At 56.1% G+C, this 920,213-nt stretch carries 849 protein-coding genes, 14 tRNA genes, 9 rRNA genes, 2 other RNA genes, 7 pseudogenes, 1 CRISPR repeat array and 1 riboswitch (1 of these 883 only partly in view); of the genes and pseudogenes, 407 read left to right on the top strand and 474 right to left on the bottom strand.

The genetic code is table 11. The annotated features are described in order from the left end of the window. Nucleotides 1-121, top strand: the 3' end of a protein-coding gene (locus GA0071314_RS14845; protein WP_442905894.1) for a type II toxin-antitoxin system RelE/ParE family toxin. It extends 308 nt beyond the left edge of the window; only the last 121 of its 429 coding nucleotides appear in the window; its start codon lies beyond the left edge, outside the window; the stop codon is at nt 119-121. After that, complete coding sequence (locus GA0071314_RS14850) at nt 114-419, top strand: helix-turn-helix domain-containing protein (RefSeq protein ID WP_074397367.1); 306 nt, start codon at nt 114-116, stop codon at nt 417-419. The genes GA0071314_RS14845 and GA0071314_RS14850 overlap by 8 nt, the downstream gene beginning before the upstream one ends. Here GA0071314_RS14850 and GA0071314_RS14855 read toward each other — a convergent pair. Then, nucleotides 416-1,453 carry a histone deacetylase family protein gene (locus GA0071314_RS14855; RefSeq protein WP_074397368.1) on the bottom strand — a complete coding sequence of 346 codons (1,038 nt, stop codon included), beginning with the start codon at nt 1,451-1,453 and terminating at the stop codon, nt 416-418. The genes GA0071314_RS14850 and GA0071314_RS14855 overlap by 4 nt on opposite strands. Then, nucleotides 1,450-2,139 carry a GntR family transcriptional regulator gene (locus GA0071314_RS14860; RefSeq protein ID WP_074397369.1) on the bottom strand — a complete coding sequence of 230 codons (690 nt, stop codon included), beginning with the start codon at nt 2,137-2,139 and terminating at the stop codon, nt 1,450-1,452. The genes GA0071314_RS14855 and GA0071314_RS14860 overlap by 4 nt, the downstream gene beginning before the upstream one ends. A 212-nt stretch (nt 2,140-2,351) precedes the next feature. Here GA0071314_RS14860 and GA0071314_RS14865 point away from each other — a divergent pair, with 212 nt between their 5' ends. From GA0071314_RS14865 to GA0071314_RS14890, 6 genes are all read left to right on the top strand, one after another. Continuing rightward, the gene (locus tag GA0071314_RS14865) at nt 2,352-3,908 is read left to right on the top strand and encodes an ABC transporter substrate-binding protein (RefSeq protein ID WP_074397370.1); all 1,557 of its coding nucleotides are present in this window, start codon (nt 2,352-2,354) and stop codon (nt 3,906-3,908) included. A gap of 64 nt (nt 3,909-3,972) precedes the next feature. Next, nucleotides 3,973-4,953, top strand: a complete 981-nt coding sequence (locus GA0071314_RS14870; protein WP_074397371.1) for an ABC transporter permease — start codon at nt 3,973-3,975, stop codon at nt 4,951-4,953. Continuing rightward, nucleotides 4,950-5,783: an ABC transporter permease gene (locus tag GA0071314_RS14875; RefSeq protein WP_074397372.1), complete on the top strand. Its 834-nt coding sequence runs from the start codon at nt 4,950-4,952 to the stop codon at nt 5,781-5,783. The genes GA0071314_RS14870 and GA0071314_RS14875 overlap by 4 nt, the downstream gene beginning before the upstream one ends. A gap of 9 nt (nt 5,784-5,792) precedes the next feature. Next, on the top strand, nt 5,793-7,433 hold the full coding sequence (locus GA0071314_RS14880; RefSeq protein ID WP_074397373.1) for an ABC transporter ATP-binding protein: 1,641 nt from the start codon (nt 5,793-5,795) through the stop codon (nt 7,431-7,433). 48 nt (nt 7,434-7,481) lie between these two features. After that, nucleotides 7,482-8,864, top strand: coding sequence for an FAD-binding oxidoreductase (locus GA0071314_RS14885; RefSeq protein WP_074397374.1), 1,383 nt, complete (start codon nt 7,482-7,484; stop codon nt 8,862-8,864). A gap of 24 nt (nt 8,865-8,888) precedes the next feature. Further along, the gene (locus GA0071314_RS14890) at nt 8,889-9,992 is read left to right on the top strand and encodes a pyridoxal phosphate-dependent aminotransferase (protein WP_074397375.1); all 1,104 of its coding nucleotides are present in this window, start codon (nt 8,889-8,891) and stop codon (nt 9,990-9,992) included. On the opposite strand, the gene GA0071314_RS14895 is transcribed toward GA0071314_RS14890, so the two are convergent. The 4 genes from GA0071314_RS14895 to GA0071314_RS14910 all read right to left on the bottom strand — a co-directional run bounded on the left by GA0071314_RS14895 (nt 9,989) and on the right by GA0071314_RS14910 (nt 13,334). Next, a complete protein-coding gene (locus GA0071314_RS14895; RefSeq protein WP_074397376.1) occupies nt 9,989-10,945 on the bottom strand; it encodes a branched-chain amino acid transaminase in 957 nt (318 codons plus the stop codon). The genes GA0071314_RS14890 and GA0071314_RS14895 overlap by 4 nt on opposite strands. Continuing rightward, on the bottom strand, nt 10,942-12,060 hold the full coding sequence (locus GA0071314_RS14900; RefSeq protein WP_074397377.1) for a class II histone deacetylase: 1,119 nt from the start codon (nt 12,058-12,060) through the stop codon (nt 10,942-10,944). Before GA0071314_RS14900 ends, GA0071314_RS14895 begins: the two co-directional genes overlap by 4 nt. Then, nucleotides 12,057-12,992: an ornithine cyclodeaminase family protein gene (locus tag GA0071314_RS14905; RefSeq protein ID WP_074397378.1), complete on the bottom strand. Its 936-nt coding sequence runs from the start codon at nt 12,990-12,992 to the stop codon at nt 12,057-12,059. Before GA0071314_RS14905 ends, GA0071314_RS14900 begins: the two co-directional genes overlap by 4 nt. Before the next feature lie 255 nt (nt 12,993-13,247). Further along, nucleotides 13,248-13,334, bottom strand: a tRNA-Leu gene (locus tag GA0071314_RS14910). A gap of 113 nt (nt 13,335-13,447) precedes the next feature. On the opposite strand from GA0071314_RS14910, the gene queA reads away from it, so the two are divergent. The 5 genes from queA to secF all read left to right on the top strand — a co-directional run bounded on the left by queA (nt 13,448) and on the right by secF (nt 18,997). After that, a complete protein-coding gene (gene queA, locus GA0071314_RS14915; RefSeq protein ID WP_074397379.1) occupies nt 13,448-14,479 on the top strand; it encodes a tRNA preQ1(34) S-adenosylmethionine ribosyltransferase-isomerase QueA in 1,032 nt (343 codons plus the stop codon). 58 nt (nt 14,480-14,537) lie between these two features. Beyond that, a complete protein-coding gene (gene tgt, locus GA0071314_RS14920) occupies nt 14,538-15,656 on the top strand; it encodes a tRNA guanosine(34) transglycosylase Tgt (protein WP_082934333.1) in 1,119 nt (372 codons plus the stop codon). Between the two features lie 69 nt (nt 15,657-15,725). Further along, nucleotides 15,726-16,052: a preprotein translocase subunit YajC gene (yajC, locus tag GA0071314_RS14925; RefSeq protein ID WP_074397381.1), complete on the top strand. Its 327-nt coding sequence runs from the start codon at nt 15,726-15,728 to the stop codon at nt 16,050-16,052. 133 nt (nt 16,053-16,185) lie between these two features. Next, on the top strand, nt 16,186-18,036 hold the full coding sequence (secD, locus tag GA0071314_RS14930; protein ID WP_074398552.1) for a protein translocase subunit SecD: 1,851 nt from the start codon (nt 16,186-16,188) through the stop codon (nt 18,034-18,036). Between the two features lie 34 nt (nt 18,037-18,070). After that, entirely contained in the window at nt 18,071-18,997 is a 927-nt protein-coding gene (secF, locus tag GA0071314_RS14935) for a protein translocase subunit SecF (protein ID WP_074397382.1), read from the top strand. Between the two features lie 78 nt (nt 18,998-19,075). Here the strand turns inward: secF and GA0071314_RS14940 are convergent, their stop codons facing one another. Continuing rightward, nucleotides 19,076-19,870 carry an inositol monophosphatase family protein gene (locus GA0071314_RS14940; RefSeq protein ID WP_074397383.1) on the bottom strand — a complete coding sequence of 265 codons (795 nt, stop codon included), beginning with the start codon at nt 19,868-19,870 and terminating at the stop codon, nt 19,076-19,078. A gap of 142 nt (nt 19,871-20,012) precedes the next feature. On the opposite strand from GA0071314_RS14940, the gene trmJ reads away from it, so the two are divergent. The 14 genes from trmJ to der all read left to right on the top strand — a co-directional run bounded on the left by trmJ (nt 20,013) and on the right by der (nt 33,487). After that, nucleotides 20,013-20,780: a tRNA (cytosine(32)/uridine(32)-2'-O)-methyltransferase TrmJ gene (trmJ, locus tag GA0071314_RS14945; protein WP_074397384.1), complete on the top strand. Its 768-nt coding sequence runs from the start codon at nt 20,013-20,015 to the stop codon at nt 20,778-20,780. Nucleotides 20,781-20,902: 122 nt separating this feature from the next. Next, the gene (gene cysE, locus GA0071314_RS14950) at nt 20,903-21,763 is read left to right on the top strand and encodes a serine O-acetyltransferase (protein ID WP_074397385.1); all 861 of its coding nucleotides are present in this window, start codon (nt 20,903-20,905) and stop codon (nt 21,761-21,763) included. Between the two features lie 76 nt (nt 21,764-21,839). After that, nucleotides 21,840-22,307, top strand: coding sequence for a Fe-S cluster assembly transcriptional regulator IscR (gene iscR, locus GA0071314_RS14955; protein ID WP_074397386.1), 468 nt, complete (start codon nt 21,840-21,842; stop codon nt 22,305-22,307). A gap of 37 nt (nt 22,308-22,344) precedes the next feature. Further along, complete coding sequence (locus GA0071314_RS14960; RefSeq protein ID WP_074397387.1) at nt 22,345-23,502, top strand: aminotransferase class V-fold PLP-dependent enzyme; 1,158 nt, start codon at nt 22,345-22,347, stop codon at nt 23,500-23,502. A 39-nt stretch (nt 23,503-23,541) separates the two neighbouring features. Next, the gene (locus tag GA0071314_RS14965; RefSeq protein WP_074397388.1) at nt 23,542-23,868 is read left to right on the top strand and encodes a HesB/IscA family protein; all 327 of its coding nucleotides are present in this window, start codon (nt 23,542-23,544) and stop codon (nt 23,866-23,868) included. 157 nt (nt 23,869-24,025) lie between these two features. Beyond that, on the top strand, nt 24,026-24,451 hold the full coding sequence (gene ndk, locus GA0071314_RS14970) for a nucleoside-diphosphate kinase (protein ID WP_074397389.1): 426 nt from the start codon (nt 24,026-24,028) through the stop codon (nt 24,449-24,451). Between the two features lie 95 nt (nt 24,452-24,546). Beyond that, nucleotides 24,547-25,725 carry a 23S rRNA (adenine(2503)-C(2))-methyltransferase RlmN gene (gene rlmN, locus GA0071314_RS14975; RefSeq protein WP_074397390.1) on the top strand — a complete coding sequence of 393 codons (1,179 nt, stop codon included), beginning with the start codon at nt 24,547-24,549 and terminating at the stop codon, nt 25,723-25,725. Between the two features lie 96 nt (nt 25,726-25,821). Then, nucleotides 25,822-26,559 (top strand): type IV pilus biogenesis/stability protein PilW, encoded by a 738-nt coding sequence (pilW, locus tag GA0071314_RS14980; RefSeq protein WP_074397391.1) that lies wholly within the window; start codon nt 25,822-25,824, stop codon nt 26,557-26,559. A gap of 47 nt (nt 26,560-26,606) precedes the next feature. Then, complete coding sequence (locus GA0071314_RS14985) at nt 26,607-27,686, top strand: RodZ domain-containing protein (RefSeq protein WP_074397392.1); 1,080 nt, start codon at nt 26,607-26,609, stop codon at nt 27,684-27,686. Nucleotides 27,687-27,694: 8 nt separating this feature from the next. Next, nucleotides 27,695-28,810: a flavodoxin-dependent (E)-4-hydroxy-3-methylbut-2-enyl-diphosphate synthase gene (gene ispG, locus GA0071314_RS14990; protein ID WP_074397393.1), complete on the top strand. Its 1,116-nt coding sequence runs from the start codon at nt 27,695-27,697 to the stop codon at nt 28,808-28,810. Between the two features lie 35 nt (nt 28,811-28,845). Then, nucleotides 28,846-30,141, top strand: coding sequence for a histidine--tRNA ligase (gene hisS / locus GA0071314_RS14995; RefSeq protein ID WP_074397394.1), 1,296 nt, complete (start codon nt 28,846-28,848; stop codon nt 30,139-30,141). A gap of 81 nt (nt 30,142-30,222) precedes the next feature. Continuing rightward, on the top strand, nt 30,223-30,879 hold the full coding sequence (locus tag GA0071314_RS15000) for a YfgM family protein (protein WP_074397395.1): 657 nt from the start codon (nt 30,223-30,225) through the stop codon (nt 30,877-30,879). 35 nt (nt 30,880-30,914) lie between these two features. Then, a complete protein-coding gene (gene bamB, locus GA0071314_RS15005) occupies nt 30,915-32,087 on the top strand; it encodes an outer membrane protein assembly factor BamB (RefSeq protein ID WP_074398553.1) in 1,173 nt (390 codons plus the stop codon). Next, nucleotides 32,084-33,487 carry a ribosome biogenesis GTPase Der gene (gene der, locus GA0071314_RS15010; RefSeq protein ID WP_074397396.1) on the top strand — a complete coding sequence of 468 codons (1,404 nt, stop codon included), beginning with the start codon at nt 32,084-32,086 and terminating at the stop codon, nt 33,485-33,487. Before bamB ends, der begins: the two co-directional genes overlap by 4 nt. Here the strand turns inward: der and GA0071314_RS19555 are convergent. After that, nucleotides 33,484-33,600: pseudogene (locus tag GA0071314_RS19555) on the bottom strand (AAA family ATPase); the annotation flags it as partial. The gene der and the pseudogene GA0071314_RS19555 overlap by 4 nt on opposite strands. A gap of 166 nt (nt 33,601-33,766) precedes the next feature. Between GA0071314_RS19555 and GA0071314_RS15020 the strand changes: the two are divergent. Then, nucleotides 33,767-34,570, top strand: coding sequence for a M48 family metallopeptidase (locus GA0071314_RS15020; protein WP_074397397.1), 804 nt, complete (start codon nt 33,767-33,769; stop codon nt 34,568-34,570). A 110-nt stretch (nt 34,571-34,680) separates the two neighbouring features. Here GA0071314_RS15020 and aroE read toward each other — a convergent pair whose 3' ends face one another. From aroE to GA0071314_RS15045, 5 genes are read right to left on the bottom strand one after another with little or no spacing between them, the layout of a single operon-like run. After that, nucleotides 34,681-35,502, bottom strand: a complete 822-nt coding sequence (gene aroE / locus GA0071314_RS15025) for a shikimate dehydrogenase (protein WP_074397398.1) — start codon at nt 35,500-35,502, stop codon at nt 34,681-34,683. After that, complete coding sequence (gene hemF / locus GA0071314_RS15030) at nt 35,495-36,439, bottom strand: oxygen-dependent coproporphyrinogen oxidase (RefSeq protein WP_074397399.1); 945 nt, start codon at nt 36,437-36,439, stop codon at nt 35,495-35,497. The genes aroE and hemF overlap by 8 nt, the downstream gene beginning before the upstream one ends. 19 nt (nt 36,440-36,458) lie before the next feature. Continuing rightward, nucleotides 36,459-37,016: an L-threonylcarbamoyladenylate synthase gene (locus GA0071314_RS15035; protein WP_074397400.1), complete on the bottom strand. Its 558-nt coding sequence runs from the start codon at nt 37,014-37,016 to the stop codon at nt 36,459-36,461. 39 nt (nt 37,017-37,055) lie between these two features. Continuing rightward, nucleotides 37,056-38,165 (bottom strand): DNA-processing protein DprA, encoded by a 1,110-nt coding sequence (gene dprA, locus GA0071314_RS15040; protein WP_074397401.1) that lies wholly within the window; start codon nt 38,163-38,165, stop codon nt 37,056-37,058. A gap of 38 nt (nt 38,166-38,203) precedes the next feature. Further along, a complete protein-coding gene (locus GA0071314_RS15045; protein ID WP_074397402.1) occupies nt 38,204-39,256 on the bottom strand; it encodes a LysM peptidoglycan-binding domain-containing protein in 1,053 nt (350 codons plus the stop codon). Nucleotides 39,257-39,501: 245 nt separating this feature from the next. Here GA0071314_RS15045 and def point away from each other — a divergent pair, with 245 nt between their 5' ends. The 7 genes from def to GA0071314_RS15080 all read left to right on the top strand — a co-directional run bounded on the left by def (nt 39,502) and on the right by GA0071314_RS15080 (nt 46,934). Beyond that, nucleotides 39,502-40,014 (top strand): peptide deformylase, encoded by a 513-nt coding sequence (gene def, locus GA0071314_RS15050; RefSeq protein ID WP_074398554.1) that lies wholly within the window; start codon nt 39,502-39,504, stop codon nt 40,012-40,014. Between the two features lie 61 nt (nt 40,015-40,075). Continuing rightward, a complete protein-coding gene (gene fmt, locus GA0071314_RS15055) occupies nt 40,076-41,059 on the top strand; it encodes a methionyl-tRNA formyltransferase (RefSeq protein WP_074397403.1) in 984 nt (327 codons plus the stop codon). Continuing rightward, nucleotides 41,056-42,390, top strand: a complete 1,335-nt coding sequence (rsmB, locus tag GA0071314_RS15060) for a 16S rRNA (cytosine(967)-C(5))-methyltransferase RsmB (RefSeq protein WP_074397404.1) — start codon at nt 41,056-41,058, stop codon at nt 42,388-42,390. Before fmt ends, rsmB begins: the two co-directional genes overlap by 4 nt. 45 nt (nt 42,391-42,435) lie before the next feature. After that, nucleotides 42,436-42,642: a dodecin gene (locus GA0071314_RS15065; protein ID WP_074397405.1), complete on the top strand. Its 207-nt coding sequence runs from the start codon at nt 42,436-42,438 to the stop codon at nt 42,640-42,642. Nucleotides 42,643-42,767: 125 nt separating this feature from the next. Further along, nucleotides 42,768-44,141, top strand: a complete 1,374-nt coding sequence (gene trkA, locus GA0071314_RS15070; protein ID WP_074397406.1) for a Trk system potassium transporter TrkA — start codon at nt 42,768-42,770, stop codon at nt 44,139-44,141. A 49-nt stretch (nt 44,142-44,190) separates the two neighbouring features. Then, nucleotides 44,191-45,639 (top strand): TrkH family potassium uptake protein, encoded by a 1,449-nt coding sequence (locus GA0071314_RS15075; RefSeq protein WP_074397407.1) that lies wholly within the window; start codon nt 44,191-44,193, stop codon nt 45,637-45,639. A gap of 44 nt (nt 45,640-45,683) precedes the next feature. Further along, a complete protein-coding gene (locus GA0071314_RS15080) occupies nt 45,684-46,934 on the top strand; it encodes a TraB/GumN family protein (RefSeq protein WP_074397408.1) in 1,251 nt (416 codons plus the stop codon). Between the two features lie 14 nt (nt 46,935-46,948). Here GA0071314_RS15080 and GA0071314_RS15085 read toward each other — a convergent pair whose 3' ends face one another. Next, the gene (locus tag GA0071314_RS15085; protein WP_074397409.1) at nt 46,949-47,734 is read right to left on the bottom strand and encodes a tRNA-uridine aminocarboxypropyltransferase; all 786 of its coding nucleotides are present in this window, start codon (nt 47,732-47,734) and stop codon (nt 46,949-46,951) included. Nucleotides 47,735-47,893: 159 nt separating this feature from the next. On the opposite strand from GA0071314_RS15085, the gene bioB reads away from it, so the two are divergent. Genes bioB through bioA form a run of 6 tightly spaced genes read left to right on the top strand, consistent with a single transcriptional unit; the run spans nt 47,894 to nt 53,623 of the window. Beyond that, nucleotides 47,894-48,976, top strand: coding sequence for a biotin synthase BioB (gene bioB, locus GA0071314_RS15090; protein WP_074397410.1), 1,083 nt, complete (start codon nt 47,894-47,896; stop codon nt 48,974-48,976). Then, nucleotides 48,969-50,135: an 8-amino-7-oxononanoate synthase gene (gene bioF, locus GA0071314_RS15095; protein ID WP_074397411.1), complete on the top strand. Its 1,167-nt coding sequence runs from the start codon at nt 48,969-48,971 to the stop codon at nt 50,133-50,135. Before bioB ends, bioF begins: the two co-directional genes overlap by 8 nt. Continuing rightward, the gene (locus GA0071314_RS15100; protein ID WP_074397412.1) at nt 50,108-50,839 is read left to right on the top strand and encodes an alpha/beta fold hydrolase; all 732 of its coding nucleotides are present in this window, start codon (nt 50,108-50,110) and stop codon (nt 50,837-50,839) included. Before bioF ends, GA0071314_RS15100 begins: the two co-directional genes overlap by 28 nt. Continuing rightward, nucleotides 50,836-51,639 carry a methyltransferase domain-containing protein gene (locus tag GA0071314_RS15105; protein WP_074397413.1) on the top strand — a complete coding sequence of 268 codons (804 nt, stop codon included), beginning with the start codon at nt 50,836-50,838 and terminating at the stop codon, nt 51,637-51,639. Before GA0071314_RS15100 ends, GA0071314_RS15105 begins: the two co-directional genes overlap by 4 nt. Further along, nucleotides 51,636-52,343 carry a dethiobiotin synthase gene (gene bioD / locus GA0071314_RS15110; protein ID WP_074397414.1) on the top strand — a complete coding sequence of 236 codons (708 nt, stop codon included), beginning with the start codon at nt 51,636-51,638 and terminating at the stop codon, nt 52,341-52,343. The genes GA0071314_RS15105 and bioD overlap by 4 nt, the downstream gene beginning before the upstream one ends. Continuing rightward, on the top strand, nt 52,340-53,623 hold the full coding sequence (bioA, locus tag GA0071314_RS15115) for an adenosylmethionine--8-amino-7-oxononanoate transaminase (protein ID WP_074397415.1): 1,284 nt from the start codon (nt 52,340-52,342) through the stop codon (nt 53,621-53,623). The genes bioD and bioA overlap by 4 nt, the downstream gene beginning before the upstream one ends. On the opposite strand, the gene GA0071314_RS15120 is transcribed toward bioA, so the two are convergent. The 8 genes from GA0071314_RS15120 to GA0071314_RS15155 form a co-directional block, all read right to left on the bottom strand. After that, nucleotides 53,609-54,322, bottom strand: coding sequence for an SIR2 family NAD-dependent protein deacylase (locus tag GA0071314_RS15120; RefSeq protein ID WP_074397416.1), 714 nt, complete (start codon nt 54,320-54,322; stop codon nt 53,609-53,611). The two genes, bioA and GA0071314_RS15120, sit on opposite strands and share 15 nt — an antisense overlap. A 32-nt stretch (nt 54,323-54,354) precedes the next feature. Further along, nucleotides 54,355-56,106: a bifunctional isocitrate dehydrogenase kinase/phosphatase gene (gene aceK / locus GA0071314_RS15125; RefSeq protein WP_074397417.1), complete on the bottom strand. Its 1,752-nt coding sequence runs from the start codon at nt 56,104-56,106 to the stop codon at nt 54,355-54,357. A gap of 96 nt (nt 56,107-56,202) precedes the next feature. After that, nucleotides 56,203-57,333: an AMP-binding protein gene (locus tag GA0071314_RS15130; RefSeq protein ID WP_074397418.1), complete on the bottom strand. Its 1,131-nt coding sequence runs from the start codon at nt 57,331-57,333 to the stop codon at nt 56,203-56,205. A gap of 84 nt (nt 57,334-57,417) precedes the next feature. Beyond that, complete coding sequence (pyp, locus tag GA0071314_RS15135) at nt 57,418-57,801, bottom strand: photoactive yellow protein (RefSeq protein WP_074397419.1); 384 nt, start codon at nt 57,799-57,801, stop codon at nt 57,418-57,420. A 152-nt stretch (nt 57,802-57,953) separates the two neighbouring features. Continuing rightward, on the bottom strand, nt 57,954-58,457 hold the full coding sequence (locus GA0071314_RS15140) for a CIA30 family protein (RefSeq protein WP_074398555.1): 504 nt from the start codon (nt 58,455-58,457) through the stop codon (nt 57,954-57,956). 90 nt (nt 58,458-58,547) lie between these two features. After that, on the bottom strand, nt 58,548-59,984 hold the full coding sequence (gene eat, locus GA0071314_RS15145) for an ethanolamine permease (protein ID WP_074397420.1): 1,437 nt from the start codon (nt 59,982-59,984) through the stop codon (nt 58,548-58,550). A gap of 132 nt (nt 59,985-60,116) precedes the next feature. After that, entirely contained in the window at nt 60,117-60,959 is an 843-nt protein-coding gene (eutC, locus tag GA0071314_RS15150; RefSeq protein WP_074397421.1) for an ethanolamine ammonia-lyase subunit EutC, read from the bottom strand. After that, nucleotides 60,949-62,364, bottom strand: coding sequence for an ethanolamine ammonia-lyase subunit EutB (locus GA0071314_RS15155; protein WP_074397422.1), 1,416 nt, complete (start codon nt 62,362-62,364; stop codon nt 60,949-60,951). The genes eutC and GA0071314_RS15155 overlap by 11 nt, the downstream gene beginning before the upstream one ends. Nucleotides 62,365-62,567: 203 nt before the next feature. Here GA0071314_RS15155 and GA0071314_RS15160 point away from each other — a divergent pair, with 203 nt between their 5' ends. Continuing rightward, the gene (locus GA0071314_RS15160; RefSeq protein WP_074397423.1) at nt 62,568-63,509 is read left to right on the top strand and encodes a helix-turn-helix domain-containing protein; all 942 of its coding nucleotides are present in this window, start codon (nt 62,568-62,570) and stop codon (nt 63,507-63,509) included. Here the strand turns inward: GA0071314_RS15160 and GA0071314_RS15165 are convergent. After that, nucleotides 63,496-66,309 carry a bifunctional diguanylate cyclase/phosphodiesterase gene (locus GA0071314_RS15165; RefSeq protein WP_231896468.1) on the bottom strand — a complete coding sequence of 938 codons (2,814 nt, stop codon included), beginning with the start codon at nt 66,307-66,309 and terminating at the stop codon, nt 63,496-63,498. The two genes, GA0071314_RS15160 and GA0071314_RS15165, sit on opposite strands and share 14 nt — an antisense overlap. A 524-nt stretch (nt 66,310-66,833) precedes the next feature. On the opposite strand from GA0071314_RS15165, the gene GA0071314_RS15170 reads away from it, so the two are divergent. From GA0071314_RS15170 to zigA, 5 genes are all read left to right on the top strand, one after another. Beyond that, nucleotides 66,834-67,187 carry a helix-turn-helix domain-containing protein gene (locus GA0071314_RS15170; RefSeq protein ID WP_074397424.1) on the top strand — a complete coding sequence of 118 codons (354 nt, stop codon included), beginning with the start codon at nt 66,834-66,836 and terminating at the stop codon, nt 67,185-67,187. Between the two features lie 186 nt (nt 67,188-67,373). Continuing rightward, the gene (locus tag GA0071314_RS15175; protein WP_074397425.1) at nt 67,374-67,994 is read left to right on the top strand and encodes a class I SAM-dependent methyltransferase; all 621 of its coding nucleotides are present in this window, start codon (nt 67,374-67,376) and stop codon (nt 67,992-67,994) included. A 98-nt stretch (nt 67,995-68,092) separates the two neighbouring features. Next, nucleotides 68,093-69,469: a PepSY-associated TM helix domain-containing protein gene (locus GA0071314_RS15180; protein WP_074397426.1), complete on the top strand. Its 1,377-nt coding sequence runs from the start codon at nt 68,093-68,095 to the stop codon at nt 69,467-69,469. A gap of 14 nt (nt 69,470-69,483) precedes the next feature. Then, complete coding sequence (locus GA0071314_RS15185) at nt 69,484-69,759, top strand: TIGR03643 family protein (protein ID WP_074397427.1); 276 nt, start codon at nt 69,484-69,486, stop codon at nt 69,757-69,759. Between the two features lie 102 nt (nt 69,760-69,861). After that, a complete protein-coding gene (gene zigA / locus GA0071314_RS15190; RefSeq protein WP_074398557.1) occupies nt 69,862-71,088 on the top strand; it encodes a zinc metallochaperone GTPase ZigA in 1,227 nt (408 codons plus the stop codon). Between the two features lie 7 nt (nt 71,089-71,095). Here zigA and GA0071314_RS15195 read toward each other — a convergent pair whose 3' ends face one another. After that, nucleotides 71,096-73,105, bottom strand: a complete 2,010-nt coding sequence (locus GA0071314_RS15195; protein ID WP_074397428.1) for a RecQ family ATP-dependent DNA helicase — start codon at nt 73,103-73,105, stop codon at nt 71,096-71,098. Between the two features lie 172 nt (nt 73,106-73,277). Here GA0071314_RS15195 and GA0071314_RS15200 point away from each other — a divergent pair, with 172 nt between their 5' ends. The 4 genes from GA0071314_RS15200 (at nt 73,278) to GA0071314_RS15215 (ending at nt 78,014) form a co-directional block, all read left to right on the top strand. After that, entirely contained in the window at nt 73,278-73,913 is a 636-nt protein-coding gene (locus GA0071314_RS15200; RefSeq protein ID WP_074397429.1) for a cyclic nucleotide-binding domain-containing protein, read from the top strand. A 114-nt stretch (nt 73,914-74,027) separates the two neighbouring features. Next, nucleotides 74,028-74,786, top strand: a complete 759-nt coding sequence (locus tag GA0071314_RS15205) for a 3',5'-cyclic-nucleotide phosphodiesterase (protein WP_074397430.1) — start codon at nt 74,028-74,030, stop codon at nt 74,784-74,786. Nucleotides 74,787-74,894: 108 nt separating this feature from the next. Next, nucleotides 74,895-76,319: a hypothetical protein gene (locus GA0071314_RS15210; RefSeq protein WP_156524126.1), complete on the top strand. Its 1,425-nt coding sequence runs from the start codon at nt 74,895-74,897 to the stop codon at nt 76,317-76,319. A 9-nt stretch (nt 76,320-76,328) separates the two neighbouring features. Beyond that, on the top strand, nt 76,329-78,014 hold the full coding sequence (locus tag GA0071314_RS15215) for a FecR family protein (protein WP_074397432.1): 1,686 nt from the start codon (nt 76,329-76,331) through the stop codon (nt 78,012-78,014). 29 nt (nt 78,015-78,043) lie between these two features. Here GA0071314_RS15215 and GA0071314_RS15220 read toward each other — a convergent pair whose 3' ends face one another. After that, nucleotides 78,044-80,239, bottom strand: a complete 2,196-nt coding sequence (locus GA0071314_RS15220) for a CHASE2 domain-containing protein (RefSeq protein ID WP_074397433.1) — start codon at nt 80,237-80,239, stop codon at nt 78,044-78,046. A gap of 219 nt (nt 80,240-80,458) precedes the next feature. Between GA0071314_RS15220 and GA0071314_RS15225 the strand changes: the two genes are divergently transcribed. The 3 genes from GA0071314_RS15225 to GA0071314_RS15235 all read left to right on the top strand — a co-directional run bounded on the left by GA0071314_RS15225 (nt 80,459) and on the right by GA0071314_RS15235 (nt 83,401). Next, entirely contained in the window at nt 80,459-81,427 is a 969-nt protein-coding gene (locus tag GA0071314_RS15225; protein ID WP_074397434.1) for a helix-turn-helix transcriptional regulator, read from the top strand. A gap of 268 nt (nt 81,428-81,695) precedes the next feature. Then, nucleotides 81,696-82,481, top strand: coding sequence for a hypothetical protein (locus tag GA0071314_RS15230; RefSeq protein WP_156524127.1), 786 nt, complete (start codon nt 81,696-81,698; stop codon nt 82,479-82,481). Further along, the gene (locus GA0071314_RS15235) at nt 82,478-83,401 is read left to right on the top strand and encodes a LysR family transcriptional regulator (protein ID WP_074397436.1); all 924 of its coding nucleotides are present in this window, start codon (nt 82,478-82,480) and stop codon (nt 83,399-83,401) included. The genes GA0071314_RS15230 and GA0071314_RS15235 overlap by 4 nt, the downstream gene beginning before the upstream one ends. Nucleotide 83,402: 1 nt before the next feature. Here GA0071314_RS15235 and GA0071314_RS15240 read toward each other — a convergent pair whose 3' ends face one another. Both GA0071314_RS15240 and GA0071314_RS15245 read right to left on the bottom strand, forming a co-directional pair. Further along, on the bottom strand, nt 83,403-84,293 hold the full coding sequence (locus tag GA0071314_RS15240) for a hypothetical protein (protein WP_074397437.1): 891 nt from the start codon (nt 84,291-84,293) through the stop codon (nt 83,403-83,405). Next, nucleotides 84,286-85,431 carry a phosphorylase family protein gene (locus tag GA0071314_RS15245; protein WP_074397438.1) on the bottom strand — a complete coding sequence of 382 codons (1,146 nt, stop codon included), beginning with the start codon at nt 85,429-85,431 and terminating at the stop codon, nt 84,286-84,288. The genes GA0071314_RS15240 and GA0071314_RS15245 overlap by 8 nt, the downstream gene beginning before the upstream one ends. Nucleotides 85,432-85,724: 293 nt before the next feature. Between GA0071314_RS15245 and GA0071314_RS15250 the strand changes: the two genes are divergently transcribed. The 5 genes from GA0071314_RS15250 (at nt 85,725) to GA0071314_RS15270 (ending at nt 100,761) form a co-directional block, all read left to right on the top strand. Then, nucleotides 85,725-86,984 (top strand): hypothetical protein, encoded by a 1,260-nt coding sequence (locus tag GA0071314_RS15250; protein WP_074397439.1) that lies wholly within the window; start codon nt 85,725-85,727, stop codon nt 86,982-86,984. Nucleotides 86,985-86,993: 9 nt separating this feature from the next. Further along, complete coding sequence (locus GA0071314_RS15255) at nt 86,994-87,368, top strand: hypothetical protein (protein WP_074397440.1); 375 nt, start codon at nt 86,994-86,996, stop codon at nt 87,366-87,368. 189 nt (nt 87,369-87,557) lie between these two features. Next, on the top strand, nt 87,558-92,915 hold the full coding sequence (locus GA0071314_RS15260; protein WP_074397441.1) for an MBG domain-containing protein: 5,358 nt from the start codon (nt 87,558-87,560) through the stop codon (nt 92,913-92,915). Between the two features lie 116 nt (nt 92,916-93,031). Next, nucleotides 93,032-99,136: a GLUG motif-containing protein gene (locus GA0071314_RS15265; protein WP_074397442.1), complete on the top strand. Its 6,105-nt coding sequence runs from the start codon at nt 93,032-93,034 to the stop codon at nt 99,134-99,136. Continuing rightward, complete coding sequence (locus GA0071314_RS15270; protein WP_082934272.1) at nt 99,136-100,761, top strand: ShlB/FhaC/HecB family hemolysin secretion/activation protein; 1,626 nt, start codon at nt 99,136-99,138, stop codon at nt 100,759-100,761. The genes GA0071314_RS15265 and GA0071314_RS15270 overlap by 1 nt, the downstream gene beginning before the upstream one ends. 87 nt (nt 100,762-100,848) lie before the next feature. Here the strand turns inward: GA0071314_RS15270 and GA0071314_RS15275 are convergent, their stop codons facing one another. The 4 genes from GA0071314_RS15275 to GA0071314_RS15290 all read right to left on the bottom strand — a co-directional run bounded on the left by GA0071314_RS15275 (nt 100,849) and on the right by GA0071314_RS15290 (nt 103,652). Further along, entirely contained in the window at nt 100,849-101,757 is a 909-nt protein-coding gene (locus GA0071314_RS15275; RefSeq protein WP_074397443.1) for an MBL fold metallo-hydrolase, read from the bottom strand. A 79-nt stretch (nt 101,758-101,836) separates the two neighbouring features. Continuing rightward, nucleotides 101,837-102,055 (bottom strand): DUF1653 domain-containing protein, encoded by a 219-nt coding sequence (locus GA0071314_RS15280; protein ID WP_074397444.1) that lies wholly within the window; start codon nt 102,053-102,055, stop codon nt 101,837-101,839. Then, on the bottom strand, nt 102,052-102,867 hold the full coding sequence (gene tcdA / locus GA0071314_RS15285; RefSeq protein WP_074397445.1) for a tRNA cyclic N6-threonylcarbamoyladenosine(37) synthase TcdA: 816 nt from the start codon (nt 102,865-102,867) through the stop codon (nt 102,052-102,054). Before tcdA ends, GA0071314_RS15280 begins: the two co-directional genes overlap by 4 nt. Nucleotides 102,868-102,881: 14 nt before the next feature. Next, on the bottom strand, nt 102,882-103,652 hold the full coding sequence (locus tag GA0071314_RS15290; RefSeq protein ID WP_074397446.1) for a pseudouridine synthase: 771 nt from the start codon (nt 103,650-103,652) through the stop codon (nt 102,882-102,884). A gap of 244 nt (nt 103,653-103,896) precedes the next feature. Here GA0071314_RS15290 and sodC point away from each other — a divergent pair, with 244 nt between their 5' ends. After that, the gene (gene sodC / locus GA0071314_RS15295; RefSeq protein ID WP_074397447.1) at nt 103,897-104,457 is read left to right on the top strand and encodes a superoxide dismutase family protein; all 561 of its coding nucleotides are present in this window, start codon (nt 103,897-103,899) and stop codon (nt 104,455-104,457) included. Nucleotides 104,458-104,524: 67 nt separating this feature from the next. Here sodC and bfr read toward each other — a convergent pair whose 3' ends face one another. From bfr to lptF, 5 genes are all read right to left on the bottom strand, one after another. Continuing rightward, nucleotides 104,525-105,007, bottom strand: a complete 483-nt coding sequence (gene bfr, locus GA0071314_RS15300; protein ID WP_074397448.1) for a bacterioferritin — start codon at nt 105,005-105,007, stop codon at nt 104,525-104,527. 182 nt (nt 105,008-105,189) lie between these two features. Next, nucleotides 105,190-105,396 (bottom strand): (2Fe-2S)-binding protein, encoded by a 207-nt coding sequence (locus GA0071314_RS15305; RefSeq protein WP_074397449.1) that lies wholly within the window; start codon nt 105,394-105,396, stop codon nt 105,190-105,192. A 158-nt stretch (nt 105,397-105,554) separates the two neighbouring features. Next, nucleotides 105,555-106,028: an RDD family protein gene (locus GA0071314_RS15310; RefSeq protein WP_074397450.1), complete on the bottom strand. Its 474-nt coding sequence runs from the start codon at nt 106,026-106,028 to the stop codon at nt 105,555-105,557. Between the two features lie 21 nt (nt 106,029-106,049). After that, nucleotides 106,050-107,129 carry an LPS export ABC transporter permease LptG gene (gene lptG / locus GA0071314_RS15315; protein ID WP_074397451.1) on the bottom strand — a complete coding sequence of 360 codons (1,080 nt, stop codon included), beginning with the start codon at nt 107,127-107,129 and terminating at the stop codon, nt 106,050-106,052. After that, nucleotides 107,129-108,208, bottom strand: coding sequence for an LPS export ABC transporter permease LptF (gene lptF, locus GA0071314_RS15320; protein ID WP_074397452.1), 1,080 nt, complete (start codon nt 108,206-108,208; stop codon nt 107,129-107,131). Before lptF ends, lptG begins: the two co-directional genes overlap by 1 nt. A gap of 105 nt (nt 108,209-108,313) precedes the next feature. Here lptF and GA0071314_RS15325 point away from each other — a divergent pair, with 105 nt between their 5' ends. The 3 genes from GA0071314_RS15325 to GA0071314_RS15335 all read left to right on the top strand — a co-directional run bounded on the left by GA0071314_RS15325 (nt 108,314) and on the right by GA0071314_RS15335 (nt 111,594). Then, nucleotides 108,314-109,834 (top strand): leucyl aminopeptidase, encoded by a 1,521-nt coding sequence (locus tag GA0071314_RS15325; protein ID WP_074397453.1) that lies wholly within the window; start codon nt 108,314-108,316, stop codon nt 109,832-109,834. Between the two features lie 141 nt (nt 109,835-109,975). Continuing rightward, on the top strand, nt 109,976-111,088 hold the full coding sequence (locus GA0071314_RS15330; protein ID WP_027337836.1) for a branched-chain amino acid aminotransferase: 1,113 nt from the start codon (nt 109,976-109,978) through the stop codon (nt 111,086-111,088). 74 nt (nt 111,089-111,162) lie between these two features. Then, nucleotides 111,163-111,594, top strand: coding sequence for a DNA polymerase III subunit chi (locus GA0071314_RS15335; RefSeq protein ID WP_074397454.1), 432 nt, complete (start codon nt 111,163-111,165; stop codon nt 111,592-111,594). A gap of 115 nt (nt 111,595-111,709) precedes the next feature. On the opposite strand, the gene GA0071314_RS15340 is transcribed toward GA0071314_RS15335, so the two are convergent. Continuing rightward, nucleotides 111,710-112,231 (bottom strand): Spy/CpxP family protein refolding chaperone, encoded by a 522-nt coding sequence (locus GA0071314_RS15340; protein WP_051605286.1) that lies wholly within the window; start codon nt 112,229-112,231, stop codon nt 111,710-111,712. A 341-nt stretch (nt 112,232-112,572) separates the two neighbouring features. On the opposite strand from GA0071314_RS15340, the gene GA0071314_RS15345 reads away from it, so the two are divergent. From GA0071314_RS15345 to GA0071314_RS15395, 11 genes are all read left to right on the top strand, one after another. Then, complete coding sequence (locus GA0071314_RS15345; RefSeq protein ID WP_027337834.1) at nt 112,573-113,748, top strand: MFS transporter; 1,176 nt, start codon at nt 112,573-112,575, stop codon at nt 113,746-113,748. Between the two features lie 98 nt (nt 113,749-113,846). Continuing rightward, nucleotides 113,847-116,693, top strand: coding sequence for a valine--tRNA ligase (locus tag GA0071314_RS15350; protein ID WP_027337833.1), 2,847 nt, complete (start codon nt 113,847-113,849; stop codon nt 116,691-116,693). Nucleotides 116,694-116,893: 200 nt separating this feature from the next. Further along, nucleotides 116,894-117,970: a TauD/TfdA dioxygenase family protein gene (locus GA0071314_RS15355; protein ID WP_074397455.1), complete on the top strand. Its 1,077-nt coding sequence runs from the start codon at nt 116,894-116,896 to the stop codon at nt 117,968-117,970. Between the two features lie 126 nt (nt 117,971-118,096). Beyond that, nucleotides 118,097-119,131, top strand: a complete 1,035-nt coding sequence (locus tag GA0071314_RS15360; protein WP_074397456.1) for an aminoglycoside phosphotransferase family protein — start codon at nt 118,097-118,099, stop codon at nt 119,129-119,131. A 55-nt stretch (nt 119,132-119,186) separates the two neighbouring features. Beyond that, nucleotides 119,187-120,398 (top strand): ABC transporter substrate-binding protein, encoded by a 1,212-nt coding sequence (locus GA0071314_RS15365; protein ID WP_074397457.1) that lies wholly within the window; start codon nt 119,187-119,189, stop codon nt 120,396-120,398. Between the two features lie 2 nt (nt 120,399-120,400). After that, complete coding sequence (locus GA0071314_RS15370; RefSeq protein ID WP_074397458.1) at nt 120,401-122,080, top strand: ABC transporter permease; 1,680 nt, start codon at nt 120,401-120,403, stop codon at nt 122,078-122,080. Beyond that, entirely contained in the window at nt 122,077-122,709 is a 633-nt protein-coding gene (locus GA0071314_RS15375) for an ATP-binding cassette domain-containing protein (protein ID WP_074397459.1), read from the top strand. The genes GA0071314_RS15370 and GA0071314_RS15375 overlap by 4 nt, the downstream gene beginning before the upstream one ends. A 31-nt stretch (nt 122,710-122,740) precedes the next feature. Further along, the gene (locus tag GA0071314_RS15380) at nt 122,741-123,400 is read left to right on the top strand and encodes a TIGR04283 family arsenosugar biosynthesis glycosyltransferase (RefSeq protein WP_074397460.1); all 660 of its coding nucleotides are present in this window, start codon (nt 122,741-122,743) and stop codon (nt 123,398-123,400) included. Then, on the top strand, nt 123,390-124,004 hold the full coding sequence (locus tag GA0071314_RS15385; protein ID WP_074397461.1) for a TIGR04282 family arsenosugar biosynthesis glycosyltransferase: 615 nt from the start codon (nt 123,390-123,392) through the stop codon (nt 124,002-124,004). The genes GA0071314_RS15380 and GA0071314_RS15385 overlap by 11 nt, the downstream gene beginning before the upstream one ends. 59 nt (nt 124,005-124,063) lie before the next feature. Next, entirely contained in the window at nt 124,064-126,208 is a 2,145-nt protein-coding gene (locus GA0071314_RS15390; RefSeq protein ID WP_074398559.1) for an FAD-dependent oxidoreductase, read from the top strand. Continuing rightward, nucleotides 126,205-127,341: an FAD-dependent oxidoreductase gene (locus tag GA0071314_RS15395; RefSeq protein ID WP_074397462.1), complete on the top strand. Its 1,137-nt coding sequence runs from the start codon at nt 126,205-126,207 to the stop codon at nt 127,339-127,341. The genes GA0071314_RS15390 and GA0071314_RS15395 overlap by 4 nt, the downstream gene beginning before the upstream one ends. A gap of 42 nt (nt 127,342-127,383) precedes the next feature. Here the strand turns inward: GA0071314_RS15395 and GA0071314_RS15400 are convergent, their stop codons facing one another. Both GA0071314_RS15400 and gloA (GA0071314_RS15405) read right to left on the bottom strand, forming a co-directional pair. After that, nucleotides 127,384-127,845, bottom strand: a complete 462-nt coding sequence (locus GA0071314_RS15400) for an META domain-containing protein (protein ID WP_074397463.1) — start codon at nt 127,843-127,845, stop codon at nt 127,384-127,386. A 23-nt stretch (nt 127,846-127,868) separates the two neighbouring features. After that, the gene (gene gloA / locus GA0071314_RS15405) at nt 127,869-128,309 is read right to left on the bottom strand and encodes a lactoylglutathione lyase (RefSeq protein ID WP_027337822.1); all 441 of its coding nucleotides are present in this window, start codon (nt 128,307-128,309) and stop codon (nt 127,869-127,871) included. 222 nt (nt 128,310-128,531) lie between these two features. Between gloA (GA0071314_RS15405) and GA0071314_RS15410 the strand changes: the two genes are divergently transcribed. Continuing rightward, the gene (locus GA0071314_RS15410; RefSeq protein ID WP_074397464.1) at nt 128,532-129,614 is read left to right on the top strand and encodes a metal-dependent hydrolase; all 1,083 of its coding nucleotides are present in this window, start codon (nt 128,532-128,534) and stop codon (nt 129,612-129,614) included. Here GA0071314_RS15410 and GA0071314_RS15415 read toward each other — a convergent pair. The 8 genes from GA0071314_RS15415 to rho all read right to left on the bottom strand — a co-directional run bounded on the left by GA0071314_RS15415 (nt 129,611) and on the right by rho (nt 136,300). Beyond that, nucleotides 129,611-130,348, bottom strand: coding sequence for a COG3650 family protein (locus GA0071314_RS15415; RefSeq protein WP_074397465.1), 738 nt, complete (start codon nt 130,346-130,348; stop codon nt 129,611-129,613). The genes GA0071314_RS15410 and GA0071314_RS15415 overlap by 4 nt on opposite strands. Nucleotides 130,349-130,381: 33 nt before the next feature. Next, a complete protein-coding gene (locus tag GA0071314_RS15420) occupies nt 130,382-130,882 on the bottom strand; it encodes a DUF3087 family protein (protein ID WP_074397466.1) in 501 nt (166 codons plus the stop codon). 204 nt (nt 130,883-131,086) lie between these two features. Next, a complete protein-coding gene (locus tag GA0071314_RS15425; protein WP_074397467.1) occupies nt 131,087-132,148 on the bottom strand; it encodes a 3-deoxy-7-phosphoheptulonate synthase in 1,062 nt (353 codons plus the stop codon). Between the two features lie 4 nt (nt 132,149-132,152). After that, nucleotides 132,153-132,308, bottom strand: a complete 156-nt coding sequence (locus tag GA0071314_RS19640; RefSeq protein WP_172822110.1) for a hypothetical protein — start codon at nt 132,306-132,308, stop codon at nt 132,153-132,155. Between the two features lie 159 nt (nt 132,309-132,467). Further along, nucleotides 132,468-132,593 carry a hypothetical protein gene (locus GA0071314_RS19905; protein ID WP_269449411.1) on the bottom strand — a complete coding sequence of 42 codons (126 nt, stop codon included), beginning with the start codon at nt 132,591-132,593 and terminating at the stop codon, nt 132,468-132,470. A gap of 122 nt (nt 132,594-132,715) precedes the next feature. After that, a complete protein-coding gene (locus tag GA0071314_RS15435) occupies nt 132,716-133,453 on the bottom strand; it encodes an NAD(P)H-flavin reductase (RefSeq protein WP_027337817.1) in 738 nt (245 codons plus the stop codon). 35 nt (nt 133,454-133,488) lie between these two features. Beyond that, on the bottom strand, nt 133,489-134,991 hold the full coding sequence (ubiD, locus tag GA0071314_RS15440; RefSeq protein ID WP_074397469.1) for a 4-hydroxy-3-polyprenylbenzoate decarboxylase: 1,503 nt from the start codon (nt 134,989-134,991) through the stop codon (nt 133,489-133,491). Between the two features lie 49 nt (nt 134,992-135,040). Next, entirely contained in the window at nt 135,041-136,300 is a 1,260-nt protein-coding gene (gene rho, locus GA0071314_RS15445) for a transcription termination factor Rho (protein WP_074397470.1), read from the bottom strand. Nucleotides 136,301-136,780: 480 nt separating this feature from the next. Between rho and ppx the strand changes: the two genes are divergently transcribed. After that, nucleotides 136,781-138,337, top strand: coding sequence for an exopolyphosphatase (gene ppx, locus GA0071314_RS15450; protein WP_074397471.1), 1,557 nt, complete (start codon nt 136,781-136,783; stop codon nt 138,335-138,337). Here the strand turns inward: ppx and tilS are convergent. From tilS to rpsB, 18 genes are all read right to left on the bottom strand, one after another. Next, nucleotides 138,324-139,592, bottom strand: a complete 1,269-nt coding sequence (tilS, locus tag GA0071314_RS15455; RefSeq protein WP_074397472.1) for a tRNA lysidine(34) synthetase TilS — start codon at nt 139,590-139,592, stop codon at nt 138,324-138,326. The two genes, ppx and tilS, sit on opposite strands and share 14 nt — an antisense overlap. Continuing rightward, entirely contained in the window at nt 139,573-140,529 is a 957-nt protein-coding gene (accA, locus tag GA0071314_RS15460) for an acetyl-CoA carboxylase carboxyl transferase subunit alpha (RefSeq protein WP_074397473.1), read from the bottom strand. Before accA ends, tilS begins: the two co-directional genes overlap by 20 nt. Nucleotides 140,530-140,629: 100 nt before the next feature. Beyond that, nucleotides 140,630-144,133 (bottom strand): DNA polymerase III subunit alpha, encoded by a 3,504-nt coding sequence (dnaE, locus tag GA0071314_RS15465; RefSeq protein WP_074397474.1) that lies wholly within the window; start codon nt 144,131-144,133, stop codon nt 140,630-140,632. A gap of 36 nt (nt 144,134-144,169) precedes the next feature. Continuing rightward, nucleotides 144,170-144,787 carry a ribonuclease HII gene (gene rnhB, locus GA0071314_RS15470; protein WP_074397475.1) on the bottom strand — a complete coding sequence of 206 codons (618 nt, stop codon included), beginning with the start codon at nt 144,785-144,787 and terminating at the stop codon, nt 144,170-144,172. Further along, nucleotides 144,777-145,961: a lipid-A-disaccharide synthase gene (gene lpxB / locus GA0071314_RS15475; RefSeq protein WP_074397476.1), complete on the bottom strand. Its 1,185-nt coding sequence runs from the start codon at nt 145,959-145,961 to the stop codon at nt 144,777-144,779. Before lpxB ends, rnhB begins: the two co-directional genes overlap by 11 nt. 15 nt (nt 145,962-145,976) lie before the next feature. Further along, nucleotides 145,977-146,744, bottom strand: a complete 768-nt coding sequence (gene lpxA, locus GA0071314_RS15480) for an acyl-ACP--UDP-N-acetylglucosamine O-acyltransferase (protein WP_074397477.1) — start codon at nt 146,742-146,744, stop codon at nt 145,977-145,979. Further along, a complete protein-coding gene (gene fabZ / locus GA0071314_RS15485; protein WP_074397478.1) occupies nt 146,741-147,184 on the bottom strand; it encodes a 3-hydroxyacyl-ACP dehydratase FabZ in 444 nt (147 codons plus the stop codon). The genes lpxA and fabZ overlap by 4 nt, the downstream gene beginning before the upstream one ends. Nucleotides 147,185-147,314: 130 nt before the next feature. Then, nucleotides 147,315-148,355: a UDP-3-O-(3-hydroxymyristoyl)glucosamine N-acyltransferase gene (lpxD, locus tag GA0071314_RS15490; RefSeq protein WP_074397479.1), complete on the bottom strand. Its 1,041-nt coding sequence runs from the start codon at nt 148,353-148,355 to the stop codon at nt 147,315-147,317. Nucleotides 148,356-148,409: 54 nt separating this feature from the next. After that, on the bottom strand, nt 148,410-148,916 hold the full coding sequence (locus GA0071314_RS15495; protein WP_074397480.1) for an OmpH family outer membrane protein: 507 nt from the start codon (nt 148,914-148,916) through the stop codon (nt 148,410-148,412). 56 nt (nt 148,917-148,972) lie between these two features. Continuing rightward, nucleotides 148,973-151,315 (bottom strand): outer membrane protein assembly factor BamA, encoded by a 2,343-nt coding sequence (gene bamA, locus GA0071314_RS15500; protein ID WP_442905896.1) that lies wholly within the window; start codon nt 151,313-151,315, stop codon nt 148,973-148,975. A 100-nt stretch (nt 151,316-151,415) separates the two neighbouring features. Further along, the gene (gene rseP / locus GA0071314_RS15505) at nt 151,416-152,774 is read right to left on the bottom strand and encodes a sigma E protease regulator RseP (protein WP_074397481.1); all 1,359 of its coding nucleotides are present in this window, start codon (nt 152,772-152,774) and stop codon (nt 151,416-151,418) included. 37 nt (nt 152,775-152,811) lie between these two features. Next, a complete protein-coding gene (gene ispC / locus GA0071314_RS15510) occupies nt 152,812-154,008 on the bottom strand; it encodes a 1-deoxy-D-xylulose-5-phosphate reductoisomerase (protein ID WP_074397482.1) in 1,197 nt (398 codons plus the stop codon). Beyond that, nucleotides 154,005-154,811, bottom strand: coding sequence for a phosphatidate cytidylyltransferase (locus GA0071314_RS15515; protein ID WP_074397483.1), 807 nt, complete (start codon nt 154,809-154,811; stop codon nt 154,005-154,007). Before GA0071314_RS15515 ends, ispC begins: the two co-directional genes overlap by 4 nt. Next, on the bottom strand, nt 154,804-155,595 hold the full coding sequence (uppS, locus tag GA0071314_RS15520) for a polyprenyl diphosphate synthase (RefSeq protein ID WP_074397484.1): 792 nt from the start codon (nt 155,593-155,595) through the stop codon (nt 154,804-154,806). Before uppS ends, GA0071314_RS15515 begins: the two co-directional genes overlap by 8 nt. Before the next feature lie 89 nt (nt 155,596-155,684). Further along, on the bottom strand, nt 155,685-156,242 hold the full coding sequence (gene frr, locus GA0071314_RS15525) for a ribosome recycling factor (protein ID WP_074397485.1): 558 nt from the start codon (nt 156,240-156,242) through the stop codon (nt 155,685-155,687). A 4-nt stretch (nt 156,243-156,246) separates the two neighbouring features. Beyond that, nucleotides 156,247-157,023 carry a UMP kinase gene (gene pyrH, locus GA0071314_RS15530; protein WP_074397486.1) on the bottom strand — a complete coding sequence of 259 codons (777 nt, stop codon included), beginning with the start codon at nt 157,021-157,023 and terminating at the stop codon, nt 156,247-156,249. Between the two features lie 123 nt (nt 157,024-157,146). Then, nucleotides 157,147-158,016 carry a translation elongation factor Ts gene (gene tsf / locus GA0071314_RS15535; protein WP_074397487.1) on the bottom strand — a complete coding sequence of 290 codons (870 nt, stop codon included), beginning with the start codon at nt 158,014-158,016 and terminating at the stop codon, nt 157,147-157,149. A gap of 217 nt (nt 158,017-158,233) precedes the next feature. Continuing rightward, nucleotides 158,234-158,989, bottom strand: coding sequence for a 30S ribosomal protein S2 (gene rpsB, locus GA0071314_RS15540; RefSeq protein WP_074397488.1), 756 nt, complete (start codon nt 158,987-158,989; stop codon nt 158,234-158,236). A 54-nt stretch (nt 158,990-159,043) separates the two neighbouring features. Here rpsB and GA0071314_RS19560 point away from each other — a divergent pair, with 54 nt between their 5' ends. The 8 genes from GA0071314_RS19560 to GA0071314_RS15575 all read left to right on the top strand — a co-directional run bounded on the left by GA0071314_RS19560 (nt 159,044) and on the right by GA0071314_RS15575 (nt 167,098). Next, nucleotides 159,044-159,181, top strand: coding sequence for a hypothetical protein (locus GA0071314_RS19560; RefSeq protein WP_156524128.1), 138 nt, complete (start codon nt 159,044-159,046; stop codon nt 159,179-159,181). A 160-nt stretch (nt 159,182-159,341) separates the two neighbouring features. Then, nucleotides 159,342-160,133 (top strand): type I methionyl aminopeptidase, encoded by a 792-nt coding sequence (gene map / locus GA0071314_RS15545; RefSeq protein ID WP_074397489.1) that lies wholly within the window; start codon nt 159,342-159,344, stop codon nt 160,131-160,133. Beyond that, nucleotides 160,133-162,808: a [protein-PII] uridylyltransferase gene (locus GA0071314_RS15550; protein ID WP_074397490.1), complete on the top strand. Its 2,676-nt coding sequence runs from the start codon at nt 160,133-160,135 to the stop codon at nt 162,806-162,808. Before map ends, GA0071314_RS15550 begins: the two co-directional genes overlap by 1 nt. Before the next feature lie 112 nt (nt 162,809-162,920). Further along, nucleotides 162,921-164,117 (top strand): succinyldiaminopimelate transaminase, encoded by a 1,197-nt coding sequence (gene dapC / locus GA0071314_RS15555; RefSeq protein ID WP_074397491.1) that lies wholly within the window; start codon nt 162,921-162,923, stop codon nt 164,115-164,117. 41 nt (nt 164,118-164,158) lie between these two features. After that, a complete protein-coding gene (locus tag GA0071314_RS15560) occupies nt 164,159-164,497 on the top strand; it encodes a Spx/MgsR family RNA polymerase-binding regulatory protein (protein ID WP_074397492.1) in 339 nt (112 codons plus the stop codon). A gap of 30 nt (nt 164,498-164,527) precedes the next feature. Continuing rightward, on the top strand, nt 164,528-165,553 hold the full coding sequence (gene dapD / locus GA0071314_RS15565; RefSeq protein WP_074397493.1) for a 2,3,4,5-tetrahydropyridine-2,6-dicarboxylate N-succinyltransferase: 1,026 nt from the start codon (nt 164,528-164,530) through the stop codon (nt 165,551-165,553). Next, nucleotides 165,540-166,712, top strand: a complete 1,173-nt coding sequence (dapE, locus tag GA0071314_RS15570; protein WP_074397494.1) for a succinyl-diaminopimelate desuccinylase — start codon at nt 165,540-165,542, stop codon at nt 166,710-166,712. Before dapD ends, dapE begins: the two co-directional genes overlap by 14 nt. After that, nucleotides 166,709-167,098: a hypothetical protein gene (locus GA0071314_RS15575; protein ID WP_074397495.1), complete on the top strand. Its 390-nt coding sequence runs from the start codon at nt 166,709-166,711 to the stop codon at nt 167,096-167,098. The genes dapE and GA0071314_RS15575 overlap by 4 nt, the downstream gene beginning before the upstream one ends. 77 nt (nt 167,099-167,175) lie before the next feature. Here GA0071314_RS15575 and GA0071314_RS19910 read toward each other — a convergent pair whose 3' ends face one another. Continuing rightward, nucleotides 167,176-167,712 (bottom strand): cold-shock protein, encoded by a 537-nt coding sequence (locus tag GA0071314_RS19910; protein ID WP_074397496.1) that lies wholly within the window; start codon nt 167,710-167,712, stop codon nt 167,176-167,178. Nucleotides 167,713-167,823: 111 nt separating this feature from the next. Between GA0071314_RS19910 and GA0071314_RS15585 the strand changes: the two genes are divergently transcribed. Next, the gene (locus tag GA0071314_RS15585) at nt 167,824-168,072 is read left to right on the top strand and encodes a SlyX family protein (protein WP_074397497.1); all 249 of its coding nucleotides are present in this window, start codon (nt 167,824-167,826) and stop codon (nt 168,070-168,072) included. 25 nt (nt 168,073-168,097) lie between these two features. Here the strand turns inward: GA0071314_RS15585 and ald are convergent, their stop codons facing one another. From ald to radC, 7 genes are all read right to left on the bottom strand, one after another. Further along, entirely contained in the window at nt 168,098-169,216 is a 1,119-nt protein-coding gene (gene ald, locus GA0071314_RS15590) for an alanine dehydrogenase (RefSeq protein WP_074397498.1), read from the bottom strand. A gap of 166 nt (nt 169,217-169,382) precedes the next feature. Then, the gene (locus GA0071314_RS15595; RefSeq protein ID WP_074397499.1) at nt 169,383-169,817 is read right to left on the bottom strand and encodes an acyl-CoA thioesterase; all 435 of its coding nucleotides are present in this window, start codon (nt 169,815-169,817) and stop codon (nt 169,383-169,385) included. Between the two features lie 36 nt (nt 169,818-169,853). Then, nucleotides 169,854-171,044 carry a class I SAM-dependent rRNA methyltransferase gene (locus GA0071314_RS15600; protein WP_074397500.1) on the bottom strand — a complete coding sequence of 397 codons (1,191 nt, stop codon included), beginning with the start codon at nt 171,042-171,044 and terminating at the stop codon, nt 169,854-169,856. A gap of 67 nt (nt 171,045-171,111) precedes the next feature. Then, on the bottom strand, nt 171,112-171,939 hold the full coding sequence (gene mutM, locus GA0071314_RS15605; protein ID WP_074397501.1) for a bifunctional DNA-formamidopyrimidine glycosylase/DNA-(apurinic or apyrimidinic site) lyase: 828 nt from the start codon (nt 171,937-171,939) through the stop codon (nt 171,112-171,114). A 152-nt stretch (nt 171,940-172,091) separates the two neighbouring features. Next, the gene (rpmG, locus tag GA0071314_RS15610) at nt 172,092-172,247 is read right to left on the bottom strand and encodes a 50S ribosomal protein L33 (protein WP_027337782.1); all 156 of its coding nucleotides are present in this window, start codon (nt 172,245-172,247) and stop codon (nt 172,092-172,094) included. A gap of 37 nt (nt 172,248-172,284) precedes the next feature. Then, complete coding sequence (rpmB, locus tag GA0071314_RS15615; RefSeq protein WP_027337781.1) at nt 172,285-172,521, bottom strand: 50S ribosomal protein L28; 237 nt, start codon at nt 172,519-172,521, stop codon at nt 172,285-172,287. A 252-nt stretch (nt 172,522-172,773) separates the two neighbouring features. Then, complete coding sequence (gene radC / locus GA0071314_RS15620; RefSeq protein WP_074397502.1) at nt 172,774-173,448, bottom strand: RadC family protein; 675 nt, start codon at nt 173,446-173,448, stop codon at nt 172,774-172,776. Between the two features lie 116 nt (nt 173,449-173,564). Here radC and coaBC point away from each other — a divergent pair, with 116 nt between their 5' ends. From coaBC to slmA, 5 genes are all read left to right on the top strand, one after another. Next, nucleotides 173,565-174,836 (top strand): bifunctional phosphopantothenoylcysteine decarboxylase/phosphopantothenate--cysteine ligase CoaBC, encoded by a 1,272-nt coding sequence (gene coaBC / locus GA0071314_RS15625; RefSeq protein WP_074397503.1) that lies wholly within the window; start codon nt 173,565-173,567, stop codon nt 174,834-174,836. After that, nucleotides 174,833-175,291 (top strand): dUTP diphosphatase, encoded by a 459-nt coding sequence (dut, locus tag GA0071314_RS15630; protein ID WP_074397504.1) that lies wholly within the window; start codon nt 174,833-174,835, stop codon nt 175,289-175,291. The genes coaBC and dut overlap by 4 nt, the downstream gene beginning before the upstream one ends. A gap of 32 nt (nt 175,292-175,323) precedes the next feature. Next, nucleotides 175,324-176,712, top strand: a complete 1,389-nt coding sequence (locus tag GA0071314_RS15635; protein WP_074397505.1) for a phosphomannomutase/phosphoglucomutase — start codon at nt 175,324-175,326, stop codon at nt 176,710-176,712. 115 nt (nt 176,713-176,827) lie between these two features. Beyond that, complete coding sequence (gene argB / locus GA0071314_RS15640; RefSeq protein ID WP_074397506.1) at nt 176,828-177,727, top strand: acetylglutamate kinase; 900 nt, start codon at nt 176,828-176,830, stop codon at nt 177,725-177,727. Between the two features lie 20 nt (nt 177,728-177,747). Continuing rightward, nucleotides 177,748-178,356, top strand: coding sequence for a nucleoid occlusion factor SlmA (gene slmA / locus GA0071314_RS15645; protein WP_074397507.1), 609 nt, complete (start codon nt 177,748-177,750; stop codon nt 178,354-178,356). 94 nt (nt 178,357-178,450) lie between these two features. Here the strand turns inward: slmA and rpoH are convergent, their stop codons facing one another. From rpoH to ftsY, 4 genes are all read right to left on the bottom strand, one after another. Continuing rightward, on the bottom strand, nt 178,451-179,317 hold the full coding sequence (rpoH, locus tag GA0071314_RS15650) for an RNA polymerase sigma factor RpoH (RefSeq protein WP_074397508.1): 867 nt from the start codon (nt 179,315-179,317) through the stop codon (nt 178,451-178,453). A gap of 105 nt (nt 179,318-179,422) precedes the next feature. Then, entirely contained in the window at nt 179,423-180,460 is a 1,038-nt protein-coding gene (gene ftsX, locus GA0071314_RS15655; RefSeq protein ID WP_074397509.1) for a permease-like cell division protein FtsX, read from the bottom strand. Beyond that, nucleotides 180,457-181,125, bottom strand: coding sequence for a cell division ATP-binding protein FtsE (gene ftsE / locus GA0071314_RS15660; RefSeq protein WP_074397510.1), 669 nt, complete (start codon nt 181,123-181,125; stop codon nt 180,457-180,459). The genes ftsX and ftsE overlap by 4 nt, the downstream gene beginning before the upstream one ends. Next, a complete protein-coding gene (ftsY, locus tag GA0071314_RS15665) occupies nt 181,122-182,408 on the bottom strand; it encodes a signal recognition particle-docking protein FtsY (RefSeq protein WP_074397511.1) in 1,287 nt (428 codons plus the stop codon). The genes ftsE and ftsY overlap by 4 nt, the downstream gene beginning before the upstream one ends. A gap of 91 nt (nt 182,409-182,499) precedes the next feature. On the opposite strand from ftsY, the gene rsmD reads away from it, so the two are divergent. Both rsmD and zapB read left to right on the top strand, forming a co-directional pair. After that, a complete protein-coding gene (gene rsmD, locus GA0071314_RS15670; protein WP_074397512.1) occupies nt 182,500-183,108 on the top strand; it encodes a 16S rRNA (guanine(966)-N(2))-methyltransferase RsmD in 609 nt (202 codons plus the stop codon). A gap of 104 nt (nt 183,109-183,212) precedes the next feature. After that, nucleotides 183,213-183,395, top strand: coding sequence for a cell division protein ZapB (zapB, locus tag GA0071314_RS15675; protein ID WP_074397513.1), 183 nt, complete (start codon nt 183,213-183,215; stop codon nt 183,393-183,395). On the opposite strand, the gene GA0071314_RS15680 is transcribed toward zapB, so the two are convergent. From GA0071314_RS15680 to prfB, 7 genes are all read right to left on the bottom strand, one after another. Then, entirely contained in the window at nt 183,392-183,838 is a 447-nt protein-coding gene (locus GA0071314_RS15680; protein WP_331710465.1) for a GNAT family N-acetyltransferase, read from the bottom strand. The two genes, zapB and GA0071314_RS15680, sit on opposite strands and share 4 nt — an antisense overlap. Next, on the bottom strand, nt 183,825-184,673 hold the full coding sequence (locus GA0071314_RS15685; RefSeq protein WP_074397514.1) for a hypothetical protein: 849 nt from the start codon (nt 184,671-184,673) through the stop codon (nt 183,825-183,827). Before GA0071314_RS15685 ends, GA0071314_RS15680 begins: the two co-directional genes overlap by 14 nt. After that, nucleotides 184,670-184,978 carry a BolA family protein gene (locus tag GA0071314_RS15690; RefSeq protein ID WP_074397515.1) on the bottom strand — a complete coding sequence of 103 codons (309 nt, stop codon included), beginning with the start codon at nt 184,976-184,978 and terminating at the stop codon, nt 184,670-184,672. The genes GA0071314_RS15685 and GA0071314_RS15690 overlap by 4 nt, the downstream gene beginning before the upstream one ends. A gap of 41 nt (nt 184,979-185,019) precedes the next feature. Next, on the bottom strand, nt 185,020-186,423 hold the full coding sequence (locus GA0071314_RS15695; RefSeq protein WP_074397516.1) for an MFS transporter: 1,404 nt from the start codon (nt 186,421-186,423) through the stop codon (nt 185,020-185,022). Between the two features lie 87 nt (nt 186,424-186,510). Beyond that, nucleotides 186,511-186,897, bottom strand: a complete 387-nt coding sequence (locus GA0071314_RS15700) for a hypothetical protein (protein WP_074397517.1) — start codon at nt 186,895-186,897, stop codon at nt 186,511-186,513. A gap of 62 nt (nt 186,898-186,959) precedes the next feature. After that, on the bottom strand, nt 186,960-188,471 hold the full coding sequence (gene lysS / locus GA0071314_RS15705) for a lysine--tRNA ligase (protein ID WP_074397518.1): 1,512 nt from the start codon (nt 188,469-188,471) through the stop codon (nt 186,960-186,962). 34 nt (nt 188,472-188,505) lie between these two features. Then, nucleotides 188,506-189,604, bottom strand: a protein-coding gene (prfB, locus tag GA0071314_RS15710) for a peptide chain release factor 2 (RefSeq protein ID WP_156524129.1) whose coding sequence is annotated in 2 segments (ribosomal slippage) — nt 188,506-189,528 and nt 189,530-189,604 — 1,098 coding nt in all. Because the reading frame shifts where the segments join, the coding sequence is not laid out codon by codon here. A gap of 221 nt (nt 189,605-189,825) precedes the next feature. Here prfB and GA0071314_RS15715 point away from each other — a divergent pair. The 4 genes from GA0071314_RS15715 (at nt 189,826) to GA0071314_RS15730 (ending at nt 194,914) form a co-directional block, all read left to right on the top strand. After that, nucleotides 189,826-191,400: a peptide ABC transporter substrate-binding protein gene (locus GA0071314_RS15715; protein ID WP_074397520.1), complete on the top strand. Its 1,575-nt coding sequence runs from the start codon at nt 189,826-189,828 to the stop codon at nt 191,398-191,400. An 80-nt stretch (nt 191,401-191,480) separates the two neighbouring features. Beyond that, the gene (gene oppB, locus GA0071314_RS15720) at nt 191,481-192,410 is read left to right on the top strand and encodes an oligopeptide ABC transporter permease OppB (RefSeq protein WP_074397521.1); all 930 of its coding nucleotides are present in this window, start codon (nt 191,481-191,483) and stop codon (nt 192,408-192,410) included. Continuing rightward, a complete protein-coding gene (locus GA0071314_RS15725; RefSeq protein WP_096299302.1) occupies nt 192,403-193,281 on the top strand; it encodes an ABC transporter permease subunit in 879 nt (292 codons plus the stop codon). The genes oppB and GA0071314_RS15725 overlap by 8 nt, the downstream gene beginning before the upstream one ends. 19 nt (nt 193,282-193,300) lie before the next feature. After that, nucleotides 193,301-194,914 (top strand): ABC transporter ATP-binding protein, encoded by a 1,614-nt coding sequence (locus tag GA0071314_RS15730; RefSeq protein WP_074397523.1) that lies wholly within the window; start codon nt 193,301-193,303, stop codon nt 194,912-194,914. Nucleotides 194,915-194,994: 80 nt separating this feature from the next. On the opposite strand, the gene GA0071314_RS15735 is transcribed toward GA0071314_RS15730, so the two are convergent. Further along, nucleotides 194,995-196,347 (bottom strand): OmpP1/FadL family transporter, encoded by a 1,353-nt coding sequence (locus GA0071314_RS15735; protein ID WP_074397524.1) that lies wholly within the window; start codon nt 196,345-196,347, stop codon nt 194,995-194,997. A 266-nt stretch (nt 196,348-196,613) separates the two neighbouring features. On the opposite strand from GA0071314_RS15735, the gene GA0071314_RS15740 reads away from it, so the two are divergent. Both GA0071314_RS15740 and GA0071314_RS15745 read left to right on the top strand, forming a co-directional pair. Then, entirely contained in the window at nt 196,614-197,033 is a 420-nt protein-coding gene (locus tag GA0071314_RS15740; protein WP_074397525.1) for a MerR family transcriptional regulator, read from the top strand. Then, nucleotides 197,030-199,558 (top strand): heavy metal translocating P-type ATPase, encoded by a 2,529-nt coding sequence (locus tag GA0071314_RS15745; protein WP_074397526.1) that lies wholly within the window; start codon nt 197,030-197,032, stop codon nt 199,556-199,558. Before GA0071314_RS15740 ends, GA0071314_RS15745 begins: the two co-directional genes overlap by 4 nt. A gap of 75 nt (nt 199,559-199,633) precedes the next feature. Here GA0071314_RS15745 and GA0071314_RS15750 read toward each other — a convergent pair whose 3' ends face one another. The 11 genes from GA0071314_RS15750 to ffh form a co-directional block, all read right to left on the bottom strand. Next, on the bottom strand, nt 199,634-200,251 hold the full coding sequence (locus tag GA0071314_RS15750; RefSeq protein WP_074397527.1) for a YitT family protein: 618 nt from the start codon (nt 200,249-200,251) through the stop codon (nt 199,634-199,636). A 44-nt stretch (nt 200,252-200,295) separates the two neighbouring features. Continuing rightward, a complete protein-coding gene (locus tag GA0071314_RS15755; RefSeq protein ID WP_074398562.1) occupies nt 200,296-202,074 on the bottom strand; it encodes a single-stranded-DNA-specific exonuclease RecJ in 1,779 nt (592 codons plus the stop codon). A gap of 50 nt (nt 202,075-202,124) precedes the next feature. Then, a complete protein-coding gene (gene thrC / locus GA0071314_RS15760; RefSeq protein ID WP_074397528.1) occupies nt 202,125-203,513 on the bottom strand; it encodes a threonine synthase in 1,389 nt (462 codons plus the stop codon). A gap of 8 nt (nt 203,514-203,521) precedes the next feature. Then, nucleotides 203,522-204,838 carry a homoserine dehydrogenase gene (locus GA0071314_RS15765; RefSeq protein WP_074397529.1) on the bottom strand — a complete coding sequence of 439 codons (1,317 nt, stop codon included), beginning with the start codon at nt 204,836-204,838 and terminating at the stop codon, nt 203,522-203,524. 70 nt (nt 204,839-204,908) lie between these two features. Next, the gene (locus tag GA0071314_RS15770; RefSeq protein WP_096299307.1) at nt 204,909-205,682 is read right to left on the bottom strand and encodes a DsbC family protein; all 774 of its coding nucleotides are present in this window, start codon (nt 205,680-205,682) and stop codon (nt 204,909-204,911) included. 4 nt (nt 205,683-205,686) lie between these two features. Continuing rightward, nucleotides 205,687-206,568, bottom strand: coding sequence for a site-specific tyrosine recombinase XerD (gene xerD, locus GA0071314_RS15775; RefSeq protein ID WP_074397530.1), 882 nt, complete (start codon nt 206,566-206,568; stop codon nt 205,687-205,689). A 111-nt stretch (nt 206,569-206,679) separates the two neighbouring features. Then, a complete protein-coding gene (gene rplS / locus GA0071314_RS15780) occupies nt 206,680-207,036 on the bottom strand; it encodes a 50S ribosomal protein L19 (RefSeq protein WP_074397531.1) in 357 nt (118 codons plus the stop codon). Nucleotides 207,037-207,209: 173 nt separating this feature from the next. Further along, nucleotides 207,210-207,977: a tRNA (guanosine(37)-N1)-methyltransferase TrmD gene (gene trmD / locus GA0071314_RS15785; RefSeq protein ID WP_074398564.1), complete on the bottom strand. Its 768-nt coding sequence runs from the start codon at nt 207,975-207,977 to the stop codon at nt 207,210-207,212. A 47-nt stretch (nt 207,978-208,024) separates the two neighbouring features. Then, nucleotides 208,025-208,570, bottom strand: a complete 546-nt coding sequence (gene rimM, locus GA0071314_RS15790; protein ID WP_074397532.1) for a ribosome maturation factor RimM — start codon at nt 208,568-208,570, stop codon at nt 208,025-208,027. 45 nt (nt 208,571-208,615) lie between these two features. Beyond that, a complete protein-coding gene (gene rpsP, locus GA0071314_RS15795) occupies nt 208,616-208,864 on the bottom strand; it encodes a 30S ribosomal protein S16 (RefSeq protein ID WP_007111767.1) in 249 nt (82 codons plus the stop codon). Between the two features lie 224 nt (nt 208,865-209,088). Continuing rightward, a complete protein-coding gene (gene ffh, locus GA0071314_RS15800) occupies nt 209,089-210,510 on the bottom strand; it encodes a signal recognition particle protein (protein WP_074397533.1) in 1,422 nt (473 codons plus the stop codon). Between the two features lie 202 nt (nt 210,511-210,712). On the opposite strand from ffh, the gene GA0071314_RS15805 reads away from it, so the two are divergent. Both GA0071314_RS15805 and GA0071314_RS15810 read left to right on the top strand, forming a co-directional pair. Continuing rightward, on the top strand, nt 210,713-211,510 hold the full coding sequence (locus tag GA0071314_RS15805; RefSeq protein ID WP_027337750.1) for a cytochrome C assembly family protein: 798 nt from the start codon (nt 210,713-210,715) through the stop codon (nt 211,508-211,510). Nucleotides 211,511-211,591: 81 nt separating this feature from the next. Then, nucleotides 211,592-212,869 (top strand): HlyC/CorC family transporter, encoded by a 1,278-nt coding sequence (locus GA0071314_RS15810; protein WP_074397534.1) that lies wholly within the window; start codon nt 211,592-211,594, stop codon nt 212,867-212,869. On the opposite strand, the gene GA0071314_RS15815 is transcribed toward GA0071314_RS15810, so the two are convergent. Together GA0071314_RS15815 and GA0071314_RS15820 are read right to left on the bottom strand one after the other, a co-directional pair. Next, nucleotides 212,866-213,525, bottom strand: a complete 660-nt coding sequence (locus tag GA0071314_RS15815) for a 1-acyl-sn-glycerol-3-phosphate acyltransferase (protein ID WP_074397535.1) — start codon at nt 213,523-213,525, stop codon at nt 212,866-212,868. The genes GA0071314_RS15810 and GA0071314_RS15815 overlap by 4 nt on opposite strands. After that, entirely contained in the window at nt 213,525-214,139 is a 615-nt protein-coding gene (locus tag GA0071314_RS15820) for a TetR/AcrR family transcriptional regulator (protein ID WP_074397536.1), read from the bottom strand. Before GA0071314_RS15820 ends, GA0071314_RS15815 begins: the two co-directional genes overlap by 1 nt. A gap of 178 nt (nt 214,140-214,317) precedes the next feature. On the opposite strand from GA0071314_RS15820, the gene GA0071314_RS15825 reads away from it, so the two are divergent. Next, entirely contained in the window at nt 214,318-214,995 is a 678-nt protein-coding gene (locus GA0071314_RS15825) for an SOS response-associated peptidase (protein WP_074397537.1), read from the top strand. Nucleotides 214,996-215,081: 86 nt separating this feature from the next. Further along, complete coding sequence (locus tag GA0071314_RS15830; RefSeq protein WP_231896564.1) at nt 215,082-217,868, top strand: insulinase family protein; 2,787 nt, start codon at nt 215,082-215,084, stop codon at nt 217,866-217,868. A gap of 23 nt (nt 217,869-217,891) precedes the next feature. On the opposite strand, the gene sbcB is transcribed toward GA0071314_RS15830, so the two are convergent. From sbcB to minC, 4 genes are all read right to left on the bottom strand, one after another. Next, the gene (gene sbcB / locus GA0071314_RS15835; RefSeq protein WP_074397538.1) at nt 217,892-219,385 is read right to left on the bottom strand and encodes an exodeoxyribonuclease I; all 1,494 of its coding nucleotides are present in this window, start codon (nt 219,383-219,385) and stop codon (nt 217,892-217,894) included. Nucleotides 219,386-219,453: 68 nt separating this feature from the next. After that, nucleotides 219,454-219,705: a cell division topological specificity factor MinE gene (gene minE, locus GA0071314_RS15840; protein WP_027337743.1), complete on the bottom strand. Its 252-nt coding sequence runs from the start codon at nt 219,703-219,705 to the stop codon at nt 219,454-219,456. Then, on the bottom strand, nt 219,702-220,520 hold the full coding sequence (gene minD, locus GA0071314_RS15845) for a septum site-determining protein MinD (RefSeq protein ID WP_074397539.1): 819 nt from the start codon (nt 220,518-220,520) through the stop codon (nt 219,702-219,704). Before minD ends, minE begins: the two co-directional genes overlap by 4 nt. 134 nt (nt 220,521-220,654) lie before the next feature. Next, nucleotides 220,655-221,428 (bottom strand): septum site-determining protein MinC, encoded by a 774-nt coding sequence (minC, locus tag GA0071314_RS15850; protein ID WP_074397540.1) that lies wholly within the window; start codon nt 221,426-221,428, stop codon nt 220,655-220,657. A 189-nt stretch (nt 221,429-221,617) separates the two neighbouring features. Between minC and GA0071314_RS15855 the strand changes: the two genes are divergently transcribed. Beyond that, complete coding sequence (locus GA0071314_RS15855; RefSeq protein ID WP_074397541.1) at nt 221,618-224,422, top strand: DUF349 domain-containing protein; 2,805 nt, start codon at nt 221,618-221,620, stop codon at nt 224,420-224,422. A gap of 65 nt (nt 224,423-224,487) precedes the next feature. On the opposite strand, the gene phbB is transcribed toward GA0071314_RS15855, so the two are convergent. After that, nucleotides 224,488-225,234 (bottom strand): acetoacetyl-CoA reductase, encoded by a 747-nt coding sequence (phbB, locus tag GA0071314_RS15860; protein ID WP_074397542.1) that lies wholly within the window; start codon nt 225,232-225,234, stop codon nt 224,488-224,490. Nucleotides 225,235-225,507: 273 nt separating this feature from the next. Between phbB and GA0071314_RS15865 the strand changes: the two genes are divergently transcribed. Then, a tRNA-Met gene (locus GA0071314_RS15865) sits at nt 225,508-225,584 on the top strand. Between the two features lie 173 nt (nt 225,585-225,757). Here GA0071314_RS15865 and GA0071314_RS20005 read toward each other — a convergent pair. The 3 genes from GA0071314_RS20005 to GA0071314_RS15880 all read right to left on the bottom strand — a co-directional run bounded on the left by GA0071314_RS20005 (nt 225,758) and on the right by GA0071314_RS15880 (nt 227,911). Further along, complete coding sequence (locus tag GA0071314_RS20005; protein ID WP_441316771.1) at nt 225,758-225,841, bottom strand: helix-turn-helix domain-containing protein; 84 nt, start codon at nt 225,839-225,841, stop codon at nt 225,758-225,760. Nucleotides 225,842-226,023: 182 nt separating this feature from the next. Next, entirely contained in the window at nt 226,024-226,485 is a 462-nt protein-coding gene (locus tag GA0071314_RS15875) for a GNAT family N-acetyltransferase (protein ID WP_074397543.1), read from the bottom strand. A 493-nt stretch (nt 226,486-226,978) separates the two neighbouring features. Further along, nucleotides 226,979-227,911: a LysR family transcriptional regulator gene (locus GA0071314_RS15880; protein ID WP_074397544.1), complete on the bottom strand. Its 933-nt coding sequence runs from the start codon at nt 227,909-227,911 to the stop codon at nt 226,979-226,981. A gap of 165 nt (nt 227,912-228,076) precedes the next feature. Between GA0071314_RS15880 and GA0071314_RS15885 the strand changes: the two genes are divergently transcribed. The 7 genes from GA0071314_RS15885 (at nt 228,077) to GA0071314_RS15920 (ending at nt 235,936) form a co-directional block, all read left to right on the top strand. Further along, nucleotides 228,077-229,435, top strand: a complete 1,359-nt coding sequence (locus GA0071314_RS15885; RefSeq protein WP_074397545.1) for an aminotransferase family protein — start codon at nt 228,077-228,079, stop codon at nt 229,433-229,435. A 5-nt stretch (nt 229,436-229,440) separates the two neighbouring features. Continuing rightward, nucleotides 229,441-230,142: a CoA transferase subunit A gene (locus GA0071314_RS15890; RefSeq protein ID WP_074397546.1), complete on the top strand. Its 702-nt coding sequence runs from the start codon at nt 229,441-229,443 to the stop codon at nt 230,140-230,142. After that, on the top strand, nt 230,132-230,785 hold the full coding sequence (locus GA0071314_RS15895; RefSeq protein WP_074397547.1) for a 3-oxoacid CoA-transferase subunit B: 654 nt from the start codon (nt 230,132-230,134) through the stop codon (nt 230,783-230,785). The genes GA0071314_RS15890 and GA0071314_RS15895 overlap by 11 nt, the downstream gene beginning before the upstream one ends. Beyond that, complete coding sequence (locus tag GA0071314_RS15900; RefSeq protein WP_074397548.1) at nt 230,785-232,068, top strand: ArgE/DapE family deacylase; 1,284 nt, start codon at nt 230,785-230,787, stop codon at nt 232,066-232,068. Before GA0071314_RS15895 ends, GA0071314_RS15900 begins: the two co-directional genes overlap by 1 nt. Continuing rightward, nucleotides 232,065-233,255, top strand: coding sequence for an acetyl-CoA C-acyltransferase (locus GA0071314_RS15905; protein WP_074397549.1), 1,191 nt, complete (start codon nt 232,065-232,067; stop codon nt 233,253-233,255). The genes GA0071314_RS15900 and GA0071314_RS15905 overlap by 4 nt, the downstream gene beginning before the upstream one ends. Before the next feature lie 98 nt (nt 233,256-233,353). Continuing rightward, entirely contained in the window at nt 233,354-234,778 is a 1,425-nt protein-coding gene (gene nhaC, locus GA0071314_RS15910) for a Na+/H+ antiporter NhaC (protein WP_074397550.1), read from the top strand. A 414-nt stretch (nt 234,779-235,192) separates the two neighbouring features. After that, entirely contained in the window at nt 235,193-235,936 is a 744-nt protein-coding gene (locus tag GA0071314_RS15920; RefSeq protein WP_074397552.1) for a ZIP family metal transporter, read from the top strand. A gap of 117 nt (nt 235,937-236,053) precedes the next feature. Here GA0071314_RS15920 and GA0071314_RS15925 read toward each other — a convergent pair whose 3' ends face one another. The 3 genes from GA0071314_RS15925 to GA0071314_RS15935 form a co-directional block, all read right to left on the bottom strand. Beyond that, nucleotides 236,054-236,242: a YgaP family membrane protein gene (locus tag GA0071314_RS15925; RefSeq protein ID WP_074397553.1), complete on the bottom strand. Its 189-nt coding sequence runs from the start codon at nt 236,240-236,242 to the stop codon at nt 236,054-236,056. 29 nt (nt 236,243-236,271) lie between these two features. Next, nucleotides 236,272-236,745, bottom strand: coding sequence for a hypothetical protein (locus GA0071314_RS15930; protein WP_231896469.1), 474 nt, complete (start codon nt 236,743-236,745; stop codon nt 236,272-236,274). 69 nt (nt 236,746-236,814) lie between these two features. After that, nucleotides 236,815-237,405 carry a rhodanese-like domain-containing protein gene (locus GA0071314_RS15935; RefSeq protein WP_074397554.1) on the bottom strand — a complete coding sequence of 197 codons (591 nt, stop codon included), beginning with the start codon at nt 237,403-237,405 and terminating at the stop codon, nt 236,815-236,817. Between the two features lie 402 nt (nt 237,406-237,807). Between GA0071314_RS15935 and GA0071314_RS15940 the strand changes: the two genes are divergently transcribed. The 3 genes from GA0071314_RS15940 (at nt 237,808) to GA0071314_RS15950 (ending at nt 239,708) form a co-directional block, all read left to right on the top strand. After that, complete coding sequence (locus tag GA0071314_RS15940) at nt 237,808-238,356, top strand: RNA polymerase sigma factor (protein WP_074397555.1); 549 nt, start codon at nt 237,808-237,810, stop codon at nt 238,354-238,356. A gap of 87 nt (nt 238,357-238,443) precedes the next feature. After that, nucleotides 238,444-239,457, top strand: coding sequence for a permease (locus GA0071314_RS15945; protein ID WP_074397556.1), 1,014 nt, complete (start codon nt 238,444-238,446; stop codon nt 239,455-239,457). A 14-nt stretch (nt 239,458-239,471) separates the two neighbouring features. After that, nucleotides 239,472-239,708: a thioredoxin family protein gene (locus tag GA0071314_RS15950; RefSeq protein ID WP_027337095.1), complete on the top strand. Its 237-nt coding sequence runs from the start codon at nt 239,472-239,474 to the stop codon at nt 239,706-239,708. A gap of 275 nt (nt 239,709-239,983) precedes the next feature. Here the strand turns inward: GA0071314_RS15950 and hemG are convergent, their stop codons facing one another. The 7 genes from hemG to GA0071314_RS15985 all read right to left on the bottom strand — a co-directional run bounded on the left by hemG (nt 239,984) and on the right by GA0071314_RS15985 (nt 247,917). Next, nucleotides 239,984-241,423, bottom strand: a complete 1,440-nt coding sequence (gene hemG, locus GA0071314_RS15955; protein ID WP_074397557.1) for a protoporphyrinogen oxidase — start codon at nt 241,421-241,423, stop codon at nt 239,984-239,986. A 41-nt stretch (nt 241,424-241,464) separates the two neighbouring features. Continuing rightward, entirely contained in the window at nt 241,465-242,427 is a 963-nt protein-coding gene (locus GA0071314_RS15960; RefSeq protein WP_074397558.1) for an SLAC1 anion channel family protein, read from the bottom strand. Nucleotides 242,428-242,577: 150 nt separating this feature from the next. Then, nucleotides 242,578-244,044 carry a dihydrolipoyl dehydrogenase gene (locus GA0071314_RS15965; protein WP_074397559.1) on the bottom strand — a complete coding sequence of 489 codons (1,467 nt, stop codon included), beginning with the start codon at nt 244,042-244,044 and terminating at the stop codon, nt 242,578-242,580. 11 nt (nt 244,045-244,055) lie between these two features. Further along, nucleotides 244,056-245,801, bottom strand: a complete 1,746-nt coding sequence (locus tag GA0071314_RS15970; protein WP_074397560.1) for a SulP family inorganic anion transporter — start codon at nt 245,799-245,801, stop codon at nt 244,056-244,058. 53 nt (nt 245,802-245,854) lie between these two features. Then, nucleotides 245,855-246,283, bottom strand: coding sequence for a TIGR01244 family sulfur transferase (locus tag GA0071314_RS15975; RefSeq protein ID WP_027337100.1), 429 nt, complete (start codon nt 246,281-246,283; stop codon nt 245,855-245,857). A gap of 27 nt (nt 246,284-246,310) precedes the next feature. Beyond that, a complete protein-coding gene (locus GA0071314_RS15980; RefSeq protein ID WP_074397561.1) occupies nt 246,311-247,219 on the bottom strand; it encodes an MBL fold metallo-hydrolase in 909 nt (302 codons plus the stop codon). A gap of 50 nt (nt 247,220-247,269) precedes the next feature. Continuing rightward, complete coding sequence (locus tag GA0071314_RS15985) at nt 247,270-247,917, bottom strand: peroxiredoxin (protein WP_027337102.1); 648 nt, start codon at nt 247,915-247,917, stop codon at nt 247,270-247,272. 582 nt (nt 247,918-248,499) lie between these two features. Between GA0071314_RS15985 and GA0071314_RS15990 the strand changes: the two genes are divergently transcribed. From GA0071314_RS15990 to GA0071314_RS19820, 3 genes and pseudogenes are all read left to right on the top strand, one after another. Then, complete coding sequence (locus GA0071314_RS15990) at nt 248,500-249,882, top strand: NAD(P)/FAD-dependent oxidoreductase (protein ID WP_074397562.1); 1,383 nt, start codon at nt 248,500-248,502, stop codon at nt 249,880-249,882. A 13-nt stretch (nt 249,883-249,895) separates the two neighbouring features. Continuing rightward, nucleotides 249,896-250,237: a DUF5368 family protein gene (locus tag GA0071314_RS15995; protein ID WP_074397563.1), complete on the top strand. Its 342-nt coding sequence runs from the start codon at nt 249,896-249,898 to the stop codon at nt 250,235-250,237. 553 nt (nt 250,238-250,790) lie between these two features. Beyond that, a pseudogene (locus GA0071314_RS19820) lies at nt 250,791-251,829 on the top strand (transposase); the annotation flags it as partial. 7 nt (nt 251,830-251,836) lie between these two features. Here the strand turns inward: GA0071314_RS19820 and trxC are convergent. The 3 genes from trxC to GA0071314_RS16020 form a co-directional block, all read right to left on the bottom strand. Then, nucleotides 251,837-252,271 carry a thioredoxin TrxC gene (trxC, locus tag GA0071314_RS16010; protein WP_074397565.1) on the bottom strand — a complete coding sequence of 145 codons (435 nt, stop codon included), beginning with the start codon at nt 252,269-252,271 and terminating at the stop codon, nt 251,837-251,839. A gap of 258 nt (nt 252,272-252,529) precedes the next feature. Beyond that, nucleotides 252,530-253,180 (bottom strand): BON domain-containing protein, encoded by a 651-nt coding sequence (locus GA0071314_RS16015; RefSeq protein WP_082934279.1) that lies wholly within the window; start codon nt 253,178-253,180, stop codon nt 252,530-252,532. Between the two features lie 117 nt (nt 253,181-253,297). Continuing rightward, nucleotides 253,298-253,801: an Hsp20/alpha crystallin family protein gene (locus GA0071314_RS16020; protein WP_074397566.1), complete on the bottom strand. Its 504-nt coding sequence runs from the start codon at nt 253,799-253,801 to the stop codon at nt 253,298-253,300. Between the two features lie 368 nt (nt 253,802-254,169). Between GA0071314_RS16020 and GA0071314_RS16025 the strand changes: the two genes are divergently transcribed. After that, complete coding sequence (locus tag GA0071314_RS16025; RefSeq protein ID WP_074397567.1) at nt 254,170-255,897, top strand: PHA/PHB synthase family protein; 1,728 nt, start codon at nt 254,170-254,172, stop codon at nt 255,895-255,897. Between the two features lie 351 nt (nt 255,898-256,248). Continuing rightward, nucleotides 256,249-256,941 carry a helix-turn-helix domain-containing protein gene (locus tag GA0071314_RS16030; protein ID WP_074397568.1) on the top strand — a complete coding sequence of 231 codons (693 nt, stop codon included), beginning with the start codon at nt 256,249-256,251 and terminating at the stop codon, nt 256,939-256,941. A gap of 69 nt (nt 256,942-257,010) precedes the next feature. Here the strand turns inward: GA0071314_RS16030 and GA0071314_RS16035 are convergent, their stop codons facing one another. The 3 genes from GA0071314_RS16035 to GA0071314_RS16045 form a co-directional block, all read right to left on the bottom strand. Then, a complete protein-coding gene (locus GA0071314_RS16035; protein ID WP_231896470.1) occupies nt 257,011-257,556 on the bottom strand; it encodes a DUF2238 domain-containing protein in 546 nt (181 codons plus the stop codon). A 155-nt stretch (nt 257,557-257,711) separates the two neighbouring features. After that, nucleotides 257,712-260,453: an HAD-IC family P-type ATPase gene (locus GA0071314_RS16040; protein ID WP_074397569.1), complete on the bottom strand. Its 2,742-nt coding sequence runs from the start codon at nt 260,451-260,453 to the stop codon at nt 257,712-257,714. Nucleotides 260,454-260,499: 46 nt separating this feature from the next. Further along, nucleotides 260,500-263,166: a bifunctional acetate--CoA ligase family protein/GNAT family N-acetyltransferase gene (locus GA0071314_RS16045; RefSeq protein WP_074397570.1), complete on the bottom strand. Its 2,667-nt coding sequence runs from the start codon at nt 263,164-263,166 to the stop codon at nt 260,500-260,502. A gap of 256 nt (nt 263,167-263,422) precedes the next feature. On the opposite strand from GA0071314_RS16045, the gene GA0071314_RS16050 reads away from it, so the two are divergent. The 3 genes from GA0071314_RS16050 to GA0071314_RS16060 are packed head-to-tail and all read left to right on the top strand — an operon-like array spanning nt 263,423 to nt 264,662. After that, nucleotides 263,423-263,785 (top strand): hypothetical protein, encoded by a 363-nt coding sequence (locus GA0071314_RS16050; RefSeq protein WP_074397571.1) that lies wholly within the window; start codon nt 263,423-263,425, stop codon nt 263,783-263,785. A gap of 48 nt (nt 263,786-263,833) precedes the next feature. Beyond that, nucleotides 263,834-264,283 carry a hypothetical protein gene (locus GA0071314_RS16055; RefSeq protein WP_074397572.1) on the top strand — a complete coding sequence of 150 codons (450 nt, stop codon included), beginning with the start codon at nt 263,834-263,836 and terminating at the stop codon, nt 264,281-264,283. 49 nt (nt 264,284-264,332) lie between these two features. After that, nucleotides 264,333-264,662: a TraR/DksA family transcriptional regulator gene (locus tag GA0071314_RS16060; protein ID WP_231896471.1), complete on the top strand. Its 330-nt coding sequence runs from the start codon at nt 264,333-264,335 to the stop codon at nt 264,660-264,662. A gap of 12 nt (nt 264,663-264,674) precedes the next feature. Here the strand turns inward: GA0071314_RS16060 and GA0071314_RS16065 are convergent, their stop codons facing one another. The 11 genes from GA0071314_RS16065 to GA0071314_RS16115 all read right to left on the bottom strand — a co-directional run bounded on the left by GA0071314_RS16065 (nt 264,675) and on the right by GA0071314_RS16115 (nt 277,791). Further along, entirely contained in the window at nt 264,675-265,688 is a 1,014-nt protein-coding gene (locus GA0071314_RS16065; RefSeq protein WP_082934280.1) for a GGDEF domain-containing protein, read from the bottom strand. A gap of 52 nt (nt 265,689-265,740) precedes the next feature. Next, nucleotides 265,741-266,244 (bottom strand): hypothetical protein, encoded by a 504-nt coding sequence (locus GA0071314_RS16070; protein ID WP_074397574.1) that lies wholly within the window; start codon nt 266,242-266,244, stop codon nt 265,741-265,743. A 235-nt stretch (nt 266,245-266,479) separates the two neighbouring features. Next, nucleotides 266,480-266,785, bottom strand: a complete 306-nt coding sequence (locus GA0071314_RS16075; RefSeq protein ID WP_074397575.1) for a chaperone modulator CbpM — start codon at nt 266,783-266,785, stop codon at nt 266,480-266,482. 3 nt (nt 266,786-266,788) lie between these two features. Next, the gene (locus GA0071314_RS16080) at nt 266,789-267,736 is read right to left on the bottom strand and encodes a DnaJ C-terminal domain-containing protein (protein ID WP_074397576.1); all 948 of its coding nucleotides are present in this window, start codon (nt 267,734-267,736) and stop codon (nt 266,789-266,791) included. 284 nt (nt 267,737-268,020) lie between these two features. After that, on the bottom strand, nt 268,021-268,710 hold the full coding sequence (locus GA0071314_RS16085; protein WP_074397577.1) for a VIT1/CCC1 transporter family protein: 690 nt from the start codon (nt 268,708-268,710) through the stop codon (nt 268,021-268,023). 150 nt (nt 268,711-268,860) lie between these two features. Next, entirely contained in the window at nt 268,861-270,150 is a 1,290-nt protein-coding gene (locus GA0071314_RS16090; RefSeq protein ID WP_231896472.1) for a molybdopterin molybdotransferase MoeA, read from the bottom strand. 9 nt (nt 270,151-270,159) lie between these two features. Further along, nucleotides 270,160-270,972 (bottom strand): peptidylprolyl isomerase, encoded by an 813-nt coding sequence (locus GA0071314_RS16095; protein WP_074397578.1) that lies wholly within the window; start codon nt 270,970-270,972, stop codon nt 270,160-270,162. 12 nt (nt 270,973-270,984) lie between these two features. Continuing rightward, nucleotides 270,985-271,668 (bottom strand): respiratory nitrate reductase subunit gamma, encoded by a 684-nt coding sequence (gene narI / locus GA0071314_RS16100; RefSeq protein ID WP_074397579.1) that lies wholly within the window; start codon nt 271,666-271,668, stop codon nt 270,985-270,987. 12 nt (nt 271,669-271,680) lie between these two features. Next, on the bottom strand, nt 271,681-272,469 hold the full coding sequence (gene narJ / locus GA0071314_RS16105) for a nitrate reductase molybdenum cofactor assembly chaperone (protein WP_074397580.1): 789 nt from the start codon (nt 272,467-272,469) through the stop codon (nt 271,681-271,683). Next, nucleotides 272,462-274,024, bottom strand: coding sequence for a nitrate reductase subunit beta (narH, locus tag GA0071314_RS16110; RefSeq protein ID WP_074397581.1), 1,563 nt, complete (start codon nt 274,022-274,024; stop codon nt 272,462-272,464). The genes narJ and narH overlap by 8 nt, the downstream gene beginning before the upstream one ends. After that, the gene (locus tag GA0071314_RS16115) at nt 274,021-277,791 is read right to left on the bottom strand and encodes a nitrate reductase subunit alpha (protein WP_074397582.1); all 3,771 of its coding nucleotides are present in this window, start codon (nt 277,789-277,791) and stop codon (nt 274,021-274,023) included. Before GA0071314_RS16115 ends, narH begins: the two co-directional genes overlap by 4 nt. Before the next feature lie 282 nt (nt 277,792-278,073). On the opposite strand from GA0071314_RS16115, the gene GA0071314_RS16120 reads away from it, so the two are divergent. Next, the gene (locus tag GA0071314_RS16120) at nt 278,074-279,279 is read left to right on the top strand and encodes an NnrS family protein (protein WP_074397583.1); all 1,206 of its coding nucleotides are present in this window, start codon (nt 278,074-278,076) and stop codon (nt 279,277-279,279) included. 42 nt (nt 279,280-279,321) lie between these two features. Continuing rightward, complete coding sequence (locus GA0071314_RS16125) at nt 279,322-279,699, top strand: SirB2 family protein (RefSeq protein ID WP_074398570.1); 378 nt, start codon at nt 279,322-279,324, stop codon at nt 279,697-279,699. A 34-nt stretch (nt 279,700-279,733) separates the two neighbouring features. On the opposite strand, the gene GA0071314_RS16130 is transcribed toward GA0071314_RS16125, so the two are convergent. Together GA0071314_RS16130 and GA0071314_RS16135 are read right to left on the bottom strand one after the other, a co-directional pair. Then, on the bottom strand, nt 279,734-280,162 hold the full coding sequence (locus tag GA0071314_RS16130) for a DUF488 domain-containing protein (RefSeq protein WP_074397584.1): 429 nt from the start codon (nt 280,160-280,162) through the stop codon (nt 279,734-279,736). 70 nt (nt 280,163-280,232) lie between these two features. Next, nucleotides 280,233-280,649, bottom strand: coding sequence for a MarR family transcriptional regulator (locus tag GA0071314_RS16135; RefSeq protein ID WP_074397585.1), 417 nt, complete (start codon nt 280,647-280,649; stop codon nt 280,233-280,235). 132 nt (nt 280,650-280,781) lie between these two features. Between GA0071314_RS16135 and GA0071314_RS16140 the strand changes: the two genes are divergently transcribed. The 11 genes from GA0071314_RS16140 to GA0071314_RS19915 all read left to right on the top strand — a co-directional run bounded on the left by GA0071314_RS16140 (nt 280,782) and on the right by GA0071314_RS19915 (nt 291,976). After that, the gene (locus tag GA0071314_RS16140; RefSeq protein WP_074397586.1) at nt 280,782-281,348 is read left to right on the top strand and encodes a YIP1 family protein; all 567 of its coding nucleotides are present in this window, start codon (nt 280,782-280,784) and stop codon (nt 281,346-281,348) included. A 125-nt stretch (nt 281,349-281,473) separates the two neighbouring features. Then, the gene (locus GA0071314_RS16145) at nt 281,474-283,324 is read left to right on the top strand and encodes a histidine kinase (protein ID WP_074397587.1); all 1,851 of its coding nucleotides are present in this window, start codon (nt 281,474-281,476) and stop codon (nt 283,322-283,324) included. Between the two features lie 2 nt (nt 283,325-283,326). Next, complete coding sequence (narL, locus tag GA0071314_RS16150; RefSeq protein WP_074397588.1) at nt 283,327-283,992, top strand: two-component system response regulator NarL; 666 nt, start codon at nt 283,327-283,329, stop codon at nt 283,990-283,992. A 236-nt stretch (nt 283,993-284,228) separates the two neighbouring features. Then, nucleotides 284,229-285,824: an antiporter gene (locus tag GA0071314_RS16155; RefSeq protein WP_074397589.1), complete on the top strand. Its 1,596-nt coding sequence runs from the start codon at nt 284,229-284,231 to the stop codon at nt 285,822-285,824. 87 nt (nt 285,825-285,911) lie between these two features. Next, nucleotides 285,912-287,168 carry an MFS transporter gene (locus GA0071314_RS16160; protein WP_074397590.1) on the top strand — a complete coding sequence of 419 codons (1,257 nt, stop codon included), beginning with the start codon at nt 285,912-285,914 and terminating at the stop codon, nt 287,166-287,168. A 348-nt stretch (nt 287,169-287,516) separates the two neighbouring features. Then, a complete protein-coding gene (locus tag GA0071314_RS16165; protein WP_074397591.1) occupies nt 287,517-288,182 on the top strand; it encodes an ABC transporter permease in 666 nt (221 codons plus the stop codon). A 42-nt stretch (nt 288,183-288,224) separates the two neighbouring features. After that, nucleotides 288,225-289,385 carry an ABC transporter ATP-binding protein gene (locus GA0071314_RS16170; RefSeq protein ID WP_027337737.1) on the top strand — a complete coding sequence of 387 codons (1,161 nt, stop codon included), beginning with the start codon at nt 288,225-288,227 and terminating at the stop codon, nt 289,383-289,385. Nucleotides 289,386-289,387: 2 nt separating this feature from the next. Next, a complete protein-coding gene (locus GA0071314_RS16175; protein WP_035574355.1) occupies nt 289,388-290,119 on the top strand; it encodes an ABC transporter permease in 732 nt (243 codons plus the stop codon). A gap of 46 nt (nt 290,120-290,165) precedes the next feature. Beyond that, entirely contained in the window at nt 290,166-291,047 is an 882-nt protein-coding gene (locus GA0071314_RS16180; RefSeq protein WP_074397592.1) for a glycine betaine ABC transporter substrate-binding protein, read from the top strand. Nucleotides 291,048-291,146: 99 nt separating this feature from the next. Beyond that, nucleotides 291,147-291,716 (top strand): nitrilase-related carbon-nitrogen hydrolase, encoded by a 570-nt coding sequence (locus GA0071314_RS16185; protein ID WP_269449413.1) that lies wholly within the window; start codon nt 291,147-291,149, stop codon nt 291,714-291,716. A 17-nt stretch (nt 291,717-291,733) separates the two neighbouring features. Next, nucleotides 291,734-291,976 (top strand): nitrilase-related carbon-nitrogen hydrolase, encoded by a 243-nt coding sequence (locus tag GA0071314_RS19915; protein WP_269449414.1) that lies wholly within the window; start codon nt 291,734-291,736, stop codon nt 291,974-291,976. Between the two features lie 22 nt (nt 291,977-291,998). On the opposite strand, the gene GA0071314_RS16190 is transcribed toward GA0071314_RS19915, so the two are convergent. Continuing rightward, nucleotides 291,999-293,276 carry a M24 family metallopeptidase gene (locus GA0071314_RS16190; RefSeq protein WP_027337733.1) on the bottom strand — a complete coding sequence of 426 codons (1,278 nt, stop codon included), beginning with the start codon at nt 293,274-293,276 and terminating at the stop codon, nt 291,999-292,001. A 48-nt stretch (nt 293,277-293,324) separates the two neighbouring features. Beyond that, nucleotides 293,325-294,206 (bottom strand): HalD/BesD family halogenase, encoded by an 882-nt coding sequence (locus GA0071314_RS16195; RefSeq protein WP_074397593.1) that lies wholly within the window; start codon nt 294,204-294,206, stop codon nt 293,325-293,327. 109 nt (nt 294,207-294,315) lie between these two features. Between GA0071314_RS16195 and GA0071314_RS16200 the strand changes: the two genes are divergently transcribed. After that, the gene (locus tag GA0071314_RS16200; RefSeq protein ID WP_074397594.1) at nt 294,316-295,197 is read left to right on the top strand and encodes a LysR family transcriptional regulator; all 882 of its coding nucleotides are present in this window, start codon (nt 294,316-294,318) and stop codon (nt 295,195-295,197) included. A 179-nt stretch (nt 295,198-295,376) separates the two neighbouring features. On the opposite strand, the gene GA0071314_RS16205 is transcribed toward GA0071314_RS16200, so the two are convergent. The 22 genes from GA0071314_RS16205 to tssB all read right to left on the bottom strand — a co-directional run bounded on the left by GA0071314_RS16205 (nt 295,377) and on the right by tssB (nt 324,508). After that, nucleotides 295,377-296,000 (bottom strand): hypothetical protein, encoded by a 624-nt coding sequence (locus GA0071314_RS16205; RefSeq protein ID WP_074397595.1) that lies wholly within the window; start codon nt 295,998-296,000, stop codon nt 295,377-295,379. 60 nt (nt 296,001-296,060) lie between these two features. Further along, entirely contained in the window at nt 296,061-296,510 is a 450-nt protein-coding gene (locus GA0071314_RS16210) for a hypothetical protein (RefSeq protein ID WP_074397596.1), read from the bottom strand. Nucleotides 296,511-297,085: 575 nt separating this feature from the next. Then, complete coding sequence (locus tag GA0071314_RS16215; protein WP_074397597.1) at nt 297,086-297,814, bottom strand: hypothetical protein; 729 nt, start codon at nt 297,812-297,814, stop codon at nt 297,086-297,088. 10 nt (nt 297,815-297,824) lie between these two features. Further along, a complete protein-coding gene (locus tag GA0071314_RS16220; protein ID WP_074397598.1) occupies nt 297,825-301,202 on the bottom strand; it encodes a T6SS effector BTH_I2691 family protein in 3,378 nt (1,125 codons plus the stop codon). Then, nucleotides 301,195-302,148, bottom strand: coding sequence for a DUF4123 domain-containing protein (locus GA0071314_RS16225; protein WP_074397599.1), 954 nt, complete (start codon nt 302,146-302,148; stop codon nt 301,195-301,197). Before GA0071314_RS16225 ends, GA0071314_RS16220 begins: the two co-directional genes overlap by 8 nt. Further along, nucleotides 302,149-304,200, bottom strand: coding sequence for a type VI secretion system Vgr family protein (locus GA0071314_RS16230; RefSeq protein WP_074397600.1), 2,052 nt, complete (start codon nt 304,198-304,200; stop codon nt 302,149-302,151). Nucleotide 304,201: 1 nt separating this feature from the next. Next, on the bottom strand, nt 304,202-304,489 hold the full coding sequence (locus tag GA0071314_RS16235) for a type VI secretion system PAAR protein (RefSeq protein WP_074397601.1): 288 nt from the start codon (nt 304,487-304,489) through the stop codon (nt 304,202-304,204). Between the two features lie 58 nt (nt 304,490-304,547). Next, nucleotides 304,548-305,135: a GNAT family N-acetyltransferase gene (locus GA0071314_RS16240; RefSeq protein WP_074397602.1), complete on the bottom strand. Its 588-nt coding sequence runs from the start codon at nt 305,133-305,135 to the stop codon at nt 304,548-304,550. Then, entirely contained in the window at nt 305,119-308,769 is a 3,651-nt protein-coding gene (gene tssM / locus GA0071314_RS16245; RefSeq protein ID WP_074397603.1) for a type VI secretion system membrane subunit TssM, read from the bottom strand. The genes GA0071314_RS16240 and tssM overlap by 17 nt, the downstream gene beginning before the upstream one ends. Nucleotides 308,770-308,806: 37 nt before the next feature. Then, on the bottom strand, nt 308,807-310,264 hold the full coding sequence (tssA, locus tag GA0071314_RS16250) for a type VI secretion system protein TssA (RefSeq protein WP_074397604.1): 1,458 nt from the start codon (nt 310,262-310,264) through the stop codon (nt 308,807-308,809). 11 nt (nt 310,265-310,275) lie between these two features. Continuing rightward, a complete protein-coding gene (gene vasI, locus GA0071314_RS16255; RefSeq protein WP_082934281.1) occupies nt 310,276-310,929 on the bottom strand; it encodes a type VI secretion system-associated protein VasI in 654 nt (217 codons plus the stop codon). Then, nucleotides 310,926-312,521, bottom strand: coding sequence for a sigma-54 interaction domain-containing protein (locus GA0071314_RS16260; RefSeq protein ID WP_082934282.1), 1,596 nt, complete (start codon nt 312,519-312,521; stop codon nt 310,926-310,928). The genes vasI and GA0071314_RS16260 overlap by 4 nt, the downstream gene beginning before the upstream one ends. Nucleotides 312,522-312,525: 4 nt before the next feature. After that, complete coding sequence (gene tssH, locus GA0071314_RS16265; protein WP_074397605.1) at nt 312,526-315,141, bottom strand: type VI secretion system ATPase TssH; 2,616 nt, start codon at nt 315,139-315,141, stop codon at nt 312,526-312,528. Nucleotides 315,142-315,149: 8 nt separating this feature from the next. Next, entirely contained in the window at nt 315,150-315,992 is an 843-nt protein-coding gene (icmH, locus tag GA0071314_RS16270; RefSeq protein WP_082934283.1) for a type IVB secretion system protein IcmH/DotU, read from the bottom strand. A gap of 3 nt (nt 315,993-315,995) precedes the next feature. Further along, on the bottom strand, nt 315,996-317,330 hold the full coding sequence (tssK, locus tag GA0071314_RS16275) for a type VI secretion system baseplate subunit TssK (protein ID WP_074397606.1): 1,335 nt from the start codon (nt 317,328-317,330) through the stop codon (nt 315,996-315,998). Next, on the bottom strand, nt 317,330-317,869 hold the full coding sequence (gene tssJ, locus GA0071314_RS16280; protein ID WP_074397607.1) for a type VI secretion system lipoprotein TssJ: 540 nt from the start codon (nt 317,867-317,869) through the stop codon (nt 317,330-317,332). Before tssJ ends, tssK begins: the two co-directional genes overlap by 1 nt. Continuing rightward, entirely contained in the window at nt 317,866-319,242 is a 1,377-nt protein-coding gene (gene tagH / locus GA0071314_RS16285) for a type VI secretion system-associated FHA domain protein TagH (protein ID WP_074397608.1), read from the bottom strand. The genes tssJ and tagH overlap by 4 nt, the downstream gene beginning before the upstream one ends. Nucleotides 319,243-319,245: 3 nt before the next feature. After that, nucleotides 319,246-320,268, bottom strand: a complete 1,023-nt coding sequence (gene tssG, locus GA0071314_RS16290; RefSeq protein WP_074397609.1) for a type VI secretion system baseplate subunit TssG — start codon at nt 320,266-320,268, stop codon at nt 319,246-319,248. Further along, entirely contained in the window at nt 320,232-321,995 is a 1,764-nt protein-coding gene (gene tssF, locus GA0071314_RS16295; protein WP_074397610.1) for a type VI secretion system baseplate subunit TssF, read from the bottom strand. The genes tssG and tssF overlap by 37 nt, the downstream gene beginning before the upstream one ends. A gap of 17 nt (nt 321,996-322,012) precedes the next feature. Continuing rightward, nucleotides 322,013-322,444 (bottom strand): type VI secretion system baseplate subunit TssE, encoded by a 432-nt coding sequence (tssE, locus tag GA0071314_RS16300; protein WP_074397611.1) that lies wholly within the window; start codon nt 322,442-322,444, stop codon nt 322,013-322,015. Between the two features lie 16 nt (nt 322,445-322,460). Continuing rightward, the gene (tssC, locus tag GA0071314_RS16305) at nt 322,461-323,942 is read right to left on the bottom strand and encodes a type VI secretion system contractile sheath large subunit (protein WP_074397612.1); all 1,482 of its coding nucleotides are present in this window, start codon (nt 323,940-323,942) and stop codon (nt 322,461-322,463) included. Between the two features lie 59 nt (nt 323,943-324,001). After that, on the bottom strand, nt 324,002-324,508 hold the full coding sequence (gene tssB, locus GA0071314_RS16310) for a type VI secretion system contractile sheath small subunit (RefSeq protein ID WP_074397613.1): 507 nt from the start codon (nt 324,506-324,508) through the stop codon (nt 324,002-324,004). Between the two features lie 540 nt (nt 324,509-325,048). Between tssB and GA0071314_RS16315 the strand changes: the two genes are divergently transcribed. Then, complete coding sequence (locus GA0071314_RS16315; RefSeq protein ID WP_074397614.1) at nt 325,049-325,567, top strand: Hcp family type VI secretion system effector; 519 nt, start codon at nt 325,049-325,051, stop codon at nt 325,565-325,567. A gap of 55 nt (nt 325,568-325,622) precedes the next feature. Here GA0071314_RS16315 and polA read toward each other — a convergent pair whose 3' ends face one another. Beyond that, complete coding sequence (gene polA / locus GA0071314_RS16320; RefSeq protein WP_074397615.1) at nt 325,623-328,388, bottom strand: DNA polymerase I; 2,766 nt, start codon at nt 328,386-328,388, stop codon at nt 325,623-325,625. Between the two features lie 174 nt (nt 328,389-328,562). Here polA and GA0071314_RS16325 point away from each other — a divergent pair, with 174 nt between their 5' ends. Further along, nucleotides 328,563-329,522 carry a homoserine kinase gene (locus GA0071314_RS16325; RefSeq protein ID WP_074397616.1) on the top strand — a complete coding sequence of 320 codons (960 nt, stop codon included), beginning with the start codon at nt 328,563-328,565 and terminating at the stop codon, nt 329,520-329,522. Beyond that, nucleotides 329,519-331,438: a biosynthetic arginine decarboxylase gene (speA, locus tag GA0071314_RS16330; RefSeq protein ID WP_074397617.1), complete on the top strand. Its 1,920-nt coding sequence runs from the start codon at nt 329,519-329,521 to the stop codon at nt 331,436-331,438. Before GA0071314_RS16325 ends, speA begins: the two co-directional genes overlap by 4 nt. A gap of 107 nt (nt 331,439-331,545) precedes the next feature. On the opposite strand, the gene GA0071314_RS16335 is transcribed toward speA, so the two are convergent. The 4 genes from GA0071314_RS16335 to GA0071314_RS16350 form a co-directional block, all read right to left on the bottom strand. Further along, entirely contained in the window at nt 331,546-332,211 is a 666-nt protein-coding gene (locus GA0071314_RS16335) for a fumarylacetoacetate hydrolase family protein (RefSeq protein WP_074397618.1), read from the bottom strand. A gap of 93 nt (nt 332,212-332,304) precedes the next feature. After that, nucleotides 332,305-333,288: an ectoine hydroxylase gene (gene thpD, locus GA0071314_RS16340; RefSeq protein ID WP_074397619.1), complete on the bottom strand. Its 984-nt coding sequence runs from the start codon at nt 333,286-333,288 to the stop codon at nt 332,305-332,307. Nucleotides 333,289-333,791: 503 nt separating this feature from the next. Further along, nucleotides 333,792-334,478, bottom strand: coding sequence for a GntR family transcriptional regulator (locus GA0071314_RS16345; protein ID WP_074397620.1), 687 nt, complete (start codon nt 334,476-334,478; stop codon nt 333,792-333,794). A gap of 59 nt (nt 334,479-334,537) precedes the next feature. Further along, on the bottom strand, nt 334,538-336,325 hold the full coding sequence (locus GA0071314_RS16350; protein ID WP_082934284.1) for an IlvD/Edd family dehydratase: 1,788 nt from the start codon (nt 336,323-336,325) through the stop codon (nt 334,538-334,540). A gap of 207 nt (nt 336,326-336,532) precedes the next feature. Between GA0071314_RS16350 and GA0071314_RS16355 the strand changes: the two genes are divergently transcribed. The 7 genes from GA0071314_RS16355 (at nt 336,533) to GA0071314_RS16385 (ending at nt 343,914) form a co-directional block, all read left to right on the top strand. Beyond that, entirely contained in the window at nt 336,533-337,504 is a 972-nt protein-coding gene (locus tag GA0071314_RS16355; protein ID WP_074397621.1) for a Bug family tripartite tricarboxylate transporter substrate binding protein, read from the top strand. Between the two features lie 47 nt (nt 337,505-337,551). Then, complete coding sequence (locus tag GA0071314_RS16360; RefSeq protein ID WP_074397622.1) at nt 337,552-338,052, top strand: tripartite tricarboxylate transporter TctB family protein; 501 nt, start codon at nt 337,552-337,554, stop codon at nt 338,050-338,052. A 92-nt stretch (nt 338,053-338,144) separates the two neighbouring features. After that, nucleotides 338,145-339,650 carry a tripartite tricarboxylate transporter permease gene (locus GA0071314_RS16365; protein WP_074397623.1) on the top strand — a complete coding sequence of 502 codons (1,506 nt, stop codon included), beginning with the start codon at nt 338,145-338,147 and terminating at the stop codon, nt 339,648-339,650. Nucleotides 339,651-339,675: 25 nt separating this feature from the next. Beyond that, nucleotides 339,676-340,797 (top strand): mandelate racemase/muconate lactonizing enzyme family protein, encoded by a 1,122-nt coding sequence (locus GA0071314_RS16370; protein WP_074397624.1) that lies wholly within the window; start codon nt 339,676-339,678, stop codon nt 340,795-340,797. A 24-nt stretch (nt 340,798-340,821) separates the two neighbouring features. Beyond that, the gene (locus GA0071314_RS16375) at nt 340,822-341,751 is read left to right on the top strand and encodes a dihydrodipicolinate synthase family protein (RefSeq protein WP_074397625.1); all 930 of its coding nucleotides are present in this window, start codon (nt 340,822-340,824) and stop codon (nt 341,749-341,751) included. Beyond that, a complete protein-coding gene (locus tag GA0071314_RS16380) occupies nt 341,744-342,757 on the top strand; it encodes a 2-hydroxyacid dehydrogenase (protein ID WP_074397626.1) in 1,014 nt (337 codons plus the stop codon). Before GA0071314_RS16375 ends, GA0071314_RS16380 begins: the two co-directional genes overlap by 8 nt. Further along, nucleotides 342,757-343,914 (top strand): alpha-hydroxy acid oxidase, encoded by a 1,158-nt coding sequence (locus GA0071314_RS16385; protein WP_231896473.1) that lies wholly within the window; start codon nt 342,757-342,759, stop codon nt 343,912-343,914. The genes GA0071314_RS16380 and GA0071314_RS16385 overlap by 1 nt, the downstream gene beginning before the upstream one ends. Nucleotides 343,915-344,047: 133 nt before the next feature. Here the strand turns inward: GA0071314_RS16385 and GA0071314_RS16390 are convergent. The 7 genes from GA0071314_RS16390 to GA0071314_RS16420 all read right to left on the bottom strand — a co-directional run bounded on the left by GA0071314_RS16390 (nt 344,048) and on the right by GA0071314_RS16420 (nt 348,678). Next, a tRNA-Thr gene (locus tag GA0071314_RS16390) sits at nt 344,048-344,123 on the bottom strand. A gap of 18 nt (nt 344,124-344,141) precedes the next feature. Further along, a tRNA-Gln gene (locus tag GA0071314_RS16395) sits at nt 344,142-344,216 on the bottom strand. A 6-nt stretch (nt 344,217-344,222) separates the two neighbouring features. Continuing rightward, nucleotides 344,223-344,298: transfer RNA gene (locus tag GA0071314_RS16400), tRNA-Phe, on the bottom strand. Between the two features lie 78 nt (nt 344,299-344,376). Beyond that, on the bottom strand, nt 344,377-344,655 hold the full coding sequence (locus GA0071314_RS16405; RefSeq protein WP_074397628.1) for an oxidative damage protection protein: 279 nt from the start codon (nt 344,653-344,655) through the stop codon (nt 344,377-344,379). A gap of 35 nt (nt 344,656-344,690) precedes the next feature. Next, nucleotides 344,691-345,785 carry an A/G-specific adenine glycosylase gene (mutY, locus tag GA0071314_RS16410; RefSeq protein WP_074397629.1) on the bottom strand — a complete coding sequence of 365 codons (1,095 nt, stop codon included), beginning with the start codon at nt 345,783-345,785 and terminating at the stop codon, nt 344,691-344,693. A gap of 77 nt (nt 345,786-345,862) precedes the next feature. Further along, nucleotides 345,863-348,199: an AsmA family protein gene (locus tag GA0071314_RS16415; RefSeq protein WP_074397630.1), complete on the bottom strand. Its 2,337-nt coding sequence runs from the start codon at nt 348,197-348,199 to the stop codon at nt 345,863-345,865. Continuing rightward, entirely contained in the window at nt 348,199-348,678 is a 480-nt protein-coding gene (locus GA0071314_RS16420; RefSeq protein WP_074397631.1) for a GNAT family N-acetyltransferase, read from the bottom strand. The genes GA0071314_RS16415 and GA0071314_RS16420 overlap by 1 nt, the downstream gene beginning before the upstream one ends. 204 nt (nt 348,679-348,882) lie before the next feature. On the opposite strand from GA0071314_RS16420, the gene hisB reads away from it, so the two are divergent. The 4 genes from hisB (at nt 348,883) to hisF (ending at nt 351,711) form a co-directional block, all read left to right on the top strand. Continuing rightward, a complete protein-coding gene (gene hisB, locus GA0071314_RS16425) occupies nt 348,883-349,476 on the top strand; it encodes an imidazoleglycerol-phosphate dehydratase HisB (protein ID WP_074397632.1) in 594 nt (197 codons plus the stop codon). Nucleotides 349,477-349,541: 65 nt separating this feature from the next. Then, entirely contained in the window at nt 349,542-350,183 is a 642-nt protein-coding gene (gene hisH / locus GA0071314_RS16430) for an imidazole glycerol phosphate synthase subunit HisH (RefSeq protein WP_074397633.1), read from the top strand. An 11-nt stretch (nt 350,184-350,194) separates the two neighbouring features. Continuing rightward, complete coding sequence (gene hisA, locus GA0071314_RS16435; protein WP_074397634.1) at nt 350,195-350,941, top strand: 1-(5-phosphoribosyl)-5-[(5-phosphoribosylamino)methylideneamino]imidazole-4-carboxamide isomerase; 747 nt, start codon at nt 350,195-350,197, stop codon at nt 350,939-350,941. Next, nucleotides 350,938-351,711 carry an imidazole glycerol phosphate synthase subunit HisF gene (hisF, locus tag GA0071314_RS16440; RefSeq protein ID WP_074397635.1) on the top strand — a complete coding sequence of 258 codons (774 nt, stop codon included), beginning with the start codon at nt 350,938-350,940 and terminating at the stop codon, nt 351,709-351,711. Before hisA ends, hisF begins: the two co-directional genes overlap by 4 nt. Nucleotides 351,712-351,749: 38 nt before the next feature. On the opposite strand, the gene GA0071314_RS16445 is transcribed toward hisF, so the two are convergent. Then, nucleotides 351,750-352,349, bottom strand: a complete 600-nt coding sequence (locus GA0071314_RS16445) for a YjaG family protein (RefSeq protein WP_074397636.1) — start codon at nt 352,347-352,349, stop codon at nt 351,750-351,752. Between the two features lie 119 nt (nt 352,350-352,468). On the opposite strand from GA0071314_RS16445, the gene GA0071314_RS16450 reads away from it, so the two are divergent. Further along, nucleotides 352,469-353,155, top strand: a complete 687-nt coding sequence (locus tag GA0071314_RS16450) for a type 1 glutamine amidotransferase (protein WP_074397637.1) — start codon at nt 352,469-352,471, stop codon at nt 353,153-353,155. Between the two features lies 1 nt (nt 353,156). Here GA0071314_RS16450 and mnmH read toward each other — a convergent pair whose 3' ends face one another. From mnmH to GA0071314_RS16470, 4 genes are all read right to left on the bottom strand, one after another. Continuing rightward, nucleotides 353,157-354,263, bottom strand: coding sequence for a tRNA 2-selenouridine(34) synthase MnmH (gene mnmH, locus GA0071314_RS16455; RefSeq protein ID WP_074397638.1), 1,107 nt, complete (start codon nt 354,261-354,263; stop codon nt 353,157-353,159). Continuing rightward, a complete protein-coding gene (gene selD / locus GA0071314_RS16460) occupies nt 354,260-355,297 on the bottom strand; it encodes a selenide, water dikinase SelD (RefSeq protein WP_074397639.1) in 1,038 nt (345 codons plus the stop codon). Before selD ends, mnmH begins: the two co-directional genes overlap by 4 nt. Before the next feature lie 54 nt (nt 355,298-355,351). Then, nucleotides 355,352-356,725 carry a DNA repair protein RadA gene (gene radA, locus GA0071314_RS16465; RefSeq protein WP_074397640.1) on the bottom strand — a complete coding sequence of 458 codons (1,374 nt, stop codon included), beginning with the start codon at nt 356,723-356,725 and terminating at the stop codon, nt 355,352-355,354. 77 nt (nt 356,726-356,802) lie between these two features. After that, nucleotides 356,803-357,249 (bottom strand): copper resistance protein NlpE N-terminal domain-containing protein, encoded by a 447-nt coding sequence (locus tag GA0071314_RS16470; protein WP_074397641.1) that lies wholly within the window; start codon nt 357,247-357,249, stop codon nt 356,803-356,805. Between the two features lie 161 nt (nt 357,250-357,410). On the opposite strand from GA0071314_RS16470, the gene hisC reads away from it, so the two are divergent. Next, nucleotides 357,411-358,472: a histidinol-phosphate transaminase gene (gene hisC / locus GA0071314_RS16475; RefSeq protein ID WP_074397642.1), complete on the top strand. Its 1,062-nt coding sequence runs from the start codon at nt 357,411-357,413 to the stop codon at nt 358,470-358,472. Nucleotides 358,473-358,697: 225 nt separating this feature from the next. Here hisC and rrf (GA0071314_RS16480) read toward each other — a convergent pair. The 4 genes from rrf (GA0071314_RS16480) to lldD all read right to left on the bottom strand — a co-directional run bounded on the left by rrf (GA0071314_RS16480) (nt 358,698) and on the right by lldD (nt 365,341). Then, nucleotides 358,698-358,813: ribosomal RNA gene (rrf, locus tag GA0071314_RS16480) — 5S ribosomal RNA — on the bottom strand. Nucleotides 358,814-358,963: 150 nt separating this feature from the next. Then, nucleotides 358,964-361,855, bottom strand: a 23S ribosomal RNA gene (locus GA0071314_RS16485). A 297-nt stretch (nt 361,856-362,152) separates the two neighbouring features. Next, nucleotides 362,153-363,685: ribosomal RNA gene (locus tag GA0071314_RS16490) — 16S ribosomal RNA — on the bottom strand. Together the 16S, 23S and 5S rRNA genes form the textbook arrangement of a ribosomal RNA operon. Before the next feature lie 501 nt (nt 363,686-364,186). Further along, nucleotides 364,187-365,341 carry an FMN-dependent L-lactate dehydrogenase LldD gene (gene lldD / locus GA0071314_RS16495; RefSeq protein WP_074397643.1) on the bottom strand — a complete coding sequence of 385 codons (1,155 nt, stop codon included), beginning with the start codon at nt 365,339-365,341 and terminating at the stop codon, nt 364,187-364,189. Between the two features lie 270 nt (nt 365,342-365,611). Here lldD and GA0071314_RS16500 point away from each other — a divergent pair, with 270 nt between their 5' ends. Genes GA0071314_RS16500 through GA0071314_RS16510 form a run of 3 tightly spaced genes read left to right on the top strand, consistent with a single transcriptional unit; the run spans nt 365,612 to nt 369,649 of the window. Then, the gene (locus tag GA0071314_RS16500) at nt 365,612-366,385 is read left to right on the top strand and encodes a GntR family transcriptional regulator (RefSeq protein ID WP_074397644.1); all 774 of its coding nucleotides are present in this window, start codon (nt 365,612-365,614) and stop codon (nt 366,383-366,385) included. Beyond that, on the top strand, nt 366,382-368,274 hold the full coding sequence (locus GA0071314_RS16505) for a sensor histidine kinase (RefSeq protein ID WP_074397645.1): 1,893 nt from the start codon (nt 366,382-366,384) through the stop codon (nt 368,272-368,274). The genes GA0071314_RS16500 and GA0071314_RS16505 overlap by 4 nt, the downstream gene beginning before the upstream one ends. Further along, complete coding sequence (locus GA0071314_RS16510) at nt 368,267-369,649, top strand: sigma-54-dependent transcriptional regulator (protein WP_074397646.1); 1,383 nt, start codon at nt 368,267-368,269, stop codon at nt 369,647-369,649. Before GA0071314_RS16505 ends, GA0071314_RS16510 begins: the two co-directional genes overlap by 8 nt. Here the strand turns inward: GA0071314_RS16510 and GA0071314_RS16515 are convergent. The 3 genes from GA0071314_RS16515 to GA0071314_RS16525 form a co-directional block, all read right to left on the bottom strand. Continuing rightward, complete coding sequence (locus GA0071314_RS16515) at nt 369,625-370,296, bottom strand: metal-dependent hydrolase (protein ID WP_074397647.1); 672 nt, start codon at nt 370,294-370,296, stop codon at nt 369,625-369,627. The two genes, GA0071314_RS16510 and GA0071314_RS16515, sit on opposite strands and share 25 nt — an antisense overlap. An 88-nt stretch (nt 370,297-370,384) precedes the next feature. Then, on the bottom strand, nt 370,385-370,933 hold the full coding sequence (locus tag GA0071314_RS16520) for a gamma carbonic anhydrase family protein (RefSeq protein ID WP_074397648.1): 549 nt from the start codon (nt 370,931-370,933) through the stop codon (nt 370,385-370,387). Nucleotides 370,934-370,971: 38 nt separating this feature from the next. After that, nucleotides 370,972-372,312, bottom strand: coding sequence for a sodium-dependent transporter (locus GA0071314_RS16525; protein WP_074397649.1), 1,341 nt, complete (start codon nt 372,310-372,312; stop codon nt 370,972-370,974). A 162-nt stretch (nt 372,313-372,474) separates the two neighbouring features. Between GA0071314_RS16525 and prlC the strand changes: the two genes are divergently transcribed. From prlC to GA0071314_RS16545, 4 genes are all read left to right on the top strand, one after another. Further along, complete coding sequence (gene prlC, locus GA0071314_RS16530; protein ID WP_074397650.1) at nt 372,475-374,523, top strand: oligopeptidase A; 2,049 nt, start codon at nt 372,475-372,477, stop codon at nt 374,521-374,523. A 57-nt stretch (nt 374,524-374,580) separates the two neighbouring features. Continuing rightward, nucleotides 374,581-374,838, top strand: a complete 258-nt coding sequence (locus GA0071314_RS16535) for a YheV family putative zinc ribbon protein (protein WP_074397651.1) — start codon at nt 374,581-374,583, stop codon at nt 374,836-374,838. A gap of 275 nt (nt 374,839-375,113) precedes the next feature. Next, complete coding sequence (locus GA0071314_RS16540; RefSeq protein WP_074397652.1) at nt 375,114-376,094, top strand: TAXI family TRAP transporter solute-binding subunit; 981 nt, start codon at nt 375,114-375,116, stop codon at nt 376,092-376,094. A gap of 91 nt (nt 376,095-376,185) precedes the next feature. Further along, entirely contained in the window at nt 376,186-378,387 is a 2,202-nt protein-coding gene (locus GA0071314_RS16545) for a TRAP transporter permease (RefSeq protein ID WP_074397653.1), read from the top strand. Nucleotides 378,388-378,479: 92 nt separating this feature from the next. Here GA0071314_RS16545 and metF read toward each other — a convergent pair whose 3' ends face one another. Beyond that, nucleotides 378,480-379,322 carry a methylenetetrahydrofolate reductase [NAD(P)H] gene (metF, locus tag GA0071314_RS16550; RefSeq protein ID WP_074397654.1) on the bottom strand — a complete coding sequence of 281 codons (843 nt, stop codon included), beginning with the start codon at nt 379,320-379,322 and terminating at the stop codon, nt 378,480-378,482. 142 nt (nt 379,323-379,464) lie between these two features. Between metF and GA0071314_RS16555 the strand changes: the two genes are divergently transcribed. After that, nucleotides 379,465-380,400: an AEC family transporter gene (locus GA0071314_RS16555; RefSeq protein ID WP_074397655.1), complete on the top strand. Its 936-nt coding sequence runs from the start codon at nt 379,465-379,467 to the stop codon at nt 380,398-380,400. On the opposite strand, the gene ligB is transcribed toward GA0071314_RS16555, so the two are convergent. Together ligB and metK are read right to left on the bottom strand one after the other, a co-directional pair. Further along, complete coding sequence (gene ligB / locus GA0071314_RS16560) at nt 380,397-382,070, bottom strand: NAD-dependent DNA ligase LigB (RefSeq protein ID WP_074397656.1); 1,674 nt, start codon at nt 382,068-382,070, stop codon at nt 380,397-380,399. The genes GA0071314_RS16555 and ligB overlap by 4 nt on opposite strands. 115 nt (nt 382,071-382,185) lie before the next feature. Next, entirely contained in the window at nt 382,186-383,406 is a 1,221-nt protein-coding gene (gene metK / locus GA0071314_RS16565; RefSeq protein WP_074397657.1) for a methionine adenosyltransferase, read from the bottom strand. Nucleotides 383,407-383,635: 229 nt separating this feature from the next. Here metK and tkt point away from each other — a divergent pair, with 229 nt between their 5' ends. The 6 genes from tkt (at nt 383,636) to fba (ending at nt 390,214) form a co-directional block, all read left to right on the top strand. After that, entirely contained in the window at nt 383,636-385,627 is a 1,992-nt protein-coding gene (gene tkt, locus GA0071314_RS16570) for a transketolase (RefSeq protein WP_074397658.1), read from the top strand. Between the two features lie 27 nt (nt 385,628-385,654). After that, entirely contained in the window at nt 385,655-386,005 is a 351-nt protein-coding gene (locus GA0071314_RS16575) for a CidA/LrgA family protein (protein WP_074397659.1), read from the top strand. Then, a complete protein-coding gene (locus tag GA0071314_RS16580; RefSeq protein WP_074397660.1) occupies nt 385,995-386,714 on the top strand; it encodes an LrgB family protein in 720 nt (239 codons plus the stop codon). Before GA0071314_RS16575 ends, GA0071314_RS16580 begins: the two co-directional genes overlap by 11 nt. 89 nt (nt 386,715-386,803) lie before the next feature. Continuing rightward, entirely contained in the window at nt 386,804-387,844 is a 1,041-nt protein-coding gene (locus GA0071314_RS16585; protein WP_074397661.1) for a type I glyceraldehyde-3-phosphate dehydrogenase, read from the top strand. A gap of 56 nt (nt 387,845-387,900) precedes the next feature. Then, nucleotides 387,901-389,070, top strand: coding sequence for a phosphoglycerate kinase (locus tag GA0071314_RS16590; RefSeq protein ID WP_074397662.1), 1,170 nt, complete (start codon nt 387,901-387,903; stop codon nt 389,068-389,070). Nucleotides 389,071-389,149: 79 nt separating this feature from the next. After that, nucleotides 389,150-390,214 (top strand): class II fructose-bisphosphate aldolase, encoded by a 1,065-nt coding sequence (fba, locus tag GA0071314_RS16595; RefSeq protein WP_074397663.1) that lies wholly within the window; start codon nt 389,150-389,152, stop codon nt 390,212-390,214. Between the two features lie 72 nt (nt 390,215-390,286). Here the strand turns inward: fba and GA0071314_RS16600 are convergent, their stop codons facing one another. Beyond that, nucleotides 390,287-390,604 (bottom strand): hypothetical protein, encoded by a 318-nt coding sequence (locus tag GA0071314_RS16600; RefSeq protein WP_074397664.1) that lies wholly within the window; start codon nt 390,602-390,604, stop codon nt 390,287-390,289. A 258-nt stretch (nt 390,605-390,862) separates the two neighbouring features. On the opposite strand from GA0071314_RS16600, the gene GA0071314_RS16605 reads away from it, so the two are divergent. From GA0071314_RS16605 to GA0071314_RS16615, 3 genes are read left to right on the top strand one after another with little or no spacing between them, the layout of a single operon-like run. Next, complete coding sequence (locus tag GA0071314_RS16605; RefSeq protein WP_074397665.1) at nt 390,863-391,561, top strand: HAD-IA family hydrolase; 699 nt, start codon at nt 390,863-390,865, stop codon at nt 391,559-391,561. A gap of 4 nt (nt 391,562-391,565) precedes the next feature. Further along, nucleotides 391,566-391,940: a translation initiation factor Sui1 gene (locus GA0071314_RS16610; RefSeq protein ID WP_074397666.1), complete on the top strand. Its 375-nt coding sequence runs from the start codon at nt 391,566-391,568 to the stop codon at nt 391,938-391,940. 53 nt (nt 391,941-391,993) lie between these two features. Further along, nucleotides 391,994-392,902: a nuclease-related domain-containing protein gene (locus GA0071314_RS16615; RefSeq protein ID WP_074397667.1), complete on the top strand. Its 909-nt coding sequence runs from the start codon at nt 391,994-391,996 to the stop codon at nt 392,900-392,902. A 6-nt stretch (nt 392,903-392,908) separates the two neighbouring features. Here GA0071314_RS16615 and GA0071314_RS16620 read toward each other — a convergent pair whose 3' ends face one another. From GA0071314_RS16620 to tyrS, 7 genes are all read right to left on the bottom strand, one after another. Next, entirely contained in the window at nt 392,909-394,240 is a 1,332-nt protein-coding gene (locus tag GA0071314_RS16620) for a deoxyguanosinetriphosphate triphosphohydrolase (RefSeq protein ID WP_074397668.1), read from the bottom strand. Nucleotides 394,241-394,376: 136 nt separating this feature from the next. Next, nucleotides 394,377-394,492, bottom strand: a 5S ribosomal RNA gene (gene rrf, locus GA0071314_RS16625). 131 nt (nt 394,493-394,623) lie between these two features. Continuing rightward, nucleotides 394,624-397,710, bottom strand: a 23S ribosomal RNA gene (locus GA0071314_RS16630). A gap of 270 nt (nt 397,711-397,980) precedes the next feature. After that, nucleotides 397,981-398,056: transfer RNA gene (locus GA0071314_RS16640), tRNA-Ala, on the bottom strand. 105 nt (nt 398,057-398,161) lie between these two features. After that, a tRNA-Ile gene (locus GA0071314_RS16645) sits at nt 398,162-398,238 on the bottom strand. Nucleotides 398,239-398,355: 117 nt separating this feature from the next. Then, nucleotides 398,356-399,888, bottom strand: a 16S ribosomal RNA gene (locus GA0071314_RS16650). A gap of 454 nt (nt 399,889-400,342) precedes the next feature. Then, a complete protein-coding gene (gene tyrS, locus GA0071314_RS16655) occupies nt 400,343-401,542 on the bottom strand; it encodes a tyrosine--tRNA ligase (protein WP_074397669.1) in 1,200 nt (399 codons plus the stop codon). Between the two features lie 114 nt (nt 401,543-401,656). Between tyrS and GA0071314_RS16660 the strand changes: the two genes are divergently transcribed. Beyond that, the gene (locus GA0071314_RS16660) at nt 401,657-402,799 is read left to right on the top strand and encodes an anhydro-N-acetylmuramic acid kinase (protein WP_074397670.1); all 1,143 of its coding nucleotides are present in this window, start codon (nt 401,657-401,659) and stop codon (nt 402,797-402,799) included. Between the two features lie 24 nt (nt 402,800-402,823). On the opposite strand, the gene GA0071314_RS16665 is transcribed toward GA0071314_RS16660, so the two are convergent. Then, a complete protein-coding gene (locus GA0071314_RS16665) occupies nt 402,824-403,867 on the bottom strand; it encodes a type IV pilus twitching motility protein PilT (protein WP_074397671.1) in 1,044 nt (347 codons plus the stop codon). Between the two features lie 33 nt (nt 403,868-403,900). On the opposite strand from GA0071314_RS16665, the gene GA0071314_RS16670 reads away from it, so the two are divergent. The 5 genes from GA0071314_RS16670 to metW all read left to right on the top strand — a co-directional run bounded on the left by GA0071314_RS16670 (nt 403,901) and on the right by metW (nt 408,001). Beyond that, the gene (locus tag GA0071314_RS16670) at nt 403,901-404,605 is read left to right on the top strand and encodes a YggS family pyridoxal phosphate-dependent enzyme (RefSeq protein WP_074397672.1); all 705 of its coding nucleotides are present in this window, start codon (nt 403,901-403,903) and stop codon (nt 404,603-404,605) included. Between the two features lie 89 nt (nt 404,606-404,694). Then, entirely contained in the window at nt 404,695-405,519 is an 825-nt protein-coding gene (gene proC, locus GA0071314_RS16675; RefSeq protein ID WP_074397673.1) for a pyrroline-5-carboxylate reductase, read from the top strand. A 29-nt stretch (nt 405,520-405,548) separates the two neighbouring features. Next, nucleotides 405,549-406,142: a YggT family protein gene (locus GA0071314_RS16680; protein WP_074397674.1), complete on the top strand. Its 594-nt coding sequence runs from the start codon at nt 405,549-405,551 to the stop codon at nt 406,140-406,142. Nucleotides 406,143-406,211: 69 nt separating this feature from the next. Continuing rightward, a complete protein-coding gene (metX, locus tag GA0071314_RS16685; RefSeq protein WP_074397675.1) occupies nt 406,212-407,408 on the top strand; it encodes a homoserine O-succinyltransferase MetX in 1,197 nt (398 codons plus the stop codon). Next, nucleotides 407,408-408,001 (top strand): methionine biosynthesis protein MetW, encoded by a 594-nt coding sequence (gene metW, locus GA0071314_RS16690; protein WP_074398575.1) that lies wholly within the window; start codon nt 407,408-407,410, stop codon nt 407,999-408,001. The genes metX and metW overlap by 1 nt, the downstream gene beginning before the upstream one ends. Here metW and sfsA read toward each other — a convergent pair. Continuing rightward, nucleotides 407,948-408,727 (bottom strand): DNA/RNA nuclease SfsA, encoded by a 780-nt coding sequence (gene sfsA / locus GA0071314_RS16695; RefSeq protein WP_074397676.1) that lies wholly within the window; start codon nt 408,725-408,727, stop codon nt 407,948-407,950. The genes metW and sfsA overlap by 54 nt on opposite strands. Further along, complete coding sequence (locus GA0071314_RS16700) at nt 408,724-409,884, bottom strand: aminotransferase class I/II-fold pyridoxal phosphate-dependent enzyme (RefSeq protein ID WP_074397677.1); 1,161 nt, start codon at nt 409,882-409,884, stop codon at nt 408,724-408,726. The genes sfsA and GA0071314_RS16700 overlap by 4 nt, the downstream gene beginning before the upstream one ends. 186 nt (nt 409,885-410,070) lie before the next feature. On the opposite strand from GA0071314_RS16700, the gene dksA reads away from it, so the two are divergent. From dksA to GA0071314_RS16750, 11 genes are all read left to right on the top strand, one after another. Further along, nucleotides 410,071-410,508, top strand: coding sequence for an RNA polymerase-binding protein DksA (dksA, locus tag GA0071314_RS16705; RefSeq protein WP_074397678.1), 438 nt, complete (start codon nt 410,071-410,073; stop codon nt 410,506-410,508). A gap of 78 nt (nt 410,509-410,586) precedes the next feature. Further along, nucleotides 410,587-411,486, top strand: coding sequence for a tRNA glutamyl-Q(34) synthetase GluQRS (gene gluQRS, locus GA0071314_RS16710; RefSeq protein WP_074397679.1), 900 nt, complete (start codon nt 410,587-410,589; stop codon nt 411,484-411,486). A 1-nt stretch (nt 411,487) separates the two neighbouring features. Then, a complete protein-coding gene (locus tag GA0071314_RS19645; RefSeq protein ID WP_027337667.1) occupies nt 411,488-411,664 on the top strand; it encodes a hypothetical protein in 177 nt (58 codons plus the stop codon). Next, nucleotides 411,654-414,587 carry an ATP-binding protein gene (locus GA0071314_RS16715; RefSeq protein ID WP_074397680.1) on the top strand — a complete coding sequence of 978 codons (2,934 nt, stop codon included), beginning with the start codon at nt 411,654-411,656 and terminating at the stop codon, nt 414,585-414,587. The genes GA0071314_RS19645 and GA0071314_RS16715 overlap by 11 nt, the downstream gene beginning before the upstream one ends. Then, entirely contained in the window at nt 414,580-415,968 is a 1,389-nt protein-coding gene (locus GA0071314_RS16720) for a sigma-54-dependent transcriptional regulator (protein WP_074397681.1), read from the top strand. Before GA0071314_RS16715 ends, GA0071314_RS16720 begins: the two co-directional genes overlap by 8 nt. 833 nt (nt 415,969-416,801) lie before the next feature. After that, nucleotides 416,802-418,187 (top strand): polynucleotide adenylyltransferase PcnB, encoded by a 1,386-nt coding sequence (pcnB, locus tag GA0071314_RS16725; protein WP_074397682.1) that lies wholly within the window; start codon nt 416,802-416,804, stop codon nt 418,185-418,187. Between the two features lie 8 nt (nt 418,188-418,195). Beyond that, on the top strand, nt 418,196-418,702 hold the full coding sequence (folK, locus tag GA0071314_RS16730; protein WP_074397683.1) for a 2-amino-4-hydroxy-6-hydroxymethyldihydropteridine diphosphokinase: 507 nt from the start codon (nt 418,196-418,198) through the stop codon (nt 418,700-418,702). 133 nt (nt 418,703-418,835) lie between these two features. Beyond that, nucleotides 418,836-419,627 (top strand): 3-methyl-2-oxobutanoate hydroxymethyltransferase, encoded by a 792-nt coding sequence (gene panB / locus GA0071314_RS16735; protein ID WP_074397684.1) that lies wholly within the window; start codon nt 418,836-418,838, stop codon nt 419,625-419,627. Nucleotides 419,628-419,682: 55 nt separating this feature from the next. Continuing rightward, a complete protein-coding gene (panC, locus tag GA0071314_RS16740) occupies nt 419,683-420,549 on the top strand; it encodes a pantoate--beta-alanine ligase (protein WP_074398576.1) in 867 nt (288 codons plus the stop codon). Nucleotides 420,550-420,576: 27 nt separating this feature from the next. Then, on the top strand, nt 420,577-420,957 hold the full coding sequence (panD, locus tag GA0071314_RS16745; protein ID WP_074397685.1) for an aspartate 1-decarboxylase: 381 nt from the start codon (nt 420,577-420,579) through the stop codon (nt 420,955-420,957). A gap of 181 nt (nt 420,958-421,138) precedes the next feature. Then, nucleotides 421,139-422,317, top strand: a complete 1,179-nt coding sequence (locus GA0071314_RS16750; RefSeq protein ID WP_074397686.1) for an acetyl-CoA C-acetyltransferase — start codon at nt 421,139-421,141, stop codon at nt 422,315-422,317. Between the two features lie 73 nt (nt 422,318-422,390). Here GA0071314_RS16750 and GA0071314_RS16755 read toward each other — a convergent pair whose 3' ends face one another. The 16 genes from GA0071314_RS16755 to rlmE form a co-directional block, all read right to left on the bottom strand. Further along, entirely contained in the window at nt 422,391-423,560 is a 1,170-nt protein-coding gene (locus tag GA0071314_RS16755; RefSeq protein ID WP_074397687.1) for an MFS transporter, read from the bottom strand. A 79-nt stretch (nt 423,561-423,639) separates the two neighbouring features. Further along, nucleotides 423,640-425,808 carry a polyribonucleotide nucleotidyltransferase gene (gene pnp / locus GA0071314_RS16760; protein WP_074397688.1) on the bottom strand — a complete coding sequence of 723 codons (2,169 nt, stop codon included), beginning with the start codon at nt 425,806-425,808 and terminating at the stop codon, nt 423,640-423,642. Between the two features lie 140 nt (nt 425,809-425,948). After that, the gene (gene rpsO / locus GA0071314_RS16765; protein WP_074397689.1) at nt 425,949-426,218 is read right to left on the bottom strand and encodes a 30S ribosomal protein S15; all 270 of its coding nucleotides are present in this window, start codon (nt 426,216-426,218) and stop codon (nt 425,949-425,951) included. 122 nt (nt 426,219-426,340) lie between these two features. Then, a complete protein-coding gene (gene truB / locus GA0071314_RS16770) occupies nt 426,341-427,264 on the bottom strand; it encodes a tRNA pseudouridine(55) synthase TruB (protein ID WP_074397690.1) in 924 nt (307 codons plus the stop codon). Then, on the bottom strand, nt 427,264-427,680 hold the full coding sequence (rbfA, locus tag GA0071314_RS16775) for a 30S ribosome-binding factor RbfA (protein ID WP_074397691.1): 417 nt from the start codon (nt 427,678-427,680) through the stop codon (nt 427,264-427,266). Before rbfA ends, truB begins: the two co-directional genes overlap by 1 nt. A gap of 17 nt (nt 427,681-427,697) precedes the next feature. Then, complete coding sequence (gene infB, locus GA0071314_RS16780) at nt 427,698-430,253, bottom strand: translation initiation factor IF-2 (RefSeq protein ID WP_074397692.1); 2,556 nt, start codon at nt 430,251-430,253, stop codon at nt 427,698-427,700. 27 nt (nt 430,254-430,280) lie between these two features. Further along, nucleotides 430,281-431,795: a transcription termination factor NusA gene (gene nusA, locus GA0071314_RS16785; RefSeq protein WP_074397693.1), complete on the bottom strand. Its 1,515-nt coding sequence runs from the start codon at nt 431,793-431,795 to the stop codon at nt 430,281-430,283. A 72-nt stretch (nt 431,796-431,867) separates the two neighbouring features. Beyond that, complete coding sequence (gene rimP, locus GA0071314_RS16790) at nt 431,868-432,329, bottom strand: ribosome maturation factor RimP (protein ID WP_074397694.1); 462 nt, start codon at nt 432,327-432,329, stop codon at nt 431,868-431,870. A gap of 282 nt (nt 432,330-432,611) precedes the next feature. Further along, nucleotides 432,612-432,688: transfer RNA gene (locus tag GA0071314_RS16795), tRNA-Met, on the bottom strand. Nucleotides 432,689-432,809: 121 nt separating this feature from the next. Beyond that, nucleotides 432,810-432,896: transfer RNA gene (locus GA0071314_RS16800), tRNA-Leu, on the bottom strand. Between the two features lie 34 nt (nt 432,897-432,930). Beyond that, nucleotides 432,931-433,290 carry a preprotein translocase subunit SecG gene (gene secG, locus GA0071314_RS16805; RefSeq protein WP_074397695.1) on the bottom strand — a complete coding sequence of 120 codons (360 nt, stop codon included), beginning with the start codon at nt 433,288-433,290 and terminating at the stop codon, nt 432,931-432,933. A gap of 4 nt (nt 433,291-433,294) precedes the next feature. After that, nucleotides 433,295-434,044 (bottom strand): triose-phosphate isomerase, encoded by a 750-nt coding sequence (tpiA, locus tag GA0071314_RS16810; protein WP_074397696.1) that lies wholly within the window; start codon nt 434,042-434,044, stop codon nt 433,295-433,297. Between the two features lie 80 nt (nt 434,045-434,124). Further along, nucleotides 434,125-435,474, bottom strand: a complete 1,350-nt coding sequence (glmM, locus tag GA0071314_RS16815) for a phosphoglucosamine mutase (protein ID WP_074397697.1) — start codon at nt 435,472-435,474, stop codon at nt 434,125-434,127. Beyond that, a complete protein-coding gene (gene folP / locus GA0071314_RS16820; protein ID WP_074397698.1) occupies nt 435,471-436,388 on the bottom strand; it encodes a dihydropteroate synthase in 918 nt (305 codons plus the stop codon). The genes glmM and folP overlap by 4 nt, the downstream gene beginning before the upstream one ends. A gap of 104 nt (nt 436,389-436,492) precedes the next feature. Then, nucleotides 436,493-438,493 (bottom strand): ATP-dependent zinc metalloprotease FtsH, encoded by a 2,001-nt coding sequence (gene ftsH / locus GA0071314_RS16825; protein WP_074397699.1) that lies wholly within the window; start codon nt 438,491-438,493, stop codon nt 436,493-436,495. A gap of 205 nt (nt 438,494-438,698) precedes the next feature. Beyond that, entirely contained in the window at nt 438,699-439,346 is a 648-nt protein-coding gene (rlmE, locus tag GA0071314_RS16830; protein ID WP_074397700.1) for a 23S rRNA (uridine(2552)-2'-O)-methyltransferase RlmE, read from the bottom strand. Between the two features lie 114 nt (nt 439,347-439,460). Here rlmE and yhbY point away from each other — a divergent pair, with 114 nt between their 5' ends. After that, on the top strand, nt 439,461-439,787 hold the full coding sequence (gene yhbY, locus GA0071314_RS16835; RefSeq protein ID WP_074397701.1) for a ribosome assembly RNA-binding protein YhbY: 327 nt from the start codon (nt 439,461-439,463) through the stop codon (nt 439,785-439,787). Nucleotides 439,788-439,895: 108 nt separating this feature from the next. Here the strand turns inward: yhbY and greA are convergent, their stop codons facing one another. The 5 genes from greA to GA0071314_RS16860 form a co-directional block, all read right to left on the bottom strand. Further along, nucleotides 439,896-440,372, bottom strand: coding sequence for a transcription elongation factor GreA (gene greA, locus GA0071314_RS16840; RefSeq protein ID WP_074397702.1), 477 nt, complete (start codon nt 440,370-440,372; stop codon nt 439,896-439,898). Further along, the gene (gene carB / locus GA0071314_RS16845; RefSeq protein ID WP_074397703.1) at nt 440,369-443,599 is read right to left on the bottom strand and encodes a carbamoyl-phosphate synthase large subunit; all 3,231 of its coding nucleotides are present in this window, start codon (nt 443,597-443,599) and stop codon (nt 440,369-440,371) included. The genes greA and carB overlap by 4 nt, the downstream gene beginning before the upstream one ends. Before the next feature lie 60 nt (nt 443,600-443,659). Next, entirely contained in the window at nt 443,660-444,805 is a 1,146-nt protein-coding gene (gene carA / locus GA0071314_RS16850) for a glutamine-hydrolyzing carbamoyl-phosphate synthase small subunit (protein ID WP_172822139.1), read from the bottom strand. A gap of 373 nt (nt 444,806-445,178) precedes the next feature. Beyond that, complete coding sequence (gene dapB, locus GA0071314_RS16855; RefSeq protein ID WP_074397705.1) at nt 445,179-445,985, bottom strand: 4-hydroxy-tetrahydrodipicolinate reductase; 807 nt, start codon at nt 445,983-445,985, stop codon at nt 445,179-445,181. Nucleotides 445,986-446,084: 99 nt separating this feature from the next. Further along, nucleotides 446,085-446,366, bottom strand: a complete 282-nt coding sequence (locus GA0071314_RS16860; RefSeq protein ID WP_074397706.1) for a DUF2218 domain-containing protein — start codon at nt 446,364-446,366, stop codon at nt 446,085-446,087. Between the two features lie 288 nt (nt 446,367-446,654). On the opposite strand from GA0071314_RS16860, the gene GA0071314_RS16865 reads away from it, so the two are divergent. From GA0071314_RS16865 to GA0071314_RS16875, 3 genes are read left to right on the top strand one after another with little or no spacing between them, the layout of a single operon-like run. Continuing rightward, nucleotides 446,655-447,782, top strand: a complete 1,128-nt coding sequence (locus tag GA0071314_RS16865) for an ABC transporter substrate-binding protein (protein WP_074397707.1) — start codon at nt 446,655-446,657, stop codon at nt 447,780-447,782. Beyond that, entirely contained in the window at nt 447,772-448,842 is a 1,071-nt protein-coding gene (locus tag GA0071314_RS16870) for a FecCD family ABC transporter permease (protein ID WP_074397708.1), read from the top strand. Before GA0071314_RS16865 ends, GA0071314_RS16870 begins: the two co-directional genes overlap by 11 nt. Continuing rightward, complete coding sequence (locus GA0071314_RS16875; protein WP_074397709.1) at nt 448,836-449,585, top strand: ABC transporter ATP-binding protein; 750 nt, start codon at nt 448,836-448,838, stop codon at nt 449,583-449,585. The genes GA0071314_RS16870 and GA0071314_RS16875 overlap by 7 nt, the downstream gene beginning before the upstream one ends. On the opposite strand, the gene GA0071314_RS16880 is transcribed toward GA0071314_RS16875, so the two are convergent. The 4 genes from GA0071314_RS16880 to grpE all read right to left on the bottom strand — a co-directional run bounded on the left by GA0071314_RS16880 (nt 449,563) and on the right by grpE (nt 454,522). Further along, the gene (locus GA0071314_RS16880) at nt 449,563-450,462 is read right to left on the bottom strand and encodes a DMT family transporter (protein ID WP_074397710.1); all 900 of its coding nucleotides are present in this window, start codon (nt 450,460-450,462) and stop codon (nt 449,563-449,565) included. The two genes, GA0071314_RS16875 and GA0071314_RS16880, sit on opposite strands and share 23 nt — an antisense overlap. 89 nt (nt 450,463-450,551) lie before the next feature. Then, nucleotides 450,552-451,703 (bottom strand): molecular chaperone DnaJ, encoded by a 1,152-nt coding sequence (gene dnaJ / locus GA0071314_RS16885; RefSeq protein WP_074397711.1) that lies wholly within the window; start codon nt 451,701-451,703, stop codon nt 450,552-450,554. Between the two features lie 125 nt (nt 451,704-451,828). Further along, nucleotides 451,829-453,763: a molecular chaperone DnaK gene (dnaK, locus tag GA0071314_RS16890; protein ID WP_074397712.1), complete on the bottom strand. Its 1,935-nt coding sequence runs from the start codon at nt 453,761-453,763 to the stop codon at nt 451,829-451,831. Between the two features lie 120 nt (nt 453,764-453,883). Next, a complete protein-coding gene (grpE, locus tag GA0071314_RS16895; RefSeq protein ID WP_074397713.1) occupies nt 453,884-454,522 on the bottom strand; it encodes a nucleotide exchange factor GrpE in 639 nt (212 codons plus the stop codon). Between the two features lie 195 nt (nt 454,523-454,717). Between grpE and recN the strand changes: the two genes are divergently transcribed. Continuing rightward, nucleotides 454,718-456,391 carry a DNA repair protein RecN gene (gene recN / locus GA0071314_RS16900; RefSeq protein WP_074397714.1) on the top strand — a complete coding sequence of 558 codons (1,674 nt, stop codon included), beginning with the start codon at nt 454,718-454,720 and terminating at the stop codon, nt 456,389-456,391. A gap of 124 nt (nt 456,392-456,515) precedes the next feature. Here recN and fur read toward each other — a convergent pair whose 3' ends face one another. Beyond that, on the bottom strand, nt 456,516-456,968 hold the full coding sequence (gene fur / locus GA0071314_RS16905) for a ferric iron uptake transcriptional regulator (RefSeq protein WP_066316169.1): 453 nt from the start codon (nt 456,966-456,968) through the stop codon (nt 456,516-456,518). A 72-nt stretch (nt 456,969-457,040) separates the two neighbouring features. Here fur and GA0071314_RS16910 point away from each other — a divergent pair, with 72 nt between their 5' ends. After that, nucleotides 457,041-457,493: an outer membrane protein assembly factor BamE gene (locus GA0071314_RS16910; RefSeq protein WP_074397715.1), complete on the top strand. Its 453-nt coding sequence runs from the start codon at nt 457,041-457,043 to the stop codon at nt 457,491-457,493. Here the strand turns inward: GA0071314_RS16910 and GA0071314_RS16915 are convergent. Further along, on the bottom strand, nt 457,490-457,807 hold the full coding sequence (locus GA0071314_RS16915) for an RnfH family protein (RefSeq protein WP_074397716.1): 318 nt from the start codon (nt 457,805-457,807) through the stop codon (nt 457,490-457,492). The two genes, GA0071314_RS16910 and GA0071314_RS16915, sit on opposite strands and share 4 nt — an antisense overlap. Next, complete coding sequence (locus tag GA0071314_RS16920) at nt 457,797-458,231, bottom strand: type II toxin-antitoxin system RatA family toxin (protein ID WP_074397717.1); 435 nt, start codon at nt 458,229-458,231, stop codon at nt 457,797-457,799. The genes GA0071314_RS16915 and GA0071314_RS16920 overlap by 11 nt, the downstream gene beginning before the upstream one ends. 125 nt (nt 458,232-458,356) lie before the next feature. Here GA0071314_RS16920 and smpB point away from each other — a divergent pair, with 125 nt between their 5' ends. Next, complete coding sequence (smpB, locus tag GA0071314_RS16925; RefSeq protein WP_074397718.1) at nt 458,357-458,848, top strand: SsrA-binding protein SmpB; 492 nt, start codon at nt 458,357-458,359, stop codon at nt 458,846-458,848. Between the two features lie 44 nt (nt 458,849-458,892). Next, nucleotides 458,893-459,272, top strand: a transfer-messenger RNA (tmRNA) gene (gene ssrA / locus GA0071314_RS16930). Nucleotides 459,273-459,344: 72 nt separating this feature from the next. Here ssrA and GA0071314_RS16935 read toward each other — a convergent pair. Continuing rightward, nucleotides 459,345-459,788, bottom strand: a complete 444-nt coding sequence (locus tag GA0071314_RS16935; protein WP_074397719.1) for a lysozyme inhibitor LprI family protein — start codon at nt 459,786-459,788, stop codon at nt 459,345-459,347. 118 nt (nt 459,789-459,906) lie between these two features. Beyond that, a complete protein-coding gene (locus tag GA0071314_RS16940; protein WP_074397720.1) occupies nt 459,907-460,605 on the bottom strand; it encodes a metal-binding protein ZinT in 699 nt (232 codons plus the stop codon). A gap of 289 nt (nt 460,606-460,894) precedes the next feature. Here GA0071314_RS16940 and GA0071314_RS16945 point away from each other — a divergent pair, with 289 nt between their 5' ends. Both GA0071314_RS16945 and nhaD (GA0071314_RS16950) read left to right on the top strand, forming a co-directional pair. Then, the gene (locus tag GA0071314_RS16945; protein ID WP_074397721.1) at nt 460,895-461,860 is read left to right on the top strand and encodes a calcium/sodium antiporter; all 966 of its coding nucleotides are present in this window, start codon (nt 460,895-460,897) and stop codon (nt 461,858-461,860) included. Nucleotides 461,861-462,040: 180 nt separating this feature from the next. Next, complete coding sequence (nhaD, locus tag GA0071314_RS16950) at nt 462,041-463,516, top strand: sodium:proton antiporter NhaD (RefSeq protein WP_074397722.1); 1,476 nt, start codon at nt 462,041-462,043, stop codon at nt 463,514-463,516. A gap of 71 nt (nt 463,517-463,587) precedes the next feature. Here the strand turns inward: nhaD (GA0071314_RS16950) and GA0071314_RS16955 are convergent, their stop codons facing one another. The 5 genes from GA0071314_RS16955 to GA0071314_RS16975 form a co-directional block, all read right to left on the bottom strand. Beyond that, a complete protein-coding gene (locus GA0071314_RS16955) occupies nt 463,588-466,158 on the bottom strand; it encodes an EAL domain-containing protein (protein WP_082934285.1) in 2,571 nt (856 codons plus the stop codon). 23 nt (nt 466,159-466,181) lie between these two features. Further along, the gene (locus tag GA0071314_RS16960; RefSeq protein WP_074397723.1) at nt 466,182-466,853 is read right to left on the bottom strand and encodes a glutathione S-transferase; all 672 of its coding nucleotides are present in this window, start codon (nt 466,851-466,853) and stop codon (nt 466,182-466,184) included. 138 nt (nt 466,854-466,991) lie between these two features. Next, nucleotides 466,992-467,567 (bottom strand): antibiotic biosynthesis monooxygenase, encoded by a 576-nt coding sequence (locus tag GA0071314_RS16965; protein WP_074397724.1) that lies wholly within the window; start codon nt 467,565-467,567, stop codon nt 466,992-466,994. Between the two features lie 152 nt (nt 467,568-467,719). Then, nucleotides 467,720-468,103, bottom strand: a complete 384-nt coding sequence (locus tag GA0071314_RS16970; RefSeq protein ID WP_074397725.1) for a hypothetical protein — start codon at nt 468,101-468,103, stop codon at nt 467,720-467,722. A gap of 6 nt (nt 468,104-468,109) precedes the next feature. Then, the gene (locus GA0071314_RS16975; RefSeq protein ID WP_074397726.1) at nt 468,110-468,337 is read right to left on the bottom strand and encodes a DUF2835 family protein; all 228 of its coding nucleotides are present in this window, start codon (nt 468,335-468,337) and stop codon (nt 468,110-468,112) included. Nucleotides 468,338-468,446: 109 nt separating this feature from the next. Here GA0071314_RS16975 and GA0071314_RS16980 point away from each other — a divergent pair, with 109 nt between their 5' ends. Continuing rightward, on the top strand, nt 468,447-469,082 hold the full coding sequence (locus GA0071314_RS16980) for a putative metalloprotease CJM1_0395 family protein (RefSeq protein WP_074397727.1): 636 nt from the start codon (nt 468,447-468,449) through the stop codon (nt 469,080-469,082). A 37-nt stretch (nt 469,083-469,119) separates the two neighbouring features. Here the strand turns inward: GA0071314_RS16980 and GA0071314_RS16985 are convergent, their stop codons facing one another. From GA0071314_RS16985 to GA0071314_RS17015, 7 genes are all read right to left on the bottom strand, one after another. Next, nucleotides 469,120-470,901 carry a putative bifunctional diguanylate cyclase/phosphodiesterase gene (locus GA0071314_RS16985; RefSeq protein WP_074397728.1) on the bottom strand — a complete coding sequence of 594 codons (1,782 nt, stop codon included), beginning with the start codon at nt 470,899-470,901 and terminating at the stop codon, nt 469,120-469,122. Between the two features lie 433 nt (nt 470,902-471,334). Beyond that, entirely contained in the window at nt 471,335-471,814 is a 480-nt protein-coding gene (locus GA0071314_RS16990) for a C40 family peptidase (protein WP_074397729.1), read from the bottom strand. 67 nt (nt 471,815-471,881) lie between these two features. Next, nucleotides 471,882-472,697 (bottom strand): phosphonate ABC transporter, permease protein PhnE, encoded by an 816-nt coding sequence (phnE, locus tag GA0071314_RS16995; protein ID WP_074397730.1) that lies wholly within the window; start codon nt 472,695-472,697, stop codon nt 471,882-471,884. Between the two features lie 16 nt (nt 472,698-472,713). Then, complete coding sequence (gene phnE, locus GA0071314_RS17000; RefSeq protein WP_074397731.1) at nt 472,714-473,550, bottom strand: phosphonate ABC transporter, permease protein PhnE; 837 nt, start codon at nt 473,548-473,550, stop codon at nt 472,714-472,716. After that, nucleotides 473,547-474,392: a phosphonate ABC transporter ATP-binding protein gene (phnC, locus tag GA0071314_RS17005; protein WP_074397732.1), complete on the bottom strand. Its 846-nt coding sequence runs from the start codon at nt 474,390-474,392 to the stop codon at nt 473,547-473,549. Before phnC ends, phnE (GA0071314_RS17000) begins: the two co-directional genes overlap by 4 nt. A 75-nt stretch (nt 474,393-474,467) precedes the next feature. After that, nucleotides 474,468-475,433 carry a phosphate/phosphite/phosphonate ABC transporter substrate-binding protein gene (phnD, locus tag GA0071314_RS17010; RefSeq protein ID WP_074397733.1) on the bottom strand — a complete coding sequence of 322 codons (966 nt, stop codon included), beginning with the start codon at nt 475,431-475,433 and terminating at the stop codon, nt 474,468-474,470. A gap of 111 nt (nt 475,434-475,544) precedes the next feature. After that, complete coding sequence (locus GA0071314_RS17015) at nt 475,545-477,302, bottom strand: bifunctional diguanylate cyclase/phosphodiesterase (protein WP_074397734.1); 1,758 nt, start codon at nt 477,300-477,302, stop codon at nt 475,545-475,547. A gap of 226 nt (nt 477,303-477,528) precedes the next feature. Here GA0071314_RS17015 and GA0071314_RS17020 point away from each other — a divergent pair, with 226 nt between their 5' ends. After that, nucleotides 477,529-478,515, top strand: a complete 987-nt coding sequence (locus GA0071314_RS17020) for a DUF1853 family protein (RefSeq protein ID WP_074397735.1) — start codon at nt 477,529-477,531, stop codon at nt 478,513-478,515. On the opposite strand, the gene proB is transcribed toward GA0071314_RS17020, so the two are convergent. The 4 genes from proB to rplU form a co-directional block, all read right to left on the bottom strand. Further along, nucleotides 478,512-479,651, bottom strand: coding sequence for a glutamate 5-kinase (gene proB / locus GA0071314_RS17025; protein ID WP_074397736.1), 1,140 nt, complete (start codon nt 479,649-479,651; stop codon nt 478,512-478,514). The two genes, GA0071314_RS17020 and proB, sit on opposite strands and share 4 nt — an antisense overlap. A 56-nt stretch (nt 479,652-479,707) precedes the next feature. Then, nucleotides 479,708-480,895 (bottom strand): Obg family GTPase CgtA, encoded by a 1,188-nt coding sequence (gene cgtA / locus GA0071314_RS17030; RefSeq protein WP_074397737.1) that lies wholly within the window; start codon nt 480,893-480,895, stop codon nt 479,708-479,710. Nucleotides 480,896-481,084: 189 nt separating this feature from the next. Next, complete coding sequence (gene rpmA, locus GA0071314_RS17035) at nt 481,085-481,342, bottom strand: 50S ribosomal protein L27 (protein ID WP_074397738.1); 258 nt, start codon at nt 481,340-481,342, stop codon at nt 481,085-481,087. A gap of 31 nt (nt 481,343-481,373) precedes the next feature. Then, the gene (gene rplU / locus GA0071314_RS17040) at nt 481,374-481,685 is read right to left on the bottom strand and encodes a 50S ribosomal protein L21 (RefSeq protein ID WP_074397739.1); all 312 of its coding nucleotides are present in this window, start codon (nt 481,683-481,685) and stop codon (nt 481,374-481,376) included. Between the two features lie 313 nt (nt 481,686-481,998). On the opposite strand from rplU, the gene ispB reads away from it, so the two are divergent. Both ispB and GA0071314_RS17050 read left to right on the top strand, forming a co-directional pair. Further along, complete coding sequence (gene ispB, locus GA0071314_RS17045) at nt 481,999-483,003, top strand: octaprenyl diphosphate synthase (RefSeq protein WP_074397740.1); 1,005 nt, start codon at nt 481,999-482,001, stop codon at nt 483,001-483,003. Between the two features lie 86 nt (nt 483,004-483,089). Next, nucleotides 483,090-483,166, top strand: a tRNA-Pro gene (locus GA0071314_RS17050). Between the two features lie 66 nt (nt 483,167-483,232). On the opposite strand, the gene GA0071314_RS17055 is transcribed toward GA0071314_RS17050, so the two are convergent. The 16 genes and pseudogenes from GA0071314_RS17055 to GA0071314_RS17125 all read right to left on the bottom strand — a co-directional run bounded on the left by GA0071314_RS17055 (nt 483,233) and on the right by GA0071314_RS17125 (nt 493,019). After that, a complete protein-coding gene (locus GA0071314_RS17055) occupies nt 483,233-484,348 on the bottom strand; it encodes a tyrosine-type recombinase/integrase (protein WP_074397741.1) in 1,116 nt (371 codons plus the stop codon). Nucleotides 484,349-484,443: 95 nt separating this feature from the next. Further along, nucleotides 484,444-484,572: pseudogene (locus tag GA0071314_RS20010) on the bottom strand (helix-turn-helix domain-containing protein); the annotation flags it as partial. Continuing rightward, nucleotides 484,565-484,993: a hypothetical protein gene (locus tag GA0071314_RS19575; RefSeq protein WP_074397743.1), complete on the bottom strand. Its 429-nt coding sequence runs from the start codon at nt 484,991-484,993 to the stop codon at nt 484,565-484,567. The gene GA0071314_RS19575 and the pseudogene GA0071314_RS20010, both read right to left, overlap by 8 nt. A gap of 43 nt (nt 484,994-485,036) precedes the next feature. Beyond that, entirely contained in the window at nt 485,037-485,528 is a 492-nt protein-coding gene (locus GA0071314_RS17070) for a siphovirus Gp157 family protein (RefSeq protein WP_074397744.1), read from the bottom strand. 48 nt (nt 485,529-485,576) lie between these two features. Then, nucleotides 485,577-485,903: a hypothetical protein gene (locus GA0071314_RS17075; RefSeq protein WP_074397745.1), complete on the bottom strand. Its 327-nt coding sequence runs from the start codon at nt 485,901-485,903 to the stop codon at nt 485,577-485,579. Nucleotides 485,904-486,018: 115 nt separating this feature from the next. After that, a complete protein-coding gene (locus GA0071314_RS17080; protein WP_074397746.1) occupies nt 486,019-486,882 on the bottom strand; it encodes a hypothetical protein in 864 nt (287 codons plus the stop codon). Continuing rightward, nucleotides 486,872-487,048, bottom strand: a complete 177-nt coding sequence (locus GA0071314_RS19580) for a hypothetical protein (RefSeq protein ID WP_156524131.1) — start codon at nt 487,046-487,048, stop codon at nt 486,872-486,874. The genes GA0071314_RS17080 and GA0071314_RS19580 overlap by 11 nt, the downstream gene beginning before the upstream one ends. A gap of 85 nt (nt 487,049-487,133) precedes the next feature. Continuing rightward, nucleotides 487,134-487,442: a hypothetical protein gene (locus GA0071314_RS17085; RefSeq protein ID WP_074397747.1), complete on the bottom strand. Its 309-nt coding sequence runs from the start codon at nt 487,440-487,442 to the stop codon at nt 487,134-487,136. 14 nt (nt 487,443-487,456) lie between these two features. Then, nucleotides 487,457-487,633, bottom strand: coding sequence for a hypothetical protein (locus GA0071314_RS19585; protein WP_156524132.1), 177 nt, complete (start codon nt 487,631-487,633; stop codon nt 487,457-487,459). A 225-nt stretch (nt 487,634-487,858) separates the two neighbouring features. Further along, nucleotides 487,859-488,410 carry a hypothetical protein gene (locus GA0071314_RS17090; RefSeq protein WP_074397748.1) on the bottom strand — a complete coding sequence of 184 codons (552 nt, stop codon included), beginning with the start codon at nt 488,408-488,410 and terminating at the stop codon, nt 487,859-487,861. Continuing rightward, nucleotides 488,395-488,700 carry a hypothetical protein gene (locus tag GA0071314_RS17095; RefSeq protein WP_074397749.1) on the bottom strand — a complete coding sequence of 102 codons (306 nt, stop codon included), beginning with the start codon at nt 488,698-488,700 and terminating at the stop codon, nt 488,395-488,397. The genes GA0071314_RS17090 and GA0071314_RS17095 overlap by 16 nt, the downstream gene beginning before the upstream one ends. Nucleotides 488,701-489,255: 555 nt before the next feature. Then, entirely contained in the window at nt 489,256-489,750 is a 495-nt protein-coding gene (locus GA0071314_RS17100; protein WP_074397750.1) for a hypothetical protein, read from the bottom strand. Between the two features lie 338 nt (nt 489,751-490,088). Then, nucleotides 490,089-490,295 carry a hypothetical protein gene (locus tag GA0071314_RS17105; protein ID WP_197668818.1) on the bottom strand — a complete coding sequence of 69 codons (207 nt, stop codon included), beginning with the start codon at nt 490,293-490,295 and terminating at the stop codon, nt 490,089-490,091. Between the two features lie 101 nt (nt 490,296-490,396). Further along, nucleotides 490,397-491,134 carry a DUF4417 domain-containing protein gene (locus GA0071314_RS17110; protein ID WP_074397751.1) on the bottom strand — a complete coding sequence of 246 codons (738 nt, stop codon included), beginning with the start codon at nt 491,132-491,134 and terminating at the stop codon, nt 490,397-490,399. 375 nt (nt 491,135-491,509) lie between these two features. After that, complete coding sequence (locus GA0071314_RS17120; RefSeq protein WP_074397753.1) at nt 491,510-491,998, bottom strand: putative molybdenum carrier protein; 489 nt, start codon at nt 491,996-491,998, stop codon at nt 491,510-491,512. 559 nt (nt 491,999-492,557) lie between these two features. Beyond that, on the bottom strand, nt 492,558-493,019 hold the full coding sequence (locus tag GA0071314_RS17125) for a very short patch repair endonuclease (RefSeq protein ID WP_074397754.1): 462 nt from the start codon (nt 493,017-493,019) through the stop codon (nt 492,558-492,560). A 461-nt stretch (nt 493,020-493,480) separates the two neighbouring features. Here GA0071314_RS17125 and dcm point away from each other — a divergent pair, with 461 nt between their 5' ends. Beyond that, nucleotides 493,481-495,892, top strand: a complete 2,412-nt coding sequence (gene dcm / locus GA0071314_RS17130; protein WP_082934287.1) for a DNA (cytosine-5-)-methyltransferase — start codon at nt 493,481-493,483, stop codon at nt 495,890-495,892. Between the two features lie 196 nt (nt 495,893-496,088). On the opposite strand, the gene GA0071314_RS17135 is transcribed toward dcm, so the two are convergent. From GA0071314_RS17135 to GA0071314_RS17185, 11 genes are all read right to left on the bottom strand, one after another. Continuing rightward, complete coding sequence (locus GA0071314_RS17135; protein WP_074397755.1) at nt 496,089-497,351, bottom strand: McrC family protein; 1,263 nt, start codon at nt 497,349-497,351, stop codon at nt 496,089-496,091. Between the two features lie 2 nt (nt 497,352-497,353). Continuing rightward, a complete protein-coding gene (locus GA0071314_RS19690) occupies nt 497,354-498,829 on the bottom strand; it encodes an AAA family ATPase (RefSeq protein WP_197668819.1) in 1,476 nt (491 codons plus the stop codon). 365 nt (nt 498,830-499,194) lie between these two features. After that, nucleotides 499,195-499,776, bottom strand: coding sequence for a thermonuclease family protein (locus GA0071314_RS17145; protein ID WP_082934289.1), 582 nt, complete (start codon nt 499,774-499,776; stop codon nt 499,195-499,197). Nucleotides 499,777-499,781: 5 nt separating this feature from the next. Continuing rightward, the gene (locus tag GA0071314_RS17150) at nt 499,782-500,906 is read right to left on the bottom strand and encodes a metal-dependent hydrolase (protein ID WP_074397757.1); all 1,125 of its coding nucleotides are present in this window, start codon (nt 500,904-500,906) and stop codon (nt 499,782-499,784) included. Continuing rightward, on the bottom strand, nt 500,906-501,847 hold the full coding sequence (locus GA0071314_RS17155) for an AAA family ATPase (protein ID WP_074397758.1): 942 nt from the start codon (nt 501,845-501,847) through the stop codon (nt 500,906-500,908). The genes GA0071314_RS17150 and GA0071314_RS17155 overlap by 1 nt, the downstream gene beginning before the upstream one ends. Then, complete coding sequence (locus GA0071314_RS17160; RefSeq protein ID WP_074397759.1) at nt 501,793-502,425, bottom strand: hypothetical protein; 633 nt, start codon at nt 502,423-502,425, stop codon at nt 501,793-501,795. The genes GA0071314_RS17155 and GA0071314_RS17160 overlap by 55 nt, the downstream gene beginning before the upstream one ends. Next, nucleotides 502,422-502,724 (bottom strand): hypothetical protein, encoded by a 303-nt coding sequence (locus tag GA0071314_RS17165; protein ID WP_156524133.1) that lies wholly within the window; start codon nt 502,722-502,724, stop codon nt 502,422-502,424. The genes GA0071314_RS17160 and GA0071314_RS17165 overlap by 4 nt, the downstream gene beginning before the upstream one ends. Then, nucleotides 502,697-503,197, bottom strand: a complete 501-nt coding sequence (locus tag GA0071314_RS17170) for a VRR-NUC domain-containing protein (RefSeq protein ID WP_074397761.1) — start codon at nt 503,195-503,197, stop codon at nt 502,697-502,699. The genes GA0071314_RS17165 and GA0071314_RS17170 overlap by 28 nt, the downstream gene beginning before the upstream one ends. Continuing rightward, the gene (locus GA0071314_RS17175; protein WP_156524134.1) at nt 503,194-503,511 is read right to left on the bottom strand and encodes a 3CxxC-type zinc finger protein; all 318 of its coding nucleotides are present in this window, start codon (nt 503,509-503,511) and stop codon (nt 503,194-503,196) included. The genes GA0071314_RS17170 and GA0071314_RS17175 overlap by 4 nt, the downstream gene beginning before the upstream one ends. After that, nucleotides 503,453-504,388, bottom strand: coding sequence for a helix-turn-helix domain-containing protein (locus GA0071314_RS17180; protein WP_074397763.1), 936 nt, complete (start codon nt 504,386-504,388; stop codon nt 503,453-503,455). Before GA0071314_RS17180 ends, GA0071314_RS17175 begins: the two co-directional genes overlap by 59 nt. Continuing rightward, nucleotides 504,388-504,579, bottom strand: coding sequence for a helix-turn-helix domain-containing protein (locus GA0071314_RS17185; protein WP_074397764.1), 192 nt, complete (start codon nt 504,577-504,579; stop codon nt 504,388-504,390). Before GA0071314_RS17185 ends, GA0071314_RS17180 begins: the two co-directional genes overlap by 1 nt. A gap of 106 nt (nt 504,580-504,685) precedes the next feature. Between GA0071314_RS17185 and GA0071314_RS17190 the strand changes: the two genes are divergently transcribed. Then, nucleotides 504,686-505,126 carry a helix-turn-helix domain-containing protein gene (locus GA0071314_RS17190; protein ID WP_074397765.1) on the top strand — a complete coding sequence of 147 codons (441 nt, stop codon included), beginning with the start codon at nt 504,686-504,688 and terminating at the stop codon, nt 505,124-505,126. A 302-nt stretch (nt 505,127-505,428) separates the two neighbouring features. Here the strand turns inward: GA0071314_RS17190 and GA0071314_RS17195 are convergent, their stop codons facing one another. The 9 genes from GA0071314_RS17195 to GA0071314_RS17235 form a co-directional block, all read right to left on the bottom strand. Next, on the bottom strand, nt 505,429-506,373 hold the full coding sequence (locus GA0071314_RS17195) for a GGDEF domain-containing protein (RefSeq protein ID WP_074397766.1): 945 nt from the start codon (nt 506,371-506,373) through the stop codon (nt 505,429-505,431). A 119-nt stretch (nt 506,374-506,492) separates the two neighbouring features. Further along, nucleotides 506,493-507,275 (bottom strand): sulfite exporter TauE/SafE family protein, encoded by a 783-nt coding sequence (locus GA0071314_RS17200; protein ID WP_074397767.1) that lies wholly within the window; start codon nt 507,273-507,275, stop codon nt 506,493-506,495. Between the two features lie 21 nt (nt 507,276-507,296). Beyond that, nucleotides 507,297-509,591, bottom strand: coding sequence for an ATP-dependent DNA helicase (locus GA0071314_RS17205; RefSeq protein ID WP_074397768.1), 2,295 nt, complete (start codon nt 509,589-509,591; stop codon nt 507,297-507,299). After that, a complete protein-coding gene (locus GA0071314_RS17210) occupies nt 509,588-511,279 on the bottom strand; it encodes a VRR-NUC domain-containing protein (RefSeq protein WP_074397769.1) in 1,692 nt (563 codons plus the stop codon). Before GA0071314_RS17210 ends, GA0071314_RS17205 begins: the two co-directional genes overlap by 4 nt. Nucleotides 511,280-511,333: 54 nt before the next feature. After that, a complete protein-coding gene (locus GA0071314_RS17215; RefSeq protein ID WP_074397770.1) occupies nt 511,334-511,669 on the bottom strand; it encodes a hypothetical protein in 336 nt (111 codons plus the stop codon). Between the two features lie 72 nt (nt 511,670-511,741). Further along, entirely contained in the window at nt 511,742-512,779 is a 1,038-nt protein-coding gene (locus tag GA0071314_RS17220; protein WP_074397771.1) for a histone deacetylase family protein, read from the bottom strand. Between the two features lie 58 nt (nt 512,780-512,837). Beyond that, a complete protein-coding gene (locus GA0071314_RS17225) occupies nt 512,838-513,128 on the bottom strand; it encodes a GIY-YIG nuclease family protein (RefSeq protein ID WP_074397772.1) in 291 nt (96 codons plus the stop codon). Between the two features lies 1 nt (nt 513,129). Then, complete coding sequence (locus GA0071314_RS19825) at nt 513,130-517,161, bottom strand: sensor domain-containing phosphodiesterase (protein ID WP_231896474.1); 4,032 nt, start codon at nt 517,159-517,161, stop codon at nt 513,130-513,132. 250 nt (nt 517,162-517,411) lie between these two features. Then, nucleotides 517,412-517,906, bottom strand: coding sequence for a PAS domain-containing protein (locus GA0071314_RS17235; protein ID WP_074397773.1), 495 nt, complete (start codon nt 517,904-517,906; stop codon nt 517,412-517,414). 439 nt (nt 517,907-518,345) lie between these two features. Here GA0071314_RS17235 and GA0071314_RS17240 point away from each other — a divergent pair, with 439 nt between their 5' ends. Beyond that, nucleotides 518,346-518,657 (top strand): hypothetical protein, encoded by a 312-nt coding sequence (locus GA0071314_RS17240; RefSeq protein WP_027337574.1) that lies wholly within the window; start codon nt 518,346-518,348, stop codon nt 518,655-518,657. Between the two features lie 47 nt (nt 518,658-518,704). Here the strand turns inward: GA0071314_RS17240 and argE are convergent, their stop codons facing one another. After that, nucleotides 518,705-519,883, bottom strand: coding sequence for an acetylornithine deacetylase (gene argE / locus GA0071314_RS17245; RefSeq protein WP_074397774.1), 1,179 nt, complete (start codon nt 519,881-519,883; stop codon nt 518,705-518,707). Between the two features lie 202 nt (nt 519,884-520,085). Here argE and ugpB point away from each other — a divergent pair. The 9 genes and pseudogenes from ugpB (at nt 520,086) to GA0071314_RS19595 (ending at nt 527,609) form a co-directional block, all read left to right on the top strand. Continuing rightward, nucleotides 520,086-521,412 (top strand): annotated as a pseudogene (ugpB, locus tag GA0071314_RS17250) (sn-glycerol-3-phosphate ABC transporter substrate-binding protein UgpB). 67 nt (nt 521,413-521,479) lie between these two features. Further along, nucleotides 521,480-522,364 (top strand): sn-glycerol-3-phosphate ABC transporter permease UgpA, encoded by an 885-nt coding sequence (gene ugpA, locus GA0071314_RS17255; RefSeq protein ID WP_027337571.1) that lies wholly within the window; start codon nt 521,480-521,482, stop codon nt 522,362-522,364. Between the two features lie 22 nt (nt 522,365-522,386). Continuing rightward, nucleotides 522,387-523,229 carry a sn-glycerol-3-phosphate ABC transporter permease UgpE gene (ugpE, locus tag GA0071314_RS17260; RefSeq protein WP_027337570.1) on the top strand — a complete coding sequence of 281 codons (843 nt, stop codon included), beginning with the start codon at nt 522,387-522,389 and terminating at the stop codon, nt 523,227-523,229. Between the two features lies 1 nt (nt 523,230). Further along, complete coding sequence (locus GA0071314_RS17265) at nt 523,231-524,286, top strand: sn-glycerol-3-phosphate import ATP-binding protein UgpC (protein ID WP_074397776.1); 1,056 nt, start codon at nt 523,231-523,233, stop codon at nt 524,284-524,286. 121 nt (nt 524,287-524,407) lie between these two features. Further along, nucleotides 524,408-525,637, top strand: coding sequence for an RNA polymerase sigma factor (locus GA0071314_RS17270; RefSeq protein ID WP_074397777.1), 1,230 nt, complete (start codon nt 524,408-524,410; stop codon nt 525,635-525,637). A 78-nt stretch (nt 525,638-525,715) separates the two neighbouring features. After that, complete coding sequence (locus GA0071314_RS17275; RefSeq protein ID WP_074397778.1) at nt 525,716-526,561, top strand: YciI family protein; 846 nt, start codon at nt 525,716-525,718, stop codon at nt 526,559-526,561. Further along, nucleotides 526,558-526,947: a YciI family protein gene (locus GA0071314_RS17280; protein WP_074397779.1), complete on the top strand. Its 390-nt coding sequence runs from the start codon at nt 526,558-526,560 to the stop codon at nt 526,945-526,947. Before GA0071314_RS17275 ends, GA0071314_RS17280 begins: the two co-directional genes overlap by 4 nt. Further along, nucleotides 526,944-527,312 carry a DUF1428 domain-containing protein gene (locus GA0071314_RS17285; protein ID WP_074397780.1) on the top strand — a complete coding sequence of 123 codons (369 nt, stop codon included), beginning with the start codon at nt 526,944-526,946 and terminating at the stop codon, nt 527,310-527,312. The genes GA0071314_RS17280 and GA0071314_RS17285 overlap by 4 nt, the downstream gene beginning before the upstream one ends. A 153-nt stretch (nt 527,313-527,465) precedes the next feature. Then, the gene (locus GA0071314_RS19595; protein ID WP_156524135.1) at nt 527,466-527,609 is read left to right on the top strand and encodes a hypothetical protein; all 144 of its coding nucleotides are present in this window, start codon (nt 527,466-527,468) and stop codon (nt 527,607-527,609) included. Here the strand turns inward: GA0071314_RS19595 and GA0071314_RS17290 are convergent. After that, nucleotides 527,595-528,260, bottom strand: coding sequence for an SDR family oxidoreductase (locus GA0071314_RS17290; protein ID WP_074397781.1), 666 nt, complete (start codon nt 528,258-528,260; stop codon nt 527,595-527,597). The two genes, GA0071314_RS19595 and GA0071314_RS17290, sit on opposite strands and share 15 nt — an antisense overlap. A 128-nt stretch (nt 528,261-528,388) precedes the next feature. Between GA0071314_RS17290 and GA0071314_RS17295 the strand changes: the two genes are divergently transcribed. The 3 genes from GA0071314_RS17295 (at nt 528,389) to GA0071314_RS17305 (ending at nt 531,621) form a co-directional block, all read left to right on the top strand. Beyond that, nucleotides 528,389-529,552 carry a glycosyltransferase family 4 protein gene (locus tag GA0071314_RS17295; protein ID WP_074397782.1) on the top strand — a complete coding sequence of 388 codons (1,164 nt, stop codon included), beginning with the start codon at nt 528,389-528,391 and terminating at the stop codon, nt 529,550-529,552. Next, nucleotides 529,515-530,054 (top strand): phosphatase PAP2 family protein, encoded by a 540-nt coding sequence (locus GA0071314_RS17300; RefSeq protein ID WP_074397783.1) that lies wholly within the window; start codon nt 529,515-529,517, stop codon nt 530,052-530,054. Before GA0071314_RS17295 ends, GA0071314_RS17300 begins: the two co-directional genes overlap by 38 nt. Nucleotides 530,055-530,169: 115 nt before the next feature. Further along, nucleotides 530,170-531,621 (top strand): sodium/glutamate symporter, encoded by a 1,452-nt coding sequence (locus GA0071314_RS17305; protein WP_074397784.1) that lies wholly within the window; start codon nt 530,170-530,172, stop codon nt 531,619-531,621. Between the two features lie 36 nt (nt 531,622-531,657). Here the strand turns inward: GA0071314_RS17305 and GA0071314_RS19920 are convergent, their stop codons facing one another. Further along, the gene (locus GA0071314_RS19920) at nt 531,658-531,783 is read right to left on the bottom strand and encodes a hypothetical protein (RefSeq protein ID WP_269449416.1); all 126 of its coding nucleotides are present in this window, start codon (nt 531,781-531,783) and stop codon (nt 531,658-531,660) included. A gap of 779 nt (nt 531,784-532,562) precedes the next feature. On the opposite strand from GA0071314_RS19920, the gene GA0071314_RS17310 reads away from it, so the two are divergent. The 3 genes from GA0071314_RS17310 to GA0071314_RS19600 all read left to right on the top strand — a co-directional run bounded on the left by GA0071314_RS17310 (nt 532,563) and on the right by GA0071314_RS19600 (nt 533,492). Further along, nucleotides 532,563-532,694, top strand: coding sequence for an entericidin A/B family lipoprotein (locus GA0071314_RS17310; RefSeq protein WP_074397785.1), 132 nt, complete (start codon nt 532,563-532,565; stop codon nt 532,692-532,694). A gap of 7 nt (nt 532,695-532,701) precedes the next feature. Further along, a complete protein-coding gene (locus tag GA0071314_RS17315; RefSeq protein ID WP_074397786.1) occupies nt 532,702-533,250 on the top strand; it encodes a YqiA/YcfP family alpha/beta fold hydrolase in 549 nt (182 codons plus the stop codon). A 65-nt stretch (nt 533,251-533,315) separates the two neighbouring features. After that, complete coding sequence (locus GA0071314_RS19600) at nt 533,316-533,492, top strand: DUF6435 family protein (protein WP_156524136.1); 177 nt, start codon at nt 533,316-533,318, stop codon at nt 533,490-533,492. 26 nt (nt 533,493-533,518) lie between these two features. On the opposite strand, the gene ntrC is transcribed toward GA0071314_RS19600, so the two are convergent. The 4 genes from ntrC to glnA form a co-directional block, all read right to left on the bottom strand. Further along, nucleotides 533,519-534,946, bottom strand: coding sequence for a nitrogen regulation protein NR(I) (gene ntrC, locus GA0071314_RS17320; RefSeq protein WP_074397787.1), 1,428 nt, complete (start codon nt 534,944-534,946; stop codon nt 533,519-533,521). After that, nucleotides 534,943-536,001, bottom strand: a complete 1,059-nt coding sequence (glnL, locus tag GA0071314_RS17325) for a nitrogen regulation protein NR(II) (RefSeq protein WP_074398582.1) — start codon at nt 535,999-536,001, stop codon at nt 534,943-534,945. The genes ntrC and glnL overlap by 4 nt, the downstream gene beginning before the upstream one ends. A 205-nt stretch (nt 536,002-536,206) precedes the next feature. Then, entirely contained in the window at nt 536,207-536,743 is a 537-nt protein-coding gene (locus tag GA0071314_RS17330) for a DUF4124 domain-containing protein (protein ID WP_231896475.1), read from the bottom strand. An 80-nt stretch (nt 536,744-536,823) separates the two neighbouring features. Beyond that, entirely contained in the window at nt 536,824-538,230 is a 1,407-nt protein-coding gene (gene glnA, locus GA0071314_RS17335; protein ID WP_074397788.1) for a glutamate--ammonia ligase, read from the bottom strand. 545 nt (nt 538,231-538,775) lie between these two features. On the opposite strand from glnA, the gene GA0071314_RS17340 reads away from it, so the two are divergent. Further along, complete coding sequence (locus tag GA0071314_RS17340; RefSeq protein ID WP_074397789.1) at nt 538,776-539,351, top strand: hypothetical protein; 576 nt, start codon at nt 538,776-538,778, stop codon at nt 539,349-539,351. On the opposite strand, the gene GA0071314_RS17345 is transcribed toward GA0071314_RS17340, so the two are convergent. Then, the gene (locus tag GA0071314_RS17345) at nt 539,348-540,382 is read right to left on the bottom strand and encodes an acyltransferase family protein (RefSeq protein WP_074397790.1); all 1,035 of its coding nucleotides are present in this window, start codon (nt 540,380-540,382) and stop codon (nt 539,348-539,350) included. The genes GA0071314_RS17340 and GA0071314_RS17345 overlap by 4 nt on opposite strands. A gap of 118 nt (nt 540,383-540,500) precedes the next feature. Between GA0071314_RS17345 and GA0071314_RS17350 the strand changes: the two genes are divergently transcribed. Together GA0071314_RS17350 and GA0071314_RS17355 are read left to right on the top strand one after the other, a co-directional pair. Further along, nucleotides 540,501-541,436, top strand: a complete 936-nt coding sequence (locus GA0071314_RS17350; protein WP_082934291.1) for an alpha/beta hydrolase — start codon at nt 540,501-540,503, stop codon at nt 541,434-541,436. Between the two features lie 64 nt (nt 541,437-541,500). Then, entirely contained in the window at nt 541,501-541,803 is a 303-nt protein-coding gene (locus GA0071314_RS17355) for a hypothetical protein (protein ID WP_074397791.1), read from the top strand. A gap of 78 nt (nt 541,804-541,881) precedes the next feature. Continuing rightward, a CRISPR array of direct repeats spans nt 541,882-546,230; the repeat unit is 28 nt; unit sequence TTTCTGAGCTGCCTGGGCGGCAGCTAAC. 129 nt (nt 546,231-546,359) lie between these two features. Here the strand turns inward: GA0071314_RS17355 and cas6f are convergent. The 9 genes from cas6f to GA0071314_RS17405 form a co-directional block, all read right to left on the bottom strand. Then, nucleotides 546,360-546,929: a type I-F CRISPR-associated endoribonuclease Cas6/Csy4 gene (gene cas6f, locus GA0071314_RS17360; RefSeq protein ID WP_074397792.1), complete on the bottom strand. Its 570-nt coding sequence runs from the start codon at nt 546,927-546,929 to the stop codon at nt 546,360-546,362. Nucleotides 546,930-546,932: 3 nt separating this feature from the next. Beyond that, nucleotides 546,933-547,958, bottom strand: coding sequence for a type I-F CRISPR-associated protein Csy3 (gene csy3, locus GA0071314_RS17365; protein ID WP_074397793.1), 1,026 nt, complete (start codon nt 547,956-547,958; stop codon nt 546,933-546,935). Between the two features lie 15 nt (nt 547,959-547,973). Continuing rightward, a complete protein-coding gene (gene csy2 / locus GA0071314_RS17370; RefSeq protein ID WP_074397794.1) occupies nt 547,974-548,942 on the bottom strand; it encodes a type I-F CRISPR-associated protein Csy2 in 969 nt (322 codons plus the stop codon). Continuing rightward, nucleotides 548,935-550,311 carry a type I-F CRISPR-associated protein Csy1 gene (csy1, locus tag GA0071314_RS17375; protein ID WP_074397795.1) on the bottom strand — a complete coding sequence of 459 codons (1,377 nt, stop codon included), beginning with the start codon at nt 550,309-550,311 and terminating at the stop codon, nt 548,935-548,937. Before csy1 ends, csy2 begins: the two co-directional genes overlap by 8 nt. 224 nt (nt 550,312-550,535) lie before the next feature. After that, nucleotides 550,536-553,883, bottom strand: a complete 3,348-nt coding sequence (gene cas3f, locus GA0071314_RS17385) for a type I-F CRISPR-associated helicase Cas3f (RefSeq protein WP_074397797.1) — start codon at nt 553,881-553,883, stop codon at nt 550,536-550,538. Then, nucleotides 553,880-554,854 (bottom strand): type I-F CRISPR-associated endonuclease Cas1f, encoded by a 975-nt coding sequence (gene cas1f, locus GA0071314_RS17390; RefSeq protein WP_074397798.1) that lies wholly within the window; start codon nt 554,852-554,854, stop codon nt 553,880-553,882. Before cas1f ends, cas3f begins: the two co-directional genes overlap by 4 nt. A 256-nt stretch (nt 554,855-555,110) precedes the next feature. Then, nucleotides 555,111-556,064, bottom strand: coding sequence for a phosphoglycerate dehydrogenase (locus tag GA0071314_RS17395; RefSeq protein ID WP_074397799.1), 954 nt, complete (start codon nt 556,062-556,064; stop codon nt 555,111-555,113). Between the two features lie 41 nt (nt 556,065-556,105). Next, nucleotides 556,106-556,744 carry a GntR family transcriptional regulator gene (locus GA0071314_RS17400; protein ID WP_074397800.1) on the bottom strand — a complete coding sequence of 213 codons (639 nt, stop codon included), beginning with the start codon at nt 556,742-556,744 and terminating at the stop codon, nt 556,106-556,108. Between the two features lie 28 nt (nt 556,745-556,772). Next, nucleotides 556,773-557,708 carry a dihydrodipicolinate synthase family protein gene (locus GA0071314_RS17405; RefSeq protein WP_172822111.1) on the bottom strand — a complete coding sequence of 312 codons (936 nt, stop codon included), beginning with the start codon at nt 557,706-557,708 and terminating at the stop codon, nt 556,773-556,775. A gap of 143 nt (nt 557,709-557,851) precedes the next feature. Between GA0071314_RS17405 and GA0071314_RS17410 the strand changes: the two genes are divergently transcribed. From GA0071314_RS17410 to GA0071314_RS17435, 7 genes are all read left to right on the top strand, one after another. Further along, nucleotides 557,852-558,373, top strand: coding sequence for a TRAP transporter small permease (locus tag GA0071314_RS17410; protein WP_074397802.1), 522 nt, complete (start codon nt 557,852-557,854; stop codon nt 558,371-558,373). 12 nt (nt 558,374-558,385) lie between these two features. After that, entirely contained in the window at nt 558,386-559,663 is a 1,278-nt protein-coding gene (locus tag GA0071314_RS17415; protein WP_074397803.1) for a TRAP transporter large permease, read from the top strand. Between the two features lie 36 nt (nt 559,664-559,699). After that, a complete protein-coding gene (locus GA0071314_RS17420) occupies nt 559,700-560,713 on the top strand; it encodes a TRAP transporter substrate-binding protein (protein ID WP_074397804.1) in 1,014 nt (337 codons plus the stop codon). Nucleotides 560,714-561,047: 334 nt separating this feature from the next. Next, nucleotides 561,048-561,197: a hypothetical protein gene (locus tag GA0071314_RS19650; RefSeq protein ID WP_172822112.1), complete on the top strand. Its 150-nt coding sequence runs from the start codon at nt 561,048-561,050 to the stop codon at nt 561,195-561,197. Continuing rightward, complete coding sequence (locus GA0071314_RS17425) at nt 561,194-561,928, top strand: metal ABC transporter ATP-binding protein (RefSeq protein WP_074397805.1); 735 nt, start codon at nt 561,194-561,196, stop codon at nt 561,926-561,928. The genes GA0071314_RS19650 and GA0071314_RS17425 overlap by 4 nt, the downstream gene beginning before the upstream one ends. After that, nucleotides 561,912-562,802 carry a metal ABC transporter permease gene (locus GA0071314_RS17430; protein WP_074397806.1) on the top strand — a complete coding sequence of 297 codons (891 nt, stop codon included), beginning with the start codon at nt 561,912-561,914 and terminating at the stop codon, nt 562,800-562,802. Before GA0071314_RS17425 ends, GA0071314_RS17430 begins: the two co-directional genes overlap by 17 nt. A gap of 41 nt (nt 562,803-562,843) precedes the next feature. After that, nucleotides 562,844-563,935: a metal ABC transporter solute-binding protein, Zn/Mn family gene (locus GA0071314_RS17435; RefSeq protein WP_074397807.1), complete on the top strand. Its 1,092-nt coding sequence runs from the start codon at nt 562,844-562,846 to the stop codon at nt 563,933-563,935. A gap of 24 nt (nt 563,936-563,959) precedes the next feature. On the opposite strand, the gene GA0071314_RS17440 is transcribed toward GA0071314_RS17435, so the two are convergent. Next, the gene (locus tag GA0071314_RS17440; protein WP_074397808.1) at nt 563,960-564,835 is read right to left on the bottom strand and encodes a LysR family transcriptional regulator; all 876 of its coding nucleotides are present in this window, start codon (nt 564,833-564,835) and stop codon (nt 563,960-563,962) included. Between the two features lie 144 nt (nt 564,836-564,979). On the opposite strand from GA0071314_RS17440, the gene ampC reads away from it, so the two are divergent. Both ampC and GA0071314_RS17450 read left to right on the top strand, forming a co-directional pair. Next, nucleotides 564,980-566,152 carry a class C beta-lactamase gene (ampC, locus tag GA0071314_RS17445; protein ID WP_074397809.1) on the top strand — a complete coding sequence of 391 codons (1,173 nt, stop codon included), beginning with the start codon at nt 564,980-564,982 and terminating at the stop codon, nt 566,150-566,152. A gap of 113 nt (nt 566,153-566,265) precedes the next feature. After that, nucleotides 566,266-566,946, top strand: a complete 681-nt coding sequence (locus GA0071314_RS17450) for a cupin domain-containing protein (protein WP_074397810.1) — start codon at nt 566,266-566,268, stop codon at nt 566,944-566,946. Here the strand turns inward: GA0071314_RS17450 and GA0071314_RS17455 are convergent. Together GA0071314_RS17455 and gloA (GA0071314_RS17460) are read right to left on the bottom strand one after the other, a co-directional pair. Continuing rightward, complete coding sequence (locus tag GA0071314_RS17455; RefSeq protein ID WP_074397811.1) at nt 566,938-567,300, bottom strand: DUF6164 family protein; 363 nt, start codon at nt 567,298-567,300, stop codon at nt 566,938-566,940. The genes GA0071314_RS17450 and GA0071314_RS17455 overlap by 9 nt on opposite strands. A 1-nt stretch (nt 567,301) precedes the next feature. Next, the gene (gene gloA / locus GA0071314_RS17460; protein ID WP_074397812.1) at nt 567,302-567,835 is read right to left on the bottom strand and encodes a lactoylglutathione lyase; all 534 of its coding nucleotides are present in this window, start codon (nt 567,833-567,835) and stop codon (nt 567,302-567,304) included. A 330-nt stretch (nt 567,836-568,165) separates the two neighbouring features. On the opposite strand from gloA (GA0071314_RS17460), the gene GA0071314_RS17465 reads away from it, so the two are divergent. From GA0071314_RS17465 to GA0071314_RS17490, 6 genes are all read left to right on the top strand, one after another. Further along, entirely contained in the window at nt 568,166-568,510 is a 345-nt protein-coding gene (locus GA0071314_RS17465; RefSeq protein WP_074397813.1) for a hypothetical protein, read from the top strand. A 46-nt stretch (nt 568,511-568,556) separates the two neighbouring features. Continuing rightward, a riboswitch (TPP riboswitch) is annotated at nt 568,557-568,653 on the top strand. Between the two features lie 23 nt (nt 568,654-568,676). Continuing rightward, nucleotides 568,677-569,486, top strand: a complete 810-nt coding sequence (thiM, locus tag GA0071314_RS17470) for a hydroxyethylthiazole kinase (protein WP_074397814.1) — start codon at nt 568,677-568,679, stop codon at nt 569,484-569,486. Next, the gene (gene thiE / locus GA0071314_RS17475; RefSeq protein WP_074397815.1) at nt 569,476-570,090 is read left to right on the top strand and encodes a thiamine phosphate synthase; all 615 of its coding nucleotides are present in this window, start codon (nt 569,476-569,478) and stop codon (nt 570,088-570,090) included. Before thiM ends, thiE begins: the two co-directional genes overlap by 11 nt. Next, the gene (locus GA0071314_RS17480) at nt 570,087-571,007 is read left to right on the top strand and encodes a LysR family transcriptional regulator (RefSeq protein ID WP_074397816.1); all 921 of its coding nucleotides are present in this window, start codon (nt 570,087-570,089) and stop codon (nt 571,005-571,007) included. The genes thiE and GA0071314_RS17480 overlap by 4 nt, the downstream gene beginning before the upstream one ends. A 93-nt stretch (nt 571,008-571,100) precedes the next feature. After that, entirely contained in the window at nt 571,101-571,502 is a 402-nt protein-coding gene (locus tag GA0071314_RS17485) for a DoxX family protein (RefSeq protein ID WP_156524137.1), read from the top strand. 55 nt (nt 571,503-571,557) lie between these two features. Beyond that, nucleotides 571,558-572,295, top strand: coding sequence for a DODA-type extradiol aromatic ring-opening family dioxygenase (locus tag GA0071314_RS17490; protein ID WP_074397818.1), 738 nt, complete (start codon nt 571,558-571,560; stop codon nt 572,293-572,295). A 7-nt stretch (nt 572,296-572,302) separates the two neighbouring features. Here GA0071314_RS17490 and GA0071314_RS17495 read toward each other — a convergent pair whose 3' ends face one another. The 48 genes from GA0071314_RS17495 to GA0071314_RS17730 form a co-directional block, all read right to left on the bottom strand. Beyond that, nucleotides 572,303-573,178 carry a DMT family transporter gene (locus GA0071314_RS17495; RefSeq protein ID WP_231896477.1) on the bottom strand — a complete coding sequence of 292 codons (876 nt, stop codon included), beginning with the start codon at nt 573,176-573,178 and terminating at the stop codon, nt 572,303-572,305. Between the two features lie 81 nt (nt 573,179-573,259). After that, nucleotides 573,260-574,588: a D-alanyl-D-alanine carboxypeptidase gene (locus tag GA0071314_RS17500; RefSeq protein WP_074397822.1), complete on the bottom strand. Its 1,329-nt coding sequence runs from the start codon at nt 574,586-574,588 to the stop codon at nt 573,260-573,262. Nucleotides 574,589-574,746: 158 nt separating this feature from the next. Next, the gene (rplQ, locus tag GA0071314_RS17505) at nt 574,747-575,133 is read right to left on the bottom strand and encodes a 50S ribosomal protein L17 (RefSeq protein WP_074397824.1); all 387 of its coding nucleotides are present in this window, start codon (nt 575,131-575,133) and stop codon (nt 574,747-574,749) included. 39 nt (nt 575,134-575,172) lie between these two features. Further along, nucleotides 575,173-576,168 carry a DNA-directed RNA polymerase subunit alpha gene (locus GA0071314_RS17510; RefSeq protein ID WP_074397826.1) on the bottom strand — a complete coding sequence of 332 codons (996 nt, stop codon included), beginning with the start codon at nt 576,166-576,168 and terminating at the stop codon, nt 575,173-575,175. A 97-nt stretch (nt 576,169-576,265) separates the two neighbouring features. Next, entirely contained in the window at nt 576,266-576,886 is a 621-nt protein-coding gene (gene rpsD, locus GA0071314_RS17515) for a 30S ribosomal protein S4 (protein WP_074397827.1), read from the bottom strand. A 12-nt stretch (nt 576,887-576,898) separates the two neighbouring features. Beyond that, nucleotides 576,899-577,285, bottom strand: a complete 387-nt coding sequence (rpsK, locus tag GA0071314_RS17520) for a 30S ribosomal protein S11 (RefSeq protein ID WP_027337525.1) — start codon at nt 577,283-577,285, stop codon at nt 576,899-576,901. A 39-nt stretch (nt 577,286-577,324) separates the two neighbouring features. Beyond that, complete coding sequence (gene rpsM, locus GA0071314_RS17525) at nt 577,325-577,681, bottom strand: 30S ribosomal protein S13 (RefSeq protein ID WP_074397829.1); 357 nt, start codon at nt 577,679-577,681, stop codon at nt 577,325-577,327. 122 nt (nt 577,682-577,803) lie between these two features. Further along, nucleotides 577,804-577,917: a 50S ribosomal protein L36 gene (gene rpmJ, locus GA0071314_RS17530; protein WP_008959154.1), complete on the bottom strand. Its 114-nt coding sequence runs from the start codon at nt 577,915-577,917 to the stop codon at nt 577,804-577,806. Between the two features lie 29 nt (nt 577,918-577,946). Next, complete coding sequence (secY, locus tag GA0071314_RS17535; protein ID WP_074397831.1) at nt 577,947-579,278, bottom strand: preprotein translocase subunit SecY; 1,332 nt, start codon at nt 579,276-579,278, stop codon at nt 577,947-577,949. Then, a complete protein-coding gene (gene rplO, locus GA0071314_RS17540) occupies nt 579,279-579,713 on the bottom strand; it encodes a 50S ribosomal protein L15 (RefSeq protein ID WP_074397833.1) in 435 nt (144 codons plus the stop codon). Nucleotides 579,714-579,716: 3 nt separating this feature from the next. After that, entirely contained in the window at nt 579,717-579,899 is a 183-nt protein-coding gene (gene rpmD / locus GA0071314_RS17545; RefSeq protein ID WP_074397834.1) for a 50S ribosomal protein L30, read from the bottom strand. Nucleotides 579,900-579,905: 6 nt separating this feature from the next. Next, on the bottom strand, nt 579,906-580,406 hold the full coding sequence (gene rpsE / locus GA0071314_RS17550; RefSeq protein WP_074397836.1) for a 30S ribosomal protein S5: 501 nt from the start codon (nt 580,404-580,406) through the stop codon (nt 579,906-579,908). A 12-nt stretch (nt 580,407-580,418) separates the two neighbouring features. Continuing rightward, nucleotides 580,419-580,769, bottom strand: a complete 351-nt coding sequence (gene rplR, locus GA0071314_RS17555) for a 50S ribosomal protein L18 (RefSeq protein WP_027337520.1) — start codon at nt 580,767-580,769, stop codon at nt 580,419-580,421. Between the two features lie 9 nt (nt 580,770-580,778). Continuing rightward, nucleotides 580,779-581,309, bottom strand: coding sequence for a 50S ribosomal protein L6 (gene rplF, locus GA0071314_RS17560; protein WP_074397837.1), 531 nt, complete (start codon nt 581,307-581,309; stop codon nt 580,779-580,781). A gap of 9 nt (nt 581,310-581,318) precedes the next feature. After that, on the bottom strand, nt 581,319-581,711 hold the full coding sequence (gene rpsH / locus GA0071314_RS17565) for a 30S ribosomal protein S8 (RefSeq protein WP_074397839.1): 393 nt from the start codon (nt 581,709-581,711) through the stop codon (nt 581,319-581,321). A gap of 32 nt (nt 581,712-581,743) precedes the next feature. After that, nucleotides 581,744-582,049 carry a 30S ribosomal protein S14 gene (gene rpsN / locus GA0071314_RS17570; RefSeq protein ID WP_074397840.1) on the bottom strand — a complete coding sequence of 102 codons (306 nt, stop codon included), beginning with the start codon at nt 582,047-582,049 and terminating at the stop codon, nt 581,744-581,746. A gap of 10 nt (nt 582,050-582,059) precedes the next feature. Next, on the bottom strand, nt 582,060-582,599 hold the full coding sequence (gene rplE / locus GA0071314_RS17575; RefSeq protein ID WP_074397842.1) for a 50S ribosomal protein L5: 540 nt from the start codon (nt 582,597-582,599) through the stop codon (nt 582,060-582,062). An 18-nt stretch (nt 582,600-582,617) separates the two neighbouring features. Beyond that, nucleotides 582,618-582,932 (bottom strand): 50S ribosomal protein L24, encoded by a 315-nt coding sequence (gene rplX, locus GA0071314_RS17580; RefSeq protein WP_007111996.1) that lies wholly within the window; start codon nt 582,930-582,932, stop codon nt 582,618-582,620. 14 nt (nt 582,933-582,946) lie between these two features. After that, nucleotides 582,947-583,318 carry a 50S ribosomal protein L14 gene (gene rplN / locus GA0071314_RS17585; protein WP_009723896.1) on the bottom strand — a complete coding sequence of 124 codons (372 nt, stop codon included), beginning with the start codon at nt 583,316-583,318 and terminating at the stop codon, nt 582,947-582,949. Nucleotides 583,319-583,368: 50 nt separating this feature from the next. Next, on the bottom strand, nt 583,369-583,629 hold the full coding sequence (rpsQ, locus tag GA0071314_RS17590) for a 30S ribosomal protein S17 (RefSeq protein WP_027337515.1): 261 nt from the start codon (nt 583,627-583,629) through the stop codon (nt 583,369-583,371). A gap of 1 nt (nt 583,630) precedes the next feature. Continuing rightward, on the bottom strand, nt 583,631-583,822 hold the full coding sequence (gene rpmC / locus GA0071314_RS17595; protein WP_066318563.1) for a 50S ribosomal protein L29: 192 nt from the start codon (nt 583,820-583,822) through the stop codon (nt 583,631-583,633). Further along, nucleotides 583,822-584,235 carry a 50S ribosomal protein L16 gene (gene rplP, locus GA0071314_RS17600; RefSeq protein WP_027337513.1) on the bottom strand — a complete coding sequence of 138 codons (414 nt, stop codon included), beginning with the start codon at nt 584,233-584,235 and terminating at the stop codon, nt 583,822-583,824. Before rplP ends, rpmC begins: the two co-directional genes overlap by 1 nt. 15 nt (nt 584,236-584,250) lie before the next feature. Then, the gene (gene rpsC, locus GA0071314_RS17605) at nt 584,251-584,955 is read right to left on the bottom strand and encodes a 30S ribosomal protein S3 (RefSeq protein WP_074397843.1); all 705 of its coding nucleotides are present in this window, start codon (nt 584,953-584,955) and stop codon (nt 584,251-584,253) included. A 10-nt stretch (nt 584,956-584,965) separates the two neighbouring features. Then, on the bottom strand, nt 584,966-585,298 hold the full coding sequence (gene rplV / locus GA0071314_RS17610) for a 50S ribosomal protein L22 (protein ID WP_009098995.1): 333 nt from the start codon (nt 585,296-585,298) through the stop codon (nt 584,966-584,968). 18 nt (nt 585,299-585,316) lie between these two features. Continuing rightward, a complete protein-coding gene (gene rpsS, locus GA0071314_RS17615) occupies nt 585,317-585,592 on the bottom strand; it encodes a 30S ribosomal protein S19 (protein ID WP_027337511.1) in 276 nt (91 codons plus the stop codon). Between the two features lie 33 nt (nt 585,593-585,625). After that, nucleotides 585,626-586,456 carry a 50S ribosomal protein L2 gene (rplB, locus tag GA0071314_RS17620; RefSeq protein ID WP_074397845.1) on the bottom strand — a complete coding sequence of 277 codons (831 nt, stop codon included), beginning with the start codon at nt 586,454-586,456 and terminating at the stop codon, nt 585,626-585,628. Between the two features lie 17 nt (nt 586,457-586,473). Further along, nucleotides 586,474-586,770 carry a 50S ribosomal protein L23 gene (rplW, locus tag GA0071314_RS17625; protein ID WP_066318574.1) on the bottom strand — a complete coding sequence of 99 codons (297 nt, stop codon included), beginning with the start codon at nt 586,768-586,770 and terminating at the stop codon, nt 586,474-586,476. After that, on the bottom strand, nt 586,767-587,372 hold the full coding sequence (gene rplD, locus GA0071314_RS17630) for a 50S ribosomal protein L4 (RefSeq protein ID WP_074397847.1): 606 nt from the start codon (nt 587,370-587,372) through the stop codon (nt 586,767-586,769). Before rplD ends, rplW begins: the two co-directional genes overlap by 4 nt. A gap of 15 nt (nt 587,373-587,387) precedes the next feature. Further along, complete coding sequence (gene rplC / locus GA0071314_RS17635) at nt 587,388-588,026, bottom strand: 50S ribosomal protein L3 (RefSeq protein WP_074397848.1); 639 nt, start codon at nt 588,024-588,026, stop codon at nt 587,388-587,390. A gap of 151 nt (nt 588,027-588,177) precedes the next feature. Continuing rightward, complete coding sequence (gene rpsJ, locus GA0071314_RS17640; protein WP_009098983.1) at nt 588,178-588,489, bottom strand: 30S ribosomal protein S10; 312 nt, start codon at nt 588,487-588,489, stop codon at nt 588,178-588,180. Nucleotides 588,490-588,648: 159 nt separating this feature from the next. Beyond that, complete coding sequence (gene tuf, locus GA0071314_RS17645) at nt 588,649-589,842, bottom strand: elongation factor Tu (RefSeq protein ID WP_074397850.1); 1,194 nt, start codon at nt 589,840-589,842, stop codon at nt 588,649-588,651. A 29-nt stretch (nt 589,843-589,871) separates the two neighbouring features. Next, a complete protein-coding gene (gene fusA / locus GA0071314_RS17650; RefSeq protein WP_074397852.1) occupies nt 589,872-591,995 on the bottom strand; it encodes an elongation factor G in 2,124 nt (707 codons plus the stop codon). A gap of 178 nt (nt 591,996-592,173) precedes the next feature. Next, nucleotides 592,174-592,644, bottom strand: coding sequence for a 30S ribosomal protein S7 (gene rpsG / locus GA0071314_RS17655; RefSeq protein WP_074397853.1), 471 nt, complete (start codon nt 592,642-592,644; stop codon nt 592,174-592,176). A gap of 154 nt (nt 592,645-592,798) precedes the next feature. Further along, nucleotides 592,799-593,173 (bottom strand): 30S ribosomal protein S12, encoded by a 375-nt coding sequence (gene rpsL / locus GA0071314_RS17660; RefSeq protein WP_009098973.1) that lies wholly within the window; start codon nt 593,171-593,173, stop codon nt 592,799-592,801. 163 nt (nt 593,174-593,336) lie between these two features. After that, nucleotides 593,337-597,551: a DNA-directed RNA polymerase subunit beta' gene (gene rpoC / locus GA0071314_RS17665; protein WP_074397855.1), complete on the bottom strand. Its 4,215-nt coding sequence runs from the start codon at nt 597,549-597,551 to the stop codon at nt 593,337-593,339. Between the two features lie 10 nt (nt 597,552-597,561). After that, nucleotides 597,562-601,638, bottom strand: coding sequence for a DNA-directed RNA polymerase subunit beta (gene rpoB / locus GA0071314_RS17670; protein ID WP_074397857.1), 4,077 nt, complete (start codon nt 601,636-601,638; stop codon nt 597,562-597,564). A 252-nt stretch (nt 601,639-601,890) separates the two neighbouring features. Continuing rightward, a complete protein-coding gene (gene rplL / locus GA0071314_RS17675) occupies nt 601,891-602,262 on the bottom strand; it encodes a 50S ribosomal protein L7/L12 (RefSeq protein WP_074397859.1) in 372 nt (123 codons plus the stop codon). Nucleotides 602,263-602,356: 94 nt separating this feature from the next. Continuing rightward, a complete protein-coding gene (gene rplJ / locus GA0071314_RS17680) occupies nt 602,357-602,854 on the bottom strand; it encodes a 50S ribosomal protein L10 (RefSeq protein WP_074397861.1) in 498 nt (165 codons plus the stop codon). Between the two features lie 279 nt (nt 602,855-603,133). Next, a complete protein-coding gene (rplA, locus tag GA0071314_RS17685) occupies nt 603,134-603,826 on the bottom strand; it encodes a 50S ribosomal protein L1 (RefSeq protein WP_074397863.1) in 693 nt (230 codons plus the stop codon). Nucleotides 603,827-603,828: 2 nt separating this feature from the next. Continuing rightward, nucleotides 603,829-604,260 (bottom strand): 50S ribosomal protein L11, encoded by a 432-nt coding sequence (gene rplK, locus GA0071314_RS17690; protein ID WP_074397864.1) that lies wholly within the window; start codon nt 604,258-604,260, stop codon nt 603,829-603,831. A 119-nt stretch (nt 604,261-604,379) separates the two neighbouring features. Further along, on the bottom strand, nt 604,380-604,913 hold the full coding sequence (gene nusG / locus GA0071314_RS17695; RefSeq protein WP_074397865.1) for a transcription termination/antitermination protein NusG: 534 nt from the start codon (nt 604,911-604,913) through the stop codon (nt 604,380-604,382). Between the two features lie 8 nt (nt 604,914-604,921). Beyond that, complete coding sequence (gene secE / locus GA0071314_RS17700) at nt 604,922-605,305, bottom strand: preprotein translocase subunit SecE (protein WP_074397866.1); 384 nt, start codon at nt 605,303-605,305, stop codon at nt 604,922-604,924. 71 nt (nt 605,306-605,376) lie between these two features. After that, a tRNA-Trp gene (locus tag GA0071314_RS17705) sits at nt 605,377-605,452 on the bottom strand. Between the two features lie 163 nt (nt 605,453-605,615). Then, nucleotides 605,616-605,690 (bottom strand) — tRNA-Thr (locus GA0071314_RS17710). A gap of 12 nt (nt 605,691-605,702) precedes the next feature. Continuing rightward, nucleotides 605,703-605,776 (bottom strand) — tRNA-Gly (locus GA0071314_RS17715). Nucleotides 605,777-605,880: 104 nt separating this feature from the next. Next, nucleotides 605,881-605,964 (bottom strand) — tRNA-Tyr (locus tag GA0071314_RS17720). Nucleotides 605,965-606,111: 147 nt separating this feature from the next. Then, entirely contained in the window at nt 606,112-606,951 is an 840-nt protein-coding gene (locus GA0071314_RS17725) for a type III pantothenate kinase (protein WP_074397867.1), read from the bottom strand. Continuing rightward, a complete protein-coding gene (locus tag GA0071314_RS17730; RefSeq protein WP_074397869.1) occupies nt 606,948-607,934 on the bottom strand; it encodes a biotin--[acetyl-CoA-carboxylase] ligase in 987 nt (328 codons plus the stop codon). Before GA0071314_RS17730 ends, GA0071314_RS17725 begins: the two co-directional genes overlap by 4 nt. 162 nt (nt 607,935-608,096) lie before the next feature. On the opposite strand from GA0071314_RS17730, the gene typA reads away from it, so the two are divergent. The 5 genes from typA to GA0071314_RS17755 all read left to right on the top strand — a co-directional run bounded on the left by typA (nt 608,097) and on the right by GA0071314_RS17755 (nt 614,103). Further along, nucleotides 608,097-609,923, top strand: a complete 1,827-nt coding sequence (gene typA, locus GA0071314_RS17735) for a translational GTPase TypA (protein ID WP_074397871.1) — start codon at nt 608,097-608,099, stop codon at nt 609,921-609,923. A 305-nt stretch (nt 609,924-610,228) separates the two neighbouring features. Then, on the top strand, nt 610,229-610,999 hold the full coding sequence (locus tag GA0071314_RS17740) for an ABC transporter ATP-binding protein (RefSeq protein WP_074397873.1): 771 nt from the start codon (nt 610,229-610,231) through the stop codon (nt 610,997-610,999). A gap of 71 nt (nt 611,000-611,070) precedes the next feature. Further along, nucleotides 611,071-611,775: an ABC transporter ATP-binding protein gene (locus tag GA0071314_RS17745; RefSeq protein WP_074397875.1), complete on the top strand. Its 705-nt coding sequence runs from the start codon at nt 611,071-611,073 to the stop codon at nt 611,773-611,775. Between the two features lie 16 nt (nt 611,776-611,791). Further along, on the top strand, nt 611,792-612,793 hold the full coding sequence (locus GA0071314_RS17750; protein ID WP_074397877.1) for a branched-chain amino acid ABC transporter permease: 1,002 nt from the start codon (nt 611,792-611,794) through the stop codon (nt 612,791-612,793). Next, on the top strand, nt 612,793-614,103 hold the full coding sequence (locus GA0071314_RS17755) for a branched-chain amino acid ABC transporter permease (RefSeq protein WP_074397878.1): 1,311 nt from the start codon (nt 612,793-612,795) through the stop codon (nt 614,101-614,103). The genes GA0071314_RS17750 and GA0071314_RS17755 overlap by 1 nt, the downstream gene beginning before the upstream one ends. A 56-nt stretch (nt 614,104-614,159) precedes the next feature. Here the strand turns inward: GA0071314_RS17755 and GA0071314_RS17760 are convergent, their stop codons facing one another. Both GA0071314_RS17760 and GA0071314_RS17765 read right to left on the bottom strand, forming a co-directional pair. Next, on the bottom strand, nt 614,160-615,377 hold the full coding sequence (locus GA0071314_RS17760; protein ID WP_074397880.1) for an ABC transporter substrate-binding protein: 1,218 nt from the start codon (nt 615,375-615,377) through the stop codon (nt 614,160-614,162). A 105-nt stretch (nt 615,378-615,482) separates the two neighbouring features. After that, entirely contained in the window at nt 615,483-615,719 is a 237-nt protein-coding gene (locus GA0071314_RS17765) for a hypothetical protein (protein ID WP_074397882.1), read from the bottom strand. Between the two features lie 65 nt (nt 615,720-615,784). On the opposite strand from GA0071314_RS17765, the gene GA0071314_RS17770 reads away from it, so the two are divergent. Then, nucleotides 615,785-616,588: a redoxin family protein gene (locus tag GA0071314_RS17770; RefSeq protein WP_074398585.1), complete on the top strand. Its 804-nt coding sequence runs from the start codon at nt 615,785-615,787 to the stop codon at nt 616,586-616,588. A 113-nt stretch (nt 616,589-616,701) separates the two neighbouring features. Beyond that, nucleotides 616,702-619,647: an RNA polymerase-associated protein RapA gene (rapA, locus tag GA0071314_RS17775; RefSeq protein ID WP_074397884.1), complete on the top strand. Its 2,946-nt coding sequence runs from the start codon at nt 616,702-616,704 to the stop codon at nt 619,645-619,647. Here rapA and GA0071314_RS17780 read toward each other — a convergent pair. Next, the gene (locus GA0071314_RS17780) at nt 619,644-620,564 is read right to left on the bottom strand and encodes a TIGR01777 family oxidoreductase (protein WP_074397886.1); all 921 of its coding nucleotides are present in this window, start codon (nt 620,562-620,564) and stop codon (nt 619,644-619,646) included. The two genes, rapA and GA0071314_RS17780, sit on opposite strands and share 4 nt — an antisense overlap. Nucleotides 620,565-620,706: 142 nt before the next feature. On the opposite strand from GA0071314_RS17780, the gene GA0071314_RS17785 reads away from it, so the two are divergent. The 9 genes from GA0071314_RS17785 (at nt 620,707) to GA0071314_RS17825 (ending at nt 629,621) form a co-directional block, all read left to right on the top strand. Beyond that, entirely contained in the window at nt 620,707-621,768 is a 1,062-nt protein-coding gene (locus GA0071314_RS17785) for an NAD(P)/FAD-dependent oxidoreductase (RefSeq protein WP_074397887.1), read from the top strand. Nucleotides 621,769-621,983: 215 nt separating this feature from the next. Continuing rightward, a complete protein-coding gene (locus GA0071314_RS17790; RefSeq protein ID WP_172822113.1) occupies nt 621,984-622,904 on the top strand; it encodes a MerR family transcriptional regulator in 921 nt (306 codons plus the stop codon). Nucleotides 622,905-622,972: 68 nt separating this feature from the next. Continuing rightward, complete coding sequence (gene phrB / locus GA0071314_RS17795; protein WP_074397890.1) at nt 622,973-624,385, top strand: deoxyribodipyrimidine photo-lyase; 1,413 nt, start codon at nt 622,973-622,975, stop codon at nt 624,383-624,385. A 45-nt stretch (nt 624,386-624,430) separates the two neighbouring features. Then, nucleotides 624,431-624,862: a nuclear transport factor 2 family protein gene (locus tag GA0071314_RS17800; RefSeq protein WP_074397891.1), complete on the top strand. Its 432-nt coding sequence runs from the start codon at nt 624,431-624,433 to the stop codon at nt 624,860-624,862. 59 nt (nt 624,863-624,921) lie between these two features. Further along, the gene (locus tag GA0071314_RS17805) at nt 624,922-625,704 is read left to right on the top strand and encodes an SDR family NAD(P)-dependent oxidoreductase (protein ID WP_074397893.1); all 783 of its coding nucleotides are present in this window, start codon (nt 624,922-624,924) and stop codon (nt 625,702-625,704) included. Further along, nucleotides 625,704-627,053 (top strand): NAD(P)/FAD-dependent oxidoreductase, encoded by a 1,350-nt coding sequence (locus GA0071314_RS17810; protein WP_074397895.1) that lies wholly within the window; start codon nt 625,704-625,706, stop codon nt 627,051-627,053. The genes GA0071314_RS17805 and GA0071314_RS17810 overlap by 1 nt, the downstream gene beginning before the upstream one ends. Continuing rightward, a complete protein-coding gene (locus GA0071314_RS17815; RefSeq protein WP_074397897.1) occupies nt 627,050-627,814 on the top strand; it encodes a DUF1365 domain-containing protein in 765 nt (254 codons plus the stop codon). The genes GA0071314_RS17810 and GA0071314_RS17815 overlap by 4 nt, the downstream gene beginning before the upstream one ends. Then, nucleotides 627,811-629,079 (top strand): SAM-dependent methyltransferase, encoded by a 1,269-nt coding sequence (locus tag GA0071314_RS17820; RefSeq protein ID WP_074397898.1) that lies wholly within the window; start codon nt 627,811-627,813, stop codon nt 629,077-629,079. Before GA0071314_RS17815 ends, GA0071314_RS17820 begins: the two co-directional genes overlap by 4 nt. Continuing rightward, nucleotides 629,079-629,621 carry a DUF2878 family protein gene (locus GA0071314_RS17825; protein WP_074397900.1) on the top strand — a complete coding sequence of 181 codons (543 nt, stop codon included), beginning with the start codon at nt 629,079-629,081 and terminating at the stop codon, nt 629,619-629,621. Before GA0071314_RS17820 ends, GA0071314_RS17825 begins: the two co-directional genes overlap by 1 nt. Here the strand turns inward: GA0071314_RS17825 and GA0071314_RS17830 are convergent. Next, the gene (locus tag GA0071314_RS17830; RefSeq protein ID WP_074397901.1) at nt 629,605-631,461 is read right to left on the bottom strand and encodes a putative bifunctional diguanylate cyclase/phosphodiesterase; all 1,857 of its coding nucleotides are present in this window, start codon (nt 631,459-631,461) and stop codon (nt 629,605-629,607) included. The two genes, GA0071314_RS17825 and GA0071314_RS17830, sit on opposite strands and share 17 nt — an antisense overlap. Before the next feature lie 358 nt (nt 631,462-631,819). On the opposite strand from GA0071314_RS17830, the gene fabA reads away from it, so the two are divergent. Both fabA and fabB read left to right on the top strand, forming a co-directional pair. Further along, nucleotides 631,820-632,335: a 3-hydroxyacyl-[acyl-carrier-protein] dehydratase FabA gene (gene fabA / locus GA0071314_RS17835; protein ID WP_074397902.1), complete on the top strand. Its 516-nt coding sequence runs from the start codon at nt 631,820-631,822 to the stop codon at nt 632,333-632,335. Between the two features lie 12 nt (nt 632,336-632,347). Continuing rightward, on the top strand, nt 632,348-633,565 hold the full coding sequence (fabB, locus tag GA0071314_RS17840; protein WP_074397904.1) for a beta-ketoacyl-ACP synthase I: 1,218 nt from the start codon (nt 632,348-632,350) through the stop codon (nt 633,563-633,565). Nucleotides 633,566-633,666: 101 nt separating this feature from the next. Here the strand turns inward: fabB and GA0071314_RS17845 are convergent, their stop codons facing one another. The 4 genes from GA0071314_RS17845 to GA0071314_RS17860 all read right to left on the bottom strand — a co-directional run bounded on the left by GA0071314_RS17845 (nt 633,667) and on the right by GA0071314_RS17860 (nt 637,356). Then, the gene (locus GA0071314_RS17845; RefSeq protein ID WP_074397906.1) at nt 633,667-634,392 is read right to left on the bottom strand and encodes a lysophospholipid acyltransferase family protein; all 726 of its coding nucleotides are present in this window, start codon (nt 634,390-634,392) and stop codon (nt 633,667-633,669) included. Continuing rightward, nucleotides 634,389-635,279, bottom strand: coding sequence for a sugar nucleotide-binding protein (locus GA0071314_RS17850; protein WP_074397908.1), 891 nt, complete (start codon nt 635,277-635,279; stop codon nt 634,389-634,391). The genes GA0071314_RS17845 and GA0071314_RS17850 overlap by 4 nt, the downstream gene beginning before the upstream one ends. A gap of 44 nt (nt 635,280-635,323) precedes the next feature. Continuing rightward, a complete protein-coding gene (gene ssb, locus GA0071314_RS17855) occupies nt 635,324-635,905 on the bottom strand; it encodes a single-stranded DNA-binding protein (protein ID WP_074397910.1) in 582 nt (193 codons plus the stop codon). 71 nt (nt 635,906-635,976) lie between these two features. Then, entirely contained in the window at nt 635,977-637,356 is a 1,380-nt protein-coding gene (locus tag GA0071314_RS17860) for an MFS transporter (protein ID WP_074398586.1), read from the bottom strand. A 193-nt stretch (nt 637,357-637,549) separates the two neighbouring features. Here GA0071314_RS17860 and uvrA point away from each other — a divergent pair, with 193 nt between their 5' ends. Both uvrA and GA0071314_RS17870 read left to right on the top strand, forming a co-directional pair. Further along, nucleotides 637,550-640,393 carry an excinuclease ABC subunit UvrA gene (gene uvrA, locus GA0071314_RS17865; RefSeq protein ID WP_074397911.1) on the top strand — a complete coding sequence of 948 codons (2,844 nt, stop codon included), beginning with the start codon at nt 637,550-637,552 and terminating at the stop codon, nt 640,391-640,393. A 172-nt stretch (nt 640,394-640,565) separates the two neighbouring features. Then, nucleotides 640,566-641,309: a Crp/Fnr family transcriptional regulator gene (locus GA0071314_RS17870; protein ID WP_074397913.1), complete on the top strand. Its 744-nt coding sequence runs from the start codon at nt 640,566-640,568 to the stop codon at nt 641,307-641,309. 76 nt (nt 641,310-641,385) lie between these two features. Here GA0071314_RS17870 and GA0071314_RS17875 read toward each other — a convergent pair whose 3' ends face one another. Beyond that, complete coding sequence (locus tag GA0071314_RS17875) at nt 641,386-642,168, bottom strand: ribonucleoside-diphosphate reductase (protein ID WP_074397915.1); 783 nt, start codon at nt 642,166-642,168, stop codon at nt 641,386-641,388. A gap of 59 nt (nt 642,169-642,227) precedes the next feature. After that, a complete protein-coding gene (locus tag GA0071314_RS17880) occupies nt 642,228-644,339 on the bottom strand; it encodes an adenosylcobalamin-dependent ribonucleoside-diphosphate reductase (RefSeq protein WP_074397917.1) in 2,112 nt (703 codons plus the stop codon). Nucleotides 644,340-644,531: 192 nt separating this feature from the next. Between GA0071314_RS17880 and GA0071314_RS17885 the strand changes: the two genes are divergently transcribed. Next, entirely contained in the window at nt 644,532-645,110 is a 579-nt protein-coding gene (locus tag GA0071314_RS17885; RefSeq protein WP_331710466.1) for a hypothetical protein, read from the top strand. 17 nt (nt 645,111-645,127) lie between these two features. Here the strand turns inward: GA0071314_RS17885 and GA0071314_RS17890 are convergent, their stop codons facing one another. The 25 genes from GA0071314_RS17890 to GA0071314_RS18010 form a co-directional block, all read right to left on the bottom strand. Beyond that, nucleotides 645,128-645,808: an OmpA/MotB family protein gene (locus tag GA0071314_RS17890; protein ID WP_074397918.1), complete on the bottom strand. Its 681-nt coding sequence runs from the start codon at nt 645,806-645,808 to the stop codon at nt 645,128-645,130. A 5-nt stretch (nt 645,809-645,813) separates the two neighbouring features. After that, nucleotides 645,814-646,632 (bottom strand): motility protein A, encoded by an 819-nt coding sequence (locus GA0071314_RS17895; protein WP_074397920.1) that lies wholly within the window; start codon nt 646,630-646,632, stop codon nt 645,814-645,816. An 88-nt stretch (nt 646,633-646,720) separates the two neighbouring features. Further along, nucleotides 646,721-647,422 (bottom strand): RNA polymerase sigma factor FliA, encoded by a 702-nt coding sequence (locus GA0071314_RS17900; RefSeq protein ID WP_074397921.1) that lies wholly within the window; start codon nt 647,420-647,422, stop codon nt 646,721-646,723. 30 nt (nt 647,423-647,452) lie between these two features. Beyond that, nucleotides 647,453-647,860 (bottom strand): flagellar protein FlhE, encoded by a 408-nt coding sequence (locus tag GA0071314_RS17905; protein ID WP_074397923.1) that lies wholly within the window; start codon nt 647,858-647,860, stop codon nt 647,453-647,455. A gap of 65 nt (nt 647,861-647,925) precedes the next feature. Continuing rightward, complete coding sequence (locus GA0071314_RS17910) at nt 647,926-648,483, bottom strand: hypothetical protein (RefSeq protein WP_074397924.1); 558 nt, start codon at nt 648,481-648,483, stop codon at nt 647,926-647,928. Further along, nucleotides 648,480-650,648 (bottom strand): flagellar biosynthesis protein FlhF, encoded by a 2,169-nt coding sequence (flhF, locus tag GA0071314_RS17915; protein WP_074397926.1) that lies wholly within the window; start codon nt 650,646-650,648, stop codon nt 648,480-648,482. Before flhF ends, GA0071314_RS17910 begins: the two co-directional genes overlap by 4 nt. Nucleotides 650,649-650,689: 41 nt before the next feature. Beyond that, complete coding sequence (gene flhA / locus GA0071314_RS17920; RefSeq protein WP_074397927.1) at nt 650,690-652,771, bottom strand: flagellar biosynthesis protein FlhA; 2,082 nt, start codon at nt 652,769-652,771, stop codon at nt 650,690-650,692. Beyond that, nucleotides 652,768-653,934 carry a flagellar biosynthesis protein FlhB gene (flhB, locus tag GA0071314_RS17925; RefSeq protein WP_074397929.1) on the bottom strand — a complete coding sequence of 389 codons (1,167 nt, stop codon included), beginning with the start codon at nt 653,932-653,934 and terminating at the stop codon, nt 652,768-652,770. The genes flhA and flhB overlap by 4 nt, the downstream gene beginning before the upstream one ends. 105 nt (nt 653,935-654,039) lie before the next feature. Further along, nucleotides 654,040-654,735: a protein phosphatase CheZ gene (gene cheZ / locus GA0071314_RS17930; protein ID WP_074397930.1), complete on the bottom strand. Its 696-nt coding sequence runs from the start codon at nt 654,733-654,735 to the stop codon at nt 654,040-654,042. Nucleotides 654,736-654,777: 42 nt separating this feature from the next. Continuing rightward, nucleotides 654,778-655,167 carry a chemotaxis response regulator CheY gene (gene cheY, locus GA0071314_RS17935; RefSeq protein WP_074397932.1) on the bottom strand — a complete coding sequence of 130 codons (390 nt, stop codon included), beginning with the start codon at nt 655,165-655,167 and terminating at the stop codon, nt 654,778-654,780. 28 nt (nt 655,168-655,195) lie between these two features. After that, nucleotides 655,196-656,893 (bottom strand): methyl-accepting chemotaxis protein, encoded by a 1,698-nt coding sequence (locus tag GA0071314_RS17940; RefSeq protein ID WP_074397934.1) that lies wholly within the window; start codon nt 656,891-656,893, stop codon nt 655,196-655,198. A gap of 39 nt (nt 656,894-656,932) precedes the next feature. Then, the gene (locus GA0071314_RS17945) at nt 656,933-657,994 is read right to left on the bottom strand and encodes a protein-glutamate methylesterase/protein-glutamine glutaminase (RefSeq protein WP_074397936.1); all 1,062 of its coding nucleotides are present in this window, start codon (nt 657,992-657,994) and stop codon (nt 656,933-656,935) included. A 53-nt stretch (nt 657,995-658,047) separates the two neighbouring features. After that, nucleotides 658,048-658,917, bottom strand: coding sequence for a CheR family methyltransferase (locus GA0071314_RS17950; protein WP_074397938.1), 870 nt, complete (start codon nt 658,915-658,917; stop codon nt 658,048-658,050). Nucleotides 658,918-659,138: 221 nt separating this feature from the next. Further along, on the bottom strand, nt 659,139-660,407 hold the full coding sequence (locus GA0071314_RS17955) for a methyl-accepting chemotaxis protein (RefSeq protein WP_074397939.1): 1,269 nt from the start codon (nt 660,405-660,407) through the stop codon (nt 659,139-659,141). A 124-nt stretch (nt 660,408-660,531) separates the two neighbouring features. Then, nucleotides 660,532-661,029 carry a chemotaxis protein CheW gene (cheW, locus tag GA0071314_RS17960; RefSeq protein WP_074397941.1) on the bottom strand — a complete coding sequence of 166 codons (498 nt, stop codon included), beginning with the start codon at nt 661,027-661,029 and terminating at the stop codon, nt 660,532-660,534. Next, entirely contained in the window at nt 661,026-663,119 is a 2,094-nt protein-coding gene (cheA, locus tag GA0071314_RS17965; protein WP_074397943.1) for a chemotaxis protein CheA, read from the bottom strand. Before cheA ends, cheW begins: the two co-directional genes overlap by 4 nt. 46 nt (nt 663,120-663,165) lie before the next feature. Continuing rightward, the gene (gene motB / locus GA0071314_RS17970; RefSeq protein ID WP_082934295.1) at nt 663,166-664,164 is read right to left on the bottom strand and encodes a flagellar motor protein MotB; all 999 of its coding nucleotides are present in this window, start codon (nt 664,162-664,164) and stop codon (nt 663,166-663,168) included. Then, entirely contained in the window at nt 664,161-665,030 is an 870-nt protein-coding gene (gene motA, locus GA0071314_RS17975) for a flagellar motor stator protein MotA (protein WP_074397944.1), read from the bottom strand. Before motA ends, motB begins: the two co-directional genes overlap by 4 nt. 66 nt (nt 665,031-665,096) lie before the next feature. Beyond that, nucleotides 665,097-665,639, bottom strand: coding sequence for a flagellar transcriptional regulator FlhC (gene flhC / locus GA0071314_RS17980; protein WP_074397946.1), 543 nt, complete (start codon nt 665,637-665,639; stop codon nt 665,097-665,099). Next, nucleotides 665,636-665,968, bottom strand: coding sequence for a flagellar transcriptional regulator FlhD (gene flhD / locus GA0071314_RS17985; RefSeq protein ID WP_074397948.1), 333 nt, complete (start codon nt 665,966-665,968; stop codon nt 665,636-665,638). Before flhD ends, flhC begins: the two co-directional genes overlap by 4 nt. Before the next feature lie 104 nt (nt 665,969-666,072). After that, on the bottom strand, nt 666,073-666,363 hold the full coding sequence (locus GA0071314_RS17990) for an EscU/YscU/HrcU family type III secretion system export apparatus switch protein (protein ID WP_074397950.1): 291 nt from the start codon (nt 666,361-666,363) through the stop codon (nt 666,073-666,075). After that, on the bottom strand, nt 666,350-667,657 hold the full coding sequence (fliK, locus tag GA0071314_RS17995; RefSeq protein ID WP_074397952.1) for a flagellar hook-length control protein FliK: 1,308 nt from the start codon (nt 667,655-667,657) through the stop codon (nt 666,350-666,352). The genes GA0071314_RS17990 and fliK overlap by 14 nt, the downstream gene beginning before the upstream one ends. After that, the gene (gene fliT, locus GA0071314_RS18000; RefSeq protein ID WP_074397953.1) at nt 667,654-668,058 is read right to left on the bottom strand and encodes a flagellar protein FliT; all 405 of its coding nucleotides are present in this window, start codon (nt 668,056-668,058) and stop codon (nt 667,654-667,656) included. Before fliT ends, fliK begins: the two co-directional genes overlap by 4 nt. A 7-nt stretch (nt 668,059-668,065) precedes the next feature. After that, nucleotides 668,066-668,482, bottom strand: coding sequence for a flagellar export chaperone FliS (gene fliS, locus GA0071314_RS18005; protein ID WP_074397955.1), 417 nt, complete (start codon nt 668,480-668,482; stop codon nt 668,066-668,068). A 182-nt stretch (nt 668,483-668,664) separates the two neighbouring features. Beyond that, nucleotides 668,665-670,356, bottom strand: a complete 1,692-nt coding sequence (locus tag GA0071314_RS18010) for an HD domain-containing phosphohydrolase (protein WP_074397956.1) — start codon at nt 670,354-670,356, stop codon at nt 668,665-668,667. A 326-nt stretch (nt 670,357-670,682) separates the two neighbouring features. Here GA0071314_RS18010 and GA0071314_RS18015 point away from each other — a divergent pair, with 326 nt between their 5' ends. Then, the gene (locus GA0071314_RS18015) at nt 670,683-671,045 is read left to right on the top strand and encodes a flagellar protein FlaG (RefSeq protein ID WP_074397958.1); all 363 of its coding nucleotides are present in this window, start codon (nt 670,683-670,685) and stop codon (nt 671,043-671,045) included. 57 nt (nt 671,046-671,102) lie between these two features. Here GA0071314_RS18015 and fliE read toward each other — a convergent pair whose 3' ends face one another. Continuing rightward, nucleotides 671,103-671,432: a flagellar hook-basal body complex protein FliE gene (fliE, locus tag GA0071314_RS18020; RefSeq protein WP_074397960.1), complete on the bottom strand. Its 330-nt coding sequence runs from the start codon at nt 671,430-671,432 to the stop codon at nt 671,103-671,105. A gap of 254 nt (nt 671,433-671,686) precedes the next feature. Here fliE and fliF point away from each other — a divergent pair, with 254 nt between their 5' ends. From fliF to fliR, 13 genes are all read left to right on the top strand, one after another. After that, entirely contained in the window at nt 671,687-673,438 is a 1,752-nt protein-coding gene (fliF, locus tag GA0071314_RS18025; RefSeq protein ID WP_074397961.1) for a flagellar basal-body MS-ring/collar protein FliF, read from the top strand. Further along, the gene (gene fliG / locus GA0071314_RS18030) at nt 673,431-674,438 is read left to right on the top strand and encodes a flagellar motor switch protein FliG (RefSeq protein ID WP_074397963.1); all 1,008 of its coding nucleotides are present in this window, start codon (nt 673,431-673,433) and stop codon (nt 674,436-674,438) included. The genes fliF and fliG overlap by 8 nt, the downstream gene beginning before the upstream one ends. Beyond that, nucleotides 674,431-675,198 (top strand): flagellar assembly protein FliH, encoded by a 768-nt coding sequence (locus tag GA0071314_RS18035; protein WP_074397964.1) that lies wholly within the window; start codon nt 674,431-674,433, stop codon nt 675,196-675,198. The genes fliG and GA0071314_RS18035 overlap by 8 nt, the downstream gene beginning before the upstream one ends. An 8-nt stretch (nt 675,199-675,206) precedes the next feature. Continuing rightward, complete coding sequence (gene fliI / locus GA0071314_RS18040; protein WP_074397965.1) at nt 675,207-676,598, top strand: flagellar protein export ATPase FliI; 1,392 nt, start codon at nt 675,207-675,209, stop codon at nt 676,596-676,598. Further along, nucleotides 676,595-677,047 (top strand): flagellar export protein FliJ, encoded by a 453-nt coding sequence (fliJ, locus tag GA0071314_RS18045; RefSeq protein ID WP_074397967.1) that lies wholly within the window; start codon nt 676,595-676,597, stop codon nt 677,045-677,047. The genes fliI and fliJ overlap by 4 nt, the downstream gene beginning before the upstream one ends. Before the next feature lie 19 nt (nt 677,048-677,066). After that, the gene (locus tag GA0071314_RS18050; RefSeq protein WP_074397969.1) at nt 677,067-678,446 is read left to right on the top strand and encodes a flagellar hook-length control protein FliK; all 1,380 of its coding nucleotides are present in this window, start codon (nt 677,067-677,069) and stop codon (nt 678,444-678,446) included. A 172-nt stretch (nt 678,447-678,618) separates the two neighbouring features. Beyond that, nucleotides 678,619-679,092, top strand: coding sequence for a flagellar basal body-associated protein FliL (gene fliL, locus GA0071314_RS18055; protein WP_074397971.1), 474 nt, complete (start codon nt 678,619-678,621; stop codon nt 679,090-679,092). A 21-nt stretch (nt 679,093-679,113) separates the two neighbouring features. Beyond that, the gene (fliM, locus tag GA0071314_RS18060) at nt 679,114-680,169 is read left to right on the top strand and encodes a flagellar motor switch protein FliM (RefSeq protein WP_074397973.1); all 1,056 of its coding nucleotides are present in this window, start codon (nt 679,114-679,116) and stop codon (nt 680,167-680,169) included. Continuing rightward, on the top strand, nt 680,166-680,705 hold the full coding sequence (gene fliN / locus GA0071314_RS18065) for a flagellar motor switch protein FliN (RefSeq protein ID WP_074397975.1): 540 nt from the start codon (nt 680,166-680,168) through the stop codon (nt 680,703-680,705). Before fliM ends, fliN begins: the two co-directional genes overlap by 4 nt. Beyond that, the gene (gene fliO / locus GA0071314_RS18070) at nt 680,702-681,157 is read left to right on the top strand and encodes a flagellar biosynthetic protein FliO (RefSeq protein ID WP_074397976.1); all 456 of its coding nucleotides are present in this window, start codon (nt 680,702-680,704) and stop codon (nt 681,155-681,157) included. Before fliN ends, fliO begins: the two co-directional genes overlap by 4 nt. After that, entirely contained in the window at nt 681,154-681,930 is a 777-nt protein-coding gene (fliP, locus tag GA0071314_RS18075) for a flagellar type III secretion system pore protein FliP (RefSeq protein ID WP_074397978.1), read from the top strand. The genes fliO and fliP overlap by 4 nt, the downstream gene beginning before the upstream one ends. Before the next feature lie 27 nt (nt 681,931-681,957). Continuing rightward, on the top strand, nt 681,958-682,227 hold the full coding sequence (gene fliQ, locus GA0071314_RS18080; protein WP_074397979.1) for a flagellar biosynthesis protein FliQ: 270 nt from the start codon (nt 681,958-681,960) through the stop codon (nt 682,225-682,227). 4 nt (nt 682,228-682,231) lie between these two features. Then, nucleotides 682,232-683,023: a flagellar biosynthetic protein FliR gene (gene fliR / locus GA0071314_RS18085; protein WP_074397981.1), complete on the top strand. Its 792-nt coding sequence runs from the start codon at nt 682,232-682,234 to the stop codon at nt 683,021-683,023. A 70-nt stretch (nt 683,024-683,093) separates the two neighbouring features. Here fliR and flgL read toward each other — a convergent pair whose 3' ends face one another. From flgL to flgB, 11 genes are all read right to left on the bottom strand, one after another. After that, complete coding sequence (flgL, locus tag GA0071314_RS18090; RefSeq protein WP_074397983.1) at nt 683,094-684,350, bottom strand: flagellar hook-associated protein FlgL; 1,257 nt, start codon at nt 684,348-684,350, stop codon at nt 683,094-683,096. Nucleotides 684,351-684,367: 17 nt separating this feature from the next. Then, nucleotides 684,368-686,266: a flagellar hook-associated protein FlgK gene (gene flgK, locus GA0071314_RS18095; protein WP_074397985.1), complete on the bottom strand. Its 1,899-nt coding sequence runs from the start codon at nt 686,264-686,266 to the stop codon at nt 684,368-684,370. 62 nt (nt 686,267-686,328) lie between these two features. Then, complete coding sequence (flgJ, locus tag GA0071314_RS18100) at nt 686,329-687,360, bottom strand: flagellar assembly peptidoglycan hydrolase FlgJ (RefSeq protein WP_074397986.1); 1,032 nt, start codon at nt 687,358-687,360, stop codon at nt 686,329-686,331. Beyond that, nucleotides 687,360-688,481 carry a flagellar basal body P-ring protein FlgI gene (locus GA0071314_RS18105; protein ID WP_269449439.1) on the bottom strand — a complete coding sequence of 374 codons (1,122 nt, stop codon included), beginning with the start codon at nt 688,479-688,481 and terminating at the stop codon, nt 687,360-687,362. The genes flgJ and GA0071314_RS18105 overlap by 1 nt, the downstream gene beginning before the upstream one ends. A 35-nt stretch (nt 688,482-688,516) precedes the next feature. Then, nucleotides 688,517-689,206: a flagellar basal body L-ring protein FlgH gene (locus GA0071314_RS18110; protein WP_074397989.1), complete on the bottom strand. Its 690-nt coding sequence runs from the start codon at nt 689,204-689,206 to the stop codon at nt 688,517-688,519. Nucleotides 689,207-689,230: 24 nt separating this feature from the next. Beyond that, nucleotides 689,231-690,013 (bottom strand): flagellar basal-body rod protein FlgG, encoded by a 783-nt coding sequence (flgG, locus tag GA0071314_RS18115; RefSeq protein ID WP_074397991.1) that lies wholly within the window; start codon nt 690,011-690,013, stop codon nt 689,231-689,233. A gap of 30 nt (nt 690,014-690,043) precedes the next feature. Next, complete coding sequence (gene flgF, locus GA0071314_RS18120; RefSeq protein WP_074397993.1) at nt 690,044-690,802, bottom strand: flagellar basal-body rod protein FlgF; 759 nt, start codon at nt 690,800-690,802, stop codon at nt 690,044-690,046. A 29-nt stretch (nt 690,803-690,831) separates the two neighbouring features. Next, nucleotides 690,832-692,136: a flagellar hook protein FlgE gene (flgE, locus tag GA0071314_RS18125; protein ID WP_074397994.1), complete on the bottom strand. Its 1,305-nt coding sequence runs from the start codon at nt 692,134-692,136 to the stop codon at nt 690,832-690,834. Between the two features lie 32 nt (nt 692,137-692,168). Beyond that, the gene (locus GA0071314_RS18130) at nt 692,169-692,858 is read right to left on the bottom strand and encodes a flagellar hook assembly protein FlgD (protein ID WP_074397996.1); all 690 of its coding nucleotides are present in this window, start codon (nt 692,856-692,858) and stop codon (nt 692,169-692,171) included. Between the two features lie 3 nt (nt 692,859-692,861). Beyond that, on the bottom strand, nt 692,862-693,272 hold the full coding sequence (gene flgC / locus GA0071314_RS18135; protein ID WP_074397997.1) for a flagellar basal body rod protein FlgC: 411 nt from the start codon (nt 693,270-693,272) through the stop codon (nt 692,862-692,864). 30 nt (nt 693,273-693,302) lie between these two features. Then, nucleotides 693,303-693,737, bottom strand: a complete 435-nt coding sequence (flgB, locus tag GA0071314_RS18140; protein ID WP_074397999.1) for a flagellar basal body rod protein FlgB — start codon at nt 693,735-693,737, stop codon at nt 693,303-693,305. A gap of 326 nt (nt 693,738-694,063) precedes the next feature. Here flgB and flgA point away from each other — a divergent pair, with 326 nt between their 5' ends. From flgA to GA0071314_RS18160, 4 genes are all read left to right on the top strand, one after another. After that, entirely contained in the window at nt 694,064-694,654 is a 591-nt protein-coding gene (gene flgA, locus GA0071314_RS18145) for a flagellar basal body P-ring formation chaperone FlgA (RefSeq protein WP_269449418.1), read from the top strand. Nucleotides 694,655-694,741: 87 nt separating this feature from the next. Further along, entirely contained in the window at nt 694,742-695,017 is a 276-nt protein-coding gene (gene flgM, locus GA0071314_RS18150) for a flagellar biosynthesis anti-sigma factor FlgM (protein ID WP_074398003.1), read from the top strand. A 3-nt stretch (nt 695,018-695,020) separates the two neighbouring features. Continuing rightward, complete coding sequence (locus GA0071314_RS18155; RefSeq protein WP_074398004.1) at nt 695,021-695,470, top strand: flagella synthesis protein FlgN; 450 nt, start codon at nt 695,021-695,023, stop codon at nt 695,468-695,470. Nucleotides 695,471-695,561: 91 nt separating this feature from the next. Continuing rightward, a complete protein-coding gene (locus GA0071314_RS18160; RefSeq protein ID WP_074398005.1) occupies nt 695,562-696,302 on the top strand; it encodes an SDR family NAD(P)-dependent oxidoreductase in 741 nt (246 codons plus the stop codon). Nucleotides 696,303-696,476: 174 nt separating this feature from the next. Here GA0071314_RS18160 and rrf (GA0071314_RS18165) read toward each other — a convergent pair. From rrf (GA0071314_RS18165) to GA0071314_RS18175, 3 genes are all read right to left on the bottom strand, one after another. Next, a 5S ribosomal RNA gene (gene rrf / locus GA0071314_RS18165) occupies nt 696,477-696,592 on the bottom strand. A gap of 117 nt (nt 696,593-696,709) precedes the next feature. Next, nucleotides 696,710-699,701: ribosomal RNA gene (locus GA0071314_RS18170) — 23S ribosomal RNA — on the bottom strand. 310 nt (nt 699,702-700,011) lie between these two features. Beyond that, nucleotides 700,012-701,544 (bottom strand): 16S ribosomal RNA (locus tag GA0071314_RS18175). Between the two features lie 549 nt (nt 701,545-702,093). Between GA0071314_RS18175 and GA0071314_RS18180 the strand changes: the two genes are divergently transcribed. Beyond that, nucleotides 702,094-703,125 (top strand): aspartate carbamoyltransferase, encoded by a 1,032-nt coding sequence (locus tag GA0071314_RS18180; protein ID WP_074398007.1) that lies wholly within the window; start codon nt 702,094-702,096, stop codon nt 703,123-703,125. A 19-nt stretch (nt 703,126-703,144) separates the two neighbouring features. Here the strand turns inward: GA0071314_RS18180 and ruvX are convergent, their stop codons facing one another. From ruvX to GA0071314_RS18215, 7 genes are all read right to left on the bottom strand, one after another. After that, nucleotides 703,145-703,600 carry a Holliday junction resolvase RuvX gene (ruvX, locus tag GA0071314_RS18185; protein WP_074398008.1) on the bottom strand — a complete coding sequence of 152 codons (456 nt, stop codon included), beginning with the start codon at nt 703,598-703,600 and terminating at the stop codon, nt 703,145-703,147. 12 nt (nt 703,601-703,612) lie between these two features. Beyond that, nucleotides 703,613-704,170: a YqgE/AlgH family protein gene (locus tag GA0071314_RS18190; protein ID WP_074398010.1), complete on the bottom strand. Its 558-nt coding sequence runs from the start codon at nt 704,168-704,170 to the stop codon at nt 703,613-703,615. A gap of 81 nt (nt 704,171-704,251) precedes the next feature. Beyond that, entirely contained in the window at nt 704,252-705,211 is a 960-nt protein-coding gene (gene gshB, locus GA0071314_RS18195) for a glutathione synthase (RefSeq protein ID WP_074398011.1), read from the bottom strand. A gap of 75 nt (nt 705,212-705,286) precedes the next feature. Beyond that, the gene (locus GA0071314_RS18200) at nt 705,287-705,979 is read right to left on the bottom strand and encodes a CvfB family protein (RefSeq protein WP_074398014.1); all 693 of its coding nucleotides are present in this window, start codon (nt 705,977-705,979) and stop codon (nt 705,287-705,289) included. A gap of 71 nt (nt 705,980-706,050) precedes the next feature. After that, entirely contained in the window at nt 706,051-706,806 is a 756-nt protein-coding gene (locus GA0071314_RS18205) for a 16S rRNA (uracil(1498)-N(3))-methyltransferase (RefSeq protein WP_074398016.1), read from the bottom strand. 3 nt (nt 706,807-706,809) lie between these two features. Next, a complete protein-coding gene (gene secB, locus GA0071314_RS18210; protein ID WP_074398017.1) occupies nt 706,810-707,319 on the bottom strand; it encodes a protein-export chaperone SecB in 510 nt (169 codons plus the stop codon). A 49-nt stretch (nt 707,320-707,368) separates the two neighbouring features. Next, nucleotides 707,369-707,791, bottom strand: a complete 423-nt coding sequence (locus GA0071314_RS18215; RefSeq protein ID WP_074398019.1) for a rhodanese-like domain-containing protein — start codon at nt 707,789-707,791, stop codon at nt 707,369-707,371. 203 nt (nt 707,792-707,994) lie between these two features. Between GA0071314_RS18215 and gpmI the strand changes: the two genes are divergently transcribed. The 3 genes from gpmI to GA0071314_RS18230 all read left to right on the top strand — a co-directional run bounded on the left by gpmI (nt 707,995) and on the right by GA0071314_RS18230 (nt 712,112). Then, a complete protein-coding gene (gpmI, locus tag GA0071314_RS18220) occupies nt 707,995-709,572 on the top strand; it encodes a 2,3-bisphosphoglycerate-independent phosphoglycerate mutase (RefSeq protein WP_074398020.1) in 1,578 nt (525 codons plus the stop codon). A gap of 7 nt (nt 709,573-709,579) precedes the next feature. Next, on the top strand, nt 709,580-710,716 hold the full coding sequence (locus tag GA0071314_RS18225) for a murein hydrolase activator EnvC family protein (RefSeq protein WP_074398022.1): 1,137 nt from the start codon (nt 709,580-709,582) through the stop codon (nt 710,714-710,716). Between the two features lie 76 nt (nt 710,717-710,792). Then, on the top strand, nt 710,793-712,112 hold the full coding sequence (locus GA0071314_RS18230) for a S41 family peptidase (RefSeq protein ID WP_074398024.1): 1,320 nt from the start codon (nt 710,793-710,795) through the stop codon (nt 712,110-712,112). Here the strand turns inward: GA0071314_RS18230 and GA0071314_RS18235 are convergent. From GA0071314_RS18235 to GA0071314_RS18250, 4 genes are all read right to left on the bottom strand, one after another. After that, the gene (locus tag GA0071314_RS18235; RefSeq protein WP_074398025.1) at nt 712,109-713,359 is read right to left on the bottom strand and encodes a UbiH/UbiF/VisC/COQ6 family ubiquinone biosynthesis hydroxylase; all 1,251 of its coding nucleotides are present in this window, start codon (nt 713,357-713,359) and stop codon (nt 712,109-712,111) included. The two genes, GA0071314_RS18230 and GA0071314_RS18235, sit on opposite strands and share 4 nt — an antisense overlap. Nucleotides 713,360-713,414: 55 nt before the next feature. Next, entirely contained in the window at nt 713,415-714,632 is a 1,218-nt protein-coding gene (ubiH, locus tag GA0071314_RS18240; RefSeq protein WP_074398026.1) for a 2-octaprenyl-6-methoxyphenyl hydroxylase, read from the bottom strand. 80 nt (nt 714,633-714,712) lie between these two features. Next, nucleotides 714,713-716,053: a Xaa-Pro aminopeptidase gene (gene pepP / locus GA0071314_RS18245; RefSeq protein ID WP_074398028.1), complete on the bottom strand. Its 1,341-nt coding sequence runs from the start codon at nt 716,051-716,053 to the stop codon at nt 714,713-714,715. 19 nt (nt 716,054-716,072) lie between these two features. Further along, a complete protein-coding gene (locus GA0071314_RS18250) occupies nt 716,073-716,651 on the bottom strand; it encodes a UPF0149 family protein (protein ID WP_074398029.1) in 579 nt (192 codons plus the stop codon). Between the two features lie 154 nt (nt 716,652-716,805). On the opposite strand from GA0071314_RS18250, the gene GA0071314_RS18255 reads away from it, so the two are divergent. The 3 genes from GA0071314_RS18255 to GA0071314_RS18265 all read left to right on the top strand — a co-directional run bounded on the left by GA0071314_RS18255 (nt 716,806) and on the right by GA0071314_RS18265 (nt 717,969). Beyond that, nucleotides 716,806-717,105 carry a cell division protein ZapA gene (locus tag GA0071314_RS18255; RefSeq protein ID WP_074398031.1) on the top strand — a complete coding sequence of 100 codons (300 nt, stop codon included), beginning with the start codon at nt 716,806-716,808 and terminating at the stop codon, nt 717,103-717,105. Nucleotides 717,106-717,157: 52 nt separating this feature from the next. Then, a non-coding RNA gene (gene ssrS, locus GA0071314_RS18260) (6S RNA) lies at nt 717,158-717,340 on the top strand. Between the two features lie 8 nt (nt 717,341-717,348). Continuing rightward, complete coding sequence (locus GA0071314_RS18265; protein ID WP_074398588.1) at nt 717,349-717,969, top strand: 5-formyltetrahydrofolate cyclo-ligase; 621 nt, start codon at nt 717,349-717,351, stop codon at nt 717,967-717,969. Between the two features lie 434 nt (nt 717,970-718,403). Here the strand turns inward: GA0071314_RS18265 and ilvA are convergent, their stop codons facing one another. Beyond that, complete coding sequence (ilvA, locus tag GA0071314_RS18270) at nt 718,404-719,918, bottom strand: threonine ammonia-lyase, biosynthetic (RefSeq protein WP_074398032.1); 1,515 nt, start codon at nt 719,916-719,918, stop codon at nt 718,404-718,406. Between the two features lie 162 nt (nt 719,919-720,080). Between ilvA and rpiA the strand changes: the two genes are divergently transcribed. From rpiA to pelG, 9 genes are all read left to right on the top strand, one after another. Further along, on the top strand, nt 720,081-720,755 hold the full coding sequence (gene rpiA, locus GA0071314_RS18275) for a ribose-5-phosphate isomerase RpiA (RefSeq protein WP_074398034.1): 675 nt from the start codon (nt 720,081-720,083) through the stop codon (nt 720,753-720,755). Nucleotides 720,756-721,042: 287 nt separating this feature from the next. Further along, nucleotides 721,043-722,017: an NAD-dependent epimerase/dehydratase family protein gene (locus GA0071314_RS18280; RefSeq protein WP_074398035.1), complete on the top strand. Its 975-nt coding sequence runs from the start codon at nt 721,043-721,045 to the stop codon at nt 722,015-722,017. Nucleotides 722,018-722,061: 44 nt separating this feature from the next. Then, nucleotides 722,062-724,872: a bifunctional glycoside hydrolase 114/ polysaccharide deacetylase family protein gene (locus tag GA0071314_RS18285; RefSeq protein WP_231896478.1), complete on the top strand. Its 2,811-nt coding sequence runs from the start codon at nt 722,062-722,064 to the stop codon at nt 724,870-724,872. Continuing rightward, on the top strand, nt 724,859-728,527 hold the full coding sequence (locus GA0071314_RS18290; protein ID WP_074398036.1) for a tetratricopeptide repeat protein: 3,669 nt from the start codon (nt 724,859-724,861) through the stop codon (nt 728,525-728,527). The genes GA0071314_RS18285 and GA0071314_RS18290 overlap by 14 nt, the downstream gene beginning before the upstream one ends. An 82-nt stretch (nt 728,528-728,609) precedes the next feature. After that, nucleotides 728,610-729,146: a hypothetical protein gene (locus GA0071314_RS18295; protein ID WP_074398038.1), complete on the top strand. Its 537-nt coding sequence runs from the start codon at nt 728,610-728,612 to the stop codon at nt 729,144-729,146. A 7-nt stretch (nt 729,147-729,153) separates the two neighbouring features. Then, nucleotides 729,154-730,515, top strand: a complete 1,362-nt coding sequence (locus GA0071314_RS18300; RefSeq protein WP_074398040.1) for a PelD GGDEF domain-containing protein — start codon at nt 729,154-729,156, stop codon at nt 730,513-730,515. After that, nucleotides 730,502-731,527, top strand: coding sequence for a HEAT repeat domain-containing protein (locus GA0071314_RS18305; RefSeq protein ID WP_074398042.1), 1,026 nt, complete (start codon nt 730,502-730,504; stop codon nt 731,525-731,527). The genes GA0071314_RS18300 and GA0071314_RS18305 overlap by 14 nt, the downstream gene beginning before the upstream one ends. Then, a complete protein-coding gene (pelF, locus tag GA0071314_RS18310) occupies nt 731,524-733,107 on the top strand; it encodes a GT4 family glycosyltransferase PelF (protein WP_074398043.1) in 1,584 nt (527 codons plus the stop codon). The genes GA0071314_RS18305 and pelF overlap by 4 nt, the downstream gene beginning before the upstream one ends. A 25-nt stretch (nt 733,108-733,132) precedes the next feature. After that, nucleotides 733,133-734,518: an exopolysaccharide Pel transporter PelG gene (gene pelG, locus GA0071314_RS18315; RefSeq protein WP_074398045.1), complete on the top strand. Its 1,386-nt coding sequence runs from the start codon at nt 733,133-733,135 to the stop codon at nt 734,516-734,518. Nucleotides 734,519-734,526: 8 nt separating this feature from the next. On the opposite strand, the gene waaA is transcribed toward pelG, so the two are convergent. The 3 genes from waaA to GA0071314_RS18330 are packed head-to-tail and all read right to left on the bottom strand — an operon-like array spanning nt 734,527 to nt 738,342. Beyond that, nucleotides 734,527-735,825 carry a lipid IV(A) 3-deoxy-D-manno-octulosonic acid transferase gene (gene waaA / locus GA0071314_RS18320; protein ID WP_074398046.1) on the bottom strand — a complete coding sequence of 433 codons (1,299 nt, stop codon included), beginning with the start codon at nt 735,823-735,825 and terminating at the stop codon, nt 734,527-734,529. Then, entirely contained in the window at nt 735,825-737,255 is a 1,431-nt protein-coding gene (gene hldE / locus GA0071314_RS18325; protein WP_074398048.1) for a bifunctional D-glycero-beta-D-manno-heptose-7-phosphate kinase/D-glycero-beta-D-manno-heptose 1-phosphate adenylyltransferase HldE, read from the bottom strand. The genes waaA and hldE overlap by 1 nt, the downstream gene beginning before the upstream one ends. Next, complete coding sequence (locus tag GA0071314_RS18330) at nt 737,245-738,342, bottom strand: glycosyltransferase family 9 protein (RefSeq protein WP_074398050.1); 1,098 nt, start codon at nt 738,340-738,342, stop codon at nt 737,245-737,247. Before GA0071314_RS18330 ends, hldE begins: the two co-directional genes overlap by 11 nt. Here GA0071314_RS18330 and GA0071314_RS18335 point away from each other — a divergent pair. Continuing rightward, a complete protein-coding gene (locus GA0071314_RS18335) occupies nt 738,341-739,054 on the top strand; it encodes a 3-deoxy-D-manno-octulosonic acid kinase (RefSeq protein ID WP_074398052.1) in 714 nt (237 codons plus the stop codon). The genes GA0071314_RS18330 and GA0071314_RS18335 overlap by 2 nt on opposite strands. Nucleotides 739,055-739,066: 12 nt before the next feature. On the opposite strand, the gene GA0071314_RS18340 is transcribed toward GA0071314_RS18335, so the two are convergent. From GA0071314_RS18340 to GA0071314_RS18350, 3 genes are read right to left on the bottom strand one after another with little or no spacing between them, the layout of a single operon-like run. After that, on the bottom strand, nt 739,067-739,939 hold the full coding sequence (locus GA0071314_RS18340) for a hypothetical protein (RefSeq protein WP_074398053.1): 873 nt from the start codon (nt 739,937-739,939) through the stop codon (nt 739,067-739,069). Between the two features lie 56 nt (nt 739,940-739,995). After that, nucleotides 739,996-741,111 (bottom strand): glycosyltransferase family 4 protein, encoded by a 1,116-nt coding sequence (locus GA0071314_RS18345; RefSeq protein WP_074398055.1) that lies wholly within the window; start codon nt 741,109-741,111, stop codon nt 739,996-739,998. Nucleotides 741,112-741,129: 18 nt separating this feature from the next. Next, on the bottom strand, nt 741,130-741,879 hold the full coding sequence (locus GA0071314_RS18350; protein WP_231896479.1) for a glycosyltransferase family 2 protein: 750 nt from the start codon (nt 741,877-741,879) through the stop codon (nt 741,130-741,132). A gap of 71 nt (nt 741,880-741,950) precedes the next feature. On the opposite strand from GA0071314_RS18350, the gene GA0071314_RS18355 reads away from it, so the two are divergent. Continuing rightward, complete coding sequence (locus GA0071314_RS18355; protein ID WP_074398057.1) at nt 741,951-742,985, top strand: glycosyltransferase family 4 protein; 1,035 nt, start codon at nt 741,951-741,953, stop codon at nt 742,983-742,985. On the opposite strand, the gene GA0071314_RS18360 is transcribed toward GA0071314_RS18355, so the two are convergent. Further along, nucleotides 742,950-743,960: a capsular polysaccharide synthesis protein gene (locus GA0071314_RS18360; protein WP_074398059.1), complete on the bottom strand. Its 1,011-nt coding sequence runs from the start codon at nt 743,958-743,960 to the stop codon at nt 742,950-742,952. The genes GA0071314_RS18355 and GA0071314_RS18360 overlap by 36 nt on opposite strands. A 12-nt stretch (nt 743,961-743,972) precedes the next feature. Further along, on the bottom strand, nt 743,973-744,833 hold the full coding sequence (locus GA0071314_RS18365) for a hypothetical protein (protein WP_074398061.1): 861 nt from the start codon (nt 744,831-744,833) through the stop codon (nt 743,973-743,975). A 168-nt stretch (nt 744,834-745,001) separates the two neighbouring features. On the opposite strand from GA0071314_RS18365, the gene GA0071314_RS18370 reads away from it, so the two are divergent. Next, nucleotides 745,002-746,654 (top strand): sulfatase-like hydrolase/transferase, encoded by a 1,653-nt coding sequence (locus GA0071314_RS18370; RefSeq protein ID WP_074398062.1) that lies wholly within the window; start codon nt 745,002-745,004, stop codon nt 746,652-746,654. Here the strand turns inward: GA0071314_RS18370 and waaF are convergent. Then, nucleotides 746,644-747,687 carry a lipopolysaccharide heptosyltransferase II gene (gene waaF / locus GA0071314_RS18375; RefSeq protein ID WP_074398064.1) on the bottom strand — a complete coding sequence of 348 codons (1,044 nt, stop codon included), beginning with the start codon at nt 747,685-747,687 and terminating at the stop codon, nt 746,644-746,646. The genes GA0071314_RS18370 and waaF overlap by 11 nt on opposite strands. Next, nucleotides 747,680-748,636 carry an ADP-glyceromanno-heptose 6-epimerase gene (gene rfaD / locus GA0071314_RS18380; RefSeq protein ID WP_074398065.1) on the bottom strand — a complete coding sequence of 319 codons (957 nt, stop codon included), beginning with the start codon at nt 748,634-748,636 and terminating at the stop codon, nt 747,680-747,682. Before rfaD ends, waaF begins: the two co-directional genes overlap by 8 nt. Nucleotides 748,637-748,747: 111 nt before the next feature. Here rfaD and glyQ point away from each other — a divergent pair, with 111 nt between their 5' ends. The 3 genes from glyQ (at nt 748,748) to gmhB (ending at nt 752,497) form a co-directional block, all read left to right on the top strand. Continuing rightward, complete coding sequence (glyQ, locus tag GA0071314_RS18385; protein ID WP_074398067.1) at nt 748,748-749,707, top strand: glycine--tRNA ligase subunit alpha; 960 nt, start codon at nt 748,748-748,750, stop codon at nt 749,705-749,707. Beyond that, nucleotides 749,707-751,773 carry a glycine--tRNA ligase subunit beta gene (gene glyS, locus GA0071314_RS18390; protein WP_074398068.1) on the top strand — a complete coding sequence of 689 codons (2,067 nt, stop codon included), beginning with the start codon at nt 749,707-749,709 and terminating at the stop codon, nt 751,771-751,773. Before glyQ ends, glyS begins: the two co-directional genes overlap by 1 nt. A 169-nt stretch (nt 751,774-751,942) precedes the next feature. Next, the gene (gene gmhB / locus GA0071314_RS18395; protein WP_074398070.1) at nt 751,943-752,497 is read left to right on the top strand and encodes a D-glycero-beta-D-manno-heptose 1,7-bisphosphate 7-phosphatase; all 555 of its coding nucleotides are present in this window, start codon (nt 751,943-751,945) and stop codon (nt 752,495-752,497) included. 104 nt (nt 752,498-752,601) lie between these two features. On the opposite strand, the gene gyrB is transcribed toward gmhB, so the two are convergent. From gyrB to dnaA, 4 genes are all read right to left on the bottom strand, one after another. Beyond that, on the bottom strand, nt 752,602-755,022 hold the full coding sequence (gyrB, locus tag GA0071314_RS18400) for a DNA topoisomerase (ATP-hydrolyzing) subunit B (RefSeq protein WP_074398071.1): 2,421 nt from the start codon (nt 755,020-755,022) through the stop codon (nt 752,602-752,604). 39 nt (nt 755,023-755,061) lie between these two features. After that, complete coding sequence (recF, locus tag GA0071314_RS18405) at nt 755,062-756,165, bottom strand: DNA replication/repair protein RecF (RefSeq protein WP_074398073.1); 1,104 nt, start codon at nt 756,163-756,165, stop codon at nt 755,062-755,064. A gap of 94 nt (nt 756,166-756,259) precedes the next feature. Beyond that, a complete protein-coding gene (gene dnaN / locus GA0071314_RS18410; RefSeq protein WP_074398075.1) occupies nt 756,260-757,363 on the bottom strand; it encodes a DNA polymerase III subunit beta in 1,104 nt (367 codons plus the stop codon). Nucleotides 757,364-757,418: 55 nt separating this feature from the next. After that, nucleotides 757,419-758,888 carry a chromosomal replication initiator protein DnaA gene (gene dnaA, locus GA0071314_RS18415; RefSeq protein ID WP_074398077.1) on the bottom strand — a complete coding sequence of 490 codons (1,470 nt, stop codon included), beginning with the start codon at nt 758,886-758,888 and terminating at the stop codon, nt 757,419-757,421. Between the two features lie 532 nt (nt 758,889-759,420). On the opposite strand from dnaA, the gene rpmH reads away from it, so the two are divergent. The 4 genes from rpmH (at nt 759,421) to mnmE (ending at nt 763,252) form a co-directional block, all read left to right on the top strand. Beyond that, nucleotides 759,421-759,555: a 50S ribosomal protein L34 gene (rpmH, locus tag GA0071314_RS18420; RefSeq protein ID WP_074398078.1), complete on the top strand. Its 135-nt coding sequence runs from the start codon at nt 759,421-759,423 to the stop codon at nt 759,553-759,555. A 13-nt stretch (nt 759,556-759,568) separates the two neighbouring features. Next, on the top strand, nt 759,569-759,964 hold the full coding sequence (rnpA, locus tag GA0071314_RS18425; protein WP_074398081.1) for a ribonuclease P protein component: 396 nt from the start codon (nt 759,569-759,571) through the stop codon (nt 759,962-759,964). Between the two features lie 114 nt (nt 759,965-760,078). Beyond that, a complete protein-coding gene (yidC, locus tag GA0071314_RS18430) occupies nt 760,079-761,785 on the top strand; it encodes a membrane protein insertase YidC (protein WP_074398083.1) in 1,707 nt (568 codons plus the stop codon). Nucleotides 761,786-761,881: 96 nt separating this feature from the next. Then, nucleotides 761,882-763,252 (top strand): tRNA uridine-5-carboxymethylaminomethyl(34) synthesis GTPase MnmE, encoded by a 1,371-nt coding sequence (gene mnmE / locus GA0071314_RS18435; protein WP_074398085.1) that lies wholly within the window; start codon nt 761,882-761,884, stop codon nt 763,250-763,252. A 21-nt stretch (nt 763,253-763,273) separates the two neighbouring features. On the opposite strand, the gene GA0071314_RS18440 is transcribed toward mnmE, so the two are convergent. The 4 genes from GA0071314_RS18440 to rdgB form a co-directional block, all read right to left on the bottom strand. Continuing rightward, complete coding sequence (locus tag GA0071314_RS18440) at nt 763,274-764,119, bottom strand: 23S rRNA (adenine(2030)-N(6))-methyltransferase RlmJ (RefSeq protein WP_074398087.1); 846 nt, start codon at nt 764,117-764,119, stop codon at nt 763,274-763,276. A gap of 78 nt (nt 764,120-764,197) precedes the next feature. After that, a complete protein-coding gene (locus GA0071314_RS18445) occupies nt 764,198-764,881 on the bottom strand; it encodes an OmpA family protein (protein WP_074398088.1) in 684 nt (227 codons plus the stop codon). Nucleotides 764,882-764,918: 37 nt separating this feature from the next. Next, nucleotides 764,919-766,088, bottom strand: coding sequence for a radical SAM family heme chaperone HemW (hemW, locus tag GA0071314_RS18450; protein ID WP_074398090.1), 1,170 nt, complete (start codon nt 766,086-766,088; stop codon nt 764,919-764,921). Continuing rightward, the gene (gene rdgB / locus GA0071314_RS18455; RefSeq protein ID WP_074398092.1) at nt 766,081-766,689 is read right to left on the bottom strand and encodes an RdgB/HAM1 family non-canonical purine NTP pyrophosphatase; all 609 of its coding nucleotides are present in this window, start codon (nt 766,687-766,689) and stop codon (nt 766,081-766,083) included. Before rdgB ends, hemW begins: the two co-directional genes overlap by 8 nt. 266 nt (nt 766,690-766,955) lie before the next feature. Here rdgB and GA0071314_RS18460 point away from each other — a divergent pair, with 266 nt between their 5' ends. The 9 genes and pseudogenes from GA0071314_RS18460 (at nt 766,956) to GA0071314_RS18490 (ending at nt 772,388) form a co-directional block, all read left to right on the top strand. Continuing rightward, nucleotides 766,956-767,648: a response regulator transcription factor gene (locus GA0071314_RS18460; protein ID WP_074398093.1), complete on the top strand. Its 693-nt coding sequence runs from the start codon at nt 766,956-766,958 to the stop codon at nt 767,646-767,648. Nucleotides 767,649-767,670: 22 nt separating this feature from the next. After that, nucleotides 767,671-768,210, top strand: coding sequence for a CsgE family curli-type amyloid fiber assembly protein (locus tag GA0071314_RS18465; protein ID WP_074398094.1), 540 nt, complete (start codon nt 767,671-767,673; stop codon nt 768,208-768,210). After that, on the top strand, nt 768,210-768,632 hold the full coding sequence (locus GA0071314_RS18470) for a curli assembly protein CsgF (protein WP_082934297.1): 423 nt from the start codon (nt 768,210-768,212) through the stop codon (nt 768,630-768,632). The genes GA0071314_RS18465 and GA0071314_RS18470 overlap by 1 nt, the downstream gene beginning before the upstream one ends. Nucleotides 768,633-768,711: 79 nt before the next feature. Next, complete coding sequence (locus tag GA0071314_RS18475) at nt 768,712-769,392, top strand: CsgG/HfaB family protein (RefSeq protein ID WP_231896480.1); 681 nt, start codon at nt 768,712-768,714, stop codon at nt 769,390-769,392. Nucleotides 769,393-769,443: 51 nt separating this feature from the next. Then, a pseudogene (locus tag GA0071314_RS19830) lies at nt 769,444-769,593 on the top strand (transposase); the annotation flags it as partial. Next, nucleotides 769,560-770,564: an IS3 family transposase gene (locus GA0071314_RS18480; RefSeq protein ID WP_231896481.1), complete on the top strand. Its 1,005-nt coding sequence runs from the start codon at nt 769,560-769,562 to the stop codon at nt 770,562-770,564. The pseudogene GA0071314_RS19830 and the gene GA0071314_RS18480, both read left to right, overlap by 34 nt. A 27-nt stretch (nt 770,565-770,591) precedes the next feature. Continuing rightward, nucleotides 770,592-770,750: pseudogene (locus GA0071314_RS19605) on the top strand (curli production assembly/transport protein CsgG); the annotation flags it as partial. 258 nt (nt 770,751-771,008) lie between these two features. After that, nucleotides 771,009-771,536 carry a hypothetical protein gene (locus tag GA0071314_RS18485; protein ID WP_082934298.1) on the top strand — a complete coding sequence of 176 codons (528 nt, stop codon included), beginning with the start codon at nt 771,009-771,011 and terminating at the stop codon, nt 771,534-771,536. 57 nt (nt 771,537-771,593) lie between these two features. After that, on the top strand, nt 771,594-772,388 hold the full coding sequence (locus GA0071314_RS18490; RefSeq protein WP_074398100.1) for a hypothetical protein: 795 nt from the start codon (nt 771,594-771,596) through the stop codon (nt 772,386-772,388). Nucleotides 772,389-772,442: 54 nt separating this feature from the next. On the opposite strand, the gene GA0071314_RS18495 is transcribed toward GA0071314_RS18490, so the two are convergent. The 5 genes from GA0071314_RS18495 to GA0071314_RS18515 all read right to left on the bottom strand — a co-directional run bounded on the left by GA0071314_RS18495 (nt 772,443) and on the right by GA0071314_RS18515 (nt 777,261). Further along, nucleotides 772,443-772,805 (bottom strand): hypothetical protein, encoded by a 363-nt coding sequence (locus GA0071314_RS18495; protein WP_074398101.1) that lies wholly within the window; start codon nt 772,803-772,805, stop codon nt 772,443-772,445. Nucleotides 772,806-772,880: 75 nt separating this feature from the next. Further along, the gene (gene hemL, locus GA0071314_RS18500) at nt 772,881-774,161 is read right to left on the bottom strand and encodes a glutamate-1-semialdehyde 2,1-aminomutase (protein WP_074398103.1); all 1,281 of its coding nucleotides are present in this window, start codon (nt 774,159-774,161) and stop codon (nt 772,881-772,883) included. A gap of 47 nt (nt 774,162-774,208) precedes the next feature. Beyond that, the gene (gene thiD, locus GA0071314_RS18505) at nt 774,209-775,018 is read right to left on the bottom strand and encodes a bifunctional hydroxymethylpyrimidine kinase/phosphomethylpyrimidine kinase (protein ID WP_074398104.1); all 810 of its coding nucleotides are present in this window, start codon (nt 775,016-775,018) and stop codon (nt 774,209-774,211) included. Then, on the bottom strand, nt 775,018-775,449 hold the full coding sequence (gene hemJ, locus GA0071314_RS18510; protein WP_074398106.1) for a protoporphyrinogen oxidase HemJ: 432 nt from the start codon (nt 775,447-775,449) through the stop codon (nt 775,018-775,020). The genes thiD and hemJ overlap by 1 nt, the downstream gene beginning before the upstream one ends. Nucleotides 775,450-775,458: 9 nt before the next feature. Next, the gene (locus GA0071314_RS18515; RefSeq protein WP_074398108.1) at nt 775,459-777,261 is read right to left on the bottom strand and encodes a chloride channel protein; all 1,803 of its coding nucleotides are present in this window, start codon (nt 777,259-777,261) and stop codon (nt 775,459-775,461) included. 135 nt (nt 777,262-777,396) lie between these two features. Between GA0071314_RS18515 and argC the strand changes: the two genes are divergently transcribed. The 19 genes from argC (at nt 777,397) to mgtE (ending at nt 795,065) form a co-directional block, all read left to right on the top strand. Next, nucleotides 777,397-778,431, top strand: a complete 1,035-nt coding sequence (gene argC / locus GA0071314_RS18520) for an N-acetyl-gamma-glutamyl-phosphate reductase (RefSeq protein ID WP_074398109.1) — start codon at nt 777,397-777,399, stop codon at nt 778,429-778,431. 132 nt (nt 778,432-778,563) lie between these two features. After that, nucleotides 778,564-778,917 carry an iron-sulfur cluster insertion protein ErpA gene (erpA, locus tag GA0071314_RS18525; protein WP_074398111.1) on the top strand — a complete coding sequence of 118 codons (354 nt, stop codon included), beginning with the start codon at nt 778,564-778,566 and terminating at the stop codon, nt 778,915-778,917. Between the two features lie 177 nt (nt 778,918-779,094). Then, entirely contained in the window at nt 779,095-779,868 is a 774-nt protein-coding gene (locus tag GA0071314_RS18530; protein ID WP_074398112.1) for a transporter substrate-binding domain-containing protein, read from the top strand. 94 nt (nt 779,869-779,962) lie between these two features. Further along, on the top strand, nt 779,963-780,634 hold the full coding sequence (locus GA0071314_RS18535; protein WP_074398113.1) for an amino acid ABC transporter permease: 672 nt from the start codon (nt 779,963-779,965) through the stop codon (nt 780,632-780,634). An 11-nt stretch (nt 780,635-780,645) separates the two neighbouring features. Then, nucleotides 780,646-781,404 carry an amino acid ABC transporter ATP-binding protein gene (locus tag GA0071314_RS18540; RefSeq protein WP_074398115.1) on the top strand — a complete coding sequence of 253 codons (759 nt, stop codon included), beginning with the start codon at nt 780,646-780,648 and terminating at the stop codon, nt 781,402-781,404. A 555-nt stretch (nt 781,405-781,959) separates the two neighbouring features. Further along, nucleotides 781,960-783,864, top strand: a complete 1,905-nt coding sequence (gene mnmG, locus GA0071314_RS18545) for a tRNA uridine-5-carboxymethylaminomethyl(34) synthesis enzyme MnmG (protein ID WP_074398116.1) — start codon at nt 781,960-781,962, stop codon at nt 783,862-783,864. Then, a complete protein-coding gene (rsmG, locus tag GA0071314_RS18550) occupies nt 783,861-784,526 on the top strand; it encodes a 16S rRNA (guanine(527)-N(7))-methyltransferase RsmG (protein WP_074398118.1) in 666 nt (221 codons plus the stop codon). Before mnmG ends, rsmG begins: the two co-directional genes overlap by 4 nt. Continuing rightward, a complete protein-coding gene (locus GA0071314_RS18555; protein ID WP_074398120.1) occupies nt 784,527-785,294 on the top strand; it encodes a ParA family protein in 768 nt (255 codons plus the stop codon). Between the two features lie 38 nt (nt 785,295-785,332). Continuing rightward, nucleotides 785,333-786,259 (top strand): ParB/RepB/Spo0J family partition protein, encoded by a 927-nt coding sequence (locus GA0071314_RS18560; RefSeq protein ID WP_074398121.1) that lies wholly within the window; start codon nt 785,333-785,335, stop codon nt 786,257-786,259. Between the two features lie 213 nt (nt 786,260-786,472). Then, nucleotides 786,473-786,877 carry an ATP synthase subunit I gene (locus GA0071314_RS18565; protein ID WP_074398592.1) on the top strand — a complete coding sequence of 135 codons (405 nt, stop codon included), beginning with the start codon at nt 786,473-786,475 and terminating at the stop codon, nt 786,875-786,877. Between the two features lie 7 nt (nt 786,878-786,884). Further along, nucleotides 786,885-787,712 (top strand): F0F1 ATP synthase subunit A, encoded by an 828-nt coding sequence (gene atpB, locus GA0071314_RS18570; RefSeq protein ID WP_074398123.1) that lies wholly within the window; start codon nt 786,885-786,887, stop codon nt 787,710-787,712. A gap of 76 nt (nt 787,713-787,788) precedes the next feature. After that, nucleotides 787,789-788,016, top strand: a complete 228-nt coding sequence (gene atpE / locus GA0071314_RS18575; protein WP_074398125.1) for a F0F1 ATP synthase subunit C — start codon at nt 787,789-787,791, stop codon at nt 788,014-788,016. 76 nt (nt 788,017-788,092) lie between these two features. Beyond that, the gene (locus tag GA0071314_RS18580; protein WP_074398127.1) at nt 788,093-788,563 is read left to right on the top strand and encodes a F0F1 ATP synthase subunit B; all 471 of its coding nucleotides are present in this window, start codon (nt 788,093-788,095) and stop codon (nt 788,561-788,563) included. Nucleotides 788,564-788,574: 11 nt separating this feature from the next. Next, nucleotides 788,575-789,114 (top strand): F0F1 ATP synthase subunit delta, encoded by a 540-nt coding sequence (locus tag GA0071314_RS18585; protein WP_074398128.1) that lies wholly within the window; start codon nt 788,575-788,577, stop codon nt 789,112-789,114. 16 nt (nt 789,115-789,130) lie between these two features. Further along, nucleotides 789,131-790,675: a F0F1 ATP synthase subunit alpha gene (atpA, locus tag GA0071314_RS18590; protein WP_074398130.1), complete on the top strand. Its 1,545-nt coding sequence runs from the start codon at nt 789,131-789,133 to the stop codon at nt 790,673-790,675. 68 nt (nt 790,676-790,743) lie between these two features. After that, nucleotides 790,744-791,631 (top strand): F0F1 ATP synthase subunit gamma, encoded by an 888-nt coding sequence (gene atpG / locus GA0071314_RS18595; RefSeq protein ID WP_074398132.1) that lies wholly within the window; start codon nt 790,744-790,746, stop codon nt 791,629-791,631. 75 nt (nt 791,632-791,706) lie between these two features. Further along, the gene (gene atpD / locus GA0071314_RS18600; RefSeq protein WP_074398134.1) at nt 791,707-793,086 is read left to right on the top strand and encodes a F0F1 ATP synthase subunit beta; all 1,380 of its coding nucleotides are present in this window, start codon (nt 791,707-791,709) and stop codon (nt 793,084-793,086) included. 24 nt (nt 793,087-793,110) lie between these two features. Further along, complete coding sequence (locus GA0071314_RS18605) at nt 793,111-793,539, top strand: F0F1 ATP synthase subunit epsilon (RefSeq protein WP_074398136.1); 429 nt, start codon at nt 793,111-793,113, stop codon at nt 793,537-793,539. 143 nt (nt 793,540-793,682) lie between these two features. Further along, on the top strand, nt 793,683-795,065 hold the full coding sequence (gene mgtE, locus GA0071314_RS18610; protein WP_074398138.1) for a magnesium transporter: 1,383 nt from the start codon (nt 793,683-793,685) through the stop codon (nt 795,063-795,065). 12 nt (nt 795,066-795,077) lie between these two features. On the opposite strand, the gene GA0071314_RS18615 is transcribed toward mgtE, so the two are convergent. After that, nucleotides 795,078-796,271, bottom strand: a complete 1,194-nt coding sequence (locus tag GA0071314_RS18615; protein WP_074398139.1) for a cation diffusion facilitator family transporter — start codon at nt 796,269-796,271, stop codon at nt 795,078-795,080. 190 nt (nt 796,272-796,461) lie between these two features. Here GA0071314_RS18615 and GA0071314_RS18620 point away from each other — a divergent pair, with 190 nt between their 5' ends. From GA0071314_RS18620 to nhaD (GA0071314_RS18640), 5 genes are all read left to right on the top strand, one after another. Then, a complete protein-coding gene (locus GA0071314_RS18620) occupies nt 796,462-797,262 on the top strand; it encodes an undecaprenyl-diphosphate phosphatase (RefSeq protein WP_074398140.1) in 801 nt (266 codons plus the stop codon). Nucleotides 797,263-797,277: 15 nt separating this feature from the next. Continuing rightward, a complete protein-coding gene (locus GA0071314_RS18625; RefSeq protein WP_074398142.1) occupies nt 797,278-798,396 on the top strand; it encodes an FAD:protein FMN transferase in 1,119 nt (372 codons plus the stop codon). Between the two features lies 1 nt (nt 798,397). Beyond that, complete coding sequence (glmU, locus tag GA0071314_RS18630) at nt 798,398-799,783, top strand: bifunctional UDP-N-acetylglucosamine diphosphorylase/glucosamine-1-phosphate N-acetyltransferase GlmU (RefSeq protein ID WP_074398143.1); 1,386 nt, start codon at nt 798,398-798,400, stop codon at nt 799,781-799,783. Between the two features lie 74 nt (nt 799,784-799,857). Next, on the top strand, nt 799,858-801,687 hold the full coding sequence (gene glmS, locus GA0071314_RS18635) for a glutamine--fructose-6-phosphate transaminase (isomerizing) (RefSeq protein ID WP_074398145.1): 1,830 nt from the start codon (nt 799,858-799,860) through the stop codon (nt 801,685-801,687). Nucleotides 801,688-801,829: 142 nt separating this feature from the next. Beyond that, nucleotides 801,830-803,296 carry a sodium:proton antiporter NhaD gene (gene nhaD, locus GA0071314_RS18640; protein ID WP_074398147.1) on the top strand — a complete coding sequence of 489 codons (1,467 nt, stop codon included), beginning with the start codon at nt 801,830-801,832 and terminating at the stop codon, nt 803,294-803,296. 61 nt (nt 803,297-803,357) lie between these two features. Here nhaD (GA0071314_RS18640) and GA0071314_RS18645 read toward each other — a convergent pair whose 3' ends face one another. The 3 genes from GA0071314_RS18645 to GA0071314_RS18655 form a co-directional block, all read right to left on the bottom strand. Beyond that, nucleotides 803,358-803,957, bottom strand: coding sequence for a CBS domain-containing protein (locus GA0071314_RS18645; RefSeq protein WP_074398593.1), 600 nt, complete (start codon nt 803,955-803,957; stop codon nt 803,358-803,360). A gap of 95 nt (nt 803,958-804,052) precedes the next feature. After that, on the bottom strand, nt 804,053-805,444 hold the full coding sequence (locus GA0071314_RS18650; RefSeq protein WP_074398149.1) for an ATP-binding protein: 1,392 nt from the start codon (nt 805,442-805,444) through the stop codon (nt 804,053-804,055). Continuing rightward, a complete protein-coding gene (locus GA0071314_RS18655) occupies nt 805,441-806,106 on the bottom strand; it encodes a response regulator transcription factor (RefSeq protein WP_074398150.1) in 666 nt (221 codons plus the stop codon). The genes GA0071314_RS18650 and GA0071314_RS18655 overlap by 4 nt, the downstream gene beginning before the upstream one ends. A gap of 131 nt (nt 806,107-806,237) precedes the next feature. On the opposite strand from GA0071314_RS18655, the gene GA0071314_RS18660 reads away from it, so the two are divergent. Both GA0071314_RS18660 and GA0071314_RS18665 read left to right on the top strand, forming a co-directional pair. Continuing rightward, on the top strand, nt 806,238-807,143 hold the full coding sequence (locus GA0071314_RS18660; protein ID WP_074398152.1) for a GNAT family N-acetyltransferase: 906 nt from the start codon (nt 806,238-806,240) through the stop codon (nt 807,141-807,143). A 220-nt stretch (nt 807,144-807,363) separates the two neighbouring features. Next, nucleotides 807,364-807,756 carry a c-type cytochrome gene (locus GA0071314_RS18665; RefSeq protein WP_074398154.1) on the top strand — a complete coding sequence of 131 codons (393 nt, stop codon included), beginning with the start codon at nt 807,364-807,366 and terminating at the stop codon, nt 807,754-807,756. Nucleotides 807,757-807,923: 167 nt separating this feature from the next. On the opposite strand, the gene rep is transcribed toward GA0071314_RS18665, so the two are convergent. Beyond that, entirely contained in the window at nt 807,924-809,981 is a 2,058-nt protein-coding gene (gene rep, locus GA0071314_RS18670) for a DNA helicase Rep (protein WP_172822114.1), read from the bottom strand. Between the two features lie 35 nt (nt 809,982-810,016). Between rep and GA0071314_RS18675 the strand changes: the two genes are divergently transcribed. Continuing rightward, on the top strand, nt 810,017-810,487 hold the full coding sequence (locus tag GA0071314_RS18675; RefSeq protein ID WP_074398157.1) for a tRNA (cytidine(34)-2'-O)-methyltransferase: 471 nt from the start codon (nt 810,017-810,019) through the stop codon (nt 810,485-810,487). Between the two features lie 6 nt (nt 810,488-810,493). Here GA0071314_RS18675 and pyrE read toward each other — a convergent pair whose 3' ends face one another. Further along, nucleotides 810,494-811,159 (bottom strand): orotate phosphoribosyltransferase, encoded by a 666-nt coding sequence (gene pyrE, locus GA0071314_RS18680; RefSeq protein ID WP_074398159.1) that lies wholly within the window; start codon nt 811,157-811,159, stop codon nt 810,494-810,496. Between the two features lie 138 nt (nt 811,160-811,297). On the opposite strand from pyrE, the gene GA0071314_RS18685 reads away from it, so the two are divergent. Then, nucleotides 811,298-812,065, top strand: coding sequence for an exodeoxyribonuclease III (locus tag GA0071314_RS18685; RefSeq protein WP_074398161.1), 768 nt, complete (start codon nt 811,298-811,300; stop codon nt 812,063-812,065). A gap of 97 nt (nt 812,066-812,162) precedes the next feature. Here GA0071314_RS18685 and rph read toward each other — a convergent pair whose 3' ends face one another. Further along, entirely contained in the window at nt 812,163-812,900 is a 738-nt protein-coding gene (gene rph / locus GA0071314_RS18690; RefSeq protein WP_074398163.1) for a ribonuclease PH, read from the bottom strand. Nucleotides 812,901-813,044: 144 nt separating this feature from the next. Here rph and GA0071314_RS18695 point away from each other — a divergent pair, with 144 nt between their 5' ends. The 4 genes and pseudogenes from GA0071314_RS18695 to GA0071314_RS18705 all read left to right on the top strand — a co-directional run bounded on the left by GA0071314_RS18695 (nt 813,045) and on the right by GA0071314_RS18705 (nt 815,629). Then, complete coding sequence (locus tag GA0071314_RS18695) at nt 813,045-813,923, top strand: YicC/YloC family endoribonuclease (RefSeq protein WP_074398164.1); 879 nt, start codon at nt 813,045-813,047, stop codon at nt 813,921-813,923. A gap of 206 nt (nt 813,924-814,129) precedes the next feature. Then, nucleotides 814,130-814,465, top strand: coding sequence for an Arm DNA-binding domain-containing protein (locus GA0071314_RS18700; RefSeq protein ID WP_074398165.1), 336 nt, complete (start codon nt 814,130-814,132; stop codon nt 814,463-814,465). 43 nt (nt 814,466-814,508) lie between these two features. Next, nucleotides 814,509-814,658: pseudogene (locus GA0071314_RS19835) on the top strand (transposase); the annotation flags it as partial. Continuing rightward, on the top strand, nt 814,625-815,629 hold the full coding sequence (locus GA0071314_RS18705; protein WP_231896481.1) for an IS3 family transposase: 1,005 nt from the start codon (nt 814,625-814,627) through the stop codon (nt 815,627-815,629). The pseudogene GA0071314_RS19835 and the gene GA0071314_RS18705, both read left to right, overlap by 34 nt. Before the next feature lie 524 nt (nt 815,630-816,153). Here the strand turns inward: GA0071314_RS18705 and GA0071314_RS18715 are convergent. Next, nucleotides 816,154-816,612: a cupin domain-containing protein gene (locus tag GA0071314_RS18715; RefSeq protein WP_074398167.1), complete on the bottom strand. Its 459-nt coding sequence runs from the start codon at nt 816,610-816,612 to the stop codon at nt 816,154-816,156. Nucleotides 816,613-816,723: 111 nt separating this feature from the next. On the opposite strand from GA0071314_RS18715, the gene GA0071314_RS18720 reads away from it, so the two are divergent. The 3 genes from GA0071314_RS18720 to GA0071314_RS18730 all read left to right on the top strand — a co-directional run bounded on the left by GA0071314_RS18720 (nt 816,724) and on the right by GA0071314_RS18730 (nt 819,365). After that, nucleotides 816,724-817,686 (top strand): helix-turn-helix transcriptional regulator, encoded by a 963-nt coding sequence (locus tag GA0071314_RS18720; RefSeq protein ID WP_074398168.1) that lies wholly within the window; start codon nt 816,724-816,726, stop codon nt 817,684-817,686. A gap of 127 nt (nt 817,687-817,813) precedes the next feature. Then, entirely contained in the window at nt 817,814-818,389 is a 576-nt protein-coding gene (locus GA0071314_RS18725; RefSeq protein WP_074398170.1) for a histidine phosphatase family protein, read from the top strand. 100 nt (nt 818,390-818,489) lie between these two features. Beyond that, the gene (locus GA0071314_RS18730; RefSeq protein WP_074398172.1) at nt 818,490-819,365 is read left to right on the top strand and encodes a pirin family protein; all 876 of its coding nucleotides are present in this window, start codon (nt 818,490-818,492) and stop codon (nt 819,363-819,365) included. Nucleotides 819,366-819,373: 8 nt separating this feature from the next. On the opposite strand, the gene GA0071314_RS18735 is transcribed toward GA0071314_RS18730, so the two are convergent. Further along, nucleotides 819,374-820,246, bottom strand: coding sequence for an urea carboxylase-associated family protein (locus tag GA0071314_RS18735; RefSeq protein ID WP_074398174.1), 873 nt, complete (start codon nt 820,244-820,246; stop codon nt 819,374-819,376). Nucleotides 820,247-820,301: 55 nt separating this feature from the next. Continuing rightward, nucleotides 820,302-820,928 (bottom strand): DNA-3-methyladenine glycosylase family protein, encoded by a 627-nt coding sequence (locus tag GA0071314_RS18740; protein ID WP_074398175.1) that lies wholly within the window; start codon nt 820,926-820,928, stop codon nt 820,302-820,304. A gap of 150 nt (nt 820,929-821,078) precedes the next feature. Here GA0071314_RS18740 and GA0071314_RS18745 point away from each other — a divergent pair, with 150 nt between their 5' ends. The 3 genes from GA0071314_RS18745 to GA0071314_RS18755 all read left to right on the top strand — a co-directional run bounded on the left by GA0071314_RS18745 (nt 821,079) and on the right by GA0071314_RS18755 (nt 824,113). Continuing rightward, entirely contained in the window at nt 821,079-822,422 is a 1,344-nt protein-coding gene (locus tag GA0071314_RS18745) for a type II toxin-antitoxin system HipA family toxin (RefSeq protein ID WP_074398177.1), read from the top strand. Further along, complete coding sequence (locus GA0071314_RS18750) at nt 822,419-822,739, top strand: helix-turn-helix transcriptional regulator (RefSeq protein ID WP_074398179.1); 321 nt, start codon at nt 822,419-822,421, stop codon at nt 822,737-822,739. The genes GA0071314_RS18745 and GA0071314_RS18750 overlap by 4 nt, the downstream gene beginning before the upstream one ends. A gap of 159 nt (nt 822,740-822,898) precedes the next feature. After that, nucleotides 822,899-824,113 carry an MFS transporter gene (locus tag GA0071314_RS18755; RefSeq protein WP_074398181.1) on the top strand — a complete coding sequence of 405 codons (1,215 nt, stop codon included), beginning with the start codon at nt 822,899-822,901 and terminating at the stop codon, nt 824,111-824,113. Here the strand turns inward: GA0071314_RS18755 and GA0071314_RS18760 are convergent. After that, entirely contained in the window at nt 824,110-824,805 is a 696-nt protein-coding gene (locus GA0071314_RS18760; protein ID WP_074398182.1) for an extensin-like domain-containing protein, read from the bottom strand. The two genes, GA0071314_RS18755 and GA0071314_RS18760, sit on opposite strands and share 4 nt — an antisense overlap. A gap of 115 nt (nt 824,806-824,920) precedes the next feature. On the opposite strand from GA0071314_RS18760, the gene gmk reads away from it, so the two are divergent. The 4 genes from gmk (at nt 824,921) to GA0071314_RS18780 (ending at nt 828,551) form a co-directional block, all read left to right on the top strand. Then, on the top strand, nt 824,921-825,553 hold the full coding sequence (gene gmk, locus GA0071314_RS18765; protein WP_074398184.1) for a guanylate kinase: 633 nt from the start codon (nt 824,921-824,923) through the stop codon (nt 825,551-825,553). 90 nt (nt 825,554-825,643) lie between these two features. After that, nucleotides 825,644-825,904, top strand: a complete 261-nt coding sequence (gene rpoZ / locus GA0071314_RS18770; RefSeq protein ID WP_074398186.1) for a DNA-directed RNA polymerase subunit omega — start codon at nt 825,644-825,646, stop codon at nt 825,902-825,904. 27 nt (nt 825,905-825,931) lie between these two features. Continuing rightward, nucleotides 825,932-828,061: a RelA/SpoT family protein gene (locus GA0071314_RS18775; RefSeq protein WP_074398187.1), complete on the top strand. Its 2,130-nt coding sequence runs from the start codon at nt 825,932-825,934 to the stop codon at nt 828,059-828,061. 100 nt (nt 828,062-828,161) lie between these two features. Further along, nucleotides 828,162-828,551 carry a RidA family protein gene (locus GA0071314_RS18780; protein ID WP_074398189.1) on the top strand — a complete coding sequence of 130 codons (390 nt, stop codon included), beginning with the start codon at nt 828,162-828,164 and terminating at the stop codon, nt 828,549-828,551. Nucleotides 828,552-828,623: 72 nt separating this feature from the next. Here GA0071314_RS18780 and GA0071314_RS18785 read toward each other — a convergent pair whose 3' ends face one another. Beyond that, nucleotides 828,624-829,505, bottom strand: coding sequence for an SDR family oxidoreductase (locus GA0071314_RS18785; protein WP_074398191.1), 882 nt, complete (start codon nt 829,503-829,505; stop codon nt 828,624-828,626). Between the two features lie 181 nt (nt 829,506-829,686). Here GA0071314_RS18785 and GA0071314_RS18790 point away from each other — a divergent pair, with 181 nt between their 5' ends. Together GA0071314_RS18790 and recG are read left to right on the top strand one after the other, a co-directional pair. Then, nucleotides 829,687-830,616 carry a hydrogen peroxide-inducible genes activator gene (locus GA0071314_RS18790; protein ID WP_074398192.1) on the top strand — a complete coding sequence of 310 codons (930 nt, stop codon included), beginning with the start codon at nt 829,687-829,689 and terminating at the stop codon, nt 830,614-830,616. Further along, nucleotides 830,613-832,691, top strand: coding sequence for an ATP-dependent DNA helicase RecG (gene recG, locus GA0071314_RS18795; RefSeq protein WP_074398194.1), 2,079 nt, complete (start codon nt 830,613-830,615; stop codon nt 832,689-832,691). The genes GA0071314_RS18790 and recG overlap by 4 nt, the downstream gene beginning before the upstream one ends. A 12-nt stretch (nt 832,692-832,703) precedes the next feature. Here the strand turns inward: recG and yccS are convergent, their stop codons facing one another. After that, nucleotides 832,704-834,893: a YccS family putative transporter gene (gene yccS / locus GA0071314_RS18800; protein ID WP_074398195.1), complete on the bottom strand. Its 2,190-nt coding sequence runs from the start codon at nt 834,891-834,893 to the stop codon at nt 832,704-832,706. A 171-nt stretch (nt 834,894-835,064) separates the two neighbouring features. On the opposite strand from yccS, the gene GA0071314_RS18805 reads away from it, so the two are divergent. The 5 genes from GA0071314_RS18805 to GA0071314_RS18825 all read left to right on the top strand — a co-directional run bounded on the left by GA0071314_RS18805 (nt 835,065) and on the right by GA0071314_RS18825 (nt 840,101). Beyond that, nucleotides 835,065-835,883, top strand: coding sequence for a DUF3100 domain-containing protein (locus GA0071314_RS18805; protein WP_074398197.1), 819 nt, complete (start codon nt 835,065-835,067; stop codon nt 835,881-835,883). Continuing rightward, a complete protein-coding gene (locus tag GA0071314_RS18810) occupies nt 835,870-836,364 on the top strand; it encodes a hypothetical protein (RefSeq protein ID WP_082934300.1) in 495 nt (164 codons plus the stop codon). The genes GA0071314_RS18805 and GA0071314_RS18810 overlap by 14 nt, the downstream gene beginning before the upstream one ends. 10 nt (nt 836,365-836,374) lie before the next feature. After that, complete coding sequence (locus GA0071314_RS18815) at nt 836,375-837,532, top strand: M20 aminoacylase family protein (RefSeq protein WP_074398199.1); 1,158 nt, start codon at nt 836,375-836,377, stop codon at nt 837,530-837,532. Between the two features lie 131 nt (nt 837,533-837,663). Then, nucleotides 837,664-838,554, top strand: coding sequence for an NAD(P)-dependent oxidoreductase (locus tag GA0071314_RS18820; protein ID WP_074398204.1), 891 nt, complete (start codon nt 837,664-837,666; stop codon nt 838,552-838,554). Then, nucleotides 838,551-840,101, top strand: coding sequence for an aldehyde dehydrogenase family protein (locus GA0071314_RS18825; protein ID WP_074398206.1), 1,551 nt, complete (start codon nt 838,551-838,553; stop codon nt 840,099-840,101). Before GA0071314_RS18820 ends, GA0071314_RS18825 begins: the two co-directional genes overlap by 4 nt. Here GA0071314_RS18825 and GA0071314_RS18830 read toward each other — a convergent pair. The 4 genes from GA0071314_RS18830 to GA0071314_RS18845 form a co-directional block, all read right to left on the bottom strand. Continuing rightward, the gene (locus GA0071314_RS18830; protein WP_074398208.1) at nt 840,080-841,024 is read right to left on the bottom strand and encodes a LysR family transcriptional regulator; all 945 of its coding nucleotides are present in this window, start codon (nt 841,022-841,024) and stop codon (nt 840,080-840,082) included. The two genes, GA0071314_RS18825 and GA0071314_RS18830, sit on opposite strands and share 22 nt — an antisense overlap. Before the next feature lie 36 nt (nt 841,025-841,060). Then, nucleotides 841,061-841,417 carry a hypothetical protein gene (locus tag GA0071314_RS18835; protein WP_074398210.1) on the bottom strand — a complete coding sequence of 119 codons (357 nt, stop codon included), beginning with the start codon at nt 841,415-841,417 and terminating at the stop codon, nt 841,061-841,063. Further along, the gene (locus GA0071314_RS18840) at nt 841,417-841,728 is read right to left on the bottom strand and encodes an HU family DNA-binding protein (RefSeq protein ID WP_172822115.1); all 312 of its coding nucleotides are present in this window, start codon (nt 841,726-841,728) and stop codon (nt 841,417-841,419) included. Before GA0071314_RS18840 ends, GA0071314_RS18835 begins: the two co-directional genes overlap by 1 nt. A gap of 68 nt (nt 841,729-841,796) precedes the next feature. Then, complete coding sequence (locus GA0071314_RS18845) at nt 841,797-842,966, bottom strand: NAD(P)/FAD-dependent oxidoreductase (protein WP_074398211.1); 1,170 nt, start codon at nt 842,964-842,966, stop codon at nt 841,797-841,799. An 83-nt stretch (nt 842,967-843,049) separates the two neighbouring features. Between GA0071314_RS18845 and GA0071314_RS18850 the strand changes: the two genes are divergently transcribed. The 4 genes from GA0071314_RS18850 to phoR all read left to right on the top strand — a co-directional run bounded on the left by GA0071314_RS18850 (nt 843,050) and on the right by phoR (nt 846,656). After that, nucleotides 843,050-843,616 (top strand): chorismate--pyruvate lyase family protein, encoded by a 567-nt coding sequence (locus tag GA0071314_RS18850; protein ID WP_074398595.1) that lies wholly within the window; start codon nt 843,050-843,052, stop codon nt 843,614-843,616. Between the two features lie 35 nt (nt 843,617-843,651). Continuing rightward, a complete protein-coding gene (gene ubiA, locus GA0071314_RS18855; protein WP_074398213.1) occupies nt 843,652-844,542 on the top strand; it encodes a 4-hydroxybenzoate octaprenyltransferase in 891 nt (296 codons plus the stop codon). Between the two features lie 96 nt (nt 844,543-844,638). After that, complete coding sequence (gene phoB / locus GA0071314_RS18860) at nt 844,639-845,328, top strand: phosphate regulon transcriptional regulator PhoB (RefSeq protein WP_074398215.1); 690 nt, start codon at nt 844,639-844,641, stop codon at nt 845,326-845,328. 2 nt (nt 845,329-845,330) lie between these two features. Further along, nucleotides 845,331-846,656 (top strand): phosphate regulon sensor histidine kinase PhoR, encoded by a 1,326-nt coding sequence (phoR, locus tag GA0071314_RS18865; protein WP_074398216.1) that lies wholly within the window; start codon nt 845,331-845,333, stop codon nt 846,654-846,656. A gap of 557 nt (nt 846,657-847,213) precedes the next feature. On the opposite strand, the gene cysZ is transcribed toward phoR, so the two are convergent. From cysZ to GA0071314_RS18895, 6 genes are all read right to left on the bottom strand, one after another. Then, nucleotides 847,214-847,945, bottom strand: a complete 732-nt coding sequence (gene cysZ / locus GA0071314_RS18870) for a sulfate transporter CysZ (protein ID WP_074398218.1) — start codon at nt 847,943-847,945, stop codon at nt 847,214-847,216. A gap of 81 nt (nt 847,946-848,026) precedes the next feature. Then, complete coding sequence (gene phoU / locus GA0071314_RS18875; protein ID WP_074398219.1) at nt 848,027-848,755, bottom strand: phosphate signaling complex protein PhoU; 729 nt, start codon at nt 848,753-848,755, stop codon at nt 848,027-848,029. 28 nt (nt 848,756-848,783) lie between these two features. Further along, on the bottom strand, nt 848,784-849,599 hold the full coding sequence (gene pstB, locus GA0071314_RS18880) for a phosphate ABC transporter ATP-binding protein PstB (RefSeq protein WP_074398221.1): 816 nt from the start codon (nt 849,597-849,599) through the stop codon (nt 848,784-848,786). Beyond that, nucleotides 849,593-850,990, bottom strand: coding sequence for a phosphate ABC transporter permease PstA (pstA, locus tag GA0071314_RS18885; protein ID WP_074398223.1), 1,398 nt, complete (start codon nt 850,988-850,990; stop codon nt 849,593-849,595). The genes pstB and pstA overlap by 7 nt, the downstream gene beginning before the upstream one ends. Beyond that, nucleotides 850,987-852,099 (bottom strand): ABC transporter permease subunit, encoded by a 1,113-nt coding sequence (locus GA0071314_RS18890; RefSeq protein WP_074398225.1) that lies wholly within the window; start codon nt 852,097-852,099, stop codon nt 850,987-850,989. The genes pstA and GA0071314_RS18890 overlap by 4 nt, the downstream gene beginning before the upstream one ends. 101 nt (nt 852,100-852,200) lie before the next feature. Continuing rightward, on the bottom strand, nt 852,201-853,157 hold the full coding sequence (locus tag GA0071314_RS18895) for a PstS family phosphate ABC transporter substrate-binding protein (protein ID WP_074398227.1): 957 nt from the start codon (nt 853,155-853,157) through the stop codon (nt 852,201-852,203). A 106-nt stretch (nt 853,158-853,263) separates the two neighbouring features. Between GA0071314_RS18895 and GA0071314_RS18900 the strand changes: the two genes are divergently transcribed. Further along, nucleotides 853,264-853,677 (top strand): acyl-CoA thioesterase, encoded by a 414-nt coding sequence (locus GA0071314_RS18900; RefSeq protein ID WP_074398229.1) that lies wholly within the window; start codon nt 853,264-853,266, stop codon nt 853,675-853,677. Nucleotides 853,678-853,744: 67 nt separating this feature from the next. On the opposite strand, the gene GA0071314_RS18905 is transcribed toward GA0071314_RS18900, so the two are convergent. The 4 genes from GA0071314_RS18905 to hexR form a co-directional block, all read right to left on the bottom strand. Further along, nucleotides 853,745-854,839 carry a TRAP transporter substrate-binding protein gene (locus tag GA0071314_RS18905; RefSeq protein ID WP_074398231.1) on the bottom strand — a complete coding sequence of 365 codons (1,095 nt, stop codon included), beginning with the start codon at nt 854,837-854,839 and terminating at the stop codon, nt 853,745-853,747. A gap of 108 nt (nt 854,840-854,947) precedes the next feature. Beyond that, nucleotides 854,948-855,427 carry a phosphate-starvation-inducible PsiE family protein gene (locus GA0071314_RS18910; RefSeq protein WP_074398233.1) on the bottom strand — a complete coding sequence of 160 codons (480 nt, stop codon included), beginning with the start codon at nt 855,425-855,427 and terminating at the stop codon, nt 854,948-854,950. A gap of 78 nt (nt 855,428-855,505) precedes the next feature. Continuing rightward, nucleotides 855,506-857,704, bottom strand: a complete 2,199-nt coding sequence (gene uvrD / locus GA0071314_RS18915) for a DNA helicase II (RefSeq protein ID WP_074398235.1) — start codon at nt 857,702-857,704, stop codon at nt 855,506-855,508. 220 nt (nt 857,705-857,924) lie between these two features. After that, entirely contained in the window at nt 857,925-858,782 is an 858-nt protein-coding gene (hexR, locus tag GA0071314_RS18920; RefSeq protein WP_074398237.1) for a transcriptional regulator HexR, read from the bottom strand. 252 nt (nt 858,783-859,034) lie between these two features. On the opposite strand from hexR, the gene GA0071314_RS18925 reads away from it, so the two are divergent. After that, the gene (locus GA0071314_RS18925) at nt 859,035-859,253 is read left to right on the top strand and encodes a PA3496 family putative envelope integrity protein (RefSeq protein WP_074398238.1); all 219 of its coding nucleotides are present in this window, start codon (nt 859,035-859,037) and stop codon (nt 859,251-859,253) included. Between the two features lie 102 nt (nt 859,254-859,355). Here GA0071314_RS18925 and GA0071314_RS18930 read toward each other — a convergent pair whose 3' ends face one another. Both GA0071314_RS18930 and GA0071314_RS18935 read right to left on the bottom strand, forming a co-directional pair. Beyond that, nucleotides 859,356-860,699, bottom strand: coding sequence for a sodium-dependent transporter (locus GA0071314_RS18930; protein ID WP_074398240.1), 1,344 nt, complete (start codon nt 860,697-860,699; stop codon nt 859,356-859,358). A gap of 159 nt (nt 860,700-860,858) precedes the next feature. Beyond that, nucleotides 860,859-861,713: a DUF72 domain-containing protein gene (locus GA0071314_RS18935; RefSeq protein ID WP_074398242.1), complete on the bottom strand. Its 855-nt coding sequence runs from the start codon at nt 861,711-861,713 to the stop codon at nt 860,859-860,861. 196 nt (nt 861,714-861,909) lie between these two features. Here GA0071314_RS18935 and hglS point away from each other — a divergent pair, with 196 nt between their 5' ends. Continuing rightward, entirely contained in the window at nt 861,910-863,280 is a 1,371-nt protein-coding gene (gene hglS / locus GA0071314_RS18940) for a 2-oxoadipate dioxygenase/decarboxylase HglS (protein ID WP_074398244.1), read from the top strand. Here hglS and GA0071314_RS18945 read toward each other — a convergent pair. Continuing rightward, on the bottom strand, nt 863,254-864,048 hold the full coding sequence (locus GA0071314_RS18945) for an IclR family transcriptional regulator domain-containing protein (RefSeq protein WP_074398246.1): 795 nt from the start codon (nt 864,046-864,048) through the stop codon (nt 863,254-863,256). The genes hglS and GA0071314_RS18945 overlap by 27 nt on opposite strands. Before the next feature lie 174 nt (nt 864,049-864,222). Here GA0071314_RS18945 and aroQ point away from each other — a divergent pair, with 174 nt between their 5' ends. Then, nucleotides 864,223-864,666 (top strand): type II 3-dehydroquinate dehydratase, encoded by a 444-nt coding sequence (gene aroQ / locus GA0071314_RS18950; RefSeq protein WP_074398248.1) that lies wholly within the window; start codon nt 864,223-864,225, stop codon nt 864,664-864,666. An 11-nt stretch (nt 864,667-864,677) separates the two neighbouring features. Here aroQ and GA0071314_RS18955 read toward each other — a convergent pair whose 3' ends face one another. The 6 genes from GA0071314_RS18955 to GA0071314_RS18980 all read right to left on the bottom strand — a co-directional run bounded on the left by GA0071314_RS18955 (nt 864,678) and on the right by GA0071314_RS18980 (nt 871,369). Beyond that, the gene (locus GA0071314_RS18955) at nt 864,678-865,628 is read right to left on the bottom strand and encodes an AEC family transporter (RefSeq protein ID WP_074398250.1); all 951 of its coding nucleotides are present in this window, start codon (nt 865,626-865,628) and stop codon (nt 864,678-864,680) included. Nucleotides 865,629-865,727: 99 nt separating this feature from the next. Beyond that, complete coding sequence (locus GA0071314_RS18960; protein ID WP_082934301.1) at nt 865,728-866,606, bottom strand: shikimate dehydrogenase family protein; 879 nt, start codon at nt 866,604-866,606, stop codon at nt 865,728-865,730. Further along, nucleotides 866,603-868,486 (bottom strand): bifunctional sugar phosphate isomerase/epimerase/4-hydroxyphenylpyruvate dioxygenase family protein, encoded by a 1,884-nt coding sequence (locus GA0071314_RS18965; protein WP_074398251.1) that lies wholly within the window; start codon nt 868,484-868,486, stop codon nt 866,603-866,605. Before GA0071314_RS18965 ends, GA0071314_RS18960 begins: the two co-directional genes overlap by 4 nt. 28 nt (nt 868,487-868,514) lie before the next feature. After that, the gene (locus GA0071314_RS18970; protein WP_172822116.1) at nt 868,515-869,780 is read right to left on the bottom strand and encodes a TRAP transporter large permease; all 1,266 of its coding nucleotides are present in this window, start codon (nt 869,778-869,780) and stop codon (nt 868,515-868,517) included. Further along, nucleotides 869,777-870,274 (bottom strand): TRAP transporter small permease, encoded by a 498-nt coding sequence (locus tag GA0071314_RS18975; protein ID WP_074398254.1) that lies wholly within the window; start codon nt 870,272-870,274, stop codon nt 869,777-869,779. Before GA0071314_RS18975 ends, GA0071314_RS18970 begins: the two co-directional genes overlap by 4 nt. 87 nt (nt 870,275-870,361) lie before the next feature. Then, complete coding sequence (locus tag GA0071314_RS18980; protein ID WP_074398597.1) at nt 870,362-871,369, bottom strand: DctP family TRAP transporter solute-binding subunit; 1,008 nt, start codon at nt 871,367-871,369, stop codon at nt 870,362-870,364. A gap of 205 nt (nt 871,370-871,574) precedes the next feature. On the opposite strand from GA0071314_RS18980, the gene GA0071314_RS18985 reads away from it, so the two are divergent. From GA0071314_RS18985 to pcaG, 8 genes are all read left to right on the top strand, one after another. After that, complete coding sequence (locus tag GA0071314_RS18985) at nt 871,575-872,258, top strand: TetR/AcrR family transcriptional regulator (RefSeq protein ID WP_074398256.1); 684 nt, start codon at nt 871,575-871,577, stop codon at nt 872,256-872,258. 118 nt (nt 872,259-872,376) lie between these two features. Further along, nucleotides 872,377-873,705: a class-II fumarase/aspartase family protein gene (locus GA0071314_RS18990; RefSeq protein ID WP_074398258.1), complete on the top strand. Its 1,329-nt coding sequence runs from the start codon at nt 872,377-872,379 to the stop codon at nt 873,703-873,705. Between the two features lie 185 nt (nt 873,706-873,890). Beyond that, on the top strand, nt 873,891-874,724 hold the full coding sequence (locus GA0071314_RS18995) for a CoA transferase subunit A (protein WP_074398260.1): 834 nt from the start codon (nt 873,891-873,893) through the stop codon (nt 874,722-874,724). Next, nucleotides 874,724-875,497 (top strand): CoA-transferase subunit beta, encoded by a 774-nt coding sequence (locus GA0071314_RS19000; RefSeq protein WP_074398261.1) that lies wholly within the window; start codon nt 874,724-874,726, stop codon nt 875,495-875,497. Before GA0071314_RS18995 ends, GA0071314_RS19000 begins: the two co-directional genes overlap by 1 nt. 10 nt (nt 875,498-875,507) lie before the next feature. After that, nucleotides 875,508-876,710, top strand: coding sequence for a 3-oxoadipyl-CoA thiolase (gene pcaF / locus GA0071314_RS19005; RefSeq protein ID WP_074398263.1), 1,203 nt, complete (start codon nt 875,508-875,510; stop codon nt 876,708-876,710). A 138-nt stretch (nt 876,711-876,848) separates the two neighbouring features. Beyond that, complete coding sequence (locus tag GA0071314_RS19010; RefSeq protein WP_074398265.1) at nt 876,849-878,030, top strand: alpha/beta fold hydrolase; 1,182 nt, start codon at nt 876,849-876,851, stop codon at nt 878,028-878,030. A gap of 31 nt (nt 878,031-878,061) precedes the next feature. After that, a complete protein-coding gene (gene pcaH / locus GA0071314_RS19015; RefSeq protein ID WP_074398266.1) occupies nt 878,062-878,790 on the top strand; it encodes a protocatechuate 3,4-dioxygenase subunit beta in 729 nt (242 codons plus the stop codon). A gap of 15 nt (nt 878,791-878,805) precedes the next feature. After that, complete coding sequence (pcaG, locus tag GA0071314_RS19020; protein ID WP_172822117.1) at nt 878,806-879,438, top strand: protocatechuate 3,4-dioxygenase subunit alpha; 633 nt, start codon at nt 878,806-878,808, stop codon at nt 879,436-879,438. A gap of 83 nt (nt 879,439-879,521) precedes the next feature. Here pcaG and GA0071314_RS19025 read toward each other — a convergent pair whose 3' ends face one another. From GA0071314_RS19025 to GA0071314_RS19035, 3 genes are read right to left on the bottom strand one after another with little or no spacing between them, the layout of a single operon-like run. Then, complete coding sequence (locus tag GA0071314_RS19025; RefSeq protein ID WP_074398268.1) at nt 879,522-880,532, bottom strand: TRAP transporter substrate-binding protein; 1,011 nt, start codon at nt 880,530-880,532, stop codon at nt 879,522-879,524. Between the two features lie 51 nt (nt 880,533-880,583). Further along, entirely contained in the window at nt 880,584-881,549 is a 966-nt protein-coding gene (locus GA0071314_RS19030) for a PDR/VanB family oxidoreductase (RefSeq protein WP_074398270.1), read from the bottom strand. Then, nucleotides 881,546-882,625, bottom strand: a complete 1,080-nt coding sequence (locus GA0071314_RS19035; RefSeq protein WP_074398272.1) for an aromatic ring-hydroxylating dioxygenase subunit alpha — start codon at nt 882,623-882,625, stop codon at nt 881,546-881,548. The genes GA0071314_RS19030 and GA0071314_RS19035 overlap by 4 nt, the downstream gene beginning before the upstream one ends. A gap of 142 nt (nt 882,626-882,767) precedes the next feature. Here GA0071314_RS19035 and GA0071314_RS19040 point away from each other — a divergent pair, with 142 nt between their 5' ends. Together GA0071314_RS19040 and GA0071314_RS19045 are read left to right on the top strand one after the other, a co-directional pair. Beyond that, the gene (locus GA0071314_RS19040; RefSeq protein ID WP_074398273.1) at nt 882,768-883,445 is read left to right on the top strand and encodes a GntR family transcriptional regulator; all 678 of its coding nucleotides are present in this window, start codon (nt 882,768-882,770) and stop codon (nt 883,443-883,445) included. A gap of 218 nt (nt 883,446-883,663) precedes the next feature. Continuing rightward, a complete protein-coding gene (locus tag GA0071314_RS19045; RefSeq protein WP_074398275.1) occupies nt 883,664-884,857 on the top strand; it encodes a DcaP family trimeric outer membrane transporter in 1,194 nt (397 codons plus the stop codon). A 119-nt stretch (nt 884,858-884,976) separates the two neighbouring features. Here GA0071314_RS19045 and GA0071314_RS19050 read toward each other — a convergent pair whose 3' ends face one another. Beyond that, nucleotides 884,977-886,785: a feruloyl-CoA synthase gene (locus tag GA0071314_RS19050; protein WP_074398277.1), complete on the bottom strand. Its 1,809-nt coding sequence runs from the start codon at nt 886,783-886,785 to the stop codon at nt 884,977-884,979. Nucleotides 886,786-886,928: 143 nt separating this feature from the next. Between GA0071314_RS19050 and GA0071314_RS19055 the strand changes: the two genes are divergently transcribed. From GA0071314_RS19055 to GA0071314_RS19110, 12 genes are all read left to right on the top strand, one after another. After that, the gene (locus GA0071314_RS19055) at nt 886,929-887,432 is read left to right on the top strand and encodes a MarR family winged helix-turn-helix transcriptional regulator (RefSeq protein ID WP_074398278.1); all 504 of its coding nucleotides are present in this window, start codon (nt 886,929-886,931) and stop codon (nt 887,430-887,432) included. A gap of 153 nt (nt 887,433-887,585) precedes the next feature. Beyond that, on the top strand, nt 887,586-888,206 hold the full coding sequence (locus tag GA0071314_RS19060) for a TRAP transporter small permease (RefSeq protein WP_082934303.1): 621 nt from the start codon (nt 887,586-887,588) through the stop codon (nt 888,204-888,206). After that, nucleotides 888,206-889,525 (top strand): TRAP transporter large permease, encoded by a 1,320-nt coding sequence (locus GA0071314_RS19065; RefSeq protein ID WP_074398280.1) that lies wholly within the window; start codon nt 888,206-888,208, stop codon nt 889,523-889,525. The genes GA0071314_RS19060 and GA0071314_RS19065 overlap by 1 nt, the downstream gene beginning before the upstream one ends. Before the next feature lie 15 nt (nt 889,526-889,540). Further along, nucleotides 889,541-890,017, top strand: coding sequence for a DUF3237 domain-containing protein (locus GA0071314_RS19070; RefSeq protein WP_074398282.1), 477 nt, complete (start codon nt 889,541-889,543; stop codon nt 890,015-890,017). 66 nt (nt 890,018-890,083) lie between these two features. After that, the gene (locus tag GA0071314_RS19075) at nt 890,084-891,151 is read left to right on the top strand and encodes a TRAP transporter substrate-binding protein (protein ID WP_074398284.1); all 1,068 of its coding nucleotides are present in this window, start codon (nt 890,084-890,086) and stop codon (nt 891,149-891,151) included. A gap of 55 nt (nt 891,152-891,206) precedes the next feature. After that, on the top strand, nt 891,207-892,037 hold the full coding sequence (locus GA0071314_RS19080; RefSeq protein WP_074398286.1) for a p-hydroxycinnamoyl CoA hydratase/lyase: 831 nt from the start codon (nt 891,207-891,209) through the stop codon (nt 892,035-892,037). A gap of 45 nt (nt 892,038-892,082) precedes the next feature. Beyond that, nucleotides 892,083-893,531, top strand: a complete 1,449-nt coding sequence (locus GA0071314_RS19085; RefSeq protein ID WP_074398287.1) for an aldehyde dehydrogenase — start codon at nt 892,083-892,085, stop codon at nt 893,529-893,531. Nucleotides 893,532-893,588: 57 nt separating this feature from the next. Further along, nucleotides 893,589-894,635: a TRAP transporter substrate-binding protein gene (locus GA0071314_RS19090; RefSeq protein ID WP_074398289.1), complete on the top strand. Its 1,047-nt coding sequence runs from the start codon at nt 893,589-893,591 to the stop codon at nt 894,633-894,635. A gap of 351 nt (nt 894,636-894,986) precedes the next feature. Next, nucleotides 894,987-896,015 (top strand): TRAP transporter substrate-binding protein, encoded by a 1,029-nt coding sequence (locus GA0071314_RS19095; protein WP_074398291.1) that lies wholly within the window; start codon nt 894,987-894,989, stop codon nt 896,013-896,015. A gap of 6 nt (nt 896,016-896,021) precedes the next feature. After that, a complete protein-coding gene (locus GA0071314_RS19100) occupies nt 896,022-896,549 on the top strand; it encodes a TRAP transporter small permease (RefSeq protein WP_074398293.1) in 528 nt (175 codons plus the stop codon). Beyond that, on the top strand, nt 896,539-897,828 hold the full coding sequence (locus GA0071314_RS19105; RefSeq protein ID WP_074398294.1) for a TRAP transporter large permease: 1,290 nt from the start codon (nt 896,539-896,541) through the stop codon (nt 897,826-897,828). The genes GA0071314_RS19100 and GA0071314_RS19105 overlap by 11 nt, the downstream gene beginning before the upstream one ends. Before the next feature lie 165 nt (nt 897,829-897,993). Then, entirely contained in the window at nt 897,994-899,022 is a 1,029-nt protein-coding gene (locus tag GA0071314_RS19110; RefSeq protein ID WP_074398296.1) for a helix-turn-helix domain-containing protein, read from the top strand. 61 nt (nt 899,023-899,083) lie between these two features. Here the strand turns inward: GA0071314_RS19110 and GA0071314_RS19115 are convergent, their stop codons facing one another. After that, on the bottom strand, nt 899,084-900,364 hold the full coding sequence (locus GA0071314_RS19115; protein ID WP_074398298.1) for a serine hydrolase domain-containing protein: 1,281 nt from the start codon (nt 900,362-900,364) through the stop codon (nt 899,084-899,086). A 412-nt stretch (nt 900,365-900,776) separates the two neighbouring features. Continuing rightward, entirely contained in the window at nt 900,777-901,679 is a 903-nt protein-coding gene (locus tag GA0071314_RS19120) for a helix-turn-helix domain-containing protein (protein WP_074398300.1), read from the bottom strand. Nucleotides 901,680-901,825: 146 nt separating this feature from the next. Between GA0071314_RS19120 and pobA the strand changes: the two genes are divergently transcribed. The 18 genes from pobA to GA0071314_RS19210 all read left to right on the top strand — a co-directional run bounded on the left by pobA (nt 901,826) and on the right by GA0071314_RS19210 (nt 920,174). Next, the gene (pobA, locus tag GA0071314_RS19125; protein WP_074398599.1) at nt 901,826-903,010 is read left to right on the top strand and encodes a 4-hydroxybenzoate 3-monooxygenase; all 1,185 of its coding nucleotides are present in this window, start codon (nt 901,826-901,828) and stop codon (nt 903,008-903,010) included. Between the two features lie 279 nt (nt 903,011-903,289). Beyond that, nucleotides 903,290-905,389 (top strand): methyl-accepting chemotaxis protein, encoded by a 2,100-nt coding sequence (locus GA0071314_RS19130; protein ID WP_074398301.1) that lies wholly within the window; start codon nt 903,290-903,292, stop codon nt 905,387-905,389. A gap of 126 nt (nt 905,390-905,515) precedes the next feature. Next, nucleotides 905,516-906,553: a TRAP transporter substrate-binding protein gene (locus GA0071314_RS19135; RefSeq protein ID WP_074398303.1), complete on the top strand. Its 1,038-nt coding sequence runs from the start codon at nt 905,516-905,518 to the stop codon at nt 906,551-906,553. 61 nt (nt 906,554-906,614) lie between these two features. Beyond that, nucleotides 906,615-907,091, top strand: coding sequence for a TRAP transporter small permease (locus GA0071314_RS19140; RefSeq protein WP_074398305.1), 477 nt, complete (start codon nt 906,615-906,617; stop codon nt 907,089-907,091). Then, nucleotides 907,088-908,377 carry a TRAP transporter large permease gene (locus GA0071314_RS19145; RefSeq protein ID WP_074398307.1) on the top strand — a complete coding sequence of 430 codons (1,290 nt, stop codon included), beginning with the start codon at nt 907,088-907,090 and terminating at the stop codon, nt 908,375-908,377. Before GA0071314_RS19140 ends, GA0071314_RS19145 begins: the two co-directional genes overlap by 4 nt. Before the next feature lie 73 nt (nt 908,378-908,450). Next, the gene (locus tag GA0071314_RS19150) at nt 908,451-909,608 is read left to right on the top strand and encodes an amidase (RefSeq protein WP_074398308.1); all 1,158 of its coding nucleotides are present in this window, start codon (nt 908,451-908,453) and stop codon (nt 909,606-909,608) included. Then, nucleotides 909,589-910,734, top strand: a complete 1,146-nt coding sequence (locus GA0071314_RS19155; RefSeq protein WP_074398310.1) for an acyl-CoA dehydrogenase family protein — start codon at nt 909,589-909,591, stop codon at nt 910,732-910,734. Before GA0071314_RS19150 ends, GA0071314_RS19155 begins: the two co-directional genes overlap by 20 nt. Nucleotides 910,735-910,770: 36 nt before the next feature. Further along, nucleotides 910,771-911,115, top strand: a complete 345-nt coding sequence (locus tag GA0071314_RS19160) for an IacB protein (RefSeq protein WP_074398312.1) — start codon at nt 910,771-910,773, stop codon at nt 911,113-911,115. A 60-nt stretch (nt 911,116-911,175) separates the two neighbouring features. Beyond that, nucleotides 911,176-912,444, top strand: coding sequence for an aromatic ring-hydroxylating oxygenase subunit alpha (locus GA0071314_RS19165; RefSeq protein ID WP_074398314.1), 1,269 nt, complete (start codon nt 911,176-911,178; stop codon nt 912,442-912,444). Beyond that, on the top strand, nt 912,441-912,935 hold the full coding sequence (locus GA0071314_RS19170; RefSeq protein WP_074398316.1) for an aromatic-ring-hydroxylating dioxygenase subunit beta: 495 nt from the start codon (nt 912,441-912,443) through the stop codon (nt 912,933-912,935). Before GA0071314_RS19165 ends, GA0071314_RS19170 begins: the two co-directional genes overlap by 4 nt. Beyond that, a complete protein-coding gene (locus GA0071314_RS19175) occupies nt 912,935-913,693 on the top strand; it encodes an SDR family NAD(P)-dependent oxidoreductase (RefSeq protein WP_074398318.1) in 759 nt (252 codons plus the stop codon). The genes GA0071314_RS19170 and GA0071314_RS19175 overlap by 1 nt, the downstream gene beginning before the upstream one ends. A 5-nt stretch (nt 913,694-913,698) precedes the next feature. Next, nucleotides 913,699-914,670: a PDR/VanB family oxidoreductase gene (locus tag GA0071314_RS19180; RefSeq protein WP_082934304.1), complete on the top strand. Its 972-nt coding sequence runs from the start codon at nt 913,699-913,701 to the stop codon at nt 914,668-914,670. Nucleotides 914,671-914,691: 21 nt separating this feature from the next. After that, nucleotides 914,692-914,883 (top strand): 2-hydroxymuconate tautomerase, encoded by a 192-nt coding sequence (locus GA0071314_RS19185; protein WP_035582097.1) that lies wholly within the window; start codon nt 914,692-914,694, stop codon nt 914,881-914,883. A 33-nt stretch (nt 914,884-914,916) separates the two neighbouring features. Next, nucleotides 914,917-915,840 (top strand): flavin reductase, encoded by a 924-nt coding sequence (locus GA0071314_RS19190; protein ID WP_074398322.1) that lies wholly within the window; start codon nt 914,917-914,919, stop codon nt 915,838-915,840. Between the two features lie 110 nt (nt 915,841-915,950). Next, nucleotides 915,951-916,517 (top strand): nuclear transport factor 2 family protein, encoded by a 567-nt coding sequence (locus GA0071314_RS19195; protein ID WP_074398324.1) that lies wholly within the window; start codon nt 915,951-915,953, stop codon nt 916,515-916,517. 12 nt (nt 916,518-916,529) lie between these two features. Then, on the top strand, nt 916,530-917,588 hold the full coding sequence (locus GA0071314_RS19200) for a maleylacetate reductase (protein ID WP_074398326.1): 1,059 nt from the start codon (nt 916,530-916,532) through the stop codon (nt 917,586-917,588). 44 nt (nt 917,589-917,632) lie between these two features. Then, nucleotides 917,633-918,478, top strand: a complete 846-nt coding sequence (locus GA0071314_RS19205; protein WP_074398328.1) for an intradiol ring-cleavage dioxygenase — start codon at nt 917,633-917,635, stop codon at nt 918,476-918,478. A 244-nt stretch (nt 918,479-918,722) separates the two neighbouring features. Then, nucleotides 918,723-920,174: an APC family permease gene (locus tag GA0071314_RS19210; protein WP_074398330.1), complete on the top strand. Its 1,452-nt coding sequence runs from the start codon at nt 918,723-918,725 to the stop codon at nt 920,172-920,174. The last annotated feature ends 39 nt before the right edge of the window (nt 920,175-920,213 follow it).

The following is a 920,213-nucleotide window of genomic DNA, read 5'->3' on the forward strand; positions in this document are numbered from 1 at the left end:
CAGCGCTGATGAACTGAAAGCATTGAAATACCTAGCGAAAGAACTGATCGGTTATAGTGACACAGCAATAGACGAGGCCATCATGCATGGCGCGCTAATTGAGGTAGAAAACGATGGATAAATCAATCTTAGACGTAGTGCATGAAACGGCTCAAGACCTGCACACAGCTGGTGTGATGAAAGATGCAACACTGCGTGAGTTCGATGCCCTCTGCCTGCCGCCTGTAAAAGAGTACACAGCAATACAAATCAAGCGGATTCGCACCAAGAATAACGCCAGCCAGGGCGTGTTCGCAGCGTACCTGAATACCAGCGTCTCCACCGTTCAGAAATGGGAACAAGGGCAGAAGAAACCTAATGGCCCGTCGTTGAAGCTGCTGAATCTGGTGGCAGAAAAAGGCTTGGAAATACTGGCTTAATCGTTAGGGCTTTCTACTCCACCCAGCAGCCCTTCAAAGAAACTCACCGCGTTGGCTTCCAGCCCTTCCAGGTAGTAACCACCTTCCTGCACCACCAGTGTGGGTAAATTCAGACTCGCTACTGTGCGGCCAAGTTGACCAAAGCCTGCTGTAGAGACCGCCACCTTGGCCTGGGGGTCGCGCTCATAGATATCAAACCCCAGCGCCAGCACAATCGCATCCGGCTCATACAGACGAATGGCCTGGCAAGCTTGTTCGAGACGGTCAAAAAACACCGGTTCCTTGGATCCGTGGGGCATCGGCAGGTTGAGGTTATAACCCAGCCCGGCGCCCTGCCCGCGCTCGTCTTCGAAGCCCGTCACCGCGGGATAGAAATTGGTGGTGTCACCGTGGATCGAGATATACATGACATCGTCGCGCAGGTAGAAGATTTCCTGAATACCCTGCCCGTGGTGCATGTCCGGGTCCAGCACGACGACCCGTGGGTAGCGCGAAGTAAGGTGCTGCGCCGCAATGGCCGCATTATTAAGGAAACAAAAGCCACCTGCGGAATCGATGCCTGCGTGGTGGCCCGGCGGGCGCGATAACGCATAGGCAAATCGCTCACCGTCAAGCAACGTCTCGGCTCCGGCGACCGCACTTTGCGCTGACCAGTAGGCCGCTTGCCACGTATGCTTGCCCACCGGCGCGCTGCCGTCGGCCAGGTAGCGCGCGGCTTCCGCCAATATGCCGCGCAGGGCGTTAGATGAACGGACGAAGATGTTGGAGATCACTTCTTCACCCCAATCTTCGCCAAGGGCATGCCAACGCTGATGAGCATTTTGCAGAAAGCGCAGATAGGCCAGCGAATGCACCGCCCTCAGCGGCGCCACCCCATAGTCGGCAGGCGTTTTAACATCGAAGCCAAGCTTCTGGGCAGCGGCCAGCAGGTGGGTGGTGCGTTCAGGCACTTCCTGGGGCGTTCGCATCTTCCCCCGCGAGAAATAGACTTGCGGCCGGTGAAGCGACTGGTCATCGTGGAAGTACGTTTTCATGCATTATCCCCCGTTTCACCGACTCCCTTCACCACGAAATCGCGGGCAACGCCGATGTGGTAATCAATCGCCTCACGGCAAGCTTCAGGACGGCCACTGTCCAATGCCTCCAACAGTTTAAAGTGGCTGGTGGCGATGGTGTCTGGGGACTCATGGGTCTTGGTAATCAAGGTAATACATAAGCGCAGTTCATGGCTCAGATCGTCAAACGCGCGCAGCAGTCGCTCATTGCCTGCGTGGTGCAGCATTAAGCGGTGAAACTGTAAATCCTCTTCGATCCGACGGGTGCCATCGTTTCCTTCCGCTGCCTCACAGAGCAGCTCTACTTGCTGTTCCAGCGCGTGTTTGGCCTCAGGCGTATAGCGCTCTGCTAAACGCTGAATTGCATGACGCTCAAGGCACAGCCGCAGATCAAACACATCTTCGAGTTCAACGGCTTTCAACGCTCTTACAAAGAAGCCCCGGCGAGGTTTTGAGATCAACAAACCGCGGCTTTCCAGCAGGCGAGCGGCCTCGCGAACCGGCGCTCGGCTGACGCCCAATTCACGAGAGAGCTGCACTTCAGATAGCCGTTCACCTGGTAAAAAGTGTTGCTGGATAATCGCTTGGGTCAGGTAATCGGCAACTTGCTCGACAAGATTTTGCTGCTGGATAAAAGCCCTGGGAGCCACTGCTGATGTGGTCATATCAATTACTCATAGGGTGTGACGCATTCTCTCCAGTATGAAGAAAAAACTCGCCTTGTCGACGGACGATTGCCGACTGTCGACAGTTTTTCAAAGCGCTGCTATGTTCAATAAGACCCCTAAACAAACATAACAACTGGGCTGTTACCACACGCCTTGCTCGCCTAACGACTGCGCAATCCCTGTGTGCTAATAACTGAGGAGCAGGAAACATGAAGACACCTTTGGCTTTGGCAATCTCCGCTTCAGCACTCGCTTTTACCTCAACTACCCTGGCCGATGACCCAAAACACGGTGGCACCGTCGATACGATTATTCAGCCAGAGCCATCGGGCTTGGTGCTCGGCATGACCCAAAATGCCCCCACTCGAACGGTATCCGGCAATATTTACGAAGGGCTTTTACGCTACACCACTGACCTTGAACCCGAGCCCCAACTGGCAGAATCCTGGGAAGTCAGTGACGATGGCCGCACCTACACTTTTCATTTACGCGATGACGTTACCTGGCATGACGGTGAAGATTTTACTGCCGAGGACGTGGTGTTTTCCGCCGATGTCTTCCACCGCGAGCTTAACCCCAGCGCGCGGGCAGTGTTAAAGCATGTAGAAAACATTGAAGCTACCGATGACCATACCGTTGTCTTCACCTTAAGTGACCCTTTCGGCCCCTTTTTACTCTCTTTCGAGGCGGGCACTTTCACCATGGTGCCTGAGCACCTCTACGCGGATACCGAGTTTCGCGACAACGAACATAATGACCACCCCATTGGCACCGGCCCGTTCAAGTTCTCCAACTGGGAGCGCGGTACGGTCATTGAGCTGGTCAAAAATGAGGAGTACTACGAAGAGGACCTGCCCTACCTGGACGGTGTGAACTGGCACGTTATTCCTGATGGTGCCTCCCGCGCCGTGGCCTTCGAAAACGAAACGGTCGACGTGCTGCCCAGCGGCACTGTGGAAAACTTCGACATACCACGTCTTTCCGAGATGGATAATGTCTGCATGACCGAACAGGGCCACGAATACTTTAGCCCGTTCGCCATGCTGTGGATGAATAACCGCGAAGGCCCTACCGCCGATAAACGTTTCCGCCAGGCGGTGATGTATGCCATGGACAGAGAATTTGCTCGGGACGTGCTGTGGAATGGCTTGGGCAACGTACCGCTTTCTGCTTTTGGCTCAAATGCGCATTTCCAGAACGATGAACTGGAACCCTACGACCACGACCCGGAACGTGCCCGCGAACTGCTCGACGAGATGGGGTACGACGACGAAGAAATCACTATCTTACCGCTGCCCTACGGTGAAACCTGGACTCGCTGGGCGGAAGCCGTGCAGCAAAACCTTCGTGAAGTGGGCATTAACGTAAAAACCGAATCCACCGATGTGGGCGGTTGGAACCAACGTCTTGGGGATTGGGACTACGATTTGGCCTTCACCTACCTGTTCCAGTACGGCGACCCGGCCTTGGGTATTTCACGCACCTACCTTTCCGATAATATTGAAAAGGGCTCACCCTGGAATAACGTTGAAGGTTACGAAAACGAACGCGTGGATGAGCTTTTCAACGAGGCCGCCACGGCCTTTCCTGACGAAGAGCGCGAAAAACTATACCGCGAAGTACAGGAAATCCTGCATGAAGACGTGCCCGTTGGCTGGCTGATGGAGCTCGGCTTTCCCACGCTTTACCGCTGCGATGTGAAAAACCTGGTGACGTCGGGCGTGGGTGTTAACGACGGCTTTAAAGATGCCTGGCTAGACCGCTAAGCCCAAGCCACGCTCAGGTGGCGAAAGCTGCCTGAGCGTTCCACCGTTGTTAGGACACTTGACCATGCTTTACGCACGCTTGATTACCACGCGGCTTTTTAAAGCGGTGACGGTGCTGTTTCTAATCGTCATTTTTAATTTTTGCCTGATCCACCTCGCCCCAGGCGACCCTGCCGCCATTATGGCGGGGGAAGCAGGGGCCACCGATCAAGAGTTTCTCGACCAGCTGCGCGAACGGTTTGGGCTTGATCAACCGATTTATGTACAGCTATGGCGCTATATTTCCGGAATCGCCACGCTGGATTTTGGCTACTCCTACCGCCAGGAAGCGCCGGTTTTCGACCTGATCATGGCGCGTATGCCTGCCACCCTGCTGCTCACCGGTACCGCTTTTGTGCTTTCGCTGGTGTTGGGCATTGTCGCGGGCTCCATGGCGGCGGCGCGGGTAAAAAAACCGTCCGGCTCGCTGATTATGGCCCTGGCACTGGTGTTCTATGCCACACCGCTTTTCTGGATAGCGCTGATGTCGGTGGTGCTGTTTTCCGTCTATCTCGGCTGGCTGCCCGCCTATGGGCTTTACACCGTGGGTGCTGGCCACACGGGGCTTGCACTGGTAATCGATATCGCCAAACACCTGGTGCTTCCCGCCACCACCTTAGCGCTGTTCTTTATGGCGATTTACACCCGCATGACGCGCACCTCAATGCTGGAGGCCTCTCAGCAGGATTACGTTAAAACCGCACGGGCGAAAGGGTTAAAGCCGAGCATTATTCAGCGCCGTCATGTGCTGCGTAACGCGCTACTGCCGATTATTACGCTAGCGGGGCTACAGGCGGGGCAAATGGTCGGGGGCGCGATACTCACCGAAACCGTTTTCGCTTGGCCGGGCATCGGCAGACTGATGTATGAAGCATTGCAGCAGCGCGACTACAGCCTGCTATTGGGTATTTTCTTCTTCTCGGCGGCCTTGGTCATCGTCTTCAATATCATCACCGATTTGGTCTACAGCCTGGCTGATCCGCGCATCAAGAAGGGGGCCGCATGAGCTTTTTTGCACGCTTTGCGCAAAACCGTGGCGCGCTGGTGGGGTTGATTATTCTGTTGATGATTATTGCCATGGCCATTCTTGCGCCGCTGCTGTTTCCCGAGTCTCCCTGGCGTATGGCGCAGCGGCCTTTTCTGCCGCCACTCTCCCAAGAGGGCTTTCCCATGGGCACCGACACCATGGGCCGCAACGTAGCGGCAGGCCTAATGCATGGTGCCTGGGTTTCGCTGCTCATTGGGCTGGTCTCAACCTGTGTCGCGCTGTTGATTGGCGTGCCGCTTGGGGCCGTTGCCGGTTACTACGGCGGCTGGATTGACGATGTATTGATGCGCTTTACCGAGTTTTTTCAGACTATTCCCAACTTTGCCTTGGCGATTGTGCTGGTGGCGATTATGCAACCCAGCGTCACCTCGATTGTATTGGCGATTGCGGTTGTCAGTTGGCCACCGGTGGCTCGTTTGGTGCGCGCTGAGTTCATGTCGCTGCGCAATCGTGAGTATGTCGAAGCCGCGCGTTTGGTGGGGCAATCCAACACCACGATTATCATTCGCCAAATTCTACCCAATACGCTGTCGCCGATTATCGTGCTGGCCTCGTTAATGGTAGCAACCGCGATTTTGCTGGAATCGGCGCTGTCGTTTCTCGGTTTGGGCGATCCTAACGTGATGTCCTGGGGTTATATGATTGGTGCTGCGCGGACAGTGATTCGCCAGGCCTGGTGGCTAAGCTTCTTCCCTGGGGTGGCGATTTTGCTCACCGTGCTGGCGTTAAATCTGGTCGGTGAAGGTTTAGATGATGCCTTGAATCCGAAACTTTCCCGCGAACGCTAAGGACTTTATATGCCTATTACAGAGAATCAATCGGCTGAAATCGTCCTCAGCATTCGCGACCTGAACATTGCGCTCCCCAAAGGGGCTGATCGCGCCCTGGCGGTGGAGGACGTTAGCTACGATGTAATGCGCGGGGAAATAATGTGCGTGGTGGGCGAATCCGGCTCTGGCAAGTCGATGGCCGCTAACGCCGTGATGGGGCTGCTACCCAAAGGCGTACGCGCCACCCAAGGCGAGATACTGTTTGAAGGCCAAAACCTACTCGCCCTCAGCGAAAAGCAGCACCGCGCCCTACGCGGCCTAAAGATTGGCATGATCTTTCAAGAGCCGATGACCGCCCTTAACCCATTAATGCGGGTAGGCGAGCAAATTGCCGAAGTGTTTGAGGCGCACGGCCAGCTCACCCCTAAAGAGCGCCAGGCCCGCGCCCTGGCGTTGTTGATTGAGGTGGGCATTCCACAGCCGGAGAAAGCCATTCGCGCCTATCCGTTCGAGCTTTCCGGTGGCCAGCGTCAGCGGGTAATGATTGCCATGGCGCTCGCGCTTGAACCCGTGCTACTGATTGCCGATGAGCCCACCACCGCACTGGATGTCACCACCCAAGCGCAGATTTTGGAGCTGATTCGCGACCTGCAAAGCCGACGCGGCATGTCGGTGATGTTTATCACCCACGACTTTGGCGTCGTCGCTGAAATCGCCAATCGTGTCTGCGTGATGCGTCACGGTAAGGTTGTTGAGTTAGGCGACGCTAAAGCAGTGCTTGAAAACCCGCAAGATACCTACACCCAAGCCCTGATTGAGGCAATTCCCAGCAATGCGGTACCGCACCACCGAGAGACCAGCCAGGTGGCCCCGCTGCTGGAGATCAAACAGCTTAATAAAGTATTTCGCTCCCGAGGGGGATTGTTTAAACCTGCCCGGGAAGTACGCGCCCTAGAAAACGTCTCGCTCACCTTAGCGCGAGGCGAAACGCTAGGTATCGTAGGCGAATCAGGCTCGGGCAAATCTACCCTAGGCCGCTGCGTGGTGCGGCTTGAGCACCCTGACAGCGGCGAACTGCTGTTGGATGGCGTGAATATTTCCCAGCTTAAAGGTGATGCGCTGCGCCGTGAACGCCACCGCATGCAGATGATTTTTCAAGACCCCTACGCCTCGCTCAACCCACGCACCAAGGTAGGCATGGCGATTGCCCAAGGGCCCATCGCCAACGGCACGCCAAAAGCCGCAGCGCTCAAACAGGCAGGCGAGCTGTTGGACATGGTGGGCTTGGGCGCCAGTGCCGTGGAACGCTTTCCACACGAATTTTCCGGTGGCCAACGCCAGCGTATCGGCATCGCCAGGGCGCTAGCGCTGAACCCCGAGCTTATAGTGGCGGACGAGGCGGTGTCGGCGCTGGATGTATCGATCCAAGCGCAGGTGTTGGCGCTGTTGCAGGAACTAAAGCAGCGCCTGTCTCTTTCGCTTCTGTTTATTACCCATGACTTACGCGTCGCCGCACAGATTTGCGACCGCATTGTGGTGATGCAACATGGTCGCATCGTTGAGCAAGGCAGCGCCGAGCAGATTTTTCTCGCTCCCCGCGAGGCATATACTCAAGCGCTGCTCAAGGCGATCCCCGGTCGTGAAGCACCCGTGGCGGCAGCGGTGTAGCTTTTCATAAGCTGGTTCAATATGGAAAAGACAAATTAAGGAACCTCAATGCAGATAACCCTTGAGGCATTGCGTGCCATTGTAGGTCCAGCCCACGTATTGACCGGCGACGATGTACACAGCCGTAGCGTGGACTGGATGACCGGCGGCGCCTGCCAGGCTGGGGCGATTGTTCGCCCGGCGGATACCGAGCAAGTCGCCGCGGTGATGCGCGCCTGCCATCAGGTACAGCAGGCAGTGGTTACCCATGGCGGGTTAACTGGGTTAGTTCACGGCGCTGAGGCGAGCCCTGACGAATTAGTGATCTCTCTTGAGCGGCTGACCGCCATTGAAGAGATAGACCAAGTGGGTGGCACCCTCACCGTGCAGGCGGGCGCACCGCTGCAACGTGTGCAAGAGGCTGCCAACGAGGTGGACCTGCAATTCCCGTTGGATCTGGGCGCCCGTGGCAGTTGTACGATTGGCGGCAATATCGCCACCAATGCCGGCGGCGTTCGAGTGATTCGTTACGGCATGATGCGCCAGCAAGTCTTGGGGCTTGAAGTGGTCATGGCAGATGGCCGAGTGGTCAGCTCCATGAACCGTATGCTCAAAAACAATGCCGGGTTTGATCTAAAGCAGCTGTTTATCGGCAGCGAAGGCACCCTGGGCATTGTGACCCGCGCGGTACTCCGGTTGCAGCCACCCACCCCCAGCGAACAAACAGCGCTCGTCGCTTGCCCCTCGTTTGAGGCATTAACCGGGCTACTCAGCCAGATGGGCAGAGCATTGGGAGGAAGTCTCGGAGCCTTCGAGGTCATGTGGCAAAACCACTACCGTTTGCTGACAGACACACTGGGGCGCCACACGCCACCGATTGCGACGGAGCATCCGTTTTATGTGATTATTGAGTCGCTGGGCAGCGATTCCGAGCGCAATGCCACCCAGTTCCGCGAAGCGCTAGAAAGTGCTTTAGAGAGCGGTTTGATGGTTGATGCGGTGATTGCGCAATCCAGCACCCAGCGCGATGGGCTATGGGCCATTCGTGAGGATATTGAAGGGTTGATCAAAGGATTGGCGCCGTTACTTACCTTTGATGTCAGCCTGCCGATTGCTGATATGCAGCGCTACACCGATGCCCTGGAAGCACAGTTGACGAAACGCTGGCCCACGGCGCGATTAGCGGTGTTTGGTCATTTAGGCGATGGTAACCTGCATATTTCTGTCAGCGCGGGAAGTGCCGAAGTCGAGGTGCGCCGCGAAGTGGAAGCCATGGTTTATCAACCACTAGCAGCGCTTGGCGGCTCCGTCTCCGCCGAACACGGCATTGGTCTTGAGAAGCGCCCGTGGCTTAGCACATGCCGCTCCAGCGCCGAGATCGACTTGATGCGCACCCTCAAGCAGACCCTCGACCCGCTTAACCTACTTAACCGCTATAAAATTTTGAGCTAATTAGTTTATTCCTAGGATACTGCTATGCCCCGCTACCCCGAGCACTTAACCGGCGAAGGCCCCGCCAATCCGTTTCCGGGCATCAAGGTGCTGGAGCGCCGACTTGGAAAGGCGATCCCCCATCGGCTGGGCTCTAACGAAGGCCTGGATATGCCTCACCGTGCCCTACGCGAGCACTTTGGCGATGCCCTGGCCGAACATGTTTACTGCTACGGCGACGCCGAGGCGCTGGGCGTTCGTAAGCGTGTTAGTGAACAGCAGGGTATCTTGCTGGAAACACTGCTGGTGGATGCCGGTGCCGATAGCCTAATGGCGCTGGCCCTGCGCACCACCTGCGAACCCGGCGATACCGTGGTAAACACCGCCGGGACCTACCCCACCTTTGGCTACTTCGCCAAGGGCCAGGGCTGCCTCTTGATCGAGCCCAGCTACCATGAAGCACCGGGGGTGCTGGCCCCCGACCTCGACGCTCTGGCGAATGCGGCGCATGAAGCAAACGCGAGATTGGTATATCTGGCCAACCCGGATAACCCCAGCGGCCACTTACACAGCGACAGCGCCATCCTCAAGCTGCGCGAGGCACTACCCGACAGCTGCTGGTTACTATTAGACGAAGCCTATGGGGATTTCCGCGACGACGCGGGCAGCGAGTTCGCCGCCAAGGCGCTCCCTGGGGTGATTCGCCTGCGTACGCTCTCTAAAGCCCACGGCCTGGCCGGCTTGCGGATTGGCTACGCCATTGCCGACTCTGACGTGCTGGCGATGATGATGAAGGTGCGTATTCACTATGCGGTATCATCGTTAACGTTAGCCGCCGCTGAAGTGGTGCTCGACCACCCTGACGAGGTACATCAACACGTCGCTGATGTGAAAGCGCGCCGTGAGCAGTTGGCAGAACACTTTCGCGCCCTCGGCGCCGATGTGCTGCCCAGCGCTACCAACTTTATCGGCATTCGCTTGCCCAGCGCTGAACTTGCCACACAGGTGCACCAGCAGTTGCTCGCCAACGGTGTATTAGTCACTAGACTGGTACACCCTGAACTGGCCAACATTATCCGGATTACCGCGGTACAGGCAGCGTTGGAGCCGGGGAGATTGGCGGCTCTCGAACAGGCTATTAAGGCTTAAGCTGGCGTTAGCCAGTGCCCGAAATCATTCAGTTCACCCCGCACAGCCTGACGATATAGGCCCTGCAGTTGAGCGGTCACGCTATCAGGGCTGATGGGTTCGTTAACAGGCGGCGCGCCCGCGCGTCCGCCGATGCGGCGACCATCCAGCTCGCGCAGCGGCAGTATTTCGGCGGCGGTGCCGGTTAAGAAGGCTTCATCGGCGGTGTAGAGCTCGTCGCGGGTGATGCGCCGCTCGCGCACATCAATGCCCAGCACTGTTTGCGCTAACTGAATCACGCTGTCCCGGGTGATGCCTTGCAGGCATGAGGTCACTTCCGGCGTGTGCAGCACGCCATCGCGCAGCAAAAAGATGTTCGCCGCCGAGGCCTCGGCCACATAGCCCTCCGGGTCGAGCATGATGGTTTCATCAAACCCGGCTTTGATCGCGGTATTCAGCGCCAGTATCGAGTTAACATAGTGGCCGTTGGTTTTCGCCCGGCAGAGGCTGATATTGACGTGGTGGCGCGCCCAGGATGAGGTCAACGCACGCAAGCCATGGGTCGCAGCCTGGGGCGAAATGTAAGGGCCTAAATCCCAGGCGGCGACCATTACATGGGTAGTTAGCCCTTGAGCACGCAACCCCAAGCCTTCCGCGCCGAAAAACACCGTCGGTTTTAGATAGGCGTTAGTTAGCTTATTTTTAGCCAGGCACTGACGTTGGACCTCGATCAAATCAGCTTCGCTAAACGGCAGCGGCATATCCAGCGAATGAGCGCTTTCCGCCAAGCGGCGTGTGTGCTCGGCAGCACGAAAAAGATGCGTGCCGCTGGGGCCAGCGTAGGCGCGCACGCCCTCAAAGCAGCCCATGCCGTAGTGCAGCGTATGGGTGAACAGATGCACCTTGGCATCTCGCCAAGCCAACCATTCACCATCCTGCCAAATCCAGCCATCGCGATCATAAAGCGGTGTCATCGGGTCGTTTGCTCCCACTGTTGGCGCCAGCTATCGATTAACGTTTGCTGGTGCGGTTGCAGGGCCTGATAGCCCCAAGCGGCAATTTCGTCGTTTTGCGGGTCGGGCACGGCTATTGTGCTGCCCGCCAGGGTTTGGATCACCGCGTGGCCGCATAGCGGTACATAGCCTTCGGAGTAGCCGCCTTCGTGAATAAACACCAGTTTGCCATTGCAACAACGCTCGGCCAGGGCTTTCAACTGGGCGGTCATGGAGGCAAACGCCTGGCTGTTGAGCAGCATTTTGCCTAATGGGTCTTTGGCACAGGCGTCGTAACCGCAGGCCACCACAATCAGCTCAGGATTAAAGGCCTCCAAGGCGGGCAGCACCAGTTGTTCCATGGCGTACGCGTAGGCGCCCAGCCCACAGCCCGGCGGCAGCGGCAGGTTTAGGTTGGCGCCCGCGCCTGCACCTTCGCCCTGCTCGTCAAAGCCGCCGGTTTCCAGCGGGTAGTTAGCGGCTTGATGAAGGGAAACAGTGAATACTTCTGGCTCATCATAAAACGCCGCCTGCTGGCCGTTACCGTGGTGAACATCCCAATCAAGTATCGCCACGCGATTCACCTGCCCCAAGGCGCGAGCGCGCATCACCGCCACGGGAATATTACCCAATAGGCAAAACCCGCGACCCTGGTCGGCCTCCGCGTGATGGCCGGGCGGGCGACACAGGGCGTAGGCGTTGTTGACCTCGCCCAGCGCCACAGCTTCAACGGCTGCCAGCGCTAGACCCACAGACTGGGTGGCCGCTGCCCAACTCCCGGGCATAAAGGGCGCGCAGTCGCCGCCATTGCCGCCGCGCGCTTTATCCCCCGCCTGCAGTTGCTCTAAATAGCGCGGAGTGTGAAAGCGCAGTAGATCATCGAGCGTCGCGGCAGGCGGTTTCACTACGCGAAGCTCGTCAATCAGTCCGCTGACTTCGAGAATATTTTTCAGCCGTCGCTTGCTCTCAGGGCTTTCCGACGCGGCTTGGGGCTGCAAAAATTCACCGGGTGCCGAAAATACGCCAATGGCGCCCTGCTCGTGCCAAAAGCAGCGTTCGTGCCAGTAGAAGCCTGTTGTGTCTGTGAGTGCACTCACGGCGACGATGCCTCCCACACTTCAATGGCGGCGGCTAAATCTTCAAGCGATGCGCCTACCGACTTAAACAGGGTAATGGCTTGCTTATTAGAGCGCCCTGATTTGCTTCCGGCTAGCACTTCGGCAAGCTCCGCCTGAATATCGTCAAAGCGGAAAGCTCCTTCATCAATAGCTTGCAGAATATCGCCGGCTTCGCCTTTGGCACCCGCGTAGGTATCGACAAACACTTCGGCGCGGCGCAGGCATTGCGCATCGGTTTCTCGCATTTGCGGGCGAAAAGCACCAATCAAATCCAAATGCGTACCTGGCGTGAGCCATTCACCTTTAATAAGCGGCTCGGTGGATAGCGTGACACAGCTAATAATATCTGCCCGAGCAACGGCCGTTTGCAGGTTATCGACCACATGGGTTTCAAAGCGCTCGGCGTAGTCCTTGGCAATCGCCGCCGCTTTACTGGAATTTCGTCCCCACACCAATACGCGCTTAATCGGCCGTACACGGGCATGGGCTTCAATCACCATTGGCGCCAGTTTGCCGGTACCAACGACCAGCAAGGTTTCTGACATATCATTGGCCAACGCCTGGGCGGCCAGCGCTGAAGCCGCCGCTGTGCGACGTCGCGTTAATTCGCTGCCGTCCATGCATGCCAGCGGCTGGCCGTGCTTGCCCTCGCTGAGCAGGTAGAGCCCGGAGATCGCTGGGATACCGTGGTCGGCATTTTGTGGAAACACGTTGACCATTTTGACGCCAATGTAGCCCGCGGCTTCCCAGGCAGGCATCAACAGCATCGTCGCCTCACCATCTGGCCGATGCATGGTGTGGTGGTGGCGCGGCGGAGACTCAACGCCAGTGACGAAGGTGGTTCGAAGACGCTTGATCAAACCATCCCAGGTAAGATCACGTGCAATCTCATTAGCTGAAATAACACGCATCTCATGCCTCCGGTAACGCAGCGAAAACGCTTATAAAGGCGTTGCTGTCTTGGTAGGTAGCGCTCAAGGTATCTCTCCAGGAAAAGAGTTATTCCTAGAGACTAAGCGATTAGCAGGGTAAATGCTTGCCCAAACACGGGCGAACTTGCCCGGCATTTAGTTGCCTATGAGGCCCGTAAGCTACGCAAGCCGGATCAGGACGTTTGCAAACGCACAAACAAAAGGGCCTAGCGATAAACGCTAGGCCCTAAAAGATGGTGCCGGTGGCCAGACTCGAACTGGCACGCCTGTTACAGCGGCGGATTTTGAATCCGCTGCGTCTACCAATTCCGCCACACCGGCAATGGCTGCGCATTATACGTAGATCACCTTCTAGGTCAATCACATTGACTGACTTTATCCACACAAAGCGCTATCCTATGCCGCCTGTTTGGTCACCGATATAGAGCTTTTTCATGCAGCGCGCGGATTTTCACTTTGAGCTACCCGACGAGTTAATTGCTCGTTACCCGTCTGAGCAGCGTAGCGACTGTCGCTTACTGTGCGTGGATGGTCAGACCGGCGCGCTTGAACATCGGCGGTTTCCCGACTTGATGTCAGTTCTGGAACCCGGTGATCTACTGGTATTTAACGACACTCGGGTGATTCCGGCGCGTTTGCACGGCAAAAAAGCCAGCGGCGGTAAGGTTGAAATGCTGCTTGAGCGGCCGCTGGATGCGCACCGCGGCTTGGCCCACATACGCTCCAGCAAGTCACCCAAGCCCGGCACCGAGCTGATCTTTGAAGGCGATATTCACGCCGTGGTGGAAGGCCGCCGTGATGCACTGTTTGAACTGCGTTTTCTGGGCGACACGCCAATGATCGCGCTGCTGGAAAAGCACGGCCATATGCCGCTGCCGCCCTACATTACCCGTGAAGATGAGCTAAGCGACCGCGAGCGCTATCAAACCGTTTATGCCCGGCGCGATGGTGCAGTGGCCGCCCCCACCGCCGGCCTACACTTTGACCAGCCGCTGCTCGATACGCTGGCAGAAAAAGGCATCAATAGCGCCTTTGTTACGCTGCACGTCGGCGCTGGGACCTTCCAGCCGGTGCGCGTCGACAACATCCTTGAACACCATATGCACAGCGAATGGATCGAGGTAACTGAGGCGACCTGTGAGCAGGTTCGCGCCACGCAAGCGGCGGGCAAACGGGTGATCGCCGTGGGCACCACCAGCGTGCGCTGTCTGGAAAGCGCCTGCATGAAAAGCCCGGACGGCCGTATTGCCCCCTTCAGCGGCGATACTGACATCTTCATCTTCCCCGGCTATGAATGGCGCTGCGTGGATGCACTGATCACCAATTTCCACCTACCCGAATCAACACTGTTAATGCTGGTCTCGGCATTCGCAGGTTACGATAACATCATGCACGCCTATCAAGCGGCGGTTGACGAGCGCTATGCGTTTTTCAGCTATGGCGATGCCATGCTGCTGACCCGCTAACCAAGCCTTGCTTTAACCGCTTTCTGAACGAGTAACAACGATGCGAAACGAATGCTTTATGCGCTTTGAGCGCCTCGCCGAGGACGGCCGCGCGCGCCGTGGCCGTCTTCACTTTCCGCGTGGCACGGTGGAAACCCCAGCGTTTATGCCGGTGGGCACCTATGGCACGGTCAAGGGCATGACGCCCGACTCGGTGAAAGAGATTGGCGCCGAAATTATCCTGGGCAATACCTTTCACCTTTGGCTGCGCCCCGGCACGAAGGTCATCGAAGCCCACGGCGATCTGCATGACTTCGCCCAATGGGACAAGCCGATTCTGACTGACTCCGGCGGTTTCCAGGTGTTTTCGCTGGGTGAGATGCGCAAAATCACCGAGCAGGGTGTGCATTTCCGCTCGCCGGTAGACGGTAGCAAAGTATTTATGGGCCCTGAAGAGTCGATGGCAGTTCAGCGTTCGCTGGGTTCCGATGTGGTAATGATCTTTGACGAGTGCACGCCCTATCCAGCGACGTTTGAAGAAGCCGAAAAATCCATGGAGCTATCACTGCGCTGGGCCAAGCGCTCGCGTGACGCCCATGGCGACTCCCCTTCGGCGCTGTTCGGCATCATCCAGGGCGGTATGCACCCCGAGCTTCGCGAACGCTCGCTAAAGGGGCTAATGGACATCGGCTTCGATGGACTGGCGATTGGCGGCTTATCGGTGGGCGAGCCCAAGGAAGAAATGATCAAGGTGCTCGACTATTTGCCGACCTGGATGCCTGACGATACGCCCCGCTACCTAATGGGCGTTGGCAAACCCGAGGATTTGGTCGAAGGCGTGCGCCGCGGCGTGGATATGTTCGACTGCGTGATGCCTACGCGCAACGCACGTAACGGCCACTTGTTTACCGCCCAAGGTACCGTCAAAATTCGTAATGCTGTGCATCGCTTTGATACCCGGCCACTTGAAGAAGGCTGCGATTGCCATACCTGCCAGCACTTCTCGCGCGGCTACTTGCATCATCTTGATCGCTGCAACGAGATGCTGGGCTCAATGCTCAATACCATCCATAATCTGCGTTACTATCAAAGGGTGATGGCTGATTTGCGCGCAGCAATCGAAGCGGGTACATTGACGACCTTTGTGGAAGGCTTCTATGCGCAACGCGGACTGTCGGTGCCTCCCCTTGCAAATTAATCAGCGCTCGTCTTAGCGAGCGTTTTAACTTGCTCAATCATTGAGTTTATAACCCAGGAGTTCTCTGCAATGCTGGATTTCTTCATTTCTCCCGCCCACGCCCAAGCAGGCGGTGCTGGTGGTGGTATTGCGCAAATCGTGATGCTGGTCGGTTTTGTGCTGATTTTCTACTTCCTGCTCTGGCGCCCGCAGGCCAAGCGCGCGAAGCAGCACAAGCAATTGATCAGCAATCTGGACAAAGGCGATGAAATCGTCATTGGCGGCGGTATGGTGGGTCGCATCACCAAGGTGAGCGATGAATTCCTGACCATGGAAGTCGCCGAAGGCACCGAAGTCAACGTGCAGAAAAATGCCGTTGCCGCCGTGCTGCCTAAGGGCACCATCAAGTCCATCTAATGTAATGATGTAGCACCCCTGCCTTAATGCCAGCCATCCCGGCAGGGGTGACATGGTATCAGCGATGGTGAACCTTGCTGCGCATAGTGAGTCTATGCGCAGCATTCCGTTTGTAATTGAAGGCAGGGCTTGCATGCTCAACCGTTACCCCCTGTGGAAGTATCTGTTGATACTGGTCGTTTTAGTGGCCGGCCTTATCTACGCACTTCCCAACTTATTCCCTGAAGATCCCGCCGTCCAAATCAGCAGCGCCGAGACCGGCGAAACGCTGGATGAAAGCGAAATTGAGCGCGTTGAAGACGCCCTCAATGATGAAGACGTAGCGATTAAAGCCATCGAACAAAACGGGCAGCAGTGGCTGATTCGCCTATCTGATTCCGATGATCAGCTGCGCGCCCAGGAAATCGCCAGCGACCTGCTGGGAGACGATGCCACGGTTGCCCTGAACCTTGCCGAGGCCACTCCTGACTGGCTGCAGGCCTTTTCTGCCTCTCCCATGACGCTCGGTCTCGACCTGCGCGGCGGCGTTCACTTCCTGCTGGAAGTTGATATGGAGGCTGCGCTGACCCAGCGGCTTGAAGTTAACGGCAGCGCGATGCGTGAATTGCTGCGCGAAGAGGGCATTCGCTATCGCAACACCGAGGTAGAAGAGCGCAGCCTGTCAATTGATTTCGCTGGCGAAGAGGACCGCAATGAAGCGCGCGGACTGATCAGCCGCGAATTCCCCGAGTTCGAATACAGCAGCGAAGAAGAAGGCCGTGCGGCACGTTTGGTGATGACGCTGACCGATGAATCGGTGAATGAGATTCAGGACTACGCGATTAACCAAAACCTGACCACACTGCGTAACCGGGTTAACGAACTAGGCGTTGCCGAGCCCATGGTCCAGCGCCAGGGCCCCGACCGCATTGTCGTGGAGCTTCCCGGCGTTCAGGATACCGTGGAGGCCAAGCGCGTGGTAGGCGCGACGGCGAACCTGGAATTCCGCCTGGAGGCGCGTTCCGACGCACCCGACAATGAGACGGAAAGCTTCAGCTTCCGTAACGACGAATCGCGCTCCGCCGACCTGATGCGCGACGTCATCGTTACCGGCGATAGCGTTTCGGATGCCAGCCGCAACTTCGATGAAAACGGTCGACCACAGGTCAACATCGACCTGGACGGCACCGGCGGTACGTTGATGAACCGCGCCACGCGCAGCAACATTGGTCGCAATATGGCGGTGCTGTTTATTGAGCACAAAACCAAGGAACGCACGGTCATTGAGGATGGCGAGGAAGTCACCGAGCGCGAACCCTACGTGGAGCGTGGCCTGATCAGTTTGGCGACGATCCAGAGTGCGCTGGGTAACAGCTTCCGCATTACCGGTCTTGAGTCGCCTACCGAAGCCGAAGAACTTGCGCTGTTGCTGCGTTCGGGCTCACTCGCAGCGCCAATCTACTTCGTTCAGGAACGCACCATCGGGCCAAGCCTGGGTGCCGACAATATCGAACGCGGCCTGCTTTCAGTGCAAGTCGGCTTGTTGCTGGTCGCGCTGTTCATGCTGATCCGCTACAAGGTATTCGGCATCTTCGCCAATATTGCCCTGGCGTTAAACCTAGCCCTACTAACCGCTGCCATGTCGCTACTTGGCGCCACGCTGACGCTTCCGGGGATTGCCGGTATCGTGCTGACGCTGGGCATGGCGGTGGACGCCAATGTGCTGATATTCGAGCGAATACGCGAAGAGTTGCGCAATGGATTGTCGATCCAGCAGGCCATCTACGCCGGCTACGAACGCGCCTTTACGTCGATTATCGATGCCAATATTACCACGCTGCTGGTCGCGGTAATTCTGTTCTCGATTGGTACTGGGCCGGTCAAAGGCTTCGCCGTGACCCTGTCTATCGGTATTTTGACATCGATGTTTACCGCCCTAATGGTAACGCGCGCCATGGTCAACCTGACTTACGGTAGCAAGCCGGTCAAAAAGCTGTGGATCTAACGCCAACGCTCAGCCCAGATTTAACGAGGTGGTAATGAAACCTTTAACACACCGGCAAATCGACTTTATGGGGCGCCGCAATTTGGCGTTCATCGTCGCTGCCGTCATGCTGATCGTGTCGATTGGCGCGATTGTTTTCCAACAGCTTAATTTAGGCCTGGATTTCACTGGTGGCACCTTGGTGGAAGTGCACTATAACGAGGCACCGTCCTTGGATACCGTGCGCCAGTTTCTGCAAGACAACGACTTTGAAGATGTCTCGGTGCAAACCTTCGGTAGCTCGAACGAGGTGCTAATTCGCCTGCGTCAGGCGTTTGACTCCGATATTGGCACCAACATTGTCAATATCCTCAGCGAGGATGGAACCGAGGTTGAGCTGATCCGCGCGGAGTTCGTGGGCGCCCAGGTGGGCGACCAACTGCGTGATCAGAGCGGCATGGGGTTACTGGTCGCCCTGGGCGTGGTGATGCTCTATGTAGCGTTTCGCTTTCAGTACAAGTTTGCGATTGGCGCTTTGCTGGCCCTGATACATGACGTGATCATCGTCGTGGGTTTTTTCGCGCTATTTCAGCTCGACTTCAACCTGACCGTACTGGCCGCCATTTTGGCAGTAATCGGTTACTCGCTGAACGACACGATCGTGGTCTACGACCGTATGCGCGAGGAGATTCGCACGACGCAAATAGACGACATGCCGCAAATCTTTAACGAGGCGATCAACGCCACGCTCTCGCGTACACTGGCAACCTCCGGCACCACCCTGCTCGTATTGCTGGCCCTGCTGCTACTCGGCGGCGAGATGATCGAAAACTTCGCCATCGCTCTCATTGTGGGCATTGTGGTGGGCACGTTTTCATCCATTTACGTTTCGGGTGCGCTGCTGCTTCCGCTCAAACTATCGCGTGAAGACCTGATTCCTACCAAGAAAGAGGTCGACGAAGAAGAGGAAGAGTTGCCCTAACCGGGCTGAACTTGCTGCCAGCAAAAAGCCCCTGTCGGTGATGCCGACAGGGGCTTTTTCGTTTGACTGAGCAGAGGGTTAAACGTGCGGTGCCAACTGCTTGATTAACGCTTTATACAAGCGCGGCCCTGCCGCTAACAGCTGGCCTTCCGCCTTCACGTTAGGCTGCCCATCCGGCGACCCCATCAATGCTCCGGACTCTTTCAACAGCAGCGTTCCTACCTGCAGATCCTGCTCTTCAAGGCCCAACACGAAGGCGCTATCGACACGCCCGGTAGCCAACTCACAGATATCCAATAGACCACTGCCCGTCGCCACCAGCGTATCTACCTGGGGGGCCAACTGCTGGGTAATGGTTAAGTAGGCAGGCAAATGACGGGGACGCAGCCAAGGCTCAGGAAGACTCATCGCCAGGCGGGTGGCGCTGATCGCCTTGGCCTGGCTGACACGCATACGCTTGTCGTTGTGCTGGGCGCCTCGGCCACGGCTGGCAATGTACTCGTCGTCAGCGAAGGGCGCGATTATCACCGCATGCTCAGGACGACCTTTGATCAAACACACCACTGATAGCGCAAAGCCCTTCCCCGCCACGGCCAGATTGGAATAACCGTGCATGGGCTCAATCTTCCAAACGGTATCCGCGCTTTCGTCCTGTCCTGGCTTAAAGGTCGTGAAGCGACCGATAACGCCATGTTGAGGATAGCCACGCTCTAACTGCTGAACAATCGTCGCTTCGGCTTTACGCGCCGTGTCTTCAAGCAATTTGTCGAGGTTAAATTCATCGTGCGCATTTTCAATGCGCTCGCGCACCTTCAGGAAATGTTCAACAGCGCCGCGCGCAGCACGCAGCGTAAATTGGACCATCGGATTCATGGTTGGGCCTTGTCACAGTGATGTTAAAGAACGGTAGGCGGACGCTTCGCCTTTGGCGCGCAATTCTAGCAGACCGCTATCGGGCATGCTATCGACTCATGGTAGACTGCCGCTTTTCCGCTTCCTGTGACCGGGTTTTATCATGCTTGAGCGCATTCGTATCGTACTTATCGGCACCAGTCATCCTGGCAATATCGGGGGCGTTGCCCGCGCCATGCATAATATGGGACTCACCGACCTGGCACTCGTGGCGCCACGCTGCGAAGCCATCACCCAGGACAGCATCTCCCGCGCCTCGGGGGCCGATCACCTACTGCATAACGCCCAGGTGTTTGCGACCATTGAAGACGCGGTGGGGGACTGCACTCTGGCGGTGGGGGCCAGTGCGCGCTCACGCACGCTGCCCTGGCCGATGTTAACCCCACGTGAGCTGGCCGACCGCTTACCCGGCGAATGTCAGTCTCCCAATGCCCGCGTCGCGCTGGTGTTTGGCCGCGAGGATAGCGGCTTGACTAACGAGGAGCTACAGCGCTGCCACGCCCACGTCAATATTCCCACCAACGCCGACTTCAGCTCGCTCAATCTAGCCGCTGCGGTTCAGGTACTTGCCTACGAGTGTCGCATGGCATGGATGGGGCAACACGCAAACGAGCCAGCCGCTCAAGCAGCCCCGAGGCCGGATGCCGACGATGCACTTGCCTCCCATGCCGACCTGGAACGCTACTTTGAGCACTTAGAGCGCGCACTGGTAGCCATTGAGTTTCATGACCCCGACAAGCCGCGCCAGCTAATGGCCCGCCTTAGGCGCCTTTATCTGCGCGCCCGTCCAGAGCAGATGGAAATGAATATTCTGCGAGGCATTTTATCCGCCACTGAAAAGGCCGCACAACACAAGCAGCCGCGTGAGTGAGCCGCTAGACTTGAAGAGAGCGTCGCGCGCCCCCACCATTTCTCAACTGCGTACAATAACCCTGCGATGCTGGTCAAAACCGCCCGGTGATGAATCGCACTGCTACCGCCCAAGGGATCCCCATGTTTCAACGCCTGCGTGAAGATATTAACAGCGTCTTTGACCGAGACCCCGCCGCCCGCAACTTTCTCGAGGTGCTGACTAATTACCCTGGCCTGCACGCGCTACTATTACATCGCTGCAGCCACTGGCTATGGCAAAAAAACCTTAAGTGGCTGTCGCGCTCGCTATCGACGTTTGGCCGCTGGCTGACCGGCATTGAAATTCACCCGGGGGCCACCATTGGCCGACGCTTTTTCATCGACCATGGCATGGGCGTGGTGATTGGCGAAACCGCCCGGGTGGGCAACGACGTGACGCTCTACCAGGGCGTCACCCTAGGCGGCACCAGTTGGCACAAGGGCAAGCGTCACCCAACGCTGGGCGATAGCGTCATCGTGGGAGCGGGGGCCAAAATCTTAGGCCCTTTTACCGTCGGCGCGGGCGCTAAAATCGGTTCCAATGCGGTGGTCACCAAAGAAGTTCCTGCCGGGGCGACAGTGGTCGGCATTCCTGGCAAAGTGGTTAAACGCGCCGATCCTGATGTCGAAGAAGCCCTGGATGTGGATCCCGCCCGCCGCGAGGCGATCTGCCAAAAGTTTGGCTTTGACGCCTATGGCGTGAGCGAAGATATGCCCGACCCTGTGGCCCGCTCCATGCAGGCGATGTTGGATCACATGCACGCCGTGGATGAGCGCATCGAGCGCATGTGCTCAACCCTGCGCAAACTGGATGCCAGCTATCGTGATGGCCAGCTACCGGCGCTGCGCGATGAAGATTTTGCCGACATTCTCGACGAAGCGGACGGCGCCTGCTCAGGCGTAGCCAAAAACACCTCGTCGACGACGTCGGCAGAGCAGGACACGCAATCGGGTAATGGTTGACCAAAGCACTCAGGTTTTCCCATAATGGCAGCACATTTGCCGTTAGCGCTGAGCCGTCGGCGTCGAGGTACCTGCCATGCGTTTGACCACCAAAGGGCGTTACGCTGTTACCGCCATGCTGGATTTAGCACTGCACGCCCAACATGGCCCGACCAGCCTTAGCGATATTTCTCAGCGCCAGGAAATATCGCTGTCGTATCTTGAGCAACTATTTGCTCGGCTGCGCCGTTACGGACTGGTTAACAGTGTGCGCGGTCCGGGTGGCGGCTATTTGCTTGCCCATGCACCTAATCGTATTAGCATCTCCCAGGTCATTGACGCGGTAAACGAAACCGTGGATGCCACGCGCTGTCAGGGGCTCTCCGATTGCCAACAGGGAGATACCTGCCTGACGCACCACTTATGGTGCGATTTATCGGCGCAAATTCGGCATTTTTTAGATGACGTGACCCTTGCCCAATTGATGCAGCGCCCCGATGTAATACAAGTTGCCGAGCGCCAACAACAGCGCTTGGCGGCGGGCATCCTAGCCTCGTCTCCCTGAACACTTTGCTTTTTCCACCATAGGTAACATGACCACGATGACTGCCGCCTCGCTACCCATCTATCTGGATTACGCCGCTACCACGCCGGTGGACCAGCGCGTGGCCGAGGTTATGCAGCGCTACTTGACGGTGGATCAACTGTTTGCCAACCCCGCCTCGCGCAGCCATATGCTCGGTTGGCAGGCGGAACAGGCCGTTGAGCAGGCGCGCCGTCAGGTGGCCGACACTATCGATGCTGATCCGCGCGAAATTGTTTGGACCAGCGGCGCCACCGAGGCCGATAACCTGGCGTTGATCGGTTTCATGCGCGCCAACCGCGAACGTGGCATGCACCTGGTTACCTCAACCATTGAACACAAAGCGATTATTGATACCGCTCGCGCGCTTGAACACGAAGGCTTTGAGGTCACATGGCTCTCTCCCGGTGCGGATGGCTGCATCCAGCCTGAGCAGCTTCGCGAGGCAATGCGCGATGACACCGCGCTGGTATCGCTAATGGCGGTCAACAACGAACTGGGCAGCATCAATGATATCGCAGCCCTGGCCGCCGTGGCTCATGAATTCGGTGCGGCCTTTCACTGCGATGCCGCACAGGCCGTTGGCCGAATCGACCTATCTGTGGCCGCTCAGCAAGTTGATTTAATGTCGCTGTCGGGCCACAAGGCCTATGGGCCAAAAGGCGTGGGTGCGCTTTACGTAAAGCGCCACCCTGATATTCGCATTGAAGCGCTGATTCACGGCGGTGGCCACGAACGCGGTATGCGCTCCGGCACCCTGCCCACGCATCAGATTGCTGGCATGGGCGAAGCCTTTTTGCTAATGCAAGGGCAGCACGTCGAAGAGCAGGCGCGCATCGCCCAACTACAGCAACGCTTTCTCAAAGGGCTAGAGGGGTTGGAAGGCGTCTATGCCAATACGCCTCTCGCCCACGCGGTACCCAACATTCTTAACCTCGCCTTTGAAGGCGTGGACGGTGAATCGCTACTCATGGGGCTGCGCGATGTCGCTGTCTCCACCGGGTCGGCCTGCAACTCGGCAAGCGTAGACCCGTCCTATGTATTACTCGGCATTGGCGTCCCAAGGCGCCTTGCCCTTTCGTCGATTCGTTTTAGCTTTGGCCGATTTACGACCGAGGCCGATATCGACCACGCCATAACGCTTATCCGCCACGCGGTGAGCGGGCTGCGCGCCTAGCAGCGCTAAGCGGCTGACCACTTACAGGAGGACGCCTCAATGGCCACACTCAATATTACTCCAGCTGCCGCCCAGCAGATTCGCCACGTGTTGGACGAACGCGGTCAAGGCTTAGGCCTGCGTGTTTCCGTCAAACCCAGCGGCTGCTCAGGCTATAGCTATGTACTGGACTTCGCCGACCAGGTGAATGACGAAGACGTGCGTTTTGAAGCCAACGGTGCCAGCGTTTACGTCGCCCCCGACGCCGTGGAAATGCTCGACGGCAGCGAAGTCGATTACGTTAACGAAGGGCTGAATCGTTTTTTCCGCTTCAACAACCCCAACGTTAAAGACGAATGCGGCTGCGGTGAAAGCTTTACCGTCTAACGCAGGTTGCCAGCACACAGCGCGGCGGTATTCATCCCCCGGCTTAAGCGCTATAATCGCGCCACTCGGTAGCTGATACGGCTACCGACACCTTTATTTTTACCGCCCCGGCCCACCGGGGCGGCAATGTTTTTTTATCCTTTCAGGAGACTGTGACATGGCAACTGAACGCACGCTATCTATCATCAAGCCCGACGCCGTCGCCAAAAACGCCATTGGCGAAATCATTGCGCGTTTTGAGAATGCTGGGCTACGCGTTGTGGCCGCCAAAATGCTGCACTTGTCTGAAGAAAAAGCCGGCGGCTTCTACGCTGAACACAAAGAGCGCCCGTTCTTCAAGGACCTCGTTGGCTTCATGACCTCGGGTCCGGTTGTCGTGCAAGTGCTAGAAGGCGAAGGCGCGATTGCCAAAAATCGTGATTTAATGGGCGCCACTAACCCGAAAGAAGCCGCACCGGGCACGATTCGCGCCGATTTTGCGGAAACAATCGACGCCAATGCTGTCCATGGTTCTGACTCTGCGGAAAGCGCCGAGCGCGAAATCAACTACTTCTTCGGCAACGACGAAATCTGCCCGCGCTAATATTGTCTAGCCAGGTAGCGCCGCCGTTACAACCTCTGTTGCCGGCCATTTACGCGGGGGCCTCGCCCCCGCCACTTCCCTAAACGCTGACCGCCATGACCACCACCGTAGTCCAACATACGCCTAGCTCTGCCCCCCAACACTCGCCCAGCGCACAAGCAACGCCCGAGCGTCAAAACCTGCTGGGTATGTCGCGGGAGCAAATGGCGGCTTTCTTCGTCTCCATTGGCGAAAAGAAATTCCGTGCCGCCCAGGTGATGAAGTGGATTCACATCGAAGGGTGCGACGATTTCTCCGCGATGACGAACCTGTCAAAACCGCTGCGGGAAAAGCTCGCTCAGGTAGCGGAAATTCGAGGCCCAGGCGTTATCTACGAAGGCACGTCAAGCGATGGTACGCGCAAGTGGGTGCTGGAAGTGGAAGACGGCAGCTACGTCGAAACCGTGCTGATCCCGGCCGAAAACGGCAAGCGGCGCACACTGTGCGTGTCATCCCAGGTGGGCTGCTCGCTGGACTGCAGCTTCTGCTCAACCGGCAAGCAAGGCTTTCAGCGCAACCTGACCGCTGCTGAAATCATCGGTCAGGTATGGGTGGCCCAACGCAGCGTCGGGCCGCGTCGGGATACCGCCAACCGGCCGGTGACCAACGTGGTCATGATGGGCATGGGCGAGCCGCTGCTCAACTACGACAACGTCGTACCGGCCATGAAATTGATGCTCGACGACGACGGCTATGGCCTTTCCAAGCGCCGGGTTACGCTGTCCACCTCGGGCGTGGTGCCCATGCTGGATAAACTCGGCGACGAACTCGATGTCAGTCTGGCGGTGTCGCTGCACGCCGCCAACGACGAGTTGCGCAACGAACTCGTGCCGCTCAATCGCAAGTACAATATCCGTGCGCTGATGGACGCCTGTCACCGCTATTTGGCCAAGTGCCCGGAAAACCGTCTGGTAACGATCGAATATACCCTGATTAAAGATGTGAATGATCAGCAAGAGCACGCCGAACAGCTAGCGGCGCTGCTCAAAGAGCTACCTTGTAAAATTAACCTGATCCCATTTAACCCATTTCCAAATTCAGGGTATGAAACACCGTCGCGCAATCAGACAATGCGTTTTCAACAGTGGTTGCACGACTTAGGCTACACTGCTCCCATTCGGTCGACCCGCGGCGATGACATTGACGCTGCTTGTGGACAGCTTGTGGGCCGGGTAAAAGACCGCACCAAACGAAGCGCTCGCTATATCCAGTCGATTCAATTGGATGCAGACTGATTAGTCATCATCTTGACTTCCGGCGAACACGGCGCTTTGATGGACACGGTTTAATTTAGCGATTCATCTTTTTATCGTCACCTTGCGAGGATTTACATGATGTGTCACCGCAGGCTTTACCACCCATATCGGGTGCCCTTGCTCGCCGCGCTGGTCGGCAGCATGTGGCTAGCCGGCTGTGCATCTTCCTCTAATGTTTCTTCCTCTTCGTCAACGCCCGAGGCCGCCTCAGCCTATACCCAGCTTGGAGTTGCCTATTTGGAGCGCGATAATCTCCCGCGGGCACTAAACGCATTAGATCGAGCGCTCGAGATCGAACCCGACAACGCCGAGGCGCTCCAGGCCATTGCACTAGTTTACCAGCAGCAAGGCGAAAGCGATTTGGCCGACCAGCACTTTCAGCGCGCCATTAAGACGGCGCCGGATTTTACCCGCGCGCGCAACAACTACGCCGCGTTTCTTTACCAAGAAGACCGTTTGGAAGCTGCCTGCAATCAGCTCGAAAGCGCTTCCAAAGACGCCCAGTACGAGAACCGTACCCAGCTTTTTGCCAATCTAGGGCAGTGTTATATGGCCCTGGGCGAGACCGAACTAGCACGCGAGCGCTTTAAGCGCGCGCAACGGATCGATCCGCGCAATCCCCGCGGATATTTTATGTTAGCTGAACTCGAATACTCACAGGGTAATTACGCCGAGGCATGGTCACCGCTGCAAAAGCACCTGCAGCTTGCCGGGCCGAGCCGGAACGCACTATCACTGGCCGTTGACATTGCCGAGGCAAGAGGCGATCACGACGCCGCTGCTGACTATCAACGTCAGCTGAGTGCCAATTAAGCGATGGATGCCCTGATCACCGATTATTTAATGAAGGATGCTCAGCCATGAGCGAGACACCGTCACAAGCTAGCGACACCCCAATCGTAAATGACTCCCCCGGCGAGCTGTTGGCCCGCCGCCGTGAACAACTTGGCATTGCCCTTAACGATGCCGCCCGGGCGCTGAACCTACGCCCTGCTGTGGTAGAAGGCCTGGAACGCGATGATTACAGTGAAATTCCAGTGGTTACCTATCGCCGCGGTTACCTGCGCGCCTATGCCAAATATTTAGCTATTGATGAACACTTGATACTGGATGCTTATCGTACACGCTTTGGCGAAGCCGACCTGGAGCGCAAAGTCACCCCCGTCGCGGTGACCAAGCCGCCTTCTCGCCTGGGTGCCTGGTTATTCAAGCTGGTCACGCTGTTCATTATTGTGGGGCTGATTGCCGTCACGGTGATGTGGTGGCAGAGCCGAGGGGGCAACGAACTCCCTGAGATGGACTCGTCGTCTACAATGGAGGACGCACCTGCCGAGCAAGAAGACACAGGTGAGCTCAATGAGTCTTCACAGTCTGACCCAGAGCTTTCATCAAGCGAATCCGACGACGTCACCGACGAAGACACAGCGCTGAATGACTCGGCTACTGAGGACAGCAGCGCAGCGGAAAGTAATTTTGCCGCTGAAAACACCGCCGAAGATACCAGCGAGACAGGCAACGAAACACCCTCAGACTCTGCTGATTCGGCGCCGCTGATTGATGAAGAAGGTGCAGATGAGGCCACCGAGTCGACCAACCTAGCAGAGACGGATAGCCAGTCCGACGGTGACGAAAGTAACGACGATGCCACAGGCGATGATGCCAATGAAGGCGACGAAACCACGGGTAACGATAGCAACACTAATCGTTTAGCGCTGACATTTAATGAACAGTCGTGGACAGAAATTATCGACGCCGATAACCAGCGTGTGCTGGTAGGTCTGCAAGAACCTGGCACCTCCACTGAGGTCGAAGGTCAGCCACCCTTCAGGCTCACCGTGGGCAACGTCACTGGCGTTGAACTGCGCTATCAAGGCGAAGACGTCGACTTATCGTCACGCGCAGGTGCCAACAACGTGGCTCGATTCACCTTGGGAGAGTAACCCGACTTATGCACGCTCATTCGCCTATCCAGCGCCGAGCTTCGCGCCAAATCCATGTAGGTAACGTCGCCGTGGGTGGAGATGCGCCCATTGCCGTTCAGAGCATGACCAATACGGACACGCTGGACGTGGCCGCGACCGTGGCGCAAATTGCACAGCTAGAGAAAGCTGGGGCTGATATCGTACGCGTGTCAGTGCCCGACATGGACGCCGCCGAGGCCTTTGGCAAAATCAAACGCCTGGCCAACGTGCCGCTGGTGGCCGACATCCATTTTGACTATAAGATTGCCCTGCGTGTGGCCGAGCTTGGCGTCGACTGCCTACGTATCAACCCGGGCAATATTGGCCGTGAAGATCGCGTCCACGCAGTGGTTAGTGCAGCCCGCGAACATGGCATCCCCATCCGTATTGGCGTCAATGCAGGGTCGTTAGAAAAAGATCTGCAAAAAAAATACGGCGAACCGACGCCCGCGGCACTGGTCGAATCGGCCATGCGTCATATCGACTACCTGGACCGGCTGGATTTCCCCGACTTCAAGGTCAGTGTTAAAGCGTCGGATGTGTTTATGGCAGTGGCCGCTTACCGCGATTTGGCAACGCGTATTGAACAGCCGCTACACCTGGGTATTACCGAAGCAGGCGGACTTCGCTCCGGCACGGTAAAATCGTCCATTGGCCTTGGTATGCTGCTGATGGATGGTATCGGCGACACTATTCGCGTCTCGCTTGCGGCCGACCCAGTGGAAGAAATCAAAGTCGGCTACGACATGCTAAAAAGCCTCAGGCTGCGTGCCAAAGGCATCAACTTTATCGCCTGCCCGAGCTGCTCACGGCAGAATTTTGATGTCATCAGCACCATGAACCAGCTTGAAGAGCGCCTGGAAGACGTCATGACCCCTCTTGATGTCTCGGTCATTGGCTGTGTCGTTAACGGCCCAGGCGAAGCTAAAGAAACCGATATTGGCCTCACCGGCGGTAGCCCCGCCAACCTGGTGTATATCGACGGCAAACCGGCCAGCAAATTACGCAATGACCACCTCGTCGATGACTTGGAGCGGCTGATCCGCGACAAAGTACGCGAAAAACAGCAGCAGCAGGAAAACACGATCGCCCGTAGCGTTTAATGACGCCACGGGACAGCCGACCCAGGGAGTTTGCCTTGAGCAAGTCTGTAGCCAAAAAAATTCAAGCCATTCGTGGTATGAACGACCTATTGCCCAGCGAAAGCCCTCGCTGGCAATTTTTTGAAGGGAAAGTACGCCAGTTAATGCAGCGCTACGGCTTTGCGGAAATTCGCATGCCAATTGTTGAGCAAACTGCACTGTTCGCACGCTCCATCGGCGAAGTGACCGACATCGTCGAAAAAGAAATGTACACCTTCGACGACCGCAACGGGGATAGCCTCACCTTACGCCCTGAAGGCACCGCCAGCTGCGTGCGCGCTGCCATGGAGCACGGCCTTTTGCACAATCAGACCCAGCGGTTGTGGTACCAGGGGCCGATGTTTCGCCATGAGCGGCCGCAAAAAGGCCGCTATCGGCAATTTCACCAAGTCGGCATTGAGGCCTACGGCTTCGAAGGCCCGGACATTGATGCCGAGGTCATTCTGCTCTCAGCCCGTCTATGGCAAGAGCTTGGGTTGATGGAACACGTCACGTTAGAGCTTAATTCATTAGGTTCAAGCGAGGCCCGCGCCGCTTACCGCGACAAACTGGTAGCCTACTTCGAACAGCACCGCGAGGTGCTCGACGAAGACTCAAAGCGACGCCTAACCAGCAACCCGCTGCGTATTCTGGATTCCAAAAACCCGGCCATGGCCGAGATGCTCGATGGCGCACCGCGTTTGATGGATCACTTAGATGAGCCGTCACGTGAGCATTTTGAACAGCTAAAGGCCATGCTCGACGCGGCGGGCATCGGCTATGTAACCAACCCTCGGCTGGTACGTGGACTCGACTATTATTCGCGCACCGTGTTTGAGTGGACCACATCGGCACTTGGCAGCCAGGGCACCGTATGCGCAGGGGGCCGTTACGATGGCCTCGTCGAGCAGCTAGGTGGCAAACCCACTCCGGCGGTCGGCTTTGCCATGGGCATTGAGCGCTTGATTCTGCTGCTTGAGACCCTTGACTTAGTGCCCGAAGAAGCCGGCAGCGATGTGTACCTGCTACCGATGGATGAGGCGGCGACTATTTCCGCTATCACCCTGGCCGAACAGCTACGCAGTGAGCTGCCCTGGCTACGCCTGCAATTGCATTGCGGCGGCGGCAGCTTTAAAAGCCGCATGAAAAAAGCCGACAAAAGCGGTGCAGCGTTCGCCCTGCTGCTAGGTGAGGACGAATTAGCCGAGCAAGTCGTCACGCTTAAAGCGTTGCGCGACGACCAACCACAGCAACGCGTCCCCCAGGTGTCGCTGGCCCATGCGCTTAGCGAACAGCTAACCCATACCCCTTAAATGGACGGCAGGCATACCCTGCCGCTCGACCCATTATGACCTTGCCCAGAGCGGCGGTCATTGCTGAATAGGAGGCCGCCCGTGGCGGATAGAAGCGAAGACGAACAGCTGGATGTGATCAAGCGCTGGTGGAAAGAAAACGGCACGTCACTGATAGCTGGCGCTGCGCTAGCGGCAGCCGGCGTGTTTGGCTGGAACGCTTGGCAAGATTACCAAACCGGAAAATCCGAGGCGGCGTCGGTGCGCTACCAGGATCTGGTAAGTCTCGCAGCTGGAAACGAACTCGAAGGCGACCAGCTCAGCGAAGCCCGCGAGATGGTCGATGAGATTGTCAGCGAGCACGACGATACCCTATACGCCGAGTTGGCCTTATTGCTTGACGCACGCCTGGCCGTCCAGCAAGACGATTTGGACAGTGCTGCTGAATCGCTCAGCCAGGTGGCGGAATCCTCCGAGCGGCGTTACGTGCAAAGCCTTGCATGGCTGCGTTTAGCGCGTATCGCCATCGCTAATGAACAGCCAGAAGACGCACTCGAATTACTCGACGAACCCATTACTGAGACCCTGGCGGCACAGCAAGCCGACGTGCAGGGCGATGCCTATCTAGCAATGGGCCAGAACGATCAGGCGCGTGACGCCTGGCAACGCGCTCTGGAACTGGCACAGGAACAAGATCAGCCGCTTTATGGCGTGCAATTCAAGCTTGACGATCTCGGCGCTGAGGAGACAGCTCAATGAAACCCTTGTTTTCAACATCTACGCTTTCGAAATCCATGTTTTCGAAATCTGTGTTTTCAACCCCCATGATGCGCGCCACCCTAGGCGCCGCGGCGCTCGCCCTATTGGCTGGCTGTGCAAGCAAAAACGAACCCGCCTACACGCCCAAAGAACTTAAAAGCTTCGAGGAGAGCGCGTCCCTTGAGAGCCTTTGGCAAGAGGACGTAGGCGACGGCCTTGGCCGTGCGCGTTACCCCATCACCCCGGCACGCGAAGGCGATAACCTGTTCGCCGCCGATGCTAATGGCGTGGTCATGTCATTTGCCGCCGATGATGGCGAGGAGCGCTGGGAAGTCGACCTAGATACCCCCATTTCCAGCGCTTTAACCGCCATTGCTGGTCAGGTGTACCTCGGCACCCGCGACGGTGAAGTCATTGCGCTGGATCAGAGCGACGGTAGCGTTAGCTGGCGCTCACGAGTGTCCAGCGAGGTATTGGCCGCTCCCCAAGCCAACCCGGAGTTGCTGGTCGTGCAAAGCATCGACGGTCAGGTGACCGCGCTTGATCGCAATAGTGGTGAAGAACGCTGGGTATATACCAGCTCTCAGCCGTCACTCACTCTGCGCGGCACCGGCACACCGATGGTCATCGAACCGGTAAGCTTTGTCGGTCAAGCTAATGGCCGTCTGGCCACTATTGATAACCGCAACGGCCAGCCGCTTTGGGATATGCAAATTGCTACACCTCAGGGTCAAAGCGAAGTCGAACGCCTGGTTGATATTGCCGGGCAACCCGTACTCAGCCCGGAAGGACGCCTGTTTGTAACGAGTTATAACGGGCAGCTGGTAGCACTGGAAGCGACGCGCGGTAATGTCCTTTGGGAACGCGAACTCTCCAGCCGCCACACCCCCTTGCTGGTAGGTAATTTACTATTTGTGGTCACCGATGAAAGCCATGTGGTCGCCATTGACACTAGTAACGGCCAGGAAGTATGGCGTAACGATGAGTTGGAAGACCGCTGGCTGACAGCCCCATCATTTGCCGATGGCCGCTTGGTGTTTGGCGACTTTGAAGGCTATGTGCACCTGATCGATGCCCGTGAAGGCGAGCTTGTGGGTCGCTCTGAAGTCGACGGCTCGGGGATTAGCGTCCCAGCGATCACCGACGGCAATGTGATTCATGTACTGGCTAATGACGGGCACTTAGAAACGCTGGAAATCTCTCCATGACACCCGTGATTGCATTAGTTGGCCGCCCCAATGTGGGTAAGTCGACGCTGTTTAACCGTCTTACCCGTTCACGGGACGCCCTGGTGGCCGACTTTCCTGGCCTGACCCGTGATCGCAAGTACGGCAACGGCATGCTGGGTAATAAAGCCTATACCGTGATCGACACCGGCGGCATCAGCGGCGACGAAGAAGGCATTGATGCGGCGATGGCGGAGCAGTCGCTGGCCGCCATCGACGAAGCCGATATCGTGCTATTTCTTGTCGATGCGCGGGCAGGGTTAAACGTGGCTGACCAAGCCATTGCCAACCACCTACGGGTCAACCAGAAGAAAACCTGGCTGGTGGTGAATAAGACCGATGGGTTGGAAGAACACTCTGCCATGGGCGATTTCTGGTCAATTGGCCTGGGCGACCCCTGGCCGATTGCAGCGGCTCACGGGCGTAATGTATCGACCTTAATGGATACCGTGCTTGAGCCCTTCCCCGAGCGCGATGCCGATATACCCGCCGACACTGGCACCAAGGGCATTCGTATTGGCGTTATCGGTCGCCCGAACGTAGGTAAATCGACGCTGGTCAACCGCCTACTGGGCGAAGAGCGCGTTGTGGTGTTTGACGAAGCCGGCACCACGCGGGACGCGATCGAAATCCCCTTCGAACGCCGCGGCAAACCTTACGTTCTGATCGATACGGCCGGGGTACGGCGGCGTAAAAACGTGAGCGAAATCGCCGAGAAATTCTCGATTATCAAGACCCTCGATGCCATTAAAGAATGCCATGTGGCGGTGATGGTACTCGATGCCCGTAGCGGGCTGGTCGAGCAAGACCTGCACCTACTGGATTACGTCCTCACCTCAGGCCGCGCGCTGGTGCTGGCCGTCAATAAGTGGGATGGTCTGGAAAGCGAAGCAAAAGATAAGATGCGCAACGAGATCAAGCGACGTCTAGGCTTTGCTGACTACGCTGAGATGCACTTTATCTCAGCGCTACACGGTACGGCGGTAGGCGATCTTTATCCTTCGATTGAGCGCGCTTTTAATGCTGCCAACGCCCACTGGTCGACCAACCGCTTGACCACCCTGCTTCAGGACGCCGTCAGCCAGCATCCGCCACCGATGATTCACGGGCGGCGCATCAAGTTGCGTATGGCCCACCAAGGCGGCAGCAACCCGCCGATTATTGTCGTGCATGGCAATCAGACCGATTCACTGCCCGACGCCTACCGCCGCTATTTGACCAATACTTTCCGCAAGGTGCTGAAAGTGCGCGGCACCCCCATGCGCTTTGAGTTTCGCTCCGGCGACAACCCCTTTGACCATATGGCAGGCGCCAGCGACAAGGAGAAAGCCAAAAAGCGCGAGCTCAACCGTACCAAAGAGGCGCGCAAAAGCCGCCGCTAAGCGTTGGCGTATAAGCCTTTTCGGCCTACTACCCAGTGGGCCGCAAACTGCCCGGCTGTTCGGCCGCTGCGACCACCGCGCAGGGTCGCAAAGCGCAGCGCTTCAGCACGGGCGCGGGCGGCAACCAATGGTCTAGCCGGTCAAGTAAACGGGTTAGGCGCTGGCTCAGTTCGGCACCCATAAAAACTCGCCTGGTAAATTATGCTTGTGAGGATTGATTTACCCCGTACAAGGGTTATCTTTGGGCCAGGAATTCACTTATTAAAAGGAAAGACACTCATGCGCTGGTTTCGCCCTCTTGCTATTACCGCTCTATGTGCTTCTGTCGCGGCCTGCTCGACCTCACCTACCGGCCGCTCGCAACTGCTGCTGTTATCCGACGACGAGCTCAATAATATGGGCAGCAAAGCTTTCAACCAATATCAACAGGACTTGCCTAACGCCGATCAGGCGAGTCAGCGCTACGCTCAATGTATCTCTGACGCCATTGTTGCGGAGCTCCCCGAAGAGCAGCAACAGCTAGACTGGCAAATCCGCGTCTTCGAATCTGAAGAGCCCAACGCCTTTGCACTCCCCGGCGGCTATATGGGTTTACATACCGGCATGTTGGATATCGCTACCAGCCAAGACCAGGTGGCGTCGGTTGTCGCCCATGAAATCGGCCACGTGCTGGCCAAGCATTCCAATGAGCGGGCATCCACTGAAAGCGCCACTCAGTTGGGTCTCTCGGTCCTTTCCAGCGCGTCTGGCCTTGAAGGCGCGGGCGGTGATCAACTGATGGGGGTGCTCGGCATGGGGGCGCAATATGGCATTATGCTGCCCTTCTCGCGCCGCCATGAAAGCGAAGCGGATTCCATTGGCCTGGATCTGATGGCCCAAGCCGGATTTGACCCGCGTGAAAGCATTACCCTGTGGCAGAACATGCAGCAGGCCTCTGGCGGCGGCGAGCCACCCGCATGGATGTCGACTCACCCAAGCAAAGGCCAGCGCATTGAAGGACTGGAAGCCGGCATGAGCGACGCCATAGCCACCTTTGAACAAGCGCGCAATAACGGCCGCACGCCTGACTGTCCACGCCCTTAACTGAACCGTTAATATCGGTATGGCATCGCCACTGTCGTTAGCCAATGGTGGTGCCATCTCTGATAGCTTACGCTATCTGCTCTTACCCGCCCGTTTTAACCCGCGTTCACTCAGCCATAGTTCAACGACTGGCGCAGTCTCGCGCGTACCGGAGCCGTATCAGGGCGCTGATTGCGCCATAGGTAAAACGATTCCGCTGCCTGCTCTACCAGCATGCCCAAGCCATCCAGCAGCTTCGCCCCGCGGGGCCCTGCCCATTGCAGGAACACCGTTGGCTCGGCGCCGTACATCATGTCGTAAGCCCAGGCGTTGGGCGCAAACAGCGTATCAGGCAGCGGGGGTAAATCGCCGGCGAGGCTCGCGCTAGTACCATTGATCACTACGTCAAACGTACCTTCCAGCGTGTCAAAGCCACCGCCTTGAATGGGTCCTAAATCGGCAAAGTCATGGGCAAGTTGCTCAGCTTTGGCCATCGTGCGATTGACCACGACGAGCGCCTCGGGCTGTTCAGCCAACAATGGTTCAATAATCCCACGTACGGCACCCCCTGCACCCACCACCAGCACGCGCTTTTGAGCCAGTGACACGCGATGATAGGCAAAGTCGCGTACCAACCCGACCCCGTCGGTGGTGTCGCCGTAGGTCAAGCCATTACCCCCGACGATCAGCGTATTGACGGCGCCCGCCCGCCGGGCGCGATGGCTTAGCGTATCGCATAGCGCAAACGCATCCGCTTTAAACGGCACCGTCACGTTGGCGCCTCGCCCGCCTTCCGCACAAAACTGTTGCCAAACGGCAGCCAATTCGTCCAATGGAGCTTCGATAGCCGAGTAATCAATATCCTGCCCAGTCTGCCGGGCAAAGTCGGCATGAATCATAGGTGATTTGGAGTGGCCAACGGGGTGGCCAATCACGCAGTAACGGTCAGTCATACTGCTCCTCGCCTCGCTTCTGAGCGGCTTCGTTAAGCCAGTCACGCGGCACTAAATAGTCATTCAGCCGCGCTTCAGGGCTGCCCGCCTCGGGTGTAAAGGCATATTCCCAACGGGCCAGCGGCGGCATCGACATCAAAATAGACTCGGTACGCCCGCCGCTTTGCAGGCCAAACAGCGTGCCCCGGTCCCATACCAAGTTGAACTCCACATAACGGCCGCGACGGTAAAGCTGGAATTGACGCTGCTGATCGTTCCAGGCATCGCCTTTTCGGCGCTCGACAATCGGCAAATAAGCATCCAAGAAGCTGTCACCAACGGCACGTTGAAAAGCAAAGCAGTCGTCAAAGCCGCCGTTATTAAGATCGTCAAAGAATAAGCCGCCCACGCCGCGAGTCTCCTCACGGTGCTTGAGATAGAAATACTCATCGCACCAGGCTTTGTAGCGTGAATAAACGTCATCGCCAAACGGCGCGCAGGCCGCGCGGGCGACCTTGTGCCAGTGGACGACGTCGTCAAATACCGGGTAGTACGGCGTCAAATCATACCCCCCGCCGAACCACCAGACCGGCGGCTCACCGGCTTTTTCAGCAATAAAAAACCGTACGTTGCCGTGGCTGGTGGGTACATGAGGGTTTTCAGGATGTAACACCCAGGACACCCCTACCGCGTGAAAGCTGCGCCCGGCAAGCTCGGGCCGGGCGGCCGTGGCCGAGGGTGGCAACTGATTGCCAAACACGTGAGAGAAATTCACGCCGCCTTTTTCAAACACGCCGCCATTCTCAATCACTCGCGAGCGACCACCGCCACCCTCTTCCCGCACCCACTCGTCTTGCTTGAAGCTTGCCTGTCCGTCGGCGCTTGCCAATCCCTCGCACAGACGCTGCTGCAGATCCAGCAGGTAGTTTTTGACGGTATCCAGATGTTCGTGCGCCACGTCGTCTCCTGATGATCGATTAACTGCGTATTACGCTGCCACTGACTAGATCACGGATCTTGCTGGGCCGCGCGTTACCGCCTAGCTCACCCTCGATGATCGCCGCCAGTTGGTCGCCAAAGACGGCTCTTACTTCATCAGCACTGGCGGCTGGGGGGTCGCCGGCCACGTTGGCTGACGTCGACACCAGCGGGCCACCAAACGCTTCGCAGAGCGCCTGCATCAGCGGGTGGTCGGTGACCCGCAGGGCCACTTTACGATGGGCACCGCGTACCATGCCGTGGCTGCGGCCGTTATCGGGCACCAGCCAGGTATTTGGCCCCGGCCAGCTTGCCACCAGCGGGGCATGCAGCGCTAAGGGTAATTGCGCCAGCCACGGCTGAAATTGACGGATCGATGCTGCTACTAAAATGACCCCTTTGGCAGGATCGCGGGCTTTTAAACGCATTAGCCGCGCCAACGCTTCGTCGTTGTCGGGATCGCAGCTTAATCCCCACACTGCTTCCGTTGGACAGGCAATCACGCCGCCGTTGCGCAAAGCGCGAACCGCAACCTCCAGTTCAGCCGCCGTTGTCATGGATTCTCCACCCGTAATGGTAAAGGAAACATCATCTTATCATGGGCGTGGCAAACGCACCCAGCCTCCTGCCCGTGACGCTACCCAGCCGTCGATTTCCAGCATCAGCAGGCGCTGCTGACACTCGCTCACCGAACTGCCGCTTTGCTGAACCAGTGCGTCGATGGGCGTGGGCGAGGCACCCAACAAGCCGAGCAGGGCATCGGGCAGCGGTTCGTCTGCTGGCATAGACGATGCAGCGGAAAGATCAGCCATAGGTGGCGGTAGAAACTCGCTCGCCCAATGCTGCAGCTCATTGACGATGTCCTCGGGGTCGCAGGCCATCGCAGCACCCTGGCGCAGCAGCTGCAAACAACCGCGTGCCTGCTGATTATGCAACGAGCTAGGCAGGGCAAACACATCGCGGCCCTGCTCCATAGCCAGGCGGGCACTTACCAGTGAGCCGCTTTTCTCGGCCGCCTCGACCACCAGCGTGCCCAGCGACAATCCTGTCACGATGCGGTTGCGACGCGGAAAAAACGCCGGATGGGCAACAGTGCCCGGCGGGTGTTCGGCCAGCACCAGGCCACCCGGCGAATCGCTAAGCTGCTGGTAAAGCGCACGATGGCGGGCAGGGTAAATCACATCAATCCCACACCCCAATACCGCCACGCTGCTGCCACCTGCATCCAACGCGGCCTGCTGGGCCACGCCATCAACGCCTAGTGCCATCCCGCTGACAATACACCAGCCCCGGCGCGCCAATTCCCGGGCAAAGGTTTTGGCATTATGCGCGCCTTCAGCGGTGGGCCGACGCGTACCCACCATGGCCAGCGTTGGACGCTCAAGCGCGCTGAGATCGCCCTGCGCCCACAGCACCGCTGGCGGATCAGCTATTTGATTCAATAGCGGCGACCACGCCGGGTGGTCGCGGTGCAAAATAGTCCGCCCCGGTGCGTTTGATTGCCAAGCCAGGCTTGCCTCAACCGCACGCTGCAAAGGACTCTTTGACGGATGTTCATACCATAATCGAAGCGCGCTGGCCGCTTTGCTAGGCAAGGCTGCCAGCCAGCCTTCCGGCCATTGCGGTTGTCGCGCCACCAGCTCAGCAATGCGCTGAGGCCCCACGCCGGGTAATGCATTGACCACCAACCACTCCCTGGTATCCATCACATCTCCTTGCTCAATGTCTTAGCGCCCTTAACTATTTAACGTGGCGGCGTCCGCACCTGATCACCAACCTCTAGTACCGTTGAGGCTTCCATCACCAACGCATAGCTCACGCGATCATAAGGCTTGAAGACCATCAAGGTACCAGCGACCTCACTAGGCAGTGTCAGCGGCGCCTGGCTGCGCGGATCACTGACCACCTCACCTTGCTGGGCAATCTGGAAAACATGCCCGGCCTGTACGCCATCCAGCGTGCCTAGATCGATGGTCACCACCTGGAGACGGCCGATAAAGCGCACGCCGCCCGGCACGCCAATCAGCGCCCCGGATAGCTCATTACGCGGGGCTCTCGGCACCATTTCGTCACTTAGCCGCGGCGTTTCCAGCGGTAAGACAAGGTCATTATTGCGGACTTCCTGATGGGCGCTTAGCACTTCTAGCTGGGCGATATCCTCTTCGGCGCGCACGTAGCGGGCCTCACCGATCTTGATCAGCTCGGTACCCAGCGCAGTGCCATCATCAGCCACATAGGCCTCGGCGGGCCGATAAATTCCCAGGTTAGTTTGTGTTGGCACCTGCCCTCTCACATATAGCGAATCCCCCGCTCCGCTGATCAAGCGCCCCTGGTTACCGGCCACGACATAGGCCAACGCGCCGTCGGCGGGGTCGCCATTAACGATACGGTGGCCGCGCAAAAACGGCTGGATAACACTTGCGTCGATCGGTGAAATGGCTTCACGGCGAGGCACAGTCCGCATCTGGGGCGACAGTTTCACCACCTGCTGCTCTCGGGAAAGCGACAGACACGGGGCACCCTGGCAATCGCTCAGGGTGATTACATCGCCGGGGTAAATGAGATGAGGATTGTCGATATCAGGATTGGTTTGCCATAGCTCGGGCCAGTGCCAAGGTGCATGCAAGAACCGGCCGGCAAGGTCCCAAAGGGTGTCACCTGTCACCACGGTGTAACGCTCAGGGGCCGAATCGCGGACGCGCTCCCAGGCGCTGGCGTCAAGCGTGATCAATAGACACATTACGCCAATGAGCCAACCGCCCACCACGGCTCGATGCCTGTGTTGTCTAGCCCCCATCCAAACCCTCCCTACCCGACTTGGCGTCACACACTGAGGCGCCGGGCAGGCATGCCCGGAACATTGACAGCATGATATAGTGGTCGATCATAAAGTATATTGATTGCAATGTGCGGCTCACGGAGCCGTTGGATACAAAGTACGTCGATCATAGAGTACTCGATCATAAAGTTCTTGGGCACGCGGCGCTGTTAGCGGTGCTCCCAAGCGATTATTCAGCTCAGCATAACGGTGGTAGCAACGCCATGGCCAAACTCGCCATTCTCGAATTTCCTGACGAGCGCCTGCGCACCAAGGCCCAAGCAGTTCAGACCGTCGACGATGAGGTGCGCAAGCTCGTCGATGACATGCTTGAAACCATGTACGACGCCAAGGGGATCGGCCTGGCCGCGACCCAGGTAGATGTCCACCGCCGCGTGGTCGTTATGGACGTCAGCGACGACCAGTCGCAACCGCTGGTGATGATCAACCCCCAGTACACCCCGCTGGGCGACACCCAAGAGCCACTTTCCGAAGGCTGCCTGTCGATCCCGGAATACTACGCTGAAGTGCCGCGTTATCTTAACGTGGAGCTGAAAGCGCTGGACCGCAACGGCGAGCCTTACACGCTGGAAGCGGACGGCTTGCTGGCACACTGCATTCAGCACGAGTATGACCACCTAGAGGGCGTGCTGTTTGTCGATTATCTTTCGCCGCTCAAGCGTGACCGGATTCGTAAAAAAATGGAAAAGCGCCATAAGCAAATGCAGGATGCCTAACCGCGCCCGCTTTGCCCAAGTTTATCGTCACGTTCACTTTTGCCGCTAGGTCGCTCTGTCCATGTCATCATTGCGTGTTGTGTTCGCAGGTACGCCGGAATTTGCTGCCTCAAGCCTGGCCGCCCTGCTGGAAAGCCAGCACCAGGTGGTTGCCGTTTATACCCAGCCCGATCGCCCCTCGGGGCGCGGGCGCAAGCTCACCCCAAGCCCGGTTAAGCGCCTAGCGCTTGAACATGCGCTACCGGTTTACCAGCCTGAAAGCTTGAAAGCGGCCGATGCCCAGGCAACCTTGGCCTCGTTGAACGCCGACGTAATGGTAGTGGTGGCTTATGGGTTGTTACTGCCCCAGGCCGTTCTCGATATCCCCCGCCTGGGCTGCCTTAACGTCCACGCCTCGTTGCTGCCACGCTGGCGCGGCGCCGCACCTATCCAACGCGCCATTGAAGCCGGTGACAGCGTTTCCGGCGTGACCATTATGCAAATGGACGCCGGCCTGGATACCGGCGATATGCTGCATGAGGTTCGCACGCCGATCACCCCCCAGACCACCGGCGGCGACCTGCACGACCGACTGGCCCTTCAAGGCGCCAACGCGCTGGTGAGTGTGCTGGACGAACTGGAGACGGGGCACATCAAGGCGACACCCCAACCTGAAGAAGGCGTCACCTACGCCGCCAAACTCACCAAGGCCGAAGCCGAGTTGGATTTTAGCCAACCCGCCGAACAGTTGGTACGCAACATCCACGCTTTTAACCCCTGGCCTGTCGCCTGGTGCACTTTGGGCGACGACCGCCTGCGCCTGCTTAAGGCAAGTGTCGAGCCCGGCGAGCAGCAGCCGACGCCGCCCGGCACGCTACTGGCCCATGGCGAGGACCACCTGCGTATCGCCTGCGGCCAGGACGGCCATGAAGTCCTTTGCGTTAGCCGCGCCCAGCTCCCCGGCGGCAAGGCGATGCCGGTACGCGAACTACTCAACGCTCGCCAAACACGCCTCACCCACGGCACCCGCCTGGGCCCCAGCACGCAAGAAGGAGCACCGTCATGAATCAGCCTCGCGCACCGAAAGAAGGCAGCGGACAAGAAGTGCGCGCCGCCGCCGCAAGAGGACTGGTGCCAGTGCTGACCGACCGGGGGTCGCTGGCCGGGCTGGATGAGCACAGCGTGATTGCCCGTGATCGCAGCCTGCTAAAAGAGCTGTGCTACGGTACCTGCCGCCGCCTGCCGCGCCTGGAAGCACTGGCTAACCAACTGCTTAAGCAACCGCTCAAAAAACGCGACAGCGACATCCAGGCCCTGCTACTGGTGGGTATTTATCAATTACTCTATATGCGCATCCCCGCCCATGCAGCGGTAGGGGAAACCGCAGGGGCGGCGCGCTTACTCGGCAAAGATTGGGCCACCCGGGTACTGAACGGCTGCCTGCGCCGTTTGCAGCGTGAATCCGCCGACCTGCAGGCGGTCGTTGACCGCGACGCCAACGTCGCGCTCGAACATCCCGCTTGGCTGTTGAAGGCGCTTCGTCAGGCATGGCCCGAGCAGTGGCAGGCAATTGCCGAAGCCAACAATCAGCCGGGGCCCATGACGCTGCGAGTCAACCAGCGCCACCAAGACCGCGAAACCTACCTGTCGCTGCTTAATGAAAATGGCTTGAGCGGGCACCTGTGTGTTCACGCACCCGACGGCATTACGCTTGAGCAGCCCTGCGATGTCAGCACGCTACCCGGCTTTGAGCGAGGCCACGTTAGCGTTCAGGATGAAGCCGCCCAGTTAAGCGCAGCACTGCTGGGCCCCGCGCTTGCTCCGCGCCCGGGCGCCCGCGTGCTGGATGCCTGCTGCGCCCCCGGCGGGAAAACCGCTCACCTGCTGGAACAGTTTGATATTGCACTCACCGCCATTGATAGCGATAACTTACGCTTGGCGCGGGTCGAGGATGCGTTACATCGGCTAGGCCTGTTAGCCGATTTGCAACACGCCGACGCCACGCAGCGCGACTGGTGGAGCGGCACGCCATTTGATGCGATTTTGCTGGACGCCCCCTGTTCCGGCACGGGCGTCATTCGCCGCCATCCAGATATTAAAAAGCTGCGCCGCCCCGACGATATCCGCAAGTTAGCGACATTGCAGCGCCAATTGCTGGATAACCTTTGGCAATTGCTGCGCCCGGGGGGCACGCTGTTGTACGCCACCTGCTCGGTGCTGCCTGAAGAAAACAGCGATCAGGTCGAGGCCTTTCTGGCCCGCACGCCCGATGCCCGGGTCACTACGCCAGGCGACGTGGCCTGGGGCACGCCCAGCGGACCAGGTCGCCAACTGTTTCCCGAAGCAAGCAGTCACGATGGCTTTTTTTATGCCAGACTAGAGAAGCTGACTGTCTGAGGGGTCAGTCTTAGACAGTGAATTCATGACATGGAAGGAGGCACCATGAGTCATCACACCTATAAGCACATAGAGCTCACCGGCTCTTCTGAAAAAGGGATTGAAGACGCCGTGCAGAGCGCGCTCGCCAAAGCGTCTGAAACCATCCAGCATATGCGCTGGCTGGAAGTAACCGACACCCGTGGCCATATTGAAGACGGTCGGGTCGCGCACTGGCAGGTCACGGTGAAGGTCGGCTTTACTCTGGAATAATCCCCACCTGCTTTTCGGCGGCGGCTGGTTTACACTGGCCGCCGTCTTTATTGCAGCGCACGATAGCCCGCCTCGTTAAGTCAACGGGGAGTCGCTTGCGCACTTAATGGAACCGATGCTCAGCAATGAAAATTATCATTCTCGGCGCCGGCCAGGTCGGCGGCACCCTCGCGGAGCACCTCGCCCGTGAAGAAAACGATATCACCGTTGTCGATACCGACGCCAAAAAGCTGCGTGAGCTGCACACCAAGCTCGACATCCGCACGGTGACTGGCGCGGGCTCTTACCCCATTGTGTTGCGCCAGGCAGGCTGCGAAGACGCCGATATGCTGATTGCAGTGACCAGCAGCGATGAAATCAACATGATCGCTTGCCAGGTCGCGCATACCTTGTTTCGCACTCCGACCAAAATCGCCCGGGTACGCGCTACAGCCTACTTGACCCGCAAAGGGCTGTTCGCCCACGAAGCGATCCCCATCGACGTCCTGATCAGCCCCGAGCAGGTAGTCACTGATCATGTGCGCCGCTTGATTGAGCACCCTGGCGCGCTGCAGGTACTGGAGTTTGCTGGCGGACTTGTACAGCTTGTCGCCGTCAAAGCATTTTACGGCGGCCCGCTGGTTGGCCAGGACCTGGCTTTCCTGCGTCGCCATATGCCCAACGTGGATACCCGCGTGGCGGCCATTTACCGCCGTAACCGGCCGATTATCCCGCGTGGCGATACCGTGATTGAAGCCGACGACGAAGTCTTTTTCCTGGCGGCGCGGCGCGATATCCGCGCGGTGATGAGCGAGCTACGCCGAGTCGAGCGGGATTTTCGCCGGGTGGTGATTGCCGGGGGCGGCAACATCGGCGAGCGCTTGGCTGAGCATCTGGAGCACAGCCACCAGGTCAAGATAATCGAGCACAATCTGGAGCGCTGCACTACGCTCTCTGAGCGGCTTGACCGCACCGTTGTGCTCCACGGCAGTGCCACCAGCAAGCGGCTGCTGGAAGAAGAGAATATCGAGGACTGCGATATTTTCTGCGCGCTGACCAACGACGACGAGGTCAACATCATGTCGTCGCTGCTGGCCAAACGGTTAGGCGCGAAGAAGGTGCTGACGCTGATCAACAACGCCGCCTACGTCGATTTAGTTCAGGGCGGCGAGATTGATATCGCCATTTCGCCCCAGCAGGCGACCATCGGTAGCCTGCTGACCCACGTGCGGCGTGGCGATATCGTCAACGTCCACTCGCTGCGCCGGGGCGCCGCCGAAGCCATTGAAGCCATTGCCCACGGCGACAAGCAGTCGTCCAAGGTGGTCGGCCGCCCCATCCGCGAGATCGACCTCCCCGACGGCACCACCATCGGGGCGATTGTGCGCGGCAAAGACGTCATGATCGCCCACGACCACATCGTGGTGGAAAGCGGTGACCACGTCATCCTGTTCGTCATCGACAAGCGCCGCATTCGCGACGTAGAGCGCTTGTTCCAGGTAGGGCTAACGTTCTTCTAATGCTTATACTCAGCGCGCGACTTACTTACCAGCGGAGCATACGACTGCCATGAGCCTGAGGGTTATTTTGCGCATCCTGGGGCTGCTGCTGATGCTATTCAGCCTTACCATGCTGCCGCCCATGCTGATCTCGGCATGGTTTCGCGACGGCGTATGGGAGGCCTTTATGATCGCCATGGCGATCACCGTAGCGACGGGTCTGGCCTTCTACTTACCCAACCGTCGCGCTCAAAAGGAGCTGCGCGTACGCGACGGGTTTATTATCGCGGCGATGTTCTGGACGGTGCTGGCGCTGTTTGGTTCGCTGCCGCTGATGCTATTTGGCGACGAAGCGCTCAGCATGACCGATGCGGTGTTTGAGTCCTTCTCGGGGCTGACGACCACCGGCGCAACGGTGATGACAGGCATCGATTTTCTGCCCGAGTCTATCCTTTACTATCGCCAGCAGCTCCAATGGTTAGGCGGCATGGGGATCGTGGTATTGGCCGTGGCCATTTTGCCGACGCTCGGCGTGGGCGGAATGGCACTGTACCGCACCGAAATACCGGGGCCGCTTAAAGACTCCAAGCTAACCCCACGCATTACCGAAACCGCCAAGGCCCTGTGGTATATCTATGCCACGCTCACCGTGGCATGCATGATTGCCTACATGCTGGCTGGAATGGATTGGTTCGATGCATTGAGTCACAGCTTTTCAACCATCGCTAATGGCGGTTTTTCCACCTACGATGCCAGCATCGGCTATTTCGATAGCGCCACTATTGAGCTGATTTGTGTTGGCTTTATGCTGATTTCCGCGTTTAGTTTTAGCCTGCACTTTATTGCCTGGCGTGAAAAACGCCTTACCCACTACATCAACGACCCAGAAGCCCGCTTCTTGATGCTGTTTTTACTCGGGCTAATTGTTATTACGGTGCTATCGCTGTGGCTTACCGAGACATACGACACGTTGCGTGGGCTTCGTCATGGTATTTTTCAGGTGGTATCGGTAGCTACCACCGCCGGGTTTAGCGTCGCGGATTTTTCCTCCTGGCCAGGTGCGCTGCCTTTTTTGCTGTTTGTAGCGGCCTTTGTGGGAGGGTGTTCGGGGTCAACCGGTGGCGGCATGAAAGTCATCCGCATTATTTTGATCATGAAACAAGGTATGCGTGAGGTCATGCGCTTGATTCACCCTAACGCGGTCATCGCAGTTAAGGTGGGTAAAGTCAGCGTGCCCGACAGTATCGCCCAGGCGGTTTGGGGCTTCTTCTCGGTGTATGTGCTGCTGTTTTTTTTAATGTTGGTGGGCGTTATGGCCACCGGGGTTGATCAGGTAACCGCCTGGTCGACGGTGGGTTCTGCCTTAAATAACCTGGGCCCCGCACTCGGCGAAGCCAGCAGCCACTACGGCGATATGCCCAGCGTAGCCAAATGGATTTTAGTGTTTGCCATGTTGTTAGGTCGTTTGGAAATTTTCACCGTGCTGGTACTGTTTACGCCTGCCTTCTGGCGGCGCTAACCCCGCCAACGCTGCTTATTTATTTTTTGAATTGAGACGTCGTCATGACCCAGGAAGATGTTACACCGACAGTGCCCAATAGCGACGCACTACCTACCACAAGCGGCCCGATACAGGTGATTACGGTAGGCGATACGTGCTACACGCTGCTCGGCACAGCGCACGTCTCGGTAGAAAGCGCCGACGACGTGCGCCAACTGATCGACAGCGGCCGCTTCGACGCCGTTGCCATTGAACTGTGTGATGCCCGTCACCACAGCATGGCCAACCCGGATGCCATGGGCGAACAGGATCTCTTTCAAGTATTTAAACAAGGCAAGGCTGGCATGGTCGCCGCCAGTCTCGCGCTGGGAGCCTTTCAGCAACGTATCGCCGAGCAGTCGGGCATTCAGCCAGGGGCTGAAATGCGCGCGGCAGTGGAAGCCTGCCAATCAAAGCAGTTACCACTGCTGCTCGTTGACCGCGATGTAGGCATTACCCTTAAGCGCATTTACCGCAATGTGCCTTGGTGGCAGCGCTTTTCCCTATTCACCGGCTTGATCGGCAGCGTGCTGTCGAGGGAAAACGTCTCGAAAGAAGATATCGAGAAACTCAAGGAAGGCGACATCCTGGAGGCCACGTTCAGTGAGTTCGCCGCCCAGTCAGAAGCGCTGTATACCCCTCTGATTCGCGAACGCGACCGCTACATGGCGCTACGCCTTGCTGAAGATGCCCCCCCGGGGCGCTACCGCAATGTGTTGGTGGTATTAGGGGCTGGGCACCTGAAAGGCACTGGTGAACACCTGGAAGCCCCGCTACCCGCCCAGCCGCGAGATGAAATTGCCACGCTGGAAGCCACACCTCCGCCCTCCAAGCTATGGAAGCTGGCTCCCTGGCTGATCACCGCCCTGGTGCTGGTCGGTTTCGTGGTCGGCTTTTCGCGCAATACCGACCTTGGATGGCAATTGGTAATCGAATGGTTCCTGATCAATGGCATTCTCGCCGGTGGTGCCACCATTGCCGCATTGGCTCACCCGGTGACCGTTATCACCACATTTTTTGCCGCACCACTTACCTCGCTTAACCCCACCATTGGTGCCGGATTTGTGGCCGCTGGGGTGGAGCTTTATATGCGCAAACCCAAAGTGCGTGACTTTGCCACACTGCGCCACGATGTGGTGAAGCTGAAAGGCTGGTGGAAAAATCGCGTATCGCGCACGCTACTGGTGTTTATCCTCGCCACCCTTGGTTCGGCGGTGGGCACTTGGGTGGCGGGCTTCAGAATCGCGGGCACCTTGTTTGGCAGCGGTGCGTGACAGGCGCGCAACGCTTACTCTTTCGCACTGGACTCAGCGTCTCTTTTCGCTGATAAGCGCTGCATCGCTGGCGTCGGCGTTTCGATCTTGTGGTAGGAACGACTGGCAGCGTAGCTGTCGTTAAACACGTCGAAATAATCATCTAGCATAGCGGCAGCCGTCACATCGCCCCCCTGCCGCAGCAATTCAACAGCCACTTCTGCGGTGCATAAATGCGCGCTTGAGGCAGGCTTGCGCAGCCGATAGCGAGTCTCCCGCTCGGTGCGCAGTGGCAGCACCGGCAGTGCGTCAAGGTAAGGGCTTTTACGGAAGATGCGACGCGCCTGACGCCAGGTGCCATCCAGCAGTATATAGACCGGAATCTTGCCGCTGTGCTTGGCATCGACAACTGCCCCCAACGTCACCACACGGTCAGCATAGTCGGGCTGGTCATCGGGAAAGACCACAAAGGGGGAATAGCGCGGGTCTTCTAGCAGCGCCATCAAGTGCTTATCGGGCGCGGTGCGATACCAGGTAAACACCTCAGTTTGGGCCAGCACGTCGCCAATCAAGCGACCGGTATTGGTCGGTTTATAGTGCTCAAGCGGGTGGGTTAACAACCACACCTGGGCATGGCTTTCGGCTTTGACCTGATAGGGGCACAGGCAGTTGAGCTCGGGTAGGTTGCAGCCCGCACAGCGCGTAACAAAACTGCCCCGCGCTTTGAACTCACGACTGGGCGGACGCGGATGGCGCGTCATCGGGTCGCTCTCGGCGCTTGCTCTATCGGCAAGTGTATTGTACGTATCAGAAGCAGGCATCCACGCTCCAGCAATTAGCAAAGGACGCAGAGTATAAAGCAGGGCCCCCACCCAAGACGAACCCTCCGCCACCGTCAACCTTAAAACCTTTTCAAGTTGACACTAAAACCCCATCGCCGATAAAGTCTCGTCAACTTTCAAAAGCAAATAGGTTTACCCGTGACCGCCACCGTTGCCACTACCCCGACTGATGCCCCGCGCCACGACTGGACGCTTGACGAAATTAACGCGCTGTTTGCATTACCGTTCAACGATTTGCTCTTTCAGGCTCAGCAGGTTCACCGGGCACATTTTGATGCCAACGCGGTTCAGGTTTCCACCTTGCTATCGATCAAAACCGGCGCCTGCCCGGAAGATTGCAAATATTGCCCGCAGTCAGGCCACTACAATACCCAGTTGGAAAAAGAGAAGCTGCTGGAAATCGAAAAAGTCGTCGAACAAGCCAAAGCGGCTAAACAAGCAGGCGCCAGCCGTTTCTGTATGGGCGCGGCGTGGCGCAGCCCACGGGATAAGGACCTGGTGTTGGTCGAAGAGATGGTTCGCCAGGTAAAAGCGCTAGGCCTTGAAACCTGCATGACGCTGGGCATGGTCGACGACGATCAAGCCAAGCGTCTGGCGACGGCGGGACTCGACTACTACAACCATAATCTAGATACCTCACCCGACTACTACGGCGAAATCATCACCACTCGCACGTTTAGCGACCGGCTGAACACGCTAGCAACGGTGCGCGAGGCGGGTATGAAAGTCTGTTCCGGCGGTATTCTCGGCATGGGCGAAGATGCAAATGACCGCAGCGCGTTGCTACAGCAGCTGGCCAAGCTGTCGCCACACCCGGAATCCGTGCCGATCAATATGCTGGTCAAGGTCCCGGGCACGCCGCTGGAAGACGTCGAGGACCTGGACCCCATCGAGTTTATCCGCGCCATCGCCGTGGCGCGCATCATGATGCCGCAAAGCCACGTACGGCTCTCCGCGGGTCGTGAGCAGATGAGCGAATCGACTCAGGCGCTAGCATTTTTGGCCGGAGCCAACTCGATTTTCTACGGTGACAAGCTGCTGACCACTGGCAATCCCCAAGCCGATATCGACCGCGCGCTCTTTGAAAAACTCGGCCTTCACCCGGAACGTCGCGAGACCTGCGAAGATGACGCGACCCACGCCCAGCGCCTGGCCCAACAGGCCGAACAACGTGTCCGCGCAGAGCGCGTGGCTGAGCTTGCGGTCGACGCCAGTGTCTGAAGCCTGGCATCAGCGGCTGGCCTGCGCCCGCGAGGCGCGCGAACAGCAGCAGCGATGGCGCGTGCGACGCGTAAAATGCCCGGATCAACTGGACTTTGCGGGCAACGATTACCTGGGCCTTGCCTTACACCCGCGTGTGCAAGCGGCCCAGGCCGAAGGCGCGCGCCGTTTCGGCGCGGGAGCCGGCGCATCGCACTTGGTCAGTGGCCACCTGGAAATTCATGAGGCTCTGGAAGACGCCCTGGCACGCTGGACAGGGCGTCAGCGCGCCCTGCTATTTTCCACCGGTTATATGGCCAATCTGGGGGTGCTGCAAGCCTTGGCTGATCAGCATACGGCTATTTTCCACGATCGCCTCAACCATGCCTCGCTGATCGATGGAGCACAGTTAAGCGGTGCCCGCTCACGACGCTTTCACCATCGCGATAGCGGCGACCTTGCCCGCCTGCTAACGCGCAGCCAAAGCGACCATAAGTTGGTGGTCAGCGACGGGGTGTTCAGCATGGATGGCGATGTGGCGAATATTGCCACGCTGGCCCAGGTGAGCCAACAGCACCACGCCTGGCTGATGATCGACGATGCCCATGGCGTGGGCGTGCTGGGCGAGAACGGCAGCGGTTGCGTAGGCAACACATGGGGCAGCGCCGATGTGCCTATTTTGGTTGGCACCCTGGGGAAAGCGCTCGGCACGGCGGGCGCGTTTGTCGCCGGCGATGCCGCGTTGATCGAGCATATCACCCAGTTTGCCCGCAGCTATGTGTATACCACCGCCCAGCCGCCCAGCATTGCCGCCGCGACGCTGGAGGCGCTGACGATTGTGCAAATCGAACCGCAACACCGCCAGCAGCTTCAGCATAATATCGACACTTTCCGCCAGCAGGCTTACCGGCTTGGTCTGCCGCTTGGCGACTCCAGCACGCCTATACAACCGTTACGCCTAGGCAGCGAGGCCCGCACGCTCGCTTGGGCAGCAACGCTTGCCAAGCATGGTTTACAGGTCGGCGCGATTCGACCGCCTACGGTGCCCAACGGCGAGGCACGCCTGCGCATTACGCTGAGTGCCCGCCATACCCGTAGCGACATCGACCGGCTACTGGAAGGATTAGAAGCTTGCCAGCGCGAGGAGGCCGCATGCGACGCGCACCCTCAAAAAGGTTAGTTTTGCTGTCTGGCTGGGGGGTGGACCGGCGGATCTGGCAACCGCTCTCTTGCCACTGGCCCGCGCATATTGAAGCCCACGCTGTTAACTGGCCGGGCTACGGTGGTGCGCCAACACTTCCCGACGACACCACCCTAGGGCAGTTGGCAGGCGCTATGGCCGCGCAACTACCTGAGGATGCCGTATGGGTTGGCTGGTCGCTGGGCGGGCTGTTGGCAGCGGCGCTGCTCGATCATCTGCCCGCACCGCGCGGCCTAATACTGCTCGGCGCGAGCGATACTTTTTGTGCCAATGACGGCGTCACTGAGACCGAGCTAAAGGCATTTCAACGCGCCTTTCAGCGAGAGCCCATCGCAACGTGGCAGCATTTTTTACGCTGGCAAGCTCAGGGTGAACCAAACCCACGTCACGCCAATCGACAAGTGCGCGAGCTACTCGGCAATAGACCCAGCGTGGACCACAACACGCTCGCCCAAGGCCTCAACTGGCTTGCCACTATCGACAACGCCCAGCGACTAAAAGAGGCTCCTTGCCCCGTAATTCGCTTGGTAGGCGAGCATGACCCGTTAATCAGTTCCACCGCCCGCGCCCAAGCGACGCTGCTTGCCCGCACTGGCCATTGCCCAATGCTCTCGCAGCCTGCCCAGCTCACTACTGTGTTGGCAGAACAGGCGTCGCTGCTAGCCGTTAAGGAGCCCGGATGAACACCACCGCGCTACCCTCTCCGCCTACCGCGACCAGCCCGCCTAGCTGGCACACGAAGGTCGCTCGCGCCTTCTCACGTGCGGCTCCCCATTACGATGCCTTGGCCAGCGCTCAGCGCCAGATGGGCGAAACGCTTTGGGCAACCTTGCCTGACACCGCTGGGCTGAACATGTTGGATATCGGCTGCGGTACCGGCTACTGGACTCAGCGGCTCGCCACGCGCTATCCCAACGCCCGCGTTACCGGGTTGGATATCGCCCCCGGCATGCTCGCCCACGCCCAGTCGCGCTACGGCAACCTTATTCGTTGGCAGTTGGGCAACGCCGAAGCCCTTCCCTTTGCTACGGCCACATTCAACATGGTGTTTTCCAATCTGGCGATTCAGTGGTGTCGCGATATTGACGCGGTAATGGACGAACTTCAGCGGGTACTTGTGCCAGGTGGTCAAGCCTATCTCGCTACGCTGCTACCCGGCACGCTGGCCGAAGTTGCCACCGCTTGGCAACGCCCGGAAGCGCTACTGGAAACGCCCAGCCAGGATCAACTGGCATGCGCCGTGAATACCAGCGGCCTAACGCTGGTTCATCAGCGTGCCGAGCGGCGCACGTTTTTCTACCCCGACCTAAGCGCCGTGATGGCCTCCATCAAGGGGGTCGGCGCGCAGGTCGCCAGACCCAACGCCCGACTGACCCGAGGCGAGCTGACAGCTGCCCGCGCGCGTTTTGAAACCCTGCGTGAACCGCAAGGCCTGCCCGTCAGCTACCAGTGTTTAACCCTGCACTTGGAAAAATCGTCATGAGCGCATTTTTCGTTACCGGCACCGATACCGATGCGGGCAAAACGCTCGTTACCAGCACGCTGCTGTATGCCGCCAGCGTGCAAGGGCTTACTACATTAGGCCTCAAGCCGATTGCCTCGGGTAGCAGCGTCACGCCCAACGGGCTGCGCAATACCGATGCTTTGGCGCTACAGGCGCAAAGCGTGCCGCCCGTTAGCTACGCGACCATCAACCCGTGGGCTTTTGAACCCGCTATCGCGCCGCATTTGGCCGCCAGCGAGGCAGGCCAGATACTTAACGTCAGCACCGTTGTCGCCACGCTCAACGACACCCTTGCCCAAACCCCACGGGATTTAACGCTCATTGAAGGCGCGGGGGGCTGGCGCGTGCCGATTAACGACCACGAGGATTTCTGCGACATTCCCCGCGCCATGCACTTGCCGGTGATTCTGGTGGTCGGCCTGAAACTGGGCTGTCTTAACCATGCCAGACTCACCGCCGAGGCCATTGCCGCCGACGGCATGACGTTTGCGGGCTGGGTGGGCAGCGCGGTGGACCCGGCCTTTGCTGCCGACAACGCACGCCTTGAGGCCAATATCACCCACCTAAACGCCAGGCTCGAAGCCCCCTGTCTGGGCATTATTCCGCATCTCGCGACGCCCCATGCCGATACGGCCTACCGTTACCTTTCCTTGGCACCGTTACTCTCGTTGGAGCGCCTATGAACTCTCCCGTTTGGCACCCTTATGCCGATCTGAAACACCAAACACCGGCGCCCAAGGTGGTCGGCGGTGAAGGCGCACACTTTGTGCTTGAAAGCGGCGAACGCCTGCTGGATGCCACCTGCTCCTGGTGGTGCATGATCCACGGCTATGGCCATCCGCGCTTGGTGGCGGCCATTCGTGAACAGGCCGGTGAGCTTTGTCACGTGATGCTCGGCGGCCTCACCCACGAGCCTGCCGACCGCTTGGCCCGTGAGCTGGTGCGCATTACCCCCGACGGGCTTAACCACGTGTTCTATTCCGACAGCGGCTCGGTGGGCATGGAAGTGGCAATGAAAATGGCCCTTCAGTATCAGGTGCTCACCGGCCACCCTGGCAAGCGAAAGATGCTCTCGCTAATGAAGGCCTACCATGGGGATACCACCGGCTGCATGGCGGTCTGCGACCCGGAAGAAGGCATGCACGGCTTATTTACCGGCCTGCTGCCCCAGCACCACTTTGCCCCGGCACCCACGGCCCCCTATGACGCAACGCCAGAACAGATCGAACACGACCTTGGCGCCCTGCGCAGCGCCCTTGAGCATCATCATGGGGAGATCGCCGCGCTGTTGATGGAGCCGCTATTACAGGCCGCCGGCGGGCTGAACATGACCTCGCCGGACTATATTAGGGGGGCCAGAGAGCTGTGCGATGAGTTTGGCGTGCTGCTGATTTTCGACGAAGTAGCCACCGGCTTTGGCCGCACCGGCAAGCTGTTTGCCGCCGACCACGCGGGCGTCACGCCGGATATCATGGTGCTCTCCAAGGGATTGACCGGCGGTTATCTGGGCCATGCGGCGACGCTTGCCACGGATCGTGTTCACGATGCCTTTATCGGCGACAGCGAGCACCACGCCTTTATGCACGGCCCGACGTTCATGGGCAATCCGCTGGCCTGCCGCGTCGCGCTGGAAAGCCTGCGCGTGTTCGAGGAAGAGGGTTATCTGGATAAGATCGCCACGCTCAACCAATTACTGCGCCGCGAGCTGTTGGAGGACCGAGCGCTCAACGCCCACCCCGACGTGGACGACGTTCGAGTACTCGGCGCCACCGCCGTGATTGAAGCCCACTCCGCCGAGGCACTAAAAGGAGTGGCCAACTTCGCCCGCGAGCGTGGTGTTTGGCTGCGCCCCATCGGTCGCTGGCTGTATACCATGCCCGCCTACATAACGTCTGAAACAGAGATGTCACAGATTACCGACGTCATGAAGGCATGGTTTTTCGAACATTCAAGGCAACATTAAGTTGCCCTGCTTGCGCCACTGGTTGACGAGCGCGGGCACGCCTTCGCCTGCGGTGGTGTTAATCGCCAGCACACCCGGCGGTGTTAAGGCATCCGCATCGGGGTCGACCAGCGCGCAGGGCGTGTCGAGTTCGATATAGGAAAGCAACGAGGCGGCGGGCATAACGGCCAACGAGGTGCCTACCACCAGGAAAAAATCCGCTTGGCTGGCTATCTCGCAAGCGTCTTCAAACAGCGGCACCGATTCGCCAAACCAAACGACGTCCGGGCGCAACTGGCTGCCCTTGTCGCAGACATCGCCCAGAGCAATGCCGCCTTTGGTCAGCGGGTAACGCAGCCGTGGGTCCACCGAGGACCGCGCCTTCAAGATTTCGCCGTGCAGGTGCATAACGTTTCGCGACCCTGCACGCTCGTGCAGGTCATCAATGTTTTGGGTCACCACGCTGACCTTGAAGCCATCTTGCTCCAAGGCCGCCAGCGCTTTATGCGCAGCGTTGGGTTTGGCGCGGCGGATCTGCTCCCGGCGTTGATTATAAAAACCCAGTACCCGCTCAGGGTCGTGCCGCCAGCCTTCCGGCGTCGCGACTTCCTCGACCGGGTACTCTTCCCAGAGGCCGTCGCTGGCGCGGAACGTTTTGATTCCGCTTTCGACGCTAATGCCCGAACCGGTAAAGACGACTAGGTGTGGGGCTGCTGTCATGGTGTCCTCGCCGTGATTGCCTTATGTATTCCCTAATATACCAGTTGGCCCACGGTTCCCGCGAAACGCTGCTTGTTGCGATAGGGGTAGACGTCAATCACCCGGCCGTCGCGAATCGCCTTCTGCACCTCCAGCCAGTAATCAGGGTCGAAAAGCTCAGGATGCTGCGCCATAAACATATCGCGTAGCGCTTTGTTGGCGAACATGAAGGGGCCAAACTCTTCGGGAAAAATATCGTTGGGGCCGATCGACATACTGGATGCATCAACGCCCTGACCTTTAGGCATATGCCGGAACCGGCACTCGGTGATGTAGCACACCTCATCGTAATCATAAAAGATCACTCGGCCGTGGCGGGTCACGCCAAAATTCTTCAGCAGCATATCGCCGGGGAAAATATTCGCCGCTGCCATCTGCTTGATGGCGTTACCGTAATCCTTGAGCACCGTCGTTCGTTCATCCTCGCTGCACTGCTCCAGGTAGATATTCAGCGGCGTCATCATGCGCTCGGTGTAGCAATGCTTGATGATCACTTTGTCGTCTTTGAGCGATACGGTCGAGGGTGCCACCTCCAGCAAGTGCGCCAGGCAGTCAGGCGCAAAATGGTCCTTGCGAACGATAAAGTTTGAGAATTCCTGGGTATCCGCCATACGCCCTACCCGGTCGTGGCGCTTCACCAGGCGGTACTTTTCGCGCACCACTGCATGAGTGACCTCTTTGGCCGGGTCGAATTTATCCTTGATGATTTTGAATACGGTGCGAAAGCTAGGCAGCACAAACACGGCCATCACCATGCCGCGCACCCCAGGCGCAATGATGAACTGATCCTCGCGCTTCGCGACCTGTTGGTTCAAGGCACGGAAAAACTCTGTTTTGCCGTGCTTGAAGAAACCGATCGCGGCATACAGCTCACCTTCAGGCTTGTGAGGCATCAGCTCTTTCAGGTAGTCGACAAACTCGCCCGGCACCGGCACATCCACCTGAAAGTAGGCCCGCGTGAAGGAGAAAATGATCGACACTTCGTCGGTCTCGGTGAGCACCGTATCCAGATGCAGACAGGGATCGCCGCCTTGCTGCTCGCCAAAGCCTTCGCCATGCAACACCGGCAATACCAGCGGCATCTGCTCACCGCCGCCCAGAATACGCCCGACCAGATAGGCGCCTTTATTGCGGTAGAAGACGCTTTTCAAAAGCTCTATCTGGGCATCATCGGCGTGCAAGATCGCTGCGGGCAGTTGCGCTTCGAGAAGCGCCGTTCCAAGCTCGATATCGCGCTCAAGATCGGCAAACGGATTGTCAAAAGGAGCTTCCTGAAGCGCCCACGCCAACGCCTTGGGCCAGTTGCCCTTCACCGAGCACCGGCGGCATAGCTCAATGCCCGAGCGGTGTGCCGCATCCTCTCGCGAGCTATACACAAACATCCATTCGTTGCGGATATGGCGGTGTTGAAAAATCGAGCAGAACAGGGAGTTGAAAAAGGTTTCGGCCAGCTCGTAGTCAAGCCGCTGGCTGATCAAATCCGCATAATGGGTGCGCGCTTCCCCCCAGGTTTCACAGTGGGCCAATACCTCGTGAGGAAAGGTTCGCTGTAGACGCCCCAGAGTGTCGTCAACCTTCTCGCCGTAGAGGTTGATGCGTGCCGCCGACGCCTGCTGAGCATCGCGCCATGCCGCCTCACGGAAACGGCGGCTGGCATCAAAGGTGATCTGTTTAAATCGTGCACGGTACTCGTCGAAGCCGTGCAGAATAGTCGCCGCAAGGCGATACGCGGGAGAAAGTTTCACAGGCTGGCCTCCAGTCGAATTCACCTAGCGTTACTCAACGGCAAACTACATGCGAGGCGACTTTGGTGTACTGGATGATATTCCTTGAACGACAGCTTACCAGTCAGCCAGCTTACCCATTGCATTGGTGGGCAGGGCATCACCGTAGTCAATCCGAACGGGACGCTCGGCGGCGGGCCACTGAGATATGGCTTGAGCAATGGCATTGGCGGCGTCCTGCTCGCTGCCAACCGGCACCACAAACGCCTTTAGGCGATATTTATCCGTTGGCCCAGTGGTGCGCACCGCACAGTCAACCACGCTTTCCAGCCCCCTCAACCGTTGCGCCACGTGCTGGGGGTTAACATTAACGCCCCCGATCACAACGACATCGTCCTGACGGCCCAGCAACGTAAAGGTGTCTTGATCGTGCCAGCGTGTGTTGTCCAGTAGCGGTGTGGTAATACCGCCGTTAACGCGCTCTAAATGATGCGCATCGTGGCGTTGCCAATGGCTAAGTAACTGATAAGGGGCATCGCGCTGCCACCGAGTGGCGACGCCTCCGGTTTCGGTACTGCCGTAAATATCCAACAGCCCAGTTAATCCGCACGCGATCAGTGCATCCGAGGTAGCACTAGATAAAGGCGCAGTAGACGACACGCCGATTACACCTGCAGGCCAGTCCTTTTTTGACTTTGATAAATAGTCCCAGCGAGGCGGCACCGTCACCACTAAGTCCCCGGGTAATAACGAGGATAAGGCCGGGGTTTCCATGCTAAGTCGGGGGATGCCCGCGACCCCAGGCAGCGCCACACCCAACATGAAACCATATAGATGATGCAACGGCAGCCAACTGATCACTCGCTGTACCGGCACCAGCGTCGCAAAACGCTGCGCCAGGGCACTCGCCTCGGCTTCTATATCTTCCCAGCAGTGATGATGAGCGGTAGGGGTCCCAATGCTTCCCGATGTTCTAAATGTCACCCCGGATGTCTCCATCACGGCAGCCGCGACGAGCGAGGCCCAATCATCGATGCTTTGCGACATTAACAGGCGATCTTCGACCCCCGTCTCGTACAAGCAAAAGAAGTCGTTAACACAGGCAGCCAAGTGCAATCTTTCGAGGGAATCAATGCTCGGTGGGGCCTGCCAATTCGGCGCAGACGTTCCACGATAGTCCGCTAGTTCGGCGCTCAACAATGACTGCAGGACCGCTTTGCAATCGGCTTCGCTCAGCCATTGAGGCATTTGATGATCCTTTATAACACCAGGGATAGGGTAAGGCTCAAACACCGAGCCGCCTGCTCAGGTTATGACAAGCGGCACAGGGTGTTATAAACGCTTGACGAAAATCCAATACGTATCGCCTGAAATGGCTTTCTTCATGTGCACTTTTACTTTGGTGGGCGTCATCTGGTAATCGAAGACGTATTCAAACATGGTATTCAAATCGCCGTTCTTGACGCCTTCTTTAAAGCGGCCTTGAAACTCTTTGCTTTGGGTGCAGGGCGCAACCTCGGTAAAAAAGTTCTTGCCGATCACGCTTTTGGGGTCTCGCCCCGTAATGCCGCCTTCCGCTGCGTTGTACTGCATGATTTTGCCGTTGGCATCCAGTTGGATCGCGCCAAAGGCCAATTCATCCAGTTTTTTGTCATCCATCTTGGCCAGCGAGTTTTCAATATCATCGCCGCCGAACCGCACTGTTTCCATCGCCATCACCACACCTCCAGAATAAAACACCATAGTAGGGCGTTAACCCCAAAAGCTTTACAGAAAGTGTACAATACTTGTAAAACCAAGCTCAAATTAGCAGCATCGATGGTGTAAGGCAACCAACTCATACGAATGAATGACGTCAATGCCATCCTTTATTGATGCTGAGGTAATGCGTCTATACTAGCCACCTGCAAACAGAAGGGCCCGGCGGTGCGGTCAGCAATCAAAAACCCCACCTGAGTAATATTCGCTGGCTCGATAGGTGGTACGTCAGTCAGCAGCGTGCCACGGCGAACGGCTTCAAATGCCTCCCAGGGAAAGTGCAGGGTTTCCCAGGTATCTATGGATGGGGTAAATTTCACCCGATAAGCGGATGCATCTCCTAGCGAGGTGCTTTTCAGGCGCAGTTGGTAAGTGCGCCCATCACCGCGGACGGTCAACGATATGCCTTTGGCGCTTGCCAGTGCCGGTTCAAAGTCGTCGGGTTCGCGGCGAACGGAGGCAAAGCCCCCGCCGTTCTCCAGCGACACCTCGCCATGAAAACGACCTTCTCCGCCGACAACGCTGAACTGACTATGGGATTGGCCGCCCATGACGCCGTCATCAACGGCGTACCAGCGCTGCTGCTCATTGGGTTCCTTAAAGGTCAGCGTCATTAAACTACCTCGCGACTGCTTATAGATAAGAATAAGCCCCTGGCGATATATCGCCAGGGGCATATCACGGTAGCCTAATCGATGCCTCGCTTACAGCTTGGCGGCGTCAGCCGGTACGGGTTCGCTATCGTCTATCTCGTCAGGTGAAGTCACCACCAGCGCAAACTCTTCTTCAGCGGTTTTGGCAACCAGCTTATTCTTGCTGTAGAGGAAGTAATAAGCCGCCCCGGCAATGAAGAGCACAATGGTGTAATTGAAGGCGCGGGGATCAAAGGCGTATACCCCGGTAAGCGCGACCAGTGACAGCGCTAGTGCGATACCCGAGGTCACCACCCCGCCGGGGGTCTTATACGGACGCGGCAGGTCGGGCTGTTGGACGCGCAGCATGATATGGCTCAGCGCCATCAGCGCGTAGGAAATCGTGGCGCCGACCACGGCCATGCCCAGGATAAGGTCACCCTCGCCGCTCAGCGACACCAGAAACCCGAACACTCCAGGCACGATCAGCGCCAGATGCGGCACCTTGCGCCCGCTGGTCAAGGAGAGCGGCTTGGGGAGATACCCTGCCCGGGACAGCGCAAACACCAAGCGGCTGTAACCATAGATAATCGAGAAAAATGAGGCGATCAAACCGGCCAGGCCCAAGACGTTAACCAGGGTAGCGAGTGTGGGGTTACCCGCTGTATTCAGCGCATCCACCAGTGGCACGCCGCTTTGGCCGATCATTTCTGCCCCCGCGGCACCAGCTAACAGCACCACGACTAACAAGGCAGTGAACAGCAAGAACAGCATGGCCCCAATAATGCCTTTGGGCATGTCGCGCGCCGGGTCTTTGGCTTCTTCCGCCGCCAGCGGCACCCCCTCTACGGCTAAAAACAGCCACATGCCAAACGGCAGCGCTGCCCAGATACCGTACCAGCCATAGGGCATAAAGGTGCTGGCGCCCGCGGCATCGGTGGGCGCGATATCAAACAAGTTCGCCGCGTCGAAATTACCGATCAGCGCCACGGCGGTGGCAAGAATGGCGAATACCGCCAGGCCGCTGATCACCATCATGACTTTCAGTGCTTCACCGACTCCCGCCAGGTGAATACCGATAAATACGGCATAAAACAGCAGGTAAACCAGCGGGCCGTTGATGCCCAGCAATGACTCCACCGCAGCGCCGATAAAGATCACAATCGCCGCTGGCGCCAGCGCGTATTCGATCAGTACCGCAAGTCCGGTTAAGTAACCGCCCGCCGGGCCCATCGCCTGTCGGGCAAAGCTGTAGCCGCCGCCCGCCGCCGGGATCGCTGCCGACATTTCCGCAAGCGACAGCACCAGCGCCAGATACATCAGCGCCATCAGGCAGGCGGCAATCGCAAAGCCGCCCCAGCCCGCTTCGGCAATACCAAAGTTCCAGCCGGCGAAGTCGCCTGAAATCACATAGGAAACCCCAAGCCCCGCCAGCAGCATCCAGCCAGCCGTGCCTTTACGCAATTGGCGTTTTGCCAGATACGCTTGATCTACCGTTGGTTGAGTCATCGTTTTTGCCCTTTTCAGTGAGGAACGCAATCGTTGTCAGCGGCGTGCTGGCTAGCGGTGTTGGTTCCGTATTGTTGTATGGATATTGTTATGTGGTCGTCGTTATTAGAGGGTCACAAAAGCAAGTGCCCACTAATCCGCCACCAGGAAGTTACGTGTCGAATCAATCGCCCCCGACGCTTCCCCTTCCAGTACGTCGTCTTCGCTGCGGTCTTTGAGCTGAACGCCGGACAACTTACGCTTTCGAGCCTCTGTTAACAGCAGCACAAGTCGGCGCGCCGCTTCCTCTGCCTTCAAGCCAGCCGGGCGTACGTTAGAAATGCAGTTACGCCGGTCATCTTTTAACCCTGGCTCGGGCGCCCAGGTCAGATACAGCCCCAGGCTGTCCGGCGAACTTAGCCCTGGCCGTTCGCCGATCATCACCAGCACAGCATCGGCATTGAGCAGCGCGCCAACCTCATCGCCAATTGCCACCCGCCCCTGCTCAACAATGGTTAACGGCGCTAGCTGCCAATCGGCGGCATCGCTGTCCAGCAGCTGATAAAGCGCGCCAAGAAACGGCGCACTGTTCTGCTGCACGCCCAGTGCCGATAGCCCATCAACAATCACTACGGCGAGGTCATAGCGCTGCTGAGACATAGCGGCCTGCTGCAACTGCTCGCGGGTTTCATCGTTGAGGCGACGGCCATAGTCAGGACGCTGCAAATACGTGGCGCGGTCCTGGGCATGGCTATGTAAACGCAGCGGCGCCTCGGACAGCTCAAGCGTTTTCGATAACTCTGTGGCGAGTGTTTGCACATCTAGCGGGCAGTGAACGGCATCCTGGGCCTGAGCATGGGCTAGCTGAAATTCCAGCAGTTTGCTGGTCGGCAGACTAATGCCAGCCCGCCCCAGGCCAATCCGCGCATCGGTAAACGCATTTAAGCGCTCCCAGGGGTTCTCTACCACGATGGGTGTTGATTCATCATGTGCCATGGCGTGGCTCCTTGGGCAGGTGGCGCAGGCTGTTGGCAAAGGCGGCAGGCAGTTGGTCGTTGAGCCGGTGGGTGCTGACATCCTGGAAAATCTGCATCTCTTCGAGCCAGCGCTCAAATTCGGGTGCCGCCTTCAGCCCCAGCACCCGCCGCGCATAGAGCGCATCGTGGAAGGAGGTGGTCTGGTAATTGAGCATAATGTCGTCAGAACCAGGGATGCCCATAATGAAGTTGCAGCCCGCCACGCCAAGTAGCGTGAGCAGGTTATCCATATCATTCTGATCGGCCTCGGCGTGATTGGTGTAGCAAACGTCGCAGCCCATGGGTACGCCCAATAGCTTGCCGCAGAAATGGTCTTCAAGCCCCGCGCGGGTGATCTCTTTACCGTCGAACAAGTACTCGGGGCCGATAAACCCCACTACGGTATTCACCAGCAGCGGATTAAATTTGCGCGCTACCGCATAGGCGCGGGCCTCGCAGGTTTGCTGGTCGAGTCCGTGGTGCGCATCCGCAGAGAGCGAGCTGCCCTGGCCGGTTTCGAAGTACATCACGTTGCGGCCCACCGTGCCGCGATTGAGCGATTGCGCCGCGGCTTCAGCTTCGGCGAGGGTGCTCAAGTCAAAGCCAAAACTGCGGTTAGTGGCTTCAGTGCCGCCAATGGATTGAAAGACCAAATCCACCGGCGCGCCCTGCTCTATGGCTTCCAAGGTATTCGTCACATGCGTCAGCACGCAGGATTGGGTGGGGATTTGATACTTCTGGATCACCTCATCCATCAGGCGCATCAGTTTGACGCTTTGGGCAACGTTATCGGTGGCCGGATTAATGCCGATCACCGCATCACCGCTGCCGTACAACAGCCCATCAAGAATACTAGCGGCAATGCCGGTCACATCGTCGGTGGGGTGGTTGGGCTGTAGCCGGGTTGAAAGCCGGCCCGGCAGGCCGATGGTGTTGCGAAACGCCGTGGTCACCTGGCATTTTTTGGCGACCAGAATCAGGTCCTGATTGCGCATCAGCTTGCTGACGGCAGCGGCCATTTCGGGGGTTATACCCGCTTTTACTTGCGTCAGTACCTCGCTGGTGGCGTGATCAGACAACAGCCAGTTACGAAAATCGCCTACGGTAAGGTGGCTGATAGGGGCGAAAGCGTCGGCATCATGGTCATCAATGATCAGCCGGGTGATCTCATCCTCTTCGTAGGGAATCAAGGCGTCGTTCAAAAAAGTAGTCAGCGGAATATCCGCCAGCACCATCTGGGCGACTACCCGCTCTTCGGCGCTCTCAGCGATCACCCCCGCCAAACGGTCGCCAGCGCGCGAGGGCGTGGCTTTAGCCATCAGTTCAGCTAGGCCCGCAAAGCGGTAACGGCGGCTGCCCAGCGTGGAGTGATAGGTCTGTGCCATAAAGCGTTCCTTCTGGCGAAAGCGCGCGCTATAAAAAAGCGCTAAGGTACGAAACTTGCTTGTTTCTACCTTAGCGCTATCACTTAAAGGGGAGTATCAAGTTTTGGCAAACCCGCCAAACCTTCGATAATTTTAATAAAAACATACGGCTAGATAAGAAATAGGGTATCAACAGCCCTCATAAAGCCCCAAAGGAGTTGATCATGGCCTTGCTTGGCAATGCGCATGCACCAAAAAAATGCATTCAGGAAGCCTTTGATGCTGATGAGCACGCCAATAACCTGACGCGCTGGCAGCAAGAATACGACCAGTTAAGCGCTGGACGATTCTATGGCCGACTGGATGAGATCGAGCTGGCGTCGCTGCAGGTATTTAAAGAGCACACCGGTCAAGCGCTGCGTCAAGATTGCCGCGTGTGGCCCGATTCACTGTGGATTGGCATACCGCCCATCACTGCAGGGTCGCGTATTAACGGGCAAGCGCTGAATGTCGATGAGGTCATGTGTCGGCCTGGCGGCCACGACTTTGAACTCGTCACCCCAGACGCGTTTGATATTTATGGCTTGGTGGTTGAATTGCCCACGCTGAGCGCAGCGGCAGCACAACAGGGCATTGCGCTGGATGAACGATGGCAGCAAGCGCCACGCCGTCACGTCTCGCAGAGCACCTTAAAGGCCGTTATGTTTTTGCTCGAAAGGCTACTATCTAGCCAGCCGGGTGCCATTGCTGAGCATCTGCATCACGATATTTTATTGATGGCTCTGCTCGAGCTCCTAAAAGCCGAACAACCCTGCCAGGACGTCCCGCCGAGCTATGCGCATCGTAAGGAAGTGGTTGACCGCGTGAAGCGCTACGTCGACGAACATTTAGATGGCCCGGTGACCATGGAAGCGCTTTGTCAGTTGACCCACGTTAGCCGACGCACGCTGCAGTACAGCTTTACCACCATTCTCGGCATCAGCCCGCTTCAGTTTTTGCGCCTTACCCGTCTTAATCGGGTTCGCCGCGCTCTGCGGGCGGCCGAACCTAGCCAGTCGGTGACCGAGATTGCCACCTACTGGGGGTTTTGGCATTTGGGACAGTTCGCCCACGACTATAAACAACAGTTTGGTGAGAGCCCATCGCAAACACTTAATGCGAAATGAGCCAGTACTGGGCAAACATCTCCGCCGTCAAAGGACGGTCAAAATAATAGCCCTGAGCCTGAGTACACCCCATCGAGAGTAACGCCTCGGCTTGCGAGGCATGTTCAATACCTTCAGCAATCGTTTCAAGCCCCAGCGTATTAGCCATCGCGATGATCGTTGCGACAATAACGCGATCATTGTCGCTAACCAGCATATCGCGCACGAAGGAAATATCGATTTTGATTTTATCGGCGGCGAAGCGCTTTAAATAGGCAAGCGACGAATAGCCGGTACCAAAGTCGTCGATGGCTAACCCAAGCCCATGTCCTTTGAGCGTTTCGGTCATCGCGATGGCTTTTTCAGGGTTATCCATGATGCCGCTTTCGGTAATTTCCAGGCTGAGTTGCGAGGCATCAACGCCAAAGTGGTCACAGCTCGTCAGTAAGTGTGCCACCAAGTCGTCTTCTTCGAACTGCTGGGCCGCAATATTAATCGCCAACTGGCCCTGCATGGCGTGCCCCTGCCCTTCCCAGGCGGCAAGCTGCCTGCAGGCCTCTTCAATCACCCAATTGCCAAGTGGAACAATCATCCCGCGCTCTTCGGCGATAGGAATAAATTTACTCGGCGAAACGTCGCCAAGCTCCTCATCGTGCCAGCGGCACAGCGCCTCCGCGCCAATCAGCCGACCGCTGTTTAGATCCACCTGGGGCTGAAAGTGCAGACTCAGCTGTTTTTCTGCAATGGCTATCGCAAGGCGTTTGGCGATATGCAGCTGCTCAGCGACAATGCGCCCCATCCAGGGCTCAAAGACACAAGCGGGAAGCTTTTGCCGTTTGGCTTGATACATGGCGATGTCAGCATCTTTCAACAGATCCAATGGCGTTGCGGCATGCAGCGGATAAAGCGAGATACCAATCCCGACAGACAGTTCGAAGGACTGTTGGTCAACATTGAAAGGCTGTTCGATACTTTCACATAGCCGATGCGCCGTTGCCAATGCAGCCACCTCATCGCTAGCAGGACAGACCACCACAAACTCATCGCCACCTAGCCGGGCCAAGTACTCGCCTTTCTTTAGGGATGCCGCAAAGCGTCTAGCCACTGCTTTAAGGACTAAGTCCCCCGTGTCATGCCCGGCCGTATCATTGATCTCTTTGAAATGATTGAGGTCCAGCAGCAAAAGCGCCAGCGCTGAGGTTTGATTATCGGTAAGCACTCGTTCAAGGTGGCGCATAAAGGCAGCACGATTCGGCAATTGAGTGCCTGGGTCACAAAATGCCAACTGCCGCATACGGTCTTCGTCTTGTTGGCGCTCAAGCTCCGAGGATGCCCGTGCGGCAAATATCTGCAACACGCTTCGCACAATGTCCACATCGCCTAGTGGCTTTTTAAACATCACACCGACAAGACCCATTGGTCGGCCATGGCTGTCATCCAGGCGACGCCCAACATAGCCGTTCACCCAATCCAACGCACCGTTGCTTTCCGCAGGCAACATAATGGCCGCGCCCTCTCGAACGATGCACTCCTGCTCAACGATCACCTTGTGGCACGGTACCCCAGGGAGATAATAGGCAAAATTATCCTGGCGCTGTCCATTTACATATAGCGTCAAGGTATGAGCAATATCAGGGTTTTGCCTATCCAGCAGCGCAATAAAACCTACTTCTGCGGATAGTGACTCGGCCATATGCGCCGTCAACTGGTGTAAGAAAGCGTCGCCGTGCTTAGCGGATACAGCCGTGGCAACGTGCGTCACCGCATGCTGAATACGCTGTTCGGTTTTTCGGCGCCGCCGATTATCGATGCCCAGCGATACTTCATTAGCAAGTTCTTGCAGTAACTGCAATTCGTCCTCACTTTGTGTATCGGAGTAGCGGTTAAACAGCGTTAATACGCCGAACTGCTTTCCAGCATACTGCAATGGCAACGCAATGAGCTGCTCGACACCCAATGCCATAAGGGACTGGCGAACGCCTTCAGGTACGCATTCACTAGCCAGGCTCTCAATAACGATGGGGCGCTTAAGATGTAACGCTCGCTCGGTAACCTCAGCGCTATAGCGTGAAATAAACAGTTGGGAGGGGCTCAACCAAGAGGCGACCTCACCATCTGCATCTGCCATTGCAACTATTGGCAGCGAGTCCTCTGGCGCAACGTCAGGCACAAGCTCAGTGATCCAGGCCGCGGCGTATCCGCCCACACCAACCGCCAAACAGCACGCTGCTTGAAGCAATTGCTGCTCATCGCCAGTATGCATTAATAAATCGTGCCCGCTATGCATGATGCGAAGTGCGCGTTTCTTACCCCGCAAACGCGCCTTTACGTTTGCCTGAGTTAGCTGGCGGGCAAGCTCAGCGCCACTCAAGGTGGCCGTAATACGCAGAATATCTTCGCTATAGGCAGGCAGCTCCAGTGGTGATGAGTGCATGAGAGCAAGCACCCCCAAACAACAACCATCGGGTGCTCTTATGGCGACCCCCCAATACCCCTCTACCTCAAAACCAACAAGACGCTGGTCACGCGGAAAACGCTCGCTAACACCCGACAGCGAAGACCAACGTGACAACATGACGACGTGTTCGCAAGGCGTACCTGTAACCTCGTAAGGTGCTAATTCGCCAAGCGCCCCGTGGCTCCAAAAGGCCAAAGGCGTTGCCATACCACTGTGACTATCAAAACTAGCCAGCAGCGCATGATCAACGCGCAGGGTTTCCGATAGTGCTTTAACAAGGTGGCAAAAAAAACCGTTTTCGCTGACATAGGTCAGACTATCGGCCAGCTGTCTAAAAACCACTGGTGCCTCAGTAGAAGACATGATATCAACGCCTTTGGATTTCGTCAGGTAAGCCACGTCTGCTAGCCAAAGGTATCGACCGAAGCCGTATAAAGCTGCTGTGTGATCATCCCTGAACCATACGCTAGTAATAGAGTAAACAACTGCATGTTTCATGTACTAAACACATCGACCCGTCGACACAATCGACTGGGCCACTACTCATCGCGCGTCTGCGCTTCCAGTTTAAAAGCGTTTAAATCCATAAACGCCTTATATACTTTCAAAGCAACGGCGTAAAAAAACTATCTACAATGACTAAAAAAACAACTCGTTAAAATTATTTTTATTTTACTACGCCTACCAAACCCTTCTAAAACCTATCTTATTTTTACTTAAATGATTAAAAAAATTAAATTAGCTACCCCTTTGTCTCTCCATCAAACGTTGGCAAAAAAATTAGCCAACCGAGACAAATATCAACCTATTAAGTTGATATTCAACCCAAACAGTCCTTCATGTCAATAGGTTGATACTCAACCATTCAGGTCTATAGGGAGGACGTTGTGAATAAAACTGAACAGAAACGGCTAGCTAGCAACATCGGCAGAGCCATAGCCAAGCAGCGGGTTCTAAGCCAACTGACCCAAGAAGAAGTGGCCGAACGCTTAGGCGTGGGTAATGAGGCCGTTTCAAGGATTGAACGTGGCAGGGTGATCCCCAACATAGTTCGGCTGCTGGAGCTTGCGGAAATATTCAATTGCGAAGCGGCTGAGCTATTAGGGCAAGCTAGCGTTCATTTGGAAGACCAGTCAAGCCGGGTCAAAACACTTCTGGCACCTTTAGCACCAAGCGACCGTCAATTACTACTTGATATTATCGAGGGCCTCTCCAATCGACTCAACAATAAAACGCATTAAAAAAAGATAAAAAAACAGCATTAATCAAAAAACAAAAACAGTAAATTTACAAACAACCAGCCAACAAAGAACATCTCAACATTATTAAAAAACAATACCTTATTATCACTTAATCAAAACCAATTCGCCGGGTTGTTTAATCCATGCTATAAGTAATCAATTGAAGCTGCGTGTTACTGGGGGCTTATGCTCAACACCACCGCTTGGAACCGTATACGTTACACCGCCTATGCACCACTTTACGATGCCATTGCCAATCGTGCTTTTCGTAGACCTCGGCGAGTAGCCCTGGGCCAAGTGGACTGGGAGCCCGGTATGCGCGTGTTGTTGGTCGGGGCAGGCACCGGGTTAGACCTTCCTTTTATTCCTCGTGAGTTGGAAATTCATTTAACCGACCTGACGCCCGCGATGGTCAAGCGCGCCGCTGACCGCGCCCATCGTTACCAGCGTGATGTAACCTGCCACGTTATGGATGCCGAAGCGCTGACCTACCCAGATGAACACTTTGACGTCGTGGTTATGCATTTACTGTTGGCGGTTATGCCCAATCCCCAGCAAGGGCTAGCGGAGGCGTATCGTGTCTTAACGCCTGGCGGACAGCTATGCGTGATGGATAAATTTCAGCCCGACGACCAGCCTGCTAGTACCTTTCGACGAGCGCTAAACGTCGTAACCACACTCATCGCCACTGACATTACCCGCCAGGCACACCCCCTGCTCGATCAAGCAGGGTTCAGCCTCCGCCACGACGAACCGGTACTAATGAACGGCTTATTTCGGGCCTTATTGGCCACCAAACCGGGATAAGAATTGCTCAATGCGACGCTATGCCGCTCGCTTTTGCTGGTGCCTGCCAACACCCTCGCCTACCATGCAGGGCTGACTTTTCTGATCCAGGTTCTGTTATGGCGCGTCGCCCCTTATTCAACAAACCGCTGGTGTTGCTGATCAGCCGCCTACATTTTTATGTTGGCTTGTTTGTTGGCCCGTTCATTTTGGTTGCAGCTCTGTCCGGCATCGCTTATGTCGCAAGCCCTGCGCTGGAAACCTGGGTTTATCAGGACACGCTAAAAGGCACCGAACAGGGAGACGTTCGGGCCCTAAGCACTCAGATCGCTGCCGCCCAACATCACCTGAACAGCACAGCATCTCCCGATGCAGTGCGACCTGCACCTGAGCTTGGTGACACCACACGCATTATGTTCAGTGACCCATCGCTCGGCGCATCGCAACATAAGGCCGTGTTCGTCGACCCTGTCACGCTCGATGTTACCGGGGAAGCCACCGTTTATGGCACTAGCGGTATTTTACCGTTACGCACCCAAATCGACCTCTTTCATCGTCAGCTCTTGATGGGCGATATAGGACGGTTGTATAGCGAACTGGCAGCCTCCTGGTTATGGGTGATGGCGTTAGGCGGTATTGTCCTTTGGCTCACCCGCAGGCAGACATTACAAGCAACCCAGGGGCCACGCCGTTTGGCTAAGCGCCACGCTACCCTCGGCGTTGTGTTAACCGCTGGGCTATTGCTGTTTTCTGCCACGGGGCTAACCTGGTCACAATGGGCGGGGGGCAATATTGCAGAGCTTCGACACGCCTGGGGTTGGAGTACGCCCAGTGTGTCAACCGAGCTTAACGCTGACGCAATGCCAAACGATGAACATGCCGAGCACCGTGGGCATGGCCAGGCCAAGGAGACGCAGGCGCCTGCTGTTTCACTGATCACCTTCGACCAGGCACTGAACGCCGCCCGGCAAGCAGGGCTTGAGGCCAACCGGCTGCAAATCACCCCGCCCATATCGCATGGCCAAGCGTGGCGCGTTGCCGAAATAGACCGTCGCTGGCCGACCCAGGTGGACCAGGTGGCGCTGCACCCACGCACCATGGCCGTTATCGACCAAACCCATTTTTCGACATTCCCCTTAGCCGCGAAGCTGACCCGCTGGGGAATCGACCTGCACATGGGTGTATTGTTTGGCGTTATTAATCAGGTGGTTCTTGGCTTGATCGCATCGGGCATTATCGTGCTGATTATCTGGGGCTATACCCTTTGGTGGCGGCGAACCCGGCTCGCGAGTGGACAACGCTTTCCTACCGTCAGCGAACCCTGGGCGTTGTTACCGCTACGTGCCAAGCTTGGACTCATCGCCATCGCCCTCGCGTTGGGCGTCGCTCTTCCCGTGCTGGGGGTGAGTTTGGCAGTTTTTGTCGTGATCGACGCGCTGCGCTGGGTTGTGATGAAGCGCTCCTCACAACCCGCTCGACCTGGCACTTCACACTAATTAACAGGTACCGTATGCCCAATGCCGCCGTTAAGCGCTTTCGCCGTCTTGCCGAAGACGAACAATCACGCATGATTGAAATGGCCTGGGAAGACCGCACGCCCTTTGAAGCCATCGAAACGCTCTATGGCTTTGCTGAGCCGGATGTGATTGAGGTGATGCGCCACCAGCTAAAACCTGCCTCGTTTCGCCTATGGCGCAAGCGCGTCACTGGTCGCGCGACCAAACACCAAGCCCTGCGCTCGCCGGATGTATCGCGCGGGTATTGCCCGACGCAATATAAGCGCTGATTGACGACTTGATATCAGGCTTATGCAATCGAGCTGTTTCTAAACGAGCAATTAATGTTATATTATTACATAACATTTAATCCCCGCTTAGAGGTGCTAGCAATGACTGCGTTCAGTCCCCTACCCGTTACTGTCCTCTCAGGTTTTCTGGGGGCCGGTAAAACCACCGTGCTGAATCATATTCTTGCCAACCGTGAAGGTCGCCGCGTCGCGGTGATCGTCAATGATATGAGCGAGGTCAATATCGACGGCGCTATGGTACGCGGCGTCCCTGGCGAACCAACGCCGGATGGCGAAGTGGCGCTTAACCGCAGTGAAGAGCGCTTGGTGGAGATGAGCAACGGCTGCATCTGCTGCACCCTGCGCGAGGATCTACTGGAAGAAGTCAGCCAGTTAGCTCGGGAAGACAAGTTTGATTATTTGGTCATTGAGTCCACCGGCATTTCCGAACCGCTGCCCGTGGCGGAAACGTTTACCTTTGAAGATGAAAGTGGTCAGAGCCTTTCCCAGGTCGCACGGCTGGATACGCTAGTCACCGTGGTGGATGGCGCCAATTTTCTAGAGCAATATCGAGAAGCGCAAAGCCTAGCTGACGCCGGTGAAAGCTTGGGTGAAGACGATGAGCGCAACGTCGCCGACCTGCTGGTCGACCAAATCGAGTTTTGCGATGTGCTGCTGATCAGCAAGACTGACCTGATTAATGAGAAAGAGTTAGAAGCGCTGAAAGCTATTCTGCACTCGCTGAACCCCGACGCTGAGCTGGTACCGATCACCCAAGGCGGCGTGCCACTGGACAAAGTGCTGGATACCGGCAAGTTCAACTTCGAGCGCGCCCAACTAGCACCCGGATGGCTAAAAGAGATGCGCGGCGAGCACGTGCCTGAAACTGAGGAGTACGGCATCGGCAGTTTTGCTTACCACGCCCGTCGTCCTTTCCACCCACAGAAGTTCCACGACCTGCTCAATGAGGAGTGGTTTGGTAAAGGGCTGCTGCGCTCGAAAGGCTTCTTCTGGCTGGCAACACGCCCACGCTACGCAGGCCAGTGGAGCCAGGCAGGCGGTATCGCCCACCACGGCATGGCCGGTGTGTTCTGGAAAGCCATTCCTGAAGACCAATGGCCGGACGACCCAGAAACGCGACAGTTTATTATGGATAAATGGCAGGGCCCGTTTGGCGACATGCGCCAGGAACTGGTGTTTATCGGCCAGAGCCTCGACCAAGCCAAAATGCGCGGAGCGCTGGATGGCTGCCTGCTGAGCGAAGCAGAATTACTGGAAGGCATGGAGGCGTGGAAACAGCTGCCCGACCCTTTCCCTGCCTGGGAATAACGCTCTGCTAGTAACCTGCATTGTCCAAATGCTGCGCGGTCCACTCACGCACTTCGGGGTAGGCGCGCTGCTCAAATACCGCGAAGCCGTTAAGGCTTCGCGCCTTGAGCGGGGTAAAGACCGGCATGGTCAAGCCGCACAGGAAATGCGCCAGGCGCTGGGCGTTGGGAGGCTGGCCAAATTGCTGCGTATGGCGTTCAATCAGTGGCGTGGCATAGCGCTGAAAATCCGCAGCGGTTAATTCGGGCTCAGGCGGCGCTTCCGGCAGCCGCACAGGGCGCCCGTAGCACACCGAGCAGTGCCCGCAGCGGCCCTGCTCGGTCTGAGGCGGCGCATTAAACGTGCTGTCGCCAAAGTACTCTGCCAGCCGACGCGTCAGGCAACTCTCCGACTCAAACAGCGCCAGCATGGCCTGTAGCCGCTCGATCTCGATACGCTCCCGATTCAGGCAATCTTCAAACAGCTGGCTCGCCAGCGTCTTAGTGTCAAAACCGGGCTGGCAGATCTCGTAGACGTCAGTCATCCGCTTGCCTTCCAGGGTCAGCCAGCCTTTGTCCTGAAAGTACTCAAGCGCGGTAATCACACGGGCGCGGGAGGCATCAATCTGCTGCGCTTGCCCGGCACTGTGCAGCCGATCGAAATCCACCGTCCCCCAGGTGCGGGCGATAGGAATGTTGTCGACTAAGAGCCGCACGAAGGCTGCCCGTTCGCCTTCAAAGCGGCCCACCAGGGCCTCTGGTTCGATGTGATAGCGCAGCCGATACTCGGCTAAAAACGCATAGCGCGGCGCAATAATACCGCGCATTTCCAGCCTTACCAATAGCGTTTTCAGCGGCAGCAAACGGATATTGGTATCGCGTGAAAGGGTATTGAGCAGCACCTCCCACTGGCGATCCGATTGGCTAGCGGCTACAGCGATCTCTTCCAGCAAGTGGACGATGCCAGCATATTCGGGAGTATCGCCGTAAACGAAGTTTTCCAGCACCCGCAAACCATCCCGCCCGGCCATGGTCAGACAGGTGGAAGGCAGGCCATCACGCCCCGCCCGGCCAATTTCCTGGCTGTAGTTCTCGATGGACTTGGGCAGGTCATAGTGCACCACGTTGCGGATATCGCCTTTATCGATGCCCATCCCAAAGGCAATGGTGGCCACGATGCAGGGCGACTCGCCGCTCATGAACTGGCGCTGGATCTCATCGCGCCGCTGGGAATCTAGCCCCGCATGATAGGCCTGGACGGCAATGCCCTGAGCCCTCAGGGCTTTCGCCACCCGCTCGGCAGTTTGCTGGAGGGTAACGTAAATAATCGTCGGTGCCTCAAAGCCCGGCTGCATCTGCGGTTTCAGCCAGTTGATCAACTGCTGCTGGCGGTCCTCCATGGCCGGCGACACCAGCAGCTCAAGGTTGGCACGGTAAAAGCCGGTGGTGATGACGTTTTCCGGCGCGATAGCAAACTTCTCGCCCATATCGGCGATGACGGTTGGCGTCGCCGTGGCAGTCAGCAGTAGCACCTGTGGGATAGCAAAGTCTCGCTGGTAGTCCGGCAGTTTCAGGTAGTCGGGGCGGAAGTTATGCCCCCACTCGGACAGGCAGTGGGCTTCATCGACCACCAGCAGCGAGATCTGCATCTGGCGTAGAAAGTGGCGAAAGCGCTCGTTCTTAAGTCGTTCCACCGAAATCATCAGGATTTTCAGCTCGCCGCGCTTGGCGCGCTCCATCACATCACGCGTCGTCTCTCGGTCCTGGGTGGAATCAATACTCGCCGCTGCGACACCGTGGCGGGTCAGAAACGCCAGTTGGTCCTGCATCAGCGCCAGCAGCGGCGACACCACCAGCGTTAAGTGGGGCAGATGTAGTGCCGGAAGCTGGTAGCACAGCGACTTCCCCGCGCCGGTAGCGAAAATCGCCGCCGTGGAGTGGCCATCCAACACCCTTGCCACCACCGCCTGCTGGCCGCCACGAAAGTCGTCAAAGCCGAATACGTCTTTCAGCGTCTGGTGCGGTGAGGCGGGAGACATAAGTAATCCTAAATTTGATCAGCGGTATTCAACGTGGCTATTTTGATACACCCAACCAGGATAATTCCATTATTAGAGGCGAGTAACTAAATTCGTTGCGATCCTCCTCATGTTTTTGTGTAGCATGGTGCCGCTTCTATGAAGTAGTGAGTTATATGGCTGTGGAGACAGGATGTTTACAATTGCGCTTTTTTTTATTGCCAACGCGCTGTTTTGTTTGGCGTATATTGTTCGCGATATGGCATGGCTACGCGCAATAACGATTGTGGCGGCGTTATCCACCTTGCCTTACTTCTATTTTCAAGCCTCCCCGCTTTACGGCGCCATGTCATGGCAAATCGCTTTTATTGTGATTAATACCGTCAACTTGACGGTATTACTGCTCCAGCGCCGTCCTATTAAGCTCACCGAAGAAGAGAAGTGGCTCCACCAGACAACCTTTTCGCTGCTTAAACCTCGCCGCATGCGCCGCTTATTACAGCAAGCAGAGCCCCATGAAATACAATCAGGCGAGGCGTTAATCGAACAAGGCAAAGAGTTGCGGGCGCTTATCATTTTGCTTTCAGGCAGTGCCAGCGTTAAGGTTAATGGCATCAAGCGCGCCACGCTTTTACCAGGCGACTTTGCCGGTGAAATGAGCTTTATTACCGGCAGGTTAACCAGTGCTGATGTCATCGCAGACCAGCCGGTACGTTACCTAATTTGGCCATCCTCGGTGCTTGAGCGCCTCTACCAACGTGACCCAGAAATGAAAAGTGCGATACAAAGCATTATAGGCTTTGATATGGCGTCTAAACTGGCTCGATAAGCACTTAACGCGTCAATAAAAACTACAAACCGTGTCGATATCCCCTGACGGCAACTAAAACACCATCTTCTACTGGCGTATATCGACCTCAACAAAAAATGGAGTGACAGCACCGTGAATGTCAACGCCCTTGGCGCTAGCGGAGGCCTCGAACCCTCCCGGGGGACTAGCGCATTCCTGCTCACCCCTACCACGCTGTTAGATGCGGGCACGGGCGTAAACCAGCTCGATCATGACCAAATTGGCAGGCTGAAAAGCGTCCTGTTGACCCATGCCCATATTGATCATATTGCAAGCCTGCCACTCCTTATCGACAGCCTATTTGAGACGTTTTCAGCTCGCCGCCAAGTCTTGACCGTTTATGCACTACCTGAGGTTATCAGGGCACTCAAAACGCATATTTTCAATCACGTTATTTGGCCTGATTTCACTCAACTCCCCTCACCAGAACACCCCGTGTTGCGTTACATACCGCTTGCCCATTGGCACCGGTATACGTTTGACGACAGCATCACCGTGACACCTTTTCCCGTTACCCATGGCGTTCCCGCCTGTGGTTACTGGGTGCAAAGCCCTACCGGCACACTTGCTTTTAGCGGCGATACCGGGCTTTCAGACACCACCATTCAATCGCTTAACCGGCTGGGCGCAATCGACACGCTGGTGATGGAATGTGCCTTCCCTAATCAGCTTGACCACCTTGCCGAATCGGCTTATCACTTAAGCCCACAGCGGCTCGCCGAAATATGTTGCCGACTGGCGACACCACCTCAAAAGCTATTGATCACCCACCTAAAACCGCAGCACCGCAAAACAATCACCCAACAGCTTCATGCCGAACTTCCCGCGGCACTGACGTGGCAGATTATCTGATAAGACCGCTACGGGAATACGCCACAAGTGTAACGCTGAGTGGAAGTCATTCCCTCTGCCAGCAAGTACCCTGGCATCAGTATTATCCCCAAGCAAACAGGTTAGCCGATGAAACCAATAACAGTGCGGCCTATTCTTCTCTACTGCCTGCTTGGTATGACACTGTGGCTGCTATGCACGCCCCGTGCTCTCGCGTATGAAGAAACACTACAAAGCGCTCGACAATTGCTTGACCAAGGCGATGCCCAAGCTGCCTACGCCAGCATGAAAGCAATCGAAGTTGATCATAGCAGTGAACCCGAATTTAACTACTGGTTAGGGGTATTAGCGCTGCGCGCCGATGACGTGACTCACGCCATGATTGCCCTGGACCGTGTGCTGATCACCCAGCCAGAGCATGCAGGCGCGCGAATGGAACGGGTCGCCGCGCTACTGAAACTGGATCACCGCCGTGCCGCCGAACAGGAAATTGAGCGCTTGGAAGACCTCTCACCTCCACCCGAGGCGCAAGCAGCTATTAGCCGTTTCAAAGAGGTCATTGAACAACGCCGCAGCGAAGAAAACGACCCACAGCATCATCTGAGCGTAGGTATCACGGTTGGCTATGACACCAATCCCCAGCGCTACAGTAGTGATATTGCGCTTGATCCCTTACCACCGTCATTGCGTAATGTGGTTGACCAACTCGTGGATAGTGGAGTGCTGGAACCCGACGACCCCGGCCAACTCGGAGACACCACTTTCGCCAGCCGTTCCAGCGTCTACCAGCGGCTTCAAACCAATTACCGTGGGCGCTTCCCAATTGACGAACGCTCACGTTGGCTGCTCAGCGCTACCGCGCAAACTCAGCGCTACACGAACGACGCTGCGGAGGAAATGGACCTAACCCTTTTACAGCTAGCGCCTGGCTACCAGCAAGAACTCAGCAATGGCCACACCTGGACACTGCAACCCAGCATATTGCAGGGCTGGGGCGGGGCTGAACAAAACCCACTCTTGACCCGCTGGGGGCTTAGCGGCCGCTATACCTACACAGTGGCCACCGACAGTCAGCTCACCTGGCAGCTTGGCGCTCAACGCAACGACTTTGACAACGCGCTCAGCGATTATGACGCTGGCCGCCTGGGGATTGAGCTCACCACTCGGCTCACTCACGTTAACCTGCGCTGGCAGGCGCAGTTAGGCAAGGAATGGGCTCGCGGTTCAGGGGACCAACAACGTGCGGGCGGCGACCTCCATCAATGGCAAGTGGGCATGGGAATGGATATTCCCATTGGCGAGCACCAGCTAATACGCGGCGATGTCGGGTACCGCCAGCGAAACTACCAGGACGACGTCAACAACATTACCAGCCGCTACGAGCCGGCCCAGCGTGAAGAGCAGATATGGGAGGCGCGTTTAAGCTGGCTCTACCAGTTCAACCCCCACTGGCTGCTAGAAACGTCTGCTGATTACGAACAGCGTGACGCCACCCTCGAATTTTACGATTCAACCCGTCTACAAACGCAGATCGGCGTGCGTTATCTCTTCTAGGGAGGGCTTATGGCTCGTTTTACACAAAACTCCATTGCCCGCTGGGTATCACTCCACGCCACGCTTGGTAGCCTCATCCTACCGGTGACGGTAGTGGCCGACACCCCCGCCGGGCAGGTGATGTTCATTCACGGCGACGCTTCGATTGAGCGCGATGGAGAACGCACGGACGCTGAGCGCGGCGACGATATTTTCGCTGGTGATACCTTCCGCACCGAAAGCGCCAGCACACTGCAGATCCGTTACAGCGACGGCGGTACCAAAGCGATCCAGCCCGATAGCACCTACACCCTGGAAAGCTACAACAAGGACGAAGAAAACCCAGACGAATCCGCACAAAGTGGCGAACTGCTGCGTGGCGGGTTACGCGCCGTAACCGGTGCGATTGGACGTAATGCCCCCGAGAACGTCAGCCATAAAACACCGGTCGCCACCATGGGCATCCGCGGCACCAGCTTTCAACTTGTTCACGTACGCGATGGCGAAACGCCACCGTTACCCGGCATGGGCTCCGGCAGCTACTTATATGTTGAAAGCGGTATGCTCTCAATGAGCACCGACGTTGGCGAGCGTATTGTGCGCCCAGGACAAGTGGTATTTTCCGCTGCTGCTGACGCAAGCCCAGAGCGACTGGCAAATGGCATTGAGATTTTTGAACAACTCGAAGAGCAGCGTAGCGACATCGACGAAAATGACGAAAGCGACGGTGCTCAGCAAGAGGACGGCGATTCCACCATTGCCAGTACCACGCTGGATGCCGATACCGACGGCAGCAATTCCACCACGGGGACATTTTTCGACAATATTGCCTTGGCAACGACTGCTGATGAGCAGATCCAACGCGACCAAACCAATACTCTGGCCAGTCAACAAGTTGCCAATGCCAACACCACTATAGATGGCATTCAAGACGAGATAGACGCTGAGCCAGAACCCGAGCCAGAGCCAGAGCCAGAACCAGAACCAGAACCAGAACCAGAACCAGAGCCTGAACCAGAGCCGGAGGTCTGGATCGATTTCCCTCCTACCACCGAAAACAGCTTAACGACGCTAATCGGCAGCGACCTGTTAAGCGGTTTTTACGAACAGAATACGTTCCCCACCGAGCAAGGCAGCCAAAGCGTAGTAGATGGTGAGGTGGTATGGGGCTATTGGGACGCCGAAACACCCGACCCCTTTGTCGAGGAAGATCAGCCCATAGGGATCAGTATTCCCTTTATTAGCGCTTCAGATGAGCTAGCCGATACGTTGAGCAATGAACTCAGCAGCCAGGCACTAGCGTCACTTAACGATCAGTTGGCCGACGGCGTCACCTTTAACTGGACAGGCGGCACAGGGCTTGTCAACGAAGCTGGCGACGACATAATTCCTATCCTCAGCGACAGCAACATCACTTTAGTTAGTAGCGGAGGCGAAAGCAGCCTAGCGGTTGAACTACAGCTAGAAGAATTTGGCGAACTGATCGGCAGTCAGGTCACAGAAGAAGGCAGTGCAACTTTCGAAACCTTCCCACTCGATACCATCGAACTCACCCACGAAGGCTGCGATACCGACTGCTTTGATAGTGGTAGCTTGCAAGGCCAGTACATTGGTGAAGACGCCGCTGCCATCATGAGTCTGATCGAAGCCGCTGGTGGCGAACTCGGCAACTATAGTGGTACCGGGCTGTTGGAGCGCGAGGATATCACCCCTTAATCCAACAACCACTGACGAGCAAGAACCCCTTATTTATCAACGTGCGTCCAAACCCCGCCCCAATCGGGCGGGGGTGGGTTTTCTTTAAAGTATGCAATGCGTTGTAAATATAGCTGGGTGGGCGGGTCTTGCTGATCCACTAACTCGGCAAACGCCGCCTGCGCTTTTTCGAATGCTGCTGACTGATAAAGCGCGACAGCTTCTTCAAACGCCGCCTGCCACTCACGCTGGCTCGGCGTTAATTCTCCCCATTTACCAATAGGCTCCAGTATCCAGACGGGAGCATCTCGACCTTTAACACGTACTTTATCTAACCGGCGGAAGCACCAATTGGGCGACTGCTGCGCCGTTGCTTCGCTGACTAGCACGCTAACCCCATACGCCTTGGTCAACCCCTCCAAGCGCGAGCCCAGGTTTACATTATCGCCCATCACGGTATAAGCCATCCGAAAGCTGGAGCCCATGTTGCCAACACTCATTAACCCCGTGTTCAAGCCCACGCCCATGGACAGGGCTGGCTTACCCTCCTGAGTAAATGTCTGGTTGATATCATCAAGCGCCGCTTGCATGGCAAACGCTCCTTCAAGGGCATGCTCTGCGTGCCTGTGATCCTCAAGCGGTGCGCCCCAAAAGGCCATCATGGCATCGCCCATGTATTTATCGATGGTGCCATTGTATGAGTGAATCGCTTGAGTAAGCGGCGTCAGTAAACGATTCATGACCCGGGTTAACTCTGCCGGAGGGATCATTTCAGAAAACGCTGTAAACCCGCGCACATCCGAGAACAACACCGTCATCTCACGCTCTTCACCCTGCAGGCTCATCCCCTGGCCGCTGTGTACCATGTCATCCACCAATTTAGGCGGTATGTACTGCCCAAAGCGTTCGGCTACCCAACGTTTCTGCTGCGACTCACTTAAAAAATTCAGCGCCAGATGCCATAGCATTTGCAACACAAACAGCACCAGCAATGCCGCCAACGGCAGCGCCAGCCCCTGCTGCCAGGCCCAGAGATTCCCTCCCAACGTAATACCTAGCAGCCCGGCGCTAACCGCCAGCAGTGCGGGTGCATTCAAACGCGGGTACAAAAATGTCATCAGCGCGCCCAACAAGACCAGGCTCACCAGTTCGGCTCCGTCCACCCACGGCGGCTGCGCTTTAAAACTCTGGTGCAACATGCCCGCCAGCAGCGTCATATTCACCTCCGGCCCAGGGAAAACGCCGCCTACCGGCGTGGAACGTAAATCCATTAACCCAGGGGCCGATGCACCAAGTATCAGCGTTTTGCCTTCCAGGTCTTCAGGCTCAACGCGCTCGTTCAACACATCCGCTGCCGAGATATACTCAAAATGCCCGCGCTCGCCGTACCATGGCACCAGCGCCGCCCCCTCATTATCCACCGGAATCTCAAAGCCGCCTGCCTCAAGCGCCTCAAGCTGGGCGACACCCGCGCCCTCGCCCACCTGTGGTTCAATGGTTGGATTACCTATCATTGCCATCAGCATGGCCAGCGGCAGGCTCGGATAGAGCTCGCCCTCCCAGCGCTGCAATAAAGGTACCCGTCGAAATACACCGTCTTCGTCCACCCGCGGATTATCAAAAAAACCACCGCCCATGGCGCTTTGCTGCAGTTCGGGAAGATTGCCGGTAAACCGCTCTGGCTCCGGTACTGAAAGCGAATCGCCCCCGTTCACCTCTACAGGTGTGGGCAGCTCACCCACAGGCGGCGGATCATCTTCCGCCGCGCTAGCCTGAAAATAGTGCCCCAGCACTACTGGGTAATTGGCCAACGTGTCAGCCAACACCGCGTCACCGCTTTCCGGCGGTGAGCGCTCTTCAAGTTCGGGATAATCGCTTACCAACGCTTCCCAAAATTGCTCCAGCACCTGTCCTTCCGGCTCGGCGAACACAATGTCCACCCCCAATAGCCCCGCGTCGTAGGTCTCAAACAGCGTTTCCACCAACTCCGCAATGACCGTACGCGGCCAGGGCCACTGGCCCACCTCGTAAAGGCTGCGTTCATCAATGTCGATAATCGCAAGCGATGGATCGGCCTCTTCGCTCAGTGTGGCTCGCACACGCGCATCATACGTCTGCCACTCCAAGCGTTCTAGAAAAGGCAACGGCAGCCACCCCACCAGATCCAGCAAAAGCGCCACCACAATGGCAGCGCCTCCCCCCCATTGCAGCCACCGCCAGCGTTTTCTGTCATTGACCCTTGCCATGAATCCAATCCTGTTTGCCTGGTGCTATTACGTCGTGGTGCTTCACTATTTTATGTTTCAAGCATCCACTCATATTCACCATGAACGATCGTATTGTTTATCTACTTATGGTTAGTTTCTGCACGGTACGCTTTTTTATAAGGTGTTATGTTTACTTGTTTTCAACGTTCTTAATGCTTATTAATGAGGCTAACGCTTCTAATAACGCACTTTACCACCATGGCTTTTTTTTCATTTTCAACCGAAGACTATGCACCCAGCGAACGCCTGGAGGCAGCCCAAGACATCTACAGCGCCATGGCGCAGGTGCAGCTTGACGCGCCAAGAAAGCAGGTGCCGCATGTTGAAACACGCATCAAGCTGCTGCCGGGGATTTCCATCGCTCGGGTCACGGCATCGTCACTACATGCGGCGCGTGAAACCCCTCAAGTTGCCGATGGCAATGATGACATTACGCTTTTAATCCACCCCGGAGGCCCGGGTGGCTGGCTCTCTCACCTACAAGCCCACGAGTCTCTGGCCTGCACGCCGGGCAGAGCGCGCGTCGTCTACAACCATCAGTCAGGTAGCGTCGACTTTCACGGCGAGCGTGTCAACTTCCTGAGCGTCGCATTTTCACGCGCGCAACTGGCGCCGCTGCTTGGCGACATGGACCGCTTACCCAAAAACCTGCTTTCACCAGGCGAACCGCTAAAGCATCTCACTCAACTCTCACTCGCACTGACAAAACAGCCCGAGACGCCTGATAATCAACCCACTTCCCAATTGACAAGACAGCTGCTTGATCTTGCCTGCCTAGCGTTAGGCGCCACGCCGGAGGCAAGCGAACATGCCCTGCGTGGCGGCTTGCGTGAGGCGCGCTTAAAAGCCATCAAAGCCGATATCAATGTGCACGCACGCAGCGCCATCACTCTAGAAGCCCTCGCCAAGCGACACTCGGTATCGCCAAGCTATATTCGTGCCCTGTTTCACCACGAAGGTACGTCCTTCACCGATTACCTGGTTGAGCAGCGACTTCAGCGTGCCTTCAGTGCGCTGACATCCCCGCAGGCAGCGCCGCGTTCGGTGAGCGATATCGCCTTGCATTCGGGCTTCAATCACCTTTCCTGGTTTTATCGTGCTTTCAAGCAGCGCTTTGGGGTTACGCCAGGCGAAGCACGTGCTTTGATTTTTCCCTCCCCCCCCTGATTTCTTGTGGATGAACCCCGCACAAGTGTAATGCTGAGTGGAAGTGGTTCCGCCTACCAAAGCGTAGGCTTGGAGGCAATTGTTACGTACAAGAGGCTTAACAGTGGCAGATGGCACCCAGTTCGAATCCAAACAGTTCGATGTCAACAACTGCAATTAAAATTCTGATTTAAGAGATAATTACACTTCTTTTTTGTTTTAAACCTGCCTCATGAATAAGCCAAGGTAGTAACCCGTCCATGTGGTTGATAAGCAGGGAGAGAGTAGAGTGATGACAACCGAAATGCAGACGATGCGGGCTGTGCGAGTGTGGTTGGGCTATGCCCTGCCGGAATTGGCTAGTGGTACTGGGCGGGAACGTTTTTACCAGCAACTGGGGGAGGTTTTTATCCCCGCCACCGTACAGTCGATGGCCCCTCAAGGCCTGCAGGCCTATGTACCTTCGGTACTGCCATCCAGCCACCATCCCAAAGTGCCGGATGAAGTCGCGCTGGTGTTTTATCCCAGTCGCAAGTGTTACCAACAAGCCAGCCATGCCACCGTGGCAGGGCGTGGGTATGGGGCTCTACACAGTACTGTGTTCAGTTTTCAGGCCCAGCAAGGCCGCCCTGCCAGCCACAGCGATTTCCCCGCGCCCTTCAATGGTCAACCAGAGCAGACAGGCCCAGTGCAGTTATTCGACTCCGGGGGGAATTGGCAGCAGGGGGAAGTGTTCAGCGAAGTCTGGCTACGTCACGGGCAAAGCGTAGCAGCCTTCCGGCGAGAGATATGCGATGCGATGACCATCCTGCTTGCCCGGCCACTGAAAGAGTTGCTGGGCGTTTTTTACTATCAGGATGACAATTTGTGTGTTGTCTGGTCTCATTGGCAACGGCACGGTCGAGTGTTGCAGACTAATGCTATTGGCGAATTGATTTGGGCCGATAGTGCCGTCTCGGTAGCAGTGCCTCATTCTCCATTTGCCGCTTATCCGGGCTTGTCGGTAGGGCCAGGAAGTTCCTTCAATCTACAATTTTCGCTGTCACCAGTGACCAATGCAGGACACCCTTCATGAGCTTTTCCAATCAGGATTTTATGCTGCTGGATCAGCGACTGTTCAAAGCTTTCATGGCAGCAGCCCAGACCCAAAGTTTTACCCATGCAGCCACCCGCGCCCACATGACTCAGTCCGGAGTCAGTCAACATATAGCCAAACTGGAAGAGCAAATTGGCGTGACCCTGTTCAAGCGTATTGGCAAGAAAGTTCTGCTCACCGATGCCGGTAACGCTTTGATGTATTACGTACGCCAGCAGATCTACAGCACTCAGCAGTTCATGGATAGGGTGCACGCTATGGAGTCGCGAGTAGCAGGATTAGTTTCCTATGCGATGCCGCCTAGTTGCCTGATGTCGCCGCATTTCCCCATGCTGCTGGAGCGACGCCAAGCCCACCCGGATATCGAGCTGAACATCACACTTACCTCCACCCAGGAGGTGGTGCGCATGCTGCTGGCGAATCAGGTGGATTTCGGTTTCGTCACGGAAGATAACAATCATCCGCTGTTGCGTTATAAGTTATTCTGTCAAGAGGAGTATGTGTTGGTATCCTCAGACCCAGCGCTATTAGAGGAGTTGACCGACAGGTCGATCCTAGAACAGCGTTTCATCTGGTACCCCGGCTCCAGTTATTATTATGATCGCTGGCTCAAGCATGTTTTTCCCGAGCGCTCCAACCTCAATACCTATTCCTTGACGTTTGCCGGAGAAATAAATTCCATAAACGGCGCCATCGACATGGTAGCCGGTGGGCTGGGGATGGCGGTGATCCCCAGCCACTGTGTGGCATCCCTGCTTGAGCAGGAGCGGCTATACCGTCATCAGGCTAGCCAACCGCTGCTTAATGATATCCATATCATCACCATCAATGATCATGAGTACCCGCGTCGGGTTGAGCAGGTGATCGAGTGGTTCTTCGATATGGTGGCCGATAAATAAATCAGTCGTACAGTGCCAACAGTGATTTGCCGTCATCGAACGAAAGAGTGATCAAATGCGAGTATCCCCGCCCGGCTTGCACCTGAGCTTGCTGTTGCCAGCCCTGGCAATCGCTGTGGAAACGGTTAACGACCAGTTGGCCATTGTCTGCTCTATATCCTGCAAAGCCGGGGCCTTCCAGTAAGGCGAGCGTCGCTGCCGCGCTGGTTTCCTGAGGCAAAGGCAGGCCGGTGCCTACCGGGTGAGATCCCTCGACAGGGTCATCCATATAGTGGTCGATATTGACCGCCTTGTAGGTAGGGTTATGTTTAAAGAAAAAATTCTCGCCGCCGAATTGGAAAAAACAGAAATTCTGCCAGCCTTTTGCCCATTCACCTTGCCATAACTTCCTGATGCTCAGCGGGGCCTCGGGTGGCACTTGAACACCATAGATCCGACTGGTTCCGGTATCGGCGTTGTAACCCATAAACAGGCACTGATCGCGATAACCAAAAGCATGAACAGTGGTGAAGCCCGCAGTGGTATCGCCATAGGTACGTTGATAGCGATAAAGGTGCTGGAAATCAGTGTCAGTGACTCGGAAAAAATCGAGAATGCCCTCGTCCCGAGTGTAGGCCAGCAGGTGTGGCTGCCCACCCAGCAGGAAGGGGCTTAGGGTCTGGTAGGCCAGATTCACGTTGATCTCCACCCTCGGAGTAAAGCCCAAGGTATCTGGGTTCAGCGTCAACGCGGCCAGCCGCCCCTGGGTGCTGCTGACGAATAGCTCGCAGCCGTCACTCGCCAGGGCACTAGTCTGATTAAGAACATCGACCCCAGTAGGGCTAACTGGGGCCAATCGGTACTCGTTGCGTTGTGTCTGGGGGGTAAGCAGGTACCAGCTAAGCTTAGTCATGGTGCGCCTCCTTGCGATCCGCCTCGGCAGCTAGCAGAGCCCAAGTGGCCAGGGCGCCGTTGTAACTGGTGTATAACCCATGCTCCTGATAGATGTAGCCGGCCCAACTGTCCTGTAGGGAATCCGGTAGCTGGCCATTGATGACCGGGTCGGACACATTGCGTACGAAACCGTAGGCCACTTGGTGCTTTTTGCAGGCCATGCCGACCACTGCATCGTCCATTTCAACAATGCAGCCATACTGTTGCAGGCCGTTAGTGGTGGTGCCGAACAGGAAGGTGTCAGTAGTAATGATGGGCTGATCGGTGACCACCTTGATGCGGCTGTTCGGCGCATCCGGGCTGATATGAGCATCAGCGGGGTACTGAGGACTCACTGGCAAAATTTCCGGGCCGGAGACCTGTATCGCTCCCTCCTGAGCCAGGGGCAGGTAATGCTCACCAGGTTGCCATGAAGACTGCACCGTGGTGCCGTTGAAATCCGCATTGGCAAAATGCTTCAGGCAGTGGAAATAGGCCTGGTTGGTAATCAGGGCAGAGCCAAGAGCATCTTCCTCGCGCACGCCGCCGGCGGTGCCGATAGAGAGCACTAGCCGTGGCTGAGCTTCCCGACAAAGCTGGTCGACCAGTTGGGTCAGGGGCAACTCGGTGCCGTCCTGGGCCAAGTGCATACCCGATTTCACCAGCAACACTTTCAGCTCACCGATGGTTACCATCCGCACGCTGCCCCACGCTTGGTCATACAGGGAGGGGGCACCGCCCTGGTAGGTTTTCGACACGTCCACCATGTACTGATGAATCTGGCAGTAATTACGCTGGTATTCTTCCCAGCCCTGACGCCAGTCGTGCCCCTTGGCCTGGGTCGGAGTGAGCGATTCGCGGTAATTGGTCAGCACCTGATTCATGGCCGCCCACTCTGCACTTGTCCAGGTGATCACCGCCACATCCGCTTCAGGAAAGGGGGAATTGGCTTGCCAATCGCTGAGGGGTAACACGGCGGGGATACGGTTGTTTGCCACGCCCAGTGTCTGCCAGTCCACAGGTGGCAAGGCGTGCTCGCTGGTGATAGGCAGGGCTGCCAGCCGTTGGGCGTTAAGCAGGGTATTCGGTGACGCTGCAGATAACTCCGGGATGATCATGATGGCATCCTTTTTAATGATGATGGTAAGACAGCAGCCTACTCAAGGCGAGGTAAGCGGTTTGGCTTAGCCTATCTTTATACTAAACAGTGTTTTCATCATTAAAAGGGGTTAGTCATTATGGATAATAATAGTAATTATCACGTTGCATAATTCATGTCTCATGATGACAACCATCAGCAGTCATAATTTCACTGAGACTATTTCTTGCTCAACACTGATATCGCCGATTCGCTAATCGGCGACCTACAAGGGCATAACACTGCCCCTTAACCATTATCAGGAGTAAGACAATGAGTGATATGACCAAGACGCTTTGGAGCCAATTTATGACCGCCTTCAGTGATCAGATAAAGATCGAAGGCGTTCCGCAAATGCTGACCGGGCCGCAACCCTGGAACTGGGGGGGCAAAAACCCTCCCATGGGCTCCGTGCCGTACCAGCAGGTTCAATTCCTCAACATCGTCCCCACCAGCCCGCTGGTGGATCCGAATGACTATGGCATGAAGCAAGGTTTTGGTGACCAATACAAGATGTTTCTGAACTTCTTGATGGCCGATGGCGGCGATGAGGGGCAAGCCCTGCAACAGAAGATTTCTGACGCGTCCCATAACCTGTTCCAGATCCAGTCGTCGGTAAATGTGGCCTACCAGAACTTCAAGCAACAGACAGGCAGCACCGAGTCTTATAAAGACTGGCTGGATAACGAGGGACTCGCCTCAGCAGCCCAGGTCAAACAAGCCAAGCAGCAACTGGAGGCGGCCAATGCCAATTACAAAGAGTACATGAAAAAGCTTAAGGGACCGATCAGTGATGCTGTCAAACGTTATGATGACAACCTGTCCTCGGTAGTGGGGCAGGATGGCAACATGATCAAGGATCAGTCCGTCTTCGAGATAAGCGAGACGCCCTGGGAATACGTCAATCGAATTACCGGCAATAACTTTGGCCACAAAGCCAGCAAGGGCTCCAGCAAGACTTTCTCCATCGACTCTTCCACCCGCCACTGGTCTGACAGCACTGTTTATAGTGAAGATGAACTCGGTGGCCTATTTGACTTCTTTGGCTTTGAAGCCGCTGGTGAATACAAGAAAGTCTCCACCAAACACTTCTCCAGCCAATACGATATCACTTTCACATTCGAAGATGTGTCTGTGGTGACGGTGACACCGGGGCAATGGTTCAACGCGGCCATGCCCACCAACTACAAGAACGGTCCTTTCGTGTCAGGCCATTCCGGTTTTAAGAACGGTGATGACATCTACTACTTCGGCAAGGGTGGCATTCTGTCCCGGCTGGTGTCGCAGATGATCGTCGGTTACCGGCCCACCATTACCATCAATGCAGGCAGTGAATTCGCCAAACAAGTGAAGGAAATCATCAAAGGCGAGGGCGGCTTCTTCATCGGGCCTTTCGAGTTCGGTGGCGCCGGTGGTTCCGACAGTAACAAAGGCACTGTGGATGTGGATGGCCAAACTATCACCTGCACGTCCAACAGTGACTGGGGGACGGTGATTGGCCTCGGTACCAACTGGGTGGTAAGCCCACAGTAGGAGATCATCATGTTACAGGTGCAACAAGGGGATTGGATTCCAAACCGCTACCCCAAAATGACTGCCTCTCAGCAACACGATGCCATGCTCGCCATTGATGCCATCGACTTTGCCGATGTGTGGCGAGACTCTGGTAGCATCAGTAAACGGGGCGAAATGCGCGTGGATGTGCAGGGGCGGGCAGGTAGCCAGCAGCAGAACTTGCAGGTGCAGCTCAATGACATTAAGGGCAACAGCACCGTTGCGTGTGCGCTGGTAGCCGACTCTGTGGGAGAGACTAGTATTGAGGCACAACAGGTCTATGCCTTGCGAAAGGTTAAGAATGCGCTGTTCAGCAGCCTCAATGACGGTCATATCTACAGTGTATCGGGCTCGCCCACTTGATAGGGATTGGCATGGCGAAAAGGCTCCGCATGGAGCCTTTTCTTTTTATTGTGGCTCACCAATCGTGTTTAAACCTCACTAATCACTCAAAAAATAAAGTTTTCGTGGAGTGTAGCGCTGAGTGGAAGCAGCGCCCTGTGCCAATGCGTAGGCTGGTAAAAAACTACTACCTATAAAGGCTAGGGGAACATGAATCGCATTTATCGCACCGTTTGGAACGCGGCCAGAGGCCAGTGGCAGGTCGCACCGGAAAACGTCAAGCGTCACAGCAAATCATCCGCCCGCCGCTCGCATACCGTGGGCGCCGTGGCGTCGCTCGCGGTTGGGAGCATTCTCCTCCTGCCCCTCAGTGCCTTGGCCAGTAGCCTCCCCTCGGGTGGCGAAATCCGTGCCGGTAACGGTGACATCAAACAATCCGGCAACGAGATGCGCATCAATCAAGACTCTGATCGCATGGCGATTGACTGGGACGACTTCTCGGTGGACGAAGGCAGCCGGGTTGCCTTTAACCAGCCCGGCGGCGACGCCGCTGCCCTGAACCGGGTGACGGGTGATCAGCTCTCGCAGATTCGCGGGGCTATCGAGGCCAACGGCCAGGTCTTTCTCGTCAACCCCAACGGCATCGTGTTTGGCGATACCGCCCAGGTGGATGTCGGCGGCCTGGTCGCCTCCACCCTGGACATTAGCCCCGACGATTTCATGGCGGGCGACTTCACCTTTGAGGGCGACAGCAGCAGCGCGATTATCAACCAGGGCAATATCCGCGCCGGTGACGAAGGCTACGTGGCGCTGATCGCCGCCGAGATTATCAATGAAGGAAACATTAAAGCACCCCGTGGCGATGTGATGATGGGCGCGGGCAGCCGTGTGACCCTGGACATGGGCGGCCCGATCAAGATCGAGGTCGAGGAAGCCCTGCTAGACACCTACATCGAGCAAGGCGGCGCGATTCAGGCCGACGGCGGCCGGGTCTACCTCACCGCCAAGGCGGCAGGCGACTTGGCCGCCAGCGTGATCAACCACACCGGCACCACCCAGGCCCGCACCCTTGCCGAAAACGAGCAGGGTGAGATCTGGTTGATGGGCGACATGGACAACGGCGAGACCCAGGTAGCCGGTACGCTGGATGCGTCGGCACCCTCTTCTCTCAACTCCAGTGGCGGCGATGGCGGCTTTGTAGAAACCAGCGCGGCCAAGGTCAGCATCATGGACGAAGCCACCGTCACCACTCGTGCGGATGAAGGTCAGACCGGCGAGTGGTTGATTGATCCTTATGATTTCACCATTGCAGATAGTGGCGGTGATCTCACCGGGGCAGCGCTCTCCAGCGCGCTGGGCAATAACGATGTCACCATTGAAACCACCGATTCAGACGTTAGCTGCACCAACGCAACCTGCGGCAGTGGTAATGACAGTGGCAATGGCGACATCTTCGTCGACGACACCGTCACCTGGGACATCAACACCCTCACCCTCTCGGCCTACCGGAACATAGAGATCAACCGGGAGATGACCGCCGCCAGCGGCGGCGGGTTGGCGCTGGCATATGGCCAGGGCGCCACCGACGGCATCATAGACGGCACCGAGGCCACCTATGCCGTCAACGCCCCCGTGAACCTGCCGGCCGACGGCAGCTTCTCCACAAAGCTTGGTAGCAATGGCACCAGGGTCGACTACACCATCATCACCGAGCTGGGGGACGCGGGCAGTGGCACCGGCACCGATCTTCAGGGCATAAAAGGTGATCTCTCTGGAGACTACGTTCTCGGCGCCAATATCGATGCCGGTGGCACGTCGGGCTGGAACGGTGGTGAAGGCTTCGAACCCATAGGCAATGACGATAATAACTTTGAAGGCACATTTGATGGCCTGGGCCATACCATCAGCGACCTGACGATGGCCCGCCCGCTTTCCTACTACCAGGGGCTGTTCGGCTACATAAGTGGTGCGGTTATCCGCAATGCCGGGCTCGAGGGCGGCCGTGTGGAGGGCGACTTATACGTCGGTGGGCTGGTGGGGCTTAGCGACTCCAATTCTACGGTCAGCAACAGCTACGTCACCAGCGATGTGATTGGTTACGGCACGGTTGGCGGTTTGGTGGGGAGAAATCAAGGTTCTTCTTTGATCAGTAATAGTTACTCTGCCGCAAACGTGGAGGGGGAAGGCGGCGACATTGGGGGATTGGTGGGATACAACCGCGATTCCACAGTCGGAGACAGCTACGCCACAGGCAGTGTGAAAGGCGGTCAAAGCGTTGGTGGTCTGGTGGGATACAACAGAGATGCCGATGTCCGTAACACCTATGCCACCGGTCTTGTGAACGAGGGCAACGCTGACGATTATGTGGGCGGGCTTATTGGGTTGAATGACGGTGGAGGTGTCCATGACTCCTTCTGGGACACCGAGACGACCGGGCAGAGCGGTAGCGATGGTGGCACAGGCTTGCCCACCAGCGAGATGCGAGACGCAGCTACCTATACAGATGCGGGGTGGAGCGGCGATTACTGGTCATTCCCCCAGGGTGGCGGCAGCGCTGTTGAAGGCTATGAAGTGGGTGACGGCCTGCCGTACCTGACCGGTGTCACACGCAAAAAAGATATCAATTCCGAGACCCTCTTCGAGGGCGGCTGGGGTGGCTTGACTGCGGGAGAGCAAAGCGGTGCCGATGGCTCGGCCTACATCATCACCGACTGGAACCAACTCCAGAATATCAACCAGGTCGTCGATGACGGCTATGACTTTGTGCTTGCCAATGATCTTGACAGCAGCTCAACGGGCTATGCCGATCAGGTCGATAGTGGCGGTACCCTGGCTAACGCCGGGGAGGGCTGGAAGCCGATTGGGGATAGTGACAACCGCTTTAACGGCGAGTTCGACGGCAATGACAACATCATCAGCGACCTGGTCATTGACCGCCCGAGCTCCATGTATCAAGGACTGTTCGGCCGTACAGATGGCGCAACTATCCGCAACGTCGGGTTGGAAGGCGGCAGCGTGCAGGGCTATTACTTCGTTGGTGGACTAGTGGGTTTCAGCGACGCCAACTCTACGGTTAGCAACAGCTATACCACCGTCAGTGTGAAGGGTGACAACTACGTTGGTGGTTTAGTGGGGAAGAACGAAGACTCCTCCTCGATCAACAACAGCTATACCACTGGTAGTGCGAAGGGTAATAACTACGTTGGCGGGCTGCTGGGAATAAACAACAACTCCACAGTTAGTAACAGCTACGCCACCGGGCCTGTCAATAATGGTGCGTCTGGTACCAATGTAGGGGGGCTCGTTGGCAACGATACCGGATCAGGTGTCATAAACTCTTTCTGGGACACAGAGACTACCGGGCAGGACAGCAGTGCTGGTGGTACAGGCCTGTCCACCGCCGAGATGCAGAACCCTTTTACTTTCATCGATCACGGATGGGACTTCGCTGATGTCTGGGGCAAATCCCGGGTGGGCAACAACGATGGCTATATGGTCTTCAAGGCCATGGACGAGACCGCTTACAACCATTACGTCCGTCTGGACGATACGGATATCAGCAAAACCTACGGAGCCAGCGACAGCAATCTGGATGGCATCGGTCTCGACGGGCCGGGTTCGGATTATGTAGCACTGCAGTTCAATAACGCCCAAGACGCCGGCACCTACACGTATGACGAGTCCGGTGTGCTTATCTTTCAGTTCAACAGTGGATCAGAGGAGGATTACTACGTTGACTACGGCAGTGGAGAAATCACCATTGATCCACGTTCCCTTACGGTAACCGCTGGTGATGACAGCAAGACCTACGATGGCCAGGCCTACAGCGGCGGCGGCAACGGCGTCAGCTATGATGGTTTCGCCGACGGCGAGGACGAAAATGATTTGGGCGGCAGTGTCAGTTACACCGGCAATGCACAAGGGGCGACAGACGCAGGGAGTTACGCGATTACGCCCGAAGGCCTGAGCGCTAACAACTATGACATCGACTATGTCGACGGCCTTCTTACCATAGGCAAGGCCGAAGCTACGGTTACTGCCAACAGCGATACCGTGACTTATGACGGCACCGAACAAAACGTCACTGGCTTTACGGCCAGTGGGTTGGTCAATGACGAGGATGAAGCTGTACTCGAAAATGTCACCACCTCAGGCGGTCGTGGCACCAATGCAGGCAGCTACAGCCACACTGCTGACGGTACAGATCAAAACTACAACCTAACCTTTGTCGACGGCACGCTGACCATCGACCCTCGCGCCATTACCGTGGCGGCCGATGACCGGAATAAAACCTACGGTGAGGATGACCCCACGCTAACCTGGCAAGTTTCCGATGGCAGCTTGGTAGGCGACGACACCCTCACTGTTGATCTAACCCGCGAAACCGGTGAAGAAGTCGGCAACTACGACATCAGCGCCACCGATCTGGCCAACGGCAACTATTCGATTACTGCCCAAGATGGCACCTTCACCATCGACCCCCGTGCGATTACCGTGGCAGCCGATGACCGGAACAAAACCTACGGTGAGGATGACCCCACGCTCACCTGGCAAGTTTCCGATGGCAGCTTGGTAGGCGACGACACCCTCACTGTTGATCTAACCCGCGAAGCCGGTGAAGACGTCGGCAACTACGCCATCAGCGCCGCCGACCTGGCCAACGGCAACTATGCGATTACTGCCCAAGATGGCACCTTCACCATCGACCCCCGTGCGATTACCGTGGCGGCCGATGACCGGAACAAAACCTACGGTGAGGATGACCCCACGCTCACCTGGCAAGTTTCCGATGGCAACCTAGTGGGCGACGACACCCTCACTGGCGATCTAACTCGCGAAGACGGTGAGGACGTCGGCAACTACGCCATCAGCGCCGCCGATCTTTCCAACGGCAACTATGCGATTACCGCCCAGGATGGCACCCTCACCATCGACCCACGCGCGATTACCGTGGCGGCCGATGACCGGAATAAAACCTACGGTGAGGATGACCCCACGCTCACCTGGCAAGTTTCCGATGGCAACCTAGTGGGCGACGACACCCTCACTGGCGATCTAACCCGCGAAGCAGGTGAAGACGTTGGCAACTACGCCATCAGCGCCGCCGATCTTTCCAACGGTAACTACGTGGTTACCGCTCAGGACGGCGTTCTCACCATCGACCCACGCGCGATTACCGTCAACGCCGATGACCAGCGAAAAATCTACGGCATGGGTGATCCTGAACTAACCTGGCAAGTCACAGAAGGAAACCTGATCGGTGATGACACACTTTCTGGTGATGTCACCCGCGCGACAGGGGAAAGTGCTGGTAACTACACCATCAGCCCGACGGACTTAGCCAACAGCAACTACATCGTTACTTCCCAGAACGGCACTCTCACTATCGATCAAGGGACCAATATCGACGCGGCCGTCAATCAGGCGCTTAAATACGCATCTCCTACTGACGAAGAAGACCGACTGAGGCGTGCCAACGGGTTACCGCAGGGGCTCTCACCCTCCATGCCGCCTGCAGGTATAGAGATAGTGGCGGGCGGGATCAATACTTCCATTGATAACGAATAGATGCGGCCAACTAATGCCTTCCAAAAACAATGACAAGTGTAGCGCTGAGTGGAAGCAGCACCCTGTGCCAATGCGTAGGCTGGTAAAAAACTACTACCTATAAAGGCCAGGGGAACATGAATCGCATTTATCGCACCGTGTGGAACGCGGCCAGAGGCCAGTGGCAGGTCGCTCCGGAAAACGTCAAGCGTCACGGCAAATCATCCGCCAGCCGCTCACATACTGTGGGTGCCGTGGCGTCGCTCGCGGTTGGGAGCATTCTCCTCCTGCCCCTTAGCGCCTTGGCCAGCGGCCTCCCCTCGGGTGGGGAAATCCGTGCCGGTAGCGGTGACATCAAACAATCCGGCAACGAGATGCGCATCAATCAAGACTCTGATCGCATGGCGATTGACTGGGACGACTTCTCGGTGGACGAAGGCAGCCGGGTTGCCTTTAACCAGCCAGGCCGCGACGCCGCCGCGCTCAACCGGGTGACGGGTGATCAGCTCTCGCAGATTCGCGGGGCCATCGAGGCCAATGGACAGGTTTTCCTGGTTAACCCCAACGGCATCGTGTTTGGCGATACCGCCCAGGTGGATGTCGGCGGGCTAGTCGCCTCCACCCTGGATATCAGCCCCGACGACTTTATGGCCGGGGATTTTACCTTTGAGGGTGACAGCAGCAGCGCGATCATCAACCAGGGCAACATCCGCGCCGGTGACGAAGGCTACGTGGCGCTGATCGCTGCCGAGATCATCAATGAAGGCAACATCAGCGCACCGCGCGGCGATGTGATGATGGGCGCGGGCAGCCGTGTGACCCTGGACATGGGTGGCCCGATCAAGATCGAGGTCGAGGAAGCCTTGCTGGATACCTACATCGAGCAAGGCGGCGCGATTCAGGCCGACGGCGGCCGGGTGTATCTGACCGCCAAGGCGGCAGGCGACTTGGCTGCCAGCGTGATCAACCACACCGGCACCACCCAGGCCCGCACACTTGCCGAAAACGAGCAGGGCGAAATCTGGTTGATGGGCGACATGGACAACGGCGAAACCCAGGTAGCCGGTACGCTGGATGCCAGCGCACCGGATGGTGGCGACGGCGGCTTTGTGGAAACCAGCGCCGCCAAGGTCAGTATTTTGGATGAGGCCACCGTCACTACTCGTGCGGATGACGGCCAAACCGGCGAGTGGCTGATTGACCCCCAGGATTACACCGTGGCCGAGGAAGACGGCGACATCACCGGCAACACGCTCTCGAACAACCTGGCGGATAACAACGTCACCATCGAGAGCGTCGACGGCGGTGAAGACGGCAACGGCGATATCTTCGTCAACGACGAAGTCACCTGGGAAAGTGGCAACAACCTCACCCTCGACGCCCAGCGGGATATCACCATCAATGAAGAAGTGGATGCCAGCGAAGGTAACGGCGGAAAGCTGTCACTGGAATACGGCCAGGACTCAACCGATGGCGGATCGGCGCGCTTTACCGCCAACGCGCCCGTCAATCTCCAAGCGGGCCAGAATTTCTCCACTCAGTTAGGCAGTGATGGCGAGGTACTGGACTTTACCGTCATCACCGAGCTTGGCGAGGAAACCGGCTACGACGACGACACTCTGCAGGCCATGCGCGATGATTTAGAGGGGCACTACGCTCTTGGAGCCGATATCGATGCCAGCGATACCGCAAACTGGGATGGGGGGAAAGGTTGGGAGCCGGTTGGTACAGCGGGGAATTCTTTTAGAGGATCATTTGATGGTTTGGGGCACGAAATTTCCGACCTTTCATTGAACCGACCCACTGAAGATCGGGTGGGGTTATTTGGGAGAAGCGTACGCAGCAGTGGTGATTACGTATTTAAAAATTTAAGTTTAGTGAACGTAGACATAATAGGGAGCTCTTACGTTGGCAGCTTGGTTGGAGAAAGTCGCAACGGGATAATCCATAATAGTGAGGCCACAGGGAGCGTTAAAAGCGAAGGAGCCATCTCAGGGGGACTTGTGGGCTCCCTTGCCAGTGACAGTGTACTGCAAGACAGCCACGCAAATGTAAACGTTAGTGGAAATGATTTCGTAGGTGGCTTAGTTGCTGGAAATGTCAGTGGAGCTATTGTCCGAAACAGTTATGCCACCGGCAAGATCGAAGGCAATGAGTTCGTAGGCGGTCTAGCTGGGATAGTACAAGCCGATGGCTCCAGAATCGAAAATAGTTTTGCCACGGGAGACGTCAACGGCGAAAGTAAAGTTGGCGGTTTAGCGGGACGCGTTGGGTTCTCTGATCCACCTTCGCAATCTGATGTTGAAATTAGCAACAGCTATGCCACCGGCAAGGTAACTGGAAACTCATCTGTTGGTGGCTTATTGGGTGATATCAACGTACAGGATGACTCCATACCCAAGATTGAAAATAATTTTTGGGACGTTGAGACTTCCGCCATTGGTTCGGCTGGAGATGATAACTTCGGTGCCACTGGCCTTACCTCCGCGGAGATGAAGCAAGTATCCACCTTTACCGATGCCGGTTGGGACGAAACCGTCTGGTCATTTGGTGGCACACACACTGCCGGTTATGGGCTGTTCCGGCCATACTTGACTAACGTCACCCGTCCAGATGATATCCCTAATCAAACCACACTATTTCAAGACGGTTTCGGTACCGAAGACCAGCCCTTCACCCTCACCGACTGGCAGCAGCTGCAGAATATCAATTACAACGACGATGTATTGACCGGCGGTTATTACTACGCGCTGGAAAATGATCTGGATAACAACACCGCAGGCTACAACGAATTGGCTAGCGCTTCGGCTAACGGAGATGAAGGCTGGAAACCGATTGGCGATTCAAGCGCCAGTTTCACCGGTAAATTCGATGGCCAGAGTAATACGCTCACCGAGCTTATCATCGATCGGTCTAATCAAGATGGTGTTGGTTTGTTTGGCAATACCAATAGCGCCACCATCCAAAACGTTGGAAAAGTGGGTGGTAGCGTGGCGGGCAGAAACCACGTCGGCGCGCTGGTGGGGTACAACGACTCCTCCACAGTCAGCGGTAGCTACGCCACCGGCAACGTAGAGGGCAGCATAGAAAACGTTGGCGGGCTGGTCGGGCACAACTACAAATCCACGGTCAGCAATAGCTATGCCACTGGCAACGTAGAGGGCAGCACAGACAGAGTCGGCGGGCTGGTGGGTTACAACGACAACAGTTCCACGGTCAGCAACAGCTACGCCACCGGCAGCGTGATGGGCAGCGGTAGCGGCAGCGATGTCGGCGGACTGGTGGGAAAAAACAGCGTCTCCACAGTCAGCACTAGTTACAACGTCGGCGGGCTGGTCGGGAGTAATGAAGGGGATGTCAACGCCTCCTTCTGGGATACCGAGACTACCGGGCAGGCCGACAGTGCCGGCGGCACAGGTTTGTCCTCTACCGAGATGCAGAACCCGTCTACCTTCACCGACGCCGGTTGGGACGAAACCGTCTGGTCGTTTGGTGCCGGTGCAGAATCTCCCGGCTATGGTCTTTCGCGTCCGTATCTCACCGATGTCACCCGCGATGACGACATTCCTGATCAAACTCCGCTGTTTGACAACGGTTTCGGTACCGAAGACCAGCCCTTCACCCTCACCGACTGGCAGCAGCTGCAGAACATCAACGATAACGACGACGTATTAACCGGCGGTTATTACTACGCGCTGGAAAATGATCTGGATGCCAACACCGCAGGCTATGACGACTTGGCAAGCGCTTCGGCTAACGGAGATGAAGGCTGGAACCCGATTGGCGACGGCAGCCCACCGGATAATGGCCCAATCTTTACCGGCCAGTTTGATGGTGGCAATAACACGATTGGTGACCTCACCATAGCCAATGATCGCGACAACCTGGGGCTCTTTGGAGCCACCACCGATGCCTCAATCAGCAACCTGATCTTGCATAATCCTGACGTGAGCACTACTGGCTTTTCTTACGGCGTCGGTGCGTTGGCCGGGCGTATCCAGGACACCACCGTGGATAACGTGACGGTGAGTGGCGACCAGGCAGAGGTGAAGGGTTATTTCGAAACAGGCGGGTTGATTGGTTCGGCCAACGAATCCTCCATCAACAATAGCGCCTCTGCCGCCAGCGTGACCGGAGACCCGGAGTCCTTTAATGCGGGCGGGCTGGTTGGGTACAACGATCAGACGCAGATCGAAGACAGCTCGGCCAGTGGCGCGGTCAGTGGTGGTGCCCATGTGGGCGGACTGGCAGGCCTCAATACCAGTGACAGCCTGATTCGAAACTCTCAATCCACGGGTGATGTCACGATTCCCGATAGCGCGAACGAGGGTACTCGCGGCTATGCAGGCGGATTTGTCGGCAGAAATGAAGGCAGCATTGAAAATGCCTCCGCCAGCGGCGACGTGGTCGGACTCATTGGTGATGAGTTTGAGGGTACCGATTACCTGGGCATAGGCAGTTTCGCCGGGGATAACGCCGGGTTAATACACAACGCTGACGCCAGCGGCGCGGTCACTGTCGAGAATGCTACGGGTAATGAAACCCAGGTTGCCGAAGGCCTGCTGGGCCGCAATACGGGCCTGCTCGCCAATGGCTATGTCACCGGCAGCAACACCGCCTACTGGCGGCAGCATGATAACGATATGGGGATTGCCGATCAGCCCGACGACCTGACCCTGGTCGATAGCGCGGCGATCAAAGCGCGCCTTGAAAACGGCATTGACGTCGACCTCGCCACCACGGGCGATAGCGCATCGGTTGACGCCGATATCGGCTCCCAAGGCAGCGTGGATTTGGGCGATGCCGAGCAACATGACGCAGCGTTAAGCCTTGATGCCCTCAACGGTATTTCGCTGATGAGTGAGCAGGCATTGCGCTTGGGGAATATCACAGCCGCTGATGCCATTGCTATTGCGACGGCCACCGGCGACCTGACCCTTACCGACGATATCACCACTGAGGCCACCAGCGACCAGGCCGTGGTGCTCACGGCGGGCGACAATGAAGCCCCCGGCACCGCCACCGGCGGCGATATTCGTTATGCAAGCGGCGACCTCACCACCGGCACCGGCGGGGGCACCCTGCTCTACACCGGCAGCCTGGCAGGCAGCGAGGACATCGCGACGCTCATCGCCCAAGGCGACTTCCGCTACAACAGCAGCGCGACCACCGCGAACTACACCGAGGCACTGGATGCCGAACGCCACCTGATCTACCGCGAGCAGCCCGAGGTGCGGGTCAGTGCCGACGGTAAAACCATCACCTACGGCGACGACGTCCCCTCGGATTATGACCTGCAAAACACCCGTGGCTTCGTCAACGGCGATGACGACAGCATTTTATCGGGCACCCCCACGTGGTCAGTTGAGGAAGCGTTATCCAGTGCGGGTTACCAGAACGCTGGCGACCACCGCATCGACTATGACGACGGCTTATCCAATGCCCTGGGGTATGCCATCGTCACGGATACGACCAACACCGGCACCTTGGCCGTTGATCCTCTGACGCTAACGGCGGCGGAGATTGGCGATGGTGAGTCCATCTACGGTGAATCCCTGACACCCGGCGATGCCAGCCTGGGCGGAGCACTGACCGATGATGATGTTGCTTCGACGGCGGAACTGACTGACGCCACACGCAGCCGCTCAGATAACGTCAATGTGGGCACCTATGACCAGCAGGCGGATACCGGGACCCTCACCGGCAGCGATGCAGGCAACTACACCCTGGACCCATTTACCCAGCCGGATAGCTACGTAGTGACCCCCCGCTCGGTCACCGTGACCGCCGACGACCAACGCAAGAGCGAGGGTCGCTCCGACCCCGAGCTGACCTATCAAGCGGAAAATCAGCAGCCTGAACGTGGCTTGGTTGACGGCGATACCCTGGCAGGCGAACTGGAACGCGAGACCGGGGAAGACATCGGCCGCTACGCCATCCAGCAAGGGGGTCTCGATAACACGCAGAACCCCAATTACGCCATCGACTTTATCGAAGGTGAACTAGCGATTACTACCCGCCCAGTTCCCCCGACGCCGGAACCACAATCCGAGTTAGAACCTAATGCCAATTTTGATGCTGTAGTGAATCAAACACTTCAAGCGGCATCGTCAAGCGAGCAAGAGGAACCAATGGCCTTACGCAACGAATCCACCAATGAAAACTTACTGCCCGGCGGTATCGAGATTGTTGAGAGCGGTATCAACTTTGCTTTGAATGACGACGTTGAGGGAGACAACTAATGCACTATGGTTTACTTACCACTCGCTCGCTGACCGTAACGGCTATGTGCTTGATGGGTTCGTTGTCACTCACCAGCTATGCGCAAACGCCGCCGGATGCAGGCCGCCTCCTTCGCGACTCACTACCGGAAAGTGACTATCAGCCACGCGAGTCCTCTGTCGATATTAACCTGGAGGGCGCACCGCTGTCAGAAAGCGATGCCGAGAGTCGCGAGATCCGTATCGACGAGATCACCTTTAGCGGCAATACCGTCTATGATGACGCGACGCTGTTAGCTCAGGTTCAAGACCGGGTCGGACAACGGCACGACATGGCCGGGCTTCAGCGCATCAGCAATGAGATCAGCCGCTTTTATCGTGACAACGGCTACCCGTTTGCCCAGGCAATGCTGCCTAAGCAGGATGTCAGCCAGGGAACGCTCGAAATACGTCTGGTAGAGGGCAACTATGGCGAGGTAACGGTCAGTGGCGATGACGACGCGCTGGTCGACGATATCTCGCCTTACCTTTCCGAACTTCGCACAGGCGACGTCATTCAAGGCGACAAACTTGAACGCACCGCCCTGCTGCTAGGCGATTTACCGGGGGTCGACGCCACCCCAGTCATGCGGCCGGGCGAAGCCTCTGGCACCGGGGACTTGGTCACTGAGGTGTCTGCAGACGATCGCCTGCGCGGCTCTGTGGCCGCGGATAATCACGGCAGCCGCTCTTCCGGCGAAGCGCGGGCAACCGTCAGCGTGCAGGCCAACCGACTGTTAAAGGTGGGTGACGAGTTAAGCGTGACCGCCCTCTATTCGGAAGAGGATTTATGGCTGGGCCGCTTGGCGTACTCCCTGCCTATTGGTTATCAGGGCTGGCGGGCGGAAGTGTCTTATGCGCGCACCGAGTATGATTTGCGCTCGCCGTTCAACGGCTTTACCGGTACGGCGGATACCAGCAACCTGACACTCAGCTACCCACTGATTCGGCAGCAGCAGACCAACCTGACAGCGTCTTTTGGCGGCGAGTACACGGAGTTGAACGATCGCTTTGAAGGGGTCAGTTACCAGCAACGGTATGGTTATAGTGTGCCGCTTGCGCTTCAGTTTGACCACCGTGACTCGCTTGGTCAGGGCGGTGTGACGTTTGGGGAGGCTCGCCTGCAAAGCGGCCAGATCAATAACCAGGCCAATGAACAAGTGGATGGTGGCTATACCAAGGCCAATATTAGCCTTTCGCGCTTGCAAAACCTTGGCCAAGGCTTCTCGCTGCTGGCCAGCGGTGAAGTGCAATGGGCAGACTCGCCGCTGGATTCTTCACAAGGCATGAGCCTGGGCGGTGCCCGAAGCGTTAGAGCGTATCCACAAGGAGAAATCAGCGGCAGCCGCGTGTGGCTCACCCAGTTGGAAGCCCGCTATCAAGTCACGCCTGAATTGAGCCCCTATGTTTTCTATGACCATGGAGCTCGCCAAGGGTTTGACGACGAAGCAAGCGAAACCCTGGCAGGCGGCGGTGTTGGCGTTCGTTACACGCAAGATAACTGGTCACTGGATACGGCAGTGGCAACGCCCACCACTGGTGACGCCGCCTCAGCGGACGAGCACAAAGACCCGCGCTTTTGGTTGTCAGGGCGTTATAACTTTTGAGCGAAGCACATGGCGGCATAGTAGAAGCCGCCATGTGCCTGGTTCTTGATAGCGTTGGCACTATTCTTACTGGCTCCAAGGTATCACTTAATCCCAGGCGGCGCCTGCCAGGGCATCCAGAGGAATCTTGAGATAGCGTTTGCCGTTGGCTTCGGGCTCGGGCAGTCGCCCGCCGCGGGTATTCACCTGCAGTGCGTGAAGAATCAGCTTGGGCATCGGCAGTTCGCTATCGCGCTGGTGGCGAAGCGCCACGTAGTCGCCTTCGCTTTTACCCACCAGGTGTGGGTTGTGCGCCTGCTGCTCGGCGACGCTGCTTTGCCACTGGGGCTCGCGGCCATCCGGCATGTAGTCGTGGCCGGTGAACAGGCGCGTGTCGTCGGGCAGCGTGAGGATTTGCTGGATGGAGTGCCATAAGGCCTTGGCATCGCCGCCGGGGAAGTCCGCCCGTGCGGTACCGAAGTCCGGCTGGAACAGGGTGTCGTGCACGAAGGCACTATCGCCAATCACATAGGTGACTGAGGCCAGCGTGTGGCCCGGCGAGAACATCACCCGGCCACCCAGCTCACCGATCTGAAAGGTATCACCCTCGGCAAACAGCGTGTCCCACTGGCGGCCGTCGGTTGGCATTTCCGGCCAGTTGTATATCTCCTTCCACAGCGTCTGCACTTTGGTGACGTGCTGACCAATGGCCGTTGGAGCGCCGGTTTTTTCTTTCAGGTACTGCGCTGCCGAGAAATGATCGGCATGGGGATGGGTGTCCAGAACCCAGGCCACCGACAGCCCTTGCTGCTTGATATAAGCCAGCAGGGTGTCAGCGCTAAAGGTGGCCGTCGCGCCGGATTTCTCATCAAAATCCAATACCGGGTCGATAATCGCGCACTCCTTGGTGGCGGGGTCGCTGACCACGTATTGAATACTAAAGGTGCGCGGATCAAAAAAACCAGCGACGTCCGGCGTGCCTGCACCTGTGCTTGGGGAAAACGCAAAGGTCCTCATGCTTATATCCTCAATATTGACGCTATAAAATAATGGTTATAACCATAGCTGATTAAAGAATATAAGCAACAGCCACTTATTAAAAGGCCTTCTCCAGCGCAAAACGCGGCTGGTTGTAGCCCTCTCTAATCACATTTTCAGTGAACATCTCAAGCGGGCGCACCCAGAGGCCGTAGTCGCCGTAGAGGGCGCGATAGACCACCAGAGGTTCCTCGGTTTCGCTGTGCTGGGCGGTACCGAGTACTTCGTAAAGGCTACCTTTGTAATGGCGATAAATACCGGGGGTAGGAACGATCATAAGGCTTCCTTTTGCTTGGCGGGCTGGGCGGCTTTTTTGGCGAGCCGCTCTAGCACCTTTGAAGCGGCGACAAAACCAAAGGTGCCGGTTAAAAAGGTGGCAGCGCCAAAACCCGAGGCACAGTCCAACCGGGTGACATCGCCGCTGCCGGGCTTCTGCAGGCAAACTTCACCGTCGCCGCTGGGGTAGACCAACTGCTCGTCAGAATAGACGCACTCGACCGAGAAGCGCCGCTTGGGGTTGCGGGAAAAGCCGTAATCACGGCGCAGCCGCGAGCGCACTTTGGATAACAGCGGGTCGTGCTCGGTGCGGGTGAGATCCGCTACCTGAATGCGCGTAGGGTCGGTTTGCCCACCGGCAGCCCCCGTTACGGTAATGGGAATTTTGCGCCTTTTACACCAGGCGATCAGCGCTGCCTTGGCGACCACGCTGTCGATGGCATCCACCACGTGGTCGACGTCGGCGGGGATGCGCTCGGCGAGGTTGGTGGGCGTCACAAAGGCGGTATCGGCAACGATCTCAATCTCTGGGGCAATCAAACGGCAACGCTCGGCCAGTACATCGACCTTGGGCTGGCCAATGGTGTCATCCAGTGCATGGAGCTGTCGGTTGACGTTGGACACGCAGACATCATCCAAGTCGATCAGCGTCAGTTTGCCGATGCCCGAGCGCGCCAGCGCCTCGACCGTCCAGCTCCCCACGCCCCCAACGCCGACCACCACCACATGGGCATGACGAAAGGCGTCCGCGGCACGCTGCCCATAGAGGCGGCGAATCCCGCCAAAGCGAAAATCGTAATCCGCAGACGACATAGAGGCTCCTGTACTCAGGTTAAAAGGGCGGATGGTGTACCGATGGGCGGGGTGCGCACGCTGTCCAGCGGCAAATGACCGGACCAGCCGAGATGATCGAACAGCGCCACCATGGTGTCGTCCAGCGCGCAACTAAGTTGGATGCGCTTGTCGAACAGCGGATGGTCAAAGGCCAGATAAGTGGCCGCCATCAGTAACCGAGGGGCGCTAAGCTGCTCTGCAAAAAAGTGGTTATGCACGCTCTTGCCGTGCTTGGCATCTCCAATGATGGGGTAGCCCCGCCGTGAAAGGTGGCGACGAATCTGATGGCGTCGCCCGGTCAGCGGGCGCGCTTCCACCAGCGAGTAGCGTGCCACCGGGTAGCGATCGACCTGCACCGGCAGCTCGACGCTATCCAAGCGGCGGATGTCGGTCATCGCTGGCATGGCGGGCATTTCCGCCTTGGGCCGTGTGCCGTCCTCTTCGCGCAGCGGGTAGTCCAGGCGTGCTTGCTCAGGGGCTTTGCCGCGGACTACCGCCAGGTAGCGCTTGTCTACCTGGCGTTCGCTGAACGCGTCGCTCAGCAGAGCAGCGACTTCAGAGGACAAGCCAAACACCATCACACCCGAGGTAGGCCGATCTAATCGATGCACCGGGTACACCCGTTTGCCGATTTGATTGCGCAACCGCTGAAGCAAAAATTCGGTTTCACCACGCGCCAGCGCCGAGCGATGCACCAAAAGCCCTGAGGGCTTATGCACTGCAACGAGATGCTCATCCTGATAGAGGATGTTGAGTGGCGTCATAGCGATCCTCGCTAAAAATCTGGCGACAAAGACTGTCTATAAAACATTGAACAAATCAGGCCGCTATTGTCGCGGCTTGGCGGGTTAATGTCATCTCTCGTGATATCTGGGCCACGGATCGCCCCAACACTCAACGCCATGGTGTGTGACCGGCAGTTGGTGTTGGCGGGTTAGCCAGCGGCGAACTACTTTGAAGGAGTACTTAAACAAAAGTTTTCCACGGATAAGGAAAGGAGACATCAACATGCGCTATATGACATCGCTCGGTTGTATCACTGCTTCACTGCTGCTTGCAGCCTCGGTGCAAGCAGATGACAGTATGGAGGTTGAGATACATAAAGTGAGTGCCGATGGCGTTGAGGAATCTATCGGCAGCATTAAACTGGAGGATAGCGAGCACGGCCTGCTGTTAACGCCTGACCTTAGCGACCTGGACGCCGGTGTGTATGGCTTTCATGTGCATAAGAACCCAAGCTGCGAGCCTCAGGAAAATGATAGCGGCCACATGACCGCCGCGCTTTATGCCGGAGGCCACTACGACCCAGAAGAAACAGACAGCCATGAAGGACCTTACGGCGAAGGCCATTTGGGTGATTTGCCAGTACTCACCGTAGATGAAGACGGCAATGCGACCCTTCCTGTGCTCGCCCCTCGTCTTACCCTGGACGATATAGAAGGACGCAGCATTATGATTCATGAGGGTGGAGACAACTACTCGGATGACCCCAAAGAGCTTGGCGGTGGTGGCAGCCGCATGGCATGCGGCATAGTGGAGTCATCAGAGTCCTCTGATGATGAAGAGTAAAGCTTAAAATAAAACGGGCAGCCCATTGGCTGCCCGTTTACGTTGTAAGATAAGCTGGCTAAAACCTTTACTCGTCGCCTGCCATCTGCATTTGGCGCTGCATGTAGTTCTGAATACCCACCTTATCGATCAGACCAAGCTCAGTTTCGATATGGTCGATATGATCTTCTTCGTCGGCGAGCAGATCACGCAGCAAGTCGCGGGTCACGTAATCTTTAACGCTCTCGCAATAGGTAATGGCTTCGATATAGTCATTACGGCCATCGTGCTCGATTTTCAAATCGCTCTCAAGCATCTCCTTGACGTTTTCACCGATGTGCAGCTTGCCCAGATCCTGCAGGTTAGGAATACCTTCGAGAAATAGGATGCGCTCGATAAGCTTATCAGCATGCTGCATCTCTTCGATGGACTCGTCGTATTCCCATTTGGCGAGCGCCTTCAAGCCCCAATCCTTATACATTTTGGCATGCAAAAAGTATTGATTGATGGCGACCAGCTCGTTGCCAAGGGCGATATTGAGATGCTGGATTACTTTCGGATCACCTTTCATGACGTCACCTTTTTCCTGTAATGCTGATAGTTTAGCAAACTCTATCAAGCAGTTACGTTAATCAAGGAGTATTAGCCATCAAAGGCATACTCCCAGCGTTAACTGGGAGTATAGAGATAAGACCTAAAAATTCAAGAAAATCATATATTTGCTAACGATAATTCTTACAATATCGATTCGCGTCACACGGCGTACGCTAAATCCATATTGGCTTCTAAGCGAGCCTCATGGACCGCTTCACGAGTGAGGGATTTCGCGAAACAAGCGCATTTGCCGCACTGTGTGGCACAGCCAGTAGCTTCGCGCACTTCCTGCCAGCTGCGCGCTCCGTCGCTCACCTGCTGGCGAATCTGATGGTCGGTTACTCCCTTGCACACACACACGTACATGGCTGCACCTCATAAAGTCTATGAGATGAATGTAAATGATTCGCATACATCTTTGCAAGTAGAAATATATAGCCTTTAGTAGGGATTCGTCTTAAGTAGCTTTAAGGGGTCTATAACCCTTTGTCGTGGGCGTATTTTTTGCGTGCCTACCCGGAAAATTAATATTTTGGCAACCTAACGATCTGCGTATTGGAAGCAATATCCGGCCAGCTGCGACGCTGCTTATCGAACAATACCCACCAATAGCCGATTCCTAGCGCCGCCAAGGACATCCAAGCCGTCAGGCAGCGTACCAGGCTTTGTTTGAATGAGATGGCGGTTCCTTGGTTGGTCTGTACCCGCAGACGCCACGCCTGCATACCCAGCGTCATACCGCCTCGCTGCCAGAAAAACGCAAAAAATAGCGTGGTAAACAGCACCAACAATAGCCGAAGGCTCCAGATATCGACGCCTGTGGTACCAATCGCTTCGGCTTCTTGGTCCAGCACGAATCTGAAAAACGCCAGATGAGCGACGGTCACGGCGATCCAGATCGCCGCAAGCAGCAGGCCATCGTAGAGCATCGCCCCCAGGCGCGGCCCCAACCCGGCGGGCTGCGTATTCGCTGGCTGGTGAAAACGCTGCTTAGCCATAGGGCTCCTTAACGCTCAGAGTTAGCCGTTACGTCGCAAGAAATAGACGCCCACCACCGCACACGCAAGGGTGGGCACTAGAACGGCCCACACGGGAGAGAAACCAAACAGGGTCGACGCCGGGGCCAGCAGGTCCTGGACGTACTTGAACACCAGCCCGGTCACCACGCCGTAAAACACCCGGGTGCCCGCCGCCACGGTGCGCAATGGGCCGAACACGAACGACGCGGCAATCAACACCAGCGAGCCCATGGTCAGCGGCATCAGTATTTTTTGCCAGAAATACAGCAGCGGTTGGTCTGTCTGCATGCCCTGATCTTCCAGGAAACGGGCGTATTCCCATAGTTCACTGGGTGCCTGGCTTTCCACCGAGCGCAGCAGGCGTTCCAGCTGAAGCGGGGTAAAGTCGGTTTCCCAATGCTGAGTGTCGGCTCGCTCGGACTCGGTGCGATCATCAAAGATCCGTGTGGTGGCTACATCCTCAAGCTGCCAGGCGCCATCGTTCCAGTTGGCACGGCGCGCGTAGGTGGCCTCGACCAGTCGCTCCTCGTCAAAGCGATAGCGGGTCAGGTCGAGGACCACGTTATCCGCCCGGATGGCCCCAAAGCGGTAGACGCTGTCGTCCTCGACCTGCCAGCCACTGCGGCTTGTCAGCATGGCCCCCTCACCCTGCATTTTTTCGAGCTGCCAAGCTTCGGCGTATTGCTCCGTACGCGGGCTGACATACTCCGCCACCATCAGCACCACCACGACCACCAGCAGCACAGGCTTCATCACGCTCCAGACGATTCGCGCCAGCGAGCGGCCCGCGGCGCGCATCACGGTCAATTCATTGCTGGACGCCATGCTGCCCAGACCAATCAGCGCCCCGATCAGCACCGCGACCGGGGCGTATTGATAAAACCGCCAGGGCGTGCGCATAAGTAGATAAAGAAAGGCATCGAGTGCGGTATAGCCCTCTTGGACATCGCCCAAATCATCGATATAGGCAATCGTAATATCCAACCCCAAGAGGACAAATTGCACCACTACGATTGCTGCTAGCACGTTGCGAGCGATATAGCGGTCGAGACGATCGGTGACTGTTAGCACATTTAGCATCAGCGCATCCCCTTGCGTTGCGACTGCCAGATCAGCAATAAGCCTAGGACTAAAAACACCCCATGAACGGGCCATATACCCAAGGTACTAGACCAAGCACCACTGCCCACCGCATCGACAGCTGCCAGCAATAAACTCAAGTACGCAACGTACAAAAAGATGGCGGGCAGCAGCTTGGCGAAACGTCCCTGTCTAGGATTCACGCGGGACAACGGCTGCGCCATGATCGCCAGTATAAAAACCATTAACGGCAACCCGGCCCGCCACTGCCATTGCGCCTGGGCACGATCGTTATCGTCTTGCCACAGTGCCGCTGTCGTGGCGTACTCCAATGAGTCCAGTTCTTGGCGATCGCGGCTCAAGCCCAAACGCAACGTGTAGCGCTCAAATGTCAGTCGTTCAGCATTACGCTGCCCTGGCGTCACGCCGTATCGCTCGCCATCACGCAGAACGAGGAAGCGGCTACCGGTTTCCATGCGCGTTTCTTGATAGCCCGACTTGGCGCGCGTCACATAATCGTGTTCGGCATCGTCGCCAGGCCCGCGCTGTTCGTGAATCAGGACATCCTGCATTTCGCTGCCGTCATCATTAAAACCACTGATATAAGCGGTACGCCCACCGCCAAATTCCTGAAAGCGACCGGGTGCCAGCACCGAAACGTCCAACCGGCTCTCCTGTTCTTCTATAATGGCGGCGGTTTGCAATGCCCCGGCCGGCGTCAGCCAAAGGCTGCACAGGCCAACCAACACCGCCACCGCCGTTGCAGGCAGCAACGTTACCCGCAACAGTCGTGTAGGGCTGATGCCGCAGGCCACCATCACGGTGATTTCGCTGTTCATATATAACTGCCCGTAAGCCAGCAATATGCCTAGGAAAAACGCTAGCGGAAGAATCAACTCCATGAAGCCAGGCAGGTGGTAGACCATTAAGCTGCCAAGGATGTTGACCGGAAAATCGCCCTCCGCGGCGTCCGAAAAATAGCGGATGAAGCGGCTGCCCATGATCACCAACAGCAAAATGCCCGCCACAGCGGACATGGTGAGCAATACTTCGCGGGTTAAATAGCGGAATAATATCAACGCGCTCTCCGGCTAGTCGTGCAGGATGTTATGCAACACCTGCATTGCTTGGGTACACTGATCCATTATCCTGAATACCTCGATGCTTGTCTTGTTGGAGACGTCATGGAATTTTCCGTTCAAACGGCCAACCCGGCCAAAATAGAAACGGCCTGCCTTGTTGTCCCCGTCTATAAAGACGGCGATTTACTGCCTGCCGTGGCCAAGCTCGACGATGCCAGCGAGCAGTTGATTGGCCAGCTCGTGGCCCGTGGCGACGTCGATGCCAGTCTTGCGAGCGTACAGCTACTGCCCTATGCCCCAGGCCTGGGAGCCGAACGCCTGCTATTAGTTGGCCTTGGCGAGCGCGAAAAATGTCATGAAGCAGCGTATTTAAAAGCGCTGGATGCTGCCATGACCGCGCTCATCAAACTGCCCATCGACGACGCCAGTGTCATGCTGACCGACGTACCGCTGGCCGACCGCGATACGGGCTGGAAAGCACGCAAAGTGCTCGAAAGCATCGAGCGCGCGGGCTACCGATTCGATCAGTTCAAACGCCAACCAGCGCCTGCCGCTAGCCTAACGCACTTGACCCTAATGATCAGCAGCGCCGCCGACGCAGACGCTGCCCAGCAAGGCGCCAGCTATGGCAGCGCCATCGGCCAGGGCATCAACTATACGCGCACCCTGGGAAATTTGCCGGGTAATGTGTGCACGCCAAGCTACTTAGCCGATCAGGCGGAACAGCTAGGGCGCGAATCAAAAGGCGCGCTGGCCGTCGACATTCTTGACGAAGAAGCGCTCGCCGAATTAGGCGCTGGCGCACTGCTGTCAGTCGGCCGTGGTAGCCGCGAGCCGACCCGCCTGATCGTCATGAACTATCAAGGGGCCGACAACGCTGACGAGGCCCCCCACGTATTGATCGGCAAAGGCATCACCTTCGACACCGGCGGCATTTCGCTCAAGCCCGGCGAGGGCATGGACGAAATGAAGTTCGATATGGGCGGTGCGGCCAGCGTGTTCGGCACCGTTAAAGCGCTACTGGCGATCAAGCCCAAGCTCAACTTGGTGTTTATCGTCGCTGCCGCGGAAAACATGCCGGACGGTGCCGCCACCAAACCTGGCGATATCATTACTACCCTGAAAGGCCTCACCGTTGAAGTGCTCAACACCGATGCCGAAGGCCGACTGGTGCTGTGCGATGCGCTGACCTACGCCGAGCGCTTCAAGCCAGCCAGCGTGGTCGATATCGCCACGCTCACCGGGGCGGCCATCGTTGCGCTTGGCCACCACGCCACCGGCTTGCTGTCCAACGATGACGACCTGGCGCTGGATCTGCTCGACGCCGGCGATGCCGCCTGGGATCGCGCCTGGCACCTGCCGCTATGGGACGAGTACCAGGAGCAGCTGGACTCCAACTTCGCCGACCTGGCCAATATCGGCGGCCGCCCGGCGGGCACGATTACCGCGGCGTGTTTCCTGTCGCGCTTTGCCGACCGTTTCCCCTGGGCACACCTGGACATTGCCGGCACCGCCTGGCATTCCGGCAAGCAGAAAGGCGCCACCGGGCGCCCTGTCGGCCTGCTTACCCAATATCTGCTGGACCGGGAAAACGACGCCCAGGTTGAAAATGGCGACGACTAGACAACCAGCGGTTGCCTTTAGGCGCTACAACCGTTAAACCTGAACCTATCAAGGCGTACGGAGGACGACTCGGTGCGCCTGTTTTCATCCTATTCCACGTATTCGCCCCGAGAGGCGTGTTGCCAGCGGAGACCAACAGCCGTGCCCACTGCAAGTTCTGATACGCACTTCGAAGCCCTGCCGTCCAACCAGCCGACGGCCGACGAGATTCGCGACAACATTCTGAAAAATCCCGGCTTCGGGCAATATTTCACCGATCACATGGCGCACGTCCGCTGGACGGTCGACGCCGAGTGGCATGGTCATCAGGTCCGCCCTTATGGCCCCTTGACCCTCGATCCTGCCGCCTCGGTGCTGCACTACGGTCAGGAGATTTTTGAAGGCATCAAGGCCTACCGCCATGCCGACGGCTCGGTCTGGACGTTCCGGCCGGAGAAAAACGCCGAGCGCTTTCGGCGCAGCGCCCGCCGCCTGGCGCTGCCCGAGCTTTCCGATGAGGATTTCATCGGCTCGCTGAAAGCCCTGCTCGCCCAGGACCACGCCTGGGTGCCGACGCCGTCGAGCGACGCCGACGAGTGCAGCCTCTACCTGCGCCCGTTCATGATCGCCTCGGAAGCCTTTCTCGGCGTACGCCCGGCCCACGAAGTGGATTACTACGTGATTGCCTCGCCAGCGGCGGCGTATTTCAAGGGCGGCATAGAGCCGGTGTCGATCTGGCTGTCGTCGCATTACAAGCGCGCCGCCCCTGGCGGTACCGGCTTCGCCAAATGCGGCGGCAATTACGCAGCGTCGCTTGCCGCGCAAAAGGAAGCCGCCGCCCACGACTGCAGCCAGGTGGCGTTTTTGGATGCCGCCGAGAATAAGTGGATCGAAGAGCTGGGCGGCATGAATCTGTTCTTTGTCTTCAAGGATGGCCGCCTGGTCACCCCGCGCCTGACCGACACCATTCTCGAAGGCGTTACCCGCAATTCCGTGCTGACGCTGGCCAAAGACGAGGGCTTAAGCCCGGAAGAGCGCCCCATCAGCATCGACGAGTGGCGTGAAGGCGCGGCGTCCGGTGAGATTACCGAAGTGTTCGCCTGCGGCACCGCGGCGGTGATCACCCCGGTGGGCGAGCTGGTCAGCGAGGACGAGCGTATTCGTCTCACGGCGGGGGGCAATAACGACGTGGCCAAGCGCCTGCGCACCAAGCTGCTCGACCTGCAATACGGACGCAGCGACGATACATACGGCTGGCTGACCCAGCTGGCCTAAGTCATCCGTCACCGTTTGCGTCGCCGCTGGCTTCAGCGGCGACGCGCCTCAAGACGCCCAGCCAGGACCTCGCCATGGCGCGCATTGACTTTTATATCCTGCCGGACAGCACGCTGGAGGCACGCCTGCAGTTTGCCTGCAAGCTGGCCGAAACCATCTACCGCAAGGGCTATCGGCTGCATCTCCACTGCGAAGATAAACCCCTCGCCGAGCAGGCCGACGAGGCGCTGTGGGGCTTTCGCGGTGACGCCTACCTGCCCCACGCGCTGGAAGACAGCGACATGGCTGAGAGCGTACCGATTACGCTCGGCTGGCAGCAGTTACCAATGCCCACTGAGGAGACCGCGCTGCTTAACCTGCACCCGGATATTCCCGAGGGCGTTGAACGCTTTGCGCGCATTGCCGAAATCATTAATCAGCACCAGCAGGTGCTGGTCGCCAAACGCGCCTGCTGGCAGCGCTATAAAGAACTCGGCCATGAGGTCGTGCCGCATAAGCTGGGGTGAGCGGCCGAGCAGAGGGCCTCCAACACAAACGCGTGACCCCGCACTTGGCGGGGTCATCAACAGCGAAAAGCTATCGTTTTAAGAGCGGCCAGGCAATCTGCCTGGCCATTTTCCATCACTGCAGTGCGTCTTCACCTTGGCCTTGACCCTGGCCTTGGCCTTGTTGGCCTCCCTGTTCCTGCATTTGCTCCTGCATCTGTTGCATTTGCTCCTGCTGCTGAGCCATGGCCTCTTCCAGTTCATCGCGCTGTTCTGGAGTGAACACGCCTTCGATCTGGGACTGCATGATGACGCTATTCGCGGTCATCTCAGCCGTTAGCTCACCAAGACGCTCCGCATCCGCGCGAATGGACGCTTCATCATAATCGGGCTGAACCTTCTCGCCGAGTTGCTGCTGCAGCTCTCGGGCTTCCTCTTCCTTGGCACTGTTTTCATCTTGCATCTGGGTCATAAGGCTGCTGAGTTCCTCTTTCTGCCCATCATCCAGATCCAACATTTCGTCAAGTTGGCTCACCTGGTCATCGACACTGGGGGTGCCGCCGCCCATACCGCCTCCACCCATTTGTTGCTGGGCCATGGCGGGAACACTGAACGCCATTGCGGCGACTGCCGGAACGAAAAGCTTGGTTAATTGCATGAAAACTCCAATTGCGTACAAATTGTATTTGCTACCCGACACAATCATGACGGGCCTTGCGATACCCCATATGACCCTAACAGACCACCTACACAGCGAAAACCACAAGGCTCATCAAGGTAGCGACTGATCTTGGCCCTGGGCTCCCAAGGTGGCTAATCAATACGGCCACAATCGGGTTATCTGTCGATACCCACGCCATCTGACAATGCTGTTTTCAAAAAATTCGTCTTAACGACAAATTATTGATTACCAGGGTGGCGATACCCCATGATGCCTAGCAATAGAACGCCCACTCATCCCGAAGTTATTCTTCTTAAACAATTTCTGGAGCCGTAAACGTGCTCACCCGCTACCCTCTCGCCGTTATTGTTATCGCTCAACTGTTCGGCACCTCGCTGTGGTTCAGCGTCAACGGTGTGGGTTTGGCGCTTCAAGACGCGGTGGGCCTGAGTGAGAGCGACCTTGGGCTGCTCACCATTGCCGTGCAGGCCGGGTTCATTACCGGCACCCTGGCGATTGCCACCACGGGGCTTGCCGACCGCGTGCGCGCCAGCCACCTATTTGCAGTTTCTGCCGTGCTCGGGGCGCTGGTGAACGCCACCTTTATTGGCATGGCGGATAACGTCACGCTGGCCGCGATCGCTCGCTTTGCCACGGGGCTTTGCCTGGCAGGGATCTATCCGCTGGGCATGAAACTGGTGGTCAGTTGGACGCCCAGCCACGCCGGGGCGGCGCTGGGCTGGCTGGTGGGCATGCTGACCCTGGGCATCGCCTCGCCGCACCTGCTGCGCGGGCTCACCCTGAACCTTCCCTGGCAATGGCCGCTGCTGCTTGCCTCGCTGCTCGCGCTGGCCGCCGCGCTGATGATTTATAAGCTGGGCGTTGGCCCGCACCTGCCCGCCAAAGCCAGCGGCGGGCGGCCCTGGGCGGGGTTGGCGGCGTTTAAACACAAGGATTTTCGGGCAGCGGCGCTTGGCTACTTCGGCCATTGCTGGGAGCTTTATGCCCTATGGGCCCTGGTGCCGTTTTTGGTGACGCGGGAGCTTACGCGTCTCGGTGCCAGCAGCAGCGTCCAGCCGTGGCTGAGCTTTGCGATCATCGCCATTGGCCTGCCCGGCTGCGTACTCGCCGGGCGCTGGAGCCGCCGGGTGGGCAGTGCCCGCGTGGCGTTTGTGGCGCTGGCCACCTCGGGCGCCCTATGCCTGATCTACCCGCTGATAGGCGCTGCCCCACCCCTGCTGCTGATCGCGCTATTACTGGTCTGGGGGCTGAGCGTGATTGCCGATTCGGCGCAGTTTTCGGCGCTGGCCTCGGCCACCGCCCCCGCCGAGCGACTGGGGGCGGCACTCGCCATGATGAACGCCATTGGCTTTGGCCTGACCATCCCGTCGATCGCCCTGGTCACATCGCTATGGAGCAGCCAGGAACTGGCCGTCATCTGGTGGCTGCTGCCCGGGCCGGTGCTTGGGCTGATCGCCATGCGCGGGCTGAATCGCCGCCCGGTAAGGGCCTGACGCCCTGCCCCTTATCGCGCTATACTTGTCGCCATTTTTTCGACCCCTTATGAATTCCATGCTTCCCTGCGGGGAGCATCGTTGCGGTGAGCCAATCCATGGAAAAGACCTACCAACCTGAGCAGATCGAAACCCGCTGGTACGAGCGCTGGGAAGCCGACAACCGTTTCGCCCCGTCAGGCCGCGGCGAGCCGTTCTCGATCATGATCCCGCCGCCCAACGTGACCGGCAGTCTGCACATGGGCCACGCCTTCCAGGACACCATCATGGATACCCTGACCCGCTGGAAGCGGATGCAGGGCAACAACACCCTGTGGCAGGTAGGCACCGACCACGCCGGTATCGCCACGCAGATGCTGGTGGAGCGCAAGATCGCCGCTGAAGAGGGCAAAACCCGCCACGACCTGGGTCGCGATGCGTTCATCGACAAGGTATGGGAGTGGAAAGAAGAATCCGGCGACCATATTACCCGCCAGCTGCGCCGCATGGGCGCCAGCGTCGACTGGTCCCGCGAGCGCTTCACCATGGACGACGGCTTCTACAAGGCCGTCCAGGAAGTGTTCGTGCGCCTGCACGAAGAAAACCTGATCTATCGCGGCAAGCGCCTGGTCAACTGGGATCCGACGCTGCACACCGCCATTTCCGACCTAGAAGTAGAGAACAAGGAGCAGCAGGGAAGCTTCTGGCACTTCCGCTACCCGCTGGCGGATGGCGTTAAAACCGACGACGGCAAAGATTACCTGGTGGTCGCCACGACGCGTCCGGAAACCCTGCTGGGCGATACCGGCGTGGCGGTCAATCCCGAAGACGAACGCTACGCCTCCCTGGTCGGCACGTTTATCGAGCTGCCCCTGGTCGGCCGTCGGATTCCCATCGTCGCCGACGAGCATGCCGACATGGACAAGGGCTCGGGCTGCGTAAAAATCACCCCGGCCCACGACTTCAACGACTACGAGGTCGGCAAGCGCCAGAACCACCTGCTGATCAACGTCTTTTCCAAGGACGCGGCGATTCTTGAGCAGGCCGAGATTTACGACCTGAAAGGCACTCCCCAGCCAGATGAAGACGCCACGCTACCGGCCAAGTACGTCGGGCTCGACCGCTTCGAGGCGCGCAAGCTGATCGTCGCCGACATGGACGCCCTGGGCCTGCTCGAGCAGGTGGAAGCCGTCAACAACACCATGCCCTACGGCGACCGCTCGGGTGACGTGATCGAGCCGCTGCTCACCGACCAGTGGTTTGTCGCCGTGGAGTCGCTTGCCAAGCCCGCCATCGAAGCGGTGGAAAAAGGCGACATCCAGTTCGTGCCCAAGAACTACGAAAACATGTACTTCGCCTGGATGCGCGACCTCCAGGACTGGTGCATTTCCCGCCAGCTGTGGTGGGGCCACCGCATCCCCGCCTGGTACGACGCCGAAGGCAATGTCTACGTTGCCCGCACGGAAGCCGAAGCTCGCGAGAAGCACGGCCTCGGCGTCGATATCGAGCTGACCCAGGACGAAGACGTGCTGGATACCTGGTTCAGCTCGGGCCTGTGGACCTTCGGGACCCTCGGCTGGCCGGAACAAACCCCGGAGCTTGAGGCCTTCCACCCCACCAGCGTGCTGGTCACCGGCTTTGACATCATCTTCTTCTGGGTGGCCCGGATGATCATGATGACGCTCAAGTTCACCGACGAAGTCCCGTTCAAGACGGTCTATGTACACGGTCTGGTGCGCGACGGCCAGGGCCAGAAGATGTCCAAGTCCAAGGGCAATGTACTCGACCCCATCGACCTGATCGACGGTATCAGCCTGGACGCGCTGCTCGAAAAACGCACCGGCAACATGATGCAGCCGCAAAAGGCCAAGGCGATTGCCAAAGCCACCAAAGAAGAGTTTAAAGACGGCATTGAAGCCCACGGCACCGATGCGCTGCGCTTTACGTTTCTCTCCCAGGCGACGACCGGGCGCGATATCAAGTTCGATATGAACCGTCTGGACGGCTATCGCAACTTCTGCAACAAGCTGTGGAACGCCTCTCGCTACGTGCTGATGAACGCCGAAGGCGAGGATTGCGGCACCGACGGTGGCGAGGTGGCACTGTCGCTGGCCGACCGCTGGATTATCTCCCAACTGCAGAAAACCGAGGCCCAGGTCACCAAGGCAATGGACGAGTATCGCTTCGACCACGCCTCCCAGGCGCTCTACGAATTCGTCTGGAACGAGTACTGCGACTGGTACCTGGAGCTTTCCAAGCCTGTTTTATGGGATGAAAATGCCACGGCGGAAGCCAAGCGCGGCACACGCCGCACGCTGGTACGCGTGCTCGAAGCCATTCTGCGCCTCGCCCACCCGATGATGCCCTATATCACCGAAGAGATCTGGCAACGCGTCGCACCGCTGGCGGGGACCTATGTAGGCGACGGCGCGTCCATCATGCTGCAGGCGTGGCCAGAAGCCGACAACAGCAAGATCGACGAGCAGGCGACCCGCGATATCGAATGGCTGAAGGGCGTGATTATCGCCGTGCGTAATATCCGCGCCGAGATGAATATTGCCCCCGGCAAGCCGCTGGACGTGTTGCTGACCAAGGGCAAGGCCGAGGACGCCGAGCGTCTGGAAAGCTACCGCCACTTCCTGGCCAAGCTCGCCAAGCTGGAAAGCGCCCAATGGCTCGCCAACCCCGACGACGCCCCACTTTCGGCCACGCAGCTGGTCGGCGATATGGAAGTACTGGTGCCCATGGCCGACCTGATCGACAAGGACGCCGAGCTCAAGCGCCTAGCGAAGGAGATCGACAAGCAGGACAAGCTGATTGGCGGCATCGAGAAAAAGCTCGGCAACGAAGGCTTCATCGCCAAAGCCCCCGAAGCCGTGGTGGAAAAAGAGCGCGGCAAGCTGGCCGAGTTCCAGGCCGCCAAAAAGCTGCTGGAAGAGCAAAAGGCGAAGATTGCGGCGCTTTAGCGTCCGTCCATAGCGCGCACCAAGACGGCACCTGGGCGGTGCCGTCTTGCGTATTGTGCCCCGCCCTGCCGACGCCTGAGGAACAAAACCGCTGATGACCTGCCCATAAGATCTGGACCCTTTGATCCTGATGGTCCGAGGCGGGTCACACCCTCTATCGAGTGACGCTGCCCAGCATTCACCCATTGAGGTCGCTTCCTATGGCAACATCCTCCGATAAGTTCCTGAACACGCCACCCACCCTACCGCCGCTCGACCCTGACCACATGTCGCTGTTCGAGCAAGCGGGACTGACGGTCAAGCCTCTGGAACCACTGGGCGTTGAAATATACGGCGCCGATGTTCGCACCCGGCTCCCCCAGCCCGTTATCGACGCTCTGGAAGTGGAAATGGCCCATCGCGGGTTCATCGTCTTCAAGCACCAGACGGAGCTTTCGGCGGATGAACTGGTCGAGGCCAGCACGTGGTGGGGCGCGGGCGAAATCCATTCGACCCACGGCGTTCATCCGGCAACGCCAGGCATGAACCGGGATGTCTTCCGCTGCTCTAACGACAACCGCTACGGCATCCTGGGCGTGGGGCCCCAGTGGCACAACGACGGCAGCTTCGAAGCCGCCATCTTCTCGCATTCCGCTTACTACATGGCCCGGGCACCCGAACAGGGCGGTGGCACGCACTTCGCCCACCAGGGCGCCGCCTTCGACGCGCTCCCCGAAGCAAAGCAGGCTTTCTGGGAGCGCCTTGTCTCGGTCAATTCCGCCTCAGGAGTGAGCCACCCCGTCGTCCACACCCACCCCATCTCGGGGCGCAAGAGCGTATGGCTGCACCTGGGCATGACCGGCGCGGTAATCGAACGGCTGCCGGAAGACGGACGCCCCATCGACGAACTGCAACAGACCCCTGCCGCTACCGACCAGCTTCGCCTGCTCAACGAAGACGAGATGAAACAGCTTTTGAGCGACTACAACGATCTGTTGAATGCGTCGTTCGAGAAAGGCTTCGGGATACGTTACCACTACGACACCGGCGACCTGCTGTACATCGACAACTGGGCACTGGCGCACCGGGCAGCGCCGGAGGCGCACATGTCCGCCGAAGAGCAGGGCCTGCGGATCATGGACCGGGTGACGGTCAAAGCCAGGCAGAACCTGGCGCCCCACTTTGGCTTGCCCCAGCACATCAACCTTGCCGGCCCGCATCCCTTCAACAGCGACGGCGTCTGGAAAGCCGGGGGCGTAGGCTTTCGCTGGAAAGATGACATCCCCATGCAAAACTAGGCGGTACGCCCGATGCGTTGATCATTCCCCATCGTGTCCTGACTACTTTTTCTTATCAACCGTGTAAGGTTGGTACAACAACGACCACTGAGTGGCATTGAAGGTTGCCTTTACACGGATTGTGCTATGCCGACACTCTCAGAGACGCGAATACAGACGCTGGCGGGCGAATTACAGCGGGCGGGGATTGGCTACCGCGCGCTTTCGCCCATGGCGGATACCGGGCTTGCCCACGATCACGTGTGGCTACACCGCGACGGCGACGACTGGGTGGCGCGGCTGCCCAAGCAGAGCCAGATGAACCTGGGGCCAAAAGAGAACCTGGCCTACGAGGCGGCGTGCTACGCCCGCGCCAGCCAGGGCGGGCATGTGCCGCGCCTGCATGGCCTGCTGGACGTCAGCGACGCCCTGCCCCGAGGCGGCCTGCTGGTGGAGGCTATCGACGGCCGCTTGGCGCGACTGCCGGAGGATCTGCCGCGCATCGCCGAGACGCTTGCCAGCCTGCATCGCTTGCCGCTGCCGGATAAGCCCGCCCCACTGCTGTCGCCGGCTGATCCATGGCGGGCCATGCGCGAAGAAGTCGCCCGTCAGTCTGAGTGGCTCGCGCAGGCGGACTTGAGCAGCGACGTCATCGACCAAATCCACGCTGAGCTAGACGCTCTTCCAGCGGTGCTTGCCGATGCCAAACGCTGCCTGATCAGCTTTGACACCCACCCCGGCAACTTCCTGATCGATGCCCAGGGGCGCGCGGTGCTGGTCGACCTGGAAAAGGGCCGCTACGGCCTGCCGGGGATCGACCTGGCCCACACCAGTCTTTATACCTCCACGACCTGGGATCTCAACAGCCAGGCGGTTCTCTCGCTGGACGAGGTGGTCGATTTTTACCGCGGCTGGCAGGCCGCCATGGGCGACTCCCCCAGCGCCGAGACCCTGGTCGCCTGCCGCCGCGCCACCTGGCTGTGGTCGCTGACCTGGTGCGCCAAGTGGCGCGCCCAGCACCTGCGCGCCAGGGATGCCCGGCAGCGCGGCGAGGACTGGTCGGCAGAGCTTACCGATCCCACCGTGATTGCCCACGTGCGCGACCGGGTGGAACACTACCTGTCGCCGTCGATCATCGACCGTGTTCAGGACGAACTGCAGCGCCTGCGCGCCACGCTTTAATGCCGGGCGTTGGAAAGACGCAGGTTACCCCTATTGTTCGATTGAGAGGTATGCGATGTTGAATGCCCGCCGTTTTACCCTGATGGCCCCTCTATTGGCACTGGCGCTGCCCGCCGCGGCAGCCCCCGACCCCGGTAACTGGCAAGCGGTGTTAGCCGAGGCCGAAGGCCAAACCGTTTACTGGAACGCCTGGGGCGGGGACTCGCGTACCAACCGCTATATCGACTGGGTGGCCGAGCAAATGCAGGCGCAGCACAACATTGACGTTGAGCACGTAAAACTGGACGACACCAGCAGTGCGGTGTCCCGGGTACTGGCCGAGAAGCAGGCGGGCAACGACGACGAAGGCAGCATCGACCTGATCTGGATCAACGGCGAAAACTTTGCCGCGATGCGTGACCGCGACCTGCTGTTTGGCCCCTTCGCCGAATCGCTGCCCAATTTTGCGCTGACCAACGCCGCCGAGAACCCCGAAGTGGTGACCGACTTCACGCTGCCCACCGACGGCTACGAGTCACCCTGGGGAAAGGCGCAGATCACCTTCTATTACGACGCTGATCAGGTCGAAACGCCGCCCCAGGACATGCAGGCGCTGCTTGACTGGGCGCGCGCCAACCCCGGCCAATTCAGCTACCCGAAAATCCCCGATTTCACCGGCAGCACCTTTTTAAAGCAGGCGCTGATCGAGCTGACCGACCAGGATGAGGCGCTTTATCAGCCCGTTGAGGAGAGCGATTTCGAGGCGGTCACCGAAGCACTATGGGCCTATCTGGATGCACTCCATCCACACCTCTGGCGCAGCGGGCGCAGCTTCCCCGACTCAGGCCCCAACCTGCGCACGCTGATGAGCGATGGCGAGCTGAGCCTGGCGTTTTCGTTCTACCCCACCGATGCCGCCGTGGCGGTAAGGGAATACGAACTGCCCGAGAGCGTTCGCAGCTATGTCCTGGACGGCGGCACTCTGGGTAACGTTCACTTCGTGGCGATCCCCTACAACTCACCCCACAAGGCCGGCGCCATGGTACTGGCCGACTTTCTGATGTCACCGGAAGCCCAGGCCCAGAAGCAGTCGCTCGAGATGTGGGGCGACCGCAGCGTGCTGGATATCGAACAGCTCGACGCCGATAACCAGGCGCTGTTCGAGCAGGGTGATCGCCACCCGTCCGAACTTCCGGCGGACGCCCTGTCCAAAACGCTCCCCGAGCCGCACCCGAGCTGGATGACGGCGCTACAGGATGCCTGGCTCGAGCGTTACGGCGTTAACTGAGCATGCTGCGACTCGCGCCGGCGCTGCTTATTACCCTGCTGGCCCTGCCGGTGGGGGCCGGCCTGCTGATGGTGCTGCTGCCGGCGTTTGGCTACCTGCCGGCGCTCGGCGGCGACGCGGTCAGCCTTGCGCCCTGGCGAATGCTGCTCGCCCACCCCGGGCTTGGTCGCTCAGTGGCGGTGAGCTATGCCAGCGGCCTGGTGAGCACCTTGCTGGCGCTGGCCATCGTCGTGCTGTTTCTGGCCGCCAGCCGCGGCACCTGGCTGGACCGAGGCATCCGCCGCCTGGTATCACCGCTACTGGCGATCCCCCACGCGGCCGTGGCCTTTGGGCTGGCGTTCTTGATGGCGCCCTCGGGACTTCTGGCACGCTGGGTATCGCCGGGCCTTACCGGCTGGGAGCGCCCGCCCGACTGGCTCATCGTCAACGACCCCCTGGGGCTTGCGCTGATGGCCGGGCTGGTGCTCAAGGAAGCGCCGTTTCTGCTCCTCATGTGCCTGGCCGCCCTGCCTCAGCTGCGTCCCGAGCAGCGCGTAACCCTGGCGCGCTCGCTGGGTTACTCGCCGAGTATCGCCTGGTTGAAAGGCGTGTTTCCGGCGCTATACCCGCTGATTCGCCTGCCGATTTACGCAGTGATTGCCTACGCCACCTCGGTGGTCGACATGGCCATGATCCTGGGCCCGACATTGCCGCCCACGCTGAGTGTGTCGATACTGACCTGGTTCAACGACCCCGACCTGGAGCGGCGCTTCATGGCCTCCGCCGGGTCCGTGCTGCAGCTTGGCGTGACGCTGGCGGCGCTGCTGACCTGGTGGCTGGGCGAGCAGTGTATCAAGCGGCTCGGCTATCGATGGCTGGTCAACGGCGCGCGACGGCAGGGCTCGTTCGCCATCGCGCTGGGCGGACGCGGGCTGCTGGGCATGACCACCCTGCTGGCGCTGAGCGCCATTGGCGGGCTGGCGGTATTTTCGGTGGCCGGTTTCTGGCGCTTTCCTGACGCCTTGCCCGGAACGTTCACCCTGGACCATTGGCAGCGCGTGTTGCCCAGCGTCGCTACACCGCTACTCAATACGCTGAGCGTCGGGCTTGCCGCGACGCTGATCGCTGCGGTGCTGGTCGTGGCCACGCTTGAAAACGCAGCGCGGCACCGGCTCCCGCCTCAAGCAGGCCAGTGGCTACTGTACCTACCGCTGATTATCCCTCAGGTGGCGTTCCTGTTTGGCCTGGTGGTCGCGGCGGAAAGCCTCAGCCTTCGCCCGCAGTGGGCGCTGGTAATGGCGGCGCATTTGCTGTTTGTGGTGCCCTATCTTTATCTGTCGCTTTCTGAGGCGTATCGGCGGCTTGACCCGCGCTGGCTGCAAGTCGCGCATTCGTTGGGGTCCTCTCCCAGGAGAGCCTTCTGGCAGATACGGCTGCCGCTGCTGCTGGCGCCGCTGCTGACCGCCTGCGCGGTCAGTCTTGCCGTAAGTATCGGCCAGTATCTTCCCACGCTGTTGCTCGGCGGCGGCCGCGTGCCCACCATTACCACCGAAGCGGTGGCCATGGCTTCAGGCGGCAGTCGGCGCCTGATTGCGGTGCTCGCGCTGCTCCAGGCGCTACTGCCGTTCATCGGTTTTAGTCTTGCGCTGCTGATACCGCGCCTAATATGGGCCAGACGACGCAATATGCGAGGCGTTGCATGACCGCGAATCCCACTCTGCACCTCAGGCAAGTCCAGATCTCGCTGAACGGCGACCCACTGCTTGCAATCGACAGATCGATTACCCCCGGCGAAGTATTGACCGTCATGGGCCCTTCGGGGTCGGGCAAGTCTACGCTGCTGGCCTATCTCGCCGGGTTTCTGTCGCCTACCTTCAACGCCCAGGGGCAGGTTTTTCTGGGTAAGATGCGGCTGGACACACTGCCCGCCGAGCAACGCGGGCTGGGGCTGCTGTTCCAGGACCCGCTGCTGTTTCCTCATTTAAGCGTGGCGGGCAACCTGCGTTTTGCGCTCCCCCGCCATGCGCGGCATAAAAAATCCCAGATCCGCGAGGCCCTTGCCCAGGTCGGCATGGCGGGCTTTGAAACGCGGGACCCGGCGACGCTCTCCGGTGGCCAGCAGGCCCGCGTCGCTTTGATGCGTCTGCTGCTGTCGACGCCCAGCGCGGTACTGCTGGACGAACCCTTTTCCAAGCTGGACACCGCGCTACGCCAGGAGATGCGCGCGCTGGTATTCAGCCAGCTGCGCGACGCCGGCCTGCCAGCGCTGCTGGTCACCCACGACCACGCGGATGCCGAGGCGGCGGGAGGGCCGATCATTGAGCTTGGCTAGTCCACGACCACCTGCGGCACTAAGCATTGTCATGCCGGTGCTCAACGAAGCCGCTGGCCTTGAAGCCACCCTAGAGGCACTTCAGCCGGTGCGCGCCCAGGGCGCTGAAGTCATCGTTGTGGATGGCGGCAGCGTTGATGAGAGCGTGGCGCTGGCGACGCCGCTGGCGGATAGAGTCATCAGCGGTGTGCCGGGCCGCGCGTGGCAAATGAACCTGGGCGCGCAGCAGGCCAGTGCCCAGGCGCTGGTGTTCCTGCATGCCGACACCCAACTACCCGATAATGCCGTGAGCCAGATCACTAAGGCGCTGGCCCGCCACGCCTGGGGGCGATTCTCGATTGAGCTGACAGGCCGCAGTCGCTGGCTGCCCGTGGTCGGGTGGATGATGAACCAGCGCTCAAGGCTCACCGGCGTCGCCACCGGCGACCAGGCGATCTTCGTGCGTACCGCCACGTTTCGCCACCTCGGCGGGTTTGCCGACCAGCCGCTGATGGAAGACGTGGAACTGACGAAACGCCTCAGACGCGTATCACGCCCCGCCTGCCTGGCGGCGAAAGTGATAAGCTCGGGCAGGCGTTGGGATCAATACGGCGCCTGGGCCACCATCCGCTTGATGTGGCGGCTGCGCTATCGTTACTGGCGCGGCGTTAGCCCCACTCAACTCGCCAAGGAGTACCGCGATGCCCGCTGAGCAGCCCCATCTACACCTGTTGGCCAAGGCCCCGCTGCCCGGGCGGGCGAAAACGCGCCTGATGCCGCTGCTCGGCGCCGAGGGCGCCGCCCAGGCCCACGCCGAGCTGGTACGCCACTGTGTGGCCAATGCCTGCCGGGCGCTGCCCGCCGAGCGCATCACGCTGTGGACCGCCCTCGACCATGCCCACCCGCTGTTTGGTGAGCTGGGCGCCCATTTCGGCATTACCCTGCGCGCCCAGCCTGGGGGCGATCTGGGTGCGCGTATCCGCCACGCGCTGGCGAGCACACCGGGGCCCGGCATGGTCATGGGCAGCGACTGCCCAAGCGTCACCAGCGACTTGATCACAGCCTGCGCGCAACGCCTGACCAGCCACGAGGTCGTCCTGCTGCCCGCCGAAGACGGTGGCTACGGGTTGATCGGCACCCAGCACGATTACCCCGGGCTGTTTGAGCTGATTCCCTGGGGGAGCGACCGGGTCATGGCCGCCACCCGCCAGCGTATTGAGGCGCTCGGCCTGCGTGCCAGCTATCCCGCAACGGTGTGGGACGTCGACCGCCCCGCCGACTGGCAGCGCTGGAAAGGCATTCAGGCGCCGATGTAAGGAAACACGCCGCCCGCCCACTGAACCGAACTGTTAAATGGCTTTCGCTGGAGATGACCTTGAACCGACAACGCTTACTGATTGCCTCGCTACTCATCGTTGCTATCAGTGCTTTTTTCCTGAGTGGCGCCCACCAGTGGTTCACGCTCGACACCCTGAAAGCCTACCAGAATGATTTTCAGGCGGCGTTCAGCCAGTCGCCCTGGCAGGTCGCGGGGATTTTCTTTGCCGTCTACGTGGTGATGACCGCGCTGTCGCTGCCCGGCGCCACCCTGCTCACCCTGCTCGGCGGCACCCTGTTCGGACTTGGCTGGGGGCTTTTGATCATTTCCTTTGCCAGCACAATAGGTGCGACGCTGGCGTTTCTGCTGTCGCGCTTCCTGTTCCGCCGCCCCATCGAAAAGCGCTTTCCGCGCCAGTTTGCCTCGGTCAACCGCGGCGTCGAACGCGACGGCGCTTTGTATCTGTTCACCATGCGGCTGGTGCCGGTGTTCCCGTTTTTCATGATCAACCTGGTCATGGGCCTGACGCGCATCAAGACCGTCACGTTTTACTGGGTCAGCCAGGTGGCCATGCTTCCCGGCACCGCCATCTACGTCAACGCCGGGGGGCAGCTGGGCGAGCTGGAAACGCTCAGCGGTATCCTGTCGCCGACGCTGATCGGCTCCTTCCTGCTGCTGGCCATCTTCCCCTGGATCGCCCGCCGCCTCGTGCGGCTGGTCCAGACGCGCAAGGCCTACCAGGGCTTTACCCGGCCCGCGCATTTCGACTACGACATTCTGGTCATCGGCGGCGGCTCGGCGGGGCTGGTCACCAGCTATATCGCCAGCGCCGTCAATGCCAAGGTGGCGCTGGTCGAAAAGCACAAGATGGGCGGCGACTGCCTGAATACCGGCTGCGTGCCTTCCAAAGCGCTGATCCGCGCCGCCCGCGCCGCCCACGAGATTCGCACGGCCTCCCGCTTCGGGATCACCACGAGCGACCCGCAGATCGACTTCCAGCGCGTCATGGGCCACGTCCATCAGGCCATCCGCGACATCGAGCCCCACGACAGCGTCGAGCGCTACCGCGGGCTGGGCGTCGAGGTCTATCAGGACCACGCCACGCTGACCTCGCCGTGGCACGTCCAGGTCGGCGATCAGACCCTGAGCGCCCGGCATATCGTGCTGGCCACCGGGGCGCGCCCCAAGGTGCCGGCGATTCCTGGCATCGAAAGCGCGCCGGTGCTGACCTCTGAAAACCTGTGGTCGCTTACCGAACTGCCCAAACGTCTGGTGGTGCTGGGCGGGGGCGCCATCGGCTGCGAACTGAGCCAGAGCTTTGCACGTCTGGGCAGCCAGGTCACCCTGGTAGAAGGCATGCCCCATCTGCTGGGCCGCGAGGACCAGGAGGTCGGCGAGGCCGTCGAAGCCACCCTGGCCCGCGAAGGTGTGACGGTGATGACCGAGGCCAAGGCGTTTGAGGTGGTCAGCGATGACGCTGGGCATCAGCTGGTGGTCGAGCAACACGGCGAGCGCACGACGCTGGCCTTTGATTACCTGCTGGTCAGCGTTGGTCGCCAGGCCAACATCGAAGGGCTGGGGCTCGAGGCCCTCGGCGTTACCACCGGCGCCGCCGGCACCTTGGAGCTCAACGAGCGGCTGCAAACCCGGCTGCCCAACCTCTGGGCCTGCGGGGACCTCGCCGGGCCCTACCAGCTCACCCACGCAGCGGCCCACCAGGCCTGGCATGCGGCTGTGAATGCGCTGTTTGGCGAGCTGAAGAGCTTTGCGGTTGACTACCGCTTTATGCCTGCGGTTACCTACGTCCAGCCAGAGGTCGCCCGGGTCGGTCTGAACGAAAAAGAGGCAATCGACAAGGGCATTGACTATGAAGTGACCCGCTACGCCATGAGCGAAAGCGACCGCGCGATTGCCGAAGGTGCCACCGAGGGCTTTATCAAGGTGCTCACCGTGCCGGGCAGGGACAAGATTCTCGGCGCGACCATCGTCGCGGAGAACGCCGGCGAATGGCTGGGCGAGTTTACCCTGGCCATGAAACACGGCCTGGGCCTGAACAAGCTGCTGGGCACCATTCACCCCTACCCGACCCTGGGCGAGGCGGCCAAGGCCACGGCGGGCGTATGGAAAAACGCCCATAAACCCGAGCGGGTGCTGACGCTGTTGAAACGCTACTTCGCCTGGCGGCGCGGTGTCGCTAAATGATCCAGCTGTTACTCATCGGCGCGGGCCATGCCCACGCCTTCGTACTGGAAGCCTTTGCCCGACACCCCGATGCCAGGGTGGCCATCACCGTGGTGAGCGACAGTCCCATGGCCGCGTATTCAGGCAGTGTCCCGGCCTGGCTGGCGGGTGAATGTTCGCTGCGTGACACCCAGATCGACGTTGCGGCACTCTGCCAGCGGGCAGGCGCGCGGTTTGTATCTTCACCGGTGGTGGCCATTGACAGCAAAACGCGCCACGTCAGCTTGGCCAACGGCGAGACGCTGCACTTTGACGTGGCCTCGCTCAATGTAGGCTCGACCCTGGCGTTGCCCACGCTGCATGGCGACCACCTTCCGCATCTCCTGGCCATGCGTCCGCTCAGCTCGTTGCATCATCGCTGGCAGGCATTGCGCAACGATATCGAACGGCTCCCCCAGGTCGGCCACCAGCGCGTGGTGAGCGTCGGGGGCGGGGCAGCAGGCTGTGAAACCTTGCTGAGCGTACTGGCCCAGGTGCGCCACCAACGCCCGGATATCCACTGGTCGGGGCATGTGCTCAGCGCCTCGCAGACGCTGCTGCCCGACGCAGGTCGGCTGCCCCGCTGGCTGACCCGGCGCGCGTTAGCCAGGGCAGGCATTCAGCTGCATCTCCAGCAGCGCGGAGCTTCGCTAGTCGAGGGCGGTGTCGCCACCACCCAGGGCGGCTTCATCGCCGCCGACATCGTGCTGTGGGCCACCGGGGCGGTCGGCCACGACTGGCTTTCCAACACCCAACTGCCGCTGGACGCTCAGGGGTTTATCCGGGTTGAAAAGACGCTGGAAGTCGCGGGACAGCCGGGGATCTTTGCCGCTGGCGACTGCGCCGCCTGCGACCCACCCCTGCCCAACGCCGGGGTATATGCGGTACGCATGGGACCCCATCTGGCCGACAACCTGCGCCGCGCTTGCCACGGCGAGTCACTCACCGACTGGCAGCCCCCAGCACGCGTCCTCGCGCTGATCGGCACCGGCGACGGTCGCGCCATCGCCAGTCGAGGCGCCCTGGGCGTTTCGGGCAGGTGGGTGTGGGAATGGAAAAAGCGGATCGATGCGCGCTTTCTAGCCCGCTTCAATCCGCCTTTTGAAGACCAATGACTGCCGTTGAAGGCTAACTGAAAAGCCGCCACGCCATCGAGGCTAGTTCGATTCTCGCCAGCCACCCAGTACCCGGCTATCCGGGCCGAAAAACACCAGCCGATCATGGTCGACCAAGTAGCGATAGGCGTTCTCGAGCATGTCCGTTATCCGCTGCGCATCTTCCTGGTTGGGGCACGCTTTACGCGTGGTGGATAGCTCACTTATTTCGATACGCTGGCTATCGCCCAGCTTGGCCTTACCGGTAAACCGATTACAGCCGTCGTGGCCGCTGACCCGACCGTCCCGGTCGATTTCAAAAAAGGGGGTCTCCGGCATCGACAGCCGTTCATTGGTACCCACCAGCAGTAGATCCCAGCGCTGCTCGACGACCGGCCCGGAAAGCGAGTCGCTGCTCGGCGCGTCCTCTGGCGATGAGCTTGGGCCTGGCGCACTGCTGCAGGCGCTAAGCAGCAGTGCGACCGGGGCCAGCCAAAGGCATAATCGCCCGCCTTTCATGGTCATGATGAACCTTCCTTGTGTGATGATTACCAGCTACCGGTATTTTCCATCGACGCCCAGGGCTCCTGGGGCGCCAGCGCGTCGCCTTTTTGTAACAGCTCGACGGAGATGCCATCCGGCGACTTGACGAAGGCCATGTGACCGTCCCGCGGCGGGCGGTTGATGGTGACGCCATTGTCCGCAAGCTTCTGGCACAGCGCGTAGATGTCATCGACACGGTAGGCCAGGTGACCGAAATTGCGCCCGCCGGTATATTCTTCCGGGTCCCAGTTGTAGGTCAGCTCAAGCTCTGGGGCCGTCAGCCGCGCTGAGCGTTCCTCGTCGTCGGGGGCGGCGAGAAACACCAGCGTAAAGCGGCCTTTGTCGTTTTCCTTGCGACGCACTTCCTTGAGGCCCAGCAGCTCGCAGTAAAAGTGCAGCGAAGCGTCTAGATCGCTGACGCGAACCATGGTGTGTAGGTATTGCATGCATCTCTCCTGATTGGGTCATGTGACGATGGTGACATAAAACACCCGACGCGCGCTCTTCATGCGCCAAGCTTAGCATTCCTGTTGCCGTCTTGCGGCCAGGGCGCTGGCTCGGTTGTCACGCCGATTGGGCGTATTAATTAGACAACAGTCTTACATGAGAATACTTTATTCACAATCATGTGCAATTAGTGTCACTTTCACCTTACCGGGGGAGACAACGTGGATTCAGTCACACAGGCGGTGCTGGGCGCGGCAGTGGGCGGCGCCGTATTGGGGCGACGACTGGGGCGCAAGGCCGTACTGATGGGGGCGCTGCTGGGCACCCTGCCGGACCTGGACGTGGTGCTCGACTACGGCGATGCGGTGGCCAACGTCACCGAACACCGTGGCTTCAGTCATTCGCTTTTCGTGCTCACCGGCCTGGCCGCGTTGTTAAGCGTGGTGAGCGCGCGGCTGGCCCCCGCCCGGGATATTTCACTCGCCCGCTGGGGCGCCTTCTTTGGACTGATTCTGATCAGCCACCCGCTACTGGATGCCTTGACCGCTTACGGCACACAGCTGCTGTGGCCGCTTGCGACCCCGCCGGTCGCCTGGCCGCTGGTCTTCATCATCGACCCGTTTTACTCGCTGCCACTGCTGGCCTGCCTGATCACCGCGTTAGTGACCCGCCGGGTCAGGCGCTGGTGCGGCTGGGGCCTGGCGATATCCAGCCTGTACCTGGTGATGTCTGTTGGCGCCAAGCTCAGCGTTGAACACAAACTCGCGCCGGTGCTCGCCGAACAGGGGCTCGACACGGCGCCCCGCCTGGTACAGCCGACGCCGTTTAACATCCTGCTCTGGCGGGCCACCGTGGTCGACGGTGATCGCTACTATGAAAGCCTGGTGAGCCTGTTCGATGGCGATGCTTCGCCGACCCTGGAGCCGCTACGCCGCGGCGCGGCGCTGGAAGGGGCCGCCCTCGACAGTCACGCAGGGCAGCGGCTTGCGTGGTTTGCCGGGCCGTTTCTGCGCTACGAGATGCGCCTGATCGAGGATAAGCTCACCTTGATCGCGACCGACCTGCGCCTGGGGTTTCCCGGGTTTCATCCGTTCAGCTTCACCCTCGCCACCCGCGAGAACGCCGAGTGGCAGCCGGTCGACCCTACCGCCGAAATTGGCAGCGAACGGGGCGTTCAGTTCGCCACGCTATCGCGCCTGGCGGCACGCGCGTTGGGCGAACGTGACGCACTTTGCGCCACGGCCTTCGTGTCGGCTGAGTGGCAGCTTCAGCCGCTCGCCCTGCCTTGCTCACCTGCCCGCTAGGCCGAGGGCGCGATTCCCTGACCGCAGCCGCTGTACTGCTCACCGTCCACGGTTAGAGTGACACGCGCCGGGAAGGGATGGCCACTCATGCCGTCGAAGCAGGCACCGGCTTCGATGCGTACCCGAAAAAAGTCGTCGCCATCGGCATTTTCCAGCACCACGCGCCCGGCGTCGTTATCCATGACGCTGACCATGTAAGGCAGCGTCTCATCGTTTTCCCCGTACTGGGTCGACAGGGTGAGCTTGGGCGAATCATGGGCCAGCTCGACCGTCCAACCAGGTTCGTTGCCCTGCCCCCGGAACATTACGCCCGGGTGGTCTTCGCGGGTCAGGGAGTCACGCCCCGCGGCCAACTCGCACTTGAGCTGGCCGCGGGGCGTTTCGACCATGGCCTGCTCGCCGCGATTCCAGAAGCTGATCTCGCCGTCCTGATATCGCGCGCCGCTGGCCACGACGGCCTGGGGCAGACGCCAGGCGCCGTGCAGCGACCATAGCCGCAGTATTTCACCGTCAACGGCGGTCACCAGGTGCTGGCTCGCCGGGCTACAGTGCCAAGCCTCGAAGACATCCGCCTGGCCGGAAAACAGTGCCGAAGGCAGTAAAGGCGCTTTGCTATCCAGCGAAGCATCGTCGTCTGAAAGCCCAGCGCTCGAGGACGGCTCCAGCGCCGCGCAGCCGCCGATCGCTACAATAGCAGCACCTAATACAACAAGCCTTACGGCGGGAATGGTCATGGCAACAGGCTCCTGAGATAACGGGTAGGCAACTTAGTGACGTTTGAAGGCATGTAAATCTTGGGGGTCGAAGCGGTCGACCTCGGCGGGCAAACCGAGGGCAGCCCGGTGCTCGCGAATGCGCTGGGGCTCGCCATCATCGCCTGGCGCGCGGCCATTAAATTCGGCAAGCTGCGCCAGGCCCTGGTGATAAAAGGCCAGAATATTCAGCGCCGTGCGGTTGTCCTCGCCCGTCGCCTGGCGAAGCGCCGGCAGATGGCCGTTGATCCGCGACAGATGCTGCTTGAGCTGCCATACATAGCCGACTTCCTGCATCCAGGGGCGGTCGCGTAGCGCCGCAAACAGCGCGCTGGTGGCGAGCAACCCGAGCACGCCGCCCAACACGTTGAGCCATAGGCTCTGGCCGAAGGCGGTGGTGAGCAGCATGGCAAATAAAAGCCCGAAAATCAGCAGTTGCCCGGCCATGATGAAGGTGATCATACGCGCCTTGCGGCGGTAGCTCGTGGGGTCGTGCGGCTCCAGGGTGAAGACCATGGCCAACCTCGCAGGCATAAAAAGTGAAGGACGTGCCTATGATACGGGGCTGGCCAGGGCAAACAAGTCATAGCGTTCGTCGCTTCCCAGGACAAGTTTCCGCAAGGGCGCTGTAGACCCATCCATGGGTGCTACTTTCGCCATCCATGGCGAAAGACCCTTGCTTTAACTTGTCCTGGGCATCTCGCCCGTGTGTTTCGTTACCTACGACAAGCGTTCCGCGGCGGTCTTCAACAAATGTTCGGTGGTTTCCCAGCCGACGCAGGCGTCGGTGACCGAGACGCCATAACGCAGGGCGCCGGGCTTTAGCGGCTGCTTGCCTTCGAACAGGTGGCTTTCCAGCATCAGCGCCACCAGATTGGCATCGCCTGCCTGGCGCTGGGCCAGTACGTCGAGCATCACCTCGCTTTGGCGGCGGTGGTCCTTGCGCGCGTTGGCGTGGCTGCAGTCGACCATCAGACGAGGGTTCTGCCCCGCTTCGCGCAGCGTATTGACAGCGGCGCGAACGTGGCGGGCCTGGTAGTTGGGCTCGCCGTGGCCGCCGCGCAGTACCACATGGGTATGCGGGTTGCCGGCCGTCTGCTGCATGACCGGGCGACCTTCATCGTCGAGGGCAAACCGCTGGTGCGAATGCGCCGCCGCCTGCATGGCGTCGACCGCCACCTGGATATCGCCGCTGGTGGCGTTCTTGAAGCCGACCGCCGCGGCGAGGTCGCTGGCAAGCTCCCGGTGCAGCTGCGATTCGGTGGTGCGCGCGCCGATCGCTACCCAGCTCAGGACATCTTGAAGATAAGGCGCCAGCATCGGCTGGAGCAGCTCGGTGGCCACCGGCAAGCCGCGACGTGCCACGCCCTGCATCACGTCGCGGGATAGCGCGAGGCCCTTGGACATGTCGCCGCGACCGTTCAACTGCGGGTCATAGGCCAGACCTTTCCAGCCAACCGTGGTGCGGGGTTTTTCGACGTACACCCGCATGACCGGCAGAAGCCGCTCGCTGACCTCCTCGCTCAAGGCGGCCAGACGGTCGGCGTAGTCGAGCGCGGCGTCGGGGTCGTGCACCGAGCAGGGGCCGACCACCACCAGAAGGCGATCGTCCTGACCGGTAAGGATGCGCTGCACCGCGCGCCGCTGCTCGGCAATCTGCGCTGCGAGCGCGGTATCCATGGGCAGCTGGGCGTGTAATTCGGACGGCGTGGGCAGCCGCATCGTCGTCGAATCGTGCGCGGTGGACGGCGTATTGCGCATGGCGCTGACGGTGGCATTCATGGGGTTAACTCTCCGTAATCGTGGGACATCGTTTGACCAACAGGCCACCGCTACTGGCACGGTCGGAGGTGGCAGCTGACACCGACCGCGCGTCGCTAAATCGCCAGGCGTCGTTCAGATAGCGATGTTCACCCGCGAATAGGTAGGCGCGATAGGTCATGGTCAGCTCCTCAATGAAATACCTGTGAATGATAAAGCGCTCGTCAATGCTGCTTTGCTCACTAATGGTTCGCCTGACACGCAAGAAGCCCCGGGGGTTACCCACCGGGGCTTCTTCGTTCGGCAGGCAACCCGTGGGGGTGTGCCTGAAAGCGCGACGTTAGGCGTCGGCCATCGGCACACCGTTGCTAAACCAATAGCCATAACCAAAGACGCCAGGCGCACAACCGCTATCCGCCATCATTGTCAGGCGAAAAGCAGAGAACTGGGCACATGGTGATGACATAAAACGTCCTGTTATGGTGTGGCTGCAACACGGCGGCAGCGAACGGTCTGGAATACGTTTTTTATCCTGCCTGTATGCGCCGCCAATAGCAACACCCGGCGCGACTTATGCGTCCTCACCGCTTAACGACGCGGCGCGTAGGAGAACACATCGGAGAAAACCCGATCCTCGGCGAGGCCTTTGGGCTCCAGCACGTCCATGCAGGCATACACCATGCCGGGAGAGCCAGAGATGAACACGTCCCACTCGCTTGGGTTCATCGACGCCTTTTCAAGCGCCAGGTCGATACGCCCCTGGTGGTGGTGGATGCGCTCGCCGGGGGCCATCGGCTCGGTCAACGGAAATTCGGTCACGGCCTGAAAGTCGACGTTGGGGAAACGCTGCGCCCAGTCGCAGGCCAGGCTTTCCGCATACAGGTCACGGTGCTCACGTACCGCCCACCACAGCGAGATCTGCCGCTCGGGCTGATGTTTCAGCGAGGCTTCAATGATCGCTTTCATCTGGGCAAAGCCGGTACCCGCCGCAATCAGCCATAGCGGGCGTTCGCTCTGGGTATCCAGCACGCAGTCGCCGCCGGGCAACCGCACGGTGAGCTGATTGGCGACCTGGAGCAGCTTGCGCAGTCGCGCAGAATTTTCGCGCTCGGGCCAGTGCTGAATGTGCAGCTCGATAATACCGTCGCCCCGTTCCGCACTGGCAATCGAGAAAGGCACCCAGGTCGCATCGTCGAGCTTGAGCTCCAGATACTGCCCGGGGGCGTGCTGCATGGCTTCGGCACGCCCTTCAAGGGTGACACCGAATACGTCGGGATTGAGATCCTCAACGGCCGTAACGTGGCAAGTCAACATCCTTGCGCTCATGAAAGCCTCTGTGGTTAAAAAAACGGTCTGGAATACTAGGAGTTGCTACCTTTGCGCGCGGGCGGCAAGGGGATATCAATGCCCAGGCTTTCCCAACGCGCATCGACCCGAGCTTTGACCTCGGCATCCATCACAATAGGCGTGCCCCATTCACGGTCGGTTTCACCCGGCCATTTGTTGGTGGCGTCGAGGCCCATTTTCGACCCGAGGCCCGATACGGGAGACGCGAAATCGAGATAGTCGATCGGGGTGTTTTCTACCATGACGGTATCCCGAGCCGGGTCCATCCGCGTGGTGATGGCCCACATGACATCTTCCCAGTTGCGCGCGTCCACGTCGTCGTCCAACACAATGACAAACTTGGTGTACATGAACTGACGCAGGAAACTCCACACGCCCATCATCACGCGCTTGGCATGGCCGGGGTACTGCTTTTTCATGGTGACCACCGCCATGCGGTAGGAACACCCTTCCGGCGGCAGATAGAAATCGATAATTTCGGGAAACTGCTTATGCAGGATGGGCACAAACACTTCGTTGAGCGCCACGCCGAGAATAGCGGGTTCGTCTGGCGGACGGCCGGTGTACGTGGAGTGGTAGATCGCATCGCGACGCATGGTCATCCGCGTCACGGTGAACACGGGGAAGTGATCAACCTCGTTGTAATACCCAGTATGATCGCCATAAGGGCCTTCCGGCGCCATATCGTCGGGGTAGATAAATCCTTCGAGGATTATTTCCGCCGATGCCGGCACATCAAGTTCAGCATGAGCGCACTTGACCAGCTCAGTGCGTGAGCCACGCAATAGCCCGGCGAAGGCATACTCAGACAGCGTATCCGGCACCGGGGTCACAGCACCTAAAATCGTCGCTGGGTCTGCGCCCAATGCGACCGCCACGGGGAACGGCTCGCCCGGGTGGGCTTTTTGAAACTCTTGAAAATCCAGCGCGCCGCCACGATGCGATAGCCAGCGCATGATCAAGCGGTTCTTGGCGATTTTCTGCTGGCGATAGATGCCCAGATTCTGACGCTTTTTATGCGGCCCCTGAGTAATCACCAGCGGCCACGTCACCAGCGGGCCCGCATCGCCTGGCCAGCAATGCTGAATGGGCAGCCGCCCAAGATCGACCTCGTCGCCTTCAAACACGACTTCCTGAACCGGGGCGCGCTTGACCTGCTTGGGCCCCATGCTAAGTACTTGCTTAAAGATCGGCAGTTTGCTCCAGGCATCCTTGAGGCCCTTGGGTGGATCGGGCTCTTTCAAAAACGCCAGCAGCTTGCCAACTTCACGCAGGGCCTCAACAGAATCCTGCCCCATACCCAGTGCCACCCGCTTGGGAGTACCGAACAAATTGCCCAGCAGCGGCATGTCGTGGCCCTTGACGTTTTCAAACAGTAACGCAGGGCCACCGGCACGCAGCGTGCGGTCACAAATTTCGGTAATTTCCAGGTAGGGATCAACCTCAGCGGTAATTCGCTTTAACTCACCCTGGGCTTCGAGGGCCGTGATGAACTCGCGCAGATCATGGTACTTCAATGCACACTCCCCGGCTGGCAGCAGTACCGCTGCGTCTGTTTTATAGACGCTAGCGGCGCTTCATCGCTTCAAAGAACTCAAGATTGGTCTTGGTATCTTTCAATCGATCAATCAGGAATTCAGTCGCAGCGGTGTCCTCCATGGGATTCAACAGCTTGCGCAAGATCCACATGCGTTGCATCTCTTCTTCGGAGGCCAGCAAGTCTTCACGCCGGGTGCCACTACGGCGGATATTGATCGCCGGGAATACGCGTTTTTCCGCCAGCTTGCGGTCCAAGTGCGCTTCCATATTACCGGTACCCTTAAACTCTTCGAAGATGACTTCGTCCATTTTCGAGCCGGTATCAACCAACGCCGTGGCGATAATCGTCAAACTACCGCCCTCTTCGATGTTACGCGCCGCCCCAAAGAAGCGTTTTGGCTTCTCTAGTGCGTGGGCGTCGACACCGCCGGTCAGCACTTTGCCCGAGCTAGGCACCACGGTGTTGTAAGCACGCGCCAAGCGGGTGATGGAGTCGAGCAGAATCACCACGTCTTTCTTGTGCTCAACTAGACGTTTGGCTTTTTCGATGACCATTTCGGCTACCTGCACGTGGCGGGCGGGCGGTTCATCGAAAGTTGAAGCCACCACTTCGCCACGCACGGTGCGCGACATTTCGGTGACTTCCTCGGGGCGCTCGTCGATCAGTAGAACGATCAGATGGCACTCGGGGTTATTCCGCGTGATCGACGTCGCGATGTTCTGCAACATCAGCGTCTTACCCGCTTTCGGCGGTGACACCAAAAGACCACGCTGACCTTTGCCAATCGGCGCGGTCAGGTCAATGATCCGCGAGGTCAGATCCTCAGTGGAGCCGTTACCGATCTCCATACGCATGCGGTCATCCGGGAACAGCGGCGTTAAGTTCTCGAAGAGAATTTTATGCTTGGCGTTCTCTGGACGGTCAAAGTTGATCTGGCTAACTTTGAGCAGCGCAAAATAGCGCTCACCTTCCTTGGGCGGACGGATTTTGCCCGAGATGGAATCGCCCTTGCGTAGGTTAAAGCGACGGATTTGTGAGGGCGAGACATAGATATCGTCCGGCCCGGCGAGGTAAGAGCTGTCGGCGCTGCGCAAAAAGCCAAAGCCATCCTGAAGAATTTCCAGTACACCGTCGCCATAAATATCCTCACCGCTTTTAGCATGCTTTTTGAGGATGGCGAAAATGATGTCCTGCTTGCGCGAACGGGCCAAGTTATCGATACCCATTTCACGGGCGATATCGAGCAGCTCGGGAACGGTTTTTTGCTTGAGTTCAGTGAGATTCATCGGTGTGTTAGAAAGTTGCTCATGAAAGCTGGGCGCCAAGCGCCGGGATAAGACAGGAGGCGTAGCACTTAATGATATGGCTAAGCGCCGTGTGATGCGTTCAGACCCCGAGAAGGCACGCGCTCGATAAAGGGGCTAGACTGAGGCTCATTAACCACATGATTAACTGTGACTCAGTTCGAGGGTGCTAGTGCTGGTAAATCTGGTTAGCACAGGAACGGCTAAACCAGCGGGCTATCTGACGACTTGGATATCTGGCCGACATCATCGGGCGCGATACACTCAACATTCACCGCGTCATGGCGTCAAACTCGACGCTAAATAATGTCTCGGACGACCTAGGTTGTAGCTGGGTAAATCCGGTCGGATCAAGCCAGTAGCTCGATGTTAGTCAACCCCTGCGCCAAACGCAAGCTTTTGGCAATTGACAATAAATAGAGGCCGCCGCAACCTTGGGGCAATTAACACCAAGGATAGCTCATGCCCAAGGACATTATGCTGCCCACCGACGCCTTTGCCCCAGCGGGCGAGCGGGGGGAGCCGCAACGTTTAGCCGCCATCGACCTAGGCTCGAACAGCTTTCACCTGCTGGTGGCCAACTATCAAAATGAACGCCTTCAGGTGGTCGCCCGCCTGGGTGAAAAAGTCCAGCTTGCCGCAGGCTTGGATGAACACGGTCAGCTTAGCGAGGAGGCCATTCAGCGCGCGTTAGATTGTTTGGGCCGGTTTGCGCCCTTCTTAACCGACATCACCCAACAAAATTTGCGTATTGTGGGGACCAACGCGCTGCGCGATGCCCATAATAGTCAGGCATTTATCGAGCGCGCCGAAGCCCAACTGGGTCACCCCATCGAGATCATTGCCGGTCGGGAAGAAGCCCGCCTTATTTATCTGGGAGCGGCTCATGCCCTGGCGGAAAATGGCCGCCGCCTGATTGTCGATATCGGCGGTGGGTCTACCGAATTCATCATTGGCGAGGCCTTTGAGCCCAAAGCACTGGAAAGCTTGCGCATGGGCTGCGTGACCTTTTCACGGCGCTTCTTTCCGGAAGGCGAGCTGAGTGAAAAACGCATGCGCCGCGCCGAACTCGCCGCCTTGTCTGAACTGGCCAATATCCAACGCCCTTATCAACACCTGGGTTGGGATGACCCCGTTGGTTCCAGTGGCACGATCAAAGCGGCCGCCAGCGTACTCTTAGCCTACGGCGATACTTCTCAAGAGGGCCTGATTACCCGCAGCGGGCTCAAGAAACTGCGCGAGCGGCTGATCAAGTGCAAACAGCTTGATAACGTTGAGCTCGACGGCTTAAAGGCTGACCGGGCCAAGGTATTTCCTGCTGGGGTGGCGATCTTAAGCGCCATTTTTGAAGCCTTTGACCTGGCGCAGATGCGCTTTGCCGACGGCGCCCTACGCGAAGGGGTTCTGTATGACATGGCCGGGCGTAACAGTGCCGAAGACTCGCGCTCAAAAAGCCTCGAAGTGCTCAAACGCACCTACGAAGTGGATACTCGACAGGCGGATAACGTGGCGGATACCGCCGCTCGGCTGTTTACCGAGCTTAACCGAGATTGGTCGCTAAGCAGCTCACTGGGCCGTTATCTGGAGTGGGCGAGCCACGTTCACGAGATTGGCCTGGCGATTTCTCACAGCCAGTTCCACCGCCACGGCGCCTACCTGCTTGAACATTCGGACCTCGCTGGGTTTTCGCGCCCAGAGCAGCGCTTGCTGGCATTTTTAGTGCGCGCCCACCGGCGTAAATTCCCTCTCAAAGAATGGCAGACACTACCGAAAAACCAGCAGGCACAAAGCGCCAAGCTGGCTCGCCTTCTACGACTGGCGGTGTTATTGAACCATTCGCGTCCTGAAACTGCCCCGCCGCTTCCCAATATGGCTGCTGACGATGATCACTTGACCATTACGTTACCTGAGAGCGACGAGCCGACGCTGCTGGGTACTGATCTGGAGCAAGAGCAAGCGTACATGCACGCAGCGGGATTTCAATTAAACGTTGTGGAGTCTCCGCCTAAACAAACGTAGCGTCTTGCGCCCGCCACAGTAAGGTGGCGGGTAGTTGAACCACGCCCAGGCACTCCTCCTCGTGCATCACCAGGATCAACCGATCACGCTGCCAGGGCGGCAGTTGAGTTTCTTGCAGCAGTCGCTTAATCTCGCGCCGCCCGCGCTCGGCCAGACGAATCACCTCCCCACCACGTCGCCAGCGCAAGGTGACAGGCTGTGCGGTCTTAAGCGACAGCCGCAGCGGCCCCAGAGGTGTTTCGATGCCCGGCTGTCCATCCCACTGGGTTTGCCAGGGCGCCAGTCTCTCCAACGGCGGCATGATATATAACCGCCCACGCCACACCCGTGCTTCCGCCCCAGGCCAAGTGACTCGCACCTGAGCGTCGGCCGCCGCGGCCAATTGATCCAACAGACTCTCCAGACGTTTGCGAGGAGGCGTGGGCAGATCGCTTTGCTGACAGTGCGAGCGCACCAATAGGCGCTGGCGGGGGCGCTCGCGTAATCTCAACGCGGCCACATCAAGGCTGCCATCGCGACCGTGCAGTGTTTGCAGTTCTTCGGCGGCGTAGGCGGCCAATAACTGGTCAGCTTCCCCCGCCAGCCGGGCACTTTGAGAAAGCGCCCGGCTGGCTGCAGGCCAGCGCGCTTCAAGTAGCGGCATCACCTGGTGGCGCAGCAGGTTGCGGTCCAGGGTGACATCGCGATTGGTTGGATCTTCACACCAGGCGAGCTGCATGGCCCTGGCCGTTTCGGCGATTTGCTGGCGACTGACATCCAGCCAGGGACGTAGCAAGGTAATGCCTTGCCACTCGCGCCGATAAGGCATCGCGGCAAGTCCGCGAACCCCACTACCGCGCATCGCAGCCAGCAACAGCGTTTCGGCCTGATCGTTTTGATGCTGAGCCAGCCACAACGTATCCCCTAAAGGAATATGCTGCTGAAAGGCAGCCAGACGCGCCCGTCGAGCCGCGCCTTCAAGACCTTCGCCTTGGCGTTCAACCTTTAGTCGCGCCAGCGTTAGCGGCACATCAAACGACGCACACAACGCCAGACAGTGCGCCTCAAACGCGTCGGCCGCAGGCTGTAGGGCATGGTTAACGTGCAGCGCTCTTAGCGGACGCTGAGCCTTTCGGCATACATCGACAGCTATCGCCAGCAGCAGCGACGAATCCAGCCCGCCGGATAAAGCCACCCAAATAGAGCGCCCCGGCGGGGTCTCCACCAGGGCGTCATTAAGCAGGCCAACCAGTGATTTAGGCAGCTGGCGCGCCATAGCTCATCAGACGATCATAGCGGAGCGTCAGTAATGCCTCGGTATCCATGCGTTGCAACCGATCAATGCTTGCCACCAGCGCCTCTTTAACGCGCTCGGAGGTCGTCATCGGATGCCGGTGTGCACCGCCTAGCGGCTCCTTGATCAGCGAGTCAACAAAGCCAAGTTCTTTTAGACGTTCGGCGGTAATGCCCATCGCTTGAGCAGCGTCAGAGGCTTTTTCGGCGCTCTTCCACAGAATCGACGCGCAACCTTCCGGTGAAATCACCGAGTAGGTCGAGTACTGCAGCATCTGCAGTTCATCGCAAACGCCAATCGCCAGTGCACCGCCGGAGCCGCCCTCGCCGACGACGGTAGAAATAATCGGCGTTTTCAGCCGTGACATCACCGCCAGGTTGTAGGCAATGGCCTCCGACTGTCCGCGCTCTTCGGCGTCGATCCCTGGATAGGCGCCCGGCGTGTCGATAAAGGTCAGCACCGGCATTTTGAAGCGTTCGGCCATTTCCATTAGCCGGCAGGCTTTGCGGTAGCCTTCCGGGCGCGGCATGCCAAAATTACGCCGAACCTTTTCTTTAACGTCGCGGCCTTTTTGATGACCGATTACCATGACCGGCTGGTCATCCAGGCGCGCTATCCCACCCACGAGCGCGGCGTCATCACCAAAGTTGCGATCGCCATGCAACTCATCAAAGTCGCTGAAAATGTGCTCAAGGTAATCCAACGTGTAGGGCCGCTGGGGATGGCGTGACAACTGAGACACTTGCCAAGGGGTTAAATCCTTGAAAATCGATTCCGTGAGCCTGCGGCTTTTCTCTTCCAGCCGGGCAATTTCATCGGAAAGATTGACTTGGCTATCGGAGCTGACCAAGCGCAGCTCCTCAATTTTTGCCTGGAGTTCGGCAATCGGCTGTTCAAAATCGAGATAATTAGGATTCATCGGCTCTGCCTGTTAAAAATAAGCCATGTCGAAACGCGCATGTAATGCAACCATTATCGCACCCTGACCCTGCCACGCAAGGCACCGCGCGGAACGCGCCTTACTTATAGCGCAACTGGACGCCCACCTGACCTTGCACATCGCGCAGGGTCAGCAGTAAATCGTCGCTGGGCGCGACTTTCCATTCATCCGCCAGCTCCAGCCAGCCCACGGCGTCGGGGTGTCGATACTGCAAGCGAACGGGCAGCCCCGCCTCGTCGCGATAGGGCGAAAGACTGGTACGTAAACTCTCGACTAACCGGCCATTGAGTTGCTGTGCATCCAACGCAAGCTCAACCGCTTGGCCAAACCGCATACGCGCCGCCACCATGGGCGTGACGTCCTTGCCACGCAGCTTAAGCCCGCCGGAAAAATCATCGTTGGAGACCTCGCCTTCGACAATCACGACTTCATCGGCGGCGATTTGTCCGCGCAGCTTTTCAAACATCTCGCCAAACAGCGAGGCCTCAATGCGCCCGGTGCGGTCATCCAGGGTAATGAACGCCATGGTATCGCCGCGCTTGGATTTCATGGTGCGCATGGCCACCACCAAACCGGCGATCCGCTGGGGTTCCCGGGAAGCTTTTAAATCGCTGATCCGCGTCGACACGAAGCGTTTTAATTCGCGCTCATACTCGTCAATCGGGTGGCCCGTCAGGTAGAGGCCCAGGGTATCTTTCTCTCCGGATAGCCGTTCGCGGTCGGTCCATTCGCGGGCGTGGCGATACTCAGCGTATACGTCAACGGCCTCTTCGTCGGCGGTAAATGCCTCGCCGAACATATCCAGCATGCCCAGGTTCTGGTTGGCATGATTCTGCGCGGCGGCCTTGAGGGCATCTTCCATAGCGGCGGCAAGCACAGCGCGGTTCGGGCCCAGATTATCTAGCGCGCCGGAGCGAATCAGTGCTTCCAGCGTGCGCTTGTTCATACGTTTAGCATCAATACGCTTGCAGAAATCGAAAATATCGCTGAACGCGCCACCCTCTTCGCGGGCTCCAACAATCGCGCCAATGGGGCCTTCACCCACGCCACGGATCGCGCCCAGGCCGTATACAACACGGCCCTGGGTATCAACGGTGAACTTGTAGCCACCGACGTTGACGTCCGGCGGGGTCACTGTCAGCTTGAGGTGTCGGCACTCCTCGATCAGCGGCACAACTTTATCCAGGTTATCCATTTCCGTGGACATGACGGCGGCCATGAAAGGCCCTGGATAGTGCGCCTTGAGCCAGGCGGTTTGGTAAGATACCAGGGCGTAGGCGGCGGAGTGCGACTTGTTAAAACCGTAACCGGCAAACTTTTCCACCAGATCAAAGATATTGCCGGCGAGGTCTTTATCGATGCCATTGGCCGCACAACCTTCCATAAAACCAGCGCGCTGCTTGGCCATTTCCTCAGGCTTTTTCTTACCCATCGCACGGCGCAGCATATCCGCTTGGCCTAGCGTATAACCCGCCATCACCTGAGCAATCTGCATGACCTGCTCTTGGTACAAGATAATGCCGTAGGTGGGCGCCAGCACGGGTTTTAACAACTCGTGTTGGTAATCCGGGTGTGGATAAGACACCTCCGCACGGCCGTGCTTACGGTTGATAAAGTCATCCACCATGCCCGACTGTAGCGGGCCGGGGCGAAACAGCGCCACCAGGGCGATCATATCGTCGAGGGAGTCAGGCAGCAGCCGCTTGATCAGCTCCTTCATGCCACGAGACTCCAACTGGAACACCGCGGTGGTCTCGGCGCGCTTGAGCATCTCGAATGTTTTGCCGTCGTCCAAGGGAATCGCGTCGATGTTAAGCGGCCCCTGGTCGTTGACCTTACGCACCTTATCGACCATCTCCAGCGCCCAGTCGATAATCGTCAGCGTGCGCAGCCCCAGGAAGTCGAACTTCACCAGCCCGGCGTCTTCAATATCGTTTTTATCGAACTGCACCATTAAGCCGGAGCCGTCTTCATCGCAGAGCAGTGGCGAGAAGTCTGTGAGCTTGGTCGGCGCGATCACCACGCCACCGGCGTGCTTGCCGGTACCGCGGGTAGTGCCCTCTAGCTTGAGGGCCATTTCCCAGATTTCTTCGGCCTCTTCGTCGCTGTCGATAAACTCTTTCAGCGCCGCTTCCTGCTCAATGGCCTTATCGAGCGTCATGCCCACTTCGAAGGGGATCAACTTAGAGAGCTTGTCGCCCAGCGAATAGGGCTTGCCCTGGGCACGAGCGACGTCGCGCACTACCGCCTTGGCGGCCATAGTGCCGAAGGTGACGATTTGCGACACCGCATCACGCCCGTAGCGGTCGGCCACGTACTCAATCACCTTGTCACGCTTTTCCATACAAAAATCGACGTCAAAGTCGGGCATGGAAACACGCTCGGGATTAAGAAAGCGCTCAAACAGCAGGTCGTAGCCAATCGGATCAAGGTCGGTGATTTTCTGCGCGTAGGCCACCAGCGAGCCGGCACCGGAGCCACGCCCAGGGCCAACCGGCACATTGTTATCCTTGGCCCACTGGATAAAGTCCATCACGATCAGGAAGTAGCCGGGAAAGCCCATCTGAATAATGATGTTCAGCTCGAAATCGAGCCGCTCGCGGTAGCGCTGATCAATCGCCTGGTATTCGTCGCCGTCCCGTGGGTAACGTTCGTCGGGAAATAGAAAATTCAATCGATCCGTCAGGCCATCGTGAGACACCTTGCGGAAAAATTCATCCTGGGTCATGCCTTCGGGGATTTCGAACTCAGGCAGGAATATCTCGCCCAGGCGCACATCAACGCTGCAGCGCTCAGCGATCATCACACTGTTTTCAAGCGCTTCGGGGATATCGGCGAACAGCTCTGCCATCTCGGCGGGGCTTTTCAAGTACTGCTCTTCGGTGTAGCGACGCTCGCGACGCGGGTCGTCAAGCGCTTTGCCTTCGCCGATCGCCACGCGGGTTTCGTGGGCCCAAAAATCATCGCGCTCCAAAAAGCGCACGTCATTGGTGGCGACCACCGGTGTTTGGGTGTCAATTGCCAGTTTAACGCTGGCGTGCACGCAGGCTTCTTCCAGAGGGCGACCGGTGCGAATCAATTCCAGATAGAAGCGGTCTGGGAACGCACGCTGCCAATCCTCCAGCAATATCTTCGCTTCTCGCTCGTGCTCGGAAAGCAAATGGCGTCCTATCTCGCCCTCACGCCCTCCCGATAACGCAATCAGGCCTGCGCTTTGCTCCATGACCCACTGCTTGTCGAGAATCGCCCGGCCCTGGCGCTGGCCGTCGGTCCAGCCGCGGGAAATCAGCTCCGTCAGATTGCGATAACCCACCTCGTTCATCGCCAGCAGCGTGATGCGGTAAGGGTGCGCCTCGTCGTGGGGGTTATGCAGCCAGAGATCGCTGCCAATAATGGGCTTCAGGCCTGCGCCTTGGGCGGCTTTGTAAAACTTGACCAGCCCAAACAGATTAGCTTCATCGGTCAACGCCAGCGCCGGCATCTCGCGCTCAGCGGTGGTGCTGACCAGCGACTTGAGCTTCACCAAGCCATCGACCAGGGAATATTCACTGTGCAAACGTAGATGAACGAACGGAACCGTCATGGGACTCTCGGTAAAACGCTAGGTGAAAAAGAAACGTTACAGTAACGCCAATTGACGCTGCACGGGGGCAAAGCTACGGCGATGTTCGGCTAAGGGCCCGTGAACCGCAAGCGCCGATAGGTGCTCTTTGGTCGGATAGCCTTTATGGCGTGCAAACCCATACTCAGGATAGTGCATATCCAGAGCAACCATCTGGGCGTCGCGGGCAACCTTGGCCAAAATAGACGCCGCCGCAATGGCCTGGTGACGAGCGTCACCTTTAACCACGGCTTGGCCGGGCAGCGCATGACCCGGCAGTCGGTTACCGTCCACCAGCAGGTACTCGGCCGCCGGGGCAAGGCCATCGATGGCGCGGCGCATGGCTAAATGCGTGGCATGATAAATATTGAGCTGGTCGACCTCGGCGGCGCTGGCCTCTGCCACGGTGAATGCCAGCGCCCGCTCGCGAATCAATATATCTAGCGCCTCGCGCTTGCGCGCCGTGAGCTTTTTGGAATCAGTTAGCCCATCAATGGGCCTCGCAGAGTCGAGGATCACGGCGGCGGCCACCACGCTGCCCACCAGCGGGCCTCTGCCCACTTCATCCACTCCCGCCAAGCGCGCACCGGCATAGTCAATCTGTAGCGGTGGGTAAGCGCTCGGATTAACGGCCATTGGCATCGCCTTGCGGTGTTTCCAGCGGTTGATCAGCCACTAGGGCGTCAATGGCGTCCGCCGCACGGCGGCTCGCATGACGCTGAAGTGTTTGATGCATCGACGCAAAACGGGCTTCCAGCGCGTGTCGTCCAGCCTCATCGGTCAATAGCGTGCCCAACTGCTCGGCAATCGTCTCAGGCGTGGCGGCATCTTGAATTAACTCAGGCACTAGGGTTTCTTGAGCAATCAAGTTGGGCAACGACACCCACTGGGTTTTAACCAATCGCTTGGCTAACCAGTGGGTAAGCGGGGCCATTTTATAGGCCACCACCATAGCGCGATGGCACAGCATGGCTTCGAGTGCTGCAGTACCTGACGCCAGCAACACGGCGTCGCTGGCAACCATTGCCTCCCGGGCTTGGCCGTCGAGTAATACCACGCGCTCGCCAAGTGCCGGGTAGGCTTGTAAAAGCTGGTCAATTTCATTGCGCCGCTGTGTGCTGGCCGCAGGAATCACCACTTGCAGCGCGCTATGCTGTTGGCAAAGCTGTTCAGCCGCTTGTAAAAAAGTCGCACCTAAAAAGCGGATTTCATTGCCTCTTGAGCCGGGCAGCATCGCCAGTACCGGCGCCTGCTCATCCAGGCCAAGCGCTTGGCGAGTGCTTAAGCGGTCATTTTCCAGGGGTAACTCATCGGCTAACGGATGGCCGACAAAGGCAACCGGCACATGGTGGCGGCGATAAAAGGCGGCTTCGAACGGCAGCAGCGTCAACATGCCGTCAACGGCTTTAGCAATTTTCTTGACTCGCCCTTGCCGCCACGCCCAGACCGAGGGGCTGACATAATGCGCTGTTTTAATGCCCGCCTCACGCAGCTGTTTTTCAAGGCCAATGTTAAAGTCGGGCGCGTCAATCCCAATCATGATATCGGGCTGCCAAGCGGTAGCTTCCTCGCGCAGCGTGCGGCGTACGCGAATCAGTCCAGGTAGGTGCTTAATGACTTCGACCAGGCCCATGATTGAGAGGGTCTCAAGGGGAAAGCGGCTAGTGAGGCCTTGAGCTTCCATACGCGGGCCGCCGATACCGCGAAATTCAATGGCCGGATGGCGCGCGCTTAGTTCACGCATCAGCCCCGCACCGAGAATATCGCCGGAAAGCTCGCCTGCCACTAGATATACGCGTTGAAGCTTCATGTAAGTACCCGCCGGTTAGCGGATAATGCCGCGTGTTGAGCGCTCGATGGAATCAGCAAAATGGGACACTTCAGGTAGCGGAAACTGACGGCGCATTTCGGCAAGTGCCTGCTCCACCGTCAAGCCCTGGCGATACACCAGTTTGTAGGAAGCGCTCAGGGCGTTAATGGCTTCACTGCTGAAACCGCGTCGCCTCAAGCCAACAAGGTTAAGGCCGCGAGCTTCTGCAGGATTACCGTTGATCATCACGTAAGCAGGCGTGTCTTTGGTAATAATCGAGCCGCCACCCGCCATCGCATGGTCACCAAAATGACAAAACTGATGGACCGCCGCCAACCCGCCCAGAATAGCAAAATTGCCTACCGTCACGTGACCTGCCAGCGTTGCTTGATTCGCCAGAATACAGTCATCTCCAATCACGCAGTCGTGACCGACGTGTACGTAGGACATCAACAAGTTACGCGAACCAATGGTGGTTTCCCCTCGGTCCTGAACCGTACCGCGATGCAGCGTTGCACCTTCACGGATGACATTATCGTCGCCCATTACCAAACGCGTCGGCTCACCGGCGTACTTTTTATCCTGGCAATCCTCGCCCACGGAGGCGAACTGAAAAATACGTGTGCGCTCACCCAATGTCGTCGGGCCTTTGACTACCACGTGAGGGCCAATCACTGAGCCCGCACCGATGGTGACATCCGGGCCGATTACACTAAAGGGGCCCACCTCTACGTCGTCGGCAAGCCACGCGGTGGGGTCAACAAGGGCAGTAGGATGTATCAAGCTACTTTCCTCTCAGCACAAATAATTTCTGCTTCACAGGCGAGTTCACCATCCACCGTGGCCCGGCAGGCGAATTTCCAAATGCCTCGCTTACCGCGAATGACATTAGCCTCAAGCACTAGTTGGTCGCCGGGCATCACAGGGCGCTTAAAACGCACGTTATCACTACCGACCAAGTAATACACGTAACCATCGGCGGGGAGCTTATTGACCGTTTTAAAGCCCAGGATACCGCAGGCCTGGGCCAGCGCTTCTATCACTAGTACGCCCGGCATAATCGGATGATGGGGAAAATGGCCATTAAAAAATGGTTCGTTAATGCTAACGTTTTTGTACGCAACGATGGATTCGCCCTTGGTTAGCTGCGTTACCCGATCAACCAGCAAAAACGGGTAGCGGTGCGGCAAGTACTCGCGAATTTCGTTAATATCCATAACCATCGTAGCGACCTCTAAAAAGACAAAACACCTGTTACATCAGGCAAACATCGGCACTCGCGCCGATCAAAAGGCAGTGGATTATAACGCGCTGCTGGTGAGCCTCAACCGACCCACTGCCATATTCACACAGTCACGACTGATCGCGATGATTTTTTTCTAAGCGTGACAATCGCTTAGCTATGTCATCAAGCTGTTTAAAACGAACGGCATTTTTACGCCATTGGGCGTTGGTCATAGCCCCGGTGCCGGATGAATAAATCCCAGGCTTATGGATAGAGTTGGTCACCAGGCTCATCCCGGTCACCTGGACACCGTCACAAATCGTCAGATGGCCGGCAATCCCCACACCGCCACCCAACATACAATGGCGCCCCACATGGGTAGAGCCCGCGATGCCGGCACACCCCGCTAACGCACTGTGATCACCTACCGTTACGTTATGGGCAATCTGTACTTGGCTGTCGATCTTCACGTCGTTACCGATGACGGTGTTACCCAGCGAGCCCCGGTCGATGCTTGAGCAACTGCCAACTTCCACATCATCGCCGAGCACGACACCGCCCAACTGAGCAATTTTATGCCACTGGCCGCCATCGTGGGCAAAACCAAATCCATCCCCGCCAATCACGCAGCCACTTTGTAAAATGACCCGCTGGCCAATGACGACGCCATGGCAGACAGTCACATTGGCATGTAACCGGCTATGATCGCCCACCACGCTATCGGCACCCACGACGCTACCTGCGCCAACCACTACGCCATCACCTAACACCACACCTTCTTCAATCACCGCATTAGCCTGAACGCTGACGCCTTCCCCCAGCGACGCACTCTCTGCGACCACGGCGCTGGGGTGGATTCCCGTCACATCCCGGGCGGGGAGCGGATCAAAAAGCTGGGACAGCTTGGCATAACCCAAATAGGGATTGTCTATCTCCAAACGGGCCACAGGGCAGCTTTTGCCGTGTTCGGGATGAAGCAGAACGGCTGCAGCTTGGGTTACGGCCAAGTCTTTCAGGTAAGCACGGTTCGCCAAAAAAGCCACCTGGTCGGACTTGGCTTCTTTCAGCGTTGCCAATCCCCTGATGGACTGGCTCCCGTCGCCCTCAAAGGCAACGTTCAAATGGCGGGCGATCTCCGCCAGCGTTAGGTCGTGAGAAGCGTGAGTCATGGGTGGCCAAAGAACCTTTGGCGCGGCAGAGCCGCACCGATCATTATGGGTATTTTAGTTAAGCGAGTTAAAAATCTGCGTCACTTCTTCCGTCACGTTGGGTAGGTCCCTGGAGGAATGCAGCACGCCTTGGGGCTCAACCAAGACTTCAATACCATGGCGATCAATCACCTGATCTACCGCCTGCTCCAGCTTGGGTTCTGCGCCTTCCAAAAACTGTTGCTCTGAGCGCTGTTGGGCCTGACCTATTTCCTGACGCAACTGCTCGAAGCGGTTGCCTTTCTCCTGCAGTTCGGCAATCAACGACTCGCGCTCGGCTTCAGGCATCGCATCGCCTTCATTCTGTAAGCGTTCCTGCAAGCCCTGCAGCTCGTTGCCAAGGCTTTCAGCTTCGCGTTGTTGATCGCCAATCTCGCCTTCCAGCTGGCTGATGGATGATTGGGCAGACTCGCTATTCATCAACGCTGCACGCCAGTCAAGCACAGCCACTTCGTCTGCTTGCGCCTGTGCTGATAACACCATGGCACCCAACAGACAAACGACCCCAGTGAGCTTACGCATGGTAGTAACTCCTTTTTTGTAAAGCTGGCGCGCCCCATGAGGCGCGCGTCAATACGTTAGAATGACTGGCCTAACGAGAACTGGAAGAACTGGGTATCATCCCCGGTCTCATCATTCAATGGCTCGGCCACCGCAAAGGTCAGCGGACCCACTGGCGTCAGCCAGGATAAGCCCACCCCGGCGCTGTAGCGCAGATCGCCCAGGTCGACGCCGGAGTCACACTGCTGCCGACTGGCGTCTTCATCCAGCACATCGTAGCAGGATGACAAGAACGTATTACCCGCATCTAAGAACAACGATGCTTGCAAAGAGTTCTGATCCTCTACAAACGGAAGCGGGAAAATCACTTCGGCGCTACCTTCAACCAGCACGTTACCGCCCATGGTGCGATCTCGACCGCCTTCCTGTCCGGGAGTGGTCCGCTGCCCTAAGGTATTGGACGTAAACCCGCGCACCGAGCCTAGACCGCCGGCGTAGAAGTTCTCGTAGAACGGATAAGGGTCATCTCCCACCGAGTCGGCATAGCCTACATCACCGGTAAATTTCAGTGACCACGCATCATTGAGCGCGAACAATTGCTGCGCTCGGGCGCTGGCTTTGTAGTATTGCGTGTCGCTGCCAGGTGCACCGGCTTCAATGGCTACACGCTGATAATTACCCGCCGTGGGCATGATGCCGCGGTTGAGATTATTACGTGTCCAGTTGGCGTTAAGCTTCAGGGTTTGTGCATTATCGCCCTCATCCTCGACATAACGACGAATTTCAGATGCGGTGTCAAAATAGGTTTTGACAGTAATATCTTCGACGCTAGCACCAAAGTTCAGCCGCGATAGTTCACTGATGGGGTAGCCGAAGTCGATACCCGCGCCAAACGCATCCGTGGAGTAGGTCGAGATATCGGAATCTTCGTAGTCAGTTTCGCGATAGAAGACATCATAACCACGCGAGATGCCGTCCAGCGTCCAATAGGGATCGGTAAAACCGAAGTTGACGCTGGTGAAAGTGTCACTACGCTGAGCGCCAACATTGACGCGGTTACCGGTGCCCAGGAAGTTGTTCTGGGACAATGCCGCCCCGTAGATCACCCCGGCGCTTTGCGAGAACCCGACGCTAGCGGAGACGGAACCCGACGGCTGCTCCTCAACGTTATAAGTGACATCCAACTTGTCCGACTCGCCAGGCACCTGTTCGGTATCGACTTCGACTTGGCTGAAAAAGCCTAGCCGCTCAAGGCGTTGACGCGACTGGGTAATCGAGTCCGTGGAGGCGGGTGCGCCTTCCATCTGGATCATTTCGCGGCGCAGCACTTCGTCTTCTGTGGTCGTGTTGCCGATAAACTCGATACGCCGCACATAGGCACGCTGCCCTGGATCGACGTTAATCACCAGATCGACCGTTTCACCATCATCCGATACCTCGGGCACTCCCTCGACATCGGCGAAGGCAAAGCCTTCCGCGCCCAGACGCTGGCGCAGCGCTTCAGTTGACGCATTGAGCTCCTGACGCGAAAAGATTTCACCGCGCTCAATGGTCAATAGATCCTGAGCTTCTTGTTCACCGATTTCTAAATCGCCGGCGAAGCGAACATCGCCAACGCGGTACTGCTCGCCCTCGTCGACATTGAGGGTAATGAAGATTTCTGATTTATCAGCCCCGATCGATACTTGGGTCGAGGTCACGTCGAAATTAACGTAGCCGCGGTCCAAGTAGTAAGACCGTAAACGCTCAATATCTCCGCCCAGCGCTTCACGGGAATACTCATCGTTGGAAAACCAGCCAAACAAAAAGCCTGGGCGGTCTTCGAGCTCGAAAAGATCCAGCAGCGTTTCATCGTCGAAGTCTTCGTTACCGACAATATTGATTTGACGGATTTTAGCCACTTCGCCTTCGTTGATATCGATATCGACGCGCACCTGCCCCTCATCGACTTCCTCGACGTTGGTCTCGATGCCTGCGCTGTAACGGCCCTGAGCTTGATAAACCCCCTCCAGCTCGCGCTCCATTTCTTCGAGCGTTGAGAGCTGAAGCACCTGGCCTTCTTCAATCCCGGCCTCGGTCAGCCCCTTGCGCAAATCATCTTCCGCAATTTGCTCGTTACCGTCGATATTCAACTGGGCGATAGTGGGACGCTCGACAACCTGAACCACTAGCACGTCGCCTTCCCGCTCCAGCGATACGTCTTCAAACAATCCGGTTTCGAAGAGTTCCCGTGACGCTGCCGCCAGCTCGCTCTCGCTGACCCGGTCATTGGCGTTCACAGGAAACGCATTAAAGACCGAGGCGGCGGAAACCCGCTGCAGTCCTTCAACACGAATGTCCGAAACTTCAAAGGATTGTGCTTGGGCACCGCTGGCACCTGCCAGCAAAAGTACCGCCATTCCAAAGGTCTTGATTTTCATGCAATCATTTCGCTCGCGTTGGTCTGCCTATGCATTCAAACAGGCACCATATACATTTGTGCAGGCAGATGACAAGGCATCCTAGGCACTACACGCGTCGTTACCAGAGGCGCATCAGATCAAAATACAGGGCCATCAGCATCAGAGTGCCGACCATAGCAAGCCCGATACGTAGGCCTATGGCTTGGGTTTGCTCGGAGACCGGCCGTCCGCGCACGACCTCCAAGAAATAATAAACTAGGTGGCCGCCATCCAATACGGGGATCGGCAGCAAATTCAACACCCCAAGGCTAATAGAAAGATACGCTAGAAAACCCACAAATGCTTCCAGACCCGCCCGAGCAGAATCACCGGAAACCTGTGCAATGGTAATCGGGCCTGACAGGTTAGACGGCGATATCAACCCCACCAGCATCTTACGAATGGCGTCGACGGTCAGCAATGTCATATCTGCCGTACGCGACAGCGACTGCCCGACAGCCTCAATCGGGCCATAGCGTATCTCACGCTGAAATTCTTCAGGCCAAGCAACAGGCTCTGCACCGGCCCCAATGTAACCAATTTCAACGCCTGTCTCCAGGGTATTGCGGCCAGGCGTTAAGTTTGTGCTTTGTCGTTCGCCATCACGCTCAAACTCGACCGTCAAGGTTTCGCCGGGGCTGCCTCGAATGACATTGACAAACGCCATCCAGTCAGCAATGGACTGGTCATCCACCGCAATAATTTGATCGCCCACCTGTAAGCCAGCCTCGGCGGCTGCCTGATCGTCGATCACTTGACCCAGCGTGGCGGGCACATCGGGCTGCCAAGGGGTTAAGCCCAGCGTTTCCAACGGCTGAGGCGGATCCTGGCGGGTCAAATAATCGCGCAGCGGTAGCTGATAAGTCGCTACGTTGCTTTCGTCCTCAGGTCGCGCCTCAATGGTTAGGTCGCCGCTGAAGCCAATCATCGAGATTAGCTTTAGATTGATTGCTTCCCAGTCGCTGACGGCTTCGCCCTGAATGGCAGTAATTTCATCGCCGTGAGCAAGTCCCGCTTCGGCGGCAGGGGAATCTGGCTCAGTGTCTCCCACCATCGGCGCGACTGCGGTCGTACCCACCACAAACAGAGCCCAATAGGCGACGATAGCTAACAAAAAGTTGGCGATAGGCCCCGCTGCGACCACCGCAATACGTTGCCATACACTCTTACGGTTAAACGCCTGATCAAGCTGATCGTCCGGTACCGGCGCTTCGCGTTCGTCGAGCATTTTGACATATCCGCCCAGCGGAATAGCGGCAACGACAAACTCGGTTCCATGGCGATCCACCCGAGACCAAAGCGGCTTGCCAAAGCCTACGGAGAAACGCAGCACCTTGACCCCGCAGCGCCGCGCCACCCAAAAATGGCCGAATTCGTGGAAGGTGACCAATAGCCCCAACACCACGATTACCGCCAAAATGTTTTGTATCAGGCCCACAGGGTACTCCTCGATATGCTACTCAGCCTGGCTGAGATTAAGCGGACCAACGTTTCAGCCACCCAGCCGCACATTCCCTCGCGCACTGGTCAGCCCATAAAATAGTCTCAAGACTATCGGCACGCCCGTCGATGGGTGTCGATAGCGCCTCTTCGACCAATCGGCTGATTTCCAGAAAGCCCAGCCTGTGATTTAAAAAGGCATCGACCGCTACCTCATTGGCAGCATTAAGCACCACCGGGGCGAGGCCGCCAACGCGCATCGCCTCACGGGCAAGCGGCAAGCACGGGAAACGCACCTCATCCGCCGCCTCAAAGTCCAGCCGCGCCACTTGAAATAGATCCAGCGCTTCGACGCCCGCGTCGATGCGCTCAGGCCATGCCAGCCCGTAAGCGATGGGCGTACGCATATCCGGATTGCCTAACTGGGCAAGCACCGAGCCGTCCTGGTAGGCCGCCATCGAGTGAATCACGCTTTGCGGATGCACAACGATCTGGATCTGATCGGGGCGGGCATCAAACAGCCAGCAAGCCTCAATTAGCTCAAGCCCTTTATTCATTAACGTGGCGCTATCCACCGATATCTTGCGTCCCATGGACCAGTTGGGATGTGCACACGCTTGCTCCGGAGTCACCTGGGCGATCGCCGCCTCACTCCAGGTGCGAAAAGGCCCACCGGAAGCAGTAAGGAGTAGCTGAGAGATACCGTGTTGTGCCAAGCCACCACGATGTTCGGTGGGTAGACACTGGTAGATAGCATTATGTTCGGAATCAATCGGTAACAGTGTCGCCCCCGAGCGCGCCACAGCCTGCATAAATAGCGCGCCGCTCATCACCAGCGCTTCCTTGTTGGCCAGCAGTACGCGCTTGCCCGCCTCTGCCGCCGCAAGCGAGGGCAGCAAACCCGCCGCTCCTACAATGGCCGCCATGACAATGTCGACGCTGGCATCACGGGCCACATCACAAAGCGCCTCAGCCCCCACCAGAACCTCGGTGGGCTGATTCGCTCGCCCCAACTCCGCGCGAAGCCAACCGGCATCAGCTTCGTTGGAGAGGACCGCGACGGCAGGACGAAAGGTGAGGCATTGGGCGAACAGAGCCTCTTTGGAAGTGTGCGCAGTTAGCGCATGGACTTGGTAGCGATCAGGGTGACGTGCGACCACATCAAGCGTGCTGGTGCCAATCGAGCCGGTAGAGCCCAGCACCGTGACACGCTGAATAGCTAACGACGTCATAGACCCAGCACCTGTAAGTAAAGTAGCGCAAACAGAGGAATCGCCGCCGTTAGACTATCCACACGATCAAGCACGCCGCCATGCCCCGGCAGCAGTTGGCTGGAATCTTTAATGTTGCGGTAACGTTTGAGCATGCTCTCAAGCAAATCGCCCAACACGGAAACCAACGTTACCAACAGGGTAATGACCACCAGTAGGACGCTATTAGCAAGCCCCAGCGAAAGTCCTAGTGAAAACCCTACGGCCAGCAGGGCCGTCGCTGCCATACCACCAAACACGCCTTCCCAGGATTTGCCTGGACTAACGCGAGGAGCCAGCTTGCGCTTGCCCCAGCGACGCCCGGCAAAGTAGGCCCCAATGTCAGCTGTCCAAACTAGCAGCAACACAAACAGCAGCCATAACGCGCCTATTTCGCGCAGAAGATTAAAACCGACCCAGCAGGGCAACAGCACCCATAGCCCCATTAATAAGCGCACTAGAGGGGTGTGCCATTGCGACGTTAAGGCCGGGTAGCGAGTGACCCAGACAAAATTAACCAGCCAACCCGCTGCGGCCAACCATAGCGGCCACACAGCGAGCACTGCATGGGTGAACCACATCACCAGCATCAAGGCGGCACAGCCCGCTACAAGTGCTGCACGCTTGAACGGCTGCCTCACGCCTGCCAGGTTGGTCCACTCCCATGCCCCCACCAGCATGAACAAGGCTGTGAAGAGAGCAAAACTGGCACCTTGCAGACCAAACAAGCCGATCAACACCAAAGGTGCTAGCCAGACGGCGGTTATCACTCGCTGTTTAAGCACCCTGGGCCTCTAATTGTTCGTCTGTCATGCCAAAGCGGCGCTGTCGCTGACAAAAGTCATCCAGCGCCTCGTCGAACGCCTCCGCATGAAAGTCGGGCCATAACAGCGGCGAAAAATGCAGTTCGGCGTAAGCTAACTGCCAGAGCATAAAATTCGACAGCCGCTGTTCGCCACTCGTGCGGATGCACAAATCTACGGGGGGGACATAGGTGCCGCCGCCCATAGCTTGATCCATTTGCACTTCATCAATGGCGGACGGAGAGATATCACCTGCGACTGCTTGCTCAGCCAAGCGCCGAGCGGCCTGGGCGATGTCCCAATGGCCGCCATAGTTCGCCGCAATCACCAGGTGCATACCTGAGTTGTTGGCGGTCAGCGACTCAGCGCGTTGAATTTGCTTTTGAATGGCATGGGAAAAGCCACGTTGCTCGCCGATAATCGACAAACGGATATTACGCTCGTGAAGTTTTTTAACTTCACGCTTGAGCGCCATCAAAAAAAGCTCCATCAGCGCATTTACTTCAGCGGCTGGGCGCTTCCAGTTTTCACTCGAGAAGGCGAACAGGCTGAGCGTTTCGACCCCACGCTCGGCCGCACGCTGAATAACCGCCCTGACGGCCTCTACCCCTGCACGGTGCCCTCGAGCACCTGAAAGACCGCGTGCACGAGCCCAGCGATTATTTCCGTCCATAATAATCGCCACATGGGACGGCACCGGATCCTGCGCGGCCTCGCGCACGTTGGCATCGTCCGGGCGTTGTCCGGGGAGCTGCGGTGACGTCATGAATGCTTACACCAAAGATCAATCATAGAAAAGCCAATCATGGATGGCTGAGCGGGCAGCGCTGCTGCCCGCGGCGTGAACAGCCGATCTTACACCTGCATCAAATCCTGCTCTTTTGCTGCAAGCGCTTTGTCAATTTCGGCAATATATTTATCGGTCAGCTTTTGGATCTCGTCCTCACCCTGGCGCTGATCGTCTTCGGTAATGTCTTTATCTTTTAACAGTGACTTAAAATCACCGTTGGCGTCGCGGCGGACATTACGTACTGCAACCCGGGCATGTTCAGCTTCGCTGCGCGCTTGCTTGATGTAACCCTTACGCGTTTCTTCCGTCAGCATCGGCATCGGCACACGAATCACGTTGCCCGCACTGGCCGGATTCAAACCCAGGTCAGACGTCATGATGGCCTTTTCGATTTTCTGCACCATGCTCTGTTCCCAGGGCGCAATCGTCAGCGTACGCGCATCTTCAACGTTCACTGAAGCCACCTGATTAAGCGGCACCTGTCCGCCGTAATATTCAACGGTTACCGCATCTAAAATGCTCGGATGGGCACGCCCGGTACGAATCTTGTTGAAGTTACTATGCAGCGCCTCAACGCTTTTTTTCATGCGAGACTCTGCATCTTTCTGAATGTCATTAATCACGTCGTTACCCTCTGTCTATCAGCGTGCCTTCCTTGCCCCCAACTACTAAATTTAGCAGGGCGCCAGGCTTGTTCATATCAAACACCCGCACCGGCATATCATGGTCACGTACCAGGCAGATAGCGGTCAAATCCATAACACCAAGCTTTTGATCGAGCGCATCATCGTAGGAAAGCTGGTCATACTTGACGGCGTCTGGGTATTTCACTGGGTCTTTATTGTAAACCCCGTCGACCTTGGTGGCTTTAATTACCACGTCAACATCGACCTCAATTCCTCGCAGGCAGGCGGCGGAGTCTGTGGTAAAAAACGGATTCCCCGTACCGGCTGAAAACAGCACAACATCGCCCGAAGTAAGATAACGGATTGCTGTGCGCCGGTCATAGTGCTCGACAACCCCACTCATGGGAATCGCCGACATCACCCGCGAGCGAATATTGGAACGTTCCAGCGCGTCACGCATCGCCAGGGCATTCATCACCGTGGCAAGCATGCCCATATGATCACCGGTCACGCGGTCCATACCGGCTTCGTTCAACGCCGCACCGCGAAATAAGTTACCGCCACCGATGACGATACCCACTTGAACGCCAATACCCACTAGCTGGCCAATTTCCAGCGCCATACGATCCAGCACCTTCGGGTCAATACCAAAGTCATGATCCCCCATCAGCGCTTCGCCAGACAGCTTAAGTAAAATACGCTTGTATTTTGACTTGGAACCGTCGGTTTTCGATTTGCTAGACAAAGAGGCAAGCGGTTCTTGATCATCGCGCGACATGGCAATTCTCCTAGGGCAGACCTTAGCGCCGACAAGCGGCATCACCCCTTTTATTATGCAGGGGCCGGATACGCGAAGGCGTGCGCTTGCGCGCACGCCAACCTACAGCTGGAATCTCTGACCTTAGTGACGGCCAGCCTGTTCCATAACTTCTTTAGCGAAGTCGACTTCTTCTTTCTCGATGCCTTCGCCCACTTCAAAGCGAGTAAAACCAACCACCTCGCCACCGGCCGCTTTTACAAACTCGGCAACCGTCTGGTTGGGGTCTTTGACGAATGGCTGCTCGGTCAGGCTGTTTTCGGCAAGGTACTTCTTGAGGCGGCCCTGCACCATTTTTTCAGCGATCTGTTCCGGTTTACCGGCCATATCAGGCTGCGCCAGGATAATCGCTTTTTCTTTATCCAGCTCTTCCTGGGGCATGTTTTCCGGATGGGCAACCGAAGGATTGATGGCGGCTACGTGCATGGCAACATCCTTTGCCACCTCGGCATCGCCACCCTTAAGAACGGTCAACACGCCAATACGGCCACCATGAACGTACTCACCAACCGTGCCACCGTCAGCGGCATCGACGACAACCGCACGACGCACGCCAATGTTCTCGCCGATTTTCTGTACCAACTGCTCACGAGCGGTCTCAAGATCGCCGGCCATCACAGCGGCAACGTCTTCGCTTTTAGCGGCGAAGAAGGCGTCGGCAATTTTGTCGGCAAACGCAATGAAGTTGTCATCGCGAGCCACAAAGTCGGTCTCGGAGTTGATTTCCACCATGACGCCGTAGCTGCCGTTGTCGGCAACGCGGGTCACGACGGCACCTTCCGCAGCGGTGCGGCCGGCTTTTTTCGCGGCTTTTAGGCCCGAGCTCTTACGCAGGTTTTCGATCGCAACCTCGATGTCACCACCTGCTTCGGTGAGTGCTTTTTTACACTCCATCATGCCCAAGCCGGTACGTTCGCGAAGTTCTTTAACCTGAGAGGCGCTGATAGCTGCCATGAGATTTCACCTCTGAAATGGTTCTAGCTGAGAGTTAAACACCTACAGAGCATAACGACGGTAAATGACCGAATTATCTCACTCTGCATGGCGCTGCCAACGTTGATGTCGGCCCAAGACTGCCCACTCCAAGCATTCACCCAAAGCGGGAAAAAGGGGGCCCAGGCCCCCTCTTAAGTGATACGGCACCAGCAACGATACCGCATCGGCCACCGGCTTACTCGGCGGCAGCGCTGCTGTCGGCGTCAGCGGCTTCTTCAGTTTCTGTCACTTCGACAAACTCGTCGGGGCGACCTTCTTTAGAACGACCACAGGCATCGGCAATCGCTTTTACGTAAATCTGGATAGCGCGGATGGAATCATCGTTGCCTGGAATCACGTAATCAACGCCATCGGGGTTGGAGTTGGTATCCACCACGCCGATAACCGGAATGCCCAGCTTGTTGGCTTCGTTGATCGCGATACGCTCGTGGTCAACGTCAATCACGAACATGGCATCCGGCAGGCCGCCCATGTTCTTGATACCACCAATAGAGCGCTCAAGCTTGTCCTGCTCACGCGTCGCCATCAAGACTTCTTTCTTAGTCAGCTTTTCGAACGTGCCGTCTTCGCGCATGGTTTCTAGCTCACGCAGACGCTTGATGGACTGACGAATGGTCTTGAAGTTGGTCAGCATGCCACCCAACCAGCGATGGTTGACGAACGGCTGGCTAACGCGATTGGCTTCTTCTTTAATAATCTTGCTAGCGCTGCGCTTGGTGCCAACAAACAAAATTTTGTTGTTGGATGCCGCCATCTTCTCGACCACGTCGATCGCTTCATTAAGCGCCGGCAGTGTGTGCTCAAGGTTGATGATGTGAATCTTGTTGCGCGCGCCGAAGATAAACTTGCCCATCTTCGGATTCCAGTACTTGGTCTGGTGGCCGAAGTGAGCGCCTGCTTTGAGCAGGTCACGCATATTAACGTGAGACATGGTAAAACTCCTGAAACTCGGGTTAGGCCTCCACGCACCCCATGGATCCGACCATTGACAGCGTTAGACGCTGCCAGCGGCACCCGGGACCATGTGCCGGTGCATGTGTGTTTTCAAGGCTTGCTGTTCAATACCGCAAGGTTACCCGCCCGTAAGCGGCGCAATGCCTGCGGTGCCGTGATAACGCTTTGATGCTTCTTCAACCTCGACAACCTGAAGATTGCAGCGGATGACGATTGCAGGAAAGCGCGCGGCTTTATACCATAGATCATCGTTAAGATGAAGCCGTCATCCGTTCAGCGGGCCTTTTATTGCCGCTCAACTTGCCATTCTGAGTCAACATCGAGAATCCATGAACGTTCCCATTAAAACGCCTTCTGAAATCGACAAAATGCGCAACGCTGGTCGCCAGGCGGCCAGCGTCATCGAGATGATCACCCCCCACGTCCAGGCGGGCATCAGCACCGGCGAAATCGACCGGTTGTGTCATGAGTATATCGTCAACGAGCTAGGCTCCACCCCTGCTCCCCTTAACTACCACGGCTTCCCTAAAGCGACCTGCACGTCGATCAACCACGTGGTTTGTCATGGCATTCCCGACGACGCCAAAAAGCTCAAAAAAGGCGACATCATGAACTTAGATATCACTGTGCGGACGGCCGACGGCTACCACGGTGACTCCAGCGTGATGTTCGTGATCGGCGACACTATTCAAGGCGAACGGCTGTGCCGCATTACCCAGGAATGCCTGTATAAAAGCATTGAGCTTGTCAAGCCAGGCGTGCGCCTTTCTGAACTTGCCCGCGTGATTCAAAAGCACGCCGAAACCAGCGGTTACTCCGTCGTCCGCGACTTCTGTGGCCACGGGATCGGGGCTGAATTTCACGAAGATCCCCAGTTCCTGCATTACGACGGCTACGCACCGGGGGCTGACATTAGCCTTGAAGCAGGCATGTGTTTCACCATCGAGCCAATGATTAACGTTGGCGACTACAAAACCAAGGTGTTGCGCGACGGCTGGACGGCGATCACCAAAGACCGCAGCCTGTCGGCGCAGTGGGAGCACACGCTATTGGTCACCGACACCGGCGTTGACGTGCTGACCGCACGCAGCGACGAAGACTTCAGCTTTCTTGATCGCTGATGCTACTCCACCACTACCGGTTTGAACCGGACACCACTCTGTTTGATCTTGAGCTGTTTCGCACAGAGCTCGCCGGCTCACGCTCGCCGATTGCGCCGTTTAAAGCAGCGCTTGGGGAAATCCAGACGCGTTTGGACGATCGATTTCGCGCCGGCGCCGATATTCGCGACCTGGTGCGCGGCCGCGCTTGGTATTTAGACCAGTTGCTGTCCATCGCCTGGGAACAGCACGACTGGCCCGACGACAGCGTTGCTCTGGTCGCCGTGGGCGGTTACGGCCGCGGCGAACTGCACCCGCACTCGGACATCGACCTGCTATTACTGCTTGAGCACGACGATGACAGCCCCTACCGGGAACCGCTGACTGCTTTTATTACCTTCCTGTGGGATATTGGCCTGGAAATCGGCCACAGCGTACGCTCGCTTAATGACTGCGAGCGCGAAGCGGCCGCCGACGTCACGGTGATCACCAATCTGCTTGAATCGCGCCTGATTGCCGGCCCGGAATCGCTGCGCGACCAGATGCGCGAGCGATTGAGCGCCGAGCACATATGGCCCGCGGACCGTTTCTTCGAAGCCAAGTGGCAGGAGCAGATTGCGCGTCATTACCGTTACAACAACTCCGAATACCACCTGGAGCCGAACCTCAAAAGCTCTCCCGGCGGGCTGCGCGACATCCAGATGATCGGCTGGGTGGCCAAGCGCCACTTCGGCACCGAGCAGTACACCGACATCGTCGCCAACGGCTTTATGAACGATGCCGAACTGCGCATTTTAAGTCAGGGCCAAGCCTTTTTATGGCAGGTCCGCTACGCGCTACACATGCTCACCGACCGCGCCGAAGACCGCCTGCTGTTTGACCACCAGCGCACCATTGCCGAGATGTTTGGCTTTCGCGATACCCCCGAGCGCTTGGCGGTTGAGCAATTTATGAAGCGCTACTACCGGCATGTCACCGCACTTGCGGGCCTTAACGACATGCTGCTCCAGCACTTCGATGAAGTCATTTTACGCGGCAAAGAGGCGCTGGAAACGGTCAAGCTCAACGAGCGCTTTGAAACCAAGGGCGGCTATATTCAGGTGCGTTCGCGCAACCTGTTTCGCGAACAGCCAGCGGCCATGCTGGAACTGTTTTTACTGATGGCCAAGCACCCTGAAATCGAAGGCGTACGGGCCGACACCATCCGCCTAATTCGCGACCATCGTCACCAAATCGATGATCACTACCGGGACGAACCGCGCCATCAACGGCTGTTTATGGCCATCATGCGCGCACCGGGCAACGTACCTCGCCAGCTGCGGCGCATGAACCGCTACGGCATCCTCGGCAAATACCTCCCCGAGTTTGGCCGCGCGGTGGGCCTCATGCAGCATGATCTATTTCATATTTATACCGTGGATGCCCACACCCTGCGGCTGCTCAAGTTTTTGCACGGCTTCCGCAAACCCGACGCAAAAGACGACTTCCCGGTCGCGGCTGCATTGATGCAGCAGCTGCCTAAATTGGACCTGCTATGGATCACGGGCCTGTTTCACGATATCGGCAAGGGGCGCGGCGGCGACCACTCAGAAATCGGCGCCCGCGACGTCGAACAGTTTTGCCAGCGCCACCATGTTCCCCAGCACGACACCAAGCTCGTGAGCTGGCTGGTCGAGCATCACCTATTGATGTCAATGACCGCCCAAAAACGCGACATCAGCGACCCGGACGTGATTCGTGACTTTGCCATGGAGGTGCGCACCGAAACACGGCTGGACTATCTTTACGTTTTGACCGTCGCCGATATCAACGCCACTAACCCGACGCTTTGGAACGGCTGGCGGGCATCTCTTTTGCGTCAGCTGCACGCTGAAACCAAACGCGCCCTGCGGCGCGGGCTGAAGAACCCACCCGACCGCGACGACTGGGTGCGCGAAACGCGCACAGAAGCACGCTCGCTGCTACAAACGATTGGCATTGATGAAGCTGATATTGACCGGCTATGGGAATCGCTCGGCGAAGACTATTTCCTACAGTACGCACCCAGCGAAATCGTCTGGCAAACCCAGGGGATTCTTGCCCACCAGCCATCCCCACTGCCGCTGGTATTGATCAGCGCGCCCACGGCCGATATGGCCGAAGGCGGCACCAAGGTGTTTATCCACACCCGCTCGGTAGACGACCTGTTCGCGGCCACCGCCGCCGCCATGGAGCAGTTGGGGTTGTCGATTCACGACGCTCGCATTGCCACCTCAAACAACGACTGGACGCTCAATACCTTTATCGTGCTGGACAATCTGGGCCAGCCGATTCGCGACTCAGCGCGTATTGAAGAAATGCGTCAGCACCTGGTGGAAGAGTTGGACGACCCCGACGACTACCCCAATATCGTCACTCGGCACACGCCGCGCCAGCTCAAGCACTTCCGGGTCGCCACCGAGGTATTGATTGAGCAGGACCCCGCCAACGCCCGCACCCTGCTAGAGCTTAGCGCGCCGGACCGGCCGGGGCTTTTGGCACGCGTCGGGCGCATCTTTATGGAGCAGGATATTGCCCTATCAGCGGCCAAAATCGCCACCCTGGGCGAACGCGTTGAAGACGTGTTCTTTATCACCACCAAGGCGGGCGAGCCGCTCACCGACCCCGACCGCCAACAACAACTGCGCGAACGCTTGATTGAGGTGCTGGGGGTTTAAACCCCCTCATCGCTCCGGTGGATTTGAGCCGACAGCGGCGCTTGCCTATAATCGTCGGCTACTTACGCGACACGACGCCTTCAACCACGCCAGCACGGCGTTCTGGATATTCATGAACCCTGATCTCGACGCCCTGCACCCATATCCATTCGAAAAGCTCGCGGCGCTCAAAGCGGACCTGACCCCGCCTGCGTCGCTTGCGCACATTCCGCTAACCATCGGCGAGCCGCAACACGCGCCCTACGCCGGGGCACTTGCCGCGCTTGTCGCCCACCAAGCCGATATGGCGCGCTACCCGGCCACCAATGGCCTTCCCGCCCTGCGCGAAACCATCGCGTCCTGGGCCAGCCAACGCTTTTCGCTGGCCGGGCTGGATAGCGAGCGTCAGGTATTGCCGGTTAACGGTACTCGCGAAGCCATTTTTGCCTTTATTCAATCCGCACTTGATCGCACCCGCCCAGCCAAGGTCGCGGTGCCTAATCCGTTCTACCAGATATACGAAGGCGCCACGCTACTGGCCGGTGGCGAACCGTTGTATCTCGACTGCACCGCCGACAACGGCTTTCGCCCAGATTTTGCAGCGATTAGCGCCGACACCTGGCGCGATGTGCAAATCGTATTTATTTGCTCACCGGGCAACCCTACCGGCGCGGTAACACCACTCTCAGAATTCAAGCAACTCATTGCGCTGGCCGACGAGCACGACTTCATCATTGCCTCGGATGAATGTTATTCCGAGCTTTATCTGGATGAGGCGGCACCGCCCCCCGGGCTGCTGCAAGCCTGCGCCGAGTTGGGCCGCGATGATTACCATCGCTGTGTGGTCTTTCACTCGCTCTCCAAACGCTCCAACCTGCCGGGCCTACGCTCGGGCTTTGTGGCGGGCGATGCTGACTTGCTAGCGCCCTTCAAGCGCTACCGGACTTACCATGGCTGTGCAATGTCGCTGCCGCTGCAGCACGCCTCCATCGCCGCCTGGCAGGATGAGCACCACGTGCGCACCAACCGCGAGGCCTACCGCGAAAAGTTCAGTGCAGTCACCCGTGTACTCGCCCCGGTGATGGACTTTCCTACTCCAGAGGCCAGCTTTTACCTATGGCCCGCCGTGCCGGGTGGCGACGACATCGCCTTTACCCAACGGCTGTTTGTCGAGCAGCATGTTAGCGTACTGCCCGGCAGCTTGATGGGCCGCCCAGGTCGCGACGGGCACAACCCCGGTAGTGGTCGGCTACGCTTAGCGTTAGTGGCAGAACTCGCCCCGACGCTTGAAGCCGCCGAACGCCTGCGCCAACTTGTTGAACGCGGTTAACGCGCTGAAGCGGCCATTCAGCCATTGCCAGGAGGCCCAATATGCTAACACTCTATATCATCAGCAACTGCGACACTTGCCGCAAAGCGGCTAAAACGTTGGACGAAAAAGGCATACCTTTTAAAACGTATGACCTGCGTAAAGACGGCCTATCGGCAGCGCTTTTGGAACATATTCTGCACCGCGTCCCGCTGGTCGAGGCGATCAACAAACGCAGCAAGACCTGGCGTGAGCTATCCGATGAAGAGAAGGATTTTGACGCCTCCTCGGGCCGCAAGTTGCTTTTGAAGCATCCCACACTGTTAAAACGCCCTCTGCTGGAAGTCGACGACGAAACCATTCTGGTCGGCTACAAAGACGGCGATTACGACAAACTCTAAGACTGAACACTGACCTAAAGGAACGCAGATATGCTGAGCTTTGCGCTTGGAATTGGCACCCAAAACACCCAGGGCGACTGGCTGGAAATCTACTACCCAGCACCGCTACTCAACCCGCCGGAAAGCCTGGTAAGCGCCGCCAAGGAAGCCCTTGACGCCCCCGCAAGCAACGCCGCCATCAGCTTCTTACCCGAAGACTGCACGCGCCTGGCCAAAGCCCTGGAAGCGGCAGGTCACCCCGAGCAAGCAGAGCTTGCGGAATCCTTCGCGGCCAGCCAGCGCCCGCTGGTGGCCATGTTCCTGGAAACCGACCAGCCACCGCAAACCGCGCCGGAGGTCTACCTCAAGCTGCACCTGCTCTCCCACCGTCTAGTCAAACCTCACGGGCTGGATTTGACCGGCATGTTCGGTCTACTACGCAACATCGCCTGGACTAACGAAGGCGCCATCGACATTGAAGAGCTTCCCGTGCGTCGCCTCAAAGCACGCTTGGCAGGCCGCACCCTGTCGGTGGACTGCGTCGACAAATTCCCCAAGATGACCGATTACGTGGTGCCCCATGGCATCCGCATTGGCGACACCGCACGCGTGCGTTTGGGCGCCTATCTCGGCGAGGGCACCACGGTGATGCACGAAGGCTTCGTCAACTTCAATGCTGGCACCGAAGGGCCGGGCATGATCGAAGGACGCATCTCCGCTGGCGTGATGGTCGGTAGAGGGTCCGACCTGGGCGGAGGCTGCTCCACCATGGGAACGCTCTCCGGCGGTGGCAATATCGTCATCAAAGTCGGCGAAGGCTGCCTGATCGGAGCTAACGCCGGCATTGGCATTCCGCTGGGCGACCGCTGCACGGTGGAAGCTGGACTATATATCACGGCAGGCTCGAAAGTGACGCTGCTGGATGACCATAGGCAGGAAGTGAAAACCGTCGCCGCGCGCGAGCTGGCGGGCCAGGATGACCTGCTGCTGCGCCGTAACTCACAAAACGGTCGTATTGAGTGCCTGACGAATAAAAGCGCTATCGCGCTCAACGAGGCGCTGCATGCCCATAACTGAGCCAGAGGGTTTATCGCCGACGCTGCAGCTTGCCTTTGACCTGCTCAGCCGCGCCTCAGTCACGCCGGACGACGAAGGCTGCCAGGCGCTGATAACCGAGCGCCTATCGGCGCTCGGCTTTCATGTGGAGCAACTACCATTTGGCGATGTGCAGAATTTCTGGGCAATCCGGGGTCATCACGGCCCGGTGCTGGCCTTTGCAGGCCACACCGATGTCGTGCCCAGCGGCCCTCACACCAACTGGGAATTCCCGCCCTTTGCGCCCTGCATCAATGACGAGGGCATGCTATGCGGACGCGGCGCAGCCGATATGAAAGGCAGCCTGGCCGCCATGCTCACCGCCGTTGAACGATTTGTTGCCACTCACCCCGACCACGATGGCCGCATTGCGTTTTTGATCACCTCCGATGAGGAAGGCCCCGCCGTGGACGGTACCCGCGCGGTGGTAGAGCACTTACGCGAGCGTAATGAACGCCTCGACTACTGCATCGTGGGTGAGCCTTCCTCCACAGCACGCCTGGGTGATGCAATTAAAAACGGTCGGCGCGGCTCGCTGGGTGGCGTCCTGCATATCAAAGGCGTGCAAGGCCACGTGGCCTACCCGCATCTGGCGCGCAATCCGATTCATCAGGCGATGCCTGCACTCAATGCGCTGGCCAATGAACACTGGGATGCCGGCAATGATTTCTTCCCGGCCACCAGCTTCCAAATTTCCAACTTTCGGGCGGGAACCGGCGCCACTAACGTCATTCCCGGCGAGGTGGAAGTGGTATTCAATTTCCGTTATTCCACGGAAGTCACCCATGAGACTTTGAAGACACGCACCGAAGCGATTCTGGACCAACATGGCCTTGAGTATCATATTGACTGGATGCTCAACGGCGAACCATTTCTAACTGCCGAAGGCGAGCTGGTCGATGCCGCCATTCGCGGCGTTGAAGCCGTCACCGGCGAGCGTCCCGCGCTCTCCACCAGCGGCGGCACCTCGGATGGCCGGTTTATCGCCACATTGGGTGCCCAGGTGGTCGAACTAGGTCCGCTCAACGCCACAATTCACAAGGTCAACGAGCGCGTACGTGCAAGCGACCTGGATGATTTAAGCCGCATCTATGAAGCCACGCTGCAAGCGCTGCTCACCTCCGGCGAGGTCAGCGTATGATGGAGCGTTATCCGGATATCGAGATTTATCTCGCCAATGCTTCCCTCCCAGCCCTGAATGACTGGCTTGCCAGCACCCTGGATGCCCCGCCGCTATCATCTGCAGGCAAAGCCAAATGGCGTACCCAAGGTAGTTACGAGGGGCACAGCGTGCCGGTTTTGCTGGTGGAAAACGCTGCCGACGGCTTTGCCAGTCTGTGGTTCGACAGCAACCATTGCCCCTGGCATACCGATCAGGAAGCCGCTCAGCATGCGGCAGAAGCCCTGCAAACCGAGATCCGCTGCTCGCTGGGCGGCTGGCACCCAAGCGATGACCCCGACCGCTTCTGGCAAGTGCTTCCCGGAGGCCGCGAAGGCCCCATACAATGGCCGGACTCTGGTCGTTAACCGGGTAGCCTAACGGACTTGACCCCGACGAGGCGGGGTCAAGAGATCGCACTAGCCAGTAACACACTGGCTTATAGTTACTCGATAATACTCACGTCGTCGGCCTGCAAACCACGCTCATTTTTAATCACGTGGTAGCGGACGATCTGGCCTTCCGCCAGCATGCGCGGACCGCGGCCACGAATTGCCCGGAAATGGACAAACACATCGTCACCGTTATCGCGGGTAATAAAGCCGTAGCCTTTATTCGTATTAAACCACTTCACTTCACCCTCTTCACGACCGTCGTTGGGGTCAATGATATCTTCATCATCGGCCGCATTAGGGGCTTGAGACTGACGCGGTGCGGGCTTGCCACGAACCGCCACATCGGGTGATACCACTACGGGTGGCGCGAGCGCGGCAGTGGCTAACGTACCGATACACAGCACAATAAAACTGCCGATGGCAACAGCAATGTAAACACCTCCAGCCCCAGTAACGGCCAGTTCGGCTAGCCACTGCTCAGCCAGCGGTGCGTCGGTTAAATGAATAATCCCCGCCAGCAGTAGCGGCGTGGGGGCGGCAAGTAAAATACTGATTAAGATACTGCGAAACACAACTTTTGGGTTCATGGATAAAAAAAGCTCTCTTGTTGTATGGGTAACAGAAGAAGGACAATACTCAATTCATCAGGTCTTGACGACTCGATGCACCGAGCTACTACACAAGGTTGCAATGTTACCATGACATCTTCTTTATCGCCCGCCGAGCTCACTCAACAGCTTGAATCTTTAGAGAGCCGCCTAGCTTATCAAGAACATTGGCTCGATACCCTGGATCAAGCGGTCGCCCAGCAGGAACGTCGGCTAGCGACGCTGGAGCAACTGAGTGCGCTGATGCGCGAGCGGCTGCGCGAACAGCATCAAGAGCTCCAGGCCGGTGACGACACCGGCGGCAGTCGTCCGGAAGACGACATACCGCCCCACTACTAATTAATAATGTCATTACAACGGCACTCTACCGATTCACCACCTCGGCAGGGTTAACGCTGGCAAGACTAAACGCTTCGGCCACCGCCGCGTAGGTGACCTGGCCATCGTGGACATTGAGCCCCGGCAAGAAATGCGGGTTGTCGCGCAGCGCCTGCTGCCAACCCTTATCGGCCAGGTCGAGAACGAATGGCAGCGTAGCGTTAGTCAGCCCCAGGGTAGAGGTCCGCGCAACGGCCCCCGGCATGTTGGCCACGCAGTAATGAACGATACCGTCGACAATATAGGTCGGCTCGGCGTGAGTGGTGGGCCTGCTGGTCTCGAAACAGCCGCCCTGGTCGATCGCCACGTCCACTAGAACGCTACCGGGCTGCATATCCGCTAGCATGGCGCGGGTAATCAGTTTTGGCGCGGCTGCCCCTGGGATGAGCACCGCGCCGATAATCATATCGGCCGTTTTGGCCGCTTCGTCTAACGCATCGGCGGTTGAGTAAACAGTCTTGATGCGGCCTTGATAGCGGTCATCCAGCACCTCCAACCGGGCGATGGATTTGTCCAGAATGGTGACTTCTGCCCCGAGCCCCAGCGCCATACGTGCGGCATTTTCGCCGACTACACCGCCACCGATCACGGTGACTTTCCCCGGTGCCACACCGGGCACACCCGGCAACAGCACGCCAGCACCGCCCTGAGCCTTCTCAAGACTATGTGCGCCCGCCTGCACGGCCATGCGCCCCGCTACGGTACTCATCGGCGCAAGCAGCGGCAGGCCACCTTTCGCATCGGTAATAGTCTCGTAGGCGATGCAGGTCGCACCGCTTTTCATTAGGCCCTGAGTCAGCGTTTCTTCGGCGGCCAAATGCAGGTAGGTAAACAACGTATGCTGGGGTGTCAGCCGCGCGACTTCCTCGGCCTGCGGCTCTTTGACCTTTAGAATCAGCTCAGCGTTTTGCCACAACAGCGCGACGTCCGCATCGACGTGCGCTCCGGCAGCTTCGTAGTCGCGGTCATGAAACCCGGCACCTTCCCCCGCGCCCGCTTGAACCGTCACCTGGTGCCCACGCCCGGTTAATTCTCGCGCACCGGTGGGCGTCAAGGCCACCCGGTATTCATGGTTTTTGATCTCTTTAGGGACAGCGATGCGCATAGATAGCTCCTGATTGTTTCGCTAGCAAAGGGTCAGCGTTAAGGCTATTACAGCACAGCTTTTGCACGCCTCCACCCCTCGAAACACAAAACAAAAAAAACGCCGGTTAAGGCGTTTTTTAGGAGAAAAATCTAGCGAATACCGGCTTTAGGCAAAAAAATCATCGTTATTCATCAACCACCGCATCACCGTAAACACGCTGATACTCAGCCGGCAGACGCATAGGCCGCCCACTGGAAAGCGCGATGCAGGCAAAGCGGGTACGCGCCTTGAGCAAGGTTTTGGCGTCGTGTTTGCGTTGCAGCTGGAAGCGGCGGGTTAAGCTGAAGCGTCCGTCGCAGGCCACAATCCAGGTGGCCAGCGCGAGTTCATCCCCGGCGTAGGCCGGGGCCAAATAGTCCAGCTCGTGACGGTGCACCACCATGGCCCGGTCCAGCTCGCGGTAGCGCTCAATCGAAAGCCCTAGCGCTTCCGAGTGCGCCCAGCTGATTTGCTCAACCCAGCGCAAATATTCGCTGTTGTTGACGTGCCGGTAGGCGTCGATGGCCTCATCCGTCACGTCTATATCCATCACAAAAGGCTCGGGTAGCGCCCATTCCATTGTTATGGCCCCTCTACCGGTTGCTGAAAGTACTACCTAGTCACGGAACACGCGCACGCCTAACGCCTTCAGGTACGACGTTTCCGGGATCGCCGGGTGTACCGGGTGGTCCGGCCCTTGATGGCCCTGGAAGATCACTTGACCATGGCGGTCCTGGTGACGCACCGCGCCGCGCACCACATCCACTAGGCGCTCGGGGGCCAGGTGCATCGAGCATGAGGCCGACATTAGCAAACCATCACGACCCAGCAGGCGCATGGCTTCACGGTTCAGACGATTGTAGGCACGTTCGCCGTTGGGGATATCCTTGCGCTTTTTGATAAACGCAGGCGGATCCAGAATTACCACGTCGAACTGTTCGCCGTCGGCTTTAAGCGCCGCCAAGGCCTCAAACGCATCGCCTTCACCAATAGCGACCTGTTCCTGGACACCGTTCAGTTCAGCATTGCGGGCCACCTGCTCAAGCGCCGGACCCGATGAGTCGACACACAGTACTTCAGAGGCACCGCTAACGGCCGCCTGGACGCCCCAGCCACCCACGTAGCTGAATACGTCCAATACTCGCTTACCGGCGACCTGCCCATTCAGCCAGGCACGATTAACCCGGTGATCGAAGAACCAGCCGGTCTTCTGGCCATCAAGTACCGGTACCACAAAGCGCACGCCATTCTCTTCCAACAGCACTTCGTCAGGCAGCGCGCCTTTGACCACTTCCACCAGGGCATCCAGGCCTTCCTGGCGACGGCCCCCGGTGTCGTTGCGGAACACAATCGCGCTGGGCTTGATGACTTTTTCCAAGGCATCGACAATCTCTTCAGCTAACGACTGCATACCTGCGGTGTTCAACTGCACCACCACGACATCGCCGAAGCGGTCGACCACCAGACCCGGCAACAGGTCGCCTTCACCATGAATCAGGCGATAAAACGGCTGCTCAAACAATCGTTGACGCAAGGCAAGCGCCTGGTTGAAGCGGTGCACAAACAGCGAGCGATCCAGACGCATTTCGGGGTCACGTGACATCACCCGCGCTGCAATGAGCGAATGCGGGTTCACGTAAGCGACCCCGATGACCTTACCGTTAGACGCCTCGACCAGCGCGGCCTCACCCGCGGTAAAGTTCTTCAGCGGGGTTTCTTTAATATCGACTTCGTTGGAATAAATCCACAGATGGCCCGCTTTCAGGCGGCGGTCAGCGTTTTTATTCAGGCGCAGGCGTTGGGTCACAACAGTCTCCAAAACAGCGTAGGCTTTAAAAGCTCGGGCAAAACAGTAAGTCGGTGCGACGCCGTAATTAGCGTTGGCAGCCGGGGCAAAAGACGCTACTCCGCTGGCCGAGTGTGATGCGGCGAAGCTCCGCCCCGCAGCGCATACAAGGTTGGCCGTGTCGGCCATAAACATTCAAACGCTGGGCAAAATAGCCAGGCTCGCCCTGGCCGCTGACAAAATCGCGCAGCGTGGTGCCGCCCTGAATGATAGCAGCGGCCAGCACCTCCTTCACAGCGAGGGCTAGCTGTTCGTAGCGGGCCAGTGAGATGCGCCCCGCCGCACGCCGGGGATCAATGCCCGCCATGAACAACGCTTCCGCGGCGTAAATGTTACCAGCGCCGACGACCACGCGGTTGTCCATCAAAAAAGGCTTCACCGCAACACGCTTATTGCGTGACATGCGATACAGCCAGCGACCGTTAAAGGTGTCATCCAGCGGTTCGGGTCCCAAATGTGCCAAGCGCTTATCGGCACTGCCATCACCCTGCTGCCAATCGACAAAGCCAAACCGACGCGGGTCGTGGTAGCGCAGCACATAGCCACTTTGGGTGACCACATCCACATGGTCATGCTTTTTAGGCAAATCGCCTACCTGGGCAATGCGCAGGCTGCCGGACATGCCCAAATGCCACAGCAGTGTAGCCTCACCCTCGTCGGTAACGACCGGCATTTGTAGGTACTTGGCGCGACGCGTCAATCCACCCACGCGCGAGCCTACAAGCCGCTCTGCGAAGTCCTCCGGCACCGGCACGCGCAGGCTAGGTTGGCGAACCCGAACTTCGGTAATTTCCTGGCCTTCCAAGTAAGGCGCGATACCCTGCCGGGTGGTTTCAACTTCGGGCAACTCGGGCATGATGAGAGCCTTTGATGACAGTGTGGTGACGGACTTTCACCTCTGCTATGTCGCTCGCAGGCGCACAACACCCATTCATGCAAAAACCCGGCTTAGGGCCGGGTTTTTAACAGGCGCTCGCCTGCGGTGAAAGCCAGTTATCGCAAAAGCGATTACTTGATTTTGGCTTCCTTGTACATAACGTGCTTACGGACCACCGGGTCGTATTTCTTGAATTCGAACTTATCCGGGGTATTCCGCTTGTTTTTATCAGTGGTGTAAAAGTGGCCTGTACCGGCACTGGACACCAGCTTGATCTTATCGCGCATGGTTTAACTCTCCCAAAATTCTTAGCCAAATGACTATTTAGATGGCGTCGCCGCGCTTACGGATATCGGCCAGAACCGTCTCAATGCCTTTCTTGTCAATGATACGCATACCTTTAGAGGAAACGCGCAGCTTGACGAAGCGGCCTTCAGCTTCAACCCAAAAACGATGGGTGTGCAGGTTCGGCAAGAAACGACGACGTGTCTTACGCTGGGAGTGAGAAACGTTATTACCAGTTACCGGACGCTTGCCGGTAACCTGACATACTTTGGACATGAGAGCCTCCAACTGCTTGGCCAGGATTTAATTACCTGAGTGTTCAAAACTGTCGGGCAAACCGGAGCAGGGAGGGCGTCAACGCGGTTAACCGCCTAGCTATACCCAAATCCGTTATTCAACCCAAGTTCAAAGGTGGCACTTTATACCAGAGCACTAGCCATTCAGCAAGAAAAACCGTGACAAAAGGCCGAAAAACCGCCTTTTGATTCATGTTACTTAACATCGTCGCTGATTGGCCGGGTAGCGTGCTTACAGCCAGCCCCGCTCGGCAAATGACACCACGTCTCCGTCCCCCACCACGAAATGATCCAGCACCCGCACATCAAAGAGGGCGAGCGCTTCTTTCAAACGATCAGTGATTCGTCGATCAGCATCACTCGGCTCAGCAACACCCGAAGGATGGTTGTGGGCCAGGATAACAGCGCCAGCGTTGTGCGCTAAGGCACGCTTGGCAACTTCGCGGGGATAAACGGATGCGCTGTCTAGGGTACCGCGAAACAGGGATTCATAGCGAATAATTCGGTGCTGGGTATCCAAAAAAAGTACTGCGAATTCCTCATGGCCCAGATGGCGTAGTTGAGAACTCAAGTAGTGGCGCACCAGCGTGGGTGACGTCAGCGCTTCCCCGCGTGCCAACTGCGTGGCCAGATGGCGCCTGGAGAGCTCAAGCGTGGCCTGTAGCTGGGCGAACTTGGCGCTCCCCAGCCCACGCGCTTCACAAAAACGCGTCTGGTCGGCTTCCAGCAGCTGACGCAGCCCCCCAAAGCTTGCCAGCAGATCCCGCGCCAGATCGACCGCGGAGCGACCTTGAACTCCGACACGCAAAAAAATCGCCAGTAGCTCAGCGTCAGATAGCGCCTGAGCCCCCAAGTTTAATAGTTTTTCTCGTGGCCGCTCACCTTCCGGCCAGTGGTTAATGCCCATCGCCGCCTCCCTGCGCGTTGTTTCGCCTTTCCCTATGCGTGGATGCAGCATGCCAAATTGTGCAGACGAATGGTATGGTAAGCGACCTAAAGAATGCTCAACGTGGGTCTTATGCCATGACGTCTGTGACTGCGACAACGACCGCTAACGCAAAGCGCGTGCTGCTGGGTATCAGCGCGGGCATCGCGGCGTATAAAAGTGCCCAGATCGTGCGCCTGCTAAAGCAAGCAGGCTGCGAAGTGCGCGTAGTAATGACCGATGGGGCTCAGGCGTTTATCACCCCGTTAACGCTACAGGCACTATCCGGCGAGCCCGTGCGCACGTCGCTGCTCGACCCTGACGCCGAAGCGGGCATGGGGCATATTGAACTGGCCCGCTGGGCCGATGTTGTCCTGATCGCCCCCGCCACCGCCGATCTCATTGCACGTCTGGTCCACGGCATGGCTGATGATCTGCTGACCACGCTTTGCCTGGCCTCGGAAGCCCCCAAGCTGATTGCCCCCGCCATGAACCAGGCCATGTGGCGCCACCCAGCCACCCAGCGCAACGTACAGCAAATAGCCGAGGATGGCTGGCAACTGATTGGACCCGCGGCGGGCGATCAGGCCTGCGGCGACGTTGGCCCAGGACGCATGAGCGAACCCGAAGTGATCGTTGACGCGCTATTGCGTCACTTTTCGCCCTCGACCCGCGTGACACCGAGCGCCTCGGCGCCGCATGTGGTGATCACCGCGGGTCCGACCCGGGAAGCACTCGACCCGGTGCGCTATCTGTCCAATCACAGTTCGGGGAAAATGGGCTACGCGCTCGCCGCCGCCGCCTCTGCACAGGGTGCCAACGTCACACTGATCAGCGGACCGGTCGCGCTTGCAACGCCCGCTGGCGTAACGCGCATCGACGTTGAAACCGCCGAGCAGATGCACCAGGAGTCACTGCGCTTAGCCACTAAGGCGGCACTGTTTATCGGCTGTGCCGCCGTTGCTGACTATCGCGCGGCAAGTACCGCTGAACATAAGCTGAAAAAGACCCATGAGAGCGATACGCTAACGCTTACCTTGGTCAAAAACCCCGACATTATTGCCGATGTGGCCGCGCTTCCGCCCGAGACACGTCCTTTTGTGATCGGCTTTGCCGCCGAAACCCAGGACGTTGAACGTTACGCTACGGATAAACTCACGCGTAAAGGCCTTGATATGATCGTTGCCAACGACGTTAGCCAACAAGGCCTCGGCTTTGGCAGCGACGATAACGCGGCGCTTCTGCTATGGCGTACGCCTAAAGGTATCGAACGCCTGCCAGAAGCCCCACAGCCCAAAACACAGTTGGCAAATCGCGTCATCCAACAAGCCCTTATGTTATTGCCCACGTTTACTGGAGCCACCTCATGACTTCCCGCCCCCGCTTGCAATGCAAAGTGTTGGATGAACGACTGCGCGACTATTTGCCCCATTATGCGACCGATGGCTCAGCGGGCATGGACCTGCGCGCGCTGCTCGACGAGCCGCTTATCCTGAACCCAGGAGATACTCACCTCGTACGTACGGGCCTAGCCATCTATATTGAAGATCCTGGCCTTGCCGGTATGATTTTGCCTCGCTCCGGTTTGGGGCATAAGCATGGCATCGTACTGGGCAACTTGGTGGGCTTGATTGATGCCGACTACCAGGGAGAGTTAATGATTTCCGTATGGAATCGCGGACAAAGCGCCTTTACGCTCGCCCCGTTCGAGCGGTTGGCACAGTACGTGCTTGTTCCGGTGGTACAGGCTGAGCTTGATCTAGTCGATCAATTTAGCGACTCCACGCGCGGCAGCGGCGGCTTCGGCAGTACTGGCCGTCACTAATCGGTACTGGCTACTTTCGTAAGGATACCCCCATGACGACACCCACAATTCCCGCTTCGATTTTCCGGGCTTACGACATCCGCGGCATTGTCGATGACACCCTCACCGAAGACACGGTGGAATGGATAGGCCGTGCCATCGGCTCTGCGGCGGCTGCACGGGGTGAATCCACCGTTGTGGTGGCTCGCGACGGCCGGTTATCCGGCCCACGCTTACAGGGCGCATTAATGCGTGGTTTGAACGCGACGGGGTGCGACGTGATCGATATTGGCATGGTACCCACCCCGGTGCTGTATTTCGCCACCCACATTCTCGACGGCACCCGCTCCGGGGTCATGGTCACCGGCAGCCACAATCCACCCGATTATAACGGCTTTAAAATCGTGCTCGGTGGCGACACGCTCTCCGGCGACGCCATCACCGCCCTCTACGAGCGATTACAGTCAGGCGACCTTACCCAAGGGGAAGGCAGCATTCATCAAGAAGACGTACGCGATGCCTACCTAACGCGCATCCTGGGCGACGTCAGTGTCAGCCGCCCGCTGAAGGCGGTTGTCGACTGCGGCAACGGCGTGGCGGGCGAGCTAGGCCCGCAGTTAATCGAGCGCTTGGGCGTGAATACGATACCGCTGTTTGACGAGATTGATGGCACCTTTCCCAATCACCACCCTGACCCCGGCAAGCCCGAAAACCTGAAAGACTTAATTCGTACGGTTCAAGACACGAAGGCGGACATCGGTCTCGCCTTTGACGGCGACGGCGACCGGCTTGGCGTGATTACCCCTCGCGGGCGGCTGATCTACCCGGATCACCTATTAATGGCCTTCGCCACCGACATGCTGGGACGCAACCCCGGTGCCAAGGTGATTTTTGACGTTAAGTGTACCGGCAACCTGAATCAGGTGATCAGCGAGGCGGGCGGCGAGCCGGAAATGTGGCGCACGGGCCACTCGCTTATCAAGGCACGCATGAAGGAAACCGGCGCCCTGCTGGCCGGCGAAATGAGTGGTCATATTTTCTTCAAAGAACGCTGGTACGGCTTCGACGACGGTCTCTACGCGGCAGCTCGGCTGGTGGAGATTTTGGCCAACTACGCAGGCGACGCCGATGCGTACTTTGATAGCTTCCCGCAAGACATCGGCACGCCGGAAATCAATATCACCGTCACCGACAGCAACAAATTCAACCTGGTAGATAAACTTGCTCGGGAAGGCGACTTCGGCGATGGTATCAAGACAACGCTGGACGGCATTCGGGTCGACTACCCGGACGGGTGGGGGCTTTGCCGTGCTTCAAACACCACGCCCGTGTTAGTACTGCGTTTTGAAGGAAAGAATGAAGCGGCCTTAACGCGCATTAAAGCGCAGTTTGCCAATGCACTGAAAAATGTCGACCCCGCTTTGACGCTACCCCAGGCTTGACCTGGGACGCCATCGTGCGGTGGGACCGAGCCCATAAGAAGGCACGGCCCAGCATGGGTTTCTCAGTGCGCTGAATGCCAATAAGTTTGCCACATCATTATCAAGGGACAACGTCATGAGTTCAGCCAGTCGCGACCCCCAGGTCGTTGTGGAGGTGCTTTCCGAAGCCCTCCCCTATATTCAGCAATTTTCCGGCAAAACCGTTGTAGTCAAATACGGCGGCAATGCGATGACGGAAACCACTCTGATCGACTCATTTGCCCGCAATATCGTGTTAATGAAAGAAGTGGGCATCAACCCTGTGGTCGTTCATGGCGGCGGCCCCCAGATTGGCGACTTGCTGGCCAAGCTCAATATTGAATCGCGCTTCGTCAACGGCATGCGGGTGACCGATTCGCAAACCATGGACGTGGTCGAGATGGTGCTCGGCGGGCTGGTCAACAAGAGCATCGTCAACCTGATCAACCAGAGTGGCGGCAAAGCGATTGGCCTGACCGGTAAAGACGGCGCGCAAATTCGTGCACGCCAGCTCAAGGTGGAACATCAAAGCCCTGAAATGACCGCCCCGGAAATCATCGATATTGGCCATGTGGGCGAGGTCGAGTCGATCTCCACCGACCTGATTGAAATGCTAGCGGCGCGGGACTTTATTCCCGTGATTGCGCCGATTGGCGTGGACAGCGAAGGTAAAAGCTACAACATCAACGCGGACCTTGTGGCTGGCAAGATTGCCGAAGCCCTCAACGCCGAAAAGCTCATGCTGTTGACCAACGTGGCAGGCCTGATGAATGCCGAAAGCGAAGTGCTCACCGGCTTGACCACGGCTCAAGTTGACGCCCTGATTGCCGATGGCACTATTCATGGCGGTATGCTGCCCAAAATTCGCTGCGCGCTCGAGGCCGTAAAAGGCGGCGTTAACAGTGCCCACATTATCGATGGCCGTGTGCCCCATGCCGTGCTGTTGGAGATTTTCACCAACGCCGGGGTCGGCACGCTGATCACCGACACCCACTAACCGCGACGGAGAGCAACATCATGAGCGATGAACGCAAGCCTCGCCGCCGCGAGCAAATCCTTCAGGCCCTCGCCCTAATGCTTGAAGAAGACAGTGGCAAACGGATTACCACGGCGGCTCTCGCACGCCAGGTGGGTGTCTCAGAAGCGGCTCTCTACCGCCACTTCCCTAGCAAGGCACGTATGTTTGAAGGGCTGATCGATTTTATCGAGGAAAGCATTTTTGCGCGTATTAACCGCATCATGGAAGAGGTGCCCGACGCCACCAATCGCTGCCGTACGATTCTGTCGCTGGTGCTCGGCTTTGCCGAAAAGAACCCGGGGCTTGCCCGCGTCATGGGCGGCGACGTATTGACCGGCGAGACCGCCCGGCTGCGTCAGCGGATCCACCAGTTGTTTGAGCGACTGGAAACACAGTTCAAGCAGATTCTCCGCGAGGCCGAACTACGCGAGGGCCTGCGCCCCACCATTCCAGCCTCCGCCGCTGCCAACTTGCTGGCGGCCCAGGCAGAGGGGCGTATTTCTCAGTATGTGCGCAGCGATTTCAAACGCTTGCCCACCGACTACTGGGACGACCAGTGGACACTACTATCGAGCCAATTACTGCGCGAAGCAGTGCAGCCAGCTTAACCTCTTAATCAGGCAAGAATAAGTGCGCCTGGTAGACACAAAAACGGCGCGCCTGCTATGGGCGCGCCGTTTTTATTGGCTACAACTTACTCGTTCAGGCCGCGATGGTATCGCCCATTTTCTGGCGCAATTTCTTCATCGCATTTTTCTCGAGCTGACGAATACGTTCGGCGCTAACGCCATAAACATCTGCCAGATCGTGCAGCGTGGCTTTGTTTTCCGCCAACCAACGGCGCTGCAAAATATCCCGAGAACGTTCGTCTAATCCTTCAAGTGCCAACTGCAGGCGGCGCGTTGAATCTTCCTCAAAATCGCTGTCTTCCAACTGCGTTGCCGGGTTGGAGGCCGCGTCGTCTAAAAAGTGCACCGGCGCTTGATAGGCACTGTCTTCGTCATCGCTAGGCGACGCGTCAAAGCCAGCATCGTAGGAGGAAAGACGCCCCTCCATATCACGCACAATGCCGGGTTTTACGTTAAGGTCTTTGGCAATGGCATCAACTTCATCATTATTGAGCCAGGCAAGCCGCTTTTTCGCACTGCGCAAGTTGAAGAACAACTTGCGCTGGGCCTTGGTGGTGGCAATTTTGACAATACGCCAATTGCGCAACACAAATTCATGGATCTCTGCTTTGATCCAGTGCACCGCAAATGAAACCAGGCGAACGCCTTGATTTGGGTCGAAACGCTTGACGGCTTTCATCAAGCCAACATTACCTTCCTGAATTAAATCGGCTTGGGGCAGGCCATACCCTGAATAACTACGCGCGATGTGCACGACAAAACGCAGATGCGATAGCACCAAACGTCGCGCCGCCTCTAGATCGCCTTCATCGTACAGGCGGAACGCAAGCTCACGCTCTTCGTCGGCACTAAGAACCGCAATGCCGTTGACCGCTTTGATGTAGCCACCCAGGTCATTGCCTGGGGAAAGCTGCCCCACCGGTAGAAGACTAGTGCTCATGTGCAGGTGGTCTCCGTTGTAACCCTTACGTGGATTAATGTATCACTGTGACCTTGCCATATGGTCAAGGTTCCCTCGCCGTCGCCTGATGAGCAACGTGGGCCTTCAGCGTGGGCGAATACTGGCAAGATGCCGAGATACGGCAAGCCATGCGCCCAACCAGCCGAGTAGTGTACTGCAAGATAGCAAAATTGTGGAGCCTGTCACGTCCAATTGCGGCAGCGAAAAACTCGCCCCATAGCTTGCCGCCAAAGCGGCCACAGGTAGCGACAGCCAGTGGTTACCCAGCGATAGCAGGCCTAGGGCCAAGACACCGCCGCCAAAGCCATACCAGGCGCCACTGTATAGAAAGGGACGCCTGACAAACGCATGGGTCGCGCCGATCAACATCACCACTTCGATTTCACGCCGGCGACTCTCCACTGATAGTCGGATGGTATTCCCCACCACCAGTAACACGCCGAGACCAAACAAGACGCCCAGAGCCAGCGCCACCCGTGTTCCCAACGCCGCCAAGTGGCGGAGGCGCTCAACCCACGCCAAATCGACCCGCACTTCATCGACACCGGGCATGTCTTCCAGGCGCTCGGCGAGCGTCTGCATGATGTCAGGATCAACGCTACTCGGGCGTACCACGACACTTCCCGGCAGCGGGTTATCTTCAAGCCCTGAGAGCGCATCCTCTACACCCAGCGACTGCTGAAAGTCGGCCATGCCCTGTTCAGCGCTAACAAACCGGGTGCTTTGTACGTCTTCATCCGCACTGACCGCCTGCTCGATGCGTTCGGCCTCGCCGGATTCAACGTCGACTTCAAGATACACGGTGAGCGTGGCGCTCTCGTCCAGCTCTGCATCCAGTAGCCGGGCACTGTCCAATGTCAGCCAAAGCGCCGCTGGCAGCACCAAGGCAATGGCAATCGCCAGCATCGTAAGCAAATTACCTACTGGGTAGCGGATCAGGCGCTGCAGGCTGTCGACCCCCATCGCCCGGTGGTGCCGTCCCCATGCCCGCAAGCGGCTAGACGTGCGCGGCTGTTGGGCTCGCGCTCCTCGCTGCACGGGGCGTGCAGCCTCTCGCGGGGCTGCACGGGCGCGCGTTGCCCGAGGGGCAGCGCCTTTCGGCCTAATAGTGGGTCGTTTCATTCGGCCCCCTCGTCCGCCACTAGGCGGCCATCGCGCAAGCGTAAAATCCGATGTTGCAGTCGCGCGATCAACGCCAAATCGTGGCTGGCAACCATCACGGTAGTGCCAATCCGGTTAAAATCTTCAAACAGCGACATAATGTCGGCGGACAGCTGCGGATCCAGATTACCGGTGGGCTCGTCGGCAAGCAGTAAAGCGGGCTTATTGACCACCGCACGGGCGATACCCACGCGCTGCTGTTCACCGCCGGAAAGCTCAATGGGCAACGCTTTTTCACGGTGCAGCAAGCCTACTTTATCGAGGGCGGCGCGGACACGCCGGGCGGACTCCCGAGGCTCGATACCCTGGATGTCCAACGGCAGCGACACGTTTTGAAACACGCTGCGATCGAACAGCAGTTGATGGTCCTGAAACACCACGCCAATTTGGCGCCGGTAAAACGGCACTTGGCTGGCATGCAACTGGGCAATATCGTGACCCGCTACCACCACGCGTCCACGGCTCGGCTTCTCCAGGCGCATAACCAAACGCAACAGCGAGCTTTTCCCCGCGCCTGAGTGCCCAGTGAGAAACACCATCTCACCTCTCGCCACACGAAAGTTCAGATGCGACAGCGCCTCAAAACGCCCTCCGTAGCGCTTACCCACATGCTCAAAGGCGATCATGGGTTGGCATCGTCTCCCTGACGGTCGAACAGCGCGTTGACGAAGTCTTTCGACTCGAAGGGCCGCAGGTCATCCAGCCCTTCGCCAACACCTATGTAGCGAATCGGCGTATTAAGCTGCTTCGCTAACGCAAAAATAATCCCACCTTTGGCGGTGCCATCTAGCTTGGTGAGCGTGATACCGCTCACCGGGACTGCCTCGTTAAACGTGGTGGCCTGGGAAATAGCGTTTTGCCCAGTCCCGGCATCGAGCACCAGCATGACTTCGTGGGGCGCGGTGTCATCGATCTTTTTCATTACGCGATGGACTTTTTTCAGCTCTTCCATCAGGTGGCCCTTATTATGCAAACGCCCGGCGGTATCGGCGATTAACACATCCACCCCGCGGGATTTGGCGGCGGCGACCGCGTCATAAATCACTGAGGCACTGTCAGCACCGGTGTGCTGGGCAATCACCGGCACGCTGTTGCGCTCACCCCAAACCTTCAACTGCTCCACAGCGGCGGCACGGAAGGTATCCCCTGCCGCCAGCATGACGCTTTTGCCTTCACGCTGAAAACGCTGGGTGAGCTTGCCGATCGTGGTGGTTTTGCCGACACCGTTGACGCCCACCACCAGAATCACGAAGGGGCCGTCGCTGGCCTTATCAAAGCTCAGCGGAACAGTGACGGGTTCAAGCATCGCCGCCAGCTCTTCCTGCAATCCACGGTAGAGCGCTTCGGGGTCATTCAGCTCTTTGCGCGATACACGGGCTTCCAGTCGCTCGATAATTTCGCTGGTCGCCTCAATTCCCACGTCAGCCATTAGCAGTTGGGTTTCGAGGTCTTCAAGCAGCTCGTCATCGATCTGCTTTTTACCCAGGAAAAGATCGGCGATGCCGTCAGTCAAATTAGCGCGGGTTTTGCCCAGGCCTGACGTGATACGCGCAAGCCACCCTTTTTTCTCGCCTTTATCGGCAACCGGTTTATCTTGCAGCGCCGGTTTTTTGACGAGCTCTGGCTCTGGCTCTGGCTCTGGCTCTGGCTCTGGCTCTGGCTCTGGCTCTGGCTCTGGCTCTGGCTCTGGCTCTGGCTCTGGCTCTGGCTCTGGCTCTGGCTCTGGCTCTGGCACAGGATCAGGTGCAGCCGAATGCTCGTCAACGCCGGCATCCTCGCGCTCGGCGCTTTGCGAGTCCGGCGCTTGCAAGGAGCCTTCATCGGTCTCCTGCTCCTTAGAAGCCTCGGCCTGCGACTCGTCGTCCTGCTGGGAATCCTGCTTTTGTTTACGCTTAAAAAAACCAAACATGGATGTCATCCGACTAATAAAGATAAAGAATGTGATTATCCTACCACCGCCAACCAAGACTTTGGATAAGTAGCCCGCTACAATCCGCGATATGACACGACAACGCTCCTCTCGCTCATCTGCTGCTCGACGATCACCTGCCAAACCCATGGGCAAGCTGCGCATTATTGGCGGCGACTTTCGCCGTCGCCAGCTCCCGGTACTCGACAGCCCAGGATTGCGCCCCACGCCCGACCGCGTGCGTGAAACGCTGTTCAACTGGCTCGGCCAGACGCTTTACGGCAAAAAAGTGCTCGACCTGTTTGCTGGCACCGGCGCGCTGGGGATTGAAGCACTCTCACGCGGGGCCACACAGGTCGCCTTTATCGAGCGTGACAGCCAGGTGGCCGCTCACATTACCCGTAACCTTGAGACGCTCCAAGCAAATCAGGGCCATGTCATCATTCGCGATGCACAGGTGTTTCTCGCCCAGCCTGCCCAGCGCTTCGATGTCGTCTTTCTAGACCCACCGTTTCATCAGGCCCTGGTAGCCGACTGTTGTAGCGCACTGGAGACAGGCGGCTGGCTGGCAGAAGATGCGATGATTTACGTAGAAACCGAACGTGACTGGGATCCTCAAGTGCCAACCCATTGGGCGCTGCATCGCGAGACCCAAGCAGGGGAAAGCACGGCAAGGCTTTATCAACGCCACGCTCCGTAATCAGCGCTTGCGGCATCGCATTGCGAACGTTACGCTCGCCCCACTGTTTTTTAACCCGTTTTTGTACAGGCAAGCATGTCGCTTGTTTTTATCTGGAGGTGGGCATGAGCCTAGAGTTATTTAATCAGCTTGAGCAGCGCGTTACCGACACCGTTGAAGCGCTGGAGATGATGAAGCTGGAAAATGAGACGCTGCGCAATGAAAACACCCAACTCAAGCAGGAGCACGAAGAGTGGGAGCGCCGCTTAAGCGCGCTGCTGACTAAATTCGATGACGGTCAGTCCTAAATAGACCGCGACATCAGCAGCGCACTCTCGCGCCCGGTGGCGCCTTCAGCCGCCGGGTAATAATCCCGCCGCATGCCGTCCTGTTGAAAGCCTGCGCCGACGTAAAGCTTTCGCGCTGACGTATTGCTTTCACGCACCTCCAGCAGCACCCGCTCGCTTTGCCAATCGGCTGCCACCGCCAGCACAGCGCCGAGCAATTCACCGCCGATCCCTTCGCCACGCCGCTCGGGCAGCACGCCAATGGCCTGCAGTTCGGCATCGAAAGGCAAGCGTGCCAGCAGCGCATAACCGATCAGCTCGCTGGCCTGCCAGCACCCCATTACACAGGCCGCATCGTCGACCAATGCCTCTGTCAGCAGCGCTTGGCTTGCGCCGCTCTGGGCGCGCACTTCGAGCGCCAGAAGTGACTGCACGTCAGTGCGGTAAAGCTCAGCGATCATCATGCGCTAACGACGGTGCCTGCCAACCTTTTGCCAGGGCGTACAGCTCAGGCCAGAGAGCACGCTTGGCCGTGGGGCTTTGCAGTAAGGTGGTCAATGCCGGCGCCTGCCAGACCGGCAGGCCCAGGGTGCGGCTGTGATCGGCATCCACATCCAATACCTTCGACAGCGACTCGCTATCTGGGTCAGCGGCGGCGTCGCCCCACCAGAGTATCTTTTCCAACTGCCAGTGCTGGCGACTGGCCGCGCCATTGATAAAGGCGGTGACGCCTTCGCGGGCTTCTTCCAGCGGGTCGTCCGACGCAAAGGCGTTGGCCATGGGCGGCCATTTAAAGCGTGTGACCTCCGGCAGCGTGCCGTCTGTAAGCCCGGCCGCCTGACATATATTGGCGAGTAGCCGCTGGGCGTCCGCGCTGAGGTCCCCGGCGTGCAGGCTTAGCCAGCGTCCACCGATACATACGCATGACACATGAAACGTCAGGGGCTTGGCGGGCGCTGCGTGAGACGACGTAGCAGGTGCCTCGTCAGGCGTTGACGTAGCAGGCGCTTCCGCGGGTTTGCCCGGAGCCTTCGCTCGATCGTCAAGCAGGGCGCGCACCGCCGAGGGTGACGCGGGCACGTCCTCAGCGACAGACGGCACGTCGGCGGGCTTTGGCGGCGGTGATGGCGCATCATCCAAAAGCGCCTGTAAGCGCTCGCGCGGCGGCGTTGTCGCCGCCGGCGTATCGTCCCATTCGCAGGCCTCGGTCGGGCGTGCGTTGGGTAGTTGATAGCGGGATGCCCAGGCAGTGATGCCCATGGCCTCCAGGTAATGCCGACGAACAACCTCTGGGGTCACTGCCCGCCCCCTCGGCAGTTGGGCGAATCGGGGCGCTGGCCGCCTCGGACTTCCCATTCATGGGGGGTGTACAAATGAAGCGCCAGCGCGTGCACCGGGCCCGACAGTTCATCGGCCAGCAGCGCATAGATCTTCTGGTGGCGCTTAACCGGCATCAGGCCATCAAAGCTATCGCTCACCAGGGTTACCTTGAAATGCGTTTCGGCGTTCTCGGGCACGTTGTGCATATGGCTTTCATTTTCTACCTGCAGCACGTCGGGCGCGAGCGCCGCTAACTTCTGCTCTATTTGTGCCTGCAGCGTCATGGAGGCTCTCCTTAGGTCGGAAACCCTTCCATTGTACGCGCTTACTGGCCGCCAGACGATGCCCGACGCGCAACCAGCGCGCGCCGCGCCAGTGACACCCGCGAAAGGCTCGCCAGCAGCGCCAGCAAAGTGGTCGCGGCCCCCAGCCACAGCGTTATCTGCACGGGCGAACCCAGGGCCAGCGCGGCGCCCACCAGGGCGACCCCCACCGATTGCCCCACCGTGCGAGTGGTGCTCATCACCCCGGACACGTTGGCGCTGCGCTCTGGCGGCAGGCTACCCATCATTTCGCGGTTGTTAGGTGGTTGAAAGAGCCCAAAGCCAATACCGCACAGTGCCGTGCGCCATAAACTGCCCACCACACCGGTCGATTCATCGACGAGCGCCAAGGCGATTAGTCCGATGATCAACAACACCAGGCCAGTGCTGGACAGCACACTGGGGTTAATACGGTCGGCAAGCCGCCCGGCTAGCGGTCCGACGACCATAATGGCAAGCGGCCAAGGGGTGAACAACCAGGCGGTTTCCAGCGGTGAAAAGCCCATCTGCTCCTGGTAGAAAAACGACAGTGCGACAAATGTCAGCCCCTGGCCAATAAACGCCAGCCCCGAGGCCGAAACTGCCAAGGTAAAGCGCTTTTCCGCGAACACGCTTAGCGGTAATAACGGATACGGTGCGCGCCGCTGACGGGCAATAAACAAGCCGCAGGCTGTCACCGCGAGCCCTCCCCAGCCAGCGCTTTGCCATACCGGTGCGGCGTGGCCTGCGGCATCCATGGCCAAGAAGAAGCTTGCCAGCATCAACATGGAAAACAACGCACCCAGTACGTCAAAGCTACCCTGGCGTGGCGTTTCCCGGGGGAGCGCTCGGCTTGCTAGCCACAGAGAGCACACGCCTAGCGGTACATTCAGCGCGAACAGCCAGGGCCAATCAGCAAACGAGAGAATCACGCCGCTTAACGTAGGGCCTGCGGCATACCCGCCGGCCACCACCAAGGCACTGAGGCCTAATGCACTACCCAGCAAGCGCGAAGGGAAAATTGCCCGATAAAGCGACGGCCCGATGGACAGCGTAGCGGCTGCTCCCAAGCCCTGTAAGGCGCGAAACACCAGCAGTGTTTCTAAGTTGCGCGACAGGGCCGCTCCCAGCGCGGCCACCACAAAGGTTGCCACGCCAAACAGATATAGCCGCCGACGGGTTACTAGCTCACTAATACCGGCAAACACCAGCAAGAACGCAGCGCACACTACCTGGAACAAATTGGTGATCCACACCGACCGGGAAGCAGGTATATCAAGATCGGCCGCAATGGTGGGCAAGGCAAGGTTAATCATGGTGGTATCGACCACCGCCATCAGTGTACCCGTGACCAACGCCAAGACAGCCAACGCTCGCTCGCCCCCTGGTAGGCCATCGTCGCCGGGTCGGGTTTCAAACAGTCGCATGCGGGTGAGTTCCTAAACGGCCCCATTGAAACAGCGAAACCGGCAAAAGCCGGCTTCACGATACGCTTACGTCACATCGACAACGCGCTAGTCTTGCTCGTTATCCAGTAGCAGCGCATCATCGACGTCAGATATTTCAAGGGCCGTGTCATCATCAAGGTCGATAGCGAGGTAGCTATGCTCGATGCGTAAAAAGGTTTGAAACAGCGACCAATCAAGCTTCTCCGGCCACTGGCGTTCATCCTCTTCCCAGGCACGCAGCTCGGTCTCAAGAATTTCCACGTAGCGTTCGCGGACAAAGGTTTCAAGCGCTTCGGGTGTATCCATCTCTGGAATCAGATACACCGTGCTTTCATGTTCGACGTCGTCCAGGGTCAGGTCGTCGTCTCCCATGGTGGGTTCGAGCGCATTGATCCAGTCCACAAAGGGCTGGGTCGGCCTGACGCTCAGGGCAGAGCGATTTAGCAGTTTCATGGGATTCTCCTCGCCGTCGAAACGTGGTCATTATGGGCGCTAAATCGCGCCCTTACCAACTTTTAGTCCACTTCGGGACGCATCGCCGGGAACAGCAGTACGTCGCGAATCGAGGGGCTATCGGTAAACAGCATCACTAAACGGTCGATACCAATGCCCTCGCCCGCTGTTGGCGGCAGGCCATACTCCAGCGCACGCACGTAATCCGCGTCAAAGTACATAGCTTCCAGATCGCCGGCGTCTTTCTCGACGGCCTGCTCGCGGAAGCGCTCAGCCTGGTCTTCGGCATCGTTAAGCTCCGAGAAGCCATTGGCAATTTCACGCCCACCGACAAAGAACTCAAAGCGGTCGGTGACAAAGGGGTTGGCATCGTTGCGCCGCGCCAACGGGCTGACCTCAGCCGGGTACTCGGTGATGAAGGTGGGCTGGTCGAGCTTGTGCTCGGCGACTTCTTCAAAGATTTCGGTCTGGAGCTTCCCAAGCCCCCAGCTGTCCTTGACCTTGATGCCGCATTTTTCCGCCAACGCCCGCGCGGCGTCGAGGGAACCCAGATCGCTGTCGGCAATGCCGTCGCCGTGGTCGAGTATCGCCTGGCGCAGGGTCAGGCGGTTGAACGGCTGGCCGAAGTCGTAGCTGGCCCCCTGGTACGCAATCGTGGTGGTGCCCAACACTTCTTGTGCGGCCGTACGCAGCATCGCTTCGGTCATGTCCAGCAGGTCGCGGTAATCCGCGTAGGCCCAGTAGAACTCGACCATGGTGAACTCGGGGTTGTGCCGGGTGGACAGCCCTTCGTTGCGGAAATTGCGGTTGATTTCAAAGACTTTTTCAAAGCCGCCGACCACCAGGCGCTTAAGGTACAGCTCCGGGGCAATGCGCAGGTACATGTCGATATCCAGCGCATTATGATGGGTGATAAACGGACGCGCTGCCGCGCCGCCGGGGATCGGCTGCAGCATCGGCGTTTCGACTTCCATAAAACCGCGCGCCTCAAAGAAGCGGCGCATAGAGCTGATCACCGCCGCGCGAGTCTCGAACACCTTGCGCGACTGCGGGTTCATGATCAGATCGACATAGCGCTGGCGATAGCGGGCTTCCTGGTCGGTCAGTCCGTGAAACTTATCCGGTAGCGGGCGCAGGCTCTTGGTCAGCAACTGCGCCTCTTTCATCATCACGTACAGGTCACCCTTGCCGGACTTATGCACGGGCCCACAGGCAGCGACGATATCGCCAATATCCCAGCTTTTGATGTCGTCGAGCACGTCGGCGGGAAGGCCTTTCTTGTCGACGTAGAGCTGGATCTGGCCCGCCACATCCTGAATCACGATAAAGGGGCCACGCTGGCGCATCACACGCCCTGCCACCGAGGCGTGATGGTCCAGCGCCTCAAGCTCTGCCTTATCCTTTTCGCCCAGCGCATTGTGCAGCTCGACGGTTAAGCTATCGCGGCGGAAGTCATTGGGAAACGCACTCTTACCTTGCGCGGCAGCACTTTCGCGACGCGCAGCTAGCTTGGCACGTCGCTCAGCGATGAGGTGGTTTTCGTTATCTGCGGAAGACGCGTCTTGATGAGCCATCGGGCACCCTGTTAATGATCAAACCCTGAAAAGATTACAAACCTTGCTTGAGGCTGGCGACGATAAACTGGTCCAGATCGCCATCGAGCACTTTTTCACAGTTGCTCGACTGGACATTGGTGCGCAGATCTTTGATGCGCTGATCGTCGAGCACGTACGAACGAATTTGACTACCCCAACCAATATCGGCTTTGGAGTCTTCCGCCTGCTGCTTGGCCTCGTTACGCTTCTGCATCTCGTGCTCCCACAGCTTCGCCTTCAACTGCTTCATGGCGAAGTCGCGGTTGGCGTGCTGGCTGCGCTGGTTTTGACAGGCCACGACTATGCCGCTCGGCTCGTGGGTAATCCGCACCGCTGAATCGGTGGTGTTAACGTGCTGGCCACCTGCGCCGCTTGAGCGATAGGTATCCACGCGAAGGTCGGCAGGATTAATTTCCACCTCAAAGCTATCGTCGATTTCCGGCGATAAAAACACCGATGCAAAGGAGGTATGCCGACGACCACCCGAATCAAACGGGCTTTTGCGAACCAAGCGGTGCACGCCGGTTTCAGTGCGCAGCCAGCCGAAAGCGTAATCACCCTGAATATGTAGCGACGCCGATTTAATCCCGGCTACATCGCCTGCGGAAATTTCGATAATTTCTGCTTTGAAACCGTGACTTTCTGCCCAACGCAGGTACATGCGCAGCAGTATATTGGCCCAGTCCTGAGCTTCGGTACCGCCGGAGCCCGATTGGATGTCCAGGTAAGCGTTGTTCTCGTCCATTTCGCCGGAGAACATGCGCCGGAACTCGAGTTTTTCCAACGTCTTTTGCAGGCTGTCGAGTTCTTTGCGCACCTCGTCGACGGTACCTTCGTCGTCTTCCATTTCCGCCAACTCAAGCAAATCACGGCTATCGCCTACGCCCTGCTCAAGGTCATCAATAGTGGCCACGATGGTTTCAAGGGAGGCACGCTCTTTGCCGAGCTTCTGCGCATAGTCGGGATCGTTCCAGACATTGGGATCCTCAAGCTCGCGAGAGACTTCTTCTAGCCGATCTTTCTTCTCGGCGTAGTCAAAGATACCCCCTGAGGACGTCTGTCCGCTCAGACAGGTCCTTGATCTGGAGGTGAATCGGATTAGTTTCCAACATGGAGTGTTCTGGCCTTAGTCGGTAAAAATTTAGTTAGTAAGAATAAGGTTTAAAAGAAAGAAGCGCATTGTAACGAAATTGGCCTCCAACAACCATTGGCACCGTCGCTATCGAAATTCTGTATAGCTACATGTGTAATTTCTGATAGACACCTGATTTTGGGCGGTGCTAGTACTTAATTGTCAAACAATCGTATTAGGACAATTTTTTGAGGGAACAACATGACAAAAACTCACACTCTGGTGGGCGCTGCCATAATGGCGCTAGGCTTTGCAGCCCCTCTGCAAGCAGACACACTTCGCTTAGCCATTATGGGCGAACCCGCATCGCTTGATCCGCATAAAATTAGCGGCACCTGGGAAAACGATGTGGTGGGCGACCTTTTTGAAGGGCTTGTCACTGAAGCCGCCGATGGCTCGCGCATCCCCGGCGTTGCCAAATCCTGGGAAATCTCCGATGACGGCACGGTATACACCTTCAAACTGCGAGATGATGCCAAGTGGTCAGACGGTGAGCCCGTGACGGCTGAGGATTTTGTCTTCGCTTTTCAACGCATTCTATCGCCCGATACCGCCGCTGATTACGCCTATCTCCTGTATCCCATTAAAAACGCCGAAGCCGTCTATGCAGGCGACGCCGAGACAAGCGACCTGGGTGTCGAGGCGCTAGATGCTGCCACCCTGCAAATCACTCTCGAACGTTCAACGCCTTATTTTTTGGATCAGCTTTCCCACTATACCGCCTACCCGGTACCCAGCCATACGGTAGAGACGCACGGCGACGACTGGTCGCGTCCCGGCAACATGGTCTCCAACGGCGCGTTCCAGCTCGAGGAATGGCAGTCGCAAACGCGTATCAGCGCATCGCGCAACCCCCATTTTCACGACGTGGACAATGTGGCTCTTGAAGAAGTCGTCTATTTTCCTATCGAAGAACGTAATACCGCGCTGAACCGCTTCCGCGCCGACGAGATCGATATCGCTCGGGAGTTTCCCACCCAGCAGTACGACTGGCTGAAGGAGAACCTGCCCGAAGCCGTGCAGGTAGCACCCTACCTCGGCATTTATTACTACGCTTTCAATGCCCGCGACGGCCATGCAACCTCTGACCCGCGCGTCCGTGAAGCGCTTAGCCTGGCCGTTCGCCGCGAGGTCATCACCGATCAGATACTCGGCACCGGCGAAGTGCCTGCTTACAGTTTCGTTCCACCCGATGTCAGTCACTATGAAGCGCCCACCGCTGACTTCGCCGAACTCTCCCAGGATGAGCGAATGGCACGCGCCCAGGAATTGCTCCAAGAGGCAGGCTATGGCCCGGACAATCCGCTGGAGCTCATGCTGCGTTACAACACCAGCGAGGATCATCGCAAGGTCGCCATCGCCATTGCTGCCATGTGGAAGCCACTGGGCGTTGAGGTCGAGCTGTATAATTCGGAGGTCGCCGTTCACTACGCGGATATTCGCCAAGGCGATTTCGACGTTGCCCGGGCCGGGTGGATTGGTGACTACAACGACGCCCAAAACTTTCTGAGCCTGTTGGAAAGTGGCGTGTCGAATAACTATGGCGCCTATAGCTCCCCTGAACTCGATGAACTGATGAGCGAAGCCGCGAGCACCCAGGACCTGGATGAGCGAGCCGACATCATGGCCGAGGCAGAGACCCTGGCCTTGGAAGATAGCGCAACGCTGCCGCTCTATTACTATGTTTCGCGCAACCTTGTCAGCCCCGACCTGGCCGGCTGGGAAACGAATATCGAAGATATCCACCGCTCGCGCTGGATTGAATTCGACGAGTAATTCCCTTCATCGCGTCTTTATGTGACACGACTGACCGCCGTTAAATCCTCAGGCTTCGGCCTGAGGAGCGAGGCTCGATCATGCTTAGCTATACGTTTAAACGCTTACTCCATGCGATCCCGACGCTATGGATTGTCATTACCCTATCGTTCTTTTTAATGCACCTCGCCCCCGGCGGGCCTTTCGACGGCGAGCGTCAACTCCCGCCTGAAATCGAGGCCAACCTGATGGCTTCTTACGGCCTGGACAAACCCGTCTGGGAACAATACGTCACCTACATGGGAAACCTGCTGCAAGGCGATCTTGGCCCCTCCTTCAAATACAAGGATTTTTCGGTCACCGAACTCGTCGCCCAAGGCTTTCCTGTCAGCCTTGAGCTTGGTCTGTGGGCGATAGGCCTGGCACTTCTAGTGGGCATTCCCATGGGAGTGGTTGCCGCGCTTAAACGCAACTCCACCGTGGATTATATTGTGATGGGGTCGGCGCTGGCCGGTGTGGCCATTCCCAACTTTGTGGTTGCCCCACTATTGGCGCTGGTCTTCGGGGTCTTTCTGGCCTGGCTACCCGTCGGCGGTTGGGACGATGGCCATTGGCAAAATATGATCCTGCCCGTCGTAGCGCTTTCCATTCAGCAGATTGCATATATCGCTCGGATGATGCGCGCCAGCATGATCGAAGTACTGGGCAGCCATTTTGTCCGCACGGCACGTGCCAAAGGCCTCAGCGAGAGCGAAGTCATCTTCCGCCACGCCCTGCGTCCGGCCATGCTCCCGGTCATCTCCTACCTAGGGCCCGCCATTGCCGGGATTATTACCGGCTCGGTGGTCATTGAGCAGATTTTTGGAATACCCGGGATTGGCCGCTATTTCGTCCAGGCGGCGCTCAATCGCGATTATACCCTGGTGATGGGCACCGTCGTCTTTTACGGCGGTCTGATCGTGCTTCTCAACCTGATCGTCGATCTACTCTACTCGGCTCTGGATCCGCAAATTCGCTATGATAATGAATAATGCAACCTCGGCCCCGCCGGTCGCCAGCAACAGCCTGGGGCGTGAAGCGTGGCGTCGACTCCGTCAAAACAGTGCTGCAACCACCAGCCTAGTACTTCTCATCCTCATTACCCTGGCCTGTTTATTCGGCCCCTGGCTAACCCCCTGGGCACTTGATGAAGTGGACTGGAACGCCTTCCAGGCTCCACCCGATTTCGACAGCGGCCACTATGCGGGCACTGACGCCAATGGCCGGGACCTACTCACCCGGGTATTGCACGGGGGACAGATTTCACTCTCCGTCGCCTTGGTCGCCACCCTTGTTTCGCTGGTGATCGGCGTTCTTTACGGCGCGATTGCTGGCTACGTAGGCGGCCGGGTCGACAACCTGATGATGCGCTTTGTCGACATTATGTACTCGCTGCCCTTCATGTTCATGGTCATCCTGCTGATGGTCGTGTTCGGACGCAACATACTGCTGATCTACGCTGCCATTGGGGCCGTTGAATGGCTGGACATGTCGCGCATTGTGCGCGGACAGGTACTCGCCTTGAAGCGACGCGAGTTCGTCGAAGCCGCCCATGCACTGGGCGTAAGCAGTTTCAAGATCGTCACACGCCACCTGATCCCCAACGCCATTGGGCCAGTGATTATCTATGTCACCCTTACCGTTCCTAAGGTCATTTTGCTGGAAAGCTTCCTCTCCTTTCTGGGCCTCGGCGTTCAAGAGCCCCTGACCAGTTGGGGAGTACTGATTAGCGAAGGCAAAGACATGATGGAAACGGCACCCTGGATGCTGATAGTGCCCTCTGCATTTCTAGCCACCACGCTGCTGTGCCTTAACTTTTTGGGGGACGGTCTGCGTGACGCCCTTGATCCCAGGACGCGCTAGGACAATGCAAGGAGGCTGTATGCCAAAACCAATACTGGAATTCGACCGTCTGCGGGTCGACTTCGACCTTCCCAATGGCTCCGTCACGGCCGTCAAAGACGTTAGCTTTACCCTGCATCAGGGCGAAACGCTCGCGCTCGTCGGCGAGTCAGGCTCGGGCAAGTCGGTCACCTCGACCGCCGCGATGGGCCTGCTGCCTGAACTGGCGCGCGCCACCGGCACCATTCACTGGCATGGCGGGCCGGGCAATGAAAACCTGATTACCGTCAACCGCAAGCGCCTGCGGGCGATTCGTGGTAATGAGATCTCAATGATCTTCCAGGAACCGATGACCTCGCTCAATCCCATGCACCGCGTGGGTCAGCAAATTCGTGAAGTACTGCATAAACACACGCCCTTGCGGGGGAACAATGCTTATCTGCGGGTAGTAGAGCTACTCGAACAGGTAGGGATACCCGAGCCCAAGCGCCGCATCGATAGCTACCCCCACGAGCTTTCCGGCGGTCAGCGCCAGCGGGTAATGATTGCCATGGCGCTGGCCTGTGAACCTCAACTGCTGATTGCCGATGAGCCGACCACCGCCCTTGACGTCACGGTGCAAGCGCAGATACTCGCGCTGCTTAAAGACCTCCAGGCCCGTTATGGTATGGCGATTCTGTTTATCACTCACGATTTAGGGGTTGTTCGTCATTTAGCCGATAGCGTGTGCGTCATGCAACACGGCGAAATCGTCGAAGCAGGGGCCACCCAGACGTTGTTTAAAGCTCCTCAACACCCTTACACCCAGATGCTGATTAACGCCAACCCCAGTGGCCATAAGGCAGCCGTTCCCGACTCAGCGCCCGTTCTGCTTACTGCGCAACACATTGGCGTTCGTTTCCCGATCAAGAAACACCTGTTTGGCCCCAACCGCTATTTTGAAGCGGTGAAAAACATCGACCTCTCGCTGCGCAAAGGACAAACCCTAGGCATCGTGGGCGAATCGGGCTCAGGCAAAACCACCCTAGGCCGCGCGCTTCTTCGGCTGGTGAAAAGTCACGGCAAGGTACATTTCGATAACATCGACGTTGGCCAGCTTGACCGCGCGGGAATGCGGCCGCTGAGATCGCGTATGCAAGTGGTCTTTCAAGACCCTTTTGGCTCGCTTTCTCCACGCATGACCGTGGGCGAGATTATTGGCGAGGGGCTTCGCGTTCATCAGCCGCTACTCGGGCGCGCCGAACGCGACACCGAGGTTATCCAGGCCCTTGAAGAAGTCGCCCTGGACCCCGCCCACCGTCACCGCTACCCCCATGAGTTTTCCGGCGGCCAGCGGCAACGCATTGCCATCGCCCGAGCATTGGTCGTCAAGCCTGAGTTCCTACTGCTTGACGAACCCACCTCCGCCCTTGATCGTTCGGTACAAATGACCGTCATAAAGCTGTTACGCGATTTACAACAACGTCACGGATTGACCTACTTATTTATTAGTCATGACCTGGCCGTTGTTCGAGCACTGGCAGATGAGGTCATCGTGATGCGCCAGGGCGAAATCGTCGAGCAAAACGACACCCAATCACTGTTCAACGCCCCACGCCAAACCTATACCCGCGAACTGATGCGCGCGGCTTTCCTGGATAGCCCAGCGGCATAAGTGGCAGCCCAAACGTTAGCGCTCGTTTAATAAAAAACCCGGCCAAGGCCGGGTTTAGGTCGTTTTTGCTGACTAACGCGCTAGAAGCGATAGGTCATCTGAGCACCGAAGCCATGGGCTTCGTTTTTGTAGTCGGCGGAGTAATTAGCTCCTCCAACTGGTTGGTCACCTGTCGCCGGACTTGCTAGCAGATCACTGCGCTCCTGGCTAACGGAGGTGCCTCGCTCGGTCAGGTATGAGTAGGCCACATCGATGGTCAAGTCATCGGTTGGGCTCCAGCCTGCCCCCAGTGAGAAGATGCGGCGGTCGTCCGAAGGGATACGAACGCTTCGGTCGTTATCATTGCTCGGCGTATTGTCCAGCGTTACCCCCGCACGCAGGGCGAGCGTCGGCGTCAACTGATACTCACCACCCGTGGCAAAGGCCCAGGCGTTAGAGTAGTTTTGCTGCTCGTTGGTGATTTCGTTGCCCTGGCTACCGGTCACCGAAATCTCTTCAAACTGGCTCCAACGCACCCATGAGGCGCCGAACATCAGCTTCAAGCGATCGGTCATCTGCTGCGTCAGCGAGAAATTGACCGTTTCAGGCGTGGTCAAGTCCAGATTAGCTGAATCTGACTGCACTATATTGCCCATCGGATCGGTAGCGCTAAAGTCACCCTCCAGCTCGTAATCAACCTTTGAGCGATACGTTAAGCCTAAAGTCGTTTCAGGTGCTGGCTGATAGATAACACCTAAATTGTAACCCCACGCCTCATCATCGCCATCTACACGTGAGTCAATATCAGCATTTGGGTTATAAGTTTCTTCAGAGGGAAGCTGACGACGAAGTTCTCCATCCACTTGGTTGTAAGTAATCCCGGCACCCAACGACCACTGATCGTTGAAACGATAAGATACCGTGGGCTGAGCACTCATTACTGTGATTTCGGTATAGTTACCAAAGTAGCGGCCCTGGAAGTCATCTTCATAATCAGTCTTTGAACCAAAAGGCGCGTAAACACCGAAACCAAAGGCCAGCTTTTCATTGACCGGATGGGCATAAAACCCGTAGGGGATAGTAGAGCCAGGCACCATATCGCCATCGTTGCCGCCCGGAATACTGCCCGCAGGGACTTGATTGCCCGTAGGCGTTCCACCTTGAGCGACGCCTGCATCCACTGTGCGGCTAGCTTCCACATTAGAAAGCTCACTATCGACATTTAGATAGGTCGCACCTGCTGAAAATTGGGCTCGATCCAAAAACGACATACCCGCTGGGTTGCCGTACACAATGGTCGCGTCTTCCACGTTAGAGCTGCGGCCCGCATGCCCATACCCCTGGCCGCTCACGCTCTGCTCATTGATTTGATAACCACCCGCTTGGGCTTGGCTTGCGAAGGCGGCCGTGGCGACGGCAACTGCCAGAGTGAGCTTGTTAAATTTATTATGCATAGTGGGCCTCTTTTCCCAATGATCCGACGGGATGGTGACCATCCGTCATACTTTTTTTGTACACCTCAGTTTTGGCCTAAAAGCACGCTACGTTCAAGGGCAAACGAGCGTTTTATTTTAATTTTGTCTTATACATTAGTCGCACGACCGTTTTAAATCATTGTTTTAGGCTTTTTCGGGTATTTTCTGCCCACCCTTGACCTTTGTGTAACCCATAGGTTTTAAACTATCTGAACTATTACAGACAGCGAGCCAGGGAGCGCACAATGAAAGTTAGCGAGTTGGCAAAACGCGGCGGCGTGACCCCCGAAACGGTGCGCCATTACACCCGGGAGCAGCTACTTGCGCCCACACGACACCCAGATAACGGCTACCAGCTCTACTCCGCGACCGACCTTGAACGGCTGCAGTTTATTCAAAGGGCACGCAAGCTCGGATTCAGCGTGGCCGAGATTCGCGACATTCTCGCCCATGCCGACCAGGGCGACTCCCCCTGCCCGCTAGTACGCGACCTGCTGGCCAACCGGCTGCCGCAAATCCGCGCGCAGATCCAGGAGCTCGAGGCGCTTGCCCAACGTATGGAGCAAGCCTTAGAAAGCTGGCAACACATGCCCGACGGCACGCCGGACGGCCACAGCCTGTGTCGCTTGATCGAGAGCTTTCCTGAGAAGCAGGAGGCCAAATGAGCCAGCACACCCTGACGCGCACGGTGCCTGGCATGAGCTGCCAACGTTGCGTGACGCGCATGCGCGAGGCGATTCATCAGCAAGACAGCAAAGCAGGCGTGGTCGGCATGCCTGGGGAAAAGCGCCTGGAAGTGACGACCACAATGGACGACGCCACTCTCGACCAAGCACTTGAAAGCGTGGGCTACCCACCTGACAAGCGCTCCCACGACACCACCCCGCCTGAAGACAAACGCGACAAAGCAACTGGCTCGACGTCAGCGAAAAGCCCCTCCCAAGGCAGCCGAAAAAAGATCCGCCTGGCGATCAGCGGAATGACCTGCGCCAGCTGCGTGAAAAGCGTTCAGAAAGCCCTAGAGCGTACTGAAGGCGTTGAGACAGCAAGCGTTAATTTTGGCACGCATACCGCTCAAATTTTTGGCGATGCCGACCAGCACGCCTTAATAGCGGCTGTGGAATCGGTGGGCTACGGGGCCGAGCCGATTGTCGATATGCGCGAAGCGGAAAGAACGCGCGCCCAACAGGAAGCCCACGACTACACAAAACGCTTGAAAGGCAGCGCCTGGTCGCTGGCACTTGCCGTTCCGCTGATGCTCAGCATGTTCGTCTATCACCCACACCCGATGGGCACAGGGCGGCTATTCTGGCTGGTGGTCGGGCTTCTGACGCTGGCCATTCTGGTGTTCCCTGGCCGCCATTTTTTTGTCAACGCCTGGAAAAACCTCAGGCACCATCAAGCCAATATGGACACCCTGGTGGCCATGGGTACCGGCACCGCCTGGCTCTACTCGATGGTGGTCGTAGCCTTCGCTCCCTGGTTACCAGAGGTCGCCCACGGTATCTATTTTGAAGCCTCGGCCATGGTGATCGGCCTGATCCTGCTGGGTAACGCCATGGAACTTAAAGCGCGCGGACGCACCAGCGATGCGCTAAAGCGACTGCTGGACCTGCAAAGTCGCACCGCCCGGGTGATTCGCGACGGCGCAGAACATGAGGTAGATGTTGACGCCGTGCGCGAGGGCGACCACATCCGCGTGCGTCCCGGCGAGCGCTTACCGGTGGATGGTGAGGTCATCGAAGGCGCAAGCCACATCGATGAATCCATGCTCACCGGCGAACCCGAGCCCATCAAGAAGGGCCAGGGCGATGAGGTCAGCGCGGGCACGGTCAACGGCAAAGGTGGGCTGGTTTACCAAGCGACCCGCGTAGGGGCTGACACCCGCCTGGGGCAGATCACCGAACAGGTGGCCAGCGCGCAAAATTCGCGCCCGCCGATTGGCGAACTGGCCGATAAAGTCTCCAGCATTTTTGTCCCCTCGGTGATGATTATCGCCGTACTCACGGCCCTGGTATGGTTCAATGTCGGCGCCGAGCCGCGGGTCATTCACATGCTGGTGACAGCCACCACCGTACTGATTATCGCCTGCCCCTGCGCGCTGGGGCTGGCCACGCCGATTTCCACCATGATTGGCGTCGGCAAGGCCGCCGAACACGGCGTTCTGGTGAGAAACGGCGAGGCGCTGCAAACCGCCAGCAAGTTGACCACGCTGGTAGTGGACAAGACCGGTACGCTTACCGAAGGCAAGCCCCGGGTGACCGAGGCCGAGGTGCTGGGCGACGATACGTCCACGGCACTGGGCTATATCGCGGCGCTGGAGCGCGGCTCGGAGCACCCGCTTGCCGCGGCGCTGTTGGCCTATGCCGACGAACATGGCGCTGATCCTGCCGAGATCCGTGACTTCGACAGCGTCACTGGGGGCGGGGTGAAGGCACAAACCGCCGACGGACAGTCACTGTTGCTGGGCAACGCGCGCCTGATGGAAAACGCCGGTATCGACCTCTCAGTGAGCCAGGACGCCGCCCGGGCGCTTGAAGAGAAAGCCCGCACGCTGGTGTATTTTGCTCTAGGCGGGCGATTAAAAGCATTGTTTGGCATCAGCGACCCGCTGCGCGACGATGCCGCTGCCGCCGTTAAACGGCTGAAAGAAGACGGTTTGACCGTGATCATGCTGACCGGCGACAACCCCCACACGGCCGCCGCTATTGCCCGCCAAGTGGGCATTGACGATTACCGCGCCGGGCTGCTGCCCGAGGACAAACACGCCGATATCGAGCGGCGCCAAAAGGCAGGTGAAGTGGTGGGTATGGTCGGCGACGGGATTAACGACGCCCCGGCGCTGGCCCGCGCCCATGTGGGATTCGCAATTGGCCAGGGCACCGATGTGGCGATTGAAAGCGCGGGCATGACGCTGATGCGGGGGTCGCTGCATGGCGTGGCCGACGCCATCGAAATCAGCCGGGCCACGCTGCGCAACATCAAGCAAAACCTGATCGGCGCCTTTGGCTACAACGTGCTGTGCATTCCCATCGCCGCCGGGGTGCTCTACCCCCTCACCGGCACGCTGCTCTCGCCGATGATTGCGGGGGCGGCCATGTCGCTTTCCTCCATCACCGTGGTCAGCAACGCCAACCGCCTACGGTTGTGGAAAGCAAGCGACATCCCATCCAAAGGAGGCACATCATGAGCCTACTGGTCAATCTCGCCGGGCTCGGCCTGATCGCCGCCATTGTGTGGTGGTTCTGGCTGGCTTAGCCAAGGCCTAGCTGACGCCGATATAGCGGCCGGGCTTATGGTTCAGGGCGATGATTAAATTCAGGGTCAGCGCACCCAACACCGAGAAGCCCACTCGGTCGAGCGGTAGCTGGGTGAGCGCCACCAGCAGGATCAGCCCGTCGATACCCAGTTGCACATAGCCTGCACGCAGGCCGTGCTTCTCTTGGAGGTAAAGGGCCAGGATATTGATGCCGCCGAGGCTGGTGCGGTGGCGAAACAGCATCAGCATGCCGATGCCCATCAGAGCCCCGCCCATTAGCGCGGCATAGAGCGACGGCACGGCGGCAAACTCAACCCACCCCTGAGTCAGCTCCGAAAACAGCGACACCAGGCCAATCGCCGCGAAGGTACGCAGAGCAAAACTCCAGCCCATGCGCTTAATCGCTAAATAGTAAAACGGCAGGTTAATGGCAAAGAACCACACTCCAAACCCCCAGCCTGTCATATAGTTCAGCAGTAGCGCCAAGCCTGCTGTGCTGCCGGTTAACAGCACCGCATGGGTATAAAAGGTTACCCCGAGCGCCACAAAAAACGTGCCCAGCAACATCGCCATGACATCCTCATAGGGCTTATGAGGGTCTGTGGGAAGATCTTCCATGCGCATGGCAGCGTCCTTACTTGAAGTATCAGGGGTACAAAATGCTGCGTTTATAATGGATTGGCGTGCTCGACCATCAACTGCAACGATTCGCGGCCGCGCCAGCGGTTGCGATTAAGCTTATAGGCGCAATGGAGCGTATCGCCAACGCTAAACGCGGGCAGCTCGCCAGGCGTCAGCGCGCGAAACCAGATAGCTTTGCAGGTTACCGGCCCCATGGACAGTTCCATCATCAGGTGTACGCCTTCCGCGCCGACGGGGCGCAGCGCTTCAACAATAAATCGCCCCTCAAATAGCGGTGGGTCAAACTCACGACCATAGGGGCCCAAGGCATCAATATCCTCAAGCGTTGCCAAGCATAGCTGTGCCGTGGATAGCTCGCCGTCGGTCCAAAGGCGCGGATAAAGCACTCGCCCTTCCAACTGCTCGCCTACCGCCTGTAGAAAAGCCGCCTTAAAGACGCCTAGCTGCTCACGGGGCACGCCCACGCCTGCCGCCCCACCATGGCCGCCAAAGCGCGGCAGTGCCTCGGGGGCGAGCTCAAAGGTCCGTTGTAATGCATCACGCAGATGCAGCCCGTCAATCGAGCGACCGGAGCCCGTCAACATGTTGGGGGCCGCTGCCTGGGTAAGCACCAGGGCAGGACGCCCATAGGCCTGCACCAAGCGCGAGGCAACAATGCCCTGTACGCCGGGATGGCCATCCTCCAGTAGCACGACCACGGCAGGCTCTTCAGCTTCCAGGGCACTGGCCGCTAGATGGCGCGCCTCTTCCGTCATATCGGCTTCAATGGCTTTGCGCGACTGGTTATCCTGGTCGAGCACTTCCAACTGTCGATTGGCAACGCCGTCGTTCTCGGCCAGCATAAAGTGCAGCGCTGCGTAGGGGTCGTCCAGCCGCGACCGGGCGTTGATACGCGGCCCCATCTGAAACGCTAACGTCTCAGCGTTAAACGGCACGCTATCAGCGCCCAGGCGTGTGGCCATCGCCCGCCAGCAGGCAGCATCCATGCGGTTGATGAGCGTTAAGCCGTGATTGACCACCGCCCGGTTCGCAGGGCTGCCCCCGAGCGAGACACAGTCCGCTACCGTTCCCAACGCCACGTAGGAAAGCCAGGGCGAAAGTTTGGGCGTCGACTCTGACAGCGCGCCCCACTCGATCAACACACCGCGAGCAAGTGACATGAGCAACCACGCCACCATGCAGCCGGCGATGGTTTTATCGGGGTAGTCGCAGTCGTTACGGGTTGGGTTAACGCAGGCGTAGGCGGAAGGCGGTGGGCCTTCCATCGGCAATGCGTGGTGGTCACTGACCACCACATCAATGCCCGCGGCTTTTAAGCGCGCGATACGCGGCTCGTCGCTGCTGCCACAGTCGGCGGTAATCACCAGTGTAGGAAACGGCTTAAGCGCCAGCGTGCGTTCCACCAGTGGCAAACTGATGCCGTAGCCGTCGTGAATGCGGTGGCCAATCAGGCTGTGCAGCTTATATTCCGGTACGCCAAATAGCTCCACCAACGTCCGGCGGATGACCACGTGGGAGGTAATGCCGTCCACGTCGTAATCGGTGAGAATCCCGATCGACTCGCCCTCGGCCACCGCCTGGGCAATACGCTCGGCCGCTCGGCAACCGTCAGCGAGTTTCTCCGGGTGCGCCAGATAGCGCAGACTCGGCGATACCAGCGGTGCCAGCTCGCCTTGATAGCCAGGCAGCCGGGAGGCCAGCAGGCGCGCCTGAAGCTCATTTAAACCTTCCGCCTGGGCGCGCGCATAAACAGCCTCGTCGAGTGGACGAGGCTCCAGCCGGGGCTGGCTTGCGTGTTGTAGCATCGTCGCGCGCGCGGTCTGTTGGGGCACATCTGTCACGTTGGACATACGCCCTAGCGCCGGTTGTCAGCGACGAACTGCTGCACCGCACTCAGTTCGGCGGGCAACACCGTATAGCGCTCTTCACGCTCCAGCAGGTCGTCCATATGGGTCGGCAACGGTACTCCCTGGAAACCTGCCTTCACCACCGCTTCGGCAAACTTGGCGGGGTGAGCCGTGGCTAGCGTAATCACCGGTGTGGTTTGGTCGGCCCGGGCACGCTCGGCGGCGCGATAGCCAGTGGCCGTGTGCGGGTCGAGCATTTCCCCGGTGCGGTGGTGGGCTTCACGGATTACTTCCAGAATCGTCGCGTCATCCACGCTGTGGCTTGCAAACTTTTCACGCAGTTTGGCAAGCGGCGCATCAGCCAGCGCCGTTGGCTCTTGTTGGAAGCGCTCCAGCAACGCCGCCACGGCCGCACCGTCTTGATCGTAGGCATCAAACAGCAGACGCTCGAAGTTCGACGACACCACGATGTCCATAGACGGCGCGAGCGTCGCCGCCAGCTCTTTCTTGGAGAAATCGTTGGCGGCAAGCGTGCGGTGCAAAATATCGTTGGCGTTAGTGGCAATAATGAACTGCTTGACCGGCAAACCCATTTTATACGCCATATAGCCGGCAAACACGTTTCCGAAGTTTGCCGACGGTACGCAGAAGCTTACCTCGCGATGCGGCGCGCCTAGCGCAACACCTGACGCCACGTAGTAGACGATCTGGGCCATGATGCGCGCCCAGTTGATCGAGTTCACCGCCACCAGCCGCGTGCCTTTCAAGAAGTCTTGATTGGCGAAGCTCGCTTTGACCATCGCCTGGGCATCGTCAAAGTTGCCTTCAATGGCAATGTTAAACACGTTGTTGGCAAGCACCGAGGTCATCTGGCGGCGCTGCACTTCCGAGACGCGGTTGTGCGGGTGCAGGATAAAGATGTCCAGGTTGTCGCAGTGACGGCAGCCCTCGATGGCCGCCGACCCGGTATCGCCGGAGGTCGCGCCCATGATCACCGCGCGCTCGCCGCGCTTTTTCAGGAAGTGATCGAGCAAGCGGCCCAGCAGCTGCAGAGCGACATCCTTGAACGCCAGGGTGGGGCCGTGGAACTGCTCGAGCAGAAAATGGTTGGCATCCAACTGCTTGAGCGGCAGCACTGCGTCGTGATTAAACGTCGCGTAGGCGTCCGTGACGATTTGATGGAAAGTGACGTCGTCGATCTCACCGTTGACGAACGGCTTCATCACTCGAAAGGCAATCTCCGCGTAGGAAAGCCCGGCCATGTCGGCCAGGTCTTTCTGCGAAAACGTGGGCAGAGTTTCCGGCACGTAAAGCCCGCCGTCGCTGGCCATGCCGGTCAACACCACCTCTTCAAAGGACAGCGCGGGCGCTTGCCCACGCGTGCTGATATAGCGCATGCGGTTGATTACTCCCCTTCGTCCAGGCTTTCCACGCGAATGCGCGTCACTGGGCCGGCGATATCCGCCATGGCTTCTATTTCGCGGATCGCTTCGTTCATCTGCTTCTCTTTGGTGCGGTGAGTCAGCAGAATAATCGGCACCAATTCGCCTTCGGTGGCCTCTTTCTGGATCAGCGCTTCGATAGAGATGCCCTGCTCGGCCAGGATAGTCGCCACCCGTGCCAGTACCCCGGGGCGGTCTACTGCCAACAGACGCAGATAATAAGCGGTAATAATATCTTCCATCGGCATGATGGGCAGTTGACTGACATCTTCGTCGATGCCGCTAAACGCCAGGTAGGGAACCCGGTAATGGTGGTCGGTGGAGATATCCCGCGCCACATCGAGTAGGTCGGCGACCACGGCCGAGGCCGTCGGCTCTGCGCCTGCGCCTGCGCCGTAGTAAAGCGTCGGCCCAACGGCGTCGCCCATCACCGCGATGGCATTCTTTACGCCATGAACGTTGGCCAGCAGGCGCTCTTTGGGGATCAGCGTGGGGTGAACCCGCAACTCAAGGCCATTCTCAGTGCGCTTGGAGATTCCCAGGTGCTTGATGACATAGCCCAGGTTATCGGCCTGCTCAACGTCTTCGGCGGTAATCCGCGAAATGCCCTCAGTGAAGGCTTTCTCGAACTGCAGGGGCACGCCATAGGCAATTGAGGCCAGAATAGTCAGCTTATGGGCGGCATCGATACCTTCAACGTCAAAGGTCGGGTCGGATTCGGCGTAGCCCAGCGCCTGAGCTTCTGCGAGCACGTCTTCAAAGGCGCGGCCTTCATCGCGCATATGGGTAAGGATATAGTTGCCGGTGCCGTTGATGATGCCCGCCACCCACTCGATACGGTTGGCTCCAAGGCCCTCGCGCAGCGACTTGATCACCGGAATACCACCGGCGACGGCGGCTTCAAACGCCACGATCACGCCTTTTTCGTGGGCCGCCTTGAAGATTTCGTTGCCGTGAACGGCGATCAGCGCTTTATTGGCCGTGACCACGTGCTTGCCGTTTTCAATCGCGGTAAGTACCAGTTCGCGGGCAATGTCGTAACCACCAATCAGTTCAACCAAGACATCCACATTAGGGTTAGTGGCCACTTCAAATACATCCGATGTGGCATTAATACCGGTAATGTCGCAATCGGGGTGAATACTGCGGTGGGCCACCTGCTCAATCACAATCGGGCGGCCTGCACGACGTGCAATATCGTCAGCGTTGCGCGTCAGCACGTTGAACGTACCGCCACCGACGGTACCCAGCCCACAAATGCCTACTCTTACCGGTTTCAAAATACTTCCCCTTTTATGTTGTGCACCCGTCGGTGCAGTGTCTCAGCGTGATGTTATTGGATCAATTAGCTTAGTCGTCATCCAGTTCCAGCATTTCCATCATGCGATCCGGCGGCACAAAGCCCGGCACCATTTGCCCATCGGGCAGAATAATGGCCGGCGTTCCTTCTACGCCAAGTGCGCGGCCCATCTCGTACTGCTCCGCCACTGGATTATCACAGCTGGCCGAGTTGGACAGAGTTTCGCCTTTCTTGGCCCGCGACATGGCTTCGCTGGGGTTATCGGCACACCAGACCTGCTGGAGCGTTCTCCCCGCGTTGGCGTTTACGCCACTACGTGGGAATGCCAAATAGTGTACTGCGATGCCACGTTCGTTGAGCTCCGGAACGGTCTCGTGCAAGCGTACGCAGTAAGGGCAGCTTGGGTCGGTAAATACCACGACCGTTGCTTTGGGCGTTTCTTCACCACGAAATACCACCCGATCACTTTCCGGTATTGCCGCAATGGCCTCAGCGCGTTCCTGATTGCGCGACTGCTCGGTCAGGTTGACTAACCCACTATCGGCGTTTTCATACAGATCGCCGACCAAAAAATGACTGCCGTCGGCATTGGAGTAAAACGTTTCGCCATTTTCCAGCCGAACATGATAAATGCCTTCCATCGGCGTTTCACGCACCTCGTCGACCGGCATTTCCTCACCGTTAACCCGCAACGAGTCTCGGAGCTCATCGGTGACGCTATCCGCCTGCACTGCCATGGGCAACAACGCACCGGCCAGTAGCCAGCCCATCAGCATACGCGGCTTGCTCAGTGACGTCGTTTTTTCTATACCTCGGCGCATCATTCATTCAACCTCTTGGGTGATGTTCGGCATGTAGACTCTCCAGGCGGGCCTGGGCCACATGCGTGTAAATTTGCGTGGTGGATAGATCACTGTGACCTAACAACAGCTGTACGACTCGTAAATTCGCCCCATGATTCAATAAATGCGTCGCAAACGCATGGCGAAGCGTATGTGGCGACAGTGGGCGCGTTATGCCTGCCGTGATGGCGTGGGCCTTAACGCGGTGCCAAAAGGTTTGTCGCGTCATCGATTTATCGCCCCGCCCTGGAAACAAGGCCGGCCGAGTTGGGTCCTGCATCAACATCGGCCGAGCTGTCTTCATATAGTGGGCCAGCCAATCGACAGCTTCCTCGCCCATCGGCACCAGGCGATCCTTGTCGCCTTTACCACGCACCCGGACCACGCCCTGGCGCAAATTAACCGCGTCTCCGGTAAGCCCCACCAGTTCGGATACCCGTAACCCGCAGGCGTAGAGCAGTTCTAGCATTGTACGATCGCGCACCCCAAGTGGAGTATCCAGCGATGGGGCCTGAAGCAATCGCTCCACCTCGTCTTCTTCCAGCGTGTTGGGCAAGCCTGGCTGCACACGCGGCAGTCGCACATCAGCGAGCGGGTCACTGGCGACATGCCCCTGCATTCGTGCCCAGCGGTAAAAACTGCGCAGGCTCGACAACAACCGGGCATTGCTACGTACCTGATAGCCTGCTTCACGGCGGCTCGTAAACCATGCATCCAGCCGAGCGGGCGAAGGCGATAACAATGACTCGCCCTGTTCTTCCAGGTGCTGCTGCCAGGCGTTCAAGTCGCGTCGATAAGCCGCTAGCGTATGCTCACTGGCCCCACGCTCCAGCCACAGGGCATCCAAAAAAGCATCAATGACACGCATACGCAAGCCGCCCGTTAGGATTCACCATCTGATAGATAAACAAAACCCCGCCCCGCAGAGCGGTGACGGGGTTTCGCTACCCAGGCGCAAGCGCCTGTGGAAAGGCTCGCCTTAGGCCAGCTTTTCCTTGATACGCGCCGATTTACCGCTACGCTCGCGCAGGTAGTAGAGCTTAGCTTGACGCACGTCACCGCGACGCTTGACTTCGATAGAGTCAACCAGTGGGCTGTAAGTCTGGAAGGTACGCTCAACGCCTACACCGTGAGAAATTTTACGTACGGTGAATGCGGAGTTCAGGCCACGATTACGCTTACCGATGACAACACCTTCAAACGCCTGCAAACGCTCGCGGCTGCCTTCCTTAACTTTTACCTGAACGACAATGGTGTCGCCCGGTGCAAAGCTCGGCACCTCTTTGGACATTTGCTCGCTTTCGAGCGCCTGGATCACTTTGTTTTTACTGCTCATCATCATGCTCCTAAATAACGTGGTGGCGAAACCGCTCAGTTATGGAAGGCGGTCGCCGTGATCCCGGCACTCAAAACGAGCGGCGCGGGAGTCGTTATGGGTGACACAGGTGCGAAGGCTAGCTATCTATACATTGGCTAACTACCCGATCCGCCCTGCACCGCCGCTCTGGCCTACTTAGTTTTCGTGGACAGAGCGTATTCCTCGATAAACTCATTCAGCAGCTGTTGCTGCTCGGCCTTTAGCGTGCGCCCTGCCAATAAGTCCGGGCGACGCTGCCAAGTACGGCCCAACGATTGCTTCAACCGCCAGCGCTTGATAGCAGCATGGTTACCGCTAAGCAGCACATCCGGCACCTGGCGCCCGTCGATAACCTCAGGACGGGTGTAGTGCGGGCAGTCTAACAAACCGTCGTTAAACGAGTCTTCGATGGCGGAGTCCTGATGCCCTAATACCCCGGGAACCAGCCTTGCCGCCGCGTCAATCAACACCATAGCTGGCAGCTCACCGCCGCTTAGCACATAGTCGCCAATTGACCATTCTTCATCGATGTCACTTTCCACCACCCGCTCATCAATGCCTTCATAACGCCCCGCTACCACCACTAGAGGGCCTTTAGAAGCCAGTGATTTCACGCCCTGTTGATCCAGCTTGCGCCCTTGGGGCGACAAATAGATCACCGTAGGCGTTTGGCCGGTCGCGTCATGTGCCTGCTGTCGGGCATCATGAATCGCAGCGCGCAGCGTGTCGACCTTCATCAACATGCCGGGGCCACCGCCATAAGGGCGGTCGTCTACGCTGCGATGGCGGTCGGTGGCGTAATCGCGAGGATTCCAGAACGCCAGTGCAATGCGCCGTTTTTCAATCGCTCGACCCACCACCCCTTGCTGGGTAAGGGCATCGAACATCTCTGGAAACAGCGATACCACACCAATCCACATCGCGGGGTGGGCGCTTTCGCTTCCACTATCCGGCACGTCTTCACCGTTCAAAATTCAGGGTCCCAGTCAACGACCATACGGCCATCTTCAAGGCTGATTTCAACAATGACGTCGTCCGGCAGAAACGGCAGCAGTCGCTCGCGCTTGTCGATCGACTCGACATCGCCATGCACCACCATGACATCGTTGGCGCCGGTTTCGAACAGGTAACTGACCCGCCCTAACCGTTCGCCGGCCTGAGTGAATACCGTCAGGCCTTCAAGCTCATACCAATAGTACTCATCGTCGGAAAGCTCAGGAAGGGCAGCTTTGGGCATTAGTATGTCCGCTTGGGCCAATGCTTCAGCCGCACTACGGTCATCAACCCCTTTAAGCTGTACCACAAGGCCTTTACCTTGCCGACGGCCCTGAACAATGGCCATTTGCGTCAGGCTTTCACCTTGGCGCACCCACCATTCGGGGTATTCCAGAATGCTGTCCATGGGGCTGGTATAGGAATATACCTTCAGCCAGCCTTTCACCCCGTGAGGGCTTGTCAGCTTGCCTAGCACCACGTGTGTGTCGTCAGTTTGGCTTGTTTCAAAACGCGTCATCGACGACCCCAACGTACAACAGCACTTGCCACATCGCGTTCAGGCTTAGGCCTGTTTACGCGCTTCTTTTACCAGCTCAGCAACGCGACCCGACAGCTGGGCACCCTGGCTCTGCCAGTGTACGACGCGGTCCAGATCAACGCGCAGACGCTCTTCCTGACCACGGGCAACCGGGTTGAAGAAACCGATACGCTCAATGAAACGACCATCGCGGGCGTTGCGTGAGTCGGTCACGGTCAGGTGGTAAAAGGGACGCTTTTTGGCGCCACCACGTGCCAAACGAATGGTAACCATACGATAACTATCCTTCGGTTGAGGTTACGAGAGTGGGGTTAGCGGTTTCGCTACCGGAGACACTCTTCATACTATATAAAGGCCTCCATGCTAGGCATTTGACGCTTTGAAGCCAACACCCACGCACGAAGAGGCCGCATTCTACGCAAATGCGCGCGGCTTGGAAAGCCTGGCCGCCAGAAAACTGTCAGGCCGTCAAGCTCGCCAAACGTCGGCGATGCCGTTCAGCGCCAGGGCATGCCACCGGGGCCGCCCATGCCACCCATACCGCCTGGGCCACCCGGGCCGCCGGGACCACCACCGCCGCCCATCATACCGGACATGCCGCGCATCATTTTTTGCATACCGCCTTTCTTACCGGCTTTCTTCATCATTTTTTGCATCTGCTTATGCTGCTTGAGCAGACGATTGAGGTCCGGCACTTGTAAGCCAGCGCCAGCAGCAATACGCCGCTTGCGCGAACCGTTGATGATCTCGGGCTTATGGCGTTCTTTGGGGGTCATGGAGTTGATCAGCGCTTCGAGCTTGCCGAGTTCTTTCTCTGGACCAGGTCCTTGGGCCATATCTGCCATTTGGCCCATCCCCGGCAGCTTACCGAGCAGGCCTCCCATGCCACCCATTTTCTTGAGCTGTTGGAGCTGCTCACGAAAGTCCTCTAAATCAAAGCCGTCGCCTTTTTTGACCTTCTTGGCCAACTTGTCAGCTTTGGATTTATCAACCGTGCGCTCGGCTTCCTCGATCAGCGAGAGCATGTCGCCCATGCCCAGAATCCGCGAGGCAACCCGGTCAGGGTGGAAGGGCTCAAGGGCATCCACCTTCTCACCCACGCCCATGAACTTGATCGGCTTACCGGTGATATGGCGCACGGACAGCGCAGCACCACCACGCGCATCGCCGTCGGCCTTGGTTAAAATAACCCCGGTCAGCGGCAGCGCATCGTGGAAAGCCTTGGCCGTATTGACGGCATCCTGGCCGGTCATGGCATCAACGACAAACAGCGTTTCGTCGGGAGATACGGCTTTGTGAAGCGCCTGAATTTCCGCCATCATGGCTTCGTCGATCGCCAGACGGCCGGCAGTATCGATCAAGACGACGTCGTGGAACTGAATCTTGGCGTGCTTGATCGCCGCTTCAGCAATCGCTACCGGCGCCTGGTCAGAGCGGGAAGGGAAGAAGTCGACCTCCACCTCTTTAGCCAGCGTTTCCAGCTGGTCAATCGCGGCGGGGCGATAAACATCCGCTGACACCACCAAGACCTTTTTCTTTTCGCGTTCACGCAGGTAACGGGCCAGCTTGGCCACCGAGGTGGTTTTACCCGCCCCCTGCAAGCCTGCCATCAGCACTACGGCCGGGGAGCTCTTTAACGCCAGCCCCTCGTTGGCCTCGCCCATGGTGGCTTCCAGCTCTTGCTGGACAATTTTGACGAACTGCTGGCCGGGCGAGAGGCTTTTTGAAACCTCCTGCCCCACGGCCCGTTCGCGCACCCGCTCGATAAAGTCTTTGACCACGGGGAGCGCCACGTCTGCTTCGAGCAGCGCGCGGCGGACTTCGCGTAGCGTATCTTTAACGTTGTCTTCGGTTAGGCGTGCCTGACCTTTGATCGATTTTAACGTCTGGGAAAGACGTTCACTGAGATTCGAAAACATGGGGCCTCTCTGCCTCCGTCGCTGTCGCCGGGCGTAACCGCCCCTGGACTAATGTGGGGAAGATTATACGCGCTCGCCGCGTGAGTCTCCATGGGGCTCAACGTGTAGATGACTGTGCGTCACTGTAAGGATTCGTTATAGTAGTGGCTTATCAATTCGTTTTATTTCATTACGACGCGCTGCAAGGCGCACGGATAGCATCATGCAGGCGCTCCCTTTCGCCACTATCGCCTTTGTTCTATACGTCGCCGCCGCCATTTGGCAGGGGATGACTCTGTTCCGGCGTGTGCCGCCCCGCCAAGGCATGGTGCGCATTGTCGCCGCCCTGGGTCTGCTGCTGCATATCCCGGTGGTCGTAACGCTGGTCGGCCAAACGCCCGGCCTGCTACCGGGCTTTGCCACCAGCGCCACGCTGCTCATGGCCGTCGCCGTCAATGTGGTATTGATCGCCAGCCTGTTCAAGCCGGTGCTGAACGCGGGGATCGCGCTATTCCCGCTTGCCGGGATTGCCTTGATCACGGCTACATGGCTGCCCAGCCAGGGCGGTCACGGCGGGCTGACGCCGGGTATTCTGATGCACGCGATCAGCTCGGCGCTGGCTTTTGCAGTCCTCGCCATTGCCGCCGTTCAGGCGGTGCTGGTAGGCCTGCAGAATCAGGCGCTCCGCCACCACCATATTCGCGGCATTGTTCAATCACTTCCTCCGCTCACCACAATGGAACGGGTGCTCTTCGAGCTCGTGTGGGCCGGCATTGTATTACTGACGTTATCTATTATCAGCGGTCTGCTGTTTTTAGATAACTTTTTTGCCCAGCATTTGGCCCACAAAACCGTGCTTTCGCTGCTGGCCTGGGTGATTTTCACCACCCTACTGATTGGCCGTTACCGCTTTGGCTGGCGCGGCATGCGCGCGGTACGCTGGACTCTCGGCGGCTGTGCACTGCTGATACTGGCCTATTTTGGCAGCAAATTCGTGCTTGAAGTGGTGCTTAACCGCTAACCTTAAAGGCACTCGTTATGTTGACACCTCTGCGGCAACCTCTTACAAATCGGCTTAATACGCCATAAAGGAATTTCTGACTTGAGTGACGACTTCCCACTGGGATTACTCTTCGGCTTGCTGGCCCTGCTAATTGCCCTCTCCGCTTTTTTCTCAAGCTCTGAAACTGGCATGATGTCGATTAATCGCTATCGGCTCAGCCACAATGCCAATAGCGGTGACCGACGCGCCAAACGTGTGTTTCGCCTGTTAACCAGACCCGACCGGCTGATCGGCGTGATCCTGATCGGCAACAATCTGGTGAACAACTTGGCGGCCGCCATCGCCACCTTGATTGCCGTACACTATTTTGGCGACGTGTCCGGCCCGGCAATTGCCACGCTCGTGCTTACCATCGTGGTACTGATTTTTGGCGAAGTCACCCCCAAAACCTACGCGGCGGTTAAGCCAGAGAACATCGCCTACCCTGCCTCCATCGTGCTGGAGCCGTTACTTAAGCTACTTTACCCGCTGGTATGGCTAGTTAACGCGCTGTCCAATGGCTTGCTGCGACTGATCGGTGTTAAAAGTGTCGAGAAAGGCGGCGATAACCTTACGCGGGATGAGCTGCGCACTGTGGTACACGAAGCTGGCACGCTAATCCCCTACCGTCACCGCGCCATGCTGTTATCGATTCTCGATTTAGAAAACGTCACCGTGAACGACATTATGGTGCCTCGCCATGAAGTGCTGGGCATCGACCTGGATAACTCGCTGGAGGAGATCCTGGCGCAAATCCGAACCAGCCAGCATACGCGCCTGCCGGTCTATAAAGGCGACATCAATAACATTATCGGCATGCTACATCTACGTAATGCGGCGCGCTTTTTGTCCCGCGAGGAAGTGACCAAAGCAGCGATTGTGCAGGAAGCCCGCGAGCCCTACTTCATCCCGGAATCCACGCCGCTTCACACCCAACTACTCAATTTTCAGAAACAAAAGCGCCGCATTGGCATTGTGGTCGACGAGTATGGAGACGTCGAAGGTCTGGTCACCCTGGAGGATATTCTGGAAGAGATTGTCGGGGAATTTACTACCGACGTATCGGAAGACGACGAGATTCACCAGCAAGACGATGGCAGTCACGTCATCGAAGGGACCGCGACCATTCGTGACATCAATAAAATGCTTGGCTGGCAGTTACCCACTGACGGCCCCAAAACCCTTAACGGGTTAATTCTGGAGCATTTAGAAGGGTTTCCTGAAGGTCCGGCTTGCTTGCAGATAGGTGCAACGCGGATGGAAATTCTGGCAATTCGTGAGAATCTTATCACCTCAGCACGCTGCTGGAAGGCCCCGCGTGCCGGATTAAGTCATTAGCGCGGCGTGATGTCCTGGTCTGCATCGGCTTTAAGCCGCCTCACCTGCTGTTCAAGATAGCAGCGAAGCGTTAAACCATCCGTTTCCCTAGGGTCGATAGGATCGCCAAAGTGCAGACTCACCGGCGCTCGGAAGCGCCTAGGCCATTTCTTAAGCGCTTTGCCGTCATAGTGGGAGGTCCACGACCCCCAAAGCCCCGCAAGCGCGGCAGGCACCACCGGCACGCAATCCCGCATCACAATCGACTCCAGCCCACGACGGAAGGTATGAATGTCACCGTCAGGCGTTAGCCGCCCTTCGGGGAATACCATTACGACTTCACCCTGACGCAACGCTAGACTCACCTCTTCCAAGGCGCGACGTAATGCGCCTGGGCTGCGCCGCTCCGATTCAATGGGGATAGCGCCGACCAGCTGAAACCACCATTTTAACCACGGAGAATCAAAGATCGGCTGGTCCATTACAAAACGCAATGGACGTGGGCTACCGCCGCCCAGCACCAACGCATCCATAAAGCTAACATGGTTACATACCACCAGCGCCGGCCCCTGCTTAGGAATATGGTAGCGACCACGAACGCGCAGGCGATAGCACAGCCGCATGGCGACAAAGATTAGGCCACGCAGCAGGTGACGCACTGGCTTAACCCATCCCATTACTCGCCTTGCCCTCGGTGGCGCAGTCCTGCCAGAACGGTGCTCATAAGCTGATCGAGCAACTCATCCACTTTAAGCTGTTGGCCCTGCCAGTAACCGAGGCGCTCATTGAGCCCTAGTTGGACGAGGCCATGCACACTGCCCCACAGGGTACGTCCCAATCGCCTTGCCTCAGCATCCCCCAGTGCAGGTTGGTAATGCTTAAGCGAGGTCTCTACCTGGGTAAATAAGGCTTCGATCAATTGGCTCTGCCGCTGATCCAACTCGCCTTCTTTTGCCAACGGGTGATCAAACAGAAGATGCCAGCGGTAACAATCTTGTTCGGCAAATCGCCAATAGGCATTGGCCAGCGCCCGCAGCCAGGGCTCAGGCTCATCGGATGCCAAGCTGGAAATGGTGTGCTGTAAACGCGCCAATGTTTCGACGTTGACGTACTGCAATAGCGTATTAAAGCTGCCGTATAGTTTTAGCAGGGTACTGGGTGCGCAGCCGACTTCTCTAGCCAAAGCACGCAGCGATAGGCCATGAATGGGCTTTTGAGCTAGCCATTCATCGCAAGCGTGCATAACCTGCGCGTGTAGGGCATCGGGCGCGTGCTGTCTTGGGCGGGCCATGGCGATCTCTTAAGGTGAACGGCAAACAGGAAGAATGCCTCATCGCGCTTTAGCGTGAGCAAGGGATACTATAGGATACCCCACATCGAACACTGTTTTCGACTCTAAACCTCGACATTTCATGCTTGATGCCCTCTAAACGGGCACAAACAACGCATTAGCGTAATAGGAGATCTGCATGGCCGGGCGTTTACACGTGCAGCAACTGCCTCTTGCCCGCCTACTCCCACACCTAAAGATGACCGAGCGGTTGATTGAGTCACCCAATCTGGCCCCGCGACAGCCGGTGTCGGCTATCCGTGCGGTTGAGGGACAACCCTGTTTACAGTCGTTATTTTGGGGGTTAACCCCGCCCTGGCTAAAAGTATTGGATAATGCGCCCCACTGCGCCCGGGCGGAAACCTTAAGCCAACGCGGCATGTTCCAGGAAGCCTATCGCTCGCGTCGCTGCCTGATGCCCGTAAGTGGCTTTTATATTTGGAAGCGCCTAGCCCGCGCCAAGCAACCCTATTTAGTCACGCAGGTAGAGCGTGGCCCGCTGTTACTGGCGGGCCTGTGGTGTCGCTATCACACCACGTTAACTCAATACACCGACTCCACCGCCTTAATTACCGTACCGGCTAATGCCTGCTTATCTCCCTTGACTGACCGGTTGCCAGCGGTGATCAATGCCCAAGATGCAGATGAGTGGTTAAACCCCGACACTGATCACACCTGCCTTACGCGGTTATTAATGCCCGCGCCGCTGGAACTGTTGGGCGCTTTTCCGGTATCAAAGCAGATTAACTTTCCCACCTACCAGTCCCCGGCCTGCGCGCACCCCGTTGGGCCGATGATACGCTGGACCACGCCATAGGAGCTTACATGCGGCAACTTATTGGTTTACAACGCTGTTTACTGTGGAAAATGGCCTTGCCTGGGGGTGCCCTAATGGGCATTACAATGGGCAGTTTGTGGCTGGCACCCGCGGCATTGGCAGCCAACGAAGACGACATCAAAGACGTTATCACGCCCCACGTCAGCCCCTATGATGAACGCGACTACCGCGTGCTTGAGCTGGAAAACGGCTTGAACGTCCTGTTGGTCAGCGACCCCGAAGCCGATAAAGCGGCCGCGTCAATGAACGTCCGGGTTGGCAGCGCCCAAGACCCCGATGACCTACAGGGGCTCGCCCATTTCCTTGAACATATGCTGTTTTTGGGCACCGAGGCTTATCCCGAGGCAGACGCCTACCAGAGCTATCTGTCACGTAACGCAGGCTCGCATAACGCGTTCACTGCACCCCACGACACCAACTACTTTTTCAATATTGAGCCTTCAGCCCTGGAAGGTGCACTTGATCGGTTCAGCGCCTTTTTTGTCTCCCCGCTGTTCAACGCCGACCAGCTTGAAAGCGAGCGCAACGTGGTGCATTCCGAGTACGTATCACGGCGGCGGGATGAAGGACGGCGCGAAAACGAAGTGCTGAATCAGTTTCTCAACCCAGACAACCCCACCACCCAGTTTGCCGTGGGTAACCGCAAGACGCTGGCCAATCCGCCAGAAGGGGAAGCCTCCCTTCGTGAGCGGGTAATGGCGTTTTACCAGCATCATTACGATGCCAACGTGATGAACCTAGCGGTGGTTGCTCCCCAGTCGCTGGACACGCTGGAAAGCTGGGTCGTCGAGCGTTTTGCCGAGATACCCGATAACGACCGGGAAGCGCCTACCATCGACACACCGTTGGTCGCAAGCGATACGCTCCCTCGTTATGCGGAGCGTCAGTCGATTGAAGACCGCCGTCAGCTACGCTTTTACTTTTCTATTCCCGACCCCACAGAGGCCTATCGCCAGAAACCCACCCAACTGGTTTCCCATTTACTGGGCGATGAAGGCGATGGCAGCCTGCTCTCCGTGCTCAAGGACGCAGGCCTAGCCGATGCACTGTCAACGGGGCTCAGTCGCGCCGATGGGCAGCACGCGCTTTTGACGGTCTCCATCAGCCTTACCGACGAAGGCGCGCAGCGCCTGGACGATATCGAAGCCACACTGTTTAGCGCTATCGAGCGTATCCGTCAGGGCGGACTAGATGAATGGCGCTACGATGAGCAAGCCGACCTTAACGAACAAGCCTTCCGCTTTCAGCAACCCGGCGAACCTCAGCAAGAGGCCACCCGGCTATCCATGAACCTGTCGCGCTACCCGGTGGAAGACGTCCAGTATGCCGCGTATCGGATGGATGAGTTCGAAGCCGAGCAGCATCAACGCTACCTCGATGCACTCACCCCAGACAATATGCTGCGTATTTACTCAGCACCCGACATCGAAAGCGATAAGGTCACGCCCTGGTTCGACACCGAATGGCGCGAACAAACGCCTAGCCAAAGCGGACAAGCTTTAAGTGGGTTAGCGCTACCGGCACCTAATCCGTTTATCGCCAGCGACCTTAGCCTGCTGGACGGCCAGGACGAACGCCCCAGCACGCTAATTGACACGCCGTCATTTACGGCCTGGCATATGCAAGACGCCCAGTTCAACACCCCAAAAGTGGAGTGGCGATTGAGCTTACAGCACCCAAGCGCCAGCTATTCCGCTGAAGAAGCGGTGCTTACCCGGCTGCTCGCCAACTGGCTCAACGATAGCCTTAATGAATCGCTCTACCCTGCCTGGCTGGCGGGCCAGTCGTTTAGCGCCTATGCCCACTCACGAGGCATGACGCTATCATTTTCCGGCTGGCGGGATGGTCAAACACCACTGATTGAGCAAGCGCTTAACCAACTCAGCGAGGCTGATATTGGCCAGCGCGATTTCGAACGGGTGCGCGAGCAACTCCAGCGCGAGTGGCGTAACGCCCCACAAGCTTCCTTATACGCCCAGGCAAGCGGAACGCTGGGTGAGGCATTGCTGGCGCCTCAATGGTCTACCCAAGCACTGCTGGAGGCCAGCCAGCGCCTCGAGCGTGGTCACTTGGTCGACTTCCGTCGTCGCTTCCTTTCAGACCTGTACGTGGATGCTATGGCAGTGGGTAACCTAGGACCTGAACTTGCCAAAGAGCAGGCTAACCTGATGCGTGGCAAGCTCACCCCCCGGCTTACACGTGACGATATTCGCAATCTCACCCCGCTCTCGGTCGATAGCGACGACGTGGTGCTGCACCCTGATAGCCAACGCGATGAATCCATCGTACTGCGCTACCTTCAAGGTCGTGATCAAACGCTACGCGAACAAGCGGCCACTCAGGTTCTCGCACAGTGGCTGGAAACGCCTTTCTATCAGCGCTTAAGAACTGAAGAACAGCTCGGCTACGTGGTGAATGCCGGTTACTCGCCGCTGCTGGATGCCCCAGGTGTCGCCATGGTCGTGCAGTCGCCCGACGCCGATAGCGAGACGATTGCCGAGCGCATGGACGCGTTTCTGGAGGAGGCCGACGAGCGACTGGAGAACCTGGACGACGATGAGCTGGATGCCTACCGCCAAGCGGTAAACAGCCGCTTGCGCCAGCGCGATACGCGCCTGGGGGAGATGGCTAACCGCTATTGGCAGGCAACCGCTCGTGAGGAGGTTCGCTTTGACCGGCGTGAACAGCTCGCCGAACTGGCCCTTGAAGTGACATTAGACGACCTTCAAGCCCTGTGGCCCGCCCTGCGTGAACGCCAACTGGACGTGCGCTTTAACCCCGGTGATGAGCCGAGCAGGGTGTCGAATATGCGCCAACAGCTCTCACCGCTACCCGAAAAGGCGAGCGACTAACCTTATCGCCTAACGCTGCCTGCTCAGGCCTCAAATGCCTGGGCAGGCAGCATGGCCTCAACGTACAGCACTAATTCTTCTAACACTTGACGCTGGTGATCGGTCAGCGTCTGCTGGTTGTAGTGTTCGATCTCCCGGGCAAAGGCTTTCAATGTAAAGCCTGACAGGGTGGCATCGTTCATACGCATCCAACGAAACGCCTCCCACTGCTCAAGCTCGTCACCTTCTAACGTTTCCGGATAGCTACGCGCGCGGAAGCGAAACAGCATATCTTCAAGGCGCGGATCCTGAAAAGCGAATCGCTCACCCACCAGATCCCAAGGGTCCATGGCCCGCACCCGCTCCATTTGCTTGCGATCGGCCGCAGAGAAAAACGCCCCACCGTAAAGCATCAGGTCAGGGTCCTGCGGCGCATCGTCGTAGCCTGCACTGAACACTTCAGCGACTTTTTGAGTCACCTCCGTTGCGTCACGGAGCATTTTCCAGTGGCGGCGACAAGCGTCCATATCCAGCCCTAAACGCGCCACAATGTCTCCGTATTCGCCTTTCTTTGGACCATCGACGTCTTTTAGCGCGGTCGTCGGAAAGACAACCGGACAGCGGTTGATATGAATCACCTTGAGCGGAATGCGCGTTTCGCCTTCCGCTAGGTCTTGCTGACTGACAAATACCCGCTCACGGATTTGCGCGGCCGACATGGCTAATAAATCCCCCGGGTCCACGCTTAGGTCATACACGATCACCCCGTTGGGGTTGCTCGGATGCTCGGCCAACGGCATCACTAGTGCACTGCAACCGCGGCTTGCCGGGTAACGGCGTGAGATATGCAAAATAGGTTTGGCGCTGGGCAAGTCCAACTGTTTAGCGACCGCCCGCTTGCCGCGCAGCCCCAATAAATAATCAAACAGCTTGGCATTACGTGACTTGAGCAGCCGCGCCAGCGCAATGGTGGCTCGCACGTCGGCGACTGCGTCGTGAGCACCTTCGTGGGCGATACCATTGGCTGCCGTTAGATCTTCAAGCTTAAAGCTCGGCGCGCCATCATCGCGCAGCGGCCACTCAATTCCCTCAGGCCGCAGAGCATAAAACGCCCTAACCACATCAATAAGATCCCAGCGCGAGTTGCCGTTTTGCCACTCCCGCGCGTAGGGGTCGAGTAGATTGCGGTAGAACAGATGGCGCGAGACTTCGTCATCGAAGCGTAGGCTGTTATAGCCCACCACACAGGTGCCCGGCTCGCTCATATGGCGTTGCACTTCGCCAGCGAACTGGGCTTCTGGCAAGCCATGGCGCTGAGCTTTTTGCGGCGTGATCCCGGTAATTAAGCAGGCGGCGGGGTGGGGAAGGTAATCATCAGCGGGCCGGCAGAACAGCTCGATAGGCTCGCCGATTTCGTTTAACGCCGCATCAGTACGCAAGGCAGCGAACTGAGCAGGCCGATCACGACGCGGATCGGCCCCAAAGGTTTCGTAGTCATGCCATAAAAAGCTGGCGGGGGCAGCAGTGGGTGACGCCATGAACAAGCACTCCGCTGGGCATTGAAAAGCCCAAGCCTAGCATATTCACCCTAGACCCCGCCGCGACTTTAGCTCTTGGGCAACGTTACGTTTAGCTCCAGCACCGAACAGTTATCTTCGCTATCCAGTGAGATTTGGATGGCATCGTCATCCACGTGAACGTAGCGACGAATCACTTCCAGCAACTCTCGCTCAAGCATCGGCATATAATCGGGCTGACCTCGCTGGCTACGTTGGTGCGCCACGATAATTTGCAGGCGTTCTTTGGCCACCGAGGCAGACTTCTTGCGCTCACGCTTCAAGAACTCCAGCAGTTTCATCGCCGACCTCCACCAAACATCCGGCTCAACAGACCTTTACGTTGATATTCATGAAAGCGCAGCGGCATGTCTTCACCGAGCAAACGCGATACGGTATCACTATAGGCTTGGCCTGCGTCGCTTGAAATATCGTGGGTAACCGGCACGCCTTGGTTCGATGCGCGTAGCACCGCTTCCGATTCAGGAATTAGGCCAAGTAGGTTAATCGCCAATATTTCCCGGATATCATCCAGAGTCAGCATGTCCCCCGATGTAACGCGATCGGGGTTATAACGCGTTACCAGCAGATGCTCTTTAATTGGGTCGTTACCTTCCTCGGCGCGTCGCGTTTTGGACGCCAGCAGGCCGAGAATACGGTCAGAATCGCGCACAGACGATACTTCAGGGTTCGTTACCACGATCGCTTCATCAGCAAAATACATGGCTAGCTGTGCGCCACGCTCAATACCTGCAGGCGAATCGCAAAGGATAAAATCGAAGTCTTCTTTCAGTTTATCAAGCACCTCGGCAACGCCTTCCTGGGTCAAGGCGTCTTTGTCGCGGGTTTGCGAGGCCGGCAAAATAAACAGATTCTCAACGCGCTTGTCGCGGATCAGCGCTTGATTAAGCCCTGCTTCACCCTGAATTACGTTGACGAGGTCATAAACAACGCGTCGCTCACACCCCATAATCAGGTCAAGGTTACGCAAGCCGACGTCAAAATCGATCACCACCGTTTTCTTTCCGCGCAGCGCTAAGCCTGTCGAAATAGCGGCGGCACTCGTGGTTTTACCGACCCCCCCTTTACCCGAGGTCACTACAATAATTTTGGCCAAGAGTCACTTCCTTCTTGAAGTCGTTCTTCGTATGCGCCGTTGGCGCACTACGTATAACGGGAACGTCTATGTCATCAATAAGCCACACGGTATCGCCGCGTGGCTGGCATTATCAACGGTTTGCGCCACTGTCACTAGATAAGCGGCTTAATTTCTAACTGTTCTTGAGTAAAGTGCACCTCGGCGGGGGCGCCCAACAGCTGAGAATCAATATCTTCCAGACGCTTGTAATTACCCGCCACCGACAGTAGTTCAGCGGCTAGCTCACGGCAATAAATACCCGCTTGCGTATTGCCATGAATACCCGCTAATGCCCGCCCGCGCAATGCGCCATAAACATGAATACTGCCCGCCGCCAGCACTTCGGCACCCGCGTTCACGGCACCTACCACCACGAGGTCACCGCCGGAAGCGCTGACTTGCTGCCCAGAACGCACCGTTCCGCGATACAGCCGTGTGGTTTCCAGCCCGGTATTTTCAAGCGCCTGAGCCGCCTCTACTGCAGCGTTTTCGTTGACCACTGCGACGGGCGCTGTGTTCTGACTATCACTGCTGACACTCTTAAGCATTTGCGCACGACTTTCATCGACCGGCGCAAACCAGCCAAGCCCGAGCGCCCACGCTGACTGTCGAACGGGCTCAGAACCGCCTCTCACCGCCACGGGAAGCAGCTTGTGATCCCGGCAAACGGCGCAGATACGTTCCAACGAAAGGTGCGGCTCATCGAGTTTTTCCACGCTAAGCACAACCGGTGTATGCTGAAAGAACGCGGGCGATTGAGACAACTTGCTCGCCAGTTGACGCCGGATATGCTCTGGGTCAGCGCTGCTTAACTCCATGATGGTCATCGGCAGCATGCCGCCTTTAAAGGTAAAGGCCACGTCGGCACTATCCACATTGAGGCTCATGGCCGAACTCCATGTCATGTTCAGGTAAGATATAAGGTAGCGCATTTACGCGCTTTTTGGGCGGTGAGAATTGACCCTCGCCATTCCCACGTCATAAGGCAACGCTAAGCGACAGCGCCGACAACTGCAACCTTCTAACGGTCGACGTCTGATTTTTTTCACGCAAAGCGCCTCACAGCAGGATGATCCATGCACGGACTGTTAAGACGCCTGTTCGCACCTCGCTGGCAACACCCTAACGCCGAGGTACGTCGCCAGGCCCTCCATCGCCTTGATCCCGACCATGCGGAGCAGCGTAAAGCGCTCGCCTCGCTTGCCCAGGACAGAGATAGCACCATTAAGCTGGCGGCACTGCTCGCCCTTGATGATATCGAAGGACTTGTGGAAGCTTACCCAGCCCATCAAGACGACCCGGCTTGGCAAGAGGCATTGTGCCAACGGCTCAGTGGTCAACAGGGGCAAACAGGGCTTGGCCAACGCGAGGCGCTAATTGAGCGTATTGAAGACGCCACGTTACTCAATGCCCTCGTGCTTAAGGGCGACAACCTCAACTTGCGTCTTACCGCGCTCGCCAAGCTGACGGAGGAATGCGATCTAATCGAGCATGCCTGCCACAATGGCGTCGCCGCCGTTCGTCACCAAGCGGCAGATCGCGTGGTCAGCGAAGAAGGTTTAAAACAGCTATTAAAACAGGCACGTCGTGACCGCCAAGTAGTGCGCTTGGCCCGGGACCGACTGCAAGCGCTGCGCGCCGACGCCCAATGGGAAGACGACCAACAACAGCAGCGCGAAACGCTTTTACAGCAGCTTGAACGACATGCCCAAGCTACCTGGGAGCCCCTCTACGGAGGACGATTGCGCCATTTTCAGCGTGAGTGGGAGCGTCTCAGCCAATCACCCACCCCTGACCAAGAGGCACGTTACCACCAAGCGGTGCTTGCCTGCCGTAAAACGCTGCATGATCACGAAACCCACGAGCAGACGCGCCAGCAGCACGATCAACAGCGCGAAGCTACCGATCAAACTCGCGAGCAGCTATTGGAAGGCCTTGAAGAAACGCTAGAAGGCCTTCGCCTGGGCAATGCGCTCACGGCACAAGATATCGACAGTCTTCGCGCTCAGCGCCAACTGCTTGGCCAACGCTGGCAGCACCTTTCCGACGCACACCCACCAAGCGATTCGACCCGTCAACGCTACTCTCAGGCGCTCAAAGATTACGAAGCCTGCATTGACGCTTGGCAACGCTGGCAGAGCGTCAGCGCTAATGTAGAACAGGCGCTGGCTGACGCTGACCACTCTGCTCTGGAGGGGCTACTCGACCAGTGCCGCTGGCCTGATAACCTGACCATGCCAACGCTTGCCCGCCAAGCACAAGCGGCGCTCAATGCCACTCCCGACACAGCCCATCAGGAGACGGCTACCCAGCAACTCAGCGCTTACCAAGCCGACCTAGACAGCTTTGAACACTTACTTGAGCGCGGCGCTTTTAAAAGTGCCAGCCGCCTTCACCAACGGCTTAAACCGCGCATCGATGCACTCAAAGGAACTGACGCAAAACCGCTTAAAGCAAGACTCAAACATCTCGGCGCGAGGCTGGCCGAGCTACGCGATTGGCGCGGTTTTGTCGCAGGGCCGAAGCGTGAACAGCTATGCGCCGCCATCGAGGCACTGGCCGACGACCAACACATGGCAGATGCCGCGCTGGATCGCCACCACCGTCAGTTAGTCAAGGAATGGAAGTCCCTGGGTGACGCGGCCGCTAATCGAGAGCAGTCAGCGCGTTTTCGTGCGGCCTCGGACCGCATCCATGAGCGCCTCATACCCTGGCGCGATCAGCTAACCGAAGAGCGCGCAGCCAACCTGCGTGCCCGCGAAACCCTCTGCGAGCAGCTCGAAACGCTTTTAGCGCAGCCATCACAAGACGCCGACCCGGATGTGCTGCGCGAGATTCGCGACAAGGCGCGTCAACAATGGCAGCACCATTCTCCCGTGCCCCGCGAACAAGCGGAGGCTATTGGCCGGCGCTTTGGGCGCATTCGCCATCAGCTGCAAACCTTGATCGACGCCCGCGCCGAGCATATCGCCGAACAGAAAAAAGCGCTGATTGCCAACGTCCGAGCCCTGCATCAGAACGACCGGCCAATCGCCGATCGCATCGAGCAAGCCAAGAAACTACAGCAGCAATGGCGGCAATTAGGGCGCGCTCCGAAAGGGGAAGAACAGTCGCTTTGGAAGGCCTTCCGTCACGAATGTGACCAGCTGTTTGCCCTGCGCGATGCACATAAACACGAACAGCTCGCCCAACAGCAGCGACAGCTCGACACCCTGCAAACGCTGATCGACGAAATGGATAGCTGGCAACCTCAAGACGCCAGCGACCAAGCCAAACTGGACAGCTTCATTGACCAGGCAACGCGCTTGGAGCCTCTGCCGCGCAGCCGCCGAAGCGAAGGTATGCAGCGACGCTTGAGCGGTATTATTCGCGCGCGTCGTGAACGCTTAAATCGTCTTGAAGTGGCCGACTCGGTGGCTGCCTGGCAGCAGCTTATGCCACTCATCGAGGCTCACTTGCGCGCCGATGAACGCAAGCTAGCCGGAGAGCAAGCAGAAACGGTGGACGCCGAAGCAGTGCTTGGCGAGATAACGCTAAAAGCACCTTTTGCCAGTGCCCACCATCTGCGCAACCAACGACGTCAGGAAGCTTTAACCGAGGCTCATGAAACCACTATTAAGGATCAGTTAGCACGGCTTCGCGTGCACCTGTCTTTATTGGCCATGGGCCGCGTACATCAACATGACGAACCGCTGCGGTTAGCCATTCAGGTAGAGCGCCTCAACGACGGCCTCCAACAGGAGCGCAGCCGCGCGCAAGAAGTAACCGACGTGCTCGCGGGACTAATCGCGCTTGGCCCCATGCCTAAGTCGATATGGTCTCATGAAATCAATGAATTGGATGAGTTACTCACGCGACTCGCCAGCGTGCCGCTGCCATAATAAACGGCAAAAGCCAGCGAGACACCTCGCTGGCTTTATCGTTATGGCGCAAAGCATTACGGGATTTAGCCCATAAACTGGCCGCCGTTGATATCAATATTGGCCCCGGTGATAAACCCAGACTCCTTATCGGCTAAAAACGCCACCAGTCGGCCAATTTCCTCTGGGGTACCATAGCGTTTAACAGGGATCGTTTCTCGAATTGCTTCGCGAACTTTTTCAGGAATATTCATAATCATGTCGGTGGCAATGTAGCCGGGCGACACGGTATTCACCGTAATGCCTTTGGTCGCGGTCTCCTGAGCAAGCGACATGGTTAAGCCATGCATACCTGCTTTCGCCGCGGCGTAATTCACTTGACCGAACTGCCCTTTACGGCCATTGATCGAGGAAATATTGATAATCCGTCCATAGCCATGCTCGAGCATCATCTCGATCACGCTACGACACGTATTGAAGACACTATTCAGGTTGGTATCGATTACCTCATGCCATTGCTCATATGACATTTTTTTCATGGTGCCGTCACGGGTGATCCCCGCACAGTTCACCAACACACTAATAGGACCGTGCTGCTCTTGGATTTGCTGGGCACCTTGCAGGCAGGCTTGATGGTCGGCGAGGTCTACACCCGACAGCGCAATATTTTGATAGCCATCGGCTTGCTGTGATGCCAGCCAGGTTTTGGCCTTCTCGGGGTTGTGATAACCCGCTACGACCAGATAACCCGCATCCGCCAGCGAACGACAAATCGCCGTGCCGATACCACCAGTTCCACCAGTTACCCAGGCGACGGGGGCTTGATTGGCCATTGACTACCTCCCTGATATGACGAATGGCTTGGGCGTTGCAGAGTTGGCACCGCAAGCCATTGTGAAAAGCGCCTTAGCGCTCAAGTACCAACGGCAAATCGCAATACGGGTGCGCGACTTACCGAGAGTCAGCATTGTTCTTGTTGCACTAACCTCAGCATAGCGTTAGTCAGCCCATGTTGCAGCACTCAAGTCGCTAACGGCTATAGGGCAAACGTTTTAAAACGTCTATTGACGGAACGTAAAAAAAGCGTAGAATACGCCACACGTTGATGCGGGGTGGAGCAGTCTGGTAGCTCGTCGGGCTCATAACCCGAAGGTCATCGGTTCAAATCCGGTCCCCGCTACCAATATTTTAAAAGGCAGATCAGTTACTTACTGGTCTGCCTTTTTTTATGCTTGCCTGCTAACTTCCTGTGGCACATCCGTGACGTATATGTGACACGTTGGCTTCTATCTTTTTCATCAGGAAATTTTTCGTGCAACCATCAGCCAGCTGATCATACGCACACTTTGTTATTTTCTATTTTCTTTGACCGTCATCAAATTCAAGCAAATCTCCCACCTCGCAATTGAATAATTTGCATAGTTTATCCAGCGCATCCAACTCAACGCGCTGGGCTGTTTCTTTTAGAGCAGCGTGATGATGTTGCGGTTAAGGCCTGTTTCACGCGCCCTGAATTCATAGAAAAATAAGTGCAGCACTTTGGACGGCCACTTAACGGAATGCCGATTTAGATCAGCGCTTGGCATCGTATTTTTGGAGGCATTTGAAGATAGAGGCCGGGCTCAATTGAGTTGAATTCTCATAATTTCAACAAGGCACTCGTTGAGCTTGTACTCTTCCACTCTCACCCAGCCTATTCTTGCATAGTAGGCCCCTTTGTCTTCCGTTATTAAGTAGAGCGCATCGTGGCCCTGCTGTCGAAGCGCTTCTTTGGCATGCTCGATTAGCGCCTTGCCAATTGCCTTTCCGCGCTGATCATGCGCTACATAAACCCTTGATATCCAGGGGGAGTACTGTGGCCGATCAGGAATATCATGTTGTACTAGGCAGATACCACCGACTAAGTTGTCGCCATCCAGCGCGATAAAAGTGGAGGGTAGGCTAGTTGTTGAACAGTGTTTTTCCAGTCTTTCTTGCCGAGTTGTCTCATTAATAGACTTATTCAAGTGTGCCCACTCAGCCTGATGCCATGCGGCAAGCTTGGGAATGTATTGTGGTTCTAAATGTTGAATCTTGATGCGCATATACTATTTATAGCCTCTGCTAACCGGCCTAAGGGTGCCAATATGTTGCGATCCAAATAATTTTTAATGATGTCAGCACGGCATAGTCACATTCTTCGTGATCCTTTTCCAAGCCGGTGATGATTCTATCAGATAGGTTAACACCTTCTATGTTGACGGCAGCCCCCCTCCTGTCACCTTACAATGCCATTCCTAGCTTGCAAAGGGCTTCTAAAATGATCGAATGGTAACTACAACCAATTAAAGTAGCATCAACAGTCATCTGGCGCTTTAAGTTAAGCAGGACAAAACGCATTGATCCAATTGCGGTAACAAAATTATCACTAACCGAACCCAGCTCAACGCCATAGTAGGAAAGAACATCATCAAAACTATATATCTACTTCTAATAAAGGCGTCAAGTATGCATCAAAACCGGCATCTGAAAACTTAATTTTCATTATTTAATTTTAACTATATAAAGGGAAAACAAAAAGACTCATTGTAAAGTTACTCAGGATGGCGATTTATAAGCAAGAGTGTAACCATCAGCCAACAGTGTTTTGGCGCTATCACGCAGAAATGCTAACACCTTAGACTGCTGCCACTCAGCGCGATAAACCATACCAAATCCGAATGAGATGCTCGGTGTAAAGGGCAATATCTTGACCCGGTCTTGGCAGTTCAATTGATCTTCGGCCGTGATCGGGTTGATCACAGCGATACCCACTTTGTTCGCTACAAGAGAAGTTATTGTCCCCATATTTGCTTCAGTCTTGCCAGCGATTCTCACTTCATGAGACGTAACCAGTTCCAACAGTGGATTGGTGCTGATACTTGGCTGATTGCTGATCACTAAATGCTGGCCCCACAATTCCTTGACATCCACGACATGGTGCTCAGAAAGCATGTGCGTTTCATGTACCAAACAAACTGCCTCGGTGGTAAGTAACGTCTCATTAAAAAGCTGGGGTGATGTGGCAGGCAAGGTAATAAAGCCAATATCGGCGTGGCTGGACTCTACTGCGGCCTGTACATCGTGGCTGGACATCATATCTAGGCTGACGCTGAAGTGGGTATTTTCCGCCAGCAGCATCGCTACCAATCGTGGCACAAAGCCAAAACTCAACCCAGGAATGGCTGCAATACGCAACCGCGAGGTGCCAAACTCCCTCAATGCCAGCACGCTGTGACGCAGCTCTTCGATATTGCCCATCAGGCGCAGGATTTCATCGTACAGTTCACGGGCTTCTGGCGTGGCTATCAGGCGGTTCTTTTCCCGCAAAAATAGCTGGATTCCAAGATTTTCTTCCAACTGGCCAAGCGAGCGGCTAACGCCTGACTGAGTAATACCTAATAACCGTGCAGTACCAGAGGCGCTACCTACTTCAAACAGTGTTTTGAAAGTCATCAATGCTTTCAAAGAGTTTATTGTAACTTCAGGCATGATTTTTACTCATCGAATCTTAAAAAATGATCATATATTGAAATATATAATCAAGACTACCTAGACTGCACAACAACGTAATTTTCACGCTGGTGCCAAAGTCAGTTGGCCTTAAGGCTGTCAGCAACTCAGCACTACAGCGATCACAACGAAACGGATTACTTGATGACCAATTCTCCGCTGTTTTATCAGACAGGCCCTGCCCTGCCGGAAGTCAGCCACGCTGATGGCGTCATACTCTGGGATACCCAGGGCAAGGATTATCTGGATGGCTGCTCCGGAGCCATCTCTTGCAACCTCGGCCATGGCCGCCAGGATATTCGTGACGCCATGCTCGCTCAGATGGACAAGGTTGCCTTCACTTATCGCACCCAGTTCGAAAGCGCCCCCGCGGTTGCGCTTGGCCATCGACTGGTCGAGCTATTTGACGCTGAGCTAGGCAAGGTATTTTTCGTTTCCAGTGGTTCCGAAGCGGTGGAATCTGCACTCAAGCTGGCGCGGCAATACTTTTTCGCCTTGGGACAGCCCCAGCGCCAGCAGTTTGTGTCACTGCGTCCTTCTTATCACGGCAGCACTATGGGGGCGCTGGGCATGACCGGTTATCAGCCGTTGGAAGCGCCTTTCACCAGCATGACCCATGCATCCATCAAGGTGCCGGGACCGGATTTCTATCGTCATCAGGAGTGTGATGATGACACCCACGTTGACCGCATCCTGACAGAGACCCGCGCCGCCATGGAAGCCGTTGGCCCTGAATCACTGATAGGTTTTGTCATCGAGCCAATCGGCGGTGCCAGCACCGGTGCACGGCTGTTAGGCCAACGCTACCTGCAAGGCATTCGTGCCTTATGCGATGAATTCGGCTGCCTGCTGATTGCCGATGAAGTACTCACCGGCGTGGGCCGGACCGGCACTTGGTTTGCCTGCCAGCATTACGATGTGGTGCCGGACATCCTGGTCACCGCCAAGGGATTGGGAGCGGGCTACTACCCAATTGGCGCGATGCTCGCCCGCAGCGCTATCGTCCAAACAGTCATGGCCAGCGGCGGCTTCCAACACGGCCACACCTATGCAGGCAACCCTTTGGCCTGCGCTACCGGTCTGGCCGTGCTTGAGGCCATTGTGCGCGAAGATTTACTGGAAAATACCCGCCAGCGCGGCGCGCAGCTAGAAGCTGGGCTGCGCAGGCTTGCCGAGCGCTACGACTGGGTCGGCCAAGTGCGCGGTGCTGGTTTGTTATGGGGCGTCGAACTGGTTGCTGATGGCGCTTCCCGCCAGCCTTTCCCTGCCGAGCAAAACCGCTTTGCCCAAATCACCGCATTGGCCAAACAGGAAGGTCTTCTGATCTACCCCCGCCGTACCCTGGATGGTATTGCCGGTGACCATTTCTTGGTCTGCCCGCCGCTGACTATTCAGGCCGAGGAAATTGACACCCTTCTGGAACGCTTAGCGCGTGCCATGGCGCGTTTTGATCAAGCGCTTACCGCCCCTGATTTGCATCCACAATCTTCCAGGGAGCGTTGAACATCATGACGCTTCTAAACCACAAAGTCTGTGATATTGACGCGGCTATCGCCGAGATTCCTGATGGCGCAACCATCATGGTCGGCGGCTTTGGCTCGCCAGGCACGCCCTTTGCGTTGCTCAACACCCTGCTAGCCAGCGGACAACGCAACCTGACCCTGATTAAGAACGATGCCAATGAACCCAGTATCGGTATCGGCAAGCTGATTGAGGCAGGCCGTGTAAAACGCTTGATCACTTCTCACTTAGGCCTAAACCGAACAGCCATTGAAGCCATGAATGCTGGCGAGCTGGAGGTCATTTTTCATCCTCAGGGGCTGTTGGCTGAAAAAATCCGCTGCGCAGGCGTTGGCCATGGCGGCTTTCTTACCGATATCGGCATCGGTACGGAAATTGCCGAAGGCCGCCGGGAAATCAGTATGCAAGGTTGCACCTGGGCCATTGAGCCTTCCTTACAGGCTGACGTTGCCCTGATTCACGCTGAGCGAGCTGACCGCTACGGCAACCTGATCTATCGCGCCACGGCCAGTAACTTTAATCCCTTGATGGCCATGGCTGCCGAGCGGGTCATTGCCCAAACCTACCGCATCGATGAACCCGGCGACCTGCCTATCGACAACATTCATACGCCCTGTGCCTTTGTCAGTCATGTGGTGCAGGTCGACCGTGCGTCCAACCAGCAAGGAGTACGCCCCCATGCTCTCTGATCAGCAGCGCATGTTGACCCGCGCCGCCCGTGAAGTCATCGACGGTCAGATCGTCAACCTGGGGATCGGGCTGCCAACACGGCTGTTCCACTACCTGCCTGATGACATGAATGTCCTGGTGCATTCCGAAAACGGCGTGCTGGGCTGCCGCCCCCGCCACGAAGGTGAAGCGCTGGATATCGACATGATTGACTCCGGCGGCGCGTATATCACCACCCGCGCGGGGGCTAGCGTGTTCGATAGCGCCACGTCCTTTGCGATGATCCGCCGCAGTCGTGTGGACGTTACCTTCATGGGCGCCTTTGAGGTGGATCAGGAAGGCAATCTGGCCAACTGGAAGATCCCTGGCAAATTCTCGCCAGGCATTGGCGGTGCCATGGAGCTGGCCCAGAAAGTAGCCCGGCTGGTGGTGCTGTGTTCCCACAACGACAAGCACGGCAACCCCAAGATTCTCACCCGCTGCCAGTTACCCCTGACCTCCAGTCGCTGTATTTCCCGCATTATCACCGAGAAAGCCGTGATGGATGTGACTCCGGAAGGACTTGAGGTAGTAGAAATCGCCGAAGGGCTGAGCGTTGAAGCGCTGCGCGAAGCTACCGACGCCCCCCTGCTGATTAATGAATCACGTTTAGGGGGATTCTGATGCTCGACGCCACCGAACAACGCATCATTGCCTGCTGCAATGCCTTGATGGACGACACCCTGGAAATGACCAGCGATCTGGTGCAGGGCTATAGCGTACTCGGCCATGAGCAGGGGGCGCTGGACACCATGGAGTGCCACCTTGAACGCCTGGGCCTGCCAATGACCCGTGTGCCATTGGATGCCCCAGGCTTTGAGGAACACCCCCATCGTGCCCCCACCGAATGGCCCAGCACTGGCCGTTACAATGTCATTTCAGACCTTAACCCTGGCGCGCCAGGACCACATTTAGTGTTCAACGGCCATCTTGATGTGGTGCCTGCCGAGCCCATCGATATGTGGACCCGCCCCCCCTGGGAGCCGTGGCAAAAAGATGGCTGGCTGTATGGCCGTGGCGCGGGTGATATGAAGGCGGGGATTGCCGCCATGGTGATGGCGGTTGAAGCCGTGCGTCAGGCGGGTGTAGAGATCAACTTCCCACTCACCCTGCAAACCGTAATTGAAGAAGAGTGCACTGGCAACGGCGCGCTGGCCTGCCTGCATCAAGGTTTTAGCGGCGATTTCGTACTGATACCGGAACCCTTCGGCGCTCAGATCTACGCTGGGCAAGTGGGTGTACTTTGGTTTCGGATGCGCCTAAATGGTGTGCCCGCCCATGTGCTCGACCCAAGCGCCGGGCGCAATGCGATTGAATCCCTGCAGGACTATCTACCAGCTCTGAAAGCGCTGGAAGCCGAAATGAATGATTTACCCCGGCCTGCGCTTTACGTTGACCATCCTCACCCTTTCAACCTTAGCGTTGGCCGAGTTGATGCGGGCAACTGGGCCTCCAGTGTGCCTGCCCACGCCATTCTGGAAGGGCGTGTTGGCTTCCCGCCCGGCATGTCACCGGAGGATGCCATGCAGCGGGTCTGCGACACCCTGATGACCTGCCACGCCGAGCTTGACGACGCGACACCTCCACCCAAGGTCAGCTTCCATGGCTTTCGTTCCGAAGGGCATGTGGTCGATCTCGACACCCCAGGCATCCGCCTTCTCTCGGAGTGCCACGAAGCACTACTCGGCGAACCACCTGCCCACTATCTGTCCACCTGCACCACTGACCTGAGGGCCTTCCACGTTTCCGGCAAGATCAACGGCACCTGCTACGGCCCGATTGCTCAGCGCATTCACGGCGTAGACGAGTGCGTCAACATTGACTCGATCCGCCACGTGCTAACCACCTATGCCCTGTTCATCCATCGTTGGGCGCTCATGGCAGACAACCAGGAGACTCACTCATGAGAGACGTGTATCTCGCCGACTATGCCCGTAGCGCCTTCAGCCGCGCGCACCCCCGCAAACCCGAGGTCGATGCCTGGGCAGATACCCGCAGCGATGCACTACTGGCCAGCGTGTTCGATGGCTTATTAGCACGTAGCGGCGTTGACGGCACGGCGGTGGAAGATGTGAGCATTGGCTGCGCCCTGCCAGTAAAAGAGCAGTGGAGCTTTGGTGGGCGTTACCCACTGTGGCTTGCCACACGCTTAGGCCCCCAGGGCGAAGCATGTGCTACCCGCCAAATCGACCAGCAGTGTGGCTCAGGACTTGCTGCGCTGCGCAACACCGCGCGGGAAATTCAGGCCGGTGCTGTCGAGGTTGGCATGGCTGCCGGCGTGGAAAACATGACCCGTGTGCCCATGGGACCGGCGCTGTTCAAGGAGGGTGTGCTGACCAGCCCATCGGCCCTGCAGAAAGCCGACTGGCTCGCCCTGGATGTGGTGCTCAACATGGGGCTGACCGCCGAACGCCTGGCCAAGGCTGCCGGTATTTCGCGCGAGGTAATGGACGCCCTCGCCCTCAGTTCCCACCAGCGTGCCGCCAAGGCCAACGCAGCAGGTCACTTTGACGCTGAGCGTTTGACCCTGAACAACGCGGCGGGCGAACCGGTAAGCGCGGACAGCAACATCCGCGCGGATACCAGCGCTGAGCGCCTGGCAGGGCTGGACCCGGTATTTATGCAAGGCGGAGTCGTGACCGCAGGCAACAGCTCGCCACTGACCTCTGGTGCCGCCGCCACGCTACTGATGTCTGAATCTGCCCTGCGCCAGCACGGCATTAGCCCCTTGACACGCGTTGTGGCCATCGCCGACTGCGGTGTCAAGCCGGAGGAGATGGGTGCCGGTGCCGCCGCCGCCATTCGGCGAGCACTGAAACAGGCGCAGCTGACACCGCAGGATATCGGCGTGTGGGAAATCAACGAAGCTTTCGCCGCTGTGCCGCTACATACCATGAGGGAGCTTTCGATTGACCCTGAAAACGTCAATATCTGGGGTGGCGCCATGGCGCTAGGGCACCCTTTAGGCGCAACCGGCATCCGCCTCGCTGGCACCCTTGGCCGACTTCTTCAATCCTGCCAGCAGCGCTACGGCTGCGCGGCAGCCTGTATTGGCGGTGGCCAGGGAGTCGCCATCATTCTGGAACGCTGTTAACCGCCAAATCTGCATACAAATACATTGCTAGCACCAAGCATCTAGAAACTGCCTCATTTTGTGGTAGTTAACGCGAACTCCATACAGGGAGAACAACAATGTCAACGACAACAAAAGATTCCAGCAAGCGACCCTCTTTTTTGGGAGCTATTATTGGAATCGGCTTTTTATGTTTCATGATGTTTGCGCAGATTTTTATCCTCGGTGAAGACTGGGTGACACATATCTCACTAATCTTTGCCATCGTGGTCTGTGCCATCATTGCTCTGGCCTCCGGCTTCGAATGGCAAGACATCCAGAAGGGCATTCTATATGGCTGCGAGATAGCCATGCTGCCAATGCTGATCCTAATGATGGTTGGTGTACTTGTGGCCAGTTGGATTGCTTCCGGTACAATCCCCCTATTGGTCTATTTCGGCTTACAGCTGATCAACCCCTCCTTTTTTCTATTTACTGCAGTGATTGTATGTTCAGTGGCATCGCTGGTTACAGGTAGTTCATGGACTACCGCAGCCACATTCGGCGTTGCATTTATTGGCATCGGAAACGGGCTGGATATTCCACCAGCTATGACTGCAGGCGCGGTAATTTCAGGCGCCATTTTTGGTGATAAGATTTCACCAGTATCAGACTCCACCAATCTCGCAGCTGGTGTGGCAGAAGCTGACTTGTTCGACCACATCCGCTCAATGATTTATACCACCGGCCCAGCGCTGATCATTACAATCATCCTATTCTTCTTCATCGGGATGCAGTTTGATGGTGAAGGATCTGATATTTCCCGAACAGAAGAACTACTTGAAGGTATCCGCAATAACTTTTCTGTCAGCCTGTTAGCCTTTCTCCCTCCGTTGGTAGTGATTGTTTTGGCCTATCGACGCGTCAATGCACTTGCCGTTATGGTTATCGGTAGCCTGCTGGGGGCAGGACTCGCAGTAACTACTCAGGATGTTGCACTAGGCAGCATGATGAACTACATGAACGATGGTTATGTATCAGAAACCGGTATTGAAACGTTAGACAGCCTATTCAGTCGTGGTGGCCTGCAGGAAATGATGTGGACAATTTCACTCGGCTTCATCGGCTTGAGCCTTGGTGGTCTTCTTGAGAAAACTAGTATGCTTGAGGTGATATTGGAGAAAATGGGCAAACTGGTGAGCAATTCGCGTGGGCTGATTGTTACCCACGTCCTATCATCATTGGCAACCAACCTGTTCTCAGCCAGCCAATATATTGCCATCATCATACCCGGGCGGATGTTCGTACCAGCCTATCGCAAGCTAAAAATCCTTCCATCGGTATGTTCGCGAACCTGTGAGGACTCAGCTACCGTTACTTCGCCACTGGTACCCTGGGGGTTAGGAGGCGCGTACTACATGGGTGTATTAGACGTTTCTGCGTGGGATTACATGGGCTGGACGTTCATAGCCATCATAACGCCTATTATTGCTATCTTATACGGCCTATTCAATATTTGGGTCTGGCGCGAAGGGGAACGTAACGATGTTAATACCTACAATTAGAGAAGGTCTGAATAACTGCCGATCTTCGTGAACATCCGCCTGATTCAACAAAAAGACCGCAAGTTCAGGCACCCTTCTCCCGTCATTTGTGTGTTTTGCCCGTTTCCCAACCATTGGGCGGAAAACGGGCACACCAGCCCTAAGCCGGTAGGCATTTTTCACCAACCTGCAAGTTGCTGAGCGCTGCCAACAAGTGCAGAAGGTGGGATTTTTGGCCTGGCCGCGTTAACGGACTTTGCTGTAGCCAAGACTTGTTTGATGTACAGAAATAGGTACTCCACCTTGGCATGGATACCGGCTTTGATTTTTTTCGACTCTACTGCCTGAAACCAATGAAGTAGTATCAACATTTTCGCCCTCCGACAAAGCAGAGAGCTTCGCTCCGAAGACGTGCTAACAAGGAAAGGGGACAAAATGTCCATCGAGATCACACTTTGGGTTGTGTTTGCGGCTGCAATGATTACGGCTATTGCTACCGGATTAGGGGCGTTACCGTTTCTTTTTGTAAAGAATTTCCGTCCTTTTTGGCTAAGTATATTCAATGCATTGGCCGCAGGGTTAATGCTAGCCGCAAGCCATAGCTTGGTTGGTGAGGGAAGCCGAGAAGCCCCCTGGCTGACGTTGCTAGGTATGGCTTTAGGCTTACTGCTGGTCGTCGTGTCAGATAAATTGATTGAACGACGCGGTACGCCTAATGTAAGCGAATTAAGTGGCGCTAGCGCGCGCAAGGCACTACTCATCTTAGGTATAATGACAATTCACTCTTTTGCTGAAGGAGTGGGCGTCGGTGTCTCTTTTGGCGGTGATGAGTCACTTGGCCTATTTATTAGCGCAGCAATTGCCATCCATAACATTCCTGAGGGACTGGCCATCAGTTTGGTATTGATTCCCCGCGGCATGTCGGTTTTAAAAGCCGCAGGGTGGAGTATTTTCACTAGCTTGCCACAGCCATTGATGGCAGTTCCTGCATTCATATTCGTAACTTGGTTCGCGCCTTTTTTGCCGATCGGCCTTGGACTGGCTGCAGGGGCCATGATGTGGATGGTGTTTGCCGAACTGATACCCGATGCTTTTAAAGATGCTTCGCCTAATGCCGCGGCGACCACGGTAGCATTAGCGTTTTTTGCTATGTATGCATTTCAGCACGGCATATATTGAAATAAATTTATATAAGGTTTTGTTGACGGTACTGCCAAATCAATTGCCCAAAAAAGCATCCATCACTTAAGAGATGGACGCAATTCATTTAATACTTAGTAGTATAACTAACACCAGCTACGCACGTTTACATGTATTGATACCGAGCAGCTTGTAAGCCGGACAAAAATTGAACAGCCCTGTTGCCAGCGGCACTAAGCCAATCCAGCCCCAAACGCCAATAGTGCCAAAAAGAGCTAATAGCATGAGCACCACACCTATCAATATGCGTAAAATCTTATCAATACCGCCTACATTGCTTTTCATATTTATCTCCTCAGAATTACCATTAATGTTCAGAAGCTATGAACGGGGATGCTTGGGTCACTCATCTTTTGTCCAATCTTTTCCGGCGTCGCAACACCTACACCTTCAAGAAGGTTGCTTTCGTCATATTCGCTGTTAGGCAGATAAATGGCACAAACATCGACGTCTGCACCATTTTCTATCAGCATTTTTAGAATACCTTCTGGCTTCACTTGGCCTGCCGGATTACTTGGCGGTGTGGCAATAGCATCCGCACTTTCGTATCCTTCTACCGCTAGATGACCCGCGGCATCGCAGAGCAACATATCCAGATCAGTACCCTGCTCCAGCATGGCGTTCGCCAGGATCATCACCATGCCTTGAGTCTGGAGAGAGTCGCTAGTGAGAATCACTAATGCCTCGTCTTTCTGTTGGTCACCTGAGGGGTTATCAGCTATTGCGTGACCCGATAAACTGATAAGCATCATCATAATTGTTAGTCTGATGGTTGCCTTGAAGTTCATATATATACCTCATTGGGTCAATTAGCGTCCGATGATCATTTACTTAAGAACCGATTAAGCAGCAGAACATCAATTCTCAGGTTTCCACACAACATCAGGGTTAATTTTATAGCTCCATGGTAGGCCTGAATTACGCCATCCATCCTTGGCTCTTACGCCCCGAGAGTCACCATCTTCCAGCTTTGAACCCTCAAAACCATCGGTGACAGAATAGACTTCGCTGTATCCCATATCGGTAATTACATCGACAGCAGGAGCACTTCGTGTGGCCCCCGAGCGGCACATAACGATAATTGGATCATTCTGGTCTACATCCAAAGCTTCAATTTCAGCCTTAACTTGCGACTTGAACCCGGTATTCTTTTTAGAAGGCCATGTTTCTGATGCATCATCAAATTGCTCCCGATCAGCTAGTACCCAGGGCACATGTATATCAGTGGGCTCAGCGAAGCCAGTAAACTTAATTTCTATGGGGTCACGCACGTCGATCAGCACAGCACTGTCATCTTCCTGTATTAATTCATAAGCTTCTTCGGCTGAAAGATACAATCCCAGCTTCGTCTCACGATAAGCCTCTGCTTCTTCTGCATACGCGAGACTGGTGCTTAGAGACATCGAGATTCCTAAGCCGATCAAGAGCAAAACTTTCGATTTTTTCATAACTTTTTCCTCTAACGAAATAGCCATAAAATCTATTCTAGTCCTCTTACTGAGCTGGCACACGAGACAAGACGTCGCAGCTTGACCCAAGTCAAACAATGTCAGGCTTTAACAAACAGAAGTCGTGATCTACAGATTATGATCAGCAATCAACTACTTTTGAGGTGTAAAAAACCGCGCCGATAGAGGGCGCGGTTAGATACCAACTACGTTCAAGCCATCACTGACCATGAGGTGCATTCTTATCCACAGCCGATCTTATGAAGTGGTGGCGAAATCTGCTGATAAGATGGTTTCGTCAATCGATGGTTATGCTGTGTGTAAATAGCCGTGTGGCGGTTGGGACCAGGGGGGGCACACTTGAGAAGGTTCATTCATACAGATATTAATGGAGCTATTTTCGTGAACTCAATCAAAGCCCCGTGTATTGAAGCCGCTTGGCAGAAACATCACCGCGAGTTACGTTTATTTCTAATTAAACACTGCAGCGACCAAGATATGGCCGACGATGTGCTTCAGCATGCTTACACCCAAGCACTGTTGAATCGGTCAACATTTTGCCAACTCGCCTCGCCGAAGGCATGGCTCTTTAAAGTAGTGAAACATCAATTAATCGACCGCCAGCGCCGCGATGGGCGCCTAGTATACGGCGAAGTTCCCGAATCAAGTGCGCCCGACGGCGCCAGCATCCCACCAATAGACAGTCTTGCCGGTTGCATCGCCCGCGCTCTGCCCCACTGCAACGCCGAGGATCACGACATTCTGTGGCAGTGCGATATTGAGGGCCTCAGGCAGGAGGACTATGCCAGACACAAAGGCCTGAGCCTGTCGGCTACCAAGGCGAGGCTTCGCCGTGCACGGCAGCGCCTGCGTAAGCGGCTGATTGCGCAATGCGGCATCGTCTTCGATGAGCAGGGACACCTCTGTTGTCATCGTGCTCAAGACGAATAGGAAAAAATTTATAGCCAGACTGCATCCTTTTGCCTGCTGCTGCGTCTTCTTGTGTGAAAACTCCTATTAAACAGAGAGACGCTGATTATGCTTGAGGTCTTTACTTGGTTGGCCGACTGGCTCATCTACGGCCTTGCCGGTCTGAATCCTGCGAGCAAACTAGGCGCCTCGCTGCACTTCTTTGTCGAGGACACTACCAAGATTTTCGCGTTGCTCGTGGTGATGATCTATATCATCGCGCTGGCACGTGCCTCGCTGGATCTCGAACGGGTGCGGCACTACATTCAGCAGAAGAACCGATTCGCGGGTTATGGACTTGGTGCCGGTTTCGGTGCCATAACGCCCTTCTGCTCCTGCTCCAGCATTCCGCTGTTTCTAGGGTTTACCAGCGCTGGGATCCCCCTGGGCATCACCATGGCTTTCCTATTCACCTCGCCGATCATCAACGAGGTGGCGGTCATCATGCTTTGGAGTCTACTGGGTTGGGAATTCACCCTGGTCTATGTCGTTATTGGCATGGCGGTGGGCATCGGTGGTGGCATGATCTTGGATACGTTAAAGGGAGAACGGTGGCTCAAGGACTTTGCTGCAAAAGCCTACCAGCAGGCAGCAGAGACTCCCCACAAAGATGACTCGCCCCCTGATGCGAAAACGCTGACGATTAAAGACCGTCACGTCTTTGCGCGCGACGAACTCAAAGAGATCGTCGGCCGGATCTGGAAGTGGGTAATTATTGGCGTCGGCCTAGGGGCTGCCCTGCATGGTTTCGTGCCGGACAGCTGGTTCGCCGACAACCTGGGTAGCGGTCAGTGGTGGAACGTTCCCGTAGCCGTGTTGGCGGGCCTGCCGCTTTACTCTAATGCCACCGCCGTGATTCCGGTAATGGAGAGCCTGATCCTCAAGGGACTGCCAGTCGGCACCACCCTGGCGTTCTGCATGAGCACTGTGGCCGCCAGCTTTCCCGAGTTCATTATGCTCAAGCAGGTCATGCAGTGGCGACTGCTGGGCATCATTTTTGTCATCCTTCTGGCCAATTTCATGGTTGTAGGCTGGCTAATCAATCTGCTTAGCCCCTGGCTGTTCAGCGGAACACTGATCTAAGAGGAGCATCGAAAATGAAGAAGATTGAAGTTCTGGGTACTGGCTGCAAGAAATGTGTCAACACTGCCGAACAGATTCAGAGCGTCGCTGACCATCTAGGTATTGAGGTCACGGTTGAAAAAGTCACCGATCCGGGGACCATCATGAGCTATAAAGTCATGTCGACGCCAGGCGTGGCTATCGACGGCAAGCTCGTGCACAGTGGTAGCGTTCCAAATCACGACAAGATCGAGACCCTGTTAAAGAATTAATTCAAGCATATCAATACCCCGGTAATAACGCTTTATCGGGGTAGTTTAGGCCTTGTCTGAAAAGTCGGCGAGCGAAGGCCAGACAAGGCAAAAATCGGCGAAAAGACGGAGTTTACGTAGTGTAAATGAGTACTTTGAGCTGATTTTTAACGCCGTATGGTCGAGCGCAGCCAGTTTTCAGACAGAGCCTAACTCCGGGCAGTAAACGCCAGGCAACCTTAGGGATGCCGCTATCCGCGGAGCTTGTGAAGCCGATTCTGACTGCGGGTCATATTTCATTCGATGACGGCGGCCGCAGTGCCAGTGTGCGTCTCAGCGCCAAGTAATGTCTGTGCCATGGCATGACCATTATCGATACAGTCTCCTACACTGATGCCATCACGCCAGTTCCCTATCAAATGAAGATCTGCGCACGTCTGCGCAATTTGATCGATTTTGGCTATCCGCGCTAAATGCCCAATGTCGTACTGCGGAATCGCTTGCGACCACCGCGCGACTTTCGTAAAGACCGGCTGTGCGTCGATATCGAGCAGCTGGCTGATGTCTGAGCTGACAGTGTTCACTAACTGTTCATCTGACTGGTCGCTAACCGCCGGGTTTCTGCGACCACCTATAAAACAAGTAAAAAGCACGTGTCCTTTGGGCGCGCGTTGCGGAAAAAGAGTGGAAGAGAACAAGACACCCAGAGTGTGCTTTTTTTCTTTGCTGGGAATAAGCATGCCGAAGCCATCCAGCGGGTGTTTAACAGCACGTTCGGGATACCCCAGTACGACGGCGGCAAGTGGTGGGTAGACAATGCTTTCCAACTCTGACTGAAGCTCAGCGTTTACGTTGCTCAGGAGCGACCCACTGACGCTTGCGGGTGTTGTCAGTATTAGCTTATGACCAGCAAAAGCCTGCCCCTTCTGATCGACGGCATGCCATGTGTGATTCTCGCGATTGATCTTTTCCACTCGGCTTCCGGTCACGAGACGAACGTTGGGCAGCCGCTCCAGCTCATGTCTGATGCCATTGGTCAAGGTAGACAGCCCTCCTGGGAAGCTAACAAGCTTGCCACGCCACTCCTCAGGGAAACCAACCTCATGATCTTTAGCGCGCTTTTTTTTGCTGTTGCGCATTTGAGCTATTCCGCCACGCAGCAATGATCCGTGTGCTTGCTCAAGGTAATAAAGGCGAGGGAAAGCAGCTTTCGCTGACAGGCGCTCTGGCGCACCTGCATAGACGCCAGAGACAAACGGGTCTACAAAGTGACTGAGAATATTTTGCCCAAGGCGTCTTCGCACGAAGGCGGCAAGTGTTTCTTCATGCGACGCTGGTTTTCGGAAAGGTTCCGTAAGCAAGTGGCGCCAGCCTTCAAATCCTATAAGCGGACTTTTTAACGCAGACTTAAGGCCATCAGGCAGCGCAATGAGTTTTCCGTCCTTGACGACGTAACGCTTCCGACTGGCTTCTGGCGGAAAGATGGCTTTTTCCGTTAGGTTCAGTGAATTTATCAGCTTATATAACGAGGGCTTTGCCATCAGCGTATTAGGGCCGAGTTCCATGTGCCATGCCTGCTCAGTCACTGACCGTATATTCCCCCCCAATTGTTCGTCAGCCTCAACCAGAGTCACGGATTTATTGTGGCGACCGAGCTCAAGAGCTAGCGAGAGCCCGGTTATACCTCCCCCAATAATCAGAAACGATTGTTCTCCGTCCTGTGTGACACCTTGCATAAAAACCCTTAAGCAATATCAAAATTTCGAACGTTTAAGGCTTAATCCTGAATACAGATCGCCTGTGCCCTTACGGCTTGGGCCGTCTTGATAACCAGAATGCCGATCAGACCCGTCAATAGTCCCAGAAGACCCACGCTCAGGCCCTTGAAGAACGGCAGCTGCAACTGTTCATACATCAAAAAGCTAGCAATGGTAATCGCCGCCATGGGGAACGAATACGCCCACCAAGACAGGAAAAATTCCAGCTTTAGAAACCGTCTTGTCTGTGTCAGTAACATCAGCGTCATGAACAGAGCGAAGTAATAGAGAATGCGACCCAAGGGATTGATTTCTCCCACCAGTTGAAACCATGAGATGAACCCAACAGCCGGCGGTGCAATCAGGATGAACAACGTAGGCAAAAGCTTCGACGGCAAGGGCTGGTGAAAGAACATTCGGTAGAAAATGATGGTCAGCAGTACCACCCAGAAAACCAACCCGATGCTGAAGAAAAACCAGGAGATTTCCATAGAAGCATGCTGCGCACCTGCAATGGGTACAAGAATGTTGCCTACGATAGGGATAAACCAGGCCGGATTGATGTGAGCAATTTCAAAGTGAGTCTGGTGCAACCAAGCAGAGAGAACATAAAGCGTGAAGCCGAGGTGAAGGACCACGCCGACACTCCACAACGTAAAGGACACGGCGTTGCTGTATGGTAAAAGCGCAATGCTCAATAAAATCAGACCAATGGATATAGTGGGGAAAAAGTTAACTTTTACCGGATGAGCAAATTCGGCTTTAACCTGACCGGGATATTTCAACGCCTTGGTTAGATAGAGCACCAGCAAAACAACAAATGTGACTCCCGTCAGGCCAAGTAATATCGGACTGAATTTTACAGAAAGACCCAGCAAGTCCTCCGCCCGGTGCCAAGCAATGGTGAACCCAGTCATTCCCATCACAGTGGCAAACCAGGAAATGGGGAAGTTCTGCAGTCGTGAAGGACGCACCTTGGTCATCAATTCATCTCCTCTGGTCACATAGCCCGGGCTTGCTCATAGACATGTTTGGGTGTTTGATGGTGGGAATACCCTGCTTTGATCTACTGAAACAACGCGCTGATAAACCAGGTCGATTTAGATAAAGCGTTCGGTAGTTGAAACATGCCCTTAATCGCCTGGACCACACTCCATGCAACGTTCAGTAATGGCAGGCCCCTGTCGAAGATTTGCTTGTAAATCGTGTAATCCTGACCTTAATCCCTCTTCAAGTACCGGATGGTAAAAGGGCATTGCAAGCATCTGGCTGACGGTTAACTTCTGTTCCAGTGACCAGGCGAGTAAGTGGGCCATGTGCTCAACCTGCGGACCGAAGAGCTCAGCTCCCAGGAACTGCCCGCTGCCGTGCTCTGCATAGAGCTCGAAATAACCCATATTTTCACCCATAACCAGTGCCCGCCCTTGATCAGCAAAGGAAACGTTGCCTTCAGCGATGCAGCCACAGCCGCCATAGCGCTTGTCTAGCGTATCGCGACTCTCACCAACGATCGCCATCTGGGGTTCGGTAAACACAATCGCAAGGGGAGCGTTGCGCTGTCCCACTTGCACATCATCCAGAAAAGCGGCGTTTCGGCCTGCGATTTTTCCTTCTGTAATGGCCTCGTGTAGAAGAGGTGCCGACTGATTTGCATCACCAGCGATAAATATATGGCTCGGGGCGCTCTGTACATCTAGGCATTGCAGAGTGAAACGATTGAATTCTGGCACGCCGTGCTCATTCAGCTTGAGCCCGGCCTGCCTGATATCTAACTGATCCAGGTTTGGCCGACGCCCGGTTGCGGCAAGGACATAATCGAATGTTTCGGCGAGTTTTTGCCGACTTTCACGTTCATAAAACGTAATGGCAACGTTGCTTTCCCTGCGTTCAATGCTGTCAAGTGAGGCATCAGCATCCAGATACAGCTCGCGATTAAATGTCTCGTCTGCCAGCTGGCGCAATTTTTCAGATTGAAAAGGCCCAATGACACCGCCAACGCCAAACGTGCGGGTTCTAACCCCTAACCGACTAAGCGCTTGACCGAGTTCCATGCCAATGACACCGGGACCCACAATAGCGACCGATTCAGGCAGCGTATTCCAATTAAACACATCATCATTGGTGATTAGCCGATCGCCAGCGCCTTCCAATAGCTTCGGCCATGTGGGCCGCGACCCCGTGGCAATGATGATGGCTTCTGCCGTAAGCTTGGTATGGTCACCAATCATCAGCGTATGTGGATCAATAAAACGTGCGTGACCATGCAATTGGTGAGACGCCGGAATCGTTTTCATTGATTTCAGTACATTACCTACGAAATGATCGCGCTCGTGTTTGACTCTTGCCATCACCGCTTGGCCATTGACTCCTACCTCGTTAACAGTGATCCCAAACATGTCAGCTTTACGTGCGGCATGTGCCGCATTGGCGGCGGCAATGAGTAGCTTTGAGGGCATACATCCCACGCGGGCGCAGGTCGTGCCATAGTTGCCGGCTTCTATCAGCACGACATCGTCGGTATGCTTGCGCGCGGCGTGCCAAGCGCTAAGCCCGGCACTCCCAGCTCCGATAATGGCTATCTTGACGTCTCGCTGCTGCATACCAATATCTCCTAAGCTTTGCTTGGCAAGGATGGCGCGATGTGCTCACTTGGTTGGGCAAGCGCCAGCCAAGCATCAAAGGTGGTAAAAAACACTTGCCCAGTTAACTCCTGACAAAAATGCGTGTGTTTTAATCGATCCATTACTGGGCCTTTTACCTCTGCCAGGTGCAGCGTGGCTCCAGCATCTTTCAACCGCGTGTTGATCGCTTCTAAACTTTCAAGCGCTGATGCGTCAATCAAGTTAACTGCCTGACATGTAAGCACTATGTGCTTTAACCATGGAGAGCGAGCAGCCAACGCCAATACGGTGTCTTCCAGGTAGCGGGCATTGGCAAAGTATAGGCTTTCATCAATGCGCAGTAGCGCTACGCACTTGTTAGTTTCGACCTGATGTCGCTTGACGTTACGGAAGTGCTCTGTGCCTGGCACACGACCGATGACAGCGCTATGGGGCTGGCTGGTGCGGTACAAATGAAGCCCCAGAGACAGCATTACACCGCTGGTAATACCGACTTCAACGCTGTGCAACAAAGTAAGCAACAGGGTAGCCAACATAGCCACACCGTCGCTGCGGGAGTATTGCCAGGTACGCTTAACGGCAGGTAAGTCAATCAGCGTGCCGACCGCCACAATGATAGTGGCCGCCAAGGTTGCTCTGGGCAAAAACGCCAGCAGGTCAGTTAGCAGTAACGTGGAAAGCATGATGCCAAATGCTGTGAACGCACCTGCCATCGGCGTTGCCGCGCCTGCTTCAAAATTGACGACCGAACGTGAAAAACCGCCAGATACTGGCGAGCCACCACTCACCCCTGCTCCTACATTAGCCATTCCCAAGGCAATCAACTCTTTGTTGGGATCGATACGCTGGCGCCGTTTAGCCGCCAGAGTTTGCGCGACTGACACCGATTCAACAAAGCCCACCAGGCTAATCAGAAGTGCTGCGGGTAGTAACCCAAACCAGAGTGATGAATTTAGGCTGGGAAGCGCAATGTCAGGCAAGCCGCTGGGCACAGCGCCCACCAGATCGACACCACGCTCTTTAACGTCTAATCCCCAGGCAAGCAACGTCGTGACAACCACCGCTGAGATGGGTGCAGCTTTCACGACAAGGCCAGCAGTGCTGGCAGACATGCCAATAGCTGTCAGCCATTTGTTTAATCGCTTGCGGCTCACCAGCAGAAAGCCCCATACACCCAAGCCGATCAACAGAGTCGTCATATTTACCTGATGCCACTGACCCAGTAGCGCCCCAAGCAGGTCGATAACGTTATGGCCTGATGCCTCAACACCTAAAATGTGCTTTAGCTGGCTTATAGCAATCAGAATACCCGACGCCGTGATGAACCCTGAAATCACTGGGTGGCTTAAGAAGTTGACCAAAAAGCCCAGCCGAAGAACGCCCATGGCAATTAAGATCAGTCCCGATAGTACGGCCAAAACTAGCGCAGCTCCGATATAATCTGGACTGCCAGGGCTAGCAAAACCACTTAACGCCGATGCGGTCATGAGCGCCGCCACGGCCACTGGCCCTACGGCTAAGCTAGCGCTAGTGCCAAAGATGGCGTACAGCACCAATGGAAGCATGCTGGCATAGAGCCCCATCTCGGCAGGAAGCCCAGCTAATAAGGCATAAGCCAGCGCCTGGGGCACCAGCATTAGTGTCACAATAACCGCTGCCAACACATCCCGAGAAAACAGCTCCCGGTTATAGCGACGTAGCCAACCAACCAGCGGCACCCAACGCTCAATAATCATGGGTCTTATCCGTTTGCCGATTCAAACTGATGGCGACGAGCATCGTCGCCCTATTAAGCGTTCTGATCTTCAAGCCCTTGTCGATGCTCTTCCAAATCAAAGCCTGCTGATTTTGCAGCATTAAACAGCTCAGCAAGGTCGCACTGTTCGCTGTGGCGCTTAGCGTAGGCCCATAGATGAGTCGCACGCTTTCCCGTTCGGCAGAATGCCAAAATAGGCCGCGGGAGCCGCTGCATTGCATCAGCAAAGGCGGCTACATCTGCTTGGCTGTAGTCACCGGGTGTGACGGGAATATGCACCCACTGAAGGCCAATATCCGCGGCTTTTTTACGGTAGGCATCTTCATCAGGAAACTCAGCGCTTTCTCCAGGTTTGCAGTTACAAATCACCGTTTTGAAGCCATTTGCTTTAACTTGCTCAAGCTCTTCTACCGTGAGCGCTGAGGTAATCTCGATATCCGTTTCTAAAGGCTGTGTTTGCATGATGTGGCTCCTTCGACAGTAGACAACTTAATCCCAGGCGGCGCCTTCCAAGGCATTCAGTGGGATCTTTAGATAGCGCTTACCGTTAGCTTCCGGCTCAGGCAGACGCCCGCCTCGCGTATTGACTTGCAGGGCGTGCAAAATCAGCTTGGGCATAGGTAGTTCGCTATCACGCTGGTGGCGTAGAGAGATGTAATCCGTTTCACTCATATTGACCAAGTGAGGGTTACTTCCAAGCTGCTCAGCGACGGTGCTTTCCCACTGCGGCTCGCGGTCATCGGGCATATAGTCATGGCCGGTGAATAGCCTGGTATCAGCGGGTAGCGCTAGAATCTGCTGGATGGAGTGCCATAGCACTCTTGCATCGCCACCGGGGAAATCTGCTCGTGCAGTGCCAAAGTCTGGCTGGAACAGGGTGTCGTGCACGAAGGCCGTATCACCAATCACGTAAGTAATTGATGCCAACGTATGGCCAGGCGAATAAAGCACGCGAGCATCCAGTTCACCAATCTTAAAAGTGTCGCCCTCGTTAAACAGTCTATCCCACTGACGGCCATCGGTCGGCATCTCTGGCCAGTGATAGATATCTTTCCATAGCGCCTGCACTTTGGTGACCTGTTGACCAATCGCCGTGGACGCGCCGGTTTGTTGCTTTAAATAATGAGCCGCAGAAAAGTGATCCGCGTGAGGGTGAGTATCGAGAATCCACACCACCGACAAGCCCTCTCTTTTGACGTAGGCCAGTAGCTCATCGGCGTGGTGTGTGGCCGTCGCGCCGGACTTTTCGTCATAATCCAACACAGGGTCGATAATTGCGCACTGCTTGGTGTCAGGGTCACTCACCACATACTGGATGCTAAAGGTACGCGGATCGAAGAAACCGGCCACATCCGGTGTGCCTACGCCGGTATGCTTTGAAAGTGCAAAAGTGTTCATTTCGTTTCCTCCTATAAGGTGAGCTGTTCAAACCTGGCGAGCGGCGACAATTAAAGTGTCTTTTTGCAGAAGTACCAGTCGGTGTAGTCATACCCTTTCGATTGGCGGGCCTCCGCATCTTCACAGGTGTGAGGTGGCGGCACGATGACAGGCTGCCCGGGTAGCCAGGCTTCCGGTGTTGCAACGCCATGTTCATCGCTGGTTTGTAATGATTTAACCAGCCGCAACACCTCTTCTACCGACCGACCGTTCGTCATGGGGTAGTACAGCATGGCCCGCAGAATACCTTCTGGATCAATCACAAAAGTCGCGCGTACCGCTGCTGTATCACTGGCACCTGGCTGAATCATGCCGTAGGCGTGCGCCACCTTCATATTGAGATCCGCAATAATCGGGAAGGTAATCTCAACACCGAAGTTATCTTTAATGCTGCGTGTCCAGGCGATATGCGAGTGGATGCTATCGATTGATAGGCCTAATAGCTCTGCATTGACCTCTTTGAACTGTTCCGTGTAGTTGGCAAACGCTGAAAACTCCGTGGTGCACACCGGGGTGAAGTCCGAAGGATGGGCAAATAACACCAGCCACTTTCCTTGATAGTCGCTGAGCGATTTTTCTCCATGGGTCGTTTTTGCGGTGAACGCTGGCGCCGGGCGGTTAATTTGCGGCATTACTGGCTGGAAGGTTTCGTTAGGCATGCTGAGCTCCTGAAGGGTGAAAGATTAACAGGAATAACGATAGCTCTTTTTGTTATAACTAGCAAATAGTGTGACGTAATAAGCCTGATAGGGAGGCCAATGGTCGGTACAACCTCACTCACTCGAAAGTAACTCGTCGTGTTTTTATGTGAAGCTTGGTGAGCATACACAAGGGTCTGATGAGCCCTTTTCTCTTTGCCCTTGCGGTACGGATCCAGAATGGAAGCTAGAACGGTGGAGCGACCCTGCACCGGAAAAAGTGCTTAACCCTCATTCCTCATAATCGGGTATGTCGTTCATACGGTTAGAGTGGACTGAGAACCTCTTGCACTTAAGAGCTTCGAGAAAATTTAAAAAATTAATAAATTACAACTACTTATTTCATCATGGCACCTTGACCGACACGTATTTTAGCTAAAATTTATGTACACCTTTCCCTCCTATTTATCTCTGACCAACCTTCAGATTAGATTTTTAAGGCGCTTATAGGACGAAGTAGGTATTGCGTCTTTCTATGCATTGGACATAATAGAATAACGTTATTCTTAAAAAATATAGAAAGGTTGCGCCATAGGAGACGTCATGCAGAAGCTACTGTTATTAAGCCGACGAGATTTGCTAAAGGTAGGGTCTGGAATGGGATTTGGTTGTTTGCTGCCAGCCGGCATGACATCTGCTAGCACGCTACACACTCAGGCCCATGTAGTGATACTTGGGGGTGGCGCGTCGGGTATTGCGATGGCTAGCCGACTCACCAGGCGGCTACGAGGAGGCAAAATCACGTTGGTAGAACCAAGAGAAACTCATCACTACCAACCCGGCTGGACAATGGTTGCTTCCGGCGTTTGGAACGCCGGCAAAACGATGCGTCCTAACGCAGACTTTATGCCGCGAGGTGTTAACTGGGTCCGTGAGATTGCAGTCAGCGTTGATGCAGACAACAAACGTATTGGTCTGGCTAGTGGTTCAACAATTGAATATGACTTCTTGATTGTTGCCACAGGCATTCAATTAAATTACGGCTTAATTGATGGCATGTCGCCAGAACTGATAGGTCAGCACGGGATTGGCAGCGTATACGCCAGCATTGAAGGCGCGTCTCGCACCAATCAAACCATCGAAAGTTGGCTAGCAAGCGGCCAAGGAAAGGGCATTTTTACAGCGGCACCCACCCCTGTGAAATGTGCAGGTGCGCCACTTAAAATGACGTTTACGACACTTAGTCGATTGGAAGAATCTGGCCGTAGGGAGCGTTTTGCCGTGGAATATATGGCTCCTGGCACCGATCTATTTTCCCAGCCATGGGTAGATGAGTTTGTTAAGCAGCGGTTTGATGAGCAGGGGGTCAAACGGCGTCATCATTACCGCTTATCTGCCATCGACCCGCAAGCCAAACAGGCTGAGTTTGCTTTTGTTGGACCTGAAAGCGAGTTCACTTCGCACCATGAACTACGTGAAGCTGAGTTCAAACGTGATAATCTGCCAACCGTAATCACAGACTATGATTTTATTCACGTGGTACCTCCCATGAGCGCTCACGATTTTATCAAAAACAGCGCTCTCATTGCTCAGGATGGCCCTTTCAGAGGCGAGTGGTTAGACGTCGATATCCATACCATGCAGCACAATCGCTATCCCGAAGTGTTTGGCATTGGTGATGTCATTGGTGCGCCCATCAACAAAACGGCTGCTAGTGTCAAGGCGCAAGCACCCGTTGTAGAAGAAAACCTGCTTTCCGTCATGCAGGGCAACCTCCCATCTGCACGCCACACTGGCTATACCTCATGCCCCATGATCACGGGGATCGGCAAAGCCATGTTGGTGGAGTTTGGATACGCGGACGACTTCGCCTTCATGCCGTCTTTCCCATTTATTGACCCTAAAGACGAATCTTGGGTTACCTGGGTCATGAAAGATCGTATGCTGCAGCCCGCTTACTACGCCGTTCTTGAAGGCCAAGCATAAAGGAGAATCTGCTATGACCATCAGTGGTATATTCACCATACTAATGTATGCGCTTGCACCCTTCACATGGCTACTGGTAGTGGGCTCCATTGTTGTCATTAGCCTACACCTGCTCGCTTACCTGCGTGGCTATCAGATAACTCAACACCGTAGTCGGTATGCCACGATGCTCGCCATACTTATCGGGTTATCAGCGCTCGCTTGGGTTCCTTGGCTCACTCATTCAACACTTGCCAATGTAGCAACTTTATTTGATTGGGTTGCATTAACCGCCGGTATTGTCGCTATCTTTTTCATTTCATTAGTGATCTTACATCCCTTGAGCTACTTAATCAGTCTTCTCCGTGAAGGTTGATTGCATTTGGAAAGGCCGTCAATTGGCAACCAATGAAGCATTTTTTGCTGGTTGACTGACTCGTTCAACTTTGCCGTATCGATGCCATAGTGTTCGCCAAAAGATCAACATTATTTGAATGTCTCGCTGGCCTGCCAAACCCCGAGTGACAGGCCTAAAACATGGCAAGATGGCCTATCCAAAATGACGCTGACAGCACCCTGCCCGCAGCAAATCATCGACAGCAAGCAAGAAAAACAGTACCTAATTCTTGGTTGTCCTCGTTTCCACGCGCAACGTTGTAAAAAAATACACGTCGATAGCACATAGATCATTGCTGGCAGGCACTAGCCACCCCTCTCGAACCATGATGCGACAATACGCCATCACTGATTTTACCAATCTCGCGTGCTTCCCCAAGCCTGTCTACTGTATAATTTAAAAAAGTAATAAGCATATTACCTAAATAAATATAAAACTATGTCTCAATAACATGGTATAGACGATCTGATCCGCCCCACTGATTCTGGACACCGCGTTAAGCGAGTACAATCCGCTTATGAGGTGATCCACGATGAGCAAACAAAAGCGCAACCGCTATTCCGATGAGTTCAAGGCCGAAGCGCTGAAACTCGCAGAAAGAACCAGCGTTGCCAGCGCCGCCCGAGAACTGGGTATCCATGAATCGCAGATCTATGGTTGGCGTTCGGCAGCGAAAAAGAAGGCCAACGTCTCCGAGCGCGAGTCTGAACTGGCTGCCGAGAACGCCCGGCTGAAGCGCCAAATGGCCGAGCGTGAAGAGGAGCTGGCCATATTAAAAAAGGCGGCGACCTACTTCGCCAAGAACCAAAAGTGAAGCGTTACAGCTTCATGCTTGAGCACAGTCACAGGTTTTCCGTGATCCGGATGGCGTCTGTGCTCGGGGTCTCGCGAAGTGGGTATTACACATGGCAGAAGACTCGGTTTCAGCCCAGCCAACTGGAGCAAGCCAGGGAAAGGCTTGATCCCAGAGCAAGCGGCGCAATGGCGCCCGACGCATCCAGGCCACGCTGGCGGCTGATGGCCACCCTTATGATGTCAAAACGATAGGGGCCAGTATGCGGCGCCTATCGTTGGTGCCGAAGGCCGCCCGCAAGTTCGTCGTCACCACAGACAGCGACCACAGCTTGCCTGTGGCGCCCAACTTACTGGGGCAAGACTTTGAGGCGACCGCCGCGAACAAGAAATGGGCCGGTGACATCACGTACTTGATGAGCTCTGAAGGCTGGTTTTATCTGGCCGTCATCATTGACCTGTACTCGCGCTCTGTCACCGGTTGGTCCATGAATACCAGGATGACCGCAGACCTGGTCTGCGATGCGTTGGAAATGGCATTGTGGCGACGCAATTTCCTCACAAGAGCGATCTGTCACAGCGACCAGGGAAGCCAGTACTGTTCCCGCGCCTACCGGGATCGGCTGCGAACGCATCAGTTGCGTCAAAGTATGAGCCGTAAAGGCAACTGCTGGGACAACGCTTGCGTGGAAAGCTTCTTCCATTCAATGAAAGTAGAAGCAATCCACTACGAGCCGATGATGAACCGGGAGTCGCTTTGCCAGCATGTGTTCGAATACACCTAATCTAGTGACGCATGACTTTTAGGTTTTGATGAATCCAAGTCACAAGCTGCGCTTCCGATGACGCTCCGACAAGACGTGCTATCTCTTTACCACCTTCGAACAGGATTAGCGTGGGAATACTGCGAATATTGTAAAGCGCGTTGGCCGCCGGTGCGGCGTCGCTATCCACTTTGACAAATCGAACCCCTGGCATCTGCCTAGCTGTAGCGGCGAAACTAGGTGCCATTGCCTTGCATGGGCCACACCAGGCTGCCCAGAAGTCTACTAGTACAGGTAATTCTGTACCTGAAATAAACTTATGTAGAGTGGTATCACTGAGGCTCACAGGCTCAGCATTCATCAACGCAGTCTTGCACCGTCCGCAAACAGGCGAATCGTGCAATCGTTCGGCTTGTATACGGTTAGTAGTTCCACATGAAGGGCAGACCAGCTGCATACCAGAATTCCTTATAGTTTCGAGTTACTTTGACACTCTATCTATTTGCCTTATGAGCGATAATACGCTTTTTAAATCATATCAAACTCAACTACTAAAAACTCTTCCTGAGAAAACTATATACCTTTTTACAGAGGATTCGGTGCAGAAAACCTTCCAGGTTTAGTCTGGCGTTAAACAAGAAAATGCAAACACGCAGGGCCATCGAACTAATACGGTCAATCTAATAGCCCTGCAAAATATCTGAGCACCACTGAATTAAGTTCTTATATTGTCCGTTACAGTCCATACGCCGGGAGAGTTCCATACCGCGTGGTTTATCAAGTCTCTTTCCACTAAACTATCTACCTTACCACTAATTTTAACATCGTGATCATGGACTTCCACTTTAATCGCATTAGCATCTTGGATAGCCTTTCGTTTAAGTGAGTTTTCAATATCAACTCTAACTGCCGCAGCAGAAAGGTTAGGCTTAATAACAATTTGATTACTCACACCAACCACACCTGCTAAGTAACGTATAGATGTTTCCGCTAAGCGACGTTGATAATCCCAAGGCACCATACCGGAAAGAGTCACCCAGCCGTTTTCAACCATTACTTTTAATGGGTCATTTGGAACGAATATATTCCACTCTAGTGTGTTTTTAACAGCACGAGCGATATCCGCATCTGTACGCTTTGCATTACCCGGTAGTTTTACATCAATTTCTATGGCAACACCCTTCACACCGCTGACACGCTGCGCTGCCGTTTCAGCATGCCATTTTTCTGCATAGCTATCGACATGGCCCGCCAAAGTTACAATGCCACCTTTAACTTCTACTCCAATATCTGAAGCACGAACGGATGGCTCCCATCCGAGCTCAGCAAGTACATCTTTTTGAATTTGAGCGTCTGATTTCAACATAGCAGTATTCCTTTTATTCGATAGATAAATTATTCGTCGCAACATGGTATTTCATTACCTATTTACGACACCCTGTCTAAGCGAAGATATCACTTCACATTTTACAAAGACGTATATTCAACTGACCTCTAACTTCCGCCTTAATGGTTGTTTAACTTTAGGCAATGTTATTGTTAGTATGCCGTCTTTAAATTTGGCGTCTGCATGTTGCGTATCTACCTCAACAGGCAAACCAATCGTTCTTGAAAAAGAACCTTGCCAAATTTCTGAATGATAATATTCATCCTTTTTCTCGTCTGCCTTACCAGAACGCTCACACTTCAACATCAAGGAATGTTCTGTGACTTCAATGACTAAATCCTTACGATCAACCCCTGGCATTTCAGCACGCACGATAATTTCTTTTTCACGATCAATAATGTCCACTTTTGGATTGTGCTGCCCAAAAAAACCAAGACGCTCTTTTACCGAATCATCTTTAAAAAAAGGTTTCATCCAGTTTCGCTCAAAAAAGCCTTCCATCATTCGATCAAACTCTTCCAATGGGCTTGAAAAGCGACTGGCAGGCATTTTACTTGCATCTGGAACAGACACATCAGACTTGGTAGATGATTTTGCCATTTCGATACTCCTTATTTATACGGGCCTGAGTCATAGTTAAAAACCACTTTCTATTTATAGTCCAGCCACTCTTCTTTTGAAGCATGACAAACATACCAAAAAAGCACTATCTTGAGACAAAATTGACATAGAGCAAAAAATATCGCTTTTTTATAATGATAAAAAACCACTTATTTTTCTTTAAATTTCACTAAGATAATATATTTTAAAAATTTTTTACCTAGACAACTTTATAAAAAAGGGGCATTAGCTACATACACAGCCAAAAATAACTATCATAATTATATTCATAACCATCTTACATATTGGTTGATTAATATTGGATGGCTATTTCGATTCTCACTCATCGGTTTTTAAGGATAATATGCATGTTTTTCAACGACAACCAGCACCAAAATATGGACAGACTGGTGCGTGCTTCACTGGCTGGAATGACATTGGGCATTTCTCCGGCATCAGTAATGTTAACTTACTTGGACTGGCTATCTAGCACGGCGCTTTCGCCCGGAACGCAATCTTTGTTACTGCAAAAAGCCATCAAGAAACAGCTCCGCTTGTTATCTTGGGCTAGCCATTCGGCCTTTGACCCAAATGCGAGCCCTTGTATTGACCCCTTACCTCAAGACCGACGTTTTCGCGATCCTAGCTGGCGCTACTATCCCTATAACTTGCTTTACCAAGGTTTTCTGCTGCAGCAGCAGTGGTGGTACAACGCCACTACCAACGTCAGTGGTCTCTCCCCTCATCACGAGCGGGCCGTAGAGTTTGGCGCTCGCCAATGGCTTGACGTGTTTTCACCCTCCAACTACTTAATGACTAATCCCGTTGTATTAAAAAACACCTTTTTCAGCGGAGGGACCAACTTGGTTCAGGGAATGCAACACTACTATGAAGATCTCCAGAATCATTATCTTGGCAAAAGGCCAGCCGGTACTGAAGAGTATATAGTCGGGCAGGATGTAGCGATCACACCAGGTAAAGTCGTGTATCGCAATCATCTGATCGAACTGATCCAGTACACGCCTACCACGGATAAGGTGCACGCTATTCCGACGCTGATCGTGCCAGCGTGGATCATGAAGTATTACATCCTCGACCTCTCACCTCACAACTCGCTAGTCAAGTACCTGGTTGATCATGGTCATACCGTGTTTATGATTTCCTGGCGTAATCCAACCGCCGAGGATCGTAATATCGGCATGGATGACTATCGCCAGCAAGGCATTTCAGAGAGTCTCGATATTATCCGGCACCTCATTCCCAATCAGAAGGTACATGGTGTCGGCTACTGTTTAGGCGGAACGCTGCTAGCCATTACTGCAGCGACGATGGCGCGTAATAACGATGATCGCTTAGCGTCGATGACACTATTTGCCGCACAGACCGATTTTCGAGAAGCTGGCGAACTAATGTTATTTATCGATGAGAAGCAACTCGCTTTCCTTGAAGATATGATGTGGTCTCAGGGCATTCTTGATACCAAACAAATGTCAGGAGCATTTCAGATTCTTCGTTCTAACGATTTGGTATGGTCTCGAATTGTAAATGAATATCTGCTGGGCACGAGAAATCCCATTAACGACTTAATGGCCTGGAATACTGACGCAACGCGCATGCCCTACCGCATGCATTCAGAATATTTACGCAACCTTTTTTTAAATAATGATTTAGCCGAAGGCCGATTTAGAGTAGATGACCGTCCGGTAGCGCTTAGCGATATACAGGTACCCATATTTTGCGTTGGAACAGAATGGGATCATGTTGCTCCGTGGCGATCTACTTATAGATTGAACCTGCTTTCAGATGCACCCGAAATTACTTTTCTACTTACCAGCGGTGGCCATAACGCAGGCATTATCAGCCCTCCCGGATACACTCACCGGCATTATCGTATGACGACGTCATATGAGAACGATATTTACATTGACCCCGACACTTGGTTACAGAGTACCGTTATTCACCCAGGTTCTTGGTGGAACGCTTGGCAAACTTGGTTAGCAGACAAATCAGGTCCTTTTAACAAAGCACCTAAGGTTGGGTCGACAACTTATATACCGATAGAAGATGCTCCTGGCAGTTATGTAAAGCAAAAATAAAAAAATTTATTTTTATCAATAGCCTTTAATTAAATTAAACATCAAGAACCTACTATCAGCAATTAAAGAAAAACACTAAGCATAAAAAACTGCATGCATCATCATTCACCTTATTAAAATTATTGACAAGGAAGGTAACGCAAGCATCAAAATAAATCAGCCATCTAGCAGAATTGCATACCACAAAAACTCAACCTTCTGTTTTATATGCTTTTATTTTAATAAATAATAATAGTTGCAGTTTATAGAAAAACACCTAATATTAATTATTGCATAATAATTTTAAAATCAACTCAAAAATGACTACCAAAAAATAATTTATCTTCAAATATTTAAAAGGAGGGCTTTAAAATGGACGCACTATCTCCTTCAAATAGAAAAAAAGAGAATGCATATTACCATTCCGGCACATCCATCATAGAAGATTTAAATAACTTAACTCAACCTTCATTTATCTTAAATAAAAGAAATATTTTAATACATCAAGGCCGTCCTTTTCAAGGTTTATACGTAGTCCATTGCGGCACATTAAAACAATTGGATTATAGGAAAAAGGGTGAAGAAACACTTACTCATTTTTTCCTACCCGGTGATATAATTGGACTGGATGCTATCGAAGATGGATTTTATAGCGGAAGTGTCACTGCTATTGAAACATCGGGCCTGCTACCTATACCTTTTAGCTGTATTGAGGAGTTACTCAACACTCACTCTCAACACATACGATTGTTGCGCTGCTTAAGTAAAGCTATTCGCTACGCTCACACCCGAATGTGGCAAATAGTAAACCAGCCATCAGATGCAAGGTTGGCCTTTTTTGTCATTGATATGTCATGTCACTTTCAAGCCCGGGGCTATTCGCCATACTGTTTCAGACTAGCGATGTCGAGGCGAGAAATTGCTGCTTATCTATGTATGGCGTTAGAGACGCTCAGCCGCCTCATCAGTCGATTTCAACAGCAAGGTATTCTGTCAGCACGCGGCCATGAATACTGCATATTAAATCCAGAAGGCTTAGCCGCGATTGCTGAACGACTCAAGTAAAACTAAAGCTGAATTATAGGTCATGCTACACACTGCTTATTAAAAAAAATCCCAAAGAAAACACTGTGTTTAAATAAGATCAAACTCGATTAGCCTTTTTCCTTGGCGTACCATAAAGGAAAGCACACTTGCCACAACTGCCCCTAACAAGGCTAACGCCATATCCTTCTGCGCATCCCATATATCCCCCTGGGCACCTAAATACGCTTGTCCCAACTCACTTGAAAGCATAATTGCCGCTAACCACTCAACAAGCTCATAAAGCGCCGCATGGGAAAGAATAATCATTACGGGCACAACTCGGTTAAGGAAGGAGGCGATAAGAAAGTGGCGTTTCATGAGTTCTGTTATCAGCGGCAACAACAGCAACCCGCACAGGAAATGAACCCACCGGTCATACTGATTACGATCAAAACCAAGACAGTGATCCAGCGAATAACCGAATAAAGTTTGCCACCATAGGTCGTAAGGGACTTTCGAATAGGTGTAATGGGCACCAACGGTGTGAAACATCAAGAAGGCAAACACGCCTCCCCACGCCCACCGAGAGACACCACCCCGATACCAGAACCTGGCCAGCACGGGCATTACTGCAAGTACCAGCAAATTTTCCAATAAACCAGTCCTGACGAGAAACGGGATTCATAGCCAACCAAGTCCAGAAAATTACAAAACCGACAAACATAAAAACGGGATAGCGGTCATATTTTTCCGCGCCTTGGCCGTCAGGTTGCCTCATCCTCCACACACGGTTATCTCCATTGTCTCTTCTAATGGCTTAACCACTCGCCACGCCTTAGTACTACTTTTTCAACCTCAAGTACCACCATCATCAAAATACCTACCCCAATGAGTAGTAACCCATCCACCCAAGCAAGTGGCCGGCTATCAAATAGATCGTTCATAACCGGCAGGTAGGTAAAGGCACACTGGGCAACGACCACTATTGCAACTGCTATCAACACGGCCGGGGTTCCAAAAACACCGCGCCAATTAAAGGATGTCGTATGCAGGTAGCGTACGCTGAAGAGATAAAAAATGGCCATTACCACGATCAAATTAACCACCATGGTACGTGCCATGGCCAACTCATCTCCCCTATCCAATACGTAAAAGAAAACACCCAGCACTGCCACCAAAAACAGGCACGACACAAAAATCACCCGCCAGACCAGAAAAGAGGTAAGTAAGCTTTGTTGAGTGGGCCTGGGCGGACGGCGCATGACATTCGGCTCTGCGGGCTCAAAAGCAAGGGCTAACCCAAGCGTGGCTGCTGTCACTAAATTGACCCACAGAATCTGAACCGCCGACATCGGCATTGCGAAGTTAAACAGTATCGCCGCAATAACCGCCAACACTTCACCGCCATTGGTGGGTAGTGTCCATGCCACTACTTTACGGATATTGTCATAGACCACTCGTCCTTCATTCACAGCGGCAACGATAGAGGCAAAGTTATCGTCGAGCAGCACCATCTGCGATGCTTCCTTTGCGGCATCGGTACCCTTGTGCCCCATGCCGATACCGACATCGGCCTGCTTCAATGAAGGCGCGTCATTGACGCCATCCCCGGTCATCGCAACGGTGGCACCCGTCGATTGCAGTGCTCTGACAATGCGCAACTTATGCTCGGGATTGGTTCTCGCAAACACACTCGTTTCGAGAACAATACTGGGTAGCTCACTATCCTGCATGTCATCAAGTTCACGCCCAGTTAGCACACTTGGCGTCTCACCTAGCCCTAACTGTTGGGCAATGGCTGCCGCCGTGGCACCGTGATCCCCCGTGATCATTTTGACGTCAATCCCAGCGGAGTGGCACTCCGCAATAGCGGCAATTGCCTCCTCGCGGGGCGGATCTATAAATCCCACCAAACCTGCGAACACCAAACCATTTTCGAGATCAGTGAAACTCAACTTTTCCACGCTGGGGGATACTGTCTTGGTAGCAAAGCCGAGCACGCGCTGGCCCTGAGATGCCGCTTGCGCTATTCGCGCCGTCCATTTGTCCCGCTCAATCGGTACTTCACTTTGACCCACGACCTGAGTAGTAGCGAGCTGTAAGAGTTCATCAGGCGCGCCTTTAACGAATATGCGATATTCCCCCTCAACATGGCGATTCAGCGTCGCCATGAACTTATGTTTAGCATCAAACGGTATTTCATCAATTCGCGACCAATCCTGATGCACGCACTCGGAGTCAAGGCCTGCCTTGATGGCTAAAACCAACAAGGCTCCTTCCATCGGATCACCGATCACATGCCAGCCCGTATCGGCATGGCTTAACTGGGCATCATTGCAAAGCAGCCCAGTCAGGATCAATGCCTCGCTGCTGAGCCGAATTGCGTCCTCTGCGTCCTCTCCCTCTGGCTGCGTTTCCAGCTTTCCTTCAGGAATGTAGCCTGTACCGGTCACCGTGATCAGACCCTGGGAAACGTCTAACCGACGCGCTGTCATTTCGTTGCGCGTCAGTGTGCCCGTCTTGTCAGAGCAGATAACGGTGGTTGAGCCTAGTGTTTCCACGGCAGGCAACTGCCTAATGACGGCGTTACGACGCGCCATACGCTGAACACCGATGGCAAGCGTGATGGTAATGACCGCAGGTAAGCCTTCAGGAATAGCCGCCACTGCTAAAGCGACTACCGCAATGAGGGCATCAGACCAGGCATAGCCACGCACTAGTACCGCAAAGGTAAAGAGACAGACGGTTACCGCCAGCGTGACCCAGGTAAAATACGTGCCAAAGCGGTTAATCTGGCGCAGCAGTGGTGTTGTCAACGACTGGACGTCACGTAACAGTGTACTGATACGTCCAATCTCGGTCTCGCTCCCCGTGGCGACGACCACCCCTTTCGCTTGCCCGGTCGCCACTAGCGTGCCCGAATATGCCATACAATGGCGATCACCAAGGGCTGCCTCTTGCAAGGCAGGCGCTTCCTGTTTTTCGGCAGCCACCGACTCACCTGTCAAAATGGCTTCTTCGATCCTCAATGCACTGGCGCGTATCAATCGCATATCAGCTGGTACTCGATCCCCAGCTTCCAGTAACACAATATCGCCAGGGACAATGTCACTGGCCAGCACCTTGATACGCTGCCCTTCGCGCATTATGTGGGCCTGCGGTGCAATCAAATCACGAATCGCATTCAACGACTTTTCCGCTTTACCCTCTTGTACGAAGCCAACGATGGCATTGACAAGCACTACCGCAACAATCACCACCGCATCAACGAAATGTCCTAGCAGCAAAGCAGCCAGGGCTGCCGCTAGCAGAAAATAGATCAGAGCGTTGTGAAATTGGACAAGAAATCGAAACAGCGGATGGCGCCCGTCTACTACCGGTAATTGATTGTGCCCGTAGATAACCAAGCGGCTAGCCGCTTCTTCTGCCGTTAAACCAGTAGGCGATGAATTCAATGCCGACAGAACATCATCGCTGTGCAGGGCATGGACGTCGGCGAGCTGTGATTGAATCGGCGCATCAGTGTGCCGTGCGGCAGACGGTCTATTCATACCGGTTCCTTGCAGTCGTTCGATATCGCTACGCGACGGGTTCTCATTACAGATCAAGTACAACGGTGACGCTGTCTGCCTGATGCTCCGTTGGCAGCACCATGAACCCCAGCTCTTTTACCATCTTGAGCATGGGATGATTCTCGCGCAGCACATCAGCAAATACCTGCTTAATCGCGTTATGGCGAGCATAATCAATAATCTGCTGCATCAGGCTATAACCAAGGCCGGTTCCTTTCGTATCGCTACGAACCATGACCGCAAACTCCGCTCTTTCTTTATCAGGATCGGCAGCCAGACGCACCACCCCCACTATCTCGTCGCTGCCCGACGGCATCGCGACAAAGGCCATTTCCCGGTCGTAATCTATCTGGGTTAGTCGCGCCGCAAAGGCATGGTCGAACTTCTTGATGGCCGCAAAAAAACGGAGCCGGACATCACTGGGAGAGGATTGGCCAAGCATGTTGACCAGTGCCGCTTCGTCTTCGGGACGTATTGGCCGCAAGGAATAGACTTGGCCACTGCGAGTCGCGATTGATTGCTCAAGCTGCTTGGGATAAGGGCGGATAGCCAGTGGCTGACGTTGATGATGGCCGGCTCTAATTACGATGCGCGCATCCAAAGCCATCACACCCGATGCATCAGCCAGCAGCGGATTAATATCAAGTTCGACGACACGATCCAAATCGCTGATCAGTTGCGACAGTTTTAGGAGTGTGAGCGTAATCGCTTCCAAGTCAGCTGCTGGGCGATCACGATAGCCGTGTAGAAGACGCGATATGCGTGTCGAGCGGATCATATCTTGCGCCAGCAGTGAGTTGAGTGGGGGTAAGCCAATAACACGGTCGCCAATGACTTCAACGGCTTTACCACCCTGCCCAAACAGAATGATGGGACCGAAAACAGTGTCTTCAGCGATACCCAAAATAAGTTCATGCGCCCCTGGGCGGCGAATCATCGGCTGCACATTGAAACCATCGACCTGCGCCGTGGGAGCCGCCTGACCAACTGCATCCAGCATGCTCTCGGCTGCACGATAAACGGCGTCAGGCGAGGCCAAATTTAATTGCACGCCCCCGACATCCGACTTGTGTGAGATATCGCGTGACAGAATTTTTAACACGACCGGGAAACCCAACTGCTGCGCTGCGCGACTGGCTTCCTCAGGTGTGCGCGCCACCATGGCCGGCGCCATCGGTATGCCATAGGCAGCCAAGACGGCTGATGCCTCGGGCTCCGTCAGTACACTGCGGTCGTCTTCAATGACGCGATCGATAATAGCGTTCGCGCTGGCCATATCGACGTTAATGAGATCGGAAACGGCCGCGGGCGTCTCCATAAGGGCCCTTTGATTACGCGAGTAGCTGTAAAGGTGCCAGAAGGCCCGAATGGCCTGCTCTGGCGTGTCGTACGAGGGGACATGCTTCTCAGTAAACAGTCGTCGAGCCTTAGCGGGCGCTCCTTCGCCCAACCAACAAGTCAATACGGGGAGCCGTCGCTTTTCGAGTATCGTCATCACCGCTTCGGCGGCATCAAGGCTATCGGCAACCGCCACTGGGCAGTTAATAATAAAGAGAGCATCGGCTCGGTGTTCATCAAGCAGCACGTCAAGCGCGCCTACATAGCGTTGACCCGACGCATCGCCAAGAATATCGACGGGATTAGCGTGTGACCAAGCCTTGGGCAACAATGTATCCAAACGGGTCAGGGTCGTACTTGAAAGCTCGGCCAAGTGGCCGCCAACATCGGCTAGTTCATCCACAGCTAATACCCCGACCCCGCCACCGTTGGTGAGTATAGCCAGACGATCACCCTTCACGCGGATTCCGGTAGCAAGTGTCCCTGCCGCCTGAAATAGCTCATCCAGGGTTTTGACCCGAAGCATTCCCGCGCGCTTGAAGGCTGCGTCGTAGACCGTATCGGAACCTGCCAGGGCCCCCGTATGCGAAAGCGCCGCCTTGGCACCCGCATTACTGCGGCCTGCTTTAACAACAACGACTGGCTTGTTGCGTGAGGCCATGCGCGCCGCCGACAGGAATTTACGTGCGTCGATAATGGCCTCGACGTAAAGAAGGATGGAACGCGTTTTGGGATCAAGCGCTAGAAAATCGAGGACATCGCCAAAATCGACATCGCTCATCGCACCTAGAGAAATAACATAGGAAAAGCCGATACCGCGTGCTGATGCCCAGTCAAGAATCGATGTTGCAACGGCGCCCGATTGAGTTACGAAAGCGACATCACCCTTCTGGGGTGTGAGGTGGGCGAAGCTCGCATTTATACCATTGTGGGGAGCCAAAATACCCAAACAGTTAGGCCCAACAATGCGCATTAGATAGGGGCGTGCCGCCTCCAGCATTGCCTGCTGAAGTGCCTGACCATCCGCCTGCTCTCCTTCACCAAAGCCCGCGGTGATAACCACCGCAGCGCGACAGCCCCGCTCGCCAAGTTCCTTTATCAACCCCGGAACGGACTCCGGCGGAGTCGCGATGATTGCCAAATCGGGGGACAGTGGCAAATCGCTAACAGAACGGTAATTTAAGGTTGAGCAAATGGCACGCTCATGGGGGTTGACGGTGAGCACTGGGCCCATAAACCCAGCACTGAGAAGATTACGCGCCAGCACCGCGCCCACCGACCTAGGCCGGTTGCTAGCACCAATTAGCGCAATTGTAGCAGGAGCGAACAGTGCATCTAAATTACGAATCGACATCTAACATCTCCGGCCAGCGTTCGATTTCGGGACGCCTCACATCGTTCGTAACGTCACTCCAACCATGCCCGTTACTGCTTATACAGACTTTGAGCAAAAAATAACGCAGGCTAAGTCATTGTAAGACATACTCTGTTTATTTAACTTTCAATTAGCAGCATAAACATTGACCTGGGACATAAAACAAGTGACTAGCGTATAAGCCAAGTAGAAAATATACACCTATACTTTGTACTGCTCACTGGGAGGCAATGAAATGACCACAATACAAAAACCCCACGAAAAGTCTGTGAACGCTTCTAACTATGATAGCGTATTTATATGGTGGTACCAGCCTTGGATGGCGACCAGTAGTTCGGCTGTCAAGGCACAGTATATTTGGTTTGACATGTTGAACGACACCATGCGCCACGAACTTGAGTTTTTTGCAGCCATGGCCGAGTCCTCTAGAACGCTGACAAGCTGCATGCTAGGCCATGAAGGCCTCAATACACCGTCATCGTTGGCTTCCTGCTACCAAAAAGTAACGAGTGATATGACGAAAGCCACCGTAAAACGCATGCAAAAAGTATCTGAGTTAAATGACGAACTTAAAGAGCGTATTTGGTGCGAAATGTAAAGAAATCAAAAAAATCATGTAACAAACCCTATAGAAGACAATAATACAATGCCAGTCGAAACCATTAATCAAGTATTAGAAATGACTCGCCTATTACACGATAACTTAGCTAATAAATTAGGAAAAGCTGCTTCTTATCAACAAAAAGAAAAGGTACATATGCTACTTGATTATCTTTCGCTACATGAAAGAGAGTTATCTCGGACTTTGAAACTAAGTAAGAACGATGCACAAGCAGCGGCCATCAATACATGGTGTATAGACTATTTTGACAAGCATACTTTTGCATTAGAAGACGTTGATTATGTCAACATGACTTTCTCAGAAATCATGCGATCTATCGTGACAATACATAACAATATCATTGACCTGTATCGCTATTTGGCGTTGCGCACAGAGGCTGTAGAGGCGAAAGCGCTGCTGAACAACATCCTCTTCCTTGAACAACACGAAGCAATGCGCATCGTTCGCGATGCAGAAGAGCTTGAAGACCTTTAGCATTCTGGCTAAGGACGCTCACTCTGTTTCATTATGATTGAGGGCGCACATGATGATCGTGAATGACAGAAGAACACAACTTGAGAAGCTCCGAGAAGAAATACTTGAGCGTATCCAACGTTACGACATGCATCAACACCATACTCATGGCGCCTTGGATAAAGATCTGGAAGAGCAGGCGCTAGAAATTCAAAGTGATGATGTCGTCGACCTTTTGGATAACGAAGCACGTGCAGAGCTGGTAAAAATCGACAAAGCCATGACGCGTATTGACGCCAAGATAGGAGATTACTGTGAGATATGTGGCGAACTGATCGAAGTACATCGCCTCAACGCCTTACCTTATGCAACACGATGCAGTAAGTGCGCTACTTCCTAGACATCGTTATCGTTATTTCACACTATCAGTATTGGAGCCAAAAGATCCGCATTCGATACGGTTACGGCCGTTTCGCTTGGCATTCAACAACAAATGATCGGCACGACTAATCGCATCGTCGATGGACTGATCACTCGGCTCAAGCGTAGCAATGCCAAGACTAACAGTAAGGTTGGCAGCTTTCAGATTGTTACTCAGTCGGTTTGCAATCGCCTTGGCGCTCTGAATATCGGTATCGGGTAATATAATAATGAATTCATCGCCACCATAGCGCCCGACCAAATCCCAATCTCGCACCGTAGAGCGCATCAGATGTGCAACAGTTTTCAGCATATCGTCGCCCGCAGCATGTCCCTGTTCATCGTTGACAGACTTAAAATGGTCGATGTCCAGCATCATAAGGCAGAGCGATAATCCATAGCGGGTCACTCGCTTAAACTCAGCATTAGCCAAATCGATAAGGTGGCGACGATTATAGGTTTCAGTTAAGCCGTCATGGGTGGCCAAATAAGTCAATTGTAGATTCGTTGCCATTAATTCAGCGGTGCGCTCTAGAACGCATCGCTCCACTTCTTGTTCGGAGTATTTGGCAACCTGAGCATAATTGATCGTATTAGCGTTTAAGACAATACAGTGCAGATGCCTAATTACTTTACTCTGGTTTATGATGGGAAGTAGAAGAACCTGCAAGTTGCGCTGGTAACTATCTCCGTCAATGTAGCCACCCGTCACTTCGTATTGAATTGGTAGCCCTTCCTCTACACATTGGGCGCAGCGCATAACCAACTCTCCACCCAATGGGGGTGGTAACAAACAGCTGAGAGGTTTACCCACACTTATTACTTCATTTCCTAGGCAAGCTTTCTGCAGCGGATATATTTTTTCAATAACAAAATCATCCTTCTCTACAATACCAACAATTATCACCTGCGCAGGACAATGATCCCACAGACTGTTGGCTACTGACTTCGCATTACTATCAAAATAGCTAAACAAACCCGGGTCATAATTTATTGAAGAAATCATGAACGTAACCACCTCGGCATGACAGCATTTACTTTTAAATGCTGCCTTCTTTTTATACCGCGATTGATAAATCAGAAACACCCACACCCCACTGAAGGCGACATTCCTGAAGTATACGATATTCTTTTTCTTTCTGGGCTACGAAGGCAAAAAAGATATTGTGCAGCTCAGGTATCGCATTGGTTTCTAGCAGCCAGCCAAAAAAATCGCATGACACTTTGGCAGCTTCTTCAGCCATGATGAGAACTTGATGTCCCATGGATTTATCTATTATAAAAAAATGCTGGCTATTGTTATTAATCAGGGGCCTTTCCACCAGCTTGTCAAGATTACTAACGCAAGCACCGAGCTCCATTTTCTGTGCCACTTCTTGCAAACTGCAAAGGCGGTGCACGCACTCCAAGCCGATAGCGTTCATCAACCCGCTGACAGATGAATCAAAGGGTAGAAAGGTCAGAGCTAGCCACCGGTATCGATTTAGCTCTATGGTTTCATGGGAGTGTGTCAAAAGGATTTGCTCTTGGGGTAAAAACGTAAGCGCTGTAAGATCGTTCATGGGACTTCCCTCTCTATAACGCGCACTTTATGGAATGTAAAAAGGCATCATAGAGGGGATTAAAGTTTAGCTTCCATGACTTCCATCAACTTTTATGTTGCAATTAAAAAACACAGCAACAGAGGCATCACAAAACCAATTAAATAGCATTAAGACTAATATTTTAATGTCTTACTCGCTGATCATATGACTGGAGTCGTCGGTTTAGTTACTATCTGATCAACAAAAGATTTTATTAAAGCCCAGCAGCACGCAATCGATCTTTGAGGCGCTGATTTTCCTCGATCAGGTCAGTCGCCAATGCGGCCAGTTCGGGTGCAGCCTCAAAATCGCGCTCCAACTGATACATTCGCCTGGCTCGGGTCAAGTCATGACTGGTGAAGCGCCAACTCGCTACATAGGGCGATCCGTCGGCCAATAGGCCACTTTCAATGCGTTCGATAATCCAGTTGGTTTCCACCGAGCAGGCACGCGCCAACTCGTCGAGGGTCAGGGTCGCCTCGTCTACCAGATCACCGCTGGTAATAGCCCGATGTACCATTGCCTAGCCTCCCTTCCGTTGGCGCGGATTGAAAGCCAGTTCCCGCGCCATGGTTTCATAGAGCGCCCGTGCCTTGTCAGTATCGGCCGGGGGCAGCACTACCTCTAACCCCACATAAAGATCACCTGGCTCAGGCCCGGGAATACCGCGGCCTTTTAAGCGTAACCGGCGCCCAGTTTGGGAGCCTGCAGGCACTTTCACTTTCACTTTCACCACTCCAGACGGCGTGGGAGTCTCAATGTGGGCCCCCAAAGCAGCCTCCCAGGGTGTAACCGGTACTGTTTGATGTATATCCCGTCCTTCAATCCGATAACGTGGGTTAGGTGTAAAATGGATCTCAAGAAACAAATCTCCCGCAGGTCCACCGCCGATACCAGGGCCACCTTGACCCGAGAGTCGGATATGTTGGCCCGCTTTAACCCCCTTTGGTATCCGCACATTGAGCGTATGTTCTTTAGAACTGACGTGACCTTGTGCATCGATCTGCGGCCCATGCAGCATGATTGAACGAGTAGCGCCGAGATAGGCATCTTCGAGATCAATAATAACTTTGGCGTGACGATCGTCGCCGCGCATCTGGTAGCCGCGCCTTCCTCCCCTTTGCTGGGCGCCTTGGCCGAAGAGGCTGGCAAAGAAGTCACTGAATTCACCGAGGTCGGCCTCCTCAAAGCCACGCCCGCTGTACTCAAAACCTGCATCCCAGTCCGGCGGTGGCTGAAAGTTCTGACCAGAATGATACTGCTGAGCCAGTTGGTCATAGGCAAGACGTTTCTCGGGATCAGACAGCACTGACTTGGCCTCATTGATTTCCTGCATCCGCAGCTCAGCATCCGGCTCTTTGCTGACATCAGGATGAAACTTGCGGGCCAGCTTGCGGTAGGCCTTCTTAATCTCCTCGGCCGTTGCGGTTTTTACTACGCCGAGCACCTGATAGTAATCCTTAAATTCCACGTTAAGAGCCTCCGGTCGTCGGAATAGGCTCCAGGCAATGATCTGCCAAGTATCCCGTGTAACAAGCAGTTAATAGCTAAAGAATAGTCGACGACCACTTTGTACGCCTGGAGGAAAGGTGCCTATCGATAGATTTGCCTAAACACTCGGTAGTCGCAGAGTAAAACCGACGCAGTGTGACGTGTTTGTTGACCTATAAATTACGTCGCGACGTACGAGAGTGGCTGACAAATTGGTATAACACAGTTTTCCAGCGTTGATAGCACTTCCAGCGGGTCACATAGTTAAGTGACCACCCCAAACAAGCGCCCTATGGCAAATGTTAAAACCATTGCCAATGCCCCCCAGAACATGACTCGCACTGCCGCTTTGATCATTGGTGCACCACCTGCACGCGCTGCAATGGCTCCCAAAAAAGCTAGAAAACATAACGAAAAGAGGGACACCTGCACGATAAGCTGTGACGACGGGGCCCACCAAGCCACCAGCAAAGGCAAGAGCGCACCAGTGGTAAAAGTTGCAGCTGATGATAATGCAGCCTGAACTGGGCGCGCTTGACTGGTTGTAGTGATGCCGATTTCATCTCTGGCATGCGCACCCAAGGCATCATGATTCATAAGTTGTTCGGAGACTATTTTTGCAACCTCAGGGGCGACGCCACGTGCTTCGTAAATAGCGGCAAGTTCTTCCTTCTCAAAATCGTAATGCTCCACCAATGCTTTCCGTTCAATATCCAGATCGGCGAGCTCAGTGTCGGCTTGCGAGCTAACGGATACATACTCCCCCGCCGCCATTGACATTGCACCTGCGACTAATCCCGCCACGCCCGCTAACATGATATCGCTTTGAGCTGTATTCGCTGCTGCAACGCCCAGTATTAGACTGCTCGTGGAAACAATCCCATCGTTCGCACCCAGAACTGCAGCACGTAGCCAACCGGCACGATGAGACCGGTGGTGCTCTTTATGTAGCATGTGCTTACCCCCGGCGAGCTTTTTTCAAAGCGTGATACGAAGATAGCATTCACGCTAATACAGCTTAGCTAGCAATTCATCCAAAAAATAATCTCGGCAATAGGTGAGATGCTGCAACTTCAAGGGACGCATAAGTCCATATGTATGACGCTAAGAGCAAAACTGATAAACGGGATAGTACGGGTAGGCAGCACCTTCAAGAATATCTGTCCCAGCATTAACCATTAGGTAACCAGCAGCCTGGCTTGCCCCAGTGAGCATATGAGACCCCTGGCCACCCGCGAGCTGGGCAATGGGTGCCCCATCTGCCCACTCAAGCACCACCCGCAACCACTCACATCGCCCACGTGGGCCTCGACGTGTAAATCCTGCCGTTACCGGGTAATGCTCCAAAGGCTCTATCTGCCTGTTCTGCATAGCGTGAACAAATGGTCGTCCCAATAGCTGCCACCCCACCAGCGACGCAACAGGATTGCCCGGCAAGGCAATTAATGGTGTGGGTGACGACGGAGCTGAACCTAGATAGCCAAATGCAAAGGGTTTTCCCGGTTTTATCGCGACACCATGAAAATGCAGGCCTCCTCGCTGCTCAATAACGGTACGAACATGATCTTCTTCTCCCACCGATATGCCACCGGTGCAAATAACCAAATCAGCGTTTGCTTGAGCTTGGGAAAATGTTTGGTGCAGTAAGCGGGGGGAATCAGAAACGATGCCCAAATCCACTACCTGGCAATTTGTCTGCATGAGTAGCACATTGAGCATCGCACGATTACTGTCATATACCTGCCCTGGCGAGCGCTCAACTCCGGTTTCGATCAGTTCATCACCCGTTGAGAACATGGCAACGCGAAGGCGCCTATTAACCGCAATGTTATGAATACCGTGACTTACCAATAGGGCAATCGCAGGCGCATCAAGATAACTACCTTGAGGCAGTAACGTACTACCGGCTCTGGTTTCTTCACCTTGCTTGCGAATATTCGCCCCTGGCTCAGGTACACCATCAATGTGGATATGTCCTTGAAGGTCGACTGTCACCCGCTCTTGGGGAATCACCGCATCGGCTCCGAGAGGGACTGGCGCGCCGGTAAAGATGCGCGCGCACCCGCCCTCAGGTAACGCAAAAACGCCAGCCCCAGCAGGAACCCGCAGCATGACAGGCAATCCACCCCGTTGATGGACAGCCTGATAGTCCAACGTTCGAAGTGCATAGCCATCCATGGCGCTATTGTCGACACCCGGCATATCCAGCGGTGCGACGACAGGCTTCGCCAATACCCGACCAAAGGCGTCGGCAAGAGAAATGCGCTCAGGCTCTTTAGGTGGGGCAGCCGCCTTGATGAGCTGCTGCCGAGCGGCAAACACTTCGATCAGACGGTTAGTTACTCTATCAGTACAGCCGCAATTCATAGCCTCTCCGCTCAGTGCAAACGCCATTATTTTTACCTATTGCATTAGTGCGTTGCCGGTTTCTTCATCCATGGCGATGCCGGTTACTCCGATGTCGCTTTCAAGGGCCAGTAGGTAATGCCGCAGGCCGCGCCGGGTCGCCTGTTCGTACAAGCTAAGGCGTACCTGGTCGGCCACGTCCGCGTAAGGTAATGGCTGCCCTTCCTGCCGCTTGTCCACCATGACAAGGTGCCAGCCGTAACGCGATGCGATAGGCCGCTCATGCAAGCCTTCCGGTAGGTGCTTCAGCGCACGGTCAAGCTCCGCCACCGTTTGCCCTGGCAGCAACCAACCCAACTCACCACCTTGCTCGTTGGAGGTGCAGGCAGAATACCGCATGGCACATTCGGTAAAGCGTTCCGGATGCTGCTTAAGTGTGTCAAGTAGACTGACGCCCTGGTGGTACTGCGCATCGCGCGCCTGGGCATCGTCGGGGGCAGCGGCTAGCAGAACATGCCGCACGTTAAGCTGGGTGGGCTCGCAAAAGCGTTCGGGGTGAAGCGCGTAGAAGCGTTCACAGTCTGCATCTGTAGGCTCCGGCACCACCAGCTCTTTTTCGAGCAGCTCGGCAATCACCTGATCGTCGGCATCGCCGCCCTGGTCGATGAGGCCCAGCATCTCAGCACGCTGGCGTAACAACTCTTTGACGACCAGTGCGCGTGCGGCTTTTACCTGCGCACTACCTGCCGAATCCGCCGGGTGATACTGCATTTCGCTGGCAATGTCGCTTTCCGCAATATCCTGGCCGCCCACACTAATCGGTGTGGACGCCTCTGCGCCGGGCAGCTGTTCAATATCGATCATTTGCATGTTGACGACTCCTTAACCCCGTTTGCGCACAAGTTGATAACGGCGAGTGAGATAGCTAAAAGGGGCACTCCAGACGTGAACGAGGCGCGTGAAGGGAAAGACCAGGATAATCGTCAAGCCGACCAGAATGTGCAGCTTGTAGATGAAGCCCACGCCTTCGAGATAACTGGCAGCGCCGCCCTGGAAGAAAACAACCGCCTGCGCCCAGTGAGCCAGTTGAATCATCACCCCGCCATCAAGGTGGTTCATTGCCGGAATAATCGTCAGCAAACCGAGTGACACCTGCACGACCAGCAGCAAAATCATGAACGTGTCCATGGGGCTTGAAGACGCGCGAACGCGTGCATTAGTAAGACGCCTATAGGCCAGCATGGCACCGCCCACCAAGCACATAACCCCGGCAATACCGCCCACTACAATGGCGATGATTTGCTTTGTGCCCGCGCTCATAAAAGGGGCGTAGACCCAGTGCGGGGTCAATAGCCCTACCAGATGGCCAAAAAAGATGGTGATGATACCGATGTGGAACAAGTTGCTCGCCAGACGCATATTTTTTGACGATAGCATTTGGCTTGAGCCGGTTTTCCAGGTGTATTGGCCGTGATCAAAGCGCAGCAGGCTGCCAAGCAAAAAGACGGTGCCGGCAAGGTATGGATAGTAGCCATAGATCAGTTGATGAAGGTAGTCGCTAACCATGGGAGTTCTCCTTTAGCGCTCTGTTAGGCTGGACGCGGCAGAAACACTGCTGGGCATGATGGTAATAGGGTCGCTGGGTACCGACTTTTTGCGCTCCACCAGGCGGCGCCCTTCGGCAGATTGCAGCGCGCAGTCCTGGTCAGAGTCTGCTGAAAAACGCACTGCCTCCTCTTCCCATACGGCGTCCAATGCTTCCGGCGTGTCATCAGGCGCTTCTGCGCTCACTTCGTCACGGTGGGCGTGGACGTTTTGTTCTGCGCCGATCAGCGCTAATAGCGCATACGGCACTAACGCATGATCCGCATCACGCGCTTCCATACGCGCCGTCAGCAGGGCCAGGATGTGTTGAATCTCGCCTAACCAGCGGGCGATCTCTCCTTCGGACCGTGTCGACAGGTATTCCAGAAAGAGCGGTAAATAGTCGGGCAATTCCCGGGCGTCCAACTCGAACCCGGCGGCCTGGTACTCGTTCATCAAGTCCACCATGGCCTGCCCTCGGTCGCGCGACTCACCATGCACGTGTTCGAACAGCAGCAGTGAGGTTGCACGGCCTTTATCAAACAGCGCGACATACTCCGCTTGCAGCTCCAGCAGGTCGGCATCTGCAATCCGCTGACACCAGGTCATCAACTGTTGACGCAATGGGGCACGCCAGCGTTTTTCAGCGTCCAGCAGGTCGATCATCTCACCCGTCGCCTGCTGTAGCTCGGTGGTGGGGTAATCCAGCAGCCGCGCCAGCACACGCAGGCTCAACATGCCCTGCTGAACGGGTGGGATGATATTTTCAGCAACGTTACCCATGGCGCGCATCCTCTTGCTGAGCTTGTGGGTCGTAGGTTTCCACCGGCTTTACCAAGGTCGTGGTGGTCGAACGGCCATTGAACAGGCTTGCTGAGCTTTCGCCATGGCAACCGTCACCGAAACTGAAGCCGCAACCGCCCCGTTCAGGGAAAGCATCCGTTGCCATCTCACGATGGCTGGTGGGAATCACAAAACGATCTTCGTAGTCTGCGATTGCCAGGTAGCGGTACATGTCTTCTACTTGTGCTTCGGTGAGGCCGACCGCATCCAGCACCTCGCTATTAACGCTACCTTCCACGTGCTTGCCGCGCATGTAGACACGCATGGCCATTAAGCGTTTTAGGGCCAACACAACGGGCGCTTCCTCGCCGGCGGTAAGCATGTTGGCAAGGTATTGGACGGGGATGCGCAGCGACTCGATCTTGGGCAGTACGCCGTCAAACTCGACCTTTCCGGCCTCAGCAGCCGACTGAATGGGCGACAGCGGCGGCACGTACCAGACCATGGGCAAGGTGCGGTACTCAGGGTGCAGCGGCAGTGCCAGCCCCCAGTCCATCGCCAGCTTATACACAGGGGATTCCTGCGCCGCCTTGATGACGTTATCGGCAATACCGTCTTGTTTTGCCTGAGCAATCACCTCGGGGTCATGAGGATCCAGGAATATCTCCCGCTGACGGTGGTAAAGGTCCTGCTCGCTGGGGGCACTGGCGACTTCTTCAATGCGATCGGCGTCGTAAAGCAGTACCCCTAGATAGCGAATACGGCCTACGCAGGTTTCCGAGCAAACCGTCGGCTGACCGGACTCGATACGCGGGTAGCAGAAGATACACTTTTCGGATTTTCCGCTCTTCCAGTTGTAATAGATCTTCTTATACGGACAGCCGGAGATACACATCCGCCAGCCGCGGCATTTGTCCTGATCAATCAGTACAATGCCGTCTTCTTCGCGCTTGTAGATCGCTCCGCTCGGGCAGCTCGCCACACAGGTCGGGTTCAAGCAGTGCTCGCACAGACGTGGCAGATACATCATGAAGGTGTTTTCAAACTGGCCGTAAATGTCAGCTTGCACCTGTTCGAAATTAACGTCTTTACGCCGCTTGGCAAACTCAGTGCCTAGAATTTCTTCCCAGTTGGGCCCCCACTCAATTTTGTTCATCCGTTTGCCAGAGATCAGCGAACGCGGGCGGGCGACCGGCTGGTGATCACCCTGCTTGGCGGTATGCAGGTGCTGGTAATCAAAATCGAACGGTTCGTAATAGTCGTCGACTTCGGGCAGGTCCGGGTTGGCGAAGATGTTGGCCAACACACGCCATTTGCCTCCGATACGCGGCTCTATTTTGCCGTCGCGGCGGCGCATCCAACCGCCCTTCCATTTGGCTTGGTTTTCCCACTCTTTTGGGTAACCAATACCGGGCTTGGTCTCGACGTTGTTGAACCAGGCGTACTCAACGCCTTCGCGGCTCGTCCAGACATTTTTGCAAGTGACGGAACAGGTGTGGCAGCCGATGCATTTGTCGAGATTCAAGACCATGCCGACTTGCGAGCGAATCTTCATTTCACGGCCTCCTGGACGGTGTCGTTATTTTCGCCATCGAGCCAATCGATATGCTTCATTTTGCGCACCAGCACGAACTCATCGCGGTTGGAGCCCACCGTGCCGTAGTAGTTGAAGCTATAGGAAAGCTGCGCATAGCCACCGATCATGTGGGTGGGTTTGGGACACACGCGGGTCACCGAGTTGTGAATACCGCCACGGGTACCGGTGATTTCAGAACCGGGCACGTTCACTTGGCGCTCCTGGGCGTGATACATCATCACCGTGCCCGTTTTGACGCGCTGGCTGACCACGGCGCGGGCGGCAATCGAGCCGTTGGCGTTGTAGACTTCAAGCCAGTCGTTGTCTTCGATGCCGATTTCGCCGGCATCCGTTTCGGAGAGCCATACCACCGGGCCGCCGCGGTTCAGCGTCAGCATGAGCAGGTTATCGGAGTAGGTGGAGTGGATCCCCCACTTCTGGTGCGGCGTCAGGAAGTTCAGCGCCTTGCTCTTGAAGCCGTTGTCTTCGGGAAGCTGGAAGTTTTCCGCTGCCTTGGTATTGATCGGCGGGCGATAGACCAACAGGCTCTCGCCGAAGTCTCGCATCCAGGGGTGATCCTGATAGAACTGCTGACGACCGCTTACCGTGCGCCAGGGAATCAACTCGTGGACGTTGGTGTAACCGGCGTTATAGGAAACGTGCTCGTCTTCCAGGCCAGACCAGGTGGGGCTTGAGATAATCTTGCGCGGCTGGGCGACGATATCGCGGAAACGAATTTTCTCCTCTGCCTTGGGCCGCGCCAAGTGGGTGTGGTCGAGACCGGTAATCTTGCCAAGCGCGCCCCAGGCCTTAACCGCCACCTGACCGTTGGTTTCTGGCGCAAGTGTCAGCACGGTTTCAGCGGCGTCTATCGCAGACTCAATACACGGCCGCCCTTTCGAGGAGCCTGTAAGCTTGCGTTTATTGAGCTTACCCAGTAGTTCTACTTCAGAATCGGTGTTCCAGCTTATGCCTTTGCCACCATTTCCGAGTTTCTCAAGCGCCGGGCCCAGCGAAGTAAAGCGCTCATAAGTCTCGGGATAATTGCGCTGAACTTCCATTAGCGCCGGCATCGTTTTCCCAGGGATAGGGGCGCATTCGCCTTTCTTCCAATCGTTCACGTTAACCTGGGCCAGCTCGCCAGGGGAGTCATGCTGCATAGGGAGTGTAACCAGGTCGGTCTCTTCCCCCAGGTGGCCCACGCAAGCTTTCGAAAATGCTTTAGCGATGCCCTTGTAAATATCCCAGTCACTACGCGACTCCCATGCAGGATCGGTCGCTGCCGTTAACGGGTGGATAAACGGGTGCATATCCGAGGTGTTGAGGTCGTTTTTCTCGTACCAGGTCGCCGTGGGCAGCACGATGTCTGAATACAGGCAGGTGGTCGACATGCGGAAATCCAGCGTTACCAGCAGATCGAGCTTGCCTTCCGGTGCCTCATCGTGCCATGTCACTTCTTCGGGTTTCTGGCCGCCGAAATCGCCCAGATCTTTGCCTTGAATACCGTGGCGCGTGCCCAGCAGGTACTTCAGCATGTATTCATGCCCCTTGCCGGAGCTGCCAAGCAGGTTGGAGCGCCAGATAAACATATTGCGCGGGAAGTTCTGCGGGTTGTCCGGGTCTTCGGCAGCAAAGGACAGCGCACCTTTTTTCAACTGCTCGACGACGTAATCTTTGCTCGACATGCCCGCGGCTTTAGCCGCCTGGGCGATATGCAGCGGATTGGTCGACAGCTGTGGCGCAGAAGGTAGCCAGCCCATGCGCTCGGCACGCACGTTGTAATCGATCAGGCTGCCAGTATGCCGCGAGGTATCCGCCAGGGGCGACAGGATCTCCTTGATCTCCAGCTTTTCGTAGCGCCACTGGGAGGAATGGTTGTAGAAGAAGGAAGTGGAGTTCATGTGGCGTGGCGGGCGTGTCCAGTCTAGGCCGAAGGCTAGCGGTAGCCAACCGGTCTGTGGGCGCAGCTTTTCCTGGCCGACGTAGTGCGCCCAGCCGCCGCCGCTTTGGCCAATACAGCCGCACATCACCAGCATGTTGATCAGGCCGCGGTAGTTCATGTCCATGTGGTACCAGTGGTTCATACCGGCACCCACAATGATCATGCTGCGGCCATTGGTTTTATGGGCGTTGTCAGCAAATTCTCGGGCAATGCGCGTGGCTTGCTCAGCGGAGACCCCGGTGATCTTCTCTTGCCATGCAGGCGTATACGGCTTGATCTGATCATAAGATGTGGCTCCGTCGTCTTCGCCCGGCTTGCCGAACCCTCGGTCGATCCCGTAGTTGGCACACATCAGGTCGAAAACGGTCACCGCCAGCACGTCGTTGCCGTCGGCTTTGCTCAGTCGCTTGGCGGGCAGGCAATGGTATAAAAGGTCACCATTGTCACCGGCCACGTGGTCGAAGTGCTCGTGCTCGATACCGCCGAAATACGGGAACGCCACGCGGGCCACGGCGTCGTGCTGGCTGGCAAGGCTAAGCAAGGGCTTGATCTCCCCTCCTTCCGCATCAAGGGGTTCCAGGTTCCACTTGCCCTGGTTGGCTTCGTCTTCGCCCCACCGAAAACCAATCGAGCCCCGCGGCACCACTAGCTGATGGCGGGTTTCATCCCACACCAGCGTTTTCCACTCGGGGTTATTGCTCTGCCCCAGGTTGTCGGCAAAGTCGCTGGCGCGTAGCTGGCGGCCGGGTACCAACGTGCCGTCGGCGCGCTGCTCCAGCTCCACCAGACATGGCATATCGGTATAGCGCCGCACATAATCCGTAAAGTAGGCGCTGGGGTTTTCCAGGTGAAACTCCTTGAGAATCACATGCCCCATGGCCATGGCAAGCGCCGCATCGGTGCCCTGCTTGGCAGATAACCACTCATCGGTGAGCTTGGAGACTTCCGCATAGTCCGGCGTGATGGAGACGGTCTTGGTGCCCTTGTAGCGTACTTCGGTAAAAAAGTGCGCATCCGGCGTGCGGGTTTGGGGTACGTTGGAGCCCCAGGCAATGATGTAGCCAGAGTTGTACCAGTCGGCGGACTCGGGCACATCGGTCTGCTCGCCCCAGGTCATCGGCGAGGCAGGTGGTAAATCGCAGTACCAGTCGTAGAAGCTCATGCACACACCGCCAATCAGCGACAGGTAGCGGCTGCCTGCGGCATAGCTGACCATCGACATGGCGGGAATCGGCGAAAAACCGATAATACGGTCAGGACCAAACTGTTTAGCGGTGTACACGTTAGACGCCGCGATCAGCTCGTTAAGCTCGTCCCAGTCAGCCCGCACAAAGCCGCCCATGCCGCGTGCCCGCTTGTACTCTTTGGTCTTGGCTGGATCACTGACGATGGACGCCCAGGCTTCTACCGGATCTTTGTTTTCTTCCAACGCGTCACGCCACAGCTTAAGCAAGGGCTTTCTTATCAGCGGGTACTTCAAGCGGTTGGCGCTGTACATGTACCAGGAGTAGCTGGCCCCACGGGGGCAGCCGCGAGGCTCATGGTTGGGCAGATCGGGGCGGGTGCGCGGGTAATCGGTCTGCTGGGTTTCCCAGGTGACCAAGCCATTTTTGACGTAAATTTTCCAGCTGCAAGAGCCTGTGCAGTTAACCCCGTGCGTTGATCGCACGACTTTATCGTGCTGCCAGCGTCGACGATAACTGTCTTCCCATTGGCGGTCCTCCTGGCGGACTTCGCCATGCTCATCGGCAAAGGGCTCTCGCGCTTTGCGAAAAAAGTTCAGCCGGTCAATGAAATGACTCATGGTCGATCTCCAGGCTTTTCAAAGGAAAGCAATGTGCCTGGTGAAAGGCACCTTGGAGATCGATTCTGGGTGATTAAAACGCCAATATCTGCCCGGTTACCTCCATATAACCCACCTCTACCTCTTAGGTGATAGATGGCCGACATCACTGGGGATAGACGCCCGAAATGGCTTGCTGATAACGGCTTTTATCAGCAACCCTTGCGGATAAGCACGCACGTTTAAACCGCGAGCAATAAGCGCCGTAATTCCATAAAACGTCCTGTCTTAATAGGTGCCACCATGGCCGTTCCCTCCCTTTCCCAACGCTTACCGCTGATGCGTCTGGCGTTTCGACCTTTCTTTTGGTTTGGCGCGTTATTCAGTGTACTCGCCATGCTCGTATGGCTTGGCTTTTGGCACGGGAATGTTTGGCTCTCGCCCCATGGTGGAATGTTGTGGTGGCACCAACATGAAATGCTGTTTGGTTTTGGCAGCGCCATTATCGCGGGTTTTTTACTGACAGCCGTACAAAACTGGACAGGCCGGCCTAGCCTTTCTGGCTGGCCACTACTGGCTTTGTTGATCATTTGGCTGACCGCACGGATTCTTATTGCCTTCGCCTACCTGCCTGGATGGCTAATCCTGCTAGTGGATGCGGCGTTTTTACCGCTAGTGGCACTGGCCATGGCGAAACGCGTCATTGCCGTTCGCATGTGGCGCAACCTGATGTTCGTTCCAGTGCTCCTGGCGTTAGCCGTCGCCAATATCTCGATGCACATGGCTGTTATCAATCCCGGCGCTATCAACAACAGCGCGCTTTTCATACGTGAAGCAAGCCATTTTGCCATGCTGGTTATTACCCTGCTTATGGTGCTGCTGGGCGGGCGTATGATTCCATTTTTTACATCCCGAAAATTGGGATTTGACCAGCCAGCGCGCTATCGCCTACTGGAGCTAGCCAGCATCGGCACCCTGGCGGCAATCGTCATCTTGCAGGCGGTGAGCCTACTTAGTGATCTACGCGCCAATAAGCTGATGGCGGCGCTAATGTTGATAGCTGCCGTGAGCAATGCCTGGCGCTTAAGCCATTGGCAAGGATGGAGAAGCTTTCGGGAACCACTTCTTTGGGGGCTACATGCCAGCTACGCATTTATCCCTTTAGGGCTAGTAATGTGGGCTTGGCAATTGATATCGGGGCAGCACGTCGAAAGCGCCCTTCATGCGCTAGCCATTGGCAGTATGGGCACCATGATCTTGGCGATGATGGCAAGAGTCTCACTCGGCCACACCGGCCGCCCTATCCAAACATTACCTGGTATAGGGGTAGCGCTGACTGTACTACTTTTAGCGGCGCTGCTTCGCTCGGTGTGGCTGGTGTTATTTCCTTACTCAAACCAATGGGTGTACAGCATCGTGATCATCGCCTGGTGCATTAGCTATTTGATATTTCTGCTGCACTATACCGTACCGCTTTTCACTGCCCGGGCTGACGGCAACGATGGTTAAGGAGATCGATGGTGGTTGGCCATTAAGCGACAGGAGAACAACGTGGTAGAACATTATGTATTACTTAAGCATCTTCATATCTCGGCGGCCTATGCAACCCTGGCTTTTTTTATCCTGCGAGCATATTGGTCAGTGCAAGAACGACGAGTGCTTCAGGCGCAGTGGGTCAAAGTAGTGCCCCACATTATTGATACGGCTCTGCTGGCATTGGGAGTTACGCTTGCCGTTACGCTCAACTTTTGGCCACTACCGGGCTGGCTAAGCGCTAAAATTGCCGCGTTGGTGATCTACATTTTGCTGGGCACGGTCGCCATCAAGCGTGGCAAAACGCCAAAGATACGCGCCGGAGCGGCGGTTGCCGCGGTCATCGTGTTTATCTATATCCTGGCTGTCGCGACACACCGTACGCCGTTCTTTTAAGCTACAGAGAGATCAGGCCTGGTTAGAGAAGAGACTAGCGCGGAGTGCCAGGGTCAACATGCGCCCAGCAAGGTGGTGAAGAAGGTTCGCTATCAAGCCTATCCTCTTTCGCAAGCGCAGCGAGCAGTTGCTCTCTCAGCACCGGGAGGTGCGAAGCCTCAATACGACGGCTAGCCGTGAGCAGCGTTAATGTGCCTTCGCGGGCATAACGCATTAGCGGTAGTAGGGCATCCGGATGCTCCGCTAACTCCATGCGGTACTGCTCTATAAAGTCAGCCAGGCTGATGGTCTGCTGGTGATAGCGACGACGTAGCTCCGTCGAGGGTGACGCATCCCGGTACCATTCTATTAGCTCAAGCGCGCTACGTGGCTTACCGCGAGGCCACAGCCGGTCTACCAAAACACGGGCACCATCACTTTCCTCAATAGGCGCATATACGCGCTTCAATTCAATCTGATACATCGGATCCTCCCATTGAGCGCTACCGAGACAGGGGGCAAAAAAAGCGGCGCCAATGCGTCAACATCCATCGCTAAGCTTTGTTCCCCCAGGCAGGAAAGGCCATATCCTTTTGCAGGAGCTGAAGCTCTGGCTGATGCTCCGCGGCAATTTGGCTCACCAACTCTGCTCCTTTTGCGGTCAGGTGCACTTCTATCTGACGCCGATCCTCACGCCCCTGGCAGCGTTCCACCAGCTCAAGCTGCTCACAGCGATTGATTAACGCTACCGTGCCGTGATGTTTGGACTGTAACCGGTCTGCCAACTCGCCAACGGTTGCCCAATTGCGCCCGCGAAAGCCCTGTAAGTGCAACAACAATTGATACTGCAGTGGGGTCAACCCGTACCGACGGCAGATATCTTCACTATGGCGTAAAAAACAGCGTAGCTGATACCGAAACTGCGAAAGACACTCAAAAGCATGTTTATCGAGCCTGTATTCTTGGTCCATGGTGCCTACCCACTCCTTATCGTACGTAATACTGTCGGCTTGACAGCCAGCTTGACGACATCTAAATATAAAATATCACTGCATGATATAAATAACCAAACGTCGTTAGTACGATTAGGGTGGGAGAGAAAAATGAAACCATTAACGTGGATGAAAATGCCGTTTAGCCATGAGATTGGCTGGCGAGACCTGAAAGAACGCGCACCCTCGATTCCGGCGCTGGCATGGTGCGTGGTGTTGCCGATGTCTCTATTGCCTCCCGTCATGGTCTACTTTGCAGGCACCCATTACGGCGATAACTTCATGATGGGATTTGCAGACCGGGAGTGGCGGTTTATTACCACTATTTTGTTCCTGGCTGAATTGCTTACTTTTTTTGTAATGGGCTGGATTATTCATGCTGTCGTTAATGGAACCGAGCAACTATCCATCAGTTATCAAGATGCCTACTTGCTTGCTGCATTGGCCCCATTGCCCCTATGGTTGTCTGCGCTCGCACTCTGGGTACCCAACCTGATATTCAACGTTTTGGTGGCTCTCACTGCGCTGGGTATTTCATGTAGCTTGATTTACCAGGGACTACAGGCGCTTTGCACGCGCAAGGACTATGATGTAGCCACCATTTCCGCTACATATACCATCATGTCGGCCGGCATTCTTGGCTGGGGTGTTTTGCTAGCCGTTATTTGGGCGTATTAAAGCAACGGTCTCATCTTTCTTCGCTTTTCGTTATATTTCCCCCCATAAGAAGTAATATACTTACTACAATTGATTTCGTTAGACGATCAACTCGCCAAGCCTTTCTTCAACCCTCTGGGAGCGACATGAAGCTTTTACGACGTTCGCTTGTTGCCCGCATGGTGGCATTTTTGCTGGTGATTAGCGGCATGGCGATTGCCAGCATGAGCTTTACGATTGTCATTGCCAAAAGCAGCCAGGGAGACGCCGCTGCCATTAATATGGCGGGGTCGCTGCGGTTGAATAGCGCACAACTGATTGAAGCCCTGCAGCGTGCTCCCCGCAATGAGCAACGTAACCAAGAGGTTGACCAACTAATGGAACGGCTTTCCTCACGCTTGAACAGCCCAGCGCTAAATACTCGGCCGCGCCTTATGCGCGATGAAAGCAGCAAAGATCGCTTGGAAACACTAAAACAGCAATGGCGACAAACGGTGGTGCCTCTCATCGAGACAGCGACAAACGGCAACGCAGCTGATAGCCAACAGGCCAGGACGTCCTTGAACCGCTTTATTGATGATATTGATCGTTTTGTATCTCAACTAGAAACAGGCGCTGAATCCAGGGTCAATCTACTAAGCACAATACAGGCGCTGTTTTTAGCACTCATCGTTCCCTTACTTGCCATGGCGCTGTATGACATGCGGCAACACTTGGTGATACCGCTTCGCCAGTTGATGGTATTGAGCCGAGAGGCGGGAAGGCGCAACTTTCATTACCGTACAAACTTTGGTGGTGGTGATGAACTGGGAAGACTCGGACGCACCTTTGACCAGATGTCCGCCGAGCTAAGCGTCAGCTATCACGAATTAGAACAGCGTGTATCCCATAAGCAAGCAGAGCTTGAACGCCATAATCGCGCCTTACAAATCATTCATAATGGCATCCGCATGCTCTATGGTGGGGGCAATGACCTATGTGCCAGCGCCGCTCCAATGCTGCGTGAACTTGAAACACTGCTTGAACTCGGCCCCATTGTGCTTTCGCTTCACAGCGAGCATGACGATAGCGACATGGAAATTCTGGCTACCCACTCCGCCGAGCGCCCCCTCTTTTGCCGAGATTTAGCATGCTTTGCCTGTCTGGAAGACGCATCTCACAGGAGTCATAAGATTGGCCACGACAATGAAGCGCTGGTTCACCCAGTGGCGATTGGTCAACAAACGCTGGGCTATCTCACCGTCGGCTATGCTACGCCACCCAGTGCCTCGACGCGGCAGCTTCTTAATACCCTTACCGATCACCTTGCGACTGCGATTTATCTACAACAGCGCATTGAAGAGCAACAACAATTGTCGCTAATTAAAGAGCGCACCATTATCGCCCGGGAACTGCATGACTCTCTAGCGCAGTCGCTCTCTTACCTCAAAATGCAGGTTACCCGGCTTGAACGCATGCAAGCCAAGCAGTTCCCTGTTGAGCAACAAAACAGCGTGATGGGGGACTTACGCGAAGGGCTCAACAGTGCATACCGTCAGCTTCGGGAGCTTTTGGGGACCTTCCGTCTTAGTCTGGACAAGCCGGGTCTCCATCCAGCGCTGCAACAAACCGTCGATGAGTTTAGCGCAAGGCTGGGCTTTTCTGTCGGTTTGACCTATCAGGTACCTCCACATCTGCTGAGCGCCAACGAAGAGGTACATCTGCTGCAGGTTACTCGTGAAGCGCTCGCCAATACGTTCAAGCACGCCCAGGCCCATTCGGCGCAGGTGAGCTTAACTTTCCATCAGGCGGCACTGACACTTGCTATCGAAGACGACGGTATTGGTCTAGAAGACGACCGTTCGCCTCCTATGCATTATGGGTTAATTATCATGCGCGACCGGGCCAAAAATATTAATGCCACTCTCAGCGTTAAAAATCGCCCAGAAGGCGGAACCGGTGTCTATCTAACGTTTACCCCACAGACTGAACGTCTGATTGAGGAAAGGAGTGCCTAAGAATGCCTAGCGAGGTTCATCATCAAACTGCCACCATTATCGTCATTGACGACCACCCACTGCTGCGCCGTGGCGTTCGCCAACTGCTAGACATTGAGGACGACCTGTCATTGATTTTGGACACTGGCTCTCCCCGTGAAGGCGTTGAACAGGCCATTAAACTTGAGCCGGATATGGTGCTGTTAGACTTGAACATGCCGGATATAAACGGGCTGGAAACGCTCAAACACCTGCGTGACGCAGGCTATACGGGGCGCGTAATTATGTACACCGTGTCAGATCAGCAAGACGATGTGGTCGATGCGCTGCGCGGCGGTGCCGACGGCTATCTACTCAAAGACATGGAACCGGAAGATATGGTCCATCAGCTTCGTCAAGCCGCTAAAGGCCGAATGGCGATCAGCGAGGGGCTAACCACCCTACTGGCTGAAGCCCTGCGCAATCAGCGTTCAGCGCCTGCTGCGCCTGGGGTGGAGACACTTACCCAGCGTGAAAAGGAAATCCTACGAGAGCTCGCAGCTGGCATGTCTAACAAATTGGTTGCTCGCAAGCTCGACATTACCGAAGGCACGGTCAAAGTCCACGTTAAGCATTTATTGAAAAAACTGCACCTGCGCTCTCGGGTCGAAGCGGCTGTATGGGCCGTTCAAGAAGGGCTCGATAAGTAGCAAACTCACAACTCTGTGTAGATACTCCTAAAAATCTGCTGACGCAGGCCAACCATGTTTCGCCACCCATCTTAGTATTTAAATTTCATTTTATTCAGTCACTTAATACAAATTACCTTATACCTAATAAGAGGTATGAGGACGTATTAGGCGCATTTTCCCCCTGTTTCTCCCCTCTCAGCCAGCGCGTATCTTTCGCTTAAAGACGCAGTCCCTTTTGTCGAAAGAGGTACACAATGGCCAGAAAAAATGCCGATATTGAACGCTGGGATATTGAAGACCCTGACTTTTGGGAAAAAGAAGGCAAGCGGATTGCTAATCGCAATTTATGGATTTCCATTCCAAGCCTGCTGTTAGGCTTCGCGGTATGGATGATGTGGGGCATGATCACCACCCAGATGCAGAACCTGGGCTTTCCTTTCTCCAATGACCAGCTGTTTACCCTGACCGCAACCGCTGGCTTGGCGGGGGCAACACTCCGGATTCCCGCTTCCTTCATGCTGCGCCTGGCAGGGGGGCGCAATACTATTTTTCTCACTACCGCATTACTGATGATCCCAGCGGCCGGTACTGGCTTTGCGCTAATGAATCCTGACACCCCCTTTTGGGTGTTTCAGTCGTTGGCGCTGCTCTCGGGCATCGGTGGCGGTAATTTTGCTTGTTCGATGAGCAATATTTCCAGTTTTTACCCAAAGCATCAGCAAGGCTACGCCTTGGGCATGAATGCTGGCTTAGGCAACTTTGGCGTTACCACCATGCAGATACTGGTCCCTCTGGTGATGACCGTTAGCCTATTTGGAGCAATCGCCGGTGGGCCAATGGAGCTGCAAAGTACCAGCGGCACGTTGATCGGACGCATTGAAGCAGGCACAAACACCTGGATACAAAATGCAGGGTTTGTCTGGCTACTATTTTTGATTCCATTGGCTTTTGCAGGTTGGTTTGGCATGAACAACCTGCGTCCTATTAGCCCTAATCCCGGCACTCCGCTACAGGCGTTCGGCAAAATTCTGGGGCTTTATGGGGTGGGCGTTCTCTCCACCTTGATAGGGTTGGTTGCACTTAATTGGCTAAATATGTGGCTCGCGCTGCCGCTGACTATCGTCATTACCCTTGCGCTACTTCGATTACTGCCAGGTGAGGAAATCAAACCCAATATCCAAAAGCAATTTGCGATCTTTCGCGACAAGCACACCTGGTCGATGACGCTGCTCTACATTCTGACCTTTGGCTCCTTTATTGGCTTCTCTTCGGCACTACCTCTCTCTATCACTATCATTTTCGGCAGTATGGTTGATACCGCGGCGGATGGCAGTGTTTCTCGCATCGCTAACCCTGACGCACCCAGCGCGCTCACATGGTCATGGATTGGCCCTTTCGTGGGGGCGCTGGTACGCCCCATCGGCGGCTGGATCGCCGATAAATTCGGTGGATCATTGGTCACGCAAATCATTACCGTGGTGATGGTATTCGGCTCTGTTGCGGCAGGTTACGTGATGATGCTGGCCTACAATGCTGCCGATCCAAACCAGTACTTCTGGCTATTTATGCTGCTGTTTATGGTGTTGTTTACGGCGAGCGGCATTGGAAACGGTTCAACCTTTCGCAGTATCGGTTTTATCTTCGATGCCCAGAAAAAAGGCCCTGTGCTGGGCTGGACCGCCGCTGTTGCCGGCTATGGCTCTTTTATCGCGCCGGTGGTGTTAGGCGATCAAATCCGCGCGGGCACCCCTGAACTTGCCATGTACGGGTTTGCTGTCTTTTATCTTGTTTGCTTGGTGATTAACTGGTGGTTCTATCTGCGCAAAAGCGCCTACGTCAAAAACCCATAACGGCGTTCCTCCGCTTCAGCATCACGCTCAAACGGCAACGCTCAACTCTCGGGCTTTTGGCTCGGACGTTCACAATAAGGGGGCAGCATGGCTACCCATCGCTTTAAACAAAATGCGGTGCTAATTGCCAACACCTTTGCGTTCACCATGTGTTTTATGGTCTGGACCATGTTTGGCGAGATCGGCGTGCCGATCGCCGAGGAGTTAGGCCTTAATGGCACTCAGTTTGGCACCTTGACTGCCGTACCCATTCTGACCGGGGCCATCGCTCGCCTCCCGTTTGGCTCGATGACTGATCGCTATGGCGGGCGCCCTGTCTTCTTTGTCGTTTTACTGGTGATAATACCCGCTATTTGGTTGGTACAGTTCGCTACTGCTTATTGGCAACTGCTGATGCTGGGGGCATTTATTGGTCTTTCCGGCGGGGCTTTTTCAGTGGGTATCGCTTATACAGCCAAATGGTTCGAGAAGGACCGTCAAGGGTTGGCGATGGGCATTTTCGGGGCAGGCAATGCCGGTGCGGCGGTTACCAAATATATAGCACCGACGGTCATTGTCATGCTCGGCTGGCAGGCCGTACCCAATATTTACGCGATTATCATGCTAGGTACGGCGGCTTTTTTCTGGTTTTTCACCTTCACTGACCCAAGCCATCGGAATGCTAAAAACATCTCCTTGCGCGATCAGTTGAAAGTCATCAACGACCCCAAGGTGTGGAAGTACTGTCAGTACTACTCGGTTGTGTTTGGTGGCTATGTGGGGGTGTCTTTATGGCTAACGCGTTATTACATGAACGAGTACGGCTTTGGCATTCAATTAGCCGCCTTGATTGCGACTATTTTTGTGCTGCCTTCCGGTGTCATTCGTGCGTTCGGCGGCTGGTTATCTGACCGCTTTGGCGCTCACACTGTGACCTGGACATGTTTATGGGCAAGCTTAATTGCCTTGTTCATTATGTCTTACCCCGAAACATACTACAGCGTACAAGGGGCCGGTGGCGCAGACCGAGTGGAGTTTGGTTTTGGCATCCCCGTATGGCTATTTACTGCCGCGTTGTTTGTGGTGGGCATCTCCTGGGGAATAGGCAAAGCCTCGGTATTTAAATATCTCTCCAATGATTACCATGAAAATCTTGGGCTGGTATCCGGCATTGTGGGCCTAGCTGGCGGTTTGGGCGGTTTTTTGCTACCCATCATGTTTGGTGCACTTGTCGACCTGACCGGCGTTGCTACCACCGTCTGGATGCTGTGTTTCGGCGTCACCTTCGTTTCAATTATCTGGATGTGGTGGACAGAACGGCGCGTCAAAGTACTAACAGAAGACCGACAAACGACCAAAGATTAAACATCCATTTTAGCTGTTAAACCGATTCCCATTTTCCCATCGTCAGGCGCAGCTTATTGGATTCTGGCAGCGCCATAACTCGTTCATCGTTTTCACCTTTATCACCTACGTTTAGCGCAATGCTAACGCAGCGAGCGGCAAGCCTCAGTAAGACTTATGTTTTTCTGAGGCTGAAGCAGCCCAATATAATAAACGCTAATTCAGCCTATTTCGCATCGTCATGCCAATTCCCGATAATCCCGCTACCCTTTTGGTAAGCTTAATTTCTTCATAAAAGAAAACAGACGCTATGCCGCCTGACGGAGGGCGTGCTGATCATTCTCTATTTCTATAATAAGGGGGCCGCGCTTGGAGTTACTTCAGTACGCCTTAGACAATGCGACCCTGCTGCTGTCACGCACGTTTGAGCATATTGCCCTGGTTGGGGTTGCCGTCGGCATTGCGACGTTGACCGGCGTGCCGATCGGCATCGCCATTACCAAAAATGAGCGCGCTGCCCAAGGAGTGCTGTACCTCGCCTCGATTATCGTCACCATCCCCTCCATCGCGCTGTTTGGCATCATGATTCCCGTCCTGTCTCTGATAGGTCACGGGATTGGCTACGTCCCGGCGGTGATTGCCGTATTGCTCTACTCTCAGTTGCCCATCATTCGTAACACCTATACCGCCATCAACAATGTGAACCCCGCGTTGCGGGAAGCCGCTCGAGGCATTGGCATGAGCCCCAATCAACGCCTGCGGCTGGTCGAAATTCCCCTCGCGGTACCGGTCATCATGGCGGGGGTTCGCACAGCGGTCGTTCTCAATATTGGCGTGATGGCAATTGCCGCCTATATCGGCGCCGGGGGACTGGGCACCTTCATCAGTCGTGGCATTTCACAGTCAGACCCACGTCAGTTGATCGTCGGTGCGATCGCCGTGAGCCTGCTGGCAATTATCGTTGACTACTCACTGCTGTACGTACAAAAACGCCTGACGCCCAAAGGGATGAGCCGCGAGGCCACAGCGCCCTAACGCCTTCTTCCCCACGAATCTCTACCAATAAGGGGCACCGATATGATTCGACTTGAAAGCCTGACCAAGGTGTTCGATACGCCTAAAGGCGCGGTGGTGGCCGCTGACCATATCGATATGGAAGTACCTGAAGGAGACATCTGCGTTCTTTTGGGGCCATCGGGCTGCGGCAAGACCACCACACTCAAGATGATCAACCGGATCGTAAAGCCCACCTCTGGCAAGGTGTTTATCAACGGTGATGATACCACCGGCCTCGATACCCAGACGCTGCGCCGCAATATCGGCTACGTCATCCAGCAGATCGGCCTGTTTCCCAATATGACCATTGAGGAAAACATCACCATCGTGCCCAAGCTGCTGGGCTGGGATAAGGCCAAGTACAAGGCCCGCGCACGCGAGATGATGGCAATGATTGCGCTGGAGCCGGATGCGTTTCTAAAGCGCTTTCCCAGCGAGCTATCCGGCGGCCAACAACAGCGTATTGGTGTGGCCCGCGCGCTGGCCGCCGACCCGCCGGTGATGCTGATGGACGAGCCCTTTGGGGCCATCGACCCGATCAACCGGGCCGTCATTCAAGACGAGTTCCTCAAGATGCAGCAGGAACTCAATAAAACCATCATGTTCGTCAGCCACGACATTGATGAAGCCATCAAAATGGGTGACCGCGTGGCGGTTTTCCGTGAAGGCCAGCTGGTTCAGTATTCCACGCCCGATGATTTGCTGGCGGCGCCCAAAAACGCCTTTGTGGAATCATTCCTTGGCGAAGACCGGGCGCTCAAGCGCCTGAACCTGGTCAAAGTGCGCGAGATTGTCACGGACGAGATCGGCACGGTGACGCCCGGCGATACGTTGGAAACTGCGCTGGCCAAAATTGACAACTATGGCTATCAAAATGCCATTTTGATGATCAACGATCGCAAGCAGCCCGCCGGCATTATCAGCCGCTCCATTGCCCGCACCACAAAAGGCTACTGCCGCGATCACTTCCAGGCCGTGCCGGCGGTTGTCGGTCTCGACGACGACCTGCGCAAAGCCGCCTCATTGATGTTTGCCCACGATCAGACCTGGCTCCCCTGCGTGAATGAGGAAGGAACGGTGTGCGGTCAGATTACCCAGCGCGCCATGACCAGCCATTTGGGCGCACGCTATCGCGCGCGTCAGGGGGATGATCGCACGCCATCGGCGGCCATCAAGGAGTAACCATGCCTATTCGATCCATAAAAGGGGCGCTTAAGGTACTGGTGCTAGTGGCTATTTTTTTCGCCGGTGTATGGAGCCAGTCCAGCGGCGTCATCGATGAATTTATCTGGTATCTGCCCGACGTTCAGTACTTGGTGGTTCAGCACATTTGGCTGACGGTGATGTCGGGTAGCCTGGCCATTATCGTCGCCATTCCGCTGGGCATCGTACTCTCCCGGCCGAGCATGGCACGGATGGCCGAATCGCTGATGCAGGTGCTCAATGTGGGCACCACGATCCCCACCCTGGCCGTGCTCGCGCTATCGATGAGCTTTCTGGGCATTGGCACGGTACCGGCTGTTTTTGGCTTGTTTGTCGCGACGCTGCTGCCGATTACCCGCAATACCTATGCGGGTTTGAAGGGCGTTAACCCGGCACTCATGGAAGCTGCCGCCGGTATTGGCATGTCGCCCATGCAGCGGCTTTTCAAAGTTGAACTGCCCAATGCGCTCTACGTGATTTTTGCAGGGATGCGCACCGCGCTAACCATCAATGTCGGCACCGTGCCGCTGGCGTTCTTGATCGGTGCGGGTGGCCTCGGTGAGTTGATATTCACCGGCATTGATCTTTACGACCCGGTCATGATGCTTGCGGGCGCTATTCCCACGGCGCTGCTGGCGATTGTGGTCGATGCGCTCATCGCGTTGACTGCGTTTCTCCTCGTCCCCCGAGGGGTCAACCCGGGCCGCGCTTAAGTATCACCGTGACTTACGTTTCACTAACAAAAGAAGGATTCCAATCATGAAAACATTGACGACAACCCTCACCGGCATTGCCCTAGCGGGCAGCATCAGCGTCGCCAACGCAGACGAGATCAGCGTTGGCGGCAAGAATTTTACCGAGCAGCAAATCCTCTCCAGCATGACAACTCAGTACCTGGATGAACTCGGTTACGACGTCGACAGCCGCTCGGGCATGGGCTCTGCCGTTCTTCGCCAAGCACAAGAGAACGGCCAAATCGATCTCTATTGGGAGTACACCGGCACCTCGCTGATAAATTACAACGACGTCAGCGAAAGCCTAAGCCCGGAAGACACCTACGAGCGGGTGAAGGAGCTCGACGCCGAGAAAGGCCTGACCTGGCTTGAACCGTCGGCTGCCAACAACACCTATGCACTTGCCATGCGCGAAGATGACGCTGATGAGCGCGGTATTGAAACGCTGTCTGACTTAGCCGACGCCGTCAACGATGGAGAGGGACTAACGTTTGCGCTTAATGCCGAATTTTATGCCCGGGAAGACGGTTGGCGCCCACTGCAAGAGGCATACGATTTCCGCGTCAGCCGTGGCGATGTGAGCCGCATGGATACAGGGTTGGTATATCAAGCATTACGTGATGAGGAAGTCGACGTTGGGCTAGTGTTTGCCACCGACGGTCGTATCCCCGCCTTTGACTTTTACGTGCTTGAAGACGACCAAAACTTTTTCCCTGCCTATGCGCTGACCCCGGTAGTGCGCACGGAAACCCTGGAAGCTAACCCTGACCTCGCCGATCAGATGAACGCGCTTTCCGAGCTGTTAGACGATGACACCATGGCCGAACTCAACGCCCGCGTGGATGTCGAGCGCGAGTCGATTGAAGACGTAGCAGAAAGCTTCCTCGAAGAGAATGACCTGCTCTAACGTGGCTAGGCGCTCTGGTAGAGGGCTGGCATAATATGACGTGCCATCACAACGCAGCAAAGCCGCTCCCAGGGAGCGGCTTTTTCAATGGGGGAGCCCATGCATTATCAAACTAGCCTGCGGGTCGGCGCTGCACAGATAAATACCGCGCTTGGCGATGTGGACCATAACCTTGAACGCCATCTGGCGCTGATCGCCGAAGCGCAGCGTGACCAAGTGGAGCTACTGGTATTTCCCGAGCTTTCACTGACCGGCTATCGGTTGGCCAGCCGCGTCATGCAGGTAGCAATGCCGCTGGAAGACCCACGCTTTCAAACACTGGCCGACGCATGCGGCTCCATGCAGTTGGTGGTGGGCTTTGTGGAAGAGGCGAGTCCTGGTGAATATTACAACGCGCTGGCTATCTTTCAGCACGGCCAGCTCATCGCTGTGCATCAAAAGCTTAACCTGCCGACCTACGGTGGGCTTGAGGAAGGCAAGTGGTTTACCCATGGCAGCGAACTCACCCAAACCGATATTCGCCCTGGCTGGTCCGCTACCCAGCTCATTTGCGCTGACTTGTGGAACCCGGCACTTGTGCACGCCGCCCTACCATACTCTGCGCACCGATCAACTCGGCCAGCGGCATCGTCAGCGATGACTTTTCCAACGAGGAAAACTGGGCGTTAAACACGCGCTTTTATGCGATGACCTACGGCACGCCGGTGATTATGGCAAACCGCTTCGGGCCGGAAGGCGACAGCCATTTCTGGGGCGGCTCGCGCATTCTCGGACCGGGCGGCGAGATACTGGCGAAAGCCGACGACAAAGAAGCACTGATTGTTGCCGACTTGTCACGCACCGCGATTGCCAAGGCACGCTTCGAGCTGCCCACCCACCGCGATGCCGACACACCGCTGGTGAGAGAACTAATGGCCGGGTACCGCTAACAGCCGGCTTGGCTATTGACGCTTAGCGTCCAAGCAAGGCGTCGTTAAACGGATAGCGGGAAAGCCGCTCAATGCCGGTCTCGGTGATCAGCACTTCCTCTTCCAGCTTGACGCCATCGGCGGCACCCACCTCGCCAATGTAGCTTTCCACCGAGACCACCATCCCGGGCTCCAGAACACCGTCCTTGGAGAAGCGATCAAAATCCATATGGTGGGCGACCAGCGGGGTCTCACCGTGCATGCCCACCCCGTGAATGATCGACGGGTAACGGCGGTCAATAAAGCGCTCGGGGATTTTCCAGGCCTTCTCAGCGATTTCACGGTAGCTGATACCGGGTTTGAGCAAGCCCATGTTGTGGTGCACCTGGTCGTAAGCCATACGATATATTTCGCGCTGGTAGGCCGTTGGCTTGCCCGGCCCGACATGGAAGGTGCGCGAGAAATCTGAGTAATAGCCATGGCAACCGATGGTATCGGTATCCAGCGCCACCAGCTCGCCAGGGCGAATCTTACGGTCGCTGGCTTCGTTGAACCAGGGATTGGTGCGCGGCCCCGAGGACAGCAAGCGGGTTTCGATAAACTCACCGCCGCCTCGGATCACCTCACCGTACATGATCGCGAACAGCTCGTTCTCGGTAATCCCAGGTTTAATTGCCGCTTCGACTTCCGCCACGGCGGCTTCACTGGCAGCCATCGACTGCGCCAAACAAGCAATTTCCTCGGGTGTTTTGATGCGCCGACAGTGCAACGTGTCCTGCATGCAGTCATAAACATCCAGCCCCTGCGCTTCTAATGCCCGCGCCAGGTTCAGCGCGCAGCGATCCAACCCAACCTTTTTGTTGCCCTTACCGTGCTCTTTGACCAACTCGGCAATTTCCACGCCGAAAGGATCGGACGACATACCGTCGCGCTGGTTAACGGCCGACCACACTACCTTGGAGGTTCGCGCCTCATCGATGGTCTCAAGCCAGGTTGAGACATGGGCGCTACCAGGGTATTCAAACAGAATAATCGGCCCTTCCAGCGGCACGTATACGTACCGCGTGGAGTTGCGCAAAAAGTAGCCGAACATGTTGCGCGACCCGGTCGCATAACGCTGATTGTTCGGGTCAAACAGCACCAGCGCCGCGTACCCTTCCTCCGCCATCATGGCACGCAGGCGCTCCAAACGCCCGGCACGTAGCTGCTTGGGGTCAAACGCGGTGGGGATGCTATCGCCGTTGGCCATCGGCGCTGACGGAACGACTGGAATGTTGTCCGGCTCGTTATCGGTGAGGCTTTCGCTTTCAACAATGCTCATGAATATCTCGCGTTAGGAGTGGGTAGCCGTTGTAAAGACGACATGGCGTTAATCCGCCAGGCTATCGCTGCGCTGCATGCCGTCTTTCAGCAGTTGTTCATGCACTGGCGCCATGCGGCCGAAGATGCGCTGGGCACGCTCGGGCCGACCCACAAAACCGGGCTCTTTGGCGTAGGCGAAAATTACCGTATGGCGCTCTTTATCTCCCTCGACCGGCGTTACGCGGTGGAGTGAATAACGACCAAAGAAAATCTGCAAATCGCCCGGTTGAAGATCCAGCGCTTTCAAGCGTGAGCGATCACCATCGATGACCTTTTCCACCTCGGCGAAGTTTTCACCCTCTGGGTTGCGAATGCCTGGTGCATACTCAAAGCGCCCCCCGGCGTGGGATTGCCGGGTCATCATGGTGACGATGAACTCGTTGGTGTCGTAATGCCATGGGTGCTGACACCCCTCGCGCAGCACGTTCACCACCAGATCCGCCAGCGGGTCGGCATATTGGTGAATCTCGTCGAGACCTACCACCGCGCCGATAAAACGCTGAAATTCTGGGTTCTCATAGACCTGACGGATAATCGTCTCACGGCCGATACGATCACCGGCGACAAAACCATTGGTACGGTCATCGAAACGGTTTTTCGGGTGAGAGGCCGGTAACGACGCGTCCCCATCGCTGTTATAGGGGTTCGTTTCGGTTTGATTGTAGTGGGCGTCCGGCGATAACCGCTCTGTTTCACGTTCCAGCCGGGCTAATGCGGCTTCAGGGACAAAGTTTTTAAGTACCACGCAACCGTCTGCTTCCAACTGACGTTGGCAGCCGGCAATAAATGCCTTACCCGCAGGCGAAGACAATTCATTGATCGGGTATTGTTCAAGATCAATCAGCCCCTCCAAGGCATTCGCGGGTTGTTCAGTGGCGGTTATTGACATGGGGTCACGCTCCTGTCGCGTTGAAAACTCATTTGGACAGGCTAGTGAAGGGGCTTCCATAATAGAAATGAATAGTTAAGATAACACCCATTTAAATGGCTCATTCATCATGGACACAGACCTACTGCGTGCGTTTGTCACCGTCGCAGAATGCCAGGGGTTTAGCGCGGCAGGCAAAGTGCTGCACCGAACCCAATCGGCGATGAGCTTGCAGATCAAGCGGCTAGAAGATCAGATGCACCAAGCGCTTTTCGAGCGCACCAGCCGCAGCGTATTGCTCACGGCGGCGGGCGAGCGTCTGCTGCCCTACGCTCGTCATATGCTCAAGCTGGAAGATGAAGCCAAAGATCTACTAAAGGGCGGGACCCACGGCGAGCTCATCCGCTTGGGCACCTCGGAAGAACAGGCGGCCACCTACTTGCCCGATTTGCTGCCGCGCTTTTCGACCCAGTATCCGCATATTCAGCTTGAAGTGCAGTGTGATATCAGCGACACCCTGGTCAAGCGGTTTCAGGAAGGGTTGTTGGACGTGGTGCTCTCGGTAAGGCATAAGCCTACCCAATCTGGCCACTTACTCGGCTGGGAGCCAATGGTGTGGGTCATGGCCGAACACGCCTCGCTTTCGCAATGGCAAACGCTGCCGTTGGCCCTAAATCCCGAAGGCTGCATTTTCAGGGCGCATGCGTTATCCGCCCTGGGCCGCGATGAGACGCGCTGGGAACTGCGTTACGTCAGCCAATCCCCGACGGGCATCAACATCCCGGTACAAAATGGTTTAGCCATAACGGTTAAAACCCCGCGCAGCGTGCCACCGGGCTGCCGAATCGTGTCCGAAGAAGAAGGACTACCTCACTTGGGTCATGTCGAAATTGAACTCCACCAGCGCCCCGGGCACTCCAGTGAAGCATTTCAGGCGTTATGCAAATCCCTCGAAAATGTAGTCGCGGAGCACGATTCGATTGCCTGCCTTGGTGGCAGAGAAGTGCCTTAGCACGTCGCTGGTTTTTTATTGGCCGGGATATCAACTTGTGTGCAACGGCTGGCTGAAATTGATTGGGTCAGGTATGAAGCCAGCCGCGCAATTCGCTGTGAACAAAGATAAAGCCTCTTCTGGCTCTAACCCAGGCTATTACTGAGGTTGGGATACAGTCAGGTGCTGCATGTATGGGGCTAGGTATGGATTGTCTCGGTGTCTTCCCCGCCCTGGTTAAGTACTCTATGTAGCTTGGCGCGCCCCAAGTAATTGATCATCGGTAATGCCAGCAGGCTCGAAGGGGCAGTGGGTAAGGCGCCGATAGCGAGGAGTAGCATAGCGGGGATGGACCACTGCTTTTGGCCAGGCTTGTAAGCATAAGATATCAATGCGAGTCCAGAGAGGACGAAGGCCACACAGCCCAGCAGATAGGGGTAGAGAAACTCGGCATTATTGTGAGTGGTATATAGCAACCCACCGCCGACAACCAAAACAACATAAAGAAGAACACAGGCGACGCCGATATCCGGACTGACCTCCTGCTGGTGAATTTCCCGCTCCTTCAGAAAGTCAAACAAAGGGGCTTGGAGCGCCCCCGCATGCTTCGTGTGAACGATTCCTTCCTTCGCACTCATCCCAAACAGCTGCTTGTTGCTGGCATTGCGGATTTCGCCAAGACCGGCTTTGCTGGGGTCATCGGTCTTGCGCCCATTCTTTGTTCTGAGTATTAGCTTTACTGCGTCATCATGGCTCACGAGCCGATCATACAACGATTGGATAAACTCAATATCAAAAGACTTTTTAAAACTTAATGGAAACACGCGCTCTCTCCTTAAAAGGGTGCCGAGCACCCAACTGTCGATTGAATAGCTAGGTTTCAGTTATGCGTCTGATTTCAGACTTATCGTCAGATCCGGTTGATTATCGAATAGCATTTTCAGTAAAGAAAAAGCCAAAAGTCCGACAGGCATGTAAAGCATAAAGCCGAGTCCACCGAATGAGAGGGACACGAGAAGTCCTACGATGATGTAGGGCACCATAAAAACAAACATGACTTTCCCGAATCGCTCTTTTTTCTTCATGGCACTCGCGAGAAGATGCTTGTCCTCGGCCCCGATTGACAGCTCGCTTTCGCACTGTGGGCAAGTGGCCGTATCGGCTTTCAAAAGATCGGTAATCCACTGCGACTCCTTGCAAAAACAAGAGCTACATACGGGGCAATCAAAATCAATGTCTTCAATTAAGGCTTTGTCTTGCTTTTCAATAGGTTCTTTTTCACTCACTGCTTTAGTTCTCCTCTGCTGGGTTAGTGATTCAATACCGTCGAGCATGCTGTCAGCCTGACAAGCTTATTGCTTCAGGCCGAAAGTGACGCTTCCTCGCCATAGACCTCGGCTAAGATGGCAATGATCGGCCGGTTTGGCTGCAGAGCATGACGCTGTTTGACCTCTTTTGAGAGGCGCGCAAGCTCTGCGCTAGACTTGGCCCACTGTTCCTCGGGAAGGGGTTCGACCACTCATCAAGGCTCGCAGGCAGGGTCTTCTGACCGGCCTTCTGAATGGCGCGGATTTCGTGGGCAAGAGAATCGGCGACAGATAAATAACCTTGCCACCTGGAAAGGACTCAATATCATCAGCCCGGAGGGGCTGGAAGAAAGCAGGGCGCGGCAAGTCCGGTGCCTTCTGACTCATAACTGACGTCCTTGTCGCTTAAAAATGTTTAAGATTCCATTAACTTCTGCTAACAGAGCAATCTCAAATTGATAATCAGAGAAGTACAAGAGGGACCGAATAAGCAACCACCGGTTACGCTATTCAGCTTTACTGAGGGCCAAGAAAAAACATTAGCGGCGCTCAAACAATATCTAAAAACCCTCAACCTAACCAACTTTATACATAATAAATACTTACAAATGAAACTTTTCTTCCACAATCTCAACTTCTGGAAGCCTGCTTTTAAAGAAACTTAATACATTTTCCCGTTCACCTTCCCTGCAATAAATCTCTCTAATACCCTCTGGAATTACTTCATCAAGTTCAGGATGATACCAGGGTATATTTAAGCCAATAATATCTCTTCCCGGGTAAAGGTAGATCTTATCGGTTTTTCGCCAGTCAAGTTCGTCATGACGGCTTCCTCTAGCGATTTCCTGATATCCTTTTGACGAGCCCATCATCCATGCAGCGAAGCCCATTGCCAGTGGGCCAAGGCTAGTAATGATCAGAGAAGGATCCATGATAATGAGCACTACCACAATCGGCATTAAGATAATGGCTGACCATTTCAGAAATGGCTTCACGGCATCCATCTGGGGTTTCCAGGAACACTCTTCAGCATGTGTTTCCGTAAAGCGGTAGACAAGGATAGCGGTCTGGTGGGTCATGCTCATGGCAATCAATATGAAAAGTATGAACATCCCCCCACCAATCAAAACGGAAACTAACAACGACTCATCAACAAGGGCCATAAAATACCCCCCCCCCAAACTAATAAGCGCAAATACGACAAACAAAGCATTCGCCGCGGGCGTATCATAATTGCGCGCCCTAATTTGCCAGCTCATTACTGCAGGTTCATCCACATGTTCCCAGGGAATTTGGGCGATATAGTCCTGCTTGGGCTGAATAAACCACATAAACGTATCCTTACTCTTCTGGGGTCATGGGAACCGTGAGTTCAAAACGGGTAGGCGCGCTAACCTCACCGCTCTCTTCAGTATTGGGTTCGATTTCTTTTTTGCCAGAGGCGGCATCGGCTTTATAAAAGGTGTAGTTTGATTGACCTTCGTTTGACGATAGCAATGTTTCGGAATAATCCATCGTGAGGATGAATGAGGTGTTTTCTGCTTGCTCGCTAGCCGGTATCCAGGCCTGCCAAACACGCACATCATCTGTATCATAGTCAGCATCGGCAGGTAGTTCAGCTCCTCGCCCGTCTTGCCGAGAGAAGCTTTGCTCGAAGCTGCCGCCATCTGCCCAGAAACCACTTCGGGCAATCTCGGAAATCTTAACGGTCTCCCCCGCTAGGAAAGCGGGAAAAGCAATCTGCACCCAGAAGCCTTCATGAACATAGTTGATTTTCACTCCATAGTAGGTGCTATGGGATTCGCCAATGTCGATGCCCCCCTTCACGGCAGTTAATTTGACTGAAGGCTGCAACAAGGTTTCCATCAAGGCCCGCCACTCGTTTTTATTGCCCTCGTCACTGTCCTCCCACTGCAGGTCGCCCTTGCCCCAGGTGCTGGTATACAGCCAGCCGCGTACTCCTTCACGCTTGTAGCGGGCAGCGAAATGCGAGGCGATTAGGTGGACAACACCAGCCGCAAATAAAATGCCAGAGACCCAGGGCCCGAGTATCCAGGCGAAGGCGAATGTTCGTCCTAGAATGGCTATTCGACCCCTGATAGCCCCAGCCATCTGAAATCCTGCTGTAATAGTCATAGCGGCGCCAGCAGCTCTTTTGACATGAAGCGCATAAAGTTCGCCACTACTGGTTGCTTCCCTTAACTCTTTGCTTGTCTGCCAAGTATCCAGCCCTGCAGCAATTGCCCCAATGGCCGACAACCCCGCCATACGGGTGGCCAATTTTGCGGCAAGGCGTGCAGCCTGTGCGTTATTCGTTGATGCACTCCATTTAGAAACGCCTGCACCCGCCACCGCCGTCATTTTTCCTGACAGCATGAATTTCTGCTTAGCATATTTATCCCAAAACGGCATTACCCATAGACTCATAACCGCCACCGTGGCAGCCCCCGTCGTTGCCGCTAGTTTGCGCATATCCTCTTCATCCACGCCCTCTTTTTGGGCGGTGCGAGCAGCGTCGATAAAGTTGTAAAGGTTAAGCCCTGCAATTAAGAGCGCCATACCACCGCCTAATTGATCAACCCGACTGGTTAAGTGGCGTTTTGCGGCGCTGGCGCCGCCGATGAGTTTCATGCGGTGCTGTTCGCGCAGTTCATGATAGCCCACGCTGGCAAGATTATTAGTGCTTACTTGGTTACCCAAAGCACGCTGGTCGAGCGAGTTATCCGCAGCCGTTATACGCTTAGGCTCGTTGTACGCATGCTCGAAACGCTGCTGTTCTAGCTGCTCTAACTCTCGGAGATTTGCATGGCGCTCCTGAGCGCTGTAGCCAGCATTCTTGCTGCGTCGCTCAACGTCGCGAATTCTTCCAGTAAGCTCCCAAGCTCTTTCTCGCCATTGGCGGTGCTTGGTTTCGTAGGCGGTATCTATCACCAGTTCCGAAGACGCAATTTCCGGGTGTACCAGAACGACCATCACGGAATGCACTAGCGACCTTGCGGCCTTTTCCAGAGACACCTGCCCTTTGGCACTTAAAGAAGGCAAAAATTGATAGCCAATGGTTTCCCACAGTTTCTTGGAAGAGCCGCTTACCTGCGCTCGAAGTGTATCGAACGCTTCACGTACAGACGGCGCCAGGGCTTGATAAACAGGATGCCTCTGCACCTCGTCCAGCTCGAGAATGCCGATAGCGTCGTTAATTTGCGACACCACGCTGGTGGCCGTTACACCGCTATCGGCGGGCTCTCCATCTTCCGTACCCTGTTCGATGAAATGTTTCGTAATGGTTTCTAAGGCGTCGGCCAGGGCTGGATCGAAATTCAGCATCGAAAAGCCGATCAGCGTATCTTTCGCTTGATAGGTATCATTCAACCAAACACGGCCGGTCTGCGTCCCGCCAAGTGCTTCAATCACCATGCAGCCAAATTCATGAATGGCCTGGTTCTTCTCGGCAACACAGGTATCAATACACAGCTCTTGAGCCGATGTTGGCAGCCGTTCCATCCAAATAATTAAATCCGCGAGGCTGTTTTCCACATGGGCCTGCAAGCGCTCAAGCTGTGGGCCTTTTTCAGTTAAGAAGGCAATAGCGTCATCCAGCCTGACATCAAGACGGGGAAGTTCTTTCCCATGCCACTCTTCATATAGCGGGCTATTGAGACCAGGAGGATTCGGCATGCCGAGTTCAATAAGCTCTTCGCGACGCTGATTGATACGCTGCTCCCTGTGGAGCAACGTATGATCTGATCCGTTAGTCACATTTTTCAAAGCATCGAGTAGTTCACCGGTCTTAACGGTCAGTTCGCGATAACGCTCTGGGTCTTGGCGGATATCATCACTGATCAGTTCATCAATATCGATCAGGCACAGGGCTTTAACGACTTGAGCGGTCTCTAGCTTATGTCCGTGTTCATCCAGAAATGCCTCTAGCTCCATTTCTCGACCGACAAGCGCCATAGTCAGGTCGTTAACGATTCCTAAATCGTCATCAAGCGCTACAAACACCGCTTCGTCGTGATGCTTGATGTCGGCTAATACGCTGTCTTGGCTGATTTCGGGTTTTACTGCAAGTAATTGATAGACCCCTTCTTCGGCACTTTCATCGCCTTCCGTCGCCACATCCCGCTCTACGGTCGAGACGGTAGTGCTCGTGAAGCCACTAACCGCACCATTGGGCGTAATGTCTGCAACATACTCAGCAATCTGAGTTAACGGAGCGGCATGGGTGGAAAGCGATGCGCAATCGCCCACCGTATTTATCGCCGCTATCAAATCGACTGAACGCATAATGCGGTGACGAAAATCTTCGTTTTCCAGCGCATACTCACGAATGCGCTCGGTCCATTGGACGGAGGAGTAGGCTAAGGCGATGGAGGCATAGGTTGGATACGTTAGGTGAGAAGCACCATTGAACGTAGCGCCTTCCACGCGGTATTCGTCAAGTCGTTGCTCTCCCTCTTCCTCCACCCAGACATAGAGCCAGCCGTCTCGCAGTTGTCGAAGCGTGTAGTCGCGGGTTTCGAGTGAAGGGTAATCTGGCCCCTGCCAATCATCGTCAATCGGGTGTGGCGCTGGCGCATCTGCTTCGGTGGGCGCCTCGTCAATGGCGTAACGCACGGGGAAAATATCGATGTCGATAAACAGTGGGCAGACACCGCCTCCAAGGGGCGTTTCATCAAAGGCGGCATCGCGTGCCTGCGCTTGAACATCCGTGTTAGCCATCGGCTTCCTCGTCTATAAATAGTGGTTCTTGGGAAAGTGATGCGTGACTCTGCGCGCCTTGAGGGGCGTTAGCGGCCGGGGTGCGGCTCCAAGCATCCAATGCATAAAGCTGATCTTGCCGGGAGAGGCGAGCGTCGTTAGGCGAATGCCGTGCCCAATCGGCATACAAGCCATCGCTCGCGGTCATATAGTCTTCGCCCCAGTTCAAGCTGAGCTCCACCCAGATGGCGAGCTGGCGTTCCGTGCTGACTCCCCACGCGATGGCATCGTCTAAGCGGTCGTCAAGCCATTGACCGCGACCCTCACTCGGAAGACGTTGCCACGCCTCGGCCGCATGCTCGCTAAAGTAATCCGTCAGGCGCTCCTTGAGTTGCCAGCGGGTCACCGCCTCAAGGGCCGTTAGCTGGTCACGCCCCATGGGTGGGAACGTATCTGCCGTCGCTGTCTTCGTTGTCTCTGAGCTCACTTGAGACATAAAGGGCTGCCATGTGATGGGGCGCGGCGCGGCCCAATTAGGCGCCCAGTCCGCCACCCACCACGTATCGATGGGCCCCATGAGCGCCGCCGGAAGGTCATGCCCATAGCTGCTCAACCAGTGCCTAGTGACCAGGGGATCCGCGAAGCGCAGTAGCTGCTCCTGCCCGCCTTCCCCGTTAAACGTCACACATCGAGCCAGGTGATTGCTCAAGTCGCCCGTGCTTGCGGGGCTGCTCAGTAACGAAAGCGAACGATATAGTCTTTCTTCGTTAGCGTAAGCTTCCTCCGCCAGGCCATTGTTTTTAAGACGCACCAGAATTGGCCCCTGCTCAGCCAAAGATGACCAGCGAGTCATCAAGTAGAGGGGCTCGATATCCTCAATGTCATCGCAGCTATATAAGCGCTGGAACGCATTGGGGTAACGAACCCCGTCCACCAATGCATGTGTGATTGCCTGAGGGCGTTCCATCTAGCTATTTCCCTGGTTTGTCTCTTCACAAATCTCACAGCTTGGCGGAGCCTTCAGCAGGGTTTTAAGCTGAGCAGGGCGATTGATAGGCGCAACAGCCTGGTGGCTCTCTGTCTCTGCTTCCATCGGTAATGTCGGCCCCTGCGCCGCCTGCCCACTGCCACTGCCTGGGCTACCCCCAGAGTTAATCTTGACCTGCGGACCAACAATGGTGACGCCACTGGGGTCGATTTTCAGGAAGCTGCCACCTGCTTTTAGGGTGATTTCCGCGCCTGCTTCGATCACCACCTTCATGCCCGCTTTGTGATGAATTTCTTGCCCGGCTTCCAGCAGCTGAGCCTGGCCGATTTTTTCATGACGGGTGCCGTCGATCATCAGGTGGTCGTCGCCATCTACCTTCGTGTGGCGATTGTGATGCACTGTGTGGTGATCGTCGTTATCGATTTCGCTGATGCGGTCGTTATGCACCTTGAGGTGGCTGTCGTGCTGGATCTCTTCGGTGCGGTCGTTAAGCGTCAGTAGCTCCAGGTCTTTCTGGGCGTGGAGCCAGATCTGTTCTTCGCCCGCTTCGTCTTCAAAGCGCAGTTCGTTGAAGCCTTCGGCCTTGTGGCTTTGGGTGCGTAGTACCGTGCGGGTTTTGTGCTCGGGCAGCGGGTAAGGCGCGGTGTTGACGGCGTGATAGGTACGCCCGGTAACCAGCGGCTGATCTGGGTCACCCTCCAGAAACGAGACAATCACTTCGTGGCCAATGCGCGGAATGGCGATGCTGCCATAGCCGCCGCCCGCCCAGCCCTGGGCGACGCGTACCCAGCAGCTAGCCGTGTCATTTGGCTCTGCGTAGCGATCCCAGGGGAACTGGACCTTGACCCGGCCGTGCTCGTCGCAGTGAATCTCTTCGCCTTCCGGGCCAACCACAAAGGCAACCTGGGGGCCATCGACGCGGGGTTTGGGATTAGGCGTTGCTCGCCAGGGGGCATCACCGGGGATCAGCGTGACCTGATTGTGGTAGCGGGTCATCCCGGCAGAATCACTTTGAGTGATGCCGTCTTCTTCCAGCGCCTGGGGCTGCTCGCCGACATGACGTACTTCGATGGCCTGCCAATCGCGGTTGAGGCTGTCGGTGTCGTGGTCGGTCAGGCTAAAGCGCAGGCCGGGGGCCAGTTCTGGCAGGTCGCTTTCCGCGCTGGCAGTAATCGCCTCGCGGCGCAGTTGTTCCAGGCGGATGCGGGTAAAGGGCTCGCCGGAGGCGTCCTGCTTGTAGCGGCCGGGGTAGTCGTAGTGTTCGTAGTCCACTTGCTGGCCGTGCTGCTCAACGTCGCGGCCCAGGTGGTCGTGGAGTTGCGCATAGGCGGGGTTCTTGAAGCTGTAATCCTTGAGCGTGGCGGACGAACTCGCCACCCGGGCGGTATGGCTGAGTTTGCGCACATGGCGCATGGGAGCGGTGCCACCGGCACGGCTGTGATAGCTGAGCTCGCCTAGGCTAGTGAGTAGCTGCGGGTCGTCGGCGAAGATCAGCCGATGGGCGCCGCCGTCACGTGCTTCAAACTCATGAAAATAAAACAGCCCCTCTTCGGCGGCCAGGCGCTCGATAAAGGCGAGGTCGGTCTCGCGGTACTGCACGCAGTACTCGCGCTCGGCAAGCTCGCGGGTGACCGCAAAAGAGACGTCAGTAATACCCCGCTCGTCGCACAGGGTGTTGATGATGGTGAGCGGGTCGACCTTCTGGAAGATGCGCGAGTTGTGGCGCAGGGAAAGCCGCCACAGCGCCGGGCGCAGCACCAACGAGTAGAAGGTGCGGCGGTGGCCGCGGTCGCCCCGGCCAAATTCGCTGACGATGCCGTGCACCCGGCGCAGCGCTTCGCCGTCCTGCCAGATGGTTAATGAAGCTTCACGATCCAGCAGCTCAGCCGCGTCCAGGCTGCCGTCACGGCTGGCCAGGCTAAGCGCCAGCTCGAAAGGTTGGGAGAGCGCTTCGCGGTGGGTGAAGTCGATCACCGCGATGTCGTCAACGCCAGGTAGCGTCAGGGTGAATTGCAGGCCTGTGCCTATCATCTCAACCTCCCTCCCCTGAGCCAGAACCAATTACCACACCACCACAATCCACCGCGTGGCCCGTCAGTGCTGCGGGTTTACCGTCGATTAAAATACTGCTTGAGCCCTGCGCAATCGCACGTGGATGGGGTGAGTGGTTGGGTTTGTCATGCGGTGCCAGGGGGTCACCCACGCGGGCAACCGGCTTGCCGTCCATCATCACCGTGCCGCTGCCTGCGGTGACCGGTGTCGGTGGAAAACCATCGTGGTCAGTGCCGATATCACCGACGAGTACAAATTTCTGGCCCATTGCGACTACTCCTTTTGCAACCCTGCTTGTTCGTGCTTGTCCCGCTTATTCGTGTTGCTCATTCATCCCAGGTGGCGGGCGCTTCATAGCTGGCGACGTCATAGGCATCCACGTATTGGCGGGTGAACCCCGCTGCCTCAAGGCTATCGATGGCGGAGTGGCAAGACACCGGTAGGCGCGCTTGTAGCGGCACGCCATTTAAGCTGCGGCGCACTGCTCTTAATAACCGCGTGCCATGGCCACTGCCTTTCCACTCTTGGCTGATGTAGAAAAAACGCAGTTGCCAAGCGGCCTCATCATCGGGACGGCAGGCAAGCACCATGCCGAGCGGCGGCCCCTCGCCAAGGTGCAGCGCTAGCAAGCGACCCTGCCAATGGGCCACTTGGCCCTCTACTTGCTGAAGCCATAGGCCACGGTGCACGGTAAACTCCAGGGCGCGGCGTAACGTTTCCAGTACACTGTTATCGCGAAGTACCCAGGGCGAATGCCCCTTGGCATCCGCTTGGTAGACCGCTTCGATAAACTTATCAATGTCCTCATCGCGTGCCGCTTCAAGCGGGCGGGCGCGTTTAACACCCTGCCGCGCATGCTGCGAAGCGGGCCGCGTATTGCCCGAGCTAAACAGCTGCTTAAGTTTCGTCAGCATCGTTGCCTCGCTCTGCATATAGCGCTGAGGGGAGTTCAAAGCCCGCGGCCAGTGAGCGCGTAAAGGGGTTAGGTGCGCCGTTGGCAAGTAACCGGTAACGCGCTGTACCGCCATCAACATTGAAGCGCAGTTCCAACTCACGCTCGCCAACGTTGGTGATATCGGCGTCTTCCAACAAGCGGAACCATGCCCAGGCCCCATCCTGCGTCACACTGCGGGGGGAGCGGTTAACCTCACTGGGCACCATGGTGACGCGGCTTTCGTTACCACCACGCAGCGAATTGGGCCATACCATCGACACACGCTGGCTAGCGCTGTGGGCATACTCGATCAGTTGGCCATCCACACTAATCACGCTACGTCGTTTATCGGGGCTCAGGCTGATGGGTTCGAGGGCAAATTCAACGTCAAGCGCACCGTCGCGGCTGAAGTAAGCACGGCGAATCTGCTCGGCCTGTTCGACCGCGCTGTGCACGCTGTCACGCAATATCGAATTGCCCTCGGCATCCACTAGGTGCTCAGGCGCGCCCTCAAGGAAAGGCTCAAGGTTATCTTGATAGAAAGCATCCAGCGTGCCATCAGGCGCGAAGAAATCTTCGAAATCGTTCAGCGAAATTTCCTGGCTTGCATTGGGTGCTAGGGGATAACGCCCGGCTAAACGCTCCTGGTAGGGTGCCACGACATCATCAAGCCATTGGCGCTCAAGATGACGGGTGGCACTAGCCATCATTAACTGCCAGCTTTGATCAGCCAAGTCTTCCAGCATGCTACCCACCGGCTGAGGTGTGTTTTCGGCTATTTTTTCTAGGTTGTTGATGGGGTCGTCACCCCGCAGCGATAAGCGGTCGCGCACGTTCACAAAGGCGGCGCGCCCGGCATCGCTGGATTCTTCAATATCGAGTAAATAGTCACGCAGTTCGGTGATCGCTTCCTTAATTTCCTCCAGCGAGGACGGATTATCATCGCGTGCTTCGCCAAGCTGATTAAGGGGCGTGAAAGGCTGCTCTATCTCGGCGGCAAGTTCATAACGTGAAGAGTGCTTTAATGCCTCACGCGCTTGCTCATCGCCCTCAGGCAGCTCTGGGTAAAGACTTGTGTTGCGCTCAACCGCCGATAGCAAACGATCCAGCGGTCGCTTGGCACCCACCAGGGCGTCGGCCACCACAATCGCTTGATGAATATCGGGCAAGGGGACCAGTTGCGTATTGCCCAGCGCATCACGCCAACTGACATGGTAATCGCTGACATAATGCTCACGCAGGGCGGTTTGCAACTGCTGTTTATCCGCCTTGCTAAAGTTGATGTCATCCCGCTGGCCCAGCGTCCATGCATCAATGAGCGCAAGCTCCGTGGCGCGCTCTAATTCCTGTAGGAAATAGTCGTCAAAACCATCACGTGTAAGGAGATACGGTAGCGTCACATGTTCTGGATTGTCGTTACGCGCCATGAACACGGTATCGAACAACGTGCCCACACGCTGGCGCAGATCCAGTGGCTCGCCTTCACGGCTTCCCGCTGCTTTTAGCGCGGCATACACACGCTCATCAATTGGCTGGCGTGACAGCTCTTCTTGTGCAGCATTCAGGCTACCCCTAAGTGGCTCCATGGCCTGCTCGGCACGCTGGCTACCGTCAGCGATATGCCCTTCTAGATCGGTATGGGCCATGGCGTAGTCAAGGTGATCCAGGAGGCGCTCTTGCACTACGCCCTGTTGGGGGAAGTCCCCTTGCCAACGTCGAGCCATGAAGCGCATCACCCGATCGGTTTGGCGACCGCTGTCGTCAGACATCATGCGCAGCACACGCAGCAACGCGAGTTTTTCATTACTGCCCGCCTCGGCACGGTTCATATCGTCCATGATGCCGATCATCAAGGCGGGTAAGAATTGGTGCTCGAGCATCGCCACATAGGCCCGCTCTACCTGGGCGCCAATGACATGCCCCTGGTACAGCCCCATATCGGCCAGATAGGGCGTGTGGGAGCGGTATTCATCGAAGGTTTCCAGCGCGCTTCGTAAACGGTCAAGCGGCTCGAGTAATTCATAGCCACTGGGGTCATCACTCCGGAATGCCTCAGGGTCGGTGGCCAGAAACGTTTCTGCACGGGTTTCCACGGCGGCCAAAGAAACGCTGTTTTTCTGATAGAAATGCGTCCAGCCGCCCACCAGGCCAACCCCTATGATCAAGCAGGCCGCCAGGCTAATAGTGCGTGTGCGCCGCCGCTGTTGAGTCACCCTCGCGTTGTCGCCCGCCAGCCCCGCCTCGGGGTAAATAACGTTTTCGAACAGCTCTTCGGTAAAGTAGAGCGCGCTACGCGTCGCCCGGTGGGCCGGCTGAATGCTTTCATCCATACCGTAACGACGAGCGGCCGCATCCACAAAGGGATCTTCGGGAACCCCTTGCTGATAGACCGAGGTGAAGTAGGTACCGCGCACCATGGCCGCCGTTGAGAAACGGTCGCTGGAAAGCGACTCGGTCAAAAAGCCCAGCAGTACATCGCGCAGGCCGGCCAGTTGACGTACAAAGCGGAACACGGACTCGCGCTCTTCCCGGTCTCGGCATTCCGACAACATAGCGGGCAACTGCTTGTTCAAACGCGCCAGCATTTCGTCGTAGTCGGCCTCGAACTCAGCTTCCCATTTTCCAGGGGTATCCATCGAGTCAGGCGAAAACGTAAAACCAAGCGGCGCTTTGCGTGCCGCTCGAGAGTAATGCCGGAAAAAGTCGTCAAAGCCGTGCAGCAAATCCATTTTGCTGAAAGTGACATACACCGGCAGTCGCGTGCCGTGGCGCTCCATCAGTTCACGCAGCCGGCTGCGCAGCAATGCCGCATAGGCTTTGCGTACCGCGACCTGGGCATTGCTTAAACGGGCGAGATCAAGCACCAGGACGACACCATCCAGTGGCCGCTGGGCGCGATTACGCTCTAACCATTCAACAAAGTGGTCCCACAATCGGCTTTGCTGCGCTTGAGGCTCACCACCTTCCATCGCGCCCTGGGTCAGTAACTCTCCATCAGGGTCGATCAGTACCGCTTTGTCACCGATCCACCAGTCAAAGCCAAGCTGCCCCTGCTTGGTGCTTTGCCCGGACGCTTTCATCACGTGGGTCAACGCAAAGTTCTGGCCAGAACGATTAATCAGGCTGGTTTTGCCAGCATTCTCAACGCCCATAACCAGGTACCAGGGCAAGCGATATCGACTATTATCGCCCCCGCCCAGGTTGGCGGTAATTTCACTCAGGACGTTGTTGAGAGCGGCCTCTTGACGTTCGACCTGGGGCATAACCGGGTCTTGTTGGCGCGCTTCTTCCTGCTGGCGTTCGTCATCCAACGACCGTAAACGCCGCGCAAGACGAACACCCCAGATGACGACCACGAGGGTCACGACAGCCAACGTCGCTAGCAAGCGGTTGGACAGCGCTGCCAGGGGCGTTATACCGGCGACCTCCCATCGCGGTCCTAGCCACCAAATGGCAATCACTAACGCCACTAACAGTAGCGCCCAAAGCAGGGTGGTAAGCCGTAACAGCCCTTTTGCTTTATTGCCCTTGGCCTTCGCACTATTGTGTGCTGTTTGTGCTCTTGATAGGCCCGGCACCCAGCGGCTCAGCTTTGATGTTAACGTTGACCACATTAGCCTTTATCCCTCGTCCCTTGTATTAACGACATTGTCAGTGCGATGCTTTGAGTGCGATTTCTAGCCGCGAGACCAGCGTCGGCTCCCACTGCTCAAGCGCTAGCGCCGTTACCGTCTGATGAAGCGTTCGGTAATGATGCTGAGCCAGACTTTCCAGTCCTGCCTCGTGTAATAGGTCCGCGCTGGCCAAGCGCCAATAGGCGCTATCGCGTGGCGAGCGGGCACCGCTTAAGCCTTGGTCGAGCACCTTTAATGCGGCCCCAACATCACCCTCCGCCATGGCGTCGCGCGCCTCGTCCAGACCGGCTTGCCAAGCGTCTCCCCCACCGCCAGCCGCTCCCGTGCCTTGCGTATTGCTGAATAACCAGCGTTTTGTTTCGTCATCGACAAACGCCACTCCGTTATTAAACGCCAGGGCGTCAATACCCGATAACCGCTCTACAAAGCGTTGGGTTTCCTCGCGAATCGCCTCGGCACAGCGTGAGTGCCCTAACTGTTTTGCAAGCCCCGCGCTTAACCGGTGGCCCTCCAACCAATAGGGGCTTAACGTCAAACTATTCTCTATGCGCTCCCACAGGTCGTGATCGCCTCCTCGCGCGAGCGCTTCGCGATAATCGGCGATCCGGTCGGCTGACACAGGCGCCAGCTCGGTTTTGCCGCTCTCCTTCGCATTGGGGAGCGCCTGAATTGCCCCCCAAATCGCAAAACGGCGCAGCCGATAGGCCAGCGGTTCGCCGGGGGATTGCTCGACCAGAAAATCGGCCATCTTGAGCAAGCTTTGGCGGTTGGAGCGCTCATTTCCGGCTTCCATCCGCAGCTCAGGCGCTTTGGCCGACGTCGCTGTGGATGTCGTCGTCGTTGATGGGGTTGCGTTGGTCCGATCAGCCGCCGAGTTTTCCGGCGGCGTTTTCTCGTCGACGGAAGGTGATGCAGCCGGACGCTGGGCAAGCAATTGCCGGCCCAGTTCATCTAACGTCTTTTCAGGCAATGCGTTGGCGGCGGCTTGTTGCTGAAGCTCGTCAAGCGATGCTTGGCAAGCGTCAAATTCATCCTCTGCATTGTGAAAATCGACCGCCGACACTAACTTCACGCTGCGTTGGATAAACTGCTGAAACAACCGGGCGCGCAGTTTGGCACCCTTGCTGCCCGCGAACGGGTAGGCCTGGGACCACCAGGGCTGGCCCACGCTGCGGGCAAGCAGGCGTAGCGAAAGCGCAAAACGCACGCCATTTCCACCGTGTTGCAGGCAATGCACTAAATGCCCCAACACCTTTAGATCCTTGCCTTTTTCGCTCAGCATGCGCACGGCCAGCATTTCGGCGGTATCCCAATCAACGTGGGCGTGCTGCAGCGAGCCTATCTTCATCATCTCTTCATCAAGCGCCAGATAGTCGTTGGTGTCTTCCAACGGCTCGCCGACCGGGTGCCCCGCATCGTTAACATCAAGCGGCGCCAATACGGGCGTTAGATGAGCTTCAACGGTGATGCGCATGGGTGACTCCTTTACCAGCGGCACGCATCGCGTAGTGGTTGAATATCCTCACGAAGGCCGGATACATCAAAGCGCAGACCATCCAGCGCGCTCACATCACTGCGTAGCGTAATTTCGTCAGCACTAAGCAATTGACGAAGCGTGTCGATGGCAGGTAACCCACGGCCACCACTCACTATCTGCCCGCCGTCACGGACGCGCCACTGCTGATCGATGGTTCTCCCATCGCCCGTCAGTTCGAGTTCCACGCGTGCGTTATCGATCGGGAGCGGCATGTGCAGTTGGAATCGGGTAATCATTTTTTCACAGGCCATCACCATGATGGGCCGGGGCGGCGTTGTGCCTAACGCGGGCACACTGATCAATACATCACTGCCCTTTTCGCGCATGACCAACCCCATTTCGTCACCGGAGCGACCGGCCTCTTGCCTTTCAATGGCATGCCATAACGCGGGCAGTTCGTGGGTGTCGGCGCTTGGATTTGGCGTTTGGAAAAGCGCGTCGTAACAGTGCAGGCGCTCTAAACGAGAGGTCTCCTCAGCACATGTCTGAGCACTTTCCAGCAACGCAGTGTGCCCTTCTGCCCGTGAGGGATGGCTAAATAGCGTCAACAGCACCAGCAAACCACCGGCTAAGACGTGGCGATTTAACAACATCGTGTTCATTTGGTATCCAGTTCTAACAGCTGGCATTTATGGGCCAAGGTTCGCTTAGGCAGGCCGAGGCTCTCAGCCACTTGGGCACGATTCCCCCCGAACCGCCGCAAGCGCTGACGAATAATGGCGGACTCGACATCGCGCAGGGCTTGGCGAAGATCATCAATGTCATCGGGTAGCGCAAACCCAGTGTCTTCGGCCGACACCGACGAGGCTTGCTCATTGGGTGTTTGCTCACCTGGCAACAGGTAAGCGTCGATATCGGCCCCCTGAGGCGTCATGGCACAGGCATAATCGATCACGTTTTTTAGCTCGCGGACGTTGCCTGGGTAATCACGGCGATACAGAAGGCGCAGTGCGGCGGGGGTAATGCCCATTTCGTCACGTGCTTCACGCTCACAAAAGTCGGTAATAAAGGACTGCGCTAGCATGGCGATGTCGTCGCGGCGTTCGGAAAGGGGCGGCAACGCCAGAGGGAACTGGCCTAATCGGTAGTAAAGGTCTGCGCGAAACTGCCGATCGCGGATCTGCTCGCGTAGCGGCTGATGGGTAGCGGCCACCAAACGCAAATCAGCACAGCGCTCTTCACTCGCCCCCAGCGGGCGGTAACGACCACTTTCCAGCACGCGCAATAGCTTGGCTTGCAGGGCTAGCGGCATATCGCCAATTTCATCAAGAAATAACGTGCCGCCATCCGCCTGGCGGATCAGCCCTTCGCGGGCCTGATCCGCCCCCGAGAATGCGCCTTTGGCATGACCAAACAGCTCCGACTCAAGCAGCGCTTCGGGAATTGCGGCGCAGTTAATCGCCATGAAAGGGCCTTTCGAACGGGCCGACAGCTGATGAATAGCCCGTGCCACCCGGTCTTTACCCGTACCGGTTTCACCCTGTAGCAGTACCGCCAGGTTCGTTTCGGCCGCACGTACAACATGCCGACGCAATGCTTGCATGGCCGATGAATGACCCAGCAGTTCGTCGCCCAACTGGTCGGCTAGCGCTTGGCGACGCGCGTCGTCGTTAAGCTTTGCGAGCGAATCCTGCAGCACGCGGGAGCGTTGACGTTCGCCCTGTTCGCGCGCCAGCCGCGCCCATAGCCGACATAGCAGCGCGTCAAACGCGGCCATGCCGGGGTCGTCTGCAAGCTGGGAAAGCCGGGTTTGGGTACTCACCAACAGCATTACCCCCAGCCATTCCCGCTCTGCGTCCGCCGCCCGCAGTGGACGAATGTGCAGATACAGACTTGCCCCCATCGCCGCTACCTGTTGCTGGAAAGTGGCATGATCGAGACGCGTCCGCGCATCCGCGACACTTAACGTTAGTGCCTTGCCACTGCGAATAACGTGGGCATAGGGATGATTAAAATCGCTGCAATCAAACTGCCCGTCATCACCATCACGGCCTAGCCAACGGCCGCTGCCTTCTATATAAAGGCATTCGGCCAATGCTAATCCCAGATGGCGTTGTAAGAGTTGCGCGGCTCGCGGGCGCAACTCCGACGTTGAGCGGCTTTCCACTAGGGTTAACGCCAACGGCATGGCCGCCAGTTCAGCTGAAAGCGCGGTACTTTCAGCTGATGGGGTATCGGCAGCAGGCAGCATCATGGTGTTACGCCACCTCCGCAGTGAAATTGCCGTGCTCGGGGTCAACGCCCAATACGACGCTTGCCACGCTTTCACGACGCGCCATGCGCTCCAACAGTGCGCGGGAGAGCGGCGGGAGTAACTCGCCATCAATCACCGACTCGAGCATACGCGCGCCATTTTCACTGCGGGTTGCTCGCGTACAGATCGCCTCAACCAGCGCATCATCCAGCACAACACTCGCCTGGCGGTGGCGCTCGCGAATGCGTGTGGCTAGCGTCGTGAGCTTGGCGTTGACGATCTCGCGTAGTGTGTCGCCAGCCAGCGGCAAATAAGGCACGACTTCCATGCGCGCCAGCAACGCGGGCTTGAAGAAGCCGGCAAGCACCGGGTAAAGCGCGTCGTCCAGCGCCGTGGGGTTATCGCCATGAGCCACGATGGCTTCATAGCCAAGGTTGGAAGTCAGGAAGAAGACCACGTTCTTGCAGTCGATCAGCCTGCCTTCGCCGTCCGCCAGCTCCCCTTTATCAAAGGCCTGATAGAAGAGGTTCAGCACATCCGGGTGGGCTTTTTCCACTTCATCCAGCAGGACGACCGAGTAAGGACGCTGGCGAATCGCCTCCGTCAATAACCCACCCTCGCCAAATCCCACATAGCCGGGCGGCGAGCCGATCAGGCGAGACACCGTATGCTTTTCCTGGTATTCAGACATATTGATGGTGGTGAGAAACTGGCGGCCGCCATACAGTTGGTCAGCGATCTGCACCACGGTTTCGGTTTTTCCGACCCCGCTGGGGCCGACCAGCAAGAACGCGCCCAGTGGCCGCCCGGGGCGACGCAGATCCGCACGGGCTGTCAGCAAGTGACGGTGAATACGTTCAATGGCGTCGTCCTGCCCCTGGATGGATTCGCCCAGGTGCGTGGGCAACTCAGTGAGCCGCGTCAGTTCATCGCTGGTCATGCGCTCAACCGGCACCCCGGTCCAATCGCCGATCACCTGGGCAATTTGCGCCTCTTCAACGCTGGGGGTCACCAGGGTATGCGTCTGCTGAAGACGGGCTAGCTGCTGTTCACGCTCCGCCAACTCAGCGTGTTGGGAAGCAGCAAGCGCGTCTGGTGCATGACTATCGGATTCCAGCAGTTGGCGATGCAGACCAACGATGGCATCCACGCACTCACGCTGCTCACGCCAAGCCGCCTCCAGCGTGGCAAGCTCATCGTCAAGGCGGGCAAGATGTTCGTCGAGTGTCTGTCGACGCGTCGCGTCGACGTCACGGCCCAACAATGCTTCACGGGCGAGCTGATCGCGCTCGCGAAGTGCTGCGGTATGCTCGCTTTGCAAATGACTCAGCTTTCGCGGCGGTGTATCAAGCGTTTGCGCCAAGCGCGTGCAGGCGGTATCCAGCACGTCGATAGCTTTATCCGGCAGTTGCCGACCGGCCAGATAGCGGGCTGACAACGCCGCTGCCGCTCTTAGACCACTGTCGCCAATCAGTACGCCGTGAGCTTGTTCATAGACATCACGTAAGCCGCGAAGAATCACCAGAGCCTGGTCAACGCTGGGCTCGGATAGCGTAACGGGCTGGAAGCGCCGCGAGAGTGCCGGGTCTTTTTCGAAGTACTTTTTGTACTCCCGCCAGGTGGTCGCCGCAATGGTGCGCAGTTCCCCACGCGCCAAGGCCGGCTTGAGCAAGTTGGCCGCATCACCGCCCCCTTCCTGGTTGCCAGCACCAATCAAGGTATGGGCTTCATCAATAAATAACAGGGTGGGACGCGGCGCATTTTTGACTTCGTCAATGACGGCTTTAAGTCGCTTCTCAAACTCGCCTTTGACCGCCGCGCCGGCTTGCAGGGCCCCCAGATCTAGAGTGAGCAGTTCGACATCAGCAAGCGCAGCGGGGACTTGGCCGGCCACAATGCGTGATGCCAAGCCTTCCACGACGGCGCTTTTTCCGACCCCGGCATCACCAATCACGATGGGGTTGTTTTTGCGCCGACGTCCCAAAATATCCAGCATTTGGTCGATCTCAGGATCGCGCCCCAGTACAGGGTCGAGCGTGCCTTGACGCGCCTGCTCGGTGAGCGACGTGGCAAAACGCGCAAGCGCGCTGTCGTCAGTGCCAGCATGCGCTTGGCGCGTGTTACTCGTGGCCTCTTCTTGAGGAGCTTCCGCTGAATGTGCGGTTATCGGGTCAAGATGACGACGCAGATTTTCCCGGTTAATGTCGGCCAACAAACGCACCGCACCTGCTCCCAAGTAGCGTTCCGGATTATGCAGCAACGCGATAAATACCGCCCCACTTCGCAGCGTGCGGTGCTGATACTCAGTGGAGGCGAGTAACCATGCATCCTGAAGCAGCTCGATCAACAGCGGTGAAAAGCTAGGTGTGGCCACGTCCAACTCGCGGGGTGGGCGTGTTTCTTCTGCCAATTGCGCACGCAACGGCGCGATATCAATATCCAGGTGTTCACAAATGGAACGCACATCGCATAGCGGCTGATCCAGCATGGCTTGCAACAAGTGCCCAACGGTAACCTCAGGCGCCTGTTGCTGTGCACACAGCAGTGCCGCTTGCTCTAACGCTTGGCGAGCAATGGTATTAAGACGGCCAATGAGCGCTGTTAGCTCTACCCTGAGCATGGTATCTCCTAGCGATAAAGTTGATTAAGTAACGAGGTAATTTGCGACGCCTGTTGATCCAGCGACCAGGAAAGGCCCCAATAAACGCCAACCATGGCGATACCAAATAGCGCAAAGATGCCCCAGGTAGGAAAATGGCTGGAACGGCGTAGGCGCCCCTGCACGACATTATCGAGGGGATGAGTTAGCGCTTCTTCCGGTGGCTCCTCAAGATTGCTCAGTTGGTCGCCCAGCGCCCTGACAATTTGTTCGTACTCCTCACGACCGTGGGCCATCACCCGATAACGGCCTTCAAACCCCAGACACAGGCACAGGTAAATGAATGCCAACATGTCCCGGTATCGTTGCGGTTCTTGCTGGAGACGCGCGAGGATAGAGAAGACTTTTTCACCTCCCCAGGTTTCGTTGTGGAATCGGGTCAACAAAGAGTGTTCAGCCCATTTGCTTTGCCTTCCCCAAGACATTCCCATCACGGCTTCGTCGATAAACGAACACAGCACGTAGCGATAGGCGAGCAAGGTGGCACGGTCATAGCCTTGTTCGGTCAGTTCGATTTCAATGGCGGCAATTTCATCGACCACTTGACGGTAAAGGCGCTCAATATCACCCGCGTTGTTGAGCTGGCGTACCCTAACCACCATACCCAGCAGGCTGCTGGCTGCATCAACTAACGGATTCAGATTATGCCCGCGCAAACGGAACCAATAGTCTTCATCAGCATCGAGCTGCTCGGCGTGGCTATGAATCAAATGCTCCAGGCCACGTTCGTTAATTAAGTCCTCATGACGCACCTTGTCATTGGGTGCATGGGAACGGCTCAGGCTGTGCGAATCGGTGACAAGCTGCTGCATGGTTTAACTCCTGATAGCCCAGAACTGCATTTCCAGCCCTGGAAATTCACCGGCAACGTGGAAGGCAAAGCCGCTGGCACCGCTGAGCATGCCCCACGCCTCGCTTTGGCGATCCAATTGGAAATAGGTATAACCAGCGTGATAAGGCAGTTCGCGGGGAGCGACCGGCAACGGCTCAAGCGGAATACCGGGTAACTGCAAGCTGATGAGGTCACGAATACGCTCGACGCTGGCCACCTTGGTTTGCTGTAAAAACAGCTTGCGTAGCCGTTCATTAGGCATGTCGGCGCGCACGGCAAGAATGAACTCGGCGGATTCGATCAGGCTCAAATCAGACAGCGGTGCCACCAATAAGCCATAGCGTCGAGTCTGCAATTGGATGGCCACGGCGCGGGGTTCTAGCACCGTCGACAGCGCCTGGCGTAGCATTTTCATCAACGGATGAAACGACCCTTCGGGATGATTATGGTCGTAGGCTGGGCACTCTGGGGGGAGCCGGGACTCGTCAGTAAAGGTGACAAGCTCGCAGGCCACTTCATGCATCGTGTCGTAAAGTCGTTCAGGGTGCAGCTGACCCAGCCGTGCAAGGTGCTGGAAGCGTGGCTGAGCGCGGTTAAGCAGTTGCAGCAACATAAAGTCCGAGACGTCAGCGACCCCCGCCTGATGCGGGGTAGAAAGACGCTGGGCAATATTACGCGCGCGCTCCCGCATCAACCCGGCCATCTCACCCACAAAGCGCTGCAATCCAGGCGCTGCCTGTACGTTGAGCAACGTTGGCAAGAACTGCTCATCCAGCACCAGGCTACCGTCAGGACGACGTTCAACAATGCGTGCAACGGCGAGGCAAGCGTAGCCGCTGCGATCATCACGCTCGAGCAGCAACCGAGGCGCAACCCGTGCTACGTTGATGTCGGTCGACACGCCCTCTTGCGAGTGAAGGTCGCGCACGCTGCGCGACAGCAGCCGGTAACGCGCTGGCAAATTGTCATCGGGCCAACGCACCTCACCAATGCCATCAGTTGCCAGTGGCAAACCAAGGTACACAACCTGGTTGGTAATGCTGGCATCGCTAATTTCCAACGGTGCAGGCTCTACATCATCACCAGGCAAATGAAAGGCCACCCCGTCGGGCATAACACCGCTTGCCCGGCTGATGGCGATGCGTCCAAAACTGAGAAATTCATTATTGAGTTCGAGCGAGAGAAAACCGTATAGGTAGTGGCTTACCCCCTTTAAACGCGTGTCCAGCGCACCTTCCAAACTGCGCTGTTGCTGCTGAAAGTGCTGAGGCTTAATGAATAACCCCTCGCTCCAAACGACACGGTTTCGGCTAGCCATTACCCTTCCTCCCTTAATTCAACTTCACTGTCACGGAGGTGGACCAGCAGGTGATAGTGTTCGCTGCGGCTTTTTACTTTGACGACTTTCTTCCATTCCGCCTCGTTGGGCGAGGCGTAAAACGCAATCAGACCGATATAGCGAGTGTCTTCATCGATCTCAAAGGGCTCGTAAAACTTCCATTGCTCTGGCAGCAACGTAAAATCATCGTGGGCGAGGTAGTTCGTTCCCAGCGCCTTTTCCAGGTCGTTTTCCAGCTGGTCTAAATCCGCGGCCATTAACATCGAATCATCTTTTAGCTGCAGGACTTGAAAGCGAAGCGGTGTCCCTTCGCCTTCCACGTTAGGATTCACGTTGGGTTCCGCTATCATGCTGAGGTCAACCTTGGTGGGCTGATCTTCTGGGTAACCTACCGGAATGTCGGGATCACGCATGACCTGCCACGCTTTGCCGGAGGCTTCCCGTGTCGAGGCACAACTTGCCAGCAGCAAGGTGATGCAGAGCAGGCCAACAAGCCTTGCGATACTTGACGCGCTCATGCTTCCTCCCGCTGTTGACGACGTACAGACTGGTCGTAGGCCTGTTCAAAGACTTCCCAAAACAGCTTTTGAAACCCTTGCTGACGACCAGAATTCAACTCGCGGTAATAGTGGTCATACATTTCCCACGCCCAGCCACCTTCGTTGTCGATACGATTGCTCGCCCCTCGATAGGCATGAAAGCGTTTGAGCAACGCCTCCGGCGAGAAGGCATCCAGAATGGCGGTCAGGGCATGGCCAATGGCTTCTTCAACGGCCGCTTGATGCTGCCCCTGGTGTCGCAAACTCTCCGCCACGGCTTCCGGCGCTGAAAGATGCACAGGGCTGCGTGAGGCAGACAACATCGTTTCAGCGGTTTCCTCATACGACTGGCCCAGATGCAGTGGGTTATCTTCAATCGGCTGCAAACGCCGGTCGCGAAGTGGATACTTACTGTCATTTTGTGACTGCTGTAATATCCGCAGCCCATCGATGGCGGCACGCAGGGTTTGACCCGCTTCTTCTAGAAAGGCCTGTTGCTCTTCGCTATCCCGGAAAGGCAGGTCAATCCCCAATCCACGCAGTAAGGGGTCCGCACCAACATGGCTTAGCGAGCGCGTTGTTGGCTTTTGCCAACGGTCTTCTAATTGCTCACCCACTGAGCGCTCCAGGTCATCTAATTGCCGCTCATCCATGTTATTACTCCTGTGCGTTTTTAGGCCGTTAAGGGGGGTTATGTCGGGTAGGCTCACCGCCTCGTGACGACGTTCTTGTTGAGCCCATTGATGACGTTCGTAGTGCTGGGAAACAGTCAGCGTGTCGATCGGCTCCAGTTCAGTTGGCCTGGGGACATCGTCCTCCAGTGCCACCATCGGGTCATGCTGAAGCGACCCTGGAATAACGCCACCCAGCGCTTCGATGGGGTCTTCGCGTTGGTTTTGCTCCCGTCCTTCCGCGTGGCTTCCCACCGGTGCCACATGCCCGTGGGCGGTGACATCTTCAGGCTCTTCGTCAACTAGCGTTGCGAGCGAGTGAGCGCCTGGCTGCCATGATTGGCGATCGCCGAGATGCACTTTCAAGCGGTACTCACCAATCAGCAGTTCATCACCATCGCGCAGCGCCACCTTACGATCACGCCCCAAAGGCAAGGTGGAGCGGTTGATAAAGGTTTGGCCGCTGCTATCGATGAGGCAAAATTTTCCGTCAATTTTGCGGATGTCGGCGTGGCTGGGTCGAATACGCCCTCGATGATCCTGCAGCAACCAGCTATCTTGCGCGCCGCTGCCCAAGGTGCCGCCCTCGCCGCGGAAGACATAGCTGCTCGTCGAGCGACCTTCGAGGGCCTCACTGTTTATGACCACCAGGGTGATGGCGTCAGTCTGAATGGCATACATGGCTTAACTCGTCATTTGGATACGCACGCGACGGCGCTGGGTGCTAGGGTCGTTCTCAGGATCCACAAAGGTCGTCCAACCAAGCTGGCACGAGCCGGCATCTCCCAAGCACATGGGCTTGACGGCGCTGGGTAATAATTCAAGTTCAAGGTCATAGGCCAGCGGTTCACGCAGCACAAAACTCACCAGTGTTTTCAGCGGGTCGTGCTCTTCACCATCGGGTAAGAAGTCTCTAAAGCGAGACAGGCTCAAGCCTCGTAAGCAAAGCGCGAACTTGCCCTTAACGTCGGCAACACGCTCGCCTACCACTACGTCTTCGCCCAATGTCATACCGGCAAGGCCGGCACGGCTGCGCTGGTCGAGAGGTATATCAACCCAACGCAACACCCACTCATCAACCTCTACCTGATCCAAGTCAAAACAGTGGCCGACAATGCCGCATACCACGTCGGGAGAGCGTGAGCGGCCCGCCAGCAGCCCTGCATAGGCCAGCATCTTGCTCCAGTTGATCGGCGTCTCGCCGCGCAGATCACTATCGGCCAGCCCCACCAACGCAAAGATCGCTGCTGAAAACCCATCTTTGGCATCATCTTGATAACGCACGTAATGGCGGTATTTACGCCAGTTGCGATGCATCAAGGTCAGCAGGCGATGATTAAAAAAATCCAGAAAATCGCCGGCTGAGCCTTCTTGATGTGCCGACTCATGGGCCAGCGCTTCAAGGTAGTAGCTGGGAAGCGGCGACTGAGCCCCTTGCAACCCCAGAAAGCTGACCTTCATCTCATACTGACCACTTTCATTCACCGCCAAGGTCAGTACATCGCTACCTGGAAACCCCAGCGAAGCCGATGCCCTATAACGCACGCGCTGCAGAGAAGGCACGCTACCGCCAGGCCCCTGCTCTAAGTCATCGCCGTGATGACGGTGCAGGAGCTCAACCAATTGGAAAAACTCGTAACGTCGCGCCTCTTGCATCAGAGGCGTTAGCGCTACATCAGAGGCTGCTGCCCCGCCTGTAAGCTCCATGTGTAGCGCTCTTGGTTATGTCGATTAACAACATGCAACTCGTGAAAAGAGTTGATACTTGCGTAAAGAGAGAAAAACCGCGCCAGCACACTGCCGAATAGGTACAGACTGCCCTCGTCACCAAAGGCGTCTTGATCCAACGTCATCACGGATCTTAGGCCGCGTATTGGCATGCCTTTACGCAATCGATCCACCGGCTGCGTTTCAATATCTACAATGCCAGCCCATCTTTTTTGTGCGATGCGCTCTGCCTGACGGTCTACAAGCGCCCGGAAGTCATACGCTCGCAGCACCGAGCACAAGGCATCGCGCTCCAGTAACGAGAGGTAGTTAAGTGATAAATTGGAGATCAGCATCCACAGCAAGCTATCGTCTAATGCTGGACGCAGCACGGGTGTTGGCTGGGTAATGTTACGAAAGTCGGCATAGGCGGGACTGTTTTCAGTCGCCACACACACGTCACCAATGGTCAGCTGTTCCGGCAATTCTCGATTGCTGCAGGTTAACTGCAGCGAGATCGTTTCACGGCTTTCAAGATGTGCCTGCTCGTCGCCTCGCATAAAGGCAATATCGTGGTCGAAACCATCGCTACGCAGACTGTCGCGAACGCGCAAACGGTAATAGAGGGCTTCGCGACCCCGATCACGCTCTATTTGGTGCTGAAAACTTTCAAAAGGAACATAGCGCCGTGGCTCACCTTGATGATCAGCCGAGGCTCGCTCCACCCAACCTTGGACCTGATCCACGCTGAAGACTTCGTAATGCGAAGGGCGGCGGGTGCTGGGCCGCAGGCGATACTCGCTTCGCTCACCGCTCAAGTCGATGGGCTCGGCATCATGGCTAAACAAGTTGATCGCGGGCGTGCAATAAAGCGCTAGGTTTTCGTCTTGCACGCGCACATCTGTCGGCAACGTGCGCGAAAACACAAATCGCAACGTGACCTTTTCCGCGGGCTTGGAAGGTAAGTAATGGTTAAGCCTGGTGACATCGAAAAAGTGAAACGCTTCAGGAAAGCAAAGGTATTCCTGCAAAATGCGATATCCCTGATGCACGTTGCGCGGATAAGGCAACAGTGCTTCATCGCGCTCGAAGCCCACGGCACGCAACGCATTGATGGGGAGTGACTGCTGCTCGCCATCAATGTCCAGCTCTACGCTGGTCAGGTAATGACTAAGCCAGAGATACAGTGTTCTTGCCGTATAGGCATCACCCCCTAAATACAGGCGCAGCGACTCAATTCCCATCGAGTCCATGGGCTGATCGCTATACACATCCATTGCCAACTCGACCACCGACGCTTCGCGTGTATGGCGCGCACTCACCCCGCCATGAGCAAGCGGATAGAGCGTCACTTCGTGACAGGTACGGAATAGACAGGCGGTATTTTCAACAGGCGTGCTAGCAAGTGACGTGCCCCTGGCAACGGGCTGCTGATGGCTTAACGCATGCCATGCCGGTGTAAATTGCACAACCGTCATGCTCGGCACAGGCCGCAGGTAGTTCGGCCACAGCATACTGATAAGCGAGTGGGTAAGCTCCGGAAACTCGTCTTCCACTTTCTCGCGCATACGCCCGGTTAAAAAGGCAAAGCCTTCCAATAACCGCTCTACATCCGGGTCGGTGCTACGCTCAGACAGGAAGCGGCTTAAGCCTGGGTTTGCAGCAGCAAATTCCCGCCCCTGGCGTTTCAGAAAGTTGAGTTCATCACGATAATAGCGATTGAGCATGCGTGCCCCTCAGCTCATCAGTTGAGACACTGATAACGCTTGTTGTTCAGCAACAGATCAATGGTGGTATGAGCACTCGCTTTACCCAGCGCAACCGTGGCATGGACTTGAAAACGCAATTGCAGTGGGTCGCCTGCGCTGGGTAAAGACTCAACATCCACATGCTGCACACGAGGTTCAAAGCGTTCAATACACTGGCGGATTGCCTGTTGAACGCTCAACTCCAGATCGAGCACGCCGATCGTGGCATCGTTAAAATCCAACAACCCTAATTCCGGTGCGCAGGCACAATTTCCCGGATGGCTGTTGAGCAGCTCCACCAGATGATGCTTGATCGACTCAACGACCTCGGCCAGCCGGCTTTCTTCTGCTTGCCACACAGGCGGATGGGGTGCGGCAAGGCGCTCAAACAAACGCGTCCCTAATAAACCATTGCTGTTTGTTGCCATCGTCCGGCCGTCCCTGTTATTCCTTGTCGAGACGTCCGACGAGTGATAGCTCGAAGTTGGCTCCCATGTATTTAAAGTGCGGCCTAACCGCCATTGAGACCTGATACCAACCGGGGTCACCCTCTACATCAGACACCTGAATGGATGCCGCACGAAGAGGACGGCGACTACGTACATCAGCGGGCGGGTTCTCTTGGTCGGCGACGTACTGACGAATCCAGGTATTGAGCTCACGTTCAAGATCCTGGCGCTCCTTCCAGGAGCCGATCTGTTCGCGCTGAAGCACCTTCACGTAATGCGCCAAGCGATTGATAATGAACATATAGGGCAGCTGAGTCCCCAACTTAAAGTTGGTTTCTGCCGCTTTACCCTCGGCGGTATTGGGGAATACCTTGGGCTTTTGCACAGAGTTAGCCGAGAAGAACGCCGCATTATCGCTACCTTTACGCATGGTTAGCGAAATAAAGCCCTCTTCGGCCATTTCGAATTCACGGCGGTCTGTAATCAACACCTCTGTTGGGATTTTGGCTTGTAGCTGACCAAACGCCTCGTAGGTATGAACCGGCAGGTTTTCGACCGCACCACCGCTTTGCGGGCCGATGATATTGGGACACCAGCGGTATTTAGCGAAGCTGTCAGTCAAACGTTCGGCGAGCAAATAGGCAGTATTGCCCCATAAATAATGCTCATGGTCTTCGCTTACCGTTTCCCGGTAATTAAAGGTTTTGACTGGGTTCTCGATAGGGTCGTAAGGGGTACGTAGCAAGAAACGTGGCGCCGTTAACCCCAGGTAACGGGCATCTTCAGATTCACGCAAGCTACGCCAACGGGCGTATTTGGGGCCTTCGAAGATGGCTTTGAAATCTTTGATGTTCGGCAGCTCTTCAAAGCTTTCGATACCAAAGAATGTTGGGGCCACCGATGACATAAAGGGCGCATGCGCCATGGCACCCACGGCAGCGGCATGCTGCAGCAATTTCATATCAGGGGTGGAAGGTGAAAAATCGTAATGCCCGATAATACCCGCTACCGGCTCGCCACCAAATTGGCCATAACCGGCATTGTAGACGTGATGATAGAGGCCACTTTGGCTGATTTCCGGCGCAAACTCGAAGTCTTCAAGCAACTCTTGCTTGGTAGCATGCAAGACATCGAGCTTAATGTTCTCACGAAAGTCGGTCCGGTCGACGAGAAGCTTCAAACCGCGCCAGGCTGACTCTAACTGCTGGAATCCCGGCTCATGCAAAATCTCATCGACTTGATGGCTGATTTTGCGGTCAAGCTCAACGATCATGTTATCAACGAGTGATTTATTAACGCTTGGCGTTGCGTCACTGCCTTTGAGCAGCTCGCCAATAAATGCCGCAACGCCCTGCTTCGCGACGTCATACCCCTCATCGGCCGGCGCCATACGGGTCTGCGCCATCACCTGATCGAGAAGTGAAACCTCCGACTCTGTTTCTGTCGTCGTTGTCTGCTGCTTTGCTGTTTTACTCATCATCCTGCCCCGAATTCGCTGTGCCGTACGCTTGAGTTATCAACTACACTGGACTGGCGCTACTCGCCATCTCCCTTGGCGTCCAGCAGCGCCAGTTCGTCCAGCAGTTGCTGCCGAGCCTCATCGCTCTCCAACAACTTTTGAAGACGCTCACGAAAAGCGGGGACATTGCCCAAGGGGCCTTTCAAGGCCACAAGGGCTTCGCGCAACTCGACCAGTTGACGCAATTCAGGTACTTGTTTGGCGACTGCATCGGGTGAGAAGTCATTCAACGACTTAAAGGATAAATCCACCGCCATATCGCTTGGCTCTTCGCTATCCTCAAGGCGATTAGGCACCGCCGCCTGCAAGGTAAGACCCGCCTCACGCATGACCGACTGAAAGTTATTTTTATCAACAGAAACGGCCTGACGCTCTTCAATCGGCGCCTCTTCCTCTCCGCCTTTAAAGTCCCCCACAACCAGCAACTTTAGCGGCAATTCAGTCTCCGCCTGCTGGTCACCAGTCGCCGGTACATATTTGATATTAATGCGCTCTTTTGGCGCGACGGTGCCTTGTTTAGCCATGGTGGTTCGCCCTACCCTGGAGCCCCTGCGAAAGACTCATTGTGACTGTGAATGGTTATTAATTCCGGGAAAGTAGCGAACTAAACGTCTAAATGCCAACAGGGGTTTTGACTGATAGCAGTCTGCATTCAGCCCATCGGATTACAAAATTTACTTATTTTTTCTGATTTTCGGCGGCGTTAACCACAATATTCACTTAAAAAACACCAAGCCAAAACCTCCATGTAAGAAATTTCTTACAAACGAATCGGCAATGTCTTATAAAAATGAACAGCTTTCTCTTACATAACGCTTAGCTTTTTATCACCAAAAAGAGTCAAGCAGCCGCTTAAATAAACACAAATAAAACTGAGCAACATACTGCCAAAAGAAGCAAAGCGTTGCTTAACACCAGGCAAAAAATTGCCTAATTAAAAATAGCAATAGAATAAAATATTCATAAGACGCTGAATAATAATGAAAATATAATTTGGGCACGTTAGTTGCTATAACTTATCGTCCTTATTGGACACTTTTACTTTCTCGTCAAGGAGCAGACTTATGCCAACACCATGTTATATCAGCATCGAAGGTCAGTCTCAGGGCAACATTACGGCTGGCGCATTCACTCCAGACTCAGTCGGCAATATTTATGTTGAAGGTCATGAAGATGAAATGCTGGTGCAGGAATTCAAGCATGTGGTGACGGTTCCCACCGATCCACAGTCTGGGCAGCCTTCAGGACAGCGCGCACATAAACCTTTTGTGTTTACCGTGGCCCTAAATAAAGCCGTGCCGTTGATGTACAACGCACTGGCATCTGGCGAAATGCTGCCAAACGTTGAGCTTAAGTGGTACCGCACGTCGGTAGAGGGTAAGCAAGAGCACTTCTTCACCACGTCACTAACTGATGCCACCATCGTGGATATCAATTTGCGCATGCCGCATGCCCAAGACATCGCCAAATCTGAGTTTACTCAGCTAATGGATGTATCCCTGTCTTATCGTAAGATTGACTGGGAGCATACCGTCGCGGGCACATCAGGTTCAGACGACTGGCGTGCGCCTGTCGAGAGCTAATCTCTTCGCTATGCGTCGCCTTCACAGGCGACGCATCGGCTTTATCACATCTATCTTAGTGAGCTTCATCCCAGTTATTTCCGCTTTCCGCTTCCACAATGAGCGGCACACTCAACTGCTCGGCTCTTTGCATACGTTGCTGCACCTGCTTGATAAAAGCCTCCACCTGAGCTTCGGCCACTTCAAATACCAATTCGTCGTGTACCTGCATAACCATCAGCGCATCAAAATCACCCTCCGCCAGCCAGGCATCCACATCAATCATCGCCTGCTTGATGATATCCGCAGCGGTACCCTGCATCGGCGCGTTGATGGCGGTGCGCTCAGCGCCTTGTCGACGGTTGCGGTTTTGGGAATGAATTTCCGGTAGATAGAGGCGACGCCCTCTTACCGTTTCCACGTAGCCGTCTTCCGCCGCCTGGGAGCGAATACGCTCCATATAGCGCGCCACCCCTGGATAGCGGTCAAAGTAGCGGTCGATGTAGGTTTGTGCCTGATTGCGCTCGATATGCAGCTGGCGCGATAACCCCCAGGCACTCATGCCATAAATCAGGCCAAAGTTGATCGCTTTGGCGCTGCGTCGCTGGTCTGCAGAAACGTTATCCAGTGAGGTGCCAAATACTTCCGAAGCAGTTGCGGTGTGGATATCGCGTCCCTCGGCAAATGCTTCCAGTAAGCCTTTATCTTCCGACAGGTGCGCCATGATGCGCAGCTCGATCTGCGAATAGTCGGCGGCCACGATGCGATAACCGGGGCGAGCCACAAACGCCTGGCGAATTTTGCGCCCTTCTTCAGTGCGAATGGGGATGTTCTGCAGGTTAGGGTCGGACGATGACAGGCGCCCTGTGGCCGTGACAGCCTGGTGGTAGCAGGTATGCACCCTGCCGGTGGCTTTATTGAGCAGGCGCGGTAGCTTATCGGTGTAGGTGGACTTGAGTTTGGCAAGCCCCCGGTGCTGCATGATGACCTTGGGCAGCGGGTAATCCAGCGCCAGCTCTTCCAGCACCGCTTCTGCGGTCGAAGGAGCGCCTTTGGGGGTCTTTTTGATCACCGGGATTTTCTGTTCTTCAAACAGGATCTGCCCCAGTTGCTTGGGCGAGCCCAGGTTGAACTCGCGCCCTGCTAGCTCATACGCCTGGCTTTCCAGCTCGCGAATACGCGACTCTAACTGCTGACTCTGAGCATGGAGACGCTCAGCGTCCAAAGCTACACCGTTGCGTTCAATGCGTGAAAGAACGCTGACCAGCGGGAGTTCCAGATGGTCCAGCACCTCAGCGAGGCGCCCTTCCCGCTCGACCTGGGGGCGCAAAGTTTCCTGCAGGCGCAGGGTGATATCCACGTCTTCGCAAGCGTACGGGGCCGCTTGCTCAAGGGCGATTTGATTAAAGGTGAGTTGCTTGGCGCCTTTCCCGGCGATGTCTTCAAAGGAAATTGTGCTTTCACCTAGATACTTCAGCGCCAGAGAGTCCATGTCGTGGCGGGTAGCGGTGGAGTTCAGCACATAGGAGGCCAGCATGGTGTCGGCCAGCGGTCCTGCCACGTTGATGGCGTAGTTGGCCAGCACGGAAATATCATACTTGAGGTTCTGGCCGATCTTGGTTTTTTCCGGATCTTCCAGCAGCGGCTTTAACGCCGCCAATACGTCTTTGCGGTCAAGCTGCGCTGGGGCATCCAGGTAGTCATGTGCCACCGGAATATAGGCGGCTTCGCCTGCCTCCAGCGCCAAGCCGACGCCCACAATCTCCGCGTCCATGTAATTCAGGCTGGTCGTTTCAAGGTCAAAGCAGAATCGCTGAGCGCTTTTTAGACGTTCCAGCCACGCATCAAACTCACGCTGGTCTACAATCACGTGGTCGTGGCGATCGCTGGGGGTGGCAACGCTATCATCGGCCGCACTAGCTGGTGCGGGTTCGCCGCCCTTTACGTCATCCACGCCTTGGTCTTTGCCTTCAAGCAGCTCGCCCAGCCACTGCCTGAACTCCATCTCTTTATACAGTTCCACCAGCGCTTCGCGGTCTGGGTGGGCGATGTCCAGGTCGTCAAGCCCAACGGGCAAATCGCAGTCAATTTTGATTGTGGCGAGCTGGTAAGACAGAAACGCCTGCTCACGGTTTTCCTCAAGCTTCTTGGGCAGCGTTTTGGCGCCCCGGAATGACAGCGTTTTTATCCGCTCCAAATCGCCGTAAATAGTATCTAACCCCCCGCCCATGCCCTGTAGTAGACCAATGGCCGTTTTCTCCCCCACTCCGGGTACGCCAGGAATGTTATCTACCTTGTCGCCCATCAAGGCGAGGAAATCGATAATCAGCGCGGGCGGCAGGCCAAATTTTTCTTCTACCCCCGCTTCATCAAGGGTTTCCTCTTTCATGGTATTGACCAGCGTAATATGCGCGTTGACCAGCTGCGCCATGTCTTTATCGCCGGTGGAGATCACCGCATCGCGGCCTGCCTGGGTGGCGTGGTGGGCCAGAGTGCCGATCACATCGTCCGCTTCAACCCCCTCAATGCACAACAGTGGCAAACCGAGGGCCTTCACACAGGCGTGCAGCGGCTTGATTTGGCTGCGCAAGTCATCGGGCATCGGCGGGCGATGCGCCTTGTATTCGCTATACAGTTCGTCGCGAAAGGTTTTGCCCGGCGCGTCAAACACCACCGCCATGGGGCTTTCGGGATAATCTTTTATCAGCCGTTTGAGCATGTTCAACACACCCTTCACGGCACCCGTCGGCTGGCCGTTAGACGTCGTTAGTGGCGGCAGCGCATGAAAAGCGCGATATAGGTACGAGGAGCCATCGACAAGCACGATCGGAGCACGGGCCATAACCAAATTCCATTGTTAGCAAACGGTAAGAAAGTCTACTCGCTATGATACGCGTTCAGCGCCCACGCTGCAGACTCAACATAGTTCGAAAGCATTCTTCAAAATGACACAACGCTGCCAACTGACGCAGCAAGCCGCTACAATAATGGGCTTAGCAACCTGGGCGAGATTCTCATGGCTGTATTCACCCCGCTTAGCGACGCACAGGTCGCTACGTTTTTAGAAAAGTTTGATGTAGGCAGTTTCGTATCGCTACAGGGCGTGGCGGCTGGCACCGAAAATTCGACCTTCTTTGTGACCACTGACCGCCGCGAATTGGTATTGACCCTGTTCGAACAAGGCGAGCATGCCGAGCTGCCGTTTTTTGTCGAGTTATTAGACTATCTGGATGAACATCGCCTGCCGGTCCCCGGCACAGTGCACGACCGCGACGGCGTTGCGCTGCACAGCCTGGCCGATAAGCCAGCACTATTGTTCCCACGCTTGCCGGGGCGTCATCCGGAAGCCCCCAACCTTGCCCAGTGCCGGGCACTGGGCGATACCCTGGGACGGATGCACGTGGTTTCAAAGCGCTTCCCAGGCCACCGCCCCAATCCGCGTGATCTGCATTGGCTGCAAGCCATGCACCACAAGGTATTGACCTATTTAAGCCCTGACGACCAAACGTTAATGAAAGACGAGGTCGATGATTTTGAAAGCGCCTTCGCCAAGCACGATGAGCTGCCCCAAGGGGCGCTGCACGGCGACTTATTTCGTGACAACACGCTGTTTGAGGGCGACAAGCTTGGCGGCATCATCGATTTTTACAATGGCTGCACGGGGGACTTGCTGTTTGACCTAGCCATTGTGATTAACGACTGGGCCTCCAATGAAGACGGCACGCTGAATGGCGAATGCTATACGGCCATCCTGAGCGCCTATCAGTCGCGTCGCCACTTAAATGCAGACGAGCAAGCATTGTGGCCGACCATGCTGCGCATGACCGCATTGCGCTACTGGCTGTCGCGGTTACTGGTTGTTTACGTGGACCCGCCCGCCCACGATTTGACCCCCCATGACCCCGAACGCTTTCGTACCATTTTAAAAGCGCGCATCGCCCACGGGGCGCTGCCGCTTCCTGAGGCGTCTTCATGAAAGAAACGACCACTATCAACTCCTCGGCCCAACGCGCTCGGCGCACCTGGAATATCGACCAGTGGGGAAGTGGTTACTTCGACGTGGATGAGCTTGGTCAAGCGTTGGTGCGTCCTTTAGGCACTGATGCCGATGGCCCAGCGCTACCGCTGAGCGGCCTAGTGCGCCAGCTGCAGAAAGCCGGGTTACGCCTGCCGGTACTGGTGCGCTTTAGCGATATCCTGCACGATCGCGTTGAGCAACTATGCGGTGCCTTTGACATCGCCATGCAGGATTTTGACTATCAGGGAGGCTATACAGCCGTTTACCCCATCAAGGTCAATCAGCAACGTCGCGTCGTGGAGGAAATTTTAGCCACCGCCGAACGTGGTAACGGCCGCGTAGGATTGGAAGCGGGCAGCAAGCCTGAATTGCTGGCAGTGCTTGCCCTCTCGGAGGGCGGCTCCTCGCTGATCGTTTGCAATGGTTATAAAGACCGCGAATATATCCGCTTGGCGCTGCTGGGCGAGAAGCTTGGCCACCGGGTTTACCTGGTGGTAGAAAAGCTATCAGAGCTCGACATCATTCTTGAAGAGGCTCGCGAGCTGGATGTGACGCCGCGCATCGGCCTGCGCGCCCGGCTTGCCTCGGTGGGCAAAGGCAAATGGCAAAATACCGGCGGTGAAAAATCCAAGTTCGGCCTCACCGCCAGCCAGATTCTCACCGTTGTGGATACCCTGCGCACCCAGGAGGCGCTCGAAAGCCTGCAGCTTGTGCACTTCCACCTTGGCTCGCAGATCGCCAATATCCGCGATATTCAGCGGGGCCTACGTGAGTGTGCTCGGTTCTATCAGAACCTGCTAAGCCTGGGCGCCCCGATTGATACTGTCGACGTGGGCGGAGGCCTGGGCATTGATTACGAAGGCACCCGATCACGCAGTGACTGCTCTGCCAACTATTCAATGCGCGAGTATGCGCGTAACGTGGTTAATGCCTTTGCCCAGTTGTGTCAGGACGCCAACCTGCCCCAGCCACACCTGATTAGCGAATCCGGCCGAGCACTGACTGCCCATCATGCGGTGCTGATTACCAACGTGATCGGTGACGAACGCATCGACGTTACCCCACCCGAGCGCTCTCAGCAGGACGACCCTCAAGTGGCGGCGCTATGGCGAGTCTTTGAGCAGTTGGCCGAAACCCAAGAGCCGCGCGTGCTAGTGGAAGCGTGGCATGATTTATTCCAGGCCGTCAGCGAGCTGCAAGACCGCTTTGTGATGGGACTCAGCAATATTAACGCCCGCGCTGAAGGTGAACGTCTCTACATGGCGGCGTGCGCAAGACTGCGCAACCAGTTGGACACGCGCAACCGCGCTCACCGCGACATCATTGATGAACTTGCCGAGAAACTGGCTGACAAGCTATTCGTCAACTTCTCGCTGTTCCAGTCGGTACCGGACGTATGGGGCATTGAGCAGATATTCCCGGTGCTGCCGTTAAGCGGTCTGGATCAGCCCCCTACCCGCCGTGCCGTCATCCAGGACATCACCTGCGATTCCGATGGCCGCATCGATAACTATGTAGACGGGCAGGGAGTTGAAAGTACTCTACCGATTCCTGAGTGGGCAACCGACGATGAGCGCTGGCTAGGTTTTTTCCTGGTGGGTGCCTATCAGGAAATTTTGGGTGACTTGCACAACCTGTTCGGCGATACCGACTCGGTAGATGCCGCCCTTGGTCCCGATGGCGAATGGCAGCTATCCAACGCCCAAGCCGGTGACACGGTGGCTGCGGTGCTTGCCTACGTCAATTTCGATGCCCGGGTATTAAAACAAAAACTCACCGAGCAGCTCATCGCGAGCGGCTTTTCTGCCCAGGAGCAGGCGCGCTTTGCTGCCAGCCTGAGCGAAGGGTTAGAAGGCTACACCTACCTAGAGTAGAGCGGGTATCAGCCCCGTTAACCAACGAGCAGGCCACCGCAGAGCGGTGGCTTTTTTATGCTGCCCTGTGTGAATAGCATTTAGCGACTTGGCTTAATCGCCCACGATCACTCAATCACGCTAGTGGTAATCTCCAAACCACCGGTGAGCGTCAAACGCAGCGTGGCACCCCGCGGCAGCTCACCCACTCCAGAAGGCGTTCCCGTTAAAATGACGTCCCCAGCTTCGAGAGTAAAGTGGCGACTCATTTCCGCTAGCAGGGTGGGAATGGTAAAAATCATATCGGCCCCCTCACCGTGCTGACGCTCTTCACCATTGATTTCCAGCGTAAAGGCCAGGGCATTCCAATTGGGCACACGGCTAAGCGGTAAAAACGGCGAGAGTGGGCAGGCGCCGTCAAATGCTTTGGCAATCTCCCAGGGGTGGCCTTTCTCTTTTAACTGGGTTTGTACATCGCGCAGCGTTAAGTCAAGCCCCAGCCCCAGGCCGGTGATCGCCTCACTCGCTTCATCTGGTGTCGCGTCACAGATGGTTTTACCTACCAATAGGGCTATCTCCACCTCGTAGTGGATATCGCCACGATTAAACGGTGGTGAAAGCGGTTGCTGGATATCCACGACACTGGACGCCGGCTTGATAAACAACAGTGGCTCACTGGGGATAGGGTTATCTAACTCTTTAGCGTGGTCAGCATAGTTGCGACCAACACACACAACTTTGCCTAACTCATGGGGGAACGCTTGGCCATCGGTAAATTGAGGAACAAAACGCATGATGGGGTCACTCCTTAAGATGCGCACAGGGGCAGGCGCACCAGTCTACCCCACCCATGCGATTGTTCCACACTTGACGTTGGCTAATCAGGTTTACTTAGCCAACGACCAAGCGTCGTCAGGCGCGTGCGCCAGAAAGTCCGGGCGCTCCTTTGGTGCTGCAAAAGGCGCACGGCAGCGGTTATCCAGACGGTTAAACACAAAGAACACATTGCTGCGCGGGTCAGGCGACAGGTTGGCGTTTGATGCGTGCAGCGTATTGCAGTCAAACAGCAATAGCCCGCCTGCTTTGCCCTTGGGCGCCTCAATACCATGCTCATCGACCAGTGCTGCCAGCGCTTCTTCGCTTGGCACACCGACTTCCTGAGCTTTCAACGAGCTTTTGTGGTTATCCTCGGGTGTTTCGCCCAAGCACGGCACGAATTTTTTGTGCGACCCGGGGATCAACATCAAGGGGCCATTAAATTCGTGGTTGTCCGTCAAAATGAGCGATGCACTCACCGCATGCATGTTGGGCATGCCATCTTCAGCGTGCCAGGTTTCAAAGTCCGAGTGCCAGTTAAAGCCCTTACCGGCAAACCCAGGCTTATAGTTAATGCGCGACTGATGCACGTAAGGGTCATCGCCAATGATTTGCCGAGCGGCGCCCGCCAGCCGCTCATCACGTGCCAATTCCCCAAAACGCTTGGAGAGAAAATGCACCGCAAACAGCGAACGGATTTCCTGGCTCTCCGGCTCGGTGACACTAAAAGGCTTATCCCGATAACCCTCATGGTTCATTAACGCCTGCATCTCCCGACACAGCTCATCAAGCTCTGCACCGGTGATCAGGTTAGGAATGAACAGAAACCCTTTGCGTTCGAACTCGTCGAGTTGCGCTTGGCTTAATGGCCCTGTCAATTGCCGACCTTTCACCACCGCCTCCTGGCGCGGTTGCCAGAGTGAAGCCGGGGCTTCAGCCAACCGAGATGGATAAGGATCCTTTACCATCGTGGGCTGGGCAGACGGCATGTCCGTCATGTCGCTGTACTGCTTATGCGCGTTCACAACATTGAGAGGTGTGTTGCTGACTGTCATCTAATCCACTCCTTGTATGATTAGGTTTCAGATCGAATGGCGCACGGTTCAAACGTCGTGCAGGGAGTAGCCTAGACAACTTGAATTTCCCCGCAAGGAGTGATTCACGGTTTGATAACGCAGGTTACGTGAAAAAAATTGAAGGGTTATCAGGAACGCTTTTAAGCGAGGCTTGGCAGGATTGTGTTGATCGACACGCACACAAAAAGTCGTCTACGTGAGGTCGTGGGAAGAAAATTTATGCCAATGGCGAGGCCCAACGTGCACTTGGCACGGCGAGGAGATACGTGTGGGTCTGGCGCATAGCGTCGAGAAGGTTTGCTGCGCTCTGTTCTGGTGACGTCTTGCCATAAGCCTCTCAGCGAACCATTATCGCTGTCGCATATAGCCCAATAATGCCCTTTGGACACTGAGTTGCACTTTCTGTTTTTTACCAGTTCGGGGCTCTCTTGAAACAACCGGAGCTTTGTTTTTTCTTGGTCGAAATACTTATAGCGTTTTAATCAGGAATAGAGTTCCAAATAGCGATTTTTGGAAGGTAGAAGATGCTGGCGACACAGGTCAGCCAGGCGCTCGCGGTCCTCATCACGAATGGCTTCAATCATCAATTCGTGCTCGCGACGAGCTTGAGCGAGGGCGTCGCGGTCAGTGATCGCGATGAAGCGGATGCCGTGGGCTTTCTGGGCGAACTCGTTGATGGTGGTGTACAGATAGGTATTCCCGCACGCCCGGAACAGGGTGCGGTGGAACGCGATGTTCATATGAAATACTTGGCGAAGGTCGTGGGCATACACGGCCTCGCTATGCTGTTGGTGGACCGCTTCCAGTTCAGCTAGCCATTCCGGCGGAGCTGGCAAGGGCAGCTTGTTGACGGCGGCCAACTCGAGAATCTCGCGCATCGCGTAGATATCCTCAACCTCATCCGGCGGATAGCTTCTGACGAAGGCGCCCCGGTTTTTGATGCGCTCCGTCAGGCCGATGCTATCGAGTTGGAAGAGCGCCTGACGGACGACGTGCCGCTTGCAGTTAAAGCGTTCCATCATGGTTTCTTCGACCAGCCGCTCGCGGGGGTGCAGGCGGCCGAGCACAATATCCTCTTCTACAGCAGCCACGATGTCGCTGACACCGTGGGCAGGTTTAGAGGCTTGGGTCTCGGCACCGCGTGTGGACGGCTGTGCGATTCGGCTCATGATCGGTTTCTCAGCCTCCATGGCAGGGCATATGGCTTAGGAGTGTACCAAACTCGTCTTCAGGCTTCATGCTGCCTTGGAACCCGGCAGGTGGGCGCTGGCCGGCAGACGCGAAAGTCGCACCCTTCTTCAGCTTGAAGGATCTGCTCCATAAACAGGCGCCGATAGCCCAATAGCGGTGCCTCGCTCGTCTCGGTCTTGAAAGCCTTCCGTCGCGCTTCAAGCTCCGTGTCATCCACTTCCAGGCTAAGCCGATTGTTGCTGACATCCAGCGATATGACGTCGCCATCGCGCACCAGTCCTAGTGGGCCGCCCTCGGCAGATTCCGGGGAAACATGGAGCACGACGGTACCGGCTGCGGTGCCACTCATACGTCCATCGGAGATGCGCACCATGTCTTTGACACCCTGGGCGGCCAGCTTCTTGGGGATCGGGATGTAGCCCGCTTCGGGCATGCCCGGTGCGCCCTTGGGGCCAATATTCTGCAGTATCAGCACGTCGTCAGCGTGGACATCCAGATCCGGGTCGTCGATGCGGTTTGCCAGGTCCTCAAGCCCGGTGAACACCACGGCGCGGCCGCGATGGGTCATCAACTCGGCCGAGGCGGCCGACTGCTTGATGATGGCACCGGAGGGGGCCAGATTGCCGCGCAACACCGCGATGCCACCCTGGGCATAGATGGGGCTTTGCTTGGGCCGCACGATCTTCTGGTCGATGAGGTGCACGGCATCATCGATGTTTTCACCTAATGTTTGGCCGTTGATGGTCATGGCATTCAGGTGCAATAACGGTTTTAGCTCGCGCAGCAGGGTGGGCAGACCACCGGCGCGATGCAGATCCTCCATGTAACCTTCTCCCGAGGGTTTGAGGTCCACCAGTACGGGGGTTTCCTGGCTCATACGGTCGAAGGCCTCAAGGTCGATGTCGATGCCCAGTCGCCCGGCGATGGCGGTCAAGTGAATCAATGCGTTGGTGGAACCGCCTAACGAGAGCAGAACTCGCAGGGCATTCTCGAAAGCCTCCGGGGTCAGAATCTGATCGGGGGTAACACCGGCCCGCGCAAGGGCCACGGCCTGGACGCCGGACTGTTCGGCAATGCGTTGCCGGTCGGCATAGACCGCCGGTGCGGTGGCGCTGTTGGGCAGCATGATGCCCAGCGTTTCCGCCAGGCAGGCCATGGTACTGGCGGTACCCATTACCGAGCAGGTGCCCACAGTGGGGACCAGCTTGTCGTTGACTTCGTTGATCTCCGCCTCGTCGATGTCCTTGCCGCGATAGGCAGCCCAGTAGCGGCGGCAGTCAGTGCAGGCGCCGACGCGTGTACCGCGGTGTGAGCCAGAGAGCATGGGGCCGGTGACAACCTGGACCGTCGGAACGCCAGCACTGGCGGAGGCCATCAACTGGGCGGGCACGGTCTTGTCGCAGCCGCCAATCAGTACCACGGCATCCATCGGCTGGGCGCGAATCATCTCCTCAGTATCCAACGCCATGAGATTGCGCAGGTACATGCTGGTGGGGTTGGCGAAGGACTCATGGAGGGTGATGGTCGGAAAGTCGACCGGCAGGCCGCCCGCGAGCATCACACCGCGTTTTACGCTCTCGACTAACCCCGGCACGTTACCGTGGCAGGCGTTGTAGCCGCTATAAGTATTGGCAATGCCAATGACCGGACGTGAGAGCGCGTCATCTGTATAACCCATGCCTTTGATAAAAGCCTTGCGCAGGAACAGTGAAAAGTCGGCATCGCCATAGCTGGTCAGGCGGTTGGACATACCCAGAGCCGGGCCTTCGTTACCTTGCTTGGGAGGGTGGCTGCCTTTGCTGTTGTGTTGGGAGTCCTGGCTCATCGCGGTTTCCTCAATGTTGTTCGTGGCTTGTCGGAGGTCCGTTTGCTACGGGTCTTGAACGCTAGGCTAGGCGGTAAAAATCGGCTTGGCAAGATTATTAATAATATTATTGACAATAATGTTGATAGCCAACTAAGTTGGATCATGCAAGCACGCCTTGCATGACGATGTGCAACACAACGACAAACAGCACGTGAGGAAATGACCATGCCAATTCGTAGCGCTTACCCCGCCGCTCTGCTATCCGCTCTGATGCTCTCCGGGGCGGCCCAGGCCGAATATTCAGCCACTGATGAAATCAAAGTCCTGCAAGGTTTTAAGGCGGGGGGAGGCAGTGACACGCTGGCTCAGTTGACCCAGCCGTTCTTGCGCGAGTCGCTGGATGTGGAATTTATTAATGAGTACATACCCGGGGCCACCGGGGGGATAGCCTGGACTCGCCTTGCCAAACAATCAGCTAAAGATGGCAGCGTGATCAGCATCACGAACACGCCGATGTTGATGACCAATTACATAATGAATGAAGACATCAACTACTCGATAGACGAGTTGACCCCCATCGCCAACGTGGTGACCGATCCAGGCATCATCGTGGTGCCGGAAGAGAGTCCATACGAAACACTGGAAGATTTTCTGGCGGCTGCTGAGGAAAGCCCCGGTGAGATTACTGTGGCGAACTCAGGCGTTGGCGGGGATGACTTCTTCTCCACCATCATGATTGAGAAGGCGACCGGCCTGTCCTTCCAGAAGGTACCTTTCCAGGGCGATGGCCCATCCGCGACGGCGGCCCTGGGTGAGAAAGTCGATGCCAGCTTCAACAACCTTGGCAATGTCTATGGGCATATCAAGTCGGGCAGTTTGCGCCCGCTGGCGGTATTCACCGAAGAGCGCCTGGATATCCTGCCTGATGTGCCCACCATGGTGGAAAACGATATCGATGTGGTGGCGGGTTCGTCACGCGGTTACAGCGCACCAGCGGGTATTCCGGATGAGGCTCGTGATGAGCTTATCGCTGCATTCGAAGCGTTAAAAGACGATGAGGAGTTCCAGAAGACCGCTCAGGAACGCGCTATGAACCTCGACATCCAGACCGGTGATGACTACGGCCAGATGATGCAGGACATGGAAGGTCAGTTCGAAGAAATCTGGGACGATGTAAAAGATGAGGTCGAACAATAAGGCGCTAAGTTGGAGGCACAATACGGCGTTCGAGAAGGGGGTGTGAGATGAACAAAAGTCGACTGGTATTGGGGGTTTTTGCGATTGGCTTGGCAGTGACCTTCTATGTGATTGCGCTTGGCTACCCCAATAAGGCAGCAAACATGCCTCTTATCTATTCGGTCGTCGTGGCCTTGCTAGGCGCGGCAATGGTGGGTCAGGAGGTCGTCGGCACGCTGCGTCACCGCAAGGTGTCGGCCGATGGGGCCACGGTCTCGTCCACTGAAGACGCCGCGGAGGAGACACTCGTCAACGGGCCGGAAAGCCGTAAGCCATGGAAGGCCATGCTGATCTTTCTGTTGGCCGCCGTATATCTCTACAGCATTTCAATACTGGGGTATCTGGCGGCCACGGTTGGCTTCATGGTGGCAGCGTTGGCGATCATTGGCCACGTGTCATGGCGCTTTGCCGCTATCGGCATTGTGTTGCTGGTGGCGGTGGTGTGTGCGGTTTTTATCGGTTTTCTGGGGTTACCTGTGCCGTTACTGCCGCCCTTGCTGGCTTTATAACGATACTCGCGCACTCGTCCCCCGGCTCGCCGCATAACAACTTGGAAGAGCGGGGAACGAGTGCCTGACGAAGGCTTTTGGAGTCTAGTCATATGGAAAATCTTGTTTTAGTGGGCCTGACGAACGTCATCTCGTTCACCAATATTGCCCTGATTTTAGGCGGAACGCTGCTTGGGATGTTCGTAGGTGCTATGCCTGGGCTCTCGGCGACCATGGCGCTTGCGCTGTTGCTTCCCCTCACCTTCGGCATGGACCCAGCTTCGGGGCTCAGCATGTTGGCGTCACTCTATGTCGGGGCCTCTTATGGCGGCTCAATTGCCGCTATTTTGTTGCGCACACCCGGCACCCCCTCGGCTGCCGCGACGGTACTCGATGGTTTTCCGCTGTCGCAGCAGGGGCAGGCGGGCAAGGCGCTGGGGGTGTCGCTGTTTGCCTCGTTCGCCGGTGGCCTGATGAGCGGTATCGCGCTGCTTACCGCCGCCCCCTTGCTTGGCGTTTTAGTGCTCAAGTTTGGCCCCATCGAACTATTCGCGATTGCCGTGCTGGGAATCACGATTATCGGCTCGCTTTCTCAAGGCTCGGTGGTTAGCGGGTTGCTGTCAGGGGCGCTGGGGTTATTGGTAAGCACCGTGGGCATGGACCTGATTACCGGTACACCACGGATGACCTTTGGCCTGATCAACCTGTTTTCTGGCATCGAGTTTACGGTGGCGTTAATCGGACTGTTCTCGATTCCCCAAGCGCTCATTCTGATCGAGAACGCCCACGGGACTCAGAAGGTCGCCAGCAAAATCAAGGATAGGTTGATTCCGCCGCTGGCAGAGATGCGTCGCTTATTGCCCAATATCTTTCGTTCCGGCGGTATTGGCATTATCACCGGTCTGATTCCGGGAACCGGTGGTGATACCGCGAGTTGGTTTGCCTACAACGAGGCTAAGCGCTTTGCGAAAGACAAAAGCCGTTTCGGCAAGGGGGATATCGCCGGGGTCGCCGCTCCTGAATCGGCTAACAATGCGGTGGTGGGCGGGGCCTTGATCCCGACCATCGCCCTGGGCATTCCGGGCAGCTCCTCTACCGCTATTTTATTGGGCGCCCTGATGGTGCAAGGCATTTTGCCTGGCCCTAACTTGCTGACCGATTACGGTGACGTGACCTACACCCTGATCTGGGCGGTGATCTTCGCCAACATCGGGTTATTACTGGTAGGGCTTCTGTTCACCCGGCTATGCGTTGGCGTGACGCGAGTGCCGGATAGCTTCCTTGCCTGCTCGATTATTACGCTGTGTGTGATCGGTGCCTTTGCCATCAATAACAGCTTGTTCGACGTTGGGCTGATGCTCGGTTTTGGGCTATTCGGTTACTGGCTGAACCGGGCGGGTGTGTCACCGGCGCCGATGGTGATCGGGCTGATTCTCGGGCCGGTGATGGAAAACAGCTTCCAGCAGTCGATGCTGATTGGGAATGGCAACTTTGGCATCTTTTTGACTAGCCCGATTGCCGTGGTGTTGTTCTGTATTGCCGCCTTCTCGGTACTGCAGGCGACCCCGTTTTTCCGCTGGCTGCGTGGCACGCTGCGCGGTCGAACTCAGGCAGAGTGATCTCTCTTCACGTTAAGGATTTGTGATGACAACAATAACGGAAGTGCGTGCGCGTACGGTCAATGTACCGCTGGATAACCCCACCAGCTTCTCCAATCGTCAGGTGCTTAAGCGCGACTACGTGCTGGTGGAAGTGGTGGGCGATGATGGCCATGTGGGCATTGGGTTTTGCTATGGCGGCAACAATGCGGGCTCACTGGTCGCCAATGCCGTAAGAGAATTGCTGAAACCTGTATTGGTCGGGGCGGACGCTCATGCGACAGAGGCACTGTGGCAGGCGATGTATCAGGAATCGCTGCTGCATGGCCGCAGCGGTTCGGTGATGCGTGCCATCAGTATTTTGGATACCGCGCTTTGGGATCGTAACTCCCGGGCAGCCAAACTGCCGCTCTATAAGTACCTGGGTGCCAGCGATACTCACAGCGTGCCCGCGTATGCCAGCGGGGGCTACTACCTCGATGGCAAGACGCCCGCGATGCTCGGTGAAGAAATGGCCGGCTACGTGGCAAAAGGTTTCACGGCGGTGAAGATGAAGGTGGGCCGCGAAGACCTGGCAGGCGAGGAAGCGCGGCTGGCGGCGGTGCGCGAGGCGGTAGGTCCCAATGTGCAAGTGATGATGGATGCCAACAATGCCTGGCGGGATCTGCCGTCGGCGCTGGCCTTTATGCGCATGGCTGAACCCTACGACCCGTTCTGGATCGAGGAGCCGTTTAGCCCCGACGACATCGATAATCATCGCCGCTTGGCCGAGCGCACGCCGGTGCCAGTTGCCACGGGTGAAATAGAGGCGGGCCGCTGGCGCTTCAAGGAGTTGCTGGATAAGGAGGCGGCCATGATTCTACAGACCGATGCCGCGGTGTGTGGTGGCATCACCGAGTTTCGGCGTATTGCGGCAACGGCGGCAAGCTTCGGGGTGGATATTTATCCTCATTGGTTCCACGATCTGCATATCCATCTGGTGGCCTCGGCACCCAACGTGAAGATGGTCGAGTTCTTTGCCGATGATCAAGTGCTTAATTTCAGGCGCCTGGTGGATACACAGTTGAAGTTTGTCGATGGCCAGCTATTGCTACCCACCAACCCCGGGCTTGGCTTCGGTTTTGACCAGGCTGCACTTGAGCGCTACGCCATCGAACCTTGGCAATAACCGCCTTACAACAAGGAGAATGTCATGTCTCAAGCGAGCGGAGACGTTTGGTCACCGGTGATCACCCCCTTCGGCGCCGATCTCGCGCCGGATCGGCAGCGTTTTGTGTCGCATTGCCAGTGGCTGACCTCAAACGGCGTCGGCTTGGCCGTGTTCGGCACCAACTCCGAAGCCAACTCCATGACAGTGGGTGAAAAGCAGGCGTTGTTGCATGCGTTGGTGGATGGCGGTATCGACCCCGCCAGGCTCATGCCCGGCACCGGCAACTGCGCGATTGATGACGGCGTATCGCTTACCCGCACAGCGGTTGAAGCGGGCTGCGCCGGTGTACTGATGCTACCGCCGTTTTATTACAAGGGCGTCAGCGACGAGGGTTTGTTCCGCTTCTACAGCGAGGTAATCAACCGCGTTGCTGATTCGCGCCTGCGCATCTACCTCTATCATATCCCGCCGGTCACTCAGGTGCCGCTCTCGCTGGAACTGATCGAGCGTTTACGCAACGCCTTTCCCGGCGTTATTGCTGGCATCAAGGATAGCGGTGGTGACTGGGCCCATACCCAGGTGCTGAGCGAGCGCTTTGCGGGGCAGGATTTTGCCGTCTACGCCGGTAGCGAACGGTTTCTGTTGGATACCCTGCGGGCAGGCGGCGCGGGCTGCATTAGCGCGACTGCCAACGTCAACCCAGCGGCCATCGTTGCGTTGGCGCGGCATTGGCAGGAAAGCGACGCCGACGAGCGTCAGCAGCGCCTTAACGTGGTGCGCGACCTGTTTGAACAGTATCCGCTAATTCCTGCCATGAAGGCGGCGACGGCGTATTTTTCGGGAATCGACGATTGGCAGCGCTTGCGCCCGCCCTTGGTAGAGCTTGATAACCAGCGTACCGCCGAGCTTGTATCGTCGCTTAAAGCGACGGGATTTGAGATGCAGGGTGTGGGTGAGGCGCGCCATGGCTGAGCAGACGAAACCGTGGCGTATTGTCGCCGTACGCCGGCTCAGCGAGGCCCAGCGTGCGGCGCTTTCCGAAATTGCTGAGGTCGACTACTTCGAGGACGTAAACGCATCCAACCATGCCGACTTTATGATAGCGCTTTCCAAGGCCCATGGCCTGATCGGCGGCAAACTGGAACTCAGCGACGCGATGTTAGCCCAGGCGCCCGTGCTACAAGTGGTTGCCACTATTTCGGTAGGCTATGACCATCTGCCGCTTGAAGCGCTGAATCGGCGCGGCATCCTGCTTTGTAATACACCCGATGTGCTGACGGAAACCACCGCCGATACGGCGTTTGCGCTGATCATGGCGACTCAGCGGCGTCTGGTAGAGCTTTCCAATCTTGTCCGTGAAGGCGGCTGGCAGGCGCATATTGGCCCCGAGCACTTCGGCGTTGATGTGCACGGCAAAACCCTGGGTATCGTGGGGGCAGGGCGCATTGGCGCGGCGATTGCCCGGCGCGGGGCATTGGGCTTCGGCATGCCCATCCTTTATACGGCTGCATCGCCCAAATCGGCGCTTGAGCAAGAACTAGGCGCCAAGCGTTGTGACCTTAATGAACTGTTATCTCAAGCCGATATTGTCTGCTTAAGTGTGCCTTACAATGCCGATACCCATCACCTGATTGACGCGGGTGCCCTGGCGCGGATGAAGCCAACGGCGGCGCTCGTTAACGTGGCCAGAGGTAAAGTAGTGGATGAACCCGCACTGATTGAGGCGCTTCGCTCTGGCCTAATTCGTGCTGCAGGGCTCGATGTATTCGCCGAGGAGCCATTGCCTACTGATTCGCCGCTGGCCTCCATGGCCAATGTGGTGGCCGCCCCGCATATTGGCTCGGCAACCCATGAAACGCGTGACGCCATGGCCCAGCTGGCGGTGGATAATCTGCTGGGTGCGTTGGCTGGCAGCGGCCCGCTTACCGCCGTTAATGAGCGTTTCTGGCGGCGGTCTGCGGCGACTGAGGAAACATGATGCCCCGCCGCCTGAAGCATATCCTAAGCCTTGATGATTTCGAACGGGCCGCCCGGCGGCATTTGCCGCGGCCTTTGTTTGGCTATGTGGCAAGCGTGGCCGAAGATGGCGCTACCGCCCGAGCCAGTCGGGAGGCCTTCGATAACTATGTGTTTCTGCCTCGGGCGCTGGTCAATGTTTCCGATGTATCGATGGAAACCGAGCTGTTTGGTCAACGCTATGCCTACCCGTTTGGCATCGCACCCATGGGCATTAGTGCGCTAACGGCTTATCGGGGTGACAAGGTGCTGGCGCGGGCCGCGGCCGATGCTGGCATTCCCATGATCGTCAGCGGCACTTCGCTGATTCCCATGGAGTCGCTGGCTGGACCCGACGGCTCGGATTGGTTCCAGGCCTATCTGCCCGGAACGGGAAAGGAAATTGATGCCCTGCTGGCGCGTGTCGAAAAGGCCGGATTCAGCAAGCTGGTGATCACGGTGGATTATGCCGTACCGCCCAACCCTGAAAACCACCGGCGCGCGGGGTTCTCCTCGCCACTGCGCCCCAGCCTCCGGCTTGCCTGCGATGGCTTGCTGCGGCCACGGTGGCTATTCGGGACCTTCTTAAAGACATTGTGGCACCACGGCGTGCCGCACTTCGAGAATAACGCCGCAACGCGTGGCGTGCCGGTGTTGGCAAAGAACGTGAACCGGGATTTCTCGGGCCGTCGGCATCTCGATTGGTCGACCCTTGATCGGGTACGGGCGCGCTGGGAGGGCAAGCTGATAGTCAAAGGTATCCTCCACCCTGACGATGCGCGGCGGGCCGTCAGCGCCGGTGCCGATGGGGTAATTGTCTCCAACCATGGTGGCCGGCAGTTGGATGCCACCGTGGCGCCGTTGACCATGCTGCCCGAGGTGGTGGAGGCGGTCGATGGTGCGGTGCCGGTGATGATCGACGGCAGCTTCCGGCGTGGCAGCCAGGTGCTCAAGGCGTTGTCGTTGGGCGCCAGCTTCGTGTTTCTGGGCCGACCCTTTAATTATGCGGCCAGCATCGCGGGTGAAGGTGGCGTGAAGAAAGCTGTCATGCTGCTTGGGAATGAAATAGAGCGAAATATGGCGTTACTTGGCGTAACAAGCCTGGAAGGGTTAACTAGCCACTTATTACGTAAAAATTAAACTACTCTTTCCAGGAAACGATGCCATTGCTACTAGGTACCGTACATACAAGAGAACTACGTAAAAGCAAAAAGCCGCCCTAGAAGGCGGCCTTCAAAATTCTGTAAAGTGCTATTTTTAAACCACTTCTTAGTGGTGCCGACACCAGGAGTCGAACCCGGGACCTACTGATTACAAGTCAGTTGCTCTACCAACTGAGCTATGTCGGCTACACGCATTGTCGGCAATGGCTGGGGTACCAGGATTCGAACCTGGGAATGCCGCTACCAAAAAGCGGTGCCTTACCACTTGGCGATACCCCAGCAGTGTGGTGGCCAGAGACGGAATCGAACCGCCGACACGGGGATTTTCAATCCCCTGCTCTACCAACTGAGCTATCTGGCCGCTGCCAACGGTGCGTATTAAACAAGAATCTCGGCTTTTCGTCAACTCCTTTATAAAACTTTCCGCCTTGTCGGCAAGTTACGTGGCTTGCGTCGGTGGCACATAACCTTCGGCCTGGTCGGTTTCCTGGTTATCGAAAAAACGCTGCATCTGTTCCATCAGATAGGCGCGTGCCTCGGGGTCTAACATGTTGAGGTGCTTTTCGTTGATCAAGCGCGTTTGCAGGGCTTGCCAGTCTTCCCAGGCCTGCTTTGATACGGTTGCCTGGATTTCCTGGCCCTGCTTACCTGGCAATGGTGGGAACGGCAGTGCTTCAAGCTCTTTTTGATACTTGCGGCAAAATACGGTCTGCGTCATGGGTAGGCTCCTAAATTCAGCGGTTACCAAGCGGGTTAAGCGTGCCCTGGCGTTGACGTGAGTGAGAAAGGCGCGAGTTGATTGATCAGTAACTTCACTGGGGCGGCCAGGCCGACCTCAGACGGTTGGCTTGGATCGTACCAGGCCCCTTTTTCTCGCACGCCCTTCAGCCTATCGCAACTGACCGGCTGCGGGGTAATCGCTAAGCGAAAATGGCTGAAGGTATGCTGAAAACACGCTAACGTTGGCGCGCGTTCAGGTGCTTCTACGTTCGAATCTAGCCACGTAGTAAGTTCGCTTTGACTATCGAACTGAGGCAGGCTCCAAAGCCCGCCCCAAAGGCCGCTTGCCGGGCGTTGCTCAAGCCACACTCGCCCGTCGGGATCGTGCAGCAACAACATGATGGTTTCCCGTGTAGGCAAGGGCTTCTTCGGCTTTGATTCAGGATAGCGCTTTGTCTCACCCTGGGCGTAGGCTAGGCAGACGTCATTGAACGGGCAGTGCTCGCACAGCGGCATGCTTCGCTTACATAGCGTGGCACCAAAATCCATCATCGCCTGGGTGTAATCAGCCAGGCGTGTCTCCGGCGTGTAATAGTCAGCAAGCGCCCACAGTTTGCGCTCAACGGCTGGCTTGCCGGGCCAGCCCGGTACCGCATGCAAACGCGCCAGCGACCGCTTGACGTTACCGTCCAGAATCGCAGCGCGCTGGCCGGTGCTCTGCGCGATAATCGCGCCTGCGGTTGAGCGGCCAATCCCCGGCAGTGCGATAAGTGATTCGACGCTATCGGTAGGCAATTCACCTCCATGCGCTTCCACCGCCATCTGTGCCGCCTTATGCAGGTTGCGCGCTCGAGCATAGTAGCCAAGGCCGGTCCACAGGTGCAGGACTTCGTCCTGCGGCGCCTTCGCCAGTGCTTCCAAGCTAGGAAACCGCGCCATAAAGCGTTCAAAATAAGGGATGACCGTGGTCACCTGGGTCTGCTGCAGCATGATTTCCGAGACCCAGACGCGATAGGCGCTACGCGGTGACTGCCAGGGCAAATCATGGCGACCGTAGCGGTCAAACCAGTCAAATAGTCGCTGTTGAAACACCTCTGCGGCCAGCCGCGGCGCGGGCATGTCCGTCATGCAAGCTCCTTAATCACGCGTTGTACTGATATAAAAAAGCGCCGGTGCAAGACCGGCGCTGCACGGGCTGATTCTGATTAGTCAAATAAACGCCGCAGCCCTTCGCGCAATTCATCACCACTGCCTTCGCCCAGACGCTCATCAAGGTCATCAAGCGATTCGCCAAGGCGTTTTTCAAGCTCTTCGCTTACCTGCCCACCGGCTTCCTCTTGAATAAGTTCAACGACAGCACCTTGGAAGGCGTCACGATCAAAACGGCACCACTCGCTACGCTCGTCGCTGATATGGCCTTCGCAACTCAGTGGCAACGGCAGGGCTTCAAGACGAGGATTCACCTCGCACGCTGCATCAGCGGTATCGACGAGCCGAGCGTTTGCTTGAGTATCAAACCGTTGGCTGGTGAGGTCATATTTGCCCTCTCCCTGTACGTCAATGCCCGGCACAGTGATTAACAGATCGTCGCTTTGAACCACGCCATCTCGGATCTGAAGTGTGGCGGCAAACTCATCGAAGGCGGTATCGCTCGACCAGTCACGCTCGCTTTCCTCGCCTTCCAGTTGGGCAACGAGTTCGCACATCTCTTGCGACACATTGGTCTCGAGAATAGCACCTTCCGTCAACCGCGCCTCTAAATCGCCATTCAGGTGGCGCAGCAAGGTTTCCCGTTGATTACCGCGCGACGTGAGATCACCACTGAGATTCAGGCGACCGCGAAGCGGTGACGATTCGTCTCCATCGCTAAGCGTCTCAATAAGCGGCGCTACCTGAACCTTACGTATTGTGGGTGAGAGCGCCCACTGTAGCTCATCCTTGCTGGCATCTATGTGACCGTTGGCCGTCAGTTCACCTTCGTAAAAGTCTGCTTCAAAATTGCTTAGCTGGTGCTGACCTTGATCCCCTTGCAACTCAACAAGGGCATCGCTGAACACCATCCCACCAAGCTCTAGCGACTCCATGTTCAGGTTGCCATTCACACTTGAAGACGCCAGCCACGCTTGGGGCAAAAGCTCGGCGGGGTCGTCAGCAACCGCGGTATTAATAAGCCCCAGGCTTGCCTGTTGCTCGGCTTCTTGACGGGGCAGGTAACGATCCAGGTTGAGCTCGTCGCCTTCAATGTCAAAATCGATATTTGAGCCATCCAACCGAGAGGCGAGTTCGCCGGTAAAGGTACTGTCGTCAACTACCAGCGATAGGCTGGGCAGCATCACCTCTTGCAGATCCCCCTCAATGGGGCTGGTCATGGCAACATCACTGAGCGCCGCCTCACTGGACGTGTTAAGCGTAACGCCTGCCCGTGACAGCCAAGGACGCAAGGTAAACGGCGCTGCCGTTAGCTGCCCCTGGTAACGCGGAGCATCGCGCAACTGCGACAAGTTAAGATGGCCGTTGACGCGCAGTTCATCAGGCCCGGTGAGCTGCAAATCCTTCAACCGCGCAGTTTGCTCCTGCCAGTCACCTTCCATGCCAAACGCAAGCGCAAGCTCTAAACCACCGTCCCAGTTCTCTGGGTGGCGCAGGCTGGTTTCTAACTTTCCGTCACTGATACTTAACTGCTGCTCACCAAGCCGGACAACGGCTTCAGCCGCAGCAATATCAAGCTGTTGCGGTTCGCCCTCAGCGGCAAAGCGTGTACGCGTATTCAGTTGGGTGTTTTCCAGCACAAACTGCTGCTCTGCCAAACCAAGACGCATGCGGGTTTCAAGGTCGATGTCACTTGATATGTCGGGGACTCGCTCCAGCGCCTCGGCGTCGAGATTGTTGTGCTTGGACAACTTAAACATCGCTTTCAGCGGGAAGGGGCGAACAGGGTTGACGTTACTGCCGGAGATGTTGAGCTCTTGCACATGCCAAAGCGCTTCGGCTTGCTCATCGCGGAAGCGAATATCGGCTTCATTAATATCGACACTGGCAATACTTAGCACTACCGCAAGACTGCCAGCATCGGCATTAGGCCCGGCGCTCGCCGGCGCCAGCACGGTTTCCGCTTCCTCGCTTTGTTCTACCAGCCTATCCAACAGCGGCTCCCAGTTACCCTCCCCGTCGGCATTTCGCTTCAAATTTAAACGCACGCCGTTCAGGGTTAAGCCATCGACGGCAATTTCACCACGCAGTAACGGCGCAAAAGCAACGCTGACTTCAGCACGTTCTACCGCTGCAAACGCCGTATCTTCCTCATCCTGAGCGGGCAGCCATGCATTGGCGGTTTCTACGCTGACGCCAATACGCGGATAAAACGACCAGTTAATCGGCCCATCCAGATCCAGGTTCAAGCCCGTTTGCTTTTCGACCACCGCGGTTAAGCGCGGCTTAAAGTCTTCCGGGTCTAAAAATGTCGTCACGTAAACCACAGCGGCGACGGCCACAATGGCTAAAATGCCGACCGCAGCCAGCATAATGCGTAATAATTGCCTCATTACCCTTTTCCTTGTGGGTCTAATTCAACAAAATCGCTGGTCACCGGGCCCCCTGAAGAGGCCTGCTCAGTGTTTGCGACCGCCCGGTAGCCCAGTTTTGACAACAAGACACGGTCTGCCAATGGCAGCGACGAGGTGGCGATGCGTAAAACGCGTCCATCTTGCTTGGCTTTTTCGCCGAGTAGCGCCATCAGTCTGGAGCCTACGCCCCGGCGCCGCGTTGCTTTGCGCACACATAAGTCCGATAGCCACCACGCACCATCCTGCGCCTCTTTAATGGCAACAGCACCTAATAACCGGTCGTTAAAATGCGCGCAGCCAAAAAAATGTTGCTGCAGATGCTGTTCGATAAAAGGCTCGACTGTTTGAGTTGGTATTCGATCTTGGGGCGCGTCGTAATAAATGCGTACGAGGTCAAGGCGCACTTGCTCATCGGCTTGCCAACGGGCTTGGTCGACGTAGTGCAGTGTCACCGGCATGGATATATTCCTCATTACAAATGCAGCAAAGCTGCTTTTTATTCGCATTGTAAGGCGGTTACCTTTTGCGCATTGTAGCGGATAGGGGCACCGATTCACTATAATGGCTGCTTTGCCAACGGATTTGCCCTTATCGCTCGGTGGTATTGTTCATTTGGGCCATCGGCTTTCTTCTAGAGTGCGCAATAGCGCAGGAGTTGCATGATGTCAGCGCGTATCGCCACGGTAAGCCGTGACACCAACGAAACGCAGATCAGCGTCAGCGTCAATCTTGACGGCGAAGGCCGTCTGACATGCCAAACCGGAGTCCCCTTCTTCGATCACATGCTCGACCAAGTGGCTCGCCATGGCATGATAGATCTCGACATCAACGCAAAGGGCGACCTGCATATCGATGATCATCACACAGTCGAAGATGTGGGCATCACGCTTGGCCAGGCATTTTTCGATGCCGTGGGCGACAAGCGCGGCATTTATCGCTATGGCCATGCGTATGTGCCGCTGGATGAAGCGCTTTCCCGGGTGGTGGTCGACTTCTCCGGACGCCCTGGCCTGTATATGAATGCCGATTTTACGCGCGATACTATCGGCCACTTCGAGACCCAATTGGTCAGCGAATTTTTCCAGGGCTTTGTGAACCACGCGCGCGTCACGTTGCACATCGACAACCTCAAAGGCCTGAACGCTCACCACCAGGCTGAGACCATTTTCAAAGCCTTTGGCCGGGCACTGCGCATGGCGGTTAGCGAAGATCCGCGCATGACGGGCCAAATGCCCTCCACCAAGGGAAGCTTATAATACCCGGCAGCCGCGTTGGCGACTCGCTGTTACCTTCCTCTGTCTACCTCCACAAGGAGCGCTTAATGACCATTGCTGTAATCGACTATGGAATGGGTAACCTGCACTCGGTAGCAAAGGCACTTGAGCACGTTACCCATGAAAACGTGGTCATTACGCGTGACCCGCGGCGTATTTTAGGTGCCACCCGCTTGGTATTACCTGGCCAGGGAGCGATCCGCGACTGCGTCGGCGAGCTGGAGCGTACCGAGCTACGCGGGTTGGTCGACGACATCCTCACTCGCCAAGCCAAACCGCTACTGGGCATCTGTGTGGGCCAACAAATGTTGCTGGAGCGCAGCGAAGAAAACGGCGGTGTTGACTGCTTAGGCTTTTTCCCAGGCAATGTAAATCGCTTTCCAGCCACTATGCGTGACCAACACGACCAGCGTCTTAAAGTGCCGCATATGGGGTGGAATTTGCTAGACCAGCGCCAACCACACCCGTTATGGGAAGGCATTGAGCAACACGAGCATTTCTATTTTGTGCATAGCTACTATGTGGAAGCGGCAGATGACGCCCACGTATTTGGCACCACGCAGTATGGCAGTGTGAATGCCCACGTCGCCATCGGCCGCGACAGCACCTTCGCCGTGCAGTTTCACCCCGAGAAAAGCGCTCGTGCAGGCCTACGCCTACTAGAAAACTTTGTCACCTGGACGCCCTGAGAGGTTTGAGTATGTTGGTAATTCCCGCGATTGATCTCAAAGACGGCCAGTGTGTCCGCTTGAAGCAGGGCCGAATGAATGACGCGACGTCCTATGGCGATGACCCCGTTGCAATGGCAGCCCGCTGGGTGGACGCAGGGGCACGCCGCCTGCACCTGGTCGACTTGAACGGCGCCTTCGAAGGCAAGCCTGTGAATGGCGATGCGGTGACCGCGATTGCCCGCGCCTACCCTAATCTCCCCATTCAGATTGGCGGCGGTATTCGCTCGGCCGAGACCATTGAGCATTATCTCGAGGCTGGCGTTTCGTATGTGATCATCGGCACCAAAGCGGTGAAGGAGCCGGATTTCGTCACCGATATGTGCCGCGCCTTTCCGGGCCATGTGATTGTCGGACTTGATGCAAAAGAGGGGTTTGTGGCCACCGACGGTTGGGCAGAGGTCTCCACCATCAAGGCCACCGATCTCGCCAAACGCTTTGCTGACGACGGTGTATCAAGCATTGTTTACACCGACATTGCCCGCGACGGCATGATGCAAGGTGTTAATGTCGAGGCGACCGCCCAACTGGCCCGCGAAGGGGGTCTACCGGTCATTGCCTCAGGTGGCGTGACCAACCTTGATGACATCAAAGCTCTCTGCGAGGTCGCTGATAGCGGGATTCTGGGCGCCATCACCGGCCGCGCGATTTATGAAGGCAGCCTTGACGTTGCCGATGCTCAGCGCCTGAGCGACCAGCTGACGGGAGGCCGTACATGAGTCTCGCCAAACGCATTATCCCCTGCCTGGACGTTGATGCAGGCAGGGTCGTCAAAGGCGTAAATTTCGTGGGTATCCGCGATGCTGGCGACCCTGTCGAAATCGCCAAGCGCTACAATCAGCAGGGCGCCGATGAGATCACCTTCCTGGATATCACCGCGAGCCACGAAGACCGCGCCACCACGGTCGATATGGTGGAGCGTATTGCCGGTGAAGTGTTTATCCCGCTCACCGTGGGTGGGGGGATTCGCAGCTGCGACGATATTCGCACCATGCTGAATGCGGGCGCCGATAAAGTCTCCATCAACACAGCGGCGGTGACTAACCCTGATTTTGTTTATGAAGCGGCTGAGCGCTTCGGCAGCCAGTGTATTGTTGTGGCTATTGATGCCAAAAAAGTATCCAGCGAAGGCGAGTCCCCGCGCTGGGAAATTTTCACCCATGGCGGACGCCGCCCGACCGGCTTGGATGCCATTGAGTGGGCGCAGAAAATGGTCGCTCTGGGGGCAGGTGAGTTACTGCTTACCAGCATGGATCGCGACGGCACCAAATCAGGCTTTGACCTGGGCGTTACCCATGCCATTGCGGAAGCGGTTAGCGTACCGGTGATTGCATCAGGCGGGGTGGGGAACTTGGACCATCTGGTTGATGGGGTGTTGAAAGGTGGGGCTGACGCCGTGTTAGCTGCCAGCATTTTCCATTTTGGTGAATACACCATCCCTGAGGCCAAACGCTATATGGCCGAACGCGGCATCGATATGCGTTTATAGTCCGCTCAAGGTCGCCGATGCCTTCTTCGGCGGCCAGATTATGCCTCTTCCAGCGATAACCCCAAATTACTGACACCGCCATTGCGCCCTAGTACGCGAATGGCTTTCAGAGTCTCCTTGTTGAGCGGTTGTGATACTTCTTCCAGCACCGCGTCCTGGAAGTTATTTTCGTCTTCGGTCAGCGGGTGGTCGCGGATCAGCAACGCCAGCGCATTGGCATCTTCTTCGCCTTCGGTTAGCTCGATAAAGGCACGCACACCAGCCCGGGAGGTGCGGCTGACATCGAGCACGGCTTCGGTGGACTCATCCTGCAGCGTATCCAGCAATGCCGATATCGCCACTACTGCATCTAATGCCCGGCGCGCGCCAAAGCTTTCGTCGTCTTCGGGCGGCTCACATTCGGCCAGTTTTTCTGCCTGACGCGCAAAATCAATACTCGCATTAGGCACACTAAGTCGCTCCCAGACCAAATTGAGCACAGCCCGCAGCGTATGCCCATCTCCATGCCCTGTGGTTTGTTCATAAAGCGCATAGTTAGGCAGGAGCCGCTCACAGAGCGCGGCCATAAACGCTTGCTGAGCGGCTAACGGCAACTGCTGGAGCCGTTGATAAAATCCGGGGGGATTAGTGGACGCCATACGATTTTCCTAAATTGTCTTACTCAAGTTATTGGTGATATTGGGACTATACGTTATCGTCACAATCGTGTCGGCAGCCTCTGTTGACACATTCGCGTACGGCCGGCGAGGAGATTACCATGCACATCCATCTGCTACAGCACGGCCCAGACCATGGTCCAGCCCGGTTAACAGACTGGCTAACCAGTATGGGGCATAGCTATACCATTTTTCATCTCTACAACGAGGAATTAGCCCCAAGGGTCAGCGACAGTGACGCTCTTATTGTGCTTGATGGACCGGACAGCTTCGTCGAGCAACCGCCGGACTGGTTCAAAGCCGAAAGTAAGCTGATTAACCGCTATCTCGATGGCCAAAAGCCTTTGCTGGGTATTGGCTTAGGAGCGCTTTGGGTCGCCGACGCGCTAGGCAGCGTAGTCGCCCTCGGCACTTACCCCGAATCGGGCTGGCACACCATTCACCTGGCACCGGAAAGTCCCCTGGACCTCCCCGAACAGTTCGATGCCTTTATGTGGCACCATTATATATTCAGCCTGCCCGACAACGCCTTACCCTGCGGAGGTAGCGAAGCAGCACCGCTTCAGGGTTTCAGTTGGGACGCGGGCCGTGTAATCGGGCTGCTATGTCATCTTGAAGTCACGCAGCAAAGCGTCGAACCACTGCTGGCGCATCATCCACTCAGCGCAGGACGCCGCGATTTCATTCAGTCTGATGCGGATATACGCCAAAGCCCCAAACGCTTTGACTCGCTGGCCGCTCTGCTTGACCGATTAATGAGCCAGTGGCTTCGCCCCGCCTCACCCTAAATCAGTGGACTGCTGCTTGGTCAAGGCTCCATTGGCGGGCAGCAGCTAGGCAGCTTTCCCAATCCCCGGCATGGTATTCCAGCACGCCAGCGTCTCGCTGGCGCTGTAAATGATAGCGGTACATTGGGTCATAATATTCCGTCAGCAGCGGGGCCAACCAAGCTTCATGTGCTTGAGGGTTGCCGTGTTCGTGCGCCGTGAAGGCCAGTGACTGAAGCCGTTGAAGCCGTTGCAACCTGGCGCTTCCTAGCCGTTTCTTCAAGCGGATCAATGCGTTACTAAGCTGCTGGCACATACGCTGCCACCCTTCTTCGGGTCCGTAGCGCAACTGGTAAGCGTGTTCAAGATCGAGAATATAGTCACGCTGCAGCTGTTCCAACCGCCAATCCAGCGGCATTTCCACGCGTATGCGTATCGCACACGCCATTGTCTCCCAAAAGCTGAGCGGCACGTTCACTTCACCAATTTGCCGTGATTCATCTTCAACCACCAACGGGCCTGGGAGTGCCAGCAATCGCTTTGACAAACGGTGTTCAAAGTCGATTTGGCAAGGCGGTGGTTCAGGTGAACGCCCAAACGCCGAACCTTTGTGCTGGGCAAACCCTTCTAGATCAACGCCGTTGGCTAATCGATTAATCAGTACCGTTTTAGCGCAGCCCGTTAGCCCTGCCACCACTAACAGTGGTTGTTGAGCGGCTACGTCTATTTGGGCGATCAGACGTTGGCGCAGCGCTTTCCAGCCCCCTGCGATACGCGGCCTGACCAAGCCTGTATCGGCAAGCCACTGCTGGGCAATTTGCGACCGCAAGCCACCGCGAAAGCAGTAAATGATCGCTTCGGGGTGGTGACTCACATAATCTCGCCAAGCCGCTACGCGGGCCTCTTTGACAGTTCCGTTCACCAAGTCGTTACCCAGGGCAATCGCCGCTTGCTGCCCCTGCTCTTGGTAAGCGATACCTACTTGATGGCGCTCATCGTCAACCATCAATGGCAGATTGACAGCGCCAGGCAAAGCACCCTTGGCAAACTCAACGGGCGCGCGTACGTCGATCAACGGGCACTCTTTTTGAATGAGACGGGTATCAGCAGGAACGGTCGGTAGGTTCACCCGATGACCTCAATCAGTGCCTCCCCCTGAGGCTTTTTCAGCGTACCAAACGGCTGCAAGTCCAAACCGTAGGTACGCCCAATGCGTTCTACGTCGTCTTCCCAAGCAGGGTCCACAGCTAGAAGTAGCCCACCTGACGTTTGCGGATCGCACAGCCACTGCCAATGAGCGTCATCCATGTTGGGCAGCGCGCTTCCCAGCGCATCGCGATTGCGCTGGGAGCCACCAGGCACCGCTCCTTGGCGGCGATAGCTTTCTGCTTCAGCCAAACGTGGTAACCGGCGAAAATCGATCTGTGCCATGACCTGGCTCGCGCGGCACATTTCGGCCAAATGACCTGCCAGGCCAAAGCCTGTTACATCGGTCATTGCATTAACGCCTTTAACATCAGCAAGCGGCACGCCAATTCGATTGGATTGCAGCATGGTTTCACGGGCCAATCCGTGGTGCCCCGCCGCTAAAAGGCCACGTTTCTCGGCCGTGGTCAGCATACCGACGCCAATCGGTTTGGTAAGGAACAACAAGTCACCGGGCTTGGCATGAGAATTTAGCTTCAACTTATCAAGTTCCACCAAGCCATTCACCGCCAGCCCAAAAATGGGCTCGGGCGCATCAATGGAATGTCCGCCCGCCAACGCGACCCCCAACTCGCGGCAAACCGCTTGTGCCCCGGCCACCACATCACCGGCAATGTCAGCACTCAATTTATCCAGCGGCCAGCCTAAAATCCCCAGCGCCATAACCGGCGTACCGCCCATGGCGTAGACGTCACTGATCGCATTAGTGGCCGCAATGCGCCCAAAATCAAACGGATCATCGACAATCGGCATAAAAAAATCAGTGGTGGCAATCATGCCGCGGCCGTCACCCAAGTCATAAACGGCCGCGTCTTCGCGCCCCTGATTACCGACAATAAGTCGTTTGCTCGCGGCCGCAGGGCCTGCTTTGGAAAGAATATGATCCAATACATCCGGGGCAATTTTACAGCCACAGCCCGCACCATGGCTGTATTGCGTTAATCGAATAGAACTCATGGCGTCTCTCCTTGGCTCATTGATATCACTTTAGTGTACCCCAAGCGCTTAACTTTAGAGGGCATCGAGCGCATCGCTCAATTTATCCACAGCGATAACCTCCATTCCTTTTGGCGGTTGTTTCGGGGCATTGGCGCGTGGCACGATCGCCCGCTGAAAACCATGTTTGGCCGCCTCGGCAATACGCTCTTGTCCACTGGGCACCGGACGTATTTCACCCGACAGCCCAACTTCGCCGAACACGACTAGCTCCCGGGGTAGTGCACGATTTTGCAGGCTAGAAACAACCGCTAAGAGCACGGCAAGATCAGCGCTGGTTTCAAGTACTTTGACACCCCCCACGACGTTTAAAAATACGTCTTGGTCGCCAGTAAACAAGCCACCATGGCGATTAAGGACGGCCAGGAGCATCGCCAATCGATTAGGGTCTAGCCCAACCGCAACACGGCGAGGATTACCCAACGCCGACTCATCGACCAAGGCTTGCACTTCTACCAATATAGGCCGTGTGCCTTCCCACACCACCATCACCAAACTGCCTGGGGCTTGCTCTTCCTGCCGTGATAAAAAGATGGCGCTGGGGTTTTTGACCTCTTTCAGCCCCTGCTCAAGCATGGCGAACACCCCCAGCTCATTCACCGCGCCGAAGCGATTTTTCTGGCCACGTAGCGTACGAAAACGTGAGTCGGCCCCACCTTCCAGTAACAGCGAGGCATCAATCATATGCTCAAGCACTTTAGGGCCTGCCAACGTGCCGTCTTTGGTGACATGTCCAACTAACAGAAGCACGGTATTCGTTTGTTTGGCAAAACGCGTCAACGCCGCGGCAGACTCACGTACCTGGGCAACCCCTCCCGGCGCTGAGGCAATATCTTCAAGATGCATGGTTTGGATCGAATCGATCACCAGAATCTCAGGTTTCTCGCGCTCGGCCACGGCAAGAATGGTTTCCACGCTGGTTTCCGCCAGCATCTTCAACCCCTGGGTAGGCAACTGAAGCCGATGGGCGCGCATGGCCACTTGGGAAAGCGACTCTTCTCCCGTTACGTAGATAATACGCCGTTGTTGGGCCAGTTTGCAGGCCGTCTGCAGCAGCAGCGTCGACTTTCCGGCTCCAGGGTTACCGCCCAGTAGAACCGCTGAACCAGGCACCAGCCCACCACCCAGCACGCGATCAAACTCAGCAAACGTCGACGTCAGGCGAGGCACTTCACTAAGGTCCACCTGCCCCAGGTCTACAATTTGTCGGGAGTGGTCCCCGGCGTAGCCAGCGCGGCCAGAGCCAGTGGCACCACTACCAGGGCGAGCGCTGGCTAAACGCACCTCACTTAGTGTGTTCCATTCCTGGCAGCTGGAGCACTGCCCTTGCCATTTACGATATTCCGCACCGCATTCAGTGCATACGAAGGCGCTTTTGGCTTTTGCCACCGCAGTGGGTCTCCTTTTTATTCATTACATACACAAAAGGCGGCCAGTGGCCGCCTTTACACGTGTAACGGTATACCTTATTGGCGTTTAAGCTGTAGGGTTTCACCGTTTTCAAAACGACGGCGCTCAGGGTCAATTAACTCCAAGGTGCTGTCGTCGATACGTAAAAAGTAATAGATTTGGCCGTCGCCATCAGGGGTCAGCTCGTAAACAGTGGCATCGGGATCCGACGGTGTTCCACTGAGCACTTCCCAATTACCTTCGTAATTTTCGTCGGGTGGGCTTTGCGGATGGTTGCGATAGGCCGCATTGAGGCTAAAGGTCCGCTCTTCCGCCGTACTTTCTTCTTCACCTTCCAGAACCACATCAAGATCAATGCCATCGCAGTTACGGCATGGCAGTGAGCCTTGATAGTTTGCCTCCGCACTAGCGGACTCTTCTTCGCCCTGCTCCATCGGGCCGCTCGCGCAGCCAGCCATAAGTGCCAACATAGCCGAACCGGCTAGCAAACTCCTGAGTTGCATTGGGTCTCTCCTTATCGTGTTGGACATTTTCTCAGTTACGCGCACTTGTGACAGCATAACGCCTACAAGGTGCAACGCCCACCCCTGTGATCCGAATGCTTGCGCTAAGTTAGCCTTCAAGCGACCATGGGTAACCTTGCTAGGATAATCAGGTTACCCTCATGAGCCAATATTGGAGTCCGGCCGTTCGCACACTAACGCCTTACGTACCCGGTGAGCAGCCACGCGAGCAACTTGTAAAGCTCAATACCAACGAAAACCCTTACCCGCCTGCTCCAGGCGTCGGCGCAGCGCTGCGCGATTATGCGACGGATCACTTACGCCTATATCCTGACCCAACCTCTGCAGCGCTGCGTGAAGCGCTGGCGGAGACGTTTAAAGTAGCCAGCAGCCAAGTGTTTGTCGGTAATGGTTCCGATGAAGTGCTGGCCTTTGCCTTTCAGGCTTTTTTCCGCCATGGCGCGCCGCTAGACGTCCCCTCGATTACCTATAGTTTCTATCCCGTTTACGCCAATCTTTATGGCGTTGAGTTGCGTAAGCATCCGCTCAACAAGCAGTGGGAAGTCGATATTGATGCGCTTGCGGCGGGTACTGATCGTAGCGGCGTTATCTTCGCCAACCCGAATGCGCCGACAGGCCACGCGCACTCATTGGAGGCTATCGAGACACTGCTTAAGCGGGTCACGGACCGTGTGGTGCTGGTGGATGAGGCGTATGTCGATTTCGGCGCTGAGAGTGCAGTGGCGCTGGTTGACCGCTATCCTAACCTGCTCGTCACTGGTACATTTTCTAAATCCCGCAGTCTAGCAGGCTTACGCTTGGGCTATGCAGTGGGCTCCGAGGAACTGATTGATGGCTTGCTGCGGGTAAAAGACTCCTTTAACTCTTACCCAGTGGATAGCTTGGCAAGCTTAGTCGGCATCGCCGCACTGAAAGATGTAGAGCATTTCGAAGCCTGCCGCGAACATGTTATCACCACGCGTGAACGTACTCGTCAGCGGCTCGAAGCGTTGGGGTTTGAGGTATTGCCCTCCAAGGCTAACTTTTTACTTGCTCAGCATTCTGATTATGCGGGTGCACTGTTATTTGCCGGTCTACGCGAACGCGGCATTCTGGTGCGTCACTTTAACACCTCAGCGCTCAATAACTTTCTGCGTATCACCATCGGCACCGATGACGAGATGGATAGCTTGATTGAGGCACTAGAAGCGATCTGCGCTTAACTTTTTCTTTTCTAAGTCTTACTTTGGGCGGCGCAGGCCGCCTTTTGTCAGCTGTTTTTCTTCCGCCCAACAAAAAGCCCCGAGCACAGTGTGCTCGGGGCTTTTCTAAATAAGAGCCTGACGATGATCCGGCCGGCGCTCCGGGACTCTCCATGGGGAGACCCCTTGTTTCCTTCAGCCCAACAAAAAACCCAGCCGGTTGGCTGGGTTTTCTGCGGTATAGGTGCCTGACGATGACCTACTCTCGCATGGGGAGACCCCACACTACCATCGGCGCGAAGCGGTTTCACTGCTGAGTTCGGCATGGGATCAGGTGGTTCACGCTTGCTATGGTCGTCAGGCGTAACTTTAAATGTACATCATGCTGTGTCTTGTGGCGTCTCTCTTACCAAGCCCTGTGTCGTAAACACTTGGCTCAGTGCGCGTATCCGGTTCTCTGAGTGCTCTCACACTCGTTCGTTATCATCACGACCAGACCCCTTGGGTGTTATAGGGTCAAGCCTCACGGGCCATTAGTACACGTTAGCTCAACACCTTGCAGCGCTTCCACACCGTGCCTATCAACCAGCTGGTCTCGCTGGGCCCTTCAGGAGGCTCTAGGCCTCAGGGATGTCTCATCTTGAAGGGGGCTTCCCGCTTAGATGCTTTCAGCGGTTATCCCGTCCGCACATAGCTACCCGGCAATGCCACTGGCGTGACAACCGGAACACCAGAGGTGCGTCCACTCCGGTCCTCTCGTACTAGGAGCAGCCCTTCTCAAACATCCAACGCCCACGGCAGATAGGGACCGAACTGTCTCACGACGTTCTAAACCCAGCTCGCGTACCACTTTAAATGGCGAACAGCCATACCCTTGGGACCGACTTCAGCCCCAGGATGTGATGAGCCGACATCGAGGTGCCAAACACCGCCGTCGATGTGAACTCTTGGGCGGTATCAGCCTGTTATCCCCGGAGTACCTTTTATCCGTTGAGCGATGGCCCTTCCATACAGAACCACCGGATCACTAGAACCTGCTTTCGCACCTGCTCGACGTGTCTGTCTCGCAGTCAAGCACCCTTATGCTCTTGCACTCATTGCACGATGTCCGACCGTGCTGAGGGTACCTTCGTGCTCCTCCGTTACGCTTTGGGAGGAGACCGCCCCAGTCAAACTACCCACCACACACTGTCCTCGATCCGGATAACGGACCTGAGTGAGAACGCCAATGATGCCAGGCTGGTATTTCAAGGTTGGCTCCCTTCGAACTGGCGTCCAAAGTTCAAAGCCTCCCAGCTATCCTACACAGGCAACATCAGCGTCCAGTGTGAAGCTATAGTAAAGGTTCACGGGGTCTTTCCGTCTAGCCGCGGGTACACCGCATCTTCACGGCGATTTCAATTTCACTGAGTCTCGGGTGGAGACAGCGTGGCCATCATTACGCCATTCGTGCAGGTCGGAACTTACCCGACAAGGAATTTCGCTACCTTAGGACCGTTATAGTTACGGCCGCCGTTTACCGGGGCTTCAATCAAGAGCTTCGGACGAATCCTAACACCATCATTTAACCTTCCGGCACCGGGCAGGCGTCACACCCTATACGTCCGCTTGCGCGTTAGCAGAGTGCTGTGTTTTTAATAAACAGTTGCAGCCACCTGGTATCTTCGACCGGTTCTCGCTTAAGCCGCGAGGGCTCTCACAATACGCCGGCGTGCCTTCTCCCGAAGTTACGGCACCATTTTGCCTAGTTCCTTCACCCGAGTTCTCTCAAGCGCCTTGGGATTCTCACCCTGACCACCTGTGTCGGTTTGGGGTACGGTCGCACATGATCTGAAGCTTAGAGGCTTTTCCTGGAAGCGTGGCATCGATGACTTCAACACCTTAGTGTCTTCGTCTCGTCTCTCGGCCTTAAGGGTCCGGATTTACCTAAACCCTCAGCCTACGGACTTTCACCAGGACTACCAACGCCTGGCTCATCTAGCCTTCTTCGTCCCCCCATCGCAACCATGTCCGGTACGGGAATATTGACCCGTTTCCCATCGACTACGCCTTTCGGCCTCGCCTTAGGGGCCGACTCACTCTGCTCCGATTAGCGTCGAACAGAAACCCTTGGTCTTCCGGCGAGGGAGTTTTTCACTCCCTTTATCGTTACTCATGTCAGCATTCGCACTCGTGATACCTCCAGCAGACTTCTCAATCCACCTTCATCGGCGTACACGACGCTCCTCTACCGCGCATTCCTAAGAACGCACCCGTAGCTTCGGTACCTGGTTTAGCCCCGTTACATCTTCCGCGCAGGCCGACTCGACTAGTGAGCTATTACGCTTTCTTTAAAGGATGGCTGCTTCTAAGCCAACCTCCTAGCTGTCTGAGCCTTCCCACATCGTTTCCCACTTAACCAGGATTTCGGGACCTTAGCTGACGGTCTGGGTTGTTTCCCTTTTCACAACGGACGTTAGCACCCGCTGTGTGTCTCCCACGCTCGCACTCACCGGTATTCGGAGTTTGCCTCGGGTTGGTAAGTCGGGATGACCCCCTAGCCGAAACAGTGCTCTACCCCCGGCGGTGATACGTGAGGCGCTACCTAAATAGCTTTCGAGGAGAACCAGCTATCTCCGAGCTTGATTAGCCTTTCACTCCGATCCACAAGTCATCCAAATCTTTTTCAACAGATCCTGGTTCGGGCCTCCAGTTGATGTTACTCAACCTTCACCCTGCTCATGGATAGATCGCTCGGTTTCGGGTCTATATCCAGCGACTGTGTCGCCCAGTTAAGACTCGGTTTCCCTACGGCTCCCCTATACGGTTAACCTCGCCACTGAATATAAGTCGCTGACCCATTATACAAAAGGTACGCAGTCACCCAACAAGTGGGCTCCTACTGCTTGTACGCACACGGTTTCAGGATCTATTTCACTCCCCTCTCCGGGGTTCTTTTCGCCTTTCCCTCACGGTACTGGTTCACTATCGGTCAGCCAGGAGTATTTAGCCTTGGAGGATGGTCCCCCCGTCTTCAGTCAAGGTTTCTCGTGCCCCGACCTACTCGATTTCACATGATCAGACTTTCGACTACGGGGCTATCACCCGCTACGGCCGCGCTTCCCAACGCATTCGCCTAATCAGTCACATGCTTAAGGGCTGGTCCCCGTTCGCTCGCCGCTACTGGGGGAATCTCGGTTGATTTCTTTTCCTCAGGGTACTTAGATGTTTCAGTTCCCCTGGTTCGCCTCCCACGCCTATATATTCAGCGTGGAATACCGATCTTGTGATCGGTGGGTTTCCCCATTCAGAAATGCCCGGGTCACAGGTTGTTTGCCACCTCGCCGAGCCTTATCGCAGGCTTCCACGTCTTTCATCGCCTCTGGCTGCCTAGGCATCCACCGTGTGCGCTTCATTGCTTGACCCTATAACCCGAAGGAGTCTGGGGTTCGCAATGATAACGATTGCCGGATACGCTTGAGACGTATCACAAAACAATTACGTAGGAACGTGTTCAACACACGTTCCTGTCAGCATGATATACATTGTTAAAGAGCGACTGCTATGCGCAGTGATAAGCGTTTTCTTCACGTTAAAAAAAGAGAAAAGACCTTTCTTCTTTTCTTTCAATGTGAAAAAAGCATCCGCTTATCACTGCGTATCGGCAGCTATCTGATCAGGCAATTCATTGTGAGCGCTTACCGCGAGCATGATGCATCGTTTAAGGAGGTGATCCAGCCGCAGGTTCCCCTACGGCTACCTTGTTACGACTTCACCCCAGTCATGAACCACACCGTGGTGATCGCCCTCCAAAGTTAGGCTAACCACTTCTGGTGCAGTCCACTCCCATGGTGTGACGGGCGGTGTGTACAAGGCCCGGGAACGTATTCACCGTGACATTCTGATTCACGATTACTAGCGATTCCGACTTCACGGAGTCGAGTTGCAGACTCCGATCCGGACTGAGACCGGCTTTAAGGGATTCGCTGACTCTCGCGAGCTCGCCGCCCTCTGTACCGGCCATTGTAGCACGTGTGTAGCCCTACCCGTAAGGGCCATGATGACTTGACGTCGTCCCCACCTTCCTCCGGTTTGTCACCGGCAGTCTCCTTAGAGTTCCCGACATTACTCGCTGGCAAATAAGGACAAGGGTTGCGCTCGTTACGGGACTTAACCCAACATTTCACAACACGAGCTGACGACAGCCATGCAGCACCTGTCTCTGCGCTCCCGAAGGCACCAAGGTATCTCTACCAAGTTCGCAGGATGTCAAGGGTAGGTAAGGTTCTTCGCGTTGCATCGAATTAAACCACATGCTCCACCGCTTGTGCGGGCCCCCGTCAATTCATTTGAGTTTTAACCTTGCGGCCGTACTCCCCAGGCGGTCGACTTATCGCGTTAACTTCGCCACAAAGTGCGCTAGGCACCCAACGGCTGGTCGACATCGTTTACGGCGTGGACTACCAGGGTATCTAATCCTGTTTGCTACCCACGCTTTCGCACCTCAGTGTCAGTGTCAGTCCAGAAGGCCGCCTTCGCCACTGGTATTCCTCCCGATCTCTACGCATTTCACCGCTACACCGGGAATTCTACCTTCCTCTCCTGCACTCTAGCCTGATAGTTCCGGATGCCGTTCCCAGGTTGAGCCCGGGGCTTTCACAACCGGCTTATCAAGCCACCTACGCGCGCTTTACGCCCAGTAATTCCGATTAACGCTTGCACCCTCCGTATTACCGCGGCTGCTGGCACGGAGTTAGCCGGTGCTTCTTCTGCGAGTGATGTCTTTCCTGGCGGGTATTAACCACCAGGCGTTCTTCCTCGCTGAAAGTGCTTTACAACCCGAGGGCCTTCTTCACACACGCGGCATGGCTGGATCAGGGTTGCCCCCATTGTCCAATATTCCCCACTGCTGCCTCCCGTAGGAGTTCGGGCCGTGTCTCAGTCCCGATGTGGCTGATCATCCTCTCAGACCAGCTACGGATCGTCGCCTTGGTGAGCCGTTACCTCACCAACCAGCTAATCCGGCATAGGCTCATCCGATAGCGGGAGCCGAAGCCCCCTTTCTCCCGTAGGACGTATGCGGTATTAGCCTGGGTTTCCCCAGGTTATCCCCCACTACCGGGTAGATTCCTATGCATTACTCACCCGTCCGCCGCTCGTCAGCATCCAGCAAGCTGGATCTGTTACCGCTCGACTTGCATGTGTTAGGCCTGCCGCCAGCGTTCAATCTGAGCCATGATCAAACTCTTCAGTTTAAAATCATTGTGGTTCTTACTCACCACCCCAAAGGGCAGCAAAAGCGAACCAAACTTGGCTCAAGGGTCAAACGAATTCATTCAATATCGGCTTCGAAAAGCCGTAGTGCTTGAGTCGCTTGCCTTGATATTCGGTGATTTATCACCCTCATCGGCAAGCGCCCACATGAATTACCTGATCAAATTATTAAAGAGCGTTTCGCTTTACAAAACCGGCCAACCGGTGAACGGTTTGGCCTCAGCGAGGAAGACGTATTCTACGCACTTCCGGGTGGTTGTCAATGACTAATTGGCGCGAGGTGATGCAAACCCACTGTCACCATCAGCACCCTAACTCACTGACAAACCGAGGGTTTTAAACCCTTCTCACCGCTGGCAACGCTTGGCGTCCCCGGCAGCGGATGCGTACTTTACGGTGTCACCGCCGGGTTGGCAAGAGGCAGGGCGAAAAAATCCAACGCCACCCTGCTCTACTCTCATCAGCGCAAACTTCACTACTCATTATTGAGCGTGGCGCAATGCGCCTGACACTAGCGAATCCGAACTGAGGTCAGCAATACTCCGCGCTCCTGTCAGTGTCATGGCAACCCTCATTTCTTTTTCGAATAGCTCAAGCAAATGGGCGACGCCTGCCTCTCCAGCCGTGGCTAGCGCATAGATAAAAGCGCGGCCTATCAATGCCGTATCTGCCCCCATAGCAACCATTCTCACAACATCTAACCCGCTACGCACACCAGAATCGGCCAAAATAGTCAGATCGCCTTTAACGGCATCCGCTATAGCTGGTAAGGCTCGCGCAGTGGAAGGCACGCCATCAAGCTGACGACCACCATGGTTGGAGACAACAATGCCATCGGCGCCGAAACGGACCGCGTCTCGCGCATCCTCAGGGTCCAGGATGCCCTTGATGATCATCGGGCCATCCCAAAATTCACGAATCCACTCGAGGTCTTTCCATGAGATTGACGGATCAAAGTTATCACCAAGCCAAGCAATGTAGTCCTCAAGCTCCGTTGGCTTACCGCGATAATCAGAAACATTGCCCAAGTCATGAGGGCGACCATTAACACCCACGTCCCAGGCCCAAAAAGGGTGTGTTGCTGCTTGAAGCATGCGCTTCATCGGACCGTTCTTACCACTCATACCTGAGTGGGCATCGCGGTAGCGGGCGCCGGGAACCGGCATGTCGACGGTGAAAATCAGCGTCTTTACACCTGCTGCTTTAGCACGCTCTAAGACGTGCTTCATAAAGCCACGGTCTTTCAAAACGTAAAGCTGGAACCAGATGGGGCGTTCCACTGCCGCAGCCACCTCCGCAATCGGGCACACCGATACGGTGGAGAGAGTAAATGGAACGCCTTTCTTAGTGGCAGCACGCGCCGCCTGCACTTCACCGCGCCTTGCATACATCCCCGCCAGCCCAACAGGCGCCAGGGCAACAGGCATCGCCAGCTTTTCGCCAAACAGCTCAGTCTCCAGGGAAAGTGACGACATATCCTTTAGTACGCGCTGACGCAACGCAATATCGGCTAGATCATCGACATTACGCCGCAGGGTGTGCTCTGCATAGGCGCCACCATCAGCATAGTGGAAAAGAAACGGAGGAAGACGACGCTTGGCAGCCTTGCGGTAGTCCGTAGATGCTGAAATTATCATGGCGAGCCCTATGCAGCGGGTGTGCTATATGCTGGCACCCAAAACTAAAAATTGGTTTTACCAATTGACAAAAGTTCAGCACCAACATTAGTGAGGCAATCCAACAGTGTCAATTGATGATGCCGCCTGCAAGCTATTTACAGACCTATACTTTAGTCCAAATTAACAAACAGCCAGGCTCGCCACCCACCACTACTTCTGGAAGTTACTTGAGCTGAGTGGATAATCGTCTTAATATTGGTCTTACCAATTTATTTAAGGAGCTGTTAGATGAGCTACCCGCCGCTCCGCCAACAGCGTTTGGCCGATGTAATTACCGAGCGCTTAGAGGCCATGATCTTAGAAGGCAGCTTAAAACCCGGGCAGCGGCTACCGCCCGAGCGCGAGCTTGCCGAACGTTTTGGCGTATCACGCCCGTCATTAAGGGAAGCCATACAAAAATTGTCGGCTCACGGCTTATTGACCAGTCGTCAAGGCGGGGGCACTTTCGTCAATGATTCTCTCAATAGTGGGTATACCGACCCCTTATTAGAAATGCTCTCGAGACATAAAGAATTTCATTTAGATTTACTTGAGTTTCGGGATGCCATGGAGGGCATTTCGGCTTATTACGCAGCCCTGCGGTCTACGCCCGCCGATAAGGCAGTGCTCATACAGCGCTTTGAAGAGCTTGATGGCGGCTTTGTCGGTGCCGACCCTGCTCAAGAAGCGAAGCTAGATGCGGCCTTTCACCTATCGATTGCGGAAGCGGCACACAACGTCCTGCTGTTACATACTATTCGAGGCATTTTCCACCTTTTAGAGCAGAGCATTGTTGATAATTTAGCGCACCTCTTCGCCAAGCCTGACTCTCGTACACAGCTAATGAAGCAGCACCGCGCGCTGCTGGATGCGATCTTGGAAGGCCGAGCCGAGGATGCCCGCGCTCGCGCCCATGAACACTTGGTCTACGTAGAAGAAGGGCTATTGGAAATGGCAAGAGCCGAAACCCGCGCTCAGCGTGCGCTGCGCCGGGCCCAAGGGGCGAGCTCGGCACCGGCATGAAATTTTCTCCTTTACGCTGGCGATATCTATGGTTGATCGCGGTGCCGTTAGGCCTCGTCTTCTGTATGTGGCAAGCCGCGCTACTTGCCCGGGAGCAGGCACTGACCAACCTTCAGGAGGAAGCAGAAAACGAACTCCGCCTTTCCGCTGCCAACCTAAACGGCTATCTGTTGCGCTACGACTATCTGCCCCAGCTGCTGGCCACGCGCGAGGGTGTCCAGCGTTTCCTAGCGTCACCCAATCGCCAAGACCCCATGCCACTCAACTTACTGCTCGACCGTTTCCGTTTTACTTCGGGGGTATCTGACGTGTACCTCCTAGATCGGGATGCTGACACAGTCGCCGCCAGCAACTGGCACCGTCCAAACACTTTTATCGGACAAAATTACGCTTTTCGGAGCTATTACCGAGAGGCGATGGCAGGCGGGGAAGGACGTTTTTACGGACTTGGCCTTCAATCTCAGGAGCGCGGTTATTACTTTTCAGCGCCTGTGTGGCTAGATGACACCTCACCGGATGCACGTCCCGACGGCGTCCTTGTCATAAAAGTACTGCTCAACGACGTTGAGGAAAGCTGGGCGGAACAGGACTCAACGCTCTTTGTTACCGATGACGACAATATTATCTTTCTCGCCAGCCAGCCCGAACTGCGCATGAACGCGCTGTATCCACTTACCGAGGGGCAGCGGCAAGCGTTGCATGAGACAAAGCGCTATGGCCAAGAACCACTGACCCCATCAGGCATTCAGGTTCAAGACGTGCATGGTGCTCACAGCCAAATCGTAACCTTTCAAGAGGAGCCGCTCAGTGATGGGCACTACCTGAACCTGACCCGCGAAATCCCCGAGTTTGGCTGGCAAATGCATATTCTTAAGCCGCTTAGTCCGGTCGTGAACGCGCAGTGGATGGCTGCATTAATGGCCGGCGGCCTCTATGGAGTTGTCACTCTGGCTGCGGGTATTGGCTGGCAACGATTACGCCTCCGCCGTGAGCGCGAGACATTCGCCGAACGCGAGCGGCAAACCTTGGCCCGCGTACGCGATGAACTGGAAATGAGCGTTGAGCGACGCACCCGCGACCTCGTCGCCAGCAACCAACGCCTATCTGATGAAATAGACGAGCGTCGCCGTGCAGAAGCCAACCTGAGGCAAACCCAAGATGAATTAATTCAAGCAGCTAAGCTGGCGGTATTAGGTCAGCTCGCGGCTGGCATTAATCACGAGCTTAATCAACCGCTAGCGGCTATTCGCGCCTATAGCGAAAACGCCCGGCGTTTTATCGAACTTTCGAGAGTGGAGCAAGCGGACGCCAACCTAGAGCAAATTATTGAGCTCACCCAAAGGATGGCCGACATTAGCGCTCAACTACGCCAATTTTCCCGCAAAAGTAGCGACCGTCCTGAGACGATTTCCGTTCAAGCGTGTGCCGATTACGCATTACGCCTTTTCCAAAGCCGCCTTCGCGACGATCACGTTCGTGTCGAACAGCATTGGCCCGAGGATACGCTCTGGGTAAAGGCCGACCTAGTGCGTCTGGAGCAAGTACTGGTCAATTTAATTGGCAATGCGCTCCAGGCTATGAAAGAGACCGCTACGCCGCAACTTACGCTTAGTGCTCACGCCGAAAACCAACAGATCATCATTCGGGTTGCCGATAACGGCCCAGGCATTCCCCCTTCCTACCTTGAACAGGTTTTCGAGCCGTTTTTCACTACCAAAGCGCCCGGTAGCGGTTTAGGCTTAGGATTGTCCATTTCATCGCGTATCATGGATGATCTAGGTGGAAAGTTGCAGGCAGCTAACCTGCCCGATAGTGGCGCTTGCTTTACCATTATACTTCCTCTCGCGCCCGCGCCGCGAGCTACCCAGGAGATTCATTCCGATGCATGAGCCGTCGACGCTGCCGGTCATGGTGATTGACGACGAACCGCATCTGCGAATCACCGCCAGCCAGACCCTCGAACTTGCCGGTTATACACCGCACTGCTTTGAATCCGCTGAAGCGGCACTAGCGGCCTTACCCGTCAACTTTCCCGGCGTGATTGTCAGCGACATTCGCATGCCTGGCATGGATGGCATGACGCTGCTGCACGAACTCCATCGTCGCGACAGCACCCTGCCAATTATTTTGATTACCGGACATGGTGATATTTCAACCGCTGTTGAAGCCATGCGCGCCGGTGCCTGGGACTTTCTGGAAAAACCTTTCGCCGGCGAAGAACTGCTTGATGTAGTGCGTCGTGGCATCGAAACGCGCCAGCTCAGCCTGGAAAACAACCGCCTTAAAGCGGAGCTTGAAGCCCAGCAAGCGGCGCTCGGTCCGCGTTTGGTAGGTCGTACGCAGGTGATTTCACGGCTGGCGGCGATGATTCAGCGCATCAGCCAAGTAGAAGCTGACGTTTTGCTGTTTGGTGAAACTGGCACTGGCAAAGACCTCGTTGCCCGCGCTATTCACGAACGCAGCGCTCGGCGCAACCACCCCTTTATGGCAATTAACTGCGGCGCGGTTCCAGAAAACACCATCGAGTCTGAGCTATTCGGGCATGAGAAAGGGGCGTTTACCGGCGCCGTTGAGCGGCGAATCGGCAAATTCGAACACGCGAACGGGGGGACGGTGTTCTTGGATGAAATTGAATCCATGCCCCTCGCGCTGCAGGTTAAATTGCTGCGTGTACTGCAAGAACGTCATATTGAAAGGCTAGGCGCCAACGAAGCGGTACCCCTCGATATCCGCGTCATTGCCGCCACCAAAGTTGATCTCAAAGTAGCCGCCGAAGATGGTCGCTTTCGTGAAGACCTGTATTACCGACTCAACGTCGTCACCTTACCACTTCCGGCGCTCAGAGAGAGGCGTGAAGATATCCCGCTGCTGTTTCAGCACTTTGCCGTCGTGGCCGCCAACCGCAGTGGCCTGGAAGCACCCACCGTCGACAGCCACGGCGTCGCCAGCTTGCTGGCCCACGATTGGCCAGGTAACGTGCGCGAATTGCGTAATCTGGCCGAGCGCTATGTGTTGCTCGGTGCGGCCTTCGATTACCGGTTGGATGCACTGCTCGAAGGGGCCCAAGCAGATACCGAAGAACCCACCCTACCTCGCCAGGTCGAACTGTTCGAAAAAAGCCTGATCAGCCAGTCGCTATCTCGCTACCACGGCCGCGTCACTGAAGTTTGCCAGCACCTAGGCATTCCCCGCAAAACCTTCTACGACAAACTAAAAAAACACGGGTTACATGCTGACGACTACCGCCATAGTAGCGAACCCTGAGTTAATAGCTCGCCGAGCACGTTCCAGGGCGGAAGCCAAGGCCAGAGCGGTAACAAGGCAACCAGCATCAACATATTCGATAGCGGGCGACGGCAATCACCAAACTTCAACGCAGTGCCAAATGACCGCTTAAGCCGCGCACCTTCCAAATCGACGCTGTAAATTTCGTCCAACGTCAAGTGTACGATAAACCCAAGCCATACTGCCGCCCCATGCGACCAGGCAAGCCACGCAGGCTGTGATAGGAGTTGGAAGCTAACAGCAGTCGTCAACAGCGTACAAAGCAGACTCGCCAGCAACGAATGCCAAATACCGCGATGCACGGTGAACCGTGAAAAGGTGATGCCAGCAAAGTAGCGCACTGTGATGTATACCCCAGCGCACGCCATCAGCAACTGCCCCGCGGACAACCAGGGCTGCAGTATGAGTACGCCAAGGACCAGTGCGGGTATTGATAAAATATTAAAAATAAGCCGGATCGAGTGAGATCGATCCGCATCAATATCGGGCAAAATACCGCCAAACGCGGCCAGCGCCACCATCAGTAACGCTTGAGAAGGTGACCACCACTGCGCATGCCAGCCAGCATAAGCCAACAGCATACCGCCTGCGGTGGCCACCGTGAGGTGGGTGCGAAAATTCGCCATGGCGTGCTCGACCAGAAAACTGTATAAATTAACAGATTTATGGCCGATACAACACGCGTTATCAAGAAAAATAGAGGAAAAGAAGCGCTTAAGAAGCGTTTGGCTCGGCGAGGAACTTATCTTTTAATTTTACATAGTTACCCGCGGTATAAGGAAAGAATGCCCGCTCTTTGTCTTTCAGGGGGCGTAATGCTTTGGCTGGGTTACCCGCATAAACGTAGCCGCTTTCCAGATGCTTGCCCGGCGTTACCACCGCACCGGCGGCAATAATCACTTCATCTTCCACCACGGCGCCATCCATCACAATGGCTCCCATACCGACTAAAATGCGGCTGCCCAGCGTACAGCCATGCAGGATGGCTTTATGGCCAATGGTCACATCATCACCAACGGTGAGCGGGAAACCGTCGGGATTAAATTCGCTGGCATGGGTAATATGCAGCACACTGCCATCCTGAACGCTGGTACGCGCGCCAATACGAATACGGTGCATATCTCCACGGATGACCGTCATCGGCCACACAGAACTGTCATCACCCAACTCAACATCGCCAATCACTACGCTGGCCGAATCAATAAATACCCGTTTACCCAAACGCGGGGTCACATTGTCAAAGCTTCTCAAGGCGCTACTCATTGTCTCCTCCTCGCTCTCTATGAAGTGATAACGCCTTACTATAGCAATCCGCTTAGTAGAACCATAAGCGTCAGCGGAATCGATACCCAGCGAACCACATTACGCCACCATAAATAGCGACGCTCACCGACGCCCAGTGCCTTCATTGCCGTGCTGCGAGGCATGATCCAGACAGCAAATATCGAGATTAACAGCCCGCCTAATGGCAAGAAAATATCCGGCGGTACACTGCTCACTAACTCGAACACGTTGCGCCCCAGCAGCGGGCGAAAGTCAGCAAGCGTAGAGAACGACAACGCCGATAGCAGTCCAATCAACCAGACGCTCAACGCTACCACCGCCGTTGAGACGCTACGCCGCCAACCAAACCCCTGTAATGTAGCCACCATGGGCTCAGCCAAATTAATCGCCGAGGTCCAGGTCGCCAACAGCAGTAGCAAAAAGAACAGGCTCAACCAAAGCGAGCCCCAGGGAAGCTCAGAAAACGCTATCGGCAGCGTTACGAACATCAACCCTGGGCCATCGGCAGGGTCCATTCCTTGAGCAAATACCACTGAAAAAATGGCAATACCGGCCAGTAACGCAACGCTAATATCCAACACTGCTACCGCTATGGCCGCACCCGGTAGGCTCTGTTCGTCAGGCATATAGGCGCCATAAGCCATCAACGCGCACGCCCCCACCGCCAGGGTAAAAAAGGCATGCCCCATGGCATGCAATACAACGCTGGGCGTTAGCGCGTCAAAAGAGGGTAAAAATAGCCACGCCAGCGCATCAGCAAATCCGCTGGTGGTGGCCGCATAGGCCGCCAGTAACAGCAACAAGCCATACAATAAAGGCATCAACAGGTTATTTAATCGTTCCAGGCCTTTCGCAACGCCTGCTGCAACCACCGCCATGGTCATAAACAAAAACAACGTGTGGTTAAAAATCAGCAGGCCCGGATTGGCGAGAAAAGACTCAAAACCGGCACCGATTTCTGTTGCACTGGCCTCCTTAAAGTTTCCGTTGATCGATGCCACCAAAAACTCAATAGACCAGCCAGAAACCACCGAGTAAAACGACAAAATGCAAAACACGGTAAAGGCCCCAAAAAGGCCCAGCCAACGCCAGTGACGCGAGGCGCCAGCCTCTGCCGCCAATGCGCCAAGTGCCTGCATGGGGCCTTGGCGTCCTGCCCGGCCAATTAAAATTTCCGCCATCATCACGGGAATACCCAACAACAGAACAAATGCCACATAAATTAATAAAAAAGCGGCCCCGCCGTTTTCACCCGCAACGTAAGGAAAGCGCCAGATATTACCTAACCCCACCGCAGCGCCTGTTACCGCTAGGATAAAGGCTCGCTTTGACCCCCAGCGCTCTAGCGTTTTACTCATTGATGACTCCCGCCTTGGTGGCCCTAAAAGCCCGCAAGACTAACAGGCGCTGGCTTGAAGGCAAGCCAAGGTAACCTCCTGGCATTGAAACAGCACGCGTTCGCCCGCACTCTGTCAACATAACGGCGTTTGTCGCGCCCCACCGATACCCAAGAGGTGCCTATGTCCCGCAATCCGCTGCTCGAGAGTCACTCGCTACCCCCGTTCAATGACATCCGCACTGAACACGTGGTCCCAGCCGTTGAAGCCCTAATAAGCGAAAGTCGTGACACAATCGATCACCTCGCTCAGCAAGCGGCCGTTACAACGCCCACATGGGAAAATTTTGCCAAGCCGATTGAAGACGTTAACGACCGGCTCACCCAAGCGTGGTCACCGGTTTCGCACCTCAATAGCACGATGAATACACCCGAACTTCGCGAAGCGTACCAGACCTGTCTGGAACAACTTTCCGCATTCACCACTTGGGTAGGGCAGCACGAGGGGCTGTTTCACGGCTGGCAAGCGCTAAAAGAGGGCTCAGCATGGGCCCAAATGGATGCCGCACAGCAACGCACAGTTGATAACGCGCTACGCGATTTCCGCCTGGCGGGTGTTGACTTACCCGCCGATAAAAAAGCCCGTTATGGCGCTATTCAAGCGCGCTTGTCGATGCTATCCAACCAGTTTTCCAATAATGTGCTGGACGCAACGCAGGCATGGCATAAAGACATCGAAAGTGCCGACACTCTCGCAGGCGTGCCGCAAAGTGCGCTCGATACGCTAAAAGCAACCGCCGACGCGAAAGGCATTACCGGGTACCGTATTACGCTCGACTTTCCCAGCTTCTTCCCGGTAGTTAGTTATGCGGATAATCGCGAACTACGCCGTGAAGTCTATACCGCATTTGTGACCCGTGCGTCTGACCAAGGTCCCGATGCTGGCCAATTCGACAACGCCCCTATTTTTGAAGAAATCTTGTCGCTACGCCAGGAACTGGCCCACCTACTTGGCTTCGACACCTACGCCGACTACTCGCTCGCGACCAAGATGGCCGACTCACCCGAGCAGGTGCTCGCTTTTCTGAACGACTTGGCGAACCGAGCTGTTCCACAAGCCAAGCAGGAATTTACCGAATTAAGTGATTTTGCTCGGGATGAACTTGGCATTGAGTCGCTAGAGCCTTGGGATGTGGCCTACGTTAGTGAAAAACTGCGTGAAGCACGCCACGCTATTTCGCAAGAACAGCTCCGCCCTTATTTTCCTGCCCCACAGGTGGTCGATGGGTTGTTCCAAGTGGTGGAGCGCCTCTACAGCGTGCGCTTTACAGAAGATAATCAAGTGCCGCGCTATCACGATGACGTGCGTTTCTATTGGATCACCGACAATGACCGGCCCATTGCCGGGTTTTATCTAGATCTATATACCCGAGAAGGCAAGCGTGGCGGTGCCTGGATGGCAGACTGCCGCGTACGCCGCCAGGTGAATAGCGGCTTGCAGCTCCCCGTCGCCTTTCTTACCTGCAATTTCACACCTCCCGTGGGCAACAAACCTGCGCTGCTAACCCACGATGAAGTGACCACGTTGTTCCATGAGTTTGGCCATGGCTTGCACCACATGCTGACGAAGCAAACGATTGCGGACATTTCCGGCATCAACGGGGTTGCCTGGGATGCCGTAGAGCTACCCAGTCAGTTTATGGAAAACTACTGCTGGGAACGCGAAGGCCTCGACCTGATTGCCCGTCATGTGGATAGCGGCGCCCCCCTTCCCGAAGAGCTATTGGCGCGTTTGCAAGCGGCAAAAAACTTCCAGTCGGCGATGGGTATGGCGCGTCAAATTGAGTTTTCCTTATTCGATCTGCGCTTGCACCATGAACTCGAAGCGCCCAGCGCCAGTGATGTCCAGGAATTGCTGAATGAGGTACGCGAGCGCGTTTCGGTAGTACCGACCGTTTCGTTTAACCGTTTCCAAAACAGTTTTGGGCATATTTTCGCAGGCGGCTACGCGGCGGGTTACTACAGCTACAAATGGGCCGAAGTGTTGTCTGCCGATGCCTGGAGTGCCTTTGAAGAAGCCGGTATTTTCGACCCCACTACGGGCCAGCGTTTCCGGCAGGAAGTGCTTGAACAAGGCGGCGCACGCGATGCTGCCGAGTTATTCCACGCCTTCCGTGGCCGCGATCCCAGCGTCGAGCCACTTCTACGCCACAGCGGCATTCGAGCCGCTTAAATCCGTATAGCCTATGCACGCCGACCTCAAGGGTTGGCGTGCCTTTGGAGTAGTATCATGTCGAATGTGAAACGCTTTATTGCGGGCGTGACCTGCCCGCGCTGTGCTGCCATGGATCGCATTCGCGCCTGGGAGCAAAATGGCATCCGCTATCGAGAATGCGTCAGCTGTGATTTTTTCGAGCAGCTACCCATTGAAGATGATGCACCGGCTGAGCTAAGCACTCGCGTCAATCAAGCCCGCCCGACACCCGCCCAAGACGACATCCAGCCTGTGAGGATTATGGACCCCAACCATAAGCCCTCTGACCCATAGCCACTAAAGAGTTATCGCGTCAGATATTGGAGGGGCCACTATATGTGCGGTTTTACGCACACCCAATAGCGGCTAACGTGCGTATCGCCAGACACTTCCATGTATTCCATCTACGACCAACGTTTAATATAAAGTTTATAACCAACTGTTTTTAAAGACAAATAATTGCACTGGCACGACAATCGCTCTAATTTATTGCTCACCGTTAGTAGCGTTGCCTGAACCGCACGTCCACTAACGGATTAACAACTCAATAAACATTAGGGAAATTCGCCATGCGCAATTTTAAACCGACCACACTGGCATTGCTGACGAGCAGTGCGTTACTCGCTACGGGTAGCGTTCACGCCGACCGCGACGACTGGCCAGACAATTTCACTGTCGGCACAGCAAGCCAAGGCGGCACGTACTTTGTTTATGGCTCTGGCTGGGCCAACTTTATCGCTGACGAGTTAGACATCTCAGGCGGTGGCGAAGTCACCGGTGGCCCAACTCAAAACTTGGCACTGGTACATGGCGGCGACATGGCCTTTGGCCTAGCGACCATGGGTCCGGCAGCTGACGCCGTCAATGGCGAAAGCCCTCTCGCGCCTGGCGAAAAAATGGACAACGTCTGCGCCATGTTCCCGATGTACGAAACCCCGTTCTCCATCGCCGCATTGGCCGACAGCGATATCGAATCCATTTCTGATATACCCGACGGCGCACGCATTGGCTTTGGCCCCTCGGCTTCAACCTCTGACACCTATTTCCCAGCGATGCTGGAAGAGCTAGGCGTTGACTTTGACCGTCGTAACGGCGGCTGGTCAGATCTTGGCGGCCAATTGCAGGATGGCCTGCTTGACGTTGTTGCCTTCGCTGCCGGCATCCCGATTCCAGCAGTTAGCCAGCTTGAAGTGCAAACCGACGTGAACATTATCGAGTTCACCGAGGAAGAGCTGGAAATCGTCATGGATAAATTCCCCGTCGCGGAATTCACGATCCCCGCTAGCACCTACGAAACACTGGAAGAAGACGCCCGCGCCGTCTCCATGTGGAACTTCGCAATTGCTGGCTGTGACCTGCCAGAAGACTTTGTTTACGAAGTCACCAAAGCCACCATGGAAAACAATGACCGCATGCAGTCCGTTCACCGCAGCGCTGCTAACAGCATCCCGGAGAACATCAAGCACAACACCGTGCTGCCGTTCCACCCCGGTGCTGCTCGCTGGTACGAAGAGAATGGTCACGAAATTGACGACGATATGATCAACTAAGTCACACTCGTTGCCGGCTGCCCCGCACCAACCCGGTTGGGCGGGGCAGTTTTCGCTAATACCCCTTTGTTTGCTGTGAGGGTGAACTCTAATGAGTCACAAAATCGACCAAGAACCTAACGGCCCCAAAGATGATGCCCCAACGGTTTCATCCGCTTCTGAGATACTCGCCGAAGGTGTCGATGAAGAAATTGTTGAATCCAATCGACGTCTGTTTACCGGCTGGCAGTTTTTCCTATTTGCTGCGTTAGCCATTGGTTATTCAGCCTTTCACCTGATAACGCTGAATGCATTTCCGATGGAAACCTGGTCGTTCAGGATTATCCATATAACGGGAGCGCTGATCCTGGGTTACGGCTTGTTTGCCGGCTCACGCTTTGCTGACACCGATCACGACGGCTCTCCCAAGTGGCTCTCAATCGTTAGCTATGCGCTGCTAGTGCCCGCTGCTTATGCGCTTCTGCAAGTCTTTTTTATGATGCAAACGCTCAACGGCGGTGCAATGCGCATTGAGCCCACCATTGAGACCCTGCACTACGGTTACCCGCTTATTGCCACCACGGCGCTGGCGATTGTGCTTTCCTGGTTTTATCGTCAGGCGCGCCATCGTTTTAACCCGGCCGACCTGGTGTTGATGGTCTGTGCCCTTGCCAGCGCGGGCTATCTATTGCTGGTGTTCAATACACCGCTACGCGCCTCAACTGGCACCTCATTTGCTCCAGCAGGGATTGCATGGGCCGCAATTGCAGGCTCTCTACTCATCCTTGAGCTAACCCGTCGTGTTGCGGGGCTTGCGTTGGTCGCCATCTCAGCTGTATTTCTCACCTATGTATTCATTGGCCCCTATTTACCTGGCTTTCTAGGCTATCCTGGCCTGTCACTACAGCGCTTTTTTAGCCAGGTATATACCGATACCGGTGTACTGGGACCTACCACTGCCGTTTCGTCGACCTACATTATTCTGTTCATTATCTTCGCGGCCTTTTTGCAGGCGTCCAAGGTTGGCGATTACTTCGTTAACTTCGCCTTCGCCGCCGCCGGGCGCGCACGAGGAGGCCCCGCTAAAGTGGCCATTTTCGCTTCCGGGTTGATGGGCATGATCAACGGCACCTCAGCCGGTAACGTCGTATCCACTGGGTCGCTGACTATTCCGCTGATGAAAAAAGTCGGCTACCCCGCACGTAGCGCCGGGGCCATTGAAGCGGCCGCTTCAACGGGTGGGCAAATCATGCCGCCCATTATGGGGGCGGGCGCCTTCATCATGGCAGAAGTCACCGGCATCCCGTATACCGAGATTGCCGTTGCCGCGCTGATCCCGGCCATTCTCTACTTCGCATCGATCTACTTTATGGTGGATTTTGAAGCCGCGCGCAAAGGCATGCGTGGCATGCGCAAGGACGAGATTCCCAAGTTCGCCAAGCTGGTCAAGCATGTCTACCTGTTTGCGCCGATCATCATATTGATTGTCGCCCTGTTTATGGGCTACTCGGTAATCCGCGCAGGCACGCTGGCGACAGCAGCGGCCGCCGTTGTCAGCTGGATCTCGCCCAATAAAATGGGGCTAACCGCGATCCTGAGAGCGTTACAGCTGGCAGGTACCATGTCGATACAGATCATCGCCGTGTGTGCTTGCGCTGGCTTGATCGTCGGCGTTATTTCGCTGACCGGTGTTGGCGCGCGTTTTTCTTCGTTGCTGCTGGGCCTGGCGGGTGTAAGCCAACTGCTGGCACTGTTCTTTGCGATGCTGATCAGTATTTTGCTGGGCATGGGCATGCCGACCACGGCAGCGTATGCCGTTGCTGCCTCGGTGGTCGCGCCTGGTTTGATTGATATTGGCATTGAGCCATTGATTGCCCATTTCTTTATCTTCTACTTTGCAGTTGTTTCATCGATTACCCCTCCGGTTGCCTTGGCCTCCTACGCGGCGGCAGGTATTTCCGGGGACAACCCGATGGGCACGTCGGTGGCCTCGTTCAAGATCGGTCTGGCTGCATTCATTGTGCCATTCATGTTCTTCTACAGCCCGGCCATGTTGATGGAAGGTTCCCCGCTCCAGATTGCCCGCGTCGGGGTAACCGCATTGCTGGGTATCGTGTTGCTTTCAGCCATGGTGCAGAAATGGTTCTTCGGGCCGCTGAACACACTGCAACGCCTGGTGATGCTGGTTGGCGCGCTGTTTATGATTTACGGCGGTATTTATACCGACATCGCTGGCTTGGCGATTGGTGTCATACTGTTTGTTATGCAGCGTAAGCAGCACGGCAAAGCCGACAATACGCCTAGCACTACGTAACCCTCTAACGCAGCAATGCTGCCAACTAAAACGCCCGCTCAATAATCGAGCGGGCGTTTTTTTATTAGGACCATCATGTATCTACATGGGCATTAGCCACTTAGGTTATCGACGATTTTTAACACCGGCGCCGCTTGATTGAGGGTGTAAAAGTGCAATCCCGGCGCGCCACCATCCAGTAACCGCTGACAGAGCCGACTTACGACGTCGGTGCCAAAGGCTGCAATTGCCTCGCTATCATCGCCGTAAGATTCCAGTTGCTTACGAATCCAGCGGGGAATCTCTGCTCCGCAGGCATCAGAAAAGCGTGCCAGCTTGGTGTAATTGGTAATCGGCATAATGCCGGGAATAATCGGCTGATCGACACCCGCGGCGCGCGCTTTTTCAACAAAGTGGAAGTAGGCGTCTGCTGTAAAGAAGTACTGGGTAATCGCCATGTTGGCACCCGCTTTCATCTTGCGGGCAAAGTTTTCCACATCCCTGTCGAGGTTGAGGGCCTGTGGATGAGATTCTGGATACGCGGCGACGGCAATATCAAAATGGTCGCCGGTTTCATCACGAATAAACTCGACAAGTTCGTTGGCGTAGCGCAACTCACCGATGCTTCCCATGCCAGACGGCATATCGCCGCGAAGCGCCACCAAACTGTCAACGCCTTCTTCACGGTACTGGACTAACAGGTCGCGCAACTGGGCTTTTTCACTACCAATACAGGAGAGGTGCGGAGCGGTGGTAATACCGCTCTGGCCTACCTTACGCACAATCTCGCGAGTACGCGCTTGAGTCGATCCACCGGCACCATAGGTGACAGAAAAAAAACGCGGCTTTCGGGCGGCCAGCTCGTCACGCGTGCGGATTAGCTTGTCACGCCCGGCATCGGTGTTGGGCGGAAAGAATTCAAAGCTAATACCTAGCGGATGCTCGTGGCGGCTCATGGGATTTCCTCATAATGCGTCAAAGTGGTGATATTTTGCGTTATTCTCGCTTTTCCACCGCGTTGGGGCCAATGAAAGATTCCACGTTTGGCCTTTAATTCGGCTCATGTTAACTGTCAATGTGATGTATTGAGGGGCATATATGGATTTAGCGCCAAACGCTTTAGTGGGGCCGCTGCTAATGTTGCTGGGGTTTGTTGGGCTGGGGTTTATTGCCGCTCAACGTTTAAAGGTCGACCCGCGCCCCATCGCCACATTGCTGGTCTACCTGATTGCCCCGCTGACGATTTTCCGAGCGTTGATGAACGGGGGGCCGACGGCCGAGTATTTAGTGTTAACGCTTGCGCTATTTATGCTTGTCAGTGTGATGGCACTCATCGTGCGAAGTGCTACCCAACACCGCTTTGGGCCGCAGGAAGGTGCGTTGCTGGCGTTTTCTTCGGGTACCGGAAATACCGGTTACTTTGGCCTTCCGGTCGCGTTAATTCTGCTGCCACCCGAGGGTGTCACGCTCTACCTGTTTTGTATGCTTGGTATCAATCTCTACGAATTCACGGTGGGTTTTTACTTAAGCGCCAGGGGGCATTTCTCGGTACGACAAAGCCTCGTTAAAATAGCAAGGCTACCCCTTGTCTATGCGTTTTTGTCGGCCCTGGTGCTGAGCGCACTCGACATTTCATTGCCCGATTCGCTGATGAGCTCGATGGAGGTTTTCCCCGCTACTTATACCCTTCTGGGCATGATGATTATTGGCATGACCTTAAGCCAAGTAACCGTCTCGGCCTGGGACACGCGGTTTGTCGCAACCTGTGTGGGGTTGCGCTACGGGCTTTGGCCGCTGGTCATGCTCGTCCTGGTAGTTATACTGCAGCATTTAATACCGCTTTCCGTTGAGCTGGGCATGGCACTGTTGTTGCTGGGGGTAGTCCCAATGGCATCCAACGTCGTGGTGGTCGCCATGGAACTTGGGATTCAACCGCAAAAAGGGGCATTGGCAGTCCTCGTTACTACGTTGCTCGCGCCGCTGCTGATTCCCTTTTACCTGGGCATAATGTTGCATCTAACAGGATTGACTTAAAAGCCGTCAACCTCTATTGCCCGAAGCTGTGCCGCCATACGTTGTACCTTTGGATGACTAAAGAACGCGGTCAGTGCTTGCGCGCGAACCGGCCCAACCTCTGGCTGGGCCTGCCACTCTGAACGGGTAACATCAGCCAAGGTAGACCAATCACCCAAGCCGGCATTGCCGCCTGGAGGCATACCCAGCGCCGCCAGCCAATTGGCGTAAGGCGCTGAGCGTGCGGTTTGAAACTGCTGCATCAACGAGGCGGCGCGGGCTTCGCCAATCCCATAAGCTTTCTGTAGCTGGCTTGGCGTAACATTAAGCCAGCCCAGTAAATCAGTGACCACCCCCGCCTCCATTAGCGACTGCCAAGTGCCTTCACCAACGCCTTGCATACCCAGTTGATCACTTAGATAACTCAGGCGCGCCAGCAGTTGGGCATCGCAGCCATCGCGTTGCTCAAAGCAGCTTAATAGATGGTAGCGCTCCGGCGATGGCGCGCTCAGGGCGGCGCGTTCCTGGGTTTGCCATACCACCTCGGTCACCTGGGGAATGGTCAAGCCTGACAGCGTTACCGCGAGCTGGTCTCCCGGCCGGACATCCCACTCCTGCCAGCGCTCAAGAGAGCCAAGCGACACGCGACGGATACGCCGCCCTTCTAACTCTACAGGATATAGCCACACTAATGGGGTTACCTGACCTGTGCGTCCAACCCGAAACTCTACCCCCCGCACCTCTGCCAACGCTTGCTGGGCGGGATATTTCCAAGCGACGGCCCACTCAGGGGGCGATGATGACCAGCGTTGTACGCCGGGACGTTCTGCTTGTTTGATCACCACGCCATCCGTGGCGAAGGGGAGCGCGCCGCTAAACCATTTATCCCGCCAGTAGGCGGCATCACGCCGGTCATCCAACTGATAGGTGTAATCAGCGGTATCAAACCCGAAGGCGCTCAGCTGCGCTAGCCGCTCGGCCATATTCGTCGGCCCATCGGGCCAATCCCAAATAAACAGCCCGATTTGGTCGCGTGTTTGCGATGTCGGCCGTTCTTGAGCCATGGCACCCGCGACAGCACCGCGTGCCCCTGTAGCGGGATTTCGCGATTGGACATGATCGGTTAAGCGCCAATACAGTTCGCCCTGCAACACGCCCGATAATGGTGAAGTCAACGTATTCGGCACGCCAGGCAACCGACGGACACGATCCGTCCAATCCTGGCCACGCTCGCCATCGCCGCGACTAACGGCTTCTACCAATTCACCTTCTTGATAGCGTAACGTGATGGCAACACCGTCTACCTTCGGTTGAATCCACAGATTCTCCCGGCGACTGCTAAAGCGCTGTACCCCGTCGTCATCGGCTTTTTCAAGGCCGGTTTGCGCAAAAGGATGGGCGCGACTCTCGCGTGTAGTGGTGATGCGGGTTAATGGCTGGTGGTTAGACGACTCGCCCAAACATGCCTGCCATTCAGCCAAGCGTGCCACCGCCTGATCGTAGAGCGTATCGTCAATTAGCGACACGCCCTGATCATGATAGGCACGATCCCACACGGCCACCTGAGCAGACAGCGCCTGGCTCTCTCGCGTCAGTCGCTCGGCACTCCAGTCAGGGCATTCTGCTGCCTGAGCGGTTAGCGTCACGACACCCAGCCAAGCCATGAGCATTCCCTGCACATATCGTTTCATCGACACCTCGCCGCCGCTAATCGTTTGTCATGGCGTTAGCCTAGCGCACCGCGCAAAAAAAATGCCCCCGGCATCAGCCAAAGGGGCATTTTCCTACACTATTATCAGCAATAGCTTACAAATTGGCCGCCTGACGCAGCGCATCGGCTTTGTCGGTGCTCTCCCAAGGGAAGGCTGTAAAGGTCTCTTTGCGGGTTTCACCTTTGTCGTCTTTCCAGGTATAGCTATGCTCAAACGGGGCTCTACCGAAGTGGCCGTAGGCAGCGGTCAGTTGATACATCGGGTGTAGCAGATCAAGCATCTTGGTGATGGCGTAAGGCCGCAGGTCAAAATGCTCGCGTACCAAGTCGACAATCTGTGCATCACTCACCTTACCAGTGCCAAAGGTATCGATAGACACAGACGTCGGTTCAGCTACGCCAATCGCATAGGAGATCTGAATCTCACACTTGTCGGCTAGACCCGCCGCTACGATATTTTTGGCCACATAGCGACCGGCATAAGCCGCACTGCGGTCGACCTTGGAAGGGTCTTTGCCCGAGAATGCGCCGCCGCCGTGGCGCGCCATACCGCCGTAGGTATCGACGATAATTTTACGCCCGGTCAGCCCACAGTCGCCCACTGGTCCGCCTATCACAAACTTGCCGGTCGGATTAATGTGGTACTGGGTCTTGTCATCGAGCCACTCGCCGGGAATTACCTGCTCAATGATTTCACGCTTAACCATTTTACGCAGGTCTTCCTGGTCAATGTCCGGATCGTGCTGGGTGGAGAGCACCACTGCATCGACACCACACGGCTGGCCTTGGGCGTTATAGCGGAACGTCACCTGACTTTTAGCATCCGGGCGCAGCCACGGCAGCAAGCCGTTTTTGCGCAGCTCCGCTTGGCGTTCGACCAAACGATGCGAGTAGTGGATCGGCGCCGGCATGAACGAATCAGTTTCGTTGGTGGCGTAGCCAAACATCAGGCCTTGGTCGCCCGCGCCCTGGTCTTCAGGCTTGCTGCGGTCAACACCTTGGGCAATATCGACGCTCTGTTTGCCGATCAGGTTAACCACGCCACAGGTGGCACCGTCAAAGCCGACATCGGATGAGGTATAGCCAATCTCGGTGATCACATCACGCACCAAGGTTTCAAGATCCACCCAGGCATTCGTGCTAATTTCACCGGCAATGATCGCGACACCGGTCTTCACCATGGTTTCACAGGCAACACGCGCCTGCTTATCCCGGGCGATAATAGCGTCTAGCACTGCATCGGAGATCTGGTCGGCAATCTTATCGGGATGCCCTTCAGAGACGGACTCGGAGGTAAACAGGGAATATTCGCTCATCGCGCACTCGACCCTCTGTATGACAGCTGCATCGTGACCGCAGCATCAGCAGGAAATCATGGCAGGAAGTCCCCTGCCCATATAAAGAAGCGACACTGCGCTTCGGGAGGCAAAGTCTACACGCTGTTGGGAGTTCTTCCCAGAACGAGCCCACCAGAATTTGCCGCCGCCGGGGAAGTCAGCGACAATAGCGCCTTCATTATTTACGTTTTCAGGCGAGGAGCACCCCATGCCGTCCCGTTTTGAGCTGGCCAATGCCATTCGCGCCCTTTCCATGGATGCTGTTCAGAAGGCCAAATCAGGCCATCCTGGCGCCCCCATGGGGATGGCGGATATTGCCGAGGTGCTATGGAATGATCACCTCAAGCACAACCCCGACGACCCCAAATGGGCCGATCGCGATCGGTTCGTGCTGTCGAATGGGCACGGCTCCATGCTGCTCTACTCGCTGCTGCACCTGACCGGCTATGAACTCAGCCTGGAACAGTTGCAAAATTTTCGCCAGTTGCACTCGCCCACCGCCGGCCACCCAGAATATGGCTATGCGCCGGGCATTGAAACCACCACGGGCCCGCTGGGCCAGGGGTTCGCTAACGCCGTGGGGTTCGCGATCGCTGAGAGAACCTTGGCGGCCCAGTTTAACCGTCCCGGCCATACCATCGTGGATCACCATACGTGGTGTTTCCTGGGGGATGGCTGTTTGATGGAGGGCATCTCCCACGAAGCGGCGTCACTCGCGGGTACCCAACAGCTGGGCAAGTTGATCGCGCTGTACGATGACAACGGCATCTCTATCGATGGCGAAGTGGAAGGCTGGTTTACTGACGACACCGCCAAGCGCTTCGAAGCCTATGGCTGGCACGTAGTGCCAAAGGTTGATGGCCATAACCCCGAAGAGGTTCAGGCCGCCATTGAGCTGGCCAAGAGCCACGCTGATAAGCCGAGTTTACTTATCTGTAAGACCGTGATTGGGTTTGGCGCACCCAACAAGCAAGGCAAAGAGGAAGCGCACGGGGCGCCGCTGGGTGAGGACGAAGTGGCCGCCGCACGTAAGCAGCTTGACTGGCCCCACGCGCCGTTCCACGTACCTGAGCCGATTTATTCTGCCTGGGACGCCCGCAAGGCCGGCAATGCCCGCCAGCAGGAGTGGGAAGCCCGCTTTGCCCGCTATGCTGACGCCTTCCCCGCCGAGGCACGCGAATTCACTCGCCGCATGAAGGCGCAGTTACCTGCCGAACTACCCACCGAAGCCTTAATTGAACAGGCCCAAGAGAAAGGCGATAGCATTGCGTCGCGCAAGGCCTCGTTTGAGGTGCTGAATGTGATTGGTCCGCAAATGCCTGAACTGTTGGGGGGTAGTGCCGACCTGGCCCCGTCGAACCTGACGTTCTGGAAAGGCGCCAAAGCCATTACGCCCGAAGACGCCGATGGCAACTACCTGCACTACGGCGTACGCGAGTTTGGCATGGGGGCGATCATGAACGGCATCGGCCTGCACGGTGGGTTTGTGCCTTACGGGGCCACCTTCCTGATTTTCATGGAGTACATGCGTAATGCTGTACGCATGGCATCGCTGATGGGGCAACAGGCGATTTACGTCTTCACCCATGATTCCATCGGCCTTGGTGAGGATGGCCCGACCCACCAACCGATCGAGCAACTCACCAGCCTGCGCACCACGCCTAATCTGAATACATGGCGACCCTGCGATGCGGTGGAAACGGCCGCGTCCTGGGATGCGGCGATCAAACGTCATTCCGGCCCCACGGCGTTGGTACTTTCGCGCCAGACGCTGCCGCACCAGCCGCGTACCAAAACGCAGTTGGCGGCGATTCAGTGCGGCGGCTACGTACTCAAGGATAGTGAGGCAACGCCCGAGCTGATCCTGATTGCCACTGGCTCAGAAGTCTCGCTGGCGATGGATGCCGCGGCCGAGCTCGAACAGCAAGGCAAAGCCGTCCGCGTGGTCTCTATGCCATCGGCCTACCGCTTTAATGGGCAAGATGCGGCGTATCGCGAAAGCGTGTTGCCAAGCACTGTCACCAAGCGTATCGCCATTGAAGCAGGCCATGCCGACTACTGGTACAAATACGTGGGGCTTGAGGGCCGCGTGATCGGCATGACGACGTTTGGCGAGTCAGCCCCGGCGGGCGACCTGTTCAAGCATTTTGGGTTTACCGTCGAGAACGTCGTCAAACAGGCTAATGAGCTACTCGGATAACCGGCTCGCCAGCCGACGAGGTATGCCATGCCCGCGTTGAACGGCTTGCTATGGCTGATTAGCTACTGGCTGCTTGGAGAAGTGGTGATCCACTTCTCCGGCTTGCCTATCTCTTCCGGTGTGGTCGGCATGCTGCTGCTTTGTACCACACTGGCAGTATTAGGCCGCGTGCCATCAAGCGTTGCCGCTGCTGCCCAACCGCTTATTGCCCTGCTCGCTATGCTTATCATGCCAGGCGTTGTGGGCGTCTTCTTTATTCTCGATGAACTGGCTGGCCAGTGGCTCGCCATTATTGTGGCATTGTTACTCGGGACGCTGCTTAGTGTGATCACAACGCTCTGGCTACTGAAACGGCTTATGGGGCATCATGCCCACTGAGATTTTGGCATTGCTCACAGAAACGCCATTGTTTGCCGTGGGGCTAACACTGACGGCGTACTTGTTGGGTAGTGCACTCTTTAATCGCCTCAATCAGCCTGCCTGGCTGCCCGCGATCCTGGTCGCTTCGCTGCTACTCGCCGCGATGCTTGCGGTCCTTGGGCTGCCTTATGCGACCTACCAGGAAGGCGCCGGCTGGCTGACGGTGCTACTGGGTCCTGCGACGGTTGCGCTGGGCATGCCTCTCTATCAGCAACTGCCACGTATTCGTGCTCTCTGGCGTCCGTTAGCGGTCTGCTTACCTATCGCTGCGGCGCTCGCCGCCTGTTATGCCCTGGGTATTGCCTGGCTGATGGGTAGCCCCGGGCAGATACTCGCCTCTATTGCCGCCAAATCGGTCACAGCCCCCATTGCCATAGGGATTACGGAACAGCTGGATGGCAGCGTGGCACTGTTAATGGGGGCGCTGCTGGTCACGGGGGTCGTCACCATTCCATTTGTCAGTCTCTCCGCAAGAATTTTAAGCATTGATGATGAACGCATCATCGGTTTTGCACTCGGCCTGAATGGACACGCTATCGGCACCGTGCGGGCATTTGAGCTAAGCCCCACCGCTGGCGCATTTGCCTCGCTGGGCATGAGTCTGACCGGCATTTTTACCGCGCTACTGTTGCCGCTGGCGTGGCGGCTGATAGGCGTGGGCAACTGATAAGCATCGTCAGCTGAAATACGCTATCATCGCGCCTACTTTCGCGCCCACTGTGGCCCCTGCTTCACTTTTAAGAGCCGCTTCGCAACATGGCTAACTCCACCAGGTATCGCATCGCTATTAATGGGTACGGGCGCATTGGCCAATGCGTACTGCGGGCACTTGTTGAACGCGACCACCCAGAGATTGAGGTCGTGGCGATTAACGAGCTTTCTGATCTGGCGACCATTACTTACCTCACCCGCTACGACACCACCCACGGCCGTTTCCCAGGTGCAGTAGATAACGACGGGGAAGCATTGCTCGTTAATGGTCAGCGCATTCAAGTCCTCTGCGAACAGGCCCCTGAGGCGCTTCCCTGGGCAGCGCTGGATATTGATTTGGTGCTGGAGTGCTCTGGCAGCTTTAAAGGCCGTGCCACCGCCGAGCAGCATTTAGCGGCTGGCGCCAAACGGCTGCTATTTTCTCAGCCAGCTGAAAATGATGTAGATGCCACCATTGTGTGGGGAATCAATGACGATGAGCTAACGCTCTCACATCGTATTCTTTCGGCCGCGTCATGTACCACTAACTGCTTGGTGCCACTGCTGACCGTATTGGATAAAGCACTGGGACTCGAGCACGGCGTGACGACGACCATCCACTCTGCCATGAATGACCAGCCGGTGATCGACGCTTATCATCAAACCGACCTGCGCCTGACGCGCTCGGCAATGCAATCTATTGTGCCAGTAGATACTGGCTTAGCATTGGGCATAAGCCGCTTAATGCCAGCCTTGGCGGGGCGTTTTGAATGTCTCCACGTGCGCGTGCCCACGATTAACGTATCCGCGATGGATGCTGCCCTAACCGTGCGCCAAGATACCGATGCCGAGCAGGTGAATGCGTTGTTGCGAGACGCCAGTCAACAGCGTTTGGCCGGCGTATTAGGCTATACCGAAGCACCCATGGCCTCGATTGATTTTAATCACGACCCACGCTCTGGCATCCTAGACGCCACACAAACACGGGTGGCGGGCAAACGCCTAGTCAAATTGCTGTGCTGGTTTGATAACGAGTGGGGATTTGCCAATCGCATGCTAGATATCACTCAGCGACTGGCGACTTTAACGGCCCATAACGCCCACTAGCCAATACTGTATCGCACCACGATTTTTCATTCGCTTGAACATGAGGAACCGCTCACATGAACGTGCAAAAAATGACCGATCTGCCTCTTGAAGGGCAGCGAGTACTGATTCGCGAAGACCTCAACGTGCCGATTAAAAATGGGCATGTGTCCAGCGATGCACGTTTGCGGGCAGCACTCCCCACCATTCGAGCAGCCGCTAAGGCTGGCGCAAAAGTGTTGTTAATGAGCCACCTGGGACGCCCAACGGAAGGCGAGCCCGCCGACGAATTTTCACTGGCTCCGGTTGCCGCGCACTTGAGCGAGCTGTTAGGCCACCCCGTCAAGCTGGTGACCAACTATCTTGAGAACGCACCTACGATGGCAAACGGCGATGTTGTACTGCTTGAAAACGTGCGCTTCAACACCGGGGAGAAGAAAGACGACGAACAGCTCGCTAAGCAGTACGCCGCCCTGTGTGATATTTTCGTGATGGATGCTTTCGGTACTGCACACCGCGCCCAAGCGTCTACCCATGGCGTCGCGCGTTTTGCACCGAAAGCCTGTGCGGGCCCGCTGCTTGCCCAGGAACTGGACGCGTTGGAAAAGGCGCTAGCCCATCCTGCGCGCCCCATGGCGGCGATTGTCGGTGGCTCGAAAGTCTCGACCAAGTTGGACGTACTGACCGCCCTCTCCGAAAAATGCGACCAGTTGATTGTCGGCGGTGGGATCGCCAACACCTTTATTGCCGCCGCAGGCTATAATGTTGGCAAATCGCTCCATGAAGCGGATTTAATCGGCCAAGCGAAAGCTCTGATGGAAAAAGTCGCCATTCCCCTGCCCACCGATGTCGTGGTAGCCACTGAGTTTTCAGAATCCGCCGATGCGGTGGTCAAACCGGTGGACCAGGTGGAAGACAACGAAATGATCTTGGATATCGGCCCGGATACCGCAGCGCATTTAGCCAGCCTGTTGAAAGATGCAGGCACGATTCTTTGGAATGGCCCGGTCGGCGTTTTTGAAATTGACCAGTTTGGCAAAGGTACCGAGGTGATTGCCCACGCCATTGCCAACAGCAGCGCTTTCTCCATTGCCGGCGGCGGTGATACGTTGGCGGCGATTGATAAATACGCCATTGCTGATCGTGTTTCGTACATATCAACCGGCGGAGGTGCCTTTCTAGAATACGTAGAAGGCAAGCAACTGCCTGCTGTTACCGCACTCGAAGCGGCCGCCCAACGCAGTTAATTGTTAGCGTTTTGAACAGACGCTCACTGCACTCATTTACACTGACAATTCAGTCTTAACCACATAGATAGGTGATCCCATGGCTTTGATCAGCATGCGCCAAATGCTCGACCACGCGGCCGAATACGGCTACGGCATACCGGCTTTCAATGTTAATAACCTTGAGCAAATGCGCGCCATTATGGAAGCCGCTGATGCCACCGACTCGCCAGTCATCGTGCAAGCCTCCGCTGGCGCACGCAAATATGCCGGTGCGCCCTTTCTGCGCCACTTGATTCTGGCTGCTGTTGAAGAGTTTCCGCATATCCCTGTGGTCATGCACCAAGATCACGGTACCAGCCCGGCCGTGTGCCAGCGCTCCATCCAACTCGGCTTCTCCTCGGTGATGATGGACGGCTCTCTTGGAGAAGATGGCAAAACGCCGGCGGATTATGCCTACAACGTTGATGTTACCCGTCGCGCGGTGGAAATGGCCCACGCCTGTGGCGTTTCTGTTGAAGGCGAGCTCGGTTGCCTCGGCAGCCTGGAAACGGGCATGGCCGGTGAGGAAGACGGCATCGGTGCGGAGGGCAAACTTGGCATGGAGCAACTGCTTACCGACCCTGAAGAAGCGGCTGAGTTTGTCAAAGCCACCCACGTGGATGCGCTCGCCATCGCCATTGGCACCAGCCACGGGGCGTATAAATTCAGCAAGCCGCCCACTGGCGATACACTTTCAATCCAACGGATTAAAGAAATTCACGCACGCATCCCCGACACTCATTTGGTGATGCATGGCTCCTCTTCCGTGCCCCAGGAATGGCTGGATGTCATTAACCAATACGGCGGACAGATTCCCGAAACCTACGGGGTACCTGTCGAAGAGATCGTGGAAGGTATTAAGCATGGCGTTCGCAAGGTCAATGTTGATACTGACTTGCGCTTAGCCTCTACAGGGGCAGTACGCCGCTTTTTGGCTGAGAATCCGTCTGAATTCGACCCACGTAAATTCCTCAAAGAGACGGTATCTGCCATGCGTGATTTGTGTATTGCGCGTTATGAGGCCTTTGGCACGGCAGGTAATGCCAGCAAGATCAAACCGATCAGCCTAGAAGCCATGTTCCAGCGCTACGAACGTGGCGAGCTTGCGCCTAAAGTGAAATAAACCTCAAACAAATATCGATATTAGATATATAAATCGCAAAAAAGACGGCCACTCGGCCGTCTTTTTTATTGCTTAATCTTCATCATCGGTACTTTTTTCGCTTTCGCCTTCTTCAATTGCATCTTCTGCACTGCCTGTACCACCCGTACCACCCTCAGTGTCTTCCTCCTCCTCTTCTTCCTCTTGCTTTTCCTCACCATTGCTGTCGGATTCAGAGGTGTCGCTGCTGCGGTTTTCCTCATCCCGCTTCACTGAACCTGCTTTAATACCATACTCTTCCTCAAGCGCTTCATCGTCGAGAGGCTCGTGCTCATCAGCACTTGCCACTCCTGCGGCTGACAGCAGCGCCATAGCAAATACGAATGGCATGATCCAAGGGGTTAATCGCATCGTCAGGGTCTCCTTATTATGGTAGTTACAGCTTAGCACGTCATCGCAAATCTAATTGAAGAGGCAATCAACGAAGCTCAATCAACGGCCCAAACCGTCATAGGGGTTATGTGTTTTGATCAATCTGAAGCTGCCCAACGTAGCAGGCAAGCAAAAAATTACAGAACACTGTTCACAAAAGCGCTACAATCTCTTTCAATAGCCTGATGATTTGTTCGTTCTGTTATTGCAGTTGCTAAGTCACTGCTAGGAAATTCCATGCCGCTCCCTCTGTTATTATTTGATTGCGATGGCACTTTGGTCGATAGCGAACCCCTACTTGCCGAAGAAATGTCGACGGGACTTAATAGCGTAGGGCTACCCTTCGTGCCATCTGATTATTTGGGTGAATTTCGGGGCTCACGCTTTCGCAATATCGTGGCTCAGCTACAGGCGCGCCATGGCGACGTCAGCAACGAGCAATTGAACAGCATGGAAACCACCATGCGCGCTAACCTTGCTAAGCGATTAGCACAGGAACTCACTACCATTCCCGGTGCCAAAGAAGCCCTTCAGCAACTATCCGCTTACCCCAGTGCTGTGGTGTCCAACGGTCCTGAAGAGAAAATTCGTACCGCACTTAAGGCAACGGGGCTCGACAGCTATTTCGCAGAGCGACTTTTTAGTGGCTATACCGCTCATTGTTGGAAACCGGAGCCCTGTTTGCACCTCCATGCTGCGAGTATCATGGGATATAGTGCTGCCCACTGTATTGCTATCGATGATGCGCTGGTAGGCGTACGCGCTGCCCTTGAAGCGGGAATGAAGGTGATTCATTTAAATCGTTTTCCAGATGCGGAGACCACGCCGGAGAACGCCATTATGATTAGCAATATGTTCCAGCTACCTGCCGTAATCAGGCAGTTAAGCCAGGAAGTGAGTCCGGCGGCCGAGCCTTATTACTCTGAAGGGAAATAATGCGATGTCTTCATTACGCGACCAGCTTGGTGGACTGGTATATTCCACCGAAAAGGGCAATACCTGCCCAGCTTGCCGTGAACCTTTGGAATTTTGCCGCTGTGACGCCGATAGTGAACAAGCGCGTATTGCCGCGCTGGACGGCGTCGTCCGTATTCGACGTGAAACCAGTGGTCGTAAAGGGAAAGGTGTAACCACGGTCAGCGGCATTCCCCTGGCAACAGCGGACCTTAAAACTCTCGCCAAAGATCTAAAAAAACGCTGCGGCACAGGTGGCGCAGTTAAAGACGGCATCATTGAAATTCAAGGTGATCACCGTGATAGCCTAAAACAGGAATTAACCGCACGCGGCTATCAAGTCAAATTGGCTGGTGGCTAATCCATACGTCTCAGGACCGTTATTGTGCAGTCACGCCGCACTAGGGCATTGAAATGATCTGGCTAGAATATTTGCTCCCGCTGATTTTTCTCTTTCCCATGGCGGCAATGGGCGGCATCGTTCTAGCACTACGTAGCCTTCACGATGCCCGCGTTCAATCCCCCTTCGATACGCCGCTGCGCGAGCCAGGACGGGCATTGCGCCATCGACTGGATCAAGCATTCTCAAGCTTATTTCTGAATGGCGCATTAGGCCCATTGATTAGCCTCGCTCCACTCGTCTATGGCATGGGACGAATGCTGTTTGTTGATAAGCAAGACTGGGTTGAATGGGCTCTATATGGTTTGCTTAGCACGCTGTTAGTATTAGCTTTTTCGCTACTGTTGGTGCGTGACTACCAACGCATTCGGCGATTGAAGCTGGGCTTAGCCTGCGAGCTCGCCGTTGGCCAAGAGCTTGAACGGCTTATCCGTCCCGATGCCCATCCTTATTATGTGTTTCACGACGTGCCAACGGATAGTTTTACAATTGACCATGTAGTAGTCACACCTCATGGTGTTTTCGTGGTCGAAACTCGTGCACGCACCGTTCCCATCAGCAGTGATGGACGTGAACTTAATACCGTTGCAGTCGAACGTGAGCGGCTTCGCTTCCCCTATTGGCAAGAGCGCCGTCCACTGCATAAAACGCGGCAAGGGGTTAATTGGCTTAGTCAATGGCTAGAACAGCGCTGTGGAGTCCCGGTGCCTGTTCAAGGTGTGTTGGTGTTACCTGGCTGGGATATCAACAACGATGAAGCAGCGCCTGACATCCTGGTAGCGAGGGGGGATGTATTGTCGAAGCAGCTAACCGAACTGACACCTGGCAAGCTCAGCGACCCCATTCACGATAAAATCATCAACACTTTGTTAGAACGCGCCAAGCTCATGGAATTAAAGCACCTTCGTCAGCCGTCTGTTTAACAATGCCTAATCGCCTCGCAAACGTCCCCCCATTTCTTGGGCGAGATCAACGGCGTAATGGTCAGTCATACCGCCGATAAAGTCGAGCATGCGACGGTAGCTCTCGTAAAGCGGCCAAGAGGCCAGCGGTGTATTCTCACCGATGAGGGCAAGTACCCGCTGATGTTTGAAAGAGCTATGGCCAGTATGATGCAGCTCATGCGCCGCGCCAATAAAAGCTTCAAGCAAAATACCTAACGTCGTATAAGCTCCGATTTCCAGCTTGGCTTTACGTTCATTTTGAAAAATCCGCTCGCGGGCTAACTGTTTTGCGGCTCTCACTCCCCAGCCTAAATCCGGGTGGCATAGCTCGAGTAAATCATCGCTGAGCGTTCCATTTAGCAGTGCCTCTTCATGCTGCACAAACACTGCCCCTACATCGTTGACCGCACGCTCCATCGCCGCGCCGCGCAACAATGCAATTCGACGACGCTGTGACACGTTACGGGCTTGCATATCAGCGTACTCAGGCGGAAATTCACCGGCGATCTGGCGTAGCACCTCAACCACTTCTTCATAGCGAAGAATCCCCATCTCCAAACCATCTTCCAGGTCCAGCAATGCGTAACAAATATCATCTGCTGCTTCGACGAGCCAAGCTAACGGATGACGACACCAGCGCTGCTCGCCCTGGGGTAGCAGGCCCACTGCTTCAGCTACCTCTTTCAACAGCACCTGTTCGGACTGATAAGCCCCAAACTTACCTGCCCGACCGCTATAGCGTACTGTCCAGGGGTATTTTAGCAGCGTGCCCAGCGTGGCCGCAGAGAGCCTCATACCACCATTGAATTGGTTATATTCAATTTGGGTAATCACTCGAAAGCCCTGAGCATTACCTTCGTAGGTCAGTAGATCTTCACGTTCAGCGTCGGATAGACCATCTAATAGCCCGCTTCCTTGTGCTCGATGGAACCAGTCACGAATGGCGTACTCACCGGCATGTCCAAAAGGCGGGTTACCGATATCATGCCCCAAGCATGCCGTTTGAACGATCACCCCTAGGTCAGCCGGTGTGATCCACTGTGGCAATCGGTCACGCAATAACTCGCCTACAATCATGCCTAACGAGCGCCCCACACAGCCGACTTCCAGCGAGTGGGTTAATCGCGTATGAATATGGTCGTTTTCGGTCAGCGGGTGTACTTGAGTCTTGCGACCGAGACGTCTGAAAGAGCCTGAAAAAACGATGCGATCGTGATCTTTGTGAAAAGGGCTACGCCCTATCTCGCGAGTGCTTGACGAGCGTTGATCGTGGAGACGTTTAGGGGAAAGTAACTGTTCCCAGCGCATATGAGTCATGACGTTCCTCCTTGAGAGCCGCATTTTGACACAAAAGTCAGCCAGATAGACAAACAAAACTCCGCCGAGCTGGGCTTAAAACAAAGCATAAAAAAATCCCCCAAGGCATTAGCCCTGGGGGATTTTTGGTATAGGTGCCTGACAATGACCTACTCTCGCATGGGGAGACCCCACACTACCATCGGCGCGAAGCGGTTTCACTGCTGAGTTCGGCATGGGATCAGGTGGTTCACGCTTGCTATGGTCGTCAGGCGTAACTTTAAATGTCTATCATGCTGTGTCTTGTGGCGTCTCTCTTACCAAGCCCTGTGTCTTAAACACTTGGCTCAGTGTGCGTATCCGGTTTTCTCGTTATCATCACGACCAGACCCCTTGGGTGTTATAGGGTCAAGCCTCACGGGCCATTAGTACACGTTAGCTCAACACCTTGCAGCGCTTCCACACCGTGCCTATCAACCAGCTGGTCTCGCTGGGCCCTTCAGGAGGCTCTAGGCCTCAGGGATGTCTCATCTTGAAGGGGGCTTCCCGCTTAGATGCTTTCAGCGGTTATCCCGTCCGCACATAGCTACCCGGCAATGCCACTGGCGTGACAACCGGAACACCAGAGGTGCGTCCACTCCGGTCCTCTCGTACTAGGAGCAGCCCTTCTCAAACATCCAACGCCCACGGCAGATAGGGACCGAACTGTCTCACGACGTTCTAAACCCAGCTCGCGTACCACTTTAAATGGCGAACAGCCATACCCTTGGGACCGACTTCAGCCCCAGGATGTGATGAGCCGACATCGAGGTGCCAAACACCGCCGTCGATGTGAACTCTTGGGCGGTATCAGCCTGTTATCCCCGGAGTACCTTTTATCCGTTGAGCGATGGCCCTTCCATACAGAACCACCGGATCACTAGAACCTGCTTTCGCACCTGCTCGACGTGTCTGTCTCGCAGTCAAGCACCCTTATGCTCTTGCACTCATTGCACGATGTCCGACCGTGCTGAGGGTACCTTCGTGCTCCTCCGTTACGCTTTGGGAGGAGACCGCCCCAGTCAAACTACCCACCACACACTGTCCTCGATCCGGATAACGGACCTGAGTGAGAACGCCAATGATGCCAGGCTGGTATTTCAAGGTTGGCTCCCTTCGAACTGGCGTCCAAAGTTCAAAGCCTCCCAGCTATCCTACACAGGCAACATCAGCGTCCAGTGTGAAGCTATAGTAAAGGTTCACGGGGTCTTTCCGTCTAGCCGCGGGTACACCGCATCTTCACGGCGATTTCAATTTCACTGAGTCTCGGGTGGAGACAGCGTGGCCATCATTACGCCATTCGTGCAGGTCGGAACTTACCCGACAAGGAATTTCGCTACCTTAGGACCGTTATAGTTACGGCCGCCGTTTACCGGGGCTTCAATCAAGAGCTTCGGACGAATCCTAACACCATCATTTAACCTTCCGGCACCGGGCAGGCGTCACACCCTATACGTCCGCTTGCGCGTTAGCAGAGTGCTGTGTTTTTAATAAACAGTTGCAGCCACCTGGTATCTTCGACCGGTTCTCGCTTAAGCCGCGAGGGCTCTCACAATACGCCGGCGTGCCTTCTCCCGAAGTTACGGCACCATTTTGCCTAGTTCCTTCACCCGAGTTCTCTCAAGCGCCTTGGGATTCTCACCCTGACCACCTGTGTCGGTTTGGGGTACGGTCGCACATGATCTGAAGCTTAGAGGCTTTTCCTGGAAGCGTGGCATCGATGACTTCAACACCGTGGTGTCTTCGTCTCGTCTCTCGGCCTTAAGGGTCCGGATTTACCTAAACCCTCAGCCTACGGACTTTCACCAGGACTACCAACGCCTGGCTCATCTAGCCTTCTTCGTCCCCCCATCGCAACCATGTCCGGTACGGGAATATTGACCCGTTTCCCATCGACTACGCCTTTCGGCCTCGCCTTAGGGGCCGACTCACTCTGCTCCGATTAGCGTCGAACAGAAACCCTTGGTCTTCCGGCGAGGGAGTTTTTCACTCCCTTTATCGTTACTCATGTCAGCATTCGCACTCGTGATACCTCCAGCGAACTTCTCAATTCACCTTCATTGGCTTACACGACGCTCCTCTACCGCGTGCCTGCATCCTTAAGCCTACTCTACTCATCCCCACCGAACTCGACGTTCGGGGAGCGCTTGAACGTCGCTTCGCGACGTTAAGCGAATAGTCTTAAGTGATGCAGGCACACCCGTAGCTTCGGTACCTGGTTTAGCCCCGTTACATCTTCCGCGCAGGCCGACTCGACTAGTGAGCTATTACGCTTTCTTTAAAGGATGGCTGCTTCTAAGCCAACCTCCTAGCTGTCTGAGCCTTCCCACATCGTTTCCCACTTAACCAGGATTTCGGGACCTTAGCTGACGGTCTGGGTTGTTTCCCTTTTCACAACGGACGTTAGCACCCGCTGTGTGTCTCCCACGCTCGCACTCACCGGTATTCGGAGTTTGCCTCGGGTTGGTAAGTCGGGATGACCCCCTAGCCGAAACAGTGCTCTACCCCCGGCGGTGATACGTGAGGCGCTACCTAAATAGCTTTCGAGGAGAACCAGCTATCTCCGAGCTTGATTAGCCTTTCACTCCGATCCACAAGTCATCCAAATCTTTTTCAACAGATCCTGGTTCGGGCCTCCAATTGATGTTACTCAATCTTCACCCTGCTCATGGATAGATCGCTCGGTTTCGGGTCTATATCCAGCGACTGTGTCGCCCAGTTAAGACTCGGTTTCCCTACGGCTCCCCTATACGGTTAACCTCGCCACTGAATATAAGTCGCTGACCCATTATACAAAAGGTACGCAGTCACCCCATCACTAAGCCACCTCTGCTTGTTTGGGTGGGTTGAACGTTGCAAGCAACGTTAACCGTCAAGCGGGGGCTGATGGTGTTCCACATCACGAAGAAGCTTAGTGATGGGGCTCCTACTGCTTGTACGCACACGGTTTCAGGATCTATTTCACTCCCCTCTCCGGGGTTCTTTTCGCCTTTCCCTCACGGTACTGGTTCACTATCGGTCAGCCAGGAGTATTTAGCCTTGGAGGATGGTCCCCCCGTCTTCAGTCAAGGTTTCTCGTGCCCCGACCTACTCGATTTCACATGATCAGACTTTCGACTACGGGGCTATCACCCGCTACGGCCGCGCTTCCCAACGCATTCGCCTAATCAGTCACATGCTTAAGGGCTGGTCCCCGTTCGCTCGCCGCTACTGGGGGAATCTCGGTTGATTTCTTTTCCTCAGGGTACTTAGATGTTTCAGTTCCCCTGGTTCGCCTCCTGGCCCTATAGATTCAGGACAGGATACCGATCTTGTGATCGGTGGGTTTCCCCATTCAGAGATGCCCGGGTCACAGGTTGTTTGCCACCTCGCCGAGCCTTATCGCAGGCTTCCACGTCTTTCATCGCCTCTGGCTGCCTAGGCATCCACCGTGTGCGCTTCATTGCTTGACCCTATAACCCGAAGGAGTCTGGTATCTCGCAATGATAACGATTGCCGGATACGCTTGAGACGTATCACAAAACAATTACGTAGGAACGTGTTCAAAACACGTTCCTGTCAGCATGATATACATTGTTAAAGAGCGGTTAGAGCTAGAAGCCCTAAGCTGGAAGCTTGAAGAGAAAACTTTCTCCCAAGCACCTAGCTTAAAACTTCGTCAAGACGGTTTTGATGTCGTTCAAGTTGGGCTTTTTCTTCAAGCTTCTAACGTCAAGCTTGAGTGGTGGAGCCAAGCGGGATCGAACCGCTGACCTCCTGCGTGCAAGGCAGGCGCTCTCCCAGCTGAGCTATGGCCCCATTAACACACAATTTTTCCGGGAAATTTTATTCAGAACAAGGCATTTTATGGCGACGCATAGCCTCCTATGTGAGTCATAAAATAACGCAGTGCTGGATAAAATTTGGTGGGTCTGGGCAGACTTGAACTGCCGACCTCACCCTTATCAGGGGTGCGCTCTAACCAACTGAGCTACAGACCCGGCTATTCAGCCATTACAGATATTGGGAACCTGTAGCAGCTAAATTAACTACCGTTTGCTCTATCACTTGATCAGGTAATTCATTGTGAGCGCTTACCGCGAGCATGATGCATCGTTTAAGGAGGTGATCCAGCCGCAGGTTCCCCTACGGCTACCTTGTTACGACTTCACCCCAGTCATGAACCACACCGTGGTGATCGCCCTCCAAAGTTAGGCTAACCACTTCTGGTGCAGTCCACTCCCATGGTGTGACGGGCGGTGTGTACAAGGCCCGGGAACGTATTCACCGTGACATTCTGATTCACGATTACTAGCGATTCCGACTTCACGGAGTCGAGTTGCAGACTCCGATCCGGACTGAGACCGGCTTTAAGGGATTCGCTGACTCTCGCGAGCTCGCCGCCCTCTGTACCGGCCATTGTAGCACGTGTGTAGCCCTACCCGTAAGGGCCATGATGACTTGACGTCGTCCCCACCTTCCTCCGGTTTGTCACCGGCAGTCTCCTTAGAGTTCCCGGCATTACCCGCTGGCAAATAAGGACAAGGGTTGCGCTCGTTACGGGACTTAACCCAACATTTCACAACACGAGCTGACGACAGCCATGCAGCACCTGTCTCTGCGCTCCCGAAGGCACCAAGGTATCTCTACCAAGTTCGCAGGATGTCAAGGGTAGGTAAGGTTCTTCGCGTTGCATCGAATTAAACCACATGCTCCACCGCTTGTGCGGGCCCCCGTCAATTCATTTGAGTTTTAACCTTGCGGCCGTACTCCCCAGGCGGTCGACTTATCGCGTTAACTTCGCCACAAAGTGCGCTAGGCACCCAACGGCTGGTCGACATCGTTTACGGCGTGGACTACCAGGGTATCTAATCCTGTTTGCTACCCACGCTTTCGCACCTCAGTGTCAGTGTCAGTCCAGAAGGCCGCCTTCGCCACTGGTATTCCTCCCGATCTCTACGCATTTCACCGCTACACCGGGAATTCTACCTTCCTCTCCTGCACTCTAGCCTGATAGTTCCGGATGCCGTTCCCAGGTTGAGCCCGGGGCTTTCACAACCGGCTTATCAAGCCACCTACGCGCGCTTTACGCCCAGTAATTCCGATTAACGCTTGCACCCTCCGTATTACCGCGGCTGCTGGCACGGAGTTAGCCGGTGCTTCTTCTGCGAGTGATGTCTTTCCTGGCGGGTATTAACCACCAGGCGTTCTTCCTCGCTGAAAGTGCTTTACAACCCGAGGGCCTTCTTCACACACGCGGCATGGCTGGATCAGGGTTGCCCCCATTGTCCAATATTCCCCACTGCTGCCTCCCGTAGGAGTTCGGGCCGTGTCTCAGTCCCGATGTGGCTGATCATCCTCTCAGACCAGCTACGGATCGTCGCCTTGGTGAGCCGTTACCTCACCAACCAGCTAATCCGGCATAGGCTCATCCGATAGCGGGAGCCAAAGCCCCCTTTCTCCCGTAGGACGTATGCGGTATTAGCCTGGGTTTCCCCAGGTTATCCCCCACTACCGGGTAGATTCCTATGCATTACTCACCCGTCCGCCGCTCGTCAGCATCCAGCAAGCTGGACCTGTTACCGCTCGACTTGCATGTGTTAGGCCTGCCGCCAGCGTTCAATCTGAGCCATGATCAAACTCTTCAGTTTAAGATCTATGCGGTTCTTACTCACTACCCCGAAGGGCAGCAAAAGCGAACCAAACTTGGCTCAAGGGTCAAACGAATTCATTCAATATCGGCTTCGAAAAGCCGTAGTGCTTGAGTCGCTTGCCTTGATATTTGGTGATTTATCACCCTCATCGGCAAGCGCCCACATGAATTACCTGATCAAATTATTAAAGAGCGTTTCGCTTTACAAAACCGGCCCACCGGTGAACGGTTTGGCCTCAGCGAGGAAGACGTATTCTACGCACTTCCGGGTGGTTGTCAATGACTAATTGGCGCGAGGTGATGCAAACCCACTGTCACCATCAGCACCCTAACTCACTGACAAACCGAGGGTTTTTAACCCCTCCCACCGCCAGCAACGCTTGGCGTCCCCGGCAGCGGATGCGTACTTTACGGTGTCACCGCCGGGCTGGCAAGAGGTAGGGCGAAAAAAATTAGCGCAGTGTCACACGGGCATAACGTTTCTTGCCTGCCTGGATAACGTAAGCCTTACCGGTGGGGAGCATGGTGTCTTGGGCCACCACCTCGCCATCCACTTTGACGCTGCCATTTTTCAGCATGTCTTTGGCCTGAGCACTGTTCTTGGTTAACCCCGAACGGTTTAGCACCGCGGCAATCGGCGCATCGGCACTGCCTTCAAAATCAACCTCGACCTCGGGCAGGTCGTCGGGCAGCTCACCATCCGCCAACTGGTTGCCGGCGGATTTATGCGCGTTGGCCGCCGCTTCGTCGCCGTGATAGCGAGCAATCAGCTCGCGCGCCAGCTCCATTTTTACATCGCGCGGATTGGCTCCCTGCTCAACGCTCTGCTTAAGCGCCTCAATCTCTTCGTTGGATTTCAACGACAGCAGCTCGAAGTAACGCCATATCAAGCTGTCCGGCATGGATACCAGCTTGTTGAACATGGCGCCGGGGCTTTCATCGACGCCGACATAGTTGCCAAGCGACTTGGACATCTTCTGCACGCCGTCCAACCCTTCAAGCAGGGGCATGGTGATCACCACCTGCGGCTCCTGGCCGAAATGCTTCTGGATCTCACGGCCCATCAGCAGGTTGAACTTTTGGTCGGTGCCACCCAGCTCGACATCCGCGTCTAACGCGACGGAGTCATACCCCTGAACGAGCGGGTAGAGAAATTCGTGGATGGCAATCGACTGATTGGCCTTGTAGCGTTTTTCAAAGTCGTCCCGCTCAAGCATTCGCGCGACGGTACTCTGCGCTGCCAGCTCGATCATCTTGGCCGCGGAGAGTTCGCCAAACCACTCGGCATTGAAGCGCACTTCCGTTTTTTCAGGGTCGAGGATTTTAAACACCTGCTCCCTGTAGGTATCGGCATTAGCTTTAACATCGGCCTCGGTGAGCGGTTTGCGGGTCACGTTTTTACCGGTGGGGTCGCCGATGCGGCCGGTGAAATCACCAATCAGGAAAATAACGGTGTGACCCAGATCCTGAAACTGGCGCATTTTGGTCAGCAAAACGCTATGCCCTAAGTGAAGATCAGGGGCGGTGGGATCAAAACCCGCTTTGATACGCAGCTTGCGTCCGGAAGCCAACTTTTGGCGCAGCTCGCCCTCAACCAAAATTTCATGCGTTCCGCGCGATAACAACGCTAGCGCCTGATCCACCTCACTCATTGCTTTTCTCCACGTAAGCATCGCCTTGCGGGCGTTGTAATGATAAATACTGGGCGATGTTATCATGCCCGCTCGCCTTGGTTGAGCCTTCGTCTTATTTTGGATACCTCTGCAATGACAACTTCAACGACTGACACGCCTGTTTACTACATCGGCTTGATGTCGGGGACCAGTCTGGACGGGATTGACGCAGCACTGGTGGCTATTGCCCCCAACACCTCGCCAACGCTGGTGGGCAGCCACGCAACTGCCATGCCGCAGGCGCTCCACGATGAACTATTGCATTTATGCCACGCTGAGTGGGTCAGCTTTGCCGCCTTGGCCAGGGCGGAGGCGGCGTTTTGCCTGTTACAGGCGGACGCTATTAAGGCCTTATTACGTCAGCAGGGGATATCAATCGACCAGGTGGCCGCCATTGGCAGCCATGGACAGACCATTGAGCACGCACCGGACGGCCATGCTGGCGGACCGGCTTACACCCTGCAGCTCGACAACCCGAGCCTGCTCGCCGAACTGACCGGCGCCACCGTGGTCGGCGACTTCCGCCGCCGAGACCTGGCGGCTGGCGGTCAGGCGGCTCCACTAGCACCGGCGTTCCATCAGGCACTTTTCGGGCGCCGGGAAGGCGAACAGCTCATCTTGAACCTGGGCGGTTTTGCCAACCTGACTTGGTTACCCAGCGATCCTGACGCCCCGGTAACCGGCTTTGATACAGGGCCTGCAAATGTGTTGCTAGATGCGTGGTTTTCAAAGCATCAGCGGGGGCGTTTTGACCAAGATGGGGCTTGGGCCGCCAGCGGAAACATTGACTCCTTGCTACTGGAACGCCTACTGGAGGCCCCTTTCTTTCAACAGCCTCCGCCGCGCAGTACGGGCCGTGAGCTGTTTAACCTGCCGTGGCTGGAAAGCTACTTAACTGGTAACGAGACACCCCGTGATGTCCAGGCAACGCTTGCCGAGCTTACCGCGGTTACCGTCGCCCAGGGGGTTAAGCAACTCCCCCTCTCCCACCAGGACGTTACGTTAATCACTTGCGGGGGAGGTGCGCATAACGCCTATCTGATGGCTAGGCTCGCCGATCACTTGCCCCACGCAGTGCTTGAGTCCCCGTCCGCTTACGGCTGGCCAGAGGATTGGATCGAAGCCGGAGCGTTTGCATGGCTAGCCCATCAGCGTCTGCACAACCTCCCCGGCAACCTGCCTTCGGTCACAGGCGCTAGCGGGATACGCGTGTTAGGCGGCATTTACGCCCGCTAGTTAAATGGGCCACAACCGCTTGGGCTATTCGTCTTTTAGCGCGAGCGTTCCTTTAGCCCTTGCCTGAGCGTCGTCCATACTCACCACGCCGTCTTTCACCAGCTGGGCAAGCGATGCATCCAGCGTTTGCATCCCCAAGCTGCCTCCGGTTTGAATCGCGGAGTAGATCTGCGCGACTTTATCTTCGCGGATCAAGTTACGCACTGCCGATGTAGCGAGCAGAATTTCGTGGGCCGCAACGCGGCCACCTTCCTGTCGTTTTAGCAGTGTTTGGGACACAACCGCCTGCAGCGACTCTGAGAGCATTGAACGCACCATCGCTTTCTCTTCGCCAGGGAAGACGTCGATAATTCGGTCAATGGTTTTGGCTGCGGAAGTCGTGTGCAACGTGCCCAGCACTAAATGGCCGGTTTCAGCCGCTGTTAACGCCAAGCGTATGGTTTCCAAGTCGCGCAACTCACCGACCAAAATCACATCGGGATCTTCGCGTAATGCGCTGCGCAAGGCGTCGGCAAAGCTATGCGTGTCGCGATGGACCTCCCGCTGATTAATCAGGCAGCGCTTACTGGTATGCACAAACTCAACAGGGTCTTCAATGGTTAAAATATGCTCAAAACGATGATCGTTGATGTAATCGATCATCGCGGCAAGCGTCGTGCTTTTGCCCGAGCCGGTTGGCCCCGTTACCAGCACTAGGCCGCGCGGCAGCATCGAAAGACGTTCGAACACCTCGCCAAGGCCAAGCGCCTGCATCGATAGCACCTGATTAGGAATGGTGCGGAACACGGCTCCAGCTCCCCGCGCTTGGTTAAAGGCGTTAACACGAAAACGCGCCGCACCTGGGACCTCAACAGAGAAATCGACTTCAAGATGTTCTTCGTAGTCGCGGCGCTGACGATCGTTCATGATGTGGTAAATCAATCGACGCACGTCGCTGTTATCCATGGCGGGCACATTAAGCCGATGAATATCGCCATCAACCCGTATCATGGGCGGCAGTCCTGCGGACAAATGCAGGTCAGAGGCATTCTGCTTTGCCGAGAATGCCAGCAGTTCGGTAATATCCATCTCTCTTCCCCAGCTGCGGTAAGGTGCTTGAGTATGACAGATAACACGCTTTCAGCGTCACTTGCCCACGCGCGTGAACGCCTAGAACGTGCCCTCATTGACGCCAAGCGCCCGAGTAATGATGCCTCGCTGCTGGCCGTGAGCAAGACCAAACCGGCCGCGATGATTCGTCAAGCCTGGGCACTCGGCCAACGCGAATTTGGTGAAAACTATCTGCAAGAGGCGTTGGACAAACAGGCAGAGCTGGCCGATTTAGACGATATTGTGTGGCATTTCATTGGCCCACTTCAGTCGAATAAAACCCGTGCCGTTGCCGAGCATTTCGGCTGGCTGCACACCGTTGACCGCCTGAAAATCGCCAAACGACTCAGCGAACAGCGGCCAAGCCATCTACCTCCGCTCAACGTTTGCTTACAGGTTAACATCAGTCGTGAGCCCTCTAAGTCAGGCGTTATGCCAGAAGACGTAGTCACTCTTGCCGAGGAGGTTGCAACACTGCCACATCTTCAGTTGCGCGGCTTGATGGCAATTCCCGCCCCCGTAGAAGGGTTAGCGGCGCAACGTAAACCCTTGGCCGCGCTGCGTGAGCTACTGGTAGCAGTGCAAAAAGCCCTTCCCGATGCGCCACTGGATACGCTTTCCATGGGTATGAGCGACGATTTGGAAGCGGCGGTGCTGGAAGGTGCCACGCTGGTACGTTTAGGCACAGCTATCTTTGGCGTGCGTGATAAAGCCTGACCATACAGTCAGACTAATGGCAACGCATCGTCACTACACAATGCAATGACTCGGCTCAGCGCAGCCCTTTTCCAACAGAGGATCCCCACATGGCGAACAACATCACCTTCATTGGCGCGGGTAATATGGCAAGCGCCATTATTGGCGGCCTGATCAACAGCGGCGTCAATTCTGGCAACATTACCGCTACCGCGCCGCAAGAAAGCGAACTTTCCGCGTTGCGAGCGCGTTTAAACATCCAAACGCAGACAGATAATAACGCCGCGGTTAGTCAAGCGGATGTTGTGGTACTGGCGGTTAAGCCACAGATTATGCGCAACGTATGCGAAGCGCTTAGCGACAGTATTCAGCAGCAACAACCCCTGGTGATTTCTATTGCCGCAGGTCTAGACGCTGCCACTATTGACCAATGGCTCGGCGGTAATAATGCGATGGTTCGCTGCATGCCCAATACACCATCTTTGGTAGGCCGCGGTGCCAGCGGCCTGTATGCTAATGCGCGAGTTAGCGATACTCAGCGCAAGGTCGCGACTCAGCTAATGGAAGCAGTGGGTATCGTCGAGTGGGTCGAGGAAGAGGGTTTGCTGGACGCGGTGACGGCAGTATCTGGCAGCGCACCCGCCTATTTTTTCCTCATGCTGGAAGCCATGGAAGACGCCGCCGTCAAACTTGGCCTTCCCGCCGATACCGCACGCCGCCTGGCGATTCAAACCGCGCTAGGTGCCGCCACCATGGCGCAGCAAAGCGATAAGGACCCAGCGACACTAAAACAGAATGTCATGTCGCCCGGCGGGACTACCGAACGGGCGATTCAACACATGGAAGATGCCCAGCTTAGGACGACAATCGCCGATGCGATGCAGGCCTGCGCCGAGCGCGCCCAAGCAATGTCCAAGGAACTGAGCGGTCACTAATCAATGCGGATTTTATAGGAGAAACAGCAATGGGTAACGAATTGGGCAGCGCCGGGTTAATGCTTGTTAACTCGCTGATTAACATTTATTTGTTTTTACTCATGCTGCGGTTTTTATTGCAGGCCTCGCGGGCCGATTATTACAACCCGCTGAGCCAGTCGGTGGTCAAGATCACCCAGCCGGTCGTAGGTCTCTTCCAGGGCTTTTTGGGGCCTGTCGCCGGTCGCTTTGACCTCGCGACCCTGGCCGCAGGGTTCGTCCTCAAAGTCGCTAGCATCATCGCCATTTTTATGGTCGTCGGCGTAGGCATGCCGCCCGTTGTTGGGCTATTAATTGCGGGTGTCGCGGCGCTGGCCAACGCCATCTTAAAGATTTACTTCTTCGCCATGATCGTGATGATCATCTTGAGCTGGGTCGCGCCCAATGCAAGTCATCCTGGCGCACTACTCATCATGCAGTTGGTTGAGCCCATCATGGCGCCGGTTCGTAAGGTAATACCGCCGCTGGGTATGATTGATTTATCACCCATTGTGGTATTTATCGCCATCAATTTGATTGATGGCTTGCTAGTCGGCTCACTGATTCGCGCGGCTGGCATTTCCGGCGCGCTTGTTGGACTTTAGCCTCGGCAGATAACAATCTGATTTCATACGTTTTACTCAGCAGAACCATTTGTAGGACATACGCTTTCGATGCCCGATTCAGACACGCTTGCTTTTGCTGACCGGCCGGCGGACTCCGTTGGCCTTGTCACTCCCCACGTTGCCAAGTTCGACACGCCGCTGTCGCTCGCTTGCGGCAAAACGCTGCCCGAGTATGAGCTGATTTATGAGACCTATGGCACCCTTAATGCCGAACGTAGCAATGCGGTCTTGATTTGCCATGCCCTCTCCGGCCATCACCATGCTGCTGGTTACCACAGCGAGGGTGATCGCAAACCCGGCTGGTGGGATGCACATATTGGCCCAGGCAAACCCATCGACACTAACCGCTTTTTTGTTGTGTCGCTGAACAACTTGGGCGGCTGTCACGGCAGCACCGGCCCGGTGAGCCATAACCCTGAAACGGGTAGGCAGTGGGGGCCCGACTTCCCCATGGTCACCGTAAGTGACTGGGTGGTAAGTCAGGCTCGCCTGGCCGACCGCTTGGGGATCGAGCGCTGGGCCGCCGCCATAGGGGGTAGTCTTGGCGGCATGCAGGTGCTGCAATGGACGATGACCTACCCTGAACGGGTTGCCAATGCCGTCGTCATCGCCGCAACACCCCGCCTTTCGGCACAAAATATTGCCTTTAACGAAGTGGCCCGCCAGGCGATTCGCTCTGACCCTGAGTTTTTTGGCGGCTGGTACGCCGAGCACGACACGGTGCCTAAACGCGGCCTGAAACTGGCGCGTATGGTTGGCCACATTACTTATCTTTCCGAAGACGCCATGGGCAGTAAATTTGGCCGTGATCTGCGTAGCAATGACCTGAATTTCGGCTTCGATGTCGAGTTCCAGGTAGAGTCCTACCTGCGCTATCAGGGCGACACCTTTTCCACCGCCTTTGATGCCAATACTTACCTATTGATGACCAAGGCGCTGGATTACTTCGACCCGGCGGCCACACAGGGGGGTGATCTCGCCAACGCCCTCTCCCCGGCGCAATGTCCCTTCTTGATTGTCAGCTTCACCACCGACTGGCGCTTCCCGCCGCCACGCTCCCGTGAACTGGTAGACGCGCTGACGCGAGCAGGCAAATCGGTCAGCTACGCCAACATTGACTCGCCGCACGGCCACGACGCCTTCCTGCTCCCCGAGGCTCGCTACGACGCGGTGTTTGGCGCCTTCATGAACCGCGCGGCCCGCGATCTCAAGCTGGCCCCGATAGCCGCCGAGGAGACCCCATGATGCGTGCTGATCTGGAGCTGATTTACGACTGGGTGCCCGAAGGGGCGCACATACTGGACCTCGCCTGCGGCGATGGCGTTCTGCTTGAGACGCTGGCCAAAGATAAAGGCGTGACCGGCTACGGGCTGGAAATCGATCCCGACGGCATTACCGGCTGCGTTGCCCGTGGCGTCAATGTGATTGAGCACAACCTCGACGATGGCTTAGGCAGTTTCTGCGATAACAGCTACGATCAGGTGATCATGACTCAAGCCCTGCAGGCGCTGCGCCGTCCGGACAAAATGCTTGATGAAATGCTGCGCGTCGCGGAAGAAGGCATTATTACCTTTCCGAATTTTGCCTACTGGCGCCACCGTATTCATCTTGGCCTGCGCGGCTACATGCCGGTATCCAAGTCGCTGCCCCACGCCTGGTACGACACGCCCAATATCCATCTTTCGACCTTCAACGACTTTGAACACCTATGCCGTGAAAAAGGCCTGATAATTGTTGACCGCGCCGTGGGTGTTGGCGATCACCGCGGGCACTGGACGTCACGCCTATGGCCCAACCTTTTCGGTGAAATCGCCATTTTCCGCGTGCGCCGCCGCTAGCCGCACTGACAAGGGCCTCGTCAGGCGTACCGCCGCAGGCCCTGCTGGTGACCACTGCACGTCAATCCCGTAGGCCAACACCTCAACCCCCGCCTGAACAGCCTCGTGCAGTGTAGCCGCATAGATTGGGTCGATATGCGTAGCGGGGGCCACGTCAGCGATGCCCTCATGCGCCACGCAAAACAATAGCACGGCCCGTTCGCCCTGCTCGGCTAACGCCTGCAGTGAACGTAAATGCTTGGCACCCCGGACGCTGACCGAATCGGGAAAGTAGCCGTGGCCGTCAGTCTCTTTCAGCGTGACCTGCTTCACTTCGATGTAGACGGCACCGCGCTCGGGGTCGTCCAGGCGAAAATCGAGCCGGGCGTCGGCCACTTTCACCTCACGCTTAAGCGCCTGATAGCCTGCCAGCGGCGCAATATCACCTGCGCCAATGGCCGCCTCAACAATGCGATTCGCCCGTCCTGTATGCACGGATGCCAGCGCAATAGTGCCATCCGGCTGCGGCAGTTCAATCCACTCCCAAGTCCACGCCAGCTTGCGCTGAGGGTTATCGCTCGGCGAAAGCCATACGCGACAGCCGGGCACATTGACCGCCTTCATTGAGCCGGTATTCGGGCAGTGGGCGACAACTTCCTGCCCGCTGTCCAGGCGCACATCGGCCAGAAAGCGCTTGTAGCGGCGAAGCAGCGTGCCCGGCACCAACCCGTCATAAGCGAGACTCATAGACGGCTCACGAAGCGGGTGATGCGGACCACGGCTTCTTCCAACCGTTCAACGTCGTTGGTGAAAGCGATACGCACATGGTGCTCGCCGCCCTTTACGGCAAAATCGATACCTGGGGTAATCGCCACGTTTTCCTCACCCAGTAGCCGTTCGCAAAAAACCTGACTGTCGCGGCTATAGCGGGAAATATCCAGCCACAGATAAAACGCGCCCTGGGGTGGGAGGTCTGGCACAAGCCCCAGCTCGGCAAGGCCGTCCAGCAACACTTGGCGGCGCTGTTTTAACGTCGCCCGACGCGTTTCAAGAATATCGCGGCACTCGGGGGTAAACGCAGCCAGAGCGGCGTGCTGAGACGGCGTCGATGCGGCCAAAAATACATTTTGCGCCAGCCGAGTCAGCGGCTCCACCGCGTGCTCCGGGGCTACCAGCCAGCCCAAGCGCCAGCCGGTCATGCCAAAGTACTTGGAGAAACTATTGACCACAAAGGCATCGTTGGAAAGCGAGGTCGCCGACAGCGGCGCATCGTCGTAATTCAGCCCCTGATAAATTTCATCCACCAGCACCTCACCACCCTGCGCTGCCACGGTGCTCAAAACACCGCTCAACGCGTCACCGTCAAGCGTATGCCCGGTGGGATTGGAGGGTGATGCCAGCATGGCCAGCCGTGTGTTTGCTTGCCAGTGCTGATCAATCAGCGAGGCGTTTAACTGCCAGCCACTTTGGCGGCTCACGGGGATGGCATCCACCTCAGCACCGGCCAGGGCCATAAAATGTCGATTACACGGGTAGTTGGGGTCGGCCATTATCACGCGATCGCCCGCTTCGATCAGTAACTGGCTGGCCAGCAACAGTGCACCCGAGGCCCCAGGCGTGACTAAAATACGTGCAGGATCTACCGAGGCATTGAAGTGCTCAGCGTAGTGGCCCGCAATTGCTTCACGCAGCGCTGGCAAGCCAGCAGCGGGCGTGTAGCGTGTTTTGCCTGTCGCCAATGCCTGCTGCCCCGCTGCCACTATCGGCGCGGGTGTAGCGAAATCAGGCTCACCCACTTCCAGATGAATCACATCGTGGCCTTCGGCTTCGCGAGCCTGGGCCATTTCCAGCAGATGCATCACACGGAAGGGCGCGACACGATTCACTCGCGAATTCCAAGCCATATCGGTTCTTTTCCCAAGCGGTAGTAAAAACATGATCTTGGTCGCACAAAAGGCAAAACCAAGCAAGAATCCACACTATTATGCTTGCAACGCGGCTATTTTTCAGCTAAACAAGCATCCCTTTGGCGTGAGATCGTAATACACGCTCACGGTTGATCAGCAGTCACATACGTAAGGGGCACTCCCATGCCAGTAGCGGAAAAAAAACCGGAAGCGTCCAAGCCCTTCACCCCATATGAGCCGGCAGCGGGTGAAGAATATATGAACGATCAACAGCTGGCGCACTTTCGTCAGTTGCTGTTGGATTGGAAACAAGACCTCATGGAAGAGGTGGACCGTACCGTACGCCACCTGCAGGAAGATGCTAACAACTACGCTGACCCCGCCGACCGGGCGACCCAGGAAGAAGGCTTTAGCCTTGAACTGCGCACCCGGGACCGCGAGCGTAAACTGCTTAAGAAAATTAACGAAACCATCGAAAAAATCGACGAAGACGATTATGGCTTCTGCGAAGCCTGCGGCGTTGAGATCGGTATCCGCCGTCTTGAAGCCCGCCCGACTGCCACGCTATGCGTCGACTGCAAAACGCTGGCCGAGCTCAAGGAAAAGCAACTCGGCGGCTAAAGTAGCGATAACCGAGCTGTACGTTATTGCGGAATGCGGGCACCCTAAGGTGCCCGTTTTGGTTTCTGGAAAGCTTAAATGACGCAACCGACTTGCTACCGTGGGCGTTTTGCCCCCACCCCCTCTGGCCCGCTGCATTTTGGCTCGTTGGTGGCGGCGCTGGGCAGTTATCTCGACGCACGCGCGGTGGGCGGCGAATGGCTGGTGCGAATTGAAGACATTGACCCGCCACGTTGCCCACCAGGCGCTGACAGTATGATATTGCGCCAGCTGGAAGCATTTGGGCTCCAATGGGACGGAGCCGTTCGCTGGCAGCATGGACGTCATGACGCTTATCAACAGGCGCTTGACGCTCTAGCCCACCAAGGGTTGGCCTATCCATGCAGCTGTTCGCGCAAACAGTGGCAAGCATTCTCGGTATATCCAGGCTGGTGCCGCCAGGGCCTAAGTGACGCCACCCAACCGGTTGCTTGGCGGCTGCGCAGCGATTTGGCCCAACGCCCGGTCGAATGGCATGATCGCCTGTTTGGCTTTCAGCAATTCGACCCTGAAACGCTGGGCGACGTAATACTCAAACGCAAGGATTCACTTTGGGCTTACCAACTGGCAGTGGTGGTGGATGATGCTGAGCAAGGCATTACCGATATCGTCAGGGGCTTTGATTTGCTCGACAACACCCCCTGGCAGCGCCAGCTACAAATCGCACTAGCGCTACCCGAGCCGCGTTATCTACATTTGCCATTAGTCGTGACCCCTGAGGGTCAAAAGCTTTCCAAACAAAATCTTGCGCCAGCACTCGCTGACGATGAGCGCGGCATCCGCCACCAGTTGTTTCAGGCCCTGCTGGCTCTCGACCAAGCGCTTCCCAGCGAACTTTCTCGTGAGCCAGTGACCACGCAATTACACTGGGCAGTGACCCATTGGTCGGTGGCGCGTCTGTCACCGTCAGCGCACCGCGAATTGCCTCAGGAGGTATGACATGTACGTCTACCGCATCATGCTGTTTCTGGTGTTCGGCGGCTATCTGCTCTCACCCTTGTTGATGGACGGTTGGAGCGACCCGACTGTGGCCTGGTATCGTCCCTTTGTCATTTGGGGCGGGCTAATCGCCCTAACGCTATGGCTTGAGCAAAAAAGGAAATTAGATGAGCGTTGAGGTGCTCGGTGCGCTACTTCTGGGCTTGGGCTATCTCGCCCTGCTGCTCGGCTGCGCCATGGCGGTGGAACGCGGCTGGGTACCGCTGCATATCAGCCGCCACCCCGCCGTCTACACGCTAGCGCTCGGTGTTTATGCAAGCGCCTGGGCCATTTATGGCAGCGTAGAGTTAGCCGCTAACGTAGGGTTTGGGTATCTTGCCTATTACCTCGGCGCCGCCGGTGCGTTTCTGCTTGCACCCGTCCTGCTAGTCCCTATTCAGCGTATTACCCGAACGTACCAACTCGCCTCATTGGCGGATCTATTCGCCTTTCGTTTTCGCTCCCGTTGGGCGGGCACGCTGGTGACATTTGTCAGTCTGCTGGCGGTACTGCCGCTGCTGGGCATTCAAGTCAAAACCATGAGTGAGGCCTTCAATCTCTTTACTCAAAGCCAGGCGGGGCCCACTGTAGCGCTTTCGTTTTGCACGGCAATTGCCGCTTTAGCGGTGATGCTAGGGGCTCGCCACAGCCATGTTCATAGTCGACATAACAGCTTATTGAGCACCATCGCAATCGAGTCGATCGTGAAGTTGCTGGCGATGCTGGGGTTGGGCGCTGTGGCTCTGTGGCTGGTGTTCAGTGGCCCCGGTGATGTGCAGCAGTGGCTCGAAGGACCAGGCTATCTTGCCCAGGCGCAAACCGCGCGTTTTGACCCCGCCCAATGGCGCACCCTACTGCTGCTGTTCTTCGCCGCCGCCTTTATGATGCCGCACCTGTTTCATATTACCTTTGCAGAAAACCTGTCGCGACATACCCTGCTCCAGGCAAGCTGGACCCTGCCGCTATTTTTATTGCTGATGGCCTTGCCCGTCCCACTGATTTGGTGGGCCGCACAGTCCGTTAACGATGAGATACCCATGAGCGCCTACGCGGCCTATGCGTTAAGCGAGCACTGGTGGGTCGGGGCCTTGGCGTTTATTGGCGGTTTAGCCGCCGCCAGTGGCACCATGATGCTAATTGCCCTGGCGCTTTCCGGCATGGTGCTCAATCACATCGTACTCGTAGCGAGGCCACCCGAAGCGCGTAGCGACCTGTATGGGTGGCTATTGTGGCTACGCCGGGGGCTGGTGGTCGGGGTGATTATAAGCGGCTGGCTGTTTTACCAATGGATTGGCCGTCACCATCCGCTAACCAACCTGGGGCTGGCCGCCTTCGTGGGAATGGCGCAGTGTTTGCCAGGCATGCTAGCGCTGCTCTACTGGCCGGGAGCCAATCGCAAAGGCATGGTGACCGGTCTGATTGGTGGCATTGCCGTCTGGCTATGGTGGCTATGGCTCCCCCTTGTGGCAGGCTATGCGCCCCCGGCCTTACCCTTAACGCCGCTAACGCCCGCTGACGCCCCCGCCTGGTATGGTGTCACGCTGCTTTCTTTGTCGCTTAACATCCTATTATTGATTGTCGTGTCGCTGTTTACGCGCACGTCTGAAGGCGAAAAATCCGCTGCCGAAGCCTGCTCCGTCGATGCGGTAATCCGCTCAAAACGTTTACCGCTGGAAGCCGCCACGGCAGGTGACTTCTCAGCACACCTAGCCCAGGCGCTGGGGGATGATGCCGCCCGCCGTGAAGTCGACCGCGCCCTCAAGGCGCTCAACCTGACGCCCCAGGAGCGTCGCCCCTACGCGCTACGCCGCCTACGCGACCGTATCCAGGCAAATCTTTCGGGGTTAATGGGACCCTCGGTGGCGCGCGACATCGTCGACCGCTACCTGCCCTACCGCCACGACGATGCACCGATTACCGACGACATTCATTTTGTGGAAAGCCGCCTGGAAGCCTATCGATCGAGGCTTACGGGGCTTGCGCGAGAGCTTGACGGCCTGCGCCGTCACCACCGTCAAACGCTTGCCTATCTACCCGTCGGGCTTTGCGTCCTCGGGGACGACGACGAGCTGGTAATGTGGAATCAGGCGCTTTCACAGCTTTCCGGCATCAGCGGCGAAAGTGTCATTGGCTCGCGGCGGGATAGTCTTCCCGATCCCTGGCCCAAACTGCTGGGGAGCGTACTTAGCGAAGGCTCTTCACCACTGTATAAGCAAGCGGTGCAGCTACACGGTAAGGACTACTTTCTAACACTTCACATAGCAGTACTCAGCGGTCATGACAGCCGCGGCGGTAGCGTCATCCTGGTGGAAGACCATACCGAGATGAAATGGCTGGAAGATGAGCTCGTCCACGCCGCCCGCTTAGCCTCTATTGGCCAACTGGCCGCAGGCGTCGCCCATGAGATTGGCAACCCGATTACCGGCATTTCATCGCTGGCGCAAAACCTGCGCTATGACACCCAGGACCCTGCCTTACTAGAGACCGCGGACCATATTCAGCAGTTGACCCAGCGTGTCACCAAAATCGTCAATTCGTTGGTCGGTTTTGCGCATGCGGGAGGCCCCACGCCTGCGCTACCCAGCTCGCCGGTTACCCTTAAATCGATCACAGACGATGCCTTACACTTGATCCACCTCGCCCGCTCGGGCGAGGATGTGACATTCACCAATGCCTGCGCAGAAGCGCTTGTGGTGCAAGGTGATGCCCAGCGCTTAACCCAGGTGATGGTTAATTTGCTGAGCAATGCGCGAGATGCTTGCGCACCAACAGGCACCGTGTACATATCAGCAGGTGAGCAGGCGGGCCAAGCGTGGTGGTGCGTTACCGACGACGGCCAAGGCATTGACCCAACGATTCGTGATCACTTATTTGAGCCGTTTACTACCACGAAAGCGGCAGGTGAAGGCACTGGACTGGGATTATCACTGGCGTATCAAATTATCAATGAGCACCAAGGTAGAATAGAGGTGGCTTCGCCACCGCCCGGAGCGTCTCGCGGCACGGCCATTATCCTCTGGCTACCGCTTTACCAACAGGATGATCAGCCGACCCATGTCTAGGATTCTGATTGTTGAAGACGAAGCAATTATTCGCAGCGCACTTAAGCGTTTGCTTGAGCGCCACGACTATGAAGTCTGTGAAGCGAGCAGTGCTGAAGAAGCATCTCAGTTCGAACTGCCTGGCTTTGACCTCATCATCAGCGACCTGCGCCTGCCAGGCGAGCCAGGTACCAGCCTGATCCAAGCGGCTGCCCCGGCCCCCGTTCTGATCATGACGAGCTATGCCAGCATGCGCTCAGCCGTCGACTCTCTCAAACAGGGCGCCGTGGATTACGTGGCCAAACCCTTTGACCACGCGGAATTATTAGAGACCGTCGCGCGAATTCTGCATCAGCAGTCGATGCAGCACAGTGCACCGCCCGACATCACCGATGGAGGGGGCGGGCGCCAAACCATGATTGGCAACTGCACCGCGATGCAACTGGTGTATACGCGTATTCGTAAAACCGCCCCGGCCGACGTCACGGTGCTGATTCTGGGCGAATCCGGCACCGGCAAAGAACTCGTGGCCCGGGCCATTCACCAACAAAGCAAACGGGCCAAGGCCCCACTGATTTGCGTCAACTGCGCTGCTATTCCCGAAACGCTGATTGAATCGGAGCTATTTGGTCACGAGAAAGGCGCTTTTACCGGCGCAAGCGCTGCCCGCACCGGGCTGGTGGAAGCCGCCGATGGCGGCACATTATTTCTGGACGAAATCGGCGAGCTGCCTCTCGACGCTCAAGCGCGACTGCTACGTGTGTTGCAGGAAGGCGAAATCCGTAAAATCGGCTCAGTGGAAACCCGCCATGTGGATGTCCGCCTGATCGCTGCGACCCACCGCGACTTGCGCGCCCTCTCCAAAAGCGGTGATTTCCGGCTGGACCTGTATTACCGCCTAAACGTCATGCAAATAGAGCTGCCGCCGCTGCGCGAGCGTGAAGACGACGTGCTGGAAATTGCCGATATTTTGCTCGACAAAGCCTGCCAGCGCCACGAACGCCCTGGGCTACGTTTATCCCGAGCCGCGCGCCAGGAATTGCGCGACTACCCCTGGCCAGGCAACGTGCGCGAATTGGAAAATGCCCTTGAACGAGGCGTGATCCTGGCCGAAGGCCATTTGATTCACCCCGATGACCTAGGGCTTGCGCCTGCGCTCAACCGTCCGCTAACGCCAGTAAGTGCCGCTCCGACGCTAAGTAACCCAGACGCCACTCAACCCAGCGCCGAGGAGGATGACCTTTCGCTGGAAGACTATTTTCAACACTTTGTTCTTGAGCACCAGGATCAAATGAGCGAAACCGAGCTGGCGCAAAAACTCGGAATTAGTCGCAAAAATTTATGGGAAAGACGCCAACGGCTGGGTATACCGCGCAAGAAGACGGCGCGGCGCCCCCACTAGCCACGCCCACCACCGGGCCTACAACTAACGTCTAATACACTGATTTATCTAACAAATATCCACACCCCTCGCTACCCACACATTGTTACCTTCCCACACACCCAGGCGCGCAAGCAGCCAAAAAACAGGTAACACTTTTAGGCTGCAATAGTTCCTCGGCATACGCGTAAAATGTTAAGCCACTGAAATTCATAATTTATCAAACGGCTGGCACGGCGAGTGCAGTATATCTGGGTAAGAAAAACAAACTGGGCATCGCGGTGAGTCGCTAACAAAAACAACATGACATCGCCCAAACCTGAGCCACAACAAAAACAACAGGGCCAGGCAGAGATAACGGTACTAACAAAAACAACTGGCCTGTATCTCGTTACTTGCTTGCGCTAAGCAGAATAAGCGCTTTGAACAATAATAAAATCAGGCAAGTGCCCAAAAAGGACGCGACGTACACCAAGAGATCTGCGCCCCAACAAAAACAATAGCAGTGAGTGTGTACACCCCGGACCCAACAACAACTCACCGGGGGGAGAAAAGTTCGCGGTTGGATTATTGTTTTGAATACGAGGCGGTCGGAATCCACGTGATTGCCACGCCTACCGACTGCGGTGCGTATTCAGGGCGATGTGCCATCATGAAGAAAAATAGCAGCAACGGAAGCTGATTGTCCGCTTTATAGGGGAGGCCCTCTTAGCCTCCCCTTTCCGTGTTTGGCTACTATGTAAACGACACAATCCACTCGAGACTTTGCAAGCATCAAGGGGTCGGCTACACTCAGCGACTTATCGCTTACGTCATGGCCAATTTTTCGATATCCTGCGAGTCGATACCGTCGCATGTTCAAAGGATTAACCCGTTTATTACACAGCCCGGGAGAGCAATTGAACCCCCTGCTCGAACCCCAACAAAGCGCGTCAAGCGTGCTTAGCCCCCGCGTAATTCCTCGCTCCGAGCACCCTGTTTCTCGCAAGCAGATCAGTGACTCTGCCTTAAAAGTGCTCTATCGCCTTAACGGCGCGGGGTTTGATGCTTACCTGGTAGGCGGCTGCATTCGTGATGCCTTGTTGGGCAAAATACCCAAAGATTTTGACGTTGCCACCAATGCAACCCCAGAGCAGGTTCGCGACCTTTTCCGCAATTCACGCATGATTGGTCGGCGTTTTCGCATCGTCCATGTGCGTTTTGGCCGTGAAGTCATCGAAGTCACCACTTTCCGCGGTAAGCCTCAAGACGAGCATGGCGACCATATCGCCCATCAGTCCGACGACGGCCTCCTGCTGCGTGATAACGTATGGGGCAATATCGAAGAAGATGCCCTACGGCGCGACTTCACGGTCAATGCGCTGTATTACAATATCGCCGACTTCACCATCCACGACTTCGCCAACGGCGCTCAGGACATTGACTCGCGGACACTGCGTTTGATCGGTGACCCGACCACCCGCTACCGGGAAGACCCGGTGCGCATGCTGCGTGCCGTGCGTTTCGCCGCCAAGCTTGGCTTCACCATCGAAGCTGAGACCGAAGCGCCCATGTATGACCTGGCGCCGCTGTTGCTTAGTATTCCCCCGGCACGACTGTTTGATGAAGCGCTCAAGCTGTTTATGTCTGGCCATGGGCTGGTGACCTTCAGAATGCTGAGCCACTATGGGTTGTTTGGCATGCTGTTTCCAGAAGCCGAAGAAGCCATGGCCGATGCCGCCTGGGCGGAAGAGCTCATTGAGCAGGCGCTGGCCAATACCGATAAACGCATTGCTGAAGAGCGCCCCGTTACCCCAGCTTTCCTGCTGGCGGCATTTTTGTGGGCCCCCGTTGTTCACCGCCAGGCAGAACTCGAGAGCGAAGGCATGCCGGCTATTCCCGCGCTGCAAGCTGCCGCACAGCAAGTCGTCACACGGCAGCTTCAACACATATCCATTCCTAAACGTTTCGGCATGCCGATGCGCGACATTTGGGAACTGCAGGGGCGTTTACCCCTTCGCCGTGGCAAAAAAGCGTTCCAAACCCGCGAACACCCACGCTTCCGCGCCGCTTATGATTTGCTGTTGCTGCGCGAGCAGGCAGGGGAAATTCCGAGCGGCTTGGGCGACTGGTGGGACGCCTTCCAGAAAGGCGACGAACACGATCAACGTCGGTTGTTACAAAAGGTAGGGGGCGATCCCGCCAGTCAAGGCGACCGTCGCCGTAAGCGGCGTCGCAAACCGCGCAAAAGCGAAGAGTGAAACGTCGCATGTCGCTTGCTTATATCGGCCTGGGGAGCAATCTGGATAACCCCGTGGCACAGGTCAGGCAAGCGCTGGACGAACTCGCCCGGCTTCCGCTAAGCCAACGACATGGCACTTCATCACTTTACGCCACCCCTCCCCTAGGCCCCCAAGACCAACCTGATTTTATTAACGCGGTGGCGGCGCTTGAAACGTCTTTGTCCCCCCTTGCGCTGCTCGATCAACTTCAAGCGCTGGAACAGCGTCATCGCCGCCAAAGACGACGCCACTGGGGGCCGCGCACGCTCGACTTGGACTTGCTGCTTTACGATCAGCAAACGCTCGACTTGTCTCGCCTGCGGTTACCTCATTTGCATATGCACGAACGTGGCTTTGTCCTTGTACCGTTGCACGAGTTGGCCCCACACATAATGCTTCACCAGCGGCCGCTTAACGATTGGTTAACCGATCTTGACACCTCAGCGATACGACGCCTAGCGGATACCGACGTTACGCCAGTTGCTACCATCTGACACAAATCTCGACACCGAGCCTGCATTCAGGTAACAATTACCGGTTACGCCACTCAGCGTCCGCCGCAAGGCGGCGTTATAATGGCCGAACGCCGATGCCGCGTCGGCCTCACGTAAAATATGAGAGCACGCCATGAAAACCGTCACCCTGAGCACGCTGCAAGCGCACAAGCGCGCTGGCGAAACGTTCAGTTGCCTGACCGCTTACGATGCCTCCTTTGCCCACGCCGCCAGCCACGCAGGGATCGATGTGTTGTTGGTAGGCGATTCACTGGGCATGGTCTTGCAGGGGCATAACAGCACCCTACCGGTGACTATTGACGACATCTGCTATCACACCCGCTGCACGGTTCGTGGCAAAGGCCATAGCCTGCTGATGGTCGATCTGCCGTTCATGAGCAACGCGACCACCGAGCGCATGCTGGATGATGCGGCCGCTTTGATGCGCGCCGGTGCCGAGCTAGTCAAAGTGGAAGGCGAAGCCTGGATGGCCGACGGCATCCGTGAACTGACTCGCCGTGGCGTACCGGTATGTGCGCATTTAGGCCTAACCCCCCAAACGGTTTATCAGCTTGGCGGCTACAAGGTGCAGGGCCGGGAAGCCGCCCAGGCCGAGAAGATCATCAACGACGCAAAAGTGCTCGTTGAGGCAGGCGCGTCGGTCATTCTGCTGGAATGTGTGCCCGCAAGCCTGGGTAAAGCAGTGACCGAGGCCCTCGACGTGCCGGTGATCGGCATTGGCGCAGGCCCCGACACCGACGGCCAGATCCTTGTGATGCACGACATACTCGGTGTTACTCATGGCCGCACACCACGCTTTGTGAAAAACTTCTTGGCCGACGCTGATAGTATCCAGTCAGCGTTTCAGCGCTATCACGAAGCGGTCAAAAACCGGACCTTTCCCGCGCAAGAGCACTGCTTTTAGGCATTGAAACCTAACCGTGCTTTACCGTGACGCCTGTAACGACGACAAACTTCCTATGCGTACTTTGCGAGACATTCACGACCTGCGCCACACCTTGCATGGGCACCGCCTGCGTGATCAACGGATTGCCCTGGTACCTACCATGGGTAACCTTCATGCCGGCCACCTTGCTCTGGTGGAAAGCGCCCGACAGCAGGCCGATGTAGTGGTTGCCAGCCTGTTCGTTAACCCGATGCAATTTGGCCCTGATGAAGACCTGGACGCCTATCCACGCACCTTCGAGGCTGATCAAGCACAGCTAACCGAGGCGGGCTGCGATATCCTGTTCGCCCCCACAGTCAGCGCGCTGTATCCCAACGGTTTAACCGCCCAAACCCGTGTGCATGTGCCCGAGATGGGGGAAGGACTGTGTGGCGGCTCCCGCCCTGGCCACTTTGACGGCGTTTCTACCGTGGTCAGCATGCTTTTCAATCTAGTGCAGCCCGACATCGCGTGTTTTGGTCAAAAGGACTATCAGCAGCTCGCAGTTATTCGCAAGCTGGTCAGTGACCTGCATATGCCCATCGAAATTATTGGCGTGCCCATTGTGCGCGCCAAGGATGGCCTCGCGCTGTCTTCGCGTAACGGCTATTTAAGTCAGCAGGAGCGAGCGATTGCCCCGGCGCTGTACCGTACGCTTTGCGAGTTACGCGATGCATTAGAGCGCGGCGAATCCATCGAGCGGGTACTACACCAAGGCCAAACGGCCCTGTATGATGCTGGCTTTAAACCCGATTATCTTGAGCTACGTGACACCATGCTTGGCCCAGTGGCCAACACAACACGCCATGCTGTGCTGCTAGCCGCCGCCAAACTCGGACCTGCTCGGCTTATCGACAACCTCAGCGTGCAGCTGCCAGCTGTGACTGACACTAGCCACTGAGGCTAGTTTTGTTATTTAGGAGTTCCCATGCATACGATTATGCTTAAAGCCAAGCTGCATATGGCTCGCGTGACCCACGCAGTACTCAACTACGAAGGTTCCTGCGCCATCGACGGCGAGCTGCTGGATATGGCAGGCATCCGTGAGAACGAGCAAATCCAGATTTATAACGTCGAGAACGGCGAACGCTTTACCACCTACGCCATTCGCGGTGAAGAAGGCTCCAGGTTGATTTCCATTAACGGCGCTGCTGCGCACCTCGCCGCCCCAGGGCATCGCATCATTATTTGCAGCTACGCCCACTATGCCGAAGCTGAACTTGACAACCACCAGCCCGCCCTGGTGTATCTACAGGAAGGCAATCACGTTAGCCACACCAGCAACGCGATTCCTGTCCAGCTCGCCTAAGACACGCTAGCAAGAATATGATCAGGAACGGGCCATTAAGTGGCCCGTTTTTATTTGGTTCAAAAAGCGTATTGCCGCCAAGCGCCCCCTTCCCCTATGCTGAAAGAATAATGACTACAACAACGCTAAACACAAACGCTGGCATTTCCCCGTCGGCGTTTCCTAGACCAGGAGTCATGTTATGCAAGAAGTGGTGATTGTTGCGGCTCGCCGCACGGCTGTAGGCGCTTTCGGAGGTTCTCTCGCAGGCATTCCAGCGAGCGACCTAGGCGCCCTGGTGATCAAGGATATCCTCGCCTCCACCGGCGTATCTCCCGATCAAGTTGACGAAGTACTGCTGGGCCAGGTGCTCACCGCGGGCGTTGGCCAAAATCCGGCCCGCCAGGCGTCGATCAAGGCGGGCCTCCCCGAAGCAGTTCCAGCCATGACCATCAACAAAGTTTGCGGCTCGGGTCTGAAAGCACTGCATCTGGCCACTCAGGCCATTCGCTGTGGCGATGCCGAACTGATTCTGGCCGGCGGCCAGGAAAATATGTCTGCCTCGCCACACGTACTCCCCAACTCCCGCAACGGTCAGCGCATGGGCGATTGGAAAGCGATCGACTCCATGGTGCACGACGGCCTTTGGGACGCTTTCAACAACTATCATATGGGCATTACCGCCGAGAACTTAGCCGAGAAGTACGGCATCACCCGCGAAGCCATGGATGAATTTGCCGCCGCGTCACAGCAAAAAGCCGCAGCGGCCATTAAGGAGGGCAAATTCAAAAGCCAGATCGTGCCGGTGGAAGTCCCACAGCGTAAAGGTGATCCGCTGGTGTTCGATACCGACGAAAACCCACGCGAAGTCACCGCGGAGAAGCTCGGTGGCATGCGCCCCGCCTTTAAGAAAGACGGTACGGTTACCGCCGGTAACGCCTCGGCGCTCAACGACGGCGCAGCGGTGGTGATGATCTGCTCGGCAGAAAAGGCCAAGCAGCTTGGCCTTGAACCACTGGCGCGCATTGCCGCCTACGCCAACGCTGGCGTTGACCCGGCGATCATGGGTATCGGCCCAGCACCGGCCACTCGTCGGTGTCTGGAAAAAGCCGGCTGGAGCCTGGACGATCTTGACCTCGTCGAAGCCAACGAAGCGTTTGCCGCCCAGGCACTCTCGGTCAATAAAGAGCTCGGCTGGGATGTCAGCAAGGTCAACGTAAACGGCGGCGCCATTGCCCTTGGCCACCCAATTGGCGCATCAGGTTGCCGTGTGTTCGTGACGCTACTGCACGAAATGATCGCCCGCGATTCGAAGAAAGGCTTAGCCACACTGTGTATCGGCGGCGGCCAGGGCGTTGCACTGGCCATTGAGCGCCCTTAACGGCAGCAAGTAGTTCGCTACATCGTCTTGTCCAAAAACATGCCCCCGCCATTGGCGGGGCATTTTTCACCGCTTAGCGGTGCTTCTCTCCCACAATCCGCGACGGCGTTCGCCACACTAACAGCGTACCCAGTAAAAACAGCCCTGAAGCAGCCCACATGGTAATGGGCAGGCTCGTGCCATCGACAATGCGGCCGCCCACCATGGCGCCAAAGCCAATCGACAAATTGAACATAAACGCCATCAGTGCAGTAGCCGCTTCGGTATTGGGCGCTGTGCGCAATATCCAGGTTTGGATACTTACCGAGACGCTGCCGAAAACGGCTCCCCACACCATGAGCAGCATCACACCACTGCTTGGTTGAACCCCCAACAGCGGGAAGGCGGCCACAACGATAAACAGCAGGCTAGGAATGGCCAACACCGCACGATAGGGGTGACGCCCAGCGAACATCCCCGCTGCGATGTTGCCCAAGATGCCCGCCGCTCCATAAAGCAGCAGCAAGCTGCCCACATGGCGCTGAGCAATACCGCTGATGTCCTGCAACACAGGGCTGATAAAGGTATAGGCCGCGAAGTGCCCCACCACCACGAAGCCGGTGGTCATCACCGCGACCCGGACGCCACGATTGCTGAACTGCTGTGCTAGTACTCGTAGGCGCACGGGTTCCCTGGGCGGCAAGGGGGGCAGCCAATACCAAAGCGCGATAGCCGTTAACAGGCTTAATCCACCCAATGCCCCAAAGGCGACCCGCCAGCTGCTAAATTCACCCAGCAGCGTGCCTAATGGCACCCCGAGCACCGACGCGGCGGCGACACCGCCAAAGATCACGGTCATCGCTTTGGATACTTGAGCCTCTGGCACCAAGCGCGGCGCAATACTGCCTGCAACCGCCCAGAAGCCCCCGATGCTGATACCTATCAGCACCCGCGACGCCAGCAGCAACATAAAGTTGCTCGCCAACGCCGATAGCACGCTGCCGACTACCATCAGGACCATCAATAGCGCCAACATCACGCGCCTATCCAGGCGCCCCACCGCGACAGGTAACAGCGGGGCTGAAAAGGCCGCGACCACGCCCGGCACGGTGACCATTAAACCAGCCATGCCTGGCGTAACGCCCATGGAGGTTGCTACCTGAGACAGCAGACCAATCGGTAACTGCTCGGCCGTCACCAGCAAAAAAATACCCATCATCACCGCAATCACTGCCCACCAGCGCGGCGTTTGCTTTTGCTGCATAGAGCCTCCCTGCTACCCAAACAACACCGCCCTCGCAGCCAGAAGCAACGAGGGCGGTACCAGAAACCGAGGTGGCGATTTAGATCGTCGTGTCGGTTTCCGCTTCTTGCGCTGCAAAAGCGGCTTTCTCTTCTTCGGTGATTTCTTTCATCGACAGCTTCACGCGGTTGCGGTTGTCAATGTCGAGCACCTTCACAATCACATCATCGCCTTCGTTCAAGAAGTCACGGACGTTGTTAACGCGCTCCTGAATAATCTGCGAGATATGCACCAGACCATCGGTGCCGGGCATGATATTGACGAAGGCGCCAAAGTCAGCAATGCGTACCACTTTACCCATGTATAGCTTGCCAATTTCCGCTTCGGCGGTAATTGCCAGAACGGTATCGATGGCTTTTTTAGCGGCGGCTTTATCTTCTGCGTAGATACGCACGGTACCGTCATCATCCAGATCGATAGACGCGCCGGTGTCTTCGCAGATTTTGCGAATGGTGGCACCGCCTTTACCGATCACGTCGCGAATCTTGTCCGGATCGATTTTGATGGTTGCCATGGACGGCGCGTTTTCAGAGACTTCGGTACGACTTTGGGCAATCACGGCATTCATCTGCTCAAGGATGCCCAAGCGTGCTGCGTGGGCCTGCTGTAGCGCCGTTTCCATGATTTCTTCGTTGATGCCTTCGATCTTGATGTCCATCTGCAGGGCAGTCACACCCTCGCCAGAGCCGGCAACTTTGAAGTCCATATCACCCAAGTGGTCTTCATCACCCAGGATATCGGTCAATACGGCGTAACCGTCTTCATCTTTGACCAACCCCATGGCAATACCTGCCACTGGGGCTTTCAGCGGTACACCGGCGTCCATTAACGCAAGCGACGAGCCACACACCGAGGCCATCGAGCTTGAGCCGTTCGACTCGGTAATTTCCGACACCACGCGGATGGTATAGGGGAATACATCTTCAGAAGGCAGCATGGCCTGAACACCACGACGCGCTAAACGACCGTGGCCGATTTCACGGCGCTTTGGACCGCCCATAAAGCCCGCTTCGCCCACGCTGTACGGAGGGAAGTTGTAGTGCAGCATAAAGCGGTCTTTACGCTCGCCTTCCAGCGACTCAATCAGCTGCGAATCGCGTAGCGTACCCAAGGTGGCGATGGCGATGGCCTGAGTCTCGCCGCGAGTAAAAACCGCGGAGCCGTGGGTTTTGGGCAGGCTACCTACCTCAATGTCCAGCGGACGCACCGTGGTATTGTCGCGGCCATCAATACGCGGCTCACCTTTGACTACGCGAGAACGGACCACACGCTTTTCAAGACCCGCAAACGCGCCTTTTACGTCATCTTTGCTGAACTTGCCTTCAGCCTCTTCGCCCTCGGCTGCCGCTAGCTGAGCGACGGCCTCGTCTTTCAGGACTGACAGCGCGTCCTGACGCACCATTTTATCGGTAATGCGGTAGGCATCGCCGACTTTCGCTTCAAAGGCATCCGCCATGGCCGCTTTCAGCGCCACGTTTTCTTCCGGCGGCTGCCAATCCCAGCGCGGTTTGCCGGCTTCAGCCACTAATTCGTTGATCGCGCTGATTGCCACCTGCATTTCTTGGTGGCCAAACAGTACGGCGCCCAGCATTTCGTCTTCGAGTAGCTCTTGCGCTTCTGACTCCACCATCAACACGGCTTTTTCCGTGCCGGCGACCACCATATCCAGTTCAGAGGTGGTCAACTCTTCAACAGTGGGGTTCAAGAAGTAGCCTTGCTCTTCGTTAAAGCCAACCCGGGCACAACCAATCGGGCCGCTAAACGGTACGCCAGAAATCGATAGCGCCGCTGAGGTACCCAGCATCGCTGCGATATCCGGATCGTGATTGCGATCGGTTGAGAGAACGGTACAGATCACCTGCACTTCGTTCATAAAGCCCTTAGGAAACAGCGGGCGGATCGGGCGGTCGATCAAACGCGAGGTTAGCGTTTCTTTCTCGGTCGGGCGGCCTTCACGTTTGAAGAAACCGCCAGGAATCTTACCGACCGCGTAGGTCTTCTCTTGGTAATGAACCGAGAGCGGGAAAAAGGGTTGATTGGGGTTCGCTTCTTTCTTTGCCACTACCGTACATAGGACCACGGTGTCATCCATGGTCACCATTACGGCACCGGTGGCCTGGCGAGCGATGCGCCCAGTTTCTAGCGTGACGGTGCTGCGACCGTATTGGAACGTTTTTTTTACCGGATTCACGGCGACTTCCTTTAACATTAATAGCTACTTGTCTTTTCGTATGGGTCGTTTGGACTCGCCCCCATTCTAGGCGTTGCCGGGCGATAGGGCTACCAGAAACAAAAAAACGGGCAGCTCGCAAGGAGCTGCCCGTTTCATCAATCTTCGCCAACAATAACTTAGCGGCGTAGACCTAGACGCTGAATCAGGGACTGATAGCGTTCGAAATCTTTACGCTTCAGGTAATCCAGCAGCTTACGACGCTGGTTTACCATACGGATCAGACCACGACGCGAGTGGTGATCCTGCTTGTTGGTCTTGAAGTGGTCCTGCAGGCCGTTGATATTGGCGCTCAGCAGGGCGACCTGCACTTCAGGTGATCCGGTGTCGCTCTCGCCGCGGCCGTATTCGTTGACGATTTCGGCCTTCTTTTCAGCGGTTAATGCCATCTGTCTCTCCAGTAAGCAATATGCCTAACAATGAATGGGTGAGACCACGCATATTTGCAGTCTCAAGTTGCTATATTTCACGTACAATTTTCGCGCAGATCGCTGCATCCTTGCAACATTTCTCACGAGATAGCGACGGTACTTAACAGCCGCTTAGGTGCCACTTCCTGGCTACCTTTCACTACGCCAAGGCCGACAAACGACTCGGCGTAATAAAGTCTTGCCAATGCATCGGGAGGAATCGATTCCCCCATTGCCACATTGGCCGATTGGCCATGAGCAAGACGCCCATAAGCCGATTCATCTAACGAAAGCGATGGCAAATGATCCACCAGTACATCAACCGGCATTAGCTCGGCTTCCCGAGCGGCCTGATCAGCTAATGCTTCAAGCGCCTCTAGCGTCCACATCGCGTCACTATCAAAAGGCCCTGTCTTCAGCCTTCTCAGTTGGCTAATGTGACCACCACAGCCCAGCGCGTTGCCAATGTCTTCGGCTAAGGTGCGGATATAGGTGCCTTTGCTGCAGCTGACTTCCAACTCAAACGCGGAGCCTTCAAATGACAGCAGGCGCGCATCATACACGCTTACCCGCCGTGCTGCACGTTCAACCTGTTTACCCTCGCGGGCGAGTTCGTAGAGTTTTTTGCCCTGATGCTTCAACGCCGAGTACATCGGCGGCACCTGGTCGATCTCGCCGCGAAAGCCGGATAACACAGTTTCAACATCATCAGCCGTTAGGCTCGGCACATCGCGTTGTTCAATGACCGCGCCTTCCGCATCGCCGGTGTCGGTGATCACACCCAACTCAACTCGGGTGCGATACACTTTGTCAGCTTCCAGCAGGTGCGATGAAAACTTGGTAGCCTCCCCCAGGCAAATAGGCAGTAGGCCCGTCGCCATAGGGTCCAGGGTACCGGTGTGACCCGCTTTTTGCGCCTCGAAAAGACGCCGCACCCGTTGCAAGGCATGGTTGCTGGAAAGACCTTTCGGCTTGTCCAGCAAGACAATACCATTTACCGGCAAGCCGCGACGGCGACGGGCCATTAGCGGGTCTCCTCACCTGGCTCATCAGTGCCTTCGTCGTCGTCCTGCTCCTGACGGGCTCGATCGGTTGACACCGCTTCTTCAATCAACGATGAAAGGTGTTGGCCGCGCACCACGCTCTCATCGAAGTGAAAGCGAAGTTCGGGCACGTGGCGCAGTTTAATACGCTTGGCAATTTGGCTTCTCAAGAAACCGGCGGCCCGTTTCAGCACCTGCAGATTTTCCTTGATACGCTCGGGATCCTGCTCACCCAGTAAGGTGACATAGATATCGGCGTAGCCAAGATCACGACTTACGGTAGCACCGCTAACCGTCACCATGCCCAAACGCGGGTCTTTCACTTCGCGCTGGATCAGTACCGCCAGCTCCTTCTGGAGCTGGTCTGCCACTCGGTCGGTACGCTTAAATTCACGCATGGTTGCTCCTCGCAGCCTTAGAGGCTGCGCTCGACCTTCATCTGGTCAAAGACTTCGATCTTGTCGCCGACCTGAACATCGTTGTAGTTCTTCACGCCAATGCCGCACTCAACGCCGTTACGCACTTCCTGAACGTCATCCTTGAAGCGGCGCAGCGATTCGAGCTCACCTTCGTAAATCACCACGTCATCGCGTAATACACGAATCTTTTTATTACGATGCACGTTGCCTTCAATCACCATACAACCGGCGATCGCACCAATCTTCGGCGCACGGAAGACGTCGCGTACTTCGGCCACGCCCACGATCTCTTCTTTCCACTCAGGCGCAAGCATACCGCTCATTGCCTGCTTGACCTCGTCGATCAACTGGTAGATGACGCTGTAGTAGCGCAGATCCAGCCCTTCGCGCTCGATGATCTCGCGAGCGGCGGCATCGGCACGTACGTTAAAGCCGACCACGATGGCTTCAGACGCCAGCGCCAAGTTTGCGTCGGTACCGGTGATGCCGCCAACGCCGGAAGAAACAACGGCTACTTTCACTTCTTCAGTGGAAAGCTCTTCCAAGGCGCCTCTGATCGCTTCCAGCGAGCCTTGTACGTCGGCTTTCAGCACGATGTTGACCTTGGCGACTTCGTCTTGGCCCATCTGGCTGAACATGTTCTCCAGTTTGGCCTTCTGCTGACGCGCCAGGCGCACTTCGCGGTACTTGCCCTGACGGAAGTTGGCCACTTCGCGGGCTTTCTTCTCGTCGGCAACGACCATAAAGTCGTCACCGGCATCCGGCGTACCGTCAAGGCCCTGGATTTCAACCGGCATGGCTGGCCCAACCTCATCGACCTGTTGGGCCAACTCGTTGGTCAGCGCACGTACGCGGCCATAGTGCAGACCGGCCAGGACGATATCACCTTTCTTAAGCGTGCCGTTCTGGACCAATACGGTGGCCACCGGGCCACGACCTTTATCGAGCCGCGACTCCACCACCACGCCTTTACCTGGCGCAGACGGGACCGCTTTAAGCTCAAGTACTTCAGAGACTAATTGGATTGCTTCCAACAGCTCTTCAATACCGTCGCCGGTTTTGGCAGAAACATGAACAAACTGGGTGTCGCCGCCCCATTCTTCTGAAATCACGCCATGCTGCGAGAGTTCATTGCGAATGCGGTCAAAGTCGGCACCATCCTTATCGATCTTGTTAACCGCCACCACCATGGGTACTTCGGCGGCCTTGGAGTGCTCGATCGCCTCGATGGTTTGCGGCATCACGCCGTCATCCGCGGCAACCACCAGGATAACCACGTCGGTCGCTTTGGCACCGCGGGCACGCATGGCGGTAAACGCCGCGTGGCCCGGGGTGTCGAGGAAGGTGACGCCACCGTGGTTATCTTCAACGTGGTAAGCACCGATGTGCTGGGTAATACCACCCGCTTCGCCCGTCGCCACTTTGGCGCGACGAATATAGTCCAGTAGTGACGTTTTACCGTGGTCAACGTGACCCATGACGGTCACTACCGGTGAACGGGTGATTTCTTCGCCTTCGTAGGAGATGCCTTCGAGCATTTCCGTTTCCAGCGCATCATCTTTCACCAGTTTGACCTTGTGGCCCATCTCTTCCACTACAATCGCCGCAGTATCCTGGTCGATCGTTTGGTTGATGGTCACAGCGGCGCCCATGTTAAACATGGCCTTGATCACTTCGTTGGCCTTGATCGACATCTTGTCGGCCAACTCCGCCACGCTGATCGACTCGGGGATCGAGACTTCACGCACAATAGGCTGCGTCGGTTTCTGGAAAGCATGCTTGCCGTTACCGCTTTGGTTGCCTCCACGGCGACCACCACGACGCTGTTCAGCACGCTTGACCTTCTTACCGCCACCGCCTCGCTTACGCTCTTCGCGATCGCCACGATCTTCATCGTCACGGCGGCCTTTGTTCTTAGCCGCTGTTTTCTTAGGCGGCGCCGTACGACGGTCTGTGCGGCCCTCTTTCGGCGGCGCAGGCGGCATATCATCGGCAGTCGGTGTGTCGTCGATTTGAAGCTCTGGCACTTCAACATCGGCAACATCAGGTGCCTTAGGTGGCGCTGTTTTTTCAGCTTGCTCGGCTTCTTTACGAGCGGCTTCTTCAGCGGCTTTGGCTTTCTCGGCAGCCTCGGCAGCCGCTTTTTCTTCCGCTTCGCGTGCCTTGCTTTGGGCTTCGGCTTGAGCCATGTCGCCCACTAGCTGACGCGGGCCAGCGTGCTTGGGCTCCGGGGCTTTTGGCTTGTCTTCCTCTTCAGCGCGCTTGACGTATGTTTTCTTCTTGCGCACCTGAACTTCGATGGTTTTGCCACGCTCACCGGTTTTAATACGGCTACGGGTTTTGCGCGTCAGGGTAATGCGACTTTTGCCTGCTTCGCTTTCATCGCCACCGTGACTTTTCTTCAGGAAGTTAAGCAAGGTACGCTTATCTTCTTCCGATACCGCATCGTTTTCCGAGGCGTGCTGCAAACCCGCTTCTTTCATCTGCTCTAGTAGGCGGGGCACATCACGGCCCACCTTTACTGCGAAATCTTTAACTGTCATATCTGACATATTGACCCTCCTCAGCCCGTGACCTGTTTACTGTGTGTTCGAATCCGACGCGTCATCGTCTTCAAACCAGGGCGCACGGGCAGTCATGATCAGTGCCGCTGCGCGCGCTTCGTCCAACTCCTCGATATCGACCAGATCGTCGACAGACTGCTCGGCGAGATCTTCCATGGTGACAATGCCGCGGCTGGCGAGAATGAAGGCCAAGTGGCGCTCCATACCATCCATCTCCAGCAGATCTGCTGCTGGTTGGGCACCGTCTAGCGCTTCTTCCGAGGCAATCGCCATCGTCAGTAGCTCGTCTTTCGCACGTGCACGCAGTTCCTCCACTAGATCTTCATCGAACTCTTCGATTTCGAGCATTTCTTCTAGCGGCACGTAGGCAACTTCTTCTAGGGTGGTAAAGCCCTCATCCACCAACAGCCGAGCAACATCGTCGTCGACCTGTAAGTGGTGTACGAAGGAGTCGACCAAACTATCAATTTCTTGGTCGCGCTTGGCTTCCGCTTCGTCTTCGGTCATGACGTTGATACGCCAGCCGGTGAGATCAGAGGCCAAGCGCACGTTCTGACCACTACGGCCGATTGCCTGGGCCAGATTATCCTGGGCAACGGCAACGTCCATGGCATGGGCATCTTCGTCGACAAGGATAGACGCCACATCCGCTGGCGCCATGGCATTAATCACCAACTGGGCTGGATTGTCGTCCCACAGCACGATATCGACACGCTCATTTTGCAGCTCTGTCGACACTGCCTGAACCCTTGAGCCACGCATGCCTACGCAGGCACCTACCGGGTCAATGCGACGGTCGTTAGTTTTCACGGCAATTTTAGCTCGTGAGCCGGGGTCCCGTGCGGCCCCTTTTATTTCAATCAACTGCTCGGCGATTTCCGGCACTTCAATTTTGAAGAGTTCGATAATCAGTTCGGGACAAGTACGTGACAGCTGAAGTTGAGCACCGCGGGCGTCTGGATCAACCTTGACCAGCAGCGCGCGAACGCGCTCGTTCATACGATAGCGCTCGCCATGGATCATTTCGTTGCGGGGCAGAAACGCTTCTGCGTTATCGCCTAAATCAATGATCAAACCGTCCCGCGTGGTCTTCTTCACAATGCCAGCGACCAGTTCGCCTTCACGGTCGGCATATTGACGCACGACTTCAGCTCGCTCAGCCTCGCGAACTTTTTGCACGATGACTTGCTTGGCTGTTTGCGCTGCAATACGGCCAAACACGGCGTTTTCAATTTTCTGCTCGACCACGTCACCCAGCTTGAGCGGCGGATCGCGCTGTTCAGCGATCGTTTCTTTAATTTCGTAATCCGGCGTTTCGAACTCGTCGTCCTCTACCACTGTCCAGTAGCGGAACGTCTCGTAGTCACCGGTGCGACGGTCGATATGTACCCGCACGCTGGCTTCTTGATTATCAAAACGCTTGCGTGACGCGCTCGCAAGAGCGGCTTCAACCGCTTCGAAAATAACGTCGCGGGGAACACCTTTTTCATTAGAGATCGCGTCAACGACCATTAAAATTTCTTTACTCATGCGTTTGCCTCGCCAGAAAACCTGTCCTTATGTGCATCGCGCCAGCTACCTGCCGACCGCCACGCCACCCGGTTAATCGTCGAACTGCGGTACGATCTGCGCAGAATCAATGCCCTCAATGGGAAAACAGTATTCCTCACCATCCATCTGTAGCAGGATTTCGTCGCCTTCGACACCGGCCAGCAGCCCTTGAAACTTACGCCGCCCGTCGAATGGGGCGCGCAGTTTGAGCGCAACATGGTGCCCTTGAAAACGAGTAAAATGATCCAGGGTATACAGTGGACGCGCCATACCCGGCGAAGACACTTCTAATCGATACTCACCTGGGATGGGATCTTCGACATCCAGTATCGCGCTGACTTGGCGGCTAATGTCGGCGCAGTCTTCAACACTTACGCCGCTGTCACGCTCGATATAAATCACTAATCGCGAGTGCTTACCCTGAGAGAGATGGTCGACCCCCCACAGCTCAAAGCCCATGGCAGCGACGACAGGTTCGATCAGCGCGTGCAGCGCCGCATGTTTTGTGGCCACAGACAATGCTCCTATAGCCGTTGCATCAGGCACCTGGCCAGGAGACATATAAAAAGCTAGGTGGCTGATTGGCGTTACCCGGAAATGTGCCTCCGGCAAGCCGATGGGCATCCGCCCTTGAGACACGCTTGTTAACGAAAAGCTGCTAACAAAAAGCCCCTTCACAGGAAGGGGCTTTTCGAAAGAAACCTGTTACACGATCATGGCGCTAAGCAATGGGAAAGCCCCTTAACGACACCTCTTACTGCATGAAGCGCTCGCATCTTGCTTATCACCAGAAAGTGGTAGCGGGGACCGGATTTGAACCGATGACCTTCGGGTTATGAGCCCGACGAGCTACCAGACTGCTCCACCCCGCATCAATCTAGGTCGCAGATAATAGACGCTTAAGCTTATTTCGTCAAGCTGTCTTTTATCTTTGCACGCTTCAAACATGAAGCGCTTATTACGTCTGGGGAACTGGCGAACCAGCACAACAGATGGTGCCGAAGGCGGGACTTGAACCCGCACGACCGTAAGGTCACTACCCCCTCAAGATAGCGTGTCTACCAATTCCACCACTTCGGCATCGGGGGAGGCTCGAGAAAGCAAGATCAATCAGTTACTCGCTGCTTTCCTCTAGCACTGGCGCGGTATTATCCCCACTTTCCTCGCTTTCGTCAAGCGCTGGCGCACTTTGCTGCTGCTCAATAAGGTTTGCATCGGGAATACCCTCTTCCGGTGCTTGCCCCGCCTGAGTGGCAAAATATGCCAGCGCCATAGAGGTAACAAAAAAGCCAGCGGCGAGAATGGCCGTGAAGCGCGACAGAAAGTTACCGCTACCGCGCGAGCCAAATACCGTTTGCGACGCGCCGCCGCCAAAGGCGGCCCCTGCATCGGCACCTTTACCCTGCTGAAGCAGGATGAGCACTACCAGGGCGATCGCAATCACCACATGGACCATAAGAATTGCAACTTGCATGGCGTTATCCTGCTGACTGACAAATGGCGTAAAAATCGTCGGTTTTGAGCGAAGCACCGCCCACTAAACCGCCGTCGATGTCCGGCTGCGCGAGAAGCTCAGCCGCGTTGTTTGCATTCATGCTGCCGCCGTAAAGCAGTTTGAGCTGCTCGGCAAGCGAGGTATCAAACGAAGCCTGGTAAGCACGAATGCCTGCCATGACTTCCTGGGCCTGTTCGGGCGTGGCGGTACGTCCCGTCCCGATGGCCCATACCGGCTCATAGGCGATGACCACTTCGCTGCGCTGCGCTGTCTCCAGGCGCGCCATGACATGGCCCACCTGGCGCAGCACCACGTCCATGGTATGACCCGCATCGCGCTCTTCCAGGGTCTCCCCCACGCACAGGATCGGTGTAAGCCCCACTTCAAGTGCGGCCATCAGCCGTTCAAAAACCTGCTCATCGGTTTCCCGATAAAGCTGACGACGCTCTGAGTGGCCGACAAGTACGTACGCCACTTCAAACTCTTTGAGCATGCGACCGCTTACCTCGCCGGTGTGCGCCCCTGAGTGCAGCGGATTGAGCGTCTGCGCACCGAGCCGTAGCGGGGTATTCTTGAAGGCATGGCGCGCCGCATCCAGATAGGGAAACGGCGGGATCACGACCATATCGATGTTAGTCGGCAGCTTCGCTGCTGCAAATGCCTTGCCGAACGCTTCAACCAGTGCCGCCGAACCGTTCATCTTCCAGTTACCGGCGATTAAGGGCCTACGCATGGACTCTCCTCACTCAAGGTGGAGCGAAATGGTATAGGAGCGGACTTGTCAAGACAACCGCTGTTGTCAGCACGATCTTACTATTCGAGCAACGCTTTCACTTGCTCGGCCAACCGATTTGCCAACTGATCCACATCAAGATGCGCGCGCCCTTCCACCATAACGCGAATCAATGGCTCGGTGCCCGACGGTCTGAGCAGCACGCGCCCTTCGTCACCAAGCTCGCCTTCTAGCGCTTTCACCGCCTGCTGAAGCGGTTCAGATGCCATTACTTCCCTGGCATTAGCGCCTGCAGGCAATCTGACATTGACCAGCGACTGAGGGACTTTCTCCAACCCTCTTAGCAACATAGGCAACGGCTGCTGCTCACGCATCATCAAGGCGAGCACCTGCAGCGCTGAGACGATACCATCACCGGTGGTTTGCACGTGGCTACACACAATATGGCCCGATGATTCACCACCCAGTTCCCACTGATTAGCCGCCATGCGCTCCATCACAAAGCGATCGCCCACCTTGGCGCGCTCAAACGGAATACCCATCTTTTCCAGCGCCATCGCCAGGCCAAAGTTACTCATGAGCGTACCCACTACGCCCCCACCCAGCAGACCACGTGCGTGACGGTCCCGCGCGATCAGGTAAAGAATATCGTCACCGTCGACCTCACGACCTTCGGAGTCGACTAGTAATACGCGATCACCATCGCCGTCAAACGCAATCCCCAGGTCGGCGCCCTGCTGAATCACCGCCGCGCGCAATGCCGCCGGGTGAGTCGACCCCACCTGTTGATTAATATTCAGACCATCGGGCGAGCCGCCGATAACGCTGACCTCGGCGCCCAGCTCACGAAACACACTCGGCGCTATATGGTAGGTGGCGCCATGGGCGCAGTCGAGCACGATGGTCAAGCCATGCAGGCTCAGGCGATCGGGCAACGTCGATTTACAAAACTCAATATAACGGCCAGCTGCGTCATCAATGCGCATGGCTTTACCCAATTGGGCGGCATCCGCGGTCGTCAACGGCGCTTCCAGCATGGTCTCGATGCGGTCTTCAACTTCATCCGGTAGCTTTTTACCCTCTGCCGAAAAAAACTTGATGCCGTTGTCCTCAAAGGGATTATGCGAGGCCGAAATCACAATGCCGGCGTCAGCCCGAAAGGTGCGCGTCAAATAGGCGATCCCTGGAGTAGGCATCGGACCCAATAGCGCCACATCGGCTCCCGCCGCCGATAGCCCCGCTTCCAATGCTGACTCGAACATATAACCTGAGATACGCGTATCTTTACCAATCAACACCCGGGTACGGCCTTTTTCACGGCGTAACACCTGACCCGCTGCCCACCCCAACTTGAGCATAAAATCGGCGGTGATCGGCGACTGGCCGACCGTTCCGCGAATACCATCGGTGCCAAAATAGCGTCTTGTCATACGTTATTCTCCTTGTTGGTAGAGGCCTCACAGCCTTCCTGCCGTACAGCCCACGCCATATTGACAGCGTCAACCGTTGGCCCCACATCATGGACGCGCACGATGCTCGCCCCGCGCTCAACCGCCATGGCAGCCAGCGCAAGTCCTCCCGGCAGCCGCTCCTCAACAGAGCGGCCTAACACCTTACCAATCATGCTTTTTCGCGACATACCCACCAGCACTGGCAACGTCAACGACTGAAGGGCGTCCATACGATTAAGCAAGCGCAAATTATGCTCGACCGTTTTACCAAAGCCAAACCCTGGATCCACGAGCAAACGATGGCGGCGCAAGCCTGCGGCTTCGCACTCGGCAACTCGGGCCGCCAGGTAGTCGACCACCACCTCTTCAATAGGTTTATCGTAGGCAGGCGCCTGCTGCATATGCTGAGGCTCGCCCTGGCGATGCATCAAACATACCGGCAGGCCGCTTGCCGTGGCGGCGGCCAGCGCCCCTTCACGCTCGAGCGAACGCACGTCATTGATCATGCCCGCCCCCAGACTGCTTGCTTCACGCATCACCGCCGGGCAACTGGTATCCACCGAGACCAGTGCGTCGAGTTCGCGCACCAGGACTTCAATCACCGGGGCGACGCGGTCAAGCTCCTGCTGCTCGGCGACCGGCGACGCCCCGGGGCGCGTCGACTCACCGCCCACATCGATGATGGAAGCGCCTTCCGCGATCATCTGCTCCGCACGCCGAAGCGCATCGTCGACGGCCACGTGCTGGCCGCCGTCCGAAAAGGAGTCAGGGGTTACGTTCAAAACGCCCATAACCCGGGGAAAGGATAGATCGAGCAAGTGGCGCCCGCAGCGAAGCTGCGCAGAGGTCGGGGTCACCGGAGCCGAAGGGGTAGGACGTGCGGTAAAAGTCATGCTGTCGCCTGGTCGAAAAAACGTATTGTATTGTCGCCGCACAGCATAACAAAAAGGCGTCCCTTTTGGGGACGCCTTAACGTTACCGGACGAGCAAGATCGCATTAAGAGCCCGCGGGGCCTCCTAGTGGATCAGAAGGCCGGCGGCGCGGCTCTTCGTCATCCGCATCACCGTCATCGCCCGAGGCGTCACTATCACGTGAGTCAGTCGGCGATGCCGCTGGCTGGTCATCTGTTGCGGGCGTTCCACCGCCTGGTGAATCACCATCATTCCAGCCTTCCGGCGGACGAGGCTCGCGGCCATCCATAATATCTTTCAGCTGGTCGGCGTCGATGGTTTCGTATTTCATCAGCGCCTCCGCCATCGCGTCGAGCTTATCGCGGTTGTCAGTCAGAATTTGGCGGGCCTGCTCATAGCAATCATCGATAATCTTGCGAACTTCTTTATCGAGGCGAGTCGTGGTTTCGCCAGACTTCATCTTGGAGCCACCCTGACCAGGGCCGCCGAGGAACTGATGGGACTCATCCTCGTCGTACATGATCGGGCCCATTTCATCCGAGAGTCCCCACTTCGCGACCATGTTATGGGCAAGCTCAGTGGCACGCTTGATATCGTTGGACGCACCGGTGGTCACACCGTTTGGTCCAAGCGTCATCTCTTCAGCAATACGCCCCCCAAACAGCGAGCATATCTGGCTGAGAATCTGCTGGCGTGACAGGCTATAGCGGTCTTCTTCGGGCAAGAACATGGTGACACCCAGCGCGCGGCCGCGGGGAATAATCGTCACTTTGTAGACCGGATCATGATCGGGCGCGACCAAGCCGATAATGGCGTGACCCGACTCATGGTAAGCCGTATTGAGCTTTTCTTTATCGGTCATGACCATGGATTTGCGCTCAGCGCCCATCATGATCTTGTCCTTGGCTAAATCAAGCTCCTCCATACCCACGAGGCGTTTGTTGCGACGGGCGGCAAACAAGGCGGCCTCATTGACCAAATTGGCCAAATCGGCACCCGAGAAGCCAGGCGTACCACGGGCAATCAACTGCGGCTTAACGTCATCTCCTAGCGGCACTTTGCGCAAGTGCACACCCAGGATGTGCTCGCGGCCCCGGATATCCGGTAAGCCAACGGTGACCTGGCGGTCAAAGCGCCCAGGGCGCAATAACGCAGGGTCGAGCACATCCGGGCGGTTGGTCGCGGCAATCACGATGACGCCTTCATTGGCTTCAAAACCGTCCATTTCGACCAGCAACTGGTTGAGCGTCTGCTCGCGCTCGTCGTTACCGCCACCCATGCCAGCACCGCGTGAGCGACCTACCGCATCGATTTCGTCGATAAAGATAATGCACGGCGCCTGTTTCTTGGCCTGCTCGAACATGTCGCGAACACGTGACGCGCCGACACCCACAAACATTTCCACGAAGTCGGAGCCGGAGATAGAGAAAAACGGCACTTTCGCTTCGCCCGAAATAGACTTGGCAAGCAGCGTTTTACCGGTACCCGGAGGCCCCACCATCAGTACGCCACGCGGAATCGTACCGCCCAGACGCTGGAACTTGGTGGGGTCGCGCAGGAAGTCGACCAGCTCTTCTACCTCTTCTTTGGCTTCGTCACAGCCAGCAACATCAGCAAAGGTGGTTTTGATCTGATCTTGAGAGAGCAATTTGGCTTTGGACTTACCAAAGCTCATCGGGCCGCCTTTACCACCGCCGGCGCCACCCTGCATTTGACGCATGAAAAACATGAAGATCGCCAAAATAAGCAGGATCGGGAAGCTGGCAATCAGCAGACGCGTCCAGATGCTTTGCTGCTCGGGCTCTTTACCGATTACCGTCACGTCATTGCTCAGCAGATCATCCATTAGCTTGGGATCTTCTGCCGCCGGACGAATGGTCTGGAACTGTGAACCATCGTTACGCTCGCCCAAGATGGTGTAACCATCAATGGTGACGTTGCGCACACGATTATCTTGCACTTGCTCGACAAACTGCGTGTAGTTCATCGACTCGGGCGCACTTTCGGTACTGAAATTGTTGAACACTGTCAGCAGGACGGCCGCGATGACCAACCATAAGATCAGGTTCTTTGCCATATCGTTCAAGGGGCTACCCTCATTACAAGAATCCGTCAGTTAAACCTAATGGTGAGACCTTACACCAGCACCAAGCGTTCAACCATTGCCAAGGCGTATAATGCCTTGGGCCATCTATGCCACGCTCGCCTTTACGGCGCAATGTGACACACTTTGCAACTGTCTGTCTGGCTATTGCGGTGATAAATCTTGGCGATAGACCGTTCGACGCTGATTAACCACGAAACCCCTCCGCTAACAGATAGACCTCTCGAGAACGCGCTCGAGATGCACTGGGTTTACGTGTAACGACACGCTTAAAATCGTTACGCAACTCTTTTAAATAGCTGTCGAAGCCTTCGCCTTGGAACACCTTTACGAGTAACTGCCCGCCAGGCGAGAGCGTTTCCCGAGCCAGTTCAAGGGCCAACTCCACCAGGTACATGGCTTGCGGCTGATCGATCGCCGCCATACCACTCATATTGGGGGCCATGTCCGACATAACAAGGTCTACCGGGCGATTATCCAAGTGCTTAAGGATCGCATTAAGTACCGTCTCTTCGGTGAAGTCACCCTGGATAAACGCCACATCCGCCAAGCTATCCATCTCGAGAATATCGGAAGCGATCAACATACCGTGCTCGCCGACTTTTTCAGCGGCAATTTGACTCCACCCGCCTGGCGCCGCGCCAAGGTCAATGACCGTCATGCCTGGGCGAAGCAGCTTATCTTTGTCATCGATTTCAAGCAGCTTATAGCTTGCCCGTGAGCGATAACCATCCTGCCAGCTCTGTTTGACATAGGGATCGTCAAAATGCTCTTTCATCCAGCTCGCGCTGGTTTTGCTTGATGACCGTTTGCGGCCAGGAGGCGTTTGCTGCATGAAAAATTCTAACACTGGAAGATGCGATGGGCGCTTTCACACGATGCCTTTCACTCGGTGGCGTTTCACCGTAAGATGGAACGTTAAGCGCAAACTGGGATACCGCAAGATACCATGAGCTTGTCACAGGCACAAAAGAAAGCATTTCGCAGCATTGGTCACCACCTAAATCCGGTCGTCACCGTTTCCGAAAACGGCGTCTCCGATAATTTACTTGCTGAACTTGACCGTGCGCTCAGAGACCATGAGCTCATCAAGGTAAAGCTGGCAATGCCGGAGCGCGACGAGCGGGCCGCCATGCTGGATGAGCTTATCAACGATAGCCAATCAGAACTGGTGCAAACCATCGGCAAAATGGCGCTGCTTTACCGCCATAACCCTCAAGTGAACCCTAAGCTTTCGAATATTAAACGCTTCGAGAACCACCACGGCCGCCACTAAACGTTACGCAACTAAGTCGCCGCCCTGATGATTAAAGCCCGCGACATCGTGTCGCGGGCTTTTTGCGCTTGGCCATACCCTAAAGAGCGACTCCAGGGCCACATAGCCCTAGAGGTGCTCGACACTACCGATTTCGTACTCGACATCACCGCCAGGTGTTTTGACCACCACCACGTCACCTTCCTCTTTACCGATGAGCGCGCGCGCAATCGGTGAGGTCACGGAAATACGCCCCGACTTAATGTCAGCCTCGTCTTCACCAACGATACGGTAAGAGACCTGAGCGTCCGTATCTAAGTTAAGCAGCGACACGGTCACGCCAAAAATTACTTTCCCGGTCTTGGGTAGCTTGGTGACATCAATCACCTGGGCACCCGAGAGCTTGCTTTCAATCTCTTGGATACGCCCTTCGATAAACCCTTGCTGTTCACGCGCAGCATGATACTCGGCATTTTCTTTAAGGTCGCCGTGCTCACGTGCCTCAGCAATCGCCGCAATCACCTGCGGGCGCGCTTCGCCCTTAAGATGACTCAGTTCATCACGAAGACTTTTTTCGCCCGCTACCGTCATCGGGACCTTATTCATTGACTTGCTCCTGCATGCAGATCCTGAAGGCGCCGCACCGTAATCTCCCGACCGTACTCCAGCGCCATGCAAACAGCATTAGCGCCCGCCAAGGTGGTCGCATAGGGCACCTTGCGCGCGAGAGCAGTACGGCGAATGACCGAAGAGTCGTTAATGGCTTGGCGACCTTCGGTTGTGTTCACAATGTAGGCGATTTCGTCGTTCTTAAGCAGATCGACGATATGGGGACGACCTTCGTAGACTTTATTGACGTGCTCCACTGCCAAGCCAGCTGCTTCGAGGGCAGCTGCCGTGCCACGCGTTGCACAAAGAGTAAAACCTAATGTTAGCAGAGAACGGGCCACTTCGATAATCCCCTGCTTATCTGGCTCTCGTACCGAGAGAAACGCTTTGCGCTCGCCGGTTAATGCAGGAATCGCCTCACCCGCCCCCAGCTGCGCTTTAAAGAACGCTTCGGCAAAAGTATCGCCAGAGCCCATGACTTCGCCAGTCGACTTCATCTCAGGCGAGAGAATCGGATCCACCCCCTGGAATTTATTGAACGGGAACACCGCTTCTTTAACGCTATAGAAGTGCGGCACGATTTCACGTTCAAAGCCCTGCTCGGCCAGGGTCTTGCCTGCCATGCAGCGAGCGGCAATCTGTGCCAGCGAGGTACCAATGCACTTCGAGACAAAGGGCACGGTACGCGACGCGCGAGGGTTCACTTCAATCACGTAGATCTCGCCATCCTGCCAGGCCATTTGCACGTTCATTAAGCCTTTGACACCTAGCTCGACGGCCATCTTTTTGACCTGCTCGCGCATCTCATCCTGCACGTCGGCGGGCAGCGAGTAGGGCGGCAGCGAACACGCGGAGTCACCGGAGTGAACGCCCGCTTGCTCAACGTGCTGCATGATGCCGCCGATCACTACCTGCTGACCGTCGGAGACCGCGTCGATATCAATCTCCACCGCCGCACTCAAAAAGTGATCCAACAGTACCGGCGAGTCATTAGAGACTTTCACCGCATTGATCATGTAATTCTCGAGCTCGGAAGCGTCATAGACGATCTCCATCGCCCGACCACCGAGTACGTAACTGGGGCGCACCACCAGCGGGTAGCCAATCGCCTCGGCTTTGGCGAAGGCTTCGTCAAAGCTACGCGCCGTGGCGTTGGGCGGCTGCTTCAAACCGAGCTTGTCGATCATTTGTTGAAAACGTTCGCGGTCTTCGGCCCGGTCGATGGCATCCGGCGTGGTGCCGATAATCGGCACGCCAGCGGCTTCCAGCTCGCGGGCCAGTTTCAGCGGCGTTTGCCCCCCAAACTGGACAATCACGCCCACCGGCTTCTCTTTGTCGGCGATTTCCAGCACGTCTTCCAACGTCACCGGCTCGAAGTAGAGACGATCAGAGGTGTCGTAATCGGTGGAGACCGTTTCCGGGTTGCAGTTGACCATGATGGTTTCATAGCCATCGTCGTGCATGGCAAACGCCGCGTGCACGCAGCAGTAATCAAACTCGATCCCCTGCCCGATCCGGTTGGGGCCGCCGCCCAGCACCATGATTTTTTGACGGTCAGAGACGTCTGCCTCGCACTCTTCTTCATAGGTGGAGTACATGTAGGCAGTATCCGAGGCGAACTCCGCCGCACAGGTATCCACGCGCTTATAGACCGGTCGAATGCCTGCGGCCTGACGGGTCTGACGAAACTCTTTTTCGGTCACGTTCAGCAGCTTGGCCAGGCGCGCATCGCCGAAGCCCTTGCGCTTGAGCTGATAGAGCTCACGGGCTGAGAAATCGGCCAGCGAACGCTTGGCAACGGCATTTTCAGTCAGCACCAGATCTTCAAGCTGCACCAGGAACCAGCGGTCAATATTGGTCAGCGCAAACACATCATCGACACTCATTCCAGCGCGCATGGCGTCAGCTACATAGAAAATACGCTCAGCGCCGGCCGCCTGAAGCTCGCCCTGAATAATCGCCATGTTATCCGGCGTGAAGTCGCTGATGATCGGGTCAAGGCCGTCGTTGCCGGTTTCCATACCGCGCAGCGCTTTTTGCAGCGACTCTTGGAAGGTACGGCCAATCGCCATCACCTCGCCCACCGACTTCATTTGGGTCGTTAGGCGATCATTGGCCTGGGGGAATTTTTCAAAGGTAAAGCGCGGAATCTTGGTAACCACGTAGTCGATGGACGGCTCAAACGATGCGGGGGTGCGACCACCGGTAATATCGTTCTGCAGCTCATCCAGCGTATAGCCCACTGCCAGCTTGGCGGCGATCTTGGCAATCGGGAAACCAGTGGCTTTCGAGGCCAGCGCCGACGAGCGTGACACCCGCGGATTCATTTCGATAACCACCAAGCGGCCGGTTTGCGGATCCATGCCAAACTGTACGTTGGAGCCGCCGGTCTCCACGCCAATCTCGCGCAGTACCGCGAGGCTGGCGTCACGCATGATCTGATACTCTTTATCGGTCAGCGTTTGTGCCGGGGCCACAGTGATGGAGTCACCGGTGTGCACGCCCATGGGGTCGAAGTTCTCAATCGCACAGACGATGATGCAGTTGTCGTTCTTATCCCGCACCACTTCCATCTCGTACTCTTTCCAACCCAGCAGCGACTCGTCGATCAGCAGCTCGTGGTTATTGGAGAGTTCGAAACCGCGGGTGCAGATTTCCTCGAATTCTTCCTTGTTGTACGCCACGCCGCCGCCGGAGCCGCCCATGGTGTAAGAAGGACGAATAATCGTTGGAAAGCCCAACTCATCCTGAATTTCCCACGCCTCATCCATGCTATGCGCAACTTTCGCCTTCGGGCATTCAAGCCCAATACGCTTCATGGCCTGATCAAACAGGTCACGATCTTCGGCCATGTTAATCGCATCGGCGTTGGCACCAATCATCTCGACGCCGTACTTTTCCAGCACGCCATGCTTTTCCAGGTCGAGCGCACAGTTCAGTGCGGTCTGGCCACCCATGGTAGGCAGAATAGCGTCTGGCCGCTCAGCCTCAATAATCTTTTCCACCGCCTGCCAGGTGATTGGTTCGATGTAGGTGGCGTCGGCCATGGCCGGGTCGGTCATGATGGTGGCCGGGTTGGAGTTGACCAACACAACCCGGAAGCCCTCCTCGCGCAGCGCTTTACACGCCTGGGCGCCGGAGTAATCGAATTCGCAGGCCTGGCCGATGACAATCGGGCCAGCGCCAATGATCAAAATAGTGTTGATGTCGGTACGCTTAGGCATAACGGTTCCCGCAAAAAATGGGTGACGAAGAGCGACAAAAGACGGCGATGTGCGGCTAGGTTAACGTCGCGCCTGCATCATGGTGATAAAGCGATCAAACAACGGCGCCACATCACGCGGTCCGGGGCTGGCTTCCGGGTGGCCCTGAAAGCTAAACGCCGGTCGGTCGGTGCGCTCAATCCCCTGCAAGGTGCCGTCAAACAGCGAACGGTGCGTTGCGCGCACGTTAGCAGGCAAGGTCGCTTCATCCGCTGCGAACCCATGGTTTTGGCTGGTGATCATCACCGTCCCAGTATCCAGGTCCTGCACGGGATGATTGGCACCGTGGTGACCATGGCTCATCTTGACGGTTTTTGCCCCCGAGGCCAGCGCCAGAAGTTGATGCCCCAAGCAAATACCAAACACCGGAATATCGGTTTCCAGCACGTCCTGGATGGCCGTGATCGCGTAATCACATGGCTCGGGATCACCGGGGCCGTTGGCCAGGAAGACGCCATCAGGGTTCATCGCCAGCACCTCAGCGGCGGGCGTTTGCGCGGGCACAACCGTCAGGCGGCAGCCGCGAGCGGCCAGCATGCGCAGAATGTTGAATTTCACCCCGTAATCGAACGCCACCACATGATAGGGCCGCTCGGTCTGTGCGGCATCTGCATAACCTTCACCCAGCGCCCACTCACCCTCAGACCACTCATAGGCTTCTTTACACGACACTTCTTTGGCCAGATCCATGCCCTTCAGCCCAGGAAACGCCTTAGCCGCTGCCAATGCCTGCTCTACCGCGCCGTCGCCTTCAGCGTCAGCGCCCGCCAAAATCGCGCCGTTCTGCGCGCCCTTATCGCGCAAGATGCGCGTTAAGCGGCGGGTGTCGATATCGGCAATGCCCAGCACGTTTTGGCTTTTCAGGTAGTCCGACAACGACTGCTCAGAGCGGAAGCTGCTGGCCATGAGTGGCAAATCACGAATCACCAAGCCCGCTGCGGCAATCGAGGCGGATTCAACGTCTTCGCTGTTAACGCCGGTGTTGCCAATATGGGGGTAAGTAAGCGTGACAATTTGACGAGTATAGGAGGGGTCGGTGAGGATTTCTTGATAGCCGGTCATGGCCGTATTGAACACCACCTCACCGCTTGTGACCCCCTCCGCACCAATGGCGGTTCCGTGAAACACGCTGCCATCTTCCAGGGCCAATATCGCGGGTTTGCTCAATGCGGGGTTATTCAAAACAAGGTCCTCCCATGCTGGTGGGAGCCTGTGGGCGCAGGCTCGGCAATTTCTTCATTATCCACGACGCGGTTAGTAAAACTCAGGTCGTAAAAAAGCGGGACGAAGCCGACAGTAAAAAATCGGTTTCATCCCGCTTGTTGTTCTCTTCCATGACTGACCGCCATGGCGCAGTAACTAGCTGCCTATTTCGCTAACCTAAGACCAGTGCAACAAGCGCGGTGCTTTCTCCACAGACATTCGCTGCAGATATTTTGCTACGTAGCGGCAGCCACTCGGCCAAAATTTTTGGAATGTTACAGGAATTTTAGACCTAAGACTACCCCTTAATGATGGGCTGCTTGAGCATTGCCACCGCTCAATCTAAGCCCAGCACATCCTGCATATCGTAACGGCCGCACTCTTTCCCCGCGACCCAGCGCGCTGCGCGCACCGCGCCTTTGGCAAAGGTCATGCGACTGGACGCTTTATGGGTGATTTCGATACGTTCGCCCTCGGTGGCAAACATCACCGTGTGCTCGCCGACAATATCCCCTGCGCGCACGGTGGCAAAGCCAATCTCTTTATCGGTGCGCGGCCCGCATTGCCCCACCCGCTCGAACACGCCATGTTCTTTTAACGTGCGATCCAGGCTTTTTGCGACCACTTCCCCCATTTTGATCGCGGTGCCGGAGGGGGCATCGACCTTATGGCGGTGATGGGACTCAATCACTTCAATATCATAGCCTTCATCGCCCAGCGCTTTAGCAGCGGTTTCCAATAGCTTGAGCGTCAGGTTCACCCCCACGCTCATATTGGGCGCAAATACCATGGCGACGCGATCGCGAAAGCTATCCAGTTGAGCCAGCTCATCATCATTCATACCGGTGGTGCCAATCACGATGCGTTTGCCGTGCTCGGCGCAAAACGCCAGATTCGCCAAGGTAACCCGAGGCGCGGTGAAGTCGATCAGCACGTCAAAGTTGTCAACGATAGCCTCAAGCGAATCCACCGCTACAACGCCACGTTTGCCAACGCCCGCCAACTCGCCAATATCAGCACCTGCCAGGGAGCTGCCTGGCTCAACGATACCGCCCGCCAGCGTAGCGTCAGCCTCTTGTTCTACAGCATTAACCAGCGTGCGGCCCATCCGGCCAGCGACGCCTACAATGGCAACTCGGGTCATCGAAACTCCTGCGCTTGCGTCTTTCAGCATCAAAGTGGATATCAAACGTGGCCGCGATTATAGCAGACCCGCGGCGGGAATCCGCGCCGTCGGGGTCGACTAGTTTTCCCAGACGATAACCAGCGCTTCATCACCGGCCATCCGCACCAGATGGCGCTCCACCACGCCTTCCAATTCATCCAGATGGCCTTCTTCAAGCGTCTCGATCGCCACCGTTAATGTTTCGTCACCGGCTCGCATCAGGCAAGTGCCCGAACTAAATGTAATTTTGGCTTCTTGTTCAGATTGCTCGACCTCAAGCTTATGCGACCAGTGCTTGCACAAGCGATTAATTAAGCGTTCGCCAGAAGGCGTTGCGATTTCAGCACGGGATAGAGGCATGCCGCTTTCTCCATAGAAGTAGCGAGTGAGTACCTACCAGCCTAATGCGCACTGGGATAAGAGCCAAGCAACGAATGGGCTTTCAGTGCAACAGCGTGTTCACGGGCATGCTTATACACAACGAGCCCCACCTTGAGAGACATATCGACAGACCCAGGCGTTTAAGCAATAATGGCGCCCTTGAGAATGCGAATTATACGCACAACGTGGTTTATTACTGGCCATCCGCCAGGCTGGCGCTTTTACCCACTCCACTCACTTGTTACTTATCCGGTTATGAAGGTAATTATGGCTGCCCACTTTTCCAAACTGTTGCTGGGCGCGGTCTCCGTTTTGAGCTGCGCCGCCGCTGTCGCCGACGACATCACCGTGACCGACGTCGCTGGCCGCGACGTTACCCTGGACGCCCCAGCGGAACGGGTCATTTTAGGCGAGGGCAGGCAGATTTATCTGCTGGGGTTATTAGAGCCGGAAGATCCCTTTGCCCATGTAGTGGGCTGGCGGGAGGACTTTTCCCAGGCGGACCCCGATAACTATGCGCGCTACGCCGAACGCTTTCCGGAAATCGACGACCTGCCCACCTTCGGCGGGTTCAAGGACGGCACCTTCGATGTCGAGCAGGCGGCTTCTCTCACGCCCGATGTCGTGCTGATGAATATCGAGGCCAAAGCCGCCACCGAAGACGCCGGCTACGACGACAAGCTGGCCGAGTTGGACATTCCCATTGTCTACGTGGATTTTCGTGAGGATCCCATCGAAAACACCATTCCCTCGATGCGCATCATTGGCGAGCTGATGGGCGATGAAGCCGCCGCCGAGGACTTTATCGCGTTTGCGGAAGAGCAGATGGCACGGGTAACCGATGTTATTGCTAAAGCCGACCCCGAGCGCCCCAGTGTGTTTATCGACCGGGCGGGCGGCTACTCCGACGAGTGCTGCATGAGCTTCGGCCCGGCCAATTTCGGCGAATATGTCACCCTGGCGGGCGGCAGCAACATTGCCGCGGACATTATCCCCGACAGTTTTGGCAACCTGAATCCTGAACAGATCATTGCCGCTGATCCGGAGCACATGGTGGTAACCGGCGGCAACTGGGATGCCTACGTGCCAGGCGGCGACTGGGTGGGCATGGGCCCAGGGGCAGACATGGATAAAGCCCGTGAAAAGCTCGACGCCCTCACTGAACGCACGGCCATGACCGGCATACACGCGGTCGAGGTGGATAATGTCCACGCTATCTGGCACCAGTTCTACAATAGTCCCTATTACTTCGTGGCGGTTCAGCAGTTAGCCAAATGGCTACATCCGCAGTTGTTTGAAGACCTGGAACCGGAAGCCACTATGCGTGAGCTGCACGACCGCTTTTTACCCATCGACTACGAACCCGGTTACTGGGTGTCATTAAATGACGAGTGAAACCATGACGGCAGCGCCCGCCCCACAGGGGCGCGCTTTCTATCGTAGCCAAGTGTTTCGTCGCCAGATGATTCTGGCAGCGCTGGTGGTCGCACTATTTTTCAGTCTATGCGTTGACCTAGCCCTTGGCCCGGCACGCTACAGCCTGGGCGAAGTCGTTACCGCCTTGTTCACCCCAGATAACGTCAGCCAGCAGGCACGCGTCATTCTCTGGGAGATACGCATGCCGGTGGCCCTGATGGCACTGGTTGTGGGCGCCAGTCTCTCGGTGGCCGGAGCTCAGATGCAAACCATCCTGAGCAACCCGCTGGCCAGCCCGTTTACCCTGGGAATTTCGGCTGGAGCAAGTTTTGGTGCAGCGTTAGGGCTCGCTTTTGGTGTCGCGCTGGTGCCTGCCGCCATTGAGTTTGTGGTGCCCATCAACGCCTTCATAATGGCCATGTTCACAGCGTTCTTAATTCATGCCTTAAGCCTTAAGCGCGGTGTGACGGTAGAAACCATTGTGCTACTGGGCATCGCCATGGTGTTCATCTTCAACTCGCTGATGTCGCTGATTCAGTTCTTTGCCAGCCAAGAGGCCGTGTCCGCGGTAGTGTTTTGGACCATGGGCAGCCTGACCAAAGCGACCTGGCCGAAATTCTGGATCGCGCTGAGCGTATTGGCCATGGTGATACCACTGCTTGCGCGTCACGGCTGGGCGCTCACCGCCATGCGACTGGGCGACGCCAAAGCCGAAAGCATGGGCGTGAATCCGCGCTCGCTGCGCCTGGAAGTGCTGGTACTGGTATCGTTGCTTGCGGCTATTGCCGTCGCGTTTGTCGGCACCATCGGGTTTATTGGCTTGGTGGGGCCGCATATTGCGCGCCTTATGCTCGGCGAGGACCAGCGCTTCTTCTTGCCAGGCTCAGCGCTGTGTGGCGCACTGATTCTGTCGGTTGGCTCGGTGATTTCCAAAATCATTATTCCGGGCACCATTATTCCCATTGGCATCATTACGTCTCTCGTTGGGATTCCCTTCTTTCTGTTTCTCGTGCTTAACCACAAGAAGGCATCATGGTAACCCTACAGCTGAATCGCGTTTCCGCCCGCTACGGGCGGCGTTCCATTATCCAAGACATCACCACCCCGCGCTTTCAGGGTGGGCAAGTGGTGGCCCTGCTTGGCCCTAATGCCGCAGGCAAATCCACCTTATTTCGCCGCATCCTGGGTCTATTAAAAGGTGAAGGCGAGGTGGTCATCAGCGGTACAAGCGCCGAGCGCCCCGTGGCCTACATGCCCCAAGACACAGGGGCGAAAGCAGTGCTAACGGTATATGAATCAGTGCTGTTGGCGCGCATGCAAGGGCGCAGCCTAAAAGTCCAGGGCGAAGATTTAGCACAGGTTGACCGTGCATTAGATGAGCTGAATATCGCCACATTGGGCGAACGCGATATTGGCGACCTTAGCGGCGGGCAGCGCCAACTGGTCAGCGCCGCCCAAGCGTTGGTGCAGGAGCCCGAGATTCTGATGCTGGACGAGCCCACCTCAGCGCTCGACCTGAATCGCCAAATTAGCCTGCTGAGCGTACTGCGGCGGCTAGCCGACGAGCGGCAAATGCTCATCCTGGTAGCACTGCATGACCTGGGGCATGCGCTGCGCTTTACCGATGCATCCATGGTGCTTGAACACGGTCGTCTAATTGCCTGCGGTCCCACGGCGGACGTGATTACGCCTGCACTGCTGCAGTCCGTTTACCGAGTAAACGCGCGCATTGAGCCCTGCTCAAAAGGCAGCCCGCAGCTTATCGTCGAAGAAGCCATCTAAACCGCCTTCCTTCCATGGCGGCGAGTGCCACGCCGCTTAACATCAGCGGCAGTGCAAGTAGGAAACCACTAGAGACAGGTATTCCGAACAACACCCAATCCGCCAATACCGGCCAAACCAATGCTATATACTCAAATGGCGCCAAGCGCGATGCTTCCGCATTGCGCAACGCCAGCGTCATCGCGATATGCGCCGCGCCGCCAAACAGGCCTGACAACACCAGCAACCCAAACTCTTCTGGGCTAAGCGCCGCCCAGCCCATCGGTAGCGTTGCCAGGCCTGCCAGCGACGACACCAGTATAAAATAGAAGGCGATAGCACCTGCCGTTTCCGTACGTGAAATCCGCCGCACGGTAAGCAGCGCCCCTGCCGTTAACAACGCGCTAAGCGCCCCTAACGCATAGCCCGGCAATTGCCCACCCGCCTCGTCCGCTTCCAACCCAGGCAGCACTAATACCGCCATACCTAAGAGCGCAAACACAATGGCACCGGCACGATGGAGCGAAAACCGCTCGCCCAATAGCAAAACCCCACCAACGGCCATGAACACCGGCGTTAACTGGGCGAGCAACGTAGCCTCGGCAACCGGCAATAGCGCGACCGCCCCAAAGGACGCGAACATCGCCGCCGCCCCCAAGCCAGAGCGCAACGCATGCCCCAGCGGGCGACGCGTTGCCAGCCCGCGAGGAAACTCCCGGCGCAGGGCAAGAAATACCACTATGGGCAACAGCGCAAACAGCGAGCGGAAAAATACCGACTGGCCCACCGGCACAACGTCACTGACCGCCTTGATGCTCACCAACATGCCGGTAAATAGCACACCAGAGAGAATCCTAAGCAAAATACCTTTAGTGGGCCTCTCCTGGAGGTTATCCATCGTGTACAGCACTCCCTAAACAGCAAAAACCCCCGGGCGAACCGAGGGTTTTTGAACCAAGCACCTAGCTGATTAGCATCATCTCAAAATTACGGCTTCATCTCTTCAAAAAACTTCTTCACGCTATCGAAAAAGCCGGTTTTCTTCGGCGAATGGCTATGGCTGTTGGTGCCGTCCAAGCTCTTTTGTAGCTGACGCAGCAGGTCTTGCTGCTCGTCATTGAGATTGACCGGGGTTTCCACCACCACTTTGCATAGCAGATCGCCAGGAGCACCGCCACGCACGGGCTTCACGCCTTTACCGCGCAGACGGAATAGCTTGCCGGTTTGGGTTTCCGGCGGAATTTTCAGCTTCACGCGCCCGTCGAGCGTCGGCACTTCCAGCTCCCCGCCAAGGGCGGCATCAACAAAGTTGATCGGCACATCACACTGCAGGTGCTTACCGTCACGCTGGAAGATATGGTGCGGCTTGATGGCTACCTGGACATACAAATCGCCCGGAGGGCCGCCGTTGACGCCGCTTTCGCCTTCCGCATTCAAACGGATGCGGTCGCCGGTGTCCACGCCTGGGGGAATCTTCACCGACAGCGTCCGGGTCTCGCGCACGCGACCTTCGCCGTTACATTTATGGCACGGCACTTTGATGTGTTGGCCAGAGCCATGACAGGTCGGGCAGGTTTGCTGAACGGCGAAGAAACCTTGCTGCATACGCACTTGGCCGTGGCCATGGCACGTTGGACAGGTATCTTTGCTTGAACCTGGTTCAGCACCGCCGCCATCGCAGCGATCGCATTCAATATGCCGCGGTACGCGGATATCGACCGTGGTACCGGCCACTGCGTTTTCCAGGTCCAGCTCAAGGTTATAGCGCAGATCAGAGCCCCGTGCAGGCGCATTGGGGCCGCGCCGACGTCCACCGCCGCCACCGAAAATATCGCCAAACACATCGCCAAAGATGTCGCTGAAATCGCCAGCGCCACCGCCGCCAAAACCTCCGCCACCAAAGCCGCCTTGGCCGTCAACCCCGGCATGGCCAAACTGATCGTAAGCGGCACGTTTTTCGCTGTCGGTTAAGACTTCGTAGGCTTCCGATACCTCACGGAATTTCTCCGCAGCGGTGTCATCATCCGGGTTACGGTCGGGGTGATACTTTTGCGCCAGGCGACGGTAGGCCTTCTTGATCTCTTTCTGATCAGCCCCTTTTTCGACACCCAGGACTTCATAATAATCGCGTTGGGACATGGGTCCTACGCCTCCTGGTTAGCTACGCATTCAACTGCACATTTAACTTCGAGCGTCTCGGCCGCGGAAACAGCAACGCGGGAGGTTGCCTCCCGCGTCACCGCTTTCCTTGGCAGAAAGAGGGGTTACTGTTTCTTTTGCTCGTCGTTGACTTCTTCGTACTCAGCGTCAACCACGTCTTCTTCAGGCTTCGATTTGCCTTGGTCGACGCCCTCTTCACCCGGCTGCTCAGCGCCTTCTGCCTGCTCGGCGTACATCTTTTGTGCCAGCTTGCCTGACGCCTCGGTGAGCGCGTCGAGTTTTTGCTGAATCAGCTCTTGGTCGTCGCCTTTAGTGGCTTCTTCCAACTCGGTGATAGCGGTTTCGATGGCTTGTTTCTCGTCATCGGTCGCTTTGTCACCGGCTTCTTCCAGCGTTTTACGCGTAGCGTGAATCATGCCGTCTGCTTGGTTACGCAATTGCACCAGCGCTTCAAACTTTTTATCTTCGTCCGCGTGGGCTTCGGCATCGCGTACCATTTGATCGATTTCTTCATCGGTCAAACCGCTAGACGCCTTGATAACAATCGACTGCTCTTTGCCGGTTGCCTTATCTTTGGCTGATACGTTCAGAATACCGTTGGCATCCAGATCGAAAGCCACTTCGATTTGCGGCACACCGCGCGGCGCGGGCGGAATATCGGCAAGATCGAAGCGACCCAGCGACTTGTTCTGCGATACTTGCTTACGCTCGCCTTGCACGGCATGGATGGTCACCGCCGTCTGGTTGTCATCCGCCGTGGAGAAGGTTTGCGTCTTCTTGGTCGGAATAGTGGTGTTTTTCTCGATCAGCGGTGTCATTACACCCCCCAGGGTTTCGATACCCAAGGTTAACGGGGTAACGTCGAGCAGCAGTACATCTTTAACGTCGCCGCCCAGAACGCCGCCCTGAATCGCAGCACCCACGGCCACCGCTTCGTCAGGGTTAACGTCTTTACGTGCTTCTTTACCGAAGAACTCAGCGGCTTTCTGCTGGACCAGCGGCATGCGCGTCTGGCCACCGACCAGGATCACGTCGTCAATTTCTGATGCCGACAGGCCAGCATCTTTCAGGGCAACCTTGCACGGCTCCATTGAGCGCTGTACCAGGTCATCTACCAGCGATTCCAGCTTGGCACGGGTCACCTTCACGTTAAGGTGCTTCGGCCCTGTGTTGTCCGCCGTGATGTACGGCAGGTTGACGTCGGTTTGCTGGGCGCTGGAAAGCTCGATTTTGGCTTTCTCGGCAGCTTCTTTCAGGCGCTGCATGGCCAGATTGTCACCGGATAGGTCAATACCGCTGTCCGACTTGAACTGGTCAACCAGATAGTTAATCAACGCCAGGTCAAAGTCTTCGCCGCCCAGGAAAGTGTCGCCATTGGTTGCCAGCACTTCAAACTGGGTTTCGCCGTCAACATCGGCGACTTCGATGATCGAAATATCGAAGGTACCGCCGCCCAGGTCGTAGACCGCGATGGTTTTATCGCCGCGAGACTTGTCCATACCGTAGGCGAGCGCTGCTGCGGTCGGCTCGTTGATGATGCGCTTAACATCCAAACCAGCGATGCGACCCGCATCCTTGGTAGCCTGACGCTGGCTGTCGTTGAAGTAAGCCGGTACCGTAATGACCGCCTCGGTAACAGTTTCGCCGAGGTAATCTTCCGCCGTCTTCTTCATTTTCTTAAGCACTTCCGCGCTGACCTGCGGCGGCGCCATTTTTTTACCTTTCACTTCTACCCAAGCGTCACCGTTATCCGCTTCGGTAATTTTGTAAGGCACCATTTTAATGTCTTTTTGTACGACATCGTCTTTAAAACGACGGCCGATTAGACGCTTGATGGCATATAGCGTGTTTTCTGGGTTGGTGACCGCTTGGCGCTTGGCTGCCTGGCCAACGAGCGTTTCACCGTCGTCGGTGTAAGCGATGATAGACGGTGTGGTACGGCCGCCTTCCGCATTTTCAATGACTTTTGCACTGTCACCATCGAGCACCGATACACAAGAGTTGGTGGTGCCCAAATCAATACCAATAATGCGTCCCATAATAAGAACCTCGAATCTGGTTGTTTCAATACGTCAAACTGATTGCGGGTATCCCGCGGGGTTGCCCTTTATTTGGGGGCCACCTGAGACTTTTCAAGGCTTTTTTATGCCTTATCTGCCTTATGACTCACTCGCTTTCTGACTAACGACTACCATCGCTGGGCGTACAAGACGTCCATTCAATGAGTAGCCTTTTTGCATTACCTCCATGACGGTGTTGGGCTCGAGCTCAGGATTCGGCACCATCGCCATGGCTTCATGAACTTGCGGGTCGAAGGGTTCGCCTTGGGGCTCAATGCTTTCGACACCAAACTTGTTCAGCACATCAAGCTGCATCTTCAGTGTCATTGAGACGCCTTCTCGATGAACGTCTGAGGCGTCTTCCTGCATGGATTCGAGCGCTTTTTCCAGGCTGTCGACGACCGGCAACAGGTCTTTAACAAACTTTTCCAAGGCAAATTTGCGCGCCTTTTCGGCTTCAAGCTCCGCTCGACGACGCACGTTTTGCGCTTCAGCGGCCGCTCTTAGCGATTGGTCGTTGGCTTCTGCCAGACGTTGCTCCAGGTCTTGTACCTGAGCGGCCAGGGCATCTGCTTCGGAGCCGTCATCGACGCTATCAACAATCGCTTCTTCGTCATTAATCAAGCCTTCCAGCTCGCCTTCAACCAAGCGATCTTCCGCCTCTTGCTCCGGGGTTTCTGCTTCTTGCTCGTGGCGAGCCAGCTCGTCATCTAGTGGCGTTTGCGGTTCTTTTGCCATGCCTTGCTCCTGCAACGTTCGGGGGCTAGTCAAAAGCCCGATAGTAAGTAGCGATATAAATTGGCTATGCACGGTATATGGGGACCATAAAAGCCATCTCAAGTGGGCATTGAAGCGCGGTTTCGACTACTGTATAAAACAACAATACTCAGGCGCGCATGCCGCGCCCGTTCCGCTGTGCCTCAGGAGGGCCTTATGCTGACTCAGCTTGCTATTCGAGATTACGCGATCGTTGAGCATCTAGAGCTCGACCTGACGCATGGCATGACCGCCATTACCGGCGAAACCGGGGCGGGTAAATCAATTTTATTGGGAGCATTGGGCCTTTGCTTGGGTGAGCGCGCCGATGCCGGCAGTGTGCGCCACGGCAGTGAGCGCACAGACCTATCGGCGCGATTCGATATTCAGCACTTGCCCGCTGCCATCGAGTGGCTGAGTAGCCGGGAACTCCCCTGCGACGAGTGCTTGTTGCGGCGCGTGGTAACCGCAAGTGGACGCTCCAAGGCCTGGATCAATGGACAGCCGGCCACGATCAGCGACCTAAAATCGCTGGGTGAACGGCTGGTACAGATTCACGGCCAGCATGCCCACCAAGCGTTAATGCGTGAAGAAACTCACCTCGCGCTGCTCGATGATTATGCGGGACTTCGCGAGGCGGCACAGCAGCTTGCCGCGACGTATCACGACTGGCGCAGCACCAACCGGCGCCTTAAACAGCGCAAGGAAGCCGGCAGCGAAGTGGAAGCCAAACGACAACTGCTGCGTTATCAGGTAGAAGAACTCGACCAGCTGGGGCTTGCGGAAGGCGAATTGGAAACACTGGAAAACGAGCAGCACACGCTGGCCCACGCCGACGAAACCTTACGTGAAACACAATTTGCCGCCGACTGCTGCGCCAGCGATGAAGGCGGCGCCCTGTCGCTGCTTAACCAAGCTTATACGCATTTAAGCGCCTTACCAGGGAGCGACAAAGGTACGCTGGCCAATACCCTCGCCATGCTCAGCGATGCGCGCATTCAGATTGAAGAAGCGGCCAGCGAACTCAACCATTTCGCCAGCACCACCGAGCTCGACCCGGAACGCTTGGCTTGGGTGGAGCAGCGCTTGGCTGATGTTCACCGTATCGCCCGCAAACACCATGTCGCACCGGATGAGGTCTGTGCACTGCACGCTGAGCTGACTCGCGAAGTTGCTGAGTTGGACAACAGCGATAACGATATTGAAACCCTGAGCGCCCAGCTCGCCAACTACCGTGAGCGCTATCGCGGCGAGGCCAAACGGCTAAGCGAAGCACGCCAAAAAGCGGCTGTGCAATTGGGTAAAGAAGTTCAGCAGCAGCTTACCTTTCTGGCCATGGGCAAGGCGCGCTTCGAAGTTGCCGTCACCCCACGCGACACACCGGCAGCGGAAGGCCTCGACCATGTCCACTTTTTAATCAGCGCTAACCCCGGCCAACCCGCCAGACCGCTCACCAAGGTGGCGTCAGGCGGTGAGCTTTCGCGCATTAGCTTGGCCATACAGGTCGTCGCCGCGTCTCACTCGACCATTCCAAGCCTGGTGTTTGATGAAGTCGACGTGGGAGTGTCCGGCGCCACCGCGGAAATCGTTGGCCAACTGCTGCGCAAGCTCGGCGAAAACGGTCAGGTAATGACCGTCACTCACCTGCCCCAGGTGGCCGCACAGGCTCACCAACATCTACACATTGAAAAACGCGCTAAGCGCGATACGACCCTGACGCAGATGGCCCTTCTCGATGAACAGGGTCGTGTGAGCGAACTCGCCCGCATGCTGGGCGGCGTCACGCTCTCTGACCAAACCCTTGCCCACGCACGTGAAATGCTCAACGCAAGCCAACGCAAACCGCATTAACAACGCGCCTCGCGCGCCCTTGGCTATTATCGAACGCTCCACAGAAACGCCCCCGGGCCGCCTAGCATTTCAGCTAGGCAGCCCAGAGGCGATGGGCAGGACAGCAGAGGCTTTGGCGTGCGCCCTACTTTTTGTTAGTAGGTCCACTGTCTTGGCGCGTGACGTCCGATCCACGAGGGCGAACGTACAACACCAAGGCATGGTCCACTAATTCGTAGCCGTGCTCTTCAGCGATTTCTTGTTGACGACGCTCAATGATTTCGTCGACGAATTCGACGATTTCACCGCTTTCTAAACACACCATGTGGTCATGGTGGTCTTCTTGCGTCATCTCAAATACCGCATGACCGCCATCGAAATTGTGACGAATGACGAGGCCAGCCGACTCAAACTGGGTCAGTACACGGTAAACAGTTGCCAGTCCCACATCTTCGCCCGCATCTATCAGTGTTTTATACACTTCTTCTGCGCTAAGGTGGTGCTGACCCGAAGCAGTTTCGAGAATCTGCAGGATTTTGACACGCGGCAGGGTCACTTTCAGCCCGGCTTTACGTAATTCATGGTTCTTATCGGCCATGGTTGCTCTTCGCAGTAACAGGTTAGGTCGGGTATGATCGACCGAAACCACGATAGTGAAGAATAGGCTCAAATGCAAAAATTGACTCGAATCATCACGCTCTCCGTCTCCATTGCCGTTATCAGCGGCTGTAGTTACGTTGGCGTGTACAAACGCGACATCCCGCAAGGCAACCTGGTCACTGAGGAAATGGTCGACCAACTGCAACCGGGAATGACCCAGGAACAAGTCACCTATGTCATGGGACGCCCGCTGCTCGAAGCACCCTTCGATGCTCGTCAGTGGGATTATATATTCCGTCTCGATAAAGCTTATAGCGACGTTGAAAAACGGCGCGTTACGCTGACGTTTGACAACCAGGGGCGGCTTGTCGACATTGACCAGGAAGGTGACTTATCAGAAGACATTCCTCTCGAGGGTGAGGACGTTCGTGGACCTGCAACTGACACTGCCGATCCGTCCCAGACGAATAGTGAGCAGTCGCAGAACCCCGCACCTAGTTCCTCACCCAGCTCTCAGCCTTAATCGCCGCTCCCGCTCGCTTGGCGTTTTGCACGCGCCCGGCGAGCGGCTTTGGGATCGATAAGCAGTGGTCGATACACCTCAACCCGATCTCCCGGTGCTACATTATGTCGCGCCGGGTCGCGTAGCGCCTGCCCGAAAATACCCAGTGGCGCATCGTCGAAGGTCTCGCGAGGTAGTTCGGGGAATAGACGCGGCAAATCCGCTAAAGCAACTGCGTCACGAGCGGTCGTCCCCGGGGGTACGTTGAGTGCGACCAAACGTTGTTTGTGCGGGAGACCAAACGCTACCTCGATAGTGAAGGTGTCATCGACCATGGAGCTCGTCGGCACGGCGGGTGAAGGCGTCAACAAGCTGCCCGGCAATCTGCTGAAATAGCTTGCCGAATGCCATGCCCAGTAGCCGATTGGCAAATTCGAACTCCATGTCCAGGCTCACCTTACAGGCGCCATCGCCCATCGGAATAAACTGCCAGCGCCCTTTTAAACGTTTAAAAGGGCCGCTAACCAGAGACATCTCAATACGCTCTGGGGCAAAGAGATCGTTGCGAGTGGTAACCGACTGCTCAACACCCGCACGTCCTAGCGTCATTTCGCCAATTAAGTGATCGTCGTCTTGCTCAAGTAAACGTGCACGACGACAGCCCGGCAAAAACTCTGGATAGCGCTCGAAGTCGTTGACCAGATCGAACATTTGTTTGGGGGTGTGCCGCACCAAGGCGGAACGATTGACGGTTGGCATTGACCTCTCCGCTGACTTCACAGTGCCCAAGGCGTATCATGGGAATCATAGTTAAGACCTTGAATGGTATCATGCCTCCCCGCATAACGAAGGGGATGTCACCGACAGATCGAATATGAGGTTTCATGGCCACGAAAAAAGGTAAGAGCAAAGGCCCTACCAGCAACGTTATTGCCCAAAATAAGAAGGCACGCTTTGAGTATCATATCAATGAAACCTTCGAAGCAGGCCTTTCGCTGGCAGGATGGGAAGTCAAAAGCCTTCGCGCGGGCAAGGCACAGCTCACTGACACCTATATTTTAATTCGCAATGGCGAAGCGTGGTTGCTGGGTAGCCATATCATGCCGCTGAATACCGCCAGCACCCATGAAATCGCTGACCCCACGCGCACGCGAAAATTGCTGCTGCATCGCAAAGAAATTGCCAAGCTGTTTTCGGTGACCCAGGACAAGGGCCACACCTGCGTACCACTAAAACTTTACTGGAAGCGTAATAAGGTTAAGTGCGAGCTTGCCTTGGTGACCGGTAAAAAAGTTCACGACAAACGCGCTACTGAAAAAGATCGCGACTGGAATCGCCAGAAAGGCAGAATCATGCGGGAACATAACAAGGCATAGCTGGTCAATCACTTGTGAGCACGTTAGAATGCCCACGTAACTAAGGGGGCGACATGGTTTCGACGCCGGTGACAACCCCTGCGGTGCATGCCGAGAGCGTGATGTATCTCGTAAATACCACATCACGAAAAATAGTCGCAAACGACGAAAACTATGCTCAAGGCGCGCTAGCAGCTTAAACCCTGTTAGCTTCTTGTCTGGCCCCAAGGCGATGTGCCTATTCATCGCTGAGGGGATACGAGCTAAAAATGATAGGACCGCGGTTGGTAGTGTCTTCTTGCCAGCCGTTAAACTTTAGAAGACTCGCGAGGCTGAATCCTGATCGTCGGAGTCAGTCGAGCTAAATCAAAAGACGAAATCTAAGCATGTAGAGCCAATGGGCGAGTGCTGGCGGACGCGGGTTCAATTCCCGCCGCCTCCACCAGACACCCCTTCAAATCAAGCACCTACGGGTGCTTTTTTTGTTTGTAGTGCTTAATCCGAGTTATCGCGTGTTTTAGCGCGGACAGCTCAGATCCCCCTCTTCACAATGTGCATGCTCGCGCAGTCGCTCGGTGCGCTGCTTTGTCAGCGTTGCAAGGCATCCGTTACGTACCATGGGTTGTGCGCTGCCGCCTTCTACGCCGCCGCTCTCAAGCGCGCATTCAGCGTCTCGAAAGCTGATCCAGGCCCGTTGGGCATCGCGCAGCTTTTCAAGCGTCGCTGGATTTTTCTCCAGCTTGCTAACAAGGGCTTGATACGCTTCGTTAAGCTCATCATCGGCCGATTGATATGCCTGCGCGGAACATTCCGTTAGTGCTAGTTGTGTACTCGCGTTATCGCACCCCGCGTCTGCGGTTACCACGCTGCTTGAGACCAAAAGCCCGATGCTCAGCAAGCGTTTGCAAAAGCGCGTAGCAAGTGGGGCCAATGTGATCAGTAAAGGCAAATAGGGGGTCATGGATCGACTCTTCAACGCATTGGGTCTTACTCATATAAGCAAAGCGCTGGCATCTCTGCCAGCGCTTTGTCGTCGTTACTCGAGCACACTCATCAGCGTTTTCCGCTCAGGAGGCTGTTTAGTGGGCGATCATCTCATCGACGATTTCATCACCATCCAGCGCCGAGGGATAATACGTCGGCCAGTTAGTAACTTCTTCCAGTAGGGCTTCGCGGTCATCGCCCCAATAGAGGTGAAAATGTGACGCATCAGTGGGATAGATACTATGGTCACTAAACTGGATGTATTGAGGAAGCTCATCAGCGGCTTCTTCAAGCTCAAAGATATAGCGTACCCCACGGTTACCAGCTTCGTAGGTTAATATCTCATAGCCATCGAATTGATACTCCCCCGTACGCTGCTCGCCGTCTTCATAGAAGGTGACGTTTTGCCCTTCGATAACGATACGCTCCACATCCGTTTGATAACCCGTATCGTAATATGCTTTGTATTCCTCGGCGGTTTTGTCGCCCTCAGAGGCTTTATGCTCAAAAACCTCGTCAAGCGTACCGTCTTCCAGGTAGGGGTATACCGACTGCCAATCACCTTCCCAGTCTGAGAGTGGACGATCCTTCACTTGTTCATCGTCAAAGTAGCCTGCGTAGATATCGCTATCATGGTCATGGCTATGGTCGTGGTCGTGGTCGTGGTCGTGGTCGTGGTCGTGGTCGTGGTCGTGGTCGTGGTCGTGAGCATGATCATCAGCATGCACACTTTGTATACCTGAAATCAGTAAAGCGCTTAACGCAAGCGCAGTGACTTTTTGACGATACGTCATTTTGATGTATTTCCTTTGGCAAATCACAAGATTAAGACTTTCAAAAAATAAGTTAAGTTATAACATCACTATTGTCAACTCTCCGCTATGCGATGGCGATAACTGCCTCACGACGCTTCCATTACCGTCTTCGACTTGGTAGCGCTTAGCGTACCGCAGAGCTTTTTCTGCTCAACACGATTATCGAATCGCCAGCACGCGAAACCATTAGGCAGAAGCCGCTACTCTCCGCTATGTTATCGCCTAAGCCAGCTCGTTTACGGGCCAACATTGAAAAGGAAAATTCAGCATGCTGTACGCCTTGAGCCTTTTAGCAGGCATTGGCTTTTTAACACTGGGCGGCGAAGCGTTAATACGCGGTGCTGTCGCGGGCGCGCGGCGGGCGGGTGTCTCCCCCCTATTGACGGGATTAGTCGTGGTGGGCTTTGGCACGTCGGCCCCAGAACTGGTGGTCTCGATAGACGCAGCGATCAACCAGCAGCCGGATATTGCAGTGGGTAATATCGTGGGCAGCAATATCGGCAATATCCTATTGATTCTGGGCTTGTGCGCAATTATCTGCCCAATGACCGTTCAACCCCAGGCGCTGCGCCGTGATGGCGTCGTCATGGTGGCAGCCAGCTTACTATTTATCGGCTTGGCGTGGGGGGGAGCCCTGGGACGACTGGATGCTGGCCTTTTTATAGCCGGCTTGGTCGGTTATCTCGTTTGGGCATACCTTAGTGAACGCCAACAGACCATACCCGCTGCTGAGATGCATACCTCGGAAGCCGATGAAATGACGAAGCTTCCTAAAACCGGCCTAACCATTATCGTCGCCCTCGTCCTCGGTCTTGGTTTACTGATTGGGGGCTCCCAGTTGTTACTTTATGGTGCCATTGGTTTAGCCCAAGCCATGGGCATTTCAGAAGCAGTGATTGGCCTAACTATCGTGGCTGTGGGCACATCGCTACCGGAAATGGCCGTTTCCATTATTGCCGCCCTGCGTCGACACGCCGATGTCGCCGTGGGAAATATTCTGGGCAGTAATATCTTCAATATTCTCGGCATCTTGGGTGTGTCGGCGTTTCTACAACCGCTGCCCATTGCTGCCCGGGTTGGCGCTTTTGACCAGTGGGTCATGCTCGGAGCAGCCGGCATCCTAATGCTTTTCCTGTATACCGGTATGCGGTTATCACGTGTTGAGGGCGCTTTTTTATTAGCAGGCTATATCGTTTACTTAGCCCTAAGTTTTAGCGTCATTAATGCAACCTAGTCCTGAAAATTTTCCAAGTTACTATTACCTAAACGATTAATTTGCTAAAAAATGAGCTGTAACGGTTAAGAACCGCTACATTCATTCGTTTTTATTACGTATTGCATCGCAATACGGACTGATAGACTGACGCGGCTTTTAAATCCTTCCTATAAACCTAACGAAAGGAAATGCATCGTCATGCCTTTTTTTCGACCTCCTTGCCAGCCTCGATTCGATCGTCGCTGGCTTTTTTTGTTGGCAGCGTTATTGCTGCTGTTTAGCCCCGGGGTATTCGCCGTAACGGGTGAACTCGATTTAACCCAATCGGCAGTGGGTTTTTTCGCACTTGCTATTTTTACCATGGCCTATGCGTTGGTCATGGCCGAAGAAAAAATCCACATGCGCAAGTCCAAACCGGTGCTGGTCGCGGCTGGTATCATCTGGAGCCTCATCGGCTGGGTGTATGTCCAAAACGGCATGTCGGAGGCCTCTGAACAAGCCTTCCGCATGACGCTTCTGGAGTTCACCGAGCTGATGCTGTTCCTGCTGGTGGCCATGACGTATATCAACGCCCTGGAAGAGCGCCGGGTATTTGATGCACTGCGTTCGTGGATGCTGCGCATGGGGTTTAATTACCGCGCGCTTTTCTGGTTAACCGGCGGTTTGGCGTTCATGCTGTCACCGATTGCCGATAACCTGACCACGGCACTACTGATGTGTGCGGTCGTCACCAAAGTCGCCGAAGGCGATAAGCGCTTCATCAATATGGCGTGTATTAACATCGTGGTGGCGGCCAATGCGGGGGGCGCCTTTAGCCCCTTCGGCGACATTACCACGCTGATGGTTTGGCAGGCGGGCATTGTGCCATTCCAAGACTTCTCTATTCTGTTTTTACCGTCGCTGGTCAATTTCTTAATCCCTGCGATCGTCATGAGCTTTTTCATCCCCAACAAAAAACCCGAAAGCCTGCAAGAAGATGTATGGATGAAACGCGGCGCAAGGCGCATCGTGGCGCTTTTTCTGCTGACGATTACCACCGCGGTGCTGTGCCATACGTTACTGCACCTACCCCCGGTACTTGGCATGATGACCGGCCTGGGCTATCTGCAGTTTTTTGGTTACTACCTTCGCCGCAGCCTGCCGCGTTCATTGGAGCGCAAGCGTGAACGCTACAGCCGCCGCGGCGACAACAAGAAGCTTGAACAGTTGGGTAGCGTGGTACCCTTCGATGTTTTTAACCGCGTGGCGCGCGCCGAGTGGGATACCTTGCTGTTCTTCTACGGCGTTGTGATGTGTGTAGGCGGGTTGGGCTTTATGGGCTATCTCGGCTTGCTCTCGGAAGCCCTGTATCTCGGCTGGAACCCAACAGCGGCCAATATTGTGCTCGGCGTGGTCTCCGCCGTCATCGATAATATTCCCGTCATGTTTGCCGTGCTCACCATGGAACCTGATATGTCGCAAGGTCACTGGCTGCTGATCACGCTAACCGCTGGGGTAGGCGGCAGTTTGTTGTCGATTGGCTCCGCCGCGGGCGTGGCGGTCATGGGGCAAGCGCGTGGCGCTTATACCTTTATTGGACACTTGAAGTGGTCGCCGGTGATTTTACTAGGCTACGTCGCCAGTATCTTGGTGCACATGTGGCTTAACGCCGAGAGCTTTGCCTTATTTGGCTAACGCCAACACGATGTATTAACAACACGTATTGATAGATAAGATGCCCTGCCATTCACGATGGCAGGGCTTTTTTATTCGAATAAATGATCAATGGGCTTAGGGCGGCCAAGAAAATAGCCTTGATAGCGATAGCAGCCGTGACCTTTTAACCAATCTAACTGAGCCTGGGTTTCCACGCCCTCGGCCACCACCTCCAGCCCTAAACTAACGGCCAGCAGAATAATCGTATCGACAATCGCGGCATCGGCTTTATCGGTTAATAACTCACGGACAAACGACTGGTCGATCTTGAGTTCATCAAGGGGTAACCGCTTTAGGTAGTTTAATGAGGAATACCCGGTGCCGAAATCATCCAACGCAAAGCGAATCCCCCGCTCACGCAACCTGAGCATGGTATGGCGCACGCGGGTCGGCTCGCGCATCAGCAGGCTTTCGGTGACTTCTAGCACCAGCTGGCTAGCCGGCGCCTGAGTTTGCTTGAGCAGAGTTTCCACACGGCGAATGAAGTCGGGCTGCTGAAACTGCACTGAACTGACGTTAACCGAGATAGTCAGCGGCGCGTAGGCGGTTTGCCGCGCCCACATGGCCAATTGCTGGCAGGCTTGTGTCAATACCCAGTTGCCAATCGGAATAATCAGCCCGCTCTCTTCTGCCAGCGGAATAAACTCAGCAGGCGAGACCCAACCGCGCTCCGGGTGGTACCAACGCAGCAGCCCCTCCACCCCAATGGTCACGCCTTTTTGATTCACTTGAATTTGATAATGCAGCTCTAGCTCACGTCGGGCCAAGGCATGGTGGAGGTCGGCTTCCAGGTTTGCACGCTCCAGTACGCTGGTTTGCATGCTAGGGTTGAAAAAACGCAGCTCATGCCCGCCAGCGGCCTTGGCCTGCTGAAGTGCCATATCTGCCTGCTGCAGCACCTGATCCAGTGGGCTCGAATCGCCATTAAATAGCGCCAGCCCCACGCTGGCACTAATCGGTAATGAACGGCTATTGCGTAACTGATGAATTGTCGTCATCAACTGTCGGGCGATGCGCTCAGCCTTGGCAGCGGCCTTTTCCTGATGCTCACCCAAGTGGTTGATAAGCACGACAAATTCATCACTGCTAAAACGTGCCAGGATAGCGTCATTATCCAGCGCTTGGCGAAGCTGTTCGGCCACGCTGATCAATAGCTGGTCGCCACTCGCATGACCTTGTAAATCGTTAACCAACCTAAAGTGGTCAAGATCCACCACTAATAGCGCACCGTATTGATTGCCCTGCGTATCTTCCTTGATGGTAGTCGCCAGGGATTCCATAAGTAGGCGACGGTTCGGCAGACCGGTCAACGCATCGTAGAATGCGAGATAGTGCGTTCGGGACTGCATTTCCAAATACTCGGTCAGCTCAGTCGAGATCCCGCAAAGCGAAGGAGGCTCGCCTGGTGTAAAGGCAAGCGGCATTTTGATCGATAAGAAGGTTCTCACCCGATCGTCGTGCTTTAAAACATTACTCTCCTCAATGGTGACTTTTTCACCCGAGGCCAGCACGCGCCGATCTACCCGAGCGATTTCAGCGGCCGTAGCGGCGTCAAAAAAAGTCTCGTCACGCTCGCCTATCACGGCTTGTGCGGGGTGGCCAAATAGCTCACAAATGCGCTGATTGACGTACTGATACGTCAGATCGGGCGACTTGATATAGATATAAGCATCCACGCTATCCAAAATGGTCGACAGCATGGCCTCGTTGGTTGCCAAGCGCACCCGTTGCTTTGCAATACGTCGCCTCATCAGCAAGCTCACGCCTACCACCAGCGCCAGCGATCCCAAAAGCCCCGCTATCCCCCAGCGCAGCCAGCTAGGCGTAGCAGGTGGGGTGGGGCCCGCTGCCTGCCAAGCGCGTAGCGAGTCAAAGTAAATCGAATCACTTTTCGCTTTCCAGCGCATTAAGTACTCATCGATGCGGGTAAGTACTTCTTGAGGCAGCGACGGCGAGGCGGCGTAATAAAGCTCGACGGGCTGAAAAACCACGGGAGTACTCTTCAGGCCTGCCTTTTGCGCACGCCACTCGCCAAACTGGTGACTGGCCGCTGCCGCGTCGGCCTCTCCTCCTACAACCCGCGCAAAGCCTTCTTCAAAGCTATCGACGCGGACCCAATCAACCGGTATATCAAAGCGCTGGGTAATATCGACGAGATAGCGTTGCTGGATGGAGTCCTCAACCACTGCTACGCGTTTTTGCGCCAAGTCGACCATGGCGTCAATCGTGACGCCTTTACGCTGGTAAAGCTGGGACCAGCTATGCAATACCGGTTCGCTGTGAAACGTAAACCGCTCGGCACGCGCCTTGTTCCATGCCACATCAGGCAACAGGTCAATATCGCCGTGTTCAAGCAGATCCAGGCAGCGTTGCCACTCACACACAACCGGCTCGATTTGCCAGACCTCGCGCTCGGCAATGGCCCATAGTAAATCGCCAAAAATGCCGTCTAACCGCTGTTGGTCGGTGAGGAACAGTTTAGGGGGATTGTCATAAACGCCTACGCGCAGGGGTTCATCTGCCATTAGCGCAGGCGTTATCAACAAGCTACCGAGCACCAGGACACCACGGCAAACACGCCGCTGCCTAGCCTGGCGCAGGTTATGCTCGAGGTTGGTCATTACCAACGCCGCCATGATATCGGTTACGCACCGGGCATGGTCAGTTGGCCTGCGCGCTCCACGACGCGCTGCCAAGCAGGATCAGACTCAACTCGCTCAACGAAACGGGCAATCGAGGGGTAAGCCATCAATGAATGCGTCGCCGCTACCGCCTGGAGAGGGAAACTCATCTGTACATCTGCGCCGCTGGGCCAGGGGCCTGAAAAGTGTTCGTGGGACGCCAGGTAATCATCGATAAAACGCAGGTGCTGATTAATTTGCGGGTGCAAGAAGGTGCTGTTAACAGTTTGAGTAATGCCTTTGGCAATCGGTTTGACGAACCAAGGCGAGCGTTTAGGCAGTTGACCAAACACCAGTTGCATGACCAGCAGCGGCATCAAAGACCCCTCGGCGTAATGCAGCCAGTACCGATAATCTATCCAGTCATTGGTGTTATCGCTATCTGGCTGGCAGCGACCATGGCCATAACGCTGCAGTAAATACTCAATAATCGCGCCGGACTCAGCAATCGTCAGTTCCCCATCGGTGATCACCGGCGACTTACCTAACGGGTGTATCTTTTTGAGTGCCGCAGGGGCTTGCTGAGTGGAACCGTCACGTTGATAAACGATAATCTCGTATTCAAGCTCCAGGGTTTCGAGAAGCCATAAGATACGGTGCGAACGAGATTTTTCGAGATGATGGACGTGAATCATAGGCACTCCATGGGCAGTTGGGCACGCCAACATTGCGCTGACGCCAGTCTTCCGTTCACTGTGTGCCCGTTCAGCATAGCAGCGTTGGCGATAAACAAGAAAACGCCCCATTACCCCGCTACCAACGCTAACTTCACCCTAGGTGCGTCGTTCGACACTGCGCCCTATAAGAGCACCCAATGGTGACCGTTTACCCTGTAACCAAGGTGCCAATAGCCGCATCGAGAGGGGGATAAACACAAACACCATGACCGGTGTCAGCATCAAGGTGCTGACCAAGACACGAGGCAGCATTGGCCAGTGGGCCAAGGTGCTGCCGAATATCCACTGAAAAATCAGCGAAACAGGAAAAAACGCCAGCCATACCGCCACCGCTTGCTTCCAGCGGGGCGGTACGGGCGAATGCGTTTGGAACCAGGCATCTAGGCCAGTAGCGCGATGCTCATGCGGGGCATCAAACAAGCCCTTACCACGGGCAAGCCAAGCATGCCGAGAAGCGGAATGTTCCCAGGCAGCCAGCGTGTCAGCGCTGCTGAAGCGAAAGATAATTTGGTACTCATCGTCGTCGGCAGGAGGCGCCAACACGCCGGACCCCAAGTAACCGGGAAAGTCTGCGGCCAAATGACGGCCTTCGTTCAGCCAGCGGGTAAAATGTGGGTAGCGTTTTTCAGCAACGCGTCGCGCCACCATTAAGGTGACCGGTGAGGCAGACATGGTATATCTCCTGTTGGCTCAGCAGCCGTTGCCGGGTAGGCAGGCTGCCAACATCCCAGCGGGTAAGCCAGGAGGTAGCAGTGAAGCCACTATTATAACTCAAGTCTTGCCGGATCATCTTTTCATGGCGCAGAGCATTTAAACTGTAATGATCAACGGCCTGGCAGGGGATGACGCCGCTCGCCACGCTGATACGCGCGGACGTGTTGATAAATATCAACGGCGCTGCGGATTGCCTGCGCTTCAAAGGGGTCCGGTGTCACGATGGGGCCTTTTTCACGACCTTCCGTACGAACCAGCTCGGCCACCTCGTCACGGTAGCGCTCCAATAAATGCTCAAGGTTCATCCGCACATGGTGGATTTCGAGGCCGAGGGCTTCTTGCTGCTCTTTGCGTCGCAGCATATCCAAAGGGTTGGAGGCCTCCTCCCTCAAACTTTTCAAGGTATTGTTAACCAGCTTTTCAGCGATATTGAGGTTCGGAATTACCTCATAAACGACTTCATATAGCGACACGTCAGATTTAGAGTGGGACATATAGGCTCAACAAATACCAAGCGGATGAATACTGACAAATCGGCCTGCTTCAGAAAACTTTAATCGGTAGATACCATAAACGCCGTCGTGGGTCATCACATGGCGCAGCGCTTCTGCCGGAAACACCACCCGACGACCATCCAGGCTATGAGTATACACCTGGGCAATGCGCCCCTCGTAGTGCGCCAAGCATGTCTCATAAGAGAGATTAATCACCACATCAATCGTCTGCATCCCCTTCTATCCCACCTCTTTGCGCCCCATCCATTGAGCGACAGCTTGCGCGACTGGCCCGCCTCGCTAATACTTAACGTCATTCCTTTGATCGCATGGGACACTTGCCATGACAATCGCCGTGATCGGTGCGGCTTCTCTCTCTGCATGGGCATCGCCCACGTTTAATGCAGGGGCTGCCCAGGTAACGACCTCATCGCCTAAAGCGGCCAACGACGACGTTGAGCAGGAAACGGCTGCTCAAGATGCGACCCGTGACGAATCTGCCGTCGGTCCGAAAAGTGCGGACGGCAGCCCCCTCGCCCCTGAGGAAATTGAGCAGCTAAACCAACTCAAACAAACCGACCGCGAGGTCAGGCAACATGAAATGGCCCACCAGACCGTCGGCGGGGCGTATGCCGGCGGGGCTAGCTACGATTACGAGGTAGGCCCCGATGGCCAGCGCTATGCCGTTGCCGGCGAAGTCTCGATTGATTACGGCCCGGTTCCCAACGACCCCGATGCCACGATCGAGAAAATGCAAACCGTGATCGCCGCTGCGTTGGCTCCCGCTGACCCTTCACCCAAAGACTATCAAGTCGCCGCCCAAGCGAGGCAGTATTTGCTTGAAGCGAAACTAGACGCCGCCATGCAGCGCAGCGAAATGGACCAGGCACGGGCAGGCGCAGAAGGAGGCATTCCATCTAGCGATGAAGGCACCGAGTCTACTTCGGCTCCCAACCCCAGCGCACCTCGTGCTGCCTGATCCACTAACAACGGATCCAGTGCTTATTGAACCAACGTTAGTGGGCTCTGCCTAGGGCAGTCCAATCCTCTCGCTCTGGCCATGCAGCCAGCCACAGCGGCAGTTCATCGGCGGGCATTGGCCGTGCAATACCGTAGCCTTGCGCTAACTCACAGCCCAGCGCAATCAGCGCTTTTGCATGCGCCAGCGTCTCGACCCCTTCAGCAAGCATCGGCCGCTGAAAACGGTTCGCCATATAAATCACGCTCTCTACAATCGCCATGTCATCAGCATCGCTTAGCATGTCGCGGACAAAGCTTTGGTCAATTTTAATCAAGTTCACTGGCAACTGGCGTAAATGTGTTAGCGAGGAAAACCCGGTGCCAAAATCGTCAATCGCAAAGCTGACCCCCAACGCCTGGCATTTCGCCATGGTATTTAACGCCGCTTGAATATCGTGCATTGCCGCGCTTTCCAGCACCTCAAGCTTGAGCATGGCCGGCGAGACACTGGGGTAACGCGCCAATAACTCACCCAACCGCTCGCTGAAGTTACTCAATAGCAAGTGCGCAGGGCTAATATTGACGTTGACGGGCAGTGAGATATTTTCCGCTTGCCACTGCACTAGTTGGCGCATGGCGTGTTCCAACACCCATTCGCCAAGATCAACCTCAAGCGGTGTCGCTTCGATAGTCGGCAAGAACTGCCCCGGTGCCAGCAGCCCCCGTTCGGGGTGCTGCCAGCGAATAAGTGCTTCAACGCCCACTACCTGACCAGTCCGCATATCTACCTGGGGCTGGTAGTGAAGTCTCAGTTCATCGTTCGCCAACGCATCCACAAAGCGCTGGCGTTGCTCGTGGCGTACCTGCAGCAAGCGATCATGCTGGGGGTCGAAGACGTGAAAAGTGTCACGCCCGCGCTGCTTCGCCCGGTACATGGCTTGATTAGCATGACGCAGCAAACCATCACCCTGAGCAGGATCGTTAGGGTAAAACGTTACCCCTAAGCTGGCCGTCAAGTGAGCCGTGTGCCCCTCAATGAACAGCGGCCGTCTAATGGAAGCCAACAGTTTTTCAAAAAAAGCCTCATCCACACCGTGGTGGAGCAGCAGCACAAACTCATCACCGCCTACCCGAGCCAGTACATCGTCGCCAAACAGCAGGTGGCTAATCCGCTGTGCAAACGTCGATAGCAGCGTATCGCCCACACCCGAACCCAAGCGATCATTGATCGATTTGAAGAAGTCGATATCCAGCGAACACACCGCCAGCGGCGTCTGCGTGCTATCAGCGTGCTGCATAGACTCTTGTATGAGCTGGGTCAGCAGCTGGAGATTGGGTAAGCCGGTCAGAGCATCAAAGTACACTTCCCGGTTAAGATGCCGCGCATGGGCAGGAATAGTCGATAAATCGGCCAACACAATGACATGATGGTCCACGTTACCCTGAGCGTCGCGCACCCGGTTAATCGACATCATACCGGGATAGAACTGACCGTCGTGGCTGCAGTAACTCACCTGGCTTTTACTACGGTCGCGGAGCTGCAGTTCCTCGCGCATCAGGCGGGTCGTGCGGCTATCGTCCAGCGGCAGGATACTGAATGCCTCGGGGGTCTTGCCCTTTACGGACGCTAGCGTAGAGCCGGTTAGCTCGCAAAAGGCAGGGTTAACATCGATTACACAGTTATCCGCGTCGGTAATGATAATCGCCTCGTTGGCATGCAAGAACGCCGCATGAGCGGGTAACCGTGCTGGCATAGTCGCGGGGTCGTTAGGCGTTAAAGACGATGCATGCGATTGAGGCAAAGACTGCGCCTTTATTGTCGTAAAAGACTGGCTCATACGTCCTTGCTCTCCTCGTTAATTAAGTAATGACAGGGGCAATCGCCGCATTACCACCCGCAGGCAGATACGATGCAATCTTGAAATCAATGCTTCCCATTTAACGCGCTTGCATCCTAAAGTTTCGTCAATTCAATATTTTACGTCAGCATATTAGCCGCCATTAGCGGCACACTATAAAACAGTACGCTTGCTGGCGCCCTAATGCATTAGTAATAAATTAATCATCATTTAGAACAGGCAGGTATCGCCCAATCTCCAACGTCCCCACTGTGCCAACCATGGGAAAGCGTTAAATGGAAAATTATTTTGTATTCTATTATCGGCCAACTTAGCGGCAACTTTAGGGAGACGGGGGCATGTGGCGTAGCACTCGCACTGAGCGCCAAAAGCAGACAGCGTGGTTTTACACCAGCTCAATCATGGGAAGACATCAAGGCGCGGGGCTGGCAGCGCCCAAAAACCGCTGCTGCCAGTAGTCGATATCCAGAGGTACGCTGACCACTTCTCGACCGTTGCCGGGGGCATGGATCATTTGGCCGTTACCGCGGTAAATGCCCACGTGGGTGGCTTTCTGGCGTGAGCCAAAAAACAACACATCGCCGGGGCGAGGTGCATCGACGCTAGGCAATTGGCGAAACTGTTGGTCAGCGGTACGGGGCACATTAATGCCCGCGGCTTGATAAACCATCTCAACCAGCCCAGAGCAGTCAAGGCCGTCGCCCGAGTTACCGCCTAGCCGGTAGGGCGTGCCTAGCGCTTGTTGGGCATGGGACAGAATTAGCGCGCGCTCCATGGATAAACCCTGGGCATCGTCCAGGCGTTCGTTCAATGCGGTGTCGCGGCTGGCACAGCCTGCCAAGATCAGCAGGGTTAACAAACTTACGATGGGTAACCCGCGTATGAAGGGCATGGCATGCGTCTCTGATTGGCCGATTCGCCTTTAGCATGGCGCATACGCCGAGACGCTGCCAAGTGGATTATATGATTGCGTGACGAACCCGCGCAGAAATCCATTCCGAGACCAGCACAGTGGCGAAAATCATAATGAAAATGACACTCACCTGATCCCACGCAAGGCTGTTGATTGAAGAATTCAACTGCAGGCCGATCCCGCCAGCGCCCACCAAGCCAAGCACCGTCGATTCACGGATATTAATATCCCAGCGATACACGCTAATCCCCGCAAACGCTGGCATCACTTGCGGCAATACGCCGTAACTCATCACTTGCATACGGCTGGCACCGGTGGCGCTGATGGCCTCTACTGGCGTTGGGTGAATCTCTTCAATCGCTTCGTAGAGCAGCTTACCCACAAAACCGATGGAGCGAAGCGCAATGGCGATAATCCCCGCCAGCACGCCCGGGCCTAAAATCGTCACGAGCAGCATGGCCCAAATCAGCGAGTTGATAGAGCGCGATGACACAATCACCAGCAGCGCGACGCTGCGCACCAAGGGATGTGGCGTGGTGTTACGGGCCGCTAAAAACGCCACTGGAAACGCCATTACAATGCCGAGCAACGTGCCCAGGGTAGCGATATTTATGGTATCCCACATGGGCTTCCACAACACATTAGCGTAGCCCCACTCCGGCGGTACCATGCGGCTGATAAGGTCGCCACCCTGCCGGCCTGCATCGGCGACAAACACCCACATGGTATTGTCGGAAATCACCTTCCAGCAGACGAGAAAAAGGCTAACGCCTGCTAGCCACGCCAGGTAGTGCAGCCACTGCGCCCGCGTCGTACGCCGCCGCCATACCGGCTGGCCCTGGGAAGTTGTTAAAACAGGCATATCAATTCTCCAGGGGTTACTGGGTCCAACGGCGGACATGGCTAGAGCTGTATTCGCATAGCAGCACAATGGCGATAACGATCAACAAAATCGCCGCGGCGGTATCGTACTCATAACGGCTGAGCGAGGTGTTTAACGTCGCGCCAATACCACCCGCCCCAACGATGCCGATCACCGACGACTCGCGGAAGTTAATATCCAGGCGGTACATGGACAGCCCAATCAAACGCGGCATAACTTGCGGCTGAACGGCGTGATTCATGGTTTGCCACCAGCTGGCACCGGTCGCCCGAACGGCTTCCACCTGCCGCCAATCCAAATCCTCAATATCTTCCGCCAACAGCTTGGCCATGAAGCCAATCGTGGCAAACGCCAGGGTGATCATCCCCGCCAGCGGCCCGAAGCCGAACATCACCACAAACAGGATCGCGATGATGACCTCTTGAAAGGTACGCGAAACGGCAATAATCGAACGGCATATAAAGTAAATCGGTAGCGGTGCAATATTGCGCGCCGCACCAAGCCCCACCGGAACCGCCAATAGAATCCCCAGTACGGTGGACGTGAATGTCATGGTCAGGCTTTCCATCAACCCTGCGACGATATCGTCCCAGCGACTGATAAAATCAGGCTGCACAAAAGCGCCCAAAAAATTGACAGCTCTCCCCGCCCCTTCGGCAACGCGTGACCAATCCACCTCTACCGAGGCCAGCGCCAAAACAAGATATACCACCGTCCCAAAGGCAATGCCCCAACGCATGCGAGGACTATCAATCAGTGGCAGACGCCGCCATTGGCCAGCTCGGGCCGCTTGCTGACGCACCTGAGCGAACCCTTCAGTCTGCTCGTTCATCGTGCACTCCCCACCGCAAGATCCGGCATGGCGCGTTCGTGAGCCGGGTTGAGCGGCGGTGTGCCAGTAGCTTCCTCATCCATGGGTTCAGACGTGGTGTCCCAGTCCTCTTCACCGTAAATGGTCGTGAGAATATCGCTGGTCAGTTCACCAGGGTGTCCATCAAATACAATTTCGCCCGCCCGCAGGCCGACGATGCGATCGGCAAACTGCTTAGCCAGCGCGACGTCATGAATGTTAATGATGGCGGCAAGCTCACGCTCGGCACACAATTCACGAATCAATCGCATTATTTGGCGGGAGGTTTTCGGGTCGAGGCTAGCGGTGGGTTCATCCACCAATAACAGCTTAGGACTTTGCAATAGCGCCCGAGCAATGCCCACCCGCTGGCGCTGCCCACCCGACAGCGCATCGGCGCGCTTATCAATCGCCTGAGGCAGGCCAACTCGCTCCAACAAACGAAAGGCTTCAACGACCGCTTCCTGGGGGTAACGACGCAAAAAACTACGCCAAAAACCAACATAACCAAGCTGACCGGACAGCACGTTTTCCATTACGGTGAGGCGGTCAACCAAAGCATACTCTTGGAAAATCATGCCCATGGAACGCCGTGCCTGACGTAGCTTATGACCCGATAGCTGGGTGAGTTCGGTATCTTCCAGCCGAATGCTGCCCTGGGTCGGCTCAACTAACCGATTCACACAGCGAATTAGCGTGCTTTTACCGGCTCCGGACGGCCCAATCAGCGCCATGACCTGGCCCTTGGGCAGAGTTAAGTCAATATCTGTTAGCGCCCGGTCCCCAGTGGGGTAGCGCTTGGCTACGCCGCTTAGTGTCAACATTGTGCTACCTCATATGCATAACATAACGGCCAGAAGGTGAGCCCTCCTGGCCGAATCACTATGTTTACCGACCGATTAATCGCAGTCGTAGGTCACTTCGTTGGCATCGGCGATGGTGCGAATCACTTCCCAGTTTTCCTCATAGGTGATTGGGATAAACTGCGCTTCACCGGAGTTGGAGAACTCTTCCTCTAACGCTGTGCCTTCCCAGTCGTAGCTAAAGAACGCGTCCTGAATGTCTTCCGCGAGCTCCGGATCCAGATTGTGGGCCGTACCGTAGGCGGTGGTCGGGAAGGTATCGGAGGTGTAGATCACTTCGTAATCGCCCTCTGACACGACATCACGCGCCAGCATGCGGCGTGCCACTGAGTTGGCAATAGCAGCGGCTTCATAGTCTTCGTTGACCACGCCTAAAACGGAGTTATCGTGAGAGCCGGAGAACGCCGTTTCAAAGTCTTCGTCCGCTTCCATGCCGTACTCAGAGCGCAGCAGGGCGGAAGGTGCGCGGAAGCCAGAGTTAGAAGTCTCTGAGGTAAACGCCAACTGGCGGCCCTGCAGGTCTTCAACTGACTCAATGCCGCTGCCTGGGTAGGTGATAATCTCCATTTCGTAGCCAAAGCTGCCGTCCTCGGCGGCCATCATGGCAAACGGACGGAAACCACCGCAGTTAACCGCCACTGGAACACCGCCGGTGTTAAAACCGGCAACGTGCAAACGGCCCGCGCGCAAGGCTTCCTGTTGAGCAGAGTTGGATTGCACCGGGAAGAACTGAACGTCTTTGCCCGTTGCTTCGCTCAGGTGATCAAGGAAATCAGACCATACATCCGCATAAACAGCCGGGTCTTCAACCGGCGTGTAGGCAAATACCAGCGTATCGGGATCAACTTGGTCCGCTTCATTACTCGGTGTATCGGCAATCAAATCGCCGTCTGAATCACTATAGCGACTGGAAAGGTCGGCCTGCGCCGCGATTGCTGTAAAAGCAAAGGCACTGGCGACAGCGGCGCTGAGAAGCGTACGAGGGAGCGTTAATGTCTGCATGGGTCACCTAAAGCGTTGTTAGAAGATAGCGCTAATCCTGACAACGTCAGATGACAACCACGGGGCTGTTAGATGACCTATTGGTGACGTTTTGACGTACTTAAAATGACACTATTTTTTGACACCAGCGACGTTGTTGCCGCGACGCTCGACAAACAGGCTGTTACCCGGCATTTTTTTAGCTTGATGCTTCAGCTCAGAAAGTTCCGCGGCGATATCCAGCGCCTTGTAGCTCGCACCATCGGGAATAGGTTTCACCGCAATCGACACGCTAACGAAAGGAAAAAAGGCTACTTTATTCTGTCGGTTCTCAATTTGGATTCCTCCCTGTTCACGATCAGTTTCTTCATAGAAGCCTGGCGCTATTAGCTCGAACGAATACAGGATTTGATCACAGACGCTTTCCCAATGAGCTAGCGGCAGTAACATCATGAAGTCATCACCACCTATATGGCCAATGAAGCCGCCTACGCTCTCTACTTGGGCCTGCAGCAACCGTGATAACGAAATAATCACATGGTCGCCCCTGGCATAGCCGTAAGCATCGTTAAAGGCTTTAAAGTTATCTAAATCAACGTAGGCGGCGGCAAAGCCCTGCTCTGCGATTAGGTAGGCAGCAAGCGTTTCATTGATCACAATATTGCCCGGCAAGCCGGTCAGGGGATTGGCATGGCGCGCTTGTCGCACCTGAATCGCGGTAATCTCGCGCAATAGGTCAACGATATTACCCATGCCCAGATAGTGACCGTCCCTGCATACGATGACAAAATCTTCCTGCTCAATATCGTGACTGTCTGTCAATTGCTGACTCAAATTCTCCAGCAGCATATCAGCCTCGGCCACCAGCATGCGTGAGTCTGCAACATCCAATACCGCGCGTTTGGCATATAGGGCATGGCTGTACGGATTGGTAAAAAGGGTTAAAAATGCGTTACGGCGCACTACCGCAACGGGTTTACCATTATCGACTACCGCAATACAGCGCAAGCCAGGGTATTGGCGAAACCGCTCGGCGACCAGTGGCACTGCGCAATCAGGTTTCACTGCTTCGGTAATGCGGTAAATAGAGCGCGCGGTGCGGCCAGCTGGGCTTTTTAATTGGGTGGCCGCGGGTAGCAACATGTTGAGCTGCAAAGGCGGATGCTGGCTCGGGCGGGCAAAATAGAAACCTTGTAGCAGAGCAAGACCGCGATCAAGCTCCCATAAGCAAAGGTGTTCTGCCGCGGTTTCAACACCTTCAGCGATCAATTGGCAATCCAGACTGCGTGCGACGTCCAGAATAGAGCGTAAAAATTCGCGCTTGGCGGGCTCCTGATCAATTCCCGAGATGAAGTGGCGGTCCAGTTTGACGAAATCCGGACGCAGTTCTGACCAGTGGCGCAAGCTGGAGTGACCCGCACCAAGGTCGTCAAGCGCCACCTGAAAGCCCATATCGCGGTAGTGAGCCACGGCTTGGCGCATCAGGTCGTAGTCATGAATCGGCACGTGCTCAGTGAGCTCAATCACCACCCGCTCGGCAGGTAAACCGCTTTCGCGAATAAACCCCAGTGTCAGGCCTTCTTTAAAATCACGCTCGACAATGGTGAGTGGCATCACGTTGAGAAATAAAAGGCCGGGCAGTTCAAGCTTCGCGAAGCGTCGAATCGCCAAACGTCGACAGAGTAAATCCAACTCGACCAACTGCCCTGTCTGGGTCGCCACCTCGAACAAACGCAGCGGTGAATGCAAAGGTGAGGTGTTAGGCCCACGAATTAGCGCTTCGTAGCCGTAAATCGCCTGCTGGCTAGCATCAACAATCGGCTGGAACAATACATGCAGGTCTTCTGTGCTGATAATGCGGTCTAGCCATTGAGCTTCTTGTACGGTCATTGCCTATTGGTCACTTTAATCAGCGGTCGGATATCCCCAGTGTTATCCCTTTCCCGAGGCTACAATCGTGAGTCAACAAAGTGACAACATGATGACGTGCTTAAATAGCCGCTGAGAAAAGCAAGCTCCTGGCGCGCATTTCAGCGCGACCGCTACACGTTAGCGTCACAACAAGCTACCGTATTTCACAAATGACGCGCGCCGCCCCTTTCCATCAGGAGTTGTCATGCAAGCCATCAAACCGCAGCAGTTGGAAGGCGTGACCTCGTCACGGCAGGGGGCGATATTACGCGACCTGGCCTGGCTAGCGGTTACCCCTGATGTGGTCGAACTAGCGCCGCCTTTTCCACATGCGGGCCGCCCTAGCCTCGCTGAGCTAGGCCTAAGCGACTCGCTGGAGACTTGGCTAGATGGTTTGGCAATACCTGATCTGGCGCGAAATGGCCGCCAGACTAGCCGCATGGGGCACTATCACGAGCAGTTATGGCACTGGTTGCTGGATCGTGCGCCCAACACGCGCTTGCTCGCCCGTAACGTGAGCATTACCCGCCAACGGATCACCTTGGGCGAGCTGGATATGCTCTACCGCAGGTGCAATCACCCGGCACCGGTACATTTGGAAGTGGCGATCAAGTTTTATCTGGGATTGCCCGAAGGGCCGGGAGAGGAAACCAGCCAGAGCCGTTGGATCGGCCCAGGCGGGCTAGACAGTCTGGCGCTCAAATGCGGTCATTTACAGCGCCATCAGTTGCCGCTGTCGACGACGCTGGCTGGGCTGGGCACGCTCAATCACTGGTTAGCGCCGCGTGATATTGGGTCTTCCGCCAGCCTTCTGGCGTCACAGTTAACCCAGCGGCTGGCCATGCCGGGCGTGCTGTTTTATCCATGGAACGCCTCAATGCCGCCGCCAGAGGGAGCCACCGCTACGCACCGGCGTGGACGCTGGTGCCATGTTGGCGATTGGCCAGCCTTTGCCGCGACGCTGCCGGTGAGCTTTCTTGTGGCTTGGCTAGAAAAGCCACATTGGTTGGCGCCGCCGGCGTTTGATACCTTCACACCAGCCTCTGTTTCATTGAGGCCATTATTAGCGATGGCCGAGTATCGGCCGCAGCAAATAATGCTATATATGCCGCTGGAGCAACGTACCGAGCGGCTGTTTATCGTGCCCGATAATTGGCCGCGCCAGATACCTTTACCGCCGACGGGGCGTTAAACCACCACTAGATTATCGCGGTGAATCAGCTCGTGGGCTTCTACATAGCCGAGGATGGCTTCGATTTGATGGCTCGGTTGCCCCGCTAGCTGACGGGCTTCCTCGGAACCATAGTTGACCAATCCTTTCGCCACGGTTATCCCCTGCTCGTCGACACACGCCACCATATCGCCACGCTTAAAGCTTCCCTGAACGGTTCGCACGCCAACGGCCAGCAGGCTCGACCCCTTGTCGCGCAGGACTTTCACCGCCCCTGGGTCGAGCATCAATGTGCCGCGCACCTGGAGCTGCCCCGCCAGCCAGCGCTTACGAGCGGCGATGGGAGCCTGCTCTGGGCGTAACAACGTTCCTAACGCCTCGCCGGCCATCACCCGCGTAATGACATCCGGCTGACGGCCACTGGCGATCACCGTTACCGCACCGGAACGGGCAGCCAGTTGAGCGGCGCGTACCTTGGTGGTCATGCCGCCCCGGCCGAGCGAGCCGCCGCTCCCGGCCACGGCGGCCAACCGCGGGTCATCGGCCCGGGCCTCACCAATCAGCTGCGCGTTTGGGTGGTGGCGAGGGTCGGCATCGAACAAGCCTTCCTGGTCGGTCAGCAATAGTAGCGCGTCAGCTTCAAGCAAATTGGCGACCAGCGCGCCCAGCGTGTCGTTGTCGCCAAAGCGAATCTCATCGGTGACCACGGTGTCGTTTTCATTGATCACCGGCACCACCCTCATTTCGACCAGGGTGCGCAGGGCGGAAAGCGCATTCAGGTAACGTTTGCGGTTGGAGAGGTCATCGTGGGTCAGCAAAATCTGCGCGGTGAGCATGTCGTGGCGCGCAAAGTGCTGCTCGTAGCACTGGGTCAGGCCGTTTTGGCCCACGGCGGCGGCGGCTTGAAGCTCGTGCACGGCACTGGGGCGTGCCTGCCAGCCAAGACGCACCATCCCCGCCGCGACGGCGCCTGATGACACCAACACCACTTCAATGCCACGCTGGTGCAACGCGGCAACTTGATCGACCCAGCGGCCGATGGCCACTTCGTCCAGGCCACGGCCGTCGTTGGTCAGCAATGCGCTACCCAATTTAACTACGACGCGCCGAGCCCTGCTCAACGCCGCTCTGTCCAGCACCGACTCGTTGCTTGCCACGCCGTCTTTCTCCCCTGAACGTTATCCACCCTGGACATGCCGCCGACTGCTAGCCCTCAAGGGGCATACTCGACGTCAACGTCATAGTCATCATCGTCGAAGTCGTCGTCATCCTCATCGTCGCGCTTGCGGCGACGGCCCAGTCGCGCTTCGGTACGGGCGACCGACTCTTCCTCCATGCGCCGGCGCATTTCCTGCTCGCGGGCATGGGCTTCTTCGTCTTCGTGCTCCAGGCGTTGCTGCTCGGTGAGCCAACGATAGGCCGCCTGCACCAGCTTGTCGGTACCGTCGCTGCTGATCGCCGAAATACGGAACACCGGGCCTTCCCAGTTAAGCGCTTGAATAATCGCTTGAGCGCGTTCTTCACGCTCTTCTTCATGCAGAAGATCAAACTTGTTCAATACCAGCCAACGGGGGCGCTCGGAAAGCGCCGGTGAAAACTGACCTAGCTCGTGAACAATCGCCTTCGCCGCCTCCACCGGGTCCGACTCGTCGAATGGCGCCACATCAACCACATGAAATAGCAGCCGCGTACGGGTCAGGTGCTTCAAAAAACGCAGCCCTAAGCCCGCGCCGTCGGAGGCGCCTTCAATGAGCCCCGGCACATCGGCCATCACAAAGTGCTCGTGCATGCCCAGCTTGACCACGCCCAGGTTGGGCACCAGGGTAGTGAAGGGGTAATTGGCCACCTTGGGCTTGGCCGCCGATACCGAGCGAATCAGCGTCGACTTGCCCGCGTTGGGCATGCCCAGCAACCCGACGTCTGCCATGACTTTCATTTCAAAGCGCAGGTTGCGACGATCGCCTTCGGTGCCCGGGGTGGTACGCCGCGGCGCGCGGTTGGTGGACGACTTGAAATGAATATTACCCAGCCCGCGGCGGCCACCTTCGGCCACCAGCACAACCTGACCGATGTCCGTTACATCGGCAATCACTTCAAGGGTATCCTCGTCGATCACCGTGGTACCTACCGGCACTTTCACATGCAGGTCTTCCCCGGCTTTGCCACTCATTTGGCGACCCATGCCGCCCTGCCCGTTTTCGGCTTTATAGAAACGCTGGTACTTGAAGTCGATGAGCGTATTCAGCGCATCGTCACCAATCAGGTAAACGCTGCCGCCGTGGCCGCCGTCGCCACCATCAGGGCCGCCTTTGGGCACGTATTTTTCGCGGCGAAAGCTGAGACAGCCATTGCCGCCTTTTCCCGCCTCAACAATGATCGAGGCTTCATCGACGAACTGCATTGTTTCTCCCGGCCGCTTCCGCCGCCCTAATATGCACTACTTTTTCCAATCCTTTATTCCCACCAGCCTACTGGCAAAGAATAGTAAAAATGCGTATTGGAAAAGAGGTTTAACCGACAAAAAAGCCCCGCCATGGCGGGGCTTTTTCTCGCAACTTTGTCTCGCAGTTACGAGCGCAACGCTAATCGTTTAGGCAGAAACGATACTAACAAACTTGCGGTTTTTAGGACCTTTGGTCTCAAACTTCACAAAGCCTTCGTTCAGCGCGAAGAGCGTGTGATCACGACCCAGGCCTACGCCAGTACCGGCGTGGAAACGCGTGCCGCGCTGACGAACGATGATGCTACCTGCGCTCGCTGCCTGACCGCCAAAGAGTTTCACACCTAAGCGTTTGGACTCGGAATCGCGACCGTTACGCGTGGAGCCGGCTGCCTTTTTATGTGCCATTGCAAAATCCTCCTTAAGGGGAATTGGCCGCTTACGCGGAAATTCCAGTAATTTTGACTTCAGTAAACCACTGGCGGTGGCCCTGGCGCTTCATGCTGTGCTTACGGCGACGGAATTTAATGATCGTCACTTTATCACCACGGCCATGGGAAACCACTTCGGCAGACACTTTCGCACCGCCAATTAGCGGTGCGCCAACGTTTACGTCGTCACCGTCGGCCACCAGCAGCACTTCGTCAAACTCAATCGTTTCGCCGGTAGCGACTTCGATCTTCTCAAGCTTGAGGGTCTGGCCTTCCTGAACGCGGTACTGCTTGCCACCGCTTTTAATAACTGCGTACATGTCTCTCTCCAGACGTCAATATTGCCGTTTTGATTAACTGTAAACGGCCGCTCATCGCTTTACGCTCTTTCGAGTCGTGCTCTTGTCGACCTGCGGCGAGTGGCGCCCCTTTTGGCAGCCATCTGACAGGGAGCATGATGAGTGGGTCGCGGATTATAACGATGATTGCGTTTTGCCACAAGACCTATTGCACCATTGCAGATGATAGGGTATCACACACTCGCAGGCGCCTTGACGCCTAACGGACAGCCCCATAGCATGACCTCAATCTTGCGCGGCCTATGCCGCCTCCATCTGCCGCGACGAACATTCCATGACCGCTAACGTCTCATCAGCCCAGTCTGCCAGCTCTATGCCTTCACCGCTGCACGCCGTGGTAGCGGAAGACTTCGAGGCCGTTAACCGGACCATTGTCGCCCAGCTCAACTCCAAAGTGCCGCTGGTCGAAACCATTGGTCAATACATCACCGAAAGCGGCGGCAAACGCCTGCGGCCGCTACTCGCGCTGCTGGCTGCGCGTTCGCTGGGTTACACCGGTGACAAGCATATCCCGCTGGCCACGCTGATCGAGTTTATGCATACCTCGACGCTGCTGCACGACGACGTGGTGGATGAATCGCATATGCGCCGGGGCAAGAAAACCGCCAACGATGCTTGGGGAAACGCGCCGTCGGTGCTGGTCGGCGACTTTCTCTACGCGCGCTCGTTTCAAATGATGGTCGACGTGGGCTCGATGCGCATCATGGCGATCCTGTCCGGCGCCACCTGTGTTATCGCCGAAGGCGAAGTGCAGCAGTTGACCAATATCGGCAACCCCAGCATTTCCGAAGACGACTACTTCGAGACGATTCTTGGCAAGACGGCCATGCTGTTCGAAGCCGCCTCCCACAGCGGCGCGGTGCTGGCCGAGGCTCCCCACGAACAGGAACAGGCGCTGCGATATTACGGCCGCTACCTGGGCCTGGCGTTCCAGTTGATTGACGATCTGCTGGATTACCAGGGCGACGCCGAGGCCATGGGCAAGAACGTTGGTGACGATCTGGCGGAAGGCAAGCCGACGCTACCGCTGATCCACGCCATGGAACAAGGCACGCCCGAGCAGGCCAAGCTGATTCGTCAGGTTATCCGACAGGGCGGCCTTGAGCAGTTGGACGCAGTATTGGACATTGTGCGCGCGACAGGTGCGCTGGACTACACCCGTGCGCGGGCCGACGAAATGGCCGATAAAGCGCTTGCCCAGCTTGACGCACTTCCCCCCAGCCCCTACCGAGATACAATGGCTGAGCTCGCTCGCCTGGCGGTCGACCGGCAAACATAAATCTGCTTTTCGCCGCGACCAAGGCTTGAAAAAAAACGCCTGGCTACGTATGATTTCCCTCCGTTGTCGCACCACCGGCAACGCCTCGGAATATAGCTCAGCTTGGTAGAGCGCTGCCTTCGGGAGGCAGAGGTCGTAGGTTCGAATCCTGCTATTCCGACCAGATATTTCAAAGCCTTAGGCCAACTTCTCTCTTACACGCCTGAGTCTCACGTGACCAAATCGTGACTTAACGCCCTCGGCCATGCCGGGGGCGTTTTGTTTCCAGCTCCTGTTTTTCATCCAGTCTGGCAACCGCTGAACGCACGTTCTCGGGTGCCAGGTGTGCGTAACGCTCCGTCATGGCGATGGTGCTGTGGCCGAGTAGATCCCGCACTTCGGCCAGCGGCACGCCCGAGGTCACCAGCCAAGCGGCGCAGGTGTGCCGCATATCATGAACCCGAAAGTCGTCGAGCCCCGCCTTTCGGCACACCGTTGCCCAGGTCTTCTTGATGTCCGCGATCCGCCTGCCCTTCTGATTACAGAACACCCAAGGGGTGTCGGCGCAGTACCGCATGCGGAACCTGAGCCGGGAAAGGATCGCCTGCCGAGCGGCTTCATTCAGCGGCACGCTGCGCCGACGCCGGGCCTTGGTATGCTCGGCTTCCAGGTGGATCAATCTCGCCTGAAGATCCACCCGTGACCACTCCAGACCAAGAAGCTCGCCGCGGCGACAGCCCGTATTGAGCGCCAGCGCGATGAAGTCGGCCAGATACCCTGGCCGCTCGGGATCTCGGGCGGCCTCCAGCAGTACGCCGGCCTCTCGACGGGTGATCCACCTCACACGCCCTTCCGGCTCTCTGAGCCGCCGTTTTTCGCAGGGGTTGGGGACAGCCCAATCCCATTCCTTGCGGGCATGGTTAAGGGCAGCCGACACCAGCCCAATTTCTCGGTTGATGGTGCCGTTGCTGGCCCCAGCCTTGCGGCGATCCACTATGTACTGGCGGATGTCCCCCGGCGTAAGCTGGTTCAGATCCCGGCCCGTGAACCTGGGATACAGGTTCTTCAGGCTCCAGATATGGCGCTCAGTGTTGCGCGTCATCCCTTCCAGCTCCTCCAGGTACGCCAGCATCAACTCGTCGAACGTTCTTGACGGCTGTTCGTCCCACTGCCTTTCCATGTGCGCTTCAAGGCGCCATTTGCTCAGCAGCGCTTCGGCTTCCCGCCTGCCTTCGACGGATTTGGCGATGCCAGTCGAGCGCCTAACGCGCTTGCCGCTTGCCTCGATGTAGGACGCCCAGTAGTACGGGGAGTCCGTGCGTTCATAGATGCCGTCTTGACGACGGTTAGTCTTGCGCTTCGGCATGTGCTGTCTCCTTGCACATCCGGCCCCGCGCTTTCGTCATTATGCGCTGGCGCCATACTTCGTGCCACCCAGTGACGGGCGACGTCGGCTGGAACTGTGATTCGGCGGCCAACCCGCACGGCGGGCAGGTCGCCTTGCTCGATCAGTCGGCGAACTGTTCGCGTCGAAACGCCACCCAGCTGGCGTGCGGTTTCTTCAAGACTCCAGAGCAGTGCGTCAGCCATGGTGCACCGCCTTGCCGGAACACGCCTCCTCCAGCAGAACCGCCAGCTCGTCACGTTGCTCAATGAGATGCTGCAACCGCTCGGCAATAGCGTCGATCCCTCCCAACTGACTGGCGGGCACGCCGGCGGCATCAAGCGCCATGGATAGCCGGGCCAGGTTCAACTCATTGTCGCCAATGCTGTCCGACACCCATTCTTCCGGCCATCCTCGCCAGCGGCACACGTCGAGCTGCCAATCGTCGTCGAGTCGGTGCCAGGCGGCCAGGGCGTCGTAGGTGTCGGGCAGCCAGTCGGCACGGTCGGCTGCCAGTGCGACGTAGCACCGCTCTCCGGTGCTGAGCGGTCTGATCAGCGTGTCCAGGGTGGTTTCATCGGCGCCCTTTCGGGCCTGACTGACGATATCGTCGAGACGTTGCATCATGTCGATCCTCCCGGCGCGGGACGTTGCCCGCGCCGCTTTCCAGTTAACGAATGGCCAGCCGTGTGCTGGCGACCAGCTCGGCACCAGGTATGGCGCGCTCCTTGAGGGCCGTTTTCAGTGCGGCACGGTCAACCTTGATGGTGGTGACCTCCCGCTTGAACTCGTCAGGCACGGCCGTTTCGTCGGAGATCGCCACGGACGGCGGGTTGCGCTGGATGGACAGGGTGAACAGCGGACGTTTGACTCTGTCGCGCCCGGTGGCCTGCATCGCCCACTGAACGCGCTCCCGGCACGCCTTGGCGTTGCGCTCGAGCCGGGCGGCTCGCTCACTCAGTCGCCGGGCTTCGTCCTTGCAGGCGGCAGCGTCAGCATCCAGCTGGCGCGCCACCATGACGGTGGCTTCGATCTTGTCTTCCAGCTGACTGCCGGTGGCCTGCAGGGTCTCGGCCAATGCTTCCGCGAATGCGGCATCGTCATCGGCATCCATCGCGGCCAGTTGCTGGAACTCGTTGGTAAGTTGGTAGAGGTTGCTCATGTCGGTGTCTCCTGCGGCCCCGCCCGCCGTGAGGCGAGCGCACGGGGCTCAATCAAAAGGGATTTCGTCATCGAAGTCGGCATAGGGCGGTGGCGCGGCGCGTCCGTCGCGGGCGTCAGCGTAGTGACTGCCGTTGCCACGCCGACCGGGTTCTGCATGGCCTTGCGCCTGACGCTGGTCGCGTGGAAAGACATTGACCCACCCTTCCCAGCCGGTCAGGCCGACCGGCAAGGCGTCGAGCTTGATGGAAGTGCCGCCATCGTCATGGCGAAACAGGGTACCGATACGCAGCCAGCGGCCCTTCTGCTGGCCGGTCTGGCGGTCGGCGTATTCGCCCGTCTTGATGGCGAGATCATGTGTCGGTTGTGCGCTCATTGCTGCAGCTCCTGGTGCGAGAGATACGGAACCCCGGCGCGAACCACAATCACGCAGTCCAGCCGGTGCGCCAGCCGCAGCGCGGCTGGCACTGTAAGATTGGGCGACAGGGCAATCATTGAGAGGCCCACTGGTCGAGACGGTCATCGAGACGACGATAGAGCGTCGGCGTCAGCTCGCTGAACGACTGAACGCGCCCTCGACTTGCCTTGGCAAGCCAGCGCCTGACCCGATCCGGATCGAGGTTCAGTCCCGATATACGGGCTTCGAGCCGCTGGCGCTGCGCGTCGCTGATCCGGCCTTGCGCTTGCGTTGCTGCACGCGGCGCTGGAGTTCGAGCTTGCGGCGCACTCGGGCGCGCGTTTCCGGTCGTTTCTTCCAGGTTTTGCCCATGAACCATATCCTCCATGTCTTGTGTAAATACCTCCGAGAGCCCCGCCATGCGCAGCGTGGCGTCGATGTGGGCCGACTTCTCGGCCATCTTGAGCGACTTGTTCAAGTCGCCGCTGTCCTGACGCAGCGAGCGCGCGCCCACCCCGTCGGCGACGACGTTGCCGGTAGCATCGCGGATTTCGCAGCGCATGATGACGTGAGCCAGACCAACGCCCTGCAGCGCGGCGGCTTCATAATCGGAAAGCGTGGGGTAGTGGATGGTTACCCCCAGCATGCCGCAGATCTTCTCGGCACCGGGCTTGAACAGCGACGGCTTGCTGAAGTGCGCGGGGTTTTGGCACCGAGCCCCATGCGGGCACTTGTTCCGGCTGACGACGTGAATACGCCCGAAGTCCACGCCTTCCACCAGCGCTGAGCGCACCCACTCCATCAGCGCGGCCCGGTTTTCTTTCCGTCGATCTAACCCGGCGCGGAACACCTCGGCGGGCAGGTCGAGCGGTGACGCCGAGGTTGTTAGCGCGTTGGGCTGAGCCTCTTCATGTGCTGCCCTTTCGGTAGCTCGCTGCTCGATAATCTCAGACGACATGGGGCTGCCCTCCATACTGTGTTGCTCGCCACTCGCGCTCGATGCGTCGAGCTTCCTGGCAATAGCGCTGCGCGGCATTGCCCTCAAGCTGACTGGGTAGAAAGACCCCTTCATCACGCCAGTCCATCTGGGCTTGCCATTCAGGCGTTGAGTGCATATTCTTCATGGTATTGGTCCTCGCTTCGGATCATGTTGTCGGCCCGCTCCAGCCCCCACTGGAAGCGGGCCATTTCATGTCTGTACCTTGGCATTCATGCAACATCCCCTTGTCTGTTGGCGGCGATCCAATCGACGAGCGCCTCGCGCTGGCCGCTCAACGTGGCGACCTCCCCGGTTGAAAATAACGGCGACTGCTCTCCGTTCGCTTCTACAACGACGGCGGTATCGGGATCTGTTGCGGAATCGGTGCGCCAGCCATCTTCGATCACGCGCACCTGGCTCCAGAAGGATCCATTACCCCAGGCGGTAACGTCGTGGCAGATCCGCTTGCCCGTCCGCTCGGAGCCAAAGACCGTGAGCAACAGGATGTCGGTCAACACTTCCTGATGTTTCAATAACATGAGCACTATCTCCTCTAATGCAGCACAGCCCCAGAAGGGCACATGGCGTGTGCGTCGAGCCACTTCAGCAGCACCCGCAGTTGTTCGAGGCTGGGCGGTTCAGCGGACTGCCCGGCAACAACGCGGCGAGCTTGACTGACAACACTGGATTCGTAGTTTGAAAGCCCACCGGGGTGGACGAACGTAGACATAGCAGTTTTCCTTCTATTGTTGCTAAGTACCCGGCTTTTCCCTTTAACGCGACCGAACCTGCCGGTAAAAAACGCGATGACATATTTAATGTCATATAAACATATTAGCCTAAAAGTGACATATTTCAAGAGCTTGAATGTCTAAAAGACATATATTTTTTGTAGGAAATACCCCCTTTGATTTGTAAGAAATAGCCTACAAAAGAGGCGATATGGCTTACAGCGTTAGAACAGTGAGTCAGGCACCCAACGCCTGGCACTGGCCCATGTGCCGCTTACAGCGCAAGGAACCCATTCACCCATGCCCAGGGGTTCATGCACGTTGGTAAACGCAACAACGCGCAACTCACGACCTGCTGCCAACCGGCAGGCGCGCCAGCTGCCCTTCCCTGGCTGGAAAGCCACGACACCCGAGGAAGCCTGGGAGACGACTTGAGCGGCACGCGCCGCCAGCCGCGCGCGTAGCGGCACACTTGGGCCGCCCCCTGCCCACCAGGTGACGGCGCCCCCTTGCGCTGCAAACGCCTGAACGTCAGATACCGCCGACACACCACACGCGCCCTGACCATCCGTGCCGAAGGCGGCAAATACATGGAGAGAGGACAACGGCACACTACCCGTTAGCGCCGCTGCCACGGCAGCGCGATCCGCGCCGGTGGCACAGCCAGCCACCAGGGTATAACCGTGCGCCACCAATGAGGTGACCACTGACTGCACCTGCACGTTGACGGCGGGCGTGATGTGCCGCCCGCCCACGATGGCTACCCGGCCAGCCATGCCAGAGCCCCACGCACCTGAGCGAGCGACCAGCCCGCCGGTACCACAAGCTTGATTTCAGCCGGTGCCTGAGTACGCTTGCCGGGCCGTGGCCAACATTGCCAACCCTGACGATGCAGCACCCACCAGGCTGCGACTGCTTGAGCCCGAGAGCCGACCGGAATACATACGCAAGCCGGGGCCGGGTTGTTGCCTTTGCGCGCCATGCGCTGAGCCCAGACCCAGCCGCCACGACAATGCTGCTGTACAACCCCTGCCCCGTAATTGATACCGCCGCTAGCGAACGCCATAACCCACCCCCAACGCGCCTTAATACTGTATATAAATATAGCATAAAATTGCCATTTTTTCCAATTAAAACAGCACTTTGCATTGCATATGCACCGCGCGGGAGCGTAGGCAAGCACAACATCGTGGGGGCCCCGCGCGGGGGTTGGCGTGGGGTTCCGATGTTGTGCTTGCCGGAGCGGAGCGCCCACGCTGCCCCCACCGGGGGGCGGAGAGCGGGGGTATGCGAACCGCCCCCGGATGCCTCGCTGGCGAAGCGGGTTTTGGGGTTCGCCGGTGCAGACGGGGAATAAACAAGCGGGCGCTTGCGCCCACCGATGTGGGTCTGGGGTTAAACGAAGGCGCGTGCGAGGAACGAGCTTGCGCCGGAGCGCGGGGTTCAGGGGCGGGCGAGGAACGAGCCGGCCCCTGCAGGCGGAGCCGTCAGCGCGCGGAGCGCAAGAGCACCAGGGATGCGTAGGGTGGCGTCAGCCAGCCCGAAGGGCCGAAGCCCGTAGCAGCCCGACCGCTAGCGAGGAACGAGCTGGCGGGGGTGCCCAAGGCAACAACCTGTCGCGCTACCAGTCGGACATGGAGAACTCGTCAATCATGATATCTTCATACTCCATGCCCCAGACGCCATCCCGTTCAAGGTCTGGGATCAGTCTGGTGAGCTCCTCTTTAGGCATCGTGCCCTCAAAGTCGCTAAGCACCTCAACATAGACATCAATTGGCTCTAGGTCAGCGGCAGCAAGGTCTTCTATTGAGGATTTCTGGAAGAAGCGGTGGCGAAGTATTTCCCAGGCAACTAGCCGAACATAATGCTCGAATACTTCGGGAACAGCCTGTTTCATGCCGCCGGTTACTTTCTCCAGGTCATCGTCCCACACCAGTTGTCCTGGGTAAGGATGATCTAGATGATCTTTGAGAGATGGCCAGCTTTGGAAACCGGAGAACTTAGCGATACGCGCAAGACAGGCGGTTTGCTTATCAGCCGGAGAAAGCCTTTGCTGTTTTTTGGCAATGCGCTTGAGAACGGAGATGTAAGTATCGATCGGGAGGGAATGGTACATTTTCGTCAGTCCTTTTTTCGGCACCAAATATGCAGCCGACCCGCGAAGCCCCAAGAGTGCCTTAGGAGTGATGACGAAAATTCAAAGAATGGCATGCGAATGCTTTACCGACGGCGGGTCTGATGGGATTGCCTGATCCCCCACTGACGATAGTCGCTATTGGCGGTCGTTATGTCAATGAGCGGCAGGCAATTTATACCCACCCACGGCTGGGAGCGCCGCTCAACCCGGATACAGCACTGAACTAGCGCTATTACTTGCATACCGGGCCGGCATTAGCAGAACAGCGTTACATGAAGGCATCAGGGCCAGCATCGGGCGTCATCCTAACGAGCCGTTCATTGCTCCAAGCGGAAAAGGTTGTTTTCCACGTAGGGGTGAAATTCAACATGCATCAGCCTTTCCTTCTTGAGGATCCGCTTCAACTCGCTGCCCATGGTTCTGAGCTCTTCGCGGTTGCCCTCCGTCTGACGTCGTTCGAACTTGCGCAGGATGTAGTTCATTTCATGGTCTTGCGAAAAATTCACGTAATCATGATCGTCCATTGTCAATCCCCATCTTGTGTGTAGCTGAGAGTTCAGCACACCCAATCTAATTATTCTTTATCATGATCGCAATATGCTTCACAAGCATTCAATGATCTGTCTCACGAAGACTGCCGATAGTGCAGCGCCTGATTCATTTGGGCGCTTCTTGAGCAGCTTCGCTTCTCTCCCGCCTGCGGCCGGTGGCTCACGCCGCGCAGTCGGTGCCAATCAGGCTCGATCTCCAGCGTCGGTGCGTCGATCTCCACCGGCGAGTGACCGTAGACAATCACCAGCCTTGGGCGCAGACGCTCGCACATGGCGTCGACACCGGCGCGATAGCGTTCCACCACATGCGAGCGGCGGGTATCCGGTACGCCGATGCTGACGATCTGGTAGGGTGGGATGCCGTCAAAGCAGTAGGAATGGCTGGCTGTATCGGCCCAGTTCACGGTGGGGATCACACGTATTCCCTGGCTCTGCCACCAGCGGCCCAACCAGCGACTCCGGTAGGTGTTCCACTGATTCACCACGGCGGGCCATTGGGGGTAGAGGCTGAAGTCCGGCGTCAGCGCGGCCCAGTAGCGGCGCAGGTGATTCACGGCAGCGTTGGGGCGGTTCCAGGTCGTTTCGAAGCGGTAGTCGTCAAGGTAGAAGTGGCAGAGGTCGCGGCTGGCCAGGCTTCGCTTGCTTCGATAAGGCAGCAGTCTGAACGACGGGGGTAGCTCGGTGAAGGTCTGCGGCAGTAGATCGGGAATGCCGAGACGCGAGGCGCTGGGGAAGACCTCGCGGGTACCGGTGGTGTCCCAGCCGCCAGGCTTGCAGCTCCAGTCTGGCGGCTGGCTGAAGGATTGCGGCATCGGTGGCCACCCTACTGCTTGGGCTTGGCGTCGTTGCCGCGTCCGCCATCGAGATCAGTCATGGGAATCCTCCTGCTTTCTGATCACCACCAGCAGCGTTTCCAGACCATCAACCGGCCTCGGATTCTGCCCATTCCAGGGTTGGTGTCGGCATGGTAGTGAATCTCTCCGTCAGAGCGACGGATCGCCTTGCTCATGGCGTTGGCTCGATGATGCAGACATGGTTCCGACATATTCGCAGACCGGAAAAGGCAGACGATGGGAACACCGACGGGTGGCTGTGCGTGTTCGAAGGTGGTGTAGCCGTTGGTCATGATGTATCTCCTGTCGCTTCTCAGCGAGTGGATGGGTTTGTCTTGCGTATATCACTGTAATTCAATCCAGTGATGGGTGCCAGTCCATCAGGCCCAGCAGCTTGCCGATGACCGCTTGCGCAAAGTCGTGCCCTCTGGGCGCCTTGGGCTCACTCGGGCCCGCCACATTGAGCGTCTCGATACCATGCCGCTCGATGAAGCGAGCGGCGATCTCGGCTGCACGATTCGCGGCGATCTCGGAAGCGTCGACCAGCCGGTAAGGGCGGCGCTTCTTGATGCACTGGATCAGAGTCGCCTCGGTGCCACCTTCCAGCTCTCCGAAGTAGAGAACCAGCGTGCCGTCGCTGTCGAGAATGTTCTGGATCATGCGCTGGCGGTAGCCGCCGTGGGGCATCTTGGTCAGCGGGTAGCGATCGGGGATCACGCCGTCTCCCGCCTCGCGGCCCGGCGAACACCAGCCGCCGCAGGGGAAGCCCGCCGAGAGCGCGGCGTCGAGGGCGCCGCGGTCGACGCCGGTCTGGCCGCCGGAGATGATCTGGTTCAGGGTCATGGTCTCGGTTCGATCCGTTTGGGTTTTGCCCAGAGATGATATCCCAGCGGAAGCCGCTACGCTTCTCAGCATTTTCACGGCACATCTCGATCCGGATCACCCGTGAACCTCACCAACTTTTCCCACCGTTCGTTTATCCAGGCGCTCACAGCTCAGAGCCCGGGCATTGCTCTTGTGCGGAAGGCCGAGGCGCAAGGCGTCCCCTCCCAGTTCGCGGTTGAAATTGTCGACTGTGGCAATTAGCCGTCGGCTGCGCTGGCGTTAGCCCTCGGTCTGCAGGGTTTAGTCGAGCAAAGGCTGGCGGCAGGCATCGGCGATGACAAGAGGCATGTGGTCGTGGATGGGCTCGGCGCAGGGAGCGAAGCGGTCATACACACCTGCCCCTTCCTCTTGGATATAATAACCGCATGCTAGTAAACACACTCGCCTGCTGCCGAAGTGCAAGCAGAACTTTGTCCTATCAGCCCTAGCAATCATGAAACGGCGACGGTAACCTGGTATTATACTCAATGCGAAGGATGTAGCTCTTGGTGGGGAACCGATATGGTGGCACCTATGGCTAGGCAGAGCGAGGTCTCGGCGGCCAAGGTGGCCACTCCTGATACTGGTTGACAGCGTGAATCAGGACAGGGATATCTGACAATCGCTCACTGCAATGCTTGAAACCACATTCCCAGACTAGGAGGACGCGCCAACCCAGCTGCTTCAATTTCTCGCATGCTATACGGTCACGTCGGACATTGGCTTCAAACTTATTCTGCCAGAACGACACTCTGCTGCCGGGGGTAGCAGCGTAAAAGCAGCCCACGTGCCGGTGCCAGAAGCAACCGTGCACGAAGATGACTAGGTGATGGCGCGGCAGGACAAGATCAGGCGACCCCGGAAGATTCTTGCGGTGAAGCCTAAACCGAAACCCGTGGGCGTGAAGGTACTTACGAAGGGCAATTTCGGGGTGAGTGTTACGATCCTTTATCGCGCGCATCATGCGCGAGCGAGTTGAAGGATCAACAACATCAGGCATGCTTATAGTCCTCACTCTACATAAACGGTTGCAGGTTTTTATTGATGGCAAGCAGTTTCATTTGATTGACTTCACTGTCGGGCCGCCTGGTCGAAGCTATCAGCTAGATCCGCGATAAGATCCACCTATACCATGTAAACACCATCAATGCACTGTAGAAGTCAATATCATCGTTGGCCTCTTACAAATACGGGAAACCGTATCCGGAGCGCCTCGAGAGACTGATCAAGAATGTAAGAAAACTCACGGACACCGGCAAGCTTTATAGATCACTTAAAATGCCAAAGCCGAATTCATATATAGCTCTAACTCACACATCCAAACGACAAAGCAAATGATAGTAAAAACCAGAAGGAAATGATAAAATGCAAAGCAATTTTTAGGCAATAAAATCTAGCACTATAAGCCGCCCACTCAAACATCAGAAGCTGATAAAAGCTTATTGATAGGCAAAGTCAAATATGCGCGCATCCATCATTAAAGCCGTTATTCAAAGAATTGAAGGTAATAATCTTAGCCTTCAAGAAGCTTCGGCTGAGATTGGCATTACACCAGCATCACTTACTCGCCACTTGAGTGGAGAATATGTAAGAAGCGACTCACTTGCAAAGTACAGGCTTTGGCTTGCTGGAGAAGTCTCAACCGAGAAGCAGAGCGTCAAAAAACAAATTGATGCCTTCCCCTCAGAAGAACTTGAGCGGAGGAATGAAGAGACATATGGACCGGAAAGAATCGTGCCTGAGCTTCTTAAGCAGGACACACAGCACCGAGTTGTCGATCTCTTCTGTGGTTGTGGAGGAATGTCGCTAGGTTTCGACAGGCTTCACGAGGGAAATATCTTCAATACTGTCTTGGCAATGGATATTGAAGAACCCATGACACGCGTCTTCAATGATAACCATCCATTAGAACACGAGGCAGAGTTAAATATAGCAAGAAAAATCGACTTGACTGAATTTCTATCCGAATCAGAAGTTCTTGCATTTTATTTAGACCACCTTTATAGAACAGGCCACGATCCATCTCTAGGCGAAGAGCTAAAAGAACTTGACCAAGGTGGCATTGGCAGGTTACGGGGAAAAATAAAGAGCCTTGACGAAGAGTTCATTGAACGCTTAATTGAAATACGAAATAGCGACGAGTATCAAAACACATATTCTTTGTTAAAAGGTAATGTGCTTGGCCAAACTTCTGTCATAGGTTTTCACCAGGCCTTACGGCTCCCCGTTTCAGGAAAAGGGCTTCCTCGAATTGGAACGATCCTTTGGCATGATGACGGTAAAGCACCTAGTGAATACCACACTTGCCCTGATAATGATCTTTATGTGGCGCGTCAAAAACTGATGTTGCGTCAATGGCTAAAGGAAGTTGAACGGCTCGAAGAGAGGGCTTCTGGCTCGGGAAGTGGCCAGCTCTCATCATCAGCTCGTCGCATTGAAAACTTTATTCAGTTCTTGAAGTCGAGCCCTATGTTAAAAGTTCGGGAAGCGTGGATTGAATGGAAAGCATTACGCGACACTTTGCGTATAAACTTCTTTGACCGAGACGACGTAAAGTTTAAGGTCAAAGAAGTTTACAACCGGGGACGACAAGTATCGGTTGTGCTTGGTGGCCCACCCTGTCAAGGATTTAGCCGAATAGGAAGAGGAAAGCTCCGCAGTTTGCGCGAGCAAAGTGTCCATGTTCATGAAGATGACGCTTCCGGAGATAGCCGAAATCAGCTTATGCACCAATATGTAATGTTTGTTGGTGCCTTAGCCCCGAGCGTGTTTCTTTTCGAAAATGTCAGGCACTTCAAAAGCTCCGTGAAACTAGGAGGAAAACAGTTTGATGCTGCTGATATCCTAGCCGAAGCCATAGAGAACGTTTCATCTCGCGGAATTGCTTATTCGGTTAGTAGCCAGATAATAAATGCTTCACGGCACTTGGTACCTCAAGCGCGAGAGCGTTTTTTCATGGCGGGGGTTCGCAAAGATACCAACACCACATATGTAAACTTAAACCCTGCTAAATGGTGCCTCGCGCTACCAAAATATGAAAGCGTACCTTTGGAAGCAGCTTTGGAAGGGTTGCCTGAACCTCTAACGGTAAAGGAAGACATAGGCCATGGAACAGGGACAGTCCCTTTGAGAGAAAAGCACCGGGTAGTCGGTGACACTCCGTTTGCCAAATACAATGAGTGGGTATCTAAACCAGAAGATACTTTGGTCGACGGACATATTGCAAGACCGGCCAGAGTAGATGATCGTGGTTTCTTCGAAATGCTTGGCCCAGGCAAAAGGTGGATGGACTATAGGTGTGACGACTCTCCTACAATGCAGGGGCTACAAAAGCTTGTGAACAAAATCTACAAGCTGTGTGAACACAACACAGATTTCCTTAAAGAATTGGATATTGATATCAATAGCCTTGAAGAGCTTCGTCAAGCTGTAGATGGATCTTTGACACTACGACTGTTATTAGAAGGGATAACGCCATTGCCGGGTGAAGAAAAGCACCACTTGATTACAGATACATACCTAAGAAAGAAAGAAGGTCAGCATGGTGATTGGCTTGCACGAATGGATCCTGCTCGGCCATCCAAAACGGTTGTCAGCCATATGGCCAAAGACACTTATGCATACGTGCACCCTACCAGACCACGCACAATATCTGTTCGAGAAGCAGCGCGAATACAGAGCTTTCCAGATGATTATAAATTTGGCTCTGTAGGACTTGTGGATGGTTTCCGTGTAACGGGGAACGCAGTCCCACCTTTGTTAGGGGCTCAACTCGCCGAGCGAGTAGCTCAGCTTTTACAATATAACGCAGGTCAATTTTCCGCAGACCCCACAGTAACAAAGCATCATCCGCCTGCTGCTGAAAATGTCTAAAAAACATCCTAAGCTCTAAAGCATAGTGTCAAAAACTAGGGAGAGAAGGGCGCTTCTTCCTAGAAACACTCGCAAAGAGCTTTAGGCCCTGGATTCATAGAATAACTGCTGCACTTTGGGTAACGAGGTTGCAGCAGAGCCAGAGATTTGTAACCTGAAAAACTCATGGGGCCGCCCCATGACAAAATTAATTAAATCAAAAGCCAAAAATATTGAGCAAGGCAACCCTAAGAGTTTCTTCAGCAGCATCTCTAACTTTCTTATCTCTAGAAACAATAGACTCAACATCAACAGAGACTATATGGATACTTCTGGATTCACCAACGACATTGTAGGAAGCTCTCCAGCCACTTTCCATCCAGTCACTCTTTGGAAAAAAAAGCAAAGCTTCGCTTAGTCCATATGAGCTCAAGTACGCATTAACTTGATAAAAATCTGAAGGGCTCAACCCTAGGTTGCGGCCATACCTACTCAGCTTTTTCCACTTTGCGTCACCTACAAAAACAGGCTCATCATCTCTAAAAAAAACGTAATCTGGACGAAGCCTGAGGCGTAATGCTTTTTCATCGACAGACTCGAGGTGATATTTTTCCGGCGTGAGGTGCGTAGGAGTGACTGAACTGTCTAACAAAACCCTTTTCAAAACTGACCGCATAAGCTTTTCAAACAAATGCGCCATTGCAAATGTAATTGTGACGCCGCCTTTCAAACCAGCTTGAGTTGCATCGAGAGAGTGGTTCTCTGCCAACAATCGTGCAAATATAACGACTTCTTCCCAGTCGCGTTCGTATCGACCAATTACAAGGTTTTTAATATCGCTTGTGCGAAGTGACCTTTCATTAACATCATCAAGTGTATCGGCTATTGATAGAAGAGCAGCTCTATTCCTTGCAGACCTAGTAAGAGCTAGCAGCTTCACCACAGTCCACTTCACCAACTTTGTAAGAGGGTTATCTCTAGTGAGCGGTGTATGAGTAATCGGCACAAGCAGCTTTTCAGTTGGAAGGCTCCTAGCCGCTTCTGAAAAATTGATTCTCCCTTTTATTACGCTAGATCTTTCATTTCTACTTACATACCTGCGAGGCAAATTGTGAGAGATGCCGTCTTCAATTTTTCGGACTAAATCATCGATCACTAGTTCAAGAGGGTCACCTTTTGATATAGCAGAATAACCCGCTCTTGAGCGCGTATTTTTCAAATATCCTACCGACCTCAAGAAGTCTTCTAAAAAATAAAAGGAGGCATTACCGGTTTGAGTTTTCGGGAGTATGGATATCCTGATCCCACCTATAGATACAGCACCTACAGATTCTAAGGCATAAATCTCACCCCCCTTTTTTCTAAAAATAGGAGTGGGTGAATTCTCCGACAACCGCATCAGCCTCTCTTTTGTTTCTAAGGTACTAAAGCGTTTTGGCAAGACAAGCTTATCATTCTCACACACATGAACTATATCCATGTTCACAGCCTTATGAAATTCTTTAAAAAACTCTCAAAGGCAATTGGATCCCACATTGAATTCTCAGGGTCCCACCAGCTCTCAAACTCGTAAGATATGGCATCTTCAAGCTCAAAATCCTCTGGAAGGTTTTTTAGCAAATGTCCGTCGGCCTGTTTCTCCCTAAATAGCGATATTATATTTTCATCATGACTCGAGACACCTGCAACAGCTCGTACTTTCCTCCAGTCTTGACGAAAGTATTCCTCAATTGTAGGAATCAAACTTTTACGCCAGACATAAGCTATAGCTTTTAACTCTTTATCTGCACTTCCTTCCCAGTTGTTTTCAATTATGCAAGCCAGTAGGCTCTCTTCCATAAACTGAGCATGGCCAATACGAAAGTCCTTACCCATCAAGATATCTAAACGGGAATTTATTGTTGATAAAATAGCTCTAACGTCAACCCCTCCGAAATCATCAGGACAAAAGCTTGGATCCGCATCCACTAGTTCGAATGAGAATCTTCGACGCATAGCAAAGTCCATAGAAGTTAGAGACTTATCTGCTGTATTCATTGTCCCTATTACAGAAAGCTCTCTCGGCACCGAAAAAAGTTCCTGCGAATATGGCAGCCAAACCTTCCTTTCGTTTTTTTCACCTTTCCTTTTATCTTTTTCTAGAAGTGTAAGGAGCTCACCAAAAACCCGAGACAAATCTGCTCGATTGATTTCATCAATAACGATAGCTACATTTTGAGATTTTCTGTAATTAGCAAGTTCAGATATACGACTATAAACGGCACGATAATGACCGACGTTAGATAGATCCGAACTCGAAACACCTAACCTTTCAGCCACGATTCTTCTGATAGTTGACCCCACCCTCCGCTTGTCAGTTTCTCCATTGGAAACGTTCGGAGCAAGAACATCTGGATCCGAAGGGTCTATCCCACAATCATGCAAATTCTTCATCCCACTGCCTGGTAATGAAAATACGTCGGGTTTAAGTCCTTTTGATTTCGCCGTCTCTATCATGTCTCTAAGAACGAACTTCCTTTGCTCATTTCCAACCGAATCACTACGTTCAGGCCTCACCAAGATAAGCCAACCAGCTTCTATTACCTGAAGAACTTCATACTTTTTCCCACTAGACTCAATGACTTCCCCCACCTCTAGATCATTTTTATATTCAGACAGCTTACAAAGATTAAGAAAAGGCCCAGAGACAATATCATATACAACATCATTTGATTTGTTTAATAATGGCCGGTAACCTTCAATAAAATCTTCATAGGAGAAGCTGGGGTGGAATGTTACCCACAGTATACGTCCGGAGTTCACTAACTGGTCATGTAGCACAGCAATTTTTTCATCATCACCTTTAGCCGCATGATACTTGTTTGGCTCTACCGCTCGCACGGCTTCTCTGGCTGCTTTCCATGTTTTTCCGGTTCCCGGAGGGCCATACAAGAGTTTCATGACAGGCTCGAACGACATAGTTTCCATACTCCTTTTCGATGATGCGATCAGCATCCCACATGATATAACGCTGATTTAACTAGTGATTTTTCACTATGCTTGGATAAGGAGCATTGGTCAACAATGAAGTCTAATATACTGTTCTGACATAAAAGTTAGGGCTTCATACGGCTAACAAAAAATCATTAATTTACACTTAGTTATATTACAGAACCCAAAGTTTGTCGCTTCAATTAATCTCGGGTCTATAACGACTAGCGCATGGAAGATTCATCTCAGCTTCGTGGCTTGACATGACTGACCTCGTTCGATGTGCTGCTGCGAGGGGTGATCCATTTCGATGGGCAACAACAGTACTTTTGGGGACGTTGGCCTTGAGTGAATCAACGCCGCCACTCCCACGGCCTTTGCTGCAAACCCGGCTCAGCCCAAACCCCCAGCCCTGTCGATTTAGCCTGCCGCTCTGCAGCCGAATAGCGGTCTTCACTGCAGTAACGATTGTAGACTGCAGCCTGCCCCGCTTCGACCATTGCCAGGTTCAAGCTACGTCCTTCTGACAGCACTTCGCCGACAAGGCGCCCGTAGCGGTCGCGATCATGAGTGACGATCTCTACCTGGCTGGGCGTGATTCTGCGCAGATAGTCGCGGCTCTGGCGCCCCCAGGGTTGCTGCCCCATCTCTGGGGTGTCGATGCAGTAGAGACGCACCTTCTCTTCTTGTCCGGCACAGCGTACGGTCATCGTATCACCGTCATAGATGCTCTCCACACGACAGTTCAACCGGTCGGCTGTGGCGTTTCCCGCCCCCGGCACCCCATCATTGCCGTCGAGACCTGGCAGCAGCCAGGGAAAGGTAAGGGCGACGACGGCCACTGTCCAGAACAGCGGCATTCGCTTGTGTCGACCGTGCCGGGTGAGTCGGGTTGCCAATCGCCGGATCGCGTTTCCTACTTGTGTTTTATTCATGTTACCTACCTGTCACGAGAAAATTTGTCATCTTCATGCAGCCATGGGCGTAATTCGGCGGGTATTACGCCCGCCGTTTCCTCGCTCAGCGCTACCTTGGGGACGGTGTCGCCTGGTAAGTGGCGCACCTGCACGGTGATCAACAGGTCGCGCAGGGGACGCGCGCCCCAGCTCTCGATGACCCCGGGTTCGGCGTAAGAGAGGCTTACATCGTCGCCGCTGACGGCCACTGAGGGCGCCTGGTCGGCAATTCCCCGCGCCGTGAGGCTACCGATCAGGAAGACCTCGCCTGTCGCCTCTAGCGGCTTGAGCGCGTTCATCAGCGCTGCTGGCGAGGTGTGCTCGGCGTCAATATGGCGCGTGACGGTTTCCTGCCGCTCACCTTTGACTGCCACAGCGCTTTCGGCATACCAGTTACAGTCACCGCTGCGACAGACAGTCTGCGGCCCTCCCTCCGTGTCGATCAGGAAGCCAGCGGCCTTCCAGGGGCCGATAATCGGGTAGTTGCCATTCACATCGGCAAGCGTGAGGTTGTCGCGCCCCTCGAGGCGCAGCGACCAGCGGTTATCCCCCTTCTCCGCATCGTACCGGGTTCTGGCAGTGGCAATGTCGCCGATGGCAGCGGCGATCACGCTGCCGGTATCCGGCTTGGCCTCGGCCATGCCGAGCAGCGGCACCGTGGTCGCAACGAGGATCACGGCGAAGGCCAGCTCGCCCCAGCCCATGGCGCGCATGCGATAACGTTCATTGCCCGGCAACACGCAGCGCCAGCGCGCCGGCCAGAACCATCCCACGCCCGCCGGGGTCATCATGTCCGCCACTGGGTGCGAGGTGTATCCCGCCACAACAGCCAGCCAAAGGCCGTGCGGCAGCAACGGCCAGAGCAGCATGGCGAGTACGATGCAAGCGAGCAGCGAGTGGGTCAGGGTGCGGTGGCCGAAACGGTACTCCAGTGGCTCCGATAGCCATGGAAACAGCCTTCCGACGACGCCATGACGCTTGTCGAGATCCGGCAGCAACGCGGCTCCGGCGGCCAGACACGCTTCCGGCCAGCTGGGCGCGTGCCCAACCGCCAGGCTCAAGGCAACAAACGCGGCCTGTCCGGCCACCATGTGGGTCGGAGCAAGCATTATCGACGACTCCGCATCTGAAAGAAGAAAAACCGCAGCCCCATAAAGATCGCCGTGGCCACGCCGGAGAGCACCAGCATCTGAGTGTCGCCGAGGCCACGGCTGATGTAGCGACTGGCCATGCCGATCACCAGCAACACCACCAGCAGCGGGGTCATATCCACATAGCGAATACCGGCCTCATGGTAGAGTGAGCGCGCCTTAGCTGGGGTTATCTCGCCCTCCTTGTCGGCCTCCTCAAGCATGCCGCGAATCGCTGCCGGTATGCCGCCTCCGGCCTGAGCGACGTGGCGCAGGAACCGGTCACGGGTGCGCTCGTCGGAGAAGCGCAACGGGCGCAAGGTCAGCCACCGCTCGGCCACCTCGCGGCTGTCGTCGAGCGGCAGCGGCTTGAGCTCCACGGTGGTCTGGAAGCGCCACAGCAGTCGCTCGATGCGCGTGCGGCGATTGGCATCGTCCATGCACGCGACTACCTGGGCGCAGTCGAGGATGACGGCAAACAGCTCGGCCTGGCTCGGCGGTACCTCAAGCGTTTCCAGCAGCACCAGGAAGCGTTGGCGTCGCAGGCTTCCCTCCAGCAGATCCACGGTATCGGCGACGGGCAGGCGGCGCAGCGGGCGCACCAGATCCGCCCAGGGCAGGCTTCCCTCGCGTTTGACGCGCGCCAACGTGCGCGGCGGCAGCATGGCTTCTGGCACGGCCAGTCCGCAGCGCTCATGAATCTGGCGGGCCAGTTCTAGCAGGCTCGACTTGGTCGTGCCTGCGGGAACGAACACAACCGGCTGCTCGTCGTCTTTCAGTTGGCCGTGAAGATGGCGCAGGAAAGCGGACTTGCCGATGCCCGCCCGGCCCTGGATCAGCACATTGGCACCACGTTGAATGGCGCTCAGGGCATCTTCCGCTTCACGTGCTCGGCCAACAAATCCCGTAACGTCGTCCACTGTTCACCTCCAAATTCACGGGCAATGCGTTCGCTGAGCGCCTGCTGTTTGGCCTGCCGCTCGGCATAGTCCAGATCCGCCAACTCCATCGCTTCGGCTACCGGCCATAGGCTATCCGGCTCGGCGATGCCTTCCTCCACCTGGCGGCGCTGGTATTCCAGCCGGTCGCGGCGGAAATCCCGCATCCTCTCGGCTTCGGCCAGTTCCAGCGCCAGCGCCTCCAGCTCCGAAACGCTGACTAAGAAGCCCGTCAGCACACCGTCACGGCTAGCTGTCCAGGCGCTACGGGCCTCAGCGGTGCGGAGTTCATGGCTGCGGTCGAACAGCGGAATCGAGACGCTTATGCCCGCGTTGGCGCCAGCAGCACCTCCCTCGACGGTGCCACGCTGTGTCCAGCCCAGCGTGATATCGCTCGACCAATCGCGCTGGCGCGTCGTCTCCCGGTACTCGGCGTACTCAGCCGCCAGCACTGGATTAGCGCGCTGCACCAAGGCGATGGCGTCGTCCAGCGGTGCGGCCTCCGCCCACACCGGGGCGGCAATCGTCACAATGGCGGCCAATGCCGCTTTGCGAATCATGAGAACAGCTCCCGCTGTACCGGCGTCATGCTGACCAGCACCAGGGACTGCTGCTGAAGCGTGAGCAGCTCCTTGACCTGGTCGAGCGCCTCCTGATCCATCCCCTCCGATTCAAGGACGATCTGTAGTTTGCCTTCGTCGGTGGTGGTGATCTTCTTGACCTTGGTGGTCAGCTCGTCAACGCGGGCGTCAACGGGCAGTGTCTGGCCATCCGGGCTGATGTGGATCATCGCAGCATCGTGGCGGCGGCCTTCAGTCTGTGCGGTAGCGGTCATAGCGGCATCCTCTTGGCTTGGCATTCGCCCAGGCGCTCGGGGCGCGGAGCGGGATAAGTGATGGGTCGGTCGGGGGCGGCGATCGGAGCGGCTTTATCCTCTGTTCCCAGGTAGTCTTCGATGACGGCGCGGGCAGCCTCCCAACCTCGGCATATCTCGGCACAGTAGCCATGGCGGCGTAACGCAGCGATCCATTGCCGCTGCACCTCGCTGGGCCGTCCGCGGCGCGTCTTCAGTTCGATGTACAGGCCGTGATAAGGGCCACTCGGCACCGGCAGGCAGATATCCGGCACGCCGGACTTCACGCCCTCTGCGCGCAGCTTCTGCGCCTCAACTGAGTAGCGCACCGTGCGGCCACGCTTGTCGGTACGCTCCTTTGATGGCCGCACGCCGCCGTTTGGTATGGCGTAGAGCAGTTCGAGTGCTGGCCAGCGTCCTACGCCGTACTCGGCCCACTTGAACAGGGCTACCTGCTCTTGATGTTCGCTCGCGCTCATGGGCAGGGCCTCCTTACTTGGGTCTTCAGGTTTTGCAGTACGCGCCGCGCATTGTCTTCATCGACACGTCTAGGGCGCGGTAAACGATGCACACAGGCTTGCGGCTGGCAGCGCTGACGGTAGGCTTCTCGCAGCTCGGACACCGCAGGAAAGCGAGGCTGGGCGGCAACATGTGTCTTCACGGTTGCCAGGAAGGCGTCGTCGTCCATGTGGGCCAGTTGATCCCAGTAGACGGCCAACCGCTCCCGGCTCAGCTCAGTGCCATACGCGGCTGACAGGTAGGCCATGCCCTTCTGGAACGTCGTGTTGTGCATGTTCTTGCTCTCCTCTGAACATAGAATCCAGCGCGGCCAAGGTGCCGCCGATGCGCTGCGACTCGCCATAGCGCGATCCACGTGAGTCCGGCAGCGGAACGATGTCGGTTTCCAGCTCATCCTCCCACCCACGCCTTCGCAGCCAGGTCGCCGGGTACGGAATGAACTGCCCGCCCTCCTTTCGCCAGTCCGGCGATGCCCGAGCTTGTGCCACGGCCTGCAGGATCCGCTCGGTCAGACCCTCGTCTGGCGCGAGCTTCATCCAGGCCTTGCGGGCGTCCGCCTTGCCCCGGCGTTTCGGGTATGCGCGCCAGAAGTCCGCAAAGGACGCTTCCCGAGCAGCTTCCCCGCACTTCGCCTTCGGCTCGCTTGCGCTCATGTCCGTTGCGCAAAAAAGGGGGTTAATGTTCCTGGTTTGTTCTTGGTATGTTCGGGCGGGTAATTCACCCGCCGTTTCAGGGGTAAAACACCCGCCCTTTTGTGGCGATTCACCCGCCCTTTGTGGTGAATCAACAGCGGGGGAAATACCCGCCTTTTCGTCGTCAACGGCGGGTGCTTTACCCGCCCTTCTCTGGATATCGGCGGGCGGATCACCCGCTGTTTGTGATGCCTGCCATAGCCGGTAGCGAGAGGTTGCTGCGCGACCGCCTCCCGCCTCGACCGTCAGCCAGCCGAAGCCTTCGAGTCGGCGGATGGTGCGCTGAACATCTCGGCGGTCGATGCCGGTCAATGCGGCCAGCGTTGACACGGAAGGCCAACACGTCCTTTCGGTATCCGCATGGGCATAAAGCGCGCCTAGCACGCGCATATCCCGTGCGCCCAGACGCCGGTCGGTGAACGCGGAGAGCGGCATCCAGGCATGCGCCGGGGCAGCCATCAGGCCACCTCGTCGGCGAGCAGTTGTGCCACTGGAACCCCCAGCACTGCAGCGATAGCCTTGAGCCGTTCCAGCGTGATATCGCGCTGTCCACTCTCGAGGCGGCTGATATCGCTTTGACTGCAGCCGATGGCTTCAGCCAGCTCTATCTGGGTTAATCCGGCGTCGAGCCTAGCTTGTCGAAGTTGCATAAAGACCTCCTGGCAGTTACATACCCAATGTCGTTAATACATATAAAAAGACATAAGAATGTTGAACAGGCATAATTCAATAATCTCATTGTTTCAGTAGATGACTATGGAAATCGTTTCTTCTCGTTTTCGTGCTGCACGAAAAGCCAAGCGTCTGAATCAAATGGAGTTGGCTGAGCGGATTGGCGTCGACCAGGCGCGCGTCTCTCGCGTGGAGCGTGGCGAACGCGGACTGACACGTAGCCAGCTGCTGCAGGCATCCAAGGTGCTGGACGTGTCGGTCGAGTATTTGATGGGCCTCGACCTGGGGGACAATGTCGCTGAGTACACTGTCCAGGAAACCACCAGCAAGCAAGCCGAGCTGGTCGCCGATCAGATGGCCCCCACAGGACTGCGTGAGCTGGCCATCGACCAGCAACTTACCCGACACCTCCAGATCACCACTGAAGAGTGGCATGCGCTTTCCTCCATTGTGCTGCCCGGGGAAGCTAGCCGGGATGGCTACGTCCAGCTTCTGTTCACTATTCGGGCAATCTGTTACACGTGACCAAAACGTGACGCACGTGGGTCACGCTATGGCCGTTCATGTCACGAAGGGTCACGTACACGCGGGGCGGAGTGCGTTAACGTATTGATTTTTCAAGACACGCAAGAAGAGAAGTGGATTCGGGAGGCAGAGGTCGTAGGTTCGAATCCTGCTATTCCGACCAAGAATTTTATGAAAACGGCTACTTAGCTCATCGAGCAGGTGGCCGTTTTTTGTTGGCTGGAAATTCAGCTAGCCCTCTGACAGCAATCATAATCATTAATGAGAGAAAGAGAATACCTATGACGAGTCTCGTCAGAAGTTCAAAGTGGCGTTTTATTGATACGGTCTCGCCCGCCGCGTTTCGCTTGATAAAGCGCATCGTCGGCATCCTTGAGCAGCGATGAAAAACTTTCCGAATCTGCAATTTCGCGGCTGGCAAGGCCCATGCTTAGGGTAACCAGACCAGAGCCTGTTGCGGGATGGGGAATGGCACTGTTACGCACGCTGTTTTTGATTCTTTGGGCCACCCGCTGAGCTAATGACATGGGGGCACCCAGCATCAGCACCAGAAATTCGTCACCACCGAGCCTTACCGGGTAGGCTTCATTCACTCGAAGACTGCTCTGAATTAACCTGGCTACCTGCTGCAAACAAAGGTCACCCTGCAAATGCCCCAGCGTATCGTTGTAGGGTTTGAACTGGTCGATATCAATCATCAATGCCGTCACTTGATAACGGCATCCCTTACTCGCCAGAATCTTACGCAAGCGCTCCAAAGCCCGACGATTGCCCATATTAGTTAGCAGGTCGGTTTCTGCCTCGACCAGTGCATTCTGGTATTCCTGCTTTAACTCAGTCGTCATGTTCTTGGCCTGAGTGACATCCACACCGATGCCTAGCAGGCCTACATCAGGGATCAGTGTTTCCGTCATCAACAGCCATCGGCCATCCCACGCGTCAACTTCAAACTGACGGTAGGTTTGCTTGCGACGCTTTGCTAGCGCCGCCCGAATCCACAATTCAATATCATCTGTCTCGGCAATCAGCCCCTGACTCTTGGCATAGTTGTCACGCACAATATCCGGCCAGGCAGAGTGCGTACCCAAAGGATGGCAGATCAGGTCGTAATATTGGGCGTTACCATAAAGCAACCGGTCTTTGTCATCGAACAGGGAAATTGCGGCGCCGCTATTATCAAACAGGCGGGCTGTTACCGGCAAAACATGCGCTAGCTGGTCTGAACAATCATTCGACGAAAACGTCACGATAACGACCTCTGCTGCTATTCGGTCAGATTGCTAGCTATAACAGATAGACGTCAGCTAGCCTATTCAATTAACCATAAGTGCACATTATAAAATTTTTGATGCTGGCGTCGCCCCGGCTACCCAGGTAGATGGAGCAACCCCACCACGCTGACCAGAATTAGCACCGCCCCCAGCACACGGAAGAACAGACCGGTATCCGCTTTAAGCATATAGCGGTGGGCTTTCTCGCCGACCAAGTGGCCAATAAAGGCACAGGGCAGCAGCCACAACTGATGGATCAGTTGAAGGTCGACACCGGCAATGACGAACGACACCATTTTGATCACCACCAGGATAAACCACAGCACAAACAGGGTATCGCGCAGCTGCTCCTTGGCCACATGAGTGGCAAACACCGCCACAATCAGCGGCGCGCCAATCAGCGAAGTACCGCTGACGTAGCCCCCCAGCGCCAGCAGCACATAATCCACGTACTTGTTCTTACTCTTGAACGGCTTATTCAACACATAGCCAATGGCGTAGATGATCACAATGCCAAAAATGATGCTGGTCATCACGTTAGCGGGCAGTGTCAGCAGCCCCACCACCCCAATCAGCTTGGGGATAATCATGATTTTCAAGGCCTTGGCTAGATAGCCCCAATCAATATTGCTCTCTGGAGATGTGGTGCCCACCCCCGCTTGCTGCACTTGGCGGTGCCCGCGCCAGGCGATCCAACTGGAGAAAATCAGCAGGTGAATGGCAATGATCGGCAGGAAGACCAGAGGCTGATTGGTCACCAAAAGCAGAAAAGGCAACGCCAGCACGGCACCGCCAAAGCCCAGGCTGGTGCGTACAAAGCCGCTCCAGGCAAAAATCAGCCCGATCAGCGCATACTGGTACCAGAGTAGATCTGTCATGGCTCGCGTTAGGGTCCTAAATTATGGGTTGGGATTGCCCAGCGACCACCAGCTTGGCAATAGCGCACGAACGCTGGCCTGGGCAAAGCGATCATCCATTAATACCACAACGCCTTCATCGTCTGGGCTGCGAATCACCCGGCCTGCGGCCTGCACGACTTTAATCATGCCGGGAATGCGGTAGGTGTAGTCGTCGCCTTGACCAAAGCGTGCAGTCAAACGCGCTTTAAGCGCCTCGTTGAAATCGTTAAATGGCGGCAGACCCAGGGTAGCAATAAAGGCGCCGATCAATCGGTCGCCGGGCAAGTCGATGCCCTCGGCGAAGGCTCCGCCTAACACCGCAAAGCCGATGCCTTTTCCACCGGGCGCAAAACGCGCCAGAAACGCCTCGCGCTGCGCCTCAGGCATCCCACGGGTTTGGCTGAACACGGCCACTTCCGGGTGCGCCTCGCGAAACCGCGCCAGCGCTGCCTCCAGGTAGGCAAAGCTGCTGAAAAACGCTAAATAGTGGCCTGGCCTGCATTGATACTGCTGTGCCATGGCCGCCACTATCGGCTCGATGGAGGCGTCCCGATCACGAAAGCGTGTGGAAATATCGCGCCGTATACGCACCTCCAACTGGCGGGCAGCAAAGGGGGATGCCACCTCACGCCATACCGTGTTTTCCGGCAAGCCCAACAGATCCCGGTAATAGTGGGCAGGCGTTAGCGTTGCCGAAAAAAGCACCACTGAGTGGGCGGCGCTAAATCGCGCGGCCAGAAAATCGGCGGGGATCAGGTTGCGGAGACCCAGCACTGCCCGCCCGCGACCCTGGCGAGTAAGATCACACAGCGAGTGCTCGCCAAACCGCTCTGCCAAGCGGCAAAATGCCAGCGACTCGAACAGCAGCTCCTGAAGTTCAAGCGTCGCATCCTCGGGATGTTCACCCAGGTGGTCGGTAATCGCAGCGCCTACTTGCTGAGCGGCAGCCACCAGTTTATCGGGTAGCGTCGTCAAAAGCCGATAGACGGGTTTACCCGGTTCACCGACTTCTTCCGCACCGGCGTCTTTGAACACGGCCTGCCACTGGCGGGCCAAGCGCCCCAATGGCCGGGAGAGCGCTTTAGGAGCAGAACGCCGCAGTCGGCTCAAGCGCCGCTGGTCAAGTTCGGCGCTGTACATGCCCCGAGCACGCTCGACCAGGTTATGCGCTTCATCGACCAACACGCCAGTTCGCCAGTCGTTGGCTTGTGCCAGGCCATGCAGCAGCGCGTGGCTGTCGAACCAGTGGTTAACGTCGCCGACGATCACGTCTGCCCAGCGCGCCAGCTCTTGGCCCAGGTAATACGGGCACACATCATGTTCAAGGGCCACCTCGCGCAGCGCCTCGCGATCCAACCACGCCTGTTCTACTGCCGCTTGGCGGGCGGCAGGCAAGCGGTCATAAAAACCGGCGGCCAGCGGGCACGACTCGCCGTGGCAGGCGCGGTCGGGGTACTCGCAAGCCTTCTCTCGCGCCACTAGTTCCAGCACCCTCAACGGCTGGGGTTCCTCGCGCTGGCTAGAGCGCAGCGTGGCAAGCGCATCCAACGCCAAACGGCGGCCGGGCGTCTTCATGGTCAGAAAGGCGATACGATCAAGCGGCTGGCGTGACATAGCCGTGAGCATGGGGAACAGCGTCGCCATGGTTTTGCCAATGCCTGTGGGTGCTTGCGCGAGCAGGCAGCGCCCGGTGCTGGTGGCTTTGTAAACGTCTTCAGCGAGTTCGCGCTGGCCGGGACGAAACGCAGCATGGGGAAAGCGCGAGCTTTGCAGGGCGCTATCACGGCGTTGGCGATGGTCGGCCTCTTGCTCTGCCCAGACGAGAAAGCGTTGGCACTGGTCGGCAAAGAACACCTGCAGTTCGTCGGCGCTGGCCTCTCGGCTGAGAAGCGTCTCTTTACCGCTGGCGATGTCCAAGTAAACCAGCGTTAAGGTGACTTTCTCCAAGCCGCGCTCTGCACATAGCAGTGCGCCGTATACTTTTACCTGGGCCCAGTGGAGCGCGCGCTGGTTATCCGCCATCCGCTCAAGGCTGCCGCGGTGGGTTTTGACTTCTTCCAAGCGGTTGGCCGCGGGGTCAAAAGCATCAGCGCGTCCCGTAACGGTAAGCTGCGCAAAAGTACCCGACAGGGGCAGTTCGGCAAGGTAATCTGGCCCGCGGCGACTGGCAACGAGGGTATGCCCCTCAATACCTTCCTGAGCACTTGGCGCAGGAGTAAAGCGGTGGTCAAGGTCGCCTTCACGGGCGGTGAAATCGCATAGCGCCCGCACGGCGATCCGATACGCCGACCTCATACTTCACGCTCGTCGCCATCTGTCCAGCGTACATAACATACCGCGACGGGCATCTCGTGGCGGTGAAAAAAACTCAGCCAGCGGCGTTGGTTATCCTGCAGCCGGTCGCCGGGGCCTTTGACTTCGATCATTCGGTAGCGCGGCGTGCCCGTGGGCGCATCGGGCAGAAACTGAATCAGATCCGGTAGCCCGGCCCGGTTGGCTTTCAAATCACCCAGCAACCGTTCGAAAGAGGCACGCAAATGCGTAGCTGGAATGCACTCAAGCGCCAGCTCGACAAGCGATTCGTCGACAATGGGCCAGTGCACAAAAGGCGATGCGAGACCAAACTTCTCCCGCCAGGTCGTCCAAATTATCTCGCGGTAGCTGCCGTCTTCCAGGTGGGCAAGGCACGCATCGAAGGCGTCACGCCGGCGGGCCACAAAATCGTCGCGGTATAAGTCCGCCGGGCCAGTGTGAAAGGGATGAAAGAAAGCCCCAGGTAATGGCGCGAAAATCGCCGGCCAGCAGAGCAGCCCAAACAGCCCGGTGATCAGGCTGTTTTCCACGTAATAGACTGGCTCCTGCGGCTTGCTGTACGCCTCAACCACAGCGCGTTCGACGCTTTGCGGGCCTGTCAATGCCGCCTGCCAGTGCTCATGGGCGGGGTCGGATACGCTCGGGCTGGGGGGCAACTTAAGCTTCCGCCGCAATCGGGGCAGCAACCGGGCCAGCGCCTGGTGTTCGCTTTCATTGGGGCTTTCATTCAACGCCTGGGTCGCCAGTTCAAAGGCCGTCTGGTGTTCGCCTAATCGTTCCAACACACGCAGCTGACGAATGCGCGCTTCACCACTGCCTGAATCGCCATACATCACCAGCGCTAACGCCACGTCTTCGTTGCGCTCGGCTGCGCGGCCCAGCTGCAGCAATAATCGCGCCCGGCGGGCGGCCAGCCAACGGTTCTCCGATGTCGGCGGCAGTTCCTGATAGAGGTCGGCGGGCCGTTCGCCGGCGTCCAGCCGTTGGCGCAGATAATGGAGCGCTAAGTAGGTATCGACCTCATGCCGCGATTGAAAAGCGCGGGACTCGGGCGTGAAAGGCACAGTCTCAAAACGCTGTAAGCCAAGTTCGGTCAGCACAAACTCAGCCCAGTCTTGGCGCAGGTTGCCAAAGAACATCAGCCGTAAGCGGTCGCAGATGTTCATTACGCTGAGACGCATGACAGAGTCGGTCGCATTGGGCCACCAGCTGTTTAGCGGGGCGGCTTGCGGGAATCGGCTCGCCATCGCCGCCTGTAGCGCCGTTTTACTGCTGGAAGCGACTAACCCAGCGGTGCGTATTTCTTCCGCCAATACGTGGCGCAGCTCGGCGAGGCGTAGCTGATTAAAAAGCTCATCGATACTCAACGCCGGGTCATCATCGACCCAACCCAGCGCGATCAAGGGCGCCATCGCGTCGGCGCTGTCACCGATTTCGGCATAGCTGAGCTTGCTAAGGCGAAATAGCTCGCCTTTGCGCATCACCATGCGCACCAGTAGCGCCTGGGAGGCGCGTGGCAAAGTAGCGAACTGGTCTAGGAAATTGTGCTCATCAGCCGCCAGCAGGTCAGCGTGGCGCTCCCCCACCCAGGCCAAAACGAAACGGAAGTTCGTCAGGTAATAGAAGGGGTCGTCTAGCGAGGCGGTAGGTGTCGCGAAAGCACTGTTCATTTATCCATTGTAACAGTGCAGCGGTTTCGCCGTCATGAGGAATAGCAGGGGTGTTTACCCTACCCGGTGCTGCTTGAGTACCGTGAGGCTTCGTTCTTCTTCATTCTGGGGCTGGGAAGGCGCTTGGCGCGTGCCAACCAGCACGTACCACTCCGCCTCACTGAGATAGCTTGCGCACCAGCGTCCAAGCTCAGCGGCACACTCTTCGCGGGTGAGCTGGCCGCCGCGATAGTCGTTGGCAAGGAGCAATAAACTCTGGCGAGCCGTCCGTGCACGCCCATCGCCGCCGTGCACTTTGGAAAGCGGACAGCGTCTATCGTAAGCAGCGTTGGTCAAAGCATTTAACCAACGCTCCAATTCATGTGCTTGAATACCGCCGTAAACGGCCACACGCGTACTCCCTGCCCTATATAAAGGGCAATAGCCTGCCCGAATTGTCTTCGGATGTCATCTGTCTACTTCTTAACTTATACCCTGCTTAAAGCCTTGTAGCACATTGACGACATTGACACCAATGTCATCCACTGCATAGCCGCCTTCCATAAGCAATACGGTCGGCAGGCTGGCCGTTGCAAGCCGTTGACCTAACTGGCTAAAGTCGTCGCTTTTAAAGGTAAAGGCGCTGATGGGGTCGCCTTCAAAGATATCTACACCCAGCGACACGATCAGCATGTCGCATTGGGTTTCCTTAATCTTGGCTAAGGCATTATCCAGCGTTGCCATCCACGTATCCACGCTGGTGCCTGGCGGCAACGGGTAGTTGACGTTAAAGCCTTCCCCGTTGCCCTTTCCCGTTTCATCCGCGTAACCGAGGTAGTAAGGAAAAGTGACGTCAGGGTCGCCGTGTAGCGAGATAAACAATACATCATCGCGTTCATAGAAAATTTGCTGGGTACCGTTACCATGATGGAAATCAACGTCTAAAATCGCCACGCGGCGCTTGCCTGAAGCGAGCGCTCGCTCTGCAGCGACGGCAGCGTTATTAAAAAAGCAGTAACCGCCAAACTGATCATAGGCGGCATGGTGGCCCGGCGGCCGGCACAGGCCAAAACTTGGCTCGCCGGTCTCAAGCGTTTGCTCTAAAGCGCCTAGTGCGACATCTTTACTCGCCATGGCGGCTTCAAAGGTGCCCTCGGTGATCGAGGTTTCCGCCGCCAGGGCGTAATAGCCTAACTTAGCGCTCACGGCGTGGGGAATACGGTCCCCGCGCATCGTGCGCGCAGGCCAGATATTGGGAATTGCCTCACCTTCGTGCCCGGCCGCCACCCACTCATGCCAGCAGTCAGCCAGGAAGTTGACGTAGCCCTCATCGTGCACCGCCAACACCGGTTCCAGACCATAAGCGCGTGGCTCGTGCAGGTCGCCCACCGCCGACTGCTGGATTTGTTTCAATACAAGATCAACGCGCTCAGGGCACTCAAAGGGCGCGACCAGTGCGCCGTCATGCAGCTCCGTACGGGCTTGGCGCAGACGAGTCTTGTCAGAATGGAAGATGTGCATGTGGCCTCCTGCAAATGACAAACGCCGTTAGTTCCACTTAGTGGCGCTAGGCTCGCTATCATGGCACGTTTGCTGACTCGGACAAGGGGCAGGGCCATGCCGATGCCCAGGCACGCTTTTGCTGCGCCGACTGACGCTTGAGTTGGTACTCAGCGCGGCTGGCGCTTGACCGGTCAGGAAATGGCTGCGCACCCAGCAAGGCCACTGGTGGATTGGCCCGAGTAAAGCGCGCACCTTTACCTGTGGCGTGGGCGCGGTAGCGCTTCGCCAGATCATTGGTAATACCCGCGTAGGTGCCCCGCTGGCATTCGAGTAAATACAGGTACCATTCGCCCTGCTCGGCGGACATGCTATCGACTGGCGGGGTCACCGCTAGCTCCCGTCTGCTCGTTGAGTGAATCCATGAATGTGACTAATCTATCCAACGGCATGGGCTTAGCCAACCCAAAGCCCTGGAACGCATCGCAGTGATAGTCTAGCAATTGCTGATGCTGCTCAGCGGTTTCAACGCCTTCGGCAACCACGTTCAAGCCTAGGTGGTGCGCCATGGAAATAATCCCTTTGACAATCGCGGCGTCGCTGTCGCTATGGCTCAACTCGTGAATAAAGCTGCGGTCGATTTTTACCGTGCTGATCGGCAAGTGCTTTAAGTAGCTAAGGCTTGAAAAGCCGGTGCCAAAATCGTCGATGGAGATCCCGATATCCATATCGCGCAACGCATGCAAGGTGTCGATCGTGGCCTCGGTATTCTCCATGAGAATGCCTTCGGTGAGCTCCAGCGCCAGCTGCTGAGAGGGCAAGCCGGTGGTCAGTAATGTCTGGCGCAGCGTGGTCAGAAAACTTGATCGCTGAAACTGCAAGGGCGATACATTAACGGCCACCGCTAGATTTCCGCGGCCTTGTTGCGACAGGCTTTGCATATCGCGGCAGGCACGATCAAACACCCATTCGCTGATCGGTATAATCTGCCCGGTGGCTTCCGCCAGCGGAATAAAACGCGCCGGCGAGATAAAGCCCTTAGTCGGATGCGGCCAGCGCAGCAAAGCCTCTACGCCGATCAGCCGACCATGGCGGTTAAGCAGCGGCTGATAATACAGCTCAAACTCATGACGCTCGATAGCCTCTTGCAGCTCGTTGCGCAATATCAAGCGCTCGCTGGCGCTATCGTTAAACGCCGCTGTGAACCATTGGTAGGCATTGCGCCCCTGCTGTTTGGCTTTATACATCGCCATATCCGCTTGCTGAATCAGCGTTTTCGGCTCTGATAAAGCGTCCTGGCTGATGGCGATTCCCACGCTCGCGGTCAAGTATAGCTCTTGCCCCTCGATACAGTACGGAAGTGACAGAGCCGCCAGCAGTCCTTCGGCCACATTCACCACTTCGGTTGCGTCGTTGACGCAGGGGTGCAGAATGACGAACTCGTCGCCGCCCAAGCGAGCGACTAGGTGCTGCTTGCCCACCGCGCCGAGTAATCGCTGAGCGACTTCTTCCAGCACTCTGTCACCAACGGCGTGACCCAGATTGTCGTTGATCGGCTTGAAGTCATCCAGATCGACAAACAACACAGCGACCTCATGATGCTGATGCCTTGCCGTTGCAAAGGCGTCGCTTAGCGTGTCTTCAAAACACGAGCGATTGGGCAGCCGCGTTAAGTCATCGTGCGTCGCGTGATAAGCCAGCCGTGCCTCGAAGGCCTTATGTTTGGTGATATCGTGCTGAACGCCCACGAAATGGGTCAGTTGCCCATCTGGGTTGCGTACCGGGGCGATGTAAAGATCATTCCAGAACAGGCTGCCGTCTTTGCGGTAATTGCGCAGCGTCACGTGAACATCGCGCTGCTCGCTTAACTGCTGACGGATTTTCTCAACGATATCTGGGTCAGTGCCCTCGCCCTGCAGGAAACGGCAGTTGCGGCCTATTATTTCCGCCTGCTCATAGCCTGTCATGATGGTAAAGGCCTGATTGGCATAGACAATCGGCAAGCCAGGCTGCGTGGCATCGGCAATCACCACACCGTTAACGCTTGCTTCTACGCTGCGCTCAAGGGTACGCAGTCGAGACTCTTGCTTACGTTTATCGGTAACCTCCTGGGCAATCCCATAAAGACCCTGAATTTCGCCGTCGATGACGATAGGTAGATTGATCAAGTCCATGATGTGCGGCTCACCGGCGCGGTCACGGATAACTAGCTCATACCGGATAATGTCGCCCTGCATCACCGATTGATAACGCTGATTAACTGCCTCGATATCGGATTCATAAATAAAAAGGTGGAAGTGACTACCCACAATCTCGTCAACGGAATAGCCGCTAATCGACGCGCAAGTGGCGTTCGCGCTGACAAAATGCCCCTGCTCATCAAGCGAAAAGACCGCATCAGGATGGTGGGTGAACAACGAGCGGTAACGCTGCTCGCTTTCCTCAAGCGAGCGCCGCACCTGGAAACGTTCGACCGCCAGAGACATCAGGCCGGCCGCTTTCTCGGTCAGTAGAGCGTCACGTTCGTTGGGAACCCGTGGCTGGCCGTAATAGGTGGCGAATGTGCCCAGCAACTGGCCATTGCTGCCTATCACCGGGATTGACCAGCACGCGGCCAGACCGGCCCTTCGGGTAACATCGTGGTACCCCTTCCAGCGTGAATCGCTTTGGATAGACTCGCAAATCACTTGGCAACGTTGATAGGCCGCCGTGCCACACGCCCCGATGGCCGGGCCAATCCCCACCTGCTGAATTGCCTCTCGGAACGCCGTGGGCAGGCGTGATCCCGTCGCCAGAGTTAAGTGTGTCTTGGCGTTATTCGCCAGCATGATCGAACACAGCGCGCCGGGCAGCTGGCGCTCAAGCAGCCGGCAAAGGTTTTCTAGGATATCCTCCAGGGGCGCCTGCTGGGCGATCATGCGCTGGATGTGCTGCTGGTCTTCAAGGTTTTGACGCGCCTCCGCCAGTTCTTTCGCCCGGGCGATACTGGCACCCACTAAGCCAATGCAAAACGCTAATAAGCCGCTTAGCATCAGCCCCACCATGGCGACCACCACGGGTGCAAAACCGGCCAGATACCAGTTGTAATGACTGCCCGATAACGCCTCAAGACGCAGGCTAACACCCCCGGGCAGACCCGCATTGCGCTTCGCCAAAACCCGTCCTGGGTGTATCTCTCGCTCGGTATGTGCGCCAGGCGGCTGCAGCATCAGCAGAGGGGTTCCGCTGCGGCTTATGTTAGCCTGAAAGGGCCCCAGTTCAAGGCGCAAGTCGTAGTCGAGCAGCACGGCCAAGTCGAGGCTCGCCACAAGCCGTTGATCGCGCTGGGCGAGCGGCATCGCCACAAACGCAAGGCTCGGCATGTAAGGGTCAGAGATCACCACCCAGGGCCGTTCAAAGGGCACCGATAACCACTCCGGCACCGACGGCTTGTCGAGCTGCTGCCGGAGCCACGCTTCGCTTCTGGGTGTGCGGGAATGGAACCAGATAGGGCTCAAGCGCTCATCGACCAGGGCAATCGCCTGCAGGCTGGGGGTATCACGCAGATAGCTTTCCCCGTCCAGGGTCAGCAGCTCACGATCGAAGCCGTCCGGTGCGGCGTCGATGCGTTCGGCCATGCGCTGCAACAGTTGCAGTCGAGAATTGACCGCCTTTTCGGCGTTCAACTGCACATTGTCCAGCAGGTAGCTGGCCTGCTGCTGCGTATCGTTGAACTGCTGCAGGCTGAGTAACCCCCAGGCCGCCGCGCTGGCGGCCACCCCGGCCAAACACGCAAGCGCGGTCGTGCGGGTCAGGTTGAGCGGCCCGGGGGAGCGTCGTAGGCAAGACGCCACCATGGCGGTTCCCAACAACAGCGTGAACACCACCACCGCCACCGGGGACGACGCAAACATCGGGTGGTCCAGCTCGACCCCCACCCACAGCCTGACCAGCAGCAGCCCGCCAAATAGCCATTGCCCAAGCCCGCTGAACAGCCAAAAGAGTCGACGCCTAGCGGTAGACTGACCGCACCACAATGCCAGTCCCACCGCCAGCAGCATCAGTGCGCCAATACTGGTCATTCGCTCCTGACCGGTTAGCCATGAGGAGCTTGCCGTGGGTGAAAGCAGGTTGTGGCCAAGGGTATACAACGATAGCCCTACTAACGCCAACGCGCACAGCCAGCGCGTGCGCCGCCAGCCTTGCAGGATAGCCAGTACACCTACGCTCGCCAGGCAGGTGGCGAGCGCCGCATCGGGCACCAGCGAGACAGCAAACAGCGAGTGGGATTCGGACAAGCCAAAGAGGCTGCCGACCAAGCCCATTAGCAGCAGCGTAGCGACGGTCATTAACAGCAGTGTGTCTAACGCAAGGTCGCGCGCATTGATTGGCACGGTAACGTCCTCTTCCTGCTTTATTGTCATCAATCTCTAACGGGTAACCGCCAACGCATCGGTTATCGGTGGAGGACGGCCATTCAGTTAATTCCTCTCTCAAATGCCGTGCCAACGCCGAGTTCCCAACCATCCGCGCTTCCACGTCACGCCTGGCGCGCCCATTGCATTTCCTCATCTTGCTTAGCGCCATTTCATCTACTGGCAACATATCGATAATGGGTGGCTTCGACCATCTTGTTTATTGGCAGGTATCCCAGGGACGACCGTCCTGTTAGTGCTAATGGTCTTTTACGTCATTCAACTTCTGCATCGCCTGTTCCAGCTCCGCCAGCGCTTGTGCCCTCTCTTCAGCGGCTTTCTCCGCTGCCTGACGAGCATGAATCAGTTCGCTTTCCAGACGGTTCTTACGTTTTATCGGCAGCAGCGAGATTTGCGTGAGGCGCTCGTCATCAACGATTAGTCTTACAGCGCAACACAGCACTGGAATATCCTCATGGCGGGATGAACGCAGAACTAAATGTACTTCATCAACGCGTCCCATAGTGGCCATGCGAAACGCAAACAGCCCCAGGTAAACGGCACGCGAGGCAGGGTCAAAAAGAGTGCTGGCCGGATGGCCTATAAATTCGGAGGCAGGTTGCCCCATCCATTCGGCTAACTGGGTATTACAGGCGTAGATAAGCCCCTGGGCATCGACCACTAGCTGACCGGTGGGCGAGTGTTCCCACCAGCTTTCGCGCGCGGTTAAGCCTGGTGGGTTAGTAGCGGGCATAAATCAACACGGCTCATTGAGGTGCCTTAATTATTGGATGAGTAACAACAGCAATATTACCCAGTGTGCGACCCAGAAGCTCTGGGTGGGTCAATGGCGGGAATGCCCCGGAGCAACGTCGGGGCATTGTGATGCCCGTGCTGCGTAACGTTAAATCGCTCAATGATGGTCGATGATGTTCCCATTTGGCACCTCTTGAGGCACTAAGTCAGTTGTTTTAATTAAATATAATGAGAAGCCAGCCATACTAAAGAATGGCGGCACTAAGCCGCGCTAGGTAACAGCCTACGCTATACAGGCCGTTGCGTCTCGACGCTTATTGCGGTTTTGTTTCGAGTTACACGACAAGTTCGGTATAGTGGTCTTGCAACATCATCAGACAGTCGGAGTACGAATCACGATCGATCATTCTTTCCAAATTGCAGTGGAGGTTCTCCCTATGAAGGTCTACAAACCGGAATGGCAGTGCACGTTTAGCGTAAACGAAGGCGCGGAAGAATCAGCTAGCTGGAAAGAGAGAATCGCGTGGCGTCTCAGGGGGTTCGCGGATCGGCTAGAAGGCGGCGGTCGCACGATAAAAATCGATTATCGCGTGACGCCAACGATTAGTTCGCATGAAGTTGATACCTGCTTAGGTAAAGGCTTTGAAGTGACCCAGCGCTTGCTGACGCAACTTGCGCAGCAGCAAGCCTGTGAAGATGTAATGCGCCATGCCAAGGCTGAGCTCTATGTAGAAGATCATCAGCACTGACAGGGTAACCATTGTCCCACCCGGCGCTATGCGGGGTGGGACCCTCATTACTCGCCATGACGTTCTGCGGGCTGTTCCAACGCAACGCTCATGTCAGTTAAAAACGCCAGACAATCCTCGAGCTGGCGGCGTTCAACATACTCATCCGGCTGATGCGCCTGGGCAATGCTGCCCGGCCCCAGGATCAGCGTCTGCAAACCCTGCCCCTGAAACTGCCCTGCCTCGGTCGCATAGGCCACCGCGTGGTCGCAGCACCCTGCCGGCAAATGGTCTTTGGCAAGGCGCAGCACCCGATCATTATCCCGATCTGCCAGCCCCGGCACCGTGACGTTCAACGGCTCGGTGGTCATCTCGACGGTCTTGCCCTTGGCCTTTAGTTCAGCGCATAGCTGCTTGCAAAAGGCATCAAAGCGGGCGTAGATCTCATCGAAAGTGTCGGTGGGCAAATGGCGGATCTCCCACTCGAACTGGCATTCCCTCGCCATGATGTTGATCGCGGTACCGCCCTTGATCTTGCCCACGTGCAGGCTGGTATGCGGCACGTTGAACGCTTCATCAACCCGGCCTTCCTCGACCAGCGCCGCCATGGTGTCTTCGATAAAGGTCACCAGCCGCGCGGCCACATGAATTGCCGATGTCCCCTGATTGACCTGACTGCTGTGGGCTTCGCGGCCAACCACCGTGGTGCGCAGGTTGGTGGCGCCCTTTTGCGCGACGACCGGCTGCATGCTGGTCGGCTCGCCGACAATCACGTGGGCCGTGGTGGAGTAATGCGTGTAGAAGCGCTCGATCAGGCTCGGCGCCCCCACACAGCCGATTTCTTCATCGTAGGAAAACCCCAGATAAATCGGCTGCTTGAGCGGCGCCTTGACCCATTCGGGCACGTTGGCCAGGACGCAGGCCAAAAAACCTTTCATGTCGCAGGTGCCGCGTCCATAAAGCCGCCCATCACCGCCATCGCGCAGGGTGAAAGGATCGCTCGACCACGGCTGCCCCGCCACCGGCACCACATCGGTGTGCCCCGATAGCATGACGCCGCCCGGCGCCTCGGGGCCGATGCGGGCGATCAGGTTGGCTTTTTGGCCACACGGACTCATCACCCGCTCGGCCTCGACCCCGTACGTCGCCAGATAGTCTTCCACGTAGCCGACCAACGCCAGGTTGGATTCACTCGAGGTGGTATCAAACGCTACCAGCTTTGCTAACAGTCGCTCTGCGTCGCTCATCGCGCTCTTCCTGTGATTATTTAGCTTGTCCTCCAGCCTATCACCCTCGCCCTGAGCCGCCTACTCACCCTCTACTCACCGTCATCAAGCGTTCATGTGGCGTTCACGCAAACGTCATCTACACTTTCTACAGTCAATGTGACCAAAAATTTCAACAATGCATTGCCCTGCCTGATTGCATTCAGGCCCACAAGGAGATGTCATGCCACGCTTTACGCTGCAAAGCCTCGCCGTGGGTGTAAGCCACTGCTAGCCTGAGTTTGTCTGCCAACGCCGCTACTGAAATTAGCTGGTGGCACGCGATGGGCGGCCAGCTCGGTGAAATTCTCGAAGAGATTACCGAGGACTTTAACGAATCCCAGGACGAGTACCGCATTAACCCAAGCTATCGCGGTAACTACTCGGAAACCATGACGGGTGCCATCGCCGCATTCCGCGCCAACGAACAACCGCATATTTTGCAGGTATTCGAAGTGGGTACCGGCACCATGATGAGCGCGGAAGGAGCTATCTACCCGGTTCACGAGTTGATGGAAGAGCATGGGCGTCCCTTCGACCGCGAAGCGTTCTTACCCGCCGTGGTCGGCTACTACACCGACACCAACGGCAACATGCTGTCGTTCCCGTTTAATTCCTCAACGCCCATCATGTACTACAACCGTGAGGTGTTCGAGGAAGCAGGCCTAGACCCCGACCAGCCACCGGAAACCTGGCAGGAAATGGAAACGGCAGCGGAACAGATTCTTGAATCCGATGCGGCCGAGTGTGGGTTTACCACCTCCTGGCCAAGCTGGGTGATGCTTGAAAACTTCTCGGCCATGCACAACCTGCCGCTTGGCACCAAGGAAAACGGTTTTGGCGGGCTCGACACCGAGCTCAACTTCAACAATGAAACCGTCGCCCGCCACTGGGACAACCTTAAAACCTGGGAAGATGACAATATCTTCCGCTGGGGTGGACCAGGCGCTGGCGATGACGCCGAACCGCTGTTCTATTCCGGCGAGTGCGCCGTGTTCTTTGGCTCGTCATCCTCGCGTGCGGATGTAATGGCCAACGCCGAATTCGACGTCGGTTATGGTATGCAGCTTTACTACGATGATGTTGACGGCGCGCCACAGAACTCGATTATCGGCGGGGCCACCCTGTGGGCACTGCAAGGCCACAGCGATGAAGAATACGCCGCGATTGCCGCGTTCTTCGAATACCTCTCGCAGCCCGAGGTCCAGGCCGATTGGCACCAGCGCACCGGGTATCTGCCGATTACCCAGGCCGCCTGGGACTTGAGCAAAGATGAGGGCTATTACGAGGAAAACCCCGGCAGCGATATTTCGCTTAAGCAGATGACCCTCAACGAGCCCACGGAAAATTCCAAAGGCCTGCGCTTTGGCAACTTTGTGCAGATCCGTGACCGGGTATCAGAAGAGCTTGAAGCGGTACTATCCGGCGACAAAGATGGGCAAGAAGCTGTTGATGACGCCGTTCGCCGGGGTAACGATTTACTGCGCGACTTCGAGTCTTCCAACCAGTAACGCCAACGCCAACATCGCCGCCTGCATAAACTGCGGGCGGCGATGCGTTGTTTGATGTGAGCTGCCCATGCAAACCAAACGCATGACTTTTCCGGGCCATTGGTTGCCTTACGCCCTGCTCGCCCCTCAGGTCATTATCACGCTGATCTTTTTTATCTGGCCAGCGGGTCAAGCGCTTTATCAGTCGCTACTTCGCGAAGATGCCTTTGGCATCAAGACCACGTTTGTAGGCCTTGAAAATTTTGCCCGGCTGTTCCGCGATGGCGATTACCTTAATTCGCTCTCAGTGACCGCCGTCTTTGCGGTGGGCACCACGCTGATATCGATGGGGCTGGCGCTGCTGATGGCCACTACGGTCAACCGCATGATTCGCTCGCGAAGCACCTACACCACACTGCTGGTATGGCCCTATGCGATCGCCCCCGCGATTGCCGGGGTGTTGTGGTGGTTTATCTTTAACCCCTCGATAGGCATCGTGCCCTACCTGCTGGATATGGTCGGCTACCGCTGGAACCACCGCACGTCAGGCAACGACGCCATGATGCTGGTGATCTTCGCCGCCGCCTGGAAGCAAATTTCCTATAACTTCCTATTTTTCCTCGCCGGTCTGCAGTCCATTCCGCAGTCGCTGATTGAAGCGGCAGCGATTGACGGGGCCAGTCCCTTGAAGCGTTTCTGGACCGTGGTATTCCCGCTGCTGTCGCCCACCACCTTCTTTTTACTGGTCGTGAACGTGGTCTACGCAATGTTCGATACGTTCGGCATTATTCACGCCACCACCGAAGGTGGCCCCTCTCAGGCCACCAATACGCTGGTCTATAAAGTATATGCCGATGGCTTCGTAGGTCTGAATCTGGGCTCATCCGCCGCTCAATCGGTGATCTTGATGGCCATTGTGGTCGTGCTGACCATTATCCAGTTCCGCTTTATTGAGCGGCGCGTCAACTACTGAGGCTGCCCTCTGGAGTATTGTGATGGTAGAAAACCGCCCCTGGAGCAATTTCTTTGCCCATACGATTCTGATTTTGGGGGTCGCCCTGGTGATGCTGCCGGTTTACATCGCCATCGTCGCCTCAACCCAGGAGCCCGGCGAATTTTTACGCGGCACCCTGCCGCTGCTGCCTGGCGGGAACGGCATCGATAACTACACCACTATGTGGCAAACCGGCATTTCCCGCGCCGGGGCGCCCGCAGCAGGCACCATGCTTCTCAACAGCGTGATCATGGCGCTGGCGATCACCATTGGTAAGCTATTTATTTCGATTTTATCGGCCTTTGCGATTGTCTATTTCCGCTTTCGATTTCGGGTGTTTTTCTTCTGGCTGATTTTCATCACCCTGATGCTGCCGGTTGAGGTACGCATTCTGCCCACCTACCAGGTGGTCGCCGATCTCGGCATGCTCAACAGCTTTGCCGGCCTATCCATCCCGCTGATCGCCTCGGCCACGGCTACGTTCCTATTTCGCCAGTTTTTCATGACCGTTCCCGAGGAAATGCTCGAAGCAGCGCGCGTGGATGGCGCAGGCCCGCTGAAGTTCTTCAAGGATATTCTGTTGCCGCTGTCGACCACCAACATCGCTGCGCTGTTCGTCATCATGTTTATTTACGGCTGGAACCAGTACCTGTGGCCGCTGCTGATCACCACTGACGCCGATTACTACACCATCGTCATGGGTATCCAGCGCATGACCGCCGAGGAGAATCCCCAATGGCACCTTATTATGGCGGCGGTGGTCATGGCGGCGTTACCACCAGTGTTAGTCATTCTATTTATGCAACGCCTGTTTGTGAAAGGCCTGACCGAGACGGAGAAATAAGATGGCGAGTATTACCTTGGAAGGGCTGAAGAAGACCTATAGCGGTGATGTTCAGGCAGTCAAAGGCGTAGACCTTGAGGTGCGTGACGGTGAGTTCGTGGTGCTGGTGGGGCCATCAGGCTGCGGCAAGTCCACCCTGCTGCGCATGGTCGCGGGTCTTGAGACCATCACCGACGGCACGCTGAAAATCGGTGAGCGCGTGGTCAACCAACTCGAACCCGCCGAACGTGATATCGCCATGGTGTTTCAGAACTATGCGCTCTACCCCCACATGACGGTGTACAACAACCTCGCCTATGGCCTGAAGAATCGTGGCTTTGCCAAAGCCGATATTGAACAGCGGGTGAACAACGCGGCTAAAATGCTCGAAATCGAAAGCTTTCTTGACCGCAAACCGCGCAAGCTTTCCGGTGGCCAGCGCCAGCGGGTAGCCATGGGCCGTGCGCTGGTACGCGAACCTGCAGCATTCCTGTTCGACGAGCCGCTCTCCAACCTGGACGCCAAACTGCGCGTGCAAATGCGCGTGGAGATCAAACAGCTACAGCGGCGCCTGAAAACCACCAGCCTATATGTCACCCACGATCAATTGGAAGCCATGACGCTGGGCGACCGTTTAGTGGTGCTGAACGCCGGCCAGATCGAGCAAGTGGGCACGCCTATGGAGATCTACGCACGCCCCGCGACCATGTTCGTGGCAGGCTTCATCGGCTCGCCCGCCATGAACATGGTGCCAGTCGAGTACTTACACGCACGTGGCGCCAACGGCCTGCTGGATAACCTGCCTGACGGCACCGATATCGTCGGCATTCGCCCGGATGACATGCAGCTGGCCCCACCGAATGCGCCTCACCTGATCGTCGAGTCAACCCTCATGCTGTATGAAGCCGCCGGTGCCGAAAGCCATCTATATGTGAACCTTGCCGACAGCGACCAACCCACGGTGATTCGCGTATCCGGCCAGCCGCCGGTCGCCGAGGGCGAAACGCTCCGCTTTTACGTTACCCGCGACGCCTTACACCCCTTCAACAGCACCACAGGGCAGCGCACCGGGGATTGAGTCCGTCAGTTCAGGGAAATAGTCAGTCAACAGGGTCATCATAGGCTACGTTTGAGAAAGTGAAATTGACGCCTAGCTGATTTTTTAACCCTGTGTGAGGACCACCCATGGACTTTCGGCCATGAGTATCGAGCCTTCTGCCCTCGACTCGCTGTATCGTATTTACTCCCGGCGCGTTCAGGCGACGTTGATTCGCCTGTTGGGAGATTTCGAGCTTGCCGAAGAAGCCATGCAGGACGCTTTCGTTGCGGCTGTCCAACAATGGCCCGTGAGCGGTGAGCCTGACAACCCCCAAGCATGGCTGATTCGTACCGGCTATCACTGTGGGATTGATCAAATTCGTCAGCGCAGCACCGCCCGCCGACGGGCCCACATGCTATTGCCTATTGAAGAGGCGTTGGAGATCAACGATGCCGCTATTGAAGACGACTCGTTGCGGCTTCTCTTCACCTGCTGCCATCCAAGCCTGAGTATAGAAGCCCGCATTGCGTTGACCCTACGCGAAATGTGCGGGTTGACCACCGAGCAGGTGGCCAGCGCACTGCTGATGAAACCCACGACGCTGGCCCAACGTATCGTACGGGCCAAACGTAAAATTCGCGATGCGCATATCCCTTATACGGTGCCTGCCCAGAAAGAACTCCCCGAGCGCCTACCCGATGTGCTCCAAGTGATTTACCTAGTTTTCAACGAAGGCTACTCCAGCAGCATGGGCACTGCGGTGGTCGATATCAGCCTGGCCCGCGAGGCATTACGGCTTGGCGCTGAGCTGGCAAGACTGCTGCCACGGGGCGAAGTATTTGGGCTAATGGCGCTGATGCTGCTCAATAATGCCCGCCGGGATGCACGTCAAAATAGCGCCGGCGAGTTGATGACGCTGGAAGCCCAGGATCGCCGCCTATGGCATCAAGAGGAGATTGCCACCGGCATCGAATGGCTAGAACAGGCATTGGCATTAACACCGCTCGGCTACTATACCCTTCAGGCCTCGATTGCCGCCGTGCATTCCAAGGCCAGCCGCGCCGATAAGACCGACTGGGCACGCATTGTGAGGCTCTACGATGCCCTATGCCGACGCTTTCCATCGCCAATCCTGACGCTGAACTACGCCGTCGCCATTGCCATGAACGGTGCTCCCGATACCGGCCTGAAATTACTCGACGACATCGCGCATCATCCGCAAATCAGCCGCTATCATCTATTTTATGCCGCTAAAGCAGATTTACTGCGTCGCCAAGGTCAGCATGAAGCCGCGCGCAGTGCCTATCACCAGGCGCTGCAATTGGCCACCCAGGCCCCAGAAAAGCGCTTCCTAATCAGCCGCTTGGCCGAGCTGGAAAATTCACCATAAAAAAGTGACCGAGCCTGTCGATTTATGGACACACCAAACGTCTAGAGAGTATCTACCATCACATTAAAAGGACTCTCAATGAAATTCATGCTGATACGCCGCGCCGATGCCAACACCGAAAATGGCGCTATGCCATCTCAGGACATGCTCGCCGCCATGGCCGCTTATAACCAGCGAATGACCGAGGCAGGCGTGTTTTTGAGCGGCGACGGCTTACATCCGACCAGCGAAGGGTGCCTGATCCGTTTCGAGAATGGTGAGCCCACCCTCATCCCCGGGCCGCTGTCTCCAGCCAGTGAGCGTATTGCCGGTTACAGCGTGCTCGAAGCCCCGTCCCTGCAGGCGGCCATTGAGTGGGCCCAGCAGTGGCCCACCCAGGATGCCGATGGCAACGTCACCCTAGAGCTACGGCGTTACTTCTCACTGGAGGATTTCGAGCCCGGTGCTGGTCTCGAGCAGCACCGTACCCTCGCTCGTGTACCGGATGCCATGAACGTGCACGTCGCGTTTCCCGGCACCTGCCGTGAAGCCATGCAGTTCTATGCCGACGTGACCGGCGGGCAGCTGGAGTGCCTGTTGACCTATGCTGAAACACCCGCCGCTGAACACTCACCACCGGAACTCCACGACCGCATCATCCATGCATCACTGAACCTACGGGGTCGTCGCTTAATGGGCGCGGATATGGCGGGTGACTGCTATACACCACCCCAAGGGGTAGAGGTTCAATTGGAGTATCAGGATATCGAGCAGGCCGCCCGAACCTTTGCCCAGCTAGCAGAGGGGGGAAAGATTACCATGCCGTTCGAAGCGACCTTCTGGTCACCAGGGTTTGGCATGGCCACCGACCGCTTTGGCATTCAGTGGATGATCAACGTATCGACGGAACACTGCCCACTGGCAAGTGAAGGAGGTAACCCATGAAGTACGTTGCGCTGGTGTATTACCAGGAACAACTCATCAACGCCATGAGCGAACAGGCATGGCAAGACCTTAATCAGGAGTGCATCGCCGGGGTAGAGCGTCTGAGCGCCAGCGGCCACTACCTGGCCGGGCAGCCATTACAACCAACGGAGACGGCAACCACCGTACGCGTGCGCGATGGCGAGACGTTAATCTCCGATGGCCCCTTCGCAGAAACCAAAGAGCAACTGGCAGGCTTCTATCTGCTTGAAGCCCACGACTTGAATGAGGCGCTGCAGCTGGCTAGCCGCATCCCACCCGCCAGGCTGGGTAGCATTGAGGTACGCCCCGTTCGAGAACTTCCCCCTAAAGCAGAACCAAAAAAAGAACCTGGAGAACAGCCATGAGCGAGCTTACACACCCTTATGTTGATGGTTTCGTCGCTGCCGTGCCCACCGCTAATAAAGCGGAATTTATTGAGCATGCCCGTGCCGCGGCCGTTGTTTTCAAGGAGCACGGCGCACTGCGGGTCGTGGAGTGCTGGGGAGACGATGTCCCCGAAGGAGAAGTGACCTCCTTCACCATGGCGGTCAAGCGCAGGGATGACGAAAGCATCATCTTCTCCTGGATAGAGTGGCCATCCCGCGCCGTGCGCGATGAGGCTATGCCCAAAGTCATGCAGGATCCGCGCCTAGAGATGGACGTTAACCCGATGCCGTTTGATGGCAAGCGACTCATCTTTGGGGGCTTTGAAAGCATCATTGATGAATGAAAACATGCATTAGCGCAGTGCTGTCAGTGGTCCAGCATGCCCTTGCATTGACCTGGGCCACTACGGTGAAAGCACAGCGCTAGGGCGGCGTTCATATCAATGTCATGGTTGACCGGTAGCGTGCCATTAAAGGCCTGACTAACGGTGACAATAATGGCTAACCAACCGCGAAAACCCCTTAGCGAAGAAGAAATTACTTACCTGGTCGAGCTGGCGAATGGCAATGCGCTAGCAAAACAGCGCAGGCGTGAGCGCAAGAACTCACGCCCACCCCGCACGCCCTCACCAGGGGAGTGACTCGCCATTGCTATGCCAAAACCCACCGCTAGTGTCGAGCGTTAGCGCGTCAATGCGGGCGGCGATGCCCAACGCGGCGTCTTGAGGGCTGATCAACCCCCCAAAGTTCACCATGCGCGTTTGCACATAGCCGGGATGCAACTGAGCCACGGCAATTCCACGCGGTCTCAAGTCCATCGCCAACGATTTGCCAAACGCATTGAGCGCTGCTTTAGACGCCCGATAACCATAACGGCCGCCCGAATCGTTATCCGCAATTGAACCCATCCGGCTGGTGATGTTGGCAATCTTACTGCCTTTGTTAAGGTGAGGTAATAGAGCCTGCGTAACACGCAGCGGTGCATAAGCGTTGATTTCCATTTGCTCGCGTATACTGTGGAAATCAATACTGCCCAGCGACTCATCGCGCAACAGGCCGGCATTGTTGATGAGCAGATCCAACGTCTGGCCCTCAAGCGCCCCGGCAAGCCTAGCAACGTCCTCAGGCTGAGTGATATCAATCCCCTCAACCACTTGATCGGCCACGCGATCAAGTGCTTCTGAGGACTGCCGGCAAACCCCTAGCACTCGATAGCCCGCTTCAGCGTAGTGCTCAGCAAGTGCCAGCCCAACACCCCGGTTGGCGCCGGTAATTAATACGGTGGATGTCATCGTCTACTCTCCATTCTCAGTGATTGGGTCATGAATGATCGCCTGTCATCGCTTATTCACCAGGCTGTCTCGGCTGTGTCATGCGCACCAGCCACACTGGCGCAAATGGATGAAAGAGCGAATGGAACATGCGGCTTTGCATCGTCAGCGAAACATGGGCTCCGGAAATCAACGGCGTCGCGCACACCCTGAGCCGACTCAGCCGGGAGCTGGCGCATCACCAGGTCGACATCGATGTCATCCGGCCGAAACCCGCTTGTGCGGCCAAAGCTCCCCTGGTCCGTGCTGAGTTACAGGTGCCCCGCTGTTCAATACCTGGCTACCGCGAGGTTCAGGTGGGCTTTTGTCGCCCCGCAACCCTGCGCAAGTTCTGGAAAGCGAATCGCCCCGATGTGATTTACCTCGCCACCCAGGGCCCGCTGGGCTGGTCGGCCCGCCAGGCCGCCCGGCGGCTGGGCATCCCTTTGGTCGCTGGCTGGCACACCAATTTTGACCACTACTGCGGCGATTACGGCGTCCCCTGGCTCGCCTCAGCGACCCGCCGCTACTTACGCTATTTCCACAATGGCTGTGGGTTAACGCTGGTGCCCACGCATCTTCAGGCCCGCCAGCTTCGCCAGCAAGGTATCAACGACGTTAAAGTCATGTCACGAGGTATCGATGGGGAGCGCTTCTCTCCTACCCACCGAGACCCTGAATTAAGGCGTAGCTGGGGGGTTAACGACCATCAGCCGGTGGCGCTGTATGTAGGCCGACTCGCCGCTGAGAAAAACCTAGCACTGCTACAGGAAACCTATCACGCCATGCGCAACGTTCGCCCCGACATGGCACACGTTATCGTTGGCGACGGGCCCGCGCGAGCTCAGCTTGAACATGCGCTTCCCGATGCGCATTTTACTGGCTTTATTGACCCCGACGCGCTCGCCCAACATTACGCAAGCGCCGACCTGTTTATCTTTCCATCGCTGTCTGAAACCTGGGGAAATGTGGTTAGCGAAGCCATGGCAAGCGGATTAGCCGTGGTGGCTTACCGCCACGCGGCCAGCGCCGAGCTGATTCAAAACGGCTACAACGGCATCACCGTACCCATCGACGATCCAGCGGCATTTTGCCAAGCCGCGGTGTCGTTATGTCAGCACCCGGCGGACTACGCAAAATATAGTCGCCTGGCCCGCTTGAGAGCACTTGAACAGAACTGGTCGGGCATCGCCCAGCAGTTCCTTCATTATCTTCTAAAGGCCCAGGAGGCTTATCATGCGACCCCGTCCCCTCGTCGTATTCGACCGTCTTGATTTGCTGGAATGGCAGTTTTGCCAGCGCGTGTCGCGTTTGTCGCTCTATCGTCCCTGGCGACTCACCCTGCAGGCCGCCAGCCGCTTGGGCGATTGGCCGATTTGGGTGCTGCTGATTATGGCGCAACCCTGGCTTCAGCCTAATGGTGCTTGGCGGGTCATGCAGTACACGGTGATCGCCAGCGTCGCCATAGCGATTTACCGATTGGTAAAAACCCGCTTATGCCGTGAGCGTCCCTTTATTACTTACGGTGCAGGCATTGAGTGCTGTGAACCGGCCCGCGACCGTTACAGTTTCCCCAGCGGCCATACCATGCACGCAGTGATGTTTAGCATCTTGGTGGCCGCCCACACGCCGTGGTTATTGCCTGTGGTCATCCCCCTATCGGTGCTGATTGCGATATCCCGAGTCGGCCTGGGCCTGCACTATGTCAGCGACGTGTTAGCGGGTGCCGCGTTGGGATGCGCTTTTGCCTTGGCAAGCCTCTATTGGATGGGGTAACCCCGACTGGTTTTCGCGTAAATAGTCACTAACCACTATGGTTAATTCAACCCTGTCTTTTTGAATGCGCCCGCTTGGCGTTAATAGCGGTGTGCCTGCATCAAGGAGTGATGAGATGACTATGACGGTGGGTGAATTATTTATCGCGCTAGTCACCATTGCATTAGTTCTTTTAGCCAGCAATGCTCTGCGACTATGGCTTCCCTGGTTAAGACGACTCTTCCTGCCTAGCTCGGTCATTGGCGGCTTACTGCTGTTAGTGATGGGCCCAGATGTGCTGGGTCGCGTTCTGCCTAGTTTTTTTGAAGAGAGCCCTGGGCTGTTTCCTGCCTATGTGCAAGAGAGCTGGGCAGCGCTGCCAAGCTTGCTGATTAATGTTGTCTTCGCGGCGTTGTTTATTGGTAAAACAATCCCCGGTTTACGCACTATTTGGTTGCGCGCGGGGCCACAAGTGGTGGTCGGCCAAACAATGGCGTGGGGCCAATATGTTGTCGGCTTGAGCCTGGCACTGCTGGTATTGGTACCGGTGTTCAACATGAACCCCATGGTGGGTGCGTTAATCGAAATCGGCTTTGAGGGCGGTCACGGTACAGCGGCTGGCATGGCCGACACCTTTGAAGAGCTAGGTTTTGAAGAGGGGGCGGATCTTGCCCTGGGCTTGGCAACAGTAGGTATTGTCGCGGGGGTGTTGATTGGCACTGTACTGATCAATATTGCCGCGCGCCGCGGGATCATCCACCTTAAGGATGAGAGCCAGCACGCTGATGACCCGGACGAGCTAATGCATGAAGACGAGCGACCTTCCACTGAAGAGTTCAGCGAGTTCAAAAAAGATCTGGTGCAAGAGTCGGGTACGACGGACCCACTAAGTCTGCATATCGGCTTAGTGGGCATCGCCATTTTGATCGGCTGGCTAATTCTGTCTGGGCTACAGTGGATTGAGCAAGTCACCTGGGCTCGCGATGGAGGCTTAGAAGTTCTTGCTCACGTTCCTCTGTTCCCTATCGCCATGATCGGTGGCGTCATCGTTCAACTGGTGGTGATGCGGTTTGGGTTACACCGCCATGTGTCTAGCCGCACCATGTCACGCATTGCAGGCACCGCGCTGGACTTTACCATCGTGGCAGCACTCGCCACCCTTTCACTCACCACCTTGGGAGATTACTTTCTCCCCTTCCTGCTACTCGCTGTAGCGGGGATTGCCTGGGGGCTATTCGTACTCATTGTGATTGCTCCCCGCGTTATCCCTGAAAACTGGTTTGAACGTGGAGTAGGTGATTTTGGCCAGTCAATGGGGGTCACCGTGACCGGCCTACTGTTGATGCGCATGGCAGACCCGAAAAATGAGTCTGGCGCACTAGAGAGTTTTGGTTATAAACAGCTGATGTTTGAACCGATTGTGGGAGGTGGGCTGTTTACAGCCGCCGCCTTGCCGTTGATTGCCGAATTTGGCGCCTTAGCCGTGCTTATTTTTGCCAGCCTGTTAACCGTCGGGTGGCTCGCATTTGGCTTACTCTATTTCGGGCGTATGGTGCCTGATCGCGGCAAAGGGCACTGGAAGAGCTAAGACCTGGCCGTGATGGGATGAAATGGCGTAACAGCCTTACCATTGCGGTGGCAGGTCGTCTCGGTCATCCATCAGGGGGGTGAGCGTCGTCTTGATCGCCATGTACACCCCAACGGCGGAAAAAACTGCAAACAGCACAAACATGCCTAACATCAATCCCATGGTCATATGCTTGTCCCTGTGAGTCTGCGGCTTTACTGACGTTATTGACTTCGTCGTTGTTAACCGCTGATATCATTTAACTCATAGGATAGACCAAAACATACAGCCTAGCTGTACCAATGTTATGCATCCAAGGGACAAACCGGCCGCAGCACGAAGATTGAGACGCAAAAAAACCACTTTGCCGAAACAAGGTGGTAATTTCGCATCGTTGCCATTCCTTGGCGTCGATGTTTAGCGCGTCCTGGCGCTAAAGCGGAGAGTGCCAATTCCTTTGAATGCTCCGTTATTTACCAAATGGCGTCCTGCCTTCCTTTTGATGCAACGACACTCTCCTTACCCGCTTTACCTTTCTACTGCTTTACTGCTTTACTACCTTCCTACTGCGTTACCTTCCAACCTTACCTTCTAACTTCGAGCAACTTTCTTTAACGGCATTCTTTCACTACTCATTTGACCTGCAACTTAAATAACAGTGACATTGGATGCGAATAACACAATTTTTCATGACATCTCGCATACAAACCAAATAAAGCACGCCCCGGGCCAAACACGTCGATAAAAATTATTAATCTTTTAAAACATATACTTAGGTAAAATAAATTAGGCGGCCTGACCCTCCCTGTGGCACACAAAAAATGTAGCGTAATGGCACATGCGACAAAACAGCATGGTGATATGGCAAAAGAGGTACATACTAGCGGTGTCGCTAAATAGCTAACGTTTGCTAATCTAGCTAATACCCCATGAAGGGGTGACCCGCCTGAAAGGAGGCTTCTATGAAACGCTTGACGGCCCTTGGCATTATTGGCATCACCATCTTACTGTTAGTGAGCGGCTGCAACACCATGCGCGGTGCAGGTGAAGACATCGAGCAAGGTGGAGAAGCCATCCAAAAATCAGCGAGTTAACGAGATTATGCTAACGGTTTACCTATCACATGGTTTAGAAAGCGGCCCCGGCGCGCTAAAAATGCAGGCGCTAAAGGGCATTGCCGAAAAGCTCGACGACTGCGAGGCCGTCGTGATGGATTACCGTGATCAACCCGAGCCGCCACAACGCCTTCAGCACCTGCTGGCGACGCTTTCGGCCAGGGGAGACAACCCTGAGCGCTGTGTTTTTGCCGGTTCAAGCCTAGGCGGCTGGCTCAGCGCGGCGGTCAGTTCACAGCAGCCCGTCCTGGGCTGCTTTTTATTGGCCCCAGCACTCGGGTTGGCGCATTACCCCGAAACCTCCCCCACCCTCCAAGCCCATTGCACCCACATTATTCACGGCTGGCAGGACGAGGTAATTCCCCACCGCCCGGTTATTGAATGGGCTGAGCGGCAGCGCCTATCGTTGCGCATGGTGGATGATGACCACCGGCTCCACGAAAGCCTGGACACCCTACTCAGCGACTTCGATGCCTTCTTAACACGCTGCAGCGCCGTATTGCACGCCAGTACGATTGCTTGTTCTCGTCGCTAAGCAAAACATTCGACAAGCGCGCCCAATAGGTGTACAAAACATGTACACACAAAAGGAGAGCGTCCATGTTTGGCCCATTTAAGCGCGACCCCAAAAAGAAGCTACAGCAAGCCTACGAACGCAAGCTGCAAGCCGCTATGGAAGCCTCCCGTAACGGCGACATGCGAGCTAATGCCACCCTTACGGAAGAAGCTAACGCTCTTCTCGCTGAAATTGAGCGTCTGAAGAAAGAAGGCGCATAGCGCCGGCGACTTTTATATGCCGGCGGCTACTCGTCCGCTAACGCGGGTAAGAGCGTTTTCAGCTTACGGGTAAGGGTATTTCGCCCCCAACCCAGCAATTCAGCGGCTTCCCCTTTGCGACCACCGGTATGTTTAAGGGCTGTCTCGATTAAAATTCGCTCAAAATCGGGCACTGCTTCTTCCAGTAGATGGGTATGCCCTTCTGCCAGCGCGTTGTCTGCCCAATCACGAAACGCGCTACGCCAATCACCGTAGGCGCTGGTTTCCGAGGCGCTAGATGAGCGCAACTCCGCCGGCAGGTCTTCCACCAGCACTTCGCGCCCCGAGGCCATCACCGTCAGCCAGCGACAGATGTTTTCCAACTGCCGGACATTGCCCGGCCAGGGCAAGCGCGTGAGGTGGGCTTCGGCTTCAGGGGTTAATACTTTGATATCGGTGGACAGCTCTTTGGCCGCTTCGGCCAAGAAATGACTCGTCAGCCGCGGAATATCCTCGCGTCGTTCGGCAAGCTTCGGCAAGTGAATGCGGATAACGTTTAGACGGTGGAACAAGTCTTCACGGAAGCGTCCATCTTCTACCAGTAACTCAAGGTTCTGGTGGGTGGCCGCGATAATGCGCACATCGACCTTCGTTGGCGTATGCCCCCCCACCCGGTAAAACTCGCCGTCGGCCAGTACACGCAGCAAACGCGTTTGCGTTTCGGCGGGCATATCGCCAATTTCATCTAAAAACAGCGTGCCACCATTGGCTTGTTCAAAGCGGCCCTGGCGCTGCGACGTCGCACCGGTAAACGCCCCCTTCTCGTGGCCGAACAGCTCCGACTCGATCAAGTCACGCGGAATCGCCGCCATGTTCAGCGCAATAAAAGGCTTGCCTTGGCGGGGGCTGTGCTGGTGTAGCGCCTCGGCAACACGCTCTTTACCGGTGCCCGATTCGCCGTTGATCAGTACGGTAATGTGCGAGTGAGAAAGCCGCCCAATCGCGCGGAACACCTCTTGCATGGCGGGCGCTTCGCCGATAATTTCCGCATTGAGCCCTTCTGGCACGCTGACCGGGCGCTGACGTTCACGGGCATGCGCAATGGCGCGGCGCACCAAAGCCAGGGCCTCATCAACGTCAAATGGCTTGGGCAGATACTCGAATGCACCGCCTTGATAGGAGGCCACCGCGCTATCCAAATCGGAGTGTGCGGTCATCACAATGACCGGTAAATCGGGGTGCGCCTCACGCACACGCCCCATTAAATCCAGGCCATCGATCCCCGGCATGCGAATATCAGTGACGAGTACATCCGGCGGGCTTTCGAGCAAGCGCGAAAGGGCTGTGTCGGCCCGTTCGATACATTCAACCTCAAGATCGGGTTGCGCCAGCGCGCGTTCAAGTACCCAGCGAATCGCGCGATCATCGTCAACAATGACGACCCGCGCAACATCATTACGGGCAGGCTCAGTCATGACGCTTCTCCGGTGGAATTAATAACCAATGGAATCAATAAACGAAATTCGGTGTGTCCGGGGCGTGAGTCGCATTCGATCAGTCCTTGATGTTGGTGCAAAATGGATTGGGCGATTGACAGGCCAAGCCCGCTACCTTCGGCGCGGCCTGACACCATCGGATAAAACAGGGTTTCTTGCAGCGCACTGGGAATGCCGGGGCCGTTATCAATCACGCCTACTTCGCTAACCAGGCGATGTCGTTCGGCTCCCAGGGTGAACTGGCGACGCGCACGGGTGCGCAGCACAAGCGTCGGCTGTTGAGTCTGGGCATCGCTCATCGCCTGCACCGCATTGCGCGCCACGTTCAATACCGCCTGGATCATCTGGGATTCATCACCGGATAAATCCGGCAGGCTGGGGTCGTAATCGCGTTGGATATCAACGTGTGGGTGCTCGGCGATCAACAGCGAACGAACACGTTCCAGTACCTTGTGGATGTTGACCGGCTCGTGCTTGACGATGTAGTTCGGGCCCAGCATGGAATCCACCAGATCCCGCAGCCGGTCGACCTCTTCTACAATGATGTGGGTATATTCGCGCAGCGACGGGTTGTCGAGATCGCGCTCCAGCAACTGCGCCGCCCCGCGAATGCCGCCCAGCGGGTTTTTCACTTCGTGGGCGAGGCCGCGGGCCAGTACCTTGATGGTTTCCTGGCGAGTGGTTAGCGCTTCCTCGCGGGAAATCTGCATCAGCCGATCACGCGGCTCGACCTCTAGCAATAACTCCGTCTCGGAGAGCGGCGTCACCGTATAATCGACGGTCAGCGTCTCACTATTCAGCGGCGTAATGCGCGCCTCGCGCTGGGTAAAGGGATGAAACGCATCCCGGGCCTTGGCCAGCACGTCATCAATGCTTTCATCACCGCCCAGCAGCCCGTCGAGGCTCATGCCTTGCACACGGCTCAGGCTAACCGCCAGCAACGCCTCAGCGGCGGGATTCATCCAGCACACGTTAAGCCGTCCATCCAGCAGTAGCACCGCCGTCGTAAGGTGTTCAAGTAAACGTTGGTGCATGGTGATGTCTTGCAAAGTCGCCTCATCCATTATCTTGGTTCAGCCTTCCGCTGGAAAGATGTAGAGGGAACTGCAAAAAGCGCGCCAAATATGCCTCCGCGCTGATCTGCACGGCACTTGCGCCGCGTAGCGGTGCATGGCGTGCCGTTTTAGCGCAGGTCAGTGCCCTCACCGATTTCTTATGCACCATAATGGCGCATTCGCGCTAATCTGCCACTTCGATTGTCACCGCTGTTGTGCGATGCTGGCGACGCCCTTGGCTATCCAATAGCTCCGCCTGAAGCTGATGCCGACCGGCGGGCAGGTTCGCCAGCCAGAACACATTGCTATGCAGCGCCGACTGGCTAAGCTCGCCATTAACGCGTAGCTGTACCTGATGATCATCGCGAAGCTGAGGCGCAATACTCAACGTCACCGGTGTGTTAGCGTCCACCTCAGCACCCGCGCTAGGCGAGCGAATCTGAAAGCGATCGTAGGGCATAAAGGGCTGACCTGGCGATGTGGCGGCAGGCGGCTTTTCTTGCCTATCCGCGTACTGGCTTGGCAATCCAGGCAGCGGGGCAAGCTCTAGCGCTTCGCCACCGCCACTTGGCGTGTCGGAAAAGGTAACGTTGCCGTTTTCATCCACGGCTCGGTAAACCGTCGACGAGGCTGCCGTGTTCACGGCCACCGCCGCCAACAGCAGAGCAAAGCCAGCTACCCAGTACACCCTAGCCTGCCTCATTAACGCCTTGCGCCACATGCGTCCCCCTAAACAAAAAAACCCCGCCGTGGCGGGGTTTAGGCTTATCAGCACCACATAGGTGAGATTAGCAGCTGTTCTTAGCAGCTATAGTACATATCAAACTCAACCGGGTGCGTGGTCATGCGAATACGCTCCACGTCTTCCATTTTGAGTTCGATGTAGGCATCGATCATTTCGTCGGTGAACACGCCACCTTCGGTCAAGAATGCACGATCGGTGTCCAGCGCTTCCAGCGCCTGATCCAGGCTGCTCGCCACGGTGGGTACCGATTTACCTTCTTCCGGCGGCAGATCGTAGAGATTTTTGTCCATGGCATCGCCAGGGTGGATCTTGTTCTTGATACCGTCGATACCGGCCATCAGCATCGCTGCGAAGGCCAGGTACGGGTTAGCCGTCGGATCAGGGAAGCGCGTTTCAACACGCTTGCCTTTCGGGCTGGCCGTATACGGAATACGAATCGACGCCGAACGGTTACGGGCACTGTAAGCCAACATGACCGGCGCTTCGAAGCCCGGTACCAAACGCTTGTAAGAGTTGGTAGAGGCATTAGTGAAGGCGTTCAGTGCACGGGCGTGCTTGATGATACCGCCAATATAGTACAGCGCCATCTCGGAAAGACCCGCGTACTCATCACCTGCGAACTGGTTGTTACCGTCTTTCCAGAACGACTGGTGAACGTGCATACCAGAGCCGTTATCGCCAACCAGCGGTTTTGGCATGAAGGTAGCGGTTTTGCCGTAGGCGTGCGCCACATTGTGGATCACGTACTTCATTTCCTGCACTTCGTCGGCTTTCTTCACCAGCGTATTAAACTTAACGCCGATTTCGTTCTGACCGGCATTAGATACTTCGTGGTGATGAACTTCTACCGACTGGCCGATGGCCTCCAGGGTATTACACATCGCACCGCGGATATCATGGAAGCTGTCTACCGGCGGAACCGGGAAGTAGCCGCCTTTAACGCGCGGGCGGTGGCCTAAATTGCCGCCTTCTACCTGGCTATCCGTGGCCCATGCACCTTCTTCAGAGGTGATTTTGTACATGGCGCCCTGGATGTCGGATTTCCAGTGAACTTCGTCAAAAATAAAGAACTCAGGCTCCGGACCAAAGAAAGCGGTGTCGCCAAGACCGGTTGACTGTAAGTAAGCCTCAGCACGCTTGGCAATAGAGCGTGGGTCACGATCGTAGCCCTGCATGGTCGCCGGCTCGATGATGTCACAACGTAGCACCAGCGTAGCGTCTTCGGTGAACGGGTCGAGGTAGGCAGTGCCGTCTTCCGGACGCAAAATCATGTCGGATTCGTTAATGCCTTTCCAGCCGTTGATGGAGGAGCCATCAAACATCTGACCGTTCTCGAAAAACTCTTCGTCCACATCGCGGGCAGGCACGGTGACGTGCTGCTCTTTACCGCGGGTGTCGGTGAAACGTAGATCTACCCACTTAACATCATGCTCTTCAATTAGCGCGAGAGTCTTGGCTGACATAGTGTCCTCCGGTATGAGCGTGGCTTAAAGCTAACGACAGTAAGCTACCGATAAATGTTGTTCGACATAACGCGTGCATCATGGCACGCCTGCCTTGCTTGTTCACTCAACGTTTGTTCATTGCATTCAACAGAACGCCTAGCGATAACGAAACCGGCTAATGTTGTAGCACGCCGCAAGGCGCTTTGCCTATGACTTACTTAGCCGCTACAGGTAACAATGCAGATTGCGTGCCACTATTGCACCAATATGGCATAAAAAAACATCAAGTCATTGTTTTAAATGCACTTTAAAAATAAAAACCGTGCCACTTCATGTTGCATCTAGAGCTTGACTACCAATATACGGCTTTATAAGGACAACAAAAGCACCAAGTTTGTGCAAAAACAAGCCCGCTAGCACCAAAAAAGTGCATTGCGTTGTAAGCCCTGAGCACAGCAAACATTATTTGCTTGCGCACCAAACAATAGATACTATATTAAACTTTTAGACACAGTCAGTTACACTAAACAAAAAATAAACACACAAGGCCGGAGGGCACCCCCATGAAGTCGGTATGTTTTATTATCGACACCTGCGTCACCGGTGCCCAATTGCCGCGCCACCTTCATGCCATTTACCATGCAGCCGCCGACCACCCCGCCTATTCGCTGCAGGTAACCAGCCTTAACCATGACAATCGATTATCACTCATCGAGCAACGTTTTGCTGCGCACTGCATCGTCTCGCCGGCCACCACCCTGGGCGCACGGCTTAATCACGCCGCTGCCGCCAGCCAGGCCGAATGGTTGATTTTTGCGCTGCACGCCACCGCACTACCAGCGACCTTATGGCGGGCGCTTTTTCCTATGTTGGATAGCTACGCCGTTGAGGCTGTTGTACTCGGCGCCAGCGAACCCACTTTGCCAGCACGATTACTGCAACGCTTTTTAGCCACCACACTGCAATCGCCCCCTTACATAGCGGTGCGACGTACATGGCTCGAACGTCTGGGAGGTTTCGACCCTGAACTCGACCGTAGCGCCATACACGACTTCTTACAGCGTTTGCATGCCTGCCCGACCCGTATCCATACCTTCACTTCTCAAGCGCCTATCCCCCCAACAGGTCATATTGCCTAGCGCATCGCCACATTCAGCTGTTTGCCGAACATCATCGACCCGATCCTCGACTTGTTGACCACGTTGCTTAATACGATGCACCCCACCATGCTTACCACGGCAAGAATCGCGGCATAGACCACAATTGGCAGCGATAAAGGCGCGATCACTAAATCGGTGACGATGAAAAACATCGGATGCGCCAAGTAAATGCCAAACGAATAAACATTGATTTTGCGCACCCAGTTGGGCGCGGTGTAGCCTTTAAGCCGTCGCGTGGTGCATAGGGTAAACAACACAAAGAACGGAATGATCCACACCTCTTTCGAGGTGAAGTCCGGCAAGTGGGCGAGCGTTGCGATGCAGAGTCCGAGCACAAAAATCCCCAGGCAGGCCGGTAGAGCCAGATATTTCATCCATAACGGTCGCTCGGCTTTAATACCGTTTGGCGCCAATGGGTAATACCGAACCAGCACTAGGGCCAGGAAAAACAGATACAGCCAGCCCAGCGGCGCCACCCACAGCAGGTACCCAGGGGGGTCGACGCCATACCAGTAGGCCGTTCCCCAATAGCCCATGCTGATCAAACAGGAAAGCCAGAACCACGGCACCGGATTGACCCGCCAAAGACGCCAACGGGTAAACAGCCAATAGCCGACGTAAAACTGCATGGCGATAATCAGGAAGTAGCCGTGCCAGCCCGCGTAAACAAAATACTGGACAGCATTGCCCCAGAAGCTGATCGGATCGCCCTCTGCCCATGCCCGCACCCACTCCGCCGTTGAATAAATAAGTCCATAGACAAAATAAGGCAGCATGATGTACTTAACGCGCTGGCGTATGAACCCCTCGGGCACTTCTTTATCGTAACGAATAGCGAACACAAACACCGATATAAACAAGAAAATCGGCGTCCCCAGCACCAGCGGAATACGCATGAAATCGGTAACGAGATTGTCTACGTAGTTATTCACCTGATCCATCAAGTGGAATAAAAAAACGGCGATACAGCCGTAGGCTCTCAGCCAAAAGATCTCTTCAACTTTTTGCACGAGTCCTCCCGCTAGTGTGTTGTTGCGCTACGCTTTACGCATTAGCGACCTGAACATCTCACGCCGTGGGCTGTCCGACCTCATTGATACTCGATAATTCCCAGCAGACGAGGTGCTCATGAGAAAACGCCCCCCTTGGCGGCTCGGGGCCGTCAGCCTGTTTGGTTTATTCGCGGGCTTATTGGCCACCTGTTCGACCACCCTCGCTAGCAGTGTTGAACGGCACCACTTCGATTCGACCACCTTGGGAAACCCTTACCCCTATACGGTATATTTGCCCGATGGTTACGCTGATGACAGCGATACGGTTTACCCAGTGGTTTACCTTCTACATGGCTCGTTCGGTAACGAGCGCGACTGGGTAGCCAAAGGCAATTTAAAGCAGACCGCCGACCGACTGATCCGCGCCGGGCACATCCCCCCCAGCGTATTCATCATGCCCGGTAGCCGTAGCTGGTGGGTTGATGGCTATAACGAAGCGGCCCGCAGCGCCTTTTTCAATGACCTTATGCCTCACGTGGAAGAACGCTACCGCGTAGGCGATGAACGTGCGATGCGCGGCGTAGCCGGGCTTTCCGCTGGTGGCTTTGGTGCGCTTAATTTTGCCCTGGAACGCCCCGACATGTTCGCTGCGGTGGGCGCGCTAAGCCCCGCCAGCTACGCGCCTTTCCCACCGGCCAACTCCTCGGCCAATCGCCACCCTGCGTTTTTAAACGAACAAGGCGAGTTCGACCGCCAACTTTGGGAACAGCTAAACTATACCGCACACCTTGAAGATTACCGCATTCAGGTCACGCCGCGCCCCGCTGCGGAGGAAAGCGATGTGCTTCCCGTGCCGCTGTATATTAGCGCAGGACGTAGTGATGTATTTGACGCTGAGCTCCATGCTCGCCAGCTGCGCCTGGCAATGGAGCAAATTCAGCCCAACGACGTACATCTAGACCTGTACCCCGGCGGACACACCTGGCAAGTATGGCGGGCTAGCCTGCCTGCGGCGCTTAACTTTATGTTCCAGCACATCGGCCAACCCGCCCAGAGCGAAAGCGGCGAATAGGCTACGCTAACGTAAAGACATTTACCTTTGTCCCTTACAACACAACACGAAGAAGGAATTTGTTATGCATCGACACATCGAATGGGATGAGCCAGGAAGCGCCAGCGTAACTCAGCTCTACGCCAAAGACGCCAATTTCGACCCCACGCCCCATACCGGCGACATTCTCACGGCGCGGTATCAGGGTTGCTCAGTGCGCATCGACGTACGCAGCTACCGCGAGGACGATGCCGTCAGCATTGGTGATGTGGTCGCCATCATCGACGCCCAAGGCCAACGCCTGGACAGCCGAGGCAAGCTCCAAAAAGGCGACACCGTCCGCCTGCCCGACGACAAACGGGCCATGGAGCCTGCACCGGAGGAATAGGGCTAGGCATCATAAACGTCTACTTGCTGCCTGGGCGGCAGCCAACCAAACCTGGCCATCTTCACAGCGTGGGCCGTTTTTCTGAGCTGCCTGGGCGGCAGCTAACGCTCGTCGCTTTTGTGGCCAGCATCGGGGAGTTTTCTGAGCTGCCTGGGCGGCAGCTAACACATTGCCTTGGGTCTGGGCTTGCTGGTCGCTTTTCTGAGCTGCCTGGGCGGCAGCTAACCCGTTCACGCCCGGCGGCGTAGCTCTGGCGCATTTCTGAGCTGCCTGGGCGGCAGCTAACTGGCTTTGAGATAAGGCTCCGGGTTGCCTGCATTTCTGAGCTGCCTGGGCGGCAGCTAACGGCCATGCGCGCCCAGGCCCGCTATAACCGCTTTTCTGAGCTGCCTGGGCGGCAGCTAACATGATTGCCCGGGGTTTCATCCTCGGCGTGCTTTTCTGAGCTGCCTGGGCGGCAGCTAACCGCTTCCTCCAGCTCTTCAGCGACTTTCAGGCTTTCTGAGCTGCCTGGGCGGCAGCTAACCCAACGAATTCAAAGACGAAGAGCGCGTCACCTTTCTGAGCTGCCTGGGCGGCAGCTAACCGTAAGGAAGAAAAGAGGCTGCCGGTATTCCTTTTCTGAGCTGCCTGGGCGGCAGCTAACCCTATGCACGTGCGACGGCATTCGGTGACCTATTTCTGAGCTGCCTGGGCGGCAGCTAACTCACCCATAGCAAAAGCAATTCAGCGCGGCGGTTTCTGAGCTGCCTGGGCGGCAGCTAACCTGAATAGACGCCATCGGGTTAACTTCCAACATTTCTGAGCTGCCTGGGCGGCAGCTAACTGCGCGACTACATTATAGCGGGTCGTACATTTTTTCTGAGCTGCCTGGGCGGCAGCTAACTGTGCAATTATTTCAATCACTTTACGCTCAATTTTCTGAGCTGCCTGGGCGGCAGCTAACTCAGTTTTATGGCCTGCCGTCCGTCACTGTATTTTCTGAGCTGCCTGGGCGGCAGCTAACAAGTCTTCCAGGAAGGCGCGGCCGGTCGTCTTTTTCTGAGCTGCCTGGGCGGCAGCTAACTTCTCGCGCAGCCACTTGATATAGGCCTTCTTTTTCTGAGCTGCCTGGGCGGCAGCTAACGCCATGGTTAAAGATTATGCCCACCTGCTCCATTTCTGAGCTGCCTGGGCGGCAGCTAACAACGCCCTTGGCGGCGCTGGGTCGCTCTGGCTTTTCTGAGCTGCCTGGGCGGCAGCTAACTTGTACAAGACGAAGCGCACCACCTAGTGCATTTTCTGAGCTGCCTGGGCGGCAGCTAACCCAGACAAAGCGCCGGGGCGCGCATCTCTATTTTTCTGAGCTGCCTGGGCGGCAGCTAACAATGGCGTGACGGGCGCGGCCATGGCCCGGGTTTTCTGAGCTGCCTGGGCGGCAGCTAACTTGTCCCTACGCCTGCCTAGCGCCCCCTGGGATTTCTGAGCTGCCTGGGCGGCAGCTAACAAGGGTGTAATCGCCGCGCTCGATGTCGAGCATTTCTGAGCTGCCTGGGCGGCAGCTAACATTGGAAAAGTCGGTGCGTATTCCGAGCAGACTTTCTGAGCTGCCTGGGCGGCAGCTAACGGGGTGCTAAACAGCAGCCGACGACTGCGGGCTTTCTGAGCTGCCTGGGCGGCAGCTAACCCCGCGTTCGATCAAGGCCCCGAGCTTACCCATTTCTGAGCTGCCTGGGCGGCAGCTAACTCACCTCTGCCAACACCAGGTGACCCATTTCATTTCTGAGCTGCCTGGGCGGCAGCTAACGTGTATCGCAATTACCTGGGTGCTGGGACGGTTTTCTGAGCTGCCTGGGCGGCAGCTAACAAGTCGCAGCGGGCCAGGGCTCTCGACTGATATTTCTGAGCTGCCTGGGCGGCAGCTAACTTAGACATGATTGGTTTCCTCATTTACGTGGTTTTCTGAGCTGCCTGGGCGGCAGCTAACAGCCGATTTACTGGGCGCTTCCAGCGGTGCCGTTTCTGAGCTGCCTGGGCGGCAGCTAACGGTGTGTTACGGCTCGCCGTCTCGGTCACGTTTTTCTGAGCTGCCTGGGCGGCAGCTAACGGCCACCACCCTGCGAACGGTTTACTCTTGGATTTCTGAGCTGCCTGGGCGGCAGCTAACGTCGCCGCCGTGAGCAGCGGCAGCGCGTGCTATTTCTGAGCTGCCTGGGCGGCAGCTAACCTACCCACAGGATCTATTCGCGAGTGCAGCCATTTCTGAGCTGCCTGGGCGGCAGCTAACCAAGATATGGCCGCAGTGCTGGGCGTGCTGCGTTTCTGAGCTGCCTGGGCGGCAGCTAACGAAGTCGCCCTTTATGACGACCTTGGACACAATTTCTGAGCTGCCTGGGCGGCAGCTAACTGGGAGCTGCGGGGCGTCGACTGCATCCCGCTTTTCTGAGCTGCCTGGGCGGCAGCTAACCTTACCGGCCGCCGCCAGCGCTACGCCAAGCTTTTCTGAGCTGCCTGGGCGGCAGCTAACGAAAAGCGACACCGAATCCGCCGCCCAGTCAGTTTCTGAGCTGCCTGGGCGGCAGCTAACTGACGGCGGCACGCAGGCCTGAGCGTTCGTCTTTTCTGAGCTGCCTGGGCGGCAGCTAACAAGGCGGGGGTTAGTGATCTACCCGTCAGGCATTTCTGAGCTGCCTGGGCGGCAGCTAACCGAGTGGAGGAGGGGTTAATGACTCAGGCTAATTTCTGAGCTGCCTGGGCGGCAGCTAACGGGTGCTCGGGCTTTCGATGCTGCGCTGTGACTTTCTGAGCTGCCTGGGCGGCAGCTAACTCATGATTCACCTCAGTTCTGAACAAGCGATTTTTCTGAGCTGCCTGGGCGGCAGCTAACGCATCGTCTGGCAGTCGCACTCCATCGGCAGATTTCTGAGCTGCCTGGGCGGCAGCTAACCACATGTTGGGCTCGTCATGCAGCAGCCAGTATTTCTGAGCTGCCTGGGCGGCAGCTAACCTGCGCAACGTGCTTTGGGGCGCGCACGTCGATTTCTGAGCTGCCTGGGCGGCAGCTAACTCGAGCACGTCCTCCGCTCGCGCCCGGCTGCTTTTCTGAGCTGCCTGGGCGGCAGCTAACAACCTGCAAAAGGTCCGCTTCCAGGGCGTCCCTTTCTGAGCTGCCTGGGCGGCAGCTAACGTGAGCAGCAGGGCAAGAGCTTTGAACAGGAATTTCTGAGCTGCCTGGGCGGCAGCTAACATGTCGCAGAGCTTCATCCCTGGTTTGATCGTTTTCTGAGCTGCCTGGGCGGCAGCTAACCAATCGCCTTCAACCGCACCTTTGTCGATCTTTTTCTGAGCTGCCTGGGCGGCAGCTAACTCGGCCAATCTCGGCGAACGGGTAGGCGTTGATTTCTGAGCTGCCTGGGCGGCAGCTAACGCATTGTCTGGCAGCGTTCGTTCAGGGTCTCATTTCTGAGCTGCCTGGGCGGCAGCTAACTGTGTTGCTTTAGTCATTCGAGATTCCTTTACTTTCTGAGCTGCCTGGGCGGCAGCTAACACCGTCGGGCCAATCAGGCCGATGCCGTCACCTTTCTGAGCTGCCTGGGCGGCAGCTAACGGCAGTATCGATCAGGATGCCCGCACTGTAGATTTCTGAGCTGCCTGGGCGGCAGCTAACGCCTTGCACCTTTACCAGGCCACCTGCCAGCATTTCTGAGCTGCCTGGGCGGCAGCTAACGGTTCTCCTATCACTTTTGCGAGATAAGGATTTTTCTGAGCTGCCTGGGCGGCAGCTAACGTATCGCCACGGAAGAACGGGATGGCGCTTCCTTTCTGAGCTGCCTGGGCGGCAGCTAACCTGAGTGATTTCCCAGGCAATGGTGTTTTCCATTTCTGAGCTGCCTGGGCGGCAGCTAACATGAGAGCGGAGTCAGAGGTGTTGCAATAGTCTTTCTGAGCTGCCTGGGCGGCAGCTAACGAGCGCTGCACCGCGTTTTCTTGCGCTGATTGTTTCTGAGCTGCCTGGGCGGCAGCTAACGATGACAAGCTGCCGCACCGTGAAATGGTCGATTTCTGAGCTGCCTGGGCGGCAGCTAACAAACCGAGATTCTGAATAAGGCTTGGCTATGATTTCTGAGCTGCCTGGGCGGCAGCTAACGAATCCAGCATCCTGAAGGGCATGATGGGAAATTTCTGAGCTGCCTGGGCGGCAGCTAACGAATCATCTTCGGCCAACTTCAGAATGTCCTTTTTCTGAGCTGCCTGGGCGGCAGCTAACCGCTGCTCGCCGTATTCGTTTTCGCTTTCCGCTTTCTGAGCTGCCTGGGCGGCAGCTAACTGGCGCGCTTGGCTTGAACGCCGTGCGTGTTGTTTCTGAGCTGCCTGGGCGGCAGCTAACATCGAAACCCCGCTGGACGAGGATTATGAGTTCTTTCTGAGCTGCCTGGGCGGCAGCTAACTAGAGCTTATCAAAATTAATATGCTGATTGTTAAAGAGCTTTAGCCGAAAAAAGCGGTATCACTCTTTTTTGAGCGATACCGCTAAGTGATTGATTATTGGTTACCAATTTTCATGTTGAAAAAAAGGGTCAAAACCACGGTACGGTCGCGTTACTGCTTAAACCGTAGTGGTTAAACGCTCCCGCCACCGAGCTTTCCTGGGGCTTGCTGTGTTCAATAAACAGGCTGAAACGCTGCTGGGTAGAACGACTATTGATCTGCACAAAGGGTAGCTCAATACGCCGTTCCGCCAGCTTGGCATAAATCTTCCGCGCTTCGTCTTCCGAGATATCATGCCGTTTGGCGTAACGTTTGGCCCGGCTTTCACTCCCCGTATTAAACTGCTTACGCGCCACGTTGATATGCTGAGCACTAGCAGGCACCGTAAGCACTTCGCTAACCTGGGTGTGATCGCGCATGCCGGTTAGCCAATCTGCACTCATTAGCTGCTGCAAACGCGCTTGCGTGCCATGCAAGCGAAGGTGATCACCCAGTGTGCGAGCGCGTACACCGTGCTTATGGCTAGGGAAACTGACACCTAAATCTTCGGCCTGTAAATCAAACAGCGCCCGGTGCAGCTTGTTATAAAGCGCGCCCATTAACATTGCCGGGGCAAAGTCAGGGTCGGGCCTTAAACGAATGTCGATATAGTGATCCATGGTTTACCCCGCTTCGCCGAATACACCGCCGCGAATCAGGGTCGCCATAACAAAGTGCTGGTCTTCCTTCGTAGGCACTTGATCCTTGATCATCCAGTTATCTAGCAGAGAGTAGAAATCAGCCTTCTGCTTGGGCTGGCGGTTCGCTTTGCCCTGCGTGGTCACTGAGCCATACGGCTCAACAGCAATAGGGCCTAGGTCTTCATCGTTTTCATTGGGGTACCAAGTGTCGATGGTACGAATGGCGTTACCCAATTTCTGCGAGTGAATACCGGCAATCTTGCTAACGTGATAAAGCGTTTTGCTCTTATCACCCCGGCCCCGATCAAGAATCAGCTCTTGTGAAGGGAACACTTCTTGGCCACTGCCCACACGCACATAAGCCACTACCTCTAGCAGTAAGTGCTGCTCACCGGCCAGTGCGGAGGCAATAAGTCCGGCGAGCTCTTTAAGCTCGGTGGTGTCCTCGAAAGCCCGTAAAGAGAGCGACAGCGCATCAAACGTCCACTCTTTGGTGGCTTTGCCCTTTTCCAGTTGGCGAACACTGACCTCTACCTGTTCTGCCCCCATGCGATTGCGCCACAGGAAGCGGCCATTAGCGAGGTTATTGGCATAGCGATGTGCCAGCTCGCCAAATCCTTCCGCTTGTTTATACTCGGCAACTGCCTGCTCAAGCTTGGCTTGGTACTCAGCGTTATTGCAGGCAGAGGGCGTTCCGGCACCAGCCAAAACGCGCAGCGTAAAACGAGCGACTAAGGTGTCTGCATCGTGGGGCAGCGTGGCTACATCCACTGTTTGCAGATTGGGATTTTCAATTGCAGCGTCTAGCTTGGCGGGGTCTTGGTCTTTGCCTTTCAACCGGTTTGAGATAGTGCCGCGCACTGATTTTTCACGCACTGCGACCGGCTGCCACTGCTGTTCATCTTCCCGCTTCTCCCAACTGCTGGCGTAAAGCAGTGCGTCAGAAGGATCAAGCTTGCGCTCAAAAGCGAGGACGGAAGCGGTTTTAACGGTATCGTTTTTAGCCATGATAAAGCTCCTTGTTTACTGTGCTGAGGCGCGAAGGTGGTAATCGTTGTTGAGTCGGTAAAGTCCCGCTTCTTCGTCGTTATCAACGTACCAAAGCAGGTCTTCAGGTTGCTTCATGCGGTGGGGGCTTACCCATTCGCCAATGGAGTAGAGGCTTTCGACAAAGCGGAAATGGGTTTGGGTATCGCGGGCATTGGCCACTTCTCCGGGTGGGAAAAGATCAGAAATTTTGCCGTAACCTACGGGGATTGGCACCAGCCAGCCGCGATAGGGGCGCTGTGCCTGCCAAACGGGCTTCTCGTTGGGTTCGCCCTCATTTTCTAACGTGCAGTAATGGTTAAGACGAGAAAGGTCTAACCACGCATCAAGCAAGCTGGCATCGGGATTTTGCTGTTGCAGCGTTTGCCAGTGCTCGGTGAGGTAGTCGTCACGCAGGGTTAGCGCAAAGCCCGGCAACCAGCGGCGCTTTAGGCGGGCGAACTGCTTTTGCCGTTCTTCTTCATCGTCATCAAGCGTGACCCATTGCGGGCGTTGCTTGTGGCTTGGCACGGCGCGGTTAGGGATAACGCTGCCACCGGCAATACGCATGCCCGCGACAATCTCGCCGATTTGTTTGGCAATATCGTCATGCTCACTTTCCGCCTCGGCGGTATCAATGGTGAAGATCAGCGTGATATCAAGATGAACGCGCCCTTCCTCCACAATCGCTGCTGTGCCGCCGGTTTTATCCACTGGGTTACGGGTGAGATGAAAACCACGGATATAGCCGCCTTCGGTGGCTTGGGCTTCAAAGTCGTGGCAAATAATCCCAACACGGCCTAATGAAACGGGAAGACTCGCATCTGCTAACTTCCGCTCTAGCGCATGCATCAAGCCCACAAAAGCACTCATGGCAGGAAAGCCCCAGGTCATTGGGCTGGAAATCGCGTTGGCGTTTTGCACCCGCAGGCGCGGCAGGACTAGGAGGTTTTTCACTTTACTCATCGTCATCACCTCCTGGCAGGTTGTGTAAATCTTCCATTAGGCTTTCCATCCATCGACGGTCACGATCCTGCAGGCGTTGATGGGTAGCATCTTTCGCCAGTGTTTTCTTCCAGTGACGAAATTCCACATCGCCTAATGGGAGCTTTTCACCCAGCACGGTATTAAGCCAGCTAGCAAAGCGGTGGCGAATCTCGTCTGCCCATTCCACGCTGTTCCGCGCTTCACGAAAAGCAGCATCTTCCTCGGCACGGCCAGGATCTAGCCAAAAGGCTTCTTCGGCGACCAGTTCACATTTTTCATCGTCGCTCCATCCTGCGGGCAGGCTATGCATTTGCATGGCAAACAGCGCCAGCTCGTCCATCAACATGGCGGTGTAGTCGTCACGCAGGTCACGGGTGTGAATATCAGTGGAGGGGTTGGTTTCCAGAAAGCGCTTGAGGTCTTTAACAAGGGAGCGCACTTCTGACCGGCTGCCAAATACACCAGGGTGAGAAAACACAGAGGCTACTTTTAGCGGCGGGCGAATATCACGCACATTCCAACTGGGCGGAAGCGATGCCAATAAATAGTTGTTACCGCCCCGCTCGCTATTCAGTTGCGAGATATTCTGCGGCTTGGTGCCGCCCATTTTTTGTACGGCCAGGTTGGGGTAGCTGTGAACAGGTTGCTCAGCGTATTTACCTTCCCGCTTGGCCTTCCGTGCCTCTTTAGCCTCTTCGCTAAAGCGGTCATGGTTAATGGTTTGAAAGACACGATGGGCCAACGAGGTGGCATAGAGCGGGGCTAGCAAACGGAAGTTATCGGCGTCATTTTCTAGGTCTGCGGCATCATCACCCACCAGCCAGTAGAGCTGTTTGCCTCGAGTATGTGAGGCGTGCTCACCCCGCGGTTCGGTAATTGCCGCAAAGGCACTGATCCACGCCTGGGCTTGTTCGGGATTATCACTTAACGCTTTGGCAAACTCGCTATCGTTTTCTAGAGCACGCTCAAGCAGCGATTTTCCTTCGAACTGCAGCTTCAAGAACTTATACACATCCAAGGCTGCGGCGTTCCCCACCACATCGCCCGCAAAATCAGCGGTTAGCACATGACTACCCACTAGGTTGTGAGCATGTAGCGATTCGGGTGGGGCGTAAAGATTGGAGCCTTTGGCATCGGGGTGGATAGGCTTGAGGGAGTGGGTTACGACTTGTAGTTGACCAACGCGCCTTGCCGCATCGTTGATCCAGGTATCGAATTGGAACTGCTCAACCAGTGCCTGGTATTTCGGGTCATCGGGAGCTAGCTTTTCCGCCTTGGTATCGAAGCGCTCTTTTAGGAAGGCTTCGATCCCAGAGCGAATTTCTGCTGCTCTGCTATTATTTGCCATACGTTTTCCTTTTGGTTATTTCACCCTGCTGGCATAGCAATGATGATAAATCACAGCGATCACACCTTCAGTATTCTTTGGTCTGAAGAAGACCAACAATTTGTAGGCTTATGCTCACGATTTCCAAGTCTCTCTTGGCTTGCTAATGACAGCGCTGAAGCCCTTGCTGGCATACAAACCCTGGCTTGCGAAACGCTCGCAGATATTAACGAGCAGGTTTAACGTCATTTGCTACGCCAAAACCCCAACACCGGGTGATACCCCCAGCGCTGGTTTCTAGCCGAGGCCGTTACCGTCCCAAAGGTACGGGCGGCGCGATCCAGTGACATATCCAGGTCTTCCGCTAAGTCAGCCAGGGCCGTTAAGTAGTCGCTGGCCCCCCAGGGTTGAATCCGCTCGCCCTGCTCTTTTGCCAGGTCTACCCGCACCAGCAGGCTCTCCTCCACCGGCACATAGAGCTTTTCGCCCCGCCTTGCGCCATCGTCTACGCGGTGTAGCGTCCAGGTTTCGCCGCCTTCATCGGGCAGCAGCGCTAGGGTTATTTCAGGTTCGAGCTGCTGGCGAAAGGGGTCTCGCTGAATCAATACCCCGGTTAAATGAAGCTGCGGCATTACATGCCAGCTATAAGCACCCAGCGGCGGCGGCTTGGGGGCTTTCCCTATTCTTAGCTCTTTTTTGGTTAACGGCTCGGCGGGCTGCTCGATCATTAACTGGTGCAGCCGCTCGTGCTCCAGATCGACGAGACTTTCTTTAGCGTGCAGCACTTCACGCGCCAGCACGCGGGGGCGGGCATCGATCACCTGGTACTCATCAGGCGTTAACAAGGTGTTAAGTGAGTGGTTTTTGAGACGCCAGGTGGCGTTTGTTTCGAAGCCTGGCTTATAAAAAGCAGGTTCACCCGGCCGCTCAAGGTCTTTTAGATTGGTCTCTAAGAGCAAAATATTGGCCACTTCGCAAGGTCGTTCGCGGTGGCGGCGCACCCGGCCCGCTAGCTGGATAATCGAGCGCATGGAGGAAGGCTCTACTATCGCCCAGTCGTAATCGTGGTCGCGGCCGACTTCGGTGACCGGCGAGCCCAGCACAATAAACAGGTGGTCGTTTTCTTCACCGCCATCCAGTAAGCGGCGGATATCCGGCTGCTGGAAAACGCGTTCAGGCTCGGCTCGTTGCAGCGCTTTATCTAACCGGCGCTCAATTTCTGAGCGCATCACCAACGGGTGGCGGGAGTGGTAGACGCAGAGGTGAATGCGCACACCTTCAGGAGCGCCCTGCTGAAACAGCGCCCTGGCCACATCCACCAAGGGGTCAATATTGGCCATACGTATAAGGCCAAAGCTGACGCGTTTGCTGGTGTGGGGATCAACGGAATGGTGCTGCTGGTGAAGCGCCAGTGAATGCTCGCGTAGCAGCGCTGCAACCGCGGGCCTGATCTCTGCTGGGCGTTTGCCCAGCGCTGGCAATGCTAGAATTTCGCCACGGCGGCGTACCGGGCTTTTGGCTAGGCGCTCCAACCGCCGCTTGGCAAAGGCATGATGCGCGGCCTTGAAGGTCTCGCTGCTGGCGCAGTTTTCATGCTGGCGGTCGTGCTCGTCGAACCAAGCGCAGCAGATATCCACCGCCAAACCCGGCTCGCCGCGGTGACGCTGAAAGGCCTCACGACCGCTGCGATAGGCTTCATACAAACCTTCGACCAATGCGGGCGGCAAGGTGGCCGATGACAGTAGCACCCGCGATCCCAAAAGCCCTGCCCAATTCACTAATCGAGTAAGCGCGGGAAGGTCGTTGATATCGAAATCGTCGATTTCGTCGAGCACTAGATCACTGCTCATTAGCCGCAGCATAGGCACGATCTGTCGCCCGCCGCGCGTGCTTTCCGTGGCGGGCACCAGGTGGTCAACGGTACATACCAAAATGGGCGAGGCAATCAAAGCACGGGTGCCCGGTTCATTATTAAGGCGGCGCAGCACCGGGTGGCTATCAAAGTTGCCGTCAAACACCACATGGGCGTCTTCTTCGATCAGCGCCTGTTGGGACGCCGAGCCGCTGGCTTCGGCTTCTTGTTCGTAGTGTTCAAACAGGGTTTTATTGGCGCTTCCCCCCACGCGCACGGCGAGTTCATCTTCACCCAAATGCAGACGTTCACGCAGGGCCTGACCGGTTTGCAGCGTTAGCGTGCGTAACCCCAGCGCTATGCTAAAACGCGCGCCCTGTTGAGGGTCAGCCAGCGCATACATAATGCGTCCATTGGCCAGGGTTTTACCGCAGCCGGTGGAGGCCATATTGATGCCAAAAAAGCCCTGGCGCTGGCTACGCTCCCTCAACGACTGGGCCAGATCAAAGGCTTTATCCTGCCAGCGAAAACGCGGGTGACTGCTGCGTTTACGAAAGCCCTTGTGGCGCGCTAAACGGGGCAGGTGGCTGTCGACACTGGGCAGCGCACGGGCGACCGCAGCGGCGTGTTTTTCAACGCCCAGAATATGCTCATCCAACGGCTGGTTGGGCTTGCCGGTTTTACGCACAGTATTAGCGGTCAACGGATAATTTGGCTCGCCCCGCACGCGATGTTGAAGGTCTTCCAGGCTTGAGTAGTGGTGATCGGCCAGCATTAGGCTAAGCCGAGCTAAATGCATAACGTAGCGGCTTTCCAGCCAGTGACCACCATTATTCTGCAGCCGCGCCTGCAGCCGAGAGGCAAGTTTGTTGGCACGTTCGCGCCAGCGCGGTGTACTAACCGGTAAGCCCTTACTGAACTGCCAGTACGGTGCTATCCGTTTAGGGTCTTGGGTCTCAGGAATCTCGTTCCACTCGGCATGAATAGAAGCAAACAGCCCGCCTAGCTGCTCGGCCTGAAGTGGCGCCTTTCCTCTGCCCCAGCGCCGTTCATTCTCGCCATCGCTTTCCGGTGGCTTTAAGGGTAGCCGGTGATGGCTAAGCACCAGCCAACCCAGCGCGGCAGCTAGCGGTGGCAATTGGCTAAACACCGCAGAAATAGGAGCATCTATTCCGTCACGCTCCAAACCCTCCAGCCAGTCCTGCTCTTGATAGTCGCCTTCGGCCAGGCGCGCCAGCCAGGTAGCGTCGTCGTCACTTCCTATAAAAGCTTGGAACAGGCGTAGCGATATCCACTCATGGCGGTATAAGTTGCGCCCTTCCAGTTTGCCTTTAAGTCGCTGCTGGAAGGCGTCGCAGGCTTTTCCCAGGTCATGCAGTAACGCGGCCATAGCGGTGAGCAAGAGAATATCTTCACCGTTGTGCCAGTCATTTTCATCGCGGCGGCGCAGAATATCCCGGGCGGTGGTATTGGTCGGTACTGCGCCATTGAGATTGAACTGAGCAGCATCCCCCACCACCCACATCAGCTCACTATGGTCGTGTCCACGAATCCAGTGGCAAGCAACGGCAGTATTCTTGCGGGCGGTTTTGCGTAGCAGCTTACGCAGCGTCTCCAGCCCTGCCTGGGTGATCGGCGTTTGCCAAGTGCGGTCGCCCCGGCGCTCGGCAAACTGATCAAGCACACGCCGGGTTTGCTTGAGAGCATTTTTATTGCACTGGGAAATCAGCAGCACATTCATGCGTCGCCACTCCCCAGCTCCTGGGCGACTTCCTTGAGCGTATCGATCATAAAGTCGAGGGATTCGGTGCGAGTTAGGCGCTCAATGCAGGCTTGGCGAAACTCTTGCTCTTCATCGCCGCGCATGGCGGAAATAAACGCCTGGGGCAAAATCACCGCGTCTTTCACCAGATCCGCCACATCAAAGACTAAACCACCCCGGCGGGTTTTACCGTGGAGTACCGCCAGCCCATGGGGAATGCCCAGCACCCAGGTGGCGGTGGCTGCCAAGCCGTAGGCTAAATAGTTGCCGTGATCGAGAAAACGGTTGGCAGGGTCGGTGCCCGTACCACGCTTGGCGCGGGTGAAGTCACCGTAATCAACGGCATTCACCGCCAGCTTGAACAGAGTTTTGGTTAAACGCGCTTCCAAAGTCAGTAGATCGACGGTGCTGGGGGCTTGCTTGATCGCTTCGCGGTGGTGGGTCAGCGCGCTATGCAGATGGTCGGTAGAAGTACTGAAGCCTGCGTCTTTCATCACGCGGCTTGTCCAAAGCGCTTCGATACGGGCAAGCCGAGCTTGCTGAAACGCGCGGGCGGCATCCAGGCGTTTGGCATCGTCAAACCAGAAGCGTACCCAGTATTGCAAGTACTCCGTTGGCCGGTACTCGCTTTGCGGGGTCAGCCAAGCGACATCCACGTCAACTTCATTGGCAGCAAATAGTGGCGTACCGCCGCCGCCACAAAACCCGACGAGTACACCTGCTTTGGCTAGCTCGCGCATGGCCGCCTGGGTTATTGAAGTGCCGGTGCCCAACAGTATCGAGGTAGTGTTGGCGATGGGGATATTCCAGTAGCGGGATTTACTGCCCTCGTCGGTGACGTACTCCACCCGGCCACCATTCACCAACACCCGGCAGTGCTGCAGGTAATAGAGGTTGGCGCGCTTGGAGTGAAGAATGGTTTTTAGGTCGGACGGCGATAAATCATCCATATGGCGTCCCTGCCTTAGGCTATGTCATGTTTTTTTATTAACCATATGACTTCCATCAAAGCATTCTTGAGACGTCGTTTCCACCCTCGTGACAGCATTGGCCGGGGCGGTTGCGGCCGATTCCAATCCAGTTCAGCAGCATCTTGACGATCTGCAGTCGTTCCAGGTCATCGCCCACTGACCGGCCGAACGATGGCGCCATTAGCTTCGCCACCGACATGCTGGTCAGCGAGCTACCGTTGTGGAGCTAGCCCGGCTACAGGCGATTGGCAGGTCCGGATCCTGAAAATAGATCGAGGATTGCCTGGGCGGTAACGGCACCCACAGCCTCGAAGGTTTCCCAGGTCTCGGCTGCGGTATGGGGCGTGGTGATGATGCGCTCGGTCGAGAATAAGGGATTATCGGCCGAAGCGGGTTCAACCTCGTAGACGTCGATCGCAGCGCCACCGAGGTGGCCATTGTCCAGTACCTGCTTGAGCGCCGCCTCCTGAACCAGAGCCCCGCGAGCAGTATTCACGAAAATGGCCCCCTCTTTCATCTGCGCGAAACGGTAGGCATCCATGATCCCTTTTGTCTCAGGCAGGCTCGGTAGCAGCATGCAGAGCACATCAGCACTTGAGATCACTTCATCCATATCCTTCAGCATCACATCAAGTGCACGAGCAGCATCTTCATCGGGGAACTTGTCGTAGGCCATGAGCGAAACGTCCAGACCCGATAGCTTGCGCGCCACCTTCTGGGCAATGTTGCCAAAACCCAGCAGGCCGACCGTTCGGCCGATCAGTTCATTGCCCACGGTCCGGTCCCATTCGCCGCGCCGGACGGCATTGTGGAGCTTAGGTATCGAACGCATTGAAGAGAGGATTAGTCCCAGAGTGAGCTCCGCTACGGCATTGGCATTGGCACCGGGGGCGTTGGTGACAGTCACACCATGGCGCTTCGCCGCATCGATATCGATATTATCCACGCCGACGCCGAAACGGGCGATGATTCTGAGCCGCGGGGCAATGGAAAATACCGCCTCGTCCCAGGTATCCACACCTGCAATAACGGCATCGACCTCGCCCACCCGTTGAGCCAGCTCCTCGAAGGTCATCGGCCGCCCGAAAGAATTCTCGACTACCTCGAAGCCTTCGGCCTCAAGCTGCATCCTGGCATCGGGGCAGTTGCGGGAATAGTCTGTTGCGGTGACGAGCACACGCTTTGTCATAGGGTCTCTCCCTGATTTTTGGTACACGAGCAGGCCATAGTCTAAATCCTGAGGACACGCTGTCTGGCGCTATCGATATGCATATCGAGGGCCTGTACCGCCGCCTGCGAATCGCGATTCGCCAAGGCGTCGATAATGGCTAGATGCTCGTCCATGACCGCGACAAGCAGCTCAGGTAGCATTCGAGTATCCTCGCTGCGGATCAGCCGTATCTTGATGAGATTCGTCCTGTAGATCCCCGAGACCAACTCGTTGCCCAACGCATCGATCATCCGCTGATGCATCCGCCAGTCCATATCCTGGGCATGAGCAAGCAGCTCAGGGGTGACACCTTCTACCCCCTGGGCACGCACCTCTTCATGCGCTTTCCTCAGGTTCTCGATCTCCTCGGCAGGCGCATTGACCGCAAATTCAGCCACCGCTTCACGCTCGAGCATGTGCCGTAGTTGAAAAGCATTGCGAATGAAGCCCATATCCACCGGAGCAACCTGCAGGCCTCGATGCGGCATGGTGCGGATCAACCCGTCGGCTTCAAGCCGGGGAATCATCTCGCGTACGGCACCCAGCGGGACGTCAAGAATCTGTGTCAGTTCTCGCTGAGAAATGAACTGTCCCGACTGAATCCTGCGGGATAACAGATGGGTCGTGAAACTATCGTAAGCCTGTTCGCGCAGTGACATCTCGTGTCGCTCCTCATGAAAACTGGGCTTACCCTACGAAAGAACGAACATAGGCAGCAAGCCGTTTAACCCGTTGCGGATCGGCCGGATCCAGTGGTGGCCGAGTTCGCTCCCAGCCTGGTTCATCGAAGAGTTCGCCGACCAGAGCCTTCACTAGCGGCGTGACTGGCGACTGAACGATCTCATCGACGAGCGTATCGAGCTGGCTATCCGATTCGCCCTCATAGACCAGGCGGGAAACCCGCTCCGGTAAGATATTGGCAATGCCGCTGATTGCACCGGCACCGCCCAGAGGAGCGGCACGCGCCAGCAGACGCTCATCACCGACAAGAATCGCCATATCGTCCATTTTCAATAACTGTTCGGTATGTTCCCACACCCCAGCGCTATCCTTGACGCCGAAGACAAGATCACCATGCGCCTGCTTCAAGCGACGAATGAGTGCATGAGAAAACGCTACTTGGGTCACCTGCGGTATGTGATAGAGGATCACTTGCGGATTCGCATGCTGGATTCGTTCAAAAAGCGCTTCGCACCAAGAGAACAAGGCCTCATCGCTAATGCTTTTGAAATAGAAGGGAGGCGTCAGCAACAGCTTGCGGATACCACGATCGAGCGCAAGACTTGCCTGGTGCGCCGCTCCATCGACCGATGTCGCACACACGCAGAAGGTCACCGAGTCGGGGCTTACCCCCTCAGCCAAGACACCGTCGAGTAACCGGCTACGTTCTTCGATACCGATGGAGACCCCTTCTCCGGTGGTGCCACACAGCGTCACACCGTCAGCCCCCCTGGCGATCAAGCGCGACGCATGCGCCGCGGCCCGCTCTATATCAATACTGCCATCGTCACGGAACGGGGTCACCATCGCCGGAAAAACGCCAAACATATATCCCTTTTCCCCTCGCATCCGTGCATTTTCCGACATCTCCCCAGAGTGACCCGGCCGAATACAATTATTCATGAAGCAATCCCTCAATGGCATGCAATTAGCAAAATGTTGCATTGATATCGGTTATTTTTCAACTAACATGTTAGTCGTAACACAGCATGAGTACAATTTCTTCGATTGCTCGCCGATGCCATGACCGAAAGGAGGGACGACCTATGCGACTACTGCGTGGCCTTGAGCGCAATTTTGAAAAATATCTGGTAGCCGCCATTCTGCTTGTCTTGGTTGTTACTCTCATCGCGCAGGTGTTCTGCCGCTATTTCATCGGCGCACCGCTGGTCTGGTCGGAAGAGCTGGCACGCTACCTACTGATCTGGTGCACCTTCCTCGGTGTCAGTCTTGCGGTAAGAGAAGGGCGCAATATATCCGTCGACCTCGCCCCTGCGATGCTTGGCCCACGAACTGCGAAGTTCTTCGTCCTGGTCGCACTGATGGGTTCCGCTATGTTCTTCACTCTCATGGTCTGGTACGGCATTCCGCTGACCCAGCGCATCGCCATGATCGGTCAGAGCTCCCCAGGTTTAGGGTTGCCAATGTGGATGGTCTATGCGGCTGTGCCCGTTGGCTTAGGGCTGGCTCTACTGCGCTCGCTGCAGGCCGCTTGGCTGTTGCTGCGCAACTGGAACGATAAAGACACGGTCGGCCACATCGACCCAGTGGACACCCGTCAGATATAGGGAGATCAGCCCATGCTCGCCGTTTATACGCTTCTTTTCTTCCTCGCCATCCTGGCCCTGACAGTGCCGGTGGCCTTTGCTCTCGGTTATGCTGCGTTGCTGCCGGGGTGGCTCGGTGCTGCTACCAATCCAGGGCAAGTGGTACGCTCCATCGTCACCGCGCTAGACAGTTTTCCTCTGCTGGCAGTACCACTATTCATTCTTGCCGGCGAGATCATGACGCAAGGTGGGCTGGCGCGGCGCCTGTTCTCCTTCGCAGACGCCGTGTTCGGACGATTCCGAGGCGGGCTCGCCATGTCATCGGTGGCGGCATGCATGCTGTTCGGCGCCATCTCGGGCAGTTCTCCAGCCACTGTAGCAGCGATCGGCTCCATGGCGATTCCTCTGCTCAAAGATCGCGGCTACGATCTCCGTTTCGCGACCGCGCTAGTCACCGCAGCAGGGACTCTGGGCGTAATCGTTCCGCCCTCGATACCGATGATCATCTACGGCATGGCGGCGAACGTATCGGTATCCGACTTGTTCATCGGCGGCATCCTGCCGGCCATACTGATTGGCGGTCTTCTGATGGTACATGCCCACCTATATGGACGACGTCACGCCGACACGATCACCTCGACCGCAGGCACCATCAGCTTTTTCACAGCGCTGAAAGATAGTTTCTGGGCACTGCTTGCTCCGGTCTTCGTTCTCGGGGGGATCTACACCGGTGCATTCACACCCACTGAAGCTGCAGCCATTGCCTGTCTCTACGGGACCGTGATCTCGATGTTCGTATTCCGCGAATTAAACGTCAGCGGCTTAGGGAGGGTGCTGGTAAGAAGCGCGCTGACCATTGCGCCGATTCTGATTATAGCCGGCACCGGCGCAGCACTAGGACGAGTGCTGACCCTACTGCAGGTACCGGCAGCGATCGGCGATTTCATTGGTGGCGCCATCGACGAAAAGATCATGCTGCTTTTGCTGATCAACGTCATTCTGCTCGGCGTAGGCATGGTCATGGAAACATTGTCGGCAATCATCGTCCTAACCCCTATCCTGCTGCCGGTGCTTGCCCCCTATGGAATCGATCCCACCCACTTCGGCCTGATCATGGTCACGAACCTGGCGATCGGTTTCGCTACACCGCCGGTCGGCGTGAACATTTATGTGGCCAGCGGTATTACACGGCTTTCGGTCATGCAGATCTGCCGTGGTCTCGTTATCCCTGTCGCACTACTGATCGTGGGATTACTGATCATTACCTACTGGCCCGGGCTTACGCTCTGGCTACCGAGTCTCGGCGGATAGTCAACCCGCCGAACAACAACAAAAGGAAAGGGAGTAATGCAAATGCGCTTCAAGACATTGGCAACCGGGTCACTTATGACGCTTTTGACGGCAACGCCAGCAATGGCTCAAGAGCACACGATGATACTGGCCCATGGACTTTCGGATAAATCACACCCTCTGTATCAAACCTTTGAGAAAATCGCCGACGACATCGAATCCAATTCCGATGGTCGCATCGATGTACAGCATCAATCAGGTGGTGCACTTGGTGGGGACCGGGAACTCATGGAATCGCTGCTGCTGGGTGATATCCAATTCGTCCCGGTATCGACCTCCGGCGCGGTACAGTTCATTCCCGAATTCGCCGTCTTCGAAATTCCCTATATATTTCCCACCCAAAGCGAGCCGCTTCAGACAATTCTCAACGATAGCGAGTTCACCGACCGGATGAAGACCATCCTCACTGACCAGGGTCTAAAGTTAGGTGGCTTTTATAATGGTGGGTTCCGACAATTAACGACTTCAAATACGCCGGTACGCACGCTTGAAGATATTCGTGACAATGATCTCAGAATCCGTGTGCCGGAAAACCCTTATTCCGTTGCAATCTGGGAGGCTCTCGGCGCGGCTCCGACGCCAATCTCTTTCCCTGAGCTGTATGGGGCTCTACAACAAGGCGTCGTCGATGGACAGGAAAACCCGTACGGCCATATTCTTTCCCAGCGGTTCTATGAGGTACAGAACTACTTGACGACGACGAACCATATCTTCCTGGCCAATGTGAACCTCCTCAACAAACAATGGTTCGATTCATTGCCCGACGATCTCCAGCAAGTCGTCGACGATGCCCTTGCAGAGGCCGAAACCTTCCAGTGGGACCTTCAGAATAAGATGCTGTCCCAGCAGCGTACCAAGCTGGAGGAATCCATGGAGTTCATTGATCTGGATACCGATGAGCTGGAAGCCTTTCGCGAAGCCACGGCACCAATTGAAGATCAAGTGCGCGAAGACATCGGCGACGACATCGTCGATAGTCTCATGACATCCATCGAGAACACGACAAACTAAACGACGACCTTTCCCTATCTATACAAGATGCATAACTGCTGCAAGGTAGCAGCGGTTATGCATTCCGCAGATGACAGATCGGTTTCCCTTTTCCATGGCCGCTACACGAGCGGCCTTTTCATGCCATGTAAACAACGACTCGCATGTAATCAGCTCGCCCAACGATAGGTGTTCAACTGACACTATTACCTGAAACCACTCTCGCCTGATTTGCAGGGATCGCAGCATGATTAGCGTTGCCCTGTGCCGCTGAGCGAGTAAAATACAGGGCAAATTTATTGGCGTCGCCAATTGTTATGTTATAACCTATTTGATTATTCGCGAGGGCGGCTTAATGAGTGAGCATTCACATCGCCATAACAAGGAAGGGCCTTGTCATTTTTCGCTGATGTCGCTGTCGGCGTTGCGGCGGCTGCTGTCGGTCTCGGTGCCGTTACTGGTGCTTTGGTTGATGGTGCTATGGGCTAACGGGTGGGCGTTATGAGTGAGCGTTCACTGTCACGCCTGCAGCTGCACGACCTGCATTTGGCCCAAGGACACCGCACGGTGCTTGAGCATGTGGAAGGCGACTTTCAGCCTGGGGCGATCACCGCGCTGATAGGCGCGAACGGCGCGGGTAAAAGCACGCTTATTCAGGCCATCATGGGCGAGTTACGCCCGATCAGCGGCAAGGTGGTGTGCACGGTGCCCAAAGAGCGCCGCGCCTGGCTGCCCCAGCAGTTGGCGTTGGATTTGACCTTCCCAATGAGCGTGGAAGAACTGGTGATGACCGGCAGTTGGCCTAGCCATGGGGCGATGAAGGGTTACTGTGCCGCGCACTACCGTAAGGGCCGCGAGATCATGGCGCGGCTGGGTATTTCACACCTGGCACACCGTCCGCTGGGCGAGCTTTCCGGCGGCCAGCGCCAGCGCGCCCTGATCGGCCGCACGCTGATGCAGGAAGCCGAGCTGCTACTGCTCGACGAGCCGTTTGCCAACGTGGATAGCGAGACGGTGGATATTTTGATCCGCATTTTGCGCCAGATGGCCGACGACGGGGCAACGCTTATTTTGGTGCTCCACGACATGGACCATCTGCGCCGACTGGCCGATGAAGTACTGATGCTTAACGGCGGGCATGGCCGCTGGGTCTCGCCTAGCGCGCTTAGCCACCAACACGCGCCGGCGGAAGTGGTGCCGTTTACGCTAGGAGGCCGTCATGCTGGCACTGCTTGATGCCTGGTTTATCGCGCCTTTCGATTACGGCTTTATGCGTCGCGCGGTGGTCGGCGGCCTGGCGCTTTCGCTGGCGGCGCCCACGCTTGGGGTGTTTCTGGTGCTGCGCGGCATGAGCCTGATTGGCGACGCCATGGCCCATGCGATTCTGCCCGGGGTGGCGCTTGGCTTCCTGCTGGCCGGGTTTTCACTGCCGATTATGAGTATCGGCGGGGTGCTGTTCGGGGTGATGGTGGCATTGCTTGCCGGGGCGGTGTCCAAAATGGGCGGCCAACGCGAAGATGCCGCCATGGCCAGCTTTTTTATTATTTCGTTGGCCGCAGGCGTGATGCTGATTTCGCTTGGCGGCAGCAGCGTGGATCTTACCCACGTGCTGTTTGGCTCCATTTTGGCGATCAACTCCACCGCGCTGCTGCTTATCGCCGGGATCAGCACGCTGATCGTGCTAACCCTGGCGGTGATTTTCCGTGCAATGGTAGTGGAATGCCTGGACCCGTTGTTTTTGCGCGGCCAGAGCCGCCGCAGCGGCTGGGTACACAGCGTGTTTTTGGGCCTGCTGGTGCTCAATCTCACCGCTGGGTTTCAAACCCTGGGCACGTTGATGGCGGTGGGTTTGATGATGCTGCCCGCTACATCGGCGCGCTTCTGGAGTAAGCGGCTGGAAGGCCTGATCGGTATTGCCGTGGCGTTTGCGATGATTGCCAGCACCGGGGGATTACTGCTGTCGTTCCACCTCGATATTCCGTCAGGCCCCAGCATTATTCTATTGGCCGGTAGTGGCTATCTGCTCTCTGCCTTATTCGGCCGTTATCACAGTTTGGCAGCCAGATGGCGGCGCAAAACCGCACCGCTGTCTGCAGAGCCGAGCCATTAATCCTCGGGCATGGCCCGATTGACCCTTTTAGGAGCGCTTAAATGAGATTGCACCCCTCTCGCTGGCTGGTTGGCGTATCAGCCCTGCTGGCGTTACCCGCCGCCATGGCATCCGAACGCGTACAGGTAGTCACCAGTTTTTCGATTCTGGCCGATATGGTCGAACAGGTGGGCGGTGAGCACGTCGAAGTGAGCTCGCTGGTCGGCCCTGACGGCGATGCCCACGTCTATACCCCAAGCCCTGGCGACGCGCGGGCGCTAGCCGATGCGGACCTGGTGGTGTTCAACGGGCTGCTGTTTGAGGGCTGGATGGAGCGCCTGATCGACTCCAGCGATTACACCGGGGCATTAGTGACGGCGACTGAGGGCATTGAGCCACTGGCTCGCTCCAGCCAAGATGAGCATAGCGATCACGACCACGGTGATGACGATCACGCTCACGACGACCATGATCACGATCATGGGCATGACGATCACAGCCACGAGGACGAACACGTTCACGGCGATGACGATCCACATGCGTGGCAGGACTTGGCCCGCGCCGAAACCTACGTCGAGAACATCCGCGATGGATTGATTGAAGCCGATGGCGACAACCGCGAGACCTATGAGGAAAACGCCGAGCGCTATCTGGCCGAGATAGAGAAAGCCGACGACGAGATCCGTGCGCTGATTGAAGAGATTCCGGCGTCTACCAGTGTGATCACCGGCCACGACTCGTTTGGTTATTTTGCCGATGCCTACGGCGTGCGTTTTCTCTCTCCGGTAGGGCTCTCGACCGAAGCCGATCCAAGCGGTGCCAGCATGGCTGAGTTGATCGACGTCATTGAAGAAGAAAACGTCGAAGCCCTGTTCCATGAAAACATGACCAATCAGTCGGTGCTGGATCAACTGGCGGAAGAAACCGGACTTAGCGTAGCAGGCACGCTGTATGCGGATGCACTAAGCAGCGAAGGCGAAGCAAGTACTTACTTAGGCATGATGCGCCACAATGCCGAAACGCTTCACGATGCGCTGGCTGAACCGGGTCATGACGATCACGAGCATGACGACCACGACCACGACCACGACCACGACCACGACCACGACCACGACCACGACCACGACCACGACCACAGCGAGCATAGCCACTAGCCGGGCCGGGGCAATCAACGCGGCTCAGGCATTGCTCGCCTTTAGCAGCCACGCTCGGAAAGACGCCATTGCGCGGGTTTCCGGGCGTGTTTGCAACCGCGTCAGCCAATAGCCTCCCAGGCGGACAGTGGCGTCGAAAGGCTGTACCAGGGCGCCACTGCTTAGTTGACGGGTAAACATCGATGTTGGCGCCAGCGCCACTCCTGCCCCTTGTAATGCCGCTTCTACCATGGCGATGGAAGAGTCAAACACAATACTCTTGGTCATTGGATAGCTGTTTGGCAGCCCTGCGGCCGCTAACCACTCTGCCCACTCGTCGGCGCGATAGGAACGCAACCACGTCTCGCCCAATAGATCGACAGGCGTTTCGAGGCGGGCAGCAATAGTAGGGATACACATGACCGATAGCGATACCGGCATCAGGGGCTGCGCTGCAATGCCGTGCCAGGCACCTGTCCCATAACGGATTGCGAAGTCGAGCCCTTCGGCTGCAATATCTGCCCGGTTATTGTGGGTAGAAAGGCGCAAGTCGACAAACGGATACTGTTGCTGAAAATCATCCAGCCTGGGTAGCAGCCAGCCAACCGCAAAGGTTCCCACCACGCCAACGTTTAATACGTCCCGATAACTGCTCTCCCCCACCCGGTCTAGCGTGTGGGTAATCTGGTCGAACGAACTCTTGAGCACCGGCAAAAGTCGCTCGCCCTCTTGGGTGAGCATTAAGCCTCGGGGCAACCGTTTGAACAGTGGCACCTTCAGTTGGGCTTCGAGGAGCTTAACCTGATGGCTAACCGCGGCCTGGGTCACGCACAGCTCGTCTGCTGCGCGCGTAAAACTCAGATGCCTCGCCGACGCCTCAAAGGCGCGTAAAGCCTTCAGCGGCAAGTAAGAACGCGCCACGCAGCCCCCAATTTTTCTAATGGCTCGTACAAAATATAACTGTTTGTTAGCTCACCCCGCAGGTCGTAAATTAACGCTTTGCCACGCCTTCGCGGGGCGAGCGACAGCGCATTCTTTACTTCACTCACGGAACAAGGTTTCAGTATGGGTAAGATATTAGCAGCAAAAACGCGGGTTATCATGACAGGATCGCTCCTTTTAAGCTGCCCAGGGTGGGCGTTAGCCGCGCCCCATAGTGAAGACGTGGAGGCGCTAGTCAACAGCACTATCGAATCCCTGATGGCTGAACATGATATCCCAGGGATGACCGTTGCGCTTAGCATTGATGGCCAACAGCATTATTTTAATTATGGTGTCGCCGACCTGGAAGCACAGACACCGGTGACCGAAGAGACGCTGTTCGAGCTTGGCTCCGTCAGCAAGATATTCACCGCGACGCTGGCGGCCCACGCGCAGTCCAGTGACGCCCTTTCGCTTTCTGACCCGGCCAGCCGCCACCTGCCCACCCTTGAAGGCAGCGCCTTTGATGATATTACGCTGCTGGAACTGGGTACTTACACGGCGGGCGAACTCCCCCTGCAATTTCCGGAAGAGGTACAAAGTGAAGAGTCGATGGTCGACTACTATCGCCAATGGCAGCCGAAATCCGCACCTGGCAGCCACCGGCTCTATTCCAACCCGAGCATAGGGCTTTTCGGTTATCTCGCCGCGCAAAGCCTGGGCAAGCCATTTAATACGCTGATGGAAGAGCGGATATTGACTCCGCTGGGCCTTGATCATAGCTATTACCAGGTTCCTGACGATCAGATGGCGAGCTATGCCTACGGTTATTCGAAAGAGGATGAACCGATCAGGGTGAATCCAGGCGTGTTGGATGCCCAAGCCTACGGGTTGAAATCAACAGCGGCAGACGTGCTGACGTTTGTGGAAGCCAATATGGACAGCGCAGAGCTTGATGAATCACTGAGCCAAGCCATGGAAACCACGCGGACCGGTTACCTTGAGGTCGGTGATATGACCCAAGGGTTGGGCTGGGAAAGCTACGCCTATCCGGTCGCACTTGATGCGCTTGAACAAGGCAATTCGCTTGAGATGATACTCGAAGCCAACCCAGTCAACCGCCTAAGCCCACCGCTGCCCCCCAGGCAAGAGGCACTCTACAACAAGACCGGATCGACCAATGGCTTTGGCGGCTACGTGGCCTTTGTGCCCAGCGAGCAGATCGGTATTGTGATGCTGGCAAACCGCAACTACCCCAATCAGGCGCGCATCGAGGCAGCGCACCATATCTTTACCGCGCTAACCGACGAGCCCTGAGCAATGGCGCTGAGCAATGGCGCTGAGCAAAGGGGCGGAATATGCGAAAGTTGCATTTTTGCGCAGCGATAAGGAGACTAGCACCACTTCCATTGCCTGCAAGAGTCAGCCCCATGCGTTTAAACGCCGACTTTACCCGCTTTGCCTGTGTGACACCGGAAGATTACCGCTGGGTGGCCTCGCCCAGCGCTGGCGTCGAACGGATGATGCTTGACCGTATTGGCGATGAAGTGGCGCGCGCCACGAGCCTTGTTCGCTACGCCCCCAACAGCCAGTTTGACCGCCATATCCACGGTGGCGGTGAAGAGATTTTAGTGCTGGAGGGCGTCTTTGCCGACGAGCATGGCCGCTACGCCGCCGGTAGCTATCTGCGCAACCCTATCGGTACGGGCCATACGCCGCAGATTGGCGATGAAGGCGCGCTGATTCTGGTCAAGCTCCATCAGTTTGACCCTAACGATGAGTTACAACTGGCGGTGCCCGCCCATCGCTTGCCCTGGCAGCCCGACCGCCGACCGGGCATCGCCTATAAAATGTTGCACACGTTTAAACAAGAACGCGTCAGCCTGGAGCACTGGGAGGCAGAGCAAGCCATCAGCTATCCGGTGCTAACCGGTGGGTTGGAGTTTTTCGTTCTGGAAGGTACGTTGAGCGACGGCGACGGTGAATACACAGCGGGTAGCTGGTGCCGTTATCCCAGCGGCATGGCACTGACACTCACTGCCGGAACCGACGGGGTGCAGCTATATCTCAAACGCGGTCACTTGCCGCCCGCTCAGGCCGAATCAGCCTAAAGCGAGAAAGGGCAGCAGCGTTAGCGCAATCAGTATAACGATGGCCACGCCCACCAGCGTGACTTGCACGGGGTGGGCAGTGAAGCGCTGCCATAGAGTTGGCGCATCGCCGCGCGCTAGCGCGTCATGATGTTCCTGCCTGGCGCGCGTCTGGCGCTCGGTTTGGTACTCGGCCAGCAGCGCCTGGGCATCCTCAAGCTGGCGTTTATCACGCAGCCAAATCGCATCGACACCCAGCCGAAAGAAGCCCGCCTGCGTCTCGTAGATGTCCATGCCGTGGGCATCGAGTAACTGACGCACTTCCATTGCCTCTTCGTCGGTTACGTGGCGCAGGCGGAAAAGCAGATGTGCCATACTATTCGCCCTTACCGGCCATCAGGTCCGCTTGGATCACTTCGATCCAGTAGCCATCCGGGTCTTTGACGAAAATCACATCCTTCATTTTGCCCTGATCGGCCCGTTTGACAAACGTCACGTCGTGCTCGTCGAACCATGCCTGTGCGGCGACTAAATCGGGTACGCTAAAGCAAATATGACCAAAGCCTTGCGGTTCGGCGTTGCCATCGTGGTAGGCAAAGTCGTCCTGGTTTTCTGTTCCCCAGTTGTGGGTCAGCTCTAGAAGACCCTTCTGGCTAAACGTCCAGGCGGTGCGCGCCTCGGTCTCTTCTGGTACGTCTTCGCCGCCTTCGAGGTTCGCAAGGAAGTAAAGCGAGAACTGCATTTCCTCGAAATCGAGCCGACGCATCACCTGCATGCCAAACACCCGGGAATAAAACGACAGCGCCTGCTCGGGGTCCTTGACCCGCAACATGGTGTGGTTCAGGCGGAAGCCTTGGGTCTGCCTAGGGGCAGGTATCACTCCTGGATGCTGTTCACCTTGAAACGGCATGCGCTATCTCCTTTGACGTATCGGTTACTTTGTATAAGCCTGCAGAGACTCTGCACAATGTCTCTATTTACCCTTATGACTGCCCAATTTCAGTATCTATCGCTTCATCATGAGGGCAATCTGACAAATTACCAACCCTGGACAAGAGGCCTTATGCCCCGTGAGCTCAATGTACTGAGTGCACCGCCCACCCCGTGCTACCACGCCCCCAAAACCGGCTTCCAACGCGTCTTGTTGTGGAAATCCTATGCAAACGTCCTACGCTTTAATTATGTCGTTATACAAGACGCTAGGTAATGTCTAACTGAGCGCGTCCATCAGGAGCCGGTAATGACCTCGATTGATATGACCCTTGGCGATCACATCACGTTGAAGCAGCTTTCCCAAGCGCTCCGCAACGGTTTTTCGCCAATTGTGGAAGTGGAATCCATGGACGGTATCTATAAAGTCCGTTTTCACCATGCCAACGGTGTCTCCGATTTATCCAATGCCGAAGGACACGTCAGCACTTTCCTGGGCACTGGTGAAATCCGCGATACACTGGGTGAATTAGGCTTAACCCACGGCATCCTGACGTTTGCTGATCAATGCGGCGACGAAATGATTGGCGTTGAGGGAAAAGCCATGACACCTGATGAAATGCTCACCTACGGAACACGCATCTCGTTTCGCTAGATGTCGCTGCCAGGGCTTTACAGACCGGCTCAACCCGAAGATAGTATCAACACGACAGGGGCGCTCGTGACACAACGGGCTGAGACGCACCCTCATAACCTGAACCGGCTAATACCGGCGTAGGGAGTCGTGGCGCGCTTGCCACCTCCCCCGTCGGGAGGATGCTATGACGCTACCCCCACTTGGTGACTCCCTCGCAAAACTTCATGCTAGCACTCCGCTAGTCCATTGCATTACCAACTATGTGGCGATGAACAGCAGCGCCAATGTGTTGCTTGCCGCTGGCGCCTCCCCCGCCATGCTACATGCCCAAGAAGAGGTGGCAGAGTTTACCCAGCTAGCTGGTGCGCTCTCGATTAATATCGGAACCCTTTCAGCTCCTTGGGCCGATGCCATGCTTATCGCCGCAAAGACCGCGAATGCCTGTAGCATCCCTTGGATTCTGGACCCAGTGGCCGTTGGTGCCACCGGCTATCGCCAGACCGTCTGCACAGCACTATTGAACCACCAACCCAGCGTTATTCGCGCCAATGCCTCCGAAATACTTGCGCTCAATGGATTAAACCACCAGGGCCGCGGCGTCGATGCGACCGCCGCTACCGAGGATGCCCTGGCAGCCGCCATGGCTCTAGCCGAGCAGTATCGCTGTGTGGTCGCCATGACCGGGGAGCGGGACGTGATTACCGATGGCGACAAGTGCTACATCATCAACGGCGGCCACCCAATGATGCCCCGAGTTACAACGCTAGGCTGTGGGCTTAGCGCCTTGGTGGCGGCGTTTGTCGCAGCAACCCCCAACGCGCCGCTGGACGCCAGCAGTGCAGCAATGGCGTGCTTTGCCCTGGCCGGTCAACGCGCAGGGGCTATAACTAAGGGGCCGGGAAGTTTTTACGTTGCCTTCTTGGATGCACTGTACCAACTCACCCCGGACGAACTCAGCCAGTTCGCCCAGCGGGAGGTGTCGCATGCCGCTTGATCTGTCGCTCTATTTGGTCACCGATGCAACGCTGTGTCAGCGCCATGGGCTTGAGAACACCGTCCGCGAAGCCGTCAGCGGCGGCGTTAGCATTGTACAACTACGCGATAAGCATGCCAGTGACGCCGACATGATCGACCAGGCACGGCGCTTGAAAGCCGTGCTGGCGGGCAGCGGGGTGCCACTGATTATTAATGACCGCCTCAAGGTGGCGCTGGCAAGCCAGGCGGATGGGCTGCACGTCGGGCAAAGCGATACGGCCGTGCACCAGGCACGCCTGGCAATGGGGCCGGATGCCATACTGGGACTTTCGATCAATACCGTGGAGCAGCTTCAGGCAGTACCCACCGACCTGCTTGATTACGTGGGCATCGGGCCGGTGTTTGCCACGCCTAGCAAACAGGACCACGCCCAGCCCATCGGCTTTGGCGGCCTTGCCTCCCTGGTCAATGCCTGCCCGCTACCCAGCGTGGCCATCGGCGGGCTCAATGCCAGCCACTCAAGCGCCGTGCGGCGCGCCGGTGCCCATGGGCTGGCGGTCATCTCGGCGATCTGCGGTCAGCCTGATCCGCGCCAGGCGGCGCTGGCGTTTAGCGAACAATGAACCATCTAGATGACATCAAGGCTTTCGTCAAAGTCGCTGAGCTGGGTAGCTACACCCGCGCCGCTGAAGCGCTTGATCTCTCACGAACGCGGGTATCTCGACAGGTCATGGCACTGGAAGAAGCGCTGGGCGCCCGATTGATTCAGCGCACCACGCGGCGGCTGCACCTTACCGAGGCCGGCGAGCGTTACCTGGCCCGGGCGCAGGGTATCCTGCTTGCTCTGGAAGAAGCCGCCGCTGAAGTGAGCAGCGGCACCTGTACCGTCAGCGGGTGGCTGCGCATCAACGGCCCCATGAGCTTCGGCACCCGCTACCTCGCGCCACAGGTCGCCCGGTTCATGCAGGCGCACCCCGGCCTCGACGTCCGCCTGGATCTGAACGATCGCCGGGTAGACCTGCTGGAGGAAGGCTACGATCTGGCCATCCGGATTGGCAGCCTGCCCGACTCCAGCCTGATTGCAAAGCGCCTTACCCGCTGTCAGCTGGTGTTTTGCGCCTCACCTGAGTATCTGGCGCAGCACGGCACGCCTACGCGCATTGAAGATCTCTCGCAACATCGCTGCCTGCGTTATCGCAGCGGCCAGAACAGCGGCCACTGGTACGTCGGCAAACAAACGCTGGCCGTCTCGGGGCCGCTCGAGAGCAACAACGGCGATATGCTGACCCAGGCCGCCGAGGCAGGCCTGGGCATTGCCCAGCAGCCCAGCTTTCTGCTGCCCGAGAGCATCGCCAACGGGCGGTTGGTGCCGATTTTCCTGGAGGCGCCACCGACGCTGCTGGAGATTCACGCCCTGTATCCCGCCAGGCGCCACCTACCCGCCAAGGTGGCGCATTTCATCGAGGTACTGGCGGACGCCTGGGGCGACCCACCGTCGTGGGAAACGGAAATGGGATTGTCGCCTGTTGCGCAACAGTGAAGTGCCTGGCCAAGGGATTATCAACCCCTCGCGCGGTCGTATAGTGGTGCCATCGCATCCCGCGTGATGCCTACTACCACGAGAGAGACCGCCATGACCCCTTCGTCTACCCTACCCCTTCACACCACTGCCCTGCTGCGCATCAGCCTGGGCGTGATGGCCCTGGCCCACGGCCTGATGAAAGTCTTTGTATTCACCCTACCCGGCACCGTTGCCTACTTCGAGTCGCTGGGTTTACCCGGTTTCATGGCCTATTTGACCATCGCTGCGGAAGTGGGCGGCGGCATCGCCCTGGTGCTCGGCGTGTATACCCGCTGGGTGAGCCTGGCCCTGGTGCCGGTACTGCTCGGCGCTGTTTGGGCACACCTTGGCAATGGCTGGGTGTTCTCCAACCCCGGCGGTGGCTGGGAGTTTCCGGTATTCTGGGCGATTGCGCTGCTCGTTCAGGCAGGCCTGGGCAGTGGCAGCTGGGTGTTGAACCGCCGATTGGCATAAGCTTGACGCTGGCACTGGCCTGGTTGCTGGTGTCGGCCCACGATGGAGTTTCCCCATGTTACCTAGCCTGTTTATTTCCCATGGTTCGCCCATGCTGGCCCTGAATAAGACGCCAGCCCACGCGTTTCTGCGCGGGCTGGGCAAGCGGCTTTCCCCCAAGGCAGTGATCGTGGTGTCGGCCCATTGGGAGAGCACCGCGCTCAAAGTCAGCGTCAGCGCCAAGCCGGAGACGATTCATGATTTTGGCGGCTTCCCTCAGGCGCTTTTCGACTGTCGGTATCCGGCTCCCGGCGACCCTGAGCTGGCAGAGCGACTGGCCAGGCTGCTCGACGCCGAGCGGGTCGAACGCGGCCTGGATCACGGCGCCTGGGTGCCCCTTTCGTTGATGTTTCCTGACGCCAATGTGCCGGTTGTGTCGCTGTCGCTTCCCGTACGCTGGAGCAATGCAGCGCTCGTGACGCTGGGTGAACGGCTGTCGGCGCTGCGCGATGAGGGCATCCTGGTAATCGGCTCGGGCAGCCTGACCCACAACCTGTATGAAATCATGCCGCCGGACAGCCCCATGCCGCTCTGGGTGGATAGCTTTGCCCAGTGGGTGAAGGCGCGCCTCAGCAACGGCGACCGGGAAGCCCTGCTCGACTGGGAAAGCGCACCCCATGCCCGGCAAAATCACCCGACGCCTGAGCACTTCCAGCCGCTGCTGGTGGCCATGGGCGCCGGTGGCGAAGCCACACAGCTGCACCATAGCGTAGAGCATGGCGTTCTCGCCATGGATGTCTACCAGTTCGCTTAGGCCCAGGCTAGGCGGTTGGACGACGTTTCAGGGTCGTGCGTCGGTCGTGGTAGGCAATCGCCAGGCCGCTGGCCATAATCAACGCACTGCCGACCCATACCCACAGGTCGGGTAGCTCCCCCCAGAACCACCAGCCGAGCAGCACAGCCCACAGCATGGCGGTGTAATCGAACGGGGCGGCTATCGCCGCTGGCGTAAAGCGAAACGCCAAGGTGATAAAGGCGGTGGCCGCCACGCCCAACACGCCTGAAGCCAAAAAACCGACCCAGTGCCATGGCTGCGGCGTCTGCCACACCCACGGCAATGTCAGCCCGGTCACCACCAAGGGCACACAGGTCATGTAAAACAACATTGCCCAAAGGTGCTCGCGCCCCCCATAGCGGCGCGCGGTAATCATCATCAAGGCATAGAATAGTGCCGCTCCGACCAAAGCTAAGGCACCCAGTTGAAACGCATCGCCACTGGGGCGCACGACAATCAGCACCCCAACAAACCCCACAAGCGACGCAATCAGCACCGGGGGATCAATACGCTCACCCAGCAACGGTACCGACAGCAGGGTGACAAACAGCGGTGCCACAAAGGCAATCGCGGTCGCCTCAGCCAGCGGTAATAGCGTTAACCCCAGTACAAAACAGACCATCGTAGCGGTATATATCAACCCGCGCAGCAGGTGTACGCGTGGTCGTTTGGTGCGCAGCTTGCGCAGGCCACCGGCAAAGTGGGCGAGCAACGCAATCAGCGGCAGTGAGACTAGCGTCCGAAAAAAGATAATCTGCAGTGGCGAGTGCACCTCACCTAGCCATTTGGAAACGGCGTCCCCTAGCGCCAGGAACAAAACGCCCATACACATGCAGAGTATGCCTTTCAGGGACGTAGTCACCGCGATCTCCTTTGTTCTTCCTCACCTAAAAGCAAAAAACCCCGCCAAAAGCCTTTGGCGGGGTGATCGCACCATACCGCGCTAGAGACTGGCGTTAACGACTAAGCAATCCATTCCTCGCGAACGCAATTGCTCGCAGGCTTGACGCGCTTGCTGCTCTTCGAGCGCCATGAGCCGAGCACGAAATACCGGCGTTTGGCCTACCGATGCATCGACTGCCACTTGCCCTTCTACATCACGGGGCAAATACCCGGCCGCTTCACGCGCATAGCGCTGAGCTTGATCTTCTTGACTGAAAGCGCCCACCTGGATACCCCAGCCACTTGCTGAGGCACGCGATGCCATAACACGCTCGCGATCAATAAAAGCTTGCAGTGGGTCCTCTTGCGGCTCGCGATCCTGCGCTTCGGTAGGCGCCTCTGGGGTTGGCTCAGACGGCTCCGCTTCCGGCGTATAAGTCGCTACCACGGGTGACGTTTCTGACGGCTGTGGGGGTGCTGGCATGTCTTTTGGTGCCGATGAAAAGGCCATATACTCGTCGGAAAAGCTCAAATCGGCCACCCAATTACGCTGGTCCCGTAGCGTTGCCCGGGCAAAGCCTCGATCCAGCAGACTGGCCATGTGCTTGTCTCGCGACTGCGCAGTAAAGCCGCCCATCACAATGCCCATCAGCCGACGATCACCGCGCATCGCGGTCGTCACCACATTGAAGCCTGAGGCGCGGATAAAGCCGGTTTTCAAGCCATCCGCACCGGGGTAATCACGTACCAGGCGATTGTGACTGGTGTGCTTGGTGCCCCGATAGGTGAACTCTTGCAGGCCGAAGTAATGATAATAATCGGGGAAATCCTGCATTACGCGAACCGCTAGCGTCACCATATCCCGAGCCGTGGTTATCTGCTGATCATCGGGAAGCCCTGAGGCATTGCGAAAGGTGGTGTTGGGCATCCCCAGTTCGCGGGCTTTTTCGGTCATCAATTGGGCAAAGCGACGCTCACTTCCTCCGATTGCCTCCGCCATAACGACCGCCACGTCATTGGCCGAGCGTACGGCTAAGGCTCGAATGGCCTCATCTACTAAAATTGAACTGCCAGACGATAGCCATAATTTTGACGCGGGCATGGACGCTGCCTGGGAAGATACCGGTAACGCCTGATCCAAACGCAAACGCCCCTCGTCAAGCGCTTCAAAGGCTAGGTAGAGCGTCATGATTTTGGTTAGCGAAGCGGGGTAGCGCCGAGCATCGGCATTTTCCGAGTAGAGAACTTCACCTTGGTCCAGGTCAACGACCATCCCAGCATAGCGAGGGTTAGCCGCCTGAAGGGGCAATGCGGTGACGATTAACAGTAGTCCTATAAACAGCGCGCCGCCCTGAATAGGCGCGCAGAGCCGCCATCGCCTCGCGATCATACATCCCCCTAAAATTTTACTTTTAACCACCGCGATCTTGTTTGATCTTTGTATCAGGCTAACGTCCTGAGTATATACGCTGAACTGGCTAAACGGCGATATAAAAAAACCGACCCGTAAGGGGTCGGTTTTAGCGTTGACGGGGCATCAGCAGCGAATTACTCCTCTGCCACGGCCTCTTCAACGACGGGACGATCGACAAGCTCAACGAACGCCATGGGCGCATTGTCGCCGGTGCGGTAACCGCACTTGAGAATACGGACGTAACCACCCGGACGCTCGGCGTAACGCGGACCCAACTCGTTGAACAATTTGCCGACGGCTTCTTTAGAGCGCGTACGGGCAAACGCCAAACGACGATTGGCAACGCTGTCCTGCTTAGACAAGGTGATTAGCGGCTCGATAACGCGACGCAATTCCTTGGCCTTAGGCAGGGTTGTCTTAATGACTTCATGTTCGACCAGCGAGACAGACATGTTCTTGAACATGGCCTGCCGATGCGAGCTGGTACGATTCAGATGACGACCACTCTTACGATGACGCATGGTTGTAATTCCTTACCAAACTGGGACTCGAGTCGACACTCACGCGGAGGCCTTGTCGTCCTTCAGGCTAGCCGGCGGCCAATTTTCCAACCGCATGCCGAGGGACAAGCCACGCGCTGCCAAAACATCCTTGATTTCATTCAGGGATTTCTTGCCGAGGTTAGGTGTCTTCAACAGCTCAACTTCAGTGCGCTGGATAAGATCACCAATATAGTAAATATTCTCGGCTTTTAGGCAGTTCGCGCTGCGAACGGTCAACTCAAGATCGTCTACGGGGCGCAATAGGATAGGATCAACATGATCCTCTTCCTCTTCGACTACCTGCTCTTTATCTGCTTCCAGGTCGACGAAGGCGGCCAGCTGCTCTTGCAGGATGGTCGCACTGCGGCGGATAGCCTCTTCCGGATCCAGGGTACCGTCGGTTTCCAAGTCGATAATCAGCTTATCGAGGTCGGTGCGCTGCTCAACACGAGCAGCCTCAACCGCATAGGAAACACGGCGGACAGGGCTGAAGGTGGCATCCAGCTGCAAGCGACCAATAGCACGGGTCTCTTCATCAGAGCCACGGGCATCAGCCGGTTCGTAACCACGACCCAGCGCTACCTTAAGCTGAATCTTCAGCTCGGCACCTTCATTGACGTGTGCAATGACGTGATCCGGGTTGACGATTTCGACGCTATGATCAAGCGCAATGTCGCCAGCGGTGACGACGGCTGGGCCCTGCTTGTTCAGCGAGAGCACCGCCTCATCGCGGCTGTGCATCTTGATCGCAACATCTTTCAAGTTCAGGAGGATTTCAATGACATCTTCCTGCACCCCTTCGAGGGCACTATATTCGTGCTCGACACCCGCAATTTCGGCCTCTACCACGGCACAGCCGGGCATTGACGAAAGCAGAATGCGGCGCAGTGCATTCCCCAGGGTGTGACCAAAACCACGCTCGAACGGTTCGAGGACGATTTTGGCGTGATGTGCGCTGATTTCTTCGACCTTGATGTCACGAGGACGGAGAAACTCTGTCACTGAACGCTGCATATGAACACCTTTCAGGCTGCCAAACGGATACTTGGTACTCGGGATAACCTGGTGCTGGCAGTAGACCTGCACCAGATCAACAAGAAGCAGACTTTGCTTACTTGGAGTACAGCTCGACGATCAGGTTTTCGTTGATGTCGGCAGTCAGGTCACCGCGTTCAGGCAGAGCCTTGAAAGTGCCTTCCATCTTCTTGGCGTCGGTTTCGATCCACGCCACATCACCACGGTTGGCCGCAATGGACAACGCGTTTTGGATGCGAGCCTGGTTCTTCGCCTTTTCGCGAATGGAAACAACGTCACCCGGCTTCACTTGGTAGGAAGCCACGTTAACGGTGCGACCGTTCACGGCAATCGCCTTGTGGCTGACCAGCTGACGCGCTTCAGAGCGAGTCGAGCCGAAGCCGATGCGGTAGACGACATTATCCAGTCGGGATTCGAGCAACTGCAACAATACTTCACCGGTCGCGCCTTTCAGGCGAGCGGCTTCTTTGTAGTAGTTGCGGAACTGCTTTTCGAGTACGCCATACATACGACGTACTTTTTGCTTCTCGCGAAGCTGCAAGCCGTAGTCTGAAAGACGCTGACGGCGCTGGCCGTGTACACCCGGGATTTGCTCGGATTTACACTTTTTCTCGAAGGGAGTCACGCCACTCTTCAAAAAGAGATCGGTGCCTTCACGACGAGACAATTTGCACTTCGGTCCAATATAACGGGCCATGAATCTGTCTCCTTAAACGCGGCGTTTCTTCGGCGGACGGCAGCCATTATGGGGGATGGGCGTCGCGTCGATAATGCTTTGCACGCGGAAGCCGGCGGCATTCAGTGCGCGCACGGCGGATTCACGACCGGGACCGGGGCCTTTGACCAGCACGTCGACGTTTTTCACACCATACTCGGCTGCAGCAGTTGCTGCACGTTCGCTTGCCACTTGAGCAGCGAACGGGGTGCTCTTGCGAGAACCACGAAAACCCGAACCACCGGCAGTCGCCCATGACAGAGCGTTGCCCTGGCGGTCTGTGATCGTCACGATCGTGTTGTTAAAAGAGGCATGGATATGCGCAACCGCATCCACTACCTGCTTTTTAACCTTTTTACGGTTACTACGCGGGTTAGCCATGTTGATGTCTATTCCTGTCTTTACGCCAGAACGTGCGTGTTATTTGCGGATCGGCTTACGCGGGCCCTTACGGGTACGCGCGTTAGTCTTAGTCCGCTGACCACGCAGCGGAAGACTACGACGATGACGCAGACCACGGTAGCAGCCTAAGTCCATGAGACGCTTAATGTTCAGCGTAACATCACGACGAAGGTCGCCTTCTACGGTGTACTTACCAACTTCAGAACGCAGGGTGTCTACTTCTTCAGAAGACAGGTCCTGGATCTTGGCAGTCAGCGCAATACCGGCAGCAGCACAGATGTGCTCTGCACGAGTACGGCCAATCCCGAAGATATAGGTCAGCGAGATCGCCGCATGCTTGTTGTCCGGGATATTGACGCCTGCAATACGGGCCATCAGCTTACTCCGAAATTTGAGCGGCTTGCTCGTTAATCATCTTTAAAAGGCGCAACAGCATACCCCTTTAGCTGCCAAAAGGCAAGGGGTATGCCGGCACCCGCTTAATACAGTCCAGGAAATTAACCCTGACGCTGCTTATGCCGTGGTTCGCTGCAAATGACGCGAACTGCGCCATTGCGACGAATGATCTTACAGTTACGGCACATTTTCTTTACGGAAGCTCGAACTTTCATCGTTCTCTCCAATACGGACGGCACGCGCCTTAGCGCATAATGCCGCCACTACCGTAGCCTTTCAGGTTGGACTTCTTCATCACTGAGTCATATTGATGCGACATGAGGTGCGACTGCACCTGGGCCATGAAGTCCATGATGACCACAACCACAATCAGTAACGAGGTACCGCCAAAGAAGAACGGCACGTTCCACGCTACGATCAAAAACTGGGGCATCAGGGAAACCGCAGTGATGTACAAGGCACCAAACAACGTTAAACGCGTCATGACCTTGTCAATGTAGCGAGCGGTCTGCTCACCAGGACGAATACCCGGTAGAAACGCACCTGACTTTTTCAGATTGTCAGCTACATCCTTGGGGTTAAAGACCAGCGCTGTGTAAAAGAAGCAGAAGAATACCACTGCCGCCCCAAAAAGCAAGATGTAAAGCGGCTGGCCGGGGCCTAATGCTTGCGAGGCACGCTGCAACCACTCCATACCATCGCCTGCACCTACCCACTGGCCGATCGAGGCCGGGAAGAGCAGGATACTGGAAGCGAAGATGGCGGGAATAACGCCCGCCATATTCACTTTCAGCGGCAGGTAGCTGCTTTGCCCTGCATACATCTTGTTGCCGACTTGGCGTCGCGGATAATTCACTTTCAGGCGGCGTTGACCGCGCTCGATGAACACCACAAACGCTACAGTGGCAATACCCAGTGCCGCTAACGCTAACAGAGGCAGTACGTTCCAGGCCCCTTCGTTGCGGGCCAATTCAAACGCCTGGCCCACGGCACTGGGAAGCCCAGCCACAATACCGGCAAAGATCAGCAACGAAATACCGTTGCCGATGCCTTTCTCGGTAATCTGCTCACCCAGCCACATCATGAATACCGCGCCTGATACGAACGTAATCACGGCGGTAAAATAGAAGCTGAAGTCAGCCGTGTACGCGATACCTTGGCTAGCCAAACCGACGGACATACCGACAGCCTGAACAAAGGCCAGTATCACCGTGCCGTAGCGGGTGTACTGACTAATCTTGCGGCGGCCGGCCTCACCCTCTTTCTTGAGCTGTTCAAGATGAGGAGAGACCGCAGTCATCAGCTGCATGATAATCGACGCCGAAATATAGGGCATAATACCCAGGGCGAGGACACTCATGCGCTCCAGGGCGCCACCCGAGAACATGTTAAACATGCCCAGGATGGTGCCCTGTTGCTCCCTAAACAAGGCAGCAAGCTGGTCAGGATTGATACCGGGAACGGGAATATGGGCACCGATACGGTACACCACGATGGCGAGGAGCACGAAGCGCAAACGCGCCCACAGTTCACTCAGACCGCTGCCCATCGCCGGCATGTTTCCTGACTTGGCCATTTAGTCCTCTACCTTGCCGCCAGCGGCTTCGATCGCTTCACGGGCACCTTTGGTGACCTTGATTCCGCGAACGGTAACCGCTTTTTTCAGTTCGCCAGAAAGGATGATTTTCGCGTGTAGCGTCGCATCCTTCAGCACGTTAGCTTGCTTCAGCGTGTCGAGGGTTACCTCGTCACCAGCTACTTGAGCCAGCTCAGCTAAGCGCACTTCTTCTGACACCAGCGACTTGGCCGAGGTAAAACCAAATTTCGGCAGACGGCGCTGCAATGGCATCTGACCGCCTTCGAAACCTGGCTTAACGCTACCGCCGCTACGTGCTTTCTGGCCTTTGTGGCCACGGCCAGCGGTCTTACCCAGACCGGAACCGATACCACGACCAACGCGCTTTGCAGCGTGTTTAGAGCCCGGCGCCGGGCTCAAGGTATTGAGTTTCATGGATTACTCTCCCTCAACGCGCACAAGGTAGTTCACCTTGTGGATCATGCCGCGTACGGCAGGGGTGTCTTCCAGCTCAACCGAATGACCGATGCGACGCAGGCCCAAACCACTGATAGTAGCCTTGTGCTTGGGCAGAACGCCGATGGTGCTGCGGATCTGGGTAACCTTGATCGTTGCTGCCATGGTGTCTTACCCCGTGATCGCTTCGACAGACAGACCGCGCTTGGCGGCCACGTCTTCCGGTGCCTGCATGGAAGAGAGACCTTTAACAGTCGCCCGAACCACGTTAACCGGGTTGGTGGAACCGTAACACTTGGCCAGTACGTCGTGGACGCCAGCGAGCTCTAGTACAGAGCGCATAGCACCACCGGCGATAATGCCGGTACCTTCAGACGCCGGCTGCATGTATACCTTGGAAGCACCGTGACGGGCTTTAACCGGGTATTGCAGCGTGTGGCCTGAAAGGTTGACCTTGACCATGTTGCGACGAGCTTGATCCATCGCTTTCTGAATCGCGATCGGCACTTCACGCGCCTTACCACGACCGAAACCGACACGACCTTTACCATCACCAACGACGGTCAACGCGGTGAAGCCGAAAATACGACCACCTTTGACCACCTTGGCGACGCGATTGACCTGCACAAGCTTTTCCTGCAGATCACCGCTTTGCTGTTCGTTCTTCGCCATCGTAAAAACCCTTTAGAATTCCAGGCCGCCTTCACGTGCGGCGTCGGCTAAAGCCTTGACGCGACCGTGATACTTAAAGCCAGCACGGTCGAAGGCCACCTGGGTGATGCCTGCTTCTTTAGCGCGTTTGGCAATCAGCTCGCCGACTTTCGTGGCGGCTTCTGAGTTACCAGTCGCACCCTCGCGCAGTGCTTTGTCCAGCGTAGAAGCACTGGCTAACACTTTGCCACCATCCGGCGAGATAATCTGCGCATAGATGTGACGCGGGGTACGGTTGACGCACAGGCGATACACGCCCAGCTCGCGGATCTTGGCGCGAGCGCGGCGGGCACGACGGAGACGAGATTCTTTCTTCGCGTTCATAACCCTGCCTTACTTCTTCTTGGCTTCTTTGCGACGCACCTGCTCGTCGGCGTACCGGACACCCTTGCCTTTATACGGCTCGGGAGGACGGAAGGCGCGGATTTCCGCGGCGCACTGGCCGAGCTGCTGTTTGTCCGCGCTTTTCAGCACGATCACGGTGTTTTTCGGCGTTTCCGCTGAGACACCTTTCGGCAGTTCGTAGTCGACCGGGTGCGAGAAGCCCAGTGAAAGATTGAGCGTCTGGCCCTTTGCTTGGGCACGATAACCGACGCCAACAATTTCGAGAGTCTTTGTGAAACCCTCGGATACGCCCGTCACCAGGTTCTGAACCAAGGCGCGGGTTGTACCGGCCATTGCCCAGCTCTTGGCAGATTCACTCGGGGCGAAGGTCAGCTGGCCATCTTCTTGAGCCACTACCACATCGTGGTGAATGGTCATTGATAGCGTGCCCTGGCCGCCTTTGGCGGTCAGCTGGTCAGCGTCAATTTTGATCTCAACGCCGGCAGGCACTTTAACCGGATATTTCGCTATGCGGGACATTCCAGCCTCCTAGAATACGGTGCAGATGACTTCGCCACCAACACCCGCCTGGCGAGCGGCACGATCGGTCATCACCCCATTAGAGGTGGTAACGATCGCGATACCCATGCCATCGGCGACCTTAGGCAGGTTGTCCTTGCCCATGTAACGGCGCAGAGACGGCTTGGAAACCCGCTGGATATGGTCGATAACCGGCTTACCCTCAAAGTACTTGAGCGTTACGGTTAGTTCGGGCTTGGTGCTTTCAGCCACCGCGAAATCGGTGATGTAGCCCTCTTCTTTCAGCACGCGGGCCACTTCCACTTTCAACTTGGAAGACGGCATGGTAACCGTCTCCTTGGTGGCCATCTGCGCATTGCGGATACGGGTAAACATATCCGCCAGAGTGTCTTGCATGCTCATTTAATGTGCGCTCCTGATGATTCTACGTGGCGTTACCAGCTGGACTTTTTGAGACCAGGAACGTCGCCACGCATGGCGGCTTCACGCAGCTTGTTACGGCCGAGGCCGAACTTGTTGTAAAAACCGTGCGGACGTCCGGTAATGCGGCAGCGGTTACGCTGACGTACCGGGCTTGAGTCACGCGGCAGTTGCTGCAGCTTCAGCGTCGCCTCGAAGCGATCTTCCTCAGAAGCGTTCACATCGATGATAATTGCCTTGAGTTCAGCGCGCTTGGCCGCGTATTTCTCGACCAGCTTGGTACGCTTAAGCTCACGCTCTACCATGCTCTTCTTTGCCATGATCCAACCCTTATTTCTTAAACGGGAAGTTCAGCGCGGTTAGAAGCGCGCGACCTTCCTCGTCGGTGTTGGCGGTAGTAGTGATGGTGACATCCAACCCCCGGATACGATCGATTTTATCATACTCGATCTCCGGGAAGATGATTTGCTCACGCACACCCATGGAGTAGTTGCCACGACCGTCGAAGGACTTCGGGTTAAGACCACGGAAGTCACGCACGCGAGGAATCGCGATGTAAACCAAACGGTCCAAGAAGTCCCACATACGCTCAGCGCGCAGGGTCACCTTGATACCAATTGGCCAACCTTCACGTACCTTAAAGCCCGCGATGGACTTACGTGCCTTGGTCACCAACGGCTTTTGTCCGGACAACATCTCCAGATCACCGATGGCATTATCGATCAGCTTTTTATCGCTGACCGCGTCGCCGATGCCCATATTAAGCGTCACTTTCGTGATGCGCGGCACCTGCATTACGTTGGCATAGCTAAACTGCTCTTTGAGCTGAGCTACTACCTCGTTTTGATAACGTTCTTTCAAGTTCGCCATTTTGCTACCCGACTCGCGTTAGGCGTCGATCTGCGTCTGCGTCGACTTGTAGATACGTACCTTGGTACCGTCTTCCTTCACTTGGAAGCCGACGCGATCCGCCTTACCGGTCTCCGAATTGAAGATGGCTACGTTGGACGCGTGAATCGGAGCCTCACGCTCGACGATACCGCCCTGATTTCCCGCCATGGGATTCGGCTTGGTGTGACGTTTAATCATGTTCACACCGGACACCAAGAAACGGTTTTCAAGTACCCGCTTAACAGTGCCACGCTTGCCTTTATCCTTTCCGGCGATGACGATGACTTCATCGTCACGTTTGATTTTTTGCATATCCGCCTCGCTCCTTACAGCACTTCAGGCGCTAAGGAAATGATCTTCATGAACTTTTCGTTACGAAGCTCACGAGTAACCGGCCCGAAAATACGCGTACCGATTGGCTGTTCGTTGGTGTTGTTCAACAAAACCGCCGCATTTCCATCGAAACGGATCAGCGAACCGTCGCTACGACGGACGCCACTACGGGTGCGAACCACCACCGCTTTTAGTACCTGGCCTTTTTTGACCTTGCCACGCGGAATGGCTTCTTTCACCGTAACCTTGATGACGTCACCAACGCGAGCGTAGCGACGGTGTGAACCGCCTAACACCTTGATGCATTGCACCCGGCGCGCTCCGCTGTTGTCGGCGACATCCAGCATTGTCTGAGTCTGAATCATCGGTTTTCTCCAAACCTAATCTGACTGCACTGGTTAAACAGGCACATGGATTAACCCTTGGCCTGCTCGACCACCTCGACCAGCGTCCAGGCTTTCTTTTTGGAAAGCGGACGGCACTCCTGAATGGAAACCGTATCGCCTGCCTTAGCCTGGTTCGCCTCATCATGGGCGTGCAGCTTGGTGGAGCGCTTAACGTATTTTCCGTAGATCGGGTGACGCTCACGACGCTCGATCATTACGACGATGGATTTTTCCATCTTGTCGCTCACCACCTTGCCGGTGAGCGTACGTGCTTTTTTCTCTTCGGCCATCTCAATCACCTGCCTTCTCGTTGAGCACAGTCTTCACACGGGCAATATCCCGACGGACCTGCTTGAGCAGATGAGTCTGGCTCAGTTGGCCAGTGGCCTTCTGCATGCGCAGGTTGAACTGCTCTCGGAGTAGCTCGAGGAGCTGCTCATGGAGCTCTCCTGCGGACTTTTCACGAATTTCCTGGGCTTTCATCACATCACCGTCCGTTTCGCAAAGGTGGTGGATATGGGCATTTTCTGTGCCGCGAGCTCAAACGCTTCACGTGCAAGCTCTTCAGGCACACCCTCGATCTCGTACAGGACCCGACCCGGCTGGATCTGGGCTACCCAGTATTCGACGGAGCCTTTACCTTTACCCATACGAACTTCGAGCGGCTTCTTGGAGATCGGCTTGTCAGGGAAGACGCGGATCCAAATCTTACCGCCACGTTTAACGTGACGTGTGATCGCACGACGGCCGGCTTCGATCTGGCGCGCAGTAATGCGGCCGCGACCGGTAGCTTTCAGACCGTATTCCCCGAAGCTGATCTTGCTTCCGCGATGCGCCAAGCCACGGTTGCGGCCTTTCTGCATCTTGCGGAATTTCATACGCTTGGGCTGTAACATCGACTCGCTCTCCCCTTACCTGGAACCTTTTTTCTTGGGCGCGTTGCCGGCAGGCTGCTGTTGCTTAGCCTTGGCACGTACTTCCTCGATACCGCCGAGGATTTCACCCTTGAAGATCCACACTTTGACGCCGATAACGCCGTAGGTGGTGTGAGCTTCGTAAGTGGCGTAGTCGATGTCCGCACGCAACGTGTGCAGCGGAACGCGACCTTCGCGGTACCATTCGGTACGTGCGATTTCAGCACCACCCAGACGACCTGACAGCTGAATCTTGATGCCGCCAGCGCCAAGACGCATTGCGTTTTGTACCGCACGCTTCATGGCGCGACGGAACATCACGCGACGCTCAAGTTGGCCCGCTACGTTAGCAGCGACGAGCTTGGCGTCTAGTTCCGGCTTGCGAACTTCTTCAATGTTCACGTGAACAGGAACACCCATCATTTCAGTGAGATCACGACGCAGACGGTCGACATCTTCACCTTTTTTGCCAATCACGATACCCGGACGGGCAGTGTGAATGGTGATGCGGGCGTTGTTCGCCGGACGCTCGATGTGAATACGGCTAACGGAGGCGTTTTTAAGACGCTGTTCCAGGAAGCTACGCACTTCGAGATCGTTATTGAGCTTATCGGCATAGGCGCCGCGCTCGGCATACCAGACAGAAGCATGGTCTTTGACGATGCCCAGTCGAATGCCTGTTGGATTGACTTTCTGACCCATCGGTCGACTCCTACTTCTCGGCTACCTTGACGGTGATGTGGCAGGTGCGCTTCAAGATACGATCCGCCCGCCCCTTGGCGCGCGGCTTGATACGCTTGAGCGTCATGCCCTCATCGACGCAGATGGTCGAGACACGCAGCTCGTCAATATCCATGCCGTTATTTTCTTCCGCGTTTGCAATAGCGGACTGAAGCACTTTTTTGACCAATTGGGCAGCCTTCTTCGGTGAGAAGGTCAGCAGGTCGAGTGCTTCGGCGACAGGTTTACCGCGCACCTGGTCAGCCACCAAACGGGCCTTCTGGGCGGATAAACGAGCGCCACGCAGCTTAGCTGTGACTTCCATCTCTCAATCCTCTTTGGCTTACCGTTTGGCTTTCTTGTCCGCTACGTGCCCGCGATAAGTGCGAGTGGCAGCGAATTCGCCTAGCTTGTGACCAACCATTTCCTCGGAGACGTGCACCGGGACGTGTTGGCGACCGTTGTGGACTGCGATGGTCAAACCCACCATGTTTGGCAGGATCATTGAACGACGCGACCAAGTCTTGATCGGTTTGCGATCGTTCTTTTCCACTGCAGCCTCTACCTTCTTCAAAAGATGAAGGTCAATAAACGGACCTTTCTTTAGTGAACGTGGCACAGCCGTTACCCCTTAATGTCTTGGCAATTTCAATCAGTTACGAGCCTTACGGCGACGTACGATCAGCTTGTCGGTGCGCTTGTTCTTACGCGTCTTGTAACCCTTGGTCGGCACACCCCATGGGGTAACCGGGTTACGACCACCACTAGTACGGCCTTCACCGCCACCGTGCGGGTGATCGACAGGGTTCATCGCGACACCGCGAACCGTCGGACGCACACCTCTCCAGCGCTTCGCACCGGCCTTGCCAAGTTGACGTAGGCTGTGCTCGGAGTTGCTCACTTCACCCAAGGTCGCACGGCACTCGGCCAATACCTTACGCATTTCGCCAGAGCGAAGACGCAGGGTGGCATAGTTACCTTCACGAGCGACCAACTGAGCGCTAGTACCGGCACTGCGAGCAATCTGCGCGCCTTTACCCGGCTTCAGTTCAATACCGTGAACGGTAGAACCGAGCGGGATGTTACGCAGCGGCAAGGCATTGCCTTTCTTGATGGGCGCGTTAACACCAGATTCCAGCACGTCACCCGCGCTGACACCTTTCGGCGCAATGATGTAACGACGCTCGCCATCGGCGTATTTCAGCAGTGCAATGTGCGCACTGCGGTTCGGGTCGTGCTCCAGACGCTCAACGGTGGCAGGAACGCCATCCTTGGTGCGTTTGAAGTCGATCAACCGATAGTGGTGACGGTGACCACCGCCCACGTGGCGGGTGGTGATGCGACCGTAGTTATTACGGCCACCGGACTTGGACTGTTTTTCCAAAAGCGGTGCATAAGCACGGCCTTTGTACAGTTCCTCGCCAACGATCTTGACGACGTGGCGACGACCGGCGGATGTGGGTTTGGTCTTGACGATTGCCATTATCCGTACTCCTGCCCTTATTCGGCGCCAGAGAAGTCTTCGAGCGTTTCACCCGCGGCGAGGGTCACATACGCTTTACGGTAACCCTTACGCAAGCCAACGCCGTTTGCAGTACGCTTGGTTTTACCCTTGACGTTCAGTACCTGAACGCTGCCGACCTTCTTGCCGAACAGTACTTCAACGGCCTTCTTGATCTCGGGTTTGGTAGCATCGGTTGCCACCTTGAAAACGTACTGGTTGCGCTCGGCAGCCATCGCGGCCTTCTCGGTCACGTGCGGTCCAAGCAGAACCTTGAATACGCGTTCCTGGTTCATGCCAGCTTCTCCTCGAATTTACGCAGGGCGGAGACGGTGACCAGGACCTTATCAAAGGCAACCAGGCTCACCGGGTCAGCAGCCGCAACGTCCACCACATCAACATGGGGAAGGTTGCGCGCGGCTAAATAGAGCTTTTCATCAACTTCTTCAGTGACGATCAACACTTTTTCAAGGTTGAGCTCTTTCAGCTTGGCAGCGACCTGCTTGGTTTTCGGCGCTTCGACGTTGAACTCTTCAACCGCGACCAGGCGCTCTTGACGTACCAGCTCTGACAAGATGGAACGCATGGCAGCGCGATACATCTTGCGGTTCACCTTCTGGGTGTAGTCTTGCGGACGCGCCGCGAAGGTGACGCCGCCGCTACGCCATAGCGGAGAGCGGATAGTACCAGCACGAGCACGGCCAGTACCTTTCTGACGCCATGGCTTTTTACCACCACCACGAACGTCGGAACGGTTCTTTTGAGCGCGGGTGCCCTGACGACCACCAGCCAAATAGGCAGTGACGACCTGGTGAACCAGCGCTTCGTTGAATTCTTTGCCAAAGGTGGCGTCGGCTACTTCAACGGTACCCGCGCCTGCAGCAAGATTCAGATTCATTGGTAATTATCCCCTTCAGCCAGCTTTCACGGCGCTGCGAACGATAACGTCACTACCGGTTGCACCCGGTACGGCGCCTTTAATCAGCAGCAGGTTACGCTCGGCGTCGACACGGACGATCTCTAGGCTCTGCACGGTGCAACGGGCGTTACCCATTTGACCGGCCATCTTTTTGCCTTTGAAAACGCGACCCGGGGTCTGACACATACCGATAGAACCCGGCGCACGATGCGACAGAGAGTTACCGTGAGTCATGTCTTGGGTACGGAAATTCCAGCGCTTAACAGCACCCTGGAAGCCTTTACCCTTAGAGGTACCGGTCACGTCGATCATCTGACCAGCTTCGAAGAGGGATACGGTGAGTTCGCCGCCAACTTCAGGAGCCTCCTCGCCATCTTCAAGGCGAAACTCCATCAGTGAACGACCAGCCTCAACACCTGCTTTAGCAAATTGACCCGCCTGGGCTTTGCTGAGGTGCTTGGCCTTACGAGAGCCAGTTGTTACCTGAACCGCTGCGTAGCCGTCAGACTCGACAGACTTAACGCGTGTAACACGGTTAGGATCAACTTCAATAACGGTTACGGGCACGGATGCGCCGTCTTCGGTAAAGACACGAGTCATCCCGGCCTTTTTACCGACTAAACCGATAGTCATTCTCAGTTCTCCTATAGTGTACGGGGCTATCACCCGCTATGGCTGCCCTTTCCAGAGCATTCCACTAGCACGTTGTGTAGCGCCTCACGGCGCGGCGGCTGCTGCTCAATGATTTTCGTAATGAGCGCTGGGCCGCAAGTGTCTAGTGTAATTAGTCGAGCTTGATTTGCACGTCTACGCCAGCGGCGAGGTCGAGCTTCATCAGCGCATCAACGGTTTTCTCGGTCGGCTCAACGATGTCGAGCACACGCTTGTGCGTACGAATCTCATACTGGTCACGCGCATCTTTGTTGACGTGCGGCGAGATCAGAATGGTGTAGCGCTCGCGGTTGGTCGGCAGCGGAATCGGTCCACGAACCTGAGCACCAGTACGCTTAGCGGTTTCAACGATCTCCGCTGTGGACTGATCGATCAGGCGATGGTCGAACGCTTTCAACCGAATGCGAATCTTTTGGTTCTGCATTTGCCCTAAACTCCAATGGATGTCGACGGCGCGAGCCGTCTACCCACGCATTCAAAGGATGCGCATTATAGGCACGCCAAAAGCCCATGTCAAACATTTGCTAAGGGTGCGCAGAAAAGGGGGCTCTAACGAGCCCCCTTTCACATTCAGACAGACAACTTACTGAATGATTTTGGCCACAACACCAGCGCCGACGGTACGACCGCCTTCACGAATCGCGAAGCGCAGGCCGTCGTCCATGGCGATCGGAGCGATCAGGGTAACAACCATTTTCACGTTGTCGCCCGGCATGACCATCTCAACGCCTTCCGGCAGTTCACAGGTACCGGTGACGTCTGTGGTACGGAAGTAGAACTGCGGACGGTAGCCCTTGAAGAAAGGCGTGTGACGACCACCTTCTTCTTTGGACAGTACGTAAACTTCTGCTTCGAAGGTAGTGTGCGGGTTGATGGTGCCGGTCTTCGCCAGAACCTGTCCACGCTCTACGTCATCACGCTTGGTACCACGCAGCAGCGCACCCACGTTCTCACCTGCACGACCTTCGTCGAGCAGCTTACGGAACATTTCAACGCCGGTAACGGTGGTTTTAGTGGTGTCGCGGATACCTACGATTTCCACTTCTTCGCCCGCTTTGACGATACCGCGCTCTACACGACCGGTCACAACCGTACCACGACCAGAGATAGAGAATACGTCTTCGATCGGCATCAGGAACGGCTGATCGATGGCACGCTCAGGCTCAGGGATGTACTCATCCAGCGCCTTGATCAGATTAGCGACGGCCGTTGTACCCATGCCGTTCTCATCTTCACCATTCAACGCCATCAGCGCAGAACCAGTAATGATCGGCGTGTCGTCACCCGGGAAGTCGTACTCGTCGAGAAGTTCGCGAACTTCCATTTCGACCAGCTCGAGCAGCTCTTCGTCATCGACCATGTCCGCTTTGTTCAGGAACACAACGATGAACGGAACGCCAACCTGGCGCGACAGCAGGATGTGCTCGCGGGTTTGCGGCATCGGACCGTCAGCGGCCGAACATACCAGGATCGCGCCGTCCATCTGCGCAGCACCGGTGATCATGTTCTTGACGTAGTCAGCGTGTCCTGGGCAGTCAACGTGCGCGTAGTGGCGCTGTTCTGACTGATATTCCACGTGTGACGTAGCGATGGTGATACCGCGCTCGCGCTCTTCAGGAGCGTTATCGATGGTATCAAACTCACGCCAGTCGCCGCCGAAAACCTCAGCAGACACGCGGGTCAGGGCCGCAGTCAGAGTCGTTTTACCGTGGTCGACGTGACCGATGGTGCCGACGTTGATATGCGGTTTGGAACGTTCAAATTTTTCCTTAGCCACTGCTATAACCTCTTTACGTTAGCTAACGGTTAACCGTTTTGGTTGATGACGGCTTCAACGACGCTGGAGGGCGCCTCCTCGTACTTCGCGAACTCCATAGAGTAGCTCGCACGGCCCTGGGTTTGTGAGCGCAGATCGGTTGCGTAACCGAACATCTCACCCAGTGGCACCGTTGCACGGATGACTTTACCAGAAGAGGAATCATCCATGCCCTGCACCAAGCCGCGACGACGGTTCAGGTCGCCCATGACGTCACCCATAAACTCTTCGGGGGTCACGACTTCGACCTTCATCACCGGCTCCAGCAGCACGGCCTTGGCCTTCCTGGCACCTTCTTTCACTGCCATAGAAGAAGCAATCTTGAACGCAGTCTCATTGGAGTCCACGTCATGGTAGGAACCATCAAACAGCGTCACTTTAACGTCAATCATCGGGTAACCCGCAATGACGCCGTTTTTCAGCTGCTCATAAGCCCCTTTCTCTACCGCCGGAATGTATTCCTTAGGAACCACACCACCGACAATTTCGGAGACAAACTTGAAGAAGATTTCATCATCTCCCTCGCCTTTCTCTTCATACGTCAGCGGCTCGATGCGCATTACAACGTGACCGTACTGACCACGACCACCGGACTGACGTACAAATTTGCCTTCCTGCTCGACGCTGCCACGAATGGTTTCGCGATAGGCCACCTGCGGCTTACCGATGTTAGCCTCAACCTTAAATTCGCGACGCATACGGTCGACAAGAATGTCGAGGTGAAGCTCACCCATACCCGAGATGATCGTCTGACCGGTCTCTTCGTCGGTCTTCACCTGGAAGGAAGGATCTTCCTGGGCCAACTTGCCCAGTGCGACACCCATCTTCTCTTGATCGGCTTTGGACTTCGGCTCAACAGCCACCGAGATCACCGGATCCGGGAATTCCATACGCTCGAGTACGATCTTGTGATTGATATCACACAGGGTATCGCCCGTGGTGACGTCTTTTAGACCGATACACGCAGCGATATCGCCGGCGCGCACTTCTTTGATTTCTTCACGCGAGTTGGAGTGCATCTGAACGATACGACCCACGCGCTCTTTCTTACTTTTGACCGAGTTATATACCCCGTCGCCCGAGTTCAACACGCCCGAATAGACACGGATGAACGTCAGGGTACCGACGAACGGGTCGGTAGCAATCTTGAACGCCAAGGCGGCAAACGGCTGATCATCGTCCGCTTCACGGGTATCGACGGTGCCGTCCTTGTCGTCAAGCTCACCTTCAATCGCCTTAACTTCGGTGGGTGACGGCATGTATTCGATAACGCAATCAAGTACCGCCTGAACACCTTTGTTCTTAAAGGCAGACCCGCAGGTGATGAGAACGATTTCATTAGCCAGGGTACGCGCACGCAGACCGGCTTTGATCTCTTCGATGGTCAGTTCCTCACCTTCGAGGTACTTCTCCATCAAGTCATCAGAACCTTCCGCTGCCGCTTCGATCATCTGCTCGCGGTAGGTTTCTGCGGTTTCTTGAAGCTCTGCAGGAATATCAACCAATTCATAATTCATACCCAGGCTGGCTTCATCCCACAGGATGGCCTTCATCTGGATAAGGTCGATAACGCCCTTGAAGTCTTCTTCCGTACCCCAGTTAATCTGGATCGGTACTGCATTAGCACCCAGACGCTCTTTCAACTGGTCAACGACCATGAAGAAATCAGCGCCGGTACGGTCCATCTTGTTGACGAAGACCATACGCGGGACTTCGTACTTGTTGGCCTGGCGCCATACGGTTTCGGTCTGCGGCTGAACGCCGGAAGAGCCGCACAGCACAACCACCGCGGCATCGAGTACGCGCAGAGAACGCTCAACTTCGATAGTGAAGTCAACGTGCCCAGGTGTGTCGATGATATTAATGCGGTGCTCAGGAAACTGCTTACTCATGCCCTGCCAGAAACAGGTCGTTGCAGCCGAGGTGATAGTGATACCACGCTCCTGCTCCTGCTCCATCCAGTCCATAGTCGCTGCACCGTCATGCACTTCACCCACTTTATGGGAAAGGCCGGTGTAGAACAGTACCCGCTCGGTTGTCGTGGTTTTACCCGCGTCAACGTGAGCAACGATACCGATATTGCGATAGCGATTAAGTGGTGTCTTGCGAGCCACGGTGAAACTCCCGTTTGTTGGCGATGCTCGTGATTCTAGCGATGCGTTTTCTGCTTATGCCGCCGCCGTCACCATGCATGGTAACGGCGGTGCGTTGCGATCAAGCGACGTATGACGTTGACAAAGCGCAACCCAGCAAAACGCAAACCCAGAAACGCCGAATTTAAAAACGCTGATCTTAAAAACGGTAGTGCGAGAAGGCCTTGTTAGCTTCTGCCATACGATGCACGTCTTCGCGCTTCTTAACGGCAGAGCCTTTGCCTTCAGCGGCATCCAGCATTTCGCCTGCAAGACGCAGAACCATCGTTTTTTCACCGCGACGACGCGCCGCGTCAACCAACCAGCGCATGGCAAGCGCCTGGCGGCGTGACGGACGAACTTCAACCGGCACCTGATAGGTCGCACCACCCACGCGGCGCGACTTCACTTCGACCATCGGCTGGATGGTTTCCAGCGCTTTGTCGAAGATTTCCAGCGGCTCTTCTTTACTACGCTCGGCAACCTTGTCCAACGCACCATACACGATGCGCTCAGCTACGGACTTTTTACCGCTGAACATCAGGTGATTCATAAACTTGGCTAGGCGCTCACTTCCGAACTTGGGATCCGGCAGGATTTCGCGCTTAGCTACAACTCTTCTTCTAGGCATGATAAGCCCTCAATTTAAGGATCCTTCAGGTAAACTCGGAACTCACGCTTGGCGTTGGCGCTCAGCGCCGCCCGACCTTACTCTTATCAGACCATCATATACATGATAAACATCTCGTACGGCGGCTGCTTACGCAGCACCGCATAGCGTCGAATTAAGACTTCGGACGCTTGGTACCGTACTTAGAACGGCCCTGCTTACGATTCTGTACGCCAGAGGTGTCAAGGGCGCCACGCACGGTGTGATAACGCACACCGGGCAAATCCTTTACACGACCGCCGCGAATCAGCACTACAGAGTGCTCTTGGAGGTTGTGACCTTCACCACCGATATAAGAAGACACCTCAAAACCGTTGGTCAGGCGCACACGGCATACCTTACGCAACGCCGAGTTAGGCTTCTTAGGGGTGGTAGTGTAAACGCGCGTACATACGCCGCGCTTTTGCGGACAAGCCTGAAGCGCGGGCACGTCACTTTTAGTGACGGGGCGCTTGCGCGGCTTGCGCACTAGCTGATTAATCGTTGCCATGGTGTTTAGCTGACTCCAATGGTTGCCTGGCCTTTCAGCGGCTGCGGGCGCACCCACCCCACTGTTAAAGGCTGCGCATTCTAAAGGCTGACCCTAGCCGCCGTCAAGTCTTGCCGGTCGTTTAACCAGCAAGACGAAGGCGGCATAAGGTCAGATAGTAATGTTAGAGCTCGTCGTCGGAATCCAATGCGGTCAACTGAGCTCCCAGCTCCTGCTCTACCTCGGTCGCCGAGGGGGTGAGCAGGCGCTCTACGTCTTCGCGCTTGCGACGACGCTCCGCGTGGTGAGTCAAACCGGTACCTGCAGGAATCAGGCGACCCACTACCACGTTTTCTTTCAGGCCGCGCAGGTAATCGCGCTTGCCGGTCACCGCTGCCTCGGTCAGAACGCGGGTCGTTTCTTGGAACGACGCTGCCGAAATGAACGACTCGGTGGCCAGGCTGGCCTTGGTGATACCCAGCAGCAAGCGCTGATACTTGGCCGGGAATTTATCTTCCTTCTCAAGCCGCACGTTCTGCTCTAGTACGCGCACCAGTTCTGCCTGATCACCAGTGATAAAGTCAGAGTCACCCGAGTCGGTAATTTCTACCTTGCGCAGCATCTGACGCACGATAACTTCGATGTGCTTATCGTTAATGCCGACACCCTGCAAACGGTACACATCCTGAACTTCAGCAGTAATGTACTTGGCGAGCTCCGCCACTCCCAGTAGCCGCAGAATATCGTGCGGATTACTTGGGCCATCGGAAATCACCTCACCCTTTTCGACGGTTTCACCCTCGAAGACGGCAATTTGACGCCATTTAGGGATCAGCGTTTCAAATGGATCACCAGATTCAGGCGTAATCGTCAGACGACGCTTACCTTTGGTTTCTTTACCGAAGCTGATAACGCCGCTGATCTCCGCCAGTATCGCCGACTCTTTCGGCTTACGTGCTTCGAACAAGTCAGCAACACGTGGCAGACCACCGGTGATATCTTTGTTGCCCGACGCTTCAACCGGAATACGGGCCACTACTTCACCCACGCCGATCGTCGCACCGTCATCAACGGAGATGATCGACTTACCCGGCAGCAGATACTGTACCGGCGTGTTCGAGCCGGAGACCGACACGTACTCACCCGAAGCATCTTTCAGCATGACCATAGGACGCTTGTCGCGACCCGCCATCGGGCGTGCTGCCGACTCGATAACCTCAATAGACGACAGGCCAGTCATCTCATCGACAGTGCGGTGCATGGTGACACCCTCGTCGAGATCGATGAACTGGGCCTTACCTTCGACTTCGGCAACGATTGGGTGGGTGTGCGGGTCCCACTTAGCCACAATCGTGCCAGCATCGACGACATCGCCATCGCGCACGGAAAGCTCAGCGCCGTAAGGCAGCTTGTAGTACTCACGCTCACGGCCATGGTCGTCGGCAACGGCAAGCGCACTCGAACGAGATACGACCACCAATTTGCCGTCGGCGCGCTCAACATTCTTGATGTTGTGCAACCGCACTTTGCCGCCATGCTTCACTTGGACGCTATCAACCGCAGAGGAGCGCGATGCCGCACCACCGATGTGGAACGTGCGCATGGTCAGCTGGGTACCCGGCTCACCGATTGACTGTGCGGCAATAACGCCAACGGATTCACCGATATTAACCTGATGACCACGCGCCAGATCACGACCGTAACAAGCAGAGCACACGCCGTGCGGTGTGTCACAGGTAATGGTGGAGCGCACGATGATCTCATCGACCCCCATGGTATCAAGCTCGGCACACCATTTTTCGTCAAGCAAAGTGCCCTTGGCGATAAGCACTTCATCAGTGCTGGGGTCGACCACATCGATAGCTACCACACGGCCCAGCACGCGCTGGGACAGCGGTACGATAATATCGCCGCCTTCGATGATCGGGTGCAGCGTGAGGCCGTTTTCGGTGCCACAGTCGGTCTCGGTAATCACCAAGTCCTGGGCAACATCGACCAAACGGCGGGTCAAGTAACCGGAGTTAGCCGTTTTCAGTGCCGTATCCGCCAGACCTTTACGTGCACCGTGAGTCGAGATGAAGTACTGCAGTACGTTCAAGCCTTCACGGAAGTTGGCGACGATCGGCGTTTCGATGATTGAGCCGTCCGGCTTGGCCATCAGGCCACGCATACCCGCCAGCTGGCGAATCTGAGCGGCAGAACCACGCGCACCGGAGTCGGCCATAATGAAGACGCTGTTGAACGAGTCTTGCTCGACTTCATTGCCTTCGCGGTCGATTACCGTTTCTTTCGAGATACCCGCCATCATCGCCTTGGCCACTTTATCGTTGGCCTTGGACCAGATGTCGATCACCTTGTTGTACTTCTCGCCCGCCGTGACAAGGCCGGAGGAGAACTGGTCTTCAATCTCTTTGACTTCGGCTTCGGCTGCATCGACGATTTCGGTTTTCGCATCGGGAATAACGAAGTCGTTAACGCCGATGGAAGCGCCGGACCAGGTAGCCAGACGGAAGCCGGTGTACATTAGTTGGTCAGCGAAGATAACGGTCGGCTTCAAACCAGCACGACGGTAAACCTCGTTGATCAAGCTAGAGATGGCTTTCTTTTTCATCGGCTGATCGATCAGATCGAACGGCACGCCTTCCGGCAGGATACGGAACAGCAATGCACGACCTACCGTGGTGTCGTAAATACGGCGGTGTGCGGAACGTTCGCCGGTTTCTTCGTCAACATCCACTTCGTCCAGGCGAACCTTGACGCGAGCGTGCAACGATACCGATTGGGTACCAAAGGCGCGCTCTACTTCATTGAGACCAGAAAACACCATGCCTTCGCCTTTGGCGTTGATCTTCTCACGGGTCATGTAGTACAGACCCAGAACAACGTCTTGCGAGGGTACGATGATCGGCTCGCCGTTAGCCGGCGACAGCACATTGTTAGTGGCCATCATCAGCGCACGGGCTTCAAGCTGGGCTTCTAGGGTCAGCGGTACGTGTACCGCCATCTGGTCACCATCGAAGTCGGCGTTGTAGGCAGCACATACCAGCGGGTGCAGCTGGATCGCTTTACCTTCAATCAGCAGCGGCTCAAACGCCTGGATGCCCAAACGGTGCAGCGTCGGTGCACGGTTAAGCAGTACCGGGTGCTCGCGGATAACATCAGCAAGGATGTCCCACACTTCCGGCAGCTCGCGCTCGACCATCTTCTTGGCAGCTTTAATCGTTGAAGCGTAGCCCAGCGACTGAAGCTTGGAGTAGATAAACGGCTTGAACAGCTCAAGCGCCATTTTCTTCGGCAGACCACACTGGTGCAGGCGCAGCGTCGGACCCACGGTAATCACCGAACGGCCAGAGTAATCGACGCGCTTACCCAACAGGTTCTGACGGAAACGACCCTGCTTACCTTTGATCATGTCGGCAAGCGATTTCAGCGGGCGCTTGTTAGAGCCCGTGATCGCACGACCACGACGGCCGTTGTCGAGCAGTGCATCGACGGCTTCCTGAAGCATGCGCTTCTCGTTGCGCACGATAATATCCGGCGCATTGAGGTCAAGCAGACGCTTCAGACGGTTGTTACGGTTGATCACACGACGGTAAAGGTCGTTCAAATCAGAGGTCGCAAAGCGGCCACCGTCAAGCGGTACCAGCGGACGCAGGTCCGGCGGCAGCACGGGTAGCACTTCCATGACCATCCACGCCGGCGCATTGCCGGAATGGTAGAACGCTTCAAGCAGTTTCAGGCGCTTGGAAAGCTTCTTAATCTTGGTTTCAGAGTTGGTCTGCGGAATTTCTTCGCGCAGGTGGTTAATCTCTTCTTCCAGATCGATGTCTTTGAGCAGTTCCTGAACGGCTTCGGCACCCATACGGGCGTCGAAGTCGTCGCCGAACTCTTCCAGCGCTTCGAAGTACTGCTCGTCGTTCAACAGCTGACCACGCTCAAGGGTGGTCATGCCTGGGTCGATCACCACAAAGCTTTCAAAGTACAGCACGCGCTCGATATCACGCAGGGTCATATCGAGGAACATGCCGATACGCGACGGCAGTGACTTCAGGAACCAAATATGGGCTACCGGAGAGGCTAGCTCAATATGCCCCATGCGCTCACGGCGCACGGCGGCTTTGGTTACTTCCACACCACACTTCTCGCAGATGATGCCACGGTGCTTCATGCGCTTGTACTTGCCGCACAGGCACTCGTAGTCCTTCACCGGGCCAAAAATCTTGGCGCAGAACAGACCGTCGCGTTCCGGCTTAAAGGTACGGTAGTTGATGGTCTCGGGCTTCTTCACCTCGCCAAACGACCAGGAGCGAATCATGTCCGGCGACGCCAGGGTAATCTTGATCGCGTCAAACTCTTCGGACTGAGATTGCGATTTGAGTACTTTCACCAAATCTTTCATGGGACGGCTCCTAGCTCTCTAACTCGATATCGATGCCCAGCGAGCGGATTTCCTTCACGAGTACGTTAAAGGATTCCGGCATGCCTGCCTGCATGGTGTGGTCGCCATCCACGATGTTTTTGTACATCTTGGTGCGGCCTTCGACGTCGTCCGATTTGACGGTGAGCATCTCTTGCAGCGTGTAGGCCGCGCCATAAGCTTCCAGCGCCCACACTTCCATCTCACCAAAGCGCTGACCACCGAACTGCGCCTTACCGCCCAGCGGCTGCTGGGTGACGAGCGAGTAAGAGCCGGTAGAGCGCGCGTGCATCTTGTCGTCGACCAAGTGGTTAAGCTTCAGCATGTACATGTAGCCAACGGTGACCGGACGGTCAAAAGCATCGCCGGTACGGCCGTCGTACAATGTCATCTGACCTGACTCGGGAATACCCGCGAGCTTCAGCAGGTGTTTGATTTCGTGCTCTTTGGCACCGTCAAACACCGGCGTCGCCATGGGCACACCCGCTTTAAGGTTTTTCGCCAGTGCAATGACTTCTTCATCGCTTAGCGAATCAATGTCTTCCACGCGAGTGCCAGGCGTATTATACACCTGACCCAGGAAGTCACGGATTTCAGCCACTTGCTGTTCGCGGGCGTCGCGTAGCATGGCGTCGATCTTGACCCCTAAACCACGTGCGGCCATACCCAAGTGGGTTTCGAGGATTTGGCCTACGTTCATCCGCGATGGTACGCCCAGCGGGTTTAGCACCACGTCAACCGGCTCGCCCTTCTCGTCAAACGGCATGTCTTCGATCGGCATGATCGCTGAGATAACACCTTTGTTACCGTGACGACCGGCCATCTTATCGCCCGGCTGAATGCGACGCTTAACGGCCATATAGACTTTGACGATTTTCAGCACGCCGGGGGCAAGGTCATCGCCCTGGGTCAGCTTGCGCTTCTTGTCTTCAAAGCGCTCGTCCATTTCTTTACGACGGTTTTCCAGCTGCTCGTCGGCCTGGGCCAGCAACTCGTTATACGACTCATCCTGCATGCGCAGCTTGAACCACTGCTGGCGAGGCAGCTCATCGAGGTAGGCCTCGTCAAGGGTATCGCCTTTCTTGAGGTTCGGGCCGCCGTTAACCACCTGACCATCAAGGGTACGCTTGAGGCGTTCGAACGTGGCGTCCTCGGCGATACGATAGGTTTCCTGCAGATCCTTACGTACTTCATCCAGCTGCATTTGCTCGATGGCCAGGGCGCGCGAGTCTTTCTCAACGCCGTCGCGAGTAAACACCTGTACGTCAATCACCGTGCCTTTCATACCCGTTGGGGCACGCAGCGAGGTATCTTTAACGTCCGACGCTTTCTCGCCGAAGATGGCACGTAGCAGCTTTTCTTCCGGCGTCAGCTGGGTTTCACCTTTCGGCGTGACCTTACCCACCAGAATATCGCCCGGCCCTACCTCGGCACCGATGTAGACAACGCCTGCTTCATCCAGCTTGCCTAGCGCCGATTCGCCGACATTGGGAATATCAGAGGTAATTTCTTCAGGCCCCAGCTTGGTGTCACGGGACACACTGGTCAGTTCCTGAATATGGATCGTGGTAAAACGGTCTTCTTGTACCGCCCGCTCGGAGAGCAGGATGGAATCCTCGAAGTTGTAGCCGTTCCAGGGCATGAACGCGATGCGCATGTTCTGGCCAAGTGCCAGATCACCCATATCGACGGACGGGCCGTCGGCGAGGATATCACCACGGGCGACATTATCGCCTGGGCGTACGATCGGGCGCTGGTTCATGCAGGTGTTTTGGTTCGAGCGGGTGTACTTGGTCAGGTTGTAGATATCAACCCCGGCTTCACCGCCGATAATCTCATCTTCATTAACCCGGACCACTACCCGACGCGCATCCACGGAGTCGATGACCCCGCCGCGACGCGCCACGGCACAAACGCCGGAGTCGCGTGCAACGAAACGCTCCATCCCGGTGCCCACTAGCGGCTTCTCGGCGCGCAGCGTGGGGACCGCCTGACGCTGCATGTTGGAACCCATCAAGGCCCGGTTGGCGTCATCGTGCTCAAGGAACGGAATCAGGGCCGCGGCCACTGACACGACCTGGCGCGGTGACACGTCCATCAGCGTGACTTGCTCAGGGCGCATAAAGGTGGTTTCACCCCGATGGCGGGCCTGAACCAGGTCATCGCTCAGCTTACCGGATTCGTCCACTGCGGCTGACGCCTGGGCGATAACGAAGTCGCCTTCTTCAATCGCCGACAGGTGAACGATGTCATCGGTCAACTGACGATCTACCACCTTACGATACGGCGTCTCAAGGAAGCCGTAGCTGTTAGTGTGGCTGTAGGTTGCCAGCGAGTTGATCAGGCCGATGTTCGGGCCTTCTGGCGTTTCGATCGGGCATAGACGCCCGTAGTGCGTGGCGTGTACGTCACGTACTTCGAAGCCAGCGCGCTCGCGGGTAAGACCACCTGGGCCGAGTGCTGAAACACGGCGCTTGTGGGTTACCTCGGAAAGCGGGTTGTTCTGGTCCATAAACTGCGAGAGCTGGCTGGAGCCAAAGAACTCTTTCACCGCCGCCGCGACCGGCTTGGCGTTGATCAGATCCTGGGGCATCAAGCCTTCGCTTTCGGCCATGGAAAGACGTTCTTTCACGGCACGCTCAACGCGCACCAGGCCAACGCGGAACTGGTTTTCGGCCATTTCGCCAACGCAGCGAATCCGGCGGTTACCCAAGTGATCGATATCATCAACGTCACCAAAGCCGTTGCGGATGTTGATCAGCTCGCGCAGCACGTCGAGGATGTCTTTGCGATCCAGTACACCAGAGCCAGTATCGCCCTCGCGACGTAAACGACGGTTGAACTTCATGCGGCCCACGCCCGACAGGTCGTAGCGGTCCTCAGTGAAGAACAGGTTGTGGAATAACGTCTCGGCCGCTTCTTTAGTGGGCGGCTCACCGGGGCGCATCATACGGTAAATTTCCACCAGCGCTTCCAGCTGCGACCCGGTTGTGTCGAGCTTCAGCGTGTCGGAAATAAACGAACCGCAATCCAGGTCGTTGGTATACAGCGTCTCAATACGTGTAATACCGCCATTCGCCATGGCCTCTAGAACGTCCGGGGTAATTTCGGTGTTGCACGGACAGATCAGCTCGCCGGTTTTAGTGTCGATCTGGTCTTTGGCCAAGGTTTTTCCGAATAGATACTCCATTGGCACGTCCAGGCGCTCAAGGCCCGCTTTTTCAAGCTGACGGATGTGCTTCTGGGTAATCCGACGTCCTTCTTCAACAATCGTCTCGCCTTTGCCATCCTTGATATTGAAGGTGGCGGTTTCGCCACGCAGCCGTGACGGCACAAGCTCCACGGAAAAGCCTGACTTTTCAACATGGAAAACGCTGGTTTCGAAGAACTCGTCGAGAATCTCTTCCGCGCTCATTCCCAGCGCACGCATGAGCACCGAGGCCGGCAGCTTACGCCGACGGTCGATACGCACGAAGACATTGTCTTTAGGATCGAATTCGAAGTCTAACCAAGAACCACGGTAAGGGATAACCCGCGCTGAATAGAGCAGCTTACCGGATGAGTGGCTTTTGCCTTTATCGTGATCGAAGAAAACACCGGGTGAACGGTGGAGCTGGGAAACAATAACCCGCTCGGTACCGTTGATCACAAAGGTACCGTTCTCCGTCATCAGGGGGATTTCCCCCATGTAGACTTCTTGCTCTTTAATATCTTTGATTGCTTTGTTCGAGGAATCGCGATCATAAATGATCAAGCGAACCTTGACGCGCAGCGGGGCGGAATAGGTTACTCCGCGCAGCTGGCACTCCTTAACATCGAACGCCGGCGTGCCGAACCGGTAGCTGACATACTCAAGCGCCGCATTACCGGAGAAGCTCTCAATCGGGAACACGGACTTAAATGCCGCGTGCAAGCCGACCTCGTGCCGCTCGTCGGGCGAACGATCTTGCTGGAGAAAGTCGTAATAGGAATCAAGCTGGATGGCCAACAAATAAGGCACATCCATCACTTGTGGCAGTTTGCCGAAATCCTTGCGGATGCGTTTTTTCTCAGTATATGAGTAAGCCATCTGTATTCCCCAGCTTGTTCACCATGGGTGACCGATGCGTGGTCATCTGCCCTGCGGGCGTGTCAGACGCGAACAGCAAGCTCCAGGTCCGGTAGCTCGCCGTCGAAAATCTTGATCGATAACAGTCTTGCGATAACCGTACTACAACGATTCTGCTTCACCGTTCAGTTACAACAGAAAAAGGCCGGCAGCGGGATCTCCCGCCGCCAGCCGTGGAAGCTTACGCAACGCGTAAAGCCGCCAGCACAAGAATTACTTGAGCTCGACGCTTGCGCCCGCTTCTTCCAGCTTCGTCTTAGCTGTTTCAGCGTCTTCCTTGGACATGCCTTCCTTGATGGTCGCCGGTGCGCCGTCAACGGCACCCTTAGCTTCCTTAAGGCCAAGACCGGTGATTTCACGTACTGCTTTGATGACGTTAACTTTCTTGTCACCAGCAGCCGTCAACACCAGGTCAAATTCGGTCTGTTCTTCTTCAGCAGCGGCTTCGCCACCACCTGGGCCAGCCACTACGGCCGCCGCAGCAGAAACGCCGAATTTCTCTTCCATTGCTTCGATCAGCTCGACAACTTCCATGACGGACATGTCGGCTACAGCATTGATGATATCGTCTTTGGTCAGTGCCATTGTTTCATTCCTAACTTTGCGGGAGTCTCGGTTTACCGACGACTCGGGATTCATTGCTCGGTTCAAGCAGCGTCAGGCTGTACAAGAGAAGCAGTTAAGCCGCTTCTTTTTGGTCGCGCAGGGCGGCCAGGGTACGAACCAGCTTGCCAGCGGAAGCTTCTTTCATTACCGACATCAACTTGGCAATTGCCTCGTCGTGAGTCGGCAGGGTTGCCAGACGATCGATGTCAGCAGCCGGAATCAGCTCACCTTCGTAGGCCAGCGCTTTGACTTCGAAGTCTTTATCATCTTTGGCAAACTCTTTGAACAAACGAGCGGCAGCGCCCGGATGATCCGTGGAGAAGGCCAACAGAGTCGGACCAACGAAGCTCTCGGTTAGGCATTCCCATTGGGTGCCTTCGAGGGCGCGACGTGCCAGCGTGTTGCGAACAACACGTACCTGGACGCCATTCTCACGTGCCTGCTTACGCAGATCGGTCATTTTGCTGACCGCTACACCGCGAGAATCGGCAACTACGACGGAGAGTGCGCTCTTGGCCGCTTCACTGACCTCGGCAACAATCGCTTTCTTGCCTTCAAGTGCTAGTGGCACAGTGATCACTCCTTCGTTCCGGAACCCATTAAAGGTTCCGGTGGTTACCATCTCTTCCTGCCCATACGACTAGCAGAAAGCCTTAGAGGATGGTGCTCACCAGAAAAGAAAGCGTTGCTAACCAACTGGCGGCCACACCATCTGCGCAGGCGCTTTTGAGGGCAATTAAGCCGCACTTTCAAAAAAGCGCGGCACCTGCGGTCTTTGACGGCGCCTCGGCATGACCGAGGGACCGCAAAGTTATTGCTCGGTTGTTGCTAAAACCTGACGATCACCCGCTTAAGCAAACGCGGAGTGGTCGATAGTCAAACCCGGGCCCATAGTAGTAGACAGGGTGACTTTCTTAAAGTAGATGCCTTTTGAAGTGCTCGGCTTGAGCCGCTTCAGGTCGGCGACCAGGGCTTCCAGGTTGCCGTTGATCGCTGCCGCGTCAAAATCCGCCTTACCCAATGTAGTATGGATGATGCCGTTCTTGTCGGTACGGAAGCGCACCTGGCCGGCTTTGGCGTTTTTCACAGCGGTCGCAACGTCAGGCGTCACGGTGCCCACTTTCGGGTTCGGCATCAGGCCGCGGGGACCCAGAATCTGACCCAGCTGACCAACGACACGCATGGCGTCCGGCGAGGCAATAACGACGTCAAAATCCATGACGCCTTTTTTGACCTGCTCGGCCAGATCGTCCATACCGACGATGTCGGCGCCAGCTTCTTTAGCGGCGTCGGCATTGGCACCCTGAGTAAAGACCGCAACGCGCACGTCTTTACCGGTACCGTTAGGCATAACGGTTGCGCCACGCACCACTTGGTCAGATTTACGCGGGTCAACGCCTAGGTTAATCGCGACATCCACCGACTCTTTGAATTTAACAGTCGACAGCTCAGCGAGCAGAGCAACCGCTTCTTCAATTGAGTAGGCCTTATTGGTGTCGACTTTTTCGCGAATCAGCTTCGCACGCTTCGTCAGTTTCGCCATGATTAAAGACCCTCCACGTTGAGGCCCATACTACGGGCGCTGCCCGCGATGGTGCGAACCGCTGCGTCAATATCAGCCGCCGTCAGGTCAGGCTCTTTGGTCTTGGCGATTTCTTCGAGCTGTTCGCGCGTTACCGTGCCGACCTTCTTCTTGTTCGGCTCGCCTGAACCCGACTTGATGCCGGCTGCTTTCTTGAGCAGCACCGCCGCGGGTGGCGTCTTGGTAACGAACGTGAAGCTACGGTCAGAGTAGACCGTAATCACAACAGGCGTCGGCAGGCCGGGCTCAATGTCTTGAGTCTCAGCGTTGAACGCCTTACAGAATTCCATGATGTTTACGCCGTGCTGACCCAGCGCAGGGCCGACGGGCGGACTTGGATTGGCTTTACCTGCAGCAACCTGCAGCTTGATGTAAGCCTGTACTTTCTTGGCCATCGTTTTTACTCCAGTTGGGTGATAACGCCTTACGGCTCCCCGGTCACCGCCAGATGACAATACCGCCACCTGGCACGAATCAACTCACAACGCTACATACTTAGGCGATGTAAGCCTGACTATTCCTTCTCAACCTGCGCGAATTCAAGCTCGACAGGTGTTGCACGCCCGAAGATCAACACACTGACCTGCAGACGGCTTTTCTCGTAACTCACTTCTTCCACGACGCCGTTAAAATCAGCAAAGGGGCCATCTACAACGCGAACCGACTGTCCCGGCTCAAACATGGTTTTAGGCCGCGGCTTATCGGTACCGTCTTTAACGCGCATCAAGATGGCATCAGCTTCGCGCGATGTAATGGGTGCGGGCTTTTCTTTAGTTCCGCCAATGAACCCCATCACGCGGGGGGTCTCATTTACCAAATGCCACGTATCGTCGGCCATCTCCATCTCGACCAATACATAGCCGGGATAGAACTTGCGCTCGCTCTTGCGGCGCTTGCCGTCACGCATTTCAACGACTTCTTCGGTCGGCACAAGAATCTCGCCAAAGCGATCTTCTACGCCATACATTTTGACGCGCTCGATCAAGGAACGCATCACATGCTTTTCGAAGCCGGAATAGGCGTGAACGACGTACCAACGTTTGGACATGAAAACTCCTAACCAATAACGCCGGACATCGCCCAGCCAAGAAGAGTGTCAATCAACCATAGCATCAACCCAACCACCAGCACGGCGACGAGGACAATGGCCGTGGTCTGAATGGTTTCGGGCCGAGTTGGCCATACAACGCGCTGAATCTCTTTCTTAGCGCTTCTTGCCAGCTCTACTAGATCGCGCCCCTTGGTGGTCATCAGCGCTAGCAAGGCAGCCGCCACGCATAGCACCACGACACCCAACACGCGGTAGATCAGGCCAATATCAGCAAAATAGGTATTACCTACAACGGCAACCACAAGCAACGCAACGACCGCTGCCCACTTGAGCCCGTCATGGCGCGTCTGTTGCTCCTCAGCGCCATGTTTTACAGAACTCGGCTTCATAAAAACGAGACTCCTCAGGGTGCAGCGAGCGACAAAGGAATTCTTTAAAGACATACCAGCCTGGGGAAGACTGGCAGGCCAGGAGGGAATCGAACCCCCAACCTGCGGTTTTGGAGACCGCTGCTCTGCCAATTGAGCTACTGGCCTGTATCAACATCTGCACAGACAAATCCATTAGCCTACGCAACAGCGGGCGTCATGGTAGCTGACAAACAACCACCTGACAACCCCTTTCCTCACTAACCAACAACCCACTACTGCGGCCGGCGGTAGCGACAAAAAAAGCGAGCATCGCTCGCTTTTTATAATATGGAGCTCATGGACGGATTTGAACCGTCGACCTCACCCTTACCAAGGGTGTGCTCTACCCCTGAGCTACATGAGCCAAACGCCTAACTGGAGCGGGCGGCGGGAATCGAACCCGCACCATCAGCTTGGAAGGCTGAGGTTCTACCATTGAACTACGCCCGCCTAACTTGCTTCAGAATGATCATCCGCTGCGTGCTCATTCATTGTTACGCCCGCTTCCGGCTTTTCATTCTACGACACCGACATACGTCGCTGACGCTTGAAACTGGTGGAGAGGGAAGGATTCGAACCTTCGAAGCTTTCGCGGCAGATTTACAGTCTGCTCCCTTTGGCCACTCGGGAACCTCTCCAACTGTGGCGGCACATTATGCCAAGCTCCAAAGCAGTGTCAAGCTCGTTTATAGCGCTTTGGCCTAACAATGTATTAGCTTCAACAACATAAACTGCTTAGTGCCTAATACGTGTTAACCACCTGCCCTGGAACGCGCTGAATTCTGTCAAAGCAGCATGGAAAATGCAAGGCCTGCGCGGATTTTTTCCAATGACACCGGCTCAGGAACGCGAGGCGCCCCAGCCATTTTGCCAGCACGTTCAGCAAAGGTCAGCGGGAAGCGCGCTTCCAGCCCGCCGTAGACCATGTCTGGCCACACGGCATGGGGCACCTGAACGCCGCGCGAAATGACCCGCGCATCCCCCCCGGTCAGCAGCATCGGTAGCGCCACGCCCTCCTGGTCGCATACTTCGCTGTAGATACGGTTGATAGCACTCACGGCCGCCATGTAGATACCATGGTTGACGGCATCCACCGTGCGACGCCCCGGTTCGAGCAGTTCTTCCGCCTCGCTTTCGGGGTCGATAGCGACGTTGCGCGTACCCAGCTTCAGGCTTTCTTTCATCAGCCTCAACCCCGGCACGATAAAGCCCCCCAGATGCTGCCCGCCGGGCAATACGAAGTCGATGGTGATCGCACTGCCGCAGTCGACCGTACAGCAGCCGCCTGCCAACTGATACCCCGCCAGCGCCCCCAGCCAACGGTCAACGCCCAGGCGCCCCGGCTCTTCATAGCCGTTGACCACGCCAAGCGCCTCAGCGGTCGAGCGGGCCACATGCACGTGGCGGACGCGACGACGCAGCAGCCCCACGGTCTCATCGAGTACTGCCGCACGGGCCACGCTTGAGATGCGCACGGCCTCGACAACGTCAAGATCCGGAATATCAGCACCTGGACGCCACTCTTCGCGGGTCCACACAGCCCCCCGCGAGCGTATTTCGCTACTATCAGCGTCTTTTAGGCGCCACTTGGACAAGGTATTACCAATGTCTAAATCAAGAATCATAAGCGCCTACGTACGCTGATTTCACCGCCAGACAAGCGCTTTGAGTGCCCCGCTTCCGTTACCCACAAACTGCCGCTATCGTCGACCTCGCCAGCGACTGCTTCATGAACCTGGTTACCCTGAATCACCTGAATCGGCTGGTCAGTGTAGGCGTGTCGCTGGTTCCAGGCAGCACGCCAGGGTGCAAAACCTTGCTCCTCAAAGCCCGCCAGCATGGCAAGCAGCCCAGCCACCACGTCCGCCGCCAGTTGGTTACGCGAAAGTGACGGCAAGTCATCAAACAACGCCGCTACCGGCTGTTCAATAGCCTGGCGCATCGACTCGGGCAACTGAAGATTCATGCCCATGCCGATAACCACTTCGCAAGGGCCTGCCGCATCGCCAGTCACTTCTACTAATATGCCGGCCAGCTTACCCAACTCAGCGCTGTCACCCTGCGCCAACAAAATATCGTTGGGCCATTTAAGCCGGGGCGCCACACCGTGCTGCTCCAGCACCTGGGCAACCACGACGCCGACGGCCAGACTCAAGCCCTCAAGAGCGGCGACCCCCGCCTCAAAACGCCAGCCAACTGACAGCATCAGGCTTTGCCCCCAGGGGGTGGTCCATACTCGCCCACGCCGCCCGCGTCCCGCCGTTTGCAACTCAACCAGGCACACCTCTGCGTGGCCCGCCCCTTGTTCAAACCGGTCACGCAGGTAGGCATTGCTCGATGGCAGTTGGTCCTCGACAAATAGGCGGGCCAGGTGATGACGCGCTGAGGCGGGCAGGCGCTCGACTACCTTTGCGCCGACAAGAGGCTCCAGTGGCTGGGCAAGCCGATAGCCCCGCCCTTTCACCGCCACCAGTTCTACACCCAGTGCGTCTAATTTTTTTAGCTGTTTCCACACCGCAGCGCGTGAAACGCCCAAGGCATCACCCAGTTGTTCACCAGAATGAACCTCGCCGTCGCTTAGTAACCGCATCAGGTGGCCGATGCTCATGTCCTTGCCCCATCTGGGAAAACGCCTATCTTAACGGATGCGCCATCAGCACGAAAACTACTGCCAAAGGTTAATGCCTTGACGCTTTGCACAATACAATGCTGGTAGTCGACCGCACCCAGACCCTATAATGCCGCCCTATTTTTCTAGCAGGATCGCGTCGTGATCGAGAATCTTCGCAACATTGCCATTATCGCCCACGTTGACCACGGTAAAACTACCTTGGTCGACAAATTGCTAAGCCAGTCCGGAACGCTCGACCGTAAAGCCGAAGGTCAAGAGCGGATTATGGACTCTAATGACCAGGAGAAGGAACGTGGCATTACTATCCTGGCCAAAAATACGGCAATTAAATGGCAAGATGGCAACGGCACTGACTACCACATCAATATCGTGGACACGCCTGGGCACGCCGACTTCGGTGGTGAAGTTGAGCGCGTGATGTCGATGGTGGATTCAGTGTTGCTTCTCGTTGACGCCGTTGACGGCCCGATGCCGCAAACCCGCTTTGTTACTCAAAAAGCCTTTGACCGCGGCCTGAAGCCTATTGTGGTGGTTAACAAAATTGACCGCCCGGGCGCACGGCCCGACTGGGTGATCGACCAGATTTTCGACCTGTTCGATAACCTGGGCGCTTCCGACGAGCAGCTCGACTTCCCGATTATCTACTGTTCGGCGCTCAACGGTATTGCAGGCCCCGACCCTGAAGAGCTGGCTGACGACATGACCCCCATGTTCCAGTCCATCGTCGATATCGTCGATGCGCCCAAGGTCGAGATCGACGGCACATTCCAGATGCAAATTTCAGCGCTGGATTACAATAGCTATGTAGGCGTTATCGGGCTAGGCCGTATTTCCCGCGGCAGCGTCAAGCCCAACCAGCAAATTACCGTCGTGACCAAAGAAGGTCAGTCACGCAAAGGCAAGATTGGCCAGGTCATGACCCACATGGGCCTTGAGCGGGTACAAACCGACGAAGCCACCGCTGGCGATATCATCTGCATCACTGGCATCGAAAACCTGGCGATCTCCGATACCCTGTGCGACGTCAACAACGTCGAAGCGCTGCCGCCACTGACCGTTGACGAACCCACCGTGTCCATGACCTTCCAGGTCAACGATTCGCCATTCGCCGGTAGAGACGGCAAGTTCGTCACCAGCCGTAATATCAAAGATCGCCTGGAACAAGAGCTGATTCACAACGTCGCGCTGCGGGTTGAACAGGGCGAAACGCCGGAAAAATTCAAAGTCTCCGGGCGTGGCGAGCTACACCTTTCGGTACTCATCGAGACCATGCGCCGCGAAGGTTTCGAGCTGGCCGTTGGTCGTCCTGAAGTGATCATCAAGGAAATCGACGGTGAGAAGCAGGAACCCTACGAAGAGGTCATCATCGATTGTGAAGAGCAGCACCAGGGCGCCATCATGGAAGAGCTCGGCTATCGCAAGGGCGAATTGACCAACATGAACCCGGATGGCAAAGGCCGCGTTCGCTTGGATTTCATTATTCCTGCCCGCGGGCTGATCGGCTTCCGTGGTCAGTTCCTAACCCTGACTTCCGGTACCGGCATTCTGACCAGTCGCTTTGACCACTACGGCCCGCTGAAGCCCGATGCCTCCATCGAGCGGCGTAACGGCGTCATGGTGTCAATGGTTGATGGCAAGGCACTCGCCTACGCGCTTTACACTCTTCAGGAGCGCGGCAAGTTGATCATCGATCACGCCACTGAAGTCTACGAGGGCATGCTGATCGGCATTAACAACCGTGCCAACGACATGGTGGTTAACCCGACCAAGGGCAAAAAGCTGGATAACATGCGCTCAACGGGTAACGATGAAAACATCGTGCTGACGCCGCCGATCAACTTCACCCTGGAGCAGGCTATCGAGTTCCTGGACTCTGATGAGCTGGTGGAAGTGACGCCAAGCCATATTCGTCTACGCAAGAAGCTGCTCAAGGAAAACGAGCGCAAACGCTCCAACAAGAATTAAGCATCCGACGCCCGCTGAAATGCGGGCTTTTTTATGGCTAGGCGCCAGCCCGCCACGTGATCCCCGTACGTTTGCCAAGCATCTCCCCCCAACGCAACCTTAACGGTCTCTCTCTGGAAAGCAGGCTAGGGGTAGCGCAAAGTAGCGCTATCCCTAGCACAGGGGGTTATTCTATTATCGGATTCACACAAGCGTTTGGATCGTGATCGACTCTTCACGCCTGCCCGACGGAAGCGCTTTACCCATAGCGTCTCCGCGACTGACAACTAGGCGGTTACCGCCTTGCCTAGCAGATGAGGAAGCCCATGACCCCGCTTATTGAGGTTCAGCAGGTCAACAAAGCCTTTGGTGGCCTAAAAGTTATTGATAACTGCTCTATCCGCGTTGAGAAAGGCTCGATTACCGGTATGATCGGCCCTAACGGCGCGGGCAAGTCGACGCTATTCAACTTAATGGCGGGCGCATTACAGCCCGATAGCGGACGTATCTTACTAGAAGGCGAAGACATTACCGCCCTCAGCGCCGACCAGCGTTTTCACAAAGGGCTGTTGCGGACTTTTCAGATAGCTCATGAATTCAGCCAAATGAGTGCTCTGGAAAATTTGATGATGGTGCCGCCAAACCAAGCGGGTGAAAACCTGTTCACCACCTGGTTCAAACCAGGCTTGGTGCGACGCGAAGAAGCCGAGGTCCGCCGCCGGGCGCTGGAGGTGATCGACTTTGTAGGCCTCCACCACGTGCGCAACGAGCTAGCGGGCAATCTATCCGGTGGGCAGAAGAAACTGCTGGAACTGGGCCGCACGATGATGACCAACGCCAAGGTCGTGCTGCTCGATGAAATTGCCGCCGGGGTCAACCGCACCTTGCTCGGCGACCTAATCGGTAACATTGAGCGCCTCAATCGCGAAATGGGCTACACCTTCCTGGTCATTGAGCATGACATGGACATGATCGCCCGCCTCTGCGACCCGGTCATCGTGCTTGCCCAGGGTCAGGTCATGGTAGAAGGCCATATCCAGGATATCCAAAACAACCCCGAGGTTATTGAAGCCTATTTCGGCGCCGGGGCAGCGTGACGGATGACGTTAGCATGCTTATATAAACGCCACGACCACCCAGGTGGCAACACAATAGAGATTTTTTCACCATGCCTTTAATCGAAGCACGCGACGTCTATGGCGGCTATGGCAGCATGAACATCCTCAACGGCGTAAACATGTCGCTGGAGGCCAACGAAGTCGGGGTGATTGTAGGTCCGAACGGGGCGGGCAAATCCACTCTGCTGAAAGCCATCTTCGGGCTCCTGCACGTTAATCAGGGCGACATTTTGCTCCACGGGGCTCCCATTCAAAACCTGGCGCCCAACCAGTTGGTCGAACGCGGCATGGGTTTTGTGCCCCAGGAAAAAAATGTTTTCCCCAGCCTCACCGTGCAGGAAAATCTGGAGATGGGAGCCTTTCTCAAGCCGCAGAATGTTAAGCGCATGCTGGGCCAAGTCTACGAGTTCTTTCCGCCCCTGCAGGAAAAGCGTCGGCAGCCGGCAGGCGAACTGTCCGGCGGCCAGCGGCAAATGGTCGCCATGGGCCGGGCACTTATGGCCGAGCCCAGCATACTACTGCTGGACGAACCCACCGCCGGACTTTCACCGCTCTACATGAATGAGATTTTTGACCGCGTTAAGCACATCAACGCGGCCGGGGTCGGCATCCTGATGGTCGAACAAAACGCCAAGCAAGCACTTGCCATTGCCGATAAAGGTTTTGTATTGGCAGCGGGCCAGAACCGCTTTACCGACACCGGCGCGGCGCTACTTGCCGATCCAGACGTGGCTAAAAGCTTTTTGGGCGGCTAGCCCAGGGGACAATAACGTGAATGAACTGGTTTTCTTTATTAACAATGTGGTGATTGCCGGCAGTGTGACCGGTGCCATCTATGCCATCGGGGCGATCGGCGTCACGCTGGTTTTCAGCATCATGCGCTTTGCCCACTTTGCCCACGCCGACATGATGACCTTCGGTGCGTTTATGGTACTGATACTCACCACGGCCTTTCCAGGTGTCGGCATGAGCCTCGGCGTACCCACGGCGATACTCATGTTACCTATTGCCATGCTGCTGACTGCCTGCCTTGCGGTGGGTATTGATAAAGCGTTCTACAAGCCGTTGCGCGCCCATGGCGTTAAGCCCATCGTCATGGTCATCGCTTCGCTTGGGGTCACGCTGATACTCCAGGGGCTGATTCGCCTGTTTGCCGGCACGAGCGGTCAAGGCTTGTACGTTGACGATCGCAAGTCGATCTTTCGGCTGCTGCCGTTTGAAGAGGTAAGTGTGCCGATTGTGATTACCGAACCGCAGATTTACCTGTTCGTAATCACTCTGGTCGCCGTCATCGCCTTGCATCTATTTTTAAGCCGTTCGCGGCTTGGCAAAGCCATGCGGGCAATGTCAGATAACCCAGAGTTGGCCCAGGCCTCGGGCATCAACACCAATACGATTGTCGCTGTAACCTGGGTGATTGCCGGCGGGCTTGCCGCCATTGCGGGCACTCTGCTGTCGCTGGATGTAACGTTCAAACCCGACCTCAGCTTCTTCCTGCTGCTGCCGATTTTCGCGGCCGCCATTGTCGGGGGTGTAGGCCATCCATACGGTGCCGTTGCGGGCGGCTTCGTAGTGGGCTTTGCCGAAACGCTGGCAATCTTTAACTGGGCCGTCTTGCTGCGCCCCTTCCGCGACAGCTTGCCCACCTGGCTCAACTTACCGTCCAATTTAGCCTTCGTGGGGAGCGAATATAAAATCGTGGTGCCGTTCTTCATACTGGTCGCCATTCTAGTTTGGCGTCCTACCGGCATCTTCAAAGGCAAGGTGATCTGATGGCTGATAACAACTACACCCCGCAGGATGCGACGCCCAAGACATCGCGCCTGCCGCTGCGCGAGCTTTGTCTGTTTGGCGTTCTACTGATCACTATTGTCGGCGTTTATGCCGTCATGGGCCCCGCCTATAGCACGCGCATGCTGGTGGAGGCCGCATGTTACGCCGTCCTGGCGTTGGGGCTGACGATTCAGTGGGGATATGCGGGGCAGTTCAATGCCGGCGTGATGGGGTTTGTTGCCCTGGGCGGCGTCAGCGCCATGCTGTTTAGCGTTCCGGTCAATGACGCGTTTTGGGATAGCGAACTACCCGCTGAGCTAGGCAAAGTACTGCTCTATGCGTTAGGTGCGACCCTGCTGGTAGTGGCGGCGACCAAGTTAACTCGGCTAGGCGTTCCCAAGCGGGTTCGCACGGTATTCGTGGTGCTGCTCGCGGTTGTACTGTACTTGGTCGTCATCAGTCTGTTGCGCGACGTTACCGCCGATATTGAATCCCAGGCAGGCTTCATCGGCGGGCTGGGCTTACCGGCCTGGTCAGGCTGGATCATGGGCGGCGCGTTAGCCGGTGGCGTTGGCTACTTTATCGGTCATGTTTGCCTGGGCTTGCGCAGCGACTATCTCGCCATTGCTACGCTTGGCATCGCCGAGATCATTAAGGCGTTTCTGAAAAATTCAGACTGGCTAACCCGCGGGACCGCTACCGTCTCGCCACTCCCCTGGCCAACGCCGGGACCGGCGGATTTAGGCTTCACCCTGTCACGAGCGGTATACCTTTCGCTAACAGCGGTGATTATTGCCGCCATCTTCTTTCTGCTTCACCGCGCTTACCATGCCCCCTGGGGGCGTATGATCCGGGCCATCCGCGACAATGAAATATCATCGGCCGCCATGGGCAAAAGTATCAATAAGCGGCGTTTGGAGATTTTTGTCCTGGGCTGCATCTTGATGGGTGTCGGCGGCGGGATGATGGCCAGCTTCAACAGCCTGTTCGACCCTAACGGTTACCTACCACTCAACCATACGTTCCTGGTTTTGGTCATGGTGATTTTGGGGGGGCCGGGCAACAACCTTGGCACCATCTTCGGCGCCATCGCGGTGTATATTATCTGGATCATGTCGGAACCACTGGCGCTGTATTTGATGGATCTGGCCGTGGCCTTCGGTGAGTTTGCCTTCGATTGGCAAGCCCCCGGCAATATCGACAGCCGCGCCCTTCAGGCACGGGTCCTGGTGATTGGTTTGCTGATCACGCTGGTATTACGTTTCGCTCCCAAAGGCTTACTGCCGGAACGTATTAAGCACCACGATTAAGCAAAAAAAACCGCCCCTGCACATGGCAGGGGCGGTCTAGGCGTCAAAGCAAGGCGTTACAACTCGTCTTCTTCCAGCTCACCTACCCGTTTAAACTCGCCATCCTCAACGGTCATTTCCACTACGATGCCAGGCACGTCGCCGTTGTCGTCAAACTCGTGGCTACCTGACGCGCCTTCGTAGTTAATCTCTTCACCCTCTGCAATTAACTCAAGGGCCTTTTCCCACTCGCCGGGCAGAATAGTTTCGCCCGGCGCCATGGCGACGTCGCGTAAAGCCTCGGATAATCCTTCACGCTCGGCGCTACCATTTTGCTCAATAGCCAGCGCCAGCAGGAAAGCCGCGTCGTAGGCCTGAGCGGCAAATACCGCTTCGGGGTCAATGTCTTCGGCTTCGGCCGCTTCAATGAAAATATCTGTACCGGGTAAGTCCGGGCTGCCAGGGCGAGTGGCAATCATACCGTCCAGCACATCAGCACCCACGGCTTCGACAAGGCTGTTACCCACCATGCCGTCGGCCCCGACGTACTGGGTGAAGACACCGCTTTCCGCGGCTTGACGTAGCACGGTTTGACCGGAAGTATCGGCATACGCCAACACCACCAGGGTTTCTACCCCTGCCGAAGAGAGTGTACCCAGTTCAGAACGGTAGTCGGAACGGTTATCTTCGTGGGCAAGACTTTCCACCACGCTACCACCTTCTGATTCGAAGGTAGTGGCGAACGCCTCGGATAACCCTTGACCGTAATCGTTATTAACAAAGGTCACGGCGACTTCGTTAATGCCTTTCTCAATTAATAGCTTGGCCAGCATTTCACCCTGGAAGGCGTCGGAAGGCACGGTACGGAAAACCAGGTCGTCGTCATCAAGCTCGGTGACCGCAGGCGCGGTGGAGGCTGGCGATACCATGACGACATCGCCGGGGATCGCCGCGTTGTTGGCCGCTGAAATGGTGGCACCGGTACATAGCGCGCCGACAATGGCGGTGACATCCTCAGAATTCACCATGCGGTCCGCCGCATTCGAAGCCGCTGATGCGTCAGAGCAAGTGGTGTCACCCGACGGCATTTCCAGCGTCTGGCCATCAAGAATGCCGCCCTGCTCATTAATCTGTTTTACCGCTAGCTGAGCGCCATCAAAAATGGGCGGTGTTAAGCTTTCGATTCCCCCCGTAAAGCCCCCTAAAAAGCCCACTTTGACCTCAGCCTGAGCCGCACCGGCCAATGCCAATGAAGAGACGGCCACTGCCGTGGCTATTATGCGCTTATTCATCATGTTATTGATCGCTCCCTGTAGGATTTAGCGCCCCATCGATACACGCTGGGGTCTGCTCTTAATCTGGAACTGGAACGCTAAAAATACAAGCAACGTTTTCCAACGCTAGGCATCGCGGTCGTCCTCAACGCGCTCCGCCCAGCGCTTGCGAGCTAAGTTACGCCGATAAAGCCGCACCAATGCAATGCTCAGAGCCGTTACCAACATGGCCGCCAGCACGCCCCCCTGCCAGGGACGTGCTGCATCATTCAGCCATGTTTCCAAGGTGATGATGGCCACTAAACCCACCGCCTGCGAACCAATGGCGAGGGCGCGAAGTTTATCAAACGTCGTTTGAGGCATAGATGTCTCCGTTATAACCGGCTCCATGGTATGGTGCGCCAGTGTACCTGCTCAACGGGAAAACCATGAACGCCATTACCCTTGGTCCGCTGTTGATTTCACTGCCTCGTCTTTACGCGATTGCCTGCGCGCTGGCACTACTGGTCAGCACGCGCTATTTACTGGGCCTACCCAAACGGCGCCACCAGCGCTGGTTTTTGGGCCTGGTGGTGGTCTGGCTGATCGCCGCCCGCTTTGGCCACGTTGCGCTACATATCGAAAGCTTCAGCGTCGCGCCCCTGACGGCACTAAAACTCTGGCAGCCGGGCTATCAAGGGCTTTGGGGCCTGGCCGCAGGCCTGGTATGGACGGCCTGGACGCTGCGCTCACGGCTTATTGCCATGGGCGGTGCGATGGCCCTGCTGGTCGGGGCCTCAAGTCTATGGCTGGTACTGGTAACGCTCTCCCCGCTGGGTAGCGACCTGAGCGTGCAAACCCTGCCCGACATTACCCTTGAAGATATCGACGGTAATTCGGTGCATATGCCATCACTGGCGGATGACCATGACCGCATTATCGTCAATCTGTGGGCGACTTGGTGCCCGCCTTGCCTGCGCGAAATGCCGCTGCTTGCCAACGCTGACCAACGCGAAGGTGTCGGCGTCGTGGTCGCCAACCAGGGCGAAGACCTGCTGCCCATTGTGCGCTATCTGGACGAACAAGAGCTGAGCTTTCGCTACGCGCTGCGCGACCCCAGCCAAATGCTGATGTCGATCGTCGAGGCCCCCGGTCTTCCCACTACCGTGCTGTTCGACGGCGACGGCAACGCCCTTGACGTCCACGTCGGCGAGCTCACCCAGGCGCAACTGGACCGCTGGTTGGAAGATTGACGACGATACACCTTAATCCGCCAGCGCCTTTGCGTTAGAATCGCCCGCCCTGTTGCTGCCGGTCGCCACGACCGGCAGCGTACGTCCTGTTTTGCAGACTTCCTTGAGGCATCATGAGCGATTTTTCCCCCGGCCAACGCTGGATTAGCGACGGCGAAGCCGAGCTTGGGCTCGGTACCGTGCTTAACTGCGACGCCCGTAGCGTTACCATTTTGTTCAGTGCCAGCCAGGAAACCCGCACCTATAACACTCGCCAAGCCCCGTTGACCCGCGTCATGTTCGGCTCTGGCGACCGCGTTGTGTCGGCCGACGGCTGGCAATTAATCGTCGATGACAGTCACACATCCAACGGCCTGATTACTTACATTGGCAATGATAGCCAAGGCCTGCGGCGTGAACTACCGGAAGCTAAACTCGCCGACACCATGCAGTTCGATCAGGCACGCGACCGATTGCTCACCGGTCAAGTCGATCGCAATGACTGGTTCGACCTACGCTTTCGCACCCTGCATCATCACCAGCGTATTGAACAGCACAGTGCGCTGGGCTTTGCCGGGCCACGCATTGATCTCGTTCCTCACCAGTTGTATATCGCCGATGAAGTCGCCCGTCGCCATGCACCACGCGTGCTGCTTGCCGACGAAGTAGGGCTAGGCAAAACCATCGAAGCCGGGCTGATACTGCACCGTCTGCTGCTGACGGGACGCGCAGAGCGGGCACTGATTCTGGTACCCGATAGCCTGACCCACCAGTGGCTGGTCGAACTACTGCGCCGCTTTTCGCTCAACGTAAGCTTGCTCGATGAGCAACAAAGCCAAGCCTATGGCAGCGAAAACCCATTTGAAAATGCCCAGTTGGTGCTCGCCAGCCAAGGCTGGCTGTTTGCCAATAACCACCGCCAGGAACAGGCGCTTGCCAGCCACTTCGACCTTCTGATCGTCGATGAAGCCCACCATCTCGACTGGCACCGAGAAGGCAGCGGGCCAGGCTATCAGTGCGTTGAACAGTTGGCGGCCGATATTCCCGGCCTGCTGCTACTGACGGCTACCCCCGAACAGATGGGTATCGAAAGCCACTTTGCCCGCCTGCGCCTGCTCGACCCAGAGCGCTACCACGACCTGGCGCGTTTCAAGGATGAAGAGCGCCACTACGGCGCGGTGGCCAGTGCCATTGAGGCGCTTGAAGAACTTCCCAAAGCGCCTGAAGCCCGTGTCCACGTTGAAGCCGTTGCCGATGACCGCGACAGCCAAGCGCTACTGGCCACGCTGTGTAACCTTGAGGCCAGCGCCGATCAGCAAGACGCCGCCCGCGCCCAGCTACGCGAGGCACTGCTCGACCGCCACGGTACCGGGCGGGTGATGTTCCGCAACAGCCGACGCCACGTAGGCGGCTTCCCCCAGCGCCGCCTGCACCTCACTTCACTCGATCTGCCGTCGGCCTATCGCCGTGTGCTACGCCGCCTGGAGCGCGACGACGACTACCTTGACGAGCTGTTGATCGAAACCGGCATGGATCATCCAGACGTGCTGATTTACCCGGACGCCGCGTACCGGGCACTCAGCGACGACCCGCTTAACAGTGAGCCCTGGTGGCATATCGACCCGCGGGTTAACTGGCTGCTCGAAAAGCTTAGCGACGACAGCGACGCGGGCTTCGCCAACGACAAGGTGTTGGTGATTGCCCACCATCGCGACACCGCCGAAGGCTTGGCCGAGGGGCTACGCGAACTGGGCGGCTACCATGCCCCGGTATTCCACGAGGGCTTATCGCTCATCGAACGTGATCGCGCAGCGGCCGCCTTCGCTGACGAAGAAGACGGCTGCCAGGTGCTGGTGTGCTCAGAAATTGGCTCCGAAGGGCGCAATTTTCAGTTCTGCCGCCACCTCGTCATGTTGGATATGCCCCAGCATCCCGACCAACTGGAACAGCGCATTGGCCGTCTTGACCGGATCGGCCAGCGCCACGCCATTGAAATGCACGTCCCGACGTTCGCTGGTAGCCCCGGCGAACGCCTTCTTCGCTGGTATCACGAAGGCATGGATGCCTTCAGCGCGCCCCACGGTATTGGTAGCGACCTATTCGACGCCTTTGGCGATGCGCTGGCCGAGGCGCTGCTCGACGAAGACATGCTCGCTGAAATCATCACCGAGACCCGCGAGCTGTTCATCGCCAAGCTTGCCGAGCGCGACGCGGGCCGTAATCGTCTTCTCGAGCTTAATGCCTGCCGCCCTGAGCGTGCCCAGCAGGTGATTGACGCGGTGCGCGAGCTGGACGACGACGCCGCGCTACCGCGCTACGTGGAGCGCGCGCTGGATGTTTTTGGTGTGGATAGTCAAGAGATTGGCAATGGACTGCTTTACCTACAGCCCGGTCAGCATATGCTGGATGGCCTGCCGGGGCTGGTGAAAGGCGAGGAAGGGTTTTCGGCAACGTTCGACCGCCATCAGGCACTCGCCCGGGATGACGTTCAACGGCTTTCCTGGGAGCACCCGCTGCTGCGCGAAATGATGGGCCGCATTCTGGACGGCACCATGGGCAACACCGCGCTTGCGTTACTCGGCCACCCGGCAATATCCAGCGGGCGACTACTGACCGAGCTGATATTCCGCACCCATTGTCCAGCACCCAAATCGCTACACCTTAATCGCTTTTTGCCGCCAACGGCGGTGCGCGTCCTGCTGGATGAGTCAGGCGCCAACCTGACCGACAAAATTTCCTTCACGGGGCTGGGTAAAAACCTGCAAAAGGTCAATAAATCCCTGGCGCGGGATTTGATCAAGAGTCGCCACGACGCGCTTCGCGGGCTACTCACTCAAGGCGAAGGCGAAGCCGAACGCGAGCTACCGAGTATTATTGAAACCGCTGAGGCGCGAATGCGCGCGCAGCTTGACGCCGAACTTGCCCGCTTAGCCGCCCTGGCAGAACACAACCCATCGGTGCGCAACGAAGAGCTCGACGCCCTGAAAAAGGAACGCCAGGCACTCAGCGATGCGATTGAAAACACCCGATTGCGGCTTGATGCCGTCCGGGTGATTATCACCGTTGACCCAAACGCTTAAGCGCTTCGCTTAGCTGCAAGGATCGCGGCGAGCGCCTTATCGAGCGTCGGGTACTGAAAAGTAAACCCGGCCTCCATAAGGCGTTCAGGGCGCATATCCGCACCCGTCAGCAGCAGTTGAGACATCTCGCCCAAACCCGCTTTCAATACACAGGCAGGCACAGGCAATACCGCCGGGCGGTGCAGCTGCTTGGCCAGCGTTTGGGTGAACTCAGCATTCGTAACGGGATGCGGCGCACTGCCGTTAAAGGCTCCTGACAAAGGTGAGTCATTGAGCAAGAAGATAATCGCCGCCACCAAGTCGTCGCGATGGATCCAGGGCATAAACTGTTTGCCATCGCCAAAACGCCCACCCAAACCCAGTTTGAACGGTGGCAGCATCTTTTGCAGCGTGCCACCATCCGCCCCGAGCACCAGACCAGTGCGGATAATTGCCAGGCGCACGCCCAACGCCTCTATGGGCTTGGCCACCGCTTCCCACTGGGCACACAGTCGGTGAGCAAATTCGTCATGGGGCGGGGTGTCTTCATTCACCCGCTTGTCGCCTTGATCACCGTAGTAGCCCATCGCGGAACCACTAACGAGGACCTTGGGCAGCGGCTGGCCGTTCTCACCTAGCTGCTCGCACAGCGACACCAATTGCTCGGTTATCTCGACCCGCGAGCGAATGAGCGCTGTTTTCTGATGCTCACTCCAGCGCTTGGCGGCAATGGACTCACCCGCTAAGTTAATCAATGCGCCGGGCGGAGAGTCGATAAACGCCTGAACACTATCACGAATATCGCATTTGCCAGGTAGGCGATCACGCACTTTATGGGGAGTACGGGAAACCACCTGCACCTCATGCCCCTGCGCGATCAAGGCCGGGCAGAGTCGCTGGCCGACAAAACCGCTACCGCCGGTCACTAGTACACGCATGGTGTTCCTCCCTCTGGTATCGGCGGGCTAGATACGCCCGAATAAGGTTTACAAATCTGATTATTTATACAAAACTATTACAAAACGAGCTTCTTGTACATCAATATACGTCAGTCCTGTACGCCACATTGGGAAAACAGCCTTGAGACGCGATCATGACAGCAGCACCGTTGCCACGCCTTTTAACGTCGCTATTGTAGGCGCCGGCATCGCAGGGCTGGCCTGTGCCAATGCGCTGGCAGAGCAGGGCGTGGCGGTGACGCTGTTTGATAAAGCACGAGGCCCCGGCGGGCGGATGTCCACCAAGCGTCTTGAACAGGCCGATATAGATTTAGGCGCCCAGGCGTTCACCGCACGCGACCCGGCCTTCCAAAAAGCGCTGGCCTCCTGGATCGCTTTGGGACACGCCTCCCGCTGGCCGAACGTCAGCTATCAGGCTAGTCCAAACGGCTGGCAGCTGCATCATGATTCCCAGCCTCGTTATACCGGTGCGCCCAAGATGAGCGCCCTTACTCGCCACCTAGCGAATACTTTTCAGACGCATCCTCGCAGCACGTTGCACTTTGCGATCCGCATTGAGCAGTTAAAACGTTTGCGCAACGGCTGGCAGCTCGTCGATACGCAGCGACGTTGGTCTGGGCCATATCAGCATGTTGTATTGACCACCCCACCGCCGCAGACATTGCCGCTGGTGACCCCCTGGGATGGCGCGCTAACCGAAGCCTGCCACGCGCGTCCGCAACGCAGCTGCTGGGCAGCCTGGGCGATACTGGACGGGCCACTGCCGTTGCCGCCCGGTGGTGAGCACGGCTGGCAAATGGCCCACGTCGATCATCCTGCGCTGCGCCTGGTCTCACGCAACCAGACAAAACCGGGGCGCGAACATCAGCCCGAAAGTCTCAGTTTGATGGCGCATCTAGACTGGAGCGACAGCCACCTGGAAGATGACCCACAATCAATTGCCGACGCATTGTGGGCCGCCTTTAGATCACTTTTTCCTGCCGACACCACACTCCCCAAACGCATTGCCAGTGGTGCTCATCGTTGGCGATATGCCCAGCCAAGCACTGCCGATGACCAGCTATACCTATACAGCAACAGTGGCTTGGCGCTGTGCGGCGATAGCTTTACCCACAGCCGCGTGGAGTCGGCGTGGCGCTCAGGAACGTATCTAGCTCAAGCGCTAGTAGATCGGTCGGTCTGAGCGGGTCGCACATCAGCATGACGAATGCGCTGGATGCAAAGGTTGTACCTTTGGGCAACAAGTTGTACAAAGGAACGTTAGTTATTCAAGATTGTTGATCAGTTAATTAGATATTAGGAAATTGCTATGGATAGCAAACCATATCGCCCGCCGCAGCAACCCACGATAGGCCCATGCGGCTTGGCTCCGCATACAACTAAGAGGCACTGGCGCCCATGAGCAATAAGGCGACCCACCCACCCGATACGCCCCTTTATCCGATTCGGGAAGTTTCCCGCCTGACGGGTGTCAACTCAGTTACCTTGCGCGCTTGGGAGCGACGTTACGGGTTAATTCGCCCCCAACGCACGCCTAAAGGGCACCGGCTATACGCACAGGATGACATCACACGCATTGAGCGTATTTTGCAGTGGCTCAACCGCGGCGTGCCGGTTAGCCAAGTGGCCGACCTGCTTGATCAGCCCGACACCGTGGATACCCCCGTTCCGGATGCCGGCGATTGGGTCAGCCAGCGCCAACAATTACAGGCGATAATCGAAGCGCTCGACTTGCCCAAGCTTGAAGCGTTCTATCACCAAAGCCTGGCGCTTTACCCATTGAGCACGGCCATTAACGAACTTTGGCAGCCGGTCGTGCTAACGCTGGAAGCTAAATGGGCGGCAGAGCCCGATGCCCTGGTCCGCCGTACCTTTGAAGCGTTTCTGCGCAGCCAAGTCGGCATCCGCCTGCATTATGCTAACCAAGCCACCCGCGGCCCGTTAATTCTGCTCAATGTCATGCCAGACGACCCAGGGCCGCTTTGGGTGTTGATGGCGGCGCTCATGGCCAGCGAGCAAGGCTACCGTGTGCAGCTTCTGGATCATTCACTACCGCTTGAAGATCTTCCCCAGGCCGTTGCGCGGCTACACTCGTCAATGGTTTTACTATCCAGCGGCCAGCGGGAAGACGATCACTATATCCGCCAGGCACTGCCCGATGCCGCAGCAGCGCTGAACGTGCCCATTGGGGTGTGCGGCGAGGTCGCAAGGCTACGCGACGCCGACCTGCGCGGCACCCCGGTCCACATGCTGGGCGATGATTTGCCCCAAGCGATCGCCCGCTTGCGGCCGTTATTACGCGAATCAGGCGTGCTTTGATAAAACCACCCTGACACCACCGCTGCGGCGGTGGCCATCCGCTTGTTAATCGCCCCGCAGGAGTGCCCATGTCACGACAGTTGGTTTGGCTGCGCAGCGACCTGCGTATCTACGATAACACCGCGCTGGCTGCCGCCGCGGCGAAAGGGCCGGTAGTCGCCGTATTTCTTCGCTCGGTTGCCCAATGGCAGGCACATGGCCACGGCATCAATAAGATCGACTTTTGGATGCGTAGCGTCACTGCCCTGAAAGAGGCGCTAGATGGCCTCAATATTCCGCTACTGCACCGCGATATCGATTCTTTTGACGACGCCCCCGCCGCCTTGCTGGACGTTGCCCGCGAGCATCAAATTGAGCAGTTGCACTTCAATCATGAGTATCCGCTTAATGAACAGCGGCGCGACGCAGCGGTACTTGACGCATGTAAGCAAGCAGGGATGGCCGCACACGGCTACCATGATGCAGTCGCCTTTGCGCCGGGAACGCTACTGACCGGCAAGGGCGATTATTACGGCGTGTTCACACCGTTTGCCAAGGCTTGGCACAAGCAGATCACCCAAGAGCAATTGGCGATACGCGACACACCAGAGGCCCAATCGCCACTGGATATACTAAGCGACCCGCTGCCCGCACTGCCTGAGTTCGGCGAATCTGCCATTGACGGTCATCAATGGCCCGCGGGCGAGCAGGCTGCCAGTGACCGTCTGGAACGGTTTTTACGCTTCCGCGGACGCCACTACAACGATCAGCGGGATGTCCCCAAGGTGCGTGGCACCAGCGAGCTTTCACCCTACTTGGCGCTGGGGGTGATGTCCTACCGCCAATGTATGCAAGCCGTTATGAGTGAGAATGGCGGGCACTTAGCCGATGGCGATAAGGGGTTAACTACCTGGGTGAGTGAACTTATCTGGCGGGAGTTTTATCAGCACGTTGCGGTAGGCTTTCCACAGGTTTGCCGCTACCAGCCGTTTCAATCATATACACAACAGCTCGTCTGGCGCGATGACGAAGAAGGCTTTCAAGCCTGGTGCGAAGGGCGCACCGGCTATCCACTGGTCGACGCTGCCATGCGCCAGTTGGTCACTACCGGCTGGATGCACAATCGCCTGCGTATGGTGACAGCGATGTTTTTAAGCAAGCACTTGCTGATCGACTGGCGCCGCGGTGAAGCGTTTTTCCTGCGCCACCTGGTAGACGGCGAGTTTTGCGCCAACAACGGCGGCTGGCAATGGGCCGCCTCCACTGGCACCGACGCGGCGCCGTATTTTCGCATTTTCAACCCCACCACCCAATCCTCGCGTTTCGACCCGGACGGCGAGTTTATTGCTCACTGGTTACCCGAACTTGCCATCTTGCCAGCCAAGGCTCGCCATGCACCCCCTCGCGATTTACTTACCCAACTGGACTATCCTGCCCCGATAGTTGATCACAAAGCGGCGCGTCAGCGGGCGCTGGATGCTTTTAAGGCGCTGTCGAACTGACGCAGCGTTAACCACTTACCTGCCTAATCGTTCTCGGGAGTCGTCATGTCACAGGACAAGGCACTAGAAAATTTTTGCGCCTTTTTTAATAAACTAGACAATACCTGTACAGAAAAGCTATACGAGGTATATACTGAGGACATTGTTTTCAGTGACCCGCTGCATCGCATTGAGGGACAGCGTGCGCTTCAGCGCTATTTTGCGGCGATGTACGAAAACGTCGAGCACTGCCAATTTGTTTATCACACGCGCCAGCGCCAAGGCAGCCAAGCGTTTGTTACCTGGACAATGACCTTTGCACATTCACGCTTGGCAGGCGGGCGTCCTATCGAGGTTGATGGCTGCAGTGCTTTAACGTTTGCCGACGATGGCCGTGTTTCACTGCATCGCGACTACTTCGATGCCGGCGCCATGCTGTATGAGCACCTGCCGCTGATGGGCCGCGTCATTCGTTGGTTAAAGCAGCGCCTAGATTAACGATCCCCTTGCTTCGCACGCCTGATGTCGTGCCTGCAGGGCGCCACAGGAGAAGCACGATGAGCACATGGACGACGCCCCAGCGCATCTGGCTGACAGGGGCGACCTCTGGCATCGGAGAAGCACTGGCCAAAAAACTCATTGCCCAGGGCCACCAGGTGGTGCTTAGTGCTCGCAACCAGCAGGCACTGGACACCCTTTGCAACGGCCACCCTAATGCCTATCCACTGCCGCTTGATGTGAGCGACCGCCAGGCCGTACTGGCTGCGGGGGAGCAGATTGGTGAGCAGTTGGGCGCGCTTGACCTTGCCCTGTTTAACGCTGGCACTTGCGAATACCTGAATGCACAACAGTTTGATATGGACCTGATCGAGCGGGTGTTGACGCCCAACCTGTTCGGCACCCTGTATGGGGTGGAAGCCGCGCTACCTTTACTGCGATCGGCGCGCCGGGAAGGCAAACCCGCCCGGCTTGCCGCCACCTCAAGCGCTTCGGCCTACCTGCCACTGCCACGCGCCGAAGCCTATGGAGCCTCTAAAGCCGCCGTCAGCTACTTCCTGGAATCGCTGCGCCTTGACCTCGACCAGGAGGGCATTGATGTCAGCCTAATCCACCCTGGGTTCGTCAAAACCCCCTTAACTGAACGCAACGACTTTCCCATGCCCATGCAGGTCAGCGCTGACGCCGCCGCCGACGCTATTATCGAAGGTTTGGTAAAGGGCCGGTTAGATATTCACTTTCCGCGACGATTTACCTACATCGTCAAGTTTTTGGGCATTTTACCGCCCGCCCTGCGCCGCCGAATTGGTCTGCGCATGACACGCAAGCAAGAGGCTTCTTGATGAGTAACGCGGCGTCTCAGCGCATCGCCATTATCGGCAGCGGCATCAGCGGCATGGCGGCCGGGTGGTATCTCTCTGCCCAGCACGAGGTCACGCTGTTCGAAGCCAACGCACGGCTGGGCGGACACACCGCGACCATGGATATCGAGGTTGCCGGTAACGCTTACGCCATCGACACCGGCTTTATCGTTTTCAACGATTGGACCTATCCACACTTTCAGAGCCTGCTGGAGTCGCTCGGCGTGCCCAGTCAAGCCACCGAAATGAGCTTTTCGGTGCATGAAACCAGCGTGGATTTCGAATACAACGGGCATACCTTGACCTCGCTGTTCGCCCAGCGGCGCAACGTGCTCAACCCTGCCTTTTACCGCCTGCTTGCCGATATCATGCGCTTCAACAAGCAAGCGACGCGTGACTTGGAGAACGAGCGTCTGCCCAAGGACATGACCCTTGGAGACTACCTGGACCGTCACGGTTATGGTCAGACCTTCCAGCGACGCTACCTGCTGCCCATGGGAGCCGCCATCTGGTCGGCAAGCATAGGTGACTTGCGCGCCTTTCCGCTGACCTTTTTTGTACGCTTTTTCCGCAATCATGGCCTGCTATCGGTTAACCATCGGCCGCAGTGGTACACCCTGGTGGGTGGCTCGCGCCGCTATATCCCAGCACTCACCGCGCCTTATGCCGATCGCATTCATCTCAATACGCCGGTTACCCGGATAGAGCGCCACGCCACAGGGGTTATGCTCACGACGCCTGAAGGCACCCAGCGTTTTGATCACGTAGTACTGGCCTGCCATGCCGACCAGGCGCTAGCTATGCTCGGCGACGCCACGCCGATGGAAACCGAGATCCTAGGCGCGATGCCTTATCAGGATAACGAGGTGGTATTACACACTGACACCTCGTTGCTGCCGCGTCGCCGACGCGCCTGGGCCAGTTGGAACTACCGCCTTGATGGCCGCGGTGCCAATGAGCGGGTGTCGGTGACCTACAACATGAATATTCTCCAGCGGCTGGAAAGCGACACCACGTTCTGTGTCACGCTAAACGACTCACAGAACATCGACCCGGCCAAGATCCTGGGTCGCTACACCTACGCCCACCCGCAGTTCACCCTGGCCGGGCAGGCCGCACAACAGCGCCACGCCGAGATTTCATCACCCACCCGACGCACGCACTTTTGCGGGGCTTACTGGCGCAACGGTTTTCATGAAGACGGGGTGTGGAGCGCGCTGCGCGTTGCCCGTTCACTGGGTTGCGATGAAGCACAAAGCCCCCCCAGCGCGCCCACGGCCCTTCCCACCACGGAACTGTTTGATGCCTATCAAGGGAGTGACGCGGGATGAACACAAGGCCCCATTCGCGTATCTATCGCGGCACGCTGCGCCACCGTCGTTTCACACCGCGCGCGCATGCGTTTAATTACCAGTTGTGGATGGCCTGGTTGGATCTGGACGAACTGCCGGGGCTATTTGACCGTGTGCCAGGGTTTAGCGCGCGCGGCCCGGCCCTGGCTCGCTTTCGCCGCGAAGACTACCTCGGCCCCACTGATCGCCCGCTGGCCACCGCCGTACGCGAGGAGCTGACACGCCAATTGGGCAGCGCCCCCGAGGGTCGCATCTGCGTACTCACACAGTTGCGTACGCTGGGCGCCATGTTCAACCCACTGTCGATGTACTACGCCTACGACCGCGAAGGCCAGCTAGCGGCGGTACTCGGCGAAGTCACCAACATGCCCTGGCGAGAGCGCACCTGTTACGCCTGCCGTGTCGATGCGAAGCGCCATAGCCACCACGCAACTTTCGACAAAGCCATGCACGTCTCGCCGTTCAACCCCATGGACATGACCTATCGCTGGCGATTTAACACGCCGAGCGACCAGCTGTTACTGCACATGGAAAACTGGCAACACGGCCAACGCCATTTCGACGCCACTTTAACTCTGGAAGCAGCTCCCGCCACCCCCAAGGTGCTGTTAACGACGCTCATGCGCCAGCCATGGATAAGCCTGAAAACGGTTGCCGGCATTCATTTTGAGGCATTGCGGCTATGGCTGAAGCGCGTGCCCGTTTATAACCACCCCAAGCGCAAGGAGACCTCGAAATGACGACCCTGCGTTCCACGCCGCCTAATATTCAACCCGCACCCCAGGGCCGTCTTACTCGTTGGCTGAAAAAGCGCTTGATTGCTCAACTGGATGCATTTACCGGCGGCAACATCACCTTGATCGAAGGCAACCAGTGCCATCACCTGGGTCAAGGCGGTGATCTGCATGTGACGGTGGTCATCCGCCATGCGCGGGCCTGGAAGCGACTGGCCTTTGGCGGCACCGTTGGCGCCGCCGAGTCGTACATGGACAACGACTGGGATGCCGATGATCTCGTCGCCCTGGTACGGCTATTTGCGGTTAATTTAGACCAGGTCAATGGCAATCTGGAGAATGGCAGTGCGCGCGCGACGCGCTGGTTGATGGGCTGGGCCTACCGCTTTCAGCGCAACAGCCTGACCGGCTCCAAACGCAATATCGCCGCTCACTACGATATTGGCAACGACCTGTTTGCCACCTTTCTCGACCAGCACCACTGGATGTACTCCAGCGCCGTTTTCCCCTATCCGGACGCCAGCCTGGAAGAGGCCTCAACGTATAAACTCGACATCATGCTCGATAAACTCGACGTGCAATCCGAGCATCATTTGCTCGAAATTGGCACAGGCTGGGGCGGGCTTGCCATCCATGCGGCCAAAACCCGAGGCTGTCGGGTGACGACTACCACGATTTCCGAAGAACAATATGCCTACACCGCTAATCGTATTCAGGAAGAAGGACTGGAAGCGCAAATTACGCTGCTGAAGCAAGACTACCGCGAGCTAACCGGCCGTTTTGACCGGTTAATCTCCATTGAAATGATTGAAGCCGTTGGCCATCAATACCTCGATACCTACCTGCACAAAGTTGACAGCCTGCTGACCCATGACGGCCAGGCCATGCTCCAGGCAATCACCATTCGCGACCAGCGCTTTGAAGAAGCCAAACGCGATATGGATTTCATCAAACGCTATATTTTCCCTGGTGGTTTTTTACCTTCCCACCACGCCATTGCCAGCAGCTTGATGCGCAAGACCTCGCTAAATATGGTGTCGCTGGATGAAATAGGCCAGCATTACGCCCGCACTCTGCGCGAATGGCGACACCGCTTCGAGGCCCACTTAGAGCATATTCACACGCTGGGCTATGACGAGCGCTTTATTCGCATGTGGCGCTACTACCTCTGCTATTGCGAGGGTGGCTTCCTTGAGCGCTCAATCGGCACCTGCCACTTGCTGTTGGCCAAGCCAGCAGCCAAGCTGGTGCCCCTGACCGGAGCGCTGTAATGCTCGCACGGCGGCGGGTAATAGCGGTGCTCGTCAATGCTTTGGGCTTTGAGGTGATCTGGACGCTGTGCGTACTAGGCGGTTCCTGGGTGGCGGCTATTGCCGGCAGCGCCTGGATCGCGTTGCATTTGAAGTACTTGGGTAAACCCGGAGAATGGCGTTTGGTAGCGGCCTTTGCCCTACTGGGACTGATAATCGACGGCGGCCTGAAACTGACGGGCGGACTGATGTTTGGTGATCGAACGCTGATCGCCGGTCTGTTGCCGCTATGGCTGTGGATGCTGTGGCCGCTATTCGCCACTCTGGTGCATCATTCACTTGCGTGGCTATGGCGATGGCCCTGGCTGGCGGCGGCACTTGGTGCGCTGGGCGGGCCGCTTTCGTATTTTGCCGGTGCTGCTCTCACCGATGTCTCTTTAGCGCCTTGGCTGCTACCCGCTCAGGCGCTGATATGGGCAACCCTTTGCCTCGCTGTGTGCCCCTATTATCGTCGCTGGCAACAACGCTATGCTGACGCCAGCGCGCCTAGGGCCCAGCTTTAGCCATGGCAGGCGCCTTTGACTGGGCCTTAGGCAGCAGACGCTGCTCGAGTTCGTGGGCGGGCACCGGGCGGGCAAAATAGAAGCCCTGTACCATATTGCAGCCGGCATTGACCAAGAACTCGCACTGCTCCTTGGTTTCGACGCCCTCTGCCACAACCCCAAGTGACAGTCCTTTGGCCATTGATAGCACCGCCCTCACAATGGCGGCATCGGCTTGGTCGCCCGGCAGTTCACGAATGAAAGCACGATCAAGCTTTATCTTGTCCACCGGCAAGCGCTTTAAGTAGCCAAGCGACGAGTAACCTGTGCCAAAATCATCAATTGCGATAGCGTAACCTTGGGCGCGCAACGCTTTTAAGCGTGGCCCCATATCCCCTGCACGCTCATCTAATAAGACCGATTCGGTCAGTTCCAAGCCGATGTGCGCAGGCGTCAAGCGGTAGCGTTTCAGGCAGGTAGCCAGCAAGGTTTCAAGATCGCCCTGAAACAGCTGAAGCGCCGAGATATTCACCCACATCGTTAACGTTGGCATTTCGCTATTGGCCCAATGCGCCTGCTGCGCACAGGCTTTTTCAATCACCCAACTGCCCAGCTCCGCCATCAAGCCATGGCGCTCCGCCAGAGGAATGAACTCACCGGGGGATATCATGCCATCACGAGGATGCTGCCAGCGCAGCAAGGCTTCCATACCCAAGAGTTCACCGGTGCCGGGATGATGCTGGGTCTGGAAATACAGCTCAAGCTGGTCGCCCGAGACCAGTGCGGCGCGTAAATCGCTGACCAACGCCAGTTGGGGATTATCCTGTTTATCCAACGCGGGCCGAAAGCGCAGGCTGTGATTTCGCCCTAATCGTTTGGCGTTATACAGCGCCGACTCCAGGCGCTGAAACAGCACGCCCGAGTCGCGGCCATCCTCTGGTGCCCGGCAACTGCCGATCGTCAAGCCCAACCGCAGCGACTGCTCGTTTATCTCAAACGGGCTGCTCATGTGATCGCGCAGATTGACGATCCATTTGTCGTGATCATCATAGGTGGTGGTGCGAATGACCATGAATTCATCGCCGCCCAAGCGGCCCACAACGCTGCCCGCCATGTGGCTGGTCAGCCGTTGAGCAAAGCGCGCCAGCAGGCGATCGCCCTGCTCAACGCCCATGCTGTCATTCACCGACTTAAGCCCGTCGATATCCACCAAGGCGATATCCAGGCTTTCCCCTGCGCGCAGTTGACGCAGGCGCGACTCCATCAGGTCGTGCAACCGGCGCCGGTTCGGCAAGCCGGTCAGCGGGTCTTCATAACCAATACGCCGCAGGTCACGTTCACGGGCTTTCTGTGCCGATATATCGGTAAATAAACTAATAAAGTGGGTTATTTTGCCACGCTTGTCGGTGACGGCGCGGACCTTAAGCCATTCAGGATACTCATCGCCGTGCTTTCGCCGGTTCCACATCTCGCCTTCCCAGCGCCCGGTGCTTTTCAGGGTGCTCCAGTAGTGCTGGTAAAACGTTTTGTCGTGTCTCGGCGCGGCAAGCGTTTCGAGCTTACGTCCAACCATTTCATGACTTTCATAGCCGGTAATTTCGGTGAACGCAGGGTTCACAGCAATGACACGGTTCTCCACGTCGCTGATGACTATTGCATCATTGGCGAGACCCATCGCATCCTGTGACAACCGAAGCCGGAGGCGTTGCTGACGAACCTGACGCCACGTATCCCACAGCCCGAACGTCACCATTGACGCCGCGACCATGCGCAAGGCGGCATCAGGAATCCAGATGCAAGCGGGCAGTGCGATCAACGCCGCCCAAATCAATGGGCGATTAAGCGAAACGGATAGCCACATGCGAGTTCACGATATCCTATAAAAACGAGCTAAAAGCTGCTCCCAACAAATTAGTAGATCCATCTCATTATGCCGCTAGTACACAGTCTGATTAGACAATCTTACGCCAATACGCCGTTTAGTGTGCAAAACCAATCATTCGACCCTACACTATTCGCCTCATTATACTGTCGGCTGCTAATAAAAAATCTGTAACGACAACCGATAATAGCGCGTTACGTGCATTCAGCGGTTTCGGGAAGTAGACTAGGCAAGGCTTTGCGGGCCGTGCCTCAGTGCTTCACTTCAGTACGGCGCGATGCCTCGGCTTTAGGTGCCGCACGCGGCCAACAACCATCTTGATAATCGGAACGACTCAGTGACCAAGCAACATTCCTTTGATCGCGAAGAACTGCTGGCCTGCTCGCGCGGCGAACTTTTTGGCCCGGGCAATGCCCAACTGCCAGCTCCCAACATGCTGATGCTTGACCGCATCACACACATTCATGAAGCAGGCGGCGAGCACAACAAAGGCGAGTTGATTGCCGAACTGGATATCACGCCCGATCTGTGGTTTTTTGATTGCCACTTTCCCGGCGACCCGGTAATGCCAGGCTGCCTGGGCCTTGATGCTATGTGGCAACTGGTCGGCTTCTACCTGGGTTGGCTGGGTCACCCTGGCCGAGGACGAGCGCTTGGCTGTGGCGAAGTGAAATTCAGCGGTCAGATACTTCCAGACGCGCAAAAAGTAACTTATCGTATTAACATGAAACGTATTATTACTCGTCGGCTGATTCTGGGCATGGCCGACGGCACCGTCTCAGTAGACGGACGCGATATCTATCAGGCTAATGATTTGCGCGTTGGCCTATTTACCTCCACTGCGAATTTTTAACAGGAGGCTCCCATGCGTCGAGTGGTAGTCACCGGCCTTGGCATTGTGTCTTGCTTGGGCAACGACCAACGACAGGTCTTGGAAGCACTTAAAAGTGGCCGCAGCGGCATTCGCTTCAAAGAGGAATACGCTGAACGCGGCTTTCGCAGCCAAGTAGCAGGCAGCGTCAATATTGATCTTGAATCGCTCATCGACCGCAAGTTATTGCGCTTCATGGGTGACGCGGCTGCCTATGCTTATATTTCCATGGCCCAGGCCATTGAAGATGCAGGTCTGTCCGCGGACCAGGTATCCAACGAGCGAACCGGTCTGATCGCGGGCTCCGGCGGCGCGTCCAGTGCCAACCAGGTAGAAGCGGCCGATGTCATGCGCGAAAAAGGCTTGCGCCGGGTCGGCCCTTACCGCGTTACCCGCACCATGGGCAGCACCGTGTCGGCTTGCTTGGCGACGCCATTTAAAATCAAAGGCGTGAACTACTCCATTTCGTCAGCCTGCGCCACATCAGCTCACTGCATTGGCAGTGCGATGGAGCAGATTCAGCTTGGCAAACAAGACGTGGTGTTTGCCGGCGGCGGCGAAGAAGAACACTGGACGCTTTCTTGCCTGTTTGACGCCATGGGTGCCTTATCAACTCACTACAACGATGCGCCTGACAAAGCGTCACGCCCCTATGACCAAGCCCGCGATGGCTTTGTCATCGCAGGTGGCGGCGGCATGTTGGTGATGGAAGAGCTTGAGCATGCCAAGGCACGCGGTGCCAAGATTTACGGCGAGCTGGTGGGCTACGGCGCCACCTCCGACGGCCACGACATGGTCGCGCCTTCTGGCGAGGGGGCAACACGCTGTATGCGTCAAGCCATGGCCACCGTAGAGGGCGATATTGACTACATTAATACCCATGGCACCTCGACACCGGTAGGCGACGTCGCCGAGCTCAAAGCAGTTCGCGAGGTATTCGGCAACTCAACACCGGCCATGAGTTCGACCAAATCACTCACCGGCCACTCGCTGGGCGCCACGGGCGTGCAGGAGGCTGTTTACTCGCTACTCATGATGCAACACGGCTTTGTGGCTGCTTCAGCCAACGTAGAGCAACTTGATGAGCAGGCTGACGGCTTCGATATCGTCACCGAGCGCCGCGACGGCGTGACGATTGACCGCGTACTATCCAATAGCTTTGGCTTTGGTGGTACCAATGCCTGCTTGGTGTTCCAGCGCTATGCCGAGTAATAGATCGATCGAGTAACCACTCGATAGGCCCAAAAAAAACGCCGCCCTACTCATTCATAGGGTGGCGTTTTTTATTGTGTTAACAACCCCGTAAGCCGTTACTATGGCCTGGGCACATCCGAAATATCTACCAATTGAGCTTCTATCCAGGCCTCCACATCGGCCAGCACTTCGTCTGAGGTTCGTCCAGCGGTTTCGATCGGCTCGCCAATGCGTACACGCAACACCCCGGGGCGCTTGACCCAGTGGCGACCCGGCCAACGCTCTCCTGCATTATGGGCCACGGGCAATACCGGCACACCCGCCCGGCAGGCGACAACGCTACCGCTTTTGTTGTAGCGCTTGCGCTCGCCAGGCTCGACTCGGGTACCTTCAGGGAAAATCAGTACCGAAAGGCCTGTGTTCAGCCGCGCGACGCCCTGACTCAGCACTTGCTTAATGGCTCGCGCTGGCTTGGAGCGGTCCAGGCTGATCGGATGTAGTAAACGTAACCCCCAGCCAAAGATGGGTAGACGCAGTAATTCACGTTTCAACACGGTACATACCGGTGGCTTCATCACCTGCAAAAAAACCGTTTCCCATTCACTCTGGTGGTTCGCCTGAATCACACAGGGCCCAGCAGGCAAGTGGTGCTTTCCTTGGATGTCATAACGCACACCGCAGGCGACGCGGAACCAAAACATCAGAAAATAATTATATAAATTCAGCAGGCGATAGCGCCCTGCCAGGGGCAAAAAGGGCGCAATCGGCAAGAACAGCGCGCCAATCACTAATAAGGCGGCAAAATAACCTACGTAAAAAATCACACTACGAACCACTTGCATCAAGACGACGCTCCTGTGTCGTCGACACCCTGATGGTCCCGGGTTAAACACCATGCATCGAGCATCCGCCCAACTTCCAAACGCCACGGCTTTTGATGCACACCAAAGACATCCAGTACCCGGCGGCAATTTAGCACCCGCCGTAGTTTGGCATCGTGGTGATGCTTTAGCGCTTGGACGTCGCCTAGCGTCACTTGCTCGCCACGCCCTTCCAGGTGGGTCGACAGCTGGGTTCTCACCATGGAGGTAAACGTAAAGGCGCTGACAGGCTCGGTGCCGGCTAGGTGATAGGCGCCCCACGCGTCCGCACCGCAGGACTGCTGCTGCAGCATGCCGATCAGGGCAAGCGCTACGGCATCCGCCGAGGTGGGGCAAAAAATAACGTCTTCTGCCGCCCGCACGCTGTCGCCCATTACCAGGCTGTCCAGCAACTCATTTAGCCACGCATGACTGCCCTCAAGCGCAAACAACGGCCCCAGGCGAACAATTAAATGACGGTCGTAATCTGCTCGAATGCGATTGCCGGTTTGCACCAAACGACGCAGACACTCATCCCTGGGTGCCGGCACGACATGCTCGTCAATGGGCACGTCGAAACCGTCTTCATACAGCTGATCAGATACGCACCAGACGAGCGCAACGCCTTCTGCCAGGCAGGCTTCCAGGCACACCTCCACGGCATCGGCATGCGCTTTAACGTCGGCCGGAGCCATGTTTAAAGGATGGGCCAAGGGCGGAACGATCACCGCATCCGGCGACACCGACCGCAGGCGCTCCGCGCTCACCTGCGTCGCTTGTTCAATTACCAGCTCAGTATCAGAGCGACGGCTTGCTTCACGCGCCAGCGCTAAACTTAAGCAGTGCCCCGCATCGAGTATCAAAAGCTTCAAGACGGCCGGTCTCCCTTACCTTCACTCGCGTCATTGACCGTCACTTAAAACGGAATCTCATCGTCGAAATCATCAAAATTACCAGGATCAGGCGCGCCATATTGATTGTTTTGTTGGCCTTGCGGCGGTGTTGGCTGGCTTTGCTGTGGCGCTCGCTGTGGCTGAGGCGCCCCCTGCCCGGCGTATTGATCTCCCTGGGGCGGTTGAGGTTGGCCACCCTGCTGAGGGGCACCTTGACTACCTTGCGCATAATTATTTTGCGCCGCGCCGCCGCCTTGGAAATCACCGCCACGGGAATCCAGCATTTGCATGTCGTTAGCGACGATTTCCGTGCTATAGCGGTCCTGGCCGTTTTGGTCTTGCCATTTGCGCGTTTGCAGGCGGCCCTCAATGTAAACCTTGGAGCCTTTTTTCAGATATTGCTGGGCAATCTCGGCAGTTTTATTAAACATCACCACCCGGTGCCACTCGGTACGCTCCTGGCGCTGACCGCTTTGACGGTCCGTCCAGGTATCGCTGGTTGCTAGGTTGAGATTAGCGACCGCAGTGCCGGAGGGGGTAAACCGTACCTCAGGATCCTGCCCGAGGTTGCCGATTAAAATGACCTTGTTAATGCCACGAGCCATAAGGCGCTCCTTTCAATTGATATCGATAAACGTCGACAGCGTCCCAGCGACGCGCCACTATCTCACCCCGTTTACGATTTGGGGGGCGTTACCAGCTTAGCAAGCGCCGCTTGATCAAGCTGCTGTCGATTGACCTTCAAATACGCTAGACGCTCTTCGGGCACGACCATGACATCTTCAACGCCTGCCACATCCGCCAAGTGCTCAAGCAACACATGCATAGTATCGGCCTCAGTGTCGTGCAATGCCACCACTTCACTGGTGAGCGGCGGCGGAGAGGGCATATTCAACATCGCGCCCCACCATAATAGTGCCAGCAGTGCACAGCCGAGAAATACCGCGTCCAGACCTCCGTAGTTGGCCAGCACACCGCCCAGGGTACCGCCTAAAAACGCCCCCAAGAATTGGCTGGTAGAGTAGACGCCCATGGCCGTGCCTTTTGCCCCGGCCGGTGCCAACTTGCTGAGCATCGACGGCAACGTTGCTTCTAACAGATTAAAGCCGGTAAAGAAAACAAACAGCCAGGGAAACAGCCAATAGCCTTGCGATACCGGCAGCCCCAAACCCGCCAGACTAACCGCAATCGCGCCAATCGCCAGCACACAAATACGCGTCATGCGCTGACGCTTCTCGGCCACGATCATCAACGGCAGCATGGCCACAAATGAAAGCGCCATGATGACCAAGTAGGCTAAGCCATGATGCGCGGCGCTGATGCCCGTCTCAAGCAAGCGAAAAGGCACGGCCACAAAAATGGCCATCAGCACAAAGTGCAGGGCAAAAATCGATACATCGAGACGCCATAGATCCGGGCGCCCCAGAACGCTTCTCAGCTGCTGGCGGTCCATGCCCACATCGCGGTGACGCACACGGCGCGGCGCGGGTGGCACCCAGCGCCACAGCACGACCAAACCCAGCAGCGTCAGCAACACCGTCAGCCAGAACACACCGGCTAGCCCAGCCCACGCCGCCAACCAAGGCCCGATCACCATGGCCAGGGCGAACGCCACGCCAATCGACAACCCGATGGTGGCCATCGCCGCTGTACGCACCTGCTCGCGGGTCTGATCCGCCAGCAGCGCCATAATTGCGGCGGCCACCGCGCCACTACCCTGCAAGGCCCGGCCTGCAATCATTGCGCCGATGGAATCGGCGAGCGCCGCCACCACGCTGCCCAACGCAAACAACACCAGGCCGAAGGCGATGACACGCTTGCGACCAATCCGGTCGGACCATAACCCAAAAGGAATTTGCAGGATCGCTTGGGTCAACCCGTAAACCCCGAGGGCCACGCCAATCAGCAGCGGCGTCGAGCCTGCCAGCGTGTCGGCATACAGCGCCAACACCGGCAGCACCATGAAAAGGCCGAGCATACGGGACGCATAGAGCCCCGCCAGGCCGCTGATGGCACGGCGCTCAGAGGCCAACAACAGTGCGGAAACCTTGCGCATAAAGCCCTTGGGGTAGTCCTTAGGATAATCACCGTCGGTGGTAAATGCCCGCAGGGGGCTAAGATAGCCGTTCATTCTAGCGTGTTGGGAGATCAGGCGAAACGTCCACACACCCTAGACTCGCGAAACCGCTTTGCCGGGAGGGGGCCGAGAAACGTATAATCACGCTTTTGCCGCGCGATTCGAGGTGTTGATGGACAGCATTCTGGTCAGGGGTGCACGCACCCACAACCTCAAGCAGATCGATGTGGAACTGCCCCGCGATAAGCTGATTGTGATTACCGGGCTTTCGGGGTCAGGTAAATCATCGTTGGCGTTTGACACCCTGTATGCCGAAGGACAGCGCCGCTATGTGGAGTCGCTCTCTACCTATGCACGCCAGTTCCTGTCAATGATGGAGAAGCCCGATGTGGATCACATTGAGGGGCTGTCACCGGCGATTTCCATTGAGCAAAAATCCACCTCGCATAACCCGCGCTCGACGGTCGGCACGATTACCGAAATTTACGATTACCTACGCCTGCTGTTTGCCCGTGCGGGCACGCCGCGCTGCCCCGAACACGGCGAAGACCTCGAAGCCCAAACCATCTCGCAGATGGTTGATCAGGTGATGAACCTGACCGAAGGCACCAAACTGATGCTGTTGGCCCCGGTGGTCAAAGGCCGCAAAGGCGAGCACCTACAGTTATTGGCGGAACTGCGTTCTCAAGGGTTCGTGCGCGCTTTGATCGACGGTCAGGTGCTTGAGCTGGACGATATCGCCCCGCTGGACAAGCGCAAAAAGCACGACATTAGCGTGGTAGTTGACCGTTTCAAGGTCCGCGACGACCTCGCCCAGCGGCTGGCCGAGTCATTCGAAACGGCGCTCAACCTAACTGACGGCACCGCCATGATCCACTTCATGGACGGCGAACAGGAGGACTTGGCTTTTTCGTCACGCTTTGCCTGTCCGGTGTGCGGTTACTCGCTGGCTGAGCTTGAGCCTCGTATGTTCTCGTTCAATAACCCGGCGGGTGCCTGTCCCACCTGCGATGGTCTGGGCGTACAGCAGTACTTCGACCCTGCCAAGCTGATCAGCCATCCGGAGCTATCGCTTGCCGAAGGCGTTATTAAAGGCTGGGACCGGCGCAATATTTACTATTTCACCCAGCTTCAGGCGCTTGCCAAACACTATCGTTTTGAGCTGGAAACGCCCTGGAATGAGCTTGCCCGTCACGAGCAGGAGATTATTCTCAACGGCAGCGGCGACGAGACCATCCCATTTGTCTACGTCGGTGACCGCGGTCGTAAGGTGACCCGTGAGCATGCCTTTGAAGGCGTGCTGCCCAATATGCAACGCCGCTATCGGGAAACCGAATCCAACATGGTCCGCGACGACCTGGCCAAATACATTGCCGTGCAGTCCTGCGCCACCTGCAGTGGCTCGCGGTTGCGCAAAGAATCGCGCCACGTTTACGTCGACGACCGTAACATTGCCGATATGGTGCAGTTGCCGATTGGCGACGCATGGCACTACTTTGCCGACCTTAGCCTACCAGGCCGCAAAGGCGAGATTGCCGATAAGATCGTCAATGAAATCCACGCTCGCCTGGAGTTTCTGGTCAACGTCGGGCTGGACTACCTCAACCTGGAGCGCAGCGCCGACACCCTATCGGGCGGCGAGGCCCAGCGTATCCGCCTGGCCAGCCAGATCGGCGCGGGTTTGGTCGGCGTGATGTACATCCTCGACGAACCGTCAATTGGCCTGCACCAGCGCGACAACGACCGCTTGCTGAAAACCCTTGAGCGGCTGCGCGACCTGGGCAATACCGTGATTGTGGTTGAACACGACGAAGAAGCCATCCGCGCGGCCGACCACGTGCTGGATATCGGCCCTGGTGCAGGCGTTCATGGCGGCGAGATTGTCGCCCAGGGCACGCCCCAGGACGTCATGGATAATCCCAACTCACTGACCGGCCAATACCTTTCCGGCACCCGGGAAATTGCCGTGCCGCCCTACCGCATTCCCGGCAACCCGGAAAAACAGTTGGTGGTGCGCGGCGCGACTGGCAATAACCTGCAGGATGTGACGCTTTCTCTTCCGCTGGGGCTGTTTATCGCTATTACCGGCGTCTCCGGGTCGGGTAAATCGACATTGATCAACGGCACTTTGATGCCCATCGCCGCGCGTGAACTGAACCGCGCCACCACACTCACCCCCGCGCCCTACCAAACCATCGAAGGGCTCGATCAGTTGGATAAAGTGATCGATATCGACCAAAGCCCGATTGGCCGTACGCCGCGCTCCAACCCGGCGACCTACACGGGTATTTTCACGCCCATCCGCGAGCTATTTGCCGGCACCCAGGAAGCCCGCTCACGGGGCTACAAGCCTGGCCGCTTCAGCTTTAACGTCAAGGGCGGGCGCTGCGAAGCCTGCCAGGGCGAGGGCATGATCAAGGTCGAGATGCACTTCCTGCCGGATATCTATGTGCCCTGCGATGTGTGTAAGGGTAAGCGCTACAACCGCGAAACCTTGGATATCCATTACAAGGGCAAAACCATCGACGAAGTGTTGGCCATGACGGTGGAAGACGCGCTGGAATTCTTCAGTCCGGTACCCGCTATTGCCCGCCGCCTGCAGACGCTGCTCGATGTGGGGCTGTCCTACATTCGCCTTGGGCAAAGTGCCACCACACTATCCGGTGGCGAAGCCCAGCGGGTCAAGCTGGCCCGCGAACTGGCCAAGCGCGATACCGGTAAAACACTGTATATCCTGGATGAACCAACCACCGGCCTGCACTTTGAGGACATCCGCCAGTTGCTGACGGTGCTGCACCGTCTGCGCGATCACGGCAACACTATCGTTGTGATTGAGCACAACCTGGATGTGATCAAAACCGCCGATTGGATTGTCGATCTCGGCCCAGAAGGTGGTTCCGGGGGCGGTCGAATCATCGCCGAAGGCACACCCGAGCAGATTGCCAAGCAGAAAGTCTCGCATACCGGGCGCTTTTTGGCCCCGCTGCTGGCGCGACACCAGCGCGCGTCCGCTTAACGCTGCTATCGCCGCAGACAGGCGTTTGTTGGCAATAACATGAGCGCTGATGTACTCCCCTGTGGCGAGGCTAAGACCACATACGCGACGCATTCTTCATCTGCTTCGTTTATAGTAGTGGTCGACTGAATAATCGATTTTAAGCGCCAATAATTTTTAGAGGTCATCAGCCGTGGGCCAAGAAAAAAGCTGCATTATTAAGCATTTCAGCCACTACTGCTCGCTTACTGAAGAAGAAAAACAGCTCCTTACTTCACTGGAGGAGAGCCCCACTGATATTAAAGCAGGCACACTACTCTGGGAGATGGGCGACGCGGCAAATGAGTTCTGCACGCTGAAAAGCGGCTGGGCCTATTCGTATCGTCACCTGGAAAATGGTGATCGACAGATTTTGGAAGTGTTTTTGCCGGGGGACATCATTGGCCTACGCGAGTTTGCCTTTGCCCAGCGCCTTGAGAACGTGCGCATGATCAACGATGGGGTTATCTGCCACTTTCCCCACCGCCGCATGCTGGAGCTATTCCGCCAGTCGCTACCACTCACCTCGGTGATGTTCGCCATTGGCAGCCGTCAACAAGCCCTATTGACCGAACGACTAGTCAACATTGCCCGGCGCAGCGCACGCCAAAAAATGGCTCACTTCCTTCATGAAATGTATTTACGGTTGCGCCAAACCAACGACGATATCAGCGGCCACTTTCGTTTACCGCTTTCCCAGGAGCAACTGGCTGATATTTTGGGCTTAAGCCCGGTGCATGTCAGTCGGACATTCAGCGCTCTCAGCGAGGACGGCTTGGTGTTCCGTGACCGCCACAACGTCACCATCCCCGACCTGGATGCACTCTCAGTAGAAGGCGAGTTTGACGATGCCTACCTGACCGATAACGTCCGCCCTCTGTTTGACGCTACGGCGTAGTCGCCACGCATAACAACGCCGCGAGCTTATTTAACTCGCGGCGTTTTAGTTGTCACTTGGCGATCATCTCAGCGGCTCAGCCGCACTTCGACCAGCCACACCCGGCGTAGCAGGTGGGGCAGCCATCCATCATGATCAACTCGCCACGGCACTCCGGGCAGTGGCCCACGGTGGCCGGTCCGCTGCCTTTGGTGTTGGTCGAAGCGTTACCTTTGCCGATAGGTTCTACGGCGCTGCTTGCGGCCTCTTCAGGGGCCTCATCGACAGGCGGCTGCCAAGCGTGCCCGTGCTGCATGCGGTGGGCGTAACGTTCCACTAAATTTTCCACCGGCACCTGGTTGCCGTCCTGGTCCAAAAAGCCACGGCGATACAGAATTTGCTGAATCGACCAGGCAATCGCGGCCACTTCAGAATCATGGAACATGGGTTTGTTCCAGCGGTTCATGCCGCAACGCACCAAGCCCTTATCCCAGGCCACCTTGCGCAAGTCCGCCACTGCCTGGGTGACATAGCCACCGCGCGCCGCCAGCGACAGGCTTCGCATGGTGGCCGTGATCCACTGGTGCTCGCTTGAGAGCTGGCCGGAAGGGAAGAAAAACTCTACCGGGCGCTCAATGACCACGCGTTTGCCGCCGACCACGCCTTCCACCGGCATGAAAGACACCAGCAAATAGACTTTTTTGCGGCCTTCCGCGCCCACGTAGGAAATCTTTTCTGAGACGGCTTCCAGCGTGCCTTCCGGACGCGATGGAATACGCACCGTCAGCGGGTCTTCTTCAGGCAGTTCGCGGACAGGCACCGCCTGCTCTTGCTGTTTGATGCGGTACCCGACGATTTTTGAGGTAATTTCAACAGTCATAACGGTCTCCAATTAGCAAAGGTGTGCGGGCGTTGTGCGTGATGAGGCTTGGTCCTGCATCACCATTTGCCGTAGGTGCCTTCTTTTAAGCCATCAAACAGGTTGGCGGCGTTATGCTCCTCGCCGTCGTATACCACTTTCTCATCGCCGGTCAACTCGAGGGTTTCGCCGTTCTCAAGCTCAAACACATAGGTGGTATTTTTCAGGTCATCCTCGCGCACCAGTACGCCCTGGAAGGCTTCTGGATTAAAGCGGAAGGTGGTGCAGCCTTTCAGACGGCTTTCATAAGCTTGCAGATACAAGTCCTGGAAGTTTTCAAACGGAAATTCGGTGGGCACATTGACCGTTTTGGAGATCGCCGAATCAATCCATTGCTGTGCCGCCGCCTGTACCGCGACGTGCTGTTCAGGGCTCACCGCGTCGGCGGTGATGAAGTAATCGGGCAGGTCACTGTCAACTGCATCGGCGGCAATAAAGTGACGATAAGCCGCTAACTCGAAAGAAACTACCTCGACCTGCTCTTTGGTTTTCTTGCCCGACTGGATAATATTGCGGAAATAGCGGTGCGAGAACGACGGCTCGATGCCGTTAGATGCGTTATTGCCCATCGACAGCGAAATCGTACCGGTCGGCGCGATCGAGCTATGGTGGGTAAAGCGTGCGCCGTGCTCGGCAAGCTGGGCTACCAGTTCGGGCTCCAGCTCGGCCACTTTGGCCATGTACTGGCTATAGCGGGCGTGGAGAATACGCCCCGGCACCTTGTCGCCCACTTCGTAGCCGTCTTTGGCAAGCTGCGGCCGCTCGCGCATCATCTTCGGCGTGATAACGTGCTCTTCAGCAAGCACCGGGGCCATACCTTTCTCTTGGGAAAGTTCCAGCGCTTGCTTCCAGCCCTCAAGCGCCAAATGGCGGCTGACTTCTTCGGTAAACGCCAGCGATGCTTGCGAACCGTAGGGGATCTTGAGCATGGTTAGCGTCGAGCCCAGGCCCAAAAATCCCATGCCATGGCGGCGTTTGGCCTCAATTTCACGCTGCTGCTGGGGCAGCGGCAAACCAGCAATTTCGACCACGTTGTCGAGCATGCGGGTGAAAATGGCCACCACCTGGCGGTAGCGGTCCCAGTCAAACCGGGGCTTGTCACTGAACGGCTCAATGACGAACTTGGTCAGATTGACCGAGCCCAGCAAACACGCGCCTTCCGGCGGCAGCGGCTGCTCCCCGCAAGGGTTGGTGGCACGGATATCTTCGCAGAACCAGTTGTTGTTCATGCGGTTTACTTGGTCGATCAGGATGAACCCTGGCTCGGCGTAGTCGTAGGTCGAGGACATGATGGTGTCCCACAGCTCCCGCGCCTTGATCACTTCGACAATTCGGCAGGCCACGCGGCCTTCATCGTCAACCGTGTAGCCTTCCTCGACCACTGGCCAGTCACGGTAGATGATGTCCTCGGCGCTGACGTCGTCTTTTTCACCGGGGTGCAGCGGGAAGGCGAGCGGCCAGTCGGCGTTGCGCTTCACGGCCTCCATGAACTCATCGGTGATCAACAGACTGAGGTTGAACTGACGCAGGCGCCCGGCTTCGCGCTTGGCCTGGATAAATTCACGCACGTCGGGGTGGCCGACATCGAAGGTGCCCATCTGCGCACCGCGACGGCCGCCGGCGGAGGCCACGGTGAAACACATCTTGTCGTAGATATCCATAAACGCCAGCGGGCCGTTGGTGCCCGCGCCAGCGCCAAACACAAACGCCCCTTTGTGCCGCAGCGTCGAGAAGTCGTAGCCGATGCCCGCGCCAGACTTGAGCGTCATGCCCGCGTCCACTACGGAATCCAGAATATCGCGCATTGAATCGCGAATGGTGCGCGACACCGTGCAGTTAATCAGGCTCACCGCTGGCTTATAGGCTTCAGCGCCGGCATTTGAGAGGATTCGCCCGGCGGGAATCGCGCCGTGTTCCAACGCCCAGCGAAATTTGGGCAGCCACTCATCGGCTTTATCGCCTTCCACCTCCGCCAGGGCTTTCGCCACCCGCTCGAAGGTTGCGCCCAGGTCCTGATCCACCGGCTGACTATGACGATCTTTGAGACGATATTTAGCGTCCCAAATTTCTCGCGACGGCTCCTGCAGTGGGACATCGTTCGAAGTGTTCATAGCCTGGGTAGCAGTACTCATGTCGCAAAACTCCTTCACGGCGGTGGAAATGGCGCGTTAATCAGCACGATTATACGGGGCAATCAAATGAAGTATAGCCTTGACTTTGCACTACATCGGCCGTTTTTTCACACTTTTTCTACCATATATAGAAAAATCAGCGCGTTAGTCTTTTGCCCTTGGCCATCAGACGATAGGCTAAGGGTTTTCCAGATGATGGGCCTGTTCATGCCGTTAATGTCCCGCTTTTATTCAGCACTTGCTTACCCCGCGCTTGGCGCGGCGTTGGTCTTATCGCTGCCATCGGCTTATGCCGTATCGTTTAACGTCGAAGACGATCAAGCCCACGGTCACTGGCAGTCAATGTCATTGACCCTCGGTGAAGAGCGGCATTTTCGTGCGGTGGAGACCCATAGCTACTCGGATGCCACCTTGAGCGTCAACGCCACCCAAGGCGTATGCGATTTGCCGTGGCTGGAAATGCGCGTTGAGCTGGACGCCGCCCAAGGAGAAAGCCGGGCGGACGATCTGGTACCCGCGCGATTACGCGTCGATGAGCGCGAACGACTCAACAGCGTTGCCGAATTTATTACCGAGCGCGCCGATAACGGCTTTTATGCCCACTTTTATTTAAACGATATCGACGCTTTAATCGCCGACATGAGCGACGGTGAGCGGATATTCCTGGGCTTTGATCAAGGCGATGAAGAGCCTTGGTATATGACGTTTAGCCTGGAGGGCGCAGGGGAAGCGCTGGCGCGCATGCAGGCCCTGTGTCAGCAGGCTTCGTAAGGGTTGTAAGAGGTTATTTACTCGCGCGCTGACGGTTGCCTAAGCACAAGTTCAACCCGTCGATTAGCGGCTCGTCCCTGCGACGTGGCGTTGTTTTCTATCGGCTGGGTATCGGCATAGCCAACGGCGCGCATGCGATCAACATTGAGCCCTTGGCTTTCTAAATGGCGAACCACCGCGATGGAACGAGCTGATGAGAGCTCCCAATTGGATGGGAAGCGCGAGGTCGCAATGGGCACATTGTCGGTATGTCCTTCGACGGATACCTGCCCTTCAAAGGCATTCAATACATCCACTAGGCTGGCAATGAGATCGCGGCCCTGACCGGTAAGCTGTGCCCGCCCGCTATCGAATAACAGCCTATCGTTGATGCGCAGCGTCACGCCTTCCTGGCCTTGGGATACGTCCACCCCGGGGATACGAATGCCGTCGAAGCGAGGTTGCACGCCACTATGCCGCGGCTGGATACCGGCTGCCAAGGTGGCCAGGGGCAGGTCTTCGATAGCGCCGGGAGACACCTCGGCGACACTGCCGGCGGCACCCTCATCGTTACCGCCCGGCGGGGCCAAAGACAGCAGCAATACGAACAGGGTAAGCAATAACGTCAGCACGTCCAGGTAGCTGGTTAGCCAACCATCATCCTCTCCACCCGTTAGCAGCGGCGCCTCTAAGGTCTGTCGCGTATCCCTGTCTAACATGGCCGCTACCCTTTGGCAGCAGCACTTGTGCGGGTGCGCGGCTTCTTAACGTCAGGTTCACGGATTTCGTCATGGTAATTAGCGATGAACGAATTGAGCGTTTCTTCGATAAAGGAAGGCAACCGGCGCTTGGTAATCAGTGAAATCCCTTCCAATACCATATTCATGGTAATCAGCCGTTCTTCGGTGCGCCGCTCCAACTTTACCGCGACAGGCTTGAACACCAGATTGGCCAGCAAAATACCATAGAAGGTCGTCAGCAAGGCCACCGCCATACGCGGGCCAATGACGTCAAGATTGCCGGAATCCATGACTTCCAGCATATTGACCAGGCCTACTAGCGTGCCAATCATGCCAAACGCCGGTGCATAAGTGGCCATGGTTCGGAAAATTTGCGCTTCCGCATGCTCGCGCGCTTTTAGCCGCGCTATACGCCAGCGCAACATATCGAAGATTTCGTCTTCTTTGGTGTTGGCGATAACCAGTTGGATACCGGTACGTAAAAACGGGTTGCGGGTATGTTCAAGCTCTCTCTCAACGGCGCGAACATCGCCCTTAAACCATAGCCGCGACATGGAAACCAGTTCGTTGATATCGTCACGCACATAGGTATTTTCGCGGCGAAAGACAAGCCCGACCAAACGCACCACACGGAGCACTTCTTTAAGTGGATAGCTGATAAAGGTGGCGGCAAGCGTACCGGTGACCACAATAGCGAGCCCCGGTAAATTGAAGAAGCTTTCCGGCGATTCAGCAGTAAAAAACAAGACGCTTACCAACAGCAGGATGCTGGCACATATACCTATCAGCGTCGATGGATTCATGTCGTGCTCCTTAAAGCATTAAATACGGGACGCGTTAGCGCGGGGTGTTGAAACAGCAGCGCGTTCCCCGCCGTTTTTGCCGTCACGACTACGCCGAATCGTTTAACTTTGCGCGCAGGCGACTCACCGCTTGGCTATGCAGTTGGGAAACGCGTGATTCAGTAACGCCCAACACAGCACCTACTTCTTTTAAATTCAATTCTTCTTGGTAATACAGCGCCATAAGCAGCTTTTCACGCTCGGGCAATGCCTCAATGGCGGCCACTAGCGTTTCCCGCTGTTGGCCATCTAGCAAATGATCGAACGGCGAACTACTCGCCTCACGACTATACGGCTCACTGCCATCGGCCACCAACTCTTCGAAGGGCAGCAACTGCCCACTATTAGTGTCATGCAGCAGTTGCTGATAATCGCCAAGCGGCATATCCAACGAGGCCGCAATTTCTGCTTCTTCAGGGGCGCGCCCCAGCGATTGCTCCAATCGCCTGACAGCCTCATCCACGGCCCGGGCAGAGCGCCGGACGCTGCGGGGCAGCCAATCGCGGGTGCGCAACTCATCCACCATGGCGCCGCGAATGCGCTGACTAGCAAACGTCGCAAAGGTAGCGCCCTGAGTGGCATCGAAGCGTCCTAGGGCCTCTAATAGACCCATCATGCCCGCCTGGATTAAGTCGTCCAGCTCAATGCTGGCTGGCAACCTGACTTGAAGCGTCAAGGCCTGACGTCTTACCAGTGGCATGTACTCCGTCATCAGCTCACTTTGTTCGATCCTGCCTTGTGCTGTATACATCCTCTTGCCTCGCGGCTAAACCACCTTGACTCACTGATAATTTATAATCATCTGCAACCCTTTAATGCTGACGGGCCGCTGCCCTGGCCGTAGCGCAAACTGAAAATGCAGCGGCGTTGTCGCACCTAGCCCTGATAAAGCACGGGTCTCCCCACGCATCCCTGATAAAGGAACACAACGCTCAGGATGACATAGCCAGGACTGAAGCGCTGCCCCGGGGGGATGCTGGTATTGCCATTGGACGCGCTCAATGACCGCCGTCGGTGCGGCGACACCCGCTGGGGGACGCGCCGTATCACTGCGGCTGGCGCGGTCGCTCATGGCCACCGTAAGCCCCGGCACTTGCGTGACCCAACTGCTGGACGCCGCCTGAGCTAACGAGCCAGTCCCCACTGCTAGTACCAAAATGCTAATTACATAACGCCAATAGCCTAGCATGCTTGGTTCCTTTTCATGAGCGAATTAGCCCCGTTTATTAGGCGCTTTACAGGCGTTCGCCGCGCTCAGCGGGCCAACAATAGCAGCTCGATGCCTAAATAGTTCTTGGCCGCCTGCTGTAGGTTTTCCAACAGACCTTGCCTGGGCAAATTAGGCTCGTGCAACGCCAGTAGACGCTGCGGGCCGTTATGCTGGCTTAGCTGTTTCAATACATGGTACATGCGCCCAAACGCATCGGCATCGCTGTGTATCCATAGTGCCCAGCGACGATGATCCTGGCTAAGTCGTGCCAGTTCGGGCGCATCCGGCATCACAATACGAATATCCCAGTCGGCTGGGTCCTTGGCCCAGGCGCGTCCCAATGCAGCCCACTGGCCTAGCCGCGCGCTAACCTTACGTACTTGAACCGGCCCAGCGTTGGGCAACCCAATCACCATTAACGGCGTTTTCGGTACAGGTGGCCCGACGGGCGGCATCATGGCCGCTGCGCTGGGTACAACAGGCGACCGGTAGGCCATCGGCCGGGGCGATTCCGTTGCCTCAGGGGGCGCTTCATCGCCCCGCTGCTGACGCTGCAGGTCGGCCCACTTGCGTAGCCCGGCGGCTTGGTCATGAGCGCTCATACCAAGCCCTCACGGTGAACGCCACCCAGCTGGCGGATCGCATCACGGGCCATAAAGGCATACACCAGAGCATCGAGCAGCGCTGTATCGCGCCGCCGCCGACGGCTGCCCAACAAGTTCAACACGTCACTATGCAATGCACTGGCGGCCTCATCGTCAGCGCAGTCGAGATGCCCCGCCACGGCGGCGATACCACTGGCCATCAGCAATCGCACCTCTGGGCTTACCTCACCACTGTCGGCATCTTTTAACTGTTGCCAGGCACGACGGGTCATTGCTGAAAGCCCTTCGCTTTGCAGTTGGGTCACCAACAGGCTCAGCACCTCATTGCCCAACCGCGCAGGTGTAAGCCAATAACGCCGCGTGACTACCTTAGCACTTTCCGGATCGCGCACTTCGCCGTACCACGCCAGCAACTCCCGTCCGTCTTGATCGCTGACTTCGGCATAGGCCGTCCACAGGGCCATCGGCTGGCCACGGAAACGCACGTTAACGCGGTGGTTGAGCGTGCTTTCCACAAACAATTGGCGTAGCGCATAGCGTTCGCCGTGCAAGTGTACCCTGAGGGCTGGCGGGGCCAAGCTGACCCAGGTCAAGTATTGGCGCTCCAGCCAGGACAATGCCTCGCTGTCGGGTAAGGCAGGTAATAAATGGACCGCGACACCATCGCGCTCACTAAAGTTTGCCATGCGCGGCTGCCAACCGGCTGGCTGACGGTGCTGTAGCCAGGGCAGCGCCATCCAGGCGCCATCTGCATCGAGCCCTATATCGGGCATTGCCCAATCACAGCCACGTTCATTGCGGCGTGGCGACCACGTCATGCCCAGCATGCGCTGGGGCGGCGGGTACCCCTCCAGAAGCTCGTCCAGTCGCTGATCCTGCAACACGCTGGGCAAGTTGGCGATGTCCCAGACGCCTTCCAGCCGGTCAAAGCCCGCCAGCCGCTCGCGCAACTGGGCAAACAGTGACGACAGACGGCGGCCCTGGCCCAGCACATCCCGCGACCAGCGCGGCATGCTAATCGGCGAGGTAGTCATGGGAGCGCTGCCTACCTGCGCGGCGGCTGTGTTCAACGCCTGGTCGACTAGTGCAGCAGGATCAGCCACCGCCATATCTTCGGGTACCTGCTGGCCATAGGAGCCAAACAGCACACGCATGCCATGGCGCATGACAATATCCAGGATGGGCGCCAACCGCCCCGCTTCATCCTGCTTGGTGATGATGCAATCATCCAGCTCAGCACCCGCCGCTCGGGCGGCTTGACGATAGCGCAGCACCACCTCTTCGAGGGTTTCCGGCTGACTGGCGGCATTAAGCAGTAGCACCAACCTGACGTTGGAACGACCGCCCTGCAGGTGGGCGATCTGTTCGATCACCCGCTGGTCGCGCTGGCTCATTCCCACGGTATCGATAATCACCCACTGCTTTCCCTGCAGGCGACCCAACAGGTCGTCGATGGGTTGTTCCGCATCCAGCGCGTACATGGGGATATCAAGCAAGCGCGCGTAGATGCGCAGTTGCTCATGGGCGCCGATACGGAAGCTGTCGGTGGTTACCAAGGCGACCGGGCGAGTACCGTGGCGCATCACAAATCGGGCCGCCAGCTTGGCGGTGGTGGTCGTCTTACCCACCCCGGTGGGACCCACCAGCGCCACAATGCCTGTTTGATCAAAGAATTCAGGCTCATCCTGGAGAACGGTTAGGCGCGCCATGAGTCGCTCGCGAAGCCATGCCAACCCCTGCTCGCTATCGGCGGTTGGCGTCGCCAAGCTGGTAGGCAAATCTACCAAAAGGTCGTCAGCTAACTCGGTACTAAATCCTACGCCACAAAGTAGCTGGCGCCAGCGCTCGGCCCCGCTGGCGGTTGAGGCGGGCGACGCGCGGTGGTCGGTTTGCTGGGAGGCGAGCAGCGAGCGCATATCCTGCATCTCGCGTAGTAAGCGCTCGCTCATCGCTTCGAGCGGGTCCTTGGGCGTGGCTGTCGGCTCGCTAGGCGGTGGCGGTGAGGGTTCGAAATGATCAACGGCTTCATCCGCCATGGCGAGAATTTCGACGCCGCCTTCAGTGCGGCGGTTAGCGACAATCAGCGCGTCGTCACCCAGTGCTTCTCGCACTTGGCGCATTACATCGCGACTATTAGCGCCCACGAAACGTCTAACACTCATGTATTACCCCTGAGCCGTGAGGAAAAATAGCAGCGCGGGCATTAGCGCCCCCCTACCACAGTGGTCACCCGCAGGGTGCGATCGTCAGGTATTTCAGCTTGTGATAGGACCGCCATATGGCGCAAGCGACGGCGCAAAAACCGCGATAGCACCGCGCGCAGGGAATGCTGAACCACCAGTACCGGCGGCTCGCCGCTGCTTTCGTGGCGCTCCAACGCCTGCTGGGCCTGGGTCATCAACGTTTCGGCAAGCCCTGGCTCCATGGCCCCGTTGCCGTTCATGGCCTGCACCAGCACTTGCTCTAGCTGTGCATCCAAGCCCATCACGTTCAAGGTATCCTGACCGGCAAACCATTGCTGGGTGATCGAGCGGCCCAGGGCCACCCGGACCAGCGCCGTTAGTTCATTAGCATCCTGCTGCTGGCCTGCGAACTCCGCCAGCGTATCGAGGATGGTCCGCATATCGCGAATTGAGACGTCTTCGTCCAACAGGTTCTGCAGGATACGCTGCAGCACGGTCAGCGAAATCGCTTTGGGCACTACTTCTTCGACCAGCGCTTTCTGTTCACCGCCCAGCTTATCCAGCAGTTTTTGTACTTCCTGACGCCCCAACATCTCTGGCGAATGACGGTGCAATAAGTGGTTAAGATGCGTAGCAATCACCGTGCTGGCGTCGACAACCGTATAGCCGTACACCTGAGCATGCTCCCGCTGGCCGGTATCAATCCATACCGCAGGCAAACCAAAGGCCGGGTCGTGAGTCGGCGTACCTTGCAACTCGCCTGATACTTGGCCTGGGTTAATGGCCAGCCACTTGCCTGGATAGGCATCGGCACGACCAATTTCGGCGCCTTTCATCGATAGCACGTAAGCGTTAGGTGACAGCTCGAGGTTATCGCGAATATGTACAACCGGCGGCAAAAAGCCGACTTCCTGAGCAAATTTCTTACGTACGCTTTTAATCCGAGCCAACAGCTCGCCTTTCTGGCGTGAATCGACCAGCGGAATCAGGCGATGCCCCACTTCCAGCCCAAGCGTATCGACCAGTTGAACATCTTCCCAACTGGCCTCTGGCGATTCCTGAGTAGGTGGCGGCGCGGCGGAAATTTCCTCCTTCACCAGTGCCTGCTCTTGTCGACGCATGATGAACCAAGCCAGCCCAGCAAGCATCAGGGTAAACAGCAAGAAGACCATATTGGGCATGCCCGGCACGATACCTAACAGGCCCATGACCAGCGCCGCCAGGATCATTACCTGGGGGTTGACGAACAGCTGACTGATCATCTGCTGGCCGACATCCTGGTCAGTATTTACCCGTGATACCGTCACACCGGCGGCAGTAGAAATCACCAACGCCGGTATTTGCGCGACCAAGCCATCGCCAATCGCCAGCAGCATATAGGTGCGGCCAGCGTCGGCGAAGCTCATATCGTGTTGCAGCATGCCAATCATCAGGCCGCCAATGATGTTGACCACCATGATCACCAGACCCGCCACGGCGTCGCCGCGCACGAACTTGCTGGCGCCATCCATTGACCCGTAAAAATCGGCTTCCTGGGCGATTTCAGCACGCCGCTTTTTGGCGTCTTCCTCGCCGATCAGCCCAGCATTTAAGTCGGCATCAATCGCCATCTGCTTGCCGGGCATGGCATCCAGTGTGAAGCGCGCGCCGACCTCAGCAATCCGGCCGGCACCTTTGGTGATGACCATAAAGTTGATGATCACCAGAATCAAAAAGACCACCAGGCCCACCGCAAAATTACCGCCTACCAGAAACGCCCCGAACGCCTCGATGACTTTACCTGCGGATGCACCGCCTTGGTGCCCTTCCATCAACACCACGCGGGTGGACGCTACGTTCAGCGAGAGCCGTAACAGCGTGGTAAACAGCAGCACGGCGGGAAAGGCAGCAAAGTCGAGGGGCTTTTGCGCAAACATGCTGACCATCAGCACCATAATGGCCAGGGCAATATTGAAGGTAAACAGCAAATCCAGCGCAAACGGTGGCAGGGGCACGATCATCATGCCCAAAATCATTAAGATCAGCAGCGGTCCCGCGAGCAACTGTACCTTCATGTCGCTCATCCAGTTTCGCTGGCTGATCAGTTGGCTAAAGCCTTTCATGTTTGTGCCTCATTGCCACCGGTACCACGCCCGGGGGTTTCCATTTCCGGGGGCACCGGCAGGTTATCGGGGGTAGGGGGCACCTCGCCTCCTTGTTGCGCTATAGTTTTCAAACGATATGCCCAGGCCATGACCTCAGCCACGGCGGTGTATAGATTCGCCGGAATTTCGGCGTCAAGGTCGACGTGATGATACAGCGCCCGTGCCAATGGTGCTGCTTCTAATCGTGGCACTCCGGCCTCATTGGCAATTTCACGGATGCGCGCAGCCACCGCATCGGTACCTTTGGCCACTAACCTTGGCGCGCCCATCTGACCCTCTTGATACGACAGCGCAACAGCATAGTGGGTCGGGTTGGTGATGATAACATCGGCTTCGGGCACTTTACTCATCATCCGACCCCGCGCCATCGCCTGCTGCTGCTGACGAATACGTCCCTTAACCTGCGGGTCGCCTTCTGAGTCCTTGTGCTCGCGCTTAACCTCTTCCTGGCTCATACGCAGCTTTTTGGCATTGCTCCAAAGCTGGAAAGGCACGTCGATTAAAATCACCACAATCAGGGCCAAGACCATTAACCCCGCTGCTTGGGCCGACATGGTCAACGCGCTGGCCAACGCCTGCTGAATAGGCTGGTCCATGAGCGACATGAACTTGCCCATATTCAGATATAAAAACGCTGCCCCAACCCCGCCGACGAGAAGTGATTTGGCAATCGCTTTGGACAGTTCAATAAGTGCCTGCATGGCAAACATACGCTTCAGCCCAGCGATCGGATTTAACTTTGAAAATTTGGGCTGCAGCGATTTTCCTGAAATCAGAAAACCGCCTAGCAACGTCGGCGACACCAAAGCAATTATCGTCAGCAGTAAAAACAACGGCATCATTGCAAACAGCGTACGTTGACCAAGGTCTAGCGCATTAGTCAGCATTGGCATACTTTCCATGGCTTGACGACGCTCAAACAAAAACGCCTGCTCCATCACCATGCCAAGCTGGTTGTAAAGCATCCGCCCCATAGTCCATAGACCGATCACCCCGCCCAGTAGTACGAGAAAAGTAGTCAACTCCCGCGACCGGGCCACCTGACCTTCTTCGCGCGCCTTTTCCTTTCGTCTGGGCGTGGCCTCTTCGGTCTTTTCCTGGTCGCTGTCGTTTTCTGCCATAAGGTCATCCGGCCAGGTAATTTATCGCGGCTAAACACGAAAAGCCGCCCCTAAGGACGGCTGAGCGAAACTTCGTATAGCCCGAGCAAACGTTCACACAGTGCGTTAGAAGCCCAATTCGTCCAAGAGATCGTCGACCTGATCTTGCCCGGTCACGATATCAGGTGCATTGTCCTTCACTTGAGGCCCATTCAAAAGGTCTTCGTTACGCCGTGCATTCTCGTTTTTCCACTGATCTTCGGCCTTGCGTTGCATCGTTTCTCGTGCCTGGGCACCCGGAACGTTGTCAATTAGCACCTGAACCAGCTGATGTTCGATCTCGCGGATGACGTCCATCATCTTTTTGATGACCTGGCCGGTTAGGTCTTGGAAATCTTGTGCCATCATGATTTCCATCAACTCTTTGTTGGTCGCTGCCGTTATACCCGGCACGCTCCCCAAGTAGCCACGGGTCTCTTTGACGAGTGCCTTGGCATCATCCAATTCTTGGGGCGCTTCGAACCACTCTGCCCAGCGCTTATCCAGCGATTCTGCTTGATCACTGAGTTGGTCTTGCAGCGGTTGCGCACGATCAATCGCATTCAGCGAGCGGTCAGCCGCTTGCTCGGTCATGGTAGCCACATAGTGCAGACGGTCTCGCGCGTCTGGAATGGCTTCTGCTGCTTTCTCGATTTCCTTATCCAGCCCCAGCTCGCGCATATTTTCCCTCAACATGCGGGTCAGCTTGCCGACGCGATGAATAAGGTCTTCGGCGGCCTCATCGGACAGCTGGGTCGAACTGGACGGCTCATTCTGGCTCATGGTGTTCTCTCCTCGTAATCCCGGCCCGCAGGCCTTGCCGCGTTACTTACCCATTTTCTCAAAAATTTTATTGAGTTTTTCTTCCAGGGTAGCGGCGGTAAACGGCTTCACAACGTACCCGTTAGCCCCCGCCTGGGCCGCCGCGATGATGTTTTCTTTCTTGGCTTCCGCCGTCACCATTAGTACCGGTAACTCTTTGAGAGCGTCATCTTGACGGATTTCCTTGAGCATCTCCAGGCCGTCCAGGTTGGGCATGTTCCAATCGGAGACCACAAACTCGAAGTTGCCAGCGCGTAGCTTATTGAGCGCGTCTTGCCCGTCTTCTGCTTCGTCAACATTGGTAAAACCAAGTTCTTTCAACAAGCTGCGCACAATCCGGCGCATCGTGGGGAAGTCATCCACCACCAAAAAGCTCATGTTCTTATCTGCCATGGGTCATCCTCTCATCAGTCGGGGCTGGTTAAAACTCTTCCCAATCGTCGTGTTCGCTAGGCGAAGACACCGTACGAGTGGGCGTAGTAGATGATGTTTTTGTGGCCGTTGCGGCCACTGCTTTAGGGGCTGAGTTAGGCGCACTGGTCTGCTGATGGGCCACTTGCAACCCTACCAGCTTAAATACTGCAACCGCTTCTTCAAGCCGGTTGGCCTGCTCTTCCAACGAAGACGCCGCGGCAGTGGCCTGCTGCACCAACGAGGCATTCTGCTGGGTAACCTGATCCATCTGGCCGACCGCTTGGCTGACTTGCTCAATGCCGTCGCTCTGTTCCTGAGAGGCCGCAGAAATTTCATCCATAATATCGGTGACACGGCGCACAGCGGTGACAACGTCCGACATCGTTGTCCCGGCCTGCTCGACCAGTGAAGAGCCTTGTTGAATCTGGGTGACCGAGTCATCAATCAAGCTTTTAATTTCTTTGGCAGCATCGGCACTGCGGCTCGCCAAGTTGCGTACTTCCCCGGCCACAACCGCAAAACCACGGCCTTGCTCACCCGCACGAGCCGCTTCAACAGACGCATTAAGTGCCAAGATATTGGTTTGGAAAGCGATCGAGTCGATCACGGTAGTAATATCCGACACTTTTTGCGAACTGCTGGAAATGCCGTGCATCGTTTCCACTACCTGCTGCACCACGTCTCCGCCGCGCTCTGCCGTGGATGACGCATCCACGGCGAGCGTGCTGGCTTGGCGCGCGTTATCGGCATTTTGTTTCACCGTCGCGGTCATTTCCTCCATGCTTGAGGCAGTCTCTTCAATTGAGGCGGCCTGCTGCTCGGTGCGCGATGACAGGTCGGCGTTACCGCTAGCGATTTCCCGCGTGCCGTGGTGAATCTCACGGCTGCCTTCGCGTACTCGCGTCACGATATCATTGAGGCTGTTCTGCATGCGCTTCATGGCGGTGTACAGCTGACCCACTTCGTTTTTACCGCCGGTCGGAATCGGCGTGGTGAGATCCGCGTCGGCAATGGTGTTGAGCTGAATGACCGCTTGGTTAAGTGGCCTAATGACGATTTTGCGCAGGCCTAAATAAATCAATACCGCTAAAAATAGAATGACCGCGAGCACTACCCATTCGAGCATAGTGTAAAAATTATTAGTGTCATCAAGCTCTTGCTGCGCTTGGACGCCACGCTGACCAGCGTACTGAACGAACTCCGTGAGGGCGGCATCTTGCTCTTTACCAGGGGCGAACATTTCCTCGCGAATTCTGTTGAATCCCGTGGTATCCATTTGGTCAAGCGCTTCTACCTGCTGATGGGTTAGCGCAAAAACAGCTTCAAAGGATGCTTCAACCTCTTGCCCTAACGCTTCACCACCGTCGCTACGCGGTACCGACGCAAAGCGATTAAAGCGGTCTTCTGCACGACCTAGCTGGTCTTGGGCAGATTCAAGACGCGCCGTCGCTTGACGGCTACGCCCCAGCATAAATTCATTGGAGGCGATTTCCAGGTCGACCAGCGCGCCACTCCAAAGCGCATCGGCACGGTTAATTTCGTTAAGCTGCTGCACATTAATCTGGTCAATCGTCTCTACCATGCGCTGAGTCGCCTTGTCGGAAAGCGCGAAGATCAGCATGTTGGCCCCAACGGCCAGTAGAAACACAATTAACACTGCAATCACGGCAACATTAATACTCAGGTTGCGAAACATTCGATTCATACCATTCCCTTACAGCCCAAAGCTGACACGTTGTTGTCGTTATACGCGCTGTGCTCGTCCCGACGAGTCAATCAGCGACATTAACCGCGCAGGGATTTCGCCCAACGCAGTGACATCGGCGGCTCCCCCCATAGCAATCGCCTCGCGTGGCATACCAAAGACCACGCAACTTTCTTCATTTTGGGCGATGGTTGCGGCCCCAGCCTGACGCATCTCAAGCAGCCCGGCTGCACCGTCTTTACCCATCCCGGTGAGAATCACGCCAATGGCGTTTTTACCGGCTTGTTCGGCGGCGGAGTGAAATAGCACGTCCACCGAGGGGCGATGGCGATTGACCGGAGGCCCATCGTCTAACCGGGCGACATAGTTGGCCCCACTACGCGCCAGTTTAAGGTGCTGATCTCCCGGCGCAATGTAGGCATGGCCAGGCAGCACCCGTTCGCCATCGGCAGCTTCTTTGACGGTGATGCGGCACAGCCGGTCAAGCCGCTCGGCAAACGAACGGGTGAAACCTCCTGGCATATGCTGAGTAATCAAAATGGCCGGTGCATTAGCCGGCAGCGGCTCAAGCACGGCACGGATCGCCTCGGTGCCACCGGTCGAGGCGCCAATAATAATCAGCTTTTCACTCGAGACCATGGGGGCTTTTAGCTGGACGGGGGGCGGCGTATTTTTATGCCGCGCCTGGCGTGGCCGCGAACGCGCAGCAGCCCGAAGCTTTTCAGCAATCTCATTGGCGTAGTCCATCATCCCGCTGCGGATGCCCAGGCTGGGCTTGGCGACAAAATCCAACGCCCCAAGCTCCAGGGCCCGCAGGGTAATTTCTGAGCCACTTTGGGTCAGCGAGGAGACCATCAGTACCGGCATTGGGCGCAGGCGCATTAAACGCTCGAGGAAATCCAGCCCGTCCATGCGCGGCATTTCCACATCAAGCGTCAGTACATCCGGGTTATGCTGTTTTATCAGGTCACGTGCGGCGATTGGATCGGGCGCTACCGCGACCACTTCCATATCGGGCTGAGAGTTAATAATTTCCGTCAATAAATCGCGGATTAGCGCTGAATCGTCTACACATAACACTTTTATTTTGGCTGCACTCAAAGCACGCCTCCTTATCCGTCAAGCCGTCTGCCGCGCCAAGGCACGTTGATGATTTATCTGTTTGCCAGGGTATAAACCGTTTGCCCACGCAGCTTGAATGCATCGCTGATGTAGGAAAAATTCTCCGAATGACCGGCAAACAGCAGTCCGTCGGGCTTGAGCAGGGGAGCGAAGCGTTTGAGGATTTTCGCCTGAGTCTCTTTATCAAAATAAATCATGATATTTCGGCAAAAAATCACGTCAAAGGGGCCTTTAACCGGCCACTGGGGAGCTAGCAGGTTCATGGGCATAAACTCGACCAGCGACGTCACTTCGGGCCTTACACGGGCTAAGCCAGTGTGATTACCAGCGCCTTTCTGAAAAAAACGCTTCACACGTACTTCGTCTAGCTTGCGCACCTGCTCCTGGGGGTAGATCCCTTTGCGCGCTTTATCCAACGCATCGGTGTCAATATCCGTCGCTATAACGCTGGACTGAGATGCACGCCCGCCGAGCGTTTCGAGCAGCGTCATCGCAATCGAGTAAGGTTCTTCACCGGTCGACGCGGCGGAGCACCACACCGAGACAGGTTCTTGCTTATGCTTTATATGCTCAGCTAATAACGGAAAGTGGTGGGACTCACGAAAAAACGCCGTAAGGTTCGTCGTTAGCGCATTAGTAAACGCCTCCCACTCTTTAGCATCAGGCTGACGATCAAGGCGGGCGAGGTAGTCGCTAAACCGAGTCATGCCGTGATGGCGTAGCCGCTTCGCCAAACGGCTGTAGACCATTTCGCGCTTGTGTTCGGCCAGCACAATGCCGGCACGCTGATAAATCAGCTCGCGGACACGGGTAAAGTCAGCATCCGTCAGCTCCAGGTCGCGCTCAATTTGGCTGCCTGACGCCCACTGGCCGATGTCGACTCTTTCACGTTGCTCGGTCAAAATATTTCCCACTCCTCTACAAAGCCTAACCCGCTTGCTGCTTAGCCACGGGGGTGGTTGCACGACACGGTGAGTCTGAGAAACAACCGATTGCTGGCACGAAAGGCACGCCGCCTTGATTTAACGACGCGCTTTTTTGCGGAGATGTTCTCTACCCCAGCTATTAACTTATCGGCCTGAAACCCGCTTACTTGAGCACTTTTGCATCACAGCGTTAACGTTTAAAACGCTTCCCATTCAGTTGCTGTTTCGGCGGTAGCTGGCACAGCAGAACGGGATGGCGGAGTGGCTAACGGGGTGGCCTGGCGGGGGGTGGTGGTTGGCGCCGTTAGCGAGTCAGCGACGCGAAAGCGCTCCACGGCTTCACGCAGTCGCCCGGCTTCACTTTCTAGCTCATTTGCACTGCTCGCCGCTTGTTGAACTAACTCAGCGTTTTGCTGAACCACTTGATCCATTTGCGCCACGGCTTGGTTAACCTGCCCAATGCCGTTACTTTGCTCTTCGGAGGCTGCGGCGATTTCATCCATGATGTCACTGACCCGCTGCACGGCGGCAACCAGGTCTTGCATCGTCTGACCGGCCTGGTTGACGCGCTCGGTACCGACATCGACCTTGTTCAGCGAGGTGTCGATCAGGGTCCGAATATCCTTTGCCGCACTGGCACTTCGACTGGCAAGACTACGCACTTCTTGGGCGACCACAGCGAAGCCTTTGCCATGCTCACCAGCGCGTGCTGCTTCCACCGACGCGTTGAGCGCCAGAATATTGGTCTGGAAGGCGATATTGTCGATCAGGGTAATGATATCGGCGACCTGATGCGAACTGGCGCTGATCTCACGCATGGTATCAACGATCTCGCCTACCTCATCGCCGGAGCGCCGCGCGGTATGGGTAGCATCTCCCGCCAGTTGGCTGGCTTGTCGAGCGTTATCGGCATTGTGGCCTACCGTTGAGGCGAGCTGCTCCATGCTTGAAGCGGTTTCCTCTAATGAGGACGCCTGTTGCTCGGTACGCGATGACAGATCATTGTTGCCACTGGCAATCTGCTGCGAGCGCTCAAAGATTGAGGTACCGCTAGTGCGCACCACGCCCACCGTGTGCGATAGCGACGACTGCATGTGCGCCATGGCAACGTAAAGGCGGCCAATTTCGTTATTACCCGGCGCGGTAATTTGCTGGCTGAGGTCTCCCTTGGCCATACGCTCGAAATAACCCACTAAGTTATCTAATGGGCGCAGCACATTGGTCGCCACCCCCCATACCACGATGATCACCGTTGCGATGGTCACCATCACAACACCCAATAAGACCCAGCGGATCTGTGCGGCAAATGCATTAAATGCCTGCTGCTGCGAGGCTGCATCGTTGCTTTGGACGATGTCGGCACCATGGTGCAGGGCGTAGAGGCCAATCCCGCAGGCCAACAACACCATCGCTGTCAATGTTACCAGTACCAGCCCCCAACTCAGCCGGACAGTCATGTTATTCATTACTTGACGTATTACCTGAGCCACTCACCGATCTCCTCGCTATCAGCTACTCACCTGTTTCCTTTACGGCTGAGTGGCCGACCGAATAATCAAGCACGTCTCCCTGTGCCGCCAACCGTTAGTCTTACTGGTGGCTCGCGCCGTCTACCAGAGCCATCTCTTCGCTCGTCAGCAGCTTGTCGATATCGACGATCACCAACATGCGATCTTCCAGGCTGCCGAGTCCGCTCAGGAAGTCAGAAGATAGCGTGACACCAAATTCAGGCGCAGGTTTGATTTGATCGGGCGTTAGCGTCATCACGTCAGACACGCCGTCCACCACGATACCCACGACGCGATCCGCGACATTGACAACGATCACCACGGTTTGACCACCGTACTCAACATTATCGAGGTGGAATTTGATGCGCAGATCGACGATCGGCACAATCACGCCACGTAAGTTGGTGACCCCTTTGATAAAGTCCGGCGCGTTGGCGATGCGTGTTACGTTTTCGTAGCCGCGAATTTCCTGAACTTTCAAGATATCGATGGCGTACTCTTCGTCGCCTAACGAGAACACCAAAAATTCACGATTATCTGCTTCAGTCGCGTGGACTGCCCCGTTGTTTGCTTGGCTCATGACGGTTCAGACTCCTTGTAAAAAGACATTGTTTGAGTATTGGCTGGTTTGCCAGCCTCTTTTTTTGCCCGACTTAGCCGATGCAGGCCGGAAATATCCAAAATAAGTGCCACGCTGCCGTCGCCGAGAATTGTCGCCGCCGAGATACCGGGCACCTTGCGGTAGTTGTCTTCAAGATTTTTGACCACTACCTGCTGCTGGCCAATCAGTTCGTCCACCAACATGGCGTAGCGGCGACCTTCGCCCTGCACAATCACCGCAATACTTTTGGTTGGATCGGTAATGGCGTTTTCAACGTCCAGCACTTCGTGAATCGCGATCACCGGCAGGTACTCGTCGCGCACCTTGAGGACCACATCGTCGCCCGCCATGGCATACATGTCATCCTTGCTGGGCTGCAGCGATTCCAGCACGGTGGAAAGCGGCAGTATGAAGGTTTCGCTGCCCACCTTGATCGACATGCCGTCCAGAATCGCCAGTGTCAGCGGCAGCACGATGCTGGTAATGGTGCCTTCACCTTTTTTGGACTGGATCTCAACGCGCCCGCCCATACCCTGGATGTTACGCTTGACCACGTCCATGCCCACGCCGCGTCCCGACACGTCGGTGACTTCTTTGGCGGTGGAGAAACCTGGCGCGAAGATTAGCTGAAAGACCTCTTCGTCCGACATCGTATCGGAGACGTTCAGACCATTTTCTTTAGCCTTGGCGAGCAAGCGATCACGGTCTAACCCTGCTCCGTCATCACGCACTTCAATCAGGATATTGCCGCCCTGATGGCGGGCGGACAGGGTCAATTTGCCGGTGCGCGGCTTGCCGATCGACTCACGCACATCAGGCATTTCAATGCCGTGGTCGAGGCTGTTGCGCACTAAGTGTGTTAGCGGGTCGGTAATCCGCTCTACCAAGCTTTTATCCAGCTCAGTGGATTTGCCTTCAGTGATAAGCTCAATTTCTTTGCCCAGCTTGCCAGCAGTATCCCGCACGACGCGGGGGAAACGGCTAAATACAAATTCCATGGGGATCATGCGGATCGACATGACCGATTCCTGCAGGTCACGGGCATTGCGCTGTAGCAGGCTCATGCCGTTTTGCAGCGAGCTATTGCCGACCGACTGGTCATCCAAATCGCTCACCGTTTGGTCAAGCATCGACTGGGTAATGATCAACTCGCCGACTAAGTTGATAATCTGGTCGACCTTATCCACCGATACACGAATGGACGACGTCTCTGCAGCGGCTTTCTTGGCTTTGCCCTTAGCCGGTTCATCGCCCCCAGCCGCTTTGGCAGGCGCCGGTGTCTTGGTTTCTGCGGGTGCAGCTGGGGTTTTCTGTTCAGCCAGCGGGGTTGCTGACGCTGCGGGCGCTTGTGGGCTTGCCGCGCTGGCGGTAATCGGCTGAATGTCGATCTGGTTGGGCTCGATAATAAAGCACATCACCGCTTCAATATCGTCAGCGCTCACGCTCCCGTTGAGAATGACCTCGTAGCGTTTGTCGTCTCCCGACTGGGATTGGATATCGCCCAGCTGCTCAAGCTCTTCGACGAGCAGAACCCGGTCTTTTTCGTCGACGTTAATCAGCGCAACCTTCAGTTGGCCTTCGGCGGCATGGTCCGCCGCTTCTTCCTCGACGGAGGCGGCCTCAGCAGGCGCGGGCGTGCTCGTCAGCGGCGTTGTTTCGGCAGGCGCATCCAACTGCTGGCCAATTTCTTCCAGGGCGATTTGCTGAAGCGTCTGACAAATCCGCTCGTACGTCTCTTGATCAGGCTCTTCCTCGTTGCGGTAGGCATTGAGTTGCTCGTGCATGATATCTTTGGCCTCTAAAAATGTATCAACGAGGTCAGCCCGCAGCGCCAGCTCCCCTTTACGCGCGTAATCCAACAGGTTTTCGAGGATATGCGTTGTCTTCTGAAGCACGCTGAACCCGAAGGTGCCTGCGCCCCCTTTGATCGAATGTGCGGCACGGAAAATGGCGTTGAGCTGCTCGCTATCCGGATTATCAACATCCAGCTCCAGCAGATGCTGCTCCATGTCCGCCAGCAGCTCTTCAGCTTCTTCAAAAAAGGTGTCAAAAAAATCAGCTATATCCATGCACCATCCCCTACCTTCACGTCAAAGTATTAGCACGAGCGCAGCGTCATTCGGCACTCGTTGCCTCTTGTTCTAAGTCTGGTTGTTCTATGTCTAGCGCTTGTTCCGGGTCTATCACTTGTTCCGGATTTTCTGCGGGTGGAGCATCATCGGGTATGCCGCCGCCGTCTTCCGCAGTTTCTGATAGCACCGTGGAAACATCGGTCTCCATTACCACCGGATTACGGATGGCCTCGGCAATTTCGGGTAATAACACGATCAGCTCAATGCGACGGTTAATCGGATCGTCGGGCTCAGTGTCGGGCAGCAGTACCCGATCGGCATAGCCGGAAACGCGCAACAGTTGATCTGGATCAAGCCCTCCCGCGACCAACTCGCGGCGGGAGGCGTTGGCTCGGTCGTTCGACAGCTCCCAGTTGCTATACCCACGATAGCCCCCGGCATAAGGCACGTTATCCGTGTGACCACCGATACTCAGGTCGTTGGGCAACTCATTGAGCAGCGGCGCAATGGTCCGTAAAAGGTTGCGCATGTAGGGGGCCACTTGGTCACTGCCCAACTCGAACATTGGACGCTGTTCGGTATCCAGAACCTGGATACGCAGACCCTCGCGCGTCAGGTCGAAACGCAGCTGTGAACGCAACTGACGTAGCTCAGGGTCGAGTTCAATGGCGCGCTCAATGCGTTCCTGTACCTCCATGAAAAAACGCCGCTCTTGCTGACTCGGGCGCGTCGCCTGCATTAAATCAATACGTGCGCGCTCACCATCGCTATGCGTCGGGTCAGGCCCGCCACCAGGAATAGCACTCGTGCTGCCCGAGCGATCCCCGCCGGTAATCGCGGTCGTCAGCGGCGTACTGAAGTATTCAGCGACACCCTGGCGCTCTTCGTCGCTGGAAACACTGAGTATCCACAGCACCAGAAACAACGCCATGAGCGCGGTCATAAAGTCGGCAAGGGCAATTTTCCATGCGCCACCGTGATGCACATGCACGACTTTTTTGCGCCGAATAATTATCGGGCGCTTATCTCCCGCCGCACTCATGCACTACCAGCCTTTTTTGCGTCGCGTACGTAATCTTCTAGCTCGTTAAAGGTGGGCCGCTCCGTGCTATGCAGCGCCTTACGACCAAACTCCACGGCCAACTGGGGTGCATAGCCGTGGAGGCTCGCCAAGAGCGTGACACGAATACACTGGAGCATTTTTTCAGCTTCTTTCGCCTGCCGATCAATAGTGCTGGCTACGGGGTTGATAAAGCCGTAACCCAATAAAATGCCTAAAAATGTCCCCACCAGCGCGTGGGCAATCATTTCCCCCATTTGCTCTGGGCCAGCATCAGCGTAGGTCAATGCTTTCACCACTCCCATCACCGCCGCCACGATACCAAAGGCGGGCATCGCATCGCCGACTTTGGCGATGGCATCAATAGGGATATGGGCTTCCTGCTCAAACGCCTCAATTTCGTGGAGCATCAACTCGTCAATTTCCATGGGCTCCATGCCACCGCTGACCATTAGGCGCAGGTAGTCGGTTAAAAAGTCCATGATATGTGGGTCAGCCAACACCGTGGGGTGCTCTTGAAATAGCGGGCTTTCCTGCGGGTTATCGATATCCCGTTCGATCCCCAGCATGCCCTCACGACGAATTTTGGAAAGTAGCTTGTACTGCAGCGCCATCAACTCCATATACATGTTTTTGTTGTACTTTTTGGTGCGCTTCAGCTTCGGCATGATTTTGAAGGTGGCCTTGATCGCTTTACCGTTGTTAGCGGCAAGAAATGCCCCTATGCCGGCACCACCAATCATCAACAGCTCCAGCGGCTGAAACAGCGGCCCCATACTGCCGCCCGCCAGCACATAGCCACCGAATACCGAAAGCAATACAACGATGTAACCTAAGAGGATCAGCACAAGCAGTGTCCTTCACTATTTCAATGGTCTGTAACGGAACCAACCACGCACCGTTGCGTCAAAAAATCACGTCGCTTTCGACGCTGGCTTACACATTTGCCGCGTTTTGCCTGCCCGGGAAGGTGGCTGGCAAATACCGCACACATAATCGTGTAACGGGCTGTGGGCGTGGGCGACAAAATGCCCGCCGCAGCGGGTACAGGGCGTCAGTTGAAGCAGGTCGCTCTCAAAAAACCGCACCAGTGTCCACGCGCGGGTCAAACCTAAAACCGGCTCGACGCCATCAACATCAATCTGCTCGCCGTACAATCTATAGGCCTTCACAAAGGCGTCAATTCGCTCGCAGCCAGCCACTTTCACAAGGCTTAAGTACATGTTGTAAAACAACGAAGAGTGAATGTTAGGCAGCCACGTGATAAACCAATCGGTCGAAAACGGCAGCATGCCTTTCGGTGGCGACATCCCTCTTACTTCTTTGTACAGTTTGATCAGGCGAGTTCGACTGAGCTCCGTTTCAGTCTCCAGCACCTGCAGCCTTGCACCCAGTTCAATCAGCTCAATAGCGAGCTGCACCTGGTGCATTTCGTCTACTAAGCTTTTTTGACTCACGTGCTGTCCTCCGGCGGCATCGACTCATACCCCTCTCCAGCCAGTAGCAGCGATGTGTGCAGACTTGCGAGACCTTGATCACGCGGGTTGTCTGTCACCTGTTGCAGTCGCTCGACGCTGGCCTGACCGAACCGGCAGATCAACTGGTTGGTCCGCGCCAGCTTCGTCAGCTGCCGTGCATTGAGCGATACGATCAGGTCCGCCACTTCGCCGTCGACTTTGAGGCGGAACATAGCGGCTTCACGGTCTTCAGTTAACAAGCGTTGTGCAAGCAGCAAATACGCTAAATTTATTTCCTGTATTTCATCGAGAAAGCTGGTTTGACTCATAGTGGCCTATCGAACGACACAGGCGCTTTCATTACTGTTGTACGAGCGCCCTGGATGACTTTGTACTACCCCAAAGTCATGGTTGCATACAACGTTTGTATTGGCTACTCAGCGCTTTCACGCTTAGTAAGCCCAGCCTCCGATAACTCAAATACCCATACCAATAGTTCGGCAATAACTTGATAAAGATTAGCGGGAATTTCCGCATCTAAATCCAACTGCATCAACAGCCCCACAAGTTCAGGCGCATCATGCACATAAATACCCTGCCGCTGCGCCTCAGCCATAATCCGTTCGGCCAACTCACCATAGCCTTTGGCAACTACCCGGGGCGCACGATCATGGTCTTGATAGGCCAAGGCCACCGCCTGGCGTCGAGATTCATCCGATGACATCCGACACCTCCTCGACGTAACGCGCACGCACCTGCACCTTACGGAGATCTAACGCCTCCAAGCGCGCTTCCAGTGAGGGCAAACCCGCCTCCAAACGCTGATGCACCTGCGCTTCAGTGGCGGTTAGGTCAATGCTCAATGCGCCCCGATAAAGCCGTAGCGATACGCTGAAGGCGCCGAAACCGGGCACATCAAGCTGCATATCGGACTGCCAGCTATCTTCAGCGGCCTCCTGCTCTTCCTCGCCTTCCTGGGATTGCCCGCGGGCTGGCAGATTAATCACCAGCGCCATAAAAATGCCCGTCCATACGTCGCCTTCCCAACGAATCGTCGGCGTTACCAGCATTTCCAGCTGCTGACGCACCAGGCTTTGTAAGCTTTCATGGACCACCTCGCGAGGCTGCCGGTTGGGCATGATATCAAGCGTGTCGCGAGCTAGACGCGCATCAATGCTCGCTTGCTGTGCTTCTTTGGCATTCGTTGCGACCTCGGCGGCGTTAAGTAACGCGGGTCCTGCTGAGGGTGGCGGGGTCGCAGGTTGCGCATTGGCCGCTGGCACTCGCGCCGCCGCAGACTCACTTGCGGCGGGTATTAAAGGGGTATTAGGTAAAATGGTCGCACTGCTCGGCGATGCCACCAGCAGTGGCGCGGTACCGCTGGGCACTACGCCTTGCCCTCCCAGCCCGCTGCCCGGCCCTTGAGGCGTAACGCCCATGCCCAACGCTGTGGAGACCAAAGGCGTGGGAACCGAGGCCCGCGGACCAGATTGCATCTGCGGCTCTCTAAGCAGTTGCTGACGACTGGTATCCCCTTGAAACCAACGTTTGAGGTGCGCCTCATAAAATAGTCCGCTGTCGCGCACGCTGGCCTCAAGCCGACTCGCCAACTGTGCTGACGACGCCGGCTCGGCGGTATTCATCAGCGGCGCCTCTGCGCGCATGACGGTGGGGGGAGCAGGAAAGCGCAGCAATACATCGGCAATACTGCGTGCCGCTGGGCTAAAATGCGTCTGGGTCGAGCCGGGAGGCAATGCTTGGGCGTCGCCTCGCTGGGGTAATCGTCCACCGTCTAGCTGGAGTGGCAGGCCCCTCAGATCACGCAGCGCCGTATCACGTAGCGCCGCAGAGGCAGGGTCTCGACCGTCTAGCCGTGCATCCCCCATCAAGGCACGAGGGCCTTCTCCTGGCGCAATGGGCTTTATCGGCTGATCCATTAACCGTTGATTCGACACATCGCCCCGCCGCCCCAACACTTGATGGAGCAGGGTATCGATCAACGGATTAATGGTGCTCACGACGACCTCGACATCTGGTCATCATCGCCAGGCACACTGCCCCTGCCCTGCTGAGGGGCGTAGGCGCGGTGTAAGCTACGCTGCCGTTGAGACACATTGATTAGTCGCCCTAATTCGTCACGGCGCGCAATCAACTGTCGGCGGATTTCAACGTCCTGCTCCAGAATCGCTTCCAGAAGCTCCGCTTTGTGTTGTTGCGCGGTAGCGTCGAGCGTCACCGCTGCGTCCAGCTCACGCAGCTTTTCGACCAGAAGGACGTAGTGGGTGCGCTGATCAATCAGCTCTGCCCACTGGTCTTTATCGGCCAGCTGATGCATATGCATGACGCTATCAAGCAGCGCCGCATAGGTATCAAGGAGCGTCTGTTGAGCGTTATCTTGCGCCGTGGTTGAAGCCGCCATTAGTGCCTCATGCAGATTGCCGTTGGCCAATTTCGCGCCACGCTGAGGCAATATCCTCAAGCAGACGCTCGGCTTCATCCAAACTCGCCTCGTCATTGCGCAAATTCGCTTTCAATAACAGGCGTGCGATGTAGTTGTATAAAGAGGACAGCTGTTCAGCAATATCACCGCCTTGCTCTCTATCAAGAGCAGCGGCCAAACCGTTATTAACAATATCGAGCGCTTTTGAAATAGAGCGCCCTTTTTCAGCTGTATTAGCCGATTGCATATGGATACGTGCCGCTCGAATAGCCGCTTGCGCCCCATCAAATAGCATAACGATGAGCTGATGCGGATCAGCTGACATCACGCCGCTTTCAACGCCAACCCTTGCGTAAGCGTTGGCTCCCCGGCCATAGGCGGCAGCACCGCGCGAGTACGTCATACGTGATACTCCTAATCGCGTGGCTAGCCAATGCGGTCAGCCACAAAGCAAGTTACCAGCAGACAAATCACTGCGATTGCCTGCCTGTAATAGTTATCGGCGAGCGCCTTAACGACTTTAATGCTTTAGCGCGTTTTCTTCGCCAAGTGCGCGTTATGTGAGCCTTTCAGCCGAGATGACAACTAGGTCGAGACCGCAACTTCACTCACCGGCCGACCCAGCTTCTCAACGACATTGCCGCGTATTGTCCTGCCTAAATTATCCCGCATTGGCGCACTCGCTGACATCGCCATACAAACCTCAGTTGGGCTGCCCCGCTCATCAACGCGCAACACCCACGCCAACTGCTCATTGGAGAAGCGCACCAAGGCGCCCACCGGCAAGGCTTTAAAGTGCTCGATATAGCGTTTGATCCAGCGCGGATCGAACTGATGGGGATGGCTTAACAAGTGGCGATAAATTTGCTGTGCGGTTTTAGCGGGGCGGTCGCTGCGGTCACGCCGCAAGGCTTCCACGACATCTACAATCGCGCTGGCTTTGGCCAGCTCGTTTAACGATTCACCAGTAACACCATTTGGATAGCCGCTGCCGTCCATGCGCTCATTGATGCCCCCCACTACGGCAGATGCGATGCTGGAAGATAGCCATTGACAGCTCTCCAGTCGCTCCAATAAAAGCGGAACGTGCTCGCTTAACGCTTGCCGGTGCGTTGCCTCGAAATTCGCGGCTTTAAATAACACCTGCGGCACCAACGCTTTGCCTAAATCGTGTACTAAGCCACTGGCAACCACCGCCTTACGAAGATCACGCGGCATACTGGCGCCCACTAAATCCAGCAGATGGGCCGCCACTGATATGCCGTGACGAACCAGTAACGGCTCAGGCGACAAGCATCGACAAGCAAAAAGCAGCGCTTCACGGTCCTCCTCATGCAGATCCATCAACCGGTCGGCGTAAAGGGAGAGTTGGCGCGAATCGATATCGCTGCCTTGTTGCAGCGCCAGCATCTGTCCATCCAAAAACGCAGCAATTTTAACCAGTCGCCGCGCCGTTGGAGTGGCGTAGCGCTTCAGGTCGCGTCGCCCGATATGCTCACTGGCATTCGCTCGACCCGCGGGGGAAGTAAACAGCGGTGAGGGCTGGCGCTCATCCTGATGCTCTTTTGCATAGCGCGACGACTCACGCTCGATTTCACACACGAAGTACCAGATCTGACGCTCCTGCTCGGGGCTACACGCACCAAAATGAAAGCCCACCCGCAGCAGGTTGCGCTCAGGGTCGGGACGCCGGTGGCGTGCAGAGGCTTGGATTTCAAAGTGTGTGCCATCGGGAAACTCAAAGGAGAGCGTCAAAGGCACTTCCGTTGTGGCCAAAACCCCGCTGGCAGTCATCGGCAACTCAAGCTGGCAGCCACGCTGAGACAAGTCTCGCAGCTCACCTTGGATAGCGTCTTGGCCAGGCACACTGACCATAGCGACCACCGGCATGCCTATGCGCAACTCGGCACGAAAGACCTCACGTCGCTGGAGCACATCCAGATACGCCGGGTAGCCACTGCAGCATAAAAAACGCCCGCCAGAGCGGCGGGTTTCGGTTAGCGAGAGCATCGGCGTGCGCAACATTTTACCCTGCGCCTCGCCAGTCAGGTAAAAAGACGCGCCGCCCTGAAGCTGACCAAGCAGATAGTCCACCGAGGAAAGATCCAGCACTAGCGCCTGGTCAGGGTGCTGCTCCATCAGCACAATGGGCTCTGGTCGCCCTTCACCGCCCTCCAAGCATAGCGACGTACCGCCGCCTTCCACCAACGTATCCAGCAACGATGCTACCGCGACAGGGTTCGCGACTCGTTCGTATTCTTCTTCGTGGGCCACCATGCTCTCCTCACCTTCCCCATTGCATCAGCGTGTTATGCGCAAAGCGATGCAGAATACCAGAAGCCGAGAGCAACTAGGATGCTTCACCACGCTTTCGTGCGACGTTGCGTATATCGTCTATGCTAAGCAGGGCGGCAAAGTTAACTTACCCAACAGCATAACGATCAATATCCTAAAGTTATCGATCTCTGCGCCGATATCTTTAGTGTAGATATCTGTAAATCGCACTAAAAAACGTAGTTCCAAAAAAGCCAACTGCCAGCGGCACTCACTTGCGGGGGCGCTAGCAGTCAAAGGCAAACATTAAAAATAGGGGAATACGCACGATGAACTCATCTAACATTGATGCCATTAACCGCGTCCAAACAGCTCAGCTAAACACGCTGTCGCCGCGCCAGCGTCTTGACGAAGTGCTAGAGAATCTGCCCGCGCCCGGAAGCCAACTCAGCGAGGCTCAACAGAGTACACCCACCGCGGGGGAGCTCGTAGAACCGGTCCAACGCATCAACGAGGTTATGCGAGAGCGTGGGATAGAGTTTGAAATCAGCGAGAACTCATCAAGGGTCATTACTCGTGTCGTTGACCGCAATTCAGGTGATGTTATTCGCCAGATTCCCGCAGAGGAAGTCATCCGCATTGCCGAACAGCTACAGGATATGCGCGGCAAGTTTGTCTCTCTAGAGGTTTGAACCACTGACACAGAATCCAGGAAACAAAGGGCGTTGCGCAAAGATTGCGTTATAGGGTTACACCTGCATATTCATAACATCACGGTAAGCGGACACTAGCCGATTGCGCACCTGCAACCCCATTTGAGAAGCAACGCTCGCCTTCTGCATATCGACCATGACGTCGCCTAATTCGACATCAGGATCTCCCGCCTGAAAGGCCATCGCTTTGTTATTTGCATCCAGCTTTAGCTGATTGATTCGCTGAATGGACGCCTGCAACTCACCGCCAAAACTGCCATGCCCTGCCGACTGAGTAAGTGCGCCACTTTGCATTGGCTGGTTTGCCGCTTGGCTGGCTAACCCCTGCATTTGCTGCAGCGTTGCCTGTATTGCAGGAGTGCTCATGTGTACGCCTCAATCAGTAAAATGGCTGAATGGGTGAAGCCTAGCACTAGTATGACAAAGCTCATACGGACAATTACGCACAAAAAGCCAAGCTTTTCGTTCCTTTAGGCTTGCCCAGCCACCGGATAATAGCGTTCATCATAATTTCGCCTCATCTTTTCGGCGGATAACCGCGATCGACGGATATAGCCTATGCCTTCTTTGGTGATGCGCCTGGGCCGGAACTTGTTTTGCTTGTCCCAATGGAGGGATTCATGAGCGAAGCGGGTGCAACGGCAGGCCGTCAGACGAACACCTCCACGCGTGGCAGCGCAGGCGGTGATAATACGAAAACTCCATTTGCTGAACGCGTGCTTTCGCAGTTGCGCGGCAACCCTATTGTCGCGTTATTGATTGCCGGGGCTGCATCGATTGCGGTGGTGGCTGCCCTGATGATGTGGGCCAGCAGCCCTGATTATCGCGTCCTGTATAACAACCTTGATGAGGCCGATGGCGGCCGTATCATCACGGAACTCGACGGCCGAGGCGTGCCCTACCGTTTCAGTGAAAACGGCCAAGCCTTAATGGTGCCGAGCGACCAAGTGCATCCCCTGCGCCTCTATCTTGCCGAACAAGGGCTACCGCAAGGCGGCAACGTGGGCCTTGAGCTCATGGACAACCAAGCCTTCGGGGTTAGCCAATTTGCCGAACAAGTCAATTATCAACGCGGCTTAGAGGGTGAGCTTAGCCGCTCGATTGAATCATTGGGACCTGTCGAGGGCGTGCGCGTTCACTTATCGATGGCCAAACCATCGGTTTTTATCCGTGACCGGGAGCCCGCTAAAGCCTCGGTGGTGCTGACATTGCTACCGGGCCGCGTACTTGGCGATGGCCAGGTTAGTGCCATTGTTCACATGGTATCGAGCAGTGTTCCTGAACTGTCTCCCGAAGACGTGTCGGTGGTCGACCAGAATGGCCGCTTACTGTCGGCAGACAGCGGAGGCAATAACGATCTTGACGGTAGCCAACTGGAATACTTGGCCGAAGTTGAAAGTTCTTATCAACGGCGCATTGAGCATATCCTGGCGCCGATCCTGGGCGAGGAAAACGTGCGTGCCCAGGTAGCCGCGCAGGTGGACTTCTCCCAGCGGGAAGAAACCTCAGAACGCTATGGGCCTAATCAACCGCCCAACGAAGCGGCCGTGCGCAGCCGTCAATTAAGCCTTTCTCTTGATGGGGAGGATCCGCTAGGCACCGGCATCCCCGGCGCACTTAGTAACACTCCCCCGGGGGTCGCGCCGTCGCCCATCAATCAGCCCGACGAAGAGGGCGAGGATGCAGACGGCGAAGAGACTCCTGACGAGGCACTCCGCAATCTTCAGCAAGACGATGTCGTCAACTACGAGGTTGATCGAAGCATTGAACATATCCAGCACCGCCTCGGTCGCGTCGAGCGCCTGACAGCGGCGGTGGTAGTGAACTACCGTGAAACCACAAATGACGAAGGTGAGACAGAACAGGTTCCTCTTTCGAATGAGGAAGTTCAGCAGATTGAGCGTTTGGTGCGCCAGTCGATGGGCTTCTCAGATGGGCGTGGCGATGCAATCGATGTAGTGAATACGCCATTTGCCGATATCGAAGAAGATACGAGCGATGCGCCTGAGTGGTGGCAGCGCCAAGGCACCCTGGAGCTCGCCGGACAGCTCGGCCGCTACCTACTCGTAGCGCTTGCCGCTCTGCTGCTTTACCTGCTGATTCTACGGCCGCTCATCAAGCGCTACACCGAATCACCTGTCATGGCGACCGCCGCGTCTGGCACAGCGCTTCAGGCACGGGTCGGTGATGATGATGACGACATAGCTGAAGACGACGACAGCACAGCCAATGACGAGACGTATCAAAAGCCAAAACGTCGACGCAAGACATCACTGTACGAGCACAACCTCAACGACCTGCGTGAAATGGCCCAAGAGGACCCCCGCATGGTGGCGATGATTGTGCGCAGCTGGATGAATAACAATGAGTAGTGCAATGGCCAATATGGGAGGGGCTCGCAAGAGCGCCATCCTGTTACTCGCGCTGGACGAAGATAGCGCCGCTGAAGTGTTTAAATACATGAACGCCTCGGAAGTCCAAGCAATCAGCATGGAAATGACACGCCTTCAACAAGTCTCCCATGAAGACATGAAGGCAGTCCTCGAAGCGTTCCATAAAGAAACCGAAGAGTTTGTCGCCCTTAACCTGAACTCAAGCGACCATATTCGCTCGGTGCTCACCAAAGCGTTAGGCAGCGAACGTGCGTCCAGCCTAATTGAAGATATCCTGGAAACCACCGGGGAATCCACGGGTATTGATACGCTGAATCTCATGGAAGCTTCGATGGTGGCCGAACTCATTCGCGATGAGCACCCACAGATCATTGCCACCATTTTGGTCCATTTGGATCGCCATCAAGCGGCCGATGTGCTTGAGCTCTTTGAGGAAAAACAGCGCAACGACGTCGTCTTGCGTATCGCGACCTTCAGCGGCGTTCAACCCGCCGCCCTGCAGGAATTGACCGAGGTGCTATCCAGCATGCTGGATGGGCAAAACCTCAAACGCAGCAAAATGGGTGGTGTAAGAACAGCAGCAGAAATTCTCAACTTGATGAATTCGTCTCAAGAAGAAACCGCCATCGAAACTGTACGTTCGCATAGCGAAGATTTGGCACAAAAAATTATCGACGAAATGTTCTTGTTCGAGAACCTGCTCGACCTGGACAACCGCGCTATTCAGATGGTCCTGCAGGAAGTCGAAACCAACTCGTTGGTGGTGGCCCTCAAAGGTGCACAAGATGCCCTGGTGGACAAGTTCCTGCGCAATATGTCGCAGCGTGCAGCCGACCTGGTCCGCGAAGATATGGAAGCACGAGGGCCGATTCGCGTGTCTCAGGTCGAAACGGAACAAAAGGCGATTCTGCAAGTGGTGCGGCGCTTAGCTGACTCGGGTGAAGTCGTCCTGGCGGGTGGAGATGATGAGTATGTCTGAGTCTCAATCACCGCAATTTGATCGTCACCACCAATGGCGGCGCTGGCAGATGGACGAACTCATTCGCCCGGCCGGCCCCGGCGACAATCAGGCGCCAACTAGTACGTCGACGTACCAGCGCAAAATTGACGCGGCCCAAAAAGCTGCCAAGCAGGCACAACAACGCGAAGCGGAGGCACGTCAAGCCGAGTACGACAAGCTTCGTCAGCAAGCCGAAGAAGAAGGTTATCAGGCGGGTCTTGCCCGTGGCCATGAAGAAGGCTTGGCTAAGGGACTCGAAGAAGGGCGTCAGCAGGCCCAGCAGGAACTGGTCCAGCAAACAAAAGATACCCTGACCCCGCTTGGCATGCTGGCCAAACAGTTTTCCGAAGCGCTCACGCAAATTGACGACACCATCGCCCATGATTTGGTAGAGCTGGCGACGGAGACAGGCAAGCAGCTTGCCGCCGAGGCTTTACACGAAACGCCAGAGCGTATCCTGACCCTGGTACGCGAGCTTCTGCATACCGAACCGCCGCTGGTCGGCCAGCAGCGGCTATGGCTAAACCCCGACGACCATGCGCTTGTCGCAGAGCACCTTGGCGCCGAACTGGAAGCCGCCAACTGGAAGCTGCAACCCGATGACCAGTTGGCCCGCGGTGGATGCCGAGTCACCAGCGCCCAAGGCGAACTAGATGCGACGTTCGAAAGCCGCTGGCAAGCGGTGCAAGCCCAAGCGCGTAAGCGCCAATCCAGCTCATCCAAGCCGTCGGCTTCTTAGGTGCTACGATGACGACCACCTGCCCCCATCAACACCACTGGCAAAAAGCGATCCGCCGCACCACACAGCGGGTCAGCACCCTTTCACGGGTGGGCACCAGTGGCCGCGTTGTGCGCGCGACCGGCATGGTGGTTGAAGTCGTCGGGCTGCGGGTTGCCGTCGGTAGTGCCTGTAAAATCGAGCTGCCTAAAAGTGATGCACAGGTGGCTCAACACGCCCCTTACGCCGAAGCAGAAGTCGTCGGCTTCTCCGGCGACAAGCTATTCCTAATGCCGCTTGAGCAGATCTCAGGGCTGATGCCTGGCGCCCGCGTATCACCACTTAGCGACGGAGGCGGCCACAGCGCTCGCCGCTTCCCCATCGGGGAAGAACTGTTAGGCCGAGTACTCGACGGCAACGGCAACCCGCTTGATGATCGCGAATACCTTGAAGACACCCCGCGCGCCACGCTCACTACACCACCGTTAAACCCGCTGTCCCGCGCACCGATTGACACCCAAATAGATGTAGGGATCCGCTCGATAAACGCGCTACTAAGCGTCGGTCGAGGCCAGCGCATGGGCCTGTTCGCCGGGTCAGGGGTGGGTAAATCGGTGCTCTTGGGCATGATGGCACGTTATACCAAGGCGGACGTCATCGTGGTCGGCCTTATCGGCGAGCGGGGGCGAGAAGTACAGGATTTTATTGACAATATTCTTGGCCCCGAAGGTCAGCGTCGCGCCGTGGTGGTTGCAGCGCCTGCTGACACTTCCCCTCTTCAGCGCCTTCAGGGGGCTGCGTACGCAACGCGCCTGGCCGAGGGGTTTCGCGACGAAGGCCGTAACGTGCTGCTGATCATGGACTCGTTAACCCGCTTTGCCATGGCGCAGCGTGAAATTGCCCTGGCGATCGGCGAGCCCCCTGCCACCAAAGGCTACCCACCGTCAGTGTTTGCCAAACTACCCGGCCTGGTTGAGCGAGCGGGTAACGCAGAGCGCGGTGGCGGTTCAATCACCGCGTTTTATACCGTGTTAACCGAGGGTGACGATCAGCAGGATCCAATTGCGGATTCTGCCCGGGCGATTCTTGATGGCCATATCGTCCTATCAAGGACGCTAGCCGAAGCGGGGCACTACCCGGCTATCGACATCGAAGCGTCGATCAGCCGCGCAATGACGGCTATCACCGACGAGGCTCAGCAGCGCCAGTCACGCGTATTCAAGCAGTATTTCTCTCGCTATCAGCGCAACCGCGACCTGATTAGCGTAGGGGCTTACACACCGGGCCATGACCCACAACTTGATGAAGCCGTGCGAAGGTTTCCAGAGCTTGAGCATTTTTTACAGCAAAACATTAACGAAAGCGCCACCATCGACGCTTCCCGACAAGCCCTTAACGCCTTGGTTGGAGAGTCAGCATGAGCCGGACGCAGTTAGAAATGCTTGCCGATTTAGCCCGTGAAGCCCGGGACCAAGCGGGTATTGCCCTTGCCCAAGAGCGACAAAGCGAGCAACAGACTACCGCGCAATTGCACTCGCTCAATCGCTACCGCGCCGAATACGCCGAGCGTTTACAGCTGGCCATGCGTGACGGCATTGACCCCGCTACGATGTACAACTATCAGCAATTTCTTGCCTCACTGGATGCCGCGCTGGAACGCGCCCGCCATACGCTGGCAGCACAGCAAAAGCGAGTGCAAAAACGTCAACAACATTGGCAACAAGAGCAGCGTAAGCTGTCTTCCTACGATACACTGACCTCAAGACGGTTAGTGGAAGAGCATCGGCGCCTTGAGCGTCATGAACAGAAAACCAACGACGATTTGGTGACTAGCCGTTTGGCTCGCCAACGTAATGAGACGCCGCAGTAGCGGTGCCAGGGAACTGAGTATGAATATTCACCAGTTGCTTTCAACGACGCAAGGTCAAACGACCAGCAGCCAGCCGGGCAATGCCGCAACGGCTGACGGCGCGCGTGGGTTCTTCCAGCAGGCGCTTTCCCAGGCCTCTGCTTCGCCCCATCAGCGCCTTGCCAACGCAGCGGTCACTTCTCCTTCAAACCAGACGGGAAGCAACCAAACGGCGAATAGCCCAACGCCTGAAGCCACATCGCTTTCGGCGTGGCTAGAATCGTTAGGCTTAGATATCAGCCCCGAGGCACTGGAAGCATTGGTGGCGCGTTTTTCATCTGCCGATAGCGGCTCAATGCCCGAAGATATGAGTATTCTTGAGGCCTCTGGCAATCTAAAGAATGCCACACTCGATGAAATCGCCCAGCGTCTGTCGTTGATGGCCAGCTATAGCGACCCCTCAAGCGAGTCAACCGCCCCCCTTACTGGCGATGGTGATGACGCTGCACCAACTGCGGCCGAGCTTGCCGAGCAGCTAGGCATTGAGGAAGGCGAAGCTGAGCAACTGGTAAGCCTACTTAGCGCCTTCGTCGCCACTCAGAACCAGAGTAACGGTGGTGATACCAAGCTTTCTGGATCTTCGCGAACCCTGGGAGATATTGCCCAAGCATTAGGCGCGGCGTCTCAATCTGGCGACACGAGCAAAGCGTCGCGGTCGGAAAGCCTGCTCAGTCAGATCGATGCGCGATCATCCTCTCGCGGTAGCCCGGATACCTGGGTTAATGCCCTCGATATATCAGGGCGAGCAGCAGAAGGATCGGCTAAAGCCAACGTGGTGCTACCCAGCTCCGCCTCGGAAACGCTGCTCAACACGCTGTCTTCGAATAACGCCAGTCAGTCTAATAACCAAGCCCTCGCGTCTGCTAATATTAGTCAGTCAGCACCTACTTCGAGCTTAGGTAGCGCCGCTAACCCCACACCCGCTGCGGTTAACACGCCGGTGACCAGTCCAGCATGGCCTCAACAATTGGGTCAGCAGCTTGTCCAGTTCGCTCAGCGAGGGGGAGACCAGCTTGTGCAAATGCAATTACATCCCGCCGAGCTTGGCCCGCTATCTATCTCGTTAAAAGTTGGCGAACAGGGTGCTCAAGCGCACTTTTTATCCGGCCACGCCCAGGTTCGCCAAGTGATCGAACAAGCCATTCCGCAGCTGCGTGAAGCGCTGGCAGAGCAAGGTATTTCACTCGGCGAAACATCCGTTGGCGAACAGAACGAATCTAGCGATCAAGGCGTTGCGCAACAGCAGTCGGGGCCAAATGGCCAACCTAATATCGACGCTAGTGAGGAAGGCGGCGACTTAGCCTCCAACGCGCCCAGTAAGCCTATTGCGCTTGATGGCAGGGTTGATCTGTACGCTTAACCGGTAACCCATAAGGGCAATACTTTCTTCCATGACTATGACAAATCGCGTGGCCATTGGAAGCTAAGCCAAAAGATAGGCTCGCCAAGCGAGCCTGTTCATTTCATCACCAGCATGCGCTTTAGGCATAATGCCACGTTAACGCCACGCATGGAGATAACGGGAACGACCAATGGCTGAATCAAGCGGCGGACCAAAAAAACTGCTCTGGATAATGATCATTTTAGTGCTGCTCTCCTCTGCCGGTGCGGCAGCCGCCATTTATATGGTGTTGGATGATCGTGAGGATAATCCGGAAGAAACCACTGAAGAGACCGCTGAGCCACAGCCGCCGGTGTTTCTGACCATCGAGCCCTTCACCGTCAATTTGGCCGATGATCGTCATGGTACCCGCTTGCTATATACCGGCATTACCCTTCGCGTAGAGGATGAAGACACGCGCGAATTATTGGAAGAACACATGCCACAAGTTCGCAGCCGGTTGCTGTCAGTGCTATCAGGTCAGGAAGCGGGCGAGCTAACGTCATCAGAAGGCAAGCAACAACTAGCGACGGCTATCAACGAGAGGCTGAGCGAGCCCTTCGATGAGAACCAACCACCGCTTGAGTTGCGTGAAGTACTGTTTACTGAATTCATTGTGCAATAATCTCGGGAACTGGAGCCGTTCATGTCGCAGGACGATCTACTGTCCCAAGAAGAAATTGATGCCCTACTAAAAGGCGTCAGTGGTGATGATGAGTCGTCGACATCATCGGACCAGTCGCAGGATGAATCCCGGGTAAAGCCCTACGATCCATCTACCCAGCATCGTGTCATTCGCGAGCGGTTGCACGCCTTAGACTTTATTAATGAGCGCTTCGCGCGGTACTTCCGCACGAGCTTGTTTAATTTGATACGACGCAGCGCTGATATCACCGTTGAGTCGGTTCGCTACCAGAGCTTTAGCGATTTTTCACGCAATGTGCCCGTGCCGACCAACCTGAATATTGTTTCAATGCGCCCGTTGCGTGGCTCTAGTTTGATCGTCTTTCCGCCCAACTTGGTGTTCATGGTGGTAGACAACCTGTTTGGTGGCGACGGGCGCTTTGTAACGAAATCGGATGGCCGCGAATTTACCAACACCGAGCAGCGCATCATCCACCGTTTGTTAAGCTTGGCGATTGATGCTTATCAAGAAGCCTGGAAAGTAGTATATCCCCTGGAAGTCAGCTTCTTACGCTCGGAAGTACAGTCCAAGTTCGCCAACATCACCAATTCGCCTAACGAAATCGTGGTGAATACCAAGTTCAATATTGAGGTAGGCAACCTGTCGAGCAACTTCCAGGTCTGCATGCCTTACGCCATGATTGAGCCGCTGCGCGACCTTCTGGCAAACCCGATTAATGACAGTAACCATGACCAAGACGGCACTTGGTCTCGACGCATGGCCAGCGAATTGCGTCAGTCGGAAGTCGAACTGGTAGCCGAATTTGCTCAGATACCTAGCCGTATCGCCCACGTAATGGGGCTTAAAAAAGGCGACGTACTACCGTTGGAAATTCCCTCGACCGTTACCGCCAACGTTGATGGCGTACCGGTTATGGAGTGTGAATACGGTAGCCAACGACAGCAGCGCGCCCTGCGGGTGAAGCGTATGATTGATCACGCCGCGATGAACAATGTACCGTCCAACGACTTCGTTAAAGGGTCTACGCGACAGAAAGCCAAGGAATCTAAAGCATGACGGATCCTAATAAACCCGATCAGAACATCTCTGACGACGACTGGGCGTCTGCCATGTCGGAACAGGAGCAAGAAGAAACAGCCGCCTCATCCGAGGCCGCCGACGGCGAGGATGAAGATCCCTGGGCCGCAGCGATGGCAGAACAGCAATCCGCCGAGGAAGAAGCGCCAGCAGAAGATGCCAGCGAAGCTGAGGAAGCGCCTGCCAGTGAAGCCAAAGCGGCCAGTGACGATGTGTTCCGTCCGCTGACTCAGGAAACAGGCGACACGCAGTCCCGCGACCTAGAAATGATCATGGACATTCCGGTCAAGCTTACCGTTGAGCTAGGCCGCACAAAGCTGACGATCAAACAGCTACTTGAACTGGCCCAAGGCTCGGTGATTGAGCTTGAGGGGCTAGCAGGCGAGCCCATGGATATCTTGATCAATGGCTACTTGATTGCACAAGGTGAAGTCGTGGTCATCGAAGATAAGTATGGTATCCGCATCACCGAAATCATTACGCCTTCTGAGCGCATTCACAAACTGAACCGATGAGCGATTCCGCCTCAACGCAAAGCAGCTCGCTTGACGCGCTAAGCAGCGGCAGCGACTCACTGATCGGCATGGCCGTGCTAGGCAAAACCGCAGCGGCGTTGGCATTAGTCATCGCCATTATTTTGCTGTGCACGGCGCTTCTAAAGCGCCTTGGGCACGCCAAACGTGCTGGCGGGCAGCTTCAGGTGATCAGCAGTACCGCCGTGGGTAACCGTGAGCGCGTTGTGATCGTGCAAGTGGAGGATACCTGGTTGGTATTAGGTGTTGGCAATGGGCGCATTACTAAGCTGCATGAGCGACCGGCACCCGCCACGCCTCCCCCCGATATGACCCAGACCCCATCTGGCTTTGCCAAGCGATTTTCCCAAGCACTGACCAATAATCTGACCAGCAAGAAGCAGCAACGCAGCGGTGCTCCTTCACCTCCTTCTGATATAGACCGTACCCTATGAGGACTTTATCCTTGTATCGGCCGCTTATCTCGCGGTGGCCATGGCTAATTGTTCTAGGCCTATTGTGTCTTTTTCCACTCATAGGCAACGCACAAGAACTCCCTGGGATTACCTCTCAGCCGATGGAAGACGGCGGTCAACAGTGGTCAGTGTCGCTACAGACGCTGTTATTCCTAAGCTCACTGGCGTTTCTACCTTCCATGCTGCTGATGATGACGAGCTTCACGCGCATCATCATTGTGCTGAGCCTATTGCGCACTGCCATGGGTACCCAGGCAACACCACCCAACCAGGTGCTGCTAGGCATCGCATTATTTCTGACGTTTTTTATTATGTCGCCCGTGCTAGCCGAGGTCTATGACACCGCCTGGGTACCGTTGAGCGAAGAAACAATTAATTTCGAAGAATTTTTGCGTTTAGCGCAGGTGCCATTTCGTGAATTTATGCTCGCACAAACGCGAGAGCCCGACTTAGCGCTCTTTGTACGCCTCGCTGATATCGGCCCGATGCAGGGTCCTGACGAACTGCCTATGCGGGTTTTGCTGCCTGCTTACGTCACTAGCGAGCTGAAAACAGCCTTTCAAATTGGCTTTACGATTTTTATTCCTTTTTTGATTATTGACTTGGTTGTAGCCAGTACACTGATGGCTCTGGGTATGATGATGGTACCTCCAATCACTATTTCTTTGCCGTTTAAGCTTATGCTGTTTGTCCTGGTTGACGGGTGGCAGTTGATTGTTGGTTCGTTAGCAGAAAGCTTCTACATGATATAGCCGTCATTACGGCGATGGAGATCTAGAATGACCCCTGAAATGGTCATGACGATTGCATATCAAGGCATGCGAGTAACGCTATTGCTCGCTGGCCCAATGCTGCTCGCCGCTTTGTTTACCGGCTTGATTATCAGCCTGTTTCAAGCAGCCACGCAAATCAACGAAATGACCCTCACCTTTATCCCCAAAATTCTGGCGGTCTTTGCCGTCCTGGTTTTGGCAGGTCCATGGTTGCTTGGCTTGATCACCGATTTTACCCATCGATTATTCACCAATATTCCCAGCATGGTGATGTAAGCCAATGGTTGAAGTCACCTTTGCCCAGCTACACGCATGGCTGGTGGCATTTATTTGGCCGTTTGCCCGCATCACCGCCTTCATGGCGGCATCGCCCATTTGGGGGCACTCGAGCGTTCCTAATCAGGCAAAGATCAGCTTGGCCGCCGTTATTGCCGTGGTGATCGCGCCTATTCTTCCCCCTATGCCCGATGTGCCGCTGATGTCCTGGGCGGGCGCTGGCATCATGGTGGAGCAGGTGTTAATTGGCCTGGCGATTGGCTCGGTCATGCATATTGTCTTTGCCGCCGTGCAGGCAGCCGGGGAATTTATCGGCCTGCAGATGGGCTTGGCGTTTGCTAGTTTTTTCGATATGTCCAGCGGCACCAATATCATGGTCTTGTCGCGGATTTTATATATGATCTCGCTGCTAATGTTTCTCGCCCTGAACGGCCACCTAATGGTGTTAGAAACGCTGGTAATGGGCTTCCAAACCTTACCAGTTGGTGTCGGCACTCTTAATCCGAACGGTTTTGAACTACTAGCTCGCTATGCCGGCACTATATTTTCCTCAGGCATGCTACTTGCCCTACCGCTGGTAGGGTCGCTATTGATCATCAATTTAGCGCTGGGTATTCTGAACCGCTCGGCACCACAATTAACGGTGTTTAACATCGGCTTCCCGACCTCGCTAACGGTGGGACTGTTATTATTGATGGTGCTAATGACCGATATCGAACGGTTTTTACAACGACTGTTCAGCCAAGGGCTTGAGTTTATGCAAAGCCTAATCGAAACCCTGGCCCCGCTATCTTAGTATCAATAATTAAAAAGCCCTTTGCCGATGGCAAAGGGCTTTTTATCGAAGCAGGCTTGTTCAGTTGAGGTTACAGGTAGTCGAACAGCGACATACCCTTCACATCAACAAAGGCTTTTTGTGAGGCCTGTAAGCCGATTTGGCGCAGGCTATATTCGGAAATCGCCTCGTTGTAGTCAAGATCGACCAGGTCAGACAGCGTTTGCTCGTAGTTAAGACTACGGTTATCGCCCACTGCGTCGATGACATCCAGCTCATTGAGACGCGCCCCAGCGGATGCACGTACCGTAAGGACGTTATCCAGGCTATTGTCCAAATCGCGCATGGAGGTCTTGAGCGTATTACTTAAATCCGCTTTGTCTGACTCGGTTTCAGCGGGTTTCTCTAAAACACGAATGGCTTCTTCCATGGTGCGGAATAAATTAGGTTCGCGCTGAGCACTACCTGACTGGGCTACCTGAATCTGATCTCCAACTTCAGGCTCGCCTTTTAAGTCAACATTAATGCCACCAAAGGAAACACTTTCGCCAGAGGTATAGGCTGCATCGGTAAAAGCACCGTCATTATCCGGATCGTAGGCAACCCAGCTATCACTGTCCTCGTCAAAGGTCTCGATGCTGTAGGTGGGATCACCAACACCATCCTCATCAAACTGAATACGATAGCTATCGCCATAGCCGTCATTGTTTACATCTGCAACGTGCGGGCCCCCAAACGTCACGTTGCCAGCATTATCACTATTGGCTTCTGCCACATAGCCCGCACTGTTGGGCACGCTTTGGAAGATTGAAGCGCCATTTTCGGTCACCGGCATTAAGCGTGATGAGTCAACGCGCTGTTCCCGAGTATTTTGGTCGCCCTGATACTCTACCGCATCACCCTGTTTGACGAAGGGCGGATTGCCATCGTTATAACCGCCGAACAAATAACGGCCGTTACCGTCCGTCGCATTCGCCTGGCCTAGCATGGTCTCGTAGACGCCTTTCAGCTCGCTGGCTATCGACTCGCGGTCGACATCGCTAAGCGTATCGCTTGAAGCCTGGACCAACAGCGTTTTGGCGCTGGTGATCGCATCACTCGTACTATTGAGGATACTTTCCGTTTGCGCGAGCGAATTGCGCGCTGAGGTGCGAGCATCACCATATTGCTCGGTGATCGCTTTTGCTTGGTCAACACCCACGGCACGCGAGGCGGCTTGGGGATCATCCGAGGGGTTAACAACGCGGCGACCGCTGGCAATTTGCTGGCTGACTTTTAAAAAGTCGCTCTGCTGACGGTTCATTGACGCCGTGCTTTGGTCAAACATGGTAACGCTGCTAATACGCATGGCTATCTATCCTCGAATTAACCGCGCAAATTCAAAATGGTGTCCATCAGGGTGCCGGCCGTATCAATCACACGGGCGTTGGCCTGGTAAAACTGCTGGTAGCGAATCAGGTTGGCCGCCTCTTCATCAAGATTGACCCCGGATTCGGACTGCTGCACCTCGGTAAGCTGTTCGGTGAGGCCTTGACGCGCCTCCAGATTTACCTGGGTAATGTTGGTCCGGTTACCCACGTCGCTAACCATCGAGCCGTAGGCGCCGCTCACCGTGGCGCTGCCGCCAACAATATCCTCGCTTTGCAGGTCTTGCATAGCCAGCGCATTACTGTTGTCGCCGCTATTGGCATCGCTAAGACTGATAGAAAATGTTGCCCCATCCGCGTCAGGCAACTCGTCAAGCGTAAACTCGACGCCGTCAATAGCGATGCGGTCCCCAGCTTCTAGCGTATCTCCATCGGCTAAGGCTTCACCATTTACGGTCATAGCCCCTTCTAACTCACTGACGGTACCGTCCTCTGCCACGCTCAGCGAATACTCACCATCTGCCGGTAGCGCACTCAAGGCACCCTCGGCCATGCTAACGTCGCCAATAGCCAGATCGCCTTCCATGTCAGCCAAACTACCCGCGGCAATCTTATCCAGGTCGGTAATATTGGTATCCATCCCGGCTCCGGCACGGCGAACGGGTTGGATTTCGTATTCATCACCGGCCACAGGAGGCTGGCTGAACTCAAGCGTAACACCACCGAACTTTAATTGGTCATCTTCAGCCCAGGCATCCTGATCGTATTCCACGACTTGGCCGTTATCTTTCCGAGTGATAACAGGGTCATCATTGTCATCAAAACTTACGCTGTAATCGGTGGCGCGCAGTTCGTCGATCCGGCTGGGGTCGAATTCGGCGCTTTCAATTGTCGCATCGCTATTGTCGTCATGCCCGTAGGTCTGTGGCGCACGAATATTGAACAGGTCTTCGCCTTGATCACCATTTAGATCAACGCCTTGCTTGTGCTGCTCATTCATGGCTGACGAAAGCGACACCGCTAGCTGTCCGATCTGGTTTTGGGTTTTATCAAGCGTCTCTTGGCGGAAGGTCATTAACCCACCAAGCGAGCCGCCCGTCACCACATCTTCTTCTAGCTGGGAAAGGTTACCACCGCCATCGCGATAGCCGATTACCTTGCGCTGCGGGTCGTTCTCCGCCTCCATGGTCTCTAACTCGAACGAGTCTGTACCGGTCACCAGCGGCTGGCCGTTGGGCAGGCTGATGTTATATGTTTTGCCGTCTTGGACATTAAGTCGCAGATCCATGCGCTCGTTTAGGTCAGAGACGAGTTTATCACGCTGGTTGAGCAGGCTATTGGGGGCTTCGCCGTTACGAGCGCGGGCGAGGGCAATCTCTTTATTGAGCCCGGCGACTTGCTCGGTGGTGTTGTTAATCTGGGTAACTTCATCGTCTAGCTGGTTGTTAATATTGCTTTGCATATCCTGCAGGTAGCTGTCGAACGAGCGGAACTGCGCGCTAAGCGTTTCGGCATTACCCAGTACGCCCTGGCGAGCAGCGGGGTCGGATGGCGAACTGGCTAAATCTTCCAGCGAGGAAAAGAAGTTTTGCATCAGCGGTGAAAGACCCGCATCGCGGTCGGCCAGCAAATTATCAATTTGGGTCACTTGCTCGGAATAGGTTTCTAACGCGCTCGACTGCGTTTTAGCGCTATTGAGCTGATCCGCCACGTATTGATTAAACTGGCGTTCAATATCGTTGACCTGAACACCTGACGTTCCTGCGCTGCCCTCACCAAGTTTGGTGATTTCGCGATTGTAGCCGGGTGTGTTCACGTTGCTGATATTGTTGCTAGCCGTATTCAGCGAGTTTTGCGCCGCGTTTAAGCCGCTTAGCCCAATAGAAAACATGCTCATGGTTCAATTCCTTTAGCCGATATTTCTATAATCGGCAGCGCGGTACAAAACTTGAATGACGCCTAACGCGAATCGGCCAAGAAATTACTGGCGTCCGGCATCGGGCCCAAGGTGTCCATCACGCCTACCAGCTTATCGGCATAGCGCGGATCAGTAGCATAGCCACCACGTTGCAGCTCACGTGCCGCCTGCTCCGCTGAAGGTGCCTGCGTCACACCCGCGTAGCGAGGATTGTTACCAATTAGATTGGCATAGTCGGTAAAGGCATGTTCATACGAATCGTAAACACGGAAGCTATCAACCACTTTCTCGCGACGCCCGTCTATGTATTCGTGAGTCACCACCTCAGTACTATCACCCTCCCAATGCTCTCCGGCTTTGATGCCAAACACATTGTGACTGTTCTTACCGTTTTGCGTGGCAATTTCATGTTTCCCCCAGCCCGTTTCTAATGCAGCTTGGGCCAGTATCAATTCAGCGGGCACCCCGGTGGTACGGCTTGCAGCCTGGGCTGAAGGTGCCAGCGTTTCCATAAACTGATCCACATGAGGCAGTTGACCTCCTGCTTGGCGCGGAGCATCAGGCTGAGTAGACTCTGTTTCTGCCGCCTTTCCTTGCCGTACAGCATCTAGTTCCGCCAAGAAACGGCTCTCTGTAGGTGCTTCGGGGACCTGTTCGTCACCAGGATTCAGGGGGCTATCTAATACCCGCGGCGTACCACGCGGAATACCAGCGATTAACTCCTGCATTTGTTGATCAGCGCTGGAAGACTCTTCTTTCCCACCGGAAATCGCGCCTTCCCGCTCAAGCTGTTCAACCAGTGCATCCGCTAACCCCACCCCTTTGGACGCAATCACCTGAGACCACTGCTGGTCCAGCATTTTTTGATAGCTATCCGTAGCACTGCTGTTCATCAAGCCAGACTCAGGAATCGCATCGCGCATGCTTTTCATCATCATTTGCACGAATAGTGCTTCAAACTGTTGAGCCGCCGACTCCGCGCCAGCGTCTGGGTCTGTTTTTGCCGTGTGCTGCATCCTTTGAAAGCCTTGCATATCTAGCGCAAACTGATTGCTCATATCAGTGGCATTCATCAGATAATCTCCAGCTCTGCGCGTAGCGAGCCCGATGCCCTTAACGCTTCAAGAATCGACATCAAATCCTGTGGGGTGGCGCCGAGGGCATTTAGTGCGTTAACAACTTCGTTGAGGTCGGCGCCTTCAACTACCTGTAGATAAGCTTCTTGCTCTTCTATGTCGATATCGCTATCAGGTACCACCGCCGTTTCGCCTTCACCAAAGGGTGATGGCTGGCTAACACCAAATTGGGTATCAATCGTAATCGACAGGTTACCGTGGGCGACTGCCGCTTCACGTAAACTAACCGCACTGTTCATGACCACAGAGCCGGTGCGCGCATTGAGCACTACTCGCGCTGGTGCATCCATCGGCGTAACGTCAACATTCTCAACCCGCGCCATAAAGTTAACGCGCTCATTATCATCGACTGGCCCATCAAGCGCTATCACACGACCATTACGTGCATAAGCGACAGATTGGCCGAATTCATTGTTGATAGCGGTTACCATGCGCTGCACTGTACCGAAGTCCGCGTCATCCAGCTGTAGCTCTAACGTGCCACCTTCGCCCCCTAAGTTAAGCGGCACTTCTTCCTCCACTAAACCACCATTGGGGATTCTGCCCGTGGCCTGCTGGTTGACTTGTACACTGCTACCACCCGCTTCTGCCCCCGCGCCGCCCACCAACATATTGCCTTGGGCAATGGCATAGGTATCGCCATCAGCCCCTTTCATCGGCGTCATTAACAAGGTGCCGCCACGCAGGCTCCGGGCATTGGCAATCGATGAAACGACGACGTCAAGCCGCTGCCCAGGCCGAGAAAACGGCGGCAAGTCGGCGGTTACCATCACCGCCGCGACGTTACGCAGCTGTAAATTTGTTCCGGAGGGTACCGTCACGCCCAATTGCGATAGCATGTTGGTCAAACTTTGACTGGTAAACGGTGCCTGGGTCGTCTGGTCGCCGCTGTTATCCAGCCCGACCACTAGCCCATAACCCACCAGTTGATTGTCCCGCACGCCGGAAAAACTGGCTAACTCGCGTATACGCTCTGCCTGAACAGGCATTGCCAGCAGGCAAGCCAAGCCGATAATACTAAGCTGCCAAAGCCGTTTTGCCATCGCGTGAGTCTTCATACGTTGCATGTCAGTGACCATTGAGTCAGGTGCGACTAGAAAGGCGACACGTTTAGGAAGAAGCGCTGTAGCCAGCCCATATGCTGCGCTTCATTTATATACCCATCCCCTACATATTCAATTCGTGCGTCTGCCACCTGGGTGGAGGGCACGGTATTTTGCGAGGTAATGGCACGCGGATTCACGACGCCTGAAAATCTGATAAATTCTGTACCCTGGTTAATGGCAATTTGTTTTTCACCGCGCACGCGTAGGTTACCGTTATTCGTCACCTCCAAAACCGAAACAGTGATTGTACCGGTAAAGGAGTTATTGGCTTGCGAACCACCGCCGCCAGAAAAGTCACTTTGCCCTTCAACCTCAAAACCATACTCAGCCAGCGTTTCAAGAGCATCCGGCAGTGCGCCAAACTCCAGGCCAGCGCTGCCGTCGCGATCAGCATTGGATTCAGAATTTTTACTGGCACTGACCTCTTCATCCAGCACAATCGTCAATATATCGCCAACTGATCTTGGCCGCCGGTCTTCAAAAAGCGGCTGATAGCCTCGACGCGCCTGATAAATAGACCCATTGGGTTCCGGCGGCGGGCGGTCAACGATATTAATCTGCTCTTGCTCACCGACCACCGAGGCTCTGGGTATTTGGGCACAGCCGGCAACCACCAACAGAAAAAAAACTAGTCCAGCCAGCGCAATACGTCGCGAAATACAATGTCGTTCCAGCATGACCCAACCTGTCAGTAAACGTCGTTACAGCTGACCTAAACGCGCCAACATTTCATCGCTAGTCGAAACGGCCTGACTATTGATTTCGTAAGCCCGTTGGGTCTGAATCATGTTGACCATTTCTTCGACCACATTGACGTTCGACGTCTCTACGTAACCCTGGGAAAGACGCCCAGCACCATTCATACCCGGCATGTTTTGATTAGGCACGCCTGAAGAGCCCGTTTCCTGATAGAGATTGCCGCCCATGCTTTGCAGACCAGCGGGATTGATGAAAGTGGCAACGTTAATCTGGCCAATCTCGTTTTCCTGATTGTCGCCGGGCTCTCGCGCACTCACCGTACCATCTTCCCCGATACTGACAGACACGGCATTTTCGGGAACAAAAATCGCCGGCTCTATCGGGTAGCCATTCGCCGTTACCATCTGGCCATTTTCATTCAGTTGAAAGCTGCCATCCCGTGTATAGGCAGTGTTGCCATCGGGCAGCAGCACTTGAAAGAAGCCCTCGCCATTGATCGCAAGATCTCGTGAGTTTTCTGTCTGCTCGAGCCCCCCCTGGGTGTGCAAGCGCTCTGTGGCGACTGCGCGCACACCGGTACCCACCTGCATACCGGAAGGCAGCCGATCCTGAATATTATTTTGTGCGCCGGGCTGACGCATATTTTGATATAGCAAGTCTTCAAACACCGGGCGTGAGCGTTTAAAGCCATTAGTACTGACGTTAGCCAGGTTATTGGAAATGACGTCCAGCTTGGTTTGCTGGGATTCCAAGCCGGTTTTGGCCGTCCACAATGATGAAATCATAAAAGAGTCCCCTTGGCTGATAAGTGTTTATCAGCCCTGAATCGTTAACATGCTGTTGGCGCGCTGCGCGTTTTCGTCCGCCGAACTCAACATTTTCATTTGCATATCGTAGCGGCGCGCCGCATCAATCATTGTCACCATGGTGTCGACCGCACTGACATTACTGCCTTCCAGCGCACCGCTCACTAGCTTGGCGTCTTCATCTGCCACTAGCGCCCCTGGCTCGCCTTCTTCATTGGGTGGTGCGCGGAAGAGTCCATCTTCACCGCGCGTAAGCTCACCCTCTTCGGGTGTGACCAGCTTAATGCGGCCTACATCTACCAGCGCTTCCGGACCTTCGCCCTGAGGAATCGCGCTGACCGTGCCATCGGCACCAATCGATATCTGGGACCCCTGGGGGACCACAACGGGTCCGCCATCACCCATTACCGGGCGACCTACACTCGTCAATACGCCGTCGCTATCGACCTGTAAATCGCCACGCCGAGAGTAGGTTTCAACGCCCTCTCCATCCTGCACCGCCATCCAGGCATCGTCTTGCATGGCAACATCAAGCGTACGGCCCGTACGTTCTATTGGCCCTTGAGAATAATCGGTGCCCGGCGTGGTCGTAACGGCAGAAGCACGAGTAGGCAGCAAGGCGTCACCTTCCACAGGCACAGAGCGAGCTGCCTGAAGCTGAGCACGAAAACCCGCTGTAGAAACGTTCGCCAGGTTGTTACTTACCACCGACTGTTGATCCATCGTATGCTTGGCGCCGCTCATGGCGGTATACAGCATTCTATCCACGACCTTGCTCCCCTAAGTACCTTCAGCCGTTAGAGATTGATGATGGTCTGCAGCAACTCATCCTGGGTACTGATGGTTTGCGAGTTGGCCTGGTAGGCGCGTTGGGCGACGATCATATCGACCAGTTCACCCGCCATATCCACGTTGGAGGTCTCCACGGCACCTGGCTCAATCAAACCGCGCTGGCCAGTACCAGGCGCCCCTACTAGTTCCTGCCCCGATGAACCAGTGGCGGTCCATAGATTGTCACCGTTCGGGCTTAACCCTTCAGGGTTGCGGAAACTTACCAGGGCAACCTGGCCAGCAGCACGCGATTCTTCATTGGAGTAATTGCGCATCACAGAGCCATCATCTTCGATGGTCACGCCTACCAGTGAGCCAGACGTGTAGCCGTCCTGTTCAAGGTCATTCACCGTTGAGCTATCGGCGAACTGAGTGGAGCCAGAAAAATCGACCTGGATTTGCTGAGAGGTTAAATCAGCACCAAATTCACTATCCGCAATGTCATTACCATCCGCATCACGAATATCATCGGGATTATCTAAATCGAGATCAAAAGCCGTAAAATCATTGCTTAAGCGGCCATCCGACGTGAAGTCAAAGTTTTCATCTTCTGCAATATTAGTGAACCCATAATTAGGCGCGCCTTCTGGGCCTCCCGACATACGCGCATCAACCCGCCATTCATTAGCCGCCGTCTTGGTAAAGTATGTGGTTAGGTTGCGTGCATTACCTTGGGAATCGTAAATAGTACCGTTGGTGGAGTATGAGTACTGACTGGAGTCTAGACCGTTGGCCACTTCTTCAGCTGTGGGGGTGGTGTAGCCGTTCTGCCCATCAACCAGCGCCGCTTCTTCTGAATCCAGATTAAGCGACATATCGAGGTTTTCCGTGGCACTGGCCGCTAGATCTCCTGCATCAACGCTCAAGGCTTCTACGTCACCACCACCCTGGACATTACCTTCTTCATCCGCCGGATAGCCCATAATTTGCGCGCCCTGGGCGTTCACTAGATCGCCGTTCGCGTCCATGGTCAGTTGACCATTACGCGAGTAGCCAATTTCACCATTGGGCTGCTGGAAGCGGAAGAAGCCCTCGCCAGCAATTGCCAGGTCCATATTACGGTTCGATGACTCGATATTCCCCTGGTTGAAGTTCTGTAACGTGGCGGATGTGCGCGTACCTAGCCCGATTCGTGACTCAGCGTACACATCGGCGAACTGTACGTTCGAGCTTTTAAAACCCACGGTTTGCGAGTTTGAAATATTGTTGCCTACGGCTCCTAGCTTGTCTTGCTGGGCATTCAGGCCACTTAACGCTTGTGAAAAACTCATAGTAGTCCCCTGCTAAATCGATTAATTAAGGTTCAGAGTATTTGTTTAATTTGGTCCAAAGAGACCTGACCGTAGATGGCACCCAGGTCAAGACGGACTTCCTCACCCGATTCGGCGGGCGTCACCCCTTGGACCTGGGCATAATTCAACGTTTCTGAATCCAGTTTCTCGCCTTCAGCGTCGGTCGCTTTATAGCTGACGTTGTAAGAACCTTCTGGAACCGCTACTTCGTCATTGTTTAAACCGTTCCAGCTAAACGACTCAACGCCTGCGTCAACTCCCTCAACTTCGTTGCTATAAACGACTTCGCCCGCCTGATTGGTTACGCTGATTTCAAGCTTTTCGGCGGGTTCTTCTAACTCAATACCGAAAGGCGTGGCGTAGCTATTGCCGTCTTCGTCAACGCTTACTTTGACTTGGTCACCCGGCACCAGAACGGAGTTACCAATAAGACCCGACGCTTGCAGCATTTGAGAAGCATCCATCTGCTTCGTAATGCCGCTGATCGTATCATTCAATTCCTCAATACCACTGACCGTATTAATCTGCGCCAGTTGGGAGGTCATCTCCGCATTTTCCATGGGATTCATCGGATCTTGATTTTCCAACTGGGTGATCAGCAAGGTCATAAAACTTTCACGCAGTTCTTCAGACTGACGAGCCGGCATCCCATTCGACCCGCCGCCATTGACATTGCTTAGTACACTTGTGTCGATATTCATAGCTTACCCTTCACCCAGCGAGAGTGTTTGCATCAGCATCTGTTTACTGGTGTTAAAGACCTCAACGTTCGCTTGATAAGAGCGCGACGCTGAAATCATGTTGACCATCTCGTGGACCGGCTCAACGTTAGGCTTTGCCACATAGCCGTCTTCATCCGCTGCGGGGTGATTGGGCATATACTCCAGACGAAGTGGCGAATCATCTTCAACCACTTCATTTACTTGAACCCCACCGACGCCATAGCGTGAATTATTAGCTTGTGATTCAAACATGACCTGCTTTGCACGATACGTTTCGCCGTCAGGACCCGCCACGCTATCGGCATTGGCCATGTTGCTGGCAGTCACATTCATACGCTGCGACTGAGCACTCATGGCGGAACCTGCGATATCAAACGCAGAAAACATTGACATATTGGTGTCTCCTAACCGATATAAGCCAGCTTATTCTGGCTGCATGGCAGTTTTTAGCCCTTGAATCCGGCTATTCATTATCGTAAGACCCGCCTGATATCGAACCGCGTTGTCTGTGAACTGTGACCGCTCACGATCCATTTCGACAGTATTACCATCTAAGCTGGGCTGACTAGGGGTCCGGTAAAGCAGATCAGCGTTATTGCCTACCGCTCGCGCAGGCCCCTCACCTGCCAAGTGGCGCCCAGAGGTACGTGACAACGCCAACCCCCCACCATCGCTTCCCTGTGCACGCTGACCACCGTCAACGGCTTTCTTCAATTCGCTTGCAAAGTCGATGTCCCTGGCTTTGTAATTCGGGGTATCGGCATTAGCAATATTGGCAGAAAGCACTTCGTGCCGCGCCTGACGCAACCCCAGCGCCTGCTGGTGGTAATTCAAAGAAGACTCTAATTGGTCGATCATGCCAACCCTCGCTTACTGAGAGGCAAAAACAGAATTTATTGATGATGAAGAATACGCCGACGCCTGTCAGCCTAAAGCATGGAACAACCCGCGTTTCCCCCAGTATTTCTTGTGATAATACTCAGACATTTTCGTTAAAATAAACGGTGATAAATTCCCGCTTCCATCATTGAGCATCCTCTTCCATGCACCGATCGCCGCTTACGTATAGGTCAGGCATGCTGCTGCGGTGGGTCCGAAACCTATTGCTGACCAGCATAGCAATAGGTGCCGCTGCACCTCTCGCGCACGCGTCAGAAACGAAGCATGACGCCCTCCTGGAGAGCGTGCATCAATTTCTCTATGAAGAGACACAGGCACTCGGCAATGATGTGGTGATTAACTTACGTGCACCCTCCCCTCACCTGCCTGCCTGCGCCGACCCCGAACCATTTTTGACCAACCAAAATGACGCCCCTCTTGGCCGTGTCTCCGTAGGCGTTCGCTGCGGTACTGATAGCCGTCAAGTTCGCTATTTACAGGCAGAAGTAGATGTTATCGGCAGCTACATGGTCGCCGCCGAGGATATCGAGCGCGGCAGTCAAATAACGCCTGACATGCTGCGTGAAGAAGGTGGCAATCTAGGTGATCTTTCCTCGCGAGCCATAACGGAACCCGATGACATTATTGGCAAAATAGCACGCAGACCCATCGCCAGCGGCACGACCATGCAGACTCATTTCATCCAGGCGCCTCACCTAGTTGAACGTGGCCAGCGCGTTAAGGTCATAGCTGAAGGGTCATCTTTTCGCGTATCCCGCGAAGGAGAAGCTCTTGAAAATGGTGCAATGGACGATAAAGTTAGGGTGCGTTTTGATTCTCGCGAAGTGCTATCTGCTCGCGTAGTGGAACGCGGCACCCTCATGGTCGATTTTTAATTGAATGGCTAAAGTTTTACTCAGCGGCGCCGATAATTCACGTAACTCGCGCATCGCGCTCCAAACGTTGACGATGAGGCATACAACGTGAAAATTGATAACGTCAATAATCCGCTGCTTCGCTCCAATCATGCCCAGCAGCGTGATGAAACTCAGAAAGCTGAAAATTCGCCATCTGCTGCGGCAGATGCTGAGGCTAAAGACTCAACTCAACTCAGCACGCTAAGTGCCGATGACACTCATGATATCGACAGCACTAAAGTCGAAGAAATTCGTGACGCCATTCGCGATGGTCGTTTAGAAATTCGAGCTGACCGTATCGCGGATGGCTTAATCGCCAATCTTCGAGAGTCACAGGAGTAACCTATGAGCCTCGCCAGCTTGTTGACTGACCAGCAACAGCGCATTGATGCGTTGATAACCCTGCTAGGCAACGAGCAATCCCTATTGACCCAGGGTAATATCGATGGCGATGCGCTCGCTGACGTGGCAAGCCAAAAGCAGCACTTGCTAACTGAACTTGAACGGATTGAGGTTCTTCGGCGCAATGTGCAAAGGCGTCTTGGATATGAAAGTGGCGCGCTAGGTGCCAAGGCTGCCGCACAAGATGCTGGCTGCACCGATGCTTGGCAGCACTTACTAGAAAAAAGTGAACGCGCCGCCCGAATGAACGCATTAACAGGTGAAATGCTTTCTTTACGCATGCAGCATAATCAGCAAATGCTCGATTACATTCGACAGATAGCTGAAAAGACGCTTTATAACCCTAATGGGCGCAACTCAGCCCAGCCGGGACGTATTAACGCCTCCGCTTGAACAAATCCTATATATAACCACCTAAAAGCTAGACAACTCCTCTGCAAAAAACTTCAATGGGCAACATATCGTTCCCTTATGGAGTAGTTGCATGCTTTCATTCCTGCCCGAAAATTTTACTGCCGTCGTCATCGGCGCCAACGGCGGTATTGGCAATGCTATGGTTGACGCACTCCTCACCAATAGCCAGGTAGGCAGGATCGTAGCAGTTAGCCGCTCTCCTGTCCGGCTAAATCGTCCTAATGTGGAATCCGTGATTGCCGATGTCTCGATATCCCTTGGACGAGAAGTGCTATCTCAACATCTGGATGGCCGCCCCGTTCACCTTCTGTTTAATGCGACCGGGATACTTCACGACAGCGCAAACGGCATTCAGCCTGAAAAAAGGCTTGAGCAGCTCAATGAAACCTCCATAGCACATGTCATGCATATTAACGCGGTAATGCCAGCGCTTTTGCTTTCGTCACTGAAGTCATGTTTACAAGGTAAACATCCAGCGATCATTGCCAGTCTTTCTGCTCGTGTGGGATCAATTGGCGATAACGGTTACGGGGGCTGGTATAGCTATCGAGCCAGTAAAGCGGCGCATAACATGCTGATGAGGACGGCAGCTATTGAGATATCACGCCTCAACAAGCAGTCTATCGTGCTATGTCTTCATCCTGGCACTACTGACACAACACTATCAAAGCCTTTTCAAGCGCGCGTACCAAAAGAAAAGCTGTTTACACCTGCGTTTGTGGCCGAGCACTTGCTTGCCGTCATGGACCAGCGAACGCCTGAGGATAGTGGTAGTTTCTGGGATTGGAACGGTAAATCTATTGAGTGGTGATTATTTTGATAACACCCAACAAAAAGCCCCGAACACACTGTGCTCGGGGCTTTTCTAAATAAGTGCCTGACGATGATCCGGCCGGCGCTCCGGGACTCTCCATGGGGAGACCCCTTGCTTCCTTCCGCCCAACAAAAAGCCCCGACCAACTGGCCGGGGCTTCGCTAAATAAGTGCCTGACGATGACCTACTCTCGCATGGGGAGACCCCACACTACCATCGGCGCGAAGCGGTTTCACTGCTGAGTTCGGCAAGGGATCAGGTGGTTCACGCTTGCTATGGTCGTCAGGCGTAACTGGCTGTATATCATGCTGTGTTTTGTGGCGTCTCTGACTGGCTGATACTCATCAGCGCAGTGCGTATCCGGTTCTTTCGTTATCATCGCGACCAGACCCCTTGGGTGTTATAGGGTCAAGCCTCACGGGCCATTAGTACACGTTAGCTCAACACCTTGCAGCGCTTCCACACCGTGCCTATCAACCAGCTGGTCTCGCTGGGCCCTTCAGGAGGCTCTAGGCCTCAGGGATGTCTCATCTTGAAGGGGGCTTCCCGCTTAGATGCTTTCAGCGGTTATCCCGTCCGCACATAGCTACCCGGCAATGCCACTGGCGTGACAACCGGAACACCAGAGGTGCGTCCACTCCGGTCCTCTCGTACTAGGAGCAGCCCTTCTCAAACATCCAACGCCCACGGCAGATAGGGACCGAACTGTCTCACGACGTTCTAAACCCAGCTCGCGTACCACTTTAAATGGCGAACAGCCATACCCTTGGGACCGACTTCAGCCCCAGGATGTGATGAGCCGACATCGAGGTGCCAAACACCGCCGTCGATGTGAACTCTTGGGCGGTATCAGCCTGTTATCCCCGGAGTACCTTTTATCCGTTGAGCGATGGCCCTTCCATACAGAACCACCGGATCACTAGAACCTGCTTTCGCACCTGCTCGACGTGTCTGTCTCGCAGTCAAGCACCCTTATGCTCTTGCACTCATTGCACGATGTCCGACCGTGCTGAGGGTACCTTCGTGCTCCTCCGTTACGCTTTGGGAGGAGACCGCCCCAGTCAAACTACCCACCACACACTGTCCTCGATCCGGATAACGGACCTGAGTGAGAACGCCAATGATGCCAGGCTGGTATTTCAAGGTTGGCTCCCTTCGAACTGGCGTCCAAAGTTCAAAGCCTCCCAGCTATCCTACACAGGCAACATCAGCGTCCAGTGTGAAGCTATAGTAAAGGTTCACGGGGTCTTTCCGTCTAGCCGCGGGTACACCGCATCTTCACGGCGATTTCAATTTCACTGAGTCTCGGGTGGAGACAGCGTGGCCATCATTACGCCATTCGTGCAGGTCGGAACTTACCCGACAAGGAATTTCGCTACCTTAGGACCGTTATAGTTACGGCCGCCGTTTACCGGGGCTTCAATCAAGAGCTTCGGACGAATCCTAACACCATCATTTAACCTTCCGGCACCGGGCAGGCGTCACACCCTATACGTCCGCTTGCGCGTTAGCAGAGTGCTGTGTTTTTAATAAACAGTTGCAGCCACCTGGTATCTTCGACCGGTTCTCGCTTAAGCCGCAAGGGCTCTCACAATACGCCGGCGTGCCTTCTCCCGAAGTTACGGCACCATTTTGCCTAGTTCCTTCACCCGAGTTCTCTCAAGCGCCTTGGGATTCTCACCCTGACCACCTGTGTCGGTTTGGGGTACGGTCGCACATGATCTGAAGCTTAGAGGCTTTTCCTGGAAGCGTGGCATCGATGACTTCAACACCGTGGTGTCTTCGTCTCGTCTCTCGGCCTTAAGGGTCCGGATTTACCTAAACCCTCAGCCTACGGACTTTCACCAGGACTACCAACGCCTGGCTCATCTAGCCTTCTTCGTCCCCCCATCGCAACCATGTCCGGTACGGGAATATTGACCCGTTTCCCATCGACTACGCCTTTCGGCCTCGCCTTAGGGGCCGACTCACTCTGCTCCGATTAGCGTCGAACAGAAACCCTTGGTCTTCCGGCGAGGGAGTTTTTCACTCCCTTTATCGTTACTCATGTCAGCATTCGCACTCGTGATACCTCCAGCAGACTTCTCAATCCACCTTCATCGGCGTACACGACGCTCCTCTACCGCGCATTCCTAAGAACGCACCCGTAGCTTCGGTACCTGGTTTAGCCCCGTTACATCTTCCGCGCAGGCCGACTCGACTAGTGAGCTATTACGCTTTCTTTAAAGGATGGCTGCTTCTAAGCCAACCTCCTAGCTGTCTGAGCCTTCCCACATCGTTTCCCACTTAACCAGGATTTCGGGACCTTAGCTGACGGTCTGGGTTGTTTCCCTTTTCACAACGGACGTTAGCACCCGCTGTGTGTCTCCCACGCTCGCACTCACCGGTATTCGGAGTTTGCCTCGGGTTGGTAAGTCGGGATGACCCCCTAGCCGAAACAGTGCTCTACCCCCGGCGGTGATACGTGAGGCGCTACCTAAATAGCTTTCGAGGAGAACCAGCTATCTCCGAGCTTGATTAGCCTTTCACTCCGATCCACAAGTCATCCAAATCTTTTTCAACAGATCCTGGTTCGGGCCTCCAATTGATGTTACTCAATCTTCACCCTGCTCATGGATAGATCGCTCGGTTTCGGGTCTATATCCAGCGACTGCGTCGCCCAGTTAAGACTCGGTTTCCCTACGGCTCCCCTATACGGTTAACCTCGCCACTGAATATAAGTCGCTGACCCATTATACAAAAGGTACGCAGTCACCCCATCACTAAGCCACCTCTGCTTGTTTGGGTGGGTTGAACGTTGCAAGCAACGTTAACCGTCAAGCGGGGGCTGATGGTGTTCCACATCACGAAGAAGCTTAGTGATGGGGCTCCTACTGCTTGTACGCACACGGTTTCAGGATCTATTTCACTCCCCTCTCCGGGGTTCTTTTCGCCTTTCCCTCACGGTACTGGTTCACTATCGGTCAGCCAGGAGTATTTAGCCTTGGAGGATGGTCCCCCCGTCTTCAGTCAAGGTTTCTCGTGCCCCGACCTACTCGATTTCACATGATCAGACTTTCGACTACGGGGCTATCACCCGCTACGGCCGCGCTTCCCAACGCATTCGCCTAATCAGTCACATGCTTAAGGGCTGGTCCCCGTTCGCTCGCCGCTACTGGGGGAATCTCGGTTGATTTCTTTTCCTCAGGGTACTTAGATGTTTCAGTTCCCCTGGTTCGCCTCCTGGCCCTATAGATTCAGGACAGGATACCGATCTTGTGATCGGTGGGTTTCCCCATTCAGAAATGCCCGGGTCACAGGTTGTTTGCCACCTCGCCGAGCCTTATCGCAGGCTTCCACGTCTTTCATCGCCTCTGGCTGCCTAGGCATCCACCGTGTGCGCTTCATTGCTTGACCCTATAACCCGAAGGAGTCTGGTATCTCGCAATGATAACGATTGCCGGATACGCTTGAGACGTATCACAAAACAATTACGTAGGAACGTGTTCAAAACACGTTCCTGTCAGCATGATATACATTGTTAAAGAGCGACTGCTATGCGCAGTGATAAGCGGATGCTTTTTTCACTTTAAAAGAAAAAGAAAGGTCTTTAAAAAAAGGTCTTTTTTCTTTTTTCAATGTGAAGACAACGCTTATCACTGCGTATCGGCAGTTTCTTGATCAGGTAATTCATTGTGAGCGCTTACCGCGAGGATAATGCATCGTTTAAGGAGGTGATCCAGCCGCAGGTTCCCCTACGGCTACCTTGTTACGACTTCACCCCAGTCATGAACCACACCGTGGTGATCGCCCTCCAAAGTTAGGCTAACCACTTCTGGTGCAGTCCACTCCCATGGTGTGACGGGCGGTGTGTACAAGGCCCGGGAACGTATTCACCGTGACATTCTGATTCACGATTACTAGCGATTCCGACTTCACGGAGTCGAGTTGCAGACTCCGATCCGGACTGAGACCGGCTTTAAGGGATTCGCTGACTCTCGCGAGCTCGCAGCCCTCTGTACCGGCCATTGTAGCACGTGTGTAGCCCTACCCGTAAGGGCCATGATGACTTGACGTCGTCCCCACCTTCCTCCGGTTTGTCACCGGCAGTCTCCTTAGAGTTCCCGGCATTACCCGCTGGCAAATAAGGACAAGGGTTGCGCTCGTTACGGGACTTAACCCAACATTTCACAACACGAGCTGACGACAGCCATGCAGCACCTGTCTCTGCGCTCCCGAAGGCACCAAGTGATCTCTCACAAGTTCGCAGGATGTCAAGGGTAGGTAAGGTTCTTCGCGTTGCATCGAATTAAACCACATGCTCCACCGCTTGTGCGGGCCCCCGTCAATTCATTTGAGTTTTAACCTTGCGGCCGTACTCCCCAGGCGGTCGACTTATCGCGTTAACTTCGCCACAAAGTGCGCTAGGCACCCAACGGCTGGTCGACATCGTTTACGGCGTGGACTACCAGGGTATCTAATCCTGTTTGCTACCCACGCTTTCGCACCTCAGTGTCAGTGTCAGTCCAGAAGGCCGCCTTCGCCACTGGTATTCCTCCCGATCTCTACGCATTTCACCGCTACACCGGGAATTCTACCTTCCTCTCCTGCACTCTAGCCTGATAGTTCCGGATGCCGTTCCCAGGTTGAGCCCGGGGCTTTCACAACCGGCTTATCAAGCCACCTACGCGCGCTTTACGCCCAGTAATTCCGATTAACGCTTGCACCCTCCGTATTACCGCGGCTGCTGGCACGGAGTTAGCCGGTGCTTCTTCTGCGAGTGATGTCTTTCCTGGCGGGTATTAACCACCAGGCGTTCTTCCTCGCTGAAAGTGCTTTACAACCCGAGGGCCTTCTTCACACACGCGGCATGGCTGGATCAGGGTTGCCCCCATTGTCCAATATTCCCCACTGCTGCCTCCCGTAGGAGTTCGGGCCGTGTCTCAGTCCCGATGTGGCTGATCATCCTCTCAGACCAGCTACGGATCGTCGCCTTGGTGAGCCGTTACCTCACCAACCAGCTAATCCGGCATAGGCTCATCCGATAGCGGGAGCCAAAGCCCCCTTTCTCCCGTAGGACGTATGCGGTATTAGCCTGGGTTTCCCCAGGTTATCCCCCACTACCGGGTAGATTCCTATGCATTACTCACCCGTCCGCCGCTCGTCAGCATCCAGCAAGCTGGACCTGTTACCGCTCGACTTGCATGTGTTAGGCCTGCCGCCAGCGTTCAATCTGAGCCATGATCAAACTCTTCAGTTTAAGATCTATGCGGTTCTTACTCACTACCCCGAAGGGCAGCAAAAGCGAACCAAACTTGGCTCAAGGGTCAAACGAATTCATTCAATATCGGCTTCGAAAAGCCGTAGTGCTTGAGTCGCTTGCCTTGATATTTGGTGATTTATCACCCTCATCGGCAAGCGCCCACATGAATTACCTGATCAAATTATTAAAGAGCGTTTCGCTTTACAAAACCGGCCCACCGGTGAACGGTTTGGCCTCAGCGAGGAAGACGTATTCTACGCACTTCCGACTGGTTGTCAATGACTAATTAGCGCGAGGTGATGCAAACCTACTGTCACTATCAGCACCCTAACTCACTGACAAACCGAGAGTTTTTAACCCCTCCCACCGCTGGTAACGCTTGGCGTCCCCGGCAGCGGATGCGTACTTTACGGCTTCACCGCCGGGTTGGCAAGAGGGTTATGAGAAAAAGTTTTATGATTAGGCGCTATCCACTGTGAAAGCGCTTCGGCGATAGGCTGGTTGGCGGTTACACTAGCGATACTTACTTTCCTGCCGAGGTCCGTGATGAGCCAGAGCCAGCATCTGTTAACCGTCGATTCATTAGATCGCGAAAGCGTTGATCATTTACTGCGTGTTGCTGCACGTATGGAGCCAATTGCTCAGCGGCGTCAAGTGACACGAGTTTTGGAAGGGGCGGTACTCGGCAATCTATTTTTTGAAGCCAGTACGCGCACGCGCGTAAGCTTCAACTCAGCGTTTTGCCGTTTGGGCGGCAGCGTATGTGATACGACAGGCTTTACCTTCTCTTCCATGGCCAAGGGAGAGTCGCTGTATGACACCAGTCGTGTGATGAGCGGCTACTGCGACGCGATTGTGATGCGACACCCCGATCAAGGCTCAGTGGCGGAGTTCGCAGCTGCAACCAATGTGCCGGTGATTAACGGCGGGGACGGGCCAGGCGAGCACCCCAGCCAAGCGCTGCTCGATCTTTATACGATTGATAAAGAGTTCCATCGCCTAGGGAAATCTCTTAGCGGTGCGCATATTCTGCTCACTGGAGATTTAAAATATGGCCGTACCGTCCACTCACTGATTAAGCTACTGTCACTCTATGATCCACTACGCATTACGCTAGTGTCGCCGCCAGGCCTTGAGATGCCTGCAAAGCTAATCGATCTCGTCACCTCGCGCGGCCACCGCATTGAACAACGCAGCTCGCTGGCTAGCAACTTCTCGGATTTGGACGTGGTGTACGCGACCCGGATTCAGAAGGAGCGTTTTACTGACGAGATGAACGAGAGCTTTCAGGGGCTTTCCGACGACTTTATGGTCAACCGAGACTTTCTGGATCGACGCTGCAGCCAAAATACGATTGTGATGCACCCCCTGCCCCGCGATAGCCGCCCTGGCGCGAATGACTTGAATGTGGATCTAAATGGCGACCCTCGGCTGGCCATCTTCCGGCAAACGGATAGTGGCATTCCCATGCGCATGGCGATCTTTGCCACGCTATTAGAAGTCGATGAACTGATTGAAAAAGAGATGCGGCCCGTGCGCTGGTTTGTGCCCGCTCAAACCGGCACCCTCGACCGTTAATGCACTCGCAAGCTGGCTCTTATTGAGATAAACGCCCGCCGGGAAGCCCTTCCTGGTGGGCAAACCAGCCTTCCAAAATAAGTACCGCGGCAATACCATCGACACTGTCTTCGCGGTAGTTACCGCGGTGGCCCGCCGCATGGGCGATTTGTTTGGCTTCCTGGGTAGAGCCGCGCTCATCGACCATTACACAGGGCTTTCCAAAACGCCCGTGGAGCCGGTTGGCAAATTTACGCGCGCGGGTACTCATGGCCGACTCGGTGCCATCCATGTTGAGCGGCAAGCCTACTACGAACATATCAGGCTGCCACTCCTTTACCAGACGCGCTACCAAGTCCCAGTCGGGAATGCCGTCACGGGCGGTGAGCGGGGCAAGCTCACGGGCGCTGTTTAGCAGTTCATTGCCGACGGCTACGCCGATGCGGCGCGTACCAAAATCAAACGCGAGTAACAGACGCTGCCCTATTTCAGCCATTATCCTCAACCATTATGCGTGCCCTGCGTCACGGGTCATCAGGTTAAGGTCAACGCCAAGGATGCCTGCCGCGGCGGCGAGCCGTTCAGCAGGCGGGGTATCGAAAAGCACCGACGCTTGGCCTTCCACGGTCAGCCAAGCATTCTCTTTTAGCTCTTCTTCCAACTGACCTACTTCCCAACCGGCACAACCTAAGCACACCAGAAACTGCTCGGGGCCTTCACCATTTGCCAAGGCCTGCAAAATATCCATCGACGTCGTCAATGCAATGCCGTCCTCCACTTGAAGGCTTGAGTCCCACGCCTGGCTATCGCCGATGTGGAGAATAAAGCCGCGATCTTTATGCATTGGCCCGCCGTAATAAACCGGTGCGTTGCGGCACGGACTCTCGTCTCCCCCTAGTTCCAACTGTTCAAACAACGCGTCTAGGGTGATTTCCAAGGGACGATTGGCGATGACCCCCATACAGCCATTGTGATCATGGTCGCATAGATAGATAAGGCTTCCCGCAAAATTAGGGTCGTCTTGGTGCGGCATGGCCATCAAAAAATGATGCTTTAAACTTTGCATGCGTCTCCTGCGGCCAGCTGACATCAACAGCCGACCTAAAAAATCAATAAATAGTGCGCGCCAGAGCCATAGCAGCCCGCTTTATGCAGCAAGACGACGCTCAATGGCATCCAACAGCAAACCTGCGATATCCGTGCCACGCTGATCGTCAATTTCACGTACGCAAGTTGGGCTTGTGACGTTAATTTCCGTAATGTAATCGCCGATCACATCCAGACCGACAAACATCAGCCCTTTCTCGCGGATCATGGGCTGTACTTGCTGAATGAGCCACTGGTCTCGCTCGGTCAGCTCACGACTCACACCACGACCACCGGCAGCAAGGTTGCCACGCGTTTCACCCGCTGAGGGGATGCGTGCGAGTCCGTAAGGAACAGGCTCGCCATCGACCAGCAAAATCCGCGTGTCGCCTTCTTTAATAGCGGGCAGGTAGCGCTGCGCCATAATCTGGCGTTGGCCGCGTAGAGTAAGCTGCTCAATCACCGCGCCGATGTTGCGCCCTTCAGGGCCAATGTGAAAAATACCGGTGCCGCCCATGCCATCCAGCGGCTTAAAAATGACATCGCCATGCTCGGCATGAAAGGCGCGCAACACATCGGCGCGGCTGGCTACCAACGTCGGTGCGCAGCACTGCGGAAACTGCTGGGCAAACAGCTTTTCATTGCACTGCAATAGAGCGGCGGTTGGATTGACGACCAATACGCCCTCGCGCTCTGCAAAGCCAAGCAAATGAACCGCGTTGGTGAAATCCGCATCCACCGGCGGGTCTTTACGCATCAATACTGCGTCAAGCTCGTCGAGCGGCCGCGCAGAAGGCTCACCGAGTTCATACCAATGCGCGGGATCTCGATAAACCGTCAACGGCCGCATGCGTGCATAAGCTTGCCCTGCATTCAAGAAAAGATCTTCCTGCTCCATGTAATGCAACGTATAGCCGCGATCCTGGGCCGCCCATAGCATCGCCATAGTGGTATCTTTCTTGTAAGCGATATCGCTGATGGGGTCCATCACGACACCAAGGTGCAATGTTGACTGACTCATTGGGGCACAATCCATACATGAACAATAGTTGAGCAGTATGCCGTACTGCTTCTCAGGCTCCAACCGCGAGCCGCCTCAATCGCTGAGCGCACCGGGCACTAGGCGTATGGCACCGGGTTCCAGGGTGACCAACCCTTGCTTGTAAAGTCGCCCAATCGCCTGTTTATAAGCGCTTTTGCTCACGCCTAGGCGCGCCTTGATGGCATGAGCGTCACTTTTATCGCCCAGCGCCAGATAACCGCCGCTTGCACGCAGTGCCTGGAGTACTTTATCGCCCACCACATCCAAGCGAGCAGCACCTGGGGGAAGCAGAGAAATATCCACTCGGCCATCTTCGCGGCGCTGCTTTACAAAGCCTGTTAACGACTGACCTCGCCGTAACGGCTGACTAATATCATCCTGATAAATCAACCCCCAGTAACGGTGATTGACGACGACTTTCATCCCCAGATCGGTGCGGTCGGCAACCACTACCGCCACAGGATCGCCCGTCTCGAGTGCCCAGGCGTCGTCGGTTAAAAAGCGATCAAGTCGCATGGTCGCCACGGGCCGCCCCTGGTCGTCGCTGTACAGCATGACCAGCACGCGTTTGCCAGGGTCGGGGCGAAAGCGCTGCTCGCTGTAGGGCAATAGCACATCTTTAGGCTGGCCCCAGCGTAAAAAAGCCCCAGTGCTATTCACGGCGGTCACCGTTAAGTAGGCCACTTCACCCAATTGGGCGGAAGCATCGCTAGCAGATCGGGTGGCGGAATGAGGCTCGCGAACCATGGGTGCCGTCCTTACAGTAAGTAGGCCTTCATTATGGGGCCTTGGCAACGCAAGGCAAAGCGTAGCCAGGCTTACAAATCGCCGAAATAGTGCTGCAGAAGCGTTAACGCCACTATCGGCGCCGTCTCAGTACGCAGCACCCGTGGGCCCAGGGTGAGTGGGGTAAAATCGGCGGCTGATGCAGCCGCAATATCCGTGTCACTCAAGCCACCTTCGGGCCCAATCAATAGCGCCACTGCCTCTGGGGACAGCTCGCGATCAAAAGGATGACCGGTCGCTAAATGAAGCATTAAACGCAGTGGTTCCTGGCGCTCGTCAAGCCAAGCTTGGAGGGTTACCGGCGAATTCACAGGCGGCACTACGGCCCGCCCGCTCTGTTCACAGGCACTGGCAGCTACCGCCTGCCAATGGGCAAGCTTTTTCTCCTCCCGGTCGCCTTTAAGGCGTACATCACACCGCTCGGTATAAAGTGGAGTGATGGCCGACACGCCAAGCTCGACGGCCTTCTGAATGGCATAATCCATTCGGTCGCCTTTGGAAATCGCCTGGCCTAAATGCACCGCCAATGGCGATTCATCGCTGCCCGGCCAAACAACGTCTACCCGGGCCACCGTTCGCTTACGGCTTGCCTCAACCAAGCGCACACCTGCTTCATGACCTTGGCCATCAAATAACACCAGCGGTGCGTTTTCTGTAAGCCGAAGCACGCGGGTAACGTGTCGTGCGGGGCCTTCTGGCAGCACCACCTCATCGCCTGTACTAAACGCCAAGGGCACGTAAAGGCGAGGCATTTTGCCGTGCAAGGCGTACCAGTCGGCAGCGCGCATCGCTTAGTGAGTGTTCTCTTCGGTTGGGCTGGCTTGTTGTTTCTCGCGCTGTTTACGCTGCGCGTACATCGCTTCAAAATTCACCGGGGCCAGCATCAACGGCGGGAAGCCACCACGATTGACCAGGTTGTCTACACATTCCCGGGCATACGGAAACAACAAATTAGGGCAGAAAGCGCCCAAGGTTTGATCCAACTGAGCACCTTCGATACCGGCAATGCGGAACAAGCCTGCCTGTTCGACTTCCGCCAAAAAGGATGTCGTGCCGGTTTCGTTATCGTTAACCTGGGCGGTCACTTTGACGACCACTTCGTACTGGTCATCGGCAATTTTGGTGCTGCTGGTGTTAAGATCGAGATTGACCTTGGGCTTAAACGCCTCCTTGAACACCGACGGGGAATTGGGTGCTTCAAACGAAATATCTTTCACATAAATGCGCTGTAGTGAGAACTTGAGCTGGGGCTTTTCGTCGGTTTGCGCGCCAGCCTGCGGGGTGTTGTTATCTTCCGCCATGGGAGAACTCCTCGTTGTTGATGCAATAAAAAGAGAGATACGTTTGTGCTTACTTTTTAACCACTGGCAGGCCGTCTGCCTGCCACTGCGCCATGCCGCCTTTCAATTTAAAAGCCCGTTCAAAGCCTGCTTTAGCGAGCTTGGCCTGGGCAGCGCCCGAACTTTGGCCGTGCTTACACACCACAATGATCGGCTTGTCTTTCACCTTATTCAGCTCATTCATGCGGCTATCAAGGCTGCTCTGGGGAATGTTGCGCGCACCGGCGATATGGCCCGTTTTAAAGTCTTTGCTCTCACGGATATCCAACACGACAGCGTCCTCACGGTTAATAAGCTGCGTAGCTTCGGAGGCCCCCAACGCATGGGTGGAAGCACTGCGTGTTTCATAAATAATCCACGCTATCAGTGCCAGCAAAAACGCCCCCACTAATAGGGGATGATTCATTACGAATTCGAACAGCTGATCGATCATCGCGACACAATCTCTTGGTCAATACGGAAAAAAGCGGCGTTACCACCGTTAAAACGCGACAAGTATACACGTCTGGCGGCGGAGCGCGCAGGCCTGAGCCATGACGCTGTGCCATTGGCTGCGTTATGATGCCCCAAGCATGCGTTGGCCGCGACCCCGATCCACTTTATGTCGTTCGGCTTGCCACTCATCAGGAGGATTTCATGGACACTGTACGCACCCCACGCCCCGTCGCGCTGATTATTTTAGATGGCTATGGGCACAACCCTGATAGCGCGCACAATGCGGTGGCCGCCGCCAAGACCCCGGTAATGGATAAGCTGTGGGCTAGCTACCCCCATGCGTTCGTACATACCGATGGTCACCACGTAGGGCTTCCTGATGGGCAAATGGGCAACTCCGAAGTCGGTCATATGAATCTGGGCGCCGGACGCATCGTCTACCAGGACTTTACCCGCATCACCAAAGCGGTTGAAGACGGCGACCTGGACACCATCGACGTGCTTACCCAGCCCATCGACGAAGCCGTGGCCAACGGACGTCCCGTTCATCTATTGGGTCTACTCTCGCCCGGCGGCGTTCACAGTCACGAGGACCATTTTATCGCCATGGCAGAATTGGCTGCCCGTCGCGGTGCCCAGCATATCTATGTGCACGCCTTCCTGGACGGCCGGGACATGCCGCCACAAAGCGCTCTACGCTCCATAGAACGTGCCAACGCCCGCCTGGCTGAGCTGGTAGGGGCTGACAACGGCTTTGTCGCTTCAATTATCGGTCGCTTTTATGCCATGGATCGCGACAACCGCTGGGAACGCGTGGAGCAAGCCTATCGGCTGCTCACGGAGGGTGACGCTGAGTACTACGCCACCAGCGCCGAAATGGCCCTGCGCGATGCCTACGCGCGGGGAGAAACCGACGAGTTTGTCGCCGCCAGCAGCATACCGCTGGGCGACGGTTCCAAAGACAAGGCCATCACGTTGCAGGATGGCGACGCGGCGATTTTCCTGAACTTCCGCTCAGATCGTGCCCGCGAACTGACTCGCGCCTTCGTCGAGCCTGACTTCAACGGCTTCGAACGGCGCGTATGCCCCAAACTCGCGGGTGACGGGCTGGTTATGATGACCCAGTACGCTGCTGATATTGCTGCACCTGCCGCCTTCCCACCCAGCGACCTTAACGACAGCCTGGGCGAAGTCGTCGCCAAGCGCGGTTTAACCCAACTGCGCATTGCCGAAACCGAAAAATACCCCCACGTAACGTTCTTTTTTTCGGGCGGCAATGAAGCCGAGTATGAGGGCGAAGAGCGCATTCTCATTCCCTCCCCACGCGACGTAAAGACCTACGACGAAAAGCCCGAAATGAGCGCCTTCGAGATCACCGACAAGTTAGTTGAGGCCATCGAGACCGGCCGCTTTGACCTGATGGTGTGTAACTACGCCAATGGCGATATGGTCGGCCACACCGGCGATTTTGACGCAGCGGTAAAAGCCATCGAGACCGTCGATACCTGTGTGGGCCGCGTGGTCGAGGCCATTGAGCGAGCCGGTGGAGCCTGCCTGATCACAGCCGACCACGGCAATGCCGAGCAGATGGTGCACCCCGAAACTGGCGCGCCGCAGACCGCCCACACCACCTTTATGGTGCCGCTGATCTATGTCGGCGAACGCACCGGTGCGCTTGTGGATGGCCGGCTGTGCGATCTCGCACCGACGCTTTTACGCATGATGAATCAAGAGGTTCCTCAAGCGATGACCGGTCACCCATTGATTACCTTCGGTTAATTCTTTCATGCGACGACTTGTCGGGTTGGTAGCTGGGATAGCGCTGATATACACCACGTCCAGCGCTGCCCAGCCCAGCGAAAACCAAGCCCGCCAGCAGCTGGACAATATTGGTCAAGCGATTGAGGCGCTTTCCGAGCGTTTAAACGAAACCGATGATGCCCGCGATGGGGCTAAACGCGAGCTGCGCGAGGTCGAAACCGAGCTCGCCAAGACCCACCAGCGGCTCGACCAACTGCAAGGTGAGCGCCGAAAGCTCAATGAAGAAACCGATCAGCTTCGCAAGCATCGCGATAGCCTTCAGGCAGACCGGGAAGCCCAGTCCGAAGCCCTTGGCCAACAATTAGCGGCGCTCTATCGGCTGGGTCCGACCCCCCAACTCAAGCTGCTGTTAAATCAGGGCGATCCTGCCGAGCTTGACCGTATGCAGGCCTACTTGAACCGGCTAACCGAGGCGCGCCAGCAACGCTTGGACGAGATTGCCCGGCTGGATAGTGCGCTTGCCGACACCCAGCAAGCACTGGCCGAGCGACAAGACCGCCTGGCGTCACTGGCCGATGAGCTGGAGGACGAAAGTGCGCAACTGGCTGAACGGACCCAGGAGCGTCGCGGCGTAGTGGAAAACCTTGATGACCGTTATGGCAGCGAGGCGGCGCGGTTGGCCGACTTAACAAATGACCGCGAGCAGGCCGAACAACGACTACGTGAGATCCAGGCAGAACTAGCCCGCCTTGACGAGCCCACACCGACCACTCATATTGCCCGTACCCAAGGGGACTTACCCTGGCCGGTTCAAGGCGACATTACGGCTGACTTTCAGCGTCGCGACGGTGTCCATTACAACGGTATCGTCATCCAGTCCTCAGCAGGCACATCAGTAAGCGCAGTGCATGAGGGCCGAGTGGTGTTTGCCGACTGGATGCGCGGGTTTGGCAATCTACTCATTATCGACCACGGCGATCAAATCATGACGCTTTACGCCCATCTGCAACAGTTCACCGCACGCCCCGGCCAACAGATCGAGCGCGGCGACGAAATTGGCCGGGTTGGCGATAGCGGGGGCCAGCCACGTAGCGCGCTTTACTTTGAAGTTCGCAAGCGGGGCGAACCAATTAACCCACAACGTTGGATTGCACGCCGCTGACGGGATAAGCTGAGTCATTATTATTGTCACTTCGGGTAGCGACGCACGCTGCCCACCTATCGCTCGCGGAGTCTGCATGACGCTATCTGTTACCGAGGTATCGGCCCCCGCCAAACGCCTCTTGGCAACCCTGCTCTCTATCGCTTTACTATCGGCCCCGTTACCGCTGCTGGCTCAACCCAGTAGTGAAGGCAGTGGTGCTGGCGATAGCGTCAGCGACGACTTGCCGCTTGAAGAGATCCAGACATTTGCCGAAGTGTTTGAACGCATTAAACGCGCTTATGTTGAAGAAGTTGACGACCGCACCCTGCTGCGTAATGCCATGCGTGGCATGCTGAGCGAGCTAGACCCTCACTCCGCTTATCTTGATAAAGAGGAATATCAAAGTCTGCGCGAATCCACCGAGGGTGAATTTGGCGGCATCGGTATCGAAGTCGGCATGGAAAACGGCCAGCTCATGGTCATTACTCCGATCGACGATACGCCTGCCTCTCGGGCGGGGCTGATGTCGCGGGATATCATCATCAGCATCGACGGCACCCCTACCGACAACATGTCCTTGCAGGAAGCGGTTACCCTGATGCGCGGCGACCCCGGCACCAAACTGGAGATTTCCGTGCTACGCGCCGGTGAAGACTCTCCTCGGGCCTTCACCCTGACCCGCGAGGTTATCCGCAGCGAAAGCGTTAAACATGAGCTATTGGAAACCGGCTATGGCTATTTACGCATCAGTCAATTCCAGTCGCGTACGCCAGAGCAGGCCCAAAAAGCGCTTGAGAATATGGCCCGCGAACAACCGCTGGAAGGGCTAGTGCTCGATTTACGTAATAATCCCGGCGGCGTTTTACAGGCTGCTGTTGGTGTAGCTGATTTATTTTTAGACGACGGCCTGATTGTCTATACCGAAGGCCGTATTCCCGACAATGAGCTGTCCTTCTCAGCCTCCGCTGATACACCTGCAGCCGACGTGCCACTAGTGGTACTGATCAACGGCGGCAGCGCTTCAGCCGCCGAAATTGTCGCTGGCGCCCTCCAAGACCAGCGCCGTGGCGTCATTATGGGTACGGATAGCTTCGGTAAGGGGTCTGTTCAGCAGATTATGCCACTGGGCAACGGTGAGGGCCTTAAGCTTACCACCGCGCTTTACTACACCCCGGACGGCCGCTCGATTCAAGCACAAGGCATTGAGCCCGACGTTGATGTGGTGCGTGGACGGCTAGAGGTTGCCGAAGGACGGCGCGAGACCCGCGAAGCCGACTTAGAAGGCCACCTTCGCTCCCAGCAGGCTCCGCGTGACCGCGAGGAAGCCTCGCAGCGCCTGCGCGACGACTACCAACTAGGCGAGGCGCTGAACTTGCTGAAAGCATTGAATGTGGTCGACCGCCGTCGTGATTAACGACACGGGGCCGGCAAGCGACCGCGCTCGCCGGTCGCTTGCCGCATAACAAGGCGCTTGAGTGGGGTCAGCCGATGCATGCCGCTCATACCTAGATTACGCATTAGCGTGAGCGCCGGATCGTGGCTACCAAACAGGGTTTTAAAGCCTTTCATCAAGCCAAGCATCGCGCGATTATCCCCACGCCGTCGGCGGGCATAGCGATTCAGTGTGCTCAGCTCTCCCCAAGGAGCCCCCCGCCGCCAAGCCGCGGTGACCTCGTCAGCCAAAACGGCAGCATCCATCAACCCCAGGTTAACTCCCTGGCCAGCGAGGGGGTGCAGGCTATGGGCCGCATCCCCCACTAGCGCAAAATGCGGTTGCACGTAACACGTCGCATGGCGCTGCACCAACGGAAATCGATACGCTCGATCACAGGCAGTAACCGTCCCCATACGACCTGCCAGGGCGCCACCAAGCGCCTCGCCTAACGCCGCTGGGTAAAGCTTGCACAGTTGTTTAGCGTGAGCAGGCGTGGTCGACCACACAATCGAACAATAGTGGGCATCTCTGTCTACCGTTAGCGGCAAAAAGGCCAGCGGACATCCGTCGACAAATGCTTGCCGCGCGGTGTCGCCATGGGGTTTGTCACAGCGCACCGTGGTGACCACGGCATCCTGGCCCATTGCCTCGCTGATCACGTCGATTCCGGCCATGTCACGCAGCAGCGAGCGCGCCCCATCGGCTGCCACCACCAGCGGCGCGTGCAGTGACTGGCCGCTCGCCAAACCCAGCCGACGCCCCGACGCCGAGCCCCCCAATGTTTCTACCGGCGTACCGAAAAACGCGCTAACCCGGCCCTGACCTTGAAGCGTTGTGTGCAACGCCGACAGGGTTACGTCGTTTTCAACGATATGCCCCAACACGGGAACGCCCGCCTCGTCGGCGGAAAAACCAATCTCGCCGCTGCCTTCGGCGTCCCACACCTGCATATGGCGATAGGGGGTGACGCGGGCATTGACCATTAACGGCCAGGCCCCGATATAAGTTAACAGCCGCTGTGAAACCGGCGTCAGTGCGCTGACTCGAGGTGACGGAAGGCCGCTCACCGCATGTGACGGTGGCCGTGCTTTCGCTTCAACCAGCGCCACCCGCATCCCGGCATCGGCCAACAGCCAACTCAAGGTGCTACCCACCATGCCAGCGCCGACCACGATGACGTCAAAGTCACTCGCCGCCGATTTATCTGACTCATTGAACGTCTGCATAACGCTCCTTATGTTGGCTTGATTTTCGTACAAAGCTTGGCGGCGCTGCCAGGGCTCAACGTTCGAGTCCCATTGCTCTGCGCGCTAGCCCTTTACGTAATGGTCCAACGATATTGAGGCCAATCAAGCCAGCCGCTCTGGCATGGGACAATAGGGGGAGCGACAAGCCAAACAGGCGAATCAGCCCATCGCTAAAGCGAATCACGTTGGCGCGGTCGCGCGCACGTTGGCGCTCGAACGCCTGCAGCGTAGTCATATCGCCCAGTGGCCGTTTTGCCCACTCGCCTTCTTCCAGAGCCTCGACCAGATCCATCACGCCACGCAGGGCTAGATTGAAGCCTTGACCAGCTACCGGGTGAAGCGCATGGGCTGCGTTGCCCAACACAGCCAGCCCAGGGCGGACGGGCTCTTCGGCGGTGATTAAATTCAATGGGTAGCTGTGGCGCTGGCCCACCTGAGTAAAGCACCCAACCCGATCGCCAAAGGCGGCCTGGAGTTGCGCCAGGAATTCGCCGTCCGAGAGCGCCAGACGTGCCTGCTCCTGCCCGGTGGTATGCGTCCAGATTAACTCCATTGCCTGCCCCGGTAGGGGAAGTAGCGCAATCGGCCCTGCGCTGGTAAACCGCTCATAGGCGACGCCACGATGTGGCTGACTGACGCCTACGTGGGCAATCAACGCGGTTTGCTGATAGGCCTCGCGGCGGCTGGCTATACCCAGCTGTTCTTTTAACCCTGAGCGCCCACCATCGGCCAACACCGTTAAGGCGCCGTGCAGGCAACTACCATCAGAGAGCCTCAGGTCGTGACCCTGAGGGGTCGGGGTAATGCTCTCGACCTTGGCGGGACAGTGCCATTCAAGGGGTAACGTATTGAGCCGTTGATGAAGCACGCGCCCCATCCAAGCGTTGGGAATCACATGCCCCAGCGCATTGACGCCAAGCTCATCGGCGTTGAGCCGGGTGGCCCCCAGCCGGCCCCGCTCGCTGATATGGATACGCTTTATTGGCGTGGCTTCAGCTTGCATGGCCTCCCAAACGCCCAATTGACGAAAGCGCTGGGCCGAGCCTTCGGCAATGGCGCTGGCGCGGGCATCAAAGCTTGGCTGCCAGCTCTCATCCAGCGACTTAACGGGTAGCGGTGCCGCCTCGATAATGGCGACTTTCCAACCAAAGCGCTCAATCAAGGGAGCCAGGGCACAGCCTAAGCTCGCGCCCACTAACCCGCCCCCCACAATCACAATGTCATGGGTTACCGTTTGCCCAGACGCTTGCATTGGCTCTCTCCCACTGGTGACAACGCTCTCAAGTACAGCGCTTATTGCGTAACGTAAATTACATAATGCACTGCAATGAATTAATCAGATGCCATGAGTGCTTCTATATCGGCGACCCGTTTAGGGACCTGGTCGGTTAGTACCTCGTGCCCCTGATTAGTGACCACCACGTTGTCCTCAATGCGGATGCCAATGCCTCGATACGCTACCGGTATGTCCGTTTCATCCGGAATATAAAGACCCGGCTCAACGGTCAGCACCATACCGGGCTCAAGCGGCCGGGGGGTGTCTGCGTTAAGACGGTAGGTGCCCACATCGTGCACATCCAGCCCCAGCCAGTGCGACGTCGAATGTAGATAAAACCGCCGGTAGTGCTGCTCGTCGATGCAGGTTTGCAGCTCGCCTTCCAGCAGACCAAGCTCAATCAACCCAGCGGTCAAGTCGGCTACCACACCCTTATGGATGTCGGCGAGGGTGACGCCAGGCTGAATAGCCGCAACGGCGCGCTCCTGGGCGTGAAGCACCACTTGATAAAGCGCACGCTGTGCATCGTTGAAACGCCCAGAGACAGGGAAGGTACGGGTAATATCGCCTGCATAGAGCTCAAATTCCGCGCCTGCATCAATCAATACCAGTTCGCCGTCAGCCAGCGGTGCGCTGTTCTCAATGTAGTGCAACACGCAAGCATTGGCACCGCCGCCCACAATGGTGCTGTAGGCCGGGCCGCTGCCGCCCTGCCAGACAAACTCATGCTCTAATTCAGCTTGTAACTGGTACTCACTAAGGCCAGGCCTCGCCGTGCACATGGCACGCACATGCGCATGGGCCGAAATTGCCGTGGCATGACGCAATAGGGCGATCTCCGCCTCGCTCTTAATCTGGCGCATGGCATGAATCAGCGGATTAACATCCATCCAGCCCTTTAACGCGGGAAGTCCACGGCGTTGGCCTGCCTTGGCCTGAGACAAGGCTTCTTCAGCAATATCGAGGGCACCGTCATGATCAAGCGGTAAATAGAGCAGTTCACGGCCCGCCAGCAGCTCAGGCATCATGGCTTCGCGCTCGGCGTTTTCGAATGCCTGATCAATGCCGTGCGCTGTTATCACCCCTTGAGCGCCCAGCCGTCGCCCTGTCCAGGCTTCCATGGTGGGATCACGGTCCTGGCAAAACACCACGCTTTGACCTGCTTCACGCCCCGGCAACAGCACCAGCAGGGCATCCGGCTCGCTGATACCTGTGAGGTAGTAAAAATCACTGCTTTGCCGGAACGTGTACTCGCTGTCGTTGGAGCGCGTCACCAACGAGCCCCCCGGTAAAATAACGGCGGCATTAGTCAGCAACTGGGCCATTAGTGTGTCGCGCCGCTGGTGATACTCTGCCCGCGTGATAGCTGGCGGGCGAGGCAATACATCAGTCAACATAGCGTTTTCCAACAACAGTTTAATGAACGGGCGTATCGGTTTTCTCGACCTGCGGCTGACCAGGGTGCTGCTCGGTATACAGCAGCATAGCGGCCATACGGGCATGCTCGGTAAGCGCAAATAGATCGTTTTCGTTTTCAGGGCTATCGTCGATGTCGGTATCGATTCGGCCTAACCCTTCTAGGTCACTTATTGCCTCGCGTAGCGCCTGTGACCAGCGCTCGCGCAGCTCGTTGTCAGCTACCTCATCGACTACTTCGATAAAGCCCAGCGTCCACTCTTTAAGGCCCTGTGCCTGCTCGCCCAAAGAAAACAGTTCATCAGGTAGCAGCGGCGTATAATCTAGGTCGCTGGCGCTTAGCGCCTCCAGGGTTTGCCGCCGCCACCCAAGTAGGCGTTCGGCGCTAGCGGGATCACGAGGCTGGTCCACACCGAGGCTTAAGCAGACCTCCTCCAGCCAGGTTTGGGCATCCACATCGCGCAAGGCAAGCAGTGCGCATAACCGACCATCGAGAAAGGCGGGCGACTGCATGCTTCCGTGCAACAAAAAAACATCGGCGACATCCGAAAAATCTTGGCGTTCGTCAATTAGCGACATGGTCTTCACTCGTCAAATGGGTTTGCGATCATATGCCGCTCCGGCTTGCGCGTTGACCCCGTGCAAGCCGCTCTCTTATAGTGAACGACATCGTCCTTCCTATGCAGTGATGTTAACGCATTGGGCATCCCTTTGACCCGTGCCGGAGTTTGTCATGAGTAACACTAAGCGGCCTACTACCGAAATCAGCCTATTGGGGCGTGATTACGTGATTGCTTGCGACCCCGGTGAAGAAGCCAAGCTTGAACGCGCGGCCCGCTACCTGGATCGCGCCATGCAGGGTATCCAGGCACAAAGTAGCCTGCTGGGAAGTGAGCGTATCGCCATTATGGCAGCACTCAACATTACCCACGAATTGCTTGAGGCAATGGACGAACATCGCGCCGGGGAAGCCAGCTTGAACCGGCTAAATGAGCGGCTCGAACACGCTTTGTCACAAACTCGCAAGCCGTGAGGTCGTTTAACGCAAGCCTTTGGCATTGGCCCCCGCTCTGTTAGGATAACCAAGTTCTCTGGGGTGTGCGCCAGTCGTTATAGTCCCTCGAGCCTATGCGTAATACCCAGGGGGCCAAATGCTAGCCAGGCCCGTGTGCATGTCCGTGCGTCGGAAAGCCTGACGGTTTGGCTGCGGCCACCCACCTGAACCAGTAGGTTCAGGGCCAGAACGACAGCGGCACTCTGGGGAACACTCATTATGATGGACAGCCTCCACAGCGCTGACCAAAAAAGGATGCTACGGCGTGAATTGCGCCAGCGGCGTCGATCGCTTTCACCACGAGAGCAACGCGAAGCGGCCTCCCGCCTTTGCCAGCAACTCAAGCGCCTTCCCGAAATCCGCCGTGCCCGGCGAATTAGCCTCTACCTACCCGTGATGGGTGAAATCGACCCAACCCCGTTAATTCCCTGGCTGCGGCGACGCGGGGTAACCGTTTATTTACCAGTGTTGCGGCCATTCGTAGCTAATACGCTGTGGTTTGTGGCTTATCATGCGCATACCCCGATGGTTAAAAATCGCTTCGGCATCGCCGAACCCGACACCCGCTTTGCGGCCAAACGCCTAAACCGCCTTCCCGCGTGGGCATTAGATACGTTGATAGTGCCGCTGGTCGGTTTTGACGCCCAGGCCAATCGCATGGGTATGGGAGGCGGTTTTTATGATCGCAGCCTCGCCTTTATGCGTCGCCCTGGTCCTAAGCCTACGCTGCTGGGCGTGGCCCACGCTTGCCAGCAGGTAGACACCCTACCCGTCGAACCCTGGGACATACCGTTAAACGCCGTGGTGAGCGATCAACATATCATTCGCCCTGGGGATGTTTAATCGGCCTCATAGCAAAACGGGCTGGCCCAAAGGCCAGCCCGCTCGACGTTGAGCATATTATTTATTTTGCCAAGGTATGGGTTAACTTCCCGATAACGCCTGCGCGTAGCCGGTGGCTAATACCCCGAGCGCAAACACAATCATCAGTGCCATTACCATGTCGGGCTTTTTACGCCGCATATTGCTTCTCCAACCCCCTGAGTGTTGCCAATGCAATAAAACGTCACCTAGCTTACCCAATTATGAGCAGCCTAATACTGCCCTGATGACGCCTTTCATTAATTTCGCCTCTGACTATAGGGCCAATAGGCTACCGTTGACAACGGTTTAAACGGCAATATGCTACGAAAAAATAATCGCACAGCGTTTCTTAATAGGCTGACTCATGGCGGCCTGCAATGCGAGTAACCACTAACTCATTATGCGGAGGAATATTACGCCATAAATAACCGGTAAGCGGGATTATCACTTTCCCGCCAGTAGCGGTATCCAATGGTATCCAAATGCTCCGCGACGTGTGTGCGGTCACCGTTGGGGACTTGCATGCCAACCAGGACGCGGCCATAGGCGGCCCCGTGGTTACGATAATGAAACAACGAAATATTCCAGTCGTGAGGCAGCTGGGTAAGGAAGTTCATCAGCGCCCCTGGGCGCTCAGGAAACTCAAAGCGGTACAGCTCTTCTTCAAAATGTTCACTAGGGCGACCGCCACTCAAGTGACGAATATGCAACTTAGCCAACTCGTTATCAGTCAAGTCTTCAACCTGGTATCCCGCTTCTCGGAGCTTGTCGATAACCGCCTGGCGGTCTTCACCGCCGGGCTTTACCTGCACCCCGACAAAAATATGCGCTTCACTGTTGTCCGCATAGCGATAGCTAAATTCCGTTACCATGCGCTTGCCCAGCGTGCGGCAGAACTTTTTAAAGCTACCCGGTTTTTCGGCAATCGTCACCGCCAGGATAGCCTCACGCTGCTCACCAAGCTCGGTCCGCTCGGCAATATGCTGGAGACGGTCGAAGTTGGTGTTGGCCCCGGAATTGATACACAGCAGGGTTTCGCCTTCCGCGCCGGTTTGCTGAATATATTTTTTCAGCCCGGCCAACGATAGCGCGCCTGAAGTTTCCGCGACGGCACGGGTATCTTCAAAAATGTCTTTGACCGCGGCGCACATTTCGTCGGCGGTGACGGTAATCACATCGTCGATAATGTCTTTCACCAGCGAGAAGGGCACTTCACCAATCTGCGCCACAGCGACACCTTCGGCAAAAACGCCCACCTGGTCCAGCACTACCCGCTCACCGGCTTCCAGTGCCGCCTTCAGGCAAGCACTATCCTCGGATTCGACGCCAATAACCTTGATATCTGGGCGCAGGTACTTGACGTAAGCCGCAATACCGGCAATCAGGCCACCGCCGCCCACTGGCACAAAAATAGCGTCGAGACGCCCCGCCTGCTGGCGCAGGATTTCCACCGCGATGGTGCCTTGGCCGGCAACCACATCGATGTCATCGAAGGGCGGAATATAGGTGTAGCCGTGCTCCTTGATGAGTTCCTGGGCATGCTCGGCGGCGGCTGCAAAGGCATCCCCCTTTAGCACCACCTTGGCGCCCCGGGCACGCACCGCCTGCACTTTAATTTCAGGGGTAATGCGCGGCATCACAATGACCGCTTTTACGCCCATCAATTTGGCGGCCATGGCAAGCCCCTGAGCATGATTGCCCGCAGAGGCGGCAATCACGCCTTTGGCTTTTTGTTCTTCGCTGAGCTGGGCCATTTTATTGTAGGCCCCGCGGATCTTGAACGAGAAAACCGGCTGTAGGTCTTCGCGCTTGATTAAAATCTGGTTATTGAAACGACGCGACAAAAAGGGAGCAGGCGAAATGGGGGTCTCACAAGCGGCCTCGTAAACGTGGGCCTGGAGGATCTTTTTGACGGTAGCTTCAAGCATGCGGAGAATTCCAATGAAGAGCATAACCCTGACGGGCGTGGGGAAAACCCCTATTGGTAGCAGATTACGCCTTACGTCGTCCAGCGGCGTTTTGATCGGCAGGCCGCGTTCGCGTCGTTATAATGAGCAGTGAGTCCAATGTTCCCAGCGAAAAGGCATACCATGACCCAAGACGAACTCAAGGCCGCCGTCGCGGATAAAGCGATCAGTGAAATTGAACCCTGGCTAGAGAAAGATACCGTGCTGGGCATCGGCACCGGCTCGACAGCCAATCTGTTTATCGATCGACTCAAGCCGCTCCGGGATCAATTCAAGGGCGCGGTGGCGAGCTCAGAGGCCAGCGCCCAACGCTTGTCGGCGCTGGGCATCGAGGTATTCGAGCTTAATAGTGTGGGCACGATGCCCTTTTATATCGACGGTGCTGACGAAGTGACCGCTCACTTACAGATGATCAAAGGCGGTGGGGCTGCACTCACTCGTGAAAAAATCGTGGCGGCCTGCGCAGAGCGTTTCATTTGCATTGCCGACCACTCTAAGTATGTCGCCCAGCTTGGCCATTTTCCGTTGCCGGTGGAAGTCATTCCCATGGCCCGCTCCTATGTTGCCCGCCAGCTTGTCACCCTGGGTGCCGAGCCAGTGTATCGACAAGGCGTGGTCACCGATAACGGCAACCAGATTATCGACTGCTATGAATTTATGATCGACGACCCTGTCGCCATGGAAGCTAAAATTAACGCCATCGTCGGTGTCGTCACTAATGGCTTATTTGCTGCCCGAGGGGCCGACATACTGTTATTAGGCAATCCAGAAGGCGTTGAACGGATCACGCTACGCTGACTGACACCGCCAGCTTTTAACTTTTCCAGGCCAGCTTTTACGCTGGCCTTTGTTTTATAGGGCAACGCGGATAAAAAACGGCGACTCTTCCTCCCCTCTTTCCCCCGCTCATCACTCGAGTATGAGTAAAAGCATGCTTTGCTTGTTAGCAATTCCATTACCCCGGCTATTGCGCGAATTGTAATTATAATTAAACATTAAGATACAAATTGTTTCAAAAACTAAAGCGCTGACTAAGCCCATATGCCGCAGGCGTCATCAGCCAATAAGGGATAGGGAGCATGATCATGGACAACGACGACAAGCATGTTCTGGTAACGGGGGGAGCGGGTTTTATTGGCTCTCATACAGTCGACCTGCTGTTAGCCAGCGGGTACTCGGTACGCGTACTGGATAATTTCTCAAGCGGTTGCGTTGCCAACCTTCCTCAACATGAACACCTGGAAATTGTTCAAGGCGATATTCGTTCCCGCGACGATGTCAGCACTGTGATGCTAGGCATCACTCACTGCCTGCATCTTGCCGCTCAGGTATCTGTTTCCCGCTCGGTTGAAGACCCTTACGACTCTGCCACACATAACATCCTTGGGGCGCTTAACGTAATGCAAGCGGCGGCCCAGGCAAAGGTCACGAAGCTCGTTTATGCCTCTTCTGCTGCGGTGTACGGCACGCCTACACAACTGCCGCTTGGCGAAGAAACCCCTCTACAGCCCCTGTCACCTTACGGGCTGGAAAAATGGGTGGATGAGCGCTACGCAGACCTGTTAGCAAGTCTGCATCATTTACCCAGCTTGGGGCTGCGCTACTTTAACGTTTACGGCCCGCGCCAAGATCCCCACTCACCTTACGCCGGTGTCGTGGCACGCTTTATCGATAGAATGCTCACCGATCAAGCCCCCGTCGTTTTTGGCGATGGTAGCCAATCGCGCGATTTTATTTACGTCGGCGATGTGGCCCGCGCCAACCTTACTGCGCTGTTCAGCGCGCAATGCGGTATTTGCAACGTCGCGACAGGCCAGCGGATTGATCTGCTTGAACTAATCGACCTGTTGACCCAATTAACCGGCTGCCCCTTACCCACTAAGCACCTGCCCGCAAAGGCGGAAGACATCCACCATTCTTATGGGGACCCTCAGCGCTTAGCCGATTGGTTATCACTCACCCCGCAATGGACGCTGCGCGAAGGGCTGAGCGAACTAATTCATGACTACCGTCAAACCATGCTCCGTCACACGCCCCCCCCGCTGATAATGAACGCCTGATAAACGCGCCGGGTTCATGCGAACTTACCGATAAAGGTGATGCTGTGGCTACTTATCTCTTCCGCGGACTGCTGTTGGCACTAACCATGCTAAACAGTGGCCTGGTGCATGCGGCCACAACGCCTGACCCACCCAGCGTTGCGTTCTACTACGGTAATGACGCCCCCACCGAGCTGCTCTCACAATTCGACTGGATCGTGGTCGAAGCAGCCAATATTGATGGCGACCATTATCGCCAACTGGAACAGCACGGCGGACAGCTTTTCGCCTATGTAAGTATTGGTGAGCTCGATGCATGGCGGGAAACCAATACCCCCATTGCCGAAGAGGCACTGGTCACCCGTAACGATGCCTGGAATAGCCAGGTGGCCGACCTAACCGCCCCTGAGTGGCAGCAGTGGTTGATCGAGGAGCACGTTCGCCCGCTTTGGGACGCCGGCTATCGAGGCCTGTTTCTCGATACCCTGGATAGCTATCGCCTATTTGCGCCTGACGGAGACGCCGCTGGGCGCCAGCAGGATGCCCTGGTGGAGATCATTGCCCAGATCAAACGCCAATTTCCCGATATGCAGTTGATACTTAACCGTGGGTTTGAAGTCCTAGACCGCGTTCACGGCGATGTGGTTGGGGTGGCGGCTGAGTCACTCTATCGCGGCTGGAATCCTACCACTGAAGTCTTTGGGGCGGTGCCTGACGAAGATCAGACTTGGCTTTACAAACAGCTTGCCCGGGTCAGGGATGACTATCGACTGCCTGCGATTGCCATTGACTATGTCCCCGCCAATAACCGCTCGTTAGCGCGAGAAACCGCCCAGCGCATTCATGCCGAAGGATTTATTCCCTGGGTAAGCGTGCCGCATCTCAATCAAATGGGCGTCGGGCTAATCGAAGCCATGCCGCGACGGGTGTTGATCCTGTTTGATAAAGCTAAAACGGAAGCTGGCGAGCTAGCCTACACCAACGCCCACCGCTATCTGGCGATGCCCCTGGAGTACCTAGGCTACGGGGCTGAGTATCGCGACGTTAACGACCCGCTACCCAACGATATCCTGCATGGCCGCTACGCTGGGGTGGTGACTTGGTTTGATGAGTCGCTGACCGGTGCATCGCATTATGCGCCTTGGTTGCAACACCAGTTGGAAAACGGCCTGCGCGCAGCGATCGTGGGTGACCCTGGGGTGCCACTATCAGGCGCGCTAGGCAGTTTAATGGGCGTGCGCGAAGTCAGCGGTCTCGCGGCCGCCTCATTGACGCTGCTTAACCATGACGAACTGGTTGATTTTGAGGGTTTTTCTCACCCATCTCCCGCTCCTCAAACCAGCTACCAAATACTCGACAGCACCATCACGTCGCACCTTACATTAAGCGATAAACGGCAGCGGCGCTTTTCACCCATCCTCACCGGCCATTGGGGGGGGCTTGCAAGCTACCCGTGGATTTTCGAGCAGGCAAGTGAAACGCAAATGCGCTGGAACCTTGATCCCTTTGCGTTTTTACAGCGCGCCTTAGCACTACCTGAAATGCCGATTCCCGATGCCACCACCGAAAATGGTGCCCGCTATTGGATGACCCAAATCGACGGCGATGCCTTTGTCAGCCGCGCTGATCTGCCCGGCACACCCTTCACCGGCGAACTGATGCTGTCGGATATTTTAAGACGCTACCAGGTGCCCACTACGGTATCGATTATTGAAGGCGAGATAGGCCCCGAAGGCCTCTATCCCCAGCATCGCGCGACGCTGGAGCCTTTGGCACGACGTATTTTCAGCCTCCCCTGGGTCGAGGTGGCAACGCATACCTTTAGCCATCCTTTCGAGTGGGAAAGCCTTCGGGAAGACGACTTCGCAGGTCAAGGCCAAACCCTTGCCAAGTTCAATTACAACCTGCCGATTCCCAATTATCGCTTCTCATTGCGGCGTGAAATCGAAGGTTCCAGTGACTATATCAACCGCGAACTGGCACCCGCCAATAAGCCGGTCAACGTAGTTCTGTGGACAGGTAACGCACTGCCGCCTGAAAAAGCCTTGGCAATTGCTGATGAACTGGGGCTACGCAATCTAAACGGCGGTAACACAAGCGTTACCCATAGCAACCCGACCATGACCAACGTATCGCCCATGCTGCGCCCGCAAGGCCAATACCTCCAGGTTTACGCCCCACAGATTAATGAAAATGTGTATACCAACAACATGTTAGGTCCTCTGTGGGGCTACCGACGGGCAATCGAGACCTATCAGCTCACCGACCAACCGCGCCGCTTAAAGCCCATCGATGTTTACTACCACTTCTACTCCGCCGCAAGCCCCGGCGCGCTACGTGCCCTCCATCAGGTGTATGAGTATGTACTCACCCAGGAAACATTGCCGCTGTATGCCAGTGCCTGGAGCGATGTGGCCACCCAGTGGTACCACACCGGTATCGCTAAACGGTTAGACGGCGGTTGGCAGATCAAAGGGGCTGACCACATGCGCACCCTACGACTCCCCACCGTCATGGGCTGGCCTGATCTTGAACGCTCTGACGGAGTTGCGGGCGTTCGCGACATCCCTGTGGGTCGCTATATCGCGCTCTCAGGCGAAGAGAATGCCACGCTTTACGTAACTTCCAGCCAACCGCAAACGCCTCACTTGCGCTATGCCAACGGACGTATCACCGAGTGGCAGGCAAGCCCGACTGGGCAACTCAGCTTTAGTATTGCCGCCGAACAGGTACCGTTAAAGGTTGAGCTTGGCGCCACTCAAAACTGCCAGGTTTCGGCCCCCGGGGCACGCATTGATCAGCGGGGTAACGCTACCCTGCTCGCCTTTGACCACGCTCGCGCTGAGCGGATCGAGGTGCGCTGTGCAACACGCTAAGCCTAAAGTCACTACCGACATGCTGCGCCAACGGCGCTTAATCCGCCCGTTAACCCTGCGTCTGGTGGCCTTGGCCATTGCCCTGATGCTGGTCTTGCTGTTTCCCGCCCACCATCTGCTGACGCTTGAGAACAGCGACAGCATGCCGAGTCGAATTTCACTGCTCTACTCCCAGGCGCTGCTAAATACCAACCCTGATAACGTAGAGCTTCGCGTCAACCTGGCAAGCAAGCTGCTTAAAGTGGGCGACGCCCCGCTTGCCCGTACCATCCTGTTGCCGCTACAAGACACAGACGATGTAGCAATTCAGTGGCTGCGCCTATCCATTGAGTGGCAGTTGCTGGCGGCGGTCACGGCAGAACAGCCAGACCGGCAACAAGCCGCTCAATACTTTCAGACAATCCTAGAGGCTTTTCAGGCCAACACCCATCTTCCTGCTGAGTATCTGGAACGTATGGCTGATTATTGGCTGGCTATTGAGCATCCTTCGCAGGCGGCCATGCTTTACGAGCGCCTTGCTGACCAGCAGGTCGATCGACAATATCATTGGTTATCACTGGCCGGTTACTGGTGGCTGCGTGCTGGCCATCCAGAGCGCTCGGCCGCCGCCTGGCATCGTGCGTATCGGGTTGCTGAAACACCCCGCTTAACGCTGGGCTGGCTTTCCTGGCTGATTGCCCCAGCGCATGCCCAACAAAATGACGATAGCGCTGAATCACCGCGTCGCACGGCTGCGCTTGAGGCTCTGCGCTCCGCCCAACAGAGTCAGCAGGATGAAGGGGTCGAGTATGCCCGCGAGTATTTGGCGGCATTTCCCAACGACCGCGAACTGCTCGACTTAGGTGTCCGCTTAGCGCTTGCCCATGATCAGCCGCAGCAAGCGCTTGACTGGTCACAGCGACTGATCGACCAACAACCTGATACAGCTAACTTAGAGCGTCACTTGAGCATTGCGCTGGGCCTCAACGATCAAGCCAGCGCCATGAAGTCGCTTGAGCAACTGCGCCGCCAGCATCCAAACAATCTCGATTACCTTGAGCAGCTCACCCAAACGCAACAGTGGTCCGGCGATGCCCCAGGGGCCCTGAAGAATGCTGAGCAACTCGCGCGCCAAACAGACAAGGAAAGCCATAATCGGTGGGTTATCGCGCTGGCTCTCAGTGTCCGTGAGCGTCCTGCCGCCATTCGTGCCCTGAGCCGGTTGGAACGAAAGCGTCAGCTGACGTTGGAAGATCGCCGCTTATGGGCTGATTTGCTTGAACAATTGGGCGACCCCGATGCCGCCATCGAGCATATACAAGCCTGGCAGGCGGCCGGCATTCGTGATGAAGCGTTAGGCATTCGCCTAGCCACCTGGCTTGAACAAACCGGACGTCTGGATGAAGCCACTGAAAGCTGGGCGGCACTCAATGCCCGCTATGGGGCACGGCCTGAATTTATTCAGGCACAACAACAGCTAATGAGCCAAAACTGGCAGTTGGATAGCGCCTTGCAACTACTCGGCCAGCCCACGGACAGCGCCAACACCGACTCTGACCAACACCGTGCTGAGCTGGCTTGGCAGCTGGGTGACACCCAGGCCAGCATGGTCGCCTATAGTGCGCTGTTTGAGCAGGATGCTCTGGACGCCGAAGGCGCCTCGCGACTCATCCAGGCCGCCGCCGATAACGATAACCTCAACCTCGCCATGCGGGTGACCGAGCATCGCTGGTCCCAGGCGCGTGACGGCGACGCGCTAATTCAAATGCTCTATTTAGCTCAGCGCGACCGTCAGCCAGCCTTGACTCAATCGCTATTAGCAATGGCAGAGCAAGCGCCTGAAACATTTGAGCCATCCGCCGATTATTGGGCTGCGCTAGCGCAGCAAGCACTGCTTCAACGAGCACCCGATGAGGCCGTCGAGGCTTACCAAAAAGCCCTTGCGCGCTCACCCCAGGACCCTGGCCTGCGCGCCGGCATGCTGTATGCGTTAATCGCCTCAGGTGATGAAGAAGAACTGCGTGGACGCATAACAGAGTGGCAGGATCAAGCCGCTCAAACCCCCGCCATGATGAGCGCCATAGCCGATGCACAGCGATTTTTAGGCAATCTTGACCAAGCACTTGTGTGGTATGCCTTAGCGGGCGACGCAGGCGTGCTGGATGCATGGCAGCAGCTTTACCATGCCGATGCCCTGAGCCAGAGCGGTGAAGAAGCACTGGCGTTTAACATGCGCTTGGCCGCCTTCGCCGAGCTTTCGCCATCGTTTACCTCAGCGCTAGAGGCTCCCCTGAGCGAGGCGCAACGCCGCGACCATACCCAGGCGATGGCACTAGTGGCCAAACGGCATGGCCCCGATAGCGTGCGCAGCTGGTATGGCCAACTCGTGACCAATGCCTTGGCTGAAAAGCCCATTCAGGCCAGCGACAGTGAATGGCTGTTCGATGCGCACATGGCCATGCAACAGCCCATTCACGCCCGTTATTTGCTACTCCGCGCCCAGTCACAGGGGCATGTCAGCCCCGCCTGGCAAACGCTGGCTGTGGCCTTAGCAAAGAATGATCGCGACACTCTGGCACAACTGCTGGATAGCGATGCCGGGCGCGAACTTTCGGCCACCGATCGCTTGGCGATTATGCGCCAGCTCGACCGCCGTCAAACCGCCCGCACACTCGCCAAACGGCTCACCGCCGAGGGCATGGACCGACGGCATGATATCGTTGAACTGGCGGCCGATATGCCCCACCGGCTGGCCACTTCCGCTGAATATCAGCGCCTGGGCGAGCTGGATATCACCTCGCAGGAAGCGCTATACCAGGTGAGCGGAGAGCGTTTTTGGGGCCAGCTTACGCTGGTGCAACGTCAGCTTGACGCCCAGGACGAGATTGCCGATAGCCAAGGCGTCACCGATGAACAAGACACCGAATTGACACTAGGTTTTAACGGCACACGACTTGATACCACTCTTACGCTGGGCCAATTACACACAGAGCGCCACAACCGGCTTTACGCTGGTGCGTCGCAACGCTGGCAGGCAACCTCACGTTTGGCGGGCACGCTGTACGGTGAAGTTAGTCATGTATCCGACATTAACGACACCCTGCGGCTGCTCGCCGTCGAAGACCGAGTCGGCGCTCAGTTGGAATGGACTCCCACCGCCCGAGATACCCTCACTCTAGAGGCTAGCCACGTGAGTCTACGCAGCCGCGAAACGCGCGATTCCCTCGGCGATGGCTATCGGGTGGACGCCGAGTTGCGTCATGCATTGCTGAAAGGAGCCACCCGTCAGTTGGATCTAAGCGTGTTAGCAAATCATGCCGACTATTCCATCGACCAACTGCCTGATGATATCCGCCAGCGGCTGCCAGCCACTTTTCAAACCGATGACCTACTCACCGATCAATCGAGCTTTGTTGGCGTCGGCGTTGCTCTGCGCCGCGGCGACCCTGCCAGCACCGCGCCTTTATTGGCGTCGCCGAGTTTCGAGCTGGCGTTGGAAGCGGGTTATCAGCTACCCGAAAACGATATTGGTCTCAACGCACGTTTTGCCCTGGGTAGCCGGCTTTTCGGCAACGATTCACTCAGTCTGAGCGTAGAAGCTGACCAAGGGTCGGGGAATGATGGCGACACCAACCTCGGCGTTTCACTGACGTATCAATACTTCCTGGGGCACTGACGATGTCACAGGCAACCCAACGGCCACGCCGTTACCCCTACCACTGCTTGAGGCGCCGACCTAGCGCCCTGGAGATACCGCGATGCGTATTATTCGATTAAGGCCGTTGGTACAGCTGGTGCTGCTCGGCGTGTTAATGCTAACTGGCTGCGCGGTCACGGATGTTCACCGCACAGAACCGCTAAGCCGCCAAGCGCAATGGGCTTTACTGCCTATCGCCAATCATTCCGAAACGCCGCTGGCAGGACAGAAGGCGGAAGCCAGCCTGCTGACGCTTTTGCATCAGCAAGGCATAAGCTCGCTAAGCCAAGCACCACGCCCAGCCCAGCAAAACTTATTAGCGCTGCCCAGTGAGCAGGACTATCAAACGGCGCTTGACTGGGCTCAGCAGCAAGGGGTTCGTTACGCGTTAACGGGCTCCGTGGATGAGTGGCAATACAAAGCCGGCTTGGATGGCGAACCCGCCATTGGCATCAGTTTGCGCGTGGTGGATGTTAATACGGGAGATATTTTATGGAGCGCCAGCGGCGCACGCACTGGCTGGGGATTTAGTACCACCAGCGGCGTGGCGCAGAAACTGATGGCGGAGTTAGTCGACACCCTGCCCGTGCAGCAGTGAGGCCACCATGTCCCCATCTATCGATGAACTTCAGCCTGCACTGCCGCCCCGAGGGTTACGCCTGCTAGAAAGCGTTGTGATTACCCTCGCGTTTCCGGTTATCGGCTGGGCGATCAATCCAGACGACCCGCTGCTACTTGGCAGTGGCTTGACTTGGTTATTGGCCATCGCCCCTTTGCTGGTGGGGATGCGCTATGGCTTCGCACTGGGCTTTAGTAGTGCCTTGGGCAGCGTTATGTTGATGGGGCTTGAGGGGTGGTGGTACCACGGTGACCTGCTCACCGAGCCGTCCCAGCGCCTGCCGGTTGCCATCGCGCTGATATTGGTCGGTATGATAGCGGGCGAAATGGCCGACACTTGGCGTCGGCGTTTACAGCAAATGGCCGTTATCCACCGTGCTCAGTCGACACGACTAGAAGAGTTCGTCCGCCACTATCAGTTATTGCGCGTCTCCCACGACCAATTGGCCGAGCGCTTGGCGGCCAATCCGTTCACCCTGCGCGATGCCCTGAAAGCCCTTGAGGAAAAATATCAATCGCTCGCGCCTGGCGGCGATCTGCTCAAGCAGCACGGTGGCGAACTGCTGAACTTCCTGGCGCTGCACGCTCGGGTTCAGCAAGCGGTGTTGATACCCGTGGATCATCGTGGGCAATTGCAACCCTCGTTCGCGTCCTGGTTTGGCGGTGAGGTTACACTCCCGTGGCACGACCCGATGCTGGCTGCCTGCCTTGAACAGCGCCGTATGATTTGTCTCAAAAGCGCGATGGATCAAGGTATTAATATTGATAACGCGCCGTTGCTAGCCGTCGTACCTCTCATTGATGTTGAACAACGCATCTACGCTGTGGTGGCCATCACTGCCATGCCCTTTATCGACTTTCATCGTGGCCACTTACATTTACTGGCGGTGTTGGGGGCTCAGTTGGGCGATATGTTGCAGCAGGCCCAACACACTCGGCAAGGGGAAGACACCGATCCTCGCGCCGTCGTCGCCCAATGGGTACGTCACGCCCGCGATCATCAACTTACCTCTCTGCTGATCACCATTGATTTCTCAGCGAAGTTAAGCGATGACCAAGTCGCCAACGCTATCGATAGCATTGTCAGCCAGCAACGCGGCCTCGACCGGAGTTGGGTCTCCCCACAAGATGACCGGTCACAGCGACTCTATGTACTGCTGCCACTCACCCAGCAGGGTGCCTTTGCGATTTATGCCGAGCGTTTGCAGGAAACACTTGCCGCTCAGCCGGGGCTCGGCGAAGACTGCCAGCACATAACCATTAGCTACAAGGTGCTTGACGGCCGCGTATCGGCTAAGAAATTGCTGTCGACCAAGATCCTTCCCGAGGTCCATCATGCTCACGCCTAGCCCCCCAAGACGTTTTACAGCCGTGTTGCTGCGCAGTCTGCCATGGCTGAGCGTCGGTTTCTCTGCGGAAGCGGGGGCGGCTTACCTTTGGCTAGCCACTACAGCTATGCCTTCACTACATGTCATCGCGTTGCATGGGATAGGGGCGCTGCTACTCGCGGAAGGTAGCCGCCAAACCCTACCCGTTGCCTATCAACGGCCCGTCATGGGTAGCCTGTTAGTGCTGTTGTTGCTGGTTTTTTTACTGCCCGGCATAGGCATATTGGGCTTAGCCATGGGCGTAATCCCAGCGCTTTACCGCGCCGTACCAAAGCATGACGTGCACTGGCAGGCGTTGGATTTACCACCGCTGCCCTACCAGCCGCTTTCCCCACCTAGCCCTGATACAACCGCCATGCGAGAAGGGTTAACCAGCGTACTCAGTTATTCCGAGAGCCCCGTGCTACGCCAGGAAGCCATTTTGGCCTGCCGCCATTTACCACGCCGCCAAGCAGTAGGCCTGCTGCGCATTGGCCTGGCCGACCCAACCGATGACGTACGCTTGCTGGCCTATTCCATGCTCAGTGGCATTGAACGTGAGGTAGACGAACGAATTCAACTGCTTGCGCAGCAATACGGGCGTGATGGGGACCCCTTTGGCCATTACGCCGAAGCGCTGGCCGTGCTGTATTGGGAATATGATTACCTCACTCTTGCCCAGGGCAACACCGTCGAGTTTTATTTAACCCGTGCCTTAGCCTACATCGACCAGGCCATTTTCCAAGCTAACCGCGCTCACCGGCAGCTATTACGTGGCCGCATATGCCTCGCCTTGAAGGATTATCAAAGTGCTGAAGCCGCCTTTTGCCAATGCGAAAGACTGGGCATGAACGACGACGATCTCGCGCCATATCGCGCCGAACAAGCCTTTCTAACCCATCACTACCATACGCTTCGTGGCTATCTGTCACGTCTTAGCCCTGCGACCCAGCGGCACCCTGTGCTGCACCCCTTAATGGAGTATTGGCAATGAGCTGGCCGACGCTGAACCAACGTGACGCTCCGGCGGATGTCACCTTGTTGCTGGAAGGAACCTATCCCATGGTGCGAGGGGGCGTGAGCGCCTGGGTGGATCAACTGATTCGTGGCCTGCCCCAGCTGCGTTTCGCGCTGGTTTTCCTGGGTGGCCGCAGCGAACATTATGCTGGCATCTTATTTGAACGACCCGCTAACGTGGTGCATTTGGAATGCCATTATTTGATGGAGGACTTACCCGCGCATCGCGCCATAAAAGCGCGCCGAGGGCGGCCCAGTACGTTTGCTAAAGTCCGTGAACTTCACGAAACGTTGCGCAAAACGGCGACTATCGACCAGCAACGAGCACTGTGTGACGTCGCCCGGATGATCGGCCAGCACGGGGGGTTAAGTCAGGAGGATTTTCTCCACAGCCAAGAAGCATGGCAATACATTGTCGACCACTACCTTGAGCATGCAACGGAGCCTTCTTTCATCGATTATTTTTGGTCAGTGCGCAATATTCATACGCCGCTCTTCATGCTGGCGCGAATTGCCAACGCGTTGCCTAAAAGCCGCTGCCTTCACACCATTTCTACCGGCTATGCTGGCTTTTTAGGTGCTATGGCGCACCATATTCACCAGCGGCCATTGGTTATCACCGAGCACGGCATCTATACCAAAGAGCGTCAAATCGACCTGCTCGAAGCCAAGTGGATTAAAACGTCCCGCGATGCGCTCTCCCACGGGTTTCAAATTGATACCGGCTATATCCGACAGATGTGGATCCGTTTTTTCCAGGGCCTTGGGCGGATGACCTACGCCAGCGCTGCGCAAATCACCACGCTCCATGAAGGCAACCGCGCACGTCAGTTGCTGGATGGCGCCCCCGAAGCGCGTACGCGACTGATCCCTAACGGCATTCACATTGAGCGCTTTTCGCCCCTGCGGGACGCCACCGCCCACAATCAGGCCCCTATTGTGGCATTACTGGGTCGCGTCACACCGATTAAGGATATCAAGACGTTTATTCGTGCCATGTGCCAACTCATCAGTCTAACGCCCGACGCCGAGGGCTGGATTGTCGGTCCCGACAGCGAGGATCCGACCTATGCTCAGGAATGCCGCGACTTAGTGGCGCAACTTGGTGTGGAAAGCAGCGTTCGCTTTCTAGGCTTCCAGCGCACCGAAGACATCCTCGCCCAGGTGCGCTTGGTGGTGTTGACCTCAATTAGCGAAGCACAGCCATTAGTGGTACTCGAAGCCATGGCGGCAGGCGTGCCGGTAGTGTGCAGCGATGTCGGCGCCTGCCGCGAACTGGTCATTGGCAACCCGGCCACACATCAAGCCGCGGGACAAATTGTACCGATTGCCAACCCCATGGCGACGGCTAATGCTATGCATCATTTACTGGCTAATCCGTCTGCATGGCATAGCGCACGCGCGGCAGGCATTGCCCGCGTTGAGGCCGAGTACACCGACGCTTTAATGATGGAACGCTATCAACAGTTGTATGAAGACGTCATTCATCCCTCCTTAGCCGTCAGTGAGGCCTCCCCAACGGGAGATAGCCTGCTGTCGACAATGAGTACCCGTTAACCGTTGGCGTCAGGAGACGATATTTATGGCCGGCATTGGCTTTGAACTGCGGCGGTTACTCCGTCAGGACAGTTATTTCAGCCTGTTGCGTGCCTATGGCTACGCGGGTTTGATCAGCTCAGGCCCTTGGGTCTTGTCTATTCTGGCGGTAATGGCATTGGGCGTGCTGTCTGCGGCGGCAAGCCCCTCTAGCACCGCCCATGTAACGGCGTTCTTGGTCTCCGTCACATGGCTAGTCGCCGGGTCGCTGCTACTGACATCACTGGTGCAACTGCTGTTTACCCGCTTTGTGGCCGACAGGCTGTTTGAAAAACGCGATGCCGCGATTTTGCCCAACGTGATGGGCCTGCTAACGCTGGTCATGTTAGTAGCTACCCTCGTTGGCGGCGCCGTGCTGTGGTGGGCCTTTGCACAAACGCCTTGGCTCTATCAGTTGGAAATGCTGATCAGTTTCGTGGTGCTCAGCATGATTTGGTGCGTCACGGTATTTGTTGCGGGGGTAAAAGCCTACCGCCAAGTGTTACTGGCGTTTACCTGCGGTTATGGGGCCACCTTTATTGGCGGCGTGTTGCTCAACGAACATGGGCTGGAGGGCCTGCTGGGTGGCTTTGTGCTCGGCCAAAGCCTACTGCTTTTCATGCTCCTGGCGATGGTCATCCGGCATTACCCCAGTAATCGGCTGTGGGGTTTTGACTTACACCGAGCAGGACAGTGTCAGCGTTCGTTGATCGCCATCGGACTATTCTATCAGGCCGGCATTTGGGCTGATAAACTGGTGTTCTGGTTTAACCCCGCCACATCCGAGCCGATTATTGGCCCGCTGCGTGCCTCACCGATTTACGACTTACCCATCTTTTTAGCTTATCTCTCCATTGTGCCGGGAATGGCGGTGTTCATCATGCGTATGGAGACCGACTTTGCAGAACGCTGCCATGCGTATTACGACGCTATACGGGGTGGAGATACGCTGGGGCACATTGAGGCACTGCGCGGCGAAATGGTCGCCAGCGTTCGTCACGGTATCTACGATATTTTTAAAGTACAGGGCATCACCGTTGCCGGGCTGCTATTAAGTGGCCCGCTACTATTCACTTGGTTGGGCTTTTCCCACTGGTATTTACCGCTATTTAATATCGATATTGTGGCGGTGGGAATACAAGTACTGCTGATGGCCATCCTGAACGTACTGTTCTATCTCGACCGACTCAAACCAGCGCTATGGCTTTGCCTGCTGTTCTTATTAAGTAACGTGGTCCTTACGCTGCTGAGCCAGCTGTTAGGCCCAGTGTTCTATGGTTACGGGTACGCGCTATCGCTATTGTTCACCACTTTAGTGGGCTTAGCCGTGCTCGACCACGAGTTCGAACAGTTGACCTATCAAACCTTCATGCTGCAACCGAACAAAGCCTAATGAAGGCGTCATGGCGATTGGGGGACCAGCTTGCCTAACCCGTCCAGCGTGCGCTTGAGGGCTCCCTGTTGGGCGTTAATCACCGCCAAGCCGGCCTGACCTTTTTGTTGGGCACTGCTAGGGTCGTCAAAATAACGGATCAACGCCTCAGCTAGGGCGCCGGGACTGTCCACTAGGGTTAGGGCGCCAGCGGCTAACAGCGGCTCGGCCACATCAGCAAAGTTCTCGATCGAAGGCCCGCTTAGCACAGGTCTCCCCATGGCGGCGGGTTCCAGCACGTTTTGGCCGCCCAGCGGCACCAAACTGCCACCCACATAGGCCACACTGCCTGCCGCATAGAGCACTGCCAACTCCCCCAGCGTATCAGCCAAGTAGACGTCGGTTCGTGCCGTTACGGGCTGCTGTTGACTACGACGGCTTAACGACCAGCTGTCATCGCGACACAGGCGGGCCACCTCATCAAACCGCTTTGGGTGGCGCGGCACCAAGACCAGAAGCGCGCCAGGGTAGCGTTTGCCAAGCTGGCGGTGCGCCTCAAGCAATAACGCTTCTTCGCCGTCACGGGTGGAACCCGCCACCCATACAGGCCGCCCGCCCCACTGCCGATGTAAGTACTCACCCTCTTCATAAGCCTTGCTGTTACTAGGCATTTCAAACTTCAGCGAGCCCACTACGCTGGTCACGGCAACGCTGCAGCCTAGTGCATTAAAGCGCTCGGCGTCAGCCGATGACTTGGCTGCCAGCCAGCTAACGTTCGCCAGGGCATTGGCTAACAATGGTCGCCACCGCCGGTAACGTTGGTAAGCACGAGGCGATAAACGGCCGTTGACCACGGCCACAGGAACTCTCTGGCGATGACAGGCGTGTAGCAGATTGGGCCATAGTTCGGTTTCAAACATCAGCGCCATGGCTGGTTTTAGCCGAGCGATAAACCGCTTGGCCGCGCCTGGGTAGTCGAGCGGCAAAAGCCGATGGGCAAGCCGTCTCTGGTCACTTTCAGACTGTTCATAAATAAGCGCTTGAGCCTGCTGAGCACCGGTGGCGGTCATGGTGGTCAGCAGTAGACTGTGCTGGGGATAGCGCGCAAGTAAGCCTTCGATCAACGGACGCGCGGCACGCACTTCGCCTACCGAGGCGCAGTGCAGCCAAAGCCGTGGCCCAGAGGGAAGCGGGTCAAGGCGCAAACCTAAACGCTGCAGGCGAGAGTAAGTGGGTACTTGCTCTCGCCAAATCCGCCATGTAATCAGCGGTGAGAGTGCATACAACGCGATGGAGTAGGCAAGCCGTGGCCAAGCGGATACCGCCATTAGCGCTCACGATCCAGAATTGAGCTGATCAACGCCGTGGTTGAGACACCATCTTCAAAGCCCAGTACCTTGACCTCCCCCCCATTGGCGATCACGGCTTTGCCGCCGGCAATATCTTGCGCCCGGTAGTCACCGCCTTTCACTAAGATATCCGGCAGCACCACCTCGATAAGTGCTTGTGGTGTGTCGTCCGAAAAGGGGACAACCCAGTCCACCGCGCCTAACCCCGCCAGCACCTGCATGCGACGGTTGAGCGGATTGATCGGCCGCGTTGGGCCTTTCAAGCGACCGATGGAAGCATCGTCGTTGACGGCCACAATTAAGCGATTTCCCAGGCGCTTTGCCTGTTCGAGATACGCCACGTGCCCCGCATGCAAAATATCAAAACAGCCGTTGGTCATTACCACCCGCTCACCACGCCGCTGGGCAGCTCGTACTGCCTCAATCAGCGATGCCTGCTCAATAACCCCAAACTCGGCAAGTTTATCGCCGTGCAGAGCGGTATACAGCTCGGCAATCGACAGCGTGGCGGTCCCCGGCTTGGCGACCACCAATCCGGCACCTAAATTGGCCAGCATCATTGCCTCGGGTAGCTCGTGGCCAGCCGCAAGCGCTAGCCCCATCAAGCCAATCACAGTGTCTCCCGCGCCCGTCACGTCGAAAACCTCTTGGGCGCGGGTGGGCAAATGCAGCGGCTCATGCCCCTCGCAAATCAGGGTCATGCCCTTTTCGCTGCGCGTGATCAACAGTGCTTCCAGCTCAAGCTCAACGCGCAGCGCTTCACCACGCTTTGAGAGCTCAGCATCGGTGCTACACGGGCCCACTATCGCCTCAAACTCCGTCAAATTCGGCGTAATCAAACTGGCCCCACGATACTTGCTGAAATCGCTGCCCTTGGGATCTATTAACACCCGTTTACCCTGGGCACGCGCCAACGAGATCAGCTTTTCCACCTGATTCAACGTGCCCTTACCGTAGTCGGAGAGAATCATCACGTCGCAATCAGGCAGCGCCTCTTCTACCTGAGCAAGCAAGTTGCTGGTATCGACACCATCCAGACGCTGCTCGAAGTCCAGGCGCAGTAACTGCTGATTACGACTCATCACACGAAGCTTAGTAATCGTTGGTATATCAGGACTTCGCTGAAAGTAAGTACTTACATTTGAAGCAGACAATTGACCCATAAGCAGGTCGGCATTGTCATCGGCGCCCACTAACCCAGCCAGGGCGACATGGGCACCCAACGCCGCAATATTCAGCGCGACGTTCGCCGCCCCGCCGGGCCGGTCGTCTGCATCTTCAACACGTACCACCGGCACGGGCGCTTCTGGCGATATACGCGAAGTGCCACCGTGCCAGTAGCGGTCTAACATCACATCGCCCACAACGAGAACGCGAGCATGTTCCAGGGCGTTCAAATCAACTTTCATCCGTGAGTCCTGTTATTGGCTGTGCGGCGGTGTGTGCCAGCAGCGCATCGAGCTTAGCAATCACGTCGTCGGCTTTGATGAGCGACATGGCATCCGCATGGCGTACTCGCTGCCCCCAATTTACCTCCTCCACCGACTTGTGCAGAAAAGCATTCACCGCTTCGGGGTAGGCGTTCACCGCATAATCACGCCACAAATAGGGCGCAGCACGCTGGGGATTGGTCGTCGCGTAAAGCCCTAGTGTTGGAGTACCCATAGCATTAGCCATATGCGCAGGGCCGGTATCCGGTGCAATCACCGCCCGCGCGCCATCAATCAATGCCAGAAGGCCCTTTAACGACGTTTGACCAATGGCATTGATAACACTGTCTGGCTGACAGAGCGCTTCAAGTTGTTCACCGACCTCACGCTCAAGCGAACTGCCACCTCCGGTCAACACAGTTTTCAGACCATGCTGTACCCAGACATGTTCAACGACACTGGCATACCCCTCTGCTGACCAGTTACGAAAATTTCGCAGCCGCACGTTGCTGCATGGATTAATTACTAAATAAGGCGCTTCACCGCTGATCAAACGCGCTTCGTCATAAGCCGCAAGGGGCACCGGCAAATCCCACTCCAGTGGCCCTTCTTCGACTCCCAGCAAACGTGCGAAATCCATAAATGATTCCAGCACATGAGGGTTGGTTCTGGGCGCTATATGGAGCTGAGTAAAGCGGTGCTGAGCATCTTTGGCCCGCGCCTTGTCGTAACCTACGCGCACTTTGGCTTTCAAACCAAGCGATAAAATACTGGCACGAATGGCTTGCTGCATATGCAACAGTACGTCAAAGCGCGTGTCCGACAGTTCACGCCACAGGGCGCGCATCCCCTTAAACCCCGTCGATTTGTCATACACAACAAACTCGACCCCGGACAGACCGGCCAGTAGACTGTACTCCCCTTTGCCGATGATCCAGGTAATGCGCGCGTGCGGCCACTGGCGCTGCAACGCTCGCACGGTGGGCACAAGGTTGCACACGTCTCCTAACGCAGAGAGGCGCAGAATCGCAATATGATTAGGTTTAGCAGGCAGAGAGGGCTTCATGCGCTTAGCGGCACTCCGGCAAGGAAATAGTCTGATTTTACATGATGAAGACAGTTTATGTGACGCCGCCGTGTCACACCAACCCGCCCCCGCTTTGTTCAGCGCTGAATACTGGCACTCGCGCGACTTAGTGGTCGGCGAAGCACCGGGCCGGGGCAGCAGCCTTTTTGTACAGGCCACTCCTACTGAGCAATGGGTTTTGCGCCCTTACCGGCGAGGCGGTTTAGCCGCGAAGCTAAGCAAGCAGCGCTACTTTTGGTTAGGCGCTGAACGCAGCCGCGGCTTTCGCGAAATGCGCCTGACGGCGCAATTATTCGAAAAAGGACTGCCTGTTCCGCGCCCTATCGCCACCTGCGTGGTCCGTTATGGACTCACTTACGAAGCAGCTTTGCTCACTCAGCGCATTGTCGGTGCAAAAGCGTTAGCCGAGTTGATCATCAATAATTCAGCTGACAAAGCACTCTTGCAGCGGGTGGGCGACATGATTCGACGCTTTCATGATATAGGGCTTGATCATGTTGATCTGAACGCTCGCAATATTCTGATTGATTCCAACGGCGCGCCATGGCTGATTGACTTGGATCGCTGCCGTATCCGCCCGCGAGGAAAATGGCAGCAAGCGAATTTAGATAGGTTGGAACGGTCAATACACAAGTTTCAGCCGACCTTGTCAGCATCTCCGATTCTACAAGGATACCGCACAACCAATTGATCTATAGACCTTTCATGGCCATGTAAAGTGCTTAGGTGATTCGTGAGGATCTAGTGTGCCGGGTTCTGTCTCGGGCACACAATGTGGCAGCGCTTCCACCACACGTTCAAGCGCTTCAGCGCCATGCGTATGCTCGGTTACTTTTTCCCACCACGCTCTATGGACAGCTTTAACTTTCACCGGCACTGACGGCAAGCCTAGATATTGCGCCATCGCTAATCGATGTAGACCACGGTTTATTTTTATCAACTTTCCCTCACGACTTACGGCTACTCCGAGTTCATCCTTTCCCTTGCTAAGATCAAAACCATTCAGCCTCATATCATCGATAAAACCCAAATACACATCTAGAAACTTTAGTATCTTTTCATCAGTATTTAGAATTACTTTTCTATGGTGGCAAGACCAAGGCTTCCCAGCTTCAATCTTTTTTTTGGCCTCTTTAAAAAAGTGAGTTTGACTAAGATCATATCGACAATACGCTATGTCAGTAACAAAACGATAACGACTATTGGTGCGCAAGTCACCTCTACTCAAATCCCAGTCACCCTTCCAAATAAAACAGGAAGAAGATGGTTGATCACGACTATGAAAACCAGACCAGTTCCTTATCTTTATTAATTCACGCGGATCAATATAAACAAACAAATCATCTGGCAATTCGTACTCAATACCACGTCTTAGAAGACCTTTTTTTTCAAGCAAGCTACTGAAATGCCCTTCTCTCATCCAAGTCTTTGTAAGATTTTTCTCAACTGGGAAAAAAAACGTATTATAAAGAGCATCTCTTAGCCTAACCTGAGCAAGGTATCTTGCATGATAAAAGAAGACCTCTTCTTTTTTATTAATGTGGGAAAACTCGTTTTTCTGATAAAAAAAACTCATATTAGTTATCCTCAAAAAAAATAACAAACGTATAACCGAGATTTTATAGAGAATGATTAACTTATATTTTTTTGCTGATAAACAGAGAGTATCTTCTGATAGTTATTTTCCATAATTTCATTGACATCCAGCTTTAATGCAAGCGCTCGACATTTTTCTCTTAATATTTCACTACCTTTCATATCTGTCCACTTTAACATTGCTGAAAATAATTCTTCAGCATTCACCTCTGAGCCGACTACTGTTGATACATCAGGCGTTAACACTTCTTTTGCCCCACAGTTTTCCGAGGTAATCACAGGTGTGCCACAAGATAATGCTTCTAATACAGTAAAGCCAAAAGGTTCGTACAAGGCCGGCAAGACATAACAATCTGACATTGAAAAATACACTTCTGGCTTATTACTTTCACCTAAAAATTTACAATTATCGGCAATACCTAAATCGACGGCCATTTTTTTATAATCATCTTTCTGACTATCTCTCCCGACAATCAGAAGATTGGCATTAATATTGATTTTTGAAAAAGCTTCAAGCGTTTGTTTTAACCCTTTCCTTTTATATCCGGTACCTAAAAATAAAAACAACATTTTCTTATCATCAATGTTGAGTTTAGCCTTAAGCGATGTAACCTCTTTAGACAGCGTCTGTCTATTAAAACGTGCTGTGTCTACAAAATTATGTATGACGGAAATTTTATCTTTTGATACTTGATAAGCTTCAGCAACCTCATCAGCGCTTTTAAACGAGTTCGTCACAATATGATGATAAGCACCTAATGCCATGCCCTTTTTTTCAATTCTCACCGCGACTCGATCTTTTAACCGGGGCGTTTTACGTTTAATATATTTAAGGTGATGCAACGCGGTGCCCCCGCCAATTCTGAGCATGTCATGTGTCCATGTCTTACCAAGACCATATACAAAGTCATAGTCTGAAACTTTAATATGCTTTTCGACTGCTTGAGCAAATCGCCAAATTCGGTGTGCTTTACCAAAACTAAAGGGGCGTAATCGAACAAACTTAATGGCTGGGTGCGAGGCTTCAACATGTGACCTGCAAATAATAGTAACGTCTTCCCCTCTTTCAGCTAGGTGTCTTGATAGGTGGTTCAAAAAAAGCTCTGTTCCACCTGAATGGGCATGACGCATATGGACTAATGCTATCTTCATAGTTAATTACCTTCAAACTTATTCATCACTGTAATTTTTTATATACTTCCAAAAAACACCGTTGGCATTCGCCACGGCGATTACTAAGCCTCTCCACCCATCAAGAAAGCCTAGCTTGAAAAAATACGTACGTATAAAAGCAAATATAGACTTAAATAAAATACTAACAGGCGAGTATTTTTTTAACTTTCCCGACTGAGCGCGAAGAGAAGAGTAGCGGTTAATTTTTTCAAGAAATTGGGACAAGTCAGTAACAGCTGAATGTTGAATGCAACCATTAAGACGATAAACGCTGGCGCTACTATCAATCGCAACCGACTCATGAACCATTACATCGTTAAAGTTATACTCGCATCTATTAAATAATCTAACTAGCCAATCATTTCCCCAACCAGAGTGACGCACAGGTCGTCCTAGCATCCAATTCTCACGAAGCACTTCCCCAACATCGTGTGAGCATGCGTTTGGCAACCATTCCTCTAGACTATCAATAAATAACTTGTTGGGTTTTTCATCTGCATCAATCGATAAAACCCAGTCATTTTTAGCCAGTGATACTGCATGCTGCTTAGTTAACCCAAAGCCTAAAAAATCGCCCTGATATAATGATACATTAGAATAACGAGTAGCAATGCTTAAGGTGTCATCTGTTGAACCATTATCATAGATAACGACCTCTTCAAATTTATCAAGGGCATCCAGCGTCATTGATAGAGTCTGCGAAGCATTGAGGGTAATAATAACGACACTCACCCCTATGTTCATCATCAGTAAATCCTTTTTTCGAGGAGAGACAGTGTTATGATAGCGTTAAAATGTAAAATGCGTTGGAGCCATACTTGCACATTATACACGTTAATTTGGCAAAGGGTTTTCGCGGTGGTGAACGGCAAACGATCCTGCTGATTAAAGCCCTTGCGGTCCATGCGCATGTGGCTTCTCAGACTCTCGTTTGTCAGCCTGACTCGCCCATGCGTGTGGAGCTATCAGAAGTACCTAATTTGCGTATCGTCACAGCTAAACACCAGTTAATGGGGCACCATGCTACAGGCCAAGCCAGTATTGTCCATGCTCATGAAGCAAAAGCAGTACACTGGGCTTGGTTTCACCGTGTACTATACAAAACGGAATATATAATTACTCGTCGCGTTGACACCCCCATTAAACGAAAACCCTCTAACTTACTGTTCTATAAAAAGGCGCATTTCTGTGTTGCGATTTCTAATGTAATCGCTAACGAATTGTCGTCGTTGAATTCCAAACCAATACCCGTTATTCCAAGCGCTTTCACACCTTCCTCACCAAATCCAGAAATAGCTGCAACACTTCGCCATCAGTACCCAGATCGATTTATAATAGGCCATATCGGCGCTTTAGTTGATCGACACAAAGGTCAGCGTGTTCTAATAGAGGCTGCAAAGCTAGTAGAGAAAGAGCACCCAAACTTATTATTTTTATTCTTTGGTCAAGGAGAGGATGAAACAGCACTCCAGAAAGAAAGCTATCATTTAAAAAATGTTAAATGGATGGGATTTAAATCTAATATATTTGACTACATAAGCGCGTTCGATATTTTTGCTTTTCCATCCCGTAACGAAGGTTTAGGATCTATTTTACTTGACGTTATGAACGCAGAAGTACCCATTATCGCAAGCGACGTAGGTGGTATACCGGATATTATAAAACAGAAAGAGACAGGAATTTTAATTCCTCCTAATAATGTAAATGAATTAAAAGAAGCCATTATCACGCTATATAAAGACCGATCCCTGATGGCTAAAATTTCCTCAAACGCATTGTTAAATTTAGAAAAATACGCATCGAGCACGATGGCAGAATCATATCTCCGTCTGTACCAAAATGTTAGACACTAGGATTTCCTTTCGCTCTAAATATATGTCACTTGTTGGATATCCATCTTTATAGGTTTGTTTTGAAACATAAGAATTCAAAAAACAATCAATTGAATCTTGATTGTTGCAAAATTTATTAGGAAGTCTAAAAAAGTTTTCTTGTTCAAAATCATCAAGTGATGTATTCATGCTTTCATTTAAAAAGTAAGCCAGTGCAAAATACGGCATGAAGCCATATCTTTCTGCGTCATACACACTTTCCGCATAAATTCTATAAGGATAACTTTTTTCAAAACCTAATTTACGCATCATTTTTTTGCTGTTAGAGACAAAAATCGTGGTATTCCGTTCCTTTAATAAAAAATCTAAATAAAGAAAAAACGTCTTAGCAATTACTGGTGATCCTTTTTCCGCATACATAAACCATACTTCAAGGGGCCTGCTTTTTACTTCTTTTTGCCTAAACATAAAAAAATCGGTTTTATCTTTAATATTTGGCAGCCATTGTTTAAGTGGTTTAATGCAAAAACTAGTGGCATCTGCCCAGATACCGCCAAACTTAGTCAACAAGTAAGTTCTTAATAAATCCGACTTATTGGCTTTTGTTAAACGTATTTTACACAAATCAAATACAGCATTAAATTCAAACCCCAGTTTGCTTTTAATATTTTCATCATTTAAAAGCACCACCTTATAGTCTGGGTTTAATTTTTTCCAAGAGATATAGCTAAGTTGGACAACCTCAGGAGCTTCCTCTATATGCGAGTCCCAATACATCCATATTATTTTCGCATTATCACTTGCCTCATAACGGGTAATGCATGCTTCTTTTAAAAACCTTATGGCATTTTCAGATTTTTCCTTTAACTTTTCACTTTCAAACGCTTTACCAATACCATGGGCTAACCTATATTTCTTGTCAATGAACGAAGACTTTTTCCTTAGGTTAATAAATTTCTTCTCGAAAAAATTACTTCTAAAAAATTTTCTTAGCATCGATTAATTCCATCATAAGTTTATTTTGTAATAATCCATAACGTTAGCTATTTGCTTATCGTTATAACCCCTATCGACATTTAGTTTATTCAGGCCCTCAGAATACCCATCTGACAACTCAACAAACTCTCTAAAATCTCTACCTTCAGCATTTATAATTTTAGTCTTATTCAATTTTGCCATAAAGAAAAGCCATACATCATCTGCATAAGGACAAATTTCAGTAAATATTTCTTTTTTAACCACATCTTTATGTAGAGAGTTTGGAGGATATAGAATTGCACCGCACCCTGTTAAGAATATATTATCACTATTATTTTTCGTTTCCTTTATCCACTTTTTATACGCCATCACCTTGCCTTTCTTATAAGTAATCTCATGTGCTCTATTTCCTATTATTGAAGTAGGGTTTTTTTTATGCTCATTTACCAATAATTCGATTGTATCCGCGGGATATAAAACATCATCATCTAATGTAATAATTACACTATTTGGGAAGTTTTCAATCGTTGGTATTATTTTTTTATAGCTTTTTATATCGTCGCAAAATCTCACCTCAAGGCCAAATTCCATTCTTTCTTTAATTGAAATAGGCAAGTTATTATTATCAAACTCATCCTCAGCAAGCCAAAGTATTACCCTGTTAGGTAACACTGTTTGCTGGCAAATAGTTTCAAGCACCAAGTACACATCATGAATTCTCTTAGAATATGTAGTTAAGCTTACAACCAGTTCTTGATCTATAACACTATCTTCTTTAGTTAACCTCTTGAGTTTTTTCGCATCAACCTGACATTGATTTTTAACTACCGCTTTCTTTACAAGGGTATCTATTTTATTAATATTTTTCTTTTGCGTTTTCTTAAAAAACATTTTGCTCTACTCACTTTGTAAAAGTAACTTTCAAAATATTTATAACTGACTGTATTTTCTATTTTCAAGAATATATTATACTCGTTATATAATTAGTCGACAGACCATCTTTACAGACATGGTCAAGGGCATATCTTTTGTCACCCTCTGCCCCATCATAGGAGACGCATGATCGCGTTTATACGTCAAAAACCCTCTGCATGGTTGCCCGTTACAGTCATCGGCCTATGCCTTGGCTATGCTATCACCGTACTCACTCGCTTACCTTGGTGGACGCTGTTCTTCTTTGCGATGGTATGGATAGGTATCGGCCTTAAATTACGCTGGGGTCGTCCACTCAATGCACGTTATCGCAAAGTATGGCCCTGGTCACTCGCGCCGTTAAGCTTATGGGGCATCTATGTCTACCTAGCGGACAGTTTCGGCAACGTCGATTTAGGGGCTGTGTTTTTCCATCTCCAGGCGGGAATGGCGGAGCACGGCGGTGCAGGAAAGTTGATTATCGCCGTTGTTTACACACTCAGCATGCTTGCTGTATTGGCTTCTGTCACCTGGTTATCGCGCCATGACCAACGTTGGCGATTGACGGAGCGCTTCTTGGCGCTTGGGTTGCTCGCCAGCAATCCTTTGCTTTTCGGTCTAGGCCAGCGTAGTGCGGCCGTGGTAGCCGACGACGCCGATTGGCTTGATCATCGCTATGTCGCCCCACCTTCGTCTGATCAAGACGACGCCCCCAACTTGCTGTTACTTTACTTAGAGAGTATCGAGCGAACCTATAGCGATCCCCAGTTTGGTGATGCCTACAACGACCTTAACCGTCTGGGTGAGCGAGGCATTGTCTTTGAAGGCGTTCAGCAAATGGAGAATACCGGCTGGACCATGGCGGGCATGATCGCAAGCCAATGCGGTGTACCTTTAATGCCTGCCGGACTTCTCCACGACAGTCAGTTCGAGCCTTTAAAGAGCGTGGTGCCAGGTATTGATTGTCTCGGCGATATCTTAGCCGCTCAGGGATATCGACTCAGCTATTTAGGCGGTGCCAGCACAGAGTTTGCCGGTAAGGGGCTATTTTACCGCGGGCACGGGTTTCAGTCAGTTAAAGGTAAAGAGGAGTTGGAGCGTCAGCTAAATGACTCAGAGTACGTAAACAGTTGGGGAATATACGACGACAGCCTTTACGACATGACTGTCGATGAAATTCGCCGCCTTGAGGATGCTGATGACGGGCCTTGGGGCGTGGTAAACCTGAGCATTGCAGGCCATGCACCCAGTGGATTTCCTGCACAGAGTTGTCTCGATCGTCAGGGGCCATTTGATGAGCAAGACATCCTTTATTCGGTCGAGTGCTCTGCTTGGCTGGCACGCAAGCTTATTGATCGCCTGGAAGATGAAGGATTGCTGGACAATACCGTCGTAGCAATCATGAGTGACCACCTCACCATGCGCGTATCAGTATGGGACCAGCTAACCATGCTGGACCGCGAAAACACCTTTATGCTGATAGGCGATCACTTGCATCCCCAGCGTATTCAACGTGATGCAACTATGTTGGATGTCTTCCCCACGATTCTTGAAGCACTCGGCCTTAGTCTTGAAGAGCATCGGGCTGGGCTTGGCACCTCACTGCTTAGCGATCAAGAAACCCTGGTCGAGCGACATGGTTTCGAGACGTTAAACGAGCGCTTACGCGAGGAAACCGCGTTGCAACATCGCCTCTGGGAAGGCCTTGCCCCACAGCGTCGCGATACTGACAGCACCCCGCAGGAGCAAGTGATTGAAACGCCCGCAGACCAAACAGAAGAAGTCGATATTATGCGTTAACAATCACATTTTCACGCGGTCTATTAGCCACAATTGCTTGGTAGACCGAATCCACGTGTAGCTCATTTAAGCAGTTAGTGTGGCCCAATGGGCAAGTGCGCTCAAAGCATGGAGAGCAGGAAAGGCCAAGATAATGAATTACTGCATTATCGGTAAGTGGTGGCGTATAAGCAGGCGAAGAGGAACCGTAAAGCGCATGGATACGCACGCCTACCGCAGCCGCGACATGCATTAACCCGGAATCGTTAGTAACCACTTGGCGACAATCGGCTAGCAAATCGACGGCATCCACCAAGGATGTTTTACCACATAAATTGTGGGCTTGAGGGAGGCCCTTCACAATAGTCTCAGCAGCAGCGTGATCTTTTGGCCCGCCGAACACACGGACTTCATAGCCATTGGCAACCAGCGATTGAGCTAATTGATGAAAGTAAGCAAGCGGCCACTGCTTAGCTGGCCCATACTCAGCCCCCGGCATCATGCCAATCGCCGGGCGGGAGGAAAGCGCATGGGTCAAGCGCAAATTCACTAAATTGTCCCGGTCAATGAATAGCCGCGGCTTGGGTATGGCGAAGTTACCCTTCATAGCCTCATCAAGCGGCAAACCTAACGAAACGAACCGCTTTACAGTTTGATCCAATACTTGTTTATCCAGCTTGCGGCGCTCTTTCAAAAGACCATAGCGATGTTCACCCAGAAAACCAATCCGCTCGGGAATGCGTGCCATAAAGGGGACCAAGGCTGCTTTCCAGGACCTGGGTAGGACAATAGCGCGGTCAAAGCGCCCTTTTATACGACTGGCAAGATCACGGCGACTAGCAAGACCCAATTCTCCGTGGCCTACCGCTAAGGGAAGCACCTCATCCACCTCAGGCATGCGCTCTAAAATAGGCTGCGACCATGCCGGCGCCACCACACCAATGGTGGCCCGGGGGAACCGTGCTTTTAGGGTCATAAACAGGCTTTGGGCCATTACCATATCGCCGACCCAGGAGGGGCCAATGACCAAAAGCCGCATTGCGGGATTAGCCATTGAGCCACTCCAAATACGCTTTTACGCCCTGAGCAACGGTTTTGAACTCAACGTTGCAGCCTGCTGCACGTAGCTTGCTGATATCTGCCCGGGTATAGCTCTGGTAACGCCCTTTCAATTCTGCGGGGAAATCAATGTAATCGATTTGCCCTTTAGCGTAGTAGTCGATTACCGCTTCACCAATCGCTTTAAACGGCTCGGCTCGGCCGGTGCCTAAATTGAAAATACCCGAGGCGCTGGGATTATCTAAAAACCACAGGTTCACATCCACGACATCACCCACATAAACAAAGTCGCGGCTCTGCATACCAGCCTCATAACCCGCATAGGCGCCGAACAATTTCAGGGATTCGCCATTACGGATCTGCAGGTGGTTATGGTACGCCACGCTGGCCATCTTGCCTTTATGCTGCTCGCGAGGGCCATACACATTGAAGTAACGAAACCCCACCACCTGAGTGGTCAGTTCGTTCCACCGAGAACGTACATGCTGGTCAAACAGTAGCTTCGAGTAGCCATAAACGTTGAGCGGTTTTTCGCATTCGGGTACTTCTTTGAATATCTCGCTTCCCCCGTAGGTAGCTGCCGACGAGGCGTAGAGGAACGGAATACCCAATTTTTCACAGTAATTGAGCAGTACCTTGGAATACTCGAAGTTATTTTCCATCATGTAATGCCCGTCCCATTCAGTGGTATCGGAACAGGCGCCTTCATGGAAAATGGCATCGATGGCCGGCAAGTCAGCCGACTCACCGCGAAGCGCTGACTTTACGCGCGCAAGAAAATCATCTTTATCCAGGTAATCGGCTAACGTACAGTCCGCCAAATTGACAAACTTGGTACCGTCGCGAAGATCGTCGACAACCATCACATCGTTACGGCCACGCGCGTTAAGCGCTTTGACAATATTGGCTCCAATAAAACCCGCACCGCCTGTTACAACAATCATTTTCTTTCTCCTTGCCAAAAGCGGCTCTGTTGGCTTAAGCGCCTATAACCTATCTGCCTGGGATTGTATACTTGACGGCTTATGAATTCATGGCCAACGGTGCTTTCCGCGATGAGTGTCTCGACAAACCAATCGACACCTGATGTGTCGACCTTTCAAGGCTTGATCCTTGCGCTGCAACAGTATTGGGCAGAGCAAGGCTGCGTCATCCTCCAGCCGCTCGATATGGAGGTCGGCGCAGGCACTTTTCACCCCGCCACCTTCCTACGCGCTATTGGGCCGGAGACCTGGAATGCGGCCTATGTCCAGCCTTCTCGCCGCCCGACGGATGGCCGTTACGGTGAAAACCCCAACCGACTGCAGCATTACTACCAATTCCAGGTGGTCATGAAGCCATCGCCTAGCAACCTGCAAGACCTTTACCTTGGCTCGTTAAAACGCTTAGGCCTGGACCTGCTGGTCCATGACGTGCGTTTTGTCGAAGACAATTGGGAATCTCCCACGCTTGGGGCCTGGGGGCTTGGCTGGGAAGTATGGCTCAACGGTATGGAAGTCACCCAGTTTACCTACTTTCAGCAGGCTGGCGGCATTGAATGTTATCCCGTCACGGGCGAGCTTACCTACGGCCTTGAGCGTATCGCCATGTACTTGCAAAACGTTGACAGCGTTTATGACCTTGTTTGGGCCATCGCGCCTGACGGCAGCGAAGTGAGCTACGGCGACGTTTACCTGCAAAATGAACGTGAGCAGTCCGCTTATAACTTCGAGCACGCCGATGTTGACCAGCTGTTTGGTGCCTTTGACCACCAGGAAAAAGAGTGCGGCAAATTGCTAGAAGCCAAATTACCGCTGCCCGCCTACGAACAAGTTCTGAAGGCATCGCATACGTTCAACCTGTTAGATGCACGTCACGCTATTTCGGTCACCGAGCGCCAACGCTTTATTCTACGCGTTCGTACCATGGCAAGGAACGTCGCCACTGCTTACTTTGATTCGCGCAAAGCTGAGGGTTTCCCCATGGCCACGGAATCACTACGCCGCGAACTATTAGCCGACCAGGGAGACGCATAATGGCTGTTGATACGCTTCTATTAGAACTAGGTGCGGAAGAGCTTCCGCCGACCGCACTGGATGCGCTGTCTGATGCGTTTGCGGCTGGCATCGAGAAAGGCCTACTGGAAGCCGAGATCCCCTTTCAAAAGGTTACTGCTTACGCCACCCCGCGTCGTCTGGCGGTTCAGGTCGCCGCTCTAGCCAATAAGCAGCCAGACCGTGAAGTTGAACGCCGTGGTCCGGCCCTTGCGGCGGCCTTCAAAGATGGTGTGCCCACCAAAGCAGCTGAAGGCTTTGCCCGCTCCTGCGGTGTCAGCGTCGATGAATTGATTCACCTTGAAACCGACAAAGGCACCTGGCTTGGCTACCGTGAACAGCAGCCGGGTGAGAATGTACAAGCGCTGCTACCCGACATCTTGCGCAAAGCCATCCATGGATTGCCGGTGCCTAAAAACATGCGCTGGGGTTCCTCGCGCATTGAGTTTTCACGCCCTGTGCATTGGCTTTTAGCCCTGTATGGCAACGAGGTGGTTGCTGCCGAAGCGCTTGGCTTACAAGCCAGTCGGACCACCTATGGCCATCGTTTCCACGCGCCGGATGCCATACAACTTGAGCATGCGGACGATTATCTTGACGCCCTTGAGAACGCGTTTGTACTAGCCGATCGCCAGCAGCGTCGTGAACGTATTCGTGAACAGGTGTTGGCAGAAGCCGAAGTGCAAGAAGCCAACGCTGTGATTGACGAAGACTTACTGATCGAGGTCAGTGGCTTGGTTGAGTGGCCTGTGGCGCTAACCGGTAGCTTTGACGAGCGATTCTTGGAAGTCCCTGCAGAGTGCTTGGTCTCCTCCATGAAGGCCAATCAAAAGTATTTCCACCTGTTGGATGACCAAGGCAAGCTTAAGCCGTTGTTCATTACCATCTCCAACATCGACAGTGCAGACCCTCAACAAGTGATTTCGGGCAATGAAAAAGTTATCCGTCCGCGCCTCGCGGATGCGGCTTTTTTTTACGACACCGATCGCAAGCACAGTCTCGCCTCGCGCATCCCACAGCTGGAAAGCGTGGTATTTCAGCAACAGCTGGGGACTTTGGCTGACAAAGCGCGTCGTAACACCGCAATTGCAACCTTTATCGCCCAGCAGATTAATGGTGACGTGAACCATGCGCAACGTGCCGTAGCGCTCGCTAAGTGCGATCTGGTCACTGAGATGGTGCTCGAATTCCCTGAACTGCAGGGCATTATGGGTCGTTACTACGCCGAGCAGGACGGTGAGGCCGCAGAGGTTGCCCAAGCGTTAGAAGAGCAGTATCTGCCGCGTTATGCCAGCGATGCTATCCCCCAGACGCCCACCGGCCAAGCCCTGGCCCTAGCCGACCGTTTAGATACGCTGGTGGGTATTTTCGGTATTGGCCAGCGCCCTACCGGCGCTAAGGATCCTTTCGCCCTGCGTCGCGCGTCTATTGGCATGCTGAATATTCTTGTCAAAGGCAGACTAAATCTCGACCTTCGCGAACTGCTAAGTGTGGCCGCAGAGCAGCATCAAGGCTTGCCTAAGGCAGACGGGTTAGTCGAAGACGTGCTGACCTACATGCTGGACCGTTTCCGCGCCTGGGGGCAGGAAGAAGGCATCACGGCGGAAATGTACTTGGCCGTTCGTGCACGCCCAGTCAGCAAACCATTGGACTTTGCTCGCCGTCTAAGAGCCGTAAAGGCCTTCGCTCAGCGCGAGGAAGCTTCCGCGCTGGCCGCCGCCAATAAGCGTGTTTCTAATATACTCAGTAAACAGGAACATGATGGCAGCACCCAGGTTGATCAGAACCTGCTACACGAACAGGCTGAACAAGCCTTATTCAAGGCGGTGGCTGCAAGTCAACAGCATGTGGCGCCGCTGTTTGCCGCGGGCGATTACCAGCAGGCTCTGGATGCATTGGCAACACTGCGCGAGCCGGTGGATAGCTTTTTTGATCAGGTAATGGTCATGGCAGATGATGAAGCGGTTCGTCGTAACCGTCTCGCCCTGCTCGCCAGCCTTCAGGCGCTATTCCTTGAAGTGGCTGATATCTCTCAGCTTCCCCAATAATCAGTAAAATCACTTGAAGCTCACATGAAGCACCTAGCCCGGCTTGCAATCAATAAGCCGGGTTTTTTATGGTTAATAGTCACTGTTTCACGTGAAACACCCTCGCGCTCTTGCTGCTAGCGTATTACGCTGACTCACATTCGATCTGCGCAACGTTATAAGGCCCTCTATGATCAGCGCCAATCAACTGGTTATCCTCGATCGCGACGGAGTGATCAATCATGACTCAGATGCTTATATTAAGTCGCTTGAAGAGTGGATTCCCTACCCTTCATCGATCAGCGCTATCGCGCAGCTAACCAAGGCTGGTTTTACCGTAGCCGTAGCCACTAACCAATCGGGTATTGCCCGTGGCTATTATAGTGAAACAACGTTGCGTGACATACATGCTCACTTAATTGACCTTGTGGAGGCAGAAGGGGGGCATATCGCTTATATTGCCTACTGCCCGCATGGCCCAGATGACCATTGCGTTTGCCGTAAGCCACTACCGGGGCTGCTCACCCAAATTCAAGAGCAGCTAGGGATGGCAAGTTTAGAGGGCAGCTGGATGGTAGGCGATAGCCTTCGCGATCTCCAGGCGGGCGAAGCTGTAGGTTGTCGATCTGTACTGGTTAGAACCGGGAAAGGCGAGAAAACGTTGCAAAAGAATAGCGGACTTCGTAAAGCACTAATCTATCGAGATCTTGCCGATTTTACTGACTGGCTGTGCATGCAAAACTAGTTGTAGTTACTTCAGCATGAAAAAAACCGCACCGGCATTAAGGCTGGTGCGGCATTTTTTTACAACTATCTGGCATGTTTCACGTGAAACATGTAGTCACATACTTATATATCAAGGTTGGCTACCAACGCATTCGTCTCAATAAAGTCACGGCGCGGCTCAACCTCATCACCCATTAACGTATTGAACATCATGTCAGCAGCAACGGCGTCTTCAATTGTAACACGCAGCATGCGCCGACTATCGGGGTCCATCGTCGTTTCCCACAGCTGGTCAGGGTTCATCTCGCCAAGGCCCTTATACCGCTGTACAGAAAGCCCTCGTTGCCCTTCCTGCATCAACCAAACTAGCACTTCGGAGAAATGCGAAACAGACTTCTGGCGCTCACCACGAGCAATATAAGCCCCCTCCTCCAGCAAACCGTTCAACGTCTCGCCCAAACCTGCAATGGCGCGATAATCTGCACTTTCAAAGAAATCCAAGCCCCATAGGTACTCGGTGGTAACGCCGTGAGCGATTAGTGACACAGCTGGCAGGTGAAGCCCGCGCTCAGTGTCTTCCTGAAGGTAGAATTGATAACGCGGTCCTCCTTCATAAGCCACCATATCGTCCATGACTTTCTGCAGCTCAGCAATCCAGTTTTCCATGGTAATGCGATCTTTAAGACTTGATTCACCCTGGAGTGCGGTGGCATGAACAGCCTGCTTGAGAACCTCAATGGGGTAGACACGGGCAAGTCGATCAATCCGCTTCATCACATTGCGATATTGATTCACCAACGCTTCTAATTGCGAACCTGCAATCCCAGGCGCGTCAGCGTTAACATACAAGCCGGCTCCATCAAGCGCCGTTGTGGTCAAATAGTCGACCATGGCTTGTTCATCTTTTAGATACAGCTCTTGCTTGCCACGCTTAATCTTATATAGCGGCGGCTGGGCAATAAACACGTGTCCACGTTCAATTAGTTCAGGCATCTGCCGGAAAAAGAACGTAAGTAGTAGCGTTCGGATGTGCGAGCCATCTACATCCGCATCGGTCATGATAATGATCGAATGATAACGCAACTTATCGGGATTAAATTCTTCGCGACCAATGCCACAGCCAAGCGCGGTTATTAACGTACCGACTTCTGCCGACGACAACATTTTGTCGAAACGAGCCTTCTCAACGTTAAGGATCTTACCTTTAAGCGGCAGTATCGCTTGCGTGCGACGGTCACGGCCCTGTTTCGCACTACCGCCCGCTGAATCACCCTCTACCAGGTAAAGCTCAGACTGACTGGGATCTTTCTCTTGGCAATCGGCAAGCTTACCGGGCAAACCTGCGATATCCAGCGCACCTTTACGGCGAGTCATATCCCGGGCTTTACGGGCGGCTTCACGAGCCCGCGCTGCGTCCAGCATCTTATTGACGATCGATTTGGCTTCGTTTGGCTTCTCAATCAAATAATCAGAGAACAGACGGCCCATTTCCTGTTCAACCGCTGTTTTCACTTCAGAGGAAACCAGCTTGTCTTTGGTTTGTGAAGAAAACTTCGGATCAGGTACTTTTACTGAGATAATCGCGGTCAAACCTTCGCGTGCATCGTCACCAGAGGTATTGACCTTGGCTTTTTTAAGCAGACCCTCGGCTTCTATATAGCTATTTAACGTACGGGTAAGCGATGCACGAAATCCTGCCAGGTGCGCACCACCATCGCGCTGGGGAATATTATTGGTATAACAGAAAATATTTTCGGTAAATGAGTCGTTCCACTGCATGGCCACTTCCACTTCTATGCCGTCTTCACGCACAGCATTGAAGTGAAACACAGGGTTGAGAACCGATTTATTCTGGTTAAGGTGATCAACAAACGCTCTCAAACCACCTTCGTAATGAAAAAGCTCTTCCTTTCCGCTACGCTCATCTAACAAGCGGATGGCAACGCCAGAATTCAGGAAAGACAACTCCCTTAGCCGTTTCGCCAAGATATCATAGTGAAATTCGATACTTGTGAAGGTATCCGGCGAAGGTCGAAAATGTACCCGGGTGCCACTTTTCTCTGTCTTCCCGACAACGCCGAGCGGAGCCTGAGGAACACCGTGGTGATAAACCTGCTCGAAAACGTCACCCTGGCGCCAGATCGTTAACCGCAGCTCTTCAGACAATGCGTTAACCACGGAAACACCTACGCCGTGGAGACCGCCAGAGACTTTATACGAGTTATCGTCAAACTTACCACCCGCGTGTAAAACGGTCATAATAACTTCGGCCGCTGATACGCCCTCACCTTCGTGAATCTCGGTAGGCACACCACGCCCATTATCGCTAACCGTGATGGATTCATCAGGGTGAATAACCACACGGATTTCGCTGCAGTGACCCGCCAGGGCTTCATCGATGGAGTTATCCACCAATTCGAAGACCATGTGATGCAGCCCTGTGCCGTCGTCGGTATCGCCGATGTACATGCCTGGACGCTTGCGCACAGCGTCCAGCCCTTTGAGCACCTTGATGCTTGATGAATCGTAAGCCTGCTCGCTCATTGACCACTCCGTCGTGAAGTCTGTCTCAATCCGTGTCGTCTAACCTTCAGGCGCCAGCTTGCTCAGTCCATTGGCAACATGTTTCACGTGAAACATGCTAACCGGAGTATGAGCTTGCCATGTTTGCCTTAAAGCTCCAGGTTCGACGCTGGTTATAAATACTTGGCATTGCATATCTTCGAGTAACTGACAAAACCGTGAACGATGCCGCTCATCAAGTTCGGCGGGTAAGTCGTCAATCAGGTAAATACAGTGTCTCTGTGATGCACTTTCCAGAAGCCGACCTTGCGCTAACTTTAACGCACTCACCACCAATTTCTGTTGGCCTCGGGAAAGTACTTCAATAGCGGGCTGCTTGTTTAGCTTAATACGTAAGTCAGCACGTTGAGGACCTTGCTGTGTAAAGCCCATTTGCTGATCTGTCGAGCGGCTAGCCTGCAGCACATCAGCTAATGCCCTTTTTTTATCCCACCCTCTCGCGTAGTGAAGCGTTAAGCCCGGCAATGGAAGCAAACGCTCAAGTGTTTCTTCAAATACAGGTAGAAACTCAGCAAACCAAGCACGCCTAAGCGCATCCATTTGCTCACCCCATGTGGCAAGCTCAAGCTCCCACACTGAAAGTTCTTGAGGTGCTATTCTACCATGCCTCAACAGTGCATTCCGATGTTTCAACGCTCGACGTGTTCGCTTCCATATTTCCAGGAAACGATGTTTCACGTGAAACACACCCCAGTCTAGAAACTCACGACGCCCTGAGGGAGACCCTTCCAAGAGACGAAAGGCATCAGGGTTAATCAGCTGCAACGGCATTGCTTCAACTAAATCCGCAAGACGCGCATTCTTATCCCCCTTGACGCGCAGTTCTAGCTCACTAGAGCTGCGCAAACGACGCACCCCTAGGGTCACATCAGGGTCTCCTGCCACACGGCCGTATAGCGTTAAATGAGGCGCATCGGTTTGGATAGCATGCTTGAGCTGACGCGTTCTAAACGACCTGCCCATACCCAAAATATGGATACCTTCAAGCAGGCTTGTTTTGCCACTTCCGTTAACCCCGTTAATCACATTAATGCCGGACGACGGGGCCATATCTACTGGCATCAAGTTGCGTAGACCATCGAGATTAAGCTGGAGAAGACCCATTAACCCGTCACTTATTCTGTGCGCCCTAAAAACATAGACGGCGCCTCCAAGTTAGAAGCGCCGCTATCGTTGGCCTTTGCCGTGAAATGAAGGCTTATAATCGCATCGGCATGACAACGTAGAGCGCATCACCACCGCCAGGCTCTTCTAAAAGCGCGCTACTATTCGGGTCAGCAAGGGTGATCTGAACCCGATCCTCATCCAATACACCCATTACATCGACCAAATAGCCGACATTAAAGCCCACTTCCATGGCTGGACCAGAATATTCAACACCAATGTTCTCTTCCGCTTCTTCCTGCTCAGGGTTGTTGGCCATCACCTTGAGATTATTTTCTTCTAGATAGAGACGCACTCCTCGGTACTTCTCATTTGACAGAATAGCGGTACGGGAAAGAACTTGGCGAAGTTCTGCGCGCTCGGCGATCAATACTTTATCGCCGTTGCGGGGAACCACACGCTCATAATCAGGAAATTTTCCGTCTATCAACTTAGAGGTAAATGTGAAATCCCCCGTATGAGCACGTACATGGGTCGAACCGAGTGTCAGACTAACCGGTTCGTCACTGTCATCCAGTAAGCGTGACAGCTCAAGAATCCCTTTGCGCGGCACGATGAGCTTTTGCGATTGGTCAACCGTCACGTCAACGGGGCGCGAACACATCGCCAAACGGTGGCCATCCGTAGCGACGGTACGCAATAAATTGCTCTGTATTTCAAGGAGCATGCCATTAAGGTAATAACGCACATCCTGCTGCGCCATTGCGAAGGATGTGGCTTCGATCAAGTGCTTTAACGTGCCTCGAGGGACGCTAAACTCCTGGCTTCCTTCAGCATCTTCAATAGATGGAAACTCGGCGGCAGGTAATGTGGAAAGCGTAAATCGGGAACGACCGCTACGCAGTACAGCCCGGCCTTCTTCTACCGCTAGCTGAATATCTGACTGATCAGGTAGCGATTTACATATATCCATCAGCTTACGCGCCGGCACGGTTGCCGAGCCTTCCTGATCTACCTGACTGGCGACAGTACGACCAACCAGTTCAACTTCAAGATCTGTACCGGTCAGGGCGACCTGATCGCCGTCAACCTGAATCAGTACATTAGATAAAACAGGCAACGTTTGACGACGCTCTACCACGCCTGCTACCAGCGTTAGTGGACGTAGCAGCGCCTCTCGGGAAATCGAAAATTTCATCAATACTCCGTTCTATATCCTGAAAGACCTGCTAAAGACAGGTCCGTCCTAGGGGTTAACTGGTCAGTAGGCGTAATAAATTTTTATAATCTTCACGAATATCCGCACTTTCTTCTTGCAAAGCCTTCACTTTACGACAGGCGTGCAGCACCGTCGTATGATCACGCCCGCCAAACGCATCACCGATCTCGGGTAAGCTATGATTAGTCAGCTCCTTGGCAAGTGCCATGGCCACTTGACGAGGACGGGCGACCGAGCGAGAGCGACGCTTGGACAATAAATCGGCGACCTTGATTTTGTAATATTCCGCCACCGTGCGCTGGATATTATCGACCCCTACCTGCTTGTCTTGCAGGGCCAACAGATCCTTCAGCGACTCACGGATAAAGTCCTGGGTAATGGTCTTGCCCATGAAGTGCGAGTCAGCAATCACTTTTTTGAGCGCGCCTTCAAGCTCGCGAACATTCGAGCGAATCTTTTGGGCAATAAAAAACGCCGCATCATGAGGCAAGTCGACTTTGGCCTGATCAGCCTTTTTCATCAAAATAGCGACCCGAGTTTCTAATTCAGGCGGTTCAATGGCGACGGTAAGCCCCCACCCAAAGCGTGATTTGAGACGCTCTTCCACGCCACTAATTTCCTTTGGATAGCGGTCTGAGGTCAAAATCATCTGCTGACCGCCTTCCAACAACGCATTAAATGTATGGAAAAACTCTTCTTGGGAACGCTCTTTTCCGGCAAAAAACTGAATATCATCAATAAGTAAAGCATCAACGCTGCGATAAAACCGCTTAAAATCATTAATCGCATTAAGCTGCAGCGCCTTCACCATATCGGCCACAAATCGCTCTGAGTGGAGATAAACCACACGCGCATTTTCGCGACGCAACGCTAGCCCATTACCCACTGCGTGCATCAAGTGGGTTTTACCTAGCCCGACACCCCCATACAAAAATAGTGGATTGTAGGCGCCCCCCGGATTCTCAGAGACTTGTCGAGAAGCTGCGCGTGCGAGCTGATTGGACTTACCTTCCACAAAGGTATCGAAAGTAAAATTAGGGTTTAGTCCACTGTTATGCTTTAGGCTGCCCTCAACCTGAACTTGGCGCTCGTTGGTGCGGCGCCCGGAACCACCTTCCTCGCGCAACCTGTCAATTTCACGCTCATCAGCAATATCACCTCGCGGCGGAGTGTGAACAGCCGCCGACGAGCGCGGTGCTGGGGAGGCAGAAACGGGATTACCCAGATCACGGGGTTGCGGGGCAGGGGTCGCGGGGCGACGACTGCCCACAGTGAGGCTAACTTTAGGGGGTTTTGAAGGGGCAAGCTCACGCATCAGCTCGCTAATCCGCTTGGCATACTTGTCACTCACCCAGTCGCGTACAAAGCGATTAGGCGCCAACAAGCGCAGCTCATTGGCCTCACTATCTTCGGCCTGCAATGGACGTATCCACGTGTTGAACTGCTGCGAACTCAGCTCGTCCTGCAGGTAATCCAGGCACTGCTGCCAAAGCGCGAGTGACACTCATCTCACCATCAGTTGAAAACGGCCGACCATTGTAGCGCCCAACGGCGTGGTTATCCACACGGGCGTAGGTTGATTTAACAAGCTGTGGAAAACTTTCTCATAGAGGGCAATGATAGCTGCATCATCCAATGTGACTGAGGCCCAGAACTCATCGTAATTCGACATTAATTCACAGCTAATCAACCGTTTATCATCGCCTTTTGCGCAACTTATACACAAGCAAACAATGAGTATAGCTTATTGAAATTTAGGAAAAATATAGGGTTGTTAACAAAATGTATCCCCATTATTAGCCACAACACAGGAAGTAGTTTATTTATGTCTTGTATGCCGCCTCCACGTAATTTCATATGGCTATCACCAAGCGTTGATAACTTACTTATAAGCCTTTTTTGTAAGGAAAAAATTGCACGCGACGCGGTAAGCCTCTACAATTTCCGGTCTTGAATTGAATCTCCCGGCTAGTTCCTCACTGGACCGGGCATTTTGGAATTCATTTTCCGTCCTAACCACGTGGGAATAACGAGTTATGAAACGCACTTTTCAACCTAGCGTTCTCAAGCGCAAGCGCGCGCATGGCTTCCGTGCTCGTATGGCAACTAAAAATGGCCGTGCCATCATTGCACGTCGCCGTGCCAAGGGCCGTAAGCGTCTGAGCGCCTGATCTCGGATTGCGTGTGCCGCATCAAGGGTTCCCCCGGTGTTTTCGGTTACTTAATGCTGGGGATTACCGCTACGTGTTTGAGCAAGCAGACCTCAAGGTACATGGCAAAGGGATGATGGCGCTAGCGCGCTGGAATACGGTAGGACATCCCCGCCTAGGCTTGGTGGTCAGCAAAAAAAATGTGAAGCTCGCCGTTGATCGAAATCGCTTCAAAAGACTCGTCCGCGAGTCAGTTCGGCTACGTCAAGACCAGCTTCCCGCAGTGGATATTGTGGTACTTGCTCGGCGTGGCGTTCAGGATATGGATAATGACGTATTACATCGTCAACTCCATGGCATGTGGAAACGGCTACGGCGCGACACACAGGCGGCCAACGAGCCCCCTACAGGCTCAATACGTAATACTTGATGGGCACCTCACCGCTCGACCTCGGCCTGCCGCCTGGCAGGCTTTCGTGTGTCATGGGTCGAGTAATTGATACAGCGCCATTAGCATGTTCACCACCCAGCGGGCAGAACCCTCATGGACGTAAAACGACTTATATTACTGATTCCACTTGCCATTCTGGCCTATCTACTGGTTGTACAGTGGAATCAGGATTACGGGCAGACGTCTTACCAATCGGCGTCCGAGGAATCGCAAAATCAAAGCAGCGATAACAACGCTTCTGAGAGCAGCGATTCATCTCGTGACAATGATTCAGACGATCTATCGGTCCCCAGTAACGACGCTTCCTCGTCTGAAGAAGAAGCGCTCGACAGCAACGAAAGCGATAGCGACAGCCGTGACTTCATCGCCGTCACCACTGATGTGCTGGACGTGCGCATTGATCCGCACGGGGGCGATATCGTATACGCCGCCCTGCCAATGCATAAACAGTCGCTCGATTCAGACCGCAGTTATGTTTTGCTATCCGATAATCAAACGCGCAGCTACGTAGCGCGCTCGGGCTTACAGCTCGACGGGGAAGCTCGTCGCATTGCGTTTACGCCGGATAGCGACGAATACCTACTTGGCGACGACGACGATCAGGTTGAAGTGAACCTGACCGCTGAAGTGAATGGTGTTGAGGTCATCAAGCGCCTTACCTTCGAGCGTGGCAACTACGCCGTTGACGTCAATTACTATTTGGCCAATAACACTGAAGAGCCCGTTAGCGCTCGTTTTATCGGCCAGCTCGCCCGGGACAACAGCCCTGATCCGTCAAGCGGCGTTAGCATGGGCATGAACTCCTACCTTGGCGCTGCGTATTCAACCCCAGATGAGCGCTACGAAAAAATTGATTTTGATGATATCCAAGGCGGCAACTTCAACAATAAAGAGGCGCAAGGCGGTTGGATGGCGATTATCCAACATTACTTTGTCTCGGCTTGGGCACCGGCTCAGGATCAGCAAAATCTCTACTACGTCTCAACGGATTCGCGCGATCGCAACGTTGTTGCCTTTGCAGGCCCCACTAGTGAATTAGCGGCAGAAGAAGAGGCTTCTTTGGGTGCCACGCTCTACATGGGACCCAAGATTCAGGATCACCTCGAGCAAGTAGCGCCTAATCTGCGCCTAACCGTGGATTATGGCTGGCTGTGGTTCCTGGCCAATCCGCTATTTTGGTTACTAGACAAGATCCACGACATCGTCGGCAACTGGGGCTGGTCAATTGTACTGCTGACTGTGTTGGTCAAAACCCTGCTGTTCCCGCTCTCCGCCAAGGCTTACAAGTCGATGGCTCGGATGCGCAAGCTCGGCCCTGAGATGCAGCGTCTCAAAGAGATGTACGGCGATGATCGCCAAAAAATGTCTCAAGAGATGATGAAGTTCTACCAGAAGGAAAAGATCAATCCTCTGGGTGGCTGTTTGCCGATTTTGGTACAAATGCCGGTCTTTATCGCGCTTTACTGGATGTTGTTGGAGTCCGTTGAGCTGCGACACGCACCCTTCATGTTCTGGGTACAGGATCTGTCTGTGAAAGACCCGTACTTCATCCTGCCGATTCTGATGGGCATCTCGATGTTCGTGCAGCAACAGTTGAACCCTACACCGCCCGATCCCATGCAGGCGAAGATCATGAAGATGCTACCCATCATCTTTACGTTCTTCTTCCTATGGTTCCCGGCCGGTCTGGTTATTTACTGGGTGGTCAACAACATCATCTCGGTGGCGCAGCAGTACTTTATTACGCGCAAAATCGAGCAGGACCCAAGTATTGGCAAAGGCATGAAAACCAAAAAATAAGCCGATACTAGAAGACACCCAGACCCCCGCCTTTGCGGGGGTCTGGCGTTTTAGGGATGAAAAACTCAAACTAGCTTTTTTTCAGCGAGAAACCTCATGGCTGACCGACTCTATACCCAAGACACTATCGCCGCCTTGGCTACCCCGCCCGGTCGTGGTGGCGTCGGTATTATCCGTGTTTCTGGCCCGGCCTGCCGCGAAATCGCCACCGCTATACTAGGTCTCTGCCCTGCCCCCCGCTACGCACACTACGGCGCTTTTATGGGTGCTGAAAGCAACATCGATGAGGGGATCGCGTTACTGTTTCCCGACCCTCACTCGTTCACCGGTGAAGACGTATTGGAGCTCCATGGGCACGGCGGACCAGTGATCATGGATATGCTGCTTGAACGCTGCGTTCAGTTGGGCGCACGCCTGGCAAAGCCAGGCGAGTTTTCCGAACGGGCTTTCCTAAATGACAAGCTTGATCTTGCCCAGGCCGAGGCGATTGCTGATCTGATCGATGCCACCTCCCGTTCGGCGGCCGAAAATGCCGTACGCTCGCTTCAGGGCGAGTTTTCCAATCGGGTATCTGAATTGGTACAGCGGCTCATTGAGCTACGCGTATACGTTGAGGCAGCGATTGATTTTCCCGAAGAGGAAATCGACTTTCTTGCCGATGGCCATGTGGCTAGCTTATTGGACAGCGTGAGCCGTGACCTTACAGACGTACGAGCGGCCGCAGGGCAAGGGGCGTTAATGCGCGAAGGGATGAGCGTCGTCATCGCGGGGCGTCCCAATGCGGGTAAGTCGAGCCTGCTTAACGCGCTGACCGAGCAAGACACCGCCATTGTGACCGATATTGCAGGCACCACGCGGGATGTGCTGCGCGAACATATTCATATCGACGGAATGCCTTTACACGTGATTGATACCGCAGGCTTACGCGATACCCCTGATGCGGTGGAACAGATAGGCGTTGCCCGGGCCTGGTCAGAGATCGAACGCGCCGACCGAGTGCTTCTACTGGTGGATGCGTCCACCACCGACGAAACCGACCCCATGGCGATCTGGCCCGAGTTTGTTGCCCGGCTCCCAGACCAGCAACGCCTCACGCTGGTGCGTAATAAAATCGATGCAAGCGCCGAGCAAGCGGGCATCGACTTATCCACAACTCCCCCCACGGTGCGTCTCTCAGCAAAAACCGGAAGGGGTGTGGATAATTTAAAAACACACCTGAAAGAGATCATGGGCTTTGCGGCTACCACGGAAGGCCGTTTTTCAGCACGTCGTCGCCACCTAGACGCCCTTGACCGGGCAATGAGGGCGCTAGACACCGGCCGCCACCAGCTCGAGGGTAACGGTGCAGGTGAGTTGTTGGCGGAAGATCTACGCGACGCTCAACAGGCCCTTGGCGAGATCACCGGCGAATTCAGCGCCGACGATTTGCTGGGTGAGATTTTTGGTAGCTTCTGCATCGGCAAGTAGATGGTTTACACGCCGAGAGACCTACTCCCCAACCAACCATTCAGCACGATAGTCGCTTTGCTCTCCTAACAGTGGGGTCAACTGCGCCATGGCCCCCGCTAGACGCTCATCCAGCCCCCAAGGCGGATTAATCACTAACATCCCGCTACCGTACATGCCGTGCTCATGGGCACCTGCCGCTCGCAGGCGTAATTCGCTGCGCCAAATTTTGCGGATGCCGCTGCGCTGAAGCCCTTCCAATAATACCTGGTGATGGCCGGCCGGCAGTAATGGATACCAAATTAAGACCACTGCATGACGCGCTTTTGAAAGCGCCACGCCAAGGGTATCCGCCACTTCCAGATACTCGTCTTTTCGTTCGTAGCTTGGATCAATCAATATACATACCCGAGGCGTTGAAACGGGTAGCCGTTGGCGCAGTCCCTCTAGGCCATCGCCATGAATACGCTCTACACCTTCCGGTAGTGCCTGGTCGTCTAAATGTTGATGCTCACCAGGGTGCAGCTCGAATCCGTACAGCCGCTCCTTAGGGCGCAGTGCTTGGCCGATCCACCAGGGTGAACCCGGATAATGCATCAACTCGACTGGTTGACGCTGTGCTCGGGTTAAAGCGGCCAGCCACCCGCATAGCAAAGGATCGGACACCGACTCGGCAGCTTCCCAAAGAGGCCATACGCCATCGCGATACTCCTTTAGCCGCTGGGTTTCTTTACTCGACAACGGATAAAACCCGCGACCCGCATGGGTGTCGATATAGGTCACCGGCGAGGGCTTACGTAGCAAGTATTCAGTGGTCGCAAACAACGTTAAATGTTTATGTACGTCGGCAAAATTGCCTGCGTGATACGCGTGTTGATATGACAACATGATAGTTCTACAACTCATAAAAAAACCCGCTACATCAGCATAGCGGGCATTGGGGAGGCTTCACGACAAGGTCATTGCTTAGCCTTGGCTTTCGCCTTCCCCGGTGGGCGTTAAGGTAATTTCAACGCGGCGGTTTTGGCTGCGCCCGTCCTCGTTATCGTTACTGGCCACCGGCTGTGATTCACCGTAGCCGCGGGTGTTTAAACGCGACGACGATACGCCATTCTGGCTTAGGTAGCCGCCTACCGACTCGGCCCGACGCTCAGACAGACGCTGGTTATACGCATCTTCACCGGTACTGTCGGTATGGCCAGCGATATTGATACGGGTATCGGCATATTCGCTGACCACGCTGGCTACCTCATTGAGAGAGCTGCGCGCTTCGCTGGTTAGCTCACTAGAATCAACGTCGAAGGTCACACTGCTAGGCATGTTTAATACAATGTCATCGCCCTGGCGATCGATTTCAATACGCGAGCCTTCAAGGTTTTCACGCAGTTGCTGCTCTTGGCGGTCCATATAGGCACCGATGCCGGCACCGGCAGCGGCACCTGCCGCAGCACCAATCACGGCGCGGTCACGGCGGCTACTGCTACCATCACCTGACAGCGCACCGGCAATCGCACCTACCGCCGCACCAATACCTGTGCCGGTAGCCGTTTTAGAGCGCTGTGTTTCACCACCGCCAGAGGGGTTCGAGGTTGCACAACCGGCAACAAACACGACGGCCACTAACGGGGTCAGTAGTCGAGAAATACGCATTGCTCACTCCTTAACGTCTTCTTGGCATATTATGAAATTACTCATCGCTGACTAATGCCAGCAATTCGTTCAAGAATAATAGACCTTGAGGCGAAGCTTGTAGCCTTTTAGGCATTTCCATCAAAAGTCCTTTTTTCTCGGCATTGTGTAAACGCGCCAATAACACATTTTCCGACAGTCCAGTATGCGCCGACCATAGCGAAATAGGAGTACCTTGGATTAAACGCAAGGCATTCATAGCAAACTCCAAGGGCAATTCACTTTGGGCAATAGACTGCTTGCCCGCGATAAAACCACGCGGATCATTCACCCGCCTTAAATAGGCGTCTGGCTGACGCGTTTTCCAGCGCCGTTCAATGTGCCACTGCCCCTGCAAATCAATGCGACTCAGCTTGCCATGAGCACCCGCGCCAATTCCTAGGTAATCACCAAATTGCCAATAATTGAGATTATGCTGGCTCTGTCGATCAGGCCTCGCATAGGCGGAAATTTCGTAGCGCTGTAAACCCGCCTGCTCCAAACGTAGGTGCCCCTGGTCCTGAATATCCCAAAGGGTTTCTTCTTGGGGTAGTGTAGGTGGGTGAACATAAAACGCCGTATTCGGCTCCAGGGTCAGTTGATACCAGGAAAGGTGCTCAGGTGATAACGCTAGGGCTTGCTCGATATCCGCCATCGCCAGTTGCGGGGTTTGCGCCGGCAGGCCATGCATCAAATCAATATTGATGTTATCAAACCCCGCCTGACGCGCCTGGCTGACGGCCTGGATAGCCTCTTCACCACTGTGTATTCGCCCCAGTGCTTTTAGTTGATCCGAATGAAAACTCTGCACCCCGAGCGATAGCCGATTGATACCGGCATCTCGATAGCCAGTAAAGCGGCTCTGCTCGGTCGTACCTGGATTAGCCTCAAGCGTAATTTCAATCGCATCCGAAAATGGTAAGCGAGCATTCACTTCGCCTAAAAGGCTCTTATAAAAGCCTGGTGAAAGTAGGCTTGGCGTTCCACCGCCAATAAAAATGCTCTGAATCGTTCGGCCAGCCGCAAGGTCAAGATCGCCATCAATATCCTGTAATAACGCCTTTAGGTAAGCCGCTTCGGGCAGCTCGTTGGCCTGGGGCTCGTGGGAGTTAAAGTCACAATAAGGGCATTTGCGTACGCACCAGGGCGTATGGATATACAGCGAAAGCGGCGGCAATGGCTCAGCCATGGGCCACCTTCAATACCTCGACGAGCCCGGCCAGGGCACGCCCACGATGGCTCAAGCGATTTTTCGTTTCACTGGGTAATTCAGCGACGCTCATTCCCTGATCAGGAAGCCAAAATAGTGGATCGTAACCAAAGCCGCCTTCACCGCGCGGAAGCGCCAGGACCTCCCCTTCCCAGCTGCGCTGCACAATAACGGGCACCGGATCCTGGGAGTGGCGTAAGTAAACCAGCACACACCAGTAGCGCGCTGTTCGCTGGCCTTCTGGGTAGCTTTGTAACGCCTCAATCAACTTGGCGTTATTTCGCTGGTCGCTTTTGGGCTCTCCGGCATAACGTGCGGAATAGATGCCCGGCGCGCCCTGCAACGCATCAACCTCCAGGCCTGAGTCATCGGCTAAGGCAGGTAACCCACTTTGTCGGCTCGCTTCGCGGGCTTTAATAAGCGCGTTCTCAACAAACGTCACCCCCGTTTCTGCTACGTCATGGACACCAAAATCGGCTTGGGGACGCACATCAAAGCCAAGTGGCGCTAATAATTCATTGAATTCTTTCAATTTACCAACGTTGCCGCTGGCAAGCACAAGCGTTTGCGTACTGGTCATCCGGCGACCTCCTAAGGTGGAGAACCAGTTTACGCATGCCCCAGGCTCGACAAAAGCAATCATAATGTAACGTGATGTAGTTTTTTAAAAAACGTCAAAAGTATTAGAAAAATAATAACCTTTAATATTCAAATACTTATTATAGAAAAAGCAATATGTGTCATATTATTTGATGATTTTCTAGTAACATACGTTTACATTTAAAAACTAATAGACAACACTTGAATGGCTACCTGCTCAATCGTTTTTTCTACGAGGGTCCTCCAATGCCGCAGGAAAAGGCTACCAATACGGTATTCGTCGTTACCGAAAAAAGCCCACAATCACAACTATTTGCGGAATATCTAGGGACTCATACCGAGTGTCATGTGCATATTCAGTCGCCCCATGAACGGGCCACCGCACCGACGGCAGGTAGCACCTTGATGCTAATCGACAGCGATCATATCAGCGTTGATACCCTTCCAGACTGGCAACACCAACTGCCCGAGGCGCTCAGCAACACACCCTTGGCCGCGTTTAACATCCGCGATATGGATCATGCGCTTGAAGCCTTGTCATGCGCACAGTTGAAAGGGGTGTTCTATCGCCACGAGAGTCTGGATGTCATTTGTAAGGGAATTCATGCACTGCTCGAGGGCGAGCTATGGATGTCCCGCGAGCTAATGACACGGTTGATTCTGTTTTATCGTAAATATCAAAACAACGCCTTCCGCCCCGCCTGCGGGCTCACTAACCGAGAAATGGAAATCATCTCGCTGCTGAGTGCCGGGGCGTCTAACCATCAAATTGCCGAAAAGCTGTTTCTTAGCGAACACACCGTAAAGTCTCACCTTTACAACATTTTCCGCAAAATCAACGTCCATAACCGTATCCAGGCGCTGAATTGGATCCATCAAAACTTGGGCCCCATTTTGCCGAATATTGAAACCGCAAGAAGCTTGCAGCGTCACCGTTAGCGCATCGCAAAGGGGTTTTACTATGAAAGCACTGCGCTATAAGCCCGTCATTCTGTGTTACTTCCTGCTCTGGGGAAGCACGTTTCCCGCCTATGCCGAAGAAATGACAGAGCCGGTATCTCCTACTGACGATGGGCAAGCCGCTATCGCCGATGAGCAAGAAGCTATCGATGCCATTAACCAGCTTTCAGGCCCCGATGGGGCAGAAGTTGAGCAACCTTCACAAGGGGGCAGCGAACTCACCGGCGTTATGGTTGACCGTACCATCACGATGGCGGGCAAAACCTTCTATCGTGCCTTCAGCCAACGCGCCATGGATAACATGATCATTGCCAATGCCACCATCACCATTCAAGAGCGGCCCGATGCTCGTTGGGGCAGCCAGGTGTGGATCATGGAAGGCAACCAGATGCATTTCCGTACCCAGCTCTCCCCAAGGATCAGTGAGGCCGACCGAGCGGCGGGGGAAGCCGTACAAATCGTGGAAGAAGCACTACTGCGTCAACAACTGAACTCAGCGCTATCTTCCGACAAAGACTTAGGAAGAGAGGAGTTACCATAATGAAAACTAACCTAATGCACACCGTGGGTTTAGGCTCAGCCCTACTGGCCGGTCTATTAACCTTTCAAGCTCACGCCGGGGAAATGATTTATGAACCTTTGAATCCCTCCTTTGGGGGCGATCCTTTTATGGGCAGTTACATGCTCAACAAGGCTCAATCCCAGGATACCAATTCTGATCCAGACTCACGTGACGTCGATCGACTCTCCTCCACCGACCGGCTAATTCAAAGCCTGGAGAGCCGTTTGATTTCACAGCTATTGACCGACGTGGGATCGGGAGATATCGGCGAAGGCGGCTTTGATAGCGACGAATTCAGCGTTGTGGTGCGTGATGAAGGCGGCCAGCTCGTCGTACGCGTAATCGACAAGCTGACAGGGGATGAAACCAATATCAGTGTCGGCGGCTTATTTAATCCATGAGATAGCCCAACTATCGAACCAAAACAGTACGAACTAAAAAACCAAACATCATAAATGGTGGATAAGTCAGGGGATCATCATGAAGATTATAGCTACTTTTTTAATAGCGGGTTTGCTCAGCGGCTGCGCGGGAATGGTTGCCAATTCAGAGAACCTTGAGGGAACCGAGGCCACCTTAACGCCGCGCGGTGCCACGTACCAAGATCTCGTATCGCTACCGCCGCCAGCGGGCAAAATTTTTGTCTCGGTATACGACTTCCGTGATCAAACCGGTCAGTATCGGCCTGCTCCCGCCAGCACCTTCTCGACGGCAGTGACGCAAGGCGCGGCCGCGATGCTAACGGGTGCTCTAGCCGATTCAGGCTGGTTTATCCCGCTTGAGCGGGTGGGGCTGCAAAACTTGTTAACGGAACGGCGAATTATTCGCGCTGAATTTGAGCGCTTTAATCAACCCGACACGCTCCCCTCATTACGTGCGGCTTCCGTCATGCTGGAAGGCGGCATTATTGCCTACGAATCCAACGTTAGGACCGGCGGTGCGGGTGCAGAATATTTTGGGATTGGGGCATCGGGAGAGTATCAGGTTGACCAAGTAACGGTTAACTTGCGCGCGGTAGAAATTTCTACGGGTGAAGTGCTTGCCAATGTGACAACGACAAAAACTATCTATTCGAAAGAATTACGTGCTGGCGTGTATCGGTTTATCGATTTCCGACGCTTATTAGAAGCAGAAGCTGGTATTACCGACGTCACCCCCTGATTGAGTAGCGCTACACTTTAGAGTCCGATCCTATGGGTAAGGAGATTGGACATGAAGAAGCGTTTCAGCGAAGAACAGATCATTGGCTTCTTGGCCGAAGCCGAAGCGGGACTGCCCATCAAAGAGCTATGCCGTCGGCACGGTTTCTCAGAAGCCAGTTACTATCTATGGCGGAGCAAGTTTGGCGGCATGAGCGTCCCCGATGCCAAGCGACTCAAAGAACTCGAAGCCGAAAATGGACGCTTGAAAAAGCTGCTCGCAGAGTCGCTACTGGAAATGGAGGTCACTCGCGAGGCGCTGAGAAAAAAGTGGTGAGCGCCCCGGCACGCCGAGACGTGGTGCGCTTTATGGTGTCACGTGGCCTGAGTGAGCGCAGAGCGCTCCGTGTCATTCGTATGAGTGCCAGTGCATTGCGCTACCAGCCGGCCCCTGACCGCAATGAGACATTGCGTGAACGCATTGTTGCCTTGGCACACCGGCATCGCCGCTATGGCGCTGGCATGATCTACCTGAAGCTGCGTCAGGCCGGAGAACCGGTCAATCACAAGCGTGTTGAGCGTCTGTATGCGGAAGCTCGCTTGCAGGTGAAGCGTCGCAAGCGCAAGAAGGTTCCCATGTCTGAGCGAAAGCCACTTGGTCGCCCTGGGGCTGCCAATCAGGTCTGGTCAATGGATTTTGTGTTTGACCGGACGGCAGACGGACGAGTGATAAAGAGCCTCACGGTTGTCGATGACGCCACCCATGAAGCCGTGGCGATCGTGCCTGAACGTGCCATTAGCGGACTGTTTTTAACACGTATTCTGGATCACCTGGCCCTACAACGTGGCCTACCGAGCGCCATTCGTACGGATAATGGAAAGGAGTTCTGTGGGCGCGCCATGCTGTCATGGGCGCATCTACGTGGCGTTGCCCTGTTTTTAATCGAACCTGGAAAACCCAACCAAAACGCCTACATCGAATCGTTCAATGGGCGCTTTCGAGATGAATGCCTAAATGAGCATTGGTTCACCAGCCTTCAACACGCCCAGGTTGTCATCGAGGCATGGCGGCGGGAGTACAACGAAGAAAGACCGAAGAAGAGTCTTGGAGGGCTGACACCGTCAGCCTATGCCGAGCAACTGGTGGTAAAACACGATAAAGTTATTTCTGACTCTAAACCCGGGTGCTACTGAAGATGGGGTGACGTCGTTACCACCAACGAACCTGTGCAAATGGCGGTGATGTCTTCCATTGAATCTGCGGTTATTCATTTGGTGGCACGAGGAGTAGAAAACAACCTTTGGAACCTCAGCGATGATGTCGATTTTGAGGATACCATCCTGTCCGATTACTTAAGTGCGCCTATTCCTCAATTATAAATTAAATGCTTAAGCATTAAAAAACTAAACTATTAAACTTAGGCACAAAAATAAGGCTACCCAGTAAATGGGTGGCCTTTTTTAATAAAAGCATGAGATCACTCATAAAAGCATTAGAAACGTCATCCCAAAATAGACGGTTATAAGTAAAAAAATAGTTCTACAAACCATAAATCTTACGATAGCGAAAACCGTTAAATAGTCCAAACTCAACACATGAAATACATTCAGATACAAAATGTTTCAGAGGATTTCATCATGAATCGGCAGCGCGCCAATGGAGCACCAATGCGGCTCTTCCCAGCCAAGCACCAGATGTGGTTGGTCACATTATTGGCCGCCACCTTACTTACCTCCACATCAGTTAATGCTGGCGATAATCGAATCGAACAGTTTTTTAATCAAGTCGATACCGATAATTACCGGGGTAACTACAGCATTATTGATCAAGTCGGTAATAACAATAGTGCTGACGTTAATCAGTCTTACTCTGCCAGTTATCAACGCGGTAATTTTTCAAATATTCGCCAAGTGGGCAATTTTAATAATGCCACTATTAACCAGACAGGTGGTAATAACTTTGGCGTGATTTTACAGAAAGGCAATGAACACGAAGCCAGTATTAGCCAAGCAGGAAGACAGCGCGAACTCAAAGCGTATGTTTCTCAGTCAGGCAGTAGAAGTGATATCCAGATTTCACAATCGGGGAGTGGCTACCGAAGCATTAACGTTGAGCAAAAAGCTTATTCGGGTAATGCACGCCCAGTCACCGTCGAAACCTACTGAGCAACACAGGTTGCCTCAGTAATAACTAAAGCAAGTATATCGTAAAGGGGAAACACCATGAAAACTCAAATGACTGCTATCGCCGCTGCTATCGCTCTTGCCATGAGCGCCTCTGCACTAGCACAGACTGAGCCAGCTTCTGAATTCGATGGCTCACGTGCAGCGATCGATGGAATGGCAGGCGCTGCTTATGACGGCAGCGGTTTAGGCAACGACTCTTACATCGATCAGGAAGGTGATTACAACAACACCGATGTAACTCAGTGGGGTACGCAGATTTCACGCATCGAACAAAACGGTGATGACAACACTGCCAACGTCACACAAGACGATGTGGTTGGTACTTCTGGCCCCGGGGAAAACTCTTCGCTAATTGAACAAGCTGATAATGGCAACCGCGCAGATGTGGCACAACTAGGCGAAGAAAACGACTCCATTATCAATCAGGAAGGTGGTTTCTGGGGTGCAGCCGTTAACTACGCTAATGTTGACCAAGATGGCTACCGCAATGACTCTTGGGTAGATCAGGATGGCTTTATGAACAAATCAAGTGTCGTCCAGGATGGCGACCTGAACGATAGCTTCGTGAAGTCTGAAGGCAACTTCAACAAAACCTATACTACACAAACCGGTGATGAGCTGGATAGCGATATTATCTCGCTAGGCGACTGGAACTACACCGCTGTCACCCAGGATGGCTACGGACATGATTCCTTTGTTCGTTATCAGGGTAACGGTAACACCAGTTACGTAAACCAAAGTGGTGACGCAGGCGTAGCCTCTCAGCAAAACTTCTCGCAGATCCGCACTACCGGTAATGGCAACTACAACAATGTTAATCAAGCCAACTAAGCGTTCGTAACGCTCTGTCGGCATAAACCGCCCCTTTTCAGGGGCGGTTTTTTGTTAGCGGATCGAAACCGTTAACGTACCGCCCTTACCTTGGGTAGAAGAGCGCGAGCGGTTAGTGCCTTTTTGAATATCAACCTCTAGGCGCTCGCCGTCACTCAGTAGCGTCACGGTTCCTTCCAGCGCACTACCTTCAAAGCTAAACTCCGCCGGTACCGTGCCATTTTCCTCAATATGTTCTGTGGTTTCGCCCTCGTGTGTCACTTTCCAATGGGCGGAAAACGCAGCGCCTTCCGTGCCTTCCATGGTAATTCGGATCGGATTCATCGATGGCTCCTTTTGCGATTGCGCGCTTAGCGGCAGGACGGCTAACCCCGTTGCCAATAGCGTGGCACTTAGCCACATCCAGCGTTGTTTCATAATGGCTCCCACGACGCAAAGAGCCGCTGGTTATCAGCGGCTCTTTGAGTATAGTGGGATTTTGGTTACTTGCTGTTACATGTAAGAAAATGCTTTCTCAGCGGCATCCAGGGTTCGTTGGATATCTTCCGGCGTGTGGGCACTGGACATAAACCCGGCTTCGAACGCCGATGGGGCTAGGTACACCCCTTGATCCAGCATCGCGCCAAAGAAGCGCCTAAACGCTTCTGGATCACAGGCGGTGGCCTGGGCGAAGTTATCCACACGGCGTTGTCCGGTAAAAAATATCCCAAACATACCACCGGCCGACTGCGTCATCATCGGCACGTTGGCGGCATTGGCGCGTTCTTGTAAGCCGCTGCAGAGCGTTTCTACCCGCTGTGCCAAGGCATCATGGAAACCGGGTACCTGAAGCTTGGTCAACAGCGCAACACCGGCGGCCATGGCTAGCGGATTGCCTGAGAGGGTGCCCGCCTGATAGATCGGTCCCATCGGCGAAATATTTTGCATAATTTCGCGTTTGCCACCGAAGGCGCCCACCGGCATACCGCCACCCACAATCTTACCAAGGCAAGTAAGATCGGGGGTCACGCCATAATGCGCCTGGGCACCGCCGAGCGCCACACGAAAACCGGTCATCACTTCATCAAAAATCAGCACGCTATCGTGTTCGTTACACACCCGGCGCAGGGTTTCAAGAAAACCCGGCTGCGGCGGAATGCAATTCATATTGCCAGCCACCGGCTCGACGATAATACAGGCAATTTCATCGCCTATTTCGTCAAAGCATGCCTCTACACCTTCTGGATCGTTATACGACAAGGTAATAGTGTGCTCGGCCAGTGAAGCCGGTACGCCCGGTGAACTGGGTTCACCGTGAGTAAGCGCTCCGGACCCGGCTTTTACCAGCAGCGAATCAGAATGACCGTGATAGTTACCTTCAAACTTAACGATTTTATCGCGCCCAGTGGCGCCACGCGCCAGGCGAATCGCCGACATCGTCGCTTCGGTACCAGAGCTCGTCATGCGAACCATTTCCATCGAGGGAATTATCTCGCAAATCAGCTCCGCCATGGTGGTTTCAACCGCCGTAGGAGTACCGAACGACAGCCCGTTATCCAGCCGGGCACGAACCGCTGCCAGCACATCCTGATCGGCGTGACCGGTAATCATCGGTCCCCAAGAACCGACGTAGTCGACGTAACGGTTGCCTTCTACATCAAATAAATAGGCGCCTTGCGCACGCTCCATAAACACCGGCGGACGATGCAATCCTTTAAAAGCCCGCACAGGAGAGTTAACGCCACCAGGGATATGGCGGCTGGCAAGTTCAAATAGTTCAGCAGAAGTCGTCATGGCGTCCTCTTCATTAATTGCGTCATTAATCGCGTGGCGTCATCAAATTAAAAACGTGAAGCGCGCGGGGAACGATTGGGTAAAAACTGCCCGCTTGTCGGTTCATAACCTTGTGACAAGCTTTGCCAGGTATAGTGCTGAGCCTGCTCACAGGCAGTAAGTAAGCGCTCACCTACAGCCAGGCGGGCAGCGATGGCAGAAGCCAGCGTGCATCCCGAACCGTGAAACTGCTCGGGTAAGCGCGGCCATTGCCATTGCCGAGTGTTATCCGGTGAGTGCAGCGTCAGTAACACCTGCTGGTCATTGCCGGGTAACGGATCATCGGTTGCCGACACCAGCACCGCTTGACAGCCTAACGATAGTAGCGCCACTGCCCGCGCTGTATCGTCATCCGCTGCTTGACTCTCAGGGGTGAGCATTGCCAACTCAGCACGGTTTGGCGTCAATATATCCACCAATGGAAGCAGCCGCTCACGGTACTGCTGACGCAATTCAAGGGTCGAGAGTTCAGCGCCTCCACCCGCTTTTAATACCGGGTCGGCCACTACCGGCACACCGGGAAATCGCCGAATGATCGTAATGGCGGCATTAAGCGTTGCCTCATTGCTAATTAAGCCCAGCTTGATCGCCGCTATTGGCATGGTCGCTATCTCATCCGCCATTTGGCCCATCAAATGGGCATCCGTGGGCACTACGCGCACCACGTTATGGCAATTTTGCACCGTCAGCGCCGTGGGGATGGTCACTGCCCATCCTCCGCAGGCAGCGATTGACTCACTATCGGCTATAAGCCCAGCACCACCAGTAGGATCATGTCCCGCCAGCACTAATACAACAGGGGGTAATGGTCGGCGCATCAGAACGGTTTCACTACCGCCAGTACGATAATCCCGATCAGACCAATCACCGGTAACTCGTTAAACCAACGGAAAAACACATGGCTTTTGCTGCAGCGTGCTTGGCTAAACTGCTTAAAATAAATTAAGCAGACATGATGATAGGCAATCAACAACGCGATCAGTAGCAGCTTTGCATGCATCCACCCCTGGCTGAGCCAGGCGGGGGCCAGATACAGCAGCCAGCCCCCGAAAATCAGCACGGCAATCATCGACGGCATCATGATGCCACGATAAAGCTTACGCTCCATGGTGGTGAAATAAGCCATCGCCTGTTGATCACCGGTATCGCGTGCCTGGGCGTGGTAAACAAACAGCCTAGGTAAATAAAACATGGCGGCAAACCAGGTTACCATCGCGATTAGGTGAATCGCTTTGATCCATAAGTACATTGTCACTCCTTAGGCTGAAGGCTTTTTGTAAGGTGAATCGCTGTCACGAGGATCGCTGTAATGGTAATAACGCTCGATAGCACCCCGTGTGATGATACCTGAAATACGCTGCTGTTTCGGCCGATTACCGTGAACCACATAAAGCGCCCCCAAGGCGTCATTTTGCAATGTCAAAAAAGCTTCGGATAGGGTTGCTTGTAAGGCGATAGGCGCCATTTCTAGACGCTGGCCGGGTATTTCCAACAAATCAATCAACTCTTCTGGGGACGCGTTGCCGCCTAGCGTTTCGTCCTGTTCGATCATCCAGCGCGCAAGCTCGGCGGCTTTCAGTCCGAGTACTGGCTTATCGTCACTCGAGCGCTCAATCACCAACCACACCGGGTTATTTTCCAGTAAACGACGCGCTTGATCCGGCGTTATCATCCGCGTGGTGCGCACCAAATGACGTTCCATCACTGCCGGCACCGACACCCTCGATAACGCTTGCATCAGCGGCTGCTGCAACGGGTGCAAGCCATTGCGCACGCTAGTGATGAAAAATCCTTCACAACCCGTTAATTGACGCGACGTTAAGCACGCGACCACCACCACCAACATTCCCGGCAACATAATACCCGGCGTATGGGTTAACTCTAGCAGCGCCATTAGCGCCGCCAGCGGCGCTTGCAGGACGGCTCCCATCATCGCCGCCATCCCCAACATCGCATACACCCCGGGGTCAGCCGCTCTCGACTCCCATATCCACCCTCCCAGCAAGCCACTCAAGGCCCCGGCAGCGGCCCCCACCACCAATACCGGGCCAATAATCCCAATGGGTATACCGCCGGCTACCGTTAAGGCGGTAATCACCAGTTTCACCAGCACCAGCGCTACCAGCACCTGGACGGCTAACTGATTATTGAGCGCGGCTGCCACACTGTCGTAGCCAATGCCTTGAACTTCAGGAAACCAGAAGGCAGCTAGGCCTGTCATCATCGCTACCACGCTCAATCGCCACCAAAGAGGCCATTGCTGTAGGCGTTGCAAACGCGATAAATGAATAAACCCACCGGCCAACAAACCAATGAATACCCCCGTCATGACCACCCAAGGAAGGTTCATTAGCGACCCGAGCGCAACGTCGGGAATGTGAAACGCTGGTTCGTTGCCATATACCATTTGGGCCACGAGCGCGCCCATCATAGACGCCAAAATGACCGGCATGAAACTCATTAGCGTGTACTCCATCATCACCACTTCCATGGCGAAGATGACCCCTGCAATCGGGGTATTAAATGAGGCCGAAATACCCGCGGCTGTGCCACAGGCCACTAATACCCGTAAACTGTTGTTGGGCAAGCGCAGACGCTGGCCGAGGCCGCTCGAGGCGGCTGCCCCCAGATGGATGGCGGGTCCCTCTCGCCCGGCTGACAGCCCGCCTAACACCGCTACGACCCCTACCCACCACTGATTAAGCCAATTACGTAACGGAAAACGGCCTTGATGGTAGGTTAAGCGCTCAATGACATGGCTAACACCCAGCTTGCGGGCAGTGGCTTTTTGGCGGTAAAGCAAGGTACCGATCAAACAAACGGCGAGAAAAGGCAAAGAAGCACGCACCCATGGCGATAGCGACTCAAAGGCTTCTGGGTCACCTTGGGGCATATAAAGCAGTGCCCCGGCCGAGAGCAGCAGCCGAAAGACGACCATTAACGCCCCGGTAATCGCACCTGAGACCAGCCCCAACACACACAGCTGTGGCAACGCATCGACATTTGCCAACTGACGCCGGAAACTATCTAGGGTGAAATCGGACCGAGAAAAACGCGCCACTGGCGACCTTCCTTGCTCTTGTGTCTATACACTCTTGTGTATCATAGCTGGTTACGCTTAAACAGCTTGGTATCCTATGCTTAGGTTATTGGCGCGTTTTATTTTCTGCTCAGCGAGATCCGCAAGGAGTAAGGTGTGATTAAGGTAGGTATTGTTGGCGGCACAGGCTACACCGGTGTTGAATTGCTTCGGCTACTCGCCCAGCATCCCCATGTGAGTGTAGACGCTATCACGTCACGTTCAGAAGCAGGCGTTAAGGTCAGCGATATGTACCCTAACCTGCGCGGGCATTACGACACACTTGCGTTTAGCGAACCCAATGCCAAACAGTTAGGTGCCTTGGATGCCGTTTTTTTTGCAACGCCACATGGGGTTGCTCACGCACTCGCTGGCGAACTGCTGGACAACGGCACCCGCGTTATCGACCTATCAGCGGATTTTCGTCTGCGCGACGCGGCCGAGTGGGCAGAATGGTACGGTCAATCCCATGGGGCGCCTGGCTTACTTGAAGAAGCCGTTTATGGGCTGCCTGAAATGCATCGCGATCAGATTAAAAAAGCACGCCTGGTGGCGGTCCCAGGCTGCTACCCCACCGCCGTTCAGCTGGGTTACTTACCGCTGTTAGAGGCCGGCCTGGTAGATGCAGGGCGGCTGATTGCCGACTGCAAGTCCGGCGTCACAGGCGCCGGGCGTGGCGCCAAGGTCGGCTCATTATTAGCGGAAGCCAGCGAATCAATGAAGGCGTACGGCGCCTCTGGGCACCGCCACCTGCCAGAAATTCGCCAGGGCCTGACAGACATGCACACTGGGGCTGTGGGACTGACATTTGTACCGCACCTAACACCGATGATCCGCGGTATTCATGCTACGCTCTATGCCACACTTAGCGAGGAACCTGGCGATCTTCAGTCGCTGTTTGAGCAACGTTACGCCAATGAGCCGTTTGTCGATGTGATGCCTGCCGGTAGTCATCCGGAAACGCGCAGCGTGAAAGGCATCAATACGTGCCGTATAGCGGTTCACCGCCCAGAAAATAGCGACACGGTCGTGATACTTTCGGTGATTGATAATTTGGTGAAAGGCGCCTCGGGCCAGGCCGTTCAAAACCTTAACCTTATGTTTGGCTTTGACGAAGCCACTGGGCTGAGTGTCCCGGCCGTCATGCCCTAGCGTCAACAGTGACTGGTAATAGTTGACCCTTTTGCTAGGTATTACTCATAATCATAGCCTATGTAGACTATTTGCTTCGGGGCGCGCATGACGTTAAACGTTCGCCGCCCCATTCGCTCACGGGAGGTAGCCATGAGCAGCGCAGAATCCTTCGTTCCTACGCCATTATTGTTGTCCGATAGCGCCCAAAAACGCATCAACGCCTTGATGGCAGAAGAAAACAATTCCACTCTAAAATTACGTGTTTACGTGACTGGCGGAGGCTGTTCGGGCTTCCAATACGGCTTTGATTTTGCCGATAGCGTCGCTGACGACGACACGGTAATCGAATTTGGCGATGCGGCACTTGTCGTCGATCCCCTTTCCTATCAATACCTAGTAGGCTCAACCGTCGACTATGAAGAAGGACTCGCTGGGGCTCGTTTTCGGGTACAAAATCCCAATGCCACCACCACCTGTGGTTGCGGTGCTTCGTTTATGGTGTAGCGGTTACCCACAAATCGACCGATATCTTTGCAGCGTTTATTGCTATCCCACCCCGTGACTTGACGCCTTGGGCGTTTCTCGCCAAGGTTATATGGTCAATAACAAACTCAGATACTGGCGACGAGGCGGCATCAGCTGCTTTACCAGTGCTGGGCCATATAAATCACGGGGAAACTCATGAAATCACGTTTATATCGCACTACGCTTCCCATCTCTGCGCTTGCCCTAGCGTTAGGCAGCGCAAGCCTTGCCCACGCGCAAGAAACACCGAGCGTTAATGTCGCCACTGACCCCAGCTTCGTTCCATTTGAAATGATGGACGAAGACAGCGGCGAAATGGTCGGTTTCGATATTGATATCATCAACGAAGTAGCAGACCGGGCAGGCTTTGAAGTCGACCTGACCACCATGGATTTCTCGGGCATTATTCCAGCGGTCCAAACTGGCAACCAAGAAATTGCCATTGCCGGTATCACTATCACCGAAGAGCGGTCAGAAATTGTCGATTTTTCTGACCCCTACTACGATTCGGGTTTGCAGATCATCGTTCGCGCCGATAGTGACGTTGAAGACATTGATGACCTGGAAGGCATGACCATCGCCACCAAAACAGGCTCGACCAGCTACGACTATCTTGAAGATAAATTTGGTGACGACGCCGAGATTACCCCCTATCCGGGCACTTCGGACATGTATATGGCACTACTCGGCCGTAATGTCGATGCTGTGTTCTATGATGCCCCCAATGTGGCTTATTTCTCGCAAACCCGCGGTGAAGGGCGTACCAAAGTGGTCGGCCCACTCTATGAAGGACAGCAGTACGGGATCGTCTTCAATAAAGGCAGCGAATGGGTAGAACCCACCAACGAAGCGCTGGCTGAAATGCGCGAAGATGGCACTTATGACGAGATCTATGAGGAATGGTTTGGTGAAGCGCCCAGCGATGATTAATTAACGCTGATCTCATTTTTGCCATTTCATCAGGGCCGGGCGGCCTCGCCCCCGGCCTTGTTCGTTTGTCTTTTATTCTCTCAGGAGAACGCGCGTGGAACCTAGCTTTGAGTTTAATTGGGCAGCCACCATTAACTCGATTCCCCATCTGTTGCCGGGGATCCCCTATACCCTGCTGATTTCCTTTGGCGGGCTCGCGATCGGCTTTTTTATCGGCATCTTTTTTGGCCTGCTGCGTATCAGCCCGTTTCGCTGGCTGCGCTGGCCCGCTATCGTCTATGTCGAAGTGTTTCGCGGTACGCCCATACTGGTTCAGGTGCTGTTTATCTTCTACGGTCTACCGCAAATTCTTGGCGGCCCCATCAATGCCCTGGTGGCCGGTATTGCTGCGATTGCCGTTAACTCAGGTGCCTATATTTCTGAGATTGTGCGTGGTGGTGTTCAGTCCATCGAACGCGGCCAGCGTGAAGCATCCTTATCGCTTGGTTTATCGCGCACCCAGGCGTTTCGTTACGTCATATGGCCGCAGGCGCTCCGCCGAATGATCCCTCCGCTAGGCAACCAAGGCATCATCAGCATCAAAGACACATCTCTGTTTTCGGTCATTGGTGTTGGCGAACTGGTCCGCCAGGGGCAGGTATATATTTCCAGCACCTTCACCGCGATGGAGGTCTATCTCATGGTCGCCCTCATGTACCTCGCTATCACCTGGACACTTTCGATTATCTTGCGCCAGCTTGAGCGCAAAGGCGTAGTAGGCCAATAAGGAGACGCACAATGAACGACAAGCCCCAGCAAATTGTGCGCATGCAGCAGCTCAATAAGCACTTTGGTAGCCTGCACGTACTAAAAGACATCGATATGCAAATTACGCCAGGCGAAGTGGTCGTCGTTATCGGCGCAAGTGGCTCAGGTAAATCTACCTTAATTCGCTGTATCAATGGGTTGGAGGAATTCCAAGCGGGTTCGCTTGAGGTCGACGGCAACGAACTGCTTCCCAACGGTAAAAGCGGCAAGGCACTACAAACCATCCGCACCGAAGTCGGCATGGTGTTCCAACAGTTCAACCTATTCCCTCATTTAAGCGTTATCGACAACATTACCCTGGCCCCCATGAAAGTACGCGGCTGGAGCCAGTCTGACGCCGTTGAAACCGCCAAACGCCTGCTTGAACGAGTCGGCATCTTCGACCAAGCGTACAAGTACCCTAACCAGCTTTCAGGCGGCCAGCAGCAGCGCGTGGCATTAGCACGTGCCCTGGCTATGGAGCCTCGCCTCATGCTGTTTGATGAGCCAACCTCGGCCCTTGACCCGGAAATGATTGGTGAAGTACTGGATGCCATGCGCGAACTGGCTAAAGAAGGCATGACCATGGTGATTGTCACTCATGAGATGGGCTTTGCTCGTGAAGTCGCCGACCGGGTGGTGTTTATTCATCAGGGCAAAATTACCGAGCAAGGACCTCCTGAACAGCTGTTTGATACACCCCAGCACGAACGCACACAGTCTTTTTTAGCACGAGTACTCAAGCACTGAGCGACCCAAACACTGCTAAACAGACAACATTTAATGGCCTGTGATGATCACAGGCCATTTTTTTGCCTGTGGATAAAGTTTTTTGATAACCCACCACAATCATTGCCTACCTTGCACCATGCAGCGCTTCAGCGGCATTAATGCTATCCCCACCGATTTGTTCACAGGTGCGGTAACAACCCAGGTATGTAGCGGTGGACAAAGCGTGCACAGCAACATCGGTGGATAAGACAAGGTTTCATCCACAGGGTGAACACCGCTTCTACTCAGTTAGTACGCCGTTTAATCATGTATAAGTCAACAACGTAACTAGCTGATAATATGGAACTTAAAACGTTTATCAACAGATTTTATCCACACTAGTAATTACAACATTAACAGAACTTCTCTTATTTTATATTTATGTTGTTATTAATAATGACAGATGAACGAATCAGGGTGTGGAAAAACCTGACGGTTACCCACAGGGGGTTTATACTTGCGCCCTTATTGGATTAAGGTGCTTGCGCACCGACTCAACTCATTCGTGCCCCAAGGCACAAGACGAGGTGTCTCTTGAATTACCCCGACCGCTTTGACGTGATTGTCATCGGCGGTGGCCATGCGGGAACTGAAGCCGCATTGGCCTCTGCTCGTATGGGCTGTCAAACCCTGTTGCTAACTCACAACATCGAGACCCTAGGTCAAATGTCATGCAATCCGGCCATTGGAGGGATTGGCAAAAGCCATTTGGTTAAGGAAATTGATGCATTGGGTGGCGCTATGGGGCTTGCCACGGATTTAGGTGGCATCCAGTTCCGTGTCCTGAATGCCCGCAAAGGGCCTGCAGTCAGAGCAACCCGGGCTCAGGCTGACCGCGTTCGCTACAAAGCGGCTATCCGCGGCATGTTGGAAAATCAGTCAAATTTAACGATTTTCCAGCAAGCAGCGGGGGATCTGATTGTGGATAACGACACCGTTCGTGGTGTCGTAACGGAAACCGGCATCCGCTTTCATGCAGAATCCGTGGTGCTCTCGACGGGCACATTCCTCGGCGGCGTGATTCACATTGGGTTGGATCAAAGTCGCGGTGGACGAGCCGGCGATCCACCGTCAAACGCGCTGGCTGAGCGACTACGTGCTCTGCCCTTCCGGGTTGATCGGCTAAAGACCGGAACACCGCCGCGTATTGACGCCAAAAGCGTTGATTTTTCTCAGTTTGAAGAGCAGCCCGGCGACACACCAACACCCGTGATGTCTTACCTGGGTTCGAGGGATATGCATCCCGAGCAGATGAGCTGCCATATTGCACACACCAACGAGCGCACCCATGAAATCATCATGGCGAACCTTGAACGTTCACCGATGTATTCCGGCGTTATCGAGGGCATCGGTCCACGCTATTGCCCGTCGATTGAAGACAAGGTTCATCGCTTTGCCGATAAATCGAGCCACCAGATATTTATTGAACCTGAGGGTCTGGATACCCACGAGCTTTACCCCAACGGGATTTCCACCTCGTTGCCGTTCGATATACAGCTTCAGGTAGTTCGCTCGATCAAAGGGCTGGAAAACGCACATATCACCCGGCCAGGCTATGCGATCGAATATGATTTCTTTGATCCACGGGATTTGTACCATTCCCTGGAAACCAAATTTATCCACAACCTGTTTTTTGCCGGTCAGATCAACGGCACGACCGGTTACGAAGAGGCAGGCGCCCAGGGCTTGCTAGCAGGTCTGAATGCGGCACGTCGTGCCAAGCAACTGGATTCATGGCATCCACGGCGCGATGAAGCCTACCTTGGGGTGTTGGTCGATGACCTGATTACCATGGGCACCAAAGAGCCCTACCGCATGTTCACGTCACGTGCGGAATACCGCCTGTTGCTGCGCGAGGACAATGCCGACCTGAGACTGACCGAGAAAGGCCGTGAACTCGGGTTGGTGGACGATGAACGCTGGTCGGCATTCAGCCAGAAACGTGAGGCGATCGAAGCCGAAACGGCTCGCCTTGCCAGCATCTGGATACAGCCGAAAAGTGCCGCCGCGGCAAGCGTTGCCGAGTACACAGGCCAACCGTTGAACCGCGAGTATCGGTTAAGTGACCTGCTAAAACGCCCAGAGTTGGATTATGCGACCTTGACGACGCTGCCCGGGGTGGAAGGAGCACCGGTTACCGACGAAGCCGTTGCCGAGCAAGTCCAGATCCAGGCCAAGTATCAAGGCTACATCGATCGGCAGCAGGACGAGATCGACAAGCTTAAGCGGCATGAAGCCATGCCACTGCCCGCTGACCTGGATTACCAGCGGGTTGAAGGCTTGTCCCACGAAATTCGTCAGAAATTAAGCGAGGCGCGGCCGGAAACCCTTGCCCATGCCGCGCGTATTTCAGGGGTTACCCCCGCCGCCGTGTCGATCCTGCTGGTTCATCTCAAGAAGCGTCGGCTGGTATCGACGTCTGCGGTGGCCAACGGATGAGTGGGATAGCGACGCTGCTGTCCAGTATACCCAGCCCAGTGATAATCCGGCTGGAGGAAGGGCTCAGCGCATTAGGTACACCCGTTACGGCCCATCAGCGTGACCAGTTGCTGGGCTTGCTTGCGCTCTTGCACAAGTGGAACCGGGCTTATAACCTCACTGCTGTACGCGATGTTAATGACATGGTGTCACGCCACGTACTCGACAGTGCCGCGGTGCTGCCGTTCGTCATGGGCCCTAAACTACTCGATGTGGGCGCTGGCCCAGGACTTCCGGGATTGGTATTAGCGATTCTTAAACCTGAGTTATCTGTCACGTTATTGGATAGCAACGGCAAAAAAGTGCGTTTTCAACGCCAAGCGGTGATGGAATTGGGGTTGTCCAATGTGACGCCCGTTCAAGCGCGTGTGGAACAGTTCGCTAACACCACCTTTGATCAAGTGATTTCGCGTGCATTCGCCAGCTTGGTGGATTTTGTTAACCTGACGCGCAAGCTTCCTACTGACGAAGGACAGTGGCTGGCGATGAAAGGCCCGGGCGCCAATGATGAACTACGCGACCTGCCGGACGGCATTCAGCTTCACGCAAGACACACGCTAAATGTTCCTTTCGAGACGGCCGAGCGACAGCTGTTGATTCTGACCCCACAAGGAGTTGAGTAAGTGAGCCAGATCATTGCCCTGACCAACCAAAAAGGCGGCGTGGGCAAATCCACCTCAGCCGTTAACTTGGCGGCGAGTCTCGCCGGACTCGACCGTCGAGTGCTTTTGGTGGATCTTGATCCGCAAGGACACGCCAGTATGGGCAGTGGTATCGACAAGCACAGCTTGGAAAAAAGCGTTCTCGATGTCCTGTTGGGTGAGGCGAGTGCTGCCGAAACGATTGTTCGAAAGCCACCAGTGAAATATGACGTGCTACCCAGCAACGGTGACTTGACCGCGGCGGAAGTCGAACTCATGCATTCAGACCAGCGTGAAAGCGGCTTAACCACGGCGCTGACGAGCGTTTTACCGCAATACGATGTGGTACTTATTGACTGTCCGCCTTCGCTTAATATGCTGACAGTGAATGCGTTAACGGCGGCGCATGGCGTGTTGATTCCGCTGCAGTGTGAATTTTACGCACTGGAAGGCCTCTCGGCACTGTTGGATACGGTCGAGCAGATTAAACAGAGCATTAACCCTGATCTAGCCGTCTCCGGCATTTTGCGCACCATGTACGACAAACGCACTAGTCTGACCCGTGAGGTCGACAAGCAGTTGCGTGACTATTTTGGCGATGTGCTGCTAAAAACCACGATTCCGCGTAACGTTAAAGTGGCAGAAGCGCCTAGCCATGGTCTGCCGGTTACTCAGTATGCGCGCTTCTCTCGCGGCAGCCAGGCCTACCGTGTGTTAGCAAAAGAGCTAATTCGCCGACTCGCGCTATAATCACCGACGACTGATCTATTTATCACGAGGGAATGCCCATGACGCGTAAACCCGCACTAGGACGTGGCTTGGATGCTCTGATTGGTGCTGGTGCCCGCCGCCGCGACAGCCTTGAATTGGCTGCGGGTTCACCCCCAGCGCCGTCGGGTGATGCCACTGCAGAAGCGGCCACTCCACAGAGCCAGGAGCGCCTCGAACGTTTACCGCTTGGCCAGTTAACGCGGGGCAAGTACCAACCGCGTCGCGATATCCAGCCGGAAGCGCTGGAGGAGTTAGCCGACTCTATCCGTGCACAAGGGGTTATGCAGCCCATTGTTGTGCGTCCAATCGGCGAAAACCGCTATGAGATTGTGGCCGGCGAGCGCCGCTGGCGGGCAGCTCAACTCGCTGAATTAGATGTCATCCCGGCGGTTATCCGCGAGGTCAGCGATGAAGTGGCCTTGGCGCTGGCGCTGATTGAAAACATTCAGCGCGAAAACCTCAATGCTATTGAAGAAGCCATGGCGCTCAAACGGCTCGGCGATGAATTTGAATTAACGCAGCAGCAGATGGCAGATGCGGTAGGCAAATCACGTACCCAGGTCGCAAACCTGCTGCGCCTACTAGCGTTGGACAACGAGGTCCAAACACTGCTTGAGCGTGGTGATCTGGATATGGGGCATGCCCGTGCGCTACTAACCCTGAATAGCGCTCAGCAACGCCAAGTGGCCCACGAAGTGGTCAATAACGACCTTACCGTGCGCGCCACTGAAGCGTTAGTTAAAAAGGTTCAAAATCAGCCTGAAGCCTCTTCGACGCCACGGCGCCAGACCAAAACCTCTGACGTGACACGCTTAGAAACACAGCTGGGTGAATTACTTGGTGCACCGGTATCCATCGACCATGGCCAAAAAGGCAAAGGTAAAGTCACCATTCGCTATACCAGTTTGGAAGAACTAGATGGCATCTTGGGACATATTAAATAGCAGACTTATTATTTATTAATAAGCAAGCTTATTAATAATCCGGTTAAGATGGCTAATTTTTCCACCTTTGGTCGCAAGTCACCGCTTGAACGCGCGAAATACGCGCAACTTCGGTTGAAGGTGTGATAGCCCTTCCCTATAATCGCGCAAGATTTGTGCAGGCTGCCCAAGGATGTTCATGCCTGTGAACGTATTTAAATGGGCCAGAATGACATGCAGCGATTGGAAACGTTACGACGGCAGGCGTATGTCATTCGGCTAATAGTGGCTCAACTGCTGGTTGCAGCAGTTGGTACGCTGCTAGCACTGATAGTGATCGACAGTAGCGGCGCAATATCAGTGGCGTTGGGGGCGTTGGTGGCTTTTATACCCCACGTATTTTTTGTCCAGCGGATGGCAATTTTCCAGAAGCGCGCCCCCGCGTCGCGCAACGCGCTCAGGCTATTTCGCGCCGAAGCAGGCAAGTTTGGTTTGACGGTGGTACTGTTTGCAGCAGTTTTCATTACCGTACCCCCCTCAAACCCCGCTTTATTTTTTAGTGCTTATGTCGTGGTTGTTCTAATGCATTGGTTAGCACCTTGGCTAATGCCTAGAGAACTGCGCAACTTATTGAGGTGACAAGTCTATGGCCGCAGGAAACGAAGTCTCATCGACTTACTATATCCAGCACCACTTGCAGAACTTAACCTTTGGCAACCACCCCGAGAATGGCTGGTCGCTTGCCCATTCAGCGGAAGAAGCAAGTGAAATGGGCTTTTGGGCGATTCACCTAGACACCATGGGCTGGTCGATTGCCATGGGTTTGCTGTTTATCTGGATTTTCCGCAAAGCGGGGAAAATGGCCACCACCGGTGTACCTAGTGGTCTGCAAAATGCTGTTGAAATGGTGGTTGAATTTGTCGAGGACATGATCAGTGGAGCCTTCAAAGGGCATAACCCAATCATCGCTCCCCTCGCCTTGACACTGTTCGTGTGGATTCTCTTTATGAATACTCTAAAGATTATCCCGGTCGACTATTTTCCTGTGTTGTTCAGTAAGCTTGGCGTGGACTACATGAAAATTGTACCCACTACCGATGTAAACGCCACGCTGGGATTGGCATTGGGCGTTTTCGGGTTGATCCTCTTCTACAGCTTCAAGGTAAAGGGTGCCGGTGGTTTTGCTAAAGAGCTGTCACTCACCCCGTTTAATCATTGGGCGTTGATTCCCTTCAATCTATTGTTGGAAATTGTCGCTTTGCTAGTTAAACCGTTTAGTTTGGCGATGCGTCTATTCGGTAACATGTTCGCCGGGGAAGTCATCTTTATTTTGATCGCCATGCTGCCATTCTGGGCTATCTGGGTGCTGGATGTGCCATGGGCCATTTTTCATATTTTGATTGTCGTACTACAAGCTTTCATCTTCACAGTGCTATCTGTGGTGTATCTGAGCGCAGCACACGAACATCACTAACCCGAGCAATGCTTGCAACACATTAACCCTTAACCTCAACCCTTGACCTTTAACGTGAAAAACTAGGAGCTTTACCATGGAACTTATCTACATTGCCGCTTCGATTATGATTGGCCTGGGTGCCCTGGGTACGGGCATAGGCTTTGCTATCCTGGGTGGCAAACTGATCGAATCGACAGCCCGTCAGCCGGAAATGGCCGACCAACTGCAAACCAAAACCTTCCTGATGGCGGGTCTGTTGGATGCGGTACCGATGATCGGTGTGGGTATCGCAATGTACCTGATCTTCGTTGTTGCCGGTTAATGACGCCTAACCGGGCGCTAGTCCGCTCGGTTTTGTTTCACTCCGGTCGCCACGAACTTGTCAGAGGTACATTCCTGTGAATATCAACATGACGCTAATCGGACAGACGATCGCCTTCGCGATCTTTGTCTGGTTTTGCATAAAGTATGTGTGGCCTCCGATCAGCAACGCGCTCCATGAGCGCCAGAAAAAAATTGCTGATGGCCTGGACGCAGCAAGCCGTGCTTCTCGCGATCTCGAAGTCGCCCAAGAGAAGGCTGAGCAAACCCTGCGTGAGAGCAAGGAACAGGCGTCTCAAATTCTCGAGCAGGCCAACAAGCGTTCTGCTCAGATCGTTGAGGAAGCCCGCGATCAGGCCCGCGCTGAAGGTGAGCGCCTGGTGGCAAGTGCTCGTTCCGAGATCGAGCAAGAAGTGAACCGCGCTAAAGAGGACCTTCGTGCCCAAGTCTCTCACCTTGCCATTATTGGCGCTGAGCGAGTTTTGGAAGCGTCGGTCGACGAGAAAGCCCATCGCAAGTTACTTGATGAGCTTGCTGCCGAACTGTAAGGAGGTGAATCATGGCGGAATTACTGACCGTCGCTCGTCCTTACGCTAAGGCGGCGTTTGAATATGCGCGTGATCATGAGGCGCTGGATAGCTGGTCAAAAGCGCTTGCATTATTGAGCCAAGCCGTCACCCACAATGATGTGCATCGGCTGTTGAGCAGTCCGAAGTTAGAAGCTGAGCAAAAGGCCGAGTTGCTAGTGGGTATGTTACCCGAAGAAGACGGCGGCGACGCCCTGCGGCGGTTTCTGGACACTCTGGCAGACGAAGGTCGGCTTAATGCGTTGCCGTATATCGCTAATCAGTTTGAGCGCCTGCGCGCCGAACATGAACAGCGGGTAGAGGTCACGGTAACATCGGCCTATAAGCTTGATAGCAAGCAGAAAACCAAGCTATCGAACGCGCTCAAGAAACGTCTGAATCGCGAAATCTCCATTACCACTCAGGTGGATAAATCGCTTATTGGCGGTGTCATCCTGCGTGCTGGCGATACCGTCATCGACGGGTCGGTACGTGGTCGATTGAACCGCCTTTCCGAAGCGCTAACCGCTTGAGTTTGAGGGACATGGCATGCAGCAACTGAATCCTTCCGAGATCAGCGACATCATCAAGCAGCGAATTGAGAAGCTTGACGTCGCATCTGAAGCCCGTAATCAGGGCACCATCGTCAGCGTTTCCGACGGTATCGTGAAAGTTCACGGCCTCGAAGACGCGATGTTTGGTGAAATGATTGAATTTCCCAACAGTGTCTTTGGCATGGTACTCAACCTGGAGCGTGACTCCGTGGGTGCCGTGGTACTGGGCGACTACCTGTTACTTGAAGAGGGCATGACCGCTAAGTGTACCGGTCGCATCCTTGAAGTACCGGTTGGCCCCGAGCTGATTGGACGCGTGGTTGACGCTTTGGGTAATCCCATCGACGGTAAAGGCGAGATCAACGCCAAAATGACTGACGCCGTTGAGAAAGTGGCGCCAGGCGTTATTACCCGTCAATCCGTTGACGAGCCGATCCAAACCGGTTTGAAGTCCATCGATTCCATGGTGCCGATTGGTCGTGGCCAGCGCGAGCTGATCATCGGTGACCGCCAAATCGGTAAATCCGCCATTGCCATTGATGCGATCATCAACCAGAAAGGCAAGGGCGTGACCTGTGTTTACGTTGCCATTGGTCAGAAGCAGTCGACCATTGCCAACGTGGTGCGCAAGCTCGAAGAGCACGGCGCCATGGATCACACCATCATTGTGGCCGCTGGCGCTGCCGATCCGGCACCCATGCAGTTCCTCGCTGCCTACTCTGGCTGCACCATGGGCGAATATTTCCGCGACCGTGGCGAAGACGCGCTGATCGTTTATGACGATCTTTCCAAGCAGGCCGTTGCCTATCGTCAGGTATCGCTGCTGTTGCGCCGTCCGCCGGGCCGTGAAGCCTATCCCGGTGACGTCTTCTATCTCCACTCACGTCTGCTTGAGCGTGCTGCGCGCGTCAACGTCGACTACGTTGAGAAGTTCACCAACGGCGAAGTGAAAGGCAAGACCGGTTCCTTAACCGCCCTGCCGATCATCGAAACCCAGGGTGGTGACGTTTCCGCATTCGTTCCGACCAACGTGATCTCGATCACCGATGGTCAGATCTTCCTGGAAACCAACCTGTTTAACTCGGGTATTCGTCCGGCGATCAACGCGGGTCTTTCAGTATCGCGTGTGGGTGGTTCGGCGCAGACCAAAATCATCAAGAAGCTTGGCGGTAGTGTACGTCTGGCCTTGGCTCAGTACCGTGAACTGGCAGCGTTCTCGCAGTTTGCGTCTGACCTTGATGAAGCCACGCGTAAGCAGCTTGAGCACGGTCAGCGTGTTACCGAGCTGATGAAGCAACACCAATACTCGCCGATGTCAGTAGCCGAGATGGCGCTTACGCTTTATGCCGCCAACGAAGGTCATCTGGATGACGTCGAAGTAAATAAAGTGCTGGACTTCGAGCGTGCCTTGCACGATTACATGAAGTCTGAGCACAGCGATTTGCTCGACAAGATCAACCAGACCGGCGACTACAACGATGAGATTAAAGACGGCTTGAAGTCGGGTCTCGAGAAGTTCAAGGCGACTCAGAGCTGGTAATGCACACGGCCTGCCCGCCGGGTGGGCTAGCATGCTTTCTGAGAGCCACGAACGAAAGGTAGATCGCTATGGCAGCTGCAAAAGAGATACGCACCCAGATTGGGAGCATTAAAAATACGCAGAAAATCACCAGTGCCATGGAAATGGTGGCTGCGTCGAAAATGCGTAAAGCGCAAGAGCTGATGAAGGCTAGCCAGCCTTACGCCAAGCAGATCCGCAACGTGGTCAGCCACCTTGCCGACGCCAACCCCGAGTATAAGCACGATTATATGCTTGAGCGGAGCGAGGTGAAGCGGGTCGGTTACATTGTGGTGTCTACTGACCGCGGTTTGTGCGGCGGTTTGAACCACAACCTGTTCAAGGCCGTGGTGAAAGATGCCAAGGCCTGGCATCAGGAAGGCGCTGGGCTGGACTTCTGCGCCCTGGGCTCGAAGGCCAGCGGCTTTTTCCGCAACTACGGGGGCAACCTGGTTGCTGCCAAGAGTGGATTAGGCGAGGCCCCGACGGTCGAAGGGTTGATCGGCAGTATTAAGGTCATGCTCGAAGCGTACGATGAAGGCCGAATTGACCGTCTGTATGTGGTGCACAACGAGTTCGTTAACACCATGACTCAGCACCCGGTGGTACGTCAGCTACTTCCGCTGTCGACCAACATTGGCGAAGACGCTGAGCAAGACGAAGAAAACGCCCGTCCCGGAAGCTGGGACTACCTGTATGAGCCGGATGCTAAGGCGTTGTTGGATAGCCTGCTGGTTCGTTTCATTGAATCGCAGGTGTATCAGGCGGTCGTGGAAAACGGTGCGTGCGAACAGGCCGCCCGAATGATCGCCATGAAGAGTGCTACCGATAACGCGGGCAATCTGATTGACGATCTGGAAATGGTTTATAACAAGGCCCGTCAGGCCGCCATTACCCAGGAAATTTCCGAGATCGTCGGCGGCGCTTCGGCCGTATAACGCCAAGGGAAGCTGATCTTTGAAGACGGCTCCCGGCAGACAGGTTTCATTTGCAGGTTTTTGAGAGGAACCAAGATGAGCGGACGTATCGTACAAATCATCGGCGCGGTGATTGACGTAGAGTTTCCGCGGGACTCTGTGCCCAAGGTCTACGACGCGCTGAAGGTCTCTGATGTAGAGACCATCCTCGAAGTCCAGCAGCAGCTGGGCGACGGCGTGGTGCGCACCATCGCCATGGGCTCCACTGAGGGCTTAAAGCGTGGCATGGACGTGACCAGCACAGGTGCTGCAATTTCGGTCCCGGTGGGTAAAGCCACACTGGGCCGTATCATGAACGTGCTCGGCGAGCCCATCGACGAAGCGGGCGACATCGGCGAAGAAGAACGCATGCCGATTCACCGCAAGGCACCTGGCTATGCCGACCAAGCAGCGTCTGAAGAGCTGCTGGAAACCGGTATTAAGGTTATCGACCTGGTTTGCCCATTTGCTAAGGGCGGTAAGGTCGGCCTATTCGGCGGTGCCGGTGTCGGTAAAACCGTTAACATGATGGAGCTTATCCGTAACATCGCCACCGAGCACAGCGGCTATTCAGTATTTGCCGGTGTGGGTGAGCGTACACGTGAGGGTAATGACTTTTATCATGAAATGACCGAATCCAACGTTATCGATAAGGTATCGCTGGTTTACGGTCAGATGAACGAGCCTCCCGGCAACCGTCTGCGCGTAGCGCTGACCGGCCTGACCATTGCGGAAAAATTCCGTGATGAAGGCCGCGACGTTCTGCTGTTCGTCGATAACATCTACCGCTACACCCTGGCCGGTACCGAAGTATCCGCACTGTTGGGTCGTATGCCGTCAGCGGTAGGTTATCAGCCGACACTCGCCGAAGAGATGGGTGTTCTGCAGGAACGTATCACCTCGACCAAAACCGGTTCGATCACTTCCGTACAGGCCGTCTACGTGCCGGCGGATGACTTGACCGATCCATCACCGGCGACCACCTTCTCGCACCTGGATGCCACCGTGGTATTGGCACGTTCTATTGCCGAACTGGGTATCTACCCGGCGATCGACCCGCTGGACTCCACCTCGCGCCAGTTGGACCCGCTTGTGGTCGGTGAAGAGCACTACAACGTGGCTCGCGGTGTGCAGAACGTGCTTCAGCGCTACAAGGAACTGAAGGATATTATCGCGATTTTGGGTATGGACGAGCTGTCTGATGAAGATAAGCTGGCCGTTGCTCGTGCGCGTAAAATCCAGCGCTTCTTGTCGCAGCCGTTCTTCGTAGCCGAGGTGTTCACCGGTTCTCCGGGTAAATACGTGTCGCTGAAAGACACTATCAGTGGCTTCCAGGGCATCCTCGCGGGTGAGTATGATGAACTGCCGGAACAGGCCTTCTACATGGTCGGCTCCATCGACGAAGCGGTCGAAAAAGCCAACCAGATGAAGAAGTAATCCCGTCCATTAGGGGGATTCGCTATGGCGAATAGCTTCACTTGCAATATCGTCAGCGCTGAAGCGTCCATCTACTCGGGATCGGTCGAGATGGTGGTTGCGTCTGGCATCACGGGCGATCTGGGTATTTTACCCGGACACGCTCCGCTGTTGACGGAACTTAAGCCTGGGCCGGTACGGGTGATTCACGATGGCGGCGAAGAAGAACACTTCTTCGTGACGGGTGGCTTCATGGAAGTTCAGCCCAACCTCGTGACCGTCTTGGCCGACGCTGCTTCGCGTGCCAGTGACCTCAATGAGGCCGCGGCAGAAGAAGCGCGTCAGCAAGCGCTGAAAGCCTTTAATGACAAGTCCTCGGAGCTCGACTATACCCGGGCTGCCGCGGAACTTGCCGAAGCCGTTGCCCAGCTGCGAACGATTCAGCAACTGCGCAAAAAAGCGGGTAAAGGCTAACCGTCACGCTTAGCGTGCACAATAACGCTCCTTAAACCCACTATAGGGTTTAAGGGGCGTTTTTTTTGTCTGCTAGTATGGCAAACGCAATCTGGCGAAAAGGAATGTCGGCGGTGTAGCGCGTCAGCGAAAAGGGGAATGCCATGTCATTGAACGATGAAACCTTACAAGCACTAAAAGCCGAGCTGCTTGACGAGCTTGAAAAGGATACACCAGACAACGCGTTATTGGCCGAACGTTTGTCCGAGATCCGCTCGGCGGATATCGGCGAAATCCTGGAAGATTTAATCGAAGAAGAGGAAGCGCTAGCCGAGGCGTTAGCGTTACTCGATATTTTGTCCACCGAGCGCGCCGCCAATGTCTTGGGCTATCTGCCGGGGGAAAGCCAGCTCGAGGTAGTAGGAGGGCTCTCGGATACCCATGTACTCAAGCTGCTGGAAGAAATGGGTTCCGATGAGCGTGCTGACCTATTCAACCTGCTTGATGAAGACCGTCGTGAAGCGCTGCTGCGGCGCATGGCCCACCAGGAGCGGGAAGACCTTAAGCGCTTGGCCAGCTACGAAGAGGGTACCGCCGGGGCCATCATGACCTCGGACTACGTGGCCATTGCCAGCGGCATGACGGTGTCTCAGGCCATGATGCGCGTGCGCCAGACCGCTCCTGACGCAGAAACTGTCTACCAGCTCTATGTGCTGGACAGCGAAGGTCAACTGATTGGCACCATGTCGCTGCGACAGCTGATGGTCGCGCGCCCCGGAGCGCTGGTCGACGACATCATGATCAAGGACGTGATCAGCACCCCCGTGGATGAAGAACAGGAAGAAGTTGCCAAAATTGTGGCGCGTTATGACCTGTTGGCACTGCCGGTGTTAGATGCCGATGGCCGGATGGTGGGTATTGTGACCCACGATGACGCCATGGACGTAGCAGAATCGGAAGCCACCGAAGATATCCACAAGGGGATGTCCATCGGCCAGTTGGAAGATGGTGTAAGTCGCGTGCCGCTATGGAGCCTTTATCGCAAACGGGTGTTCTGGCTGGTACTGCTGGTGTTTGCCAATCTATTTTCCGGCGCGGGGATTGCCTATTTCGAAGACACCATTGCGGCTCAGGTCGCCCTGGTATTCTTTCTGCCGTTGTTGATTGGCAGTGGCGGTAATGCGGGTGCTCAGGCAGCTACCTTGATGGTGCGTGGTATGGCGACCGGCGATGTCGGCGTAAAAGACTGGGGGAAAATGCTCGGGCGGGAACTGTTGGTGGCTGGCGCTCTCGGCATCACCATGGCAATTGCGGTCACCCCGATTGGGATTTTCCGCGGCGGCGAGGCGGTGGCCATTATTGTTGCGTTCAGCATGGTGACTATCGTGCTTTTTGGCAGCTTAATCGGCATGTGCCTGCCGTTCGTGCTGGAACGCTTTAAGGTGGACCCTGCGACGGCGTCGGCACCGCTAGTGACAACGCTGATTGATGCGTCAGGCGTACTAATTTATTTCAGCATTGCCACAGCCGTCTTGGCCCCTGTGTAAGCTAGCCGTAATTTACTGCATGGTGTGGCTGGCAGCGCGGGTAATAAACATGACTTCCACGTGCCCTAACCATTCGATATCACTGGCTAGCGCTTTTAGTTGGCTGGCGAGGCATTGGGGCGGCTGATGGACGGCATCGCCAATGATCAACGACACCGATATTTTATCGTCCAAGTAATGCAGCTGTAGCTCGCTAAGCGTTCGCCAAACCGGATGTCTGTACCATCGCGCATCGAGTTCTGCCTCTACTTCTGGGCGCAACGGTAAGCCGGGCAAACGGCTTGGGTCGCCTTCACCAGCGTCGTCTTCCGGGTCAATATGGAAGATGACATCGGTTAACGCCGGGAACTGATGGCGCAGGCGGCGGCTCACCTCATTGCCAATTTCGTGGGCCTCCGAGACGGTAATCTTGGGGCCGACCACAATATGTAAATCGACCATTACCCAGCCAGCGGACTGACGGGTGCGCAGGTCGTGCACGCTGTCCACCCCAGGTACGGCGCATGCAACGTCGTGCATTTGCTGTTGGGCATCTTCGGGAAGCGCAGTGTCGACCAGCTCGCGGGCAGATTCCCACAGCAAATCCCAACCAACTTTACCGACCAGTAAACCGACAATGATGGCGGCAACCGCATCTAACCAGCCTAGGCCAAACTGGGCACCGAGCAGGGCAATTAATACCACCGCAGTGGAGAGCGCATCGCTGCGCGAGTGCCAAGCATTCGCCTCAAGCAACTTAGAGCCAACCCGCTTGGCGACTTGCATGGTGTAGCGGAAAATCCATTCCTTAGCGAATAAGGCGACAATGGTAACCAGGATAGCGATCAGCCCGGGGGCGGAAACGTGCGCACCACTAAACAGCCGATCCAAGCTTGACCAGGCAATCCCCCCCGCGACGAAGATCAGAACACTGCCGAGCAACAGTGTGGTGAGAGTTTCAATGCGTCCGTGACCGTACTGGTGGTCTTCATCAGGCGCTTGACGGCCGTAATGAATCGCCGTTAAAACAAAACCATCGGTGACCAAATCCGAAAAGGAATGGACGGCATCGGCGATTAACGCAGCGGACCCTACCCAAAAGCCTATCAGTAGTTTTATGACGCCCAATAACGCATCCAGCCACGCGCCAATATACGTGACGCGCTTTGCCTCGTGGGTTTGCAGCTGCGGGTCTTGGACAACCGATGAGTCGACGCTTTGAGTCATGAGGTACCTTGTAGGGACGCACACTAGCTAATAGTAGGCCCCATTGTAGCGCACTCACCTACGCGCTCTATAGTCCTTGATTGAACCGGTTTTTATTAGCCACAAATGCTAACGGCGGACAAGTTTGCCCGGGATGTGTATCCTTAATCGCCGATGTATCCCCTCAACCGGGAGTAAATGAGGAATAGCAATGGATTGGCTTCAGATCGTGGTATTAGCACTGGTTCAGGGGGTGTCTGAATTTCTGCCGGTATCCAGCTCTGCCCATTTGATTTTGGTGCCTGTGCTCACCGAATGGGAAGATCAGGGGCTGGCCTTTGATGTGGCGCTGCATTTGGGCAGTCTTTCGGCGGTGGTCGTCTATTTTCGCCACGAACTATGGCAGATGGTGTCGAGTTGTCTCGCCGCCCTGAAAGGCCAACGCATCGACCGCGATGCGCGCTTGGCCGTCTGGGTTATCCTCGCCACGCTGCCAGTCTGCGCGGTGGGATTTTTAATGCGCGATGTGGTGGCAGAACATATGCGGTCTACGCTGATTATCGGCTTGAGCCTGGTATTTTTCGGCCTTTGGCTGGGCTACGCTGATTGGCAAAAACGCGGGTCGCGTAGCGAGTATCAATTGACTTTCAGAGATGCCCTGTTGATTGGCGCGGCTCAGGTATTGGCATTGATTCCCGGCACATCGCGCTCGGGCATTACCATGACCGCTGCGCTGATGCTGGGGATGAGCCGCGAGGGCGCGGCGCGTTTTTCCTTTCTGCTGTCTATTCCGGTGATTGTGTTGGCTGGCGGCCTAGAGGCAATAGAGCTCATTGGCCAACCCAATCCAGTTGATGGTTCGGCGATGCTAGCCGGGACGCTGCTTTCGGGGTTAAGCGCGTATGCGTGTATTCATTTTTTCCTGGCGCTGATCAAACGGTTGGGGATGCAACCCTTCGTGTTATATCGCGTGCTTTTTGGCATTTGGCTGCTATGGTTTTTTCATGGTTAGGGTGGGGTAACTACGATGCAGCAAGGGTGTTCTTTGCAAAGCTATTACGGGTTGATCGTGCTACTGCTGATAGCATTGACGGGCTGTTCAGAAGAGGACCGCCCGCTGGAATCGCCAGTCAAACTAGAAGGCAATATATTTGGCACCTTCTATCAAGTCACCATGGCGGATCCGCTTACTCAAGGGCAGGTCAACGAGCTTGAAGCGGGTATCGAAGAGGAACTGGAAAGCGTTGACCAGTCCATGTCCACCTACCGCGACGATGCCGAACTAATGGCCTTCAACCAAGCGCCGCTAGGCGAATGGCAACCGTTATCCGACGGGCTGATTGACGTGATGGCGATTAGTCAGTCGATTGCCGAGGCAAGCGATGGCGCCTTCGATATTACCATTGGCGATTTGGTCAACCTGTGGAGCTTTGGTCCCGAGGCTCGCCCTGAAGAAGTGCCTTCCGATCAAGAGCTTGACGAACGGCTGGGGCGGGTGGGCTTTGATGCTATAGACCTCGACCCGCAAGCGCTTGAAGCCCGGCGAACCCGGGATGTGTTTGTCGATCTTTCGGCCATCGCCAAAGGGTATGCCACCGACCGCGTCGCTGCATACTTGGATCAACAGGGAATAGAGCACTACCTGGTCAATCTTGGCGGTGATTTGATTACCCGCGGCTATCGCAATATAGATGAGCAAACGGCGTGGCGCATCGGCATTGAGGTGCCTGAGAATGGTGAGCAGCGCGCCGAACATGTCCTGCCGCTTGATTCGATTTCGGTGGCCACATCAGGCGATTATCGGCACTATTTTGAAGCCGATGGAAAGCGCTATTCGCACACCATTGATCCGCGTAATGGCAAGCCGATTACCCACGACTTAGCATCGGTCTCGGTCTTTCATCCCTCTAACGCCTGGGCCGATGGTTGGGCGACCGCGCTAATGGTGGCGGGCGATGAAGAAGGCATGGATTTGGCTAGTGAGCATGATTTGAATGTTCTGATGCTGATCCGCGAGGGGGATAAATGGCGAAGTGTAGCGAGCCCTGGCTTTGCTCAGCATTTTGGTGATGAACTCATCGAATCGTTAGACATAGAGATTGCGTCTGCCCGCGCGGACGATCGTGAAACCGCGACAGGTGATTAACATGCAAGAACTCGATATTGTCATTCTCGCGGCCGGTAAAGGTACCCGAATGCGTTCTCAGACGCCTAAGGTGCTGCATACGCTGGCTGGCAAACCAATGGTCCAGCACGTGCTCGACACGGCCGCTGGGCTTTGCCCCGCCCGCACCCATGTTGTGATTGGTCACGGTGCAGAGCAATTGCGTGAGGCGCTGGTTAATTATCCTGTCCAATTTGCTGTTCAGGCTGAGCAAAAAGGCACGGGTCATGCGGTCGCCCAAGCGCTGCCGCAATTGGGCAGCGGCAAGGTGTTGTTGCTGTACGGTGACGTACCGTTAATTCACCGCGAGTCGCTGGCGGCCTTGCTGGCGCAGGTGGATGACCAGCAAATGGGGCTGTTAACCGTCACATTGGATGATCCCAACGGCTATGGTCGCATTGTGCGCAATACACAAGGCGAGGCGGTGGCGATTGTCGAACAGAAAGATGCTACTGAGGAACAGCTTGCCATTACTGAGTGCAACACTGGAATGATGGCGATGACCAGTGAACAATTGAAACGCTGGATGCCCCAGCTTTCGGCAGATAACGCCCAGGGTGAATACTACCTCACCGATGTAATTGCCATGGCGGCAAGTGAGGGCGTTAAAGTGTCTACCGCTCAACCTGCCACTACCATTGAGGTCGAAGGGGTAAATAACCGTGCTCAAATGGCGCGCTTGGAGCGAGCCTATCAAGCCCGAGTGGCCGAAAAACTGATGGCCCAGGGCGTTGCATTAGCGGACCCGGCTCGGCTTGATGTACGTGGCAAGCTTACCTGCGGTCATGATGTGTTTATCGACGTGGGCTGCGTGTTTGAAGGCGAGGTTGAGTTAGGCGAGGGTGTGCGCATTGGCCCTTATTGCGTGATTAAAAATAGCACCATCGGCGCAGAAAGCGTAGTGGATTCCCACAGCGTTATCGACACCACCGTAGCCGCCGGGCTTAACCAGATTGGGCCCTTTGCACGGCTACGACCCGGTACTCGTTTAGCGGTTAAGGCAAAAGTCGGCAACTTTGTTGAGACGAAAAACGTTGATGTGGGTGAAGGCAGCAAAATCAATCATTTGAGTTACGTAGGTGATGCCAGTCTTGGACGTGGCGTCAATGTGGGCGCGGGCACGATCACCTGCAATTACGATGGCGCGAACAAGCATCACACAGCGATTGGTGATCATGCCTTTATCGGCTCTAATACCGCCTTGGTGGCGCCGGTGAGCATTGGGGAAGGGGCCACGGTGGGGGCTGGTTCCACCATCGCCAAGGACGTCAGCGATCACGCCCTGGCCGTGTCGCGAGGGCGCCAATTAGAGAAAAGCGATTGGCAACGTCCGCGCGGAAGCACAGACTCTAGTGCTAAGAATCATTAAAAGGATGTATTCATATTCCAATTTAGCCGGTTTACCTTTTCCGCGCATTGGATGAATAACTCAGGAGAGCTGTTATGTGTGGCATTGTGGCCGCCGTTGCCCAGCGCAACGTCCAGGGCATCTTACTGGAAGGATTGAAACGTCTTGAATACCGCGGCTACGACTCGGCGGGCATGACGGTGTTCGACGGGCGCGCGCTGACGCGCCATCGGGCGGTAGGCAAGGTGGCGGCGTTATCCAGCAAGCTGGAGGCAGTCGGATTGCCCGGTAAAGCAGGCATTGCCCATACCCGCTGGGCCACTCACGGCAAGCCTTCCGAAGACAACGCCCATCCTCACCACAGCGGTGAGCAGGTTGCTGTTGTTCACAATGGCATTATCGAAAATTACGAAGCCATTAAAGAACGGCTGCAAACCAGTGGCTACCGTTTTACCTCAGAAACCGATACCGAAGTTATTGCTCACTTACTAACTGAGAAGCTGGATAGCGGGCTTAGTTTATTTGATGCCACCCAGCAGATCGTTAACGGCTTGGGCGGCGCTTATGCGCTGGGTGTGATGAGCGCCAACGCCCCGGGCGTAGTTGTCGGGGCACGGCAGGGTAGTCCCCTGGTGGTGGGCGTCGGGATTGGCGAAGCATTTTTAGCCTCTGATCCGCTGGCCCTTCTCCAGGTAACCGACCGATTCATCTATCTGGAGGAGGGGGATCTGGTCGAACTGCGCGAGCAGGGTGCTATTCGTATCGTCGACCGCGATGGAAAAGCGGTTGAACGGCCGATCCAAACGTTTGAACATGGCGATGGCGCGGCGAGTAAAGGCGACTACCGCCATTTCATGCTCAAGGAAATCTTTGAGCAGCCCGAGGTGATTCGGGCTGCGCTTGAAGGGCGTTTAAGCGACGATCACGTATTGGTGGAAAGCTTTGGTCCCGATGCCCCAGCCATTTTCCAATCCACCAAGCAAATTCATATTATTGCCTGTGGCACCAGCTATCACGCTGGCCTGGTCGCTCGCTATTGGTTGGAGCGTTACGCCGGCATTCCGGTACAGGTAGAAGTCGCCTCCGAGTATCGTTACCGTTACCCCGTGGTACCCGAGGGCACGCTGTTCGTCACGCTCTCCCAATCTGGTGAAACCGCCGATACCCTGGCCGCACTGCGTTATGCAAAACAACTGAATTACGTTGGCACGTTGGCGATTTGTAACGTACCGGGCAGCTCGTTAGTGCGTGAATCGGATGTGACCCTAATGACCCGGGCAGGGCCCGAAATTGGGGTTGCCTCGACCAAAGCCTTTACTACCCAGCTTATTGGGCTAATGCTGCTGACACTGGCGATCAGCAGGGTGCATGGCTGTCATGATCATCACGCTGATATTGTCTCGGCGTTAAAAACCTTACCCGCGCTTTGCCAGCAGGTACTGGCGCTAGACCCGGCAATCGAAATACTGTCAGAGGCGTTTGCCGAAAAACACCATGCCCTATTTTTGGGCCGTGGTGCTCACTTCCCAGTAGCCCTTGAGGGGGCGCTTAAGCTCAAAGAAATTTCCTATATCCATGCGGAAGCCTATCCCGCCGGTGAGCTCAAGCACGGACCGTTGGCGCTGGTGGATGCCGATATGCCGGTGATCTCGGTGGCACCTAACGATGATCTGCTCGAAAAGCTTAAGTCGAACCTGCAGGAAGTGCGCGCGCGCGGCGGGCAGCTGTTTGTGTTTGCCGATGAGCAGGTGGGTATCGAAGAACGCGACGACATTCGCGTATTGCGCTTACCGCATATCCACGAAGCGCTGACCCCGCTGCTGTATACGCTGCCGCTCCAACTGCTGAGTTACCACGTAGCGGTACTTAAAGGCACCGATGTGGATCAGCCGCGCAACCTGGCGAAAAGCGTCACGGTAGAGTAAACAGGATCCTTGGCCACAGTTCGGCGTTTTTGTCGGCTGTGGTCAACCGTTGTTGGCAATGTTGCATTGCCACATTCCATTAGGCAGCTTATTATTATGGCGGTTTATCCTTCCTCCGATCTACCGCAGGGATTTTTTCGCTATGAAACCACCCGATTACCACATCGCTGGGCGCTATAGCCGCCGAGCGATGTGCCTGTTGTTTGCATTTTGCTGTCTCGCTGTTCCTTCTTTGTCTTATGCCGCTGCCGGATCTCTCGATCTGACCCGCTCCGTCGCAGGTATCCTTTGCGTGGCTATTTTCGTGCTCGCTTATGCATTAGTGATGGCCGAAGAGCTGTTGCACATGCGCAAGTCAAAGCCGGTATTGGTCGCCGCTGGTTTGATTTGGGCATTGGTGGCTTGGGTTTACGTTCAGGCGGGGCTGCCCGAGGAAGCGGAAACGGCGTTTCGCGAAACGCTGCTGGAGTACACCGAACTATTACTGTTTTTGCTGGTGGCGATGACCTATATCAACGCCATGGAAGAACGGCGGGTGTTTGATTCGTTGCGTGCCTGGCTGGTACGCAAGGGGTTTAGCTACCGTAGCCTGTTCTGGATTACCGGTGTTTTAGCGTTTGGTATTTCGTCGATTGCCAACAACATGACCACGGCGATGCTGATGTGCGCCGTGGTACTGAAAGTGGCCGAAGGCGATGACCGCTTTATCAGCCTTTGCTGTATTAACGTGGTGGTGGCCGCCAATGCCGGTGGCGCTTTCAGCCCCTTCGGCGATATCACAACGCTGATGGTTTGGCAGGCTGGCCAAGTGGCGTTTGGCGAATTTTTCAAGCTGTTTGTGCCGGCGGTTGTGAATTTCATGGTGCCCGCGGTGATCATGAGTTGTTTTATCCGCAATCGAAAACCGGAATCACTTTCGGAAAGCGTGTGGCTCAAGCGCGGTGCGCGGCGTATCGTCGTGCTGTTCTTAATCACCGTCGCGATATCCGTTCTCTGTCACTCTGTGCTGCATTTACCCCCCGCCATGGGCATGATGTTTGGCCTTGGTCTGCTGCAGTTCTTTGGCTATTACCTGCGCCGCAGCTTGCCGCGCTCCCTTGAACGCAAGCGTGAACGCTATTCACGCCGCGGCGATTGGAAAAAACTCGAACAGCTGGGCGGTGTGGTCCCCTTCGATATCTTTAGTCGGATTGCCCGTTCCGAGTGGGACACACTGCTATTTTTCTACGGTGTGGTGATGTGTGTGGGTGGTTTAGGTTTCATCGGCTATCTTGGTCTGCTCTCGGAAACGCTTTACGGCAGTTGGAACCCAGTGTGGGCCAACGTGGTGCTGGGGCTGATTTCAGCGGTGGTGGATAACATCCCGGTAATGTTTGCGGTGCTCTCGATGGAGCCTGATATGTCTACAGGTAATTGGCTACTAATTACGCTAACGGCGGGCGTTGGGGGCAGTTTACTATCGATGGGCTCTGCCGCGGGTGTTGCGCTCATGGGGCAGGCCCGGGGCATCTATACCTTTGCCCGACATCTGCGTTGGGCACCGGCCATTATGCTGGGCTATATCGCCAGTATTTTGACCCATGTTTGGTTAAATGCAGGGCTTTTTTAGCCTCAGAAACGCAACCGCCCGCTCGTATCGACGAGCGGGCGGGATAAAATGAGACGATTAATCAAATATCGTGCCCGGTCACGACCTTACAAATATCAGCAAAGCTTTGCGCCATCGGTATGCTAGTGATTGCCTTACCAATGGCCGCTTGAATATCGGTTGCTGAAATAATGCCGCGAATGCTGGGCTCGTGGCGATCATTATGCTCGATAATCAGCAAGTGTTGATCCGTAAAGCTTTCCATCGACAGCACTAAATCCTCAATGCTAAGCGATGACAGCTGGTTAAATGGCATAGCGCTTAACTTATGCCAGGGTGTCATGACCATTTCGACCGTCACGTCTTCTCGGCTTAATTGGCGTTGCTGCATGGCAATGTTGATGCGTCTTTTGCCAATTAATTCTTTAGCCGTGATCACGCCAATGCAGTGGTCATGGCTATCCATAACAAACAGCAACCGCACCCCCGCGTAGCGCATTTTTTGATGAGCCTGATCAACCGGCGTATCTACCTCAATCCACTGGGGAAGTACTTGGCTAAAATCGGTCAGAACACTCGTGGCAGGGCTACTCGGCGATAATGGCTGCTTTTTCGGTACGACCAGCGACGGGGTCGACCCTAATTGAATTAAGGGTTTGGGTGAAAATGTCATTTGGTTCATCAGAATGCCTGCGTTAAGTGAGGTAATAAATAACAAAATACGTTCTTTGGTTACTTCACATTTGCACGGAATTCTTATGGCAACCTTAAGAGCTGCTAAGAGAAGGATTGAGAAGGGAAGCGTTGAAGCGTAATACGAACACGTAAGCCGCCCTGGGGAGCGTTTGTCATGGTGAATTCGCCGTTATGGCGCTTAACGACGCGGTCAACAATGGATAACCCTAAACCTGCTCCAGCGCCGGGCCCGGCACGTTGGAAACGCTCTCTCACCCGTGAGTAAGCCTGTTCCGGGATACCCGGGCCCTGATCATCCACACAGAGTGTGACGTGGTGAGTGGTTGCGCTTAAAGCGATATCGATAACGCCATTATTGGGTGTGTGCTGAAAAGCATTACCCACAATATTTTGCAACACGGTTTCAACGGCACCGGGCTCTGTTTGCATATGCCAGTCCAGCGATTCGTCGGCATGCAAGGTCACCTGCTGTTGGCGCTCTGCGGCCAGGGGCGAGAGTTCGGCGAGGGTTTCACGCGCCTCGGTGAGCAAGTTGGATGGGCGGTAGTGGCGTTGTAGCTCGGTTTCAGGCGCTAAACGGGCCAGTGCAAGCAACTGGCTGACCACACGGGTGGCGCGGGTAACGCCATCGCGGAGGTGATTAAGCGCCTCTTCACGATCTTCACGGCTATCGGTGCTTAACGCATTTTGCGCATGCAGATCCAACACGGCGAGCGGGGTGCGTAATTCGTGGGCGGCATCGGCAATAAAACGTTCTTCGCGTATGCGTATCTGACGGATACGCTCCAGCAATTGATTTAATGCGCCGGCAATCGGCGTTAACTCTTGGGGGAGTGATGTGAGTGACACGGGCTGAAGGTTATGCGGCCCGCGAGCGCGTGTCTGCTCGGCCATTCGCGACAACGGCGCGAGCCCCCAGCCGATGCACCACCACAACAGTAAGGCCACCATGGGTAACCCTATAAGCTCGGGTAATAAGGTACGTAGGGCGACCGAACGAATCAGTTCCCCACGGGTATTTTCGCGCTCACCAACGATAATCCGCTGATCCGTATTTGCGTTATTCAGGCCATAAATCCGCCATGCCTGCTGATCAATAGTGAGGTCAGAATAGCCAGTGGTTTGCTGGCTGGGTTTTATATCAGGGGCATCAGAAGAGCTTAGCAATAGCTGATCTTCTTCCCATAGTTTAAAGGCAAGCTGGCTTGAGTAGCGGTGTCCGTTGAAAGAATCGGCTGGTTCAGAACGCTTTAACGCATTTTCAAGATTGCTCAGCACCTCGCTACGCTGGTCACTCAGTTCAGGTGATTGAATCATTCCTTCGAGAAAGCGCGCATGTTGCGCAAGCCGGGCATCGGAAAGCTCGCTTATTTGATGCGCGGCATAATGATAGCTAATCATGCCAATCACCAGTGTGCTGAGGCCGAAGACCAGCAGCACCAATGTGAGGGTGCGGTATCGAATCGAGCTCATCCGGATTTATCCATCACGTAACCAATGCCACGCACTGTGCGTATGACATGGGGGGAAAACTTGCGCCTCAAGTGATGAATATGGACTTCAATGGCATTACTTTCGACATCTTCATCCCATCCATACACCAACTGGGCTAGGGTATCACGAGTGAAAACACGCCCAGGATGGCTCATAAATTCCTGTAATAATGTCAGTTCGCGGCGCGAAAGCGCGACCTCTTGGCCTTGATAACTCACCTTGAGGGTGATTGGATTAAGCAGTACCCCTTGGCACTCCAACAGCGTGCTGGTTTGACCTTGGCTGCGCCGAAGTAGCGCTCGAAGGCGGGCGGTGAGTTCGGTGACATCAAATGGTTTGATTAAATAATCGTCGGCACCTGCATCCAAACCAGCTATGCGCTCATTAATCGCATCCCGGGCGGTCAGCACAAGGATCGGTATTTGGCTACCTTGAAGGCGAACGGCTTTGAGTACGGCGATGCCATCCAGGCGGGGTAGCCCCAGATCGAGTATTACGGCATCGAAGGGAACACCTTCCAGCAGTGTTGAACGGGCACTCACTCCATCGCTGAGATGGTCAACCGTGTACCCTTCAGGCTTAAGCGCCAAGCGTATTCCGGACGCCAAACTTGCATCGTCCTCTACCAGTAGAATGCGCATGATGAGAGATTACGTCCCTGGGTGAGCTCACCTATTTAGATGAAAGGAAGGGGTGGATTGCCTGCACTTTATAAACAGGCGGAGCATTAATAGCACAATGAATACCATGGATCACAACAGCAGCGGCGTCTATGACCGATACTTTTAAGATTACCCTATGCCCACCGAACCTACGTCGCGAGGCGCTTTTGCATCTGGCGAAGGCGCAATCGCCGGATGGTCAAAAAGCACTGACTAAGGCGCTAAAGCCCATGTTGGGTGGTCCGGAAACGGCATGGCAGAGCTTATGGGTGAGTCAGGTTGATGGGCATATCAACGGGGTTATTTGGGTGCAGCGGCTACCGTTGAATATGGCGCAACTGTGGCTGCCCAACGTCGAAGGTGATCACATAAATGCGTTGATCGAGACGGCCCGGCAATGGGTGGTAGCGCAGCGTTTAACGCTGTGTCACATCGAGCTATCGCCGGACGCTACTCATCAGCGAGCACAATTGCTCGGCCATGGGATGCAACCGCTTGTATCGCTACGCTGTTTAAAAGCCACAGTGAATCAGCGTTTTCCTACCACAGCTTCCGACACAAGGCTGCGCTGGGTACCATGGGACCAGCTTAGCCCCGCGCAGCAGCATGCGTTATTAACAGCGGTGGGGCACGGCTCCTTGGATTGCCGTTTATTGCGCGACATATTATCGGTCGATGATCTATCAGCTGGATTCTATCAGCAAGATACATCCGCGCCCGCGCATTGGTATGCGCTTTACGTGGCAGAATCGCCGTCGCCCATTGGCGCTTTACTATTGGCGCCGCGCCGCGAGATTAACCGCTGGGAACTGATGTTGATGGGATTGGTACCTAAATGGCGAGGCCACGGCCTGGGTGGGCATATTCTCAATCATGCCTTGGCGCTCGCTCAGCAGGCCGGAGCCTCTGAGCTATTGCTTTCGGTGGACCATGAAAATCACCCGGCGGTAAACCTCTACACGCGCACTGGTTTCAGCGAATATGCACAGCAGCACGTGTTGGCGTGGCGCGGCTAAACCTGCGTACGACTAGTCTGCGTCGTTACCGCGTTGACCCGGTTGATGTAGTTGGTTTTGTGGCGCTTTCAATTGCCACTATACTGCTAACATTAGCTTCTTGGCGTGTCGGCAGCACACGGGCATTCAGCCGCCCAAACGCCAACAATAATAAATAGAGGTGGTGAGAGTGAATGTAAAGTGGACATTAGGGAGTCTTGCAGCGCTAGGGGTCGTCATAATGAGCGGTTCAGGCGCATTGGCCGATACCTCGCGTGAGACGATTACAGAACGATTAGCGCCGATAGGAAGCGTTTGCTTACAGGGCCAATCCTGCGGTACCCAAGCGGCGGAAGAAGAAGCCGAAAGCAATGCGCAAAGCGGTGACGGTGATCTGGATGGCCAAGCGCTCTATAGCAGCACCGGCTGTGCAGCATGTCACGACAGTGGCACGGCTGGCGCCCCCGCGTTAGGCGATACCGAAGCCTGGTCCGCCCGGTTGGAACAGGGAACCGAAGACCTCTATCAAAGCGTGTTTGATGGTAAAGGTGCCATGCCAGCGCGCGGCGGTAGCAGCGCCTCCGATGAAGAGATTCAGGCGGTCGTTGACTACATGGTCGCAGAGGCGGAGTGACCGGGTGGTTATCTTTGATGCTTAACAAAGTTACCCACAGGCGCTTAGCGAAAACCGCCTGTGGATAACGTAAGGCATAACATTACCCGCGCTTTTGGCTTATTAAAGCGCCTTAAGCTGATAAAGCGCCCTCCGCCCGACAGAGAACCATCAGCTCGGTAGAGAAATCAGCCTAGTAAAGAACGCAGCCCGGCAATGGCATCTTGCCCCCGCGCCTGTTTCTTCTCCGGGTCTTCTTTATCTGCTCGGCCTTCCCATTCCAGATCTTCAGCGGGTAACTCGTCTAAAAAGCGGCTGGGCTGGCAATCCATCAGTTCACCGTAGGCTTTGCGCTGGCGGGCAAGCGTCAGCGTTAGCGTGCGTCGCGCCCGGGTAATCCCCACGTAGGCCAGGCGACGTTCCTCCTCCACCGTGCCCATTTCAATGGCGTTGCGGTGGGGTAGCAGGTCTTCTTCCAAGCCCATTAAATACACATGGGGAAACTCCAGCCCTTTTGACGCGTGCATGGTGAGTAGTTGCACGCGATCAGAGTCATCCTCTTCGGCCTGCTGCTCTAAAATATCGCGCAGCACCAGGCGGGAGATTGCTGCTTCCACACCATCGGTTTCGGTAGCTTCAGACGCTGTATCGTCTTCCGGGTCGCGGTTGAGCGACTTTTCCAACTGGTCGATCAATATCCACACGTTGGCCATGCGTCGCTCGGCGACGGTGGGCGCGCTGGCGTTCTGATACAGCCATGCCTCGTAGTCCATATCCCGCAGCATATCGCGAATGGCGGCAATCGCATCGCCCTGGTCCATGCGCTTGCGTACGCCGTCGATAAAGTGGGTGAAGCGCGATAGCCGCTCGACCGCTCGGGTGGGCAGGGTCTGTTCCAACCCGAGCTCATGGCAGGCGGCAAACAGCGAAATCGAACGCTCCGTGGCATAGTTGGCCAGCTTTTCCAATGTGCCGGGGCCGATTTCGCGGCGTGGTACGTTCACAATGCGTAAAAAGGCGTTGTCGTCGGCGGGATTAATCAGCAGCCTTAGGTAGGCCATGGCGTCCTTGATCTCGTTACGCGAGAAAAACGACGTGCCGCCGGAAAGCTTATAGGGAATTTGGTAGTGCTGTAGCTTGAGTTCCAACAGCCGCGCCTGAAAATTACCGCGGTAAAGCACGGCAAAGTCACGCCACGAGGCGTTCTCTTTAATACGACGAGTAAATATCTCGCTGGCCACTCGCTCTGCTTCAGCTTCCTCGTGGCGATTGACGACCACTCGAATGGACGCACCGTCGCCCATGTCCGACCATAGGGTTTTTTCATACACGTGGGGATTATTGGCAATCAGCGTATTGGCAGCGCGCAAAATCGTGCCGGTAGAGCGGTAGTTCTGCTCGAGCTTGACCACTTTTAAACGCGGGAAGTCCTCGCCCAGGGTAATCAGATTTTCCGGCCGTGCACCGCGCCAGGCGTAGATCGACTGGTCGTCGTCGCCGACCACGGTAAAGGTGGCTCGCTCGGCCATGAGGAGCTTCACCAGCAGATACTGGGATACGTTGGTGTCCTGGTACTCATCCACCAGCATATAGTGGATTTTGCGCCGCCAGCGGGCCAGTGCTTCGGGGTCACGCTGCAGCAGCACCACCGGCAGCAGAATCAGGTCGTCAAAATCCACCGCATTGTAGGCTTTCAGATGGCGTACATAGGCCTCGTACACCCGGGCGGCAAAGTGCTCATCGTCATCTGCGGCAAACGAGAGTGCGTCGCTGGGCAGCAAGAGATCGTTCTTCCACTGGGAGATTTTGCTTTGCACCGCGTTGATCTGTTCGGCGTCTACCTGGGCGTCTTTATTCATCAGGTCGCGCAGTAGTGCCTTCGCGTCTTCCGGGTCGAAGAGTGAAAACCCGGGTTTGTAGCCCAGGGTTTTTAGCTCGCCGCGAATAATATTCAGCCCCAGGGTGTGAAAGGTGGAGACCGTTAGCCCGTGGCCTTCTTTGCCCTTGAGCATTTGACCCACGCGCTCTTTCATCTCGCGGGCGGCCTTGTTAGTAAACGTCACCGCGGCAATCTTGCGTGCGCTCATCCCGCACTCTTGCACCAGGTAAGCGATTTTGGTGGTGATCACGCTGGTTTTACCCGACCCTGCGCCCGCCAAGACCAAACAGGGGCCATCAATATAGCGCACCGCTTCCTGCTGGCGGGGGTTTAGCCCTTTAATGCGTTGGGCGATGCTGGGGTTCATGGCAAAATGCATCCTTTACGTGTGAAGGCAGTCCGATGTTTGAAATTGCGTTATTCGAGCCACGAATGGCACCCAATACGGGCAACATTATGCGCCTGGTGGCCAACAACGGCTGCCGGTTACACCTGATCGAACCGCTGGGCTTTGACCTCGAAGAGAAAAAGCTACGCCGCGCCGGGTTAGATTACCGCGATTTGGCCAACGTCACCCGCCATGCCGATTTTACGGCCTTTCAAAGCGCCATGCAGGGACGCACCATCTGGGCGATTACCACTCAAGGCACTCGCGCCCACAGCGACGCACCCTTTGCCCCAGGCGATGTACTGCTGTTTGGCTCGGAAACCGCCGGGCTTTCGCCGGAGGTGCACGCGGCGTTGCCTGCCGAACAAAAACTGCGCATTCCCATGCAGCCTAATAATCGCAGCCTCAACCTCTCTAACGCCGTGGCCATCGTCAGCTATGAAGCCTGGCGCCAGCAAGACTACGCTGGCGCGCTCTCCATTTAACGCGATTCAGGTGGCGATACCGTAGCGGTCGCGGTAAGCCCGCACGGCGTCGGCGTAGGCCAACATCTCACCACCGGCATGCTGTTCAAGGTAAGTAAGCACTTGCTCTAGTGTGACGATACTGACCACCGGCATGGCGTATTGTGACTGCACTTCCTGAATCGCGCTGTGTTCGCCCTGGCCGCGCTCCTGGCGGTCCAAGGCAATGATCACACCACCTGCACGGGCGCCGTTCTGTTCAATCAGGCTCATCACTTCGCGTATGGCGGTGCCCGCGGTAATTACATCATCAATAATCAGAATATCACCGGCAAGCGGTGCTCCGACAATGGTGCCGCCTTCGCCGTGGCTTTTGGCCTCTTTACGGTTAAACGCGTAGGGCATGTCGCGGTCGTGGTGATCGGCCAATGCGGCGGCAGTCACCGCCGCCAGGGGAATGCCTTTGTAAGCTGGGCCAAACAGCACGTCGGCCTTCAGGTCGCTATCGACAATCGCCTGGGCATAGAAGCGCCCCAGCTTGGCCAACGCGCGGCCGGTCTGAAACAGGCCCGCATTAAAGAAGTAAGGACTTACACGTCCGGATTTAAGCGTGAATTCACCGAACTTGAGTACGCCCTGCTCAATGGCAAAAGCAATGAAATCGCGCTGGTAGGGTTGTAGAGTGGTGGCCACGGCGGTCTTCCCTTGTCGATCAAAAGTTAGGGCAAAGGCAACAATAAATAGCAGGTAAATAGCAAGATTAGCTTTGTCTATTTACCCAAACGTCTAAACGTCGGGTATCATACAGCAGCGACGCAAAAGGGACGATTTATGAAAATTGCCAGCATCAATGTCAATGGTATACGTGATGCCGTCGACCGTGGCTTCCTGGACTGGCTGGCTCAGCAGGATGCCGACGTGGTCTGCGTGCAGAACATCAAGGCAAAAAGTTTTGAACTGGACGACCATATTCTCTATCCGGAGGGCTACGAAGGCTACTTCCTGGATGCCGAAGAAGATGGCTTTTCCGGTGTGGGGCTGTACTGCCGTAAAATCCCCAAGGCGATTATGTACGGCCTGGGGTTCCCTCAGTGTGACCATGAAGGGCGCTTTCTGCAGGCGGACTATGACCGCTTCAGTATTGCCACTTTCCTGATGCCTGACGGGAGCGACCAAAAAGCCAAGCAGGCGTTTATGGAGCAATACCAGGAATATCTCACGAAGATGTCGCGCAAACGCCGCGAATACATCATTTGTGGTACCTGGAATATTGCTCATAAAACTGTCGACCTGGCTAACTGGTCAGACAATCAGCTCACTCCGGGTTTCCGCCCCGAAGAGCGCGCCTGGATGGATCAGGTGCTTGGCCCAACCGGGTTTATCGACACCTTCCGCGAGATCAATCGAGATGCGGGCGAATACACGTGGTGGCCAAAGCTTGACCAAGACGTGCCCCGTGAGCGCCAGGAAGGGTGGCGGATCGACTACCAGTTAGTCGGCCCCAACTTCCGCCGCCACGTGGTCGACGCGTGGATCGATTACGATGCGACATTCTCCGAGTTCGCCCCTCTGATCATTGAGTATGATCTAGCGCTCTAATTTTTAGGCAGCGAACTTTTCCCGCGTCGCGTTACGAGTCGTAGCAGCAGGCCAGCATCAAGCTGGCCTGCTGCGTATGCACTTCATTGCCCTGTCATTACCCGCGGATACCCAGCGCCTCGCGCTGCTTTTCGCGTAGCTCCTCGCCTGCTTTCTCAGCGAGATCGAGCATGGCATTTAGCTCAGTACGGTTAAATGCGCCCGCTTCGGCGGTGCCTTGTACTTCGATCAGTTCGCCGCTTTCGGTCATCACCACATTCAGATCGGTATCGGCCTTGCTGTCTTCTGGATAGTCCAGATCCAGCACCGGCACGCCTTTATAAATGCCCACCGAAATGGCACTCACCAACTGCTTGAAGGGGTCGCCTTTGATCTTTTTCTCACGCTGCAGGTAACGAATCGCATCCACCAACGCCACGCAGCCGCCGGTGATTGCTGCGGTGCGGGTGCCGCCATCGGCCTGGATGACATCGCAATCCACGGTAATGGTGAACTCGCCGAGTTTTTTCAAATTCACCGCGGCGCGCAGGCTGCGGCCAATCAAACGCTGAATTTCCAACGTACGACCGCCTTGCTTACCGCGAGTCGCTTCGCGGCCGCTGCGTGAGTGGGTCGCGCGGGGCAACATGCCGTACTCGGCGGTAATCCAACCCTGATTTTTGCCGCGCAGCCAGCGCGGTACGCCTGCTTCCACGCTCGCATTACACAGCACCTTGGTATCGCCAAACTCCACCAGTACAGAGCCTTCCGCATGGCGGGTGTAATCACGGGTTATGCGAATATCACGCAGCTGGTCGGCTTCACGACCGCTCGGGCGAACAACATCAGGACGCATAGCACCTCACATAAACATTTGAGCAGGGAAAGCCCACCATTGTACACGTCAACGCAGGGTCTGATTGGCCTATTCAAGCGTTCGGTATCAAGTCGTGGCAGATCGGGTAGACTGGGGTAAATGAGCGATGAACAGGAATCACGAATGGCCAACCCACGCCATGTACACAGCATGACCGCCTTCGCCCGCACCGAGCAGGCCGCTCCTTTCGGCACGCTTCAGGTTGAAATCCGCTCGGTGAATCAGCGTTATTTAGAACCGCATTTCCGCCTGCCCGACACTCTGCGCGAGCTAGAGCCGGTGCTGCGCGACGCGCTGCGCTCGCGTCTGGCCCGCGGCAAGGTGGAATGTAGCCTACGCTTTGAGGCCGCCGAGACCAATCAGGCTCCCGCCGTGAACGCTCAGCGCCTAAAAGAGATCGCCGATGCGCTGGCGGCGATTCAACAGCAGGTGCCCAGCGCCGTGCCACCCACCACCCTTGCGCTACTCAACCAGCCCGGTGTGATGGAAACTCAACACCTTGACCAGGAAGCGATTACCGCAGCCGTCAAGACGCTGTTTGACCAAGCCCTGAATGAGCTGATTGACGCCCGTGCAAGGGAAGGCGAAAAACTCGCCGTGATGATCACCACCCGCTTAACCGCCGTGAGCGAGCAGGTAGCCACCGTGCGCGGCCTGCTGCCGCAGATTCTGGAGCGCCAGCGTGCCCAACTGTTGGAACGCCTGGAAGTCGCCAAGACCGACCTCGACCCGCAACGCCTGGAAGCTGAACTGGTGCTGGTGGCGCAAAAAGCCGATGTAGACGAAGAGCTGGACCGCTTAACGGCCCATGTCGACGAAGTTGGCCGTCAACTGGCCCAAAAAGGCCCCAAAGGCCGCCGGTTAGATTTTCTAATGCAGGAGCTCAACCGCGAAGCCAATACGCTGTCGTCAAAATCGGTGGTCGCAGAAACCACCCGTTGCGCGGTAGAGCTGAAGGTGCTGATTGAGCAGATGCGGGAGCAGATTCAGAATATAGAATAGAGTCCGCTGTGATCCACGATAGTACATAAAATGCTGTATTTAAAAATAAAATTATCAACCATTGTCTATTGTTGTCTATCTTTATCTAGCTTAAGCCAGCATTTTTTGGGTAGTATAGTGGGTAGTGTTTTGGCTTATTCCCCGCAATAGGCGTGATTTTCTCAAAAATACTCCCCACATCATGCGATCAATATGCAGGAGGGCTAATGGGTAGCTTTACCGCCAAGAAGGTTCAGTCCCTGATTAAGGACGGGAAGCCGGGCCGCTATAGCGATGGCAACGGCCTTTACCTGATGGTCCCCAAGAAGGGTTCTCCCTACTGGATGCATCGATACACTTTCTCTGGTAAGCGACGTGAGTTGACGTTAGATAAATGCGCCGCTCTTTCCTTGGCTGAGGCTCGTGAGCATGCGGTAGAGACCCAGCGAGTAATCCGGAGCGGTGTCGACCCCGTCGAAGAGCGTAAGCGCGATGAACAGGCAATCATTCGCACTACCCAGGATCTCTTCAGGGATTGGCGACGTCACCCCCTGATTGAGTAGCGCTACACTTTAGAGTCCGATCCTATGGGTAAGGAGATTGGACATGAAGAAGCGTTTCAGCGAAGAACAGATCATTGGCTTCTTGGCCGAAGCCGAAGCGGGACTGCCCATCAAAGAGCTATGCCGTCGGCACGGTTTCTCAGAAGCCAGTTACTATCTATGGCGGAGCAAGTTTGGCGGCATGAGCGTCCCCGATGCCAAGCGACTCAAAGAACTCGAAGCCGAAAATGGACGCTTGAAAAAGCTGCTCGCAGAGTCGCTACTGGAAATGGAGGTCACTCGCGAGGCGCTGAGAAAAAAGTGGTGAGCGCCCCGGCACGCCGAGACGTGGTGCGCTTTATGGTGTCACGTGGCCTGAGTGAGCGCAGAGCGCTCCGTGTCATTCGTATGAGTGCCAGTGCATTGCGCTACCAGCCGGCCCCTGACCGCAATGAGACATTGCGTGAACGCATTGTTGCCTTGGCACACCGGCATCGCCGCTATGGCGCTGGCATGATCTACCTGAAGCTGCGTCAGGCCGGAGAACCGGTCAATCACAAGCGTGTTGAGCGTCTGTATGCGGAAGCTCGCTTGCAGGTGAAGCGTCGCAAGCGCAAGAAGGTTCCCATGTCTGAGCGAAAGCCACTTGGTCGCCCTGGGGCTGCCAATCAGGTCTGGTCAATGGATTTTGTGTTTGACCGGACGGCAGACGGACGAGTGATAAAGAGCCTCACGGTTGTCGATGACGCCACCCATGAAGCCGTGGCGATCGTGCCTGAACGTGCCATTAGCGGACTGTTTTTAACACGTATTCTGGATCACCTGGCCCTACAACGTGGCCTACCGAGCGCCATTCGTACGGATAATGGAAAGGAGTTCTGTGGGCGCGCCATGCTGTCATGGGCGCATCTACGTGGCGTTGCCCTGTTTTTAATCGAACCTGGAAAACCCAACCAAAACGCCTACATCGAATCGTTCAATGGGCGCTTTCGAGATGAATGCCTAAATGAGCATTGGTTCACCAGCCTTCAACACGCCCAGGTTGTCATCGAGGCATGGCGGCGGGAGTACAACGAAGAAAGACCGAAGAAGAGTCTTGGAGGGCTGACACCGTCAGCCTATGCCGAGCAACTGGTGGTAAAACACGATAAAGTTATTTCTGACTCTAAACCCGGGTGCTACTGAAGATGGGGTGACGTCGACGTCGAAACAATGCGCAAGCGGATGGAAGAAAAGATTAGAGTTCACGAACGTGAGGACTATGTAGACGAAAGTGCTGGCGAGAGATGAAGCCATGCCGAAGGCTCTTTCTTGCAGTTTGACAGCGTTTAGCAGAGTCCCTCTGGAGGGTGCTGCTTTCGCCAAGTGGGTAGTAAATTGGGTAGTGGATTTGTAATTATGACATTAAATTTATTATAAAATATTGATATTTAAATAATATTTATTTTTGATCAATATTCAGATTCAGAATATAGAATAAACAGTTTATAAGGTAGAAATCTTCGTCATCAAAACGGATGCGCTGCTGGCGCTCCACAAAGGCAAAGCCGGTGCCTAGTTCCAGGGCTGACAATGGCCTAGTCTAGCTGGCTTTCCTGATAGGTTTTATCCTGCAGTTTAAGAAAATTCAAAATGTAAGGGGCTCGCTAGCTTTATACCAGGGCCGTATTACGGCTTGGCGCCCTGCCCACAGCCACTCGATGCCAACGCTAATGAGGTATATGCTCGATATCGGCATGGTCGACCAGGGTTTGTTCACCACTGTTGATATATAGCCGCTTGTCCGAGCGCGGGTAGTCGCATACGTCCTGGGCCAACCGCTGCCCCACCACCAGGCATACCAGCGGTTCATCGCCGTCGTTGTACATCTCATGAGCCACGCCGTTGATGGGGTAGCCGATGAAGTCGCCTGGGCGGATCGGCTGCTTGCGGTCACCTAGCGTGGCCATGCCGGTCCCAGAGAGCACGTAGACGGCCTCCTCCTCGTAGCGATGGCAGTGGTACTCGGTGGAAAAGTGGCCGGGTGGCACACTGATCTGATGTATCCCGAGCTGGGTCATACCGACGGCATCCCCCAGCGACTTGTTGATGCGCACGGCATTGGCATTGAGTAAATGCACCTTCCTCACGCCTTCAAGCCCTGCTATATCCTGTGCCGATAGGTACATGCCGATTCTCCTCACTGAGTCTGACGGTATAAGCCAGCGCCCTTTGCGCCTGGCCTTGCCAGCAAGATAGTGGCTAAATAGGGTAAATTGCGTCCTATTAAAACAAGGAAAATGCCACTTGTGGTTAACCCCACCGTCCGCGTTCTGACGCTCCTGGAACTACTGCAGACCCACCGCCATATGAACGGCCGGGAGCTGGCCGAACGGTTGGGTGTCGATCGACGCACGCTGCGGCGCTACATCCAGGCGCTGGAAGAGCTCGGCATTCCCGTGACCAGCGAACGCGGGCGGCAAGGAGGCTATCGTTTGATGCCAGGCTTCAAGCTACCTCCGCTGATGTTCAGCAGCGAAGAGGCGCTGGCCGTCTCACTGGGGCTGCTCGCCGCTCAGGGGCTGGGAATCGCCGATACAACCCCGGCGCTTGAAACCGCGCAGACCAAGCTGGAGCGGGTTATGCCCGCCAGGCTAAAAGAGCAGGCGCATGCCCTGAGCGAAAGCGCTCGACTGGAGTTACCCCCGCCACAAGCCCCGTGCGACGAACGCTTGCTGATCCTGTTCGCGACTGCCACCCAGGCACGGCAACGGGCCCGGCTCGCCTACCGGGACGACCGAGCACAGCATAGTGATCGTGTGCTCAACCCCTACGGCCTGGTTTATCGTGAGGGGCGCTGGTATGTCAGCGGTTGGTGCCATTTGCGCCGCGACCTGCGTAGCTTTCGCCTGGACCGCATCACCGAGGCCACACTACTCGAGGCCAGCTTCGAGCGTCCAACTGACTTCGACCCCGCCGAGCATCTGACCCAAAGCATCGCCAGCCTGCCCAGGGCGACGGCCGTCAGCGTGCGGTTGTATAGCGACCTGGCCAGCGCCATTGCGGAATTGGGGAGCAGTATCGGCGTATTCACACCCGAGGGTAACGGCGTGATGCTGCATGCCCGCACCGATTGCCTGACCTGGTTTGCCCGCCAGTTGGCCCACCAGCCCTTCGACTTCGAGATCATCGACCCGCCCGGGCTGCGCGCCGCACTCTCGGAGCAAGCCGCACGCCTCCAGCGGCTGGCGGCAGAAAAATAAGCGCGAATTGGAGAGTTTGATGGCCACATCGAGCTGACGGCGGCGAAGGCGTTGACTGAGCCGCTACCCGCGATCAGCCGGCTGCGATAAGCTGAACGTAGCTTCCAATCTGCTTGGATATCTCCCCATGCCAACCCTACGTTACCTCACGTTAACCCTGCTGCTCGGTGCGCTGGGCATGCTTCCCCTCAGCGCCCAGGCCAACGACACCACCTGGCAGTCGCTTGGGGAAGGCGGCCTGGTGATTCTGATGCGCCATGCGCTAGCGCCGGGCCTTGGTGACCCGCCAGAGTTCGAACGGGATCGCTGCGAGACCCAGCGCAACCTATCTGAGGAGGGGCGTGCCCAGGCGCGGGCGATTGGTGAGGCATTTCGCGAGCGGGATATTCCTATCGGCGCGGTGTATTCGTCGAGCTGGTGTCGGGCGCTGGATACCGCCGAGCTTATGCAGCTGGGCGACGTCGAGCCTGCGCCGTGGCTGGATTCGTTCTTTCGCGGGCGCGGTGATCGGGAAGCCATCACCCAAACCGCCCGCGATCGGATAGCCGCCTGGCAAGCATCGGGCAACATGCTGCTGGTAACGCACCAGGTGAATATCACGGCGCTGGCCGGGCGCGGCGTGGGCTCGGGCGAGATGCTGGTCGTGCGCCCGGCCGCGGATGGGCTGGAGGTGGTGGGGCGACTGGACGTTCGCGCGCCATAACCGGCTTCTACCAATTTCCTTCAACGAAGCGGGGCAAATTATTCGCTCCTCATCCGCTGCTGTAGGTTTTACGCTGGGACATATTGATAAGGAGATGGTTATGTCCTCAGATAGCACTCAGCAAGCGCGTCGTGTCATTGCCCAGCACCCGGCCAGGCGCGACGATATCGGCGATCTGGTCACCCGGCGGCCATTGCCGGGGCCGCAGCTTGAGCAGCTCGATCCGTTTCTGTTTCTTAACCATCACGGCCCCCAGACGTATCCGGCCAATAACGGTGGGTTGCCGTTCGGCCCGCACCCGCACCGCGGCTTCGAGACGGTCACCTTCATTCTGGAAGGCTCGCTGGCCCACGCGGACAGCGCCAGCCATCAAAGCGTGATCCACGCGGGCGGCGTCCAGTGGATGACGGCGGGCAGCGGTATCGTGCATGCGGAAGTGTCGCCGCCCGAGTTTATGCGCGAAGGTGGCCCGCTGGAGATCCTCCAGCTGTGGGTCAACCTGCCGGCGCGGTTAAAGATGAGCGCGCCGCGCTACGTGGGCCTGCAGCAGCAGGACATATCCGCCATCGCGTTGCCGGGCGGCGGCGAACTGAACCTGATCGCCGGGCAGTGGCAAACGCAAACAGGCCCCATCGACACGCTGACCGGCGTTTTCATGTCGACGCTGCGGCTGCCTGCCGGGTCGCGGGAACAGCTACCGGTAGCGCCAGGGCGGCAGGTATTTCTTTATGTGGTGGAAGGCAACGTTGAGGTGAGCGGAGAACCTGTTCAGCCGCACCACTTGATCGAAGTAGACCGCGCAGGCGATAGCTTAATGATCGAAGCCAGCAGCGACGCGCGGCTGCTGTTTGGTCACGGAGACGTAATAGACGAACCTGTCTACTCCCACGGCCCGTTCGTGATGACGAACCGCGAAGAGATTGTCCAGGCGGTGGAGGATTATCAAAACGGCAAATTCGGTGGCCTCGATCCATGACAGGCGCGTCAGCAGCATCGGCGGCGTTTGGCGCTCCAATCTTCTTCGGGCGGGCGCACGCCGTGGTTGCCGAGATAGTCAGGTGATTGTGGCGGCGACCAGCCTTTTAACAGCGAGTCATCGAGCGCGTAGATCTCGATGCCGATAGGGTGGCAGGTCGCCAGCAGATCGTCGTCGGTGGCGTCGCTGCCCCATAGATCCACCGAGAGATCGCCGCCCGGGCAGCAGGAAAGCGCACAGAGCAGGTCGATTTCGGCAAACAGCTCCAGATAATCCCCTTCTCTTGCCGGGCAGGCTTTCATGAAGTACTGGTCCTGTTCGTTCAGGCCGGTGCACTGGAAGACGTTGAGCACATCGTGGATATCCAATTCGGTGAGCCCGAAAGGCGCCACAGCACGGGTCAAGTTGGAGTGGCAGTGGAAGTCGAAATCCTCACCGGTCAGCAGGTGGTTCACGTAGGGGTCGCAGCGTGTCCCCAGCAGATCGTGAACACGCCCGCCATCTTCGTCGACGCCGTAGTGCTCGAGCGTGTCGGCGGTGATGGTCGCCATGGGCCGAAGATAGGGTAGCGAGGACCAAAGGCGGTCGTGGACGCTGACGTGGGCGCGCTGTAGCTGGCGCGTACGCGAGGCCCAGAAGCGTTCCCGTGGGTTATGCAGCGACCACAGGTTGAAATCGCCTACCTGGGGACCTTGGCGGGTGCAGATGCGCATTACGTGACCGGCGGGCACTTTCCAGGCACGTGCGTCGCGAATCGGTACTTCTATGGTTTCTACCAGTCTGCGCTGGCCTGTCGCGTTGGCAATTTGATTGTAGAAAGTACCGTCAACAAAAAGCGGCGAGCCCGGTTTGGCGCGGTAGGCAGGGGCGAGATTGGCCATGGAGTTATTCCTCAACAATAACGGGGGTGAATGCATAGCGTAGCCTGAAGGCGCGCTACAGTGGTTCACCGCGATAGTAGTGCCATAGAAACAGCGAGCCCACGCTGCGCCAGGGCGCCCAGGGTTCCACTAGCTGGCGCGCCTGCTTGGGCGTGGGTTTGTCGTCCATGCCCTTTAGGCGGCCTAAGGCCACCCGTAGGGCGAGGTCATCGGCGGGGAAAATGTCCGGGCGCTTCAACGAGAACATCAGATAAATTTCGGCGCTCCAGCGGCCAAAGCCGCGCAGCTGGGTAATCGCGGCAATGGCGTCGTCGTCGCTTAGCTGTTCAAGCCCATCGGCGCTAAAGGTGCCTGCCAGCTCCGCTTCTGCGAGCCCCTTGGCGTACTCAATCTTGCGCCAGGAAAGCCCGGCATCGCGTAGTGCTTGGCTCTCAACCTCCATTACCGCTTTGGCATGTAATTCCGGCAGCAGCGTATTAACGCGGCCCATAATCGCACGGGCCGCTTCGGTGGAGAGTTGTTGGCTAACGATGGTGGAGAAAAATGTCGCAAAACCCTGGTCGCGCTGGCGTGGGGCAGGGGCGCCCACTAGCGGATAAGCGCGGGCAATATCCGGGTCGGCCTTGGCGAGGGCTGCCATGGCATGCTCAATCATGTCAAAGGACTCGTTATCAGGTGTCATGGCGGCTCCTGGCTAAAATGAGTAGTTTACTGCTCATTAATTGGGTTTTTAGGTATTTTTGAGTATTAAAATGCACATTATTGTGCCTTGGACTACACTATTGAGCATTAAGCTGCTCAGTTATTAACTGCTCAATTAAGGTGGCCCACGTTGCTAACCATCCAGGCATTTCATCATGGCCAGTGGCACGATGCTGCCGAGCTGGTGATTGAATCTCCAGAGCAGGGTCGCCGTGGGCCTGCGCGTTTGGGCTATATCACCGATTATGCCCTTGAATGGCTAGATCGCGATGACGAGCATGCTTGCAGCCTGCGTTTGCCCATTGAGCTAATGAATACTCACCAATCGCCACGCTGGTTCGCTTTTTTAGACGATATCATGCCTTCTGGGGCCAGCCGCCGTTACTGGGTCACGCAGTTGGGGATATCGGCGCTTAGCGAGGCTGAACAAGATTACATCCTATTGGCTAAAGGGACGATTGCACCGGTAGGTAATTTGCGTATTAAACAAGCGCTTCCCGAGCGTCCTGTAGGCAACACGCTAGAGCAGCAACGCTTTGCCCTAGCTGATGTAGTGGATCGGGATAGTGATTTTCTTGCCTATGCGCAGCAGATGGGCGCCGCCGGTGGCGGCGCGACCGGGGCCGGCGGCGAAGCGCCTAAGCTACTGCTGCGCTGTTCGCCAGACGATCAGGTCTGGATCGATACCTACCAGGATGATGCGGCGAATACCGATCAGCACTATCTGGTGAAATTTCCTCGCGGCCAGCGTACCGAGCTTGATAACAACATCCTGCGTGCGGAGTACCACTTCTATCACGAGCTAGCGTCGCTGGGCATAGCGACCATCGAGACGCAAGGGATGCGGTTAATAGAAGGTGAACGCTATCCATCGCTGTGGTTGCCCCGCTTTGATGTTGATTTTCAGGGGGGAGAGCGCACGCTTTATGGGTTGGAGTCTGTTTATTCAATTATGGAGAGCGAGCCGGGAAGTTTGTTAAACCATTTTGCCGTGATTGAGGCACTGGTTGGCCGGTTGAGCCAGCAATTCCGCGTTCGCGAGTCGGGAGGCCAGTTTGATACGGCGAGCTTTGTAAGCGAGTGGGTGAAACGCGATCTGCTCAATGTCGCTTTTGCCAACAGCGATAACCACGGCCGCAATAGCGCGCTGCTGAAAACGCCTCAGGGTATCTGGTTGGCCCCAGTCTACGATTTTGCGCCTATGAAGGCTGACCCGGAGGGGGTTGTGCGTACCACCACCTGGGGGGCGCCGTTTGAGGAGGGGCGTGAATTCAACTGGGCAGCCATTGCGGAGCGCTTAAATGGCTATGTGCCCCCGGAACAACTGATGGCAGAGCTAAAAGCGCTTGGGAGTCAATTAGTCGGACTAAAAGAGCGGCTTGCTGTGCGGGGCGTGCCGGAAGTGCTACTAGTGTCGAATGCGTTAGGGTTCGACTACCTGGACGATAAACTGCAGCGCTGGGGGCTGATATGAAGCGCAAAGAACTCTCTAGCATTGAGCGCGAGGCGCTGCTGACGTCGCTATTGACCCAGCTACTGCGGGAAGAAATCAGCGCAGGGCAGGTGTTGCGTCAACTGCGGCGTGAGGTGCTGGGCATGTCGCAGACCCAATATGCCGCGCTGGTGGGTATCAGTCGCCGCTCCTTGTCTGATCTGGAAGCCGATAAAGCAAGCCCTACCGTGGCTCTACTCAACCAAGTATTCCGCCCGTTGGGCCTGCAAACCGGCTTGGTACCGCGTAGCCGTGAGCTGCGTGAGCGTTTGCTTTCAGTGGAACCCCCTAGCGCCTGACCGCCAAATACCTCACCCCACCGTTTCCTATTCAGCCCATCGTAACGATTGAGTTCGCCCGCTAACTTTTTAAGCACAGGCGGGTTTCTACTTTCGTCTAATCCTGCGATCATTTGCGCCATCGTGATACCAACCGGGCGGTATCCCAAGGAGTTAAGCATGCAGGATTCGACAGCACCGTCGTCTCAAGGGCTGGCGCGTAACCCACGGCTGGCCGAATTTGTGTTGGCGCTGGGTGGCTTCGGTATCGGTACCAGCGAGTTTGTGATTATGGGCCTGATGAACCGCGTGGCGGGGGATTTGGCCGTCACCGTGCCTCAGGTGGGCTATGCAATTAGCAGCTACGCCCTGGGCGTCGTGGTCGGTGCGCCGCTGATTTCAGCGCTGGCGGCGCGGGTGCCCAAGCGCGCGCTGTTGATTGCGCTGATGCTGGTATTTGCGCTGGGCAATATTGCCAGTGCGATGGCGCCGGGCTTCTGGTCGTTTGTGGGTTTGCGTTTTATTGCCGGGCTGCCCCACGGGGCTTATTTTGGCGTGGCGGCGCTTGTGGCTGCTGGGGCGGTGCCGATTGACCAGCGGGCGCGGGCGATTGCCCGGGTGATGATGGGCCTGACGGTGGCGATTTTGCTCGGCGCGCCGCTGGGCACCTGGGCGGGAAACCTGTTTGGCTGGCAGGTGGCTTTTTCCGCAGTGGGCGGGATTGCACTGCTCACCGCATTGTTGATTCGCCTGTGGGTGCCGGTGCAGCCGTTCGATGCAAAGGCAAGCCCGCTTCGCGAACTCTCGGCGTTGGTCAAACAGCGCGTGCTGGTGACGGTGGCCATCGCCTGTATCGGCTGCGGTGGCATGTTCGCGATCTTTAGCTACGTAATGCCGACGCTGACCCAGCAGGCGGGGATGAGTGAGGCACTGGGGCCGCTGGTGCTGGTGATCTTCGGCCTGGGCTCGATCGCCGGTAACCTGATAGGCGGCCGCGCGGCGGACAAGAATTTGATGCGGGCGATTCCCGCCACCCTGGTGTGGTGCGCGGTGATTCAGGGGCTATTTTATTTTGCTGCCAATAACGTCTGGACCGGCCTGTTGTTTGTTGGCTTGGTGGGTACCAGCATGGCACTTGCCCCCGCGCTGCAAACCCGCTTGATGGATGTTGCAGAAGATGCCCAAACTATGGCCGCCTCGCTCAATCACGCGGCGTTCAACGGCGCCAATGCGTTAGGCGCGTGGCTTGCAGGGCTCGTCATTAGCGCGGGCTTTAGCTGGTCGAGTACTGGTTTGGTGGGCACCGGCTTGGCGCTGTGTGGACTCGTACTGTTTGCTTTCGGGCGCTGGTTAGAGACGCGTTACCCGCCGACCCGAGTGGCTGCCGCACATTAACGGCAGAGGCGGAAGCCGCGCATACCGAAGTGAAAATGGTCGGCATGCGCGGCGTTGTAGTCGGGGCTTAGCGTATTGCCAAAAAAATCACAGGCATCGTCGCGGATGTCACGTAGGAAGTCCCCCGTTGGCCCCTCGTCTCCCCAGTCTTCAAGCAGGGTGATACGCTCGCCGTTTGCCAACCGAAAGCCAATCACGTCCAGCGCTTCGGCGGTGGCATGCTCGCTGCGTCGCCCGCTCTCGCGGCCATACACATTGCGGCAGGCAAAACTGCCAACGTGATCCACCTGGCGCACTTGGGTGCCGAGAATGTTTTCGGCGCTGGGCTGCAGCGCATGGCGCTCGAACATCACCCAGGCCAACGCCAGGGGGCAACTGGCCACAAACGACTGATTAAACGCCACGCCGCTGCTTTGCAGGCGCACCACATTTTCAAGTGGGCAATTCTCGACGGGGATGTAGTCTGCCAGAGGGGAATAGCGCACCGCCTCATCTGGCACGCTATCCAGCGCTGCCAGGCAGCCGTCACGGTCATTTTCCAGGCGACGAAGTTTTAGTGAGGTGACCGGGGTGATCGGGTCGTCGACATACAGCGGCGCCCACGGTGCCCAGTGGCGTGGGATCTCGATCAGGTCTTTGTGTAGGGCCACGCCTAACGCTATCAGCGCCAGTATCAGCAATGTGCTTCGCATCGTGACCTCCCTGTTCCGCGAAACGCTACAGTCGTCGCGACGTGTGTGCGATACTGCGGCCCTTTCCTACACGCTCTGATCGCACGAGTTTACTTCGCCAACAAGGGAAGCGCGTATGTCCCAAGGTACACTGTTTATCGTTTCTGCCCCATCGGGGGCGGGTAAAACCAGCCTGGTACGCGAGCTGATCGATAGCCTCGATGGTATTCAGGTGTCGGTATCGCACACCACGCGTGCCAGGCGCGAAGGCGAGGTCGATGGCGTCAATTACCACTTCACCGATGCGGCTACCTTTGAGGCGATGATTGAGTGCGGCGAGTTTTTTGAGTATGCCAAGGTTTTCGATAATTACTACGGCACGTCGCGCCAGGCGGCACAAACGATACTCGATGCCGGCCAGGATGTGATCCTTGAGATTGATTGGCAGGGCGCGCGCCAAGTGCGTGAACAAATGCCCGAGGCGGTATCGATTTTCATCCTGCCGCCGTCGCGCAGTGAGCTTGAACGTCGCCTTGCTAGCCGTGGCACCGACGAGCATGCCATCATTGCGCGGCGCATGCGTGATGCGATCAGCGAAATGTCACACTATGACGAATACGACTACCTGGTGGTCAACGATGACTTCACCACCGCCCTTCAGGAATTGCAGTCGCTAGTCATTAGCCGTCGCTTAGCGCGTCCGTTAATGAGCGAACGCCACGCGCCCTTACTGGCAACGCTCTTGTCACAGGCGCCCGGCGTCGAGTAATCTACACGGTTCTACTACCCTCTTTAGCTGGATCGGCCCGTTTGACCCCTTACGGAGACGATCCAGCGTCGTTATTACAGGAAGGCACCCATGGCTCGCGTCACCGTTGAAGACTGTCTTGATCATGTCGAAAATCGTTTCAAACTCGTAATGATCTCCACCCAGCGTGCCCGTCAGCTGGCGCGGGGCACCCGCGATTCCCAGCTTGCTTGGGAAAATGACAAACCCACTGTTTTGGCGCTGCGCGAAATTGCTGCGGGTTTAGTTGATCACACGGTACTGGACGAACCAGTTGAAGCGCCTGTTCGCGCTCGTCCAGCGATGGCTCCCAGCGCACAAATCGACGACTAGGTTCACGACCGATTAGAGGCGCGGTGAATGTTTACCATTGACGACCTGGCCGACCGACTCGGCGGCTACTTACCTCCCGACGAGATCCAACAGGTCAAACGCGCCTTTTATTACGCCGAACAGGCCCACGACGGCCAGCGGCGTCGCTCCGGCGAGCCTTACGTTACCCATCCGCTGGCGGTGGCCAATATTCTGGCGAACATGCACATGGACCATCAAAGCCTGATGGCCGCCATGCTGCACGATGTGATTGAAGACACTGGCGTGTCCAAAAAAGCGCTGGGTGCACAGTTCGGTGAGCCGGTCGCCGAATTGGTAGACGGGGTCTCCAAACTGACCCAGATCACCTTTGAAGATAAAGCCGTCGCCCAGGCAGAAAACTTCCAAAAGATGGTGTTGGCGATGTCGCGGGATATCCGCGTGATAATCGTCAAGCTGGCCGACCGTCTGCATAACATGCGCACCTTGGGAGCGCTGCGCCCCGATAAAAAGCGCCGCATCGCCCGCGAGACACTTGAAATCTACGCCCGCATCGCCGGTCGGCTAGGTATTAACACCATTCGCGTTGAGCTTGAAGACCTTTCCTTTCAGGCGATTCACCCGATGCGCTCGGAACGCATCAAGCGTGCCGTTTCTAATGCCCGGGGGCACCGGCGTAGCGCGATGCGTGAAGTCCAGGCCACGCTACAAAAAAGCGTTGATGACGAAGCGCTGAGCGGCACGGTGGTCGGCCGTCAAAAGCATCTGTTGTCGATTTACCGCAAGATGCGTGACCAGCGTAAGCCGTTTGTCGAAATCATGGATGTGTTCGGTTTTCGGATCATCACCGAAGATGTCGCCAGCTGCTATCGTATTTTGGGCGTTGTGCATAACCTGTATAAGCCGGTGCCAGGGCGCTTTAAAGATTACATCGCCATTCCCAAGGCCAACGGCTACCAGAGCCTGCACACCACATTGTTTGGTGCCCGGGGCATGCCCATTGAGGTGCAGATTCGCACCCGGGAAATGGAAGCCATGGCCAACAACGGCATTGCCGCGCACTGGCTGTATAAAGCCGGGCAAACCTCGCACCCGATAGCCGAGGGTAGCCATGCACGGGCGCGCGCCTGGGTGAAAGGGCTACTCGAGATGCAGCGTCACGCGGGCGATTCCCTCGAGTTTATCGAGCACGTCAAAAACGACCTGTTTCCCGACGATATCTACGTATTCACTCCCAAAGGCGACATCATGGAGTTGCCCCAGGGGGCGACGGTTATCGATTTTGCCTACACGGTGCATACCGATATCGGCAATAACTGCATTGCCTGCCGGATAGATCGGCATCTGGCGCCGCTTTCCACGCGTCTGGAAAGCGGCCAGACGCTGGAGATCATCACCGCGCCAGGGGCACGCCCCAACTTGTCTTGGCTGAACTTCGTGACCACCGCCAAGGCACGCTCGGCAATTCGCCATGCGCTCAAGCACCAGCAGCAAACCGAAGCGGTGATGCTCGGCCGGCGACTGCTAAACAAAGCGTTGGCACCGTTCAATACCAGCCTGGAAGAGCTGGATCCAACGGTTTTAACCCGCGCATTTGACCAACTCGATGTAGCCTCCGAAGAGGCGCTTTTGGAATCATTAGGATTAGGCAACCGTGTTGCCCATGTGGTCGCGCGACGTTTGGTGGACGTGTCAGACGGTCATCCAAGCGAACTGGTCAACGAGGGCACCAGCCATAAAGCGGTGATGATAAGCGGCGGCGAAGGCATGGTGATTAACTATGCCCGCTGTTGTCATCCGCTGCCTGGGGATACTGTTGTTGGACACTTGTCTATGGGCAAAGGCTTGGTGGTCCACCGGGCAGAATGTAAAAATCTGGCCGATAGAGACGACCCGGATAAAGTCTTTGCGCTGGAATGGTCAGAGCATATCGACGAAGACTTTCCAGTGGCCCTACGTATTGAAATTGAAAGCCGCCGGGGGTTGGTCGCCGAGCTTGCCGGGCTGGTCACTGATGCCGATGCCAACATTGAGCGCATTAGCATCGAAGAGCGCGACGCCCGCCTAGCCACGGTGAATCTCACGCTTTCGGTGAAGGGCCGTGTTCACCTCGCCCGCATCATGAAACGTATTCGTAATCTGCCCAACGTCGGCAAAATAACCCGCATGGCAAATTAAGCGCCCGCTGTGGCTGCTCGCTGGCCCAAGGCTGGCTAGCGTAAGCTATGGCAGGGGCCATCAACATGAACATTTAACGCATCAAGGAGCATGACATCCAATGAGCAACAAAGCTGTTATCAACACTGAAAAAGCTCCCGCCGCTATCGGCCCTTACTCTCAGGCGATTAAGGCAGGCAATACCGTGTATCTGTCGGGCCAGATTCCCCTCGACCCGGCCACCATGGAGATCGTCTCCGACGATTTCGAAACGCAGGCACGTCAAGTGTTTACCAATTTACAGGCGGTATGTGAAGAAGCCGCCGGCACGCTGGGCGATGTCGTCAAGCTGAACCTCTACCTGGTCGATTTAGATAATTTCGCGATTGTGAACAAGGTAATGGAAGAGTTCTTTTCAATGCCGTTTCCAGCTCGCGCCGCGGTGGGCGTTAAAGCCTTGCCGAAAGGTAGTCAGGTAGAAGCCGAAGCCGTCATGGTGATTGGCGATTAAGACTTGATAATACTTACCATCAGCGAGCCGAGTGCTCGCTGATGGAAGTGCGCTGAATGCGTGGGTGGGGGGTTATACTTTTTGCACGCGCCAAAAACCGCCTTCTTTCAACACCTGAGCGTAGCCTTCACGGAAGGTTGGGTAGCGGAATTGATAGCCGGTGTCGAGGATCCGCCGATTGTCGCAGCGCTTGCTGGTACGCCGACGCAATGGTGACTGCATGGTATCGGTGGACTCTACCTTAAGCTGCTTGGCGATCCAGGCCATCACGTTATGCATTGTGACCGGCTCGCAATCGCTGCCCAGGTAAAGATCAGCCAAAGGCTGGCCTTTTTCCTGGCAGTGGATCAGATGGGCCAAAATGCCGGTACAGTCGTCGCGATGAATGCGGTTGGAATAGATCACCGGCGTCACCGAGGATAATCGGCCTTCGGCAACCTGATGAATGAGTCGGTCACGGCCGGGGCCGTAAATGCCCGAAAAACGCACCACGGTGCCGGGCAGCGGGTGATTGATCAGCGCTTGCTCGGCTTGGCACATCAGCGTGCCGGAGAAGCTGGTTGGCTCGGTAGGGCTTTCTTCGTTGACGACCTCGCCTTCCTGCTGGCCGTAGACGCTGGTGGAAGAGACAAAAAACACGCGGCGCGGCGGGGTGGCGTGTTGCTCCAAAACGCTCAGCACCCGCTTCAAGCCTTCGGGGTAGGCACTTTGGTAGGCGCTTTCTTCAAAGTGGTCCGCGCTCACCGTGTAAACGACGTAATCCACCTCGGGAAGCGCGCTGGCGTCGGCATCCTCAAGCGTATTCAAGTCCAGGGCTAAGGGCTCGATGCCGGTATCTTGCAATGCGTTGACTTGGCGGCGAACGCCAATCACGCGATGTCCTTCGCTGAGCAGTTCGCGGCCTAGCGTGATGCCAATATCGCCACAGCCAATAATCAGTACCGTTAGCGTCACCTTGCTCACTCCTATTGATAAATAATCCCTATTAGATACAAAGTCCCTGATCTACAATTCCTTAAGAGAAAGCAATAGTAGAGACGACATCGTCAGCAGGGCTTGCCTGTCCTTTTCCTTCCCGCTAATTGTCACGATCGTTAGTCACAAGCTGCTACGAGAGGATGCCACCGGCACCACTATGACTTTAACAGAACTTCGCTACATCGTAACCCTTGCCCAAGAACGCCACTTTGGCCGCGCTGCTGAACGCTGCCATGTTTCCCAGCCAACGCTGTCGGTGGCCGTCAAAAAGCTAGAAGATGAGCTAGAAACGCCATTGTTTGAGCGTTCCAAGGCGACGGTCCAAGTGACCCCGCTGGGTGAAAAGATCATCGCTCAGGCGCAGCGCGTACTTGAGCAGAGTAGCCTGATCTTTGACATGGCCAGTGCCGGTAAGGATCAGCTCGCTAATCCGCTACGCATCGGGGCCATTTACACCATCGGGCCCTATCTGTTTCCGCACTTGGTTCCCCAACTGGCCAAGGCCGCACCGCAGATGCCCTTGTACATTGAAGAAGGGCTGACCGGCGCGCTGCGTACCAAGCTGCGCAACGGCGAACTGGATGTGATTATCGTGGCGTTGCCGTTTACCGAAACCGACGTGGTGACCAAGCCGATTTACGATGAAACCTTTGAAGTGCTGATGCCCGCCAAGCATCGTTGGGAAGCGCGGGAAGCGATCCATAAAGAAGAGCTATTAGAAGAACGTCTATTACTGTTGGGCGAGGGCCATTGCTTCCGCGATCAGCTATTGGAAGCCTGCCCGGCGATTACCCAAAAACTCAACAACCCCAACAACACGTTAATCGCCGAAGGAGGGTCGCTAGAAACCATCCGACATATGGTGGCCTCCAAGCTGGGCATCACCGTGCTGCCACAGTCAGCGCTGGGCATGGATCAATATGAAAACGCCATGCTGATCAGCCGCCCCTTTGTCGGCCCCGCGCCCTCGCGGACGGTGGCGATTGCCTGGCGGGCCAGCTTTCCCCGTCCCAAAGCCATTGATGCGCTGGTGAATGCGATCAGCCAGTGCCGTCAGCCGGCCAAGGCGGCGACGGCAGGGTCATGACGGCGCTTTCGGAACCAGTCACGGCGCTTAAAGGCGTTGGCGAAGCGCTAGCCTTGAAGCTGGCCAGATTAGGCATTGAGCAGGTTAGCGACCTGCTGTTTCATTTACCGCTGCGTTATCAAGACCGCACCCGACTAACACCTATCGGTGAGCTGCGCGCTGGCAGCGAGGCGGTGATTGAAGGCGACGTCACCGCCTGCGACGTGGTGAAGGGGCGTCGGCGCAGCTTGCTGGTGCGGCTGCGCGATAACAGCGGCATTTTAAGCCTGCGTTTTTTCCACTTCTCGCCCGCCCAGCAGCAACAGCTGCGCCCGGGAGCCACCGTGCGTGCATTTGGCGAAGCGCGCGCCGGGGCCACGGGGCTGGAGATTTATCACCCTGAGTACCGGCTAAGCGGCGGCAGCGAAACCCCGGTTGATGAGTACTTTACGCCGATTTACCCGACCACCGAGGGGTTGCATCAAACGCGGTTGCGCGCGTTGACCCAACAGGCGCTGGGTCTATTGGACGCACAACCCGAGGCGCTGCCTGACGTTATTCCTGACGCCCTGCGCCAGCGCTTCAAGCTACCTGGGCTTCACGCCAGCCTGAAACTTCTCCACCAGCCGCCGCCAGAGGCCGACCTGGAACAGCTCACCCACGGCCACCATCCGGCGACGCGGCGTTTGGCGCTGGAAGAACTGTTGGCCCACCAGCTAAGCCTGCGCGAGGTGCGGTTACGCATTCAGGCGGATGGCGCCCCCGAACTGCCCAGCGGGAGAAACCTTCAGGCGCGCTTTTTAGCCCAGTTGCCCTTTGCCTTGACCAGCGCCCAAGGGCGGGTGCTTGAAGAGATTGCGTTGGACCTGGCCCGTCCTGCCCCGATGTTGCGGCTGGTTCAGGGCGATGTGGGGTCAGGGAAGACCGTGGTTGCTGCCATGGCGGCGCTGTCGGCGCTGGCGGGCAACTGCCAGGCGGCAATCATGGCGCCCACGGAAATCCTCGCCGAGCAGCATTACCGCTCGTTTAAAGCCTGGTTCGAACCGCTGGGCATCGAAGTAGCGTGGCTGTCCGGCAAGCTCAAAGGCAAGGCACGGCTGGATACCAAGGCGGCGATTGCCGATGGACGCGCGCGCATGGTGGTCGGCACCCACGCGCTGTTCCAGGACGATGTCCATTTCCAGTGCCTAGGGCTGGCGATTATCGACGAGCAGCACCGTTTCGGCGTGCATCAGCGCCTGGCGCTGCGTGAAAAAGGCGAAGCAGGCGGGCTTACCCCTCACCAGTTGATCATGACCGCCACGCCGATACCCCGCACGCTGGCCATGAGCGCCTACGCGGATTTGGATGTCTCGGTGATCGACGAGCTGCCCCCAGGGCGCACGCCGGTGAAAACCGTCGTGGTCTCCGACGAGCGTCGCCCCGAAGTGGTGGAACGTATTCGCCGTGCCTGCAGTGAGGGCCGCCAGGCCTACTGGGTGTGCACGCTGATCGAAGAGTCCGAAGCGCTGCAGTGCCAGGCGGCGGAAGTGACCCGCGACGAACTCACCGACGCGCTGCCGGAGCTGGCGATAGGCTTGGTGCACGGGCGCATGAAGTCCGGTGAAAAAGCCGAGGTGATGGCGGCTTTTCAACAAGGCGAGCTGGATTTACTGGTCGCCACCACGGTCATTGAAGTGGGTGTAGACGTACCCAACGCTAGCCTGATGATTATCGAAAATCCCGAGCGGCTAGGGCTTTCTCAGCTTCATCAGTTGCGCGGCCGTGTAGGGCGCGGCAGCACCGAGAGTTTCTGTGTGCTGCTCTACCACCCGCCGCTGTCCAAAACCTCCCGGCAGCGTTTGGCGGTGATGCGCGAGACCACCGACGGCTTTCGCATCGCCGAGAAAGACCTGGAGATCCGCGGCCCCGGCGAGGTGCTCGGCACCCGCCAAACCGGCCTTGCGCAGATGAAAGTTGCCGATCTGGAGCGTGACGGCGACCTGCTGGATCAAGTTACCGCGCTGGCAAAGGCACTGCAGGGCAACAAGGACATCACCACCGTGCTGGTGCGCCGTTGGCTAGGCGAAGCTGCCGGGCGATATGGGCAGGTTTAGCGTCGGTGTGAGTTATGCACTCGGGTCAGGTGTGCTGATCAGTCGGCTAGCCGACTCCCCTAGCGGCGCCAACTGGTGGGCGATAAGGCGTAGCTGGCTTTGGATTGGCCGGTAACGCGTGACGGCGTTTTGCTCCGCTGTAGCCGAGCCTTGCTCATCGAGCTGCGCGATTAACGCCTCGGCCTGGGCTGACAGCGGGGTGATCGGCTGACGATTACGCAACTGCTCGGCAAGCTGGTCGAGCAATTCGCACATGCGCTTGGCGGCTGGCACCAGTGCTGAGTCGTCCTCATCGTCGGCTAGCTGGTGGCGGTGCGCGCCCAGCGCGGAAAGGTGGCTCAATAAGGTGTTGGACAGTACTAAAAAGCGCAGGCCGTTATCGGCATCCTGTTTACGGTAATGCCCCGGCTCGTGCAGCATATTAGTCAGCAGCGTGGACAACGCCGCATCGGCATTGTGGGCGTTGCGGCGGGCCAGGCGATACGCTAAATCGTCCTGCTTGCCCGTTTCGTACTGATGAATGATTTCTTCCAGGTAGCGGCGATGGTTGGTCAGCACGTGCGCGGCCTCGCGGTTAAGCCGCCGCCCTTGCCAATCGGGAAGAATAAAAAACACTGCCAGGCCCGCAATCATCGCGCCAATCAGCGTATCGAATAAGCGTGGCCAGATAAGATCGAAGCCATCACCCACCTGATTAAAACTGCACAGCACCAGCAGGGTGATTGAGGCAGTCGCCAGGACGTAGTGTTTTTCGCGGTTGGCAAAGAACGATACCCCCGCCGCCACGGCGATTATGCTTTGTACCAATGGGTGAGGAAACAGGCTAATCGACGCCCAGCCGACCACCAACCCCAGCACCGTGCCGACAATCCGCTGGGAGAGAAACCGCCGAGTAGTGGCAAAGTTGGGCCGGCAAACAAAAAGCGTGGTCAACAATATCCAGAAGCCCTGATCCGGATTGAGCCAGTGCAGTAAGCCGTACCCGGTAACCAGCGCAGCACTGAGCCGTACGGCATGGCGAAAGGTGGGCGAGCCCAGATGTAAATTAAGCCGCACGCGTTTCCACGCTTCCCACAGACTGGACGGCGAGCGGTCATACAAGGCGCTATCGCGGCGTTCGTCCTTGGCATCCGGGTTATGCGCGCTGGCAATCTGGGCTTCAAGGGTGGTCAGGTTGTCGGCCAAGGCGTTGAGGGGTCGCATGAGCGGCTGCCACTCGGGTTTTCCCCGGTCGCTAAGGTTATCAATTGAGGCGCGCAAATCGGCCAGGGCCTGCTCGCTTTGTTCGTGACCAAACGGGCGATTGAGCAGTAGTGACTTGGCTAACTGACGGCAGGCGCGGCCCTGCTGATCCAGGAGTCGCTGGCAGCGAAAAAGCACGTCATGGTGGAAAAACGCATCGGTTAAGGCGCTATACGGGTAGTGAGTTGAACTTGCCCGCTCGTGGATATCCTGGGCAATAAAATAGATGCGTAGATACCGGTTGAGCTTGCGATTACCCCGTTGGCCCTCCAGTCGGCGAAAAATCATCTCTTTGGCTTGGTTAAGCGCGCCCACCACCTTACCGTTCTGGTGTGCCAGGGCCACACGACGTGCTTCGACATCCACGTCGCGTACTGGCTCAAACAGTGCCGACTTCAAAATCAAAAACTCGCCCAGCGCCTTATACACCCGCGCCATGCTTTGCTTGAGCGGCTGGCGCGAAAAAAGCGCACACCAGATGATCGAAATGACGCCGTACCAGGCAGCTCCCGCCAGCAGTAGAAGTTGGCGGTAGGCGACATCTTCATCCATCCCGCCGTGCTGCTCGATATTGATCATCGAGTAGATCGACAGGATCAGCGTGCCAGAGGCGATGGTGGCGTAGCGTTGGCCAATGGCCCCGAGCATGATCAGGGTAAAGGTAGAAACCGCCAGCCCCAAGGCAAACAGCCACGGCCAGGGAAACAGCCACTGCACGATGAACGACGCCGAAGCAAAGCAGGCAAGCGTCACCAACAGAGCCTGAAAGCGCCCCTCCCAGCTGTCATCGGTTTCCGACAACGCGCTGGCGATAATGCCCAAGAAAAGCGGAATGACCAGCGCGACATCGCCCAGTAGAGCGCTAAGCAGCAGCGCACCACTGAACGCGATAAAAACGCGTAGGCTATAGGCGAATTTATCCAGTGTCCAAAGACGGCGCAGCGGTAATGCTATGGGCATAGAGGCTCTTATGGATGATTGTTAGACTTTAGTATAAGTGTGTAGCCGTTGGATGTCGCTACCTTGGCGCTCAACGTTTGAGTGTTCTAAAAAATAGCGCACTAAAGCCCTATGATTGAAACAGTAACCTTTCGATACTCGGAGTGACTCTAAAAAAACAAGGACACTCCTATGGACCTCAAACTGCTGCTGGATTGGCGTCTGCACCTTACGGTGATCGTGACGTCAATGTTTGCCGAGTGGATCGGCATCGTGCGTATTCCCCTTGGGCCTGGAACGCTGCTGTTACTACCGCTGCTTTACGCCTTTGTGATTGGCGTACTGTTCAACCCCCACCTTTTTTCGGCCATGGGCAAGGTCATTCCCAAGCCGGTCAGCAATGCCGCAGGCCCGATCATTCTAATCGCCATACTGCCCTTTATAGCCAAATTCGGTTCTACCATTGGCCCCGCCATTGAGCAGATCATCGAGGCAGGCCCCGCGCTGATACTCCAGGAGTTGGGTAACCTCGGTACTATGCTGATCGCGCTGCCCTTTGCTGTCTTATTCCTTAAGATGGGCCGGGAAGCGATTGGGGCTACCTACTCTATCGCCCGTGAACCCAATATTGCCATTATTTCAGATCGTTATGGGCTAAGAAGTCCTGAGGGTATCGGCATTATGGGCGTTTACGTCGTGGGCACCATGTTCGGTACGCTCTACTTTGCTTTAATGGCGGGCTATATCGCCTCACTGGATATTCTCGATATTCGTGCTTTGGCCATGGCCTGTGGGGTGGGCAGTGGCAGTATGGTGGCGGCGTGTTCGGCTGCGTTGGCCGAAGCGGCACCGGCATCCAAGGATGAGCTGCTCGCCTTTGCAGGCGCGAGCAACCTGCTCACTTACGCCACCGGTCTGTATGTGTCGCTGTTTATTGCGCTACCGGTGACCGAGTGGATGTACAAGCGCTTAAAAGGTTCGCGTCAGGAGGTTAGCCATGAAAACTCATGAGAGCACGGTCGATCAGTTTGATGCCGAAGCGCTGAAAGAGCTGCGCCCGGAAAACCAGCTCGGTAAAACGGCTTTGGTACTGGCCGCCGTGTGTATCGCTGCTTGGTTTAGCAATATCGTCAACGGTTCGCCGCTGTTAGACGCGCTGCCCGGCATGCTGATTCTGTATGTGATGGTCATTATCGGTTTGGTGATTGGCCGGTTTTGCCCATTTTACCTACCCAGCGTGGCCTGGGTGTCGCTGGTGAGCATTATCGCGACGCTGCCCTTTTTTCCGGGTAACGGCTGGATAATCGCCCGATTGGCCGAAGTGGACTTTCTTGCGGTGGTCACACCAGTACTGGCCTACGCCGGGCTGGCGCTGACCGGCCGTGAGTTCGCCATGTTCAAGCAAACCGGCTGGAAGCTGGTCATTGTGGCCCTGCTGGTCTTCACCGGCACCTTTATCGGCTCTGCCGTTGTTGCTCACGTGATGCTTTAAGGACAAGACGATGACTGCTTCAGTAAACTTACCGGAGAATGAAGCGCTAATCGCCTGGCGCCACGATTTTCACCAACACCCGGAAACCGCCTTTGAGGAGCACCGCACCAGCGCGCGCATCGCCGCACTGTTGAGCGAGTGGGGCTTTGAGGTGACCTCCAATATTGCCGGTACCGGCGTAGTGGCGGCCTTGGATGGCCGTTTGGGGGAAGGTAAAACCATCGGCCTGCGGGCCGATATCGACGCCCTGGATATTCGCGAAGAGACGGCGCTTGCCTACGCCTCCAAGACGCCTGGCAAGATGCACGCCTGCGGCCATGATGGCCACACCACCATGCTATTGGGCGCCGCCTGGGCGTTAAAGCAGCAGCCGGATTTCAAAGGGCGTGTGGTGTTTATCTTTCAGCCCGCCGAAGAGAACGCCGGCGGTGGGCGGGTGATGGTCGAAGAAGGCCTGTTTGAGCGCTTTCCCATGGACGCCGTGTACGGCCTGCACAACTGGCCGGGCCTGTCCGTGGGCGTTGCCGCAGTGCACGATACCGACGTGATGGCTGCTTTCGACATCTTTAACCTGACGCTGACCGGCAAAGGCTGCCACGCAGCGATGCCACACTTAGGGACTGATACGGTATTGGCGAGCTGCCAACTGATCAGCCAGTTGCAGGGGCTGGTGAGCCGCGAGACGCCCCCGGATAAATCGGCAGTACTCAGTTTCACCAGCATTAACGCGGGGGATACGTTTAACGTGATTCCCGAACAGGTGGCGCTGCGCGGCACGCTGCGCTGTTTTGATATGGCGCTTAAAGAGCACCTGGAGGCACGCTTTAAGCAGGCGATTGCCAGCTTGGCGGAGTTTCACGGCTTAACCGTTGAGCTTGACTACCAGCGCTGCTATCCCGCCACTATCAATACCCCTGAACACGCCCAGCAGTGCGCCTCGGTGCTGGAAAATTTACTGGGCAGTGGCAACGTGATCCGCAACCCGCCGCCGAGTATGGCTTCGGAAGATTTCTCGTTTCTACTTGCCGAGCGCCCAGGTGCCTATATTTGGATGGGCAACGGCGAGGCGTCCGCGTCGCTGCACAACCCGCGCTATGACTTTAACGACGCACTATTGCCGCTAGGCACACGCTACTGGGTGGAGCTGGTAAGCGCACTGCTCGTCTAAATCGTTACCCTTTTCTTAGCTACAAGCGTTATTCGCTCTCTGATGCCCAATGGGTAGGGGAGCGTCTACGCCAAATATCAACACCGAACACGGCGTTTCGTTACCCAAAAAGCGCTGTAGGGAGTTTTAGAATGTCTTTAACCATTACAGTCATCGGGCTGGGGCAGATGGGCGGCAATATGGCGCTCACCCTTAAAGCAGCAGGGTTTGCAGTAACAGGTAGCGATGTATTTGAGCAGGCGCGGTCACGCCTCGCTACCCAAGGGTTACCCGTCGTGGCGCCCGAAGAACTGCCTGCAAGCGATGTGTACCTGCTGTCGCTGCCGACTTCCGCCCATGTGCGCGAGGTGATCGAGCAATCACCGGGCTTACTCACCTTAGCGCCGAAAGACAGTGTGATAGTGGATACATCGACAAGTGATCCTCAGGTTAGTCGCGAACTGGCTGAAAACGTCATCGCAGCGGGCCTTGGGTGGCTGGATGCCCCGGTCAGCGGTGGGCCAAAAGGCGCGGCCAGCGGCAAGCTAGGGATGCTGTTGGGCGGCGATGAAGCCACCATCAAGCGGGTGATGCCGATGCTGGAAGCCATGTCCGCCAAGCGCAACCATGTGGGCGGCCCAGGCAGTGGCCATGTGGTTAAGCTCGCTAATAATTACCTGTGTGCGGCGCACTTGCTGACCACCGCAGAGGCAGTCGCCATGGCAGCCAAGGCGGGCGTTGAACCCGCCGCCTGTTTGGCGGGGCTCAATAGTGGCTCCGGACGCAGCGCGGTTAGCGAAGTGAATTTCCCCGAGTGGGTGCTAAGTGAACGTTTCGACTCAGGCTTTACCACCGGCTTGATGCGTAAAGACCTGCGTCTGGCGCGGGATGCCGCTGAGCAACTGGGTATTCCACTGCCGCTGTTACAAGCCGTGGTCGATGCCTGGCACGGGAACGCTGATCACCCCGCCGATAGCGACGACTTCAACCACATCACCACGCCGATTTTAGCGCGTGCTACTCAAGCGGAGGGCAACCAATGAACGCACTCAGCCAACACGCCAGTGATCATCTTACCGAACTGCTCGAAGGTTTCGGATTAGCCGCTGCCACGCCGCTGAGTAACTGGATAAACGGTGAGTTTGTCGCGGGAGAGGGGGAAGCGATCACCCTAATTAACCCTGCCACCGGCGAAACGCTGGTGAGCTATCGCGATGGGGGTGCTGGGTTGATTGAGCGTGCCGCCCAAGCCGCTGAGCGTGGGCAGCGCGAATGGATGGCGCTAACCGCCAGCGAGCGCGGCCGACGCATGAATACCGCTATACGCGGCCTGGAGGGCCATGAAGAGGCGCTGGCGCAGTTGGAAAGTGTCGTTGCCGGTAAGCCGATTCGCGACTGCCGCGCTGAAGTCGGCAAAGTGCGCGAGATGTTCGAGTACTACGCAGGCTGGTGCGATAAACAGCATGGCGAAGTGATTCCGGTGCCTACCTCGCACCTTAACTATGTGCGCCACGTTCCTTACGGCGTGGTGGGGCAAATTACCCCCTGGAACGCGCCGATGTTCACCTGCGCCTGGCAGCTGGCCCCGGCCATTGCCGCAGGCAACGCCGCCGTATTGAAGCCTTCTGAGTTAACCCCGTTCTCCTCGGTGGTGATCGCCAAGCTGCTGGAAGGCGGCGGGTTGCCGAAGGGGCTGATCAATATCGTCAACGGGCTGGGCAAAACGACCGGTGCAGCGCTAACCGACCATCCCGCTATCAGCAAATTGGTATTCGTGGGTTCTCCCCAGAGTGGCCGCATGATTGCCGAGGCGGGCGCGCGGCGGTTGGTGCCCAGCGTGTTAGAGCTGGGTGGGAAATCGGCCAATATTGTGTTTGCCGACGCCAAGCTGGACGAAGCGGTGGCAGGGGCCCAAGCAGCGATTTTTGCCGCCGCTGGCCAGAGCTGTGTGGCAGGGTCGCGCTTATTGATTGAGCGCGGAGTGTTTGAGCAGGTCACCACTCGTTTAGCACGGGCGGCTGAGCAGATTGCGGTGGGCCTGCCCAGCGATGAGGCGACCCGGATGGGGCCGCTGCAGAATCGCCGCCAATTTGAGCAGGTCACCCGCATGATTGATGCGGCGGTAGCCGCTGGCGCAACGTTGTTAACGGGCGGTAAACGACCAGAGGGGTTACCTGACGAGGCTCAGGGCTATTTTATCGCCCCTACCGTACTGGTCGATGTAACGCCGGATATGGAGATTGCCCAGCAAGAGGTGTTCGGCCCGGTGCTGGTGGCCATGGCCTTTGACGATGAAGCCGAGGCTATTCAACTCGCCAATGAGACGCGGTTTGGTTTGGCTGGCGCCGTTTGGAGCCAGGACGTCGCGCGGGCGCATCGCGTCACCGGTCAGTTGCGGGCTGGCACGGTGTGGATCAATAGCTACAAGGCGATCAGCGTGATGTCGCCGTTTGGTGGCTTTGGCGAAAGCGGCTTTGGCCGCTCCAGCGGCTTGGATGGCCTGCGCGAATATACGGTGCCGCAAAGCGTTTGGGTGGAAACCGCAACAGAGGCCAGCGTGGCGTTTGGTTACGGCAGTGGCGTTGGTTGATCGCTTACCGGGCCGGGTTCTCGAAAAGCCTGCATCCAGCGCTGCAAATGGCGCAGCAATAGGATGCACGCCTTGGGCTGTTGGCGACCTACACGGGTGACCATGTGGGCTTGGGAGCGCTGAAAAAGCGGATTATCTACTGGGCGCGCCACTAACGTGCCAAGCTCTAAATCGTGGGCGACGGCAAAGGCGGGTAGCAGGGTAATGCCCATGCCACTGCGCACGTACTGTGCCAGTACCACCATGGAGTTAGTGTTCATTGCCAGACGAGGGGCAATGCGCGCTTGCTGAAAGGCCTGATCGACCATTTGGCGCACCCCGTGGCTGGTATCCCACATCGCCATGGGCTCGGCGCTCAGTTGATCGAGAGAGAGCGGCGCAGGCTGGTTGGCCAAGGCATGCTGCGGTGACAGGATGGCCATTAATGGCTGTGGGCTGGAAGCCCAGAAACGCAGTTGAGGATGGGTTCTTTCGTGGAACATTAAGCCGATATGGCTGTGATCATCGACCACGGCTTCAATAATGCCCGAGGTGCCAGCGATATGAATATCGAGCTGGATACCCGCGTAAAGCTGGGTGAACTCATGTAGCGGGGACGCCACTAAATCACTGACGAACCCTTCACCGACGGTGAGCGATATTCTTCCGGTCTCCAGACGCTGGTAGGATTCAAGAGACGCAATAAAGCCTTCATCAAGGGCACCGCGACGTTCGCAGTACTCAAGCAGCATTTCGCCTACCGGGGTAGGCGAAATGCCGTCGCGCTGACGCTCCATGAGGGTGGCTCCCAAGGCTTCTTCCAGCAGCGCAATTTGCCTGCTAACCGCCGAGGGAGCAATGTCCAAGCGCGCCGCTGCACGGCGCACTGAACCAGACTCCAGGGTAACGCGAAAGTACACTAAGCGCTGATGAGGTATATCCATCGCTAAAGCGCCACCTCCGCTCAGTCTGTCGGGTAACTACAAATACTTAAGCAGTTTCTGCAGCTTGTTCATATCGGCGGAGTCGCCTACCAAGCGTACCTCGCCGTTAATCATGCCATCGAGGAAGGCTTGCTGCGTTGGCTTTTTGAGGATGCGTAACGCCGCATCATCGTTGCGAAAGCGCAGTTCAAGGTCCAAGTCGATCGGCAGGCCTTTACCCGTGGTGATGCTGGTTGGCGTCATCCGGTAATGGCGGGCAGTACCCAAATCCTCTGTGGCAATGCCCCAGTCCAAGCCGCGCATTCGCTCAAGTTGTTCACGAAAGCGCGGCTTGCGGCGCAGGGCACGTTTGAGCAGTAAGCCCAATAGCCACAGCGTCAGTTTGAGCTTCATTAAGAAACAGCGTCCTTAAGCGCTTTGCCCGGCTTGAAGGCGACATTTTTGCTGGCTGGAATTTGCAGCGGCGCGCCGGTTTGCGGGTTTTTACCGGTACGGGCGGCACGCTCGCGAACGGTAAAGGTGCCAAAGCCAATCAGGGCAACGTCTTCGCCTTTGGACACGCTGTTAGTGATTTCATCGAGAATCACGTTAAGTACTTGGCCCGCTTTGTCTTTGGACAGGTCGGCATTTTCGGCAATGGCGGCTGCAAGTTCAGGTTTACGCATAAGGAAACTCCCTTTGTTTAATGATCGTGCAAGATACACTGTCGTGTTGTTGGTAAGGTCACTGAGGTTGAGCCATCATTTCAGCCAAACCGTCAGCGCCGCGAAACTCAGCCTAGCAGCGTAGGGGCTGCTCTGGAAAGCTCCACTTTCCTTCTCACGCAGCCGCCTGTCAATGCAAAACCAATCAAACGTCCGTCTCTATCTTCCGCGATTGCCGTCATATCACCGCCTTCGCCTTCGATCCGCCAGCGTTCAGGGGGCCGGGTTGGCGGGTAGGCGACCACCGGCAGTAATGGCGTTTTAACGATTACCGGCCAAGCCCCAAAGCGCACTGCCGTGGGTGTACCAGCTAGGGTGGCGGCGAGTGCCTGGGCACTGGCTTGAAGAGGCTGCACGTACATCGCGTTGATGCCGTCAACGCAGGCAACGTCACCCAGGGCGTGGATATCCGGGTGCGAGGTGCGTAGCTGCCGGTCTACCTGGATACCACTGGCGGAAACCGTGAGCCCCGCCGCCTCGGCCAGTGCAATACGCGGGGCCAAACCGGTGGCCATCAACAACACATCGACAGTGAGCGAGTCGTCGTTATCCAGCGTTAGCGTCACGCCATCGTCATCATTAAGCGCCATCGTCTTGAGCGTTCTGCCCAGCGCAAGGCGGATGCCCGCCTCCAGAAACGCCTCGCCTAGCGCGCGACCTAGCGGAGCAGGCAGCAAGCGGGACAATGGCGCAGCGTCTGGGGCGATAACGCTAACCTCGTGGCCCCCCGCATGCAGGTCATTGGCAAATTCGCAGCCGACCAGCCCTGCGCCGATGACCGCCACGCGGGCAGGCGTAGCCCCCAGCGCGCGGTGAAAACACCGATAGTCGTCAAGATTGTTAACGGTAAAACAGCGCGGTTTGAGCGGGTCAGGAATGGCCATGGGCACGCGTGGCTCGGCACCGGTGGCCAGTACCAGGCGGTCGTAGCCAAGCGCCTGGCCGTCTGCCAGCCGGAGCGAGTGATGCGCGGCGTCCAACTGGCTTACGGTGGCCTGGGTGAGCACACGGGCGTCCAGCGAGTCGGCGAGCTCGTTGGCGTTGCGTTGGGCGAGGCGTTCCGGTGGCAGGCGCTTGGCAAAGGCGGTCGATAGCAGGGGTTTGCTGTAGTCATCGCCGCTATCGGCACTGATCAGGCAGATCGAACGCGTATCGCTCTGTCGGCGTAGCGCACGGGCAAGACCAACGCCCGCCATACCCGTGCCGACAATAATCAGCTCAGCGTGTGATGAGGGCATCCAATTATCCAAAGGTCAGTGGGACAAAAGCCTATATATGGCCTCATGTTACACTAATGCACCGTTTAATTGCCTGGGAGGCTATGGTGCCGCGTCACTTTATTGGGTCCGTCCCTGATTTGCCATGTTGGCGACCCGTCAAGGCATTGCGACCGTCGATGAGCGCGGCGTGGTGGCAGTGGGTTGCCTCCACAGACTCATTGACAGCGCGTATTATGGCAGCAGGCGGCGAGCGGCCTTTCCGCGTGCAGCTGTTGCGCCAGGGCGTTGGGCTACCTCAGCCGCATGAGGCCCAGGCGCTGGGCCTAGCGGCAAGGCGCTATGCCTGGCTGCGCGAGGTGGCCCTGTGCGTGGATGAGACCCCGTGGGTCGTGGCCCGCTCGGTGGCCCCCCTTGAAGCCCTGCGTGGCCAGCGACTGGAACGCCTGGGGGAGCGGTCGCTGGGTAGTTGGCTATTTAGCCAGCCTGACCTGGTACGCGGCCCGCTATATGCCACGCGTCATGCACCTGGGTTTGTTTATCCCTGTGACAAACGCGTTAGCAGCCAGTGGGGGCGACGCTCGGTTTTCCAACACGCGGGGCTATCGCTGCTGGTTCAAGAATACTTTTTATCGACCATGGCGGATGATCTTGCGCTGCCTTCGCGCTAGGCTAACGCTGCGTCTCTTGGATGGGTGAGGTAAGCATGGATCGTTCTCTACTGCGGCCAACGGGAATGGGTCGCCTGATGGATTTTATACGGCTGATGCGGCTGGATCGGCCGATCGGTACCTGGCTGCTGATGTGGCCCACGCTATGGGCCTTGTGGATGGCCGCTGAAGGTGTACCAGGGCGCGACGTGCTATTGATCTTTATCGCCGGGGTCTACGTGATGCGCGCAGCGGGGTGTGTGGTCAACGATTATGCTGACCGCCACGTTGATGGCTATGTGAAGCGTACCCAACATCGTCCGTTAGCCACCGGGCGGATCAGTGAAACCGAAGCCCAGTTGCTGTTTATCGGGCTGGTGGCTGCGGCGTTTATGCTGGTGCTGTTAACTAATTGGTTTACCGTTTTGCTGTCGGTGGGCGGCGTATTACTGGCGTTCATCTACCCGTTTATGAAGCGCTACACGCATTTCCCTCAGGTGGTACTCGGCGCGGCTTTTTCCTGGGCGATTCCGATGGCCTTCGGGGCGGTCTTGGGCGATGTGCCGGTGGAGGCGTGGTTACTGTTTTTTGCCAATCTGCTGTGGACCGTCGCCTACGATACCCAGTACGCCATGGTCGATCGCGACGACGATATCAAGATCGGCATCAAATCCACGGCCGTGCTGCTGGGCAACGCCGACCGGCTGGTAATTGGTCTGCTTCAGCTTGCCACGCTGGCACTTTTGGCTTGGGTGGGCGCGCGCGTCGGTTTGGGCGGTTTTTTCTGGCTTGGTCTGGCGGGTATGGCGGCGACGTTCATCCACCAGCAGCGTTTGATCCGTCAGCGTGAGCGGGACCCGTGTTTCCAGGCATTTTTGAATAATCATTGGTCAGGTCTACTGGTGTTTGCCGGGATTGCGCTGAGTTGGTGGCCGATTGCTGGCTAATCCCTGGTAATGTCATAGAATTGTCATCAAGTCATGGTGTGATCGTCATTGACATGTCACTGGATTACTTTCTATCGAACACCGTGAGGCTCTGGAATGACCGCCAAGACCGTACTGATCGTCGATGATGAGGCACCCATTCGCGAAATGATCGCGGTGGCGCTGGAAATGGCTGACTATCGTGTTCTTGAAGCGGACAACGCCCAGGATGCCCACGCCATGGTAGTTGACCACCAGCCCGACCTGCTATTGCTTGACTGGATGATGCCCGGCACGAGTGGCATCGAACTGGCCCGGCGTCTCAAGCGAGAGGAGGCGACCGCCGAATTGCCAATTATTATGCTCACCGCCAAAGGCGAAGAGGATAATAAAATTCAGGGCCTGGAAGCGGGGGCCGACGACTACATCACCAAGCCGTTTTCGCCTCGCGAACTGGTGGCGCGCTTAAAAGCCGTGCTGCGTCGCGCTACGCCTCGCGGCGTAGAAGATCCTATCGAAATTAACGGATTACTGCTTGATCCGGTAGGCCACCGGGTAAGCGCCTACGGTAAAGCGCTGGATATGGGGCCCACCGAGTATCGATTGTTACAATTCTTTATGACCCATCAGGAAAGGGCCTATACGCGTAGCCAGCTGCTTGATCAGGTGTGGGGAGGCAATGTCTATGTGGAAGAACGCACGGTAGATGTTCATATACGTCGGTTACGTAAAGCCCTGGGCGATGCGCACCAGAACTTAATCCAAACGGTACGCGGTACTGGCTACCGCTTTTCCGCGCGAGTTTAACCTTGCGTTTGTGGAGCCGTGAACTGTGGCGCTTGGTGGGATGGGCGGCACTCGGCACGTGCTTGGGCTGGCTAGTCGGTATGCCTGGGCTAGGGTTAGCCGCTGGCTTCGCCGTGTGTTTGATCTATCACTTGCGGCAATTACGCGCCGCATATCGCTGGCTGACGCAACAGCCGCAGGATGAGCCACCCGCCGCACGCGGCCTTTGGGGCGAGCTATTTGACCGCCTATACCGCTATCAGAAAAGCCAACGGATTACCCAAAGTCGTCTGCGTACGACGCTTGCCCGCATTCAAGAGTCCTCTGAGGCCATGCGTGACAGTGTGGTGATGCTCGACCGTCACGGCGACCTGGAATGGTGGAATAGCGCTGCCAGCGATATGCTAGGGCTGCAAACGGCCCACGATCGCGGCCAGCATATTACCAATCTGCTGCGCGACCCGCGTTTCATCAGCTACTTTAATGCGCGTGACTACGGTGAGCCGCTGACACTCACATCGCCAATAGACGAACGGCGCATTCTGCAGTACCAGATTACCCTTTATGGTGACGATGAGCGTTTAGTTATGGCGCGCGATATCACCCGGTTGCATCGACTAGAGCAGATGCGGCGAGACTTTGTGGCCAATGTTTCCCACGAGCTACGTACGCCGTTAACCGTGCTGTCGGGGTATCTTGAAACCTATGGTGAACTGGCTGATCAGCTCCCCCCTCGCCTGGGGCGGGGAATTGAGCAGATGGAGGCCCAAACACAGCGCATGCAGAATTTGGTAAATGACTTACTGCTGCTGTCTCGCTTAGAAATTGATCAAGGCGGTCAAGATCATCAGCATCTTGATGTGACCGCCTTGTTAAACAGTGTAGGAGCTGATGCTCTGGCGCTTTCTGATCATCAGCATACGCTTAGGGTCGACAGCGATTACCCCGCACAGCTAGTGGGTAGCGAGCAGGAAATGCGTAGCGCCGTGTCTAACCTTGCCTTTAATGCGGTGCGTTATACCCCTCCAGGCAGCACGATCACACTGCGCTGGACAGCGTTTGGCCAAGGCGCGTGTATCGAAGTGTGCGACGACGGGGAGGGGATCGACCCCGTGCATATTCCGCGTTTGACCGAGCGGTTTTATCGCGTTGATAAGGGCCGCAGTACCGCGACCGGGGGCACCGGGCTTGGACTTGCCATTGTAAAACACGTCTTGTTGCGCCACGACGCTCAGTTACAAATTGATTCACGCCCGGGCGAAGGTGCTCTGTTCCGCTGTGTGTTCCCGGCGACCCGCCTCATTACCCCTGCCACTCCGCCGCGTAATGCGTCGTCGATGACGCAATAACCCTGCGCCGTGAGTGGATATTCCCGTTACATGTGTCATTACGACTCACAACGTGAGTATCCATTTGTCACGCTTCGCTCATGCAGTGATAGGAAGCATAAAAAAACAACTCTTTGTTATCATTACATAATAAATAGCTTAGTGGGTAGCTGGCACAGAGTCTGCTCTTAAATAAATACGACAGTCGCCTTGTATTGTAAAATGCAGAAAACTGTTGATACTTTTCTTTACATAGTAGGGAAAAGTAACTACGCTTAGATAGTGAACCGATGCGAGGCAAGGACGTCTTGTGTCAGCAGGGATGATTGAAGATTCACAGGATGAATCTAAAAGGCGATCACACTGCCAGTCAGGGTAACGTCCACGGTTGGAATCCCGCAAAAGGATTGGAAGCTGGTTAGCAACATCGCCTAAAATGATCACTGTCGAAGACCCCGCCACGGCGGGGTCTTGTTTTTTACTGGGTTCTATTCGATATCGCTCCCTGCGATATCACGCCATCGCCTCTCATTAACGCGATTTTTTTCCACACCGTCTTGCGGTTAATGCACATCTTCTCAAGGCTTGGTGAGCGTATGGACATCACGGTAGTGGTCATCCCACATTAGCACGGCCCCGGCCACGGCACCGGGAATCAAGAACAGGTTGGCTAGCGGAATCCACGTAAGCAGCGTCACAAGGCCGCCATAGCTTAGGCTTTGCCACCAGCGCGCCGACAGGCGTCCGCGCATATCGCGAAACGATACCTTGTTGTTATCCATTGGGTAATCTAAATAAGTGATGGCCATCACCCAGGCGGAAAACAATGCCCATAGCAACGGGGCAAACAGGTTAAGTCCTGGAATCCAGCCCACCACAAACAGTAGTGCGGCGCGCGGTAAGATATAGCCCAGCTTGACCAGTTCGCGACCCATTGCATCAAGTGCTGTTTTGGTTAGCCCGCGGTCATCCAGAGGCTCTTTACCGACAACTTGGCGCTCTACCTTGGCGGCCAAAAAGCCATAGAAGGGCGCGGCGATAAAGTGGGTTACCAGCGTAAAGGTGAAAAAAATCACCACCAGCAAGCAGATAAAAAACACCGGCCAAATTAGCCACGAGAGCCATTCCAGCCAGCTGGGGACGGCGCTCATCCAGCTTGTCATCCAGCCGGAAAAACGCTCCAGCACGACGTGAAGCATGGCACCGTAGACCAGCACATTGACCATAATGGGTAGAAAAATATAGCGCCTCAGCCCAGGCCCATAAACACAGCGTGTACCTCGGCTGATGGCAGTGACCGCGTCTAGCATGGAAAGTATGACTCCTCGTTGATCGCAATACCCTGGCTGCCGTGCAGCCAGGGCGTATTGCATGAGGAATCAGGGGGCAGGTCAAGACTTTTTCGGCGCCGCCTGCTGATCCAGGGTGTCGGGATCGGTATGGCGGATATCCAGCCCTTTGACGAGGTAAACGACGTGCTCGGCCAGATTGTTGGCGTGGTCACCGACGCGCTCCAGGGCGCGCAGTACCCACATGATGCTGAGCACCGAGGTGATCGAACGCGAATCCTCCATCATGAAGGTCATCAGCGAGCGCATGGCGCTGCCGTACTCACCGTCGACAAATTCATCCTCACGGATGACCTGCATGGCGAGCTCAGTATCGAAGCGGGCAAACGCCGTCAGTGAGTCGCGCAGCATTTTGCGCACATGCTCACTGATGTGGCGGACTTCCACCAGCCCGCGGACGGTATTGCTGTTTTCGCTCAAGGTTAGAGCGTTGCGGGCGATTTTGCTGGCCTCATCGCCAATCCGCTCTAAATCGGATGTGGCACGGATCACCGCCAGCACCAGACGCAAATCCGAGGCGGCAGGCTGGCGGCGCGCCAGCACGCGGGTGCACTCATCATCGATTTGGATCTGCAGGTCGTTGACCTGGCGGTCGTTATCGCGGACCTTTTCGGCCAACCGCGAATCGTTTTCCAGCAGCGCAAAGACAGCGTCTTGCACCTGTTTTTCCACCATCCCGCCCATGGCCATCAGGTGGGTCTTGAGCTCTTCCAACTCCTGGTTGAATTGGCGCGAGATATGCGTGCTGTGGGTATCGCTGGTAATGTCCATGGAGCCCTCCTAACGGGGTTGCTGCAACCTAAGCCATGCGGCCGGTTATGTAGTTTTCGGTTCGTTGTAAACGAGGGTTAGTGAAAACGTGGTCGGTGGGGCCGTACTCCACAAGCTCACCCTGTTGCAAAAAGGCGGTGTAATCGGACACCCGAGCCGCCTGCTGCATATTGTGAGTCACCAACACTAACGTTAGCTGAGATTTCAGATTACGAATCAGCTCTTCAATTTTAAGCGTGGAAATCGGGTCAAGCGCCGATGCAGGTTCATCGAGCAGCAGCACATCGGGCTGAACCGCCAGGGTGCGCGCAATCACCAGACGCTGCTGTTGCCCGCCGGACAGCTGCCAAGCGGAGCGATGCAGGCGATCTTTGACTTCATCCCATAGTGCCGCCGAGGTGAGTGCCCACTCGATAATATCGTCCCGCTGGCGCTTGGCGAGCCGCTTCTGCAGGCGCAGACCAAAGGCGACATTCTCGTAGATCGACATCGGGAAGGGGTTAGGGGTTTGAAACACCATGCCCACCCGACGGCGAAGCTCTGTCACGTTAACCTCCGGGTCATGAATGCTTTGCCCTTCGAGACTGATAACACCGCTGTGGCTGACCGATTCATTAAGATCGTGCAGCCGGTTGATTGCCCTTAACAGAGTCGACTTGCCACACCCCGAGGGGCCAATAAAGGCCGTCACACGATGGCGGGGCACCTGCAGCGTAAGCTCCTGCAATGCCGGTTTCCCCGCGTAGGCGAGGCTAAACTGGTCAATGTTCAGGCAGCACTGCTCCGCTGGAAAAAGCGTCACGGGCGCCTGCGTGGCGTGATCGACATGTCGAGATGCTAGCATTCGCTTCCTCGCTGACGACGTAGATGATGACGCAATAATATGGCAGTTAGGTTAAGCACCAACACAATCAGCACTAATAATAGAGCAGTGGCATACACCAACGGGATAGCGGCCTGGACATCTTCGCCGTGAAAGGCGGTGTCAAACAGGTGGTAGCCAAGGTGCATAAACTTGCGTTCCAGGTGTAAGTAAGGGAATTCTCCGTCGAGTGGCATCTGCGGCGCGAGCTTAGCCACCCCGACCAGCATTAATGGTGCTACCTCTCCGGCCGCCCGTGCCACGGCTAGAATGACCCCGGTTAGCATGGCCGGTGTGGCCATCGGCAGCACGACACGCGTCAGCATTTCAAGCCGCGTGGCCCCCAGCGCCACCGCGCCTTCACGCTGAGCCTCGGGAATCCGCGCAAGCCCCTCTTCGGTGGCCACGATCACCACCGGCAGGGTGAGCAGGGCGAGGGTTAACGATGCCCATAACAAGCCGCCGGTACCAAAGGTAGGCGACGGTAAGGCGTCGTCGAAGAACCACTCATCGAGTGAGCCACCAATGCCGTACACAAACACCCCCAGGCCGAACACGCCATATACAATCGACGGCACGCCTGCGAGGTTGCGAACGCCAATACGCACCAGTCGGGTAAGCGGCCCCTGGTGGGCAATCTCATTGAGGTAGATGGCAGCCAGCACGCCAAACGGGGTGACGATTACCGACATTAAAATGACCATCAGCATGGTGCCGAATATGGCTGGCCATACGCCGCCGCTGGTATTAGCCGCACGCGGCCCCTGACTTAAAAATTGCCAGACATCGCCCCCCCAGGCTTGAATTTTTTGCCCCACATTCATGGCATTCGGCGCTTCGACGTTAAGCACGGGGGCGAGTGACTGGCGCAGCGTTTGCCCTTGGGGCGTGCGCAAAGTGAGCTGATAGTGTGTGCGCTGCGCGGTGGGCAGAGGCAGTGCCTGCTGAACCTGCTGCCATGCGTCATCGCCGGTAAACCGCTCGCCATTGACCTCAACCGCCTCCAGATAGCCGATAAAGTCGCCCCAGGTGCGCCGCTCCAGGCGCAGCAGGTTCGCCGGCTGGGTCTGCCGGGCAATGGCGTCGATAGCCACCCAGCGCCAGCGGGCATCGTCGACGTCGCGATTGCCCGTAAAATAGAGGCGCTCGCGACCTTCCTGGTCGGGAAGCGGCATCTCGCGTACCGCCTCGCCCGCCACTACGTCACCATTGTCCAGCGTGACTTCGTCCAACGCAGCCGGCCAGAAATGGCCTAGACCGCGCGTTAGCAGTAACGCAAGCAAGGCACCCAGCATGAGCAGTGAGAGCGCAACGCTGCCTGCGCATAACCAGGGCCAGACGCCCTGCTGCATGGCGCTTTTCAGCCACTTCATGGAACACCCCCTATGCGCTGATAGCGTCGACGCAGTCGTTGACGTACCACTTCCGCCAGGGTGTTGACGAAAAAGGTGAACAAAAACAGCACCAGCGCCGCCAACACCAGCATGCGATAGGTGGCACCTCCGGCGGCGGCTTCGGGCAGTTCAATTGCGATGGCGGCCGCCATGGTGCGCATGCCCTCGAAGGGGCTGGCGCTGAGCAGCGCCGTATTGCTGCTGGCCATCAGCACGATCATGGTTTCTCCCACCGCTCTGCCCGCGCCAATCATGATGGCGGAAAACAGCCCCGGCCCCGCGGCGGCAAGCGCCACCTTGATCACCGCCTGCCAGCGGCTAGCGCCCAGTGCCTGAGCCCCTTCCAAGAGCGGCCGGGGGACCTCGGTAAGGGCATCTTCGGCGAGCGAATAAACGCTGGGGATGACGGCGAAACCCATCGCCAAGCCAACAATCAGCGCATTGCGAGTGACGTAGTCGAGGTCAAACCATTGGTAAAGGTGTTGGCGGAGATCGCCGCCCCAAAAGGCCTGCTCCACCAGCGGGGTTATCCATAGGGCCACCATAAACATGGCGATGAGCCAAGGAATCAGCCACAACGCCGCCCACGAAAGCGGCAAGCGACGCTGCCAACGGCGAGTCGCCAGGTGCCAAAGCAAGCCAGCAAGCCCAGCGCTGAGCGGCAGCCAAAGTAGCACTACAAGAGTGCTGGCCAAGTGACGCTCGACCCAAGGCGCGAGCACCATACCGGCAATAAAACCCACTACCACGCCAGGGATGGCCTCCATCATTTCCAGCGTTGGCTTAATGCGACTGCGTAGCCGCGGGGACATGAAAAACGCCGAGTAAGCCGCCGCTCCAAGCGCCAACGGTAGCGCAAACAGTAGCGCCATCAGAGCGGCTTTTAGCGTGCCCCAGGCCAGCGGTGAGAGCGTTGTCAACGAGGCGCGATCGTTGCTCAGTAATAAGGGGGCTGCTTCCCAGACTAAAAACACCCCAATGCCCAATACCGCCAACAGCACGCCAATGCCGCCGGCGGTGATGAGTCCGGTGGCGATACGGTCTTTTAAGTGGCGGTACGGCGGAGAAGAAAACCGAGCGCGGGTCATGTGACGATCATGGACAAGTCAGCGATAGGATCAGCGTGTGGGCTTGCATGGGAACTCCTTACGTTACGGGACCTTTGTGACAGTTAAATGACAATATCTGCCTACCATGCCCGCTGAGCCTCTAAGGCGTCTAGTGGCAGGGGAACAAAGCCTGCGGCTCGGGTAATCTGTTGGCCTTCAGCGGACATGACCAGATCCAGAAACGCGCGTTCTGCGGAAGGCAGCGACTCACCTGGCGGCAGGTTGACGTAAACATACAAGTAGCGCGATAACGGATACTCGCCGCTTTGGATGGCAGTTTCGCTCGGTGGCACGGCGTTACCCTGCTCGGTTGCCAGAGGGAGCGCCCTCACCGACGGTGTTAGGTGGTTATAACCCGAGTAGCCCATGGCTGCATAGGACTCCCCGACTGCCGCGACGACCGCTGACGCGCCCATGTACTCGCTGATATCAGGTCGAAAGTCGCCGTCGCATAGCAAGCGCTGACGGAACAGGCCGTAGGTGCCCGAGGTAATGTTACGTCCATGCAAGGCGATAGGCCCGCTTGGCCCCTCATCGCCCGGCGTTAGTGCCTCCCAGCGAGATACCGAGCGCTCGCTGCCGCAAGCCCGAGTGGTCGAGAAAATCGCATCCACGTCTTTAAGCGAGATGGCAGGCAATGGATTATGGCGATGCACAATCACGATTAACGCATCGCGCGCCACACGAAGTTCTAACGGGGGATAGCCGTAACGCTCAACAAAGGCGTCGCGTTCTTCATCGGTCATGCGCCGCGACATGGGCCCGATGCGGGTGGTACCGGCGAGTAACGCGGGCGGTGCGCTGGCAGAGCCACTGGCTTGAAATTGAACGTTGATATCTGGATGCTCGGTAGTAAGCGCTTCGCCCCAGCGCAACATCAGCCCGGCCATGGTGTCCGAACCGACAGTGCCCAGGGTACCGCTTGCCGAAGGCCCCTGGGATTGCGCCCAACTCGCAAGCGGCAAGCCCAATAGTAGCCAGGCCAAGCCTAGGGCCGCGAGATATTTAATGCGTAAAGCGAAACCGTTACTATTCAATCGAATGCTCTCTTGTGATTAACTATCTGCGTATTGCGATGCAACAAGGTGTGCCTTAGAGGGCGACCTGATATTCACAATAATAAACCGACAAAGCGACCGACACATGACACTGCTGGATACCGATTTGGACGATGTGCCTGCTCCCCAAGGAGAACTGACCCTTAAACTACTGGCCTCACGCCAGGATACCAATGTTTACGGCGATATTTCCGGCGGCTGGTTGGTTAACCAGATGGATCAAGCGGCCGAGCTGGCAGCTGGCCGAGAGGCCGGGGGGCGAACCGCCACCGTGGCCATTGAGGCGATGGATTTTTTAAGTCCGGTGCGGGTGGGGTCGATGGTGAGCGTGTATACCCAGCTTCAAGAGGTGGGTCACAGCTCAATGAAAATCGACGTAGAGGTCTGGGTGCGTGCGCTGCACGAGCCGCATCTGGAAGAGCGCCAAAAAGTCACCGAAGCGCGTTTTGTGATGGTGGCGCTGGACGACAACGGCCGCATTCGCGCGGTGCACGGCTAACCTAAACCAAAAAAGGACGCTTGTTTAAAAGCGCCCTTAATACAACTCTTCACCGTTTTTGAGTAGCTTAACCGCCTACGTTATCACGGCTTTTCAAGTACGCGTATTCGCCGACATCGTTGAAGGGGCGGACGATTTTCTGGAACGCTGAATAGGATTCATATACGCGGCGTGATTCCTCATCGTCGTCGATCTGGCGTTGGATGGCTTCCTGGGAGCTTTGGTAAAGCGCCTTCATGACATCTTCAGGGAAAGTGCGCAACTTCACGCCATGCTCGTCGACCAGCGTTTCGAGAGCCTGGGCGTTACGGAAGGCAAACTCGCTGTACATCGCCAGGTTCGACGCGCGGGCAGCTTCGGTGATAACCGCCTGGAGATCTTCAGGTAACTCGTTCCAGGCATCCAGGTTGATCGTGCCTTCCAGCACCGCGGTTGGCTCGTTCCATACCGAGGTGTAGTAATAGTCAGCCACTTGGTGCAGGCCGAATGCCAGGTCGTTGTAGGGGCCGACCCAGTCGGCGGCATCCAAAGCACCGGTCTGCAATGAGGTGAAAATCTCAGACCCAGGCATATTGACGGTGCTTACGCCGATGCTGTTCATGGCTTCACCGGCCAAGCCTGGCAAGCGCAGCTTCAGGCCCTGCATATCCTCCAGCGAGTTAACTTCTTGCTTAAACCAGCCCCCCATCTGCGGACCGGTATTGCCGACCGCAAAGGGTTTCAGGTTGTGCTGCTCGTAAATTTCATCCCACAGTGCCTGACCGTCGCCATGATAAAGCCAGGCGTTCATTTCAGTGGTGGTCATGCCGAAGGGCACGGCAGTGAAGAACTGCGAGGCAGCGACTTTTCCGCGCCAATAGTAAGATGCCGAGTGACCCATTTCAGCGGTGCCGGCCGCGACGGCATCAAAGACTTCGAGCGCAGGCACCAGTTCACCCGCACCGTGAACGGTAATTTTCATGCGGCCGTTGGAAAGCTGTTCCACGCGGCGGGCGAAGTCGTTGGCACCGGTACCTAACGCGGGAAAGTTTTTTGGCCATGAGGTGACCATGTCCCAGGTATAGGTTTCGTCGGCGCGGGCGCGAGACGTAGATACAAAGGGGGCAGCAGCAGCCCCAGCGACGCCAAGGCTGGCGGTTTTGAGAAAGTGACGGCGTTGCATATTGAGCAAGACTCCAAGAGTTATCACGCTGTTGTTATAGGGGCGCTGGGTGCGCCTTATCCGCCAGCCAGTATGCGATAAAGCGAATTTTTCCCGCAAGCTTTATGGTCAATCGTCGCTCGCATCTTTCATGCGGTTGGCATGCCGAACCAGCCAGTAACAGCCACCGAGGGCCAACACCGCTGCTGCCAGCGCACCAATTTGCCAGGGGTCGATGGTTTCCATGTCCAGCACCATAAATTTGCGTACCAACGCCATAATGGCAATCAGCACCACGATTTCGACGTGGATAAAGCCTTTGCCGCTGGTCATCGTGCGGATGATCGAGTTATTGAATTCCATGGCAATCAGCACGGTAAGGATCATGTCGAACAGCGCTTGAAACACGCGGTAGTCGAAGGGGTCGCGGCTTTGAATGAATAATAGCTGCACTACATGAATGACCAGATGATACATGGCGACCAGCACGGCCCCGCCGATAGCGAGGGCCAGTACCAACGATACCATGCGCTCAAAACGATGGTAGCCGCTGAGTTCTGACCAGCCGTTGCACACTTCGGGGAATAGGCGTTTCAAGCGTTGTTTCATAAGGTCCTCTGCACGGCGCAATGGGTGCGTGAGTATAGGCGCAAGTAATGGCGCGTGAACGTCCCGGTCACGGGCGGTTTACAGAGGCGTTAGCTTAGCAAATCCGAGCACCAGCCATTTAACGCCTTCGCCTTCAAAGCTGACCTGCACCCGGGCACGGGCACCCTCGCCTTCGGCGTTGAGAATGACCCCTTCACCAAAGACCGGATGCTCCACCCCCTGGCCGACATGCAGGCTGGGCAGGTCGCCGTGGCTTTCGACGCTTTGCTGGGCAAAAGCCGTGCGCGAGGCGGTAACCGGGCGTGAAATATGCCCACGCAGGCGTACTTCTTCGAGCAGGTGCGGCGGCAGCTCACGTATAAAACGCGAAGGCCGAGGAAACACCTCTTTGCCGTGCAGGCGGCGGGTCTCGGCGTGGGTTAAGTAGAGTTTTTGCATTGCCCGGGTAACGCCCACGTAGCACAGGCGGCGCTCTTCCTCGAGCCTACCTGGCTCTTCCAGCGACATCTTGTGAGGAAATAGCCCTTCCTCGACGCCGGCAATAAACACCACGGGAAATTCCAAGCCCTTCGCCGAATGCAGCGTCATCAGCTGCACGCTGTCTTCGAACTCTTCGGCTTCGTGATCGCCGGCGTTGAGTGCCGCTTCGGATAAAAACGCCTCCAGCGCGGCCATGCCCTCACCGGCTTCAGGGGTTTCGAAGGCATCGCCGTGGGTAAACGCCCGTGCGGCGTTGACCAGTTCTTCGAGGTTTTCTACCCGTGCCTGGCCTTTCTCGCCGCGTTCGCTTTGGTGGTGCTCAATCAAGCCCGTTTTGGCGGTGACGTGGTCGATGATGTCATGCAGCGGAAGTCCTGAAACGTCGTTGTCCAACGCCTCAATCAAATTGGCGAATGCCTGCACCGCGTTGGCTGCGCGGCCTTTCAAGGTGCCATCGTGTATCGCGTCGTGCAGCGCCTGCCACAGCGGGATGTTCTGTTCGCGGGCGCGTAGGCGGACGATTTCCACCGTACGGGTGCCAATGCCCCGGGTGGGGACGTTAATTACCCGCTCAAGAGAGGCGTCGTCGTCGCGATTAAGCAATAGGCGCAAATAGGCCAGGGCGTTTTTAATTTCCAGCCGCTCGTAGAACCGATGGCCGCCGTAGATGCGGTAGGGCATCCCCTGGCGGATCAGTGTCTCTTCCAGCAGTCGCGATTGCGCGTTGGAGCGGTAGAGAATGGCGATATCGCGGCGGTTCAGTCCTTCATCGACTTTCTCTTTGATGGTGTCGACGATGAAGCGCGCTTCTTCAAGGTCGTTAAAACCGGCGTATATCGAGATGGGTTCGCCCTCGACGCCTTCGGTCCATAGCTGCTTACCCATGCGTTCGCTGTTGTGACTGATCAGCGCGTTAGCGGCGTCGAGAATCGCGCTGGTCGAGCGGTAGTTTTGCTCAAGGCGGACGGTGTGGGTTTGGGGGAACTCCTGCTCGAAGCGGCGAATATTCTCGACCTTGGCGCCACGCCAGCCGTAGATCGACTGATCGTCGTCGCCGACCACGGTCATCGGCGTCTGCATGCCGGTCAGCAGTTTGAGCCACGCGTACTGAAGCGTATTGGTATCTTGAAACTCATCGACCAGTAAGTGGCTGAATCGCTCGCGGTAATGCGCCAGCAACGCCGGGTTGTCGCGCAATAGCTCAAGGCTTCTGAGCAGTAACTCGCCGAAATCGACCAGCCCGCCGCGTTCGCAGGTTAGCTGATAGCGCTCGTAGAGTTCGCCCATCTGGCCTAGGTAGGCATCGCCGTCGACGTTGACCTGATGGGGCCGCAGGCCTTCTTCCTTGCAGCCGGAAATAAACCCCTGCACCTGGCGGGGCGGGAAACGCTCGTCGTCGATGGAATAGTCTTTGAGCAGGCGTTTGACCAGCCGTAGCTGGTCGTCGGCATCAATGATCTGGAAGTGTTGTGGCAGTCGCGCATCTTGCCAGTGGGTGCGCAGCAGGCGGTGGGAAATTGAGTGGAAGGTGCCCACCCACACATTTCGCAACGATAGCCCCAGCAGCGCTTCCAGCCGGGTGCGCATTTCGCGGGCGGCCTTATTGGTGAAGGTCACGGCAAGCAGCGCATAGGGCGACAACCCTTCGGCTTGCATCAACCAGGCAATACGGTGCACCAGCACACGGGTTTTGCCCGAGCCTGCGCCCGCCAGTACCAACAGATTGCCTTGCGGGGCGCTAACCGCTTCACGCTGGTCGGAATTAAGCTGATCGAGTATCGCCGTGACGTCGTCCATATAAGCCGCTGCCGGGTCGAAAAATGGGCGGTCAGTTTAGCACAGCCATTGAACTGGCTGTGCATACAGGTATGACATCTTCACAACTCACTACCGAGGGCAGGTCTCCGCGAGGGCGCTACTTTCGCCATCTGACCGCCATGGCTGGCGGAAATGCCGGAAATGTCGGGAACATTTTCCGGCCATGGCGAAAAAACCTCGCTTCAACCTTCCCTAAGACTTATTGGGAGTCTTCCGGGAAGCGCAGCGAGTTAAGGCTTTTCTTAACCGATTTGAGCTGTTCGGCGAGCTTCGGGCCGCGGGTTTTGGCCACGCCCACCGCGAGCACGTCGACCAGTACCAAATGGGCGATGCGTGAACTCATCGGCGTGTAGATTTCGGTGTCTTCGTGCACGTCAATATACAGCGGCAGGGTGACTTCTTCCGCCAGCGGCGAGTCGCTGGGGCACAGGCCAATCACCGTCGCGCCCGCCTCCCGGGCTAGCCGTACGCTTGCCACCAGCGCCTTGGTGCGCCCGGTTTGCGAAATGGCCACCACCACATCACCTTCTTTGAGCGTCACCGCCGACATGTTCTGCATGTGGGGGTCGGCGTAGGCCGAGGTGGAAATCTGTAACCGAAAAAATTTGTGTTGGGCATCAAACGCCACCGCGCCTGACGCGCCATAGCCATAAAACTCGACGCGATTGGCCATCGCCAGCGCATTTACGGCACGGCCCAGGGCATCGTTATCGAGCCGGTCGCGAACCGACAGCAAGGTGCCTACCGTCGAGTCGAAAATGCTATGCGAGAATTCGGCGACTGAATCGCTATCGTTCATCGAGAACTGGGCAAATTGGCTGCCGGTGGCCAGCATTTGTGCCAGCTGCAATTTAAAATCCTGAAAGCCATTGCATCCCAGGGCGCGGCAGAAACGCACCACGGTGGGCTCGCTGACTTTCGCCTCGGTAGCGAGGTCGACGATCCGCATGTGGATCACTTCTTCGGGATTGCGCAGTACAAACCGCGCCACTTTCTGCTCGGAGCGGCGAAAGTGCTCCATGCGGCGTCTCATTTCATCGAACAGGGCGCGACTCACGTTTAGCTCCTTAATCAAGCGGCGCAGCGTTATATGCTAGGCGTGCGACCAGTATGCCTGAGTGACGCACTAAATGGGCAAGCAAGCATTGCGCCCACGTTAGTTTGACACGGCGTTAGATGACGGTTTTTTGAATTGGTCATCATTTTGTCAAGTAGGTTATAGTAAGAAATGAAGTGTCGCACTGCATCATCTAACAGTCGTCACCGATGCAGGTGGACGAAGGCATATTCACCTGGAGGAACGTCGATCATGCGAAACGTCGAACGCATCACCTCGGTTAAGAGCGAACTGCTCGATATTTTCATGAGTATGGAAGTAGACGAACACGCCCAACGGCGGCGTAGCGCAGCGCAACGTAACCTGCGCGCGCGTCGAGGCATTGAACTACACCGGGAATTTCAAAAACTATCGCAGGATATCGCTCCCTTGCCAGACGAAGATGAACGGCAAGAGAGCGAACTGCACTGAGAAATGTACTAAGCGGCCATGCCTTAAGGGAAGCTAAGCCGTTTTAGAGCATGCTAATTATAGGCGCTTGGCCCTGCTACGCGCAGAGCCAAGCAGACCCTATTAAAGAAAGCCGGTGATGAACACCACGATAACGCCAATCGGTGCGATAAAGCGTGCCACGATGTTCCATACGCTGGTTCCTGTCGCGGATAAGGCAAGCTCTTGCTCGACGCTTTTGCGCTCCAGACACCAGGCGACAAATACTATCGCGCCAAGACCGGTGAGCGGCAGCAGAATCTTCGCCGTAAAGGTATCCAGCAAGTCGAAGATATTCAGCCCAAAGACCAAAAATTCTGACCATAGGTTGAACGACAGCAGTGCCGCGACGCCCAACAGCCAAACGGCAACGCCGCTAACCAGCGTCGCGGTAATACGTGACAGCGATGTGCGCTCTTCCAACATTTCGACGGTTGGTTCCAGCAGCGAAATCGCTGAGGTGAGCGCAGCAAAGGTCAGCAATAGGAAGAACATCAGCCCCAGTATGGCGCCACCGGTCATGCTGCCGAATGCGATAGGTAGCGTGACAAAGATCAATCCCGGGCCTTCGCCAGCGCTTAAGCCGTTGGCAAACACAATCGGGAAAATCGCTAGGCCAGCTAGCAGCGCAATGACGGTATCAATAATAATGACCGTGCGCGCCGTGCTCAGCAGGTTAACGTCTTCGCCGAGGTAGGAGCCGTAGGCCATCATAATACCCATGCCCAGCGAGAGCGTGAAGAATGCCTGGCCCATCGCGGCCAGTACCACGCCGCCATCCAGTGCGCTCCAGTCGGGGCTGAACATAAACGCCAGGGTTTCACCAAAGTGGCCCGTGGTCATGCCGTAACCCACCAGAATCAGCATCAAAATGACCAGTGCCGGCATCAGTGAGCGCACCGCACCCTCCAGCCCTTTGGTCACACCTCGGGCGACAATACCCACCACCAGCACCATAAAGGCGCTGTGCCATAACAGCAGCGTCCCGGGGCTTGCCAGCATGCCGTTGAAGATCTCACCAACGCTGTCGGAATCCTGGCCGCTAAAGGTGCCAATCACCGAGCTCAAGGTATAGTTGAGCGACCAGCCACCAATCACGCTGTAGAACGACAGGATCAAAAAGCCGGCCAGGACGCCGCTAATACCGACCAGCGCCCACCCTTGGGACTTGCCGTTTTTCTTGGCCAGCTCTCGCATACTGTCGATGGGGTTTTTCTGGCCGCGCCGACCGATCATCCACTCAGCGAGCAAAATAGGCACACCGACCAGCGCCACGCAGGCAAGGTATACCAGCACGAACGCGGCACCGCCGCTTTCACCCACCATGTAGGGGAATTTCCAGATATTGCCTAGGCCTACTGCAGAGCCTGCAGCTGCCAGCACAAAGGCCATTTTCGATGACCACTGTGCATGTGCAAGTTTTGCCATACATCACCTGTTAATTAATTGTAATGAGACTGTTGTCGGCGCGTTGCACCGCTATTCGAAAAACCACAGACAGAGGATTGCCTACGTTATTTTTCGAAAGTACGCGCAATTTATCCGATCAGTGCCTTGCATGCCAGTCAGCATCGCTAAAAAGGCAGGCTAAAATAGCTGGCTCTGCTTTTCATTGGCAAACGGGCCAAGCGGTGGTAAAGGCGTAATGTCATGGACGGCGCTATAGAGCATGCGGGCTAACGCGGGGGACTCCCGGTTATCCGCTGTATGCACAAATAAGAAAGGGGTTTTCCCCTGATTTATCCACAGGGAAAGACGTGATTTCCAGGCATTGAAGTAGTCAATGTTAATGGTTTTGTCAATATGGCCAATAAAGCGAATGATAGGATGATCTGCTGTCGAAAGCACGTGTAATGGGAGTTTCGGCTTTTCTTGCTGAGCATGGGCAAGCCCGGGATGGCTATTGGCCGACGTCGAAAACAGCGGGCGGACGTCGAGCATCACGCGGTTGGCTCGATAAGTTATCAACAGGCGGTTAAGGGCTTGCTCAGCCGTTCCCTTGTGGAAAAAAACAGGGTGTCGGACTTCCACGGCGCAGGCTAAATGAGCAGGCCAATCGGCGAGAAGGGCTTCCAGCTGCGGTAACTCATCGGGGCCAAAATCTCGGGGAAGCTGGACCATTGTGGGGCCTAACCGATCGTGAAGCGGGGCTAGGGCGTCTAAAAAGGCCCAGGCCTCTTCTAAGCGCGTTAAGCGCTGATCGTGGGTGACGCTAGCGGGAAGTTTGAAGCAAAAACGAAAATGCGCGGGCGCCTGGCGTGCCCAAGCCGCTACCGTTTCTGGCTTTGGGGCACCGCTATAAAAGGTGGTATTGCCTTCTACGCTGGAAAACACCGCCGCATAATCGCTGAGCAGGTCAGTTTTGGCGTGACGCGGATAGAGCGAGCCCAGCCAATCCGTGTTGGCCCACATGGGCAAGCCGATATAAAGCGGGCACGTCATGGTATTGAGTCTGCCTCAAGGAAAGTGGTCATTAATGTAACAGCCGGGCGCGTGACCTCCCAACGCTGCCGACCGATACCGATGGCATTTTGATGAAGCTAAGGGCGGAAAATATGCAATTGTCGGTGAAACAGGCGCGGTACTATCTTATCAAGCTCATACTTACCCAGTTCTTATTGCTTTCAAGGAGCGCACGATGAGTGCAGCGCACGTCAGCAGCGACGACATTCGCGATCAGTTTTCCAAGGCAATGTCGGCCATGTACCAGCAGGAAGTCCCGCAATACAGTGCCCTGCTGTCATTGGTCGCGTCGGTGAACGAAGAGGTGCTGGCTGCATCCCCGGCGCTGCGTGACACGCTAGTAGCGAACAACGATTTGGCGCGCATTAGCGTTGAGCGTCATGGCGCGATTCGCGTTGGCACAGCTGAGGAACTTTCCATGCTGCGGCGCATGTTCGCGGTGATGGGGATGCAGCCCGTTGGCTATTACGATTTAGCCGCCGCAGGCGTACCGGTACACTCTACGGCGTTTCGACCGGTCGACGATGCGGCGCTTTCGCGCAACCCCTTCCGTGTATTCACTTCTTTGTTGCGCCTGGAACTGATCGACGATCCCGCGCTGCGCGAGCAGGCCAGCAAGATTCTCGATGCCCGCCATATTGTCACCCCGCAGGCGGAAGCCTTGATAGAGCGTTTTGAACGCCAGGGTGGGCTAACCGCTGAACAGGCTGAGCAGTTTGTCCATCAAGCATTGGAAACGTTTCGCTGGCATGAACAGGCCACGGTCGACCTGGCGACCTATCAGCGCTTGCAGCAGGAGCATCGGCTGATTGCTGACGTAGTGTGCTTCAAGGGCCCGCATATCAACCACTTGACGCCGCGTACCCTGGATATCGACGAGGTGCAGCGGCGTATGCCTCAGGTGGGTATTGACCCCAAAGCCATCATCGAAGGGCCTCCACGCCGTCGTTGCCCGATTCTGCTGCGCCAAACCAGCTTCAAGGCGCTGGAAGAGCCGATTTCGTTTGCCGATGCCGCCCAGGGGCATCACACCGCCCGCTTTGGCGAAATCGAGCAGCGCGGCATTGCACTGACGCACAAAGGGCGGGCACTGTATGACCGTTTATTGGGCGACGCAAAAAGCGCGACGGTCGCAGATAACGACACTCACCAGACCCGCTTATCGGCAGTGTTTGAAGCCTTCCCGGATGATGATGCCACCCTGCGCCGCGAGGGCCTGGCTTTTTTCCACTACCACGCCGCGCCCGGCGCCAAGGTGGCCGGCTCTATCGACACAAGCGATGTGGAAGCGTTACTGGAGCAGGGTGCGCTAACGATCTCTCCCATGATTTACGAGGATTTTCTGCCGGTCAGTGCGGCGGGCATTTTCCAGTCGAACCTGGGCGATAAAGGACACAGCGGCTACGCCCGTGACGCCAACCAGCGACAGTTCGAGCAGGCGCTGGGCGTGCCGGTGATCGATGAAGTTGCGCTCTACGCAAAACGCCAGCAGGCATCGCTAGAGCAGGCGCTTGCGCAATTAGCTGGTAATGCTGGTACGAATTAGTCGAGCCTTTTCCTGCAATAGTGGCAGGTGATTATTTAATAGCGTGTCCAAGTCGATTCGGGCGGCGTTGGTGCTGATATTGATCGCGCCTAATAGCTTGCCGTTGGCGTCAAACGCGGGTACTGCCAATGAGCGTAGACCGGGGTCAAGCTCTTGGTCGGCAATGGCATAACCCTGTTGACGGACTTCTAAGATGCATTGTTTGAGCTCGTCTTTATCGGTCACGGTTTTTTCTGTATAGCGAGTGACCTCTAGCCGCGACAGAAAGGCATCAAGTTCGGTTTCGGGGAGTTGGGCGAGCAGTACCCGCCCCATGGACGTGTGCGCTGCTGGTAAGCGAGTACCTATCGAGAGCGTAATACCCATTAGCCGGTGGGGAGCCGCTGAGCGCGCCACGTAGATAACCTCATCGCCATCCAACACAGCTAGCGATGAGGATTCGCCGCTCTCCTGAGTAATGTCTTCCAAGTACTGTTGAATAACACTGCGGTAGTTGTTGGCAGATAAAAAGGCATAGCCGAGTTGCAGCACACGGGGTGCGAGTTCAAAGTAGCGTTGTTGTTTACGTACATAGCCCAATGCATGCAATGTCAGCAAAAAGCGTCGTGCTTTGGCGCGATTCATGCCGGTGCGGGATGCCACCTCGCTAAGCGTCATTCGAGAGTGGCTTTCATCAAATGCTAGAATCACTTCCAAGCCGCTCGCAAGTGCTGTTACGAAGTCGCGGTCATCGGGATCAAGTTTGTCTTCCTGAACCATTGCATCCATGGGTCGGCAGGCCATTTTTTTGGTGATTAAGAACGTACAATGTAACACGCTGTTCGAATAACGAACAAATAGGCTTTTTTGAAATTACATGAAAAATTCATTATTAATAATAAGTTACGATAAAAATACCACTAACCTACATTATGATATGTCGCTAAGAAAGGATATCAGTCAATGAGTCAGCCAAAGGTAACGGTGCTCCATGGTCCCAATCTAAATCTCCTGGGAACACGTCAGCCGGAAATTTACGGTTATGAAACGCTGGAAGATGTTAACAACGCTTTGCGGGAAAAAGCCGTGATTGCTGGGTGGGATATTAACTGCCTGCAAAGCAACCATGAGGGCGAGCTGATTGATGCCATTCACGCCGCGCGTACCGATGGCACCCAGGCGATCATCATCAATCCGGCGGCTTATACTCACACATCGGTGGCCGTTCTCGATGCGCTCAATGCGTTTGAAGGCAAAGTGATTGAGGTACATATCTCTAACGTGCACAAGCGCGAAAGCTTCCGCCACCACTCCTACGTCTCGCTGCGCGCCGACGGCGTGATTGCCGGGTTAGGCACACAGGGCTATCAAGCAGCATTAGAGGCTATTATAAAATCTGCGAACTGAGCCTTGGGTTACTACGTAGTTAGTAATCCTGCTAGCGTCATCCACCAGATAATCAAGCTCAGCGTGAAGAAAGAAGCGACCGTTGCCACCAGCATGGCGGCGGCACTGACGCCGCCCAGCCCATAGCGTTGGCCGAACAACGGATAAATACTGATCATCGGCGCAGCAGCGAAGAGGATGGCACCGGCTTTGTAAACTGGGTCGATGCCGGGCACCAAGCAAAAGGCACTGAAAATCGCCAGCGGGTGAATCAGCAGTTTGCCGATCACAATTTGTCCAACGTCTCTGGCCATGCCTTTGACCTTAAGGCCAAATAGTGCGCCGCCAATCACGAATAGCGCCGCTGGACCTGCGGATTCGGCCAGCATATCGATTGCTTTGTACAGCGGGCCGGGAATGGCTGTGCCAGTCACGGCGATCACAATGCCAGTCAATAAACCCACCAGCACGGGGTTTTTCGCCAGGCTGAGAGCCGTCTGCTTAACTGTCTTCCAAACGCTCGCCCCTTGTTGGGTGGCCATTTCGGCAAGTATCAGAGCGGTGGGGATAATAATTAGCGTTTCAATCACCATGTTAAGGGCCAACAGCACCGCTGCTGGGGAACCAATCACCATGGCCGCCACTGGGTAGCCTACAAAACCGCTATTGGCGGCGGCCATTCCCAGTGCCTGCATTGCGCTTGCGTTAAGCGATAATTGCTGGCGCTTAATGCCAAGCCACAGCCCTCCAGCGAACACCACCAGCGAGCCAAGCCCGTAAGCCACCAGATAATTCAGCTTAAAAATGTCTTCTAACGGTTGCTGGGTTAATGCGCGAATCACCAGCGCGGGTAGCGCGCAGTAAAGCACAAAAACCCCCACGCCCTGCATTTGGTCATGCTGGATAATGCCGCTCCATCTTGCCAGATACCCTGTGCCAATCAGTAGGAAAATCGGCGTGGTAATGGCAAGAATGGCGAGCATAGTGGTCTCTTTAGCGTACTAAGAATGGGGTGTTCGAATAACGAATGATCGCACGTGACTTTGCCAGAATTTCACGATAAGAGATTCATGGTCAAAGTTTTATGGCACGTTGCTAGCTTTTGGGGTAACGAGCTGTTCGAAATAGTGGGTACGTAGCGGTATGACATGCGGGTCAATCTGCTCAGCATCGATAGACTCAGCGGTAAAAAAGCGAAACGCATCCACACCTTGAAACACGAACAGATCAACCCCCGACAGCGTTTTAGCACCGGCTTGGTAAGCGGCATTTAACAGTTCGGTATGAGCCGGAATGTACACCGCATCAAACACCCAGTGCTGAGCACCCAAGCCGGCGGTGTCGATGGGGCAGCCGGGGTGATTGATATGGCCGATAGGCGAGCAGTTGACCACGCCCTGCCAATTGGGCAGCTCTTGCTGCGCCTGCTCTGGGGTAACGCAATCGGCGGTAATGCCCATGCTGTTAAGGTCACGACTAAGGCTTTGTGCTCGTTTGCTGTCGCGCTCAAGAATGTGGATACAGCTGACAGCGAGTTCGCCCAGGGCGCATGCCACCGCGCGGCCCACGCCTCCGGCACCAATCAATAGCACATCGCCTGCGGGTTGGTTGCCAAAGGAGTAGCGGTAGGCACTGATAAAGCCGGTGTAATCGGTATTTTCAGCACGCAGGCCGTGTTCATCGAACAGCAGCGTGTTGGCGGTGCCTACCCGGCGCACTCCTTCACCGCGGATATCGGCCAGCTGTGCGGCTTTCTCTTTAAAGGGGAAGGTAACATTGGTGCCACGGTAGCCCTCGGCACGCAGCGTTTGTATCGCGCTTCGAAAATCGAAATCCTCAACGCCCCGGCTATCCACTAAATCGTAGCGCACCGGCACACCCAACGAAGCGCCCAGCCGTTCGTGCAAATCGGGAGATTGCGATTTGGCAATGCCTTCGCCTACCAGCCCAAGTTTGATCATGCGTGGCTACCTCCCGTGTCTTGGTCAATGTTCTGAGCGTTTTCGTCAATGGCCGCTTCCAGGCGCTGCTGCGCGGTGACGCGCACAAAGGCATTAGGCGCGCCCAGCCCTTGGTAACCTTCACGCTGCACTAGCTCGAAGAAGAACGTTTGGCGGCCGGGTTGCGTATACAGCTGGTGGAAGTCGCCGCCGCTATCCTGATCAAAAAGGATGTGGTGCTCCTGCATCCATGCTTGAGTTTGCGCTGGGAGGTCGAAGCGTGCGGCCAGGTCGCGGTAGTAGTTGCCGGGAATCGGCAGCACCGGCGTGCCCGCCTGCTTTAGTGCTGCGCTGGTGTCGCGCATCGAGGCTGTTCGCAGGGCGACGTGGTGAATGCCCGAGCCGCCGTACTGGCGCACAAAACGGTTGCTGGCGGTATCCGGCGAGGCACTGGCGTTAAGCGCCAGCCGAAAGCGGCCGTTATAGTTTTGCAGTACCTGGCTTTGGATCAGCCCGCGTGGGTCGGTTACATCGAAGGAGGGCGTCGGCTCCAGCTGGAAAATAGCGCGGTACTGCAGCATCAGCGAGAGATAGTCGTGGTAGGAGAGGGCCACGCTGATATGGTCGATATCCACCAGTGCCCCTTGGGGGACGGGCTGCACATCGACAGGGAATTCACGATCCCATGTGCGGCTAAGTTGTGAGTCGTCAATGATGTAGGAGAGGCTGCCATCCACATTGCGCAGGGCGCTCATGCGGTGGCTGGCACCGACGTCTTCTGGCTCGACAATATCGTAGCCCAGCTTGTCTGCACGCTTAAACGCTTCATAAGCGTTGCCCACACGCAGGCCGATTGCGGTGACAGCGGTGGCGTCGCGACCCGGCACACGGCCGGTGAAGCTCGCCTCGGTGTTAAGCACCAGATTAACGTCGCCCGCGGCCCAGCGTTCGGCATTCAGCGTGTGGTGGCGCCCCACGCAAGCCATGCCCAGGGCGCTGAGCAACTCGCGTAGCGGGGCTAGATCGTCAGGCTCAACGGCGATTTCGAGAAAGGCGACCGACTCAATTGGCTGCGGCACAGGGATGCCGCTGTCGACCTGCATGCTGCGCAGCAAATGGTAGGAACGCAAACCGTCACGTGCGGTTTGGTCGCTGTGCCCCATGCGGAACACATCGTTGAAGATTTCATGGGACAGCGGGCCGTCGTAACGTGTCTCGTCCAGCATGGCCATGAACTTATCCATCTGCAGCTCACCCTGGCCGGGGAAGCAGCGGTAGTGGCGGCTCCACGACAGGTGATCCATGGAAAGACGCGGCGCATCGGCGGTCTGAACCAGAAATATGCGATCCCCGGGAATGCGGCCAACGGTGCCCAGTTCCGTCTGGCGCGAGAAGATATGGAAGGTATCCAGCACAAGACCGACATTGGGGTGGGCGGCGCGGCGCACCACTTCCCAGCTGTCCCGGTAGTCGTGAATATGGCGGCCCCAGGCCAGCGCCTCATAGGCCACACGCAGGTTACGCCGGGCGGCACGCTCGCCTAACTCATAGAAATCATCGGCGGCGCGGCTTAAGCCTGGCAGCGAATCAGGATGAACGGTACTACACGCCATCAATAGATCCGTGCCGAGCTCTTCCATCAGGTCAAACTTGTGTTCGGCGCGGTCGAACGCTGTCTGGCGTGCGCGTCCCTGCAGGCCTTCAAAGTCGCGAAACGGCTGCAGGGTGACCAGCTTGAGACCACGGGCGCGAATCAACGCGCCAGCCTCGCGCGGCGTGCCGGGGAACGCCGTTAGGTCATTTTCAAACAGCTCAAGCCCTTCAAAGCCAGCCTGAGCGATGGCCTCTACCTTCTCTTCCAGTGAGCCGCTTAGGCAAACCGTGGCAATGGACGAGTACATGGCATCACGCTCCTATCATTGGTTGACATCAGTAACCCGCCAGGCGCGGTAGGAAGGTCACCAGCTCAGGCACGAAGGTAATCAGCAGCAGGATTAAAAACTGCACACCCAGCATCGGCAGAATGCGGCGGATAATGGGCCCCATCCCCACGCCGGAGACCGAGTCGGCGACAAACAGGCAGAGCCCCATCGGCGGTGTGATTAGCCCCATCATCAGGTTGAAGATCACCACGATGCCGAAGTGAAGAGGGTCGATGCCCAGTGCCATGGCGATGGGGTGCAGAATCGGCACCAGTACCAAAATAGCCGCGATGCCTTCCAAGAACAGCCCAACCACCAGCAACAGCAAAATGACAGCAATCAGGAAGGCCCACTGGGTGTCGATGCTCATCATTGCCCACTCAGTGAGCATGTTGGGCACGCGCTCGAAGGTTAGAACCCAGTTGGCTGCGGCGACCGCACCCATGATGACCATAATGACCGCGCTATCGCGCATGGCGCGGGCGAAAATGCCCGGCAGGTTAACCAGTTTGATATTGCGGTAGAGCACCACACCGAGAAGCAGCGCGTAGACCACGGCAAAGGCGGCTGCTTCGGTGGGCGTGACGATACCGATGAGAATCGCCCCGACCACAAATACCGGCATCAGCGCTGGCAAAAGGCCGTGGAGCAATGCGCGGCGACGTGATTGCTGCTTAAATTGCGTCGCCCCCAGATCGCCGGCAAAAAAGTAAACGTAAATGGAAAGCCCTAGCGCCAGAAGGAGCCCCGGCACGATACCGGCTAAAAACAGCCCCGGTACCGACACACCAGAGACCGTGAGCGCGTAGATAATCACCGGGATACTGGGTGGAATAATTGGGCCAATCACCGATGAGGCAGCGGTGAGGGCGGCAGAAAAATCGCGCGGATAGCCTTCTTTTTCCATCGCCGGGACGAACACCCGCCCTAGCGCGGAGGTGTCGGCAATCGCTGAACCTGAAAGCCCGGCAAAAATCACCGACGCCCAGATATTCACGTGTGCCAGCCCGGCTTTCAGGCGGCCGACGATCGCCGTGGCCAGGTTAATAATACGGTGCGTAATACCCGCTTCGTTCATCAGCTCGCCGGCCAAAATGAACAGCGGTATCGCCAGTAGCGGGAAGGATTCCATCCCACCGAAAAACTGCTGCGAGACGATTCGAATGTGGTAGGGCAAATCGCCGGTACTCATCAGCACGGTAAGCGTGCCGATAATAGCGAACGCAAACGGCACGCCCAGTAATATGAGGGCTAAAAGCAGTACAAAAATCATGATGATGCCTCCTGACCGTCGTGGTCGGTCAGGCGACGACCAGCCATGACCAGCGCAGAAAGGCTAAGCAGCCCGCCGCCAATCAGCATTGACGCCTGAAATAGCCACATCGGCATGCCCGTGCTTGAGGAGGTGCGCCCACCACGGGAGGCGATAAATTCAACCGCCGACACCATCAGGCCTATGCCGATCACCAGCACCGCCAGATCGACAGCAACAGCCTGCCAGCGTACCCAGCTCGGCGGTAGCAGGCGGCGAATAAGGTCAAACCCGATGTGTTTGTCCTGTAGGTACGCCCAAGACATGCCAAACATCAGACCGTAAATCATCAGGTAGATGGCGGTGTCTTCGCCCCAGGTAATGGAGCCGCCATAGGTATAGCGTGCAAAGGCATTGCCCGCGACCAACAGGAAAATCAGCACCATGGCAAGTCCTGCCAAGCTGCCATTGAACAAGATCAGGCCACGATGTATTCGGGCGAGAAGATGAGACATAAAAGCACCTTCTATCGTTTGTCAGGCAAGCATAGATGCGAGTGGGCGTATAAGGCCCACTCGCAAAGCACTTGAATCAGGCGAGGGTTAGAAACGCTCGGAGGCCTCTTCCACAGAGGAAGATAGACGCTCAATCCACTCGGCATCATCACCAAGCTCATCGCGCAGGTAGCCCTGCACCGGAGGCTGGGCGGCTTCGCGGAAGGCTTCCATTTGCTCGGCGTTGGGCTGGGTCACTTCCATGCCCTCTTCTTCCAGCTTGGCGATGCCCTCGGCCGAGTTGAACTGCTGGACTGCACGGCCGGTGGTGCCCGCAACGACAGCGGCGCGCTTCACCGCGGCTTGTTCTTCTTCGGAGAGCGACTGGAAGAGTTCATCACTGATCAGAATATGATCGACGCCATAAACGTGGCGGTCTAGCGTGAGGTAATCTTGAAACTCATAAAAATTGTTGCCGTAAATGACCGAAATGGGGTTTTCTTGGCCATCCACTACGCCAGTAGAGAGCGCCGTTGGTACCTCACCCCAGGAGATGCCCTGCGGCTCAGCCCCAAGGCCCTTTATCATTTCTTCGTAAAGAGGAATGGTTTGCACGCGAAACTTCAGGCCTTCCATATCCTCCGGTGAATTGATCGGGCGAACGGAGTTGGTGAAGTGGCGAAAGCCGGTTTCGCCGTAGGCTAGCGTGCGCAAGCCAGTTTCTTCTAAGCAATGCTCGGCCAGGGAAGTGCCGAACTCGCCGTCCATCACTTCCCACGCCACCGGCGCTGACGGGAAGGTGTAAGGAATATCGGTGACGGCGACCGCAGGGCAGAAATTGGCATAGGCACCGGAAACCATTGCGATACTGATAGTGCCATCCTGCGCGCCTTCGATAAGCTCGGTTTCATCGCCTAATGAGCCAGCCGGGTATAGCTCTATCTCTAGATCCGTTTCGGCTTCTACCAAGTTTTTGAATACCTGGGCGGCCGCACCTTTTTTCGAGGTGGTCCAGTCATCGGGATCAACGTGGGCAAAGCGTAGCGTCTGGGCAGAGGCATTCGCCGCGGCAATCAGCGTGGCGGCAGCCACGGCAGCCGTTAGTGTGTGTTTCATAGATGTTTGTTTTAGTGCAAATAGCGGATGCAGAGACATTGTTATTGTCCTCTTGTCGGGCCGTTGTATGGGGTGAAAAAGCCTTAAAACAGTGGCGTGCTTGGCCTTTCCATGTTGTCCCAATTAACAATGTACGAAATGGTACGTTCAGTCAAGCTGTGACATACTAGACAAAAGATGACCATGACAACAAAAGGCACGCTCTATGACAGCCACTTCGACCAAGGCCAGCCCCCCTTCCGCGCAGCAACGGCGTAAAAATAACCCCGAATCCGTGCGCGCCGATATCCTGGCGGTGGCCACCCGCGAATTCTCAGAAAAGGGCCTCTCAGGGGCGCGGATCGATGAAATCGCCGAGAAAACCCGCGCTTCCAAGCGCATGATTTATTACTATTTTAATGATAAGGAAACGCTCTACCTTCATACGCTTGAAGCTGCCTACCAGAAAGTGCGTCTGCAGGAGGCGGAGCTAGATCTTGACCACTTAGCCCCGCTTGAGGCGCTAAGTCGACTAGTTCGGTTTACCTTTTGCCACCACGCCAAAAACCCCGATTTCATTCGTCTGGTAATGATCGAAAATATTCATCATGGCCGCTTTTTGGCGCAGTCAGAGTTGATTCAATCGCTCAATGCAGGGGTAATTGATGTGCTCACTAGCGTGTACCTCCGTGGCGTCGAGGAAGGGTGTTTTCGCGAAGGGCTAGACCCGCGGGAGCTGCATTGGCTGATTAGTGCGCTGTCATTTTTTAATGTCTCAAACCAGCATACCTTTTCGCGTATTTTTGATTGGCAGCAGGCCGCGCCGGAAAATCAACAAAAGTTAGAAGAACACGTGACTGATATGGTGCTGCGCTACGTGCGCGCTGACGAGACACTGCCTCACTCGTGAGCACGAGCCACCGTAGGTTAACGTTTGCAAGTGAGCGCCTGCCTATTTAGCGTATAGTTCGAATGACGAACATATGTGCAACTTTTTCCTGTGTACCGTTAAAAGGAGGCTGCTGCCCATGCCTGCTGGATTTTTAAAGCATCCGTTTATGAGTCTGCACGCGCTAGAAGCCTGTGATGACAACGCTATGGTGCGTGCCATGTTGGCATTTGAGCTTTCGCTGGCCGAGATACAGGAAGCCAGCGGTGCTGTGCCCCAGGGCGTTAGCCAGCAGATGCGCACCCAGTTGGAACACACTGCCTTCGATAGCGAAGAGATCGCGGCGGGCATCGCAAGCGGCGGCAACGTGGCGATTCCCTTTGTGAAACACGGACGGGCGCTGCTTGCCGATGAAATTAAGCGCTATTGGCATCAAGGCGCAACCAGCCAGGACGTGGTCGACTCCGCATTAATGCTGCTGCTTAAGCCACGCCTAGCGGCGCTGGATGATTTGCTACAGCGCTGCCGCTCGGCAGCGACGGCGTTGATGAGCGCTCATGCCGACACGCCCATGGTGGGGCGCACCTTAATGCAGCAGGCGCTGCCAATCACCTTTGGCGTCAAGGTAGCCCACTGGGCAATCGGCTTGGAGCAAGCCCGTCGCCGTTTAAGCACTGTTGAACTCCCCGTGCAGTTTGGTGGCGCAGTGGGTGTGCATTCTGGCTGGGACGTGCAGGGACTTGAATGGATGGACGCCCTGGCCGAGCGGTTGGGCTTAGATGCCCCCGTGTTGCCCTGGCATACCGACCGCTACCCCGTGCATTCGCTGAGTACGGCGTTAGATGCGGTGGCCGGAGCCGCTGAAAAAATCGCCCTTGATGTGGCTCTCTTGACGCAAACCGAAGTCGGCGAGGTGGCAGAGCCCTCGGCACCGGGCATGGGCGACTCGTCCTCCATGCCGCATAAGCGCAACCCGGTGCGCAGCGCGCTGATTCGTGGCGCGGCTAGGCAGGTGCATGGCCATACCAGTGTGCTGCTGAACGCTGCTGCCCAGCCGCTTGAGCGCGGGCTGGGGGAGTGGCATGCGGAATGGGCGCCTTTGGTCGACAGCGCCTTGCTGGTGGAAGGCGCACTTGAGCAGATGGCGGTGCTGCTCGAAGGCCTGGAAGTCTACCCCGAAAACATGCAGCGCAACTTAGCCGCCACTGGGGGTGGCATTATGGCCGAACCCGTCGCACGCCTGCTCTCCCCTCGGCTTGGGCCAGACGCGGCAAAAGCGACCAGCGCTGAGGCGGCTGAAACCGCCCGTCTGTCCGGCCGCCCCTACTTAGACGTCCTCGCCGAGCGCCCTGATGTAAAAAGCGCCGTTGACACCGATGCGCTCATCAAGGCCTGCAACCCTGCTTTATACCTTGGTAGCAGCACGCGTCAGGTCGAGCGTGCAAAAAAGTGGCTGAATAACGAATAACTATTTGAAAATAAAATATTTAAATGCCCGCCTAACAACCCGGTGTGGTGAGGTGTTGCCCTCGTCAACGCCAGCGGATTTGACCCGATTAGCGTTCGGCAGTAACTTGTTCGTATAGAGAATCTATGTTCGTTTAACGAACAAGAACCAACAAGTTTGTCACGTCCAGCTAAGAGGCATTCATCATGGCCGAGTTTTTAAGCTTGCATGACGCGGTAGCCCGCTACGTTGAAGACGGCGCTACCGTGGCCATGGAAGGCTTTACCCACCTGATTCCTTTCGCGGCGGGCCACGAAGTGATACGTCAGAAAAAGCGCGATCTGACGCTGATTCGCATGACCCCCGATATCATCTACGATCAGCTGATTGGTGCGGGCTGCGCGAAAAAAGTGATTTTCTCCTGGGGCGGTAACCCGGGGGTTGGTTCCCTCCACCGCCTACGCGATGCGGTGGAGAAAGGCTGGCCGCGCAAAATCGAGATTCTGGAGCATAGCCACGCGGCCATGGCCTGCGCTTTTGAAGCGGGCGCCGCAGGTCTTCCTTTGGCGGTTTTTCGCGGCTATATCGGCAGCGAGCTGCCCAGTGTCAATGACCAGATCAAATTCATCGAATGCCCCTTCACCGGTGAGCGCCTGGCCGCGGTGCCGTCGGTGCGTCCGGATGTCTCGATTGTTCACGCCCAGCGGGCAGACCGCCAGGGCAACGTGCTGGTAGAAGGCATTGTCGGGGTTCAAAAAGAAGCCATATTGGCGGCCAAGCACAGCATCGTCACGGTGGAAGAGATCGTCGACGACCTGAACACCCACCCCAATGCCTGCGTCATTCCAGGCTGGGCAGTCAGTGCCATTGCCGTCGCCGAGAAAGGCGCGCTGCCTTCTTATACCCACGGCTATTACGGCCGCAGCAACCGCTTCTACAAAGAGTGGGATGCCATTGCCCGCGACCGTGACACCTTTACCCAGTGGCTCGATGAGAACGTCTTTAATGTTGTTCACAATCATGCGGGGGAGAAAGCCTAATGAGCCCGGAATACACCTCTTCTGAAATGATGTCGGTAACCGCGGCACGCGCACTGGAAAACGGCATGACTTGTTTTGTGGGCATTGGCCTGCCGTCAGAAGCCGCCAACCTGGCGCGTCTTACCCATGCTCCTGATGTGGTGCTGATTTATGAGTCCGGCACGCTGCAAACCAAGCCCGAGGTGCTGCCACTCTCGATTGGAGACGGCGAGCTGTGTGAATCGGCGCTGACCACCGTGGCGGTGCCGGAAATGTTCCGCTACTGGTTGCAGGGCGGCAAGGTGGACGTGGGCTTCTTGGGCACCGCGCAAATCGACCGCTTTGCTAACCTGAATACCACGCTGATCGGCGATTACAAAGCCCCCAAGGTGCGCCTGCCGGGCGGCGGTGGGGCGCCGGAAATTGCTACCAACGCGGGCGAAGTGTTTATCACCCTCAAGCACTCCAAGCGCGCCTTTGTGCAGGATGTCGATTTCGTCACCACGCTAGGCTTTGGCCGCGACGGTAAAGGGCGCGATAACGTGCCTAATATCGGCAAAGGTCCTACCCGAGTGATCACCGATCTGTGCGTCATGAAGCCTGACCCGGAGACCAAAGAACTGGTGGTGGTGTCGCTGCACCCCGGCGTTAGCCGTGATGACGTGATCGAGGCGACGGGCTGGGATATTCGCTTTGCCGAGCAGCTGGAGAGCACGTCCGAGCCCAGCACAGAAGAGCTTGAAATTCTGCGCGAGCTGAAAGCCCGCACCGAGCGCGCCCACGCGGGCGAATAAGGAGTTTTTGATGAGCAACGTCTACCTTTGCCATCCACGCCGCACCGCCATAGGCCGCTTTGGCGGTACGCTGGCCAGCGTGCGCCCGGATGATTTCGCCGCGACGATTTTTAAAGCCGTACTGGCAGAAGCGCCGGATCTCGACCCTGCTGCCATTGACGAAGTCTTTATGGGCTGCGCCAACCAGGCCGGTGAAGATAACCGCAACGTAGCACGGATGTCGTCGCTGCTGGCAGGCATTCCTACCTCAGTGCCCGGCACGACCATGAACCGTCTGTGCGGCTCGGGTATGGACGCCGTGGGCACCGCGTTCCGCGCCATCAAGGCAGGCGAAATGGCCCTGGCACTCGCCGGCGGCGTGGAGTCCATGTCCCGCGCGCCGTATGTCATGGGTAAGGCCGACAGCGCCTTCGCCCGCGGCCAAAAGATTGAAGATACCACCATCGGCTGGCGCTTTATCAACCCGCTGATGAAGAAAGCGTATGGCGTGGATTCGATGCCCGAGACGGCGGAAAACGTCGCCGAGCAGTTCACTATCTCCCGGGAAGACCAGGACGCCTTTGCACTGCGCTCCCAGCAGAAAGCCGCCGCCGCGCAACAGGCCGGACGCTTTGCCCAAGAGATTACGGCGATTGAGATCTCCCGCCGTAAGCAGGCGCCGCTGATCTTTGATCAGGACGAGCACCTGCGGGAAACCACGCTGGAAAAACTGGCTAGCCTGCCCACGCCTTTCCGAGAGGGCGGCAGCGTCACGGCGGGCAACGCCTCGGGCGTCAATGACGGCGCGGCGGCAATGCTGGTGGCAAGCGAAGCGGCGGTTAAACAGTACGGCCTCACGCCCATGGCGAAAATCATCGGCATGGCAACGGCGGGCGTTGAGCCGCGCATCATGGGCTATGGCCCGGTGCCTGCGGTCAACCGGCTGCTGGAGCGCACAGGCGTAAGCCTTGATGAGATTGATATTATCGAACTCAACGAAGCCTTTGCCGCCCAGGCATTGGCCTGCATGCGCGACTTGGGCCTTAAAGACGACGACCCGCGCGTCAATCCCAACGGTGGTGCCATTGCGCTGGGCCACCCGCTGGGCATGTCCGGCGCGCGACTGCTGCTGACCGCCGCCCATGAGCTGCAAGCCAGTGGCAAACGTTACGCGCTGTGCACCATGTGTGTGGGCGTGGGCCAGGGCATCGCTACGCTGATAGAAAGGGCTTAAGAGGTAAGAAGTAAGAAGGAATAGGAACAGTAGGGTCTTTTCCCTCTTCCAGGTGCTAAGCACCGATCATCCGTCTTACCGCTATTTTCCAATTAGGCGCCGCGCCATGATGCGACGCCTTAGGAAGGGAGAGTTCGTATGGCATTTCACACAATCAACGGCCGCAGCGTGGCGTACCGCCTGCTCGGCTCAGAGGCCAATCCATTGGTGGTGTTGGCCCATCCACTGGGCATGAGCCAAGCGGTGTGGGATGACATGCTTCCTGCACTGCTGTCCCGCTACCGGGTGCTGACTTGGGATTTGCCCGGCCACGGTGCCAGCCACGCGGTGAGTGGTGAACGGATCACGCCCGCTGACCTGGCCGCTGAGCCCTTGGCGCTGGCTGAACTGGCGGGCGCTCCGCGCTTTCACTTTGTGGGCACCTCGATTGGTGGTGTGGTGGGCCAGCAACTGATTGCCGAGCATAGCGAGCGGCTGCTCTCCGCTACGCTGACCAACACCGGCGCGGTGATTGGTAATCCGGATTTATGGAATACCCGTGCAGGCCGGGTTCGCCAGGAAGGTCTGGCGGCGATGTCTGAAGAGATCGTGCCGCGCTGGTTTGCACCCAAGGCGTTTGCAGCAAGTCCGGCGCTAAAAGCGGGCTGGTGCGTGCAGATGGGCCGTGGCGACGATGAATCCTATGCCCAGCTATGTGAAATGCTCGGTCGCGATACGTTCACTGGAAAGCTTTCAGGTAAGAGCGTCCCTCATAAGGTCAGGGTACAGCTGTTTGGCGGCAGCGAGGATATGGCCACGCCACCCGCGACACTGGAAGCCCTGGCGGCGGAACTGGACGGCGCGGCGCTGGAGATTTTTGACGGCGTAGGCCACGTGCCTTCGGTGGAAGCCCCGGCGCTATTGTCCGAAAAACTACTTGCCGTATGGGCGGCTGATTTGGGTGACGTGGCTAACCACGGCGTGGCCTATGCGACCGGCCTGGAAACCCGCAAGCAAGTACTGGGTGAGGAGCACGTGGCGCGCTCCACCGCCAACGCCAACAGCCTGGATGCGCCCTTCCAGCAGATGATTACCCGTCTTGCCTGGGGTGAGCTGTGGAGTAATAACGATTTAACCCGCCGCGAACGCAGCATGATCACCACCGGCATTCTCGCCGCCCTAGGGCGCGAGGAGCTAACGCTGCACTTGAAAACCGCCAAGCGTATCGGCCTGACGGAAGCAGAGCTGCGTCAGGTGCTGATGCATGTGGCGATTTACGGTGGCGTTCCGGCGGCCAACCACGCCTTTGCGCTTGCCAAAGAGCTGGGCTGGGGCGAGTAGCGGTTCAAAAAATGGATGAGAGGTAAGGGTGATGACCTACGATAACAAACGCTTTGTAGCACGCGACCGCAACTGGCATCCGCCTGCCTACGCGCCCGGCTATAAAACCTCGGTAGCGCGCTCGCCCCAGCAGGCGCTGGTGAGTATGCAGCAGCCTACCGCATCCGAGCTGACCGGTCCGGATTTTAGCCACTTGCGCATGGGGCCGCATGACAACGACCTGCTGCTGAACTTTCGCCAAGCGGATAGCCAGGGGCTGCCCCAGGGCGAGCGGATTATCATGTTTGGCCGGGTGGTGGACCAGTTCGGCAAGCCGGTACCGCACACCCTCGTGGAAATGTGGCAGGCCAACGCGGGTGGCCGTTACCGGCATAAGAACGATAAGTACCTGGCACCGCTGGATCCCAACTTCGGCGGTGTGGGCCGCTGTTTGACCGATGAGCAGGGGATGTACCGTTTTCGCACCATCAAACCCGGCCCCTACCCGTGGCCCAATGATATGAACAGCTGGCGACCGGCGCATATTCACGTCTCGGTGACCGGGCCTGCAATCTCCACGCGGCTGATCACCCAGATGTATTTCGAAGGCGACCCGCTGATTCCGCTTTGCCCCATCGTGCATACGCTCAACGACCCCGAGGCGGTGGACACCATGATCGGGCGGCTGGATATGGCGCACAGCAAGCCGATGGACTGCCTCGCCTATCGCTTTGATATCGTGGTACGCGGCGAGCTGCAAACCTACTTTGAAAATCAATAAGGGCGGGGAGAGATCATGAAACAACCCAACAGCCAGCCGACCAGCGAGTTGATGCTGCGTGAGACCGCCTCGCAAACCGCGGGACCCTATGTGCATATCGGCTTGGCCCTGGCCGCGGCAGGCAACCCGGTGCGCGATGAAGAGATTTGGAACGAGATGGCCAAGCCCGAGGCAGAGGGCGAACATATCGAGGTGGTGGGCACCGTCATAGATGGCAACGGTGATCTGGTACGCGATGCGTTTATCGAGGCCTGGCAAGCCGATGCTAACGGCGACTACCATGCGGATTACGACCTGAAAAAACCGTTCAACAGCTTTGGCCGTACCGCCACGACCTTTGATCACGGCAGCGAGTGGACGCTGACCACCATCAAGCCCGGTGCGGTGAAGCACGCAAGCGGCCAATTAATGGCACCGCATATCAACCTTACCCTGTTCGCCCGGGGGGTTAACATTCACCTGCAAACGCGGCTTTACTTTGATGATGAGGCTGACGCCAATGCGCAGTGCCCGGTGCTTTCGCGCATCGAGTCACCGGCGCGCCGCCAGACCCTCATCGCCAAGCGCGAAGAGGCGGATGGCAAGGTGCGCTATCGTTTGGAGATTCGTTTGCAGGGCGAAGGCGAGACGGTATTTTTCGATTTTTAGCGTGCTATCGCGTTAAGGATGAGAAACCAAAACGCTGCTTATAAAAGCAGCGTTTTTTGCTCAGGTATCAACAAACGTCGCTTTTATACCTCGCAGTCTTGCTTTAGCTGCATGGCACGCTGATAAATATCATTGGCATTTCCCCCTACGTCATCTAGGTAACGGTCAATGGTTTCTTGAAGCACCGGGCCCCACTCATCGTCATTTAAGCTATCGTCGATCGCCACGAACTCATGCCCGGCGTCCTCTGCTTCCTGGCGCCCTTGGTGGCTCAGCTCATCGTAAATCGCGGATGCCTTGATTGACCATTCAAGGCCGCTGTGATCATCAATGACCTCTTTTAGGTGATCCGGCAGGCCGTTATAGGTTTCGGGGTTCATGGTCGCGATCAGGGACAAATCATACAGGGGCACTTCGGTGTGGTACTCGGCAAGCTCGTTTAGGCGAAACGTTTTCATGCCTTCCCAGTTAAAGCTCAAGCCATCCACCACGCCACGTTGCATCGAGGTGAAAACATCCGGTGCCGGCATACCGACCGCCTGCGCATCCAGGCGCTCAAACATATCGCCAACCACCGACGTGGGGCGGCGCAAGCGCAGACCGGCCAGATCATCGGGGCTTTCAATCAGCGCTTCTTTGGTATGTAAATAGCCAGGCCCTGTGGTGAACATAAACAAGGGGTGGCTATCGTCGTACTCATCACCGAGCTGATCGTCATCGTAAAGCGATTGCAGAATACAGGAGCCCTGGCGGCTGCTTTCCGAAACGCCCGGCAGTTCAACGATTTGCGTCAGGGGGAAGCGCCCCGAGGTGTACCCCTGAGCGGTCGCTCCCACATCGGCAATACCGGTAACGGCGCTATGGTAGGTTTGGTCCGATTTAGCCAATGTTTGGCTGGGAAACACCTCGACGGTCAGCTCGCCGTTCGATGCTTCTTCGACACTATCGGCCCAGGCCTGAAAAATCTCCTTATCAATCATCGACCCGCCAGGCCATACATGGGCGATGCGTATCGTTGTGTTGGCTTCCACGGCGAAAGAAGTCAATAGGGTGGCCGCCAGGGCGCATTTTAGTGTTGTTGTAGATGATCTCATTGGGTCTCTCTTCTCGTCTGTTGTTCTTATAGGTTGAAGTTTTATGCGGGGTTAGAGGTCAAGCACGAGGGTCTTGCTTTTGGCCCTTGAGCAGCATGGGGTAAATTGATCGTTGGCCGCGTGCTCATGATCCTCCAGGTATAAATCCCGATGGTCGGGCTCGCCTTCAAGCACACGGGTCAGGCAGGTGCCGCAGACCCCTTGCTCGCAGGACACCATGATGTCAATGCCGTTTTCGGCGAGCACCTGATGGACGGTCTTATCGGCGGGCACGGTGAAGGAGGCGCCGCTGCTGGCGATACGCACCTCGAAGCTACCGTCGTCTGCTGAGGCTGTCTCAGCGCCTGCAAAGTACTCGGTGTGCAGCTGGTCATCTGGCCAGCCGCACCGTTTACCCGTTGATAGGACGGCGTCGATAAAGCCGGCAGGGCCGCAGACGTAAACCTGGGCATCAGCCTCTGGCTCACCGAGCAGTTCCTCCAGGTCGAGGGGCGGGGACGCGTCGTCATCCAGGTAAAAGTGCGTTCTATCGGCAAAGCTTGATGTCTTGATACGTTCGCGAAAGGCCATGCGCTCGGCGGAGCGCGCACAGTAGTGGAGCTCGAAGTCTGCCTCGGTGCGCGCCAACCGCTCCGCCATACACAGCAACGGGGTGATGCCAATCCCGCCCGCCAGCAGATACGTTCGTTTAGCTGGCTTGAGCGGGAAGTGGTTTTTAGGGGCGCTGATCAGCAGGAGATCACCCTCCTTAACCTCATCGTGCATGGCGACGGAGCCTCCTCGGGAGGCTTCGTCCCGCAATACGCCGATCAGGTAGCGATCCCGTTCCTCAGAGTGATTGCACAGTGAGTACTGTCGTATCACGCCCTCTTTCACTTGCACGTCGATATGGGCGCCCGCGCTGAAGGGCGGAAGCGGCCGACCATGAGGGTCCGCAAGCTCAAAGGTGGCGATGCCAAGTGCCTCCTCACGGCGCGCTTTGACTTCTACGATAAGCGATAAGGAGGGGTGACTCATGCTGTCGTCTCCTGCGCTTGCGCTGCCTGCTCCTCCGCTCGTTCTTCCGTCAGAATGCGGTCAATGATGCGGCGCGCCTGTACACCACCGCCGTCGATATTGAGTTTCAACAGTTGGCGGTCAGGGTATTTGAGCAGGTTGCGCTGCTGTGCCTCGAGCATCTCAAGGTCTTCTTCGAAGATCTTGCCCTGGCCCTCACGGATCCTGTCGGTGAGCGCCTGATCTTCCGGCTTGAAGTTGCGGGCCATGCCCCAGAAGTACCAGATAGAGGTATCCGTCTCCGGAGTGATAAAGTCGACCACGATACTTGAGGCTTTTACATTGGCCGGTGCGTTTGCCCCTCCATTACCGGCGTGGGCCACGCCGACATCGATGAGTACATGGCTTGGAGGCGTAAAGCGGCAGATTTGCCAGCGGTCGACAGGCACGTCATCAGCGAGCCCGTTACCCCTTAGAGCGGCCTGCCAGAAGGGCGGCGCGGGTATATTTTCCATCTCGCGGCTGGTGACCACTTCATCGCCGTTCACCGTTGTTTCCGGCGCCGCCTCCTCTATCTCGGGTTGGCCAATGCTGGAGGCATGCACATAGGTCTCATGGGTAAGGTCCATGAGATTATCGATCATCAGGCGGTATTCACACTGAATATGGTAGAGCCCGCCGCCATACGCCCAGTCCGGGTTGTTGGCCCAGTGCAGCTCGGGAATCAGGTCAGCGTCCGCTTTCTCTGGGTCGCCGGGCCAGATCCAGATAAAGCCGTGGCGCTCTTCAACGGGATAGGCGCGATTGCTTGGAAAGCCGCGAACCCGCTGGCCGGGCATGCTGTCGCATTTGCCGCTGCAGTTCATTTCAAGGCCGTGGTAACCGCAAACCAACTTGCCATCACGGACGAAGCCCAAGGAGAGCGGCGCGCCACGGTGGGGGCAGAAATCCTCGACGGCGGCCACACGGTTTTCGTCACCACGGAAGAAAACTAGTTGTTTATTGCAAATAGTTCGCCCAAGTGGCTTCTCTGCCAGTTCTTCAGGGGTGCAGGCGACGTACCAAGTATTTAAGGGAAAGGGGGCTTGTTGAGTCACGGTAAACTCCTTATTGGTTTAGCGTTGTAATTATCTTTATTGGATCCAAAGTAAAGGCGAGGAAGGTTTGGGTAGTCAATCTATACTTTCGTATAGTTCGCTAATGGTGAGCAATACCGTGTTGATATGAGGGAAAAAATAAATGAGTAACAACGATAAAAGTGTCGTCAGTCGGCTGCGTAAATTGATCAGCGAGGGGGCATATGCGCCTGGGGAACGGCTTGGTGAAGTCGCGGTCGCGGAGCAGTTAGGGGTCTCGAGAACGCCGGTAAGGCTTGCTTTTAGGACGTTGGAGCAAGAAGGGCTGCTGCAGCAGGCGGGCAAGCGTGGGTTTATGGTACGTGAGTTTACTCAGGCGGATGTGCACTGCGCGGTGGAGGTTCGTGGGGTGCTGGAAGGGCTGGCCGCTCGGCATCTGGCAGAGCAGGGTGTTTCGGACAATGTCGATAAGGAGTTGAAATTTTGGATCCAAGAAGGAAAGGTGCTTATCGCCAAAGGATACCTTTTGGAATCAGATATTAACCAGTGGAGTGAGCTGAATGCACATTTCCACGGCACTATCATTCACTCCATTGGCAGCGATGTCGTGGCGGATGCCATTGCAAGGAATAATCATTTGCCCTTTGCTGCTGCTGACTCGATCATTATCGACGAATCTGACTTGGCGCGAGAGTTTAAAAAGTTGCAGTTGGCTCAATTCCATCATGAGCTTATATTTCAGTCACTTAAGTCAGGGGAAGGCGCGCGCGCAGAAATGCTGATGCGCGAGCATGCGCTGATCGGGCTGCGTTACCCTGAGTTGCTGGCTGGTCAAGAGTAAAAAATTGTCTGGCTATTTAGTTATTATATATAATTAAACCAAAGTATTAACGATGTAAAATTATTTATATTCAATGCTTTATGTGTTCTCCAAGGTGTCCTGCCTCCATTCTGTTTGACAGATGGAGGTTTTTTTTACAGCTTGGTACGTAATGCGGATCAAAATTCGCATTAAGAACAATTACAGCTAACCATTACGACCAATAGCAGAGACAAACAATGAAAATTAACCACTTTGTTACATGCGCCCTTCTTGCTCCCTGTGCGCTTGCTGCCCAGGCCCATGCGTTTGATGTTGTAGAAGCCGGAGAACCCGTTGTGACTGGTGAGCCAAGCCGTGTAGGCCCGCCATGGAATCACCGATCAACGATTAATATTCCAGGCACCAAAACTGATATCGCTTTTGGGGGGTACGTTAAGCTCGATGCGTTTTACGATTTCGACTATGACCTGGGTACATCGACCGATCCTTACGCCGTGATGGACCCAGGCAATAGAACCGATGGTCGAACCAGCTTTACGGCCTATGAGTCCCGCCTGAATTTCCGCACCCATACCGCCACTGACTATGGGCGTTTATCTACTTACTTCGAAGGGCACTTTGTGCCTGATGGCAAGTTCGGGTTGCGCCATGCGTATGGCGAGCTGAACGGTTTTCTCGCCGGGCAAACGTGGTCAAATTTCATGAGCTTTGTGGGCGGGACGCGCACCCTGGCGCTCGGCGATCCTAAGGGCTATGCCTTCGAGCGGCAGGCCCAGTTGCGCTATACGCAGCCTGTTGGAGAAGGGAGTTTCTCGGCTGCATTGGAAAACCCCACGACGGTCATCGCCCGCAATGATGCGTCAGTGGCCGATGGGGAGAGCCAGCTGCCAGATTTGACGCTGCGCTATGAATACAAGCGTTTATTTGCGCTATCGGGGATAGCACGTCAACTTTCGACCAATAATATCACCAATACTATTGATGATGAAGTCACGGGCTATGGGGTGCAGGCGCAGTTCAATTTGCCCTTTAATACCTCAACCAGCTTGAAAGGCAGTGCCACCTATGGCGAGGGTATTGGTAACTACATGGGTAACCCTGGCAATGTAGGGCACCGTAATGCGCCTGACGTCTATGTACAGGGTGACGACCTTGAAGCGATTGAAACCCAGGCGTTTGGCCTCTCATTGAATCACCACTGGACGGATAGCTGGTTCAGTTCTGTGGGTGTTTCGCGGCTTGAACAAGACTTGCCCGCAGGCTATGGCGATCATTTTGAAACGCTCGACTACGGGTTTGCCAATGTGATTTGGGATGTGACCGAGCGTATGGCGCTGGGTCTTGAGTACCAGCACGCTGATATCGAGCAGGTCAATGGTGTCTCCAACGATGCGAGTCGCCTTCAAGCGAGTGCCACCTTCCAGTTCTAACGATCTGTGCTTTGCAGTGAGGTGGCTGTGTAAGTGCTTTAGCGCTGTTTCGATCACGTTTTAGGCTGGCGCTTTGCCAGCTTTTTTAGGTCACTTATGGCTATCTAAAAGTACCAGTGCTAAGACGCTGGGCTAGTAGAGGGTAGGATTATGCGTGGATCCTGGGGTGGTTCAGCGTAGAGACACGCCACGAGATCCGTGTAGCGCTCGCGAACGAGCCGTTGGTTCACCGATCCCTTGTCGGTCAATTCGCCACGATCAACGGAAAGCGGCTGGTCGAGCAGCAATAGGCGCTCCAACCGCATGGAGCTTGACTGGCCACGGCAGTGGGTCGCCAGGCGCTTTGCGAACCACTGTTGCAGGTTGGGGTCTGCGGCCAGAACCTCAAGCGGCGTTTTCCCTGAGCCAAGCTGCTGTTGGCAGGCAGGAAGGTTCAGCACGACGATGCCGGTCAGGTAGTCACGTCCTTCGCCGACCACCACGATGTCCTGTGCGAGTGGGGCGAAGTGTTCGACGAGATGTAGACGCAGGGTGCCCACATTGACCCAGGTGCCGGTCACCAGTTTGAAGTTCTCGCTTAGCCGACCGTCAAAGATTAGCCCACGTTCGGGGTGGTCGGGGTCAATGAGTCGCATGGCATCCCCTGTGCAGTAGTACCCTTCGTGGTCAAACGCCTCGTTGGTTCGCTGTTTATCGCGCCAGTACCCCGGCGTGATGTTGAGCCCCTTAAGACGTGCCTCCCACTTATCGTCCTTCGCCACCAGCTTCACCGTCATGCCCGGGACAGGGTGGCCGATCAACCCTGGTGTGTCGCTGGGCTCTTCGGTGCAAAAGGCCAGGCATGCTTCGGTGGAACCGAGCCCCGTCAACATGGGAACGGGAGCTCCGCGTGTCTGTTTGCCTAATGCTTCCAGAGCAGCGCGCACATGAGCGGGCAGCACGGCGCCCCCGAAGTGCAGCATTTGCAGGTCGTGGAAAAAGGCCTCGCGCAGGGAGTCATCGTTGCGCAGGTGCTCGACCAGCGCTTCGAACCCCTTGGGGACATTGCAGTAAAACGTGGGCGACACCTCGCGCAGGTTCTCTATAGTTCGCTGAACCCCTTGAGCAGTGGGGTTGCCATCATCAATATATAAAGCGCCCCCGTTGTGGATCGCCATCCCCAGAATCGTATTGCCGCCAAAGGTGTGATGCCAGGGCAGCCAGTCGACTAATACCGGTGGGTGCCGCTCTAGAAAGCTCTGCCGTTTCGCTAGCATGGTTTGATTGCTACACAGCATACGGTGGGTGTTAATCACCGCCTTGGGCATGCCCGTCGACCCTGAGGTAAACAGTAGTTTGGCGATAGTGTCAGGTGTTACGCGGGCGTGGGCATTCTCTACATCGTGAGTCGCCGGTGTCGAGACGAGGGAGTCAAAGGTCAGGGCTCTCTGTGCGGGTATCTTGGCTACACAGGTAACGCCATTATCGCAAACGGCCGCCAGTGCCCGGCTAAAGCGCGCCTCCTCATCGACAAATAGCATCCCCGGGGTCACCAGTTCCACCACATGCCGCAGCTTAACGAAATCTTCCGATAGTAGCGCGTAGGAGGGTGACACCGGCACGTAAGGAATGCCCACATGCATAGCGGCACAGGCAAGTAATGCGTGCTCAATGCTATTTCCCGACAGCACCATCAACGGCCGCTCCGTCGACAGGCCATGATCAATCAGTGCTTGTGCCAAGCGTTTTACTTGTGGCAATGCTTCACCGAAGGTAAGCGTTCGCCACCTGTGCGGGCCTTCTTGGCGCTCAGCTAAGAAGGGTTGCTGTGATGTTTTACTTGCCCAATGGGCAAGGCGCTGGGTCATGTTACGGGGGTAGGTAGGGACATCGCCTCCGTGTAGTCGGAACTCTTGTAAGGTGTCAGTCAGCGGAGGGGGGAGAGACATGAATAGCTCCATAGCGAAAAATCTTGGATTTGTTGTGTGCTGTCATCTTGGCGAATATAGTTATAGTGGTTAACTAGATGATTAGCTAGGATGCTGATTTAAGACCTTGGTTGTAATTATTTAAATGAGACAGGAATTAACGCATGGCCAAATCGAAAAAGAGTACGTCCGTTCAACAAGTTGAGCCCGATGAAAAAGAGCCGACGTCTGTCGCCGGTCTGGTGCTTGAAAATCGCCTTGGTTACGCCTTGAGAAGGGCGCAGTTGACTGTTTTTAAACATTTTAATGAGGCCATGCAGGAGCATGAGATACGCCCTGCCCAGTTCTCTTCGCTCGTGGTGATTGAAGGCTATCCCGGCATCACCCAAACCAATTTAGCCAAGGTGCTGGACATTGATCCACCCAGAATCGTTAGCTTAATTAACAATCTGGAGGAGAGAGGGTTGGCTTTACGGGTGCGCTGTAAGCGGGATAAGCGCTCCCACGGGATTTTTCTTAGCAAAAAGGGCGAAGCCTTGACCGAACAGCTGAAGGGGCTGGCTGAACAAAGTGATATCAATGCAACTCAATCACTTAGCGAAATAGAGCGACGTCAATTGCTGTCGCTGTTAGTGAAAATATACACCTCGGATACAGAGAAAGGATAAAACTTTAGGCGTATTTTTGTCGGTGACGCTTGCATGCTCTCTCAAAGACAATTACTTATATTAAGTAATTAGTTTGGTTGTAACGGCCTCGCGGTGTAAAGCGCAGGGTTGATTTCAGCCATACAGCGAATTCCAAAAACAAGAGACGAAACGATGAGCAGCTTAGCGACAGTACCGACCATCGGCACTGCATTGATGCGCCGTAGTCTTGAGATAACCTGTAGGGTTGCCGCGATAAGCGGCGGATTGTTGATCGTAGCACTCGCTATTATCACCGTCGTTAGCATTCTTGGCCGGTGGGTAGCCAGTGTGCCGGTGTTAAGTGATATGACGATGCTGGCATGGGTGGGCCCCATCACCGGTGATTACGAGCTGGTGGAGATGGGGACGGCCATCGCCGTTTTTCTGTTTTTGCCTTACTGCCATTTTCGCAGTGGTCATGTCACGGTAGACCTACTGGTCATGAACGCGCCGCCTGTCGTTCAGCGCCTGCTTGCCGTTGTTGCCGAAATGCTCTTTTTGGTAGTGGCAGGGTTAATGACCTGGCGCCTCTATCATGGCTTGCTGGATAAACGTCGCTATATGGAAACCAGCATGCTGCTGGATATACCGCTCTGGTGGGGGTATGTCGGCGGTGTAGCGGGGTTCGCACTGTTGACGCTGGTCTGCCTATATCGTGCTTTGGATGCGTTAACCGATAAGCAGCAGTATCCCAATTCAACGCATAGCCATTCGTCTCCCACGCAAGAAAATTCTGTGCAAGGAGACCTGTAATGACACCTCTCACCTTGGGCGCTAGCGGTTTTGTGGTTCTGCTATTCATGATGGCCACGCGAATTCCAATCGGCTTGGCCATGCTGGTGGTTGGCGGCGTTGGGACGATACTGGTCACTGGGCCAGCGGGCATTTTAAGTGGCTTAAAGACGCTTCCCTACGAACACTTTTCCAGCCATACGCTATCCATCATTCCACTTTTCCTGCTTATGGGGCAGTTTGCGGCGAGAGCTGGCCTCTCCCGGGCCATGTTTCAGGCGGCCAACGACTGGCTGGGCCACCGCCGCGGCGGACTGGCGATGTCCACCATTGGCGCTTGTGGTGCGTTTGGGGCCATTTGTGGCTCTTCGCTGGCGACCGCCGCCACCATGACCCAAGTGGCGCTGCCCGAAATGGAGCGTCAAGGGTATCGCGGCAGCCTGGCGACCGGCGCCTTGGCCGCAGGCGGCACCCTGGGTATTTTGATTCCCCCCTCTGTGGTGTTGGTTATCTACGCCATCCTGGCCGAACAGAACATTAACGAAATGTTTGCCGCTGCCCTGGTGCCGGGCTTGTTAGCGGTGTTCAGCTATATGTTGGCCATCTCGCTTTATGTGCGCTTTTTTCCTGACAGTGCGCCGAGTAAGGCGAAAGCCTCCCGCGGCGAGCGTTGGCGCTCACTGTTGGAGGTATGGCCTGGCGCGGCGATCTTTATCGTGGTGATTGGGGGCATCTATACCGGTATCTTTACGCCTACCGAAGCCGCCGCCGTCGGGGCGGTCTCCACCGGTGCCCTGGCGATAACACGAGGCGGACTGCGTTGGAACGGCTTACGGGACTGCGTTCTTGAAACCGCGGTGACCTCGGCGATGATCTTCTTTATCGTGCTCGGTGCTAGTGTTTTCAATAGCTTCCTTGCCCTGACCCAGCTTCCGCAAATGACTGCCGGTTGGATAGTGGGGCTTGAGATTAGTCCCTGGGTAGTTCTGGCGGGCATTCTTTTCTGCTATTTGGTGCTTGGCTGCTTTATGGACAGCCTTTCGATGATTCTGCTCACCGTGCCCATCTTTCTGCCCATCGTCATGGGGATGGACTTCGGCATGCCCGCCGCCGATGTGGCGATATGGTTCGGCATCTTAGCGCTGGTGGTCGTTGAAGTGGGCATGATCACGCCGCCGGTGGGGCTGAACATTTTCATTATCCACTCGATGGCCCCTCGTATTCCCTTAATCGAGACCTTTAAAGGCATCCTGCCTTTTTTAGTGGCAGACCTTATTCGCATTATTTTGCTGGTGCTCTTCCCCGCCATCTCGCTTGGCTTCGTCTACTTAATCAATTGACCAAGGGAGTTGGACATGTCCCAAGACGCGACTCAACGAATGCCGACGCCTACTTTTATCGCGCGCTTAACGGTTGACGTCGATGCCCCGCTTGAGCTGGGTGAAAACCCTCAAGGCAAGCGTCGCTTCATTGCCATCACCGGCGGCCAAGTGTGTGGTGAGCGGTTGAACGGCGTGGTATTGCCTGGCGGAGGAGACTGGCAGACCCTGCGTAATGATGGCGTGGCCGAACTGCATGCCCGCTATTTTTTAGAAACCGATAGTGGCGAACGCATCGAAGTTGAAAACAGCGGGTTTCGGCACGGTTCGACTGCTGTCATGCAGCGCCTTCAGCGCGGAGAAATCGTTGCTCCAGAGGAGTATTACTTTCATACCACGCCGCGCTTTTACACTTCCAGCCCCCGTTACGCCTGGCTAACGCGCACGATTTTTATAGGCGCTGCCGAGCGTACCCGGGAGAACGTTTTGATTGATTTATTCGCGGTGAATTAAGTCGGCGTGCTCAGTCGCTTAGCCATTGACCACAGTAAACATAACAAGCACAACGAGGTACTTCTTATGACCCAGCAGATTACTTCAAAACTACACCGGCGTTTGCTCGCATTAGCCATCGCCTTACCTCTTGCCTGGGGCGCTGGGCAGGCCAGCGCCCAGGAGGCTGAGTACACACTTCGGCTGCATCATTTCTTCCCGTCTTCGGCGCCCGTTCACCAGGAGTACTTTATTCCCTGGAAAGAGGCCATAGAGGAAGAGTCCAACGGCCGTCTGGAGGTTGAACTCTACCCTTCGATGCAACTGGGTGGTAAGCCACCTTCGCTCTATGACCAGGCGAAAGATGGCCAGGTGGATATTATCTGGACGGTGCTGGGCTATAACTCTGGACGATTCCCCCAGGCTGAAGTCTTCGATTTACCTTTTATACCGACCACAGGTGCTGCGACAAGCCAAGCCGCTCATGAATATGCGATGACGCACATGGAGGATGAGTTAGAGGGCGTATACCCCATCGCTGTCCATACCCATAGCCCTGGCGCGCTGCACACCAAAGAGACGCGCATTGAATCACTCGACGATATAAAGGGGCTCAAGATGCGTGGCCCCAGCCGGTTGGTGAACCGCTATCTTGCCAAACTGGGCGCGGAACCTATTGGTATGCCGGTCGCCCAGGCGCTGGAAGCCCTGTCCAAAGGCGTCCTGGATGGCACGGTGATTCCCTTTGAAGCGATTACCGCTATGGGGTTGGCCGATATTACGACCGAACATACGGTCTTCAGTGGAGACAATGCGCTCTATACCACGATGATGATCGTCGCGATGAACCAGCGCAAATACGATGAGCTGCCCGCCGACCTGCAGTCGGTTATCGACGCTCACTCCGGCATCCAAGAGGCCCGCAAAATAGGTCAGATCATGGATGATGCCGACCAGGTGCAAATCCAGGCCATTCAAAATGGCGAACAGCCCGGCACGATTACCCAACTGGATAGAGATGAAACTGCCCGTTGGCAAGCCGTGGGGCAGGAAATCGCTGACGAGTGGATCGCCGATGCCGAAGAGAAAGGACTTGATGGCGAAGCGCTATATAACGATGCCCGAGAGTTAATCGAAAAGTTCACCACTGAGTAGGCGCTTGACCGTTAACGTTTGAATAAGCCGTTTGATAAACCCCAAGGAGCAAGAGATGAGTAACTACCAGGATCGCTGGCAAACCGTGAAGGTGAACGTCGAAGAGGGCATTGCCTGGGTGACGTTGAACCGCCCTGAAAAGCGCAACGCCATGAGCCCGACCCTCAATCGTGAAATGATCGATGTGCTCGAAACCATCGAACTGGATCAAGAGGCCCACGTGCTGGTATTGACCGGCGAGGGCGAATCCTTTTCCGCCGGTATGGACCTTAAAGAGTACTTCCGCGAGATCGACGCCAGCCCCGAGATCGTCCAGGTCAAAGTGCGTCGCGACGCCTCTACCTGGCAATGGAAGCTACTGCGTCACTACGCCAAGCCCACCATCGCCATGGTCAATGGCTGGTGCTTTGGCGGGGCTTTCTCGCCGCTGGTGGCCTGCGATTTGGCGATTGCCGCCGATGAGTCGGTATTTGGCCTCTCCGAGATCAACTGGGGTATTCCCCCCGGCAACCTGGTGAGCAAAGCCATGGCCGATACCGTGGGCCACCGGGAAGCGCTCTACTACATCATGACCGGGGAAACATTTACCGGCCCCCAGGCAGCCAAAATGGGGCTGGTGAATAAAAGTGTACCGCTGACCGAGCTACGCGAAGCCACCCGCGAGTTAGCCGCAACGCTGCGTGACAAGAACCCCGTTGTGCTGCGTGCCGCCAAGATCGGCTTCAAAATGTGCCGCGAACTGACCTGGGAGCAGAACGAAGAGTACCTCTACGCCAAGCTCGATCAGGCGCAGCAACTCGATCCCGAGCAGGGGCGTGAGCAAGGGCTGAAGCAGTTCCTCGATGAAAAGAGCATCAAGCCTGGGCTGGAGAGCTATCACCGGTAAACACCGGACAACAACAATCGACAATGATGTAAACGAGAGGTTGCCATGGATCTTGAACTGTTAATCGGCGGTGAGCGGTGTGCCGCTGAGCAAGACGCCAACTTTACGCGGGCCAATCCGCTGACTGGCGACGTTGTCACCCAGGCGGCGGCGGCCTCTGTCGCCGATGCAGCTCGGGCCGCAGACGCCGCCGCGAGCGCCTTCCCGGCCTGGTCAAGAACGGGCCCCGGCGAAAAGCGCGCCAAGCTGCTCAAAGCGGCAGAGGTTATGGAGGCGCGGCAAGCTGACTTTATCGAACGCATGGTAGATGAAACCGGCGCGACGCCAGGCTGGGCGGGCTTTAACGTCATGGTCGCCGCCAGCATTCTGCGTGAGGCGGCGTCGCTGACTACGCAAGTGAATGGCGAGGTCATCCCTTCCAACGTGCCCGATAACCTGGCGATGGGCGTGCGCGTGCCCTGCGGCGTGGTGGTGGGCATTGCGCCCTGGAACGCGCCGATTATTCTAGGCACCCGTGCCATTGCCACACCGCTGGCGTGTGGTAACACGGTGATTCTCAAGGCCTCGGAACAGTGCCCCGCGACGCATCATCTGATCGGGGAGGTGCTGATCGAGGCTGGCCTGGGCGATGGCATCGTTAACGTGGTGACCAATGCGCCCCCGCAGGCCGCCGAGGTCGTCGAGGCGCTGATCGAGCATCAAGCCGTACGGCGTATCAACTTCACCGGCTCTACCCAGGTGGGGCGCATCATTGCCGAAAAAGCCGCGCGTCATCTTAAGCCGGTCTTGCTGGAACTGGGCGGCAAGGCGCCGTTCGTGGTGCTTGACGATGCCGACCTGGACGCCGCCGTAGAGGCTGCCGCCTTTGGCGCCTTCTTCAACCAGGGCCAGATCTGCATGTCCACCGAGCGACTGATCGTGGTGGACGCGGTCGCCGACGCCTTCGTCGCAAAACTGGCCCGCAAGGCGCAAACGCTACGCGCGGGCGACCCCCGCGGCGAAGGCAATGCGCTGGGCACGCTGATCAATCGCGAAGCGGGCGAGAAACTCAACGCCCTGATCGACGACGCCCAGCAGCATGGGGCTCGCCTGGCCTGCGGCGGCAAGGCCGAAGGCGTCATTATGCAGCCTACCGTGGTGGATGGGGTTACCAAGGCGATGCGTCTGTATGGCGAAGAGTCGTTTGGCCCGGTAGTCGCGCTGATGCGCGTCAAGGATGAAGAGGAAGCCCTACGCGTGGCAAACGATAGCGAATATGGCCTTTCGGCTGCTGTATTCAGCCGCGACACCGCCCGGGCGATGCAGTTTGCCCAGCGCATTGAGTCGGGTATTTGCCACATCAACGCCCCCACTGTGCACGACGAACCCCAGATGCCCTTTGGCGGCGTGAAATCGAGCGGCTATGGACGCTTTGGCGGAAAAGCCGGGATTGAGGAATTCACCGACCTGCGCTGGATGACCATGCAGCTTGGGCCGCGCCATTACCCCATTTAGATAAGCGCAAGCACTATATCTTGCAAGAAAGCGAAGTAAATAAAGGAGTTCATTACAATGACAATAAAACCCACACTCGCCAGCCTCACGTTGTTAACTGGCATGCTCCTCAGCGCCAGTGGCTACGCCCAGGACACGGTGACCCTGCGCTTGCACCATTTTGCTGCCCCGGCCACGCCCGTGCAGACCGAGTATCTGGAACCCTGGGCCAAGCGGATCGAAGAGCAGTCCGAAGGGGCTATCAAGGTGGAAATTTTCCCAGCCATGCAGTTGGGGGGCTCAGCGCCATCGCTCTACGATCAAGCCAAAGACGGGGTGGTGGATATCAGCTGGACACTGCTCAGCTATACACCGAATCGCTTCCCGGAGTCCGAGGCATTCGATCAACCCTTCCTGCCCACAACGGGGGAAGCCACCAGCATGGCCGCCCATGAGTTTGCGACAACGCATATGCAAGACGCCTTCGAGGGTGTCTATCCCATCGCCGTTTTTGCGCATACGCCAGGCAAAGTCCATACCCGGGATGTGTCAGTAGAGAGCGCCGATGACCTTGATGGGCTAGCGATTCGCGCCCCCTCTAAAACCATGAACCGCTACCTGGGTCTTCTCGGTGCCAAGGCGGTAGGTATGCCGATGCCACAAATTCCAGAGGCGATTTCCCGTGGAGTGATCGATGGCCTGACGCTGCCCTTTGAGAGCGCAGCGGCACTGGGTGTGCTGGATGTCGCCCAGAACCACACCTTTTTCGAAGGTGAGCATGGGTTGTATACAGCGATGATGGTACTGGGCTTAAACCAGGCTAGCTATGATGCACTCTCGCCAGAACAGCAACAGGTGATTGACGACAATGCCGGGCTCGAGGAAGCGCAGCGTATCGGTCAGGTCATGGATCAAGCGGAAGAGGACGCGATCGAAGCGATTGAAGCAAGCGGTGAAGGGGAGATGTTCTATATCGATCAAGACTCACTGGCCCCCTGGCAAGCGGCAGCCGAGAAGGCCACGGCTCAGTGGATTGACGACATGAATAGCCGCGGCATTGAAGGCCAACAGCTCTATGATGAGGCGACCCGATTGGTTGATAAGTATACCGAGCAGACAAAGTAGCCCTTGACTTGATTTGTTGGTAAGCCGCTTTCGTATTATTTGCGAAAGCGGCTTTTTGTTGATGCACCGTTTATGTTTAATCGCTGTGTTATTCGATGGCTCGACCATAGCCGTGATTTTATATTCGAAAAGTCCAATTTTATATTGGCAATGTGACTTATCTATTGGCCCTTATCTACCTAACACTGAAAGTGTTGTGCTGCATCTGTTAAATACAGGCGGCATAAACCGCCATCATAGACGAATGTCGATTAGCTCTACTGCGCATTGTGGACTAACGTAGTGATTATAGGCGAACTAATATTCGCTATGCGAACTTATAAGAATCCAACAAAAGTCCAGGAGCTCCTGATGAAAATCCTCTTTACCCGCTCTATCCTCGCTGCTGCCGTGGCGGGTTTCACTATCGCTTCGGCGCAGGCCGAAACGACCCTGCGCATGGCGCATTTCTGGCCGGGTTCTTCGGGCGTCAACGAAGATATTTTTGAGGTGTGGGCCGACACTATCGAAGAAGAGTCCGATGGCGAGTTGACCGTTGAAATGTTCCCCTCCGGTACGCTAGCCAAGCCAGATGCGATCTACGAGGCGGCGGCTAACGGCATCGCAGATATTGGTGCCACGGCCCAAGGCTATACCGCCGGTCGTTTCCCGCTATCGCAAATTGTTGAGTTGCCGGGTGTTGCGACAACGGCAACCCAGGGTGCCTGTGTCCTGCAAACGCTCTACGACGATGGTCATCTGGATAGCGAGTATGAGGATACCCGCCCGCTGTTTATGTTCACTACCGGGCCGGGTGGTATCCACACCATCGACACTGACGTGCAAACGCCTGGTGACCTTGATGGCCTGCGCATTCGCCGCCCCACTGCCGTGGCGGGTGAAATTCTCGAAAACATGGGTGCCGAGCCCGTGGGCATGCCGGCACCGGATATCTACACCTCTATGCAGCGTGGCGTTATCGATGGGCTGAGCTTTCCCTGGGAAGGGCTAAAAGGCTTCCGCGTTAACGAACTGGTCGAGTACCACACCGAAGTGCCGTTTTACACGCTGATTTTTGTGGCCACCATGAGTGAGCGCACCTACGACAGCCTGAGTCCCGAGCAACAGGAAGTGCTGGATAACAATTCGGGCATGAAGTGGGCCAAAAACGCCGGTGAAGTGTTCGACCGCCTGGACGTGGAAGGCAAGCAGGAAGCCGAAGACGCGGGCCATACCATCCGTGAAATCAAGAATCCGTTGGAAGATGCCGACTGGCAGAAACCGTTGCAGGACGGCATTGACAACTATCTTGCTGAATTGGAAGAGCGTGACTTACCGGGCGAAGAAGTTTACGAAGCTGCCCTAGAGGCCCGCGATTCCTGCGCTGCACAACAGGAGTAATCCATAATGCAGTCAACCTTACTGAGGGCCAGCTATTGGCTGGCCCTGTTCTGTCGCATCGTGGCGGGCGTTGCGCTTGTTGGGCTCTTGGGCGTCACGATTGCCGATGTGTCTACCCGTTATTTGGCGCGCCTGACCGAAGGGGTCGTTTCACTAAGGATTAGCGGCAGTGTGGAGTTGGTCAGCTATTTGATGCTTTTCTCGCTGCTCGCGGCGATGGCCGCCAACGTTGAGAAAAGCCAGGTCATCGTCGAGGCCTTTTCCCACGGGCTCCCCGACAAGCTGAAAACCCGGCTGCACGGTGTCTACCTGCTTGGCTTTGCCGCGCTGGGGCTGGTGATTTTTATTGGCCTGGTCGATTCTGCCACAGCAGCAGCTCGTCATGGCGAGGTGACTCAGGATCTTCGGCTACCCATGGGGCCAATTTATTACATAGCTGCCGTGTTGAGTCTCCTTTTGGGTATCCGTAGCTTTTTGCATGCGCTGCTCTGCGCGTTGTTTGGTGTCGAGGCGGAGGTGTCCCATGGGGAGTGAAATGATCGGTGCCGTTGGGCTTGGCATGCTGCTCGTCCTCATGGTGCTGCGGGTACCTGTGGCCCTCACCATGTTGATTATCGGCGTGGTGGGGTTTGCCCAAGTGATTAGCTGGGGGGCGGCAATTTCGCAGCTTAAAACCGTCCCGGTGGAAGTGCTATCAAGTTACAGTTTCAGCGCGGTTCCCATGTTTATTTTAATGGGCGTGCTGGCGGCGCATTCAGGCATGGCAGGCAAGCTGTTTGATTCCACGCGCACCATTTGCGGCGGCTGGAAGGGTGGCCTGGCCATCGCGGCGGTCGGTTCTTGCGGCATTTTCTCCGCTATTTCAGGTTCTTCACTGGCCACGGCCAGTACGATGACACGCGTTGCGCTGCCGGAAATGGAGCGCTATGGCTATAATCGCGGCCTGGCCACCGGCGCACTGGCGGCAGGCGGTACGCTGGGTATCATGATCCCGCCGAGCATTGCGCTGCTGATCTATGCCATTCTCACTGAGCAGTCGGTGGGTGACATGTTCATGGCAGGGTTGATCCCCGGTTTGATGGGGCTGGTGATGTATGCCCTCACGGTGAGCGTGATGATGCGCTTGCGACCATCGTTTGCCGTCGCGGGTGAACCCACCTCTTGGAAGGAGAAGTTTGCCTCGCTAACAGGCTTGCTGCCGTTTTTCGGCGTTTTCCTGATCATGATTTTGGGGATCTACTTTGGCGCGTTTACGCCCACCGAAGGGGCGAGCGTGGGTGCCTTTGCTACCCTGATATACGCCTTCGTGAAAGGCATGCGTTTTAGTGGGCTATGGCATAGCCTGCAAGAAACGCTGGCGCTCTCCGCGGTGGTGTTCTTCATGCTGGTGGGGGCGGAAACGCTCGGCTACTTTATCTCGGTATCGCGTATTTCGTTCTCGATTGCCGATCTCTTGGCCGGCATGGACTTAACCCCGATTGTGGTGGTGCTGTGCATCCTGGCGCTCTACTTTGTGCTGGGTATGTTCATGGATTCCATCGCCATGCTGGTGATCACCGTGCCGGTGGTCTACCCCATCATCCAAACCATGGGCATTGATCCGGTGTGGTTCGGCATCATCACCGTTTTGACCGTGGAGTTGGGGCTGATGACGCCACCGGTGGGGATGAATGTGTTCGTGATTAAAGCGATGGCGCCGCATGTCGGGCTAGGGGAGATATTTAAAGGGGTGGCGCCTTTTGTGGTCTCTGACTTAATACGACTAGCGCTATTAATCGCCTTTCCTATTTTGAGCACTCTGTTTCTGCTCTAGTCAGCTTGCGTCATCCGCTTTGTCTAAGCATCGTTTGGGCGGTGGCGATAAAAGGAGTTTATGCGATCACAAGTGAGTAGAGAGGCTGACGCTGGTGCTTGATGAGCCGTCGCGGCTCATCAAGCCATTACCGACAAAGGCTTGTGGCTGTCAGTAGGTGAAACGATGGAGATCAATAATAATAAGGCATCCACACGCCATGGCGATGCCGATCTATTGCAGCGTTTCAGCCGTGGGTTAATGGAGCTGACGGAGCTGCCCAGATGCTCGATGCCTGAAAGGTGGCTATGTGAAGCCGTACAAGGCTTCGCTAATATTGTGGGCTTTGATGCCGCCTGGTGGGGGCAACTTTATCTACCCTCGGATACCTCATCATCTATCTTTGCACCCAGTGTCATGATGGATGGCAGCTTGGGGCTGAGTTCATCTTTTGCCCAAGAGTGGCATGGTATTTCCGGGGTGGATCGGTTCGCCAAGGCTTCAATCTCCTACCTGGGCAAGGCCGTGCGGGGAGGCCATGACGATTTATCTGACGCTGATTGCGCCGAGGTTGAAGCTTTTTGTCAGCGGCATGACATCTTACATAGTATGGCCGTAACGCTAGAGTTTCCCTGCAGCGGTATGCTGTTTTTTGTGTCGATATATCGCCGCAAGACAAGCAGTGAATTCGATAGGCTTGATGCAGTGCTGATGGAGGAGTTTCTTAACCATCTGGCGTATTACTGGAAGCAGTACCTAGCCAAAATTCGTTTTGATGCTCTGCCCAATGGTTGGGATAGCTATGCCCTTTCCAACAGAAAGGGCGAGCTCCTCTATATAGGTAAAGAGGTTCGCGTAGCGCTCGAACGAAAATATGCTGGCTGGCAAGGCTCTAGCCTGCCACGCCTTATTGCTGATCAGTTAAGCACGGCACCGAACACGCTAATGTCTAATGAACACAAAGGCATAAATGTGCACCACTGCGGCGACCTCGTGGCCCTGACGCTATGTTCTCAGCAGCGTTCAAGTGCACTTTCCCCGCGTGAACTCAGTGCCGCTAGGCTCTATGCTCAAGGCCACTCGCATAAACAGGTCGCTCGAATGCTGGGGATCACCCCGGCAACAGCAAGAACGTATCTGCGTAGCGCTTATGTCCAGCTAGGTGTGAGCAACAAAGTAGCACTGCTTTCAGCGCTGCGTCAGCCTGGCGAGTGAAAAGTGGCCGCGGCCTTGGCTGGGTATGCCAAGGCCCGGTAAGCGTCGTTTTAACTGATTTTTACTCAGAAACAAGCTCAGAAAGCTTGTCGAAGAAGGCGAAGTTGTCATCGTCCCAGCCGTTGGCATCTGGCGTGTGGCTCAGCTTAACCACCACGGTTTGGTTGTCCGGGTCGATATAGATGTATTGGTTGTAGATACCCATGGCGGTATACGCATCGCTATCCGGGAAGGTCCACCACTGATATTGGTAGCCGAGGTCGGCGCCTTCCGCAATATGCTCATAGCCAGGGTCGGACACCGTGGCCTCTGTTACCCAGTGGGCAGGAACGACTTGGGTGCCGTTGGCTTCGCCCCTATTGAGCATCATCAGGCCAAAGCGGCCAAGGTCGCGCAGGGTGGCGTTAAAACCAGCGCCATAGAACTCATCGCCACCATCCATGATCCAGAAGCCATCTGCTTCCATACCCGCGGGCTGCCAGATCTTTTCAGACATGTACTCAGCGACCGTGGTATCTAAAACGCTCGCCAGCACACAGCCCAGCACGCTGGTATCCAGGGTGGCGTAATTGAAACGTTCGCCGGGTTCATACTCCGGTTCGGAAGAGGCAATGGCGTAATCGCACCAGCGGTAGTTGCCAGCCACAAGCGCGTTGTCGTGCACTTCCGTTAGTTGGGTGTCTCCGCCGAACTCATAGACTTCTTCCCAGGCAACCCCAGAACGCATCCGCAGCACGTCGATGACGCGAACATCGTTGTAACCAGTGCCTTCCAACTCAGGTAGGTATTTGGTGACCTTGTCATCAAGGCTTTCGATTTTGCCTTCTTCCACAGCGACGCCTACCAAGGTCGCGAGAATTGACTTTGAGGCAGAGAATACCGCGTGCTGGCTGTCATCACTGAAGCCATTGCGGTACTGCTCATAAACGATTTTGCCATCCTTGATAACCAACAGCGCGTTGGTTCTGGTGTTCTCCAGATACTCCTCCAAAGGCACGTCGTTGCCTTCGAACGAGAAGTTGTCATTAATCTCAATGAAGTCTGTCTCAAGGGGCCATGGGGTTGATGACGCGGCCACTTGGCGGGTGGCAAACATCTTGTCTAAGTGTTGAAACGTAAGAAAATTGAGGTCAGGGTTAAACATATTGGCCCGGGCATTAATCATTGTCTCGGTGCCCCACTGCTCCCCGACTGCTTGCTCCCCGTTTTCTGGTAGAGAAGCGGCCAAACAGGCCGTTGAGGTGAGGGAAACGATCGCCGCAAGACAGATAGCATAGTTCTTGGGATAGTTCTTGGGATAGCTCTTGGAATAGCGCTTGGCATTGTTCTTGGGAATGGTCATGGGGTCTCCTAGCGAGGGTAGGTCTGGCCTAAGTGGCCATGGGTTGCCCGCGGTTGAGGCGTTCTCGCACCCCATACTAGAAAGAGTCGTCCGGGAAGTAACCCCTGCAAATGCAGAGGGGGGCAGTGTTAGTGGTAAAACAGATGTGGGTTAATAGAGGGTTGGGGTAGGGCCTGTTGAGCTCAACAGGCCCTGATGGTCAGTCAGGTTGGCGCACAATCGGCTTGATCGGCTTTTGAGCTCTAATAAAGGCGCATGAAAATTCAATAACAATATTTCTACTAGGTTTTGCTAACGCCTCATCTTCTGGTTGAGAAGGTTAGTCATCCACACGGATCTCACAGGCTTTAGGCTCTTGGCTTCAACGTTGGTGACCTCTCATTGCCTGTCAGACAGTAAAACGGCTTTGCGCCTATGACTGGGCGTGCTGGCGCAGCCGAAACTCCCGCGGTGAAAACGTGGTATTACGCTTAAAAAAGCGCGTGAAGTAGGCCGGTTCAGAGAAGCCTAAGCTGTCGGAGACTTGGCCAATGGTCATATTGGTATAGGTGAGCTGGCGCTTGGCTTCCAGTAGCAGGCGTTCGTGTAGCAACTGCAGGGCGCTGCGCCCGGCGAGTTGGCGGCAGAGCAGGTTCAGGTGCGCGCTACTCACCCCGATCTGCTCGGCTAACTGTTCAATACTTGGCTGCTCGCGATAGTGGGCTTCGATCAGCGCTTGATAGTGCTCTAAATGCTGCCGTCCTTTGTCACTTTGGCGGGGGCCATAGCGTTTTGCCGTGCGGCCTGCATAGGCACAAAGGCGCGATAGCTCGACCACCAAGGCTTGGGTAAGCGCTTCAAGCAGGCTGTTGCGTCCAGGGGCCGGTTGGCGGTACTCCTGGTCGATCTGGGTCACCAGCGTGGCAATTTTATCGGTCTGGTTTGGCTGGAGCAGCGGATAGAAGTCGGCTTTTTTTAGCGTACTGCTCTCACCCATTAGTGCATGTAAGTGGTCGGCCAGCGGTTTGGCCAGGGTGATAATATGCCCTTCCACATCCGGTGAAAAGAGAAAGCCATGAATCGCCATGGCGGGAACAACGATAGCGCTGGCACTTTGCAGCTGATGGCTTGTTCCCTCCAGCTCTAATTCAACACTCCCTTGAGCAATAAACAGAATATGTACGAGGTCGGCATGCCGGTGTGGTCGAATCCGCCAGTTATGTAAACGGCTGCGTTCGGCAATGGATTCACAGTGCAGCAGGTCAGGCGTGGGCCAATGCTGCGTCTCGCCATACAGCTTAAATACGGGAACGGACGTTGCCGACGAGGCTGGCATCACCGGTATCTCCTATACGACTAAGGTGGGGTAATAAAGCGCTAAATGTCCAATAATTGATCTAGATCATGCCTTATTATGCGGCGTGTTTCATTGAAAAATACAAGTCATGCATTTTAGATAATGACAATGATGAGGCATCCCCTATGAAAACGCAGGTCGCGATTATTGGCGCAGGCCCTTCTGGCCTACTGCTGGGTCAGCTACTGCATCGCCAAGGCATTGATAACGTGATTGTTGAGCGGCGTAGCGGTGAGTATGTATTAAGCCGTATCCGCGCGGGTGTGCTTGAACAGGGCATGGTGGACTTACTGCGCGAAGCGGGGGTTGACCAGCGGATGGATGAAGAGGGCTTACCCCATGACGGTTTTGAGCTTGTTTTTGATAACCGCCGCGTGCGGGTTGCGCTGGATGAATTGACCGGCGGCAGCAAAGTGATGGTATACGGCCAAACAGAGGTGACGCGGGATCTGATGGAGGCCCGTGCTGCTGCTGGTGCGATAACGCTCTACGAGTCGGAAAATGTTCAGCCCCACGATCTGGAGAGTGACAGCCCCTACCTCACCTTTGAACATAACGGTGAAACGGTCAGGCTTGAGTGCGACTACATCGCCGGGTGTGATGGTTACCATGGCGTCTCCCGCCAGGCGATCCCTCAAGAGCGCATAAAAGAGTTCGAAAAGGTTTATCCGTTTGGCTGGTTGGGCTTGCTATCGGATACCCCGCCGGTCTCGGATGAATTGATCTATGCGAGCCATAAGCGTGGCTTTAGTCTGTGCAGCATGCGTTCCGCCACCCGCAGCCGTTACTACCTTCAGGTACCCTTGGATGAAAAGGTAGAAGATTGGTCGGACGAGCGTTTTTGGCAAGAGCTGAAGCGCCGCCTGCCTGACGACGTTGCCGCAAAGCTGGTGACTGGGCCTTCGATTGAGAAGAGCATTGCACCGCTGCGCAGCTATGTGGTGGAACCCATGCAGTTCGGGCGGTTGTTCCTGGTAGGCGATGCGGCGCATATTGTACCACCCACCGGTGCTAAAGGGCTTAACCTGGCCGCCAGCGACGTCAATACGCTCTATCGGCTAATGGTGAAGGTTTACCAGGAAGGCCGCACGGATTTGATCGAGCGCTACTCGCAAACCTGCCTGAAACGTATCTGGAAGGCGGAGCGCTTTTCCTGGTGGATGACCTCCATGCTGCACAACTTCTCTGATGAGGAAGATTTCAACAGCCGCATGCAGTTGGCCGAACTGGACTACGTGACCAGCTCTAAAGCGGGGCTGACGACTATTGCGGAAAACTATGTGGGTTTGCCCTATGAGCCGTTGGAATAGCCCCTCACCTTTCTCCATTGATCCTCCTTGCCCAGGCTGATGCTTGGGCTTTTTTTATCGTTTGCCATGCCTGAACAGGCTCTCGTGAAGTGCTGTTAGGGAGTAAGTGGGTAGATACATACGCATATTGGGTGTTTTTATTTGAAATTTCATGTGATATTGATAGTAGTAGATCGCTTGTGTCATACCGGTTGAGCGGAAACCGCCGCTTTATCTCGGTGTTTTACCGCCACCATGCTGTTGGACAAATAAAAATTAACCCCTGCTCAGGTTGATGATATGAAATTCAAATCCCTCCGTACATTTGTCACCTTGCTGGCTGGCATCTCAACAATTCTGGCGGTGTTAGCTTTGTCTGCCTACTTCGTCATGGCCAATACAAGGTCGCAGGAAGCCACTCAGGTGGGAGCGCAGAACATACTGCTGGACGAGACTGAAGGCCGTTTACATGCCATAGCGTCCTCTCAAGCCGAAAGCATACAGGTTCAATTTACTCAGGCACGTGAGATGGCCAAGGGATTGGCCGCTGTCAATTCCGTGCAGGGTGACGTGGCTTATAACGGTGGGCCCGCGCTTGATTTCAATCGTCAGGAGATAATCGGTGCCATTCGAAAGTACCTAGAAGTCAATCAGGATGTTTCTGTCGCTTATGCTGCCTGGGAGCCTAATGCCTTCGATCAGGATGACGTTTACTCGGACGGTAGCGTGCCGGGGCATAGCCCAAAGGGGCGCTTCATGCCCCTGTGGTATCGGGGAGAGAACGGAGATCTCGACATCATGGCTCAGGAAGCCGCCATCATGGAGAGCGAGGCTATTCAGCCCAATGGGGTGCGCGAGGGCGAGTATTACCTCTGCCCACGAGAAACGTTGAGGCCATGTATTACAGACCCTGACGTTTATCAGGTGGGGGAGGAGGAAGTGATGCTGACTTCCTTCGTCGCCCCGATCATTGTCGACAGCGAGTTTCGCGGTATTGCCGGCGTTGATCTGACGGTGGATTTTATCCAGTCCATGCTCTTGGAGGAAAATAGCGAACTCTATGAGGGATCGGGAGACATGGCCTTGGTGGCACCGAGAGGGGGGCTGGTAGCGCATACCCAGGAGGGAGCCACGCTGGGGGAACCTTTTAGTGAGGCGTTTGATGCTACCTTGCAGCAGCGCATACAGCAGGCCCAGGGAGGCCAGCCTACGTATATCCATGATGCCGAGCAGGGCGTCATCGAATTGTACTGGCCGTTCACTATTGGAGAGGGCGACAACACCTGGGTGCTGATGATCCGGCAGCCTGAAGATGCGGTGCTTGCGGGGATGCATGGACTGCAGCGGCAAACGGAGGAACAGCTTGATAGAGACATTCTGGGCATGACGCTGATCGGGCTTTTCATTGCAGGCCTGGGATTATTGGCAGCATGGTTGGTGGGGGAGAGCATTGCTCGCCCGTTGCGTCGCTTGGCTGAGCGCATGCATGACATCGCTGCTGGCAATGGCGACTTGACCCGCCGCCTGCCCGCCAATGGCCGCGATGAAAGTGCCAGGTTGGCGATCCAGTTCAATGCTTTTGTCGATAAAATAAACGATGTACTGCTCGATGTGCGTGATAGCAGCGACTCAGTGCGTGCAGCGGCGAGTGAGATTGCCGTGGGAAGCCAGGATCTGTCGGCCCGAACTGAGGTGGCGGCCTCCCACCTGCAGGAGACGTCGGCTTCCATGGAGCAGCTGACCCATTCCGTTGAACATACCGCTGTAGCGTCTCGGCAGGCAAAGGAGCTCTCCCACTCTGCTTCGCAAGTCGCCTCCCAGGGCGGTAACGTGGTGTCGCAAGCCGTGCGAACCATGAACGACATTGATAGCGCGTCGCAGCGGATTGCAGAGATCGTCTCAGTGATGGATAGCATTGCCTTTCAAACCAACCTACTGGCGCTCAACGCCTCGGTTGAGGCGGCTAGCGCTGGAGAGCATGGCCGAGGTTTCGCGGTAGTCGCAGACGAAGTGCGTCAATTGGCTGGTCGCAGCGCCGCCGCTGCTCGGCAGATCAAGGAACTGATTGAGGACGCCACCGCCAAGACCCAGGCCGGTTCAGAGCTCGTGCGCGCAGCCGGTGCCTCCATGAACGACATCGTTGCCAGTGTGTCGAGGGTCTCCGATGTGCTTGGCGAAATCAGTGCGGCAACCAGCGAGCAGAGCCAGGGTATCGGTCAGGTCAATCAGGCGGTGGCTGGGCTCGACCAAATGACCCAGCAGAACGCGGCACTGGTCGAAGAGTCCGCAACGGCGGCGGATAGGCTCGATAATCAGTCACTGCGTCTGGCTGAGACGGTAGGTTCGTTCGTCCTGCTCGAACGGCAGCAGCGATTGGCGACGCTGGATTCAGTGCAGTAAGCCATCTATTACATGAGTTCTCATTGTGACATATGAGGGTGTTGCATTACTTGAATTTTCATGTGATATTGAATGTATAAAGGCGTGGGAAGCGCCAAACAACAACGATAAAGAGAGATAAGACCCATGACGACAAAGAAAATAGTCTCAAACATTCGGCGCTTGGCGGGTGCCATTGGGCTCGCAGGCATGCTGAATAGTCCGCTCGTTTCTGCCAGCGATATCATCCTTAGCTATGCGTTCATTTCGCCTGCCAGCACCTTCCCCGGTGTGCAAATGGAGCGCTGGGCGGAAGAGCTCCATCGCCGCACGGATGGACGCGTGACCGTCAACACCTTCCCCGGTGGTACGCTGCTGACGGCAAACAACATGTATGACGGCGTGTTGAGCGGCGTTGCGGATATCGGGCTGTCGATCACTTCCTATGAGCCGGGCCGTTTTCCGCTGCTCAATCTGGCCGGTAGCCTGACGGGGCTGGACGTCAATTCCACCGTCGCCAGCCAGTCACTCTATGAATTGATTCAAGAGTTTCCCCCCGAGCAGTTGGGTCTTGAGGATTTTAAGGTCATCACTGCGTTTACTTCCGAACCCGGTTATTTACAGACCAAGCAGCCAGTGACTTCACTGGAAGAACTGGAAGGCCAGGAGATCCGTGTGCCTGGCGACAGTACCGATGTGCTGGCAGCGCTGGGCGGGGTGCCTATAGCGCTCTCCCAGGCTGATACGGGCGAGGCACTACAGGCGGGAGTCGTTGATGGCTACGTGAGTTCCCGGGAAGTGCTGATGGATCTGGGCTATGCCCGCACCGTTAAGTCCATCACCGACTACCCATTGACCAATGCCGTGCTGGTGGCGGTTATGAACCGTCAGCGCTGGGAGTCGCTGCCCGAAGACGTTCAGCAGATCATCGATGAGTTGGGTGCTGAAATGGCCTTCTTCGCCGGCGACTATCTCGATTCTCACGTCGAAGAGTCGCTGAAGTGGGCGCGCGAGGAGGAAGGTGTCGAGGTGCTTTCGCTGAGCGAGGAGGAGGCGGCCCGCTGGACCGAACGCCTGGAGCCGATCAACGAGGAGCGCCTGGCCCGCGTTGCCGAGCTGGGTCTTCCCGCCTACGAGTTTAATGAGCGAATGCACGAGCTTTTCGAGCATTACCAACAACCGTAATGGTTGTTGGTAATCAGGGTATTGGGTCGGGCAGGTATTCGGCATTAACGAGGAAGCATCCATGACTAGATTCACACGCCTAATCAGTCGGTTGTTGCTTGTACTCGCGGGTATGAGTTTGCTGGCGATGATGCTCTTGGTGGTGACCAACATCATTATGCGTCAGGTGGCGTCTTCGCTCGGTGGAACTACCGAGGTGGTAGGTTGGCTGACGGCGGTGGTGGTGTCATCTTCCTTGGCCTATGCCCAGTTGACCAAGGCGCACATTGAGTTGGACATACTGGTGGCGCGACTGCCTCAGCGGCCCCAGCGCCTCATCCAACTGCTGGTCGCGGTGGTGAGCCTGCTTTTCTTTACCATGGTGGCGTACAAACTCTGGGAGTATGGCACTTTTGCCATGCAGCGAGGCACGCTATCGCAATCCCTTCGCCTGGCCATTTATCCGATTATCTATCTGGTCGCCTTTGGCTTCAGCGCATTCTGCCTCGTGTTGTTGACGGATGTGCGGGCTTGCCTGACGCAGGGGAGAGAGGTATGAGCTTCACACTGGTCGCCATGATTGGCGTATTGGCCCTCTTTCTGCTGATTATCCTGCAGGTGCCGATCAGCTTTGCCATGTTCATCGTCGGCTTCTTTGGGATGCTGCATATCACCAGCCCCATGGCGGCCTATAACATCATCAGCTCTGGTATCTGGGAACAGCTTTCCTCCTACTCTTTGAGCGTCATACCGCTGTTCGTTTTTATGGGCGAGCTGCTGTTTCGCTCGGGGATTACCGAGAAGCTGTTTGCGGCTGCCTATGCCTGGACGGGACACCGTCGGGGTTCCATGGCCACGACAACGATATTAAGCAGTGCTGGTTTTGCCGCCGTTTGCGGCTCCAATACGGCGACAGCCGCCACGGTAGGCACTATTGCCCTACCGGAAATGAAGAAGTTCGGTTATCACAAAGCGCTGAGTGCCGGCAGCGTGGCGGCGGGGGGCACTCTAGGGGTCATCATTCCCCCCAGCGCGGTACTGATCGTGATCGCTTTGCAGGCGGAGCTTGCCATCCGTGATCTGTTTATCGCCAGCATCCTGCCCGGCTTAATCCTGATGACGCTGTTCGTGCTGACCATTGCTTGCCTTTGCTGGCGCAACCCAGCCATGGCGCCCGCTGGTGAACGCTCCTTCTGGGGAGTGCGCCTGGCCTCTCTTAAAGGGGTGGTGGAGATATTCGTCCTCTTTACGCTGGTGCTGGGCGGGCTGTTTGCAGGCTGGTTCACCTCTACCGAAGCGGCCGCGGTTGGCTGTGTCGGGGCCATTACCCTTATCGGTCTGCGCGGAAGGCTATCCTGGGAGATGCTGTGGGAATCATTGAGTAACACCCTTAGAACGTCCGCGATGATTCTGATGCTGGTGGCGGGCGCGGTGGTATTTGGCCGTTTCCTGACGGTGACACGGCTGCCTTTCATGGTCGGCGAATGGGCCGCTGCGCTGCCCTTGCCTGCCATTATGGTCATGGCCTGTGTACTGCTGATCTATGTCATTGGTGGGGCGCTGATGGATGCCATGGGCGTCCTGATCATCTCGATCCCCATTTTCTTTCCGGTAGCGCTAGTGCTGGGCTACGACCCAATATGGTTCGGCATCATGGTCTGCATCGTCACCAGCATGGGAGCGATCACGCCGCCGGTAGGGGTTAACGCTTTCATTGTCAAAAGCCTCGACCCGGAACTCAGTTTTGGCGATATCTTTCTGGGCGTCGGTTACTTCATGACGCCTTATCTATTGTGTATCACGTTATTACTTCTAGTCCCCGATATCGTGCTATTTGTCCTTTAGTTTGAAGAAAATATGAGTAATAAAAGCGTTTTCAAATACTTGAAATTTCATGTGATAAGTGGATAAAAATGCCATGCCATCTCTTATTCAGCATCTCGACTTAGGCACGGGCGCCAAGCGAGTCGTGGTTAAGGACAGTATCGATATCGCCGGCTACCCAACCCAGGCAGGTTCAGCGGCGCTGGCCGACGCGCCAGCGGCAGAGAGGCATGCCGAGATCGTCGAACGCACGCTTGTGGCCGGTTATCGCATCGTCGGCAAGGCCAATCTGCACGAGCTGGCGTTCGGCATGACCGGGCTCAATGCTTGGACGGGCACCCCCGAGAATCCGCGCTTTCCGGCGCTGATCCCGGGTGGGTCGTCCAGCGGTTCGGCGGCGGCGGTCGCCGCGGGGCTGGCCGAGATAGGCATTGGCACCGATACCGGCGGCTCGATCCGGGTACCGGCGGCCTGCTGCGGGGTATACGGCTTGAAGCCGACGTTTGGTCGGCTCAGTCGGCGCGGCGTTATGCCCGCGTACAGCAGCCTGGACTGCGTGGGGCCGCTCAGCGCCACTATCGAGGAGTTGATCGACTTCATGTCATCCATTGATGCGGGATTCTCGGTCGAAAGCAGCGAAGCGGTGCCACGCATATGCACGCTAGACGTGGCGGCCGATGTCGCAATTCTCGGCACGCTGGAAGCGTATCTCGAAGCTGCCGGGCTGGCCGCTGAAAAGCGCGCTTTACCACTGATGGGCGAGGCTTTCGATGCCGCCATGGCGCTGATCAACCGTGAAACCTATATGGCCTGTGGTGTCTGGCTCGACAGTGGCCGCTTAGGGAAGGACGTGGAGCGCCGCTTGCGCGGGGCTGCCAAGACCTCCGAAGCCGAGCTGTGCGAGGCGGAAGCGGTGCGCCAGACCTTCGCTGTCGAGGTGGATCGGCTGTTTGAGACTTGCGAAGTACTGGCGCTGCCGACGTTGCCGCACTTTCCACTGAGCCGCGCACCAGCCGAGGAGGGGCAGCAGGATCTGACCATCTCCTCTCTTGTACGGCCCTTTAACCTTTCAGGACACCCTGCCTTGAGTCTGCCCATGCCGCCGAATCGGGGCCGACCGGTGAGCCTGCAGCTCGTCGGCAGGCGAGGCGACGACGCTGGTTTATGCCGGGCCGCGTGCTATCTGGTCAAGGCTCAGCGTGACACGACCATACCCATAATAGGAGATATTTATGCACAGCCAGGTCGATAAAACCCAATGGGGCGGCGAGGGGCGCTTCGATGCGTTGCTCGACAGCATCCGCCAACGGCGTGCTGAGTTCGAAGCGCAGCGCTGCCTCTCGGCGGACATCATCGACGAGTTCAAGGCCATCGGAGTCTACCGTGCCATGGTGCCGGCCCGTTACGGTGGCGATGAGAAAACACCCGCCGAGTTCCTGAAAATGGTCGAGGCGATCTCGGCAGCCGATGGCTCTGCCGGCTGGGTGGCCAGCTTCGGTATGAATCCCGCCTACCTGGCGGCGCTGCCCGAGGCGACCATCACCCAGATCTGGAAGGACTCTCCAGATGTGGTGTTCGCGGGGGGGATTTTTCCGCCCCATCCCGCCGAGCGAGTCGATCGAGGCTTTCGTATCAAGGGGCGCTGGAAATTCGCCAGCGGCTGCATGGGCGCCTCACTGTGCGGTGTCGGAATCCAGCCCGACGAGCCCGACGCCTTGCCGCGCATGGCGGTACTGCCCCGCGAGCAGGTTCACATCGATCCCACCTGGAACATGGTCGGTATGGTCGCCACCGGCAGCCACGACCTGGTGGTGGATGACGCTTACGTCGCCGAGGAGTGGACCTTCGTGCGCGGCGCCAGGGCCACCATCGACGCGCCCTTCTTCCGCTACCCGGCCCTCTCCTTTGCTACCCAGGTGCTGGCAGTCACCACCCTGGGGCTGGCCCGGGAGGCGCTGGACGTGGTGCGTGCCATGGCTGGGGGGCGCAAGTCGGTCACCGGGGCGCCCAAACTGGGCGAGCGCGAGTACGCCCAAATCGCCCTGGCCAAGGCCGAGGCCCAGGTGCGTGCCGCCCGTGCCTTCTTCTACGACAGCACCGAGTCGGCCTGGAGTGCCGTCGAGGCCGGCACCGAGCCGAGTCGCGACCAGATCAATCTGCTGCGTCTCTCCGCCACCCATCTGACCCATGAGTGTGCCGCGGCCATTCGCAGCATCTATCAGATCAGCGGCATGATCGGCGCCGAAAACAGTCATCCCTTATCACGCATTCTGCGCGACTCTCTGTTGTGCACTCAACATGCCTTCATGGGCGAGATCACCTGGAAGAACGCCGGCGCCATCTTCTTTAATCACGACCCCCTGCCGGGCTATTTGTGAACGAGCGACATCAACTGACAAGCGGAGATCATCATTATGCATCGCGTACTTTTTTGCTGCGGTATCAACCAGAACTTCATGAACGCCACCGCGGAGGAGGCCAAGCAGGTGTGGGAGGCCACCCGCGAGATGCTGCAGGGCATCGACGGCCTGCCCGGCCTCACGATCCTGGGCATCATGGATGACGACTGTATTCAGGTAGGCCCCTCCATCGCCGCTCCCTGGACTTTCTACATTATGGCGGATGTACAGAACTACGACTCCGTCGCTGAAGCTTGCAACTTCTTTCGCACCACACCGGTAGGGGATGGCACCTACAAGCTCTGGAAATACTGCCGTGTCGAGGCGCGAATCGGGCGTGAGCTCGTCGTGCCCGAGTGACGGTTGCGTCATCGGTAAATAGTTGCGCAACAAGGAAAAAATAGATACTTCGAGGTCATCATGAGTACCGCAAACAAAATCGACATCACCCCTCACGAGCTCGTCTTCAGGGATCATATTAAGACCCCCATGTATGCAGACCCCCAGCTGTTCGAGGAGGAGATGCAGAAAATCTTCAAGAAAACCTGGGTCTGGGTCGCCCACGAAAGTGAGTTCCCTGACAAGGGGTCGTTCAAGCTTTCCCAGGTGGGTCTCGAGCCGGTCATCGTGGTGCGCGACAGGAAGGGCGTGATCCATGTCATGGTGAACCGCTGTCGCCATCGTGCTGCCACGGTTTGTGAAGTGAAAAAGGGCAAGACTTCCTCGTTCCAGTGCCCTTACCACGGGTGGGGCTACGGGCTTGATGGCTCGCTGCGGGCGCTACCGTACCCCGAGCAGTACGGCGACGATTTCGACAAGGCGCAGCACGGCCTGCTCAAGCTACGCACCGAGTCCTATGCAGGCATGGTCTTTGCCACTTTCAACGAGGAGGTCGAACCGCTGATCGACTTCCTCGGCCCGGTCACCAAGTGGATCGACCTGTTCATGAAGCAGGGGGCGGGCTATCCGGTCAAGGTGCTGGGCGAACATCAGTTCAGCGTGCCAATGAACTGGAAGGTCCAGCTCGAGAACACCACCGACGCCTATCACTTCCCCGTCGTCCACAAATCCTTCCTGCAGTCGCTGGATGGCGAGACTGAAGAGGTCTTCTCCTTCCTGGAACAGGGCAAAGGGTACGTCGAGGATCTGGGTAACGGGCATTCGGTCATGGTCATGATTCCCGAGCTGGTGGATCTTGACGAAAACCTGGAAGCACCGATCCCTGAGCGCTTCGCGGACCTGGCCCAAGAGCTGCGCGGCGAAGGCTACCCCGAGGATCAGGTGAGGCGCATCGTGCGCGCCGTGGGCGGTGCGGGCTTCAACCTCAATCTGTTCCCCAACGTCTCTTTCTCGCTGGCGTTCTTCCGTGTCTTGACGCCGGTGAACGTCGAGCGCACCGACATTCGCCACATCGCCATCGGCATGGAGGGAGGCCCCGAGGCGGCCAACCAGGCACGTCTGCGTCTGCACGAGCATTTCCAGGGCCCGATGGGCTTCGGCTCGCCCGATGATGCCGAGGTCTGGGAGCGGATTCAGCGCGGCGTCAAAGGGGGCGCGGAACTGCCCATTCTGCTCAATCGCGGTCTCGACGATGAACAGCCGGGCGAGGTGGGGCCGCGCGGCCATATCAGTGCCGAAACCGGGATGCGGGCGGCGTACGACATGTGGAAGAGGATGATGCAGGCATGAACGAGATGATCAAAAAGGAAAAAGGGCTGCTCCTACGCGACGCGGAAGCCTTCATCTGGGCCGAGGCGGATCTTTTGGATCGCAAGGACTATGACGCCTGGCTCGCCCTATGGAGTGATGAAGGCTTCTATACATTACCCATTGGCGATGGCGAGGACTTCGACAACATGCTCAACCTCTGCCATGACGATGCGAAGATGCGTCGTGATCGCATTACGCGCTTCCAGCAAGGGTTTTCGATTTCATCGGCCCCCCCTGCCCAGACGGTGAGAACGATATCGCGCTTTGTGATTGATAAGGTCGAAGCCGACGACGTCACGGTTCGCTGCGCCGAGCACCTGATTGAAGACAAGTTCGGGCGCCAGCGGATCTGGGCCGCGGATCTGACCTATACCCTCATCGTGACGCCGGGCGGCTTCAAGATCCGCCATAAGGTAGCGCGTCTGCTCAACTCCGACGGGATGCTGAACTCGTTCAGCTATTTGTTCTGATGACTATGCCTGCACCCGACAAAATCCAGACGGCCGTGGTGACCGGTGGGGCGCGTGGCTTCGGCGCTGAAGCCGTGCGTGCTCTGCATAGAGCCGGTTTCCGAGTAGTGATCTCGGACATTGAGCCCGAACCGGCCGAGGCGCTGGCCTCAGAGCTCGATCTTGCGGGCGACACCGCCGTATCCGCCACCCTGGACGTCACCAGCCCTGAAGATTTCCAGAGTGTGCTCGACAAGTGCATAGAACGCTGGGGATCCGTAGAAGTGCTGGTCAACAACGCAGCGCGTACGGCCGTCCAGGGGGTGCTGGAGATTGACCCCGCAGACTTCAATGCCGTGCTGGCCACCAACGCCGGCGGCACCTTTGCGGGCAGCCAAATATTTGGCCGCCACTTCAAGGCGCGTGGCTATGGGCGGATCGTTAATCTCGCCTCCCTGGCGGGCCAGAACGGTGGTACGGCAACGGGGGCTCACTACGCCGCCTCCAAGGGCGCCATTCTGACGTTGACGAAAATTTTCGCGCGGGATCTGGCTCCCTTCGGGGTGACCTGCAACGCCATTGCGCCTGGGCCCATGGATACACCCATGGTGCGTTCCGTGCTTGGCAAAGACGCCGAGAAAGCCATTGCCAATATCCCGGTAGGCCACCTGGGTGACCCGTACTTCGTTGCCGACCTGGTAGCGCTGCTGGCGAGCCCTCGGGCGGCGTTCGTCAATGGCGCTTGCTGGGACGTCAACGGTGGAATCTACATGAGGTGATGCCAATGGAAACCACTAACAAAAGCCTGATGCTATTGATCGACAAGCGTATTGATGAGCCGGGGGGGATTGTCAGATTGCGGCTGCGCGCTCCGGACGGCGCACCCCTGCCCCCTTTCACTGCTGGAGCGCACCTCGACGTGCATGTCCGCGATGGCGACATCGACCTGTGGCGCCAGTACTCGCTCTGCTCAGACCCGGCGTGCAATGAGTTCTACGAGATCGGCGTACTGCGCGACCCCAATAGTCGTGGGGGCTCAGAAACATTGCACAGGATCGCGAGAGAGGGGGAAACGCTCGAGATCGAAGGGCCGCGAAACCACTTTCCGCTCCATGAAGAAGCGCCGCAGAGCCTGCTGTTCGGCGGCGGCATTGGCGTCACGCCGATGATGGCGATGGCTCGCCGCCTGCGCGCGCAGGGCAAGGACTTCACCCTGCACTACTGCACGCGCTCGCGCAGCGCGACGGCCTTCCGCGGCGAGGTGGAGGCAGCTGGCCTGTCCGACTTCGTCGTCTATCACCATGACGACGAGATCGAGACCAAGCTCGATCTGGACGCCGAACTCGCCGCTGCCAGGGAGGGGGTCCACGTCTACGTGTGCGGTCCCCAGGGGTTCATGGATTGGGTGATCTCCCGGGCCCAGGCGTTCGGCATCGGCGATGAACGCATTCATCGCGAATTCTTCTCCGCCGACGTCGATATCTCGGGTGACGCTTTCGAGGTGGTCGCCGAAAGATCCGGCGTCAGCGTGTTCGTCGGCACCGAGGAGACGATTGCCAAAGTCCTCGCCAAGGCCGGCGTGAAAGTGGAAGTGAAATGCGAGGAGGGCGTGTGTGGTACCTGCGTGGCCGACGTCCTCGAAGGCGAGATCGATCATCGCGATCACTTTCTGACCGAAGACGAAAAACAGGAAGGCGACATGATGTGCGTATGTTGCTCCCGGGCCAAGGGTAAGCGGCTCGTTCTCGATCTCTGACGACAAGCAAAGGACACAACAATGCCAACCGTTCACGTCTACATGATGGAGGGCCGCAGACAGGCCCAAAAAGAGTCACTGATCCGCAAGGTCACCGATGCCGTCGTGTCGTCGGTCGATGCGCCCGAAGCGAATGTCCGGGTCATCATCAGTGAGATACCCAAGAGCGACTACGGTATCGCCGGTACGACCGGCGAGAAATTAGGGCGCTGAAAACGATCCCGTTTTGAGGATGGAGATTCGCTTATGAGCTTCGATACGAGAGATTTCCGTAGCGCGCTGGGCAAGTTCGCCACCGGCGTAACGGTGGTCACCACGCGCAGCGGTGAAGAGAACCACGGTGTCACCGCCAGCAGCTTCAATTCGGTGTCGATGGATCCGCCGCTGATCCTGTGGAGCATCGACAAGGGGGCCTACAGTCTGGGTGCTTACCGCCATGCTGAGCACTTCGTGGTCAACGTGCTCAGCAATGAGCAGGTCGATATCTCCAATTGCTTTGCACGGCGGGGGGAGGACAAGTTCGCTGGCATTGCCATTGAGGAGGGCCTTGGCGGCGTTGCCAAGGTGAAGGGGGCCGCGGCGCATTTCGAATGCCGCACGTGGAATGTCTACGAGGGCGGTGATCACCTGATCATCGTTGGCGAAGTGGTGCGCTACGCCTATCGCAACGAGGGCAGTGCTCTGGTGTTCCACAACGGGCGCTATGCCGTACCCGAGCCTCATCCCATGGTGTTGAACGTTGACGAGCAAACGGCACTGGATGGTCGTTTGGGCAAGCACTTGCTTTACCTGATGCGTCAGGCGCTAGCCGCCTATAGAGGCGATTTCTATCCGCGGCTCGGCAGCCTCGGGGTCAACGACAACGAGTGGCGAATTCTTACCCTGCTGGCGGATCGTGGCCCATTGTCCTCGGAGGCCCTGGCCCAGCGTGTGGCCCAACCCCAGGCAGACCTTGAGGACACCCTTGCTGGGCTGCGCGAACGTACGCTGGTGGTAGACGGCAATGGTCGCGTTCAGCTTAGCGAGCAAGGGCAGGCATTGGCACGACGCCTGCTGTCCATGGCTGATGACTACGAACAGCGTCTGTTTGAGAACCTGGAGCCGTCCGAAGTCGGGGCGATCAAGTCAGGCTTGGGGCGCGTGATCGAGCGTCTTGGTGCGTCGTTATAAGCAGCTAAGTAAGTGCAAAGACGGCCTTAACTGCCCTACGCGTACTTTGAGCAAAAGGGCAAACCTAACGTCGGGGTTGACCCTCCGGCAAACAAGCAAAGGAGCGAGACATGTCAGACGTCACAAATAGCGAACTGAAGGCGTTGGTAACACGCATCGAAACCCTGGAGGCCGAGGCCGAGATCCGTCGCCTTCAGGCCCGCTACATGTTTCTGTGCGATACGCCAATTCCCGAGTATGGCGTGACCAGCGATGAAGAGCGTATCGATTTGATCATGGCGCTATACACGGAAGACGCCGTCTGGGAGGGCGTTGGCGAATATTACGACAACCAGTTCGGCCGTGCCGAAGGGGCGGCGGCCATCCGGCGCCATTTCCAAGGGTTCTGGAAGAAAGATCAGGATCCCAAGCTGCTGCTCAACGTCCACTACCTGACCTCGGAGCAGATCTACGTCAATGGTGACGTTGCAGAGGGCCAGTGGGTGCACTGCCAGCCCTGGATCTTCTCTAATGGCAAGGCACTGCTGCGTTCGTCGCGGCTCAACAACGCCTTCCGCAAGGAGCCTGACGGGAAGTGGAAAATCACCCGAACGCGTACGGAGAATGTCTTCGTCGCGCCTCTACAGGAGGGGTGGGCAACGGATTACCCCTCGCAATCGGTATTGCTCAAACCCTAAGGGAGAAAAAGTATGCCACACGCTTTTCTCTATACGGCCAACCCGGCGCGGGTTGTGTTTGGCCTGGGTAGCCAGGCCAGGATTGCTGACGAGGTGCGCCAGTTGGGGCGCACCAGGGCCCTGGTATTGTCGACGCCCTCCCGCCGCGAGGATGCTGAACGTCTCAACGTGCAGCTTGGTGAGCTGGGTGCCGGCGTCTTCAGCGAGGCGGCCATGCACACGCCTGTGAAGGTCACCGAACAGGCCATGACGGCTTTTGATAAAGCAGGCGCCGACTGTATCGTCGCACTGGGCGGCGGCTCGACGATAGGCCTGGGCAAGGCGATCGCCTATCGCAACGATGCGCCGCAGGTGGTGGTAGCGACAACGTATGCCGGTTCCGAGGTCACGCCGATTCTGGGGCAAACTGAAAATGGCCGGAAGACCACTGTCAAGGATCCCTCCATTCTTCCCGAAGTGGTGATTTACGACCCGGAACTCACGGTTGGACTGCCGGTGGCAGTGAGTGTGACCAGCGGTCTTAACGCCTTGGCGCATGCAGTGGAAGGGCTCTATGCCAAGGATCGTAACCCCATCAGTAGCCTCATGGCCATGGAGGGCATTCGCAGCCTCAAGCAGGCGCTGCCTGCCATCGTTGAACAGCCGCAGAGTCTGCAGGCCCGCAGTGACGCGCTCTATGGCGCTTGGCTTTGCGGCACCGTGTTGGGCAGTGTCGGCATGGCTTTACACCACAAGCTCTGCCATACCCTGGGAGGCAGCTTCGACCTGCCGCATGCCGATACCCACGCCATCCTGCTGCCGCATACCGCGGCTTACAACGCTCGCTCGGCAGAGGAGGCGCTGGCCCCAGCAGCGGCGCTTTTTGGCGGTGAGCTTGGTGGGGGCCTCTACGACTTTGCGGCGTCACTCGGTGCCCCTCTTGCCCTCAAAGCCCTAGGGCTGAGCGAGTCGGATCTGGACAGCGTTGCCGATCAGGCGGTGCAGAACCCGTACTGGAACCCCCGGCCGGTGGAGCGCGAAGCCATTCGTGAGCTGCTCCAGCGCGCCTGGAACGGAACCCGTCCCGAATAATTCATCTCGGCCCTGGCGACAGGGCGCTCACCCAGGAGTTAACCATGTCTCAAATTGATTACTTCACTGAAGAGCACTCCGTTGAGTCGGTCAATAGGCGTATGGGGGAAGATATCGACCCAAGGCTGCGTCAGGTCATCGGCTCGCTGGTCAAACACTTGCATGGTTTCGTCAAGGAGGTCGAACTCACCCAGGCGGAGTGGGAACTGGCAATCGATTTCCTGACCAGTACGGGACAAATGTGCGATGACAAGCGGCAGGAGTTCATCTTGCTCTCCGATACGCTCGGGGTCTCCATGCTGGTGGATGCCATTCAGCATCGACGCCCGGCGGGCGCGACCGAAAATACGGTGTTCGGCCCCTTTCATGTGGACGGGGCGCCGGAGCTGCCCATGGGAGCTTCCATCTCGTTGGATGGCAAGGGCGAGCCGTGCCGCTATCAGGGTCGGGTGCTTGATCTGGAGGGCCACCCCATCGAGGGGGTACGCATCGATGTTTGGTCAGACAACAGTGACGGATTTTACGACATTCAGCAGCCCGATCAGCAGCCAGAGTGGAACAACCGCGGCGTTTTCGTTACTGCTGCCGACGGTTACTACGAATTTATTGGCATCAAGCCGGTTTCTTATCCGATCCCTGATGACGGTCCGGTAGGCAAGCTGCTTGAAAGTCTCGGGCGTCATCCGTGGCGGCCGGCACACATGCACTTCTTGCTCACGCATCCTGACTATCAACGGATTGTTACCCACACCTTCGTTGCCGGTGATGCTTACCTGACATCGGACGCGGTCTTCGGCGTTAAAGACTCACTTATTGTGGATTATTTTCCAGTTAATAGTGGAAAGGTGAAGTGGCAGACAAGTTTCGACTTTGTTATGGCGCCGAAATAAGGAGGCTCTTATTAGTCACTGCGGTGACTTTGTTATTGCTTGATTCCGCCAGGGGCATATTTGCCTTTCCAACCATGATCGATGCTGATGAGTCAGTTTGCCCATAGCTACAATTAATTTTATAACATATTGTTTTTTATAAAATTATTGATGCCGATATGGGATAACGCTGCTGATTTAATGAGCATAGTATGTAGGTTGTGACCCTGATAACTCCTATAAGCATAATATAAAGGCTAAGACAATGAGCGTTACTTCCTCCTCCGCTGTCAGTTCGACAGAACTAAGGCGCGGCGCTTTGGGCGTCGGTTTCATTATCTTCTTTGTAGTGTCTGCTGCGAGTCCTTTCAGTGTGCTTGCTGGTGGTTTCCCTATCGGCATTATGCTGGGAAATGGTGCAGGCACACCGGTATTAATCGGCTTAGCACTAGTGATTATTCTGATGTTTTCGGTGGGGTACACCACCATTGCTCGCTACGTGACGAATGCCGGGGGCTTCTATGCCTTTTCGGCAAGAGGGCTGGGGGGAGTAGCGGGCGGTGCCGCCGGCGGGCTTGCCCTATTTGCGTATAACATCCTGCAAATCGGGTTGTATGGGATGTTTGGTGGCGTTGCGGCAGGCACCATGAGTGAAGTGTTTGGCCTGCACCACCCATGGTGGCTCTACTCGCTGCTGGCGATGGGAAGTATCGCATTGCTGGGGTATCGAAAAATTGATCTTTCTGCCCGCGTGCTTTGCTTCGTTGTTACGGCAGAGTATCTGGTTATTCTCATATTGGACGTTGCCATTCTGACGAGTGGCGGGGACAGCGGCGTTAACCTCGACGCGTTCAATGCCGAACATGTCTTCAGTGGTGCCCCGTCCATAGGCCTGCTGTTCTGCTTTGCCGCTTTCATCGGTTTTGAGGCGACGACCATCTATGGGGAAGAGGCCAAAAACCCCAGGCGAGATATTCCGCTGGCGACTTACGCCTCCATACTTCTGATTGGCTGCTTTTATGCCCTCTCCACATGGTCGATGGTGGTGGGTACAGGAGCTGATAAAATTGTTACCGTCCTCCAAGGCCTCGACGATCCAACCACATTGATTTATGGGCTGTCCGATCATTATGTAGGCCCCGAGTTGACCCGCGTTATTCGCGTGATGTTTCTGGTCAGCATCTATGCGGGTTTGCTCGCCTTTCATAACTCCGCCGCTCGCTATTTCTTCGCCATAGGCCGTGATGGTTTGCTGCCAAGCATATTGGGAACGACCCATCCGGTTCATCAGAGTCCTCATATTGGCTCGCTTCTACAAACGTTGATCGCTACCAGCGCGATATTGATTTTTGCCGCCTCGGGTGGTGATCCCATTCTGCAGCTCTTCGCCTGGTTCTCCAGTTTGGCGGCCCTTTCCTTGATCCTATTGATGGCCATTACTTCTTTGGCGGTGCTGGTCTTTTTTATCCGTCACCCCGAGCTGCAAGAGGCCATGTGGCGAACGCGCCTGTTGCCGGCACTATCCTGTGCGGCTCTGTTATTCATGCTAGTGATTGCGGTGATGCACTTTGACGTCCTGACGGGCTCAAGCAAGGTGCTCTCGTATAGCCTCTGCATGCTCATTCCCCTGTTTCTGATGGTAGGCGTCATTCTGGCAGTACGCCTTCGTCGATCTTCGCCCGAAAGCTATCAATCGCTTGGTTTTCATAAACTTTAAGTTCACTAAAAAGCTCGTCAAAACAGCTAATTGTCTGGG

The sequence above is a fragment of the Halomonas sp. HL-93 genome (genome assembly GCF_900086985.1).
Classification (GTDB): domain Bacteria; phylum Pseudomonadota; class Gammaproteobacteria; order Pseudomonadales; family Halomonadaceae; genus Vreelandella.

Excerpts from the sequence above, each read along its gene's own strand:
- GA0071314_RS18335 (WP_074398052.1), top strand. The coding sequence starts at position 738,341 with ATGCGCTTAGCGGCACTCCGGCAAGGAAATAGTCTGATTTTACATGAT.
- argE (WP_074397774.1), bottom strand. The coding sequence starts at position 519,883 with ATGAGCGACGCAGAGCGACTGTTAGCAAAGCTGGTAGCGTTTGATACC.
- GA0071314_RS17480 (WP_074397816.1), top strand. The coding sequence starts at position 570,087 with ATGAACCATCTAGATGACATCAAGGCTTTCGTCAAAGTCGCTGAGCTG.
- GA0071314_RS16585 (WP_074397661.1), top strand. The coding sequence starts at position 386,804 with ATGGCTAACTCCACCAGGTATCGCATCGCTATTAATGGGTACGGGCGC.
- GA0071314_RS16355 (WP_074397621.1), top strand. The coding sequence starts at position 336,533 with ATGCCAATTCGTAGCGCTTACCCCGCCGCTCTGCTATCCGCTCTGATG.
- GA0071314_RS19905 (WP_269449411.1), bottom strand. The coding sequence starts at position 132,593 with ATGTCATCACCATGTGCCCAGTTCTCTGCTTTTCGCCTGACAATGATG.
- GA0071314_RS19065 (WP_074398280.1), top strand. The coding sequence starts at position 888,206 with ATGACACCTCTCACCTTGGGCGCTAGCGGTTTTGTGGTTCTGCTATTC.
- GA0071314_RS16660 (WP_074397670.1), top strand. The coding sequence starts at position 401,657 with ATGACAACTTCAACGACTGACACGCCTGTTTACTACATCGGCTTGATG.
- GA0071314_RS18370 (WP_074398062.1), top strand. The coding sequence starts at position 745,002 with ATGATCGCGTTTATACGTCAAAAACCCTCTGCATGGTTGCCCGTTACA.
- GA0071314_RS16600 (WP_074397664.1), bottom strand. The coding sequence starts at position 390,604 with ATGCGATTAACCCCTTGGATCATGCCATTCGTATTTGCTATGGCGCTG.
- GA0071314_RS15550 (WP_074397490.1), top strand. The coding sequence starts at position 160,133 with ATGCTACTCCACCACTACCGGTTTGAACCGGACACCACTCTGTTTGAT.
- thiE (WP_074397815.1), top strand. The coding sequence starts at position 569,476 with ATGCCGCTTGATCTGTCGCTCTATTTGGTCACCGATGCAACGCTGTGT.
- fabZ (WP_074397478.1), bottom strand. The coding sequence starts at position 147,184 with ATGGTTATGGATATTAACGAAATTCGCGAGTACTTGCCGCACCGCTAC.
- GA0071314_RS18615 (WP_074398139.1), bottom strand. The coding sequence starts at position 796,271 with ATGACTCAAAGCGTCGACTCATCGGTTGTCCAAGACCCGCAGCTGCAA.
- recN (WP_074397714.1), top strand. The coding sequence starts at position 454,718 with ATGCTGACTCAGCTTGCTATTCGAGATTACGCGATCGTTGAGCATCTA.
- GA0071314_RS17095 (WP_074397749.1), bottom strand. The coding sequence starts at position 488,700 with ATGGCGTTCGCTAGCGGCGGTATCAATTACGGGGCAGGGGTTGTACAG.
- aroQ (WP_074398248.1), top strand. The coding sequence starts at position 864,223 with ATGAGTCAGCCAAAGGTAACGGTGCTCCATGGTCCCAATCTAAATCTC.
- nhaD (WP_074398147.1), top strand. The coding sequence starts at position 801,830 with ATGAAACCACCCGATTACCACATCGCTGGGCGCTATAGCCGCCGAGCG.
- GA0071314_RS18190 (WP_074398010.1), bottom strand. The coding sequence starts at position 704,170 with ATGCAAAGTTTAAAGCATCATTTTTTGATGGCCATGCCGCACCAAGAC.
- GA0071314_RS19110 (WP_074398296.1), top strand. The coding sequence starts at position 897,994 with ATGGAGATCAATAATAATAAGGCATCCACACGCCATGGCGATGCCGAT.
- GA0071314_RS19050 (WP_074398277.1), bottom strand. The coding sequence starts at position 886,785 with ATGTCTCTCCCCCCTCCGCTGACTGACACCTTACAAGAGTTCCGACTA.
- rpsH (WP_074397839.1), bottom strand. The coding sequence starts at position 581,711 with ATGAGCATGCAAGACACTCTGGCGGATATGTTTACCCGTATCCGCAAT.
- GA0071314_RS18945 (WP_074398246.1), bottom strand. The coding sequence starts at position 864,048 with ATGGATGCAATGGTTCAGGAAGACAAACTTGATCCCGATGACCGCGAC.
- GA0071314_RS17860 (WP_074398586.1), bottom strand. The coding sequence starts at position 637,356 with ATGCGCAAGGTTTCCGCACTGTTGTTGGCCTCTGAGCGCCGTGCCATC.
- thiD (WP_074398104.1), bottom strand. The coding sequence starts at position 775,018 with ATGCGCCGACCATTACCCCCTGTTGTATTAGTGCTGGCGGGACATGAT.
- GA0071314_RS18340 (WP_074398053.1), bottom strand. The coding sequence starts at position 739,939 with ATGAGTTTTTTTTATCAGAAAAACGAGTTTTCCCACATTAATAAAAAA.
- lldD (WP_074397643.1), bottom strand. The coding sequence starts at position 365,341 with ATGATAATTTCAGCATCTACGGACTACCGCAAGGCTGCCAAGCGTCGT.
- atpB (WP_074398123.1), top strand. The coding sequence starts at position 786,885 with ATGGCCGCAGGAAACGAAGTCTCATCGACTTACTATATCCAGCACCAC.
- GA0071314_RS15935 (WP_074397554.1), bottom strand. The coding sequence starts at position 237,405 with ATGAAAAAATCGAAAGTTTTGCTCTTGATCGGCTTAGGAATCTCGATG.
- GA0071314_RS16525 (WP_074397649.1), bottom strand. The coding sequence starts at position 372,312 with ATGAGTAAAACGCTAGAGCGCTGGGGGTCAAAGCGAGCCTTTATCCTA.
- secF (WP_074397382.1), top strand. The coding sequence starts at position 18,071 with ATGAAACCTTTAACACACCGGCAAATCGACTTTATGGGGCGCCGCAAT.
- GA0071314_RS15880 (WP_074397544.1), bottom strand. The coding sequence starts at position 227,911 with ATGCCTGAAGTTACAATAAACTCTTTGAAAGCATTGATGACTTTCAAA.
- accA (WP_074397473.1), bottom strand. The coding sequence starts at position 140,529 with ATGAATCCTAATTATCTCGATTTTGAACAGCCGATTGCCGAACTCCAG.
- GA0071314_RS18265 (WP_074398588.1), top strand. The coding sequence starts at position 717,349 with ATGGACAGCCTCCACAGCGCTGACCAAAAAAGGATGCTACGGCGTGAA.
- ppx (WP_074397471.1), top strand. The coding sequence starts at position 136,781 with ATGCCCAAGGACATTATGCTGCCCACCGACGCCTTTGCCCCAGCGGGC.
- GA0071314_RS17290 (WP_074397781.1), bottom strand. The coding sequence starts at position 528,260 with ATGACATCCACCGTATTAATTACCGGCGCCAACCGGGGTGTTGGGCTG.
- dut (WP_074397504.1), top strand. The coding sequence starts at position 174,833 with ATGACTTCCCGCCCCCGCTTGCAATGCAAAGTGTTGGATGAACGACTG.
- GA0071314_RS17015 (WP_074397734.1), bottom strand. The coding sequence starts at position 477,302 with ATGACCGTACAAGAAGCTCAATGGCTAGACCGCATTATCAGCACAGAA.
- GA0071314_RS19575 (WP_074397743.1), bottom strand. The coding sequence starts at position 484,993 with ATGATGCAACGTCTCGACGATATCGTCAGTCAGGCCCGAAAGGGCGCC.
- phnE (WP_074397731.1), bottom strand. The coding sequence starts at position 473,550 with ATGAACGAGCAGACTGAAGGGTTCGCTCAGGTGCGTCAGCAAGCGGCC.
- GA0071314_RS14890 (WP_074397375.1), top strand. The coding sequence starts at position 8,889 with ATGCCCCGCTACCCCGAGCACTTAACCGGCGAAGGCCCCGCCAATCCG.
- GA0071314_RS15215 (WP_074397432.1), top strand. The coding sequence starts at position 76,329 with ATGGCTCGTTTTACACAAAACTCCATTGCCCGCTGGGTATCACTCCAC.
- GA0071314_RS19825 (WP_231896474.1), bottom strand. The coding sequence starts at position 517,161 with ATGACAATAAAGCAGGAAGAGGACGTTACCGTGCCAATCAATGCGCGC.
- dprA (WP_074397401.1), bottom strand. The coding sequence starts at position 38,165 with ATGGATACCAGGGAGTGGTTGGTGGTCAATGCATTACCCGGCGTGGGG.
- GA0071314_RS17820 (WP_074397898.1), top strand. The coding sequence starts at position 627,811 with ATGACGACCCTGCGTTCCACGCCGCCTAATATTCAACCCGCACCCCAG.
- GA0071314_RS19180 (WP_082934304.1), top strand. The coding sequence starts at position 913,699 with ATGGAAACCACTAACAAAAGCCTGATGCTATTGATCGACAAGCGTATT.
- GA0071314_RS16615 (WP_074397667.1), top strand. The coding sequence starts at position 391,994 with ATGATCTGGCTAGAATATTTGCTCCCGCTGATTTTTCTCTTTCCCATG.
- GA0071314_RS17940 (WP_074397934.1), bottom strand. The coding sequence starts at position 656,893 with ATGAATCGAATGTTTCGCAACCTGAGTATTAATGTTGCCGTGATTGCA.
- ntrC (WP_074397787.1), bottom strand. The coding sequence starts at position 534,946 with ATGACTGAGCCTGCCCGTAATGATGTTGCGCGGGTCGTCATTGTTGAC.
- selD (WP_074397639.1), bottom strand. The coding sequence starts at position 355,297 with ATGAGTTCTATTCGATTAACGCAATACAGCCATGGTGCGGGCTGTGGC.
- fliE (WP_074397960.1), bottom strand. The coding sequence starts at position 671,432 with ATGAGCACTCCTGCAATACAGGCAACGCTGCAGCAAATGCAGGGGTTA.
- GA0071314_RS16065 (WP_082934280.1), bottom strand. The coding sequence starts at position 265,688 with ATGATTTCTTCAATAAATTATGACCCGGGTTTGTTTAGCTATTTTGAT.
- GA0071314_RS19000 (WP_074398261.1), top strand. The coding sequence starts at position 874,724 with ATGAGCCCGGAATACACCTCTTCTGAAATGATGTCGGTAACCGCGGCA.
- GA0071314_RS15120 (WP_074397416.1), bottom strand. The coding sequence starts at position 54,322 with ATGACAGCAGCCCCACACCTAGTCGTCTTTACCGGTTCGGGCATTAGC.
- GA0071314_RS17730 (WP_074397869.1), bottom strand. The coding sequence starts at position 607,934 with ATGAGCATCGGCCACCTGATGCGGTTACTAAGCGACGGCGAGGTTCAT.
- GA0071314_RS15885 (WP_074397545.1), top strand. The coding sequence starts at position 228,077 with ATGACCAATTCTCCGCTGTTTTATCAGACAGGCCCTGCCCTGCCGGAA.
- GA0071314_RS18225 (WP_074398022.1), top strand. The coding sequence starts at position 709,580 with ATGCGACGACTTGTCGGGTTGGTAGCTGGGATAGCGCTGATATACACC.
- minE (WP_027337743.1), bottom strand. The coding sequence starts at position 219,705 with ATGAAACTGCTGGAGTTCTTGAAGCGTGAGCGCAAGAAGTCTGCCTCG.
- GA0071314_RS18830 (WP_074398208.1), bottom strand. The coding sequence starts at position 841,024 with ATGGATATACCTCATCAGCGCTTAGTGTACTTTCGCGTTACCCTGGAG.
- fba (WP_074397663.1), top strand. The coding sequence starts at position 389,150 with ATGGCTTTGATCAGCATGCGCCAAATGCTCGACCACGCGGCCGAATAC.
- GA0071314_RS18720 (WP_074398168.1), top strand. The coding sequence starts at position 816,724 with ATGCCACTTGTGGTTAACCCCACCGTCCGCGTTCTGACGCTCCTGGAA.
- GA0071314_RS17210 (WP_074397769.1), bottom strand. The coding sequence starts at position 511,279 with ATGAACAGTGCTTTCGCGACACCTACCGCCTCGCTAGACGACCCCTTC.
- greA (WP_074397702.1), bottom strand. The coding sequence starts at position 440,372 with ATGAATAAGGTCCCGATGACGGTAGCGGGCGAAAAAAGTCTTCGTGAT.
- GA0071314_RS18715 (WP_074398167.1), bottom strand. The coding sequence starts at position 816,612 with ATGTACCTATCGGCACAGGATATAGCAGGGCTTGAAGGCGTGAGGAAG.
- rlmN (WP_074397390.1), top strand. The coding sequence starts at position 24,547 with ATGACCACCACCGTAGTCCAACATACGCCTAGCTCTGCCCCCCAACAC.
- sodC (WP_074397447.1), top strand. The coding sequence starts at position 103,897 with ATGCGCTATATGACATCGCTCGGTTGTATCACTGCTTCACTGCTGCTT.
- GA0071314_RS18330 (WP_074398050.1), bottom strand. The coding sequence starts at position 738,342 with ATGAAGCCCTCTCTGCCTGCTAAACCTAATCATATTGCGATTCTGCGC.
- GA0071314_RS16345 (WP_074397620.1), bottom strand. The coding sequence starts at position 334,478 with ATGAGCCGAATCGCACAGCCGTCCACACGCGGTGCCGAGACCCAAGCC.
- GA0071314_RS16590 (WP_074397662.1), top strand. The coding sequence starts at position 387,901 with ATGAACGTGCAAAAAATGACCGATCTGCCTCTTGAAGGGCAGCGAGTA.
- GA0071314_RS15435 (WP_027337817.1), bottom strand. The coding sequence starts at position 133,453 with ATGAGCGCAAGGATGTTGACTTGCCACGTTACGGCCGTTGAGGATCTC.
- trxC (WP_074397565.1), bottom strand. The coding sequence starts at position 252,271 with ATGCAGCTGGTCTGCCCTTCATGTGGAACTACTAACCGTATACAAGCC.
- GA0071314_RS17880 (WP_074397917.1), bottom strand. The coding sequence starts at position 644,339 with ATGAGTACTGCTACCCAGGCTATGAACACTTCGAACGATGTCCCACTG.
- GA0071314_RS17395 (WP_074397799.1), bottom strand. The coding sequence starts at position 556,064 with ATGACAAAGCGTGTGCTCGTCACCGCAACAGACTATTCCCGCAACTGC.
- GA0071314_RS18675 (WP_074398157.1), top strand. The coding sequence starts at position 810,017 with ATGTTTGAAATTGCGTTATTCGAGCCACGAATGGCACCCAATACGGGC.
- GA0071314_RS18010 (WP_074397956.1), bottom strand. The coding sequence starts at position 670,356 with ATGGTGGCCCACGAAGAAGAATACGAACGAGTCGCGAACCCTGTCGCG.
- speA (WP_074397617.1), top strand. The coding sequence starts at position 329,519 with ATGAAAGAAACGACCACTATCAACTCCTCGGCCCAACGCGCTCGGCGC.
- GA0071314_RS18735 (WP_074398174.1), bottom strand. The coding sequence starts at position 820,246 with ATGGCCAATCTCGCCCCTGCCTACCGCGCCAAACCGGGCTCGCCGCTT.
- uvrA (WP_074397911.1), top strand. The coding sequence starts at position 637,550 with ATGGACAGCATTCTGGTCAGGGGTGCACGCACCCACAACCTCAAGCAG.
- narH (WP_074397581.1), bottom strand. The coding sequence starts at position 274,024 with ATGAAGATTCGCTCGCAAGTCGGCATGGTCTTGAATCTCGACAAATGC.
- panC (WP_074398576.1), top strand. The coding sequence starts at position 419,683 with ATGCGTACTTTGCGAGACATTCACGACCTGCGCCACACCTTGCATGGG.
- GA0071314_RS15260 (WP_074397441.1), top strand. The coding sequence starts at position 87,558 with ATGAATCGCATTTATCGCACCGTTTGGAACGCGGCCAGAGGCCAGTGG.
- GA0071314_RS16680 (WP_074397674.1), top strand. The coding sequence starts at position 405,549 with ATGGGTAACGAATTGGGCAGCGCCGGGTTAATGCTTGTTAACTCGCTG.
- rpsB (WP_074397488.1), bottom strand. The coding sequence starts at position 158,989 with ATGTCTCACGTTAATATGCGTGACCTGCTCAAAGCAGGCGCTCACTTC.
- GA0071314_RS19115 (WP_074398298.1), bottom strand. The coding sequence starts at position 900,364 with ATGACCATTCCCAAGAACAATGCCAAGCGCTATTCCAAGAGCTATCCC.
- fliO (WP_074397976.1), top strand. The coding sequence starts at position 680,702 with ATGAGCGATTCCGCCTCAACGCAAAGCAGCTCGCTTGACGCGCTAAGC.
- ald (WP_074397498.1), bottom strand. The coding sequence starts at position 169,216 with ATGCGCATCGCTGTCCCTAAAGAGATCAAAAACCATGAATACCGGGTG.
- GA0071314_RS18705 (WP_231896481.1), top strand. The coding sequence starts at position 814,625 with ATGGCGGAGCAAGTTTGGCGGCATGAGCGTCCCCGATGCCAAGCGACT.
- GA0071314_RS17120 (WP_074397753.1), bottom strand. The coding sequence starts at position 491,998 with ATGACCCTGAACCAGATCATCTCCGGCGGCCAGACCGGCGTCGACCGC.
- bioA (WP_074397415.1), top strand. The coding sequence starts at position 52,340 with ATGAACTCTCCCGTTTGGCACCCTTATGCCGATCTGAAACACCAAACA.
- GA0071314_RS18695 (WP_074398164.1), top strand. The coding sequence starts at position 813,045 with ATGGCCAACCCACGCCATGTACACAGCATGACCGCCTTCGCCCGCACC.
- GA0071314_RS16985 (WP_074397728.1), bottom strand. The coding sequence starts at position 470,901 with ATGAGCCAGTCTTTTACGACAATAAAGGCGCAGTCTTTGCCTCAATCG.
- rplC (WP_074397848.1), bottom strand. The coding sequence starts at position 588,026 with ATGACTATCGGTTTAGTCGGTAAAAAGGCCGGGATGACTCGTGTCTTT.
- rplF (WP_074397837.1), bottom strand. The coding sequence starts at position 581,309 with ATGTCCCGCATAGCGAAATATCCGGTTAAAGTGCCTGCCGGCGTTGAG.
- GA0071314_RS19175 (WP_074398318.1), top strand. The coding sequence starts at position 912,935 with ATGACTATGCCTGCACCCGACAAAATCCAGACGGCCGTGGTGACCGGT.
- GA0071314_RS15080 (WP_074397408.1), top strand. The coding sequence starts at position 45,684 with ATGACCCAGGAAGATGTTACACCGACAGTGCCCAATAGCGACGCACTA.
- GA0071314_RS15425 (WP_074397467.1), bottom strand. The coding sequence starts at position 132,148 with ATGAATGCCACCGTCAGCGCCATGCGCAATACGCCGTCCACCGCGCAC.
- fliN (WP_074397975.1), top strand. The coding sequence starts at position 680,166 with ATGACGGATCCTAATAAACCCGATCAGAACATCTCTGACGACGACTGG.
- nhaD (WP_074397722.1), top strand. The coding sequence starts at position 462,041 with ATGCCTTTTTTTCGACCTCCTTGCCAGCCTCGATTCGATCGTCGCTGG.
- GA0071314_RS17340 (WP_074397789.1), top strand. The coding sequence starts at position 538,776 with ATGAAGTCGGTATGTTTTATTATCGACACCTGCGTCACCGGTGCCCAA.
- GA0071314_RS17485 (WP_156524137.1), top strand. The coding sequence starts at position 571,101 with ATGACCCCTTCGTCTACCCTACCCCTTCACACCACTGCCCTGCTGCGC.
- fliJ (WP_074397967.1), top strand. The coding sequence starts at position 676,595 with ATGAGCCGGACGCAGTTAGAAATGCTTGCCGATTTAGCCCGTGAAGCC.
- tilS (WP_074397472.1), bottom strand. The coding sequence starts at position 139,592 with ATGGCGCGCCAGCTGCCTAAATCACTGGTTGGCCTGCTTAATGACGCC.
- GA0071314_RS17790 (WP_172822113.1), top strand. The coding sequence starts at position 621,984 with ATGAGCAATAAGGCGACCCACCCACCCGATACGCCCCTTTATCCGATT.
- GA0071314_RS17350 (WP_082934291.1), top strand. The coding sequence starts at position 540,501 with ATGAGAAAACGCCCCCCTTGGCGGCTCGGGGCCGTCAGCCTGTTTGGT.
- GA0071314_RS19045 (WP_074398275.1), top strand. The coding sequence starts at position 883,664 with ATGAAAATTAACCACTTTGTTACATGCGCCCTTCTTGCTCCCTGTGCG.
- GA0071314_RS15200 (WP_074397429.1), top strand. The coding sequence starts at position 73,278 with ATGTTTACAATTGCGCTTTTTTTTATTGCCAACGCGCTGTTTTGTTTG.
- GA0071314_RS16030 (WP_074397568.1), top strand. The coding sequence starts at position 256,249 with ATGGACGCACTATCTCCTTCAAATAGAAAAAAAGAGAATGCATATTAC.
- GA0071314_RS18205 (WP_074398016.1), bottom strand. The coding sequence starts at position 706,806 with ATGCGCGCTGCCGACTGGTACGCCTTGCACGGCAAAATGCCTCGCCTT.
- metX (WP_074397675.1), top strand. The coding sequence starts at position 406,212 with ATGCCCGATTCAGACACGCTTGCTTTTGCTGACCGGCCGGCGGACTCC.
- GA0071314_RS15370 (WP_074397458.1), top strand. The coding sequence starts at position 120,401 with ATGCTGCGACTCGCGCCGGCGCTGCTTATTACCCTGCTGGCCCTGCCG.
- rapA (WP_074397884.1), top strand. The coding sequence starts at position 616,702 with ATGAGCGATTTTTCCCCCGGCCAACGCTGGATTAGCGACGGCGAAGCC.
- GA0071314_RS16510 (WP_074397646.1), top strand. The coding sequence starts at position 368,267 with ATGCATGAGCCGTCGACGCTGCCGGTCATGGTGATTGACGACGAACCG.
- GA0071314_RS17465 (WP_074397813.1), top strand. The coding sequence starts at position 568,166 with ATGACCTCGATTGATATGACCCTTGGCGATCACATCACGTTGAAGCAG.
- flgC (WP_074397997.1), bottom strand. The coding sequence starts at position 693,272 with ATGTCAATGTTTTCTGCGTTTGATATCGCAGGTTCCGCCATGAGTGCT.
- GA0071314_RS18540 (WP_074398115.1), top strand. The coding sequence starts at position 780,646 with ATGAACGACAAGCCCCAGCAAATTGTGCGCATGCAGCAGCTCAATAAG.
- GA0071314_RS16610 (WP_074397666.1), top strand. The coding sequence starts at position 391,566 with ATGTCTTCATTACGCGACCAGCTTGGTGGACTGGTATATTCCACCGAA.
- tssB (WP_074397613.1), bottom strand. The coding sequence starts at position 324,508 with ATGGCTAAACAAGGCACCGTCGCGCCAAAAGAGCGCATTAATATCAAA.
- nusA (WP_074397693.1), bottom strand. The coding sequence starts at position 431,795 with ATGAGTAAAGAAATTTTAATGGTCGTTGACGCGATCTCTAATGAAAAA.
- GA0071314_RS15265 (WP_074397442.1), top strand. The coding sequence starts at position 93,032 with ATGAATCGCATTTATCGCACCGTGTGGAACGCGGCCAGAGGCCAGTGG.
- thpD (WP_074397619.1), bottom strand. The coding sequence starts at position 333,288 with ATGACAGTCAGCAACACACCTCTCAATGTTGTGAACGCGCATAAGCAG.
- GA0071314_RS19135 (WP_074398303.1), top strand. The coding sequence starts at position 905,516 with ATGACGACAAAGAAAATAGTCTCAAACATTCGGCGCTTGGCGGGTGCC.
- GA0071314_RS16880 (WP_074397710.1), bottom strand. The coding sequence starts at position 450,462 with ATGGATAACCTCCAGGAGAGGCCCACTAAAGGTATTTTGCTTAGGATT.
- GA0071314_RS18530 (WP_074398112.1), top strand. The coding sequence starts at position 779,095 with ATGAAATCACGTTTATATCGCACTACGCTTCCCATCTCTGCGCTTGCC.
- gmhB (WP_074398070.1), top strand. The coding sequence starts at position 751,943 with ATGATCAGCGCCAATCAACTGGTTATCCTCGATCGCGACGGAGTGATC.
- GA0071314_RS15820 (WP_074397536.1), bottom strand. The coding sequence starts at position 214,139 with ATGGCCCGCCCAAGACAGCACGCGCCCGATGCCCTACACGCGCAGGTT.
- GA0071314_RS18180 (WP_074398007.1), top strand. The coding sequence starts at position 702,094 with ATGAGCCAGAGCCAGCATCTGTTAACCGTCGATTCATTAGATCGCGAA.
- GA0071314_RS18485 (WP_082934298.1), top strand. The coding sequence starts at position 771,009 with ATGAATCGGCAGCGCGCCAATGGAGCACCAATGCGGCTCTTCCCAGCC.
- rsmB (WP_074397404.1), top strand. The coding sequence starts at position 41,056 with ATGAATCAGCCTCGCGCACCGAAAGAAGGCAGCGGACAAGAAGTGCGC.
- proC (WP_074397673.1), top strand. The coding sequence starts at position 404,695 with ATGGCGAACAACATCACCTTCATTGGCGCGGGTAATATGGCAAGCGCC.
- narL (WP_074397588.1), top strand. The coding sequence starts at position 283,327 with ATGCCTAGCGAGGTTCATCATCAAACTGCCACCATTATCGTCATTGAC.
- GA0071314_RS18955 (WP_074398250.1), bottom strand. The coding sequence starts at position 865,628 with ATGCTCGCCATTCTTGCCATTACCACGCCGATTTTCCTACTGATTGGC.
- GA0071314_RS17110 (WP_074397751.1), bottom strand. The coding sequence starts at position 491,134 with ATGCCGCAATCCTTCAGCCAGCCGCCAGACTGGAGCTGCAAGCCTGGC.
- metK (WP_074397657.1), bottom strand. The coding sequence starts at position 383,406 with ATGAGCGAATATTCCCTGTTTACCTCCGAGTCCGTCTCTGAAGGGCAT.
- GA0071314_RS18845 (WP_074398211.1), bottom strand. The coding sequence starts at position 842,966 with ATGCCCTCATCACACGCTGAGCTGATTATTGTCGGCACGGGTATGGCG.
- GA0071314_RS16870 (WP_074397708.1), top strand. The coding sequence starts at position 447,772 with ATGACGAGTGAAACCATGACGGCAGCGCCCGCCCCACAGGGGCGCGCT.
- ruvX (WP_074398008.1), bottom strand. The coding sequence starts at position 703,600 with ATGGCTGAAATAGGGCAGCGTCTGTTACTCGCGTTTGATTTTGGTACG.
- GA0071314_RS16170 (WP_027337737.1), top strand. The coding sequence starts at position 288,225 with ATGATTCGACTTGAAAGCCTGACCAAGGTGTTCGATACGCCTAAAGGC.
- GA0071314_RS16865 (WP_074397707.1), top strand. The coding sequence starts at position 446,655 with ATGGCTGCCCACTTTTCCAAACTGTTGCTGGGCGCGGTCTCCGTTTTG.
- GA0071314_RS19600 (WP_156524136.1), top strand. The coding sequence starts at position 533,316 with ATGTTTGGCCCATTTAAGCGCGACCCCAAAAAGAAGCTACAGCAAGCC.
- GA0071314_RS18740 (WP_074398175.1), bottom strand. The coding sequence starts at position 820,928 with ATGACACCTGATAACGAGTCCTTTGACATGATTGAGCATGCCATGGCA.
- GA0071314_RS15065 (WP_074397405.1), top strand. The coding sequence starts at position 42,436 with ATGAGTCATCACACCTATAAGCACATAGAGCTCACCGGCTCTTCTGAA.
- GA0071314_RS19580 (WP_156524131.1), bottom strand. The coding sequence starts at position 487,048 with ATGAAGAATATGCACTCAACGCCTGAATGGCAAGCCCAGATGGACTGG.
- GA0071314_RS14960 (WP_074397387.1), top strand. The coding sequence starts at position 22,345 with ATGACTGCCGCCTCGCTACCCATCTATCTGGATTACGCCGCTACCACG.
- GA0071314_RS15075 (WP_074397407.1), top strand. The coding sequence starts at position 44,191 with ATGAGCCTGAGGGTTATTTTGCGCATCCTGGGGCTGCTGCTGATGCTA.
- cysZ (WP_074398218.1), bottom strand. The coding sequence starts at position 847,945 with ATGCTAGACGCGGTCACTGCCATCAGCCGAGGTACACGCTGTGTTTAT.
- glmS (WP_074398145.1), top strand. The coding sequence starts at position 799,858 with ATGTGTGGCATTGTGGCCGCCGTTGCCCAGCGCAACGTCCAGGGCATC.
- GA0071314_RS15905 (WP_074397549.1), top strand. The coding sequence starts at position 232,065 with ATGAGAGACGTGTATCTCGCCGACTATGCCCGTAGCGCCTTCAGCCGC.
- cas3f (WP_074397797.1), bottom strand. The coding sequence starts at position 553,883 with ATGAATGTGCTGCTGATTTCCCAGTGCAATAAAAATGCTCTCAAGCAA.
- GA0071314_RS17435 (WP_074397807.1), top strand. The coding sequence starts at position 562,844 with ATGAGATTGCACCCCTCTCGCTGGCTGGTTGGCGTATCAGCCCTGCTG.
- GA0071314_RS19595 (WP_156524135.1), top strand. The coding sequence starts at position 527,466 with ATGGCTAACCAACCGCGAAAACCCCTTAGCGAAGAAGAAATTACTTAC.
- GA0071314_RS17125 (WP_074397754.1), bottom strand. The coding sequence starts at position 493,019 with ATGCCTGATGTTGTTGATCCTTCAACTCGCTCGCGCATGATGCGCGCG.
- yidC (WP_074398083.1), top strand. The coding sequence starts at position 760,079 with ATGGACGTAAAACGACTTATATTACTGATTCCACTTGCCATTCTGGCC.
- GA0071314_RS16535 (WP_074397651.1), top strand. The coding sequence starts at position 374,581 with ATGTCGAATGTGAAACGCTTTATTGCGGGCGTGACCTGCCCGCGCTGT.
- GA0071314_RS15325 (WP_074397453.1), top strand. The coding sequence starts at position 108,314 with ATGGAATTTTCCGTTCAAACGGCCAACCCGGCCAAAATAGAAACGGCC.
- hisA (WP_074397634.1), top strand. The coding sequence starts at position 350,195 with ATGTTGGTAATTCCCGCGATTGATCTCAAAGACGGCCAGTGTGTCCGC.
- rplX (WP_007111996.1), bottom strand. The coding sequence starts at position 582,932 with ATGCAAAAAATCAAACGTGACGATGAAGTCATCGTCATCGCCGGAAAG.
- GA0071314_RS16520 (WP_074397648.1), bottom strand. The coding sequence starts at position 370,933 with ATGAGTAGCGCCTTGAGAAGCTTTGACAATGTGACCCCGCGTTTGGGT.
- hemW (WP_074398090.1), bottom strand. The coding sequence starts at position 766,088 with ATGGCTGAGCCATTGCCGCCGCTTTCGCTGTATATCCATACGCCCTGG.
- GA0071314_RS16200 (WP_074397594.1), top strand. The coding sequence starts at position 294,316 with ATGGACACAGACCTACTGCGTGCGTTTGTCACCGTCGCAGAATGCCAG.
- dcm (WP_082934287.1), top strand. The coding sequence starts at position 493,481 with ATGCGCGCATCCATCATTAAAGCCGTTATTCAAAGAATTGAAGGTAAT.
- ssb (WP_074397910.1), bottom strand. The coding sequence starts at position 635,905 with ATGGCTCGTGGCATTAACAAGGTCATTTTAATCGGCAACCTCGGGCAG.
- hldE (WP_074398048.1), bottom strand. The coding sequence starts at position 737,255 with ATGAAAGTTGATTTGAACGCCCTGGAACATGCTCGCGTTCTCGTTGTG.
- GA0071314_RS18930 (WP_074398240.1), bottom strand. The coding sequence starts at position 860,699 with ATGGCAAAACTTGCACATGCACAGTGGTCATCGAAAATGGCCTTTGTG.
- GA0071314_RS15280 (WP_074397444.1), bottom strand. The coding sequence starts at position 102,055 with ATGATCGTTCCTACCCCCGGTATTTATCGCCATTACAAAGGTAGCCTT.
- zapB (WP_074397513.1), top strand. The coding sequence starts at position 183,213 with ATGAGCCTAGAGTTATTTAATCAGCTTGAGCAGCGCGTTACCGACACC.
- GA0071314_RS19085 (WP_074398287.1), top strand. The coding sequence starts at position 892,083 with ATGGATCTTGAACTGTTAATCGGCGGTGAGCGGTGTGCCGCTGAGCAA.
- rplA (WP_074397863.1), bottom strand. The coding sequence starts at position 603,826 with ATGGCGAAACTGACGAAGCGTGCGAAGCTGATTCGCGAAAAAGTCGAC.
- sbcB (WP_074397538.1), bottom strand. The coding sequence starts at position 219,385 with ATGGCGTCACCCACTGCTGCCCCCGCCAGCTTTTTATGGCATGACTAC.
- trkA (WP_074397406.1), top strand. The coding sequence starts at position 42,768 with ATGAAAATTATCATTCTCGGCGCCGGCCAGGTCGGCGGCACCCTCGCG.
- GA0071314_RS15380 (WP_074397460.1), top strand. The coding sequence starts at position 122,741 with ATGCCGGTGCTCAACGAAGCCGCTGGCCTTGAAGCCACCCTAGAGGCA.
- GA0071314_RS17235 (WP_074397773.1), bottom strand. The coding sequence starts at position 517,906 with ATGCCCGCTACTAACCCACCAGGCTTAACCGCGCGCGAAAGCTGGTGG.
- prlC (WP_074397650.1), top strand. The coding sequence starts at position 372,475 with ATGTCCCGCAATCCGCTGCTCGAGAGTCACTCGCTACCCCCGTTCAAT.
- GA0071314_RS19185 (WP_035582097.1), top strand. The coding sequence starts at position 914,692 with ATGCCAACCGTTCACGTCTACATGATGGAGGGCCGCAGACAGGCCCAA.
- GA0071314_RS17200 (WP_074397767.1), bottom strand. The coding sequence starts at position 507,275 with ATGACAGATCTACTCTGGTACCAGTATGCGCTGATCGGGCTGATTTTT.
- yhbY (WP_074397701.1), top strand. The coding sequence starts at position 439,461 with ATGAGCTTGTCACAGGCACAAAAGAAAGCATTTCGCAGCATTGGTCAC.
- GA0071314_RS17100 (WP_074397750.1), bottom strand. The coding sequence starts at position 489,750 with ATGTACCATTCCCTCCCGATCGATACTTACATCTCCGTTCTCAAGCGC.
- GA0071314_RS15700 (WP_074397517.1), bottom strand. The coding sequence starts at position 186,897 with ATGAAACTGCTAAATCGCTCTGCCCTGAGCGTCAGGCCGACCCAGCCC.
- rpsJ (WP_009098983.1), bottom strand. The coding sequence starts at position 588,489 with ATGCAGAACCAAAAGATTCGCATTCGGTTGAAAGCGTTCGACCATCGC.
- GA0071314_RS19650 (WP_172822112.1), top strand. The coding sequence starts at position 561,048 with ATGAGTGAGCATTCACATCGCCATAACAAGGAAGGGCCTTGTCATTTT.
- GA0071314_RS17910 (WP_074397924.1), bottom strand. The coding sequence starts at position 648,483 with ATGAGCGCTCATGACCAAGCCGCCGGGCTACGCAAGTGGGCCGACCTG.
- GA0071314_RS19210 (WP_074398330.1), top strand. The coding sequence starts at position 918,723 with ATGAGCGTTACTTCCTCCTCCGCTGTCAGTTCGACAGAACTAAGGCGC.
- pnp (WP_074397688.1), bottom strand. The coding sequence starts at position 425,808 with ATGTTAAAGGAAGTCGCCGTGAATCCGGTAAAAAAAACGTTCCAATAC.
- GA0071314_RS18625 (WP_074398142.1), top strand. The coding sequence starts at position 797,278 with ATGCAGCAAGGGTGTTCTTTGCAAAGCTATTACGGGTTGATCGTGCTA.
- GA0071314_RS17240 (WP_027337574.1), top strand. The coding sequence starts at position 518,346 with ATGAAGGTCTACAAACCGGAATGGCAGTGCACGTTTAGCGTAAACGAA.
- GA0071314_RS19195 (WP_074398324.1), top strand. The coding sequence starts at position 915,951 with ATGTCAGACGTCACAAATAGCGAACTGAAGGCGTTGGTAACACGCATC.
- GA0071314_RS19105 (WP_074398294.1), top strand. The coding sequence starts at position 896,539 with ATGGGGAGTGAAATGATCGGTGCCGTTGGGCTTGGCATGCTGCTCGTC.
- GA0071314_RS15220 (WP_074397433.1), bottom strand. The coding sequence starts at position 80,239 with ATGGCAAGGGTCAATGACAGAAAACGCTGGCGGTGGCTGCAATGGGGG.
- GA0071314_RS16260 (WP_082934282.1), bottom strand. The coding sequence starts at position 312,521 with ATGATGCTGCCTGCTGCCGATACCCCATCAGCTGAAAGTACCGCGCTT.
- rpiA (WP_074398034.1), top strand. The coding sequence starts at position 720,081 with ATGACCCAAGACGAACTCAAGGCCGCCGTCGCGGATAAAGCGATCAGT.
- GA0071314_RS17105 (WP_197668818.1), bottom strand. The coding sequence starts at position 490,295 with ATGGACGATCATGATTACGTGAATTTTTCGCAAGACCATGAAATGAAC.
- GA0071314_RS17770 (WP_074398585.1), top strand. The coding sequence starts at position 615,785 with ATGAACGCCATTACCCTTGGTCCGCTGTTGATTTCACTGCCTCGTCTT.
- GA0071314_RS18725 (WP_074398170.1), top strand. The coding sequence starts at position 817,814 with ATGCCAACCCTACGTTACCTCACGTTAACCCTGCTGCTCGGTGCGCTG.
- smpB (WP_074397718.1), top strand. The coding sequence starts at position 458,357 with ATGGCCACGAAAAAAGGTAAGAGCAAAGGCCCTACCAGCAACGTTATT.
- GA0071314_RS18110 (WP_074397989.1), bottom strand. The coding sequence starts at position 689,206 with ATGCTGGAACGACATTGTATTTCGCGACGTATTGCGCTGGCTGGACTA.
- GA0071314_RS17885 (WP_331710466.1), top strand. The coding sequence starts at position 644,532 with ATGATGGGCCTGTTCATGCCGTTAATGTCCCGCTTTTATTCAGCACTT.
- cheY (WP_074397932.1), bottom strand. The coding sequence starts at position 655,167 with ATGGCAGATAAGAACATGAGCTTTTTGGTGGTGGATGACTTCCCCACG.
- tsf (WP_074397487.1), bottom strand. The coding sequence starts at position 158,016 with ATGGCAGCTATCAGCGCCTCTCAGGTTAAAGAACTTCGCGAACGTACC.
- GA0071314_RS19160 (WP_074398312.1), top strand. The coding sequence starts at position 910,771 with ATGCATCGCGTACTTTTTTGCTGCGGTATCAACCAGAACTTCATGAAC.
- GA0071314_RS15400 (WP_074397463.1), bottom strand. The coding sequence starts at position 127,845 with ATGACCATGAAAGGCGGGCGATTATGCCTTTGGCTGGCCCCGGTCGCA.
- GA0071314_RS18760 (WP_074398182.1), bottom strand. The coding sequence starts at position 824,805 with ATGCGAAGCACATTGCTGATACTGGCGCTGATAGCGTTAGGCGTGGCC.
- GA0071314_RS16220 (WP_074397598.1), bottom strand. The coding sequence starts at position 301,202 with ATGGCTAACACGGATGTTCAAGCGCAGGCACGCGATGCCGCCTTTGAT.
- GA0071314_RS16195 (WP_074397593.1), bottom strand. The coding sequence starts at position 294,206 with ATGTCAATAACCGCCACTGAACAACCCGCGAATGCCTTGGAGGGGCTG.
- flgB (WP_074397999.1), bottom strand. The coding sequence starts at position 693,737 with ATGATCGACCAATTAGAGTCTTCTTTGAATTACCACCAGCAGGCGCTG.
- pcnB (WP_074397682.1), top strand. The coding sequence starts at position 416,802 with ATGTTCAAAGGATTAACCCGTTTATTACACAGCCCGGGAGAGCAATTG.
- GA0071314_RS18965 (WP_074398251.1), bottom strand. The coding sequence starts at position 868,486 with ATGTACTCGTCCATTGCCACGGTTTGCCTAAGCGGCTCACTGGAAGAG.
- ligB (WP_074397656.1), bottom strand. The coding sequence starts at position 382,070 with ATGAAACGATATGTGCAGGGAATGCTCATGGCTTGGCTGGGTGTCGTG.
- waaA (WP_074398046.1), bottom strand. The coding sequence starts at position 735,825 with ATGGCGGTATCCGCTTGGCCACGGCTTGCCTACTCCATCGCGTTGTAT.
- GA0071314_RS16515 (WP_074397647.1), bottom strand. The coding sequence starts at position 370,296 with ATGGCGAATTTTCGCACCCACCTCACGGTGGCCACCGCAGGCGGTATG.
- GA0071314_RS16130 (WP_074397584.1), bottom strand. The coding sequence starts at position 280,162 with ATGTATCAGATTGAATTGAAGCGCGTATATGCGCCTATTGAGGAAAGT.
- GA0071314_RS17810 (WP_074397895.1), top strand. The coding sequence starts at position 625,704 with ATGAGTAACGCGGCGTCTCAGCGCATCGCCATTATCGGCAGCGGCATC.
- GA0071314_RS15895 (WP_074397547.1), top strand. The coding sequence starts at position 230,132 with ATGCTCTCTGATCAGCAGCGCATGTTGACCCGCGCCGCCCGTGAAGTC.
- def (WP_074398554.1), top strand. The coding sequence starts at position 39,502 with ATGGCCAAACTCGCCATTCTCGAATTTCCTGACGAGCGCCTGCGCACC.
- GA0071314_RS16175 (WP_035574355.1), top strand. The coding sequence starts at position 289,388 with ATGCCTATTCGATCCATAAAAGGGGCGCTTAAGGTACTGGTGCTAGTG.
- bamB (WP_074398553.1), top strand. The coding sequence starts at position 30,915 with ATGTTTTCGAAATCTGTGTTTTCAACCCCCATGATGCGCGCCACCCTA.
- GA0071314_RS15385 (WP_074397461.1), top strand. The coding sequence starts at position 123,390 with ATGCCCGCTGAGCAGCCCCATCTACACCTGTTGGCCAAGGCCCCGCTG.
- GA0071314_RS15180 (WP_074397426.1), top strand. The coding sequence starts at position 68,093 with ATGGCGCGTCGCCCCTTATTCAACAAACCGCTGGTGTTGCTGATCAGC.
- GA0071314_RS16210 (WP_074397596.1), bottom strand. The coding sequence starts at position 296,510 with ATGCTCGACGGTATTGAATCACTAACCCAGCAGAGGAGAACTAAAGCA.
- dapE (WP_074397494.1), top strand. The coding sequence starts at position 165,540 with ATGCCCATAACTGAGCCAGAGGGTTTATCGCCGACGCTGCAGCTTGCC.
- GA0071314_RS15875 (WP_074397543.1), bottom strand. The coding sequence starts at position 226,485 with ATGCGCATCAAGATTCAACATTTAGAACCACAATACATTCCCAAGCTT.
- GA0071314_RS16500 (WP_074397644.1), top strand. The coding sequence starts at position 365,612 with ATGAGCTACCCGCCGCTCCGCCAACAGCGTTTGGCCGATGTAATTACC.
- GA0071314_RS16990 (WP_074397729.1), bottom strand. The coding sequence starts at position 471,814 with ATGCCCTTCATACGCGGGTTACCCATCGTAAGTTTGTTAACCCTGCTG.
- ampC (WP_074397809.1), top strand. The coding sequence starts at position 564,980 with ATGGGTAAGATATTAGCAGCAAAAACGCGGGTTATCATGACAGGATCG.
- GA0071314_RS15560 (WP_074397492.1), top strand. The coding sequence starts at position 164,159 with ATGCTAACACTCTATATCATCAGCAACTGCGACACTTGCCGCAAAGCG.
- GA0071314_RS14870 (WP_074397371.1), top strand. The coding sequence starts at position 3,973 with ATGCTTTACGCACGCTTGATTACCACGCGGCTTTTTAAAGCGGTGACG.
- truB (WP_074397690.1), bottom strand. The coding sequence starts at position 427,264 with ATGGCCCGTCGCCGTCGCGGCTTGCCGGTAAATGGTATTGTCTTGCTG.
- GA0071314_RS16540 (WP_074397652.1), top strand. The coding sequence starts at position 375,114 with ATGCGCAATTTTAAACCGACCACACTGGCATTGCTGACGAGCAGTGCG.
- GA0071314_RS15310 (WP_074397450.1), bottom strand. The coding sequence starts at position 106,028 with ATGGCTAAGCAGCGTTTTCACCAGCCAGCGAATACGCAGCCCGCCGGG.
- GA0071314_RS15175 (WP_074397425.1), top strand. The coding sequence starts at position 67,374 with ATGCTCAACACCACCGCTTGGAACCGTATACGTTACACCGCCTATGCA.
- lpxD (WP_074397479.1), bottom strand. The coding sequence starts at position 148,355 with ATGACTCACGCTTCTCACGACCTAACGCTGGCGGAGATCGCCCGCCAT.
- GA0071314_RS17755 (WP_074397878.1), top strand. The coding sequence starts at position 612,793 with ATGGCTGATAACAACTACACCCCGCAGGATGCGACGCCCAAGACATCG.
- GA0071314_RS17955 (WP_074397939.1), bottom strand. The coding sequence starts at position 660,407 with ATGAATAACATGACTGTCCGGCTGAGTTGGGGGCTGGTACTGGTAACA.
- flhD (WP_074397948.1), bottom strand. The coding sequence starts at position 665,968 with ATGAGTCAAACCAGCTTTCTCGATGAAATACAGGAAATAAATTTAGCG.
- phnE (WP_074397730.1), bottom strand. The coding sequence starts at position 472,697 with ATGCCTGTTTTAACAACTTCCCAGGGCCAGCCGGTATGGCGGCGGCGT.
- GA0071314_RS18935 (WP_074398242.1), bottom strand. The coding sequence starts at position 861,713 with ATGACGTGCCCGCTTTATATCGGCTTGCCCATGTGGGCCAACACGGAT.
- GA0071314_RS15210 (WP_156524126.1), top strand. The coding sequence starts at position 74,895 with ATGAAACCAATAACAGTGCGGCCTATTCTTCTCTACTGCCTGCTTGGT.
- GA0071314_RS15825 (WP_074397537.1), top strand. The coding sequence starts at position 214,318 with ATGGCCGGGCGTTTACACGTGCAGCAACTGCCTCTTGCCCGCCTACTC.
- ndk (WP_074397389.1), top strand. The coding sequence starts at position 24,026 with ATGGCAACTGAACGCACGCTATCTATCATCAAGCCCGACGCCGTCGCC.
- GA0071314_RS15695 (WP_074397516.1), bottom strand. The coding sequence starts at position 186,423 with ATGCGACTGTTTGAAACCCGACCCGGCGACGATGGCCTACCAGGGGGC.
- GA0071314_RS18345 (WP_074398055.1), bottom strand. The coding sequence starts at position 741,111 with ATGAAGATAGCATTAGTCCATATGCGTCATGCCCATTCAGGTGGAACA.
- fliP (WP_074397978.1), top strand. The coding sequence starts at position 681,154 with ATGAGGACTTTATCCTTGTATCGGCCGCTTATCTCGCGGTGGCCATGG.
- GA0071314_RS15715 (WP_074397520.1), top strand. The coding sequence starts at position 189,826 with ATGACAAAAACTCACACTCTGGTGGGCGCTGCCATAATGGCGCTAGGC.
- folK (WP_074397683.1), top strand. The coding sequence starts at position 418,196 with ATGTCGCTTGCTTATATCGGCCTGGGGAGCAATCTGGATAACCCCGTG.
- GA0071314_RS16145 (WP_074397587.1), top strand. The coding sequence starts at position 281,474 with ATGAAGCTTTTACGACGTTCGCTTGTTGCCCGCATGGTGGCATTTTTG.
- GA0071314_RS16090 (WP_231896472.1), bottom strand. The coding sequence starts at position 270,150 with ATGGCGTTTGCACTGAGCGGAGAGGCTATGAATTGCGGCTGTACTGAT.
- rplP (WP_027337513.1), bottom strand. The coding sequence starts at position 584,235 with ATGTTACAGCCCAAGCGTATGAAATTCCGCAAGATGCAGAAAGGCCGC.
- GA0071314_RS15830 (WP_231896564.1), top strand. The coding sequence starts at position 215,082 with ATGGGCAGTTTGTGGCTGGCACCCGCGGCATTGGCAGCCAACGAAGAC.
- GA0071314_RS17275 (WP_074397778.1), top strand. The coding sequence starts at position 525,716 with ATGAAATTCATGCTGATACGCCGCGCCGATGCCAACACCGAAAATGGC.
- secY (WP_074397831.1), bottom strand. The coding sequence starts at position 579,278 with ATGGCCAAGTCAGGAAACATGCCGGCGATGGGCAGCGGTCTGAGTGAA.
- tpiA (WP_074397696.1), bottom strand. The coding sequence starts at position 434,044 with ATGCGTAGGCCCTTAATCGCCGGTAACTGGAAGATGAACGGTTCGGCG.
- gyrB (WP_074398071.1), bottom strand. The coding sequence starts at position 755,022 with ATGAGCGAGCAGGCTTACGATTCATCAAGCATCAAGGTGCTCAAAGGG.
- GA0071314_RS15985 (WP_027337102.1), bottom strand. The coding sequence starts at position 247,917 with ATGCCTAACGAAACCTTCCAGCCAGTAATGCCGCAAATTAACCGCCCG.
- GA0071314_RS17170 (WP_074397761.1), bottom strand. The coding sequence starts at position 503,197 with ATGAGCGCGAGCGAACATCAAGAGCAGGTAGCCCTGTTCAAGTGGGCC.
- pcaF (WP_074398263.1), top strand. The coding sequence starts at position 875,508 with ATGAGCAACGTCTACCTTTGCCATCCACGCCGCACCGCCATAGGCCGC.
- GA0071314_RS18295 (WP_074398038.1), top strand. The coding sequence starts at position 728,610 with ATGCGTATTATTCGATTAAGGCCGTTGGTACAGCTGGTGCTGCTCGGC.
- sfsA (WP_074397676.1), bottom strand. The coding sequence starts at position 408,727 with ATGAGTCTCGCTTATGACGGGTTGGTGCCGGGCACGCTGCTTCGCCGC.
- slmA (WP_074397507.1), top strand. The coding sequence starts at position 177,748 with ATGAGCGATGAACGCAAGCCTCGCCGCCGCGAGCAAATCCTTCAGGCC.
- GA0071314_RS19145 (WP_074398307.1), top strand. The coding sequence starts at position 907,088 with ATGAGCTTCACACTGGTCGCCATGATTGGCGTATTGGCCCTCTTTCTG.
- fliM (WP_074397973.1), top strand. The coding sequence starts at position 679,114 with ATGTCGCAGGACGATCTACTGTCCCAAGAAGAAATTGATGCCCTACTA.
- GA0071314_RS18365 (WP_074398061.1), bottom strand. The coding sequence starts at position 744,833 with ATGTTTTTTAAGAAAACGCAAAAGAAAAATATTAATAAAATAGATACC.
- GA0071314_RS18015 (WP_074397958.1), top strand. The coding sequence starts at position 670,683 with ATGAACTCATCTAACATTGATGCCATTAACCGCGTCCAAACAGCTCAG.
- GA0071314_RS15020 (WP_074397397.1), top strand. The coding sequence starts at position 33,767 with ATGCGCTGGTTTCGCCCTCTTGCTATTACCGCTCTATGTGCTTCTGTC.
- GA0071314_RS15305 (WP_074397449.1), bottom strand. The coding sequence starts at position 105,396 with ATGTACGTGTGTGTGTGCAAGGGAGTAACCGACCATCAGATTCGCCAG.
- GA0071314_RS16970 (WP_074397725.1), bottom strand. The coding sequence starts at position 468,103 with ATGTCCCACTCTAAATCTGACGTGTCGCTATATGAAGTCGTTTATGAG.
- GA0071314_RS17295 (WP_074397782.1), top strand. The coding sequence starts at position 528,389 with ATGCGGCTTTGCATCGTCAGCGAAACATGGGCTCCGGAAATCAACGGC.
- GA0071314_RS16665 (WP_074397671.1), bottom strand. The coding sequence starts at position 403,867 with ATGGATATTACCGAACTGCTGGCATTCTCGGCAAAGCAGAATGCCTCT.
- GA0071314_RS19645 (WP_027337667.1), top strand. The coding sequence starts at position 411,488 with ATGTACGTCTACCGCATCATGCTGTTTCTGGTGTTCGGCGGCTATCTG.
- nusG (WP_074397865.1), bottom strand. The coding sequence starts at position 604,913 with ATGTCCAAACGTTGGTACGTCGTTCACGCCTATTCCGGCTTCGAAAAG.
- hemG (WP_074397557.1), bottom strand. The coding sequence starts at position 241,423 with ATGCAAGGTGTCACACAGGACGGAGAACAATCGTTTCTGATTATTGGG.
- GA0071314_RS15815 (WP_074397535.1), bottom strand. The coding sequence starts at position 213,525 with ATGGGATGGGTTAAGCCAGTGCGTCACCTGCTGCGTGGCCTAATCTTT.
- GA0071314_RS15105 (WP_074397413.1), top strand. The coding sequence starts at position 50,836 with ATGAACACCACCGCGCTACCCTCTCCGCCTACCGCGACCAGCCCGCCT.
- GA0071314_RS17890 (WP_074397918.1), bottom strand. The coding sequence starts at position 645,808 with ATGTTAGACAGGGATACGCGACAGACCTTAGAGGCGCCGCTGCTAACG.
- GA0071314_RS14850 (WP_074397367.1), top strand. The coding sequence starts at position 114 with ATGGATAAATCAATCTTAGACGTAGTGCATGAAACGGCTCAAGACCTG.
- GA0071314_RS16365 (WP_074397623.1), top strand. The coding sequence starts at position 338,145 with ATGGAAAATCTTGTTTTAGTGGGCCTGACGAACGTCATCTCGTTCACC.
- GA0071314_RS16575 (WP_074397659.1), top strand. The coding sequence starts at position 385,655 with ATGCCCGCGTTGAACGGCTTGCTATGGCTGATTAGCTACTGGCTGCTT.
- GA0071314_RS18215 (WP_074398019.1), bottom strand. The coding sequence starts at position 707,791 with ATGATCGATCAGCTGTTCGAATTCGTAATGAATCATCCCCTATTAGTG.
- GA0071314_RS17090 (WP_074397748.1), bottom strand. The coding sequence starts at position 488,410 with ATGGCTGGCCGGGTAGCCATCGTGGGCGGGCGGCACATCACGCCCGCC.
- GA0071314_RS18910 (WP_074398233.1), bottom strand. The coding sequence starts at position 855,427 with ATGAAACAACGCTTGAAACGCCTATTCCCCGAAGTGTGCAACGGCTGG.
- GA0071314_RS16025 (WP_074397567.1), top strand. The coding sequence starts at position 254,170 with ATGTTTTTCAACGACAACCAGCACCAAAATATGGACAGACTGGTGCGT.
- GA0071314_RS17085 (WP_074397747.1), bottom strand. The coding sequence starts at position 487,442 with ATGTTATTGAAACATCAGGAAGTGTTGACCGACATCCTGTTGCTCACG.
- GA0071314_RS15035 (WP_074397400.1), bottom strand. The coding sequence starts at position 37,016 with ATGACAACGGCGGCTGAACTGGAGGTTGCGGTTCGCGCTTTGCGCAAC.
- GA0071314_RS18585 (WP_074398128.1), top strand. The coding sequence starts at position 788,575 with ATGGCGGAATTACTGACCGTCGCTCGTCCTTACGCTAAGGCGGCGTTT.
- thrC (WP_074397528.1), bottom strand. The coding sequence starts at position 203,513 with ATGCGCTATATCAGCACGCGTGGGCAAGCGCCCGCGCTGTCCTTTGAA.
- rpmJ (WP_008959154.1), bottom strand. The coding sequence starts at position 577,917 with ATGAAAGTTCGAGCTTCCGTAAAGAAAATGTGCCGTAACTGTAAGATC.
- GA0071314_RS18820 (WP_074398204.1), top strand. The coding sequence starts at position 837,664 with ATGTCTTTAACCATTACAGTCATCGGGCTGGGGCAGATGGGCGGCAAT.
- GA0071314_RS18235 (WP_074398025.1), bottom strand. The coding sequence starts at position 713,359 with ATGCAGACGTTCAATGAGTCAGATAAATCGGCGGCGAGTGACTTTGAC.
- rpmH (WP_074398078.1), top strand. The coding sequence starts at position 759,421 with ATGAAACGCACTTTTCAACCTAGCGTTCTCAAGCGCAAGCGCGCGCAT.
- lptG (WP_074397451.1), bottom strand. The coding sequence starts at position 107,129 with ATGCTAAATGTGCTAACAGTCACCGATCGTCTCGACCGCTATATCGCT.
- aroE (WP_074397398.1), bottom strand. The coding sequence starts at position 35,502 with ATGACTGACCGTTACTGCGTGATTGGCCACCCCGTTGGCCACTCCAAA.
- GA0071314_RS15975 (WP_027337100.1), bottom strand. The coding sequence starts at position 246,283 with ATGCAAACACAGCCTTTAGAAACGGATATCGAGATTACCTCAGCGCTC.
- grpE (WP_074397713.1), bottom strand. The coding sequence starts at position 454,522 with ATGGCAAAAGAACCGCAAACGCCACTAGATGACGAGCTGGCTCGCCAC.
- GA0071314_RS15355 (WP_074397455.1), top strand. The coding sequence starts at position 116,894 with ATGGCAACATCCTCCGATAAGTTCCTGAACACGCCACCCACCCTACCG.
- carB (WP_074397703.1), bottom strand. The coding sequence starts at position 443,599 with ATGCCTAAGCGTACCGACATCAACACTATTTTGATCATTGGCGCTGGC.
- GA0071314_RS16975 (WP_074397726.1), bottom strand. The coding sequence starts at position 468,337 with ATGCAGACGATTGATGTGGTGATTAATCTCTCTTATGAGACATGCTTG.
- GA0071314_RS19915 (WP_269449414.1), top strand. The coding sequence starts at position 291,734 with ATGACCTACGGCACGCCGGTGATTATGGCAAACCGCTTCGGGCCGGAA.
- tyrS (WP_074397669.1), bottom strand. The coding sequence starts at position 401,542 with ATGAGTGAGGTGGATCAGGCGCTAGCGTTGTTATCGCGCGGAACGCAT.
- ispB (WP_074397740.1), top strand. The coding sequence starts at position 481,999 with ATGACCGCTAACGTCTCATCAGCCCAGTCTGCCAGCTCTATGCCTTCA.
- GA0071314_RS16060 (WP_231896471.1), top strand. The coding sequence starts at position 264,333 with ATGATGATCGTGAATGACAGAAGAACACAACTTGAGAAGCTCCGAGAA.
- GA0071314_RS15745 (WP_074397526.1), top strand. The coding sequence starts at position 197,030 with ATGAGCCAGCACACCCTGACGCGCACGGTGCCTGGCATGAGCTGCCAA.
- GA0071314_RS16555 (WP_074397655.1), top strand. The coding sequence starts at position 379,465 with ATGGATTTAGCGCCAAACGCTTTAGTGGGGCCGCTGCTAATGTTGCTG.
- tssA (WP_074397604.1), bottom strand. The coding sequence starts at position 310,264 with ATGCGCATCACCGTTGAAGCTCATCTAACGCCCGTATTGGCGCCGCTT.
- GA0071314_RS16240 (WP_074397602.1), bottom strand. The coding sequence starts at position 305,135 with ATGCTGACGAAACTTAAGCAGCTGTTTAGCTCGGGCAATACGCGGCCC.
- rpmD (WP_074397834.1), bottom strand. The coding sequence starts at position 579,899 with ATGGCAGCAACGATCAAGGTTACCCAGATCCGCAGCACCATCGGCGTT.
- GA0071314_RS15350 (WP_027337833.1), top strand. The coding sequence starts at position 113,847 with ATGGAAAAGACCTACCAACCTGAGCAGATCGAAACCCGCTGGTACGAG.
- GA0071314_RS16715 (WP_074397680.1), top strand. The coding sequence starts at position 411,654 with ATGAGCGTTGAGGTGCTCGGTGCGCTACTTCTGGGCTTGGGCTATCTC.
- GA0071314_RS18470 (WP_082934297.1), top strand. The coding sequence starts at position 768,210 with ATGAAAACTAACCTAATGCACACCGTGGGTTTAGGCTCAGCCCTACTG.
- GA0071314_RS15970 (WP_074397560.1), bottom strand. The coding sequence starts at position 245,801 with ATGATTATTGAGCGTTGGGTGCCGCTGGTTGGTTGGCTACGTCGCTAT.
- glyS (WP_074398068.1), top strand. The coding sequence starts at position 749,707 with ATGGCTGTTGATACGCTTCTATTAGAACTAGGTGCGGAAGAGCTTCCG.
- GA0071314_RS15735 (WP_074397524.1), bottom strand. The coding sequence starts at position 196,347 with ATGCATAATAAATTTAACAAGCTCACTCTGGCAGTTGCCGTCGCCACG.
- GA0071314_RS15950 (WP_027337095.1), top strand. The coding sequence starts at position 239,472 with ATGAAGAAGATTGAAGTTCTGGGTACTGGCTGCAAGAAATGTGTCAAC.
- GA0071314_RS18925 (WP_074398238.1), top strand. The coding sequence starts at position 859,035 with ATGCGAAACGTCGAACGCATCACCTCGGTTAAGAGCGAACTGCTCGAT.
- GA0071314_RS16955 (WP_082934285.1), bottom strand. The coding sequence starts at position 466,158 with ATGACCAACCTCGAGCATAACCTGCGCCAGGCTAGGCAGCGGCGTGTT.
- tgt (WP_082934333.1), top strand. The coding sequence starts at position 14,538 with ATGCGCTTTGAGCGCCTCGCCGAGGACGGCCGCGCGCGCCGTGGCCGT.
- tssH (WP_074397605.1), bottom strand. The coding sequence starts at position 315,141 with ATGCTCAGGGTAGAGCTAACAGCGCTCATTGGCCGTCTTAATACCATT.
- GA0071314_RS16755 (WP_074397687.1), bottom strand. The coding sequence starts at position 423,560 with ATGCAGCAAAAGCAAACGCCGCGCTGGTGGGCAGTGATTGCGGTGATG.
- infB (WP_074397692.1), bottom strand. The coding sequence starts at position 430,253 with ATGTCAGATATGACAGTTAAAGATTTCGCAGTAAAGGTGGGCCGTGAT.
- der (WP_074397396.1), top strand. The coding sequence starts at position 32,084 with ATGACACCCGTGATTGCATTAGTTGGCCGCCCCAATGTGGGTAAGTCG.
- GA0071314_RS18780 (WP_074398189.1), top strand. The coding sequence starts at position 828,162 with ATGAGCAACAAAGCTGTTATCAACACTGAAAAAGCTCCCGCCGCTATC.
- GA0071314_RS18980 (WP_074398597.1), bottom strand. The coding sequence starts at position 871,369 with ATGAAACACACACTAACGGCTGCCGTGGCTGCCGCCACGCTGATTGCC.
- ilvA (WP_074398032.1), bottom strand. The coding sequence starts at position 719,918 with ATGCTTGAAGCTACCGTCAAAAAGATCCTCCAGGCCCACGTTTACGAG.
- flgJ (WP_074397986.1), bottom strand. The coding sequence starts at position 687,360 with ATGAATGCCACTGATATGAGCAATCAGTTTGCGCTAGATATGCAAGGC.
- GA0071314_RS15755 (WP_074398562.1), bottom strand. The coding sequence starts at position 202,074 with ATGCTACAACACGCAAGCCAGCCCCGGCTGGAGCCTCGTCCACTCGAC.
- GA0071314_RS18655 (WP_074398150.1), bottom strand. The coding sequence starts at position 806,106 with ATGCGCATTCTACTGGTAGAGGACGATGCAAGTTTGGCGTCCGGAATA.
- GA0071314_RS16360 (WP_074397622.1), top strand. The coding sequence starts at position 337,552 with ATGAACAAAAGTCGACTGGTATTGGGGGTTTTTGCGATTGGCTTGGCA.
- tagH (WP_074397608.1), bottom strand. The coding sequence starts at position 319,242 with ATGTATGCCATTCAGACTGACGCCATCACCCTGGTGGTCATAAACAGT.
- GA0071314_RS19190 (WP_074398322.1), top strand. The coding sequence starts at position 914,917 with ATGAGCTTCGATACGAGAGATTTCCGTAGCGCGCTGGGCAAGTTCGCC.
- rpoZ (WP_074398186.1), top strand. The coding sequence starts at position 825,644 with ATGGCTCGCGTCACCGTTGAAGACTGTCTTGATCATGTCGAAAATCGT.
- ftsE (WP_074397510.1), bottom strand. The coding sequence starts at position 181,125 with ATGATCGCCTTTGAGCATGTGGGTAAGCGCTACGGAGGGCGTTTTGAG.
- GA0071314_RS16040 (WP_074397569.1), bottom strand. The coding sequence starts at position 260,453 with ATGAATAGACCGTCTGCCGCACGGCACACTGATGCGCCGATTCAATCA.
- dnaJ (WP_074397711.1), bottom strand. The coding sequence starts at position 451,703 with ATGTCCCAACGCGATTATTATGAAGTCCTGGGTGTCGAAAAAGGGGCT.
- GA0071314_RS18985 (WP_074398256.1), top strand. The coding sequence starts at position 871,575 with ATGACAGCCACTTCGACCAAGGCCAGCCCCCCTTCCGCGCAGCAACGG.
- GA0071314_RS19030 (WP_074398270.1), bottom strand. The coding sequence starts at position 881,549 with ATGAGTCACCCCTCCTTATCGCTTATCGTAGAAGTCAAAGCGCGCCGT.
- argB (WP_074397506.1), top strand. The coding sequence starts at position 176,828 with ATGAGTTCAGCCAGTCGCGACCCCCAGGTCGTTGTGGAGGTGCTTTCC.
- fliS (WP_074397955.1), bottom strand. The coding sequence starts at position 668,482 with ATGACGTACTCGCGCGGTGCTGCCGCCTATGGCCGGGGAGCCAACGCT.
- GA0071314_RS15635 (WP_074397505.1), top strand. The coding sequence starts at position 175,324 with ATGACGACACCCACAATTCCCGCTTCGATTTTCCGGGCTTACGACATC.
- pstA (WP_074398223.1), bottom strand. The coding sequence starts at position 850,990 with ATGAAGTGGCTGAAAAGCGCCATGCAGCAGGGCGTCTGGCCCTGGTTA.
- GA0071314_RS19155 (WP_074398310.1), top strand. The coding sequence starts at position 909,589 with ATGCACAGCCAGGTCGATAAAACCCAATGGGGCGGCGAGGGGCGCTTC.
- GA0071314_RS17145 (WP_082934289.1), bottom strand. The coding sequence starts at position 499,776 with ATGAATAAAACACAAGTAGGAAACGCGATCCGGCGATTGGCAACCCGA.
- GA0071314_RS17425 (WP_074397805.1), top strand. The coding sequence starts at position 561,194 with ATGAGTGAGCGTTCACTGTCACGCCTGCAGCTGCACGACCTGCATTTG.
- erpA (WP_074398111.1), top strand. The coding sequence starts at position 778,564 with ATGAGCAGCGCAGAATCCTTCGTTCCTACGCCATTATTGTTGTCCGAT.
- glnA (WP_074397788.1), bottom strand. The coding sequence starts at position 538,230 with ATGTCAGCCAAGACTCTCGCGCTAATTGAAGAGCATGATGTTAAGTGG.
- GA0071314_RS15225 (WP_074397434.1), top strand. The coding sequence starts at position 80,459 with ATGGCTTTTTTTTCATTTTCAACCGAAGACTATGCACCCAGCGAACGC.
- GA0071314_RS16095 (WP_074397578.1), bottom strand. The coding sequence starts at position 270,972 with ATGCAAATGATCGATATTGAACAGCTGCCCGGCGCAGAGGCGTCCACA.
- GA0071314_RS15160 (WP_074397423.1), top strand. The coding sequence starts at position 62,568 with ATGGCCTTGCTTGGCAATGCGCATGCACCAAAAAAATGCATTCAGGAA.
- GA0071314_RS18730 (WP_074398172.1), top strand. The coding sequence starts at position 818,490 with ATGTCCTCAGATAGCACTCAGCAAGCGCGTCGTGTCATTGCCCAGCAC.
- GA0071314_RS19130 (WP_074398301.1), top strand. The coding sequence starts at position 903,290 with ATGAAATTCAAATCCCTCCGTACATTTGTCACCTTGCTGGCTGGCATC.
- GA0071314_RS18200 (WP_074398014.1), bottom strand. The coding sequence starts at position 705,979 with ATGGTTCGCGAGCCTCATTCCGCCACCCGATCTGCTAGCGATGCTTCC.
- eat (WP_074397420.1), bottom strand. The coding sequence starts at position 59,984 with ATGACTCAACCAACGGTAGATCAAGCGTATCTGGCAAAACGCCAATTG.
- GA0071314_RS16120 (WP_074397583.1), top strand. The coding sequence starts at position 278,074 with ATGGCCGTTCCCTCCCTTTCCCAACGCTTACCGCTGATGCGTCTGGCG.
- GA0071314_RS19100 (WP_074398293.1), top strand. The coding sequence starts at position 896,022 with ATGCAGTCAACCTTACTGAGGGCCAGCTATTGGCTGGCCCTGTTCTGT.
- GA0071314_RS17205 (WP_074397768.1), bottom strand. The coding sequence starts at position 509,591 with ATGAGGTCGGCGTATCGGATCGCCGTGCGGGCGCTATGCGATTTCACC.
- GA0071314_RS18905 (WP_074398231.1), bottom strand. The coding sequence starts at position 854,839 with ATGCAACGCCGTCACTTTCTCAAAACCGCCAGCCTTGGCGTCGCTGGG.
- GA0071314_RS17900 (WP_074397921.1), bottom strand. The coding sequence starts at position 647,422 with ATGTATACAGCACAAGGCAGGATCGAACAAAGTGAGCTGATGACGGAG.
- rpsL (WP_009098973.1), bottom strand. The coding sequence starts at position 593,173 with ATGGCAACGATTAATCAGCTAGTGCGCAAGCCGCGCAAGCGCCCCGTC.
- GA0071314_RS16180 (WP_074397592.1), top strand. The coding sequence starts at position 290,166 with ATGAAAACATTGACGACAACCCTCACCGGCATTGCCCTAGCGGGCAGC.
- GA0071314_RS17075 (WP_074397745.1), bottom strand. The coding sequence starts at position 485,903 with ATGAGCGCACAACCGACACATGATCTCGCCATCAAGACGGGCGAATAC.
- GA0071314_RS15275 (WP_074397443.1), bottom strand. The coding sequence starts at position 101,757 with ATGAGGACCTTTGCGTTTTCCCCAAGCACAGGTGCAGGCACGCCGGAC.
- GA0071314_RS16215 (WP_074397597.1), bottom strand. The coding sequence starts at position 297,814 with ATGTGGTTTATTCAGCCCAAGCAGGACTATATCGCCCAAATTCCCTGG.
- GA0071314_RS17285 (WP_074397780.1), top strand. The coding sequence starts at position 526,944 with ATGAGCGAGCTTACACACCCTTATGTTGATGGTTTCGTCGCTGCCGTG.
- GA0071314_RS16325 (WP_074397616.1), top strand. The coding sequence starts at position 328,563 with ATGGCTGTATTCACCCCGCTTAGCGACGCACAGGTCGCTACGTTTTTA.
- GA0071314_RS19040 (WP_074398273.1), top strand. The coding sequence starts at position 882,768 with ATGAGTAACAACGATAAAAGTGTCGTCAGTCGGCTGCGTAAATTGATC.
- hisF (WP_074397635.1), top strand. The coding sequence starts at position 350,938 with ATGAGTCTCGCCAAACGCATTATCCCCTGCCTGGACGTTGATGCAGGC.
- panD (WP_074397685.1), top strand. The coding sequence starts at position 420,577 with ATGCATACGATTATGCTTAAAGCCAAGCTGCATATGGCTCGCGTGACC.
- pcaH (WP_074398266.1), top strand. The coding sequence starts at position 878,062 with ATGACCTACGATAACAAACGCTTTGTAGCACGCGACCGCAACTGGCAT.
- flhB (WP_074397929.1), bottom strand. The coding sequence starts at position 653,934 with ATGGCAGAAAACGACAGCGACCAGGAAAAGACCGAAGAGGCCACGCCC.
- GA0071314_RS18280 (WP_074398035.1), top strand. The coding sequence starts at position 721,043 with ATGGACAACGACGACAAGCATGTTCTGGTAACGGGGGGAGCGGGTTTT.
- fliI (WP_074397965.1), top strand. The coding sequence starts at position 675,207 with ATGACGACCACCTGCCCCCATCAACACCACTGGCAAAAAGCGATCCGC.
- rplR (WP_027337520.1), bottom strand. The coding sequence starts at position 580,769 with ATGAACGCGAAGAAAGAATCTCGTCTCCGTCGTGCCCGCCGCGCTCGC.
- GA0071314_RS15085 (WP_074397409.1), bottom strand. The coding sequence starts at position 47,734 with ATGCCTGCTTCTGATACGTACAATACACTTGCCGATAGAGCAAGCGCC.
- GA0071314_RS18155 (WP_074398004.1), top strand. The coding sequence starts at position 695,021 with ATGAGCCTCGCCAGCTTGTTGACTGACCAGCAACAGCGCATTGATGCG.
- GA0071314_RS15195 (WP_074397428.1), bottom strand. The coding sequence starts at position 73,105 with ATGTCTCCCGCCTCACCGCACCAGACGCTGAAAGACGTATTCGGCTTT.
- GA0071314_RS17135 (WP_074397755.1), bottom strand. The coding sequence starts at position 497,351 with ATGGATATAGTTCATGTGTGTGAGAATGATAAGCTTGTCTTGCCAAAA.
- dapB (WP_074397705.1), bottom strand. The coding sequence starts at position 445,985 with ATGACCCGAGTTGCCATTGTAGGCGTCGCTGGCCGGATGGGCCGCACG.
- GA0071314_RS14895 (WP_074397376.1), bottom strand. The coding sequence starts at position 10,945 with ATGACACCGCTTTATGATCGCGATGGCTGGATTTGGCAGGATGGTGAA.
- cysE (WP_074397385.1), top strand. The coding sequence starts at position 20,903 with ATGTTTCAACGCCTGCGTGAAGATATTAACAGCGTCTTTGACCGAGAC.
- GA0071314_RS16185 (WP_269449413.1), top strand. The coding sequence starts at position 291,147 with ATGCATTATCAAACTAGCCTGCGGGTCGGCGCTGCACAGATAAATACC.
- GA0071314_RS16620 (WP_074397668.1), bottom strand. The coding sequence starts at position 394,240 with ATGACTCATATGCGCTGGGAACAGTTACTTTCCCCTAAACGTCTCCAC.
- GA0071314_RS16915 (WP_074397716.1), bottom strand. The coding sequence starts at position 457,807 with ATGGTCGATGACACCTTCACTATCGAGGTAGCGTTTGGTCTCCCGCAC.
- GA0071314_RS16230 (WP_074397600.1), bottom strand. The coding sequence starts at position 304,200 with ATGATAGGCACAGGCCTGCAATTCACCCTGACGCTACCTGGCGTTGAC.
- fliG (WP_074397963.1), top strand. The coding sequence starts at position 673,431 with ATGAGTAGTGCAATGGCCAATATGGGAGGGGCTCGCAAGAGCGCCATC.
- GA0071314_RS19070 (WP_074398282.1), top strand. The coding sequence starts at position 889,541 with ATGTCCCAAGACGCGACTCAACGAATGCCGACGCCTACTTTTATCGCG.
- hemL (WP_074398103.1), bottom strand. The coding sequence starts at position 774,161 with ATGACGACTTCTGCTGAACTATTTGAACTTGCCAGCCGCCATATCCCT.
- cgtA (WP_074397737.1), bottom strand. The coding sequence starts at position 480,895 with ATGCAGTTCGTCGATGAAGCCTCGATCATTGTTGAGGCGGGAAAAGGC.
- GA0071314_RS18560 (WP_074398121.1), top strand. The coding sequence starts at position 785,333 with ATGACGCGTAAACCCGCACTAGGACGTGGCTTGGATGCTCTGATTGGT.
- rpmG (WP_027337782.1), bottom strand. The coding sequence starts at position 172,247 with ATGCGCGATAAGATCAAGCTGGTGTCCAGTGCCGGTACAGGCCACTTT.
- recF (WP_074398073.1), bottom strand. The coding sequence starts at position 756,165 with ATGGGTCTTCTCCAGCTTAATCTCGATGGTCTACGCAACTTGATGCCA.
- nhaC (WP_074397550.1), top strand. The coding sequence starts at position 233,354 with ATGTCAACGACAACAAAAGATTCCAGCAAGCGACCCTCTTTTTTGGGA.
- GA0071314_RS16945 (WP_074397721.1), top strand. The coding sequence starts at position 460,895 with ATGCTGTACGCCTTGAGCCTTTTAGCAGGCATTGGCTTTTTAACACTG.
- metF (WP_074397654.1), bottom strand. The coding sequence starts at position 379,322 with ATGAGCCGCCACGAGCATCCGCTAGGTATTAGCTTTGAATTCTTTCCG.
- metW (WP_074398575.1), top strand. The coding sequence starts at position 407,408 with ATGCGTGCTGATCTGGAGCTGATTTACGACTGGGTGCCCGAAGGGGCG.
- GA0071314_RS18605 (WP_074398136.1), top strand. The coding sequence starts at position 793,111 with ATGGCGAATAGCTTCACTTGCAATATCGTCAGCGCTGAAGCGTCCATC.
- GA0071314_RS17780 (WP_074397886.1), bottom strand. The coding sequence starts at position 620,564 with ATGCGTGTACTAGTGACCGGCGGTAGCGGTTTTGTCGGCCAGCGACTC.
- hemJ (WP_074398106.1), bottom strand. The coding sequence starts at position 775,449 with ATGTACTTATGGATCAAAGCGATTCACCTAATCGCGATGGTAACCTGG.
- dapC (WP_074397491.1), top strand. The coding sequence starts at position 162,921 with ATGAACCCTGATCTCGACGCCCTGCACCCATATCCATTCGAAAAGCTC.
- GA0071314_RS15130 (WP_074397418.1), bottom strand. The coding sequence starts at position 57,333 with ATGCCTCAATGGCTGAGCGAAGCCGATTGCAAAGCGGTCCTGCAGTCA.
- secB (WP_074398017.1), bottom strand. The coding sequence starts at position 707,319 with ATGGCGGAAGATAACAACACCCCGCAGGCTGGCGCGCAAACCGACGAA.
- GA0071314_RS17310 (WP_074397785.1), top strand. The coding sequence starts at position 532,563 with ATGAAACGCTTGACGGCCCTTGGCATTATTGGCATCACCATCTTACTG.
- GA0071314_RS18890 (WP_074398225.1), bottom strand. The coding sequence starts at position 852,099 with ATGACCCGCGCTCGGTTTTCTTCTCCGCCGTACCGCCACTTAAAAGAC.
- trmJ (WP_074397384.1), top strand. The coding sequence starts at position 20,013 with ATGCTTGAGCGCATTCGTATCGTACTTATCGGCACCAGTCATCCTGGC.
- csy3 (WP_074397793.1), bottom strand. The coding sequence starts at position 547,958 with ATGGCTAAAAACGATACCGTTAAAACCGCTTCCGTCCTCGCTTTTGAG.
- GA0071314_RS19165 (WP_074398314.1), top strand. The coding sequence starts at position 911,176 with ATGAGTACCGCAAACAAAATCGACATCACCCCTCACGAGCTCGTCTTC.
- GA0071314_RS19170 (WP_074398316.1), top strand. The coding sequence starts at position 912,441 with ATGAACGAGATGATCAAAAAGGAAAAAGGGCTGCTCCTACGCGACGCG.
- GA0071314_RS15740 (WP_074397525.1), top strand. The coding sequence starts at position 196,614 with ATGAAAGTTAGCGAGTTGGCAAAACGCGGCGGCGTGACCCCCGAAACG.
- GA0071314_RS18790 (WP_074398192.1), top strand. The coding sequence starts at position 829,687 with ATGACTTTAACAGAACTTCGCTACATCGTAACCCTTGCCCAAGAACGC.
- waaF (WP_074398064.1), bottom strand. The coding sequence starts at position 747,687 with ATGGCTAATCCCGCAATGCGGCTTTTGGTCATTGGCCCCTCCTGGGTC.
- GA0071314_RS19205 (WP_074398328.1), top strand. The coding sequence starts at position 917,633 with ATGTCTCAAATTGATTACTTCACTGAAGAGCACTCCGTTGAGTCGGTC.
- GA0071314_RS15250 (WP_074397439.1), top strand. The coding sequence starts at position 85,725 with ATGAGTGATATGACCAAGACGCTTTGGAGCCAATTTATGACCGCCTTC.
- flgK (WP_074397985.1), bottom strand. The coding sequence starts at position 686,266 with ATGAGCATGTTTTCTATTGGGCTAAGCGGCTTAAACGCGGCGCAAAAC.
- GA0071314_RS15925 (WP_074397553.1), bottom strand. The coding sequence starts at position 236,242 with ATGAAAAGCAATGTAGGCGGTATTGATAAGATTTTACGCATATTGATA.
- lpxB (WP_074397476.1), bottom strand. The coding sequence starts at position 145,961 with ATGAAGCTTCAACGCGTATATCTAGTGGCAGGCGAGCTTTCCGGCGAT.
- mutM (WP_074397501.1), bottom strand. The coding sequence starts at position 171,939 with ATGCCCGAGTTGCCCGAAGTTGAAACCACCCGGCAGGGTATCGCGCCT.
- GA0071314_RS17055 (WP_074397741.1), bottom strand. The coding sequence starts at position 484,348 with ATGCCGAAGCGCAAGACTAACCGTCGTCAAGACGGCATCTATGAACGC.
- GA0071314_RS17760 (WP_074397880.1), bottom strand. The coding sequence starts at position 615,377 with ATGATGAATAAGCGCATAATAGCCACGGCAGTGGCCGTCTCTTCATTG.
- yccS (WP_074398195.1), bottom strand. The coding sequence starts at position 834,893 with ATGCCCATAGCATTACCGCTGCGCCGTCTTTGGACACTGGATAAATTC.
- GA0071314_RS16470 (WP_074397641.1), bottom strand. The coding sequence starts at position 357,249 with ATGCAACTCAGGAGTTTGCTAGCCGGTTCGGCTATGTTGGCACTTATG.
- GA0071314_RS18645 (WP_074398593.1), bottom strand. The coding sequence starts at position 803,957 with ATGAACCAAATGACATTTTCACCCAAACCCTTAATTCAATTAGGGTCG.
- uppS (WP_074397484.1), bottom strand. The coding sequence starts at position 155,595 with ATGACGTCACCGCAGCTCCCCGGACAACGCCCGGACGATGCCAACGTG.
- uvrD (WP_074398235.1), bottom strand. The coding sequence starts at position 857,704 with ATGGACGACGTCACGGCGATACTCGATCAGCTTAATTCCGACCAGCGT.
- phoU (WP_074398219.1), bottom strand. The coding sequence starts at position 848,755 with ATGGACATTACCAGCGATACCCACAGCACGCATATCTCGCGCCAATTC.
- cas1f (WP_074397798.1), bottom strand. The coding sequence starts at position 554,854 with ATGGATGATTTATCGCCGTCCGACCTAAAAACCATTCTTCACTCCAAG.
- GA0071314_RS17175 (WP_156524134.1), bottom strand. The coding sequence starts at position 503,511 with ATGCACAACACGACGTTCCAGAAGGGCATGGCCTACCTGTCAGCCGCG.
- GA0071314_RS17150 (WP_074397757.1), bottom strand. The coding sequence starts at position 500,906 with ATGCTTGCTCCGACCCACATGGTGGCCGGACAGGCCGCGTTTGTTGCC.
- GA0071314_RS16670 (WP_074397672.1), top strand. The coding sequence starts at position 403,901 with ATGACAGATAACACGCTTTCAGCGTCACTTGCCCACGCGCGTGAACGC.
- bioD (WP_074397414.1), top strand. The coding sequence starts at position 51,636 with ATGAGCGCATTTTTCGTTACCGGCACCGATACCGATGCGGGCAAAACG.
- GA0071314_RS16700 (WP_074397677.1), bottom strand. The coding sequence starts at position 409,884 with ATGGCTTGGAATTCGCGAGTGAATCGTGTCGCGCCCTTCCGTGTGATG.
- GA0071314_RS18035 (WP_074397964.1), top strand. The coding sequence starts at position 674,431 with ATGTCTGAGTCTCAATCACCGCAATTTGATCGTCACCACCAATGGCGG.
- GA0071314_RS16045 (WP_074397570.1), bottom strand. The coding sequence starts at position 263,166 with ATGTCGATTCGTAATTTAGATGCACTGTTCGCTCCTGCTACAATTGCG.
- flgG (WP_074397991.1), bottom strand. The coding sequence starts at position 690,013 with ATGATTTCATCATTGTGGACGGCCAAAACCGGCTTGGAATCCCAGCAA.
- GA0071314_RS19910 (WP_074397496.1), bottom strand. The coding sequence starts at position 167,712 with ATGAACCCAAAAGTTGTGTTTCGCAGTATCTTAATCAGTATTTTACTT.
- GA0071314_RS15730 (WP_074397523.1), top strand. The coding sequence starts at position 193,301 with ATGCCAAAACCAATACTGGAATTCGACCGTCTGCGGGTCGACTTCGAC.
- rpsM (WP_074397829.1), bottom strand. The coding sequence starts at position 577,681 with ATGGCCCGTATTGCAGGCGTCAATATCCCGGACAACAAGCATGCGGCG.
- mutY (WP_074397629.1), bottom strand. The coding sequence starts at position 345,785 with ATGACGGACATGCCCGCGCCGCGGCTGGCCGCAGAGGTGTTTCAACAG.
- GA0071314_RS18130 (WP_074397996.1), bottom strand. The coding sequence starts at position 692,858 with ATGAATATCGACACAAGTGTACTAAGCAATGTCAATGGCGGCGGGTCG.
- GA0071314_RS18480 (WP_231896481.1), top strand. The coding sequence starts at position 769,560 with ATGGCGGAGCAAGTTTGGCGGCATGAGCGTCCCCGATGCCAAGCGACT.
- GA0071314_RS16935 (WP_074397719.1), bottom strand. The coding sequence starts at position 459,788 with ATGACCCCCTATTTGCCTTTACTGATCACATTGGCCCCACTTGCTACG.
- GA0071314_RS19585 (WP_156524132.1), bottom strand. The coding sequence starts at position 487,633 with ATGTCTACGTTCGTCCACCCCGGTGGGCTTTCAAACTACGAATCCAGT.
- GA0071314_RS16385 (WP_231896473.1), top strand. The coding sequence starts at position 342,757 with ATGCCCCGCCGCCTGAAGCATATCCTAAGCCTTGATGATTTCGAACGG.
- GA0071314_RS16315 (WP_074397614.1), top strand. The coding sequence starts at position 325,049 with ATGCCAACACCATGTTATATCAGCATCGAAGGTCAGTCTCAGGGCAAC.
- GA0071314_RS16580 (WP_074397660.1), top strand. The coding sequence starts at position 385,995 with ATGCCCACTGAGATTTTGGCATTGCTCACAGAAACGCCATTGTTTGCC.
- tssJ (WP_074397607.1), bottom strand. The coding sequence starts at position 317,869 with ATGAGCGCGTCAAGTATCGCAAGGCTTGTTGGCCTGCTCTGCATCACC.
- eutC (WP_074397421.1), bottom strand. The coding sequence starts at position 60,959 with ATGGCACATGATGAATCAACACCCATCGTGGTAGAGAACCCCTGGGAG.
- GA0071314_RS16055 (WP_074397572.1), top strand. The coding sequence starts at position 263,834 with ATGCCAGTCGAAACCATTAATCAAGTATTAGAAATGACTCGCCTATTA.
- GA0071314_RS18775 (WP_074398187.1), top strand. The coding sequence starts at position 825,932 with ATGTTTACCATTGACGACCTGGCCGACCGACTCGGCGGCTACTTACCT.
- secG (WP_074397695.1), bottom strand. The coding sequence starts at position 433,290 with ATGCAAGTTGCAATTCTTATGGTCCATGTGGTGATTGCGATCGCCCTG.
- GA0071314_RS15395 (WP_074397462.1), top strand. The coding sequence starts at position 126,205 with ATGATCCAGCTGTTACTCATCGGCGCGGGCCATGCCCACGCCTTCGTA.
- phoB (WP_074398215.1), top strand. The coding sequence starts at position 844,639 with ATGACCGCCAAGACCGTACTGATCGTCGATGATGAGGCACCCATTCGC.
- gpmI (WP_074398020.1), top strand. The coding sequence starts at position 707,995 with ATGGACACTGTACGCACCCCACGCCCCGTCGCGCTGATTATTTTAGAT.
- GA0071314_RS15690 (WP_074397515.1), bottom strand. The coding sequence starts at position 184,978 with ATGACGCTGCAGGCACAAATAGAGCAGAAGTTAGCGGCGCTCGCGCCC.
- GA0071314_RS17270 (WP_074397777.1), top strand. The coding sequence starts at position 524,408 with ATGAGTATCGAGCCTTCTGCCCTCGACTCGCTGTATCGTATTTACTCC.
- GA0071314_RS15045 (WP_074397402.1), bottom strand. The coding sequence starts at position 39,256 with ATGGGGGCTAGACAACACAGGCATCGAGCCGTGGTGGGCGGTTGGCTC.
- atpA (WP_074398130.1), top strand. The coding sequence starts at position 789,131 with ATGCAGCAACTGAATCCTTCCGAGATCAGCGACATCATCAAGCAGCGA.
- GA0071314_RS18565 (WP_074398592.1), top strand. The coding sequence starts at position 786,473 with ATGCAGCGATTGGAAACGTTACGACGGCAGGCGTATGTCATTCGGCTA.
- GA0071314_RS17410 (WP_074397802.1), top strand. The coding sequence starts at position 557,852 with ATGCGACTACTGCGTGGCCTTGAGCGCAATTTTGAAAAATATCTGGTA.
- GA0071314_RS19140 (WP_074398305.1), top strand. The coding sequence starts at position 906,615 with ATGACTAGATTCACACGCCTAATCAGTCGGTTGTTGCTTGTACTCGCG.
- ffh (WP_074397533.1), bottom strand. The coding sequence starts at position 210,510 with ATGTTTTCGAATCTCAGTGAACGTCTTTCCCAGACGTTAAAATCGATC.
- GA0071314_RS18300 (WP_074398040.1), top strand. The coding sequence starts at position 729,154 with ATGTCCCCATCTATCGATGAACTTCAGCCTGCACTGCCGCCCCGAGGG.
- GA0071314_RS17405 (WP_172822111.1), bottom strand. The coding sequence starts at position 557,708 with ATGAATAATTGTATTCGGCCGGGTCACTCTGGGGAGATGTCGGAAAAT.
- GA0071314_RS18475 (WP_231896480.1), top strand. The coding sequence starts at position 768,712 with ATGAAGATTATAGCTACTTTTTTAATAGCGGGTTTGCTCAGCGGCTGC.
- GA0071314_RS15855 (WP_074397541.1), top strand. The coding sequence starts at position 221,618 with ATGCACGGACTGTTAAGACGCCTGTTCGCACCTCGCTGGCAACACCCT.
- GA0071314_RS15155 (WP_074397422.1), bottom strand. The coding sequence starts at position 62,364 with ATGGCACAGACCTATCACTCCACGCTGGGCAGCCGCCGTTACCGCTTT.
- GA0071314_RS19690 (WP_197668819.1), bottom strand. The coding sequence starts at position 498,829 with ATGTCGTTCGAGCCTGTCATGAAACTCTTGTATGGCCCTCCGGGAACC.
- GA0071314_RS17415 (WP_074397803.1), top strand. The coding sequence starts at position 558,386 with ATGCTCGCCGTTTATACGCTTCTTTTCTTCCTCGCCATCCTGGCCCTG.
- rsmG (WP_074398118.1), top strand. The coding sequence starts at position 783,861 with ATGAGTGGGATAGCGACGCTGCTGTCCAGTATACCCAGCCCAGTGATA.
- GA0071314_RS15270 (WP_082934272.1), top strand. The coding sequence starts at position 99,136 with ATGCACTATGGTTTACTTACCACTCGCTCGCTGACCGTAACGGCTATG.
- GA0071314_RS17895 (WP_074397920.1), bottom strand. The coding sequence starts at position 646,632 with ATGAATCCATCGACGCTGATAGGTATATGTGCCAGCATCCTGCTGTTG.
- GA0071314_RS15575 (WP_074397495.1), top strand. The coding sequence starts at position 166,709 with ATGATGGAGCGTTATCCGGATATCGAGATTTATCTCGCCAATGCTTCC.
- GA0071314_RS15235 (WP_074397436.1), top strand. The coding sequence starts at position 82,478 with ATGAGCTTTTCCAATCAGGATTTTATGCTGCTGGATCAGCGACTGTTC.
- cheZ (WP_074397930.1), bottom strand. The coding sequence starts at position 654,735 with ATGAGCCAGAATGAGCCGTCCAGTTCGACCCAGCTGTCCGATGAGGCC.
- GA0071314_RS16140 (WP_074397586.1), top strand. The coding sequence starts at position 280,782 with ATGAAACCATTAACGTGGATGAAAATGCCGTTTAGCCATGAGATTGGC.
- GA0071314_RS15900 (WP_074397548.1), top strand. The coding sequence starts at position 230,785 with ATGCTCGACGCCACCGAACAACGCATCATTGCCTGCTGCAATGCCTTG.
- bamA (WP_442905896.1), bottom strand. The coding sequence starts at position 151,315 with ATGAAAATCAAGACCTTTGGAATGGCGGTACTTTTGCTGGCAGGTGCC.
- rplS (WP_074397531.1), bottom strand. The coding sequence starts at position 207,036 with ATGAGCAGTAAAAACAAAGTGATCCAGGCGCTCGAAAGCGAGCAAATG.
- dapD (WP_074397493.1), top strand. The coding sequence starts at position 164,528 with ATGCTGAGCTTTGCGCTTGGAATTGGCACCCAAAACACCCAGGGCGAC.
- gloA (WP_027337822.1), bottom strand. The coding sequence starts at position 128,309 with ATGCAATACCTACACACCATGGTTCGCGTCAGCGATCTAGACGCTTCG.
- rdgB (WP_074398092.1), bottom strand. The coding sequence starts at position 766,689 with ATGACCAGTACGCAAACGCTTGTGCTTGCCAGCGGCAACGTTGGTAAA.
- rpsO (WP_074397689.1), bottom strand. The coding sequence starts at position 426,218 with ATGGCATTAACCGCTGAAAAGAAGGCCGAAATCGTCAACGAATACGGC.
- flgE (WP_074397994.1), bottom strand. The coding sequence starts at position 692,136 with ATGAGTTTTTCACAAGCGTTAAGTGGCCTGAATGCCCAGCAAGACAAG.
- GA0071314_RS16070 (WP_074397574.1), bottom strand. The coding sequence starts at position 266,244 with ATGAACGATCTTACAGCGCTTACGTTTTTACCCCAAGAGCAAATCCTT.
- GA0071314_RS15920 (WP_074397552.1), top strand. The coding sequence starts at position 235,193 with ATGTCCATCGAGATCACACTTTGGGTTGTGTTTGCGGCTGCAATGATT.
- GA0071314_RS16370 (WP_074397624.1), top strand. The coding sequence starts at position 339,676 with ATGACAACAATAACGGAAGTGCGTGCGCGTACGGTCAATGTACCGCTG.
- GA0071314_RS15495 (WP_074397480.1), bottom strand. The coding sequence starts at position 148,916 with ATGCGTAAGCTCACTGGGGTCGTTTGTCTGTTGGGTGCCATGGTGTTA.
- gluQRS (WP_074397679.1), top strand. The coding sequence starts at position 410,587 with ATGACGCAACCGACTTGCTACCGTGGGCGTTTTGCCCCCACCCCCTCT.
- GA0071314_RS18825 (WP_074398206.1), top strand. The coding sequence starts at position 838,551 with ATGAACGCACTCAGCCAACACGCCAGTGATCATCTTACCGAACTGCTC.
- GA0071314_RS19090 (WP_074398289.1), top strand. The coding sequence starts at position 893,589 with ATGACAATAAAACCCACACTCGCCAGCCTCACGTTGTTAACTGGCATG.
- GA0071314_RS16135 (WP_074397585.1), bottom strand. The coding sequence starts at position 280,649 with ATGGACCAAGAATACAGGCTCGATAAACATGCTTTTGAGTGTCTTTCG.
- GA0071314_RS17430 (WP_074397806.1), top strand. The coding sequence starts at position 561,912 with ATGCTGGCACTGCTTGATGCCTGGTTTATCGCGCCTTTCGATTACGGC.
- gmk (WP_074398184.1), top strand. The coding sequence starts at position 824,921 with ATGTCCCAAGGTACACTGTTTATCGTTTCTGCCCCATCGGGGGCGGGT.
- recG (WP_074398194.1), top strand. The coding sequence starts at position 830,613 with ATGACGGCGCTTTCGGAACCAGTCACGGCGCTTAAAGGCGTTGGCGAA.
- dnaK (WP_074397712.1), bottom strand. The coding sequence starts at position 453,763 with ATGGGACGCATTATTGGTATTGATTTGGGCACCACCAACTCTTGTGTA.
- GA0071314_RS15100 (WP_074397412.1), top strand. The coding sequence starts at position 50,108 with ATGCGACGCGCACCCTCAAAAAGGTTAGTTTTGCTGTCTGGCTGGGGG.
- GA0071314_RS17180 (WP_074397763.1), bottom strand. The coding sequence starts at position 504,388 with ATGGCTGCCCCGGCGCATGCCTGGATGCCGCTCTCCGCGTTCACCGAC.
- GA0071314_RS19055 (WP_074398278.1), top strand. The coding sequence starts at position 886,929 with ATGGCCAAATCGAAAAAGAGTACGTCCGTTCAACAAGTTGAGCCCGAT.
- fliT (WP_074397953.1), bottom strand. The coding sequence starts at position 668,058 with ATGGCGGCTTCAACCACGGCGCAAGATAACGCTCAACAGACGCTCCTT.
- GA0071314_RS16875 (WP_074397709.1), top strand. The coding sequence starts at position 448,836 with ATGGTAACCCTACAGCTGAATCGCGTTTCCGCCCGCTACGGGCGGCGT.
- secE (WP_074397866.1), bottom strand. The coding sequence starts at position 605,305 with ATGAAGCCGAGTTCTGTAAAACATGGCGCTGAGGAGCAACAGACGCGC.
- atpG (WP_074398132.1), top strand. The coding sequence starts at position 790,744 with ATGGCAGCTGCAAAAGAGATACGCACCCAGATTGGGAGCATTAAAAAT.
- GA0071314_RS15980 (WP_074397561.1), bottom strand. The coding sequence starts at position 247,219 with ATGAACACTTTTGCACTTTCAAAGCATACCGGCGTAGGCACACCGGAT.
- GA0071314_RS18495 (WP_074398101.1), bottom strand. The coding sequence starts at position 772,805 with ATGAAACAACGCTGGATGTGGCTAAGTGCCACGCTATTGGCAACGGGG.
- hglS (WP_074398244.1), top strand. The coding sequence starts at position 861,910 with ATGAGTGCAGCGCACGTCAGCAGCGACGACATTCGCGATCAGTTTTCC.
- GA0071314_RS17745 (WP_074397875.1), top strand. The coding sequence starts at position 611,071 with ATGCCTTTAATCGAAGCACGCGACGTCTATGGCGGCTATGGCAGCATG.
- rnhB (WP_074397475.1), bottom strand. The coding sequence starts at position 144,787 with ATGGCCGTTAATCCGAGCGCTTACCCACCGCTACAGATTGACTATGCC.
- GA0071314_RS15750 (WP_074397527.1), bottom strand. The coding sequence starts at position 200,251 with ATGCGCATGGAAGATCTTCCCACAGACCCTCATAAGCCCTATGAGGAT.
- folP (WP_074397698.1), bottom strand. The coding sequence starts at position 436,388 with ATGACTTTTACCGCACGTCCTACCCCTTCGGCTCCGGTGACCCCGACC.
- GA0071314_RS17330 (WP_231896475.1), bottom strand. The coding sequence starts at position 536,743 with ATGTGGCGCAAGGCGTTAATGAGGCAGGCTAGGGTGTACTGGGTAGCT.
- rlmE (WP_074397700.1), bottom strand. The coding sequence starts at position 439,346 with ATGCAGCAAACGCCTCCTGGCCGCAAACGGTCATCAAGCAAAACCAGC.
- GA0071314_RS16375 (WP_074397625.1), top strand. The coding sequence starts at position 340,822 with ATGTCTCAAGCGAGCGGAGACGTTTGGTCACCGGTGATCACCCCCTTC.
- GA0071314_RS18700 (WP_074398165.1), top strand. The coding sequence starts at position 814,130 with ATGGGTAGCTTTACCGCCAAGAAGGTTCAGTCCCTGATTAAGGACGGG.
- GA0071314_RS17300 (WP_074397783.1), top strand. The coding sequence starts at position 529,515 with ATGCGACCCCGTCCCCTCGTCGTATTCGACCGTCTTGATTTGCTGGAA.
- GA0071314_RS18755 (WP_074398181.1), top strand. The coding sequence starts at position 822,899 with ATGCAGGATTCGACAGCACCGTCGTCTCAAGGGCTGGCGCGTAACCCA.
- GA0071314_RS18835 (WP_074398210.1), bottom strand. The coding sequence starts at position 841,417 with ATGAAGCTCAAACTGACGCTGTGGCTATTGGGCTTACTGCTCAAACGT.
- rplL (WP_074397859.1), bottom strand. The coding sequence starts at position 602,262 with ATGGCACTGACCAAAGACGATATCATCAATGCTGTAGCCGACATGTCC.
- hisH (WP_074397633.1), top strand. The coding sequence starts at position 349,542 with ATGACCATTGCTGTAATCGACTATGGAATGGGTAACCTGCACTCGGTA.
- rpmB (WP_027337781.1), bottom strand. The coding sequence starts at position 172,521 with ATGTCCAAAGTATGTCAGGTTACCGGCAAGCGTCCGGTAACTGGTAAT.
- GA0071314_RS17490 (WP_074397818.1), top strand. The coding sequence starts at position 571,558 with ATGTTACCTAGCCTGTTTATTTCCCATGGTTCGCCCATGCTGGCCCTG.
- GA0071314_RS14905 (WP_074397378.1), bottom strand. The coding sequence starts at position 12,992 with ATGCGTGTTATTTCAGCTAATGAGATTGCACGTGATCTTACCTGGGAT.
- GA0071314_RS16505 (WP_074397645.1), top strand. The coding sequence starts at position 366,382 with ATGAAATTTTCTCCTTTACGCTGGCGATATCTATGGTTGATCGCGGTG.
- GA0071314_RS17815 (WP_074397897.1), top strand. The coding sequence starts at position 627,050 with ATGAACACAAGGCCCCATTCGCGTATCTATCGCGGCACGCTGCGCCAC.
- GA0071314_RS16750 (WP_074397686.1), top strand. The coding sequence starts at position 421,139 with ATGCAAGAAGTGGTGATTGTTGCGGCTCGCCGCACGGCTGTAGGCGCT.
- glnL (WP_074398582.1), bottom strand. The coding sequence starts at position 536,001 with ATGCACCAACGTTTACTTGAACACCTTACGACGGCGGTGCTACTGCTG.
- GA0071314_RS15595 (WP_074397499.1), bottom strand. The coding sequence starts at position 169,817 with ATGGAATGGGCGCTACCCGAGCCTTTTGTGATGGATATAGACGTGACG.
- GA0071314_RS19075 (WP_074398284.1), top strand. The coding sequence starts at position 890,084 with ATGACCCAGCAGATTACTTCAAAACTACACCGGCGTTTGCTCGCATTA.
- pilW (WP_074397391.1), top strand. The coding sequence starts at position 25,822 with ATGATGTGTCACCGCAGGCTTTACCACCCATATCGGGTGCCCTTGCTC.
- GA0071314_RS16115 (WP_074397582.1), bottom strand. The coding sequence starts at position 277,791 with ATGAGTCATTTCATTGACCGGCTGAACTTTTTTCGCAAAGCGCGAGAG.
- pepP (WP_074398028.1), bottom strand. The coding sequence starts at position 716,053 with ATGTTGACTGATGTATTGCCTCGCCCGCCAGCTATCACGCGGGCAGAG.
- GA0071314_RS18350 (WP_231896479.1), bottom strand. The coding sequence starts at position 741,879 with ATGATGAACATAGGGGTGAGTGTCGTTATTATTACCCTCAATGCTTCG.
- GA0071314_RS18805 (WP_074398197.1), top strand. The coding sequence starts at position 835,065 with ATGGACCTCAAACTGCTGCTGGATTGGCGTCTGCACCTTACGGTGATC.
- GA0071314_RS16605 (WP_074397665.1), top strand. The coding sequence starts at position 390,863 with ATGCCGCTCCCTCTGTTATTATTTGATTGCGATGGCACTTTGGTCGAT.
- rplN (WP_009723896.1), bottom strand. The coding sequence starts at position 583,318 with ATGATTCAGACTCAGACAATGCTGGATGTCGCCGACAACAGCGGAGCG.
- GA0071314_RS15255 (WP_074397440.1), top strand. The coding sequence starts at position 86,994 with ATGTTACAGGTGCAACAAGGGGATTGGATTCCAAACCGCTACCCCAAA.
- GA0071314_RS16860 (WP_074397706.1), bottom strand. The coding sequence starts at position 446,366 with ATGCCTCTATCCCGTGCTGAAATCGCAACGCCTTCTGGCGAACGCTTA.
- tssM (WP_074397603.1), bottom strand. The coding sequence starts at position 308,769 with ATGTGGTCAACGTTAACATCAAAGCTGAGCCGCTGGGTGCCGGGCCTA.
- GA0071314_RS18360 (WP_074398059.1), bottom strand. The coding sequence starts at position 743,960 with ATGCTAAGAAAATTTTTTAGAAGTAATTTTTTCGAGAAGAAATTTATT.
- GA0071314_RS17220 (WP_074397771.1), bottom strand. The coding sequence starts at position 512,779 with ATGCACATCTTCCATTCTGACAAGACTCGTCTGCGCCAAGCCCGTACG.
- GA0071314_RS16235 (WP_074397601.1), bottom strand. The coding sequence starts at position 304,489 with ATGGGCCAGAAATTTGTACTCGTCGGTGATATCGGCACTGACCACGAT.
- GA0071314_RS18460 (WP_074398093.1), top strand. The coding sequence starts at position 766,956 with ATGCCGCAGGAAAAGGCTACCAATACGGTATTCGTCGTTACCGAAAAA.
- GA0071314_RS19920 (WP_269449416.1), bottom strand. The coding sequence starts at position 531,783 with ATGGGATTGATGTTAGGCATGTTTGTGCTGTTTGCAGTTTTTTCCGCC.
- GA0071314_RS16085 (WP_074397577.1), bottom strand. The coding sequence starts at position 268,710 with ATGCTACATAAAGAGCACCACCGGTCTCATCGTGCCGGTTGGCTACGT.
- GA0071314_RS17160 (WP_074397759.1), bottom strand. The coding sequence starts at position 502,425 with ATGATTCGCAAAGCGGCATTGGCCGCCATTGTGACGATTGCCGCCCCG.
- GA0071314_RS17305 (WP_074397784.1), top strand. The coding sequence starts at position 530,170 with ATGACTATGACGGTGGGTGAATTATTTATCGCGCTAGTCACCATTGCA.
- rplW (WP_066318574.1), bottom strand. The coding sequence starts at position 586,770 with ATGAACCAGGAACGCGTATTCAAGGTTCTGCTTGGACCGCACGTGACC.
- rplV (WP_009098995.1), bottom strand. The coding sequence starts at position 585,298 with ATGGAAGTCACAGCTAAGCTGCGTGGCGCTCGTTTATCCGCCCAGAAG.
- fmt (WP_074397403.1), top strand. The coding sequence starts at position 40,076 with ATGTCATCATTGCGTGTTGTGTTCGCAGGTACGCCGGAATTTGCTGCC.
- mnmE (WP_074398085.1), top strand. The coding sequence starts at position 761,882 with ATGGCTGACCGACTCTATACCCAAGACACTATCGCCGCCTTGGCTACC.
- GA0071314_RS16050 (WP_074397571.1), top strand. The coding sequence starts at position 263,423 with ATGACCACAATACAAAAACCCCACGAAAAGTCTGTGAACGCTTCTAAC.
- atpE (WP_074398125.1), top strand. The coding sequence starts at position 787,789 with ATGGAACTTATCTACATTGCCGCTTCGATTATGATTGGCCTGGGTGCC.
- GA0071314_RS17830 (WP_074397901.1), bottom strand. The coding sequence starts at position 631,461 with ATGTGGCTATCCGTTTCGCTTAATCGCCCATTGATTTGGGCGGCGTTG.
- GA0071314_RS18960 (WP_082934301.1), bottom strand. The coding sequence starts at position 866,606 with ATGATCAAACTTGGGCTGGTAGGCGAAGGCATTGCCAAATCGCAATCT.
- ubiA (WP_074398213.1), top strand. The coding sequence starts at position 843,652 with ATGGATCGTTCTCTACTGCGGCCAACGGGAATGGGTCGCCTGATGGAT.
- GA0071314_RS18810 (WP_082934300.1), top strand. The coding sequence starts at position 835,870 with ATGAAAACTCATGAGAGCACGGTCGATCAGTTTGATGCCGAAGCGCTG.
- GA0071314_RS18900 (WP_074398229.1), top strand. The coding sequence starts at position 853,264 with ATGACACTGCTGGATACCGATTTGGACGATGTGCCTGCTCCCCAAGGA.
- glyQ (WP_074398067.1), top strand. The coding sequence starts at position 748,748 with ATGAGTGTCTCGACAAACCAATCGACACCTGATGTGTCGACCTTTCAA.
- rph (WP_074398163.1), bottom strand. The coding sequence starts at position 812,900 with ATGCGTCCTGATGTTGTTCGCCCGAGCGGTCGTGAAGCCGACCAGCTG.
- GA0071314_RS17500 (WP_074397822.1), bottom strand. The coding sequence starts at position 574,588 with ATGATCGCGAGGCGATGGCGGCTCTGCGCGCCTATTCAGGGCGGCGCG.
- GA0071314_RS18815 (WP_074398199.1), top strand. The coding sequence starts at position 836,375 with ATGACTGCTTCAGTAAACTTACCGGAGAATGAAGCGCTAATCGCCTGG.
- GA0071314_RS14860 (WP_074397369.1), bottom strand. The coding sequence starts at position 2,139 with ATGACCACATCAGCAGTGGCTCCCAGGGCTTTTATCCAGCAGCAAAAT.
- GA0071314_RS18050 (WP_074397969.1), top strand. The coding sequence starts at position 677,067 with ATGAATATTCACCAGTTGCTTTCAACGACGCAAGGTCAAACGACCAGC.
- GA0071314_RS19060 (WP_082934303.1), top strand. The coding sequence starts at position 887,586 with ATGAGCAGCTTAGCGACAGTACCGACCATCGGCACTGCATTGATGCGC.
- fliL (WP_074397971.1), top strand. The coding sequence starts at position 678,619 with ATGGCTGAATCAAGCGGCGGACCAAAAAAACTGCTCTGGATAATGATC.
- GA0071314_RS19080 (WP_074398286.1), top strand. The coding sequence starts at position 891,207 with ATGAGTAACTACCAGGATCGCTGGCAAACCGTGAAGGTGAACGTCGAA.
- GA0071314_RS16405 (WP_074397628.1), bottom strand. The coding sequence starts at position 344,655 with ATGACGCAGACCGTATTTTGCCGCAAGTATCAAAAAGAGCTTGAAGCA.
- GA0071314_RS16415 (WP_074397630.1), bottom strand. The coding sequence starts at position 348,199 with ATGAGGCAATTATTACGCATTATGCTGGCTGCGGTCGGCATTTTAGCC.
- rpoH (WP_074397508.1), bottom strand. The coding sequence starts at position 179,317 with ATGAGCACTAGTCTTCTACCGGTGGGGCAGCTTTCCCCAGGCAATGAC.
- GA0071314_RS14880 (WP_074397373.1), top strand. The coding sequence starts at position 5,793 with ATGCCTATTACAGAGAATCAATCGGCTGAAATCGTCCTCAGCATTCGC.
- GA0071314_RS15805 (WP_027337750.1), top strand. The coding sequence starts at position 210,713 with ATGCAGGCGCTCCCTTTCGCCACTATCGCCTTTGTTCTATACGTCGCC.
- GA0071314_RS17070 (WP_074397744.1), bottom strand. The coding sequence starts at position 485,528 with ATGAGCAACCTCTACCAACTTACCAACGAGTTCCAGCAACTGGCCGCG.
- ugpA (WP_027337571.1), top strand. The coding sequence starts at position 521,480 with ATGCAAACCAAACGCATGACTTTTCCGGGCCATTGGTTGCCTTACGCC.
- rpsP (WP_007111767.1), bottom strand. The coding sequence starts at position 208,864 with ATGGTTACCATTCGTTTGGCACGTGGTGGCGCCAAAAAGCGTCCCTTT.
- phrB (WP_074397890.1), top strand. The coding sequence starts at position 622,973 with ATGTCACGACAGTTGGTTTGGCTGCGCAGCGACCTGCGTATCTACGAT.
- tssF (WP_074397610.1), bottom strand. The coding sequence starts at position 321,995 with ATGCTCAATCGCTATTATCGTGATGAACTCAACTTTCTGAAACGCCAG.
- GA0071314_RS16155 (WP_074397589.1), top strand. The coding sequence starts at position 284,229 with ATGGCCAGAAAAAATGCCGATATTGAACGCTGGGATATTGAAGACCCT.
- flhA (WP_074397927.1), bottom strand. The coding sequence starts at position 652,771 with ATGAAAGGCTTTAGCCAACTGATCAGCCAGCGAAACTGGATGAGCGAC.
- GA0071314_RS15725 (WP_096299302.1), top strand. The coding sequence starts at position 192,403 with ATGAATAATGCAACCTCGGCCCCGCCGGTCGCCAGCAACAGCCTGGGG.
- GA0071314_RS16445 (WP_074397636.1), bottom strand. The coding sequence starts at position 352,349 with ATGGCGTCCACTAATCCCCCCGGATTTTATCAACGGCTCCAGCAGTTG.
- GA0071314_RS19095 (WP_074398291.1), top strand. The coding sequence starts at position 894,987 with ATGAAAATCCTCTTTACCCGCTCTATCCTCGCTGCTGCCGTGGCGGGT.
- rpsN (WP_074397840.1), bottom strand. The coding sequence starts at position 582,049 with ATGGCAAAGAAGAGCATGGTAGAGCGTGAGCTTAAGCGTACCAAGCTG.
- GA0071314_RS16380 (WP_074397626.1), top strand. The coding sequence starts at position 341,744 with ATGGCTGAGCAGACGAAACCGTGGCGTATTGTCGCCGTACGCCGGCTC.
- GA0071314_RS15290 (WP_074397446.1), bottom strand. The coding sequence starts at position 103,652 with ATGACGCCACTCAACATCCTCTATCAGGATGAGCATCTCGTTGCAGTG.
- GA0071314_RS19640 (WP_172822110.1), bottom strand. The coding sequence starts at position 132,308 with ATGACCTATCGCGCCTACCTATTCGCGGGTGAACATCGCTATCTGAAC.
- tkt (WP_074397658.1), top strand. The coding sequence starts at position 383,636 with ATGCCGTCCCGTTTTGAGCTGGCCAATGCCATTCGCGCCCTTTCCATG.
- rep (WP_172822114.1), bottom strand. The coding sequence starts at position 809,981 with ATGAACCCCAGCATCGCCCAACGCATTAAAGGGCTAAACCCCCGCCAG.
- GA0071314_RS18685 (WP_074398161.1), top strand. The coding sequence starts at position 811,298 with ATGAAAATTGCCAGCATCAATGTCAATGGTATACGTGATGCCGTCGAC.
- GA0071314_RS16450 (WP_074397637.1), top strand. The coding sequence starts at position 352,469 with ATGCACATCCATCTGCTACAGCACGGCCCAGACCATGGTCCAGCCCGG.
- GA0071314_RS17165 (WP_156524133.1), bottom strand. The coding sequence starts at position 502,724 with ATGCCAAGCCAAGAGGATGCCGCTATGACCGCTACCGCACAGACTGAA.
- GA0071314_RS15340 (WP_051605286.1), bottom strand. The coding sequence starts at position 112,231 with ATGCAATTAACCAAGCTTTTCGTTCCGGCAGTCGCCGCAATGGCGTTC.
- GA0071314_RS18305 (WP_074398042.1), top strand. The coding sequence starts at position 730,502 with ATGCTCACGCCTAGCCCCCCAAGACGTTTTACAGCCGTGTTGCTGCGC.
- yajC (WP_074397381.1), top strand. The coding sequence starts at position 15,726 with ATGCTGGATTTCTTCATTTCTCCCGCCCACGCCCAAGCAGGCGGTGCT.
- rplK (WP_074397864.1), bottom strand. The coding sequence starts at position 604,260 with ATGGCCAAGAAAGTACAGGCTTACATCAAGCTGCAGGTTGCTGCAGGT.
- GA0071314_RS17765 (WP_074397882.1), bottom strand. The coding sequence starts at position 615,719 with ATGCCTCAAACGACGTTTGATAAACTTCGCGCCCTCGCCATTGGTTCG.
- lysS (WP_074397518.1), bottom strand. The coding sequence starts at position 188,471 with ATGGCTCATCAAGACGCGTCTTCCGCAGATAACGAAAACCACCTCATC.
- panB (WP_074397684.1), top strand. The coding sequence starts at position 418,836 with ATGAAAACCGTCACCCTGAGCACGCTGCAAGCGCACAAGCGCGCTGGC.
- GA0071314_RS14855 (WP_074397368.1), bottom strand. The coding sequence starts at position 1,453 with ATGAAAACGTACTTCCACGATGACCAGTCGCTTCACCGGCCGCAAGTC.
- rplO (WP_074397833.1), bottom strand. The coding sequence starts at position 579,713 with ATGAAACTCAATACCTTGAGCCCGGCGCCGGGCTCTAAACACGCTGCA.
- rpoC (WP_074397855.1), bottom strand. The coding sequence starts at position 597,551 with ATGAAAGATTTGGTGAAAGTACTCAAATCGCAATCTCAGTCCGAAGAG.
- csy1 (WP_074397795.1), bottom strand. The coding sequence starts at position 550,311 with ATGGCAAATAATAGCAGAGCAGCAGAAATTCGCTCTGGGATCGAAGCC.
- GA0071314_RS17875 (WP_074397915.1), bottom strand. The coding sequence starts at position 642,168 with ATGACTGTTGAAATTACCTCAAAAATCGTCGGGTACCGCATCAAACAG.
- rpoB (WP_074397857.1), bottom strand. The coding sequence starts at position 601,638 with ATGGCTTACTCATATACTGAGAAAAAACGCATCCGCAAGGATTTCGGC.
- GA0071314_RS17990 (WP_074397950.1), bottom strand. The coding sequence starts at position 666,363 with ATGTCATCGGATGAATCTCGACGCCAGGCGGTGGCCTTGGCCTATCAA.
- hisB (WP_074397632.1), top strand. The coding sequence starts at position 348,883 with ATGTCAGCGCGTATCGCCACGGTAAGCCGTGACACCAACGAAACGCAG.
- GA0071314_RS15140 (WP_074398555.1), bottom strand. The coding sequence starts at position 58,457 with ATGACGCTGACCTTTAAGGAACCCAATGAGCAGCAGCGCTGGTACGCC.
- hisC (WP_074397642.1), top strand. The coding sequence starts at position 357,411 with ATGAGCCAATATTGGAGTCCGGCCGTTCGCACACTAACGCCTTACGTA.
- GA0071314_RS19150 (WP_074398308.1), top strand. The coding sequence starts at position 908,451 with ATGCCATCTCTTATTCAGCATCTCGACTTAGGCACGGGCGCCAAGCGA.
- thiM (WP_074397814.1), top strand. The coding sequence starts at position 568,677 with ATGACGCTACCCCCACTTGGTGACTCCCTCGCAAAACTTCATGCTAGC.
- dksA (WP_074397678.1), top strand. The coding sequence starts at position 410,071 with ATGCCAGTAGCGGAAAAAAAACCGGAAGCGTCCAAGCCCTTCACCCCA.
- polA (WP_074397615.1), bottom strand. The coding sequence starts at position 328,388 with ATGGCCCGTGCTCCGATCGTGCTTGTCGATGGCTCCTCGTACCTATAT.
- GA0071314_RS17905 (WP_074397923.1), bottom strand. The coding sequence starts at position 647,860 with ATGCTAGGCTATTGGCGTTATGTAATTAGCATTTTGGTACTAGCAGTG.
- phnC (WP_074397732.1), bottom strand. The coding sequence starts at position 474,392 with ATGTTGACACTAAGCGGCGTAGCCAAGCGCTACCCCACTGGGGACCGG.
- gloA (WP_074397812.1), bottom strand. The coding sequence starts at position 567,835 with ATGCCGTTTCAAGGTGAACAGCATCCAGGAGTGATACCTGCCCCTAGG.
- GA0071314_RS15965 (WP_074397559.1), bottom strand. The coding sequence starts at position 244,044 with ATGCAGCAGCGAGACGTCAAGATAGCCATTATCGGAGCTGGGAGTGCC.
- GA0071314_RS15890 (WP_074397546.1), top strand. The coding sequence starts at position 229,441 with ATGACGCTTCTAAACCACAAAGTCTGTGATATTGACGCGGCTATCGCC.
- GA0071314_RS14875 (WP_074397372.1), top strand. The coding sequence starts at position 4,950 with ATGAGCTTTTTTGCACGCTTTGCGCAAAACCGTGGCGCGCTGGTGGGG.
- queA (WP_074397379.1), top strand. The coding sequence starts at position 13,448 with ATGCAGCGCGCGGATTTTCACTTTGAGCTACCCGACGAGTTAATTGCT.
- ubiH (WP_074398026.1), bottom strand. The coding sequence starts at position 714,632 with ATGCAAGCGTCTGGGCAAACGGTAACCCATGACATTGTGATTGTGGGG.
- GA0071314_RS16350 (WP_082934284.1), bottom strand. The coding sequence starts at position 336,325 with ATGAGCCAGGACTCCCAACACAACAGCAAAGGCAGCCACCCTCCCAAG.
- GA0071314_RS15185 (WP_074397427.1), top strand. The coding sequence starts at position 69,484 with ATGCCCAATGCCGCCGTTAAGCGCTTTCGCCGTCTTGCCGAAGACGAA.
- pobA (WP_074398599.1), top strand. The coding sequence starts at position 901,826 with ATGAAAACGCAGGTCGCGATTATTGGCGCAGGCCCTTCTGGCCTACTG.
- vasI (WP_082934281.1), bottom strand. The coding sequence starts at position 310,929 with ATGAACACGATGTTGTTAAATCGCCACGTCTTAGCCGGTGGTTTGCTG.
- oppB (WP_074397521.1), top strand. The coding sequence starts at position 191,481 with ATGCTTAGCTATACGTTTAAACGCTTACTCCATGCGATCCCGACGCTA.
- rpsC (WP_074397843.1), bottom strand. The coding sequence starts at position 584,955 with ATGGGTCAGAAAGTCAATCCAACAGGCATTCGACTGGGCATCGTCAAA.
- ispG (WP_074397393.1), top strand. The coding sequence starts at position 27,695 with ATGCACGCTCATTCGCCTATCCAGCGCCGAGCTTCGCGCCAAATCCAT.
- GA0071314_RS17190 (WP_074397765.1), top strand. The coding sequence starts at position 504,686 with ATGGAAATCGTTTCTTCTCGTTTTCGTGCTGCACGAAAAGCCAAGCGT.
- GA0071314_RS17315 (WP_074397786.1), top strand. The coding sequence starts at position 532,702 with ATGCTAACGGTTTACCTATCACATGGTTTAGAAAGCGGCCCCGGCGCG.
- bfr (WP_074397448.1), bottom strand. The coding sequence starts at position 105,007 with ATGAAAGGTGATCCGAAAGTAATCCAGCATCTCAATATCGCCCTTGGC.
- GA0071314_RS15995 (WP_074397563.1), top strand. The coding sequence starts at position 249,896 with ATGACCATCAGTGGTATATTCACCATACTAATGTATGCGCTTGCACCC.
- xerD (WP_074397530.1), bottom strand. The coding sequence starts at position 206,568 with ATGCGTGTCATTGATGCTTTTTTGGATGCCCTGTGGCTGGAGCGTGGG.
- GA0071314_RS18970 (WP_172822116.1), bottom strand. The coding sequence starts at position 869,780 with ATGATTTTTGTACTGCTTTTAGCCCTCATATTACTGGGCGTGCCGTTT.
- GA0071314_RS15960 (WP_074397558.1), bottom strand. The coding sequence starts at position 242,427 with ATGACCAAGGTGCGTCCTTCACGACTGCAGAACTTCCCCATTTCCTGG.
- dnaE (WP_074397474.1), bottom strand. The coding sequence starts at position 144,133 with ATGACGGTTCCGTTCGTTCATCTACGTTTGCACAGTGAATATTCCCTG.
- GA0071314_RS17450 (WP_074397810.1), top strand. The coding sequence starts at position 566,266 with ATGCGTTTAAACGCCGACTTTACCCGCTTTGCCTGTGTGACACCGGAA.
- GA0071314_RS15990 (WP_074397562.1), top strand. The coding sequence starts at position 248,500 with ATGCAGAAGCTACTGTTATTAAGCCGACGAGATTTGCTAAAGGTAGGG.
- phbB (WP_074397542.1), bottom strand. The coding sequence starts at position 225,234 with ATGGCCAATCAAGCCCCCGTCGCCTGGGTAACTGGTGGAACTGGTGGT.
- rpmA (WP_074397738.1), bottom strand. The coding sequence starts at position 481,342 with ATGGCACATAAAAAGGCAGCCGGCTCCACGCGTAACGGTCGCGATTCC.
- GA0071314_RS15770 (WP_096299307.1), bottom strand. The coding sequence starts at position 205,682 with ATGATGCGCCGAGGTATAGAAAAAACGACGTCACTGAGCAAGCCGCGT.
- GA0071314_RS16545 (WP_074397653.1), top strand. The coding sequence starts at position 376,186 with ATGAGTCACAAAATCGACCAAGAACCTAACGGCCCCAAAGATGATGCC.
- GA0071314_RS18230 (WP_074398024.1), top strand. The coding sequence starts at position 710,793 with ATGACGCTATCTGTTACCGAGGTATCGGCCCCCGCCAAACGCCTCTTG.
- GA0071314_RS17740 (WP_074397873.1), top strand. The coding sequence starts at position 610,229 with ATGACCCCGCTTATTGAGGTTCAGCAGGTCAACAAAGCCTTTGGTGGC.
- GA0071314_RS17805 (WP_074397893.1), top strand. The coding sequence starts at position 624,922 with ATGAGCACATGGACGACGCCCCAGCGCATCTGGCTGACAGGGGCGACC.
- GA0071314_RS16020 (WP_074397566.1), bottom strand. The coding sequence starts at position 253,801 with ATGGCAAAATCATCTACCAAGTCTGATGTGTCTGTTCCAGATGCAAGT.
- GA0071314_RS15420 (WP_074397466.1), bottom strand. The coding sequence starts at position 130,882 with ATGGTCTTCACCCTGGAGCCGCACGACCCCACGAGCTACCGCCGCAAG.
- GA0071314_RS17265 (WP_074397776.1), top strand. The coding sequence starts at position 523,231 with ATGGCGAGTATTACCTTGGAAGGGCTGAAGAAGACCTATAGCGGTGAT.
- rpsD (WP_074397827.1), bottom strand. The coding sequence starts at position 576,886 with ATGGCCCGTTATATTGGACCGAAGTGCAAATTGTCTCGTCGTGAAGGC.
- iscR (WP_074397386.1), top strand. The coding sequence starts at position 21,840 with ATGCGTTTGACCACCAAAGGGCGTTACGCTGTTACCGCCATGCTGGAT.
- GA0071314_RS16420 (WP_074397631.1), bottom strand. The coding sequence starts at position 348,678 with ATGCCGGTGACACTGCACTACGTCGACCAAGCCCGTTGGCAAGCCGAT.
- GA0071314_RS18440 (WP_074398087.1), bottom strand. The coding sequence starts at position 764,119 with ATGTTGTCATATCAACACGCGTATCACGCAGGCAATTTTGCCGACGTA.
- flhF (WP_074397926.1), bottom strand. The coding sequence starts at position 650,648 with ATGAGTGTTAGACGTTTCGTGGGCGCTAATAGTCGCGATGTAATGCGC.
- coaBC (WP_074397503.1), top strand. The coding sequence starts at position 173,565 with ATGACGTCTGTGACTGCGACAACGACCGCTAACGCAAAGCGCGTGCTG.
- GA0071314_RS18990 (WP_074398258.1), top strand. The coding sequence starts at position 872,377 with ATGCCTGCTGGATTTTTAAAGCATCCGTTTATGAGTCTGCACGCGCTA.
- rplQ (WP_074397824.1), bottom strand. The coding sequence starts at position 575,133 with ATGCGTCATCGTAAGAGTGGTCGTCATCTGAATCGTACCAGCTCGCAT.
- GA0071314_RS18650 (WP_074398149.1), bottom strand. The coding sequence starts at position 805,444 with ATGAGCTCGATTCGATACCGCACCCTCACATTGGTGCTGCTGGTCTTC.
- phnD (WP_074397733.1), bottom strand. The coding sequence starts at position 475,433 with ATGCAGACATTAACGCTCCCTCGTACGCTTCTCAGCGCCGCTGTCGCC.
- GA0071314_RS16960 (WP_074397723.1), bottom strand. The coding sequence starts at position 466,853 with ATGATTCACGTCCATCATCTCGAAAAATCTCGTTCGCACCGTATCTTA.
- GA0071314_RS18490 (WP_074398100.1), top strand. The coding sequence starts at position 771,594 with ATGAAAACTCAAATGACTGCTATCGCCGCTGCTATCGCTCTTGCCATG.
- GA0071314_RS17725 (WP_074397867.1), bottom strand. The coding sequence starts at position 606,951 with ATGATTCTTGATTTAGACATTGGTAATACCTTGTCCAAGTGGCGCCTA.
- GA0071314_RS15375 (WP_074397459.1), top strand. The coding sequence starts at position 122,077 with ATGACCGCGAATCCCACTCTGCACCTCAGGCAAGTCCAGATCTCGCTG.
- GA0071314_RS18160 (WP_074398005.1), top strand. The coding sequence starts at position 695,562 with ATGCTTTCATTCCTGCCCGAAAATTTTACTGCCGTCGTCATCGGCGCC.
- GA0071314_RS16940 (WP_074397720.1), bottom strand. The coding sequence starts at position 460,605 with ATGACGTATCGTCAAAAAGTCACTGCGCTTGCGTTAAGCGCTTTACTG.
- GA0071314_RS14865 (WP_074397370.1), top strand. The coding sequence starts at position 2,352 with ATGAAGACACCTTTGGCTTTGGCAATCTCCGCTTCAGCACTCGCTTTT.
- pelF (WP_074398043.1), top strand. The coding sequence starts at position 731,524 with ATGAGCTGGCCGACGCTGAACCAACGTGACGCTCCGGCGGATGTCACC.
- GA0071314_RS15335 (WP_074397454.1), top strand. The coding sequence starts at position 111,163 with ATGGCGCGCATTGACTTTTATATCCTGCCGGACAGCACGCTGGAGGCA.
- GA0071314_RS14965 (WP_074397388.1), top strand. The coding sequence starts at position 23,542 with ATGGCCACACTCAATATTACTCCAGCTGCCGCCCAGCAGATTCGCCAC.
- GA0071314_RS14985 (WP_074397392.1), top strand. The coding sequence starts at position 26,607 with ATGAGCGAGACACCGTCACAAGCTAGCGACACCCCAATCGTAAATGAC.
- pyrH (WP_074397486.1), bottom strand. The coding sequence starts at position 157,023 with ATGTCGCGCGATGATCAAGAACCGCTTGCCTCTTTGTCTAGCAAATCG.
- GA0071314_RS18665 (WP_074398154.1), top strand. The coding sequence starts at position 807,364 with ATGAGCGGTTCAGGCGCATTGGCCGATACCTCGCGTGAGACGATTACA.
- ugpE (WP_027337570.1), top strand. The coding sequence starts at position 522,387 with ATGGTAGAAAACCGCCCCTGGAGCAATTTCTTTGCCCATACGATTCTG.
- GA0071314_RS18850 (WP_074398595.1), top strand. The coding sequence starts at position 843,050 with ATGGTGCCGCGTCACTTTATTGGGTCCGTCCCTGATTTGCCATGTTGG.
- GA0071314_RS15165 (WP_231896468.1), bottom strand. The coding sequence starts at position 66,309 with ATGTCTTCTACTGAGGCACCAGTGGTTTTTAGACAGCTGGCCGATAGT.
- GA0071314_RS18445 (WP_074398088.1), bottom strand. The coding sequence starts at position 764,881 with ATGCGTATTTCTCGACTACTGACCCCGTTAGTGGCCGTCGTGTTTGTT.
- atpD (WP_074398134.1), top strand. The coding sequence starts at position 791,707 with ATGAGCGGACGTATCGTACAAATCATCGGCGCGGTGATTGACGTAGAG.
- dnaN (WP_074398075.1), bottom strand. The coding sequence starts at position 757,363 with ATGAAATTTTCGATTTCCCGAGAGGCGCTGCTACGTCCACTAACGCTG.
- GA0071314_RS16075 (WP_074397575.1), bottom strand. The coding sequence starts at position 266,785 with ATGGTACATCGGGCTATTACCAGCGGTGATCTGGTAGACGAGGCGACC.
- cas6f (WP_074397792.1), bottom strand. The coding sequence starts at position 546,929 with ATGGATCACTATATCGACATTCGTTTAAGGCCCGACCCTGACTTTGCC.
- GA0071314_RS16920 (WP_074397717.1), bottom strand. The coding sequence starts at position 458,231 with ATGCCAACCGTCAATCGTTCCGCCTTGGTGCGGCACACCCCCAAACAA.
- rsmD (WP_074397512.1), top strand. The coding sequence starts at position 182,500 with ATGACACGACAACGCTCCTCTCGCTCATCTGCTGCTCGACGATCACCT.
- GA0071314_RS15680 (WP_331710465.1), bottom strand. The coding sequence starts at position 183,838 with ATGATGATCGCTGAGCTTTACCGCACTGACGTGCAGTCACTTCTGGCG.
- GA0071314_RS17825 (WP_074397900.1), top strand. The coding sequence starts at position 629,079 with ATGCTCGCACGGCGGCGGGTAATAGCGGTGCTCGTCAATGCTTTGGGC.
- rpmC (WP_066318563.1), bottom strand. The coding sequence starts at position 583,822 with ATGAAAGCCCAGGAAATTCGTGAAAAGTCCGCAGGAGAGCTCCATGAG.
- GA0071314_RS15365 (WP_074397457.1), top strand. The coding sequence starts at position 119,187 with ATGTTGAATGCCCGCCGTTTTACCCTGATGGCCCCTCTATTGGCACTG.
- zigA (WP_074398557.1), top strand. The coding sequence starts at position 69,862 with ATGACTGCGTTCAGTCCCCTACCCGTTACTGTCCTCTCAGGTTTTCTG.
- fliR (WP_074397981.1), top strand. The coding sequence starts at position 682,232 with ATGGTTGAAGTCACCTTTGCCCAGCTACACGCATGGCTGGTGGCATTT.
- rho (WP_074397470.1), bottom strand. The coding sequence starts at position 136,300 with ATGAATCTCACTGAACTCAAGCAAAAAACCGTTCCCGAGCTGCTCGAT.
- fliF (WP_074397961.1), top strand. The coding sequence starts at position 671,687 with ATGAGCGAAGCGGGTGCAACGGCAGGCCGTCAGACGAACACCTCCACG.
- GA0071314_RS15585 (WP_074397497.1), top strand. The coding sequence starts at position 167,824 with ATGACATCTTCTTTATCGCCCGCCGAGCTCACTCAACAGCTTGAATCT.
- rbfA (WP_074397691.1), bottom strand. The coding sequence starts at position 427,680 with ATGCGTGAATTTAAGCGTACCGACCGAGTGGCAGACCAGCTCCAGAAG.
- GA0071314_RS18105 (WP_269449439.1), bottom strand. The coding sequence starts at position 688,481 with ATGAAGACTCACGCGATGGCAAAACGGCTTTGGCAGCTTAGTATTATC.
- flgL (WP_074397983.1), bottom strand. The coding sequence starts at position 684,350 with ATGCGTATTAGCAGCGTTACCATGTTTGACCAAAGCACGGCGTCAATG.
- radC (WP_074397502.1), bottom strand. The coding sequence starts at position 173,448 with ATGGGCATTAACCACTGGCCGGAAGGTGAGCGGCCACGAGAAAAACTA.
- rfaD (WP_074398065.1), bottom strand. The coding sequence starts at position 748,636 with ATGATTGTTGTAACAGGCGGTGCGGGTTTTATTGGAGCCAATATTGTC.
- ftsY (WP_074397511.1), bottom strand. The coding sequence starts at position 182,408 with ATGTTTGGTTTTTTTAAGCGTAAACAAAAGCAGGATTCCCAGCAGGAC.
- GA0071314_RS18250 (WP_074398029.1), bottom strand. The coding sequence starts at position 716,651 with ATGTCGCTAATTGACGAACGCCAAGATTTTTCGGATGTCGCCGATGTT.
- GA0071314_RS15245 (WP_074397438.1), bottom strand. The coding sequence starts at position 85,431 with ATGATCATCCCGGAGTTATCTGCAGCGTCACCGAATACCCTGCTTAAC.
- GA0071314_RS16980 (WP_074397727.1), top strand. The coding sequence starts at position 468,447 with ATGACAATCGCCGTGATCGGTGCGGCTTCTCTCTCTGCATGGGCATCG.
- GA0071314_RS14885 (WP_074397374.1), top strand. The coding sequence starts at position 7,482 with ATGCAGATAACCCTTGAGGCATTGCGTGCCATTGTAGGTCCAGCCCAC.
- csy2 (WP_074397794.1), bottom strand. The coding sequence starts at position 548,942 with ATGAGTAAAGTGAAAAACCTCCTAGTCCTGCCGCGCCTGCGGGTGCAA.
- GA0071314_RS18750 (WP_074398179.1), top strand. The coding sequence starts at position 822,419 with ATGAAGCGCAAAGAACTCTCTAGCATTGAGCGCGAGGCGCTGCTGACG.
- map (WP_074397489.1), top strand. The coding sequence starts at position 159,342 with ATGAACGTTCCCATTAAAACGCCTTCTGAAATCGACAAAATGCGCAAC.
- GA0071314_RS18995 (WP_074398260.1), top strand. The coding sequence starts at position 873,891 with ATGGCCGAGTTTTTAAGCTTGCATGACGCGGTAGCCCGCTACGTTGAA.
- GA0071314_RS19120 (WP_074398300.1), bottom strand. The coding sequence starts at position 901,679 with ATGCCAGCCTCGTCGGCAACGTCCGTTCCCGTATTTAAGCTGTATGGC.
- GA0071314_RS16965 (WP_074397724.1), bottom strand. The coding sequence starts at position 467,567 with ATGTCTGCCTCACCGGTCACCTTAATGGTGGCGCGACGCGTTGCTGAA.
- GA0071314_RS16015 (WP_082934279.1), bottom strand. The coding sequence starts at position 253,180 with ATGTTGAAATCAGACGCTCAAATTCAAAAAGATGTACTTGCTGAGCTC.
- rplD (WP_074397847.1), bottom strand. The coding sequence starts at position 587,372 with ATGAATCTGAATCTTGCTGCAGGCGCGGGTACCGTTGAAGTAGCCGAC.
- GA0071314_RS16335 (WP_074397618.1), bottom strand. The coding sequence starts at position 332,211 with ATGCGTTTTGTTCCTCAATTTACCGATGGCCAAGCGTTCCCCCATGAG.
- GA0071314_RS18255 (WP_074398031.1), top strand. The coding sequence starts at position 716,806 with ATGAGTAACACTAAGCGGCCTACTACCGAAATCAGCCTATTGGGGCGT.
- rplE (WP_074397842.1), bottom strand. The coding sequence starts at position 582,599 with ATGGCGAACTTGAAAGAACGTTATCAAAACGAGGTAGTAGCTCAGCTC.
- pcaG (WP_172822117.1), top strand. The coding sequence starts at position 878,806 with ATGAAACAACCCAACAGCCAGCCGACCAGCGAGTTGATGCTGCGTGAG.
- tssE (WP_074397611.1), bottom strand. The coding sequence starts at position 322,444 with ATGGCAACAAACAGCAATGGTTTATTAGGGACGCGTTTGTTTGAGCGC.
- GA0071314_RS19025 (WP_074398268.1), bottom strand. The coding sequence starts at position 880,532 with ATGAGATCATCTACAACAACACTAAAATGCGCCCTGGCGGCCACCCTA.
- cheW (WP_074397941.1), bottom strand. The coding sequence starts at position 661,029 with ATGAGCCAAGCAAACAACGGGGCAGTCCACGCGACTGAAGCAGATAAT.
- pstB (WP_074398221.1), bottom strand. The coding sequence starts at position 849,599 with ATGCTAGCATCTCGACATGTCGATCACGCCACGCAGGCGCCCGTGACG.
- GA0071314_RS17510 (WP_074397826.1), bottom strand. The coding sequence starts at position 576,168 with ATGCAGCGTTCAGTGACAGAGTTTCTCCGTCCTCGTGACATCAAGGTC.
- GA0071314_RS19010 (WP_074398265.1), top strand. The coding sequence starts at position 876,849 with ATGGCATTTCACACAATCAACGGCCGCAGCGTGGCGTACCGCCTGCTC.
- icmH (WP_082934283.1), bottom strand. The coding sequence starts at position 315,992 with ATGCAGCAGCTTGTCACCGATTCGCACAGCCTGAGCCGTTCCCATGCA.
- GA0071314_RS15415 (WP_074397465.1), bottom strand. The coding sequence starts at position 130,348 with ATGACCATTCCCGCCGTAAGGCTTGTTGTATTAGGTGCTGCTATTGTA.
- fur (WP_066316169.1), bottom strand. The coding sequence starts at position 456,968 with ATGGCCGATAAGAACCATGAATTACGTAAAGCCGGGCTGAAAGTGACC.
- rpsQ (WP_027337515.1), bottom strand. The coding sequence starts at position 583,629 with ATGGCCGAAGAGAAAAAAGCACGTACGCTCACCGGCAAGGTGGTGAGC.
- cheA (WP_074397943.1), bottom strand. The coding sequence starts at position 663,119 with ATGGATATAGCTGATTTTTTTGACACCTTTTTTGAAGAAGCTGAAGAG.
- motB (WP_082934295.1), bottom strand. The coding sequence starts at position 664,164 with ATGAGTGCGGCGGGAGATAAGCGCCCGATAATTATTCGGCGCAAAAAA.
- GA0071314_RS17455 (WP_074397811.1), bottom strand. The coding sequence starts at position 567,300 with ATGGCACATCTGCTTTTCCGCCTGCGCCACGTAACCGACGAAGAGGCA.
- GA0071314_RS17400 (WP_074397800.1), bottom strand. The coding sequence starts at position 556,744 with ATGTCACTGCGCGAACAGGCTTACGATAGTTTCACGACCCATCTGTTA.
- tssG (WP_074397609.1), bottom strand. The coding sequence starts at position 320,268 with ATGGAGCTTACAGGCGGGGCAGCAGCCTCTGATGTAGCGCTAACGCCT.
- GA0071314_RS15360 (WP_074397456.1), top strand. The coding sequence starts at position 118,097 with ATGCCGACACTCTCAGAGACGCGAATACAGACGCTGGCGGGCGAATTA.
- GA0071314_RS17420 (WP_074397804.1), top strand. The coding sequence starts at position 559,700 with ATGCAAATGCGCTTCAAGACATTGGCAACCGGGTCACTTATGACGCTT.
- GA0071314_RS17185 (WP_074397764.1), bottom strand. The coding sequence starts at position 504,579 with ATGCAACTTCGACAAGCTAGGCTCGACGCCGGATTAACCCAGATAGAG.
- GA0071314_RS15930 (WP_231896469.1), bottom strand. The coding sequence starts at position 236,745 with ATGAACTTCAAGGCAACCATCAGACTAACAATTATGATGATGCTTATC.
- fabB (WP_074397904.1), top strand. The coding sequence starts at position 632,348 with ATGCGTCGAGTGGTAGTCACCGGCCTTGGCATTGTGTCTTGCTTGGGC.
- pyp (WP_074397419.1), bottom strand. The coding sequence starts at position 57,801 with ATGGCGATGGAAACAGTGCGGTTCGGCGGCGATGATATTGAAAACTCG.
- GA0071314_RS16910 (WP_074397715.1), top strand. The coding sequence starts at position 457,041 with ATGCAAAAATTGACTCGAATCATCACGCTCTCCGTCTCCATTGCCGTT.
- mgtE (WP_074398138.1), top strand. The coding sequence starts at position 793,683 with ATGTCATTGAACGATGAAACCTTACAAGCACTAAAAGCCGAGCTGCTT.
- GA0071314_RS17800 (WP_074397891.1), top strand. The coding sequence starts at position 624,431 with ATGTCACAGGACAAGGCACTAGAAAATTTTTGCGCCTTTTTTAATAAA.
- rplU (WP_074397739.1), bottom strand. The coding sequence starts at position 481,685 with ATGTACGCAGTTATTAAAAGCGGTGGCAAGCAGTACCGCGTTCAGGAA.
- tcdA (WP_074397445.1), bottom strand. The coding sequence starts at position 102,867 with ATGTCGTCTGCGGATTACGATTTTCGCTTTGGCGGGATTCGCCGCCTC.
- GA0071314_RS19200 (WP_074398326.1), top strand. The coding sequence starts at position 916,530 with ATGCCACACGCTTTTCTCTATACGGCCAACCCGGCGCGGGTTGTGTTT.
- fliQ (WP_074397979.1), top strand. The coding sequence starts at position 681,958 with ATGACCCCTGAAATGGTCATGACGATTGCATATCAAGGCATGCGAGTA.
- GA0071314_RS17080 (WP_074397746.1), bottom strand. The coding sequence starts at position 486,882 with ATGTCGTCTGAGATTATCGAGCAGCGAGCTACCGAAAGGGCAGCACAT.
- rpsE (WP_074397836.1), bottom strand. The coding sequence starts at position 580,406 with ATGGCGAAGAACGAACAGCAAAGCGGTGATCTGCAGGAAAAGCTTGTG.
- ispC (WP_074397482.1), bottom strand. The coding sequence starts at position 154,008 with ATGACGTCGTTAGCTATTCAGCGTGTCACGGTGCTGGGCTCTACCGGC.
- GA0071314_RS18465 (WP_074398094.1), top strand. The coding sequence starts at position 767,671 with ATGAAAGCACTGCGCTATAAGCCCGTCATTCTGTGTTACTTCCTGCTC.
- secD (WP_074398552.1), top strand. The coding sequence starts at position 16,186 with ATGCTCAACCGTTACCCCCTGTGGAAGTATCTGTTGATACTGGTCGTT.
- GA0071314_RS16225 (WP_074397599.1), bottom strand. The coding sequence starts at position 302,148 with ATGGAACGCCCTCAGGCAATCACACATGCATTGGTGGACGGGGTTCGT.
- glmU (WP_074398143.1), top strand. The coding sequence starts at position 798,398 with ATGCAAGAACTCGATATTGTCATTCTCGCGGCCGGTAAAGGTACCCGA.
- narI (WP_074397579.1), bottom strand. The coding sequence starts at position 271,668 with ATGGTTAGCGACTACCTTCATCAACTGATCTATGGCTACTATCCATAC.
- GA0071314_RS15240 (WP_074397437.1), bottom strand. The coding sequence starts at position 84,293 with ATGACTAAGCTTAGCTGGTACCTGCTTACCCCCCAGACACAACGCAAC.
- gshB (WP_074398011.1), bottom strand. The coding sequence starts at position 705,211 with ATGAGTCAGTCAACATTGCACCTTGGTGTCGTGATGGACCCCATCAGC.
- ftsX (WP_074397509.1), bottom strand. The coding sequence starts at position 180,460 with ATGAAACGACCCACTATTAGGCCGAAAGGCGCTGCCCCTCGGGCAACG.
- tssC (WP_074397612.1), bottom strand. The coding sequence starts at position 323,942 with ATGAGTAAAACAGCAAAGCAGCAGACAACGACGACAGAAACAGAGTCG.
- narJ (WP_074397580.1), bottom strand. The coding sequence starts at position 272,469 with ATGGGTAACGTTGCTGAAAATATCATCCCACCCGTTCAGCAGGGCATG.
- tssK (WP_074397606.1), bottom strand. The coding sequence starts at position 317,330 with ATGGCTAGCCGAAACCGTGTCGTTTGGAGCGAGGGGTTATTCATTAAG.
- trmD (WP_074398564.1), bottom strand. The coding sequence starts at position 207,977 with ATGTGGATTGGTGTGGTATCGCTGTTTCCAGAGATGTTCGATGCCCTT.
- rimM (WP_074397532.1), bottom strand. The coding sequence starts at position 208,570 with ATGACGCGTTTTGAAACAAGCCAAACTGACGACACACACGTGGTGCTA.
- rplB (WP_074397845.1), bottom strand. The coding sequence starts at position 586,456 with ATGGCAATCGTCAAGACCAAACCCACATCCGCCGGTCGTCGCCACGTC.
- rpsK (WP_027337525.1), bottom strand. The coding sequence starts at position 577,285 with ATGGCTAACCCGCGTAGTAACCGTAAAAAGGTTAAAAAGCAGGTAGTG.
- minC (WP_074397540.1), bottom strand. The coding sequence starts at position 221,428 with ATGAGCCTCAATGTGGATAGTGCCGACGTGGCCTTTACCTTTAAAGGC.
- GA0071314_RS17225 (WP_074397772.1), bottom strand. The coding sequence starts at position 513,128 with ATGTCCGCCGAGCAGGGCGAATGGTACCTGTATTTACTCGAATGCCAG.
- glmM (WP_074397697.1), bottom strand. The coding sequence starts at position 435,474 with ATGACAAGACGCTATTTTGGCACCGATGGTATTCGCGGAACGGTCGGC.
- rpsG (WP_074397853.1), bottom strand. The coding sequence starts at position 592,644 with ATGCCTAGAAGAAGAGTTGTAGCTAAGCGCGAAATCCTGCCGGATCCC.
- GA0071314_RS15945 (WP_074397556.1), top strand. The coding sequence starts at position 238,444 with ATGCTTGAGGTCTTTACTTGGTTGGCCGACTGGCTCATCTACGGCCTT.
- GA0071314_RS16190 (WP_027337733.1), bottom strand. The coding sequence starts at position 293,276 with ATGAGCATTGTTGAAAGCGAAAGCCTCACCGATAACGAGCCGGACAAC.
- pelG (WP_074398045.1), top strand. The coding sequence starts at position 733,133 with ATGGCCGGCATTGGCTTTGAACTGCGGCGGTTACTCCGTCAGGACAGT.
- GA0071314_RS16160 (WP_074397590.1), top strand. The coding sequence starts at position 285,912 with ATGGCTACCCATCGCTTTAAACAAAATGCGGTGCTAATTGCCAACACC.
- GA0071314_RS18620 (WP_074398140.1), top strand. The coding sequence starts at position 796,462 with ATGGATTGGCTTCAGATCGTGGTATTAGCACTGGTTCAGGGGGTGTCT.
- GA0071314_RS18975 (WP_074398254.1), bottom strand. The coding sequence starts at position 870,274 with ATGTCTCATCTTCTCGCCCGAATACATCGTGGCCTGATCTTGTTCAAT.
- GA0071314_RS17355 (WP_074397791.1), top strand. The coding sequence starts at position 541,501 with ATGCATCGACACATCGAATGGGATGAGCCAGGAAGCGCCAGCGTAACT.
- GA0071314_RS16720 (WP_074397681.1), top strand. The coding sequence starts at position 414,580 with ATGTCTAGGATTCTGATTGTTGAAGACGAAGCAATTATTCGCAGCGCA.
- GA0071314_RS17280 (WP_074397779.1), top strand. The coding sequence starts at position 526,558 with ATGAAGTACGTTGCGCTGGTGTATTACCAGGAACAACTCATCAACGCC.
- GA0071314_RS14940 (WP_074397383.1), bottom strand. The coding sequence starts at position 19,870 with ATGAATCCGATGGTCCAATTTACGCTGCGTGCTGCGCGCGGCGCTGTT.
- GA0071314_RS18660 (WP_074398152.1), top strand. The coding sequence starts at position 806,238 with ATGACCGATACTTTTAAGATTACCCTATGCCCACCGAACCTACGTCGC.
- GA0071314_RS17020 (WP_074397735.1), top strand. The coding sequence starts at position 477,529 with ATGCAAGCCATCAAACCGCAGCAGTTGGAAGGCGTGACCTCGTCACGG.